General features: G+C 57.9%; 794 protein-coding genes, 15 tRNA genes, 3 rRNA genes and 7 pseudogenes (2 of these 819 cut by a window edge). 481 read left to right on the top strand and 338 right to left on the bottom strand.

Annotated features, from left to right (window positions below):
* Together LG327_RS18425 and LG327_RS18420 are read right to left on the bottom strand one after the other, a co-directional pair.
* Nucleotides 1-951 carry the 5' portion of an MFS transporter gene (locus LG327_RS18425; protein ID WP_404364215.1) on the bottom strand. The gene continues 339 nt to the left of window position 1, outside the view, so the window shows 951 of its 1,290 coding nt (coding positions 1-951); it begins with the start codon at nt 949-951; its stop codon lies beyond the left edge, outside the window.
* 112 nt (nt 952-1,063) lie between these two features.
* Nucleotides 1,064-2,548, bottom strand: coding sequence for an SLC13 family permease (locus tag LG327_RS18420; RefSeq protein WP_404364213.1), 1,485 nt, complete (start codon nt 2,546-2,548; stop codon nt 1,064-1,066).
* 444 nt (nt 2,549-2,992) lie between these two features.
* Between LG327_RS18420 and LG327_RS18415 the strand changes: the two genes are divergently transcribed.
* The 3 genes from LG327_RS18415 (at nt 2,993) to LG327_RS18405 (ending at nt 6,714) form a co-directional block, all read left to right on the top strand.
* On the top strand, nt 2,993-3,883 hold the full coding sequence (locus LG327_RS18415; RefSeq protein WP_404364211.1) for a complex I NDUFA9 subunit family protein: 891 nt from the start codon (nt 2,993-2,995) through the stop codon (nt 3,881-3,883).
* Between the two features lie 151 nt (nt 3,884-4,034).
* On the top strand, nt 4,035-5,681 hold the full coding sequence (locus tag LG327_RS18410; RefSeq protein ID WP_404364209.1) for a hypothetical protein: 1,647 nt from the start codon (nt 4,035-4,037) through the stop codon (nt 5,679-5,681).
* 157 nt (nt 5,682-5,838) lie between these two features.
* Nucleotides 5,839-6,714, top strand: a complete 876-nt coding sequence (locus LG327_RS18405) for a substrate-binding periplasmic protein (protein ID WP_404364207.1) — start codon at nt 5,839-5,841, stop codon at nt 6,712-6,714.
* Nucleotides 6,715-6,718: 4 nt separating this feature from the next.
* On the opposite strand, the gene ggt is transcribed toward LG327_RS18405, so the two are convergent.
* The 3 genes from ggt to LG327_RS18390 form a co-directional block, all read right to left on the bottom strand.
* A complete protein-coding gene (gene ggt / locus LG327_RS18400; protein ID WP_404364205.1) occupies nt 6,719-8,515 on the bottom strand; it encodes a gamma-glutamyltransferase in 1,797 nt (598 codons plus the stop codon).
* Nucleotides 8,516-8,623: 108 nt separating this feature from the next.
* Nucleotides 8,624-9,037 carry a DUF3775 domain-containing protein gene (locus LG327_RS18395; protein WP_404364204.1) on the bottom strand — a complete coding sequence of 138 codons (414 nt, stop codon included), beginning with the start codon at nt 9,035-9,037 and terminating at the stop codon, nt 8,624-8,626.
* Between the two features lie 130 nt (nt 9,038-9,167).
* Nucleotides 9,168-10,805 carry a methyl-accepting chemotaxis protein gene (locus LG327_RS18390; RefSeq protein WP_404364202.1) on the bottom strand — a complete coding sequence of 546 codons (1,638 nt, stop codon included), beginning with the start codon at nt 10,803-10,805 and terminating at the stop codon, nt 9,168-9,170.
* 234 nt (nt 10,806-11,039) lie between these two features.
* On the opposite strand from LG327_RS18390, the gene LG327_RS18385 reads away from it, so the two are divergent.
* Nucleotides 11,040-11,666, top strand: a complete 627-nt coding sequence (locus tag LG327_RS18385) for a cation transporter (protein WP_404364201.1) — start codon at nt 11,040-11,042, stop codon at nt 11,664-11,666.
* Between the two features lie 123 nt (nt 11,667-11,789).
* Here the strand turns inward: LG327_RS18385 and LG327_RS18380 are convergent, their stop codons facing one another.
* Nucleotides 11,790-13,154: an OmpP1/FadL family transporter gene (locus LG327_RS18380; protein ID WP_404364199.1), complete on the bottom strand. Its 1,365-nt coding sequence runs from the start codon at nt 13,152-13,154 to the stop codon at nt 11,790-11,792.
* Nucleotides 13,155-13,309: 155 nt separating this feature from the next.
* Nucleotides 13,310-14,443: an arginine N-succinyltransferase gene (locus tag LG327_RS18375; RefSeq protein WP_404364197.1), complete on the bottom strand. Its 1,134-nt coding sequence runs from the start codon at nt 14,441-14,443 to the stop codon at nt 13,310-13,312.
* A gap of 199 nt (nt 14,444-14,642) precedes the next feature.
* Here LG327_RS18375 and LG327_RS18370 point away from each other — a divergent pair, with 199 nt between their 5' ends.
* The 4 genes from LG327_RS18370 to LG327_RS18355 all read left to right on the top strand — a co-directional run bounded on the left by LG327_RS18370 (nt 14,643) and on the right by LG327_RS18355 (nt 20,641).
* A complete protein-coding gene (locus LG327_RS18370) occupies nt 14,643-15,071 on the top strand; it encodes an Lrp/AsnC family transcriptional regulator (protein WP_404364196.1) in 429 nt (142 codons plus the stop codon).
* A gap of 117 nt (nt 15,072-15,188) precedes the next feature.
* Nucleotides 15,189-16,463: a 4-aminobutyrate--2-oxoglutarate transaminase gene (gabT, locus tag LG327_RS18365; protein WP_404364194.1), complete on the top strand. Its 1,275-nt coding sequence runs from the start codon at nt 15,189-15,191 to the stop codon at nt 16,461-16,463.
* A gap of 387 nt (nt 16,464-16,850) precedes the next feature.
* On the top strand, nt 16,851-18,347 hold the full coding sequence (locus LG327_RS18360; RefSeq protein WP_404364193.1) for an ATPase domain-containing protein: 1,497 nt from the start codon (nt 16,851-16,853) through the stop codon (nt 18,345-18,347).
* A gap of 5 nt (nt 18,348-18,352) precedes the next feature.
* Nucleotides 18,353-20,641, top strand: a complete 2,289-nt coding sequence (locus LG327_RS18355) for a putative bifunctional diguanylate cyclase/phosphodiesterase (RefSeq protein ID WP_404364191.1) — start codon at nt 18,353-18,355, stop codon at nt 20,639-20,641.
* Nucleotides 20,642-20,645: 4 nt separating this feature from the next.
* On the opposite strand, the gene LG327_RS18350 is transcribed toward LG327_RS18355, so the two are convergent.
* From LG327_RS18350 to LG327_RS18340, 3 genes are all read right to left on the bottom strand, one after another.
* Complete coding sequence (locus LG327_RS18350; protein ID WP_404364190.1) at nt 20,646-21,728, bottom strand: beta-N-acetylglucosaminidase domain-containing protein; 1,083 nt, start codon at nt 21,726-21,728, stop codon at nt 20,646-20,648.
* Between the two features lie 199 nt (nt 21,729-21,927).
* Nucleotides 21,928-24,171, bottom strand: coding sequence for a hypothetical protein (locus LG327_RS18345; protein ID WP_404369546.1), 2,244 nt, complete (start codon nt 24,169-24,171; stop codon nt 21,928-21,930).
* A gap of 5 nt (nt 24,172-24,176) precedes the next feature.
* Complete coding sequence (locus LG327_RS18340) at nt 24,177-24,929, bottom strand: TVP38/TMEM64 family protein (protein ID WP_404364189.1); 753 nt, start codon at nt 24,927-24,929, stop codon at nt 24,177-24,179.
* Between the two features lie 160 nt (nt 24,930-25,089).
* Here LG327_RS18340 and LG327_RS18335 point away from each other — a divergent pair, with 160 nt between their 5' ends.
* Nucleotides 25,090-26,130 (top strand): hypothetical protein, encoded by a 1,041-nt coding sequence (locus tag LG327_RS18335; RefSeq protein WP_404364187.1) that lies wholly within the window; start codon nt 25,090-25,092, stop codon nt 26,128-26,130.
* A gap of 21 nt (nt 26,131-26,151) precedes the next feature.
* On the opposite strand, the gene LG327_RS18330 is transcribed toward LG327_RS18335, so the two are convergent.
* Nucleotides 26,152-27,126 (bottom strand): ribose-phosphate diphosphokinase, encoded by a 975-nt coding sequence (locus LG327_RS18330; protein ID WP_404364185.1) that lies wholly within the window; start codon nt 27,124-27,126, stop codon nt 26,152-26,154.
* Nucleotides 27,127-27,461: 335 nt separating this feature from the next.
* Here LG327_RS18330 and LG327_RS18325 point away from each other — a divergent pair, with 335 nt between their 5' ends.
* From LG327_RS18325 to LG327_RS18310, 4 genes are all read left to right on the top strand, one after another.
* Nucleotides 27,462-28,190 carry a hypothetical protein gene (locus LG327_RS18325; protein ID WP_404364184.1) on the top strand — a complete coding sequence of 243 codons (729 nt, stop codon included), beginning with the start codon at nt 27,462-27,464 and terminating at the stop codon, nt 28,188-28,190.
* Between the two features lie 108 nt (nt 28,191-28,298).
* Entirely contained in the window at nt 28,299-28,676 is a 378-nt protein-coding gene (locus LG327_RS18320) for a DUF6152 family protein (RefSeq protein WP_404364183.1), read from the top strand.
* An 8-nt stretch (nt 28,677-28,684) separates the two neighbouring features.
* Nucleotides 28,685-29,167, top strand: coding sequence for a hypothetical protein (locus LG327_RS18315; RefSeq protein WP_404364181.1), 483 nt, complete (start codon nt 28,685-28,687; stop codon nt 29,165-29,167).
* A 30-nt stretch (nt 29,168-29,197) separates the two neighbouring features.
* Nucleotides 29,198-29,761, top strand: a complete 564-nt coding sequence (locus LG327_RS18310; RefSeq protein ID WP_404364179.1) for a VIT1/CCC1 transporter family protein — start codon at nt 29,198-29,200, stop codon at nt 29,759-29,761.
* A 4-nt stretch (nt 29,762-29,765) separates the two neighbouring features.
* Here the strand turns inward: LG327_RS18310 and LG327_RS18305 are convergent, their stop codons facing one another.
* Entirely contained in the window at nt 29,766-32,666 is a 2,901-nt protein-coding gene (locus tag LG327_RS18305) for an FAD-binding and (Fe-S)-binding domain-containing protein (RefSeq protein ID WP_404364177.1), read from the bottom strand.
* A 149-nt stretch (nt 32,667-32,815) separates the two neighbouring features.
* On the opposite strand from LG327_RS18305, the gene LG327_RS18300 reads away from it, so the two are divergent.
* The 5 genes from LG327_RS18300 (at nt 32,816) to LG327_RS18280 (ending at nt 37,133) form a co-directional block, all read left to right on the top strand.
* Nucleotides 32,816-33,922 carry a glutathione S-transferase family protein gene (locus LG327_RS18300; RefSeq protein ID WP_404364175.1) on the top strand — a complete coding sequence of 369 codons (1,107 nt, stop codon included), beginning with the start codon at nt 32,816-32,818 and terminating at the stop codon, nt 33,920-33,922.
* A gap of 85 nt (nt 33,923-34,007) precedes the next feature.
* Nucleotides 34,008-35,021 carry a class I fructose-bisphosphate aldolase gene (locus LG327_RS18295; protein ID WP_404364173.1) on the top strand — a complete coding sequence of 338 codons (1,014 nt, stop codon included), beginning with the start codon at nt 34,008-34,010 and terminating at the stop codon, nt 35,019-35,021.
* 59 nt (nt 35,022-35,080) lie between these two features.
* Complete coding sequence (locus LG327_RS18290) at nt 35,081-35,527, top strand: DUF302 domain-containing protein (RefSeq protein ID WP_404364172.1); 447 nt, start codon at nt 35,081-35,083, stop codon at nt 35,525-35,527.
* A 168-nt stretch (nt 35,528-35,695) separates the two neighbouring features.
* A complete protein-coding gene (locus LG327_RS18285) occupies nt 35,696-36,043 on the top strand; it encodes a YchJ family protein (RefSeq protein ID WP_404364171.1) in 348 nt (115 codons plus the stop codon).
* A gap of 91 nt (nt 36,044-36,134) precedes the next feature.
* Nucleotides 36,135-37,133 carry an FAD:protein FMN transferase gene (locus LG327_RS18280; RefSeq protein WP_404364169.1) on the top strand — a complete coding sequence of 333 codons (999 nt, stop codon included), beginning with the start codon at nt 36,135-36,137 and terminating at the stop codon, nt 37,131-37,133.
* A gap of 92 nt (nt 37,134-37,225) precedes the next feature.
* Here LG327_RS18280 and LG327_RS18275 read toward each other — a convergent pair whose 3' ends face one another.
* The 3 genes from LG327_RS18275 to LG327_RS18265 are packed head-to-tail and all read right to left on the bottom strand — an operon-like array spanning nt 37,226 to nt 42,586.
* Entirely contained in the window at nt 37,226-38,788 is a 1,563-nt protein-coding gene (locus LG327_RS18275) for a hypothetical protein (RefSeq protein WP_404364167.1), read from the bottom strand.
* Nucleotides 38,789-38,801: 13 nt separating this feature from the next.
* Complete coding sequence (locus LG327_RS18270; protein WP_404364165.1) at nt 38,802-41,348, bottom strand: LamG domain-containing protein; 2,547 nt, start codon at nt 41,346-41,348, stop codon at nt 38,802-38,804.
* A gap of 2 nt (nt 41,349-41,350) precedes the next feature.
* A complete protein-coding gene (locus tag LG327_RS18265) occupies nt 41,351-42,586 on the bottom strand; it encodes a hypothetical protein (protein ID WP_404364163.1) in 1,236 nt (411 codons plus the stop codon).
* 257 nt (nt 42,587-42,843) lie between these two features.
* Between LG327_RS18265 and LG327_RS18260 the strand changes: the two genes are divergently transcribed.
* The 15 genes from LG327_RS18260 to LG327_RS18190 all read left to right on the top strand — a co-directional run bounded on the left by LG327_RS18260 (nt 42,844) and on the right by LG327_RS18190 (nt 58,317).
* Complete coding sequence (locus LG327_RS18260) at nt 42,844-45,498, top strand: hypothetical protein (protein ID WP_404364162.1); 2,655 nt, start codon at nt 42,844-42,846, stop codon at nt 45,496-45,498.
* A gap of 76 nt (nt 45,499-45,574) precedes the next feature.
* Nucleotides 45,575-46,369 carry an outer membrane beta-barrel protein gene (locus LG327_RS18255; RefSeq protein WP_404364160.1) on the top strand — a complete coding sequence of 265 codons (795 nt, stop codon included), beginning with the start codon at nt 45,575-45,577 and terminating at the stop codon, nt 46,367-46,369.
* Nucleotides 46,339-47,001, top strand: a complete 663-nt coding sequence (locus LG327_RS18250; RefSeq protein WP_404364158.1) for an outer membrane beta-barrel domain-containing protein — start codon at nt 46,339-46,341, stop codon at nt 46,999-47,001. The genes LG327_RS18255 and LG327_RS18250 overlap by 31 nt, the downstream gene beginning before the upstream one ends.
* Nucleotides 47,002-47,011: 10 nt before the next feature.
* Nucleotides 47,012-47,512, top strand: coding sequence for a TlpA disulfide reductase family protein (locus LG327_RS18245; protein ID WP_404364156.1), 501 nt, complete (start codon nt 47,012-47,014; stop codon nt 47,510-47,512).
* Between the two features lie 28 nt (nt 47,513-47,540).
* The gene (locus LG327_RS18240; protein WP_404364154.1) at nt 47,541-47,774 is read left to right on the top strand and encodes a DUF4266 domain-containing protein; all 234 of its coding nucleotides are present in this window, start codon (nt 47,541-47,543) and stop codon (nt 47,772-47,774) included.
* Complete coding sequence (locus LG327_RS18235) at nt 47,761-48,930, top strand: DUF3570 domain-containing protein (protein WP_404364153.1); 1,170 nt, start codon at nt 47,761-47,763, stop codon at nt 48,928-48,930. The genes LG327_RS18240 and LG327_RS18235 overlap by 14 nt, the downstream gene beginning before the upstream one ends.
* A gap of 17 nt (nt 48,931-48,947) precedes the next feature.
* Nucleotides 48,948-49,511 (top strand): AraC family transcriptional regulator, encoded by a 564-nt coding sequence (locus tag LG327_RS18230; RefSeq protein WP_404364151.1) that lies wholly within the window; start codon nt 48,948-48,950, stop codon nt 49,509-49,511.
* Nucleotides 49,502-51,502 carry a hypothetical protein gene (locus tag LG327_RS18225; RefSeq protein ID WP_404364150.1) on the top strand — a complete coding sequence of 667 codons (2,001 nt, stop codon included), beginning with the start codon at nt 49,502-49,504 and terminating at the stop codon, nt 51,500-51,502. The genes LG327_RS18230 and LG327_RS18225 overlap by 10 nt, the downstream gene beginning before the upstream one ends.
* Nucleotides 51,499-54,342, top strand: coding sequence for a tetratricopeptide repeat protein (locus LG327_RS18220; RefSeq protein WP_404364148.1), 2,844 nt, complete (start codon nt 51,499-51,501; stop codon nt 54,340-54,342). Before LG327_RS18225 ends, LG327_RS18220 begins: the two co-directional genes overlap by 4 nt.
* A complete protein-coding gene (locus LG327_RS18215; protein ID WP_404364146.1) occupies nt 54,329-54,958 on the top strand; it encodes a tetratricopeptide repeat protein in 630 nt (209 codons plus the stop codon). Before LG327_RS18220 ends, LG327_RS18215 begins: the two co-directional genes overlap by 14 nt.
* A 12-nt stretch (nt 54,959-54,970) precedes the next feature.
* Nucleotides 54,971-55,336, top strand: coding sequence for a hypothetical protein (locus tag LG327_RS18210; protein WP_404364144.1), 366 nt, complete (start codon nt 54,971-54,973; stop codon nt 55,334-55,336).
* Between the two features lie 170 nt (nt 55,337-55,506).
* Entirely contained in the window at nt 55,507-56,217 is a 711-nt protein-coding gene (locus tag LG327_RS18205; RefSeq protein ID WP_404364142.1) for a MotA/TolQ/ExbB proton channel family protein, read from the top strand.
* An 86-nt stretch (nt 56,218-56,303) separates the two neighbouring features.
* Nucleotides 56,304-56,846 carry an ExbD/TolR family protein gene (locus LG327_RS18200; protein ID WP_404364140.1) on the top strand — a complete coding sequence of 181 codons (543 nt, stop codon included), beginning with the start codon at nt 56,304-56,306 and terminating at the stop codon, nt 56,844-56,846.
* On the top strand, nt 56,843-57,349 hold the full coding sequence (locus LG327_RS18195; RefSeq protein ID WP_404364138.1) for an ExbD/TolR family protein: 507 nt from the start codon (nt 56,843-56,845) through the stop codon (nt 57,347-57,349). The genes LG327_RS18200 and LG327_RS18195 overlap by 4 nt, the downstream gene beginning before the upstream one ends.
* Entirely contained in the window at nt 57,346-58,317 is a 972-nt protein-coding gene (locus LG327_RS18190; protein WP_404364136.1) for an AgmX/PglI C-terminal domain-containing protein, read from the top strand. Before LG327_RS18195 ends, LG327_RS18190 begins: the two co-directional genes overlap by 4 nt.
* Before the next feature lie 64 nt (nt 58,318-58,381).
* Here the strand turns inward: LG327_RS18190 and LG327_RS18185 are convergent, their stop codons facing one another.
* Nucleotides 58,382-59,311 (bottom strand): PEP-CTERM sorting domain-containing protein, encoded by a 930-nt coding sequence (locus tag LG327_RS18185; protein ID WP_404364134.1) that lies wholly within the window; start codon nt 59,309-59,311, stop codon nt 58,382-58,384.
* A gap of 405 nt (nt 59,312-59,716) precedes the next feature.
* Here LG327_RS18185 and LG327_RS18180 point away from each other — a divergent pair, with 405 nt between their 5' ends.
* The 5 genes from LG327_RS18180 (at nt 59,717) to LG327_RS18160 (ending at nt 63,529) form a co-directional block, all read left to right on the top strand.
* Nucleotides 59,717-60,523, top strand: a complete 807-nt coding sequence (locus tag LG327_RS18180; RefSeq protein ID WP_404364132.1) for an Fpg/Nei family DNA glycosylase — start codon at nt 59,717-59,719, stop codon at nt 60,521-60,523.
* Between the two features lie 107 nt (nt 60,524-60,630).
* Nucleotides 60,631-61,215: a tRNA-uridine aminocarboxypropyltransferase gene (locus LG327_RS18175; RefSeq protein ID WP_404364130.1), complete on the top strand. Its 585-nt coding sequence runs from the start codon at nt 60,631-60,633 to the stop codon at nt 61,213-61,215.
* A 185-nt stretch (nt 61,216-61,400) separates the two neighbouring features.
* A complete protein-coding gene (locus LG327_RS18170) occupies nt 61,401-62,033 on the top strand; it encodes an HPF/RaiA family ribosome-associated protein (protein ID WP_404364128.1) in 633 nt (210 codons plus the stop codon).
* Nucleotides 62,034-62,094: 61 nt separating this feature from the next.
* Nucleotides 62,095-62,481: a DUF2267 domain-containing protein gene (locus LG327_RS18165; RefSeq protein ID WP_404364126.1), complete on the top strand. Its 387-nt coding sequence runs from the start codon at nt 62,095-62,097 to the stop codon at nt 62,479-62,481.
* Nucleotides 62,482-62,668: 187 nt separating this feature from the next.
* On the top strand, nt 62,669-63,529 hold the full coding sequence (locus LG327_RS18160) for an NAD-dependent protein deacetylase (protein WP_404369543.1): 861 nt from the start codon (nt 62,669-62,671) through the stop codon (nt 63,527-63,529).
* Nucleotides 63,530-63,537: 8 nt separating this feature from the next.
* Here the strand turns inward: LG327_RS18160 and LG327_RS18155 are convergent, their stop codons facing one another.
* Entirely contained in the window at nt 63,538-64,332 is a 795-nt protein-coding gene (locus LG327_RS18155) for an SDR family NAD(P)-dependent oxidoreductase (protein ID WP_404364124.1), read from the bottom strand.
* Nucleotides 64,333-64,542: 210 nt separating this feature from the next.
* Between LG327_RS18155 and LG327_RS18150 the strand changes: the two genes are divergently transcribed.
* Entirely contained in the window at nt 64,543-65,505 is a 963-nt protein-coding gene (locus tag LG327_RS18150) for a ribonuclease Z (RefSeq protein WP_404364122.1), read from the top strand.
* A 47-nt stretch (nt 65,506-65,552) separates the two neighbouring features.
* On the opposite strand, the gene LG327_RS18145 is transcribed toward LG327_RS18150, so the two are convergent.
* Nucleotides 65,553-66,587 (bottom strand): aldo/keto reductase, encoded by a 1,035-nt coding sequence (locus tag LG327_RS18145; RefSeq protein ID WP_404364121.1) that lies wholly within the window; start codon nt 66,585-66,587, stop codon nt 65,553-65,555.
* A 332-nt stretch (nt 66,588-66,919) separates the two neighbouring features.
* On the opposite strand from LG327_RS18145, the gene LG327_RS18140 reads away from it, so the two are divergent.
* The 4 genes from LG327_RS18140 (at nt 66,920) to LG327_RS18125 (ending at nt 69,391) form a co-directional block, all read left to right on the top strand.
* On the top strand, nt 66,920-67,459 hold the full coding sequence (locus tag LG327_RS18140) for a porin family protein (RefSeq protein WP_404364120.1): 540 nt from the start codon (nt 66,920-66,922) through the stop codon (nt 67,457-67,459).
* Between the two features lie 71 nt (nt 67,460-67,530).
* Nucleotides 67,531-67,968 (top strand): nucleoside deaminase, encoded by a 438-nt coding sequence (locus LG327_RS18135; RefSeq protein ID WP_404364118.1) that lies wholly within the window; start codon nt 67,531-67,533, stop codon nt 67,966-67,968.
* Nucleotides 67,969-68,059: 91 nt separating this feature from the next.
* Nucleotides 68,060-68,635, top strand: coding sequence for a methylated-DNA--[protein]-cysteine S-methyltransferase (locus tag LG327_RS18130; RefSeq protein ID WP_404364117.1), 576 nt, complete (start codon nt 68,060-68,062; stop codon nt 68,633-68,635).
* Between the two features lie 87 nt (nt 68,636-68,722).
* Nucleotides 68,723-69,391 (top strand): glutathione S-transferase family protein, encoded by a 669-nt coding sequence (locus tag LG327_RS18125; protein ID WP_404364115.1) that lies wholly within the window; start codon nt 68,723-68,725, stop codon nt 69,389-69,391.
* An 18-nt stretch (nt 69,392-69,409) separates the two neighbouring features.
* Here the strand turns inward: LG327_RS18125 and LG327_RS18120 are convergent, their stop codons facing one another.
* Both LG327_RS18120 and LG327_RS18115 read right to left on the bottom strand, forming a co-directional pair.
* Nucleotides 69,410-70,570, bottom strand: a complete 1,161-nt coding sequence (locus LG327_RS18120) for a GNAT family N-acetyltransferase (protein ID WP_404364113.1) — start codon at nt 70,568-70,570, stop codon at nt 69,410-69,412.
* 19 nt (nt 70,571-70,589) lie between these two features.
* Nucleotides 70,590-72,725, bottom strand: coding sequence for a TonB-dependent receptor plug domain-containing protein (locus tag LG327_RS18115; RefSeq protein ID WP_404364111.1), 2,136 nt, complete (start codon nt 72,723-72,725; stop codon nt 70,590-70,592).
* A gap of 258 nt (nt 72,726-72,983) precedes the next feature.
* On the opposite strand from LG327_RS18115, the gene LG327_RS18110 reads away from it, so the two are divergent.
* From LG327_RS18110 to LG327_RS18080, 7 genes are all read left to right on the top strand, one after another.
* Nucleotides 72,984-74,330, top strand: coding sequence for an ATP-binding protein (locus LG327_RS18110; protein WP_404364109.1), 1,347 nt, complete (start codon nt 72,984-72,986; stop codon nt 74,328-74,330).
* Nucleotides 74,331-74,338: 8 nt separating this feature from the next.
* The gene (locus tag LG327_RS18105) at nt 74,339-74,944 is read left to right on the top strand and encodes an IMPACT family protein (RefSeq protein WP_404364108.1); all 606 of its coding nucleotides are present in this window, start codon (nt 74,339-74,341) and stop codon (nt 74,942-74,944) included.
* Between the two features lie 94 nt (nt 74,945-75,038).
* Nucleotides 75,039-75,563 carry a DUF4136 domain-containing protein gene (locus LG327_RS18100; protein WP_404364106.1) on the top strand — a complete coding sequence of 175 codons (525 nt, stop codon included), beginning with the start codon at nt 75,039-75,041 and terminating at the stop codon, nt 75,561-75,563.
* Between the two features lie 2 nt (nt 75,564-75,565).
* Nucleotides 75,566-75,919 (top strand): putative signal transducing protein, encoded by a 354-nt coding sequence (locus tag LG327_RS18095; protein WP_404364104.1) that lies wholly within the window; start codon nt 75,566-75,568, stop codon nt 75,917-75,919.
* 55 nt (nt 75,920-75,974) lie between these two features.
* On the top strand, nt 75,975-76,331 hold the full coding sequence (locus LG327_RS18090) for a translation initiation factor Sui1 (protein WP_404364102.1): 357 nt from the start codon (nt 75,975-75,977) through the stop codon (nt 76,329-76,331).
* A 105-nt stretch (nt 76,332-76,436) separates the two neighbouring features.
* Complete coding sequence (locus tag LG327_RS18085) at nt 76,437-77,696, top strand: D-amino acid dehydrogenase (RefSeq protein ID WP_404364101.1); 1,260 nt, start codon at nt 76,437-76,439, stop codon at nt 77,694-77,696.
* 92 nt (nt 77,697-77,788) lie between these two features.
* Complete coding sequence (locus LG327_RS18080; protein WP_404364099.1) at nt 77,789-78,460, top strand: glutathione S-transferase family protein; 672 nt, start codon at nt 77,789-77,791, stop codon at nt 78,458-78,460.
* 35 nt (nt 78,461-78,495) lie between these two features.
* Here LG327_RS18080 and LG327_RS18075 read toward each other — a convergent pair whose 3' ends face one another.
* Both LG327_RS18075 and LG327_RS18070 read right to left on the bottom strand, forming a co-directional pair.
* Nucleotides 78,496-80,139, bottom strand: coding sequence for a fatty acid--CoA ligase (locus LG327_RS18075; protein WP_404364097.1), 1,644 nt, complete (start codon nt 80,137-80,139; stop codon nt 78,496-78,498).
* Between the two features lie 216 nt (nt 80,140-80,355).
* Complete coding sequence (locus LG327_RS18070; protein WP_404364095.1) at nt 80,356-80,637, bottom strand: pyrimidine/purine nucleoside phosphorylase; 282 nt, start codon at nt 80,635-80,637, stop codon at nt 80,356-80,358.
* A 57-nt stretch (nt 80,638-80,694) separates the two neighbouring features.
* On the opposite strand from LG327_RS18070, the gene LG327_RS18065 reads away from it, so the two are divergent.
* Complete coding sequence (locus LG327_RS18065; RefSeq protein ID WP_404364093.1) at nt 80,695-81,204, top strand: DUF4112 domain-containing protein; 510 nt, start codon at nt 80,695-80,697, stop codon at nt 81,202-81,204.
* An 18-nt stretch (nt 81,205-81,222) separates the two neighbouring features.
* Here LG327_RS18065 and LG327_RS18060 read toward each other — a convergent pair whose 3' ends face one another.
* The 20 genes from LG327_RS18060 to LG327_RS17965 all read right to left on the bottom strand — a co-directional run bounded on the left by LG327_RS18060 (nt 81,223) and on the right by LG327_RS17965 (nt 98,574).
* Nucleotides 81,223-81,555, bottom strand: a complete 333-nt coding sequence (locus LG327_RS18060; protein WP_404364091.1) for a Na+/H+ antiporter subunit G — start codon at nt 81,553-81,555, stop codon at nt 81,223-81,225.
* Between the two features lie 48 nt (nt 81,556-81,603).
* Nucleotides 81,604-81,873 carry a K+/H+ antiporter subunit F gene (locus tag LG327_RS18055; RefSeq protein ID WP_404364089.1) on the bottom strand — a complete coding sequence of 90 codons (270 nt, stop codon included), beginning with the start codon at nt 81,871-81,873 and terminating at the stop codon, nt 81,604-81,606.
* On the bottom strand, nt 81,870-82,361 hold the full coding sequence (locus tag LG327_RS18050) for a Na+/H+ antiporter subunit E (protein WP_404364087.1): 492 nt from the start codon (nt 82,359-82,361) through the stop codon (nt 81,870-81,872). The genes LG327_RS18055 and LG327_RS18050 overlap by 4 nt, the downstream gene beginning before the upstream one ends.
* Nucleotides 82,354-83,877 carry a monovalent cation/H+ antiporter subunit D gene (locus LG327_RS18045; protein ID WP_404364085.1) on the bottom strand — a complete coding sequence of 508 codons (1,524 nt, stop codon included), beginning with the start codon at nt 83,875-83,877 and terminating at the stop codon, nt 82,354-82,356. The genes LG327_RS18050 and LG327_RS18045 overlap by 8 nt, the downstream gene beginning before the upstream one ends.
* Nucleotides 83,874-84,245 carry a Na+/H+ antiporter subunit C gene (locus LG327_RS18040; RefSeq protein WP_404364083.1) on the bottom strand — a complete coding sequence of 124 codons (372 nt, stop codon included), beginning with the start codon at nt 84,243-84,245 and terminating at the stop codon, nt 83,874-83,876. Before LG327_RS18040 ends, LG327_RS18045 begins: the two co-directional genes overlap by 4 nt.
* A gap of 1 nt (nt 84,246) precedes the next feature.
* The gene (locus LG327_RS18035; RefSeq protein WP_404364082.1) at nt 84,247-87,042 is read right to left on the bottom strand and encodes a monovalent cation/H+ antiporter subunit A; all 2,796 of its coding nucleotides are present in this window, start codon (nt 87,040-87,042) and stop codon (nt 84,247-84,249) included.
* Nucleotides 87,043-87,418: 376 nt separating this feature from the next.
* Nucleotides 87,419-88,231, bottom strand: a complete 813-nt coding sequence (locus tag LG327_RS18030; protein ID WP_404364081.1) for a crotonase/enoyl-CoA hydratase family protein — start codon at nt 88,229-88,231, stop codon at nt 87,419-87,421.
* A gap of 229 nt (nt 88,232-88,460) precedes the next feature.
* Nucleotides 88,461-88,643 (bottom strand): hypothetical protein, encoded by a 183-nt coding sequence (locus tag LG327_RS18025; protein ID WP_404364079.1) that lies wholly within the window; start codon nt 88,641-88,643, stop codon nt 88,461-88,463.
* 165 nt (nt 88,644-88,808) lie between these two features.
* Complete coding sequence (locus tag LG327_RS18020; protein WP_404364077.1) at nt 88,809-90,083, bottom strand: D-amino acid dehydrogenase; 1,275 nt, start codon at nt 90,081-90,083, stop codon at nt 88,809-88,811.
* A 22-nt stretch (nt 90,084-90,105) separates the two neighbouring features.
* Nucleotides 90,106-91,047, bottom strand: coding sequence for an ornithine cyclodeaminase family protein (locus LG327_RS18015; RefSeq protein WP_404364075.1), 942 nt, complete (start codon nt 91,045-91,047; stop codon nt 90,106-90,108).
* A 1-nt stretch (nt 91,048) separates the two neighbouring features.
* Complete coding sequence (locus tag LG327_RS18010) at nt 91,049-91,405, bottom strand: RidA family protein (RefSeq protein ID WP_404364073.1); 357 nt, start codon at nt 91,403-91,405, stop codon at nt 91,049-91,051.
* 42 nt (nt 91,406-91,447) lie between these two features.
* Nucleotides 91,448-92,395 (bottom strand): histone deacetylase family protein, encoded by a 948-nt coding sequence (locus LG327_RS18005; RefSeq protein WP_404364071.1) that lies wholly within the window; start codon nt 92,393-92,395, stop codon nt 91,448-91,450.
* 100 nt (nt 92,396-92,495) lie between these two features.
* A complete protein-coding gene (locus LG327_RS18000; protein ID WP_404364069.1) occupies nt 92,496-93,281 on the bottom strand; it encodes an amino acid ABC transporter ATP-binding protein in 786 nt (261 codons plus the stop codon).
* A 37-nt stretch (nt 93,282-93,318) separates the two neighbouring features.
* Nucleotides 93,319-93,972, bottom strand: a complete 654-nt coding sequence (locus tag LG327_RS17995; protein WP_404364068.1) for an amino acid ABC transporter permease — start codon at nt 93,970-93,972, stop codon at nt 93,319-93,321.
* A 12-nt stretch (nt 93,973-93,984) separates the two neighbouring features.
* Nucleotides 93,985-94,647 (bottom strand): amino acid ABC transporter permease, encoded by a 663-nt coding sequence (locus LG327_RS17990; RefSeq protein ID WP_404364066.1) that lies wholly within the window; start codon nt 94,645-94,647, stop codon nt 93,985-93,987.
* A gap of 103 nt (nt 94,648-94,750) precedes the next feature.
* Complete coding sequence (locus LG327_RS17985) at nt 94,751-95,554, bottom strand: transporter substrate-binding domain-containing protein (RefSeq protein ID WP_404364064.1); 804 nt, start codon at nt 95,552-95,554, stop codon at nt 94,751-94,753.
* 105 nt (nt 95,555-95,659) lie between these two features.
* Complete coding sequence (locus LG327_RS17980) at nt 95,660-95,911, bottom strand: hypothetical protein (protein WP_404364062.1); 252 nt, start codon at nt 95,909-95,911, stop codon at nt 95,660-95,662.
* Nucleotides 95,908-96,555 (bottom strand): 3-oxoacid CoA-transferase subunit B, encoded by a 648-nt coding sequence (locus tag LG327_RS17975; protein WP_404364060.1) that lies wholly within the window; start codon nt 96,553-96,555, stop codon nt 95,908-95,910. Before LG327_RS17975 ends, LG327_RS17980 begins: the two co-directional genes overlap by 4 nt.
* Nucleotides 96,542-97,237: a CoA transferase subunit A gene (locus LG327_RS17970; protein WP_404364058.1), complete on the bottom strand. Its 696-nt coding sequence runs from the start codon at nt 97,235-97,237 to the stop codon at nt 96,542-96,544. The genes LG327_RS17975 and LG327_RS17970 overlap by 14 nt, the downstream gene beginning before the upstream one ends.
* A gap of 2 nt (nt 97,238-97,239) precedes the next feature.
* A complete protein-coding gene (locus LG327_RS17965; protein ID WP_404364056.1) occupies nt 97,240-98,574 on the bottom strand; it encodes an aspartate aminotransferase family protein in 1,335 nt (444 codons plus the stop codon).
* A 157-nt stretch (nt 98,575-98,731) separates the two neighbouring features.
* Here LG327_RS17965 and LG327_RS17960 point away from each other — a divergent pair, with 157 nt between their 5' ends.
* On the top strand, nt 98,732-99,664 hold the full coding sequence (locus LG327_RS17960) for a LysR family transcriptional regulator (protein WP_404364055.1): 933 nt from the start codon (nt 98,732-98,734) through the stop codon (nt 99,662-99,664).
* Nucleotides 99,665-99,741: 77 nt separating this feature from the next.
* On the opposite strand, the gene LG327_RS17955 is transcribed toward LG327_RS17960, so the two are convergent.
* Nucleotides 99,742-100,716: a GlxA family transcriptional regulator gene (locus LG327_RS17955; protein WP_404364053.1), complete on the bottom strand. Its 975-nt coding sequence runs from the start codon at nt 100,714-100,716 to the stop codon at nt 99,742-99,744.
* 108 nt (nt 100,717-100,824) lie between these two features.
* Between LG327_RS17955 and LG327_RS17950 the strand changes: the two genes are divergently transcribed.
* From LG327_RS17950 to LG327_RS17935, 4 genes are all read left to right on the top strand, one after another.
* Nucleotides 100,825-102,627, top strand: coding sequence for an acyl-CoA dehydrogenase (locus tag LG327_RS17950; protein ID WP_404364051.1), 1,803 nt, complete (start codon nt 100,825-100,827; stop codon nt 102,625-102,627).
* Nucleotides 102,628-102,736: 109 nt separating this feature from the next.
* Entirely contained in the window at nt 102,737-103,000 is a 264-nt protein-coding gene (locus LG327_RS17945) for a hypothetical protein (RefSeq protein ID WP_404364049.1), read from the top strand.
* 149 nt (nt 103,001-103,149) lie between these two features.
* Nucleotides 103,150-103,398: a hypothetical protein gene (locus tag LG327_RS17940; protein WP_404364047.1), complete on the top strand. Its 249-nt coding sequence runs from the start codon at nt 103,150-103,152 to the stop codon at nt 103,396-103,398.
* A 61-nt stretch (nt 103,399-103,459) separates the two neighbouring features.
* The gene (locus tag LG327_RS17935) at nt 103,460-103,954 is read left to right on the top strand and encodes a hypothetical protein (protein WP_404364045.1); all 495 of its coding nucleotides are present in this window, start codon (nt 103,460-103,462) and stop codon (nt 103,952-103,954) included.
* A 105-nt stretch (nt 103,955-104,059) separates the two neighbouring features.
* Here the strand turns inward: LG327_RS17935 and LG327_RS17930 are convergent, their stop codons facing one another.
* Nucleotides 104,060-106,222 (bottom strand): PhoX family protein, encoded by a 2,163-nt coding sequence (locus LG327_RS17930; RefSeq protein WP_404364043.1) that lies wholly within the window; start codon nt 106,220-106,222, stop codon nt 104,060-104,062.
* A gap of 301 nt (nt 106,223-106,523) precedes the next feature.
* Here LG327_RS17930 and LG327_RS17925 point away from each other — a divergent pair, with 301 nt between their 5' ends.
* Nucleotides 106,524-107,654, top strand: coding sequence for a methyl-accepting chemotaxis protein (locus LG327_RS17925; protein ID WP_404364041.1), 1,131 nt, complete (start codon nt 106,524-106,526; stop codon nt 107,652-107,654).
* On the opposite strand, the gene LG327_RS17920 is transcribed toward LG327_RS17925, so the two are convergent.
* Entirely contained in the window at nt 107,633-108,544 is a 912-nt protein-coding gene (locus tag LG327_RS17920; protein WP_404364039.1) for a LysR family transcriptional regulator ArgP, read from the bottom strand. The two genes, LG327_RS17925 and LG327_RS17920, sit on opposite strands and share 22 nt — an antisense overlap.
* An 87-nt stretch (nt 108,545-108,631) precedes the next feature.
* On the opposite strand from LG327_RS17920, the gene LG327_RS17915 reads away from it, so the two are divergent.
* Nucleotides 108,632-109,261 carry a LysE/ArgO family amino acid transporter gene (locus LG327_RS17915; RefSeq protein ID WP_404364037.1) on the top strand — a complete coding sequence of 210 codons (630 nt, stop codon included), beginning with the start codon at nt 108,632-108,634 and terminating at the stop codon, nt 109,259-109,261.
* Nucleotides 109,262-109,312: 51 nt separating this feature from the next.
* Nucleotides 109,313-109,678, top strand: a complete 366-nt coding sequence (locus tag LG327_RS17910; protein WP_404364035.1) for a DUF4870 family protein — start codon at nt 109,313-109,315, stop codon at nt 109,676-109,678.
* Between the two features lie 3 nt (nt 109,679-109,681).
* Here LG327_RS17910 and LG327_RS17905 read toward each other — a convergent pair whose 3' ends face one another.
* Nucleotides 109,682-110,989, bottom strand: a complete 1,308-nt coding sequence (locus LG327_RS17905) for an MFS transporter (protein WP_404364033.1) — start codon at nt 110,987-110,989, stop codon at nt 109,682-109,684.
* A gap of 196 nt (nt 110,990-111,185) precedes the next feature.
* On the opposite strand from LG327_RS17905, the gene LG327_RS17900 reads away from it, so the two are divergent.
* From LG327_RS17900 to LG327_RS17890, 3 genes are all read left to right on the top strand, one after another.
* On the top strand, nt 111,186-111,356 hold the full coding sequence (locus tag LG327_RS17900) for a hypothetical protein (protein ID WP_404364031.1): 171 nt from the start codon (nt 111,186-111,188) through the stop codon (nt 111,354-111,356).
* A gap of 198 nt (nt 111,357-111,554) precedes the next feature.
* Nucleotides 111,555-113,207, top strand: a complete 1,653-nt coding sequence (locus tag LG327_RS17895) for a methyl-accepting chemotaxis protein (RefSeq protein WP_404364029.1) — start codon at nt 111,555-111,557, stop codon at nt 113,205-113,207.
* 74 nt (nt 113,208-113,281) lie between these two features.
* Nucleotides 113,282-114,112 carry a 23S rRNA (adenine(2030)-N(6))-methyltransferase RlmJ gene (locus LG327_RS17890; RefSeq protein ID WP_404364027.1) on the top strand — a complete coding sequence of 277 codons (831 nt, stop codon included), beginning with the start codon at nt 113,282-113,284 and terminating at the stop codon, nt 114,110-114,112.
* A gap of 117 nt (nt 114,113-114,229) precedes the next feature.
* On the opposite strand, the gene LG327_RS17885 is transcribed toward LG327_RS17890, so the two are convergent.
* Nucleotides 114,230-114,598: a DUF4168 domain-containing protein gene (locus LG327_RS17885; RefSeq protein WP_404364025.1), complete on the bottom strand. Its 369-nt coding sequence runs from the start codon at nt 114,596-114,598 to the stop codon at nt 114,230-114,232.
* A 223-nt stretch (nt 114,599-114,821) separates the two neighbouring features.
* Between LG327_RS17885 and LG327_RS17880 the strand changes: the two genes are divergently transcribed.
* Both LG327_RS17880 and LG327_RS17875 read left to right on the top strand, forming a co-directional pair.
* Nucleotides 114,822-116,330: an ATP-binding protein gene (locus LG327_RS17880; RefSeq protein WP_404364023.1), complete on the top strand. Its 1,509-nt coding sequence runs from the start codon at nt 114,822-114,824 to the stop codon at nt 116,328-116,330.
* Nucleotides 116,327-117,715, top strand: coding sequence for a sigma-54-dependent transcriptional regulator (locus LG327_RS17875; RefSeq protein WP_404364021.1), 1,389 nt, complete (start codon nt 116,327-116,329; stop codon nt 117,713-117,715). The genes LG327_RS17880 and LG327_RS17875 overlap by 4 nt, the downstream gene beginning before the upstream one ends.
* A gap of 33 nt (nt 117,716-117,748) precedes the next feature.
* Here the strand turns inward: LG327_RS17875 and LG327_RS17870 are convergent, their stop codons facing one another.
* The gene (locus tag LG327_RS17870; RefSeq protein WP_404364019.1) at nt 117,749-118,621 is read right to left on the bottom strand and encodes a diacylglycerol/lipid kinase family protein; all 873 of its coding nucleotides are present in this window, start codon (nt 118,619-118,621) and stop codon (nt 117,749-117,751) included.
* Between the two features lie 228 nt (nt 118,622-118,849).
* Between LG327_RS17870 and LG327_RS17865 the strand changes: the two genes are divergently transcribed.
* Genes LG327_RS17865 through LG327_RS17855 form a run of 3 tightly spaced genes read left to right on the top strand, consistent with a single transcriptional unit; the run spans nt 118,850 to nt 120,161 of the window.
* A complete protein-coding gene (locus LG327_RS17865) occupies nt 118,850-118,978 on the top strand; it encodes a hypothetical protein (protein ID WP_404364018.1) in 129 nt (42 codons plus the stop codon).
* The gene (locus LG327_RS17860) at nt 118,975-119,883 is read left to right on the top strand and encodes a DMT family transporter (protein ID WP_404364016.1); all 909 of its coding nucleotides are present in this window, start codon (nt 118,975-118,977) and stop codon (nt 119,881-119,883) included. Before LG327_RS17865 ends, LG327_RS17860 begins: the two co-directional genes overlap by 4 nt.
* Nucleotides 119,880-120,161 carry a GIY-YIG nuclease family protein gene (locus tag LG327_RS17855; RefSeq protein ID WP_404364014.1) on the top strand — a complete coding sequence of 94 codons (282 nt, stop codon included), beginning with the start codon at nt 119,880-119,882 and terminating at the stop codon, nt 120,159-120,161. The genes LG327_RS17860 and LG327_RS17855 overlap by 4 nt, the downstream gene beginning before the upstream one ends.
* 51 nt (nt 120,162-120,212) lie before the next feature.
* Here the strand turns inward: LG327_RS17855 and LG327_RS17850 are convergent, their stop codons facing one another.
* Nucleotides 120,213-121,109 carry an alpha/beta hydrolase gene (locus LG327_RS17850; protein ID WP_404364012.1) on the bottom strand — a complete coding sequence of 299 codons (897 nt, stop codon included), beginning with the start codon at nt 121,107-121,109 and terminating at the stop codon, nt 120,213-120,215.
* Nucleotides 121,110-121,322: 213 nt separating this feature from the next.
* Here LG327_RS17850 and LG327_RS17845 point away from each other — a divergent pair, with 213 nt between their 5' ends.
* Entirely contained in the window at nt 121,323-122,336 is a 1,014-nt protein-coding gene (locus LG327_RS17845; protein ID WP_404364010.1) for an alpha/beta hydrolase, read from the top strand.
* A 96-nt stretch (nt 122,337-122,432) separates the two neighbouring features.
* A complete protein-coding gene (locus tag LG327_RS17840; RefSeq protein WP_404369541.1) occupies nt 122,433-123,035 on the top strand; it encodes an OmpA family protein in 603 nt (200 codons plus the stop codon).
* Nucleotides 123,036-123,140: 105 nt separating this feature from the next.
* On the opposite strand, the gene LG327_RS17835 is transcribed toward LG327_RS17840, so the two are convergent.
* From LG327_RS17835 to serA, 4 genes are all read right to left on the bottom strand, one after another.
* Nucleotides 123,141-123,425 carry a hypothetical protein gene (locus tag LG327_RS17835; RefSeq protein ID WP_404364009.1) on the bottom strand — a complete coding sequence of 95 codons (285 nt, stop codon included), beginning with the start codon at nt 123,423-123,425 and terminating at the stop codon, nt 123,141-123,143.
* 337 nt (nt 123,426-123,762) lie between these two features.
* Nucleotides 123,763-125,385 (bottom strand): hypothetical protein, encoded by a 1,623-nt coding sequence (locus LG327_RS17830; protein ID WP_404364008.1) that lies wholly within the window; start codon nt 125,383-125,385, stop codon nt 123,763-123,765.
* Between the two features lie 35 nt (nt 125,386-125,420).
* Nucleotides 125,421-127,064 (bottom strand): tetratricopeptide repeat protein, encoded by a 1,644-nt coding sequence (locus LG327_RS17825; RefSeq protein ID WP_404364006.1) that lies wholly within the window; start codon nt 127,062-127,064, stop codon nt 125,421-125,423.
* Between the two features lie 242 nt (nt 127,065-127,306).
* Nucleotides 127,307-128,536, bottom strand: coding sequence for a phosphoglycerate dehydrogenase (serA, locus tag LG327_RS17820; RefSeq protein WP_404364004.1), 1,230 nt, complete (start codon nt 128,534-128,536; stop codon nt 127,307-127,309).
* A 211-nt stretch (nt 128,537-128,747) separates the two neighbouring features.
* Between serA and LG327_RS17815 the strand changes: the two genes are divergently transcribed.
* The 3 genes from LG327_RS17815 to LG327_RS17805 all read left to right on the top strand — a co-directional run bounded on the left by LG327_RS17815 (nt 128,748) and on the right by LG327_RS17805 (nt 131,549).
* Nucleotides 128,748-130,139 carry an FAD-binding oxidoreductase gene (locus tag LG327_RS17815; protein WP_404364002.1) on the top strand — a complete coding sequence of 464 codons (1,392 nt, stop codon included), beginning with the start codon at nt 128,748-128,750 and terminating at the stop codon, nt 130,137-130,139.
* Between the two features lie 142 nt (nt 130,140-130,281).
* Nucleotides 130,282-130,788, top strand: a complete 507-nt coding sequence (locus LG327_RS17810) for a DUF2244 domain-containing protein (protein ID WP_404364001.1) — start codon at nt 130,282-130,284, stop codon at nt 130,786-130,788.
* A gap of 71 nt (nt 130,789-130,859) precedes the next feature.
* On the top strand, nt 130,860-131,549 hold the full coding sequence (locus LG327_RS17805) for an SIR2 family NAD-dependent protein deacylase (protein ID WP_404364000.1): 690 nt from the start codon (nt 130,860-130,862) through the stop codon (nt 131,547-131,549).
* A 101-nt stretch (nt 131,550-131,650) separates the two neighbouring features.
* On the opposite strand, the gene LG327_RS17800 is transcribed toward LG327_RS17805, so the two are convergent.
* Genes LG327_RS17800 through LG327_RS17785 form a run of 4 tightly spaced genes read right to left on the bottom strand, consistent with a single transcriptional unit; the run spans nt 131,651 to nt 135,604 of the window.
* Nucleotides 131,651-132,979, bottom strand: a complete 1,329-nt coding sequence (locus tag LG327_RS17800) for an ABC1 kinase family protein (protein WP_404363999.1) — start codon at nt 132,977-132,979, stop codon at nt 131,651-131,653.
* A gap of 59 nt (nt 132,980-133,038) precedes the next feature.
* Nucleotides 133,039-133,701, bottom strand: coding sequence for a fumarylacetoacetate hydrolase family protein (locus LG327_RS17795; RefSeq protein WP_404363997.1), 663 nt, complete (start codon nt 133,699-133,701; stop codon nt 133,039-133,041).
* Between the two features lie 33 nt (nt 133,702-133,734).
* Nucleotides 133,735-134,277 carry an adenine phosphoribosyltransferase gene (locus tag LG327_RS17790; RefSeq protein WP_404363996.1) on the bottom strand — a complete coding sequence of 181 codons (543 nt, stop codon included), beginning with the start codon at nt 134,275-134,277 and terminating at the stop codon, nt 133,735-133,737.
* Between the two features lie 28 nt (nt 134,278-134,305).
* Nucleotides 134,306-135,604: an NCS2 family permease gene (locus tag LG327_RS17785; protein WP_404363995.1), complete on the bottom strand. Its 1,299-nt coding sequence runs from the start codon at nt 135,602-135,604 to the stop codon at nt 134,306-134,308.
* Nucleotides 135,605-135,963: 359 nt separating this feature from the next.
* On the opposite strand from LG327_RS17785, the gene LG327_RS17780 reads away from it, so the two are divergent.
* Nucleotides 135,964-136,944 carry an NADPH:quinone oxidoreductase family protein gene (locus LG327_RS17780; protein WP_404363993.1) on the top strand — a complete coding sequence of 327 codons (981 nt, stop codon included), beginning with the start codon at nt 135,964-135,966 and terminating at the stop codon, nt 136,942-136,944.
* Nucleotides 136,945-136,963: 19 nt separating this feature from the next.
* Here LG327_RS17780 and LG327_RS17775 read toward each other — a convergent pair whose 3' ends face one another.
* From LG327_RS17775 to LG327_RS17740, 8 genes are all read right to left on the bottom strand, one after another.
* Nucleotides 136,964-138,790: a long-chain-acyl-CoA synthetase gene (locus LG327_RS17775; protein ID WP_404363991.1), complete on the bottom strand. Its 1,827-nt coding sequence runs from the start codon at nt 138,788-138,790 to the stop codon at nt 136,964-136,966.
* A 92-nt stretch (nt 138,791-138,882) separates the two neighbouring features.
* Nucleotides 138,883-139,722, bottom strand: a complete 840-nt coding sequence (locus tag LG327_RS17770) for an SDR family oxidoreductase (RefSeq protein WP_404363989.1) — start codon at nt 139,720-139,722, stop codon at nt 138,883-138,885.
* Nucleotides 139,719-141,740, bottom strand: a complete 2,022-nt coding sequence (locus LG327_RS17765; RefSeq protein ID WP_404363987.1) for an acetyl/propionyl/methylcrotonyl-CoA carboxylase subunit alpha — start codon at nt 141,738-141,740, stop codon at nt 139,719-139,721. The genes LG327_RS17770 and LG327_RS17765 overlap by 4 nt, the downstream gene beginning before the upstream one ends.
* A gap of 9 nt (nt 141,741-141,749) precedes the next feature.
* Entirely contained in the window at nt 141,750-142,583 is an 834-nt protein-coding gene (locus LG327_RS17760; RefSeq protein ID WP_404363985.1) for an enoyl-CoA hydratase/isomerase family protein, read from the bottom strand.
* A 13-nt stretch (nt 142,584-142,596) separates the two neighbouring features.
* Nucleotides 142,597-143,757 carry a citronellyl-CoA dehydrogenase gene (atuD, locus tag LG327_RS17755; RefSeq protein ID WP_404363983.1) on the bottom strand — a complete coding sequence of 387 codons (1,161 nt, stop codon included), beginning with the start codon at nt 143,755-143,757 and terminating at the stop codon, nt 142,597-142,599.
* Nucleotides 143,758-144,144: 387 nt separating this feature from the next.
* Complete coding sequence (locus tag LG327_RS17750) at nt 144,145-145,761, bottom strand: acyl-CoA carboxylase subunit beta (protein WP_404363981.1); 1,617 nt, start codon at nt 145,759-145,761, stop codon at nt 144,145-144,147.
* An 11-nt stretch (nt 145,762-145,772) separates the two neighbouring features.
* On the bottom strand, nt 145,773-146,639 hold the full coding sequence (locus LG327_RS17745) for an SDR family oxidoreductase (RefSeq protein WP_404363979.1): 867 nt from the start codon (nt 146,637-146,639) through the stop codon (nt 145,773-145,775).
* A complete protein-coding gene (locus LG327_RS17740; RefSeq protein ID WP_404363977.1) occupies nt 146,636-148,453 on the bottom strand; it encodes an acyclic terpene utilization AtuA family protein in 1,818 nt (605 codons plus the stop codon). The genes LG327_RS17745 and LG327_RS17740 overlap by 4 nt, the downstream gene beginning before the upstream one ends.
* A gap of 147 nt (nt 148,454-148,600) precedes the next feature.
* On the opposite strand from LG327_RS17740, the gene LG327_RS17735 reads away from it, so the two are divergent.
* The 8 genes from LG327_RS17735 (at nt 148,601) to LG327_RS17700 (ending at nt 160,978) form a co-directional block, all read left to right on the top strand.
* Nucleotides 148,601-149,224, top strand: coding sequence for a TetR/AcrR family transcriptional regulator (locus tag LG327_RS17735; protein WP_404363975.1), 624 nt, complete (start codon nt 148,601-148,603; stop codon nt 149,222-149,224).
* Between the two features lie 227 nt (nt 149,225-149,451).
* The gene (locus tag LG327_RS17730) at nt 149,452-150,513 is read left to right on the top strand and encodes a hypothetical protein (RefSeq protein ID WP_404363973.1); all 1,062 of its coding nucleotides are present in this window, start codon (nt 149,452-149,454) and stop codon (nt 150,511-150,513) included.
* A gap of 39 nt (nt 150,514-150,552) precedes the next feature.
* Nucleotides 150,553-151,563, top strand: coding sequence for a putative solute-binding protein (locus tag LG327_RS17725; RefSeq protein ID WP_404363971.1), 1,011 nt, complete (start codon nt 150,553-150,555; stop codon nt 151,561-151,563).
* A gap of 22 nt (nt 151,564-151,585) precedes the next feature.
* Nucleotides 151,586-153,637, top strand: coding sequence for a TRAP transporter large permease subunit (locus LG327_RS17720; RefSeq protein ID WP_404363970.1), 2,052 nt, complete (start codon nt 151,586-151,588; stop codon nt 153,635-153,637).
* Nucleotides 153,638-153,789: 152 nt separating this feature from the next.
* Complete coding sequence (locus LG327_RS17715; protein ID WP_404363968.1) at nt 153,790-156,444, top strand: S8 family serine peptidase; 2,655 nt, start codon at nt 153,790-153,792, stop codon at nt 156,442-156,444.
* On the top strand, nt 156,444-156,953 hold the full coding sequence (locus LG327_RS17710) for a protease complex subunit PrcB family protein (protein ID WP_404363967.1): 510 nt from the start codon (nt 156,444-156,446) through the stop codon (nt 156,951-156,953). Before LG327_RS17715 ends, LG327_RS17710 begins: the two co-directional genes overlap by 1 nt.
* Before the next feature lie 240 nt (nt 156,954-157,193).
* Nucleotides 157,194-159,089 (top strand): DNA topoisomerase IV subunit B, encoded by a 1,896-nt coding sequence (parE, locus tag LG327_RS17705; RefSeq protein WP_404363965.1) that lies wholly within the window; start codon nt 157,194-157,196, stop codon nt 159,087-159,089.
* 113 nt (nt 159,090-159,202) lie between these two features.
* Nucleotides 159,203-160,978, top strand: coding sequence for an SLC13 family permease (locus tag LG327_RS17700; RefSeq protein WP_404363964.1), 1,776 nt, complete (start codon nt 159,203-159,205; stop codon nt 160,976-160,978).
* A 26-nt stretch (nt 160,979-161,004) separates the two neighbouring features.
* Here the strand turns inward: LG327_RS17700 and LG327_RS17695 are convergent, their stop codons facing one another.
* On the bottom strand, nt 161,005-162,294 hold the full coding sequence (locus LG327_RS17695; protein ID WP_404363962.1) for an EAL domain-containing protein: 1,290 nt from the start codon (nt 162,292-162,294) through the stop codon (nt 161,005-161,007).
* Between the two features lie 672 nt (nt 162,295-162,966).
* Between LG327_RS17695 and LG327_RS17690 the strand changes: the two genes are divergently transcribed.
* Both LG327_RS17690 and LG327_RS17685 read left to right on the top strand, forming a co-directional pair.
* The gene (locus LG327_RS17690) at nt 162,967-163,524 is read left to right on the top strand and encodes a cytochrome b (RefSeq protein ID WP_404363961.1); all 558 of its coding nucleotides are present in this window, start codon (nt 162,967-162,969) and stop codon (nt 163,522-163,524) included.
* Nucleotides 163,525-163,606: 82 nt separating this feature from the next.
* The gene (locus LG327_RS17685) at nt 163,607-164,218 is read left to right on the top strand and encodes a YceI family protein (RefSeq protein ID WP_404363959.1); all 612 of its coding nucleotides are present in this window, start codon (nt 163,607-163,609) and stop codon (nt 164,216-164,218) included.
* Nucleotides 164,219-164,268: 50 nt separating this feature from the next.
* Here LG327_RS17685 and LG327_RS17680 read toward each other — a convergent pair whose 3' ends face one another.
* The gene (locus LG327_RS17680; RefSeq protein ID WP_404363957.1) at nt 164,269-164,505 is read right to left on the bottom strand and encodes a hypothetical protein; all 237 of its coding nucleotides are present in this window, start codon (nt 164,503-164,505) and stop codon (nt 164,269-164,271) included.
* Between the two features lie 266 nt (nt 164,506-164,771).
* Between LG327_RS17680 and parC the strand changes: the two genes are divergently transcribed.
* Complete coding sequence (gene parC, locus LG327_RS17675) at nt 164,772-167,069, top strand: DNA topoisomerase IV subunit A (protein ID WP_404363955.1); 2,298 nt, start codon at nt 164,772-164,774, stop codon at nt 167,067-167,069.
* Nucleotides 167,062-168,270 (top strand): phosphoserine phosphatase SerB, encoded by a 1,209-nt coding sequence (gene serB, locus LG327_RS17670; RefSeq protein ID WP_404363954.1) that lies wholly within the window; start codon nt 167,062-167,064, stop codon nt 168,268-168,270. Before parC ends, serB begins: the two co-directional genes overlap by 8 nt.
* On the opposite strand, the gene LG327_RS17665 is transcribed toward serB, so the two are convergent.
* The 3 genes from LG327_RS17665 to epmB all read right to left on the bottom strand — a co-directional run bounded on the left by LG327_RS17665 (nt 168,264) and on the right by epmB (nt 173,586).
* Nucleotides 168,264-170,348: an EAL domain-containing protein gene (locus LG327_RS17665; RefSeq protein WP_404363952.1), complete on the bottom strand. Its 2,085-nt coding sequence runs from the start codon at nt 170,346-170,348 to the stop codon at nt 168,264-168,266. The genes serB and LG327_RS17665 overlap by 7 nt on opposite strands.
* Before the next feature lie 156 nt (nt 170,349-170,504).
* On the bottom strand, nt 170,505-172,328 hold the full coding sequence (locus tag LG327_RS17660; protein WP_404363950.1) for a GTPase: 1,824 nt from the start codon (nt 172,326-172,328) through the stop codon (nt 170,505-170,507).
* A gap of 223 nt (nt 172,329-172,551) precedes the next feature.
* Nucleotides 172,552-173,586: an EF-P beta-lysylation protein EpmB gene (epmB, locus tag LG327_RS17655; protein ID WP_404363948.1), complete on the bottom strand. Its 1,035-nt coding sequence runs from the start codon at nt 173,584-173,586 to the stop codon at nt 172,552-172,554.
* Between the two features lie 46 nt (nt 173,587-173,632).
* Between epmB and efp the strand changes: the two genes are divergently transcribed.
* Nucleotides 173,633-174,205 carry an elongation factor P gene (gene efp / locus LG327_RS17650; protein WP_404363946.1) on the top strand — a complete coding sequence of 191 codons (573 nt, stop codon included), beginning with the start codon at nt 173,633-173,635 and terminating at the stop codon, nt 174,203-174,205.
* The gene (epmA, locus tag LG327_RS17645) at nt 174,205-175,194 is read left to right on the top strand and encodes an EF-P lysine aminoacylase EpmA (RefSeq protein WP_404369538.1); all 990 of its coding nucleotides are present in this window, start codon (nt 174,205-174,207) and stop codon (nt 175,192-175,194) included. The genes efp and epmA overlap by 1 nt, the downstream gene beginning before the upstream one ends.
* Here epmA and asd read toward each other — a convergent pair whose 3' ends face one another.
* Nucleotides 175,195-176,064 carry an archaetidylserine decarboxylase gene (asd, locus tag LG327_RS17640; RefSeq protein ID WP_404363944.1) on the bottom strand — a complete coding sequence of 290 codons (870 nt, stop codon included), beginning with the start codon at nt 176,062-176,064 and terminating at the stop codon, nt 175,195-175,197.
* A 229-nt stretch (nt 176,065-176,293) separates the two neighbouring features.
* Between asd and motA the strand changes: the two genes are divergently transcribed.
* Nucleotides 176,294-177,145 (top strand): flagellar motor stator protein MotA, encoded by an 852-nt coding sequence (motA, locus tag LG327_RS17635; protein WP_404363942.1) that lies wholly within the window; start codon nt 176,294-176,296, stop codon nt 177,143-177,145.
* 51 nt (nt 177,146-177,196) lie between these two features.
* Nucleotides 177,197-178,162: a flagellar motor protein MotB gene (gene motB / locus LG327_RS17630; RefSeq protein WP_404363940.1), complete on the top strand. Its 966-nt coding sequence runs from the start codon at nt 177,197-177,199 to the stop codon at nt 178,160-178,162.
* Nucleotides 178,163-178,177: 15 nt separating this feature from the next.
* Here the strand turns inward: motB and rsgA are convergent, their stop codons facing one another.
* Nucleotides 178,178-179,236 carry a small ribosomal subunit biogenesis GTPase RsgA gene (gene rsgA, locus LG327_RS17625; protein ID WP_404363938.1) on the bottom strand — a complete coding sequence of 353 codons (1,059 nt, stop codon included), beginning with the start codon at nt 179,234-179,236 and terminating at the stop codon, nt 178,178-178,180.
* Between the two features lie 164 nt (nt 179,237-179,400).
* Here rsgA and orn point away from each other — a divergent pair, with 164 nt between their 5' ends.
* Entirely contained in the window at nt 179,401-179,946 is a 546-nt protein-coding gene (orn, locus tag LG327_RS17620; RefSeq protein WP_404363936.1) for an oligoribonuclease, read from the top strand.
* A gap of 153 nt (nt 179,947-180,099) precedes the next feature.
* Here orn and queG read toward each other — a convergent pair whose 3' ends face one another.
* The gene (gene queG, locus LG327_RS17615; RefSeq protein ID WP_404363934.1) at nt 180,100-181,146 is read right to left on the bottom strand and encodes a tRNA epoxyqueuosine(34) reductase QueG; all 1,047 of its coding nucleotides are present in this window, start codon (nt 181,144-181,146) and stop codon (nt 180,100-180,102) included.
* Between the two features lie 196 nt (nt 181,147-181,342).
* On the opposite strand from queG, the gene LG327_RS17610 reads away from it, so the two are divergent.
* The 11 genes from LG327_RS17610 to LG327_RS17560 all read left to right on the top strand — a co-directional run bounded on the left by LG327_RS17610 (nt 181,343) and on the right by LG327_RS17560 (nt 194,589).
* Nucleotides 181,343-182,872, top strand: coding sequence for an NAD(P)H-hydrate dehydratase (locus LG327_RS17610; protein ID WP_404363933.1), 1,530 nt, complete (start codon nt 181,343-181,345; stop codon nt 182,870-182,872).
* Nucleotides 182,873-183,382, top strand: coding sequence for a tRNA (adenosine(37)-N6)-threonylcarbamoyltransferase complex ATPase subunit type 1 TsaE (gene tsaE, locus LG327_RS17605; protein ID WP_404363931.1), 510 nt, complete (start codon nt 182,873-182,875; stop codon nt 183,380-183,382).
* 68 nt (nt 183,383-183,450) lie between these two features.
* Complete coding sequence (locus LG327_RS17600) at nt 183,451-184,782, top strand: N-acetylmuramoyl-L-alanine amidase (RefSeq protein WP_404363929.1); 1,332 nt, start codon at nt 183,451-183,453, stop codon at nt 184,780-184,782.
* Between the two features lie 109 nt (nt 184,783-184,891).
* Nucleotides 184,892-186,799 carry a DNA mismatch repair endonuclease MutL gene (gene mutL / locus LG327_RS17595; RefSeq protein ID WP_404363927.1) on the top strand — a complete coding sequence of 636 codons (1,908 nt, stop codon included), beginning with the start codon at nt 184,892-184,894 and terminating at the stop codon, nt 186,797-186,799.
* Complete coding sequence (gene miaA, locus LG327_RS17590; RefSeq protein WP_404363925.1) at nt 186,799-187,815, top strand: tRNA (adenosine(37)-N6)-dimethylallyltransferase MiaA; 1,017 nt, start codon at nt 186,799-186,801, stop codon at nt 187,813-187,815. The genes mutL and miaA overlap by 1 nt, the downstream gene beginning before the upstream one ends.
* Nucleotides 187,816-187,943: 128 nt before the next feature.
* Nucleotides 187,944-188,198: an RNA chaperone Hfq gene (hfq, locus tag LG327_RS17585; protein WP_404363923.1), complete on the top strand. Its 255-nt coding sequence runs from the start codon at nt 187,944-187,946 to the stop codon at nt 188,196-188,198.
* Nucleotides 188,199-188,347: 149 nt separating this feature from the next.
* The gene (gene hflX, locus LG327_RS17580; RefSeq protein WP_404363921.1) at nt 188,348-189,658 is read left to right on the top strand and encodes a ribosome rescue GTPase HflX; all 1,311 of its coding nucleotides are present in this window, start codon (nt 188,348-188,350) and stop codon (nt 189,656-189,658) included.
* Nucleotides 189,659-189,790: 132 nt separating this feature from the next.
* On the top strand, nt 189,791-190,993 hold the full coding sequence (hflK, locus tag LG327_RS17575) for an FtsH protease activity modulator HflK (RefSeq protein WP_404363919.1): 1,203 nt from the start codon (nt 189,791-189,793) through the stop codon (nt 190,991-190,993).
* A gap of 2 nt (nt 190,994-190,995) precedes the next feature.
* On the top strand, nt 190,996-191,871 hold the full coding sequence (gene hflC, locus LG327_RS17570) for a protease modulator HflC (RefSeq protein ID WP_404363917.1): 876 nt from the start codon (nt 190,996-190,998) through the stop codon (nt 191,869-191,871).
* A gap of 193 nt (nt 191,872-192,064) precedes the next feature.
* Complete coding sequence (locus LG327_RS17565) at nt 192,065-193,246, top strand: ATP phosphoribosyltransferase regulatory subunit (RefSeq protein WP_404363915.1); 1,182 nt, start codon at nt 192,065-192,067, stop codon at nt 193,244-193,246.
* Between the two features lie 47 nt (nt 193,247-193,293).
* On the top strand, nt 193,294-194,589 hold the full coding sequence (locus LG327_RS17560) for an adenylosuccinate synthase (RefSeq protein WP_404363913.1): 1,296 nt from the start codon (nt 193,294-193,296) through the stop codon (nt 194,587-194,589).
* 44 nt (nt 194,590-194,633) lie between these two features.
* Here LG327_RS17560 and cmoB read toward each other — a convergent pair whose 3' ends face one another.
* From cmoB to LG327_RS17540, 4 genes are read right to left on the bottom strand one after another with little or no spacing between them, the layout of a single operon-like run.
* Complete coding sequence (gene cmoB / locus LG327_RS17555) at nt 194,634-195,632, bottom strand: tRNA 5-methoxyuridine(34)/uridine 5-oxyacetic acid(34) synthase CmoB (RefSeq protein ID WP_404369535.1); 999 nt, start codon at nt 195,630-195,632, stop codon at nt 194,634-194,636.
* 15 nt (nt 195,633-195,647) lie between these two features.
* Complete coding sequence (cmoA, locus tag LG327_RS17550) at nt 195,648-196,403, bottom strand: carboxy-S-adenosyl-L-methionine synthase CmoA (protein ID WP_404363911.1); 756 nt, start codon at nt 196,401-196,403, stop codon at nt 195,648-195,650.
* Between the two features lie 23 nt (nt 196,404-196,426).
* On the bottom strand, nt 196,427-196,813 hold the full coding sequence (locus LG327_RS17545) for a kinase (protein ID WP_404363909.1): 387 nt from the start codon (nt 196,811-196,813) through the stop codon (nt 196,427-196,429).
* Between the two features lie 52 nt (nt 196,814-196,865).
* Nucleotides 196,866-197,897, bottom strand: coding sequence for a serine/threonine protein kinase (locus tag LG327_RS17540; protein WP_404363907.1), 1,032 nt, complete (start codon nt 197,895-197,897; stop codon nt 196,866-196,868).
* Nucleotides 197,898-197,998: 101 nt separating this feature from the next.
* Here LG327_RS17540 and LG327_RS17535 point away from each other — a divergent pair, with 101 nt between their 5' ends.
* Nucleotides 197,999-199,114, top strand: a complete 1,116-nt coding sequence (locus LG327_RS17535; RefSeq protein ID WP_404363905.1) for an NAD(P)/FAD-dependent oxidoreductase — start codon at nt 197,999-198,001, stop codon at nt 199,112-199,114.
* A 13-nt stretch (nt 199,115-199,127) separates the two neighbouring features.
* Here the strand turns inward: LG327_RS17535 and LG327_RS17530 are convergent, their stop codons facing one another.
* Entirely contained in the window at nt 199,128-199,868 is a 741-nt protein-coding gene (locus LG327_RS17530; RefSeq protein WP_404363903.1) for a ComF family protein, read from the bottom strand.
* Between the two features lie 74 nt (nt 199,869-199,942).
* On the opposite strand from LG327_RS17530, the gene bioB reads away from it, so the two are divergent.
* From bioB to LG327_RS17485, 9 genes are all read left to right on the top strand, one after another.
* Entirely contained in the window at nt 199,943-201,001 is a 1,059-nt protein-coding gene (gene bioB, locus LG327_RS17525) for a biotin synthase BioB (RefSeq protein ID WP_404363902.1), read from the top strand.
* 26 nt (nt 201,002-201,027) lie between these two features.
* Nucleotides 201,028-202,206: an 8-amino-7-oxononanoate synthase gene (bioF, locus tag LG327_RS17520; RefSeq protein ID WP_404363901.1), complete on the top strand. Its 1,179-nt coding sequence runs from the start codon at nt 201,028-201,030 to the stop codon at nt 202,204-202,206.
* Nucleotides 202,203-202,946 carry an alpha/beta hydrolase gene (locus LG327_RS17515; protein WP_404363899.1) on the top strand — a complete coding sequence of 248 codons (744 nt, stop codon included), beginning with the start codon at nt 202,203-202,205 and terminating at the stop codon, nt 202,944-202,946. The genes bioF and LG327_RS17515 overlap by 4 nt, the downstream gene beginning before the upstream one ends.
* Entirely contained in the window at nt 202,943-203,758 is an 816-nt protein-coding gene (gene bioC / locus LG327_RS17510) for a malonyl-ACP O-methyltransferase BioC (protein ID WP_404363898.1), read from the top strand. Before LG327_RS17515 ends, bioC begins: the two co-directional genes overlap by 4 nt.
* A gap of 20 nt (nt 203,759-203,778) precedes the next feature.
* A complete protein-coding gene (bioD, locus tag LG327_RS17505; RefSeq protein WP_404363896.1) occupies nt 203,779-204,465 on the top strand; it encodes a dethiobiotin synthase in 687 nt (228 codons plus the stop codon).
* Between the two features lie 52 nt (nt 204,466-204,517).
* On the top strand, nt 204,518-204,763 hold the full coding sequence (locus tag LG327_RS17500) for a flagellar biosynthesis protein FlgE (RefSeq protein WP_404363895.1): 246 nt from the start codon (nt 204,518-204,520) through the stop codon (nt 204,761-204,763).
* Between the two features lie 15 nt (nt 204,764-204,778).
* Complete coding sequence (locus tag LG327_RS17495; protein ID WP_404363893.1) at nt 204,779-205,468, top strand: putative metalloprotease CJM1_0395 family protein; 690 nt, start codon at nt 204,779-204,781, stop codon at nt 205,466-205,468.
* A gap of 285 nt (nt 205,469-205,753) precedes the next feature.
* The gene (locus LG327_RS17490) at nt 205,754-207,550 is read left to right on the top strand and encodes an acyl-CoA dehydrogenase C-terminal domain-containing protein (RefSeq protein ID WP_404363892.1); all 1,797 of its coding nucleotides are present in this window, start codon (nt 205,754-205,756) and stop codon (nt 207,548-207,550) included.
* Nucleotides 207,551-207,726: 176 nt separating this feature from the next.
* The gene (locus LG327_RS17485) at nt 207,727-209,517 is read left to right on the top strand and encodes an acyl-CoA dehydrogenase C-terminal domain-containing protein (protein WP_404363890.1); all 1,791 of its coding nucleotides are present in this window, start codon (nt 207,727-207,729) and stop codon (nt 209,515-209,517) included.
* Between the two features lie 70 nt (nt 209,518-209,587).
* Here LG327_RS17485 and LG327_RS17480 read toward each other — a convergent pair whose 3' ends face one another.
* From LG327_RS17480 to leuS, 5 genes are all read right to left on the bottom strand, one after another.
* Nucleotides 209,588-210,223: an endonuclease gene (locus LG327_RS17480; RefSeq protein WP_404363888.1), complete on the bottom strand. Its 636-nt coding sequence runs from the start codon at nt 210,221-210,223 to the stop codon at nt 209,588-209,590.
* 133 nt (nt 210,224-210,356) lie between these two features.
* Nucleotides 210,357-210,620 (bottom strand): hypothetical protein, encoded by a 264-nt coding sequence (locus LG327_RS17475; RefSeq protein WP_404363886.1) that lies wholly within the window; start codon nt 210,618-210,620, stop codon nt 210,357-210,359.
* A 104-nt stretch (nt 210,621-210,724) separates the two neighbouring features.
* Complete coding sequence (gene holA, locus LG327_RS17470) at nt 210,725-211,729, bottom strand: DNA polymerase III subunit delta (RefSeq protein ID WP_404363884.1); 1,005 nt, start codon at nt 211,727-211,729, stop codon at nt 210,725-210,727.
* Nucleotides 211,726-212,295, bottom strand: coding sequence for an LPS assembly lipoprotein LptE (gene lptE / locus LG327_RS17465; protein WP_404363882.1), 570 nt, complete (start codon nt 212,293-212,295; stop codon nt 211,726-211,728). Before lptE ends, holA begins: the two co-directional genes overlap by 4 nt.
* A gap of 1 nt (nt 212,296) precedes the next feature.
* The gene (gene leuS / locus LG327_RS17460) at nt 212,297-214,882 is read right to left on the bottom strand and encodes a leucine--tRNA ligase (protein WP_404369532.1); all 2,586 of its coding nucleotides are present in this window, start codon (nt 214,880-214,882) and stop codon (nt 212,297-212,299) included.
* A gap of 189 nt (nt 214,883-215,071) precedes the next feature.
* On the opposite strand from leuS, the gene LG327_RS17455 reads away from it, so the two are divergent.
* The gene (locus tag LG327_RS17455; protein ID WP_404363880.1) at nt 215,072-215,647 is read left to right on the top strand and encodes a zinc ribbon-containing protein; all 576 of its coding nucleotides are present in this window, start codon (nt 215,072-215,074) and stop codon (nt 215,645-215,647) included.
* A 36-nt stretch (nt 215,648-215,683) separates the two neighbouring features.
* On the opposite strand, the gene lnt is transcribed toward LG327_RS17455, so the two are convergent.
* From lnt to miaB, 5 genes are all read right to left on the bottom strand, one after another.
* Nucleotides 215,684-217,246, bottom strand: coding sequence for an apolipoprotein N-acyltransferase (gene lnt / locus LG327_RS17450; RefSeq protein WP_404363878.1), 1,563 nt, complete (start codon nt 217,244-217,246; stop codon nt 215,684-215,686).
* Nucleotides 217,194-218,039, bottom strand: coding sequence for an HlyC/CorC family transporter (locus LG327_RS17445; RefSeq protein WP_404363876.1), 846 nt, complete (start codon nt 218,037-218,039; stop codon nt 217,194-217,196). The genes lnt and LG327_RS17445 overlap by 53 nt, the downstream gene beginning before the upstream one ends.
* Nucleotides 218,036-218,509 carry an rRNA maturation RNase YbeY gene (gene ybeY / locus LG327_RS17440; protein ID WP_404363874.1) on the bottom strand — a complete coding sequence of 158 codons (474 nt, stop codon included), beginning with the start codon at nt 218,507-218,509 and terminating at the stop codon, nt 218,036-218,038. The genes LG327_RS17445 and ybeY overlap by 4 nt, the downstream gene beginning before the upstream one ends.
* Entirely contained in the window at nt 218,506-219,489 is a 984-nt protein-coding gene (locus tag LG327_RS17435; protein ID WP_404363872.1) for a PhoH family protein, read from the bottom strand. The genes ybeY and LG327_RS17435 overlap by 4 nt, the downstream gene beginning before the upstream one ends.
* A gap of 276 nt (nt 219,490-219,765) precedes the next feature.
* The gene (gene miaB / locus LG327_RS17430) at nt 219,766-221,109 is read right to left on the bottom strand and encodes a tRNA (N6-isopentenyl adenosine(37)-C2)-methylthiotransferase MiaB (protein WP_404363870.1); all 1,344 of its coding nucleotides are present in this window, start codon (nt 221,107-221,109) and stop codon (nt 219,766-219,768) included.
* A gap of 392 nt (nt 221,110-221,501) precedes the next feature.
* On the opposite strand from miaB, the gene LG327_RS17425 reads away from it, so the two are divergent.
* Together LG327_RS17425 and LG327_RS17420 are read left to right on the top strand one after the other, a co-directional pair.
* Complete coding sequence (locus LG327_RS17425) at nt 221,502-222,179, top strand: hypothetical protein (RefSeq protein WP_404363869.1); 678 nt, start codon at nt 221,502-221,504, stop codon at nt 222,177-222,179.
* Nucleotides 222,180-222,513: 334 nt separating this feature from the next.
* The gene (locus tag LG327_RS17420; RefSeq protein ID WP_404363865.1) at nt 222,514-222,879 is read left to right on the top strand and encodes a hypothetical protein; all 366 of its coding nucleotides are present in this window, start codon (nt 222,514-222,516) and stop codon (nt 222,877-222,879) included.
* 646 nt (nt 222,880-223,525) lie between these two features.
* Here the strand turns inward: LG327_RS17420 and LG327_RS17415 are convergent.
* The 4 genes from LG327_RS17415 to LG327_RS17400 form a co-directional block, all read right to left on the bottom strand.
* Nucleotides 223,526-224,545, bottom strand: a complete 1,020-nt coding sequence (locus LG327_RS17415) for a nucleoid-associated protein (protein WP_404363863.1) — start codon at nt 224,543-224,545, stop codon at nt 223,526-223,528.
* 3 nt (nt 224,546-224,548) lie between these two features.
* Entirely contained in the window at nt 224,549-226,204 is a 1,656-nt protein-coding gene (gene cysN / locus LG327_RS17410) for a sulfate adenylyltransferase subunit CysN (RefSeq protein ID WP_404363861.1), read from the bottom strand.
* 62 nt (nt 226,205-226,266) lie between these two features.
* The gene (gene cysD, locus LG327_RS17405) at nt 226,267-227,175 is read right to left on the bottom strand and encodes a sulfate adenylyltransferase subunit CysD (RefSeq protein ID WP_404363859.1); all 909 of its coding nucleotides are present in this window, start codon (nt 227,173-227,175) and stop codon (nt 226,267-226,269) included.
* Between the two features lie 171 nt (nt 227,176-227,346).
* Nucleotides 227,347-227,796: a PilZ domain-containing protein gene (locus LG327_RS17400; RefSeq protein WP_404363857.1), complete on the bottom strand. Its 450-nt coding sequence runs from the start codon at nt 227,794-227,796 to the stop codon at nt 227,347-227,349.
* A gap of 427 nt (nt 227,797-228,223) precedes the next feature.
* Here LG327_RS17400 and rimO point away from each other — a divergent pair, with 427 nt between their 5' ends.
* Nucleotides 228,224-229,534 carry a 30S ribosomal protein S12 methylthiotransferase RimO gene (gene rimO / locus LG327_RS17395; RefSeq protein ID WP_404369529.1) on the top strand — a complete coding sequence of 437 codons (1,311 nt, stop codon included), beginning with the start codon at nt 228,224-228,226 and terminating at the stop codon, nt 229,532-229,534.
* A 159-nt stretch (nt 229,535-229,693) separates the two neighbouring features.
* Here rimO and gatB read toward each other — a convergent pair whose 3' ends face one another.
* The 3 genes from gatB to gatC all read right to left on the bottom strand — a co-directional run bounded on the left by gatB (nt 229,694) and on the right by gatC (nt 233,004).
* Nucleotides 229,694-231,142, bottom strand: a complete 1,449-nt coding sequence (gene gatB / locus LG327_RS17390; RefSeq protein WP_404363855.1) for an Asp-tRNA(Asn)/Glu-tRNA(Gln) amidotransferase subunit GatB — start codon at nt 231,140-231,142, stop codon at nt 229,694-229,696.
* Between the two features lie 64 nt (nt 231,143-231,206).
* Nucleotides 231,207-232,655: an Asp-tRNA(Asn)/Glu-tRNA(Gln) amidotransferase subunit GatA gene (gene gatA, locus LG327_RS17385; protein WP_404363853.1), complete on the bottom strand. Its 1,449-nt coding sequence runs from the start codon at nt 232,653-232,655 to the stop codon at nt 231,207-231,209.
* Between the two features lie 61 nt (nt 232,656-232,716).
* Nucleotides 232,717-233,004 carry an Asp-tRNA(Asn)/Glu-tRNA(Gln) amidotransferase subunit GatC gene (gene gatC / locus LG327_RS17380; protein ID WP_404363851.1) on the bottom strand — a complete coding sequence of 96 codons (288 nt, stop codon included), beginning with the start codon at nt 233,002-233,004 and terminating at the stop codon, nt 232,717-232,719.
* A gap of 250 nt (nt 233,005-233,254) precedes the next feature.
* Between gatC and LG327_RS17375 the strand changes: the two genes are divergently transcribed.
* The 7 genes from LG327_RS17375 (at nt 233,255) to LG327_RS17345 (ending at nt 242,689) form a co-directional block, all read left to right on the top strand.
* The gene (locus tag LG327_RS17375) at nt 233,255-234,295 is read left to right on the top strand and encodes a rod shape-determining protein (protein ID WP_404363850.1); all 1,041 of its coding nucleotides are present in this window, start codon (nt 233,255-233,257) and stop codon (nt 234,293-234,295) included.
* 171 nt (nt 234,296-234,466) lie between these two features.
* Nucleotides 234,467-235,279, top strand: a complete 813-nt coding sequence (gene mreC, locus LG327_RS17370; RefSeq protein WP_404369526.1) for a rod shape-determining protein MreC — start codon at nt 234,467-234,469, stop codon at nt 235,277-235,279.
* Complete coding sequence (gene mreD / locus LG327_RS17365) at nt 235,279-235,755, top strand: rod shape-determining protein MreD (protein WP_404363848.1); 477 nt, start codon at nt 235,279-235,281, stop codon at nt 235,753-235,755. The genes mreC and mreD overlap by 1 nt, the downstream gene beginning before the upstream one ends.
* Nucleotides 235,756-235,765: 10 nt before the next feature.
* Nucleotides 235,766-236,377, top strand: a complete 612-nt coding sequence (locus LG327_RS17360) for a Maf family protein (protein ID WP_404363846.1) — start codon at nt 235,766-235,768, stop codon at nt 236,375-236,377.
* A complete protein-coding gene (gene rng / locus LG327_RS17355; protein ID WP_404363844.1) occupies nt 236,370-237,851 on the top strand; it encodes a ribonuclease G in 1,482 nt (493 codons plus the stop codon). Before LG327_RS17360 ends, rng begins: the two co-directional genes overlap by 8 nt.
* A gap of 63 nt (nt 237,852-237,914) precedes the next feature.
* The gene (locus LG327_RS17350; RefSeq protein WP_404363843.1) at nt 237,915-241,784 is read left to right on the top strand and encodes a YhdP family protein; all 3,870 of its coding nucleotides are present in this window, start codon (nt 237,915-237,917) and stop codon (nt 241,782-241,784) included.
* A gap of 65 nt (nt 241,785-241,849) precedes the next feature.
* Nucleotides 241,850-242,689 carry a carbon-nitrogen hydrolase family protein gene (locus tag LG327_RS17345; RefSeq protein WP_404363841.1) on the top strand — a complete coding sequence of 280 codons (840 nt, stop codon included), beginning with the start codon at nt 241,850-241,852 and terminating at the stop codon, nt 242,687-242,689.
* A gap of 15 nt (nt 242,690-242,704) precedes the next feature.
* Here LG327_RS17345 and yjgA read toward each other — a convergent pair whose 3' ends face one another.
* The 13 genes from yjgA to LG327_RS17280 form a co-directional block, all read right to left on the bottom strand.
* Nucleotides 242,705-243,235, bottom strand: a complete 531-nt coding sequence (gene yjgA / locus LG327_RS17340) for a ribosome biogenesis factor YjgA (protein ID WP_404363839.1) — start codon at nt 243,233-243,235, stop codon at nt 242,705-242,707.
* A 51-nt stretch (nt 243,236-243,286) separates the two neighbouring features.
* Entirely contained in the window at nt 243,287-244,648 is a 1,362-nt protein-coding gene (gene mgtE, locus LG327_RS17335; RefSeq protein ID WP_404363838.1) for a magnesium transporter, read from the bottom strand.
* Nucleotides 244,649-244,866: 218 nt separating this feature from the next.
* On the bottom strand, nt 244,867-245,136 hold the full coding sequence (locus LG327_RS17330) for an HPr family phosphocarrier protein (protein WP_404363836.1): 270 nt from the start codon (nt 245,134-245,136) through the stop codon (nt 244,867-244,869).
* An 8-nt stretch (nt 245,137-245,144) separates the two neighbouring features.
* Entirely contained in the window at nt 245,145-246,026 is an 882-nt protein-coding gene (gene rapZ, locus LG327_RS17325) for an RNase adapter RapZ (RefSeq protein ID WP_404363834.1), read from the bottom strand.
* A gap of 47 nt (nt 246,027-246,073) precedes the next feature.
* Nucleotides 246,074-246,541, bottom strand: coding sequence for a PTS IIA-like nitrogen regulatory protein PtsN (gene ptsN, locus LG327_RS17320; RefSeq protein ID WP_404363832.1), 468 nt, complete (start codon nt 246,539-246,541; stop codon nt 246,074-246,076).
* 85 nt (nt 246,542-246,626) lie between these two features.
* Complete coding sequence (gene hpf, locus LG327_RS17315) at nt 246,627-246,935, bottom strand: ribosome hibernation promoting factor (RefSeq protein ID WP_404363831.1); 309 nt, start codon at nt 246,933-246,935, stop codon at nt 246,627-246,629.
* Between the two features lie 111 nt (nt 246,936-247,046).
* A complete protein-coding gene (locus LG327_RS17310; protein WP_404363829.1) occupies nt 247,047-248,561 on the bottom strand; it encodes an RNA polymerase factor sigma-54 in 1,515 nt (504 codons plus the stop codon).
* 183 nt (nt 248,562-248,744) lie between these two features.
* Nucleotides 248,745-249,470, bottom strand: coding sequence for an LPS export ABC transporter ATP-binding protein (lptB, locus tag LG327_RS17305; RefSeq protein ID WP_404363827.1), 726 nt, complete (start codon nt 249,468-249,470; stop codon nt 248,745-248,747).
* Nucleotides 249,470-250,066: a lipopolysaccharide transport periplasmic protein LptA gene (gene lptA / locus LG327_RS17300; RefSeq protein WP_404363826.1), complete on the bottom strand. Its 597-nt coding sequence runs from the start codon at nt 250,064-250,066 to the stop codon at nt 249,470-249,472. The genes lptB and lptA overlap by 1 nt, the downstream gene beginning before the upstream one ends.
* Nucleotides 250,038-250,640, bottom strand: coding sequence for an LPS export ABC transporter periplasmic protein LptC (lptC, locus tag LG327_RS17295; protein ID WP_404363824.1), 603 nt, complete (start codon nt 250,638-250,640; stop codon nt 250,038-250,040). Before lptC ends, lptA begins: the two co-directional genes overlap by 29 nt.
* Nucleotides 250,637-251,200, bottom strand: a complete 564-nt coding sequence (locus LG327_RS17290) for a KdsC family phosphatase (protein WP_404363823.1) — start codon at nt 251,198-251,200, stop codon at nt 250,637-250,639. Before LG327_RS17290 ends, lptC begins: the two co-directional genes overlap by 4 nt.
* Nucleotides 251,200-252,168, bottom strand: coding sequence for a KpsF/GutQ family sugar-phosphate isomerase (locus LG327_RS17285; protein WP_404363821.1), 969 nt, complete (start codon nt 252,166-252,168; stop codon nt 251,200-251,202). Before LG327_RS17285 ends, LG327_RS17290 begins: the two co-directional genes overlap by 1 nt.
* Nucleotides 252,169-252,191: 23 nt before the next feature.
* Nucleotides 252,192-253,154 (bottom strand): calcium/sodium antiporter, encoded by a 963-nt coding sequence (locus tag LG327_RS17280; protein ID WP_404363820.1) that lies wholly within the window; start codon nt 253,152-253,154, stop codon nt 252,192-252,194.
* Nucleotides 253,155-253,291: 137 nt separating this feature from the next.
* Here LG327_RS17280 and LG327_RS17275 point away from each other — a divergent pair, with 137 nt between their 5' ends.
* From LG327_RS17275 to LG327_RS17225, 11 genes are all read left to right on the top strand, one after another.
* Nucleotides 253,292-254,119 (top strand): ABC transporter ATP-binding protein, encoded by an 828-nt coding sequence (locus LG327_RS17275; RefSeq protein ID WP_404363819.1) that lies wholly within the window; start codon nt 253,292-253,294, stop codon nt 254,117-254,119.
* Nucleotides 254,116-254,913, top strand: a complete 798-nt coding sequence (mlaE, locus tag LG327_RS17270; protein ID WP_404363817.1) for a lipid asymmetry maintenance ABC transporter permease subunit MlaE — start codon at nt 254,116-254,118, stop codon at nt 254,911-254,913. The genes LG327_RS17275 and mlaE overlap by 4 nt, the downstream gene beginning before the upstream one ends.
* The gene (gene mlaD, locus LG327_RS17265) at nt 254,913-255,362 is read left to right on the top strand and encodes an outer membrane lipid asymmetry maintenance protein MlaD (protein ID WP_404363816.1); all 450 of its coding nucleotides are present in this window, start codon (nt 254,913-254,915) and stop codon (nt 255,360-255,362) included. Before mlaE ends, mlaD begins: the two co-directional genes overlap by 1 nt.
* Before the next feature lie 80 nt (nt 255,363-255,442).
* Nucleotides 255,443-256,120: a phospholipid-binding protein MlaC gene (locus LG327_RS17260; RefSeq protein ID WP_404363814.1), complete on the top strand. Its 678-nt coding sequence runs from the start codon at nt 255,443-255,445 to the stop codon at nt 256,118-256,120.
* Nucleotides 256,117-256,464 carry a lipid asymmetry maintenance protein MlaB gene (locus LG327_RS17255; RefSeq protein WP_404363812.1) on the top strand — a complete coding sequence of 116 codons (348 nt, stop codon included), beginning with the start codon at nt 256,117-256,119 and terminating at the stop codon, nt 256,462-256,464. The genes LG327_RS17260 and LG327_RS17255 overlap by 4 nt, the downstream gene beginning before the upstream one ends.
* 86 nt (nt 256,465-256,550) lie before the next feature.
* Nucleotides 256,551-256,796 carry a BolA family protein gene (locus LG327_RS17250; protein WP_404363810.1) on the top strand — a complete coding sequence of 82 codons (246 nt, stop codon included), beginning with the start codon at nt 256,551-256,553 and terminating at the stop codon, nt 256,794-256,796.
* Between the two features lie 77 nt (nt 256,797-256,873).
* Complete coding sequence (murA, locus tag LG327_RS17245; protein ID WP_404363809.1) at nt 256,874-258,136, top strand: UDP-N-acetylglucosamine 1-carboxyvinyltransferase; 1,263 nt, start codon at nt 256,874-256,876, stop codon at nt 258,134-258,136.
* Between the two features lie 21 nt (nt 258,137-258,157).
* A complete protein-coding gene (hisG, locus tag LG327_RS17240; RefSeq protein ID WP_404363807.1) occupies nt 258,158-258,817 on the top strand; it encodes an ATP phosphoribosyltransferase in 660 nt (219 codons plus the stop codon).
* Between the two features lie 182 nt (nt 258,818-258,999).
* The gene (gene hisD, locus LG327_RS17235) at nt 259,000-260,307 is read left to right on the top strand and encodes a histidinol dehydrogenase (RefSeq protein ID WP_404363805.1); all 1,308 of its coding nucleotides are present in this window, start codon (nt 259,000-259,002) and stop codon (nt 260,305-260,307) included.
* 10 nt (nt 260,308-260,317) lie between these two features.
* Nucleotides 260,318-261,379, top strand: coding sequence for a histidinol-phosphate transaminase (gene hisC, locus LG327_RS17230; RefSeq protein ID WP_404363804.1), 1,062 nt, complete (start codon nt 260,318-260,320; stop codon nt 261,377-261,379).
* 10 nt (nt 261,380-261,389) lie between these two features.
* Entirely contained in the window at nt 261,390-262,133 is a 744-nt protein-coding gene (locus LG327_RS17225) for a Nif3-like dinuclear metal center hexameric protein (protein WP_404363802.1), read from the top strand.
* Between the two features lie 13 nt (nt 262,134-262,146).
* Here the strand turns inward: LG327_RS17225 and LG327_RS17220 are convergent, their stop codons facing one another.
* Entirely contained in the window at nt 262,147-262,578 is a 432-nt protein-coding gene (locus LG327_RS17220; protein WP_404363800.1) for a YhcB family protein, read from the bottom strand.
* Between the two features lie 244 nt (nt 262,579-262,822).
* On the opposite strand from LG327_RS17220, the gene zapE reads away from it, so the two are divergent.
* From zapE to LG327_RS17200, 4 genes are all read left to right on the top strand, one after another.
* Entirely contained in the window at nt 262,823-263,920 is a 1,098-nt protein-coding gene (zapE, locus tag LG327_RS17215) for a cell division protein ZapE (protein WP_404363798.1), read from the top strand.
* A gap of 381 nt (nt 263,921-264,301) precedes the next feature.
* On the top strand, nt 264,302-266,188 hold the full coding sequence (locus LG327_RS17210) for a DUF1302 domain-containing protein (RefSeq protein WP_404363797.1): 1,887 nt from the start codon (nt 264,302-264,304) through the stop codon (nt 266,186-266,188).
* A gap of 33 nt (nt 266,189-266,221) precedes the next feature.
* Nucleotides 266,222-267,583, top strand: coding sequence for a DUF1329 domain-containing protein (locus tag LG327_RS17205; RefSeq protein WP_404363796.1), 1,362 nt, complete (start codon nt 266,222-266,224; stop codon nt 267,581-267,583).
* Between the two features lie 238 nt (nt 267,584-267,821).
* Complete coding sequence (locus tag LG327_RS17200; RefSeq protein ID WP_404363795.1) at nt 267,822-270,524, top strand: LuxR C-terminal-related transcriptional regulator; 2,703 nt, start codon at nt 267,822-267,824, stop codon at nt 270,522-270,524.
* A gap of 28 nt (nt 270,525-270,552) precedes the next feature.
* On the opposite strand, the gene LG327_RS17195 is transcribed toward LG327_RS17200, so the two are convergent.
* The 12 genes from LG327_RS17195 to pilB all read right to left on the bottom strand — a co-directional run bounded on the left by LG327_RS17195 (nt 270,553) and on the right by pilB (nt 284,923).
* A complete protein-coding gene (locus LG327_RS17195) occupies nt 270,553-271,458 on the bottom strand; it encodes an acyltransferase (RefSeq protein WP_404363793.1) in 906 nt (301 codons plus the stop codon).
* 75 nt (nt 271,459-271,533) lie between these two features.
* Nucleotides 271,534-272,427 carry a glucosaminidase domain-containing protein gene (locus LG327_RS17190; protein WP_404363792.1) on the bottom strand — a complete coding sequence of 298 codons (894 nt, stop codon included), beginning with the start codon at nt 272,425-272,427 and terminating at the stop codon, nt 271,534-271,536.
* 63 nt (nt 272,428-272,490) lie between these two features.
* A complete protein-coding gene (locus LG327_RS17185; protein ID WP_404363791.1) occupies nt 272,491-274,710 on the bottom strand; it encodes a hypothetical protein in 2,220 nt (739 codons plus the stop codon).
* Between the two features lie 140 nt (nt 274,711-274,850).
* Nucleotides 274,851-275,411, bottom strand: coding sequence for a YfaZ family outer membrane protein (locus LG327_RS17180; RefSeq protein ID WP_404363789.1), 561 nt, complete (start codon nt 275,409-275,411; stop codon nt 274,851-274,853).
* Between the two features lie 128 nt (nt 275,412-275,539).
* Nucleotides 275,540-275,764 (bottom strand): DNA gyrase inhibitor YacG, encoded by a 225-nt coding sequence (yacG, locus tag LG327_RS17175; RefSeq protein WP_404363788.1) that lies wholly within the window; start codon nt 275,762-275,764, stop codon nt 275,540-275,542.
* Nucleotides 275,761-278,049 (bottom strand): response regulator, encoded by a 2,289-nt coding sequence (locus LG327_RS17170; RefSeq protein ID WP_404369523.1) that lies wholly within the window; start codon nt 278,047-278,049, stop codon nt 275,761-275,763. Before LG327_RS17170 ends, yacG begins: the two co-directional genes overlap by 4 nt.
* Nucleotides 278,050-278,293: 244 nt before the next feature.
* Nucleotides 278,294-279,025, bottom strand: a complete 732-nt coding sequence (gene tsaA, locus LG327_RS17165; RefSeq protein WP_404363786.1) for a tRNA (N6-threonylcarbamoyladenosine(37)-N6)-methyltransferase TrmO — start codon at nt 279,023-279,025, stop codon at nt 278,294-278,296.
* Nucleotides 279,022-280,074, bottom strand: a complete 1,053-nt coding sequence (locus LG327_RS17160) for a hypothetical protein (protein WP_404363785.1) — start codon at nt 280,072-280,074, stop codon at nt 279,022-279,024. Before LG327_RS17160 ends, tsaA begins: the two co-directional genes overlap by 4 nt.
* Nucleotides 280,075-280,098: 24 nt before the next feature.
* Nucleotides 280,099-280,707, bottom strand: a complete 609-nt coding sequence (coaE, locus tag LG327_RS17155; protein ID WP_404363783.1) for a dephospho-CoA kinase — start codon at nt 280,705-280,707, stop codon at nt 280,099-280,101.
* 231 nt (nt 280,708-280,938) lie between these two features.
* On the bottom strand, nt 280,939-281,826 hold the full coding sequence (locus LG327_RS17150) for a prepilin peptidase (RefSeq protein ID WP_404363781.1): 888 nt from the start codon (nt 281,824-281,826) through the stop codon (nt 280,939-280,941).
* Nucleotides 281,827-281,976: 150 nt separating this feature from the next.
* On the bottom strand, nt 281,977-283,197 hold the full coding sequence (locus tag LG327_RS17145; protein WP_404363779.1) for a type II secretion system F family protein: 1,221 nt from the start codon (nt 283,195-283,197) through the stop codon (nt 281,977-281,979).
* Between the two features lie 13 nt (nt 283,198-283,210).
* Nucleotides 283,211-284,923: a type IV-A pilus assembly ATPase PilB gene (gene pilB / locus LG327_RS17140; protein ID WP_404363778.1), complete on the bottom strand. Its 1,713-nt coding sequence runs from the start codon at nt 284,921-284,923 to the stop codon at nt 283,211-283,213.
* Nucleotides 284,924-285,296: 373 nt separating this feature from the next.
* On the opposite strand from pilB, the gene LG327_RS17135 reads away from it, so the two are divergent.
* The 3 genes from LG327_RS17135 (at nt 285,297) to cysQ (ending at nt 287,634) form a co-directional block, all read left to right on the top strand.
* Nucleotides 285,297-285,758: a pilin gene (locus LG327_RS17135; RefSeq protein WP_404363776.1), complete on the top strand. Its 462-nt coding sequence runs from the start codon at nt 285,297-285,299 to the stop codon at nt 285,756-285,758.
* Between the two features lie 504 nt (nt 285,759-286,262).
* On the top strand, nt 286,263-286,703 hold the full coding sequence (locus LG327_RS17130) for a pilin (RefSeq protein ID WP_404363774.1): 441 nt from the start codon (nt 286,263-286,265) through the stop codon (nt 286,701-286,703).
* Nucleotides 286,704-286,869: 166 nt separating this feature from the next.
* The gene (gene cysQ, locus LG327_RS17125; protein ID WP_404363773.1) at nt 286,870-287,634 is read left to right on the top strand and encodes a 3'(2'),5'-bisphosphate nucleotidase CysQ; all 765 of its coding nucleotides are present in this window, start codon (nt 286,870-286,872) and stop codon (nt 287,632-287,634) included.
* A 61-nt stretch (nt 287,635-287,695) separates the two neighbouring features.
* Here cysQ and wrbA (LG327_RS17120) read toward each other — a convergent pair whose 3' ends face one another.
* A complete protein-coding gene (gene wrbA, locus LG327_RS17120) occupies nt 287,696-288,295 on the bottom strand; it encodes an NAD(P)H:quinone oxidoreductase (protein ID WP_404363771.1) in 600 nt (199 codons plus the stop codon).
* 338 nt (nt 288,296-288,633) lie between these two features.
* Between wrbA (LG327_RS17120) and rfaH the strand changes: the two genes are divergently transcribed.
* The gene (rfaH, locus tag LG327_RS17115; protein ID WP_404363770.1) at nt 288,634-289,119 is read left to right on the top strand and encodes a transcription/translation regulatory transformer protein RfaH; all 486 of its coding nucleotides are present in this window, start codon (nt 288,634-288,636) and stop codon (nt 289,117-289,119) included.
* A gap of 8 nt (nt 289,120-289,127) precedes the next feature.
* On the opposite strand, the gene LG327_RS17110 is transcribed toward rfaH, so the two are convergent.
* From LG327_RS17110 to LG327_RS17095, 4 genes are all read right to left on the bottom strand, one after another.
* Complete coding sequence (locus LG327_RS17110; RefSeq protein WP_404363768.1) at nt 289,128-289,508, bottom strand: nucleotidyltransferase domain-containing protein; 381 nt, start codon at nt 289,506-289,508, stop codon at nt 289,128-289,130.
* Nucleotides 289,495-289,923, bottom strand: coding sequence for a nucleotidyltransferase substrate binding protein (locus tag LG327_RS17105; protein ID WP_404363767.1), 429 nt, complete (start codon nt 289,921-289,923; stop codon nt 289,495-289,497). The genes LG327_RS17110 and LG327_RS17105 overlap by 14 nt, the downstream gene beginning before the upstream one ends.
* Before the next feature lie 67 nt (nt 289,924-289,990).
* A complete protein-coding gene (locus LG327_RS17100) occupies nt 289,991-290,263 on the bottom strand; it encodes a DUF2442 domain-containing protein (RefSeq protein WP_404363766.1) in 273 nt (90 codons plus the stop codon).
* Entirely contained in the window at nt 290,244-290,402 is a 159-nt protein-coding gene (locus LG327_RS17095; RefSeq protein WP_404369520.1) for a DUF4160 domain-containing protein, read from the bottom strand. Before LG327_RS17095 ends, LG327_RS17100 begins: the two co-directional genes overlap by 20 nt.
* A 554-nt stretch (nt 290,403-290,956) precedes the next feature.
* On the opposite strand from LG327_RS17095, the gene cysC reads away from it, so the two are divergent.
* The 40 genes and pseudogenes from cysC to istB all read left to right on the top strand — a co-directional run bounded on the left by cysC (nt 290,957) and on the right by istB (nt 338,844).
* A complete protein-coding gene (cysC, locus tag LG327_RS17090; protein WP_404363764.1) occupies nt 290,957-291,589 on the top strand; it encodes an adenylyl-sulfate kinase in 633 nt (210 codons plus the stop codon).
* Nucleotides 291,590-291,593: 4 nt separating this feature from the next.
* Nucleotides 291,594-293,360, top strand: a complete 1,767-nt coding sequence (locus tag LG327_RS17085) for an SLC13 family permease (RefSeq protein WP_404363763.1) — start codon at nt 291,594-291,596, stop codon at nt 293,358-293,360.
* 294 nt (nt 293,361-293,654) lie between these two features.
* Entirely contained in the window at nt 293,655-295,154 is a 1,500-nt protein-coding gene (locus LG327_RS17080) for a capsule assembly Wzi family protein (protein WP_404363762.1), read from the top strand.
* A 209-nt stretch (nt 295,155-295,363) separates the two neighbouring features.
* A complete protein-coding gene (locus LG327_RS17075) occupies nt 295,364-298,015 on the top strand; it encodes an SLBB domain-containing protein (RefSeq protein WP_404369517.1) in 2,652 nt (883 codons plus the stop codon).
* Nucleotides 298,016-298,184: 169 nt separating this feature from the next.
* Nucleotides 298,185-298,559, top strand: coding sequence for a GxxExxY protein (locus LG327_RS17070; RefSeq protein WP_404363760.1), 375 nt, complete (start codon nt 298,185-298,187; stop codon nt 298,557-298,559).
* 58 nt (nt 298,560-298,617) lie between these two features.
* The gene (locus tag LG327_RS17065; RefSeq protein ID WP_404363758.1) at nt 298,618-299,562 is read left to right on the top strand and encodes a Wzz/FepE/Etk N-terminal domain-containing protein; all 945 of its coding nucleotides are present in this window, start codon (nt 298,618-298,620) and stop codon (nt 299,560-299,562) included.
* A gap of 364 nt (nt 299,563-299,926) precedes the next feature.
* Nucleotides 299,927-300,247 (top strand): hypothetical protein, encoded by a 321-nt coding sequence (locus LG327_RS17060; RefSeq protein ID WP_404363756.1) that lies wholly within the window; start codon nt 299,927-299,929, stop codon nt 300,245-300,247.
* Nucleotides 300,248-300,407: 160 nt separating this feature from the next.
* Nucleotides 300,408-301,733: a flippase gene (locus LG327_RS17055; RefSeq protein ID WP_404363754.1), complete on the top strand. Its 1,326-nt coding sequence runs from the start codon at nt 300,408-300,410 to the stop codon at nt 301,731-301,733.
* The gene (locus LG327_RS17050) at nt 301,733-302,638 is read left to right on the top strand and encodes a sulfotransferase family protein (RefSeq protein WP_404363752.1); all 906 of its coding nucleotides are present in this window, start codon (nt 301,733-301,735) and stop codon (nt 302,636-302,638) included. Before LG327_RS17055 ends, LG327_RS17050 begins: the two co-directional genes overlap by 1 nt.
* Nucleotides 302,635-303,735, top strand: a complete 1,101-nt coding sequence (locus LG327_RS17045; protein ID WP_404363750.1) for a glycosyltransferase — start codon at nt 302,635-302,637, stop codon at nt 303,733-303,735. Before LG327_RS17050 ends, LG327_RS17045 begins: the two co-directional genes overlap by 4 nt.
* 415 nt (nt 303,736-304,150) lie before the next feature.
* A complete protein-coding gene (locus LG327_RS17040) occupies nt 304,151-305,245 on the top strand; it encodes an EpsG family protein (protein ID WP_404363748.1) in 1,095 nt (364 codons plus the stop codon).
* Between the two features lie 27 nt (nt 305,246-305,272).
* Complete coding sequence (locus LG327_RS17035) at nt 305,273-306,328, top strand: glycosyltransferase (protein WP_404363747.1); 1,056 nt, start codon at nt 305,273-305,275, stop codon at nt 306,326-306,328.
* A complete protein-coding gene (locus LG327_RS17030) occupies nt 306,325-306,771 on the top strand; it encodes a serine O-acetyltransferase (protein WP_404363745.1) in 447 nt (148 codons plus the stop codon). Before LG327_RS17035 ends, LG327_RS17030 begins: the two co-directional genes overlap by 4 nt.
* Nucleotides 306,771-308,624, top strand: coding sequence for an asparagine synthase (glutamine-hydrolyzing) (gene asnB / locus LG327_RS17025; protein ID WP_404363743.1), 1,854 nt, complete (start codon nt 306,771-306,773; stop codon nt 308,622-308,624). The genes LG327_RS17030 and asnB (LG327_RS17025) overlap by 1 nt, the downstream gene beginning before the upstream one ends.
* Nucleotides 308,617-309,654, top strand: coding sequence for a glycosyltransferase family 4 protein (locus LG327_RS17020; RefSeq protein ID WP_404363741.1), 1,038 nt, complete (start codon nt 308,617-308,619; stop codon nt 309,652-309,654). The genes asnB (LG327_RS17025) and LG327_RS17020 overlap by 8 nt, the downstream gene beginning before the upstream one ends.
* Nucleotides 309,626-310,951: an AMP-binding protein gene (locus LG327_RS17015; protein ID WP_404363739.1), complete on the top strand. Its 1,326-nt coding sequence runs from the start codon at nt 309,626-309,628 to the stop codon at nt 310,949-310,951. The genes LG327_RS17020 and LG327_RS17015 overlap by 29 nt, the downstream gene beginning before the upstream one ends.
* A 433-nt stretch (nt 310,952-311,384) precedes the next feature.
* A complete protein-coding gene (gene wecB / locus LG327_RS17010; RefSeq protein WP_404363737.1) occupies nt 311,385-312,479 on the top strand; it encodes a non-hydrolyzing UDP-N-acetylglucosamine 2-epimerase in 1,095 nt (364 codons plus the stop codon).
* Nucleotides 312,480-312,688: 209 nt separating this feature from the next.
* A complete protein-coding gene (locus LG327_RS17005; RefSeq protein WP_404363735.1) occupies nt 312,689-314,143 on the top strand; it encodes a heparinase II/III family protein in 1,455 nt (484 codons plus the stop codon).
* Nucleotides 314,140-315,324 carry a glycosyltransferase family 4 protein gene (locus tag LG327_RS17000; RefSeq protein WP_404363733.1) on the top strand — a complete coding sequence of 395 codons (1,185 nt, stop codon included), beginning with the start codon at nt 314,140-314,142 and terminating at the stop codon, nt 315,322-315,324. The genes LG327_RS17005 and LG327_RS17000 overlap by 4 nt, the downstream gene beginning before the upstream one ends.
* Nucleotides 315,325-315,451: 127 nt before the next feature.
* Nucleotides 315,452-316,534 (top strand): annotated as a pseudogene (locus LG327_RS16995) (IS630 family transposase).
* 45 nt (nt 316,535-316,579) lie between these two features.
* Nucleotides 316,580-317,807: pseudogene (locus LG327_RS16990) on the top strand (nucleotide sugar dehydrogenase).
* 291 nt (nt 317,808-318,098) lie between these two features.
* Nucleotides 318,099-319,157, top strand: coding sequence for a UDP-N-acetylglucosamine--undecaprenyl-phosphate N-acetylglucosaminephosphotransferase (wecA, locus tag LG327_RS16985; protein WP_404363731.1), 1,059 nt, complete (start codon nt 318,099-318,101; stop codon nt 319,155-319,157).
* Nucleotides 319,158-319,339: 182 nt separating this feature from the next.
* Nucleotides 319,340-320,362: an NAD-dependent epimerase/dehydratase family protein gene (locus LG327_RS16980; RefSeq protein WP_404363729.1), complete on the top strand. Its 1,023-nt coding sequence runs from the start codon at nt 319,340-319,342 to the stop codon at nt 320,360-320,362.
* A 56-nt stretch (nt 320,363-320,418) separates the two neighbouring features.
* Nucleotides 320,419-321,792 (top strand): murein biosynthesis integral membrane protein MurJ, encoded by a 1,374-nt coding sequence (gene murJ / locus LG327_RS16975; protein ID WP_404363728.1) that lies wholly within the window; start codon nt 320,419-320,421, stop codon nt 321,790-321,792.
* Nucleotides 321,779-322,465 (top strand): class I SAM-dependent methyltransferase, encoded by a 687-nt coding sequence (locus tag LG327_RS16970; protein WP_404363726.1) that lies wholly within the window; start codon nt 321,779-321,781, stop codon nt 322,463-322,465. The genes murJ and LG327_RS16970 overlap by 14 nt, the downstream gene beginning before the upstream one ends.
* Complete coding sequence (locus LG327_RS16965; RefSeq protein WP_404363724.1) at nt 322,462-323,574, top strand: glycosyltransferase family 4 protein; 1,113 nt, start codon at nt 322,462-322,464, stop codon at nt 323,572-323,574. Before LG327_RS16970 ends, LG327_RS16965 begins: the two co-directional genes overlap by 4 nt.
* Entirely contained in the window at nt 323,561-324,685 is a 1,125-nt protein-coding gene (locus LG327_RS16960; protein ID WP_404363723.1) for a glycosyltransferase family 4 protein, read from the top strand. The genes LG327_RS16965 and LG327_RS16960 overlap by 14 nt, the downstream gene beginning before the upstream one ends.
* On the top strand, nt 324,682-325,836 hold the full coding sequence (locus LG327_RS16955; RefSeq protein WP_404363721.1) for a glycosyltransferase: 1,155 nt from the start codon (nt 324,682-324,684) through the stop codon (nt 325,834-325,836). Before LG327_RS16960 ends, LG327_RS16955 begins: the two co-directional genes overlap by 4 nt.
* An 11-nt stretch (nt 325,837-325,847) precedes the next feature.
* The gene (gene asnB, locus LG327_RS16950; protein ID WP_404363719.1) at nt 325,848-327,779 is read left to right on the top strand and encodes an asparagine synthase (glutamine-hydrolyzing); all 1,932 of its coding nucleotides are present in this window, start codon (nt 325,848-325,850) and stop codon (nt 327,777-327,779) included.
* Entirely contained in the window at nt 327,776-328,906 is a 1,131-nt protein-coding gene (locus tag LG327_RS16945; RefSeq protein ID WP_404363718.1) for a glycosyltransferase family 4 protein, read from the top strand. Before asnB (LG327_RS16950) ends, LG327_RS16945 begins: the two co-directional genes overlap by 4 nt.
* Nucleotides 328,903-329,880, top strand: coding sequence for a UDP-glucose 4-epimerase family protein (locus LG327_RS16940; protein WP_404363716.1), 978 nt, complete (start codon nt 328,903-328,905; stop codon nt 329,878-329,880). Before LG327_RS16945 ends, LG327_RS16940 begins: the two co-directional genes overlap by 4 nt.
* Nucleotides 329,881-329,935: 55 nt before the next feature.
* Nucleotides 329,936-330,964, top strand: a complete 1,029-nt coding sequence (locus LG327_RS16935) for a glycosyltransferase family 4 protein (protein WP_404363714.1) — start codon at nt 329,936-329,938, stop codon at nt 330,962-330,964.
* A gap of 71 nt (nt 330,965-331,035) precedes the next feature.
* A complete protein-coding gene (locus tag LG327_RS16930; RefSeq protein ID WP_404363712.1) occupies nt 331,036-332,973 on the top strand; it encodes a polysaccharide biosynthesis protein in 1,938 nt (645 codons plus the stop codon).
* Nucleotides 332,970-334,232: a Vi polysaccharide biosynthesis UDP-N-acetylglucosamine C-6 dehydrogenase TviB gene (gene tviB / locus LG327_RS16925; protein WP_404363711.1), complete on the top strand. Its 1,263-nt coding sequence runs from the start codon at nt 332,970-332,972 to the stop codon at nt 334,230-334,232. Before LG327_RS16930 ends, tviB begins: the two co-directional genes overlap by 4 nt.
* A gap of 87 nt (nt 334,233-334,319) precedes the next feature.
* Entirely contained in the window at nt 334,320-334,421 is a 102-nt protein-coding gene (locus LG327_RS16920; protein WP_404363709.1) for a type II toxin-antitoxin system HicA family toxin, read from the top strand.
* A 31-nt stretch (nt 334,422-334,452) separates the two neighbouring features.
* Nucleotides 334,453-334,863, top strand: coding sequence for a type II toxin-antitoxin system HicB family antitoxin (locus LG327_RS16915; RefSeq protein WP_404363707.1), 411 nt, complete (start codon nt 334,453-334,455; stop codon nt 334,861-334,863).
* Nucleotides 334,864-335,448: 585 nt separating this feature from the next.
* Nucleotides 335,449-335,814, top strand: coding sequence for a GxxExxY protein (locus LG327_RS16910; protein WP_404363705.1), 366 nt, complete (start codon nt 335,449-335,451; stop codon nt 335,812-335,814).
* A 50-nt stretch (nt 335,815-335,864) separates the two neighbouring features.
* Nucleotides 335,865-336,071, top strand: coding sequence for a hypothetical protein (locus LG327_RS16905; protein WP_404363704.1), 207 nt, complete (start codon nt 335,865-335,867; stop codon nt 336,069-336,071).
* A 528-nt stretch (nt 336,072-336,599) separates the two neighbouring features.
* Nucleotides 336,600-338,096 (top strand): IS21 family transposase, encoded by a 1,497-nt coding sequence (gene istA / locus LG327_RS16900; RefSeq protein ID WP_404361671.1) that lies wholly within the window; start codon nt 336,600-336,602, stop codon nt 338,094-338,096.
* On the top strand, nt 338,089-338,844 hold the full coding sequence (gene istB / locus LG327_RS16895; RefSeq protein ID WP_404361672.1) for an IS21-like element helper ATPase IstB: 756 nt from the start codon (nt 338,089-338,091) through the stop codon (nt 338,842-338,844). The genes istA and istB overlap by 8 nt, the downstream gene beginning before the upstream one ends.
* 278 nt (nt 338,845-339,122) lie before the next feature.
* On the opposite strand, the gene LG327_RS16890 is transcribed toward istB, so the two are convergent.
* Nucleotides 339,123-339,413, bottom strand: a complete 291-nt coding sequence (locus tag LG327_RS16890) for a type II toxin-antitoxin system RelE/ParE family toxin (protein ID WP_404363702.1) — start codon at nt 339,411-339,413, stop codon at nt 339,123-339,125.
* On the bottom strand, nt 339,403-339,651 hold the full coding sequence (locus tag LG327_RS16885) for a type II toxin-antitoxin system Phd/YefM family antitoxin (protein ID WP_404363700.1): 249 nt from the start codon (nt 339,649-339,651) through the stop codon (nt 339,403-339,405). The genes LG327_RS16890 and LG327_RS16885 overlap by 11 nt, the downstream gene beginning before the upstream one ends.
* 181 nt (nt 339,652-339,832) lie before the next feature.
* Between LG327_RS16885 and LG327_RS16880 the strand changes: the two genes are divergently transcribed.
* The 10 genes from LG327_RS16880 to LG327_RS16835 all read left to right on the top strand — a co-directional run bounded on the left by LG327_RS16880 (nt 339,833) and on the right by LG327_RS16835 (nt 349,398).
* Nucleotides 339,833-340,105, top strand: coding sequence for a CopG family ribbon-helix-helix protein (locus LG327_RS16880; protein WP_404363698.1), 273 nt, complete (start codon nt 339,833-339,835; stop codon nt 340,103-340,105).
* On the top strand, nt 340,093-340,386 hold the full coding sequence (locus LG327_RS16875) for a type II toxin-antitoxin system RelE/ParE family toxin (protein WP_404363696.1): 294 nt from the start codon (nt 340,093-340,095) through the stop codon (nt 340,384-340,386). The genes LG327_RS16880 and LG327_RS16875 overlap by 13 nt, the downstream gene beginning before the upstream one ends.
* A 137-nt stretch (nt 340,387-340,523) precedes the next feature.
* Nucleotides 340,524-342,089, top strand: coding sequence for a phosphoglucomutase (alpha-D-glucose-1,6-bisphosphate-dependent) (gene pgm / locus LG327_RS16870; protein WP_404363694.1), 1,566 nt, complete (start codon nt 340,524-340,526; stop codon nt 342,087-342,089).
* Between the two features lie 186 nt (nt 342,090-342,275).
* Complete coding sequence (locus LG327_RS16865) at nt 342,276-342,515, top strand: helix-turn-helix domain-containing protein (protein ID WP_404363693.1); 240 nt, start codon at nt 342,276-342,278, stop codon at nt 342,513-342,515.
* On the top strand, nt 342,508-343,689 hold the full coding sequence (locus LG327_RS16860) for a type II toxin-antitoxin system HipA family toxin (protein WP_404363692.1): 1,182 nt from the start codon (nt 342,508-342,510) through the stop codon (nt 343,687-343,689). The genes LG327_RS16865 and LG327_RS16860 overlap by 8 nt, the downstream gene beginning before the upstream one ends.
* 129 nt (nt 343,690-343,818) lie before the next feature.
* On the top strand, nt 343,819-345,240 hold the full coding sequence (locus tag LG327_RS16855) for an MBL fold metallo-hydrolase RNA specificity domain-containing protein (RefSeq protein ID WP_404363691.1): 1,422 nt from the start codon (nt 343,819-343,821) through the stop codon (nt 345,238-345,240).
* A gap of 351 nt (nt 345,241-345,591) precedes the next feature.
* Entirely contained in the window at nt 345,592-345,963 is a 372-nt protein-coding gene (locus tag LG327_RS16850; protein WP_404363689.1) for a histone-like nucleoid-structuring protein, MvaT/MvaU family, read from the top strand.
* A gap of 138 nt (nt 345,964-346,101) precedes the next feature.
* Complete coding sequence (locus LG327_RS16845) at nt 346,102-347,508, top strand: mannose-1-phosphate guanylyltransferase/mannose-6-phosphate isomerase (RefSeq protein WP_404363688.1); 1,407 nt, start codon at nt 346,102-346,104, stop codon at nt 347,506-347,508.
* Between the two features lie 131 nt (nt 347,509-347,639).
* A complete protein-coding gene (locus LG327_RS16840) occupies nt 347,640-348,989 on the top strand; it encodes a hypothetical protein (RefSeq protein ID WP_404363686.1) in 1,350 nt (449 codons plus the stop codon).
* Between the two features lie 31 nt (nt 348,990-349,020).
* Nucleotides 349,021-349,398, top strand: a complete 378-nt coding sequence (locus tag LG327_RS16835; protein WP_404363684.1) for a hypothetical protein — start codon at nt 349,021-349,023, stop codon at nt 349,396-349,398.
* A 79-nt stretch (nt 349,399-349,477) separates the two neighbouring features.
* On the opposite strand, the gene LG327_RS16830 is transcribed toward LG327_RS16835, so the two are convergent.
* A complete protein-coding gene (locus LG327_RS16830) occupies nt 349,478-350,065 on the bottom strand; it encodes a cold-shock protein (protein ID WP_404363683.1) in 588 nt (195 codons plus the stop codon).
* Nucleotides 350,066-350,293: 228 nt separating this feature from the next.
* On the opposite strand from LG327_RS16830, the gene LG327_RS16825 reads away from it, so the two are divergent.
* Nucleotides 350,294-350,512: a SlyX family protein gene (locus LG327_RS16825; RefSeq protein WP_404363681.1), complete on the top strand. Its 219-nt coding sequence runs from the start codon at nt 350,294-350,296 to the stop codon at nt 350,510-350,512.
* Between the two features lie 25 nt (nt 350,513-350,537).
* Here LG327_RS16825 and dapE read toward each other — a convergent pair whose 3' ends face one another.
* Complete coding sequence (dapE, locus tag LG327_RS16820; protein ID WP_404363679.1) at nt 350,538-351,671, bottom strand: succinyl-diaminopimelate desuccinylase; 1,134 nt, start codon at nt 351,669-351,671, stop codon at nt 350,538-350,540.
* A 239-nt stretch (nt 351,672-351,910) separates the two neighbouring features.
* Here dapE and LG327_RS16815 point away from each other — a divergent pair, with 239 nt between their 5' ends.
* The gene (locus LG327_RS16815; protein WP_404363677.1) at nt 351,911-352,948 is read left to right on the top strand and encodes an IS110 family transposase; all 1,038 of its coding nucleotides are present in this window, start codon (nt 351,911-351,913) and stop codon (nt 352,946-352,948) included.
* Between the two features lie 306 nt (nt 352,949-353,254).
* Here the strand turns inward: LG327_RS16815 and dapD are convergent, their stop codons facing one another.
* The 5 genes from dapD to map all read right to left on the bottom strand — a co-directional run bounded on the left by dapD (nt 353,255) and on the right by map (nt 359,630).
* Nucleotides 353,255-354,283: a 2,3,4,5-tetrahydropyridine-2,6-dicarboxylate N-succinyltransferase gene (dapD, locus tag LG327_RS16810; RefSeq protein ID WP_404363675.1), complete on the bottom strand. Its 1,029-nt coding sequence runs from the start codon at nt 354,281-354,283 to the stop codon at nt 353,255-353,257.
* A gap of 272 nt (nt 354,284-354,555) precedes the next feature.
* Entirely contained in the window at nt 354,556-354,903 is a 348-nt protein-coding gene (locus tag LG327_RS16805; RefSeq protein WP_404363674.1) for an ArsC family reductase, read from the bottom strand.
* 117 nt (nt 354,904-355,020) lie between these two features.
* Nucleotides 355,021-356,217 carry a succinyldiaminopimelate transaminase gene (dapC, locus tag LG327_RS16800; RefSeq protein ID WP_404363672.1) on the bottom strand — a complete coding sequence of 399 codons (1,197 nt, stop codon included), beginning with the start codon at nt 356,215-356,217 and terminating at the stop codon, nt 355,021-355,023.
* Nucleotides 356,214-358,859, bottom strand: coding sequence for a [protein-PII] uridylyltransferase (locus tag LG327_RS16795; RefSeq protein WP_404363671.1), 2,646 nt, complete (start codon nt 358,857-358,859; stop codon nt 356,214-356,216). Before LG327_RS16795 ends, dapC begins: the two co-directional genes overlap by 4 nt.
* On the bottom strand, nt 358,860-359,630 hold the full coding sequence (gene map / locus LG327_RS16790) for a type I methionyl aminopeptidase (RefSeq protein ID WP_404363669.1): 771 nt from the start codon (nt 359,628-359,630) through the stop codon (nt 358,860-358,862).
* Nucleotides 359,631-359,914: 284 nt separating this feature from the next.
* Between map and rpsB the strand changes: the two genes are divergently transcribed.
* The 17 genes from rpsB (at nt 359,915) to LG327_RS16705 (ending at nt 375,972) form a co-directional block, all read left to right on the top strand.
* The gene (gene rpsB, locus LG327_RS16785) at nt 359,915-360,661 is read left to right on the top strand and encodes a 30S ribosomal protein S2 (RefSeq protein WP_404363667.1); all 747 of its coding nucleotides are present in this window, start codon (nt 359,915-359,917) and stop codon (nt 360,659-360,661) included.
* Nucleotides 360,662-360,888: 227 nt separating this feature from the next.
* Nucleotides 360,889-361,758, top strand: a complete 870-nt coding sequence (tsf, locus tag LG327_RS16780) for a translation elongation factor Ts (protein ID WP_404363666.1) — start codon at nt 360,889-360,891, stop codon at nt 361,756-361,758.
* A gap of 264 nt (nt 361,759-362,022) precedes the next feature.
* Nucleotides 362,023-362,790, top strand: a complete 768-nt coding sequence (pyrH, locus tag LG327_RS16775; RefSeq protein WP_404363665.1) for a UMP kinase — start codon at nt 362,023-362,025, stop codon at nt 362,788-362,790.
* An 86-nt stretch (nt 362,791-362,876) separates the two neighbouring features.
* Nucleotides 362,877-363,434 (top strand): ribosome recycling factor, encoded by a 558-nt coding sequence (frr, locus tag LG327_RS16770; protein WP_404363663.1) that lies wholly within the window; start codon nt 362,877-362,879, stop codon nt 363,432-363,434.
* Nucleotides 363,435-363,665: 231 nt separating this feature from the next.
* Nucleotides 363,666-364,367, top strand: a complete 702-nt coding sequence (gene uppS, locus LG327_RS16765; protein WP_404369514.1) for a polyprenyl diphosphate synthase — start codon at nt 363,666-363,668, stop codon at nt 364,365-364,367.
* 22 nt (nt 364,368-364,389) lie between these two features.
* Complete coding sequence (locus LG327_RS16760; RefSeq protein ID WP_404363661.1) at nt 364,390-365,229, top strand: phosphatidate cytidylyltransferase; 840 nt, start codon at nt 364,390-364,392, stop codon at nt 365,227-365,229.
* Nucleotides 365,229-366,407: a 1-deoxy-D-xylulose-5-phosphate reductoisomerase gene (ispC, locus tag LG327_RS16755; protein ID WP_404363659.1), complete on the top strand. Its 1,179-nt coding sequence runs from the start codon at nt 365,229-365,231 to the stop codon at nt 366,405-366,407. The genes LG327_RS16760 and ispC overlap by 1 nt, the downstream gene beginning before the upstream one ends.
* A gap of 63 nt (nt 366,408-366,470) precedes the next feature.
* Nucleotides 366,471-367,820 carry an RIP metalloprotease RseP gene (gene rseP, locus LG327_RS16750; protein WP_404363658.1) on the top strand — a complete coding sequence of 450 codons (1,350 nt, stop codon included), beginning with the start codon at nt 366,471-366,473 and terminating at the stop codon, nt 367,818-367,820.
* A gap of 43 nt (nt 367,821-367,863) precedes the next feature.
* Nucleotides 367,864-370,182 (top strand): outer membrane protein assembly factor BamA, encoded by a 2,319-nt coding sequence (bamA, locus tag LG327_RS16745; RefSeq protein WP_404363656.1) that lies wholly within the window; start codon nt 367,864-367,866, stop codon nt 370,180-370,182.
* Between the two features lie 73 nt (nt 370,183-370,255).
* Nucleotides 370,256-370,753, top strand: a complete 498-nt coding sequence (locus LG327_RS16740) for an OmpH family outer membrane protein (protein ID WP_404363654.1) — start codon at nt 370,256-370,258, stop codon at nt 370,751-370,753.
* 25 nt (nt 370,754-370,778) lie between these two features.
* On the top strand, nt 370,779-371,816 hold the full coding sequence (lpxD, locus tag LG327_RS16735; RefSeq protein ID WP_404363652.1) for a UDP-3-O-(3-hydroxymyristoyl)glucosamine N-acyltransferase: 1,038 nt from the start codon (nt 370,779-370,781) through the stop codon (nt 371,814-371,816).
* The gene (gene fabZ / locus LG327_RS16730; RefSeq protein ID WP_404363650.1) at nt 371,816-372,253 is read left to right on the top strand and encodes a 3-hydroxyacyl-ACP dehydratase FabZ; all 438 of its coding nucleotides are present in this window, start codon (nt 371,816-371,818) and stop codon (nt 372,251-372,253) included. Before lpxD ends, fabZ begins: the two co-directional genes overlap by 1 nt.
* Entirely contained in the window at nt 372,253-373,044 is a 792-nt protein-coding gene (gene lpxA / locus LG327_RS16725; RefSeq protein WP_404363648.1) for an acyl-ACP--UDP-N-acetylglucosamine O-acyltransferase, read from the top strand. Before fabZ ends, lpxA begins: the two co-directional genes overlap by 1 nt.
* Before the next feature lie 50 nt (nt 373,045-373,094).
* Nucleotides 373,095-374,222: a lipid-A-disaccharide synthase gene (lpxB, locus tag LG327_RS16720; protein WP_404369511.1), complete on the top strand. Its 1,128-nt coding sequence runs from the start codon at nt 373,095-373,097 to the stop codon at nt 374,220-374,222.
* Nucleotides 374,222-374,899, top strand: coding sequence for a ribonuclease HII (gene rnhB / locus LG327_RS16715; RefSeq protein WP_404363646.1), 678 nt, complete (start codon nt 374,222-374,224; stop codon nt 374,897-374,899). Before lpxB ends, rnhB begins: the two co-directional genes overlap by 1 nt.
* Before the next feature lie 200 nt (nt 374,900-375,099).
* Nucleotides 375,100-375,176 (top strand) — tRNA-Met (locus tag LG327_RS16710).
* 400 nt (nt 375,177-375,576) lie between these two features.
* The gene (locus LG327_RS16705; RefSeq protein ID WP_404363644.1) at nt 375,577-375,972 is read left to right on the top strand and encodes a fibronectin type III domain-containing protein; all 396 of its coding nucleotides are present in this window, start codon (nt 375,577-375,579) and stop codon (nt 375,970-375,972) included.
* 37 nt (nt 375,973-376,009) lie between these two features.
* On the opposite strand, the gene LG327_RS16700 is transcribed toward LG327_RS16705, so the two are convergent.
* The 4 genes from LG327_RS16700 to LG327_RS16685 form a co-directional block, all read right to left on the bottom strand.
* Complete coding sequence (locus LG327_RS16700; protein WP_404363642.1) at nt 376,010-378,613, bottom strand: CHASE2 domain-containing protein; 2,604 nt, start codon at nt 378,611-378,613, stop codon at nt 376,010-376,012.
* A gap of 38 nt (nt 378,614-378,651) precedes the next feature.
* Nucleotides 378,652-380,301 (bottom strand): FecR domain-containing protein, encoded by a 1,650-nt coding sequence (locus LG327_RS16695; protein ID WP_404363640.1) that lies wholly within the window; start codon nt 380,299-380,301, stop codon nt 378,652-378,654.
* Nucleotides 380,302-380,304: 3 nt separating this feature from the next.
* Nucleotides 380,305-381,030, bottom strand: coding sequence for a response regulator transcription factor (locus tag LG327_RS16690; RefSeq protein ID WP_404363638.1), 726 nt, complete (start codon nt 381,028-381,030; stop codon nt 380,305-380,307).
* A gap of 170 nt (nt 381,031-381,200) precedes the next feature.
* A complete protein-coding gene (locus LG327_RS16685) occupies nt 381,201-383,375 on the bottom strand; it encodes a DNA topoisomerase 3 (RefSeq protein ID WP_404369508.1) in 2,175 nt (724 codons plus the stop codon).
* A 219-nt stretch (nt 383,376-383,594) separates the two neighbouring features.
* Here LG327_RS16685 and LG327_RS16680 point away from each other — a divergent pair, with 219 nt between their 5' ends.
* A complete protein-coding gene (locus LG327_RS16680) occupies nt 383,595-383,927 on the top strand; it encodes a BolA family protein (protein WP_404363636.1) in 333 nt (110 codons plus the stop codon).
* A 13-nt stretch (nt 383,928-383,940) separates the two neighbouring features.
* Nucleotides 383,941-384,564: an L-threonylcarbamoyladenylate synthase gene (locus LG327_RS16675; protein ID WP_404363634.1), complete on the top strand. Its 624-nt coding sequence runs from the start codon at nt 383,941-383,943 to the stop codon at nt 384,562-384,564.
* 30 nt (nt 384,565-384,594) lie between these two features.
* Here LG327_RS16675 and LG327_RS16670 read toward each other — a convergent pair whose 3' ends face one another.
* The 3 genes from LG327_RS16670 to LG327_RS16660 all read right to left on the bottom strand — a co-directional run bounded on the left by LG327_RS16670 (nt 384,595) and on the right by LG327_RS16660 (nt 385,998).
* Complete coding sequence (locus LG327_RS16670) at nt 384,595-385,236, bottom strand: hypothetical protein (protein WP_404363632.1); 642 nt, start codon at nt 385,234-385,236, stop codon at nt 384,595-384,597.
* Between the two features lie 100 nt (nt 385,237-385,336).
* Nucleotides 385,337-385,807 (bottom strand): DUF6231 family protein, encoded by a 471-nt coding sequence (locus LG327_RS16665; protein ID WP_404363631.1) that lies wholly within the window; start codon nt 385,805-385,807, stop codon nt 385,337-385,339.
* 17 nt (nt 385,808-385,824) lie between these two features.
* Nucleotides 385,825-385,998: a hypothetical protein gene (locus LG327_RS16660; protein ID WP_404363629.1), complete on the bottom strand. Its 174-nt coding sequence runs from the start codon at nt 385,996-385,998 to the stop codon at nt 385,825-385,827.
* A 273-nt stretch (nt 385,999-386,271) separates the two neighbouring features.
* On the opposite strand from LG327_RS16660, the gene LG327_RS16655 reads away from it, so the two are divergent.
* Nucleotides 386,272-390,048 carry a DUF1631 family protein gene (locus LG327_RS16655; RefSeq protein ID WP_404363627.1) on the top strand — a complete coding sequence of 1,259 codons (3,777 nt, stop codon included), beginning with the start codon at nt 386,272-386,274 and terminating at the stop codon, nt 390,046-390,048.
* Here the strand turns inward: LG327_RS16655 and LG327_RS16650 are convergent.
* Nucleotides 389,987-390,772: a ZIP family metal transporter gene (locus LG327_RS16650; RefSeq protein ID WP_404363625.1), complete on the bottom strand. Its 786-nt coding sequence runs from the start codon at nt 390,770-390,772 to the stop codon at nt 389,987-389,989. The two genes, LG327_RS16655 and LG327_RS16650, sit on opposite strands and share 62 nt — an antisense overlap.
* Nucleotides 390,773-390,991: 219 nt before the next feature.
* Between LG327_RS16650 and LG327_RS16645 the strand changes: the two genes are divergently transcribed.
* Together LG327_RS16645 and LG327_RS16640 are read left to right on the top strand one after the other, a co-directional pair.
* The gene (locus tag LG327_RS16645) at nt 390,992-391,885 is read left to right on the top strand and encodes a chemotaxis protein (protein ID WP_404363624.1); all 894 of its coding nucleotides are present in this window, start codon (nt 390,992-390,994) and stop codon (nt 391,883-391,885) included.
* A gap of 116 nt (nt 391,886-392,001) precedes the next feature.
* Nucleotides 392,002-392,649, top strand: coding sequence for an OmpA family protein (locus tag LG327_RS16640; RefSeq protein WP_404363622.1), 648 nt, complete (start codon nt 392,002-392,004; stop codon nt 392,647-392,649).
* Nucleotides 392,650-392,708: 59 nt separating this feature from the next.
* Here the strand turns inward: LG327_RS16640 and LG327_RS16635 are convergent, their stop codons facing one another.
* From LG327_RS16635 to LG327_RS16595, 9 genes are all read right to left on the bottom strand, one after another.
* A complete protein-coding gene (locus LG327_RS16635) occupies nt 392,709-393,575 on the bottom strand; it encodes an ABC transporter permease (protein WP_404363620.1) in 867 nt (288 codons plus the stop codon).
* Between the two features lie 4 nt (nt 393,576-393,579).
* The gene (locus LG327_RS16630) at nt 393,580-394,440 is read right to left on the bottom strand and encodes an ABC transporter permease (protein WP_404363618.1); all 861 of its coding nucleotides are present in this window, start codon (nt 394,438-394,440) and stop codon (nt 393,580-393,582) included.
* Entirely contained in the window at nt 394,437-395,543 is a 1,107-nt protein-coding gene (locus LG327_RS16625; RefSeq protein WP_404363616.1) for an ABC transporter ATP-binding protein, read from the bottom strand. Before LG327_RS16625 ends, LG327_RS16630 begins: the two co-directional genes overlap by 4 nt.
* A gap of 81 nt (nt 395,544-395,624) precedes the next feature.
* Nucleotides 395,625-396,704, bottom strand: coding sequence for an extracellular solute-binding protein (locus LG327_RS16620; protein WP_404363614.1), 1,080 nt, complete (start codon nt 396,702-396,704; stop codon nt 395,625-395,627).
* Nucleotides 396,705-396,882: 178 nt separating this feature from the next.
* Complete coding sequence (locus LG327_RS16615) at nt 396,883-400,017, bottom strand: efflux RND transporter permease subunit (RefSeq protein ID WP_404363612.1); 3,135 nt, start codon at nt 400,015-400,017, stop codon at nt 396,883-396,885.
* Between the two features lie 32 nt (nt 400,018-400,049).
* On the bottom strand, nt 400,050-401,156 hold the full coding sequence (locus tag LG327_RS16610; protein ID WP_404363610.1) for an efflux RND transporter periplasmic adaptor subunit: 1,107 nt from the start codon (nt 401,154-401,156) through the stop codon (nt 400,050-400,052).
* A gap of 70 nt (nt 401,157-401,226) precedes the next feature.
* On the bottom strand, nt 401,227-401,988 hold the full coding sequence (locus tag LG327_RS16605; protein ID WP_404363608.1) for a glutamine amidotransferase: 762 nt from the start codon (nt 401,986-401,988) through the stop codon (nt 401,227-401,229).
* A 117-nt stretch (nt 401,989-402,105) separates the two neighbouring features.
* The gene (locus tag LG327_RS16600) at nt 402,106-403,116 is read right to left on the bottom strand and encodes a PA2778 family cysteine peptidase (protein WP_404363606.1); all 1,011 of its coding nucleotides are present in this window, start codon (nt 403,114-403,116) and stop codon (nt 402,106-402,108) included.
* A 21-nt stretch (nt 403,117-403,137) separates the two neighbouring features.
* Nucleotides 403,138-403,542: a PA2779 family protein gene (locus LG327_RS16595; protein WP_404363605.1), complete on the bottom strand. Its 405-nt coding sequence runs from the start codon at nt 403,540-403,542 to the stop codon at nt 403,138-403,140.
* A 218-nt stretch (nt 403,543-403,760) separates the two neighbouring features.
* Here LG327_RS16595 and LG327_RS16590 point away from each other — a divergent pair, with 218 nt between their 5' ends.
* From LG327_RS16590 to LG327_RS16580, 3 genes are all read left to right on the top strand, one after another.
* The gene (locus tag LG327_RS16590) at nt 403,761-404,366 is read left to right on the top strand and encodes an ATP-binding cassette domain-containing protein (protein WP_404363603.1); all 606 of its coding nucleotides are present in this window, start codon (nt 403,761-403,763) and stop codon (nt 404,364-404,366) included.
* Nucleotides 404,366-405,157, top strand: a complete 792-nt coding sequence (locus LG327_RS16585; RefSeq protein ID WP_404363601.1) for an ABC transporter permease — start codon at nt 404,366-404,368, stop codon at nt 405,155-405,157. The genes LG327_RS16590 and LG327_RS16585 overlap by 1 nt, the downstream gene beginning before the upstream one ends.
* A gap of 69 nt (nt 405,158-405,226) precedes the next feature.
* Nucleotides 405,227-405,913 carry a hypothetical protein gene (locus LG327_RS16580; RefSeq protein ID WP_404363599.1) on the top strand — a complete coding sequence of 229 codons (687 nt, stop codon included), beginning with the start codon at nt 405,227-405,229 and terminating at the stop codon, nt 405,911-405,913.
* A 74-nt stretch (nt 405,914-405,987) separates the two neighbouring features.
* Here the strand turns inward: LG327_RS16580 and LG327_RS16575 are convergent, their stop codons facing one another.
* Nucleotides 405,988-406,521: a YqiA/YcfP family alpha/beta fold hydrolase gene (locus LG327_RS16575; RefSeq protein ID WP_404363597.1), complete on the bottom strand. Its 534-nt coding sequence runs from the start codon at nt 406,519-406,521 to the stop codon at nt 405,988-405,990.
* Nucleotides 406,522-406,679: 158 nt separating this feature from the next.
* Here LG327_RS16575 and LG327_RS16570 point away from each other — a divergent pair, with 158 nt between their 5' ends.
* The 4 genes from LG327_RS16570 to LG327_RS16555 all read left to right on the top strand — a co-directional run bounded on the left by LG327_RS16570 (nt 406,680) and on the right by LG327_RS16555 (nt 413,914).
* Complete coding sequence (locus LG327_RS16570; RefSeq protein WP_404363595.1) at nt 406,680-407,879, top strand: efflux RND transporter periplasmic adaptor subunit; 1,200 nt, start codon at nt 406,680-406,682, stop codon at nt 407,877-407,879.
* Nucleotides 407,876-411,055 (top strand): efflux RND transporter permease subunit, encoded by a 3,180-nt coding sequence (locus LG327_RS16565; protein ID WP_404363593.1) that lies wholly within the window; start codon nt 407,876-407,878, stop codon nt 411,053-411,055. Before LG327_RS16570 ends, LG327_RS16565 begins: the two co-directional genes overlap by 4 nt.
* A gap of 206 nt (nt 411,056-411,261) precedes the next feature.
* Entirely contained in the window at nt 411,262-412,611 is a 1,350-nt protein-coding gene (gene gdhA / locus LG327_RS16560; protein WP_404363592.1) for an NADP-specific glutamate dehydrogenase, read from the top strand.
* Nucleotides 412,612-412,798: 187 nt separating this feature from the next.
* Nucleotides 412,799-413,914, top strand: coding sequence for a hypothetical protein (locus LG327_RS16555; protein ID WP_404363590.1), 1,116 nt, complete (start codon nt 412,799-412,801; stop codon nt 413,912-413,914).
* A 28-nt stretch (nt 413,915-413,942) separates the two neighbouring features.
* Here the strand turns inward: LG327_RS16555 and LG327_RS16550 are convergent, their stop codons facing one another.
* The 3 genes from LG327_RS16550 to LG327_RS16540 all read right to left on the bottom strand — a co-directional run bounded on the left by LG327_RS16550 (nt 413,943) and on the right by LG327_RS16540 (nt 415,053).
* Complete coding sequence (locus tag LG327_RS16550) at nt 413,943-414,305, bottom strand: hypothetical protein (RefSeq protein WP_404363588.1); 363 nt, start codon at nt 414,303-414,305, stop codon at nt 413,943-413,945.
* A 17-nt stretch (nt 414,306-414,322) separates the two neighbouring features.
* The gene (locus LG327_RS16545) at nt 414,323-414,757 is read right to left on the bottom strand and encodes a hypothetical protein (protein WP_404363586.1); all 435 of its coding nucleotides are present in this window, start codon (nt 414,755-414,757) and stop codon (nt 414,323-414,325) included.
* A 219-nt stretch (nt 414,758-414,976) separates the two neighbouring features.
* A tRNA-Arg gene (locus tag LG327_RS16540) sits at nt 414,977-415,053 on the bottom strand.
* A gap of 124 nt (nt 415,054-415,177) precedes the next feature.
* On the opposite strand from LG327_RS16540, the gene LG327_RS16535 reads away from it, so the two are divergent.
* Both LG327_RS16535 and LG327_RS16530 read left to right on the top strand, forming a co-directional pair.
* Entirely contained in the window at nt 415,178-415,963 is a 786-nt protein-coding gene (locus tag LG327_RS16535; RefSeq protein ID WP_404363585.1) for a TIGR04283 family arsenosugar biosynthesis glycosyltransferase, read from the top strand.
* Nucleotides 415,941-416,621 (top strand): TIGR04282 family arsenosugar biosynthesis glycosyltransferase, encoded by a 681-nt coding sequence (locus LG327_RS16530; RefSeq protein WP_404363583.1) that lies wholly within the window; start codon nt 415,941-415,943, stop codon nt 416,619-416,621. The genes LG327_RS16535 and LG327_RS16530 overlap by 23 nt, the downstream gene beginning before the upstream one ends.
* A 50-nt stretch (nt 416,622-416,671) precedes the next feature.
* Here LG327_RS16530 and LG327_RS16525 read toward each other — a convergent pair whose 3' ends face one another.
* Both LG327_RS16525 and LG327_RS16520 read right to left on the bottom strand, forming a co-directional pair.
* Nucleotides 416,672-419,521, bottom strand: coding sequence for an insulinase family protein (locus tag LG327_RS16525; protein ID WP_404363581.1), 2,850 nt, complete (start codon nt 419,519-419,521; stop codon nt 416,672-416,674).
* Between the two features lie 23 nt (nt 419,522-419,544).
* On the bottom strand, nt 419,545-419,862 hold the full coding sequence (locus tag LG327_RS16520) for a hypothetical protein (RefSeq protein ID WP_404363580.1): 318 nt from the start codon (nt 419,860-419,862) through the stop codon (nt 419,545-419,547).
* Nucleotides 419,863-420,262: 400 nt separating this feature from the next.
* Here LG327_RS16520 and LG327_RS16515 point away from each other — a divergent pair, with 400 nt between their 5' ends.
* Both LG327_RS16515 and LG327_RS16510 read left to right on the top strand, forming a co-directional pair.
* Nucleotides 420,263-422,248 (top strand): SDR family oxidoreductase, encoded by a 1,986-nt coding sequence (locus LG327_RS16515; protein ID WP_404363579.1) that lies wholly within the window; start codon nt 420,263-420,265, stop codon nt 422,246-422,248.
* A gap of 272 nt (nt 422,249-422,520) precedes the next feature.
* On the top strand, nt 422,521-423,123 hold the full coding sequence (locus LG327_RS16510; protein WP_404363578.1) for a peroxiredoxin: 603 nt from the start codon (nt 422,521-422,523) through the stop codon (nt 423,121-423,123).
* A 69-nt stretch (nt 423,124-423,192) separates the two neighbouring features.
* Here LG327_RS16510 and rnt read toward each other — a convergent pair whose 3' ends face one another.
* Nucleotides 423,193-423,819 (bottom strand): ribonuclease T, encoded by a 627-nt coding sequence (rnt, locus tag LG327_RS16505; RefSeq protein WP_404369505.1) that lies wholly within the window; start codon nt 423,817-423,819, stop codon nt 423,193-423,195.
* A gap of 30 nt (nt 423,820-423,849) precedes the next feature.
* Nucleotides 423,850-424,911 (bottom strand): dihydroorotase, encoded by a 1,062-nt coding sequence (gene pyrC, locus LG327_RS16500; protein ID WP_404363577.1) that lies wholly within the window; start codon nt 424,909-424,911, stop codon nt 423,850-423,852.
* 179 nt (nt 424,912-425,090) lie between these two features.
* Between pyrC and LG327_RS16495 the strand changes: the two genes are divergently transcribed.
* On the top strand, nt 425,091-425,984 hold the full coding sequence (locus tag LG327_RS16495; protein ID WP_404363575.1) for an OmpA family protein: 894 nt from the start codon (nt 425,091-425,093) through the stop codon (nt 425,982-425,984).
* A gap of 20 nt (nt 425,985-426,004) precedes the next feature.
* Here LG327_RS16495 and LG327_RS16490 read toward each other — a convergent pair whose 3' ends face one another.
* Nucleotides 426,005-426,931 carry a histone deacetylase family protein gene (locus LG327_RS16490; RefSeq protein WP_404363574.1) on the bottom strand — a complete coding sequence of 309 codons (927 nt, stop codon included), beginning with the start codon at nt 426,929-426,931 and terminating at the stop codon, nt 426,005-426,007.
* A 190-nt stretch (nt 426,932-427,121) separates the two neighbouring features.
* On the opposite strand from LG327_RS16490, the gene LG327_RS16485 reads away from it, so the two are divergent.
* Nucleotides 427,122-429,869 (top strand): GNAT family N-acetyltransferase, encoded by a 2,748-nt coding sequence (locus LG327_RS16485; protein ID WP_404363572.1) that lies wholly within the window; start codon nt 427,122-427,124, stop codon nt 429,867-429,869.
* A 17-nt stretch (nt 429,870-429,886) separates the two neighbouring features.
* Here the strand turns inward: LG327_RS16485 and rdgC are convergent, their stop codons facing one another.
* The 8 genes from rdgC to LG327_RS16445 form a co-directional block, all read right to left on the bottom strand.
* Nucleotides 429,887-430,816, bottom strand: coding sequence for a recombination-associated protein RdgC (gene rdgC, locus LG327_RS16480; protein ID WP_404363571.1), 930 nt, complete (start codon nt 430,814-430,816; stop codon nt 429,887-429,889).
* A gap of 32 nt (nt 430,817-430,848) precedes the next feature.
* Nucleotides 430,849-431,049, bottom strand: a complete 201-nt coding sequence (locus LG327_RS16475; protein WP_404363569.1) for a DUF2788 domain-containing protein — start codon at nt 431,047-431,049, stop codon at nt 430,849-430,851.
* 50 nt (nt 431,050-431,099) lie between these two features.
* Nucleotides 431,100-431,870, bottom strand: a complete 771-nt coding sequence (yaaA, locus tag LG327_RS16470; RefSeq protein ID WP_404363567.1) for a peroxide stress protein YaaA — start codon at nt 431,868-431,870, stop codon at nt 431,100-431,102.
* Nucleotides 431,871-431,933: 63 nt separating this feature from the next.
* A complete protein-coding gene (locus LG327_RS16465; RefSeq protein WP_404369502.1) occupies nt 431,934-432,200 on the bottom strand; it encodes a glutaredoxin family protein in 267 nt (88 codons plus the stop codon).
* Nucleotides 432,201-432,202: 2 nt separating this feature from the next.
* Complete coding sequence (locus tag LG327_RS16460) at nt 432,203-432,949, bottom strand: YciK family oxidoreductase (protein ID WP_404363565.1); 747 nt, start codon at nt 432,947-432,949, stop codon at nt 432,203-432,205.
* A gap of 69 nt (nt 432,950-433,018) precedes the next feature.
* Nucleotides 433,019-433,738 carry an HAD-IA family hydrolase gene (locus tag LG327_RS16455; RefSeq protein ID WP_404363564.1) on the bottom strand — a complete coding sequence of 240 codons (720 nt, stop codon included), beginning with the start codon at nt 433,736-433,738 and terminating at the stop codon, nt 433,019-433,021.
* The gene (gene ubiG, locus LG327_RS16450; RefSeq protein WP_404363563.1) at nt 433,735-434,460 is read right to left on the bottom strand and encodes a bifunctional 2-polyprenyl-6-hydroxyphenol methylase/3-demethylubiquinol 3-O-methyltransferase UbiG; all 726 of its coding nucleotides are present in this window, start codon (nt 434,458-434,460) and stop codon (nt 433,735-433,737) included. Before ubiG ends, LG327_RS16455 begins: the two co-directional genes overlap by 4 nt.
* A 67-nt stretch (nt 434,461-434,527) precedes the next feature.
* Nucleotides 434,528-435,868 carry a TRZ/ATZ family hydrolase gene (locus tag LG327_RS16445; protein WP_404363561.1) on the bottom strand — a complete coding sequence of 447 codons (1,341 nt, stop codon included), beginning with the start codon at nt 435,866-435,868 and terminating at the stop codon, nt 434,528-434,530.
* Nucleotides 435,869-436,040: 172 nt separating this feature from the next.
* On the opposite strand from LG327_RS16445, the gene mtnA reads away from it, so the two are divergent.
* Entirely contained in the window at nt 436,041-437,135 is a 1,095-nt protein-coding gene (gene mtnA, locus LG327_RS16440) for an S-methyl-5-thioribose-1-phosphate isomerase (protein ID WP_404363560.1), read from the top strand.
* Between the two features lie 15 nt (nt 437,136-437,150).
* On the opposite strand, the gene LG327_RS16435 is transcribed toward mtnA, so the two are convergent.
* The 4 genes from LG327_RS16435 to LG327_RS16420 form a co-directional block, all read right to left on the bottom strand.
* Complete coding sequence (locus LG327_RS16435; protein ID WP_404363558.1) at nt 437,151-437,954, bottom strand: helix-turn-helix domain-containing protein; 804 nt, start codon at nt 437,952-437,954, stop codon at nt 437,151-437,153.
* Between the two features lie 77 nt (nt 437,955-438,031).
* Complete coding sequence (locus LG327_RS16430; protein ID WP_404363556.1) at nt 438,032-440,209, bottom strand: carboxy terminal-processing peptidase; 2,178 nt, start codon at nt 440,207-440,209, stop codon at nt 438,032-438,034.
* Nucleotides 440,210-440,449: 240 nt separating this feature from the next.
* A complete protein-coding gene (locus LG327_RS16425) occupies nt 440,450-442,600 on the bottom strand; it encodes a 3-hydroxyacyl-CoA dehydrogenase NAD-binding domain-containing protein (protein ID WP_404363555.1) in 2,151 nt (716 codons plus the stop codon).
* Between the two features lie 44 nt (nt 442,601-442,644).
* Nucleotides 442,645-443,853, bottom strand: a complete 1,209-nt coding sequence (locus LG327_RS16420) for an acetyl-CoA C-acetyltransferase (protein ID WP_404363553.1) — start codon at nt 443,851-443,853, stop codon at nt 442,645-442,647.
* Between the two features lie 245 nt (nt 443,854-444,098).
* Here LG327_RS16420 and LG327_RS16415 point away from each other — a divergent pair, with 245 nt between their 5' ends.
* Nucleotides 444,099-444,362, top strand: coding sequence for a late competence development ComFB family protein (locus LG327_RS16415; protein WP_404363551.1), 264 nt, complete (start codon nt 444,099-444,101; stop codon nt 444,360-444,362).
* Between the two features lie 40 nt (nt 444,363-444,402).
* On the opposite strand, the gene LG327_RS16410 is transcribed toward LG327_RS16415, so the two are convergent.
* Entirely contained in the window at nt 444,403-446,739 is a 2,337-nt protein-coding gene (locus tag LG327_RS16410) for a DUF349 domain-containing protein (RefSeq protein WP_404363549.1), read from the bottom strand.
* Between the two features lie 327 nt (nt 446,740-447,066).
* Here LG327_RS16410 and LG327_RS16405 point away from each other — a divergent pair, with 327 nt between their 5' ends.
* Complete coding sequence (locus LG327_RS16405) at nt 447,067-447,579, top strand: regulatory protein RecX (RefSeq protein WP_404363548.1); 513 nt, start codon at nt 447,067-447,069, stop codon at nt 447,577-447,579.
* Here LG327_RS16405 and mltF read toward each other — a convergent pair.
* Entirely contained in the window at nt 447,574-449,079 is a 1,506-nt protein-coding gene (mltF, locus tag LG327_RS16400) for a membrane-bound lytic murein transglycosylase MltF (protein WP_404363546.1), read from the bottom strand. The two genes, LG327_RS16405 and mltF, sit on opposite strands and share 6 nt — an antisense overlap.
* Nucleotides 449,080-449,514: 435 nt before the next feature.
* Between mltF and purL the strand changes: the two genes are divergently transcribed.
* Together purL and LG327_RS16390 are read left to right on the top strand one after the other, a co-directional pair.
* On the top strand, nt 449,515-453,420 hold the full coding sequence (gene purL / locus LG327_RS16395) for a phosphoribosylformylglycinamidine synthase (RefSeq protein ID WP_404363545.1): 3,906 nt from the start codon (nt 449,515-449,517) through the stop codon (nt 453,418-453,420).
* A gap of 599 nt (nt 453,421-454,019) precedes the next feature.
* Nucleotides 454,020-454,340 carry an NGG1p interacting factor NIF3 gene (locus LG327_RS16390; protein WP_404363543.1) on the top strand — a complete coding sequence of 107 codons (321 nt, stop codon included), beginning with the start codon at nt 454,020-454,022 and terminating at the stop codon, nt 454,338-454,340.
* A 4-nt stretch (nt 454,341-454,344) separates the two neighbouring features.
* Here the strand turns inward: LG327_RS16390 and LG327_RS16385 are convergent, their stop codons facing one another.
* Nucleotides 454,345-454,908 carry an NUDIX hydrolase gene (locus LG327_RS16385; RefSeq protein WP_404363541.1) on the bottom strand — a complete coding sequence of 188 codons (564 nt, stop codon included), beginning with the start codon at nt 454,906-454,908 and terminating at the stop codon, nt 454,345-454,347.
* 112 nt (nt 454,909-455,020) lie between these two features.
* Between LG327_RS16385 and LG327_RS16380 the strand changes: the two genes are divergently transcribed.
* The 9 genes from LG327_RS16380 to rrf all read left to right on the top strand — a co-directional run bounded on the left by LG327_RS16380 (nt 455,021) and on the right by rrf (nt 463,424).
* The gene (locus LG327_RS16380; RefSeq protein WP_404363540.1) at nt 455,021-455,599 is read left to right on the top strand and encodes an NUDIX hydrolase; all 579 of its coding nucleotides are present in this window, start codon (nt 455,021-455,023) and stop codon (nt 455,597-455,599) included.
* A gap of 9 nt (nt 455,600-455,608) precedes the next feature.
* Entirely contained in the window at nt 455,609-456,145 is a 537-nt protein-coding gene (locus LG327_RS16375) for a gamma carbonic anhydrase family protein (protein ID WP_404363538.1), read from the top strand.
* Entirely contained in the window at nt 456,142-456,324 is a 183-nt protein-coding gene (locus LG327_RS16370; RefSeq protein WP_404363536.1) for a DUF1289 domain-containing protein, read from the top strand. The genes LG327_RS16375 and LG327_RS16370 overlap by 4 nt, the downstream gene beginning before the upstream one ends.
* A 62-nt stretch (nt 456,325-456,386) precedes the next feature.
* Nucleotides 456,387-457,568 carry a formate-dependent phosphoribosylglycinamide formyltransferase gene (gene purT, locus LG327_RS16365; protein ID WP_404369499.1) on the top strand — a complete coding sequence of 394 codons (1,182 nt, stop codon included), beginning with the start codon at nt 456,387-456,389 and terminating at the stop codon, nt 457,566-457,568.
* 361 nt (nt 457,569-457,929) lie between these two features.
* A 16S ribosomal RNA gene (locus LG327_RS16360) occupies nt 457,930-459,466 on the top strand.
* A 238-nt stretch (nt 459,467-459,704) separates the two neighbouring features.
* A tRNA-Ile gene (locus LG327_RS16355) sits at nt 459,705-459,781 on the top strand.
* A gap of 125 nt (nt 459,782-459,906) precedes the next feature.
* Nucleotides 459,907-459,982, top strand: a tRNA-Ala gene (locus LG327_RS16350).
* 342 nt (nt 459,983-460,324) lie between these two features.
* A 23S ribosomal RNA gene (locus tag LG327_RS16345) occupies nt 460,325-463,220 on the top strand.
* Nucleotides 463,221-463,308: 88 nt separating this feature from the next.
* Nucleotides 463,309-463,424, top strand: a 5S ribosomal RNA gene (gene rrf, locus LG327_RS16340).
* Together the 16S, 23S and 5S rRNA genes with 2 tRNA genes alongside form the textbook arrangement of a ribosomal RNA operon.
* Nucleotides 463,425-463,500: 76 nt before the next feature.
* Here the strand turns inward: rrf and LG327_RS16335 are convergent.
* From LG327_RS16335 to LG327_RS16300, 8 genes are all read right to left on the bottom strand, one after another.
* The gene (locus tag LG327_RS16335) at nt 463,501-464,214 is read right to left on the bottom strand and encodes a sensor histidine kinase (RefSeq protein ID WP_404363535.1); all 714 of its coding nucleotides are present in this window, start codon (nt 464,212-464,214) and stop codon (nt 463,501-463,503) included.
* Nucleotides 464,207-465,850, bottom strand: coding sequence for a tetratricopeptide repeat protein (locus tag LG327_RS16330; RefSeq protein WP_404363533.1), 1,644 nt, complete (start codon nt 465,848-465,850; stop codon nt 464,207-464,209). Before LG327_RS16330 ends, LG327_RS16335 begins: the two co-directional genes overlap by 8 nt.
* A complete protein-coding gene (locus LG327_RS16325) occupies nt 465,847-469,365 on the bottom strand; it encodes a NahK/ErcS family hybrid sensor histidine kinase/response regulator (protein WP_404363531.1) in 3,519 nt (1,172 codons plus the stop codon). The genes LG327_RS16330 and LG327_RS16325 overlap by 4 nt, the downstream gene beginning before the upstream one ends.
* Before the next feature lie 175 nt (nt 469,366-469,540).
* Nucleotides 469,541-470,044, bottom strand: coding sequence for a hypothetical protein (locus LG327_RS16320; protein ID WP_404363529.1), 504 nt, complete (start codon nt 470,042-470,044; stop codon nt 469,541-469,543).
* A gap of 91 nt (nt 470,045-470,135) precedes the next feature.
* On the bottom strand, nt 470,136-471,920 hold the full coding sequence (locus tag LG327_RS16315; RefSeq protein ID WP_404363527.1) for a sodium:solute symporter family protein: 1,785 nt from the start codon (nt 471,918-471,920) through the stop codon (nt 470,136-470,138).
* Nucleotides 471,921-471,925: 5 nt separating this feature from the next.
* Entirely contained in the window at nt 471,926-472,189 is a 264-nt protein-coding gene (locus tag LG327_RS16310; RefSeq protein ID WP_404363525.1) for a DUF4212 domain-containing protein, read from the bottom strand.
* Between the two features lie 221 nt (nt 472,190-472,410).
* Nucleotides 472,411-473,118 (bottom strand): PolC-type DNA polymerase III, encoded by a 708-nt coding sequence (locus LG327_RS16305; RefSeq protein WP_404363524.1) that lies wholly within the window; start codon nt 473,116-473,118, stop codon nt 472,411-472,413.
* 12 nt (nt 473,119-473,130) lie between these two features.
* The gene (locus tag LG327_RS16300; protein ID WP_404363523.1) at nt 473,131-475,044 is read right to left on the bottom strand and encodes a putative nucleotidyltransferase substrate binding domain-containing protein; all 1,914 of its coding nucleotides are present in this window, start codon (nt 475,042-475,044) and stop codon (nt 473,131-473,133) included.
* A 147-nt stretch (nt 475,045-475,191) separates the two neighbouring features.
* Here LG327_RS16300 and smrA point away from each other — a divergent pair, with 147 nt between their 5' ends.
* The 6 genes from smrA to LG327_RS16270 all read left to right on the top strand — a co-directional run bounded on the left by smrA (nt 475,192) and on the right by LG327_RS16270 (nt 479,027).
* On the top strand, nt 475,192-475,773 hold the full coding sequence (gene smrA, locus LG327_RS16295) for a DNA endonuclease SmrA (protein ID WP_404363521.1): 582 nt from the start codon (nt 475,192-475,194) through the stop codon (nt 475,771-475,773).
* 69 nt (nt 475,774-475,842) lie between these two features.
* Nucleotides 475,843-476,034, top strand: coding sequence for a membrane lipoprotein lipid attachment site-containing protein (locus LG327_RS16290; RefSeq protein WP_404363519.1), 192 nt, complete (start codon nt 475,843-475,845; stop codon nt 476,032-476,034).
* A gap of 41 nt (nt 476,035-476,075) precedes the next feature.
* The gene (locus tag LG327_RS16285) at nt 476,076-476,702 is read left to right on the top strand and encodes a methylthioribulose 1-phosphate dehydratase (RefSeq protein ID WP_404363517.1); all 627 of its coding nucleotides are present in this window, start codon (nt 476,076-476,078) and stop codon (nt 476,700-476,702) included.
* Nucleotides 476,699-477,259 (top strand): 1,2-dihydroxy-3-keto-5-methylthiopentene dioxygenase, encoded by a 561-nt coding sequence (locus tag LG327_RS16280; RefSeq protein ID WP_404363515.1) that lies wholly within the window; start codon nt 476,699-476,701, stop codon nt 477,257-477,259. Before LG327_RS16285 ends, LG327_RS16280 begins: the two co-directional genes overlap by 4 nt.
* Nucleotides 477,256-477,948 carry an acireductone synthase gene (mtnC, locus tag LG327_RS16275; protein ID WP_404363514.1) on the top strand — a complete coding sequence of 231 codons (693 nt, stop codon included), beginning with the start codon at nt 477,256-477,258 and terminating at the stop codon, nt 477,946-477,948. Before LG327_RS16280 ends, mtnC begins: the two co-directional genes overlap by 4 nt.
* A 116-nt stretch (nt 477,949-478,064) precedes the next feature.
* On the top strand, nt 478,065-479,027 hold the full coding sequence (locus LG327_RS16270; protein ID WP_404363512.1) for a DUF3080 domain-containing protein: 963 nt from the start codon (nt 478,065-478,067) through the stop codon (nt 479,025-479,027).
* Here the strand turns inward: LG327_RS16270 and LG327_RS16265 are convergent.
* From LG327_RS16265 to wrbA (LG327_RS16255), 3 genes are read right to left on the bottom strand one after another with little or no spacing between them, the layout of a single operon-like run.
* Nucleotides 479,024-480,805 (bottom strand): GspE/PulE family protein, encoded by a 1,782-nt coding sequence (locus tag LG327_RS16265; protein ID WP_404363510.1) that lies wholly within the window; start codon nt 480,803-480,805, stop codon nt 479,024-479,026. The two genes, LG327_RS16270 and LG327_RS16265, sit on opposite strands and share 4 nt — an antisense overlap.
* Before the next feature lie 30 nt (nt 480,806-480,835).
* Nucleotides 480,836-481,198 carry a DUF2069 domain-containing protein gene (locus LG327_RS16260; RefSeq protein WP_404363509.1) on the bottom strand — a complete coding sequence of 121 codons (363 nt, stop codon included), beginning with the start codon at nt 481,196-481,198 and terminating at the stop codon, nt 480,836-480,838.
* A 13-nt stretch (nt 481,199-481,211) separates the two neighbouring features.
* Nucleotides 481,212-481,826 carry an NAD(P)H:quinone oxidoreductase gene (gene wrbA, locus LG327_RS16255; protein ID WP_404363507.1) on the bottom strand — a complete coding sequence of 205 codons (615 nt, stop codon included), beginning with the start codon at nt 481,824-481,826 and terminating at the stop codon, nt 481,212-481,214.
* A gap of 153 nt (nt 481,827-481,979) precedes the next feature.
* On the opposite strand from wrbA (LG327_RS16255), the gene LG327_RS16250 reads away from it, so the two are divergent.
* The 17 genes from LG327_RS16250 (at nt 481,980) to LG327_RS16170 (ending at nt 500,673) form a co-directional block, all read left to right on the top strand.
* The gene (locus LG327_RS16250; RefSeq protein ID WP_404369496.1) at nt 481,980-482,426 is read left to right on the top strand and encodes a TlpA family protein disulfide reductase; all 447 of its coding nucleotides are present in this window, start codon (nt 481,980-481,982) and stop codon (nt 482,424-482,426) included.
* An 86-nt stretch (nt 482,427-482,512) separates the two neighbouring features.
* Nucleotides 482,513-485,998, top strand: a complete 3,486-nt coding sequence (dnaE, locus tag LG327_RS16245) for a DNA polymerase III subunit alpha (protein WP_404363505.1) — start codon at nt 482,513-482,515, stop codon at nt 485,996-485,998.
* Nucleotides 485,999-486,154: 156 nt separating this feature from the next.
* Nucleotides 486,155-487,108 carry an acetyl-CoA carboxylase carboxyl transferase subunit alpha gene (gene accA, locus LG327_RS16240; RefSeq protein ID WP_404363503.1) on the top strand — a complete coding sequence of 318 codons (954 nt, stop codon included), beginning with the start codon at nt 486,155-486,157 and terminating at the stop codon, nt 487,106-487,108.
* Nucleotides 487,092-488,447, top strand: a complete 1,356-nt coding sequence (gene tilS, locus LG327_RS16235; protein ID WP_404363501.1) for a tRNA lysidine(34) synthetase TilS — start codon at nt 487,092-487,094, stop codon at nt 488,445-488,447. The genes accA and tilS overlap by 17 nt, the downstream gene beginning before the upstream one ends.
* A gap of 90 nt (nt 488,448-488,537) precedes the next feature.
* Nucleotides 488,538-490,166, top strand: a complete 1,629-nt coding sequence (locus tag LG327_RS16230; RefSeq protein ID WP_404363499.1) for a CTP synthase — start codon at nt 488,538-488,540, stop codon at nt 490,164-490,166.
* Between the two features lie 80 nt (nt 490,167-490,246).
* Complete coding sequence (gene kdsA / locus LG327_RS16225) at nt 490,247-491,092, top strand: 3-deoxy-8-phosphooctulonate synthase (protein ID WP_404363497.1); 846 nt, start codon at nt 490,247-490,249, stop codon at nt 491,090-491,092.
* Nucleotides 491,093-491,181: 89 nt separating this feature from the next.
* The gene (gene eno / locus LG327_RS16220) at nt 491,182-492,483 is read left to right on the top strand and encodes a phosphopyruvate hydratase (protein WP_404363495.1); all 1,302 of its coding nucleotides are present in this window, start codon (nt 491,182-491,184) and stop codon (nt 492,481-492,483) included.
* Between the two features lie 105 nt (nt 492,484-492,588).
* Nucleotides 492,589-492,861 (top strand): cell division protein FtsB, encoded by a 273-nt coding sequence (gene ftsB / locus LG327_RS16215; protein ID WP_404363493.1) that lies wholly within the window; start codon nt 492,589-492,591, stop codon nt 492,859-492,861.
* A 28-nt stretch (nt 492,862-492,889) separates the two neighbouring features.
* The gene (ispD, locus tag LG327_RS16210; protein WP_404369493.1) at nt 492,890-493,597 is read left to right on the top strand and encodes a 2-C-methyl-D-erythritol 4-phosphate cytidylyltransferase; all 708 of its coding nucleotides are present in this window, start codon (nt 492,890-492,892) and stop codon (nt 493,595-493,597) included.
* 16 nt (nt 493,598-493,613) lie between these two features.
* Entirely contained in the window at nt 493,614-494,093 is a 480-nt protein-coding gene (gene ispF / locus LG327_RS16205) for a 2-C-methyl-D-erythritol 2,4-cyclodiphosphate synthase (protein WP_404363491.1), read from the top strand.
* Nucleotides 494,090-495,178 (top strand): tRNA pseudouridine(13) synthase TruD, encoded by a 1,089-nt coding sequence (gene truD, locus LG327_RS16200; protein ID WP_404363489.1) that lies wholly within the window; start codon nt 494,090-494,092, stop codon nt 495,176-495,178. The genes ispF and truD overlap by 4 nt, the downstream gene beginning before the upstream one ends.
* 27 nt (nt 495,179-495,205) lie before the next feature.
* Complete coding sequence (gene surE / locus LG327_RS16195; protein ID WP_404363487.1) at nt 495,206-495,958, top strand: 5'/3'-nucleotidase SurE; 753 nt, start codon at nt 495,206-495,208, stop codon at nt 495,956-495,958.
* A complete protein-coding gene (locus LG327_RS16190) occupies nt 495,955-496,611 on the top strand; it encodes a protein-L-isoaspartate(D-aspartate) O-methyltransferase (RefSeq protein ID WP_404363485.1) in 657 nt (218 codons plus the stop codon). The genes surE and LG327_RS16190 overlap by 4 nt, the downstream gene beginning before the upstream one ends.
* Nucleotides 496,608-497,582 (top strand): DUF368 domain-containing protein, encoded by a 975-nt coding sequence (locus LG327_RS16185; protein ID WP_404363483.1) that lies wholly within the window; start codon nt 496,608-496,610, stop codon nt 497,580-497,582. The genes LG327_RS16190 and LG327_RS16185 overlap by 4 nt, the downstream gene beginning before the upstream one ends.
* Nucleotides 497,583-497,811: 229 nt before the next feature.
* Complete coding sequence (locus LG327_RS16180; RefSeq protein WP_404363481.1) at nt 497,812-498,663, top strand: peptidoglycan DD-metalloendopeptidase family protein; 852 nt, start codon at nt 497,812-497,814, stop codon at nt 498,661-498,663.
* A 239-nt stretch (nt 498,664-498,902) separates the two neighbouring features.
* On the top strand, nt 498,903-499,880 hold the full coding sequence (rpoS, locus tag LG327_RS16175) for an RNA polymerase sigma factor RpoS (RefSeq protein ID WP_404369490.1): 978 nt from the start codon (nt 498,903-498,905) through the stop codon (nt 499,878-499,880).
* Between the two features lie 268 nt (nt 499,881-500,148).
* Nucleotides 500,149-500,673 (top strand): chalcone isomerase family protein, encoded by a 525-nt coding sequence (locus LG327_RS16170; protein WP_404363479.1) that lies wholly within the window; start codon nt 500,149-500,151, stop codon nt 500,671-500,673.
* A gap of 81 nt (nt 500,674-500,754) precedes the next feature.
* On the opposite strand, the gene nth is transcribed toward LG327_RS16170, so the two are convergent.
* From nth to metG, 8 genes are all read right to left on the bottom strand, one after another.
* Nucleotides 500,755-501,396, bottom strand: coding sequence for an endonuclease III (gene nth, locus LG327_RS16165; RefSeq protein ID WP_404363477.1), 642 nt, complete (start codon nt 501,394-501,396; stop codon nt 500,755-500,757).
* Nucleotides 501,396-502,124, bottom strand: coding sequence for an electron transport complex subunit E (locus LG327_RS16160; RefSeq protein ID WP_404363475.1), 729 nt, complete (start codon nt 502,122-502,124; stop codon nt 501,396-501,398). Before LG327_RS16160 ends, nth begins: the two co-directional genes overlap by 1 nt.
* Complete coding sequence (gene rsxG, locus LG327_RS16155; protein ID WP_404363473.1) at nt 502,114-502,773, bottom strand: electron transport complex subunit RsxG; 660 nt, start codon at nt 502,771-502,773, stop codon at nt 502,114-502,116. Before rsxG ends, LG327_RS16160 begins: the two co-directional genes overlap by 11 nt.
* 3 nt (nt 502,774-502,776) lie before the next feature.
* The gene (gene rsxD, locus LG327_RS16150) at nt 502,777-503,829 is read right to left on the bottom strand and encodes an electron transport complex subunit RsxD (RefSeq protein WP_404363471.1); all 1,053 of its coding nucleotides are present in this window, start codon (nt 503,827-503,829) and stop codon (nt 502,777-502,779) included.
* A complete protein-coding gene (gene rsxC / locus LG327_RS16145) occupies nt 503,829-505,682 on the bottom strand; it encodes an electron transport complex subunit RsxC (protein WP_404363469.1) in 1,854 nt (617 codons plus the stop codon). The genes rsxD and rsxC overlap by 1 nt, the downstream gene beginning before the upstream one ends.
* Entirely contained in the window at nt 505,682-506,260 is a 579-nt protein-coding gene (rsxB, locus tag LG327_RS16140) for an electron transport complex subunit RsxB (RefSeq protein ID WP_404363467.1), read from the bottom strand. The genes rsxC and rsxB overlap by 1 nt, the downstream gene beginning before the upstream one ends.
* 82 nt (nt 506,261-506,342) lie before the next feature.
* Entirely contained in the window at nt 506,343-506,924 is a 582-nt protein-coding gene (gene rsxA / locus LG327_RS16135; protein ID WP_404363465.1) for an electron transport complex subunit RsxA, read from the bottom strand.
* An 18-nt stretch (nt 506,925-506,942) separates the two neighbouring features.
* Nucleotides 506,943-508,982, bottom strand: a complete 2,040-nt coding sequence (metG, locus tag LG327_RS16130) for a methionine--tRNA ligase (RefSeq protein WP_404363463.1) — start codon at nt 508,980-508,982, stop codon at nt 506,943-506,945.
* Between the two features lie 150 nt (nt 508,983-509,132).
* Between metG and apbC the strand changes: the two genes are divergently transcribed.
* The 3 genes from apbC (at nt 509,133) to LG327_RS16115 (ending at nt 511,631) form a co-directional block, all read left to right on the top strand.
* The gene (apbC, locus tag LG327_RS16125; protein ID WP_404363461.1) at nt 509,133-510,230 is read left to right on the top strand and encodes an iron-sulfur cluster carrier protein ApbC; all 1,098 of its coding nucleotides are present in this window, start codon (nt 509,133-509,135) and stop codon (nt 510,228-510,230) included.
* Between the two features lie 162 nt (nt 510,231-510,392).
* Nucleotides 510,393-510,959 (top strand): dCTP deaminase, encoded by a 567-nt coding sequence (dcd, locus tag LG327_RS16120; RefSeq protein ID WP_404363459.1) that lies wholly within the window; start codon nt 510,393-510,395, stop codon nt 510,957-510,959.
* A 72-nt stretch (nt 510,960-511,031) separates the two neighbouring features.
* A complete protein-coding gene (locus tag LG327_RS16115) occupies nt 511,032-511,631 on the top strand; it encodes a YjaG family protein (RefSeq protein ID WP_404363458.1) in 600 nt (199 codons plus the stop codon).
* 38 nt (nt 511,632-511,669) lie between these two features.
* Here LG327_RS16115 and LG327_RS16110 read toward each other — a convergent pair whose 3' ends face one another.
* The 3 genes from LG327_RS16110 to purM form a co-directional block, all read right to left on the bottom strand.
* The gene (locus LG327_RS16110) at nt 511,670-512,557 is read right to left on the bottom strand and encodes a DUF3108 domain-containing protein (protein ID WP_404363456.1); all 888 of its coding nucleotides are present in this window, start codon (nt 512,555-512,557) and stop codon (nt 511,670-511,672) included.
* A gap of 158 nt (nt 512,558-512,715) precedes the next feature.
* Nucleotides 512,716-513,375, bottom strand: coding sequence for a phosphoribosylglycinamide formyltransferase (purN, locus tag LG327_RS16105; protein WP_404363454.1), 660 nt, complete (start codon nt 513,373-513,375; stop codon nt 512,716-512,718).
* The gene (gene purM / locus LG327_RS16100; protein WP_404363452.1) at nt 513,372-514,436 is read right to left on the bottom strand and encodes a phosphoribosylformylglycinamidine cyclo-ligase; all 1,065 of its coding nucleotides are present in this window, start codon (nt 514,434-514,436) and stop codon (nt 513,372-513,374) included. Before purM ends, purN begins: the two co-directional genes overlap by 4 nt.
* A gap of 248 nt (nt 514,437-514,684) precedes the next feature.
* On the opposite strand from purM, the gene LG327_RS16095 reads away from it, so the two are divergent.
* From LG327_RS16095 to LG327_RS16075, 5 genes are all read left to right on the top strand, one after another.
* Nucleotides 514,685-516,001 (top strand): DUF2066 domain-containing protein, encoded by a 1,317-nt coding sequence (locus LG327_RS16095; RefSeq protein ID WP_404363450.1) that lies wholly within the window; start codon nt 514,685-514,687, stop codon nt 515,999-516,001.
* A 27-nt stretch (nt 516,002-516,028) separates the two neighbouring features.
* Complete coding sequence (locus LG327_RS16090; protein ID WP_404363448.1) at nt 516,029-516,589, top strand: CDP-alcohol phosphatidyltransferase family protein; 561 nt, start codon at nt 516,029-516,031, stop codon at nt 516,587-516,589.
* Nucleotides 516,568-517,281: a DnaA regulatory inactivator Hda gene (hda, locus tag LG327_RS16085; RefSeq protein WP_404363446.1), complete on the top strand. Its 714-nt coding sequence runs from the start codon at nt 516,568-516,570 to the stop codon at nt 517,279-517,281. The genes LG327_RS16090 and hda overlap by 22 nt, the downstream gene beginning before the upstream one ends.
* A gap of 69 nt (nt 517,282-517,350) precedes the next feature.
* Nucleotides 517,351-518,145, top strand: coding sequence for a ParA family protein (locus tag LG327_RS16080; protein ID WP_404363444.1), 795 nt, complete (start codon nt 517,351-517,353; stop codon nt 518,143-518,145).
* A gap of 14 nt (nt 518,146-518,159) precedes the next feature.
* Nucleotides 518,160-518,489: a YqcC family protein gene (locus LG327_RS16075; RefSeq protein WP_404363442.1), complete on the top strand. Its 330-nt coding sequence runs from the start codon at nt 518,160-518,162 to the stop codon at nt 518,487-518,489.
* On the opposite strand, the gene LG327_RS16070 is transcribed toward LG327_RS16075, so the two are convergent.
* Nucleotides 518,486-521,245, bottom strand: coding sequence for an EAL domain-containing protein (locus LG327_RS16070; protein WP_404363441.1), 2,760 nt, complete (start codon nt 521,243-521,245; stop codon nt 518,486-518,488). The genes LG327_RS16075 and LG327_RS16070 overlap by 4 nt on opposite strands.
* 102 nt (nt 521,246-521,347) lie before the next feature.
* The gene (nadC, locus tag LG327_RS16065) at nt 521,348-522,202 is read right to left on the bottom strand and encodes a carboxylating nicotinate-nucleotide diphosphorylase (RefSeq protein ID WP_404363439.1); all 855 of its coding nucleotides are present in this window, start codon (nt 522,200-522,202) and stop codon (nt 521,348-521,350) included.
* A 342-nt stretch (nt 522,203-522,544) separates the two neighbouring features.
* Here nadC and LG327_RS16060 point away from each other — a divergent pair, with 342 nt between their 5' ends.
* The 4 genes from LG327_RS16060 to LG327_RS16045 all read left to right on the top strand — a co-directional run bounded on the left by LG327_RS16060 (nt 522,545) and on the right by LG327_RS16045 (nt 528,722).
* Nucleotides 522,545-524,815, top strand: coding sequence for a DUF1631 domain-containing protein (locus LG327_RS16060; protein WP_404363438.1), 2,271 nt, complete (start codon nt 522,545-522,547; stop codon nt 524,813-524,815).
* Nucleotides 524,816-525,030: 215 nt separating this feature from the next.
* Nucleotides 525,031-525,624: a 1,6-anhydro-N-acetylmuramyl-L-alanine amidase AmpD gene (gene ampD / locus LG327_RS16055; RefSeq protein ID WP_404369488.1), complete on the top strand. Its 594-nt coding sequence runs from the start codon at nt 525,031-525,033 to the stop codon at nt 525,622-525,624.
* Nucleotides 525,621-526,511, top strand: coding sequence for a regulatory signaling modulator protein AmpE (gene ampE / locus LG327_RS16050; protein ID WP_404363436.1), 891 nt, complete (start codon nt 525,621-525,623; stop codon nt 526,509-526,511). The genes ampD and ampE overlap by 4 nt, the downstream gene beginning before the upstream one ends.
* Before the next feature lie 180 nt (nt 526,512-526,691).
* Nucleotides 526,692-528,722, top strand: coding sequence for a methyl-accepting chemotaxis protein (locus tag LG327_RS16045; RefSeq protein WP_404363434.1), 2,031 nt, complete (start codon nt 526,692-526,694; stop codon nt 528,720-528,722).
* Nucleotides 528,723-528,733: 11 nt separating this feature from the next.
* On the opposite strand, the gene LG327_RS16040 is transcribed toward LG327_RS16045, so the two are convergent.
* From LG327_RS16040 to LG327_RS16020, 5 genes are all read right to left on the bottom strand, one after another.
* Nucleotides 528,734-529,282, bottom strand: a complete 549-nt coding sequence (locus LG327_RS16040) for a cob(I)yrinic acid a,c-diamide adenosyltransferase (protein WP_404363433.1) — start codon at nt 529,280-529,282, stop codon at nt 528,734-528,736.
* Between the two features lie 12 nt (nt 529,283-529,294).
* Entirely contained in the window at nt 529,295-530,218 is a 924-nt protein-coding gene (locus tag LG327_RS16035) for a ketopantoate reductase family protein (protein ID WP_404363431.1), read from the bottom strand.
* The gene (locus tag LG327_RS16030) at nt 530,218-533,070 is read right to left on the bottom strand and encodes a valine--tRNA ligase (protein WP_404363429.1); all 2,853 of its coding nucleotides are present in this window, start codon (nt 533,068-533,070) and stop codon (nt 530,218-530,220) included. The genes LG327_RS16035 and LG327_RS16030 overlap by 1 nt, the downstream gene beginning before the upstream one ends.
* Before the next feature lie 293 nt (nt 533,071-533,363).
* Nucleotides 533,364-533,822 carry a DNA polymerase III subunit chi gene (locus LG327_RS16025; protein ID WP_404363427.1) on the bottom strand — a complete coding sequence of 153 codons (459 nt, stop codon included), beginning with the start codon at nt 533,820-533,822 and terminating at the stop codon, nt 533,364-533,366.
* Nucleotides 533,809-535,296: a leucyl aminopeptidase gene (locus LG327_RS16020; protein ID WP_404363425.1), complete on the bottom strand. Its 1,488-nt coding sequence runs from the start codon at nt 535,294-535,296 to the stop codon at nt 533,809-533,811. The genes LG327_RS16025 and LG327_RS16020 overlap by 14 nt, the downstream gene beginning before the upstream one ends.
* 237 nt (nt 535,297-535,533) lie before the next feature.
* Here LG327_RS16020 and lptF point away from each other — a divergent pair, with 237 nt between their 5' ends.
* Both lptF and lptG read left to right on the top strand, forming a co-directional pair.
* The gene (gene lptF, locus LG327_RS16015) at nt 535,534-536,637 is read left to right on the top strand and encodes an LPS export ABC transporter permease LptF (protein ID WP_404363423.1); all 1,104 of its coding nucleotides are present in this window, start codon (nt 535,534-535,536) and stop codon (nt 536,635-536,637) included.
* Nucleotides 536,630-537,691, top strand: coding sequence for an LPS export ABC transporter permease LptG (gene lptG, locus LG327_RS16010; protein WP_404363421.1), 1,062 nt, complete (start codon nt 536,630-536,632; stop codon nt 537,689-537,691). Before lptF ends, lptG begins: the two co-directional genes overlap by 8 nt.
* Before the next feature lie 8 nt (nt 537,692-537,699).
* Here lptG and LG327_RS16005 read toward each other — a convergent pair whose 3' ends face one another.
* A complete protein-coding gene (locus tag LG327_RS16005) occupies nt 537,700-538,191 on the bottom strand; it encodes an RDD family protein (RefSeq protein ID WP_404363419.1) in 492 nt (163 codons plus the stop codon).
* A 269-nt stretch (nt 538,192-538,460) separates the two neighbouring features.
* Here LG327_RS16005 and alaS point away from each other — a divergent pair, with 269 nt between their 5' ends.
* From alaS to LG327_RS15975, 6 genes are all read left to right on the top strand, one after another.
* The gene (gene alaS / locus LG327_RS16000) at nt 538,461-541,091 is read left to right on the top strand and encodes an alanine--tRNA ligase (RefSeq protein WP_404363417.1); all 2,631 of its coding nucleotides are present in this window, start codon (nt 538,461-538,463) and stop codon (nt 541,089-541,091) included.
* A 115-nt stretch (nt 541,092-541,206) separates the two neighbouring features.
* Nucleotides 541,207-542,439: an aspartate kinase gene (locus LG327_RS15995; RefSeq protein ID WP_404363415.1), complete on the top strand. Its 1,233-nt coding sequence runs from the start codon at nt 541,207-541,209 to the stop codon at nt 542,437-542,439.
* A 175-nt stretch (nt 542,440-542,614) separates the two neighbouring features.
* Nucleotides 542,615-542,815: a carbon storage regulator CsrA gene (gene csrA, locus LG327_RS15990; protein WP_404363413.1), complete on the top strand. Its 201-nt coding sequence runs from the start codon at nt 542,615-542,617 to the stop codon at nt 542,813-542,815.
* A 125-nt stretch (nt 542,816-542,940) separates the two neighbouring features.
* Nucleotides 542,941-543,030: transfer RNA gene (locus LG327_RS15985), tRNA-Ser, on the top strand.
* Between the two features lie 63 nt (nt 543,031-543,093).
* A tRNA-Arg gene (locus LG327_RS15980) sits at nt 543,094-543,170 on the top strand.
* Between the two features lie 96 nt (nt 543,171-543,266).
* Nucleotides 543,267-543,343, top strand: a tRNA-Arg gene (locus LG327_RS15975).
* A 413-nt stretch (nt 543,344-543,756) separates the two neighbouring features.
* Here LG327_RS15975 and LG327_RS15970 read toward each other — a convergent pair.
* On the bottom strand, nt 543,757-544,293 hold the full coding sequence (locus LG327_RS15970) for a DUF2058 domain-containing protein (RefSeq protein ID WP_404363412.1): 537 nt from the start codon (nt 544,291-544,293) through the stop codon (nt 543,757-543,759).
* A 103-nt stretch (nt 544,294-544,396) separates the two neighbouring features.
* Between LG327_RS15970 and dbpA the strand changes: the two genes are divergently transcribed.
* From dbpA to LG327_RS15950, 4 genes are all read left to right on the top strand, one after another.
* Nucleotides 544,397-545,770 carry an ATP-dependent RNA helicase DbpA gene (gene dbpA / locus LG327_RS15965; RefSeq protein WP_404363410.1) on the top strand — a complete coding sequence of 458 codons (1,374 nt, stop codon included), beginning with the start codon at nt 544,397-544,399 and terminating at the stop codon, nt 545,768-545,770.
* 202 nt (nt 545,771-545,972) lie between these two features.
* A complete protein-coding gene (locus LG327_RS15960; protein ID WP_404363408.1) occupies nt 545,973-546,227 on the top strand; it encodes an OadG family protein in 255 nt (84 codons plus the stop codon).
* A gap of 42 nt (nt 546,228-546,269) precedes the next feature.
* Nucleotides 546,270-548,060, top strand: a complete 1,791-nt coding sequence (gene oadA, locus LG327_RS15955; protein WP_404363406.1) for a sodium-extruding oxaloacetate decarboxylase subunit alpha — start codon at nt 546,270-546,272, stop codon at nt 548,058-548,060.
* Between the two features lie 13 nt (nt 548,061-548,073).
* A complete protein-coding gene (locus tag LG327_RS15950) occupies nt 548,074-549,396 on the top strand; it encodes a sodium ion-translocating decarboxylase subunit beta (protein WP_404363404.1) in 1,323 nt (440 codons plus the stop codon).
* A 68-nt stretch (nt 549,397-549,464) separates the two neighbouring features.
* On the opposite strand, the gene LG327_RS15945 is transcribed toward LG327_RS15950, so the two are convergent.
* From LG327_RS15945 to imuA, 3 genes are read right to left on the bottom strand one after another with little or no spacing between them, the layout of a single operon-like run.
* Nucleotides 549,465-552,575 carry an error-prone DNA polymerase gene (locus LG327_RS15945; RefSeq protein ID WP_404363402.1) on the bottom strand — a complete coding sequence of 1,037 codons (3,111 nt, stop codon included), beginning with the start codon at nt 552,573-552,575 and terminating at the stop codon, nt 549,465-549,467.
* Between the two features lie 3 nt (nt 552,576-552,578).
* Nucleotides 552,579-553,991 carry a Y-family DNA polymerase gene (locus LG327_RS15940; protein WP_404363400.1) on the bottom strand — a complete coding sequence of 471 codons (1,413 nt, stop codon included), beginning with the start codon at nt 553,989-553,991 and terminating at the stop codon, nt 552,579-552,581.
* A gap of 2 nt (nt 553,992-553,993) precedes the next feature.
* Complete coding sequence (imuA, locus tag LG327_RS15935; RefSeq protein WP_404363398.1) at nt 553,994-554,683, bottom strand: translesion DNA synthesis-associated protein ImuA; 690 nt, start codon at nt 554,681-554,683, stop codon at nt 553,994-553,996.
* Nucleotides 554,684-554,838: 155 nt separating this feature from the next.
* Between imuA and LG327_RS15930 the strand changes: the two genes are divergently transcribed.
* The 17 genes from LG327_RS15930 to pyrF all read left to right on the top strand — a co-directional run bounded on the left by LG327_RS15930 (nt 554,839) and on the right by pyrF (nt 576,532).
* A complete protein-coding gene (locus LG327_RS15930) occupies nt 554,839-555,177 on the top strand; it encodes a 4a-hydroxytetrahydrobiopterin dehydratase (RefSeq protein ID WP_404363396.1) in 339 nt (112 codons plus the stop codon).
* Between the two features lie 169 nt (nt 555,178-555,346).
* Entirely contained in the window at nt 555,347-556,216 is an 870-nt protein-coding gene (locus LG327_RS15925) for a carbon-nitrogen hydrolase family protein (protein WP_404363394.1), read from the top strand.
* 249 nt (nt 556,217-556,465) lie between these two features.
* Complete coding sequence (locus LG327_RS15920) at nt 556,466-557,932, top strand: biotin carboxylase (protein ID WP_404363392.1); 1,467 nt, start codon at nt 556,466-556,468, stop codon at nt 557,930-557,932.
* A gap of 67 nt (nt 557,933-557,999) precedes the next feature.
* Nucleotides 558,000-559,004: a C45 family autoproteolytic acyltransferase/hydolase gene (locus tag LG327_RS15915; RefSeq protein ID WP_404363390.1), complete on the top strand. Its 1,005-nt coding sequence runs from the start codon at nt 558,000-558,002 to the stop codon at nt 559,002-559,004.
* 95 nt (nt 559,005-559,099) lie between these two features.
* The gene (locus LG327_RS15910) at nt 559,100-561,886 is read left to right on the top strand and encodes an aminotransferase class I/II-fold pyridoxal phosphate-dependent enzyme (RefSeq protein ID WP_404363388.1); all 2,787 of its coding nucleotides are present in this window, start codon (nt 559,100-559,102) and stop codon (nt 561,884-561,886) included.
* Between the two features lie 131 nt (nt 561,887-562,017).
* A complete protein-coding gene (purU, locus tag LG327_RS15905; RefSeq protein ID WP_404369485.1) occupies nt 562,018-562,872 on the top strand; it encodes a formyltetrahydrofolate deformylase in 855 nt (284 codons plus the stop codon).
* 107 nt (nt 562,873-562,979) lie between these two features.
* Entirely contained in the window at nt 562,980-565,613 is a 2,634-nt protein-coding gene (gyrA, locus tag LG327_RS15900) for a DNA gyrase subunit A (protein WP_404363386.1), read from the top strand.
* 58 nt (nt 565,614-565,671) lie between these two features.
* Complete coding sequence (gene serC, locus LG327_RS15895) at nt 565,672-566,754, top strand: 3-phosphoserine/phosphohydroxythreonine transaminase (RefSeq protein WP_404369482.1); 1,083 nt, start codon at nt 565,672-565,674, stop codon at nt 566,752-566,754.
* A gap of 2 nt (nt 566,755-566,756) precedes the next feature.
* The gene (pheA, locus tag LG327_RS15890; RefSeq protein ID WP_404363384.1) at nt 566,757-567,854 is read left to right on the top strand and encodes a prephenate dehydratase; all 1,098 of its coding nucleotides are present in this window, start codon (nt 566,757-566,759) and stop codon (nt 567,852-567,854) included.
* Nucleotides 567,855-567,925: 71 nt separating this feature from the next.
* Nucleotides 567,926-569,059 (top strand): histidinol-phosphate transaminase, encoded by a 1,134-nt coding sequence (gene hisC / locus LG327_RS15885; protein ID WP_404363383.1) that lies wholly within the window; start codon nt 567,926-567,928, stop codon nt 569,057-569,059.
* Nucleotides 569,052-571,277 carry a bifunctional prephenate dehydrogenase/3-phosphoshikimate 1-carboxyvinyltransferase gene (locus tag LG327_RS15880; protein WP_404363381.1) on the top strand — a complete coding sequence of 742 codons (2,226 nt, stop codon included), beginning with the start codon at nt 569,052-569,054 and terminating at the stop codon, nt 571,275-571,277. Before hisC (LG327_RS15885) ends, LG327_RS15880 begins: the two co-directional genes overlap by 8 nt.
* A gap of 3 nt (nt 571,278-571,280) precedes the next feature.
* Entirely contained in the window at nt 571,281-571,961 is a 681-nt protein-coding gene (gene cmk / locus LG327_RS15875) for a (d)CMP kinase (RefSeq protein ID WP_404363379.1), read from the top strand.
* 126 nt (nt 571,962-572,087) lie between these two features.
* Nucleotides 572,088-573,782 carry a 30S ribosomal protein S1 gene (gene rpsA / locus LG327_RS15870; RefSeq protein WP_404363377.1) on the top strand — a complete coding sequence of 565 codons (1,695 nt, stop codon included), beginning with the start codon at nt 572,088-572,090 and terminating at the stop codon, nt 573,780-573,782.
* A 131-nt stretch (nt 573,783-573,913) separates the two neighbouring features.
* Entirely contained in the window at nt 573,914-574,210 is a 297-nt protein-coding gene (locus LG327_RS15865; RefSeq protein WP_404363376.1) for an integration host factor subunit beta, read from the top strand.
* 76 nt (nt 574,211-574,286) lie between these two features.
* Nucleotides 574,287-574,589, top strand: a complete 303-nt coding sequence (locus LG327_RS15860; RefSeq protein ID WP_404363374.1) for a LapA family protein — start codon at nt 574,287-574,289, stop codon at nt 574,587-574,589.
* Complete coding sequence (gene lapB, locus LG327_RS15855) at nt 574,589-575,761, top strand: lipopolysaccharide assembly protein LapB (protein WP_404363372.1); 1,173 nt, start codon at nt 574,589-574,591, stop codon at nt 575,759-575,761. Before LG327_RS15860 ends, lapB begins: the two co-directional genes overlap by 1 nt.
* A 66-nt stretch (nt 575,762-575,827) precedes the next feature.
* Nucleotides 575,828-576,532 (top strand): orotidine-5'-phosphate decarboxylase, encoded by a 705-nt coding sequence (gene pyrF, locus LG327_RS15850; protein WP_404363370.1) that lies wholly within the window; start codon nt 575,828-575,830, stop codon nt 576,530-576,532.
* 120 nt (nt 576,533-576,652) lie between these two features.
* On the opposite strand, the gene LG327_RS15845 is transcribed toward pyrF, so the two are convergent.
* Both LG327_RS15845 and LG327_RS15840 read right to left on the bottom strand, forming a co-directional pair.
* A tRNA-Asn gene (locus tag LG327_RS15845) sits at nt 576,653-576,728 on the bottom strand.
* A gap of 103 nt (nt 576,729-576,831) precedes the next feature.
* Entirely contained in the window at nt 576,832-578,022 is a 1,191-nt protein-coding gene (locus LG327_RS15840; RefSeq protein WP_404363368.1) for a pyridoxal phosphate-dependent aminotransferase, read from the bottom strand.
* Between the two features lie 161 nt (nt 578,023-578,183).
* On the opposite strand from LG327_RS15840, the gene uvrB reads away from it, so the two are divergent.
* Nucleotides 578,184-580,205, top strand: coding sequence for an excinuclease ABC subunit UvrB (uvrB, locus tag LG327_RS15835; protein WP_404363366.1), 2,022 nt, complete (start codon nt 578,184-578,186; stop codon nt 580,203-580,205).
* Between the two features lie 14 nt (nt 580,206-580,219).
* Here uvrB and rimI read toward each other — a convergent pair whose 3' ends face one another.
* Nucleotides 580,220-581,338, bottom strand: a complete 1,119-nt coding sequence (gene rimI / locus LG327_RS15830; protein ID WP_404363364.1) for a ribosomal protein S18-alanine N-acetyltransferase — start codon at nt 581,336-581,338, stop codon at nt 580,220-580,222.
* Between the two features lie 215 nt (nt 581,339-581,553).
* Here rimI and LG327_RS15825 point away from each other — a divergent pair, with 215 nt between their 5' ends.
* Complete coding sequence (locus LG327_RS15825; RefSeq protein ID WP_404363362.1) at nt 581,554-583,059, top strand: RimK family protein; 1,506 nt, start codon at nt 581,554-581,556, stop codon at nt 583,057-583,059.
* A gap of 12 nt (nt 583,060-583,071) precedes the next feature.
* Here the strand turns inward: LG327_RS15825 and LG327_RS15820 are convergent, their stop codons facing one another.
* On the bottom strand, nt 583,072-584,226 hold the full coding sequence (locus LG327_RS15820; RefSeq protein ID WP_404363360.1) for a cation diffusion facilitator family transporter: 1,155 nt from the start codon (nt 584,224-584,226) through the stop codon (nt 583,072-583,074).
* Between the two features lie 416 nt (nt 584,227-584,642).
* Between LG327_RS15820 and LG327_RS15815 the strand changes: the two genes are divergently transcribed.
* Nucleotides 584,643-585,665 (top strand): quinone-dependent dihydroorotate dehydrogenase, encoded by a 1,023-nt coding sequence (locus LG327_RS15815; protein WP_404363359.1) that lies wholly within the window; start codon nt 584,643-584,645, stop codon nt 585,663-585,665.
* 228 nt (nt 585,666-585,893) lie between these two features.
* On the opposite strand, the gene rmf is transcribed toward LG327_RS15815, so the two are convergent.
* Nucleotides 585,894-586,103 carry a ribosome modulation factor gene (gene rmf, locus LG327_RS15810; protein ID WP_404363357.1) on the bottom strand — a complete coding sequence of 70 codons (210 nt, stop codon included), beginning with the start codon at nt 586,101-586,103 and terminating at the stop codon, nt 585,894-585,896.
* A 322-nt stretch (nt 586,104-586,425) separates the two neighbouring features.
* Here rmf and rlmKL point away from each other — a divergent pair, with 322 nt between their 5' ends.
* Nucleotides 586,426-588,600 (top strand): bifunctional 23S rRNA (guanine(2069)-N(7))-methyltransferase RlmK/23S rRNA (guanine(2445)-N(2))-methyltransferase RlmL, encoded by a 2,175-nt coding sequence (rlmKL, locus tag LG327_RS15805; RefSeq protein ID WP_404363355.1) that lies wholly within the window; start codon nt 586,426-586,428, stop codon nt 588,598-588,600.
* A 22-nt stretch (nt 588,601-588,622) separates the two neighbouring features.
* On the opposite strand, the gene LG327_RS15800 is transcribed toward rlmKL, so the two are convergent.
* Entirely contained in the window at nt 588,623-589,285 is a 663-nt protein-coding gene (locus LG327_RS15800) for an outer membrane beta-barrel protein (protein ID WP_404363353.1), read from the bottom strand.
* A gap of 103 nt (nt 589,286-589,388) precedes the next feature.
* Nucleotides 589,389-589,904: a hypothetical protein gene (locus tag LG327_RS15795; protein WP_404363351.1), complete on the bottom strand. Its 516-nt coding sequence runs from the start codon at nt 589,902-589,904 to the stop codon at nt 589,389-589,391.
* Between the two features lie 157 nt (nt 589,905-590,061).
* Between LG327_RS15795 and LG327_RS15790 the strand changes: the two genes are divergently transcribed.
* The gene (locus tag LG327_RS15790) at nt 590,062-591,372 is read left to right on the top strand and encodes a M18 family aminopeptidase (RefSeq protein WP_404363349.1); all 1,311 of its coding nucleotides are present in this window, start codon (nt 590,062-590,064) and stop codon (nt 591,370-591,372) included.
* Nucleotides 591,373-591,431: 59 nt separating this feature from the next.
* On the opposite strand, the gene LG327_RS15785 is transcribed toward LG327_RS15790, so the two are convergent.
* Nucleotides 591,432-591,507: transfer RNA gene (locus tag LG327_RS15785), tRNA-Asn, on the bottom strand.
* A gap of 128 nt (nt 591,508-591,635) precedes the next feature.
* Here LG327_RS15785 and LG327_RS15780 point away from each other — a divergent pair.
* The gene (locus tag LG327_RS15780; RefSeq protein ID WP_404363348.1) at nt 591,636-592,691 is read left to right on the top strand and encodes a YheT family hydrolase; all 1,056 of its coding nucleotides are present in this window, start codon (nt 591,636-591,638) and stop codon (nt 592,689-592,691) included.
* On the opposite strand, the gene LG327_RS15775 is transcribed toward LG327_RS15780, so the two are convergent.
* Complete coding sequence (locus LG327_RS15775; protein ID WP_404363346.1) at nt 592,684-593,337, bottom strand: arylesterase; 654 nt, start codon at nt 593,335-593,337, stop codon at nt 592,684-592,686. The genes LG327_RS15780 and LG327_RS15775 overlap by 8 nt on opposite strands.
* 78 nt (nt 593,338-593,415) lie before the next feature.
* Between LG327_RS15775 and LG327_RS15770 the strand changes: the two genes are divergently transcribed.
* Nucleotides 593,416-594,132, top strand: a complete 717-nt coding sequence (locus tag LG327_RS15770) for an ABC transporter ATP-binding protein (protein ID WP_404369479.1) — start codon at nt 593,416-593,418, stop codon at nt 594,130-594,132.
* Entirely contained in the window at nt 594,129-596,618 is a 2,490-nt protein-coding gene (locus tag LG327_RS15765) for an ABC transporter permease (protein ID WP_404363344.1), read from the top strand. Before LG327_RS15770 ends, LG327_RS15765 begins: the two co-directional genes overlap by 4 nt.
* Before the next feature lie 25 nt (nt 596,619-596,643).
* Here the strand turns inward: LG327_RS15765 and LG327_RS15760 are convergent, their stop codons facing one another.
* From LG327_RS15760 to LG327_RS15750, 3 genes are all read right to left on the bottom strand, one after another.
* On the bottom strand, nt 596,644-597,450 hold the full coding sequence (locus LG327_RS15760) for a substrate-binding periplasmic protein (RefSeq protein ID WP_404363342.1): 807 nt from the start codon (nt 597,448-597,450) through the stop codon (nt 596,644-596,646).
* Between the two features lie 220 nt (nt 597,451-597,670).
* Entirely contained in the window at nt 597,671-598,858 is a 1,188-nt protein-coding gene (locus tag LG327_RS15755) for an iron-containing alcohol dehydrogenase (protein WP_404363340.1), read from the bottom strand.
* Nucleotides 598,855-599,403: a hypothetical protein gene (locus LG327_RS15750; protein WP_404363338.1), complete on the bottom strand. Its 549-nt coding sequence runs from the start codon at nt 599,401-599,403 to the stop codon at nt 598,855-598,857. The genes LG327_RS15755 and LG327_RS15750 overlap by 4 nt, the downstream gene beginning before the upstream one ends.
* Nucleotides 599,404-599,604: 201 nt before the next feature.
* Between LG327_RS15750 and LG327_RS15745 the strand changes: the two genes are divergently transcribed.
* The gene (locus LG327_RS15745; protein WP_404363336.1) at nt 599,605-600,549 is read left to right on the top strand and encodes an alpha/beta fold hydrolase; all 945 of its coding nucleotides are present in this window, start codon (nt 599,605-599,607) and stop codon (nt 600,547-600,549) included.
* Nucleotides 600,550-600,599: 50 nt separating this feature from the next.
* Here LG327_RS15745 and LG327_RS15740 read toward each other — a convergent pair whose 3' ends face one another.
* Nucleotides 600,600-601,859, bottom strand: coding sequence for a M48 family metalloprotease (locus LG327_RS15740; RefSeq protein WP_404369476.1), 1,260 nt, complete (start codon nt 601,857-601,859; stop codon nt 600,600-600,602).
* A 223-nt stretch (nt 601,860-602,082) separates the two neighbouring features.
* Here LG327_RS15740 and LG327_RS15735 point away from each other — a divergent pair, with 223 nt between their 5' ends.
* The 8 genes from LG327_RS15735 (at nt 602,083) to LG327_RS15700 (ending at nt 612,231) form a co-directional block, all read left to right on the top strand.
* Complete coding sequence (locus LG327_RS15735) at nt 602,083-602,832, top strand: DUF599 domain-containing protein (protein WP_404363335.1); 750 nt, start codon at nt 602,083-602,085, stop codon at nt 602,830-602,832.
* Nucleotides 602,833-602,875: 43 nt separating this feature from the next.
* The gene (locus LG327_RS15730) at nt 602,876-603,346 is read left to right on the top strand and encodes a PaaI family thioesterase (RefSeq protein ID WP_404363333.1); all 471 of its coding nucleotides are present in this window, start codon (nt 602,876-602,878) and stop codon (nt 603,344-603,346) included.
* Nucleotides 603,343-603,777, top strand: a complete 435-nt coding sequence (locus LG327_RS15725; RefSeq protein ID WP_404363331.1) for a PaaI family thioesterase — start codon at nt 603,343-603,345, stop codon at nt 603,775-603,777. The genes LG327_RS15730 and LG327_RS15725 overlap by 4 nt, the downstream gene beginning before the upstream one ends.
* A 155-nt stretch (nt 603,778-603,932) precedes the next feature.
* Nucleotides 603,933-605,825, top strand: coding sequence for a molecular chaperone HtpG (gene htpG / locus LG327_RS15720; RefSeq protein WP_404363330.1), 1,893 nt, complete (start codon nt 603,933-603,935; stop codon nt 605,823-605,825).
* Between the two features lie 9 nt (nt 605,826-605,834).
* On the top strand, nt 605,835-606,056 hold the full coding sequence (locus LG327_RS15715) for a DUF2835 domain-containing protein (protein WP_404363328.1): 222 nt from the start codon (nt 605,835-605,837) through the stop codon (nt 606,054-606,056).
* Between the two features lie 363 nt (nt 606,057-606,419).
* Complete coding sequence (gene katG / locus LG327_RS15710; protein WP_404369473.1) at nt 606,420-608,615, top strand: catalase/peroxidase HPI; 2,196 nt, start codon at nt 606,420-606,422, stop codon at nt 608,613-608,615.
* A gap of 348 nt (nt 608,616-608,963) precedes the next feature.
* Nucleotides 608,964-611,138, top strand: coding sequence for a catalase/peroxidase HPI (gene katG / locus LG327_RS15705; RefSeq protein ID WP_404363326.1), 2,175 nt, complete (start codon nt 608,964-608,966; stop codon nt 611,136-611,138).
* Between the two features lie 127 nt (nt 611,139-611,265).
* Entirely contained in the window at nt 611,266-612,231 is a 966-nt protein-coding gene (locus LG327_RS15700; protein ID WP_404363324.1) for a tRNA dihydrouridine synthase, read from the top strand.
* Between the two features lie 22 nt (nt 612,232-612,253).
* Here the strand turns inward: LG327_RS15700 and LG327_RS15695 are convergent, their stop codons facing one another.
* A complete protein-coding gene (locus LG327_RS15695; protein WP_404363322.1) occupies nt 612,254-612,427 on the bottom strand; it encodes a DUF2897 family protein in 174 nt (57 codons plus the stop codon).
* 81 nt (nt 612,428-612,508) lie between these two features.
* Between LG327_RS15695 and LG327_RS15690 the strand changes: the two genes are divergently transcribed.
* Nucleotides 612,509-613,177 (top strand): DNA-3-methyladenine glycosylase I, encoded by a 669-nt coding sequence (locus tag LG327_RS15690; RefSeq protein WP_404363321.1) that lies wholly within the window; start codon nt 612,509-612,511, stop codon nt 613,175-613,177.
* A 1-nt stretch (nt 613,178) separates the two neighbouring features.
* Here the strand turns inward: LG327_RS15690 and LG327_RS15685 are convergent, their stop codons facing one another.
* From LG327_RS15685 to LG327_RS15675, 3 genes are all read right to left on the bottom strand, one after another.
* Entirely contained in the window at nt 613,179-613,832 is a 654-nt protein-coding gene (locus LG327_RS15685) for an SOS response-associated peptidase (RefSeq protein ID WP_404363319.1), read from the bottom strand.
* A 118-nt stretch (nt 613,833-613,950) separates the two neighbouring features.
* Entirely contained in the window at nt 613,951-614,694 is a 744-nt protein-coding gene (locus LG327_RS15680; protein ID WP_404363317.1) for a murein L,D-transpeptidase catalytic domain family protein, read from the bottom strand.
* 322 nt (nt 614,695-615,016) lie between these two features.
* Nucleotides 615,017-615,634, bottom strand: a complete 618-nt coding sequence (locus LG327_RS15675) for a hypothetical protein (protein ID WP_404363315.1) — start codon at nt 615,632-615,634, stop codon at nt 615,017-615,019.
* 150 nt (nt 615,635-615,784) lie between these two features.
* On the opposite strand from LG327_RS15675, the gene LG327_RS15670 reads away from it, so the two are divergent.
* Nucleotides 615,785-616,159 carry a DUF6746 family protein gene (locus LG327_RS15670; protein WP_404363313.1) on the top strand — a complete coding sequence of 125 codons (375 nt, stop codon included), beginning with the start codon at nt 615,785-615,787 and terminating at the stop codon, nt 616,157-616,159.
* A gap of 41 nt (nt 616,160-616,200) precedes the next feature.
* Here the strand turns inward: LG327_RS15670 and LG327_RS15665 are convergent, their stop codons facing one another.
* From LG327_RS15665 to LG327_RS15650, 4 genes are read right to left on the bottom strand one after another with little or no spacing between them, the layout of a single operon-like run.
* Nucleotides 616,201-616,500 (bottom strand): BON domain-containing protein, encoded by a 300-nt coding sequence (locus LG327_RS15665; RefSeq protein WP_404363311.1) that lies wholly within the window; start codon nt 616,498-616,500, stop codon nt 616,201-616,203.
* Nucleotides 616,497-620,384: an AsmA family protein gene (locus tag LG327_RS15660; protein WP_404363309.1), complete on the bottom strand. Its 3,888-nt coding sequence runs from the start codon at nt 620,382-620,384 to the stop codon at nt 616,497-616,499. Before LG327_RS15660 ends, LG327_RS15665 begins: the two co-directional genes overlap by 4 nt.
* Nucleotides 620,385-620,440: 56 nt before the next feature.
* On the bottom strand, nt 620,441-622,468 hold the full coding sequence (locus LG327_RS15655) for a CocE/NonD family hydrolase (RefSeq protein WP_404363307.1): 2,028 nt from the start codon (nt 622,466-622,468) through the stop codon (nt 620,441-620,443).
* Entirely contained in the window at nt 622,465-623,784 is a 1,320-nt protein-coding gene (locus LG327_RS15650; RefSeq protein ID WP_404363305.1) for an acetyl-CoA carboxylase biotin carboxylase subunit family protein, read from the bottom strand. Before LG327_RS15650 ends, LG327_RS15655 begins: the two co-directional genes overlap by 4 nt.
* Nucleotides 623,785-624,064: 280 nt before the next feature.
* Here LG327_RS15650 and LG327_RS15645 point away from each other — a divergent pair, with 280 nt between their 5' ends.
* The gene (locus LG327_RS15645; RefSeq protein WP_404363303.1) at nt 624,065-625,429 is read left to right on the top strand and encodes a glutamate--cysteine ligase; all 1,365 of its coding nucleotides are present in this window, start codon (nt 624,065-624,067) and stop codon (nt 625,427-625,429) included.
* A 7-nt stretch (nt 625,430-625,436) separates the two neighbouring features.
* On the opposite strand, the gene LG327_RS15640 is transcribed toward LG327_RS15645, so the two are convergent.
* From LG327_RS15640 to LG327_RS15615, 6 genes are all read right to left on the bottom strand, one after another.
* Nucleotides 625,437-626,810, bottom strand: coding sequence for an alanine/glycine:cation symporter family protein (locus LG327_RS15640; protein ID WP_404363301.1), 1,374 nt, complete (start codon nt 626,808-626,810; stop codon nt 625,437-625,439).
* Between the two features lie 197 nt (nt 626,811-627,007).
* Nucleotides 627,008-628,840, bottom strand: coding sequence for a diguanylate cyclase (locus LG327_RS15635; RefSeq protein WP_404363300.1), 1,833 nt, complete (start codon nt 628,838-628,840; stop codon nt 627,008-627,010).
* A 139-nt stretch (nt 628,841-628,979) separates the two neighbouring features.
* Nucleotides 628,980-630,002 carry a histone deacetylase family protein gene (locus LG327_RS15630; RefSeq protein WP_404363298.1) on the bottom strand — a complete coding sequence of 341 codons (1,023 nt, stop codon included), beginning with the start codon at nt 630,000-630,002 and terminating at the stop codon, nt 628,980-628,982.
* Nucleotides 629,999-630,769, bottom strand: coding sequence for an ABC transporter permease (locus LG327_RS15625; RefSeq protein WP_404363296.1), 771 nt, complete (start codon nt 630,767-630,769; stop codon nt 629,999-630,001). Before LG327_RS15625 ends, LG327_RS15630 begins: the two co-directional genes overlap by 4 nt.
* An 85-nt stretch (nt 630,770-630,854) precedes the next feature.
* Entirely contained in the window at nt 630,855-631,835 is a 981-nt protein-coding gene (locus LG327_RS15620) for an ABC transporter substrate-binding protein (RefSeq protein ID WP_404363294.1), read from the bottom strand.
* Nucleotides 631,832-632,608 (bottom strand): ABC transporter ATP-binding protein, encoded by a 777-nt coding sequence (locus tag LG327_RS15615; protein WP_404363292.1) that lies wholly within the window; start codon nt 632,606-632,608, stop codon nt 631,832-631,834. Before LG327_RS15615 ends, LG327_RS15620 begins: the two co-directional genes overlap by 4 nt.
* A 290-nt stretch (nt 632,609-632,898) precedes the next feature.
* Here LG327_RS15615 and LG327_RS15610 point away from each other — a divergent pair, with 290 nt between their 5' ends.
* The 10 genes from LG327_RS15610 to LG327_RS15565 all read left to right on the top strand — a co-directional run bounded on the left by LG327_RS15610 (nt 632,899) and on the right by LG327_RS15565 (nt 645,192).
* Nucleotides 632,899-637,233, top strand: coding sequence for a cation-translocating P-type ATPase (locus tag LG327_RS15610; protein ID WP_404363291.1), 4,335 nt, complete (start codon nt 632,899-632,901; stop codon nt 637,231-637,233).
* A gap of 29 nt (nt 637,234-637,262) precedes the next feature.
* On the top strand, nt 637,263-637,709 hold the full coding sequence (locus LG327_RS15605; protein ID WP_404363290.1) for an AAA family ATPase: 447 nt from the start codon (nt 637,263-637,265) through the stop codon (nt 637,707-637,709).
* A 69-nt stretch (nt 637,710-637,778) separates the two neighbouring features.
* The gene (locus LG327_RS15600) at nt 637,779-639,290 is read left to right on the top strand and encodes a BCCT family transporter (RefSeq protein WP_404363288.1); all 1,512 of its coding nucleotides are present in this window, start codon (nt 637,779-637,781) and stop codon (nt 639,288-639,290) included.
* 13 nt (nt 639,291-639,303) lie between these two features.
* On the top strand, nt 639,304-642,000 hold the full coding sequence (locus LG327_RS15595) for a YdbH domain-containing protein (protein ID WP_404363286.1): 2,697 nt from the start codon (nt 639,304-639,306) through the stop codon (nt 641,998-642,000).
* Between the two features lie 44 nt (nt 642,001-642,044).
* The gene (locus LG327_RS15590) at nt 642,045-642,266 is read left to right on the top strand and encodes a YnbE family lipoprotein (protein ID WP_404363285.1); all 222 of its coding nucleotides are present in this window, start codon (nt 642,045-642,047) and stop codon (nt 642,264-642,266) included.
* A gap of 63 nt (nt 642,267-642,329) precedes the next feature.
* Entirely contained in the window at nt 642,330-642,674 is a 345-nt protein-coding gene (locus LG327_RS15585; RefSeq protein WP_404363283.1) for a YdbL family protein, read from the top strand.
* 81 nt (nt 642,675-642,755) lie between these two features.
* Nucleotides 642,756-643,583, top strand: a complete 828-nt coding sequence (locus tag LG327_RS15580) for a hypothetical protein (RefSeq protein WP_404363281.1) — start codon at nt 642,756-642,758, stop codon at nt 643,581-643,583.
* Nucleotides 643,583-644,107 carry a hypothetical protein gene (locus LG327_RS15575; RefSeq protein WP_404363279.1) on the top strand — a complete coding sequence of 175 codons (525 nt, stop codon included), beginning with the start codon at nt 643,583-643,585 and terminating at the stop codon, nt 644,105-644,107. Before LG327_RS15580 ends, LG327_RS15575 begins: the two co-directional genes overlap by 1 nt.
* On the top strand, nt 644,107-644,448 hold the full coding sequence (locus LG327_RS15570; protein ID WP_404363277.1) for a hypothetical protein: 342 nt from the start codon (nt 644,107-644,109) through the stop codon (nt 644,446-644,448). Before LG327_RS15575 ends, LG327_RS15570 begins: the two co-directional genes overlap by 1 nt.
* 48 nt (nt 644,449-644,496) lie before the next feature.
* Nucleotides 644,497-645,192, top strand: a complete 696-nt coding sequence (locus LG327_RS15565; RefSeq protein ID WP_404363276.1) for a pseudouridine synthase — start codon at nt 644,497-644,499, stop codon at nt 645,190-645,192.
* 20 nt (nt 645,193-645,212) lie between these two features.
* On the opposite strand, the gene LG327_RS15560 is transcribed toward LG327_RS15565, so the two are convergent.
* The 8 genes from LG327_RS15560 to LG327_RS15525 form a co-directional block, all read right to left on the bottom strand.
* Nucleotides 645,213-646,073, bottom strand: a complete 861-nt coding sequence (locus LG327_RS15560; RefSeq protein WP_404363274.1) for a PA4780 family RIO1-like protein kinase — start codon at nt 646,071-646,073, stop codon at nt 645,213-645,215.
* Nucleotides 646,074-646,169: 96 nt separating this feature from the next.
* Complete coding sequence (locus tag LG327_RS15555) at nt 646,170-647,315, bottom strand: iron-containing alcohol dehydrogenase (RefSeq protein WP_404363272.1); 1,146 nt, start codon at nt 647,313-647,315, stop codon at nt 646,170-646,172.
* Nucleotides 647,316-647,317: 2 nt separating this feature from the next.
* Nucleotides 647,318-648,694: an aldehyde dehydrogenase family protein gene (locus LG327_RS15550; protein WP_404363271.1), complete on the bottom strand. Its 1,377-nt coding sequence runs from the start codon at nt 648,692-648,694 to the stop codon at nt 647,318-647,320.
* Between the two features lie 4 nt (nt 648,695-648,698).
* Nucleotides 648,699-650,066, bottom strand: coding sequence for a glutamine synthetase family protein (locus tag LG327_RS15545; protein ID WP_404363269.1), 1,368 nt, complete (start codon nt 650,064-650,066; stop codon nt 648,699-648,701).
* A 126-nt stretch (nt 650,067-650,192) separates the two neighbouring features.
* A complete protein-coding gene (locus LG327_RS15540) occupies nt 650,193-651,233 on the bottom strand; it encodes a TRAP transporter substrate-binding protein (protein WP_404363267.1) in 1,041 nt (346 codons plus the stop codon).
* 127 nt (nt 651,234-651,360) lie between these two features.
* Nucleotides 651,361-652,683: a TRAP transporter large permease subunit gene (locus LG327_RS15535; RefSeq protein WP_404363265.1), complete on the bottom strand. Its 1,323-nt coding sequence runs from the start codon at nt 652,681-652,683 to the stop codon at nt 651,361-651,363.
* Nucleotides 652,683-653,189 carry a TRAP transporter small permease subunit gene (locus LG327_RS15530; RefSeq protein ID WP_404363264.1) on the bottom strand — a complete coding sequence of 169 codons (507 nt, stop codon included), beginning with the start codon at nt 653,187-653,189 and terminating at the stop codon, nt 652,683-652,685. The genes LG327_RS15535 and LG327_RS15530 overlap by 1 nt, the downstream gene beginning before the upstream one ends.
* Nucleotides 653,177-654,046 (bottom strand): N-formylglutamate amidohydrolase, encoded by an 870-nt coding sequence (locus LG327_RS15525; protein WP_404363262.1) that lies wholly within the window; start codon nt 654,044-654,046, stop codon nt 653,177-653,179. Before LG327_RS15525 ends, LG327_RS15530 begins: the two co-directional genes overlap by 13 nt.
* 152 nt (nt 654,047-654,198) lie before the next feature.
* On the opposite strand from LG327_RS15525, the gene LG327_RS15520 reads away from it, so the two are divergent.
* On the top strand, nt 654,199-655,071 hold the full coding sequence (locus tag LG327_RS15520; RefSeq protein ID WP_404363260.1) for a MurR/RpiR family transcriptional regulator: 873 nt from the start codon (nt 654,199-654,201) through the stop codon (nt 655,069-655,071).
* A 38-nt stretch (nt 655,072-655,109) separates the two neighbouring features.
* Here LG327_RS15520 and LG327_RS15515 read toward each other — a convergent pair whose 3' ends face one another.
* Entirely contained in the window at nt 655,110-655,571 is a 462-nt protein-coding gene (locus tag LG327_RS15515; RefSeq protein ID WP_404363258.1) for a VLRF1 family aeRF1-type release factor, read from the bottom strand.
* A gap of 116 nt (nt 655,572-655,687) precedes the next feature.
* Nucleotides 655,688-655,948, bottom strand: a complete 261-nt coding sequence (locus LG327_RS15510) for a hypothetical protein (RefSeq protein WP_404363257.1) — start codon at nt 655,946-655,948, stop codon at nt 655,688-655,690.
* A 254-nt stretch (nt 655,949-656,202) separates the two neighbouring features.
* On the opposite strand from LG327_RS15510, the gene LG327_RS15505 reads away from it, so the two are divergent.
* A complete protein-coding gene (locus LG327_RS15505; protein ID WP_404363256.1) occupies nt 656,203-656,892 on the top strand; it encodes a glutathione S-transferase N-terminal domain-containing protein in 690 nt (229 codons plus the stop codon).
* Nucleotides 656,893-656,958: 66 nt separating this feature from the next.
* On the opposite strand, the gene thpD is transcribed toward LG327_RS15505, so the two are convergent.
* The gene (gene thpD / locus LG327_RS15500) at nt 656,959-657,873 is read right to left on the bottom strand and encodes an ectoine hydroxylase (protein ID WP_404369470.1); all 915 of its coding nucleotides are present in this window, start codon (nt 657,871-657,873) and stop codon (nt 656,959-656,961) included.
* 311 nt (nt 657,874-658,184) lie between these two features.
* On the opposite strand from thpD, the gene LG327_RS15495 reads away from it, so the two are divergent.
* Together LG327_RS15495 and LG327_RS15490 are read left to right on the top strand one after the other, a co-directional pair.
* Nucleotides 658,185-659,519 carry an acetyl-CoA C-acetyltransferase gene (locus LG327_RS15495; protein ID WP_404363254.1) on the top strand — a complete coding sequence of 445 codons (1,335 nt, stop codon included), beginning with the start codon at nt 658,185-658,187 and terminating at the stop codon, nt 659,517-659,519.
* Between the two features lie 52 nt (nt 659,520-659,571).
* A complete protein-coding gene (locus LG327_RS15490) occupies nt 659,572-661,731 on the top strand; it encodes a 3-hydroxyacyl-CoA dehydrogenase NAD-binding domain-containing protein (RefSeq protein ID WP_404363252.1) in 2,160 nt (719 codons plus the stop codon).
* Nucleotides 661,732-661,853: 122 nt separating this feature from the next.
* On the opposite strand, the gene ahpF is transcribed toward LG327_RS15490, so the two are convergent.
* The 3 genes from ahpF to LG327_RS15475 form a co-directional block, all read right to left on the bottom strand.
* Nucleotides 661,854-663,446, bottom strand: coding sequence for an alkyl hydroperoxide reductase subunit F (ahpF, locus tag LG327_RS15485; protein ID WP_404363250.1), 1,593 nt, complete (start codon nt 663,444-663,446; stop codon nt 661,854-661,856).
* A gap of 215 nt (nt 663,447-663,661) precedes the next feature.
* Nucleotides 663,662-664,225, bottom strand: coding sequence for an alkyl hydroperoxide reductase subunit C (gene ahpC / locus LG327_RS15480; RefSeq protein WP_404363248.1), 564 nt, complete (start codon nt 664,223-664,225; stop codon nt 663,662-663,664).
* 154 nt (nt 664,226-664,379) lie between these two features.
* Nucleotides 664,380-666,413, bottom strand: a complete 2,034-nt coding sequence (locus LG327_RS15475; RefSeq protein ID WP_404363246.1) for an alkyl/aryl-sulfatase — start codon at nt 666,411-666,413, stop codon at nt 664,380-664,382.
* Nucleotides 666,414-666,721: 308 nt separating this feature from the next.
* Between LG327_RS15475 and LG327_RS15470 the strand changes: the two genes are divergently transcribed.
* Nucleotides 666,722-668,398 (top strand): isovaleryl-CoA dehydrogenase, encoded by a 1,677-nt coding sequence (locus LG327_RS15470; RefSeq protein ID WP_404363244.1) that lies wholly within the window; start codon nt 666,722-666,724, stop codon nt 668,396-668,398.
* An 80-nt stretch (nt 668,399-668,478) separates the two neighbouring features.
* Here LG327_RS15470 and LG327_RS15465 read toward each other — a convergent pair whose 3' ends face one another.
* Both LG327_RS15465 and LG327_RS15460 read right to left on the bottom strand, forming a co-directional pair.
* Entirely contained in the window at nt 668,479-669,378 is a 900-nt protein-coding gene (locus LG327_RS15465) for a dienelactone hydrolase family protein (RefSeq protein ID WP_404363242.1), read from the bottom strand.
* A 105-nt stretch (nt 669,379-669,483) separates the two neighbouring features.
* Complete coding sequence (locus LG327_RS15460; protein WP_404363241.1) at nt 669,484-670,191, bottom strand: OmpW family protein; 708 nt, start codon at nt 670,189-670,191, stop codon at nt 669,484-669,486.
* A gap of 1,403 nt (nt 670,192-671,594) precedes the next feature.
* On the opposite strand from LG327_RS15460, the gene gltS reads away from it, so the two are divergent.
* The 3 genes from gltS to LG327_RS15445 all read left to right on the top strand — a co-directional run bounded on the left by gltS (nt 671,595) and on the right by LG327_RS15445 (nt 673,923).
* Nucleotides 671,595-672,797, top strand: a complete 1,203-nt coding sequence (gltS, locus tag LG327_RS15455; RefSeq protein ID WP_404363239.1) for a sodium/glutamate symporter — start codon at nt 671,595-671,597, stop codon at nt 672,795-672,797.
* A 180-nt stretch (nt 672,798-672,977) separates the two neighbouring features.
* Nucleotides 672,978-673,151, top strand: coding sequence for an RSP_7527 family protein (locus LG327_RS15450; RefSeq protein ID WP_404363237.1), 174 nt, complete (start codon nt 672,978-672,980; stop codon nt 673,149-673,151).
* 160 nt (nt 673,152-673,311) lie between these two features.
* A complete protein-coding gene (locus LG327_RS15445) occupies nt 673,312-673,923 on the top strand; it encodes a hypothetical protein (protein ID WP_404363236.1) in 612 nt (203 codons plus the stop codon).
* A gap of 79 nt (nt 673,924-674,002) precedes the next feature.
* Here LG327_RS15445 and LG327_RS15440 read toward each other — a convergent pair whose 3' ends face one another.
* Complete coding sequence (locus LG327_RS15440) at nt 674,003-675,673, bottom strand: NAD-dependent malic enzyme (RefSeq protein WP_404363235.1); 1,671 nt, start codon at nt 675,671-675,673, stop codon at nt 674,003-674,005.
* Nucleotides 675,674-675,905: 232 nt separating this feature from the next.
* On the opposite strand from LG327_RS15440, the gene LG327_RS15435 reads away from it, so the two are divergent.
* The 4 genes from LG327_RS15435 (at nt 675,906) to LG327_RS15420 (ending at nt 679,171) form a co-directional block, all read left to right on the top strand.
* Nucleotides 675,906-676,523: a LemA family protein gene (locus LG327_RS15435; RefSeq protein ID WP_404363233.1), complete on the top strand. Its 618-nt coding sequence runs from the start codon at nt 675,906-675,908 to the stop codon at nt 676,521-676,523.
* On the top strand, nt 676,523-677,281 hold the full coding sequence (locus LG327_RS15430) for a TPM domain-containing protein (protein ID WP_404363232.1): 759 nt from the start codon (nt 676,523-676,525) through the stop codon (nt 677,279-677,281). Before LG327_RS15435 ends, LG327_RS15430 begins: the two co-directional genes overlap by 1 nt.
* 74 nt (nt 677,282-677,355) lie before the next feature.
* Nucleotides 677,356-677,973 carry a TPM domain-containing protein gene (locus tag LG327_RS15425; RefSeq protein WP_404363230.1) on the top strand — a complete coding sequence of 206 codons (618 nt, stop codon included), beginning with the start codon at nt 677,356-677,358 and terminating at the stop codon, nt 677,971-677,973.
* Between the two features lie 73 nt (nt 677,974-678,046).
* Nucleotides 678,047-679,171, top strand: a complete 1,125-nt coding sequence (locus LG327_RS15420) for an App1 family protein (RefSeq protein WP_404363228.1) — start codon at nt 678,047-678,049, stop codon at nt 679,169-679,171.
* Nucleotides 679,172-679,217: 46 nt separating this feature from the next.
* Here LG327_RS15420 and LG327_RS15415 read toward each other — a convergent pair whose 3' ends face one another.
* The gene (locus tag LG327_RS15415; protein WP_404363226.1) at nt 679,218-679,508 is read right to left on the bottom strand and encodes a DUF1330 domain-containing protein; all 291 of its coding nucleotides are present in this window, start codon (nt 679,506-679,508) and stop codon (nt 679,218-679,220) included.
* A 156-nt stretch (nt 679,509-679,664) separates the two neighbouring features.
* Between LG327_RS15415 and LG327_RS15410 the strand changes: the two genes are divergently transcribed.
* The 3 genes from LG327_RS15410 to LG327_RS15400 are packed head-to-tail and all read left to right on the top strand — an operon-like array spanning nt 679,665 to nt 683,352.
* Nucleotides 679,665-680,318: an ABC transporter ATP-binding protein gene (locus tag LG327_RS15410; protein ID WP_404369467.1), complete on the top strand. Its 654-nt coding sequence runs from the start codon at nt 679,665-679,667 to the stop codon at nt 680,316-680,318.
* Entirely contained in the window at nt 680,308-682,878 is a 2,571-nt protein-coding gene (locus tag LG327_RS15405; protein WP_404363224.1) for an ABC transporter permease, read from the top strand. Before LG327_RS15410 ends, LG327_RS15405 begins: the two co-directional genes overlap by 11 nt.
* A gap of 60 nt (nt 682,879-682,938) precedes the next feature.
* A complete protein-coding gene (locus LG327_RS15400) occupies nt 682,939-683,352 on the top strand; it encodes a tautomerase family protein (RefSeq protein WP_404363223.1) in 414 nt (137 codons plus the stop codon).
* Between the two features lie 169 nt (nt 683,353-683,521).
* Here LG327_RS15400 and LG327_RS15395 read toward each other — a convergent pair whose 3' ends face one another.
* From LG327_RS15395 to LG327_RS15385, 3 genes are all read right to left on the bottom strand, one after another.
* Nucleotides 683,522-683,914: a hypothetical protein gene (locus tag LG327_RS15395; RefSeq protein WP_404363221.1), complete on the bottom strand. Its 393-nt coding sequence runs from the start codon at nt 683,912-683,914 to the stop codon at nt 683,522-683,524.
* A gap of 460 nt (nt 683,915-684,374) precedes the next feature.
* Complete coding sequence (locus LG327_RS15390) at nt 684,375-684,641, bottom strand: DksA/TraR family C4-type zinc finger protein (RefSeq protein ID WP_404363219.1); 267 nt, start codon at nt 684,639-684,641, stop codon at nt 684,375-684,377.
* A gap of 32 nt (nt 684,642-684,673) precedes the next feature.
* Complete coding sequence (locus LG327_RS15385) at nt 684,674-685,504, bottom strand: HAD family hydrolase (RefSeq protein ID WP_404363217.1); 831 nt, start codon at nt 685,502-685,504, stop codon at nt 684,674-684,676.
* A gap of 385 nt (nt 685,505-685,889) precedes the next feature.
* On the opposite strand from LG327_RS15385, the gene LG327_RS15380 reads away from it, so the two are divergent.
* The 3 genes from LG327_RS15380 to LG327_RS15370 all read left to right on the top strand — a co-directional run bounded on the left by LG327_RS15380 (nt 685,890) and on the right by LG327_RS15370 (nt 690,116).
* On the top strand, nt 685,890-687,359 hold the full coding sequence (locus LG327_RS15380) for an ice-binding family protein (RefSeq protein ID WP_404363215.1): 1,470 nt from the start codon (nt 685,890-685,892) through the stop codon (nt 687,357-687,359).
* Nucleotides 687,360-687,836: 477 nt separating this feature from the next.
* Nucleotides 687,837-688,760 (top strand): LuxR C-terminal-related transcriptional regulator, encoded by a 924-nt coding sequence (locus LG327_RS15375; RefSeq protein ID WP_404363213.1) that lies wholly within the window; start codon nt 687,837-687,839, stop codon nt 688,758-688,760.
* Between the two features lie 144 nt (nt 688,761-688,904).
* Complete coding sequence (locus LG327_RS15370) at nt 688,905-690,116, top strand: hypothetical protein (protein WP_404363211.1); 1,212 nt, start codon at nt 688,905-688,907, stop codon at nt 690,114-690,116.
* A gap of 62 nt (nt 690,117-690,178) precedes the next feature.
* Here LG327_RS15370 and LG327_RS15365 read toward each other — a convergent pair whose 3' ends face one another.
* From LG327_RS15365 to frdA, 5 genes are all read right to left on the bottom strand, one after another.
* The gene (locus tag LG327_RS15365) at nt 690,179-690,520 is read right to left on the bottom strand and encodes an EthD domain-containing protein (RefSeq protein ID WP_404363210.1); all 342 of its coding nucleotides are present in this window, start codon (nt 690,518-690,520) and stop codon (nt 690,179-690,181) included.
* Between the two features lie 61 nt (nt 690,521-690,581).
* A complete protein-coding gene (gene frdD, locus LG327_RS15360) occupies nt 690,582-690,932 on the bottom strand; it encodes a fumarate reductase subunit FrdD (protein ID WP_404363208.1) in 351 nt (116 codons plus the stop codon).
* A gap of 2 nt (nt 690,933-690,934) precedes the next feature.
* Complete coding sequence (locus LG327_RS15355) at nt 690,935-691,327, bottom strand: hypothetical protein (RefSeq protein WP_404363206.1); 393 nt, start codon at nt 691,325-691,327, stop codon at nt 690,935-690,937.
* Complete coding sequence (locus LG327_RS15350; RefSeq protein ID WP_404363204.1) at nt 691,327-692,163, bottom strand: succinate dehydrogenase/fumarate reductase iron-sulfur subunit; 837 nt, start codon at nt 692,161-692,163, stop codon at nt 691,327-691,329. Before LG327_RS15350 ends, LG327_RS15355 begins: the two co-directional genes overlap by 1 nt.
* On the bottom strand, nt 692,160-693,953 hold the full coding sequence (frdA, locus tag LG327_RS15345; protein WP_404363203.1) for a fumarate reductase (quinol) flavoprotein subunit: 1,794 nt from the start codon (nt 693,951-693,953) through the stop codon (nt 692,160-692,162). Before frdA ends, LG327_RS15350 begins: the two co-directional genes overlap by 4 nt.
* 723 nt (nt 693,954-694,676) lie before the next feature.
* Between frdA and LG327_RS15340 the strand changes: the two genes are divergently transcribed.
* A complete protein-coding gene (locus LG327_RS15340) occupies nt 694,677-695,015 on the top strand; it encodes a hypothetical protein (protein WP_404363201.1) in 339 nt (112 codons plus the stop codon).
* Here the strand turns inward: LG327_RS15340 and LG327_RS15335 are convergent.
* The 4 genes from LG327_RS15335 to LG327_RS15320 form a co-directional block, all read right to left on the bottom strand.
* Nucleotides 695,005-696,627 carry a hypothetical protein gene (locus LG327_RS15335; protein WP_404363200.1) on the bottom strand — a complete coding sequence of 541 codons (1,623 nt, stop codon included), beginning with the start codon at nt 696,625-696,627 and terminating at the stop codon, nt 695,005-695,007. The genes LG327_RS15340 and LG327_RS15335 overlap by 11 nt on opposite strands.
* Before the next feature lie 265 nt (nt 696,628-696,892).
* Entirely contained in the window at nt 696,893-697,534 is a 642-nt protein-coding gene (locus LG327_RS15330) for a hypothetical protein (protein ID WP_404363199.1), read from the bottom strand.
* A 165-nt stretch (nt 697,535-697,699) separates the two neighbouring features.
* A complete protein-coding gene (locus LG327_RS15325) occupies nt 697,700-698,203 on the bottom strand; it encodes a DUF1499 domain-containing protein (protein ID WP_404363198.1) in 504 nt (167 codons plus the stop codon).
* Between the two features lie 152 nt (nt 698,204-698,355).
* The gene (locus LG327_RS15320) at nt 698,356-698,586 is read right to left on the bottom strand and encodes a DUF2798 domain-containing protein (protein ID WP_404363196.1); all 231 of its coding nucleotides are present in this window, start codon (nt 698,584-698,586) and stop codon (nt 698,356-698,358) included.
* A 233-nt stretch (nt 698,587-698,819) separates the two neighbouring features.
* Here LG327_RS15320 and LG327_RS15315 point away from each other — a divergent pair, with 233 nt between their 5' ends.
* Complete coding sequence (locus LG327_RS15315) at nt 698,820-700,364, top strand: hypothetical protein (protein WP_404363195.1); 1,545 nt, start codon at nt 698,820-698,822, stop codon at nt 700,362-700,364.
* The gene (locus tag LG327_RS15310; RefSeq protein ID WP_404363194.1) at nt 700,361-701,401 is read left to right on the top strand and encodes a succinylglutamate desuccinylase; all 1,041 of its coding nucleotides are present in this window, start codon (nt 700,361-700,363) and stop codon (nt 701,399-701,401) included. The genes LG327_RS15315 and LG327_RS15310 overlap by 4 nt, the downstream gene beginning before the upstream one ends.
* A gap of 79 nt (nt 701,402-701,480) precedes the next feature.
* On the opposite strand, the pseudogene LG327_RS15305 reads toward LG327_RS15310, so the two are convergent.
* Nucleotides 701,481-701,676, bottom strand: a pseudogene (locus tag LG327_RS15305) (Txe/YoeB family addiction module toxin); the annotation flags it as partial.
* Nucleotides 701,677-702,371: 695 nt separating this feature from the next.
* On the opposite strand from LG327_RS15305, the gene LG327_RS15300 reads away from it, so the two are divergent.
* From LG327_RS15300 to LG327_RS15290, 3 genes are all read left to right on the top strand, one after another.
* Nucleotides 702,372-703,550 (top strand): hypothetical protein, encoded by a 1,179-nt coding sequence (locus LG327_RS15300; protein ID WP_404363193.1) that lies wholly within the window; start codon nt 702,372-702,374, stop codon nt 703,548-703,550.
* 39 nt (nt 703,551-703,589) lie between these two features.
* Nucleotides 703,590-704,384: a hypothetical protein gene (locus tag LG327_RS15295; RefSeq protein WP_404363192.1), complete on the top strand. Its 795-nt coding sequence runs from the start codon at nt 703,590-703,592 to the stop codon at nt 704,382-704,384.
* A 63-nt stretch (nt 704,385-704,447) separates the two neighbouring features.
* Nucleotides 704,448-706,076, top strand: a complete 1,629-nt coding sequence (locus LG327_RS15290) for a hypothetical protein (RefSeq protein WP_404363191.1) — start codon at nt 704,448-704,450, stop codon at nt 706,074-706,076.
* Between the two features lie 116 nt (nt 706,077-706,192).
* Here LG327_RS15290 and LG327_RS15285 read toward each other — a convergent pair whose 3' ends face one another.
* The 9 genes from LG327_RS15285 to LG327_RS15245 all read right to left on the bottom strand — a co-directional run bounded on the left by LG327_RS15285 (nt 706,193) and on the right by LG327_RS15245 (nt 714,643).
* Nucleotides 706,193-706,705, bottom strand: a complete 513-nt coding sequence (locus tag LG327_RS15285) for a hypothetical protein (RefSeq protein WP_404363190.1) — start codon at nt 706,703-706,705, stop codon at nt 706,193-706,195.
* 538 nt (nt 706,706-707,243) lie between these two features.
* Nucleotides 707,244-707,561, bottom strand: a complete 318-nt coding sequence (locus tag LG327_RS15280; RefSeq protein ID WP_404363189.1) for a hypothetical protein — start codon at nt 707,559-707,561, stop codon at nt 707,244-707,246.
* A 56-nt stretch (nt 707,562-707,617) separates the two neighbouring features.
* Complete coding sequence (locus LG327_RS15275; RefSeq protein WP_404363188.1) at nt 707,618-708,181, bottom strand: hypothetical protein; 564 nt, start codon at nt 708,179-708,181, stop codon at nt 707,618-707,620.
* Nucleotides 708,182-708,330: 149 nt separating this feature from the next.
* A complete protein-coding gene (locus LG327_RS15270) occupies nt 708,331-709,020 on the bottom strand; it encodes an NrdJb (RefSeq protein WP_404363187.1) in 690 nt (229 codons plus the stop codon).
* Nucleotides 709,021-709,047: 27 nt separating this feature from the next.
* The gene (locus LG327_RS15265; protein ID WP_404369464.1) at nt 709,048-711,186 is read right to left on the bottom strand and encodes an adenosylcobalamin-dependent ribonucleoside-diphosphate reductase; all 2,139 of its coding nucleotides are present in this window, start codon (nt 711,184-711,186) and stop codon (nt 709,048-709,050) included.
* A gap of 417 nt (nt 711,187-711,603) precedes the next feature.
* Nucleotides 711,604-712,398 carry an ABC transporter ATP-binding protein gene (locus LG327_RS15260; protein WP_404363186.1) on the bottom strand — a complete coding sequence of 265 codons (795 nt, stop codon included), beginning with the start codon at nt 712,396-712,398 and terminating at the stop codon, nt 711,604-711,606.
* 9 nt (nt 712,399-712,407) lie between these two features.
* Nucleotides 712,408-713,310: an ABC transporter permease gene (locus tag LG327_RS15255; protein WP_404363185.1), complete on the bottom strand. Its 903-nt coding sequence runs from the start codon at nt 713,308-713,310 to the stop codon at nt 712,408-712,410.
* 61 nt (nt 713,311-713,371) lie between these two features.
* Nucleotides 713,372-714,340, bottom strand: coding sequence for an ABC transporter substrate-binding protein (locus LG327_RS15250; protein ID WP_404363184.1), 969 nt, complete (start codon nt 714,338-714,340; stop codon nt 713,372-713,374).
* 63 nt (nt 714,341-714,403) lie between these two features.
* Nucleotides 714,404-714,643 (bottom strand): DUF2892 domain-containing protein, encoded by a 240-nt coding sequence (locus LG327_RS15245; protein ID WP_404363183.1) that lies wholly within the window; start codon nt 714,641-714,643, stop codon nt 714,404-714,406.
* A 306-nt stretch (nt 714,644-714,949) separates the two neighbouring features.
* Between LG327_RS15245 and LG327_RS15240 the strand changes: the two genes are divergently transcribed.
* From LG327_RS15240 to LG327_RS15230, 3 genes are all read left to right on the top strand, one after another.
* Nucleotides 714,950-715,285: an ArsR/SmtB family transcription factor gene (locus LG327_RS15240; RefSeq protein ID WP_404363182.1), complete on the top strand. Its 336-nt coding sequence runs from the start codon at nt 714,950-714,952 to the stop codon at nt 715,283-715,285.
* Nucleotides 715,286-715,588: 303 nt separating this feature from the next.
* The gene (locus LG327_RS15235; RefSeq protein ID WP_404363180.1) at nt 715,589-717,256 is read left to right on the top strand and encodes an AMP-binding protein; all 1,668 of its coding nucleotides are present in this window, start codon (nt 715,589-715,591) and stop codon (nt 717,254-717,256) included.
* Nucleotides 717,257-717,392: 136 nt separating this feature from the next.
* Entirely contained in the window at nt 717,393-717,884 is a 492-nt protein-coding gene (locus LG327_RS15230; protein ID WP_404363179.1) for a YiiD C-terminal domain-containing protein, read from the top strand.
* Nucleotides 717,885-717,890: 6 nt separating this feature from the next.
* Here LG327_RS15230 and LG327_RS15225 read toward each other — a convergent pair whose 3' ends face one another.
* Both LG327_RS15225 and LG327_RS15220 read right to left on the bottom strand, forming a co-directional pair.
* On the bottom strand, nt 717,891-719,585 hold the full coding sequence (locus LG327_RS15225; protein WP_404363177.1) for an ABC transporter permease: 1,695 nt from the start codon (nt 719,583-719,585) through the stop codon (nt 717,891-717,893).
* A 117-nt stretch (nt 719,586-719,702) separates the two neighbouring features.
* Nucleotides 719,703-720,716 carry a Fe(3+) ABC transporter substrate-binding protein gene (locus tag LG327_RS15220; RefSeq protein WP_404363176.1) on the bottom strand — a complete coding sequence of 338 codons (1,014 nt, stop codon included), beginning with the start codon at nt 720,714-720,716 and terminating at the stop codon, nt 719,703-719,705.
* Nucleotides 720,717-720,927: 211 nt separating this feature from the next.
* Between LG327_RS15220 and LG327_RS15215 the strand changes: the two genes are divergently transcribed.
* From LG327_RS15215 to LG327_RS15205, 3 genes are all read left to right on the top strand, one after another.
* A complete protein-coding gene (locus LG327_RS15215; RefSeq protein ID WP_404363174.1) occupies nt 720,928-721,221 on the top strand; it encodes a PilZ domain-containing protein in 294 nt (97 codons plus the stop codon).
* Nucleotides 721,222-721,409: 188 nt separating this feature from the next.
* The gene (locus tag LG327_RS15210) at nt 721,410-722,012 is read left to right on the top strand and encodes a hypothetical protein (protein ID WP_404363172.1); all 603 of its coding nucleotides are present in this window, start codon (nt 721,410-721,412) and stop codon (nt 722,010-722,012) included.
* Nucleotides 722,013-722,194: 182 nt separating this feature from the next.
* Nucleotides 722,195-723,502 (top strand): HD-GYP domain-containing protein, encoded by a 1,308-nt coding sequence (locus tag LG327_RS15205; RefSeq protein ID WP_404363170.1) that lies wholly within the window; start codon nt 722,195-722,197, stop codon nt 723,500-723,502.
* A gap of 59 nt (nt 723,503-723,561) precedes the next feature.
* Here the strand turns inward: LG327_RS15205 and LG327_RS15200 are convergent, their stop codons facing one another.
* Nucleotides 723,562-724,665: an organic solvent ABC transporter permease gene (locus LG327_RS15200; RefSeq protein WP_404363168.1), complete on the bottom strand. Its 1,104-nt coding sequence runs from the start codon at nt 724,663-724,665 to the stop codon at nt 723,562-723,564.
* A gap of 290 nt (nt 724,666-724,955) precedes the next feature.
* On the opposite strand from LG327_RS15200, the gene LG327_RS15195 reads away from it, so the two are divergent.
* From LG327_RS15195 to queF, 3 genes are read left to right on the top strand one after another with little or no spacing between them, the layout of a single operon-like run.
* On the top strand, nt 724,956-725,894 hold the full coding sequence (locus LG327_RS15195) for an ABC transporter ATP-binding protein (protein ID WP_404363166.1): 939 nt from the start codon (nt 724,956-724,958) through the stop codon (nt 725,892-725,894).
* Nucleotides 725,891-726,664 (top strand): ABC transporter permease, encoded by a 774-nt coding sequence (locus LG327_RS15190; protein ID WP_404363164.1) that lies wholly within the window; start codon nt 725,891-725,893, stop codon nt 726,662-726,664. The genes LG327_RS15195 and LG327_RS15190 overlap by 4 nt, the downstream gene beginning before the upstream one ends.
* Nucleotides 726,665-726,678: 14 nt before the next feature.
* Nucleotides 726,679-727,497, top strand: coding sequence for an NADPH-dependent 7-cyano-7-deazaguanine reductase QueF (gene queF, locus LG327_RS15185; protein WP_404363162.1), 819 nt, complete (start codon nt 726,679-726,681; stop codon nt 727,495-727,497).
* Between the two features lie 18 nt (nt 727,498-727,515).
* Here queF and LG327_RS15180 read toward each other — a convergent pair whose 3' ends face one another.
* Nucleotides 727,516-728,925, bottom strand: a complete 1,410-nt coding sequence (locus LG327_RS15180; RefSeq protein WP_404363161.1) for an adenylate/guanylate cyclase domain-containing protein — start codon at nt 728,923-728,925, stop codon at nt 727,516-727,518.
* A 4-nt stretch (nt 728,926-728,929) separates the two neighbouring features.
* Entirely contained in the window at nt 728,930-729,088 is a 159-nt protein-coding gene (locus LG327_RS15175; protein ID WP_404363159.1) for an Mpo1-like protein, read from the bottom strand.
* Nucleotides 729,089-729,240: 152 nt separating this feature from the next.
* On the opposite strand from LG327_RS15175, the gene LG327_RS15170 reads away from it, so the two are divergent.
* The 18 genes from LG327_RS15170 (at nt 729,241) to secF (ending at nt 747,414) form a co-directional block, all read left to right on the top strand.
* Nucleotides 729,241-729,801, top strand: a complete 561-nt coding sequence (locus LG327_RS15170; RefSeq protein ID WP_404363157.1) for a nitroreductase — start codon at nt 729,241-729,243, stop codon at nt 729,799-729,801.
* 229 nt (nt 729,802-730,030) lie between these two features.
* Nucleotides 730,031-730,429 carry a flagellar basal body rod protein FlgB gene (gene flgB / locus LG327_RS15165; RefSeq protein ID WP_404363155.1) on the top strand — a complete coding sequence of 133 codons (399 nt, stop codon included), beginning with the start codon at nt 730,031-730,033 and terminating at the stop codon, nt 730,427-730,429.
* A gap of 34 nt (nt 730,430-730,463) precedes the next feature.
* Complete coding sequence (gene flgC, locus LG327_RS15160; protein ID WP_404363153.1) at nt 730,464-730,916, top strand: flagellar basal body rod protein FlgC; 453 nt, start codon at nt 730,464-730,466, stop codon at nt 730,914-730,916.
* A 20-nt stretch (nt 730,917-730,936) separates the two neighbouring features.
* Nucleotides 730,937-731,608, top strand: coding sequence for a flagellar hook assembly protein FlgD (locus LG327_RS15155; protein ID WP_404363151.1), 672 nt, complete (start codon nt 730,937-730,939; stop codon nt 731,606-731,608).
* A 26-nt stretch (nt 731,609-731,634) separates the two neighbouring features.
* Nucleotides 731,635-733,479, top strand: a complete 1,845-nt coding sequence (locus tag LG327_RS15150) for a flagellar hook protein FlgE (RefSeq protein ID WP_404363149.1) — start codon at nt 731,635-731,637, stop codon at nt 733,477-733,479.
* A 139-nt stretch (nt 733,480-733,618) separates the two neighbouring features.
* The gene (locus LG327_RS15145; protein WP_404363147.1) at nt 733,619-734,371 is read left to right on the top strand and encodes a flagellar basal body rod protein FlgF; all 753 of its coding nucleotides are present in this window, start codon (nt 733,619-733,621) and stop codon (nt 734,369-734,371) included.
* A gap of 116 nt (nt 734,372-734,487) precedes the next feature.
* A complete protein-coding gene (gene flgG, locus LG327_RS15140) occupies nt 734,488-735,276 on the top strand; it encodes a flagellar basal-body rod protein FlgG (RefSeq protein ID WP_404363146.1) in 789 nt (262 codons plus the stop codon).
* Nucleotides 735,277-735,321: 45 nt separating this feature from the next.
* Nucleotides 735,322-736,011, top strand: coding sequence for a flagellar basal body L-ring protein FlgH (gene flgH / locus LG327_RS15135; protein WP_404363144.1), 690 nt, complete (start codon nt 735,322-735,324; stop codon nt 736,009-736,011).
* Nucleotides 736,008-737,105 carry a flagellar basal body P-ring protein FlgI gene (locus LG327_RS15130; RefSeq protein WP_404363142.1) on the top strand — a complete coding sequence of 366 codons (1,098 nt, stop codon included), beginning with the start codon at nt 736,008-736,010 and terminating at the stop codon, nt 737,103-737,105. Before flgH ends, LG327_RS15130 begins: the two co-directional genes overlap by 4 nt.
* Nucleotides 737,106-737,114: 9 nt before the next feature.
* Nucleotides 737,115-738,116: a flagellar assembly peptidoglycan hydrolase FlgJ gene (gene flgJ / locus LG327_RS15125; protein ID WP_404363140.1), complete on the top strand. Its 1,002-nt coding sequence runs from the start codon at nt 737,115-737,117 to the stop codon at nt 738,114-738,116.
* 5 nt (nt 738,117-738,121) lie between these two features.
* Nucleotides 738,122-740,149, top strand: coding sequence for a flagellar hook-associated protein FlgK (gene flgK / locus LG327_RS15120; protein WP_404363139.1), 2,028 nt, complete (start codon nt 738,122-738,124; stop codon nt 740,147-740,149).
* A gap of 19 nt (nt 740,150-740,168) precedes the next feature.
* Nucleotides 740,169-741,704 carry a flagellar hook-associated protein FlgL gene (gene flgL, locus LG327_RS15115; protein ID WP_404363137.1) on the top strand — a complete coding sequence of 512 codons (1,536 nt, stop codon included), beginning with the start codon at nt 740,169-740,171 and terminating at the stop codon, nt 741,702-741,704.
* Nucleotides 741,705-741,785: 81 nt separating this feature from the next.
* A tRNA-Leu gene (locus LG327_RS15110) sits at nt 741,786-741,872 on the top strand.
* 58 nt (nt 741,873-741,930) lie between these two features.
* A complete protein-coding gene (gene queA, locus LG327_RS15105) occupies nt 741,931-743,010 on the top strand; it encodes a tRNA preQ1(34) S-adenosylmethionine ribosyltransferase-isomerase QueA (RefSeq protein WP_404363135.1) in 1,080 nt (359 codons plus the stop codon).
* Nucleotides 743,011-743,020: 10 nt separating this feature from the next.
* Complete coding sequence (gene tgt, locus LG327_RS15100) at nt 743,021-744,133, top strand: tRNA guanosine(34) transglycosylase Tgt (protein WP_404369461.1); 1,113 nt, start codon at nt 743,021-743,023, stop codon at nt 744,131-744,133.
* A gap of 57 nt (nt 744,134-744,190) precedes the next feature.
* Nucleotides 744,191-744,550, top strand: a complete 360-nt coding sequence (gene yajC / locus LG327_RS15095; RefSeq protein ID WP_404363133.1) for a preprotein translocase subunit YajC — start codon at nt 744,191-744,193, stop codon at nt 744,548-744,550.
* Between the two features lie 37 nt (nt 744,551-744,587).
* Nucleotides 744,588-746,465: a protein translocase subunit SecD gene (gene secD / locus LG327_RS15090; RefSeq protein ID WP_404363131.1), complete on the top strand. Its 1,878-nt coding sequence runs from the start codon at nt 744,588-744,590 to the stop codon at nt 746,463-746,465.
* Nucleotides 746,458-747,414 (top strand): protein translocase subunit SecF, encoded by a 957-nt coding sequence (gene secF / locus LG327_RS15085; RefSeq protein ID WP_404363130.1) that lies wholly within the window; start codon nt 746,458-746,460, stop codon nt 747,412-747,414. The genes secD and secF overlap by 8 nt, the downstream gene beginning before the upstream one ends.
* Before the next feature lie 68 nt (nt 747,415-747,482).
* Here the strand turns inward: secF and LG327_RS15080 are convergent, their stop codons facing one another.
* Nucleotides 747,483-748,283 (bottom strand): inositol monophosphatase family protein, encoded by an 801-nt coding sequence (locus LG327_RS15080; RefSeq protein WP_404363128.1) that lies wholly within the window; start codon nt 748,281-748,283, stop codon nt 747,483-747,485.
* 191 nt (nt 748,284-748,474) lie between these two features.
* On the opposite strand from LG327_RS15080, the gene trmJ reads away from it, so the two are divergent.
* The 12 genes from trmJ (at nt 748,475) to der (ending at nt 760,579) form a co-directional block, all read left to right on the top strand.
* Nucleotides 748,475-749,305, top strand: a complete 831-nt coding sequence (gene trmJ / locus LG327_RS15075) for a tRNA (cytosine(32)/uridine(32)-2'-O)-methyltransferase TrmJ (protein WP_404363126.1) — start codon at nt 748,475-748,477, stop codon at nt 749,303-749,305.
* Between the two features lie 98 nt (nt 749,306-749,403).
* Nucleotides 749,404-749,901, top strand: a complete 498-nt coding sequence (iscR, locus tag LG327_RS15070) for a Fe-S cluster assembly transcriptional regulator IscR (protein WP_404363124.1) — start codon at nt 749,404-749,406, stop codon at nt 749,899-749,901.
* A 30-nt stretch (nt 749,902-749,931) separates the two neighbouring features.
* Nucleotides 749,932-751,092 carry an IscS subfamily cysteine desulfurase gene (locus LG327_RS15065; RefSeq protein WP_404363122.1) on the top strand — a complete coding sequence of 387 codons (1,161 nt, stop codon included), beginning with the start codon at nt 749,932-749,934 and terminating at the stop codon, nt 751,090-751,092.
* Nucleotides 751,093-751,175: 83 nt separating this feature from the next.
* Nucleotides 751,176-751,604 (top strand): nucleoside-diphosphate kinase, encoded by a 429-nt coding sequence (gene ndk, locus LG327_RS15060; protein WP_404363120.1) that lies wholly within the window; start codon nt 751,176-751,178, stop codon nt 751,602-751,604.
* Nucleotides 751,605-751,680: 76 nt separating this feature from the next.
* Nucleotides 751,681-752,793, top strand: coding sequence for a 23S rRNA (adenine(2503)-C(2))-methyltransferase RlmN (gene rlmN / locus LG327_RS15055; protein WP_404363118.1), 1,113 nt, complete (start codon nt 751,681-751,683; stop codon nt 752,791-752,793).
* A gap of 77 nt (nt 752,794-752,870) precedes the next feature.
* Entirely contained in the window at nt 752,871-753,677 is an 807-nt protein-coding gene (gene pilW, locus LG327_RS15050; RefSeq protein ID WP_404363117.1) for a type IV pilus biogenesis/stability protein PilW, read from the top strand.
* On the top strand, nt 753,667-754,707 hold the full coding sequence (locus LG327_RS15045) for a RodZ domain-containing protein (RefSeq protein ID WP_404363115.1): 1,041 nt from the start codon (nt 753,667-753,669) through the stop codon (nt 754,705-754,707). Before pilW ends, LG327_RS15045 begins: the two co-directional genes overlap by 11 nt.
* Before the next feature lie 42 nt (nt 754,708-754,749).
* On the top strand, nt 754,750-755,868 hold the full coding sequence (ispG, locus tag LG327_RS15040) for a flavodoxin-dependent (E)-4-hydroxy-3-methylbut-2-enyl-diphosphate synthase (protein ID WP_404363113.1): 1,119 nt from the start codon (nt 754,750-754,752) through the stop codon (nt 755,866-755,868).
* Between the two features lie 101 nt (nt 755,869-755,969).
* Nucleotides 755,970-757,226, top strand: coding sequence for a histidine--tRNA ligase (gene hisS / locus LG327_RS15035; protein ID WP_404363111.1), 1,257 nt, complete (start codon nt 755,970-755,972; stop codon nt 757,224-757,226).
* Nucleotides 757,227-757,277: 51 nt separating this feature from the next.
* On the top strand, nt 757,278-757,934 hold the full coding sequence (locus LG327_RS15030) for a YfgM family protein (RefSeq protein ID WP_404363109.1): 657 nt from the start codon (nt 757,278-757,280) through the stop codon (nt 757,932-757,934).
* Entirely contained in the window at nt 757,934-759,139 is a 1,206-nt protein-coding gene (gene bamB, locus LG327_RS15025) for an outer membrane protein assembly factor BamB (RefSeq protein WP_404363107.1), read from the top strand. The genes LG327_RS15030 and bamB overlap by 1 nt, the downstream gene beginning before the upstream one ends.
* A 9-nt stretch (nt 759,140-759,148) precedes the next feature.
* Nucleotides 759,149-760,579, top strand: coding sequence for a ribosome biogenesis GTPase Der (gene der, locus LG327_RS15020; RefSeq protein WP_404363105.1), 1,431 nt, complete (start codon nt 759,149-759,151; stop codon nt 760,577-760,579).
* 37 nt (nt 760,580-760,616) lie between these two features.
* Here der and pta read toward each other — a convergent pair whose 3' ends face one another.
* The 7 genes from pta to LG327_RS14985 all read right to left on the bottom strand — a co-directional run bounded on the left by pta (nt 760,617) and on the right by LG327_RS14985 (nt 769,101).
* Complete coding sequence (pta, locus tag LG327_RS15015; protein WP_404363103.1) at nt 760,617-762,884, bottom strand: phosphate acetyltransferase; 2,268 nt, start codon at nt 762,882-762,884, stop codon at nt 760,617-760,619.
* 80 nt (nt 762,885-762,964) lie between these two features.
* Nucleotides 762,965-764,140, bottom strand: a complete 1,176-nt coding sequence (locus LG327_RS15010; RefSeq protein ID WP_404363101.1) for an acetate/propionate family kinase — start codon at nt 764,138-764,140, stop codon at nt 762,965-762,967.
* A 35-nt stretch (nt 764,141-764,175) separates the two neighbouring features.
* Nucleotides 764,176-766,593 carry an EAL domain-containing protein gene (locus LG327_RS15005; RefSeq protein WP_404369458.1) on the bottom strand — a complete coding sequence of 806 codons (2,418 nt, stop codon included), beginning with the start codon at nt 766,591-766,593 and terminating at the stop codon, nt 764,176-764,178.
* A 291-nt stretch (nt 766,594-766,884) separates the two neighbouring features.
* Nucleotides 766,885-766,960: transfer RNA gene (locus LG327_RS15000), tRNA-Glu, on the bottom strand.
* Nucleotides 766,961-767,045: 85 nt separating this feature from the next.
* Nucleotides 767,046-767,636 carry a hypothetical protein gene (locus tag LG327_RS14995; RefSeq protein WP_404363099.1) on the bottom strand — a complete coding sequence of 197 codons (591 nt, stop codon included), beginning with the start codon at nt 767,634-767,636 and terminating at the stop codon, nt 767,046-767,048.
* A gap of 115 nt (nt 767,637-767,751) precedes the next feature.
* Nucleotides 767,752-768,654, bottom strand: a complete 903-nt coding sequence (locus tag LG327_RS14990) for a TIGR01777 family oxidoreductase (RefSeq protein WP_404363097.1) — start codon at nt 768,652-768,654, stop codon at nt 767,752-767,754.
* Nucleotides 768,655-768,699: 45 nt separating this feature from the next.
* The gene (locus LG327_RS14985; RefSeq protein WP_404363095.1) at nt 768,700-769,101 is read right to left on the bottom strand and encodes a sirohydrochlorin chelatase; all 402 of its coding nucleotides are present in this window, start codon (nt 769,099-769,101) and stop codon (nt 768,700-768,702) included.
* A gap of 148 nt (nt 769,102-769,249) precedes the next feature.
* On the opposite strand from LG327_RS14985, the gene LG327_RS14980 reads away from it, so the two are divergent.
* From LG327_RS14980 to LG327_RS14955, 6 genes are all read left to right on the top strand, one after another.
* On the top strand, nt 769,250-769,855 hold the full coding sequence (locus LG327_RS14980; RefSeq protein ID WP_404363093.1) for a DUF924 family protein: 606 nt from the start codon (nt 769,250-769,252) through the stop codon (nt 769,853-769,855).
* Between the two features lie 135 nt (nt 769,856-769,990).
* On the top strand, nt 769,991-770,743 hold the full coding sequence (locus LG327_RS14975) for a TetR/AcrR family transcriptional regulator (RefSeq protein WP_404363091.1): 753 nt from the start codon (nt 769,991-769,993) through the stop codon (nt 770,741-770,743).
* 105 nt (nt 770,744-770,848) lie between these two features.
* Nucleotides 770,849-770,923, top strand: a tRNA-Gly gene (locus LG327_RS14970).
* Between the two features lie 117 nt (nt 770,924-771,040).
* Nucleotides 771,041-771,817 (top strand): MOSC domain-containing protein, encoded by a 777-nt coding sequence (locus LG327_RS14965; RefSeq protein WP_404363089.1) that lies wholly within the window; start codon nt 771,041-771,043, stop codon nt 771,815-771,817.
* Nucleotides 771,818-771,835: 18 nt separating this feature from the next.
* Nucleotides 771,836-773,746: an ATP-binding cassette domain-containing protein gene (locus LG327_RS14960; protein WP_404363087.1), complete on the top strand. Its 1,911-nt coding sequence runs from the start codon at nt 771,836-771,838 to the stop codon at nt 773,744-773,746.
* Nucleotides 773,743-774,420 carry a DUF6901 family protein gene (locus LG327_RS14955; protein WP_404363085.1) on the top strand — a complete coding sequence of 226 codons (678 nt, stop codon included), beginning with the start codon at nt 773,743-773,745 and terminating at the stop codon, nt 774,418-774,420. Before LG327_RS14960 ends, LG327_RS14955 begins: the two co-directional genes overlap by 4 nt.
* On the opposite strand, the gene LG327_RS14950 is transcribed toward LG327_RS14955, so the two are convergent.
* Both LG327_RS14950 and LG327_RS14945 read right to left on the bottom strand, forming a co-directional pair.
* A complete protein-coding gene (locus LG327_RS14950) occupies nt 774,421-774,852 on the bottom strand; it encodes a universal stress protein (protein ID WP_404363083.1) in 432 nt (143 codons plus the stop codon). It abuts the gene before it with no gap.
* A 201-nt stretch (nt 774,853-775,053) separates the two neighbouring features.
* A complete protein-coding gene (locus tag LG327_RS14945) occupies nt 775,054-775,866 on the bottom strand; it encodes a hypothetical protein (RefSeq protein WP_404363081.1) in 813 nt (270 codons plus the stop codon).
* Between the two features lie 550 nt (nt 775,867-776,416).
* Here LG327_RS14945 and fadB point away from each other — a divergent pair.
* The 3 genes from fadB (at nt 776,417) to topA (ending at nt 782,662) form a co-directional block, all read left to right on the top strand.
* The gene (gene fadB, locus LG327_RS14940) at nt 776,417-778,564 is read left to right on the top strand and encodes a fatty acid oxidation complex subunit alpha FadB (protein WP_404363079.1); all 2,148 of its coding nucleotides are present in this window, start codon (nt 776,417-776,419) and stop codon (nt 778,562-778,564) included.
* Nucleotides 778,565-778,597: 33 nt separating this feature from the next.
* Nucleotides 778,598-779,773: an acetyl-CoA C-acyltransferase FadA gene (gene fadA, locus LG327_RS14935; RefSeq protein WP_404363077.1), complete on the top strand. Its 1,176-nt coding sequence runs from the start codon at nt 778,598-778,600 to the stop codon at nt 779,771-779,773.
* Nucleotides 779,774-780,025: 252 nt separating this feature from the next.
* The gene (gene topA, locus LG327_RS14930) at nt 780,026-782,662 is read left to right on the top strand and encodes a type I DNA topoisomerase (protein WP_404363075.1); all 2,637 of its coding nucleotides are present in this window, start codon (nt 780,026-780,028) and stop codon (nt 782,660-782,662) included.
* A 69-nt stretch (nt 782,663-782,731) separates the two neighbouring features.
* On the opposite strand, the gene LG327_RS14925 is transcribed toward topA, so the two are convergent.
* Both LG327_RS14925 and gltA read right to left on the bottom strand, forming a co-directional pair.
* The gene (locus LG327_RS14925; RefSeq protein WP_404363073.1) at nt 782,732-783,616 is read right to left on the bottom strand and encodes an NAD(P)-dependent oxidoreductase; all 885 of its coding nucleotides are present in this window, start codon (nt 783,614-783,616) and stop codon (nt 782,732-782,734) included.
* A 119-nt stretch (nt 783,617-783,735) separates the two neighbouring features.
* Nucleotides 783,736-785,013, bottom strand: coding sequence for a citrate synthase (gene gltA, locus LG327_RS14920; protein ID WP_404363071.1), 1,278 nt, complete (start codon nt 785,011-785,013; stop codon nt 783,736-783,738).
* A 691-nt stretch (nt 785,014-785,704) separates the two neighbouring features.
* Between gltA and sdhC the strand changes: the two genes are divergently transcribed.
* The 13 genes from sdhC to rluB all read left to right on the top strand — a co-directional run bounded on the left by sdhC (nt 785,705) and on the right by rluB (nt 801,135).
* Nucleotides 785,705-786,088, top strand: coding sequence for a succinate dehydrogenase, cytochrome b556 subunit (sdhC, locus tag LG327_RS14915; protein ID WP_404363069.1), 384 nt, complete (start codon nt 785,705-785,707; stop codon nt 786,086-786,088).
* Nucleotides 786,073-786,417, top strand: a complete 345-nt coding sequence (gene sdhD, locus LG327_RS14910) for a succinate dehydrogenase, hydrophobic membrane anchor protein (RefSeq protein ID WP_404363068.1) — start codon at nt 786,073-786,075, stop codon at nt 786,415-786,417. Before sdhC ends, sdhD begins: the two co-directional genes overlap by 16 nt.
* Nucleotides 786,418-786,420: 3 nt before the next feature.
* Nucleotides 786,421-788,193 (top strand): succinate dehydrogenase flavoprotein subunit, encoded by a 1,773-nt coding sequence (gene sdhA / locus LG327_RS14905; protein WP_404363066.1) that lies wholly within the window; start codon nt 786,421-786,423, stop codon nt 788,191-788,193.
* A gap of 11 nt (nt 788,194-788,204) precedes the next feature.
* Nucleotides 788,205-788,909 (top strand): succinate dehydrogenase iron-sulfur subunit, encoded by a 705-nt coding sequence (locus LG327_RS14900; protein WP_404363064.1) that lies wholly within the window; start codon nt 788,205-788,207, stop codon nt 788,907-788,909.
* Between the two features lie 310 nt (nt 788,910-789,219).
* Nucleotides 789,220-792,054 carry a 2-oxoglutarate dehydrogenase E1 component gene (locus LG327_RS14895; protein ID WP_404363063.1) on the top strand — a complete coding sequence of 945 codons (2,835 nt, stop codon included), beginning with the start codon at nt 789,220-789,222 and terminating at the stop codon, nt 792,052-792,054.
* Between the two features lie 26 nt (nt 792,055-792,080).
* On the top strand, nt 792,081-793,340 hold the full coding sequence (gene odhB / locus LG327_RS14890) for a 2-oxoglutarate dehydrogenase complex dihydrolipoyllysine-residue succinyltransferase (RefSeq protein ID WP_404363061.1): 1,260 nt from the start codon (nt 792,081-792,083) through the stop codon (nt 793,338-793,340).
* Between the two features lie 36 nt (nt 793,341-793,376).
* On the top strand, nt 793,377-794,834 hold the full coding sequence (gene lpdA, locus LG327_RS14885) for a dihydrolipoyl dehydrogenase (RefSeq protein ID WP_404363059.1): 1,458 nt from the start codon (nt 793,377-793,379) through the stop codon (nt 794,832-794,834).
* 169 nt (nt 794,835-795,003) lie between these two features.
* Nucleotides 795,004-796,170, top strand: a complete 1,167-nt coding sequence (gene sucC, locus LG327_RS14880; protein WP_404363057.1) for an ADP-forming succinate--CoA ligase subunit beta — start codon at nt 795,004-795,006, stop codon at nt 796,168-796,170.
* Nucleotides 796,170-797,042, top strand: a complete 873-nt coding sequence (sucD, locus tag LG327_RS14875; protein ID WP_404363055.1) for a succinate--CoA ligase subunit alpha — start codon at nt 796,170-796,172, stop codon at nt 797,040-797,042. The genes sucC and sucD overlap by 1 nt, the downstream gene beginning before the upstream one ends.
* A gap of 248 nt (nt 797,043-797,290) precedes the next feature.
* Nucleotides 797,291-798,466 (top strand): tryptophan--tRNA ligase, encoded by a 1,176-nt coding sequence (locus LG327_RS14870; RefSeq protein WP_404369455.1) that lies wholly within the window; start codon nt 797,291-797,293, stop codon nt 798,464-798,466.
* 33 nt (nt 798,467-798,499) lie between these two features.
* Nucleotides 798,500-799,339, top strand: coding sequence for a segregation and condensation protein A (locus LG327_RS14865; protein WP_404363053.1), 840 nt, complete (start codon nt 798,500-798,502; stop codon nt 799,337-799,339).
* 49 nt (nt 799,340-799,388) lie between these two features.
* Nucleotides 799,389-800,057, top strand: coding sequence for an SMC-Scp complex subunit ScpB (scpB, locus tag LG327_RS14860; protein ID WP_404363051.1), 669 nt, complete (start codon nt 799,389-799,391; stop codon nt 800,055-800,057).
* 97 nt (nt 800,058-800,154) lie between these two features.
* Entirely contained in the window at nt 800,155-801,135 is a 981-nt protein-coding gene (gene rluB, locus LG327_RS14855; protein WP_404363049.1) for a 23S rRNA pseudouridine(2605) synthase RluB, read from the top strand.
* A gap of 37 nt (nt 801,136-801,172) precedes the next feature.
* Here the strand turns inward: rluB and LG327_RS14850 are convergent, their stop codons facing one another.
* Nucleotides 801,173-802,129, bottom strand: coding sequence for a GGDEF domain-containing protein (locus LG327_RS14850; protein WP_404363047.1), 957 nt, complete (start codon nt 802,127-802,129; stop codon nt 801,173-801,175).
* A 275-nt stretch (nt 802,130-802,404) separates the two neighbouring features.
* Here LG327_RS14850 and LG327_RS14845 point away from each other — a divergent pair, with 275 nt between their 5' ends.
* The 5 genes from LG327_RS14845 (at nt 802,405) to LG327_RS14825 (ending at nt 813,010) form a co-directional block, all read left to right on the top strand.
* Nucleotides 802,405-803,085, top strand: coding sequence for a GntR family transcriptional regulator (locus tag LG327_RS14845; RefSeq protein ID WP_404363046.1), 681 nt, complete (start codon nt 802,405-802,407; stop codon nt 803,083-803,085).
* Between the two features lie 63 nt (nt 803,086-803,148).
* The gene (smc, locus tag LG327_RS14840) at nt 803,149-806,640 is read left to right on the top strand and encodes a chromosome segregation protein SMC (RefSeq protein ID WP_404363044.1); all 3,492 of its coding nucleotides are present in this window, start codon (nt 803,149-803,151) and stop codon (nt 806,638-806,640) included.
* Nucleotides 806,641-806,783: 143 nt separating this feature from the next.
* Nucleotides 806,784-807,818: a cell division protein ZipA gene (gene zipA / locus LG327_RS14835; RefSeq protein ID WP_404363042.1), complete on the top strand. Its 1,035-nt coding sequence runs from the start codon at nt 806,784-806,786 to the stop codon at nt 807,816-807,818.
* Between the two features lie 83 nt (nt 807,819-807,901).
* Nucleotides 807,902-809,926, top strand: a complete 2,025-nt coding sequence (gene ligA, locus LG327_RS14830; protein ID WP_404363041.1) for an NAD-dependent DNA ligase LigA — start codon at nt 807,902-807,904, stop codon at nt 809,924-809,926.
* A 177-nt stretch (nt 809,927-810,103) separates the two neighbouring features.
* Nucleotides 810,104-813,010 carry a hypothetical protein gene (locus LG327_RS14825; RefSeq protein WP_404363039.1) on the top strand — a complete coding sequence of 969 codons (2,907 nt, stop codon included), beginning with the start codon at nt 810,104-810,106 and terminating at the stop codon, nt 813,008-813,010.
* A gap of 80 nt (nt 813,011-813,090) precedes the next feature.
* Here the strand turns inward: LG327_RS14825 and LG327_RS14820 are convergent, their stop codons facing one another.
* From LG327_RS14820 to LG327_RS14810, 3 genes are read right to left on the bottom strand one after another with little or no spacing between them, the layout of a single operon-like run.
* Entirely contained in the window at nt 813,091-813,729 is a 639-nt protein-coding gene (locus tag LG327_RS14820; protein ID WP_404363038.1) for a CBS domain-containing protein, read from the bottom strand.
* Nucleotides 813,730-813,784: 55 nt separating this feature from the next.
* Nucleotides 813,785-815,698: a bifunctional tRNA (5-methylaminomethyl-2-thiouridine)(34)-methyltransferase MnmD/FAD-dependent 5-carboxymethylaminomethyl-2-thiouridine(34) oxidoreductase MnmC gene (gene mnmC, locus LG327_RS14815; protein WP_404363036.1), complete on the bottom strand. Its 1,914-nt coding sequence runs from the start codon at nt 815,696-815,698 to the stop codon at nt 813,785-813,787.
* Between the two features lie 5 nt (nt 815,699-815,703).
* Entirely contained in the window at nt 815,704-816,312 is a 609-nt protein-coding gene (locus tag LG327_RS14810) for a peptidylprolyl isomerase (RefSeq protein ID WP_404369452.1), read from the bottom strand.
* A gap of 360 nt (nt 816,313-816,672) precedes the next feature.
* On the opposite strand from LG327_RS14810, the gene LG327_RS14805 reads away from it, so the two are divergent.
* Nucleotides 816,673-817,422 carry a pilus assembly protein PilB gene (locus tag LG327_RS14805; RefSeq protein ID WP_404363034.1) on the top strand — a complete coding sequence of 250 codons (750 nt, stop codon included), beginning with the start codon at nt 816,673-816,675 and terminating at the stop codon, nt 817,420-817,422.
* A gap of 81 nt (nt 817,423-817,503) precedes the next feature.
* Here LG327_RS14805 and LG327_RS14800 read toward each other — a convergent pair whose 3' ends face one another.
* The 3 genes from LG327_RS14800 to flgA all read right to left on the bottom strand — a co-directional run bounded on the left by LG327_RS14800 (nt 817,504) and on the right by flgA (nt 819,214).
* Entirely contained in the window at nt 817,504-817,974 is a 471-nt protein-coding gene (locus LG327_RS14800) for a flagella synthesis protein FlgN (protein ID WP_404363032.1), read from the bottom strand.
* 7 nt (nt 817,975-817,981) lie between these two features.
* Nucleotides 817,982-818,296, bottom strand: coding sequence for a flagellar biosynthesis anti-sigma factor FlgM (gene flgM, locus LG327_RS14795; RefSeq protein ID WP_404363031.1), 315 nt, complete (start codon nt 818,294-818,296; stop codon nt 817,982-817,984).
* 213 nt (nt 818,297-818,509) lie between these two features.
* A complete protein-coding gene (gene flgA, locus LG327_RS14790) occupies nt 818,510-819,214 on the bottom strand; it encodes a flagellar basal body P-ring formation chaperone FlgA (RefSeq protein WP_404363028.1) in 705 nt (234 codons plus the stop codon).
* A 214-nt stretch (nt 819,215-819,428) separates the two neighbouring features.
* On the opposite strand from flgA, the gene LG327_RS14785 reads away from it, so the two are divergent.
* The 5 genes from LG327_RS14785 (at nt 819,429) to LG327_RS14765 (ending at nt 822,844) form a co-directional block, all read left to right on the top strand.
* Nucleotides 819,429-820,361: a chemotaxis protein CheV gene (locus LG327_RS14785; protein WP_404363026.1), complete on the top strand. Its 933-nt coding sequence runs from the start codon at nt 819,429-819,431 to the stop codon at nt 820,359-820,361.
* 49 nt (nt 820,362-820,410) lie between these two features.
* Entirely contained in the window at nt 820,411-821,241 is an 831-nt protein-coding gene (locus tag LG327_RS14780) for a CheR family methyltransferase (RefSeq protein ID WP_404363025.1), read from the top strand.
* Between the two features lie 14 nt (nt 821,242-821,255).
* Entirely contained in the window at nt 821,256-821,870 is a 615-nt protein-coding gene (locus tag LG327_RS14775; protein WP_404363024.1) for a flavin reductase family protein, read from the top strand.
* 50 nt (nt 821,871-821,920) lie between these two features.
* Nucleotides 821,921-822,553, top strand: coding sequence for a DNA-3-methyladenine glycosylase (locus LG327_RS14770; RefSeq protein ID WP_404363022.1), 633 nt, complete (start codon nt 821,921-821,923; stop codon nt 822,551-822,553).
* Between the two features lie 150 nt (nt 822,554-822,703).
* Nucleotides 822,704-822,844 carry a hypothetical protein gene (locus tag LG327_RS14765; RefSeq protein WP_404363021.1) on the top strand — a complete coding sequence of 47 codons (141 nt, stop codon included), beginning with the start codon at nt 822,704-822,706 and terminating at the stop codon, nt 822,842-822,844.
* A gap of 34 nt (nt 822,845-822,878) precedes the next feature.
* Here LG327_RS14765 and LG327_RS14760 read toward each other — a convergent pair whose 3' ends face one another.
* From LG327_RS14760 to LG327_RS14740, 5 genes are all read right to left on the bottom strand, one after another.
* Nucleotides 822,879-823,373, bottom strand: coding sequence for a hypothetical protein (locus tag LG327_RS14760; RefSeq protein ID WP_404363019.1), 495 nt, complete (start codon nt 823,371-823,373; stop codon nt 822,879-822,881).
* A gap of 375 nt (nt 823,374-823,748) precedes the next feature.
* Nucleotides 823,749-823,839, bottom strand: a tRNA-Ser gene (locus LG327_RS14755).
* A gap of 102 nt (nt 823,840-823,941) precedes the next feature.
* The gene (locus tag LG327_RS14750) at nt 823,942-824,217 is read right to left on the bottom strand and encodes an acylphosphatase (protein WP_404363018.1); all 276 of its coding nucleotides are present in this window, start codon (nt 824,215-824,217) and stop codon (nt 823,942-823,944) included.
* A gap of 94 nt (nt 824,218-824,311) precedes the next feature.
* Nucleotides 824,312-825,007, bottom strand: coding sequence for an RES family NAD+ phosphorylase (locus LG327_RS14745; RefSeq protein ID WP_404363016.1), 696 nt, complete (start codon nt 825,005-825,007; stop codon nt 824,312-824,314).
* Complete coding sequence (locus LG327_RS14740) at nt 825,007-825,423, bottom strand: antitoxin Xre-like helix-turn-helix domain-containing protein (protein ID WP_404363014.1); 417 nt, start codon at nt 825,421-825,423, stop codon at nt 825,007-825,009. The genes LG327_RS14745 and LG327_RS14740 overlap by 1 nt, the downstream gene beginning before the upstream one ends.
* Before the next feature lie 152 nt (nt 825,424-825,575).
* On the opposite strand from LG327_RS14740, the gene LG327_RS14735 reads away from it, so the two are divergent.
* The 5 genes from LG327_RS14735 to pgsA all read left to right on the top strand — a co-directional run bounded on the left by LG327_RS14735 (nt 825,576) and on the right by pgsA (nt 832,433).
* Complete coding sequence (locus LG327_RS14735; protein WP_404363012.1) at nt 825,576-825,830, top strand: hypothetical protein; 255 nt, start codon at nt 825,576-825,578, stop codon at nt 825,828-825,830.
* A gap of 104 nt (nt 825,831-825,934) precedes the next feature.
* Nucleotides 825,935-829,285: a carboxyl transferase domain-containing protein gene (locus LG327_RS14730; protein WP_404363011.1), complete on the top strand. Its 3,351-nt coding sequence runs from the start codon at nt 825,935-825,937 to the stop codon at nt 829,283-829,285.
* Between the two features lie 78 nt (nt 829,286-829,363).
* Complete coding sequence (gene uvrY, locus LG327_RS14725; protein ID WP_404363009.1) at nt 829,364-830,020, top strand: UvrY/SirA/GacA family response regulator transcription factor; 657 nt, start codon at nt 829,364-829,366, stop codon at nt 830,018-830,020.
* A complete protein-coding gene (gene uvrC / locus LG327_RS14720) occupies nt 830,004-831,860 on the top strand; it encodes an excinuclease ABC subunit UvrC (protein ID WP_404363008.1) in 1,857 nt (618 codons plus the stop codon). Before uvrY ends, uvrC begins: the two co-directional genes overlap by 17 nt.
* Before the next feature lie 6 nt (nt 831,861-831,866).
* A complete protein-coding gene (pgsA, locus tag LG327_RS14715) occupies nt 831,867-832,433 on the top strand; it encodes a CDP-diacylglycerol--glycerol-3-phosphate 3-phosphatidyltransferase (protein WP_404363006.1) in 567 nt (188 codons plus the stop codon).
* An 11-nt stretch (nt 832,434-832,444) separates the two neighbouring features.
* Here the strand turns inward: pgsA and purU (LG327_RS14710) are convergent, their stop codons facing one another.
* The 10 genes and pseudogenes from purU (LG327_RS14710) to LG327_RS14665 form a co-directional block, all read right to left on the bottom strand.
* Nucleotides 832,445-833,311, bottom strand: coding sequence for a formyltetrahydrofolate deformylase (gene purU, locus LG327_RS14710; protein WP_404363004.1), 867 nt, complete (start codon nt 833,309-833,311; stop codon nt 832,445-832,447).
* 20 nt (nt 833,312-833,331) lie between these two features.
* Nucleotides 833,332-834,711 carry an L-serine ammonia-lyase gene (locus tag LG327_RS14705; RefSeq protein WP_404363002.1) on the bottom strand — a complete coding sequence of 460 codons (1,380 nt, stop codon included), beginning with the start codon at nt 834,709-834,711 and terminating at the stop codon, nt 833,332-833,334.
* A 306-nt stretch (nt 834,712-835,017) separates the two neighbouring features.
* Nucleotides 835,018-835,974: pseudogene (locus tag LG327_RS14700) on the bottom strand (GlxA family transcriptional regulator); the annotation flags it as partial.
* A 273-nt stretch (nt 835,975-836,247) separates the two neighbouring features.
* The gene (fdhA, locus tag LG327_RS14695; protein WP_404363000.1) at nt 836,248-837,447 is read right to left on the bottom strand and encodes a formaldehyde dehydrogenase, glutathione-independent; all 1,200 of its coding nucleotides are present in this window, start codon (nt 837,445-837,447) and stop codon (nt 836,248-836,250) included.
* 55 nt (nt 837,448-837,502) lie between these two features.
* Nucleotides 837,503-838,135 (bottom strand): sarcosine oxidase subunit gamma, encoded by a 633-nt coding sequence (locus tag LG327_RS14690; protein WP_404362998.1) that lies wholly within the window; start codon nt 838,133-838,135, stop codon nt 837,503-837,505.
* Nucleotides 838,128-841,154: a sarcosine oxidase subunit alpha family protein gene (locus LG327_RS14685; protein ID WP_404362996.1), complete on the bottom strand. Its 3,027-nt coding sequence runs from the start codon at nt 841,152-841,154 to the stop codon at nt 838,128-838,130. The genes LG327_RS14690 and LG327_RS14685 overlap by 8 nt, the downstream gene beginning before the upstream one ends.
* Complete coding sequence (locus LG327_RS14680) at nt 841,151-841,492, bottom strand: sarcosine oxidase subunit delta (RefSeq protein ID WP_404362994.1); 342 nt, start codon at nt 841,490-841,492, stop codon at nt 841,151-841,153. The genes LG327_RS14685 and LG327_RS14680 overlap by 4 nt, the downstream gene beginning before the upstream one ends.
* Before the next feature lie 13 nt (nt 841,493-841,505).
* Nucleotides 841,506-842,756: a sarcosine oxidase subunit beta family protein gene (locus tag LG327_RS14675; RefSeq protein ID WP_404362993.1), complete on the bottom strand. Its 1,251-nt coding sequence runs from the start codon at nt 842,754-842,756 to the stop codon at nt 841,506-841,508.
* Nucleotides 842,757-842,777: 21 nt separating this feature from the next.
* Nucleotides 842,778-844,082, bottom strand: a complete 1,305-nt coding sequence (gene glyA, locus LG327_RS14670) for a serine hydroxymethyltransferase (protein WP_404362991.1) — start codon at nt 844,080-844,082, stop codon at nt 842,778-842,780.
* Between the two features lie 132 nt (nt 844,083-844,214).
* Complete coding sequence (locus tag LG327_RS14665) at nt 844,215-845,318, bottom strand: FAD-binding oxidoreductase (RefSeq protein ID WP_404362989.1); 1,104 nt, start codon at nt 845,316-845,318, stop codon at nt 844,215-844,217.
* Nucleotides 845,319-845,736: 418 nt separating this feature from the next.
* On the opposite strand from LG327_RS14665, the gene LG327_RS14660 reads away from it, so the two are divergent.
* Nucleotides 845,737-847,050, top strand: coding sequence for an aromatic ring-hydroxylating dioxygenase subunit alpha (locus tag LG327_RS14660; protein ID WP_404362988.1), 1,314 nt, complete (start codon nt 845,737-845,739; stop codon nt 847,048-847,050).
* 95 nt (nt 847,051-847,145) lie between these two features.
* Here the strand turns inward: LG327_RS14660 and LG327_RS14655 are convergent, their stop codons facing one another.
* The 6 genes from LG327_RS14655 to LG327_RS14630 form a co-directional block, all read right to left on the bottom strand.
* Nucleotides 847,146-847,973 (bottom strand): electron transfer flavoprotein subunit beta, encoded by an 828-nt coding sequence (locus LG327_RS14655; RefSeq protein ID WP_404362987.1) that lies wholly within the window; start codon nt 847,971-847,973, stop codon nt 847,146-847,148.
* Nucleotides 847,963-849,264 (bottom strand): electron transfer flavoprotein subunit alpha/FixB family protein, encoded by a 1,302-nt coding sequence (locus LG327_RS14650; RefSeq protein ID WP_404362985.1) that lies wholly within the window; start codon nt 849,262-849,264, stop codon nt 847,963-847,965. Before LG327_RS14650 ends, LG327_RS14655 begins: the two co-directional genes overlap by 11 nt.
* Nucleotides 849,264-851,222, bottom strand: a complete 1,959-nt coding sequence (locus LG327_RS14645; protein ID WP_404362984.1) for a (Fe-S)-binding protein — start codon at nt 851,220-851,222, stop codon at nt 849,264-849,266. Before LG327_RS14645 ends, LG327_RS14650 begins: the two co-directional genes overlap by 1 nt.
* A 69-nt stretch (nt 851,223-851,291) precedes the next feature.
* On the bottom strand, nt 851,292-853,358 hold the full coding sequence (gene dgcA / locus LG327_RS14640) for a dimethylglycine demethylation protein DgcA (RefSeq protein WP_404369449.1): 2,067 nt from the start codon (nt 853,356-853,358) through the stop codon (nt 851,292-851,294).
* Between the two features lie 10 nt (nt 853,359-853,368).
* Nucleotides 853,369-853,902 (bottom strand): DUF5943 domain-containing protein, encoded by a 534-nt coding sequence (locus LG327_RS14635; RefSeq protein ID WP_404362983.1) that lies wholly within the window; start codon nt 853,900-853,902, stop codon nt 853,369-853,371.
* A 44-nt stretch (nt 853,903-853,946) separates the two neighbouring features.
* The gene (locus LG327_RS14630; RefSeq protein ID WP_404362981.1) at nt 853,947-854,996 is read right to left on the bottom strand and encodes a dipeptidase; all 1,050 of its coding nucleotides are present in this window, start codon (nt 854,994-854,996) and stop codon (nt 853,947-853,949) included.
* A 386-nt stretch (nt 854,997-855,382) separates the two neighbouring features.
* Here LG327_RS14630 and LG327_RS14625 point away from each other — a divergent pair, with 386 nt between their 5' ends.
* From LG327_RS14625 to LG327_RS14550, 16 genes are all read left to right on the top strand, one after another.
* The gene (locus LG327_RS14625) at nt 855,383-857,077 is read left to right on the top strand and encodes a BCCT family transporter (protein ID WP_404362979.1); all 1,695 of its coding nucleotides are present in this window, start codon (nt 855,383-855,385) and stop codon (nt 857,075-857,077) included.
* Nucleotides 857,078-857,242: 165 nt separating this feature from the next.
* Nucleotides 857,243-857,317: transfer RNA gene (locus LG327_RS14620), tRNA-Gly, on the top strand.
* 107 nt (nt 857,318-857,424) lie between these two features.
* Nucleotides 857,425-857,498, top strand: a tRNA-Cys gene (locus tag LG327_RS14615).
* A gap of 193 nt (nt 857,499-857,691) precedes the next feature.
* Nucleotides 857,692-858,327: a L,D-transpeptidase gene (locus LG327_RS14610; RefSeq protein WP_404362977.1), complete on the top strand. Its 636-nt coding sequence runs from the start codon at nt 857,692-857,694 to the stop codon at nt 858,325-858,327.
* 142 nt (nt 858,328-858,469) lie between these two features.
* The gene (locus LG327_RS14605) at nt 858,470-858,892 is read left to right on the top strand and encodes a CBS domain-containing protein (RefSeq protein ID WP_404362975.1); all 423 of its coding nucleotides are present in this window, start codon (nt 858,470-858,472) and stop codon (nt 858,890-858,892) included.
* Nucleotides 858,893-859,084: 192 nt separating this feature from the next.
* Nucleotides 859,085-860,260, top strand: a complete 1,176-nt coding sequence (locus LG327_RS14600) for a methyl-accepting chemotaxis protein (protein WP_404362973.1) — start codon at nt 859,085-859,087, stop codon at nt 860,258-860,260.
* Nucleotides 860,261-860,327: 67 nt separating this feature from the next.
* Nucleotides 860,328-860,696, top strand: a complete 369-nt coding sequence (locus LG327_RS14595; RefSeq protein WP_404362972.1) for a response regulator — start codon at nt 860,328-860,330, stop codon at nt 860,694-860,696.
* Nucleotides 860,693-861,013, top strand: a complete 321-nt coding sequence (locus tag LG327_RS14590; protein ID WP_404362970.1) for a lipid asymmetry maintenance protein MlaB — start codon at nt 860,693-860,695, stop codon at nt 861,011-861,013. The genes LG327_RS14595 and LG327_RS14590 overlap by 4 nt, the downstream gene beginning before the upstream one ends.
* Entirely contained in the window at nt 861,010-863,193 is a 2,184-nt protein-coding gene (locus tag LG327_RS14585) for a chemotaxis protein CheA (RefSeq protein WP_404362969.1), read from the top strand. The genes LG327_RS14590 and LG327_RS14585 overlap by 4 nt, the downstream gene beginning before the upstream one ends.
* A gap of 21 nt (nt 863,194-863,214) precedes the next feature.
* Nucleotides 863,215-864,855: a methyl-accepting chemotaxis protein gene (locus LG327_RS14580; protein ID WP_404362967.1), complete on the top strand. Its 1,641-nt coding sequence runs from the start codon at nt 863,215-863,217 to the stop codon at nt 864,853-864,855.
* A 10-nt stretch (nt 864,856-864,865) separates the two neighbouring features.
* Nucleotides 864,866-865,435: a chemotaxis protein CheW gene (locus LG327_RS14575; protein WP_404362965.1), complete on the top strand. Its 570-nt coding sequence runs from the start codon at nt 864,866-864,868 to the stop codon at nt 865,433-865,435.
* On the top strand, nt 865,419-866,258 hold the full coding sequence (locus LG327_RS14570; RefSeq protein ID WP_404362963.1) for a CheR family methyltransferase: 840 nt from the start codon (nt 865,419-865,421) through the stop codon (nt 866,256-866,258). The genes LG327_RS14575 and LG327_RS14570 overlap by 17 nt, the downstream gene beginning before the upstream one ends.
* Nucleotides 866,255-866,770 (top strand): chemotaxis protein CheD, encoded by a 516-nt coding sequence (locus LG327_RS14565; protein ID WP_404362962.1) that lies wholly within the window; start codon nt 866,255-866,257, stop codon nt 866,768-866,770. Before LG327_RS14570 ends, LG327_RS14565 begins: the two co-directional genes overlap by 4 nt.
* Nucleotides 866,767-867,846 carry a chemotaxis response regulator protein-glutamate methylesterase gene (locus LG327_RS14560; protein ID WP_404362960.1) on the top strand — a complete coding sequence of 360 codons (1,080 nt, stop codon included), beginning with the start codon at nt 866,767-866,769 and terminating at the stop codon, nt 867,844-867,846. The genes LG327_RS14565 and LG327_RS14560 overlap by 4 nt, the downstream gene beginning before the upstream one ends.
* Before the next feature lie 87 nt (nt 867,847-867,933).
* Nucleotides 867,934-869,691, top strand: a complete 1,758-nt coding sequence (locus LG327_RS14555; RefSeq protein ID WP_404362958.1) for a PAS domain S-box protein — start codon at nt 867,934-867,936, stop codon at nt 869,689-869,691.
* Entirely contained in the window at nt 869,684-870,316 is a 633-nt protein-coding gene (locus LG327_RS14550) for a response regulator (protein WP_404362956.1), read from the top strand. Before LG327_RS14555 ends, LG327_RS14550 begins: the two co-directional genes overlap by 8 nt.
* 20 nt (nt 870,317-870,336) lie before the next feature.
* Here LG327_RS14550 and LG327_RS14545 read toward each other — a convergent pair whose 3' ends face one another.
* The 3 genes and pseudogenes from LG327_RS14545 to LG327_RS14535 form a co-directional block, all read right to left on the bottom strand.
* Nucleotides 870,337-871,896 (bottom strand): FGGY-family carbohydrate kinase, encoded by a 1,560-nt coding sequence (locus LG327_RS14545; protein ID WP_404362954.1) that lies wholly within the window; start codon nt 871,894-871,896, stop codon nt 870,337-870,339.
* Nucleotides 871,896-873,512, bottom strand: a complete 1,617-nt coding sequence (locus tag LG327_RS14540; RefSeq protein WP_404362952.1) for a glycerol-3-phosphate dehydrogenase/oxidase — start codon at nt 873,510-873,512, stop codon at nt 871,896-871,898. Before LG327_RS14540 ends, LG327_RS14545 begins: the two co-directional genes overlap by 1 nt.
* A gap of 97 nt (nt 873,513-873,609) precedes the next feature.
* Nucleotides 873,610-875,193, bottom strand: a pseudogene (locus tag LG327_RS14535) (FAD-binding oxidoreductase); the annotation flags it as partial.
* A gap of 138 nt (nt 875,194-875,331) precedes the next feature.
* On the opposite strand from LG327_RS14535, the gene recC reads away from it, so the two are divergent.
* From recC to recD, 3 genes are read left to right on the top strand one after another with little or no spacing between them, the layout of a single operon-like run.
* Nucleotides 875,332-878,850 carry an exodeoxyribonuclease V subunit gamma gene (recC, locus tag LG327_RS14530; protein WP_404362950.1) on the top strand — a complete coding sequence of 1,173 codons (3,519 nt, stop codon included), beginning with the start codon at nt 875,332-875,334 and terminating at the stop codon, nt 878,848-878,850.
* A complete protein-coding gene (gene recB, locus LG327_RS14525; protein ID WP_404362948.1) occupies nt 878,847-882,632 on the top strand; it encodes an exodeoxyribonuclease V subunit beta in 3,786 nt (1,261 codons plus the stop codon). Before recC ends, recB begins: the two co-directional genes overlap by 4 nt.
* Nucleotides 882,629-884,905: an exodeoxyribonuclease V subunit alpha gene (recD, locus tag LG327_RS14520; protein ID WP_404362946.1), complete on the top strand. Its 2,277-nt coding sequence runs from the start codon at nt 882,629-882,631 to the stop codon at nt 884,903-884,905. Before recB ends, recD begins: the two co-directional genes overlap by 4 nt.
* A gap of 12 nt (nt 884,906-884,917) precedes the next feature.
* On the opposite strand, the gene LG327_RS14515 is transcribed toward recD, so the two are convergent.
* Nucleotides 884,918-885,574 carry a transglutaminase-like cysteine peptidase gene (locus LG327_RS14515; protein ID WP_404362944.1) on the bottom strand — a complete coding sequence of 219 codons (657 nt, stop codon included), beginning with the start codon at nt 885,572-885,574 and terminating at the stop codon, nt 884,918-884,920.
* A gap of 9 nt (nt 885,575-885,583) precedes the next feature.
* Nucleotides 885,584-886,255, bottom strand: a complete 672-nt coding sequence (locus LG327_RS14510; protein ID WP_404362942.1) for a type II secretion system protein N — start codon at nt 886,253-886,255, stop codon at nt 885,584-885,586.
* Nucleotides 886,256-886,499: 244 nt separating this feature from the next.
* Between LG327_RS14510 and gspE the strand changes: the two genes are divergently transcribed.
* From gspE to gorA, 11 genes are all read left to right on the top strand, one after another.
* On the top strand, nt 886,500-888,005 hold the full coding sequence (gspE, locus tag LG327_RS14505) for a type II secretion system ATPase GspE (protein WP_404362940.1): 1,506 nt from the start codon (nt 886,500-886,502) through the stop codon (nt 888,003-888,005).
* Nucleotides 888,006-888,008: 3 nt separating this feature from the next.
* Nucleotides 888,009-889,220 (top strand): type II secretion system inner membrane protein GspF, encoded by a 1,212-nt coding sequence (gene gspF, locus LG327_RS14500; protein ID WP_404362939.1) that lies wholly within the window; start codon nt 888,009-888,011, stop codon nt 889,218-889,220.
* Nucleotides 889,221-889,287: 67 nt separating this feature from the next.
* Nucleotides 889,288-889,728, top strand: a complete 441-nt coding sequence (gspG, locus tag LG327_RS14495; protein WP_404362937.1) for a type II secretion system major pseudopilin GspG — start codon at nt 889,288-889,290, stop codon at nt 889,726-889,728.
* Nucleotides 889,729-889,733: 5 nt separating this feature from the next.
* The gene (gene gspH / locus LG327_RS14490; protein ID WP_404362935.1) at nt 889,734-890,267 is read left to right on the top strand and encodes a type II secretion system minor pseudopilin GspH; all 534 of its coding nucleotides are present in this window, start codon (nt 889,734-889,736) and stop codon (nt 890,265-890,267) included.
* Nucleotides 890,264-890,644 (top strand): type II secretion system minor pseudopilin GspI, encoded by a 381-nt coding sequence (gene gspI, locus LG327_RS14485; RefSeq protein ID WP_404362933.1) that lies wholly within the window; start codon nt 890,264-890,266, stop codon nt 890,642-890,644. Before gspH ends, gspI begins: the two co-directional genes overlap by 4 nt.
* Nucleotides 890,641-891,384, top strand: coding sequence for a type II secretion system minor pseudopilin GspJ (gspJ, locus tag LG327_RS14480; protein ID WP_404362931.1), 744 nt, complete (start codon nt 890,641-890,643; stop codon nt 891,382-891,384). The genes gspI and gspJ overlap by 4 nt, the downstream gene beginning before the upstream one ends.
* On the top strand, nt 891,381-892,382 hold the full coding sequence (gspK, locus tag LG327_RS14475) for a type II secretion system minor pseudopilin GspK (protein WP_404362929.1): 1,002 nt from the start codon (nt 891,381-891,383) through the stop codon (nt 892,380-892,382). Before gspJ ends, gspK begins: the two co-directional genes overlap by 4 nt.
* A gap of 56 nt (nt 892,383-892,438) precedes the next feature.
* On the top strand, nt 892,439-893,743 hold the full coding sequence (gene gspL, locus LG327_RS14470; RefSeq protein WP_404362927.1) for a type II secretion system protein GspL: 1,305 nt from the start codon (nt 892,439-892,441) through the stop codon (nt 893,741-893,743).
* 4 nt (nt 893,744-893,747) lie between these two features.
* Complete coding sequence (gene gspM, locus LG327_RS14465; RefSeq protein WP_404362925.1) at nt 893,748-894,272, top strand: type II secretion system protein GspM; 525 nt, start codon at nt 893,748-893,750, stop codon at nt 894,270-894,272.
* Nucleotides 894,273-894,327: 55 nt separating this feature from the next.
* Nucleotides 894,328-894,996: a GNAT family N-acetyltransferase gene (locus tag LG327_RS14460; RefSeq protein ID WP_404362923.1), complete on the top strand. Its 669-nt coding sequence runs from the start codon at nt 894,328-894,330 to the stop codon at nt 894,994-894,996.
* Nucleotides 894,997-895,034: 38 nt separating this feature from the next.
* A complete protein-coding gene (gorA, locus tag LG327_RS14455) occupies nt 895,035-896,399 on the top strand; it encodes a glutathione-disulfide reductase (protein WP_404362920.1) in 1,365 nt (454 codons plus the stop codon).
* A gap of 51 nt (nt 896,400-896,450) precedes the next feature.
* On the opposite strand, the gene LG327_RS14450 is transcribed toward gorA, so the two are convergent.
* Together LG327_RS14450 and LG327_RS14445 are read right to left on the bottom strand one after the other, a co-directional pair.
* Nucleotides 896,451-898,415, bottom strand: coding sequence for an ATP-binding protein (locus tag LG327_RS14450; RefSeq protein ID WP_404362918.1), 1,965 nt, complete (start codon nt 898,413-898,415; stop codon nt 896,451-896,453).
* Nucleotides 898,412-899,329 carry an ABC transporter substrate-binding protein gene (locus LG327_RS14445; RefSeq protein ID WP_404362916.1) on the bottom strand — a complete coding sequence of 306 codons (918 nt, stop codon included), beginning with the start codon at nt 899,327-899,329 and terminating at the stop codon, nt 898,412-898,414. Before LG327_RS14445 ends, LG327_RS14450 begins: the two co-directional genes overlap by 4 nt.
* 448 nt (nt 899,330-899,777) lie before the next feature.
* Between LG327_RS14445 and LG327_RS14440 the strand changes: the two genes are divergently transcribed.
* The gene (locus LG327_RS14440) at nt 899,778-900,473 is read left to right on the top strand and encodes a J domain-containing protein (protein ID WP_404362914.1); all 696 of its coding nucleotides are present in this window, start codon (nt 899,778-899,780) and stop codon (nt 900,471-900,473) included.
* A gap of 81 nt (nt 900,474-900,554) precedes the next feature.
* Nucleotides 900,555-901,673 carry a CapA family protein gene (locus LG327_RS14435; RefSeq protein ID WP_404362912.1) on the top strand — a complete coding sequence of 373 codons (1,119 nt, stop codon included), beginning with the start codon at nt 900,555-900,557 and terminating at the stop codon, nt 901,671-901,673.
* An 18-nt stretch (nt 901,674-901,691) separates the two neighbouring features.
* On the opposite strand, the gene LG327_RS14430 is transcribed toward LG327_RS14435, so the two are convergent.
* Nucleotides 901,692-902,297 (bottom strand): TetR/AcrR family transcriptional regulator, encoded by a 606-nt coding sequence (locus tag LG327_RS14430; protein WP_404362910.1) that lies wholly within the window; start codon nt 902,295-902,297, stop codon nt 901,692-901,694.
* An 82-nt stretch (nt 902,298-902,379) separates the two neighbouring features.
* Here LG327_RS14430 and LG327_RS14425 point away from each other — a divergent pair.
* The 3 genes and pseudogenes from LG327_RS14425 to LG327_RS14415 form a co-directional block, all read left to right on the top strand.
* Nucleotides 902,380-902,535: pseudogene (locus LG327_RS14425) on the top strand (carboxymuconolactone decarboxylase family protein); the annotation flags it as partial.
* Nucleotides 902,536-902,685: 150 nt separating this feature from the next.
* Complete coding sequence (locus tag LG327_RS14420; protein ID WP_404362908.1) at nt 902,686-903,378, top strand: TVP38/TMEM64 family protein; 693 nt, start codon at nt 902,686-902,688, stop codon at nt 903,376-903,378.
* 164 nt (nt 903,379-903,542) lie between these two features.
* The gene (locus LG327_RS14415; RefSeq protein ID WP_404362906.1) at nt 903,543-904,838 is read left to right on the top strand and encodes a Glu/Leu/Phe/Val dehydrogenase; all 1,296 of its coding nucleotides are present in this window, start codon (nt 903,543-903,545) and stop codon (nt 904,836-904,838) included.
* 29 nt (nt 904,839-904,867) lie between these two features.
* Here the strand turns inward: LG327_RS14415 and LG327_RS14410 are convergent, their stop codons facing one another.
* The 4 genes from LG327_RS14410 to LG327_RS14395 form a co-directional block, all read right to left on the bottom strand.
* Complete coding sequence (locus LG327_RS14410) at nt 904,868-905,719, bottom strand: universal stress protein (protein ID WP_404369446.1); 852 nt, start codon at nt 905,717-905,719, stop codon at nt 904,868-904,870.
* A gap of 76 nt (nt 905,720-905,795) precedes the next feature.
* On the bottom strand, nt 905,796-907,283 hold the full coding sequence (locus LG327_RS14405; RefSeq protein ID WP_404362904.1) for a SulP family inorganic anion transporter: 1,488 nt from the start codon (nt 907,281-907,283) through the stop codon (nt 905,796-905,798).
* 58 nt (nt 907,284-907,341) lie between these two features.
* Entirely contained in the window at nt 907,342-908,847 is a 1,506-nt protein-coding gene (nhaB, locus tag LG327_RS14400; protein ID WP_404362902.1) for a sodium/proton antiporter NhaB, read from the bottom strand.
* Nucleotides 908,848-909,052: 205 nt separating this feature from the next.
* Nucleotides 909,053-910,183, bottom strand: coding sequence for a DUF3524 domain-containing protein (locus LG327_RS14395; RefSeq protein WP_404362900.1), 1,131 nt, complete (start codon nt 910,181-910,183; stop codon nt 909,053-909,055).
* A 93-nt stretch (nt 910,184-910,276) separates the two neighbouring features.
* Between LG327_RS14395 and LG327_RS14390 the strand changes: the two genes are divergently transcribed.
* From LG327_RS14390 to LG327_RS14375, 4 genes are all read left to right on the top strand, one after another.
* Nucleotides 910,277-910,870: a DNA polymerase ligase N-terminal domain-containing protein gene (locus LG327_RS14390; protein ID WP_404362898.1), complete on the top strand. Its 594-nt coding sequence runs from the start codon at nt 910,277-910,279 to the stop codon at nt 910,868-910,870.
* The gene (gene ligD, locus LG327_RS14385) at nt 910,863-911,876 is read left to right on the top strand and encodes a non-homologous end-joining DNA ligase (protein WP_404362896.1); all 1,014 of its coding nucleotides are present in this window, start codon (nt 910,863-910,865) and stop codon (nt 911,874-911,876) included. The genes LG327_RS14390 and ligD (LG327_RS14385) overlap by 8 nt, the downstream gene beginning before the upstream one ends.
* Nucleotides 911,873-912,781 carry a non-homologous end-joining DNA ligase gene (gene ligD, locus LG327_RS14380; protein ID WP_404362894.1) on the top strand — a complete coding sequence of 303 codons (909 nt, stop codon included), beginning with the start codon at nt 911,873-911,875 and terminating at the stop codon, nt 912,779-912,781. The genes ligD (LG327_RS14385) and ligD (LG327_RS14380) overlap by 4 nt, the downstream gene beginning before the upstream one ends.
* A gap of 110 nt (nt 912,782-912,891) precedes the next feature.
* Nucleotides 912,892-913,275, top strand: a complete 384-nt coding sequence (locus LG327_RS14375) for a hypothetical protein (RefSeq protein ID WP_404362892.1) — start codon at nt 912,892-912,894, stop codon at nt 913,273-913,275.
* 11 nt (nt 913,276-913,286) lie between these two features.
* Here the strand turns inward: LG327_RS14375 and LG327_RS14370 are convergent, their stop codons facing one another.
* On the bottom strand, nt 913,287-914,255 hold the full coding sequence (locus LG327_RS14370) for a beta-ketoacyl-ACP synthase III (RefSeq protein ID WP_404362890.1): 969 nt from the start codon (nt 914,253-914,255) through the stop codon (nt 913,287-913,289).
* A 109-nt stretch (nt 914,256-914,364) separates the two neighbouring features.
* Nucleotides 914,365-914,967, bottom strand: a complete 603-nt coding sequence (locus LG327_RS14365) for a LysE family translocator (protein ID WP_404362888.1) — start codon at nt 914,965-914,967, stop codon at nt 914,365-914,367.
* A gap of 98 nt (nt 914,968-915,065) precedes the next feature.
* Here LG327_RS14365 and LG327_RS14360 point away from each other — a divergent pair, with 98 nt between their 5' ends.
* From LG327_RS14360 to LG327_RS14345, 4 genes are all read left to right on the top strand, one after another.
* A complete protein-coding gene (locus LG327_RS14360; protein ID WP_404362886.1) occupies nt 915,066-916,460 on the top strand; it encodes a PLP-dependent aminotransferase family protein in 1,395 nt (464 codons plus the stop codon).
* Between the two features lie 73 nt (nt 916,461-916,533).
* A complete protein-coding gene (locus LG327_RS14355; protein WP_404362884.1) occupies nt 916,534-917,316 on the top strand; it encodes a hypothetical protein in 783 nt (260 codons plus the stop codon).
* A gap of 109 nt (nt 917,317-917,425) precedes the next feature.
* On the top strand, nt 917,426-918,505 hold the full coding sequence (locus tag LG327_RS14350) for an NAD(P)H-dependent flavin oxidoreductase (protein WP_404362882.1): 1,080 nt from the start codon (nt 917,426-917,428) through the stop codon (nt 918,503-918,505).
* Between the two features lie 90 nt (nt 918,506-918,595).
* On the top strand, nt 918,596-920,329 hold the full coding sequence (locus LG327_RS14345; RefSeq protein WP_404369443.1) for an isocitrate/isopropylmalate family dehydrogenase: 1,734 nt from the start codon (nt 918,596-918,598) through the stop codon (nt 920,327-920,329).
* A 23-nt stretch (nt 920,330-920,352) separates the two neighbouring features.
* On the opposite strand, the pseudogene LG327_RS14340 reads toward LG327_RS14345, so the two are convergent.
* Together LG327_RS14340 and LG327_RS14335 are read right to left on the bottom strand one after the other, a co-directional pair.
* Nucleotides 920,353-921,782 (bottom strand): annotated as a pseudogene (locus tag LG327_RS14340) (FMN-binding glutamate synthase family protein).
* Between the two features lie 151 nt (nt 921,783-921,933).
* On the bottom strand, nt 921,934-922,746 hold the 3' portion of the coding sequence (locus tag LG327_RS14335) for a lipid A-modifier LpxR family protein (protein ID WP_404362880.1). Its footprint extends 180 nt past the window's final position; 813 of the gene's 993 nt are visible here — the last part of the coding sequence; the start codon falls outside the window, past its right edge — the gene reads right to left on this strand; it ends in the stop codon at nt 921,934-921,936.

Raw genomic sequence — 922,746 nt, 5'->3', positions numbered from 1 at the left:
CATCAGGTCGTTTGTGATAGCCACGGCAATCGGATAGAGGGTTGCGGTGATGCCCATGTACAGGCCGACGAAAATCACCAGCAAAATCATGTTGAAGTCACCGATAAGTGCGGCGATCAGGCTACAGACAGCGGCGACAGCTGAAGCGATGAGCATGACCTGATAGCGGTCATAGCGATCGCAGAGAAGGCCCACCGGCCAGGCCAGGACCATGGCGGCAAGAATGGCTGAAGCCATGAAGTTGGAAAGCTGGCCGGTGTCCAGCCCGATCCGGTCCGCAAATACAGGGCCCATGGCATAGAAGGCGCTGATCAGAAGGCCGGCCACCAGTGCGCCGAGGGTGCCCTGAGGCGACGTTTTGTAAAGACGGCGCAGGGACATGCGCTCGCCATGGGTTATGGTGGGAGATTCCTGCCGGGTCAGAGACAGGGGTACCAGCGCGAGGGCAATCAGTATGGCCGCAAGAGAAAACGGTATGAAGCCGGCCGGGTCGGCCACCCGGATAAGCACCTGGCCGCCTGCCGTGGATAAAAAGAAAACCAGTTGGTAGACCGCAAACAGGGTTGCCCGGTTCCGGTTATCCGCCTTGCTGCTGAACCAGCTTTCCATCACGATCATCAGGCCCGCCATCACGAACCCGCCCAGGGCCCGCAGCAGGCCCCAGAGGCCCGCCTCCACAGCCATCGGATAGATCAGAATCGAGGCTGCGAGAACCGCCGCAAACACAGCGAACGCCCGGATGTGGCCGACCTTTTCAATAATCCGCCCGGCCCAGAGGGTGCCCGCAACAAAGCCGAAGGAATAGAAAACCAGTATCCAGCCAATCAGGGCAGCGCTGAATTCCTCAATACTGAGCCGCAGGCCCAGTAGCGTCATCAGGAAAGCATTGCCGCTGATCAGCAGAATGATACTGATGATGAGTGAGGAGAGGGTGATGGCGGCTCTTGGCATTGGTCCTCCTGTCCGGTCCACTTTCTCCGGCTTGCCGGACCATGAAAGCGGCCACTATCGAGATGAATGACGTCATACCTTGGTGCGGTTGCCCTCGTGTTCATTCAAGGGGCTAAAGGCCCTGACTGCCAAAAACAGCCCCCATAAGAAGATAGCCCAGAATCGTTACGGCAAGAATTCCCGCGAGATTCAGCGCAAAGCCGGCTTTGATCATGTCGCCTATTCGCATGTGGCCACTTCCGAAAATAATGGCATTGGGCGGGGTCGCCACGGGCATCATGAAGGCGCAACTGGCGGCCAGGGCCGCGGGTACAGCAAGCAGATAAGGCTCAACACCCTGAGACACGGCCAGAGCCCCCATGAGGGGAAGAAAAGCTGCCGTGGTTGCCGTGTTGCTGGTTACTTCGGTCAGAAAGATGATGACAGTCGCAACCAGACAGATTGTGAGAACCACCGGAAGCGCTTCGACGAAGGACAGGCTTTCGGCTATGGTTTTTGCCAGTCCCGAACTGCTGATGACCCCAGCCAGCGACAGGCCACCTCCAAAAAGCAGCAGTACCCCCCAGGGAATGTCTCTGGCCGTGTCCCAGTCCATGAGGAAGGTGCGTGTCCTGAGATTCACCGGTATCAGGAATAGTGCGACTGCCGCTGCAATCGCAATCACTGTGTCGCCAAGCCAGGGCAGCAGATTCTCCGAGAGGAGCGGCTGAGCGATCCAGGCGAGAGCTGTGCATACAAAAACAGCCAGAACGAGCGCTTCGCCCCGCTGCATGGCGCCGAGTTTTTCCAGCTCCCTGCGTACCGGTTCACTGTCTTTCTTTTGTTGACCATTGCTGGCGCCTGAGGGGGCAACTCCCCTTGTCAGCCACCACCAGATGACCAGCAGCATGGTGGCGGATACGGGAACTCCGATGAGCATCCACTGGGCGAAGCCCACCTGGATGTCATGGTTTTCCGAGAGATAGGCCGCCAGGAGCGCATTGGGCGGGGTGCCGATGAGTGTTGCGATTCCCCCCACGCTGGCGGAATAGGCAATAGCCAGCAGCAGCCGTGTAGCGAAGAGCCTGGCCCGCTCGCTGTTTTGCTCTTCCTGCATTTTGATCACTGAGAGGCAGATGGGCAGCATCATGATGCTGGTGGCGGTGTTGGAAACCCACATGCTGAGGAATGCGGTTGCCAGCATGAAGCCGGCAATCTGATGCCGGGGCTCGCTTCCCACCCCCCGTATGATGTTCAGAGCGATGCGACGGTGAAGATTCCATCGCTGCATGGCCAGACCAATGGTAAAGCCTCCGAGGAAAAGAAATATCAGGGGGTGAGCGTAGGGTTCGGTTGCATCCCTGACAGATCCCAGACCCAGAGCGGGCACAAGAGAGATAGGCAGAAGGGCGGTCGCCGGAATGGGAATGGCTTCGGTAGACCACCAGGTTGCCATTAGCAGCATCAGCCCCAGAGCCCGCCATGCGTCGATTCCGACCTCGGCAGGCGGCGGCATGATCAGGGTCGCAACAAGAAAAGCCGGGCCCAGCAGCAGGCCAGTGGCACGGACTCGTCCCAGACCGGAGCCCTCGTCCTCACCTTTGCTGCTATCGGTCATCGTGTGTTCTCTCCTGCTGGAAGTCCGGTCGCCTCCGTGCGGCCGGCCTTTTTCAGGTTTTGTTCCGTCGTTCAGAAGCTGCTCAGCTTCCGGATTGCTTCTTTTCCCGCTTTGCGACTTTTTTCTCTTTCGGAGAAAGTGCGGGCTTCTTCTTTGTTTCCTTGACGCGCGTCTGTTCTTTGCTCATTTCCGGTAACCTCAGTCATTTTGTCAGACAACCACAGTCATGAGTGTGGCCCTCCTTCCAGTTACCCGATACGGCTGGGCCCCGGCACTGTATGTGAGCGGATTTAGATGGAATTGCCTGGATACTAGCACGAATGGAAGGGCGCAATGCCGTGACAAGTACGCATGCCTGTCGGCACGTTTACAGCCTTGATCAGCCCACAGAGAAGATGCACCCTGACCTTTGGGGCATTGTTTTCGGAGCAAAGGAGGCTGGTTATGGAACATCCAGTAGTAACCGTTTTGGGGGGAACAGGTTTTCTCGGCGGAGCGATCGTTCGGGAACTGCTTGAACATGGGTACCATGTGCGCATCGCCTGCCGCCACCCGGACCAGGCAGCGGTACCGGAGTCAGAACACCGCAGGGCTGAGCTGGTAGCCTGCGACATCCGGGATGAGCGCTCGCTGGCACATGCAGTAGGAGGGGCCTGGGCGGTGGTCAATGCGGTTGCCCTTTATGATGAGAAAGGCGATCTCACATTTGATGCAATCCACGTGAAGGGAGCAGAGCGGGCTGCCCGCTGCGCCAGGGCGGCTGATGTCGAGCGCCTGGTGCTGATTTCGGGGATAGGGGCCAGTGTCGAGTCCGCATCAAAGTACGTCAGGGCCCGGGCCAGAGGCGAACAGGCAACCCAGGCCGTTTTCAGGCAGGCGACGGTTCTTCGCCCCAGTGTGCTCTGCAGTCGGAATGCAGGCTTCGCTGACGCCCTCGACATGGTGACGAAACTGCCCATAGTGCCCCTCTTTGGTCGGGGCGATACTCTGTTGCAGCCCGTCTGTCCCGCTGACGTGGCGGCTGGTGTCCGCCGTGCCCTTGAGATTGAGGATGCAGCAGGCAGGGTTTTCGAACTGGGTGGCGCCCGTCAGTACAGCTATCGCGATTGCCTGCGCCTGATGATGAAACGGGAAGGCCGTCATCGGCCCCTGATGCCGCTTCCTTTTCCTCTATGGCATTTTTTGGCCGGAATTCTTGGTCTGCTGCCAAACCCGCCCCTGAACCGGGACCAGGTCGTGCTGATGGAGGAGGATAACGTTGTCGGTCAGAACGTGGGCACATTCCGGGAGCTCGGTGTAAGTCCCCGAAGTCTGGAAGAAATACTCGAAGCCTGAGCCTGTGGCCGTTTTCGCCGAATCTATTAAATGTGTAATAGGCAAAATCTGTCTTATGTCCAATCTTTGATCTACGCTGGGTAATACACGGGTGGAGTGCAGTCGCCAGAATCCTCTGACAACACTCACAGGGCGTGTGGAGGTACAGAGCATGACATTTTTGACCAGGGCGGGACTGATCACGGCAATTACACTTCTGATGGGGGGATGCGGGAGCAGCAGTAGCAGTAGCAGCGATAGCGGGAGTAGCGGTGGCAGTGGAGGTGATGAAACCGTCGATCTGACTACCCAGTTGCAGTTCTTCCGGGGAAGTCTTTCCGCAATTGATCCTGCTGCGCCCAAAAATGTATTTCTGGTGGATGATGAAAAGGATCCAACTGCAACCTCCATTCCGATCCTCGCCGGCAAGTGGGGTGGCACAAGCGTCAACAGTCTCCATGTTGGCCAGATTCTTTACCCACGCAGTGATGGGACCCTGTGGCGGGTAGCGGTAGAGAGTGACACCGATGGTAACCCTCAGGCGCCTGTCCGGGTTTCCAGCGAAACCGATGCCGCCAGCATATGCCGGATTTCCACTCCTTTCGATTTCGCCGACACCCTTCAGACGCCTGTGGCCTATGAGATTGACAGCGACGGCAACTGCAATGACGAGCAAAACAGAGCGTGGTACACCATTACTCTGGGGGATGACAAGACCCAGGCACGCCAGCCTTTTCCCGGCAGACCGATAGCCTCGCTCCATACCCGGGATGATGGTAGCCACGATGGCTGGCTGGTACTGAATGGCACCAGTCTTGATCTGATTCTGACTGATGGGTCTGCGACCGTATCGGTTTCTGGCAACGAGACAGTCAATTACGCCGAATTTTTGGGGGCGCTGAGTGACGGTTCACAGATACTGAATGTTAACGGCAATCTGCGGCGCTATGACCCAAGTACCTCGTTGTTGTATCAATCAATGCATGACTTTGGTGGCACAGGTGGGAGTGTAAATGACACCACCCTTGCGGCAATCTCCGGGGATAACGAGTTCTATTTTGTGGATCAGGGTGTGCTCTATCGGACGGATGTGGCCAACAACAGTGTCCAGAAGCTGGACGAGCCAGGCAATGTTGGAGGTGTTTTTTGTGGCATTGAGGAAGGTCAGCTGTGGACCGGGCCAATGTTGCTGACAGAGAAATACATTGTATGGAGTTACCAGCGAAGCACTGGGGAATGTGTCGTCCGTCGGGTAGGACGTCTCGTTGGACAGAATGAGGGGAACGCAGACAACCTGTTTTCAGAAACTGAGGACGACGCTGTTCTAGGCGGCAGGCTGGAGTTTTCTACTATTTACCCACTGAGGATGAGCACGCCCAACTGGGTGTTTTACGAAAGAAATTTCGAAGGGGTGAGTGAAGCGATTGCGCAGCCGGTCGATTCTCTCTCATCTTCTGATGTCGTAATAGAACCCGACGCTGACTGGGTGGGCGCTTCTTTTGGCCGTGATGGGGGCCCCACATTAGGCGCTATGGGGCTTTCCCACATGTTCCTGACCAGGAACACAGCCTCCGGGCCTGAGTTGCGGGTCGCGAGAAGTTCGGTGGGCTTTGATAAAGAATCACTGTTACTCGGCGATATGCCTGACGACTTCGGTGCCATACGCTTTGCGTTAGGCTTTGGCTCGCAGCGTCTTGGCACTCTTGGCACTGCGACTGGCAACGCAGACGTATTTTCTGTTAATGCAGAAGCCGAGGGTTCCTTCAAGCGAATCACCAACACTGCCGATAAAAACGAAACACCATTTCCCTTCTTCTGAAACCGCTCGCGGGTACCTGATTCCTTTCAGGTGCCCCTGTCCGGGGGGATCTGAAAGTATGCCCCGACGCCGGTTTGAAAAACCGATGGCAGACGCGGGGAAAAGGGCTAGAATGATTTGGTAATGCAACTTTTATGGCCAGGTTCCGGACAACATCATGTCTGCAGTTCCGTATATTGCCCTGTTGCTTTCATTTCTTGTGGCCTGCTCCTCTCCCGAAGATACAGCCAGCTCCCTCCCTGTTTCTGCCCCGCCCGCCCAGGAATTCACCGGGTCTCATCAGGACTCTCCTGCCGCTGGGGCACTGGCAAACACTGCCGAAAAGGTACCAGGTACAATCCTGATTGGCGCCGATCCCTGGTGTCCCCATAACTGTACGGCCGGTTCCAGCCACGAGGGATACATGGTGGATCTTGTCCGGGAGGTGCTGGAGGCTGAAGGTTATCAGGTGGAGTACATCAATATTTCATGGGCCAGGGCCCTGCGGCTGACCAGAGAGGGCAAGCTTGATGCTGTGGTAGGGGCCTTCCGAACGGACGCTCCCGATTTTGTATTTCCCAGGGTTCCGCAGGGCCGGTCGCTGATTTCTTTTTACACCCACCCGGATAATCAGTGGACATGGAAAGGCATTGATTCCCTGGAAGGTCAGGCGCTGATGGGAATCAACAGCTATTCATACAGCCCTGCTCTCGACAGGTACATCAACCGCCACGAGGGTGATGCAGGAAAAGTATGGATACTTTCGGGGCCGGCACCCCTGGCCCGGGCCGTGGAGCTTCTTGAACGGAAGCGGATGGATGTCTTTGTTGGCGACGGCCACGTGATGGGCTGGTTTCTGAACACCGATAAACCCGAATTCAAACCCAGACTGGCTGGAATTTTGAGTACCATTCCTGCTTATGTGGCTTTCTCTCCGACGCGAACAGACGCCGGCAATCTGGCTGCCCTGGTCTCAAACGGTACCGAGCGGCTGACTGAGAGCGGACAGTTGAAGGAGATTCTTGCCCGGTATGGCCTGAAGGAGCCGGAATGATTGCTCAGTCTCCCAGCGCCACGCCATCCATCCTCGGGTCAGCACCTCCCCGCCATCCGGAATCTGTACGCTGGATGCCATGAAGTCCGCTCTCAAGTCTTAGTACGTCCACTTTATGTCCCATTGCCCTGAGTTTTTCTTCATGACCAGCGGCAGAAGTTCCGGCCTCAAGCTCCAGGGGATAACCCTTGCCGCGGTGGAGAAAATTGGGCTGGGCGATGGCTTCCTGAACCGTCATATTCCAGTCCAGCACTCCCACCAGTGCCTTGACCACGTAACCGATGATACGGCTGCCGCCACGGGAACCGAGAACCAGCTGAACCTCACCCTCGGCGTCCATCACGATAAGCGGAGCCATGGAGCTACGGGGCCGTTTGCTGGCCGCCACGGCATTGGCAACCAGATCGCCGTCGTAGTAAGGCTGGAACGTGAAATCGGTCAGCTGGTTGTTCAGCAGAAAGCCTTTGACCATGATCCGGCTGCCGAAGGGGGATTCGATTGAACTGGTCATGGCAGCGATATTGCCCTGCCGGTCTATGACGTTGAAATGGGAAGTGCCGGTGGTCTCCCGTTCCCGGGGTATGGGTTCATCTTCCAGAAAAACGGGACCATCCGGGTCCCCGGGGTGGATATCCGCCATGGCCCGGGAGGGGTCTATCAGTTCTGCCCGGCGTGCAACGTAGGATTTTGAGATCAGGGCTTCGGAGGGAACATTCACGAACGCCGGGTCACCTACGTACTGAAAACGGTCCGCGAAGGCCAGGCGGCTGGCCTCCGCAATCAGGTGGATGGATTCGGCGCTGCCAGGTTCCAGCGAACTCAAATCATGTTTTTCAAGCATCCCGAGAATCTGCAGTACGGCAATACCGCCGGATGAAGGGGGCGCGACACCGCAGATGGTCCACTCCCGGTAGGTGCCGCACAGAGGCTCTCTCTGCTCCGGGCGGTAGGCCAGCATATCCGCCATGGTGATGTCGCTCCCCCAGAGCCAGCGCGCCCGGGCAGCCTCAACAACTGCTTCAGCAATTTCACCTTCATAGAAAACCTCGGGCCCCAGTTCTGCAATCAGTGACAGTGTCCTGGCGAGTTCAGTATTTCGGAGCCGGGGAGGGTCCTGCTGCCATTGTTCGACGAAGTAATCATCTGTGTCGCCGAGCAGCCGGAGGGAAAAATCATTGTCTATCTGGTGCTGCAGGCGATCCGGCATGGGAATGCCGTCCCGGGCCAGGGTAATCGCCGGCTGAAACAGTTGCGCCCAGGGTCTCGATCCATGGTCGCCATGGGCCTCATGCATCATGGCGACCAGTCCCGGTACCCCCACGGATAGCCCGCTCGGAACGGCCATGTAGAGCGGCATGGGCCAGCGCCAGAGCATGAAACGATCATGGGTGGCCTTTCTGGGTGCAATCTCCCGTCCGTCATACATGGTTATTTTGCCAGTGGCTGCGTCCCGATACAGCAGGAACCCACCGCCGCCAATACCGGTTTCAGGCGGCTCGACAAAGGTCAGAGCCATCTGCACGGCCACCGCCGCATCCATCGCGTTTCCGCCGTTTCTCAGTACCTCAACACCTGCCTGGACTGCGTGGGGATTGGCTGCGGTGACCATGAAATGCTCTGCGGTCTGCTCTTGTGGTGTCTGGCTGGCTGCCGGGACGCCTGCAGCATCCGGGGTGCCGCTGCAGGCGGTGAGGACAGCCGTGGCAAAAACCAGAATAGCTACCCCATGTGCGGTGGAGTGAGGCCGGTAAAAGAAAGAGGTGCAGCCCAGGCGGAATAGCAGAGAAAATGCCCTGATCATGGGAAAACTCCTTTTAGAATCGCAGCCAGCAATATCAGGGCGGCAGCACACGGGCTGTTTTTGCTATTAACCCGCCTGCTTTATTATTTGCTGGTGCTTATGCGCGCTTCAGGCTCCGGTGGGATGTAGCATATTGGTTTCCTGGCAGTGATAGCCGTGCAGGTCCAGCCCCTCAAGCAGGTAGTCTGCCAGCATCGGATGCATGAGGAGGTAGTCAGCTGTTTCCGGAGTCCACTGTTCCTCGGCTTCGGTAAGGATCGCCTCCCATTCTTCCAGGGTGAAGTCACCTCGGCCGAGCCACATCAGCGCCATTACCTCCTGCTGCTGGTCAGGCTCCAGATCTTCCACCACCGTCCTGAACTCCTGAACGCTGGTGTTGTCCGCGTGGTCGGCGAGCATCTGCCGGCTCCAGTCCTCAGCGGGGCTGTTGGGCTGATCCGGGATGCTGATCTGTTCCTGAACGTGAAAGCTCTGGGCCAGCTCTACCAGCCGGCAAACGGTTTCCGGATTGACCTGCAACATAAGCCGCTCCTCTCACAGAATAAGTCGTGTATCTGTTATCAAGTCTGCGGCCATGTCGCCTGATTTCAACCACGGATACCGGCCCCTCCTGCGCTGGGCCGGTATAGCTGCGTGAACCCGGACTGCCTGCTCAGATCCTGAAGAAACTCACCCTGCTGCTGAGCTGGTCGGCAAGGTCCGACAGCTCACGGCTGGAGCGCGCCACCTGTTCGGACCCGGCGGAGGTTTCGATGGTGGCATCGTGGATGCGGGTGATGTTCCGGTTGACCTCCTCGGCGACGGCGCTCTGCTGTTCGGAGGCACTGGCAATCTGGGCGTTCATGTCATTTATGGAGCCAACCTCGTTGCCAATGCTGGCCAGGGCCTGCTCTGCTTCGCTGGTCTGCGCCACGGTCTTTCGGGCCAGGTCACGGCTGGCTTCCATAACAGAAGCAGCCTTGCCGGCTCCAACCTGCAGTTTGCCGATCATTTCCTGGATCTCACGGGTGGAGTCCTGGGTCCGGGTGGCGAGTGAGCGAACTTCGTCAGCAACCACCGCAAAGCCCCGTCCATGGGTGCCTGCGCGGGCTGCCTCAATGGCGGCATTGAGCGCCAGCAGATTGGTCTGTTCCGCAATCGCGTTGATCACTTCAATGATCTTCTCGATATTGCTGCTGTCTGTTGAAACCCCCTGAACTGTTTCGGAGGCTTCCTCCAGGGTTTCCGCCAGGCGGTTGATAGCTGCTGCTGTGTCTCCCACGACCCGGTTGCCGGTTCTGACTTCCTGGTCGGCTGTCTGGGTTGCGCTCGCAGCCTTGGACGCATAGCTGGCCACTTCGGCCACGGAGGCTGCCATCTCGTTCACGGCCGCAGCCATCTGTTCTGCTTCCCTTGACTGAACCCGGATCTGCTCGCTGTTGCTATCTGACGTGGAGCGTAGCTCCGCCGAGGCAGTGTTCAGCTCGTCGGCTCCTGACCGTACTTCCCGGATGGTGTCCACCAGGCGGGCAAGGGTGGTTTTCAGGGCTCCCATAACGCTGTCGTCGTGGGGCGTTCTGATGTCCTGCATCAACTCACCGTCCGCCACACGGCGAAGAGCGTCCGCGACTTCGTGGGGCTCGGCGCCCAGGGTGCGCTTGAGCTTGCGGATGATCAGCAGGGAAACAATGATGCTTACCAGAACCGCCAGAGCTGTAACGCCCAGAATGGTCCATTTGAAGCCGCCGGCGACGTCCCGCACGCTGGCAATCTCGGCCCGGATGAGAGCTTCCTGGTAATCGATGAACGCGTTGATTCGCTTGAGCCATTCGGTATAGGCAGGGGAGACATCTGACAGCAGAAACTCTCTGGCGTTTTCAATATCGCCGCCTCTGCGGATGTCCACCAGGGTTTCAGTCAGGGCAAGAGTGGTTCTTTCAATATCCTCAATGCGTCTGAGCAGTTGAACCTCTTCACTCGTGTTCTTGTGTGCCCCGAAAAGCTGCTCCATTGAGCCGGCCGAATCCTGGTAAAAATCATCCAGTCTCTCAACTTCCCGGAGGTGCCTGTTCAGTGCCTGGTCATTTTGAACCAGGACAGCGTCGCGAATGGCGATGGCCCGGTCATGCACACTTCCGCGGAAATTGATGGCCTGCCGCTGCTTCCGGGTTTCGCCCTCGCTCACGCTTGTAAGTGTTGCGTCGATAAAGCCTACGCGGTTAATGCCGATCATGGTGATCAGAATCATCAGAAAGAGGACCAGGCCAAAGCCGAATGTTAAGCGCTGGGCAATCGTAAGTTGTTTGTGCATGACTTGGGGACCTTCCATACAGTTAATTGATTCTGTTTCAGAACCTGCTTCGTTGTGATGTTTAAGTACTTTGATTTGCTACTTATGGATCCCTGCAGAGGCCGCATTTTAAAAATTTGATGCTTTTTTACACTTGCCCGGAGGTTTTCGCCCAGCCCGGAATCGGGGCGATGGATGTCATCGCCCCGATTCATGCAGTAAAATCCGCTTCCGGCCACCAAGGGACTATATGAAATGAGCGGTTGTTGCGACGACGACAGTAATCTTGAACTTCTTCAGACCAGACAGAGGGGAACCCTGAACAGGGTTCTTGGCATCAATCTGGTGATGTTTTTTGTGATCGCAGCTGCAGCCATCTATGCCCATTCGACAGCGCTGCTGGCCGACAGCCTCGACAATCTGGGTGACGCCCTGACCTATGGCCTCAGCCTTTACGCGGTTTCCCGCGGGCCGGAGGTCAAAGCCCGGGTTGCGCTCTTCAAGGGTGGGCTCATCCTGCTGGCGGCCTGTGTGGTTGCGGGGCAGGTGGTGTACCGGATGTTTGTGCCAGCCACGCCCATTTTTGAAGTCATGGGGGCATTCAGTCTCGTTGGTCTGGCAGCCAATTCCCTCTGCCTTTACCTGCTCTGGCGACACCGCAATGAAGACGTGAACATGAGTTCGGTGTGGGAGTGTTCACGGAACGACATAGCGTCAAATCTTTCAGTCTTTGTAGCGGCGGGGGCTGTGTGGATTACCGGGTCTCAGTGGCCGGATATTGTTGTGGCTCTCGGGCTGGTATGGCTGCTTTTCCGTTCCTCCATCCGTGTAATTTCTTCTGCGAGAGCTGAGCTGGGATCCTCGCGCAGGACAAATATGTAGGTGTACGGAGTCTGTGTTGCAGAGTCTGGTGACGCCGAAAAGCAGGGCGCTTTTCCAGACGTCCGTGGACAGCTGAACGTCCCTGTTCAGCATAAGGCAGGCAGACACACCAGACTGGGCGGCTCAGAACTGCCAGTTGCCCTGGACAGCAAAGATGTTGACGCTGGAGGCGAAATTGCCCTTCAGGCGGTTGCCCTGTTCGACTTTGTTGATCTCGCTGTCGTCCACGGAGATGTGAGCATAACCAACATCCACTGAGGCTTTTTCGGAAAACGCGTAGTTGAAGCCTGCACTGGTCCAGAAACGGTCCTGGTCAGGAATGCGAACCGTGACAAACTCCCGGCTTGTCTGGGGCGCTTCGTCAAATGCAAAACCCAGGCGCCAGGTCCATCGGCCCTCTGGCTCGAAGCTGGCGCCTATGGCGTAACGCATGGTGTCGTCGTATTCCAGGTCCAGCGTGGCCACTCGCAGGTTTTCGTCGGTGTTGATTATTCCAATCTCCTTGATGGAACTCCATTCGGTCCAGGCGATGTCCGCGTGAACCTGCCATACGTCGTCGAAGCGATGGGATGCGCTCAGAGTTATTGTATCTGGCAGTTCCAGGTCCGCCTCAACATCGCCATCAAGCTTCTGAAGGGTTGTGGTACAGGCCGGGTCCTGGGCACAGGAGGTCGAGGGCGAGAAGTCTGCATCGCCCTCAAGCTCGAACTCTCCTCCCTGGCGCCAGACGAGCCCGATGCGGGTGCCCTCGAGCGGCTGCCAGTGAATACTCAGATCCGCAATCACATCGCTGTCGTCCCCCTCGATCTCCACGCTGCTGTCTGATGACCTGTTCCCTGGGCCGCCGTGGGCCAGGGCGCAGGCCGGGCCGTTTGAGCTGGCCGCAAAACAGGCGCCAAAGGAGTCGACTTCGTTCTCCAGTGTGGTGTCAACTGTCTGATAACTGAGGCCGAAACCGACGGATAGCTGGTCGGTCACGGCGTAGGCGAACGTCGGGTTTATGTTGAGAACCGCCAGTTCACTGTTGGTACCGTGATATCGCCCTATCCAGTCGTCTTCGTATTCACTGACAAGACCGAAAGGGGCATTTATTCCAAGCCCGAAACGCCAGCGCTCGGTGATCGGCTGTACATAGTAAAAATTGGGAACAAAACCTGCCTCGTCAGTTTCACCGCTGTCACCCCTCAATGGCCGCTGCAGCGCCGTGCCGTCCGCCGCCGTCGAGCCCTCATTGTCAAACTCGGATTTGGTGAGCACCAGGTGGCCGGCTACTGTTACCTGCGCAGCGTCCAGTTGGGTCATGCCCGCCGGATTGAAAAAAACCGTGGTCGCGTCATCTGCAATGGAGGCGGTGCCGGAAAAAGCAGTACCGAGCCTGGCGGGACTTTGCTCGAGAATCTGAAAGGATGATGCCTGTGAGGCCGCGGGCATAAGGCAGAACAGCCCGGCTGTTGCAATTGCAATCCTGAATCCGAGTTGAGGTTTCATAGATGGGCTCTCCGTGGTAAATGAAAAAGCACGGTTTGGCTTTTTGAGCCTGGCAAATCCTGAAAGAACATACAAGAAGCACCTTTCGGGTGCGTCGCGCAGTCGCCGTCAAGCGGATCAAATCACCCCACGAACGGCCGGCAGCATGGACAGGGCTATAGGACCGCGTAACCAGCCTCCCGGTGAAAGTTCGGGGTCGGCCTGCGGGCGATATCTGCCCCAGCAGTGACTGGTTCCAGCACTCTTGCCCTGCAGCCTTTCCCGAGGCGCAGAGATTCCGCAAGTTGCGGCGTTATCTCCAGCATCCCGGAACGCCCATGAAGGGTGGCCTGGTCGGTCATGGTGGCGCGAAACTGCTCAGAGCTGGCATTGGCGATCAGTAACTGGTTCGGGGTTTCAGGGTTTTCCAGTGGATCGGCAATCCTGGCCCTGCCGTCGACAATCCGGACTCCACATTCGGTTGACCCGGCAATGCTGCGGACCTGGCTCCGCGTGGCTTCCACCGTGGGGCCGGCATCGAACAGATCGAAATATCCCCTGAAACGAAACCCCTCAGCCTCCAGAAGGCTCAGGGCTGGGCGGGTTCTGTCGTGTACCTGGCCGATTACCGCCCGGGCTTCCGGGCTCATCAGTTGGGTATGCAGCGGATGGCGGGGGCAGTGGTCCGCAATGAAGTCCAGATCCCCCGCCCCCACCTTCCGGGTGACGCTGGTAAAATCCATGTCTGCGAAATGGGGCCGGAGCCAGTTCCAGAAAGGCGCCGAACCATCAGGGCTGGAAACGCCCCGCATCTCCGCTATGACCGTGTCTGAAAATCTTTCGGGATGCTGGGCCATGAAGGCAAAGCGAACCCGCGACAGCAGCTTGCCTGCATTGGGCCGCCGGAACTGTGGTCGCAGGAAGAGGGTGCAGATCTCGGTGCAGCCAGTGTAATGGCTGGTTATTTTCAGCACCTCGTTGCCAGGGGGATAGTTGTCCGACGTGTCTGGTCGCCGGTTGCCAGGAACCATCTGGCTTTTGTGGAAATGGTAAAGGGGCCTCTGGATGCCTGCCGAGGCCTCAATGCCCGATATTCCCATGACCTCACCTGAAACAGGATCCTCAAGAATGAACAGGTAAGTTTCATTTCCAGGCCGGCCGACCGGACTCCGGAAGCTGTCGACAGAGCGCTGGATCTTTTCTGCCAGCAGGGCTTTGTCTCTTACCAGGGACGTAAATCCCGGGCCGGATTCTTCCGCCATTTGCTGGAGGGCCGGCAGGTCGCTGGAGGCGATGGGGCGAATGATCATGTTCCGGTTTCTCCCTCAGAGCAGGCCAGCAACCTGCGCTGGGCCGTGACGATAAGTTCAGATGATTGCCGGTTCCAGGCGATGAATGAGGGAAGTTTGCGGGATTCTCGGGTCAATATGTAGTGTCAAAAAATGCGCAATAATTCAGTTATTGGTCATAATGACCGTGTATAAAGTCATTTTGAGAAAAGGGTGCCCAATGATCAGTAAGCAGGACCAGCAGTTGCTACTTCTGCTTCGACAGAACGCACGAATGAGTATTTCAGACCTGGCCCGCACTCTGGACCTGTCACGTTCAACAGTGCAGAACCGCCTTGCCCGGCTGGAAGCCAGCGGGGTGATACGTGGTTATTCCGTGGAACTGGGCGGTGAGTATCTGGGCAATCAGGTGGAAGCGCATGTTTCCATCAAGGTCTACCAGAAGCTCACCGGGCGAACAAACGCCTCCCTGGAGCAGATCAGTCAGGTGGCGCAGCTGTACTCGGTGAGCGGGGAATATGATCTGATCGCCATTGTGCAGGCCCAGTCTCTGGAAGAACTGAGCGCGGTGCTGGACCGCATAGGTGACCTGGAGGGCGTCGAACGCACAAATTCCGCAGTGGTACTGGAGACAAAGTTCAGGCGCTGACCGCTGTCGCCGGACTGCTCCGGGTCAGGGGGCACGACTGAGGTCCTATTGGAAAAACGCTCACCAAAGGGCCATACTGTGGGTCGGATTTCGACGCTATGAGCAATGGAGGACAGGATGAGCAACAAAGAGTTGCAGGCACTGAAAGAACGGTATGTCGCTGCGGGTGTGGCCAGCCCCAACGAGCAGTTCGCCGACTACGCGAAGAACGCCGAAGTGTGGGATGCCGACGGCAAACGCATGATCGATTTTGCCGGCGGCATCGGTGTGCTGAATCTTGGCCACCGTCATCCGAAGGTCGTCGAAGCCGTCAAGGCACAGCTGGACAAGCTGATGCACACCTGCCAGACGGTCATGCCCTATGAGGGTTATGTAAAGGTTGCGGAGAAGCTGAGCCAGATTGCCCCTGTTCGCGGTCATGGCAAGGTGATGCTGGCCAACTCAGGTGCTGAAGCGCTGGAAAATGCCCTCAAGATTGCCCGGGCTGCCACTGGCAAGACCAATGTGATCTGTTTTGATGGCGGTTATCATGGCCGTACCTTCATGACCATGGCGATGAACGGCAAGGTGAATCCCTATCAGACGGATTTCGGCCCCATGCCTGGCACCGTGTTCCGGGCGCCTTACCCGATTCCCTATCACGGAGTCAGTGAAGACGAGGCACTGCGCGGCCTGAAAATGGTTCTGAAAACGGACGCCAACCCCAAAGACACCGCTGCAGTGGTCATTGAGCCCGTGCTTGGCGAAGGGGGCTTTTATGCCGCCTCCCACAGCTTTCTCCGGGCAATTCGCGACATCTGCGACGAGCACGGCATGCTGATGATTGTGGACGAAGTGCAGAGCGGCTTCGGACGCACCGGCAAGATGTTTGCGATTGAACACAGTGGCGTTGAGCCAGACATGCTCACCTGCGCCAAGAGCATGGCAGACGGCATGCCGATTTCTGCCATCGTGGGAACGGACAAGCATATGGATGCCTCCGGCCCCAACTCCCTGGGCGGAACCTACACCGGCAGTCCCGTGTCCTGTGCCGCAGCACTTGCGGCCATGCAGGCTTTCGAGGACGAAGACATTCTGGGCAGGGCGGTCCGGCTCGGCGACAAGCTGGCAGAACGCTTCGCCCAGTGGCAGGAACAGTTCCCCCACGTAGATAACGTGCGGAATGTCGGGCCCATGGCTGCTTTTGAACTGGTGGATAGCAAGTCCAGCAGGGAGCCCAGAGGGGACCTTGCCGCTGCTGTGGTCAAGAAGTGCAAGGAAAAAGGGCTCATCCTGCTGAGCTGCGGCATGTACGGTAACTCCATCCGCTTCCTGATGCCCATCACTATTGAGGACGAAATCCTTGAAGAAGGCTTGAAGATGGTTGAAGAGGCACTCGGCGAAGTGTCCTGACGCCCGAGTAGTGGGACAAGGCCCGCGATTTGCCATCGCGGGTTTTTTTATGGCTGATTACCTGTCAGCGCCTCACATTGTACGGGCTCTGTCGTGCCCCGCCTCATGCCCAGTTTCAGCTGCAATATCCAGATCTGTGTCGAGGTGGGCTGCATCAAAATCCCGGCTGCTCGTCAATTATGGTTGTAGGTCCCTTTTCGCTATGAGAATCTTTGTTGGCCAGCTAAAAAGCACATATTAAATGAGGGTTCCTGGCCACTTGATGGCTGACAGTTCCCGTGATTTCCAGCGCCATGAGCGCTCGCGAGGTCATTGTGCTGTCTGCGCCTACAGGTGAGCTTGACCTGAAAGCAGTATCGAAAACCATGTTTATCAGGGAGGAGACCTGTGGTCACTCGCATATCAACTGGCATAGCCGGGCTTGATTCGGTTATCGGAGGGGGATTTTTAAAAGAGCGGGCCTACATGGTCACTGGCGGGCCGGGCTGTGGGAAGACAACACTTTGCCTGCACTTTCTTGTAGCGGAACCGGCCGAGAAGTCTCTGCTTGTCACACTGGACAAAAACCTCGACAAGATCCGGTGGATGGCAGACTCACTTGGCCTCATGACTGACAACCTTGTGCTGGAGGACCTCTCCCCCGGAGACGTCCGGCAGGAAACTCGGGAGTCCTTCGATGTGGTTCCGACCTCGGAGCTGGGTCTCGCACCGTTGGTTGACCGGATCTGTGCAGCCGTAGACCGGCATCAGCCCGGGCGCGTCGCGATTGAACCACTTTCCTGTCTTTCATCACTGGCTCCGGACAGCTTTCAGTTCCGTCGGCAGAGCCAGGCCCTGTTCAATTTCCTCACCGAACGCGGCGCCACACTTGTGTTTTCCAGTGAAGACCTCCGGACAATGCGGGGCGAGAAGCCGGATGCGGATCTTTACTATATCGCGGATGGCATCATAAACCTCGAACGGATGAACAAGGGGCGCATGCTCAGCGTAACAAAAATTCGGGGCTCCAATTTCATGGATGGCTGGCATTCCATGCGGTTGACCGACAGGGGCATACAGGTATTTCCCCGGCTGGTGCCTGAGGACGGTGAGCGCTCTTCCGGCTCGGTGGAAATCAGCACCGGTGTCCAGCAGCTCGATGCCATTCTGCATGGGGGCATCAGGACTGCCACCATGACCATCATCGCCGGCCCCACAGGGGCAGGAAAGACGACCCTGGGCATGCAGCTTGTCTGTGCGATGGCGAAATCGGGAGATGCTACGCTTGTCTGCACCTTCGAGGAGAGCGGTACCAGCATCCTTGAGCGCTGTAGAAATGTCGGGTTGCCGGTGGACAGCCTTTTGGACCAGGCGAGGCTTGATGTCTGGACCATTGAGCCGCTCGCGTATTCGCCGGACGAGATGGGACACGCTCTTCGCAAGCGGGTTCAGGAAGGTGGTGTAAAAACCGTCATGATTGACGGCTCCTCCGGCTACTCCGTGTCTGTGGCCAACCTGGCTGCCCCCGACGAAAGCGCGGGGGGGCGCCTGCATGCGCTCTGCCGGTATCTGGTTGGCCTGGGCGTCACCGTCATTCTGATCAACGAGACCCCTCATATTTCATCCGAAAACGTCACCGCTGCTGACCCAGGTATGACCTATCTCAGTGATCTCCTGATCATGCTCCGCTATATAGAAATGGACAGCGAGCTCAGAAAGACCATCAGCGTGATCAAAAAGCGCGCAGGGGACTTTGAAAAGAGCCTGCATGAATTTGATATCACTGATGAAGGCCTGCGAATAGGGCCCCCATTGCGGGGACTTCAGGGCATCCTCAGAGGTCAGCCTATTCAGGTGAGCACCGGCAGAGGCCACGGCAACCGGACAGATGACAAGGGAACCTAGCCTGTATGGCCAATATACTGCTTGTTGTCAGTCATCAGGGAAACCGGCGAGTGCTTGTCGAGATGCTTTCCCGCCACCGGCTGATCCATCCCGAAAACGGGGAACTCCCGGATGACGAGGTGGACCTGATTATCATCGATTTCAACAGCCTTAGAAAAAATCGGGAGCTCGTTAGCCGCATCCGGGATGTGCAGGCACCAACACTGGTTCCCGCCCTTCTCATGCTCCGTGAAAGCCAGCTTGGCCATACCCGGGACCTGCTCGGAAATTACGTTGATGAGGTCGTATTCACTCCGGCTCTGACCGCGGAGCTTACCGCCCGGGTTCGTAATCTGCTGCGCTTGCGCCAGCTGTCCAGAGGGCAGCATGAGCTGTATCTGGCTTCCGAGACACAACTGCGCCGGGTTGACCGCGCCTACCGGTTGCTGGCGGATTGCAACGAAGTCACTCTGCGGGCGTGCGATGAAACCGGGTTACTGGAAACTGTGCTGTCAAAGATCACAGGGCCCAATGGCTATCTTCTGGCATGGGCAGGTATGCAGAGGCCGGCCTCTGAGCATTCGGTCGAGATTGTTGCGGCGCAGGGCAGTCGGGCAGCAATTGAGAGTGGCAGAGAGGCTATCCTCCGGGGAGAGGCCGATGAAAACCTGGAAGTTGCGGCCCAGGCGATTGAGGAGCGCCAGCCGGTGATTCAATCCGGTGGCTCGCTGCCGGCGAGTGACTTTGTGATTCGTCAGGGCATCAAAGCCGTGGCTGCGCTGCCATTGCTATTCGAGGACAACGCCGACGCCGGGGTGCTGGTTATCTATTCGACGGTTCCCACGGCGTTTCATGACGGCGAAGTAGACCTGCTCAGACGCATGGCGGACAACGCGGCCTATGGAATATCGGCCCTGCGTACCCGTGACCTTCTCGACGAGCAGCGGGCGTTAGCCAATGAAAGATCCTACCGTGACCCGCTGACAGGACTGCCAAACCGGCAGTACCTGAAGGAGGAGCTTGCCAGACTGGACTCCGAGGCGGACCGCCACCCCCGTCACGCAGCCCTGCTGTTCGTCGACCTGGACGGTTTCAAGCGCATCAATGACAGCCTTGGTCATGTGGTGGGGGACAGGTTGCTCAGGCTGGTAGCTGAACGCCTGAATCAGTTGGCCCGGGAAGAGGATTTTGTTGCCAGGCTGGGTGGAGACGAATTCGTGTTTCTTGTTTACGCAGACCATCCTGAGTCAGATACGGAGTGGGCGACTCCTTCCGAGGAGCTTGTACGTGCCTCAACCCTTCTTGCTGAGCGCCTGGTGGATCACATGAGGCAGCCTTTCAGGGATGGCGCCCATGAACACCGTCTGGGCGTCAGCGTTGGCATCAGTGTGTTTCCCGAAGACACTCCCCGCGCCACGGACCTGATCAATCTGGCGGATATGGCCATGTATAACGCCAAAGCTGAGGGTGGCGACCAGTTTCATTTCTATTCTCCGGCTCTGACACATGATCAGCGTCAGCGTCTGGAGCTGGAAAATGAGCTGAGGGAGGCGGTTGATCAGGATCAGCTTGTTACCTTCTACCAGCCGATCCTCAATCTGAAGAGCGGCAGGGTGGAATTCATCGAAGCACTGATGCGTTGGCCCCGCCCGGACGGCTCCCTGCGAAAACCGGAGAATTTCCTGAAAATGCTGGAGGAAACCGGACTGATCCATGAGGCCGGGGAATATCTGTTCCGACAGGCCTGCCAGACTCTGGCGCGCTGCCGGAGCATTCAGCCAGATCTGCGCATGACGCTGAACCTGTCGGTGAATCAGCTCAGTGAGCCAAAGCTGCTTGATCGCTTAAAGGCAATCAGTGAATCGGAAAGAGTAGCGCCTGGAGCGCTGATACTGGAAGTTACGGAGGATTCGTTGCTGAGGAACTCCCACAGAACGGAAAGGGTGCTAGCCAGGCTCCATTCCAGCGGATTTGACGTCGCCATTGATGATTTTGGAATTGGCCATTCGTCCCTGAGCCGGCTCAGGGAACTACCGGTAGCCATGCTGAAACTGGACAAATCCTTTCTGCGGGAAGGCAGCCGCGGAAAGGTCAGCAGGGAGCTTATCCGGTCCATCCGGGACATGGCAGGGGCGCTTGACCTCAGGCTGGTGGCTGAAGGAATCGAAACAGAAGAACAGTGGGCCATGGTCCGGGACCTCAGCTACGGCCTTGGCCAGGGATTCTTTTTTGCGCGCCCCATGCCTGAGCCGGAACTCAAGGTCTTTCTGCAGAATCAGCCGGAGACATCCTACAGGTATCCTCAAGTCCGGTGACTCGTCACTGGGTCTGAACCATCTCGTCTGTGACCTGGTACCTTCCATCAAGCCAGTTGAGAATCTCCCTCGCGCCGGCGTGGTTGATTCTGCCATACCGCTCCCGCAGGATTTTCTGCTTTTCACTGCTCAGTCGCCGAAGGCCGGCGTCTTCCAGCAGGAGAATATCATCACATACCTGGCTGCCCAGTCGTGTTCCCAGCACTTCGGTGGCCGCTTTGCGTGTGGCAGCCATGTAGCAGTAGTCGTCACCGAGCCGGTAACTTTCTGCAAGAGTAATGGCGGCAATGCAGGTGAGCGTGGGCTGCAGGGCAGGGTTGATGGCGTGGCCCCGCACCTGGCCCGCCAGGCTTGCCGGGCGGCCGGTGAACCCTCGGAGATGGAGATGCTGCGACATCCGGTCCCCATCGTTGACCGGGTAGTTGTCCCAGAGCAGGACTGGCCGCCCCAGTTCTTCCCGGATGGCCCGGACATGTCCGGGAGAGATTGCCCGGGAACAGACCTCTTCCCCGGTCCAGAAAACATCGATGTCATCATGCAGAAGCTCGCCCAACCGCTTCAGGTAACCGGCGGGACGGGGTGTGAATACCCGGTCCAGAACCGGGTCCCAGGTGTAGTAGGTGGGGCAGACGGCAAGATGCTTGAATCTGCCCTCGGCCTGCACCCAGTCAACAACTTCGGCCTGACGCTCCGCCAGCTTTGGGAGGTCTCCCGGCATATCATCAAAAAGCAGCGCCAGCCGATTCACTCCCAGATCGCGGAGGTGGGCAAGTTTGTCTTTCAGAAGCTGTTTGGCATTTGCATCAAAGGAGCGGTAAATCTCGTAGGGGCTGAGGCCGACTCCAAAGCCGATCCCGAGGTTTTCACAATAGCCGGCAAAATGGCTCAGGTTTTCGGCCTCGGTCCGGGGGTGAAGCTCGTTCCAGCGCCGGCGCAGGAAAGGGTCACTTTTGGGAGCGTACCAGTAGAAGCCATAGCCATGGGGAGCGAGCCTGCGCACCACAGCCTCGCGTTCTTCCCATGTCCAGGGAGGGCCGTAGAAACCTTCGATAATGCCCAGGGGTGGCTGGGTGCTTTTCGGGTTCAAATGAAGTCACCTCACATTGGTTGCCAGTGAGCAAGCGGGCAGGCCTTTCCAAAACACGCTGTGAATACATCCCTGTACGCTCGACCTCCGCCATCCCTGGCTCCGGACGGTTTTGGAAAGGCCTGCCCGCTTGCTCACACCCAGCTTAAGAGTCTGCTGGCAAGCCGAAGTCTATAGCATGAAAGACTCTGGCGCATTTTCAGCTTCCGCAACTGGATTTTTTCAGGACGGCAGACCCTGTTCCCGGGCTGGCCACTACCGGTTCATAACCCGGCAGATTCACATCAATGGCAGGTTCCTCGCGGTGCCAGTCAGCCGTCCACTCCACCCGGGGAGAGCCAGTGGGGTCAGGCGTAATGCTGACGGATACAGTGCCAAAGCTGGTTGGCGCCGGGCCGAAGCTGATGATCTCATTCTGTTCCAGCCAGCGGCCTGGTATGCCTCCGCAAAGGACAAGGCGTTCGCCTTCTTCCCGCACAAAGCAGTTCCGGATCATCAGCACCCATTCGGCCGAGGCCCAGACGTGGTGCCCGTCCCCCATGCAGCCGCCCAGGGTACCGGGATGGATCGCTTCGGGCCACTGGCCCGTCGGGGAAGCCAGGTTCGCCACCGAATCCATCAGCTGCAAATAACGGGAGTCTCCCGCCCGCAGAAGCACCTGGGCTACGTGGAGTGTCAGGTAGGCATTGAGACCGGAATGGATCATGTCCTGATAGAAGGCGTCGCCCACGAAACACCGCTCCAGCAGAAACTCAACACAGTCAAGCAGCCGGGGATCATCCGGTGCGCACAGCTGCGTGGGATACCCCACCGCGAGCGAGCCTATGGCGCCGGCATCGAGGCGGCGGTAGGGGGAGGCGGGCATGCCAGGCCGTTTCAGGCGCTGCTGGCAGCCCTCGAGGCTGCGGTCGACGGCCTTTGCAAAGTCCACCGCGTCTTCCCGGAAGGCCCTGCTGTCCTCCGGTCTGGCATCGCCGAGCATATCCGCTGCAGCGTGGAGCCCCGAGATGCCCCAGAAATCATCCCAGTAGTAGTAATCGTTGGGGCCAAGGTGCTCCGCGCTGAAGCCGGCAGGTAAAAGCCCGGCATGGGGCGCCACAGTTTCTTTTCTCATACGTTTGGCGGTGATCCACTGGGCGCCACGGGTTATGGGGCCGTGCCAGTGTTTTTCCGGGCGGCGGCCGGTGAGGTCGAAAAAGCGTTTGAGGATCCAGAGCACTTCACCGTTGGCGTCCCATTCGCCCTCCTGGGACCGGAAATAGCCGCGACTGGTCTGGCGCTGAGGAAAACGGGACAGAGCCCGTTCGGCACGTCTTGTCAGGCCAATACTCACCAGCGCGTTGATGATGAAGGCTGCATCCCGGAACCAGAAGCGCTTGTAGGTGAACGGCCCGGGATAGACATCGTCGGGAGAGTGGAGAATCAGGGATACAATCGCGGCATCGTAGAGAAACTGATACTGGGGGTCCGGGCACACCAGGCGGGCATGGCCCTCCCGCTCGGTCTGCCAGGCGTCAGCCAGAGGCAGGCGCGCCCGGCTGTCGCTCAGGGGAATGCTGGCGGTAATTTCGCGGGTTTCCCCGGCCTTGACGGAAAACAGCGCTGCCGCCGTTACCATGCCTACGTCGCAGATGCCCTCGGTCTGGTCTTCGCGATCGGTCAGATGGATGTGAACATCGCCATTCCGGTAATCCGAAATATGGTGCCGCTCTGCGGGCGCGCTGAAGGTGACAGAACGCTCGTCTTCCACCGTCCATGAGTCCCGCTCTTTGGACAGAGTGACGCGGTTGATGAAGCTGATTCCCTCCGGGTTGGAAGGTCGCAATGCCAGAACCAGCGAGCCAGTAACCTCCGACCTCGCCCGCAACCGGAATCTGCAGACCGGAATGCCATATTCCAGCTCCACCCAGCACCGGGTGCTCAGTTCCATATCGTCCATGGAGGACTCGGTGTTGACGCTGATTACCTCCCCCACATCCTGCCACTGGCGGGATTCCTTTGCCCGTGAGGGTAGCAGGCAGCGGCCGTCATCGGCGAGCAGCCAGCCGTCGAGCGACCAGCTGTCAAAAAACGGTGTCACAAGGCCCCTGGGATCCACGATTGGCAGTTCGTCGCAATCCGGATGGCCCACAGCCGTCCAGTTCCGATTGCTGAGGTTGATATGGGTAATGGAAAAGGCCCGGGGAATGAACGAAGGATCCCGGGGATCAAACTGGCGCTCGATCCAGTAGGGCCAGACCCAGTCCAGGTTATGCTGGATAACCCGGCTGTTGATCAGGCCCCGGGCGTGGAACACCACTCCGGCCCGCAGCAGCTCAATGGGTTCGCCAACCTCCGATGGCTGGGCAAAGCCATGAAGCCTGGAAAGCAGGGCAATGGGGTCGAGAAAACCGTGTCTGCGAGCGACGTGTTTGACCACGAAGCGCCAGGGTAGCCATTTCATCCAGGTCACTGTTTGATCTCCAGGGTGTCTTCCTCGTCTGTGTATTTGGCCAGAGCACGGCGTGCGAGGATGTTGAGGTAAACGACAGCGGCCACGGTGCCAGCAAACCCGGCGCCGTATATGGCCCACTCAAGGGGCGATCGGCCGGTTTCTCTTACCCCCAGAACAGTGAGGTCCGCTGCGAGAGACCCCAGGTAAACGTTGTGGAGCGAAAAAGGTATGAAGCCAATGATTGATCCGCCGAGGAAACCGGGAAATGAAAACCTGGTCAGGCCGAAGAAATAGTTGGAAAGCTTGCTGGGAAAAAAAGGAATCAATCGCGTCAGAAGCACGATTTTCCAGCCATGGGGGGTCAATTCTTCGCTCATCAGTCTGAGTCTGGCTCTCTCCATGACGAACTTTTTCGCCTTTTCTCCGAAAAGATAACGGGCTATCAGGAAAGCCGCAGAGGCACCAAGCACGGTTCCGGTGACGACGTAAATGGTGCCTTCCACCACGCCAAACACGAAGCCGGCACCGGTGGTAAACAGAAAACCGGGCAACAGGGCTACGACGGTCACGGTCATGAGCAGAATAAATAAAATGGCAGCCCAGGCCCCCTGGGCCTCGAACCAGCGGAGCATAACTACAACCTGTTCGTGGATGCCCAGAGCATAGAGGATGGCAAGAATGATGCCGACAAACGCAATGCTGGCGAGGATGCCCAGAATGGGAGAACTTTTCCAGCCAGCCCGTCGCTCCAGCTCTGCCTGTTGCATAATGGGGGGCGTCCTCCTGCGGTGGAAAAGAAAATGAGCAGAGACACAAAGTACGCGGGTGTCCTCAGCGCTTCTTACAGCCTAGGATAGGCCAGGGGGTGAAAACAAGGGTGCCTGCAAGGGCGCCAGAGAGCTAAAGGCATCAGGAGATCAGCAGCCAATGGCTGGAAACAGAACCGACCACGGAATGCGCCAGCATGATGGCGACAGCGAAGCCGGCCCTGAGCGGAAAATTATGGAGTTTCTGAGCCGGCCGGACAGTTACCCCGAAGGCACGGGCCGGGTGGAGATCCGGGAAACCCACCTCTCCCGCGTTTATCTCACGGATCGCTTCGTCTACAAGCTCAAGAAACCCCTGCGTTACGATTTCCTCGATTTCACTACGCCGGAAGCAAGACTGCACAACTGCGAAACCGAGGTGCTGATCAATTCCGAACTGGCGCCGGATGTCTACCAGGGAGTGGTCACCCTGGCTGAGAACGCGAGGGAAGGCCTCAACCTTGAAGGCCGGGGACGGCCTCTGGATTACCTGGTCAAGATGCGGCGTCTTCCCGAGGATCGTAACCTGGAGGTTCAGATGGCCGAAGGACACCTGGATCCGAAGGATATCGATCGGGCTGCCAGGCGCTTGGCCCATTTTTATGCTGAACGCCCGGTTCATGGGCCTGTGCAGGCCGAAAAGCTGGAAAAAAAAGTAGGTGAACACGCAGCTGAGCTGCGAGGTCTGCCTGTAGATACAGGAGGCAGGCTCGATAAGCTCGAAAGAGGCTTGCTGGCCCGGTTGGAGGATCACAGGCAGGATCTTGCGTCTCGACGTCGTGTGGACGTACACGGCGACCTGCGCCCGGAACATGTCTATCCTGGCGAGAAACCGGCATTTCTCGACCGTCTGGAATTTGATGCCGGCCTGCGTCTCATGGATCCTCTGGAGGAGCTGTGTTTCTTTGCCATGGAATGCCGACGGCAGGGCAACGCCTGGGTTGGGGAGCGCTTTATTGAAGTCTATCAGCAGGTCACCGGCGATAGCGCGCCTGACTCACTGGTGGCCATATACACAGGTTACCGTGCCCTTCTCTGGTCACTTCTGAAGGCCCGGCATCTGGAGCGGAATGATCACCGAAAGCCATGGGGTGACAAGGCACGGCAATATCTGGATCTGGGATTGCAAGCACTGGGTCAGGCGGAAGATCAGGCTTCCTGACCCGGTGTGGAGCCTGCCTTTTCAGTCCTGCAGGGCCGAGGTTTCTTCTCCCGTGTTGAGACCTCTGATGGCCCGGGCGAACAGGCCAGCGACCGAGATGACGGTGACATTGCTGTCACTGGGCGCCTTCTGCTGGGCTTTGACGCTGTCGGTGATCAGAAGCTCGTCCAGCTCTTCCGCGTCATAGAGCTTTTCCGAGCCGGGGCCGAAAAGGGCGTGGGTTATAACGCCGTATACCTGGGTAGCGCCGCCGTCCTTGCAGGCTTTGGCGGCCCGAAGAAGGGTGGTGCCGCCGGCGACCAGATCGTCCACGATGACGGCGACCCTGCCTGACACATCGCCCACAACGGCTTCTCCTGAAACCACGCCTTCACTGCGGCGTTTTTCCATGAAGGCATTGGCGGGGCGCTTGCCGGTGGCCTCCTCCCATGCATCACGGAAGCGGTCGGCCCGCTTGGCGCCGCCGGAATCCGGTGAAACGATGACCACATCCTCGCTCCCGAGTTTTTCCCGCAGCTTTTCCACAAACAGGCTGTGGGCTTCCAGGTGCTCGGCGCGACAGCGGAAAGCGTTATCAAAGGCCGCGCGGTTGTGTACCTCCAGGGTTACCACGCAGTCTGCGCCCATGGCTTCGAACAGCTGGCCTACATAACGGGTGGTGATCGGGTCCCGTTCTTTGGTCCGGCGGTCTTTCCGGGCGTACGCAAGGTAGGGCATCAGTGCGGTTACATGTCTGGCTCCTGCGTCTTTCAGCGTGGCCACGAAAAACAGCAGGCGCAGGAGTTTGTCGTTGACCGTGTGGTCTTCATCGCCATAAAGCGTGTGAAGAACGTAGACGTCCCGCTCCCGTACGCCTTCCATCGGCCGGGCCTTGTGCTCACCGTCTTCGAAGTGGCGCTCTTCATGAGAGGCAAGCTGGATTCCCAGCTCGGAAGCTACGGCTTTACCGAACTCCTGGCTTCCTTCGAGGGCAAACAGCATCGGCTCGTTTTTCATGTGATCTCCCTGGTCAATCGGCGAATTTTTTCCAATCAGGCGTTGCTCCGTGAGCCGCTAAGCAAAAAGCTCCGCATTCCCTCAATGTATTATCTTTGCAACCTGTTTACACCCCTCTATCGGCCCCTGTTGAAATGCCGCATGGTTGGGCCAACTGATAAGAGATGGCGTCTAATCCGTGCATTAGCAAACGGACAGGTCTTTCCGGAACACGCTGTAAATACTTCCATGTACGCTCGGGCTCCGCCATCCATGGCTCCGCACGGTTCCGGAACGACCTGTCCGTTTGCTCTGTCAGTCACTGGTATCAGCGCGACTCTGGAAGGAGTAACAACATGAGCTTTGAGGAAAAAATAAAGCAAATTGCTGGCGACAGGCAGCATGGCTCATCGGTGCTCGTTGATCACATCTGCCAGGAACTGGCAGCTCTCGAACAGGACTCTGACTATGAGAAGCGCCTGAAGTGGGCGTTCCGGGAATTGCGGAAGATAGACGATTCCATGGCTGTGGTGCATCACCTGCTGGACTCTCTTGAGCCCTGTATCGGCCCGGATTTCCCCGATGAGTTAAAAGCCTATGAGAGTCGATGGAATAATATTCACCGTGATATCGCCAGACGCCTGCTGGAAAAGCAGGACTTCACCGGTCAGACGGTGCTCATGCATTCCCACAGTGGCATGCTGATCGGGATAGCCGCGGAGGTTTCTGCAAAGGTGGAAGGGCTGAATGTGTGGCAGACCCGTTCGGAGCCGGGCGGGGAAGGCGAAAGCCAGTACCAGGAACTGCGCTCCCGGGGTATAAATGCCCAGCTGATCGAAGATGACCGCCTGCCGGACATTGTTTCCCGGCTGGATGCCGCCTGGCTGGGGGTGGATCAGTTCAGTGATGAGTTTTTCGTAAACAAGGTTGGCAGCCGGAGGATAGTTGAGCTTATGCAGTCCGTGGAGAAGCCTGTTTTCGTGCTTGGCGACTCACGCAAGAAGGTCAGCGAGCTTGATTTTTCGGAGGAGATCTTCGAGAAGGTGCCTTTTGGCGGCAATGTGCACCTTGTCACTGAGGGTTGATGCCTTTTCCTGAACCCGGACTGTTCATTTGCGCAGGTCGCGGGGAGGGGACCATACTGGGAACGTAGATGTAAAACCCTGCTGGATATGGCAACGGAGGGAGCCGTTATGCGTAATCCGGGAAACAGAGCGGTGCTGGCCGTGATGGTCCTCTCGGGTCTGCTGTTGGCGACTTTCGCAGTTTCTCATCACGGCTGGGGCTGGCTGAATGAAGATGAGTTCAGCATCACGGGGGAGGTTGTATTTGTGCGGCTGGGCAACCCTCATGGCGAAATCACCATTGATGCAGATGGGGTCCAGTGGATTGTCGAGCTTGGTCAGCCGTGGCGCAACCGGGAGGCAGGACTGACCATGGCACATCTGCCCGAAGGCAAGGTTATAACGGCTCAGGGGCACAGATCCCGGGCTGAGGGCCATCATCGAATGATGGCAGAGAGGCTCATCATAGATGGCAGGAATTTCGACCTCTTCCCCGACCGTCTGTAGGGGGTCTCATGCTCGAAGACTTCCTGTTGGCGCTGGAAACCGCGGCTCTCCCCATGGCCCTTGGAGGCTCAGTCTGGGCCTATCCTCTGGTGAACGCTGGACACATTCTCGGAATTGCTCTGCTGGTTGGCGGTATTGTTCCGCTGGATCTGCGCCTGCTTGGCCTGTGGAATCACCTGCCGCTGGGGCCATTTCTTCAGGTTCTGCGGACCACCGCAGCTGTGGGGCTGGGGCTGGCAGTAGCCTGTGGGGCTCTGCTATTCAGCACTGCTGCAACGGAGTACGCCAGCTCCGGCCTGTTTCTTGCGAAGATGGTCCTTGTGGCCTGCGGGATTCTCAATGCCGGCCTTGCCGCATGCTGGCTGGACGATGAGCATTTTCGGGCCAGAGACAGCGTAAGCCTGCCGTTTGCCCTTCGCGTCTTTGCTCTTGCGTCCCTCTGCCTCTGGATCAGTGTGCTGTTTCTTGGGCGGCTGGTTGGCTATTTCTGAGATGCATCAAAAATTTCCGGGGGACAGAAGATGGATGATGGGCCACAGAATCGACCAACGGATACTCAGGCGGTGGGCGGGCTGATCAGGAAATATCTGTCGGACCTGATATACGGTGCCAATGATGGCCTGATTACCACATTCGCTATCGTTGCTGGTGTTACGGGCGCCGCTCTTTCATCAACGGTGGTTCTGATTCTTGGCTTTGCGTCCCTGCTGGCTGATGGGTTTTCCATGGCGACCAGCGACTACCTGGCCGAGAGGACACCCAATACCCGTAACGCCACGACTGAAAAAGGAGAAGCGGCCAGACATGGCCTCGCCACTTTTGTCGGGTTTATTGTGCCAGGAATTGTACCCCTGCTCGCGTACCTTTTACCGATTGCACCGGAGGCGCAGTTTCCCGTGGCGGCGGTACTTACCCTGGTAACCCTGTTTGTGGTGGGTGCAGGGCGAGCTGCCGCCTCCAGTCTGAAATGGTGGGTCGCCGGATTTGAGATGCTTCTGGTCGGGGCTCTCGCGGCAGCGGTGGCCTACGGGGTTGGCGCTCTCGGCGCTGTGCTCACCGGAGGCGAAGGGCTCACTGCCGTCTGATACCTCAGCGGGTTCCTGTAAAAGCGCGGTCCAGCAGCTCGGCGCTGTGCAACACACGGCGCCCTGTGCCTCTCTGGATCTGTTCCCGGCAGCTGAAACCGTCTGAAACAAGAAAGGTGTCCAGATCCGTATCCCTCACGGCGGGGAAAAGCACTGCTTCTCCAATGCGCTGGGATACTTCGTATTTGTCCGCCTCAAAGCCAAAGCCCCCTGCCATGCCACAGCAGCCGCTGTCTGGCGTGGATACGGTCAGGCCCATCCGCTGAAATACTTCCCGGGTGCCGTCCAGTCCGTCGAAGGCCTTCTGGTGGCAGTGCCCGTGAACCAGTGCCTGGCCCTCAAGTTGAGGCCAGTTGATGTTCTCCTGCTGTGCCAGAAAATCGGGGAGCAGCCAGCTGTTTGCCGCCAGCCATCTGGCCCGGCTGTCGTCGGGGAACATGTTCAGCAGTTCATCCCGGAATACGCTCATGCAGGAAGGCTCCAGTCCGACGACCGGCAGGCCCTGGTCCATTGCCGGCTGGAGAGTTTCCATTACCTGTTCGAGGCGGCGGCGGGCGCGATCCAGCATGCCGTAATCATAGAGCGGACGGCCGCAGCACAGGGGGCGCCCCGGTAACTGTACGTCGAAACCTGCGTGTTCGAGAACCCGCACGGCCGCCGCAGGGGCCCGGGCATGGAGGAAGTTGCTGAAGGTGTCCGGCCACAGGATCACGGCCGGCCTGTCACTGTTCTGGCGCGGCGCGGTGCGGTAGCTCCGCGTGAAGGGTCTTGCAGAGAACCGTGGCAGGGAGCGCTCTTCAGATATGCCGGCGAGTTTCCGGGCCAGACCATTGATGCCGGGCAATGCCGTGAGGCCATTGAAAAGCCGTGGCGCAAAACCTGCCAGCCGGGACCATTCATGAATCATCCCGAGGGTCCACGCCTGTCGGGGGCGCCGGTTCTGCTCGTAGTAGTGGGCCATGAACTCGGCCTTGTAGGTGGCCATGTCCACCTGCACCGGGCATTCGTGTTTGCAGCCCTTGCAGGCCAGGCACAGGTCCAGGGCTTCGTGGACTTCCTCACTGTTCCAGCCTGTGTCCAGAGGATCACCTTCCAGCATCTCGAACAGCAGTCTGGCCCGGCCCCGGGTGGAGTGCTTTTCTTCCAGTGTTCCCCGGTAGCTGGGGCACATGATGCCGCCACTCTGGCTGCGGCATTTTCCCACCCCCACGCATCGACCGGCTGCCTGGGCAAAGCTGCCTTCGTCCCTGTGAAAGGTGAAATGCAGCGGCTGGGGGTCTATCGGATCATGGCCCGGGCCAGTGCGGAGGTTTTCATCCAGCCGGTAGGGCTCGATCAGCTTGTGGGGATTCAGGCGGTTGTCGGGATCCCATATGGCCTTGAACTCCCGGAAGGCGTCCATCAGCTCCGCGCTGAACATGCGGGGCCAGAGCTCTGCCCGGGCCTGGCCATCGCCGTGCTCGCCGGAGAGGGAGCCGCCGTAGGACACCACCAGATCCGCGGCTTCTTCGGTAAATCGCCGCCATTTGGCCACGCCTTCATGGGAGGACAGATCAAAGGTGACCCGGCCGTGGATGCAGCCATCGCCGAAATGACCGTAAAGGGAGGAACGGTAACCGTATTGCTCAAGGAGCTTGCGGTAATCCCGCAGATAATCTCCAACCCGGCCAGGGTCCACCGCCGCGTCTTCCCATCCTGGGTAGGTTTCCGGCTCACCGGGCAGGGCGTTGGTTGCGGCGGCGCCACTCTTGCGGACCGACCATACCAGGCTGGCTTCCTGTGGGTCTGTGTAGAGGCGGCTGTCGACACAGCGATCCTTCTGGGCATCCATGGCCGCCCGGGCCTGCTGCTCCGCTTCGTCCCGGTCATCGGCACCGAATTCAGCCAGTAACCACCCGTTGCCCTCGGGCAGGCCCTCCAGTGCTTTCAGGCCCATGCCTTTCTTGCGCATGTCGGAAACAATCTGCTCGTCCAGCCCTTCAAGGGCCAGCGCGCCAAAAGACAGAACCTCGGGGGCCTCGTCGCCGGCCTGGCATATGTCCTTGTAGCCGAAGACCACGAGTACCCGGTGCGCGGGGCTGGGAACCAGACGGGCCTGGGCCGCGAGGGTGATGGCGCAGGTGCCTTCGGTGCCAATCAGTGCAGCGGCAACGTTGAAGCCATTTTCCGGAAGCAGGGCGTCAAGGTTGTAGCCGGAGACCCGGCGACGGATGTCCGGAAAGCCCTCGCGGATGGCACCGGCATAGCGGTCCCGTAGCTGCTTCAGGCGGCTGTAAATCTCTCCACGACGACCGCCGACGCTGATGATGGATTCCAGCTCTTCGTCCGATGTGGGCCCGACGGTCAGGCGCAATCCGTCCCAGGTGAGCACCTCAAGGGTTTCAATGTTGTCGACGGTCTTGCCCGCCATCACCGAATGGGCGCCGCAGGAGTTATTGCCCACCATGCCGCCCAGAGTGCAGTGGGTATGGGTGGATGGGTCCGGGCCGAAGGTGAGGCCGTGCTCTTCGGCGGCATTGCGCAGGGTGTCGCAGACCACGCCTGGCTCGACCCAGGCTGTCCTGGTGCCTGGGTCCAGGTTGAGAATCCTGTTGAGGTAAGGGGAGGTGTCGATAACCACGGCGACGTTGCAGGTCTGGCCGGCGAGGCTCGTGCCGGCCCCCCGCATCAGCACTGGTGCGTTGAAGTCCCGGGCGATGGCCACCGCAGCTTCGATATCTTCTATGTTGCGAGGGATGACGACACCGAGAGGAACCTGGCGGTAGTTGGAGGCATCCGTGGCGTAAAGCGCCCGGCTGCCCGGGTCAAAACGGACTTCACCAGAAATCCGATCTTTAAGCGCTGCCACCATCTGTTCAGCGGCGCTGGCACTGAGAGTTCCGGTTTTCTGATGTGCCGATGACATGGCCACTTTCCCTGTTCCGGTGAATCAGTAAAAAATTTATAACACGGGGCGCCGGCAGGATGAAAACCGGTAATGGACAGGTCCAGAAGCATTTGCCAGGATCTTATATCCATTCGCATCCTATTTATCTCTGATCATGGAGGCCTGCTATGGCTTCAGCGCCTTACACACTTTATGGCACGGAATTTTCGCTTTACACCGGAAAGGTCAGAGCCTATCTGGAATACAAGGGCATCCCTTTCCGTGAACGCCTTTCCACCGTAGGCATCTACAAAAAAGTGATTGTTCCCAAAACCGGTGTGCGCTTTATCCCGGTGCTGGAGAGTCCGGAAGGGGAGTTTGTCCAGGATACCACCGAGATCATCGATTTTCTGGAAGAGAGGTTTCCCGAAAAGAGTGTCTACCCGCAGACGCCAAAGCAGAAAGTGGTGTCGCTTCTTCTTGAGCTCTACGGCGACGAATGGCTGCTCATTCCTGCCATGCATTACCGGTGGAGTTTTCCCGACCAGAACGAGGCCTTCATCATGGCCGAGTTTGGCAAGATAGTGCTGCCTTGGGCGCCTGCTTTTGTCCGCCGGATAGTGGCCAGGTCCAAAGCCTCGATGTTTGCCGGGATGCTGCCAGTGCTGGGCATTGATGAAAAGACAGGTCCGGAAATTGAAGCATGGTATCTGGAGACCCTGGATCATTTGAATGACCACTTCCAGAAGCACCACTATGTTCTTGGGGATCGTGCCAGTATCGCTGACTTTGGCCTGATCGCGCCCCTTTATGCGCATCTTTACCGTGATCCTGCGCCCGGCGCCATCATGCGGGAGCGGGCTCCCAATGTGGCGCGCTGGGTCGAAAGAATGTTCGAGTCGCATGCATCTGTTGGCGACTGGCCGACGGATGATGAGATACCGGAGACACTTCTGCCCCTGCTGAGGCGCCAGTTTGCCGAGCAGTTCCCGGTGCTCCGGGAAACAGTGGACGCGGTGGCGCAATGGATAAAGGAAAATCCGGGAAAACGCATCCCCCGCAAGGTTGGCGAACACAGGTTCCAGATTGGCAAGGCCACGGGAAGCCGCGCGATCATGCCTTACCCTCAGTGGATGTTGCAGCGGGTATTGGACGCCTACGGTGAACTCGAAGGCTCGGACCGGGAATCAGTGGATGAGCTGTTGCGCCAGTGTGGTGGCCTGGAAGCCATGCAGATGGAGATTCCCCAGCGTGTGGAACGCAGGAATAATCGTCTTATGCCTGCTGAGAACTGAAACGGAGTTCCGGAACGCCTGTCTTGCTCCACGCCAACAAATGGGCAACCATGACCTCCGGAACTGAAACTACGGAGGGTGAGCCATGTCGGTCCATGCCGAATTGCAGCAGACCATTGATGACATGATTGATGCCGAACGAGGCATCCTGGCGGCGGATGAAAGTACCGGCACCATGACCAAACGCCTGAAGGCAATTGGCGTGGATTCCACCGAAGAAAACCGCCGCTGGTACCGTTCCATGCTGCTGTCCACGCCTGACATAGGGAAATACATCTGCGGCGTTATCTTCTATGAAGAGACCCTCAGCCAGCAGGATAACAAAGGCACGCCGCTGCCCGAGCTTGCCGCCTCCCAGGGCATTATCCCCGGCATCAAGGTGGACAAGGGTAAGGGCCCGCTTCCGGGTGCGCCGGGTGATATGATCACCTACGGCCTTGACGGACTTGGCGAACGCCTGGTGCGGTACCGCAAGCAGGGGGCCAGGTTTGCCAAATGGCGGGAGGTCTACCCCATCACCCCTCACAACCCGACCGCGCTGGGGCTGACTGCGAATGCCGAGATGCTGGCCCGCTACGCGGCCGTCTGCCAGGCTACGGGTATTGTGCCCATAGTGGAGCCAGAGGTGCTGATCGACGGCGATCACAGCATTGCCCGGGCGGCTGAAGTCAACGAACAGGTCTGGCATGCCGTCTTCCACGCTTTACACCAGCATGGGGTGATTCTTGAGCACATGATTTTGAAACCCAGCATGGTGACACCGGGAAAGGATGCAAAGAAAGCGACGCCGGACGAAGTGGCAGAGATGACCCTGCGAATCCTGCGCCGCAAAGTGCCAGCCGCGATTCCCAGCATCAACTTCCTTTCTGGCGGCCAGACACCGGAAGAAGCGACGGCCAATCTGAATGCGCTCAACCAGCACGGTAAAAAAGCTCCCTGGCACCTGAGCATGTCCTATGGCCGGGCCCTGCAGGAACCGGCGATGAAGGCCTGGTCAGGTGACGTTCACAACCGGGATCAGGCTCAGCAGGCCCTGTTAAAACGTGCACGCCTTAACAGCCGCGCTCGGCGCGGTGAATACACCGCAGACCAGGAATAATACGGTCGAACCGGACAGCGGTTTCCGGTTCTTTTCTGTTCTCATGGAGGAAACATCTCATGTCGATTTTTCGCATTGCGCTTTTCTCACTTATATTCGCCGCTTCCAGCGCCTTCGCCGCCGAAGGTCTGGTCAGGGTCCAGAGCAGTCACGATGTTAGCGACACGGCTGAACGGCTGGTGGATGCACTGGAAGCTGCTGGAATGACTGTGTTTGACCGTATCAATCATGCCGAGGGAGCACGGAATGCGGGTCTGGATTTACGCCCGACTGAGCTGGTCATTTTTGGCAACCCGATGATTGGCACCCAGTTGATGCATTGCAGCCAGAGCATAGCCGTTGACCTGCCCCAGAAAATGCTGATCTGGGAAGACGCTGACGGCAGCGTCTGGCTGGGTTACAACGATCCTGCGTGGCTGGCTGAGCGGCACGGTGCAACCGGTTGCGAGGAGGTGCTTGGGAAAATCGCAGGCGCCCTGGAGAACTTTGCCAATGCGGCGAAGTAGATTCCCGGCTGGCCCGGGCCCTTCCCGAGCGAACCTTTTGCCATGTCCCTGACTCCGACCCAGTCAATTGCACCGGACCCGGCCTGTCGCTGCGGGTCAGGCCGGAGCTATGGTGCCTGCTGCCAGCCTCTCCACCAGGGCAGACCAGCGGCCACGCCGGAGGCCCTGATGCGCTCCCGGTACAGCGCGTTTGTTCTGGGCCTGACCGATTACCTGCAGCAGACCTGGCACCCCTCCACGCGACCGGCGCAGCTTGACCTGGCTGGCTCCCCCGAATGGGTTTCGCTGCGGATACTGTCGTCGGAGCAGAATAACGGCCGGGGAAAGGTCCATTTCCGGGCAATTCACCGCCTGGATAAAGGATGGGGATTCCTGGAGGAAGTATCGGAGTTTCTCCAGGACGAAGGCCGCTGGTATTACCTGGCAGGGGACACCAGCGAAGGCCAACTGCGCCCTGGCCGCAATGATCCCTGTCCCTGCGGCAGTGGGCGCAAGTTCAAGGCCTGCTGTCTCTGAGCTCTCTTTTCCTGACTTGTGACTGTCGGCTGGCGCTGGCAGCCGCCTCCGTCCCATAATGCCTGTTTGCTGTTAAGAGAGTCTGATTATCATGCTGTCCCGAGTTCTCTCCGCCTGCCTCGTGTCTGTTCTGCTGATTCCGTCCATCTCCCACGCAGAATGGTTCTGGTATAGCGGCACCGCCATGACCACCCGCATCGAGCTTCAGCTCTGGAGTGATGATCAGGCGACAGCGGACAGCGCCAGCGAGGCGGTTTTCGCCGAATTTGACCGTATCAACCAGCGCATGACCCGCTACAGCGAAGACTCGGAGCTGTCCCTGGTGAACAGGGAGGCGGGCGAACGCCCGGTCGAGGTCAGTGATAGCCTTTTTCGAGTGATCGAGGAGGCCCAGCGCGTGTCGAAGCTGAGCAACGGTGCATTCGATATCAGCTTTGGGTCCGTGGGCTTCCTTTACGATTACCGCGAGCTCAAACAGCCCACGGATACCGAGGTTGCCGAGCGTCTCCAGCATGTCAGTTTCAGGGACATTGTCCTCGATGCAGAGAAGCAGACAGTTGCCTTTCGCAAGCCTCGGATGAAACTGGATCTGGGCGGCATCGCCAAGGGCTATGCGGTGGATCGTGGTATTGGAATCCTGAAGGCACGGGGTATCCACCATGCCAGACTGAGCGCCGGGGGCGACATGAGATTGCTGGGTGACAAGCGGGGCAGCCCCTGGGTGGTGGGTGTCCGTGACCCGAGATCGGAAGACAGCAATGCGGTGGTATTGCCGGTATCCGATCTGGCCTTATCCACCTCAGGGGATTACGAGCGCTTTTTTATCGATGAAGCCGGCAACCGGATTCACCACATACTGTCACCCGAGACCGGCCGCCCGGCAAAGGGTATTCAGAGCGTTACGGTTATGGGTCCGGACGCCCTGACCACGGATGGCCTGTCCACGGCGGTGTTTGTGCTGGGTGTGGAGAAGGGTCTGGCCATGATCAACGGCCTGAACGGAATCGACGCCATTATTATCGATGAAAACCGCGACATGCATTATTCGCAGGGTCTTGCAGCCCCTGAGGCGGTCGATTCCACCCCCTGATGACTCTCGCAGTGACGGCGTCTGCATAGCATGCTCCGAATTCGGGGAAAGCGCTGCCCGCTTACTTTCCTTCTCCAAAGTCTCTCTTAACCTCAGGATATAGTCCCACTCACAATCCCCGGCATGGCAATCAGGCTGTCCTGCAGCGTGGCGTTGCCCAGACCATGGTTAGGGAACTGGGTTGCAAACTGCCCCTGCTCCCCATGCAGTGCCATGTAGTTCAGCACCACCGTCTGCACCAGTTGATTGACGTTGTTCGCCGCCGGACTGGATGCCGTCTCCACCGAAGCGTCGGACCGCATGTAGCCGATCTGGTTACGGATGGCCACCGGCCGGGAGCCCGGGTTGTAAACAAGGTAGAAGGAAGCAGCGGTCTGCTGGTTGTCGCCTGTCCACTCACCCTTGCCCCGTCCATTTACTGAATCATCAATACGGCCATTGCTCGACACCGAGCCATCGCTGAACACATATAGCATCAGGGGCATTTTAAGTCTGGCCGCGTACTCCAGGCAGGCGCCCATGCAGCGGCCAGCTCGCAAATCCCGCTGCTCTCCCGTTGCCCGCTCGCCCGTGTGATAGTCGAAGCCGCCCATCGTGATAGTACCGGCACCGGCAAAGCCGTTCATGACCAGCTTCATTACTGAAGCCGTCTTGCGGAACTCCCTGTCGCCGCTGAATTCCCCGGTTGAAAATATGCCGGCTGCTCCGACGATATCCGGGTCCAGCTCAGGATCCAGGGTGGAAGGATCGCCAAAGCGGTCGGCAATATCGGCACTCTTTACGTAACCACAGCGGACCAGATCTTTCACAACCTCATCAGTAGTGACCTGAGTGTGGGCATTGACCCGGCCCATCTTGGCATCGCTGATACGCTGGATGGACTCCATGACAGCCACAGCATCGTTCTGGTTGAGCAGCCCAATCAGGTCCCCCACGTCCACCAGACCGGTGACATCGCTGGGCCGGTCGATCTTGGTGGGCCGCGCCTTGGGACTGATCAGGTCCATGGGTGCCATGGAATTGCCGCCGGATTCCGAACTGCTGGAGCCAATCAGGCCCAGCAGGGATCCATCAGCGCCCGCCCGGGCGATACCGTACATCGGGTTATGGGGGTTGTTGCCGGTGTCGTTCTCGGACCGGGCGGCGATGATCGCGCCATTGACCGCGCCACGGGTGCCGGCTGTGGTTTTTTCCTGGATGCCCCGGAGAAACGCGCTGTCGGAATGGAAGGCCAGCCCCAGCTCCTCGTTGATGAACGCAGGATCGTTGGGCACCATGTCCCCGGGCAGCCCCAGCTTGTTGTAACCCGCCGTGCTGAGAAAGTCCGTCTGGCCACCGGATCTGCCCATGAGCACGTTGGAGCCGGCGATATTGGCGCCCCCAGCCAGATCAAAACAGATGAACGGAATCTTGCCAGCGCCCTGAACGGCAATGCCGCAGGCCTGTTTGAGAGCTTCCAGGTCCGGAGAAAGCGCAGCCGAGGCCATGCGCGGGCTGCCGAACAGGCTGAACAGGGATGGCGCCACCACGGTTGCCGCCCCCATCATGAAGCCCTGGGAGATGAATTCCCTGCGGGTTCTTGGCGGGGAATGATCCACGTGCTTCATGGGCTCGTCTTTGCCGAGTGACCGGTTGCGTGAACGTCTGATAAACATTGGCGGAATCCTCTTATTGCACCAGCGTCACGGCGCTGCCGAGCACGGCGGCGCAGCTTGCCTTGACTACAGTTTCAGTTCGGTCGCTGGCACAACTGCCACCGCAGCTGCTCAGTCCATCCATCAGGGCATTGAGTTCTGTGCGCAGGGCAGTGTCCTCTGGCTGCGAATCCAGCCCCGTCCCGACCATTTTGGCGAGAAGGGGATTGATGATCAGGTCCTTGCCAGCCTGATCAAACGCATCCTGTGCGCTGGCGGAGAAGCCGAACCCCGGGAAGAAGGCCGCCCGCTTTGTGGTGTCACTTACCAGGGCATCGCAGTACTGGATGGCCATCTGGGTCACTGCCATCTGCTGGGATGACAGGAAGCCGTTGATGTTTTCCACTGAAGGCAACTGCTGGCGCACCGTATTGAATGTCGCGGCCACCGGCGGGTGAGTTGTGGCAATGGTGGAAACCTTCGCCATGGAGGCATTGATCTCATCAAAGGTCTTGAGTCCGATGGACGGAGCTTCTGGTTGATCCGCCGGCACGGGCGCCAGGGAGAGGGACCCCTCAACCACCACGTTCTCATTGTCTCCCAGACGCTCGAAGCTCAGGAAAAACTCGTCGCTATCCGGTCCGTTTTCCAGGCCGATAATGGTGCCCTGGGTGGAAAGGACCTGGCCGGAGCCCGGGGTATAGTCAGTGCTGTTCAGGCTCAGCTCCAGAGTGGCAAAGGCTTGGCCTACCGCTGCTTCCCTGCCATTGATGCCGAGCTTCAGGCCTTCCAGGGGAATGCCCTGGGGTGTCTGGGTCTCATCAAGGCTGATAAAGAAGGGCTCGGCAAACAGGTAGCCATGGCTGTCGAACTGGCTGACCCGGAAGACCACATAGCTTTCCGGGATGTCGATGAGATGAGCGATGCTGAACAGCAGGAAGTACTTCTGCCCGACCCCTACTTCAAAGTTGGTGCGTATCTGCTCTGCGGACAAAGCTCGGTTGTGAATGGCCACCAGCTGCAGGGAGCCTTCCCAGAGGGACATGCCATCGGTTTCGTTGCCCAGCACCAGGGCGAAGGTGTCATCCCATTCATTCAGCAGGCCGGCAGGGGACGGGTCCACATCGCCCGTGTCCTCGCCGTTGACGAAAATCCTGCGGCCCTGGCCCGGGGTAAAATTGACCACCACGTGCTGGAGTGAAGCCTGCAGTCGCATGTCGTTGCCATCGGTGGCAAACGCAGTGTTCTGGTCCGTGGTAGTGCTGCGATGGAGGACCTCGTAATTCTGCTGGGTCTGGCTAAGAGTGACATTTCGGGTAGTGCTTGAGCCTGAATAGGTGACAATTCTGGCGTCTTCCTGGGTGGTATTGGCCGGCACCACCCATGCCTCGATGCTGTATTCCCCTGAGGCCGTGAACAGGTCATGGATCTTCCGGCTTGCCGTGGTGGTGCCCTGGGCCTTGCCATTTCTGACAGTGGCGCCAGTGGTCTCATCCAGAAAAGCCGGTCCGACAGTGATGCCCCAGCCGCCGAACCAGTCAACGTTGCCGATCAGGGAAAGGTGCAGGGCGGGTTCGACGCCGCTGGTATCGAAAGCGGTGGTGCCTTCGCCGGTCTTGAATTCGTAAAGTGCGATGACGTTATCTTCGAACCTTCCGCCGGCATTGGCCAGCAGGCCGTCGCCTGTCAGGGTCAGAGCCTTGCTCGCCACCAATTCGGTATCCAGTGGCTGGGTGGAGATGGTGGCAGCGTAAATCTCGATAGCCACCTGCATCTCTTCAGCGGAGGTAGTGCAGTCTCCTTCCCAGCAGTTATGGAATTCATCTCTCAGCCGCTCTACAAAACGGGAGGACGCAGGATTTTCCAGATCCATCCGGCTCTGGGAATCGAGGTAGGCGAGTTGCCGGTCGTCGCTGGCCACAAAAGGCGCCTGAATGCCTTCTACGTGACAGTCCGCGCAGTAGTTGCGAAGCAGGGGGTAGACCCAGTTCTCAAACTCGCTGCTGTCGGCGGGAAACACTTTGGTGGCGCCCGGGTCCTTGATCTGGGGCGGTCGCAATTCCACGGTTTTGGCGGAACCTGCAGAGCCACCGGCCCAGGTGGCAATGTAGCTGGTCAGAGTGTCGGCGCAGGCCGAATCGCTCGAAAGCCAGCAGTTATGGCCACCGGCAACCTTGGTCACCATCAGTGACTGGCTGGGATCGTTCAGGTTAACGATGGTGTTGGCCTGGGCCCAGGCGATGTTGATGTCGCCATCATGAACAAAAGCCGGCGACTGGCCATTGGCCGCGTGGCAACTGCCGCAGCGGTTGGTGGATACCAGATTGTCCCAGACACTGCGTTTGAAATTCTGCACATCGTCGGTTGCCGGGGCCGGGCCGTTATAGTTGGCATTGGTCACCGTTGTGCCGGTGTTGGGCAGGCTTTCAGTGTCTTCGCCGCCGCCACAGCCGGCAAGCGCCAGCAGCGACAGGAGCATGAGCGGCAGCAGCCGCCCGGAACGGGAGACGTTGTGGCGGATAGAGGCTGTCATGGTGTACTCGCTGGAGTCACTGCTGCTGGAGAACGTGCTGGGGCACATGATCATTCCCCCATGCAGTACTGGGCGGATTCGGCAAAAACCCGCTTGAGGTTATAGCCGCTGCCCTGGAAGGACGACACCATGCCTGCGATCTGGCCGCGGTCACTAGCGTCCACCGGGCTGCGCAGGCATACGTTTTTGAAGACCTTGCGAACCTGACACTCGGCGAAGGCCTCCGAGTGGGCCAGTTCCCGCCCCAGAGATTTTGCCCCTTCGCCGGAGCCGGTCAGGCTGGAATCCCAGCCCAGACGACGATTTGCGCCGGAGCGCCAGTAGTTGTCCCATTTGTCATCCGGCGTAACGTAGCCGTATTCAAAATTGGCGGAATTGATGTGGTATTTCGCTTTTACCCGGCTTCCCGTTGCCGGATCCGTCGCGCCAATGCTGTTGTATACCAGTTGTCCCAGGTTACCGTCGGGATCACTGTTGGCGTCATACTCGTAGTCGTAATATGCGAAGGCCTGGGCCATGGGGTCCATGCCATTGTGGCAGCCGATGCAGTTGTTCAGGAAAACCCGGCTGTCACCGCCCGGACTCCGGGAAACATCCTGGCGGATTCTGTCCGGTGGCAGGGTGACATCACTCACCTGTTCAAGGTCCTTGCAGAGGTGATTGAGCAGGGTGAACCGGAACATGGCCCGATTGGTGCCGGCACTGAAAAACGCCTGGGAGGCGGCTCTTGATGTCATTACCCCGGCTGTGGCATCCGGTGGCAGGCCGTTGCGGTTTGACTGGGGAATTGCCACCAGGCTGTCTTTCAGGCTGAAGCCGCCGGCCTCAAGGGCCTCGTAATGACTGTTGTTGCTGTTGGAGTATTGAGGGAGCCCAAGGTTGCCATCACCCACGTAAAGGATGTCGTCGTAGAGAATCCGGCGGAAATCACCATCGTCCCGCACTATGCCGATCACGGTAGCGGTGTAATCATTTAGCGGAACGAAGCTTGACATGGCTTCATTGGTCCAGGGGGCCACCAGGTTTTTCAGGGTCACATCATAGAAAGAGCTGGATTCCATGGCGGCATAGGCAGCATCGATTGCCCTGCCATTGCGTACGTCATCTTCCATGCTGTCGAGAACGGCAGGGGAGGGTGGCACCCCCGCGATCCGGTCATGAATCCGTTTGGCCTGATCCCTTTCCCCTGCGGCAGATATGCCAGCCTGCCCAAGAGCCAATGCCAGAATAAGTGAACTGAACGCGGTACTTGCCATCAGGCGCCTGGCTCGACTGCAGGTTTTCATGGCGACTTCCCTGGTAAATTTTGACCCGCTCACATTAGTGTGAGGCGTCGGTGTTCCCAAGCATAAAATGGTTACTGAGTTTGTTTTTGAGTGCTACGGCACGCTATTACACTGCGTTACCAAAAACCTTTGGTAAGTACAGAACAGCTGGACATACTTGTGTTCCCGGACGGTAGGCCCGAAGTCCGGAAAGCAGCTCCTGGAAAAGGGAAGGCATTGTCAGATTGGTGTTTTAGGAAGTCCACTGGAACAGTTTCATGCCAAAAACATTTAAAAATCACTATGGGAAAGCACTGACGCTGTTTCTGGCAGTTATTTTGAGCGGCTGTCTTGGGGGAAGTAATGATCAGGCCCGGGATCCGGTCGTCAGCGAAAGTCCGGTAGCATATATCAAAAGACCGCTTCTTTTTGATGAAAACAATGGTCAGTTGGTAACAGACGATGCCAGAGAGCCTGCCTCCTTTCGGCCCGGTGCCCGACTTTTCCTGAAAGAGAGCGCTTCCCCCGACGCCCCGGCAAGGGACATAACTTCCCGTGCATTCGCAGGTGGTTCATTTCTGAATGAGCAGGGCCAACTGCGTTATGACGTAAAAGGCCTGGAAGTGTCATATGACGGCAGGAAACTTCTGTTTGCCATGCGGGCACCGGAAATCGAAGATGCCGATGAAGAAGATCAGCCAACCTGGAATATATGGGAATATGACACCGAAGCATCCCGGCTCAGAAGAATTATTTCATCCGATGTAAATGCTGAAGCAGGACAGGATATTGCACCTGCATATCTTCCGGATGGAAGTATTGTTTTTTCATCTACCAGGCAGAGAACCTCACAGGCCGTTCTGCTGGATGAAGGCAAGCCCCAGTATCCGGCTCTTGATGAAGAAATGGAAACTGCAGCATTTCTTTTACATGTTATGAAAGATGATGGCTCTGATATTGAACAGATTACGTTCAACCAGAGTCATGATCTTGATCCGGTTGTTCTGGACAACGGGAAAATCCTGTTCAGTCGCTGGGACAATGCCGGACAGACACCGGACAATGGAATCAACCTCTACCAGGTCAATCCCGACGGGACGGGCCTGAACTATCTTTATGGCCGTCATTCCCATGATTCGGCAGGCAATGCCGGCGCCGTTCAGTTTCTCCGGCCAGTGGAAACAGACAGTGGACGTATGCTGGTACAGATCAGGCCATTTGAGTCTGCAGGACTGAGCAGCCTCCCTGCATTCGTGGACGTGGCGAACTTTGTCGAAGCCGACGTCAGAATCGATGGCAGTGCAGGGCAGGGGCAGTCTGCTCTGGTCCCGGGTCTGAATGCCTTTGGCGAGGCCGGGCTCAATGGCACCTATGGTGCGATCTATCCCCTGTTTGATGGCTCCGCCCGGTTTCTGGTGAGCTGGAGCCCCTGCCGGCTGGTGCGCGTCGGGAGTGATGGCACCATCACCAACTGCACTGAATCCCGACTTGCTTCCAGTGAATACCAGGCAGCCCGGCCCATCTTTGGTCTCTGGCTGCTGGATCCCGCCGAGGGAACCCAGCGTCCGATCGAGGTGGCCTCCGAGGGCCAGCAATACGATGAAGCTCTGCTGATGACAGCCAGGCCTCTGCCCGAATTCCTGATGGATCCCGTCCCCACGGATGAAGCCCGCAACCTTGGGGAAGAGGGTTTCGGTATCGTTCACATTCGCAGCGTCTACGATTTTGATGGCGTTGATACTGCCCCGGGAGGCACCTCTAATCTGGCTGATCCTGCTGCCACGCCTCCCTCCAGCCGGCCAGCGCGCTTCCTGCGTGTCGAAAAGCCGGTTTCGATTCCCGGCGAAGAGGTTTTTGACTTCGACAATTCGGCATTTGGCCGCAGTCGCAATCAATCCATGCGGGAAATTCTCGGCTATGTACCGGTGGAACCCGATGGGTCCGTGCGCATGGCAGTCCCCGCCAATGTCGCCTTTGCGATCAGCGTACTGGATGACAGGGGTCGGAGAATCGGTGAGAGACACCAGAACTGGCTGCAGGTCCGCCCCGGGGAAACCATGGAGTGCATTGGCTGCCACACCTCTGACAGCGAAGTTCCTCACGGCCGTAAAGGTGCAGGACCCGCCCCGGCCAATCGCGGCGCCACCACCACCGGCCAGGAGTTCCCCAATACCGAGCCGGCCCTGTTTGCGGACATGGGGGAAACCATGGCCGAGACCATTACACGGATAAAGGGGATTCGACGTCTGACCGCGGACCTGGTGTATGACGATGAATGGACCGACCCGGATGTAGTCCCAAAAGCAGACAGCTTCTCCTGGGCCTATGCCGACCTGGCTACTGCGGCCCCGATGAATCAGGCCTGCGCGGGAGAGTGGAGCAGCCGGTGTCGGCTGGTGATCAACTATGAAAATCACATTCACCCGCTCTGGAACCTTGCCCGGCCCATTTTCGACACCGACGGAGTAACCCAGCTGGATGACGTAAACTGCACCAGCTGCCATTCCGATGTTGATGCCGTGGGTGCAACCCAGGTACCAGTTGCTCAGCTCGACCTCAGCGATGGTCCTTCCGCGGAAAATGCTCTTATCCTGAAGTCCTACCGGGAACTGCTGTTCAATGACAGTGAGCAGGAATTGATGAACGGTGCGTTGCTCGACACCCTGGTGGACACCGGAGAATTCGAGCGTGATGAGGATGGCGAGCTTATACTCGACGGCGCCGGCGATCCCATACCCATGTTTGCCACCATCCCGGTACGATCTTCCATGAGCACCAACGGGGCTCGCGCCAGTGCCCGATTCCTGAACCGCTTCCATGCTGGCGGCAGTCACGAGGGCTTTCTGAGTGATGTGGAGCACAAGCTGATCGCCGAATGGCTTGATGTGGGGGCGCAATATTTCAACAACCCCTTCGAGGCACCAGAAGACTGAGGCGGGCGCAGTGCTGCGGCAGGCAGTAGCTACTCCCGGAATTCCCATTCGACCCAGGTAAAGAACTCAGAACCAGATGCCGAAGACCCGATCAAGATTTGCAAGGGAGGTGTCCTCTCTGCTCCGGTTTGTCCCCGCGGTAGTGGGGCTTCTGCTGTCGAATGTGGCTGTCGCCGCCTGGTGGGGCAGTGACGACGGGAGGCTGCCGGAGGTGCGCGTAGCCGAGCCGTTTGCTGAATGGCACAGCGGCCCGGCAGCCGGTTACCCCGTTATCCGGGTCAGCGAGCGGGGTGACTCGCTCCAGCTGGTGATGCAGAAAACCCGCTGGATGAAGGTTCGTGATGAGAAGGGTCGGGAAGGCTGGGTTCATCTGGAGGACATTGGCCAGACCCTCGACGGCATCGGGCAGCCGGTAGAAATCTCGGCGCCGGACCGTGAGGACTTCAGCGGCAAAACCTGGGAGGCTGGCGTCATGTTTGGCCAGTTCGAGGATGCGGCTGTCACCTCTGTCTATGGCGGCTACTGGATGACGGAAAATCTTGCCCTGGAACTCTGGGGCTCCCAGGTGCTGGGCGAGTCATCAGAGATTCTGCAGGCCAATGTAAACATTGTTCACCAGCCGTTCCCCCACTGGCGGGTATCGCCGTTTTTCACCCTGGGTGCCGGGCATGCCTTCATTGATCCCAAGGCGACCCTGGCGGAAACGGAAGCGCGAAGTGACACCACCGCCCACGTTGGCCTGGGGCTCAGGGTGTATGTCACCGACAGGTATTTTGTGCGAGCCGAGGTGAAGGACTACAAGGTCTTCACCGACCGTGCCACCAACGAAGAAGCGACAGAATGGAAAGTTGGACTAAGCGTATTTTTCTGAATCGGGAACTGCCAGTTCTGGCTGGTGCCGGCCTCCTGATGCTGGTGGCCGGCAGTGTGTTGGCTGCGGATGATGACCGCCCGCTGATCGAGCCTGACGTCCAGCCGTCAAAGGTGGATGAGGCCCTGATCGATACCGAGGATTTCGAGCTGGGCGTGTTTGGCGGCTTCATCGCCATCGAGGATTTTGAATCCTCTGCGGCCTATGGCGCCCGCCTTACCTACCACATAAGCGAGGCGTTTTTTGTGGAGGCCAATCTGGGCTTTGCCGAGGGTGGCGAAACCAGTTTTGAGAAGCTGGCGGGCAATGTCGAGCTGCTGTCGGACGAGGAGCGGGAATACGTCTGGTACAACCTGAACCTGGGCTACAACATCCTGCCGGGAGAAGCCTTCTTCGGGAGCAATTACGCCTTCAATACTAATTTCTATCTGTTGGCAGGAGCCGGCGCTACGGATTTTGCCGGTGACAACCGCTTTACCGTGAACTTCGGAGCCGGCTACCAGGTCCTGCTGACCGACAGCCTGTCCGTTCATCTGAGCGTGCGGGAGCACCTGTACGACATTGACGTAACCGGCGAAGAAAAAACCGCCTTCAATACAGAAATGAGCGCCGGGCTTTCGGTTTTTTTCTAGGAGCAGAACCATGAAGACTTTACTGAGACAGCTTGTTGGCGCCAGCCTCCTGGCAACCCTGGCTTTCACAGCCTCTGCCGCTGAAACCATGAACGAGCCGGCACCGGACTTCACCCTGAAAAGCAATCAGGGCGAGAACCTGAGGCTGGAGGATTACCGGGGCCAGGTGGTCATGCTGAATTTCTGGGCCTCCTGGTGCGGCCCCTGCCGGCAGGAAATGCCGGTGATGGATGATATCCACGAGCAGTACAAGGACCTTGGTTTCACCGTGCTGGCGGTCAACGTGGATGAAAATACGGCCGAGGCCGACCGTTTCCTGTCGGCGGTGCCGGTGGACTTCCCCATCCTTTATGACAATGAGAGCCGGGTCAGTGAACTGTACGGCGTGGATGCCATGCCCTCTACCGTGATGATTGACCGCGACGGCACCGCACGCTTCCTGCACCGGGGCTACAAGCCGGGCTATGAGGAAGATTACGTGAAGCAGGTCAGGCAACTGATCCGCGAATAGCGGCCGTACAGGAAAGGAAATCATATCAATGACCTTGCGCACGATTACCTGCCTGCTCCTGCTGATGTTTTCGATAGGCTCGGTCGGTTGCAGTGACATTAAGCCCTGGGTAAAGCCCTATGAAAGGGACAAGCTGGCCGATCCGATCATGAACCCGGGCCGCCATGGCACTGCGGGCAGCTACATGAATCACGTCTATCAGGCGCGGGAGTCAGCCCGTGGCTCCGAAGGCGGCTCGGGAGGCGGCTGTGGCTGTAACTGAGTCCTGCCGGGTCCGGCTTTCCTGGCGTTATGCGGTACTGGCCCCTTTGCTGGCAGCTCTGTCTCAGGGCCCGTTGTCGGCGACTCTGCCGCCGGACAGTGTGGATATGCTCTACCACCGCTACGAGGGCGGCGGCATGGAAATCGACGGGCCCTCAGTGCTGGTGCGCAAGAGTGCCGGGCCCCAGGTCTCATTCACGGCCCAGTATTACGTTGACTCGGTTTCTGCGGCGTCCGTGGATGTGCTGGCCACTGCCAGTGAGTACACGGAAGAGCGCACGGAGGTGAGTGCCGGCGTGGATTACCTTCATGAAAACGCCATCATGAGCCTGGGTTATACCAACAGTACCGAAAACGACTACGAGGCCAATGCTGTCTACTTCTCCGTGGTCCAGGAGTTCTTTGGCGGCCTCAGCAGCCTCAGACTGGGCTATGCCCGGGGCCGGGATGACATTGGCGAGCGGGGCAACGAGTCTTTTTCCGAGGAGGCGGAGCGTCAGCACTACCAGCTCGGCCTGTCCCAGGTGATCACCAAAAACAGTCTGGTGAGTCTGGACATGGAAGCCATAACGGATGAGGGTTTTCTGGAGAACCCGTACCGGCAGAACCGGTACATTGATCCCACGGATCCCACCAATTTCCTCTACCAGCCGGAACGTTATCCGGAAACCAGGACCAGCTTCGCCATCACCCCCCGGGTACTTTATTACCTGCCGTACCGGGCATCCCTAAGGGCAGAATACCGGTACTTCAGCGACACCTGGGGCATCAAGGCTCATACGGTGGAACTGGGCTACGTGCATACCATCGGGGAACACTGGACCCTCGAAGGCCGCACCCGGTACTACACCCAGAAAGATGCGGATTTTTACAGTGATCTGTTTGTCTTCCCCAATTCCCAGACCCATCTGGCCCGGGACAAGGAGCTGAGCACGTTTGATGGCACGACCCTTGGCGCGGGTGTGACCTATGAATGGAAACAGACCCGGATCCCCGGAATTGACCGCCTTCAGGCAAGCCTGCTGGTGGACTATCTGGACTTTCAGTACGACAACTTCCGGGACGTCACGGCTGTCGGCGATTTCCTTCCGGGGGAAGAGCCCCTTTACGAGTTCGATGCCTGGGTTACCCGGGCCTCGCTGATACTTGAGTTCTGATCCGTCAAGGCGATTCCATGACTGAAAAAACCATGATTACAAAAGACATCACCGGCACTCTCAGGGCTTTGCCAGCGATACTGGCCTTGCTGGCAACGTTCAGCCTGAGTCCGGCTCTTGCCGAAGAGCCGGCAGAGACCCCGGTGGCCATGAGCGTCGAAGACCTGAAGAAGCAGGTCATCAAACTGAATCGTGACCTGTTCATCCTGGAAGAGGATCTGCTGTTTCCTGCCAGTACCCAGTTTTCGGTCTTCCTGAGTCTGAATACCGGAGAGTTTCTCAAGCTCGACAGCGTGAAGCTCAAGGTGAATGACGAGGTGGTTGCTTCCCATCTTTACACGGGACGTCAGCTGAAGGCTCTCCAGCAGGGGGGCATGCAGCGGCTGCACATGGGCAACCTGAAAAGTGGTGACCATGAGATCACCGCTTTCGTGGACGGCATTGGGCCGGACAACCGGGTTTACCGCAAAGCGGCCACCCTGAACATTACCAAGGGCACGGACACCAAGGCGCTGGAAATTCGCATTCAGGACCAGTCATCCAACTATCAGCCCGACGTCAGCATCGTCGAATGGGAGTGACGAGTACCGTGGGAATGATGTTCCGGGCCCTGGAGGGCATATCACGGACGGGCCTGTCACTGCTCTGCGGCGCAGCCATAACGGCGGCCTCCGGCGCAGCAGGCGCCGCTGAATCAGCGCCGGAGCGGGTGCGGGATCTGGATTATGGGGCGGTGTTCTACGAGTACTATCAGGGCAACGCCTTTGAGGCCCTCACTCGCCTCGCGGTTGCAGAAGAGCGTGGCGGAATCGAGGGGCATGGTGACTATCCCCAGCTGGTGAGGGGCGGACTCATGCTGTCTTACGGCATGACCCGGGAAGCAAAAGCAGTTTTCGAGCAGTTGCTGAAAGACAACGTATCTGGCTCCACCCGCAACCAGGCCTGGTTTTATCTGGGCAAGGTGTTCTACCTGGAAGGGGACAGCCAGTTGGCACAGGAAGCTCTCGGGCGTGTGGATGCGCAGCTGCTGAAAGACGACGAACCTGATCTTTTCCATGAGTGGCTCTATCTGAAGGGACAGCTTGCCCTGGCAACCGGCGACCGCGTTGGAATGCAGGAAATCCTCGCCGATTTGCCGGCGGACGGTCTCTGGCATGCCTATCTGACCTATAACCTGGCGGTCCGGCACCTGTCCTCTGGACAGAGCGGAAAGGCAATCGATGAATTCTCAGGGCTTGTCGGAAAGCTCCGTTTCCCCGACGAAGATCAGGAAGATTTCAGCGAAAGGGTTGCCCTCCGGGAGCGGGCGTTGCTTAGCCTCGGCCAGTTGCATTTCCAGCAGGGCAATTACGGAGAGGCCCGCAGAAGTCTCAGTCAGATTTCCCTCGACAGCGTTTTTTCAGACCAGGCCCTGTTCCATCTGGCCGTGGCCGCATCCAGTGAAAAAGACCATGGCATCACACTTCAGGCACTGAACATTCTCCAGGAACGCCCCCTGTTCACGCCCTGGCTCCAGCAGGTGCCCTATGCCAGGGCCTTTGTTATCGAAGAGCTGGGAGAGAAGCGCCAGGCCCTCGAGGCCTACCGGCAGGCGGGCGAGCATTACGAGGCTCTTCTTGCAAGCCTGGCCCTTCAGCGGAGCGAACTCACCGAACAGCAGATCCTTGCGGCATTGCGCCCCGGCGGGCCCCAGGATCCAGCCGGCTCGCTGCTTGAGCTTGGAGCGGCTGATATTGCCAGTGATCCCTATGGCCGTCTGGCAGTGGAGCCGTCTGCTTTCAGTCTGGCGAACCTGCTGGCAACCGAGGCGTTTCAGCTGGCCCTGCGGGATCTGTACGAGCTTTATCGCCTCAGCCGCTCGCTGGACGTCTGGCAGGGACAGATGGAGTCTTTTGATGTGATGCTGGCCACCCGGGAGCGCCAGCGCCGGGAGCGGATCGCTGAAACGAGAGCGGCACTGGCCGAGCAGCAGGCCGATCAGTGGCTGGTCCGTCAGAAAAAATACAATGAGCGAATCGAGCAGGCCCTGGCGGAGGAAGACCACGCCTTTTTCATGACGGCGGAACAGATGGAGCTGCTTGCTACCATCGAAGCCGTTGAAGCGCGGCTCCTGATTCTGCCGGACGATGAACGCATGGCCGGTTACCGCCAGAAAATACGTCGCATCCGCGCTTACTTTGACTGGTGGCTGGCGGAGGAGTACCCGGTCAATCGCTGGGAGGCCCAGAAGCAGCTGCGGGGACTCAACCAGGCGATGGAGGAGTTCACCCGGCGCAAAGCCGACATCGAGCAGGAAATGGCAGAGGATGATCGCACTGAAGCCCTGGCGCAGAGGGTCGACGGGAACCGGCAACGTCTGGAAACCCTGGCCGCAGGCCTTGATGAAGTGGTGGCAGAGGCAAGGCGCGCCCTTGTGCAGCATGTGGATGCCGAGCTTGAGAACCAGCAGAACCAGGTGCGCAGCTATCTGAGAGAGGCCCGGTTGGCCCAGGCGCGCCTGTCTGATGAGATCTTCCGGAATGCTGGCGGTTCTGCGCAACTGAACTCTCCGGATACCGGAGGGCAGCCATGAGCCGGAAAACCTGCTGCTGGGTGTCTGCCATGCTGGCGGCGCTGATGCTGTCCGGCTGTCAGAGCATGAATCTGCTCCCCTTTTCGGGGGATGAGAGTGTGGCCGCAGAGCCAGGTACTCTTGCTGAACTGCAGCCCGCCGCCGTCTCTCCGCTAGCTGCAGCTTCCGGGGCTGTTGGTCTGGAAGACGTCATCAGCGGCTATGAAAGGCTGCTACCGCTGCTGGAGGACCCGGAGCAGATCATCCGGGTTCAGCACCGGCTTGCGGACCTGAGATTCCAGCAGGCGGAAAATCGCATGACGGAGCAGGCGGTGGACGAACTGGACGTGGCCATTGATGCCTACCAGAGGCTGCTGGAACTGTATCCCGACCGGGAAACCAACGACCGGATCCTCTATCAGCTGGCCAGAACCTATGAACTCAGGGGCGATACCGACGCCTACCTCGCGACCCTGGATCGTCTGGTTACCGAATTCCCGGATTCAGAATTCCGGGTGGAGAGCGAGTTCCGCCGGGGTGAGGTCCTTTTCAGCAACTACGACTACGCGGGTGCCGAAAAGGCCTTTGATGCGGTGATCCAGGCCGATGCCGATGCACCTGGGCGGGAAACCTTCCTGACCAACGCCTGGTACATGAAGGGCTGGAGCCAGTTCAAACAGGGGGATTACGAGCCAGCCCTGATTAGCTACGTCAGTGTGCTGGACATAGTGCTGCCCGGCGGAGAGCGGGTGCAGAATGTCGATGGTGCCCAGCGCACAATGGTTGAGGATCTGTTCCGGGTCATGGGTCTGTCCTTCTCCTACCTGGGCGGGGCGGAGAGCGTCGCCGCGCTGTTCGAGCGCACCGGCCGCAAGCCCTGGGAAATTCTGGTGTACGACCGCTACAGCGAGCTTCTGCTTGAAAAAGAGCTCTATTCCGACGCCATCGAAGTCTACGAGCAGTACATAGAGATCTACCCGCTGAGCCGCTGGGCACCCCGTTACCACATGAATATTATCGCCACGCTGCAGGTTGCCGGATTCACAGCCAGCATCCCCGAGCGCAAGGCTGAGTTCGTCGACACCTACGGCATTACCGGAGACTACTGGGCCCGGGCGGAAGGCGAGGCGTTCGAATATATTTTCCAGCAGTTGGAAGAATTGCTGCCAGAACTGGCCAACCGGCACTATGTTCTTGCGCAGAAATCGGACAGACGCCCGAAAGCGGAGGAGGAGGAGTACCGCCGGGCTGCCAGGTACTACGGTGAGTTTGTCGAGACCTTCCCGTCCCATGAGGGGGCCCCGGAACTGCTCTTCCTGCTGGCGGAAACACAACTGGAGCTCAGGCAGTGGCGCCAGGCCATCCAGGCTTTCGAGCAGGTGGCTTACGACTACGGCAGTCATGCCCAGGCGGCAGAAGCAGCTTATGCCTCCATTCTCGTCTGGCGCAGCTATGCCGAAACCTGGACTGACCTGGGTCAGGCAGAAGTGGATGCCCTGGGGAAAGAGCAGCAGCAGAACCGGGTGCGGTTTGTCAGCGCCTTTCCGGAGGATGAGCGCGCCCTCAATGTGCTTTACATAGCAACGCGCCATGAATTCGAGCAGCAGGACTACCGGAGTGTGATTGAGCAGACGGGTAAAATCCTTGCCTGGCAGGCGGCACCGGATGTCAGCCTGATGACCGAAGCCTTCCTGCTGAAGGCCCATTCGCTCTACGCGCTGGAGGATTACCCCCAGGCCGAGGTGGCCTATCAGGAGGCCCTGCTGATCATGCCGCCCCAGGACAACCGTCATAGTGGCGTCATCGAGAACCTTGCTGCTTCGGTCTACCGCCAGGCCGAAGCCCATCTGGCCGCCCGGGAGAAACCCGAGGCCGTGGATGAATTCCTCCGGGTTGGCCTGGCGGCACCCAGCTCCAGTGTCCGCCCAAATGCGGAATACGATGCTGCCAATACCCTCATGGAACTGACGGAATGGCAGCGCGCCATTGATGTCATGACAGAGTTCCGGCAGAACTACCCGCAACATCCAATGATAGACACGCTGCCGGCAAAAATGGCCTTGGCCTACCGGGAAACCGAACAGTGGGAAGCTGCTGCGGATGAGCTTCAGACACTGTTCGATCTGGCTGAAACCGATGAAGATAAGCGGGAAACCCTGCTGATCGCCGCGGACCTTTACGACCGGGCGGGCAGCAGGGAAAAGGCCATCGCCAGCTATCGCCTATACGCCAACAGCTATCCTGCACCCCTGGATACCTGGATGGAGAATGCCAACCGGCTGGCGGAACTCTACGAGGAAGCAGACGATCCGCTGAAGCGGCGTTTCTGGCTAGCGCGGCAGATGGAAGCCGTTGACCGGAATCCGGATCAGGCCGATGACCGGATGCGCTATCTGGCGGCGGAGGCCTCCGCCGTACTGGCCACTGATGTCCTGACACGATACAACGGCATTGCCCTGACCCTGCCCCTCGAGAAAACCATGGCGGCGAAAATCGGAGCTCTGGAAACGGCGGCTCAGGCCTGGCAGAGAACCGCGAACTATGGTATCTCCCGCTTCTCCACCGAGGCCGGTTACCGGATTGCCGATATCTACGCCCGGCTGGGACGTGACCTGATGGACGCCGAGAGGCCGGAGGGCCTGAGCGAGCTTGAGGCCATGCAGTACGATCTGCTGCTGGAAGAACAGGCCTTCCCCTTTGAAGAAAATGCCATTGATATCCACGAGCAGAATGCCAGCCGGAGCTGGAATGGTATCTATGATGAATGGGTGCAGGAGAGCTTTGGCGCTCTTAAACGCCTGATGCCCGGTCGCTACGACAAACCGGAAGTAACAGCCGAGGTGGTTGATGAACTGGACTAATTCCGGAGAGGGAAGGGCCACACTTTGGGATCTCAGGGCAGGCCTTCTGCTGGCGATGCTGCTGCTTGGGGCCTGTGCCAGTCAGCAGCCGGCCCCTGAAGAGCCGACCGAAACAGCCACCGCGGAGGGAGCCCAGACTGAAGCTGATGCGCGCCTGCGCAACCGGTTTGAAGACGCAGTCGCTCTCAAGCGTGGCGATGACCTGGAGCGGGCAGAAGCGGAATTCAGGGAGATCCTGGAGAGCGATCCAGGGCTGACCGGTCCGCTGGCCAATCTTGGCATCATCGCCATGGAAAGGGGCGAGCCCGAACTGGCCGAAGAATACTTTCAGCGGGTTGTGGAGCTGGACCCGACCCACCCCCAGGCCCTGAATGCGCTGGGTGTTCTCGTCCGCAAGCGGGGAGAGTTTGAATTGGCGGAGGCATACTATCGCAGGGCTCTGGCGGCGGATCCGGACCACCAGGCCGCCATCCGAAACCTGGCGATTCTGCTTGAGCTTTACCGGGGCAAGCTGCCCGAGGCCCTTGCGCTGGTTGAGCGTTATCAGTCGCTTCAGGCCGAGCCGGATCCGGCCCTCGAGGGCTGGATCTTCGACCTCAAAAACCGGATTAACTGAGGAGTGCTCCCGATGCGTGGAAACAGTGTCTGGAAACCGGGTGGGGCAGTGCTGTCAACTGCCCTGATCTTTGCCTGCCTCTGGTCCTCGGCAGCCTGGAGCCAGGACAACATCATGACCATTGAGGGTGCCCGCATCCGGGGGGACCAGGAGTCTCCGACGGTCCTCTACCTGGTGCCCTGGCAACCGCCGGCGGTGGAGAGCCTGGAACCCACGGGCGCCAGCTTCATGGTTGAGCAGTCCATCCAGCCACTGGAGCGTCCCTCCTTCCAGCGACTGGTCTCCTACCATGAGCGTTTCAGCGAGATCCACGGACTGCAGAATGGAAATGCAGCACAGGGCGATGTTGATCAGGGAAACAGCGGCAGCCCGCAATAGCGGAGGGCAAATGAGACCTGTGTCACATTCCCCCTGTGCGCCGGGTTGCGTAACAACAATACGCAACAAAGACTTGCGTGATCTAACCCCTTAGGTGCCCGGACCCCCTTACACTGCCTGTTATCAGGCGTTTTCGCATCCGACACCAAATAACCCGGAGTACCAGAACAATGATCGAAACAGCCATTCGTTTTTTCCAGGAAGGTGGCTTTTTCATGTACCCGATAGCCATTGTGCTGGTGCTCGGACTGATCGTGGCTGCTGAACGGTGGGTCTACCTTACCGGCCAGAAACACACCAACCGCAGGGACTTTGCCCAGCTCTACCAGAAACTGAGCGGCAAGGATCTCAAGGGCGCCCTCAAATACGCCCAGGCGTCGGGCAGCGCCATGGCCAACATGATCGGCTCCGGGCTGCTGCGTCTTGGGCGTCGTCAGTCCCGGGAAGAGATCGAGTACGCCATGGAGGAGGGTCTGCTGGAAGTCATGCCGCGCCTTGAGAAGCGCACCCAGTACCTTGCCACTCTCGCCAATGTTTCCACCCTGATGGGTCTGCTCGGGACAATTATCGGCCTGATTGCTGCATTCACCGCCGTGGCCTCCGCCGATCCGGCCCAGAAGGCCAGTTTGCTCTCCCAGAGTATTTCGGTGGCCATGAACACCACCGCCTTCGGTCTGATGGCCGCCATCCCGCTGCTCATGTTCCACTCCGTGCTCCAGACCAAAACCAATGAAATCGTGGACAGCTTCGAGATGGCCGGCATCAAGGTGATGAACCTGATCACCGACAACAAAACGGCCGCCGCGCCCAACAGGACAGCCGATCCGGTCGCCCCTGGCGCTTCTGCTTCTGCCCCGACTCCCGCAAGTTCTGTCGCCTGACAGAGTCTGACCTGGAGGCGAGGGCATCCGGGCACCGTTTAACGGGCCCGGTTTGAACAGGAAAAGAGTTGCACAGGAGCAGGTCCATGAGGCGTAAACACCGCCGTTTGCACAACGAAGCCGAGCTGGACATTACCGCGTTCATGAACCTGATGATCGTGCTGGTGCCGGTTCTCCTTCTGAATATGGTTTTCGCCCACACGCGGGTGCTCGAGCTGAACTTCCCCGACTCCCTCACCAGCGCTGAAAACCAGGAGGAAAGCCTTCAGCTTCAGGTAATCATTCTGGATGACCGCCTTGTCATCGCCGATAACAGAGGCGGCGTGATCAGGCAGATCGACGAAAAATCCGGCGCTCATGATTTTCAGGAACTCAGCCAGGTCATGCAGGACATCAAGGCCCGTGTGCCCGAGAAAAAGGACATTACTGTCATGGCGAAAAAAGACACCTCCTATCAGACCCTGGTGAGCGTCATGGATTCCGTCCGCTCGTTCAGGACGGTGGTCGCAGGTAGTCTGGTAAATGCTGAGCTGTTTCCGGAGATATCCATCGCTGATGCGCCGGAAGAGGTTGCTGGCACTGCTGCCAGGGAATTGCCTCAGGCCAATGGTGCAGGCGCGAAATCATGAAAGCGTCTGCAAAGGCCAGGCGCCTGGCGCGGCACCACAAGCGGGGCAAAAAGACGGGCGCACTCAATCTCGTCTCCCTGATGGATATTTTCACCATCCTGGTGTTTTTCCTGATGGTGAACTCCTCGTCGGATGTTCAGATTCTGAACCCGAAAAGTGGCATTGAGCTGCCTGTTTCCAGTGCCGAGAAAGCGCCGGAAGATGTTCTGGCGCTCACTGTGCTGAGTGATGACATCCTGGTAAACGGGCGATCGGTCATGAAAGTGGACGCGCTCCAGAGCTTTGGCGGGGATGTGGAACCTGCACTTAAGGCTGAGCTGGATTATCAGGCCAACCGCTCCGCCAGTCCGGCCCCTGAAGCCGGTCGGGCCATTACCATACTGGCGGACCGTGAGCTTCCCTACGAATTGCTCAAGAAGATCATGTCCACCTGCGTGGAAGCCGGCTATGGGGCCATCTCCCTGGCCGTCAGCCAGGATGCGAAAGCGGGGGCCGGGGCATGAGCTTTACACGCGACAGCCTTGCATGGAGCCAGGAGCGCGGAGAGCGCAGGCGTCTGGCTGTCATTGCCTCGATTATCTGCCCCCTCTTTCTGGTGGCAGCGGTGGTCGTCACCTGGACACAGCTGCCGGAAAAGAAGCGGGAAGAACAGGAAGCCCTGCCTCCACAACTGGCCCGGCTGGTGCTTGAGAAAAAAGAGCCGCCGAAACCGGTAATCGAAAAGAAAGAAGAGAAAAAGTCGGAGCCCGAGGAGCTAAAGCCCGAGCCAAAGGTGGTGGAAAAACCGAAACCCGTTCCGCCGAAGCCCAAGCCCGAGCCTGAAGTGGCAAAGAAACCGGAACCCACACCGGCCGACATTGAGAAAGCCAGGGAAAAGGTAAAAAAGACGGGCATTCTGGCCATGAGCAATGAGTTGTCCAGGCTCAGTGCCCTGGCTGATACGGTCCAGCTGGATACGCCAAAAACCGTCATTGCCGAACCCATTGCCCGCAAGCAGACAGACGCGCTGGCAGCCAGAGTCTCTGCGACGACACGCAGTGCCGGCGTGGATGAGAGCCAGCTGAATCAGGAAACCCGGGAAGTCAGCCTCGCCCAGCGCGCAGAGACCAGGGTTCGTGAAGCGGAAGCCGTGGCCGCCGCCGTTGAAGCAGAGCAGCAGACAGCTCAGCGCAACCATGCCCAGCGGACGAAAGAAGAGGTGCGCAGGACCATAGACGCCAACAAATCCGCCATCTACAGCATCTATAGCCGGGCCCTTCGAAAGCAGCCATCACTGCGAGGCCGTATTACGCCTGAACTGGTAATAGAGCAGAGTGGCGCGGTTTCGAGCTGCTCGGTGGTGGAGTCGACCCTCAACGAGCCATCGCTGGAGCAGAAAATCTGTAACCGCCTCAGGCTGGTCAATTTCGGTTCCCAGCCGGGGGTAACCCAGACTACCATCCGGTATCCCATTGAGCTTTTGCCTGGCTGAAATATCGGTGGCCCAACGAAAAACGGAGCGCAGCGCGCTCCGTTTTTCATGGCCAGCTGAAAAATCAGCCTCTGCGACGGCGCAGTCCCAGGCCGGCTATGCCAAGGCCCAGAAGGGCCAGGGTGCCCGGTTCAGGGACCGGCGTGCCGCCACCAGGCTGATCGGTGATTTCCTGCACCTTGGTGTCAACGAAGGCCTGGGTGAAGGAGGCCGCTTTGTCGCCACCATCACGAAGGATGTTGAGGTCCCAGGCCGCACCGCCTGACTGAAGCGCCATGTCTACATACTGGGTTTCAGTGGAACCGTCGCCGGAGCCGATCTGCCCCAGGCCTTCACAAGTGGTGAACCCGCCACTGCCGTCAGTCTCAAAACCGGTTTCCGTAGAATCGATGCCAATGGCACCGCTGGTATCCGGGTTGCACCCGAAGCTGTTATCCACCACCACATTCAGCAAGGCGTTCAGGCTGGCTAGATCATTGAGAATACCTGATTTGGTAAGGCTGCCATCCTCATTGTCCCTGTCTTCATCCGTCACCAGAACAAAGTTTTTTGCAGCCTCTGACCGGAAGCCAAGATTGTTGATGGCCCAGTCCAGAGCCTCCCAGCCATCTTCGGTGCCGCCGTCGGTGACCAGTGTGCCGGTCGCAGCTGAGAACTGGCTGTCATCCCCCCAGTCCTGCTGGCCCGCAGCACCTGGATCCATGTCGTGAGCATGACCGCTGAAGTGTGGACCCAGCGAACTGCCGCCGTAACCCACGAGTGCGTAGCGATTGGGGGCGCTGACCCCGACACCCTGGCCGGTCAGCCCGGACTCAAGTGGGTTGATCATGTCCTGCAGCCAGGAATGCTCGCCGCCCATGGACCCGGACTCGTCGACCACGAATACAACGTCCGCTGCAATTGGAGCCGCTTGTGCAGAACCGCACATCAGCGCAGCTGCAGCCACGCCCGCGAGAGTGTTAACGAACGGTTTTTTCATCCTGATGTTGGCCATATCTGCTCTCCTTTCGGATTGCTTTGAATTAACCGCACCTGGAATCGTGCAAAGAGTTTGCCAGATATTTTCTGGTGCTCTGAGGTGGCTTCCTGCAGGTTCTGCAGAGAGCCTTTAATGATTTAGGTTAAATACGTGTTAAATAAACTGACGGCTGGGATGGCCTGCTTTTGCAACTGCCAGCCAGCATGGGGAGGCGCTGAGGAGCAGGTTTGGTGTGATTGGTGGGGACGTCGCTCAATGCTGGATTACCAGAGTCGGTGTTAAAAATCCGTCAAGAATCTCGACACATGTAACATTTTGCCTGCAGCCCCGCTCTCGAGACTTTGATCGGACGTCGGTTGATATCCGTTTCCCCGCCAGCACATCAACAGATGTACTCATATCAATTGCAAGGGGGTTGGGATGCCTGAATTACCTGACGTGGAGGTTTTCAAGCGTTACATCGATGCCACTTCGCTGAAAAAGAAGATTGTTCGGGTGGAGGTGCCCGACTCGAAGGTGCTCGTTGACTGCAGCGCCGGAGAACTGGCCGACGCCGTCCGGGACAATTCGTTGCTCGGAACCCGGCGCTGGGGCAAGCATCTGTTCGCTGAGCTGGACAGCGGAAACTGGCTGGCCCTGCATTTCCGGATGACCAGCTATCCCCGTTATTTCAAAATGCCCGAAGGCGATGAAGAAGACAGCAGAGACGCCAGATACGACGCGGTGCGTTTCTTTTTCGACAATGATTACGCCTTTGCCTTCAATTCCCGCCGGAAGCTGGGGCGCATACAGGTGATCGATGACCCGGACCGGTTTGCCGAGGAGCACGACCTGGGTCCCGATGCTCTTTCACTGAGCGAGGACCAGTTTGCAGAGCTGGCGGCAGGCAGTCGGGCAGGGGTGAAATCCATGCTGATGAACCAGAAACTGCTCAGTGGCATAGGCAATGAATACTCGGATGAAATCCTTTTTCAGGCAAAGCTCCACCCGGAAAAAAAGACCAACAGGCTCCACGAAGCTGGCCATCGGAAGCTCTACCGGATCATGAATGAGGTGCTGGAAGAAGCTATCAATGCCAAAGTCGACCCTGAAAAAATGCCGGACCACTTCCTCACTCCCAACCGTCAGGAGGGAAAGCCCTGTCCCCGTTGCGGAAGTGCACTTGAGAAAATAACCGCTGCCGGCCGCTCGGCCTACATCTGTCCGTCCTGTCAGCCGGAGCCGTGATTGCCTGTCTTTCCGTTCACCTGACAGGGATCTGTTGTGATCCATACAGCACATCAGGTCTGATATATTACCGGCTTGATTCACTGGGCAGATAGAGGATTAACTCCATGCGCGAGGGGCTGTGTCACCAGTGCGGTGTGCACAGGAACATCTGTGTCTGTGATGTCTGTCAGCCAATCTCCGGAGCCCCTGTGATCTGGGCGCTACAGCATCCCAGCGAGGTTGCACGTGCGAAGGGCACGTTGCGGATTGCCCGGGCATGCCTGCCCTCACTGCAGGTGAGAGTGGGGGAGACCCCGGAGGATTTTGCCGAGCCCGCTGCCCGAGCGGCTTCTGCTGGCATGGGGCTGCTATTCCCCACAGAAGGAAGCCAGCCGCTGGAGTCGTCTGTGCTGGACCCGATGATGGAGTGGCTGGTAGTCGACGGCACCTGGCGCAAAGCCAGCCGGATTTTTCATACCAACCCCTGGCTGCAGAAGCTGCCCCGCTATCATTTTGAGCAGCCGCCCGAGTCAAAATACTGCATTCGCAGGGCGTCCCGCTCAGACAGTCTCTCCACGGCTGAAGCTATCACATGTCTGATAGGCACACTTCGGCCAGAACTGGACACTTCGACACTCGAAAACGCCATGCGAGCGCTGGTTGATCGCCAACTGGCGGCGATGCCTCCGGCTGCCCGCAGCCGTTACTGAGCCCCGGCTGTCAGCTTCGGCGTATCTGTCGCCTTTGCTGGCAGGCCTGTTTGGCCTTCGCGAATTTCTTTTCTGCAGACGGTTGAAATTATTTTTACTGCTCTCAGGTTTCTAGTAGATGGCACCGCACACTGTTATGAGGCGGCGCCAACCTGCAGAAACCGTATCAGTAAAGGGCCTTTTATATGCAGATCCCTCTCGAGATCAAGTTTGATGATGTCGATTCTTCTGGCTGGATTGAGGACTACGTCCGTGAACGTGCCGAAAAGCTCGATCGCCTGTGTGACAATCTGATGTCCTGCCGGGTGGTGGTTGAACGCGCCCAGCACAGCCATCAGACGGGGAACCCCTATCGTGTGCGGGTTGAAGTAACCCTGCCCCCGAAGAAGGACCTGGTTGCAGACAAGGAGGGCACTGTCGGGGACCCCCATGTGCAGCTGCGACCGGTTATTCGCAGGGCCTTTGAGGCAATGGAAAAGCAGATCCAGAAGGAAACGGCCAAGCGCAGCGGCGCAGTCAAGAACCATTTCGTGGAGACGCCCACGGCTCTGGTAGTGCGAGTGTTCCCTGAAGAGGGTTACGGCTTTATCAAGTCGCCCACTGACAGTGAGGAATACTATTTCCACAGAAACGCAGTACTGCACGATGACTTCGACCGGCTGACACCGGGCACCGAGGTGAGGTTTGAGCCAAATATGGGGGATGATGGACCCCAGGCAAGTTCGGTTCAGATCATCGGGAAGCCCGGAGCCACACCTGTTGAGGAGCCAGAGGGAACGGAGGCACCCGACGGCTGGGAAGCGGGTGAGCCGCAATAATCTGTCCGGCTTTGGCCAGGATATCAAGGAGCCAACATTCAGATAAACGGAGGTAACGAATATGACATTCGATGATTTTCTGGGAATCGTTCAGGATCGTGCAAAACTTGATTCGCTGGGAGCTGCCATGAAGGCGACCCGCGTAACGCTGAATACCCTCAGAGAGCGCCTGACCGGCAATGAGCCAAAAGATGTGGCCTCGCAGCTGCCAGAGGAAATAGGTGTGCACCTGCTCCCGGAAGTGGAAGGTGACGGTGAGCGCTTCGGCGTGGACGACTTCATTGCACGGGTCGCCGAGCGGGAGGGCGTGCCCACAGTACAGGCCACGCATCATGCCCAGGTGGTAATGGGAGCGATTAACGAGGCTGTGTCCCCTGGCGAGATGGAGAAAGTGCGTGGTCAGCTTCCTGACGACTACGCTCTGCTGTTTGAGAAGACCTGGCCGTAAACCGGTTTCGAACATGCTTTCCGGCTTCCGGCATCTTGCCGGAGCCGGATTTTGTGTGTCGGGGCATTGTGCGGATGTACGAGCTCTTGGAAGCAGGCTTTGTGCGCCCTAAACTGGCTGGAAAACGGGTGCAATAAGCAGGTTCCAGCAGATGGCAATGATAAAAGACATGACACGCACCGCTCCCATGCCGGGCGCTGATCTCCCCCTTTGTGATCAAACAGTTGCCGATGCAGCAGACGCCCTGGCAGAGTTCATCCAGCACCACCCCCGCCTGTTTGTTCTTACCGGAGCAGGTGTGAGCACAGATTCGGGTATCCCGGATTATCGGGATGGCGAAGGTGCCTGGAAGCGCCGGCAGCCGGTTCAGCATCAGGATTTCATGTGTTGCGAACATACCCGCAAGCGCTACTGGGGGCGAAGCCTTGTCGGCTGGCCCGTGATCCGCAACGCCCGCCCCAACCCTGCCCATTTTCAGGTCGCGGAGCTGGAAAACCGGGGGCTGACAAGCCTTCTGGTCACGCAGAATGTCGACCGGCTACATCAACATGCGGGCAGCCGGCAGGTGGTCGATCTCCATGGTCGGGCAGACCAGGCGGTGTGCATGAGTTGCGGCTATCACTGTGACCGGGACGAGGTCCACGAGCGTTGTCACGATTTGAATCCGGCTTTCCGCCACTTCACAGCCAGCTCTGCGCCAGATGGTGACGCGGATCTGGAAGTAGACTTCGCAAGCTTTGAGGTGGCGAACTGTCCGATGTGCGACGGTATCCTCAAGCCGGATGTGGTCTTTTTTGGCGACAACGTGCCCAGAGCCCGGGTTGTCTCCGCTCTTGAGGCACTCAGAGAGAGTGATGGCCTGCTGGTGATTGGCTCATCACTGATGGTTTATTCCGGTTTCCGTTTCTGTCGCCATGCCCGGGAATGGGATAAGCCCATTGCCACCCTCAATCTCGGCCGCACCCGGGCAGACCCGCTTGTGGACCTGAAACTCAATGCCCGAATCGCCGAAACCCTGACAGCCACCCTTGAAAGGGTCCGGGCCTGAAACCGGCCTCAGGCAATGGAATCCACAACACCGCCGTCAACCCGGAGTGCGGCCCCGGTGGTGGCTGAAGCCTGCTTTGAGCAGGTGTAGACGATCATGTTAGCCACTTCCTGAACAGAGGCGGGACGTCGGATGATTGAAGATGGCCGTTTTTCCGCGACAAAATCCCTGCCGGCCTGCTCCAGGGACACACCCCGTTCTTCGGCATCTTCTGCAAGCATGCCTGCAACGCCGTCACTCAGGGTAGGACCCGGCAACACCGCATTGACGGTGACGCCAGTTCCCGCCATGCGCTTGGCAAGCCCCCGGGAAATGCTGAGAACGGCGGTCTTGGTAAAACCATACTGGATCATTTCGGCCGGAATATTCAGTCCGGATTCCGAGGACAGGAAAACCACCCGTCCCCAGTCTTTTTCCTGCATGCGGGGCATGTAAGCCCTGGCCAGACGTATCCCGGACATGACATTTGTGTCGAAGTAGCGCTGCCAGTCTGCGTCCTGGGTCTCGAAGAAATCCATTATCTCGAAGATGCCGAGATTGTTCACCAGAATGTCGCACGCTGGCTCTTTTTCCACCAGCAGCGTGCAGCCTGCCGCCTCCGACAGGTCTGCTGCCACGCCCCGGACTTCGGCTCCGGGAGCTGCTTCCCGGATATGCCCAATCGCCCTGTCGACGCTTTCGTGTGTTCGTCCATTGATCACCACGGTGGCACCGGCGATTGCCAGTTCCGTCGCGGATGCCAGACCAATGCCCTTGGTTGATCCGGTCACTATGGCGGTCTTTCCGTTGAGTTCGATCTGCATGGGGCCTCCTTGATTCCTGTGGTCGCTGGATTTCGATTAAAAACGCTACGACTGATAATAGCCTAACCCAGGAAGAGGGCATGTTGGAGGGGTAACCCGAAAAGTGGTGACCGGAAAGCCTGTAGCCTGACGGATGTTGTTCCTGGCCTGGCCAGGTTACATTAGAAAAAGAAGTCCCATAAATCTGACTACCAGGACCTTTCAGACTACATGGAAATCCAGTTTCTCGGCACCTCAGCTGGCATGCCAACGAAGCAGCGAAACGTTTCCGCCACGGCCATCAGGAGAGCGAACTCGAAATCCTGGTACCTGGTGGACTGTGGCGAAGCCACCCAGCACCGGCTACTGCATACCTCCCTGTCCCTCCATAACCTGGAGGGGGTGTTTATTACCCATATGCATGGGGACCACTGCTATGGCCTGCCGGGGCTGCTGGCTACGGCTTCCATGTCGGGACGCAAGGCACCCCTGACCATTGTCGGACCGAGACAGCTCCGTCTTTTCCTCGAGGCTACGATGGCGTCAACGGACATGAACCCGGGGTTCCCGATTGAATACGTGCGACTGGAAGACATGGCTGGCCGGCTGGCGGTGGGGGAGTTTGACGTAGAAGCGGTGGAGCTGTCCCACCGGATCCCTTCCTGGGCCTTTGGTTTTTATGAAACCCCCGCCCACCGGAAGCTGGACATCGACAGGCTCGAGCAGCATGGCGTCAAACCGGGCCCCGAATGGGGACAGATTCAGAAGGGCGAGGACGTGGTTCTCGCCGACGGTCGTCTCATCCGCAGCGAAGACTATCTGCTGAAACCGTCAAAGCCCCGAAAGATCATAATAGCGGGGGACAACGACATGCCTGAACGCCTGATGGAGAGCGCCACTTCCGCCAACGTGCTGGTACACGAGGCAACCTATACCCAGGCGAGGGCCGATAAGGTAGGAAACAAGCCGCAGCACAGTTCGGCAAAGATGATTGCCAGCTTTGCCGAGCGTGCGGCCGTGCCCAACCTGATCCTCACCCACATAAGCCCCCGTTATCAGCGTCCGGGAACCGCAGCGGAGACTCTGGATGAGCTTGAGGGCGAGGCCCGGCAGTTTTTTTCCGGAAGCCTGTTCCTCGCCAATGATTTCGACAGGTATCAACTGAGTCACTCGGGTGAGCTGGAAAAGCTTTAAGGCTGCTGGCTCTGAGAACCTGATCCGGCTTCACGGTTTATACCCAATTATGTTGTCGCGCTGTGAACGGTGCGTTTGCCGGAATCCGGTTTTTTTCTGGCAGGCGGGGCCATGAATTCCGGTCCGACAGGGTCTTTGATGTGCTCATCCAGAATGGCATCGATCTGTTTCATTGCATCCGCATCCAGGCTCCAGCCCTCTATATCTCCGACAGGATCAAGCTGATCCGGGCGCCGGGCTCCCCAGAGTGCAGTGGTTACGCCTTTCTGATCAATGAGCCAGCGCAGGGCCAGAGCGAGAACGTTTTTCTGGGCATAATCCCGGGCAAACCTGTCGAGCGCGTCGACGGCAGCCAGATACTGGCGGAAGCGGTCCCCCTGGAACTTGGGGTCGCTCTTCCGGAGGTCATCGCCTTCAAATTGCGTCTGTTCGGACATTTTGCCGCTCAGCAATCCTCTGCAGATACCGCCATAGGTGATGGTGGCAATGCCATTATCCCTGCAGTAGGGGAGGATATCCTCCTCAATCTGCCGCTCGAAAAGGTTGTAGGGCGGCTGCAGGCTATGAAGTGGAGCAAATTTCCGGAACTCGTCCATCTGTTCCGGGCTGAAATTGCTCACGCCCACTGCCCTTATTTTGCCGTCCCTGTGCAGTTTCTCCATGGCTTTTGCGGTTTCTTCCATGGGGGTCAGGGGGTCAGGCCAGTGAACCTGATAGATGTCGATGCGGTCTGTCTGCAGTCGCTGCAGGGAATCCTCGACCTCCCGCTCAATGCGCGCTGCGGAGGCGTCCCGCCAGACCTGGTTCTGGTCCAGGTTCCAGTTAAGAGCCACCTTGGTGGCCAGCGCCACCTTTTCGCGACGACCGCCGGCAAGCGCCCTGCCTACGAGTTCTTCAGACCGCCCAAAACCGTAAGCCGGCGCCGTGTCGATCAGGCCAATGCCCTTGTCGATGGCGGCGTGAATGGTGTCAATGGAACGCTTTTCATCGGTTCCGCCCCACATCCAGCCACCAATGGCCCAGGTACCAAGACCGACCGGGGTCACTTTGATGTCCGTATTACCGAAAGCTAGCGTTTTCATGGTCTTCCCCCTTGGTTGGTTCACTTTTACCATAAGGTTAACTTTCACCATAACAAGGTCGGCCCGGAACCCTGAATTTGCTCATTGAATAGGCGATTTCTGACCTGAAATCACCGGATCCTTCTCTCACAGCAATGGTGAAGAGCTTCTCTGGGGCGCCAGAATCCTGGTCATCTGAAATCAAGGCTCTGTAAGTTGCCGGAACTTACGGATTACATTCAGGATAAGAAGGGTTAGTGCCTATGGCTTAACCGGAGGCATTGAGTCATTTTGGCGACAGTGGAAACAGAAACTCCACAACTTCCATCACCTGACACAAACTGAGGCATACAATGAACAGAATCCCTGCTTTTTTTGCAATGGCGACACTGGGCATCCTTGCCGCACCTGTTGCCGCGGATCTCTATAAGACCGGAGGCGGTAGCCTCTATGCTGGTGGCAACTACACCTTTGTTGATCTTGACGCCAATGGTTTCGATGCCGATCTGGGTACACTGTCAGCCAAGGTGGGCGGTTATGTAACGCCTTATTTCGGCCTTGAGGCCCGTGCCGGCTTTGGCGTTGCTGATGAGGATGTTGGCTTTGATACAGACCTGTCGGTGAACAGCTTCTTCGGTGGCTATGCTACACTCAATATGGTCAACGAATCGCCGGTAACGCCCTATGGTATCCTCGGATTTACCCGTTATGAGCTTGAGGTTGATGGCCCATTTGGATCTGATAAAGACGATGAGACAGACTTTTCTTTCGGCGCGGGTGTAAACGTAGCAATTACTGAAGAGTTATCCGGTAACCTTGAATACATGCGTTATGTCGACACCGGCGACGTAACGGCGGATGGTATTGGCTTGGGTCTGACCTTTCACTTCTGAGGTTTCGTCTCTGATCTCTCAGTTGTAAAAACGGGGCGCAAGCCCCGTTTTCGTTTGTTCTGGAGAAAAACATGGACAGATTCATGGAAGCTGCCATTGAGGAAGCCCGCAAGGGTCTTGCTGAGGGTGGCATTCCCATAGGTTCGGTTCTTGTGCTGGATGGCGAAATCATTGGCCGTGGTCATAACCGCCGGGTGCAGCGGGGCAGTGTAGTGCTCCATGCGGAGATGGATTGTCTGGAAAGTGCCGGCCGTCTGAAGGCGTCGGACTATCAGCGTACCACTCTCTATTCAACCCTTTCGCCCTGTGACATGTGCAGTGGTGCAGCGCTCCTCTACGGTATCCCCCGCATCGTGGTCGGTGAGAACCTGACCTTTCAGGGTCCCGAGGCCTACGTGCGCAGCCGCGGCGTGGCGGTGGAAGTACTGGACAACCAGGAATGCCGCCAACTCATGGAAGCATTTATCCGCCAGAGCCCCGAGCTCTGGAATGAAGACATAGGTGAGTAGCCTTTTGCCCATGTGACAGTTCCTGCGGGACTCTTCCTCCAGTCAATCTTATACTCAGGTTGTCAGCGACATTGATGGTGGGGATTCAGCAATGACCAGTACGGTGAAAAGCCAGCAGCTGCGGGGCCCGGCAGGGTCTCAGTTCAGCGAACACCGAAAGCGGGAAGCGCTGCATTTTGCGTTTGGAACATGCTCTCTCGGAGTCGTTCTCGTGGCATCGACCAGGCAGGGAATCTGCAGCATCCTCCTGGGTGACGATCCGGCGGCACTTATGCAGGAGCTGAAGGGCCATTTCCGGACCACCAATGTCATCAGCGGGGGGCCGGGTCTGGAGCGTCAGGTGGCTGCTGTGGTGGATCTTGTGGAAGCACCCTGCACAGCCTCAGCACTGCCTCTGGATATTCGCGGCACCCCTTTTCAGCAGCAGGTGTGGAAGGCCCTTCGGACCATCCCCGCCGGCCAGACAGTCAGCTACACCGAGCTTGCCCATCGCATTGGATCCCCCTCCGCATTCCGTGCAGTGGCTGGCGCCTGTGCCGCCAACCCTCTGGCAGTGGCGGTTCCCTGTCACCGGGTGGTTCGCAAAGACGGAGGACTCTCTGGCTATCGCTGGGGTGTGGTCCGCAAGCAGGCGCTGCTGGAGCGTGAAAAGCGGATGTCAGTGTGACTCTCCGGCGGAGCCCCAGCTGTCGGATTATGGCTCTTCCCCCGGTTGCCGGAAAAGGTAAACTGCGTATTTCCATTCAGGGAGGAAATGATGAAGCTCATTATCGGTAACAAAAACTACTCATCCTGGTCCTTAAGGCCATGGCTTCTGCTGACAGCTCATGGGATTCCCTTTGAGGAAGTCCGTATTCCCCTGAAAACAGAGCACACCAAAGCATCCCTCATGACCTGGTCGGATGCCGGCAAGGTGCCTGTGCTGCACGAGGATGGCCTGGTGGTCTGGGATTCCCTGGCTATCTGTGAGTACATTTCTGAACGTTACCTGGAAGGCAGGGGGTGGCCTGAAGATATGCAGCACAGGGCCAGAGCCAGGGCCTGTGCTGCCGAGATGCATTCCGGCTTTGCCCAGCTCCGGGAGTCCATGACCATGAACTGCCGGGCGACAGGGCGCCGGGTGGACATTACTCCGGCGTTGCAGTCCGAGATAGACCGGATCATTCAGCTCTGGTCCGGCCTGAGGTCCGAGTTTGCAGAGAAAGGGCCCTGGCTGTTCGGCGAGTTCAGCATTGCCGACTGCATGTATGCTCCGGTGGTCTCCCGTTTTCGAACCTATGGCGTTGAGGTCCCCCAGGTGTGCGCTGATTACATGGCACATGTCATTGCAAGCGAGGCCATGGCGCTCTGGCTGAAACAGTCGGGGGAGGAAAAGGAAACCATTCCCGCCTACGAGGTGGGACTGACGCCAGCAGATGAATAGTCGCTCAGATTTCCCGCCTCACCCCTCTCGGCGGTAAGGCAGGGCTTCCATCGCCGCCTGGTGGTATGCGTGGGTCTGAGCCCGCTCGTCGGCACAGAAGCCTTCCAGCGCGTCGGAAAAACCGGAGTGAGCTACCCAGTGCCAGGAATGTGTAAGCTGGGGTTCAAAGCCCCGCACCAGCTTGTGCTCCCCCTGTGCTCCGGCGTCGAAACAGTGAAAACCCTTCCTGATGGCCAGTTCAATGCCCTGGTAATAGCAGGTTTCAAAATGCAGGTGGTTATACTCTTCCAGGCAGCCCCAGTAGCGGCCATAAAGAGTGTCCTGTCCCATCAGAAACAGCGCTCCGGCAATCATTTCTCCGTCTTTCACGGCCATGATCACATGTAAGTGTTCTGGCTGATGCTTTTGCAGGGCCCGGAAAAACTCAAGATTGAGATAGGGCCGCTGGCCCCGCTTGAGATAGGTAGCCTGGTAGAAAACGTAAAACGCCGAGAGCACGTGATCAGGCAGGTCGGCCCCGGGGAAATGGGCGAAAGTAATGCCCTGGTCTGCGACCTGCTGGCGTTCTTTGCGAATTGACTTGCGCTTTCGGGAGGTAAGTTCAGCGAGAAAATCTCCAAACTCCCGGTAGTTCCGGTTAAACCAGTGAAACTGGCAGCCAAGCCTGTGCAGCCGGTCCATTCCCGTGAGCAGTTTCTGGTCCTGCGGATCTGGAAACAGCAGATGCCACGAATGACCTTTCAGCTCCAGAGCCGTGGTATCGAGGGCTGCCTGAAGCCGCTCCGGTGTCAGCTGCTCGCGGAACTCTGGGTCCAGCAGAAGACGGGGGCCGGTTGACGGGGTAAACGGGATGGCAATCAGCAGCTTTGGATAGTATTCCAGGCCGTAGCGCTGAAAGGCATCGGCCCAGGCCCAGTCAAAAACGTACTCACCCATGGAATGATGTTTTAGCCAGGCGGGGGCCACGCCTACCAGTCGATCGCCCTGATAGAACGTGAGATGGGAGGGGGTCCAGCCGGTGGCTGTGGTGGTGCAGCCAGTGCGTTCCAGTGCCCAGAGGAAACTGTGCCGCAGGAATGGGTTGCCGAACCCGGCGAAGCCATTCCAGACGGCCTCCGGAATGTCCGCCATGGAGCCCAGCGTTTCGATCCGGAAGGCGGGTTTACCTGAGTCCGTCATGGTGCGGCCTTCTGCTGATTCAAAACCGGGCGGCGGCCTCAAAGAAGTAGTGAGTGTGATCATCATACCGGTTGTCGCGGAACATGATGGGTTCACCATGAACATAGTGCTGAAGCTTTGCCGCTATCTCAAAGGTCTGACGTGGCTGGTAAAAGGTTTTGGCCAGTCTCAGATCAACCCGGTCATAGCGGTGTTCTCCCAGATCCCTGGTCACATAGTAGGCGGTGGAGCCGGATATGCCATGCTGGAACTGCTGTATCCAGGCGAAGCTGCCCGAGTGCTCGGCGGTGAGCCGGCCCTGCAGACGGATGTAACGCTCCTCCCGGGTTTCCTTTACTGGCGGCCCCCGGTACTCCGCTTCCTGGTCCAGAAAGGCATAGGTAAGGCGGAACTGGCTGTCGCGGAATTCGAGGGAGTTTTCCAGTTCTACTCCCCGCTGATCCAGCGCCACAAAGTTGCCCAGGTCCCAGCTTGGGTTGCCCTGCGAGTCCGTGTCTGCGAACACGCCGCTAATGATATCCCGCAGGCTGTCATTGAACAGCTTGATTTCGGAGGAGAGCATGCCATCGCCCAGCCTGAACTGGCCAAAATAACTGATTTCCCGGGAAATGATCCGCTCCTCTTCGAGGTTGCCCAAAGCCTGCCACTCTATGATGCGTTCTCCCTCCAGCGCGGGAGCAAGAAATTCCGGTTCGATATTCTCTCCGCGGTATCCCCAGTCGGCGCTCTGTTCAAAGGCATCGGGTGTGCGAACGGCTTTTGAGAAGACAAAGCGGAGCGTCTGGTTATCCGTCAGCTGGAAGTTGGCGGCAAATCTTGGAGAAAAGAAACTCTCGTCGAGGCTGCTGCTTTTTTCCCAGCTGCCTCCGGCATTGAATGTCAGCCAGTACACTGGCGTGAATTCGACATTGCCGAACACCAGAGTCTGGTAATTGCTGCCATCTCCATTGAAAAAGGTTTCTGACTCGAAGCGGTCCTCGCGATAGTTGCCCCCCGATACAATGCGCAGGTGATCGCTCAGCAGGAGGGTGTCCTGGAGTTCGAATTCCAGGCGTTCTTCCTCTATGTCCTGGTTTGCGTCTGTGCATATTTCTACCGGATTACCCAGGGTACCGGCAGGGATGCAGCTGCGCCACTCCTGACGCCGGTTATAATTCTGGAAGCTGGTCTGGAAATGGATGAAGTGACGGCTAGTGAAGTGATGATCCCACTTGCCCTGCACATAGTAATCGTCGCCGGTTACCGCCGGGATGCCCTGAATGCCAAAGTCGGTGCCGTATTGCTGGGCGTCCTCTTCGTCGTAGACTTCGGTGTAACCCAGCCTCAGGTCCAGAGAGTTCCGGTTGTCGATGGTCAGCGTTGAGTCATGGGTGAATGAATTGAACCGGAAACTGTCATCAAACGGCGTCCTCTCGGTACTCTTTGTCCCATCGTCGGGATTGATGAAACGATAACCAAAGCCGTCAGATTCACGGCGGTTGAAGGACAGCCGCCAGTCGTAATTGCCGACACGGTCACCCACGGAACCAAAGGCCTGGCGGTAACCGGGATCCCCGCCCCGGAGACGCACATGGACGCCGTGAGTGTCTTCCGGAGAGAGAGTGATGATATTGATGCTCGCCAGAAAAGCGTTGATGCCGTAGGTGGCCGAATTGGGTCCTCGTGTCACTTCAATCCGTTCAATGTTTTCCAGCGGGACCGGCATGGCATGCCAGTCAACATCGGCAATATTCGGCTGGTAGGCCGTACGGCCATCCACCTGGACCTGCAGACGGCGTTGCTCATCAGCAACCGTACCATGGTAGCTGACCACTGGCTGGTTGCTCTGCACGAAACCCACAGTCATGCCGGGCACCAGGCGGAAAACCTCCCAGAGATGGAGTATTCCCAGCTCTCTGATCAGTTCCCCGCGGATGACCGTGGTCGTGCCTGGTACGCGGGATTTGGGTTGCCGCAGTCTGGTCGTGGACAGGACCTCAGGTACCGATTCCTCAAGAATGAAATCGTACTCTTCGTCAAAAGTCAGGTGAGCCTCAGACTCCTGAAGGCTGTTTTTCGCCGGGACGGGTGAATCTCCGGCATTTGCAGACAGGACGTGGCCTGCAACGAGGGCACAGACTGCTGCGCACTGATACCATGCGCGAGATGACGTCATCGAAACTCTTCCGGCCGAGCGCTTCCACCGGTGGAAGCAGATTTTTCGAGTTTGTTTTCTGGTTAGGATAAAGAACTTCCCCGTCGGTGTCTCGCGCTCCCGGTTTTTCCTGAGTACTTTCCCGGCGTGATAGACTTCGGACAAAGGAGCCGGAGAGAAGGTCATGCAGATCAGGAATATCCGTTGCAAATGGAGGAGCGATGGCGCTCCGGGCACTGGCGTAATTCATGGCCCTGGCCCTCGTCACCGGTGTATGCGATGAGAATCCTGCGGCTTTCATTGCCGCTGTTCTGGCAGATATTGGCAACGATCTGGCTGGCAGTGGTTCTGGCCCTGCTGGTCAGCCACGTGGGTACCCGCGAGATGGTTGACCGGGAACGTTCAGTCATCGAGCGCCGGGCCGGCCTTCAGAACATTGCGGTGGAAGCAGTCAGGCTCCGGGAAACAGAGGGAAGGGAGGCCTCCAGGCAATACCTCAGTGAACAGGGCCAAATGGTCAATCTGCGTTTGCGGCTCATTGAACCTGAGTCCCGGGACGGCGGCAGCCTGCAGGATTCGGGAAATACGCTTGTTGAAGATACCTGGGGGGAACTCGGCGGGACTTCGCTCCGATATCGGCCTCTCATCATCGACACGGCTGCGGAATACCAGCTTGCGGCCCGGCCCCCCGCAGGCAGCGGGGGCTGGATCGATCCCTGGTCAGTTAGCCTGATGGAGCTCCTGTCCGGGTTGGTGATTATTACCCTGGCCTGCTGGTTGATCTCCCGGCGGATATCAGAACCCCTGCGGCAGATAAGCCAGGCAGCCGAGGCCATTTCCCGGGGCAATACTTCGGCACGGGTTGCGGCAGCTATTACCAGTCGTGGTGATGAGATTGGCGCTCTGGCCAGTTCGTTTAATGACATGACCGAGTCTCTTACGGACCTGCTTGAACGCCGGAGGCGACTTCTTCGCGATGTATGCCATGACTTGCGCACTTCACTGACCCGCCAGCGTCTCGCGCTGGATGCACCCGGCGACGAGCCAGGCAGCGCGGCCGCTCTGAACAGAATTCTGCGGCAGAACCAGCGCATGGAGGCGATGACAGATCAGGTGCTCACACTGGCACGCCTGGCTGAGCAGGGAGCAGACATAGGGCGGGAACCGGTAAATCCGGCAACCCTGGTCCATCAGGTATTGCAGGAGGCCGCAGGTTACGCTGAGCAGCGGGGGGTGGACTGCCGCCTGAAGGTCTCACCGGAATGCCGGAACATAACGGTACTTGGGGACGCCGGCCTGCTGCACCGGGCCCTGGATAACGTATTGCAGAACGCACTGGATCACACGCCGCCCGGGCGCTCAGTGGTTCTCGCGTTGCGGGAGGCTGAGAGAAAGCTTATCTGCACTGTTACGGATGCCGGCCCCGGCGTATCGGATAAAGCACTGGTGGCGCTCTTTGAGCCCTATTACCGAACTGACCCGTCCCGATCAGGACAGGGGCTGGGGCTGACCATTGCCCGGGATATTGTCCGCGCCCATGACGGGGAAATTTCGGCGATGCGGCATGAAACCGGAGGCCTGGCCATATCCCTGTCCCTCCCGGTTTTCACTGGAGCCCCCAGGTGATGCCGGGATTGTCCAGCAATTACCCTGTGCCCGCCGGCAACCTGGAGCGTCAGACGGAAGTCAGGAAGAGCCGTTTTGTCGCAAGAGTTGCCCCTGTTGCCAGCCGGGAAGAGGTACGCAGATGGCTGAAACAGGCCCGCGCTGATCATCCCGATGCCCGTCACATTTGCTGGGCCTACCAGATAGGGTGTCCGGGGGCAGCAGCCGAGGCGGCCATGAATGATGATGGCGAACCCTCAGGCACCGCAGGCAAGCCCATACTGGGAGTCATACAGCACAAGGACATGGGTGATGTGCTGGTTATTGTCATCCGCTATTTCGGAGGCATCAAGCTGGGGGCGGGCGGTCTTGTGCGGGCCTACGCCGGGGCGGCTGAAGCGGTGTTATCGGCGGTTGACCGGGTAGTCCAGCCGTCCCTGGTGAGGGTTAATCTGCAGCTTCCGTTTGCTCTTGAACAGCCGCTGCGGCACTGGGCGAATCTGCATGGTGCGGTGCTTGTTTCGGTTGACTACAAAACAGGCGTGGGAATCGGACTGGATGTTCCTGAAGAGCATCTTGATCAGCTCACCGGCTTTTGTGGGGCCCATGGTATGGATTACAGTCTGGAAGAATAGGATGTCCTTAAAGGTTCTGCATGTCATGGTCTGCGTATACTGTCGGATATGAACAGCAGGATTTATTCACCAACGAAACGGAGGCATTGGAATCATGCGTATCTGGATTGTTTCCCTGATGCTGCTGGCATTGACAGGTTGTGCCAGCTCGGTGGTCACCGATTATGACCAGGATGCTGTCTTCGGTAATTACAGTTCCTGGGCGTTTGCCGACACGGCAGGTGAAAAACAGCCCCTGTCCCTGGACAGCGCACGGGTCGAGGGCGCTATTGAGCGGGCGATGAATCGCAAGGCTCTGCGAAAGACGCCATCTGACGAAGCGGATCTTCTTGTGGACTACGGCATTGAAGACGTTGAGCGGATAGAACGCACAGGCTTCTCCTACGGTCTCGGCCTTGGTCGGGGTCCGTTTGGCCTGGGCGTTGCCACCGCCCCGCCAGCCCGGGAGATCAAGGAGGGCAAGCTGGTTGTGCAGCTCATTGACAGCGAAACCGACCGGGTAGTCTGGCGGGCGGCCAGCCAGCGCCATCTTAATGAGGACCAGTCGCCGGAGACCAGGCGGAAACTGATCGAGGAAGTGGTCTCCGAAATGTTCAGTCGATATCCCCCGGGAGTCTGAGGGTGACCTGGGTCACTGTCCGCCAGTACTCCCTCCCTTATGAGGCTCATCTCGACCGGGCGAGGCTTGAATCCGAGGGCATCACGGCACTGGTGGCTGACGAGCACACAATCAGCATGCAGTGGATGTTGTCGGACGCACTTGGTGGGGTCCGGCTTCGTGTCCAGGATGTTGATCTCCCCAGAACCGAGGAGATCCTGTCGGAAGACCGTTCGGATCTCATGGATGAAATGGCTCCCTGTTCGTCCAGTAGTTACCAGTCCGGGGAAAGGGGCATGCACCTGGCGCCTCTGGCAGGCAAAAAACGTAAACGGGGGTTCTTCGCGGCCCTGCTTGCCCTTTTTATCGGGACATGACCCGGCCGGAAGGTGCAGGCAGGTTTTATCAGTGCAGCGTCAAAGGAGTTGCATCATGAAAAAGCAGTCCCGGGGCGGGCTTGTATTTTCCACGGACCAGGGGCGAATGTGCCCGGGCTGTGGCCAGCCGGTGGCTGACTGTGCCTGCAAAAAAACAGCTCAGCCCATGGGTGACGGCATCGTCCGGGTAAGCCGGGAAACGAAGGGCCGCAAGGGCAAGGGCGTGACCCTGGTGACTGGTGTGCCGCTGGAGGAAGGGGAGCTCAAGTCCCTGGCAAAGGAATTGAAGGCAAAATGCGGCACCGGCGGCACCCTCAAAGAGGGGGTGATCGAGATTCAGGGCGACCAGCGGGACATTCTTGTGCCCCTTCTGGAGGCAAAAGGCTGGAAGGTCCGCCGCTCCGGTGGCTGAGAAAACTGATCTCTGCTTACTTTGTTACTCATTAATTCAGGAAACAAACGCCAGAATCAGCCATCGGAACAGAAGTCCGGGTTTCTGGTTTAGTAGGAGAAAGGCATGCACATACTGGTCATGGGCGCAGGCGTAGTCGGCGTAACCAGTGCCTGGTTTCTGAAGCAGGCCGGTCATGACGTGACGGTGATCGACCGGCAGAACCAGGCCGGGGCAGAAACCAGCTATGCCAATGGCGGCCAGATATCTGTATCCCACGCCGAACCATGGGCCAATCCGTCGGCACCCCTGAAAATGCTCAAGTGGCTGAGCCAGCCTGATGCGCCGCTGCTGTTCAAGTTCCGTATGGATCCGGCCCAGTGGCGATGGGGGCTGGCATTTCTCAGGGAATGCACCTCAGCGAAAGCGGCGTATAACATCCGTCAGATAGTCAGCCTTGGCACCTACAGCCGGGGGCAGTTACAGGCGCTGCGGCGGGAGCTGGGCATCGACTATGACCAGATGGAAAAAGGCATTCTGCATTTCTACACCAGTGAGAAAGAGTTTGAGGGTGCCATGGAGCCAACCCGTATCATGCGGGAGCTGGGTTGTGACCGGCAGGTAATCGATGCAGCGAAGGCCGTTGAGCTGGAGCCCGCCCTGAAACCCGTCAGGGACCGTATCGCGGGCGCCACTTACACGGCGGATGACGAATCCGGGGATGCCCTCAAGTTCACCCAGGCCCTGGCAAAGAAGGCAGAGGACGCAGGGGTTCAGTTCGTATACGGAACCGAGATACTCGGCTTCGAGCGCACAAGAGACACGATTACCGGCGTGCAGACTCTGAGGGCCGGGCGTCATGGCACCATGCGGGCGGACGGCTACGTTCTCAGTCTTGGCAGCTTCAGCGCGCCGCTGGCCCGTACGCTTGGACTTTTCCTGAACATATATCCGGCCAAGGGATACTCAATCACGGTACCGGTGAAAGATCCCGATGCCGCTTTCAATGTGAGCCTCACTGACGACGAGTACAAGCTGGTCTACTCACGCCTTGGAGACCGGATGCGGGTGGCAGGAACCGCTGAGCTCAGCGGCTACACCCGAACCCTGAACAGGGTCCGGTGCCAGGCAATTGTGCGCCGCACAGCGGAAATCATGCCGGAGGCAGGTTATTGGGATCAGGCGCAGTTCTGGACCGGGTTGCGGCCGGCAACCCCATCCAATGTGCCCTACATAGGCAAGAGTCATTACCGGAACCTCTACCTGAATACCGGCCACGGCACCCTTGGCTGGACTCATTCCTGCGGCTCGGCCGCGGCCCTGGCAGACATAGTTTCAGGCCGCCGCCCGCAAGTGGATTTTGCATTTACCGGTCTTGATCAATAGCCGTACATGATGTGGCGGGGAACCAAAAGGTGAAGCCAGGTCCTTTCTGTTACCCTGTCGAGTCATCTTTCTGACGATGCCGGAGCCTGCCCATGATCACAGTGCACCACCTGAACAACTCCCGTTCCCAGCGCATCCTCTGGATGCTTGAGGAGCTGGAAGTGCCCTATGAAATCAAACGGTACGAACGGGACCCCAAAACCATGCTGGCTCCCGAAGGCCTGAAGAAGGTGCACCCGCTGGGCAAATCGCCGGTGATTACGGATGGAGATCTGACCATTGCCGAGTCAGGCGCTATCGTCGAATACCTGGCCAGTACCTATGCCCCGGAATCCATGCTGCCGGAGCATGGAGCCCAGCAGTGGATCGACTACACCTACTGGCTGCATTACGCCGAGGGTTCACTGATGCCGCCTCTCGTGATGCGGCTGGTGTTCGAAAAGGTCAAAACCAGTCCCATGCCATTCTTCATCCGGCCGGTGGCAAAAGGCATCGCCGACAAAACTAACAGCATTTTTATCGGGCCGCAGATCAGGACCCATTTCGATTTTGTGGAAAATCATCTCGCCAGTAACACCTGGTTTCTTGGTGACCAGCTTTCGGCGGCGGACTTCCAGATGAGTTTTCCGCTGGAAGCTTCCGTGGCGCGGGGCCTGGTAGAGCGGAAAAGCCGTCCCCACATCGTTGACTACGTCGCGCGTATGCACGAACGGCCGGCCTACCAGCGAGCGCTTGACAAGGGCGGGAAATACGATTTTGCCTGATACGTCTGGCGCCCTGCTCGCAGGGCGCCAGACTGTTACTGCTTCTGTTCCCGGATCAGTTTTTTGTTGATTTTTCCCACACTGGTTCGGGGAATACTGTCAACGAAATCAAACTGCTCGGGGATCGCCCATTTGTTTATTTCGCCGGCGTCCACGAACTGCTGAAGGTGCTCCTGCAGGGCCTCGGCATCTGCCTCTTTCCCCTCCGCGAGTACAACCAGTGCATGGGGGCGTTCCCCCCACTTCTCGTCGGGGAGACCCACGACCGCTGTGTCAGCAACGGCCGGATGCTGGCTGATCATGTTTTCCAGATCCAGAGACGAAAGCCATTCGCCGCCCGTCTTGATCACATCCTTGATGCGGTCCCGGATCATCAGGGTGCCATCGGGGTCCATGGTTGCCACGTCTCCGGTATGAAGCCATCCTCCGGCCCAGAGTTCCAGACCCTTGTCCGGCTCCTTCAGGTAGTTCTGGGTCAGCCAGGGCGCCCGCGCCACTACCTCACCTTTTGACTGGCCATCGTGGGGCAGGGGCCGGCCCTCGCCATCCAGAATTCGGATATCCACCAGGGGTACAGGGACACCTGTTCTTACCCGTTTGTCGACCTGTTGCTCAAGCGGCAGGTCAAGGTCCTCAGGCCTGAGATGAGTGGCCGTCAGCAGGGGCCCGGTCTCGGACATTCCATAACCGGTATACATCCGGATGCCCAGTTTTGCGCCCGCCCTGCACAGTCCCTCGGTGAGAGCGCTGCCGCCAATAAGCACGTGCCAGTGGCTGAGGTCGGCGCCTTTGATGCCGTCGGTTGCCAGCAGCATCTGCATGATGGTGGGCACGCAGTGGGAGAAGGTGACCCGGTGCGTCTTGATGAGGTCGACCAGCAGCTCCGGTTCATACCGTCCGGGATAGACCTGTTTCAGCCCCAGCATGGTGGCGGCGTACGGCACCCCCCAGGCATGAACGTGAAACATCGGGGTAATGGGCATGTACACGCCCGAGGAACGCATCAGTGGCGATTCATCGTAGGCCGAGAAATTGCTGGCCATGGCAAGGGTGTGCAACACCAGCTGGCGGTGGCTGAAGAAAACCCCCTTGGGGTTGCCGGTTGTGCCTGTCGTGTAGAAGGTTGTAGCGACGCTGTTTTCATCGAAGTCCGGAAAATCGAAATGCAGGGGCGACTTGGCCAGCAGCGCTTCATATTCCCCGTAAGTCTTGAGTTCGGTGGCTTTGGGCTCTTTTTCATCCGTCAGCTGGATAAAACCTCTGACGGTCTTCAACTCGTCCGCTACCTGTTCGAGCATCGGGATGAAGTCATCATGGGCGAGCACGACCTCGTCCTCGGCGTGATTCATGGTGTAGACCACCTGCTCCGGGGAGAGGCGGGCGTTGACCGTGTGGAGGATCGCACCAATCATGGGAATGGCAAAAAAACACTCCAGGTAACGGGGCGTGTCCCAGTCCAGAACAGCAACCGTGTCCCCTGGCTGAATGCCGGCATTGGTCAGGGCATGGGCAAGCCGGTGAATCCGCTCCACGAGGTCGGTGTAGGTATACCGGCTCCTGTTGGCGTAGATGATTTCCTGGTCTGGGGCGTAGCGTGGGGCGGAAAGCAACAGCTGTTTGATCAGCAGGGGGTACTGGTAGGCGTTCTCAGCCGCTGGCAGCAGTTTGGTCTTTGCCATGTAAATCGGCTCCTCTTTTGTCCCGTGTGTTGGTGTTATATCGAGAGTAGAGGTTTAATCTGACACAGTTCCCAATAAACGGGAACCGTCAGGGGGTTAAAATGCCGCAAGGCAACAAACATCCCGGATCAGGACAATCTGCCAGGGGATGCTGGAGATACCCCGCCGGAGATGTTATTCGCAGGTGCTTATTCGTAAGTGCTTATTCATAATTACTTATTCATAAGTACAGAGGTAGGCCGTATCAATATCGGTTTTGGCCCTGAAGCTGGCCTGGCCGGCAACCTTGAACTCTTCCCCGGCGCAGTAGGTCATCCAGTCGCTCATGCCCGGCAGCAGGACCGTGAGGGCGCCACTGATCACGGTCATGGTTTCTTTTTTTGATGTGCCAAACTCGTATTCCCCCGGGCTGATTACGCCCACGGTGGCTGGCAGTGTGGACGTCTGGAATGAAATGGACTTTGCTTTGCCCTCAAAATACTCGTTAACCTTCAACATAAAGCATGTCTCCTGGATTTTGGACGGCCTACTATACGGCAAAATTAAGGCGTGAGAATGACCGAAATGAAGAAACCCTCTCAGGAGCCGCAGGCACTGACTCCGGAGCAGAAACTGAAGCACGAGAGGGCCCTTGCCCGTCTTGATCGTTATGCCCGCACACTGGATAGTCGCTTTCGCATCCCCTTTACCAGAATCCGGTTCGGACTTGATCCCCTGGTGGGGCTGGTGCCCGGCATAGGCGACGCTATCGGTCTTGGGCTGTCGTTCTATCTCATCAGTGAGGCCGTCGCGCTGCGGGCAGGTTCGGGCATTGTGGGGAAAATGCTGGGAAACGTGGCGGTGGACTTTCTGGTGGGCCTGGTTCCGCTGCTGGGCGATGCGTTCGATCTGGTGTGGCGCGCGAATGACCGCAATGCCAATCTGCTCAGGCAGCACATAAATCAGCGTCTGCAGCCGCCTGAGCCACCCCGGAAATCCTGGCTTGTGCGCGGCCTGTGGCTGGTGCTCGGCGCCTTGCTGGTGGTGCTGGCGGGTGTCATCCTGGCTGCGCTGATGTCAGGCTGATGCATCCTCTCCGGCAGGTTACTGATCCCATGTATTACCACGGGTATTGTCCGTGGTTCTGACCTGCAGGTGCATGGCTGCCTTGGCCAGAAGGTTGGCGCTGACCGGAGCAGTCATGGCCAGGAAGACGATGAGCAGGAGCTCCGAAAGGGATAACCCATCCCCCCGACCGTAAAAGAACACAATTGACGCCAGGGCAATGCTGCCAACACCAACCGTGGTCGCCTTGGTAGGGCCGTGTAATCTGCTGAAGAAATCCGGAAGCCTGGCCAGGCCAATAGCACCCACCAGAGCAAAGCCTCCTCCGGTGAGCAACAGAACGGATACGATGACTTCAAGAATGATGGGCATGACCGAGGTCTCCAGTGTGACCGGCATTCATGATGCTGGGTTGGTTGGTCATTCGATGACGCTCCCCCGCTTGACGTACTTTGCCAGCGCAACGGTTCCTATGAACCCCATCACTGCGATCAGCAGCGCCGCCTCCAGATAAAGCCTCGTGCCCAGTGCCATTCCCAGCAGCACAATCAGTGCAAGGGCATTTATGTAAAGGGTATCCAGGGCCAGGATCCGATCCGGCGCATCCGGTCCAATGAACAGCCGGACAATGTTCAGCACCAGGGCCATACTCACAAGACCGATGGTGATGGAGAGAGCGAGCGAGATCATGAGAAAATCTCCTGTAGAGGCTTTTCATAACGGTTTCGGATGGACTCGATCAGTGACTGCTCATTTTCCACATCCAGGGCATGAATCAGCAGCAGCTTGAAATCATCGCTGACATCGGCACTCACGGTTCCGGGGGTCAGCGAGATGGTGCCAGCCAGAGTGCAGATGGCCAGAGGGTCCGTCAGGGTGAGCGGATAGGAGATGAAGGCCGGTCGTGGGGCGCGGTTGAAATTGAGTACCAGTGCAGCAACCTGGGTGCTGGCGACCACTATATCCAGGGTTACCCGGCCGATATAGGCCGGGACGAGCCAGGGTTTTCGGATACGGGGGCGCTCCGGCCAGAGGGGCCGCGTAATCAGGGGCAGAAGCCAGGCAAGAATCAGTCCCAGAACCAGGCTGCCACCGGAGACTTCTCCGACAAGAAGTTGCCAGGTGATCAGAAGAATCAGGCTGAGCCAGGGCCGGGGAAATCCAAACCGCTCATTCATTGGGCTCTCCTCCCACAGGCTGGGTCCCCAGAATCGTGATGTATCCTGAAGGATCGTGCAACTGGGCGGCGGTGGCGTCCGTGAACCGGGATATGGGCCCGGCGAACACCACGATAAGGAGGGTCATTGCAATAAGCGCACTCGCGGAGACAGTGACCGGCAGCGTGAGTTTGCCGGGGTCCGCCACGTGGCCCTCCGTGTTGCGCCAGAACACGATACTGCCTGCCCGGCTGAAGGCGATCATCGTAAAGAACCCGCCCACCAGCAGCGCGGTCCAAAGCCAGGCCATCTGGGGGCCTGGCTCTACGGCTTTCAGAATCAGCAGCTTGGCAAAAAACCCACTGAGTGGTGGCAGACCTACAGCCGCGACCGCCCCTGTGAGGAACAGAATGCTCAGAAGGGTGCGGCTGCGCATTCTTGGCGCGGTGACAATTTTGTCGGCTGCGCTGCCCCGCTGGTTGGCCACCAGATCCACCACCAGAAACAGTCCAGCGCCAAGCCAGGTGGTGTTCAGGAGGTAGAACAGGGCGGCGGAGGTGCCTGCTGCATTGCCCAGGGCAATGGCTGCCAGCAAAGTGCCAACAGATACAATCACCTGCCAGGCCACAAGCGTTTTCAGACCCGCAGCGCTCACCGAGCCGATGATGCCCAGAGCGATGGTCAGCAGCGCTCCGGGAAACAGCCAGTCCATGCCGAGGTTCGCCAACTCACCAGCGCCGTCGCCGAAGATCAGGGTATAGACTCTGAGGATTGCATAGATTCCCACCTTCGTCATCACCACGAACAGCGCTGCGACCGGTGCGGTGGCATTGGCATAGGCCCTGGGTAGCCAGAAACAGAGAGGGAGGATTGCGGCCTTCAGGCCGAATACCACCAGCAGGATAAGCCCGCCGGCCTTCACCAGTGGCATGTCTCCATCGCTGACCTGGGGCACCAGTACAGCCAGGTCGGCCATGTTCAGGGTACCTGTAACGCTGTAAATCATGCCGACACTGATGAGAAACATGGCTGACCCCACCAGATTCAGGACAACGTAGTGCAGGGAGGGAACCGTCCGCCGTGTTCCAGGGCCATGCATGAGCAGACCGTAGGAAGCGATCAGCAGTACCTCGAAGGCGACAAACAGGTTGAAAAGATCCCCGGTCAGGAAGGCGATGTTCAGGCCGAACAGCTGAAACAGGAAAAGTGCATGAAAATGACTGCCTTCCTCGTCTGTGCCGCGCACCGAAAATATATGGCAGAAGATGGCGAGAACGGCCGTGAGCAAAAGCATCATGGCTGCCAGGCGATCCAGCACCAGAACTATGCCAAATGGCGGCGGCCAGTTACCCAGGGCGTAGACCCGGTAACCACCGTCGTCCGCCAGGCCCGTCAGGACGATGGCAGAGACGAGCATGAGGGCTGTAGTGGCCAGAGCCAGAGTCCGCCGAAGTGGCAGGGGGGCATAGGTCATTAATACCTGCAGAATGGCCCCAAAAAGAGGAATCAGCAGTGGAGCCGTAAGCCAGTGGTTCATTTATGAGGCTCCTGGTCTTCAGGGGGCCAGGGCCGGACTGTCCGCTGCTCCTGCTGGCCATCGACATGATCATCACTGGTGTCGGCCCGGCTGCGCAGGGAAAGCACCACCAGAAATGCAGTCATCGCAAACCCGATCACGATCGCCGTCAGTACCAGCGCCTGGGGGAGGGGGTCGGCATAGCTTTCGGTGCTGCCAATGATGGGCTGGCCTCCAGTTGCCAGACGGCCGCTTGAAAACAGAAACAGGTTGACGCCGTAAGACAGCAGGGTAAGGCCCACTACCACCGGGAAGGTCCGCGCCCTGAGCATCAGGTAGACACCCGAACCAGTGAGGGAGCCAATCATCAGTGCAAATACGAGCTCCATGTCAGGTTGCCCTCTTTCTGGAATCGGCCTTGAGCGAAAGACGCCCGAGGCTGACGAGAATCATCAGGGTGGCGCCCACCACTGTGAGAAATACGCCCACATCAAAGATCAGGGCGGTTGCCAGCTCGAACTTGCCCACCACAGGCAGGGTCACGTAGGTGAACGACGACGTCAGGAACGGATAACCATAGAAGATGCTGCCGACCCCGGTCATGGTGGCGACCAGGAGACCCATTGCCAGGATGATCGGGTAGCCCAGGGGCATCCGCTCATGGGTCCAGTTCATGCCGCTCGCGATGTACTGAAGGATCAGCGCCACCGCTGTAATGAGCCCTGCGATGAATCCGCCACCCGGCATGTTATGACCCCTGAGAAAGATATAGGCGGAAACCATCAGTGCCAGCGGCAGCAATGGCCGGGAGATCTGCATCAACATTGCGGGATAAGGATCCCGTGACCAGGCATGCCCCTGTCCGTTTCCGGAAGGCGCAGTAAGCTTGACCCCACGCAGCATGGCGAAGACGCCCAGGGCCGCAATGGCGAGAACCGTGATTTCTCCCAGGGTATCAAACCCCCGGAAATCAACCAGAATCACGTTGACCACATTGGTTCCCCCGCCCCCCGGTTTGCTGTTGGCAAGGAAAAAGTCAGATATGGATGTAAACGGCCGCGTCAGCATGGCAAGGGTGATGAGCGTCATGCCCACCCCCACAGCGAGCGCGATCAGCGTGTCGCGCCAGCGCCGGAAGCTGGTGGCCTCCATGGGTGTCCATGAGGGCAGGTAATACAGTGCAAGCATCAGCAGCACGATGGTAACCACTTCGACCGACAGCTGGGTCAGTGCGAGATCCGGTGCGGAGAAGCGGACAAAGGTCAGTGCCACCATCAGCCCTACAACACTGAGCAGAATCAGGGAAATCAGCCGCTCCCGGTGCAAGGCGGCTGTGCCAAGGGTGCAGGCAATCAGCACGATTGCGCCAGTGGCAGTGGCAGGATCCAGATAGGTCAGCCCGCGGGATCCAATGGAAAAGCCGAGATCGAAAATCGGAAGCGCCGCGACGGCCAGGGCAGTAACCATTAACAGCATGGTGTAGCGCTGTAGCGAGCCATTCTCCAGCCAGGCTATAAATGTTTCGGCCCTGGCCACCATGCGGGTAATGACGCCTTCGAAAATGGCCTTTTCATCGATTTCGCGGAAGCGGTCGTGGAAATCGAAGAACCGCTGACGCTGGGTGTACATGAACAGGCCGCCGACAAACGCAAGAACGCTCATCATCAGTGGCAGGTTGAAACCGTGCAGTATCGCCAGCTGATATTCCGGCACCGGTCCCGCGAGGGTGGCTGCCGCCGCCGCATAGAGCAGCGGGCCGATGGAAAACGCCGGGAAAATGCCTACCATCAGGCAGGCAAACACCAGGATTTCCACCGGGATCTTCATGTACCTGGGCGGCTCCTGGGGTGGGAAGATCGGAAGGCTCTTGGGCTTGCCGTTGAAAAAGACGTCATGGATAAAGCGCGCCGAATAGGCGACGGCGAAAATGCCAGCCAGGGTAGCCACAACCGGAGGCAGGTAGGTCCAGTTTCCGGGAAGGTTCACCTCCAGTGCCTCGGCGAAAAACATCTCTTTACTGAGAAAACCGTTGAGCAGCGGAACCCCGGCCATCGAGGACGCGGCCACCATGGCCAGGGTGGCTGTATGCGGCAGGAATCGCCAGAGGCCATTGATTCGCCGCATGTCCCGGGTGCCGGTTTCGTGGTCGATAATGCCCGCGGCCATGAACAGCGAAGCTTTGAAAATCGCATGATTGATGATGTGGAACACCCCGGCAACCGCCGCCAGTTCAGTGCCCATGCCGAATAGCAGGGTAATCAGACCCAGGTGGCTCACCGTGGAATAGGCCAGCAGTCCCTTCAGGTCATGCTTGAACAGGGCGACATAGGCTCCCAGCAAAAGCGTTGCCATGCCGGTGAAACTGACCATGAAAAACCAGAGATCAGTTCCCGCCAGTGCCGGATAGAGCCGGGCCAGCAGAAAAACACCGGCCTTGACCATGGTGGCTGAGTGGAGATAGGCAGACACAGGGGTGGGGGCCTGCATCGCATGGGGCAGCCAGAAATGGAAAGGAAACTGGGCCGATTTGGTGAAGGCCCCAAGCAGCACCAGAGTCAGTGTGACCGGGTATAGATCGTGGTTTTTGATCAGGTCACCGGCGGCAAGCACATCGTCGAGCTCAAAACTGCCGACAATGTGGCCCAGCAGAAGGATGCCGGCGAGGAGCGCAAGTCCGCCACCGCCAGTAACGGCGAGCGCCATCCGGGCGCCCCGGCGGGCGTCCTGTTTGTGGTCCCAGAAGCTGATAAGAAGGAAGGAGACCACACTGGTCAACTCCCAGAAAATCAGCATCAGGAGAAGGTTGCTGGAAAGCACTATGCCCAGCATGGAGCCCATGAACAGCAGTAACAGGGAGTAGAACTTGCCTACATTTTCATAAGACTTCAGATAGTAGCGGGCATAAAGAATGATCAGCAGCCCAATGCCGAGTATCAGCAGTGAAAACAGCAGAGACAGGCCGTCAAGCCGGAAACTCAGTGATATGCCCAGTGCTGGCAGCCACTCGTGGGTCTGTAGAAGAAAATCGCCTGCCGCGAGGGTTTCCCAGTGAGGGAACAGCGCTGCCAGCCCGAGAATGGCGGGAATCGACGCAGCTATGGCAATGGCCGTTCTGCCTGCCTGGGCAAAGAGAGGAGCTACCAGCGCGCCCAGGAAAGGCAGTAATACAACCAGCGCAAGTGTCATCGTAACCTCATTGTCTGGTTATTCGGAAAGATCACGTTCTGTCAGGTATCTATTTAAGCTGGCAAATGCCCTGAGTCCAGCTTTCAGGCGCCGGTACCGCACAATGGCTGGCGGCCAGCTGTCAGGACATTCCGGGCGGATCGGTGAACCAGGGATGTCGCCCCCACGGAGCGCTGTGTTGGTGGCGGCGCATCATCTGGTCTGACTGTGCACGGAACAGGGCCGGCATGGGTTCTCCATCGAAAAATCGCGAACCCCGATGATACGTGGCCAACGGGTAAGGTCAAGCAAACGCGAAGTTATCGGCGCGAGTCCTTCCTGCCGGATGCCTCCGGTCAGGGGACAGGCTGAAAAGGTGGATCTGTTCAGGCAGTCATTAAAGGACCCTGCGGTCCTGGAATTCCCGGTCTGGCTCCCCCGTATTGCGGGCAACCGCGATGCGCTGGTTGGTCCGGGCGAGGATCTTTTTCTGCAGCCGGGTTTCCCAGTCCAGTGCGACCTTGTCCGTTGCCGACCAGGTCCGGTTGAAGAGCAGCTTGCTGGCTGCGACGGCATCCGGTGAGCGTCCGGCCAGTTCCCGGGCGAATTCCTGTGCTTCTGCCAGCGGATCCGCGCAGACGCGGCTTACCAGTCCCATTGCCCGGGCTTCTTCACCGCTGAACTGGCGAGCAGTCATGGTAAGTTCCTTGGCCAGATCGATGGGAATAAGCTCCCGCAGGGTGACTGAAAGGCTCATGTCCGGAATCAGACCCCATTTGCTTTCCATGATGGAAAACTGGCAGTCGGCGGTCGTGAACCGGAAATCCGCACCAAGGGCAATCTGGAAGCCCCCTCCGAAGCAGTAGCCATGAGTTACCGCGATAACAGGGGCAGGAACATCCCGCCACAGGTAACCCACATCCTGTGCCAGATTGCTGATCCGCCGGCCCGGTTTGGCCAGCAGTTTCAGAAAGTTGACAGGATTCTTCGACACGCTCTTTACATCCAGCCCGGAGCAGAAGGCTTCACCGGCGCCGTTGAGAATAATTGCTCTGACCTTGCGCTCTTTCTTCAGGGTTTTTGCCACCCGGGTGATGGCGTTGAACATCGGCATGTCCAGGCTGTTGTATTTGTCCGGACGATGAAGGGTGACCGTGGCAATATCCTGGTCTATGTCCAGTAGCACCCGGTCGGAAAGAATTCTGCTCATGGGCGTCCGCTCCTCAGCAGGCGTGGTGAAAGTATCCTGGCCATTGGTAACAGGGGGCTATGCTACCACGAGGCACGCCAGGCGCACCTTACGGAATCAGGAGATGCTGGATCTTTTCGGCCACTGGTCATTCTGGCTGGAAGTCATGCAATGTCGGACGAAGAGCCCGGAAGTGGCAGAAACTGCCGCTGTGTGACAGGCGTCAGTATATTGATGGCGCGGAAGCGGCTCAGTGTCCGACCAGGCCCGGCGGGAGTTTTTTAATGGCATCGCTGATGGCGGACGCTTCAGCCTGCAATACCCGATATTGCAGGCTGTCTCCCTGGCGGCTGGCCTGCAGAAGCTGTTTCTGTTTGAGGCCGTAGAGCCGGGTCAGCAGATCTGACTGATCAATGTTCTGGGGCGCGTTCATGGATGTTTTGCCTTCAAAGTTACGCCTGGCGTCGATATCCTTTACGAAATTCTGTCGAAAGCTTCCTGCTGATTTAAAACTTGCATAAATTATGCCACTAGATCCGCCCAGCGCCGGAGTCCACGCAAGCGAATTCGTTACCTTTCAGCCAGGCGCGAATCGGCACTAATCAAACCGCTGCGGCCTGAAGGGCTTCAGGGGCACGGCCGTCTTTTCGCCATCGATGAGCTGGGCCGTCAGTTGCGCCGCGGCGGCAGAGAAGGTCCAGCCGAAGGTGCCATGGCCGGTGTTGAGGTAAAGGTTCCGCTCCCGGCCGGCGCCGATTATCGGAGGGCCATCGGGGGTCATGGGCCGAAAGCCCGTCCAGGCCTCGGCTGATTTCAGGTCGGCGGCGCCGGGGAAGCGCGAGTCGATGGCCTTGCGCAGAGTCGCGAGCCGGCGCTCGGGGATCTGCCGGTTGTAGCCGGCCAGCTCGACAAAACCGGTCACCCGCATACGGGTCCCCAAACGGGTGGCGGCGACCTTGTACAGGTCGTCGACAACGGTCGACCGTGGGGCCCGTTCAGGGTCGATCAGGGGCGCGGTCAGCGAATACCCTTTGACCGGATAGCTGGGCACGCGTAAGCGAAAGTGGCTGGCGAACTCGTTGGAATCGGTCCCCGCACAGAGGACAAAGGCATCCGCATCTAAAGGCTCTCTGGGCGCACCGCTGGCGTTGGCGGCAAGAGTCAGCGCGCACAGCCGGTCCTGTTCACGGACAACACCAGTCACTTCTGTCTCATAAAGAAAGCGCACGCCCTCGGCTTCGCAGGCTTTCGCGATACCCTGGGTGAAGCGGTGGCAATCGCCAGTACCGTCTTCGGTCACCCGCAAGGCACCTTTGAGCGGTCCGCTGCGGGCCAGCCCAGGCTCGCACTCATAGGTTTCCTCAGGATCGAGCAGTTGATGGGCAATGCCCATCTCATGGAGCAAGGCGGCGTTGGTCTGCAAGCCCTGTAAGTCCTTCTCACTGCTCGCTAGCTCAATCAGACCGCCACGGTCGCCGTCAAAGTCCAGCTCCAGGTTTTCCTCCAAAGACTGGAAACACTCGCGACTGTAGGCGCCAAGTCTCAGCATCGCCCTTTTATTGGCATCGAAGAGGCCCGGAGTCATGGCGTAGCGCCAGGTCGCCACCAGAAAGCGCAGGGTCGCCAGGGATGGCGGCATGTGCATCTTCAGCGGGCCATCCCGCTGCATCAGCCACGGCAGTGCCTTCTTGATCATGGCCGGCGAGGCCCAGGGGTATACGGAGCCATAGCTACGCTGTCCGGCGTTGGCCCGGCTGGTTTCCAGTCCCGCTTGACCCAGGCGTTCAATGACGGTGACCTTGTGGCCACGCAGGCTAAGGGCCCGGGCGGTTGTGGTACCCACAACACCTGCGCCAATTACTGCTATGTGCATCGCGCCTGCTCCCGAATCACCATCACGAGTCGCCACCCAGGCTTTGCCACACCTGGATAGCGGCTGCCAGATCTTCCAGTGAAGCACCGACGGATTTGAACACGGTAATCGCCTCGTCGCTGCTGCGCCCTGCACGCTCACCGCGCAGCAGTTGCGCCATGTCGGCTCGAATATCGGACAAATCGAATGCACCTTCGTCCACGGCCTGGAGAATGTCCCCAGCTTCGCCTTTAGCGCCGGCATGGGTGTCGACAAAGACCTCGCCCCGGCGCAGGCAAGTCGCATCCGCTTCGCGCATGGTCGGCTTGAAGGCACCGACCAGATCGAGATGGCTGCCGGTCTTGAGCCAGGCGCCTTTGATAAGCGGGATGGAGGACAGGGTGGCGCAACTGATGATGTCGGCCTGGGACGAAGCGGTTGCGAGGTCGGTTACTACCTGGGTGTCGAAACGGTCGGCATAGTGCTCAGCCAAGGCTCGGGCCTTATCCGGGTTGCGTCCCCATATTCTGACCTGAGTGATCGGCCGGACGGCAGCATGGGCCTCGATCAGCATGGGCGCAAGCTTCCCGGTGCCGACCATAAGCAGGCTGGAGGCATCTTTCCGGGCCAGCTCCCGGCAGGCTAATGCCGAGGCTGCCGCTGTGCGCCGCCGGGTCAGCTCGCTGCCGTCCATGCAGGCCAGAGGCCGACCATGTGCACCCTCGCTGAGCAGATAGACGCCAGAAATTGCAGGCAAACCATGGGCCGAATTCTGGGGAAACACATTGACCATTTTCACGCCGATGTAACCGCGTGTCTGCCAGGCCGGCATCAGTAGCATGGTTGCCTCGCCATCCTCCCGATTCATGCTGTGGTGATGGCGCGGTGGTGCCTCCACACCGTCGCGAAAAGCCTCGCCGATGCTGTCGATCAGTGCCGGCCACGACAGCGCCTGGGCAACCTGTTCGGCGCTAATAAAACGCATCTCAAGTCTCCTGCAAGGCGGCGATCACCATGATCTCGACCTTCCATTCCGGCTTCGCCAGTCTGGATTCCACACAGGCGCGCACGGGAGGGCGGCCATCCACTACCCAGGCATCCCATGCGGCGTTCATTTCAGCGAACTCGGCCATGTCGGTTACCCATATGGTGGCCGACAGAAGGTGGGATTTGTCGGTACCGGCCCTGGCCAGCATCTGGTCAATGCCCTGCAAAATCTGTTCAGTCTGGCCACGCATGCCAGCGCTGGCATCTGCGGCTACCTGGCCAGCCAGATAGACAGTATTGCCATGCACGACGGCCTGGCTCATTCGTTGGTTGCTATCAATGTAACGATCGGTCATAAATTGCACTCTATTTGGTTGGGAAAAAAGAAATTGCGGTGGTTAACCCCGCTGGAAGCCCTGTAAAAAAGCGGCCAGATTATCGCTGAGACTGTCGGTCGGGTATCCGCCCTCCTGAACAATCACTTTTGGGCCTTTTACCTGGGCCAGGCGTTGCCCAATGCGGTAAAAGTCTTCGGTTTCCAAGGTCATGCCGGCCAGGGGGTCGTCCTTGTGAGCATCGAGCCCGAGCGCAATGACGATAGCCTGGGGTCTGAAATCAGCGAGGGCCGACAACAGCCGTGACAGAGCCCGCAGGAACGCAATGCCATCGGACCCCAGAGGCAGAGGCACGTTGCAGTTGTAGCCCTTGCCTTCGCCTGACCCCACCTCCTGGGCTGCGCCCCAGTAAAACGGGTAGAAATCGGTAGGGTCGACATGCACCGAGCCCGTCCATACATCGTCTCTTTCCCAGAAAATGTCCTGGGTGCCATTACCATGGTGCAAGTCGACATCGACGATGGCCACGCGATCGTAACGTTCACGAAAGACAGTTGCTGCCAATGCCGTATTATTCAAAAAACAGAACCCGCCTGCCCGCTCTGGCCCGGCATGGTGGCCCGGTGGTCGGCACAAGGCGTAACTGACCGGCTCGCCTTGCAACACGGCGTCAGCCGCAGCCTGAGCCGTCGTGGCGCTGGCGAGAATACCGGAGTAGCTGCCTTCGTCCATGGGGCAGGCCATGTCGTGCATGTGCCAGCCTGCCTGGCCGACGATATGCCGCGGGTAAAAGCTGGCATGACCACAGGGGTGCACGTTGGGTGCAACGACATCGGAGGCTGCGGGCAAGGCTCGCCAGCGTTCGACGGCGCCCTCCAGGAAATCAAGGTATCGGGTGGTATGAATGCGCTTGAGTCTATCGAGCAACAGCGGTTCACTGGCACGCAGTGGCAACAGACTCAGGCTGGCGCCCGCAGCTTCGACTGCTTCTTTCAAACGCTCGGCGCGCACCGGCTGTTCCGGTGAAGGAACGGGTTGCCCGCGCAGAAAAAAATGTTTGGGGGCGTGTGATCCTTGCGTCTCATGATAAAAGCATTTCACATTGCACCGCCTAGTGGTTATTGCCGAGGTGTTTTTGCAGGAAGTTGCGCGTGCGTTCCTGGTCCGGGTTACTGAACAGCTTGTCCGGCGTGCACTCTTCAACCACAACACCGCCATCCATGAACAGGGCCCAGTCTGAAACATCCCGTGCAAAGCTCATTTCGTGAGTCACGATGAGCATGGTCATTTGCTCCCTGGCGAGACTGCGCATTACCAGGTTTACTTCTTCGACCAGTTCCGGATCCAGGGCTGAGGTGGCTTCGTCAAACAACATCACCTTTGGCTTCATTGCCAATGCCCGGGCAATGGCGACGCGCTGTTTCTGACCACCCGACAACCAGTTCGGAAACACATCGGCTTTCTCGGCAAGGCCCACCCGTTCAAGCTGTTCCATGCCAAGGTCACGGGCGGTTTTCTTATCCATGCCCTTGAGCTTGCGCGGTGCCAGGGTGACGTTATCGATGGTCGACAGGTGCGGAAACAGATTGAAGTGCTGAAACACCATGCCCATGTTCTGGCGGATGTTGTTGATGTGCCGTTCAAAGGCAAGTCCTTTCATATCGGGCCGGTTAACCTGCACACCATCGAGCAGGATGGTCCCTTCATCAATCACCTCCAGATGATTGACGGATCGCAGTAGCGTGCTTTTACCGGAACCGGACGGACCAATAATGGAAATAATCTTACCGCGATTGACGGTCAGATCGATCCCTTTCAGAACTTCGAGGTCGCCAAAGCGCTTGTGCACATTGCGAACTTCTACCATGGGTGTTTCTGCATTGTTTTCTGTGCTCATAAAAAGCTCCAGTATTATAATTCTTTACAGGGGCGATTCAGCGGCGATAGGCGGTCTGCCTTTCCAGCCATGCCTGACCCAGTTCCATCAGAATATTGATCACGTAATACATCATGGCGATAACAATAAAGAACTCGAACGGCCTGAATGACACACTGATCGCATACTGGGAGGCATACACCAGTTCAGCCACACCGATTGCAGACAACACCGAGGTATCCTTTACCATTAAAATCATATTGTTGCCCAACTGCGGAATCGAGCGAATCAACGCCTGTGGCACAATAATGTACAGAATGGTGTTCCAATGCCCGAAGCCCAGTGACCGGGAGGCCTCATATTGCCCACCTGACACCGACTTGATGGTGACGATGAAAATATCGGCGTTGTAAGCCATGTAGTGAAAACCAAGCCCCAGTATGCCCACCACGATGGCCGGAATCAGGATCCATTCGCCCAATCCAAAGTACAGGAAGTACAGTTGCAGCAGCAGCGGCGTCGTCATGAACAGCCAGATAAAAAAGCGTAACGGCCAACTCACTACCTTGTTGGTGTAGATGGATATCACCGCGACAATAAGCCCGCCCACGATTGACATGAAGGCCACAACGATGGCTATCAAGGACGCCACACCCACGCCTTTGAGCAAGGTTGGGAAGTAGGTAATAACGGGAGTAAAATCAAATTCCATCAGTGCTGCCTCCTATTGGGTCGTGTATCGGGTTGCGCGACGATAGGCCAACTCGACGATACCCATCACCGCATAGATGATGACGATGTACATGAGGGCACTGAGGGTAAAAATTTCCAGCGGCTTATAGGTCGACCCAATCAGACGCTGCGCCTGATAAGTCAGTTCGACCACGGAGATAATGGAGACCAGTGAGGAGTTCTTGACCAGAACAATGGCCAGCACACCCACGGAACGAATCATCAGACTTGCCGCTTGCGGCAGCACGATGGATACCATTGTCCGTATTTTGCCAAAACCCAATGATCGGGCGGCTTCGCTTTGCCCCTTGTCGACCGATTCAATGGAGCCGCGGATTGCCTCACTCATATAGGCGCCAATATTAAACGCCCCAACAACGACACCACAGGTGATGGGGTCTAGCCGCAAGCCGAGACTCGGGCCGCCATAAAACACCAGCAACAATTGCACGAAATAGGGGGTCCCGCGAACCACACTGATATAACCGCGGGCAAACCAGCGGATAGGAGTGAAGCGCAAGGTCTGCAAAAACACCAGCCCACAGGCGACAAAGAACCCAAAGAAAATTGCACGGGAAGAAATATCGATCGTAACCCAGGCCGCCCTGATCAACAGAGGCGTCACCTCGACCATTAAGTCAAAATCCATGGTCATACCTTTTTTGCTGTTATCGGTGGCTCAACCTTCAAGCACAAGCGGCGGGTGCCACGGGCGGGCTCATTGCAACCAGTGCAGAGAGCCCGCCCTTGATCAGCCCTTATTTGATATTGGCACCTTTGCCAATCCACTTGTCGACGATGTCCTGGTAAGTCCCATCTGCCTTGATTTCGGCCAGAGCAGCGTTGAGGGCTGCCTTCAGTTCGGGTTTGTTCTTCTGAATGGAGATCGCTGCGGGCCAGCGTGGCAGTTCACCGACGTCGACCATTTTTATAGGGAGTGCGTTGTCCTGCATCGCGACCAGAACCGGTACGTCATCAGCAATCATGGCATCAACGCGGCCTGTGGTCAGAGCGTTCATCATGTCAGGCAAGCCCTGGAAGGTCTGGTTGCGCCATTTACCTTCGCCATTTTCGACCGCCCACTGGTTACCGGTTTCGCCCAGGGTGGAACCAACCTGCTTACCGGAGAGGTCGCCGATGCTGCTGATATCATCCGTGCCTTCCTGTACCCAGACCGAAAGGCCTGCGCTGTAGTAAGGGTCGGTAAAATCAACCGCTTTCTGGCGTTCTTCAGTGACGCTCATGCTGCAAATACAGGCATCAAAGCGGCCACCCGCCAGGGCAGCAATAATGCCGTTCCAGGGGGATGATTGAATGTTAACGTCCACACCCATTTTTTCAGCCAGCGCCTCGGCAATGTCAACGTCGAAGCCCACCAGTTCACCCTGAGTGTTAACATAGCTGAACGGAGGGTAGGCGCCGGAGTTGGCTACCTGAAAGACGTCATCGCGAATTTCAGGAAGGTCACGCGCCTGGGTCGGCATTGCCACCATCGCTGTTGCACCAATAATCACGGCTGCGGCCGCCAGAGTTTGTGAGAACTTTTTAGTAAGGGTCTTCATATTTTTATTCCTGTTCAGACTTTATTAAAACAATGCATGCATTGATGCACTGCACCTCTTCACACTCGTCAATAACCGTACCTGTTCAGCCAGGATGGATCGTTGTCATCCATCCAGATTAATTGTTGTGTCGGCAGCACCGCACCCAATGGACATTATGCTAAAGCGTAGTGCAGTGAGGCTGGAACCGCATTGTTGATCAATCATTCGCATGGCGGCCTGGTGTCCCAGTTGACTCTGCATCAGCGGGTAACGCCCGCCGAAACTCCACTGTTCTTTTATGGCCAGAGCACAGCCCAGACTCAGATCATCAACACCGTAAATGTTTAAAGCGGTTTCGCGTTCGTTAAGGGTCATACCGTGACTCCCCCGATCGCAAAGGTCAGTTCTGCTTCAGTCTGCGCCTGTAAGTCGACATTGCTGATGTCGACCAGTTTTTCCCGCACTACCAGGCCCTGATCGGTAATATCGATTACAGCCAGGTCTGAAATAATTCGACTGACACACGCTTTGGCAGTGAGCGGCAGCCGGCAGGTCTCTAGTATTTTGGGGCGCCCGTGTTTGTCGGTATGTGTGGTTAGCACGACGATGCGTTTTGTTTTTTGCGCCAGCTCCATGGCGCCACCTATACCCGGTGAGAACTTGCCCGGAATTTTCCAGTTGGCCAGGTTACCGTGCGCGTCGACCTCGAAAGCGCCGATCATCGTCAGGTCCAGCCGGGCCCGACGAATCATCGCGAAGGAGACGGCGCTATCGAACAGGCTCGCGCCTTGGCGCAAAGAGACATAGGCGCCGGAGGCGTCAATAAGAAAAGGGTTCATCGATTCCGGTTCAGCCTGTTTCCAGGCAGAGAGAATGCCGTTCTCCGAGTGAATCTGGACATCAAAGTCATCCGGCAGGTAATGCATGACCTGCGTTGGCAGACCAATGCCCAGATTGACGATGCTGCCCGGCGTGATCTCGATCACCGCTCTGCTCAAAATGCGTTCAACGGCGGACATGATGCTCCAGAATTCCGTAGTCTGAGGGGAGTGATTCCAGCCGTACGACGCAGTCGACAAAGGCGCCCGGTGTGTGCACGTGTTCAGGTTTGAAACGCCCGGGTGCGCCCAGGTCCGGTGTTTCGACAATGACGTGGTTCGCCGCCATGGCCATTAACGGGCTGAAGTTAATGGCCGAGCCCTGATACACCAGGTTGCCCAGCCAGTCGGCCTGAGCAGCATGAATAAGAGCAAAATCGGCTGGCAATGCCATTTCCACTTTGTAGGTTTTGCCCTGCCAGTCGAGCAGATCATCAGGCCGGGTGATCTCGGAATCCATACCAATATCGGTCAGGAACCCAAAGCTGCCGGAACCGGCGGTGCGGATCTTTTCCGCCAGCATGCCCTGGGGGTGAAACTCCACGTCTATATCGCCCCGGTTCAAATGATCGATCACGACTTTATTCAGACCAATGTGAGTGGTGATCAGCTTCCGCACCTGACCATTCTCAATCAGTCGACTCACACCGTGGCCGGCTTCGTTGGCATCGTTTTTGATGAGCGTAAGATCAGTTTGCCCCTGGCGCAGTAGTTCATCGATCAAACTGAATGGCGTGCCCGGGTTGCCGAAACCACCGACCATGACCACTGCGCCTGAAGGGATGGTAGCGATGGCGTTTTCCAGGGTGCGGTTCTTTTTCATGATCAGGCCGCCTGCTCTTTTGCGACCTGTTCGAAGTCAGCCAGACTGCCATCGAAAAGTGCAATAATGTCGTCGATATCTGCGGCGGTAACGGTCAACGGCGGTGTGATCAGAACATGATCCCCCTCGAGGCCGTTCAGGCAGCGCCTTGGGTAGATCAGCAAGCCCCGCGCCTTGGCCAGCGCGGTGAGCCTGTCGAAGGCGTTGAACGCAGCCGGAAAAGGCTGCTTGCTGACCTTGTCTTGCACCAGCTCCACACCCTGCAACAGGCCAATTCCGCGCACATTGCCTATACACTCGTATTTCTCCGCCAGCTGTTCGAGTTGCCGGCGCAAATAGGTGCCTTGCTCAGCGGCATTGCTGACCAGCTTCTCCGAGGTCATAACATCAATTACCGCAAGACCGGTGGCACAGGCGAGCGGGTTCCCGGCATAGGTATGACCATGCATAAAGCCGCCGCTTCGGCCCACTGCATCCACGAGTTCCTGGCGCGCCATCATGGCAGCAATGGGGTAATAGCCTGAGCCCATGCCCTTTGCCAGTGCCAGAATGTCAGGGGCTACGCGATAGTGTTGGTAAGCAAACCAGGCACCGGTACGGCCCATGCCACTGAGCACTTCGTCCATGATCAACAGGCAGCCGTAGCGGTCACACAGGGCGCGCATCCCCTCCATGTAAGGCCGGGTGACCATACGGCCACCGGTGCTGGCACCGCCAACCGGCTCAAGCACAATGGCGGCGATGGTTTCCGGGCCCGCCGTCTGAATGGCCATTTCGGTCTGACTCAGCACCGCTGCAATGTGTTCTTCAACGCCCGCTTCGCGGTAACGATACAGGTCTGGCGAGGGCACCTTGACTGAGCCAACGGTGATCGAACGGTAGGGTGCTTCCAGAGGTTCGTACCCGGTTAGCCCCAGTGCGCCCATGGTGCTGCCGTGATACGACGGGCGCAGCGATACAAACTTGCTACGCTCAGGCTGACCGTCGGCAACGAAATACTGAATCGCCAATTTGATCGCGCTCTCGACTGCTTCCGAACCACTGCCGACAAAAAAGACTTTCTGCAGATCAGCGTCAGTCAGGTCAACCATTTTATTAGCCAGATCCAGTGCAACCTGGCTTTCAAACTGGGTGCGGTAGCTGAACGCAACCTTATCGAGTTGCTCGACCATGGCTCGTTTTACGGTGGGATGATTGTGGCCAATATTGCAGGTGATGGCTCCTGAGCACCCATCGATGTAACGGCGCCCCGTGGTATCCCAGATATAAATGCCATCGGCATGGCTGACCAGAGGCATGTCGTTACTGGTCAGATAAAACAAAGCATTGTTGGACATGGGGTCGTCGATCCTTTTACGCAAAGCGCTGTTTTTTTGAACGATCCCGCATTATAGGAACAGATAAAAATTAACTTCAACGCATAATGTTTTTTCATTATTTGATGATTTACACTCATGTTTTTAGCTCCGGAAGACGTCCACGAGGCCTGCCATCATGAGTGACATCAAACTTACCTCTTTGAAATCAATGACCATTTTTAAAACTCTTTATGAGACGGGCAGCGCCACACAAACAGCAAAAGATTTGGGTATAACCCAGTCGGGCGTCAGTCGATCACTGGCGCAATTGGAAGAAAATATTGGCATAGCGCTGTTCATGCGACACAAAAAACGGCTGATTGTTCTGCCGGAGGCCGATGAGCTCTATAGTGAAATTGTGGGGTTACTGAGTAATCTGGAAAACATGAATCACAGCATCGCGGCGCTAAGGGAATTTGGCGCCTCGCGCATACGCATTGCCTGTGCACCTAGCCTCGGTTTTGCCTATCTACCCAAAACCATCGCCCGAATTCTGAGCGACAACCCGAAGTACAGCGTGTATCTCGATATTATGCCAAGCCCGGAGGTAGTGCGTGCGGTTGAAGCCGGTTATTTTGATGTCGGATTCGTCACCCTGCCGGTGACCAGTCAGGCCCTGGTGGTCGATGAATTGATCTCAACCGAAGCGGTCTGTCTGATGCCCAAAAACCACAGCCTGGCCAAAGCCGGTGTGATTACCATAGAAGACCTGAAAGGCCAGCATCTGATTATCCCCAACCAGCCCAACCTGGCAGCCGACCAGCTACTACTGCACCTGTCGGAGAAAAACATACGCATTGCCGGTAAAACCGAAGCCAACATTGCAGCCATATGCTCACTGGTTGCCAACGGCGTCGGCATCACACTGATCAACCCCATTACGGCCTACGACCATCAGGCAATGCGTGATGGCCTCTCGATCAAACCGTTCAAGCCTGCCTTTCATTATCGTTTTGGACTGGTATACAAACAGAACTGGGCGAATAACCGGTTAATCAGCTTGCTCAAGGAAATGCTGCCGGAGTTGCCGGATGACCTGGCAGCCTGTCGTCCTTCCGGACCAGTATGAGATAGTGTCGGCATCAAACAAATCACGGATCAGACGTGAGTAACTTTCGTTCTTTCGACCGTCACGCGGCCTATCTGCTAGCGTCGGAAACGGGCACGATAATCGCTGGGCGGCAGGCCCGTATGCCGCTTGAACAGGCGGGTGAATGAGCTTACATCGTCGTATCCGACCTGCTGGGTGACCTCCTCTACCGAAGTGGTCGTGGTTTCCAGTATTTCCCGGGCAGCTTCAATGCGCATCAGTTGCAGGTAGTTGCGGGGCGTATCCCCCGTGGCAGCCTTGAAGCGCCGCAGCAGGGATCGTGAGTTGAGGCCGCTGATCCGGGAGAGATCCGCGGAGGCGACCGGCTGACGGTGGTTCTGGTCCAGCCAGTGCTGCAGTTCCAGAATGGTTTCATCCTGATGATAGCGCCGGGTCTGCAGCGCACTGTATGGAGCCTGACTCCGCCTTCCGGCATCCACTACGAAGGCTTTGGCCAGTTCCCGCGCGGTGCGGGCGCCGGCATACCGCTCCACCAGAAAGACCCCCAGATCCAGCCAGGCCATGCCGCCGCCGGCACAGGCAATGGTGCCATCCACGGTAACCAGCTGTTCCGGACGAAGGTTTACGGCAGGATAGCGCTCCCGGAAAAGATCGCTGAAACCCCAGTGGGTTGTGGCTTCCATGCCGTCCAGCAGACCTGCTTCGGCAAGCAGGAAGGCGCCAGTGCAGTTGCTGGCAATGTTTGTTCCCCGGTCCACCTGGTCGGACAGCCAGGTCATTTCGCGGGAACAGCGTGCCAGGGTGCTCAGGATTGGGCCGCCGATGGTTGGTACCAGCACCAGTTCGCCCGGCGCGCCGTCGTCCAGGCTGCCATGGGCAGGCAGGGTCAGCCCGTTGATGCAATGGCACGGCTCCCCATCCACGGTAAGCAGGCGGACGCTGAAACACTGTTCAGGCTCTTGACCCTGGATTCTCGCCCAGGTGACACCCGCCATCTGAAACAGGTCGATCATGCCGGTAATGGTGCTGGCAAGGGCACCGGGAAAACCCAGAACAGAAACGCGAATCACGAAGACGAACTCCAGCCGTGGCGTATTTCACCAGGATTGTGTCAGATATGACGGTTTTCTCAAGCCTCCGGCTGTGACAATCTTGGCAGATCAATTTGGAGATGGTGTATGACAGACGTACTGATTGAGCGCCGGGATCTTGATTTTCAGCTCTACGAAGTGATGGACACTGAGGCGCTGTGCCAGCGTGAGCGGTTTATCGAACACAGTCGGGACACCTTTGATGCGGTAGTGGAAACCGCGGACAAGCTGGCCCGCAACAAATTTGCCAACCACAATGCTGCCGCCGACCGGGACGAGCCGAAATTCGTCGATGGAAAGGTGGAGATGCTGCCAGAGGTGAAAGAAGCCTTTGATGCCTATGCCGAGTCAGGCTTCCTCGCCGGTCGCTACGATTATGATCTTGGGGGCATGCAGCTCCCTGAAACAGTCATGGCCGCCTGCAATGGTTTTTTCACCGCGGCCAACCCGGGCACTGCGGGCTATCCATTTCTGACCACGGCCGCGGCAAACCTGATCCGTATCTTTGGTTCGGAGCACCAGCAGTCGAAGTACCTGATGCCCATGCTGTCGGGAAAGTACGCCGGCACCATGGCGCTGACAGAGCCCCATGCAGGCTCTTCACTGGCGGATATCCGCACCTCAGCGACACCCTCGGAGGAAGGGCACTATCTGATCAAGGGCGCCAAGATCTACATCTCCGGTGGCGAGCAGTCGATTACCGACAACATCGTTCACATGGTGCTGGCAAAGATCAAGGGCGCGCCTCCGGGTGTGAAAGGCATTTCACTGTTCATCGTTCCCAAGTTTCTGAGCGATGATGAAGGCAATCTTACGGACCGCAATGGCGTGGCACTGGCGGGCCTGATTCACAAAATGGGCTATCGTGGAACCACTTCCGCCGCCCTGAGTTTTGGTGACGATGCACCCTGTTATGGCTACCTGATTGGCGAGCCACATCAGGGCCTCAGGTACATGTTCCAGATGATGAACGAAGCCCGCCTGGGGGTGGGATTCGGCGCAGCGGTGATCGGATATCGCGGCTATATGCACAGCCTGGAATACGCCCGGGGCCGGCTGCAGGGTCGCAAACCCTCAGAGCGTGATCCTGCATCCCCGCCGGTTGCCATCCTCGAGCATGCGGACGTGCGGCGCATGCTGCTGGCCCAGAAATCCTACGTGGAAGGTGGCGTGGCTCTGTGTCTCTTCGGGGCGCGACTGGTGGATGACCAGAATACCCACCCGGACCAGCAGCGGCGAATCGAGGCCGGCAAGCTGCTGGACCTGTTGACGCCGGTAATGAAGGCCTGGCCCTCCGAATATGGCCTCAAAGCCAACGACCTGGCGATCCAGGTATATGGTGGTGCCGGTTATACCCGGGAGTACCCGGTGGAACAGTGCTGGCGGGACAACCGGCTGAACCCCATCCACGAGGGCACCAACGGCATCCAGGCTCTGGACCTTCTCGGCCGCAAGGTCTGGCAGGACCAGAGTCATGGCCTGCAGCTCCTCATGCAGGCCATGCAGGTGGACCTGGAAGCCGCTACCTCCCCCAGGTGCCAGCAATGGGCGCTGTCCCTGAGCGAAACCCTGCAGCGGGCGGTTCAGGTCACCCAGGCGCTTGGCAAGGCACTGATGAATGAGAACCCGGACAGTGTTCTGTCCAATGCTGCCTGCTACCTGCACCTGTTTGGTCACATCACCGTGGCCTGGATGTGGCTGCGTCAGGCCAATGCGGCGGAGCAGGGCCTCAAGGCCGCTTCGGCGGATACCGAGCGCAACTTTTATCAGGGTAAGCTCCAGGCCGCTCAGTACTTCTTCCATTGGGAACTGCCCACCGTGGCCCAGGACATAGTACTTCTGGAAAACCGGGACGACACCTGCTTCAGCATGAAAACCGACTGGTTCTGAATACACCATTCACGGCCGGCGCACGCACCCCGCGCTGGCCCTTTCCGATTGCCAAAGCCGCAACCCTGTACCAGGCTGAGGATTCAAATGATCAGAAGCAGGGACGATCATGAGCAATGGATATCAGCCGGTCAGCTGTGCCACCGAGGCCCTGCTAGCACGGATGGTTTCTTCCGGAGAGATTGCCGAGATTTTCTATCGCGATGAAGCCGGTCAGGTGCAGCAGGTTCACGATGTTATTCGAGACCTGTTTGTGCGGGCGGGAGAGTCTTTTCTGCTGATGGAGCGCAGGCAGCTGATTCGTCTGGATCACATCTTTTCGATCAATGGACAGCCCCTTGGACAGCCCCTTAAAAACAGTGGCGTAGCCTGAAGGGGAGGCAGAGAACCTCGCCAGCGACCCCCACTGAAGCTGTTGTCTGACGCAAACGTAATTTCCGTCCGATTGTGCACGGTTTGCATCAACCGTACACTGGTATGTGTCCGTCGACACTGAATCCATTAACACACAAGGAAGAAATCATGAATAAACTGACTCTGAGCGCACTGGCACTGCTTTTTACCCTGGGTCTTGCGGGTTGCAGTGACAATGAGCCTGACGAAGGCGTGGACATGGAGCAGGCTGCAGACAACGCCGGTGACATGGCTGAAGAAGCCGGAGAGAACATGGAAGATGCTGCCGAAGCAACCGGAGATGCCATTGAAGACGGCGCTGAAGCAACCGGTGAAGCAATAGAGGAAGCCGGAGAAGAAGACGACTCCACCTATTGAGCAGTTCAGGCGAGGGGAGTGATCCCCTCGCTTCCCTGACTTCCGTGAAAAGGAGAACAGGATGTCGGAATCTGCCACAAACCCGCATTACAGATTTTCATTTGCCCTGCCCTTTCTGATTGCTGCTGCCCTGTTTCTTTCAGGCTGCGCCACGAAACCCGAACCTCCTTTCAGGCTGGACACGCCCACGGCTTCTCCCAGGGCATCCCATACCACATTCAATACCGAAATCGTGCCGGCCCCCGGTCGCATCGAAGTGCTGGACTGGATGCACCATGAGGTGACCCGGCAGATGAAGGACCTGGGCTACGAAGTCGCAGAAGAGGATCCTGACCTGCGTATCCGCATCCGCATGGAGCGGACAGATCAGATAACCACTGTACTCGAACAGGTAGATTCAGCGCGAATCTGGCTAGAGATGAAAGCAGACGGCGAAGTTCTCCGTGAGGGGCATACCCCCAACCTGACCACAGCGGAAATGGATATGTTTTCCCGGGGCATAGCAGAGGATATCGTCGAGGAATTTCTGGACCGTTTTCCGAAGCGCAGCAACTGAAAAACCCGCGAGCCTTTTCACATCGCGGGCTTGCGGATCAGGATCAAAAACTGGGGTGCCAGCCAAACCGGCGGGAAGACCCCGCCGGCTGGCTGTATTGCCGGATCAGATGCCGATTTCTCCACCATCTTCCCGATAGATAACCACGGTTGCGGATCTCGGACGGTTGCCAGCTTCGCCGAACGCTGTGGCGTCTCTTGACGGCGCCGGCCAGACGCTCTTATCCGTGTTGAACAGATCTTTCGAGCCTCGCTCACCAGGGTGCTGGACGTTGACGAACATGGTTCGTGCGTCCGGTGTCAGGTAGATGCCGGTGATTTCGCAGCCGCTGGGACCTACAAAGAACCGCTTGAGCTGGATACTCTCTGCGCTCTGGCCCACGAAAGTGTCAACCGTGGCTGTGCCCTCTTTGCCGCTGGTTATGATGGTTCGCTGGCCACCGTCCCCGACACTGCCCGGAATGGCCACAAGCATCTGGTTATTGGTGGTGTCTTTGAGGGCACCGTCGTCCGTCTGGATCCAGATCAGACCCCTGTGATCGATAAAAAGGCCATCCGGACTGGAGAACTCATTGTCCTCGGTCAGCCCGGAGACGTTGTAATCGGAATCACGATCGGCGGCTGAGCCAAACAGGAAAATATCCCATGTGAAGCTGGTTGCGGCGCTGTCGTTTCCGGCTTCTTTCCAGCGGATGATGTGGCCGTTGGAGTTGACGGCGCGGGGATTGGCCGGGTCCGTTTCGTCTGCGGCACGGTTGGACTGGTTGCCGTTTGTCAGAGTCAGGTAAACCTCGCGGCTGGTGGGGTGCACGGCTGCCCACTCAGGACGGTCCATTTTTGTGGCGCCCACATGATCGGCCGCAAGTCTGGCGGCGATCATGACATCGCCCTGGTTGCGGAAAGTGAACAGGGGGTTGTTCTCGTCAAGGCCATTGACCCCGTAGCTCAGTTCTTTCCACTCCCCACTACCATCCTCGTTGAAGGTCGCGACGTAGAGCTTGCCATCGTCCAGGTACTTGTCGCCTGTGGTCAGGCCACCAGTGGCGTCAGCCGGATCCCAGTTGGCGCTGGAAACATATTTGTAAGCGTATTCACCCCGGGAGTCGTCTCCCATGTAGAACACCAGCGGCTTGCCGGCTTCGGCCGGAGCTGCCCAGGCGCCCTCGTGGGAGAAACGTCCAAACGCGGTGCGCACCCTGGGCCTCTGGGCAGGACGGAAGGGGTCAATTTCGGTCACATAGCCGTGCAGGTTGGGTTCATTCTGGTAATCATTCAGGGGGTCTGTGCCTGTGGCGTTGGCATCAAAGCGGGCATAGATATCGCCGCCATTTTCGACAGTGTCCCACTCGCGGTAGGCCCAGGCCGAGCCGACGCCGTAACGCTGGACCAGGGTGTTCTCATCGGCCGTGCGGTTGGCAGCGTCGTCGCCCTTCCTGAAATAGGCGTACCAGTTTTCTTCTGCGGCAATATAGGTGCCCCAGGGAGTGAAGCCGTGGGCGCAGTTGTTCATGGTGCCCCAGCGCTTTGTACCCTGGGGAGAGCTCTTGCCGCGCAACAGGTTGGAACCTGCGGCGGGTCCTTTAACGTCCATCTCGGTGAAAATGGTTACCCGGCGGTTGTAGGGGGAGCTTCGTACCACTTCCCATTTGTTGCTGATCTTGCGTACCTCGATACAGGAAACACCATGGCCATTCATTTCGCGGTCAACCTGGATTTTCGGCCGGCTGCCACCGTTGTCCACAGCCTTGATGACGCCCAGGTCATGGAGGGTATTGTCTTCCAGGTTTTCATGGTTGATGCACAGGATACCCCGGTCCGAGCGCTCCGGGTCGTACCGGCCGTCATCGCTGATACCAAAGAACCACATGCCGTCGTGCTCGTCGCCGGAGCGGCGGTCGTAATCCACATCCGTGCCATCGTTGAGGAATTCGGCAACACCGTCTTCAATCGGATCGCCCTTGGCAAACAGAACCTCGGCGCGGTAACCGGCGGGTACCCTGACCCGATCTTCCAGAGACGTGGGCACCGCTTCGAAGCCCAGGCTCTCCGGATTCAGAGTCACTGAGCCGCCATTGCCAGCGGCTGGTGAAGACGAGCTTCCCGAGCTGTCGCTGCCACACGCGGACAGGCCGAGTGCGCCTATGACGCTGATGGTGGCTGCAGATGCGGAACCTTTGAGCAGCTGCCGGCGGGACAGGCGCTTCGAAACGATGGAGTCGAATGTCGGGTTGGAACTGTTGTTACTGTCTTCAACGGGATGGTGCCCCATGGGGTACTCCTTGGTCTCTGTTCAACGGGATGATTTTTTTTGCCCCGGCCCCAGAAGGCTTCGAGGGTTTTACGGGAACTGCAGGACCAAGAGTGTGGGACGAACATGTCAGTCTGAGGAAGCATTCGTGACAGGTAAGCGTCAGCTTCGTGACACCGGCGCTGTTCCCACAGAAAGCTCTAATGAACTAAAGTAACAGGCGGCCAGGCAGCCACAGCTGCCCGGGATTCAGCGGTTCGGGCGAGACGGCGGGAATTGCGGACTCAGCCATGACCAGTAACGGGGTGGTTTGGAGAATTGCATGGGGTTGTTAAAATCGGGGACGGTTTTCTGGAGTCTGGTTATTGGGGGGCTGGCTGCACTGGCGGCGGCGCTCGTGGCTCTGTTTACCGGCTTTCAGGCCGCCCTGGTTTTCCTGGGTATGGTTATCGGGATGGCGGTGGCGGGAGGTTATTTCATCGTCCAGGTACTGGACCCGATGGGCCAGTCACTCAAAGCCCTGGAGGCCGGTGAGAACGACCCTTCCAACAGGCTTGCAGGCCATCTGCCGGGGCTGATCATGGATGCCCGGGCGGGGCGCGTGCTCTCGGAAGCACTGGCCGGCAAGGCTGCTGATAGCGCGGCGGCTGCAGCTGACATCTCCCGGGCGATAAACGAACTGGGGGCTCAGCTGGAGCGGCAGGCGAGTCGGGTTGAGCAACTGAAAAGCGACATTGACCTGCGCGCCGCCTCAGATTCCGGCTCTTCGTCCCGGGCTGCGGAAGCAGGCGCAAAGGCCCGGGAGGCCGGGGAAATGAGCCTGAACAACAAGACAGCACTGATGGATGCGATCGGAAATATAAGGGTGATTCATGGCCAGTCCCATGAAACCCTGCAGCTTATGGAAGAGCTCAATGGCAAGTCGGAAAAAATCCAGAGTGTGACCTCCGTGATAGAGGGCATTGCCGCCCAGACCAACTTGCTGGCCCTGAATGCCGCTATTGAAGCCGCAAGGGCAGGGGACCAGGGCAGGGGTTTCGCAGTTGTGGCAGACGAAGTACGGCAGCTGTCAGCCCGCACCGCCCAGGCCACCGGTGAGGTGGCTGAAACCCTGCAGGCTGTCCGTTCTGACAGTGGTGTCATCGTGGGCCGGATAAAGCAGCTGGCGGACGGGGTGGAGAGTGGGCTGCGTGCCGTGGAAAGTGTAGGTGAACGTCTTGGGGAAATAGAGTCGAGCCTTGAACAGATGCTGGATCAGTTTACCGGCGTTGACGATGCAGAGCAGAGCAGCCTGGGGCACCTCTGCCAGAGTGTGGAGGCTCTCCATGAGGCGCTCGGCACCAGCACCGCCAGCCTGAATGCCCTGGCGGCTAGTGCCACTGGCCTGATGGAGCAGACAGAACAGATCCAGAACGCATTCACCAGCAGTTCTCATGCCCATGGTGCAGGCTGAGAATGGGGTTTTCCTGAAAAGTGATTGCGCCCCGCCTCCACCAGGGCTGAAGTAAGCCGCTCCATAAAGTCGCCGCCATGGCGCCAGTAGTGCCAGTACAGGTTGACGGTGACCACTTCTCCGGGAGCCAGATCGGTGAGCTCTCCGGCAGGCAGGGCCAGATCCGCCTGCAGGTCCGGAATCATGCCGTAGCCCACCCCCGCCAGAGCCAGCCGCACGAAGCCTTCCGATGAAGGGCAGAGATGGTAGGGAAAGCGGCCATGGTAGCCCCGCTGGGCGAGGAAACGCTTGTGCAACTGATCATTGGGACCGTAAATGATGGCGGGTGCCTCCTGAAACGATTTTGCCGTGGGGCCCTCCTGGAAATGGCGTTCAATGTATGACCGGCTGGCAAGGGCCCGGTAAGCCATCTGGCCCAGGGCAATACTTCTGGCACCTGCCACCGGCTGTTCGCTGCTGCACAGACAGGCTGCCACGTCGCCCTCCCGCATCCGGCGCAGGCCTATGTCCTGATCCTCAATCACCAGATCCAGCAGCAGTTCTTCCTCACGACAGAAATCGCCGATGGCGTTACCCCACCATGTGGCCAGACTGTCCGCGTTGAGGGCAATGCGTAGCCGCGGGCGGCCCGTGGCCAGGGTCGGAATCTGTTTTTGCAGATCCCGTTCCAGCAGCTGGACCTGCTGAATGTGGTTGAGCAACTGCTGCCCCGCCTGGGTCGCCCGCAGGGTCGGATGTCGGATAAGTACCGGCTGGCCAAGCCGGGATTCCAGCAGTTTGATTCTCTGGGAAACCGCAGACTGGGAAAGACCGAGCGCCAGCCCGGCCCGTTCAAAGCCTCCGCTTTCAATCACCGTGACCAGAGCTTCAAGTAGCTTGTAGTCGAGCATAAGTAAAATTGATGCAGTATTAGGAATATGATTTTAAAGTATAGCTCATAATGGCTTATTCTCCCGTTTCGTATACAGGGAGGCATCATGCTTCAGAGTTACTTCACCGGTTTACTGGTATGCGGCAGCATCATCGTCGCCATTGGTGCCCAGAATGCCTATGTGCTGGGGCAGGCTTTCCGCCGGGAACACCACTGGTGGTCGGCGCTCCTTTGCATGGGTAGCGATGCCCTGCTGATCACTGGGGGAATGCTCGGCATCACGGCAGCCCTGGTAGCATTTCCTTCAGCGCTCGATGTGCTGCGCTGGGGCGGGGTGGCATTTCTTTTCTGGCTGTCACTGCTGGCCACAAGGCGGGCTTTTCGCGGCCGCCTGGCCCTGGAGGCGGAGTCGGTGGCAAGGCGTAGCCTGGGCGCCGTAATTCTGACGACCCTGGCAGTGACGCTGCTTAATCCCCAGGTTTATCTGGATACCCTGCTGCTGATTCCCGCGGTTGGCGCCCAGCAGCCTGAACCAATGGTCTTCGTGGCCGGTGCTGTCAGTGCTTCCGTCATCTGGTTTGTCCTGCTGGCCTGGGGTGGCGCGGCGCTGGCGCCGGTGCTGAGCCAGCCAGTCGCCTGGCGGATCATTGATGGTTCGATCGCTGCTGTCATGCTGGCAATCGGCCTTCATCTGATGGTGAATGGAATCGTAGTGCCACAGGGAGCAGAGATTTAAGGGCGTTCTCGTTTATACTGCCACTGCGTATTTTCAGCTGGAGGCAAATGTGTGACCGATTATGACGCTCGCCCCGGGCCGGGAAGCAACCCCGTTGCCCGCCGATCAGACCCCAACCGTAATCTGGCCATTGCCGTATATATTCTCCAGGCGCTGGCCTTCTTTCTGGGCGGAATTACCGCGCTTGCCGGGGTGATAATCAACTACGTGAAGATGGAGGATGTTCGGGGCACCTGGATTGAGCCCCATTTCCGCTGGCAGATACGGACCTTCTGGATAGGGCTCCTGTGGTCTGTGATCGGCGTTGTCACCATTCCCATCGTGGTGGGTTTCATCATCCTTCTGGCCATTGCCATCTGGGTGATTTATCGCGTGGTCAAGGGCGCTCTCGCCCTCAATGACGGCAAGGCACCCTGAACCTTATTCCACTTCCTTCATCCTCAGGGCGCTGATGGTGCCTGCCAGTCCCATCAGGCCCAGAAAGATTATGACTGCGCCATTGGAAATAAGCGCCGCCAGAGCGCTGAGCCCGCCGGCAATCAGCAACAGCACCCCGATCACGGTATTGCTGACAGCAGTATAGTCGGTGCGCTTGTTGCCCCCTGTCATGTCCACCAGATAGGTCTTCCGGCCCAGCCGGACCCCCGCATGGGCAATGCTCAGGACGAAAAATGCTCCTGGGTAGAACCACACCCAGGTGATTTCCAGCCCGGGAACGACATTCATCGCCCCGATCACCAGGCAGACTGTGGTTGCGATGGCCGCGCCCAGAATCAGCACCTGCCGACTCGACCGGTCCGCCATCCAGCCCCACACACTGGCGCTCACGGAGCTGGCAAGGGAGCTGCCAAGGAGAAAAGCACCCAGCAGCCACCCGGATTCTTCCTGCCGCTGCGCCAGCAGCACAAAGTAGGGCGCGGCCAGAGCGGAACACAGCAGCAGCGCCCGGGTTATGACGAAGTGTCGAAACGGCGGATCATCCCGCAAAAGGGAGAGACTGCTGAAAGCTTTTTTCATGGCGTTACCGCCACCCCCTGTTTCTCCAGCCTCTTCCTTCACGCCTGAAAACAGGCCGCCTGCAATCAGCCAGAGGGCGGTGGCAAAGGCCAGAAGCAGGATATAGAACAGGAATGAGGGGTCGCCACGATCATGGAACAGCACGATGGTCAGACCAACCGTGGCCATGCCGCTGATGGTGGTGGCCAGCCCGGACAGGCGGCCCCGTCGGGTTTTCGGCACGCACTTGCCCTGGACATCCTTGATGGCTACAGAGCAGAACCCGCGGGCCAGGGAAAAGACAATAAGTGCCGCGATGATTCCATAACCGGCCGCATAACCCTCAAGAAACCAGACGCTGGCGCCCATGGCTGCCACACAGGCGGCCTGGCCAAAACTGCCCAGTACCCAGAACCATTTCCGGACAGGCTTGCGCCGCATCCAGGCGCCGATCACCATCTGTGGAATCAGGGAGCCAGACTCCCGGATCGGCACCAGCCAGGCCACCAGTGCCGGCGCGCCCACAGCACCCAGCAGCCAGGCAAGGACGGTTTTGGGGCTGATCAGCAGATCGCCAAGCTTGGTCAGTATCAGGCTGCCGAGGATCAGGAAAAAGTTCCCCGGTACTTCCCGGCAGGCATCGTCGGAGATATCCCTGCAGACCCGGGCGTCTTCCTCATTCGCGATCAGACTGTAGAGCTGATCCGCTGTGCTGGACTTGTGTTCAGGCAAGGCGGTTTTCCTCCTGGTTCGGGAGTTTCGAGAATACCAGTCTGGTATGAATTGCGGAATTTGTACGTTCGGATTTTGCCTGAGATCCCTGATATCGAGGGTGGGCGGAAAATTCAGGAAAAATGAGAACGATTCCCATTGACGTTACTGAAAAGTGTTCCATAATTTCCGTGGACGCCAACGAAGGAATCTATCCATGAACAAGACTGCTACCCGCATTGCCGGTTCTTCTGAAAGAATCTTCGCTGCCTGGCGGCTGATCCGTGAGGATGTTGTTCACCCTCAGCCGGGTCAGGGCCGTCGCAGAGCTTCTGCGGTCGGGCAGCGCACTGAAGGGAAGGTGGCATCGGGAAACGCTGCTGGCTGAATTCCCTCGTATTACGTTCAATAACAAAAAGCTACACTCCTGCAGGCATTTTTACTGAAGGCCTTCCTGCAATATGTCAGTAACAAACCAAAGTCGCAGTTATCTCAGGCGCAGCATGGCATAGGATGCCGAGTACAAGAACGGCAACAGAAGATTGCCGCCCGGCTTTGGCCAAACCTGGTTGTTGTGGAGGGGCAGATGAAGTTACTGGATGCCGGAGTCGTATACTGGGGGCTCGGGGCTGGAGCGTTTGTTATTGTGCTTGGGATGCTTGTGGCACCGTTCGCAGGGCTTGACCCGGTCTCGCTACTGGCAGGGCTCCTGACAGGAATGGCTTTTGCCGTCGGCTACGTCATGATTCGCGGCCTGAAACCGCTGGAACGTGCCCTGTTATCACTGGAAACGGATGATACCGCCGAAAGCAGCGCCGTTTGCCGTCTTATACCCGGACTCATTGAAAACGCGAGAACGGGACGTACGCTGGTGGAAGCCCTCTCATCCACTGCCGACGCCAACGCCGTATCTGCCGCAGAAGTGTCCTATGCGGCCGACCAGCTCAAGGTGAAGCTGGATCAGCAGGTGACGGAGGCGGGGCAGGTCACCGACCATGTCAGTCAGATTATGTCCACGGTGCGCCAGTCTGCTGAACAGGCGACGGGCACAACCTCCACCGCCCGTCATGCAAGCAGGCTTAGTCTGGAAGGCAGGAACGCCCTGACGGATGCCATCGAAAACATCCGCGTGGTACATCGCCAGTCCAGTGAAACCCTGGGTCTTATTGAGGAGCTTAACGGCAAATCCGAAACAATTCAGAGCGTTACAGCGGTGATTGAGGGAATCGCCGCCCAGACCAACCTGTTGGCGCTGAATGCTGCGATCGAGGCTGCCCGGGCGGGGGAGCAGGGGCGGGGCTTTGCCGTCGTGGCGGATGAAGTTCGCCAGCTGGCGGGGCGAACCGCTCAGGCCACCGGTGAGGTGGCAGACACGCTTCAGGCGATCCGTACCGACACAGGGTTTATCGTAACCCGTATAAAACAGCTGGCCGAAAGTGTGGAAAACGGCCTGCAATCGGTGGAGAGCGTAGGCGACCGGCTGGGGGAAATTCAGGCGCAGTCGGACCAGGTCGAAAGCCAGGTGCTGATGATTGCCGAGGGCGATCAGCAGAATGAGCAAAGCCTGGAACAGATGGGCCAGAATATCGAGGTTATGCACCAGGCGCTTTCCGAGAGTGATGGCAACGTGCAGTCACTGGCCAGCCAGGCGGCACGTCTGATGGAGCGCACTGAGCAGATCAATGCGGTCTTTGCTCTGAACAGCGAGGCCAGTTATCACCAGTTCTTTTATCATCAGGCCCGCAGGGGGGTGGAGCAGATCCGGAAAACCTTCGAGGAAGCTCTTGAAAAAGGCCAGTTGACGGAAGCAGTGCTTTTCAGCAACTCCCGGGAGCCGGTTGCTGGCACCAGCCCCCAGAAATACCACAGTGGCTACGACCAGTTTACGGACGAAAAGCTCCCTGTCATTCAGGAGTCGGTGAAGAAGTCGAGCAGTGCCATGGTATATGCCATTCTTACTGCGCCGGATGGCTACGTGCCCACCCACAACAAGGACTTCGCCCATAGTCCCACCGGTGACCCAGCCGTTGATCTGGTAAAAAGTCGCAGCAAACGGTTGTTCAATGACCGCACCGGCATCCGTTGTGGCAGCCACACCCAGGACATGCTGCTGCAAACCTATCGCCGGGATACCGGCGAGATCATGCATGACCTTTCAGTGCCGGTGTACGTCAAGGGGCGTCACTGGGGAGGTTTCCGGCTGGGCTACCGCCCGGACCCTAAAGCAGCCGCAAGCTGATTCCATTACTCATCAGGATTTGCCTGAGGCCCTGAGGTGTTGCCTAATATGCTTCCATTTTCCGGGAGCGGCCCATGCTCAGTTATCTTCATGCTTTTCACGCCGGCAACTTTGCAGATGTGCAGAAGCACGCCGTCCAGGTTCTGACGCTCATCATGCTGCAGGCCAAACCCTCGCCGATAGCCTGTTTTGATACCCACGCTGGCAGTGCAGTTTACGATCTGGACAGCGAGCGGGCGCGGAAAACCGGCGAGGCCGAAACAGGCATCCAGAGGCTATGGCAACAGCGCCGGGAGCTGGCTGCCGGAGACTGGAAGAGGCTGCTGGAGACACTCGGTGCCATATCCGGTGAGGACAATCGGATCGCCCGATATCCGGGTTCCCCTGAGTGGTTCCGTCGGTACCTGCGAGACCAGGACACGCTGACGGTTTTCGAACTGCATCCTGCGGAAAAGCAGAGCCTTGCTGCCTGGGCGCCACGCTCGGTCAGGGTATGCCAGGAGGACGGCCTCAAGGGGCTGCTGCGCCAGTTGCCACCCAGACAACCACGGCTGCTCGTGCTGATGGACCCTTCCTATGAGGTCAAGTCCGATTATCAGGTGGTGGCTGATACGCTGATAAAGGCCTGGCAGAAGTGCCGGCATGGCGTCTATCTCATCTGGTATCCATTGTTGCCGGAACAGCAACACCAGAAGCTGCTTGATACTCTCTGTAAAAGCCAGGTACGCAAGATTCTGAAGAGTGAGTTGACGCTGTCCAACCCTCCACCCCGCGGGATGACAGGTAGCGGGATGCTGATCGTGAATCCGCCCTGGGGTCTGGATGCCAGACTTGAGTCCATGCTGGGAGAGGCCGCCCAGTGTCTGGATGCGCAGCACCGGACTGACTGGCTGGTGCCGGAGTAGCGGATACCTCCGCCAGGCAGCGGAGCAGACACAAAAAACCCCGTACGATTGAACTGACTCCCATGGGTTGGACAGTTCACGATGACGGGGTTTTTTCTGTCAGTGCTGAGCCTGACTTTACATCATGGAGTCAACACGGTCCCGGACCTGAGGATTGCTGTTGTACGCGGTTGCGATGGCGTTATAGGTGGGAATGTCCAGGCCGGCTTCATCAATGGCTTCAGCCATTTCGCCGTTGGCTTCAATCTGGAGCTCCTGGGCTTTTTCCTGCGAATCCACGTTCTCAATTTTGGTCATGTACTCGTCGCGGATGCCATTGATGTCCTTCTGAGCTTCAATGAACTGCTTCAGCTCGGCATCGTTGTAACTGGCCTGCTGGGCACCGGCCGCCGGGTCGTTGTAGCCCTGACTGTTTTCCTGGGCGATAACAGGGCCTGCAGCCAGCAGGGCAAGGCTCAGGGATGCGGACGCGAGTAGCTTCTTCATTTCAGTTCCTCTCTTTCAGCTGAATATTGGTTTCGACATTTTCTCTGTCTGCACTGACAAGAGTACAAGGTTCATGCCAGTTTGGGCCTAAGCAGAGATAATGTTATAAAATCCTTGTAAAACAGAAGCCTGCGACTTTTTCTAGATGACGGACTCTTAATCCCTATTGTGGCAAAATGCCACATGTGACATTAATGTGTGACATTTTTTCCTGGAAGCTTCCATGATCCGAAAGCTCTCATTCGCGCGACCCGTGCTGGCATCCCTGCGTCTGAACCTGGTGATGAGTATTGTGCTGCCCCTCATGCTTTTGAGCGGCATCGCCATCTATACGGGCCTGTCAGCAGTGGAGAAAATGCTGGAAGAACGCCTGCGGGAAGACCTGGAACTGGTAGCCCGGGCCGCAAGCGGTCCGCTTTCCCAGGCAATGTCGGACGGGGATGAAATAGTGCTCGGAGAGACCCTCAAGTCGGTTTTCCGCATCGGGCGGGTGTACGGCGCTTCCGTCTATGACCAGGAGGGCCGACAGATTGCCAGCCTGGGCGTGACGGATCCCGATCTTAACCGAAGCCGGCGGGCGGCCGAGGTGATCGACAGTCGGGAGCTCGGTGGTGGATTCCGGGAGGTCGAGGGTACCGATGTGTTTTCCCAGTTTACCCCGCTGATCGCACGGGATGGCCGCATACAGGGGTTGCTGCAGATCACCAGAAAGCGCAGTGACTTCCAGGAGCAACTGGCCAGTGTCCGTATCTGGGCCACAGGCATATGGTCAGTGCTCTCCCTGATTGTCACCCTGGTGGTTGTGCTGGGCCATTACGGTGCCATCGGCCGCCACGTGAGAAGACTGCTTGGTTCCATGGAAAACCTGGCGCCCGGCCACTGGGTGCTTAACCGGCAAGCCTCCGGACCCCGGGAAATCCGGGATATTCATGAAGGTCTGACAAACCTTGCCCGGCGTATGGCCGAAGCCGAAAGCGAAATTCTTGATCGCATGGAGCGGGAGCGGGCCCTGGCTAAACGGCTGGAATATCAGGAGAAGATTGCCATGATAGGCCGGGTGGCAGGGGGAGTTGCTCACGAGCTGGGTGCGCCCCTCAGCGTTATCGAAGGCCGGGCCAGTATCCTTTCCCGCTCCGCGACATCTGCCGACCAGCGGCGCCAGCTTGCGGACATCAGCGGTCAGGTTCAGCGCATGACCCGTATCATCGAGCAGCTGCTGGACTGCTTTCGTCATGTGCCGGATTCAAGGCGTCCGATCGACCTCGGGCTGACCCTGCGGGAGACGGTGATGCAGATCCTCGGGGATCCCAGGTGCCAGGCCAGTGAGCTGCTGGTTTACGGCCTCGGCCAGACAGCCTGGGTTGATGCGGAGCCCACGCGTCTGAATCTCGCTTGTATCAACGTGATTCGCAATGCCTGTCAGGCTGCGCAGAGTCGTACCAGGGTGACCCTTGCTTTCCATCCTGCGGCCTGGGAGGTGCGGGTGGAAGATGACGGGCCGGGTATAGGAGCAGAGCAGCGGGGCCAGATTTTTGAGCCATTCTACAGTACCAGACCGGCCGGCGAAGGCACCGGCCTTGGCCTGGCGATGGTGAGCAGTGTTATCAAGGAACACGAAGGCCGCATAGAAGTGTCGGACAGCGCCCTGGGGGGCTGTCGCATGAGCCTGTTTTTCCCGCATTCCGGGGGCAAGGAAAAAGACAGCGGGCGCGCCCGGGAGAAGTTGACATGAATGTGAAACAGCCACGGATTCTACTGGTTGAAGACGATGCCAGCCTGCGCAATCTTCTGTGTGAAGAGCTGGAGGCCGACGGCTATCTGCTGGAGGCGGCAGGAACCTGTGAAGAAGCCTCGGCGCTGGCAAGGGCGGAATTGCCAGATCTGGTGGTTTCCGATCTTCGTCTGCCGGACCAGGACGGCCTTGTGCTTCTGCAGCGCCTGCGTGCCGAGGGGCATGCCGTGCCATTCATCATCATCACCGCATTCGGAACTGTTGGTCAGGCTGTGGAGGCTCTCAAGGCTGGCGCGGACGATTTTCTGACCAAACCGCTGTCCACGGACCATCTCCGTCTCAAGGTCGGACGCCTGCTGGCTCACGCGGCTGTCATGGACGAACTGGCGCGCTACAGGTCCCAGCAGGAAAAAGCGGCATGGAATGATCTGGTGGGGGAGAGCCCACCGATGGTGAATCTCCGCAGGCAGATTAGCCAGATTGCGCGCAGCCAGGCCGCGGTACTGGTAACCGGCGAAAGCGGTACCGGCAAGGAGCTGGTGGCCAGGGCCATCCATCGGGAAAGTGACCGCAGCGAAGGTCCGTTTGTTCCCATCAACTGTGCGGGCATACCCCCCGAACTCATGGAGAGCGAGTTTTTCGGCCATGAGGCGGGGGCATTCACCGGGGCAAAACAGGCGCGACGAGGCCTGTTTTCAGAGGCTACCGGTGGCACACTGCTGCTGGATGAAATTGGTGAGATGCCTCTGCCGCTTCAGGCCAAGTTGCTACGGGTTCTGCAGGAGCGCCGGATCAAGCCGGTGGGGGCAGATCAGGAGGAGCCCGTGGATGTCCGGGTAGTTGCCGCTACCCATGTGGATCTGCTCAAGGCGGTGGAGGAAGGTCGATTCCGGGAAGACCTGTATTACCGGCTGGAGACGCTGCTGTTGCAGGTTCCGTCCCTTCGGGAGCGGGGTGATGATATAGAGCTGCTGGCGGTGAACTTCCTGGAGGAGGCTGCGGAACGCCACCGCCGCGGCTTCATGCGGCTGAGCGAAGAGACCAGCCAGATCCTTGCTGACTATCCGTTTCCCGGCAACGTCCGGGAACTGGCCAGTGCCATTGAACGCGCTGTGACCTTCTGTGATGGGGATCTGGTGCGGCCGGAACACCTGCCCGCCCGGATTCGCCAGCGTTCGGGCAGTGGTGCGTCCAGTGCTGGTGAGGAAAGGGGTGACAACCTGGCAACCTGGCCGACGCTGGAGCAGCTTCAGGAGGGTTACGTACAGGAGGTGATTGCTGCGGTGGAGGGCAACAAGCGGCGCGCAGCCCAGATTCTCGGCGTCAACCGGCGCACCCTTTACCGATGGCTGGATGATGGTGCCGGAGGAGGTTCAGTTCCATGAAATGCCAGTCTGGTGCGCTGGTCATTCCGGCCATCAGGCAGACTGAATATGAGGGCTGATCACGGTGAGGCAGCGCTGCCTGCAGCTCACTCTGAGCGGTGTTTTCCCCACCAGTTCACCATCCGCGGTAACTGTTTCCGGCCGGTGGGTGCGGATCTCACACCGGGAACTCCTGATGTGAACCACGGTGGTCTTTTCAGGGGGAGCGCGACGTCTTAATCTGACGGCCAGAAAGGTGACCAGCAACTGGAAAGGATGCCTGGGCCTGACTGCGATAATGTCCAGCATGCCATCGTCCACGGCCGCCGTGGGGATTTCATTTCCACCGCCATAAAATGCTCCATTGGCTATGGCAATGGACAGCCATCGGCCGCTCTCGATTCCCTCATCATATTCAATCGAGGCCCGGAAACCATAACGCGAGAAAATTGAGCGAAGAAGGCTGGCACCATAGCTGAAACGCCCCATCAGCCGTTTGGCCCGGCTGGATGACTCCCGCACGGCCCGGGTACCCAGACCGATGTGGGCAACATTCAGAAAAATCCGTTCGCCCAGGCTGGCCACATCTACCTGCTGGGTCTGGCGTTGGGCCACAATTTCACAGATCGCCGGTGGATCGTTCAGTGGCAATCCGAGGTTCCGCGCAAAGTCATTGGCTGTGCCAGAAGGCAGGACAGCCAGGGTGGCCCCCATGTCAGCGCAAAGAGCCGCCGCCTGATTCACGGAACCGTCACCACCAGCAGCCAGAATCAGGTCATCCGGCCCCACTCTCGACATCCACCCCCGGGCGTCCAGATCACAGACATGGACGCCGGAAATGCCGGCCGCCTCAAGATGAGGTTTCCAGAAATCCGCCCCGCGCTCGCCGCGACCTGCTTTGGGATTTGCCATCAGCCAGGTGGTCATGCAATAGAGGTCCTCAGAATAACTGCTGCTTGGATACATATTAGACCCGGACCCGGCCGGCCGATGCAACGTGGCCGGAAAGGAGTCAGGTCCCCGGCGAATCCATCAGAGATGCACCGCATCAACTGGAGAGATCGGTTGTTGACCGTGAGAGATTTCTCATTGAGCTAGCCTGTGAGAAACTCTGTTGCCCTTTTGCCGGCTCGCAGGCCGTGAGGACAAGCTGAGATGAACTCAAAGCAGTTATGGATTCTGCTGATCGAACAGGATGCCAGCCTTCGTGATTTTCCCTGCGGGAAGCCTGCCGCCAGTGTCTATCTGATCAGGAGCGATACCTGCCCCGGCTTCACTTCATGAAACGCCAGTCCCAGGCTATGCTGCTCGGACTTGGCGCCGTGCTTCTCTGGTCCACCGTTGCCACTGCGTTCAAACTGTCGCTGCAGGTGCTTGCCCCGGTTCAGCTACTTCTGGTCGCCTGTGCTGCCTCCATCATGGTTCTGGGGGGCGTACTGGTGGCCCAGCAACGCTGGCATCTGGTGTTTCGCCTCAGCGGCAGGCAGTACGTTCAGTCATTGCTGATGGGCATGATCAACCCCTGTCTTTATTACTTTCTCCTGTTTGGTGCTTTTGATCGTCTGCCCGCGCAGGAAGCCCAGCCGCTGAACTACACCTGGGCGCTGGTGCTGGCCTATCTGTCGGTACCTTTTCTCGGCCAGAAACTGGGGCTGGCAGACATTCTTGCGGGGCTGATCTGTTATGGCGGAGTGGTGGTGATTGCCACCCGGGGGGATCCCCTTTCTCTGACCTTTTCCGATCCTTTCGGGGTCGCCCTGGCACTTGGCAGTACTCTCGTATGGTCCTCTTACTGGATTATCGCCACCCGGGACACCCGTGATCCAGTGGTGGGCCTGTTTCTCAATTTTGTCTTTGGCCTGCCAGTCATAGCCCTGGCCTGCGGACTCACGGAAGGCTTCGATTTTCTGTCATTCCAGGGTCTGGCGGGGGCGATCTATGTGGGCGTGTTCGAAATGGGCGTGGCCTTCGTGCTCTGGTGCTGGGCCATGAAGAAAGCAGAGAACACCGGTCAGGTGAGCAATCTGATTTTCATCTCCCCCTTTCTCTCACTGATTTTCATCCATTTCATTCTGGGAGAGGTGATCCTGGGCTCAACCTGGGTCGGGCTGCTGCTTATCATCGGGGGCCTCTGGTTTCAGCAGCATGCTGGCCGGCCACCCCGTGTCCAGGGGCCCGCAGGAGGATGAGTCAGTGGTTCCTGTACATGGTGAGGACAGCCAGGGGCGCCCTCTATACGGGGATTACCACCGATGTGGAGAGGCGATTCGCCGAGCACCAGGAGGGCTACCCTCGTGGTGCCCGCAGCCTCCGGGGCAAAGGGCCTCTCACGCTGGTTTTTCAGACCCGGGTGCCGGACCGGGCAACCGCCTCGAAACTGGAGTGGCAGATCAAGCAGTGGCCCAGGGCCAGGAAGGAGGCCCTGGTCGCCGGTAAGATCCAGCTGCCTGCGGACACTAGCTGCTGAGCAGGCTCATCAGCTTGCGGGTGACGATCGAAGGCATCTATTTGTATTTCATCACGACTGCCTCCCCGTAATATGGGATGCCGCGGCCCGGATGGCCTCGGTCGCCCTTTCAAGCTGGCCGGCGTGAACCTGAAATACGTGCCACAGCTCATTGTAGATCTCGAAGACCGTATGTACGTCGTGCTCCCGGGCCCGCTCTGCGAGACGCACGGCATCATTGAGCAGAATTTCCTGGCTCCCCGCCTGGATCAGCAAAGGCGGCAGGCCCTTCAGGTCCCCGTATACGGGAGAAAGGAGCGGCTCATCAAACGGCGTATCGCCTGCGTAATGGCGGGCTGCTTTATCGATCCAGGCTTTTGTCAGCACCGGTTCGCAATCTGGCTCGGCCAGTTGGGAGTTGCTCAGGTCAGTCCAGGGTGAGAAAACAGTCAGGCAGGCGGGCAGGGGCAGCTCCAGGTCCCGCAGCCGCATGGCAAGAGCAAGGGTCAGGCCACCACCGGCGGAGTCACCTGCGACGGCAATGTCACCGGCCCTGTGCCCGTCATCAAGCAGTGCCTGATATGCCGCAAGGGCGTCGTCCAGGGCGGCAGGCCAGGGGTGTTCAGGAGCCAGCCGGTAATCCGGGACTATGACCGTGTTACCCGTAGCCTGGGCGAGGTGGCCTGTGAGGCCACGGTGGGTTTCCGGTGACCCGAGAATGTAGCCGCCGCCGTGAAAGTAAAGCAGGACACCTTTGCCGGTGCGGTTGCAGGTAACCCTCCGTGCCGGCACGCCTCCGCACTTGAAGGCCTCAAACTGGCTACCTCTGGGTGGGCGAGAGGTATGATAGGCCTGACGTATAAGGACCCGTTGCACCGGAAGGCTGATGCGGGGGTTGAGCAGCGGGCGGACGAGTCTCCGCATGGTCTGACGAAGGCCTGCCTCTAGCGCACTCTGGATCATTCTCATTCTCCGGGCTTCCTGAAAGATGAAGCATAGCTGTCCGGGCAGTGAAAAGGCCATGCCTCCTTTCCCTCCGGGAGAGGATTATCCCCTGCCGGGATGCCTGCGCCCAGCTAAAGGTCACTCCCCGGGTCGCTGGTGTGCTATCTTTGCACAACTCACACTCTTGCAACTGGCCGTGAATTTCTGATCCCGACGATGACAGGCGTTTAACTCTCCGTGTACTGGAAAACCGATAATATAGCCGTTCCAGCCTGGGGCCGGGCTTCGATGCTGACCCAGCTGAGGCCATTTGATCCAAGCGCTGAGCAGTCGCTCGATGAAGAGGCGCTTTCCTACTGCCGTTTCTATGGCCTGGATCTGTGGGTCGAGCATCCGGATGTCAGCTACTGCCAGGGAGTTCTTCCGGCTGGCGGCCATCAGGTAGCCGTGCATTATTATCGTCAGGCCGGGGCCATGGGAACCGTATTTATCCTGCACGGCTATTTCGATCATGTTGGCCTTTACAGCCAGCTCATTGACCGGTGCCTTGGTGCGGGTTTCGACGTACTGACTTATGATCAGCCGGGTCACGGCCTGTCCAGCGGGACCCCTGCAGCCATCGGAAGTTTTGGCGAATACCAGGCCGTGCTTGCGGATGTCAAAAACGCAGTGCGGGAAGACCTGCAGGGGCCGTGGTACGCAGTAGGGCAGAGCACCGGCGCCGGTATACTGATTGACTATCTGTTAACGAATCGCCATGACCGGCAGACTTCAGAATTCCGGCGAGTGGTATTGCTGGCGCCACTGGTTCGGCCAATGGGCTGGCTGGGAGCGAGGCTCCTGCACAGCGTGGCCAGCCCGTTTCTCAGGCGCTGGCGCCGCATGTTTTCGGAGAACAGCGGCAATGTCCGTTTTCTGAAATTTCTCAGGGACGTGGACCCATTACAGGCAAGGGCTGTACAGGTAGACTGGGTGACCGCTTTGCGTGACTGGGTGCCCAGGATTGAATCCGCCCGCCCCGTTGATTTCCCGGTGACTGTGATACAGGGAGAAAAGGACCTGACGGTCGACTGGCAGCACAATCTGCGGATTATCAGAAATAAATTTTCTCCATCTGAGGAACTGAGAATACCAAACGGGCGTCATCATCTTGTAAACGAGGCGAAAGATCTTCAGGCGACCGTTTTCAACACGATTATTGGTACATTTGGCGACGATGCAGTCGCCTTTGCGAAGGCCCGTCAGGCATAAGATGGCGGCTTTCACTTCAGTCTGTTCTGTCAGGAGTTTTCTGTGAAAAAAACGCTAGTAGCATTTGCAGTTGCCACGGTTGGCCTGGGGGGTTGCATGACATACGACCCCTATACCGGTGAAGAGAAAACATCCAGCGCCACCAAGGGAAGCATCATTGGTGCGCTCGGCGGCGCCGCTATTGGTGCCGCCACTTCCAGCAAGAGCGACCGGGGCAAGGGAGCGCTGATCGGCGCGGCATCCGGAGCAGCTGTTGGCGGCGGTATCGGCTATTACATGGACCGACAGGAAGCCCAGCTGCGGCAGAGGCTGGAAGGCACCGGTGTTCGCGTAATCCGCGAAGGCGATAATATTGAACTGGTCATGCCGGGCAACATTACCTTCGACACCAACCAGGCTTCCATCAAGCCTTCGTTTACCGGCGTTCTTGAGTCGGTAGGTCTGGTGCTGAACGAGTTCGACAAGACCATCATCCAGGTGGAAGGTCACACTGACAGCACCGGCGCACAGAGCTATAACCAGCTGCTCAGTGAAAAACGTGCTGCTTCAGTAAGGGATTTCCTGCTGAACCAGGGCATCGAACCCAAGCGCACGCGGGCCGTAGGTTATGGTCAGCGTTATCCGATTGCCTCGAACGATACGCCTGCAGGCAGGGAACAGAACCGCCGTGTTGAACTGACGCTGGTTCCAATGCAGTAAAGCCCGGGTGGCGGGGATGTCGAATTCCCGCATCTGGGCAGAATACAAAAAAGTGCCCCTCACATAGTGAAGGGCGCTTTTTTTAATGCGGTATAGCGTTGCAGATCAGGACTTGCTGCCCGGAATCCAGTCCTCGATATGTTTCTTCATGTCTTTCAGGGTATCTTCCCCAGCCTGCTGAACTTCCTTTGCCTTTTTCCTGGCTTCGTCGACTTTTTCCTGCAGGTCCTGAACCTGTTCCGACATTTCCCGCTCGATATCCGCCTGGGCTTCAGTATTCTTTGCCTCGGCCTTCTTGGCTTCAGCATCCGCCCGGATCTTCTCAATCTGTTTGTCCCAGTAGTCCGCCTGGGTTTCCAGCTTTTTCGTCAGAGTGTCTTTCAATGACATGGATATCTCCTTTTACGCTCAGGTTTTTAGAATCAGGGGGTCGATTCTCCTTTTGATCAGTTAATACATTAGGGTCGGTGCGGCGAATCTCAAGAGAAGAGGGTATCTGGCCCCATGGAATCAGGGAAAAGCCACTCGGGCTTCGCCAGCCTCTTTTATTGCTATTACCGGATTCTGGCCGGGCAGTGCCTTTCAGGCAGTATGCGAGGCTCCTCCGCTGCAGTTTCGGGTAAAGCAAAGGCAGGGCAGCGGGAGCGTGCGGCTTAGTGCTGAGCCGGCGCTTTTGCCACATCATCGCATTCTTTCCAGAGAAACAGGACGGCTCCCAAGCTGAGAGCTAGCTTTCAAGAAAAGCCCTGGCCTCTTTTACTTGCGGCCGCTTCGAGTCTCCGGCGTTGTCTAACAGCACCTGGTAGTATTGCCGCGCAGCCTTTTTGTTGCCGGCTGCTTTAGCCGCGCGCGCGGCGCCCTTCAAAGTATTGAAGCGCCCTGGCCAGATCTCGTCCGAGGCCTGATAGGCTTTGAGAGCTTGCTCGGGCCGATCCAGTTTCATCAGTAAGTCGCCGAGCGCTTCGTTGGGCGGGCACAGGGCGCCGGGTGTGACGGGACTTTTTTGGATGGTGGATTCAAGCTCCGCTGCCGAATGGATTTGTGCCACAGCCTGATCGGCCTTGCCTTGGGCGTAAGCTATCCAACCGGAGAGAATGCGCCGGTCAATTTCAATGTTGGTGGCAAAACCGCTCTCGCCACTGGCGTCGGCTTCATCGCGCAGGGTTTTCAGGCGTTGCTCGGCTTGTTGGGCCAGAGCCAGGCCATCGGTGTGCGCGCCGCCGAGGCCTTTGGCGTACCAGACCAGTCCTTCGGCCCATTTGGCATTGTCCCAGGGCAGGTATTCCGGGGTTCGGGGTTCGAGAGCGGCGGCCCGCTCCCAGTCGCGTTGCTCCACTGCCAGGCGAGCAGGCATGGCGGCGGTGTGAAAGGCGCTGACAAAACTGCTCTGGTGCTTGCCCTGCTCCATGGCGGTATTCACAGCGGCCTCGGCCTTATCATCCCGGCCCTGTTGCAGGTAGGCGTAGACCAGATAGTCCATGGCATGAAGGTAGTGCAAGGACAGACCGTTGACCGGTTCGCGGGGAACGGCCGCTGCCGAGCGCTTGTTCCATTTGATCACCGCGGGCCAATCGCCCAGCCGCACATAAATGTGCGATGGCATGTGCAAAGCGTGAGGAACCTCGGGCGCGATCTTCCCGTAGGTTTCAACTATGTCGAGGGCATTCTCGGCCCGACCGTCGACGTCGGTGGCGTGAATGGAATAGTGTATCGCACCCGGGTGAGTCGGCTCCTTTTCCCAGATGGTTCGCAAAATCGTCTCGGCTTCGTCATGAAGCGGATCTCGGCCATCGGCTTGCATCGCCAAGGCCAGCCGAGAAAGCGCATAGAGGGCGGCAACATCGTGATCGTCGGGGTTGGCGGCATAAGCCCGGCTCATCCCTTCGGCCCAGCCACGAATACGTTCCCAATAGCCGGCGGTTCCCGGGCCGCGGAAGAAAGCCGCCGTGGCGTCGATCAGCTGGCGTGCCCGGCCCTCGGCCGGCGCCTTGTCATGGGCTTTTTGAATTATCTCCCAGCCCTTCTGCAAAGTCTCTGAATCCGGTCGTTCGGGCCAAAGTGGCTGGAACAAAGTGGTTGCAATGCCCCAATAGGCCATGGCGCAACCGGGGTCTGCCTCGGTGATGTCCTTGAATTTAACCCGCGCCTGTTTGTACATCATATGATGCATAAGCCCCAGAGCATGATCAAAGTCGTCGCGGACTTCGGGCGCGCAGGAGGCTTGAAAGTCCACCCGGCCAATTTCCGCTCGATTGTTTTCCGAACTGGAGTCTTTCGATTCAGCGAAAGCAGACGGACTCGCGCTCAGAAGCAGCCCACTCAATATGACGGCAAAAACTTTCCTGTCCATGGCTCTTCTCCTTGATGATTAAAACCCTGAGCCTGTCAGAGCCGCGAGTCGGTAAGAATCAGATCGGTGTGTTGCCAGGCTTCAGAAAAGCGACCTTGTACTTTCTCGGCTTCCTGACTATTCCCCTGCCGACGAAGCGACTTCATGAGGCCGAACAGCGACCAGCCATTTTCGGGAAATTGCTGCAGATCTTGGCGGTATGCCTGCTCCGCCTGAGCCGGCTGGTTGGCTTGCAGCAATACCGCCCCCAAGGCTTGACGGGTGGGATAATGCCAGGTGGGAGGCTCGTCGTAATTCAGGGCGTCTTCACGCACTACCGCCCGCTCAAGCAAGTCGATGGCGACTGGGAAATTGCCCTCGGCAGCGGCGATTTCTCCAGCAAGCGAGTGAGAGGCAATTTCCAGAATATGCCGGCTCTTGTTGATGTCCCAGACGGTCACCCACTTGAGGCTGGGATCGACCCTCAGCTTATCCAGCCAGGCCAGTTCGGTCAGGGCGGCTTTGCGATTGCCCATGCGGGTGTAGGCCATGCCGCGGGCGTAGTGGTACACCGCCCGGGGGTAAACCAGGTCTTCGGCGGGCTCCTCCAGGTTCAGAATTTGTTCCCATTTGCCAAACCGGACGTAGGCGTAGACAGGCGTTATCCAGTAATGCTGGAGCGTGGTCAGCGGACGCTGGCGCATGGTTTCGGGGTCGACCATATCGGCCATTTCCCGGGCCAGGCGAATCGCCAGGTCGCTGCGCCCTTCAAAGGTGGCGGTGGACCAGCCGAAGTGATAGTTGTGGGGCACGTAGCCCAGCCGATAAACGCTCTGGGGATCAACCTGTTCGAGGTATTCCCGGTCGGCTTCGATGGCCCGGAGATTTGCTTGGGTGGCGTCATGATAACGGCCAACGCGGATGTATATGTGAGCCGGCATATGTACCAGATGGCCGGCACCGGGTACCAGATCTTCAAGCCGGTCGGCCGCCTTCAGTCCCTGGGTAGGATGTTCCGCCTCAACCGCATGAATAAGCAGATGATTCGCATGCGGATGCTCGGGATTGCGGCGCAGGACACTTTTCAAGGTGTTGATAACAGTCTCGCTCCGCGGCTTTGGTTTACCGCTGTCCTGCCAATAGTCCCAGGGCATTAAATCCATCAGCGATTCGGCATAGATAACCTGGGCATCGAGATCCTCGGGGTAGTCCGCGGCGACTTGCCCCATGGCGTTGGCAAAGGCGTCGTCGCGTGGAGTGCGATCCTCCATGGCCTCCGGGCCGTAACGCTTTGCCAGAGCACTGATATAGGCCTGCTCCCTGGCACTGACTTTGGCCGCCACCGCCTGGGCTTTTTGCAGCAGCTCCCAGGCTTTTGGAGCATCTTCCGGGTCCATGGCCACGTTGATATTAGGCCCTAACACCCAGGCCGCGCCCCACCAGGCCATGGCCGCATCGGGATCCAGCTCCGCGGCTTGCAGGAAAGATCGGTGAGCTTCGGGGTGGTTGAAACCAAAGGCCAGAATCAAGCCCTGGTCAAAATAGCGTTGCGCCAACTCGGAGTCGGTAGTGATTGGGTGGTGGTGATCGCCCAGCTTTTCAAACAGCGGCGCGCGACTGGTATCGCTTTGGGCAGCCGTATTCAGTGCGGTGGCCAGAACCAACACTGCCAGAATTGTTGTCGCTTTGATCTGTTTCATGAGTCCCTCCTTGGGGGGCGTCTGAACGCAACCCACATGAAACTTCAACAGATTCGGTGTAAGACCCAGTGTGCGATACCTGAAACGGGGGAGCAAGGTTTGAGGAAACTACTGAGGATATTGGGGGCGTCCAATCCAGAAAACCTGGCAGCTGGAGAAACAGAAACCCCGCCGGAGCGGGGTTTCTGGTCACTTTCTTTCTCGCTGGCTTGGCGGGGCGTATGCCTGCCAGAGAGCGGTCCTCAGAACAGGACCCGACACCGAATCGTGCCCTTGACCGACTTCAGCTTTTCCAGCGCCAGTTCGCCATAGACCTTGTCCACGTCAACCACCACATAGCCGATATCTTCCTTGGTCTGGAGATACTGGCCACAGATGTTGATTTCATTTTCAGAGAAAACGCGGTTGATCTCGGACATGACGCCGGGCACGTTCTCGTGGATGTGCAGCAGTCGGTGCTGGTTGGGATGGGAAGGCAGAGCAACTTCGGGGAAGTTGACGGAGGACACGGAGGTGCCGTTGTCGCTGTACATGGCCAGCTTTTCAGCCACTTCCCGGCCGATGTTCTCCTGGGCTTCGATGGTGGACCCGCCCACGTGTGGGGTCAGGATCACGTTGTCGAATTCCCGCAGGGGCGACACGAATTCTTCATTGTTGGATTTGGGCTCCACCGGGAATACGTCGATAGCGGCGCCCAGCAGCTTGCCACTCTTAAGGGTGTGTGCGAGGGCGTCTATGTCCACCACTGTGCCGCGAGAAGCGTTCATCAGAATGCTGCCCGGTTTCATCTGGGCGAACTGGTCGGCGCCAAACATGTATCTGGTGGCCGGAGTTTCTGGCACATGCAGGCTCACCACATCCGCCAGATTCAGCAGTTCCTGCAATGTGCCCACCTGGGTGGCGTTGCCGATGGAGAGTTTGGAGACCACATCGTAAAAGTACACCTGCATACCCAGAGACTCGGCCAGCACGCTGAACTGGGTGCCAATGTTACCGTAGCCGATGATGCCCAGCTTTTTGCCGCGGATCTCATAGCTGTCTTTGGCGGACTTGAGCCAGCCGCCGCGATGGGCCATGGCGTTCTTTTCCGGCACGCCACGCAGGAGCAGGATGGCCTGGGCCAGAACCAGTTCGGCCACGCTTCGGGTGTTGGAGAAAGGTGCGTTGAAAACCGCGATGCCGCGACGGGTAGCGGCCTGCAGATCCACCTGGTTGGTACCAATGCAGAAACAGCCGACGGCCACCAGTTTACTTGCCGCTTCGAACACGTTCTCGGTGAGCTGGGTTCTTGAGCGAATACCTACGAAGTGGGCGTCGGCGATCTTCTCAATCAGATCCTCTTCAGCCAGCGAGTGAGTCAGGTACTCGATGTTGGTATAACCGGCGGCATTGAGAGTATCAACAGCGGATTGGTGTACCCCTTCCAGCAGAAGGATACGGATCTTGCTCTTTTCGAGAGACGTGTTTGACATGGGCTTGCTTCCAGACCTTTCGTCGCGTCGTATGACAGTGTAGTGAGCCGTGAGACGTCCTGTCGCAGGGTGCGGAGGCACCCGGAAGCGGCAGGCTCACAGAACAGGGGCGGTATGATACCATAATCGCGACTTTTGACAGTGTGTCCGACGACCTGAAGCCCATGAACGTCGGGCCAGCCGGATTTCACCCATTTGAGAACGAGATTCCATGACCGCCGAAGAGATCATTGCCACGCTCAAGACCCTCGTGGACGATGGAAAAGTACTGACGGACCCCGCCGACCTGGAAACCTACGGCAAGGACTGGACGAAAATCTACCAGCCCAGTCCCGTCGCAATTGTGTTCCCCAAGACCACGGAACAGGTGCAGGCACTGGTGCTTTTTGCCAATGCCCATAACGTTGCGCTGGTGCCTTCGGGTGGGCGGACGGGCCTGAGTGCGGGCGCTGTGGCGGCCAATGGCGAGGTGGTGGTGGCCTTTGATTACATGAACCAGATTCTGGATTTCAGTGCCAGCGACAGGGCTGTCACCTGTCAGGCGGGGGTCGTGACCGAGCAGTTGCAGAATTTCGCCGAGGAAAACGATCTGTATTATCCGGTAGATTTTGCTTCCGCCGGCTCCAGCCAGCTGGGAGGCAACCTGTCCACCAATGCCGGGGGCATCAAGGTGATCCGCTATGGGATGAGCCGGGACTGGGTTGCGGGTCTGAAAGTGGTGACCGGCAAAGGGGATATCCTGGAACTGAACAAGGATCTGGCCAAGAACAACACCGGCTATGACCTGCGTCATCTGTTCATTGGCGCGGAAGGCACCCTGGGGTTCATCACCGAGGCCACCATGAAGCTGGCCCGCAAGCCGGACAATTTGACGGTGCTGGTGCTGGGACTGAATGATCTGAGCAATACCATGGATGTGCTGCAGACGTTCCAGAAGCAGATCGATCTGACGGCTTATGAGTTTTTCTCCCATCAGGCCATGAAGCATGTGCTGGCTCACGGTCAGGTGCAGGCACCTTTCGAAACCGAGGCACCTTACTATGCGCTGCTGGAGTTTGAGGCGGTCTCCGACCAGGTGATGGAGGAGGCCCTCGGCCTGTTTGAGCAGTGCGTGGAGAACGGCTGGGTTCTGGATGGTGTGATCAGCCAGAGCGAGACTCAGGCGCGGAACCTTTGGCAGCTCAGGGAGCGCATTTCCGAGTCCATCGCGCCCCACACCCCCTACAAGAATGACATTTCGGTGGTTGTTTCAAAGGTACCGCCGTTCCTCCGTGAGATTGATACTCTGGTGGCGGAGCATTATCCGGATTTCGAGATTATCTGGTTTGGTCACATAGGTGATGGCAATCTGCATCTGAATATCCTGAAGCCGGAGGCCATGGCGAAGGAGGATTTCTTTGCCAGGTGCAAGCAGGTGAACAAGTGGGTATTTGAGATAGTGGAGCGTTATCGGGGCAGTGTCTCTGCCGAGCACGGAGTGGGGATGACCAAGAAGGAGTATCTGCACTATACCCGTAGCGCCCATGAGATTGATTACATGCGGGGGATCAAGATGGTTTTCGATCCCAATCGTGTTATTAATCCGGGCAAGATTTTTGACTGACTGAAAGCGGGCTCGACATAGAACGGGCCTGAGTGCTCGGTTGAGGGCCTGTACGGCTCCCGGCCTTTGAGCTTTTTCCGCGCATTCTTTTTCGCGAGCTGAACGTATACCCTCAGATGTAAGGGCAGAGTGAGGGTGAAAGGTGATAAAGCAACTGCGACAGGAAGAAGGTCAGGCCTTTGTGCTGACCCCCAATCGCTCCCTCAGCTGGCAGGGCAATCTGAAGATACTGGCGGGGCTGGCCCTGGTTTCGTTGGTTATTGTTATCGGTATGGTCTGGGTCGGCGCCTGGGTGGTGTTGCCCTTTGCCGGGCTGGAGCTTTCCGCGGTGGCGGTTGCGTTCTATTACACGGCCCGGAAATGTCAGCAGCAGGAGGTGCTGGTGATCTCGCCGGAGACGGTAAGGCTTGAAAAAGGCATTTACCGGAAACAGGCTGAATGGGCACTGCCGAAACGCTACACCCGCGTCCATCTTGAAACACCCCACCACGGGTTCGACCAGCCGAAACTCTACCTTGTGCACAGGGATACCCGGGTTCCTCTGGGCTCTTTCCTGAATATCGACGATACGGCGGCGCTGGTAAGCATTCTCGAACGCCAGGATATGAGGGTGGAGCGGTACCGCCCGAGTAATCAGTTCTGGTTCTGAAAACCCTTCCCCGCCAGCTTCACCGATAGCTGGGGCTTGAACAGGTGCGCCTCCCGCGCAATCATGACCCCATGAAAGATCATATTGTTGTGCTCTCAGGATCCGGTATCAGTGCAGAAAGCGGCCTCTCGACGTTTCGGGATTCCGGCGGTCTCTGGGAAAAATACAGTGTCTATGACGTAGCCACGCCGGAGGCTTTCCAGCGTGACCCTGGACTGGTGCTGCGTTTTTACAATGAGCGTCGGCGTCAACTGAAGGAGGTGGAGCCCAACTCAGCGCACCTTACCCTGGCCGAGCTGGAAAAAGACTATCTCGTAACCATCGTTACCCAGAATGTAGATGACCTGCATGAGAGAGCCGGGTCGGGCAATGTGGTGCATCTGCACGGTGAGCTGACCAGGGCCCGAAGCTCAAAGCGGGACGACCTGATCTATGATATCGGTTACGAGCCTATCAGCCCCGGGGACACCTGCGAGCTGGGTAGTCAGTTGCGGCCTCACATTGTCTGGTTTGGCGAAGAGGTGCCGATGATGGAGGCTGCCGCCGCGATCGTGGGAAGCGCCGATCATCTGCTGGTAGTGGGGACTTCCCTGCAGGTTTATCCCGCGGCGGGGCTTGTGGACTTTGTGGATGTTGATGTTCCGGTCACCGTGATCGATCCGGGTGGGCCGGCAAGCGTATCCCGGGCGAGGGTGATCCGGAAGAGAGCTACGGACGGTATCCCGGAGTGGGTCAGGGAACTGACCTCCCGTGCCAGATAATTTCCCGTACTTTAAAAGGAGCACTCACTGGGAGCCTTCAGCGCCTATGTTGCGGATGAGGTTCGCACCGCTATGAAAGTAAAAGCGGCGGAGCGGGATCGCTAGGATTTGCCGCTGCTGTTGTCCGGTTGCTGCAGATACTGTTCCAGCTCCTCCCGAAACGCCGCCTGCACCCCCAGTCGCTTCATCATCCAGTAATGCCCTGCAATCATTCTGTCGATGAAGATGCTTTCCACCGGCGGCTTGAAGTACTCCAGGTACTTGAAGACGGTGGTGGTTTTGGCAGCGACGTCCTTGTGGATTTCGGATTCGGCGAAGTCGTAGGGTTCGTGGCCATGGAAGGGCTGGATCAGGATGTCCCGCCACATGGCGTAGTAGGCCTCATCAACCGCGGGCTGTGATCCGACCCTGGCGCCAAGGGCGATGAGGTTCCGGTCCAGAGCCGGGTAGTCCTCTTCCAGCGCCGATACCAGGGCTTTCCTGTAGGCTTCGACTATCTCGGGCTTGAGCTTTTTCACGCAGCCAAAATCGTATAGAACGATGGTTCCGTCGGGGCGGAAAGCGAAGTTGCCGGCGTGGGGGTCGCCGTGGATGCACTGAAACCGGAACAGTTGGTCCGCCATCATGGTGAAGATGCGGTGGCCAATCAGGTTGATGGTGTCCTGGCTGTAGTGCTCGGGGGTGACTTCGGCGATGTGGTCGCCTTCCACCAGCTCCATGGTCAGCACCCGCCGGGCGGAATGGCTGAGGATCACGTCCGGTATGCGGATCCAGCCATCGTTCCGGTGGAAGTCCCGGAAGGCTGCCAGGTTCACGGCTTCGTTCTCGTAGTCCAGCTCTTCCTTGAGGCGAATCCGGATTTCCCCAAACAGCTGGTCCACGCTCTCTTTGGGCATTTTGAGGAGGCCGCCCAGCTTCAGGGCGAGGCGCAACTGCTTGAGGTCGGAATCACAGGATTCGTCGACACCCGGGTACTGCACCTTGACGATCACTTCCTGGCCGTCATGCAGCCGGGCCCGGTGAACCTGGCCGATGGAGGCAGCGGCGTAGGGCTTTTCGTCCAGTGACTCGAACAGTTCGCCCACTGGCAGGCCCAGCTCCGATTCAATCTGTTTGAGGATGACCTCAAAGGGCATCGGCGGCGCTTCTTTCTGAAGCTTCTGCAGGGCGCTGGAGAATTCTTTGGGCAGGAAGTCCTGGGTCTGGGAGGCAATCTGGCCCACCTTCATGACGGCGCCCTTGAGATCCCCAAGGGTATCGACAATCTGGTCCGCCATGCGACTGTATCTTTCACTCCGGGCTTGCTCATCATCCTCCCGGCCGACAAAACGCCGCGCACGCTGGCCGGCATACTGCCCGGCAACCGAGGCGGTCATGCCTGCCAGTTTGAAAAAACGCCCGCTACGGGTGGTGACCGGTTTTTTTGCCATGAACTCTATGCATTCCCGCGCCAGAAAAGTGTGTGGGCATTCGGTAAAAAGCCCGCAGCTCAGACCACCCGGGTTTCGATAAAGAGGGCATCCTCAAGCTGCAGGGAGAGTATCTGGTCCGGATGCAGCGGGCCAACTCCTTTCGGGGTGCCTGTGAGCACCACGTCCCCCGGCAGCAGGGTGAACTGATGACTGATATACGATATCAGGGGCAGAATGGGATTCAAAAGCACCGAAGTATCTCCGGTCTGGCGGCGCTCGCCGTCGATGTCCAGGGAAAATTTCAGGTTCCGCTGGGGCAGGGATTCAGCAGGCACGAAGGGAGAAAGCGGGCAGGCGCCATCGAATCCTTTCGCCAGTTCCCAGGGCTGGCCTTTTTTCTTGAGCTCGCTCTGAAGTTCCCGAAGCGTCAGATCCAGTGCCAGGCCGTAGCCGAGGATGGCCTGCCGGCTATCATCCTGGGAGGCTGCGGTGAGGGGCCGGCCGATCAGGACGGCCAGTTCCGTTTCAAAGTGAACCTCGCCCCTGTCCCGGGGAATCCTCACGGGACGGGTCATGTGAACGGCTGCCGTAGAGGGCTTTATGAACAGCAGCGGACTCTCCGGAATGGGGTTGTTCAGCTCCGCTGCGTGGTCAGCATAGTTGCGGCCAATGCAGACGATCTTGCCGCAGGGGTGGTGGACCTGTGCGCCGTCTTTCCAGTGATGCCGGTAATCCGTCATATGCTGCGATCCTCCCTGCTGGTGGTTTCGGCTTCAGTCGCCGTCAAACGAGCATACAGTATAGACTTCCAGACCCTCCGCCCGGAGCTTTTCGGAGCCACCCAGGTCGGGGAGGTCAATCATCGCCGCCACTTCAACTATGTCGGCCCCGATCCGCCGGATCAGGCGGGAAGCAGCAAGCATGGTGCCCCCCGTGGCAATCAGGTCGTCCACCAGCACAATCCGGTCGCCGGGCTTGAAGGCATCCTTGTGGAGTTCCACCGAGGCTGTGCCGTACTCCAGCTCGTAATCTTCCACGAGGGTATCAAAAGGCAGCTTGCCTTTCTTGCGCACGAGGACCAGCCCGGCATTGAGCTCATAGGCGAGGGCCGAGCCGATGATGAAGCCACGGGCATCGACCGCTGCCACCGCGTCTATCTCTGCGTCGTGATAGCGATGGACGAAGGCATCGATGAGCTTGCGGAATGCTGTCCTGTTCTGGAGCACGGTGGTGATGTCACGGAACTGGACACCGGGTCTGGGCCAGTCCGGAACCGTGCGAATGGCGTTCTTGATGCTGGTGGCAAAATAGTCCATAACGAGTCCGCTCTGTTTTCGTCCGGGCTCAGGCCGCGTCGAGGAAAATGAATTTCAGGATAAAAATAACGGCAATGATCACGATGCTCAGATTCAGTTCTGACCAGCGGCCGCTCAGGGCCTTGAGCAGGGCGTAGGTGACAAAACCCAGGGCGATGCCGTGTGCAATGGAAAAGGTCAGCGGCATCATCAGTGCCGTTACTACCGTCGGCGCTGCTTCGGTGATGTCATCCCAGTCAATCAGCTTGAGGCCGCTGGTCATAAGAACCGCCACATACAGCAGTGCCGGTGCAGTGGCGTAGGCCGGAATGATGCTGGCAATGGGCGCCAATAGCAGGCAGGCCAGGAACAGGCCGGCTACGACGACAGCCGTGAGGCCTGTGCGGCCGCCAGCAGAGATTCCCGCAGTGGATTCAATGTAGCTGGTGGTGGTGGAGGTACCCAGCGCGGCGCCGGACATGGTCGCGACCGAGTCCGACATCAGCGCCCGGCCCAGTCGCGGCAGCTTGCCATCCTTGTCCAGCAGGCCGCCCCGCTGGGCAGCACCGATCAGGGTGCCGGAGGTATCGAACAGATCCACGAACAGGAAGGCGAAGATTACGCTGATCATGCCGATGTTGAAGGCGCCGGCAATGTCGAGCTGCATAAACGTGGGCGCCAGGCTTGGCGGGGCTGAGAAAAAGCCTTTGTATTCGATCAGGCCAAGGGCCAGCGCAGCAACAGTGACAGCAATGATGCCGATCATCACGGCGCCGGTAACCCGACGGAAAGAGAGGGCGCAGATCACCAGGAAGCCGCCGAAGAATAGCAGGCTTTCCTGCGCCTTTACGTCCCCAAGGGCGACAAGAGTGGCCGGGTTGTCCACCACGATGCCGGCATTTTTCAGGGCGATCAGCGCGAGAAAGAAACCTATGCCGGCAGAAATGCCGAATCGCAGGGAGAGCGGAATGCTGTTGATGATCCACTCCCGCACCTTGAAAATGCTGAGCAGGAAAAACAGCACGCCGGAAATAAATACTGCGCCCAGGGCGACCTCCCAGCTGTAACCCATGCTGCCGACCACGGTGAACGAGAAGAAGGCGTTGAGCCCCATGCCGGGGGCCATGGCAATGGGGTAGTTGGCCCAGAGTCCCATGATCAGGGTACCAATAACGGCAGCGAGACAGGTGGCGACGAACACGGCGCCGAAATCCATGCCGGTGGCCGACAGGATGCTCGGGTTGACCACGATAATGTAGGCCATGGTCAGGAAGGTAGTGACGCCCGCCACCAGTTCTTTGCGAACCGTCGTGCCATGGGCCTGGAGTTGGAAGAGTCTTTCGAGCATGACGGAAGTGAGCCTCTGGAAAAAACGCAATGTTACCGACTGTCTGACTCAAGGCCAAGCAGCGAAGCATCAGCCGGGACGCTGGTCCCGTAGTAATGGGATGTCCGACGGGTCGGGCCTGCGTCAGTTGTCTCGGTCAGGCCCTGGATCGAGGGCGCAGGATAGCGGAAACCGCTCCGGGAATCATCTGGTGGCGTGGAAGGCAGTTGTCATTTCGTTTTGATCATCGCGGGGTCCGATCAGCCGGACTGATGCAGTTTCATAAGATCTGTTTATTTGATTCATATTATGACTGAGTCTAGTTTGGTCGGTATCCGGCGTCATCCCCGGCGCCCGTCGTCAATCTGCGGAGTGGGACAATGAAAGCCATTTTGTGCAAGGAATACGGCCCGGCTGAATCGCTGGTCATCGAGGAAATCAAAAGCCCCGAGGCGAAAGGCAGTGGGGTCAAGGTGAAAGTGAAAGCGGCCGGACTCAACTTTCCCGACACGTTGATCATTGAGGGCAAATACCAGCTCAAACCGTCCATGCCATTTTCACCGGGCGGGGAGATGGCCGGTGAGGTAATCGCAGTGGGCGAAAAGGTAACCCGCTACAAGGTGGGCGACCGGGTAATGGGCTTGACCGGCTATGGCGCCTTTGCCGAAGAAGTGGTGGTCGCTGAGAGCAATGTGCTGCCAGTGCCGGAAGGCATGAGCGACGAAGAAGCCGCCGCCTTCACCATGGTGTATGGCACGTCGTACCACGCCCTCAGGCAACGGGCGAACATCCAGCCAGGCGAGACCCTGCTGGTGCTGGGTGCCAGCGGCGGCGTGGGTCTGGCCACTGTGGAACTGGGCAAGGCCATGGGCGCTCACGTTATTGCTGCGGCGAGCAGCGCCGACAAGCTCAAGGTGGCGCAGGAAGCGGGCGCCGATGAGGTGATCAATTACACCGAGGAACCGCTCAAGGAGGCGGTAAAGAAATTGACCAGAAACCGTGGCGTGGACGTTGTCTATGATCCCGTGGGTGGCGAGTTCACCGAGCAGGCCGTGCGGGCCATGGCCTGGAATGGCCGCCACCTGATCGTTGGATTTGCTGCAGGCGACATTCCGAAAATTCCGGCCAACCTGACCCTGCTGAAGGGCTGCTCCGTGGTGGGTGTGTTCTGGGGTGCGTTTACCCAGAAAGAGCCTGAGACCAGCCTGCAGAACATGAAAGATCTGTTCGGTCTGTATGCCCAGGGCAAGATCAAGCCCAGAGTCAGTGAGGTGTTTCCCTTCGAGGAATACGAAGCGGCGCTGAACGCGCTGACCGAGCGCCGGGCCAGGGGCAAGATTGTGCTCCGGGTTGCTGACTGACCTCCGCAGAGCGCGGGGCTCAGAAGTTGAACTGGCCCTCGTCAATCTGCTTTACCAGATCGCCATCAAGCCGGGTGTAACCCGCGCTTTTTGGCAGCCAGGCGTACACATCGTCTTCACTTTTCGCTAGTGAATACCCCAGATTCCTCAGATCCACCTTCTTGTATTTAAAGGTACCGGTCTTCTCGATGCTGTCCGTGACCCGCAGGAATACAGGCACCGCATAGGCCGGCAGGTTTTCGTTCAGGTAGCGGAAGAGTTCGTCCGCATCGAAAACCTGGCCCTCCTGGGGGACCAGAGTGACCATGCCTGCCTTGCCATTGGTGGCGGGAATCTCGACGCCGTAGCAGATGGCTTCGTCCACCATGCCGGATCCATCAATGATGTTTTCAACCTCGGTGGTGGAAACATTCTCGCCTTTCCAGCGGAAGGTATCACCCATCCGGTCAACGAACTGCAAGTGGCCGCAGCCGATGTCCCGTAGTGCATCACCGGTGTTGAACCACTGGTCCCCTTTTTTGAAAGCGTCTCTCAGAATCGATTTCTCGGTGGCTTCCTTCTGGGTATAACCCTCGAAGGCCCATTTTTTGGAGATTTCTCCGATAAGCAGGCCCGGCTCACCTTTGGCTACTTCCTCCATGCGGCCTTTTTCGTTGCGGACAGGGTTCCGGGTGCCGTCGTGAAACTTTACGAGCTTGTAGGGCGCCGTTGAGAATCCCACGGTGTTGTCCACATTGAAAAAATTGCTGAATCCGATGTTGCCCTCGCTGGATGCGTAAAGTTCTGCCACGGTTTCGATGCCGAAGCGTTCTTTGAAGGCTTTCCAGATGGAGGGCCGCAGCCCGTTGCCGATCATCTTGGTCAGGCTGTGATTGCGATCCTGTGGGCTGGGTGGCTGGTTCAGAAGATAACGGCAGAGCTCGCCGACATAGCCAAAGGTGGTGGCCTCAAAGCGTCGCACGTCATCCCAGAAGGCGCTGGCGGAAAAGCGCCGGCGGATCGCGATGGCTGAACCACCCGCCAGTGCAGAGCCCCAGCACACCAGCAGGGCAGTGCCGTGGTAAAACGGGAGGGTGCAGTAGAGCACGTCGTCCGGTGTCATGTTCAGGGACATCAGGCCAAAGCCGCCATAGGCCTTGACGAACTTGCGGTGCGAGCCCGGGGCCGCCTTGGGCAGGCCGGTCGTACCGGATGTAAACAGGTAAACGGCGGTATCCCCCATTGTCGGCGGGTCGCTCAGGGTCGGGTTGTCGCTGTTATAGGCGCTGACTTTCTCCGCCAGGTTGGTGTAGCCTTCCGGGGCTTCTCCAAAGGCATTGATCGTGTTGAGATCAGCCATGAAAAGCAGGGGCCTTTCGTGGCTCAGCCTGACTTCGGTGCGGACACCCTCAAAGACATCCAGCACCTCTTTTCCCACCACGATCATGGCAGGGCTGACCAGATTGATGCTGTGCTCCAGCACCCGGCCTTTCTGGGAAGTGTTGAGCATGGCGCAGACCACGCCTATCTTGGCCGCGCCGGTTACCGTGGCCAGAAGCTCGGGCCGGTTTTCGAGGAAGATGGCGATAGTGTCGCCCTTTTTCAGGCCCTGGCCCCGCAGATAGTGAGCGATCCGGTTGGCCCAGCCGTTGAACTCGCTGTAGGTCAGTCGGCGGTCCTCATACAGAACCGCGGGGCGGTTACCATATCTGTCGGCATTCCGCTCAATCAGGGTTCCCAGCGTCAGCTGTTTGCGTTCATTTTTGAGGGAGTAGTAATAAAAGCCCCTGGCGATGGCGGGAAAGCGGCGGAAAACGCCAGGCAGGTGGCGGACAATATCACGGGCGGAAATGGTATCCTGGGTCATGCTTTATCCATTATCTGGGGACTATTGTAATTGTTATGGGCCTTCTGCAATCGGGAGCAGAAGGCCGGAGCCCGGCATTGGAATGTCCCGGCTCAGTCCAGAAACAGGTCATCCATCAATGGTTCGTCACCTGAGGAATAGCGGTACTGGTCGAAATCGGTGACGCCAGCATCCCGCAGCACATCTTCGTCAATCAGTGTCTGGCCGGTCCGGGCATTACCCCGGTGGCTGAGGATGTTGAGAACTGCGTCCGCCATGATGTCGGGTTTGCGTCCTTTTTTCATCATTTCGGGCCCACCGACTTCAAATTCGATGGCCGCAGTGGCTATAAGCGTGCGGGGCCAGAGGGAGTTGACGGCGATGCCATACTTTTTGAATTCCTGCGCCATGCCGAGGGTCAGCATGCTCATTGCATATTTCGTGGTGGTGTAGGCGCTATGCTGCGCAAACCATTTCGGGTTCATGTTCAGGGGTGGGGAAAGGCTGAGGATGTGGCCCTGGTCTGACTCTTTCAGCCATGGCAGTGCCGCCTGGCTGCAAAGGAAAACCGCCCGGGCATTGACCTCGTGCATCAGGTCGTAGCGTTTCACCGGAAGCTTCTCTACGCCCTGAAGCCGGATGGCGCCAGCATTGTTCACCAGCATATCGATGCCGCCAAAATGCTCGGCCGCTTCTTTCATCCTTTCCTTGACCAGTTCCTCGTCCCGCACATCCAGCATCAGCGGCAGAGCCTGACCACCGGCTTCACGGACCTCGTCCGCCACGGTGTGAATGGTGCCCGGTAGCTTCGGGTGCGGCTTGTCGGACTTGGCCGCGATAACAACATTGGCGCCTTCCCGGCCGCAGGCCAGGGCAATCGCCCGGCCGATACCGCGGCTGCCGCCGGTGATGAAAACAGTCCTGTTCTTCATGGAGCTATTGTTGGTGCTCATGCTTCAGCCTCCTTTCCGGGAGCCAGGACCGGGTCTTCATCTTCCGCTGCCAGTTCAACCAGCAGCTGATGACGACGGACCTGCTCCCCTGGTGCGGTGTGTAGTATGCCGACGTGGCCATCCCGGTCAGCCTTGACCGGATGTTCCATTTTCATGGCCTCCAGCACAACCAGGGTGTCGCCCTTTTTAACAGTATCGCCAGCTTTGACCAGTACATCCACAATGGCGCCATCCATGGTGGCCTGCAACCGGCCCGAACCCCCGGCACCGCTTTCTCCCGGAGCTTCGTGGGTAATATCCACAAATTCCAGGGAGCGGCCGGCTGCCTGCAGATACAGGTGGTTGCGGTTAAGGACATAGCGGCAACCCTGCCGGACGCCGTTTTCGATGTAGTACAGAATATCGTCCGTCAGCGAGCTGACCGTGATCCTGCCTGTTTCGCCAGGCCTGCAATCGGTCTTTCCCTCACCCTTGTGCCAGGCCCACTGGACTTCAATCTCGTCAAGGCGTTGCTGAATCTGAACTGCGAGCTCGGTATCGTCCAGCCGAAGCATCATTGGCAGCCGGGTTGTGAGGCTGTTGCTCCAGCTGCCGCCGGTGTCCTGGCGCCGGGCGAACAGGGTGGCCGCCAAAGTGATATCGGTAAGGGTGGCTGAGACCGGATGCATCGACGGATCGTCAGCGAATGCCTGGTCGAGGAAAGCAGTGGTGGCTTCGCCCGCGCCGAAGGTGTCGTCCGCCAGAATCCGGCTGAGGAAAAAGCGGTTGGTGGTGACTCCGGCAATCAGGGTGTCCTGCAGGGCCCGCAGCAGCCGGCGTCGTGCGTCGTCCCGGGTGGGACCCCAGGCGATGACCTTTGCCAGCATCGGATCGTAATGGGGTGTTACCGTGTCGCCACTACGTACGCCAGTGTCGTACCGTACACCGGCCACCTCCGCGGGTTCGAAGCGGTGCAGAGCGCCGGTCTGGGGGGTGAAGCCGTGGGCGGGGTCTTCCGCGTAAAGCCTTACCTCGATGGCGTGGCCATTCAGGCTGATTTCTTCCTGGGTCAGGGGCAGGGGACGGTTCTCGGCTACCGTTAGCTGCCAGGCAACCAGGTCCTGGCCGGTGACAAGTTCCGTTACCGGGTGTTCCACCTGAAGACGGGTGTTCATCTCCAGAAAATAGAAGTTGCGTTCCCTGTCCACCAGGAACTCCACCGTGCCGGCGCCTTCGTACTGGCAGGCAAGGGCTGCCTTGACCGCAGCTTCCCCCATGGCCTTGCGCAATTCGGGCGTGACGAAGGGGGACGGTGCCTCCTCCACCACTTTCTGGTGCCGACGCTGGATCGAGCAGTCCCGTTCACCCAGGTAGACGGCATTGCCATGTTTATCGGCAAACACCTGGATCTCGATGTGTCGTGGCTCGATCACAGCTCTTTCCAGGATCAGCTCGTCATCGCCAAAGGCATTGCGGGCTTCCGACCTGGCCCGCTGGATTTCATCCCGCAGATGCTTTTGCTCATGCACCAGACGCATGCCCCGGCCGCCGCCGCCTGCGGAGGCCTTGATCATCAGCGGGTAACCTATGTCACCGGCTGCCTTCACGAGCTCGTCATCACCGGCCCGGTCACCTTCAAAACCCGGCACTACAGGTACCCCGGCTTCCTGCATGGCGATCTTCGACCGGCGCTTGCTGCCCATCAGCTCTATGGCGTGGGATGGCGGACCGACAAAGGTGAGGCCGGCTTTCTGGCAGGCTTCCGCGAAACCGGAATTCTCCGACAGGAAACCATAGCCCGGATGGATGGCATCGGCTCCGGCCTTGCGGGCAGCCTCCAGGATCGCCTCGATGTTCAAATACGAAGCATTGACCTGAGCCGGGCCGATAAAGACAGCTTCGTCCGCTTCGTGCACGTGCAGGGCACTGGCATCGGCTTCCGAGTAGACCGCGACCGTGCGGTAACCCAGCTCGCGGGCGGTTCGAATGATCCGGACAGCAATTTCGCCCCGGTTGGCGATCAAGAGCTTGGTGAGCATGTCGGTTCCTCAGGACTTGTCGGATGAGTCGGTTTCAGCCCAGCGGGGCGGCCGTTTCTGCATGAAGGCCATGGTGCCTTCGGCGCCTTCGTCGCTGCGGATGGCTTCAGCGAACTGGCTGGCGGCATCGTCCAGCAGCCGGCTCATGGGCTCATGGCCGACCCGGTGAAGCAGGGCCTTGGTAACCGATGTGGCATGGGGCGCGCACTTGCGGACCTGCTCAATGGCTGAAGCAAGGACTTCGTCGACCTGGTCACCGGTTTCGCAGAACTGGTGGACCACCCCAAGTCGGCTGGCTTCAGCACCGTCAAACCTCATACCAAGCAATGCCAGTCGTCTGGCCTGGGTCAGGCCGATCCGCTCCACCACAAAGGGAGCAATCTGGGCAGGGATCACACCGAGGCTGGTTTCCGGCAGGCCGAAGCGGGCGGAGGCGGCCGCTATGGCTACATCCGACACACAGGCCAGGCCAAACCCGCCGCCCATCACGGCGCCTTCCAGAATGGCAATCACCACTTTTGAGGAGTTGTTTACCTGTTCGATCATCCGGCCGAAGGCCCGGTTGAGCCGGTAGAAGGGATCTTCCCCGCCTTCTTTTGGAGACTGACCCCGCGCGCCCGCCATGTCCCGGATATCGCCCCCGGCACAGAAGTGGCCACCGGCGCCGCGCAGGACCACCGCGCGAACCCCTCCATCGTTTTCAATGAGGCTGAACACGGTTTCCAGTTCCGCCACCATGGTCAGGCTCATGGCGTTGCGGGCCTCGGGACGGTTCAGGGTTACGTGCAGGACCTGGTCCTTCTGGACCAGTTCCAGGGTCTCGCACTGGGGAAAGTTACTCATGTTCGCCTCCGGATTATTGCTTGCGTTTGCCGGGCAGGGTGCCGGAGAGCTTGCAGATGATGCCAAGCATGATTTCATCGGCACCGCCGCCAATGGATACCAGCCGCACGTCCCGATAGGCCCGCGCCAGCGGGTTTTCCCACATGTACCCCATGCCGCCCCAGTACTGCAGGCAGCTGTCGGTCACTTCCCGGCCCAGGCGTCCGGCCTTGAGCTTGGCCATGGAGGCGAGCTTGGTGACATCCTTGCCCTGGATGTGGAGCTCGCAGGCCTGGTAGGTGAGGGCGCGAAGGGCTTCGACCTCGGTCTGCAGCTCTGCAAGCCGGAAGTGGATAACCTGGTTGTCGATCAGGGGCACGCCGAAGGTCTCCCGGCTGCGGCAGTATTCAATGGTCTGGTCGATGCAGGTTTCCAGCGCCTTGATCACATTGGCGGCGCCCCAGATGCGCTCTTCCTGGAACTGCACCATTTGCATCATGAAGCCAGTGCCTTCGGCGCCGATCCGGTTACGCTGGGGCACGCGGACGTCGTCGAGGAATACCTGGGCGGTCTCCGAGGACCGCATGCCGAGTTTGTCCAGGTGCGGCGATACAGAAATGCCGGGGGTTTTCATGGGCACGATGATCAGGGACTTGTTCTTGTGGGGCTTGTCATCGGAGGTGTTGGCCAACAGGCAGATGAAGTCGGCCTGTGGCGAGTTGGTGATCCACATCTTGGAGCCGTTGATAATATAATCGTCACCGTCCTTGCGGGCGGTGGTTTTCATGCCTGCAACGTCGGAGCCTGCACCCACTTCGCTGACCCCGATGCAGCCCACCATGTCGCCGGCGATGGCGGGAGCGAGGAATTCCTTTTTCTGCTCATCAGAGCCGAAGCGTGCCAGGGCAGGGGTGCACATATCGGTCTGCACGCCGATGGCCAGGGGCACGCCGCCGCACTGGGCGGTACCCAGCTCTTCCGCCGCCACCAGGTTGTAGCTGTAGTCCAGACCCATGCCGCCGTAGGCTTCCGGCTTCTGGATGCCGAGTATGCCCAGGTCTCCGAGTTTTTTGAAAACCTCCCTGATGGGGAAGGTGCCAGCCTTTTCCCATTCATTGGCGTTGGGGTTGATTTCTTTCTGGACGAAATCGCGAACGGTTTTTCGGATGGCTTCGTGTTCTTCGGTGAAGATCATTTTTGTTCTCTCCGTTGTTTTCTGGTCAGCGCGCCTGATGTCTCGGTGCGTTTATGCTGAGTTTGGCGGCAGGGATGGGGACCTTCTTTCAGAAACACGCCCGTAAATACATCCCTGTAGGGCTCGGGTGTGGCCATCCCTGGCCACACACGGTTTCTGAAAGAAGGTCCCCATCCCTGCCAATGTCTGAAAATCCGGTTGAGTCCTGCTGAACTCTTTAATCTTTCTTTACCTTGAGATAACTCGTGGTCCGATGAGGTGGAGTGGGAGTCCTTTTCCGGGACCGTGAGGGGCCAGGGATGGCCCCGCCCGAGCCCTACATGGACGTACTTGCGGGCGTGTCCCGGAAAAGGACTCCCACTCCGCCGCCACTCCCGGCAATCAGTCTTACAGGCGGGCCACACCGAAAGTATTAGGCCGAAGAGGACGAGCCTCCGCCTCCCGACAGACTGAAAGCACCATCGCCAGCACCCTCCGTGTATCCCGGGGATCGATCAGCCCGTCATCCCAAAGCCTGGCCGTGCCGAACAGGGCGGTGGAGCCGTCTTCCAGCTTCTTCGCCGTCGCCTGCTCCAGAAAATCCAGAGTTTTGGTATCCGGCTCGATGCCGCTGCGCCGCTGTTTGTCCTCGGCCACGATCCTCATCACCTTGCCCGCCTGGGCCGGGCCCATCACCGCCGTACGGCTGTTGGGCCAGGCGAAAATGAACCGGGGATCCAGCCCTCGCCCGCACATGGCATAGTTGCCCGCGCCATAGGAGCCGCCGATCACCACCGCAATCTTTGGCACCCGGGCGTTGGCCACCGCCTGCAGCATCTTCGAGCCGTGCTTGATGATGCCGTTCTGCTCAGAGTGGGTTCCCACCATGAAGCCGGTGGTATTGTGGAGAAAAAGAAGCGGCGTTCCCGCCTGATCGCATAACTGGATGAACTGGGCTGCCTTGGTGGCACCCGCAGTGGTGATCGGGCCATTGTTGCCAATGATGCCGACCGAGTGGCCCTCAATGCGGATGGTGCCGCAAACGGTCTGGTCGTCGTAACCGGATTTGAAATCCATGAACCCGGAACCATCGGCGATCCGGGCCAGTACTTCCCGGACATCGTAGGGCTTTTTCGGATCCGAAGGGATCACACCCAGCAGCTCCTCCGCGGGATAAAGGGGTTCCTCCCATTCCATTTTACGGGCCGGGGGCAGGTGCTCGTTCCAGGGCAGGGCTTCCATGATGTTGCGGGCATGGCGGATGCCGTCGGCATCGTCGGCGGCCAGATATTCCGCTGTGCCAGCGACGTCTGCATGCATCTGTGCGCCGCCAAGTTCCTCGTCGGTGGCGACTTCGCCAGTAGCCGCCTTCAGAAGTGGAGGCCCGGCGAGGAACATTTTGGCCTGTTCCTTCACCACCACCACGTAATCGGAAAGCCCTGGCTGATAGGCCCCACCAGCCGTGGCATTGCCGTGGACCACCGTGACCTGTGGGATGCCAGCGGCGGACATGCGCGCCTGGTTGGCGAAGCCCCGGGCACCCAGCACGAAGATGTCGGTGGCGTAGTTCAGGTTGGCGCCACCACTTTCCGAGAGGGATACCACCGGGAGCTTGTTCTCCATCGCGATCTGCTGCAGTCGCAAGGTCTTGTCCAGTCCGGCTGGTGTGATGGTGCCGCCCTTGATGGCGCTGTTGCTGGCGACCACCAGGCAGCGGATTCCGCTGATCATGCCAATGCCGGCAATGATGCCGCCGCCAGCGAGGCTGCCGTCCTTGTCGTCATGCATCTTGTAGCCGGCAAGAGAGCAGAGCTCGAGGAAGGAGGTGCTCCGGTCAAGAAGCCGGTTGATGCGCTCCCGCGGCAACAGCTTGCCTTTTTTGGTGAACTTTTCCCGGGCCGCTTCGGCCAGGTCCAGCACTTTCTGTTCGACCTCCCGGAATGTGTCTATATGGGCCTGCATGACCTCGACATTGCCGCGGAATTCCTCGGACTGGCTGTTGAGCGTGGATTCAATGGTCTGCATGTTGCCTTTCCTCACTCATCTTTCAGTACGTTTGGCTTTGTGCTGCGGTGGAAGCCATTGAAGGGCTCGTTGTTTTTCGCTTTCGGCAGGGGCCAGACCCTTCCTCCCTGGGAGGAGCCGGCGTCAATGCGCAGGGTGTCGCCACTGATGTAGGCTGCCGCCGGGCTTAGCAGGAAACAGATGGCTGAGCTGACTTCCGCTTCTGTTCCCAGACGCTTGATGGGCACAGCGTCAGCGAGGCTGCGAATCCACTGCTTCATGGACTCCGGGTAGCTGTCCATGCCGCTGGAGGCGATCCATCCCGGAGCCACCGCGTTGACACGCACTCCGGAGGTACCCCATTCCACCGCCGCTGTCTGAGTGAAATTGACCATGCCGGCCCTGGCTGCCCCTGAGTGGCCCATGCCGGGCATGCCGCCCCACATGTCGGCGACGATGTTGACGATCGCACCACCGGTTTTTGACAGCTTCTGGGTGTAGGCCTCGCGGGCCATCAGGAACCCGCCGGTCAGGTTTGTCCGGACAACCGTCTCCCAGCCTTTCTGGTTGATGGATGCCAGGGGAGAGGGAAACTGGCCGCCGGCGTTGTTCACCAGACCGTTGAGCCCACCGTGCTGGTCAATGATTTCCTTCACGGTGGTTTTGACCGCTTCTTCGTCACGGATATCGCAGACGTGGGCCGAAGCGATGCCCCCGTCCTCGGTGATCTCAGCCTTTACTGTCTCCACTTTTTCGGCCTTCCGTCCCACCAGCGCCACGCGGGCACCCAGGGAGGCCAGTTCGTGGGCGGTGCAGCGGCCGATGCCAGAGCCGCCACCGGTTACTATGATGGTCTGGCCCCTGAAAAGGTCAGGGCGGAATACGGACTCGTAGCTCATGATCTGTTTCCTTTGTTCAGAACATCCCGGGCCACGGGCACGGGCATTTCGAGTAGTTGCTGGGCAAAGGCCTTGCCCTGGGGGTCGATGCGGAGGCTTGCCACCCCACCACCACCCAGGCTGTGTTCCAGCAGGAAGTTGAAGGCCTGAATTCCGGGGAGGGCCCAGCGGGTGACCTTGCCGTTTTCCGGATTCAGGGTGTGGGCCATCCAGTCCGCGACGGCAGCGTCGGTGACGGCAGCCTGGATAAACGGCAGATATTCCGGCCGGCGGGCAATCACGCCGATGTTGCTGTGGTCGCCCTTGTCTCCGGACCTGGCCCAGGCCAGGTCGATGAGGGGAACGCTGGTGTCTGTATCGGGGCTGGCAGCTTCGGGCTGTTCAGCGTCCAGAGAGGCCGGGTCGAAGCCGGTTTTGGTATCAATGGTTACCGGAACCCGGTCGCCGCCAATGCCGACCTGAACAGTGACCTCTGTCTTGGGAACCAGGCAGGAATAGAGACGGATCTTGGGCCATACCGTGGGTCGCCCCCCCACAATGCCGGTAATCCCCGGCGCCATGCCAGTGGCCGCCTGGGCGATCTCCCGGGAAAACAGTACCAGCGCTTTCTTGTTGGGGTGGGCGGTGCTGATCTTGACCACCACTTCCCGGCAATCGCCGGTTTTGCCGTGGGGTCCGTAGGTTGTCTCCGTGCCGAGCAGTTCCACGCTGGTTTCAGAATAGGGGCCAAAACCCCGTTCCTCGAACAGGGCTGAGGTCTTCTGCAGAATGGCCCGTGAAACCCGCTCGGCCTTGGCTTTTGCCTGGATGCCGGCCAGCAGGAAGGTGACCGTGCACTTGAAACCGTCCGGCCAGGTGCCGGAGGCCTTGTAGGTGCCGGTGGGAGGCAGGCCTTTTGCTCCGGTGACGGTTACCTGGTCTTTGCCGGTTTCCTCCAGAGTGACCCGGGTGAAGTCACAGGTCACATCTGGCAGAAGGTAGGCCCGGGGATCTCCGATTTCATAGACCAGCTGCTCCGCTACCGTACCCCTGGTAACCTGGCCGCCGGTGTCTTCGGGCTTGGTAATCACGAAGTCGCCATTTGCGGATACTTCCACTATGGGGAAACCCATGTCGGCGTAGCCGTCCGCAACTTCTTCCCAGTCGGTAAAGTTGCCGCCGGTTGCCTGGGCGCCGCACTCCACCAGATGGCCGGCAAGGCTGCCCTGGGCGAGCCTGTCGTAATCGGTCCAGCTCCAGCCGAATTCATGGACCAGCGGTGCCAGCACCAGGGCGCTGTCGGCGATCCGGCCGGTAATGACTATGTCAGCTCCCTGTTCCAGAGCTGCCACCAGTCCGGGGGCCCCCAGGTAGGCGTTCAGGCTGACCATCATGCCGGGCATGGGCGCACCGCTGGACATTTCGGTGATGCCAGCCTGGGCGAGGGCCTTTTTCCTGGGCAGCAGATCATCACCCACCACCAGGGCAATTTTGAGGTCCACTCCCGCCTCTTTACACAGGGCCTCGAGCGCATCCCGGCAGGCGACCGGATTAACGCCGCCAGCGTTACTCAGTACCCGTATGCCTTTTGCCTTGATCTCGCCCAGCAACGGGCCCATCACCGTCTGGACAAAATCCCGGGCGTAGCCGTCTGAAGGATCTTTCATCTTCTGGCCGGCCATGATCGACATGGTGATTTCAGCAAGATAGTCCGATACCAGGTAATCCAGGTTGCCCTTGCTGACCAGCTGGCGGGCAGCGGTTTCCGTGTCTCCCCAGAAGGCGGCGGAACAGCCGATGCGGATGGTCTTGTCGGACGTGGCGTTGGATGCCATGAATCATGCCTCGCGGGTTGGCTATATGGAGTCGGCGAGCAGGTATGTGCTCTTTGGTGATCCGACAATACCAAGCAAGCGCTTGGTTTGTAAACAGGGGATTTAGAGGTAGAATGCATGCTCCTGTCACGACACACTGGAACACCTGTGAATCAAAAGAAAATCCTGCAGACACTGGTTGCCGAGAATCTGGTCTCTGACCCCGCCGGAGCCAGGGGAAGACTGCTCAGAGAGGCTGCGCGCCTGTTTCGTGACAAGGGCTATGAGCGCACTACTGTGAGAGATCTTGCCGCTGCCGTGGGCATCCAGTCCGGCAGTCTGTTTCATCACTTTCGTACCAAGGAAGACATTCTCAAGGCGGTAATGGTGGAAACCATCCGGCTGAATACGGCAATTATGGAGGCCGCCGTGGAGGAGGCGGAAAGTGACCGCGACAAGCTCCGGGCGCTCATCTATTCCGAGCTTGAATCCATCATCGGTCAGACCGGAGAGGCCATGGCCGTGCTGGTGTTTGAATGGCGCAGCCTCTCCGCCGGGGCCCAGGCCGAAGTGCTGGAACTGCGGGAAATCTACGAGAATCTCTGGCTTGATGTCCTGGGCTCGCTGGCAGAAAAGAGGGTGATTACGGCCGACCCATTTGTTACACGGCGGCTGCTCACCGGTGCTCTCAGCTGGACCGTCACCTGGTACCGCCCCCAGGGTGGCATGAGCCTCAATGATCTCACCGACCAGGTTGTTGCCATGCTTGGGCTCAACCCCGCCGAAAGCTGACCGGCGTTTTCCGCTCCTTCCGTCTCCTTCTGCTTCATTGCCGGTGAGGCAGTAATCACTGCAATTTGCTCTATTGCTTTCCAGTAAATTTCTGCGGTTTTTCAGTAAACACGACATCTCCGTGGCCTGGTTCACGGAACCAGGTCAACAGGCATGCTAAAAAGCAGGCGCTAACTTGCGGTATACAAAAACTTACCTGAATTTACAAAGCGCAGGCACCCGGAATCATGATTCACGCAACCCCTATGGCCCTTCTGCGGACTCTTGCCAGACCCCTGGCGGCGCCCTCATTGCTGGTGGCAATGACGGGTTGCTCCTCCTTCCATCCGATCTACACCCCCATGGGGGATGTGCTTGCGAGTTATTCAGAGGCCAATGCCACGCCCTACACCATGCAGATGTGGGATTCCCGCATGGCCTGCACCCAGGGTGAGGCGCTGGACCCTCTGGTCTACTCATTTACAAGGGTGACAGCCGCTCCCGATGAAACCGGTTCCCTGCTTATGGAACTGGCAGCCAATTGCAGCGAACTGGAGGCCTGGGAGGCAGAGCTGGATTATTTGCGTGCGGATTATGCCGGAGATATTCCTGCCGCAAAGGACGCCCGGGAGCGAAGCAAACGGTTCAACGGAGAAACAGCAAAACGCCGCTACGTTGCTTTTCAGCGTGCCATGGCTGCCTACAACTATGACCCGGCGGACGAGGCTGCCCAGTGCCCGGTGTTCATTGAAGAGCGTGACGAACTGACTTTTCTTCTTGGCCTTCTGACCGGTCTGCAGGCCATAGTCAATGACGCAAACTCCGGTTCCCTTGCCGGGGTTCCGAGAAATATCGCCCCCCAGGCCGAGCGCGCTGCCCAGTGCGTTGATAACGAAAAGTGGGGCGGCATACCCAATGCACTCCGGGCCATGGTGTGGCTGCTGATTCCCGATACCCGCCCGGACCAGTCCCCTGACCCCTGGGTGGTCTTTGATAACAGTGCCCAGTTGGGCATTGATGCTGGTATCCGGGCGTCAATGGCGCTGCAGGTGGTCGCCGCCGAAACCTTTGGCCGGAAGGATGTTCGTGAGACCGTCATTGCCCGTTTCGTCGAGGCGGAAGACACCATCGATGTGTGGGACGACTACCGGCTTGTGGACACAGTCGCCGGCGATGTCATCGAGTTCTCGTCAGACAAATACTGGACGGCCAATTATGGTCATCGCACACCGCCAAACCGTTTTGGTTCACTGACTGAGCAGGATGAAGCCGGTTCGGTTGAAGTGATGGATCTGGACGGCTTGCTGTAAACCGATTGGATAAAACAATAAAGGACCAGGAGGTCTCTCATGTTGCGCAAGACAGCTACAGCTCTCATTTTCTCCCTGACCGCCCCGGCAGTTGCTGCGGAGCCGGTAAAAATGTGCGTCTTTGATGTCATCGGTGCCAATGGTGATATGTACAACATGATCAAGGACTATGCTCTTGAGATGAAGGCACAGGGTGTCGACTTCGAGCTGCGTCCGTACACGGATGAAGGCGTAGCGGTAGGCGATTTCAATTCCGGACAGTGTGAGGTTCTGGCGGCCACGGACCTGCGCACCCGCCCGTTTAACCGATTCACCGGCAGCATTGGCGCTGTCGGCGCGGTTCCCACCTACGACGATCTCAAGACCGTACTGGCCACCCTGGCCCAGCCCAGGGCGGCGAAGCTGATGAAAGAGGGTGATTATGAAGTGCTGGGTATTGTGCCGGCGGGCGCAGGTTACCTGTTTGTAAATGATCGCAGCATTGACACGGCGGGTGAACTGGCCGGAAAACGCATGGCGACTCTGGAGTACCAGAAAGACGCCATCCATATGGTCAATCACATCAAGGCCACTGTGGTGCCGTCTGATATCACCAACTTCGCCGGCAAGTTCAATAACGGCTCAGTTGACACTGCCTACGCCCCCGCATTCGCGTACGAAGCTCTTGAACTATACAAGGGCGTGGGAGACAAGGGCGGCATTGTTGACTACCCCCTGGCCCAGCTCACCATCCAGATTATTGCAAAGGATGGTGTGCTCAGCGATGAGGTGGCCCAGGCCTCCCGCGAAGTTGCATGGGGTATGTATGGCCAGGCCATGGATATGGTTACCCGCAACGAAAAAAACATCCCTGAAGCCAAGTGGATCAGGATCGCTGGAGGCGATATCGAAGGCTATCAGGAGATGTTCCGGGAAAACCGCATCCAGCTCCGTGACGGAACCGGTGGCGCCAGCAAGGTCTATGACCCCCGCATGATGGGTCTGCTCAGCAAGGTTCGCTGTTCCAGCAACCCGGGTGCTTCCGAATGTACGGCAAATAACCGCGAATAACCCTGACGGCTGAACCTCTATCATGAATTGGCGCTCGCTTACCGCAGTCAGGCCCACCACGCTTTACCCTGTGCATCGTGTGCACGGGGTAGTGCTACTGCTGCTGCTCATGTTTACCCTCCTGCTTGGCATGGGCAACTCCCTGCATTCCCGCCTGCTGTGGATTGGGGAGCAGGCCTGGCCAAACTACTACCTGCTGGATCCGGAGGCTCAGGAGCCCACCTGCAACCTGAACAGGGACATAGGTGCCGAAGTTCAGCGCCGGATGGATGAGTACCAGCCCGATCCCGATGCCCTTTTCAGCTCACCGCCGGATCCGGACAAGTTGCGGGAATCCCTGCAGAAAAATCTCGAGAACTGTGAGCTCAAATACCTCGCCTACCAGCACAATCAGGAACACGCGACCCCCGCGCTTGCCGTATTCAAGACAGTCGAGCAGGGCATGGCAGATTTTCTGCTGACCAACATTGACCTGATGAAGTTCCTTTTCATCGGCATGTTCGCCATGGCCGCGGCGATCTCGGCATTTGATGCCGACCACATCGCCCTTAGGCTGCCGCGCAACCGGGGGGAATGGCGGCTGAGTCAGGGCGTCCAGCTGTTGGTCAACGGTCTGATGGTATTTTCACTTCTGTCCTATGTGGGGCGGCTTTCCTCGGCTCCGGACACGGCCGACACCATTTTCCTGCAGCATACCTGGGCGGCGGTGTTCGGTCTGTTCATGGTGCTCAATCTGATGCGGCTTTTCTCGGTGCCAGAGCGCATGCGGCCAGGCAACATCAATGCCTCCTCGCCTCTGGTCGTGCCTCTGCACTGTTCCATGGCGCTGATTGCCATGGCTTATTTCCTGTTTATCGATGGATACAGTTCGGGCCTGGCCATCTACTTCGGCATGATGACCAACCTGTCCTCCATGTTCATCAATATCGGCCTTTACGTGCTGGTAGGCATGGCCCTGAAGCAGACCCGGATTCCAGAGCTGCTGCTCAATATCATCAAGCCATTCAAACTCCCCGCACCTCTGCTCGCCTCGGTAATGATTTTTGCCACGGCGTTTCCCACGGCATTTACCGGCGCTTCCGGTATTTTCATTCTGGCGGTGGGTGGTGTGGTTTACGACGAGTTGCGCAAGGCCGGGGCGGGTCGCCAGCTGTCACTTGCCACCACGGCCATGTCAGGCAGTCTGGGGGTGGTGCTGAATCCCTGCCTGCTGATCGTGGTGATTGCCGCACTCAACAAGGAAGTGACCACTAGCGAACTGTACGGCTGGGGGCTCTGGGTGTTCCTGCTGTCTGCCGTGCTGTTCACCCTTGTAGTATGCAAGACGGAAGGTAACTGGCGTCCAGGGCCGGTGCCCGGCGCATTCCGGGAAGCACTGAAACAGTTCCGCCCTCTGTTGCCCTATGTGCTCACCGCCGGGGGCGTAATCCTCACCATCTGGTTGCTGCTGGACCTGAAGTTCAACGAATACAGCGCTCCGCTGATTCTTCCGCTGGTGATGCTGGCGCTGGTTTTTCTTGATGCAGGGCGGGACAGCCGTGAGGCGGGGGAAACCCGCAGTCAGGCCTTCTGGACGAGAAGCACTTCTGCAGCCAGCGATTCGGCCGTGCATATAGGAGCCCTGCTCGCCCTGATCGGTTTTTCCATCTGTCTCGGGGGCATTCTGGAACGCTCTGATATTGTGCATTCCATATTCCCGGAAAGTCTGGGCAGTCCCTGGCTGGTGATGATGGTGGTGGTGGTCATGCTGACGTGCATCGGTATGGTGATGGACCCCTTCGGTGCAGTGATACTCGTATCAGCCACCATCGCCCAGGCGGCGATTGGCCTGGGCATTGATCCATTGCACTTCTGGATTGTGTGTCTGGTGGCTTTTGAGCTGGGGTATCTCAGCCCCCCGGTAGCCCTCAACCATCTGCTGACCCGCCAGGTGGTGGGTGAAAGCGAAGTTCTGGCGGCAGAACGTACAGGTACCTTCTGGCACAGGTATGAGCGGCTGCTTCTGCCGCTGGTGGTGATGGGGACTACACTTCTGCTGGTGGCGTTTGTGCCCATGCTGTTTTACGTGCCCTGAGCGGCTTCTGCACTGCTTCTTCTGAAAACCGCCTCCTTGTGAGGCGGTTTTCGTTTGCATCCATCCCTGATCATGGGGCGTAATCAGGATAAGATGGAGATGTCAGACGCCAGCATCCGCGGAATCAGAACAATCAGGCTCAAGGGTTACTCATGGTTTTGAATCACACGCTAAAATTCTGTGCTCTTTCAGTCTCTCTGGCTACCCTGATTGCCGGGTGTAGCGGCGGCTCGGGGGGCGACGACGAGGACCAGGACGCGCTCAGCGGCGTGATAAAGATCGAAAGTGGCTCCAGGATTGACTCGGATACCGCCGATGATTTCCGGCTTGGCCTGGCACAAAGCAACGACACTCCCGGTAACGCTCAGACGCTACCCGGGACGGGTGTGGTCGCCGGTTATGTCAGCGCCACTTCAGGTACCTATCCGGCATCCAACCCAGGGGAAGCTTTTCAGTACCAGGCGGACAGCACTGATAACTGGTCAGTTGAATTGTCGGCTGGCGACCGCGTTGCCCTGCAGGTATTTCCCGAAGGCACGGGAGAGAAGCCTGCAACGCGTCTTGACATCACAAGGGATGGCAGAGATGCGGGCTGCACTGACTGCAGCGGTGACCCACCATTTGTCTATGTGGTTCCGGACGATGTCACTGGGCCCACTGGCCATACGCTGACCATAGTGGCTGAAAGCGGCGGGCCTTTACGTTACGTCCTGACAGTCTCCACCAGAGGCGCCGCTTCGGCGATGAATGTCAGCTATGAGCATGGTGATTTCAGGCCAGGTGAAGCGATTGTCCAGATGACTCCTGACCCCCCGGCTTCCGGTTCTTTTCGAGTCAGCGCGCAGGCGATGAACGCCGCTGAGGCACGGCACCTGGGGCGGGGTCTGTGGCACCTGCGGCAGGCGTCTGCGCAGCGTGCCCGAGCGTTGACCGGCGATGCACGGGTTGAGGCGCAAAAGGAAACCCTGAAATGGATCCGTACCCTGGAGCGCACGCCGGATATTGAAATGGCTGAGCCCAATTACCTGTATCGGAGCCAGGCAGTTACGCCGGATACCAATCCTCTGTATGAACTGCAATGGCATTATCCTCTCATCAGCCTGCCCACGGCGTGGCAGGTGGCACCCAATGCCGGCTTCGGAGTCGGTATCGCGGTTCTGGATACGGGGCTATTCAGCACGACGCCGAGCTCCTACGGTGACTGGCACCCAGACCTGGCCGGCAATGTTCCTGCCACCAATACACGGATAACGGATTTTGTTTCCGGGACCCTGGACATCGATGAGGACCCCGATGCGGACCCTGATAATCCCGGGCGTGACAAGAATCCCGCTGATCCGGGCGACGGTCAGCGCCAGAGCAGCACTTTTCACGGTACTCATGTTGCCGGTACTGCGGCTGGAATAGACAACAATCTGGGGATCATCGGTGTGGCGCCGTTTGTCCGGCTTATTCCGGTGCGGGTGCTTGGCCGGGATGGTGTTGGCTCTTCTGCAGATCTCATCGATGCTCTGAACTGGGCGGGAAGCCAGAGTGATATTGATGTCATAAATCTGAGCCTGGGCGGTCTGGGACGCAGCCAGGGGCTGGAGAATGCCATCGAAGCGGCATTCAATAACGGCAAACTGGTGGTCGCTGCGGCCGGCAATCAGGGTAGTGACCAGCTTACCTATCCTGCTGCGTTCGACAATGTGGTGGGCGTGGGCGCTGTAGACGGTGCAGCTGTCCGGGCATCCTATTCCAATTTTGGCGGTTCGGTGGACCTGGTGGCCCCGGGCGGCGATGCCACCCGCGACGCTAACCTTGATGGCAATGCCGATCTGGTAATCAGTGCATGGGGTGACGATTCGGTTCAGCCGCCCCAGCCCAACTATGCTGGCCTCCAGGGTACCTCAATGGCGGCGCCGCACGTGGCGGGTGTCTTCGCCCTGATGAAGGAAGCGGCGGTCAAGAAGCCGCTGTCTCCGGGTACGTTCTTTGCCCTGCTGAAAAACGGGGAGCTGACAGATAACGTGGGTAATCAGACAGAATACGGCGCCGGGCTGATCAACGCCCTGAAGGCGGTGAATGTGGTTCGTGACGGCACGGTTAGCACCGTCATGGGCGCTTCGCCCTCCGCGCTCCAGTTCAGCAGCGGCCAGACCAGCCAGAGCCTCAGCCTTACGGTTTATCCTGAAAATGAGACAGTCACTCTTGGGAGCGTGGAAAAGCCGGAATGGCTGAGCTTTCAGCCGGCTATTGCCGAAGCCGGTGTCGCCCCGGTTACCCTCACCGCCACCGTGGATACTTCCATGCTTGAGCAGGACAGACTTTTCCGTGATCGTGTGCTGATCTCCTACGGAAACCAGACGTCCCAGGACCGGGTCCTTGAGATCCCGGTGTCGGTGCAGCTGGGAGAGCAGGCTGAAGAGCGGAACGCAGGCCGCCATTACGTGCTTCTGGTGAGCACAGGCACGGAGCAGGATACCCTTCAGCAGCAGGTGGTCGAGGCCCGGGATGGCCGGTATCCGTTCAGCTTCGCCGAGGTCGAACCGGGTGAATATTTCCTGGTTGCCGGAACCGATACAGACAACAACGGCTTTATCTGTGAAACCGGTGAGGCCTGCGCAGAGTATCCTGTGAATGGCCTCCCCGAGCCGATTGCCATTGGCGAGTCGCCCGTTTCCGGCGTGGAGCTGACCACCAGTTTCAGACGGCCTACTGTAGAATCCCTCGGCCTGCCCCGTGTCGGATTCAAGGGATACCGGCTATTGCCGCAAGACGGAAATGAAAATGAGCCCCAACGCCGCGTCGAAAGGTCAGAATAATGATGAAAAAACTCCGCAAGTCGCTTCAAATCGCTTCAGTTCTGGCACTGGCCCTGTCCCTCAGTGCCTGTGCGAGCAACGATCCGGTGGAGGAAAAAGTGCTTCCGGATGGCGGCGTTGCCCGTCAGTTGACAGCCTCCAACCACTGCGGGCTAACAGCGCCTGGGCTGGTTCACCTCTCAGGCCCCGGGGAGCTTGCAACATTCCAGGACGGCTCGGCACAGCATCTGAGCCTCGCCGCTGCCGAAAAGCTGGATTTTGAGCGGGAGCACCTGTTGATCGTGTCTCTGGGTCAGAAGTCCACCGGCGGCTATGGCGTTACCCTGGCTTCCAGCAATCTGCGCGATGATGTGCTGCGAATAAAGGTCGAGGTCCGGACGCCGCCGGAGGACAGCATGGTGACCCAGGCTCTGACCACGCCCTGTGCCGTGCTGGCCGTTACTGCCACCGGGTGGGAGAAGCTTCATGTAAGCGGGGAGGGCCTGCCGGAGATGGTCCGGAACCGGTGAACAGGGCGCAGCCCGTCTGGGGCTGGGGAGGCAAAGCAATCGGACAGGTCTTTCCAGAACACGCTGTGAATACGTCCATGTACGCTCGGCCTCCGCCATCCCTGGCTCCGGACGGTTCTGGAAAGACCTGTCCGATTGCTTCCATACGCACCACCATCCACAAAACAACCGTTGATCTTTCGCCCCGAATCCCTAAGCTAGAGCCCTTCAGTTTTAACGCTCCAGAGATGTAGCCCGCCTATGAGCCAGAAAGAATACAACGCTGACGCAATCGAAGTACTGAGTGGCCTGGACCCGGTCCGCAAGCGGCCTGGAATGTACACGGACACTTCACGGCCAAATCATCTGGCTCAGGAAGTTATCGATAACAGCGTGGACGAGGCGCTGGCGGGACATGCCCGGCGTATCGACGTGGTGCTCTATGCCGACGGTTCCCTGAGTGTTGAGGATGACGGGCGGGGCATGCCAGTTGACCTCCATAAAGAGGAGGGGCTTCCCGGGGTTGAGCTGATTCTGACCCGCCTCCACGCCGGCGGCAAGTTCTCCGAGGGCAATTACAGCTTCTCCGGCGGCCTGCACGGCGTCGGGGTATCCGTGGTCAATGCCCTGTCGAGCCGTCTGGAAGTGACCATCAAGCGTGATGGCCAGATGCACCGGATGACCTTCGCCAACGGGCACAAACTGACAGAGCTGGAAGTTATAGACACGGTGGGCAAGCGCAACACCGGCACCCGGCTGAAGTTCACTCCCGACATCAGCTACTTCGACAGTCCAAAATTCTCCATCAGCCGCCTGCGCCACAACCTGCGCGCCAAGGCGGTGCTCTGCCCCGGCCTGATAGTTACCTTCTTCCAGGAGGCGAGTGGAGAGAAAGACGAATGGTGCTATGAGGATGGTCTGCGGGACTATCTGAGAACCGCTCTCGCCGATCTCGAAGTGGTGCCCCAGGATCCCTTCACCGGAGAGTTCGCCGGCAACAGGGAAGAAGTCCACTGGGCGATACAGTGGCTGCCAGAAGGGGGGGAGGGCGTGATGGAAAGTTACGTTAACCTGATCCCAACGGCTCAGGGTGGAACCCACGTTAATGGTCTGCGTAGCGGCCTGCTGGAGGCCATGCGGGAGTTCTGTGAGTTTCGGAGCCTGCTGCCCCGGGGGGTAAAACTCTCCCCCGAGGACATCTGGGAGCGCTGCGCCTATGTGCTCTCCTTCAAGATGCAGGACCCGCAGTTCTCCGGACAGACCAAGGAGCGGCTGTCCTCCCGCGAGGCAGCTGCTTTTGTCTCCGGTGTAGTCAAGGATGCGTTCAGTCTTTGGCTGAATCAGCATACTGCGGTGGCCGAAGTGCTGGCGGAGCTGTTCATCAGCAATGCCCAGCGCCGCCTCAAGGCCAGCAAGAAGGTCGCCCGCAAACGGGTCACCTCGGGCCCGGCCCTACCGGGTAAGCTGGCGGATTGCTCCGGCGCGGATACCAACCGTTCAGAGCTCTTTCTGGTGGAGGGCGATTCCGCGGGCGGTTCCGCCAAGCAGGCCCGGGACCGGGAATTCCAGGCGGTGATGCCCCTGCGTGGCAAGATACTGAATACCTGGGAAGTGGATTCCGGTGACATCCTGGCCTCCCAGGAGGTGCATGACATTGCAGTGGCCATAGGAGTCGACCCGGGTTCGGACCAGCTTGGTGGCCTGCGCTATAACAAGGTCTGTATCCTCGCCGACGCAGACTCGGACGGCCTGCACATTGCCACCCTGCTGTGTGCGCTTTTCGTCAAGCATTTCAGACCGGTGGTGGAGGCGGGCCATATTTTCGTTGCCATGCCGCCCCTGTACCGGGTCGACCTGGGCAAGGAAACCTTCTATGCCCTGGATGAGCATGAAAAACAGGGCATTCTGGATCGTATCGAAGCGGAAAAGCGCAGGGGCAAGATCTCGGTGACCCGATTCAAGGGCCTTGGTGAGATGAATCCGCTGCAACTGCGGGAAACCACCATGGCTCCGGATACCCGCCGCCTGGTGATGCTCACCCTTGCCGACGGCGATGATACGGATGAGTGCATGGACATGCTGCTGGGCAAAAAGCGGGCTCCGGATCGGCGAGCCTGGCTTGAGGCCTACGGTAATATGGCCGATCTGGCGACCTGAAGCACGCCGCCGGGATGCTTTATGCTTTTGAGAGCTTTCAAAAGCATTCATTATTCTTTCTGTGTTATCCAGGGATTCGATATGCTGCACGCTTTTAACCGCAGGCATATCACATGGAATGGCAGGGATGGTTTTCGCTGGGGCTGGCGGCTTCAGCACTGCTGCTGATGAGCCTTGGCCGTTACGCCCCTCATCTGGTCATGATGAGCGTACTGGTCATTCTCAGCGTCAGCGGCATACTGGAGCCTTCCCAGGCCCTCGCGGGTTTCAGCAATACCGGTCTGATTACCGTTGTGGCCATGTTTGTGGTGGCTGCCGGCATTCACCATTCCGGCGGCGTGGACATGATTGTGAATCACCTCCTGCGATCCCCCCGCAGTGTGCGTAGCGCCCAGGCCCGTATCGCCTTTCCTGTCGCCCTGCTCAGCGGCTTCCTGAACAATACGCCGGTGGTGGCGACCATGATTCCGGCCATTCATGCCTGGTCCCGCAAGATCGGCATCTCTCCCTCACGACTGATGATTCCCCTGAGCTATTCCGCCATTCTGGGGGGCACGCTAACCCTGATCGGCACCAGCACCAACCTGGTGGTTAACGGCCAGTACCGGGATCTGACAGGGGAGGAAGGCTTTTCCATCTTCTCCATTACCGCCGTGGGTCTGCCAGTTGCTCTTGTTGGCCTGGTGGCTGTGGTGGTTTTTCTGCCCAGGTTTTTGCCAGACAGGAAAGACCAGCAGAAGTTTGGCGCCATGCGGGAATTTACCCTGGAGGTGGCGGTTTCACTGGAAGGTCCCCTGGTGGGCAAGACAGTGGGGGAGGCCGGACTGCGGGACCTGGACCGGTTATACCTGGTAGAGATCGAGCGGGACGGCAGTGTGGTTACCGCGGTGCCGTCGGAAGAGCGCCTGAGGGGTGGCGACCGGCTGGTGTTTGCCGGCGATACCCAGGCCATTTCGGACCTGCTGCGGATCAACGGTATCGTGCCTTCAGTGCATGATGACGAACCCAGTCTGAGCAAGGACAGGGCGGAACGGCGTCTGGTCGAGGCTGCGCTCTCGCCCCAGTCCGAAGTACTGGGGCAGACGATTCGGGATGCCCGCTTTCGTGACCGGTACGGGGCAGTGGTTCTGGCGGTGGCGAGGGGTGGTGAACGGGTTTCTGGCAACCTGGGAAATATCCGGCTCAAACCAGGGGACGTTCTGCTGCTGGAGGCGCGGCCGGCCTTTGTGAGCCGTCAGAGATACGCCCGCGACTTCCTGCTTATTAATGATCTTGGCACCGAGGCGCCCCGTCATGACCGTGCCTGGGTGGCCTGGGGCACACTGCTCCTGCTGGTGGGAGCAGCTGCCAGTGGCCTGCTGAGCATGCTGAACGCGGCCCTTCTGGGTGCCGCCCTGATGATCCTCACGGGCTGCTGCTCCGTGGGCCAGGCGCAGAAGGCTGTGGATGTGCCGGTGATCCTGACCATTGCTGCGTCGTTTGCTCTCGGGGCCGCGCTGGAGGTAACCGGTGCTGCCCGTCTGGCAGCTGAGCTCATCATATCCGCCAGCAATGGCCATCCCCTTTTGACTCTGCTGCTGGTTTATCTTGCCATTTCTGTTCTGACAGAGGTGGTCACCAACAACGCAGCCGCTGTGCTGGTTCTGCCCGTGGTCCTGTCGATGACTGCCTCCATGGGAGTGCCTGCAGAGCCGTTTGTGATCGCGGTGATGATGGCGGCTTCTGCCAGCTTTGCCACGCCTCTGGGTTACCAGACCAACATGATGGTGTTTGGTCCGGGTGGCTACCGTTTCATGGATTTTGTCAGGGTAGGGGTGCCCATGAACCTGTTCATCGGCCTGGTGACGGTGGCGGTCATTGCTCTGGTGTACGGCGTGGAACTTCAATGAATCCTGCTTGCCTGACAATTTTGCTTTCAGGAGCGCCGTCCGGCTTCAGGGTTGGCGAGAATGTCGCAGCAGAGCACTTTCATCTGGCCGGCGTGGACATAGGCCAGTGAAAGAGTGACACACATGTAGGCGCCGGTAATGGAAAGGTAGGGGCGGGTTACCTGAATGCGATCGGGCTGGGCAAGAGCCTGCTTGAGATACAGCTGCCGGTACCAGTCTGCACTGCTGGTATTCTCCAGCGGCCGGAAGCGGGGATCGAGGTTGTGGGACGAGCTGGCGGAGAGCAGGGTATCGTCCACCTGAACGCCCAGAGCATCAATCAGATAGCAACGGGATACAGCATGATGGGTCAGCAGCTCATTACAGGCAATTTTGAGGGTCTGGCCGGTTCGTAGCTGATTGACCGCGCTCTGGAAAAAGCCGCTGAAAAAGTCGGTAATCTGCTGGGTTGGGTCCAGTTGTACCCGGTCACGGCTCTTGTAATCAGTGAGCAGCTGCTCCAGATCCGGCGTCTTGCGGTCAATGTCGGCCAGATCCAGGCTGGGTCTTGAAAAATAGAACCCCTGAACGAAATCTACGCCCGCATCAATCGCGATCATGGCCTGATCGTGGGTTTCCACCCCCTCCAGCAGAACCAGGCAGCCCGACTGGTGGAGCAGAGAGGCGATGCCGTTGAGTATCTGTCGTGCCTTCTTGTCGTCTATGGCCCTGGTGAGGAGCGACCTGTCGAGTTTTACGATGTCCGGGGAAAGGTTCCATATTCTTTCGAAATTCGAATGTCCCGCGCCAAAGTCATCGATTGCTGTCAGGCAGCCCAGTTGCTGGTAATAGGCGACGGCCTCACGCAGCTGAGCGGAATCATCCGTGGGCTGTTCTACGATCTCGATAACCACCCGGTGTGGGGGCAGGCCCGTGCGTTCCAGTAATTGTCCGAAAAAAGAGTCATTCTGGCGTCCGCTGGCCACAACCTTTGGCGACACGTTGAGGAACAGCCAATTTACCTGTTCGCTCAATGATGAATAATTCTGAATATGTAGATAGCGACACAGGCGGTCCAGCAGTACATTTTCCGCTTCGGTTGTGGGCAGGCCAAACAGATGAAGGGGCAGGACGCTGGAGTTGTCCGTGTCAAAAGCCCGTATCAGGGCCTCGTAACCAACGACCCGCTTGTGGGAAATGCTGAAAATGGGTTGCAGTGCTGTTCTCAGTGTCAGCCCCTGAAAGCTGGCGCTCCATCCATAATCATGATGATCAAGCATGGGCCCGAGCAGTTCCAGCTCTGGGGAGGCCAGTGAATTGGGCAGGATTTTTGACATAAATCAGCACTGAGGCAGTGAACGAAAGCGTCGTAATACCGGGTGGTATAGCCGGCCAGACCTGTTGACGCACAAAAATTGCGACGTTTCAATCGGCGAAAAAGCCACAATATTGGAGAAGAATGCCAAACTTTCCAGAAAGTTACCAGCGTTTAAGGCATAAGTGACCGAAAAGCCGGACACTACCGGAGACGGGCGCGCTCGCTGGATAGCTGTTGCAGAAGGAAACTGCTCGTGGGGTAGTGTCGGAGAGCCCCTTGCAGGGATATTTGTTGCGGGACCCGAAATGCGAACGAAAGGCTCAATTCGCAATCCGGGTGGCGTTTTCCCAGTGCCAGAGGCTCTCAGATGAGGGGTTGGTCTCAGTTGTTGCTGGGAACCACAACGCTTTCGTCAAATTCGACTTCCATCATTTTTCCTCGTATTTCCAGAAAAAAGACCTGCCGTTGCTGTCCAAACTGGATGCCGGGGGCTGGTCGTGTTATGGATCAATTTTACCGGGATGAAGGATTGGCTCAATCCGTAAAATCCCCATACGACCAAAGTCAAATCATCAGTTTTTCTGATGCTTCAGGCCAAAACATTGCGATTTGATTGGCGCCGCCAGATTTATAGACTTGTTGGAGGCGGTACGGCCGTGGAAGCGGGGCAGGGCAACGGAGTCTCAGGAAGATGCAGGTACGCAATTCGAAAAACAGCTACGGAGTTCTGGCGATATTTTTTCACTGGGTGGCAGCGGCTGCCATATTCGGGCTGTTCGGCCTTGGCTACTACATGGTTGATCTTGATTACTATCATGACTGGTACCGCACGGCCCCGGACATCCACAGGAGCGTCGGCATGCTGCTGCTGGGGCTGATGGCCCTCAGGCTTGCCTGGCGGGTGGGCAATCCAAAACCCCGGCCGCTCCCCAACCACAGCCGGCTGGAAGTCACCGGGGCGCACCTTGCGCACTGGTGCCTCTACCTGCTGACTTTTGTTGCGATGATCAGTGGTTATCTGATCTCAACGGCGGATGGCTCGTCCATCGATGTGTTCGGCTGGTTCACTGTGCCCTCGATCACCGGCAGAATGAGGGAACTGGAAACCATTGTCGGGGATGTCCACTACTGGTCGACCTGGGCCCTGGTGGTTCTCGCTGCCGGCCATGGTCTGGCTGCCCTCAAACATCATTTTATTGACCGGGATGAAACCCTCCGGCGGATGCTGCGTACGATCAGGACAGAATGAAAGTCGCTGGCCCGGCCGGAAGGAACAACCGGAATGTTTTAACCATGCCCCTTGGGGCGCACAGCAAGGAGTATCAGAAACAATGAACACTCAAACCATGACGGGTTCGATACGGAAACTGGTAGCAGCATCCCTGGTGTCAGTGGCCATGGTTTCCGGCGCCGAGGCGTCAGAGCATAGCGGCACCTACGCGTTTGATACCGAAGGCCAGCACCAGTTCATCATCTTCAAGATATCCCATCTCGGCTACAGCTGGCTTTACGGCCGGTTTAACGAGTTCGACGGAAAGTTCACCTACGACGCAGCCAATCCAGAGCAGAGCAGCGTGGAAGTGACTGTCAATACGGCCAGCGTGGATTCAAACCACGGTGAGCGTGACAAGCACCTGCGTAGCGATGATTTTCTTTTTGCGGACGAATACCCGCAAGCCACCTTCACCAGCAAGCGTGTCGTGCCGGGTGAAGATGGAAAAGAAGGACAGATTGTGGGCGACCTCACTCTGCGTGGCGTGACGAAGGAAATCACCCTTGACGCAGAAATGGTGGGCCACGGTGACGACCCCTGGGGTGGTTATCGGATGGGCTTTGAAGCGTCAACGGAGCTGCGGCTGAAGGATTTTGACATTCCCAAAGATCTTGGAGAAGCATCTGAGACCGTGGAGCTGATTATCTCGGTTGAAGGCATTCGCCAGTAAGCGGGTTTCGGGGGCGTCAGGTGACGCCCCGGTTATGACAGCCCTCGGGCTCAGGCCTCTGTTGTGCGCTCGCGACCCTGGTCGCAGCGGCAAAGACGCAACTGCCGGCACAACTGGGCGGTAAACACCACCAGCCAGATCAGCAGGCCGGCCCAGAGATAGGGCGCCGCAATGTGGAAAGTGCCACTGACGGCAAACTCCACCAGTAACATCAGTGCAAGAGCCAGAAGTCCATTGGCAAGAGCTGTCAACATGGCTTGACGGCAGGCTTTGAAAGTCGTTCTCATCACATTTGACCAGACAGAATTGTGAAGTTGCAAAACGGTAACCATGTTTTCTGGTTCGAGAATACGGTTCGGCGTGCACTCCCTCCATGCGTGAATTCCGCTATTTGAAAAGCTGATTGGTTCCAGCGACTGCAGGTACCCGGCAACAGATTGGTGTCCGGAGCACTTGCTCCATATAATGAGCAGCCTGACCGACTGCCACTATGACTGCCACTGCGCATGGCAGTCAGCAGGTGCGGAATTCACAACAGCTACAAGAGGCTTCCATGCCAGAGTTTCAGAGCACGGATGAAGGGTTTGAGCGCGTCGCCCTCCGGGATTACACGGAAAAGGCCTACCTCGATTATTCCATGTACGTCATTCTCGACCGGGCCCTGCCCAACGTGGGCGATGGCCTGAAGCCTGTCCAGCGCCGGATTATTTATGCCATGTCCGAGCTTGGCCTGAAGTCAACGTCGAAGTACAAGAAGTCCGCGAGGACAGTTGGCGATGTTCTGGGCAAGTTCCATCCGCACGGTGACAGTGCCTGTTACGAAGCCATGGTTCTGATGGCCCAGCCATTTTCCTACCGCTATCCACTGGTGGACGGACAGGGCAACTGGGGCTCCCCGGATGATCCCAAATCCTTCGCTGCCATGCGTTATACCGAATCCCGGCTGGCGGCCTTTGCTGATGTGCTGCTGGCGGAGCTGGGGCAGGGTACCGTGGACTGGGTGCCGAACTTCGATGGCACAATGGATGAGCCCTCCACTCTGCCTGCGCGTCTGCCCCATGTGCTGCTTAATGGCACCACCGGCATCGCAGTGGGTATGGCTACCGACATTCCGCCCCACAATGTGCGGGAAGTGGCGGCTGCCTGCATCCGGCTGCTGGACAGACCGGATACTTCCATCGACGAGCTCCTGGAGCATATCAAGGGGCCGGATTATCCAACTCATGCCGAGATCATCACGCCTCGTCATGAGCTGCGGCGGATGTACGAAACGGGCCGCGGATCCCTTCGCATGAGGGCCCGATGGATCAATGACAGCGGTGAAATCGTGGTCACGGATCTGCCCCACCAGGTGTCAGGAAACCGGATCCTTGAGCAGATCGCGGCCCAGATGCAGGCGAAGAAACTGCCCATGGTGGCAGACCTGCGTGATGAGTCGGACCATGAGAATCCGACACGCCTGGTGATCATTCCCCGTTCCAGCCGGGTGGATATGGAAGGCCTGATGGCCCACCTGTTTGCCAGCACCGACCTCGAGAAATCCTATCGGGTCAATATAAATGTCATCGGCAACGATGGCCGGCCGGGCGTCAAGGACCTGCACACCCTTCTGAGTGAATGGATCAGCTACCGCCGCACCACGGTTACCCGCCGTCTGCAGTTCCGGCTCGACAAGGTGCTCGCCCGCCTGCATATCCTTGAGGGTCTGCTGATTGCCTACCTCAATATTGATGAAGTTATTGAGATAATACGAACTTATGACAAACCCAAGACCGAGTTGATGAGCCGCTTTGGCCTGTCGCCCGATCAGGCCGAGTCGATTCTGGAGCTGAAGCTGCGGCATCTGGCCAAGCTCGAGGAAATGAAAATCCGTGGTGAGCAGGATGAACTGGCAGCCGAGCGCAATGAACTCCAGAATATTCTGGGCTCGGAGGAGCGCCTGCGAGAGCTGATCAAGTCCGAGTTGCAGGCGGATGCGGACACCTACGGCGACGATCGCCGCTCGCCCATTGTGGAAAGAGACGAAGCCAGGGCGTTCAGCGAGCTGGACCTGGTCTCCAATGATCCTGTGACGGTCGTGTTGTCGGAAAAAGGCTGGGTCAGGGCGGCCAAAGGCCATGATATCGAACCGGAAGGGTTGAGTTACAAATCCGGCGACCGTTTTGCCATGGCGGCCAGGGGCCGCAACAACCAGCAGGCCGTATTCCTCGATTCCACCGGCAGGGCCTACTCCATGCTTGCCCATACTCTGCCATCGGCCCGGGGCCAGGGTGAGCCCCTGACTGGCAGGATCAACCCGCCGTCCGGTGCAACCTTCTCTGGCCTGTTGCTGGGGGAGCCCTCCGAGAAGGTGCTGCTGGTTACCGATGCCGGGTACGGATTCATCACCTCCCTTGAGGAGATGATCAGCAAGAACCGCAACGGCAAGGCCCTGGTGAATATTCCAAAAGGCGCACGCCTGATGCCCCCCACGCCAATCCCCCGCCGGGGTGACAGCCTTTATCTGGCAGCCATTTCCAACGAGGGCCGGATGCTTGTGTTCCCCCTCAGCGAACTACCCGAACTGGCCAGAGGAAAGGGCAACAAGATCATCAGCATTCCCTCGGCCCGGGTGCAGAGCCGGGAGGAGTTCGTGGTGGATGTTGCGGTATTCGACAGGGCCGACCAGCTCCAGATCAGAGCCGGCAAGCGCAAGATGAACCTGCAGTTCAGCGACCTCGAGCACTACCTGGGAGACCGCGGCCGGCGCGGCCACAAGCTGCCCCGAGGGCTGCAGCGTGTGGATGGGATTGATGTAGTGTCGTCCGGCCCGTCGCCGGCAACGGAAGAGGAGCAAGCCGAGAGTGAGTGAACTGGTCCTGATCAATGTTTCCGGCCGTGACAAGCCGGGTCTTACTTCGGAAATTACCGGCATCATGGGGCGCTATGATGTCCGCATTCTGGATATAGGCCAGGCGGTGATTCACGATCATCTGACTTGGGGTATCCTGGCGGAGATTCCGGACGAGTCCCAGGCCTCCTCCGTCATTCGGGAGCTGCTGTTCCGCCTGCATGCCCTTGACCTGCAGGTGCGCTTTGCGCCGATCTCAGAGGCGGAGTACCAGCAGTGGGCCTCAGGCCGCAATCGGGCCTGTTACATAGTTACGCTCATGTCCAGGGACATCAAGGCGGAGCAGATTGCCCGGGTGTCGGCGATCACCGCCCGCCACGGCCTCAATATTGACAACATAACCCGGCTGTCAGCCCGGCCTTCACTTAAGGCTTCCGACAACCGCATCGCCTGTATCGAATTCTCTGTCCGTGGCACACCGGCAGACCCGGAGCAGCTGCGCTCCGATTTCCTCCATATCGCCAGTGAAATGAATGTGGATATCGCCTTCCAGGAGGATTCCATTTTCCGGCGCAATCGACGCCTGGTGGTGTTTGACATGGACTCGACCCTGATCGAGGCGGAAGTGATTGACGAACTGGCCAGGGAGGCGGGCGTGGGCGAGCAGGTGGCAGCGATCACGGAAGCGGCCATGCAGGGCAGGCTTGATTTCAGTGAGAGCTTCGCCGAGCGCCTGGCGCTGCTGAAGGGGCTGGATGAGTCCGTGCTGGAGGCTATTGCCGAGCGTCTGAAACTGACCGAGGGGGCAGAGCATCTGCTGCGCAGCCTGAAATCCCTGGGATATCGCACCGCGATTCTCTCCGGCGGGTTCAGTTACTTTGCCCGGAAGCTGCAGGAGCGCCTGGGCATTGATTACATCTACGCCAATGAGCTGGAAATCGAGGACGGCAAGGTCACTGGCCGGGTTTCCGGCCCCATTGTGGATGGGCAGCGCAAGGCTGAATTGCTACTGGAAATTGCCCGCAGAGAGAACGTGTCCCGGGAGCAGGTGATAGCCGTGGGAGATGGTGCCAATGACCTGCCAATGCTGAGCCAGGCCGGTCTTGGCGTGGCATTCAGGGCCAAACCCCTGGTCAAGGAGTCGGCCCGACATTCGATTTCAACGCTGGGGCTGGATGCTCTGCTGTACCTGATTGGGTTTCGGGAGAGTGAGACTCACTGATCGCCGAAATCGTAATTCATTTCAGGCACAGGTGCCTGCAGGTAGTAGCCCTGGATATAGTTCACCCCGGCCTGCCACAGGGTCGCCAGCACTGCGGCGTTTTCCACCAGCGGGATGATGGTCAGCTTGCCGGAACTGCGCAGGGTTTCCACCATTTCCTTGACCCTGGTCCGGGCGTCTTCACTCTTCTGGACTTCTTCAGTGAATGAGCCATCGATCTTGATGTAATCCACATCCACATGCTTGAGGGTGTTGAAGGGATTGAGAGCACAGCCGAACTGGCTGATGGATATCTTGCAGTGCAACTCCTGCAATGACTTTGCAAACTCCCGCGCCTGCTTGAGGTAGGCGTTGGCATCGCCTTCCCGAATCTGGAAGATCAGTGAATTACCGGGCAGGCGTGCGGCTTTCAGCGCCACGCTCAGCCATGAGGTGAACGTCTTGTCCTGGATGGTCTCAGCTGTGATGTTCAGGAACAGGCGTGTGTCGTGCCCCCTGGACCGGTGATTGGCCAGCTGCTTGATGGTCTGCAGGGTAACCCAGCGGTCGATCTTTCCTGCCATGTCGGAGGGGCCCATTGGCGGCAGGAAATCGTAAGGAGAGATCTCCTGGCCATCCCTGTCCAGCATCCGGACAAAGGCCTCGTAATGTTCTTCACCTTCGCCCCGGAGATTTATGATGGGCTGGAAAAGGAGGCGGAAGCGGTCTTCATCCAGGGCTCGCTGTATGGCCTCGATGGAATTGCCTTCATCCAGGGTCTCGAAATCGGCGGGATTGTAGATCACCACACCGTTGCCCCGCTCATGGCCGTCCAGTTTTCTCACTTCCGCTGAGGCGGTATGGGCGCGGCCAATGAGGTCGGGTGCCTTGGGTGAATTCTCTGTTATCGCGGCTATGCCGATGCTGACTGTCAGCTGGATGGTGCGGCCACCGATATCAAACAGGTGATCCTCAACGCTCTTGCGGATGGATTCGCAGGTATCGGCAAGACGCTGTTCGTCGCAGGGCTGCGCCAGTACGCAGAAGGCATCGTCGCTGAGTCGTGCGAGGATCATGTCGTCGTCCACCTGCTTGCGGAGAACGGCGGACAGGTCTCCAAGCAGAAGATCAGCGCCCGCAATTCCCACCTGGCTCTTCATGGACATGAAATCGTCAAGTGCAATATAGGCGAGGGCACCGGCTTCATTCTTCTCACCGGCGGTCACTATGGCTTTGCCGAGGGCATCCATGAGGTAGGGGCGGTTGTAGAGGCCGGTAAGCAGATCCTGGCTGCTGATCTGCCGCAGTTTCTCCTCAAGCTCCACGTCATTCTTCTCGGGCTGGATAACAATCTGGGTGCAGGGCTCGCCATCGTAGGTCGCCGAAGAGGCTGTCATGGTGATGTCCATCTCCCGGTCGTCGCTGCGCCGGGCGACGCAATTCAGTGTGGCGCCGTCCTTTTCTGACTCTGCGAATGACTTCATGAATTCTTTGTAGGCGCTCTGACTTTCCGGTGTCAGGGTATCGAGAATCGGAATGCAGATGAGGTCGTCAATATCGTCGTAGCCGAGAAAGTCCATGTAGGACTGGTTGGCGTAGATGTGCATGCCGTCGTTGATGTAGGCGATGGCATCCTTCGAGCTTTCCAGAAGAAGCTGACAGCGCTGTTCCGCTTCCCGCAGATGAGACTCGAGAGCGCGTCGCTTGCGACGTTCGTCAAGAGCCGCAAGTTCCCGCCGGACAACGAGCACAAGCAGGTCTGTCTGTTCCGCAGGGACCGTGTCCTGGGCGCCCGACTTCATGTAGCTGACTGTGCGTTCGCGGTCAGGTTCGCCGGTGAGCAGAATGAAGGGTATGTCCTTGTCCATCCGCCGGATGGTGGCAAGGGCGTGCTCCGGAGAAACCTCCTGTTCCACATCCCGTGCCAGCATCAGGTCCCAGCTGCTCGATTTGATGGCCTCCTCAAGATCTTCCTCCGAGGTTACCCTGTGTGCCCGGGTCGCACGACCGGCATTTCTCAGCAGGCTGATCAGGGTTTCAGCGTCGTTCTGGGAGGGGTCAAGTATCAGGAGCTGGACCGTAGCGCTTTTTTTCTGCATGCCTTGAAGATCTCTCGCAATTCCACGGGTCGGTTTATGGCAAACCATGAAGTGATTTCAGGTGTCCAGAGGTGATCCGGGCATCCCGGTTCGCCTGTGCCGGAATGCTAACGCACCGCAAATGATGCAGCGGATACTGCCTGATCACAACTCTTATTACAGGGAAGGCCAGAGGGAGTCGAACTCATCTTCACTGGTGCTGGCGGGAGATGTCAGGCGATCGTCGCTGGCTTTCAGGTCCCGGTTTTGCAGCTTGAGCTCAAACTGACTGATGCTTCCCGTAGCTGAAACCCGCCTGGACAGCTGTCCCTGGTCCTCGCGGCCATCATGGAGCAGGGACATCCGGCTGCCCGACTGAAACGGCAGGCGCGGCGTAATCAGGGTGGCAGCCTGATTCACAGCGCTGATCTCGGGCAGTAGCAGACCGCGCAGGTATTCGCTGCTCTGGCCCACCTTCTGGATGAGTCTCACTCCACAGGGCGATGCGCTGGGCGCCAGCAGTTCTACGCCAATCTGGGTACCCTGGTTGCGCACCTGGCGTATCCAGCGGACCACCGCAACACTCCATGGGTGGGTTACCTGTTCACGAACGCCCAGCACTTCGCCGGCCTGGAGCGCAGGCGGAACCTCGTCTTCCCAGCTCACACAGTACCCTCCCGGACTGGTATTGAGGAGTAACGTTTTGTAAGAGCGTGGCCGGTTACGGGAGGAACTGATGCTCTGCGCAGAGCCGCCGGTTCCCCGGAAAGTTATGGGCGTATCGGCCGAGCCCATCCGCTCGTCCGTGGGACCGGCGTCATGGGCACCAGCCCAGGCGTCATTTCGGCTGCGAGTAGAATTGAGGAACAGGTTCTCTCCCTCAGAGAGCCCCTCAGTCTCGTTATCCCCGTTACCCGCCACGAACTGGTTAAAGGTCTTTTCCCCGGCAATAAAAAAGTGTGCTGCCGTCAGTCCGACGCATACGTGCAGGTATCCCTGGCTGACAATCCGGTTGAAGTTGCGCTTGGTGAGAATGCCCAGGGCCTGGCTAAGATGGGTCAGAAGCGTATCGCTGACTGCCATGGGCAGTGGAATGCTGCCGTCCTGGTCCGGGTCTCTGTGCTCATGACGAGCCTGCAGATAACCTGAAATGCGCTCCGACAGGGCGGTGGTGTCAAAACCAAAACAGTCGTTGCCGGGTGCCTCTTGCATCAGGCTGCGATAGATAGGGGGCTTGTCCCGTTCCATGTCCACGACAAAAAGGCTGCTCTGCAGGTCTGAGGAGCATTCCGCGAGATCGGTCCAGGTTTCAAACAGTTCATAGACCTGAACCAGCTCGTTCTGGCGAAGCTGGTTGGGCCTTGCGCATCCAAGCAGAAGAACGCGCTTGTAGGCGTCTGCTACCGTGCTGCTGGTGCGATGACTGAGCTCATCATCTTCCACGGCCTGGCTGGCGAGCCTGTTACGGTAGGCGAACCGGAATATGCGGTGAGACTCCAGCCAGCTGTGGGCAGGGCTCGGGCAGTACAGCTGATGGGCCCGGACAATGGTCGAGCCCAGCTCGCTCAGGGCCCGATGACAGCTGATTGCCAACAGCTTGCGGTTTTTATCCACCCCACCGTTGTCGATGAATTCCAGCATGCAGGTCTTGTAGCCGCTGGCCAGATGAAGCTGGAGAGCCTGGGAAAGATTGGCAATCTTGCGCTGTTTGTCGGGCAGGGCAATAGCCAGTCCGAGATAATGCCGGCTCAGCTCATTGCAGACAAAGCGGATTCTGGGCCTCATCAGCTCCAGCAGTTGGAGGCGCTGCTGGGGAGTAATGAACATCTGATTGAGTTCAATGATGGCGTGGTAAAGCTGACGTGAAACCTCACCTACATTGGCCATTGGCAGGTGTCCGAGCCAATCCCTGAGTGCCCTGGGAGTGGCGTCACAGAAAGACAGGCTTGCGGTTTTCTGTTCCGGAACGGTCAGATCGGGTTTCAGGTTCATGCCTTCCATACAGCTCACGCCACCAATTGCGCCTGTGGAAGCGTTTCATTATTGCTGGACGCCAAAATCCCATTTTCCATTTCAGCGTGAGTCCCGCGACATCTGAAAACGCAGAAGTTAAATATTTTTATAGGTTTACGCCTGTTGCACTCTAAAATAGCAAAGAGCCAACAAAAAGCCAGCAATCCCCGGCTTGACAATATTTGACAAAAAAGCGTTGAAACCCTGTTCTTCAGGATCCCAGAGGCGTTTTGGCGGGCTCTCCGGGTATTTCCCTCACCAGCGTCGGCACCAGAAACCCGGGAAGCTGTACCCGGAGCTTGCGGACCAGTTCCATGGCCTGAGCGTCGCTGACGTCAAAATGGTGAGCGCCGGCAACCGGATCAAAGGCGTGGAGGTAATAGGGCAGCACGCCCGCATCGAAAACCGCCTCGCTGAGCTGGGCAAGGGTGTCGACGCTATCATTCACGCCCCGCAGTATTACGCTCTGATTCAGTAATGTCACGCCGGCTGTTTTCAATTTCGCGAGTGCATCACGGACTGGCTGATCAACTTCATTGGGGTGGTTGATGTGTAAAACCATCACTTTTTGCAGCGGGCTCGCCGCAAGCCATGTCAGCAGGCCATCGTCAACCCGCTGGGGGATAACCACCGGCAGCCGGGTATGAATGCGCAGGCGTCGTAACTGGGGCAGGCCAGCGAGGTTTTCCGCCCACTCGGACAGTAGCCGGTCGCCTGCGACAAGGGGATCGCCGCCGCTGAAAATCACCTCGTTGATCTCCGGCGACGCGGCGAGTGAGTCGATCACCTCGGCCCGCTGGCGGGGCGAAAGCCGGTGGTCGGCATAGGGGAAGTGTCGCCGGAAGCAATAGCGGCAGTTGATGGCGCACTGGCCGGTGACCATTAGCAGAGCCCGGCTGTGGTATTTCCGTATCAGGCCAGTGGTGGCAAGAGCTGATGCTTCCTCCAACGGGTCGGAAACGAAGCCCGGGGCCGCATCTTCCTCCTCACTCAGGGGCAGAACCTGCCTTAGCAGGGGATCGTATGGGTCCCCGTAACGGATCCGGGCAAGGTAGGGCGCCGGCACCCTGACGGGAAACAGACCATGGCCACCTGTGGCGCCTTTAAGCCACCTCAGGGGATCCAGCCCCAGGGTCTCAAGAAGAACTTCAGGGCTGGTGATGGAGTTGGCCAGTACCTGCTGCCAGCTGACGTGGCTATTATCCGGGTTGTGGGCTTCTACCAGGGAGGGGGTTCGCTGTATCATGGACGCTTTCTGCACTCTCAACAGCGTTATTTCAGGTGACATTTTCATGGCTTCATATTCTACCAATGAATTCCGTAGCGGTCTCAAGGTTTTGCTGGAAGGGGATCCCTGCGTGATTCTGGAAAACGAATTCGTCAAGCCCGGCAAGGGTCAGGCGTTCAATCGGGTCAAGCTGCGCAATCTCAATTCCAATCGTGTGTGGGAGAGAACGTTCAAGTCCGGTGAGAGTCTGGAATCGGCCGACGTAGTGGAACAGGAAATGGAATACCTCTACACCGATGGCGAGTTCTGGCACTTCATGCTGACGGATGGCTCTTTCGAGCAGTACCCTGCCGATGCCAAAGCCGTTTCGGACGTGCTCAAATGGCTCAAGGAGCAGGATGTCTATACGGTCACGCTGTACAATGACTCGCCCCTGTCGGTGTCTGCGCCCAACTTTGTAGAGCTGGAAGTGGTCGATACCGATCCCGGCATGAAGGGCGACACAGCCCAGGGCGGCACCAAGCCGGCAACTCTGGCCACCGGCGCTGTGGTCAACGTCCCCCTGTTCATAAATATCGGCGATGTGCTCAAGGTGGATACCCGTAGCGGCGAGTACGTCAACCGGGTGAAAACCTGATTCGTCCGGCATCCGATTTTCCCGGAGGCTGGCCCCCGGCGGCCTCCCTGGAAGCCCTCCGAAGTCGCGCCAGACAGTTATCGTTTGTGCGTGGCTTTTTTGAGTCCCGTCAGGTGCTGGAAGTGGAAACTCCGGTTATCGGCCGACACGGGGTAAGCGACCTCAATCTTGACAGCATTCCAGCTTCGCTCTCCGCGGTTCCCGGCTGGCCTGATTGCGGGGGCTGGCTGCAAACCTCTCCCGAATATCACATGAAGCGTCTGCTTGCGGCGGGATCCGGCCCCATCTTCCAGATTGCCCATGCGTTTCGTGATGGCGAGAGAGGGCGGCGCCACAATCATGAGTTTTCCCTGCTGGAATGGTATCGCCCCGGCTTCGATGACAATGCGCTAATGGATGAAGTGGCCGAACTGGTGTGCAACTGGCTGGGGGTAGCTGAACCCCGCCGGCTGAGTTACCGGGGCGCGTTCCAGCAGTACCTGGATCTTGATCCTTTCCTCGTTACCGACTCTGCTCTTGCCCACCGCTGCGAAAGATGGGTGGGTGTTGACCTGGCGGCCACTCTTTCCCGGGACGAGTGTCTCGATGTTCTCATGAGCCATGAAGTGGAGGCGGCTCTGAAGTCCGAGCCACCGACCTTCATTGGTCTTTATCCTGCGAGTCAGGCGGCGCTGGCCAAAACCTCCGTGCAGGACGGGGTGACCGTTGCCCATCGCTTTGAGCTCTATGTGGCGGGGATTGAACTCTGCAACGGGTACTGGGAGCTCACCGATGCCGCCGAGCAGCGTCGCCGGTTCGAGCAGGATAACGAGCGTCGCAGACTGGTCGGTAAACCAGTCATGCCCCTGGACGAGAACCTTCTGGCAGCGCTGGAAGCGGGCGTACCCGATTGCGCCGGCGTTGCCCTTGGGCTGGACCGTCTGCTGATGCTCAAACTGGGGACGACAGACATTGCGGACGTCCTGCCCTTTCCCGTCGAGCGCGCCTGATTACTGGCTGAGCTTCTCGCAGTGTCCCAGAGCTTCGCCCAGGCGCAGGTTCCGTGCGGCGTCCATGGATGGGTCCCATTTTGCAACATCCTTCGGGAATACCAGGATGACGGTGGAGCCAAGGCGGAAACGTCCCATTTCCTCACCTTTTTTGTACCGGATGGGATCAGTTTCCGTGTCATAACTGGTGGCTGACACCTCCCGTTTTCCCGGTGCCACAATTCCAGCCCACCGGGTTTCCACGCTGCCCACAATCATTGCCCCCACCATCACCATGGCCATTGGGCCGAATTCGGTATCAAAAATTGCGACTACCCGCTCATTCCTGGCAAAAAGGTTGGGCACATTGGCCGCGGTCATCGGGTTGACGGAAAACAGTCGGCCAGGAACATAGACCATCTCTCTGAGAGTGCCGGCCAGAGGCATGTGAATGCGGTGATAGTCCCGTGGCGCAAGGTAGATGGTGGCAAACTCACCCTCGGTGAACTGGTCGGCCCGCCGCCTGTCTCCTCCGAGCAGTTCCAGTAGGCTGAAAGACTGCCCCTTGGCCTGGAATACCCGGTCACTGCGGATCTGCCCCAGCTGGCTCATGGCTCCGTCCACCGGGCTTGTCACGACGGATTCGCCTCCTTCGAACTCCCTGATTCCCGGCTTCAGGGCGCGGGTGAAAAATGCATTGAAGCTGGGGTAGGCCTCAGGATCGCTCTCCACGGCCTCGCTCATGTCTACGCCGTAGTGGCCGATAAACCATTTGACCACCCGGTTCTTGAGAGCCGGCATTTTTTCGTTGTCGGCAAGCTTCCCCGCCAGTCGTGAAACCATTAGCTGTGGGGCAACGTACTGCCCCAGGATGAATAACCGGTCGAGCATGGCCACAGATCTCCTGGCAGGAATCACGCCACTGGCGTGTACAAAATGTGTCAGGACGCCGTGGGCTCTTCCTGATAAAGTCCGGGAGTCTATCAAACCGGGCCGCGCCCGCTGAACTATTTTGTTGTTTTCGTGGTCTCAGCCGGGGCTTGCTATTATCCGGGGGCTGGAGGAAGTTTGAGCCAGTCCGTTACCGTCGTATCCATCTGTAAAGAGCGTAGTAGACTTCATGGCATTGATTATCGGCGCACTTATTGTTCTGGGCAGTGTGTTGGGGGGGTATGTTCTGCATGGCGGGCAGCTCGCCGTACTCTGGCAGCCCACTGAGATTCTGATCATTTGCGGGGCGGCCTTCGGGGCCTTCATCATTTCCAATCCGATGCATACCATCAAGGAGGTTTTCTCCCGGGTGCTGATGCTTTTGACGGGCTCCCCCTTCAACAAAGCCTTTTACATGGACGTTCTGAGCCTCCTGTACGACATCTTTGACAAGTCCCGCAAACAGGGTGTGATGTCCATCGAGGAAGACATAGACAACCCCGAATCCAGCCAGATCTTTACCCGTTATCCGGCGGTGGTGAAATCCCACGAACTCATGGCGTTCATCACGGATTACATGCGCATTATCAGTTCCGGGAACATGGCGCCCCACGAGCTGGAAGGCCTGATGGACAACGAGATTGAAACCCGCAGGCACGAGCTGGAAGAACCTGCCCATGCACTGAACAAGGTGGCGGATGCTCTGCCGGGCCTGGGCATCGTGGCGGCGGTGCTGGGGATTGTTATCACCATGGGTTTTCTGGCCAGCGGGCCGGAAACCATTGGTCTGAAAGTGGCGGCTGCCCTCGTGGGAACCTTTCTGGGGATCTGGCTGGGCTATGGTTTTGTGGGTCCTACCTCGGTTGCTCTTGAACATCAGGCGCTGTATGAAATCCGGGCCTATGAGTGTGTAAAGTCGGCCATCGTGGCCACGGTTTCGGGCCAGGCTCCCCAGATGGCCATCGAGTTTGGCCGCAAGGCCCTGCCGACTGACAAGCGACCGCTGTTCCAGGAGCTCAACGACCACGTGCGGTCGAAGTAGGCCGCTGAAGCCCGGGGTTCAGGTTCCGTTTTCAAGAGCAGGTGAGAGTAAGTGGAAGAACAGCCGATAATCGTAAAGCGCGTCAAGAAGGTGGTTGCCGGCCATCACGGCGGCTCCTGGAAGGTGGCCTTTGCGGATTTTGCGACCGCGATGATGGCGTTTTTCCTCGTTCTCTGGCTGACCACCAATGCCTCGCCGGAGCAGAAGGCGGCCATTGAGGGCTATTTCAACGATCCGATCGGCTTTACCGAAGGCGGCTCGGCGAATCCCGTGGATCTGGGAGGCAGCGCGTCGGTGGTTACAGCCACCAGTGCAGACGTGGCCTCCAATGAGATCCAGCTGGAAGACCAGCGGGTTGAAGAGCTTGCGCAGACCCTTGAACAGCGCCAGATGGAGGAGCTGTTTCAGGATTTGCAGGAGCAGATCGAGCAAAGCGATACACTGCAGGAATTCAAGGACCAGCTGCTGATCGATATCACTGATGAGGGGCTCAGGATCCAGATTGTCGACCGCTCCCAGCGCCCCATGTTCGACAGCGGGCGGGCTCAGCTCAAATACTACTCCCAGGACATACTGTTTGAACTTGCGAAGCCCCTGGGTGCAGTGCCCAATAAACTGAGCATCACCGGCCACACGGACGCCACGCCGTTCAGTGGGCGGCCAGGCTATACCAACTGGGAGCTCTCTGCAGACAGGGCCAATACCGCGCGTCGGGCGCTGGTCGCAGGTGGCGTCCGGGGCAGGCAGATTGCACGGGTTGTGGGTCTGGGAGATTCGGTCCTGTTCGATCGGGAAGACCCGGCGGCCCCGGTCAACCGGCGGATTTCAATTATTGTGCTCAACAAGAAAACCATCGACGATATCCAGAGCAGGGCGGGGCTGCAGAAGGACGACACTCCCGTGATCGACATGACCGCACCCACTGACGCCGAATCCGAAGAAGCACGGCAAAAGCTGGAAAGTGGTGCCTGGCTGGAGGAGAAGCCCGAACCCGGACCCGGGGAAGTAAACTGGTGATGCGTCCGGTTCCGCTTAGCTGCTGCTCAGCCCGCGGCTGTTCTGCTCGGCCATATCCACAAGAATACGCCTGAAGCTCCGCATTCTCTCCTCACTGATCCTGCCATCCGCACCAGCCTGCTCAATCGCGCATCCGGGCTCACCCTGGTGCCGGCAGTTGCGAAAGCGGCAGTGGCCAATAAGTGGCCGGATTTCCCGAAAACCTTCCTCGATTTCCCGGGGAGTCATGTGCCAGAGGCCGAACTCACGGATCCCGGGGGAATCTATCAGGTCGCCACCGGTGACCAGGTGGAAGAGCCGGGCGGTGGTGGTGGTATGGGTACCCTTCCCGGTGCTCAGGGAAAGGCCGCCGACACGCAGCGTCTCGTCTGGCAGCAGGGCCTGGATGATGGACGATTTGCCCACGCCTGACTGGCCGACAAACACCGATGTGCGACCCTTCACTAATGCCTCGAGTTCGTCGCTGGCTCCAGTGCTTCCTGCATCCAGCGCTGATGTCCTGACCACCGGGTAGCCAATGGCCTCGTAACGGGCCAGCAGCTTTTCCAGTGCAGGCGCGTTCTCCGGGGTGATCAGGTCGGTCTTGTTGAGCAGAATAACGGCGGGGATTTCGGTGATTTCCGCTGCCACCAGATATCTGTCTATCAGGCTGTCATGGGGTTCCGGCTCGGGAGCAATGACCAGGATGATGTGATCGATGTTGGCTGCCACCGGTTTGAGCTGACCAAAATTGTCCGGCCTCTGAAGCAGAGTCTGACGTTCCTGCCGGGCCACGATGATGCCGGTATCATCTGCTGCCGGGCGCCATATGACTCTGTCGCCGGTTACCAGGTTGCCAACATTGGCGCGGGCGTAGCACCGCAGGACCCTGCCCCGGCGGTCGCCTTCCAGGGCTTCGACGTCCAGCTGCTGTCCGTAGTGAGCAATCACCAACCCGGTCTGCTCGACGCCCAGCTCGCTGGCCTCCAGCTGCTCATCAATCGCCCGTTCCTTGCGGGCGGCCCGCTTTTCCCGTTCCGTCTGAATTTTTTCTATGCGGAACTGCTGCTGCTTGTTGAGTCGTCGTTTAGCCATGTTTGATTATCATTCGGTCAAGCGTCCATTTATTCGTGGTCTCTGGTGTAGCATCATACGTGATTCCATCACAAGGCACGTTGATTCCTTCCCGGTTGCGTCTCTGGGGCTTTCCGGGCCACGGGGTGCCAGCACAACTGCGAAACAGGTCTGGAGAATGAATTATGGCAGCAAGTGACCGACTGGTCTGGATTGATCTTGAAATGACCGGGCTGGACCCGGAGAAAGAACGGATTATCGAAATGGCCACCCTGATCACTGATTCCGATCTGAACCTGGTCGCCGAGGGCCCAGTCATTGCCGTTCATCAGCCCAACAGCCTGCTGGACGCGATGGACGAATGGTGCCGGCGTACCCATGGTGGCACCGGGCTCACCCAGCGGGTGCAGGAAAGCCGGATTACCGAGGCTGAGGCTGAACAGGCCACCCTGGATTTTCTGAAGCAGCATCTGGAGCCCGGTCAGTCGCCCCTGTGCGGCAACAGCATTGGCCAGGACAGGCGCTTTCTCGTCAAGTACATGCCAGAGCTTGAGGGATTCTTCCACTACCGGAACCTGGATGTCAGCACCATCAAGGAGCTGGCGAGGCGCTGGCGGCCCGATGTGCTGGACGGCGTCAAAAAGAAGGGCACTCACCTGGCGCTGGACGATATCCGGGATTCGATCGACGAGCTGCGCCATTATCGGGAAAATTTTTTCCGCCTCGACTGAGGCTGCTGGATGCTAGTGCGGAGCGGTAAGCGGGCGGGTCTTTCCAGAACACGCTGTAAATACATCCATGTACGCTCGGCCTCCGCCATCCATGGCTCCGGACGGTTCTGGAAAGACCCGCCCGCTTACCTTCCAGCTCGCCACAGGGGCAGCTCAGCGGGCAACCCCATGGCGTTCAAGAGCCCAGTGAACGTGCTCCCGGACAAGCTCCGACGGGTGGTCGGCGCGTTTCTGCAACGCCTCGATCACAGGAATGGTTGAAGGCGCATTGCCCAGTCCCACCGCAAGGTTGCGCAGCCAGCCTTCGTAGCCAGTGCGGCGTATGGCCGAGCCTTCTGTGCGCTTCAGGAACTCCTCTTCGGACCACAGAAACAGACTGGCCAGTTCGCTGTTGTCCAGCCCGTGACGGGGCTGGAAATCGTCTTCCGGCGATGATTTGCTGAACTTGTTCCAGGGACAGACCAACTGGCAGTCGTCGCAGCCGAACACGCGGTTTCCCATCAGGGAGCGCAGCTCTTCCGGGATCGAGCCCTTTAGCTCGATGGTCAGGTAGCTGATGCAGCGGCGGGCGTCCAGGGTCCGCGGAGATGGGAAGGCGTTGGTGGGGCACAGGTCCATGCAGGCCGAGCAGGTGCCGCAGTGGTCACCCTGGTAGGGCTCGTCCATGGGCAGAGGAGCACTGGTGAAGATCTCGCCGAGGAAAAAGAAAGAGCCGGCCTTGCGGTTAAGAAGCATCGTGTTTTTGCCGATCCAACCCAGTCCCGCCCGCTGTGCGAGGGCCCGCTCCATCACTGGAGCGCTGTCGACAAATGCCCGGTAGTCATAGCCGGAAACCGCTGCATTAATTTTTTTCGCCAGTGTTGCCAGACGTTTGCGCATCAGCTTGTGATAGTCACGCCCCAGGGTATAGCGGGAAACATAGGCCTTCTCGGGGTTTTCCAGGGTTTGGCGTGGGCTGTCGGGGCTGGGCAGGTAGTCCATGCGCACAGAAATGACCCGCAGAGTACCGGGCACCAGGGTTTCCGGCTCATGGCGCTTGGTGCCATGAGCTGCCATGTAGGACATTTCGCCATGCATGCCATCGGCCAGCCACTGTTTCAGCCGGTCGGCATGCTCTCCCGTGTCGGGGGTGGTGATACCCAGGCCACTGAAACCAAGCTCGCTGGCCCAGTTCTCGATGCTCGCACGGAGATCGTCCATGGGCCCTGTCATGATGGGAGTCGGTTCCCAGCCGGTTGCTGACAAATTAACATTGATTAAGTTATGACCTTTTCCCGGATTTTGCTACTCTTTACAGACATCTGGCATTAACAGTTAAACTCGATTCTGCAGCGGAGCCCTGTTTACCATGTCGCTCTCACGAACAGACAGTCTACCAAATTCCATGGAGTCGCTGTTGTTTTCAGCGTCTGCTGTCCGTGCAATTGATGAGTATGTCATTGAAGAAAAAGGCATTGGCGGTTTTGACCTCATGCAGCGTGCAGCTGCAGCGGCCTTCCGGCAACTGGTCCGGAGCTGGCCGGAAGCCTCCGCTATTATGGTGTTCTGCGGTGGCGGCAACAACGGCGGCGACGGTTACCTGGTGGCTGCGGCGGCCAGAAGGCATGGTCTCGAGGCAAGGTGTATCGCGGTCAAGAACCCGGACGAGCTGGAGGGCGATGCCGCCCGTGCCTGCCGCAAGGCCGGTGAAGATGGTGTGCCGGTGGACCGCTGGGATAACCTCGACGGATCCGCCCGGCAGTCACTTTTTGACAGCGCCGGGCTGATAGTGGATGCGATGCTGGGGACCGGCATCAAGGGTGCTCCGAGGGAGCCCTATAAAACAATTATTGAAGCTGCCAACGCTGCTCCCTGCCCGGTTATGGCCATTGATATTCCCTCCGGGCTGGACGCCACCACCGGAGTTACCGAAGGTGCGGCGACGCGGGCAGATGTCACAGCAACGTTTATTGCACTGAAAAGCGGACTGTTTCTGGGCCAGGGTCCGGAATGCGCTGGCCGTGTCAGTTTGGAAACTCTGCAGCTGGAGTTTGAAGTCTCCGGTGACGGCCTGGAGCATGGCCAGTCTGCCCTTGCGTCGCGCTTCGACTGGACGCAACTGGCAAAGGCCGTGCCGCGGCGGCCAGTTACAGCTCACAAGGGCCGGTTCGGTCATGTTCTGGTGGTCGCAGGAGACCATGGCATGGGTGGCGCGGGTCTGATGGTTTCCGAGGCCGCAGCCAGAACCGGTGCCGGTCTCGTCACTCTGGCTACACGGCCGGAACACGTTGCGCCGGCACTGGCCCGCTGCCCATCACTTCTGGTTCGGGGCGTTACCCATGGCTCCGAGCTGGGCCCGCTGATTGAGGCTGCGGACGTACTGGTATGTGGCCCGGGCCTGGGAAAGACCTCCTGGGGCCAGCAGATGCTGCAGCAGGTCATGGCTTCCGGCAAGGACCGTGTACTGGATGCTGACGCGCTGAATCTGATGGCAGAACAGAAGCTGGAAAGGACTGACAATCAGATCCTGACGCCGCACCCGGGGGAAGCCGCGAGGCTTCTGGCCTGTTCCGTGGGCGAGATTGAATCTGACCGTCTGGCGGCCGCTGTATCGCTTCAGGAAAAATACGGCGGCGTCGCCCTGCTCAAGGGGGCCGGCACCGTGATTGCCGACGGAAAGGGTCTTCCGGCGGTGCTGGATGGCAGTAATCCCGGCATGGCCACAGGAGGAATGGGTGATGTGCTCTCCGGCATCATTGGGTCGCTGCTCGGGCAGGGGCTGGAGCTCCAGACAGCAGCCCGGATGGCCGCTGCACTGCACCTTGCGGCCGCGAACATGGCATCGCGGCAGTCAGGGTATATGGGGCTGCTGCCCATGGATGTAACCCGTGTTCTGCCCCGGCTGCTTGCCCGGGCAGAGGGCATGGCGGAACCAGAGGCTATCTGAATGGGCCTTGAGAGAATCAGTGTCGACACATTTTTTCTTCCCGATGAGGCTGCGACCGGTGAGCTTGGCCGACAGCTGGCCGAGCAGATCACGGCACAGGGGCAGGGTGCCGTGATTTTTCTTGAAGGGGAGCTGGGTATGGGGAAGACAACCCTGAGCCGCGGTCTGATCAGAGGGCTTGGTCATGAGGGTGCGGTCAAGAGCCCTACCTACACTCTCGTGGAGCCCTACGAGCATCTGACGCCGGTCACATATCATTTTGACCTGTATCGCCTGGGGGATCCGGAAGAGCTGGAATACATGGGGATCAGGGACTATTTCCAGTCTGACCGGGTCTGCCTGATTGAATGGGCGGAACGGGGACAGGGTGTATTGCCGGAGGCCGACCTGGTGGTCCGTCTCGGGAAAATGAAAGAGGGCCGTCAGGCCCGGTTGATTGCCGGAACAGATGCTGGCAACCAGCTCTGCAGGCGCCTGCATGGCCAGGCTCCGACACAGACAGACAATTGATATCACACGGGTATGACCAAATGACCAATACCACGACAGAGTGCAGCAAGAACAGAGCAGTAGGCCTGATGACAGTCCTGCTGCTGTTTGTGTCGGCCTGCCTGCAGTCGGGAAATCTGACGGCCGGAACCCTGGTGGAGGGAGCGCGCATCTGGCCGGCTCCGGATCATACACGGGTGGTTTTTGAAACCGGAGCAGGCGTCAGCCACAGCATTTTTGCCCTGGAAAATCCGGCCCGACTGGTCATAGACATCAAGAATGCAGCCCTCAAGGGAGATTTCTCCGATCTTGATCTGGGGGACAGTCCCATTCGCCGGATTCGTAGCGCCCCCCGTAATGGCAGTGATCTGCGGGTCGTACTTGACCTGAAAATGGACATCAAGCCCCGCAGCTTCCAGCTTGAGCCCAACCAGCAGTATGGCCACCGCCTGGTCGTTGATCTCATCCAGGACGGCCGGGAGAGCCTGCCCGAGCCAACGCAGCCGGTACTTCGGGACGATTCCGGCAACAAGCGGGACATCATCGTGGTGATTGATGCGGGCCATGGCGGAGAGGACCCTGGCGCCATAGGTCCCGCGGGTACCCTTGAAAAGGATGTGGTGCTCAGCATGGCGAGAACCCTCAAATCACTTATCAACAGCAAGCCGGGATACGCGGCAAAAATGACCCGCACCGGCGACTATTACATCGACCTGCGAAGTCGTACTCTGCTGGCCCGCAAACACAATGCGGATCTTTTCGTCTCCGTTCACGCCGACGCCTTTCGCTCCTCCCAGCCCAGCGGTGCCTCGGTGTTTGCCCTGTCGCAGCGGGGAGCCACCAGTGAAACAGCCCGCTGGCTGGCACGCAGCGAGAACCGGTCTGACCTGATTGGCGGCGTGGGCGGTGTGTCACTGGGGGACAAGAACGACGTACTGGCGGGTGTTCTGCTTGATCTTTCAATGACAGCCAGCATCAACGCCAGCGTCGGCGTCGGCGATTATGTTCTGCGTCAGCTGGATGGGGTCACCAAGCTGCACAAGCCTGGTGTGGAGCAGGCTGCGTTCGCTGTGCTCAAGTCACCGGATATTCCCTCCATCCTTGTGGAGGCCGGCTTTATCTCCAATCACCAGGAGGAGCGCAACCTGAGAAATTCCGCTTATCAGCGCAGGATTGCCACAGCTGTATTTGACGGAATAGACGATTATTTCCAGAAAACGCCGCCGCCAGGAAGTCTGCTCGCCTGGCAGAAGCGACAGAGTGGCAATATCAGTGCCAGCCAGTACCGTGTTCAACGGGGCGATACTCTCTCCGGCGTAGCCCGCAAGACCCAGACATCGGTCACCGAACTCATGCGCTATAACGGCCTCCGTGACGACCGTGTACTGGTTGGGCAGACCCTGAGAATTCCTGCCTCCTGAGGTCCCGGGTTTAACCATCCGGGGTGAGCGGACGACGCCGGCTCTGATATGATGCGCGGAATATCCAGCCGGTTTTCGCGATCGCAACCCAGAGAGGCTCCTCCCCGTCATGCCGTCCATCAAGCTACTGTCGCCACGACTTGCCAACCAGATTGCCGCCGGTGAGGTGGTTGAGCGTCCGGCCTCCGTGGTCAAGGAACTGGTTGAAAACGCCCTGGATGCGGGCGCCCGGAGGGTAGACGTCGACATTGAACAGGGGGGCGCAAAGCTGATCCGGGTCAGGGATGACGGCGGAGGGATTGATGAAGCTGATCTGCCGCTGGCCCTGAGCCGTCACGCCACCAGCAAGATTGTCAGTCTCGACGACCTGGAAGCGGTGGCGTCGCTGGGTTTCCGGGGCGAGGCCCTTGCCAGCATCAGCTCGGTTTCGCGTCTGGCGCTCACCTCCCGCACTGCAGATCGGGAAGCCGCCTCCCGGGTGGAGGTGGAAGGCCGGGACATGGATTCAAAAGTCTCGCCCGCGGCCCATCCTGTGGGCACTACGGTGGAAGTCCGTGACCTGTTTTTCAACACTCCCGCCCGCCGCAAGTTCCTGCGCACTGAAAAAACCGAGTTCAATCATGTGGAGGAGTGCCTGCGTCGTCAGGCACTGAGCCGTTTCGATACAGGGTTCAATCTGCGCCACAATCAGAAAGTGGTTCAGAGCCTCCGGCCGGCTGAAACGCCGGTGGACAGGGAGCGGCGGATTGGCTCCCTCTGCGGCCAGAAATTTATCGACAATGCGGTGGTGATCGAGTCGGAAGCCACCGGGCTGAGGCTCTGGGGCTGGGTTGCCCTGCCCACCTTCTCCCGCAGTCAGGCCGACCTCCAGTATTTCTTTGTCAACGGGCGGGTGATCCGCGACCGGCTGGTGGCCCACGCCGTGCGCCAGGCCTACCGGGATGTGCTGTACAACAACCGTCATCCGGCGTTCGTTCTCTATCTTGAGGTGGACCCTTCCAGCGTGGACGTGAATGTCCACCCCACCAAACATGAAGTGCGTTTCCGGGACGGCCGTCTGGTCCATGATTTCATTTTCCGCACCCTTCACCGGGCGCTGGCTGACGTCAAGCCTGATGATCATTTCCGCGGTGCCATGGCCCAGTCTGTCGGACGCGAAGCAGTTGTCGAGACATCTCCCCATGCTCACGAGCCCTGGTCACAGCCAGGCGCCCCGGCCGAAAATGCCACGCCCGGCCTGTTTGGCCAGTCTCACTCCGGCTCCGCGCAGCAGCCACAGCAGGTTCGCGGATATTCACCCGGCAGCCATTCTGAAGGCTGGCAGGCCCGGGACCAGATTGGAGTCTACCAGGCCCTGAGTCAGAGCAGCGGCCTCGCTGCCGATCCGGCCTACACTTCTGTCGCGCCTACACCGCCGGTGGCTGATGGCAGCGAGCCACCGCTGGGATACGCCATAGCCCAGCTTCATGGTATCTACATACTCGCCCAGGGGCGCCAGGGGCTGGTCGTGGTTGATATGCATGCTGCCCATGAGCGCATCACCTACGAGCGGATGAAGCGGGCGCTGGAGGCCCAGGATCTCAAAACCCAGCCCCTTCTGGTTCCGCTTTCCCTGGCAGTAAGCCAGAAAGAGGCCGGACTGGCGGAAACCCACGGCGATGAACTGCTCCAGGTGGGATTGGCCGTGGAGCGAATCGGACCGGAAACCCTGGCTGTGCGTCAGGTGCCGGCGCTGCTTCGGGGCTCCAACACGGAACAGCTGGTGCGTGACGTTCTTGCCGACCTCAGCGAGCATGGTCAGAGTGACCGGGTGGAAGCAGTCACCCACGAGCTTCTCGGTACCATGGCCTGCCATGGTTCGGTGCGGGCAAACCGGCAGCTGACCATTCCTGAAATGAATGCCCTGTTGCGGGATATGGAAGCCACCGAGCGCAGTGGCCAGTGCAACCATGGCCGTCCCACCTGGACCCTGGTTACCCTGTCAGAGCTGGACAAGCTGTTCCTGCGGGGCCGCTGATGATGTCTGCAACAGGCACTCAGCCGCCCGCAATCTTCCTCATGGGGCCGACGGCCTCGGGCAAGACCGACCTGGCCGTGGAGCTGTGCCGGCATCTGCCCTGTGACATTGTCAGCGTGGACTCCGCCATGATCTATCGGAGCATGGATATTGGCACGGCCAAACCCTCGGCGGAGGAGCTGGCACATGCTCCACACCGGCTGATCGACATTCGCGACCCTTCAGAAACCTGGTCGGCAGCGGATTTTCGCCGGGAAGCCCTGCGCGAAATGGCTGACATCACGGCAGCTGGCCGCATCCCCCTGCTGGTGGGCGGCACCATGATGTATTTCATGGCGCTGCGACAGGGGCTTTCGGATCTGCCCGCGGCAGATCCATCGGTCAGGGCCGGCATAGAGAGGTGTGCGGAGGAGCAGGGCTGGCCGTCGCTGCATGCAGAGCTTGCCCGCCTGGATCCGGAAGCTGCGGCGCGCATCCACCCCCACAACCGACAGCGGCTCACCCGCGCGCTGGAGGTGATTCAGATCACCGGCCGGCCCATTTCCGAACTCTGGCGGGACGAAAGCCCACCCGGCCCGGGTATTGAGGATTACCCCTATTTCACCCGGTGGCAGGCAGACGAAACCCAATCGCTTCCGTATACTGTGTGTCAGCTGGCCATTGCCCCTGTTGAGCGTGCCCTGTTGCATGAGCGTATACGCGCACGGTTTATTCATATGCTTGAGCAGGGATTTATCGATGAAGTGCGGGCGCTGAAGGCACGAGGTGACCTGAGCCCGGAGTTGCCATCCATGCGCTGCGTGGGGTATCGACAGGTCTGGGCCTGGCTTGATGGTGAATATGACTATCCGACACTGGTGGAAAAAGGGGTGGCGGCAACGCGGCAACTGGCCAAAAGACAGCTTACCTGGCTGAGAAAGTGGCCCGATGTTCACTGGCTTGCTTCGGAATCCCGGCAAAACGTCGCAAAAGCCTTGAATATTATCGCGCTTCGCACCACATTGACTGAGCGGTAGTCCGGAAGCAGCAAGCCGCGGCTGCAGGCATTCGCTGGAATGCGGCGGGTCGATGTGTCGCTTGATGCGGGCCATCCCTGAACCTTTACTCATGACGATCTGCAATTAAAAAAACAGGAGAAATACACATGTCAAAAGGGCACTCTCTACAAGACCCTTACCTCAATGCCCTGCGCAAGGAGCGCATTCCGGTATCCATCTTCCTCGTAAACGGTATCAAGCTGCAGGGCCAGGTTGAGTCCTTCGACCAGTTTGTCATTCTGTTGAAGAATACGGTGAGTCAGATGGTTTACAAACACGCCATTTCCACTGTTGTGCCAGCGCGTAATGTTCGTATTCCGCAACAGGTTCCGGCCGAGGGTGAGGGCGAGGCTGAAGACTGATCCAGGATCGTCAGCAGTACCGCATTCAAGATTTAGAGACACCCGTGGATTCTGACGCCGGCAGTACTGGCATTGGGGTTCGCGGGTATTTGCATTTTGCCAGAATGATTCTGGCTGCAACCATTTGATGATACTGGAGTTTCGATAGCTTGTTCGAGCGTCCTGATGTTGGTGAGCGGGCTGTGCTGGTTCACATTGAATTTTCCTCCCATGGGGAGAAATCTGAAGATCCTGGTGAGTTTCGTGAACTGGTGGCTTCGGCTGGCGTTGAGCACGCAGCCACAGTCACAGGCACCCGAAAGCAGCCAAGCCCGAGGCTTTTCGTGGGTGAAGGCAAACTTGAGGAAATACGCGACGCCGTCGCCAGCAACGAGGCGGATGTGGTGCTTTTCAATCATGCCCTCAGTCCCAGCCAGGAACGCAATATCGAGCGCGAGCTGAAATGTCGCGTTCTTGATCGCACGGGCGTCATCCTCGACATTTTTGCCCAGCGCGCCCGCACCCATGAAGGCAAGCTGCAGGTGGAGCTTGCACAGCTTGAGCACATGTCCACGCGGCTGGTCAGGGGCTGGACTCACCTGGAGCGCCAGAAGGGCGGTATTGGTCTGCGGGGGCCAGGTGAAACCCAGCTCGAAACCGACCGCCGGCTTCTTCGGGCCAGGATAAAGTCCATCAACGCACGTCTGGACAAGGTTCGGCGTCAAAGGGTTCAGGGCCGTCGGGCCCGTCAGCGGGCCGATATTCCCACGGTATCCCTGGTTGGCTACACCAACGCCGGCAAATCCACCCTCTTCAATCACATCACCACCGCTTCGGTGTATGTTGCGGACCAGCTGTTTGCAACCCTGGATCCGACCCTCAGGCGTCTTGATCTGCCGGATCTCGGGCCGGTGATTTTTGCTGATACGGTGGGCTTCATACGACATCTTCCCCATAAACTGGTGGAAGCCTTTCGCGCCACCCTGGAGGAAACCACCCAGGCATCTCTGCTGCTTCATGTGGTGGACAGTCATGATGACCGGCGGGATGAGAACATGCAGCAGGTTGAAAATGTCCTGCACGAAATCGGCGCTGACGAAGTTCCGGTGCTGCAGGTATTCAACAAGATCGATCTGCTGGAGAACTTCACACCGAGGGTGGAGCGTAACGAGCAGGGTGAACCCGTCCGCGCATGGGTCTCCGCGGTAACGGGGGCGGGTATACCGGAACTCTTTGACGCCATTGTTGAACGCCTCGCGGAAGACGTCATTCACCGCTTTGTAGTTCTGGGACCTGCCGATGGCAAGCTGCGCGCGCTTCTGCACCAGTCCGGCTATGTGCTGAGTGAAACTCACCGGGAAAGCGGTGATTCAGTGCTCGAGGTGCGTTTACAGAACCGGGACTGGCTACAATTGCTGAGCAGGGCCGGCGTGCTTCCCGAGGACATCCGGTACGACGCCGGACCGGATTCAGGGGCCTGAAGGCCCATATGGGGTCTCGCTGAAATCTGACCGGCACAGGTCTTTATCCATTAGGCGCCCCTTGCTATTGCCGGGGCCGCTATAAATCCCTAGTATTTGCAGCCATTCGATTGGTTAAGAACGGAGAGAATTATGGCCTGGAACGAACCGGGTGGTAACCGCAACGACAATGACCCCTGGGGAACAGGCGGTGGTCGTGGCGGCAAGGATCAGGGTCCACCAGATCTTGACGAGGCGCTGAAAAAGGGTCTCGACAAGCTGAACCAGCTTCTGGGTGGCAAAAAAGGCGGCGGCTCGGGTTCAGGTTCAGGTGGCTCCTCTGGTGGCGGTAGTGGTGGCTTTGGTGCCATTCTGGCCGTGGTCGGGATCCTGTTCGTAGGCTATGTCATTTTCCAGTCTTTCTACACTGTGGACGAGCAGGAGCGGGCCGTTGTGCTGCGTTTTGGTGAATACCACCAGACCGCTGAACCTGGCCTGCGCTTCAAGGTTCCGCTGATTGACAGTGTGACCCTTGTACGGGTGACCAATGTGCGAACAGCCCAGTCCCGCGGCCAGATGCTGACCGAAGACGAAAACCTCGTGTCGGTTGAACTTCAGGTCCAGTACCGTGTCAACGATGCACGGGACTATGTGCTTAACGTGAGGGACTCCAACGAGGCCCTTGCTTATGCTACAGACAGCGCATTGCGCCATGAAGTGGGCAGTTCCTCCCTGGACCAGGTGCTGACAGAAGGCCGCGCAGAGCTGGGGATCAGGGTCGAGCAGCGCCTGCAGAAGTTCCTCAATGATTACGGCACTGGCCTGGGCATTGTCCGGGTCAACGTCGAAAGCACCCAGCCACCAGAGGCCGTTCAGGATGCCTTCCGGGAAGTACAGCGGGCACGTGAGGACGAGCAGAAGGTCAAGGAAGAAGCCGAAACCTATCGCAACAAGGTGGTGCCTGAGGCTCGTGGTCGTGCCCAGCGTCTGATCGAGGAAGCCATGGCGTATAAAGCGCAGGTCGTTGAGCGGGCTCGTGGTGAAACCGCCCGCTTCAATGAAATGCTGGCAGTCTATAGTGATGCACCGGAAGTGACCCGGGACCGGATGTACATTGGTGCGCTTGAAGCCGTGCTGTCCAATACCAGCAAGGTTCTGGTTGACACCCAGAGCAGCGGTAACATGATGCTTCTGCCCCTGGACCGACTGGGCGCAGGCGCGAGAAGCGGCTCAGGTCAGGCTGATGGCAGTGGTTCGGGTGACTCCGGAGGCAGTCAGGATGTCGGATCCCTCACCGATCAGGTGCTGAATGAGATCCGCAACAGACAAAACACCCGCACCAGGACAGGGAGATAATCATGGGACCTAAAAGCATTCTGGGTCTTGCAGGCACCCTAATCGTCGTCCTGCTGGTTCTGTCGAGTGTGTACATCATTCCTGAAACCCACCGGGGTGTCCTGCTGCGTTTTGGCGAACTGGTCGAAACGGACATTCAGGCTGGTATCCACTTCAAGGTTCCGGTCATTGATCAGGTCCGGCAGTTCGACGTACGGGTCCTTACAACGGATCTGCCGTCCCGTCAGTACCTGACGGTCGAGAAGAAGCCCCTTGATGTGGACTCCTATCTGGCATGGAAAATTGAAGACGTTGACCAGTATTACCGGGCGACCGGTGGCGACGAACTGAGGGCGCGCTCACTGCTGTCCTCCCGGGTTGATAATGGACTCCGGGATGAATTCGGTGTGCGCACCATGCATGAAGTGGTTTCCGGCCAGCGGGATGAGCTGATGAATACCCTGACGGAACAGGTCAACGAAGCCACGATCGAGGAATTTGGTGTCCATGTGCTGGACATCAGGGTGAAAGGAATTGAACTTCCCGGCAGCGTCAGCGAAAACGTATTTCGCCGCATGGCGGCTGAGCGTGAGAAGCTCGCCCAGGAATTCCGTTCCCGGGGCCGGGAACTGGCAGAGGGCATTCGTGCCGACGCCGATCGCCAGCGCACCGTGGTTCTGGCCGAGGCATTCGCCCGGGCAGAAGAAACCCGGGGTGAGGGTGATGGCCAGGCAGCTCGCATCTACGCAGACTCCTATTCTTCGGATGCCGAGTTCTATCAGTTCTACCGCAGCCTGGAAGCCTATCAGAACACCTTTGACAGCAAGGATGACATCATGGTGATCGATGCGGATAACGCCTTCCTGCGTTACCTCAAGGATCCCATGGGTGGCAACTAGTCCCTGACGGGATAGAAGAAAGCCGGAATGCCCCAGGTGTTCCGGTTTTTTTATGGCCGTCAAAAGTGTAGAATTCCGCCGGTTTTGGACTGGATTTCCTGACAGCACAGAATGCCGGTCCCTGGTCCCGCCGGGCGTGCGCGGCCGGTGAGTCACCGGATGCGATGGACGAATCAATGGATACTGGAGACACATGACAGACTCTGATCGCTGGTTACTGCCTGATGGTGTGGAAGATATACTGCCGCCGCTGGCAGGGCAGATCGAATCCCTGCGCCGGAATGTCATGGACACCTGTCAGCGGTGGGGCTATCAGCTGGTTATCCCCCCACTGATTGAGTACCTGGAATCCCTGTTCACCGGAACCGGTCACGATCTGGCGCTTCAGACCTTCAAGCTGACTGATCAGCTGACGGGGCGCATGATGGGCGTACGCGCCGACATGACACCCCAGGCAGCACGGATTGACGCCCACACCCTGCGTGAGGACGGGGTGACCCGTCTGTGCTATGCCGGTCATGTGCTGCACACCCGTCCCCAGCACATGCTGGCAGGCCGCACCCCCATCCAGGCAGGCTGCGAACTGTTTGGCAGTGCCTCCGAAGCGGCGGACCGGGAAATCATCAGTCTCATGCTGGAGGTACTTAAAGTTTCCGGCCTGCCGACCGTCCATCTGGATCTGGCTCACGTGGGCATTTATCAGGCGCTGGTGCGGGAAGCAGAACTGACCCGGGATGCCGAGTCTGCCATCTTTGACGCCATGGGTCGGAAATCCGTTCCTGAACTGGATGCTCTGCTTGGTGATTGCGCTGAGGGGACACCGGGTGCCCGATTGCGGGCTCTGGCGCGGATCAGCGGTGGCAGGGAATCTCTGGATGAGGCCCGGGCCACCCTCAAGGGTGCCTCGGCCGAAGTGGCGGATGCTCTGGGCCAGCTTGAACGTACGGCCGACATGCTCGTTAGTGCTTACCCGGAGGTAAGTCTGGGCTTCGATTTCTGTGAGCTCCGGGGATACAACTATCACACCGGGCTGGTGTTTTCTGCCTATGCCCGCGGCCATGGAGAATCTGTCGCCAAGGGTGGTCGGTATGATTTCATTGGCCAGGATTTTGGCCGTGCCCGCCCGGCTACCGGCTTCAGCGTTGATATCAGGGCGCTGGTTGCCCTGGCTGGTATCCCTGGCCCCCCCCCGGGAATTATCTGGGCACCCGCCGACAGAGACCCGGCTCTGGCCGTCGTCATCAGCGGCCTGAGGCTGACAGAAATCGTGGTTCAGGGGCTGCCGGACGACCGCTCGGCTGATCCCCGCGCCCGGGGCTGTGACCGGGAACTGGTCAAGCAGGACGGCCAGTGGGTCGTGCAAACACTCAAGTAAATTTGTCGCCACCGCGTGAACCGGCGCGGACGCATCGAGAGAGAGTCATGGGTAAAAATGTTGTAGTGCTGGGCACCCAATGGGGTGACGAAGGGAAAGGCAAGATTGTTGATCTTCTGACTGAGCAGGTTGCAGCCGTTGTCCGGTTTCAGGGCGGCCACAATGCCGGTCACACCCTGGTTATCGAGGGAAAGAAAACAGCTCTGCACCTTATTCCGTCGGGAATTCTGAGAAAGAATGTTACCTGCCTCATAGGCAATGGCGTCGTGCTGTCGCCGGAGGCCCTGCTAAAGGAAGTCCGGGAACTGGAAGCCCGGGGCGTGGCTGTGCGGGACCGTCTGCGCATCAGTCTGGCCTGTCCCCTGATCCTGCCCACCCACATACGGATCGACCAGGCTCGGGAACGGGCCCGGGGCAATGAAAAAATCGGCACCACTGGCCGCGGCATAGGACCGGCCTACGAAGACAAGGTTTCCCGGCGCGGCCTGCGTCTTGGCGACCTGTTGAGGGCGGACAGCTTTGAGCTGAAGCTGCGGGAGATCATGAGCTACCACAACTTCATCCTCACGGAATTCTTCCGCGAGCAGGCGGTGGATATTGATCAGGCGCTGGCAGACCTGACAGCGATGGGCGAAGAAATTCTCCCCATGGCCGCCGATGTCACGGACATACTCCACGATTATCGCAAGCGGGGAGAACACATCCTGTTCGAGGGCGCCCAGGGTTCGCTGCTGGATATTGATCTGGGTACCTACCCCTATGTTACGTCATCCAACACCACGGCAGGGGGCACGGCTACGGGTACCGGTTTTGGTCCACTGTTCCTCGATTACGTGCTTGGCATCACCAAGGCCTATACAACCCGTGTCGGGTCCGGCCCCTTTCCCACAGAGCTGTTTGACGAGTTTGGCCAGCACCTGGCGGTCAAGGGCAATGAAGTGGGCACTACCACTGGCCGTGCCCGCCGCTGTGGCTGGTTCGACGCGGTTGCCCTGCGCCATGCGATTCAGATTAACAGCGTTTCCGGGATCTGTCTGACCAAGCTGGATGTGCTGGATGGCCTCGAAACCGTAAAGGTCTGTGTCGGGTATAAAACGGTGGATGGCGAGCTTCAGCGCCCGCCCATCGGCTGTGATGATTACGAAAGAATTGAGCCGGTGTACCACGAACTGCCCGGCTGGCAGGAAAGCACGGTTGGCCTGACTGCGCTGGACCAGCTTCCCGCCAACGCCCGTGCCTACATTGCCTTTCTGGAAGAGCAGATCGAGGCACCCATCGACATCATTTCCACCGGCCCCGACCGGGTGGAAACCATTGTGATGCGTCATCCTTTCGGCGGTTGAGCGCAGAGATCAGTGCAAGGGGCGGATCAGATATTCCGCTTCGGTCATGCTCGGGGTTTCCGGGCAATGATGGTTGCGCGTCGGGGCCCGGGATAACCTTCCCGGGTCTTTGAAGGATCATCCGGATCGAGGAAATCCGCCAGCGACTGAAACCGCATCCAGTCCGTGGAGCGCTGCTCGTCGGTTCCGGTGTCGGTCACATCCACAACCCGCGCATCGCGGAAGCCGGTCCGGTCAAGCCAGCGCAGCAGTGTCCCACAGCTGGGCAGGAACCAGACATTGCGCATCATGCCGTACCTGTCCTCCGGCATCAGGCTGTAGCCTTCGGGTCCTTCCACCACCAGCGTCTCCAGTACCAGTTCGCCCCCGGGGCGCAGGGTGTCCTTCAGCTCCAGCAGGTGGTCCAGCGGCGAGCGGCGATGATAGAGCACCCCCATTGAAAAGGTGGTGTCAAAGGCCTCCAGGCTCCGGGGCAGGTCTTCCATTCTGACTGGTAACAGGTCTACGGGCACCTCTCCCAGGTAGCGTTTGACGCTGAGGAACTGGAACAGGAACAGCAGGCCCGGATCTATGCCTATCACCCGGCCAGCGCCAGCCCCCAGCATGCGCCAGCAGTGATAGCCGGAGCCACAGCCCACGTCCAGAACCCGCCGGCCCTTCAGGTCCGACAGCCAGGGTGACACCCTGTCCCACTTCCAGTCGGAGCGCCACTCGGTGTCTATGCCCGTGCCAAAGAAATCGAAAGGACCCTTGCGCCAGGGCATAAGGGCCCGGAGCGCTGACTCAAGCTGCACGAGAGTCTCGCTGTCCGGACTTGTGTCAGCTTTCAGGGTTATGGCTGCGGCGTTCAGGTCTGCCTGTACCGGTGAAATGTCCGGCAGTTGCTCCAGGGCGCCAAGCCATCTGGCCATGTCGCCATGGGGCTGATGGTCAAACCGACGGGCCAGCTGCTCATGGAGCAGAAGTGTCCACTCGCCCATCTCCTCCTCATTGAGGAAGGTGAAGAGCGGCTGGTAATGGGTCTGCCAGTCAAAATGGTTCATGGTACCCATGGGGCCTCAGGAGGACTTGATTGCAAGGATGGAGACAAAGTTGAAACACTGGTACCAGACCATGACCTGATCAAAGCCTGCGGCCTGCAGGCGCTGGCGGTGGGCGCCCAGAGTTTCCGGGATCAGTACCTGTTCAAGGGCTGATCGTTTCTGGCTGATTTCCAGGTCCGAGTAGCCGTTTGCGCGCTTGAACTCATGGTGCAGCAGCGTCTGGGTGGCCTGTTCTTCCTCAGACTCAAAGCATATCTTTTCCGACAGAATCAGGGCGCCGCCGGGTCTGGTGGCTGCCGCAATGCGCTGGAGCAGGCCAGTGCGCTCGGCAGGCGGTACAAACTGCAGGGTGAAGTTGAGAGTGGTGACAGACGCATCTTTCAGTTCCGTCTGCAGAATGTCCTCGCACCTGAGGGTGACCGGTAACGGATGATCATCCAGCGCGATATAGTGCTCGCAGCGTTCGATCATTGCGGCCGAGTTGTCGACCCCCACCAGCACGCAGTCCCCATGGGGAATGCCATGGCGCATGGCGAGGGTTGCAGCACCCAGGGAACAGCCGAGGTCGTAGCAGTGACTGGCCGGCTGGGCAAAGCGTTCGGTGATCACTTCAATCATCGGAATGATGGTGGTGTAACCAGGCACCGAGCGCCGGATCATGTCGGGGAAAACCCGGGCCACCGCAGCGTCAAAGCGGAAGTCATCCGGCGCGCGGGCCGTGGCGAAAAGACGGTCGGCTTCGGTTGGTGCTGGGGGTTTTCCAGATATCATCGGTTCGATTCCGTCCGGGTTGGTTAATCAGGGTCCGCCGGTGCCGCCTGGTCCAGCTTCGGCGCAGCGGACGGCTGGTCACCCTGGGGCCGAACCATGGGCCGACAGCGGACGCCGCGGTTTTTGTAGTCCACCAGAATGCCAAAAAAGGAGGGGTCCGAATCGGAGGCAATGGCCAGGAAGCCATTCTGGCAGGCGGCGTGCAGCTCGGAAGATTTCGGGGACATGCGGTAGTCTTCGCCGGGCTTGATGTGAATGGCTTTGAACTCACCAATTGGAGCGTTCCCCTGGCCTGCGCCATGGTCGATGCGGCCGCTCATCTCCAGTGCGAGCACCGTCAGGATGATGGTGGCAAGCACGGCAAGAAGGAGGGTCCGGATGGTGAATCTGGCATCTGACTGCTCATCCATTGGTGTGTTGTCTCCCGAGTGGTTGGAGTTCATTCTGGGGTCGCGGCCAGGTTCAGTGCTGACCGGGAATGGACAGCGAAGGTGACTGCAGGGCGCCGAGCTGCTCTCTCAGAGCCAGTATCTGGTCTGACCAGAACCTGGGTTGGGTAAACCAGGGAAAGAAACGCGGGAACGCGGGGTCATCCCAGCGCCGGGCAAGCCAGGCGCAGTGGGCTAGCTGGCGATAGCATCGTAACGGCTCTATCAGATGGCGCTCGCGGCGGTCGAAATCCCGGAACATTTCATAGCCCTCAAGGAGTTCCGCGAACTGGATGCCTTTTTCGTGGTCATCGCCGTTCAGAAGCAGCCACAGATCCTGAATGGCAGGACCCATGCGGCAGTCATCCAGATCGACAAAGAGCATCTGTTGATCACGGACCAGAATGTTTCCAGCGTGACAGTCGCCATGAAGCCGGATTTTGGCGATTTCCTCTCCAGCATCCCTGATTCTGTGCTCACAGTGAACGGTCAGATCCGGAATCAGGCTGTCCCAGGCTGGCCTGAGGTCCTGGGGGATCCAGTCGTTTTCCGTCAGGTAGCGGGTGTTTTTAATGATCCCGGACAGAATGTCCAGCGTTGGGCGGCTTTCAAAGTCTGACAGTGCTCCGACGTTGTGAAGCTGCCCCAGCCATTGCCCGAGCCGGTAGAGAGTATCCTCGACGCTGGTATCCGGGGCATGGCCTCCGCGCTGATTGAACACGGCAAACAGGAACCCGTCATGTTCTCCAAGGGTGTCCCCTGAGGGCATGGCCAGGGGCGCTACAACGGGAACATCAGCGTCCAGCAATTCGCTGGAGAAACTGTGCTCTTCGCGGATCTGGGCCTCTGTCCAGCGTCCCGGGCGATAAAACTTGACGATCACCGGCGGCCTGCCTTCAATGCCTACCTGATAGACCCGGTTCTCGTAGCTGTTGAGAGCAAACAGGCGGCCATTGATTTCAAAGCCGGCGGCCTCAACTGCGTCGAGCAGTTTGTCCGGCGTGAGGCTTTCGTAAGGATGCGGGTTGGTGGTCATAAAGTCCTGTCCGCTTACCTGGTCACTCATCAGGAATGTCCGGGCTTGCTGAATGAGTGGTCGCTGGCGCGCAGTATAACGGTTTTTAAGGTACTTTCGGAGTCCGGGATTCCGCACAGGGAGAGATTGCAATGACACTGGGGGAACAGTTTACTGTCGACGCTGTTGTGATAGGTGCCGGCGTGGTTGGTCTGGCGGTCGCAAGAAAGCTTGCTCTGGCCGGTCAGGAGGTTGTTGTTCTCGAGGCGGGAGACCGTTTTGGTGAAGGGCTCTCATCCCGGAATAGCGAGGTGATTCATGCCGGGATCTATTATCCGACTGGTTCACTCAAGGCCACCCTTTGCACCGAAGGCAGGCGCACGCTCTATGATTACTGTGCGCGGCACAGGGTCGCCCACAGGAAAACCGGCAAATGGATCATTGCCAGCCAGGGGGCCCAGGAGGCAAAGCTCGAATCGGTTGAAAAGCTCGCAAGGCAGAATGGGGTGACCCTGGAGTGGGCTGATAACCGCAGGCTGAAACAGGCTCTGCCGGATGTCACCGCCACAGCCGGGCTCTACTCCCCCGAGACTGGCATCGTTGACAGCCACGGCCTGATGCTTGCATTGATGGCAGAGCTTGAGGCACATGGAGGCCAGCTTGTCTGCCGGGCGCCAGTACTGGCGGTAGAGAGTGGCGACCAGGGCCACCGGCTGCAGGTGGGGGGCGACTCTCCCTGTGAGCTGGTTACCAGGCGTGTGGTGAATTCCGCGGGTCTGGAGTCCGTGCCCCTGGCCCGGCGCTGGCATGGCTACCCCCGGTCCTGCTGTCCGGAGCTGTATTATGCCCGGGGCTGTTATTTCAGCTATTCCGGCAGTCATCCCTTCCAGAGCCTTATCTATCCCGTGCCCGAGCCTGGCGGCCTCGGGGTACACCTGACGCTGGATCTTGCCGGCGGTGCGCGCTTCGGGCCGGATGTGGAGTGGATACCTGAGCCGGAATTTTCCGTCGACCCCCAGCGCAGGGAAGCTTTCGCCATGGCCATCCGGCAGTGGTGGCCGGACGTGGATCCCGATCGTCTGCAACCCGCCTATGCGGGTGTTCGCCCCAAGCTGAAAGGTCCCGATGTTGCTTTCAGTGATTTCGAGATCCAGGACGAAACCTGTCATGGGGTGCCCGGCCTGGTGCAGCTGTTTGGTATTGAATCCCCCGGTCTCACGGCGAGCCTTGCCATTGCTGACCAGGTGGCAGCCCGGCTGGCTTCCTGAGGGCAGTTGCGAGTCAGCCGGGCGTCCGGGCCAGTGCCCATACCTCGATGTGTTTTGCTCCTGCTCCCTGCAGAGCCAGGGAAAGCGCCCTGGCCGTGGCACCTGTGGTCATCACATCATCGACAATGGCTATCCGCCCCGGAGCCGGGCCGTAAATGGCAAAACTGTTTCGCAGGTTGGCCAGGCGCTGCTCCCGTTTAAGTCCGGATTGAGCGGGGGCCTTCCGCAGCCGTCGAGCGAGGCTGACCGACCAGGGCACGTCGATCGCCCGGCTCAACTGCTCCGCGATATCCTCGGCCTGGTTGAACCCGCGTTTGCGCTGGCGGGACGAATGCATGGGGCTGGGAATCAGGACATCGGGTCGCCTGTCCGGTTCCTGGGCCAGTTGCTCCCTTACATGGGTTACCAGGCTTGTGATGAGAGGCTGCCCCAGCGCCCGCTGTCCACTGTATTTGTAGCGGGAAACAAGCTGGTTGACGGGAAACTGGTAGCGCCAGGGGGCGATTACCCGTTCAAACGGCGGCGGCTGGCTGAGGCATTCGCCGCAGAAAACAGGATGCCGGATCTCAATGGCCAGGGGCAGGGCGCACTGGCGGCACTGGCTGAGGTTGACCGGAAGATCATCAAAGCAGCCAATGCAAAGGCCATGACCGGCGATGCTGGCAAGGCAGGCGACACACTGGCCCCGGGGCCGGAATGAGTCGTTAACCTTTAGTTTGATTTGGGTTGACAGCGAACTCAGGCGCTTTATCATCAGTTCATTCCCTGAACCTGGCCATGATCGGGCCTTGGACATTTTACAGGACATCTTTTTAACAGGACACGCTCATGACTGCCACCGCCCTTCGTCACGACTGGACCATGGAAGAAGCCCGCGCTCTTTTCGGTCTGCCATTCAATGATCTGGTTTTCCGTGCCCAGGCAGTGCATCGGGAGCATTTCGACCCCAACGAAGTTCAGGTGAGCACTCTGCTTTCCATCAAGACGGGCGCCTGTCCCGAGGACTGCAAATACTGCCCCCAGAGCGGTCATTACAATACGGGCCTTGAAAAGGAAAAACTTCTCGAGATTGAAAAGGTTCTGGAGGAGGCCAAAGCGGCAAGAGACAAGGGGGCTTCACGTTTCTGCATGGGCGCTGCCTGGCGCAGCCCCTCAAAAAAAGACATGCCTTATGTGGTGGATATGGTTCGCCAGGTGAAGTCCCTGGGCCTTGAAACCTGTATGACGCTGGGCATGCTTGAGGAAAACCAGGCCAGAGAGCTGGCGGATGCAGGCCTCGACTATTACAACCATAATCTTGATACCTCCGAAAAATACTACAGCCATATCATCACCACCCGTAGCTATCAGGATCGCCTGGATACCCTTGAAAATGTCCGTAATGCCGGCATGAAGGTCTGCTGCGGCGGGATCATGGGCATGGGGGAGGATCTGGATGATCGGGCGGGACTGCTGGTGCAACTGGCCAACCTTCCCCATCACCCGGAAAGTGTTCCGGTGAACATGCTGGTGAAAGTGCCTGGCACCCCGATGGAAAACGTCGAGGATCTGGATCCGTTCGACTTCATCCGGACTCTGGCCGTGGCCCGGATCATGATGCCCGCTTCCCATGTGCGCCTGTCTGCCGGTCGTGAAGACATGAACGATCAGATGCAGGCCCTGTGCTTTCTGGCTGGTGCCAATTCGATTTTCTATGGGGAGAAACTGCTGACCACCGCCAATCCCGAAGCGGATGCGGACCGTGAGCTGTTCAGGCGCCTGGGGATTCGTCCGGAAATGCGCGAGCAGGCCTGCTCGGAGCAGGATGCGGAAGAAGCCATTGTCGAGGCGGTGGAATACGAACAGACCCGTCATATGTTCTACGATGCCACCCGCGAGTCTGCATAAGCAGGCGACCCCGGCAAGGGCCGACCATGCGTGACTTTGCAGCCGAACTGGAAAAGCGAAAGCAGGCGGGGCTTTACCGCACGCGCCGGTTGATCACTGGGCCCCAGCAGCCAGAGCTGGTCTCTGACGGTGTTCCCCTGCTGTCGTTCTGCAGTAATGACTATCTGGGTCTGGCCAGCCATCCCGGCATCAGCCGTGCCGCCATGGATGCGATGCGGCATATTGGCCTGGGTGGCGGGTCGTCACACCTGATCTGCGGCCATCACGATGCCCATCACCGGCTGGAACTCCGGTTGGCGGCGTTTACCCGCCGCAGCGCGGCCCTGTTTTTCTCCACCGGCTATATGGCCAATATGGGCGCAATATCGGCGCTGGCTGGCCGCGGCGACACCATTTTTTCAGATCGCCTGAATCATGCCTCGATTATCGATGGCTGTATCCTCAGCCGCGCGAGGGTTCGCCGCTATCCCCACGGGGACACGGAGGCCCTGGCGGCTATGCTGGCCAGCACCGATGGTCACAAACTTGTGGTGACCGATGGCGTGTTCAGTATGGACGGGGACATTGCACCCCTGAAGGAGCTCGCGGCTCTCTGCCGCAGGCACGATGCACTGCTGGTGGTAGATGACGCCCATGGCGTGGGTGTGCTTGGGCCCCAGGGGCGCGGCAGTCTGATTGAGCAGGGGCTTTCCGAGGAGGATGTGCCGGTGCTGATAGGCACATTGGGCAAGGCTGTTGGCACCGGTGGTGCGTTTATCGCCGGCCCGCAACTGCTGATGGATTACCTGGTACAAAAGGCCCGGACCTATATCTACACCACAGCGATGCCTCCGGCTATTGCCATGGCTACCTGTGCCAGCCTCGACCTGATTGAGCGGGAAGAAAACCGTCGCAGCCACCTCCAGGCGCTGATTACAGAATTCCGCCGCGGAGCATCGGCCCTTGGTTACGAGCTGATGCCATCCCGCACTCCGATACAACCGATCATGGTCGGTGACAACTGGTCTGCCCTGGCACTGAGTAAGGCGCTGGAGGAGAAAGGCCTTATGGTCACGGCTATCAGGCCGCCGTCGGTGCCGGAAGGCGAAGCCCGTTTGCGGGTGACGCTCAGCGCAGCCCACTCCATGGCGGATGTGGAACGACTGGTGGCGGCGCTCGCGGACTGTCGCCCACTGCTGAAGTGGGCTTCTGAAGAGGCGGTATGAATCAGACCGCCCCACAACCCTCACTGGTCCTTATCGGAGGCTGGGGCGTCGATGCCGCCATGCTGCTTCCCCTGTTCCAGCGCTGGCCCGGCAAAATGCACCTGATATCGTTGACTGATGAGGTGATGAGCCGGTGTGAATCGGTGGCGGATGCTGCCGCCTGTCTTCTTGAGCGCTATCCTGGCCCCTCGATCTGGGCAGGCTGGTCCCAGGGTTCCCAGATCGTCATGGCAGCGGCCTCGTCAGGTGGCCCTCAGGTTGACAGGGTGATTACCCTCGCCGGGTTCCCCCGCTTTGTCGCTGGCCCTGACTGGTCGGCTGGCATGGCAGCTGAGGCGTTTGCCGCCTTCAGGGCCGGTGTTGTCAGCGCCCCCCCTCTGGCCTGGCGGCGTTTCCAGCATCTGTTGATCCACGGCAGCGACGATCCTCTGCAGGCCCGCCAGGATCTTCTGCCATGGCTCAAACAGGGCGCTTCGGTAAGCCCGGACAACCTGATCCGTGGCCTGGACTGGCTGGAATCGGAAAACCAGCAATCCTTGTGGCAGAGCGCGGGAGTGCCAGCGCTCCATGTCCAGGCTGGGAAAGATGCAGTGGTGGGCCCATGGGCAGAAACTTTCGCGACCGCTGACACTTCCGAGGTGATTACCATACCAGGGATGAGTCATTGGCCACGGGGCCGGGCAATCAAATCGTGCCGGGATGAGATTCATTATTTTATATTCGGAAAGGAGGAATCATGACGACCCTGGCTCCTCCCGCGAAATCAGCTATTGCGAAGGATTTCGGGGCTGCTTCGAAGACCTACAATCCCGCAGCCCGACTACAGCGCTACATGGGCCAGGTCATGCTGGATCAGCTCCAGGAAGGGCAGTGCCTGCAAGGTACCAACGCCGGCTGTCGGGTGCTTGACCTGGGGTGTGGCACCGGCTGGTTCACCGACCAGTTGGCGGACATGTTCAACGGATCGCGAGATGTCGTAACCGGAGCCGATCTTTCGCCGGGCATGCTGGACTATGCGCGGGCTGCCGGCGCTCCCGGAATTCGCTGGCTGGCAGCGGATGCTGAGTCCCTGCCGCTGAAGGACAACAGCCTGGATGTGGTGTTCAGCAATCTGATGATCCAGTGGTGCCGCCATTCCTCGGCGGTCCTGGCCGAGTGTCGCAGGGTTCTCAGGCCGGGAGGGCAGTTATTTGTCTCAACCCTGCTGGACGGCACGCTGGATGAGCTAAGGCAGGCCTGGCATCGGGCTGATCCCGGGCAGGAACACGTTAACCAGTTCGAGAGCGAGGCTGGTTTTCGCAGCCAGACTCTTGAAGTGCTACCAGAGCACCGGATTACCACCGAATCCATCGCACTGGATTATCCTTCACCACTTGCCCTGCTGGCAGAGCTGAAAGCGATCGGGGCCGGTTTCAAGGGCTCGTCCCGTCGCCGGAGTGCGACAGCGCCGGGCCGTTTGCGGACCATGTGCCACCATTACCCGAAAGGCAGTGATGGCCGGATCCATGCTACTTACAGGGCGGCATGGCTCACCTGCCATCTGCCTGATTGACTATCGGAGTTCTCCGGGCCATGGCCAGAAAAAGTTATTTCGTTACCGGTACTGACACAGGCGTTGGCAAGACGCTGGTTTCCGCAGCGATCCTTCATGCGGCGAATCAGCGGGGGCTGCGCACCCTCGGGATGAAACCGGTGGCCTCCGGCTGCGATCAGACTCCTGATGGACTGAGAAATTCCGATGCCCTGATGTTACAGGCGGCGATGTCCGAAGCACTGTCCTACGAGCAGGTCAATCCCGTGGCGCTGGAGCCTGCCATTGCGCCCCATGTAGCTGCCAGGCAGGCGGGAAGGCAGCTATCTGCCCAGCGCCTGGCCGGATTCTGCCGCGGCCTCCAGCTTCGCCCGGCCGACCTTTTACTGGTGGAGGGCGCCGGAGGCTGGCGGGTTCCTCTGAATGACAGCGAGACATACGCCCAGGTGCCGCGGGAGCTTGGTATGGATGTCATTCTGGTGGTTCCCCTCAGGCTGGGCTGCATCAACCACGCTTTGCTGACGGTTGAGGCTATTAACGCTGATGGGCTGGCCCTCGCAGGCTGGGTGGCCAACCGCCCCGAGGCTGAGGCGATGGCGTCAGAACAGGACACCCTGAGCTACCTTCTGGAACACATAGCTGCGCCCTGCCTTGGGATCCTGCCCTGGCAGGAGGATCCGGAACGACTCGCCGCGCTGATCGATGTTTCACCATTGATTGAAAACTGAACACAAGTGTGGCTTAATTGTACACATCTAAGGCTGTCAGGTAGTCGCTGCCATGATTAGCAACACGCTTGGAATTGGTATTCAGGGCATTCAGGAAGGGATCCAGGGCATGGATAACGCCGCGCGACGCATTGCGCGTGGTGGCCAGGATGGCCCCCAGGGCAGTGCGTCCGGATCCGGTGATCTGCTTGAGCCCATTGTCGATCTGAAGCTCTATGCCCGCTCTGTGGAGGCATCGGCCCAGGTTGTCAAGACCGCTGACGAAACTGTGGGCACTCTTCTTGACATCATGGCCTGATCCCCGGCCACTGAAATGATTCCGACTTCACTTCCTCCCGCTGGTTTTGGGCCGGCTCCGACAATCGTCGGTGGCGTTCGTGGCGGCGTGGGAAAAACCGTGTTACCGGAAGTTGAAGCCGCTCCGGATACACCCAAGCCAGGGTCCGAGCGGCGCTCTGTCCCGGATGGCCGTTCCGTCCCCGGAAAGCCGTCTTCAGACAGCACAGTCTCGCCTGTGAACCTTGATGAAGCGGCGCTCAAAGAGCTTGAGACGCTCAAGGCCCGGGACCGGGAAGTCCGTGCCCATGAAATGGCTCACAAGGCTGTGGGAGGGCAGTATGCCGGTGCCATCTCCTATGTGTTTCAGCGAGGGCCGGACGGTGCCCAGTACGCCGTTGGCGGTGAAGTATCCATCAGCCTTTCCCCGATTCAGGGGGACCCCCAGGCAACCGTTGAGAAGATGCGGATCGTGCGTGCCGCCGCAATGGCGCCCGCAGAGCCCTCAGGCCAGGATCGCGCAGTTGCAGCAGAAGCCATGCAGATGATGCTTCGGGCTCAGGTCGACCTGGCCCTTGAACGGCGGGAAAACCAGCAGGATGCTGGCGACCGTGAAGCACGGGGCGAACGCGCCTCTGCGGTCTATGGTTCGGTTTCCGGTCTCACAAATGAAAGCGAAGACAGTTCTCCCTCGGGCAGTGAGTCAGGTTTTCAGGCCGTAGCCTGAATCTCCCATTTTTATTTCCTCCAGTGAAACGGCCACGCTGTGGCAATCGGTTGCATAATGCAACACAAATTCCGTGCGCGGCGCTTGACAATTCTGCTGTAACAAACGTATGTTTCAAACAGTTGTTTGAGCGTTGCCTTGGCCAGATTGAATACCGTCGGCGGGGCGTTCGCAGCACCAGAGTGAGGGCCGTTCGCGGCGTCAGGCTGGTGCCCACAAGCACAAATCAAGGCTTAGTGCTGCCGCATTGGCTGCAGTCATGACCGTATAACTGAGGTGGATTCCATGCCTGAATATAAAGCGCCCCTGCGTGACATCAAATTTGTAATGAGTGAGCTGCTGAATAGTGAGCAACACTACGCCAGTCTGGGTGCCGAAGACGCAACGCCCGATATGATCGACGCGATTATCCAGGAAGGCGCCAAATTCTGTGAACAGGTGCTGTCCCCCCTGAACCAGGTCGGTGACCGGGAAGGCTGTACCTGGAGTGAAGAAGGTGTGAAGACACCTACTGGCTTCCGCGAAGCCTACAAGCAGTATGTTGAGGGTGGCTGGCCCTCCATGACTGCCGCTCCCGAGCATGGTGGTCAGGGTCTGCCTGAGTCAGTTGGCATCGTGATGAGCGAAATGGTCGGCACTGCAAACTGGTCCTGGGGTATGTACCCGGGGCTGAGCCACGGCGCAATGAACACGGTCGAGCTGCACGGCACGGACGAACAGAAGGAAACCTACCTCACCAAAATGATCAGCGGTGAGTGGACCGGCACCATGTGTCTGACCGAAGCCCATTGTGGCTCGGATCTGGGCATCCTTCGCAGCAGGGCAGAGCCCAATGCTGATGGTTCCTACAGCATTACCGGCACCAAGATCTTCATCTCCGCCGGCGAACACGACATGGCCGACAACATTATTCACGTGGTTCTGGCACGTCTGCCCGGGGCTCCGGAAGGCACCAAGGGTATTTCCCTGTTCATCGTGCCCAAGTTCCTTCCTGATGCCGAAGGCAATGCAGCTGAGCAGAATGCGGTCTCCTGTGGCTCCATCGAGCACAAGATGGGTATCCATGGTAACGCCACCTGCGTGATGAATTTCGATGGCGCCAAGGGCTGGCTGATTGGGCCGGAGAACAAGGGCCTGAACTGCATGTTCACCTTCATGAACGTTGCCCGTCTGGGCACGGCGATTCAGGGCCTGGGTTCAGCCGAGCTGTCCTTCCAGGGTTCTCTGGCCTATGCCAAAGACCGTCTCGCCATGCGCTCGCTGTCTGGCGCCAAGAAGCCGGAAGCGCCTGCCGATCCGATTATCGTTCACCCGGACGTGCGCCGCATGCTGCTGACCCAGAAAGCGGTCGCCGAAGGCGCGCGGGCACTGATCTATTACACGGCCCAGCAGGGTGACATAGTTCAGCGTGGTAAAACCGAGGAAGAGCGCAGGGAAGCCGACGAGCTGATGGGCTTCCTGACTCCCATTGCCAAGGCCTTCCTCACCGAGATTGGCCACGAGGCGTCAAACCTCGGCATGCAGGTATTCGGTGGCCACGGCTTCATCTCCGAGTGGGGAATGGAGCAGGTGGTCCGCGACGCCCGCATTGGCATGATCTATGAAGGCACTACCGGTATTCAGGCGCTGGATCTTCTGGGCCGCAAGGTGCTGATGACCCAGGGTGAGTCTCTGAAGCGTTTCACCAGGCAGGTTCACGTTTTCTGCAAGGAAAACGCCGAAAACGAGCAGATGAAGCAGTTCATTGAGCCACTTCAGGCTATCAACAGGGAGTGGGGAGAGCTCACCGTGAAGCTTGGCATGAGCGCCATGCAGAACCGCGAAGAAGTGGGTTCTGCATCCGTGGACTACCTGATGTATTCCGGCTATGCCGTATTTGCCTATCTCTGGGCGAAGATGGCACAGGTGGCTCTGAACACCATGGCCGAGGGCACCACAGAAGAAACCTTCTATAATGCCAAGGTCCAGACCGCACGGTTCTACTTCACCCGGATACTCCCGCGGGCACGTGGCCACGCCGAAAGCATGCTGGCCGGCGCTGATACCCTGATGGACATGCCGGAAGAAGCCTTCGCCTTTTAAGACGAGCCGATTCCGGAACATGATAAAGCCCGCGCTCCCAGGAGGCGGGTTTTTCCATTTAAGTCCCGGTCAAATACCATGAGTTCACGCCCAGTTTTGGTTAAACTGGGCCACTTTTTCAGAATCGTCGGATGGGCAGCGTCCCTGTTGCCGCCCCGCATATTGGAGACTATTCAATGGCAGACTATCAGGCGCCTTTGCGTGACATTCGTTTTGTTATGAATGAGGTATTCGATGTTCCCTCCCTGTGGGCCTCTTTGCCCAAACTGGCGGAACAGGTGGATCCCGAAACCGCTGACGCCATCCTCGAAGAGGCCGCCAAGATCACATCCGGCGTGCTGGCGCCTCTGAATAGGGAGGGCGATGAACAGGGCTGCAAGTGGAATGACGGTGAAGTGACCACTCCGGACGGCTACCGCGAAGCCTACCAGACCATTGTGGAAGGTGGCTGGAATGGCCTTGGGGGCAACCCGGATTTTGGTGGCATGGGCATGCCCAAGACCCTGGTGGCACAGTTCGAGGAAATGCTGCAGGGCGCCAACATGGCCTTTGGCCTGGCGCCGATGCTGACCGCCGGCGCCTGTCTGGCGCTGGACGCTCACGGAAGTGAGGAGCTCAAGGGAAAATACCTGCCCAGCATGTACTCCGGAGTATGGTCAGGTGCCATGGGCCTGACAGAACCCCACGCAGGAACCGATCTGGGAATCATCCGCACGAAAGCGGAGCCTCAGGATGATGACTCCTACAAGGTCACTGGCACCAAGATCTTCATTACCTGGGGCGAGCATGACATGGCTGAGAACATCATCCATCTCGTGCTGGCCAAGCTGCCTGACGCACCAAAAGGACCAAAAGGGATTTCGCTGTTCCTCGTGCCAAAATTCCTGGTCAACGAAGATGGTACCCTGGGTGAGCGCAACAGCCTGAGTTGTGGCTCCATTGAAAAGAAAATGGGGATCAAGGGTTCCGCCACCTGCGTGATGAATTTTGACGGTGCCAGAGGATGGCTGGTGGGTGAGCCCAACAAGGGCCTTGCAGCCATGTTTACCATGATGAACTACGAACGGCTTGGTGTCGGGATCCAGGGCATGGGGGCTGCCGAAGCTTCCCTGCAGAGCGCCCGGGAATACGCGCTGGAGCGTATCCAGAGTCGTGCCCCCACCGGAGCGCAGCACAAGGACAAGGTTGCCGACCCGATCATCGTGCATCCTGACGTGCGTCGCATGCTGCTCACCATGAAGGGCTACGTCGAAGGCGGCCGCGCGTTCTCCACTTACGTCGCCCAGTGGCTCGACATATCCAAATACGCCGAGGACGGAGATCGCAGGGTCCTCGCCGAAGGCATGGTGGCCCTGCTGACACCGGTTGCCAAGGCCTTTCTGACCGACCGCGGCCTTGATGCCTGTGTTCTGGGGCAGCAGGTATTCGGCGGCCATGGTTATGTACGGGAGTGGGGCCAGGAGCAGTTGGTCCGGGATGTCCGCATCACCCAGATCTACGAAGGCACCAATGGCATCCAGGCGCTGGATCTCATGGGACGCAAGGTAGTGGGCAGCCAGGGTAAGCTTTACGAGCTGTTTGCTGAGGATATGGCCGACTTCATTGAACAGAATGCTTCCGATCCGGCCCTCCGGCCCTACCTTGAGCCTCTGGCCGCAGCCCTTGAGCGCCTGTCGGATGTCACCGAACATGTAATTGGTCAGGCCGCGCAGAATCCCGATTCCATAGGCGCAGCCTCCGTGGAATACCTGGACCTCTTCGGCCTCACGGCACTTGGCTACATGTGGGTGAAGATCGTCAAGGCGGCAGCAGTGAAGGCGGAAGCCGACACGTCCGGCTTCTACACAGGCAAGCTGAAGACTGCACGGTTCTACTTTGACCGCATGTTGCCGAAAACCGTGTCCCTCGCGGAAAGCATCCGCAGCGGAAGCGACTCCATGATGGCTCTGCACGCTCAGGAATTCTGAGCATATGGTTGCCTGTCAGGGTTTGACCATGGGTCAGCCCTGGCAGGACAGCCCCGCTACCAGAGATCTTCTACGGCTCTTCCATCAGTCCCGGCTGTGTCACAAAGGGATTCTCATTTCCCTGCAGTTCGGCGATCTGCTGGTGACGGCTTATCTCCCTCTCGTCCGGGGGATCCTGACGATTCCATTCCTGCAGCGTAAGTTCGGGTGCCACCAGAGGCAGGTCATGGGTTCTTGCCATATAGGCAATGGTGCGGGCCACATCACCTTTGACGTGATCAGGAGGCTCTATGAATTGCGTGCTTGCCCGTATCCCGCAGTCCTTTACTGATCCCGTCGAGCCCAGCTCCTGATATTTGGCGTTTCGGCGCCAGATTTCGATCCGGCTCTGAACAGGGATTATGTTGAACAGATCGGATGCGATCCTGCGGTAGGCGGCATTCTGTTCGCACTGACTGGCGGTGCCGCACTTGAGCACCGTCTGTGCATGGCTGAGAGGGTAAATGTAGCCCTGGGTTACCATGAAGCCCTTGCTGGCAAAGGGGGTATCACAGAAAAAGGTGCGTCCACCATCTTTCTTCAATTCGCCCCAGAACACTTCCTTGACTACGATGTCCGGATCAGTGGGTAAGTCCTGGGCCACGACGGTCAGAGGTCCAAGGAAAGCCAGCAGGAGTACAACGGGAAAGCCGAAAAGTCCTTTCATGACGATGTAGACCCCCCGGTGCACTGTATCCGCGCTATCCCGAAACCAATGTGTGATTTACATCTCAATTATGGCACAGAGCCATGTCCTGTCACGGCCGCAGTCGCCAGGATTTGTGCATTTATGCAACAGGCTATTTCAAACGTTTTCTGAGACGCTCGTATCCCTGTTTCAGCTCGTTGCCGAGTTCCCTGGCCGATTGCCGTGTTTCCTGGCTCGTGTCTTCCGCATCGTGAACGATGTCGTCGACCTTGCTGCGAAAACGCTGCCAGTATACTTCCAGATCATCCCATTCGTCTTTCACGTCCTGACGGGCAAGGTGGAGATGGACGCGAGCTTCGTCCCTGTATCTTTGCAGGGTCTCGGACAGTTCCTTCATATCATCCTTCAGAGTCATGATTCGCACCTCCGCTGAACGAAATGGCACGGGCCACAAGGCCGGCCTTACACAAGCAACAATGCAGGGGATGGTCAAAAGCTGTCAAGGGGCTTAGCTCTGGCTTAGCTCTGGCTGAGCTCGGTACTGAGAGTGCGAAGGTGAAACCATGGGGTATGCTCGCCAAAGCCTTTGGCGGCACGGTCCGTATCGCTGCAACGAATGATGGCCTGGTTAAGCTGGCCTGCTGACAGCCTGCGGGCTGCCTGCTCCAGTGCCTTCATGCGCTGCGGCTGAAAGACCCCATGGGATTTGAGAAAGCTGGCGGCGGCTTCTCTCCGGCCCAGGGCCCGCTGCAACTCGAGGGTGAGATTCAGATCCCGGCTCAGCACTGTCAGCAGGCCCAGGGGGTTTTCCCCTTCCTGCTGCAGCGCTCCAAGAATCCTGTGGGCACTCGGGGCCTTGCCGGTAAGAATGTCGGTTACCAGGTCAAACGGGTTAAAACGAGCACTGTTCTGCACTGCCTGCTCGACAGTTTCCTCGTCGATGGTGCCGGTCTTGCTGAACAGGACCAGGCGATCCATTTCCTGGCTGGCGGCCAGCAGATTGCCTTCAAGTCTGTCAGTCAGGATTTCCAGGGCTCCGCGGGTCAGGGTGAGACCCTTTGCCTGTGCGCGCTGCTGAAGCCAGCCGGGGAACCTGTCTGAGTCCACAGGCCAGACGACCACGTGGACGCCTGAAGCCTGAAGCGCCTTGTACCATTTGCGCTTCAGTTCCGCCGGGTCGAGCCGGGCGCTGATCAGAAGCAGCACGATATCCTCGGAGGGAGAAGCAAGCACCTGCTCCATGACACTGCGTCCATCCCCCAACTTGCCGGTGGGCAGGTGTATCTCGATGCGACGCTTTTCGGCGAAAAGTGACAGGGCACTGAATTCCTCGGCCACCAGATTCCAGTCCAGCTGGCGGTCAGCGTGAAACGTCACCCGGTCATGAAAGCCGGCCTCCCTGGCCGTCTGGCGTATCAGGTCACAGGATTCCTGGACCAGCAAAGGCTCATCCCCGGACACCAGATAGACTGGCCCAAGACTTTTCTTCAGCAGTTGCGGAAGCTGTGCAGGCTGGGTCTTCACGGAGTCTCGTCCCGATCAGCTTCGGTTTCGGCTGCCGCTGCCGCCGCGGAACGGAGGGACTCGATCCGCTCGCCGGTCAGAGGCGCCAGCCGGAAGATGATCTGTTCCGCCAGCCGCTGATAGAGTCCGCTACGGATTTCCTGCTCTTCCCGGCGTTTGGCAAGGACGTTGGTCTCGTCATAGCGGTAGGTGTCCCGGGTGGAGAGCTGGGTATCGGCGATCAGCGGAAGGCTGTCACTGGTGATAACGGACATCGAAAGGGACTGCCGCAGATCGAATTCCGCAGCGGACGCCTGCTGTGTGATGGCGCTGGCCCGGCGCTCCTCCCTGAAATTTTCCAGCCTCAGCACATGGGCGGCATCTTCAGGCTCGGCCAGCTGGATATCTCTGAGTTCGAGCTGATTTTTCACCGTGCGACACAGCTCCTGCGGCATTCTTTCATTGCATTGCAGAGCAATCGGCTCCAGCGCATCGGATATCTGGGCCTGGCCCCGCAGCTGAAAACCGCAGCCGGTCAGACTAAGCGCAAGCAGGCAGGGGACCAGAAGCAGCCGGGAAAATGCCATATCAGCTGGCCACCACATTGACCAGTTTGCCCGGCACCACGATCACTTTGCGAACTGTCTTGCCCTCAGTGAAACGGGCCACGTTTTCATCTTTCAGTGCCAGGGTCTCCAGGCCCGCGTTGTCCATGCCTGCCGGCACTTCGACTCGGGACCGGACCTTGCCATTGACCTGCAGGACCACCTGTATCCGGCTTCTGACCATCGCGCGTTCATCCGCCTCGGGCCAGCGCACATCAACCACCGGCTCATCATGGCCGAGGCTCTGCCAGAGACTGTGACAGACATGGGGGGCAATGGGTGAAAGCATCAATACCGCCGTTTCGAGAGCTTCCTGGAGTACAGCGCGGCTCTGGGGGCTGTCGTTTTCAAGGCGGCCGGCTTCATTCAGCAGTTCCATCACCGCGGCAATGGCGGTATTGAATGTCAGCCGGCGGCTGATGTCGTCACTGACCTTGGCGATGGTCTCATGGGTCTTGCGATGAACGTCTTTCTGGGCATCGTTCAGGCTGTCGGCCTCAAGCCCCGGCACTGGGCCGGCGGCCGTGTGTTCACTGACCATGCGCCACAGACGCCTGAGGAATCGGTGAGCACCTTCCACGCCGCTGTCAGACCACTCCAGGGACTGTTCCGGCGGTGCCGCGAACATCATGAACAGCCGCACGGTATCCGCTCCGTACTGGTCAATAATGGCCTGGGGGTCGATCCCGTTGTTCTTGGATTTTGACATCTTGGTGGTACCAGCCGGGATCACCGGCAGTCCATCATCCCTGTGCCGGGCGCTGACGATCTGGCCCTTCTCATTGCGCTCGATCACAACGTCTGCTGGTGGTATCCACTCCTTGCCGCCCCGCTCGTCTTCCCGGTAATAGGTATCGGCCAGCACCATGCCCTGGCAAAGCAGCCGCTTGAAGGGCTCAGAGCTGGTGACCAGGCCGACATCCCGGAGCAGCTTGTGGAAGAAGCGGGCATAGAGCAGGTGCAGGATGGCATGTTCAATCCCGCCGATGTACTGGTCTACCGGCAGCCAGTAGTTGGCGGCCTCAGGATCCAGCATCCCCTTGTCGTAATTGGGGCTGCAGAATCTGGCGTAATACCAGGATGACTCCATGAAGGTGTCAAAAGTGTCGGTTTCCAGGGTGGCAGGCTGGCCCTGCCAGGTGGTCTGGGCCCATTCCGGGTCTGCCTTGATGGGGGATTTGACGCCATCCATCTCGACGTCTTCCGGTAGCACCACCGGCAACTGGTCGTCCGGTACCGGGCGCTCCGTGCCGTCAGCCAGGGTCATCATGGGAATTGGAGCGCCCCAGTATCTCTGGCGGGAGACGCCCCAGTCCCGCAGTCGGTAGTTGACCGTGCGCCGGCCAATGCCTTCCTGCTCGAGGAAGTCCGCAATGGCATTGAAGCCCTCTTCACTGGTCAGCCCTGTGTATCTTCCGGAGTCGACGAGCACGCCTTTTTCCGTGAAGGCCTGTTCGTGAATATCGATTTCACGGTTGTCCAGTGGCGCAATGACCTGTTTGATGGGCAGTCGGTACCTGAGTGCGAACTCATGGTCGCGCTCATCATGGGCCGGTACTGCCATCAGGGCGCCCGTGCCGTATTCCATGAGGACAAAGTTCGCAGCCCAGACCGGGACCAACTCCTGAGTCAGGGGGTGTATGGCACGGTAGCCTGTGTCCACGCCCAGCTTTTCCATGGTGGCCATGTCCGCTTCCGCCACTTTGCTGTTGCGGCACTGTTCGATGAACTCCGAAACCTCGCGGCTATTGGCCGCCGCCTCCCGGGTCAGCGGGTGCTCCGCCGCAACCGCCATGTAGGTGGCGCCCATGAGGGTGTCTGGACGGGTGGTATATACCGTGAGTCCGCCCTCGTGGTCCTTCAGGTCAAAGGTCAGTTCAGTGCCCACGGACTTGCCGATCCAGTTCCGCTGCATGGTCTTGACCTGCTCCGGCCACTCATCGAGCTGGTCCAGATCGGCCAGAAGCTCCTCGGCGTAGTCGGTGATGCGGATAAACCACTGGGGAATCTTCTTCTGTTCCACAACCGCCCCGGAACGCCAGCCCCGGCCATCCACCACCTGTTCGTTGGCAAGTACGGTCTGATCAACAGGATCCCAGTTGACCGTGGACATTTTCTTGTAGACCAGGCCTTTCTCGAACAGGCGGGTGAAGAACCACTGTTCCCAGCGATAGTAGTCGGGCTTGCAGGTAGCCAGTTCACGGCTCCAGTCATAGCCGAACCCCAGCTGCTTGAGCTGGTTTTTCATATACTCGATATTGGCATAGGTCCATTTCGCAGGCGCCGACCTGTTGGCGATAGCCGCATTCTCGGCAGGAAGACCGAAAGCGTCCCACCCCATGGGCTGCATGACATTTTTGCCCTGCATGCGCTGGTACCGGGAAACCACGTCGCCTATGGTGTAGTTGCGGACGTGGCCCATGTGCAGTTTGCCGCTGGGGTAGGGGAACATGGAGAGGCAGTAGTACTTGGGCTTGCCCGGTTCTTCCTGGACGCGAAAAGTCTGGTTGTCTTCCCAGAACTGCCGGGCATTGTGCTCAACCTCTCGCGGGCTGTATTGCTCGTCCATTCCTGCCATTGCCTGTATTACCTGTTGTCGAAAAAATCTGTTGTCGAAAAAACTGCTGTAAAATAAGAGTCACGGAGGGGCCGGACATTCTAACGCACCAGATCCCTTACAGGTAGCCTGCAGCGCGCGGTGTCTTGTGCCAGGCTGGAGATAGAAGAGACACATGTTTTCAATTCAGGAGTGGATGCCATGACAGAGCCCCGAAGTTCATTTACAGGGAAGGCGCTGGACGCCTATAACCGGATGCTTGAGCGGGTGGAATTGCGGCTCAGGGATCTGGAGCGTTCCAGCCTCGATGAACTGCGGCAGGAGATCGAAAATGCGGCGAGGCAGGAGGTCGAACTGGAGGAAATGACCCGCGACGAGATCAGTCTTCTGTCAGCCTACCTGCAGCGTGATCTGGAGCACCTGGCCCACTTTGTGGACAAGGACCCAGGCGGCAGCGTCGGGGAATGGCTCCGGCTGGATCTTTCGCTGATTGAGCACCGCCTGAAAGAACTGCTTTTTTCCGTGGCCGACAAGACCCGGGTGGACTACGTGGAGCTCGACCAGAAGCTCCATAACCGGGAAGCTGGCCAGTACATCAGCGGGGAGGTGGCAACGGCCGGGGTTCTGAGGTGCGTGGAATGCGGTCATATGCGGTGTCTGACCAGAACTGACCACATAGAGCCCTGCGAAGCCTGCAACTCCCATTATTTCGAACGGGTTACCGCACACTGGCCCCATGAGGAAGCACCCATACCCTCGGCGCCCTCTGAAAGGTAGCGCCGGAGCGCGCAGGCCCATCCCGGAGGGCCCGCGTCAACGGAGCGGGGGTATCTTCCGTTGCCTTGTGAACACAATCAGGATTGCCGCCAGAGTCAGGGTCGGCCATGACCCTGAGAGCATGAAGGGCGTTGCGCCAGAAGCGGTATAGACCTCGCCACGGAGGGTGTCCCGGGAAAACCGGGGAATGGTGCCTGTCACCTGTCCCCGCTGGTCAATCACTGCCGTGATGCCATTGTTGGTCCCCCGCAGCATGTATCGCCCGGTCTCCAGTGCCCTCATGCGCGCGATCTGGAGGTGCTGGACAGGTCCCAGGGAATCACCGAACCAGCCGTCGTTGCTGATGGTTACCAGCAGGTCCGTGCCCATGGCGTAACTGGCAACAAAATCCGGGTAGGCCACCTCATAGCAGATAAACGGCATGATCCGATGTATTCCCGCCCGCAGTGGCGACTGATTGGTCGGCCCAGGGGAGAAGTCTGACATGGGCAGATCAAAAAAGCCGATCAGACCCCGGAGCCATTGCTGTAGGGGAACATATTCCCCGAAAGGCACCAGCTTCTGTTTGTGATAGATACCCTCGCCGTTGCCAATGGCCATGATGCTGTTGTGAAAGGTGGAATCGTTTAGCTGCTCGCTAAAGCCAAACCAGGGAATTCCGGTGATCAGGGTGCTGTCTGGCCCAAGTTCTTCCCGGATTAATTCGATGATCGGCCCGGCCTGATCCTGGGTCAGGGGAATGGCGGTTTCGGGCCACAGAATCAGGTCCCGATGCCAGTCGTCGTCTGTCAGATCCAGATAAACCCTTATCTGCTCTTTCAGGAATTCCGGGTCCCACTTGATCTGCTGGGGGATGTCACCCTGCATTGCGGCTATGGAAAGGGGTTTGTCTGCCAGCAGGGTCCAGTTGAATTTTGCCGCGAAGGGCCCCGCCAGCCATGGCACAAGACCCGCCACCACCACGGCTGTTGCGAGAGCCGGCCGGGCGGAGCGGACGAGCAGCCAGGCAGCATAGGCAGCTGCCCCTGTAGTGACAATCCAGAACGTAATGCCATAGACCCCCACCACAGGCGCGAAACCGGCCAGAGGACCATCAACCTGGCCGGTACCGAGAAACAGCCAGGGAAACCCGGTGAGCAGCCAGCTCCTGAGCCAGTCGCCCAGGATCCAGATAGCGGGGAAAAGAATCAGCCGCCGGACAGGATTTCCCCGGGCCAGGTGTCCCCAGGCCCAGAAGGCGAGAGCGTGGAAGAGCGCGAGCCCGGCCACGAAAACCGCAGTGAGGATGATGGCTATGAGCGCCGAGGTGTTGCCGTGCTCACTGATGCTGATATAAACCCAGGAAACGCCGCTGCCAAACAGGCCAAGGCCAAAAATCCATCCGGCGCGGAAAAGGTCTCGAGGAGACAGCTCAAGGCAGACGAGCAGCACCAATACGATGGAAACCGGCGCCAGCCACCACCAGTTGAAAGGCGAGAAGGTAAGAGTCTGGAGGCCGCCGGCAATCAGAAGTACAAAAACATCCAGCCAGCGGCGGCCGGGATTGCTAGCTCTCACTACGCGTAACCTGGAGCAGGCGGATAACGCGGTTGTCAGCATTGGCAATGGTAAAGTTGAGCCCGCCGATATCGATGGACTCACCCCGGCGGGGCAGGTGCCCGAACTCCTTCAGGACAACGCCGCCGATGGTGTCAAACTCCTCTTCGTCGAGCTCGGTTTTGAAGCATTCGTTAAAGTCTTCGACCGGCGTTACCGCCTTGACTGCGAAGCTGCCATCCCCCCTGGCCTTGATGTTGGTTTCCTCATCGAAGTCGTGCTCGTCCTCGATTTCTCCAACGATCTGCTCCAGGACATCCTCGATGGTGATCAGTCCGGCTGTGCCGCCGTACTCGTCCACCACGATGGCCATGTGGTTGCGGGTTTCCTTGAACTCTTTCAGCAGCTGGTTAAGGCGCTTGCTTTCCGGGACGAACGTGGGTGGCCGCAGAATCTCACGGACATGGGACCAGTCAAGTTCATCGTTCAGGGCAAGGGGAAGCAGGTCCTTGGCCAGCAGTATGCCGATCACATCATCCTGGCTGTCACCCACCACCGGAAAGCGGCTGTGGGCGTAGTCAATGACATCTTTCAGAAAGGCTTTGGGCTCCTGGGCAGCCTTTACCGTGATCATCTGGGAGCGGGGGATCATGATTTCATCGACCCGCATGTCGATCATCTGCATCGCGCCTTCAATGATGCTCATGGAGTCGACATCGATGATGTCGTGCTCCTCGGCATCGCGGAGTATTTCCAGCACCTCTTCGATGGATTCAGGCTCGCTGGAGAAGGCCTGTGATATACGTTCCAGCCAGGATTTGTTGCCCTGACTGCGACTCGACTGATCGTCGTTCATGAGTCCTTTTCCGTTTCCTCTGATTCGTATGGATTCCCAAACCCCAGGTCCTTCAGGAGTCCGATTTCAAGGGCTTCCATTAGCTCAGCCTCATCATCGGCCAGATGATCATAGCCCTGAAGATGCAGCATGCCATGAATCACCATATGAGCCCAGTGAGCGCGCAGCGTTTTTCCCTGCTCCCGGGCTTCATCCTCAACCACCGGCGCGCAGACAACCAGATCCCCGGCGAGGGGCACTGTTATACCTGCTGGCGCCTCGAAGGGGAAGGAGAGAACGTTTGTCGGTCCTGTCTTGTGACGGTACAGGCTGTTGAGCTGTGCGCTCTCTTCCCTGTCAACAATGCGGAGTGTCACTTCCGAGGATTCATCCGACTGCCAGGCATGGGCTGCCCAGTGTTCGAGTTCACTGTCCGCGGGCAGGTCAGAGACATCGGTCGCCCGCTGGATATCGACTGCCAGATCGCTCATTGCGTTTTCCCGCTACCTTCATCGAAGGAATCGTAGGCTTCCACGATGCGCTGGACCAGAGGGTGCCGGACAACGTCCTTCGCTTCAAACCGGGTAAAGCCGATGCCGGGGACATCTTTCAGAATGCCGGCTGCATGGGCAAGCCCCGAATTCTGGCCCCTTGGCAGGTCGATCTGGGTGGTGTCGCCGGTAATGACAGCGGTTGAGCCAAAGCCGATCCGGGTAAGAAACATTTTCATCTGTTCCCGGGTGGTGTTCTGGCTCTCATCCAGAATAATGAACGAATTGTTCAGCGTCCGGCCCCGCATGAAGGCAAGGGGGGCAATCTCGATCACGCTTTTTTCGATCAGCCGGGTTACATTCTCAAACCCAAGCATTTCATAAAGCGCGTCGTAAAGCGGCCGGAGATAGGGGTCCACTTTCTGGGCCAGGTCGCCGGGCAGGAAACCGAGCTTCTCGCCGGCTTCCACTGCGGGACGTACCAGCAGAATCCGTTTGACCTGCTCGTCCTGCAGGGCCTCAACGGCACAGGCCACGGCGAGCCAGGTCTTGCCGGTACCGGCCGGCCCTATTCCAAAATTGAGGTCATGGGTGCGGATGTTGTGGACATAGCGCTGCTGGTTGGGACCGCGGGGCTTGGCCTGCAGCTTCGGTGTTTTGATGACGCTCAGGCTGCCATCAAAGGCCACTTCTTCCGGCAGGCGCTCAAAGCCGGATTCCCGGATGAACAGGTGTACTGTGTCAGGACTGATATCCTCTTCGGCTTCGGTTTCCCGGTACAGGTGCCGAATGACTTCCACCGCTGCTGCAACGTGTTCGGTTTCACCCTCCACTCTGAAGTGATGTCCCCGGCGGCCGATGCGAACGTCCATGCGACGTTCGATGTGTTTGAGGTGCTCGTCGAACTGCCCGCACAGGGTTGCCAGGCGGCGCTGATCAACGGGGTGCAGGTCGAATTGTCTTGAATCGTTGGTTTTCAATCTTTCTCCGTCAGGTTTACTCCTCTGGTATCTTTTTCAGGGAGTATGCAGTTTGGATTTGGTGCCATGGCGGAGGGCTGGGAAGCTTTCCAAAAAACGCCCGTAAATACGTCCCTGTAGGGCTCGGTCGCGCCATCCCTGGCGCTCCACGTTTTTGGAAAGCTTCCCAGCCCTCAGCCTGATAAATTAATGTGCTGGTCCTCCATGAAGAAAACAAGTAGATCCCGGCCGAATTTCGCTCGCCCTGCTCCCAGCCGAAATGCCCGGCCAACGGTTCTAAAACAACTCCGAACTGACCGGCGCCCCACGCAGGGAGTTCGGCAATGCTTCCCTGATCTCGACATCGATAAAATGCCCAATCACCCCGGGGTTGTCATGCCGGAAGTTCACAATACGGTTGTTCTCTGTCCGCCCCGCAAACTCACCGGGATCCTTTTTGGACAGTCCCGTCACCAGAATCCGCTGGGTAGAACCCACCATCTTGCGGGAGATGTCGTGTGCAAACTGATTGATACGCTGCTGGAGGATGCTTAACCGCTGCTTCTTTAACTCCATCGGCGTCTCATCTGGCAGATCAGCGGCCGGTGTGCCCGGGCGGGCGCTGTAGACAAAGCTGAAAGACACATCAAAGCCAATGTCGTTGATCAGCTTCATCGTGTCCTCAAAATCCTTCTCCGTCTCCCCGGGAAAACCGATGATGAAGTCGGAAGAAAAGCTCATATCCGGCCGGATTTTGCGTAACCGGCGCAGTTTGGATTTGTATTCCAGCGCCGTATGGCCACGTTTCATGGCCGCCAGGATCCGGTCCGAGCCGCTCTGGACCGGCAGATGCAGGTGGCTCACCAGTTCCGGTACCTGGGCATATACGTCAATCAGGGCATCCGTGAATTCAACCGGGTGAGAGGTGGTGTAACGGATGCGGTCAATGCCGTCGATTGTTGCAATCAGTGTGATCAGCTCCGCAAGATCCACCGTGTCGCCATCATGGGTCTCGCCCTGATAGGCGTTCACGTTCTGCCCCAGCAGATTTACCTCACGGACGTCCTGACCCGCCAGGTGGGCGACTTCGGCAAGCACGTCATCAAGGGGGCGACTGACTTCTTCGCCCCGGGTGTAGGGCACAACACAGAAAGTGCAGTACTTGCTGCAGCCCTCCATGATCGAAACAAAGGCCGAAGGGCCATCGGCGCCAGGGGAGGGCAGGTTGTCGAATTTCTCGATTTCCGGAAAGCTCACGTCCACCACGCCAACGCCGCCCTTGGCACGGACCTCGGTGATCATCTCCGGAAGGCGGTGCAGGGTCTGGGGCCCGAAGACCATGTCTACGTAGGGTGCCCGGTCAATGATCGCCTGCCCCTCCTGACTGGCTACGCAGCCCCCCACTCCAATGATGAGATCCGGCTTGCTGGCCTTGTAGCCCTTCCAGCGACCCAGCTGGTGGAACACCTTTTCCTGCGCTTTTTCCCGGATAGAGCAGGTGTTCAGCAACAGGATGTCCGCATCCTGCTCCGAATCGGTCATCTCGACCGCCTCACCTACCTGCAGAAGATCCGCCATGCGCGAGGAGTCATACTCGTTCATCTGGCAGCCATGGGTTTTGATGTAAAGCTTTTTGGTCATGGGTCTCAACGTAAACTGGTGCGCGCCCACCGGGAAAACGGCGGTGCGCGCAAATGCGATGGCTAATCCGCCGGGGAATTAATCGGCCATTGTAACTCGCTGTTCAATCCGCAACCAGAGGTCCGGGGTAAATGGACTGAAACCGACGCGTGTCTGTCGATGAATGAGCTGGCTGGTACTCAAACTGGTTTAAGGTGACTTGTTCGAAAACATGGGCTTTGCTAGATTCAGCGGCGGGATGGAATCGCCCCAGTAGACACCGGATGTTCTCAAGTTGTTCGGGCGTCAATCTTCCTGTTACCGACAGTGATTTCTTCCGGTTTCGCCGGGAGACACGGTTCAGAGAACTGAGTTTTAAAGGGAATTTAAAAAACTACGCAAGGAATAAGCGCATGGCAGCGAATACTGCAACCAGTCGTTACGTCACCAGTGATTTTAAAGCCACCCCTGTTTTGGCGCTCGCCGACCTTATGGGTCTTAGTGCCGAACACAAGCGTCAGATGAATACAGATCTTGAGTTTTACGGGAGCCTTCTGTGTGGAGTGGCCGTTCATCGCCACCTGGATCAAAGAGAGCATATCGACGTTAACCGTCGCATAAATCAACAGGTTCCACCGAGCAAGTTACAATCAAAACTACGTGAACTCGTTGTGATGCAGCGGGTTCAGCCCTATTGGTTTATGTGGTCGCTGAATGATGAGGAGCTACGAGACTTCTTTGACTTCAATAAAACGGTAGCCGGAGTAACAGGACACATCCTTCCCTCCAGTCCGGAAGGCATAGTTGGTGGCTTGACGGCGGCAGGTGTTGCATCGGCAGCTTATGAGGTTGCTACAAAAGGGGCACGAGCAGCTGCCAGTGACCGGGTGAGGGCGCTGGCCGGAAGCGGATTGGTCGAGGCCGTAGCCCGACGTCTGGGCGTTAGTACGAGAAGCGTTGCGCTAGCTGGATACGCCGCGATTCCCATTGCAATTGTCATTGCAGGGCTCAACGTTATGTCAAAAAATAGCTCTGACAAGGCACGGAGAGAGCTGTCGGCTCGAGGCCTTCTGGCGTACAGCGACCTCTAATGTTACTTCTCGGCGTTGGGACCGGCATCGCGGCATGGTTTGTCTTCATGACTCTGCTGCGACGCCTTTTGTTACAACCTGGATTGATCAATAGAGCAAAGACCTGGTTTGGTACGTCTATGGTCCTGGTTGCTGTACTGTTTGCTTTGGCGTTGACGTTTCTCCTTAGGGGTAGTGGCGGAACCCTCAATTTGCATCTCTTTGGTGTCGCTTTTTTCCTGTTTCTGTTTCTTTCGGTTTTAACCAGTTTTCAGTGTGTCCGGAAGGCTGCAAAATGATTTATCCTGGCTTGAATGGTTCCCCGGGCAGGATTTGTTCCCCGGCGGTTTTCAGCATGCTCCTCGCTTTTTCCGCAGCAGTCAGCGGGGCCAGCGGGCAGAGCGCAGGCCTGGATTCCACACTGGTAGGCTACACGCGGAGTTCACTTAACCTCAGCTTATGTGCGGTGGTCTTTGAAGAGGAATTTGAAGATGTAGACCGTGCAAACCGCTACCAAAATGGCAGCATTCGCGCCGAGCGGTTGATTCAGGGAGGGGGCTGGGGCGCAAAGGAGGCTCTCCGTGCTCATGATTTTGTCTTGCTGAACGACTTCTCTTTTACGCTCTCATCCGACACGACATGGAGTTCTTTCCGAAAAAGCCGGTTCACGGGGGAATTCTGTGATGAGATGTTGGCAATTGTCCTGGGGGAGGGAGAGTAGCTACAAATGCTGATCGCGCTCGCATCAATCGCTCTCCTTCTTGGGGTCCTTTGGCATTGCCGGCGACTTGCCGTCAGCAACGGGCGAGTCAGGCGTAGCCGTCAAATAGCCGATGCCGCTGTGGGAGCATGTCTGTTTACAACGGCCAGCCTTCTCGTGCTGAACGAGCTTTTAAATCTGTCCATTGGGCCCTCGTCAGTTTTCTCTTTGTTCCTGATTTTTCTGCTATTTATCGATGCTGCCCACTCTGCACTGAAGTTCCATGCTGAGGACCAAAGCCAGCAATGAGGTTTTTACGCCCGCGGGCGGAAGCATAAGGTCATGGTTTTAGAAGCAGCTTCGGGATTCGGGCCAAAAATTCCCCCTCAACTTTCGAGTACGCATGATGCTAAAAAACTTACTGTTTCTGCTCGCTTGTGTAGTGCTCGCAGCGTTGGCATGGGGGGTCTTTCAGGTTTTTGGGCAATACACCTTTCTGATAATGCTGGTTATTACTATCGCGCTTCTGTTGGCTAGGATAGGTAAGCCGAAGTTTGGCAGTAGAGAGTAGCCTGGATGGGGCGGGGTCAGATCAAGCTTGATCTGACCCCTTCTTCTTTGTCTTTGTCCGTGTCGTCCGTGTCCTTCCGTGTCCTTCCGTGGCTAACTAATCCTCCCTGACCTCAAGATACCGCTGCAGCTGCTCCCGCAGGGCCTTGGGCAGGCGGGTGATGGTAAGGGCATCCTTGTCACGATCGTAGTAGATCGCCTGGTTGACCAGGTCGGAGGAGAAAGACACGCTCATGCCGCCACCGGAGCCGGCAATGCGTACCAGCTTTTTCACCTTGCGATGATCCGGGTGCAGCACGGTATCTTCTGGCAGGTCACGGGATTGGGCCGCGAACTGCTTGAAGCGCTCGGGGCGGTCTTCGTCGAGGTAGCCGGAGAGGGCCTCCACCGCGACCGGCTCGCCGAGGGCATGCTGTTCCTTGCAGAACTCATAGGCCCTGTGACGGACCTTGCCCGCGTCTTCAGGTGCCTCGGATTCCCGGGCGAAAGCCTCCACGGCATCCAGGAAGGTGAGGGTTTCCTTTTCCACGTCCACCTGATTGGTAAAGCCGGCCAGCTTGATGAACAGCTCACCGATTTCTCCGGTGCCACGGGCGTGGACGAGGGTCAGGTAGTTTTCCGCCGGGGCGTCGCCCCGCCAGTCATCCAGTTCCACCCGCAGTGCCAGATTCAGGCGTGAAAGACTGAGGACCTCCGTGGCATCAAGGGCCTGGCTGGCATCGAAGCGAAGGGCGCTGTCGCTTTCGAGAATCAGCAGGTAGATGACGTCACTGTCCGCCAACGCCTCGTGAACAAGCATCAGGTGGCCCTGATACTCTTCCTGGCTGCGGTCCAGCAGGTCCTGCCATTGTCCGAACAGCCGATCTGTCAGGGAGCTAAAGGGCTGCTTTTCTTCCAGGTAGTCCGTGAGCCAGGCACTGAAAGGGCTTTCTCCCGTGTCTTCGGAAAAGCGCCCGTATTTTTTGCCTGGCTTGCTGTTGAACAGGCGCTTCATCTGTTTGTGCAGCGCCTCGTAATCCCCACCCGGTTCTTTCAGAGCTTCACCGGCCTTTGACCTGGCTGGCTGACCGGGCTGTAACTGACTGGCAAACAGTGTCCTCAGGTTTTTAATGGCCATGGATCAGAGACGCTTTTCCCGGGACAGGGTTTGCACGAGGTCGTGCGCTACCTTGATGGCATTTTCATCCGCGTCCGCCGTAGCGGTTGCCACATCCGAGCCGATGTTGACGGCGATGGCAATCAGGCCATTGGCCATCAACAGCTGAGCTGTGCGGCGGCGGTCATCCGCCGTGCCGGCATTGTGCTCATCCAGAACAACCGAGGTCTTGCCGAGGTCGAACAGGGAGCGCTCAATGGCTACGGCCAGCTCGCTGGCCTGCTGGCCGGTGCAGCCAATGATCATTGGCTGCTGGGCCAGCCGGCGGGCGCGCTCCTCGCTGGAAACCGGCTCTATGTTGGCTGTACCGCTGTCCGCCAGGCCGCTGATCATGCCCGCGCCAACCGTTACGTTGGTGAGCCGGTCGATGACGATGAAACCACCGGTCGCACGGTTGCGCTGGTAGGGGTCGAAAGCCAGGGGCTGACTGAGAGTCAGCTCACAGAGTCCGATCTCGTTAAGCTGCAGCGCAGGAACATCGCTCTGCTGTTCCAGTGTGTTGACGTCGGTGCGATGCAGCACACGCCGCACCGAGCCCGAAGTGAAGGTCGGGCCCAGCTTGATGTCGTACAGACGGCCAGTTTCCAGGGGCTGATCCGTCATCCACACGATGTTTGCATTAAACCGGTTACTCACCAGAGGTTCATCTTCCGGCCGGACCAGCATGTCACCACGGCTGATGTCGATCTCGTCGTTGAGTGTGAGTGTGACGGCCTGATCGATATAGGCTTCGTCCAGCTTGCCGTCGAAGGTCACAATCTCCTTGACCGTCGTGGTGCGCCTTGAAGGCAGAGCCATGACCCTGTCGCCGGGATGGACCACACCTGAGGCAATGGTGCCGCAGAAGCCACGGAAGTTCAGGTTGGGCCGGTTCACGTACTGCACGGGAAAACGGAAGTGCTCGAGATTCTTGTCCCGGGAGACTTCGACGGTTTCCATGATTTCCATCATTGGCTGTCCGGTAAACCAGGGCATGTTCTCGCTGCGGTTCACCACATTGTCGCCTTCCAGGGCGGAAATGGGCACGAAGCGCACGTCCCGAAGGCCGAGCCTGTCCGCAAAGGCCAGGTAGTCCTGCTTGATCTCCTCGAAGCGTCGTTCGCTGAAATCCACCAGATCCATCTTGTTGATGGCAACCACTATGTGGCGGATGCCCAGCAGGGAGGCGATGAACGAATGCCTGCGGGTCTGGGTCAGCACGCCATGGCGGGCATCAATCATCATGATGGCCAGCTGGGCGGTGGAAGCGCCGGTGGCCATGTTGCGGGTGTACTGCTCATGGCCCGGGGTATCGGCAATAATGAACTTGCGCTTTTCGGTGGAGAAATAGCGATAGGCCACATCGATGGTGATGCCCTGTTCCCGCTCCGCCTGCAGGCCGTCCACCAGCAGGGCGAGATCCAGCTTCTCACCGGTGGTGCCCACCTTGGCGCTGTCGGTTTTCAGGCTGGCCATGTGATCTTCGTAGATCATCTTGGTGTCATGGAGCAGGCGCCCGATCAGGGTGCTCTTGCCATCATCCACGCTGCCGCAGGTCAACAGACGCAGCAGTTCCTTGTCTTCGTGCTGTTTGAGATAAGCACCGATATCTTCGGCGATCAGGTCTGACTGGTGAGACATGCTTGAAACCCTTAGGCTAAAATTGGGGTCAGAAGAAGTTTTCTTCTGACCCCAGGTTCAAATCAGAAGTACCCTTCGCGTTTTTTCTGTTCCATGGAGCCTGCGGAGTCATGGTCGATGACCCGGCCCTGGCGCTCGGAGCTTTTGGCGAGCAGCATTTCCTGGATGATATCGGGCAGGGTGTCAGCCTCGGATTCAATGGCTCCGGTCAGCGGATAGCAGCCAAGAGTCCGGAAGCGGACTGACTTCATCATCGGCTTTTCGCCTTCTTTCAGCGGCATGCGCTCATCATCCACCATGATCAGGGAGCCGTCCCGCTCCACCACCGGACGTTTGGCGGCGTAGTACAGCGGTACTATCTCGATGTTTTCCAGGTAGATGTACTGCCAGATATCCAGCTCGGTCCAGTTGGACAGGGGGAATACCCGAATGCTTTCGCCCTTGTTGATCTTGCCGTTGTAGGTGTTCCAGAGCTCGGGGCGCTGGTTCTTGGGGTCCCACCGGTGGTATTCGTCCCGGAACGAATAAACCCGTTCCTTGGCGCGGGATTTTTCTTCGTCACGCCGGGCGCCACCGAAGGCAGCATCGAACCTGTACTTGTTCAGAGCCTGTTTCAGTGACTGGGTCTTCATGATGTCAGTGTGCTTGGCACTGCCATGGGTAAACGGCCCCACGCCCTGATCAACGCCTTCCTGGTTGATGTGAACCAGCAGGTCCAGGTCAAACTTTTTTGCCTGCTCTGCGCGGAATTTGATCATTTCCTGGAATTTCCAGGTGGTATCCACGTGGAGCAGGGGAAAAGGGAGCTTGCCAGGATAGAAGGCCTTCCGTGCGAGGTGAAGCATCACCGAGGAATCCTTGCCGATGGAGTAGAGCATGACAGGGTTGTCAAACTCCGCCGCCACTTCCCGGATGATATGGATGCTTTCAGCTTCCAGCTGCTTGAGGTGCGTCAGGTTATAGGTAGTCATCTTATCCTGTTACCGCTTGCCAATGGCGCGTGATCTTTTCGTCAGGAACAGGTTGGCCGCGCACGCCCCCTGTCAGGACATTATAGGGAAAGCACTATACCAGAGAGACAGAGGGCATAAGAAGAAAAGCAGCTAGAGTTTGATGCTATAACAATATGCCTGAAGCCGGGCTCAGCCGCTCCGGGAAAGCTGGCGACTCACAAACTGGCTTACATAGTCGTGGCCATTGCCTTCGAACTCATTGAAGCGGATGCCAATCTGGAATGTGTCGCGGGATATGCGTCGCACATGCACGATCAATCCCTCACCGGACACCTTGACGCTCTGGGCCGCAACAACCTGCAGGGAAAAGCCCAGGGCGACTTTGAGCCATTCACCGGGCGCTGGTGATTTAAGATCCGGTATCAGACTGTTCGCAGTCGCCAGGTCGCAGCTGACTGTCATGCCCGCCCGGGAGATATCGGTGCACGTGCATCTCACTTCGCCGCCGCTCGCAGGACGTGCAGTGACTTCCACTGACGCGCCGACACGTTGCTGCTTTCTCAGGTTCGGTTTCGGGGACACTGGTTTCATGGCAACCCGCTGTGGTCCAAAGGGATCGTTTTTTGTTGTTTCTTTCATGGCCGGTAAGTCCTGCCGGGCCGCCCGTCTGTGCCGGTATGTTCGTGGCGATGACTTAGGCTTTCCCGAAAACAGTGCTGGGTGCAATGACCCGGAGTTCTTCTGATGACGCTGAGTCAGCTCTGTAGCTGATTTTACAGCTGGCCGCTAACTGACTGAAAGCTTAGCTGTTTGTTAAATGAACAGCAAGAAAACCTGTAGCCTGTCCAGATGGATGTGTGAGGTGTATCAAATCTCTCCCCGGGATAGGACCGGCAATCTTCAGCTGAGCCACGGGGCGCGGGTTAATACCTGCTCAAATTCTGGTCGGTTGTGATAGACTGCGCGCCTTAATTTACAGTGTCATCTGGGGCTTATGAATAGTACAGAGAGTAAATCGCAGCTTGCCGGAAATAGCAGTGTTGATGCCAAAACCGGCCGTGTAGGGATGATCAGCCTGGGCTGCCCAAAGGCCCTGGTCGATTCCGAACGGATCCTGACCCAGCTTCGCCTTGATGGCTATGAGGTAGTCCCTACCTACACCGATGCTGACGTGGTCGTGGTGAACACCTGTGGTTTTATAGACGCAGCCAAACAGGAGTCCCTGGACGCCATTGGCGAGGCGCTGAATGAAAACGGCCGGGTGATTGTCACCGGCTGCATGGGCGTGGAAGCGGACCGCATTCGCGAGACCCATCCTGGCGTGCTGGCTGTTTCCGGCCCCCATGCCTACGAGGAAGTGGTCGGTGCGGTGCATCAGCATTCACCGCCGAAAAAGAATCACGACCCCTTTCTGGATCTGGTTCCGCCCCAGGGTATCAAGCTGACCCCGCGGCATTATGCCTACCTCAAGATTTCGGAGGGCTGCAACCACCGCTGCACCTTCTGCATCATTCCCTCCATGCGGGGGGATCTGGTCAGCCGGCCGGTAGGAGATGTGCTGGATGAAGCGCAACGTCTGGTCAATGCTGGCGTAAAAGAGCTGCTGGTCATCTCCCAGGACACCAGTGCTTATGGCGTGGACGTAAAGTACCGCACCGGCTTCTGGGATGGTCGTCCGGTCAAGACTCGCATGCTGGCTCTGTGTGAGGCGCTGGGTTCCCTGGGTGTCTGGGTCCGGCTGCACTACGTTTATCCCTATCCCCATGTAGATGACGTCATCCCCCTCATGGCAGAGGGAAAGATCCTTCCTTACCTGGATATCCCTTTCCAGCACGCAAGCCCGAAAATACTCAAGGCAATGAAGCGCCCTGCCCACGACAGCAAGACTCTGGAGCGCATCCGCACCTGGCGCGAGATCTGTCCAGACCTGACCATCCGTTCGACATTCATTGTGGGTTTCCCCGGGGAAACGGAAGAGGACTTCCAGTATTTGCTTGACTGGCTGGACGAGGCCCAGCTGGATCGGGTTGGCGCGTTCAAGTACAGCCCGGTGGAAGGTGCGAAGGCCAATGCGATTGAAGGCGCCGTGCCGGAGGAGGTAAAGGAAGAAAGACTTGAGCGGTTCATGGCAAAGCAGGCTGAAATCAGCGCCGCCAGGCTGCAGGCGAAGATTGGCCGGACCATTGAAGTGCTGATTGACGAGGTTGATGAGGAGGGTGCCATTGGCCGCTCAAAGGCGGATGCGCCGGAGATTGACGGCATGGTTTACCTGAATGACGAAACGGGGCTGGTCCCCGGTCAGATCGTCAGCGTTGTGGTTGAGCACGCTGATGAGCATGACCTTTGGGGTTCTCTGGTCGAGGTATCGGAAGGCTGAGGAAGCCAGAGCGGGGCCGGTTTTCCAGAACCGTGAGCGGCCATGGACGGCCGCGCCCGAGCCCTACATGGACGTACTTGCGGGCGTGTTCTGGAAAACCGGCCCCGCTCTGGCGTTAACTCCGAACTCCCACACCCGGCTAAGCACAAAAACAGAAAGTCACTCTCCCAGCTTTTTCTTCAGTATCTCGGTGAACAGCCTGGGGTTGCCCTGTCCTTTGGAGGCCTTCATCAGCGGCCCCATGAAACCACCCATCAGCTTTTTGCGCTTCTTCTCGTCAGCTTCCTGATACTGGGCGATCTGATCATCCATGCCGGACAGAACCTCATCAACGATCTGCTCCAGGGCCGCGGTGTCGGAAACCTGCTTCAGACCCTTCGCCTCGATCAGTTCATCCACATCATTGCTCTCACCAACCCACAGGCTCTCAAACACCTTCTTGGCACCGGTGGAAGAGACAGTACCGTCACTTATGCGCTGAATCAGAGCGCCAAGCTGGGCCCCCGAGACAGGGCAGTCCGTGATGTTTCGGCCTTCAGCGTTCAGCCGGGCGGTCAGCTCACCGAGAATCCAGTTGGCGGCCAGCTTCGCATCCTTGCCGTGACGGACGGTTTCCTCAAACAGCCATGCCAGCTGCGAGCCGCTAGCCAGCTGTCCGGCGTCATAGCTGGTAAGGCCATACTCTGACTGGAATCTCGCTTTGCGGGCATCCGGAAGCTCCGGCAGGTTGCGGCGGGCTTCCTCGATGAAATCGTCATCGATGACCACAGGCAGCAGGTCAGGGCAGGGGAAATAGCGGTAATCGTTGGCTTCTTCCTTGGTCCGCATCGACCGGGACACGTTGGTATCCCCATTATACAGACGGGTTTCCTGCACGATTCTGCCGCCGTCCATCAGGATATCGATCTGTCTTTCAACTTCCTGGTGAATCGCCTGCTCCATGAAGCGAAAGGAATTCAGGTTTTTGGTCTCTGTCCGTGTGCCGAGCTCCTCCTGCCCCCGGGGACGAACCGACACGTTGACGTCAAAACGCAGTGAGCCCTGGGACATGTCGCCGTCGCAGATGCCAAGGGAGGTGACAATGCCATGCAGCTTGCGGGCAAAAGCGACGGCTTCCTCCGAGCTTCGAATGTCCGGTTCAGTCACGATTTCGATCAGTGGTGTACCGGCCCGGTTGAGGTCAATTCCTGTCATGCCATGGTAGTCCTCGTGGAGGGACTTGCCGGCATCTTCTTCAAGGTGGGCATGGTGAATCCGGACGCGTTTCTGGGAGCCGTCCTCCAGGTCAATGTCCACATACCCCGGGCCAACAATGGGCTGCTCCAGCTGGGTAGTCTGATAGCCCTTGGGGAGGTCCGGGTAGAAGTAGTTCTTGCGCTCAAAAACCGAACGCCGTGCGATTTCGGCGTTAACTGCAAGACCAAACATCACTGCGTACCGAAAGGCCTGCTCATTGGCCACCGGTAGCGTACCGGGCATGGCCAGGTCCACCGCGCTGGCCTGGGTGTTGGGCTCGGCGCCATAGGCGGTGCTGGTGCCGGAGAAAATCTTGGTCTGGGTGGCGAGCTGCGCATGAATTTCCAGCCCGATCACAGTTTCCCATTGCATGGTGTCCGTCCTCCTGGAGCGCGCCGGTTCCCGGCGGCGTCCTGAAAATCTGTTGCGAAAGGTCTCAGTGCCCGGGGGTCAGCCGGTGCCAGTGAGTGGCCTGCTGGAACTGGTGGGCTGCATTCAGCAGCCTTGCCTCGGAAAAATAATTGCCAATGATCTGCAATCCCACCGGAAGGCCATTGACCAGGCCGGCAGGCAGGGACATCGCAGGCAGGCCGGCAAGATTGGTGGAAATGGTGAAGATGTCTTCCAGGTACATGGTGACCGGGTCGCTGGTTTTTTCACCCTGGACGAAGGCCGGGGAGGGCGTCGTCGGGCTCATGATCACGTCCACTTCTTTGAATGCCTCGATGAAGTCCTGCTGGATCAGACGACGTACCTTCTGGGCCTTGAGGTAGTAGGCATCGTAATAGCCGGCGGAGAGTGCATAGGTGCCAACCATGATCCGTCGTTTGACCTCGCTGCCAAAGCCCTCGGCCCGGGTACGGGTATACAGGTCAAGAAGATCTTTTGGGTCCTGGCAGCGGTAGCCATAGCGAACTCCGTCAAACCGGGCCAGGTTTGCAGAAGCCTCGGCTGGCGCAATGACGTAATAGGCGGCAATAGCCAGGTTGGCGTGAGGGAGGGAAATGTCCTTCACCGTTGCCCCCAGTGCCTCGTACTCCCGGATGGCTTCCCTGATGACCTTGCCCATCGCCGGGCTCAGCTGGTCCGTGAAATACTCCCGGGGCAGGCCGATGCTCAAACCTTTGAGGGGTTCTTTCAGCGTTGCCGTGTAATCGGGCACTTCACGATCCACAGACGTTGAGTCCTTTGGGTCGAAGCCGGCCATCACATTGAGCATCATGGCGTTATCTTCCGCCGAGCGGGCCAGGGTGCCGCCCTGATCCAGACTTGAGGCAAAGGCGATCATGCCGTATCGGGACACCCGGCCATAGGTGGGCTTGAGACCGGTGACGCCACACATTGCCGCAGGCTGACGTATCGAGCCTCCGGTGTCGGTAGCGGTGGCGGCGGGCACCAACTGGGCAGCCACGGCCGCAGCTGAGCCGCCGGAGGACCCCCCCGGCACCCGGTTGCTCCCCCAGGGATTGGTAGTGGCGCCAAAATAGCTGGACTCAGTGGAAGAGCCCATGGCGAACTCATCCATGTTGGTTTTGCCAACACAGACCGCGCCAGCATCACGGAAGTGCTGGGTCACCGTGGCGTTGTAGGGAGGCACGAAGTTTTCCAGCATTTTGGAGCCGCAGGTGGTGCGCACGCCTTCGGTACAGAAAATGTCCTTGTGGGCGAAAGGGATACCGGTCCAGGGGGTAGCATTGCCGGCTTTGCGGCGTTTGTCTGCTTCGCGGGCGTCCGCCATGGCCTGCTCGGCACTGACGGTAATAAATGTCTTCAGACGACCGTCCTGCTCCTGAATGCGGTCGAGAAAATGCTGCGTCAGCTCAACACTGGAGACCTTGCCCCTGGCAAGATCGCGGGAGAGCTCGGCTACGGTTTTGTCATGCATGAGGGGCTTCCTGGAACAGTTCCTGAGTGCTCAAAAATTCGCTATCGCTCATTCTATGGCTTTATTCAATGACCCTGGGCACGAGGTAGAGTCCATCCTCGGTTGCCGGCGCGATAGCCTGGAATGCGTCCCGCTGACTGGCCTCGGTGATCACGTCCGGCCGCAGGCGCTGCACGGCATCCAGCGGGTGAGCCATGGGTTCGGTGTGGCTGGTGTCGGCGGCCTGGAGCTGATCAACCAGATCCAGTATGTTGCCGAGGTCTTTCTCCAGCGCAACCATCTGCTCTTCATCAACGCGGATTCTTGCCAGCAGGGCGACTTTTTCGATGTCATTGCGGGAGATTGCCACTCATTGCCTCCTGGATAATTGAAAATAACCGTAACCGGCTTTGTAACCGGCGGATAGTCGCCAACCGGCGAGACTGAGCCTGCCGCGACAAAATGATGCGGAATTGTAACAGATTTGATGCGCTTCGGGAGGTGCAATTGCCTGAGAGCAAAGAGTCCATGGCCTGATCTCGCCTTGCCTGGCGGGGTGCTCACTGCTAAAGTTGCCGCAACACTTCCGCGACTGCTTTTCTCAGGTTGAAAAAACACGAATGTTCAAGCGAATCCGAGGTCTTTTTTCCAGCGATCTATCCATCGATCTGGGTACGGCAAACACGCTCATCTATGTGCGGGGCCGGGGCATTGTTCTCAATGAACCCTCTGTAGTGGCGATTCGGTCCACCAATTCCCAGAAAACGGTGGCAGCTGTGGGAGGCGAGGCCAAGCGGATGCTGGGTCGTACGCCCGGGAACATCACTGCTATCCGTCCCCTGAAAGACGGCGTCATTGCCGATTTCGTTGTAACAGAGAAAATGCTGCAGCACTTCATTCACAAGGTGCACGAAAACAGCTTTATTACACCGAGCCCCAGGGTACTGGTCTGCGTTCCAAGCAAGTCGACCCAGGTCGAGAAAAAAGCCATTCGCGAGTCCGCTCTCGGCGCCGGCGCGCGGGAGGTCTTCCTGATTGAGGAGCCCATGGCTGCGGCTATTGGTGCAGGCCTTCCGGTGGAGGAGGCCAGTGGTTCAATGATCGTCGATATTGGCGGCGGCACCACGGAAATTGCCATTATCTCCCTCAACGGGATTGTCTATGCCGAATCTGTCCGGGTGGGTGGCGACAAGTTTGACGAAGCGATAGTCACCTATGTGCGTCGCAACTACGGCAGCCTGATTGGGGATTCCACCGCAGAGCGCATCAAGCACGAAATCGGCTGTGCCTACGAAGGGGTTGAGATCCGCGAGATTGACGTTCGGGGCCGCAATCTTGCCGAGGGCGTTCCCCGGGCGTTTACCCTGAACAGCGAGGAAATCCTCGATGCCCTCCAGGAATCCCTTGCCCAGATCGTGCAGACCGTCAAAAGCGCTCTTGAGCAGTCGCCTCCGGAGCTGGCCTCTGATATTGCCGAGCGCGGCATTGTGCTCACCGGAGGGGGCGCCCTTCTGCGGGGTCTGGATAAACTGATCAGTGAGGAAACCGGCCTGCCGGTGGTCATTGCTGAAGATCCGCTTACCTGCGTCGCGCGGGGTGGTGGCAAGGCACTTGAAGTCATCGACCGTGGTGGCATTGGTATGTTCTCCCAGGAGGGTTGAGCGTGGTGGCAGCACCTGCCCGCCCGATCCTGAGCCAGATCACGCCGCCGCATCGGGTCAGACCCTGCGGCGGTTTGTGTTTTGGGGGGGAGGGCGCCTATTAAAACCATCTTCGTTCAGGGGCCTATTCCGGCTTTTCGCCTCGTCCTGGTTATTGTCCTCTCGACAACACTGATCATACTGGACGCCCGTTTCGGGAAACTCGATTCCGTGCGGAGTGCGCTCGGCACAGCGGTTGCGCCTGTAGTATGGATGGGCAATGCGCCCGGGCAGTTTACCGACTGGATGGGCAGCCTTTTCATGTCCCGGGATGATCTGCTTGAGGTCAATGCGACTCTGGAAGCCAGATTGCTCATACTTGAGCGGCGCGCCCTCAAATATGCGGCCCTTGCCCAGGAAAACAATGAGCTGAGGCGTCGCCTCAATGCTGCAGCTGCCCTGGATGACCGGGTAATTCTGGCCGAGGTGGTCGGAGTATCACCGGATCCTTTCTCCCACGAAGTCATTATCAACAAGGGTAGTCGCAACGGCCTCTCGGTGGGGCAGGCGATCCTTGATGCTGATGGCCTTATGGGACAGGTTCGCCAGACCAGCAGCTTCACTTCCCGGGTGTTACTGATTTCAGACAGCAGCCACGCAGTGCCGGTTGAGGTAAACCGCAACGGCCTGCGGGCGGTGCTCCTTGGCAACGGCAAGGTCAATCGCCTGGAGCTCGTCCATGTGCCAGATACGGCGGATATCCGTGAAGGCGATGTGTTGATCAGTTCAGGGCTGGGTGGGCGGTTTCCCCGGGGCTATCCGGTCGCCGAAGTTGTGTCCATTGACAAGGAGCCAGGGGAGCCATTCATGACCATCGAGGCCCGGCCCCTTGCGCAGCTTAACCGCAGTCAGATGGTACTGGTGGTTTTCCAGCCCGAGGATGAATCGGACGAAGCTGAGAGGGCGCCGGAAAAGAGTGCTCTGGAAAACGGGGAGCAGCGCTGATGCTTTCGGTAATCAGTTATCCGGTTTTTGGCCTGAGCATTATCTTCGCTCTGGTGCTGAGTATTTCCCTGTTCCCGCTGGCCTGGCTCGAATTCCGGCCGGAATGGCTGGGGCTGATGGTTTTCTACTGGACTTTCCGTGCCCCGGCGCAATTCGGTATTCTGCTTGCCTGGAGCCTTGGCCTTCTACTGGATGTGCTTGAAGCAACTCCGCTGGGCGTGAATGCCATGGCCATGGGCCTGGTGGCCTTTCTGGTGCTTACCATACATCAGCGACTGCGAATGTTTCCTCTGCCGCAGCAGTGTCTGATGGTATTTCTTCTGCTCGGCATCAACCAGATGCTGGTGCATTTCATCAAGCAACTGCTGGGGGCCGACAACGCCGGCTTCGGCTATCTCTGGCCAGCGCTGACCAGTGCCGTCATCTGGCCATTCGTCTGTGTGCTGCTCGACAATCTGAACCGAAAACTGGGATAGGGAAATTCGTTTGCGACCCATTATTCTCGCCTCCGCTTCTCCCCGAAGGGCGGAGCTGCTGAACCAGCTTGGTCTCCGGTTTTCGGTGTGCCCGGTGAATATTGACGAAACGCCGGGCCCGGGGGAGTCGGCCGCCCACTATGTTGAGCGTCTGGCCCGCGAGAAGGCGGCAGCCGGTCTGGCGCTGGCAGCCACCCCGGACAGCCTTGTGATTGGTTCCGACACGTCCGTGGTACAGGGCGACACCATTCTCGGAAAGCCAGCCAATGAGGAGCAGGCCGGACTCATGCTGAGCGGGCTTTCAGGGCGCTGTCACCGGGTCATGACTGCGGTTGCGCTGGCTGGGCCCCATGGCTGCCATGCCCGCCTCGTGACGACGGAGGTTCGCTTTCGCAGTCTGGCGGAGGAAGAGATCCGTGCCTACTGCCGCACTGGAGAGCCCATGGACAAAGCCGGTGCCTACGGCATCCAGGGCAAAGGGGGAGTCTTCGTGGATCGCCTCTGGGGGAGCTACAGCGCCGTCGTCGGTCTGCCACTTGAAGAAACGGCGGGGCTGCTCGCCGATGCAGGCCAGCCGGTCTGGAAGTACTGGAATCAGCCGGAGGAAGAACACCATGAGTGAGGAGATCCTGATCAACGTGACGCCGGTTGAGACCCGGGTGGCGCTGGTCGAAAACGGCATGCTCCAGGAAGCCTATATCGAGCGAACCAGCCGCAAGGGCATTGTTGGCAACATCTACAAGGGCAAGGTCGTGCGGGTGCTGCCGGGCATGGAGGCAGCATTCGTTGATATCGGCCTGGAGCGCGCTGCATTCATCCATGCATCCGACGTGGTAAATGGCAGTGTCTCTGATGACGGCGGCCCGGAGGCCCCCAAAACAGTGCCGGATATACGCACTCTGCTGCGGGAGGGCCAGTCCCTCGTGGTCCAGGTGACGAAGGATCCTATCGGCACCAAGGGGGCTAGACTTACAACCCAGTTATCCATTCCCTCGCGCTATCTGGTTTTCATGCCGGAGGTGCCCCATGTCGGAATTTCGCAGCGCATCGAAGACGAAGCCGAGCGGGCGCGCCTGAAAGGCATTCTGGAGGAGGTGGCGGCAGGCCTGGATGACAGCCGGTGCGGCTATATCATCCGCACGGCAGCGGAGGCGGCCTCTGCTGAAGATCTGGCGGCTGACATGATCTATCTTCATCGCCTTAACCAGTCCATCCATGAGCGTATTGCCAAAGCGCCGGTACCGTCGGTGGTATACGAGGATCTGCCCCTTTTTATCCGGACCATCCGGGACCTGATCCGGCCCCAGACAGAGAAAGTCCGGATCGATTCCCGGGAAAGCTATCAGCGCGTTATGGAGTTTGTCAGAGAGTTTGTCACCGAATTTTCCGACAAGGTGGAGTATTATCCTGGCGAACGCCCCCTGTTTGACCTCTACAGTGTCGAGGATGAGATCCAGAAAGCCCTCAGCCGCAAGGTGCAGCTAAAGTCCGGTGGTTATGTGATCATCGACCAGACCGAGGCCATGACCACGATTGATATCAATACCGGGGCGTTCGTGGGTCATCGCAATCTGGAAGAAACCATTTTCAAGACCAACCTTGAGGCCGCCCGGGCCATCAGCCGTCAGCTCCGTTTACGCAACCTGGGCGGCATTATCATCATCGATTTCATCGACATGGAAGATCCGGAGCATCAGCGCCAGGTGCACCGTATGCTGGAAAAGATGCTTGAGCGGGATCATGCCAAGACCCGCATCACCGGCGTCTCAGAGCTGGGCCTGGTGGAAATGACCCGCAAACGCACCACCGAAAGTCTCGGGCAGATTCTCTGTGAACCATGCCCCATCTGCGATGGCCGGGGTTTTCTCAAAACCAGCGAAACCGTTTGCTACGAGATCTTCCGGGAGATACTCCGGGTCAACCGGGTCTACGACGCCGAAAGCTACCTGGTGATGGCTTCCCAGAGTGTTGTGGACCGGCTGCTTGATGAAGAATCAGACAATGTGGCTGATCTGGAAACTTTCATCTGCAAGTCCATCCGCTTCCAGGTTGAGGGTCTTTACAGCCAGGAGCAATATGATGTGGTATTACTCTGAGGTGTCCTGAGCAGCTTTGTCAGGACTGCTTAAAGTCCACTGTCATCGGGGTTACCGTCTTTCATGTCAACGCCACCTGCTGAGTCCGGGTCGGGCCGTCTGATCTTTCGGGTATTACTTCGCCTCGCCAACCTGATCTGGTGGCTGGTGCTGGTGGTGCTCGTCCTTCTTGCCCTCTATACAGCCGTCGGCCGACAGCTTGCACAGAATATTGACAGCTGGCGGGATGAACTTGAGCAGGCAGTCAGCAGCCAGCTGGGCCGGTCGGTGACTATTGGCGGGCTCAAAGCCAACTGGCACTGGCTTGATCCGGTAGTGGAGGCCGAAGGGCTGAGGGTGCATCATGCCGATGATCCAGAGCGGGTTATCGCAGAGCTGCGCCACCTGCGTCTGCGGCTGGACACTATCGCCTCACTGCTACGATTGCGGGTTGTCTTTGGCGAATTTCAGGCTGATGGCCTGGATTTCACTCTTACCCGAACCAGCGACGGCCCTGTGCGGGTCGGTGGTATCGAGGTTCTGGAGCGAACCGAGTCCGTGCCCTGGCTGGACCGGGCCGGGGCGCTGCTTTCTGACCCCTATGTCCGCATTACAAGGGTAAATCTGGGTCTCGACGTACCCGGGGAGCCAGTGCAATACGTCGATATTCCCCAGGTTGATCTGATCTATGAGCGGGGCCGCTTTACCGCAACGGGGCGCGCCATGCGCTCGGGAACAACGGACCAGATCGCCAGTTTCAACCTCCAGGGCAAGCATTTTTTCCGGGGCGACTTCGATGGCCAGCTATACGTTGATCTGAACTCAGGCCGTCTGTTTGACGGCCTGCTCAAGGGCATGGGATGGAACCAGCTCAAGCTCCAGGGGTTTGATATCCGGGGAGAGGCCTGGCTGACCTTCCGCAGTGGTTTCCTTGCACAGGGCAATGGCGATATCCGGGTGCCCTACTTACAGCTGAACGCCGGCCATGAAACCCTTGCCCCCGTTGAGGACCTGACAGCGCGCATCGGATGGCGCCGTGGCAGTAACGATGCTGAAGCTGAAACCGGCGAGTTGCACCTCCGGAATCTCTCCTGGCGCTGGGCTGGCACCCGGGCAGACTCCTTTGATCTCCTTGTTGACCGGGACCTGGCCGGTTTTTCAGTGATGGGACATGACATACCCATTGAGCCTGTATGGCGGCTGGCGGACAGCTTTAATCTAATGCCTCCGGCTGCCAGCGCTGCGCTGGCCGACTATCGGCCAGCGGGCAAGCTGAACCAGGTCCGGGCCAGAATTCCCGGCGCCGGCCGGGAGGATTTCAGTCTGACCGCAGAACTTGACGGAGTAGAAGTGGCGGCCCATGGCGGTGCTCCCGGCGCGACGGGGCTGACTGGTGATCTGTTCGTCAGCCCGCGCGGCGGCTGGGTTGATGTCGACAGCTCGGATGTGGGGCTGGGCTTTCCAGACCTGTTCCAGACGGACTGGACATTTGATCGGCTGAGCACCCGGGTTTCGTGGATCCTGGAGGATGGGCTGACACGGATTTTTTCTGACCGGGTCCGTATGGAGTACGAAGGTGAGACAGAAATTTCGGGAGCGTTTGACCTTCGGATGGGTGGCGGAAGCGAAAGCACTCTCAGCCTCAGGGTAGGTCTCCGGAACGGCAATGCAGACATGCTGAATGATTTCGTGCCGGCAAGGCTGGTAGGTGAAGAGCTTTACGACTGGCTGACCACGGCGATCGAGCAGGCCCGGATTACCGAAGGTGTCTATTACGGTCATGGCACCATTGGTGCGAATGCAGCGTCAGGCTCCTTCACTTCATCAATGACCTGGCAGTTTGATGACGCCAGGATCCGTTACCACCCGCAGTGGCCCAGAGTGACCGACGCCACTGGACATGTGACGGTTCATGAAAACCAGGCGGACATTCATCTGGAATCCGGACAGACCGGGGGGCTGACCCTTGCGCCTACAGACATTGCCGTATTGCCTGGCCCGGAAATCAATGTCGACACCGGGTCGGCCATGTCAGGACAGGAGGTACGCAGCTTCCTGGAGCAGACCCCTCTGTGGGAATCTGTCGGCCCTGGCGGGCAGGGCATCACCATGGGCGGCGACTACGAGCTGGACCTGGCGCTTGGCATCCCCCTCGGCTCGGAGCCGGATGTCTTTATTGACGCCCGCCTGCGGACTGCCAATGGCGAGCTGCATTATCCGGGCATGGGGCTTTCATGGTCGATCATCTCCGGTGAGGTCCGCTATCAGACGGGGAAGGGTTTTTCTCCGGAGCCGCTGACCGCGGTATTTCTTGGCCAGCCGGTGGACGTGCGCTTCGCCACCGACCAGGGCAGTGACCGGTTACGGATTTCGCAGCGGGGCCGGATGAAAGTAGCCGCGCTTCTTGATCAGACGGAAATTGAGTTGCCCGGTGAGCCAGGGCTGGAAGGCTCATTCAATTACACCGCGGAACTGGCCCTGGCTGCGGACCAGGCCACAAGATTCACGGTCGAATCCAGTCTGATTGGCGTAGCGGTTGACTGGCCCGAGCCCCTTGGCAAACCTGCGCCGGAAGCCGCTCCCCTGACTCTGACGGCAGACTGGCGGGACAATGCCATGACCGTGAATGGCAGCCTGGGTGAACGGATGGCCGCCAGTGCAAGATGGCTCAGTGGCAGGTTTGATCGTGGAATGCTTGTGGTTGGCCCGGGTGAGGCCAGTCTGCCGGTTGCCAGCGGGCTGCATGTGTCCGCCACCATGACCACCATGAATATTCCTGAATGGCAGGAGCGCCTGGAGAAGACCCTCGGCGATGGCGCTGCGGGAGAAATGCAGAGCCCGGACTCCTGGCTCTCCAGCATGGAAATAAAAGCCGGAAGCGTGGAAGTTGGCGGAGAGTCCTTCCCTGACACGACGCTGGTAGTCACGCCTGCGCCAGGGGAATGGCAGCTTGAGGTGGAATCCCGGCAGATCGCAGGGCGCGCGGTGGTGCCTCTCGGTGAGGGGCCCATCTCGGTCAACCTCGCCAGGCTGTTGATTGACGAGGAAGCAGTGGCCGCTGGAAGTCAGGAGTGGGAAAACCCCGATGCCGCGAGCCCATTCCGGACCTGGCAAGTGGATACCTGGCCAGATGTCGAGGTCCAGATAGACAGTCTGCAGTACGGCCTCAGGGATTATGGTGCCTGGTCTTTCCGGCTTGAGCCGGAGGCTGATGCGCTGACAGTGACGTCGATTTCCGGCCAGCTCAGCGAGCTTGGGTTCACCGGCGAACTGGCATGGCGCCTGCTAGACCAGGGAGAGCAGACCCGGCTTTCCGGAGAGCTCTCCGGAGGCAGTCTGGCCGGCCTCTCGACAGTCATGGATGGTGCCGTGCCCCTGAAAAACGAAAAAAGCGAAGTCATTCTGGACCTGACGTGGCCGGGCGCGCCCCAGGATATCAGCCTGCCCGCCATGGAAGGCAGTATCAGTCTGCGCCTGGACGAGGGGGTCATCCTTGAAAAAAGCAACACCGCTCAGGTGTTCCGGGTTTTCAACCTTCTTAATTCGGACACCCTCTGGCGCAGGCTCAAACTGGATTTTTCCGACCTTTATGAGGCTGGAGTGACTTTCGATGCCATTTCCGGTAAAGCTGAACTGGCTGAAGGCACGCTCAGCTGGGATCCGGAACTGCAGATTGTGGGCCCGTCTGGAGCATTCAGGCTTTCTGGTTCTACAAATCTGGAAACAGAGAACCTCGACATGCGCCTTGTGGTGGTATTGCCTCTCACCCAGAATCTTCCGCTGGCGGCGCTTCTGATGGGCGCATCAGCCCCGATTGGGGGGGCGCTGTTCGTCCTGGACAAGGTGTTGGGTGATCCCTTGAGCAAGCTGACCAGCGCCACCTATAGTGTAGAGGGGACCTGGGACAGCCCCGAGGTGAAGTTGCGTAATGTGTTTGACCGGGGCGGCGATTAATCCCCACACAGGAATGAACCAGCGGCGGAGTAACAGTCCTGCCGACATGTTGTGGAGTCTGTGTTATGGCAGAGCATAAAGGTGGCACCGTAGCCGCCATTCAGATGGTCAGCGGACAGGATATTGATGCCAATCTGGAGGAGGCTGGGCGACTGCTGGCCCAGGCCGCCGGTGAAGGAGCCCGGGTGGCGGTGTTGCCGGAGAATTTTGCGGTTCTCAGTACCCGCAGGATGCTGGACCAGGGGCAGGAGGAAATCACCACCAGCGGCAGGATAAGAGGGTTTCTCGCCGACCGGGCTGCCAGTCTCGGACTCTGGATTGTAGGGGGGTCGCTGCCTGTGGCCGCCCGTCCCGATGGCGAGAAGATACCCGGGCGGGTGCGGGCCAGTTGCATCGTGTTCGACGACCAGGGCTCAGAGGTCGCCCGCTACGACAAGATACATCTCTTCGATGCCATGGTGGAGGACGACCACGGCCAGTACAGAGAGTCTGATACCTTTGAGCCTGGCAGCGCGGTGGTGACCGTAGACACCCCAGTGGGGGTTCTCGGGCTGGCGATCTGTTATGACCTGAGATTCCCGGAGCTGTTTCGTGCCCTGAGGGCCAGGGGTGCCGACTGGGTCTCTCTCCCCAGTGCCTTCACTTACAATACTGGCGAGGCTCACTGGCATGCCCTGTTGCGGGCAAGAGCGATCGAGAATCAGGTATGGATGGTCGCTCCGGGCCAGGGCGGGCAGAACGGGCCCCGCCGCAGAACCTACGGCCGCTCCCTGGTATGCGACCCGTGGGGCAAAATCGTTAGCGAAATGGAAGAGGGGCCAGGCCTGGTGACGGCCGAGCTCGACCACACGCGCACAAAAGAGATCCGGGAGCGCATGCCAGTCTGGACCCACCGGCGGCTTTAACGGCCAGCGTCAGGTTTAACCATTGTCCCGGTCGATGCATTCCCGGAGATAGCGGAAAAGCTTGCGGGGCTGACCGGCGTTGCCCTGCTTTTCCACATCCCGGCGGGCGTTGCGAACGAGATTGCGCAGATGCTGCACATCCGTGCCGGGGCACCAGGCCATGAACTCAGCCACCGCCGCATCTCCTTCGGCAATCAGCCGGTCCCGCCATCGCTCGGCCAGGTGCAGCCTGCGGGTATGCTCCTGGCTGCCGGCATCACAGGCTTCCACGGCCTTTATCAGATCCTCCAGTTGCTCTTCCTGGCGGATAATTTTGCCCAGGTACTGCAGGTGACGCCTTTTGGCTTCATTCTGCCGGATGCGGCGGGATTCCTCGATGGCAGCCCGCAGGGTGTCGCTCATGGGCAGGCCCGGCAACTGATCGGGCCGGAGTTCCATCAGGTGCTTGCCCAGATCCTGCAAAGCGTGCATCTCACGCTTGAGCTGGGACTTGCTCTTGCCCAGTTCTTCTTCGTCCGCCTGGTCACTGTCAAATTGATCATTCATTGCATGGTTTCGCTTTTCTGCTGGTCCGTGACCGGCCGCCGGAAGATCCCGTCAGCCGTAAAAAATCGTGGCAAGGCCAAGAAAGGCCATAAATCCCACTACGTCGGTGACCGTGGTGAGTATCACGCCCCCTGCCAGGGCGGGGTCAATGTTGCGGGATTTGAGAAACAGGGGCAACACAGTGCCTACCAGGGCGGCCGCCACCAGATTGATAATCAACGCTGCGGCAATAATCGCGCCGATCATGGGGTCACCGAACCAGAGAGTGGCCGCCGCGGATACCACTACGGCCCATAGCAGGCCATTCAGAACGCCCGAGAAAAACTCCCGGTTGAGCAGCCAGGCAACATTGGCCCCGCTTATCTGGCCCACCGCCATGCCCCTGATAACAAGGGTCAGGGTCTGGCTGCCGGCGATGCCGCCCATGCTTGCCACGATGGGCATCAGCACCGCCAGCGCGACAACCTTCTCAATGGTATCTTCGAACAGCCCGATCACGGAAGCCGCAATGAAGGCTGTCAGCAGGTTGATGCCGAGCCATACTGCCCGCCTGCGGGTGGTCTTCATGATGGGGGCGAAAGTGTCTTCATCCTCATCGAGACCGGCCATGCTCATCAGGGAATGGTCCGCATCTTCACGGATGACATCCACCACGTCATCGATGGTAATCCGGCCCAGAAGCTTGCTTCCCTCGCCCACAACCGGTGCGGAAATCAGGTCATAGCGCTCGAACAGAGTGGCTACCTGGGTATCGGGCATCGTGACTGGAATGGGTTCAATGTCGGTGTCCATGACTTCCCGGACAGTCGCCCCGGGGTTGGAAACCAGCATTTTGGTGATTGGCAGCACCCCGATGTACTCGTCCCGGCGGCTGACCACAATAATACTGTCGGTCATCGGCGGGAGGCTCCGGTGGCGCCGGAGATAGCGCAGAACAACATCAATGGTCAGATCCGGACGCACCGTGATGGTGTCCGTATTCATCAGGCCGCCGGCGGTGTCTTCCGGATAGGCGAGAACTTCCTCCACCCGCTGGCGGTCCTGCTCATCCATGGTGTCGAGCACTTCCTGGATGACCGTATCAGGAAGCTGCTGGAGCAGGTCGGCGAGATCGTCGGATTCAAAATCCTCGATGATCGTCGCAAGCTCCTGGGCATTGAGTTTGCTCAGGAAGTAGCCACGAATGTCATCGCTGAGGTACTGCAGAACCTCGCCTTCGAGGTTTTTGTCTACCAGATTCCACAGCAGCGCACGCTGACGCGGTGGCGATGATTCCAGCAGGTGCGCGATGTCACTGGGGCTGAGGCCCCCGTTGAGAATCCGGGAAACCTGCTGCAGCGCGCCGCTATCCAGCGCCTCGCTGAGGGAGCGAAGACGCTGACGGGCCTGGCTTTTTTCCAGTATTTCTGCCATGTGTCACCAGGAAATGGACATCGACCAGGGGCAGGGCCCTGCAGGACCGCGCGCGGCAAGTATCAGCGACAGCCAGGATCAGGACTCTGATATATTCGCCGCCGCCGGGGGGCAAGCCGGCCACGGACTACAGGGTTTCTGTAAACCGGCTGATTATAGCGAAATTGGGGAGCAAAGGTGAGCGGCAGGGATAGGTGAATGCCCTGGTGTCCTGATTTCTATTCTCCTTCCCCGAAATAGTCGCCAATCAGCTCTACCAGAGCATCACGGGCTTCTGCTTCGTCCGTGCCGTCTATGACCAGCTCAATTTCAGTTCCGCGGCTGGCGGCAAGCATCATTACCGACATGATGCTCTTGCAGTCCACCTCCCGGCCGTCCCGGACAATCTGGATGCGGCTCTCGTAGCGACTGGCGGTTCCCACCAGCTTGGCGGCGGCCCGGGCATGGAGGCCGAGTTTGTTGATGATGGTGACGGGCTGACGGATCATGAAGCGGTTCAGGACTCTGCAGGCTTGATATGGGGCAGTTCGGTGTGCCGGATCTGCACATTGTTGTAATGCTGTTTAAAGTGACGTCCCAGTTGCTCACTGATGTAAACAGAACGATGCTGGCCGCCGGTGCAGCCGATGGAGATGGTCATGTAGCTGCGATTGCTGTTGCTGAAGGCCGGCAGCCAGGTTGCCAGAAGGCGGGTCAGCTCGTCGAGCATCTGCCCACTCAGCGGCTCTTTCTCAAGGAAAGCGATCACCGGTTTGTCGAGGCCGGTAAACTGTCGAAGGTTGGTGTCCCAGTATGGGTTTGGCAGACATCTGACGTCGAATACGTAATCCGAGTCTACCGGAACGCCGTGTTTGTAACCAAACGACTGGAACAGGAGCGCCATTTCCTGCTCTCTGCGGCCGACGACCCGCTGTTTGACCATGTCCCGGAGCTCATACATCGACAGGCCAGTGGTGTCGATGTGCAGGTCGGCCAGCTTTGCCAGCGGCTCAAGGAGGGCCTTTTCATGCTTTATGGCTTCTGTCAGCGAGCGCCGGTCATTGCTCAGGGGATGTTTGCGCCGGGTGGCATGGAAACGCTGAAGCAGCGACTGGTCACTGGCGTCCAGATACAGAATCTCCAGGGTCAGCCCCATGCCTCCGAGGCGCTCATAGATCTCTTCGAAATTGGCAATCTCATCCGACAGGTTGCGGGCATCTATGCTCACGGCAATTCTGTTTAGCCGGTCTGGCGCCGCCCGAGTAGTCGCTTCCCGGGTCAGCGGGAAAAGCAGACCGATAGGCAGGTTATCGATGCAGTAATAGCCAAGATCTTCCAGCACGTGCAACGCCGTGCTTTTTCCTGACCCGGAACGACCGCTGACGATGATCAGTTTCATAAAATGCGGGGCCTCAAAACTTGTCATCCACCTGGCTTGACTGGCATTCAGGGCCTGGCAGTCATGCACCTGTAAAGACTCTCATTGTCGGTGCACTGGCGCAGCTGATCGCAGAAACCCCGGTCATTGAACTTTTCCGCAAGCTGGCTGAGCAGTTCCAGATGCTCACTGGTCGCTTCTTTCGGCACGATCAGGGCAAAGAGTATGTCGACAGGCTGGTTGTCGATGGCGTCAAACGAAATTCCGTCCTTCAGCGTCACCAGGGTGCCAACCACCCGATTGCAGTTTTCCAGCCGGCAATGGGGAATGGCTATGCCCTGACCAATGCCGGTACTGCCAAGGCGCTCTCTTGCTACCAGATTGTTGAACGTCTGGCCTTCGCTGAGAGCTGGGTCATGCTGCGCTACCTGCCCGGCGATGAATTCCAGAACCCGTTTCTTGCTGGTCGCAGCGACCTGGCAATGGGTCAGTTCCGGGCTCAGTATGTTGTCTATGGTAAGTAATGTGTCCGTCATGGGAGAGACAGTGTTTCCGTAAAAAAGCTGCGGCACGTATTAAGGTGCCGCAGCGGAGAACCAGCCGTATGTCGTGTGTCAGCCCCTAGCGGGCCGCCGCACCGTGCATACGATCAACCGTTTTTTCCTTGTGCTTCAGAATCTGCCGATCCAGCTTGTCCACAAGGGCATCAATTGCCGCGTACATATCGCTGTTTTCAGCCTTCGCATGAATCTCACCGCCGATCACATGCAGCGTTGCTTCCGCTATCTGACGAACTTTTTCCACCTCAAGCGTCACCTGACTGTTACTGATGTGATCGAAATGGCGCTCAAGGCGTTGAAACTTTTCGGTGACGTAGTCTTTCAGTGCGGGAGTCAGATCAACGTGGTGACCTGAAATATTGAGTTGCATAGGCTTCTCCTGTTGACGTCATATCGGAGCAGGTTGCGTCCGACCACCTGCCGGAGCCTGTGGGCCCGCGGCAAAAACTCCTGACGGGGATAAATCCCCTGGATTGTGATCCTAAACCAGCCTCTTGCGCTCATTTGAGGGTGGTATCTGCATGGCCTCCCGGTACTTTGCAACCGTTCGTCGGGCCACGTTGATGCCCTGGTCCCCAAGTACCGCTGCGATTTTGCTATCACTCAGGGGCTTTCTCGGTGTTTCTCCCGCAATCAGTTTTTTGATCATGGCACGGATTGCCGTCGAGGAACACTCCCCGCCTTCGTCGGTTCCGACATGGCTGGAGAAAAAATATTTCAGTTCGAAAATGCCCCGGGGCGTGTGCATGTACTTCTGGGTGGTCACCCGGGAAATCGTTGATTCATGCATCTCCACTGCCTGGGCGATGTCCGAGAGTATCAGTGGCTTCATGGCCTCGTCGCCATGGTCCAGGAACCCCTGCTGATGCTCGACGATGCGGGTGGCAACCTTCAGAAGGGTTTCGTTGCGGCTCTGGAGGCTCTTTATAAACCACTTGGCCTCCTGCAGCTGGTCCCGCATGTAGGTATTGTCAGCACTGCTGTCAGCACGCTTTATAAGTGAAGCATAGCTTGCATTGACGCGAATGCGCGGTGCGATATCCGGATTCAGTTCAATCCGCCAGCGGCCGCTGACCTTACGTACGATAACGTCCGGAATGACATAATCCGGCTCGGCGCGATCGATGCTGTCGCCGGGCCGGGGGTTGAGTCCGGTTATGAGCCCCAGAACTTCTCTGAGCTGATCTTCCTTGAGGCGGCTGCGGCGCAGCAACTGGGCGTAGTCCCGGTTGCCCAGGAGGCTAATGTAATGGGTGATCACCAGTCTCGCCTGGGGCAGCCAGAGCGTGTCCTGGGGCAGCTGACTGAGCTGGATCAGCAGGCATTCCTGGAGATCCCTGGCGAACACCCCCGGAGGATCAAAGTGCTGCAGCCGGTGAAGCACCGCCATGACTTCGTCCAGTTCCAGTGGGTCTTCGTCGTTCTCATCCATCAGGCCGGAGTGAATTTCCTCCAGACTGGAAGTCAGGTAGCCGTTTTCATCCACTGCATCCAGAAGAGCGTAGGCAATGGCCTGGTCCCGCTCACTCAGTGGTGTCAGGTTAAGTTGCCATTCCAGATGGTCATGCAGGGTTTCTGCCGGCGAGTTGCGGGTCTCGAAATCGTAATCGTTTTCATCGTCGGTGCGGGAGGCGGGCGCTGATCCGGACTGGTAGACGTCATCCCAGGCGGTATCCACCGGCAGCTCATCGGGGATCTCATTTTCTGTGGACCAGTCCGGCCCGGATTCCGCTTCGTCCCAGCTGGTTTCCGCTGGTTCGGATTCGGCAGTGGCCACCTGCTCGGCCGCTGCTTCGCCGGTGCTGTCGCTGTCCTGATCGGTGCTGTCGGGCAGGTCATCATCTTCCGGAGCCTCCAGCATGGGGTTGGATTCCAGGGCCTGCTGGATTTCCTGCTGAAGGTCGAGTGTGGAAAGCTGAAGAAGCCGGATCGCCTGTTGCAGCTGGGGCGTCATGGTCAGACTTTGACCCAGCTTTAACTGAAGAGAGGCTTTCATTACCATATTCTGAGTTCCGTCACCCGTTTACCTCCGGTACCGCGAAAGAGCTGCTCTTACTGGTTCGGGCCCAATACATGCAATTTCTCTGCCGAGTGTACTTGTATTGCCGGGGGCAATACAACGCACCACCGGCCGCCCGTTCAACAGTTTTATCCATATCCATGGTTTGAAAGAGGTTTTCTAGAGCCTGAACTCATCGCCGAGATAGACTTCCTTGACCTGCTGATTGGCAAGAATCTCGTCTGCGTGGCCCGAGGCGATAATGTGTCCGCCGCTGACAATGTAGGCATTCTCGCAGATATCCAGGGTCTCACGCACGTTATGATCTGTAATCAGCACCCCTATGCCTTTGTCCCGGAGGTGCCGGATGATCTGCTTGATGTCACTCACGGAGATGGGGTCAACACCGGCAAAGGGCTCGTCCAGCAGAATGAATGCAGGCTCAATGGCCAGAGCCCGGGCAATCTCCACCCGGCGGCGTTCCCCGCCGGAGAGCGCCATGCCCGGAGTGTCCCGGATATGGGTGATATGGAATTCCTCGAGAAGCGTTTCCAGCTTTTCTTCACGCTCGACACGGCTCAGGGATTTGCGGGTTTCCAGGATGGCCATGATGTTGTCCCGCACGCTGAGCTTGCGAAAGACCGACGCTTCCTGGGGGAGGTAGCCTATGCCCTTGCGGGCCCGGCCATGCATGGGGAGCGGCGTGATGTCCTGGTCATTGATTGTTATGCGACCGTTGTCTGCCGGCACCAGCCCCACAATCATGTAAAAGCAGGTGGTCTTGCCGGCGCCGTTGGGTCCGAGCAGGCCGACAATTTCACCGCTGCGGATCTCCAGGGATACATCGATAACCACTTTTTTCTGTTTGTAGCTTTTTGCCAGATTGCTGGCCCTGAGTACTGCCATCAGCGCTGGGCTCCCTCACCGGAGGAATTGTCGGGGGCGTTGTCCGGGGAATTGTCCCGGGCTCCGGCATCCCGTGGCTGGATGATCATCTCGACCCGCCCGGAGGTGCCGTCTTCGCCACTGCCGCCTTCTGCTGTCACTATCCGGGCAGCTGTGTCATAAAGTATCCGCTCGCCTCGAAACAGATTGCGGCCCTGTTCGATTACGGCATCGTTCGTGAATATGAGCTGGCTGTCGTTCGTGGTGTACACGATGTTCCTCGCCCGGGCGTCCACCTGGGCCTGGTCCTCCCCGGCGGCCTGCTGGTAGCGCGCAGGCTCACCGGTCGCCTCGATCCGGCTGATACCCTGGTTGCCTCTCTCGAGTACGACCCGCTCGGCGCTCAGACGGGTCTCGTTCTGGGTGACGACGACGTCGCCGGTGTAGGTTGCCACCCCTGTGCTGTCATCCAGGCGGGCGCTGTTGGCAGAGACGGCTATTGGTGCATCGGATTCAAAATCGAAGGCGGCAGCAGGGGCAAAGACAGTGATTCCGATCAGGGCCAGCAGAGCCCGCCGGATCCTGGTGCTATTGCTGGCGTGATGTGACGGGGTCATAGCGGCCTTCCACCTGTGATTTCAGTTCTACAATCCGGTCATCAACCCATGCGGTCATACCGACAGCCCGGGTGACACTGTATTGATCCGTGATGACGACCGGAGCATCGGTGTAGACCATGCCCCGGCCGTTATCCAGCACCAGGCTTTCGGTGGCCATGATAGCCTCTCCGCCACCGGCCAGGGGTCTTCTCACGACCACCCTCTTTTCCAGCCGGGCGGTGTTCTCGCCCTCGATGAACTCCCCCCGTTCGGCAGACAGCTTCCAGGGTATGGATGTCTCCCGGTCATACATGAGGGCCCGGGGCTCAGCCATGGTTGCGACACCACGGGATTCAAACTGTTCGATCCGGGCGCTTTCAATCTGCGCCCTGAGCTGACCCTGCTGGTCAAATGACAGGTACCGGGCGTCAACCACAAAACCGTCAGGCTCGGAGGGGCCTCTCAGTTCTCTTGCATCCAGCGGGTCCCTGGCCTCTTCACTCTGCCAGAGCATGGACCCGAGCACCAGAAGCAGGCCCAGCACCGCAACACCCCGGACCAGCGGGCGCTCGAACAGAGTGGGCAGTTTCATGGACCCGTATCCTCTGAACGGGGTTCAAGATACTGCCTGAGGGTGCTTTCAAGGGCATTCTGGGCAAGCAGAATGAGGTCCGTCAGTTCACGTACTGCACCCTGGCCGCCGGCAGCTTCGGTGCAGTGATCTGCATGCTGCCGCACGAACCAGTGGGCATTGGGTACGGTCACGCCCAGGCCTGCGTATTGTATGGCCGAGAGGTCGACCAGATCGTCGCCCATATAGGCAATATGTTCGGGAGGCATGGCCAGTTGGGCTGCGAGGGTCTGGAGCGCGACCCGCTTGTCATCCCGGCCCTGAATCACATGGCTGATATTCAGCTCCCGTGCCCGCCTTGCCGTCATCTCCGAATCCCGGCCTGTGATCAGCGCCACAGTGACCCCAGCGGCCATAAGCTGCTTGATACCAAGGCCATCCTGGGTATTGAAGATTTTCAGCTCTTCTCCCTCAGGCCCGTACAGGAGATGCCCGGTGGTCAGTATGCCATCGACGTCCAGCGCAAGCAGCCGGATGCCGGCCGCTTTTTCCCGGAATTCGTCGTTTATCTTGGGGACCATCAGATTACCCCCGCCCGCAGCAGGTCATGCATGTTGATTGCTCCGGTAAGTTCGCCATCACGGTTGGTGACTGGCAATGCGTTGATCTTGAGCTCTTCCATCACATTCAGCGCTTCGGCAGCGAGCTGGTCGTCATAAATGGTGCGGCTGCGGCGGGTCATGACATCCCGGATGGGCGTGGCATGGATGTCCACCGGCCGGTCCAGGGTTCTTCGCAGGTCGCCGTCCGTAAAAATGCCCTGCAGCTGGCCGTCCTCGTCAACCACGGTTGTCATGCCCAGACCTTTGAGTGACATCTCCAGCAGGGCAGCACCCAGAGTGGTATCGACACTGACCCTGGGAATGCGGTCGCCCGTGTGCATGATATCGGAAACCCGCAGCAAAAGGCGCCGCCCAAGGCTTCCCCCCGGGTGGGAGAATGCAAAGTCTTCGGCGCTGAACCCCCGCGCTTCCAGAAGTGCGACCGCCAGAGCGTCTCCCATAACAAGGGTGGCGGTGGTGCTGGATGTGGGGGCCAGGCCAAGAGGGCAGGCCTCAAGTGTGACGCTGACATCCAGATTCGCGATTGCCTCCCGCGCCAGCACCGAATCGGGGTTGCCGGTCATGCTGATGAGGGGTACGCCCATGCGCTTGATTAGTGGCAGAATAGTCAGCACTTCCGATGTATTGCCGGAATTGGAGATTGCCAGCACCACATCCTGGCTGGTGATCATGCCCATATCCCCATGGCTGGCTTCGCCCGGGTGTACAAAAAAAGAGGGCGTGCCGGTGCTCGCCAGGGTGGCGGCGATCTTGTTTCCTATGTGCCCCGACTTGCCCATGCCGGTGACAACGACCCGCCCCCGGCACTGCATGATGGTCTCGCAGGCGCGCACAAAATGGTTATCGACTCTGGCCAGGAGTCCTTCAATGGCGTCCCGCTCGATGGTGATCGCCCGTACGGCGGAATCTGTAAATTCTTTGCTCATGCCGCTCCCGGTCTGTTTCTGGATCAAAACGCTGACATTGCCAGGATACCCATGTACCCCGCGTAAATGGCCAGCAGTATACCACCTTCAAGGCGGGCCAGTTTTCCCTTTCTCTGCATGCCGTAGGCAAAAGCCGCGAGCAGAAGAGTGAGGCCCGCCATGGTGCCATAATCCCGCACTACACTGCTGGTTGTGAGGGTGACGGGGTTCAGGAAGGCGGGTACTGCGAGCACCGCCAACAGGTTAAAGAGGTTGGACCCTACGATATTGCCGAAAGCCATTTCGTGTTCACCCTTCAGAGCCGCCGCCAGCGATGCCGCCAGTTCCGGCAAACTGGTTCCCAGTGCGATGATGGTGAGGCCGACAATTATGGGTGGTACGCCGAGGGTCAGGGCCAGCTCTGATGCCGCCCAGACCAGCAGCCGGGCGCTCGCCACCAGAACAATGAGGCCGGTCACGAAATGGAAGACCGCCTGGCGCGGTGGGAGGCTGCTGCTGGTCTCCGGCAGGTCCAGGCCTTCCGGCGCCGTGCCAGCTCTGGCTCGCCAGGTCAGATAAATCAGAGCGAATAGCAGCATGAGCAGCAGAAGTAATCCGTCCATTGCAGTCAGGCGGTGATCAAGTAGCAGCAGCCAGGCCAGGCCGGTCGCAGCCAGGAGAATTGGCATTTCACGGTACAGTACGGTCGGTTTCAGGGGCAGTCTGAAGATAAGGGCAGTGAGGCCGAGCACGAGACCAATGTTTGCAATATTGGATCCCAGCGCATTTCCGACCGCCAGATCCGGCGAGCCGGTGAGCGCAGCAAGAATGGACACCATGATCTCCGGTGCGGAGGTGCCGAAGGCGACCAGGATCAGCCCCGCTATGACAGGGGGCAGCTTCAGGCCCCGGGCGCAGCCGGCAGCCCCCTCGATAAAGCGGTCTGCGCTCCATGTCAGCAGCGCCAGGCCAAGAATGATGGCGCCAAGGTAAAAGCCGAGCAGCATTGGGCAGTCCTGTCCTTCAGATTAACTGATCATTGCAATCAGGATATTTCGGGATTGCTGACGTTGAGGTTGCGGGGAACTTAGCATAATGTACCGCACATTGAGGAACCACCGTTCAGCAGGGAACCGGGACAGCCATGGCGGATTCTGCCTACATTACACTCGACAATGTCGTATTTACCCGGGGCAGGCGGAGGATCTTCGATGGTGTCTCTCTTGCTATTCCGAAAGGCCGGATTACCGCCATCATGGGCCCCAGCGGCACAGGCAAGACCACTCTGCTGAGGCTGATCGGTGGCCAGCTGAAGCCGGACAGCGGCCGCATTCTGGTTGCCGGCGAGAGTGTGCCGGAGCTTTCCCGCCGCGCCCTTTACCGCCTGAGGGAAAAGATGGGCATGCTGTTTCAGAGTGGTGCTTTGTTCACCGGTCTGAGCGTGTACGAGAATGTGGCCTTTCCGCTGCGGGTTCACACCCGCCTGCCAGAAGACATGATCCGGGACATTGTCCTGATGAAGCTGGAAGCGGTTGGCTTGCGGGGTGCCCGTGAGCTGATGCCAGCGGAGTTATCCGGAGGTATGACGCGACGGGTGGCTCTGGCCCGGAGCATAGTAATGGATCCGGAACTGATCATGTATGACGAGCCCTTCGCGGGCCAGGATCCCATCGCCATGGGCGTGCTGGTCAAGCTGATCCGGGATCTCAACTCCGCCATGGGTCTCACCAGTGTGCTGGTTTCCCACGATGTCCCCGAGTCACTCAGCATCTGCCATCACGCCTGCATTATCACCGACGGCAAAATTATCGGCCAGGGCACGCCAGAGGAGCTGCGCGAGCATCCCTCCGAGCAGGTGCAGCAGTTCCTCAGGGGAGAGCCGGATGGCCCCGTGCCCTTTCACTATCCGGCAGAGCCGCCAGAGGCGGACTGGCAGCTGGACAGCGGTCGAGGGTGGGGGGCTCAGCCATGATCGAAAGCACAATGGACAGACTTGCCAGCCTGGGCCGAAGCGCCCTTGATGTGGTTTCCTCGCTGGGTCGCTCCGGCGTGTTTCTCTGGCGATCGATTGTTGGCGTGCCTCGCCCCTCGACGGGGTTTCCCCTGCTGGTTCAGGAGATCTACTCCGTCGGCGTGCTTTCCCTCGCCATCGTGGTGGTGTCCGGGCTGTTCATTGGCATGGTGCTGGGCCTGCAGGGCTACACCATACTGAGTGATTACGGGTCGGAGCAGGCAATTGGCCAGATGGTGGCGCTGACCCTGGTGCGGGAGCTGGGGCCCGTGGTTACAGCCTTGCTGTTCGCTGGCCGTGCCGGTTCCGCCCTGACCGCGGAGATAGGTCTGATGAAGGCCACAGAGCAGCTGTCCAGCATGGAAATGATGGGAGTGGATCCCCTGCGCAGGGTAATCGCGCCCAGATTCTGGGCGGGATTCATTTCTCTTCCCCTGCTGGCCGTGATCTTCACAGTCGTGGGGATATGGGGCGGAATGCTGGTGGGAGTTGAGTGGCTTGGGGTTTTTGAGGGTGCTTTCTGGTCGAACATGCAGTCTGCGGTGGAATTTACCGACGATGTACTGAATGGCCTTGTCAAAAGCATTGTTTTCGGATTCGTGTGTGCCTGGATTGCGGTTTACCAGGGCTATGACTGTGTGCCGACGTCTGCCGGCATCAGTTCTGCGACGACCAAGACGGTCGTTTACTCTTCGCTGGCGGTTCTGGGGCTTGATTTCGTCCTCACCGCCGTTATGTTTGGGGGTTTCCATTAATGACTCACAGAACAACGGAAATCATCGTCGGGATGTTCATGGTGGCAGGGTTCGCAGCGCTGCTCGTGCTTGCGCTGAAGGTGAGCGGCCTGTCTCTGAACCCGCCAGGTGACACATATACAGTGTATGCGCATTTCAATGACGCAGGGGGTATTGCACCCCGTGGACGGGTTTCCATGGCCGGCGTCTCCATAGGCCGTATAAGTGACATCAGCCTTGACAAACAGACATTCAAGGCCAGGGTAGCGATGGAAATCGACGCCTCCGTTGACACGATTCCCGAGGACAGTGCTGCAGTAATACGTACATCCGGCCTGCTGGGAGATCAGTATATTGATATATCGGTTGGGGGTGCGCAGGAATCCCTGGCGGATGGTGACAGTTTTTACGAAACCCAGTCGGCCATGAACCTGGAACGGCTGATCAGTAATTTTGCATCGGGGCGCTAAAACAGCTTCGCATTATCGGCTGACCGCCGCTGTCACCCGGAAAGGTGACTGGCAGGGCAGCGCTTACAGAGGAGAACATCATGAAATCAATCTGGCGGTGGATGTCGGTACCAGGCCTCCTCGTGGTGGCGCTCATGGTATCAGCGGGCGCCAGTGCCAACGGCGAGGAAAGGCAGTTGCAGGACTATGTTGCCAGCAACACCCAGGAGCTGGTGGACAAACTTAACGAAAACCGGGGCCTCTATGAGAAGGATCCGAATGCCTTTTACGAAATACTTGAAGACGAACTCAGCGACTTTGTGGATTTTCGTCGCATAGCAGCCCGGGTGATGGGTCGCTATGCACGCCAGGCATCGCCAGAGCAGCGGGACCAGTTCGTGCGGGTCTTCAAACGCAGCCTTTTTGATAGTTATGCGCAGGCAGTAGTGGCGGCCGACGAGTTCTCGATCAATGTACAGGAAGCCAACATTGATCCGAACAATGAAAACCGCGCAACGGTTAGCATGGAAGTGATTTCGGCATCCGGGAACAGATATCCGATCGCTTACTCCATGTACCGGACAAAAGACGGCGACTGGATGATGGAAAACGTCATTGTCCAGGGGGTCAACATAGGCCTGGCGTTTCGCGACCGCTTTGCACAGGAAATGGAAGAGTACCGCGGTGATATCGACATGGTGATCAAGGGCTGGACTGACGCCGTGGAATCCATTGAGATTGACGGCGGCGATGATAGCAAAGAAGGCGCTTCCTCATGACCGATGGTGCCGGCGCTCCCGGTGTTGCTCCGGATGAGGATGGCAGGCTGGTAGTCACCGGCGAGGTGACCGCGGATTCGGCAGTAGGTCTGCGTGCGGACGGGGAGCGGCTGATTCGATCCCGGAATGTCAGGGACTCGGCGCCAGCCGGAAAAGCCGGGACTGAGATCGGCATTGATCTCCAGGGCGTCGTGACAGCCAGCAGCATCGTGCTGTCCCTGCTGATGTGCTGGCAGCGGCTAGCTGTTTCGGAAGGTCTCCATGTCAGATATTCCGGAATCAGTGACCGCCTGCATTCGCTGGCATCCCTGAGCGGGCTGGATCGTCAGCTATCCGGCTTCTGAGCAATATTCTTTCCCGCGTTGTTTAGCCTGCCTCCGGAATTGGTTACAATTCCGCTCTTGCTCTGAAACGAATTCGAGGATGGTTTATGGAAGCCCAAGAAGTGGCCAAACTGGTCAAAGAGGAACTGCCCGATTGTGAGATCGAAGTCCGCAATGAAGGCAACCACTACCTGGTCATCGCCATTGGCGACCGATTTAAAGGCCTGTCCCCAGTAAAGAAGCAGCAGCTGATTTATGGCGCCCTGAACAAACAGCTGTCAGAGGGCACCATTCATGCCCTGACCATCAAGGCTTACACGCCTGAACAGTGGGCCGCCCACAAGGCCGGGTAAAACCCGGCCAGCCATTCGGCGAACCAGTCTCCGGAGTCGCTCAGCGTCCGGCACTTGACCAATACAGGACATTGATTGTGGATAAATTACTGATTCGTGGCCGCAAGCCCCTCGATGGTGAGATCCGGATTTCCGGCGCCAAAAACTCAGCTCTCCCTATCCTCGCCGCCACGCTACTGGCGGACGAGCCTGTAACCGTTGCCAACCTGCCGCATCTGAACGACGTCACCACCATGATCGAACTGCTCGGTGGCATGGGCATCGAGTTGATGATTGACGAGAAAATGAGCGTCGAGGTGCACGCCAACACCATAAAACACGTTCATGCGCCCTATGAACTGGTGAAGACCATGAGGGCCTCCATTCTGGTGCTTGGGCCGCTGCTGGCACATTTCGGCGAGGCGGAAGTCTCCCTGCCCGGTGGCTGTGCCATTGGCAGCCGGCCGGTGAATCTTCACATCCACGGTCTGGAAATGATGGGTGCCGAGATCAAGGTGGAAAACGGCTATATCAAGGCCAAAACCAATGGCCGCCTGAAGGGAGCACACATCTTTCTGGATATGGTCACCGTGACCGGCACTGAAAACCTCATGATGGCGGCCGCACTGGCGGATGGGAAGACGATTCTCGAAAACGCCGCCCGGGAGCCGGAGGTGGTCGACCTTGCGGAGTGCCTGATTGCCATGGGTGCTGATATCCGTGGCCATGGCACTGCAACCATCGAGATTCATGGCGTCGAGCGGCTCCATGGCTGCCATTACCATGTCCTGCCGGACCGGGTTGAAACCGGCACCTATCTGGTGGCGGCCGCCGCCACCAGAGGCCGGATCAAGCTCAAGGACACCCGTGAGAACCTGCTTGAAGCGGTTCTTCTGAAGCTGGACGAAGCGGGCGCCCACATCAGTACCGGTCCTGACTGGATCGAACTGGACATGAAAGGTAACCGGCCCCGGGCGGTCAGCCTGCGCACGGCTCCTTATCCGGCCTTTCCCACCGACATGCAGGCGCAGTTCGCTGCCATGAATACGGTGTCTGAAGGTACGGGAACCATCGTTGAAACCGTGTTCGAAAACCGCTTCATGCATATTCAGGAGCTCATCCGGCTGGGCGCGGACATCACTCTTGAAGGCAATGCGTGCATTATCAAGGGCGTTGATCATCTGACCGGCGCGCCGGTAATGGCCACGGACCTCAGGGCCTCGGCCAGTCTGGTGATTGCCGGCCTGGTGGCAGATGGCGACACTATCGTTGATCGCATCTATCACATTGATCGCGGATACGAGTGTATCGAAGAGAAGCTACAGCTGCTGGGCGCCAGCATCCGGCGTCTGCCGGGCTGATCATCACAACCGGGACGGAACATGACCGACAGCATTACCATAGCTCTTTCGAAAGGGCGCATCCTCAAGGAAACCCTGCCGCTACTGAAAGAGGCAGGTATTGAGCTGCTGGATGACATCGACAATTCACGAAAGCTGGTGTTCCCCACGACCGATCCCAGTGTGCGGATACTGATCATTCGCGCTACGGACGTGCCAACCTATGTCCAGTACGGCGGCGCCGACCTGGGCGTCACCGGCAAGGATGTTCTGATGGAGCACGGCGGCGACGGCCTTTATGAACCTCTTGATCTGAATATCGCCCGCTGCCGCCTCATGACAGCCGGCCCCGTCGGCAAGCCCGCCCCTCAGGGGCGCCTCCGTGTGGCAACCAAATTCGTCAATCTGGCCCGCCGGCATTACGCCTCTCAGGGCCGGCAGGCAGATATCATCAAGCTCTATGGCGCCATGGAACTTGCGCCCATTCTGGGGCTGGCGGATGAAATCGTGGACATAGTGGATACCGGCAACACCCTCAAGGCCAACGGCCTGGAAGCCCGGGCACTGATTGATCACATCAGCACCCGCCTGGTGGTAAACCGCGCCAGCATGAAGATGAAACACAGCCAGCTGCACCCCATAATAGAGAAGATGGGACAGGCGGTTGAACGCCAGCGCCAGGCCGATGCGGCGATAATTTAGAAGGTACGACCAAGTCGCGAAGCAAGCGGGCAGGTCTTTCCGGAACCGTCCGGAGCCAGGGATGGCGGAGGTCGAGCGTACATGAATGTATTCACAGCGTGTTCTGGAAAGACCTGCCCGCTTGCTGACGCCGGGATTACAGGTTCCACAGGCCCCGAACCACCAGTCGATAGGGAATGGATATGACCGACCTTGTTATCAACCGCCTGTCAGCGTCCCAGGCGGACTTTGACACCGCCCTCACGCAGCTTCTTGCCTGGGAGGACAGTGTCGATAATCAGGTGAACGAATCGGTCCGCCACATTCTTGCCGAAGTCAAAAGGCGCGGCGATGCGGCCGTTCTGGAATTCACCCGGAAGTTCGACCAGCTTGATGCAGCGAGCGTGGCAGACCTGGAAATCAGCCAGGCCCGTCTGAATGAAGCTTTGCAGACCATCCCCCAGGATCAGCGGGAAGCCCTGGAACATGCGGCCGAAAGAGTCCGCGACTACCATGAGCGCCAGGTGCAGAGTTCCTGGCAGTACCGGGACGCCGATGGCACCCTGCTGGGCCAGAAAGTGACCCCGCTGGACCGGGCAGGCCTCTATGTGCCTGGCGGCAAGGCCGCCTACCCATCGTCTGTGTTGATGAATGCCATTCCGGCCAAGGTCGCCGGTGTTGGTGAGATCATCATGGTGGTGCCCACACCGGCGGGAGTGGTCAATGACATGGTGCTGGCTGCTGCGGCCATCGCCGGTGTTGACCGGGTATTTACCCTGGGTGGGGCACAGGCTGTTGCGGCTATGGCTTATGGCACCGAGACCGTGCCCGCCGTCGACAAGATCGTGGGGCCAGGCAATATTTTCGTCGCCACCGCCAAGCGCGAAGTGTTTGGCGTGGTAGGCATAGACATGATCGCAGGCCCCTCGGAAATTCTGGTTATCTGCGATGGCGAAACAGACCCTGACTGGATAGCCATGGACCTGTTTTCCCAGGCCGAGCACGACGAGCAGGCCCAGTCCATCCTGGTCAGCCCGGACAGTGCCTTTCTCGACCGGGTGGAAGCAAGCATTCAAAGGCTGCTGCCAACCATGGAGCGGGCAGAGATCATTGCCCGGTCCCTCAGCAGCCGGGGCGCTTTCATCCAGGTGGCTGATCTGGCCCAGGCAGCCGAGGTGTCCAACCGGATCGCGCCTGAACACCTTGAGTTGTCCGTTGCCGACCCGGAAGCCCTGGCGGAGCAGATTCGCCACGCTGGCGCCATTTTCCTCGGCCGCCACACGGCAGAGGCTCTGGGGGATTACTGTGCTGGTCCCAATCACGTCCTGCCAACATCCGGGACGGCCCGCTTCTCTTCGCCGCTGGGTGTTTACGACTTCCAGAAACGTTCCTCCCTCATTGGCTTCTCGGCCGCTGGTGCTGACCGGATGGGCCGCGTCGCTTCGGTGCTGTCCCGGGGGGAAGGACTGACCGCCCACGCCCGTTCCGCTGAATACCGCATAAAATCCTGAGGGAAAGCCAATGAGTCGATTCTGGAGTCCCCTGGTCCGGGAGCTTGTACCCTATGTGCCTGGTGAACAGCCGCGCATGGCCAATCAGGTCAAGCTGAACACCAATGAAAATCCCTTTGGCCCGTCTCCGAAAGTGATCGAGGCTATCCGGTCCGAGGTGGGGGAGAACCTCCGGCTGTACCCGGACCCGGAAGGACTGAAACTCAAGCAGGCATTGGCCAGCTATCACGGAGTGGAGCCAGGCCAGATCTTTCTTGGGAACGGCTCGGACGAGGTGCTGGCGCATATTTTCCAGGGGCTGTTCCAGCATGGGGAACCGGTTCTCTTTCCGGATGTTACCTACAGCTTTTACCCGGTCTACTGTGGCCTGTATGGCATTGAAGGGCGGCCGGTCCCCCTCAATGAGAAATTCGAGATAGACGTGGAGGATTACAGCCAGCCCAACGGCGGCGTGATCTTTCCCAACCCCAACGCCCCTACAGGTCGCTATCTGCCCCTTGAGGCAGTGGAGCAGATCATCGCTGCCAATCCGGATCGGGTGGTGGTTGTGGACGAGGCCTATGTGGACTTTGGCGGGCAGACCGCCATCACACTGGTCAACCGCTATCCCAACCTGCTGGTGAGCCAGACCCTGTCCAAGGCGAGGTCGCTGGCAGGTCTGCGGGTGGGCTTCGCCGTGGGGCACCGGGATCTGATTGAAGGGCTGGAACGGATAAAGGACAGTTTCAACTCCTATCCCCTGGACCGGCTGGCTCTGGCAGGAGCCGTGGCAGCCTATGAGGATGAAGCCTGGTTTGAAGAGACCCGGCAGGCAGTGATGGGGGAGCGCCAGCGGCTTACCGCAGAACTGGAATCCCTGGGTTTCGAAGTGCTGCCGTCAAAGGCCAACTTTGTGTTCACCCGTCACCCTCTGCACTCCGGCGAGGTGCTGTCCCAGTCTCTCAGGGAGCAGGGGATTATCGTGCGGCACTTCCGCAAGGCGAGAATCGAAGAATTTCTCCGGATAACCATAGGCCGGGAAGACCAGAATGACGCATTGCTCAAAGCTCTGCGGAACATTCTGGGCCGATAGGGAGTCAGCCATGGCCAGTCGTCAGGACATCATGAAAGTACTGGACCTCTGGCTGGAGCCAGGCCGGTTCCAGGACTATTGCCCCAATGGCCTGCAGGTGGAGGGCAAAGAGGAAATACGGAAAATCGTCAGCGGCGTTACGGCCTCCCAGGCGCTGATCGATGCGGCCATCAGCGTTGGCGCGGACATGATACTCGTCCACCATGGTTATTTCTGGAAAGGTGAGGGCCAGCGCATCACCGGCATTAAAAAAGCCCGCCTGCAAAAACTACTCGCCCATGATCTGAATCTGGTGGCCTACCATCTGCCGCTGGATGACCACCCAGAGTATGGCAATAACGCCCAACTCGCACGAGTGCTGGGGTTCGCAGAGGCCGCGCCACTGGATGGCCTGGTCTGGTCAGGCAGGATGGAGCCGGCGCTTTCAGTGGAGGAGTTTGCCAGGCACGTCGCCTCCCGCCTTGGGCGAGAGCCCCTGCATGTGGGGCAGGGCCGGGAGCGGATAGAAAGGGTTGCATGGTGCACCGGGGCGGCACAGGGCTTTATTGGCACGGCTCTGGATTCAGGGGCTGATGCCTACCTCAGTGGGGAGATCTCAGAGCCCACAACCCATGCCGCTCGTGAGGCGGGGATTCATTATTTCGCCTGCGGACATCATGCCACTGAGCGCTACGGTGTGCAGGCGCTGGGAGAAGCCCTGGCCCGGGCCTGTGATTTGGAACACAGGTTTATTGACTGCGATAACCCGGTCTGACCGGGATGCTCTGTCAGGCCTTCTCTTTCTTTTCCAGTCCGAAGTCTTCGGCCAATGTACCTTTTTCTTCCGGCCGGTTTTTGGGTGCGTAATCCCTTGGCGGCTCGAACCCGTCGCTGGATTTATCAGTCAGTCGGGCATCGCCGGAAGCCTTTTCGATTTCCTCCAGCCACTCCTCGTCGTTGCACAGCCGGTTGGCGCCGCGGGCCATGTGCTGGTTGACGTCCCGGTAGGCATCATTGAAACGCCGCAGAAGATCGGCAGATTCCATGAAATGCTCGTTGACCTGAGCCTGATAACGGGTGTATTCGCTTCTGAGCTCATCAATTTGCTGCTCTGCCCGGCGCTGGCGCAGACTGGAGCCTGTATTGGAACGGCCAAGCAGCACTCCAGCCGCGAGGCCGATGACCAGAGCTGCGATCGCAATCAGGATCAGATTCATCATAAGCAGTATCGTCCTATGGGTAACACGGAATAGTCCATCAGTTCTGACAGTATAACCCCCGGAAAGCTCTGATCCCATGGTGAGGGGATGAGCCAATCGTCTTAACCGGACTGGTGTTTTTGGCCGGGGATCCCAAAACCCTGTTGCCGTACGGACGGAACGAATGGCGAAAAAAGCCAGAATCGGCCACAATACCGCGCCCTGATTTACACCATGCGCCAACGACTCAGCGAGAATGCCATTGATGACACCCTGGGAACGCTATCAGCATGATCTGGACCATAACGGCTTCCAGAGAGATGCTGCGCAGGAAGACGCCGTCCGCCGGTTGCAATCACTGTACGACAAACTGGTCGATGCGGAAAGGCGGCGCAGCAAAACCATTGTGAAAATAAAGCGTGCACTGAAAAAGGGCTCTGAAGACCCGGTCAAGGGGCTGTATTTCTGGGGTGGTGTGGGCCGCGGCAAGACATGGCTGATGGACACTTTTTACGAGTCACTCCCCTTTGACCGCAAGATGCGCGTACATTTTCACCGTTTCATGCAGCGGGTCCACAGTGAGCTCAAACTCCTGAAAGGTCAGAAAAACCCCCTTGAACACGTGGCTGAGCGCTTTGCCGGGGAAGCCCGGGTGATCTGTTTTGACGAGTTTTTTGTCTCTGACATAGGCGATGCCATGATTCTGGCGACCCTGCTTGACGGTCTGTTCAGCCGCGGTGTTACTCTGGTCTGCACCTCCAATATCGCCCCCGACGGCCTATATAAGGATGGCCTTCAGCGAGCACGTTTCCTGCCCGCCATAGCCCTGGTAAAAAAACACACAGAAGTGGTCAACGTCGATGGCGGGGTCGATTACCGTCTCCGGAGCCTCGAGCAGGCAGAGCTCTATCACTATCCCCTCGACGAGGGGGCTGATGAAAGCCTTCGTAAAAGTTATGAAAGTCTGGCGTTTGACGCGGCCAGCCATACCCTGGAGCTGGACATTAACGGCCGCAAGCTCAAAGCCATTCGTCACGCAGATGATGTGGTCTGGTTCGAATTCCGGGAGCTCTGTGATGGCCCCCGCAGCCAGAATGACTACATTGAGCTGGCCCGGGAATTCCACGCCATCCTTATCAGTAATGTGCCTGTCCTGGGCGGTGACAGGGAGGACCAGGCGCGGCGTTTCGTGAACATGATCGACGAGTTCTACGACCGCAATGTGAAGGTTATCATGTCGGCCGCTGCACCCATTACCGGCTTATACGCCGGCGGGCGGCTGGCATTTGAGTTCGAGCGTACCGAGTCCCGTCTTCTGGAAATGCAGTCCCGGGAGTACCTCGAGGCGGCTCACAAGCCCTGATTGCTGAGCGGCTCCCCTGGCAGCATGACATCAACCGGCCGCCTGTAGCCGGGATAGCGGGGCCTGTCCGGAATCAGAGAAGCCTTTGCCGCGGCGGCCAGGTCGCCGAAATGGTTCAGGTGAATTTCCTTAAATGTGCTTCTGCAAGGCTCTGGGAACTGGTTGCTTTTGGGATTTGTGTCTATAGTGACTCAAGGCAATCTGGAGCCAGCCCAGGGGGATGGCCGGTATGAGTGCAAAATCATACTTTTGACTGATCAAAGCATTCAGTCGGCTTAGCTATAGTGCGACTATCGTGGGCACTGTGCATGACGCCTCCAACATCATCGTGAACATCAAAACCAGAGCAGCGACTCAGAACAACAATGGAGTAGCCTTCCAATGACAAGAAAAACTCATCAGTGGCAGCAATGGGCAAAATTGCCCCTGGCTGCGGCTATTGCAGCTGGCATATCCAGTCCGGCGTCAGCATTTTCATTTTATATGGGGGACGTGGAAGCATCGCTGGATACTACCTTATCCCTGGGTACCACCATACGGACGCAGGATGCCGACAAGCGGCTCATCGGTCAGGGCAACCTGGGACCGGAATATGTCGGCACCACGGAAGGCGCATCGAGCACCAACTTTGACGACGGTAACCTCAACTTTGAGAGTGGAGACCCGGTTTCCACTGTCGCCAAGGGCACAACCGAGCTTTTCCTGAACTACAACACCTCCAACGACTACCTGACCCGTATCGGCTCCTTTGTTCGCGGCCGCTACTATTACGACTTCGAGCTGAAGGATGGCACCCGGGCGACAGACCCTGTGGGCCAGCGCCGTGCACTCAATGACGAGGCGGACGACAATGCCGCTGACGTTGAACTCCTGGATGCCTATGTGTTCACCGACTGGTACGTCGGCGATATGCCCCTGAGTGTCCGTTACGGCGAGCAGGTAGTGAGCTGGGGCGAGAGCACCTTTATCCAGGGCGGCATCAATACCATCAATCCAATCGACGTGCCGGCCTTCCGTGCTCCCGGGTCAGAGATAAAAGAAGCGCTGCTGCCTGTTGAGATGCTGTTCGTGTCGGCCGGCATCACACCCAATGTAACCGTTGAAGCCTTTGTCCAGACCGACTGGGATCCGGTTGAGCCGGACGACTGTGGCACCTTCTTCTCCACCAACGACTTCGCGGCTGATGGCTGTGGTCCGGTCCTGCTCACTGGCGCTGTGCCGGATTCCCAGGCTCTGGCTCAGGGTGTAGTGGCTGAGCGACTCGGCGACAAGGAAGCTGACGAAAAGGATCAGTTCGGCGTCGCGGTTCGCTGGTACGTACCTGAGCTCAACGATTCGGAAATCGGCTTCTACTACATCAAGTACAACAGTCGCCTGCCTTATGTGAGTGGCCTCGTAAATAATCCGGCATCCCCCGACACCAGCGGCCCGAATCCGCAGCAGCGGGATCCAGATTTGGACACGGCCGCATTCCCCAGCTACTTCGTTGAGTATCCGGAGAACATCGATCTTTACGGTATCAGCATCAATACCACCCTCCAGGGCTGGTCCGTGGGTGCGGAATACAGTTTCCGCCATGACATGCCGATTCAGTGGAACTCGTTTGAGTTGCTCTTTGGCGGCAACCAGGTGCGCGGGCCGAATGGAGAAATCGTGAGCAAGCTGGAGGAGCAGCGTCTTGAGGAATCCGGTGGTGCGAACCTTGCAGGCAAGCCTGTCGATGGCTTCGACCGGTTTGACGTTTCCCAGGCGCAGTTCACTCTGATCAAGTTTTTCGATCAGGTCATGGGTGCCAGTCGCCTGACGTTCGTTTCGGAAGTTGGCGCCACCTATGTCCATGATCTTCCTGACGAAAGCGACGCCCGTTATGGCCGTTCCGGCACCTTCGGCATCGGGACAATTCCGCTGGCAGATGGCACGGATCTGTGTGAGACCTTGAACTCCAATCCCGATAACTGCACAGCTGAAGGCTTTGTAACCTCATTCTCCTGGGGGTATCGTGCAAGGTTCGTGTGGCAGTATTCCAACGTGTTCGCTGGCGTGAACCTGTTCCCGCAGCTTGCCTGGAGTCATGATGTTCAGGGTTATGCGCCCCAGCCGGGCGGCGCTTTCGGAGAGGATCAGAAGTCAATTGGTCTTTCGGTTCAGGCGGTCTATCAAAACCAGTATACTGCCAACATCGGGTACACGAACTTTTTCGGCGGCAAGCCGTATAACGAGCTGACCGATCGGGATTTTGTCAGCGCGAGTGTGTCCTACTCTTTCTGATCGGGCCTGAATTCGTTCAACGAGGTATTTTAAATGAAACTGAACAAGACACTGATTGCCACGGGGGTGTTTGCCGCATCCCTGTTCGCTGGCAACGTCTCCGCAGCCGTGTCTGCGGAGGAGGCCGCGAAACTGGGCAATTCCCTTACGCCGATAGGCGCGGAGAAGGCCGGGAACGGCGACGAAATTCCTGCCTGGGACGGTGGCCTGACCAGCATCCCGGCTGGCTACAAGGGCGATGGCATTTACGTTGATCCTTTCAAGGACGAGCAGCCACTGTTCATCATTGACCAGAGCAATGTGGACCAGTACAAGGAAAGGCTTTCCCCTGGCCAGGTGGCCATGATCAAAAAGTACGACAGCTACAGGATGCCGGTCTACAAGACCCATCGGACATCGGCTTACCCTGATGAGATCATGAATCAGACCGTGCAGAACGCCACCAAAGTCGAGCTGGTGGCCGGTGGCAACGGCATGGAAAACTACCAGGAAGCAACGCCTTTTCCCATACCAAATAATGGACTGGAGGCTATCTGGAACCACATCACGCGGTACCGGGGTGGGTCAGTGAGCCGGAACGTGGGGCAGGTCACGCCTACTGCAGACGGCAGCTTCAGTGTCGTCACCTTCCAGGATGAGCTGACCTGGCGTCCGTTCCTGACAGACTACGAGCCTGGTATGGACCCTAATGTCCTGTTCTATTTCAAGCAGGCAATTACCGGTCCGTCCCGCTTGGCGGGTAACGTGCTGCTGGTCCACGAGACCATCAACCAGGTTGAAGAGCCCCGTCGCGCCTGGGTATACAACTCCGGTCAGCGCCGTGTGCGTCGTGCTCCCCAGGTCGCCTATGACGGACCAGGTACAGCCTCTGATGGCCTTCGTACATCGGACAATTTCGACATGTACAACGGTGCTCCAGACCGCTACGAGTGGGAACTGGTGGGCAAGAAAGAGATGTACATTCCATATAACTCCTACAAGCTCACTGACCGCAGCCTGAGTTACGATGACATCGTGCAGGCCGGCCATATCAACCAGGACCTGACCCGGTATGAGCTTCACCGCGTTTGGCATGTTCGCGCAACCCTGAAGCCGGGTGAGCGTCATATCTACGCACAGCGTGACTTCTACATCGACGAAGACAGCTGGCAGGCAGCGGTGATCGACCATTACGATGGCCGTGGCGAAATGTGGCGTGTTGCTGAAGCTCACGGCATGTTCTTCTACGACCAGAAGGTACCCTGGTATGCCATCGAGACCCTGACTGATCTGCTCTCCGGCCGCTATCTGGCACTGGGTCTGACCAATCAGGAAAACAACCCGTACACCTTTGGCATCGAGCGTGCTTCAAGGGATTACACTCCCTCAGCTCTGCGCCGTGCGGCTGGCCGCTAAGCTGGTCTGATCGGGTCGTTGAAACCGGTGCTTCATGCGCCGGTTTTTTTTTGGATGAATTCTCTGTCCAGGAGGTTTTGCTACCAGGCACTCTTTGGTTTAATCTTTGCGCCATAAGACTAAAGGTGTATGCATTGTCGATCGCAAATTCTTCACGCCACAGGCTACGCATATCCGGAAAAGGCAGCCACGCCTCCGGATGTCGCGACAGAGCCACGGCATTCCGATGGGGTAAAGATTGAAACCATTCGATGAAGGCTGGGCGGCCAACGATGAGTACCTTTCGCTGGCCGGCGGTGCCCAGGCTGGTGAGTTGATCTGGGACCTGTTGCAGCACCGCATCAGACGGCCCCGACTGCTCCCGCCCGCAATTGAAATGAGCCGCATCCAGGAACGGCTCGGAGGCGCTCTGCGAAGGGACGGCGTACTGCACCTTGAGGCTCCCGCGGGTTTCGGCAAGTCTCAGGCCCTCGCTCATGCGTTGGCTGGCCAGGCGGAAGAATCCGTCAGCTGGGTGGGGCTCACATCCCATGACAATGACCCCTCCCGTTTTCTTGTGCTTCTCATGCTTGCCTTCCGGCGGCCGGAGCTTAGGCATCAGGCTCTCTCCAAGCCTGTATCCGGTTCCCTGACGGACGCGCTGACCCTGCTTCTGACCACTTTTCGCGCTGACAGATACCCGGAAGAGTCGCTGACCCTCGTCCTGGATGGCGTGGACCTGCTGGTGACAGCGCCGGCCCTGGCGATTCTGGATCTCCTGGTAGGTGAATTGCCGCCAGGGCTCAGGCTGGTGCTGATTTCCCGTCAGCCGCTACCGATCGAAACCCACCGCTATTCCCTTGAGGGCCGTTTTTATCATGTCACCTCGGAGGCCCTTGAGCTGACAAGGAACGATATCCTGACGTTTTTCGAGGATAGCCAGACGTGCAGGCAGTTGACCCAGCATACAATCGAGCATCTGTATGTCCTCACGGAAGGCTGGCTGACCCCCCTTGCCCTTTACCGCCGTGAACTCGAGGACAACCAGCAGGAACGGCTGCCAATACAGGAAACACGGAGTGTCCAGCGTTTTCTCCAGGATACACTGTTTGGCCGGCTGACCACTGGCCAGCAACGCTCCCTCTGTGTAATGGCAGAATACGATGCCATTTCTGATGATCTGTTCACGCAGGTTGCGGATCCGGCCTGCGATCAGGGCTTCACGCCTTCGGCCGCTGTTGAAAGGGGGCTGCCCCTGCGTTCCATCCCTGGCCGGGGCCGATGGTTCAGGTTCAATCCTCTGGCCCGCGACTGGTTGTCTGCGCGTGGCGTTCCGGGGCAGCAGGCAAGGTCGAGAAAGGCCAGCGAATGGTTTGAATCCCGTGGTGATTACGCGGAAGCACTGCGTTACGCCCTGGTTGGTGACGATCTGGATCATGCCCTGAACATTGCATCCGTGGGTTCTGAGGCTCTGCTGGTAAGTCAGGACACGGCATCACTGCTCCGGCTCCGGCGCTCCCTGCCAGCCGATCTGATCCAGAAAAGCCCGCGGCTGCGTCTGGTTTATGGCTGGGTACATGCGATCAGTGGCCAGTTTCTGGAGGCTCGCAGACTGATAGATTCCCTGACTCCGGAGCAGGAACTTGAGCTAGAGGGCAGAGTAGCTGCCCTGAAGGCCTTTATTCTGAGAGGGCAGGGAGACGTTGCCGAGTCGCTGGCTCAGGCCGACAGGGCGCTTGCCCAGCCGGAACTGGCCACCCATGCCCGCTTCATGTCGCTGCTGGTGCGCTCAAGCGCGCTCTGCGCTGAGAGCCGGTTTGTGGATGCCCGCAACGCCAATCGAAAGGCCTCGCGCCTGGCCCGGGAGATCGGGGATGGCGGCTGCGAAATGCTGGCAGTCTACGACCATGCCCGGATCGAGCTGGCAAAGGGTTATGTCAGAAGGGCTGAGCAGTTATTGCGCCATGGGCTGGATGCGGTGATGACTGACCCCAATCGCCCGCCGCGCATAGGTGAGGGCCGCCTCCAGCTCGGCCTTGCCCTGGTGTTATGGCATCAGGGGCGCACGGGAGAATGCGAACGTCTGCTGGTTCATTACGCGCGCTATGCGGAACAGGCCCGGGATCTGGGCTTCCTGGTGATCCTGGCATTACGGGCTCTTATCGCCAGGGCCGGGGGTGATGTTGCGGAAGCTTTCGCCTGGCTGGGACAGGCGGAACGCACCATGCAGCTCTGGCACGTGGATGATGCGGTGTATTCGCCGCTGCTTGAAGCCCTCAAGATCAGCTGCTGGCTAAGCCAGGAGCAGTACGACAGTGCCGGAGCATCACTGGCCAGGCTTCAGGCGTACCGGGGGGAGTGCGGCGTGCCGGAACTCTTTCCCCTGCTACCGGAATTCGTGGACAGCCTCCAGGTCCGCCATGCCCTGGGTCAGAACCGCAGCGAAGCAGCGCGAGCTGGCATAGAGCGGCTGAAAGCGGGGGATCCGCCGTCATATGCCGCCAGCTTCCACGGCGAGCTGCTGGATGTGGTTGTGCAGTTCCAGGCAGGGAAAAAGGACAGGGCCCAGGCGCTTCTGGTGGCAGCCGTGAGCATGGCCTCGGAAGAACATTACCTGAGCCCTTTCATGGAACTGCGCCATGAACTGAAACCGGCAGTGCAGGCGATGCTTCCCGCCCTGGGTGACAGTGATTTCATCCGGGCCATCAAGGCCGTTTTTGGTCTGGACGCAATCGAGGCAGAGCGCATGGCTTCCGCCGGCACACTCGCCGACCCCATCAGCGAACGTGAGCAGGGCGTGCTGGAGCTGATAGCTCGCGGCCTTTCCAACCAGGATATCGCCGACAAGCTGCATATCTCACTGCATACGGTCAAAACCCACGCCCGGCGGATCAACGCCAAGCTGGAGGTCAGGTCCCGAACCCAGGCCATCGTCAGGGCCCGGGAGCTGGGGCTGTTATAGCCTTCGGGGTGGCAATGGCCTGGCAATGTCACGAATTTGCCGATGAGGCTTTCAGCTGCTCGATCAGCTCATCCTTTTCAGCCCAGAGTTCACTGATCCAGGTCTGGAATTCCTGCTGCAGTTCCGGGTCATTGGCGTAATCCATTCCCCGGAACTTCCGGGGGATTTCCATGGTACGGATGTGGACGGTGATGCGCTCCACCCTCCCGCATACATAGTCCCAGAAACTCGGCGCCCCATCGGGATAGAAAATGGTGATGTCCAGCATGGTGTGCAGGCTCTCACCCATGGCCGACAGAACGAAGGCTGTGCCCCCGGCGCGGGGCCGCAGCAGGTTCCGGTAAGGCGAATCCTGTTGGCGGTGCTTTTGAGGGGTAAAACGGGTCCCTTCCATGAAATTGAAGATGGTGACAGGCGTGGTCCGGAACTTCTCACAGGCACGACGGGTGGTCTCCAGATCCTGGCCCCGAAGCTCCGGACGCCTCGCGATCTGCTCTTTTGTGTGACGGCGCATGAACGGAAAATCCAGCGCCCACCATGCAACTCCCAGCAGCGGCACCCATATCAGTTCCTTTTTCAGAAAAAACTTCAGCAGGGGGATGCGGCTATTGAGTACATGCTGGATGGCCAGTATGTCGGCCCAGGTCTGGTGATTGCAGGTCACGAAATACCAGTGCCGCAGGTCAAGGTCCCTGGCACCTCTGACGTCCCACTCAATCCTGTGGAGCAGGTCCGTCAGGCAGTTGTTGAAACCGATCCAGAGCCAGGCAATGCGGTTGAGGGCCAGGGTGCTGAGTTTACGGACCAGTGGCACGGGCACAATCAGCTTGAGAATCGCAAACAGGATCAGCACAGGGAAAAGGATCAGTGTATTAAGCAGAACAAGAAGCACCGCAAGTGAGCCTTTCAGCGGTGCAGGCAGATTCGTCAGCATCGGGCCAGGATCTCCGGCAGGGAAGGTGTTTGTGCATTTCAGCGCCCGGCCTGGCGGCCGGGGCCGGTTTTCCGGTCAGCCTTCGTCCGCCATTGCGGGCAGAAGGGCCTCTTCGGGGGCAGTCGCGAGATTGATCAGTGACGAGCTGTCGGAACCGTCCTGTACCTGCTCGCGATACTTCTCATCGTAGTAGGTCAGATTGTTCTGCTGGATCATGCTGCGGATCTCCCGGATGTACTCAAGCCCCCGCTCTGAATAGCCGATCAGGCCCTGTGCCAGGGCGTGACCGCTGAGAGGCTGGCCCTCCTGGCGGAGCTGCTCACGGGTGTTTCTCAGGGTCTGATAAGCCTGGTGCCGGTTGAGGTTCTGGATGTAGGATCTGGCTGACTGGTAGGCCGATGAGTAAGAGGCCACTTCGTGGCTGGCACCCTCAACCCGCCCCCTGGGGACCAGGCCGCAGCCCTCTGTGAAACACCATTGGCCAAAGAGGTTATTACCTTTGCGGGCGAACCGCGAAGTGCCCCATGCAGATTCATTGGCCGCCTGGGCCAGGATCAGTGACGGTGGAATGACATCCAGCCGGCGTGCAAGCATATCGAACATCTCGTCGCTACCTGGCTCTGCAGGAACACGGAGCCGCTCAGCCTGCTGTACAAGCCAGTTCATCTCCGTTTCGTCCAGCAGGTCTTTCCGGGACAGGTTCATGAGATGCTGCCGCTGGATCATGATCCGCGCATTGGCCAGAACAATCCGGGGATACAGAAAGGAAAAAAAGGCATTTTTCCTGTCCGTGGTGTCGGAATATACCGAAAAGTCCGGTAAAGGAGCGTCTGCCCATTGGGGAAGGGCCGGGAGGCTACTGAGGCGAATATCACCGGAATCAGTTGCGTCGGGTTCGTACAGCATGCCCCAGATGGCAAAAATCACCAGTGGCAATGCGAAAACAGCTAGCCGGATTCCAGTAGACATAAAGCTCCTAGTCAGGTCACGTCGGAACTCCATTATAACAGGTTATGATTTCCCGACGCAGGCTCAGGGCAGAAGCGTGGCCAGCACCAGTCCAAGTGTCTGTTCGCCATCGCGCTGGTCCGTGACCCGCAGAACCATCTGCTCTTGGTCCGCGGATACAAAGCCCTGCAGAACCAGGTCTCCGGACTTGAAGGACACACGCCCCTCGTCCAGATCGGCGTAGATCATATCGATGGTCTGTTCAGCCATGGCGCCAGGCCGTGAAACGCTCTCCTGCGAAACTGTATGCACCACTTCAAAGCCTTTTGTTTCAAGCCTCGCGGTGGCGGCACCGGTGAGTGTGAGGCTGGCGCCGGCAAAGTGGGAAAGCCGGTTGACGTCTGTGCTCAGACCCATGGTCAGGCCCTGCACCCGGTAGCTGCCGGAAGTCGGGAGAGTGGCTGTCTGACGTGCGGCCACAAGCAGGCCGTCGCCGTTTGTGGTGTTGTCCAGGTTAAAGGCCAGGAGAGAGGCATCCGGGGTGCTGGCGCCCACACCGAACTGCGGGCGCTCGCCGCTGTCCAGGTTGGCATCTGTGTGCAGGTTCAGCCGGCCCATGTTCACATCCCCGGAGCTCAGCTGTGACGTCCGGTTACTGAGAACCCGGGCTCCACTTCGGTCCACATCGCCTGGGGTGACCCCACCGGTGTCATCCCGGGTAATCGTCTGGGTGTCGCTCATGCTCTGATGTGCGGTCTGTCCCGAAACCAACCAGGTGCCGACGCCGGATTCAACCCGCACAGGCTCATTCTCGGCGCCAAGTCGGACAGCGAAGCTGACCAGGTTATAGGACTCCCCGTCCATCTGCGTCAGATCAAAATCCTCTGGCGAACTGGATGAGCGCGCAAGGTTGAAATCCAGTGCGGAGAGATAATGATTCTCAAGGGTCTGTTCGCGCTTGAGTTCTCCGGCGCGGGATGTCAGTTCGATGGCCTTGCCGGCGCTGAAGTAGCCATTGAGGACACGGTCCGGGTCCTCTGAGCCGCCGCCAACATAGGCATCAAGGAAGAAGGGGTTACGGGTCCAGCCAATGGTCCGGGAGCTGCCCAGACCGGTAACACTCTGGAACAGGGAGCGCCCGGCCAGCAGCCGCAGATCGTCAGCGACCGTGGCAGCGCCAGGGGAGGTGGACTGGGTATTGAGATCCCAGAAATCCGACAGGCGCGGGAAGAATTCATTGGCTGATGTCTGGGCCACCGTGGCCCTCACATAAGGGATATCGGTGGCCAGCGACGTAATGCGGATATTGAAAATATCGAATGAAGCCAGGGTCAGGCCGGGATAAACAAAGGCGGTGCCGAGATCATCCTGAAGAAACTCTTCCCGTGCGACCCGGGTACCCCACTGTCCTGGCGCCTGGGTGCTGGAGACGAGAAAGCTCTGGCCCAGTTCGATGCCCAGGAAAACCGAATTGTAATCCGCAGACTGGGCCGCAATCTTCCCGGAAGACGCAGCGTCGAGCAGCGCGAAATCCGCCATGGCAGACACGTAGTTGGCAAAATCCGCCCGCTCGTTCAAAACACTTAACGACCCGTTTACGCCAACACCGGATGGAATGTCTATCTCAAAATCCTGGATCTGGTCGGAGAGGGTGGACCAGACAAACTTGTTGAGGCACAGGTTGTCGCCATTGTCGCTGTTGACGCAGTCCATCACCTGATCGAACTGGCTGTCCGTATAGCCGCCAAGGGCATTCTCGACCAGGTATTCGGAAAAGGGGTTGGCCTTGATGTCCCGGTCCGAATCGCTGGCAAAAGCCCGGAACACGGCATTTCCGAAGGATGCCTCCACCACCACATCGGGCCCCAGGGGCTGGCCACTGCCGAATTCGATTACCACCCGTTTGTTTTCCCGGCGTACCTGGCGGGCATCGTTGACGCTACCAAGCTCCTGAAGCCGGTTACTGGTCCGGTAAACCCGGACCTGGTCCGGCTCGACGATGCGGAGGTTGCGCCGGGTAAGCTCGCCATCCGGTGCCAGGCTTCCGGGAACTTCCATGGTCACGCGGACCTGGTTCGCTGCAAGACCCACTGAATTGCTGGAATCCCCGGTACTGGTTTCGGAGAAATCATCGATGGGATTTTTGGCCGGGGGAAAGCTGTTTTTGCTGGCCTTGGCGAGATCAATGGCATCGTCGCCACCACACGCTGACAGTGCCAGCAGACCAGCCAGTGCCAGGCCAGGCAAAAACAGGCGTTGCCAGACTGGCCGGGCAATGGTTCGGGAACCGGTATCAAGATCCATGAAGAGCTTCCTGCAGGATAATATTTTCCGGAAGTCTAGCAGGGGCAGGGGGGCAAAACAGTGAGATGAGGCACGAATCGGAAGGGGCCCGCGGGCAGGGAAGGAACCTGCCGCGGGCCGGGGATCAGGAGGAATAGGGTTTAAAAGAAAATCTTGATGCCGGCCAGTACGCCTTCGTCAAGGTTGATGTCGCCTTTCACGTCTTCCAGATCAGTGTTCAGATACCGGTAGCCTGCAAAAACTTCGGCGTTGCGGATGACCCGGTAGCTCGCGCGCAGCTCCACGCTGGTCATGTCCTCTGAGTCGCCGAATGACAGGATCGAGGGCGCATAATGGAGAGCGCCATGAAGCGAAAGGCCAGGCACGTTGGGAAGGTTTACGGTGCCGAAACCGCCCAGACCCAGGGCGCCGCCATCATAGTCATTGTCATCGTCCCAGCCCAGGGCCTTCACCCCGATGCCCGCGGTGGCCGGAAGGTTGCCCAGCGCCGTGCGTCCCTGGGCGTGAAAGTCCACGTTCAGCAGGTGCCGGCTGCCTTCGTGGTAGGTGTAACCTGTGCCCACCTGGATCTCGGATCTGTTATCGAAAAAATTGACCTGGCCCTTCACCGATTCATTGGTAAGGCTGAGGTCCACGTCGGCGGCAAATGCCGGCACGGCGGCCAGAGACAGGACGAAAAGCGGAATGCGGGAATAGTTCATTGATGGATCCTTGGTACTCGGCGTTAATCGGGTAATGACTGATGAGCCACATGGTAACGGTGGTCCGTCAGGGGCTCAACTTACATTGGTTTAACTGGACTCCCGGCGGGGGGAGGGGGCACCGGCAATCAGCGATTCTTTCTATCCTGGCTATCCTGGCTATCCCGGCTATCCAGATCATCCAGGTGTTGATCAAGATCGTCCGGATCGACGTTTTCCGCGGGCACACGATATTCCTCATTCGCCCAGGCGCCAAGGTCGATCAGCTGACAGCGGTGGCTGCAGAACGGCCGAAAGGTGTTTCCGGTATCCCATTCCACGGGTTTCTTACAGGTGGGGCATTCAACAATCATACGCTTGATTTCTCACAAAACTGTTCCAAAACGGCCCGCAGCATTTCCAGGTTGACGGGCTTGGCGACAAAAGCGTCCATTCCGGCCTTGCGGCACTTTTCCTCGTCCTTTTCCATGGCGCTGGCCGTCAGCGCCACCACTGGCACAGGCCGGTGGCCTTCGGCAGCCTCCCAGGCACGCAGGCGCCGGGTGGCTTCAAAGCCGTCCATTCTCGGCATCTGGCAGTCCATGAGGATGATATCAAAACTGTGCCATTGCCACAGGCTTGCGGCGGCCTCTCCGTCGTTGGCGGTCATTACCTCGCAGCCCAGCTTTTCCAGCAGGCGCCGGGTGAGGGTCCGGTTTACCGGGTTGTCCTCCACCAGCAGAACGCGCATTCGTCCGCATGCGAGCCGGGCCTGGGGCCGCCGGGATACATCCGGCTGCAGGGAAAACCGGGTGAGGAATGTCCGTTCACCGCGGTCAGTGCCTGCAAAAAGCTGATGGAGAATTGGTGCCAGACAGGCATCCCGCAGGGATTTGCTCAGGAAGGCATCGGCCCCGGCACGGCGGAAGTGCTCAGCATCTCCCCGTTGCGGATTGGAGGAAAGGATCAGCACCCGGGTGTGCTGCCAGTCACTGTTGTCACGGATCTGCTGGCACAGGAGGTCGGCATCCATGTCCGGCACAAAGCCGTCCAGAACCACCGCATCGTAAAGCAGCCCGTTGTCGGCCGCCTGGCGAATCATGGTCAGGGCCTCTCCCGCCGAGCGTACCGCATCAATCTGCACTTCATGGCGTGAGAGCATTTCCAGCGTGATTTTCCGGGACAGCTCGTAGGAGTCCACCACCAGAACCCGGCGGCCCCGAAGCAGCCGGGTGTCATGCCGCAATCGGCTGGCGCCTTCCGGAGCCACGGCCAGCGAGAGCTCCACCCAGAATGTTGAGCCCTCTCCTGGCCGGCTCTGCACGTCCAGCCGCCCGCCCATCAGGCTGACGAGCTGGCGGCATATGGTCAGGCCCAGGCCGGCCCCGGACAGCTGGCGCTGGAACCGCTGCCCGAACTGTACGTAGGGCTCGTAGATGAGGGGGAGATGCTCCGGGCTGATACCCACGCCTGTGTCCTCCACAGACAGGCGCAGATGGACGTTGGTACTGTCACGGCCCATGGTCTCAATGCTTATCAGCACATGGCCGGAATCGGTGAACTTGATGGCATTGGAGACCAGATTGAGCAGTACCTGCCTCAGCCTGACCGGATCTCCCCGAAGAACCATGGGCAGGTTCTCATCCACCCGCAGCTCGAGCGTCAGGCCCTTGTCCCTTGCACGGCTTCCCAGCATGGTGACCAGATCGTTCAGGGTTTCCCGGGGGTCGAAGGGTATGTTGTCCAGCACCAGTTTGCCGGCTTCCATGCTGGAGATGTCCAGCAGGTCGTTGATGATGGCAGACAGGTTTTCCCCGGCGTGCTGAAGGGTCTGGACATAGTCCCGCTGGTCGTCGTCCAGCCGGGTGTCGCCCAGCAGGCTGGCATAGCCGAGCACTGACTGGAGAGGTGTGCGCAATTCATGGCTGACGTTGGCCAGAAAAAGATTCTTGGCATCGTTTGCCCGCACGGCTTCGTCCCGTTCGCCCTGGGACTGAAGGCTGGACTGCCGGAGGTTCCGGGCCTCATCGAGCAGCCGCACCCGCATGATATTGAGAGCCTGCTCCATCTCGCTCAGCTCGTCCGGGGTTCGAGGCGGCTTGCGACGCAGCTTCAGGGGTTCAATCAGGGCGTCCAGATTGAGGCGGAAGGTATAGTCCGCCATGGTCTCCAGATGCCGGGAGAGAGTCAGGCGCACAATCAGCAGAAGCCCCAGGCCGCCCGCCATGATGATCAGCGACTGGAACCCCAGGGTCACCAGGGCCCGCTCCCTGAGTTCTTCGTAAACGCGGTCCAGGGAGGAGGTGAGCGTCAGCTCGCCCAGAACCTCTGAGCTGTCCTGAACTCCCGGGCTGTCCGGAACCCGTGAACTGTTTAGAGCCCGTGAACTGCCGCGGCGGGTATTTTCGAACGTCAGGGGGAAGGAATGACTGACTACCTGGCCTTCCGGGTATTCTCCGGCGGTAAATTCTTCCCCGCCCACCATGGTGATACTGGCGTGCTGGATGGAAGGGAGGGTCAGCATGGCGTCGAGAGTATCCGCCGCCTCGCTGTAATTCATCAGCCAGAGGTCGTTGCTCAGGCTGCCGGCCATAAGTTCGACTGTCTTTTTCTGGGTGGTTACCAGTTCGTCCTGGTGATGACCGAATTCCCCCAGCATCTGCAGACCCGTGGCCACCACAGACAACAGCAGGCTGAACGCGAGCACATAGACGAGCAGGCGCGCCGCCAGTGGCCGGATACCGAATTTTCTTGCAAGTGCTGGAAACGTCACTGCACACGTCTTCCCTGTGAGGACCATGTCCGTCCGTGTAACCACCCCCGGGAATGGTGCTGGTCGAGGGTACTGGCTGAGGGTACTGGCCGAAAGTGGTACCGGAGAATAAATTCAGGCCTGAAGCAGTCTAACAGACCGTCAACACCTCGACACCATCTCCACAAAACTGGAACCGCACATTGAGATCGTACAGGTGAGCGCCGTATATACGTGCTTCGTCACGACCCCGGCGGAATGAGGGGCGGGGATCATAGCTCACCACATCCTCGATCAGCCCCCGAAGGTCCGGATAGGCGGCCGGATCCAGACCGGCAAGCTGTTGCTCCGCTTCCGCGCTGAATGTTACCGCCAGGCGCTCCACCGGCGGGCTGTCCGCCCAGCCTATGGAGGCCGAGGGGACCGAGTCCGCAAACGGCAGGTAGGGCTTGATGTCCAGAACCGGCGTGCCTTCGATCAGATCGTGATCCCGGATTTTGAGTATCAGGGACCCGCCTTCACGGCGCAGGCCTTCGTTTCGAACCACAGACAGACCCAGACTGTTGGGCCGAAAAGGCGAGCGGCTGGCAAATACCCCCACCTTGCGGTTGCCTCCCAGGCGTGGTGGGCGTACAACCGGCCGCCACTCGGCTCTCACCGCCTCGTGAAACTGAAAGGTCAGCCACAGGTGAGAACAGGATTCCAGGCCCCGGAAAGCATCCTCCCGGTCATAGGGCGGCTGGATGATCAGGTCCGCCCAGGCGTTTGAGGTCAGGCCTGGCTGGCGGGGCACACCGAATTTATCCCGGAAACAGGAGCGGACAAGGGCAATGGGTGTCAGCGTCAGGGCCTCGGTGGCATCTTTTGAAGGGTGGCGGCTCATCGGCGGATGTCTCCCGAGAACAGAAGTTCTATCCGGAACACGATGGATGCCCGGTCCTCGAAGTCTTCATCCCGGGGGAAGGCGACAGCGGGGATGAGCTCTCCGAATACCCAGTCGCTGTGAAGGCGGTACCGCCAGGTGAGGTCGGCAAAAGGGCTGGTGGTGCGCCAGTTTGGCTTGCTTTCCCCCACAACCCCCACCCTTGGCGCGATGGTGGAACGGTTATTCAGTCGCTTGTAGACGCTGAACACCTGCGACCACTCGAACTGCCGGTCCTCATGGACCCATTCGGTCTCACTGACGCTGACCAGGTCCCAGCCCTTGCCGAGATCCTTCGCCAGACTGAGGCGACTCAGCGCTCCCCAGCCATCTACATGAAAATAGTACAGCCGCTGCTCAAGGGTGAGTCCCCATCCGCTGGGCAGCTGCCACCGGCCACGGGCGCGGGCACGCCAGAAGGCATCCGGCGGAAATCTGAGGCGGGCCCCCACGTCGTTGGACAGATTGATGGATTCAGTCAGCATTGAAATATAGCGAAAGGCCCCGGTGGGCTCCGTATCAGTGCGCTCATCCGGCGTGAGCTGGCGGTCCCGGCGCCGCTCGCCCAGCGGGATGAGTTCCTCGCTTTCGCTCTCAAAGACTACCCGGAGCTTTTCTTCCACCGTGGGAACATCCAGCTTGAACCTTACTTCCGGCTTGAACTGGGCCAGATTCCCGTACGCAGATTCCGTGGCAAAACCGATTCGCAGGTAGCTTTCATTGTTTGGCATGGCATGGGGGCTCCCCGACAGGGTGCGATCAGCCCATGCCCCCAGCCTCTGCACCCTTTCTCCCTGGATCCCCTCCTGTCCCAGCACCCAGTTGGAAAAATCCAGCCAGTAGGAATCTCTGGGCTCACGCCAGAATTCATCCGGATCAAAATCAAAAAAGGACGGTGGCAGCGCCTCTTCAGACAGGTAGGGTTCAGCTTTTGGCTGATCGACAACCTGAAGCGCGTGAGCCGGAAACGGGAGCAATGCAGCCAGAAAAAGGAAAAAGCGATGTTTCACAGTGTCTCTGAAATGGTGTTGGGTTCAGGAATAGAGCGCGACGAACCGCTCGTGCAGAGACTGGACCTGGTGGCTGATCTCGCCGATGGGTCTGTCGTTGTCAATGATATCATCAGCCCGGCTCAGGCGTTCTTCCCGGGGCATCTGGGCCGCTATGATGCGTTCAATCTGCTCCCTCGAATTGGCATCCCGTCCCATGGCCCGCTCGATCTGAACCTCCACTGGCACGTCCACCACAACCACCCGCTCCGCCAGCTGTTGCTGATCGGTTTCCAGCAGCAGAGGCGACACCAGCAGCACATAGGGCAGGGCATAGCCCTCCGGCTTCAGCTGCCGGGTGAGCTCCGACCGGATGACGGGATGCAGCAGCTTTTCCAGCCATTCACGCTCGCCAGGGTTCTCAAACACGATGGATCTCAGGGCTGCCCGGTCAAGGGCGCCGTCGTCATCAAGAATGGATGCCCCAAAATGCTCCGCGATTCTCTCCAGAGCAGGCGTGCCAGGCTCAACCACCTCCCTGGCCACATCGTCCGCATCCACCCAGTGCACCCCCAGCTCGCCGAACAGACGTGCCACAGTGGACTTGCCGCTTCCGATGCCGCCTGTGAGGCCAACAATAGCCGGTTCAGTCATACGTCGCCTAGTAAGTTAAAGCAGTCATTTTTGCCACGAAATCCACGAAATCCACGGAAAAAGAAAAGAAATGATAGCCACGGACGTGAGGAGGGGGTCAGATCAAGCCTGATCTGACCCCCGGGTGACCCCCCTGGGTGCCTTTGTCCGTGCTGGTCCGTGTCGTCCGTGGCCAAATTATTTTGATCTTTTCTTTTTCCGTGTTCTTCCGTGGATTCCGTGGCCAACCCATCAAACCCCAAGATAACCATACCAGGCCGCCTGGATCTCCGGCCCAAACCACAGGCACAGCAAGCCAGCCGCGGCCAGGTAGGGCCCGAACGGAATTGGTACTTCCCGCCCATGGCGTTTGAATACAATCAGGCTGACCCCCACCACAGCACCAACCACTGAAGACAGCAGTATGACAGCCGGCAGGAGCTGCCAGCCCAGCCAGGCCCCCAGGGCCGCCAGCAGCTTGAAATCGCCGTGCCCCATGCCTTCTTTTCCGGTCACCAGCTTGAACAGCCAGTACACAGACCACAGAGCCAGATACCCTGCCACCGCACCCCAGAAAGCACTCTGGAAGTCCGCCAGTATGCCAAAATAATTAAGGATCAACCCCAGCCAGAGCAGGGGCAGGGTGATGCTGTCGGGCAGTAGCTGGGTGTCGAAATCGATCACCGTCAGAGCAATCAGCGCCCACACCAGCACAAGGGCCCAGAGACCTGCCAGGGTCGGGCCGAATATGAAAATGGTCACCAGGGAGAAAATCGCGGTCACCGCCTCGATAATCGGATAACGGGCAGAAATCGGGCTTTTGCAGGAGGAACACTTCCCCCTCAGGACCAGCCAGCTGATAACAGGAATATTCTCCCAGGCCCGGATCTGGTGGCCACAGGAAGGACAGGTAGAGCGAGGAAAAGACAGAGTCATCCGCTCGGGCGGCTTCCTGTCCTTCTCCGGAAGCTCCAGGAATTCCTCACACTGGCAGCGCCAGTCCTGCTCCATCATCTTTGGCAGGCGCAGAATCACCACATTGAGAAAGCTGCCAATGCAGAGGGAGAAAAGGGCGACAACTGGATAAAGTAGCCATGGGGTGGCTGCCAGTATGTCAAGCAAAGTGGCTAGATTGGACATCGATTAACCATGTAGTGGGGATTTGTTGCTCACAGACCGCGAAGCTGACGAGACAGGCAGGGGGCCCCGCAAGGGGTCAGATCAAGCCTGATCTGACCCCCGACTCTTTTTTCCGCGCCCTTCCGCGGATTCCGCGGCAAAACAGGTTTTCTAACCAACCACCTGACCCATCTGGAAGATAGGCAGGTACATGGCAATGATCAGGCCGCCCACCAGCACGCCCAGAACAGCCATGATTACCGGCTCCATAAGTGCCGTCAGGTTGTCCACCATGTCGTCAACCACATTCTCATAATGGTCTGCCACCTTGGAGAGCATCTCGTCGAGATTACCGGACTCCTCACCGATGGCGGTTAACTGGACAGCCATGGCAGGGAATACATCCGCGTGTCTCATTGCTGTCTGAAGCTGGGTGCCACTGGACACCTCATCTTTTATCTTCTGGATTGCATCCCGGTAGACCGCATTGCCTGTGGCGCCGGATACGGAATCCAGGGCATCCACCAGGGGCACGCCGGCTGCAAAGGTGGTTGCAAGCACCCGGCCAAACTTGGCAACTGCAGATTTATCCAGAATTTCACCCACCACAGGCACTTTCAGGACCACCCGATCCATGACGTCCGAAAATTTTTGCGATCGTCTATTGGCCTCCTTGAAAAGATAAAGCGTGCCGACGATGCCCAACAATACGACAAACCACCAGGCCTGCATCCAGTCGGATAATCGCACCACCATCTGCGTAAAGATTGGCAACTCGGCCCCGAAGCCCTGAAACAGGCTTTCGAATTGCGGTACCACTTTTATCAGCAGAATCGCGGTAACAATCAGCGCCACCACGATGATGGCGATTGGATAGGTCATTGCTTTCTTGACTTTTTTCTTGAGGAGCTCGGTTTTTTCAAGATAATGGGCAATCTTGTCGAGCATCTCTTCCAGCGCACCGGCTTTCTCTCCCGAATCAACCAGGTTGCAGTAGAGGTCGTCAAAGTGCCTCGGGTGCTGGCGGAGGGCCCCCGCAAAGCTTGTGCCGGAAGCCACATCATTGCGGATAGCGGCCACCAGTTCCTGAAGACCCTTGTTTTCAAGGCCGTCCATGACGATGTCAAAGCTCTGCACCAAGGGGACGCCGGCTTTCATCATGGTGGCAAGCTGCCGGGTAAACATCGCAATATCGAACGGCGTTACCTTTTTGCTCCCGCCAAAAAGGGGCTTTGCTTTCTTTTTTACCTTCTGCGGAATAATGCCCTGCTTGCGCAGCTGGGCCTTCACCAGGGCGAGGTTGGTGCCGTTCATCTCGCCCTTGGCTGTGTTGCCCTTGCGGTCTTTTCCTTCCCAGACAAACGCTGAGAGTTTTTGAGCTTTTTCTGCCATGGTTATTCCTATGTCAGCCTGTCACGCGGTTGGCTTCTTCCAGACTGGTCACGCCCTGGATGACCTTTTCCAGGGCGGACTGCCGGAGATTCTTGAAGCCTTCCGCTTCGGCCTGTTTTGCAATCTTTATGGAGCTGGCCTCTTCCATGATCATGTTTGCCAGGGCTTCCGTTATCTTGACCACCTCGTAAATCCCGACGCGACCCTTATATCCCATATTGCATTTATCACAGCCCTTGGGGCGGTACAACGTGAAGCCTGTTTCAATTTGTGCCTCTGTGAAGCCCTCCTCCAAAAGCACGTTGCGGGGCACCTCCAGAGGCTCCTTGCAGGAACACAACCGGCGGCCAAGGCGCTGGGCAATGATCAGGCTCACCGACGTGGCAATGTTGAATGAGGGAACACCCATGTTCATCATCCGCGTGAGTGTTTCTGCCGCACTGTTGGTGTGCAGGGTGGATAGAACCAGGTGGCCGGTCTGGGCGGCCTTGATGGCGATATTGGCGGTTTCCAGATCACGGATCTCACCCACCATGATGATGTCCGGGTCCTGGCGGAGAAATGCCCGCAGGGCTTCCGCAAAGCCAAGGCCAACCCGAGTGTTTACGTTAACCTGGTTGATGCCTTCCAGGTTGATCTCCGCTGGGTCCTCCGCGGTGGATATGTTGCGCACCGGTGTATTGAGGATGTTCAGGCCTGTATAGAGGGAGACGGTCTTGCCCGAACCGGTGGGCCCTGTAACCAGGATCATTCCCTGGGGCTGCTCCAGCGCCTCCAGATAGAGTTTTTTCTGCTCCTCATCATAGCCAAGGGCGTCAATGCCCATCTTGGCCTGGCTGGGATCCAGTATCCGCAGAACGATCTTTTCCCCCCAGAGCGTAGGCAGGGTGTTCACCCGGAAATCGATGGCCTTGGTTTTCGACAACTTCATCTTGATGCGGCCATCCTGAGGCACACGGCGCTCGGAAATGTCCAGCTGCGACATGATTTTCAGCCGCGCGGAAATTTTCGGTGCAAGCTTGATGGAGGGCCTGGATATTTCCTTGAGCATACCGTCTGTCCGGTACCGGACCCGGTAGGTTTTCTCATAGGGCTCAAAGTGAACGTCGGAAGCGCCGCCACGGATGGCGTCAAGGAGCATCTTGTTTACATACTTAACGATAGGGGCGTCATCAACGTCGGTATTTGCGACGGTTCCCGACTCTTCGTCAGTATCTCCTGCCTCGGTCTCCACCCCCTCAAGGTCTGAGTCATCCAGATCGCCCATGGTGGTGTCGGTGGACTCCAGGTACTGATCAATGCGCTCCCGGAGCCTTGCGTCGTCAACCAGAATGGCGTCTGTGCTGAGCCCGGTATTGAACTTGATCTCGTCCAGGGCCTGAATGTTTGTCGGGTCCGATACGGCGATGAAAAGACGGTTGCCCCGCTTATAAAGGGGGAGCGCGTTGTGCTTCCGGATGAGTTTTTCGTCCACCAGCTTGTCCGGCATCATCTCCGGCAGAAAGCTGCTCAGGTCCAGCACCGAGACCCCGAACTCCATGGCAGCAGAGAATGCCAGGCCCCGGCTGTCCGCCAGCTTGTTCTGGACGAGATAGGTGATAAGGGGAATCCGGTTGCTGGATGCCTGAAGGAAGGCATCTTTTGCAGTGGCTTCGTCCAGAAGGCCGTCATCCACGAACCTGCGGGCAAGTCCGGTCAGAGTTACGTTGCTGTTGTTGGTTGCCATAGAAATCAGGGGGTGTCCGCTAGTGGCTGGGGAGGTCAGATTCAGGTTCACAGAGTTTAGATGGCTCCCGCGGGTTTTAAAAGCCGAAGTCGCCTGTGTCGGGCTTATTGCGCAGACGTTGTCAGTCTATGCTTAGGCTGGAGTGACAAAATTTGTCAGATGCCGACCGGTGACGTCAGCGTGTGCAGTCACTTCCTGTTGCTGAAACCAAAACAGTTGGCCCGGGAGATCTGGTTTCACAGGGGTTCCCAGTATTCCGAAAAGTTGGCACGTAGGCTGCTTTGCTATCTTCAGGCTCAAACGGTTCGGGTTCAGCTCGACCGATACCCGGGCCAGCCAAAGCGTCAAAAACGACAATCAACGAGGTCAAATCATGAAAGACATTCGTATTAACCACGCCCAAAAGGGTTTCACCCTGATCGAACTGATGATCGTTGTTGCGATTATCGGTATTCTGGCAGCAATCGCGATTCCGCAGTATCAGGATTACATTGCCCGTTCACAGGTTTCCCGCGTAGTGGGCGAGGTTTCTTCGGTTAAGACTCAGGCTGAAGATCTGTTGATGAGAGGGAAGTCTCCAAATGCCACTCCCGGCGATGCGGAGTATGTTGGCTATGACGCTACTCGTTCTGATCTCGTGGACGCTTTCGCTGTCACCGATTCTGGCAATGGCGACGTGACCATGGCGGCGACTATTGGTGGCAACGCATCAGTGTCTGTGGCAAATGCCGTTGTGACCTATAGCCGGACAGTAGAGGGTATCTGGAGCTGTCAGATCACTAGCGTTCCCGGCGCCTGGAAGGTTAGCTACGAGCCGAGCGGCTGCCCGCAGTAAAGTGAGGGTCGGAATAACGGCTTAGCTGACCAAAAGAAACCCCGCCTTAGCGCGGGGTTTTTTGTTTGGTGCGCCAGGCATGGCGCGTAGTGCCTTGACTGGCGCTGTTCCGGTACAGCTAGTGCTGGCCGGATGTGGGGTGTAAGTCTCCCGTGGGCCCGGCAAGGGTGTCCATCGCGAGATGGAATCTGAAGGAAGCCGCAGGCAAAGCGCTGGCCTGACGAACAGGAATCGCATAAGGCGGTCACACCGGGTAAGGCGGCCAATATCGTCAAAGCCCTGTACTTGCATAGAAGGTGTGGACGTAGATGCGGCAGGCATAAGTGCGAAGGTCACGCGCCTCACCCTTGGAAGTCTGGTTCTCTGCCACTGTGCTACTTACTCACACTGCTCGATATGGCGGGAGTTGGCCAGCAGCCAGACTGAGGTTCATCAAGCCAAATGTCTAATTGGCCTGAACTTTGCGTAGATCAGGGAAATCGGTAATTAGTTGGGCTGTCACGCGTGAGAAAAAACACCGGCTCCACACTCATTGAACTGATGATCGTAGTCACGATCATCGGCATCCTTGCCGCCATAGCGATCCCCTCCTATCAAGGCTACATCGCCAGTTCCCAGGTAAACAGGGCCTACGGGGAGCTTTCCTTTTATAAAACCGGAGTGGAAGAACAGCTGGGCAAAGGCGTTACCATTATCAGTAATGCAGACCTGGGTTACGTTCCCTCAAGCATAACTACGGGCAATGCAGCAGCAGACATTGTCGTGATGAACGCTGACAGTTCGGGTCACCTTCAGGTGACTCTGGGGGGCAATGCCAGTCCTCAGGTGTCAGGAGCTGTCATCCGACTGGAGCGCACCAGTGCTGGCGTCTGGAGTTGTGTGCTGGATACGACTGCTGCACCCAGTTGGCGGGACATGCATCGGCCACTTTCCTGCGCCCCATAGAGCGGAAGGAGGCAGATTCTTCAGTCAGGGCCGGCGTGGGAACTGCCCGCCCAGGTTTTCAGCTTCCTTCCCGTTTTGATCATATCCTGCGCTCTCCCCCTGGTCACCTCACGGCACCCAATGGTATAGAATGGCCCCTTTCTGATCCGAACCCACAAGGACAACCATGAACTACGCCTCCCTACTCCCCGATGTCCTAAAAATCGCCGAAGCCGCAAGCCAGAAGGTGCTGGAAATCTACCGTACGGACTTCAAGGTGGAGTTCAAAGAAGACAAATCCCCGCTGACCGCCGCGGATACTGCCTCCCACGATGTAATCGACGAGCGCCTGCAGCGCCTGACGCCCGATATCCCCATTCTGTCCGAAGAATCCGCCAACGCCCCCTGGAATCAGCGTCGCCACTGGCACAGATTCTGGCTGGTTGATCCGATTGATGGCACCAGGGAGTTCACCAACAGATCCGACGAGTTCACGGTGAATATCGCCCTGATCGAGAATGGCATTCCGGTTCTGGGCGTGGTCACTGCGCCGGCTCTGGGGGAGGTGTTCTGGGGGGTGAAAGGCGAGGGCGCTTTCAAGCGGGAAAGCGACGGCCGGGAGCGGCGCATCAGTGTAGTGGTGCCGCCCTCCGCAAAGCGGGTGGTGGCCAGCAAGAGCCATCTCAACGAAGAAACCCGCGCCTTCATTGAAAAGCTGGGGGATCACAAACTGGTGCAGGCCGGCAGTTCCCTGAAATTCTGCCGTATTGCGGAAGGCAAGGCGGATATCTACCCGCGCCTGGGCCCAACCTGCGAATGGGACACGGGTGCCGCCCATGCGGTTCTGAGCGCAGCCGGCGGCAAGGTGGAGACTCTGGACGGCAAGCCGCTGCTTTACGGCAAGGAAGATGTCTACAACCCGAACTTTGTAGCTTCCGGCAAGTGGTACTGAAAAGGGCCAGACCTGCAGAGAGTCCGTGCGCCCGGCAAGGACTCTCTGCAGCAAGGATCTCCTAGCCGAACAGCTTCACCGCCAGTTCCGCCACGTGTTTCCCCTGGAACCGGGCAATGGCCAGTTCCCGCTCGTCCGGCTGGCGTGAACCGTCACCTCCGGCCATGGTCGTCGCGCCGTAGGGCGTGCCGCCGCTTACCTTCGATATATCAAACAGCTCGGGAGTGCCGTAGCCAATGGGCACCAGCACCATGCCGTGGTGGGACAGGGTGGTCCAGGTAGAGGTTATAGTCTGCTCCTGGCCGCCGCCGGTGCCCGTGGAAGCAAATACGCTGGCGAGCTTGCCGAACAGCTTGCCCTTGACCCAGAGGCCACCGGTCTGGTCGAAAAAGGTCCGCACCTGGCCGGACATGTTGCCGAAACGGGTCGGAGTCCCGAGGATAAGGGCATCGTAATCCGCCAGCTCTTCCGGCCTGGCCACCTCGGCCGCCTGATCGGTTTTGCCGCCGGCCTTTCTGAAGGCCTCCGGGTCCATGGTTTCCGGTACCCGCTTGATCACCACTTCAGCGCCAGAAATGCTTTTTGCTCCCTCGGCGACTGCCTCCGCCATGATTTCCATGTGGCCGTACATCGAATAATACAGAACCAGAACCTTTGCCATGATCAGACCTCCTGAAGGACTGTGTTTGAGCGATATTCAGTGCCGGTATGTTAAAGCCGGGCGCAGGCGGCATGAAATCGGAAGATTTCGATGCGAACTGTCAGAATAACTGATGGGGAGCAGGTTGGGGCCGTATCGTTGTGCGAGTCTCCCGCGGCCAGTAAACTTGCAGGCCTTCCCTCTTTAATATGTTCAGCTTTCATAGGTTCAGCGCGGCGCTGTGCCAGTGCAGAATCTGGATCCCTGGAGACGTCTATGCCCTGTTCAGCCAAATGCGTCATCGCGCTCAGCGCCCTTTCTGGCACTGGTGAAGATCTGCGCCCTGAGGTAACGCTGGCATGACCTGGTACGCCCTTCAGCTAAAACCCGCCCAGGGCAACCGGGCTCTGGAAAACCTCCAGAATCAGGATATCGCCTGCTTCTACCCGAAAGTCACGGTGGAGAAGGTCCAGGGGGGCAAGCGGGTAAAAAAGCTTGAACCCCTGTTTCCCGGCTACCTCTTTGTGAATCTGGAGCAGACCGACCCCATGTGGGCCAAGCTCCGTTCCACCCGGGGAGTGATAAGAATCGTCAGCTTCGCCAACAAACCGGCTCCCATTCCGGATGACATCATCCAGCACATCAAAAACAGCCTCGACAGAGTCGCAGAGCAGGGCGGCATAAAGCCCGGCCAGGCCGTAGAGCTGGAGGAAGGCCCCTTCAAAGGCATCAACGCCATCTTCCAGGCCTACGAAGGCGAAGAAAGAGCCATCGTGCTGATCAGCTTCATGCAGAAGCAGCAGGCCGTAAAAGTACCCCTCTCCGCCATCCGTCGCCAAAGGTAGGGGTCAGATCAAGCCTGATCTGACCCCTCACTTTGCTCCCGCTCCCAAAAACACACACCCACTCGCTGGATATGCTCCCGCAAACTCTCATTATCAATCTGATCGTACAGCGAGAGGTCTGTTTTCCAGGGTAGCAGGAGGTCGTCAATTTCCTGTTCGATGTCCAGTAGTTCCTGCCAGTCAATTTCTCTGCCATGGATGGTCAGATCAATATCCGAGCCGTTGCGAAAAGTACCCATTGCACGTGATCCGTAAAGAGTGACTTCCCGGACCCTGGGGTGACTTCTGAAAACGTCCTGAAGCGCCACGATGGCTTTCTCCGGCAAACCGGATTGATCGGCAAGGCGGCCGGGCGAGTGCGCAATCGTGCGGGTGCTATCCAAGCTCATGGCGCTCTGCCTGCTCAGTCATCACCTTTTTCAGATCGACAAACAGGCCGTGGTAATGCCCTTTGATATTGTTCAGGATGGCCTCTGCAGTTTCTTCATTATAGGTGTGCGACGTCCGGTTGCGGTCCTGCAACATATTCATCCACTGCTGGCCATCTCCGATCAGGCCAGCAGAGAAGGCCTCCCGGATCGTATCCCGGGAGCCGGTTAGCTGAGCGACGCCCTGCCACTTCAGGTAATCGCTCAGGGTATTCCAGGCTAATTCCCAGGTATATTCAAAAGCATGGATCACCCCCTGTTTCTCAAGTCTGGAGAGTTCTCTCTCCGTCATTAAGAGGACGGCCTCGTCAAGCTGCCCGGAGGCTTTACGATAATTCTGAAAATCCTGATGCCAGCCAACGTCCCGGTTGGTCATGGGCTGCCTCTGATTTGAAGTGAACCGCCTGTGCGGAGCCGCACGCAGAGTGTTGTGGGGCTGGGGGCTAAATACCGCCGGCTACCCGATCAGGTGCTGGAGCGCCACGAAGTAACCCTTCAGTGCTGAGGTCTTCGTCCAGATCAGGCCAGTGGATTCCGTACCCGCCGCCGCATAATTGCCAATTGCCGAGCTGCTCCCTGGAGGCCCGGGCGAGACGCGGATACCATTCAACAGGAACTGAAATCCGGCGACCGTCCTTGAGGCCGACAGCCAGGAATTCATCAGTAAACTCAACCGACTCCACCCGTTCATCTGCATTAAGTGCCAAAGTACCCATTCCAGGCCTCCAAAAACGCGGTTTGGTTAGATTCTACAATAGCTCTGATTTTGCGTAACTCATAGGCCGGAAAACCGATATTCCGGGCGAGGCCCACTGGCTGAATCCAGAACTTGGCAGAACAGTCATCACGATCCACGTGCACGTGGGGCGGCTCTCCTGGTTCATGGCTGAACCAGTAGAAGCGATATGGTCCTTCTCTGAAAACTGTTGGCACTCAAACCTCCCTTGTTCGTGCACCTAGAAGCCTGATCTGGCCCCCTCACTCCAAGCTACACCACCACCACCACCGCCCTGGCCCGCCCGCCGGGGTCAGATCAAGCCTGATCTGACCCCGAACTCCCTCTCCCCGCACCCGGGCCCAACTGGGGGTCAGATCACGCCTGATCTGACCCCGCTCCCGACCTGAGCCTGCCGCCACAGCCAGCGCCACCGGCCCCGCCAATCCCCGGGGCCACAACCCGGCGACCCAACCGGGGGTCAGATCACGCTTGATCTGACCCCTCACTCCCGCCCTCGCTCGGCACACTTTCCGCCCCCGCCCCAAAAGGGTATATTGCTCCCTTTGTTCAGGGCAGGCCTGCTCGCGGTCAAATCCGGGCCAAAGCGGGGTCAGATCAGGCGTGATCTGACCCCTGACTAGCTGACCCTTGCCTGACAGGCTGCCCCCATCTCCGAAAAGGAACTTCCATTTTGTCCACCGACATCGTCTGGCACGACCACAAGATCACCCGGGCTGAGCGGGCCCACACCAAGAGCCAGCGGCCCTGTCTGCTCTGGTTTACCGGCCTGAGCGGCTCCGGCAAATCCACCGTTGCCAATGCCCTGGATGTGGCGCTGCATCAGCGGGGTTATCATACCTTCCTGCTGGATGGGGACAACGTCCGCCACGGCCTGAACAGGGATCTGGGGTTTTCCGATGCAGACAGGGTCGAGAACATCCGCCGCATTGGCGAGACCAGCAAACTCTTCACCGATGCCGGTCTGATCGTTCTCAGCGCCTTTATTTCGCCCTTTGCCGCTGACCGCCGCATGGTGCGCAACCTGTTTCCGTCAGGCGAATTCATTGAAGTCTTCATGAACACCCCATTGGCAACCTGCGAGGAACGGGACCCAAAGGGCCTTTACCAGAAGGCGAGGGAAGGCAAGATCAAGGACTTCACGGGTATCGACTCCCCCTATGAGACGCCGGCCCGCCCGGAAGTATCCCTGGATACCTCCACCCTCAGCATCGACGACTGCGTTGAAACCCTCATCGGGTACCTGCTGAGCCGGAACATGATCCTCAACAGGACAGACGCCCCCCAGGGCCGGCCGGGAAGCTGAACCCATGACATGGGAAGCCGTTCTTACCCTGATGACCCTCGGGGCGGTGCTGACGTCGCTGATACTGACGCGCGTGGCGGCGGATCTGGTCCTCATGGCCGCCCTGGTCTTTCTGGTCATTACCGGCATACTGGGGCCGGCCTCTGCCCTCGTGGGCTTTGCCAACCCCGGGGTAATCACCATAGCCACCCTTTACGTGGTGGCGGCGGGCCTCAAGGAAACCGGCGCCGTCCAGTGGATCGCCCGGCGCCTGCTGGGCCATCCCAAGGGCGTAACCGGCGCCCAGTACCGCATGCTGGTGCCCACCAGCCTGCTCAGCGCCTTCATGAACAACACCGCCGTGGTGGCCATGTTCATCCCGGCCATCCAGGACTGGGCCCGCAGGCTCAACATCTCCGCCTCCAGGCTGCTGCTTCCCCTCAGTTACGCCGCCATTCTTGGCGGCACCTGCACCCTCATCGGCACCAGCACCAATCTGGTGGTGGACGGCATGCTGCAGACCCGCACGGACATCCACCTGAACCTGTTTGAAGTAGCCTGGCTGGGCCTGCCGGTTCTTGCGGTCGGCGGGCTTTATCTCGTGTTCTTCGCCCATCGCCTGCTGCCGGACAGGGGCGGCGTCAGCGAGGAGCTGGATCAGGTGCGGGAATACGGCGTTGAGCTGGAAGTGGACGGCGCAGGCCCCCTGACCGGCAAGACCATCGCCGAGGCCGGCCTGCGACAGCTCACCTACGGTTACCTGACGGAAATTGACCGCCAGGGCCGGCTGATCACCGCCGTCGAGCCAGACAGAACCCTGCAGGCCGGGGACAAGCTCTATTTTGTGGGTGCTCCCGAATGCGCCAGCGAGCTCCGCCGCATCCAGGGCCTCAAACCCGCCAGCGGCAGCGCCCACAAGCTCGACATCGCAAACCATCAGCGCTGCCTCGTGGAAGTGGTGCTGGGGCCGGAGTTCCCGGCACTGGGCAAAACCATCCGGGATTCCAGGTTCCGCACAGGCTTCAATGCGGTCATCCTGTCCGTCTCCCGCGGTGGCAGGCGGGTACCCGGTAAACTCGGTGACATCACCTTCCGCATGGGAGACACCCTGCTGCTGGAGGCAAGCCAGCAGTTCGCCGAGCAGTACCGCTTCCGCCGCGACTTTCTGCTGGTAAGCGCCCTGAACGACTCAACACCCCCGGATTTCCGCAAGGCGCCCATGGCTCTGGGCATACTGCTGGGCCTGGTGCTGCTGAGTGCCTCCGGCCTGCTGAGCATCATGGAGGCAGCCTTTCTGGCTGCAGGCGCCATGATCGGGACCGGCTGCATCACCGCCAGCCGCGCCCGACGCAGCCTGGACCTGCCGGTACTGGTGGTCATAGCCGCCTCTTTTGCCCTGGGCAACGCCCTCACCGAAACCGGCGCCGCCCAGACCATCGTCAGCCAGCTCATGGCGTTCGGGCCCCTCACGCCCTGGGCGGCCCTGGCCATGGTCTACCTGCTCACGGTGGCCTTCACCGAGGTGATCACCAACAACGCCGCCGCCGTGCTCATGTTCCCCATCGCCCAGGCCATTGCCGAGCAACTGGAGGTCAGCTTCCTGCCCTTTGCCATAGGGGTCATGTTTGCGGCCTCCGCCAGCTTCATCACCCCCCTGGGCTACCAGACCAACCTCATGGTGTACGGCCCGGGCCGTTACCAGTTCTCCGACTACATCAGAGTAGGGGCGCCCCTGAGCCTGATTGTTGGCATAACCTCCCTTCTGCTTATTCCGCAGATATGGCCGTTCTGATAACCGTTCTGATACAGAGACCGGCCCGTCCTTTTGTTTAGCGTGCGTTAACTTATGTTTTTTAACCACGCGGGATAGAAACTCTACATTTAATTGTCGTCCGCCATGCCGTAAACTTCGTCCTCGCGTTTTGCACGCCTTGTGGCCCGAATCGGATATGGAACCTGGCCCGCGGAACAAACGTCATAACTCCTGGTCTCAGCATGCACGGAATCCGGCCCCCCTCCGCTTTATCCTGACTGGATCTTTACGGGCGGGTGTGGGCTATTCCATCTGATGAAGGAAAAGCAGTAGATGTCCTCAAAACACTGGACCCGGGTCGGTGGGGCGGTAGCGTGCCTGATGCTTTTTTCCCAGGCTACTTTTCTTGCCGCCGCGCCCTGGCTTGAACCCGGCGATCCCCGGGCCCGTCACGCCGTTCAGAAACTGGCGGACCGCGGCCATCTCGACCGCACGGTAACCACCTGGCCCATGATGTGGGGCAGCCTGGCAGATGGCATCGACACCGGCCGCACAGCCGCTGATGCCCCCTCCGTGGCAAACGCTCTGGCCTACCTGCGATTCGAGGAAGAAGCCCAGGCACCCCAGGGCTTCCGGGCCGAGCTGGACATAGCTGCAACCTCTGACCCTGCATTCATTCGCGGCTTCGCGGATACGCCCCGGGAAAAAGGCACGGCCACCCTGGACCTCCAGTGGCAGGGCGAGTTCTGGGCGCTCGGTTTGAGCCCGACTTTGGCACGGGATCCTGAAGACGATGAAAATCTACGTCTCGACAACACCTACCTGGCCAGCACGGCTTACAACTGGGTTCTCGGTGCCGGCGCCATCGACCGCTGGTGGGGCCCGGGCTGGCAGTCCAGCCTTATCCTCTCCAACAACGCCCGGCCCATTCCTGCTGTCTGGCTCAATCGCAAGAACTCGTACGAGCCGGAAACCCCCTGGCTTTCATGGCTCGGCCCCTGGCAGTTCACGGTTTTTGCCGGCCAGCTGGAAGAAGAGCGGGCGGTTTCCGACGCCAAGCTGCTGAGCATGCGCCTGACCATCCGTCCAATAGACGGCCTGGATATCGGTTTCACCCGCGCCATCATGCTGGGCGGGGAAGGGCGCCCCGAAGATGCATCAACCCTCTGGAACGCACTGATCGGCCGGGATAATGGCCAGGCCGGGCAGGATAAGGACCCGGGCAACCAGCTGGGCAGCATTGATATTCGCTACGGCTTTGCACTCGTTGAACAGAGCATGGGTCTTTACACCCAGATGATGGGCGAAGACGAAGCCGGAGCCTTCCCCTCCCGCAAATCCTGGCTATTCGGGGCAGACGCCACCACCCAGCTTTTCGACTCAGACCAGCAATGGTTCGTGGAATACGCCAACACCACAGCCGATGACCTGATCAGCGACGCCATACCCAACATCACCTTCGAACACAGCATCTACCGCAGTGGTTACCGCCACCAGGGCCGTACCATGGCCGCCAGCATCGACGGCGACGCAGAAGCCGTAACCCTGGGCGGATTCAACTTTTTCAGCAACGGCAGCAACCTCGGCGCCTCCCTGACCTACGCCAACCTCAACCGGGACGGCACAACAAGAACCGTCGTAACCGATGACGACATCTTCTACAGCGTCCCCACAGACGACCAGAAAATCGTCCAGGCAACCCTCAGCTACGGCACCCAGTTCCTCAACGGCTGGCTCGACCTGAATGCCAGAGCCACCGACAAAGAAATAGAGCTCATCGGCGGCGAAAAAGATCAGTTCTCCGTAGGCGCCAGCTGGCGGTATCGTTTCTAGCCAGGCTTTAAAGAAAATACGGATTTGCCGCGGAAACCGCGGAAAGCGCGGAAGAAAAGACTTAAAAATAAATATTCTTCGTTTTGTTTTCTATTTTTCCGCGCCTTCCGCGGTTTCCGCGGCCAAAAATGCTTTTCACCCAACTCCGGACCCAAAACCCCGTGAACCTGACCCAGAAGTTCCTCCTGACCCTGACGCTCCTGCTCCCCATGGCAGTTACCGCCCAGTCCATCAGTCAGTCCCAGATTGACCAGTTCAAGTCACTCCCCAAGGCCCAGCAGGAATCCCTTGCCCGCCAGTATGGGATAGACCTGGACCAGATCACCGGCGGTAGCCAGCAGCAGAAGCGGCCCCAGCAGGTGGAGTTGATGAACAGGCCAACCGACCGGGAATCAGAGGAAGAGCAGGACAAAAAGGAAAAGGAAGAGCGGGAAGAAAAGGAGGACCGCAAAAAGAACGGTGGTCTTGAGCCCTTCGGCTATGACCTGTTCGCCGGCCAGCCCAGCACCTTCGCCCCTGTCACCGAAATTCCAATCCCTCTGGATTACATTCTGGGCCCGGGGGATGTTCTCAAGGTTCAGCTCTGGGGCAAGGAAAACCAGCAGCTGGAACTGCCCATCTCCCGTGACGGCACCATCAGTTTTCCCAACAACGCCCCGATTTCCGTGGCTGGTCTGAGCTTCGATGAAGCCCGCCAGCAGATCAAGAAACTGGTGTCCGAGCAGTACATCGGTGTTCAGGCCAGCGTCGGCCTGGGCGAACTCCGCAGCATGCGGGTGTTCATACTGGGGGAGGCCCGCACACCGGGCGCCTACACCGTCAGCTCCCTGTCCACCATCACCAACGCCCTGTTTGTTTCCGGCGGCATCAAGCGCAATGGCTCCCTGCGTAACATCCAGCACAAACGCAACGGCAAGGTCGTGGCGGAGCTGGATCTCTACGATCTTCTGCTCAAGGGCGACACCTCAAACGACCGCCGCCTGCAGCCAGGGGACGTCATCTTCATCCCGCCGGTGGGCACCCGCGCCGGCATCGACGGCGAAGTCTATCGCCCGGCCCTGTATGAGCTGAATGGCACCACCAGCCTGCAGGAACTGGTCCGGCTGGCCGGTGGGCTCACGCCCCAGGCCTACCCCCAGCGCGTCAAGATCGAGCGCACCAACGACGACTTCCTACGCATCATCGCCGAAGCGGACCTCACCTCTGCCAAAGGCCAGCAGAGCCGTGTAGAACCAGGTGATCGCATCCAGGTGGCCTCCATCGCCGATATAACCGGCCAGTATGTGGCAATCAGTGGCGCCGCCACCCGCCCCGGACGCTACGCCTGGGTACCCGGCATGCGCTTCAGCTCATTGATCGGCTCCCTGCAGTCAGATCTGGACCCGGTTGCTGACCAGAGCATCGCCCTGATCGTGCGCACCAATCCCGAGAACGACCGGCTGTCCACCCTCACCGTGGACCTCCGTCAGGCCGTCAGAAACAAAGGAACAGAATCCGACCTTCTGTTGCAGGAAAAGGACGAAATCCTCATCTTCGCGGATCTTTCCAAAGCCGATCTCAGTGACCTTGAAAGTCTCGGCCTGAAGGCCAAAAAAGAAGGCCTCGAGGTTGAAGAGGAAGAAAAGGAGAGCCGAAGTCGAAGTGAGTACGAGAGCAAGGAAAAGAGCGAAAGGGCAAAAAGGCAACAGTTATTGAGTCAACTCCATTTTTCTGATGAAAAACTGGAGGAACTGGACGAGTTCGACAGGGAAAGGCTGGAGCGCCTGGAAAACCTCCGCGACTGGCAGCGGGAAAAACTGCTTGAACCGGTAATCACCCGACTGGAAGCCCAGGCCACGCCAAAGGCGCCCATGCAGACCATAGAGGTGAACGGCGAAGTACGCTTCCCGGGCCGCTACCCCATGCCCCAGACCCGTTCCGTTGAAGACGCCATATTCATCGCCGGTGGCCTCAGGGATTCAGCTTCCCTGCTCACCGCCGAGCTTGCGCGCTTCGAGCAGGACCCGCAGGGCGACGGCCGCACCCAGATACTGCAACTGGACCTCACCCAGGGCCTGACAACCATCGACGTCAAGCTGGAAAGCCGCGACCAGTTACTGATCAAGCCCATCCCGGCTTTCGCTACCCGCAATACCATTCAGCTGCAGGGGGAGGTGCGCTTTCCGGGTGAATATACCTTCCAGAGCGGTGAATCCCTCAACGACGTTATCCGCCGTGCCGGTGGACTGACTGACAACGCCTTTCCGGAAGGCGCGGTATTCACTCGTGAAAAACTCCGCGAGCGTGAAGCCGAACGCCTGAAGGAAGCTGAAGAACGCCTGCAGAGCGACCTGCTGGGCGTACAGCTGGAAGGCGACAGCTTCGGTGGCCAGAGCACCCAGCGGCTGGGCCAGGTCCAGAACCTGCTGGAAGACGTCCAGAGCGCGCGCCCCGTCGGCCGCATGGTCATCAACCTCCCGGCTGTACTTCAAAGCGGCGAATATCCAGCCATCCGCCTGCAGGACGGCGACCGCCTGACCGTACCGACCATACCCCAGGCCGTCAGCGTATTCGGCGAAGTCCAGTTCCCCACCAGCCATCTCCACCGGGCAGGTCTCACAGTTGACGATTACCTGGAACGCAGCGGCGGCCCCACCCGCCAGGCAGATGCCGAAAGAATCTACGTCATCAAAGCCGACGGCTCCGTCCTCCTGCCCCAGGAAAGCCGCTGGTTCGGCGGCCGCAGCCAGCAGCTCTCCGTGGGCGACACCATCATCGTCCCAATCGACGTAGACCGCATCAACCAGCTGGAGCTCTGGACCAACGTGAGCCAGATCGTCTACCAGATGGCCCTTGGTGCTGCTGCAGTGGGTAATCTTTAAGGACTGAATATTAGCCACGGAATCCGCGGAAGGGCGCGGAAGGAAAAGAAAAAAGCATTGGTTGCGGGAGGGCGCTGATTTAGAAGACACCCACAATCCCAGCTAATTTATTTCATTTCCTTTTTCCGCGTACTTCCGCGGATTCCGCGGCAAAAAAAGGGAATCAAACATGCTCAGGGATGAGGAGCTGACTTACCGGATACGTGGCTGTATCTATGAGGTTTACCGCCAGTTAGGCCACGGCTTTCTTGAGAGCGTGTATCAGAAGGCGCTAATTGCTGAACTCCAGGCCAGAGGGATGGGCGTTCAGGAGGAGCTTCCGGTTAACATCTTCTACAAGGGCCAGGATGTAGGGCTTTTCAAGCTGGATCTGGTTGTGGAAAACCGAGTAGTTATCGAACTGAAGGCCCAAAAAGTTCTGCCATTGGGTGCTGAAGCTCAGTTGATCAATTATTTGAAAGCTACAGGTATAAAGCTTGGCCTCTTGGCGAACTTCACATACCCGAAAGCCTCTGTAAAACGAGTAGTTTTAGAAAAATCTTAACTTTTCCATCTTTTCCTTCCGCGTACTTCCGCGGATTCCGCGGCAAAAAAAATCATTTATGAACCAAACCCCAGAACACCAAACCTACCCAGACGACGAAATAGACCTCCGCGAACTCTTCGCCACCCTCTGGCGCGGCAAGTGGATCATCATCGCCATTACCTCCATCTTTGCCGTGGCCGGCGTGGCATACGCCCTCTCCCAACCCAATATCTACCAGGCCAATGCACTTCTCGCGCCTACTGATGGCGGAAACGGCGGTGGGCTAGGCGTTCAACTTGGCGGTCTGGCCAGCCTTGCGGGCGTGAATCTTGGCCAGGAAGGGGCCGACCAGACCGTAATCGCCAAAGAAATCCTTCAGTCCCGGGCCTTCCTCACCGACTTCATCCACCGCCACAACCTGAAAGTGCCCCTGATGGCTACGGAGAGCTGGAGCATGGAGCGGGAAGAGTGGGTCCATAACCGCGAGGTCTACAATCCGGACACCGGAGAGTGGGCAATCTACAACGGGGAAACTCTTGAGCCCACAGACTGGGACATGGTCAAAAAATTCCGTGAGAAACACCTGAGTGTCAGTGAAAAAAAAGACAACGGCATGGTAACCGTGAGCGTAAAAAGCCTGTCGCCAGTCGCAGCCAAAAACTGGACCAACTGGCTAGTGCGTGACATCAATGAACACATGCGGAAACGGGACGTAGAGGAAGCGGAGGCAAGTATCAGTTACCTGGAAGAGAAGTTGAACGAAACCAACATCTCTGGCATGCAGCAGGTTTTTTATCAGCTGATTGAGAGCGAAACCCGGACAGTTATGCTAGCCAATGCTCAGGAAGAGTACGTCTTCCAGACGGTTGATCCGGCGGTGGTTCCACAGGAGAAAAGCGAGCCCCAAAGGGCACTGATTGCGGTGATAGCCACCACGCTTGGCGGCATGCTTGGGGTCTTCACCATATTCTTGCTCGCATTTATCCGGCTTGGCAAAGAGCGGGATAGAGACAAAGATTAAAGTTGGATTGGCCACGGACGCCGCTAAAGACATAAGGTGCCCTTATCGGTTTTAGAAAAAAATTAATAATCACGTAGTTAAGTTTTTGGATTTCTGCCTTTAGAAAGCCTGTTTTTAAAAAGCCGAGCAATAATTTGGTAAAGTGCGTTTGCAGCTATGGAAACCCAATCAGGTCCATTTCCCACGTCGGGAGATGACTTGCCAAAAATTCTCATTGATTGCGATCCAAAGCCATCCTCTAGGTTGGCCAAAGACTGAGCTGAAAAGCTGCCACACCATATCAGCGCCCACATTCGCGAGCACGACCTACAAGAAGCTAACGCCTGCATCGCCTATCTGGAAGAAAAGGTCAGCGAAAACCAGCATGCTTCGCATGCAGCAATTGTTCTGTCAACTAATAGAGAGCGAAACCCACACTGTTATGCTTGCCAGCGCCCAAACCGTATACATCTTCAAAAGGGTAGATCCCGCAGTGATTCCGCAAGAAAAAACGGAACCTAAACGCGCCCTGATCGCCGCGGTAGCCACCCACCACGGTCGCCGTATCCGCCATAGCCTTCATCCGCCTCGGCAAAGAATCAAGCACACAGAAAAGCAAAGAAAGGATTCGGTATGGAATCCACAGAATAAGAAACACAAAGCCTTTATCTTTTCTTTTTCCGTGGGCAAAAACCAATACCAGTAAGCCTCTATCAACTATCAGCCATGCTGTCCCTTTGTCTACAAATGGACAGCGTAAGCGAATACCTTAAAGCTTAATGCCAACGAGCATCACCAAACTAATCCGCTTGCAGGAACGCGTTCGATGTGCGGCAAAAATGAATGCTCCGTAGAATTTAAAACCCATGAAAAAAATATTAAAAAGTTTTAAGGGAGAGGGGTTTAAAGCCCAACTAGTTCGAGGGTTTACTGGTAACTTAGGAGTAAAAATAACCAATATGCTGCTAACACTAGCCAGTGGCATATTGCTTGCTAGAGCATTAGACCCTGAAGGCTATGGGATATACGCGTTCGTGTTATCCATAATTGCATTGCTTGGCCTCCCCACTCAAGGTGGTCTGCCTACTTTGGTGATGCGGGAAACGGCTCGTTATCACCATGCTGCTGCTTGGAATAAATTGCGCGGCCTGTTAGGGCTTGCGAATGGGTTTGTGGTGGTGGGATCGATTCTCACGGCTATTTTTGCTGCTCTTACGGCATGGCAATTTTGGGGGGGAAGCGAAACCCAAACTAAAACCTTTCTTTGGGCATTACTGCTTTTGCCATTGGTTGCATTTGGCAATGTGCGAGGTGCAACCTTGCAAGGGCTGAGAAAAGTGGTTCAGGGCAATTTACCCGAGCAAATAGTTAGACCCCTATTGATGGTTTTATTCTTACTATTTGCCTCATTTTCAGGCTGGCAGGTTACGCCTCAGATAGCAGTACAATTTTCGCTTCTGGGTGCGTTGGGTGCCTTTGTGGTGGGGGCAATTTTGCTGATGCGAGCGTTCCCTCCACAAGCCAAAAGGGCGCCTCCTCAGAGAGAAACAAAGCTATGGTTTAAAAGCTTGGCCCCACTCACTCTTTTTTCCAGCCTCAATATTGCAAATAACCAGATAGGGATCGTTCTCCTGGGTGTGCTGGGCGAAACTGACGACGTAGCTTTCTTTCGTGTCGCCTTTCAGGGTGCAGCATTGGTGCCTTTTGGCCTACTAGTTTTAAATGCTGTACTAGCACCACATATAGTTCGACTGTATGAGTCGGACGAGAAAGAAAAACTACAAAGAATGCTAACAAACAGCGCTAGAGCTGCTTTGCTAATGACGCTTCCACTCGTAGCTATATATCTCCTCTGGGGTGGTTTTTTTGTGTCGGTATTGTTCGGTGATGAGTATCTTCCCGCGGCTCCTGTACTAGTTATTTTAGCGGTTGGACAGTTTATCAATGTAGCAGCAGGCTCTGTGGGTTTGGTTCTTAATATGTTGGGCCACGAGAAAGAGACTGTAAAAGCCTCTGTGGCTGCACTATTTATTAATATCGCTCTTGCTACGTTGCTCATATCGCACTTAGGTGCAATGGGTGCTGCAATCGCTACCGCGGCATCTATTATGTTTTGGAATTTGAAGTTGATACTTAGGACAAATTTGCTAACTGGGCTAAATCCAACAGCCTTAAGAGTGAAGGATAATTAATGAAAAAACCAAATGCGTTTATAGTAGGAGCACCAAAATGTGGTACCACAGCAATGCACGAGTACTTGTCCCAGCATCCTGACGTCTATGCCTGTAAGCCTAAAGAACCTCATTATTTTATTCAGGGAGATTTTCCAAAGTGGTGGAAAATAACCGAAGAAGAATACCTTTCGCTTTTTTCATCAGCAAAGAAAGAAAAGATATTACTTGACTCGTCAGTATGGTATTTGTATTCAAAAAACTCGCTTCGTAAAATTTATGAATTTAATCAAGATGCAAAAATTATAATTATCTTGCGAAATCCGGTGGAAATGGTTCACGCCTGTCATGGTGAGAACTACAAAAATAGACAAGACGATCAGAAGACAATTAAAGATTCTTGGGAATTGATTGAAGATCGGAAAAAAGGGAAATATATACCTAGCACATGCAGAGCAGAACAGCTTCTGTATTATGATGAAGTTGCTGGATATAAGGTCCAAGTCGAGTGCGCGCTTCAACATTTCAACAGAGACCAAGTCCACATTATTTTATTCGATGATTTTAAGTCCAATCCGTCAAAAGTTTTCGAATGCGCTTTGAACTTCTTAGACATAAAGACCTTTAAAGAAATGGATTTTAGTCCGGTTAACAAGAGCAAAACAATTCATAGTTCTATAGTTGGCGATCTAACCAGAGGGCATCCTAAGCTCGTCTTTGATGTTTATCGTTTCTTAAAGAAAAAAATTGGTCTTAATGGTATCGGATTGATGAAAAAAATAAGGCAAATAAATGAGCATGAAAAGAAGAGAGATCCATTGCCTTCTGAGTTAGGGATAAGAATAATTAATAATTACCGAGAAGATATAGAGTATATTGAAGATCTCATGGGTCGGGATCTTTCAGCTTGGAAAACTATACCATGAAGATCGTTTTTTTTATTTCCTCTTTGTCCTCGGGAGGAGCTGAACGAGTTTTATCTGTACTTGTAAATCATTTTGTCAAAAATCATAATATAGTTGTGGTTACAGGCTCCAAGGAAGTTGAAGACTTTTATGACCTAAACCCTAGAGTAAAAAGGATTTGTTTGTTGGGTGGGAATAAAGAAGAAAATTCTAAAATCAGTACTGTACAAATAGTGTCCTCCTCAATACTGGCAATGGTTAACATTATTAACACGGAAAAACCCGATCTTGTAGTCAGTTTCATTTCTAAAATGAACGTCATGGCAATTTTAGCATCGAAAATTGCGCGAACCCCTGTCGTAATATCTGAACATAGCAATCCATATAGCGATATTAGTGGTTTTTTTAGGGTCGCAAGAATAACACTTTATCGTTATGCAAATTTTCTCGTTTGCCCTACGGTAGGTGTTGATAAGTATTTTGATAGACTTGTCAACGTGAAACAAAGAGCAATTATTAATAATCCATTACCAGTTGGTTTTAGTCAATCTTTCAACGCTGAAAAAAAAAATAAGATTATATTTATGGGTAGGTTTTCAGCTGTAAAGAGAATTGAATTGTTAGTTGAAGCTGTTTCCCTAATTTCCAATGAGCTCAAAGAGGCCAATTGGTTGGTAGAAATCTATGGTGGTGGGAATAAAGAAGAGGAGAATAAACTCCTTCAAGTGATAGATTTTTTTGAGTTAAATAATCTCGTTTCTTTCCGAGGGAAAACAAGAAATCCCAGGGAGGTCATGAGTGAGTCAAAAATACTTGCATTAACTTCAAAACATGAATCATTTGGAAATGCAATAACAGAAGCGATGGCATGTGGTTGTGTTCCTGTCAGTACTGATTGTGATTTTGGTCCAAGAGAAATTATTACACACGAAAAGGACGGTCTATTAACTGGCCATAGTGCACGTGAAATTGCAAAAGCGTTGTTACAACTCGTTAATAATCCAGTTCAGTTGGAAGGGATGCAAAAGGAAGCGGTCAAGATTCAAAGACGCTTAAATGTTGAGAGAATTGGATTTCAATGGGAATCTGTTTTTCAAAAGGTTGCAAAAAGGCAATAGATGGGATCGTCAACTGCTCTTAGTCTATAGATGTATTGTGCGACCAAGCTAGAAGAATCACAGAGCGGCGTCATCATGGCGACCAAGATCATTTTGAGATACTAATCAGTACGAAAGTGAGATAAACAGCGTCTGAATACCACTGATTTTTGACCATCTTGGTTTTAGTTGGCAAAAATCAGCGGTATTCAGACGTTACCTAGGTGAAAACCACCGTTAGCAGCTTGCTTGATCGGCGAAAAGCACTTTCTGGTATAGAACTAGTGTATCTGTTTTTCTGCAGAACGCCGGAAGACGTCCAAAGATACACAAGTAACGGAGACAGTATCTGAAAAATTTGGATTCCTGCTCGATCAAACCGATGTTTGTCAAAATCGGCGGTTATTCAGATCTTCCTTAGGAGCCCTCACAATTAATGATATATTACTTATTGTTTATTCCTTATTTTTTGGCTTCAATATTATCTATTGATATCTTTTTTAGAAGAGCTCTTAGGCCCGTCGCATTTATTTCAATTTTTATAATGGTATTTTTTGCTGGCACACAGTACGGGATAGGAGATTATTATAACTATCTTTCCATTTATAAAGGGTATAGTTTCTCAGACTTTGCAGTTCCCTTTTTTACAAGTTACGAGCATGGAGGAACAGGGCATGAGTTTATTTTTTCCTCTTTAGCCGTTGCTTTGCAAAGCCTAGGCTTCCCCTATGGTGTATTTTTTATACTACTGTCAGTTGTTACTGTTGGCGGTAAACTGCTATTTTTATACAAGTTCTCACCCTATTTTTTCATATCTTTAGTTGTATATTTAGCGTTTATTTATCTCAAAGATATGACCCAGCTTCGTGGAGCTATGGCATCTTCAATTATAATTTGGTCCACAATATTTATTGTTAGAAATAAACCGTTCTATTTTATATTATCAATATTTTTTGCTTCCGGATTCCACGTTTTTTCAATTGTTGCTCTCCCTTTGTATTGGATTTGTATCAGTCGTTTTTCTTCTTCAGTAGTTGTACTGGGTTTGATCGTTTCTTATTTCTTGAGTTTTCATTCTAGCTTCGTGCAGTTTTTTCTGAATTACGCAGATAATGATACGTTAGGGTATATTTATAGAAAAGTTGAAGGTTATTACCATGGTGATCGACAAGCGGAAGTGAATCCCTTTGGTTCTGGATCTTTTTTTTATGTGTTCGTAATATTATTTTGTATTTATAGAAAGGAAAAGATATTTTCTTATAGCCCTTTAAGCTGGTATGCTTTCATATACTTCGCTTATGGCTTTATTCTTTATATTCTTTTCTTCGATTTGAGTATCATTGCTTACCGTTCTTTAGAAGTCTTTTCGCACTTAGCGCTTGCTTTTATTTTAGCAGTGTTAGTTAAGGTCGAAACTAAGTTTATGCGTCTATTCTGGTGGTCATTGTCCGTTATTTATGCATCGTTTTTTGCTTATGTGAAGATAAATGATGTTGCGCCTTATCGGTCAGTTCTGTTTTCTTCGTATTAAAGTTATAATTTTTTTGGTTCCAATTTTATGGAAAAAATATTTTTCGTTTTACCAAATCTAAATTCAGGTGGTGCTGAACGTGTAGCTGTCAACTACCTGCGGCAGTTAGACCCGGAAAAACATATAGTTACCCTTGCTGTTTTCCAGAAGAGTAACGATCTGTTGCCACTTATTCCAGCTTATGTGCAACTAATTAATCTACAGACTGAAAGCACTAGTCGATCTTTTTGGCCGCTTCTAAACCTATTATGGCAGATTAAGCCGGATGTAATATTTACTACGCACTCTCGTGTGGCAACGCTACTCATGCTCATCAGGCCATTTGCACCAAAATTTCGCCATTTAGCCAGAATGCAAAGTACGCCCTCTTTGGAAAAAAAGCATGCTGCCTATGGTTGGCTCAAAAGAAAACTGTATTCCTTTGGTTACCGCAGCGCCGATATAGTTATTGCTCAGACGGAAGCCATGAAACATGATGGTGTGGAACAGTTTGGTCTAAATCCAAGTCGGGTCAAGGAATTATCTAATCCGATCGATACGCGCTTTATCGATAAAAGCGTAGATGGGATGCGGTCGCCATTCGTTGGGGATAAAATTTTTGCTGTAGCATCTGGGCGACTATCATTTGAAAAAGGATTTGATGTGCTTATATCTGCTCTACCTTCTGTTTTGGTGGAATATCCCAATTTCGCCTTATATATTCTTGGCAACGATGTTGGAGAGAAGGAGAAGCTAAAGAAATTGGTGAATAAACTCGGCTTAGAAGATTATGTGGAATTTTTGGGTTTCCAATCCAATCCCTACTGCTACTACGCTTTCTGTGATCTTTTCATTCTGTCTTCGCGGTGGGAAGGTTTTCCAAATGCATTGTTGGAGAATTATTACCTAAATACGCCAATCGTATCTACCGAATGTGTTCCGATAGTTAAGGAACTTGTCAAAGATGGTGTTAACGGCTATGTCTGTAACGTGGAAGATAAAGCGTGCTTGTCTAAAAAGATTACTGAATGTCTAAACAACATAAAAAGGTATCAGGTCAAAAACCGTAAGTATGATGGTTCAATGTTAGAGGTTTTGTTTTGAGTAAAGCTCCTTTTTATATATATATTGTTTATCGTTATTTATACAGAATAAGAATACCGATTCTTCCTAAAATTTTGATGATTTTTAATAGGATTATTTTTGGGGCTTATGTGCCGCCTTCTTGTTCTTTGGGAGCAGGAACCCGATTTGGATATGGCGGTAGTGGCGTTGTAATCCATGCCCGCGCCATTATTGGGAAAAATTGCCTGATTGGTCCTGGTGTGACTATCGGTGGACGTTCTAGGATCTATGAGGTTCCCGTCATCGGAGATGATGTTTACATTGGTGGTGGTGCGAAGATTTTGGGGAACGTAAAAATCGGCAGCAACGTGGTCATTGGTGCCAACGCTGTTGTTATTAAAGATATTCCAAATAACAGTGTTGTTGCAGGTGTTCCTGGAAGAATCATACACCAGAATATTGACCCAAAGGATTATATTTAATGTGCGGCATCACTGGTGCAGTTTCTTCGCGACAATTCGATTTGGACTCCATGGTCCAGTCTATCATTCACCGTGGCCCGGACTTTCAGAGTAGTTGGCGCGAAGGTCCTGTGGGTTTAGGGCATGCAAGGTTATCGATATTGGATCTAAGCAGTGAGGCCAATCAGCCCATGGTTAGCCGGTGTGGGCGTTATGTGTTGGCGTATAATGGGGAGGTCTATAATTTTAAGTTATTTAAAAAAGAGCTGGAGTCAGAAGGCGTAATCTTTCGTACTCATTCAGATACAGAAGTTCTTTTAGAAGGTTATGCCCGGTGGGGTCAAGCGCTTTTCTCCAGACTAAACGGGATGTTTGCTGTTGTTCTATACGATCGTCTAAAAAAGCAACTTTTACTCGTGCGCGATCGTTTTGGTATCAAGCCGCTCTATTATTTTTTCGAAGATGCCTCGCTGGTGTTCGGATCAGAAATCAAATCGCTCTTGACCTCTGGCTTGGTCGCCAGATCGCTAAACTTTCAAGGTATGCATGAATATTTGCACTTTTCAAGCACTTTAGGTGAAAACACCTTTTATGAGGGAATCAAAAAGCTGGAACCGGGTCATATGGCAATTTACTCGATTTCAGATAATAGTTTCAAAATTCATCCCTATGCGGTGAATTACGATCTTCCTGAGATCAACGACTCGTTGGATGATGCCATTGCTCATATCCGAACCCTTTTTGAAAACAGCGTCAAAAGCCAATTGGTAGCCGATGTGCCTGTGGGCATTTTCCTTAGCGGCGGTATTGACTCCACAGCTATCACGGCTTTTGCATCTAAACACTATAGTGGCAAGCTGAAAACGTTCTCCGCAGGTTTTGATTTTGACAGAGGTGTTAACGAGCTTTCCAATGCCAAGTTTGTCGCCAACCACTTCGGAACAGATCACCATGAGCTTCATATTAAGGGCGTCGATGTTATTCATACTCTGGAGGCTTTGGGCGGGTATTTCGATCAGCCGTTTGGCGATGCGGCCAATATCCCGCTTTATCTAATGGGAAAAGAGATAGGCGGTAAACAAAAAGTGATTTTACAGGGTGACGGTGGCGACGAGCTGTTTGCAGGTTACAGGCAATATTTTCGTGTTAAAAATGAAAGGTCTTTCCGGCTGCTTTCGCGGTTGATAACACAATTTGGTGGGCTAGTGCCCAAGTCAAGCAAATACTACCGAATGATGCGCAGTATGTACGCTATGGCACAAAATGACCCTGCCCTAGTCCCTGCCCGGATTTACTCCTCTGAAATGCTTTGGGAGCCGCCACAACGTCTTTTTAAGCACGATTGGCAAGAACGGCTCAATGTAGTTGATCCATTTAGTCGGAACAGGAAATTTCATGATAAATTTTCTCACTTAGATTTGTTACAAGAGCTGCTTTATACTGATATGAATGTCCTTTTGCCGGATCAGTACTTGGAAAAGGTTGATCGAGCGACTATGGCTACTAGCCTGGAGGTTCGTGTTCCTTTTTTGGATAATGATTTGGCTGCTTACGCCATGGCACTGCCATCAAGTTATAAGGTACGAGGCAAAGAGAAAAAGTTTCTTCTCAAAAAAGCATTCGAAGGTGTAGTGCCAGAGAAGATACTTTATGGCCCTAAGCGAGGTTTTGGTGTGCCATTTCAATATTGGCTGAGAACTTCGCTGAAAGAGTTTATGGTTGAAAACATACGTGCAAGCAACTGCTATTCCTCTGAGGTAGAAAAAATGATGGGTGAGCATATCTCAGGGAAACGTGACCATGGGTATGTATTATGGAAGTTGCTTAACTTTTCGATCTGGTTTAATAAAAATTCTGACCTTGATAATGTATAAGTTTTTATTGTTCGGCCCACGTTACCATAAGTCCAGTCAGCCGGGTGGGATTGTTGTTTCCTTTGAGTTATTACTTAAGGATTTGGAAGTGCGTGGGGTAGATTGCATCGTAATAGATACCAATAAAAATAATTACAGAAGCTCTGTGATCGCGATGATAAAGATACTCTGGAATGCTGCCAAGTTAATTCCTAAAAGCTCCCATGTTTCTTTGCATGGTACGGCTAAAGACTATGTATTTATTGCGCCGTTTGTGGTTTGGTGGGCCCGCGTGTTTGGCAAGTCCGTCTCGCTCAGGAAGTTTGCTGGAAGCTTTCGGGAGGTTTACCGAAGTTCGGGTGCAGTTTCGAGGCTCCTAATCCGCTATGCGCTCAAAAATGCATCGGTAAACTTTTTCCAGACCCACTATTTAGTTGGATTTTTTTCGCGCTTCAACCCCAACACTTTCTGGATGCCTACATCTAGACCTAGGCCGGTTATGCAGCGTGTAGAGCGCCCCTTCGGAAAGCGGTTTATTTTTTTGGGCCATGTGCGCTGGGAAAAGGGTATATTGGAGTTGATCGAAGCAGCCAATCAGCTACCGGATGAGTATCAAGTTGATATCTACGGCCAGATGGTTAATCCAGAACTGGAAGAAAGGATTGCCCACTCCAAGGCTTGCTACAAGGGTGTGTTAAAGCAAGAAAATGTTGTTGAAACCTTGGCGCATTATGATGTGCTGGTTTTGCCGAGCTTTTGGTCAGGAGAAGGATACCCTGGTGTGATCATTGAAGCCTTTTCCGTGGGTCTTCCGATAGTGGCTACGCCACTTGACGGGATTAAAGAGATCGTCACCCATGGCGAAAATGGACTATTAGTTGATCCAAAGAAAAAGGGGCAGTTGGAGGATGCTATGCGGTCGTTTACGGTAAAGGGCTATGCAGTTTTTTCGGAAAAAGCAAAGGCAAGTTTTGAACAGTTTGATAGTTCTGTAGTTACAAAAATGTTCTTGGAGGCTACTGTTGTTAAATCTGTTGAAAAAAATTTATGATGGTTTACCTAAAGAGCACCTAAAGTTCTTGCGGTATATTCCCGATCGAGTCCTATTTGGAAAAAGCTATTGGGGCTGGCAACAGAAAATATCTTTTGAAAAAAATAATCTGGATGAGAGTCTGGCGAATACTCTTTTGTATGTGCGCCAACATACAATGTATGGCAAGGAAAAGTTGCCAACTAATATCCATGCCGGCAATGCGAAAGAGATTTTGGAGACTCTTCCGAAGATTTCATCGCAGGATCTTGCAACCAACCTCGCCTACTACACTTCGGATGAGTTTAATACGTTTAACTCTTACTTGACAACTACCGGTGGTAGCGGGAGGAATCCGACAACGATTTTACTGAGCAATGAGCTTTTTGGTATTGAATGGGCCCATGTGCATCATATATGGTCTTCTGTAGGCTATGATAGAAGAAAGCACCTCAAGTTGACACTGCGTGGTAAAAGCGTAAAAGGTGACAAGTTGATGGAATATAATCCTGTCTACAATGAACTGGTTGTTGACACCTTTAAGGTAAAGCGCAGCAACTTCCCGAAACTTTTACAGGTACTGAAGAGATATGATATTACGTATATTCATGGCTACCCTTCTTTGGTAAAAGAATATATAGAGTACTATCGGGAGTTTGGCGGCATGCCAAATCTCCGAGGAGTTCTTCTTGCAAGCGAAGGCATAAGTCCAGAAGAGAAACATATAATTGCCGAATTTTTCGGGTGTCGGGTTGTATCTTTTTATGGCCAGACAGAAAGAGCCCTTCTTGCGGTTGATCTAAAAGGTGCGGGCGAGTATAGGGTATATACATCGTATGGTTATCCTAGAGTGGTCGATGGCGAGTTATTGATCACCTCTTTTGTAAATAGAGCGCTCCCGCTGGTGAATTACGCAATTGGTGATGGTGCTGTGGTTAGAGAAGAAAAAGATCATATTTATTTGTTGAACCTGACCAGCAGATGGGGCAAAGATTTTATTTTCCTAGATAAAGATAAAAAGATTCCGACTGCGGCTATTAATCTCCACTCCATGATCCAGGATGAGATTCTTTTTTACCAGATACACCAGTACGAGTTTGGAGAAATTGAAATTAGGGTTTTGCAAAAGCCAGGGAGCCGTATTACGGCCGAGGAGCTTTTAAAAATCTTTGGTAAAGAGATGCGGAAGAATCTTAGAGAATTTTCAGTAGAGCTGCGCTGTGTTCCCGACGAAGAAATCATTAAAAGTTCTCGAGGAAAAAAAATGCTCCTTGTGCAAAATCTGGACCAAGGTATTCTTGGCGCTTCAGGTCATTAACGATTGGAAGGAAGAAGGCTGTTACAAAGGTTAAAGTTGCTACGTGGCTTGGTTTTTGACGGGCGTTGTTTAGGCGGCGAGCTTTTACTCCGCCGCCCCAAAACCAAGTGTACTTGCGCTTAGTGCATGAGTTTACTTGCTGTGATAATAACGGTTTTGTTATTGAGTTCGGCCGCGGCGAGGTAAGCTATTTATGTGGAACACCGAGCTGGCAATATCAATTTCGTCGCGTGTAATATTCATCTGGTCTATATTCGTTTTCACAATGTTATTGTTCACTCGTGATCTTTCTGCGTAGATGCCGGCTAGATGTGGAGGGGTGCATCCCGTTGCTTACTATAAATATGTTATCGATAGTTTTCGGGTCATACTGTCGAGTCGTTTTACTGATGTTACTAGCGGATAAAAATTCCAAGATTCAATAGGTTTCGATATGCTGATTGATATTATTGCAGGTGCACGGCCCAATTTCATGAAGATTGCACCAATCATTCGGGTGCTGAAGGCCCGACGGAGAGCGGGTGGTAAATTGAGTTACCGTCTGATCCATACCGGACAACACTACGATGCGAATATGTCAAGGGCATTCTTTGAGCAATTGGATATTCCTGAGCCGGACGTGAATCTTGAAGTTGGCGGTGGAACCCAAGCGGAGCAGACTGCCGGTATTATGGTAGGTTATGAGCGCCTGCTTCTTGAAGCGCCGAGTTTACTTTGCTTAGTTGTCGGGGATGTGACATCCACTATGGCCTGTGCGATTACTGCCCAGAAATTACGGATTCCAGTAGCTCATGTGGAGGCCGGTATCCGCTCCGGCGATTGGAGCATGCCGGAGGAGATTAACCGTTTGGTCACGGATAGCATTACAAACTGGTTTTTTACGACCAGCGAGGGCGCCGGGGTGAACCTGCGGCGTTCGGGTATCGATGGGGAGCAAATCTTTTTCGTGGGTAACACCATGATTGATACCTTGCTGGTGAACCTGCCTCGCTTGAGCCCCCCGGATTTTTGGGACGAGCTGAAGCTAGAAACCGGCGAGTATTTCGTGGTTACTCTCCATCGCCCGACCAATGTGGATGCCGCAGGCCCATTTGCGGAAATGTTGGCTGCGATAGGTAAGAGTACGCGGGGGCTCCCGGTGGTGTTTCCGGTCCACCCGCGCACGGCAAAGACCTTGCGAGAAATGGTGGATCTGCCCGAGAACATGCACCTCGTTGAAAGCCAGCCTTACCTTCAGTTCAATTACCTCGTACGCGGGGCCAAAGCGGTTATTACCGACTCCGGTGGCATTACTGAAGAAACCACGGTCATGGGGGTTCCCTGTTTAACGCTGAGGAACAGTACTGAACGGCCGGAAACCACCGAACTTGGCACCAATGAATTGATCGGTACCGACCCGGCGGCTCTGGGGCCGGCGCTGGACAGATTATTCGCTGGTGACTGGAAAAAAGGCGGTATGCCGCCTTTATGGGATGGCAAGACCAGTGAGCGGATTGTTGCAGCTTTGGAGAAGTTGCTTTGTCCCTGAGCACTGCTGCCCGTTACTGGCATACCCTGCGTTATCTCAAACCGGTTCAATTCTATGGCCGGCTCTGGTTCCGATTCTACCAGCCTAGCCCTGATCCCGTGTCGCCGCCGGATGTTCGACAGGTGAGTGGGCGCTGGAAAATCCCCGCTTGCCGGGAACCGAGCCTGACAGGGCCCGGTAATTTTCTGTTCTTCGGGAGAGAAGGGCACTTGGCAGCAATCTGTTGGGACGGGCCAGAGCGCGAAAAGCTATGGCGTTATAATCAACATTATTTTGATGATCTTAATGCCAGGGATGCAATGGCACGAACAGAGTGGCAAAAGGACATACTGTTGCGCTGGGTTGAAGACAATCCCCCGGCAGCAGGTTCGGGTTGGGAGCCTTATCCAACTTCGCTTCGCATGGTGAACTGGGTGAAGTGGGTGTTGGCCGGTAATGAACTACCACAGTCCTGTGTCCAGAGCCTTGCCATCCAGGCGCGTTGGTTGATGAAACGGCTTGAGTTCCATCTGCTGGGCAATCATTTGTTTGCCAATGCCAAGGCTTTGATGTTTGCAGGTTGTTTCTTTTCAGGGCCGGAAGCGCAGCGCTGGCTAAAGCGGGGCTTGAGTATTATTGAACCCCAATTGCGCGAACAGATCCTTTCTGACGGCGGGCATTTTGAGCGCAGCACTATGTATCATGCGCTTGCGCTTGAGGATCTGCTTGATCTGTACAACCTACTCAATGCATTCTCGGGTTCAGATAAATGCGCCCTTGTTCTTAGTGGCCGAACAGACTCGCTCCTGCTCGAATTGCGAGAACGCATACCCGGTATGATCTATTGGTTGCAGACGATGCGTCACCCAGATGGTGAAATCGCGTTGTTCAATGATGCCGCAGTCGGTATTGCGCCGAGTTGCACAGAGTTGCTCGACTATGCAGAGCGGCTAGGGTTTGAAGTGAATGAGAGCGCACAAAGTGCTGCGACCGAGTTACGCCAGAGCGGCTACATTCGACTGAAAAAGGGTCCCGCCTGTCTGTTTTTCGATGCCGCCCCGGTAGGGCCGGATTATCTGCCCGGTCATGCCCATGCGGATACCTTGAGTCTGGAGATGAGCCTGTTTGCGCAGCGAATTTTCGTAAACTCCGGTACGTCCGAGTATGGGACAGGCGCGGAGCGACTCCGCCAGCGTAGTACCTCCGCGCACAATACCGTGGAGGTTGACGGCGAAAACTCTTCAGAGGTCTGGGGCGGTTTTCGCGTCGCCCGGCGTGCTTCCCCCTACGAAGTGAGAATGCAGAAGACTCACGATTGTCTGCTGGCTAGTGCATGCCATGATGGTTATCAAAGGCTACCAGGCGTGGTGACCGCAAAGCGTAACCTAACGCTGACTGACGAAAGTCTCAAAGTGGAAGACACACTCGACGGGACTTTCGAATCTGCGGTCGCCCGTTTTTACTGCCATCCCCAAGTGAATGTTGGAGTTGCTGAGGATGGGTCGGTCTCGCTTTTTCTAAGGGAGGGCCAGGAGATGGCCATGAATTTTGAGGGCGCCGCAAAAGTGAGCGTTATCGAGTCAACGTGGCACCCGCGTTTTGGCGCTAGTGAAAAAAATCATTGCATTACAGTTGAGTTCGCAGGTAGCCACCTGGTTTCCACTGCGAACTGGGGGAATTCTTGAAGATTCTGTGTCTTTGCTTTTATTTTAAACCTGATCTTTCCGCCGGTTCTTTCAAGAATACCGCGCTGGTTGATGAATTGGCCCGCCAGGTACCCGAAGGCAGCCAGATCGATGTCATAACCACTCTGCCAAATCGGTATTCGTCTTTTTCGGTTGATGCCGAAGAGGAGGAAATATCTGGCTCAGTGCGCATTCGCCGTATTGGGTTGCCGGCACACCAAAGCGGCATGGTCGACCAATCCAAGTCTTTCGCCACCTATGCGACCCGTGTGCTTCGGCTGACGGCAAAGGAGGATTATGACCTTATCTATGCCAGTTCTTCCCGTCTGATGATGTCGATTCTGGGGGGTTATGTCAGCTGGCGTAAAAAACGCCCGTTTTACCTTGATATCCGGGACATCTTTGTCGACACCATCAAGGATGTCTTGCCAGGCAAAATCACGATGTTCGCCTTGCCTGTCTTCTCCCGTCTGGAGAAGTGGGCAGTTCGTCGTGCGGCCAGAGTAAATGTGGTCTCGGACGGTTTTGTACCTTATTTCCAGAAACAGTTTCCCGGTATTGAGCTTTCTGGCTTTACGAATGGTATTGACCAGATCTTTCTCGACGCCGCTCCCACGGGCACGACAGTTCCGGATAAATCTGAACTCGAAGTGCTCTATGCCGGCAATATGGGGGAAGGCCAGGGACTTCACCACATCATTCCGCCCTTGGCCAAACGCTTTGAAGGTCGCCTCAGGTTCCGGTTGGTAGGTGGAGGCGGTAGGCTGGATCAGCTCAAAGAAGAGATCCGTAAAGCTGGCTGCACGAATGTCATCCTGGATGAGCCGGTGAACCGGGACGAGCTTCTCAAACTCTATGCAAATGCTGATATTCTGTTTTTGCATCTGAATGATTACGATGCCTTCAAGAAAGTACTTCCTTCCAAGATTTTTGAATACGGAGCACTTGGCAAGCCTTTATGGGCTGGTGTGAGTGGCTTTTCCGCAGATTTCATCAGGAAGAACATTTCGAACTCGGCCGTTTTTCACCCTTGCGATGTAGATGCTGCTGACGAAGCACTCCAAACCCTGGAGATGAAGACTGAACGGCGCAGTGACTTTATCGAGCGGTTCAGCCGAGCCCGGATTATTGAGCGGATGGCCAGCGAAATTATTGCGACTGGGAGAGATCCCGTTACTTAAATCCGGAATCGAAATAATGCCTGTAGTTCTTGCTATAGGTCCAGAATTCTAGTGTCCCGTCCGGGTAATTCCTTAGCGTAAATATGCTATAATCCAAGTAGTTATTCACGAGCTTGGAGACTTTGTTTTGGCCCGGAAACCAGCACCCATTAATCTTACGGTAAACGATCAACTGGAACTGGAAAGCTGGTTGCGAACAAGCACGCTGAGTCAGAATCTCGTTCAGCGAGCAAGGATCGTTTTGGCCCTGAATGCCGGGGGAATCACCCAAAGAAGTAGCTGAGCGACTGGAAACCAGTACGCCCACGGTCTTCAAGTGGCGCAATCGTTACATTGAACAGGGGCTGAGCGGACTTCAGGATGCTCCAAGGCCTGGGCAACCCAGAAAGCTGGACCAGAAAAAGGTTAAAGCAATTCTCGACGACACGGTAAAAAAGCTGCCCAGGGAATCAACCCACTGGAGCGTCCGGTTGATGGCCGAATATGCCGGTGTCAGTCGCTGGCAAGTGCATCAGATCTGGAAAGCCGCTGACCTGAAAGCTCACCGGCTGAAAACCTTCAAAATAAGCAATGATCCGGATTTTGCTGAGAAGGTTTTCGACGTCGTTGGCCTGTACCTGAATCCGCCCGATAACGCGCTGGTGCTGTCGGTTGATGAAAAACGCAGATCCAGGCACTGGATCGCACTCAACCAAAGCTGCAATTGAAACCCGGCCAGATCGAGCGCCGCACTCACGATTACAAACGGCACGGCACAACCAGTTTATACGCAGCTTTGAATATCCTGAATGGCGAGGTGATTGGGCGCATCACACAACGCCACCGCGCCAAAGAATTTCTCGACTTTCTGCGACAGATTGATCGAGAGACGCCGAAAGAGCAGGACCTCCACCTGGTTCTGGACAACAGCTCGACTCACAAAACACCAGAGGTGAAAGCCTGGCTGGAGAAACATCCCCGGTTCAAGCTTCACTTCACACCAACCAGCGCCTCTTGGCTGAATGCCGTGGAGGGCTGGTTTGGTCAGCTGGAACGCCGCGCTTTGTACCGTGGCATTTTTACAAGTGTGGGCGAACTCAAGACGGCGATTCGCCGCTTTATCAAGACTCATAATGAGAAGCTGGCAAAGCCGTTCCGCTGGCACAAGAGTGCAGAATCGATTATGACTTCAGTGGCGCGAGCAAAGCTGAGCGTTATCGATAATAAATAAACGGATTACCCAGACGGGACAGTAGTCGGCCTTGGGTATGTCGGTTTGCCACTTGCAGCCGCTTTTGGTGAAAAGCGGCCGGTCGTGGGGTTTGATATCAATTCCAAACGGATAGGCGATCTGCGGGAAGGCATCGACACCACCCGGGAGTTAACGTCGCAGGAGCTGGCTGCGGCCAGCCACCTGTCGTTTACAGACAATCTGGAAGATCTGGCGGATTGTTCGGTGTTCATTGTCACGGTGCCTACGCCCATTGATGAGTTCAACACGCCGGATCTTACCCCCTTGGTTAGGGCCAGCGAGACAGTGGGTAAGGTACTCAAGGCCGGGGATATTGTTATCTATGAGTCCACCGTTTACCCCGGCGCCACTGAAGAAGTCTGTGTGCCGGTGCTGGGGCGGGTATCTAGCCTGGCTTTCAACCAGGAGTTCTACGCCGGTTACAGCCCGGAGCGCATCAATCCGGCCCGGGGGACAAGGAGCACCGCGTAACCACCATTGTAAAGGTGACTTCCGGCTCCACCCCGGAGGTCGCTGATGAAGTGGACGCCCTGTATGCGGATATTGTTACCGCGGGTACACACAAGGCCAGTTCCATCAGGGTCGCGGAGGCTGCCAAGGTCATTGAGAACACCCAGCGCGATCTGAATATCGCCCTGATGAACGAGCTGGCCATGATTTTTCCCGTCTTGGAATTGATACACACGAGGTACTGGCCGCTGCAGGCACCAAGTGGAATTTCCTGCCGTTCAAACCGGGCCTGGTGGGCGGGCATTGTATTGGCGTGGACCCCTATTACCTGACTCACAAGGCGCAAGCCATTGGCTACCATCCGGAGATTATTCTGGCGGGCCGTCGGGTAAATGACGGGATGGGACCCTATGTGGTTGCCGAGTTGGTGAAGCGGATGGTCAAGGCCGGCCATGCCGTAGCAAATGCGCGGGTGCTGGTGATGGGGTTGACCTTCAAGGAGAACTGCCCGGACCTTCGCAATACACGGGTTATTGACGTGGTCAGGGAGTTGCAGGACTTCGGCTGCCATGTTGACGTGACCGACTCTTGGGCCGATAAAGCCGAAGCCGTGCGTGAATATGACATCTCTCTGGTGGACGAACTTGTTCCGGAGCACTACGAGGCAGTGGTGCTGGCTGTGCCTCACCGGGAATATGCTGCTATGAGCGCTGCGGACCTGCGCCGGCTTCTGAGTGCTAATGGGGTGCTATTTGACCTGAAGGGCGTGCTGCCGCTTGGCGAGGCGGATCTTCGGCTTTAAGCCCCTCATGTTCTTCGTAAGCTTCTATGTTCGCCCCGATCATGAACTGAGAGATCTTAGGCTCGTGCTCTTGGTGCTCCAGCCGCCACGGAGCATTATTTTCCCCAGCGGCACGCCTTTGCCCAACAGAAGTGAATGGTCACTGAATCGAGATGAACCCCTGGGAGGCCTTCGCCGGCTCCAGCCTGCCGCATGGGGGTCTTGGGGGAGGCCTGAAAGTTCGCTATCTTTGTTGATTGAAAAAGAGTAAATTTCACGCCAATTTTTATTTTTACACGAGGTTCACATCACATGGACGCGGCAAGTGCCACCGGATTGCTATCCGGCCTGATAGCACTTTTCTCCCTTTTTCTATTCAAGCCCTTCGCCCATCGTGTCGGTCTTCTGGATCATCCGGACCACCGCAAGACACATTCGGGGGCTATACCGCTTGTCGGGGGGCTGAGTGTGTTCACGGGGCTGTTTGCTGCCTGGCTCATCGCCATGCCTTTTTCCGGTGGCTATGGCATTTTTCTGATGTGCTCGTTGCTGCTGGTTCTGCTGGGGGCTATAGATGATGCGAGGGACATCCCGGCGAAGTTCAGGCTGTGGGCGCAGGTCACGCTGGGGGCTTTTCTCGTCTATGGGTCCGGAATCTGGCTGGACAGTTTTGGGAACCTTCTGGGTTTTGGTTCCATCCCTCTGGGATGGCTTGGTCCGCTGGTAACCATAGCGGCGATTATCGGTGCGACCAATGCGTTCAACATGATTGATGGCATTGATGGTCTGGCGGGCAGCCTTAGCACCGTCACTCTGCTGTCACTTGCAATCCTGTTTCTGGCCTCCCCCGGCTTCACGGCGGAAGCCGCACTATCCGTCGGGATTGTTGCCGCTCTGATTCCCTATCTCCTGGTGAATATGCGGGTTCCTCCCTTCCGCCAGAAGATTTTCATGGGCGATGCCGGCTCCATGTTTATCGGCTTTTCCGTGGTCTGGCTGCTGGTCAATGGTACCCAGGAGGGCGAGGCTGCCTTTCGTCCCGTCACGGCGCTCTGGATTATTGCGGTTCCTCTGATTGATATGGTGGCCATCATGGTAAGGCGGGCCCGGAAAGGGCAGTCGGTCATGGTTCCGGACAGGGAGCATCTGCATCACATTTTCCTGCGTGCCGGCTTTACGGACCGCCAGGCGCTGATGGTCATTACTGTAGTCGCTCTTTTGTGCGCCGGCGTTGGTCTTGTGGGGGAGTGGCTCCAGGTGCCGGAGTGGATCATGTTTGCCGGGTTCCTTGCCGTGTTTGCCTGCTATGACTGGATGCTTAGCCATGCCTGGCGGGTTCTGGTTCTGTTTCGGCGTCAGGCGGTTCAGTGAAGGGTTTTGCCACGGAACTGCACGGAAGGGCACGGAAAAATAACATCAGGAAGCTATCGCACGCCCTAAGTGAACAGGTGCCCCGGCCCGGGAGCAGCTTTGGTTTTTAGTGAGGAGCCTGTATTGTCTTTTCCTGAATCAGTTTTCAGTACCTCTATGTGAATTCCGCGGCTAAAGGTTTTATGACTAAATACGAACAGCTCCTCCAGAAACTCCCCGAATCTCCCAAAACCTGGCTGATCACCGGCGTCGCCGGCTTCATTGGCTCCAATCTGCTTGAAACCCTCCTGAAGCTGGATCAGACCGTTGTCGGCTTGGACAACTTTGCCACCGGGCACCAGCGCAATCTGGATGAAGTGGAGGGGCTGGTCAGTGAGCAGCAGTGGGCCCGCTTCGGGTTCATTGAGGGAGATATCCGCAATCTGGATGACTGCCGCGGTGCCTGCGAAGGCGTGGATTATGTGCTTCACCAGGCGGCCCTTGGCTCGGTGCCCCGCAGTCTGAATGATCCCATCACCACCAACGGGGCCAATATAGATGGTTTTCTGAACATGCTGGTTGCAGCGCGGGATGCCTCGGTAAAGAGCTTCACCTACGCCGCCAGCAGTTCCACCTATGGCGACCATCCCGGCCTGCCCAAGGTTGAGGATGTGATCGGCAAGCCGCTTTCTCCCTACGCGGTGACCAAGTACGTAAACGAGCTTTATGCCGATGTGTTTGCCCGCAGTTATGGCTTCAACACCGTTGGCCTGCGCTATTTCAATGTGTTCGGCAAGCGCCAGGATCCGGATGGGGCTTATGCGGCGGTAATCCCCAAGTGGACTGCGTCCATGATCAAGGGTGAGGATGTCTTCATCAACGGCGATGGCGAGACCAGCCGGGACTTCTGCTTCATTGAAAACGCCGTGCAGGCGAATCTTCTGGCAGCGACTGCGGACGAAGAAGCCAGAAACCAGGTGTACAACGTGGCGGTGGGAGACAGAACCACGCTGAATGACCTGTTTGAGGCCATTTCAGAACACCTTAACCGCAACGGTGTCAGCTACAGCAAACAGCCGGTCTATCGTGATTTCCGTCCCGGTGATGTGCGGCATTCCCAGGCGGATGTGTCAAAAGCCAGAGAACTGCTGGGCTATGAGCCGCAGTTCAATATCAGTCAGGGTATTGAGAAGGCCATGCCCTGGTATATCGATTTTTTGTCGTAGGCTTTACTGCGTATTCCCAAAATCTCTCTTCACTGTCTCCGTGAGTTGACTGCTTGATGCCCACGCCTGAACGGCGGATCCTGAATCTGTTTCCCAAAAGGTTGCAAGCCCGTCTTGCCGGCCTTGGCAGTGACCACAAGCAGCTCGCCCGTGGTCTGCTGCTGGTCGGTTTTTTCGTTCTTGTGGGGAAGTTTGCCGGCGCCGCGAAAGAGATGGCTGTGGCCTGGCGTTATGGCGTCAGCGAAACGGTCGATGCCTACCTTTTTGTTTTCAATCTGGTTCAGTGGCCTATTGGCATCCTTGCCGGTGTGATCGGCGCTGTGCTGGTTCCCCTTGCTGCCCGTTTGCGCCAGGAGGCGCCGCAGGATACTCCCCGCTTTCGCAGCGAGCTGCTGGGCGGCACTCTGCTGGTTGCCCTGGGGCTTGGCATCGGTGCCTGGCTGTTTCTTCCCTGGTTTGTGCAGCAGCCCTGGGTGGGCCTCAACCAGGGGCAGGCTGCTCTGGCAGGCGAGATGGCCACCTGGCTTGCCTGGGTTTTGCCTCTGGCCATGATTGCCCGGCTGCTGGCGGCCTGGACGATGGCGGCCAACCGGCACCTCAATACCCTCCTTGAGGGCGCTCCGGCGCTGGCCATTCTGGTGGCCGTTCTCTTCATGGGCGGCACAGCACCGCTGATCTGGGGGACCCTGATCGGTTTTTTCGTGCAGGTTTTACTGCTGTTCGTGCCGCTGGCGCTCCGAGGTGAGGCGGAGGCGCCGGTCTTCGTTTTCCGTTCCCGACACTGGCGTCCATTCTTTGCTGGCTTCGGGTTGATGCTGGTTGGCCAGGGGCTGATGAGCCTGGTGGACATTATTGATCAGTTTTTTGCTGCCAGGCTTGGCACCGGTGCGCTTTCAACCCTGGGCTATTCCACGCGCATTCTGAGCCTCATTCTTGGTCTTGGCACCATTGCCATTGGCCGCGCCGCCCTGCCGGTGTTGTCCCGCACTCATGCGGAGGGCCGTGCCGGTATTGAGCGCACGGCTATTCAATGGGCCATCCTGTTATTTGGGGCAGGTCTTGGGATAGCGCTTGTAACATTCTGGCTTTCTCCGCATATCGTTGAACTCCTGTATGAGCGCGGGCAGTTCAGCAGCGGCGATACCCTCCGGGTGTCCGGGCTTCTGGGTTATGCTGTTGTTCAGGTACCCTTTTATTTTGCCTCAATGATTCTGGTGTATGCCCTTTTGAGTCAGGGGCGTTACGGAGCAGTGGCTGCGATTGCGGCGGCCAACCTGGCGGTCAAACTTGGGTTGGCGTCAGCCCTGGTTCCCGCGATGGGGCTTCCAGGCTTGTTGTTGGCAACCGCTGGTGTTTATCTGGCATCAGGGCTTTTGGCTGCCCGTGCCCTTTTGATGAAAGATGAGAGAGTAAAGAATGGAACAGGATAAAATCTGGGAAGCCTATCAGAATGATGCTTCTCTGGTCGGCGGTTGCTGGCCAAGTGGTGGCAGATACAGTTATCTGGCAAAACAGGTTCCGGCTGGCGCACAGGTGCTGAACATAGGTGTTGGTAATGGGACACTGGAAAGGCTGCTTATCCAGAAGGGTGCAAAGGTCAGTTGTCTGGATCCCAGCAAAACTGCGATTGAGCGTCTCCGGGAGGAGCTGAATCTGGGCGAGAATGCGCAGGCTGGATACTCCCAGGCCATTCCTTTTCCAGATGATTCCTTTGATGTGCTGATCATGTCTGAGGTGCTTGAGCATCTTGATGACGAAACGCTCAGGTTGACACTCAACGAGGTCATGAGAGTGTTACGTCCTGCCGGGCGTTTTATTGGCACTGTTCCGGCAGATGAAAATCTGGCTGACAGTCTTGTCGTTTGCCCGCACTGTGCCGAAAAGTTCCATCGATGGGGCCATGTTCAGAGCTTCTCAAAGGAGCGTCTGGTTTCTGTGCTTGGCAGTGTTTTCGGTCAGGTGGACGTAAAACGTGTAGCCCTGCACGACTATCAGCAGCTTAACTGGAAAGGTAAACTCCTGGCAGCGGCCACTGGAGTCCAGGCAGCAGCGGACATAAAAGGCAGCAACCAGAATTTCTATTTTGAGGCCTGTCTCGGTTGAAGTTATTTATTCTGGTCCACTCCCTTTCTTCCGGCGGAGCGGAGCGTGTTACTTCCAGCCTGGCTAATTACTGGGCGAAACAAGGATGGTCCATAACCATCGTGACCATCGCCGCACTGGAGAAAGATTTTTATTCCCTGGATTCGGGTGTCAGACGGGTGGCTCTGGGGCTTGATCAGCCCAGTACCAGTGTCTGGCATGCTTTGCGTCATAATTTTCAGCGGGTCCGCCATTTGCGGTCGTTGATTCGGCGGGAGCAGCCGGATGTTGTTCTGGGGATGATGAGCACGGCCAGTATTCTCGTCTCTCTGGCTGCTCAAAAAACGGGTGTGCCAGCGATTGGCTCGGAGCGCATTCACCCTCCTGCGCTTCCCCTGGGGAGAGTGTGGGAGCGTCTTCGGAGGTTTGCCTACCCCCACCTTCAGGCGGTTGTTGCCCAGACTGAACAGAGTGCCCAGTGGCTTCGGGATCATGCCGGTGCACGAAACGTTCGGGTGATTCCGAATCCGGTGACTTACCCATTGGAATCTCACGAACCGCGGTTGGCGCCCCCCAGGGCACAGCGCTCTCTGCTTGCGGTGGGCCGCCTTGCGCCCCAGAAAGGTTATGAGCGCCTGCTTGCAGCCTTTTCGGAACTGGCTCCTGACTTTCCCGAATGGCAGCTTTATATAGTCGGTGAGGGTGCAGACCGTCAGGCACTTGAGAAAAATATTTTGGATCTTGGTCTGACAGGCCGTATCAGACTCCCTGGTGCAGTTGGCAATGTGGCGGACTGGTATCGGGCTGCTGACCTCTTCGTGATGACTTCCCGTTTTGAAGGCTTTCCCAATACTCTGGCCGAAGCACTTTCCTATGGTCTTCCCGCGGTTAGTGTGGATTGCGACACGGGGCCGCGGGATATCATCCGCCACGGGGTGGATGGGCTGCTGGTGCCCCAGAATGATCAGGGGGCGCTGGTTGATGCCCTGGCGTCGCTGATGGCAGATGAAGACCTGCGCAAAGAGTATGGCCAACGCGCGACGGAAGCTGCCCAGCGCTTTGCGCCGCAACGGATTGCCGACATGTGGGAGAACCTTTTCAGACAAGTGGCAGCCGATGGCCCAAAGTAAGAAAATCCTCTTTCTTGTCAGTTCCATGCAGGGTGGCGGCGCCGAGCGCGTCGCTGCCCTGCTGTGCAATTACTGGGTGGAAGCAGGCCACCAGGTTGTCCTCATGCCGACATTTTCCGGCCGGGGTGAGTGCCTCTATCCGCTGGATGAACGGGTGCGCCTCGAGTATCTGGCGGACAGAGTTGGCAGTAAGTCGAAGGCCCGCTGGAATGGTGTCCGCAGGTTGCTCGCTCTGCGTCTTGTGATGTGGGAGTTCCAGCCTGATGCGGTGGTTTCTTTTCTCACCCATGTGAACGTGGCCGCCCTCATTGCTGCAAGTGGTCTGTCTTTTCCTGTTGTGGTGTCCGAGCGCACCAACCCTGCGCTGTTCCAGCTCAGCAGATTCTGGACCTTCGGAAGGCGCCTGTTATATCGGCGAGCCAGCAGCGTGGTAGTGCAGACCAGCCTCGTCGGAGAATGGGTTACGGCGAACTGTCCGGGAGCCCGTATTGAGGTGATTCCGAATCCGGTGGTGTTTCCCCTGCCAGCAGGTGAGCCGCGGCTTTCTCCCGAAACGCTGGTTGGAGAAGACCGTTCGCTACTGCTGGCGGTTGGCCGGCTGGGGCCGGAAAAGGGTTTTGACCGTTTGCTGGATGCGTTTCAACGGGTGGCCAGAGAATATCCGGCGTGGGATCTGGCTATCCTCGGAGAAGGGCCCGAGCGGGCTGCCCTTGAAAAGCAGATCACCGATCTCGGTCTCGCTGGCCGTGTCCACCTGCCAGGAAGGGCAGGGAACCTGGGCGACTGGTATGATCGCGCCGATGTTTATGTGCTGAGTTCCCATTTTGAGGGCTTTCCCAACACCCTGGTGGAGGCCATGGCCCACGGGGTGGCCGCAGTCAGCATGGATTGCGCGACCGGCCCGGCGGATATCATCACTCCCGGCAGGGACGGCTTGCTTGTGCCGCCTGAAACCGGCGCTGCCGGCCTGGCAAAAGCGTTGTCATCGCTGATGGCGGATCCTGAATTGCGGGAGTCCATGGCCGCTGAAGCTGTCGATGTCCGGGAGCATTTTGCAATTGAAAGGGTGGCCCGACAGTGGAATGACGTAATGGGGCTGGGCGCGGAATGAGTATTCTGCATGTAATAACTGGCCTGGGAACGGGCGGTGCGGAACGGGCACTGTTCTCCACCCTCGAAGGTGGTCTTGCGGACGCCATGAGTTGTCATGTCCTTTCACTGACCGATGAGGGGACATACGGCAGCCGCATCCGGGCTCTTGGTGTGCCGGTGTATGCACTCCATATGAGAAGGGGGCTGCCAACCCTGAGGGTGATATCCGGTCTGGCAAGGGTCATCCGGGAGGTGAAGCCGGATGTCCTTCAGGGCTGGATGTACCATGGCAATCTCGCCGCGTCTGTTGGGCGGCTAATGGCGGCCAGTTCACCAGCGCTGGCGTGGAATGTTCGCCACAGTCTTTACGGCATGACGGGTGAAAAACCCATGACACGCCATGTGATCCGGGCCAATGCCCTGCTTTCCCGCAGGCCGGATGTGATTCTCTACAACAGTGAAACCTCCCGCAGGCAGCATGAAGCCTTTGGTTTCTCGGCAAAGCAGGGGCAGGTGATTCCCAACGGTTTTGATCTGGACCGGCTGGCACCCTCTGTTGAGCGCGGAGATGCCATTCGGCAGGAACTGGAGATTCCACGGGATGCGCCTGTTATCGGCCACGTAGGGCGCCTGCACCCCCTGAAGGATCACCCGGGATTCCTCCGGGCGGCGGTGAGGCTCCTGAAACAAGAGGCGCGGGACGCTCACGTTATCATGAGTGGGCTCGGGGTCAGTGATGACACCGCCAGCCTCGCGTCGCTGATACCGGCGGAGCTGAAAGCCAGATTCCATCTGCTGGGCGAGCGCCGGGATGTTCCGGACCTGATGCGTGCCATGGATGTGTTTTGTCAGAGCTCCTGGTCGGAAGCGTTTCCCAATGTTCTCGGGGAGGCCATGGCCGCGGGCGTGCCCTGTGTTGCAACGGATGTTGGAGACAGCGCGGATATCGTCGGAGATACCGGCGTGGTTGTGCCTCCCTCGGATGAAGAGGCCCTGTTTTGGGGCCTTCAGCAGCTTCTGGCAAAGCCAACGGCTGAACGCCAGGCGCTGGGCGAAGCGGCAAGGTCCAGGGTGGCTGCCCGGTACGGGAGGGATGCGGTGGTATCACAATATATCAATCTGTATGAAGATCTGGCCGGCAGGAAACGCCCGGCAGGTCCCAGACCTTAGGAGCCAGCTCAATGTGTGGAATTGCCGGATTCTGGCAGAGTCATCTGGCTCACAGCCTTGAAATTGCCACCCGGATGGGCATAGCGATCGAATCCCGCGGTCCTGATGATGCCGGTGCGTGGGTTGATGAGGCGGCAGGTCTGGCGCTGTCTCACCGACGGCTGGCAATTCTTGATCTTTCTCCGGCCGGGCATCAGCCCATGCATTCACCCTGCGGCCGCTACGTGCTCATTTATAATGGCGAGATCTACAACCACGAAGATCTGAGGCGGGATCTGGACAGCGAGGGTGGCGGATTTGAGTGGCGGGGCCACTCCGATACGGAAACCCTTCTGGCCGCACTCAGGCACTGGGGCATCGAAAAGACCCTGAAACAGCTGAACGGCATGTTTGCCTTTGCCCTCTGGGATACCCGGGAGCAGGAGCTGTTTCTGGCCCGGGACCGCATGGGGGAGAAACCGCTTTACTATGGGCGCTCCGGCGAGGTTTTTCTGTTCGGCTCCGAGCTGAAGGCACTGAGGGTGCATCCGCAATGGAAGGGCGAAATTGACCGGGATGCCCTCTCGCTCTACATGCGTCACAATTACGTGCCTGCGCCCTGGAGTATCTACCGGGGTATGGCGAAGCTGCTGCCAGCGCATTACGTGGTCATCCGGAACAGTGGCCGGGACATAGGCGACCCGCGCTGTTACTGGGATCTCGCCGAGGTCGCCGAAAAAGGCGCAGCGTCTGCCAGTGGGGAGCCGGAAGCTCTCGAGGAGGAGCTGGATCAGCTCCTGCGGGACGCAGTGGGACGGCGCATGGCAGCTGATGTGCCTTTGGGGGCCTTTCTTTCCGGCGGTTACGATTCCACCACGGTTGCTGCCATGATGCAGGCCCAGAGCAGCCGGCCTGTCAAAACCTTCACCATCGGTTTCCATGAAGAGGGGTACAACGAGGCCACCCATGCGCGGGCCGTGGCGGATCATCTGGCAACGGATCATACCGAGCTTTACGTGACGCCCGAAGATGCCATGGCAGTGATCCCAAAGCTCCCTTCCATGTATGACGAGCCTTTTTCAGACTCCTCCCAGATTCCCACGTTTCTGGTCAGCCAGCTTGCCCGCAGGCATGTGACTGTCAGCCTTTCCGGGGATGGTGGTGACGAACTGTTTTATGGTTATGACCGGTATTTCAAGGCAAACCGGATCTGGGGCGCCCTCAGCCGGGTGCCCATGCCCGTTCGCCAGCTGATGAGTGCTGTGGCGGGCCGGGCTCCGGCCCGTTCCCTTGAGCGGATGATGGGCATGCTCCCGGAGCGGATGCGAATCAGCAATTTTGCCGACCGTCTGCCCAAGCTGGCTGAGCTTCTGGCCCACCCAAGTGGCGAGGCGTTTTATCGTGAGCTGGTTTCCCATGCCAAAAATCCGGGAAAGCTGGTGCTGAGTGCGAACGAGCCGGCTACGCTTCTGAGCCAGCCTGACCGTCTGCCTGATCTGCCCGGTCTGCGTGAGCGGATGATGTATCTGGACATGATGACTTACCTGCCCGGGGACATACTCACTAAGGTTGACCGCGCGAGCATGGCCGTGAGCCTGGAAGCCAGGGTGCCGCTGCTGGATCACCGGGTAGTGGAATTCGCCTGGCGGCTGCCCACCGAGTACAAGTTCCGTGATGGCCAGGGCAAGTGGCTGCTGAAACAGGTACTTTATCGCTACGTGCCGCGGGAACTGATGGAGCGGCCAAAGATGGGCTTTGGCGTTCCTGTTGAGCACTGGCTGCGGGGGCCGCTCAGAGAATGGGCGGAGGATCTGCTGAGTGAGTCCCGCCTGGCCCAGGAGGGCTTTTTTGATCCTGCTCCCATCCGCCAGATGTGGAAAGAGCATGTGTCCGGGGAAAGGCGCTGGCATTACCATCTGTGGGACGTCTTGATGTTTCAGGCGTGGCTGAGTGAGCAGGGATGAGCAGGAAGCTGCTGATGGTGGTAAACCAGCCGGCCTTCTTCATTTCGCACCGACTGGCGGTGGCCGAGGGTGCCCGGGATGCAGGCTATGATGTTGAAATAGCCACCCAGCCGGGCCCGGGTGTGGATCATATTCGCAGCCTGGGCTTCCGGCATACGGAGATTCCCCTGTCCCGCAGTGGCAGGGGCGTTCTGGCAGAAATCCGGCTGATGTTTGTGCTCTGGCGGCTGTTCTGGAAAGTGAAACCCGATCTGCTTCACCTGGTAACTATCAAGCCGGTGCTCTACGGCGGAATGGCAGCACGTCTGGCCCCTGTGGGCGGGGTCGTGGCTGCCATATCAGGGCTGGGTTTCATCTTTGTATCCACCGGATTCAGAGCCACAGTCCTGCGCAAACTGGTGGGCCTTCTCTATCGCCTGGCTCTGGGCAAGAAAAATCTTCGGGTCATCTTCCAGAACAGCTCGGACCGGGATCTTTTTCTCAAATTAAAAGCCGTTGCACCCTCCAAAGTGGAGATGATCCGTGGCTCCGGTGTGGATCTCTCACGCTATTCCCGGGAGCCCGAACCGCAGACACCCCCGGTGGTCTGCCAGGCCTCGCGGCTGCTGCGTGACAAGGGGGTTGTGGAGTTCGTCGAGGCCGCCCGGATACTGAAGTCCCGTGGGATAGACGCCCATTTTCAGCTGATTGGCAATGTGGATGCGGACAACCCCGCCACGGTGAGCCAGGAAGAGGTTGATTCCTGGCGCAAGGCGGGCGTGGTTGAGCTTCTGGGCCACAGGAAGGACATTGCGCATCTTTTTTCCCAGGCTCATGTGGTGGTTCTCCCGTCTTACCGGGAGGGGTTGCCAAAAGTGCTTGTGGAGGCGGCAGCCTGCGGCCGGCCGGTTGTGACCACTGATGTGCCGGGTTGCAGGGACGCCATTGAGCCGGGAGTTTCCGGCCTTCTGGTGACGTTGCGGGACCCGGTGTCCCTTGCAGATGCAATAGAAAAGCTGGTGACGGATCCGGAGCTTCGGGAGCGGATGGGCCGGGCTGGCCGCGAACTGGCTGAGCAGGAGTTTGGCATTGAAGCCATCGTTGATCAGCATCTGACCATCTACCGGAAGCTGGAGTCTGGCCCATGAAACCGGCAAAAAAACTGGCGATCTCCGGCGCCACGGGCTTTGTGGGTTCCGCTCTGGTTCGCCGTCTTGCCCAGGAAACCAGCGCGGGGCATATTCTGGCGCTGGTGCGAAGCAGAAGCGGCGACCTGCCGGCGCAGGTGCAGCAGGCTGAAATCGGACCCGATGGTAATTTTGCGGAGCCCCTGCCTCTCGCCGGCGTGGATACATTGATTCACGCCGCCGCCCGGGTGCACGTGATGAACGACAGCTCTGCTGATCCTCTGGCGGAATTCCGCAGGGTCAATGTCGAGGGCACTCTTGCTCTTGCGAGGCAGGCAGCGAAAGCCGGTATTCGGCGCTTTATTTTTCTGAGTTCGATCAAGGTAAATGGCGAAGCGACAGAACCTGGCAGGCCCTTTACTCCAGAGGACCCCCCCGCCCCCCAAGACCCTTATGGCATTTCCAAACTGGAAGCCGAGCAGAAGCTGCGGGCACTGGCTTCGGAAACCGGGCTGGAAGTGGTCATTATCCGCCCTGTGCTGGTGTATGGCCCTGGCGTAAAAGCCAATTTCCGCGCCATGATGAGCTGGCTGGAAAGGGGAATACCTCTGCCCCTGGGGGCCATTGATAACAGGCGCAGCCTTGTTGCGCTGGACAATCTTGTTGATCTTGTCATCACCTGCATCGATCATCCCGCTGCCGCCGGTGAGACATTTCTGGTAAGCGATGATGAGGACCTCTCGACAACGGAACTGCTGCGCAGGATGGCCCGAGCTCTGGATCGGCCTCCGCGCCTGGTTCCGGTGCCACTGGCTCTGCTTGAGGCTGGAGCGGCCATGCTGGGTAAACGGGATGTGGCACGACGGCTTTGCGGTTCCCTGCAGGTAGATATCGGCCGGACGAAGGAGTTGCTGAACTGGCAGCCACCCGTGACAGTCGATGAGGCTCTCCGGAAAACTGCAGATGCCTTTCGGGAGGAGCGCAGAAAATGTTAACCGTCACGGATGCCGGTCTGATAACAAACCGGTATGACCTTTAATGGATGTGTCCATGGATTTGCTTGTCTGGCTTCTGCCATCTGCCGCCATACTGTCCTGCCTGTTTACCTGGCTGTTGCGCCGCTACGCGCTGACCCACAGCCTGATTGATGTTCCCAATGAGCGTAGTTCCCATACGGTTCCCACCCCTCGTGGTGGAGGGGTGTCGGTGGTAATAGCATTTCTGCTGGGGGTGGTTTGCCTGGCCGCCGCCGGTCTTGTTGGCTGGCCATCGGCAACCGGATTCATTGGCGCCGGGGCTGTTGTCGCCCTGCTGGGGTTTCTTGATGATCACGGCCATATCGCGGCCCGCTGGCGGCTGCTAGGCCATTTTGCTGGCGCAGCCTGGTTGCTGGCCTGGCTGGGCGGTCTGCCATCGCTGGTTTTCCTGGAAACACCCCTGGATCTTGGCTGGGCCGGGCACATGCTTGGGGCGGTTCTGCTGGTCTGGCTGCTCAATCTCTATAATTTCATGGATGGGATTGATGGCATTGCCAGTGTTGAGGCCGTTACCGTTTGCCTTGGCGGCGCTCTTGCCGCCGCCCTGGTCGGGGAGCCGGTCATTGCCGCCGCGCCGCTGATTATGGCCGCGGCAGTTGCGGGCTTTCTGGTATGGAACTTTCCCCCAGCCCGGATTTTCATGGGTGATGCGGGGAGCGGTTTCATAGGCATCATGCTGGGGGGGATGATGATCTGGTCCTCCTGGGCCGCGCCCCAGCTGTTCTGGAGCTGGCTTGTTCTGCTGGGCGTGTTTGTTGTTGATGCAACCTATACACTGATTCAGCGGCTGGTCCGTGGTGAAAAGGTCTACGAAGCGCACCGCAGCCATGCCTATCAGCATGCAGCCCGGACCCTTGGTGGGCATCGGCCGGTGACGCTGGCAGCAGGCGCCATCAATCTTTTCTGGCTGTTGCCCTGTGCCAGCCTGGTTGCCCTGGGCTGGCTGGACGGATTGCTGGGTGTGTTTATCGCGTATACCCCTCTCATCATCCTGGCGGTATATTTCAGGGGCGGTAATCGTGCAGCCCAGGAAAAGAGTTGAACTATCAGACTGTTAGTCTGTGTTTTGAGAATGCCAGGCCTGTGTAAGCCACTGGCTCACGAACGGACACTATGATTAAACGATTTTTTAATCTTCCCAGAATCCAGAAACGCCTGATTTCGGTGGCCTCGGACAGCTTCTTCCTGTTCTTTGCCCTGTGGGCGGCCTTTGCTCTGAGGCTGGAGGAGCCTTCCTGGCTGCCGGCCCATGATCAGCTGGCGGTATCGGCACTGACCGTTGTTTTCACCATCGTCATCTTCGTTAAATTGGGGCTCTACCGGGCTGTCATTCGTTACCTGAGCGACCGGGCTTTCCTGACGATTATCTACGGGGTGGCCGCCTCCAGCGTCATCCTGATTGTGCTGGGTTATCTTTTTCAGGCCTTTGTGCCGCGCTCCGTGCCCATTATCTATGGTGCGCTGGCATTCATCTTTGTGGGCGGCACCAGGCTTGGCATACGCATGCTGGTTAATCGGCCGCTGCATAAGTCCAGGGAACCCGTTGCGATTGTCGGCGCTGGAGAAACCGGCCGGCAACTGGCGACGGCGCTGTCCCAGGGTGCGGAATTCCGGCCTGCCGTATTTGTCACCTTCGACCGGGCTGCCCACAAGTCCCTGATCAACGGTGTGCCGGTTGTCAGCATTGAGCGCGTTGAAAAAAGTCTCATAAAACATGGCGTAAAACGCATCCTGTTGGCCCTGGAGCCAGATACGGATGTTGACCGTAAGGCGCTTCTTCGTTTGCTGGAGCCTCTCGCCATTCCGGTTCAGACTGTGCCTTCCATGTCCGAAATCATGGCGGGGCAGGCGCGGATCAATGATATCCGTGATCTGGAAATCGAAGATCTGCTGGGGCGGGATCCGGTCCGGCCGGACAACGCCATTGTTGCTTCCAGTCTTTTCGACAAGGTAGTGATGGTCACCGGTGCTGGCGGGTCCATTGGCTCGGAGCTCTGCCGGCAGATAGTGCTGCACCGGCCCAGTCAGCTGGTTCTTTTTGAGCAGTCCGAATACTCCCTCTATGCCATTGAGCGGGAGCTGCAGTCGATCAACCGTGCTGAGAATCTGGGCGTCGAAATATACCCCCTGCTTGGTTCTGTTGCCCATCGCCGTCGCTGCGAAACGGTGATGAAAACCTTTGGCGTGCAGACCGTGTATCACGCTGCTGCCTACAAGCATGTGCCTCTGGTTGAGCACAATGTGCTGGAGGGCATTCAGAACAATGTCTTTGGCACCTGGCACGCTGCAGAGGCCGCCATAGCCGCCGGAGTTGAGCGGTTTGTCCTGATTTCCACCGACAAGGCGGTGCGGCCTACCAATGTGATGGGGGCCAGCAAGCGGCTGGCTGAGCTGATTCTGCAGGCTCTGGCCCAGCGTCAGCAGAGTAGCCGGTTCTGCATGGTTCGATTTGGCAACGTGCTGGGGTCTTCCGGCTCTGTGGTGCCGCTGTTTCGTGATCAGATAAAAGAGGGTGGTCCGGTAACGGTTACTCACCCGGAGATCATCCGCTACTTCATGACGATTCCCGAGGCCAGTCAGCTGGTACTGCAGGCTGGCGGCATGGGTGAGGGTGGCGAAGTGTTCGTTCTGGATATGGGTGAGCCTGTCAGGATAGCGGACCTGGCCCGGAAAATGATCCACCTGATGGGGCTTTCCGAGAAGACGGACGAGACGCCGGATGGTGACATTGAGATTACTTATACGGGCCTGCGGCCGGGCGAGAAGCTGTTCGAGGAATTGCTGATTGGTGACGACCCCCTGGGCACCATGCACCCCCGCATCATGATGGCGCGGGAGGCCTCAATGCCCTGGAGTGAACTTGAAACCCTTCTTGAGAACCTGAAGACTGCGAGCCAGGCCTTTGACTGTTTCCGTGCCATTGAGCTCCTGCGGGAGGCGCCTACCGGCTATGCTCCAACCGGTGGCGTGGCCGACCTTGTGTGGTTTCGCAAGAATCCAGCCCTGAGTGGCTCTGACAAAATTCATCTGCAAGGACAAACTATTAAATGAAAAAGATTGCTGTCATTGGACTTGGGTACGTAGGCCTGCCCCTGGCTGTCGCCTTTGCCGAGAAGCGGGAAGTTATCGGGTTCGACATCAATGCCAAACGCATTCGTGAACTGAACGATGGTGTGGATGCGACCCGCGAAGTTTCCAGCGAGGAGTTCGCTGCTGCGAAAGGGCTTTCATTTACCGATTCCCTGGATGCGATCCGGGAATGTGAGTTCTATATAGTCACCGTGCCCACGCCCATTGATGCCTTTAAAACACCGGACTTGACGCCACTGGTCAAAGCCAGTGAGTCGGTGGGCGGGGTGCTTAAAAAGGGTGACATTGTTATTTATGAATCGACGGTGTACCCGGGCGCCACTGAAGAAGTCTGTGTGCCCATTCTTGAAAAAGTATCCGGCCTGAAGTTCAACCAGGACTTTTTTGCCGGCTACAGTCCTGAACGGATTAACCCGGGTGATAAAGAGCACCGGGTAACCACCATCAAAAAGGTCACGTCTGGGTCAACGCCTGCTATTGCAGACGAAGTAGACGCACTTTATGCGGATATTATTATTGCCGGAACTCACAAGGCCAGCTCAATCAAGGTGGCAGAAGCTGCCAAGGTTATCGAAAACACCCAGCGGGATGTGAATATCGCGCTTATGAATGAGCTTTCGATGATTTTCTCCAGGCTGGGCATTGATACCCACGAAGTGCTGGCAGCCGCTGGTACCAAATGGAACTTCCTTCCTTTCAAACCTGGTCTGGTGGGCGGCCACTGTATTGGTGTGGATCCTTATTATCTGACCCACAAGGCCCAGGCGGTGGGTTATCACCCGGAAATGATTCTGGCAGGCCGTCGTGTGAACGACAACATGGGAGCTTATGCGTCCTCTGAGCTGATCAAGGCCATGATCAAGTCAGGCCAGACCATTGCCAACGCGAAAGTGCTGGTTATGGGGCTGACCTTCAAGGAAAACTGCCCGGATCTTCGCAATACTCGTGTGGTGGATGTGATCAATGAACTCGCGGAATTTGGCTGCCAGGTGGATGTGACCGACTGCTGGGCCAATAACGACGAGGCGCAACATGAATACGGCCTCAAACTGATTGATAACCCTTCTGAAGGCCATTACGACGCCGTCGTCCTCGCCGTTCCCCACCGGGAATACGCCGCAATGAACGCCGCCCAGCTGCGGACATTGATGAAAGAGAAAGGCGTATTGTTTGACCTCAAAGGGGTATTGCCTCTTGGTGATGCGGATCTTCGTTTGTAGGCGGAGCCTCTCTACGCTCTAGCCAACGCTGCGTTATTCGTGGTTATAGTGTTGATGCCTGTCATTTTGTGGGTATAGTAACCACTAATGCAAAAGGATTTGCATGAAAAGCCCCCTGTACCCCATCCAAAGTCTGATCTTCCGAAGGGCACACTGCGGAGTATTTGGAAACAGGCTGGGTGGAAGTGATTACAGTCGCAGAAAGTCGGGGGAAGTGATTATGCGTTATCCAGTCGCGCTGCACACAGACGATGGTGAAAGCTTTGGCGTTACAGTGCCGGATATCCCTGGCTGTTTCTCTGCTGGCGATAACGAGGATGAGGCGCTGGATAATGCAAGGGAGGCCATTCTTGGCCACCTGGAATTGTTGGCGGAATCCGGCGAGGAAATTCCTTCTGCGCGGCCCATTTCTGAACATCGCCAAAATCCGGACTTTGAAGGCGCAATCTGGGGTTTTGTAGAGATAGACGTGACGCCCTTTCTGGGAAAGGCGGAGAAGATCAATATAACCGTACCCAGGTTGGTGTTGCGACAAATTGACCTTTACGTCCAGACACACTCAAAAGAAGCCAGGTCCCGGTCTGCCTTCCTCACGCAGGCGGCTCTGGAGCGGATGAAGGGAATCCGCTAGTCTTTCTACCTCGAACAACCCCAGCCTTCTGCAGTTCTTTTTCTTTCTGTGTTCTTCAGAGATGGTTTCCGTGGCAGTTTCGACAAGGGAATAGTAGGTAGCGCTGGCGTTTGCGCCTTGTTAGGTATCTGGGAAGAGCCAGTTTTTTTAGCCACGAAATCCACGAAAGAACACGAAAAAAAGATTGAAGATAAAGATGAAAGATAAAAAATGACGTTGTTGGCCGCGGAATGCGCGCAAGAACGCGGAAAATGGATAAAACAGTATTGGGGTTTTAGCTTTTCCCTTTCGTGTTCTTTCGAGGATTTCGTGGCAAAAATGTCTTTAAAATAAGGATGTAAAAGCTCAAGGAAAAGAGCTTTGAAAGACTTCGATAAACATGGGTATGTAAGGTTTTTTAGCCACGAAATCCACGAAAGAACACGAAAAAAAGATTGAAGATAAAGACGAAAGATAAAAAATGACGTTATTGGCCGCGAAATGCGCGCAAGAACGCGGAAATGGATAAAACAGTGTTCGGCTTTTGGCTTTTCCCTTTCGTGTTCTTTCGTGGCAAAAAAATGTCTTTAAAAATAAGGATGTAAAATGCTCAAGGAAAAAGAGCTTTGCTACCGTATTACCGGCTGTGTGTATGAGGTGTACCGGCACCTGGGAGCAGGTTTTCTGGAGTCGGTGTACCAGAAGGCGCTAATTCAGGAATTGGAGCTTGCTGGGTTGGCGGTGCAGTGTGAAGTGCCGGTTGTTATCCATTACAAAGGCGAGCCCATTGCCGAACACCGGCTGGATCTGTTGGTGGGAAATTCCGTTATCATCGAACTCAAAGCCCAACAAAAAATGCCATTGGCGGCGGAGGCTCAGTTGATCAACTACCTGAAGGCTACTGGGAAGGAGCTTGGGTTGTTGGTGAATTTTTCGTTCCCGAAGGCTGTGGTGAAGCGGGTGGTACTGTGAGGGAGTTTACTTGTTATGATGGGGATGAAGCCTTTGCAGTGGAGGAAAGTATGTACGCTGTCGAATTTGAAGCTGACATTCGTGACGGTGTAATCAAAATCCCGGAGCGGTACGCCCGTTTGAAAAATACGCATGCACGAATCGTGGTTTTGCTAGAGAGTGAGGGCTCGGATTCAGAGCTGCGTGCGCTTTCAAACCATGCGGCAGGGAATATTGATGAATGGAAGTATCCAGCAGAGGACGAGGTATGGACGTAGAGCAAGGAGCGCTCGTGTTATGCGAATTTTACTTTTCTGATCTTGATGCAAGTAAACGAAGGCCAGTGATCGTGTTCCGCGATAATCTTCCCTTTGATGATTTTGTTGGTATCCCTGTAAGCAGCAGAATCAGCAACCTGCCAGCCCCTGGTAACCGAGGGCAGGGCTGAGGCCAGTATTCGGCGGCTTAATTCCTGATTGGAAGTTGATGACAGGTTCGCTGCTTCTCTGGGCTTGGCCCGCCGCTACCTCAAACAACCCCGAGCCGTCCGCATTTTTTTCTTATCGAAAGCCTTTGATAAACATGGGTATGTAAGATTTTTTAGCCACGAAATCCACGAAAGAACACGAAAAAAGATTGAAGATAAAGACGAAAGATAAAAAATGACGTTATTGGCCGCGGAATGCGCGCAAGAACGCGGAAAATGGATAAAACTATAGCGCGACAATTAACTTGGCCGGTCCGGCGACAACTATCCTGGCCGGTTGATCTGATAGGGTCCGACACAGCAGAACGGAGGAGTCGCTGTGTCGGGCAAACACATTACAGATCAACAGGTCAGGTTATTCATGCATCACCGCAAAAGCCAGACACAGACCGTCGCTGCGGCCAGGGCGGGCATCTCGGAGCGCTCCGCCCGGCGCATAGATCAGCAATTGCACCAGCCCCAGAAGCGAGAGCGCAATTGGCGTACCCGTAAAGACCCGTTGGCAGAGGTCTGGGACAGCATCGTGTTGCCGCTGCTGGAGTCATCGTCCGACCTCACGCCAGTGGGTATTTTTGACCACCTCTGTGAGTACCATACAGATCAGTTCGATCCCCGTGCGCGGCGCACATTGGAACGGCGTATTGGCCGCTGGCGACAATTACACGGGCCAGCCCAGCCGGTCATGTTCGTTCAGACCCACGAGCCTGGAGAACTGGGCATTGCTGACTTCACCTGGGTTAAAGAGCCGGTGACCATTGCGGGTGAGGCCTTGCCGCACAAGCTGTTCCATTACCGTCTGGTTGCCAGCGGCTGGGCCTACGCCCAGGTCATCTACGGTGGGGAGAGCTTCAGTGCACTGTCAGATGGCTTGCAAAAAGCCTTCCGGAACAGTGGCGGAGTGCCGCGACAATTACGCACGGACAGTCTGAGCGCCGCCTATAAGAACCGCCAGGAGCAGGAAGACTTTACCGAGCGATTTGCCGGGTTCTGTCACCACTACAACGTTCAGGCTACCCGCAACAACCGGGGCGTGGCTCATGAGAACGGTGCCATCGAATCGCCCAACAACCATATCAAGCAGCAACTCAAACAGGCCCTGCTGCTGCGCGGAAGCCATGACTTTACCACCCGTGATGCCTACGAAAACTTCGTGGAGACGGTGGTGGCACGGCGCAACCGCCGGGTCAGCACTGCGTTCAAGGCAGAGCAGCAACGTCTCCAACCACTGCCTGTTCATGACAGCAGCACCTACACTGAGCACACCTTGCGGGTCAGTCGCACCAGCACCATCGTGCTCAAGCGGGTGACCTACACGGTGCCATCACGACTGATCGGCAGCCGGCTGACGGTACGCCTGTTCGATGCCCGCCTGGAACTGTGGTGCGCTGGGGTGCAAACACTGACACTGCCCCGCATCCACGCCCGGGGACAGCAACGGCGGCGCAGCGTCAATTACCACCATGTGATCGAATCCCTGGTTAAAAAGCCCCGCGCCTTCCGCCACGCTCAGTGGCGGGATGACCTGCTACCCGGCGACGATTACCGGCGTATCTGGCAGCACGTCGATGAGGCCTTGAGTGCCGACAAGGCCTGTCACTACATCGTGAGACTGTTGCACCTGGCCAAGAAGAGCGACCGCGAAAGCGCCCTGGGTCGTTACGTGCTGGCCGGCATTGAGCGCGGCAAACTCCCCAGCCTGCTGGAATGCGAAGACCGCTTCCTGAGCCTCAAACCGGCTCTGCCGGCGATGGTGGTTCATCAGCATGCACTGGGTGACTACCAGGCGCTGCTGCACATGGGAGGCTGCCATGAGTGACGTGACGGCCTCACTACCCTTGATGCTGAAACACCTGCGCCTGGGCAGCATCAAGGATCACTGGCAACCCCTGGCGGATAAGGCCGTGACGGAACACTGGCGTCCGGAACAGTACCTGAGCGAGCTGTGTGCTCTGGAGCTTGCCTCACGGGAAGACAAGCGCTTACAGCGCTATCTGAAAGACGCCGCATTACCACCGGGCAAGCAGTTGGGCAGCTTTAACTTCGACGCGGTGACCGGGGTGACCAGGCCTCACATCAGCCAGCTGATTAACCAGCCTGACTGGGTGAAGCGCGGCGACAACCTGTTGCTGTTCGGTGCCAGCGGGATCGGCAAAACCCACCTGGCCACCAGCATCGGTTACGGCCTGATCGACGCTGGCATCCGGGTCAAGTTCATGGCCGCCACGGCGCTCGTACAAAGCCTGCAACGCGCCAAGGAAGCCCTGCGTCTTAGCGATGCTCTGGCCCGTCTCGACAAGTACGCTGTGCTCATCATCGACGACCTGGGCTATGTTCGAAAAACCGAGCAGGAAAGCAGCGTGTTGTTCGAGCTGATCGCTCATCGTTACGAGCGCCACAGCCTGATCATCACTTCCAATCAGGACTTCGAGCACTGGGACAAGCTGTTCGAAGACACCATCATGACCGTCGCAGCCATCGACCGGCTGGTTCATCACGCCACCATCCTTCAATGCGTGGGGGAAAGCTACCGGAGGAAAGCCTCACTTAAGAAGCAGACAACATAGGTTCACCGTCAACCGGCCAACTTAATTGACGCTGGACCGGCCAAGATAGTTGACGCTGCATATAAAACAGTGTTCGGCTTTTGGCTTTTCCCTTTCGTGTTCTTTTGTGGATTTCGTGGCTAGACATTATTGAAGTGGGCCGCGTTATCTCGATGCTGCAGCGTGACGAGGTATTGGAAGACAAACACGTTGACCATCCGCACTCCAAACACGGCCACGCCGCCTGATCTCTTTTCTTTCAGTGGCTTCCGTGGCAATCCTCCGTTCCTGGTACGTCCTCACACCCGATCTTTGGCCTTGCTATAGACATCACCCCGCTCACGTCGCCCCAGAGCAACCACAGTGACCAGAACCTCACGATCCTCGACCTGGTAGACCAGTCGATAGCCCACACTTTTCAGTTTGATTTTGTAGCAGTCGGGCAATCCGGAAAGGGCATCGGCCTGAACATGGGGGTCGTCAAGACGCTTCAGAAGCTTCTTTTTGAACTGATCCCGAATGGCCGGAGCCAGTTTTTTCCATTCCTTTAATGCGGATGGCTTAAACGCCAGAGAATACCTACAGCTCATTCAGATCGACTCTGATGCTGGGTTCTGACAGGCGTTCTTTCACAATCTCCACCAGCTCCTGGTCATCCAGCCGATCCAGCATGGCTTCATAGATGTCAGCCGGAACGCAGTAAAATGCAGGCTTGTTCCGGTTCAGAACTGCAATCGGGAAGCCCTCCCCGGAATCGACCGCTGCCATGGGATTCTTCTTGAGCTCCGAGATGCTTGCGGTCACTTCAGAATAGATTTGATGGGTCATACGCGCCTCAAAAGACCTGTTAACAGGTTCCATTTTGATTCCAGCCTGCCCCATTGTCTATCCTTCTTCCGTGTTCTTCCGTGGTTTCCGTGGCAATCCGGATTTCGGTTGTCGATTTTTCGGTTTCGATCTATATTGTATAGCAGCTAAAGGTAATACCTGTTGATACCCGGAGATTGAGATGGCAACTTCACTGAAACTGAATGACGAAACCCGGGAGCGTGTACGGCAGGTCGCTGAGCGCCGTGAGCGCTCCCCTCACTGGGTTATGAAGCGGGCTGTGGAAGAGTTCCTGGATCGTGAAGAAGCGCATGAGGCCTTTCGAAATGAGGCTCGTGAGGCTCTCACTCAGTATCGCAAAGATGGAGAGCATCTGACACTCGATGAGACCCTTGAATGGATGAGTCGCTGGGGAACAGAAGAGGAAACCAGGGCTCCTGAATGTCATCGGTAATCATCACGCCAAACGCTCAGAAAGGTCTGGAGCGATGTCGGGAATTCCTGGCTGATGTTGCACCTGGTAGTGAGCAAAAGGCTTTTCAGGTGACATCAGTAGCGCTACGGGCTCTGGAGCGATTTCCAGATGCCGGTAAGCGTGATGAGGTGGATCAGGACTTGCGGGAACTGGTCATCCCCTTTGGTGGTTCTGGGTATGTTGCCCTGTATCACTACGAGGAGATATCTGACGAGGTCTTGATTCTGGCTTTCAGGCATCAAAAAGAGGTGGGCTACTGATGGAAAAGCCTGGCCTGTTTTAGTGACCTGGATGCCTTTAAGCAAGAGGCTGATGTCATCATCGTCAACCGCCGCAGTGAGAATCTGGCGGATGTGGCAGAGAAGATTTATATCCGCGATTTCTTTGGGAGCGATTGATGAAAGACATCCTGGCCGCCTACACCGAGCGCACACCGAACCCGGACAACGCCGCCGAACGGGTGAGTTTTGGCACCTCTGGCCACAGGGGCACTTCTCTGGTTGGCAGCTTTAACCGCGACCATATTCTGGCCATCACCCAGGCGGTGGTGGAATGGCGTCGGGAGCAGGGGGTCAGTGGGCCATTGTATGTGGGCAAGGACACCCATGCGCTCTCCGGCCCGGCGATGGACTCGGTGCTGGAAGTGCTGGCCGGTAATGGCGTGGTCACGCGGGTGGATTCGGCCGCCGGTTTCACGCCTACGCCGCTGGTGTCCCACGCGATTTTGCGCCATAACCTGCATCAGCCCGCTGATTTGGCCGATGGGTTGATTATTACCCCTTCCCACAACCCACCGGAAGATGGCGGCATCAAGTACAACGGGCCGGATGGCGGCCCGGCGGGTACGGAGGCGACTGGCTGGATTGAGCGCCGCGCCAATGAGCTGCTGGTTGCGGGCCTGGCGGGTGTGAAAACCTTGCCCCGGCATATCGCTGTGGCGCAAGCCGAGCCCTGGGATTACGTGGCTGAATACGTGAAGGCCCTGGGCGAGGTGGTGGATATGCCTGCCATTGCTGCCAGCGGCCTGAAGCTGGGCGTGGACCCGATGGGTGGCACGGCACTGGCGGTGTGGGATGCGGTTGCCGAACACTATGGCCTGAACCTGGAAGTCGTCAACCGCTCCCAGGCGCCCGATTTCGCGTTCATGCCGCCTGACCACGATGGCCGGATTCGCATGGATTGTTCCAGCACGGCGGCCATGGCCAATCTGCTGAAAATTAAAGACCGGTTCGACCTGGCTTTTGGCAATGACCCGGACGCCGACCGCCACGGCATTGTCGACGCGGCCGGGCTGATGAACCCGAACCACTACCTGGCGGTGTGTGTGGATTACCTGCTGAACCATCGACCGGCCTGGTCGGAGGATCTGGCCGTGGGCAAAACCCTGGTGTCCTCCTCCATGATTGATCGGGTGGTGGCCGCCAACGGCAGGGTGTTGTACGAAGTACCCGTGGGCTTTAAGTGGTTCGTGGAGGGCCTGCACCAGGGCAGGTTGGCCTTTGGTGGTGAGGAAAGCGCCGGTGCCAGCTTTTTGACCATGAACGGCCAGCCCTGGAGCACGGACAAAGACGGCATTATCCTGTGTCTGCTTGCGGCAGAAATCACTGCCAACACCGGCAAGCTGCCCAGCGAGTATTATCTCGAACTCACCGAACGCCACGGCGCGCCGGTATACCGCCGCAAAGACTTCCCCGCTACACCAGAACAGAAGCAACGCCTGAAAGCTCTGAAGCCCGAAGACCTGCCCTTCACTGAACTCGCAGGCGACCCGGTGCTGAATGTTTTCACCGAAGCTGCCGGCAATGGCGCGCCCATTGGCGGTCTGAAGGTGACGACCGCCAATGGCTGGTTTGCCGCACGACCCAGCGGCACCGAGGCACTCTGCAAGATTTACGCGGAGAGTTTTGTAAACGAGGAGCATCTGGAGCGTATTTTCGCGCAGGCGGAAGTTTGTCTTCAGTGAAAGTTGCCGGTCGTCGAGCAACCCTTTCGCCGCTCTTTTTCTTTCCGTGTTCTTCAGTGGTTTCCGTGGCAATCCATATGTTGACCGGCAATTCAGCCCGCCTTGCCCCTCCATCTGATTAAAATACTTTACATTTAGTCTGCGTCTGATAACTTTGTAAACTATTTCAATCAACAGGCTCTTCCCATGGAATTTCAGGATCTCTGCCAGACGATAGCCAGTCTCCGGCAGCAACAGAGAATATCCCAGCAGACCATGGCTGAACGGCTTGGCATTTCCCGCGCGACAGTCAGCGCGATTGAAAATGGCAGAGCAGGGGATGTCGGGGTGCGGAAACTGATGAAAATCCTCGACTATCTCGGGTATGAGCTGACGGTAAGGGAAAAATCGCCGTTTCCGACCCTGGAGGAGTTGAGAGGTGGGTGATGCGATGGGAGTTCGTGTCCAGCGAGAGCCTGTCGGCGTGCTGGCGAGGGAGCGGGGCGAGTTTATTTTCAATTATGACGAGACCGCCGACCCTGGCAGATTTGTTTCCCTGACCATGCCCGTTCGGACCAAGGGGTATGTGCTCCCGCATCTTCATCCAATTTTTGAGATGCACCTGCCGGAAGGCTATCTGCTGGCCATAATAAAAAAGCAGTTCGCTAAAATCACGGCAACGGATGATTTCGGCCTGCTGAAGCTTCTGGCGCCGGGAATACGTGGGCGAGTCCATTTTGATTCTGCGGGTGCCGGTGCGCCACACGCACTTCACCTGGAGGACCTGCTGCACCCCCACGGCGAGCAGCTTTTTGAGGAACTGGTTCAGCGGTTTGCCCTGCGTTCGCCGCTTAGTGGGGTCCAGCCAAAGGTGCTCGCCCGGGTGGAAAACAAGGCGACGCTCAGGCTGGAAGATTACATCGTAAAAGCCTGGGGTCCGGAATACCCGGAGCTCGCGCTCAACGAGTATTACTGCATGATGGGCTGCAGATTTGCAGGGATTCCCGTCCCAGAATTTCACCTGTCTGATGATGAAGCACTGTTCATCATGAAGCGCTTTGATCTGACCGAAACTGGTGAAGCCCTGGGCTTCGAAGACATGTGCGTTCTGCAGGGCAGGCAGAGAGACGATAAATACACAGGAAGTTATGAGCAGATTGCCAAAAGCATCAAACTATTTGCCAGCCCGGATTACAAAGCTTCTTCTCTGCAGCAGTTTTTCAAAATGATGGTTCTCAACAACCGGCTGCAGAATGGGGACGCCCACCTGAAAAACTTCGGGATGCTTTACGGGGATGTTACTTCCATAGGACTGGCACCTGCCTACGATGTTGTGAGTACCACAGCCTACATCAAACGCGACATAGCAGCCCTGACGCTCCTCGGCAGTAAAAAATGGTGGGGCAGGGTGCACCTGATCCGCTTTGGCACTGAGGTGTGCGAGCTTACCAGGAAACAGGCCGGGGAGCTTTACGATGAATGCGTGGATGCGCTGGGCAGGCTACATGATGTTCTGCAGAACCGGCTGACTTCAGAAAAGGCGGATGCAAAACGGCAGGTTCTGGAACATCTGGCTGACCTTACGTGTCCGGAAGTATTGGCGGGGCCGGAAAGTCAGTAGGTGGGAACCATGGCACCCTTGTTTCCTGATCCAGTGTTACTTTTCCGTGATTTCTGTGGTTTCCGTGGTAATCCATCATTTGCCACTGCCCTTCACGGCAAGGACCTTTAAAAAACAGGGAAGTTTCAGATGATAGAGATTAAACACCACGGCGCCACCACAGGCGTCACCGGCTCCTGCCACGAACTGGTGGTGGGCGACTCCGGCATTCTCGTGGATTGCGGGCTGTTTCAGGGAGAAGAAGAGGGCAACCGGGCCTCCGCTTCCGACCTTTCCATTGAGTTTCCCATCGATCATATCCGTGCTCTGGTGGTTACCCATGTGCATATCGACCATGTGGGCCGGATTCCCTATCTGCTTGCTGCCGGATTTGAAGGCCCGATCATCTGTTCCGAGCCTTCGGCCATCATGCTTCCGGAGATTCTGGAAGATGCCCTGAAGATCGGCTTCACCCGGGACCGGCAGCTTATCGAGCGGGTGTTGGACCTGCTCCGGTCACGGCTTGTTCCTGTGCCCTACAACCAGTGGCATGAGGTTTTTGATTCGTCTTCCAGTTCCCTCCGCGTACGTCTGCAGCGGGCGGGCCATATTCTCGGGTCGGCCTATGTGGAATGTGATGCCCGCAGCGGCGAAACCCGGGAACGCATCGTTTTCAGTGGCGATCTCGGCGCTCCCCACTCGCCTTTGCTGCCGGACGTTGAGCCACCAGAGGCCTGCGACCGGCTGGTGATTGAAAGCACCTACGGTGACCGGGACCACGAGGATCGTGAAACCCGTCGATTCCGCCTCAAGGCGATCCTGGAAAACGCGCTGGCGGATGGTGGCACGGTGCTGATTCCGGCCTTCAGCATTGGCCGGACGCAGGACCTGCTTTATGAGATTGAAAGCCTGATTGCCGAGTTTGGTAAAGAGGAGATCCCGGCGTCAGTCGATGAGCTGCCTGGTACAGGCGGGCGGAAACTGGTCTGGGAGGATCTGGAGATAGTCGTGGACTCCCCCCTTGCGGCGACGTTCACCGAGATTTACCGCAAGCTCAAGCCTTTCTGGGACGACGAAGCCCTGGACCGGGTTCAGCATGGCCGGCATCCGCTGTCTTTTGAGCAGTTGACGGTCATTGATGACCACCAGGATCACCTGAATGCAGTTGATTACCTGGTGCGCTCCCATCGCCCCTGCGTGGTGCTGGCCGGCTCCGGCATGTGTGCTGGTGGCCGGGTGGTAAACTACCTGAAGGCCATGCTGGGGGACATCCGCAATGATGTTCTGTTTGTGGGTTATCAGGCCCGTGGAACGCCAGGCCGGGACATCCTGACCTGGGGTCCGACGGGTGGCTGGGTGGAGCTTGATGGTGAGCGCTTTGATATTCGCGCCCGGGTGCATCAGGTGGGCGGCTATTCGGCCCATGCCGGGCAGTCTGACCTTGTCCGGTTTGTAAAAGGTATCGCTCCGCCACCCTCGGAAGTGCGAATTGTCCATGGGGATCGTCAGGCCAAGGAAGCGCTGCTGGAGAAGCTGGCAGAACTATCCGGAGGGACTGTTTTTATTCCCTGAGCCAGGTTGAAGCGGCTTTAACTGTCTGAACCATCCGTTACAAACCTCGTAAGCTTTCTGCTCATTTGAGAATTCAGTAACTCCGACTACTTTAAAAGAAATGTAAAATAAAAATGACCAACAGATAAGTCCAGGTTGGCTTTATTTGCATTAATCAATAATAATTGCGATAAAAAAATCGCTGGTTTATTATGATGCGGTCGTATTAAAACCTGGTTAATATATGTTCAGATTCAGATCTGTTGACATGGGTTGCTGATCAACAGCGTTTGACGTTGCCTCTACCTGCGACAGGTTTTATTCAGCGACTAACCAGAATCAATATAGCTACCGAAACAAAGGGTATGATCCATGGCAAAGATTAATGACTATTACCAGAAAAAACAGCTTATGGAAAAGCTCTCTGAAGAACTGCATCAGCTGGAACAGGATAATGTCCTGAAGCGCGAACTGGAGTTTGAAGAAAAGGTTCGCAGCCTGATGAAGGAATATGACAAGTCTCCGAAAGATGTGCTGCAGATTCTCGGCGCTATCGATCCTTCTGTTGTCGGCACCAAGGCAGAAGCCGGCAGCCCCACTGGCCGTCCCAAGCGCCCGCTGAAGACATACAAGAACCCCAATACCGGCGAAGTTGTAAAGACTCGCGGCGGTAACCAGAAGGTTCTGAACGAGTGGCGTGAAAAATACGGCAAGGAAACCGTGCAGAGCTGGCAGCAGGATTAATCGCAAGCCGGAATGATGCACGGACCAGTGTAAAGTACTCTGTACTCCTGAACCGCGAGATTGGCGCAGTAATCACCAGACTGGTAGGTTATGCGTTACCTCGCGGTTTTTGTTTAACGTTTTGACCAGGGATATACCATGCTAGCAGTGATCCTCTCCGGTGGTTCGGGCACAAGATTGTGGCCGTTATCGCGGGAAGCCTATCCGAAACAGTTTCTTCCCGTAATGTCCGGCGATTCTCTGCTGGCGGAGACCATCACCCGTGGTCTGGGGCTGGGAAACGACACCCGGATAATGGCAATTACCAACGAGGAACATCGCTTTGTTGTAGCGGCTCACCTGCAGAGTCAGGCCGCCGGTCACACCGAGGGCATTATTCTTGAGCCGGTAGGGCGAAACACGGCGCCTGCCATTGCGCTTGCAGCGCTTGCTGCTGCTGATAAAAATCCGGAGGAGCTGCTTCTGGTCATGCCTTCGGATCATGTCTTGAGGCAGGATGAGGCCTTCCGCAAGGCGGTGGCAAGGGGCGCCGAAGTTGCACAGGCGGGCAAGCTGGTGACCTTCGGCATAGTTCCGGAATCCCCCCATACCGGCTACGGCTACATCAAGTCGGGAGAGGAGAGAGGCGGCTACCTGGATGTGGCGGCCTTTGTTGAAAAGCCGGATCTGCCGACCGCCGAGAGTTATCTCTCTACTGGTGGGTATTTCTGGAACAGTGGTATTTTCCTGTTCCGGGCGGACCGTTACCTTGAAGAGCTGGAAAGGCACCGTCCGGAAATGCTCGAAGCCTGCCGCGCCGCATGGGCCAACAAACAGGCGGACATGGATTTTGTGCGGGTTGATCGCAAGGCCTTTGAAGCCTGCCCGGATGACTCCATCGACTATGCCGTCATGGAAAAAACCAGTGACGCGGTTGTGGTGCCTCTGGATGCCGGCTGGAGCGATGTAGGCTCCTGGTCCGCGCTCTGGGAGATCCTGCCGCAGGACAGCAATGGCAATGTCTGCCGGGGCGATGTGATTACCGAGGATGTCTCCGGTTCCTATATCCATTCCGAAGGCCGTCTGATTGCGGCGCTTGGTGTCAGTGATCATGTAATTGTCGAGACAGACGACGTGGTGCTGGTGGCGGACCGGTCACGGGTACAGGATGTTAAAATGCTGGTAGCCCAGGTGAAAGCCCAGGGCCGGTCAGAGCACCGCTTCCACAAGAAGGTGCATCGGCCATGGGGCACCTACGAGGGCATTGCCATGGGTGGTCGCTTCCAGGTCAAGCGCATCATGGTTAACCCGGGTGCCCAGCTGTCTCTCCAGAAACATCATCATCGTGCGGAGCACTGGGTGGTGGTGAGGGGCACGGCTATTGTGAACCGGGGGGAGGAAGAGCTGATGCTTACCGAGGATCAGTCCACCTACATTCCGCTGGGCGTGACTCACCGGCTGAAAAACCCGGGGGTGATTCCGCTGGAGCTGATTGAGGTCCAGACCGGCAGTTACCTGGGCGAGGACGATATTGTCAGGTTTGAGGATACCTATAACCGGACCTGAAACCGGGCGACCCGGGAACGGCGCCTCAAAGCAGTGTAATAGCGTTGAACAGTTGAACCGTTAAATAGTTGAATAGTGAACTAAATGGCTCGCCAGGAGGGCGGCCGGCAACAGACTCAAAGGATCTGATCATGGACGATTGGCAGGGATGCCTCACCCCCCGATGCCAGGGCGCACTTCAGCAGGCACGCACCAGCGTGCTGGGCCGGGGCGGCATGGCGATAACCATTGAAGACTTTCTGCTGGCGCTGCTGGACAGCGACCCATCCGTACTCCCGTTTCTGCGAAGTCGTGGCGTCGACCAGGACGAACTGGTCCGGACCATCCAGTGCGAGCAGCCCATTATTTCGGAAGTAAACGGCGAGGGCCTGCTGTCTTCCCAGTTGCAGTACTGGTTCGCCCTGAGCCGGGAGCTGTCGGATGCACCCTGGCTGGACTGGCCTGAGCTGCTCGGCACCCTGGCCGGCGCCGCTGAGCGACTGGCGGGCAAGGCCTATGTGGCGGTTCTGGAACAGGTGACCCACTGGCCGAAAGAAGGCGCCTGCCAGGTCAGCGAGCCTTCTCCCGGGGCCCGGGCAAACCGTCACCCTATTGTGGTGACCGAATCCTCATTCCTGCAACTGGCGGAAGATGTTGCCGTAATCGCGGCGGCACAGCCCCGGGCTCTGCTCTGGCTGAGAGGTCCCCGCGGCTGCGGCAAGACCGCCTGGCTGCAGACTCTGGCCCCGTCTCTTTCCGGTGGTTTCCTGATGCTGGACCTGCGGGGAGAGGCGGAGCTTTCAGGCCTGGAGGCGCCAGTCGTGCGGAACCGCGCGCCCCTCCTGATACTGGACAACACGTCGCCGGCTGATCTGTTGACGCTGATGGCGGACGAGACAGGTATCGCCCGTCACCTGCTGCCTGGTTATTCCGGACCGATTCTGATGCTGAGCCCGCACTGCAGGGGTTCTGCAGTAACCAGACTGGAACAGCAACTGGGGCGGCCAGTCACGCCTCTCAGCATGCCGAGACCGGAAGCCAGCCAGCATTTTGCCATACTGGCGGCCCACCAGCCGGATATTGAACGGCGCTGGGAGGTGGAAATCAGCGAAAGCGCACTGCGTTATGCCGGATCCGTGTCCGGTCTTGCCGGCCTGACGCCGGGAGACTCTTTGCAATGGCTGTCCCGCGCCGCTGCCCGGGTTGCGATGCTTGCTGAGCGTGGTCCACTGGAAGCCCAGCGCCTGGCGGGCGAAGTGGATACACTCCAGCGGCAGCTTCTGGTCGCTATCGCCCGTCACAGGCCGACAGGGGTCCTTGAGGAATCTCTGGAACGCCTGTGCATCGAAAGAGCAGCCGCGGAAGTGTGCTGGCATGAACGGCGGGAGGAGGGTAACCTGCGCCGGGTTCTGATCGACGATCTGAAATACGAGCGGGAAAGATGGCAGCTTCCCGGCGTCCAGTCAGATACTTGCGATGACAGCCTGCTGGCGGCACTATGATTCCGCATCTGAATACCTAAGGAGAATGGCAGTGCAGGATCTGGAAATTTATATTCGCGACCTTGAGCCCGGGCAGCTGAGCAACTGGCTGGAGGTGCACCTGGACAACCTGACGCTGGTTGAGCCCGAAGCAGCCGGGCGGGCGATGAAGGGAGAGGGGCAGTACCGTGGCCAGCCTGTTGTCATAACTGTTTACCAGGGGGCCTTTGGCAAGCGCTATGCCTCGCTGACCCTTGAAGGGGACGAGCTGCCCTGGTCGTCGGACCTGGAGTGTGCCAGAAGCGCCTGGCGTTCCCTTGAGACAGAGATTCGCTGCAGCCCTGGTGACTGGCAGGAAGGGGAGCCGGTGGAAGAGGAAAAGTGGTGGCGGCTCGATGAGCGCGGCGAACACCTGGTGATCTGGAACTGAGCCACTGACTGGATGAAAATACAGACAAAAAAAGACCGACAGGCCTGAAACCTGTCGGTCTTTTTTATTGCAGGACTGATCAGTCGCTCAGGGTGGACACATTATCCGCCTGCAGACCCTTGTCTGCTTCAACCACATCGAAGCGGACCAGCTGGCCCTGGCGCAGAACCCTGCGGCCCCGGCCACGGATGGCACGGAAGTGAACGAAGATCTCGTCGCCGTTCTCACGAACAATGAAACCAAAGCCTTTCTTGACGTTGAACCACTTCACGGTGCCTTCTTCGGCGCCTTCCGGTGTGGAATCATCATAGTCCTCATCTTCGTCTTCTTCGTCATACTGCTCTTCCTGAGGCTGACGTGCCTGACGCTGGGGACGGGGCTTGGGCTGCTTCGGCGCACTGGGACGCTGCTGGGCAGTCTGGCGGGGAGCCAGGGCAACTGTCAGGAAGCCAACAAGGCCGAAAACGATAAACGAAACTATGTAGGCTGCAATGCCCTGGGCGCTGCCCAGAACAAAGGCCGGACTACGGGCTTCTTCGCTGACGCCCGTTTTGGACAGAATCTGGAACACCTCAGGGGTCAGAATAGACAGCAGGGAAGCGAGCACAAATGGGGCGGGAATAGCGATCAGAACCGCCAGAAGAATTACTCTACCTGGATTACGCATTGACGAAAGTCTCTCCATTAATCAACAACAAACAATAAAAACCGGATATCGGGTAATATGGGCGTACAGGTACTGATTGCCCCATAACCGGTCGGTGAAATCCGACGGCGCTAGCTTGCTGAAAGTGCGCTGGCGGACCAAAAGCGGAATGATACCAGATAACGACATTTACTGACCAAGAAACGGGCCAAAAGCTTCGTTTAACAGCTTTCAGATGGACGGCGAGTGATGAACCCAGAAAATATTGAAGCGCGGATGGACGAACTGGAAACCAGGCTCGCATTCCAGGATGACCTGATTGGCGCCCTGAGCGACCAGGTAGCCCGACAGGAAATGGACCTTCGCAAACTCTGGGAGGCCAAGCAGCTCCTCAGGAAGCAGCTGACGGAAATGTCCCCCTCCAACATCAAATCCGAAGCCGATGAGGCTCCGCCGCCCCATTACTGAAGCAACAGGCGACCCTGCTCAAACCTCAGGGAGTGAGCAGCTCCACCAGCATCTCTTCATAGATGGCTGACAGGGTATCCAGGTCTTCCGCCTTCACGCATTCGTCGATCTTGTGGATGGTGGCGTTCAGGGGGCCGAGTTCCAGAACCTGGGCGCCGGTGGGGGCAATGAAGCGTCCGTCGGAGGTGCCGCCAGAGGTGGATAGCTCCGCCTCTCTTCCCGTCACGCCGCGGATCGCCTTGCGGGCAGCTTCCACCAGGGCGCCGTTGGCGGTGAGGAAGGGCTCACCGCTGAGATGCCATTGCAGGTCGTAGCGCAGTTCGCGTCTGTCCAGAATATCGAGAACCCGGGCTTTCAGGCTGTCGGCGGTGTTTTCGGTGCAGTATCGGAAGTTGAAGTGCACCAGCATTTCGCCGGGAATCACATTGCTGCCCGTGCCAGCCTCAACCCGGGTCACCTGAAAGGTGGTGGCCGGGAAAAACTCATTGCCCTGGTCCCATTGCTCTGCGGCCAGTTCGGTCAGTGCCGGGGCTGCCCGGTGCACGGGGTTTTCAGCCAGATGAGGGTAGGCTACATGGCCCTGGATTCCGTGCACGGTCAGGTAGCCGTGGAGGGAGCCCCGCCGGCCGTTCTTGATCACATCTCCCACATGATGGGTACTGGAGGGTTCGCCGATCAGGCACCAGTCCATCTTTTCATTGCGGGCTTCGAGGGCTTCCACCACTTTGACCGTACCACTGTGGGCCGGCCCCTCTTCGTCGCTGGTGATCAGCAGGGCAATGGATCCACGGTGGTCCGGATGGTTGGCCACAAAACGCTCACAGGCGGTAACGAACGCAGCCAGGCTGCCTTTCATGTCCGCTGCCCCCCGGCCAAACAGATAGCCCTCCCTGATGATTGCGTCAAAAGGCGGGTGGGCCCAGTTCTTCTCCGGCCCTGTTGGCACTACATCGGTATGCCCCGCAAAAGCCACAACAGGCCCTTCCGAGCCCCGGCGAGCCCAGAGGTTGTCCACATCGCCGAACTTCATGTTCTCGCCACCAAAACCCAGGGGCGCCAGACGGGACATCATCAGCTCCTGACAGCCGGCGTCATCCGGCGTGACGGAGGGACGGCGGATCAGGTCGATGGCGAGTTCGAGGGTGGGGGAGAGGGTCATCTGGGGTCTCTTTTTTGTTTGGCCGCGGAATCCGCGGAAGAACGCGGAAATAAAGACTGATTTGCCACGAAATCCACGGAATCCACGGAAAAAAGCGAAAGAAAAATAGAAATTATCTTTTTTATTTTTACCTTCCGTGTTCTTCCGAGATGGGATGGTCTCCTCCCCACTCCAAATCGGCGTCGCGATGCGCCAGGATAGATGTTGCTGACACTATCCAACGAGTTAAGGAGGAGACCATGCATCAGAATACCGTGATCGGCATCGACCTGGCAAAAACCTCTTTTGCGGTTATTGAGCTGGGTCGCGGAGGCGATGTAAAGCGCCGGAAAACCTTTCGCCGGGATGGCTTGAAACGGTTCCTGGCGAAGCACGAGCCGGCGACTGTGGCTTTGGAAGCCTGCGGTAGTGCTCATTACTGGGGCCGCTGGCTGGAAGAGCATGGTCACAAACCAGCTCTATTGCCTCCACAGCACGTTAAAGGCTATTTGCGGGGGCAGAAGAACGATTACAACGATGCGCAGGCCATTGCTGAGGCTTGCCTTCACGGTGCGATTCGTCCGGTGATGGTAAAGAGCATCGAGCAACAGGACGATCAGGCATTTCACGCCATCCGCCGGAGTCTCAAGGTCGAGAGCACCCGGCTGGTGAACCAGATGCGTGGTCTTCTGGCGGAGTATGGGCTAACTGTACCGAAGTCTGTCAGTGCTTTTCGCCGACGAGTGCCTGAGTTGCTCGAAGACGCTGAAAACGGTTTAAGCACTCGGTTCCGCATGCTGTTGAACCGGCAGTGGCGTCGACTCCAGGCCTTGCTTGAAGAGCAGGCGTGGTACGACGAGCAACTGCAACAACAGGCCAAAGAAGACGACACCTGCCGTCGGTTGACCGGTATCCCCGGTGTTGGCCCGGTTGTCGCCAGTGCCGTCAAAAGCTGGATGGGCGACGGTCAGCAATTCCGGCGTGGCCGGGATGCTTCAGCAGCGCTGGGTCTGGTGCCGAAACAGTACAGCACTGGTGGTAAGCAGTCGCTGTACGGGATCACCAAGCGAGGCGATGCCTACTTGAGGTCCCTGGTGGTTCATGGCGCTCGCGCCGTGGTGCGAACGGCCAGGAACAGGCAAGACGCCCTGAGCCAGTGGGCTCTGGCGGTGGAAGCCAGGCGAGGTCACAACCGAGCGGTTGTTGCTGTGGCTAACAAGATAATCCGAATGGCCTGGGTCGTTGTGGCCCGCCAGGAACACTACAGGTCAGCAGAGAGCCAAATGGCAGTGGCCTGAAAAACGTAACGTAAACAGAGCAACTAACGTCGCGAATCTATAGAAAAGAACTTTACCCAAGGTTGCGAAGGCAACAGACACATTGATGACATAACAGGTCAAACCGGCGCACCTGAAACCTCTGGAATCCACTGGCTATAAGGCCGCTTCCGTGATTAGGCAGGCGCGCGGCGAATCCTCATCAGGGCCAGAGGCGGCAGAGCCGCCTCGTTAACAGGCCGGATATATGGCAGCAACCTGTCCCTCATCAACGTCTGAGGCCTTGCAAATGGGAGGAGACCATATATGGATTTCGTGGCAAAAAAATCAGTTATTAGCGTGCAGCTCTTCGTTCAGCTCGATCGCGCTCTTGTTGGTCTTGCATTCCACGGCGCCAGTCTGGCTGTTGCGGCGGAAGAGGAGATCCGGCTTGCTGGCCAGGTCCCGGGCTTTGATGACTTCCACCAACTCGTTGTTGTCGTCCAGCAGGGCGACCTTGGTGCCGGAAGTTATGTAGAGTCCGGCTTCTACCGTGCAGCGGTCGCCCAGGGGGATGCCGATGCCGGAGTTGGCGCCGATCAGGCAGTTCTCGCCCACGGAGATGATGATGTTGCCTCCACCGGAGAGGGTGCCCATGGTGGAGCAGCCGCCGCCCAGGTCGGAGCCCTGGCCGATCATGACGCCGGCGGAGATGCGGCCCTCGATCATGCTGGTGCCTTCAGTGCCGGCGTTGAAGTTGATGAAACCTTCATGCATGACAGTGGTGCCTTCGCCCACATAAGCCCCCAGCCGCACCCGGGCGGTGTCGGCAATGCGGATGCCCTTGGGCACGACGTAATCGGTCATCTGGGGAAACTTGTCGACGGATTTTACTTCCAGGAGGCGGCCTTCGATCCGTGCCTTGAGCTGCCGGTCTGGCAGTTCGTTGAGATCGATCGCGCCTTCGTTGGTCCAGGCCAGATTCGGCAGTTTGCCGAAAATGCCATCCAGCTTGAGGCTGTGGGGTTTGACCAGACGGTGAGAGATAAGGTGCAGCTTGAGGTAGACCTCCGGGGTGCTGGAAGCGGTGTCGTCACTTTCAAGCAGGGTGACTACCACGGGCCGTTCACTGGTGGCTGCTCTCACCGCCAGATTGGCCTGGTCGCCAAAGCCGGCCTCACCAAGGCTTTCCGCAAGGGCTTTAAGCTGCTTCGGCGTTGCGGAGATGGCCTGGTTGCCACCGGTATAGTTCACTACATTGCCGGCAACCTCGACCAGCTTCGGACCGGGCATGTAAACCGGGTGCAGATAAAACACTTCCAGCCACTCGCCCTGGTTGTTCTGGGTTCCAATGCCGATACCGAATGCAAAACTCATCTGTTGGTTGCTCCTCTGTGGGACGGGGTCAGATCAGGCTTGATCTGACCCCTGATAAATTTAGCCACGGAATCCACGGAAGGACACGGAAAGAAAAGAAATGATAGCCACGGACGACACGGACTGGCACGGACAAAGGCACCCAAGGGGTCAGATCAGGCTTGATCTGACCCCGGCTTCACGTCTGTGAATGTCCGTGTCGTCCGTGGCTAAATTTTTTTAATCTTTACTTTCCGTGTCCTTCCGTGGATTCCGTGGCAAAAAGTCTTTTTCTACCCTTTCTCCAGCGTCCGCTCCCATTCCCCGGCATTGAAGCCGATCATTACCGAATCACCATGCTCCACCACTGGCCGCTTAATGACGGAGGGGTTTTCAAGCATGATTTCATGGGCGGTTTGGGCGCCAATGGTATCACGAACTGTTTGGGGCAATTTGCGCCAGGTGGTGCCGCGGCGGTTGAGGAGGGCTTCCCAGCCGGCAGCCTCTTCCCACCTGGTCAGCCGTTCGCTGGTCAGGCCATCTTTTTTGAAATCGTGAAATTCATGGGCGATGCCGGCTTCGTCCAGCCATTTTCTGGCCTTTTTGACCGTGTCGCAGTTTTTGATGCCATAGAGTTTCATTGTTTAAAGGCCTCATTTAGTTAGCCACGGCACCCAGGGGGTCAGATCATGCTTGATCTGACCCCCTCCTCCGTGAATGTCCGTGGCCAATGACCCCCGCCTCACGTCCGTGGCCAATCAGTAGTTTTTGAGAAACTGAACAATCCGTCCCGCGGCTTCCACGCATTCTTCCAGGGGCGCCACCAGCGCCATCCGCACGCGGTTTTCACCCGGGTTGTAGCCGTCCACGGTGCGGGACAGGTATCGGCCGGGTAGTACGTGAACGTTCTGCCGGGCAGAGAGTTCCAGGGCGAAGGTTTCATCGCTCATGGAGGTCCTGGGCCAGAGGTAGAAACCGGCGTCAGGGAAGTCCACATCCATGACCTGGCGCAGGATGGGGACCACGGCCTCGAACTTGTCCCGGTAGGCGGTCCGGTTTTCCCGGACGTGGGCTTCGTCCCGCCAGGCGGCAATGCTCGCCAGCTGGTGCTGGATGGGCATGGCAGAGCCATGGTAGGTGCGGTAGCGCAGGTAGTCCGTGAGGAGGCTGGCGTCGCCCGCCGCGAAACCCGAGCGCAGTCCCGGCAGGTTGCTGCGCTTGGACAGGCTGTGGAACACCACGCACCTTGCGTAATCGTCACGGCCAATGGCGGCGCAGGTCTGGAGCAGGCCCTCCGGCGGGGCGGCTTCGTCCGGGTAGAGTTCGGAGTAGCACTCGTCGGAGGCAATGATGAAGTCGTGGCGGTCCGCCAGTTCGATCACCTGGGCGAGGGTTTCCCGGGGAATCACGGCGCCACTCGGGTTGCCAGGGGAGCACAGAAACAGAATCTGGCAGTTCTTCCAGACTTCCGCCGGCACAGCCGCGAAATCAGGAATGAAGCCGTTGTCTGCATCACAGGCCAGATAGTGGGGCGTGGCGCCGGCCAGCAGGGCCGCGCCCTCGTAGATCTGGTAGAAAGGGTTGGGGCTGACCACGGTCGCCGGCCTGGTGCTGTCCACCACCGACTGTACCAGGGAAAAAATGCCTTCCCTGGTGCCATTGACCGGCACGATATGACGCTCGGCCGACAGGGTTCCCGCCTTGAGATGGAAGCGCCGGGTAGCCCAGGCTGAAATGGCTTCCCGCAGTTCGTCCGTGCCCCGGGTGGTGGGGTAGTTGGACAGGCGCTCCAGGTTATCGGTGATCACCTGTTGCACAAACGCCGGGGCCGCATGTTTGGGTTCGCCTATGGAAAGGGCGATCGAACTGAGGTCTTTTGGCGGCGTGATACCTGCTTTCAGCTGGGTGAGCTTTTCAAAAGGGTAGGGGTGGAGCCGGGAAAGATTGGGGTTCATTGGGTGTCATCCAGCATGGTGCGTAGGTCTTCCTGGAGTGCTTCGCAGACGTGTGGGTCACTCAGGGGCTCGCCCTGCTCATCCGTGATGAAGAAGACGTCCTCCACCCGTTCCCCCAGAGTCGCGATTTTCGCTGTGGTCAGCCGTACCCTGTGTTCCAGCAGAACCTGGCCGACCCGGGCGAGCAGGCCTGGCCGGTCGGGGGTGATGACTTCCATTACCGTGCGCTGGTTGACCGTGTCATTGGAGAAGGTCACCTCGGTGGGGAAGGCAAAATGTTTGAGCTGACGGGGCGTGCGGCGGTGAATGATGGCCGGATAGTCTTCCGGGTCGTCCAGTTCTTCAATCAGTCGCGCGCGTACCCGTTCCTTGCGGGCCGGGTCCTTGCCCAGGGGCTGGCCTTTTTCGTCCAGTACCACGTAGGCACTGATGGAGTATGGGCCGGCACTGGCGCTTATGCGGGCGTCAACGATGTTGAGGTTCAGCTGTTCCAGCACGGCGGTGGTGGCGGCAAAGAGCGCCACCCGGTCTGTCACGTAGATGATGATCTGGGTGTAACCGTCCGTGGGGCCGCCCCTGGTATCCCTGATCAGAACCAGCGGGTCCGGGTTGTCCCCGTGACGGATGATGGCCGCTGTCTGCCAGGCAATGTCCACGGTTGAATCCTGCAGGAAGTATTCCTCGTCCAGGGTTTCCCATACCCGGTCGATCTGCTCATCGCTCATGTTCTGGGCGTGGAGAATCTCCCTGGCTTCTGACTGGGTGGCCCGCACCCAGTCCCTGCGGTCAATGGGATTTTCCGTCCCCCGCCGCAGGGCCCGGCGGGATTCAATGTACAGCTGCCTCAGGAGCGAGGCGCGCCAGGTGTTCCAGAGCTTCGGGTTGGTGGCGCTGATGTCGCAGACAGTCATCACGTAGAGATAATCCAGATGCACCTGGCTGGGCACGGACCTGGCGAAATCATGAATGATGTCCGGGTCGGAAATATCCTTGCGCTGTGCGGTCATGGACATCAGCAGATGGTTTTCCACCAGCCAGGACACAAGTTTGGTGTCGCGCTCGCTCAGATGATGATTTTTGCAGAATGCCTCCGCATCCACTGCGCCCAGTTCCGAGTGGTCGCCGCCCCGGCCCTTCGCGATGTCATGATAGAGCCCCGCGATGTAAAGCACTTCCAGTTTTGGCAGGCGGTGAATGAGTCGGGAGGCCAGAGGGTATTCCGTGCGGGCGTCAGGGGTACTCATCCGCACCATGTTGCGTATGACCCGCATGGTGTGGGCATCCACTGTGTAGATGTGGAACAGGTCGTGCTGCATCTGCCCGATGATGTCGCCGAATTCCGGCAGATAACGGCCCAGAACGCTGTACTTTTTCATCTGGGCGAGGGTCTGGTCCAGCTCGTGGGGTGTTCTGAGCAGTTCCATGAACAGGGAGGTAACGGCCAGGTCGCGCCGGAAGGCATCATCTATAAGGTGCCGATGGGCACGGAGCGAGCGGATGGTGGTTGCGCGGATACCCTTGATCTCCGGGTGCTGGGCCAGCAGCACGAAGATTTCCATGATGGCATAGGGAGCATAGGCAAATACCTGATTATTGACCGCTTCTATATACTGGTTGCGGGTCTGGAAACGCTTGTTGAGAGGGCGGATCTCTTCCTTTTTTTCGCTTTCCAGGATGGCCTCGTCGTAAAACTGCAGGATGACATCAGTCAGCTCCGCCAGGGCCAGCACGGTGCGGTAGTAAGCCTGCATCATGAGTTCCACACCCAGACGTTTGCCCTCATCCCGGTAGCCCAGCATGCTCGCCAGGGCCCGCTGGTGATCAAACAGCAGCCGGTTTTCGTTGCGTTCGGCAATCAGCTGAAGACCATAGCGCAGGCGCCAGAGAAAGGTCTCCCCCTGCAGCAGAATCTGATATTCCTCTTCCGTGAGGATGCTGAAACGGGTCAGGTCAGCGATGCTCTGCAGGCCGAAATGCCGTTTGGTAATCCAGCCAATGTTCTGTATGTCTCTCAGGGCACCCGGGGAGCCTTTTACGTTGGGTTCCAGGTTGTATTCCGTGTCGCCGTATTTCTGGTGGCGCTTTTTCTGTTCCGCCCGCTTGGCAATGAAATAATCCCGGTCGGAGCTGACATCGTCCGAATAGACAGCTTCGCTCAGCTCGGCTCTCAGGTCATCCGGGCCGGCGATGGTGCGGGTTTCGAGCAGGTTGGTGAGGATGGTGATGTCTTCGCTTGCGGCTTCCCGGCTCTGGCTGATGCTGCGGACACTGTGGCCTATGTCCAGCCGGAGATCCCAGAGCAGGGTGACAAAGCCACCCAGGTCCTCTTCCCAGGCCTGGTGAACGCCTTCCCGGGTGAGAATCAGCAGGTCTATGTCGGAATGGGGGTGGAGTTCGCCCCGGCCATACCCGCCCACCGCCACCAGGGCTATATCCGGAGATTCAGAGAAAGGGTAGCGGTTCCAGATCAGTTGCAGGACTCTGTCGACGGTTTCGGCCCTTGAGTGGACAAGCTCCCGGACGTCCGCCCCCTTCCTGAAGGCCTCGGCATCTGCCGCATAGCTCTCCTGCAACATCTGGCGGGCAGGAGCGACCGGCGAGGGGTCGTGACTGATGCGGGACTCCAGCGTGGCGGCGGTCACTTAAAGGTTCTCTTCTTTCCGTCTGGTCAGAACCTCGTGTCCATCCGCCGTGACCAGTATGGTGTGCTCCCACTGGGCGCTCAGCTTGTGGTCCTTGGTGACCACGGTCCATTCGTCCGGCAGCAGCTTGCAGTCCTTTTTGCCCTGATTGATCATCGGCTCGATGGTGAAGGTCATGCCTTCCTTCAGTTCCAGGCCGGTGCCCGGCTTGCCGTAATGCATGACCTGGGGCTCTTCATGAAAGACCCGGCCAATGCCGTGGCCGCAGTATTCCCGTACGACCGAGTAACGGTTTTTCTCGGCATGCTGCTGGATAACATGGCCAATATCCCCGAGCCTGGCGCCAGGCTTAACCAGCTCGATACCTTTATAGAGGCATTCCTGGGTGACCCGCACCAGCCGATCCGCGGCCACTTTTGGCTCACCGACGAAGAACATCTTGCTGGTATCTCCGTGGTATTCATCCTTGATGACGGTGATATCGATATTGACGATGTCCCCGCTCTTCAGGACCTTCTTTTCCGACGGAATGCCGTGACAGATCACATGGTTGACTGACGTGCAGATGGATTTGGGAAAGCCCTTGTAATTCAGGGGCGCCGGAATCGCCTTCTGAACGTTCACTATGTAGTCATGGCAGATGCTGTCCAGTTCCTGGGTGGTGACCCCCGGCTTGACATGCTCACCGATCATCTCAAGGACTTCGGCGGCCAGGCGGCCGGCGACGCGCATCTTCTCTATCTCTTCCGGGGTTTTGATGGATACCTGCATTGGGATTCCCGTTGGCTTGAATCAATCGCCCATTTTAGGGGCCGGGGGGAGCGGGTACAAGCTGGAACGCTGTTCCTCTGGCCAGCAAGAGGCAGAAGAGGACATTTATGCTGGCGTCAAAACCCGGTTTTATGGTATAAACGCGCCCGCCGAGCTGTGATCTTCCGGTCACACTCAGGCAAATTCGCACACGCGTCGACACGTTGTCCCAGGGTGCCTGTTCAGACAGGTTGGGGCAATTGGACGTGTGGAGGACTAACCCGAAGCTAAAAAAGGTAATTATCATGGCTCAGGTAAATATGCGTGACCTGCTCAAGGCAGGTGCTCACTTCGGTCACCAGACCCGTTACTGGAACCCGAAAATGTCGAAGTACATCTTCGGCGCCCGCAACAAGATTCATATCATCAACCTTGAACAGACAGTTCCTGCGTTCAACGAAGCCCTGAACTTTGTTCAGAAGCTGGCAGAGAACAAGAACAAGGTTCTGTTTGTCGGCACCAAGCGTGCAGCGGCCAAAACCATCAAGGAAGAAGCCGAGCGCGCCGGTCAGCCTTTTGTTAACCACCGCTGGCTGGGTGGCATGCTGACAAACTACAAGACAATCCGTCAGTCGATCCGTCGTTACCGGGAGCTGGAAACCCAGAGCCAGGACGGCACCTTCGACAAGCTGACCAAGAAAGAAGCCCTTGAGCGTACCCGCGAGATGGACAAGCTTGAGCGCAGCATCGGCGGTATCAAGGACATGGGCGGCCTGCCCGATGCCCTGTTTGTTATCGATGTTGACCACGAGCGTATTGCTATCAAGGAAGCCAACAAGCTGGGCATCCCTGTTATTGGCATCGTTGATACCAACAGCGATCCGGACGGTGTGGATTACGTTATTCCGGGCAACGACGACGCCATTCGCGCAATTCAGATTTACGTGAATGCTGTTGCCGATACCTGCATCGAAGCCTCCACTGCCGGTGCTGGTGCTGACGAGTTTGTTGAAGTCAGCGAAAATGCCGAAGGCGCACCGGCGGCCGAGTAATCTGCCTGTGTGTAATCTGCTTGTGCCTTCCAGACGTTCAGATGCCCTGAATCAGGGTTTTTGACGGGAGGCGGAAAGGGGACTGCGGAGTTGCTTCCGGTCCCCGTTTCTTTAAGCAGAATCTGATAGTCCGGCATTGAGGCCTGGTGCCTCGCCCAATGATTAAATACTGTGACCGCCAAGGGCGGGCACAGATTCCTGGATTCGTGAAATGAGAGGAATTGAACATGGCTGCAATTACCGCTGCAATGGTCAAGGAACTGCGTGACCGTACCGGTCTTGGCATGATGGAGTGCAAGAAGGCACTGGTTGAAGCTGGTGGCGATGTTGACGCTGCAATCGAAGAAATGCGCAAGTCTTCCGGCCTGAAAGCCGCCAAAAAAGCCGGTCGTACTGCGGCTGAAGGCGTGTCCCTGGTCAAGGTATCCGATGACCACACCCGTGCTTTCATTCTGGAGGTTAACTCCGAGACTGATTTCGTCGCCCGCGATGAGAACTTCCTGAACTTCGCCCGCGAAGTGCTGGACGTGGCGTTCAAAAACGACGAAACCGATGTTGCAAAGCTGATGGCGGGCGAGCTGGAAGGCAAGCGTGAAGCTCTGGTCCAGAAGATCGGTGAAAACATCTCCGTGCGGCGCCTGCTGCGCGTTGAAGGTCCGGTTGTGGATGGCTATGTCCACAGCACCAACAAGATTGCTGCCGTTGTTGCCCTGACTGGCGGCACTCCGGAAGTTGCCCGGGATGTGGCGATGCACGTTGCTGCCGTCAATCCCCGTGTTGGCAAGACCGAAGACATGCCGGCCGAAGAAGTGGAAAAAGAGAAGGATATCATCCGCTCCCAGCCTGATATGGAAGGCAAGCCGGCTGAAATCGTTGAGAAGATGACCACGGGTCGCATCAACAAGTTTCTCAAGGAAAACAGTCTGGTTGAGCAGCCCTTCGTCAAGAACCCGGACCAGACCGTTGGCGCCCTGATCAAGGACGCAGGCGGAGAACTGGCTGGTTTCATCCGGCTTGAAGTCGGTGAAGGTATCGAGCGGGAAGAAGTGGATTTTGCTGCTGAAGTGGCTGCCGCTGCTGGCACTGGCAAGTCCTGATCCTGCTGTAAAAGCGGCATCCGGGTCAGCTGTCAGGATTCTGACAGGCCCGGGTGACCGTTATCAGGTCCGCCACGTTGGCCGGTGCGTCCGGCCCTCGTGGCTGGTCTGTATCTGAGATACCCTCTTTTTTGTACGTGCCGGGGCGGGCAGGTGCAGGGGGCATGTCAGATACGGGCCGGGCCGCCGGCGAGCACATCCCCGGCTGGTCAGCCTACTGAACCATCGTCCTGATGGACACTGTGAAGAAGGGGACACACCGCTATGCCTAAGCCAGCCAGTACCCAGCCGAGATACAAGCGCGTTCTGCTCAAACTCAGTGGTGAAGCCCTCATGGGGGAGCACGATTTCGGGATTGACCCCAAGGTGCTTGATCGCATGGCACTGGAAATCGGCGCGCTGATCGGCATTGGTATTCAGGTTGGCCTTGTCATCGGGGGTGGCAATCTGTTCCGGGGCGCGGCCCTGAATGCAGCCGGCATGGACCGGGTGACCGGTGACCACATGGGCATGCTGGCTACCGTCATGAACGGTCTTGCCATGCGGGATGCCCTCGAGCGTTCCAACATCCGGACCCGCGTCATGTCCGCCATTCCCATGAGCGGTGTGGTGGAGCACTACGACCGTCGCCGCGCCCTGCGGGATCTGAAGGATGGCGATGTGGTCATCTTCTGCGCCGGTACGGGCAATCCTTTCTTTACCACGGATTCCGCAGCCTGTCTGCGCGGTATTGAGATCGAGGCGGATGTGGTGCTGAAGGCCACCAAGGTGGACGGTGTATATTCCGCCGATCCGGTGCTTGATCCCACGGCTGAGAAGTACGAGCGTCTGACTTACGATGAAGTGCTTGATAAAAAACTGGGCGTGATGGATCTCACCGCTATCTGCCTGTGTCGCGACCAGGGCATGCCGGTGCGGGTTTTCAACATGAACAAGGCTGGCGTGCTTACCCGTATCGTTACCGGGGAGAATGAAGGTACCCTTATCGAAGCAGACGGCGCTTCCGGCCTGGAAGATATGGCAACAGTCTGAGGTTGACAGCGGCCACGAGTACATCTGGCCTGAACAGAACAGGGGGTCTGAAGAGGACGCCCGGACCATGAATTGAGGATAATCACGTGATTAACGAAATCAAATCTGACGCTGAAAAGCGCATGAAAAAGAGCATTGAAGCCCTCAGCTCGGCTTTCAACAAGATTCGTACGGGCCGGGCGCATCCGTCCATCCTGGACAGTGTTACAGTAAATTATTACGGTCAGGAGACGCCTCTCAAGCAGGTGGCCAGCATCAACGTGGAAGACAACCGCACACTGGCTGTCTCGCCCTACGAAAAGAGCATGATGCCGACCATCGAAAAGGCGATCATGGCCTCGGATCTGGGGCTCAACCCCTCCACCAGTGGTGACCTGATCCGTCTGCCCATGCCCATGCTGACGGAAGAAACCCGTCGCACTATGGTCAAACAGGCGCGGGCAGACGCCGAACATGCGCGGGTTTCGGTACGAAATGCCCGCCGGGATGCAAATGCGGACCTCAAGGAACTGCTGAAGGAAAAGGAAGTCAGCGAAGACGAAGAGCGCCGGGGCCAGGATGAAGTCCAGAAGCTGACCGACCGCTACATTGCCGAAATCGACAAGATGCTCAAATCCAAAGAAGAAGACCTGATGGAGGTCTGACCCTCCTGAGCGCAGCTTCTTAACAGTCAATCAGCCGAACGACACAGAGCGTCTGGCTGATCAGGGGATTGCATGACGGAAAGTGTATCTGCCGGGAGGCCGGGTAACGGTCTGCCGGCTGCCGGGGTCTCTGGTACGGTGTCGTCGGGACCGGGAGCGCCTGGCAGAGGCACGCCCGCAGCCGGTGTGCCCGTCACTGCGGGGGACAGCCCCAGGCATGTGGCCATCATCATGGATGGCAACAACCGGTGGGCCAAGGCTCGCCGGTTAACCGGTGTGGCCGGACACAAGGCCGGAGTGAACGCGGTAAGAGCAGTGGTCGAGACCTGCGCCCGCGAAGGGGTTGAAGTGCTGACGCTGTTTGCTTTTTCCAGCGAGAACTGGCGCCGCCCCCAGGAGGAAGTGTCCGCCCTGATGCGCCTGTTTCTGTTTGCCCTTGAGCGTGAAGTCAAAAAGCTGCATCGTAACAACATCCGTTTGCGGATCATTGGCGACCGCTCCGCGTTCAGTACTGTACTGCAGGAGCACATGGAGCGCGCCGAGGCACTCACCAGGGACAACACCCTGATGACCCTTGTTATTGCGGCCAACTATGGGGGGCGCTGGGATATTACACAGGCCACCCGGCAGGTTGCGGGTCTCGTGCAGGCCGGGAAGCTGGAGCCTGCAGACATCAATGATGAAACCATTGGCCGGTATCTGTCGATCGGGGACCTGCCCATGCCGGACCTGATGATCCGGACTGCCGGTGAGCAGCGCATCAGCAATTTCATACTCTGGCACCTGGCCTATACGGAACTGTATTTTTCTGAGGTGTACTGGCCGGATTTCCGTGCTGCACAGATGCGTGAAGCCCTCCAGGCCTATGCCGGCCGGCAGCGACGCTTTGGCCAGACCGATGATCAGATTGCCGGTCGCGCCGTTCCAAAATAACGACAACAGAGCGAACAGTCCCGTGCTCAAGACCCGGATCATCACAGCACTGATTCTTGCACCCATCGCGGTGTTCGGTATTTTCTTCCTGCCGCCACTGGGGTTCGCACTGTTTACCGGTGCGATCATAACCATTGGTGCCTGGGAATGGGCCAATATGGCCGGGCTCACAGGCCAGCCACAGCGCGTCGGTTATGCCGCAGCCATGGCCCTGGTGCTTTATCTTCTGTGGCACGCGCACTCGGGGGTCGTCCTCTGGCTGGCCTTCGCGTGGTGGGTGGCGTGTTTCTTTCTGGTTCGGGCCTATCCATCTGCGGCGGCCTACTGGAAACCGGCGCCCGTGCGTTGTGCGCTGGGCGTTCTGGTGCTGGTGCCGGCCTGGGTGGGGCTCAATCACCTTCGTACCGGCACCGTGGACTTCGGTGAGGTGAGCAACAGCCTGCTGCTGATTCTCTACGTCTTCTTTATTGTCTGGGTGGCGGATATCGGCGCCTATTTTGCCGGGCGCGCCTTTGGCAAGTCCAAGCTTGCCCCCAGGGTCAGCCCCGGCAAGTCCTGGGCGGGCGTGTGGGGTGGTCTGGCCGCGGTGACGCTGCTGGCACTGATTACGAGCTACCTGGTCACGGCCAGTGGTTTCGAAACCCTCCTGCTGGTAATCGCGAGCCTGATCACGGGGCTGTTTTCCGTGCTTGGCGACCTGCTGGAAAGCATGTTCAAACGCGCACGGGGCATCAAGGACAGCAGCCAGCTGCTGCCGGGCCATGGCGGCATCATGGACCGTATTGACAGCCTTACCGCAGCAATACCCCTGTTTGCGCTTCTGGTTACCCAGCTTGGCTGGCTTCGGGCAGGTGTGGGCTAATGCGCCAGGTCACGATTCTGGGAGCGACCGGTTCCATAGGTCTCAGTACCCTGGATGTGATCCGGCGTCACCCGGACCGTTTTGCGATTTACGCCCTCACGGCCAATAGTCGCGATGAAGACATGGCGCGGTTGTGTCTTGAGTTTCGCCCCAGGTTCGCGGTGATGGCGGATCATGACGCCGCTACCCGTCTGCAGGCGGCGCTGGCGGGCCGGGCTGAAACCCGCGTGCTGGCCGGCGAGGACGGTCTCTGCGAGGTGGCTGCGGCACCTGAGGCGGATACAGTCATGGCTGCCATTGTGGGCGGCGCAGGCCTGCCCCCAACCCTGGCCGCCGTGCGTGCCGGCAAACGGGTACTGCTTGCCAACAAGGAAGCGCTCGTGATGTCCGGCAGGCTGTTCATGGACGCGGTAGCCAGCTCCGGTGCGGAACTGCTGCCGATTGACAGCGAGCACAACGCCATTTTTCAGTGTCTGCCGCCGTCCCGGGTGCGAAACCTGAACGGGGATGGCGTTCGCCGCATACTGCTGACGGCCTCCGGGGGCCCCTTTCGCACCCATAGTGCAGCTGCATTGCGGGAGGTGTCACCGGCAGAAGCCTGTGCCCATCCAAACTGGTCAATGGGTCAGAAGATCTCCGTTGATTCGGCCACACTGATGAACAAGGGCCTTGAGATGATCGAGGCCTGCTGGCTGTTCAACGCGCGGCCGGATCAGATTGAAGTGCATGTGCACCCTGAAAGCATCATCCATTCCATGGTTGAATATGTGGATGGCTCAGTGCTGGCCCAGCTGGGTAGCCCGGACATGCGAACGCCCATTGCCAACGGCCTTGCCTGGCCTGAGCGTATTGAATCCGGGGTGGCGCCGCTGGACCTTTTTGCTCTGGGTCGCTTCCACTTCGAACGGCCGGATCTTGAGCGGTTTCCGTGCCTCAGGCTGGCGGCGGAAGCCTTCCGGGCTGGTGGTACGGCTCCAGCGCTACTCAACGCAGCCAATGAAGTAGCGGTGGCAGCATTCCTTGGCGGGAAGCTGGGTTTTTCCGATATACCCCTTATCATAGAGCGCACCCTGTCAGCCATGACAGTCAGGGACGCGGACAGTTTTGACACCATTTTCGCAGAGGACATGGCAGCCCGCCGAATGGCGGCGGAACAGATTGAGCGCGCCCTTGTCTGACAGGACCGGCCAGCACGATCATTCACAGGCGCCATTTGGCTACACCATGCGGGCAAAAGTTACATGCAGATAGCACAGACAGTACTGGCACTAATCGTGACCCTGGGTATTCTGGTCACCATTCATGAGTTCGGGCACTTCTGGGTGGCGCGTCGTTGCGGGGTCAGGGTGCTGCGTTTTTCCGTGGGCTTTGGCAAACCCATCTGGTCCCGCTACGATCGCCATGGCACCGAGTTCGCGATAGCTGCCATCCCCCTGGGCGGCTATGTCAAGATGCTGGATGAAAGGGAAGGCCCGGTGCCCGAAGACCAGCTGCACGAGGCCTTCAACACCAAGTCGCCGGGCAAGCGTATAGCCATCGCCGCAGCCGGTCCTGCAGCGAATTTTCTGTTTGCGATTTTTGCGTACTGGATCCTGAGCGTCGTGGGGTTTACCGCGCTCGCGCCTGTGGTGGGACAGGTGGATCCGGACTCCATTGCCGAACGCATGGGACTCACGGAAGGCATGGAGATCCACCAGGTGGATGGCCGGCCGGTCACCTCCTGGCGTGACATAAACATGAGGTTGCTGGAGCGCGCGGGCGAGCAGGGGCAGATGTCCGTGGAGGTGAAGAAAGACGACCGCAGTCGCACTCTCACCGCAAATCTGGGAGGCTGGCGCCTCAGTGAGGAAGAACCGAATCCGATAGCGGAATTTGGCGTGCAGCCCTGGCGGCCGGAAGTGCCGGCGGTACTGGACCGGGTGGAGGCCGGCAGTCCTGCCGACGAGGCTGGCCTGCAGTCTGGAGACAGGATTCTGGAGGTGAATGGCGAGCCGGTGGACAACTGGTTTGCCCTGGTGGAGCGGATTCAGGCGGCTCCCGGGGAGCAGCTTACCCTGACTGTGAAGCGGGACGGTGATACTCTCCGGGTTCCGGTCACGCCTGCGGCTGTGGGAGATGAATCCGGCAGGCAGATCGGCCGGGTAGGCGCCGGCGTGGAGCCGGTAACTTACCCCGAGGAGTTGCGCCGACAGGTCCAGTATGGTCCTCTGGCTGCGATTCCCCAGGCTGTATCGGAGACCTGGGGCGATACCCGGCTCACTCTGGTTGCCATCCAGAAAATGATTACCGGCCTGCTGTCGCCCACCAACCTCAGTGGCCCCATTACCATTGCCCGGGTGGCAGAGGCGAGCGTCAGCTCCGGCTATGAGGATTTTCTGCGGTTCCTGGCTTACCTGAGCGTCAGTCTCGGGGTGCTGAACCTGCTGCCGGTGCCGGTTCTGGACGGCGGCCATATTGTCTTTTACAGCATTGAGGCAATTCGCCGTAAGCCGCTTTCCGAGCAGGTCCAGGGGCTCTGGTTACAGATTGGTATGCTAATGATTTTGATATTAATGGTGTTTGCACTTTACAACGACCTGATGCGGTTGTGAGAATTGCCACCTCCTTACTCGCGTGAACAGGCGAATTGACTGAATGAGACGTTCCTTAAAAGGGCTGATGATCGGCCTCCTGACCATGGTGTGTGCAGTTCAGCCAGCAGTTGCTGATGAGTTTGTGGTCTCGGACATAGAGGTCGAGGGTCTGCAGCGGGTCTCTGCGGGCAGTGTATTTTCGGCTTTTCCCGTCGATATTGGTGAATCTGTCGACGAGTCCGAGCTGGGCGATGCAATCCGCACGCTTTTCAGGACAGGTCTTTTTACCGATCTGGAAGCGAGCCGCGACGGCAATGTGCTGATTCTGACCGTCAGGGAACGGCCGGCCATCAGTTCCATCGAGATAGATGGCAACAAGGCCATCGAGACAGACATGCTCATGGAAGCCCTGAACAGTGCAGGCCTGCAGGAAGGGCAGGTGTTTCGCCGGGCCACTCTTGAGCGTCTTGAGCTGGAAATTCTCCGGTCCTATGTGTCCCAGGGCCGTTACAACGCCAGGGTCAATGCCACGGCGGAGGACCTTCCGCGGAACCGGGTCGCGGTGAGTCTGAATATAAACGAAGGCAGTGTCGCCGCGATTCAGCATCTGAATATCATTGGCAATAATGAATTCAGCGACGACACCCTGCTGGACCTGTTTGAACTCCGGGAAAGCAGCCTGTGGTCGTCCCTCACCAGTGCCGACAAGTACGCCCGGGAGCGCCTGAGCGGAGATCTGGAGACTCTGCGGTCGTTTTACCTTGACCGGGGCTACCTGGATTTCAGTGTTGAGTCCAGCCAGGTGTCCATCTCTCCTGATAAAAAGGAAGTGTTCATCGCGCTGGCCCTGAACGAGGGGCCCCAGTATACGATTTCAGAGGTAAGGCTGCGGGGCGAGCTCATTGTTGAGAAAGAGGAGCTGGAAAAACTGATTTTCCTCGAGCCGGGCGACACCTTTTCCCGGGCGGCGGTTACCAACACCGCAGAGTTGCTGTCCAGGCGTCTGGGGCGGGAAGGCTACACCTTTGCCAACGTGAACCCGGTCCCTGAGACCGGCCCTGACAACACGGCTGTGGTGACTTTTTTTGTGGAGCCGGGGAAGCGTGCCTATGTGCGGCGCATAAACTTTGAAGGCAATGTCTCGACCCGTGACGACGTGCTTCGCCAGGAAATGACCCAGATGGAGGGCGGCGTGGCCTCCACCGACCGCATCGAGTTTTCCAAAAGCCGGCTGGAGCAACTGGGCTTCTTCAAAACGGTGGATGTGGAAACCAGGCCGGTGCCGGGCACAGACGACCAGGTGGATGTCACTTACAGCGTGGAAGAACAGCCCACCGGCAGCCTGTCAGCTTCCGTAGGTTTTTCCCAGGTGTCAGGAGCCATTCTGGGCGCGAACATTTCCGAGAATAACTTTCTCGGCAGCGGCAAGCGGGTGGCGATTGGCGCCAACTTCAGCGAGTCAGTCAAAAGCGCCAACTTCTCCTATCGCAACCCTTATTACACGGTTGACGGAGTGAGCCGGGGGTTCAGTCTGTTTGCACGGGAGACGGATTTTGAAGAGCAGGACATATCCTCATTCCTGCTGGATGAATATGGTGGCAATCTGAGCTTTGGCTATCCCATTGATCAGATCAGTCGACTCAACTTCGGCGTAGGTTACACCCGTTCGGAAATCCAGGCCGGTAGTTTCACCTCCAAGGATGTCCGGGAGTTTATCGACGAGGAGGGCAACGAATTTGACAACTTTTTCCTCAATGCCTCCTGGCGCCGAAGCACCCTGAACCGGGGCATTCTGCCAACAGCGGGCTTCAGCCATTCCCTGTCCGGCGATGTAGCCGTGCCTGGAAGCGATCTGACCTATTTCAAGCTGTCACACAGGACGGACTTCTATCAGCCGCTGGATGAAGACCAGCGCTGGATCTTTCGGGCCCGCAGCGAGCTTGGCTACGGAGACGGCTACGGTGACCGGAATCTGATTCCCTTCTACGAGCACTTCTTTGCTGGCGGGTATGGGTCGGTTCGCGGTTACGAGGCAAACTCCCTGGGCCCCAGAGCACGACCGAGCGATAATGATCTCTCGGATCCGGATCCGTTTGGCGGCAATGTACTGACCGAGGGAGGTGTGGAGCTGATTTTCCCCACGCCCTTCGCCGGGGATACCCGGACAATGAGAACCAGCTTCTTTGTTGATGCAGGGCAGGTGTTTGATCCGGACCGTAACTTTGATCCTGAACTGGATGAGGTCCGTCTGTCCGTTGGCATTGGCTTTCAATGGATTACAGCGGTCGGTCCGCTGGCCTTCAGCCTCGCCAAACCGATCAATGACCAGTCCGGGGACGAGACCGAAGTATTCCAGTTCTCCCTTGGTCAGGGCTTTTGATGACTGCCCGGGCTCCGGCAGTGTTGTAATGTCGGTCTGAAACCGAAAACAGATATAAACAGGAGTATTGCTCATGTTCCATAAATCCATGATTGCCGGTCTGCTGGCTCTGGTATTAGCAGTTCCCGCCCTGGCGGAAACCCGGATTGGCGTGGTAGATCTTCGCCAGGCACTGTTTTCCTCGGAAGACGCCCAGGTCTTCAGTGAAAAGCTCCAGAGGGACTTCTCAGGGGATGAGGCAGACGTGCGCAGGGCTCAGGAAGATGCCCGCAAGATGAAAGAGCGTCTGGAGCGGGACGGAGCCATGATGAATGAGTCCGAGCGCAACCGGCTGGCTGCCGAGTTCCAGGAGAAGGTGAAGGAGTTCAACTTTCTCAAGCAGCGTCTGGATTCCACCATTGCCAGTCGCAAGCAGTCATTCCTTGAAAACGCCCGTCCGGAAGTGGATCGGGCCGTGCAGGAGTTGCTGGACGAGAATAATCTGGATCTGATCCTTCCCAGTGAGGCAGTGGTCTATGCCAAGCCGGCAATGGATCTGACATCCCAGCTTCTGGACAAACTGAACCGTTGATCGGGTGAGCCAGGAGCAGCAGATCATGAGACAGGATTCCTTTACCCTGGGCGAAATCGCCGGGGCGCTGGGCGCCGAGCTGAAGGGGGATCCTTCCGCTACCATCACCGGTATGGCAACCCTGCAGGCGGCCGGGCCGGGGCAGATTTCGTTTCTGGCCAACCCCTCCTATGTGCGCTACCTGCGTGAGACCCGCGCCTCAGCAGTGATTCTTGCGCCAAAGCTGGCTGACTCCGCTCCGACCAATGTCCTGTTACTGGATAACCCTTACCTCGGCTATGCTCGGCTCAGCCACTGGTTTGACCCGGCTCCGGTGCCAGCCTCCGGTGTTCATCCCAGCGCCGTTGTTGATCCTTCGGTAAATGTGCCCGCCTCCGCCTCAATCGGGCCCCTGGTTGTGGTTGAGGAGGGAGTCATCATTGGCGAGGGGGTCAGAATTGCGGCCGGTTGCGTGATTGGTGCGCGGTGTCAGATAGGTGCGGAATCAAGGCTCAATGCCAGGGTAACCCTTGCCCACGACGTTGTCATGGGTCAGCGCTGCAATATTCTCAGTGGCGCAGTGATTGGTTCCGAAGGCTTTGGCTTTGCCAGCGAGCAGGGGGTCTGGCACCGGATCGCCCAGATTGGCCGTGTGGTTCTGGGGGACGATGTCGAAGTGGGGGCCAATACCACGATTGATCGTGGCGCCCTCGACGATACGGTGATTGGTAATGGGGTGAAGCTGGATAATCTGATCCAGATAGCGCACAACGTGAGTATTGGGGATCATACGGCCATGGCGGCCTTTGTGGGTATCGCCGGGAGCACCAGAGTCGGCAGGAACTGTGTGTTTGGGGGCGCTTCGGGGCTTGCGGGTCACATCAGCGTCGCTGACGGCGTCCACCTGACGGGAATGACCATGGTCACCAGTGACATTCGGGAAGCCGGGGTTTACTCTTCCGGCACACCGGCGGATACCAACAGGCTCTGGCGGAAAAACGCCGTTCGCTACCGCCAGCTTGATGCCATGGCGCGCAGGCTGAAGGAGCTGGAAAACAAAATCGAAGGCCAAGGCCAATCCTGATGATGTACATCGAAGAAATCATGGAACACCTGCCCCACCGCTTTCCCTTTCTGCTGGTGGACCGGGTAACGGAAATGGAAAAAGGCGTTTTTATTGCAGGCTATAAAAACGTCACGATCAACGAGCAGTTTTTTGCCGGCCATTTTCCCCACAGACCCATTATGCCGGGCGTGCTGATTATCGAGGCCATGGCGCAGGTATCCGGGATTCTGGCATTTGCCACAGTCGACAGGAGGCCATCGGATGGCGTGGTACACTATCTCGCAGGGTCCAGCAAGGCGCGCTTCAAGCGGCCAGTGGTGCCGGGAGATCAGTTGCGCCTCGAGGCGAGATTCGTGGCGTGCAAGCATGGTATCTGGAAGTTCGATTGCCGCGCGCTGGTGGATGACAAGGTCGCATGCGTGGCAGAAGTATTGACCGCTGAGAGAGATGTTTGATGGCGAACAGGCAATGGTCCGGGGTCCATCCCCAGGCAATCGTGGATCCCTCTGCCAGACTGGCAGACAATGTGACCGTGGGTCCCTGGAGCTACATAGGGCCGGACGTCGAAATCGGCGAAGGCACGGAGATCATGTCCCACGTGGTGGTCAAGGGACCAACCGTCATTGGCCGCGATAACCGGATTTTCCAGTTCTCCAGTATTGGTGAAGAGTGCCAGGACAAGAAATACGCCGGCGAGCCCACAACACTGGTCATTGGCGACCACAACACCATTCGCGAGAATTGCACTGTCCACCGGGGCACAGTCCAGGATCGCGGCGAGACAACCATCGGAAGCCACAACCTGCTGATGGCTTATGTCCATGTCGCCCATGACTGCAGGGTGGGAGACCACGCCATACTGGCCAACTGCGCTACTCTGGCAGGCCATGTGACTGTCGGAGACCATGCCATTCTCGGCGGCGGCGCTATGGTCCATCAGTTCTGCCATATCGGCGCCCATAGCATGGCGGCTGGCGGCAGCATCATACTCAAGGACATTCCGGCCTATGTCATGGCAAGCGGTCAGTCCGCTTCCCCCCATGGAATCAATGTGGAAGGCCTCAGGCGCCGTGGCTTTACCAGTGAGATACTGCTTGCGCTGAAGCGTGCCTACAAGGTGATCTACCGCCAGGGGCTGACCACGGAACAGGCCATTGACGAACTTGAGCAAACCTGGGCGGATACTCCCGAAATCCGTCCCCTTATCGATTCCCTCAAAGGTAGTCATCGGGGCATTATCCGCTAGTGATCCGTCCAGAAACCCAGATTCCAGATAACCGTGTCATCACGGTGGGCATGATTGCAGGCGAGGCCTCCGGGGACATTCTCGGAGCTGGCCTGATGCGGTCGCTCAGGGCGCGCTATCCCCGGGCAAGGTTTGTTGGCATAGGCGGCGACGAAATGCTGGCAGAGGGTTTTCACTCCCTCGTGCCCATGGAGCGGCTGTCTGTCATGGGGCTGGTGGAGGTGCTGGGCCGGATCCGGGAGCTGGTGTCCATTCGCCGGCGGTTGCTGGACTATTTTCTGGCTACGCCTCCCGATGTGGTCATTGGTATAGATTCCCCCGATTTCACCCTTGCGGCTGAAAGACGTTGCCGGGAGGCCGGTATCCCCGCCGTTCATTATGTCAGCCCGACCGTCTGGGCCTGGCGCAAAAAGCGGATATTCAGGATTGCGAAATCCATTGATCTGATGCTCACTCTGTTTCCGTTTGAAGCCAGGTTTTATGAAGAACATCAGGTGCCGGTGCGCTTTGTCGGTCACCCCCTGGCAGACCGGATCCCGGTTGAGCCTGACACCCGGAGTGTGAGGGCAGAGCTTGGTATCAGGCCGGATGTGACCGTGCTGGCCATTCTGCCCGGCAGCCGGCAAGGGGAGGTCGAACGCCTGGGCCGCCTGTTTCTGGAGGCCGCGCTCTGGCTTCAGGAACGCCGGCCGGACCTGCAACTGGTGATTCCCTGTGTGAACCGGGCCAGACGACAGCAGATCCAGGAACTGGTGGACACGCTGGAGGTGGAGCTGCCAGTCACTCTCGTTGCGGGCAGATCGCGGGAGGTCATGGCTTGTTCCGATGTGGTGCTGCTTGCCTCGGGAACGGCAACCCTGGAAGCCATGCTGCTGAAAAAGCCCATGGTGGTGGGTTACCGGCTTTCAGGCTTCAGTTATTCCCTGTTATCACGGCTGGTCAAGGTTCCCCATATTGCACTGCCAAATCTGCTAACCCGGGAACCGCTGGTGCCTGAGCTCATCCAGGATGAAGCAACACCGGCACGACTCGGGGCAGCGGTGCTGGAGCAGCTTGAAAATACAACTGAGCGGGAACACATCAAGGCGGCTTTTACCGATGTTCACCTGCAATTGAGAAGAGATGCGGATGAGCAGGCCGCAATCGCAGTATCAGAGCTGATTGAGAGCAGACAGTAATGTCAGAATCGAAGCTTCCCCCTTTTGAATGCAGTTACCGCGGCTGGAAGCTTGCCGGAGTGGATGAGGTGGGCCGGGGGCCGCTCATCGGCGCCGTGGTCACTGCTGCCGTGATTCTCGATCCGGCAAGACCCATTGCCGGCCTGGCGGACTCCAAGGTGCTCACGCAAGAGCGCCGGGAAGCTCTGTTTGAGGAAATTATCCAGAACGCGGCAGCCTGGAGTCTCGGGCGATGTGAGGCAGAAGAGATCGACCGGCTGAATATCTATCAGGCCACACTTGTTGCCATGGAGCGGGCGGTGGCCGGCCTTCCGATCGACCCGGAGTACGTTCTGGTGGACGGCAACAAATGCCCCAGCTGGCGCTGGAAGTCGGAGCCGGTTATCAAAGGGGATGGCCGGGTAGCCGCGATCAGTGCTGCGTCCATTCTGGCCAAGGTCACCAGGGATCGGGAAATGGTCGCGCTTGAGCTTGAATATCCCGGCTATGGCCTTGCCCGGCACAAGGGATATTCCACGCCCGAGCATCTTGAAGCCCTGGGGCGTTTAGGCGCCACGCCGTTGCACCGCCGTTCCTTCCGGCCGGTGCAGGAGGTGTTGTATCGGATGGCCGCTCCGGAATCTTCATCAGCTGAAACCCTGGTGTTTGCCAGCGATCTGTTTGCAGACAGGGATTGACAACCTCCTGCCGCGCCCTTAGTATACGCGCACGTTGAACGCCCGCAGTGGCGATTCACACCAGAGTTGATGCGGGGTGGAGCAGTCTGGTAGCTCGTCGGGCTCCTCAACCCACGAAAGCCGAAGGGAGTCATTGACCTTCGGGTTTTGAGCCCGACCCAGTCGGTGACTCAGAAAGCAGAGATTTACAAAAAGTTTGATGCGGGGTGGAGCAGTCTGGTAGCTCGTCGGGCTCATAACCCGAAGGTCGTAGGTTCGAATCCTGCCCCCGCTACCATTATTGAAGAAAAGCCAGTCGATGACTGGCTTTTCTGCTTTCTGGCGGGGGCATATGAGTCGGCACCTTTTGATCAGCGCTGCGCGCTGCAGGGTTGCCGCCGCGAATGCTTGAGCGCATCCGCTCCCCGCTACCAAATACAGAAAAGCCAGTCGATGACTGGCTTTTTTTGTGTCCAATTGCCTGGTAATTGCCTCACCCTCTGTAACCACAAGCCCTCGCTGTCCTGTTCATGGACCCTTTCTCCGGGATTTCATCTCCCCCCGGTAACCTCCTGTGACAAAAAATTGACAATTCCGCAACCGAAAATCGGACGAATCGCACGTAACCTTCCGGCTTAATTTAATAGAATTTCACAAAGTCGTCGGAAAAATGGTGTCCGAATATGTTGAAACGCGTCATGAAAATATCGAAGTCTGGAGTTGGTGCGCTCCTGATTGCCGGCATGCTCGCAGGTTGCGGCGATTCATCCGGCGGCAGTGATTCCGGCTCCACCACCGCCACTGGTAATGGTGGCGAAGTCGAAACCTCGGCCTCCCTGAAATGGAATCCGCCTCTCAAGCGGGTTAACAACGAGGGGCTTGCGATGGGTGAGCTGCAGAGTTACGTGATTCTGTATGGTCAGGACCCCGACGCCCTGGATCTGCGGATCGAGGTCACCGATGCCAGTGAGCTGAATGAGCCCCACTACATGGTGTCCGATCTCAGCGAGGGCACCTGGTATTTCGCCATTCAGGTAATTGACACCCAGGGGCTGGTGAGCGCGCCGTCAGAAGTTGTAAGCAAAGTTATTTAAGACTGCCTTTTCAGGTCCTGTCTGTGACGTTAGGAGATCAGACGGGATCCTGGCGCTCCTCAAAGGAGGGGTTGGCCAGCGGCAGCTTCAGGGTAAAAGCAGACCCCACGGTCTCTGTCGATTCCACGCTGATCTCTCCCCGATGCTTCTTGACCACCACATCAACAAACGATAGCCCGAGTCCGGCCCCGTGCTGCCTGGACAGTTCGCTGCTTTTCTGACGCCGGTAGCGATCAAACAGGAAGGGCAGCTCGTCGGCAGCGATGCCGCTGCCTTCATCGCTCACTGTGAGGCATGCCTGGTGGCCAGCTTCGAACACCTGCATGGTGATGGTCGAGCCGGCCTGGCTGTACTGGACTGCATTGGTGAGGAGGTTGATGACAGCCCGTTCCAGAAGCTCGGCATTGCCGTTCAGCCAGATGTCGTCGTTGCCCTCCAGCTGTATATGGATCCCCTTTTCCACGGCCTGTTCACTGACGCTGTCGCGGGCATTCTCCACGATGGCCAGGAACTCACATTCGTAAAACCGGGTTTCGGTTAGCTGCTCTGCCCGGGCCAGCTGGACGAATTCTTCTGCCAGCTGGTAGCTGCGACGGGCGAGTCGGCCCAGCTGATCAAGCTGTTCAGGCAGGATTTCTCCGGGGCTGCGTTTGAGCTGCTCAATCAGGGCCAGCTGGGACACCAGGGGTGAGCGTACGTCATGGGAAATGAAGTCGATGGCTTCACGATGCTGACGCTGCTGGGCCCGCAGTTCGGATATGTCCGAAATGTTGGCGATGACACCACTCTGACGGCTCGTGGGCAGGTCAAAGGAAGCGAAGTGGATAAGAAAATCCTTGCCCCGGATCTGCAGATCAACCGCCTGGCTGAGCTGCAACGTCAGGGTTTCAGCCACCGTTTCGTACCAGCTGGGAACTTCCTGCGGATCATGGCCCTGAAGCAGGCTGGCCAGTGACATGCCGTTCAGGCTTGGGCGGGGTTCTCCGAACCATTCTTCCACGTGGCCATTGGTGAACTGGATAATACCCAGGGCGTCGGCGACGATTATGCCGTCCGGCATCCGCTCAAAGCTTCTCTCAATAAAGGCCTGCATGCTGTGCAGGCGCCGGGTGGCCTGTCTGACCCGCTCAATACGGGCAGAAATGTTTTCCCGTATCAGCCGCCTGTCGCTGCTTTGGGGCGGGTCGCCGAGGCCAAGTCGCTGAAGATAACGCCGGCTGGCCTCCCTTGTCATGCCCTGGGGTAGCTGAAGGCCAAGGCAGTATTCATGATCATTGCGGGTGAGCCGGATCCAGCTCTGGTTTTCCACATGCACCCAGTCTCCGGGTATGGGCAGGTCAGGTCGGTCGCTGGCGGTCAGCCAGCTTGATGTCAGCGCTTCATCGTCTTCCGATAGCCACCAGCCTCGCGCCTGCAGCAGCGACTTCAGGTGTTCAAGCAGCTGCCGGGGATGCCGTTGTGATGGTTCCGCCAGGGAAAGCTGTCTACCCTTCCCGAGCTCATCCAGTTGCCGGTTAAGGAACTGGTTGGTCATCGAAAGCCGGTGTGCGCTCCACAGGGGGAAAGCGAGCACTGGCATGAGCAGGGCGCTGGCCACAGGCAGATGCACCCTGCCGAGGAACAGGGCGACTATGACAAGCAGGGCCAGAGCGACTGCCATAGCGACACAGAGGATGAGGGTTCGTCTCGGGCGAAGCCTGGGCAGGACAAGGGCGAGGATGACGATCATGACCGAGGGCAGCCACCATTCGATGGCACCGGAGGCACGCTCTATGACCAGGCCAGTGGTGAGGGCGGAATAGCTGTTGGCATGGAATTCCACCCCGGACAGGGGGCTGCCATGGCCGGAGAAGGGCGTTGGCAGAATATCGCCGAATCCGGGCGCCAGAGCGCCTACGAAAACCGTCTTTCCTGCGAAAAGCCCGGGAGATGGTGGCGAGGTAAGAATGTCGACAAAGGACCAGGTGGGTATTGTCTCCGCCTGGCCTGCCAGAGGAACGGCGACAAAGTTTTGGCGCACATTGATGAAAGCCGGCGTGGAGTTTTCATCGGCTGCCGCGGCCCGTTTTCTGCCACCATGGAGCTGATGGGCAGCAAGGCCGAGGCTTGGCCAGAGACGGTCGCCCAGGCCGTTGTATAGATAAAGGCCGCGGGCCAGGCCATCTGCGTCCAGTTCGACGTGGGCATGGCCCAGGCGGGCTGCGGCTTCCGCCAGAGGAGAGACGGGCAGAACTTCGGAAATCAGGGCCCCTGGCGCAGGGGTTGAAAGGTGCAGGGCAAGAACCACCTGGCCGTGGGCACGAATGGCATCGGCAAGTTCCCTGTCTCCCTCAGCTGACTCGGGAAACAGAACGTCGAAGACGATGGTGCGCGCTCCGGCCTGGTCCAGCTTGCGGGTCAGCTCGGCATGAATGGAGCGCGGCCAGGGCCAGCGGCCCAGGTAGCCAAGGCTCTGCTCATCAATGCCCACCACCGCCACATCATCCGCCACCGACGCCGGCCAGGCAGTAATCAGGGTGTCGTAGATCCAGGCATCGAGCCGCTGTGGCGCCGAAGTCTGGTTAAGTAACAGCAGGACGGCAACAAGTGGCAGGACCAGTGTCCAGGAGAGGTGTTGAAAAAGCAGAAAATCCCGTTTCATGGATCCCGTTTCTGGGCCCGGTTGGGCCTTTTGTGTGGTTACTCGATAAAGAGTTCCCGGCCGGGGCCCCAGCGGCTAGCCAGCGGACCATCAGACAGTGCCTTGAGCCGCACGAAGTATCTCCTGCCAGGGATGAGGCGGAGTGCCGCCGTAGTATCACTGACCGTTGCTTCCTTGACAATATTCCGGAACGCCGGGTCTTCGGACAGCTGCAGGAGGTAATCGCTGGCCGTATCCACCTTCTGCCAGAAAATCCGCACCTGGCTGTCGATGTAATTGATATTGATAATTCTTGCCGGCGGCAGCGTGCCATTGATCACCAGTTTGCGGGGCGCGCTCATGGCGACCGAATTGCCTCCGGCTTCGGTGACTACACGCCAGTAATACTGACCAGGGCTGAGGGATCGGGAGGGCAGGGCTGAAGTGTCGGACCCCCAGCTGCTGGTGGCGACCAGGTTGCCAAAATCACCGGTTTCTGACAGTTCCACCCGGCCGACTTCGCTGTCGCCGCGGAAGGTCCAGCTGAATTCGGGTGTGTCATTGTCCAGTGTGGCGCCGGCTGGCGGCTCAAGCAGCTCGGCGGCACGGGCCTGCAGGTCCACATCGATGGTCTGGGTGGTGGGCATTCCGGCAAGGCCGTCACTGTTCAGTGCGGCCAGTTGGACCCTGTAGCGACCATTGTCCAGCTCTTTCAGGTTGACCGGTGATTCGGAGACCCTGCGGCTGACAACGGTATGACCGTTTTCAGCGTCAAAGATATCCAGCTGATGGGCCGGGGCGAGGCTGGATGCCCATCCGAGATCCGCTGGTAGTCGCGTGATCCGGTCGGCAAGGCCAGCCAGCTCAGGCGCCGGCGGCAGTTTCAGAACTCTCGGTTCCTGCGAGGAGCCGGCACTCACCGAGGCTCCATAGCCTGCGGGAATTCTCAGGCTTCTTCCCGGCGGACCAAAATCCACGCCACCTTCGGTAACCCGGAGCCGGCTGCCCCGGGGCCCGCTCTCGAGAGTAAAGCGGGTGCCACGCACGGCAGCGACGGCAGAGGGTGTTTCAATCTCAAACCGGGAGCCTTCTTCTACCAGCGGTTCCACATCGGTACTGATCTTGCCCCGCTCCAGACGCATCCGGGTGTCCACCATGCCGGTGCGGCCATACTGGGTGAGGCTGTTGAACATCAGGCGGGAATTGGGCTGGACCCGGAGGACCGATCCGTTACCAAGCTGGACTGTGGCAAAGCCGGCCTGGGTGATAATTTCATCGCCTACCCGGATCTGTGTTTGCGGCTGGAGAGGTTCATTTACGCCAGTGCTGGCCCGGCGGAGCCATGTCTGGCCGGACACGGCAATGCTGGTTGCAGGTTCCGGCTGGCGCCTGAGCCACGCAAGGGGGATACGAATCGTGTCCCCCTCTTTGATTCGTTGGGGGTCGTTGATGCGGTTGTACTGGGCCAGCTGCTGACGGCTGAATTTCGTTGCAAGCAGGGCATCGGCCGCCGCCTGGAAGGTTTCATCGGGCGCCAGGCTGTAGCGCCATTCCGGCATGCCATTGACTGCCCCACCGACGGTCCGGACCTCGGAGCCCGCCGCCAGAGGCAGCTCGGCATGCGCCTTTGCCGGCACAAGGAGAACGAAGATGATCAGTAGCCAGGAGCGGCTCCGGACGAAAAAGGCTGGGCTGAAAGGCTCCTGCATGCTTTATCCGGCCTCTGCGTGGCCGGATTCGGCCGCTGCACGGGTTGCCGTCATGGCTTCAAGCCGGTAGCCACGCTGATAGATGGTCTTGATGCGAAAGCCGTTGTCCGGGTTGAGTCCCATCCTGCGCCTGAGGCGGCTCATGTGGGTATCGACTGTCCGGGTATTGATGTCCCGGGTAACGCCCCAGACCCGCTCAAGAAGCACTTCGCGGGTCAGCAGCCTGTCCTGGTTCTTGAACAGGAAAAGGGTCAGGTCGAAGTCCTTGTCGGTGAGGGTAAGAGGCTCCCCATGCAAAGTGATTGACCGGCTCTGGGTATCTACACGGAATGGACCGAAAACCAGGATTTCTTTCTCGTTTTCGGGGTTGGTGCGACGGGAAAGCGCATGGATGCGGGCGAGCAGCTCCGCCGGGCGGGCCGGTTTTGCAAGGTAGTCGTCCGCGCCTGCGTCCAGGGCCTGCACAATATCCTGTTCGCTGTCGCGCTGGGTCAGAAAGATAACCGGGATTGCCCAGTTCAGTTGCGCTCTTACCCCCACAAGAACGTCGATGCCGGACATGTCGGGTATCTGCCAGTCGAGAATCAGACAGTCATAGCTGCGATGTTGAACGGCACTCAGGAAGGATTGTCCAGTGGCAAAGGCGTCACAGTCATGCCCGCGTTCAGAGAGTATACCCTGAATATGTCTGGCCTGTTCCTGCTCGTCTTCCAGCAGTGCAATTCGCATGGTGAGTCTCCCGGGACATCCAATAGTGCACTTCACAAGAGCGCATGGCGCTTCTTGAACCGCCATGTATCACTACATATGATGACAAATCACCGGTCCAGGGTCAGTGTCATTCTGTAGATTTCCGTAACTTTAGTATGATGCCGGAAACTGCTGAATCCAGGCGTGTTTCACCCCGTCTGCCCCGGAAGGACCGGCTGACCATCACGGTCGCTCACTGTGTGTCGGCAGCCGGGATAATTGCTGCAGCCCCAGAACCAGCCTTTTTTGCCGTTGCGCCGCACAAGGGGAGAGTAGCAGTGGGGGCAGGGTACGGGCTTCTGACTGCTGCCATCAGACGGCTGGTCATCCTCCAGAGGCCGGGTGCCCGTGCACTGGGGAAAACGGCTGCAGGCGTGGAACTCGCCGAACTTGCCGCTTCGTACGCGCATGGGGGCACGGCACTTTGGGCAGTGGACCCCGGAAGTCTCCTGTGGCGGCTGGCCTTGCGGGCCAGCGCTGTCCGCTTGTGGCCCGCCTGCAAGGAAGCCCAGAATCTGTGACTTCAGATCCGCCAGGAACTCCCTCGGGTCACCCTCACCCTGGCGGATTCCGTCCAGGGTCGCTTCCCAGATTGCCGTCATGTCCGGCTGGCTGATGGCGTCAGGCAGGGACGCAATCAGCGTTATACCCTTGTCCGTCGCTTTGATGAAGCGGCCGTCCCGGCACAGGTATTCCCGTCGGAACAGGGTGTCCAGAATGCTGGCCCTGGTGGCTTCGGTTCCCAGCCCGTCAGTCTCCCGCAGGGTTTTGCGCAACTCGGCATCGCTCACGAAGCGGGCGATGTTGGTCATGGCAGACAGCAGAGTCGCGTCGGTAAAATGCTGGGGCGGCTGGGTGGTTCTTTCCTTTACCTCGCTCTGGTCGCACACCAGGGGCTCGCCTTTTTCAAGCCGCGGCAGGGGGAGCTTTTCGCTTTCCCGGCCGGTCTCGCGCTGACGCAGCTCAAGGGACTTCCAGCCGGGAGAGAAAACAGCAGTTTCAGAGGCCCTGAAATGGTGCTGGCCGATACTCAGCGAGAGTCTGCCCTCCCGATGAACAGCCGGCGGGCTGAACTGCATGAGGTAGTACCTGGCTATCAGATCATAAATCCGGGACTCGCCGGGGCTCAGACCACTGGCAGGCCTGGCGCGCGCGGTGGGTATGATGCCGTGGTGGGCGTCCACCTTTTTGTCGTTCCAGGCGGCGGAGCGCAGCTCGGTGTCTGCCTGTTCAATGGCCGGAGTCAGCTCCGGATCGACCCGGCCAATGGCACCCAGCACTCCATGGCGCTGATCAAAATGGCCCTCTGGCAGATAGCGGCAATCCGAGCGGGGGTAGGTAATCAGCTGGTGCTTTTCATACAGGCCCTGGGCGATGGCCAGAACGTCTCCCGCCGCCATGTGGAACAGTCTGCCCGCCTCGATCTGCAGGATGGACAGGGACAGCGGCAGCGGTGGGGCTTCCTTTCGGTCACGAAATCTCGCCTCGGTGATGGTGCCGGGCCGGCCATCCACTTCGGCGGCAATCTGACGGGCGATGTCCCCGTCCACCAGCCTGTCTTCCTCATCCAGGTAATCCCGCCAGGTATCGTCCGGCACCCAGCGGGCGGAAAAGGGTGCATTGGCTTCGGCTTCGGTGGCATGGCAGACAATGCTGAGCCGGAACCAGGGCCTGGGTATGAAATCAGCGATGGTGTTGTCCCGGTTAACAACCAGACCCAGAACCGGAGTCTGCACCCGGCCGACCGAGTACACGCCCTTTTCCCCCTGCTGGCGATGGGTGAGGGTGTAAAACCGGGTGAGGTTTATGCCAAAAAGCCAGTCAGCCCGCTGGCGAGCCAGCGCGGAGTGGGAAAGCCGGCGAAACTGACGATTGTCTGCCGGTTTCTCCAGGGCTCTGGCAACGGCTTTCGGGGTCAGGTCATTGATCAGGACCCGCTCCACCGGGCAGGTTACTCCAAAGTAGCGGATGACCTCGTCCACCAGCAATTGTCCTTCCCGGTCGGGGTCGCCGGCGTGGACGATGACATCTGCTTTTCGTATCAGGGATTCCAGAACGTCCAGCTGCTTTCGGGAGCTGTCTCTGGGCGTCAGGGCCCACTCGGAAGGAAAGACCGGAAGGTCCTGGAGCTGCCAGCGTTGCCAGCGGGGGTCGTAGTGCCCCGGCTCTGCGGGCTCCAGAAGATGGCCAATACACCAGCTCACCACCACGGAGTCCGCGCCCTCGCCACAGCGCAGCCAGCCCTGGCCTTTCTGTATCGGGCCGGGCAGGGCTGCTGCAATAGCGCGGCCCAGGCTTGGTTTTTCAGCAATAAACAGGCGCATGGCGGCACGGTTGCCGGCCGCGTCAGTCTGACGGGCCGAAACGCTCTCAAATGGGGGATGAGTGGGACGGGGAAGATGGCGAATCGGCAGGCCCATGTCAAGGAGGCCAGGCAGGGTTCCGGATGCTGTAGTACACTGCAAAAATGAATGCGGGGCAGCCCTGAACTCGCTGGCCGCCCCACTTTTTCCTCATCAATTCAGGCGTTGGAGCAGCAGGCAATGTCCATCAAGCAGGCCATAGAGCAAAAACTTACCGAGGCGTTTGATCCGGCGCACCTCAGTGTTGAAAACGAGAGTCACATGCATGCTGTGCCAGCCAACTCGGAAACCCATTTCAAGGTAACCCTGGTATCCGGAGCGTTTGAAGGCATGGGCAAAGTGAAACGCCACCAGGCCATCTACGCGGCCCTTGCAGAGGAACTGGCGGGAAGCGTGCATGCGCTGGCCCTTCACACCTATACACCGCAGGAGTGGTCCGCCCGGCAGTCATCATCGCCGGAGTCTCCCAATTGCATGGGCGGGTCAAAGCATGATCCGGCCCGTCAGGCATGAGGATGCTAGTCAGATGAGCCAGTTTTTCCAGATTCATCCCGAAACCCCACAGAAGCGGCTTATCAATCAGGCCGTGGAGATCCTGCGCAGGGGTGGGGTCATCATCTATCCCACGGATTCTGCTTACGCCATTGGCTGTCAGCTTGATGACAAACAGGCGGCCGACCGGATAAAACGCATCCGCCGGCTGGATGACAAACACAACTTCACCCTGGTGTGTCGTGATCTGTCGGACATAGGCACCTACGCCAAGGTGGACAATACCAGTTACCGGTTGCTCAAGATGTTCACCCCGGGGCCCTATACCTTCATTTTCAATGCGACGAGTGAGGTGCCCAGGCGGCTGCAGCACCCCAAACGACGGTCAATCGGTCTGCGGGTGCCGGACAATGCCATTGTTCAGGCGCTGCTCGGTGAACTGGGTGAACCCATCATGAGCAGTACCATGATTCTCCCGGGGGAGGATCAGCCCATGACGGATCCGGAGGAGATGCGTGACCGGCTGCAGCATGAAGTCGATCTGGTGATAGACGGCGGTTTCTGCGGCGCGGAAGCGACCACCGTGGTCAACATGTGCGACCAGATACCCGAGGTCACCCGGGTCGGCAAGGGCGACCCCACACCTTTTCAGTCCTGACAGCAGGGCTGCAGGGCAGGGGGTTCCTGATCAGGCCTGGGCGTTGAAACTGAAAGCGTAGGACCGCTGGTTGCCGGCGGCTTCAATCTGCTCTGAGCCTGCGGTGCGGCGCAGCCTGTCGTACCTGTGCACCAGGTCCTGCAGGCCATTGAACTGCTGGTTCTCGCTGACAATCGTGTCCAGCAGTGAGTTATTTACCCCGTAAGCCTTGTTCAGCTTCAGGGCCGTATCCACAAAAGCCAGGGTGGGTTCGTTGATGCTGAGTCGGGCGATGGCTTCGCGAAACGGTTTGTTGTTGTTGAGATCCTGCTCCACCTGCTGGCGGATATTTTCCGGCAGTCGGGCGGATAGCTTCATGGTGCCGCTCTCGCCTTTCTCAATACCCATCTTTGTGCCTGGGTTCAGTCCGTACTCGGCAATTTTGTGCCGCAGGGTTTCCCGTACGAAGGCAGAATCCTGCCCGACATCGGATTTATACTGCTTGACGGCAAGGCGGGATGAGGCCTTTGGAAGTTCGCCGCCGTTGAGCGTAACACTGTCATGCTGGGATCCGGGTGCCGCTTCCGGAGCGCCGGCAGCCGCGGATTTGGCCGCGTTCGGGGTGGCCGGCCGGCCTTCGGATGCCTGGAGAAAACCGGCACTGGCACGAGCCAGAGATGCGAGTAGTGACACAACAAAGCCTCCTGTGCCGACGAAAAAGGAACGTTCCTGCAGGAGGTGATGCAGCTTTTGTGCCAAGCTGTACCAAACGCCAGGCTGTCAGGGCCCGGATTTACCAGCGGCTTTTGTTCCACATCTCCGGGTTGGCCCAGAACCGTGGGTTATTCCAGTCCCGCTTGCGGTTGTAGCTGGCGATATTGTAGGTGTAGAGAGTCTCTGGAGGCTCTGTTTCAAAGTGCGCCTGACGCACGAAGCCCAGGCCGATGTAGTCCCTGAAGACCAGACTCCCATCATCTTTCGCCAGTACGGCAATCTGCTGGGTGCCCAGGTTGCGCAACTGGCCAAGGAACAGTGATGCCTTCTCCCGGGGGAGGTTTTCGACGGTATCACTGATGAGTGCCAGATCATGAGGCTGAAGCAGGGCTGGATCATCGCCAGGGTTTTCCTGGTCAATGCTGGTGAGTTCCGTGCCGGGCTGTCCAGCTGCCCATTGCCTGCCAATCTCTCCGGCTCGCTCGCCGCAGACCAGCAGACGCCGGGGACGACAGGTCGCCAGAAGCGCTTCAAAAGCATCGCTGACCATCAGTGATTGACTCTTTTTCAGGAGTGCCCCAGGGAAGCTTCACGAGCTACCTGTTCCGTGTCAGGGGTTTCGGTCTTTCCTGATTCGGCTTCTTCCCGACGTCGAACAGCCCTGGCTGCCGAAAGCACTTCAAGCTGTCCTTCCTCGGTCAGATGCTGTAATTCTTCCATCACGTTCTGGCTGGCAGACATGGCGACCTCCCCCTTTTGCTACAGATATGTCTTCCGGTGTGTCCGTGCTTGTATTAATCATTCTGGCGCTTTGTGGCTCGTCTTGCGACCATTACCCCGCTCTGGAGGATCGGGTTTCTGTGAACGGGTCAGTGTTTCCCGTGTGAATAACTGATTTCACTCGGAAAAGTCGTCAAGCTTGCCTAAAATTCGCTGTTGGAAGTTTTAGAGGATGTGCAGGATGCGTTTTAGTCTGTTGCTGCGGCCCGTCATTGGTGAAGCTGGATGACCCCGATGGAGCGTCGTAAGCACCGCCGTTATGAATTCCGCCATGATGCTCTCGTGATTGCCCAGGGGCTGAATCCCGTTGCCTGCGAGTTGGCCAACATCTGCACCGGCGGCATGTGGCTGGAGAACGTCAATTCCTCTTTTCTGCTCGAAAAGCTGCGGCCTGCCCCCGCCATGCCCGTTGAGATCCACCTGTTTCTGGCCCAGCCCGGCCGTGAAATACATTCCCGGGTTATGGCGAGCGTCCGACGGGTGGCAGGATCAAGCGTTGGTGTGCGGTTCAGGGAGCCCATGCCGGATCTTGTGGATCTGCTTACAGCACCGGGAACAGTCCAGCGGCGTTTGGTGGTGACGGATGAAAAGCAGCGCAAGAAGCTGTGGGGTGTGCTCCGGAAATCCCTGACCGAACTTGCGGATTCCCTGCTCAGTCCACTGGTGGAAGAAGCGGCAGCCAACATTGAGCAACAACTTGATAAACCGGCGACTCTCCGGGAGATCAACGAGCTGCGGGACAGCCGGCAGATGGTGTTGCACGGCGGGCAGGGCTTCAGAGGCCAGATTCTGAAACTCTGGCGCAACAGCATTGATGACATGGAGAGAATGGCCCGGGAGGCCCCCGGTCGTGCCGATCTTGAGGTTGTCGACAGAGAGTTGTTCGAAGACTGGCTGGAACTTCAGGTCATTGCTTCCGAAGTTGCGGGCGAAAGCCGGAATACACTGTTTCGCCTGAACCAGTTGCTTTCCCAGCTGGCATTGACCGATCTCGACGAACGCTCCAATCCTCTGGCTCCGGTGCCACTGAGCCAGAACCTCCAGCGTGCTGTTTTTCGCGCCGGTATCAGCCCGGCCGCACGTCCTTCCGTTTACCGCGCATTCCGCTCAGTGCTTCTGGTTCATTGGTCAGCAGCCATGGAGTCTCTGATTCTGCGAATGCAGGAGGAGGGGCTCAGGGCGATCGAGCTGGAAAACCTCCCGCTGAACTGGCCATCGGCTACGGATGACAGGCCTCTGTCGATGGCGCGCGAAGCAGCCGCGAAGGGGGGTGAAGCCGGCTCCCGGAATGCCGGCATCGGCAGCATGGCAGCAGAATCTGAAGCTCCAGCGGAAGTGTCCCGGGGTAATGTGCTCAGGCTGATGGCCCTGGCCCGGGACCCGAAACACCCGGAAACGCCGGGTGAGCAGACCAAGGCCGAAGTGATTGAACGCCTTCAGCCTTTGCGAATGGAGCTGCGGCAGTGTCTGGCTGTGCCCGGGTCGAGCCTCAAGGAGTCACTGGAAGAGCTGAGCGGAGAGTATTCAGGTCTTGGGGCGGCCATGGAAGCGGAAATCTGGGATCGGGCCAGCCTGGTCGACCGGCTTTTTACCTCCCCGGCCCAGGAGGCGCGACTGACGGAAGGCCTGCGTGCCCAGTTGACCCAGTTGCGGCTACCCGTGTTTCGTGTGCTGCTGTCGAATCCGGACTTTCTGGGCGACGAGGAGCACCCTCTCAGGGACGTGATCAACGATCTGATGAGCCTCTGCCTTGCTGACCGCAGCTCCAGCAAACATCTGGAGCGCACTGTCTCCGAGGTTATTGATCAGCTGCTGGAAGCGGATGAACTGGACGATGGGCTTTTCCAGAAGCTCGGGCAGCGTCTGCGGACCCTGGTGCAGCGGCAGGAGCAGTCCTTTTTGAGAAATGCCGAACGCCTCGGCAAGACCCTGGATGGTCGACAGAGGCTGGCCGAGGCGCGCAGGGCGATACAGCAACGGATCAACAGCCTGCTCGCTGGTCGTGAAGTACCCATGATACTGCTTGAGCTTCTGGATAATGGATGGGAACAGCTGATGGTGCTGGCGGAACTCAAGGAAGGCTCGGGCAGCCAGACTCTGGCTGAACTGTTTGCGGTGGTGGAACAGCTTCAGGCCTGGCTGGGCCTGGAGGGAGACCTTGAGGAAGTGGCCTTCGAGCGGGAGCTTGAAAGTACCGCGGTGGTCCAGATGGTGGAAAGGGAGCTGATGAACCTTGGCAATTCCGGCCGCTCCCGGAAACTTATTCGGCGGCTGGAGTCCCAGTTAATGGACACCGAGAAACCTGCCCATGTCTGGCTGGCTTCCTGGCCACCGGGGGAGCTTCCTGAAGAGCTGCCGGTTATACCTGCGGCTGAGGAGAGCCGGTGGGCCACCAGAGCACACGAGCTCAAAGTGGGAGACTGGGTTTCAGCACGGCAACCGGACGGCAGCTACCAGCGCATGCGGCTGGTCTGGGGAGGCGGAGAGGTTTACCGGTTTGTGTTCCTCACTGCCGAGGGCATGCATGAGAGGGAATATGGATTTTCGGACATTGTCGATCAGTTCAGAGGCGGTGACCTGCAGCGGGTCGATGGCAGGCAGATACCCTTTGTTGACCAGGGGCTCTATGACATTGTGCAGGATCTTCACCAGGAAATGACCTTCCGGGCGACCCGGGACCCGCTTACGGCCTGCATGCAGCGCCACGAATTTGAAAAACAGCTGGATCAGCTGCTGATCCAGTGCCACTCCCGGGAGCTTGAAGGTGCGCTGATCTGTTTTGACATTGACCAGTTCAGTGTTGTGAACGCCAGCTACGGAACTGCAGCCGGAGATGCTCTGCTCAGGGATTTCGGCCGATTCATGGGGGAGCTGCAGATGCCGGGCGCCAGCCACACCATCCTGGGGCGTCTGGGGGGAAACGAATTCGGGCTGGGGGTTCTTTCCTGTTCAATAGAGGGTGCCCTGGACTTCGCCGAAGTTGCGCGCCAGCAGTTGCGAAAGCACAGGTTTCATTTCGGTGGCAACGAATTTCCCACGACTGTCAGCACAAGTGTCACGCCTCTGACAGGAGAGTCCCCTGAGACGGGGGAACTGCTAAACCGAAGCAACCTCGCCCTCAAGGCAGCGAAAAAGGCGGGTGGCGATCGCCTCGAATTTGTCGGCAGACATCAGCAGCAGAGCCAGAAGCTGGTGATGAAGTGGGTTTCCCGGGTTGACCGCATGCTGGAGGAGGGCGGACTTGCCTTGCGGGCCCAGCAGATCACTCCGGTATCGGGCGGTGGGGACGAGGTCTATTACGAAATCCTGCTAGGGCTTACCGATGACGGGGGAAAGGATATTTCTCCCCAGCCCTTCATCGAAGCGGCCGAGCAGTATCGCCGCAGCACCCGGGTGGATCGCTGGGTGCTTGATACCACAATGGAATGGATGCAGCGAAACCCGGCAGTCGTTGCGTCTCTCGGCGGGCTGAATATCAACCTGTCCGGCGCCTCGCTCAGTGACGATTCCTTCCTCGCCTATATCGAGTCCAGAGTCAGGGCGGGTCTGGTGCCGGCTGACAAGCTCTGCTTCGAGATTACCGAGACGGCCGCCGTGGCAAACCTTCATTACGCGGCGGATTTCATGGCGCAGATGAAGCGCCTGGACTGCCGGTTTGCTCTCGACGACTTCGGCACCGGCCTGTCCTCTTACGCCTACCTCCAGCAGCTGCCAGTGGATTTCGTGAAAATCGACGGGGTCTTTATCCGGGGCCTGGCTGACAACCTGACCAACTACGCCATGGTCCGCTCCATCAATGAGCTCAGTCATTTTCTGGGCACGCGTACTATTGCCGAGTACGTCGAAGACATGGAAACCCTGGAAGCACTCCGGGAGATCAGGGTGGATTTCGCCCAGGGTTTTGGCATAGCCAGGCCGCGGCCGCTCGAGTCCCTGTCCAATGGGGGCGCTAACCCAGAGTCGCATCCAGAAACATCATCACCACAAATCCGCCCAGCAGGGAGAAAGTAGCGACCGTTCTGTATTTGGTGCGATGGGTTTCAGGAATGATCTCGTCGCTGATGATAAACAGCATGGCGCCGGCCGCGAAGCCGAGGGTCCATGGCATCAGAGGCTCAGCCAGCCAGACGGCCGCAGCACCGAAGAGCCCGCCCACCGGCTCAATCAGACCCGTGAGAAACGCCAGGGTAAATGCCTTGAGCCGGGAATGCTGGATCGCCAGCAGGGATACTGCCACCGCCAGGCCCTCCGGAATATTCTGCAGTCCGATGCCAATGGCCAGGGCGATGCCGTTGCCGATATTGCCCCCGCCGAAACCGACACCCACCGCCATGCCCTCGGGAAAGTTGTGCAGGGCGATAGCAATGACAAACAGCCAGACCCGGCGAATATGGGCGATGTCCGGCCCTTCCCGTCCGAGGGCGAAATGTTCATGGGGTAACCGCTGGTGGATCAGATACAGTGCCAGGGCACCCATGAGCAAGCCGGCAATGACAATGAGTGCGGCGGCCCATGTATGCCCGGTCAGTTGCTCGCCATATTCAATACCCGGCAGCAGCAGGGAAAAGAACGAGGCTGCGAGCATGACCCCGGCCGCAGCGCTGAGCAGGCTGTCCTGCAGGACATCGGACAGCCTGCGCACCAGAAAAACCCCGAGTGCGCCCAGCCCCGTGCCCATGCCTGCAAGCAGGCTGGCGGTGGCACCCAGCCAGACAATATTGACTTCCTCCAGCATCAAATCCCTCGTGGCGTTGCAGGGGCGGTGGCAATTAGCAGAAACCGGGCCGTCACTCCTGTTAAAAATGATCTCTTCCAGCGATAATCCTGTAAATGGTACGCAATAATCCGCGTTATTGATCACCATAACCGCCAGGAGGCATCGGGGGAGCCGGAAGCTCGTATCCAGAACAATAACGCAATCCCGGGCCAAACCTGAAAAGGCTGCCAGCATTTTATGTCCAGCAAGACTACTCACGCTCAAAAACTTCTTTTATTCCGCCTGACCGGGGGTAAGCCGTTTGCCCTGGGAACCCTCAAGGTCAGGGAGATCTCGCCTTTCGTCCCCCTGGTCCGAATGCCCCACAGCCATCCGGCCGTAGTAGGTGCCATGACGTTTCGTGGCTCCGCAATCCCCGTTATCGATATGGCCGCTGCCGTTGGTTCTCGCGCTCTTGAGCCGGAGGAACGAAAAACGGGATCCATCATTGTCACGGACATCCAGCGCAGGGAGGTCGGTTTTCTGGTGCGTGGCGTTGATCGAATCGTGGATACGGACTGGAAGAGCGTGACCCCGCCACCTCCGATTCTGGGAGAAAGGGCGTTTGTGACCGGGCTTGTGACCGTGGATGGCGAGACCATTCAGCTGCTGGATGTGGAACTGCTGCTGTCGCTGATTTATCCGGTGGACGGAGACTCTGAAGAGGTTTCTCTGACCGATGTCGAGCGGGAACGTCTGAAATTACTCAACATACTTCTGGTGGATGACTCCCATGTGGCCCGTAAACAGTTGTCGGACGTACTGGACAGCAAGCACATCCCCTATCAGGTCACCACTAACGGCAGTGAAGCGCTGAACATCATGCTGTCCGCGGGGAAGGCCGGGAAGGACATCGACCTGCTGGTCAGCGATATTGAAATGCCCGGTCTTGATGGTTACGAGCTGGCTTTCAATATCCGTGACAACGGGTCCATAAAACAGCCCTACATCATTCTCCACACGTCGCTGAACAGCGAGATGAGCCTGAGTTATGCCAACCAGGTGGGAGCCAACGAGGCGCTCACGAAGTTTGATGCGGAGGAACTGCTCCATGCGATGCTCAGGGGTGCTACCTCGGCAGTGGAGCAGTAGCCGGAGCCCGGTGTGGCTTTAAAGCGGCCTGATAATTCAGTTAGGATGAATGATAAATCATCCGGACGTCCAGATTTCGTCCATTCAGGAATTTCATTCTGAAAGGAGAACCGATTATGAGGAAACTGATAGCCGCCTCCATTCTGTCTTCACTGACACTGGCCGCCTGCACCACGCTTGATCCCTATACCGGAGAAGAAGAAACCTCCAAGGCAGCCACCGGTGCCGCCATCGGCGCGGCCACCGGCGCGGCGGCGGGCGCCATCGCAGATGATGGTGAGGGCGCCCTGAAAGGTGCCGCCGCCGGCGCCGCCGTTGGTGGTGGCATTGGCTATTACATGGACCGCCAGGAGGAAGAGCTTCGTCGCCGGCTGGAAGGCACCGGGGTCCGGGTCAAGCGGGAGGGCGACCGGATCGATCTGATCATGCCGGGCAATGTCACCTTTGCCACCAATCAGTCAACCATTCAGCCGCAGTTTACCGATGTGCTGGAATCCGTGGGGCTGGTGCTTAAGGAATTCGACAAGACAGCCATCCGCATCGGCGGCCACACTGATAGTACGGGTAGCAGCTCTTACAACCAGCTCCTGAGCGAACAGCGTGCCCAGTCAGTTGCAGATTTTCTTCTCAACCAGGGCATTGCCCCCAGGCGCGTGCAGGCCACCGGCTATGGCGAGTCTCAGCCCATCGCCAGCAACGACACCGAAGCCGGCCGTCAGCAGAACCGGCGAGTGGAGCTCAAACTGGTTCCGCAGAAGCAGTAGGCCTGTACTGACTGGCCGGCGCCGGGAGGCTCGGCCAGTTCCTGCTTCCTGTCAGGGAATTATTTATCGGCAGTGTCCTTTCGCGGTTTTCTCAGTGCGACACCCACCAGCACTGCAGACCCCACCATCAGAAGCAGTGCCACCGCATTCAGCACCGGCGTTGAGCCTTCCCTCAGGCGGTTGAACAGGGCTACCGTCAGCGGCGCATCGCTGCCGGTGAGCATGACTGTGGTGTTGAAATTCTCAAAGGACATCAGAAAGGCCATTGCGGCGGCGCCCAGGATTGCCGGCAGCAGCCAGGGCAGGGTGACGGTGAACCAGGCCACCAGCGGCGTGGCTCCGAGGTTCATGGCCGCTTCTTCGAGCTGGATGTCGAATTTGCGCAGCCGGGCCGAGATTACCAGGGTGCAGAGGGTGGTGATGAAGGCGACCTGCCCCATGATCACCAGAGGCAGACCGGGACGGAACATGTCCCATTCCATCCCCCAGTTCTCGGAAACGGCGTTGGCGGTGCCACTGAAGAACACCAGAATGGACACGCCGAGGATTACCCCTGGAATCACCAGGGGCATAAGCATCAGGATGTAAAGAAATTCCTTGCCCGGAAAGCTCATACGCTCGAACAGGATGGCGTTGAGGCATCCCAGCGTAACGCTGACAAGGGTCACCCAGAAGGCCACCGTTGCGCTGACCGCCAGAGCGGAGAGGAGGCTGTCGTCATGGAAAAGCCCGGTGCGGCCGTTGCTGCCGTCTGCGAAAAACCAGTCCCAGGTGAAGCCTTCCCAGGGCAGCGACGGAAAATTGGAGTCATTAAAGGCAAAGGTGGCGGTCACCAGCAACGGCAGGGATACATAAACAAAGAAGGCCACCAGGTAAGCGATATACAGGCGTTTTGACCAGGCCGGACGGGGTACTGAGTGAATCATCAGCCTACCCCATGACCCGGCGGAAGGACTGGCCGCTGAGGCGCAGGCCCAGCCATACCATCACGGATGAAAGGACCAGCAGAAGCACGCCCAGTGCCGCCCCCTGTTCCCAGTTAAACCGGGTAATGAACTGGGTGAAGATCTGCTCGGTAAACCAGGCGCTGTCTTTGCCCCCCATCAGCACCGGCGTCAGATAGCTGCCAAGAGTCAGCATGAAAACGACTATGCATCCGGAGGTGATTCCAGGCATGGCCCAGGGAATGACCACCTGTCGCATGACGGTGGTACTGCTGCCACCCAGATCGTACCCGGCTTCCACAATGGATTCATCCAGCCCGTCCAGAGTGGTGACCAGCGGCACCACCATGAACAGCAGGCCGTTGTAGACCAGGCCGGTCATCACGGCTATGTCGTTGTAAAGCATCTCCACCGGGCCGGCGGCCAGTCCCAGGTATTGCAACCACGAACTGACCAGTCCGCTTTCCCGCAGGAGGATCATCCAGCCATAAGTGCGTACCAGTTCGCTGGCCCAGAAGGGAATCAGGCAGGCGGCAAACAGCAGGCCCTTGTTACGTCCCCGGGCAAGACGGGCGATGTACCAGGCAACGGGAAATGCCACCACCAGGGTAAGGGCGGTGGTGAGGAGCGACATCACGCCGGTCCGCATGAAGGTGCGCCAGTAGTAGGATTCGGAGAAAAAGGCCTGATACTGCGCCAGCCCCCAGACGGAGGTGTCCCATGTTTCCCGCACATGGAGTGAGACCCAGAGCATCTGCAGGTGAGGCACGATCACCAGCAGCAGCATCCACAGCAGAAATGGCGCCAGTAGCAGCCAGAGGGAAAGGCGTCCTGCGGCGGCACTCACGGAGCCGTCCTTGCAAACACCGGCGCCCGTTCCGGATCCCAGCAGACATCAAGCGATACACCGGTGGTATGAGCAGCAAGTCGCCCATCCTGGGGCATGCGGATGTAAAGAGTCTGATTTCCGGCAGAAGTTTCCAGGCGGCTGTTGGCGCCATCGAAAAGCGTGGTGGTGACCCTGGCAGTCAGCCGGGACATCTGCCTGCCATTGTCCTGATCAGACTGCAGGTCAATAACCATGGACTCGGGCCGCACAAATAGATCGACACTGGTGCCAGCCGAGATTCCCGGCCCGACGGCCCGTCCCCGAACTTTCTGTCCGTCTTCCAGGGTCACCTCGGCAATTCCATCCGTAAGGCCGGTTACCCTGCCGGGAAGGCGGTTGTTGTCACCCACGAAACTGGCAACGAAAGGCGTGGCGGGGCTGTGATACAACTCCTCCGGACTTGCTACCTGATCAAACCGGCCCTGGCGCATGACGGCGACCTGGTCTGACATGACAAGGGCTTCAGACTGGTCATGGGTGATATAGACAAAGGTGGTGCCAAAGGACTTCTGGAGGTGTTTGAGCTCCACCTTCATGTGCTCCCGCAGCTTGAGATCCAGCGCACCGAGGGGCTCGTCCAGCAGGAGCAGGGTGGGCTTGAGTACCAGGCAGCGGGCCAGCGCAACCCGCTGGCGCTGGCCCCCGGAAAGCTGTTGCGGGTTACGGTCGGCAAGGCCGGGTAGCCCCACCTGTTCAAGAACGCTGTTAATTCTACTGCGACGCTCCGCCGGGGGTACACGCTGGCGTTGCAGACCGTAGGCGATATTTTCCCCCACCGTCATGGTGGGGAACAGCGCCAGGTGCTGGAATACCATATTGACGGGCCGCCGATTTGGGGGCACATCGTTCATGCGCTCACCCCGGATGTGAATATCGCCGCTGTCGGGCTTTTCGAATCCTGCCAGCATCCTCAGAAGGGTGGTCTTGCCGCAGCCGGAAGGCCCCAGAATCGAGAAAAACTGGCCGGCGGGAATATTCAGGGAGATATGATCGACCGCGGCGGCATCACCAAAGCGGCGAACCAGATCACGGCATTCAAGGTCAGCGGATTCAGTCACCATGGGCGGCATCACTGTGGTTCACGAGGGATTCAGCAACAAAAACGGCCGCGCCCGAAGGCGCGGCCTGACAATGTGCCGGGTTCAGTTGGCGGCCTGAATCCTGTCCAGAACCTGGCCTTCGATGGTTTCCAGACCGGCAGGCACCGGCGGATACCATCGAATGTTATCCAGCGCCTGGACGCTGAAGGTTTGATCGTAGGCCCGACGCAGAGCCGGATCGACGAACGCCTCGCCTCCCTGGGAGGCAGTAAAATTACCCGCTGCTTCGGTGATGCGGGCGGCAACTTCCGGCTGCATTACGAAATTGATCCATCTGTAAGCTGCCTCCTCGTTTTCTCCCTTGCGGGGCAGCGCGAAGGTATCGATCCAGCCCAGCGCGCCTGACTCAGGTGCCACGAACCGGATGGCGGGGTCTTCCTGATAAAGCTTCCAGCCGCCTGCGTCCCAGGCCATGGCCGCTTTTATTTCGCCGGTTCTGAGCAGGGCCAGAAGCTGGTCACCGCCGGTCCAGTAGGTTTTTACGTTGGGCTTGCAGTCGATCAGTTTCTGCTCGACATCCGCCAGGATCTTTTTGTATTGCTCGGTGTCATTGTAGGCCGCAAAAGGGTCATGCCCCATGGCGAAAGCAAAACCGATCAGGGTCGGGCGCTTGAGGCGGTAGCTGACTTCACCGGCAAGTTCCGGCTTGCACAGGTCGGTATAGTCACGGACCTGATCGGCTACGTCTTCATGAACGATCAGACCGCTGGTACCCCAGACTGCGGGTACTCCGTAGACCTTGCCGTCCAGGTCTGTTGCTGTCCGGGTGGCCCTTAGCATGCCGGCCTGAATCTGGTCGGTATCAATCTTCGCCATGTCGATGGGGCGGTAGATGTTGAACTGGCGCTGCACGCCCACGATTCTGTCCTGGCTGGGCTGGGCAAGATCAAAACCGGAACCGCCGGTGGCCCTCAGCTTGGAAATCATGTCTTCGTTGTTGGAGAGGGTCACCTGCACATCGATGCCGGTTTCGTCCTCGAACTGGGCAACTACGTCATCCGGCGCATAGCCGCCCCAGGTGATAAGACGAAGCTCCTCCGCCTGGACCGATCCAATGACGCTGGCGGTCATGACCGCACCCAGCGCCCAGTTGCCTGCCTTGCGAACCCACTGATTACCCATGTCAACTTCCTGTTTGTCAGGTTATGAAAGGTTGTCGCCGCACAGATGCGCGGGCGCTTTTGCTACCTTGGAAACTATAGAAGAGATTTGACAGATTTGTGACAATTCGGCTTACGTTGTGAACAATCAGTGACTGGCGCTGGTGGGCCCTGGACACGCCCTGGCGTACAGCGGGATTTCAGGTTTGCTTCGCCACCCCCATGAATCTCAGAGCAAACACGGTCAGCGATGGCAGGAAGGTCAGCGCCACCACTGCTGTGCCCAGCAGACCGAACAGTACGATGGCTCCCACACCCCGGTACAGCTCGGTGCCTTCCCCGGGGAAGAAGACCAGGGGCGACAGGCCGCAGAGGGTGGTGAGGGTCGACATCACAATCGGCCGCAGACGGGCTTCCACAGCTTCGTTGACGGCTTCCACCACGTCGGTGCCATGCTGCCGCAGGTTCTCTACCGCACGGTGAACAATCAGGATGGGGTTATTCACAACCGTCCCCAGGAGTATCAGGAAGCCCAGCATGGAAATCATGTCAAAGGGCTGATGTATCTCCTCGAGGCCGATCATGGGTAGCAGTTTTCCGATGGTGTTCATCAGCACAAGCCCAACAATGCCACTGGCAATACCCATGGGGATGGTGGTCATGATCAGCAGTGGCAGGCCCCAGTGGGTGAAGATGGCCGTGAGCAGCAGGTATACGATCAGCAGGGCGATGGCGTAATTGCCCATCAGTGCTTCCCGGGTTTCGGTGAGCTGGTCGCTGGCACCGGTCAGTTCGACATTCACATTGGCGGGAATCTTCCCCTGTTCTCTCAGATATTCCAGGACGTCTGTGCGCATTTTCTGCACCCCGGTTTCCAGGGCCACCTGGGCTGGCGGGATGATATTGAGAGTAACCGTGCGCTGGCTGTTGACCCGGCGAACGGTGCTGGTGTCGACAGTTTCCACAATCCTCGCAATGCTGGTCAGGGGGAGGGTGGTCCCATTGGGCGTGTGCACCGGCAGGTCATCAAGTACGGCAAGATCGGCGGCGGGTCCTCCCGGACCGTAGGCAAAGATGTCCACCTTGTCGTCACCAAGAAACAGTTCGTCCAGGAAGGCCCCGTCGGTCAGGGCGGCGACGGTGAGTCCTACCGCTCCGGCGTCCATCCCCAGTTCGGCCGCACGTTTCCAGTCGGGCCTTACTTCCACCAGGGGCTGGGACAGGGTCAGGGTGGTGGGGCGTGTCTGGATTCTGGGTTGCTCAAACACCTCATTGGCTCGGCGGTATATGGCCAGGGACGCCTCATAGATCTCCGGCAATTCCGGCCCCGAGATGTCCAGGCTGACGGCGCGGGTGCCGCCCTGGTTGCCTGTGATGATGGAGCCGCGAGACGCAAATGCGCGCATGCCGGGGTATTCCTCGTATTTCCGGGTGATGGCGGTCATCAGCTCGTCGATCTGACCCGGGTCGGTTGTTTCACTGATGATGCGGAGGCTGCGGGCGTTGAAACTGAGGTTGAGGTAATCCATTGCCGGCACCTCGGTCTCGCCCCGGGCAAATTTTTCCGGATCGTCCCCCACGAAGTCCATGAAGTAATCCTGAATCTCAAGGCCGATGTCGGTCATGGTTTCCAGGTTGTATCCGGGGGGCGCGTTCATGGAGGCGAAGGTCTTGGCTTCCTCGCCCTCGGGGAGATAGGCCGCAGGCGGCGTCAGCACCAGGATGATGAAACCGGCACCCCCGACGGTTGCCAGAATGCAGACCAGCCGGCGAGTCCAGTGGGCGGTCAGCCAGCTTACTCCCGAGGTGATTCCCCGGACCCAGCGGCTGCCCCCTTCCTTCATGGTTCCCCGGATCTCCATATTGGCGGCCAGAGTGGGGATAAGGGTGATTGCTACCAGCATCGACGCCAGGATGGAGGCGGAGATGGCGATGGCGATATCGCCATAGAGCTGGCCGGCTTCGACCTGGAGAAACACGATGGGCAGGAAGACCAGCACCGTGGTCAGGGTCGATGCCAGCACAGCGGGCCATACCTGCCGGACCCCTGTCACTGCCGCTTCAAAGCGCTCGAGGCCGCGTCGGCGCTCACGTTCAATACTCTCCAGCACCACAATGCTGTTGTCGATGGTCATGCCGATGGCGAAGGCCACGCCGGCCAGGGATATGACATTGATGGTCCTGTCCGTGAGCAGCAGGCCCAGGAAGGCCGCGATGGTACAGATGGGAATCCCCACCACACCCACGGCAGTGCCCCGGACCGAGCGCAGGAACAGGAACATCACCAGGGTGGCGAACAAAGCACCGATGGCAAGGTTGGTCCACACATTGGCGATCGAGGCGGAGACATAGACTACGTCATCCGCGGTCAATCCCATCTCCATGCCGGCGGGCCGCAAGACCTGTTCGTTGAGTTCATCCATGGTCGCCATCATGCGTTCCTTGATGTCGATCACGTTGGAGCCCCCAACACGCCTGACCGCCAGGCTTAGCACCGGCTGACCGTTGACGAACGACCGGTCACGCACCTCGTAATGGCTCTGTTCAACTTTGGCCACGTCGCCAAGCGTCAGAATGCGGTCACCCCGCCTGGCCAGCACGAGGTTCTCCAGTTCCGCCGCGTTCTCGAACCGGCCTACGGTGCGCACCAGGTAGCTGCGCTTGCCGGACTCGAGCTCCCCGCCGGAGACGTCCTGGTTTCGTGCCCTCATCCGGTCACGGACATCCATGACGGTCAGGCCGTTCTCCGCCAGTCTGGCGGGATCAAGCAGCACGCGGATCTGGCGCTCGGCGCCGCCACCCAGTTCCACCTGGGATACGCCGGGCACGGTTTCCATGGGCGTGCGGATCCGCTCGTCGATGAAGTCCCGCATCAGATTCATGTCGAGATTGCGGGGGTTGCCAGGCAGGGGCGCCACGCGGAAATACATGAAAGCGTTGGCGGAAAAGGCGGCCGCTATGATCCGGGGCTCGTCCACGTTCAGGGGATAGGAGGGTACCTGGCTCAGGGCGTTGTTCACGCGGATGAGCGTCTCGGTCATGTCTGCGTTGAAGGGGAATTCCAGCTCAATCTCGGCCTGGCCACTGGTACCGTTGGAGATCATGCGCTCAAGGCTGGGAATGTTGCGCAGGTACTCTTCCTGCTCGATCAGAATTTCTTTCTCGATGTCCTGGGGCGTGGCGCCGGGCCAGGTGGTAATCACCGTGACTGTCTGCACCTCAAGGTCCGGAATCATCTGCACAGGTATCTTGAGGGCGGCGGCAATGCCCAGAATACACAGCAGCAGGGTGGCCACCGTGACCAGGACACCATGGCGCACTATGCCCTCAAACATGGGTATTCTCTCTGGCGAGCCTGCGCGGGGGGCTAGTCAACAACCCGAACCTCCTGACCCTCCTGCAGACGGGTGTTGCCCCGCACGATGACCCGGGTTCCGGCGTCCAGTCCCTGTTTCAGGGCAATCTTTTCCCCAAAGGCTGCCCGCACCTCGACCTTGCGTTCCCGGGCCACGGGTTTGCCAGCGGATGTGTCCAGAATCCAGACGGTCGTGCGTCCCGACGCAGAGCGGATAAGGGCGTCCCGGGGAACGGCAACCGCTTCCTGGTCCGTGGTGATACGAAGAGTGCCTTGCGCCGACATACCAGGTGTCATGGCGGCCCCGTTTTCGGGTTTGGCCTGGATAAAAAAGCTCCGGGCATCCGGGTCCGTTACCGGCACAATCCGGATGATCTGACCTGGCACAGGTTCAGGCTGCCCGGGCAGGCGGATTGAAAGGGGCGTGTCCCTGGTCAGGCGCGCAAAGGCTTCCTGGGGTGCGGCGAAGTCAATCCGCACATCGTTCAGATTTACCAGTTCCACAAGACCGGTGCCCGGATCCACCCATTCGCCGGCGGCGGTCATTCTGTGGCTGATGGCTCCATCAAAAGGTGCGGTAATCGTGTGGCGCTCAAGGCGGGTCTGCTGAAGGTTTCTTTCGGCCTGACGCTGGGTGAGCGTCGCGGCAGCGGCTTTTGCGGCGGCACGACGGCTTTCCACTTCGCTTTCGGCAATGCTTTGACGGTTTTCCAGAGACTCAGCTTCCACAAGGCGCCGGCGGGCATCAGCCAATTCGGCTTCCGCCTGGCGCACAGCACCTTTCAGACGGTCCAGCTCATGGCGCGCCAGCTCAGCATCCAGAGTGACCAGCAGGGTTCCCCGGGTCACCCGGTCGCCGGCTTCCACATGTACCTGCTCCACAAGACCACCTACGGAAACGGACACAAGGGAGGTGCGGGGAGCGATTACGGTGCCGGTCAGCGGTACTTCCCTGATGACTGGCATCATCTCAGCTTTATCCACCACCACAGGCACTCCGTCTGATCTCTCGCTCTGCGCCCTGGCCGCAGAAAAGACCGCGATGGAAAAAATCAGTGCAGTGAGCAGCCAACCGGGATTTCTGGCTGTAACCCGAACCGCTTCCGATTTTATCTTCACTCGGTCCCTCCTGTGATGACCACTGCGGAATTCCCCCTTGCTGCCGGATGGCGGGCCATACCCTTTGAAATTACGGTTCTTGCAGTGCAGTGGATTTGCCCTGTGTTCCGTTCTCCCGGGCTTTCAGGCGTACCAGCTCGCCAAACCGCTTCAGCAGACTGGTAGCGGCGGGTGCGGGTCGGACATTTGCCAGAAGCGCATCCGGGTTCTGGCCCTCTTCTTTCAGGGCCGGGGTCTGGGTGCGCAGATAGGCTGTCATGATTTCGGGGCCGAATTCGGGGTGGAACTGCACCCCCCAGGCGCAGGAACCAATACGAAAGGCCTGATTGGGTTCGTTGTCCGAGTGCGCAAGCCGTATGGCATCCTCCGGGAGCCGTAGCGCCGACTGCCGGTGAGTTAGATGCGCTGGAAACCGGTCTGGCAATCCGCTGAACAGAGGGTCCTCTTTCCCCGCTGGTAGCAGGGATACGTCAAAAGTACCGGATTCACGGCCCTGTGGCCGATTGCCGGCCACGCCGCCCAGGGCATGGACAAGCAGCTGGTGGCCATAACAGACCCCAAGCACTGGCACCGATTCACGCACGGCTTTCAGCAGCCAGTCTGCTGTGGCTTCGCTCCATTCTTCCCTGTCCGATACCATGGCCGGCGAGCCTGTAATCACAATGCCATCCCAGTCGCGGGGCGCGCCGGGATCTTCTCCGCCCGCTACGTGAATTACATGGATATCCAGATCCGGGCCCAGGGCGGACCTGAACCAGTCCTCGAAGTCTCCAAACCGGGACTGGATGTGGTCATAGGTCGAGCCAGTTTTGAGCACGGCAAGTTTTTTCAAGACGGCGTCTCCGGATGCAGATGGCTTTTGCATGAGGAGTATACATGGGGTCCGGGGGGGCGAATCAAAGAAGTGCTCGAAGAGGGCAGTGGCGACCTGCTGAACACCGGCTACCCGTCAGAGGGGGCAATCCACAGCCGGGCAATGTTCAGAAATGTCCGCAGGCGCGGTAGCAGCGGGTGGTGGGAACAGCGAGGGCCTGATTCTGTGGGCGCACTGGGCAGCCGCAGCGGCCGCCGGTTCGCAGCCCTGTTTGATAAGGGACTGGCCCAGGTTGTGCCACCCTGCGGCAAGTTCGGGGAATTTTGAGGTGAGCCTCAGATAATGTCCGGTTGCCTGGGTCCAGGCACCGGCCTGCCAGGCAATGTTGCCCTGGCCCATGATGGCCGCAGGCTGATCCGGCCAGGCCTGCTCCGCAGCCCTGTAGGCTTTGCTGGCGGCCTCGTCGTGGCCGGTCGTTTCCAGGTCATTGACTGCCATCAGGTAATCGATAGGGTCTGCGGTGGCGGGCAGGTTCCCTGGCGGAAGCATGACCACTGCCCAGTTTTCAGTCCGGTTCCAGGTGGCCATGAACACTTCCACCGCCTCTTCGTGAAGTTCGCTGGTGCCGGTATGAAGAATGATGTTGCGCCTGTCCTGGTCAAACCCCGTCACTACGGCAAAATGCCATTGCGGCCACCAGTTGAAGCGCAGGTTCTGCATGACCAGCACCGGGTTGCCTGCGGCTACTTCCGTGAGCAGGCTCTGCAGTGAACCGTCGAGCTTATAGACCACCATGCCGTGGCTGCGACCCGCGGCGACCAGTTCCATCTGAAGGCTGCCTTCGCGGCCCGGAAGGTAGACAAGGTCTTTCAGCTCATCGGGCTGGGTGGAGAGCCCCTGGGCGTTAAGCACCATGGCAAGGGAAGCTGGCCCGCACTGGTAGAGTTCCTGGGCGTAAAAAGGGACCTGTTCCAGGATCATTCTCTGGTTGAGATCGAATTCGGATGTTGTGGATGTAATGGCTTGGGATGGCGCAGTAGAAGGTGCATCTGGCCACTGGGGCCTGTTTGCACAGCCGCTGAGAATCACCGCCAGCATGAGGCTGGCGGTGATTGCGGTTGCCCGCTTAAAGCCCGGCAAAGACATGATTATGTCGGTCCCGGCCAGTTACCTTATGCAGTTGATAAACGGATAGATGTTTGTTGCGCAAAGAATGTCGGTGATGACGAACACCAGCAGGAAGAGCACAATTATGCCCACCACGCTGTTCTGACCAACTGGTGCTTCGGCCAGTTGCTGTTCAAAGGCTGACAGTTCCGCGGGCGTCAGGTTCTGGATGCGTTTCTCTACATCCGCCTGGCTTACGCCCATTTCCGCCAGCTTGTCTTTTACGTCCTGCTGTTCAAGCATGTTCAGGAGAGAGGCGCGGTCGACTTCAACCCGTTGCTCGCTCAGAAGTTCCCCGGTTCCCACTACGCTTGCGACGGCGGGAGATGCCCAGACGCTAGCCAGGGTCATCAGGATAGCCATGAAAAAAGCTGTAAATCTCAGTTTTGTCCGAATCGTCTGCATTTCAGGCTCCTGTTATCTGTTGTTTTCGGCCACCGGAATCCGTTGATCACCGGCACCGTCGGATAGTAGAACACACTGGCTCTGAATAACATAAGAATGCCTTGAGCGTACAAACACATACGGGAAAGTGTCAGTCATGATAAATAGCCGCGAATTGGCTTCAGGGTAAATCGTGTGCATCATGACATTACTGACCTGACCCTAAGGATGTATCTTCGTTGCGCTCCGCCCAAACACTTTGCCTGGACAATGTTTCCATCGGGGAGCCGGGTCCCATATCCCTTTCGATTGCAGCGGGTGAGGTGGTGTGCCTTTCCGGTCGCTCGGGCAGCGGCAAGACTCGGCTCCTGCGTGCCGTAGCCGATATTGAGGCCCATGCCGGACAGGTGTTCCTTGGTAACACTGAACAGTTATCGATGCCCGGCCATGAGTGGCGTCGCCGGGTCATGCTGGTGCCCGCAGAAAGTCAGTGGTGGTCAGATCGGGTAGGAGATCATTTTCCCGGCTCAGAGGCTATTTCGGGGCTGTCGGAACTGGGGTTTGATCCGGACGTAATGGATTGGTCCGTGAGCCGCCTTTCGTCCGGTGAAAAACAGCGCCTCGCCCTTCTTCGCGCTCTGGCGGCTCGGCCGCTGGCCTTGCTGCTCGATGAGCCCACCGCCAACCTGGACCCGGAAACGACCGAAACGGTTGAGAAGTGGCTGCTTTCGGAAATACGCAGCCGCGGTATGCCGGTGATCTGGGTCGCCCACGACACCGGACAGATCCATCGCGTGGCCGACCGTGCCTTTTATCTGAATGGTCATTCTCTGGAGGCACGCTGATGGAGGTGATAGATCTGGCATGGTGGAAGCTGGCGCTGGCAGCGCTGCTTCTGCTTCTTCTCGCGTTGTGCGTCCATCTGGCGCGACTCGGCATCACCAGAAGCCTTGTTGTTGCCGGAGTGCGAACTGCCGTCCAGCTAACCCTGATCGGGCTGGTTCTGGAGGTACTGTTTGCCACTTCCGACCTCTTGTGGATTGTGCTTATGGCCTTCGCCATGCTGCTTGTGGCGGGGCGGGAAGTCATGGCCCGGCAACAGCGGCGGCTTTCCGGTGGCTGGGCCTTTGGGGTCGGAACCGGCGCCATGTTCCTGTCGTCCTTCACCGTGACGGTGCTTGCCCTAACGGTTGTCATCGGACCCGAGCCCTGGTATTCACCTCAGTACGCGATCCCCCTGCTGGGGATGATGCTGGGCAACACCATGACCGGGGTTGCCCTGAGTCTGGACAGGCTCACCGAATCGATCTGGCGCCAGCGCGCGGTGATCGAAAACCGCCTGATGATGGGGCAGACGTGGCGGGAGGCAGTGGGAGACATCCGTCGTGACGCCATGCGGGGCGGTATGATTCCTTCCATCAATGCCATGGCGGCGGCGGGCATCGTCAGCCTTCCGGGCATGATGACCGGTCAGATACTCGCTGGCAGCCCACCGGCGGTCGCCGTGAAATACCAGATCCTCGTGATGTTCACGATCACCGTAGGCACCGGTTTCGGCGCCCTGATGGCGGTGTCGGTGGGCAGTCGGCGCCTGTTCGACGGGCGCGAGCGACTGCGCCTGGATCGCCTGGTCTGAGAAATCTTTTGGTGCCCGCCACAATATGGCAGGGTAATCGTCCACCATTGCACAAAATGAACTGGCCAGATGCGAATCCGAATTACACATCAGAAGATCACTCTTTCTCTGCAGTTGATCCTGCTGGCCGAGGCTGGCTTTGCCGTCTGGAGTCAGCAGTGGCTAACGGCTTTTCTGAGCGTCGCCATCATCCTGGCTACTCTGCTGCCACTGGTCATCGAAAGGCGCTTCCGGATCTACATTCCACCGCAGTTTCAGCTGCTGGCCATCGTCTTCGTGTTTGCTGCCCTGTTCCTGGGGGAGATACATGGCTATTACACCCGCTTCTGGTGGTGGGATATCGCGCTGCATACCACATCGGGCTTCCTGCTGGGCATAGTTGGTTTCCTTCTCGTGCACGTCCTCAACGAGACGGAAAATCTGGATATTCACATGAAGCCGGGCTTTGTCGCGTTTTTCGCTTTTTTATTCGCTCTGGGATTCGGGGCGCTCTGGGAAATCTTCGAGTTTGCCATGGATAGCCTGGCCGGCATGAATATGCAGAAAGCCATGCTGGGTGACCCCTCGGGCCTCACCGACACCATGTGGGATCTGATTGTTGATGCCCTTGGAGCGCTGGTAATTTCGGTGCTGGGATTCCGATACCTGAAGCAGGGGCATCGGCAATCGTTCCTGGAACGATGGATCAGGATATTTGTAGAGCATAACCCGCGGTTTTTCGTCCGGGATGAGGACAAAGAAGAGAACAGGGGGTAGATCTGACTGTCGCCAGGTGGTTCTGCCAGGTGAACGAGACAAACACCCCCTAATGGTGTTCATGGGGGGCCGACTTAATCTTCGCCCCCAAGACAGCGATGCATGAACAGGCGGAATTCCGCCACAATCCGGTTCAGGCTGTCCGCCAGCCGGTGGCCATCCGCCAGCATCAGAATGGACAGGTTCTGTTTTTGCGCCAGTTCAATGACAGGCATGGGTTCCACCACATCGTCCTGCCAGCCATGAATGATCTGGGTCTGGCTGGCCTGAATTTCCGGGTGGGAGTCGGGGTAACGGGGCATGGCCAGAGCCGGCGCCAGCAGGAAACAGCCCAGTACTGGTGTCCGGGCGCTGGTTTCGGCGCACACCCAGCCGCCCATGCTGGAGCCCACGAGAATCGTAAATTCCGGCTCGGCGCCGGCTGAATCCATCGCCTGTTGCATCTGTTTGAGGCGAACAGCCGGGTCCATGATCCCTCGATGATCCAGCGCCAGCGCCTCGATGTCTGGAAAGTGTTCTGCTTCGGCTTTCAGTGCCTGGATTTTGGTGCTGTCGGGGCCGCTTTCCAGGCCGTGGGAAAGAAAGACGTGAATCTTTTTCTGGCTCATGTGGTCTCCGGTGCCATGAAGGGCAGACGTAGCGTCAACGATGCAGTAAAAGGAGCCCTCCCGTCCAGCACCCGATATTTTGTCCCTGCGTCAGGAATGGGTATGCTCAGTGAACAAGCGCGAGTACGAATGACCCCATAAAAAGGAGGCCACCAACAATGCCTGCAGGCAGGGAAGGATCCCAATCCCCGGAACGTAAATCCCGGTTCATCTGGGGTCTTGCCGGGCTTGCGGTTCTTGTCCTGGGGCTGCTGGTATTCTGGCTCCTGCAGGCGCTGGCCCCCCGGCCTGAGGCTGAGCCTCCCGAGCTGGCACCTCTGGCCGAATTTGCGCCAGTCGAGCCGGTTGGGAGCAGACTTGCCCTTCCTGTAGAAGGGTTCGTCCGGGCCCGTGCCCGGATATCCCTCGTCAGTGAAGTCAGCGGCCGGATTACCCAGGTGGCCGAGGGGCTGGTAAGCGGCGGCCGGTTCAGGGAAGGGGATTTGCTGGTACAGATCGACAGGGAGCCCTTTGAGGCAGATGTCGCTGATGCCAGGGCCTCTGTCAGCCGTGCCGAGGCTGAGCTCAAAAATGCCCGGGACCAGCTTGCTCGCATCCGTAAGCTTGAAACCAGGGACTTCAGCGCTGAGGCCCAGCTGGACGATGCCGAAGTCAACGAACAACGTGCAGCAAGCGCCCTGGAGCAGGCCAGGGCGAACCTTGCGAATGCCCGCATACGCCTCGACGACACCCGTATTCATGCTCCTTTCGACAGTGAAATCATCGCCGAGGAGGCTTCCCTCGGCCGGTTCGTCAGCCCGGGCGAGGAAATCGCCCAGCTGTTTGCCACAGACTTCGGTGAAATCAGGGTCGGCCTGTCTCTGAATGAAGCTGCCCTGGTAGCGAGGGCCAATGGCAGGGCAGGTTATTCCGACCTGGTCGGGACGGCTGCGGAGGTTCGTGTCTCATCCGCGGATACTGCTGCGGCCTACGAAGGTTTTGTGGCCCAGGTGGAGCCGGCGGTGGACCGGCAGGCCCGCACGGTAAATCTTGTGGTGCGGGTGGACGGGGCCTTCACTCCGGATGGAGACCGGCCCCGGCTTCTGCTGGATGATCTGGTTGATGTGCGGCTGGAACTGACGGGGCGCAGTGACTGGTGGCATATCCCCGCCACCGCGCTGAAGCAGCCGGGGCGGGTGTGGCGTCTCAGGGAGGACCAGACCCTTGAACCCATCGATGTCGAGGTTCTTTTCCGACCAGATGACCGGGCTGTGATTCAGACCGGACAACTGGGGCCGGAGGACCGGCTGCTTCTGACCGACCTTGCGAGCCCGGTGGCAGGCCTGGAGGTACGACCCAGGGAGCGAGATCAGGAATGAACGCGCTGATCAATGCGATGGGACGCTCCCGCGTCGCCGCCAACCTTCTCCTTATCGGCATTCTGGCTGCCGGCATCTCTGCGCTCTACAACACTACAGTGCGCCTCTTCCCGGAGATCGAGGTCGAGCAGATCATGGTCACCGTGCCCTTTCCAGGTGCCACTCCGGATGAGGTGGAGCAGTCGATCGTGAAGCCGATTGAAGAGAGGGTTGAAGGCCTCGAGGACGTCCGCAAGATTCGATCCACGGCAGCGCCAGATGTGGGACAGGTGCTGATTTTTCTTTACCAGGGCGTCAATGTGTCGGAAGCCCTGGACGAGGTAAAATCCGAGATCGACCGCATCCTGGTGTTTCCCGAAGGAGCGGAGGAACCGGAAGTGGTCAGGGTCGAGCCGCAGGAACAGGTTCTGCAGATTGCCCTGTCTGCTGACCTGCCGCCGACCGATGCCAGCGTCAAGACCCTCAAGGAAATTGCCGATCGGGCCCGGGATGAAATTACCCGCCTGCCGGGGGTTTCCCAGGCAGAGCTGAGCGGTGTGGCGGACTACCAGATCTCCATTGCGATTCCCCGCCAGACCCTGAAAGCCCATCACACCAGCCTTGTTGAGGTGGCGGACATTGTGGGAAATCAGAGTCTTGAGCTTTCCGCGGGGGAAATCGAGTCACCACGGGACCGGTTACTGGTGCGAACTCTTGGTGAGAACCGCACGGGGGAAGAATTTGGCGAGATCGTGCTGTTTACCGGGGAGAGCGGCGCTGCAACCCGCGTGCGGGATCTCGGAGAAGTGATCGATGGCTTTGAGGATACGCCTGTTACTACCCGCGTTGATGGCAAGCCAGCGGTGCTCGTTACCATCTTTCGGACCGGCGACGAGCAGATTCTGGAAGTTATTGACCAGGTGGAAAATTATCTTTCCGGCCGACTCTCTCCCCAGCTTCCTGAGACAGTCTCGGTTCAGGTATGGCGGGACGATGCCAGGCCGCTTGAAAACCGCATCCAGCTGCTGATCAGGAATGGCGCATTGGGCATCTGTCTTGTGGTCCTCATCCTCGCCCTGTTTCTTGATCTCAGAGTGGCGGCCTGGGTTGCGGTGGGGATATTCGCCTCTTTCGTTGGGGCCTTCGGATTGATGGCGGTGTTCGGGATCAGCATTAATGCCCTGTCCCTGTTCGGCTTCATCCTGGCGATTGGCATCGTGGTGGACGACGCCATTGTGGTGGGGGAGAACGCCCACAGCCATCACCAGCGGCGTGGCGGTGAAAAAAGCGACAGCTCCGGACTGGACCGGGCGATCGAAGCGGCCCAGAGGGTTTCGCGGCCGGTTTTCTTTGCGGTCAGCACCACCATCATTGCCTTTGTTCCGCTTCTCTTTCTGCCCGGTCTGGCGGGCCAGTTCGTCAATAACATTGCTGCCATTGTGATTTTTACCCTGGTGCTGTCCCTCACTGAATCCTTCTTCGTGCTGCCCCATCATCTGGCCGGTGTTCGCCCGGAGGCGCCACGGCGTTTCTCCCCCCGGCGGTTTTCCGAATCCGTGCGACACAGGGTTGATAATGCCCTTCACCGGTTCGTGCGCGGTCCGCTGCGCCAGGCCGTGAGTTTCACTGTGGGCCATCCGCTGTTTACAGTTGCCTGTGCCACAGCACTCCTGCTGGCGGCTGGCGGTCTGCTGGCGGGGGGCTACGTCAAATTTGTATTCTTTCCCCAAATTGAAGGCAACTATGTCACGGCCACCCTGGAAATTCCCCAGAACTCGCCGGAATTACTGACCCTTGAAACGGCCCAGCGACTGGAGACAGCCATTGATAGAGCCGCCGGAGAAATTGCTGACCGTCATGGAATCCAGGTTGCAGAGGTAGTCAGCGGCAGTCTGATAACTGTGGGGCGCCCGGCCCGGAGCAATGAGCCAGGGCAGGAGCGGCGTGTTGGCGCCAAAGCAAATTTGGCCACGGTGACGGCCAGGATCATGGACGCAGACATCCGTTCCTTTGAAGCTGTCGAGTTCGAGGACGCCTGGCGGCAGGCCGCACCGGAGATAGCCGGGGCCCGCCAGCTGTCCTTTTCCTCAAGTCTGGTGGATGTGGGTGCCCCGGTTGCCCTTGAAATATCCGCGAACAGTGAAAGTACGGTGAATGAAGTTGTGGAGGCCATGCGTCAGGAGCTTGGCAGCATTGAGGGGGTATATGAAATCCGGGATGACCGGTTCCGAACCACTGATGAGATTGCCCTTGAACTCAAGCCGGAAGCACGGCGCTATGGTGTCACCCTGAGCCAGCTGGCCAGGAGCGTTCGGGCAGCCGTATTCGGCGCCGAAGCAGTGCGGGTCCAGCGGGGCAGGGAGGAAGTGGTGGTGCGGGTCCGGCTCCCGGAACATCAGCGTGACAGTCTGGGTGATCTGGAGGCCTATGAAATTGCAGTACCTGGGGGTTACATCCCGCTGGGGATGGTGGCAGAGCTGGAGCGCCGTCCTGCCCCTGCCCGGATCGACCGTCTTGATGGTCGGCGCATCACCACTGTGTACGCGGACACCAATCCGGACATAACTACGGGGGGAGAGGCTACAGCCCACATTCTTTCCAGTGTCCTGCCCGGGCTCCAGGCAAAGCACCCGGATCTGCGGGTGACCGTTGGCGGGGAGCAGGAAGAGCAGGGCCGCACCACCCCGGCGCTGGCGAGCAATTTTCTGCTCGCCCTGTTTGCCATATACGCGCTTATGGCGCTGGCCTTTAATGCCTACACCAGGCCTTTCATTCTTCTTCTGACCATTCCTTTCGGATTTATCGGGGCGCTGGCAGGGCACATGCTGCTTGGACTCAATCTCACCATGCTGAGCCTGTTCGGCATCGTCGGATTGTCCGGCGTGATCATCAACGACGCCCTGCTGATGCTGGATTTTGTCGGTGAGAAGCGCCGTCAGGGGATGGCCGCGGCGGAAGCCATCATCGAGTCTGCTCTTGATCGGTTCCGTCCCATCCTGCTTACTTCACTGACTACCTTCTTCGGGGTTTTCCCCCTGATTCTGGAGCGCAGCGTGCAGGCAAAATTCCTGATTCCCACTGCGGTGAGCCTGGGCTTCGGCATTCTGTTTGGAACCTTCCTGTTGATGCTGCTGGTGCCCGCGCTGGCCATACTCCACAGCCAGTTGACAGAGAATGGGCGAGCACCACAGGCCTGATGGCGGAAATGCTCTGTGGATAGTCTGATCCTTTTAGCAGCGCATCTCCTGGCGCGTCGCTTTTATGCTGGTTGAAAAGCCGGGAAATAAATATTCCGGCACAGGCAGGGCAATCTTGCAAATTCCTGCACCTCCGTGGTGCAATCAGCCGGCTTTCACGCTTCGTCTTGCTGGCGACCGCCGATTAATTTTCAAGGAATCACCGAATGACTGTGCGACTGGATCAAAAACTGGATGGTATCTACCAGGAAGTACTACACCGCAACCCGGGTGAGGTGGAATTTCACCAGGCTGTGCTCGAGGTTTTTGAAACCCTGGGCCCGGTGATGGCGAAATACCCCCACTTTGCCGATATAAAGATTATCCAGCGCATCTGTGAGCCGGAGCGGCAGATCATTTTCCGCGTGCCCTGGCAGGACGACACCGGCGAGATCCATATCAACCGGGCCTTTCGGGTGGAGTTCAACAGCGCCCTGGGCCCGTACAAGGGTGGCTTAAGGTTCCATCCTTCCGTTTATCTGGGAATCATCAAGTTTCTGGGCTTTGAGCAAGTCTTCAAGAATGCGCTCACAGGCATGCCCATTGGCGGCGGCAAGGGCGGCAGTGACTTTGATCCCAAGGGCAAGTCTGACAGCGAGATCATGCGGTTCTGCCAGAGTCTGATGACCGAACTCTACCGGCATCTGGGTGAGCACACTGACGTGCCCGCCGGCGATATCGGGGTGGGCGGCCGGGAGATCGGTTATATGTTTGGTCAGTACAAACGCATCACCAATCGTTATGAGTCCGGGATACTGACTGGCAAGGGTCTGGAGTGGGGTGGCAGCCTGGTGCGCACCGAGGCCACCGGCTATGGCGCCGTGTTTTTTACTCAGGAAATGCTCAAGGCGCGGGGTGATTCCCTGGAAGACAAGAAAGTGGTGGTGTCCGGCTCTGGCAATGTCGCTATTTACGCGATCGAGAAAGCCCATGAACTGGGCGCGATCGTCATCGCCTGCTCCGATTCCAGTGGAATCATTGTCCACGAAAAAGGGATCGACCTGGACACGGTCAAACGGATCAAAGAAGTTGAGCGCCGTCGGATCAGTGCGTACCTGGAATTCCACAAGGATGCGAGGTACGTGGAAGGTGGCAACATCTGGGACATACCCTGCGATGTGGCTCTGCCCTGCGCCACCCAGAATGAACTCAACGGCAAGGACGCCAGGACACTGGTGAAGAACGGCTGCATTGCCGTGGCCGAGGGGGCGAACATGCCCACCACGCCGGAAGGCATCCAGGTTTTCCAGGATGCGAAGTTGGCCTACGGGCCGGGCAAGGCGGCCAACGCCGGGGGTGTCGCCACCTCTGCCCTGGAGATGCAGCAGAACGCGAGCCGCGACTCCTGGTCTTTCGACTACACCCAGGTGCGCCTGCAGGACATCATGATCAACATCCATAAAAACTGTTTTGAGACGGCTGAGGAGTTTGGCTCGCCGGGTAATTATGTGGTGGGTGCGAACATTAATGGCTTTATCAGAGTTGCCCGTGCCATGGAGGCCATGGGGCTTATCTGATATGCAGGATCGCAATGGTGCACGCCTCTGATGGGGTGTGCCAGCGTGCTGCAAGGGCCGTTGTCATGCCGGAACCCGGCAGGTGACCGGTGCATGAGGGGGGCTCTGACCTGTGCCGGGTAGGTCTGGGTGCTATCATCGAGGTAACCCCTGATATCGATCAGAGCATGCCTTGGGCGATGAAAATGTGAAAAAACTCTGTTTTATTCTTGCTCTGGCCCTGACGGTGGCACTCATTGCCACTGTCAGCTCCAGCCCCATGCCCATTGAGGAAAGACTGATCCGCATCCAGGCGGGGGATATGCTTGGCGATTTTCCGGAGATTGGAAAAGAGCCGCTTGAGCTGCAGGCGGCTCTGCTGGACATGGCTGACGACGAACTCCTCTTCCTCAAGGCCCATACCGCCTTCCTCCGCTACCCGCAGATGACCCGTGAGATTTTTCCCCTGTACGGGCCGGAGCGCGAATTTCGTGAAATCCTGCGGCTCTATGGCGAGAGCATTCTCCCACCGATCCACTACTTCCTGGGCAGGCCGATTGGCTCCATTGAGCTGATGAACCGGGCCGCCCGGAGTTACCGGAATGCCAGGGACTATTTCACCGGTGGCGGGAAGCCGGAGGCAGAAGGTGAGGCGTCCTCTGAAACTGAAAACCTGCTTCCAGTGGAGCGCGGCTGGTACGCCGTCAACTTCATCCAGGATGAAGGACACGATTTCCTGGGCCAGTTTGTTGTGAATAAAGAGGGTGAGGTTACCTGGGTGCGAACCGAGCGGATACTGGAAGGCCTGAACCAGTTTTTCGCCAGTGGCATCCGGAATCTTGAAATCAAACACCGTACCGGTGAGGGCGTATCCGCGGAAGACATTGGCTGGGCCTCCGTGGACGTACTCGTCTTCGCCAGCGCCCTGAAGGTTCTGAGGGCAGGGCGCGCCACTGCCGCAACCACGAAAGGAGCCGCCAGAAGCACCCGCTCTGCAGCCTTCGTCGCCCGCCTTGGTAACGGTGGCCGGATGGTGCTGAATAGCGCCAGATACGCCAAATGGCCGGCAGTAATCGGAGTTGGCTATCTGGTGATCAGGCACCCCGGCATCGTCAACGATTTTCTCGCCGGGGTTTCTGAAGTGCTGGGTTATCCGGTATGGCTGGTGCAGTTTCTGGGGTGGCTGTTGATACTGCTGCCGGTGTTGTACATCGGCAGCTGGATAATGCGGCTTGTTGTACGGCCCAGTATGGCCATGTTGAGCGGGTTAGTTTCCGGGTTGTCGCGGCTGAACAGGCGGAAGTCTCAAAATGGTATCGATTAGTAGAGCCTTCCCGCCTGAAATGTAGTGGTTATGCAGAAGCGACTGGAGCATAAAGACCGGATAACAATATGGCTATCCAGCCAGTCATCGCCATTGTGTAGACCATGTCGATAAAAAGCTTGCGGGACTCTGGCGACTTTTTTCGAAAATAGACAAAGCCAGCCACAAATATTGCGAGTGGCAGAACCGCCAGGGGGGACATGAGCATGTCCAGCCACTCCCGGTCCATCAGTGGAGCATCAGAGCCAAAAATGTTTTGGCTGACCGGCTCATAGGAGGAACGGGTGAACAGAATCCCAATGCCGCCGACCGTGAGTATTACCTGGGCCACATGCATGACCAAAATGAGTAACCGACCCGTCATCCGTGTAACTGGCATTGCTCTGACCATAACCATTGTCCTTTTGGTCAGGGTAATTTACGAACATTTCCACGGATAGAGGTCCGAGCAAGTTGGCCGCCTGACACCTTAACGTCGAACCTCTTCAAAAGCTCAGTTGGCCGGCCATCACCATCAATCCTCGTGATGGTCACATCTGCTTTGCCGTTACCAATCAGGGTGCCATCAATATTGATCTGGATCTTCTGAGCTACCAGTCCGGACATTGTAAAAGACTGAATTTCCTCAGCTGTGGAAAGCTTGATGGGGCTGGTCTTAAGTGAGGCAAAAACCATTGTGCTGGAGTTATCCCCCAAAGAGAGCACGTCGGTTAAGCCGAATATATCCGGCTTTCTTTTTGCAGGATTGGAAACTTGAATATAGCTTCCAGAAATCAGGTTCAGGCCAAAGCCCGTCCTGGGGATGCCAAATCCCAGGCTATCCAGGTTAATCACAACGTCCATGTTTAATTTTTCCTTTAATTTCAGTCGATCAAGACATTATCAAGCCAGAATTATTTTGACAAAAAATAATGAACGAGAACTGAACCGTGCGCACAGTTTCGGTCGTGGCCAAAAATTTTTTTATGATATTTTGCCCCGCCAGCTCAGGAATCTAATGACTGTGTCTCGATAGAGTTTCTAGCGAAGCAAAAAGGTTCTGGCGAATTGTCGGGGAAGAAATGGTGTCCCAGGCAGGATTCGAACCTGCGACCTGCCCCTTAGGAGGGGGCTGCTCTATCCAGCTGAGCTACTGAGACATATTCGGCAAGGGCGGTATGATAGCCGCACAGGAGCCGCGCCTCAACCCTGTGTGATGGCGTTCCCTTCTCTGTGTTAGTGTTTTACCTTTAATGACATCACCGCTGAGGTCAGCGAGCTTTCATGAATACCCATAAGTCCGAGATGCGTTCCACTGTCGTCAACCAGCCGGAAAGCGCCGATTCCGCGGCAGAACAGGAGCCTCCCGGCCCACCCCGTATCAGCATTATCGTGCCAGTCTGGCGCGAGGCTGCCAGCATTGAGGCGAGCCTGCTGCCGCTTCAGCCCTGGCGTGAGGCAGGCCATGAAGTGATTGTGGTGGATGGGGGCAGCGACGACGGCACCCGGGAGAAAGCCAGACCACTGTGTAACCACCTGGTGACTGCGGAGCTGGGCCGGGCAGCCCAGATGAATGCCGGCGCCGAACTGGCCAGTGGCGACATACTTCTGTTCCTGCACGCAGATACCCGGCTGCCGCAAGCGGCCAGAGAAACCCTCGCGGACTTTTATCGCTCGCACCTGCACTGGGGACGGTTTGATGTGCGTCTCAGCGGACGGCGGTTGCTGTTCCGGGTGATTGCCTGGTTCATGAACCAGCGTTCCCGCCTTACGGGTATTGCCACAGGCGATCAGGCCATCTTTGTCCGTCGGTCGGTATTTGAAGCGTTGCATGGCTTTGCCAGGGTTCCCCTGATGGAAGATGTGGAACTGTCCAGCCGGCTTCGGCTGGCGTCCCGCCCCTGGTGTATACACGATCCGGTGGTCACGGACAGCCGGCGCTGGGAGTCCCGCGGCGCCTGGCATACCATCTGGCTCATGTGGCGCCTGCGCTGGCGCTACTGGCGGGGAGAGTCCCCGAATACTCTTGCACAGGAATACCGTTCTGATGTCCGAAATGCCCAGTCCTGATATCTCTTCCGCCCGGCCAGCCGATGACCGGTCCGGCTCCCACCATGTAACACTCATCCAGTTCGCCAGATGGCCCGAACTCGGGAAGGTGAAAACCCGTCTGGCGCCCGCCCTGGGCGAAGAAGGTGCACTCAAGGCTCATATGCAGCTTACAGCCACGGTGCTGACCTCACTGGCGGGCACCGAGCTGCCGCTGCAGTTCTGGTGGGACCGGGCCCTGGAGCCGGTGCCGGAACCCGCCCGCCATCTGGTAAAGGCACTGAATCAGCGGGCGGTGGTTCAGAGAGTGCAGAAGGGTGAGGGCCTGGGCGCCCGGATGAACGACGCTTTTGAGCGCACTCTGGCCCGTTACCGGAAGGCAATCATTGTGGGCAGCGACTGTCCCTCGGTGGACGGCGACTATGTCCGTGACGCAGTGGCGGCTCTGGATCACGCAGATGTGGTGATTGGCCCGTCTGACGACGGCGGTTACGTTCTGCTCGGAGCCCGAAGGGTGGCGGAAGGCATGCTGGATGACATCGAGTGGGGCAGTCCGCAGGTGCTGGAGCAGACCTGCCAGCGTCTTGACAGTGTGGGGCTCACGTTCAGTCTGCTGGAGCCACGCTGGGATGTGGACGAGATTGAGGACTGGCAGCGTTTTCTGGCCATGCCTGTGTGACAGGCATCCTCAACCCCTCCTTTTTGCTTCCCCCAGAATCACGGTCCGGATTATTCCACGGCTTCACGCTGGCGCAGGCGCGTCATGATGCCGCCGCTGCTTGAGGGGCCGGGCACTGTCACGATTTCAAGGGCATTCTGGCGTTTCAGTATGGAGGACTCGTAAGTTCCCACCAGTTCCTCAAGTCGTACCTGCTCCACGGCCCCGGCCAGCTTGTCACGGGAACTGAAATCCGTGGCGCCGCGGTCGATTTCCCGCCAGTACCGCTCCGACACCTCGGCAAGGGTGCGGTCTTTCTCCAGCAGTTTGCTGGTAACGGCACTCTTCTCCCGCCTGAGTTCGGTGTCGGTCATGCCTGCCAGGTCCTCCCGGAACTGTTCTGAAAATTCCTGAACGGCCTGGTCGATTTCCTGACCGGTGGCTTCCGGAGACTGCACCACAAAACCCAGGGCCGGGGTTTCCAGCATTTCGTAGGGGGTGGCATAGACCACGTAGCCGAGTTGCCGGTTGGTCCGGATCTCCTGGTAGAAAGGGCTGCTGACGACCTGTCCCAACAGGCGGTATTTCGCGCGGCTGTCAAAGCTTGTGTCTTCCCCCTGCAGATAAAGCAGGTAGCCAGTATCCGGGTGATCCACGGTCAGGGTGACTTCCGTCTCCTGGGCAGGCAGGTCCCGGACACCGCTTCGGGGCACGTTTACCATTTCGCTGTTCTTCAGCACGCTGGCTCGGGCGAAATGGCTCAGGTTCAGTGCCGACGCCTGTGTGAGGTTGCCGTGGACAAGCATCACCGGGTCAACCCTGGCGAGCAACTGGCTGCCGAAAGCCTTCAGCTCATCGAGGGTGACATTACGGGTGGCCTCCAGTTTTTCATCCGTGGTCCAGGTGCCTTCAATAAGCGCACTCTGCAGGAACTGGGAAGCCTGGGCCACGGGCCGCTCCCTGGATTTGTTACGCAGGCTGTCCAGAAGGTTCTGTCTTGCGATTTCGAAACGCTGCCCGTCGATGTGGGTGTCCGCCACCTGGCCAAGAATGCGACTGAACAGGGTGTGGAGCTTGTCGTTGTAGCCGCCAACACGGATCGTGACCCCTCGCAGATGGTTGTAGACACTGTAATCAAGGCCTGCGAGCTGGGCGGCGTAAGCCCATGCGTTGAGATTGGTATTAATGGCATCCACCAGCAGCTGAGATAGCACTTCGTTCTTCGCTGATGCCAGGGCCGTGGGTGAACGGAGGCTCAGGTAGACGTTTGCCCTTGGGGCATCGAAACGGACGTCCCGGGCGTACCAGAGAGTCAGGCCCCCTGCGTCATCTTTTACTGGGGCAAGCCGAGCCGGCTGATCCATTGTGTTCCCCGGGACCATGGACAGATCTTCCGGGATGAACGGGTTGGCGGCTGGAAGTGCCAGCTGTTCGGCAAGCCTGGGCCGAGCAGCGTCGTGAAGTTCTGCAGCTGTCGTTTCGGTAAAGGTATAGACGGTTTTATACCAGGTGGTTTTCTGCACCTGGCCTTCCGGCCCGTCTGGAGACACCACGGTGACCAGAGTATTTTCAGGAGTCAGCTGGTCGAGTATCTCCTGATACAGCTCTGGCCTGTACTCGGCCATCATCCACGGCGCCCGGAGCACGTCTTCCGGGGCTACGTGATGCATCTGCATTGACAGCCGGCTGACCTGGTGGAGCGGAGAGGGCCGTTCCTTGAAGCGGAAGTCGATCTCGGCCAGGCGTTGCATCTCATCAAAGCGCTGCCTGCTGACGCCGTCCCTGCGCACCTTTTCTATATAATCGAACGCCAGGCTGACGACTTCATCCCGGCGTTTCAGACCTTCCGGAGTCAAGGCCATGGAGAGTTCGAGGGTGCTCTGGTAGCCAGTATCGATCGCGCTTCCCGCCGACAGGCTGTCCACCAGCCCCTCGCGCCGCAACACGTCATAAAGGCTGCCCGGTCCCTCATGGCCGAGCAGGTTTGAAACGTAATGGTCGGGCTTGCTCTGGTAGTGATCCCGCTGGGATGGAATCGGAAAGGTCAGGGTCACCCGCCGGAGATCTTTCACTGCCTCGACCTGTAGCTTGCCGGGCAGGTCATCCGGCCTGAAGATGGGGGCCCTGTGAGCCTCCGGTTTCAGATTCCGGTTTTCGATTTTCACAAAACGGGTCCTGACCATGGTCTCCAGTTCTTCGAGAGTCTGGGGGCCGTAAACTACCAGGGTCATGATGTTGGAAGAATAGTGCTCACGCCAGAACTTCAGCAGGTCAGGTCGCAAGGGGTTCTGTTCCGTGTCTTCCAGGGTGGAGAGATTGCCTACGTGGAACTGGCTGTATGCGCTCTCGGGGTTTGCAATGGTTTTTCTGGCCGCGTGAATACGGCGACCATCGTCCTTGAGGCTGGCGCTGAACTCGGAGTGCACCGCCCGGCGTTCCCGTTCCACCAGCTCCGGGGTGAAAAGAGGAGCGGAAAACTGCTGGGCAAAACGGTCCAGGGCCGGTTCCAGAAACTCAGCCTGGATATCGAAAAAGTAGTTGGTGTCCTGAAAGGCGGTAAAGGCGTTGTGGCTGCCGCCGTGGCTCTTGATGAACTGCTGGTAGGCTCCAGGATCCGGATACTTTTCGGTACCCAGAAAAAGCATGTGTTCAAGAAAGTGCGCCAGCCCCTGGCGTTCTTCCGGATCATCGCCACTGCCCACGGCGACATCCAGGGAAGCGGCGGCCTTGTCTGATGCCTCGTCTGAAACCAGCAGCACTTCGAGACCATTGTCCAGAGTGAGATAACGGTAAAGGTTCTCATCACTGGGGCTTTTTGCCGGCGTAACCTGTGCCTGGGCCAGGCCAGTAACAAGTAGCAGCAAGGAGGTGAGCAGAAGCCCGGAAAGGGCCGTTGGTCTCAGAACGGTGCCAGATGACATTTAATACTCCGATAGGGCTGGTGTCAGTGAATAACCGATTGCCGTGTGCTCTGGGGCTGCTGATCAAGGGTCTTCCTGGCGAGATTCGCCGCGTCTTCCCCGCTGAGCTGCCCCGATGCGATCCGTTCCAGTACGGAAGCCATGACCGCAGTGGACTGGTGATAGTCGGCAAACTCCTGCTGGAACGCCTCATCGATGGCTTCGTAAACCGCCTGGATCTTTTCCTCGCGGCTGCCTTTTTCCGCAGAGGTGTCGTTGATGGCTTTCAGGCAGGCCCGGGCGATGGCGATGTAGCGGTCCGCGTTGGCGTCCTGTTTTGGCTGTTTCGGCTGTTTTGACATGAAGCAAGCACCATCCGGTTTTACAGGTTATGGAAAGCCCTGATTATGTCACCCGCGCGAAGGCTTTTCATGTCTGTCTTCATGTCCATCATTTAACGCCGGGTGTTGCGGCGGATCTGGAGCGTTGTCAAATCATGCAGGCTCCAGGAGCTGTGCTAATCTCATGGAGTCCGGTTTTATTTATGGCGCCAGTCGATCGCCTCTGCTCGGGGACTTTAGAGTTTTTGCTCTATAAAAATCAAAAGGTTAAAGGCTGGATCCGGTAAAAATCGCAATACATGAGAACAGCAAGTAAGTATAATACGGCTCACTTTTTGAGCGGATGGTCCGTCGGTGATCGGTGGCAAGCGCCATGGAGCGTTCGCGGGAATTTAACAATGACAAGCAGGATGGGGTATCAATGAACTACTTTTTAACGGGTGCCACGGGCTTTATTGGCCGTTTTCTGGTGGAAAAACTGCTGGCGCGGGGCGGCACCGTTCACGTGCTGGTGCGTGAAGAATCCATATTCAAGCTGGACAAACTGAGGGAGCGCTGGGGCGCAACTGAAGATCAGGTGAAGGTGGTTGTCGGTGATATCACCAAACCGGAGCTCGGCCTCAGCGCGAAAGACGTCAAGGCGCTGAAAGGAAAGATTGATCACTTTTTCCATCTGGCCGCTGTGTATGACATGGGTGCGGACGAGGAAGCCCAGGCGTTTGCCAATGTCGAAGGTACCCGCAATGCCGTGAACGCGGCAGCGGTACTCGAGGCAAAGCGCTTTCATCACGTGTCATCCATTGCAGCCGCCGGCCTTTTCAGGGGCACCTTCCGGGAAGACATGTTCGAGGAAGCAGAAAAGCTGGATCACCCCTACCTCAAGACCAAGCACGAATCGGAAAAAGTGGTCCGCCAGGAATGCAGGGTGCCTTTCCGTATCTACCGTCCGGGAATGGTCATTGGCCATTCGAAGACCGGCGAAATGGACAAGATCGATGGCCCCTATTATTTCTTCAAGCTGATCCAGAAAATCCGCCGTACGATTCCCCAGTGGGTGCCCACTGTTGGTATTGAAGGCGGTCGCCTGAATGTCGTCCCGGTTGATTTTGTCGTCAATGCCATGGATCACATCGCTCACCTGGATGGTGAAGATGGCAACTGCTTCCACCTGGTGGATTCGGATCCCTACAAGGTGGGTGAGATCCTCAATATCTTTGCAGAAGCTGGCCACGCACCCAGGATGGCAATGCGGATCGACTCCCGGATGTTCGGCTTTATTCCCCCTTTCATCCGCCAGAGTGTGAAGAACCTCCCTCCGGTCAAGCGGCTCACCAGTGCCGTGCTGGATGACATGGGTATCCCGGCGTCGGTCCTGTCTTTCATCAACTATCCGACCCGGTTTGATGCCCGCGAGACAGAGCGCGTGCTGAAAGACACTGGCATTGAAGTCCCCCGTCTTGAAACCTATGCACCGACGATCTGGGATTACTGGGAGCGCAACCTGGATCCGGACCTGTTCAAGGACCGCACTCTTCGAGGCTCCGTGGAAGGGCGCGTCGTGGTGATTACCGGTGCCACCTCCGGCATCGGTCTGGCAACCGCAGAAAAGCTGGCTGATGCCGGGGCCATTCTGGTCATCGGTGCCCGCAAGAAGGAGCGTCTGCATGAGGTGGCCGCGAAGCTGTCATCCCGGGGTGCCAGGGTCTATCCGTACCAGTGCGACTTCTCAGATATGGAGGACGCTGACCGGTTCATAGAGCAGGTCCTGAAGGATCACGGCCACGTGGATTTCCTTATTAACAATGCGGGGCGGTCCATCCGGCGTTCCCTGAACCTGTCATTCGACCGGTTTCACGATTTCGAGCGTACCATGCAACTGAACTATTTCGGTTCAGTCCGTCTGATCATGGGCTTTGCACCTTCCATGCTCGAGCGTCGTCGCGGCCATGTGGTCAACATCTCCTCAATCGGCGTACTCACCAACGCCCCCAGGTTCTCGGCCTATGTGGCTTCCAAGTCGGCGCTGGATGCGTTCAGCCGTTGCGCGGCAGCCGAGTGGTCGGACCAGAATGTGACCTTCACCACCATCAATATGCCGCTGGTGAAAACCCCCATGATCGCGCCTACCAAGATCTACGACCAGGTACCGACACTGTCCCCCGACGAAGCGGCAGACATGGTGGCGGATGCCATCATCTATCGTCCCAAGCGGATTGCAACACGCCTGGGTACCTTTGCCCAGGTCCTGCACGCCGTTGCGCCCAAGATGGGCGAGATCATAATGAACACGGGGTACAAGATGTTCCCGGACGCCACGCCAAAGGCCGGTGAGACAGGTGCCCGGAAAACCAAAGTGTCCTCTGAGCAGGTCGCCTTCGCAGCCATCATGCGAGGTATTCACTGGTAGCAGCCGGGGGGCGCTTCATTTGGAGCGCCCTGATCCCTTCTCAGCAAAGATGAGACGCATCAAAGTTATTTCCGATATATCTGATTCCAGGAAACTATTCGCAGCCCATGGAACGCAGCCCGCTCCTGTGTATCGTCCCTGGACGGTTGAATTCTGTTCTCGGCACCTCATATATAGGCAATCACAGTAATGATCAGCCTTCGGGAGCTCTTTCCCTGTTCGTTTCCGAGGCCTCTTTTTGAACCACACCCTTTCACTGAATGGAGAAAATCATGGGCGTACTGGTAGGAAAACCGGCACCAGACTTTACCGTACCGGCTGTTCTGGGCGACGGCACTATTGTTGATGAGTACAACCTGGCGGAAAACATCAAGGGCAAACCGGCCCTTATCTTTTTCTACCCGCTGGATTTCACTTTTGTATGTCCCTCAGAGCTCATTGCCCTGAATCATCGGATGGATGCATTCGAAGAGCGCGGTGTCGAGGTGATCAGTGTCTCCATCGATTCGCACTTCACTCATAACGCCTGGCGCAACACCCCGGAAGACAAGGGTGGTATTGGCAAGGTTCGCTACACCATGGCGGCTGACATGAATCACGATATCGCCAAGGCGTTTGATGTGGAATCGGCAGGCGGCATGGCGTTCCGTGGCGCTTTCCTTATCGACAAGGAAGGCGTGGTTCGTTCGCAGATTGTCAACGACCTGCCCCTGGGGCGTAATATCGACGAGCTCGTCCGTCTCGTTGATGCCCTGCAGTTCCACGAAGAGCACGGGGAAGTCTGTCCTGCTGGCTGGACCAAGGGTGACAAAGGTATGGACGCATCACCGGAAGGTGTCGCCAAGTATCTGTCCGAGAACGCCGGCGGCCTCTAACAGGCGCCGGTTCCAGAGCACAAAAAACCCCGCTGCGGCGGGGTTTTTTGTGCTCTGGAAAACAGATATTCAGGCAGGGTCTGTAGGGATCGGTGGGGGTGGAAAGCCCCCCAGTTCCTTCCAGCGATTGACTATGCCGCAGAACAGATCGGCGGTTTTCTCTGCATCGTAGGCCGCGGAGTGGGCCTCCTTGCTGCTAAACGGAATGCCCGCCAGTTTGCAGGCCTGGGCCAGTACCGTGTGACCATAGGCCAGCCCGGCCAGGGTGGCCGTATCGAAGGTCGAGAAAGGATGAAAGGGGTTGCGCTTGATATCCGCCCGTTCCGCGGCCGCGAACAGAAAGTTGTGGTCAAAGGTGGCGTTGTGGCCCACCAGAATGGCCCGCTTGCAGCCATGGGCCTTTACGGCCTTGCGGATGGCACTGAAAATCTCGCTCAGCCCTTCAACTTCAGGCACGGCTTCCCGCTCACTGCTGTAGGGGTCGATACCTGTGAAATCCAGAGCCGACTGCTCAAGATTGGCGCCCTCAAACGGGTCAATCTGCTGCAGGACGGTCTGGGTGCGACACAGGTTGCCGTCTTCGTCTATGTCCAGAAGTACGGCGGCAATTTCCAGCAGGGCGTCGGTGCGGGAATTGAATCCCCCGGTTTCCACATCCACGACGACAGGCAGAAATCCCCGGAAACGGGCTGCCATGGGGGACGGAGAGGTTGTTTCGTCAGTCACTCAAACTCCTTGACTAGTCTGTGATGCGGGGGCGAGGCGCCAGCGCAGGGTCTCACCGGCCCGCAGCGGGACAATGTCGTCACCGCCCAGCGGCAGGCTGTCCGGGACGGACCAGCTTTCCCGGAGAAGGGTAATCGTATCGCGATTGCGGGGCAGGCCGTAAAAATCAGGGCCGTGAAAACTGGCGAAGGCTTCCAGCCGGTCCAGAACGCCCAGGTCTTCAAAGATTTCGGCGTAAAGCTCTATGGCGGTGAAGGCCGAATAGCACCCCGCGCAGCCACAGCTAGTCTCCTTGCGGCCCCGGGCATGGGGTGCCGAATCCGTTCCAAGGAAAAACCGTGCATCTCCGCTGACCACCACGTCCTGCAGCGCCTGTTGGTGGATGTTCCGCTTCAGAATGGGCAGGCAGTACAGGTGGGGACGGATGCCCCCCACCAGCAGATGATTCCGGTTATACATGAGATGCTGGGGCGTGATGGTGGCGCCCAGATTGCTGCCGGCGTGCTGCTTTACGAAAGCAGCCGAGTCAGCCGTGGTAATATGCTCAAGAACCACCCTCAGATTCGGGAAAGATCCGAGAGTGGGTGCCAGCACCCGTTCCAGGAAGACTTTTTCCCGATCGAAGATGTCAACATGGCTGTCTGTGACTTCGCCATGGGTCAGCAACAGCATGCCACAGTCGGCCATTTCGCCAAGAACATCGTGGATGCGGTTGATGTCGGTCACGCCAGAGGCCGAGTTGGTTGTCGCTCCTGCCGGATACAGCTTTGCTGCCGGAATGCCGCTGGCGTGAGCCTCGCGAATGTCATCCGGGGTGGTCTGCTCTGTCAGGTACAGGGTCATCAGCGGCTCAAAGCCTTCGGATTCGCCTCTGGCCTGCAGGATGCGGTCACGGTAGGCCAGTGCCATGGCCGCATTGGTTACCGGCGGCACCAGATTGGGCATGACAATTGCGCGGCCAAAACATCGGGCGGTGGCTGGCACTACATCATCTAGAACAGGCCCATCCCGGAGGTGGAGGTGCCAGTCATCGGGTCGGGTGAGGGTCAGGTGTTCGGTCATGCGGTAACGGCTTCCTGAAGGCATCGCTGGGTGAAAGTCCCGTGTTGCGCGTGAGTATACCAGAAGCCGTTTTTGATTAGTCGGCATGGCCGCTAAAGAGTCGGCATTGCCCGCCGATAAACAGAGACTACTGTGTGGATAATCCCACGGCTGAATGATGATGAACCGGACGAAATGACATGAAGCTTCTCTCTTTCCAGGCTCTGCTGGCAATCATGGTGTCGGCGGCATTTTCCCCGACGGTGGCGGCCGCCACCTATGGCGCAGGCATCGAGAACAGCCAGTGGTATCTTTCCGAGTCCGTTTTTGACTGTACTCTGACTCATCAGGTGCCCGGCTTTGGCCGAGCGGTGTTCCGGCACCGCGCTGGCGAAAGTCTTGGCTTTCATCTCGAGTCGGACACCCGTCTCATGCGGGCCGGCCAGGGCACACTTATCATTGAGGCACCAGCCTGGCGACCGGGCGCTGTACCGCGCCCGCTGGGGGCAGTGAAAGTGGCCGATGGCAAGCGGCCAGTCGCACTGGACCCCTCTACAACCATGTCCGTGGTGAGTGGCCTCATGGAAGGCATGGCGCCCACGGTGAGCCGTCAGGCCTGGTACAGCGATGAAATGGTCCGGGTGCGGCTGTCCAATATCAATTTCCCCGGCCGTTTCGAGAGCTACCGGAACTGTGTGGGCAGCCTTCTGCCGGTAAATTACGATCAGATCAAACGCTCCCGTGTGCGGTTTGCGGTGGACAAGGCAGATCTGTCAGAGCGGGATTATGAACTGCTCAACAACATTGCTACCTATGTGCAGGCGGATTCCAGCGTCGAGCGCATCTTTGTGGATGGACATACCGACCGTGACGGAACCCGCATTCATAACCGGGCGCTCTCCGAAAAAAGGGCCAGGGTGGTAGCCGAGTACCTGAAGCAGCGGGGGGTCTCAGAAGAAAAGATAATTGTTCGGTCTCATGCGGACCAGTATCCGGCATCCAGCGTCAAGGCTGAGAATCGCCGCACCACCATCCGACTTGAGAAGGAAGGCGAGAGGCCTGAGCTCTCCCCGTCAAGACGGAACGCAGTCTGACGAATCAATCAGACAGCACATCAGCCGATGGCGAGAAGGCCTTCAAGGTGGGCGTTCACGCTCTCTGCAAGGGCCCGCAGGTGATAGCCGCCTTCCAGGGTTGATATCAAGCGGTCATTGGCATGATCATGGGCGACGCTGGTCAGCAGATCGGTCAGCCACCGATAGTCCGCGGCCTCCAGATTAAGCTCTGCCATTGGATCCTGCCTGTGGCCGTCGAATCCCGCCGATACCAGCACCAGCTGCGGCCTGAAGTTCTGCAATGCATGAAGCCAGCCGGCTTCTATCTGCCTGCGGTAATCCGCCGCCGACGTGTCCGCAGCAATGGGCGTGTTGATGATGTTGCTGGCCAGGCGGTGCACATGGGAGTGAGGGTAGAAGGGGTGCTGGAAACTTGAGCACATCAGAATGCGTTCGTCGCCCTGGACGATGTCAACGGTGCCATTGCCCTGGTGGACATCGAAATCCACAATGGCAATCCGCTCAAGCCCGTGAAAGTTCAGAGCCCGCTTTGCAGCCAGAGCGATATTATTGTAGAAACAGAAGCCCATGGACTTGCTGCGTTCGGCATGGTGGCCAGGGGGGCGGGCACAGACAAAGGCATTGGTGACCTGGCTGCTCAGTACCATGTCCACCGCCTGCACACAGCTCCCCGCCGCAAGTCGCGCGGCCCTGAGGGTATCAGGGGTGAGGGCGGTGTCCGGATCCGTGAACACCCTTCCCCGCGCTGGCTCCATCAGATCAAGCTGGTGCAGATAGCCTTCCGGATGCACCATGGTCAACTGGTCCCGGGTGATTTCCTCGGGCCTTACCCAGTCAAGCTGCTGGGCCACTCCGGTGTCTGCAATGTAACTGATGATCGCAGCCAGTCGCTCCGGGGACTCCGGGTGGTCGGGGCCCATAATGTGTTTCTGGCAATCGTCGTGGGAAAAAAAAGCGGTTGTCATGACCTGCCCGATCTTTGCCGGTGAGTTGCGCATCCCGCCTGCACGGCGCTGCGGACTCAGGTTGTTTTACACCGATGTTATCAGGGAAAAACGGCTCCTGCTTAGTTTCTTTCGTCGTAGATCTGAAGGCGCGCTCTGGCCTAAGATGTCACCATGAGAGATGCTGCCCGCCAACGTAAGGAGACATTCAGTGGGAACCCGATACCTGGAGAGCCTGTTCAACCCTGACTCCATTGTGGTGGTAGGAGCCTCTGAGCGCGCCAGCAATCTGGGCGGCATGGTGCTGAGGAATCTGCTGTCCGGGGGCTATAACGGGCGCCTGCTGGTCATAAACAGGCATGATTACGATAGCGTTCACGGAGTTCCCTGCATCAGACGGGTGTCCCGGATGGATTTCAGTCCCGATCTGGCCATTATATGCACTCCGCCGGATACTGTGCCGAAACTGGTCAGGAAACTGGGTGAAGCCGGCGTCCGTACAGCCATAGTCATGACCGGAGGCATGTCCCGGGCCCACAGTAAAACCGGTCAACCTCTGATGTATTCGGTTCGTGAGGCGGCACGGGAAACCGGCATACGGGTGCTGGGTCCCAACACCATTGGCCTGATGGTGCCGGCCCGGGGTCTGAATGCCACCTATGCCCACATGGGTGCCATTCCCGGAAAAGTCGCTTTTGTTGGCCAGTCGGGGACCATTGCCAGTTCGCTGATTGACTGGGCGTTCGCCAGGGGTGTGGGCTTTTCCTACTTCCTCACGCTGGGGGATGGTATGGATATTGATCACGACGACCTGATCGATTACCTGGCTCAGGACAGCCAGACCAGGGCGATCCTCCTGCACCTTGAGAACATACCCAACCCGAAACGTTTCATGTCGGCTGTAAGGGTGGCGTCCCGCACCAAACCCGTAATCGCGGTCAAGAGCGGGCGGGTCCCGGAATCGGAATGGTTTCCTTACCAGCTGCCGGCGGGAATTACCCGTAGCGATCCCATTTTCGATGCCATGCTCCAACGGGCCGGGGTGCTGCGAGTGGATGGTCTGGGGCAGATGTTTGACGCCCTGGAAACCCTGACCCGAATGCGCACCCTGCGCCGGGAGTCGCTGACCATCATGGCCAATGGCGTGGGGCCGGGGGTGCTGGCGGTGGACCGGCTTGTTGGCGGGGAGGGCGGGGAGCTCGCCGAATTGGCTCCGAAAACCCTGGATGCCCTGGCGGAGCTTCTGCCCCCCTACTGGTCGCGCAGGAATCCCATAGACCTGGGATACGACGCCTCCCCTGATTTGTACGCCGAAGCCATAAAAATCCTGTCCCGGGATCGGGGCGTCGCAAACCTGCTTGTAATGTATGCGCCGACGCTCACGGAAGACAGCATGCAGATTGCTGACTCGGTGGTTCGGGCCTCAAAGGGAACCCGCCTCAATGTGTTCACCTGCTGGCTTGGACAGAGCACCGTGCTGGACGCGAGGGATGAGTTCTATCGTGCCGGCCTGCCCTCTTTTTTCTCTCCGGAGAAGGCGGTGAAGGCCTTCATGCAGCATGTGAATCACCAGCGTGTGCAGCGGCTGCTGGGTGAGACACCGGAATCCTTTACCGATCATTTTGCCTACCGCACCCATACGCGGAATCTGGTGCTCAGGGCCATGCGGGAGAACCGGCTGGTTCTCACCCATCGTGAATCCAGCGAGATTATCCGCGATTATGGCATTAATACGGTAGGAACCTTCTACTGCGATGACGTGGAGGAAGTGGTCGAGGCCTTTGCTGTCGAGCGCCGGCCCGTTGACGTTACCCTTATGCACGAAATGGCCGGGCATCCTTTCCGCGATCAGGCCAGTCGTCGGGGACGGCCTCCTCTTGCGGCTCGCGGGCTGGCCAGCGAGGCTGCAGTCCTCGATGCGTGCCGCAGCCTGATGGATGAGTACCACGAGTATTTTCCGGACAGTGGTTTCCTGGGTTTTGCGGTCACCCGATCGTCCCGGAATGCGGAGGGTATCGCTTTTAGCGTGGGCATCACCCGGGACCCGGTATTCGGCCCCCTGGTAGTTTGCGGCGCGTCTGGCGCTTACATAAACATGATCAGCGATCGCCAGATTGCCTTGCCGCCCCTGAACATGGTGCTGGCCCGGGAACTGCTCGGCCGTACCTACATGTACAAGGTGCTGATGGAGTCGAGCCCGCAACCGGAGCAGCATATCCGCGCGGTGAGTGAGGTCCTGATCACCCTCTCGCAGATCGTGATTGATATGCCGGAGATCAAGGGCCTGGAAATTCAGCCCCTTGTGTGCACTGAAGACGGCGCGGTGGCTGTTGATTTCGCCATCGACCTGTCTACCGAACCGGGTCAGCCCATCATCCAGCCCTATCCGCGGGAACTGGAGGAATGGGTGGTGCTCCCGAAGTCCGGTCGTCGGGTGATCATCCGGCCGGTGCTGGCGGAAGACGAGCCTGCTCATCGGGCCTTTCACGAATTGCAGTCTCCGGAGTCCATCCGCTACAGATTTTTCCAGTATCGCAAGCACTTCTCCCGTGAAGACGTGGCCCAGATGGTGCAGATCGACTACGACCGGGAAATGGTGTTTGTGGCCAATGCACCGAGGGAAGATGGAGAGGGGGAAGAGACGCTCGGCACCGTGCGGGTCTGGACGGATGCTGACAATCTTCGCTGCGAATTTGCGGTCATGGTGCATGACAAAATGAAAGGCGAAGGCCTGGGGATGATGCTGATGCAGAAAATGATCGATTACTGCCGCAGTCGAGGCACCGTTGAAATGGTCGGGAATGTTCTGCCGGAGAATCGCCCGATGCTGAAGCTGGCGGAGAGGCTGGGATTCGAGGTGCACTTCAACCCGGAGGAAGAGGTGATGGATCTCCGACTCGTTCTGAACGAGCCGGAGCGGGACTGGCAGCGGGAGCGCCTGAAGTCTACCAGTCACTGAATCAGGAGTGTCTGGCCTCAGGCAGCGTCAACAATGGCACTGCGATCTTCTCCACCAAGGGCCTCGAGCAGTCCAGGGATCAGTCGTGCAAGTTCGAGGGTCATCAGGGCAAAGGCTGCGTCAAAGCGGGCAGCGGCATCGTCCGCGTCCACATCGTCCAGCTTCTCCTGCAGGGTCTCGCCGAACTTGAGCCGGCGGATCCCCAGTTCCTCGTCCAGCACGAAGGACAGGCTGTCATCCCAGGTCAGGGACAATTTGGTGACCTGCATTCCGGCGTTCATATGATTGCGTATTTCGTCGCCCTGGAGGTCCAGGCCCTTGCAGCGGACCACCCCTTCGTCTTCACCGGTTTCCCTGAGTTCGCATTCCGTGCCGAGGGTCAGGGTACCCGGCATGTCGATGGTTTCGCTGAGCCAGCCGGTGAAGGTAAACGCCGGAGCCTGTTCCACAGCGGGTGGTCGGACCGGGAGTGAACCCACCGCTTTGCGCAGGCTCGAGGCCAGATCTTCGGCCTGTTTGGCGGAGCCCGCGTCGACGATCATCACGCCGTCCTGCGGAGCCAGGTAGGCAAAGCAGCGACGGTTTCTGGAGAACGCCTGGGGCAGCATTTCCAGCAATACCTGCTCCTTGATTTCGTCTTTCTCCTTTTTGCGGACCTTGCGACCCTGTTCGGCTTCTATTGCTTCGACTTTTTCGGCGACCAGTTCCTTGACTACGGAGCCAGGTAGCAGCTTCTCTTCCTTGCGCAGGGCGATCAGGTGATAACCATTGGCGCTGTGCACCAGTTGTTCACCGTGCTTGCCCAGCGGGGGGACCCATCCTTCACGGGCCATCTCCTGAGGGCCGCAGGGCTTGAAAGCGGCTTCCTGAAGTTTCTCTTCCAGTGTCTCGGCACTGATATCAAATGGTTTGGTAAAACGGAAAACACGGGCATTGCGAAACCACATCGGGTATGAATCCTTGTTATGGAGATTTATTTCTACAGTCCCATGACCTCGACCAGGATGGTCTTGACTATGAAGCCAATGACACCGGCGCCCAGCACGATAAACAGGGCAATGGTGCCAAACCGGCCGGCCTGGGACTTTTTGGCGAGATCCCAGACGATGAAGCCCATGAAGCCGATTAGCACTGTCAGCAGCACGGCCATGGCGATCTGGGAAAAAACTGCTTCACTCATTTAAATTCCTGACTTTCAAGCTGCCTGAAGCGTGACGGACTGACAGCAGGTTATGACTCTTTGCGGAGGAACACCCACTGGTCCCCCTCGGAATGTTCTGCGCTGTAGCCATAGCCCTCAAGATCGAACCCCTTGAGGTCTTCCACATCTGAAATCCGGTTCTGGATTGCATATCGACACATCAGTCCCCGAGCCTTTTTCGCGTAGAAGCTGATGATTTTGTACTGACCGTTCTTCCAGTCCCTGAACTGGGGAGTTACCAGCCGTGCGTCCAGCTTCGAGGGCTTGACGCTCTTGAAGTATTCATTGGAGGCCAGATTAACCAGAACCCTGTCGCCATTTTGCAGTTCACTGTCCAGCGCTTTTGTAATGGTGTCGCCCCAGAAAGCGTAGAGATCTTTGCCCCGCCGGTTCTCGAATTTCGTGCCCATTTCCAGCCGGTAAGGCTGCATCAGGTCCAATGGCCGAAGCAGGCCGTAGAGGCCGGACAGGATCCGGAGGTGGTCCTGGGCGAATTCAAAATCCTTGTCGCTGAAACTTTCCGCATCCAGACCGGTATACACGTCGCCCTTGAAGGCAAGCACGGCCTGCCGGGCATTATCAAGGCTAAACGGCGTGTGCCAGTCCTGGAAACGCTGGGCATTGAGCTGCCCCAGCTTGTCGCTGAGCCCCATCAGGTTGCTCACCTGATGGGGCTCAAGCTCTTTCAGCTGATCGACCAGTTCGCGGGCTTCGTCCAGGAACTCTGGCTGGGTATGCTTTTCGGTCGCCAGCGGGCTTTCATAATCCAGCGTCTTTGCTGGAGAGATGATCATCAACATGTCAGGCAATCCTTACTTGGTCTGGCGGAGGCAGATGAAGTCATGCCCGCGCCTCGGCTACTGTCAGTGGTGTGTTACGTCAGAACCTGACGGGTCAGCGGTCAGGAAGGCCAGCAACTGGGCCTGATCGAAGGGCCAGTCCAGCTCGGCGCCGGTATCGCTGCGCCTGAGCACCGGAATGCGGGTGCCATAGGTGGCGATCAGCGCCTCGGACTGGGCTATATCGATGGCATCCACAGGAATCGGTTCGGGCAGCGGCGTATGAACCAGCAGTGTTTCCGCCAGATCGCAGAGCTGGCAGTGAGATGTAGTGTAAAACTGAAGCTCCATCATCAGGGCTGGGCATCCAGTTGCTGTCCAGTCACTCCCTGGCTGTCCCGGCCCATCAGATAAAGATAGATGGGCATGATTTCCTCCGGCGTGGGATTTTCCTTTGGATCCTCTGCAGGATAGGCATGGGCCCGCATGTTGGTGCGGGTAGCCCCCGGATTCAGGCTGTTGACCCGGACATTGTGGCGTTCATCGTCCAGTTCATCCGCCAGTAGCTGGCTGAGCCCTTCAAGCGCAAATTTGGATACCGCGTAGGCACCCCAGTAGGCCCGTGCCTTGCGACCAACGCTGGATGACGTGAAGATTACGGATGCATCCGTTGATTGCCGCAGCAAAGGAATAAGCGCCCGTGTCAGAAGGTAGGGCGCATGGGCGTTCACCTGCATTACCTGGGCCCAGATGTCGGGCGAGCTCAGCTCAACCGGGGTGCGCTGTCCAAGGATGGCAGCATTGTGGAGCAGGCCATCAAGACGACCGAAGTTGTCCTCGATGGTCATGGCCATTTCGTCATAGTCCTTGGGGGCTGCACCCTCGAGGTTGAGTGGAACAATGGCCGGCTGGGGGTGACCGGCGGCTTCAATCTCGTCGTAAACGGCTTCCAGCTTCGATGTGGTCCGGCCCAGCAGGATCACGGTGGCGCCATGGGCGGCGTAGGTTTTCGCCGCAGTCCGGCCAATGCCACTGCCAGCGCCGGTAACCAGAATGATCCGGTTTTTCAGCAAATCCTGGGGCGCCTTGTAGTCATGCATGAAGAGTCTCCGGAGAACAGTTTTTCAGCTAGTCAGTGACTGCCATTGTAACGTCTGGCGAGGGCAGAATCAGGTTTGATTTTCAGCTGGCAAAAGGATTTTCAGCAGGTCGGCCAGCCCGGTGGGTGAATGGACAATGTGATCGGGCTCCCAGGCGGTTATTTCCGCGGGGGACTCGATGTAGCCATAGCTGGCAGCGACCGTGATCATGCCGGCGTTTCGGCCGGCTTCTATGTCGCGGCGGTGGTCACCGACGTAAACGCAGGCGCCCGGGTCTGCGCCGATTTGCCGGCAGGCCAGGTACATGGCTTCCGGATGGGGTTTGCGCTGGCTGACATGATCCGGACAGATAGCCACTGCGCAGCGCTGGTCCAGTTCCAGGGCTCTCAGCAGAGGCACTGTAAAGCGCGCGGGCTTGTTGGTCACTATGCCCCAGGGAATCTGCCTGCTCTCCAGCCATTCAAGAACCGATTCCATTTCCGGGAAAAGTCTGGTTTCCACGGCAATTCCGGCTTCGTAAAGGTCCAGGAAAGCGGTGTGACGTTCGGTGTAATCGGCGTCTTCCGGGACCAGGCCGAATCCGACCTCGACCATGGCCCGCGCCCCGTTTGATACAGCGTTGCGCAGGGCCTGCGGAGGCAGGGGTGCCATGGCCAGTTCGGTTCTGAGCTGGTTCAGGCAACGGATGAAATCCGGCGCCGTGTCCAGCAGAGTGCCATCCAGATCAAAAAGAACCGCTGCTCTCGCGCTTTCCGGCGCGACTGTGCCGGGCGTGCTGTGCTGGTTCACGGCTTTCCTGTATCTGCTTCAAGTGTGGCATACATCATGTAGTTCACATCCACATCCCGTCCGAGGCGGTAGACCTTTGTGAGGGGATTGTAGGTCATGCCTGTCAGTTCCTGCACTTCCAGTCCGGCCCGGCGAAGATAATCCGCCATCTCCGAAGGCCGGATGAATTTGCGCCATTCATGGGTGCCTTTGGGCAGGAGCCGCAGGACATATTCCGCACCGACGATGGCGAACAGGAAGGATTTCGGGTTGCGGTTGATGGTGGAGACAAATAGTGCTCCACCAGGCTTGAGCATGGCGGCGCAGGCCTTGAGGACGGATGCCGGGTCGGGTACATGCTCCAGCATTTCCAGACAGGTCACCACATCATAGCTTCCGGCCTGCCCGGGATCCGCTGCAAGCGTCTCAATGGTAGTCTGGCGGTAGTCCACTTTGATACCTGATTCCAGACCATGGAGTCGGGCTACTGAAAGCGGAGCTTCCCCCATGTCGATGCCGGTTACATGGGCTCCCCTCTGAGCCATGCCCTCGGAAAGCAGCCCCCCGCCACAGCCAACATCCAGCACCTTCTTTCCTGCCAGAGGCACGCGCTCATCAATGTAGTTCAGTCGCAACGGATTGATGTCGTGGAGAGGCTTGAACTCGCTGGTGGGGTCCCACCAGCGGCTGGCCAGCGCCTCGAACTTGGCTATCTCATTCTGGTCAACGTTATGGTTGCTCATAGGTCATGTCCGCGGGTGTGGGATATTGTGGTACCAGGGAAGATACGGAAAATTCCGGAAACCAGATTCAGCCGGATGCCTTAACCCGGATGCGGTCGGACCAGGATGCAACTCGAAGCATCAGATCCGGCACGTCGATTCTTGTCAGTCGTCCTTCCTGAACCTGGGGAATCCCGGCAATCCAGCTGTGTGTCACCTGACGCCCCGGATTGCTGTAAACAAGATGGGACGCCGGATCATAGATCGGCTGAATATAGGGGTCACTGAGGTCGATGGCAATGACATCGGCCAGCTTGCCTGCTTCCAGAGATCCCAGTTCATGGTCTCTCCCCAGTGCCCGGGCCCCCTGTATGGTGGCCATGGCAAGGGCATCGTGGGCAGACAGGGCAGACGCATCATCAGCCACTACCTTGGCCACCAGGGCTGCCGTTTTGAGCTCGCCGAAAAGATCCAGGTCGTTGTTGCTGGCGGCCCCGTCAGTGCCGATAGTGACGTTGACGCCCGCCCGCTTCAGGCGCTCGGTAGGGCAGAGGCCGCTTGCCAGTTTCAGATTGGATTCCGGGCAGTGAACCACGTGAGCGCCCGTGTCCTGAAGGTGCCGGATGTCCGAATCGTCAATCTGAGTCATGTGGACGCACTGTGTGCCAGGTCCCAGCAGGCCCATTTCGGCCAGCCTCGCGACCGGACGTTTGCCGGTTTTCTTCAGGGCGTCGGCTACTTCAAAGCCGGTTTCGTGCAGGTGCACCTGGATCCGAGCGCCTGTCTCCGCAGCCATCCGGATGGCCTTTTCCAGTGGCTCATCCGACACCGTGTAGGGGGCATGGGGGCCGATCGCCGGCATGATCCGGGGGTCGCCCTGCCACTGGTCAATGAGAGCCTGGCCCTTGGCAAGATATTCATCAGGCCCGGCCCCCCAGACCGTAGGCATGTCCATCAGCGGAAAGCAGATCTGGGCCCGCATGCCGGTATCATGGGCCGCCTGGGCAACAACCTCGGGAAAGAAGTACATGTCGGAAAAACAGGTGGTGCCGGTCCTCAGCATTTCCGCCATCGCCAGCCGGGTTCCGTCCGCGATGAAGTCGGCGTTTACAAATCCGGCCTCGGCAGGCCAGATATGTTCGTTAAGCCAGACCATCAGGGGCAGATCGTCTGCAAGCCCCCGGAAAAGGGACATGGCAGCATGGCCGTGCATGTTGATCAGTCCGGGCATAACCACGTGCGTATCCAGATTCAGTGTCTCCCGCGCCCGGTAACGCCGGTCGGCTTCCTCCTGGTCGACCACGGCGGCAATGCGATCGCCCTGGAGCAGCACGGCCTGATGATCCAGCACAACTCCCGAGGGCTCTATGGGGATAAGCCAGCGGGCATTGATGCGGGTGTCAACGGCGACGATCGTCTCTGCGGTCATGGAAAACCTTCGGGTTGTTGTGCCGGGCCTGAATACCGGTGCGGGCCCGCCGGCATGAGGGCGGAAACCGGAGAAAATGGCTTGAAAGTATAACGATCTGCCCTCATAGCAGCCACCCATAAGGTCAAATTCGCTATAATCCGCGTACCGGTTTTTCTGTCTGGAGCCCCTGATGCCGAAATCCCCCGCCAAGACTGTCACTTCTTCTTCCAGCGAGCGGTCCCTGGGAACCGTCGCCCTGAGATGGCACGGCGACCGTCTCGAGCTGCTGGACCAGCGACTGCTGCCGGCAGAAGAGACCTGGCTGACCCTGAAAGACGCCGAGGGCGTCGCCCGCAGCATCCGGGACATGGTTGTGCGCGGCGCCCCAGCCATCGGCATCAGTGCTGCCTACGGTGTGGCCCTTGCAGCCAGGACCGCCGATGACAGCAGGTGGAAGGAAGACATCGAGACGGCCATTGGGACGCTGTCCGACTCACGACCCACGGCGGTCAATCTGTTCTGGGCCCTGAAACTCATGACAGACATACTGGCCACCTGCGAGTCCAGGGAGCAGGCTGTCCAGCGGCTTGCAGAAGGCGCGGTGCAGATTCACGAAGACGACATAACTGCCAATCTGTCCATGGCGGAACACGCGATGGAGGCCATGAACGAGACCAGCCCCTTCGCTGTTCTGACTCATTGCAACACAGGAGCCCTTGCCACGGGAGGCTATGGCACTGCACTTGGAGTTATCCGCCGATTGCATGAGGGTAGCCGGCTGCAGAAAGTCTACGCGGACGAGACCAGGCCCTGGCTTCAGGGCAGCCGCCTGACCGCCTGGGAGTTGCAGCGGGACGGCATTCCGGTGACCCTGAATGCGGAGGGTGCAGCCGGCTGCATTCTGCATCAGGGAGATGTCAAATGGGTTGTGGTCGGCGCTGACCGGATTACCGCCAATGGCGATGTGGTCAACAAGATAGGCACTTATAATCTGGCGGTCCTGGCACGACACCATAAAGTCAGGTTCATGGTGGTGGCCCCCTCGAGCACGGTGGATATGGATACCGCCTCCGGAAACGAGGTAAAGATTGAAGAAAGGGACGGTCTGGAGCTCCGGGAAATCCGCGGGCAGGCCATTGCGCCTGAAGGTGTGGACGTTTTCAATCCTGTGTTTGACGTAACGCCGGCCAGCCTCATTGATGTGATTGTAACGGAGCGCGGCGTAGTACATGCTCCCAATATTACCGGAATGTATCAGCTATTCGGGCCGGAAAGGGCAGGTTAAGCCTGCACGGCAAGCTTATTCCCCCTCTCGCTCGTCTTGCTCGTCCCGGAAGCGGGCCTCCATTTCCGCTACTGCTTTTTCCTGCTCTTCGACAAAATGCAATGACATCTCAAAGCTCTGGCGGGTGAATGCCAGAACCTTCTCGAAGCCTGCATCCGAGAGATTACGGGCGTCATCATGCCCCCGGAAGATGTTCAGGAACTGTCTTTCCCGCTCGAACTGGAGCGGCAGCTTGCCAACCCCCCAGTCGTTAAGGATCTGCCAGGCCTCCGGATTGTAGGTCCGTGTGTATTTCAGGATGAACGGGATGGGGTCGTTGCGGGCGACCAGCGCTGCCAGCCGCAGAATCAGATCAAAGGAAAGCGTTGAGGTGCCGTTCTCCACGGCTTCCAGCAGGCTTTTGTCCCGCAGGTTCAGGGCATCGCTCATTTCCGAGACAGTGAGGCCGGCAACCTCGCGAATGTCACGCAGGGACTGACCGGTTGCCAGCATCAGTCTGAGCTGATCCTGGGATTTCATCAGTGCCCGGCCAACCCGGAGCGAGGTGTCGGTCGACCGGGCGGCAAAACGCAGGGCGGATCCGGTCAGCTCACTGATCCTGTCCACCAGGGAATCGTCTTCCCGGGAGGCTTCTCCCTGCGCCCCCCCCGGCTTCTTTCTGCCCGTCTTGCCCTTTTCGCTCTGGATGATGTCTTCCTGGTCTGCGGAATCTATCATGCCCAGCTTTTCCACCTGATCCATGGATGTCATGGCATGCATTGCATCCATCACCAGGCCTTCAAGTGCCTGTGCCTTCCGCTCTTTGTCATCTTTTGCCATCGGGGGTCCTGTCACGGGAGCCTGCCTGCTCCTGTATGCCGTATCGCTGGGTCAGCAGCCAACAGTGGCCATTGTGCTCAGGGAGCCTGGGCGGTTACTTTTTCCGGCTTGAGGATGGTGGCCATGCGCCGATCCAGGTCCAGCATATCCGCCATGATATGACCGCCTTCCCGAATAATGAAATCAAGCCTCTCCTCGCTGTCATCCGGTGTTGCTGCCTGGGAGTCCTGCCAGTCTTCCAGCTCTTTCACGGTCGCGAAAGGCTCGTTTCCGCGGATCTCGCGGCGGGCATTGGCAATGCTGAGCTGGCGCTCCTCCATTGAATCCTGATAGGTCCTGCGCTCCTTCTCGTTCAGGCTGACCGAGCTGATTTCGCGCTGCTCTTTCAAAAGATCGATTTCACGCTGAAGCAGCTGGAACTCGGGATTGGTTGAAAAACGCTGGTCATGGTTATCACGCAGCTGGTCGATTACGCCGCTGAAATCGAAATAGCGTGTATGGGGAACCGCCTCGATCTGGTCCCAGGGCAGGGCCCGCTTGAGGGCGTCTTCCCCGATCCGGCTCTTGTCGATGCGGCTGGGAATCTCAATGTCCGGTATCACCCCTTTGTGCTGGGTGGATCCACCGGAGACCCGATAGAACTTGGACTGGGTGATTTTCAGCTGGCCGTGATTAAGAGGCCGCACTGCCTGAACTGTACCCTTGCCAAAAGTCTGGGAGCCAACCACCAGGCCGCGACCGTAGTCCTGGATTGCACCGGCAAAAATCTCGGAAGCCGAGGCGCTCATGCGGTTCACCAGAACCACCAGGGGGCCGTCATAGACGACCGATGGATCCTGGTCAGTCAGCACCTGAACGTCATTATCCGAATTGCGGATCTGCACCGTAGGCCCTTCATCAATAAACAGGCCAACCATGTCATTGGCCTCATGCAGAGCGCCGCCGCCATTGTTCCTGAGATCCACTACCAGACCGTCCACACCCTCGCTCTTGAGATCCTGAATCAGCCGGCGAACGTCTCTGGTGGTGCTCTTGTAGTTGGGGTCACCCTCCTGCATGGCCTTGAAGTCGGCATAAAAGGTGGGGATGTTGATCACTCCGACCCGGTATTTGTCGCCGTCACGGTCCAGTTCGATCACATCACTGCTGGCGCTCTGCTCTTCCAGTTTCACCTTGTCTCGCTGGATGGCGATGGTGCGGGTCATCGCCTCATCACTGGCATTCGCAGGAATGACTTCCAGCAGCACGGTGGATTCCCGGGGGCCGCGGATCAGATCAACCACTTCATCAAGGCGCCAGCCGATGACGTTGACCGGCTTGTCTTCATCTTCCTGGGTAACAGAGACGATGCGGTCTGCCGGCTTCAACTGGCCCTGTTTGGCCGCAGGGCCGCCGGGTACCAGTCTCACTACCTTGGTGTACTCATTGTCAGACTGCAGAACCGCCCCAATGCCTTCGAGTGACAGGCTCATGTTGATGTTGAAGTTTTCCGAGGTACGGGGAGAAAAATAGGACGTGTGGGGATCCCACATACCGGCAAAAGCATTCATGTAGGCCTGAAACGCATCCTCACTGCGCATCTGGGCCGCCCGCTGCCGCTGGCCTTCGTAGCGACGGATCAGGGCTTCTTCTATCTTTTCATCAGCCGTGCCGTTGAGGCGCTGGGCGAGCACGGCATTCTTGACCCGTCTGACCCAGAGCTCGTTCAGTGCCTCCGTATCTGGCTCCCAGTCCCCTTCGGAACGGTCAAGCACCAGGGTTTCCCCGGTTTCAAAATTGAACCCGTCGACTCCGCTGCTGACCAGACCAATGGCGAAATCCAGCCGTTCGATCATGCGTTGCTGGACCAGGTTGTAAATCTCAAAGCCGGGCTCAAGCCGGCCTGTCTTTAGAGCCGCGTCCAGGTTGTCGCGGAGATGCTCGAAGCGCCCTACATCCTTCCGGGTGAGGTAGATCTTCTGGCCGTCCAGGTAATCCAGGTAGGCATCAAAAACTTCCCCGGACAGTTCATCATCGATTTTCTGATCCCGGAAGTGAGTGAACTGAAGCTGCCGTGAGATCAGAATGTTGGCTCTGGCCTGATCCACCGTTGGCGCGACCGGTTCAAATGAGCTGTCATGATCGCCGGCGGTCCCTGCGTGCAGCCCAACCGGTACCACCAGCAGACTGAGCGCAATTGCCCGGGCACTGAGACGGATCCGCTCTGCCATCGGGAAAAATGCGCGGTTGGGAAAAATACCTGCGGTGATTGTCATGAGATGATTACCCGGTTTCAAATGGATGGCCCCGACGCTGATACGGCAGACTGACCCTGAATTTCATTGTAGGCAAGGCAACAGTGCGTTGCCATAGGTGCATAGTGTCGCTGTGTGACAATATGTCCATCATGGGGTGGTTACAACAGGGAGGAAGGGGTAAGGGGTGCAGATTCTGCCAGAAACTGCGGGGGGAAGGGTGAAATACGGGGAGACAGGATACCTGCCTCCCCCGGGTCATCAGGCAAACGGTGTGTTTGACTCGGCTTTTTGCAACAGCAGGGGAGGGGGTGTAAAACGCTCGCCATAGCGCGCCGCAAGTTCTTCGGCTCGTGCGACAAACTCCCGCAGTCCATACTGATTGATGAACTGAATGGCGCCTCCGGTCCAGGGCGCGAAGCCAATGCCGAAGATGCTGCCAATGTTGGCGTCCTCCACGGTACGCAGTACCCCTTCTTCGAGGCAGCGCACCGTTTCAATGGCCTGAATGAACAGGATGCGGTCTTTCAGCTCCTGCAGCTTCACCCGGCTGGCGGTGTTCTGGTCCACGAACAGCTTTTCCAGCTCCGGCCACAGGTGCTTCTTGCCTGAAGCAGGGTAGTCGTAGAACCCTGCGCCAGCAGCCTTGCCCTTGCGGCCATGGTCGTCCACCAGCTTATCCACCACGGCTTCTGCCGGATGGGCCTGCCAGGTTTTGCCGGTGGCTTCCATATCCTTGCGGCTCTGGTCGCGGATGTGCTTGATCAGGGTCAGGCTGACTTCGTCGCAGATGGCCAGGGGGCCTACTGGCATGCCGCTGAGCAGGCCGGCGTTCTCGATGCTGGCGGGATGGACGCCTTCGCCCAGCATGGCAACGCCCTCATTGACGAAAGTGCCAAATACCCTGGAGGTGAAGAAGCCCCGGCTGTCGTTGACCACAATGGGAATCTTGCCAATCTGCTGAACATAGTCAAAGGCGCGGGCCAGGGTTTCGTCCGAGGTCTTCTCACCGACAATGATTTCCACCAGCTGCATCTTGTCCACTGGAGAGAAGAAATGCAGGCCGATGAATTTTTCCGGGCTGGCAGAAGCTTCCGCCAACTGGGTGATGGGAATCGTGGAGGTGTTGGAGGCGAAGATGCCGTTTTCCACCAGTTTCGGCTCGGATTCCTGAGTGACTCTGGCCTTGAGCGCGCTGTCCTCGAACACGGCCTCGATAATCAGGTCGCAGCCTGCCAGGTCATCCGCTGAATCGGTGGCCCTGATGCGGGCCAGAGTGGCGTCCCGGTCTTCCTGTGACAAGCGCCCGCGGCTGACTTTTTTATCCAGCAGTTTTTCGGAGTAGGACTTGCCTTTTTCGGCGTTCTCCATGGATACATCTTTCAGCACCACCTCGACCCCGCGGGAGGCTGTGGAGTAGGCAATACCTGCCCCCATCATGCCGGCACCCAGGACCCCTACCTTGCTGAATTTCGCTCTCTCAACGCCTTTGGGACGGCTTTCCCCCGCCTTGATGGCGTTAAGCTGGAACCAGAAGGTACCAGTCATGTTCTTTGCAACATTTCCGATGACCAGCTCGGTGAAGTAGCGGGTTTCGATTTTGTCGCCGTTGTCGTAATCGACCTGGGCGCCTTCCACAGCCGCTGAAAGAATACGCTCCGGTGCCGGGTAGCAGCCTTTGGTCTTTTGCCTGAGCATGGCGGGAGCGATGGACAGCTTCTGGGCCATGGCGGGGTGATGGGGCGCGCCACCCGGAAATTTGAAGCCTTTTCTGTCCCAGGGTTGCTGGGAAGACGGATTGGCATCGATGAACGCCCTGGCTCTGGCCATCATGTCTTCGAGGGAGCCAGCCAGTTCGTTGACGATGCCCGCCTTGAGAGCAGCCTTCGGATTGACCTTTTTGCCTTCCATCAGATAAGGGAAGGCGGCTTCAAGGCCGATCATCCTCGGCAGTCGCTGGGTGCCACCGCCGCCAGGCAGGAGGCCCAGGGTGACCTCCGGCAGGCCCAGCTGGATGCTGTCATCGTCCAGGGCAATGCGATAGTGGGTCGCCAGGCAGATTTCCAGGCCGCCGCCCAGCGCGGTCCCGTTGATGACTGCCACCACCGGCTTGCCGCAGGTTTCGATGGCGCGCATGTCGGCTTTGAGCTTGCCGACCATGTTCTCGAACATTTCGGCATCGTCCCGGGTGACCTTGTAGAGCTCATTCAGGTCGCCGCCGGCGAAAAAGGTTTTTTTCCCGGAGGCAATGATGATGCCCCGGATGGAGTCGGTATCCGCCTTTACCCTGGCGGCAGTTTCCGCCAGCGCCTCGCGGAAGGCGGCATTCATGGTGTTGGCGGACTGGCCCGGCATGTCGATGGTCAGGGTCAGGATCTTGTCCGCGTCAATCTTGTAGTCAATGGCACTCATTCTGGTTTCCTCTCGGTAACTATGTCGAAGGATGAATCGCGGACTCAGCAGCGCTCGATGATGGTGGCGATGCCCATGCCGCCACCCACGCACAGGGTGGCAAGGCCATAGCGCAGTTCGCGGCGTTCCAGTTCATCAAGCAGGGTGCCCAGTATCATGGCACCTGTAGCTCCGAGAGGGTGACCCATGGCGATGGCGCCGCCATTCACGTTCACTTTTTCATCCGGTACAGACAGTTCCCGCTGGAAGCGCATGACCACTGAGGCGAAAGCTTCGTTGACCTCGAACAGGTCGATCTGATCTGCAGTCATGCCTGCCTTGGCCAATGCCTTGCGGGCGGCGGGAGCGGGCCCGGTCAGCATGATGGTGGGATCGGTACTGGTCACTGCGGTGGCCAGAATCCGGGCGCGGGGGCGCAGGCCCAGTTCCCTGCCCTTGGCTTCACTACCGATCAGCATCGCTGTTGCGCCGTCGACGATGCCTGAGGAGTTGCCGGCATGGTGGACGTGGTTGATGCGCTCGACCTGGTGGTATTTCTCCCGGGCGACACCATCAAATCCCATTTCCCCCATCATCTGGAAGGAGGGCTTGAGCTGGCCCAGAGACTCCACCGTGGTGTTGCCACGCACATGCTCGTCCCGGTCCAGAATCACCACGCCGTTCTGGTCGGTGACGGGGATGATAGAGCGCTTGAAATGTCCGTTTTCCCAGGCTTTTGCGGCCTTCTGCTGGCTCCGGACGGCGAAGCCGTCTACGTCCTCGCGGCTGAAGCCTTCCAGGGTGGCGATAAGATCGGCGCCTATGCCCTGGGGCATGAATCCTGTGTGCAGATTGGTCGCCGGGTCTGTTGCCCAGGCACCTCCATCGGAGCCCATGGGGACACGTGACATGGCTTCCACGCCGCCGGCAACCACCAGGTCTTCCCATCCGGAGCGCACTTTCATTGCGGCAAGGTTTACTGCCTCAAGACCCGAGGCACAGAAGCGGTTGAGGGTAACCCCCGCGACCACGTCGTCCCAGTCCGCCGCCAGAGCTGCGGTTTTGGCAATATCTGCGCCCTGGTCACCAACAGCGGTAACGCAGCCCATGACAATGTCATCGACCTGGGTGGTATCCAGACTGTTTCTTTCCTGCAGGGACTTCAACAGGGATGTGAGCAGGGTTATCGGCTTGACGCTGTGCAGCGAGCCATCTTTCTTGCCCCGTCCGCGGGGGGTGCGCACTGCATCGAAGATATACGCCTCGGTGGTCATTTCTGATCCTCTGGTATCGGTGGTAACTGGGCGGGTGTTCCGTTGGTTGGGGACAGGCCCGATGGCTAACCTTACCTGCTGCCGACAGGCCAGGTAATGACGCTCGCGGCCAATCCTGGTGGCTAAACTGCTCACAGGTCTCTCGCAGGATTTCCTCTACCCAATGACAAGGGGCGGCGGCCGTTCTATGGTGTAAGGGTGGTTACGATTTTGTAGTAGCAGTAAACACACATTAAGGGGAAGCCATGTCCATGCTGGATACGATTGATAACTTTTATGAGCGTCTGGTGGCGGACGCGGTGGATGAATCGCGGGAGCCGGAAGATACCGAAGACATGCTGGCAGATATCATGTGTGTTGCTCTGAACCGCCTTCCGCCCCGATATTACCGCCACAAGATCGATATGATGTTCTACCTTGCCGATCCCGAGATGAATGAAATGCGGGCCAAGGTGGCTGAAGCCGTGTTGCATGCCAGGGCCTTCGTAACTCTCCATCAGCGGGATTGAAAACCCATCTGCCGGCCTCGGGGCTGGCAGATGGGGGCGTTCAGAGCATGGTGGCTCTGACCGCCGCGGCCAGACGCTCGGCGAGCGCCTCAGTAATCTCTTCCGCCGACGCAGCCAGGTACCAGGCTGCTACCAGCGCTTCCATCTGTTCCAGGAGGCTGCCAGAATTGCCCGTACCGCTCATGCCTTCTGCAAGACGCTGTACCTGAATTTCCATGCGCCTTGGCTGGTCGTCTTCCGGCGAGGGCAGCGCGGTGATGATTTCCGCCCTGATCACAAGTTCCCTTGCGGGCATGCCGGTAAAGAGTGATGCCAGATCGTGCCATGCTGGCGGACAATCTCCGGCTGCAGGTTCGCCGGTCAGACGCTGGTGAATCAGCTCCTGCCACGTATCCAGTGTCCGGCTGAGAGACGCCTGTTCCTGCAGGCGGGAGAGGCGGGCAATTTCTGTCCGGATGCGCTCGGCCATTGCAGCAGAAAGAGGCTCTGCCTGAACCGCCTTCAGATCCCCAAGAGCTGTGTGAACGGGACCTCCGGTTTCCCCGGAAGGGTCTGTAATTGCGGCGGTTTCGGCAAGGAGGGTTTCAGACCTTTCATTGGCCTCCAGGGTCTGGGAACGTTGCTCCTGTCTCGCGGAGTCCCGGCGGGCGAATACCTGGTCGCAGGCCGCACGGAATTCCTGCCAGAGTTTGCGGTCCTCCCGGTGACGGGTCAGGCCGATCGACTTCCACTCCGCCTGCAGGGCTTTGGCCTGATTCATGGCTTCGGCCAGCGGCTCATGGCTGACAAGTGCCTGTGCCCGTTCCACTACCGACTGTTTGAGCTGCTCGTTTTTCTCCCGTTCTGCATTGAGCGGCGCTTCCACCTGGGTCAGCAGTTCATCAAAACGCTTCTGCAGTGGGCGGTTGTCACGGAAATCCACCGGCCATGCGGCTTTCCATTCATCCCTTGCCACGCGGTGTATCTGTTCCACGGCTTTCCAGTCAGCTGCGGACCAGTCGGTATTCAGAACGAAATGCTCAAGTTCGCCGCAGATCGCCCGACGTTTCTCAAGGTGGTTTTTTTTCAGATCGGATTTGGCCGAAAAATACTCTCTGCAGGGCTCATAAGCCCGGTCGGAAGCCTGCTTGAAGCGCTGCCAGAGGTCCCGTTCGGAGGAACCTCCCAGGTCACGCCACTCGTTCTGTAGCTCCTTGATTTTCTCCGCCTTGACCTCTGGATCCATGGGCTGATCTGCCAGATACTCCATGCTCTTGCACAGTTCGATCTGCTTGGGCTGGGTGGCAAAACCCTGCCAGTCCAGAAGCTCTCTTAACTGCCCACCCAGCAACTGAATTTTTGCCTGGAAGGGTCTGCCATTTCGTGCATCCAGGCGGCGGTGCTCCTGTTGGGCCTGTTTGAACAGCTGCCGTGATTCCCTGAGTTGCCTGGCCTCGAGCGCCGCCTCGAGTCTGTCGAGAGTGTCGCTGAGTGCAGATACCTTCTCTTTCTGCCTGTCTGGCTCTATTTCCGGCTTTGTGTCCGGAGTCTTTGGACGGGCTTCACCCAATGCCGTTCTGAGGCCATTCAGGGCAGCTGGCGGATTGAAACCCTCGGGCCAGTCCAGAGTTTTCAGCAGGTCCCGAGTCCGGCTTTCCCATTCCCCTGTTGCAGATGCGGATTCCACTGCCTGCATCAGTTCGTCAATCTGGTCTGCCTGTTGGCTGAACCTCTGGACAGCCGCAATGTATCCCCGCAGGGCCTGCATCCAGCTTTCATAAGCACGTTGCTCCGATTTTTCCACCTGAGTTTCGCGGGTAGCTTCCAGCCAGCGGTTTTCCTGGGTTTTCTGCAGTGCATCCAGCGAGGCAAGAGATGCGAGAAGGCCTTCCGGCTGCGCTTTAAGCTCAGTGAGCGTCGACTCCAGCATGCTGATCGTATTTGCCCGTTCTTCGGCCCGGTTCTGATGGAGGCGCTGCTGATCCTCCTCGAATTTCATGGCATTGACCCGCTCACGGCACTGGTGAACTGCGTTCAGAAAGGCCGCGGTCTGGCCGGAAGAGGCAAATGGCTCCGCTTCAGACCAGTGTCTGAGGAGATTGTCGAGGCGTGCTTCGTAAAGCCGGGTGTTTTCGGTAACGGCATGCTCTTCTGCCTGGCGGATGGCCTCCTGCACCAGGGTATTCATCCGCTCCTGTTCCGCTTCGGCTTCCCGGATCAACTGCAGCTTCTGCCGCACCATCTGATAAACATTTTTGTCCCGGCCCCGGGCAGCTTTCTGAAGGCGCTGCAAAGCCTCCCGGTCGGTGATGGCTTCTGCTGCCCGCAGGCGGATATCTGAGGATTTTCCCTCGAGAGACAGCATTTCCAGTTGCTGGGTTGTGGGGTTGCTGGTCATGATTTGCTGCTGCTCTGTGACCAGATCCGGTCCGGCAGCTTCTGCCTGAGGTGACGGAGTCACGGGTGTTGAAGATTTGCCAGCGGGGCGGCCCTTGAATAATCTCTGAATGAACGTGGCCATCGGGTACCTTGTCATATGGGTCAGGTCTCAGTGTCAGGAGCTCACAGGCTCCGGGCACCACAAGTCGGCGGTTTCCATCGGGTGGCCCGCCGGATACGATTCGAGCCGGAAGCAGCAGGAATGGAGACATTCCGTGCCTGTTTATTTCCAGCGCGCACAGTTTAGCAGAACGACGGACTTAATCGATCAACCTGGAGGACGAGGATGAAGTCACAAAACCTGACGGATGAGGAGCTTGACCACAAAGCCCGGTCCGTAGCCCTCAGGTTGCTTGCCCGTCGCGAACACAGTCGTTTTGAGCTGGCAACGAAGCTCAGACAGCGCAGGCTGCCAGCTGATGTTATCGCGCCTGTGCTGGACGACTACGAGCACGAAGGCTGGCTGAGCGACGAGCGATTTGCTGAGATTTATGGCCGACAGCGTCGTGATCTCGGCTATGGGCCATTGCGGATTCGCAGTGAGCTGCAACAGCGTGGGGTAGCCATGTGGCCGCCACCCCTGGCCCAGATGACAGATCAGGAGTGGATAAACCTTGCAATTCAGGCTCGAGCGAAAAAGTTTGGACTGGAAAACATCCGGGATGACTGGCCAGAAAAGGCAAGACAGGCGAGATTTCTGTCCCAGCGGGGTTTCAGTGGCGAGCAGACAGAACAGGCGCTGGACGCCATCGGGCCGGAAGAGGGGGCGCTCCCGGAAGACGGTCCGGAAAGCCTATAGGGTCGGAGGGGTCAATCCGAGGGACCGGGGCAGAGCAGATGCATCGTTCCGGGCTGTTGCCGGTAAAGAAGGTTCCAGCCCGGTCCCTGACCCATCAGCGTCCTGTTGCGCCATCTGTGAAGAAGGTGCCGTCGGGTCTTTCATCCAGACCAGAACATCGTAATAGCGGCGAATGTTCTGGACATACACAACCGGCTCGTGCCCCCGGGCGTAGCCATACCTGGTTTTCGAGTACCATTCTTTCTGTGCCAGCAGTGGCAGAAATTCTTTTACGTCCATCCACCGGTCCGGATTTTTACCTGCTGATTCCGTCAGGATCCGTGCATCCTCCAGATGGCCAAAACCCACATTGTAGGAAGCGAGGGCAAACCAGGTCCGATCAGGCTCCGGGATACGCTCGGGGATCTTTGCATGCACCATTTTGAAGTAGCGGGCGCCGCCCTTGATGCTTTTTTCCGGATCCAGGCGGTCATCGATCCCAATATGGCTTGCGGTAGTGCGCGTCAGCATCATCAGGCCACGCACTCCCGTGGGGGATCGTGCATCAGGGCGCCAGTGGGATTCCTGGTAGCCAATGGCAGCCAGCAGTCGCCAATCCAGGTCCTCAGTGGCACCATAATCCTGGAAAAGAGTTTCATACTGGGGCAACCGGTTGCGCACGTGATGTACAAATGTGCGTGCGCCAACGTAGTTCAGGCGGTCAAGGTGGCCATAAAAGCGCTCCTTGATCTGTGCCAGGCTGCCATCGGCCTCCACCCGCTCAAAGAACCGGTTAGCCTCAATGACCAGACTCTGGTCCTGAGCCTGGGGGAATAGCCAGGCCAGGCTCTGGGGGTCGCCCAGACTGAATCCACGCTTGACGTCGGGGAAGAAAACCTGGTTCAGGGCCAGCTCATTGGCATCGACCACCGCAACTGCGAACTCCCCGGCTTCAACCCGTCTGAGAATGCCAGCGGCGTCGAGATCCGCATGGGCTGTCCATGTCAGTGCCTCGTGCTCTTCTGCCAGCTGATTGAGGTGGGCGAGGTGGTAGCTGTCGGCCACTACGTGCAGGACTTGATCTTCCAGATCTTCAAGGCTTTCCGGTCGATCCCTGTCCCGGTTGTAGATGATCACGGACTGGGTGGTCAGCCCTGTGGGGACCGTGTGAAAGCGGGCATTTCGTTCTTCGCTGACCGTGAGGCCGGCCAGACCGATGTGGGCATAGTCCCGATCGAGGACCGACAGGATTTCGGTATTGCTTTCAGCCACACGCACCCTGAGCTCCACGCCCAGTTCTTCGGCAAAGCGTCTTGCCAGTTCATATTCAAAACCGGTTGGGCCGTCACGGCCTTCGAAATAAATAGACGGAGCGTTACGGGTGATGACATGGAGCACGCCCTCGGAGCGGACGTCGTCCAGGGTCGTCGGTTTGGAGCAGCCAATGGTCAGGATCACGAGGCCGGCGATAGCGAGTCGGATCAGCGCGGCAAAGTGAGAGGTCAAATCGTGTTGTGCCAAGTCCTTAGTCTCCCGTACATCATGTCCATAGGTGTACGTTTCATGGGTCTCTCCGATCACTGATCATGAGAACCGGGTAGCCAGAAAGGCTCTGAAGGCGCGGGCAAAGCTTCCATGCGTAAAGAAGATAATCTCCTGAATCCGGCCTTCCGGTCAATCTGGCTGTGTGGTTCATGTGCAAAACCTTGTCAATTATGCCTCTTCTGTTCGGGCTTCGTGGTGGCCAGTGTGATGTGCGGGGCAGGACGCAGGGGGTGCCATGTTGCCAATTCGGACAGCGATCTTGTCTGTATCCCCGGCTGCGTTTCCAGTATTATGGCGCCCGTTCAGACTGACGGGCCTCGGATCGGTGGCTGTGCCACGACGCCAGAGGCACCAGTGAGACCGAACACCACGCTCATCCATCTCCAGATTCGCGCGACACAGGTTTAGACCATGCTGGAACTTCGCGGCGCTCCCGCTCTCTCGCCATTTCGCACAGAAAAACTACTGAGTCAGGTCAGAGGTGCTGTCCCGGATGTCAGCCATCTGTATGCCGAATTCATGCACTTTGTTGATCTGGATTCGGCCTTGTCCGATTCTGAAGCAGATATTCTGGATCGACTGCTGGCCTATGGTCCTTCGGTTTCTGTTGAGAGCCCCGAAGGCGTGCTCTTTCTCGTGATCCCGCGCCCCGGAACTCTCTCCCCCTGGTCGAGCAAGGCCACCGATATCGCTACCAACTGTGGCCTGAAGCAGGTTCGGCGGATCGAGCGGGGCATTGCCTATTACGTCCGGTGCGGAAAAAAGCTGGGCCTTGAGCAGCGGGAACTGATTGCGACGATGCTGCACGACCGCATGACCGAAACTGTATTCCATGAAATGGGAGGGGCGGAGCTGCTTTTCAGCAGGAAAGAGCCCGCGCCTCTGGATCGCGTGCCTGTGCTGAATGGCGGAAAACGCGCTCTCACTGAAGCCAATCAGCGACTGGGCCTCGCGTTGGCAGACGACGAAATTGATTACCTGGTTCAGGCCTTCAGCGATCTCAAGCGGGACCCAACCGATGTTGAGCTGATGATGTTTGCCCAGGCAAACTCGGAACACTGCCGGCACAAGATTTTCAATGCCTCCTGGGACATTGACGGCGAAGGTCAGCCAAAGTCCCTTTTTGCGATGATAAAGAACACCTATGAAATGAACAGCGAAGGTGTGCTGTCCGCGTACAAGGACAACGCTTCGGTCATCGCTGGCAGTCCCGGCGGACGCTTCTTTCCTGATCCCGACACGGGGGTCTACGGCTTTCATCCAGAAGATATTCATATCCTGATGAAGGTGGAAACCCACAATCATCCCACCGCCATTTCTCCCTTTGAGGGCGCAGCCACCGGTTCTGGTGGCGAGATCAGGGATGAGGGCGCGACCGGTCGGGGGTCCAAACCCAAGGCTGGCCTGAGTGGATTTACCGTTTCCGATCTCAACCTCCCGGGCGATACCCAGCCCTGGGAGAAAGGCTACGGCAAGCCTGACCGCATTGCCTCCGCGCTGGATATCATGATCGACGGGCCGATCGGCGCCGCAGCGTTCAACAATGAGTTCGGCCGCCCCAACCTGACAGGTTATTTCCGTACCTTTGAACAGAAGACTCCCGGGCCAGCAGGCGAAGAAGTCCGCGGTTATCACAAGCCCATCATGATTGCCGGAGGTCTTGGCAACATTCGTCCCGGTCATGTAGAGAAGGGAATGATTCCGGTGGGCGCAAGGCTCATTGTTCTTGGTGGGCCTTCAATGCTTATTGGCCTGGGTGGAGGTGCGGCTTCCTCCATGGACAGCGGCACCAGCCAGGAAAATCTGGATTTTGCTTCGGTCCAGCGGGACAATCCGGAAATGGAGCGTCGCTGCCAGGAAGTGATTGACCGCTGCTGGCAGCTTGGCGACAGAACGCCGATCTGTTTCATTCATGACGTGGGCGCCGGCGGCCTGTCCAATGCCATGCCGGAGCTGGTGAAAGATGGCGGGCGCGGCGGTAAATTCGAACTGCGGGACATCCCGAGTGATGAGCCTGGCATGTCCCCGCTCGAAATATGGTGCAATGAATCCCAGGAGCGCTATGTGCTGGCGGTTGCACCCGAAGACCTGGAACGCTTTGATGCCATCTGCCGACGGGAGCGCTGCCCCTATGCGGTGATTGGGGAGGCAACAGAATCCCATCACCTGGCACTTACCGATGCCTATTTTGGTGATGACCCGGTGGACCTGCCAATGAGCGTGCTATTCGGCAAGCCCCCCAGGATGCACCGGAGTGTGCGTCGCTCCTCGTTTACCAAGCCGATCTTTGATTCAACCAGGGTGGGGCTGCACGAGTCCATTCGAAGGATTCTGCGCTTGCCATCGGTGGGCAGCAAAAGTTTTCTCATCACTATCGGGGACAGAACGATCACGGGCCTGGTGGCACGGGACCAGATGGTTGGCCCCTGGCAGGTTCCGGTCAGTGATGTTGCCGTGACCGCAAGTTCCTTTGATGTATACGCGGGCGAGGCAATGGCCATGGGTGAACGCACGCCAGTGGCTGTCATCGACGCCCCCGCCTCGGCACGGATGGCTGTAGGGGAGGCGATTACGAACCTCGCGGCTGCGCCCATCGGCAGGTTGTCGGACATCCGTCTGTCTGCCAACTGGATGGCTGCAGCAGGTCACCCTGGTGAAGACGAAAATCTTTACGAGGCAGTGAAGGCGGTCGGCATGGAGCTGTGTCCGGCACTGGGGATTACCATTCCCGTCGGCAAGGACTCCATGTCCATGAAGACGGTGTGGGAAGATGACAGTGGCGAACAGAAGTCCGTGACTGCGCCTCTGTCGCTGATTATCAGCGGCTTCGCTCCGGTCACGGATGTGAGGAAGACCCTGACGCCCGAACTCAGAAAGGATGCAGGTGAAACTGACCTGGTTCTGATTGACCTTGCGGCAGGTCAGAACCGGCTGGGTGGATCAGCACTCGCTCAGGTGTTTGGCCAGGTGGGCGCAGTGGCACCAGATCTTGATGACCCCGAAGACCTTCGGGCGTTTTTCGCTGTAATCCAGGGTCTCAATGGCGACGACAAGCTGCTTGCCTATCATGACCGGTCAGACGGCGGGCTGTTTGTCACCCTTGCTGAAATGAGCTTTGCCAGCCACGCAGGCATTGATGTCAAGCTTGATGGTCTTGCGGAAGACCCCACCCAGTTTGCCAGAGAGCTGTTTAACGAAGAGCTTGGCGCGGTTATCCAGGTGCGCCGTCGCGATACTGAGTTCGTCCTGCAGCAGCTGTCCGCGGCCGGTCTCGGAGAGCACAGCTCAGTCATTGGGACCATCAATGATGAGGATCGGATCCGCTTTTCTTTCGCGGGCCGTCCAGTTGTTAACGAGTCACGGATGGATCTGCAGCGCCTCTGGTCGGAGACCAGTTACCGTATTCAGTCTCTGAGAGACAATGCCGTCTGTGCAGCCGAAGAATATGAAAACATTCTCGCCACGGATGATCCAGGTCTGAGCGCGGAGCTTGCTTTTGATCCCCGGGAAGATATCGCGGCGCCCTTTATAAATCTGGGTGCCCGTCCGCGGATCGCGGTTCTCAGAGAGCAGGGGGTTAACGGCCAGGTGGAAATGGCTGCAGCTTTTGACAGGGCCGGGTTTGAATCTGTTGATGTACACATGAGCGACCTTCTGTCGGGTCGGGTGACACTGGATAATTTTGAGACTCTCGTGGCCTGTGGTGGATTCTCTTATGGAGACGTGCTGGGAGCCGGAGGTGGCTGGGCCAAATCAATCCTTTTCAACAATCGGGTCCGGGAGCAGTTTGCCGGTTTCTTTGAACGCCCAGACACTCTTGCCCTGGGCGTATGCAACGGCTGTCAGATGCTCTCCAGCCTTCATGAGCTTATTCCTGGCACAGAAGCCTGGCCACGGTTCGTCCGTAATCAGTCGGAGCAGTTTGAGGCCCGACTGGTGATGGTGGAAGTCCAGCCGTCTCCTTCAGTGTTTCTGCAGGGCATGGCGGGTTCCAGGATGCCAATCGCTGTGGCCCACGGGGAAGGGCGCACTGAGTTTCGCAGTGAGGCCCAGACGGCACAACTGGCGCAATCGGGGCAGGTAAGTCTGAGATTTGTAGACAACCTTGGCAGGGTCACGGAGCGTTACCCCTTTAACCCCAATGGTTCCGAGGGTGGAATTACCGGTGTTACGTCAATGGATGGTCGGGTTACCGTTCTTATGCCACATCCCGAGCGGGTATTCCGGACGGCCCAGTATTCCTGGCATCCGGATAGCTGGGGAGAAGATGGGCCCTGGCTCAGAATGTTCCGGAACGCCCGCAGGCAGCTGGGCTAGTGTCCCGCTCTTTTTCCGGGCGATCCATAAGGAAAGCCAGTTGCTTAAGCTTCAGTGGAGCGAAAGTAACCGGCTTTTGTGTTGCCTGTTGCGACAGGTAGCGCGATATGTTACCAGATGTATCAGTTTTTGCCCCGCCTCTATCTGCTTTTCCGAAAGGCCATAAAACCGTCACATTTTCTGGCAGCTGTGCGTCAAAATCCGGAATAAAATTGGTACATCAAGCGCCTTTTTTCCTTGACTTACATTTTTTATGCACATTTCTGGTGCTCTTGTGCCGGTTCTTTAATCAAACTGTCCATCTAAGCTAACACTTTCTCTTGCCATTGCTAACTCACTGAAAAATAGATCAAATACTGTTTAGGCGAATTTGTCGCCAATTTGTCTTATGGGCTGTAATGACGGGCCTTTAGGGGCTGTTCACAAAAACTTTCCCCAGAGTTATCCACAGATTCTGTGGGTAAGTGGGGAAAGCCGCAGCCCGGCCGCAATTTACGCCCGCTGATGCTTTGGCAGCGTGGTTTTTCAGGGCTCCAACGTGCGATTATTGGTCACCGGAAGTGGTCATGTAGTTAAAACTGCCAAAAGAGGAATTGGCCATGTACAAGTTGTGTTATTTCGTACCGGAAAGTCATCTGGAAATCACAAAAGAGGCTTTGTTTGAGGCGGGCGCCGGAAAGATTGGAGACTATGGTGCGTGTGCCTGGCAATGCGAGGGCCAGGGGCAATTCAGGCCTTTGGCCGGCAGTGACCCTTATATCGGGCGCCAGGGAGAGGTGGAAAAGGTAAAGGAGTACAGAGTTGAGCTTGTCTGTGATGATTCAGTCATCCGGCGGGCTGTTGCGGCGCTCAAACATGCCCATCCGTATGAAGAGCCCGCCTACGACATCTTCCGGATGGAGATCCTTGACGGGCTCTAGGAGATTATTCAGAAGTTTTCCCGGTCTCTTCACGCAGGGGATGGCGAATGTCGCTGACCCGCACGGGAAAACTGCGCTGCTCCATGTCATCCACAAAGTGCTCCAGCGTGCGCCTGACAGTGGGAAAAGATATCTCGTCCCAGGGGATCTCAGCAGGGCTGAACAGCCGGGTTTCCAGGGATTCTTCCCCGGCCCCATGCTCAGCGCTTTTCATGGTGGCACGATAGAAAATGTGCACCTGATCAATGTGGGGGACATGAATGACGGTATACAGCTGTTCGATAATGACATCGGCCAGGGCTTCTTCGAGAGTTTCTCTGGCGGCGGCTTCATCAGTGGTTTCAGCATTCTCCATGAAGCCGGCAGGCAGGGTCCAGTAACCGTATCGGGGCTCGATGGCGCGGCGACACAGGAGTATCTGGTTTTGCCAGACCGGGACTGTGCCGGCGACTATCCGGGGGTTCTGATAGTGAATGGTTTTGCAGCTTGGGCAGATATGCCGGTGTCTGTTGTCGCCAGCGGGAACCCTGTGTTCGACAGGGTGGCCGCAGCTGCTGCAATATTTCATGAAAACCCCCATATACTGGATAAAGTTCTAGTGTATATGTCTGTATTACCGGTGTCTCATTCATCCTGGTGATCCAGGCATGGGTATAACCTTATGAAACCGGAGTGTTGCTTTGCGAGACCTGCTGAAAGAGCGTATGGCGGATTATTCACCGCGACAGCTGGCTCTGGATTATCCGGAGGCCGGAATACTGGTCCCGGTGACAGAGAATCCGGCGAAGCCCGAGATCATCTTTACGCTGCGCTCGGCAAACATGACCACCCATCGTGGCCAGGTTTCATTTCCCGGTGGTCGGCGTGATCCGGAGGACGCCTCTCTTGAGCAAACGGCGCTGCGGGAAACGCACGAAGAGATCGGTCTGCCGCCGGACAGGGTTGAGTTAATAGCGCCCCTGAGTCAGGTGGTTTCGCGCTATGGAATTCTTGTGACGCCCTTCGTCGGCATCGTGCCCGAGGCCCATCCTCTTCGTGCCAACCCAGCTGAAATTGAAAGCATCTTCCGTGTCCCTGTCGATTTTTTCCTGGAAGACAGGCGAGAGCGAACGGATGCACTCTCCTTTCTCAACCATACATTTTACGTTCCCTGTTATCGCTGGGGAAAATATCAGATCTGGGGCCTTTCGGCTGTGGTCCTGGTCGACTTTTTGAACGCGGTGTACGATGCCGACATCAATCTTCTTAAACCCAGATAAGGATCAGCAATGATTTTCGAACTTGGTGAACGAAAGCCGGAGCTTCGGGGTGCCCAGCATTTTGTAGCCGACAACGCGACGGTGGTTGGCAGCGTGCTGCTCGATGACCGCAGCAGTATCTGGTTCAACGTGGTGATACGGGGCGACAACGATCTCATTACCATCGGTCCTGAATCCAATGTTCAGGATGGCTCGGTTCTTCATACGGATGCCGGCGTGAAGCTGACTCTGGGTCGTGGCGTGACAGTGGGCCACAAGGCAATGTTACATGGCTGCACTGTGGATGACTTTTCTCTTATCGGAATCAACGCCGTTATCCTTAATGGCGCCCGTATTGGCAAGCATTGTCTGATCGGTGCCAATACTCTTATTCCCGAGGGCATGGTGATCCCGGATGGTTCGCTGGTAGTGGGGTCTCCTGGCAAGATCAAGCGGGAACTCAGTGAGAATCAGCGAAAAATGCTCGAGCTCAGCGCTGCCCATTATGTGGAAAATGCTGCCCGCTATCTCGCCTCACTCAAGCCCCTGGAGGAAGGCAGGGCATGACTGGTGCAGAAAGCGTTCGGTCTCCATGTGTCAGTGTCTGCGCACTGGATGAGTGTGATGTATGCATTGGCTGTCAGAGGACTGTAGATGAAATCATGCACTGGAGTCGGATGAGTAATGAAGAGCGGCTGGAGGTTCTCAGGAAGGTGGCAGGCCGGGAGCAACAGGTGGCACTCTGAGGCTATCCTCTATTAATGACGCCGGGAGAGGCATGAAACCCCTGGAAGATAAAGGTGAAGTGATGGTGAGCATTGGTACTCCCCTGAAAGACGGGGCTTTTCGGGTCCTGTTCTGTGGAGCAGGTGAATTGGGCAAGGAAGTTGTCATCGAACTCCAGCGTCTGGGTGTCGAGGTAATTGCGGTGGATCGTTACGCCGATGCACCGGCGATGCACGTGGCCCACCGTGCCCATGTGATCGACATGCTGGATGCAAGCGCCCTCCGGGCGATCATCGAGCAGGAGCGCCCTGACCTTGTCGTGCCGGAAATCGAGGCCATCGCGACGGCGGAGCTGGTGCGCCTGGAGGATGAAGGGGTGAAGATCATCCCCACGGCCCGGGCGGTTGACCTGACCATGAATCGGGAAGGCATTCGCCGGCTCGCCGCAGAAGAGCTGGGCCTAGCAACGTCGCCATACAGATTTGCCGACGCCAGGGAGGACTATCTGGCTGCGGTGTCCGAAATTGGATTGCCCTGCGTAGTCAAGCCGGTCATGAGCTCCTCTGGGAAGGGGCAGACTCTGGTGCGCGGTGAAACAGAAATCGAACCGGCCTGGGAGTATGCCCAGAGTGGCGGCCGTGCTGGTAAAGGCAGGGTGATTGTCGAGGGTTTCGTAGACTTCGACTATGAGATTACTCTCCTTACTGTGCGTCATGTCAATGGTGTGTCTTTCTGTGAGCCCATCGGTCACCGGCAGGAAGACGGCGACTACCGCGAGTCCTGGCAGCCTCAGCCGATGAGCTCACTGGCACTTGCCAGATCCCGCGAGGTCGCTACAGCGGTTACGGAGAACCTGGGTGGTTATGGCGTTTACGGAGTAGAGCTCTTTGTAAAAGGCGACAACGTTTATTTCTCCGAAGTATCGCCCCGTCCCCACGACACCGGGCTTGTTACGTTGATCTCCCAGGATCTGTCGGAGTTTGCATTGCATGCCCGGGCGATCCTGGGTCTTCCTGTTCCTGTTATTCACCAGTTGGGTCCCTCGGCCTCAGCTGTGCTGTTACCTGAGGGTGTTTCGGAAAATCCGAGGTTTCAGAGGCTGGAGGATGCACTGGCAGAACCGGACACCCAGATTCGATTATTCGGGAAACCGGAGATTTCCGGCCGACGGCGGATGGGAGTTCTTCTCGCCAGGGATAAGACCATAGACGAGGCGCGTTCAAAAGCCAGCCGGGCGGCATCCAGAGTGAGGGTGGTCTTGTAGCCAGGGCGGGTCAGGGGAGAGAAATCTGAAAATATTTCTCCTGGCCCGTTGACTCCTGACAGGGGGTCTGTAGAATGCGCCTCTCTTCGGGTTTAAGCACGAAATTGCCCGCCCCGAAGAACCTGCAACACGCTGATTTGATTGATTAAAATAATGATCACATTTAGCAGTTGACAGGTACGAGGAACGCTGTAAAATGCGCACCTCGATTGAGCCAAACGGCTCCGCTCTTTAAAAAGTTGATCAAGTAATTCGTGTGGGCGCTGGCTGTGATGTTTCGACAAGAAATATCAAGACAGTGACTCGTCGAATTTGAGTTTTGTCTTGAGCAGAAATTGAAGCTTCGGCTTCTGTATGATTTAAACTGAAGAGTTTGATCATGGCTCAGATTGAACGCTGGCGGCAGGCTTAACACATGCAAGTCGAGCGGTAACAGGTCCTTCGGGATGCTGACGAGCGGCGGACGGGTGAGTAATGCATAGGAATCTGCCTGATAGTGGGGGATAGCCCGGGGAAACCCGGATTAATACCGCGTACGCCCTTCGGGGGAAAGCAGGGGATCTTCGGACCTTGCGCTATCGGATGAGCCTATGCCGGATTAGCTAGTTGGTGGGGTAAAGGCCTACCAAGGCGACGATCCGTAGCTGGTCTGAGAGGATGATCAGCCACATCGGGACTGAGACACGGCCCGAACTCCTACGGGAGGCAGCAGTGGGGAATATTGGACAATGGGGGCAACCCTGATCCAGCCATGCCGCGTGTGTGAAGAAGGCTTTCGGGTTGTAAAGCACTTTCAGTGGGGAGGAAGGCTCGGCGATTAATACTCGCCGGGATTGACGTTACCCACAGAAGAAGCACCGGCTAACTCCGTGCCAGCAGCCGCGGTAATACGGAGGGTGCAAGCGTTAATCGGAATTACTGGGCGTAAAGCGCGCGTAGGTGGTTTGATAAGCGAGATGTGAAAGCCCCGGGCTTAACCTGGGAACGGCATTTCGAACTGTCAGGCTAGAGTGTGGTAGAGGGTAGTGGAATTTCCTGTGTAGCGGTGAAATGCGTAGATATAGGAAGGAACACCAGTGGCGAAGGCGGCTACCTGGACCAACACTGACACTGAGGTGCGAAAGCGTGGGGAGCAAACAGGATTAGATACCCTGGTAGTCCACGCCGTAAACGATGTCAACTAGCCGTTGGGGATCTTGAATCCTTAGTGGCGCAGCTAACGCACTAAGTTGACCGCCTGGGGAGTACGGCCGCAAGGTTAAAACTCAAATGAATTGACGGGGGCCCGCACAAGCGGTGGAGCATGTGGTTTAATTCGACGCAACGCGAAGAACCTTACCTGGCCTTGACATGCTGAGAATCCTGCAGAGATGCGGGAGTGCCTTCGGGAACTCAGACACAGGTGCTGCATGGCCGTCGTCAGCTCGTGTCGTGAGATGTTGGGTTAAGTCCCGTAACGAGCGCAACCCCTATCCCTAGTTGCCAGCACGTAAAGGTGGGAACTCTAGGGAGACTGCCGGTGACAAACCGGAGGAAGGTGGGGATGACGTCAGGTCATCATGGCCCTTACGGCCAGGGCTACACACGTGCTACAATGGCGCGCACAGAGGGCTGCAAACCCGCGAGGGGGAGCCAATCTCAGAAAACGCGTCGTAGTCCGGATCGCAGTCTGCAACTCGACTGCGTGAAGTCGGAATCGCTAGTAATCGCGAATCAGAATGTCGCGGTGAATACGTTCCCGGGCCTTGTACACACCGCCCGTCACACCATGGGAGTGGATTGCACCAGAAGTGGTTAGTCTAACCTTCGGGAGGACGATCACCACGGTGTGGTTCATGACTGGGGTGAAGTCGTAACAAGGTAGCCGTAGGGGAACCTGCGGCTGGATCACCTCCTTAAACGAAGTCGGCCATCACGGTCAGAGTCCACACGAATTACTTGATCAGCAGAAGAGAGCAAAGGGTCTTTCAGGCCCGCACTGCCTGGGTCACTGAGTGGTCAGGCAGGGTATTAGCGCTGCAGGTTGTGACAGCTGACAAGGCGCGGATTGAGTGAGTGAAGGAGCGTACATGAGTACGTGACTGAGCGAGCGAAAGCCGCAACGCAGATCAGGTGGCAGAAGATGCAGTGATAATCGGGTCTGTAGCTCAGTTGGTTAGAGCGCACCCCTGATAAGGGTGAGGTCGGTGGTTCAAATCCACCCAGACCCACCAGAATTTCGTGGCTCGGCGTTGCTTCGAAGCTCATGTGCTGTTCGCACACTACGCTTCAAAGCGCCTGGATCCACAAAATTCTATAGCCTGAGAGTCCGTGCACGATTGGACTTTGGTAATATACCGGGGCTATAGCTCAGCTGGGAGAGCGCCTGCCTTGCACGCAGGAGGTCAGCGGTTCGATCCCGCTTAGCTCCACCAAAACCTGAAAGATACACATTGCCTGAACCGCCCCCTGGGTTGGATCAGTGTACAGAAACGAATGTTTCAGTTTCATGAAGCCTTCCTTTCTGATCACTGGGTCAGAACTGCTCTTTAAAAATACGGACAAGATTGAAACATCCGAGAGGATGGATTCCCTGACTGACAGTCAGGCCTTCGGGCCGGATTGATGGTGAGGGGTCTGTTCATCTCAAATGATAACGATCAAGCGTTATCCGGTGTTGTCGTTGAAGTGTTGTTTATGACTTCCAGCGACTGTCCTGTAACTGTCTTCACCTTTGGGTGAGGTGCGGTTGCCTGTCAGTTGTCTTGGGGTTATATAGTCAAGCAACTAAGCGCATACGGTGGATGCCTTGGCAGTCAGAGGCGATGAAAGACGTTGAAGCCTGCGATAAGGCTCGGGGAGCTGGCAAACAAGCTGTGATCCGGGCATCTCTGAATGGGGAAACCCACCTGGTTTCGGCCAGGTACTGTGCACTGAATACATAGGTGTACAGGGCGAACCGGGGGAACTGAAACATCTAAGTACCCCGAGGAAAAGAAATCAACCGAGATTCCCTAAGTAGCGGCGAGCGAACGGGGACTAGCCCTTAAGCTGGACAACTGGTAGGAGAAGGTTCTGGAAAGGACCGCCATAGTGGGTGATAGCCCCGTATCCGAAACCTGAGTTCAGTGAAAACGAGTAGGACGGGACACGTGATATCCTGTCTGAACATGGGGGGACCATCCTCCAAGGCTAAATACTCCTGACTGACCGATAGTGAACCAGTACCGTGAGGGAAAGGCGAAAAGAACCCCTGTGAGGGGAGTGAAATAGATCCTGAAACCGTATGCGTACAAGCAGTCGGAGCGGACTTGTTCCGTGACGGCGTACCTTTTGTATAATGGGTCAGCGACTTATGTTCAGTGGCGAGGTTAACCGTATAGGGGAGCCGTAGGGAAACCGAGTCTGAATAGGGCGAATCAGTCGCTGGATATAGACCCGAAACCGGGCGATCTATCCATGAGCAGGTTGAAGGTGCGGTAACACGCACTGGAGGACCGAACCCACTGTCGTTGAAAAGCCAGGGGATGACTTGTGGATCGGAGTGAAAGGCTAATCAAGCCCGGAGATAGCTGGTTCTCCCCGAAAGCTATTTAGGTAGCGCCTCGGACGAATACCACTGGGGGTAGAGCACTGTTTCGGCTAGGGGGTCATCTCGACTTACCAACCCGATGCAAACTCCGAATACCAGTGAGTACTATCCGGGAGACACACGGCGGGTGCTAACGTCCGTCGTGAAGAGGGAAACAACCCAGACCGCCAGCTAAGGTCCCGAAATTCCAGTTAAGTGGGAAACGATGTGGGAAGGCTCAGACAGCTAGGAGGTTGGCTTAGAAGCAGCCATCCTTTAAAGAAAGCGTAATAGCTCACTAGTCGAGTCGGCCTGCGCGGAAGATGTAACGGGGCTCAAACTGGATACCGAAGCTGCGGCTGTGCACGCAAGTGCACGGGGTAGGGGAGCGTTCTGTAAGCCTGTGAAGGTGGGTTGAGAAGCCTGCTGGAGGTATCAGAAGTGCGAATGCTGACATGAGTAACGACAATGGGAGTGAAAAACTCCCACGCCGGAAGACCAAGGTTTCCTGCGCAACGCTAATCGGCGCAGGGTGAGTCGGCCCCTAAGGCGAGACCGAAAGGTGTAGTCGATGGGAAACGGGTTAATATTCCCGTACCTCGCGTGACTGCGATGGAGAGACGGAGAAGGCTAGGTGAGTCGGGCGATGGTTGTCCCGATTTAAGTATGTAGGCAGGGGGATCAGGCAAATCCGGTCCCTCAATGTCGAGATACGAACACCAGCGCCCTTTGAGGGCGCCAGGTCATTGATGCCATGCTTCCAGGAAAATCTTCTAAGCTTCAGGTCACGTGGGACCGTACCCCAAACCGACACAGGTGGTCAGGTAGAGAATACCAAGGCGCTTGAGAGAACTCGGGTAAAGGAACTAGGCAAAATGGTGCCGTAACTTCGGGAGAAGGCACGCCGGTGGTATGTGAAGTCCCTTGCGGGCGGAGCAGAAGCCGGTCGAAGATACCAGGCCCCTGCGACTGTTTATTAAAAACACAGCACTGTGCAAACACGAAAGTGGACGTATACGGTGTGACGCCTGCCCGGTGCCGGAAGGTTAATTGATGGGGTTAGTCTTCGGACGAAGCTCTTGATCGAAGCCCCGGTAAACGGCGGCCGTAACTATAACGGTCCTAAGGTAGCGAAATTCCTTGTCGGGTAAGTTCCGACCTGCACGAATGGCGTAACGATGGGGGCGCTGTCTCTACCCGAGACTCAGTGAAATTGAAATCGCCGTGAAGATGCGGTGTATCCGCGGCTAGACGGAAAGACCCCGTGAACCTTTACTATAGCTTCACAGTGAACTTTGAGCAGTCTTGTGTAGGATAGCTGGGAGGCTTTGAAGCGGTGACGCCAGTCATCGTGGAGCCAACCTTGAAATACCAGCCTGGACTGTTTGAGGTTCTAACTTCGTCCCCTTATCGGGGATAAGGACACTGTGTGGTGGGTAGTTTGACTGGGGCGGTCTCCTCCTAAAGCGTAACGGAGGAGCACAAAGGTGGGCTAAGCACGGTCGGACATCGTGCGGTTAGTGTAATGGCACAAGCCCGCTTGACTGCGAGACAGACACGTCGAGCAGGTGCGAAAGCAGGTCATAGTGATCCGGTGGTTCTGTATGGAAGGGCCATCGCTCAACGGATAAAAGGTACTCCGGGGATAACAGGCTGATACCGCCCAAGAGTTCACATCGACGGCGGTGTTTGGCACCTCGATGTCGGCTCATCACATCCTGGGGCTGAAGCCGGTCCCAAGGGTATGGCTGTTCGCCATTTAAAGTGGTACGCGAGCTGGGTTTAGAACGTCGTGAGACAGTTCGGTCCCTATCTGCCGTGGACGTTGGAGATTTGAGGAAAGCTGCTCCTAGTACGAGAGGACCGGAGTGGACGAACCTCTGGTGTTCGGGTTGTCACGCCAGTGGCATTGCCCGGTAGCTATGTTCGGACAGGATAACCGCTGAAAGCATCTAAGCGGGAAGCCCCTTCCAAGATGAGATCTCCCTGGACCCTTGAGGTCCCTGAAGAGCCGTTCAAGACCAGGACGTTGATAGGCCGGGTGTGTAAGCGCTGCGAGGCGTTGAGCTAACCGGTACTAATTGCTCGTGAGGCTTGACTATATAACACCCAAGACAACTGCGGATGACGCCGCGATCGTTATCAGAACACCCGTTTCAATCCTGTCCTTCCCAGTGATCAACCGTTTTGCCTGACGACCATAGCGGTCTGGAACCACCTGATCCCATCCCGAACTCAGAAGTGAAACAGACCAGCGCCGATGGTAGTGTGGCTTCTGCCCATGTGAGAGTAGGTCATCGTCAGGCTCCTAATATAAACAAGCCCCGTCAGCTATGCTGCCGGGGCTTTTTTATTGCCTGCGGAAAAGCCTGCCAACAGGTGTTATGGAAGCCAGATCTCAAAAACGCCGCCGCCAAGGGTGCCCTGATTGTGAAGTTTGATGAACCCCTGGCGCGGGCCATCCCGGTGAAGCCGTGCAACCGAGGAGGCAAAGAAAAGACCAAGACTGGTGCTGCCCGAATTAAAATCGACTGGTTTGGGATCGACGGAACCGGTCTTCTGCATGTGTTCCGGGTATCCTTCACCGTCATCCTCGACACCGATAACAAGGAACTGGTCCCTCTGCTCTGCGGTTAGCAGAATTTTGCTCCTGGTATAACGAATAGCGTTATTGATGGTGTTGTTAAGCACCCCAGTCAGAAGGTCTTCGTCAAAATAACCGAGGACCTCTCCGGCGTCGATGCTGTAGCTGATGTTATGGCCTTCCAGCAGGGGCCGGTGCCTGGCAAGGTGCTGAGAGAGGAAATCAGGAACGAAATGCTCCTCTGAATGGGCTGAAAGCGTATGTTCGCCAAGCCGGTACAGACCGAGCAGCTGGACCAGATCACTGTGAACGCGCTCGGCTTCGTACTGGAGGGTGTTGAAACGGAGTGATCCCGAAAGCGTGTCTCTGTGCTCCTCCCTCAAACTGTCCAGTGAGTGAAGTAGCATCCCGAGGGAATTCTTCATGTCGTGCACGGCGGATGCGATGACCATGGAAAAATTGACATGGCTATCGTCAGCGGTATCGCCGGGAGGATTGTGTTGGTCAGGCATGTTTAATGGCATCCAGTTTTTTACGCAGGGTGACATACCGGCGATGCTGCCGGTGCTGCTCAGGTAGATTTTTAAGCGCATCCAGACAACGATAGCTCTGGGCCAGAAGTTCCGGATCATGCCCGCCGCCGGCAATCTGTTTCATCCGGACCTGGACAAGGTTCAGGTTGAGGGCGGTGTGATTTGGGACTATAGCAAGAGCCTGCTCAAAGGCCCGGGCTGCCTCGTCGAGGTTACCCCCCTCAAAGGCTTTTATGCCTTCCCGGTTGAAGGCGCGTGCCTGCAGCTTCTGTTTGAAACCGACAGGCTCGTCCATGAGGGTTTCAATTTCCTGAAGGATTGCGGGCTCGGACTCAAACCGCTGGGCCAGCCCTGACAGGAGTTGCTCTGCCTGATCGCTCCTGTCATTACGGTAAAGGGTTTTTGCCAGTTCCAGCCCTACCTCCGCGCTGGCGCTGGCTGGATCAATCCGGGCCTCGGCCTGTTCCAGGCACTCTGTGGCTGCTCTCGTTTGGCCCTGCCCGGCATGCACCCTCGATTGCACGAGGAGGCTTTTAGTGCCGATATCAGGAGCATCCGGGAAGCGTCGTTCAACCTTCGCCAGAACCGCAAGGGCCTCTTTCGCATGCTCCTTGCCCTCGCTGCCGGGCTCAGCCTCGCTTATATCGGCGAGTGACCTTCCCAGCGCAAGGTGGTGGTCGGCGCTGTCATGAATGGAATGGGTACCGAGTTGCACGGTACGGCGCCAGGCCTCTGTGGCCCTGTCGATGTCCTGGGCGGATGTCGCAAGTTCAGCGAGGCTGCGGTGCCGAAGAAGCGCATTCGGGGACAGTTCTGACGCTTTCTCAAGAATCTGTTGTGCCTGCGTCAGCTTACCTTTTTTGGCCAGGGCCTCAGCGAGCAGGTCATAGGCTTCGATAAAATCGGGGTGGCTGGCAATCAGGCTCTGGAGTTCGGATATTGAATCATCCAGATGCTGCTCTGCCAGGAGTACCCGGCCTCTTCCCAGGCGTGCCCAGGAAAGATCCCGCTGGGCCAGAACCTCATCGTATATTTTGCGGGCGTGGCCAAAGTCCCCCATCTGGAAATAGAGATCGGCCAGGGTTTTCATCAGCCATGTTTTGTAACGAGGTTGCTGTGGAATAGTCGCGAGACAGAGGGAGACGGCCTCTGGGAGATTTTCTTTGTCAATTGCCCGATTGATGGGCAATAGCGCGTTTCGCTGGAGAATCAGCGCGCCCAGGCGTTTTTCCAGCATGTCCCGGTTGATTGGCTTGGTGAGATAGGCGTCCGGCTGGTATTCACGTGCACCCATGACCATTTCTTTGGACGTTTCAGCGGTGACCAGCAGGAACAGCGATGTCCGTTTCAGCAGCTTTTTATGTCTGAGTTCTTCCAGTATGTGCTGCCCATTTTTGCCCTCGCCCAGGTTGTAGTCGCAAAGCACGACGTCAAACTGATCATAGGTGCAAAGCTGAATCGCCGCGGAACCATTCGAAATGAGTTCCACCTTGTCTGCGCCAAAGCTGCGCAGCATCTGGCGCATGGAAAGCCTGAAATTCTCGAAATCGTCTATAACCAGGTAACGGAGCTTGTGAAACTCTGGATTCCCGGAAGTAGCGGTTGCTGACGTCATGCCTGTCTCTGTCGCAGAAGTTTGTTGACGAGCGCTCTCAGTGCGGCTGGTTTTACCGGTTTGTAGAGCACCTGATAGCCCCGGCTTATCGCATCGGAGCGGACTTCATGTCCCATATATCCCGTGATCAGAATTCCCGGAAGCACCTGATCAAAGGTGCTGCGAATGGCGTCCATGGCGTCAAGGCCATTCCGACCTTCATCAAGCTGATAGTCTGCCAGCATTATATCCGGAGGGACACCATCCAGCTGGTCGATGGCATGTTCCAGACTTTCTGCCAGTGTGACCCGGCACTGCCAGTTGCCCAGCAGCGCTCCCATTCCTTCAAGGATGTGAACATCGTTGTCTATGCATAGCACATTGAGCCCGCTCAGGCTCGAGAGACCCCGTGAGGTCCGCCCGGTCCGTGCCGGCAGCTCTTCAGTGGGTTGGGGCGCGGCGCGAGTTACAGTGATGCTGAAGACGCTTCCCAGACCCTGGACCGATCGCACGCTGACAGGGTGGTCCAGCATGCCCGAAATCCGGTCGACAATAGCCAGACCCAGGCCCAGGCCTTTTTTGTCTCTGCCGTGCTGAAGCCGACGAAACTCTTCAAAAATCCGCTCCAGCTGGTCCTCGGGAATGCCGGGACCGGTGTCCCATACTTCGATGCGAATATAGCCTTTCAGGCGTCGGCATCCGAGTAGAATCCGGCCTCTTGGGGTATAGCGTATGGCGTTTGACAGGAAGTTCTGGACCACGCGTCGGAGCAGTTTCGCGTCTGAGCGAACCCAGGCGCTGCTGGGTACCAGATCCAGGGTCAGATCCTGGTCGGCGGCTATGGCTGAGAACTCCGTTGCCAGATGCTTGAGCATGTCATTCACCGGAAAGCTGGTGATCTGAGGCTCAAGGGCCCCGGCATCAAGCTTTGAGATATCCAGCAGGGTGCTGATGATCTCTTCCGCAGCACTGAGAGAGCTGTCGACGTGTTGCACCAGCTCTCGTGCTTCCGCCGACTGGGGCTTGCCTGAAAGCGCTGAAGTGAAAAGCCTCGCGGCATTAAGTGGCTGGAGCAGGTCATGGCTTGCAGCCGCCAGGAAGCGTGTTTTGCTCTGGTTGGCCTGCTCTGCGACAGATTTGGCTTTCAGCATCTGTTCATTGATCACCTGCAGCTCCTGGGTCCGCTCCTTGACCCGCTGCTCCAGGTAGATATTGGTTTCCTTGAGTGCCTGTTCGGTCCTCCGCATGGCGGTAATGTCCTGAAAAGTCGTGACATATCCACCCCCCGGAATCGGACTGCCATCGATTTTCAGAACCGTGCCATCCGGTCTGTGACGCTCGTAGGACATATGCTCGCCGGCACGCATGCTGCCGCAACGCAGCTCAATAATGTCATCCACCTTGCGGGCGGGCAGATTCGCCGAGGTGAGGTTGTACCGCATGAGATCCTCCACCGACCGTCCGGCCCGGACGAAACCCTTGGGATAGGAGAAAAGCTCAAGATAACGCTGATTCCAGACCACCAGTTGCTGCTGGTTGTTGACCACCGAGACACCCAGGCTGATGTTTTCGATTGCTGACTGGAGCAGCTCCCGGCTGAATGTCATGGCCTGGGAGGCTTCGTCGACGATGCTGACCACATCCTCGATCTGCATGTCCCTTCCGGTGAGGGTGGATTCCAGCACCACCCGTGCTGTTGAGCTCCCAATAACCGACGCCAGCTGACGCTCAACGTATTTCATCAGATGGGCTGAGGCCGGGCGCTGCGGCGCAAGCCTGATGGCATTACGGCGCTGATAGTTCCGGAACAGGGTTTCGGCACGCTCCTCACCCATGAATCGGTCGGCCAGCGCCTGCAGGTCGGCCGTCAGTACCTCACCCTCCCAGGCGTGCTGCTGGGGTGTGTGAGGCCGGGGATGGGGATCCTGGAAAAAGGAGGCGATCTGGATCTTCTCCCGCACCCGCTGGCGGGTGAGCAGGGAAAGCAGGACAAAGGTAAAGGTATTGACGCCAAGGCTCCAGATGATGCCATGACTCATCTGGTCCAGGTCCATTCCAAAAAGGGCAGTTGGCCGGGTCCAGCTGATGCCCCAGAGACCCTCTTCGATAAGGTGTTCGCCAAGCCATCCGGTTGACGCCAGAGCCGGGACAAGAAGGGTGTAGCACCAGAGTGAGAAGCCCAGAGCCAGACCCCAGACAGCGCCTGTATGGTTGGCCCTGCGCCACAGGATGCCGCCCACAAGGGCTGGTCCAAATTGCGCAGCGGCTGCGAAGGACAGCAGGCCAAACGCCGTCAGGCTGTAATCCGCTCCTGCCATCCGGTAGAAGCCATAGGCGGTGACAAGAACGACAAAGATAGCTACCCGCCGGATACTCAGCAGCAGGAAGCTGAGATCATCCCGGCGGTTCATCCGCGGACGGAAAAATTTCAGCAGGGCCGGCATGATCATTTCGTTGCTGACCATGGTCGCGATGGCAACGGAGCAGACAATGACCATGGCTGCGGCCGCCGATCCCCCGCCCAGAAAGGCAAGGATTGCGAGCCAGTGCTCTCCGGCCATCATGGGAAGGCTGAGAATCAGGGTGTCGGGATTGACCAGCCCTGCTTCCGGCATGAGCAGGCCAGCACCGGCGATGGGAAGCACGAAAGCGCTGGCGATGATCAGGTAGGCAGGCATGGCCCATCGGGCGGTTTCGAAGTCCCGGTGATCGGTGTTCTCAACCACCATGACATGAAACTGGCGCGGCAGACACATGATGGCCAGCATTGCCACCAGCGTCTGGGTTATAAATGCAGTTGCATCAAGGGTGTCTGTGGTTAGAGTGCCCAGCAGTCCGGCATTGCTGATATTGGTAAAGAGATTGCCGATACCGCCGTAAAGACCGAAAAGCACGAAAAGGCCAACCGCGACAAAAGCCACCAGTTTGATAACGGACTCAAAAGCCACGGCCTGGATCATGCCTCTGTGATGTTCCGTGGATTCCAGGTGCCGGGTGCCAAAAAGGATGGTAAAGACGGCCAGCACAATGGTGATGTACCAGGCCGAATCCGTCCAGAAAGCGTGACTGAGTTGGCTGGTATCTGAGCGGCTCCCGGATAGCACGCTGAACCCCATGTCTATCGCTTTAAGCTGCAGAGCGATATAGGGAACGCTGCCAACCACCGCGACGAGGGAAATCAGGGCGGCGAGAGGCTGTGATTTGCCGTAGCGGGATGCGATAAAGTCTGCGATGGACGTACTGTTATTGCGTTTGCTGATGTAAATGATCCGTCGAAGCAGGGGTGCTCCGAACACAAAGACCAGCAGGGGGCCAAGGTAAATGGGCAGATAGCCCAGCCCCTCCTGAGTTGCTCTTCCTACGGCTCCGTAAAAGGTCCAGGAAGTAAAGTAGACCGCGAGTGAGAGGGCGTAAATGTGTGTTCTGGCAAAACGCCGCCGGTAAAGTGCTGGATGCCTGTCCCCGGCCCAGGCAATGGCGAACAGGAGGGAAATATAGGCGATTGAGATCAGAACCAGCAGCCAGACGCTGAGCATAAACGGACATTCTCACGGCATGGATGAAAAACAGGGTCAGGATGGTCGTCCACAGGGTCACGGCATATCGTTCAGTGTAGCGTGACATCCTCTACCTGACAGCTTTGTCCGCCAGGCAGACGATGGCGACATTCAGACCGTATTGCGACGGTGACGCCCCGCACGAGGACAGGAGTCAGTGACAGACTGCTGCCATCAGTGTGTCGTCGGCAGGCAGTCTCCGGATCAAGTCTGCCTGGGGCTTTCCCTCGTTATCCAGAGGCACCATTTCAGAGGCTTCACAGTTTGCCAGATAAACCCCCTCGGAAACCCTTCCGCCATAGCTGTGCCGGAAGCGATAGAGCTGAAAAGTGACCAGACCCCCATCCGGGCCGGCCCTGGTGATGCTGTTTTCATCCAGCACAGTGAAACCAGTGGTCTGTGGGACAAGGTAGCTCCAGGGGCGCCAGATCACCTGCTCCTGCTGGGTACTGACGACACTGGTGTCTTCGGGCAGTCGCGAGGCCATGTGATCGAACCATGTGTACTCGATATAGACCTGATAGGCCATCATCCCAAGCCCGGCGAACACGGGAATAATCCATTTTGGGGCCTTTTTCATGGTCAGGGCCCGTATGCCCAGCGCGATACCTGCGGCTCCCAGCCCTGCGAAAATCGTTGCAACCAGATTCCAGAACATATTCTTTCCTCAAAAAAAACGGGCCTCCTCAGAGAGGAAGCCCGTTTGGGATCAACCTTTACGGATTGTACCGCAATTGGTCTTTTTCGGCTCAGTGATCAAGCGCAGCAGTCGGATCCACTGGCTTTTTCGCAGCCCGGGGATAGCGCACGCTTTCCACCAGGTCCTGAATCTCCTTCGGCGGCGCTTCAGTGGCGTTGGACACCGTGAAGGCAACAGCGAAGTTGATCATCGCACCGATCGCTCCAAAGGACAGCGGCGAGATGCCGAACAGCCAGTTATCAGGCGTGTTGGCCAGATTGTTGGTGCCTGGAATAAAGAACCAGCCCAGGAAGACAAAGATGTAAACCAGGGTGGAGATCAGGCCAGCCAGCATACCGGCGATTGCACCTTTGTTGTTCACGCGTTTGGAGAAGATCCCCATCATCAGAGCCGGGAACAGCGACGCCGCCGCGATGCCAAAGGCCAGTGCCACCACCTGTGCGGCAAATCCTGGCGGGTTTGCCCCCAGGTAAGTGGCCACCACTATGGCAACTGACATGGTGATTCGCGCCGCCAGCAGTTCCCCCTTGTCGCTGATGTCCGGTTTGAAAGCCCCCTTGATCAGGTCATGGCTTACCGCCGAGGAGATAGCCAATAGCAGGCCAGCTGCCGTCGACAGGGCGGCGGCAAGACCACCAGCCGCTATCAGGCCAATGACCCAGCCTGGCAGGTTGGCAATTTCCGGGTTTGCCAGCACCAGTATGTCGCGGTTGTATTCAAACTCATTGCCTTCCCAACCGCGGGCCTCGGCAGTAGGTCTGAACTCTTCCGTGTCGTTGTAATACTGGATGCGGCCGTCATTATTCTTGTCTTCGTAGGTAATCAGGCCCGTGACCTCCCACTCCTGAATCCATTGGGGCCGCTGGTCGTACTCGATTGGCTGACTCTCAGGTCCGTTCGGATAGATTGTGTCGAAGATGTTCAGGCGTGCCATGGAAGCAACTGCAGGTGCTGTCAGGTAGAGCAGGGCAATGAAGACCAGAGCCCAGCCGGCAGACCAGCGAGCATCAGCAACCTTTGGAACCGTGAAGAAGCGGATGATGACGTGTGGCAGGCCCGCTGTGCCGATCATCAGGGACAGAGTGAACAGGAACATGTTGAGCTTGTTGTCCACGTCAGCCGTGTAGTCGCGGAAGCCGAGCGCCGTAATGACTTCGTCAAGCTTCTCCAGCAGAGGCAGTCCGGATTCGACATGGGTAGAGAAGAGGCCCAGGGGCGGGAGTGGATTACCGGTTAGCTGAAGTGAGATGAAGACGGCGGGAATGGTATAGGCGATGATCAGCACGATGTACTGGGCTACCTGGGTGTAGGTAATGCCCTTCATGCCGCCCAGCACGGCGTAGATGAAAATGACTACAGCAGCAATAATCAGACCCGTAGTGGAGTCGACTTCGAGAAATCGTGAGAAAGCAACACCGGCACCGGCCATCTGGCCGATAACATAAGTAACCGAAGCGGCGATCAGGCAGGCCACAGCCACGAAGCGCGCATTCTTACTGTAGAAGCGGTCCCCGATAAATTCCGGCACCGTGAATTTTCCGAATTTGCGCAGGTAAGGCGCCAGAAGCATGGCCAGCAGCACATAGCCGCCAGTCCAGCCCATCAGGAACGTGGAGTTTGCATAGCCGCCAGCCGCGATCAGGCCGGCCATAGAAATGAACGACGCGGCGGACATCCAGTCTGCGCCGATAGCCATGCCATTGGTGACAGGGTGAATACCACCGCCTGCAACATAGAAATCACTGGTGCTGCCAGCCTTGGCCCAGATGGCAATCAGTATATATAAGGCAAAAGAACCGCCAACAAAAAGCAGGTTGATATAGAACTGATCCATGATGCTTACTCCTCGTCCAGGCCGAATTTTTGATCGAGCCTGTTCATTTTCCAGGCGTAGAAGAAAATCAGGACGATGAAGGTGAGAATGGATCCCTGTTGTGCAAACCAGAAACCAAGGTCTGTGCCCCCGATCGGGATCCCAGCAAGAAGTGGGCGAAACAGTATGGCGCAGCCATAAGACACGAATGCCCATACGATCATGCACCCAAGAATAAGACGCAGATTCGCCTTCCAGTACAGAACGGCGTTACTCGGTATATCCGACATGGCTATTCTCCAGCGTTGTTGTTGTTCAGTCACGGCCCGGCACGGGGATGTGCAGGAAAACTTTTTTTATGTTGATCATTATCTTATTGCCCATGACGACTTTACCGGGGAACCATTTAATGGATATTGGCAAAAGGTCTAATCTTCCCGGGTATCAGTGAGGTAGGTCTGCCTGGGGCTGAAACAGGGGGTCGGCCTCTGGTCAGATTAGTGCCGCGGAATCAGTGGCGTCGAATAGCTTTCAACCGGCGGTAATTACGCAGTCGGGTCACCAGCTGCTCCAGCGTGGCCGTATCTGTTTTGATGGCTTTGTCCAGGGCGATCAGGGTCAGCTCTGCGGTTGCCAGGGCGTCCGCCGCCGCGTTGTGACGCTCGCTGACCTCAAGCGCAAAATGGTCGGTCCAGTTATCCAGCCTGCCCCCGCTGGTGTTGCTGTCGGGAAACAGCGCGGGCAGCAGGTCGGCTACGTCCAGCCACACGTGGGGGTGCGTATAGCCCAGCGTGTGTTTGAGGGACTTTTCCAGAAACTTTTGATCGAACGCAGAATGAAAGGCCAGGATCGGATCGCCATTCATCCATTCCAGGAGGTGTAAAAGAGCATCTTCGGTTTCGTGGCCCCGGGTAAGGGCCTCTGGTCCGATGCCGTGAATCAGGACCGTTTCACTGATATCCAGTTCCGGCCGTCTGAGCACCAGGTCGAACTGGTCGCGAAGGGGGATTTCAAGGCCGCTGATGGCAACTGCCCCGATGGCGATCACCTGGTCTTTTGAGGGGTTCAGGCCGGTGGTCTCCAGGTCCAGCACGATCATCCTGAGGTCGCTCAGGGGCTGGCCTGCCGCAGCCTTCGGCTGAGGCAGGTGCGCGAGGTCATGGTGCGGGCTGGTTCGGCTCAGGGCCCGGTCAAGCCAGTTTTTTATGTTATTGAACATGGGCCTGGCCACTCAGAGAAGATAGGCAGTTTCGAGCTTCTGTTGCAGGCGCTGGGCCTGGCGGAATGACTCCCGCAGAATTCTTTTGTCCAGCGGATTCAGGTCATCCGGGTTGATGTAATTGCTCAGGGGCTGGTCTTTTTCCAGCTGCTCCTGATGGGCTCGCATGCGGATGACCTGAATGAGGCTGTAGGCTTCTTTCCAGGCATTGGCATCTTTGCGGTTGAAGACACCTTTATCGGCAAGCCTCTCCATGCGTTCCAGGGTGTTGGGCTCGCCTATGCCGTGGGCCAGAGCAAAAACCCTGACCGCCTCTACAAAAGGCGCCAGGCCCTGGCGTTTGAGATCCAGGGTATGTTTCTCCCCCTCCGAAGCGTAGCGAAAGTTGCGAAACATGGTAAGAGGTGGCTTGCGGGTGACGGCGTTGCCGGCAAGCATTTTCTGGAAAAGGTCGTTTTTCCGGATGCGCGCAACCACTTTCTCCAGCAGTGCTTCCAGGGGTTCCCGGGGGCCAAAAACTGCGCGCATGTCGAGGAAGATCGAGGAGTACATAAGATTCTTCGGCGTGGAGGCATCAATAAAACGGATAAACCAGTCGTCCCACTCTTCACTGCTGAGGCACAGCTTTGGATTGCTTGCCATAATGTTGCCTTTGCAGAGGGTGAACCCGCATTCTGCGAGTTCGAGAGTAACGGTTTCGGCAAAGGGCAGCAGCCGTTCCCGGACCTGATCCTCCGTCATGCCCTCGGGCGTTTCGAACAGTATGCCGTTGTCCTGGTCGGTGAGCAGGGTCTGTTCCTGTCGTCCCTCACTGCCGAAAGTAAGCCAGGTGAAAGGAATCCCCGGGTCCTTCTTTTTCAGATTCAGTTCGAGCACCCGACGTACCGTCACGTCGTTCAGGGTGGTGATGATCTTGACTACCTGCCCGGAGTCGGCGCCGTGTGCCAGCATGGTATCCACGAGCCGTGAGACCTGGCTTCGCAGGCTCACCAGGGTGCGCAGATGGGTGGCGGTCCCTATGGTTCGCGCAAGGTGGACCAGATCCACCCTCTGTAGGGAGAAGAGGTCCCGCTCCGAGACCACACCAATCAGCTTACGCTCGCTGTCCACCACGCAGATATGGGCGAAATGACGTTCAGCCATTAGCAGGGCCGCATCAAAAGCGTGGGCTGTGGACGGCAGGTAGCAGGGGTCCGGCGTCATTACCTGGCTTACCGGTGCGTTGAGAGTCGCCTGCTCTTCCGCAATCATGGTGCGAAGGTCCCGCAGGGTGAAAATACCCACGGGGCGGCGGCTCTCGTCCGTGATGACCATGCTGCCGACGCTGTTTTCGTGCATGCGGGCGACCACCTTGCGCACCGGCAGGTCGGGTGAGCACACGATGGGGTTGCGAAGGGCATAGCGCTCCAGGGGTGTGTCCAGGGACGTGCTGGGACTGATTGAAGCCATGGCCCCGGACTGTATGTGCCGGTTGACCTGATCCAGGAGGCTGCTGACGCCCCGCAGGCAGAAATCGCGGAAGGGCTCGCTCTCGGAAAACAGGGTAACGAAGTGTTTGTGGTCGAGACTCAGGCAGAAGGTGTCGCCACTGGCCCGGTGCAGGGTACGGGTCGGCCTCTCACCGATCAGCGCTGCCAGAGGAAAGCATTCCCCCTGGCTTATTTCAAAGGTGGTTTCGGCCTGGCCATCTTTGCTGTTGAGGCGCTCCCCCCTGATCCGGCCCTGCTTTACCAGGTTGAAGCTCCGCACTTGCCCATCATCTGGCGAGAGCACAACATCACCATCGGCATAAAAACGAAGCACGGCGTTTTCTGCAAAATGGGCGAGATGGCTCTCGTCCATGCTGGAAAACGGGGCATGTTCGCGCAGAAATGCCATGATGGCACGGATATTCTGGGGACGGTCTTCTGTCGTGTTGGTTTCCATAGGACTCCGCCAGATCGATTCAATGACATCAGTGTAGCCTGGACTCGCCATCCCTGGGCGTGCCATATGTTAAGGGCAATACTGGCGCTTTATGGGTAAGGTGGTCAGTGGTAAAATTTCCGTTCACGTGACCTGTCAGATAATGCCATGACTACCAAAGACGAGCGGCTGGATTTTCTTGAAGAGATGCAGGACGTCCGCAGAATCCGCAGGCCCAATCGGGCCGACATAAAAGCGCCCAGGGAACTGACGCCCGGTCACCTGGAGCGTCAGAGAGCGGCCATTGATCTGCCCCGGCGGGACCACAATCCGCTGACTGCAGATGCCGTGGACCCGCTAAACGCCCATGACATCCTCAGCTGGCAGCGGCCGGGAGTACAGCACGGTGTGTTTCGTAAACTGAAGCTGGGGCAATACTCGATCGAAGCGAGGCTGGATCTTCACCGGATGACCATCGAGCAGGCCCGAAGGGAGGTGTTTGGATTCGTCCAGGACTGCGTGCGCTACGGACTGCGCTCGGTGATCATTCTTCATGGCAAGGGGGAGCGTAATCCGGACGGCATCGCCCAGTTGAAAAGTTATCTGGCAAAATGGTTGCCGGAGCTGGAACCTGTGCTGGCCTTCCATTCCGCCCAGCGCCACCATGGTGGGACGGGAGCGGTCTATGTGATGATCAGAAAAAGTGATGAACAGAAGCAGCGTAACAGGGAACTGCACGAAGGCCGTTAGGCGGTCTACACCACTGGCTGGCTGGAGATACGGCCGCCCGTTACCTGTTTTTTCGAGGAGATATGCTGGATGAAGAAAATTGCGTTGATTACGGTGGCGGTCTTAGTACTGGCGGGATGTCAGAACAGGACCATCTGGAATGACAGCGGGAAGCTTGAAGAGGCGACCAAAGACCGGAAAGTATGGAACACCGAAGGCAAGGTGAATTCAGGTAAGCGGAAAATCTGGCATGACGCTGAAGGGAATCCGGTCATTCAGTGATGTCCGGGCCTGATGAACAACAGTAATAGAGGGGGTCTGCATTGTTTGACATCACCCGATATGCCACGGCAGCCCAGTCGGTCATTGACGCTGGCCGGTTCCTTTATGGTCGTGGCTGGTCGCCTGCGACCAGCAGTAACTATTCTGCCCGGATTGACGCAGAGCACATAGCCATTACCGTGTCGGGCCGTCACAAGGGCGAGCTTGCGGCAGCCGATGTCATGGTGGTGGATCTCGCCGGCAATCCGGTCCAGAGCGACTGCCGTTCCTCGGCAGAGACCCGGCTGCACACTGTCCTTTACGAACTCTTTCCGGACGTGGGGGCGGTCTTGCACACCCATTCCGTCAAGGCGACGGTACTGAGCCGGCTTCTGCCACCCGGAAGGGCACTGACGCTGACGGACTACGAATTACAGAAAGCTTTCTCCGGCATCACCACCCACGAGTCCACGGTGACCGTGCCGGTGTTTGACAATACCCAGGATATAGACGCGCTCGCCGAGGATACCAGGCAGTGGTTCAGGGCTCACCCTGAGCAGCCAGGCTATCTGATACGCGGCCACGGTCTTTATACCTGGGGAAAAACCATGGCAGACTGCCTGAGACATATTGAAGCATTTGAATTTCTGTTCGAATGTGAACTGGAAACCATGAGAGTCCGCCCATGACAATCTTGCATATTTATCCGCAGAATCAACCAGCTGAACCCCATACGGTCACCGCCGACCCTGACGAAATTGCCCGCCTGCTTGCTGAGCAGGACGTAAGATTTGAGCAGTGGCCAACACGGGCGCTTCCGGCTGGCGCGTCCCAGGACGAGGTGCTGACGGCCTATGCAGACGAAGTGGAGGGGCTGAAAGCTGAAAACGGCTTCCAGACTGCCGACGTGATCAGCCTGAGTGCCGACAATCCACAGAAAGAGGCCTTTCGCCAGAAGTTCCTGGATGAGCATGTTCACAGCGAGGATGAGGTGAGGTTTTTCGTTCGGGGTCAGGGCCTGTTCTATCTGCATTTTGGCAATGACGTCTATGCCGTGCTCTGCCAGCAGAATGACCTGATCAGCGTTCCCCATGGCACCCGTCACTGGTTTGACATGGGGCCGGAGCCGGAATTCACCTGCATCCGGCTGTTCACGAATCCCGAAGGCTGGGTAGCGAAGTTTACTGGCGAGGACATTTCCAGCCGCCTGCCGCGCTATGAAAACCTGACCGGAGCATCCCGATGATCCGGGTGGTGCTGACGGATATCGAAGGCACAACCAGTTCCCTGTCTTTTGTTCACGACGTGCTCTTTCCCTATGCGGAAGAGCACATAGGGGAGTTCATAAAAAATGGTTTCTCCGATAACCCTGAAATTCAGGAGCAGCTGGAAGCTGTGGCAGAAGAGTCCGGGGTGAGCGCGAACGATCTGGATGGATTGATAGAAGTTCTCCAGACATGGATCCGCGAGGATCGCAAGGAAACACCCCTGAAGATGCTCCAGGGCATGCTCTGGGAGCAGGGGTATCAGAGTGGAGCCTTCCGGGGACATGTTTATTCGGATGCAGCGGAGGCATTACGCAGCTGGCATGATCGGGGTCTGCGTCTGTACGTATATTCTTCCGGCTCGGTCAAAGCGCAGAAGCTCATTTTCGGTCACAGCGAGTGCGGCGACCTGACGCCTTATTTCAGCGGCTATTTTGATACCCGGGTGGGACTCAAGCGTGATCCTGAATCCTACAGGAACATTCTGGATCAGATCGGCGTGGCGCCGGACACAGTGCTTTTTCTCTCCGATGTCGAGGCGGAGCTGGAAGCTGCCGAAACCGTGGGTATGCGTACGGCTCTGCTGGTAAGGGAAGGGCCATTGCCCGAAACCAGCCGGCCTGTCATGCGTGACTTTGACGAAGTGGATGCGCTCCTCAGGAAGCGTTAAGTCCGGCGAAGGCCGGCCAGAAACCGGAGGCCCGGCTTATCTTCATCCGACTGCCCGCATTAACAGTTTTCTGCCTTGGCCTCGCCGGCTGTGATCCCTTTTCCTCGCCGGACTCCATGATGGACGAATACGTGGAGCGCACGGCCCGGGTGCTGGACGTAGAGTCCCGATTTGCCGTTGCTCCGGACATTCCCCGCCTGCCCAGACGGCGGGAGCGCCAGCTGGAAATGCCCGCCCTGGACATGGACGTGCTGGATTTTCTCTCCCTGTACGGTTGTGAACTCCAGTTCGTGGTGGGGGAGCGAAACTCCATCATGGGGCGCGTCATGCAGCCCCTTAACCGTCTACGCTATGAGGTCCGTTTTATCCATGCCGCCCGGGAATGTCTCCCTGAAATCAGCAATGACTCACTGGCTGACAGGGTGCAGTCCGCAGCGGAAAGCAAGCTGGATTCCCTGCCGGTGGCGATCTGGAATGCCACCTGGGGAGTGGCGGAGATCGAGTCGCTTTTCACCCTGTCCAAAGGATTCCTTCCGGTGGCTGGTTCCGGTGCCGTGACAGCCGCCCTGGGCGAGGATGTGAAGCGGCTCAATGGCAGCATCGAGGCGCTGTATACCGGGGATCTTTCGACGGATCTCGGCTTTGTTGGCCGGGTTCATCAGCAATGGCAGGCCAATCATCGGGCGGGGCAGATTCTGAACAGTGCGGCACTGGTTGTGGCGCGACTGGACGATGTGACCCGGCTGATCGGGCAGCGCCTGGATACCCGCCCCTTATGCTTTGACGGAAAGCCTAACCGCCAGGCAGAGATCGTCAACAGCATGTTTTTCGCCGTGTACATCGGTGAGGTTCAACCCTGGCTGGCGGATCTTCAGCGTGCCCGGAATGATCTCATGGTTCCGCTGGAGAAACTGGCGAGCCTTCAGCAGGAGGTAATGCCGGAGAGCTTTCTGGACTTCCATCGCGAAGCCCTGCACCAGGAAGGCGGGTTGTGGCAGGAAGTTGACCGGATCACTGCCCAACACATTGAGGCCTGGCAGGACCTTCTTGAGCAGTGTGGCATGCGGCCGTCGGCCTAGCGCTGGCTTTCCGGGGTCACCCGGAGGATTTCCTCAATGGTGGTTTCGCCCGCAGCCACTTTCTGGGCGCCGCTGAGCCTCAGGGATTTCATTCCATCTTTGTAGGCCCGCATCCGCAGCTGTTCCAGTTCAGTGTTTTCGTCAATCTGGCCTACCAGGTCCCGTGACAGCTGGAGTACCTCATACACGCCGGCCCGCCCGAGATAGCCTGTATTGCGACACTCCAGACATCCCACGGGCTGGTGGATCTGCCGGGGCACCGGGGCTTTCCAGGGGCGCGTCAGGGCTTTCCATGCAGTCTCATCAACCGGGCCCGGGGTCTTGCAGTGGGGGCAGAGTGTCCGCACCAGGCGCTGCGCCATTATACCGAGAACCGTGGCCCGGATCAGATAAGGCGGGATGCCCAGTTCCAGCAGGCGGGTGATGGCGCTGGGGGAGTCGTTGGTGTGTAGCGTGGACAGCACAAGATGGCCGGTCAGAGCTGCCTGAACCGCCATTTCAGCGGTTTCCAGGTCCCGGATCTCGCCAATCATGATGATGTCCGGATCCTGGCGGAGCAGGGAGCGCACGCCGGTGGCAAAATTCAGTTCAATATTGCTCTGAACCTGCATCTGGTTGAATGATGGTTCCACCATCTCGATGGGATCTTCGATGGTACAGATGTTTACTTCCGGGGTGGCCAGGTGCTTGAGAGTTGAGTAGAGCGTGGTGGTCTTTCCGGAACCGGTGGGGCCGGTGACCAGCACTATGCCGTGGGGCAGGCCAGTGATGTCCTTCCAGCGCTCGCGGTCCTCCCGGGAAAAGCCAAGCTGCTCGAAATTCTTAAGCAGTACTTCCGGGTCAAAGATCCGCATGACCATTTTCTCGCCAAACGCCGTGGGCATGGTGGCAAGCCGAAGCTCCACCTCGCTGTTGTCGGGTTTGCGGGTCTTGATCCGGCCGTCCTGGGGGCGGCGCTTTTCCGCCACGTTCAGACGGCCCAGAATCTTGAGCCGGCTGGTCACGGCGACGCCCACCTGTTCCGGAAACTCGTAGACGTTGTGAAGTATGCCGTCGATGCGGAAGCGGACCTGGGTGATGGCGCGTCTCGGCTCGATGTGAATATCGCTGGCTCGTTGTTCGTAGGCGTATTGCAGCAGCCAGTCGACGATTTTCACCACATGCTGGTCATTGGCGTCGGGGCTGGTGCCGGCGCCGAGGTCCAGGAGCTGCTCGAAATTGTGCAGGTTGCCCGCGGCACTGCTCTGACCACCTCCCGCCTTGCTGACCGAGCTGGCCAGTTGGTAAAACTCAACGGTGTAGCGCCGGATGTCCTCCGGGTTGGCGACCACCCGCCGGATGTCTTTCCGGAGTACATGCCGGAGATTGGCCTCCCATTCCGTACTGAAGGGTTCGGCGCTGGCAATTACTGCTTCGTTTCTGTTGATTTCAACGGCGAGGATGCCGTGACGCTGGGCAAACGCGTAAGACATGGCCCGGGCAATGGCCGGCGCATCAATTTTCAGGGGGTCGATGTGATAGTAGTCCTGGCCAGCCCAGCGGCCCAGCCAGGCGGTCAGGCGGTCAAGATCGAGAGTCCGGCCCGAAACAGCGCTGACGGGGGCTGCGGCGGCAACCAGCTCCAGAGGATGACTTTTGAGACTCTCGGCTCCGAGGTTTGCTGAAAGAATCCTCTCCGCCTCGTCCTGACTGATTTCTCCGCTGGCTGCCAGCGCCGCGCAGACATCGCGAAGTGTCAGCGCTGAGACCTGGGGCGCAGGTGGAAATGTTGCGCTCATGGTTACCGTTGCTGTCATGTTTGTCCCGAATCAGCTGGTTGAGGGCGGCCTGTTGACCTTCAGATGGATCATTGCCATTACAAACAATGCAAAAGAGAGTGTGGCCAGCACAATGAATTTTGGCTCTCCCTCGCTGAGCCAGGCTGACACCGTGGCCTGGGTAAAATAGAAAATAACAACGAAACTCAACCAGATGTAGCCACGATTGTCCCCCCGGAACACCGGCACCAGGAAAAGCAGCAACGGCACCAGTTTGATGGCGAGCATAAAAGCAACGGAGACACCTTCAACCTGTGAGGGATAGAAAGTGGTAACCAGCAGCACCAGCAGTAGTGCCAGATAGATTGATGCGGTGAGCGCGCGGGTGACGCGGCCGCCCTCGGAATGCAGCATGGAAAATGTCCCGTCAGGTTTGCAGTTTGATTGCCAGGCCGGCCAGTCGCTGGCCGAAGGTCTGGCAGATGGCTTTTTCATCCCCGGTCAGAGGCCGTGGCTTGTCCGTTCCGGCCCAGTGGGATGGGCCATAGGGTGTTCCGCCGGCCGTGGTGTTGTTCAGCGCCTGTTCGGAATAGGGAACGCCACAGAGCAGCATGCCGTGGTGAAGCAGCGGTAGCATCATGCTCAGGATGGTACTTTCCTGACCGCCGTGCAGGCTGCCGGTGGAGGTAAAGGCGCCGGCGGGTTTGCCCGTCAGGGCGCCACTGATCCAGAGATCGCCGGTGCCGTCCAGAAAATGCTTGAGGGGTGCCGCCATGTTGCCGAAACGGGTGGGGCTGCCGATGGCGAGAGCCGCGCAATGGCGCAGATCCTCCTTGCTGCAATAGGGGGCACCCTGATCGGGAATGTCTGGCAGACCTGCACTGGTATCCGGTGAAACCGGTGGTACGGTGCGCAAGCGTGCCTCCATGCCCCCTTCCCGGGCGATGCCCCGTGCGATCTGGGCGGCCATCTCGGCGGTCTGGCCCGAGCGGCTGTAATAGAGTACGAGGACATAGGGAGTATTTGAAGTTACACCGGCCATGTTAAAATTCAGGCTACCTTCAGTTGTTGAAAAACGGGACGGGTGGTTGTGGAAAATCGGCACTGGTTCTGTCATCGTTGCCTGCTTTTCATCACTCTGGAAAACCGGCCCACGCGCGGGAAGTCCCTGAAGTTGCACAGTCTAACAGGAGGCGTGTTCTTGAAATACCCCGGAATCTTGCTGGCTGCGGCCATGCTGCTGATCACAGGTTGTAGTCAGACCGAGTTTGAGAAGGCCAATGGCGAGCCTCTCGCATGGGAGTCTCTCAGGGGCGACTGGGTTTTCGTCAATTACTGGGCTGAATGGTGCAAACCCTGCCTTGAGGAAATTCCCGAGCTCAACGAGCTGGATGAAGCCGACAATATCACCGTTCTGGGTGTCAATTTCGACGGTGTGCAGGGGCAGTCCCTGCTGAATCTTGGCCAGAAAATGGGCATAGAATTCACCATCCTGGCAGAGGACCCGGCGCCGGCCTTTAACTGGAAGCTGCCCGTAGCGCTGCCGGCTACTTTTATTGTGAACCCTGCAGGGGAGCTCGTTGAAACCCGTTTTGGGCCCCAGACTGAGCAGGAACTGAGGGAGATGGTCCGCAGTCAGTAGGCGGGCCATCGCAGATTTCCGTCGGCCTGGCAGCTCCGCCAGCCCGGCTTTTTGATTCGCCTGTCGCTCTGGAAACGCCCGATCTTATGGCTCAAACCTTTGTACACCTTCGCGTTCACTCGGAATACTCCCTCGTCGATGGCCTGGTCCGCATCAAGCCGCTGATTGGTCGTGTGGCCGAGCTGGGCATGCCTGCGGTGGGTCTCACTGAGCAGTCGAACATGTGCTCGCTGGTGCGCTTCTACAAGGGCGCGCTGGGTGCCGGCATCAAGCCGGTGATCGGTGCGGACATCTGGCTGGAGAATCCGGAAGAGGCCGAAAAGCCCTTTCGCCAGACACTGCTGGCGAGGGACCTCGAGGGCTACCGGAACCTTACCGAGATCATTTCGCTGGGCTATACCGAAGGTCAGCATCATGGCAGACCGATCATCCAGCGGCATTGGCTGGAGGAGCGGGCTGTGGGCCTGATCATGCTGTCAGGTGCCAAGCTCGGGGACGTGGGCAAGGCCCTGCTGGCTGGCAAGCCGGAGCTGGCGTGGACCCGGGCCCGGGCCTGGATGGATCTGTACCCGGATGCTTTCTATCTGGAGCTGCAGCGCACCGGTCGCGTCAATGATGAAGAGTGCCTTCACCAGAGCGTCGAACTCGCCCATGAAATGGACTGTCCGGTGGTGGCCACCAACGATGTCCATTTCCTTCATGCGGAAGATTTCGAGGCCCACGAGGCCCGGGTCTGCATAGGCGAAAGCCGAACTCTGGATGACCCCCGTCGGGATCGGCGTTTCAGCGACCAGCAGTATCTGCGCAGCGCCGAGGAAATGATCGAGCTGTTCTCGGATATTCCCGAGGCAGTGGAAAACACCGTGGAAATTGCCCGCAGGTGCAACGTCAAGGTCAGGATGGGGGAGTATTTCCTGCCCAATTACCCCATTCCCGATGGCCTGACCATGGACGAGTTCTTCCGCAAGGTGTCGGAAGAGGGTCTGGAGGTCAGGCTGGCAAAGACCCTGGACAGGTCCGACCCGGACTACGAGGAAAAGCGGGCAGCCTATTATACAAGGCTGAATTTCGAGCTGGACATCATCATCCAGATGGGGTTCCCGGGCTACTTCCTGATCGTTATGGATTTCATCAAGTGGGCCAAGAACAACGGTGTGCCGGTTGGACCTGGCCGGGGTTCCGGTGCTGGTTCCCTGGTGGCCTACTGCCAGGACATTACCGACCTCGACCCCCTGGAATATGACCTGCTTTTCGAGCGGTTTCTCAACCCCGAGCGGGTATCCATGCCGGACTTTGACGTGGATTTCTGCATGGAAGGGCGGGACCGTGTCATTGCTTACGTGGCAGAGAAATACGGGCGGGAAGCGGTCTCCCAGATAATCACCTTTGGTACCATGGCGGCCAAGGCGGTAGTGCGGGACGTAGCAAGGGTGCAGGGCAAGTCCTACGGCCTGGCAGACAGGCTGTCCAAGATGATTCCCTTTGAAGTGGGCATGACCCTGGAAAAAGCGGTGGAGCAGGAACAGGCGCTTCGTGAGTTTCTCGCCCAGGACGAAGCCGCCCAGGAAATCTGGGAGATGGCTCTGAAGCTTGAGGGTGTCTGCCGGAATGCCGGCAAGCACGCCGGTGGTGTGGTAATAGCGCCCACAAAAATCACTGATTTTTCGCCCCTTTACTGTGATGAAGAGGGCGGCAGCCTGGTCACCCAGTTCGACAAGAACGACGTGGAGGAAGCCGGCCTGGTAAAGTTCGACTTCCTCGGGCTACGGACTCTGACGATCATTGACTGGGCCCTGGGGATGATCAATCCCAGGCGCGTGCAGCGGGGCGAGCCGGCTCTGGACATCAGTGAAATTCCACTGGTGGATGCGAAATCTTTCGAGATGCTCAAGAAGGCCGAGACCACCGCGGTGTTCCAGCTGGAATCCCGCGGCATGAAGGACCTGATCCGGCGCCTGCAGCCGGACTGCCTGGAAGACATGATCGCCCTGGTTGCCCTGTTCCGGCCGGGGCCGCTTCAGTCCGGCATGGTGGACGACTTCATCGACCGCAAGCATGGCCGGCAGCCGGTGGCCTATCCTCACCCGGATTTCCAGTACGAAGGCCTGAAGCCCGTTCTGGAGCCCACCTATGGCATCATCCTGTACCAGGAACAGGTCATGCAGATTGCCCAGGTCATGGCTGGATTCAGCCTGGGTGGTGCGGACCTTCTGCGCCGGGCCATGGGCAAGAAGAAAGCGGAGGAGATGGAAAAGCAGAAAGCCATTTTCATCGACGGTTGCAGGAACAACAACATCAGCGAACAGCTGGCGGAAAATATTTTCGATCTGGTGGAAAAGTTCGCTGGCTACGGCTTCAACAAATCCCACTCGGCTGCCTACGCCCTGGTGTCCTACCAGACCCTCTGGCTGAAAGCCCACTACACGGCTGAGTTCATGGCCGCGGTACTGACTGCGGATATGCAGAATACCGACAAGGTGGTCACCCTTGTGGAAGAGTGTCGCAATCTTGGCCTGACCCTGGTACTGCCGGATGTGAGTACTTCCGAGTACACCTTCACGGTCAATGATGCTGGCGAGATTGTCTATGGTCTGGGAGCCATAAAAGGCCTTGGCGAGGGCCCCATCCAGACCATTGTTGACGGTCGCGCGGATGGCGGGGGGCCGTTCAGGGATCTGTTCGATTTCTGCCGCCGCATTGACATCAAAAAGGTCAACAAGCGCGCCATGGAAGCCCTGGTGCGATCCGGTGCCATGGACAAGCTGGGCCCGGGCCGTGCTCATATCATGGCGAGTATCGACAAGGCCATTCAGCAGGCCGGCCAGCAATCACGCAATGCCTCGGTAGGCATGGTGGACATGTTCGGTGAGATGCTGGAAGGCGGAGATGGTGTGGACCTGTTTGCGGACGTGGCCCATGTGAGGGAATGGCCTGAAAAGAAACGGCTGAAAGGTGAAAAAGATACACTCGGTCTGTATCTGACCGGGCACCCGTTTGATGAGTATGAGCGTGAGGTGCGACGGTTTGTACGGCAGCCCATCCAGGATATCAAACCCTCCCGGACGCCACAGCGGGTAGCGGGGCTTGTGATCGCCCAGCGATCGATGAAAACGAAAAGCGGTCAGACTATCAGTTTCATCACCCTGGATGACCGGAGCGGCCGGCTGGAGGCAACCCTGTTCTCGGAGCTTTTCCACGAGAAGCGGGAGCTGCTGCAATCGGACCAGGTGATTGTGGTGGAAGGTCAGGTCAGCCACGATGACTATTCCGGGCAGATGAAAATGCGGGTCAGTGATGTCATGGATGTCGCTACTGCGCGCCAGCGTTTCAGTCGGGGGCTGCAACTGGCGTTGCGGGAGGAGCAGTTGCAGAATGGACTGCTGGAAAAGCTGGATGAGACACTGCGCCCTTTCCGCTGCGAGGGTAGTCCGGTATGGATTGACTACCAGAGCGATGCTGCGAGCACCCGGATACAGCTGGGAGAGAGCTGGCGGGTGCAGCCAAATGACAACCTGTTAATGGAGCTGCGATATCTGGTGGGCGACCAGGCTGTGGAACTGGTCTATGATTAGGAGATGCGGCTGAGGCGTCCGGCCTCACTGGGTACCCTGAAACCGGGCCACTTATACCAAGGTCCGCTTTTTTCAGAGCTCCGGCACTGTTATTTTCAGGCAAATTCCGAATGAGCAGGGTTGTATAATCCGCTCGGCAAAAAATGATGGATCATCATGAACCCTAATTATCTTGATTTCGAACAGCCGATTGCTGATCTGGAAGCCAAAATCGAAGAGCTTCGGATGGTCGGCAACGACACCGACATCAATATCAGCGATGAGATCAACCGGCTCAGGAACAAGAGCGTGAGTCTCACCGAGAGCATATTCTCGGATCTTGCCCCCTGGGATATTTCACGCCTCGCGAGGCATCCCCGCAGACCCTACACCCTCGATTACATCGAGATGATGTTCGACGACTTTGACGAACTTCACGGTGACCGGCGCTATGCCGACGACCAGGCCATTGTTGGTGGCACCGCGCGGCTGGATGACCAGCCGGTGATGGTCATTGGTCACCAGAAAGGCCGTGAGGTTCGCGACAAGGTGCGCCGGAACTTCGGCATGCCCCGCCCCGAAGGTTACCGCAAGGCCCTTCGTCTGATGGAGATGGCCGAACGCTTCAAAATGCCTATCCTCACCTTCATTGATACGCCCGGCGCCTACCCGGGCATAGGTGCGGAAGAGCGGGGCCAGAGTGAAGCCATAGCCTTTAACCTGGCGGTCATGTCCCGGCTGAAGACGCCGATTATCTCTACAGTTATCGGGGAGGGCGGATCAGGCGGCGCGCTGGCCATAGGTGTCTGCGATCATCTTTTCATGATGCAGTACTCCACCTACGCGGTTATCTCTCCGGAAGGTTGTGCCTCGATTCTGTGGAAAAGTGCCGATTACGCGGCTCAGGCCGCCGAGGCTATGGGGGTCACTGCGGACAGGCTCAAGGCCCTGGGCCTGACGGACACGGTCGTTACCGAGCCGTTGGGAGGCGCTCACCGGAATCCGGAAGCCGCGGCCGGGTCGCTGCGCAAGGAACTGGTGGCCGGGCTGGCTGATCTGAACAGCATGTCCATGGATGAGCTGATTGCCCGACGCTATGAGCGCCTGACCCGCTATGACACAGGGCGGTAGCCAGGGGGCTACCTCCCACACCTGGCCCGCGGAGCTGGTCGAAGCACTAGGCTCCCTGCCCCCTGCTTCAAGGGTCTGGGTCGCCTTCAGCGGCGGCCTTGACTCCACTCTTCTGCTGCATCTCGTCAACGACTGTCTTCCAGCGACTGGTGGCAGCGGGCTGCGGGCTATCCACATCAATCATCAGCTGCAGCCTAACGCCGAGGCCTGCGAAGCTCATTGCCGCCGCACCTGTGACCATCTCTCGGTGCCGCTGCTGGTCGAGGCTGTCACCGTAAAGCCCGGCAAGGCTGGATCATCCGCGGGAAGCGGACTGGAAGAAGCCGCCAGAAAAGCCCGCTATGAAGTATTTGAGCGTGTACTGGATGTGGGGGATCTGCTGCTGATGGCGCATCATGCCGATGATCAGATTGAGACGGTTCTGTTCCGTCTGGTTCGGGGTAGCGCGGCCGCGGGGCTTGCAGGTATGCCCCGGACCCGGCCTCTTGGCAGCGCAGAACTGGCAAGACCCCTGCTGGCCTTCAGTCGGGCCCGGCTTTGCGCCTGGGCGCTTGATGCGAACCTGAGCTGGATTGAGGACCCCAGCAATACGGACCTGCGGTTTGATCGCAATTTCCTGCGCCGCTCGGTTATCCCGCTGCTCAGGCAGCGTTGGCCCAACCTTCTGAAGAGAATGGAGCGGACTGCGCACAGTTGTGGTGAGCAGGCTCTGCTGGCGGACCGCCTTGCGGAAATTCAGTCTGACCTCTGCGAAGATGATGAAGGCCGACTCCGCCTCCCGTGCCTTGCGGAGCTCGGCGCCCCCGAACAGAAAAACCTGCTACGCTGGTGGATCAGTAAAAAAGGTTTCGACCTGCCTCCAATGCGGTATCTGGACAGGGCTCTGGTCGAACTGATTCATGCGGCTGATGACCGGTCCCCGGAGCTGCGGGGACCGGGTTACAGCCTCCGCCGCTATCAGAAGTCCCTGTACCTGGTTCAGCAACAGGAAGAACTCCCGGAAGGGCCTCTGCCGCTGAATGTCGGGGAACCTGTTTGCTGGGGGAGGTATGTCATCTCTCTTGAACCGGCCACTGATGCCCCCGGTCCGCCGCCGTTCCTTGTTGTAACTGCGCGTCAGGGGGGCGAGCGGATCCGGGAACATCCGGCCAGGACCTCTCGCTCTCTGAAAAAATGGCTGCAGGAGAAGGCGGTCGTACCCTGGGAACGGGACCGCCTGCCATTGGTCTGGAAAGGTTCCGAACTTGTTGCAGTTCCGGGGCTCTGGCTGTCCCCGGCGTTTTCCGGACCGTCACCGGAGAGTGGTTGGCGGATTGTCCAGGAGCGGGATTTTGATTGAGAAGGGTGGGGCATTCTGGTAGTCTGGCGTCCCATCTTGAGATGATAATCTCCCTCCTTCACCGAACCAGATAAATCATACGGAATCTGCATGACGCGTTATATTTTCGTCACCGGCGGGGTTGTGTCTTCATTGGGGAAAGGTATTGCTTCTGCCTCACTGGCGGCGATCCTGGAGGCACGCGGCCTCAAGGTCACCATCCTCAAACTGGACCCGTACATTAACGTCGACCCCGGCACCATGAGTCCGTTCCAGCACGGTGAGGTATTTGTCACCGAGGACGGCGCGGAAACCGATCTGGATCTCGGTCATTACGAGCGTTTCATCCGTACTCCCATGACCCGGCGCAACAATTTCACCAGTGGCCGTGTCTACGAAGAAGTAATCCGCAAGGAGCGTCGGGGCGATTACCTGGGTGGAACAGTCCAGGTCATCCCCCACATTACCGACGAGATCAAGCGCCGGGTGGTTGAAGGAGCTGCGGGAGCCGATGTGGCGCTGGTTGAGATCGGCGGCACTGTGGGTGATATAGAATCCCAGCCGTTCCTTGAAGCAACCCGCCAGTTGAAAGTGGAAGTCGGCCCCCAGCGAGCGCTGTTCATGCACCTGACCCTGGTGCCCTACATTGCCACCGCAGGCGAAGTGAAGACCAAGCCGACCCAGCATTCGGTCAAGGAGATGCGCTCCATCGGCCTGCAGCCGGACATCCTTCTGTGCCGGTCCGAGCACGAAGTGGATATTGGCTCCCGGCGCAAGATTGCCCTGTTTACCAACGTTGAAGAACGGGCGGTCATTCCCCTCCAGGATGCCAAGTCCATCTACGAAATTCCCCGCATGCTTCACGGCTTTGGTCTGGACCAGATCATTATCGAGCGTTTCAATATGCAGGCCGGTCCGGCCGACCTGAGTGAATGGGATGCTGTGGTGGAGTCCCAGTTAAACCCGGAGAGCGAAGTCACCATCGCCATGGTCGGCAAATACATGGAGCTTCTGGACGCCTACAAATCCCTGATCGAATCCCTGTTGCATGCGGGCATCAAAACCCGCACAAAGATCAATATGAAATACATTGATTCAGAGGACATCGAGCGGGACGGTGTCGACGTGCTGGAGTCTGCGGATGCGATCCTGGTGCCGGGCGGTTTTGGTGAGCGCGGCGTGGAAGGCAAGATCCGGACGGTGCAGTATGCACGGGAAAACGGAGTGCCTTACCTGGGGATCTGCCTTGGAATGCAGGTCGCTGTGATCGAATACGCACGGCACATGGCTGGGCTGAAAGATGCCCACAGTACGGAATTTCGTCCCCACAGCCCAACCCCGGTGGTGGGGCTGATTACCGAATGGCTGGATGCCAGCGGTCTGAGGGAAGAGCGTAGCAGTGAATCCGACCTGGGGGGCACCATGCGCCTTGGCGCCCAGGACTGCCGCCTGACGGAGGGGTCCACCATTGAAGCCTGCTATGGTAAAACAGTGATCCGGGAACGTCACCGCCACCGTTTTGAGGTTAATAATCACTTCCTGCCACAGCTGGAGGAAGCCGGCCTGAAAGTCGCCGGCCGTTCCATGGACGGGGCCCTGGTTGAGGTCATTGAGGTGCCGGATCACCCCTGGTTTGTGGCCTGTCAGTTCCACCCGGAGTTCACCTCCACGCCCCGGGACGGACACCCGCTGTTTACCGGCTTTGTGGAAGCAGCCAAAGCCCGCCACAAGGCGGGTTGAGGTGACAAACGCCGATCCGGCCCTGCCGCATCGGCGTTTTCTTTTTAAAACCGATTTTGCAGAACAGGAAACAGGCCCCCATGGAACATAAAACCGTCAGCGTTGCCGATCTGAACATGGCGAATGACCGGCCCTTTGTGCTGTTTGGGGGCATGAATGTGCTGGAGTCCAGGGAACTGGCCTTTGAGGTAGCCGAAACTTACGTGGAAGTTGCCCGCAAGCTGGGCATTCCCTACGTGTTCAAGGCCTCCTTCGACAAGGCCAATCGCTCATCCGTGCATTCCTTCCGTGGTCCGGGTCTTGAAGATGGACTGAAGCTCCTGCAGGAGATCAAAAGCCATTTCGGCGTGCCCATCATTTCCGATGTGCACGAACCCTGGCAGGCAAAGCCGGCGGCTGAAGTCTGCGACATCATCCAGTTGCCCGCGTTTCTCAGCCGTCAGACCGATCTGGTGGTCGCCATGGCCGAAACCGGCGCCGTTATCAACATCAAGAAAGCCCAGTTCCTGGCACCCCAGGAAATGAAGCACATCATTACCAAATGCCAGGAGGCCGGTAATGATCGCATTATTCTCTGCGAGCGCGGCAGCAGTTTCGGTTACAACAACCTGGTGGTGGACATGCTGGGCTTTGGTGTCATGAAATCCTTCGGTCATCCTGTTTTCTTCGACGTGACCCATGCATTGCAGATGCCCGGAGGCCGGGCGGATTCCGCCGGTGGCCGGCGCGCCCAGGTGGCCGATCTGGCGCGGGCCGGCATGTCCCAGGGTATTGCCGGGCTGTTTCTGGAAGCGCATCCGGATCCGGACAAGGCTCTTTGTGACGGCCCATGCGCGCTGCCCCTGAGCCGGCTGGAGCCGTTCCTGAAACAGGTGAAAGCAGTGGATGACCTGGTAAAGAGCTTGCCGCCGCTCGACATAACCTGAGGACTGGCTTTTCCGACCCTACCGGATCCTACCGATGAGATTACTGCTAACCGAGTTCTGACCACTTACAGTATTGGAGATCGCATACTATGACCAGGATTGCTGACATCAAGGCCCGAGAAATACTGGACTCCCGTGGCAACCCAACCGTTGAGGCGGATGTGATTCTGGAAGACGGCACTCTGGGTCGCGCCTGTGCCCCATCCGGCGCTTCCACTGGTTCCCGTGAAGCCCTGGAGCTGAGGGATCATGACGACTCCAGGTATCTGGGCAAGGGCGTCCGGAAGGCAGTGGAGGCGGTTAATACCCGTATCCGTGAGACGCTGGTTGGAAAAGACGTCACTGACCAGCGGGCACTGGATACCTCCATGATTGAGCTCGATGGCACTGACAACAAGGCGAATCTGGGTGCCAACGCCATTCTTGCCGTTTCCCTGGCAGCTGCCAAAGCAGCAGCTATTTCCCTGGGTCGGCCGCTCTACGAACATATTGCTGAGATCAACGGCACGCCGGGGAAGTACTCCATGCCCGTGCCCATGATGAACATCCTGAACGGTGGTGAGCACGCCGACAACAACGTGGACATCCAGGAGTTCATGATTCAGCCGGTAGCCGCCAGGTCGTTCGCTGAAGCCCTGCAGATCGGCGCCGAGATTTTCCACCACCTGAAGAAGGTTCTCAAGGCCCAGGGCCTCAGTACGGCTGTAGGCGATGAAGGTGGTTTTGCGCCGGATCTTCCTTCCAATGAGGCGGCTCTGACTGTCATTCAGGAGGCCGTTGAAAAGGCCGGTTACGTGCTGGGCAAGGACATTACCCTGGCTCTGGACTGCGCTGCATCCGAATTCTACCGGGATGGCCAGTATGACCTGGCCGGTGAGGGCAAAAAATTCGACTCCGAAGGTTTCGCCGACTACCTGGCCGGCCTGACTGAACGTTACCCGATCGTATCGATTGAAGATGGTATGGACGAAAGCGACTGGGACGGCTGGGCAGCGCTGACACGAAAGATCGGTGACAGGGTGCAGCTGGTAGGCGACGATCTGTTTGTGACCAATACCAGAATCCTCAAGCGGGGGATCGACAACGGCATCGCCAACTCCATCCTGATCAAGTTCAATCAGATTGGCAGCCTGACAGAAACCCTGGATGCCATTAAAATGGCCCAGGAAGCAGGCTATACCGCCGTGATCTCACATCGCTCCGGCGAGACCGAAGACACCACGATTGCGGATCTGGCGGTGGCCACCTGTGCCGGCCAGATCAAGACCGGTTCCCTGTGCCGTTCCGACCGGGTGGCAAAATACAATCAGCTGTTGCGTATCGAAGAGGCGCTGGCGGGAAAAGCCGCGGCCCCTTATCGCGGTCTGTCTGAAATCAAGGGTCAGGGCTGAGCGGGTCGCGCAAGTCCCGCAGTCTGCTAAACTCCGGGATGTGTCGCTGAGCTGATGGCTTTGCGGTATCCTCTCGGATTTACCGGGCAAACGGGGATTTATCGGATGAAGTGGCTCTGGGCCGTCATGGGTGTGCTTATTCTCCTGCTACAGGTTCGCCTGTGGGTGGGAGAGGGCAGCTTTGCGCAGGTATGGAGTCTGGATCAGACCATTGCCACCCAGCGGGCGGAAAACGCGAAGCTTGCGGCGCGCAATGATCGGCTCTATGCCGAAGTGCGCAACCTGCGTGCCGGCCAGGGCGCCATTGAGGAGCGGGCCCGCCTCAATCTCGGTCTGATTGCCGAAGGCGAAACCTTCTTTCTGGTGGTTGAGCCCTGAACCTCTGAGACCGGATGTGACTGATCCCATGACCGACAAACGCTATTGGCTGGTGATCCCCGCCGCCGGCACGGGCCAGCGCATGAAGACGGGCCGACCCAAGCAGTACCTTCACCTCCAAAACCGTTTCCTGCTGGATGTCACCCTCTCCCGCCTGCTGCAGGCGGCGGCATTTGACGGCTGCATGGTGGCCCTGCACCCGGCGGATTCCTGGTGGGAAAAGTCAGAGAGCGCCCGGGACAGCCGGATTACCACCTGCGCGGGCGGAGCGGAGCGCCGGGACTCGGTCCTTCTGGCGCTCCAGGCGCTGGAGCCTGAAGCATCAGTGGACGACTGGGTGCTGGTTCATGATGTGGCCAGGCCCTGCCTCGGCGCCGCCGACCTCAAAAACCTCATGTCCATTCTGGACGAGCACCCTGTTGGCGGACTTCTGGCATGTCCGGTTTCGGACACCCTCAAATATGCGGGAGCCGATTGCGCGGTCACCGGAACCCTTGACCGGACCGGCATCTGGCGTGCTCTGACACCACAGATGTTCCGCTTCGGACTGCTGCGGGAGGCGCTGGAGCAGGCAGCAGTAGACGGGGTACCGGTAACAGACGAAGCTTCGGCGGTAGAACATGCCGGAAACAGTCCGCAGCTGGTGGAAGGCAGCTCGGACAATATCAAGGTGACAGTGCCTGGGGACCTGCCCATGGCAGAATTCATCCTCTCCCGGCTGGGTGCAGGGCACTGAACGATCTGAGGTGGTTATGCGAATTGGACAGGGTTTTGATGTACATGAGTTCGGCGAAGGTGACCGGATCGTTATCGGCGGCGTGGCCATACCCCATGCACATGGTCTGAAAGCCCACTCGGATGGTGATGTACTGCTCCATGCTGTGGCTGATGCCCTGCTTGGCGCTCTTGCCCTGGGAGATATCGGGCATTTTTTCCCCGACAACAGCGAGGAATGGGCGGGCGCTGACAGCAGGGTCCTGCTCCGGCAGGTGGTCGACAGGATTGCCAGCGAGGGTTTCCGCGTGGTGAATATAGACAGCACCATTATTGCCCAGGCCCCCAGGATGGCGCCCCATCTTGATGCGATGCGGGGCAACATGGCAGCGGATCTGAGGGTAACGCCTGACCGGGTAGGCGTGAAAGCCACCACCACGGAACGGCTTGGTTTTATCGGCCGGGGCGAAGGTATTGCCTGCCAGGCCGTGTGCCTGCTGGAGCCGATGAGCACATGACCATTTCAGGATGGCGGCTCGACTGGCCTGCGGCTGGCGGTAAGCCGGTAGCAGAGGCGATACTCAAGGCCAGGCCTGAACACTTCCAGGTGGAGGAGATCCTGGATCTGGCGGGTTTTCCCGCTGGTTCTGCCAGTGCCCGGCCAGAGCGGGAGGTGCCGGGGCAGGGTGAGCACCTGTGTGTCCGGCTCGAAAAGACCGGGGACAACACCGAGTACGTTGCCCGGGAACTGTCCCGGCTGTCCGGCTGCCAGCCCCATGACGTCGGACTGTGTGGGCTCAAGGACCGTCATGCGGTGACCCGGCAGTGGTTTAGTGTCTATCGACCAGGCATGATGGATTCGGATGCTGATTATCTCGCCGCGGTGCGATCGCGCTGGCCGGTGCTGGCGGTCTGTCGCTTTGCCCGGAAGCTGCGCCGTGGGGAGCACCGGGCCAACCGCTTTGATATCCTGCTTACCAGGGTGGAAGCCGACGCCGGTCAGCTGGACCAGGCGTTGAACCGGCTCACAGAGCAGGGCTGTCCAAATTATTTTGGTAGTCAGAGATTTGGCTGGAACGGCAACAATCTCGATCAGGCCTGCCGGCTGAAGCCAGGCCGGCAGAGGGGCCGCAACAACCGCAATGGTCTGTATTTTTCAGCCGCCCGCTCCTGGTTCTTCAATGAAGTTCTGGCGCAGCGTGTTCTGGAGGGCTCTTGGAATCAGCCGCTCCCCGGTGAGCCGTCGGAGAACGGGATTACCGGCCCCCTGTGGGGGGACGGAGGCACCACGGCCCTGGACCAGCAGGAAGCCCTTGAGCGGGAGATCGTGGCGCGGCATCCGAAGCTGGAGGGCGTGTTTTCCCAGACCCGCATGAAGCCCGAACGCAGGTCCCTGATCCTGCGCCCCGGGGATTTCCGGTGGCACCGGGAGGCGCCGGACAGCCTGCGCCTGATTTTCGAACTGGAACCAGGGCAGTTTGCCACGACGCTACTGGCTGAGGTATTCAGTCTGACCGACGCCTCACAGACACCGGCGGATAAATCAGAAACCAATGAAACAGGGCATGATCAGTCCCTGAAAACCGAAACCGGCTGCCAATAAAGGCCGGAAAGGCTAGCGGAGAATACTGTGCGAATTCTGTTGTCGAATGATGACGGCGTCCATTCACCGGGGCTCAAGGCTCTGTTTGATGGACTCCAGGGGTTGGGTTCACTGGAGGTGGTGGCCCCGGACCGGGATCACAGTGGGGCAAGCAATGCGCTGACGCTGAACCGTCCACTGACGGTTGAAAACCATCCGGGCGGATTCCGCTCGGTGGATGGCACCCCGAGCGACTGTGTCATGCTGGCGGTGAACGGCCTCTATGACGAACCCTTTGACCGTGTGGTATCGGGTATCAACACCCACGCCAATCTCGGTGATGATGTGATTTATTCCGGCACGGTGGCCGCTGCCACCGAAGGTCGCAACCTGGGTCTGCCAGCCATCGCTGTATCGCTGGTGAACCAGGGCTATTTTCACTACGAGACCGCCGCAAGGGTTGTGCGTCTTCTGCTTGAGCGGGATGCGCCTGAAAGCCTGGGGCCCCGCTGCATCCTCAATGTGAACGTACCTGACGTGCCCTGGGAAAAGCTGGCCGGCTTCCGGGTAACCCGGCTGGGTCACCGCAACGTGGCAGAGGGTGCTGTACCCATGACCTGTCCCAGGGGCAAGGAGCGTTACTGGATAGGTGCTGCTGGCCCCGGGCGGGACGCCGGCCCTGGTACCGACTTTCATGCGGTTCAGGAGAATTATGTGTCCATTACGCCGGTCCACGTGGACATGACCCGACACGAAGCCCTGTCCTCCCTGCGGGAGTGGCTAGAGGAGGTCAATGAATGACGCCCGAACTCCAGGGTATCGGGATGACTTCGCGCCGGACCCGCAGCCGCATGATTCAGCGTCTTCGGGAAGTGGGCATCACCAGTGAACGGGTGCTGGCCACCATGGAAGAAGTGCCCAGGCACATTTTCCTTGATGAGGCCCTTTCCCACCGGGCCTATGAAGACACATCACTGCCTATCGGCCACAGCCAGACTCTTTCCCAACCCTACATAGTGGCGCGAATGACCGAAGTTCTGCTGCGCCATGGGCCTGTCTCGGTGCTTGAGCTGGGCACGGGTTCCGGCTACCAGACAGCCATTCTGGCAAAGCTGGTGAAGGAGGTGTACAGCGTTGAGCGTATCAAACCATTACAGGATCGGGCGCGGGACCGGCTTCGCACCCTCGGCCTGCGGAATGTGATGCTCAGACATGCGGACGGCGGCATTGGCTGGGCAGACAAGGGCCCGTTCGATGCCATTCTGGTAACTGCGGCGCCAAAAGAGCTGCCGCGGGATCTAATGATGCAGCTCGCCGAGGGCGGCGTAATTATTGCTCCGGTGGGGGAGGAGAAACAGATCCTGACCCAGGCCGTTCGCCATGGCGATGACTTTGAAGTGACGCAGATCGAGCCGGTGCGTTTTGTTCCCCTTCTCGCTGGTGTGGTGCGATGACCGCTCCTGCCCCGCCCGAAGATCGCACCCACTCATTGCCTGCTGTGTTTGCCCGTGGCCTTGCCATGGGGGCAGCGGATATAGTACCCGGGGTATCCGGGGGCACCATTGCCTTTATCACAGGGATTTACTTCCGTCTTCTGAATGCCATCAACAGTGTACCCGGCGCCTTCTGGCAGAGACTCTGCCGCGGTAAACTGCGAGCCTTCTGGCAAGCGACTGACGCCTCATTTCTGACGACTCTGATCGCCGGTATCCTGTTCAGTGTTGTTACCCTTGCCTCTGCAATCACCTATGCCCTCGATGAATACCCCATTCCCTTGTGGAGCTTCTTTTTTGGTCTGATTACCGCGTCTGTGTGGCATGTTGCGCGAGAAATCCGGCAGCGCCGGTTGCTGCTGTTGATTGCAGTCCTGACGGGTGCCGCAGTAGCCTGGTGGGTAACAACACTTTCTCCCCTCGAAACCGCACCAACCAATCTGGTTCTTTTCGGCGGTGGTGCTCTTGCCATCTGCGCCATGATTCTGCCGGGAATATCAGGAAGCTTTATCCTGGTCATTATGGGGCTCTATGCCCCGGTACTTGATGCAGTCAAACAGCTGGATGTGGTAAAGCTGATGGTGTTTGGCGCCGGCTGCGGGGTGGGGCTGCTCTCCATAGCACGGTTGCTGACGTGGGCGGTAAACCGTTTCCATGACTGGGTTCTGGCGTTTCTGACCGGTGTCATGATTGGTGCTCTGAACAAAGTCTGGCCATGGAAAGAAACGGTCAGCTGGCGGCTTGGCAGTGCGGGCCAGCAGGTGCCGGTTCAGGAAATTAACGTCTCTCCCCAGTCCTATGCCGAGTTGACTGGAAGCAGCCCCGAGTTGATGCAGGGTGTCCTTGCGGCTCTTGGCGGACTCTTCCTTGTGTTGCTGGTGGAATGGGCTGCTGCCCGCTTTAACCACAGTTCCGCGTCCGGAGCGAAATAGTTTTGGGGGTACGAACAGGAGAGAGTGTTACTTTTCGGTCATGAATGATGTTTCCCGCGGTAACACGGCTGGTGCTAAGGTAACTTGGATTTGCTTACAAAATATGCAATAAATTAGCGGGTTATCGCAAAGACTTTAGAACTTGCACCATTTTTAATACAAATTAGAAATAAAAAAGGCGATATATATACTTGTGTTATCCCTGCATGGCGTCTTTCGCAGCAGAAGCATGCCGTCGCTGCGTTTGATCACAGAAGGTCGGCTCGGCCTGTGGTCTGTAGTTAGCGGCTTCGGCTGGCTCCGGGCCGGGGTTCTGCTTTTCTTCGTGCTTGCTCTGGGAGGCTGCAACACCGCAGCCATCTATCAGGATGATGCCTATAATCCGCCGGTCTACTGGGGGCGCCACGTGGTCAAGCCAGGTGAAACGCTTTACAGCATAGCCTGGCGATACGGGCGGGATTACCGGGAGCTGGGCAATGCAAATAATATTGGCCCCCCCTGGGATATAAAACCCGGTCGGGTTCTCCGCCTCGACCGCCGCGGCAAGGTTGTGGCAGATAGCCAGCAAAGGGCATCGCCTGCGCCCGCGCCAGGCCCGCGAAAGTCTCCCGGAAGAGCTGCTCCGACCCAGAAGGCTTCTGTCCCCCCCAAAGTGCAGAAAGCACCCTCCAGAAATACTCCGTTGCCCGAACAGACCCAGATGGTTGCGGGGATCAAGTGGCAGTGGCCTCATGTTGGCACTGTAATTGCAGGTTTTTCTGCATCCGGCAAAGTCAACAAAGGTATTGATATAGCTGGCAAAGCCGGTGACCCTGTAAGGACCTCCGCAGCGGGAAACGTGGTCTATGCCGGTAGCGGGTTGCTGGGGTACGGTAATCTGATTATTGTTAATCACAACGAACACTTTCTGAGCGCGTACGCGCACAACCGCAGAATTCTGGTCAGGGAAGGGGAGGATGTGAAAGCAGGGCAGGTCATCGCGGAACTGGGCAGTACCGGGACGGATCGCAACAAGTTGCATTTTGAAATCCGGAAAAATGGCAACCCGGTTGACCCAGTGCCTTACCTGCCTCCGCGATGATGATCGGGCCTGGATGAAAACAGAAATTCAGATCAGCAAAGACGCAAACGGTTAACCCGAAAAATAAAAACGTGGAAGCAGGTCGTTGCGACGACTGGTCCAGACAAAATGTCCTGACGGAAAGAACTCAAACAAGATTCAGCAGGCGTTCACGACAAAAAAAACAGGTGAGCGAAAAATAATACAGGGTCATTGAAAGGCGGGGCTATCTTATGTCAGCAGAACATGAAGATCTTATTATCGATCGTGTTTCAGATGTCGAAGATTCAGATGACGAAGGGATAACACCAGTAACGCCAGAGCAGGATACTCCCGTAGCGGATGAGGGATCAGGCAGACAGGGAGCCTCAGAAAAGAGTACCGGCAGATATTTTGGCTCCCAGAAACAGCTGGATGCCACCCAGCTTTACCTCAACGAAATTGGTTTTTCACCTCTCCTTACCCCCCAGGAAGAAGTCTATTTCGCCCGGCTTGCCCGCAAAGGCGAGGAGTCCGGTCGCAAGCGGATGATTGAAAGCAACCTGAGGCTGGTGGTCAAGATTGCCAGGCGCTATGTCAATCGCGGCCTGACACTGCTCGACCTGATCGAAGAGGGCAATCTGGGTCTCATCCGGGCGGTGGAAAAATTTGATCCCGAGCGCGGTTTCCGCTTTTCCACCTATGCCACCTGGTGGATTCGTCAGACCATCGAGCGGGCCATCATGAACCAGACTCGCACCATCCGTCTGCCCATCCATGTGGTCAAAGAGCTTAATCTTTACCTCCGGGCTGCCAGAGAGCTGACCCAGAAACTGGACCACGAACCTACAGCAGACGAGATTGCCCAACGGGTGGACAAGCCGGTGGCGGATGTCAAGCGCATGCTCGGGCTGAACGAGCGGGTGGCTTCCATGGATACTCCCATTGGTGCCAACGGCGAGAAATCGCTGCTCGACACGGTGGCGGATGAAGCCGCCTCGGACCCGGCGGACCTGCTGCAGGACAATAACATGCGGGGCTGCATCGGCAACTGGCTCGACCAGCTGAGCGACAAGCAGCAGGAAGTGCTGTCCCGGCGCTTTGGTCTTCGCGGATACCAGACCAGCACCCTGGAGGAAGTAGGGCAGGAAATCGGTCTTACCCGCGAGCGGGTCCGGCAGATCCAGGTTGAAGCGCTGCGTCGCCTGCGGGAAATTCTGGAAAAAGAGGGGCTCTCGGGAGTCACTCTATTCAGATAGAACTGTCTTCAGTGTTTAAAAAAGCCGGTCAGCTTTCGCTGACCGGCTTTTTTGTGGGCGTCAGCAAATGAGAACCAGGCAATATTGGGGCACAGGTGGGCCTGTTAGAATCAGCGGGGTCTGGCGGGGTACATGATGTCGAACGCCGGCAAACTGAAGTGCGTCCGAAAAATGGAAGCGCACTCAATAAATAATAACGACTCAAAAGGAATGGACGATGAACAAGGCCCTATCAACTGTTTTATCCTCGTTTTTGCTAACAGCAGTAATGCTTTCACCAGCCCATGCTGCGACTGTTGAAGGTGTGAATCTTCCTGACACCATATCAGCTGACAATTCGGAGCTGAAACTCAACGGCGCCGGTGTACGGTCAAAATGGTTCATGGACCTGTATGTCGGGGGACTCTATGTTCCTCAGACCACAAGCGATGCCCAGCAGGTTATTACTGCGGATGAGCCCCAGGCCATTACCCTGCATATCATTTCCGGCATGATCACCAGCGACAAGATGACGTCTGCGACCATCGAAGGTTTTGAGAATGCCACCAATGGCAATATGGCTCCGATCCAGGCAGAGATTGACGAGTTCCTGAAGGTGTTCGAGGAGGAGATCAAGGACGGGGATGTCTTTGATCTGGTCTATGTGCCCAACAAGGGCGTGAGCGTCCACAAGAACGGCGATCCCCGTGGCGTTATCGAAGGCCTGGAGTTCAAGAAAGCGCTGTTTGGTATCTGGCTGTCGGATGAGCCAGCCCAGGAAGATCTGAAACAGAAAATGCTCGGTCAGCGTTAAGTAGCTAGATGGCAGCAAGCCCCGGCCTGCTGTCATCCTCCGGTTCTGTCAGGCCTGCAGCCGGCCGTGACAGAACCGGCTTCACTCCATGTAATCCCGCTTGTGGGGATACTCGCACAGATCCTCAATGGCGCAGGAGCCGCAGCGGGGTTTTCGCGCCACGCAGGTGTAGCGGCCATGAAGGATGAGCCAGTGATGGGCGTCCATCAGGTAGTCTTTGGGCACTAGACGAACCAGCTTTTCTTCCACTTCCTTTACGTTTTTGCCGGGCGCAATGCGGGTCCGGTTCGAGACCCGGAAGATATGGGTATCAACGGCCATGGTGGGCTGCCCGAAAGCCGTGTTCAGCACCACGTTGGCAGTCTTGCGTCCCACCCCCGGTAGCGCTTCGAGGTCTTTCCGGCTATCCGGTACTTTGCCGTCGTGTTTTTCCACCAGCTGTCGGCAGGTTTTGATGACATTCTCCGCCTTGGTGTTGAAGAGCCCAATGGTCTTTATGTAGTCCTTGAGTCCATCCACTCCCAGATCGAGTATCTCCTGTGGCGTATTCGCCACCCTGAACAGCCTGGCGGTCGCCTTGTTGACACCGACATCAGTAGCCTGGGCCGACAGTATGACGGCAATCAGCAACTCGAAAGGGGAGGAATACACCAGCTCAGTCGTCGGAGTGGGATTGGCTTGCCGCAGGCGCTCAAAGATCTGGATCCGTTTCTGTCTGTTCATTACGACTGTTCCTGCGAAGCCTGTCCGGTCACCCGGACCCGCTTGCTGCCAGCGACTGGTCCCTCTGCTGCAGTTGCCCGGCGACTTTCGGCAATGTGGTAATCAATACGGTTCTTGAGAGCAATCAGCAGTCCAAGGCCCACAAAGGCACCTGGGGGCAGTACCATGAACAGCACATCCGGGTAACCGGAAACCGGTCCGATCTGCCAGTCCGAGGCCATGGGTCCCAGCAGCAGTTCCATGTTGGCAAACAGCGTGCCCTGTCCGACGATTTCCCGCATGCCTCCAAGAACAACCAGCACCACCAGAAAGCCCGCCCCCATCATGGCCCCATCCAGCACTGCTGCTCCGGGGCTGTTTCTGGAGGCAAAGGCATCGGCCCGACCCAGGATTGCACAGTTGGTGACAATCAACGGGATGAAAATGCCGAGGATCTGGTAAAGCTCGTAGGTGAAAGCCTGCATCAGGAGTTCGGCGCAGGTTACCAGAGAGGCAATGATCATCACGAATGCCGGCAGACGAACCGAGTCCGTCACATAAGTGCGAATCACTGACACCGCGAGGTTTGAGCCGGTGAGCACCATTAGCGTGGCCAGGCCCAGGCCAATGGCGTTCACCACCGTGCTTGTGACAGCCAGCAGGGGACAGAGCCCCAGAACCTGCACGAGGGCCGGGTTATTGGTCCAGAGTCCGTCCCGGATTATTTCCGAACGGGTTTTAGTTGCCATTGGCCAGGCTCCTTTCTGTGTCTGTACTCCGGTGGTCCAGCAGCGACTGGCGGTTCTCGCGGAAGTAAATCAGCGCGTCCCTGACCGCCTGCACTACTGCCCTGGGTGTAATGGTAGCACCGGTAAACTGGTCGAAGACGCCGTTGTCTTTGGCAACCGCCCAGTCTTCCCGCTCCGGATTGCCCAGCGACCGGCCATTGAAGGATTTTATCCAGTCCGATTTCCGGAGTTCTATTCTGTCGCCCAGCCCTGGCGTTTCCCTGTGGCTGGTCACCCGGACACCGAGGATTTCACCCCGGGTATCAACCCCGACCAGCAGCCGGATGTCACCTGAGTAGCCGTTTCTGGCCACGACGGGAAGAATGATCCCCACAGGTTTACCATCCTCTCTGGCAATCCAGGCCTGTGCCGGCTTTCGAAGGCCAAGCAACGGCTCGGGTTGCAGGGGCACGGTGTCCGAGAGGAGGTCGTTGTCATGACGGCTCTCCGGGATGATCTCGAACAGGGCAGCAGCTTCAGCCTTGCGCACCTGCTGGACAATGCGCTCCTCTGTCAGAACCTGGGTAACAGCAATGGGGCCGGCGGTGATTACGGCGAAGATGGCGAGTCCCAGAGCACTGCGGCGCATGGATTGTCCGATGGCGGCCATGGGTTACTCCGGATTCCGGCCGGCCAGGCCCCGTCGGGGCTTTTTATGCCCGTAGGTCCGCGGCGGCGTGTAGTGATCGATGAAGGGGACGGAAAAATTCATCAGAAGCACGGCGAAGGCGACTGCATCAGGGTAACTGCCCCAGGTCCGAATAATGTAGAGAAGCACGCCGATGCCGGCACCATAGATCAGTTTGCCCTGGTGGCTGGTGGCCGCCGAGACCGGGTCCGTGGCAATGAAAAAGGCCCCCAGCATGGTAGCACCAGCCAGCAGGTGCAGGGACAGCGGCGCGTACTGATCCGGATTGGTGCCAAAGGCCAGGCTCATGATGGCCAGGCCTCCCAGCATGCTCAGCGGGATGTGCCAGGTGATGATCCGCAGAACAACAAGGCCAATGCCGCCGGCCAGAAAGGCCAGATTCACCCACTCCCACCCCCGGGCAATACCCTCGCCAAAACTGGGGTGCTGGCGTACTTCCGAGGCTATCTTTGCTGTTATCTCGTTTTTGTAGACATCCAGCGGTGTTGCCATGGTGAAGGCATCAACGGCCAGCAGCTTGCCGGAAAAAATGACCCCCAGGGTTTCTAAAAGCCCGGGTGCGCCACTGTTGAGGCCCGCTGGCGCTGCCCAGTTGGTGGTCAGGGCTACGGGGAACGAGATGAGAACAAGTGCATAGCCGACCATCGCGGGGTTGAAGGGATTGGACCCGAGACCGCCATAGAGCTGTTTTGCCATGATGATGGCGGTGATAACGGCAATTGCCGATACCCACCAGGGAGCGAAGGGCGGGAGCGCAAGCCCCAGAAGGAGCCCGGTGACCGCCGCTGTGTTGTCTTTCAGGAAGAACATCACCGGCTTGCCCCGCATCCTGAGAACCCCGGCTTCCGCCGCCAGTGCCAGAGCTACGCACCAGATCACGTTGATCAGATTGCCCCAGCCAAAAAACAGGGTCTGGGCAAGGAGTCCAGGCACTGCCGCAACCATCACGAGAAACATGACCCGGGACGTGGAGCGGGCGTTACGGGCATGGGGGGAGGACTGCTGTCTGAATGCCATCAGCTACCGGCCTGATCATTTGAGTGGGTGGTTGACCGGCTGTCGCCTTTGGCCGAATGCAGAGCCTGTTCTGCCCGGGACACGCGATCCCGGTTTTTGGCCACGGCCCGCTCAAGTTTCTCGACGTTGTCGGCTCTGGCTTGCCGGGCTTCCTCCAGCATGGTTTCCATGGTGGCCAGTTTGTCTCTGGCCTGCTCCAGCTGTTTCCTGAGGCTGTCCAGGTCCGGGCCCTCCGGCACCTCAGTCGGGCTGGCAGTAGTGGCCGCTCCGTCCGCAGGATGTACACTTCCCTCTGCGGTGGCTCTGGCTTTGCGGGCGAGGGCTTCCTCCACGACTTTAGAGCCGGTTTTGCGGGTATCCACGGAAACAGGCGTGCCATCTGGCTGCTCTTCCTGCCGGGCCTTTTTCGCCTGGGCTTCCGCCGCGGCCCGGGCGCGTTCCTGCCTGCGCGCCTCTTTTTCGGCCTGCTCCCGCTCCAGCCTTGCCTGCCGGGCCTCGAAGCGCTGGCGAGCCTGGTCGGATTTCAGCGTCTCTATCCGGTGGGTGCGGATTTCGCCCTTGGCGAAGCGATAATACTGCACCAGGGGAATGCTGCTGGGGCAGACATAGGAGCAGACACCGCACTCGATGCAGTCGAACAGATTCAGGTGTTCGGCCTTGTCGAATTCTTCCGCCCGCGCATGCCAGAACAGCTGTTGCGGCAGCAATTCCATGGGACAGGCTTCGGAACAGGCGCCGCACCGGATGCAGGGCTGTTCCGGCGGCTGCTGTCCGAGTTCCCCGTGGGCGGCTGCAATCAGGCAATTGGTGGTCTTGATCACGGGGACCTGATCAGTCTGCAGGGTATAACCCATCATCGGGCCTCCCAGAATCAGACGCTCGAGTCGGTCAGGCTCCAGGCCTGCCTGTGCGAGCAGGTGGCTGACGGGCGTACCCAAAAGCACCTCGTAGTTGGCCGGTTCCCGGATCGCCTGGCCGGTAACGGTGGTGATCCGCGATATCAGTGGTTCTCCAAGATGGACGGCCCGCGCCACCGCTACGGCAGTGCCAACGTTCTGGCACATGACCCCTGTGTCCGCGGGAATGCCGCCATGAGGAACCTCGCGCCCAGTGAGAATCTGGATAAGCTGTTTTTCACCACCGGAGGGGTATCGGGTGGGGATGACTACCACTTCGATACGGGTTTGACCGGCAGCCTGCTTCAGGGCCTGGATGGCCTCCGGCTTGTTATCCTCAATCCCAATGACGCAACGCTCTGGCTCCAGAATCCAGGCCATGATCTCCATACCGCTGATCACCTGATCGGCTTTCGTCCGCATGAGTGTGTCATCGGCGGTAATGTAGGGCTCGCACTCGGCGCCGTTGAGAATGAGAATGTCGACCTTGTCCTGTTCTGGTGGCCGGAGCTTTATGCTGGTGGGAAAACCAGCGCCCCCCAGCCCGACAATGCCGCTGTCCCGGATGTGGATCAGTATGTCCTGGCGCTCATGCTGGTGATAATCGGCCAGAGCTTTGCGGGTGCCCCAGGTATCCTGACCGTCGGGTACCAGTGAGATGCACCAGTCCAGGAGGCCGGAAGGGTGAGGAACAGCGGCCTTCTCGATGGCCTCAATGGTGCCGGAAGTGGGGGCATGCACCGGTACTCCCATGGTGCCAATGGCGTCCGCAATAACGTCGCCCTTCAGAACTCTGTCTCCCGGCTCAACCCGGGTTTCGGCGGGGGACCCGATATGCTGTTGCAGGGGAATTACCAGCCGGTCCGGGAGGCTGGACTGTTGCAGGGGGCGCACAGTGGACTGGTGCTTGTTTTCCTCCGGATGAATGCCGCCGGGGAAACTCCAGAGCTTTGTCATCAAGCCCCCACCTTCTGGCGGTCAGTGGCAATAATGTCTGCTTTGGGCGGATGCCAGGTCCAGCTGCGGATGTCCGTCTCAATGGTGATCATGTCTATGCAGTCCACGGGGCAGGGCTCCACACAGAGGTCGCAGCCGGTGCACTCGCTTTCGATTACCGTATGCATGTGTTTGGCGGCACCAAGAATGGCATCGACCGGGCAGGCCTGGATGCACTTTGTGCAGCCGATGCACTCATCTTCACGGATGACGGCTACCCGGGTTTCCTGCTCAACCCCATGCTCGGCATCCAGCGGCTGGGGTTCCACATCCAGCAGGTCCGCGAGGGCCCGGATGGTACCTTCTCCACCCGGCGGGCACTTGTTAATGGCATCGCCATTGGCAATGGATTCGGCATAGGGTCTGCAGCCCGGAAAGCCGCACTGACCGCACTGGGTCTGAGGTAGAAGGGCATCGATCTGCTCCACCAGCGGATTGCCCTCCACCCGGAAGCGCTCTGCCGCGTAACCCAGAATGGCACCAAAAATGGCGCCCAGCACCAGCAGCACGGCAATCGCAAGAAGGATGCTGGCCCACATCAGGCTACCACTCCCGTATTTCGCGAATTGTTCATGGCGTCTGGCATTTCCGGATCTCTTAGTCTCATCAGGTGGTATCGGGTTAAACGGCGACCAGGCCAGTAAAGCCCATAAACGCCAGTGACATGAGGCCGGCCGTCACCATGCCAATGGCTGCGCCCCGGAAAGCCACCGGGACGTCCGATACGGCGATGCGCTCACGCATGGCGGCAAACAGGATGAGCACGAGGGAAAACCCTCCGGCGGCCCCCAGACCATAAAGCACCGATTCCACGAAATTGTTGTTCCTGTTCAGGTTGAGCAGGGCAACCCCCAGCACGGCACAGTTGGTGGTGATCAGCGGCAGGAAAATGCCCAGTACCCGGTACAGCAGAGGGCTGGTCTTGCGGACCACCATTTCCGTGAACTGGACCACCACCGCAATCACCAGAATGAAGGTGATGGTCTTGAGGAACGCCAGGTCAAGGGGTTCCAGCAGGTAGGTGTAGGCCAGGTAACTGCAGACCGAGGCCAGGGTGAGTACAAAGGTGGTAGCCAGAGACATACCCATGGCGGTTTCCAGTTTGCCGGAAACCCCCATGAACGGGCACAGACCAAGGAACTGCACCAGCACGAAGTTATTTACCAGAATGGTACTGACGAGGATCAGCAGGTATTCAGACATGGGTCCGGCTCCGTCTGCTCACATGATCCGCATGCCCGGCGTGGCGCCGGAATCCGGAGACAGTATGAAAATGTCCTTGCCCCCCGGTCCCGCCGCCGGGACCATGCCCTCAGACAGGCCAAATTTCATCTTGCGGGGCTTGAGGTTGGCAACCATGACCGTAAGCCGGCCCTGGAGTTGCTCCGGTGTGTAAGCAGACTTGATACCAGCGAAAACGTTGCGTTCGCCCTCGCCGATATTCAGGGTGAGCCGCAACAGCTTGTCTGCGCCTTCCACATGCTCGGCCTTCACGATCTCCGCTACCCGCAGATCGACTTTTGCGAAGTCGCTGAAGTCAATTTCGGACGCGACAGGTTCGATTTCGGTGGCAGGCGTTGCAGGTTTGTCACCTACGGCTGCCGGCATTTCCTCTTTGGAGGCATCCAGCATGGTTTCGATCTGCTTCATGTCGACACGGTTCATCAGGGGCTTGAATTTGTTGATGCCGTGGTGTTCCAGGGGCGTTGCGCGAGTGTTCCAGTCCAGCCCGGCATTGAGAAATTCCCGCGAGGCATCCGCGGTCTTCGGCAGCACAGGCGCCAGGTAGGTCATAAGCAGGCTGAACATGTTCAACGCGTTGGTGCAGATGGCCTGAAGCTTTTCATCCTGGCCTTCCTGCTTTGCCACAACCCAGGGCTGCTCGTCATTGACGTACTGGTTGGCAGTGTCGGCAAGCTCCATGATGCGGCGCATGGCGCGGCCGAATTCCCGGGCTTCGTAGAACTCAGCGAGTTCTTCGCCGGCATCGACGAAGGTTGCCAGCCTGTCGGTTTCGGTGACTTTCCCGAGCTGCCCATCAAAGCGTCTGGTGATGAAGCCGGCGCAGCGGCTGGCAATGTTGACTACTTTGCCGACCAGATCGGAATTTACCCGGAAGGCGAAATCCTCAAGGTTGAGGTCCATGTCATCCACGCTGCCGGTGAGCTTGGCAGCGAAGTAGTAACGCAGATATTCCGGGTCCAGATGATCCAGGTAGGTGCGGGCCATGATGAAGGTACCCCGGGACTTGGACATCTTTTTGCCGTTGACCGTCACGAAACCGTGGGCAAAGACCGCACTGGGAGTCCGGAAATCTGCGCTGTGGAGCATGGCCGGCCAGAACAGGGCGTGGAAGTTGATGATGTCCTTGCCAATGAAATGGTAGACCTCGGCGGTGGAGTCCGGCTTCCAGAAATGGTCAAAATCAATGCCTTCCCGGTCACAGAGGTTCCTGAAACTCGCCAGGTAACCTATGGGGGCGTCCAGCCAGACGTAGAAATACTTGCCTGGTGCGTCGGGGATCTCAAAGCCGAAATAGGGCGCGTCCCGGCTGATGTCCCATTCCTGCAGCCCGGCATCCAGCCATTCCGCCAGTTTATTGGCAACCTGGGGCTGGAGGGTGCCGCTGCGGGTCCAGTTTTTGAGAAAGTCGGTGAATGCCGGCAGCCGGAAGAAATAGTGCTCCGACTCCTTTTCGATGGGAGTGGCACCGGAAACCGCCGAACGGGGATTGATCAGCTCACCCGGGGTGTAGGTGGCGCCGCAGGCCTCACAGTTGTCGCCGTACTGGTCCTCGGCTTTGCATTTGGGGCAGGTGCCCTTGATGAACCTGTCGGCGAGGAACATGTTTTTTTCCGGATCAAAGGCCTGGACGATCTTCCGGGTGGCAATGTGCCCGTTTTCCTGCAGCCTGCGATAGATGTAAGTCGAGAAGCTGCGGTTTTCCTCCGAGTGGGTGGAGTAGTAATTGTCAAAACGGATGTGAAAGCCCGCGAAGTCCTGCTGGTGTTCGTCGCTGATTCGCGCAATCAGGGCCTCGGAACTGATGCCTTCCCGCTCAGCCCGGAGCATAATGGCGGTACCGTGTGCATCGTCGGCGCAAACGTAATGGCAGTTGTGGCCGCGCAGTTTCTGATAGCGCGCCCAGATATCAGTCTGGATGTATTCCAGCAGGTGGCCCAGATGGATTGGCCCGTTGGCATAGGGCAGGGCGCTGGTTACCAGAATGTCGCGCTGTTTCAGTGCACTCGCTTGCGTCATGTTGAAGTCCGAACCTTGATAATGAATGGTTATGGCCAGAAGCGGGCACAGATGATACCTTCCGGGCAACTTTTTTTCATCTGATGTGGCGTGTTTCGCACGGATATTCAGAGTTTTATCAGCCGGATTTTCATTTCCAGGGAGACTCCCATGACGCAGATTTCCAAGCAGGCTCTTGAATCGGCGATCCGCCAGTATCAGGACCCCTATCTGGAGCAGGACCTGTACGAGCTCAATGCGGTCCGATCGCTGACCGTGGAGGACGGCCGGGTCAACCTTGAAGTGAAGCTCGGGTACGCCTCTGAAGGCATACATGGCGCTCTCAGGGAGCTGGTGCGCAACGCGCTGGAAGATGTTCCCGGGGTCACCGATGTAAACATCACTGTCAGCCAGAGCATCCGCGCCCACCAGGCCCAGAAGAACCTGCAGTCTATCGCCGGAGTCAGAAATATCATTGCCGTGGCCTCTGGCAAGGGGGGGGTTGGCAAGTCCACCACCGCGGTAAACCTGGCACTGGCCCTGCACGCTGAAGGTGCGCGGGTCGGTATTCTGGATGCGGATATCTACGGTCCGAGTGTGGGCATGATGCTGGGCATTCCCGAGGGCCAGCGGCCGAAGACAAAAGACGACAAATGGTTCATACCGGTTCCGGCCCACGGCATCCAGGCCATGTCCATGGCCTTCCTGGTCACTGACAAGACGCCGATGGTCTGGCGGGGGCCCATGGTCAGCGGGGCAGTGCAGCAGCTGCTTACCCAGACTCTCTGGGAGGACCTGGACTACCTGGTGGTGGATATGCCCCCCGGGACCGGCGACATCCAGCTGACCCTGGCCCAGAAGGTCCCGGTGACCGGGGCGGTGATAGTCACCACACCCCAGGATATCGCCCTGCTTGACTGCAAGAAGGGCATCGAAATGTTCCGCAAGGTGGAAATCCCCGTGCTGGGTGTGGTGGAGAACATGAGCGTGCACATATGCAGTAACTGCGGCCATGAAGAGCCACTGTTCGGGGCAGGGGGCGGAGAGCGCGTTGCGGAGGACTACGATACGGTCCTGCTCGGCCAGTTGCCGTTGCACATGACTATCCGGGAGCAGACTGACAGCGGTAATCCCTCGGTAGTCGCCGAATCCGATTCGGAAGTGGCGAGAAAATACCGGGACATTGCCCGCCGCGTGGGTGCGGTTCTGTCGCTGCGGGAACGCAATCTTGCCTCGCCAATTCCCAGCATCTCCACAAGCGATGACTGATCAGGGACGAGCAGGACTGGTGCCGGTGGCCCGCGCCGGAGCGCGGCCGGAATCTGCACCGCATTTTTGAGGTGCGGTTTTTGGTGTTGGCAGGGATCTGGCGTTAAGATACGGACCCGGCCAACTCCGGACATTTCCTGACTTCATTATGAGACTGCACTGATGAGCATTAAATCCGACAAGTGGATCCGTCGCATGGCCCAGGATCACGGCATGATCGAACCTTTCGAGCCAGGCCAGGTAAGGGAGTCTGCCGGGGGGCGGGTTATTTCCTACGGCACCTCCAGCTACGGCTACGATGTCCGGTGTAGCAACGAGTTCAAGATTTTTACCAACGTGCATTCCGCCACGGTCGACCCCAAGAACTTTGACGAAAACAGCTTCGTAAACGTTTCCAGCGACGTGTGCATCATTCCGCCGAATTCCTTTGCCCTGGCCCGCACGGTCGAATATTTCCGTATCCCCCGGAACGTGCTGACCATCTGCCTTGGCAAGTCTACCTATGCCCGCTGCGGCATCATCGTGAATGTGACGCCTCTGGAGCCGGAGTGGGAAGGTCAGGTGACTCTGGAGTTCTCCAACACCACCAACCTGCCCGCCAAGATCTACGCCAACGAGGGTGTGGCTCAGATGCTGTTCTTCGAGTCCGATGAAGAGTGTGAAGTCAGTTACAAAGATCGAGGCGGCAAGTACCTGGGCCAGATCGGCGTGACCCTGCCCAGGGCCTGATGTTGTTCTGACGAATAACCAGATGAGCGGATCAGTAACAGTGGCCAGGCATTGCCGGTCAGGGAGTCGAGTGTGAACGCCAATCAGTTTTTTAAAGCCCTGGAACAGCTGCAGGGCTGGCGGGAATTCGCCTTCCTGCTGGCGCTGGCGGAGCGGTCATTCCCCAACTACGCTCTTTTTTCCGATGCCATTGGCATGAAGGGTGGCGCAAAAATGCTGCAACTGCTGGACCAGGCCTGGGAGATGCTGCAGGAGCCCCCATCCGAAGCAGTTATCCCGCAGTTGCTGATGAAGCTGGAGGCGTTGACTCCCGACGTGGAGAACTACGACGTCTATGGAGTTTATCCGGCCCACGATTTCTGCCGGTTAATGGAACAGACCCTGCTGAATCGGCTCAATCCCTCGAAACACCGGGCCACCGAAGCTTCCGGCCTGGCGACCGGCACCGTAATGAACTTCATTGAAGTCAGCGAGGGCGAAGATCTGGACGAAGACCAGCTTGTGCGGCTGCTGGATCAGCATGAGCTGATGAAAGCTGACAAGGCATTTCAGCGGGACGTGGTGCTGTCCGTCAAGCGCCAGCGCACTCCCACTGCAACCTTTATCAAAAGCCTTCGGGAGCGGGCAGCCAATGACGGGGTCAGCAACCTGGGTATCTCACTGGAAGACTGACTCCCTGACTGTAACCGCCAGCCGGGGCGAGGCCCGGCTCAGTTCTGTTGGATATTCGCGTCTTCGATGTTGATCTCGTAGCGTGAACCGTTGGACTCGATCTGTACAAGCCTGACCAGCAGGTAGTCCAGTTCCGGTGCAAACCACATTACTGTGCTGCGCTTTTTCCGGGGAGCCCGGACCTTCTCCACCTTGACCGTGCTGACCTGGCCGAGTTCCGTATCAAGCGTTTCCCTGCCAATGACGGCGAATTCGTCACGGTCAAAATCGCCGTCGTCCGTTACCTGATATTCCATTTGTGTTTTTCCGGCCTTCAGGTCCTGCCTGAGCTGAAGCTGGTAGCCCATGGGATCCAGTGCACCCGGAACCAGCGCCATGCTGAATGATTCTCCCTCAAAGTTTCCGCTCACCGTCTGGTTCTCCCAGTCGTAATCGATGGTCCGTTCGCGGGAGCCAATCATGAAGCCTGACAGTTTGTACCGATAGGACAGGGGAATGACCTGGTTATCCTCCCAGCGGAACCGGAGGGACTCGTCGATATCTGCAAGAAAGGACTCCACATCAAATCGCAGTATCCATGTTCCGTCCGGCTGGGGTTCCAGCAGCCGTGTGGCTGAACCGTTGATTGTGACGCCTTTATCCATGGCCGCACTGTATGTGGCGCGCAGAGGCGTCAGGCTGATCGGCGGTGGCTTCTGCTCTTCATCCCGCTCCAGTTGTATGGGCTGCTCTGGCTGTTGCGGGTTCTCTGGTGGCTCGGTCGGTTCCGCGGTCTGAGGCTGCTCGGCCTTTCCCGTTTTTTCTGTTTTCGTGACACTGCTGCTTGCGGCTGGAGGATCGCCGCCGGCGTAGCTGGGGGCCGGAGCGCCCAGTGCGAGCAAAAAGAGCAGAACCGGGCAGAGGCGGCAGAGCAGAGTTATTGGCATGAAGTTTCCCTTCACAGATGTATTGCTGGCCCCGGTGTCTGTGCACCAGGGCGCTGTGTCTGTCTGCGTTCAGTGTAGCCAGCCCTTCGCCCTGGGGATGTGACGGTCCTGTCATTTACCGGGATGCAGTGACTCCCTCCAGGGCGGTGCCGCACCCCCTATTCTGTCAGCGTGAAGGGTCTGGGTAGCGGTGAACCATCGAAAAGAACCGTGTCACCGGCGAGCTGAAGGCGGCCTTCGCAGAACCAGCGCACCACGATCGGGTAGAGAATGTGCTCTTTCTGCTGCACCCGTTCTGCCAGGCTCTCTGGTGTATCCCCGGTTTTAATGGCTACTTCTGCCTGAGCCACGATGGGGCCTCCGTCCACGTCTTCGGTCACGAAATGAACAGTAACCCCGTGAAGCCTGTCGCCGGCTTCAAGGGCCCGGCGATGGGTATTGAGGCCAGGATACAGGGGCAGGAGGGAAGGGTGAATATTAAGCAGCCTGCCGTGGTATGCCAGTGCGAACTCCGTTGTAAGTATGCGCATGAAGCCGGCCAGCACGACCAGGTCCGGCGCATGACGATCAATCTCCGCCCGCAACATGCCGTCAAATTCGGCACGGCTGTCATAGCGCGTATGATCGACGGTAAAGCTTTCAATGCCGGCCTGGGCGGCCCGCTCCAGAGCGAAAGCCCCCGGCCGGTTGCTGCCAACTGCAACAATCCGGCCGGGAAAATCCCGCGCGCCGGCGGCTTCGATCAGGCTCTGCAGGTTGGTGCCATTGCCTGAAGCCAGTATCACAATACGGGGCTCGGTGATGTCTTCCCGGCTCATGACGTCAGAAGCCCTGGTGCATAACGGATTTCCGGCTCGGCAGTTCTGTCAGACAGGCTTTCAATGGTGCCAACCCGCCAGGCCTGCTCCCCGAGAGCCGCGAGGGTGTCCAGTGTGAGATCGAGCTGCTCGACGGGAACACAGAGAATCATACCGATGCCGCAGTTGAAGGTCCGGTACATCTCGTTATCGGCGACGCCGCCGGCTTCCTGCAGCCATTGGAAAACCGGGGGTAGCGACCAGCTGGCGGTATCGAGGGCCGCGCAGCTGCCGCTGGGAAGCACCCGGGGGATATTCTCCGGCAGGCCGCCGCCGGTGATATGGGAAAGAGCCCGGACGTCCACGGTTTTGATCAGTTGGAGCAGGTTCTTTACATAGATTCGGGTGGGTTCCATCAGGGCTTCGGCGAGGGGTCTGTCGCCGACCAGCTGATTGAGGTCGGCTTTGCTGACTTCGAGAATCCGCCGGATCAGCGAATAACCGTTTGAGTGGGGGCCAGAGGAGGCCAGGGCAATCAGTGCATCTCCCTCCTGAACCCGGCTGCCGTCGATGATCCCACTGCGCTCCGCTACGCCGACGCAGAAGCCTGCCAGGTCATAGTCGTCTCCCTCATACATTCCCGGCATCTCAGCAGTTTCGCCGCCCACCAGGGCACAGCCGGAAAGCTCGCAGCCACGACCAATCCCGTCCACGACACTGGCGGCAATATCCACGTTGAGCTTGCCAGTGGCGTAATAGTCTAGAAAGAACAGCGGCTCTGCACCACCTACTACCAGGTCATTCACGCACATGGCAACCAGGTCGATGCCGATGGTGTCGTGTCTGTCCAGTTGCATGGCGAGGCGGAGCTTGGTCCCGACGCCATCGGTTCCAGACACGAGAATTGGCTCACGATAGCCCGGGGGAATGGCGACCATGGCACCAAACCCGCCCAGTCCGCCCAGGACCTCGGGGCGGCGGGTACGGGCTGCGGTATGCTTGATTCGTTTCACGAGCTCATTGCCGGCGTCAATATCAACGCCTGCGTCGCGATACGTGAGGGAGGGTTTCTGTTCGCTCATGGTGTGGTAAACCGCCTTGGCCAGGGATAGGCGCGGGATTTTAGCAGGTGCGGCAGAGTGGTCCAAATGCATTTACCGGTGGATGCTCCGGATCCGTGTCCCGTTTGCCCGCTCCGGCTGCTGGTCGCTACTCAGTAAAGAGGGCATGGTGTATCCTAGGCGCCATCCCCGGGACTCACACCAGAGTGTTCAGAGCAGCATCCCTGACTCCATCCCGGGAATTATTCAGGAAATACAGGGTATAACACATGTCTTTACTGGCTTTAATGAAGCGGCAGGCGGCTATTCTGGCACTGGTCCTCTGGGGTGCAAGCGTTCCTGCAGGTGCAGTGACAGTGGAGGGCCTGTATACGGTCCAGGTGCCGGTTGAGAGTTCGGCCCCGAACGATCTCCGCGAAGGTTACCGGGAAGGCCTGGAAAAAGTGCTGGCCCGGGTTTCCGGAGACGGCGGTCTGCTCGACCAGGAATCCGCCCGCGACCTGCTGGCCGATGCGGAGTCACTTGTCCAGTCCTACCAGTTTCTGCGCCGCTCCGGGGAAGAACAGTCGAATCAGCTGCAGATAACTTTCGGGGCGGTTGGTGTGAACCGGGCCCTGGCCTCCATTGACGCCCCGGTCTGGGGTGCTAATCGGCCGCTCACTCTTGCCTGGATTGCCGTGGAAGAGCGTGGCGGCCGGGAACTGGTGGTACAGGCCGGTGGCGATGATACGACCGGGGCCTGGCGGCAGGTTTTCTCTGATGCCGCTGAACGCCGGGGTCTGCCGCTCGCGCTGCCACCGGCGGAGCGGGCAGAGAATCCGACGCTCCTTTCGGAAGTCTGGGGTCAGTTCATGGACCGCGTACGGGCAGCGTCTTCGGATCTGGATCACAACCTGCTGGCAGTAGTGAAGCTCAGTCGTGGGGCTAACGGCTGGCAGGGTGCCTGGAGGCTGGAGGGCGAAGGTATCGAGAACAGTGAGCAGTCGGTCACCGGGGGCAGTCCGGAAGAGGTGGCCCTGAATGTCATAGACACCTGGGCTGACATGCTGGCGGCGCGCTATGCAGTGGCCGCGGGTGAGGTTGGAGAGTCCGCCCGCGTTGATATCATCGTAGAGCAGGTGGATTCCCTTCAGGACTATGCCGACGTTATGGCGGGGCTGAACAGAATGACGCCGGTGGTTGCCGTCGACCCCGTGCGCGTAACGGCGGACAGGGTGATTCTCAAGGTGTCGTTTACTGGTGAAGTCTCCCAGGTAGAACAGTATATTTCGCTGGACACACGCTTTGTTCCGCTGCAGGCAGAGCCCCTGGGCCAGAATGAGCGATCTTCCGGACAAGCGGCTTCCACAGAGGAGGCCTCTGGTGAGGTTGCCCCGGGAGACTCCGGCACGGCGCCAGGGGAAGCGTCCGAAAGGGCTGCTGCCAGTTCCGGGAGCCCTGGCGAGGATGCGGAACCCCTCTTCAGGTATCGGCCTCTGGCCTCCGATCAGGAAGATGAGGCACAGGCGTTCGGGGAACTCTATCAGACACTCAGGTATCAATGGCAGAGCGCCCCGGTGGCCCAGCCCGAAGACACCAGCCAATAAACCGGCGATAACGGGAACGGAACAGGCATGACGACTCAACGCTGGCGCTGGATTCCGAATGCTCTCACGCTCTTGCGGATACTTCTGATTGTCCCGTTCGCGATGGCATTGCTGGAGGCTGAGTACAGGATTGCACTGGCGGTGTTCATGGTGGCTGCCATCAGCGATGGGGTAGATGGTTTTCTTGCCCGCCAGTTCGGCTGGCACAGCCGTTTCGGCGCCATAGCGGACCCATTGGCTGACAAAGCGCTGCTCATCACCGCCTATCTGATGCTCACCGTTACTGGAGTCCTGCCAGACTGGCTGTTCATGGTTGTGCTGGGCCGGGACCTGGTTATTGTTGGGGGCGCGCTCATGTACCACTATTTTATTGGATCCTACGATATGCAGCCCAGCCTTATGGGTAAATTCAACACCCTGGTGCAGATTCTGGTGGTGCTGGCTGTTGTCATTCTTCTCGCGGGCCTGCCAATGGTTTCCTGGGTGATGCCAGTTGGCATCTACCTGGTTGCCGTTTGCGCCATTGCGAGTGGGCTTCACTATGTCATCGTCTGGGCAGGTAGAGCATGGCGGTTGAAACAGGACTGAATCACCCGCAGCTCACGCTGGGAGTGCGGCTGCGGGATGATGCCAGATTTGCCAATTTCCATGGTGACCGCAACGCCGATGTTGCCGCTCGCCTTGGCACCCTGTGTTGTGACAGCGCGGCGTCGGTTATCGTTCTCTGCGGCGATAAAGATACCGGCAAATCCCATCTTTTGCAGGCGGCCTGCCACCAGGCTGAAGAGCAGGGCGACACTGCTGTATGCCTCAGTATGGATGAGCTGATGCGATTCGGGCCGGATACTCTGACCGGCCTTGAGCACAGCAACCTGGTCGGCATTGATGATCTGGACCGCATTGCGGGTCTGCCAGAGTGGGAAGAGGCGGTATTTCATCTTTATAACCGTGTGCTGGACCGTGGCCACCGGCTTCTGGTCACCCTGGGGGATACGCCGGGGAGTCTGCCCTTTGTTCTGGGGGACCTGATATCGCGCCTGCGTCACGGTATGCTGCTCCAGCTGGGGCTATATCAGGATGCAGACCGGCTGATTATTTTGCAGGCCCGTGCCGAGCAGAGGGGGCTGATCATGGGCGATGACGTAGCGTCATACATTCTTCGGCGGGCGCCGCGAAAGCTGGGAGAGTTACTCTCCATCCTTGACCGTCTGGATGAGAATTCCCTGAGGGCTCAGCGTAAGCTCACGGTTCCGTTCGTCAAATCGGTGATGGGCTGGTAAAAGCGTGAAGCTCGAGCAGGGTCCGGGCCGACAACAGAATTCCAGGGAAACAGACTGCCAGGGGGCAAAATGAGACGAGTAGTGTTCAATCAGAAAGGTGGCGTAGGAAAATCCAGCATTACCTGCAATCTGGCAGCGATCAGCGCGGCCAGAGGGAGGCGGACCCTGGTAGTTGATCTGGATCCCCAGGGCAACTCGACTCATTACCTGATGGGCAGGCCCGCAAGCGAGTTGCGCGATACGGTGGCAGATCTTCTTGAGCAGACTGTTGCATTCACCGTATTCACCCGCCGCCCCGATGAATTTGTCCATGCATCGCCTTACGACAACCTGTTTGTTCTGCCCTCGAGTCCGGAGCTGGATTTCCTTGAGCGCAAGCTGGAAGCCAAGCACAAGATATACAAATTGCGGGAAGCCCTGAAGAAGCTGGGTGAGAACTTTGACGATATCTACATAGATACTGCTCCGGCTCTGAATTTTTACTCACGTTCCGCGCTGATCGCAGCAGAACGCTGCCTGATTCCTTTCGACTGTGACGATTTTTCGCGCCAGGCGCTCTACAGCATTCTGGGGGAAATCCGGGATATCCAGGAAGATCACAACGAAAACCTGGTCGTGGAGGGCATTATTGCAAACCAGTTCCAGTCCCGGGCATCTCTGCCCCGCCAGCTGGTGAGCGAGCTGATTGAAGAAGGTCTGCCGGTATTGCCGGTGCGACTGCCGAGTTCCATCAAGATGAAAGAATCGCACCAGGCCAGCAGTCCTCTGATTCATTTTGCGCCAAAGCATACGCTCACCCAGCAATATGTTGATCTGTTCCGGGTATTGCAGGGAGAAAAGGTTGAACTTGAGCCTCTGGCCTGAAGGAGTCGCTGACCATGAACAAAAACGCGCGGGTTGCTGACAGAGTGCTGGCTGTCGAGGCGGAGATGCGCCGCCTGGGTCTGTGGTCAGATCATCCTCCTTCCCCGGCTTCTCTTCAGAGTAGCCAGCCATTCTGCGTAGACACCCTTGAGTTTCACGAATGGCTGCAGTTTATTTTCCTGCCCCGAATGAAGGTGATCATCGAGGAAGACAGAGAGCTTCCTGTCACCTCCGGCATAGCTCCCATGGCCGAGGAAGCCTTCCGTGATCGCCCGGAGATCTTCCGGGGTCTGAACCGTGAGCTACAGGCTATCGATCAGCTGCTATCCTCGGGCCAGAGTTAGCGTTTTCTGCCATTATGATTATGGTAAGGCAGTGGCAGGCTGAACTGGTCGCCGGGCAGAAGATTCCGGCCATTTTTCACTTCCATGAAGAGGGCTGCCAGGTCGTTGCTGGAAATGGCAGGACAGAAGCGATGCCCCTGAAGCAGATGGCAGCCCGCGTGACGCAGAAATGAATCCTGCTCGGCGGTCTCTATTCCCGCCGCCGCCACGGTCAGCGACAGCTGACGGGCGAGGTTTATCAGGGTGTGTACGATGGCGGCGGTGCTGTCCTCCCGGGGAGCGTGCTGGAGCAGATGCTGATCTATTTTCACCTGATCAAAGGGGAGCTCCCGCAGCAGTCTCAGGGACGAGACGCCACTACCAAACCGGTCGAGCACCAGCCCAACCCCAAGGGATTTCAATCTGTCCAGTGTCTGCGATGTTTCGTCCAGGCGGTCTGACAGTATTCGCTCATCGATTTCGATAAGCAGTAGCCCCGGGTTCAGGTGAGTTTCACGGATGATGCGGCCCAGCTGCTCGGCCAGCCTTGGGTGATTGTACTGGCGGGAAGACAGGTTCACGTTGATGGTAACTGGCGCACCGCTCATTGCCTGAATCGCCCGGGCCTGGAGGCAGGCATTCAGGCAGACCCACTCTCCAAGTGCCTGCAGTTGGCCGCTCTGCTCGGCCACATCAATGAATTCCCTCGGTGTCAGCATCCCCCTGTCCGGGTGGTGCCAGCGCAGAAGCGCCTCCAGTCCGCTGATCCGCCCGCTCCGGGCATCGAGGATGGGCTGATAATAGAGTTCAAGCTGGCCGCTGCCGATACCCTCTCTCAGCTCTCTTTCCAGGGTCAGCTGCCGGAGCATGTCGTCGTTCATTTCACTGGAAAAAAACTGGATGTTGTTGCGGCCAGCCTTTTTTGCCCGGTACATGGCCATGTCGGCGTTTTTCAGGAGCTCCTCATAGCTACGGCCGTCGTCGGGAGCCACCGTGATGCCGATGCTTGATGTAATGACAAGTTCTCCGCCTGGCACATCGACGGGCTCTGTAATGGCCTCAAGCAGTGCGCGGGCAACTTTCTCGCAGCCCTCGGCACCGTTCACCTGATTCAGCAAAACGGCAAATTCGTCACCGCCCAGACGGGCGATGGTGTCTTCCTCCCGCACACTGCTCCGTAGTCGCCGCGCCAACTCCTGCAGCAGGCGGTCGCCAGCATCGTGCCCGAGCGTGTCGTTAATGCGCTTGAAATGATCCACGTCCAGCCCGATCAGGGCGCATTTATAGCCGTGGCGCAAGGCGCTGGTGATGGCCTGCCGGCATCGATCCTCGAAGAGACGGCGATTGGCGGTGTCCGTTAATACATCGTAATGCGCCAGATAGTGAAGCTGATCCTGGCTTCGCTTTATTTCCGATATATCCTGGCCGATGAGTATAAGCCGGGCGCGGCCATCCTCATCCGTTTCCTCTTCATCCTGCAGCCGGTTGAGATTCCAGAGAATGGTGTGAACATCGCCGCTCAACGTAGTGACACTGGTTTCCATAACGTCCCTGGGCAGGCCGGTGCTGAGGACCTTGAGTATTTTCCATGCCAGCTCATCCTGCTGTTCCAGGGGGATAAAGGTTTTCGTCAGACTGCGGCCCACGGCTTCATCCCGGTTGTAGCCAAAGAGCGCCTCGGCTGCACCATTCCACTGGCGGATTATAATGTCACCATCAGTGACGATGATTGGATTGCTGGCTGCCTCAAACAGGGCCCGGTAGTGTCTTGAGGATCGACGGAAGGCTTTTTCGGCCTGCTGGCGTACAAAGATTTCATCCTTTAGCTCCTGATTGATGAGCTGGAGCGCTGAGGTCCTCTCCTCGACCAGGGATTCCAGACCTGTCTCAATGCGTTCCCGGTCGGCCCTGAGTACCCTGACATAGCAGGAAACCGCCACCATTAGAGCAATCAGCCCCTGTGCCGCAACGTATTCGTCTGCAACTGCGGAGGTCTGCTGATTCCAGACAAAACCCGCAAGACCTCCGAGGGCGGTCACTCCAATTGCCACCATGGCACCGGGCAGGGAAAACCGTGTGGCTGCCCACACCATGGGGGGCAGCAGGAGAGCCAGCATCTGGGCAGAATTGTTCCATGTGAGTAGCAACATCAGCGTCAGCAGCGCCAGCCAGGCCAGACATTCAGTGGGATGTCGCGGTTTCAGATGACGAGGACGATATTGCAGGAAGGCAAGAGCAGCCGGCGCCACGATCAGGCTGCCGCCAAAAGCGCCCAGCAAGCCGCTGAGGAAAAGGGTGTTCAGGGGAGTAGTGGCGGAGATGCCGAGAGCAGTCTGGCCGAACACCAGAGGAATGTTGGTGAGCAGGCAGCCGAGCAGGAGAGCTCCCAGCAACCACAGGAACGCCGTGTAACTGCTAAGGGGAGAATGAAAGCGGCTGGTTCCCGTGTAAGTCCCCCAGGCAACCAGGGGAGCAATCAGGGCATAGCTCGCAGTCATTGCAGCAAGGAGCACCCATTGCTCCGGAGTGTGCGATGCTGCCAGATAGCTGACCAGAAATGCTGCCAGCAGGCTTCCGGACACAGTAAGAAGTATGGCCCTTTGGCCCCGCCAGAGCAGCAGGGCCAGCCCGTAGCCCGCCGGCAGCCAGAGAGCCGGCGTAAGCGTTCCCGGAACCATGAAAAACCAGCTGACGATTGCCAGAAGGGGGAAAACGGCGAGATGAAAAACAACACTTCGCCGGAAGATTACTGTTGAAGCAAATCTGATCGTGCTCAATGGTATCCCTACCTGGTATGCGATTGCTGGCCCGATTGCAGCCTGCTTCCTGATGATGACAGGGCTAATGCCTGCTGTCAGCCCGGTTCGGGATCCATGCAGTCAGCCGAGGGGCTCAAGCCTCATGGACAGGTCAGTGGCCCTGATATCCTTGGTCAGGGCACCTATGGAGATGTAGTCAACGCCGGTTTCCGCAATAGCGACCAGGGTCCCGGAATTAATGCCTCCTGATGCCTCCAGTTTAGACTTTCCGGCTGTCAGCGCAACTGCAGCGCGCATGTCTTCCAGGGAAAATTCGTCCAGCATGATGATGTCGGCGTTCGCCGCCAGAGCCTCTCTGACTTCAGCCATGGACTCGGTTTCAACCTCCACCGGACGTCCCGGGGCTATCGCTCTTGCCGTGCTGACTGCACTGGTAATGGATCCGCAGGCCGCGATGTGGTTTTCCTTTATCAAAAAGGCGTCATACAGGCCGATCCTGTGGTTGTAGCAACCGCCGCAGGTTACCGCATACTTCTGGGCCAGCCTGAGGCCGGGTAGTGTCTTGCGTGTGTCCAGCAGCCTGACGCCAGTATGCGCCACCTGGTCGGCGTAGAGGCGGCAGCGGGTGGCGACACCTGACAGAGTCTGAAGCCAGTTCAGAGCCGCTCTCTCGGCTGTGAGCAGGCTGCGGGCAGGTCCGCTGCAGGTAAACAGAGTCTGGTCAGCCACCACCCGACCACCATCCCGGGCAGACCACTGTACGCTTACCGCCGGGTCCACCTGTCTGAATACCTCATCGACCCAGTCCCGGCCGGCAAGAATGGCATCTTCCCGGGTTATTACCCGGCCTGACATTCTCTGTTCTCCGGGGATCAGTCTCGCGGTGATGTCGCCGTCACCAATGTCCTCGCGAAGGCTTCGGGCAACCATTTCAACACGGGACTGGCGCAGTAGTTCTTCAAATGCAGGCGTCATGGTCAGCAGGTATCCGGCTAGATAATAGTGAGAGGAGAGAAGGGAGAATTCTAGCGCCTGACGTCAGTCAGGCCAAATAAATCGGGAAGTGAAACCAGGGTGCAGAAACTGACCCTCTGCGTCACTCACAGACCGCCCCGCACAGACGGTCGGATCTGCGTAAAGGCTTCCCGGCAGCCGCCAGCGCCAGGGATGGACAAATACATGGCGCTTCTGGAGTGCCAAAACGTGAACGCGTTCCAGCAATCACAAATGGTGACAAAACCTGACACAAGCTGACGCTTCGAGCGCTTATGATGAAAGCATGAAGTGTTAACCATTGTAAAACCGGAGTGGTCCGATATGGCTCAGGACAACAAGGTCGTCAGTCTGAAGACGCAGCATGGGGCAGGTCGTTTTGCGCTCCCCACGACCCTCGTACGCTTGCGTGACGCTTCCGGCAAGTCCCTGGACAGGCTGCTTTCCGAGTTTTTTGACAGTGCGGATGACGCCCTTTTCAATATGGCCGACAAGGCCGGATCCAATCAGGAGCAGACGGCCTATTTTGACGCCATGCGGGAACTGCGCATGCGCCGGAAGCACCTGACACTTTCCATGCTTCAGTGGATAAGCAGAGCATTCAATGAGCTGGGGCGTTTTGACCCGCTTCCGTCCAGCGGCGGCCTCAATGACGTTGACAAGGACACGCTGACGCTGATGGATCATGGTGACCTTGAGCAGCAGGTTGCCATCGAAAACATGATTACCAAGCTCCGTAATCACCATACCGACGGGATCCGCCTGCTGGCAGCAAGAGTGTCGAACCTGGTTCCTGAGATCCGGCTTGAAGACCGCCAGATGCCCCTGTCTCCAGAGGTGATCTGTACCGGTCTTGGTGAAGCCTGTGGCGACCTGGACATAGATATCCGTGCCAAGCTGATTGTGCTCAAACTCTTTGACCGTCTGCTGATCGGTCGTCTTGATGCTCTGTATCAGGAAGCCAATCGGCTGCTCGTCGCTGAAGGCGTGCTGCCGGAATTGACTCGCGCAGCCGTGGCGGGCAGGGGCCAATCCCGCAAGCCGCTAGCACGCAAGGTGCCTGCGGCAGAGGCGCCTGGCGCACTTCATGCGGCTGCCGCCGGTGATGATGAGAGTGACCATGCCACATTTACCCAGCTATCGGAGCTACTGCACCAGGACGGCAATGACCGGCCCTGGCGCCAGACCAGCGGAGGTCAGAAGCTGGATACACGCTCTCTCATGGAGCGCATTGGGCAGATCCAGCTGACAGATGCCGGCAGCGGACCGGCTGGTGAAGTTGTGCCTCTTTCCATTCAGCTTCAGCAGGCCCTGGGAAAACAGGGCAGCGAGTCCTGGGCTGTGCAGCAGGTGGACAGCGATGTCATCAACCTGGTTTCCATGCTGTTCGAGTTCATTCTGGAAGATCGCCAGCTGTCGCCGGTGATGAAAGCACTGATTGGCCGGCTCCAGATCCCGGTACTCAAAGTCGCGCTCTGTGACCGGAATTTTTTCAATCGCGGGGGCCACCCGGCCCGGAAGCTTCTCAACGAATTGGCCCTGGCGGGCATAGGCTGGACCGAAAAGAGTACGGGTCAGCGAGATCCCCTGCGGGAAAAAGTTGAATATGTGGTTAACCGCCTGCTCAACGAATTTAGTGACAATATTGAACTGTTCAGCGAGCTGTTGACTGAATTCAGTCATTTCATGGACCTTGATCGTCGGCGCCGGGAACTGGTGGAACAGCGCCTGAAGGATGCGGAAGAGGGCAGGGCGCGCCAGGAGCAGGCAGCGCAGGTGGTTGATGTTCTTCTGAAAGATGCCCTGGATGGGGCTGAGGTGCCATCCCCGGTTGAATCCCTGCTGCTGGAGCCCTGGCGTAAATATCTGCAATGGGTGATGTTGCGAGAGGGAGAAGACAGCGACCTCTGGATCAGCGCTTCGTCCCTGACCCACCAACTGGTATGGAGCGTCGATCCGAGACCAGTGGATGAAACCACACGCGGTGAGCTTCTGAAGTCCATTCCCGGGATTGTGGATGCGCTTCGATCCGGTCTGCAGGGCATTTCCTGGGATCCGTTCGCCATCGACACGGCAATTCGCGATCTTGAATTGACCCATGTGGACGTCCTGCAACAGCTGGTATCTGTCAGGGAGAAGCAGCCAGAGCCGGAGCAGGTTCCGGTCGAGCCGGCCAGTAAGCCGCAAGTCACCGAAGCGGTGGCAGCGCCGGTCGTGGAAACCCAGATTGCCTCCGATCCGGTTCAGCCCGGCCCGGTAGCAGAGCCGGCAGCACATGTTCAGTCGGAGCCGGTTACCGAAGATTTCACGCCTGAAGCCAGGTGGATGCAGCGGGCGGATCGAATGGCCGTCGGCTCATGGGTTGAGCTGCAGAACGGTGGCCAGAAACTTCGCTGCAAGCTGGCAGCTCTGATCAAATCAACGGGCAAGTATATCTTCGTGAATCGCAACGGGGCCAAGGTGGCCGAATATTTCCGCCTGGAGCTTGCCGCTGCGTTGGCAGAGGGCGAGGTGACTTTGCTGGACGACGGACTGATTTTTGACCGGGCGCTGGAATCGATTATTGACAATCTGAGGCACAGCCGCCGCGACTGAGTCCGGCCGCGGGAAGCGGCAACCGTCTCCGGCTCCCAAGCCATCGACCCTGTGCGGCTGGCGGGAACCGGTTCTTTGTGCTTCAATCGAAGGCAAATCAATCCGGGTTCCGATGTCTCCGCCGGTGCGGCCAGACCCGGGCCTGCTCCGGTCATGTTTCGGTTCCACAATCCCGTGGGGCGGCCTTGAATCCAGTTGACACAGTGCCGGCAGAGATTGCCGCAGAACTCAGAAAAACAGGTCGCCTCGCAGAAGCGCGCTGGTGTCCGTCACCAAACTTCGGCCCCAGACCGCCGGGTGCGAACATCTCCCTGCTCGTGGTTCACAACATCAGCCTGCCCCCGGGGCAGTTTGGTGGTCCTGCCATAGAGCAGTTCTTCTGCAACCGCCTTGATCCCGCCGAACACCCTTACTTTGCAACCATCGCTTCGCAGCAGGTTTCCGCCCATATTCTTGTCCGGCGGGACGGCCAGTGTGTGCAATTCGTCAGCCTGCTGGATCGGGCCTGGCACGCCGGTCGCTCCAGCCATGACGGGCGGCCCGAATGCAATGATTACTCCATCGGCATTGAGCTTGAGGGGACAGATCATGATCCCTACACACCTGAGCAGTACCGCGGTCTTGCCCGGGTAAGCCGTCAGATCATGACAGCCTGGCCCGACATTACGATTGATCGGCTGACGGGGCACAGCGATATCGCACCCGGCCGCAAGACTGATCCGGGCCCTGCCTTTGACTGGGCCAGATATCGCCGATTGTTGGCCGGCAACCATTCTGTTTCAGCTGGGGCTGGAGGCTGGCCCGGATGACCCTCCTTATCCTTTTGCTGGCGTACATCGTCCGGCGGGCTCTGGATAGCGCCGATCGCCTGGACCCGGACAGCTTCTGGATCCGCTGCACTCGTGCCGGAAGCCGGAGAGCTCCCGGAAAGCGTTGGCAGCGCACGACTGGCGTAGCGTTACTGGCAATACCTGCCCTGGGGTTGATAGCGCTGAACCATTGGCTTCGGGACTCTTCCTGGTCCGTCATGATCTATCCGCTGGATTTCCTGATACTGATGCTCCTGCTTGGCGCGCCCGGCTGGTCCGGCCGCCTTGCCGCTTACGGCGAAGCCTGGCGCCGGGGAGACATGAATGCTGCCTGGCATCATGTAAAGAGCTGTCTGCGTGAGCGGGAGCGCGGATCGGCTACAGCGCCGGAGAGCCTTCATCTGGCTCTGTCCAACCGCTTCATGGCCACGGTCTTTGAACGCTACTTTCTCATCATGTTCTGGTACGTGGTTGGCGGAATCGGAGTGGCGTTTCTGGTTCGGGGCACACTGGCTCTGCGGGACCACTGGCCGCAGCGGTCTGCGCGGCCGGCGTTCGGGGCTGTGGTGAGTGTGCTGGCCTGGCTGCCGGCGCGGCTGCTCTCCCTTTCTTTTGGTGTTGCCGGAGATCTGGCCGGCTGGCTCAGTGAGGGAAGGCGGTCTGTATTTTCGCCAGCGGCCAACCACGAAAAAGTCCTGATGACTGCAGCTAATGGAGCGCTGACCGGCTACGCCCTGGACCCTGTCCGTTTCGCCCGGATACACCCCGAAGACTGGATGAACTTTGGCGGTCTGAGTCTTGCGGCGATCCGCAATCTGCTTAACCGCAGCATGCTGGTCTGGATCTGCGCTCTGGCGCTGCTGGTAATTGCAGGCATCCTGAGGTGATGGTCCATGCCTGTATTCGCCAGCCGGCGCAGGTCGACTGATTTGCTCCCCTGGCCCGGAGAAATCCGCCGGGTTACAAATAATGAACGGAAATCTCTCAAGTTTTGTGGGATTTTGACGACATAAAGATCTATAAAGGCATGTTTTCCATGCCAGCAGCATTTATCTGGGGGCTTATCCGTGAAGCGATTGATCTATCCGGCTGTGGCATTGATGAACCGGCTGCCAATGTTCTACAAGTTCAGCTTGATCAGCGTGCTGTTCCTGTTACCGATTGTCGCCCTGTCATCCCTTGTGGTCAGCGAACTCAACCGCTCGGTCGCCACGATCACCCGGGGTATCGAAGGTCTGGACAGACTGCATGATGTCGATAACCTGCTGGACGCTGCTGTCCGGTACCGGGACTATCAGTCCGCCGGCAAGCTCAAGGACGCCCCCGATGTGCTGGCCAAAGCCGGTAAGGCCAGTAACACCATTGATGAGGTTCTCGCTGAACTGGATGCCATGGACATTGCGTTTGACACCAACGACAATTGGCAGAACCAGCTTGATGCCGTGATTGCTGACTGGGAACAGCTGAAATCGGAAGACCTTTATCAGCAGAGCATGGATCCCCAGTTCAAGTACTACCATGAGTTTGTCCAGAAAGTGCGGGCGCTTCTGACCGCAACAATGCAGATTTCCGGTCTTGCCCAGGACTCCTCCCGGAGTAACCAACTGATGCTGGAACTGGTCGCTTACACTCTGCCGGATGTGCAGGACAGCATAGGCAAGGCCCGGGCTTTCGGCGTTTTCGCTCTACTCGAGGGACAACTCGGCTATGCCCTGAGTGACAACGTCAACGAGGTATATGACTCCCTCACCAACCTGGACACCCTGCTGCAGCCCTCCCTCAAGGTGGTCAGCAGTGTGGTTGACCCCCTGGTAACGCAGGCGGGTGATTCGATTGAGGAAGTGGGGCAAAGCCTGTCTGAAACCCAGTTGCTGCTTGATGAGCATGTGATCAGCCCCATGCGCATGGACATGCCCTGGGCGCAGTATGACGGTCTTGTAACTGCACAGATCGAACCAGTGCGGAGCCTCAAGGAAACCATGTTCGGCCTTGTCGGTCAGGATCTTGAAGACCGTCTGGCGGCAGAGAGGGCGCAGCGCAGCCTGATTTTCGTGGCGCTGCTGGTGGTGCTGGCGATCGTGGTCTATCTCTACATTGGTTTCTTCGTGTCGGTTCGCACCGCCATCAGCTCGTTCAGCAAGGCAGCCCGGGAAGTCGCAGCCGGAGACATGACTGTCCGGATCAATCTTGACAATCGCGATGAACTCGGCGCGCTGACGGACGAGTTCAATAACATGACCACCAAGATGGCGGAACTGGTTCGTTCTGTCAGTGGTACCACCCAGGATGTGGACCAGCAGGCGACCCGCGTAACCGAAACCGCCACCTCAAACCGCAATGCGGTTTCCCGCCAGATGGAGGAAACCGACCAGATCACCGAAGCCATGCAGCAGATGGTGGATACCGTCCAGGAAGTGTCCGAAAGTGCTCATCGGGTGGCGGACAGCGCCAATGGAGCGGAGAAGGACGCCGGCAGGGGCCGGGAAGTGGTGGCGGAAACCGTAGCCACTATCAACCGCCTGTCCACCGAAATTACCGGTGCGGTGGAGGTGATCAACCGGGTCAGCGCAGACAGTGCAAGCATCAGTCAGGTTCTGGTAGAGATCAAGGCGATTGCCGAGCAGACCAACCTGCTGGCCCTTAACGCGGCTATTGAGGCTGCCCGTGCCGGGGATCAGGGCCGCGGATTTGCGGTGGTTGCAGATGAAGTCCGCTCCCTGTCACAGCGGACTCACAAGTCCACTGAGGAAATAGAAGGCATGATTTCCCGCCTGCAGAGCGGCGTCAAGGATGCTGTGAGTGCCATGACCAACAGTCATGAAGTCACCCAAATGACGGTCAAAAAGTCAGACGATGTAACCGAGGCTCTGGACAGGATTGTGTCGGGCATTTCCACAATCGTCGACATGAGCCATCAGATTGCACAGGCCGCAGAAGAGCAGTCCGCAGTGGCCAAAAATGTTAATGCGAACGTGGAGCAGATCAGTGTTCTCGGCCGCGAAACGGCCGGCAACGCCGATGAGACCCTGGAGTCGTCCAGACAGCTCTCGGACCTGACCGCCTCGCTTCAGCGGCTGGTCGAAGCCTTCAGATTCTGAGCCTCCGGGGCTCAGGGGGTCTGTTCCCACAGTATTTCCCTGGCCCCTTCCCGCCGGGCCAGCACACGGGCAATAACGAAGAGCAGATCCGAGAGCCGGTTCAGGTAATGCCTGGCGGCCGGGTTGATGGAATCTTCGTGACTCAGGGCGACTACCACGCGCTCGGCCCGACGGCAGATGGCCCGGGCCATGTGACACTGCGCTGCTGCTTTCGAACCGCCCGGCAGAATGAAATTCTTCAGTGCCGGCAGGGGTTTGTTGTAGTGATCCAGGGTTTCTTCCAGCCAGGCAACTCGGTTTTCCCCCACCATGCTACTGCCAGGGATCGCAAACTCTCCACCCAGGTCGAACAGGTGATGCTGGATTTTCCTCAGCACGCCTGCCAGGTCATCCGCAGGTTCCAGCTCTTCAATAAGCACCCCGATCTGGCAACTGAGTTCGTCGGCCGATCCCATGGCGTCGACGCGCTGGGCATTCTTTGCAATCCGGCTGCCATCAGCAAGGCCGGTTGAGCCGTCATCCCCGGTTCTGGTGTAAATTTTGGACAGGCGGTTACCCATGAGCTGCTTCCTTTATTGGTTCGATGATAGGGCTTTTACTTCTTCTGTAAGCATATGGTTCACCGGGGCATGCAAATTGAGGGCCCGGCTGTGCTGGACGATCCAGCCGTTGATGAAATCAATTTCCGTGGGCCGGTTTTTCAGGACGTCGCTGCGCATTGAGGAGGTATTGCTCGCAGTGCTTCGGGCCACTTTCTCAATCATGCTTCGCATTTCTCCGCTACCGAGATCCAGGCCTTCCCGCCGGGTCACGGCTGCAGCCTCCCCACACAGGCCATCGATATTCTCAAGGTAAAACGGGTGATCGAGAATGGCGCCGTTGGTGCAGTTCAGGATGGCCGTAAACGGGTTGATCCCGGCATTGATCACCATTTTTCGCAGCAGGCGCTGGCGGATCTGCGGTTCGGGGTGGATGACGAGACCGGTTCTGGAAAGCATGGCTATAACGTCGGGCCGGGCGCAGTGACCGGCTTCCGTCAGGCCTCCTATCCAGGTTTCTCCCTTGCCGGCATGGACCAGAATGTCTGCAGCCGGTCGATTGGCGCCTTCCGTGGTTGATCCGGCCAATACGGGGCGGTCGGGCCAGGCGGCGGCTACCGCATCCTGGCTCCCCATGCCATTCTGGAGGAGGACAACAGGCGTCTGCCAAGGCAGGTCGGAAATGAGCCCGGTCAGGGCAGGGAGGGTGTCCTGTGCCTTGGTGGCTACCAGCAGAAGTTTTGGCGCCACCGGGCCGTCTGGCCAGTACCAGGGCACGGAAATTGCGCGATCGGGGTCTCCTGCGGTAATCAGGGAATACTGGCAGTAGCCGGTCATGGCCGGTTCACGGGGGACAAAAGCGGCCCATCGACCGGGAAGACGGGCCGCCCACAACCGCCCCAGAGAACCGGCGCCCAGAATCAGACAGCGTGGCTCACTGGTCGCTGGCGGCTTCATTACATGGCCTCGATGGCTTCCCGCTGGCCTTTCAGGCGCTCACGGCTGCCCTGGGCGTCCTGTAGTTTGGCTTTTTCCTTTTCGACTACATCCGCGGGAGCCCTGGCAGTGAATTTTTCATTGCCCAGTTTGCCTTCCAGGCGGGCAATCTCCCTGTCCAGACGCTCCAGCTCTTTGTTGAGACGCGCGATCTCGGCGTCTCTGTCGATGAGTCCGGCCATGGGAACCAGGACTTCCATGTCGCCCACCAGCTGTGTGGCGGACATGGGAGCTTCTTCGTCACCCAGCCAGCTCAGACTTTCCAGCTTCGCCAGCGAGCTGAGGAACTGGTGGTTCTCCTTCAGGCGGCGCTGATCGTCCTCTGTGCCACCCCGAAGAAATACGGGAATTTTCTTCGCCGGGGAAATATTCATTTCGCCACGAATATTCCGCACCGCCTCGATGACGCCTTTGACCCATTCGATGTCCCGGGCGGCACTGGGGTCTTCGCGGCTTTTGTCCGGCACGGGATAGGGCTGCAGCATGATGCTGTCGCCCTGCTGGCCAGCCAGGGGGGCTATGCGCTGCCAGATTTCCTCGGTGATAAAGGGCATGATTGGATGCGCCAGACGCAGGACAGCCTCGAGCACCCGGACGAGGGTGCGGCGGGTGCCGCGCCTGGCGGCAGCGCTTGCATTCTCATCGCCCAGGGCAGGTTTGGAGAGTTCCAGGTACCAGTCGCAGTATTCGTTCCAGATGAACTCATAGAGCGCGTAGGCGGCCAGATCAAAGCGGTACTGGTCCAGATGGCGGATAACGTCGTGCTCGCAGCGTTGGAGTTCGCTGATGATCCAGCGGTCAGCCAGTGAAAGTTCGACCTCGCTGTTTTCGGTGCCGCAGTCTTCGCCTTCGGTGTTCATCAGTACATAGCGTGCGGCATTCCAGAGCTTGTTGCAGAAGTTACGATAACCTTCCAGGCGCTTCATGTCCCAGTTTATGTCCCGCCCGGTGGTCGCCATCGCCGCCAGGGTAAAGCGCAGGGCGTCAGTGCCGTGAGGTGCAATGCCCTCCGGGAATTCTTTTTCCGTGCGTTTTTCGATTTTTTTGGCCAGTTGGGGCTGCATCATGTTGCCGGTGCGCTTTTCCAGCAGCTCATCCAGGCCAATGCCATCGATCATGTCCAGAGGGTCCAGCACGTTGCCTTTGGACTTGGACATTTTGTCGCCATTCTCGTCGCGGATCAGGCCAGTGACGTAGACGGTTTTGAAAGGAACCTGGGGGGAGCCGTCTTCATTCTTCATGAAATGCATGGTCATCATGATCATGCGTGCGACCCAGAAAAAGATGATGTCGAACCCTGTGACGAGCACATCCGTTGGGTGGAAGCTGCGCAGGCGCTCGGTGTCTTCCGGCCAGCCCAGGGTGGCGAAAGTCCAGAGGGCAGAGCTGAACCAGGTGTCCAGTACGTCTTCGTCCTGGTCGAGCGCGAGATCCGCCGACAGACTGTATTTCTCCCGCACAGCCGCTTCGTCCCGTCCAACGTAGATATTGCCTTGCGCATCGTACCAGGCGGGAATCCGGTGGCCCCACCAGAGCTGGCGGGAAATGCACCAGTCCTGGATGTCCCGCATCCAGGAGAAATACATGTTCTCATACTGCTTTGGCACGAATTCGATGCGCCCGTCTTCCACCGCTTCGATGGCGGGTCTGGCGAGGGTCTTCGCGTCTGCGAACCACTGGTCGGTGAGCATCGGCTCGATGATCAGGCCTGAGCGGTCGCCGCGAGGCACGCTGAGCAGGTGATCTTCCACCTGGTCCAGCAGGCCCCGGGTTTCCAGATCCGCGACTATGGCCCTGCGGCCGTCTTCGCGACTGAGGCCGGCATAGGCCAGGGGCAGGGTGGCGTCCAGTTCGGTATTTTCGGAGCCGTCGCTGTTGAATACTTCACCCTCGGCGCGAATGTCGGCGTCCTCGGTGAGTACGTTGATCATGGGCAGGTTGTTGCGTTTGCCCACGGCATAGTCATTGAAATCGTGGGCCGGGGTGATCTTTACGCAGCCGCTGCCTTTTTCCGGGTCGGCGTGCTCGTCGGCGATGATGGGGATGTCGCGATTGACCAGCGGCAGACGGACTTTCTGTCCAATCAGGTGCTGGTAGCGGCTATCGGTCGGGTGCACCGCCACCGCGGTGTCGCCCAGCATGGTTTCGGGGCGGGTGGTGGCGACTACCAGGTAATCTTTGCCATCTTGTGTTGTTGCGCCGTCAGCCAGGGGGTAGCGCAGGTGCCAGAAGTGTCCCTTTTCTTCTTTATTTTCCACTTCCAGGTCAGAAATGGCTGTGTGCAGTTTCGGATCCCAGTTGACCAGACGTTTGCCGCGATAGACCAGACCGTCGTCATACAGGCGGATGAAGACTTCCTGCACGGCCTGGTAGAAGCCATCGTCCATGGTGAAGCGCTCGTGGTCCCAGTCCACCGAGTTGCCAAGCCGGCGCATCTGGCGGGTGATATTGCCGCCGGATTCGTCTTTCCAGTCCCAGATACGTCTGATGAATTCATCCCGGCCCAGGTCGTGACGGGTCTTGCCTTCCTCTACTCCGAGTTTGCGCTCCACCACCATCTGGGTGGCGATGCCGGCATGGTCAGTGCCCACCTGCCAGAGGGTGTTGCGGCCCTGCATTCGTTTGAAGCGGGTAAGCGTGTCCATGATGGTGTGCTGGAACGCATGACCCATGTGCAGGCTGCCGGTGACGTTCGGCGGCGGGATGACCTGGCTGAAGGATTCGCCCTGGCCGGAGGGGCGGAAATAGCCCTTGCTCTCCCAGTTTTTGTACCACTGCTGCTCGATGTTCTCTGGCTGGTAGGTTTTTTCCATGGGATGTCTGCTAATGACCGGTTATTGGTAGAATTTCGGGACAATTGAGTGCGGCAATTATACATGGGTGCCGGGGTGGCGGCGAACCTCGTTCGGGCTTTCGTTTTGCAGGACTTGAGCCTTTGAGCCGGTGGAGACCCTTTCCCCCAGACACGCCGTGGACCCATCCCTGGGGGCTCGGTGTTGCCATCCCTGGCAACACACGGTCTGGGTGAAAGGGTCTCCACCGGCACTGACAGCTCTGTGCTATTCGTCGTTCAGGCCAAGAGCGAAGGTTTGCCTGATTACCTCGATTACTTGCGTTGATCATGCACCTTTGGCTCGATCCCAAGGGCCCTTAACTGCCTGAAATGGGACCTTGCCTGGTTCAGGATCTCCGGATCGTTCTGGGCCACCAGGGCCAGCCGTTTGAACCTGTCAGCGTCGGCGGGAAGCGTCGCGGAGAGGATGATCACGGTATCCCATTCCTCGGCGGACGGCGGGCAGAGGAGGATGCCCACCGGATCCGGGCAGTGGGTAGCCGAGTCGGGTACTACGCTGTGGGGTATGAAGGCGTCGGGCCGGAACTGCCAGAGCAGGTCGTCCAGTTCCTCTGCCTGGCGTACCGAGTCGCAAACAATGCATACCCTGTCACCCTGGTGGAAAGCCTTGTCCACCAGCCGCACCGCGTGGAGGTAGCGGGCGGCCGGGGTGGGTTGGGCCAGAATGTGGAACCAGTAGGAGCGCTCGGTAGCCCGGTTATTTGCCGACATTGGACAACAGGTAATCCACGAGCAGGGGTACCGGCCGGCCGGAGGAGCCTTTGGCTTTGCCGCTGTGCCATGCGGTGCCGGCGATGTCCAGGTGGGCCCAGGGGTAATCCTTTGCAAACCTCGACAGGAAACAGGCTGCAGTGATTGCGCCGGCCGGGCGGCCGCCAATGTTCTGCATGTCGGCGAAGTTACTGTCCAGCTGTGCCTGGTATTCGTCCCACAACGGCAGGCGCCAGGCTCTGTCACCTGCACGCTCGCCGGCTGCGAGCAATCGTTCGGCCAGACCCTCGTCGTTGCTGAACAGGCCGGTGGCATGGTGACCCAGGGCCATCACGCAGGCGCCGGTGAGAGTCGCAAGGTCAACGACTGTCGCCGGGTCGAAGCGTTTGACGTAGGTCAGGGTGTCGCACAGCACCAGTCGCCCCTCGGCGTCTGTGTTGAGAATCTCGACGGTCTGGCCCGACATGGAGGTGATGATGTCTCCAGGGCGGGTTGCGGTGCCACTGGGCATGTTTTCCGCGGCGGCCACAACGGCCACTACGTTGATTGCAGGCTGAAGCTCGGCGATTGTCTGCATGGTGCCGAAGACACTGGCCGCCCCGCCCATGTCGTATTTCATTTCATCCATGCCTTCGCCGGGCTTGAGGCTGATACCCCCGGAATCAAAGGTGATGCCTTTTCCTACCAGGACATGGGGCTTTTCATCACTTTTGCCGCCCCGATATTCCATGATGATGAGTCTGGCAGGCTGGGCACTGCCGGCGGAAACTGACAGCAGGGTGTTCATGCCCAGTTTCTTCATCTGCTTTTCGTCGAGGATTTCCGTCTTGACGACCTTGTGTTCCTTCGACAGTTTTTCCGCCTGTTCGGCCAGCCAGGTGGGATGGCAGATATTGGGAGGGGTATTGCCCAGATCTTTGGTCAGATTCATGCCGCGACCGGTTGCCAGCCCGGTTTCCAGGGCGTCTTTGAGGCCTTTGCCGGAGCCGGATGCAGTAACGGTGACTTTGTTAAGCTTGCGGCTGGGCGCCTTTTCGCTTTTGAACTGGGTGAATCGGTAGAGCTGGTCTTCCAGGATGCGGCCAATCAGGCTGACCCGGTCGGCTTCAGTGTCTGCGGAGCTGTTTGTAGCCGTTTCTGCAAGGGTTAAAACCACATGTTTTGAGGAGCCATCCCGCAATTGGCCAACTGCAGCACTGAGGGCTTTTCTGTAGCTTGCCGCCGACCGGTCTCGGTCAACGCCAGTGCCTACCACCAGCACCCGGTTCCAGGGTTGGCCGGTAACAGGTACAAGGAGGGTGGAGGCGAGTTTTCCGGAGATGTCGCCTTCTTTCTGAAGCTGGCTCAGCAGTCCACCCAGTGCCTCATCTGCCTGTGTAGTCGATACAGGCCAGTCTTCCTGGTCTGGGACGGCGACGACCAGGCAGTCGGCTTTGATGCTGGTGGGCAGTTTACTGCTGAGGGTCACGTTCATAATGTCTCCGATTCCGGTAATGTGATGGTGGTGATGAAGGATTGTTGGTCATGAGGCTGAGAAAGCCATAGCATTATGGTTTCCGGCCCATTTATCAAGGTCATGCCAGCGGCCCCGATGCCTCGCCAGCCTGAGGGTCGGTGTCTGCCACCCTGTCATTCGGGGGACAGGTTACATAGAATAGCTGCGACCTTATCAGGTCGTGCCTTTTTCTTCTGCAACCGGAACGAGATCGTCTTGACCCTCATCTTCCGCTATCTGACCCGACAAGTGATGATCAGCATGCTGGCAGTGTCCGGCATCCTGCTGATGGTGTTCATGAGTGGGCGGTTCATCAAGTATCTTGCCGACGCCGCTGCCGGCAAGCTCTCGGGAGATGTGCTTTTCCAGATCATGGCTTATCGTTTCCCGGGGTTTCTGGAGCTGATTCTTCCACTCGGCCTGTTCATAGGCATTCTCCTGGCTTACGGGCGGATGTACCTGGAAAGCGAGATGACCGTTCTTTTCGCCTGTGGCGTCAGTGAGCGCCAGGTGCTCGGCCAGACTCTGGCTGCCAGCACCCTGGTGATGCTGATTGTTGGCGCCATGAGTCTCTATGTTTCACCCTGGGGAATGAAACAGGTTGAAGGCATATTCAATGAGCAGCGCCAGGCCACCGAGTTCGAGATGCTCGCGCCAGGGCGGTTTCAGGCACTGGGCTCCGGCGGCAGGGTGACCTATACAGAATCGCTGAGCGATGACAGGCGTGAACTCCGGGGAGTGTTCATTGCAGAGTTTTCTGACACAGGTGGGGGACTGACCCTGATCTCCGCGGAAAACGGCTCGCAGCTCATTGATGACAATACTGGCAGCCGTTTCCTCGTGCTTCAGAACGGCACACGCTTTACCGGAACGCCGGGACAGCTGGATTATGAGGCTATCGAGTTCGGAGCTTATGGGCTCAAGGTACAGGGCGGAGGAGGGCGTGAAAAGGTGCTGGATGAAGGCTTGAGCACCCGCGAGCTGATGCAGTCTTCGGACCCGGAACACCGGGCCATCCTGCATTGGCGGTTTTCACTGCCTCTCATCGTGCCCATCATAACCCTGCTGGCGGTCCGTTTGAGCCGGGTTAATCCGAGGCAGGGGCGCTTTTTTCACCTGCTGCCGGCCATGCTGCTTTACATCCTCTATCTGGGGCTGCTGATCGTTGCCCGTGATGCCCTGGAGGAGCGCAGGATTCCGGAGTGGCTGGGCCTGTTCTGGGTACATGGGATCTTCCTCGTCCTCGGGCTCTGGCTCCAGTTTGGTCCGGCCTGGCTGAGGCGCCGGCGGCTGCAGAGGGAGGCGGTCTCTGATGCGTAAGCTGGACAGGTACGTAATGAGTTCGGTGGCGGGCGCTACGGTTCTGGTGATGATGGTGGTGCTGTCGCTGGATCTGATCTTCGCCTATATCGCCGAGCTGGAGGATACCCGTAACGACTATCAGGCCGTCGAGGCCCTGCTCCACGTATTGCTCACTCTTCCCCGTCGCATATACGAATATCTGCCCCTGGGAGCATTCATGGGATGCCTGGTGGGTCTGGGCGCGATGGCGAGCAGTTCCGAGCTGACGGTCATGCGGGCGGCGGGTGTGTCCATCCGTCGCATCGTCTGGTCGGCGATGAAGCCTACGCTGCTGATCGTACTTGCTGGTCTGGCGATCGGGGAATACCTGGCGCCGCCATTTGAGCGCATGGCACAGAGTCAGAAGGCGGTGGCCCGGGAGTCGGGTCAGAATATCGCCTCCGGCACTGGCGTCTGGCACCGGGAGGGTGAGACCTTCATTCACCTGAATGCAGTGCAGCCCAACGGGGTACTTCATGGGGTGTCGCTGTTCCGGTTCGAAGAGGGCAGGTGGCTGGCTTCTGCCACCTTCGCCGAGCGGGCGCTACACCAGGGTGATCACTGGCTGTTGCAGACGGTGACCACCACGAAGCTGGACCGGGACGGAACCTCCCTTGAAACCCATATCCAGAAACGGTGGGAAACCGGCCTCTCGCCCGAAGTACTGAGCGTTCTGATTGTTGACCCGGAAGATCTTGCCATGACGGGGCTGTTCACCTATGCCTCCTACCTGAATGAGCAGGGGCTGCAGGCGGCAAATTACTGGCTTGCCTTCTGGAAGAAGGTGCTCATGCCAGTGGGCACTGCGGTCATGGTGCTGGTGGCAATATCCTTTATCTTCGGCCCACTGCGTTCAGTGACCATGGGATTCCGGGTCTTTACCGGTCTCATTGTGGGACTGCTTTTCAAATACATGCAGGACCTGCTGGGGCCCATGAGCCTGGTATTTGGCTTCAATCCCATACTGGCAGTGGTGTTGCCTATCGCCATCAGTGCGGTGGTGGGGATGCTGCTAATGCGAAAGGCAGGCTGAAGCCTCACTCACTGGGGCGTGTCTTTCACCAGGCTCACCACCCGGCTCTCGGAGAATCTGTCTGTCCAGGTGCGTTTTTCGCTGTCCCAGATCATCCAGAGATAGCCCAGGCCCAGCGGTGCCCAACTCAGCCAGCCCATCATGTACCTCAGTAACGCCTGGACCCAGGTGATCGATGTGCCATTGGCATTTTCAACCCGAATCCGCCATACCTGCATGCCCAGGGTCTGGCCTGTCCGGGTCCAGAAATAGCCAAAAAACAGGTAAAGGGTGACGAAAAGAACCGAGGTCAGCAGTGGGTCGGTATTAAGCTGCCCCTTCTCGGCAAGCTCGGCGTAGCGGTCAAAACCAGTTATCCAGGCCGCGACCAGAGTATAGGCCCAGGTTACAACCAGCAGGACGGCAATGCAGATAAGGCCGTCATAAAGCATGGCCAGCAGACGCTTGACAAGGCTGGCGGGGGGCAAAAGTTCTTCCGGGTCATGAAAGCGGCGGGCCATGGCAACTCCGAAGCGGGATCTGTCGTTAGAAATGGAGGCTGAAAACAGGCTGGCGAGTATAACGCATTATGTCAGGAAACCGGCTTCGCATTTTCAGGGTTCTTCCCTGCGGATGCTCGGCGGCGCAGATGTTCCCGTTTTTACTGCCTGTCGCCTATGCTAGAGTAGCCGCTTTGCGCAGCCCGGTCTGACCGCCTCAGGCGGCTTCGGCCAATGACTGTTCCGCAGACAAACTATCGAATGACTGATTGATCTATCAGGATGGGGTTATGAAAACCGCAGAGTTGCGACAGGCGTTTCTGGATTACTTCCGACAGCAGGGTCATACCATTGTTCCGAGCAGTTCGCTGGTTCCGGCGGACGATCCGACGCTCCTGTTCACCAATGCGGGCATGAACCAGTTCAAGGATGTGTTTCTTGGCCGTGAAGTACGGGATTACAGCCGTGCTACCTCGACCCAGAAATGTGTCCGTGCCGGCGGCAAGCACAACGACCTGGAAAATGTGGGATACACCGCCCGTCACCATACATTTTTCGAAATGTTGGGCAACTTCAGCTTTGGTGATTATTTCAAGCGGGACGCGATCCGTTTTGCCTGGGATTTCCTGACCGGTGAGAACTGGCTTGGCCTGTCCAGAGAGAGGCTCTGGGTGACAGTCTATGCCTCTGACGATGAAGCCTACGATATCTGGACCAGCGAAATTGGCATGCCTGCGGAGCGCATGGTGCGCATAGGTGATAACAAGGGCGCTCCCTACGCCTCGGATAACTTCTGGCAGATGGGCGATACTGGCCCCTGCGGCCCCTGTACCGAGATTTTCTACGATCACGGCCCTGATGTGCCGGGTGGTCCTCCCGGCAGCCCGGACGAGGATGGTGACCGTTACATCGAGATCTGGAATGTGGTGTTCATGCAGTTTAATCGAGCGGCCGATGGCAACATGCAACCGCTGCCGAAACCGTCTGTCGATACCGGCATGGGGCTGGAACGGATCACCGCAGTGATGCAGGGTGTGCACAGCAACTACGAGATTGACCTGTTCCAGGATCTTCTGAAAGCGGCTTCCAGTATCCTTGGCGGAGCAGCCACAACCGAAGCATCCCTGCGTGTGGTGGCGGACCACATCCGTTCCTGCGCCTTCCTGATTGCGGATGGCGTCATGCCGTCCAATGAGGGGCGGGGGTTTGTGCTCCGTCGGATCATTCGCCGGGCAGCGCGGCACGGCAACAAACTGGGTGCTACCGAGCCGTTTTTTCATCGCCTGACTGGTGCTCTGGTGGAACTGATGGGGGAGGCCTTCCCCGAGCTGGCCAGAACCCGCGCTCAGATCGAGAGAGTGCTGCTGCAGGAAGAAGAGCAGTTTTCCAGGACCCTGGACAAGGGGCTGCGTCTTCTTGAGCAGGATATAGAATCGCTCGGAGGCACGGTTATTCCGGGAGAAACCATTTTCACCTTATACGATACTTTCGGCTTCCCCGTGGATCTGACCAACGATATCGCCCGGGAGCGCGGCCTGACCCTCGACTATGAAGGCTATGAGAGGGCGATGAACAGCCAGCGTGAGCGGGCGCGGGCAGCCAGCAAGTTCGGACTTGACTACAATGCGGACGACCTGCGCCTTGAAGGCAGGACGGAGTTCACCGGTTACGAGCACATCGACGGTCACGAAAAAATACGGACAGTGCTGGTGGGCGGCGAAGAGAAAAATGCCGAAGCGGGTGATGAAGCTGTAGTGGTGCTTGAACGTACGCCTTTTTACGCCGAGTCCGGGGGTCAGGTTGGCGATACCGGCCTGCTGACCTGGAGTGGCGGGCGCTTCAAGGTGACAGATACCCGCAAGGAAGGCAGCCACCATCTGCATATTGGTACAGTCATCGAGGGAGAGTTCTTCCCGGGGCTGGAGGTGGACGCGCGGATCGATCACATACGCCGCCAGGCCACCGCGCTGAATCACTCTGCCACCCACCTGTTGCACTCAGCCCTGCGCCGCGTTCTGGGCGAGCATGTCACCCAGAAGGGCTCACTGGTGGATCCTGACAAGCTGCGCTTTGACTTTTCCCACTTCGAATCGGTGAGCCAGGAACAGCTGCGTGAAATTGAACATCAGGTGAATGAACAGATACAGGCCAACACGCCGGTTGCCACCGAGCTTACGGACATGGAACAGGCCCGGAACAAAGGTGCCATGGCGCTCTTTGGCGAAAAGTATGGTGACAGAGTCAGGGTCCTCAGCATGGGGACTGACAATTATTCGGTGGAGCTCTGCGGTGGCACCCATGTCGCCCGGACCGGCGACATAGGTCTGCTTCGGATAACGTCTGAAAGCGGCATTTCCTCGGGCGTAAGGCGAATAGAGGCTGTCACGGGTCAGGGTGCCCTGAGCTGGATGGAAACGACCGATCAGTCGCTGAGGGAGGTCGCCAACCTGGTAAAAGGTAGCCGGGACACAGTTGTGGAAAAGGTCCAGTCGCTGGTTGACCGGTCCCGGCAGATGGAAAAGGAGCTCGAGCAGCTCAAGCAGAAGCTGGCAAGTTCCGCTGGTACCGATCTCGCCAGCTCAGCGGTGGAAGTCAACGGCCTGAAAGTGGTTGCCGCCGAGTTGCCAGGTGCGGATCGCAAATCCCTGCTGGATACGGTTGATCAGTTGAAAAACAAGCTGGGTGAAGGCGTGGTTGTTCTGGCCAGTGTCGAGGAGGGCAGAGTGACACTGGTTGCGGGCGTAACCAAAAAGGTGACGGACCGGGTCAAGGCCGGGGACCTGATGAAGCATCTGTGCGCTCAGGTAGATGGCAAGGGTGGCGGACGACCTGACATGGCTCAGGGCGGTGGCAATGACCCCTCCCGGCTTGCACCGGCACTCGAAGGTGTGGCCGAATGGGTCGCAAAGGCAACATCCTGACTTTTTGGCTGTTGGTCTGTTGTTAACTGAGCGGCGGGATTATAATCCCGCCGCTTTGCCAGGTGGCGGTGCTGGTTGACCGCTTGGCTGTCCCTGACTGGATAGTGGGAACAAAATGGCTCTGTTGGTTCAGAAATTTGGTGGTACCTCGGTGGGCTCCACCGACCGGATAGAGGCGGTTGCTGAAAAGGTCTGCCGCTTTCGCAAAGAAGGCCATGACATTGTTGTAGTCGTATCTGCCATGAGTGGAGAAACCAACCGGTTGATTGGTTTGGCCAATGCCATCACGGATGAGCCGACGCCCAGGGAAATGGATGTGCTTGTATCTACCGGTGAGCAGGTTACCATTGCCCTGCTGTCCATTGCCCTGCAGAAGCGGGGCTGCGAAGCACGGTCCTATACAGGTGGGCAGGTTCGGATACTGACCGACAGCGCGCATACCAAGGCGCGGATTCGCCAGATCGATGAGCAGCGAATGCGAGAGGATCTGGTCGCAGGCCGTGTGGTGGTGGTTGCGGGCTTTCAGGGCATCGATGAAGCCGGCAACATCACCACGCTTGGGCGTGGTGGCTCGGATACGACAGCGGTGGCCCTGGCGGCGGCTCTGAAGGCCGATGAGTGTCAGATCTACACGGATGTAGATGGTGTTTATACAACGGATCCGCGGGTGGTGGACAATGCCCGTCGGCTCTCCCGTATCACCTTCGAGGAAATGCTGGAAATGGCCAGCCTCGGTTCGAAGGTGCTCCAGATTCGCGCTGTTGAGTTTGCAGGCAAGTACAGTGTTCCGCTGAGAGTGCTTTCCAGCTTTGAAGAGGGTGAAGGCACCCTGATTACTTTCGAGGATGACGACGTCATGGAACAGCCGGTTGTTTCCGGAATCGCTTTTAACCGCGATGAAGCCAAACTGACAATTTCCGGTGTACCTGATACACCCGGGATTGCATCGCGTATTCTGAAGCCGATCAGCGGTGCAAATATTGAAGTGGATATGATTGTCCAGAATGTCGGCGCGGATAATCGCACCGATTTCACGTTCACTGTTCACCGCAACGACTTCAAGCGGGCAGGGGAGATCCTGGACCGGGTTGCAAAGGATCTCGGCGCCCGGGAAGTCAAAGGTGACAGCAAGATCGCGAAAGTCAGCATTGTTGGTGTGGGGATGCGTTCTCACGCCGGGGTAGCGACCCGGATGTTCGAGGCGCTGTCGGACGAGGGCATTAATATCCAGATGATCTCAACATCGGAAATCAAGGTTTCTGTGGTCATTAACGAAAAGTATCTTGAGCTTGCGGTTCGGGCACTGCACAGTGCCTTTGAACTGGACAAGTCTGAAGTAGAGGCCTGAAAGGCGAACTGTACTCAGTGCGTCCGGGCCTTGTCTGGAAGAAGGGAACCATTCGTCGGAGTGAGTGAGGGTAAGGAGTTATCCAGCTTGTAGTCGGTGCGTGGTCTCACTATAAATGCCTTGAATAGTTGCTTATGCCGGAAAAGGTAGCTCTGAAAAAAAGGGAGTAACGGACATGTTGATCTTGACGCGCCGTGTCGGCGAAACCCTCATGGTCGGTGACGAAGTGACTGTCACTGTTCTCGGGGTGAAGGGAAATCAGGTACGAATTGGTGTGAATGCACCCAAGGAAGTCGCCGTTCACCGGGAAGAAATTTACCAGCGCATCCAGAGCGAGAAATCGGATTCTGATGAGCCGGAGCCCGGCAACAGCTAGCGGAAAAGAAAACCGCCTGAAGAAGTCCAGGCGGTTTTCTGAACATCGGGCTGACCCGCCAGGAAAAAACCGGCGTCAACCCTATGAAAACAGAAAAAATATGGTATTATACGCCGCGTTCTGAAGGAGAGGTGGGTGAGTGGCTGAAACCAGCTCCCTGCTAAGGAGCCGTACGAGCAATCGTACCGAGGGTTCGAATCCCTCCCTCTCCGCCATTCTTTTTTGCGAGAGAATTCGGAGCATTTTTAGAAGTAGAAGTAGAAGTAGATTGATCAAACGCGGCTGTAGCTCAGCTGGATAGAGTACCTGGCTACGAACCAGGCGGTCGGAGGTTCGAATCCTCCCAGCCGCGCCAAATTGATTACCCTGAGCCTGAGACACCACGAGGCTGAGGTTGGAAAATGGTCAGACGGGATTTGAACCGAAGAGGTTCGACCGAATTTTTTGAAACGCGGCTGTAGCTCAGCTGGATAGAGTACCTGGCTACGAACCAGGCGGTCGGAGGTTCGAATCCTCCCAGCCGCGCCAAATTGATTATCCTGAGCCTGAAGTGCCACGAGGCTGAGGTTAGAAAAAAGTCAGACGGGATTTGAACCGAAGAGGTTCGACCGTAGCAGGCGAAGCCTGCGGAGGAACGTCGGAGCAAAGCGACGACGACCCCGAAGGGGTGAGGGCCGAAGGCCCGAATAATCCTCCCAGCCGCGCCAAATTGATTACCCTGAGCCTGAAGTGCCACGAGGCTGAGGTTGGAAAAAAGTCAGACGGGATTTGAACCGAAGAGGTTCGACCGGAGCAGGCGCAGCCTGCGGAGGAACGTCGGAGCGAAGCGACGACGACCCCGAAGGGGTGAGGGCCAGAGGCCCGAATAATCCTCCCAGCCGCGCCATATCAAACAAAAGACCCCGCCCTGTGCGGGGTTTTCTGTTTGCATACCTTCTTTCTTACCACATCAGATCATCAGGGATTTCATAGTCCGCATAGGGGTCATCGGACGCCGCATCGTCCTGCTTGCGCTCATGCAGCACCACCACTGCGCTGGCGTCCCGCTCCATGATCTTGCGGGCAACCCCTTCTGCAACCAGTTCGTAGCCATCATTCACAAAGACAACCGCCAGGCGTCCCCGTGAAAGCTGGTCGATCATGGCCTCGGCAACGAAGATCTTCTTGATCTTTTTGTCGTGTACAAACTGATAGGCTGTCTCGCCCCGCTTCCGGTCCAGACGGTTGGCAGCAACCAGTTCCCGGATCTGTGCCTGTATGGCCTTGCGCTGAGCCTCCTCGTGGCGCTTCTGGTTGAGCTGTCGGTCGTGTTCGGTTTTCTCCTCCCGCGCCTGCTGGGCCCTTAGCTGGGTTTCGTTGACCTCGGTGGCGCCCTTGGGCTGCTGTTTACGCTGCTTGTGTTTTTCTTTTTTGAGGGCCTTGGCTTTTTTCTCGTCAGCAAGTCCCGCTTTCAGTAGCTGATCCTGGAGTGATGGCATGACTGATTGATCCTTTCATGTCTCTGATGTTGGCTTTGCTATGGGGTAGTATACGCGCTGACAATTCCCTTCGGGACCAGTTACGATTTTTTCAGGGTTTTTTATGACGTCATTCAATCAGCTTAATATCTCCGAGACGATGCGCGCCAATCTCGAACGCCTGGGATTCCAGGTGCCCACGCCCGTTCAGGCCGCAGCCATCCCTCCGGTGCTTGAGGGCCGGGATGTGATTGCCAAGGCCAGAACTGGCAGTGGCAAGACAGCTGCTTTCGGCATAGGGCTGATCGAGAAGCTCAATGTGCGTCATTTTTCGGTTCAGGGCCTTGTCCTCTGCCCGACCCGGGAGTTGGCTGACCAGGTTGCCAGAGCACTAAGGGACCTGGCTCAGGCCCAGGCCAACATCAAGATCGTCACCCTCTGTGGTGGTGTACCCATTGGCCCCCAGATAGGGTCTCTCAGCCACGGGGCTCATCTGGTAGTGGGTACGCCGGGTCGGATCCAGGATCACCTGCGCAAGGGCACGCTCACATTCAGTGATCTGAAAGTGCTGGTTCTGGATGAGGCCGACAGGATGCTGGACATGGGCTTTCGGGAGGCAATGGACAACATCATCGCCCAGCTTCCCCCGCAGCGACAGACGCTGCTGTTCTCCGCCACCTGGCCCGATGCGATCCGCGCCCTGAGCCAGAGCTACCAGAGAGATCCTGAGGACGTGAGGGTAGCTGATACCGAGGCTGCGCCCGATATCGAGGAGGTCTTCTACGAAATTCAGCCCGGCCAGCAGACAGATGCCCTCGCATCCCTCCTGTCGGAGAGGCAGCCTCTGTCGTGCATCGCTTTCTGCACCACCCGGCAACAGTGTGACGAGATTGCCGCGGCTCTGGCACACCGGGGATTCAGTGCGATGGCCCTGCATGGGGATCTGGATCAGAAGGACCGGGATGCGGTGCTGGTGCAGTTCTCCAATCAGAGCATCACGGTTCTTGTGGCGACGGATGTCGCTGCTCGGGGGCTGGACATAAAATCCCTGCCTCTGGTGGTGAATGTGGAGCCCGCCCGGGATCCTGAAATCCACACCCATCGCATCGGACGCACGGGCCGGGCGGGGGAGCTCGGCCACGCAGTTACCTTCTGTACCCCCTCCCAGGGCCATAGGGTAACCCGGCTTGAAAAGGAGGGGCGGGGCAGCATTGCCTGGGGCGACACAGCCACTTTGCTCAGTGTTCCAGACCGGCCAGTGAGACCGCCAATGAGAACGCTCTGCGTGGCTGGCGGCCGGAAGGACAAAGTAAGACGGGGAGATATTCTTGGGGCGCTTACCGGTGAGGCGGGAATACCTGGTAGCGCTGTGGGAAAAATCGATCTTCTCGAGTTCCAGTCCTTCGTGGCCGTTCAGGCGGATCTTGCGGAAAAAGCTCTCCGGCGCGTCGAAAAAGGGCGGATCAAGGGCCGCTCTTTCCGTGTTCGAATGGTATGACAGGGCGCCCGGCGGACGAATAAAAGCAGTATTATCGCTGCTCACCTGCAGGAAATGTTCCCATCACGCCGGGCAATCCGGTTGCTCCCATACGTAGAAACCGGTAAATTACGCAGGATTTTGCCCCCCGAATTCAGTGCCGCCCATGTCGCGGCAGAAAGCTGATCGGGAGAAACAGAACCACAGTCAAGGTAGCGCATCTATGAATGAGCTAATGTCACAAGCCATCGACCTGATGGTGGCGGGGATGGGATTCGTTTTTGTATTCCTGATCGTCCTCGTTCTTGCCACGCTGCTCATGTCAAAACTGATCACCCGCTTTTCGTCACCCGAGCCGGCAACCCCGGCGCGCGCTTCACGTGCAAAAAAGCCCTCAGCTCCGGCGTCGGTCGACCCTGATGTAGCGGAAGCAATTAAAAAGGCGATTGCACAATTCCGGTCACGCCACAAGAAGTGACCGGAAGCACGAATTAGAACCTTTAAACAGAAGGCCGACACGATGACAGACACAAAGAAACCGTTGGGGATAACGGACGTTATTCTGCGTGATGCTCCCCAGTCGCTGCTCGCCACCCGGGTGCGTCTGGAAGACATGCTCCCCATTGCCGACAAGCTGGACAAAGTCGGCTTCTGGTCGGTGGAATCCTGGGGCGGCGCCACGTTTGACGCCTGCATCCGCTATCTTGGCGAAGATCCCTGGGATCGTATCCGGCAGATCAAGAAAGCCATGCCCAATACCCCCCAGCAGATGCTTCTGCGTGGCCAGAACCTCCTGGGCTACCGGCACTATGCTGATGATGTGGTTGAGCGCTTTGTGGAGCGTGCCGCTGACAACGGCGTGGACGTTTTCCGCATCTTCGATGCCATGAATGACCCCCGGAATCTGGAAACTGCCATCAAGGCCGTGCTCAAGACAGGCAAGCACGCCCAGGGCACCATTGCATACACCACCAGCCCGGTCCACACCCTCCAGATGTGGGTCGACATGGCCAAAGAAGTCGAGTCCATGGGCGCTGAATCCATTGCCATCAAGGACATGGCTGGTCTGCTGAAACCCTATGTGGCGTTTGAACTTGTTACCCGCCTGAAAAAAGAGCTCAAAGTTCCCGTGCATATGCAGTGCCACGCCACGACCGGCATGTCTACTGCAACGGCCCTCAAGGCTGCGGAAGCCGGAATCGACAACGTCGATACTGCAATTTCTTCCATGAGCATGACCTACGGTCATTCGCCGACGGAGGCGGTGGTTGCCATTCTTGAGGACACGGATCGTGATACTGGTCTGGATCTGAACCTGCTTGAGGAAATTGCCGGCTACTTCCGGGAAGTTCGCAAGAAGTACGCGAAGTTCGAAGGCAGCCTTCGTGGTATTGATTCCCGTATTCTGACCGCTCAGGTTCCTGGCGGCATGCTGACCAACATGGAGAGTCAGCTGCGCGAACAGAATGCCGCGGACAAGTTTGACGAGGTGCTGGCTGAAATTCCCAGGGTTCGTGAAGATCTCGGATTCATTCCTCTGGTTACACCGACATCACAGATCGTCGGCACACAGGCTGTGCTGAATGTTCTGACTGGAGAGCGCTACAAATCAATCTCCAAGGAGACTGCGGCGATTCTCAAGGGCGAGTATGGCGCGGCGCCAGCGGAGTTCAACAAGGAGCTGCAGAAGCGCGTCCTCGAGGGCAAAGAGCCGATTACCTGCCGTCCGGCCGATCTTATCGAGCCGGAAATGGACAGGCTCACCAAAGAGCTGGAAAAGCTGGCTGCAGAAAAGAACATCAAGCTCGCGGATAACGTGGTTGACGATGTCCTGACCTATGCACTGTTCCCGCAGATCGGCCTCAAGTTTCTTGAGAACCGGGGCAATCCCGATGCATTCGAGCCGGTTCCCAGCGCGGATGACGTTGCGAAGCCGGGTGCGGCGAAGAAGGGTGGCCCGGAGAGTTACACCGTGACTGTCAACGGCAAGGAATTTGTGGTTGCGGTCACCGAAGGCGGCGACATCAGCGGAATCCAGCCCACAGGAGGCGGTTCTGAAGCGCCCGCGCAATCAGCTCCTGCTCCCGCAGCGGGAGAAGGCGAGTCGGTACTGGCACCCCTGGGTGGCAACATCTTCAGAATCCTGGTTTCGCCTGGCGACACGGTTGAAGAAGGAGATGTGCTGATCATCCTGGAGGCGATGAAAATGGAAACCGAGGTTCGTGCTCCCAAGGCCGGAACCATCGGCGAGGTATTCATCAAGGTCGGCGACGCTGTCGCGGTCGATGACGAAATGCTGACAATCGCATAAGGGCCAGCATTCCATGGAAAAATTACTGACGCTTTGGACAGGCAGTGGCCTGTTCAATATAGAACCCGGCCAGGTGATCATGATTCTGGTCTGCCTTGGTCTTCTCTTCCTTGCCATACGCAAGGGTTTTGAGCCGCTGCTGCTGGTCCCGATCGGATTTGGCGGTATCCTGGCGAACATTCCGGAGGCAGGTCTTGCTCTGTCCGCTGCGGAGAATGCTATTCACTTCGCCAAACCCCAGGTTCTGGCGGCGCTGGCGGGTGTTCTGGACGTATCCTATGAAGCCGGACAGGTTGTTACCCCCGAAGTAAAAGATCTGTTCAAGGAGGCGTACAAGGACGCCAGTTACGCAGTAGTCAGTTCTGCCAATACCCTGGCCCAGGACTTTGGTTACGGCAATGGCATGCTCCAGAACTTCTACATGGTTATTATCGGAAGCACGATCGGGCCGCTGTTGATCTTCATGGGCGTGGGCGCCATGACGGATTTCGGCCCTCTCCTGGCTAATCCGAAAACCCTGCTGCTGGGTGCTGCTGCCCAGTTTGGGATCTTTGGAACCGTGATCGGGGCAGCCCTGCTGGATATGTTCGGCATTCTTGAATTCACGATTCTGGAAGCTGCGGCGATCGGTATTATCGGTGGCGCCGACGGTCCTACGTCCATCTATGTGTCCAGTGTTCTGGCACCACATCTGCTGGGGGCGATCGCTGTGTCTGCCTATGCCTACATGGCGCTGGTTCCGATGATTCAGCCTCCCATCATGAAGGCGCTGACCTCGAAGAAAGAGCGAGCCATCAAGATGTCCCAGCTGCGGCCGGTCAGCAAAAAGGAAAAGATCATTTTCCCGCTTGTAGTGCTGATTGCCGTTGTGCTGTTTCTGCCGGATGCGGCTCCGCTGCTGGGCATGTTCACTTTCGGCAACCTGATGCGTGAATGTGGTGTGGTAGAGCGTCTGAGCGATACCGCGCAGAATGCTCTGATCAACATCGTGACCATTTTCCTGGGTCTGTCGGTGGGCTCCAAGCTCATGGCTGACAAGTTCCTGGATGGCCAGACCCTTGGTATCCTGGCACTGGGCATTGTTGCATTCGGCGTGGGTACAGCGGCCGGTGTGATAATGGCCAAGGTGATGAACTACTTCACGAAGGAGCCCATCAATCCGCTGATTGGTTCTGCCGGCGTGTCGGCGGTGCCTATGGCGGCGCGGGTGTCCAACAAGGTGGGACTGGAAGCCAATCCCCAGAACTTCCTGCTGATGCATGCCATGGGTCCCAACGTGGCCGGCGTTATTGGTTCTGCGGTGGCTGCGGGGGTCATGATCAAGCTGCTCGGCTGATCGCTCTACAGCAAACGAAAAGCCCCCTCCGGCAATCCGGTGGGGGCTTTTTTGTCAGCGGTTGAAGGTCACTGGAAGTTTCTGGAAGTTACCTGAAGGCTCTTTATCAGATGGCTGATATCCGAGAGCTTTCCCGCCATCACATGAACAATATCGCCTTCCCTTTCCAGCACACCCTTCACATGCAGCAGTCGGGCAGTCAGCAGGGGCTGGCGCTGGCGTCTGGCGGTATCCAGCCAGACCACCAGGTTGATGTTGCCGGTTTCATCTTCGAGCGTAACAAAGGTGACCCCGGAACGGGTGCCGGGACGCTGTCGGCCTGTTACCAGGCCAGCCACCTGGACTGGCCGGCCTGGCTCGGCATCCATCAGTTCCCGGGCGCTCAGGCAATGCTGAAGATGGCCCTGTTCACGGAGCAGAGCCAGAGGATGCCGCTGTAATGACAGGCCCTGGCTGGCGTAGTCCTCCAGAATGGACTGACCCTCGGTGGGGGCCGGCAGGGTCACCTGGGTGGCGTTGTATTCACTCTGATCCTCGCTGGCAAACAGGGCGGCAGGTGGCTGGTGACCCAGCAGTTGCCAGTACGCCTGGCGGCGATTGTCGGTCAGACTCTGCAGGGCATTGGCTCCAGCCAGGGCTTCCAGATCCCGCTGGCTGAGGTTGCTGATACTTCGCAGTTCGGCAGTGGTGCGGTAGCCCCCTGACGGACGGCGCTGGACCAGTTCCCGTGACGGCTGTGCGGATAGCCCGCGGACCAGTCTCAGGCCAAGCCGCAGGGCCTGGTCGGGCCCTTCAAGGGTGTGATCCCAGTTGCTTGCATTCACATCCGGCGGCAGAACCCTGACCCCGTGGCGGCGCGCGTCCTGAACCAGCTGGGACGGTGAATAGAACCCCATGGGCTGGCTGTTCAGCAGGCCACAATAGAACTCCGCCGGGTAATGGCGCTTGATCCAGGCGGATACATATACCAGCAGGGCAAAGCTGGCGGCGTGGGATTCAGGGAAGCCATAGCCCCCGAAGCCACAGATCTGTTTATAAAGGCGCTCTGCGAAGGCTGCACCATGACCCCGCTCCAGCATGCCCGAGATCAGTTTCTCCCTGAAAGAAGTCATGTCCCCATGGGACTTCCAGGCAGCCATGGCCCGTCTCAGTCTGTCTGCTTCACCTGCTGTAAAACCGGCTGCCACCATTGCCAGTTTGATCACCTGCTCCTGGAATATGGGAACGCCGAGAGTACGCTCCAGAACTCCCCGTATGGCTTCATTGGGGTAGTTCACCGGCTCCAGGCCGTGTCTGCGGCGAATGTAGGGATGTACCATGTCTCCCTGGATGGGGCCGGGCCGCACGATGGCGACCTGTATCACCAGATCGTAGTAAACCTCCGGTCGCAGGCGGGGCAGCATGTTTATCTGGGCCCGTGATTCCACCTGGAAAACGCCAACACTGTCTCCTTTCTGCAGCATCTTATAGGTGGCCGGATCATCCGCCGGTATGTCCTGCATCCGGAAAGGCTGGCCGCGGCGCTGGCCGATAAGATCCAGAGCCCGGCGGATGGCGGAGAGCATGCCCAGGGCGAGAATGTCCACCTTCATCAATCCGAGACTTTCCAGATCGTCCTTGTCCCACTGGATGACCGTGCGGTCAGCCATGGCGGCATTTTCCACTGGCACCAGTTCCGCCAGCGGGCCGGCACTGATGACAAAACCTCCCACGTGCTGGGACAAATGCCGGGGAAAGCCCAGCAGGGTGTTGACCAGGCTGAAAAACTGCTCCGCTACCCGGGGGTTGCGGGTCAGCTTCTTGTCCAGGATCTGCTGTCGCCAGTCGGTTTCCCGGTCCCGCCAGTCAATGCCATTCAGCAGCTGTTCCACCAGGGCGGGGTCGAACCCCAGGGCCTTGCCCACATCCCGGATAGCACTGCGGGGCCGATAGCGGATCACGGTGGCGGCCAGGGCAGCCCGTTCACGGGTGTAGCGACGGTAAATGTATTGCATGACTTCTTCCCGACGGTCATGCTCAAAATCCACATCAATGTCCGGTGGTTCGTCCCGGTCCTTTGATATGAAACGCTCAAACAGAAGCTCCACCTTGCGGGGATCCACCTCGGTGATTCCGAGACAGTAGCAGACCGCCGAGTTGGCGGCTGATCCCCGGCCCTGGCAGAGAATGCCCCGGTTGCGGGCAAAACGGACTATGTCTTCAAGGGTGAGAAAATAGTGTTCATAGTTCATTTCCGCAATCAGCCGGAGTTCCTTGCGGATCAGCGCCTGAATGGGAAAGGGCGTACCTTCGGGAAACCTTGCAAGCTCACCCTCCCGGGTGAGCCTCTGCAGGTGCTCACCGGCGGATATGCCTTCCGGAACCAGATCAGGGGGGTATTCATAGCGCAGGCTGCCAGGCTCAAAGCTGCATTGTTCAGCTATGGCCTGACTTTCCGCCAGCCAGCTCTCTGGATAGAGACGCTTCAGAACCTTCTGGGGACGGAGGTAGCGTTCACCGTTCTGGAACAGGTGCAGACCCGCGTTTTCCAGGGTGCAGCCATGGCGGATGGCGGTCAGTACATCCTGCAGCGGCTGACGATCACGACGGTGGATGTGAACATTGCCGGCGGCAGTGATGCGGCATTCCAGGTGAGCTGCCAGGGTGCGCAGCTGTTGAAGATGTTCTTCTTCCCGATTTTCCAGGGCCCGTTCCGCCGCCAGCCAGAAACGGTCTTCAAATTCGCGCCGAAGCCAGTGTCCGCAGGCCAGTGCCGCGTCAAAGGATACCCGGGGCAGGGAGGGGGGTGGCCACAGGCAAAGGCAGTGACTGAGCGCTTCCTTCTGGATGTCCTCCCGGTATAGGTGGTATTTCCCCTTTGGAGCCCGTCGCCGCGCCCTCGTGATGAGTTGGCACAGCTGGCCGTAGCCTTTGCGATCCCGGGCCAGCAGTACGATATTGACAGGCTGACTATCCAGCTCTTCGTCCCGGAGCAGAAAATGACTGCCAGTGATGAGCTTTACCGGACTGTCTTTGAGGGCGGCCCAGGCCCGGGGGATGCCGGCGACAGAACAGGTGTCGGTAATGGCCAGCGCGGCATAGCCCAGTTCCATTGCACGGTCTGCCAGTTCCTCGGGATGGGATGCACCGGTGAGGAATGTGAAGTTGCTGAAGCAGTGAAGTTCCGCGTAAGTCGTCATGAATCAACCAAACAGACCGTGAATGAACCACCCGCCGCTGACGTCACGGAATATCCAGGCCAGTTGGCCGGAAGTCAGTCGGGCTATGTAATAGTCCCTCTGCACCCGCTCGCCATCCCACCAGCCCCCGCTGATCCTTTCCGGCCCCGCCAGCCAGGCTTCCGGGAGGTGTATGACCGGCTGTGGCGCATTGAGAAGCCAGAGAGGGCGAAGTGAATAGTCTCCCGATGTGGCCCCCGGAACAGGCTTGCGCAGCCGCCCCTGGGTCCAGGCTTTTTCCGGCCGGTGGTCGGCATGGCTGGCCAGTACCCGCAGAGCCTGATCGCCCAGCCGGGCCTGCAGACGGCTGATCAGATCCTGCCGGGCTTCCTCGGGAGGGGGGCCACTGCCCAGCAGGTCGCCTCCACCAGGACGATCCCGGTCAATAAAACGGCTGACGCTGAGGGTCAGGCCTTCCACTGGTGCCGCCAGTGCCTGTTGCTCCAGCCTGAGCCGGATAAGTGAGAGAAAACTGGTCGCCCGGTGTTCCGGTCCGGCGGTTCGCAGCTCAAGCCGGGTTTCCGGCTGGTTCCTGTGATGCAGACTGAGTAGCAGGGCATCAGTATCCTGCTGCCGCCACTGAAGATCATCCTGGAGCTCGCCCAGCAGTCGCTGGAGGGGAAACAGCAGCCCGGCGCTCTGCTCAATGTCCTGGGCGAAATCCAGGTGCTGGAAGAACCGGTGCGGCGGTGTCCAGGCTGTTTGCGGGTCAGGACGGGTGCCTTCTATCTGTTGCAGCAGCCGCAGGGTTTCCGGTTCCAGACGACGGGCAACTTCCTCCTGGGGCAGGCTGAAGAGATCATCCAGAGTCACCAGCCCCAGTCTTGTCAGCCGTTCCATTGTTTTCCCCGGCAGACCGGCCTGGTGAATACTCAGTTTGCGGAGGCTGAGATTCAGGAATTTTCTGTCGTCACTGCAGTGGCCGGTGCCGGCCCGGGCCATTTGTTGCGCGGCCTTTGGCGTCAGGCCGGCAGCCATCCGACCGGTAAGCCGACGCTGCTCCATGGCCTGTGACAGTTTCTGCCACAGGTTTTCCATGCCTCCATGGAGCCGGTTCACGCTGCTGGCTTCGACCACCAGACCATGGGGAGGATGCAGGCTGACGTGGGCGGCGTAGCGATAGAGCCAGCGGGCCTGCTGTTCCAGCACCTGCTGTTCCCTTTCTGGTGCAGTGCGAATGATGGTCAGATCCGGGGCCAGGCTGATGGCCGTTTTCAGGCGCATCGACGGCTGGATACCCAGTTGCCTTGCTTCCGGGCAGGCCTGATACACGAACTGCTGCTGCACATCACCTATAACCAGTGGTCCGGTTTCACTGCGATTGCTGCGGACATGATCCAGCAGCAGGTGGGGAAAGTGGATATAAATCCAGAGCATGGTCAGGCGTCACGCCTGGGCCAGGGGCCGGGAACAACGGTGGTGCTGGTTTCCGCTGTTACGGAATTCCGGCCTGCCAGGGTCAGAGTGCAGCTGTCGCTGGCCCAGCCCCCCCGGCGTTTCAGGACCCGGACGCCCAGGGTCTGGTCCTGCCCGGGTGTCAACTGCAGACGCAGGGCCGCAGGTGAACTGTTCACTGAGGCCTGTACCGGCCGAAACAGGATGCAGAGACTGCCGCCACTTTCGGCTGCCAGCTGGAGTCGGCGAATCTCATGTGATTTCAGGGGGCCGGGCCAGGCCAGAACCAGACCCGTAGCTGGGGATCGGAGGCAGTTTTCCATGGACCAGAGCGCATCTGCCGGATTGCTGGCATGAATGATAACCACCCGGGAAAGGTTGAGACCTTCGCGCTCCAGTGCCGGAGCGTAGGGAATGTGGGGTGGATTTATCCAGAATACGGTCCTGTCAGCGTCTGCCTGCCGGCGCATCAGTGGTAGCGTCAGCTGCAGTTCGCCAATTCCCGGTGCCTCCAGCAGGCACTCGGTCAGGGCGCCCCTTGGCCAGCCGATGCCCCGGAGCTGGGCATCCAGGATATCGAATCCCGTGGGTTCAGCTGGCTGTCTGGCTGTCGCCTGTTGGCCGCCCTGCCAGACTTTTGCATCCTGGATCAGGGTGTCGAGGAGTTCTTTCATGGGATGGAATTCCATAATACTGTTTAAATATACAGTATATTGAGTCCGGAGGTGATTTCAATAAATGGATTGGTTCTTTTGCCTGCCGCCGGCTTGAACTGGAAATCCGGCAGGTTCAATCTGGCCCCTTGAGCCAGTCAAAAGGAGCCAGGACGATGATCAATCTCAGAGAGCAGAATTGCGAAGCCTGCAGAAAAGGAACGCCAGCCCTGTCACAGGAAGAACAGAACGAACTGCTGGCCCAGGTGCCGGAGTGGCAGATTGTTGAGCGCGGCGGAAAAAAACAGCTGGAGCGTACCTTCAAAATGAAGGATTTTGCTGAAGCGCTGGCCTTTACCAACCGGGTCGGAGTGGAGGCGGAGTCTGAAGGGCACCATCCGGCCATCCTGCTTGAATATGGCCGGGTCACCGTCAACTGGTGGACTCATGCCATCGGCGGCCTGCACAAAAATGACTTCATCATGGCGGACCGGACAGATCAGATAGTGGGTTAGTCGGTACAAGCCGCGATGCGTATTTGTCGCAGTAACTTCGACAGGTCGCGGGATTTGACATAGGCTAATAGCATTGCAGAAATGCGAACAACACAATTTCTGGTGAATGTCTTTCTGTTTTCCCCGATGGAGACATTCTCTTCGATGTATCACTTTACCGAGGGATTCAATGTCCTATTTCACGATCGCCGGGGTACAGATGCACGCCCTGCACCACGGTGACAACACCGAAACCATGCGCCACCGCATTGACCTCCTCATGTCCCGCTTTCCGCAGGTGCAGATGGTGCTGTTCAGCGAACTGGTCGTCACCGGTGCTTCTACCCATCACGCAGAACCCATGCCCAGCAGCAAGGAACACCTGTTCTGCGAGATGGCGAGACATCATGGCATCTGGCTTATTCCCGGTTCCATGTTCGAGCGGGTTGATGACAAAATCTATAACACCCTGAGTGTCATCAGTCCCGAAGGCGAAGTGGTGTGCCGCTATCGCAAGATGTTTCCCTTCCGCCCTTACGAAGAGGGAGTGGAGGCGGGTAACGAGTTTGTGGTCTTTGATGTGCCAGGTGTTGGCCGCTTCGGCGTCTCCATCTGTTATGACATGTGGTTCCCTGAAACCACCCGCACTCTCGCCGCCATGGGTGCAGAAGTCATACTCCATCCCACCATGACGGACACCATAGACCGGGATATTGAACTGGCCATTGCGCGCACCAATGCCGCTATTAACCAGTGTTTCTTCTTTGACATTAATGGCGCCGGTGCCATGGGCAATGGTCGTTCCATCGTTGTGGGACCCTCCGGTGACGTCATCCACCAGTCTGGTATCGGAGACGAAATCGTACCCATTGAAGTGGACATGCAACGGGTTCGCCGTGAGCGTGAGCGCGGACTGCGTGGCCTGGGGCAGCCACTGAAGAGTTTCCGGGACCGTGAGGTGGATTTTTCTCTGTACCGCAGTGAAAACGGATCCAGTCCGTTCCTGGACAGCCTCGGCCCCCTGGGAAAGCCGGTGAGAGATGAACTGCCCAAATACTGAATGATGCTCGCGTTCTGATCTGGCGCGGCCAACACGGAGAAAAGCATGGTACGAGAACTGCTGAACATGCTGCGTCGGCAGGTTGCGGGCTGGCTTTCACCGGATGGAGAGCAGCGTCCGGTGTCGGCTTCACCGAAATCTGAAGGTCGACACCACGAACCCGTTAAACCGAAGAATGGATCGTCCAGTGCCAAAGCGGATCGATCCAGTAAAACCAGACAGGACAGCCCCATTACAGGAGTGAGGGATATGAGCACAATAAAAAGCATTTCTGATATTCGTCGTTATTTCCACAACAACAAGGAACCGGTCTATTTCATCTCCGCAACCAACTTTAATCTGCTGGGTATCGGGGACTGGGTCGGCAATTTCCGTCATATCAATTATATCGACTGTTTCGACGGCAAGCAGAAGAACGTATTTGTGCCCAAAGAGAAGTTCCCCAGGGACTTCGAGAGCATCGAAGACATCAACAACTACCTTCTGGAACACAAGGAGGTGATCGACTACCTCCAGTCCCGGGGCGGCACTGGCACTGCCGCTTTTCTGATGTTCGATGAGCACACGGAAGAGATCTGTGAGCAGCTTGGCCTGAAGATTGCGTTTCCCCCTGCAAAGCTGCGTTCGCGAATGGACAACAAGATTGAGACAGTGCGCATAGGCAACAAGGTGGGCGTGCCCAGTGTTCCGAATGTTCTGGCCAAGGTTGACAGCTACGAGCATCTGACGGAAGTCAGCAAGCCCCTGAACACCACTGATCTGGTGATCCAGTCCGCCTACGGTGACTCCGGCCATACCACCTTCTTCGTTTCCAATGAAGACGAATATTACAAGTACGCCGAAGAGATCGAAGCCGAGCCCGAAGTCAAGATCATGAAACGCATCAACTGCCGGGGCTCTGCCATAGAGGCCTGTACCACCCGCTGCGGCACAGTGGTTGGCCCGCTGATGACTGAACTGGTGGGTTTCAAGGCACTGACGCCCTACAAGGGTGGCTGGTGCGGCAACGAAATGTTCTCGGGCGCCTTTTCCCAGGAAGTTCGCGACAAGGCCCGTGAATACACCTTCCAGTATGGTGAAGCGCTGCGCGAAGAAGGCTACCGGGGTTATTTCGAACTCGACTTCCTGATTGATCAGGATACCGAGGAGGTTTTCCTTGGCGAACTCAATCCCCGTGTTACCGGTGCCAGTTCCCTCACCAACGTAGCCGCCTTCGCCCACTCCGATGTGCCCCTGTTCCTTTTCCACCTGCTGGAATTTTCAGGAGAGGACTTTGATGTCGATATCGAGGAACTGAATGAGCGCTGGTCCCATCCCGAGAGCATCGACAGCTGGAGCCAGCTTGTCATCAAGCACACAGATGAGTCAGTGGATCTGCTGACCAAAGCGCCGGAATCCGGTGTCTGGAAGATGGCGGGTGACGGCAGTATCAGCTATGACCATTACAGCTATCATCCTCATGCGGCAGAGAGTGAGCAGGAAGCCTTCTTCATGCGCATTAGCGGCGTTGGCGATTTCCGCTACGAAGGCGCCGATCTGGGCATTCTGATAACCCGTGGCCGCCTGATGGACGATGACTTCCAGTTGACCCCCCGGGCCAAGGCCTGGATTGACGGCATCCGTGGCCAGTTCAGCGGCCAGGCCCTGCAGGACCCTGCAGTCGAGGCAGTGGCGGTCAATCACGCCATTGGCGGCGGCAACTTCAAGATCCTGTGATGACGGCGTCAGGACGGGGGCTGCTGCCCCCGTCAGCCCTTACGCCGGATCCGGCGGTGCCCGAAGAATGAAAAAACAGAAGCGTCTTGTTTTCAGCGCCATCCAGGAAGCGATGCCCGGAGACAAATGGCAGGCTCTTTTTGAGCTTCACTGGCCAGCCTTCGAACGCTGGTACCTGTCGGAAACCGAGCGTGAGCGGCCCAGTTATCTGGCCTGCTACAACGCGCTGAACAAACACATGCCAGAGCTGGTGCCCACCTACACAAGGCTCTGTGAGCTCACCGGGGGCGGCGACCTTCCCGCCCGCATGCTCAGCCTTTACCGGCCGCCGCCCTATATTACCGGTTGCTCCCAGGCTGTGCTGGCCAATGCCAGCAGCAACATTCTGGTGCGGAACTACGACTACCCCCCGGAGCTATGTGAGGGGACCATTCTCTCCACTTGCTGGAACGGTCGCCGGGTTATCGCCATGTCAGACTGCCTCTGGGGGGTCCTTGACGGCATCAACGACAGTGGTCTCACGGTGTCACTGGCTTTTGGCGGTCGCAAAACCGTGGGTGATGGCTTTGGTGCGCCCATAATTCTGCGCTATATCCTCGAGTTCTGTGATACCACCGATCAGGCGGCGGCGGTACTTGCGCGGGTGCCGACTCACATGGCCTACAATATAACGGTGAACGACGCCCAGGGCCGCTACATAACGGCAATGATCGGGCCGGACCGGCCGGCCACAATAAGGCGCCTGCCCGTGGCGACCAATCACCAGAAAAAAATCGAATGGTACGCTCATGCCCTGGCCTCCGAGACCCTGATCAGGGAACGACAGCTGGCGATTCTGGTAGATGATGAGGCCACAACCCGGGAAAGGCTGATCTCGGCCTTTTTCTCGCCGCCGCTTTTTCGCAGTGACTACAGGCGCGGACTGGGCACTATCTACACTGCCGTCTACTATCCTAATGAAGGACGTGCCACTTATTACTGGGCAGATCATTCGATTGACCTGTCATTTGATCACTTTGAGGAGGTAACTCTGGACATCCGCTACATCAGTCATGCTGACGTTCTGGAATAACCCGGACGTTTCAGTCGAAAGCGACTTGTCCTGTAATGCAGTGCCAGCTTTAGGGCATTACAGGGGGCATTCACGACTTCGGGACAGCAGGTAACATGATGAATGAGACGACGGAATCAGAAGCGGCCTACAGCGCACTCGGGTTTTACCACAAGATTTCCCAGTTGCGGGCGGATACATGGAATGCACTCAAGCGGGATCTGGGCCGCCTGGTGAGAACCGCGGACGAAGTCGAGACCAGACATCTGGTCAAGTCGGTTGATGTCAAACTGACCCGACTGGAAATCATCGAGGATTATCATGCCTTTCCCTCGAAAGAGGATTTCCACCACGTCTGGACCCTGTTTCACAATGCCGAATACGGGGCGCTTGAAAAGGTGGTCAAGCGCCTCGTGCGCACCCTCATCAGTGAGTCCTACCGGCGTCGCCATGTGGATCTGAGTGACAGCGATTCCGAGTCCGAGGATCTGGAGGCTCTGGATGCTCTGGCTCAGCTGCGCCGGGGTCATCCCACCTCAAACAGCTCGTCGCAGCCATATTTTGAATTGCTGATTGTGGACGCCATGTCCCGTCAGGAAGAGGAAGTGGTACGCGAGGCTTTCCACAGCCTGAGGCGCCCGGAAGACAAGTTCATCTATGACGTGGTGACCGTCCGCAGCTTCGAAGACGCGCTCATTGCCATACTGGTGAATCCCAACATCCAGGCATGCCTTATCCGGTACGAGTTCCCCTACAAGTCGAAATACAATCTCAGTGCCCTGCGCAATTACCTTGAGGGCCTGTCCGAGATTGAGATGGGGAACAAGACCGAGGCGGACCGGAGCCTCCTTCTGGGCTCCATGATCCGGGAGATACGCCCGGAGATTGACCAGTTTCTGGTCACCAGCGGCGACGTTGAAGTGACTGCAAGCCGGGACATCCGGCACTTCAACCGCATTTTCTATCGGGAAACCGATTACATCGAACAGCATCACACCATCCTCCGGGCCATTGATGACCGTTACCGGACACCGTTTTTTGATGCGCTACGGGAATACAGCCGCAAGCCCACCGGCGTTTTCCATGCCATGCCAATATCAAGAGGCAAATCCGTAACCCGCTCCCACTGGGCCGGGCAGATGATTGATTTTTACGGCATCAACATCTTTCTTGCTGAAACCTCGGCCACCTCCGGGGGCCTGGACTCCCTGCTGCAGCCCTACGGGCCGATCAAGAAGGCCCAGGAGTATGCAGCCCGGGCATTTGGTTCCCGGCAGAGCTTCTTTGTGACCAACGGCACCTCCACCGCCAACAAGATTGTGGTTCAGGCCCTGATCAAACCGGGTGACATAGTGCTGGTGGACCGGGACTGCCACAAATCCCACCATTACGGGATGGTGCTCTCCGGTGCCCATGTGGTCTATCTGGATTCCTACCCTCTCAATGACTATTCCATGTACGGCGCCGTGCCCCTCCGGGAAATCAAGAAGTCACTGCTGGCGCTCAAACGCAACGGCCAGTTGCACAAGGTCAAGATGCTGTTGCTGACCAACTGCACCTTCGATGGCATCGTGTACAACGTGCGGCGGGTGATGGAGGAGTGCCTGGCCATCAAGCCGGATCTGGTGTTCCTCTGGGATGAGGCATGGTTTGCCTTTGCCACCTTCAATCCTACCTATCGGCCCCGTACCGCCATGCACGCCGCCCGGACCCTGAGGGACAGGTATTACAGCGAGGAGTACAAGAAGGAATACGCCGCCTGGAAGGAAGGTTTTGACAAACTGGATCCGGATGACGATGCCACCTGGCTGGATAACACCCTCATGCCTGATCCGGAAAAGACGCGCGTCAGGGCCTATGCCACCCATTCCACCCACAAGACGCTGACCTCCCTGCGTCAGGGCTCAATGATCCATGTCTATGATCAGGAATACCGGCAGAAGGTGGAAGCCACTTTCCACGAAGCCTATATGACCCATACCTCCACCTCGCCCAACTACCAGATCGTAGCTTCGCTGGATGTGGGCCGGATGCAGGCGGAAATGGAGGGGTTTGAGCTGGTGCACGCACAGGTGGAAGCCGCACTGTCCCTGCGGGAGCAGCTCTATACCAACCCCGTGCTGCAGAAATATTTCCGGGTACTGGTCAATAAGGACATGATACCTCTGGAGTTCCGCCAGTCCGGTATAGACACCTTTTACGACCCGGTGAGTGGGTGGAACAAGATGGAGGAGGCCTGGGCCAACGATGAGTTCGTGGTGGACCCCAGCCGAATCACCATGGCCATAGGCCTGACCGGCATCGACGGTGACACCTTCAAGAATGAATACCTTATGAATCAGTACGGCATCCAGATCAACAAGACCTCCCGCAATACCGTACTGTTCATGACCAATATTGGCACCAGCCGGGGGTCAATCGCCTATCTGCTGGACGTGCTGATCAAGCTTGCCAAGGGCTTCGACCGGCGCTGGGAGGAGAGCAGCCGTCCCGAGCGCAAGATTATCCAGCATCACGTGAAATCCCTGACTGAAGATCTGCCACCCCTGCCGGATTTCAGCCGCTTCCATGATGCCTTCAGACCCAGGAAAGACTCGGCGGAAGGAGATATCCGGAGGGCTTACTTCCTGAGCTACGACGAGGAAAACACCGAGTATCTGCGCTTTGACAACGAGGCCCTGCAGGAGGTTATGGGGCAGGGCAGGGATGTGGTGTCTGCCAGTTTTGTCATTCCCTATCCGCCCGGGTTTCCGGTGCTGGTGCCAGGGCAGGTGATCAGTGACCAGATTCTGGATTTTCTGCAGGCGCTGGATGTCACCGAAATCCATGGCTACCGGCCGGAACTCGGTCTGCTGGTGTTTACCGAGGAGGCCCTGAAAGCCACTGATAAATGCCGGGAGTGAGCGATCAAGGCGGGCCGGGGCAGCGGCTCATACCGTCGTATCTGCCATGAAGATAGGCTATCATGTCGGCCATTTTTGGCGCCGACATAAAGCAGTCTGCGCCTTTATCTGTAGAAGAGGGCAGTGTCTTCATGGAGCATACGTACCGTCTGGTGATTTCCTGTCCTGACCGGGTGGGAATAGTCGCAAAAGTCAGTAACTTTCTGACCAATTACAATGGCTGGATCACCGAAGCCAGCCATCACGCTGACAGCCAGGCTGGCTGGTTTTTCATGCGCCATGAAATCAGGGCCAGTTCCATGCCTTTCGGTCTTGAGCAGTTCCGCATGGCCTTCGAGCCCATCGCCCGCGAGTTTGACATGCACTGGCAGGTGACCGATTCCGCCCAGCCCAAGCGGGTGGTCCTGATGTGCAGCAGGGAGTCCCACTGTCTGTTCGACCTGCTACACCGCTGGCACAGCAGGGAGCTGAATGTCGAAGTGGTGGCGGTGGTGTCCAACCATGACGATCTCCGACGTATGGTGGACTGGCACGATATTCCTTTTCATCACGTTCCCGTCAACCGCGACAACCGCGAGGAGGCATTCGCTGAGGTCGGTCGGCTGTTTGACGCCTATCAGGCAGACGTGATCGTGCTTGCCCGCTACATGCAGATTCTGCCCCCGGAAGTGTGCGAGCGATACAGCGGTCGGGTGATCAACATTCACCATAGCTTCCTGCCCTCGTTTGCAGGTGCCCGGCCGTACCACCAGGCATACAGCCGCGGTGTGAAACTGATTGGAGCCACCTGTCATTACGTCACCCAGGACCTGGATGAAGGTCCCATCATTGAGCAGGATGTGATCCGGATAAATCACAGCGATTCCATCGAAGATATGGTCCGTCTCGGCAAGGACGTGGAAAAAAATGTGCTGGCGCGGGGGCTGCGGGCACACGTCGAAGACAGGGTCATCATCCACGAGAACAAAACCGTGGTATTTGGTTGATTTTTGTACATTGTTTGCCTGCCCAAAGCCGTACTTTGCAGCTTCGGATGTGTTATTATTAGCGGCTCAAAAAATGACTTCCAGCAAACGCAAAGGAACCTTTCTCGATGGGTGAATTAGCCAAAGAGATCCTGCCGGTTAATATTGAAGATGAGCTCAAACAGTCCTATCTCGATTACGCCATGAGCGTCATCGTCGGACGGGCGCTACCGGACGTTCGTGACGGCCTCAAGCCGGTTCATCGGCGTGTGCTTTTCGCCATGTCCGAGCTCAATAACGACTGGAACAAATCCTACAAGAAATCCGCCCGTGTGGTGGGTGACGTTATCGGTAAATATCACCCCCATGGTGATTCAGCCGTCTACGACACCATCGTTCGTATGGCGCAGCCATTCTCCCTGCGTTATCCGCTGGTGGACGGGCAGGGTAACTTCGGTTCCATTGACGGTGACAACGCAGCGGCCATGCGTTACACCGAAATCCGGATGAAGAAGATCGCCCACTCCCTGCTGGCTGATCTGGACAAGGAAACCGTGGATTTTGTGCCCAACTATGACGGCACGGAACAGATCCCGGATGTCATGCCGACCCGCATTCCGAACCTCCTGGTGAATGGCTCCTCAGGTATTGCCGTGGGCATGGCCACCAACATTCCACCCCACAACCTGACGGAAATCGTCAAGGGCTGTCTGGCGCTGATCGACAATCCGGACATGACCGTCGACGACCTGATGGAGTACATCCCCGGGCCGGACTTTCCCACAGAGGGCATCATCAACGGGCGCGCCGGTATTGTTGAAGCCTACCGTACCGGCCGTGGCCGTATCTATATCCGCGCCCGTCACGAAATCGAGCATGACAACAAGACCGGTAAGGACGCCGTCATCATTACCGAGCTGCCCTATCAGCTCAACAAGGCAAGGCTGATCGAAAAGATCGCCGAGCTGGTCAAGGAAAAGCGCCTTGAGGGCATTACCGAGCTGCGGGACGAATCCAACAAGGAAGGTATTCGGGTAGTGATCGAACTGCGCCGGGGTGAAAATCCCGACGTTGTGATCAACAACATGTTTGCCCACACCCAGCTTCAGACGGTGTTCGGTATCAACATGGTCGCGCTGATCAATGGCGAGCCCCGGATACTGAACCTGAAGGAAATGCTGGACGCCTTCGTCCGTCACCGTCGTGAGGTGGTTACCCGGCGCACTATCTATGAGCTGCGCAAGGCGCGCGAGCGGGGCCATATTCTTGAAGGCCTGTCTGTCGCACTGGCGAACATTGATGAAATCATCGCGCTGATCAAGGAATCACCTTCCTCCGCCGAGGCGAAGGAAAAGCTGATGGACCGTGGATGGTCCCCGGGTGGCGTTCTCGCCATGCTTGAGAAGGCGGGCGCCGATGTCTGTCGTCCTGATGATCTGCCGGAACACCTGGGGCTGCGCAATGGCCTCTATCACCTGTCACCTGACCAGGCCCAGGCCATTCTCGATCTGCGTCTGCACCGCCTGACCGGTCTTGAAACCGAAAAGCTGCAGAACGAATATCGCGAAATTGTTGAGAAAATTGCTGATCTTCTGGATATTCTTGGGGATCCGGAGCGTCTGTTGCAGGTTATCCGGGAAGAATTGCAGGCGGTGATGGAAGAGTATGGTGATGAGCGCCGTACAGAAATAACCAGCTCCAAGCGGGACCTGACCATTGCCGACCTGATCGACGAGGAGGATCTGGTGGTCACTATTTCCCATGGTGGCTACGCCAAGACCCAGGCAATCGAGGATTACCAGGCGCAGCGCCGTGGAGGCCGGGGCAAGGCCTCAACCTCGATGAAGGAAGAAGACTTCATCGAAAAGCTGCTGGTGGCCAACTCCCATGACACCATCCTTTGCTTCACCAGCCGGGGCAAGGTCTACTGGCTGAGGGTATTCGAAATTCCCAGGGCCAGCCGGGCTTCCCGTGGCCGACCCATGATCAACATCCTGCCTCTGGAAGAGGGCGAGCGCGTCACTACCTTCCTGCCGGTCCGCGATTATCCGGAAGGGCATTACGTCCTGATGGCGACGTCTGCGGGTATTGTCAAGAAGACACCTCTGCCCAACTTCTCGCGTCCCCGCTCCAGTGGACTGATCGCCCTCTCACTGGATGAGGGTGACACCCTGATCGGTGCGGCAATCACTGCGGGTGATGCCGAGGTGATGCTGTTCTCCACCGCCGGCAAGGCTGTGCGCTTTCAGGAAGACCAGATCCGTCCCCTGAGTCGGACTGCCCGCGGCGTTCGTGGTATCCGGATGCCGGAAGAGCACAGTGTAGTATCGCTGATCATCCCCCAGGAAAACGGCGTGATTCTCACCGCGAGCGAAAACGGCTACGGCAAGCGTACGCAGCTGGAGGAATTCCCTGCCTATAATCGCGGTAGCCAGGGTGTTATCGCCATGCAGTGTTCCGACCGGAACGGCAATCTGGTCGCCGCGCTGCAGCTTTTTGACGGCGACGAAATGATGCTGATCTCCGACAAGGGTACGCTGGTGCGCACACGGTGTGACGAAGTGTCCGTGCTGAGCCGGAACACCCAGGGCGTGCGGCTGATCAAACTGAGTCAGGAAGACGAGCGTCTTGTGGGTGTCGAACGCATCGCGGATACCGGCGAAGAGGCGCTGGAAGACGAGGCGGAAGGCGTGGTTGCAAGTGACGGGGCTGGCAGCACAGGTGAAGGTGCCGGCGAAGAAGAGGGTGCCGGCGAAGAGTAAGCCGGTCCTGCCCGTTCGGTTTTCCTGCGGACAATGGAACAGATGAGATCAGATGGCGATGAGAAGGGCGTACAACTTTTGTGCAGGACCGGCGACTCTGCCGGAAAGCGTGCTTCAGCAGGCCAGCGACGAGATGCTGAACTGGCGCGGCAGCGGTATGTCGGTGATGGAAATGAGTCACCGCAGCGACGAGTTCGTGGCGATTGCTGAAGCCGCTGAAAAGGATCTGCGTGAGCTGGCCGGAGTACCCGACGACTACGCTGTCCTGTTCATGCAGGGGGGTGCCAGTAGTCAGTTCGCCACGGTTCCGCTGAATCTGCTGGGCGACAGGACATCCGCCGATTACATCGATACCGGTATCTGGTCACAGAAGGCCATCGCCGAGGCCCGTCGCTACGCCAGCGTCAATGTTGCGGCCAGCAGCAGGGCAGGAGGTTATGTGGATATACCGGATCAGGATGAGTGGCAGCCTGACCCGCACGCGGCCTATCTGCACTACACCCCCAATGAAACCATTGGTGGGCTGGAATTCGATTTCGTTCCGGACAGTGGGGATGTGCCGCTTGTTGCGGATATGTCTTCCACCATTCTTTCCCGTCCGCTCGATGTATCCCGCTTTGGCCTGATCTATGCCGGTGCCCAGAAGAATATAGGTCCGTCCGGACTGGTGGTGGTCATTGTCAGACGGGATCTGCTGGGCAAAGCGAGAAAGGAAACGCCGACCATGATGGACTACAGGGTGACGGCGGACCACGGTTCCATGTACAACACTCCGTCAACCTATTCCTGGTACCTTGCCGGTCTGGTGTTCCAGTGGCTCAAAGAGCAGGGTGGCGTGACGGCCATGGGCGAAACCAATGCGCGCAAGGCGCGCAAGCTTTATGGTTTCATTGATCGTAGCGATTTCTACTCCAATCCCATTGCCCCCCGCTTCCGGTCCTGGATGAATGTGCCATTCATCCTTGCCGACGAGGCCCTCAATGGTGCATTCGTGAGAGGGGCGGAAGAGCGCGCGCTACTGAACCTGAAAGGTCACAGATCTGTCGGGGGCATGCGTGCGAGTATCTATAATGCCATGCCGGAAGCCGGGGTGGACGCGCTCATCGACTACATGACCGTGTTTGAAAAGGAGCGTGCCTGATCATGACGGACGAGCAGACCCGGCTTGCCGAACTCCGCGACGAAATCGACCGGCTCGACCAGAAGGTCATGGAGCTGATCAGCGCCCGGGCGGCATGCGCCCAGGAAGTGGCCCGGGTAAAAATGGAAGCACATCCGGGAGAGGATGTGTTTTTCTATCGGCCGGAGCGTGAGGCCCGTGTCCTTCGGCGTATAAAGGAACAGAATCCCGGTCCGTTGTCTGGCGAGGAAATGGCCCGCCTGTTCCGCGAGATCATGTCTGCGTGTCTGGCCCTGGAAAAGCCCATGCACATCGCGTTTCTGGGTCCGGCCGGTACTTTTACCCAGTCGGCGGCTCTCAAGCACTTCGGGCACTCGGTAATCAGTGTGCCCCTGCCGGCCATAGATGCCGTGTTCCGGGAGGTGGAGTCGGGCGCGGCTCATTACGGCGTAGTGCCGGTGGAAAATTCAACCGAAGGCATGATCAACCACACCCTCGACATGTTCATGCATTCGCCGCTGAAAATCTGTGGTGAGGTGCAGCTACGGATTCATCATCACCTGCTGGCGGCACAGGGCACTGACGGCCAGGCCATTACCCGTATCTACTCCCACCAGCAGTCCTTTGCACAGTGCCGGCAATGGCTGGACGCCCACCGTTACGGCATTGAACGGGTGACCGTGAGCAGCAATGCCGAAGCGGCCCGTCGTGCCGCGGAAGAACCCGGTACGGCAGCTATTGCCGGGGATATGGCTGCAGAGCTTTACGGTCTGAAAAAGCTGTCCGACAAGATCGAAGACAGGCCTGATAATACAACCCGCTTTCTGATCATCGGTCGCGAAGAGGTCAGCCCCAGCGGTCACGACAAGTCCTCCATCCTGGTCTCCATGCGTAACAGGGCTGGTGCTCTCTATCAGCTTCTCGAGCCCTTCCACCGCCATAACATAAGCCTGACCCGCATAGAAACCCGACCCTCGCCGAGCGGAACCTGGGCTTATGTGTTCTATATTGATTTTGAAGGCCATATGGAAGACGAAGGAGTGCGCCGGGTGCTGGCGGAAATCGATGAAGAGGCAGTTGAACTCAAGCGCCTTGGGTCTTATCCCATCGGGGTTCTATAGCCATTACCGGTGCAGGTCCTGGAGCACGGACCGTACTGAAAGGCCGGTGAGCCGGTCAGGGGGAGCGAATCATGCCAATCGATTATCAGACCCTTGCCGTTGAGGGGGTTCAGGGGCTCATGCCCTATCAGCCGGGCAAACCCATAGACGAACTGGCCCGGGAGCTTGGCCTTGATCCAGACAGTATCGTCAAGCTGGCCAGCAACGAGAATCCGCTGGGGCCAAGCCCTCTTGCAGTTGAGGCCGCCAGAGACGCCCTGGGCACCCTCTGTCGTTATCCCGACGGCAATGGCTTTAACCTCAAGGCACGGCTGGCCAGCCGCCTCGGGGTTGGCCCGGCTCAGATCACCCTGGGCAATGGATCCAACGATGTTCTGGAAATCATAGCGCGGAGCTTCGCCAGCCATGACAGCGAGGTGATCTTTTCCCAGCACGCCTTCGCAGTCTATCCCCTCGTTACCCGGGCTCTCGGTGCCCGGGGCGTGGAGGTGCCGGCCCGGCACTGGGGGCACGACCTGGACGCCATGGCTGAAGCCGTCACCAGCAACACCCGGCTGATTTTTGTTGCCAATCCGAATAACCCCACTGGCACGGCCCACGACAGCCAGACTATCGAAGCTTTTCTGGGCAAAATACCCGAAGAAGTGCTTGTGGTTCTGGATGAGGCCTACTTCGAATACCTGGAGGGGGAGGACTTCCCAGATGGCGTTGCGCTACTGGAGAATTTTCCCAATCTGATCGTCACCCGGAGTTTCTCCAAGGCCTGGGGCCTGGCGGCATTGCGGGTAGGGTACAGTGTTTCCTCCGCAGCCATTGCCGATATCCTGAACCGTGTCCGCCAGCCCTTCAATGTCGACTCCGTTGCTCTGGCGGCGGCAACCGCCGTGCTGGATGACGAAGATTACCTGGCGCGTTCCCGGCAGACGAACCGTGAAGGAATAAAACAGCTTGAGGAAGGGTTTCAGGCCTTGGGTCTTGACTATATTCCCTCCGCCGGCAATTTCGTCACGGTGGATACAGGAGAAGAGGCGGGCGCAGTCTTTCAGCGCCTGCTGGCCCGGGGGATTATCGTTCGTCCGATTGCCGGTTACGGCATGCCCGCCCATCTCAGGGTTTCTGTGGGCCTGGCATCTGAAAACCGACGGTTTCTGGAGGCACTTCCGGAAGCCATCAGTCCGGTAGTTGATGAGACGCTCCATGGCTGAACCCGGAGTCCTGTTCCGCCGTGTTGCCGTCATTGGTCTGGGCCTGATTGGCGGGTCCCTTGCCAGCGCCATCCGCCGCGGTCACCTGGCGGAGTGGGTCGTGGGCGCAGACCAGCGGGGCGATGACCTCACTCTGGGGCTGAAGCTGGGCATCATTGACGAAGCGGCGGAATCCGTGGCTGCGGCAGTGAAGGGTGCCGACCTGGTTGTGGTTGCCGTTCCCGTGCGCTCCACGGAAGAGGTCCTGCGAGAGATCAAACCCTGGCTGGAAGAGGGCGCCCTGCTAACCGATGTGGGCAGCACCAAGGCCAGTTTTGTCGATGCGGTTGCGACGGTCTTTGGATCCTGCCCGGTGTCGGTGATTCCGGGCCACCCTATAGCAGGCTCCGAAAAGAGTGGCATCACCGCAGCCAATCCGGATCTGTTCCTTGGCCACAAGGTGATACTCACACCTCCGGAACCGGTGGACCCGGTCCTGCTGCGCCGGCTCAGCAATCTGTGGGAGGGCTGTGGCGCCAGAGTTCTGACCATGTCGGTGGCGCACCATGACGAGGTGTTGGCGGCCACCAGTCATCTGCCCCATCTTATCGCCTTTTCCCTGGTGGACACGCTGGCGGGAGAAGACGAGAATCTCGACATATTTCGCTACGCCGCCGGTGGCTTCCGGGACTTTACCCGTATTGCAGCCAGCGATCCGGTGATGTGGCATGACATATTTCTTTCCAATCAGCAGGCTGTGTTGCGGGTCATTGATCATTTCACCCATGACCTCGGCCTTCTGAGAACCGCCATTGCGGAGCAGGATAGCGCTACCATGCTGCGGGTCTTCAGTCGTGCCAAGGCGGCGCGGGATCATTTTTCCAGGATGCTTTCAGGAAAGGCCTACGTGACTACCACCAGTGAAAAGCAGATAACCTTCCATCTCAGTCCCGGCGGCAGCGTGAGCGGGGACATCCGGGTTCCCGGCGACAAGTCCATTTCCCATCGCTCCATCATGCTTGGTGCCCTCGCTGACGGTATCACCGAGGTCAAGGGCTTTCTTGAGGGCGAGGACAGCCTTGCGACCCTGCAGGCTTTCCGTGACATGGGGGTAACCATCGAGGGGCCGGATAACGGTCACGTCCGCATTCACGGGGCAGGAGTTGATGGCCTGCAGGCGCCAAGAGGCCCTCTCTATCTTGGTAATTCAGGCACCGCCATGCGACTGTTCTCAGGACTTCTCGCTCCTCAGCGCTTTGATTCCGAGCTCACCGGAGATGCCAGTCTTACCAAACGCCCGATGGGGCGGGTTGCGGACCCTCTGAAATCCATGGGGGCCCTCATCACGACTGCCGAGGGCGGCCGTCCGCCACTGAAGATTAAGGGCGGTCAGAAGCTCCGGGGCATTCACTACGATATGCCGGTGGCCAGCGCCCAGGTCAAGTCCTGCCTGTTGCTGGCGGGACTGTATGCCGAAGGAACCACCTCGGTAACCGAGCCGGCGCCCACCCGGGATCACACCGAGCGCATGCTTGCGGGATTCGGGTATGAAGTCCGTCGCGACGGTGCTACAGCCAGCGTCACCGGCGGCGGGCGCCTGACTGCCACCACCATTGATGTACCGGCGGACATCTCCTCCGCTGCCTTCTTCCTGGTAGCCGCGAGCATCGCGCCGGGCTCGGACCTGACCCTGCGTCACGTGGGCATGAATCCCACCCGGGTTGGGGTGATCAACATACTGCGTCTGATGGGTGCCAGCATTGAGGTCCTTGACGAGCGGGAGGTCGGGGGTGAGCCGGTGGCGGATCTGAGAGTCCGGTCATCTGCTCTGCAGGGTATAGATATTCCGCTCAGCGACGTGCCCCTGGCCATTGATGAGTTCCCGGTGCTGTTCATTGCTGCAACCTGTGCCAGTGGTACGACGGTGCTGCGTGGCGCCGAGGAACTGCGGGTAAAGGAGAGCGACCGTATCCAGGTGATGGCGGACGGGCTTGCCAGGCTTGGTGTCGTCACTGAAGTTACGGAAGATGGCATCGTCATAAAGGGTGCGCAGAAGATTGGCGCAGGCCGCGTGGATAGCCACGGTGACCATCGCATTGCCATGGCCTTTGCAGTGGCTTCCCTCGTGTCAGAGGGTGACATTGAAGTTACTGACTGTGCCAATGTAGCCACGTCATTCCCCGGCTTCGTCGAGCTTGCCGGCGGTGTTGGAATCAATATCCGCACGACAGGAGAGTGAGCAATGGCAGATCCACAGGCTCCGGTTATCACTGTTGATGGCCCCGGAGGCGCAGGAAAGGGCACAATCACCCAGATGCTGGCACGACAGCTTGGCTGGCATCTGCTCGATAGTGGCGCCCTGTATCGACTGACTGCGCTGGCGGCTCTGCGTCGTGGCGTCTCCCTGGAGGATGTTGACCGTCTGGTCGAGGTGGCCGCCGCGCTCGATGTGGCTTTTGAGCCCACAGCGCCGGGGGAGCCGGTGAGGGTTTTCCTTGAGGGCGAGGATGTCACCTCTGAAGTTCGCACCGAAGCCTGTGGCGATAATGCCTCTCAGGTGGCCGTGATTCAGCCGGTCCGGGATGCTCTTCTGCAGCGGCAGAGGGATTTCCAGCAGGCGCCGGGTCTGGTAGCCGACGGCCGGGACATGGGGACAGTGGTGTTTCCGGAGGCGGATACCAAAATCTTCCTGACGGCCAGTGCCGAAGTCAGGGCAGAACGGCGTTATCGTCAGTTGAAGGATGCTGGCGTCGATGTTAATATTGAAACCCTTTTAGAAGAGATACGGGCGCGCGATGAACGGGACATGAACCGTTCTGCCGCTCCTCTCAGACCCGCTGAAGATGCGCAAGTCATTGATTCTACGGGGCTGAGTATAGAAGAGGTGCTGGACAGAGTCATGGCCGCAGCGGGCCAGACCTGACTGCATCTTTTTGTCGCTGGAAACCGGATGCAATGCTAACAGCCAGCCCTGGTTGTATCTGGTCACTTTTAACAGACCGTGTCGCTGGCAGCACGGAGTAAACTTGCGTTGATCATAGGACATATAATGAGCGAGAGCTTTGCGGATCTATTTGAAGAAAGCCTGAAAGAAATTGACATGCAGCCAGGTTCCATCGTCCAGGGAACCGTGGTTGATATCGACAGCGATTGGGTGACGGTAAACGCCGGCCTGAAGTCCGAAGGTGTGATTCCAGCCTCACAGTTCCTTAATGAAAAGGGTGAGATGGAAGTTCAGATCGGCGACGTTGTTGATGTGGCTCTCGATGCAGTGGAAGACGGCTTCGGTGAAACCCGCCTGTCACGTGAGAAAGCCAAGCGTGCCGAAGCCTGGAAAGTACTTGAGAAGTCTTTCGAAGCTGAAGAAGTCGTCAAGGGTGTGATCAACGGCAAGGTTAAAGGTGGCTTTACGGTCGATCTGGCCGGCATACGTGCGTTCCTCCCGGGCTCCCTGGTAGACGTTCGTCCGGTTCGTGACACAGCGCACCTGGAGAACAAGGAACTCGAATTCAAGGTCATCAAGCTGGACCAGAAGCGGAACAACGTGGTCGTTTCCCGTCGTGCCGTGCTGGAAGCTGAAAACAGCGCCGAGCGTGACGCGCTGCTTGAAACCCTGACCGAAGGTATGGAAATCAAGGGTATCGTCAAAAACCTCACAGACTACGGCGCATTCGTCGATCTGGGCGGTGTTGACGGCCTGCTGCACATCACCGATATGGCCTGGAAGCGTATCAAGCATCCGAGCGAAATCGTGAATGTCGGCGATGAGATCAACGTCAAGGTTCTGAAGTTTGACCGGGAGCGTAACCGTGTATCCCTGGGTCTGAAGCAGCTGGGTGAAGATCCATGGGTCGACATCAAGGGGCGTTATCCGGAAGGCAGCCGCGTCACGGCGCGTGTTACCAACCTGACAGATTACGGCTGTTTCGCCGAGCTGGAAGAGGGTGTGGAAGGTCTGGTTCACGTATCCGAAATGGACTGGACCAACAAGAACATCCATCCTTCCAAGGTTGTGCAGGTAGGTGATGAAGTCGAAGTCATGATTCTGGACATCGATGAAGAGCGTCGCCGTATTTCCCTGGGTATCAAGCAGTGTGTATCCAACCCCTGGGAAGACTTCTCCGGCAGATTCAACAAAGGTGACCGTATCTCCGGCAAGATCAAGTCGATCACGGATTTCGGTATCTTCATTGGTCTGGACGGTGGTATTGATGGTCTGGTTCACCTGTCAGACATCAGCTGGAATGAGACTGGCGAAGAAGCCGTTCGTGAGTACAAGAAGGGCGACGAAGTTGAAACCGTTATCCTTTCTGTGGACCCGGAGCGTGAGCGCATCTCCCTGGGCATCAAGCAGCTGGAAAGCGATCCATTCGCCGAGTTTGTTCAGCTGAATGACAAAGGCTCCATCGTAAAAGGCACTGTGTCTGCAATCGATGCGAAGGCTGCGACCATTGCTCTGAATGATGAAGTGGAAGCTGTCCTGAAAGCCTCCGAGATCAGCCGTGACCGCGTTGAAGACGCGCGCAACGTGCTGAACGAGGGCGATGAGGTCGAAGCGAAAATTATCAGCATTGATCGCAAGAACCGTGTGATCAACCTGTCCGTCAAGTCCAAGGATGTGGAAGACGACAAGCAGGCGCTGCAGAGTGTTCGTGAGAAAGCATCTGAAGGATCAAGCAGTGCCACCACTATCGGTGACCTGATCAAAGAGCAGATGCAGCAGCAAAACGCCAACAAGGATTAAAAATTCCGGTTGGTGATAAAAAAACGGGCTGTAACAGCCCGTTTTTTTTGTGTTTTTTTGCGATTTAGCTAAACTGTGGTCATGGCGTTGCGTTGCAGTTGGGCAATAAGAACGAAAAAGGAATCAACCTCATGACAAAGTCTGAACTGGTGGAGCTTATTGCATCCAAACAGGCCCAGCTTTCGGTGAAAGACGTCGAGCTGGCTGTGAAGACCATCATTGAACACATGTCCCAGTCGCTGGCGGAAGGTCAGCGTATTGAGATTCGCGGGTTTGGCAGTTTTTCCCTGCACCATCGCGCGGCCCGCACGGGTCGCAATCCCAAAACCGGGGAAGCCGTGCAACTGCCAGCCAAGCATGTGCCGCATTTCAAGCCGGGCAAGGAGCTTCGAGAGCAGGTCAACGACAGCATGAAAAAAGGCTATTAAGTGCTGGCTTGAACTGCCGGGGTTCTTTAAGGTAAGCGACTCCATTAAAGGAGTTGCAAGGGGAGCGGATTAGTCTATGGGCGGCATACAGAAGATCCTGATCATTCTGCTGGTTTTGTTCCTGGTGGTGATTGCCCTGGTGTTCTCCCTGAACAACCAGATGTCCGTATCCCTCAACTTCCTGCTGTTCGAGACAGAATCCCGCGGCGTGGCCATGTGGATAATTCTCGCCTTTGTTTTTGGTGCCATCACTGGTGCTGTTCTGACCCTGCTGGCCTCCCTCAGGACATCAGTTTCGAAGCGCAATCTGAAAAAGCGTCTCGACCGGGCAGAGCACTCATTGGAAAAATCCAGGAATCCCGCTGACCGGAAGAGCTGATGGATATCGTTTTTCAGTGGCTGCTATTGACGGTGGCGGTGGCTGCGGGCTGGTTTGTAGGCCGCTCGGGTCAGTCTTCCAGAGGGGCAGGTGGCGTTATATCCGACGAAACCTCTGTACGGGACCGGCTTCAGTTCCTTTTCACCAATTACTCAGACCAGGCGGTGGAAAACTTTGTGCAGTCTCTGGCGGTAAGCCGTGAGACTGTCAGCCTCCATCTCTCCATAGGCGCGCATTTTCGCCTGAAGGGCGAAAGTGACCGGGCCATTCTGATTCACCAGAATCTCCTCGCCAGGCCGGAGCTGCCCTCCCGATACACGCCCCAGGTGACGTTTGAGCTGGCTCTGGACTATCTTGCGGCCGGCCTGCTGGACAGGGCAGAAGCGCTGTTTCAGCAATTAATGGGGGATCGTGACTACGGCCGCAAGGCTTCAACCCAACTGATTGAGCTTTACCAGCAGGAACGGGAATGGGAAAAAGCCAGGAGAGTCGCCCAGACTCTCACGACCAGCGTTGCCGGACCGGAGCTGAGAACACAGTTGGCCTACCTTACCTGCGAAATGGCAGATGAAGCTCTGCGCAAAAATGATGACCGGTGGGCGGCCCAGAAGCTGGCACGAGAAGCTCTGGAATATGATCGCACCTGTGTCCGTGCCACATTTATCCTGGCCAGCCTTCAGCAACGCCAGGGCAGCTACAGGGATGCTGTCGGTACCCTGCTGAAGGTTTTCGATCAGAACCCGGAGTTCGGACCGGAGGCCGTGGACCGCGTAATGCGGCTTGAGAGGGAGCATGGTGATATAAGTCGTCTCGGGAAAAAGCTCCGCAAGTTGTACCATACCTGGCCGGGCACGAGTCTTCTGCTGGCTCTGGCTGAATCGGTCGAGCGCTCATCCGGTCGTCCAGCGGCGATTGAGCTGCTTCGGGCCGAGCTTGAAATCCGTCCCAGTGTCCGTGGCCTCCTGCGGCTGGTGGAGATGGCAGGCTATGAAAAAGGCATGACCACCGATGAGGGTCGCCTCGTAAGCCGGATCGGGCATCTTCTGCTTGCCAACCGCCCGGTTTACCGATGTGTCAGTTGCGGTTTCTCCGGTCAGCAACTGCACTGGCTCTGTCCCAGCTGTAAGCATTGGGAAACTGTCAGGCCAATCCAGGGTGTGGAGGCGGAGTGATAGCCGGAGTATGGCTTTTGAGGTCCACACAGCAGCAATAACTTCCCAATATCCAGGATTGATACCGTGCAGAACCCGAATGACCCCAAGATCATTGTTGCGCTCGATTTTCCCAGCGAAGCGCCGGCGTTGCAGCTTGCCGAAAAGCTCGATCCATCCCTTTGCCGCCTGAAAGTCGGCAAAGAGCTGTTTACCCGTGCAGGCCCTACTCTGGTTGTTGCGCTGCAGGACCGTGGTTTTGACGTTTTCCTCGACCTCAAGTTTCACGATATTCCCAATACGGCAGCAGGTGCGGTCGCTGCGGCGGCAGATCTGGGCGTGTGGATGGTGAACGTGCATGCCTCAGGAGGAGAGGCGATGATGAACGCCTGCCGGGAGCGCCTGGAGGTTTTCGGCAGGGACCGTCCCCTGCTCATTGCGGTAACCGTGCTCACCAGCATGTCCGATAATGATTTTTCGGCGATCGGTCTTCAGGGCCGGGTTGAAGATCAGGTCCGGCGGCTCGCAGGACTGACTGCCCGCTGTGGTCTTGACGGAGTTGTCTGTTCAGCCCAGGAGGCACCGATGCTCAGGGAACAGCACGGTCACGCCTTCAGGCTTGTGACCCCGGGGATCCGGCCAATTACCGCGAGCGCGGGAGACCAGCAGAGAATCATGACTCCCTCTGCCGCTGTAGCCGCGGGAAGCGACTACTTGGTGGTTGGTCGCCCCATCACGGGGGCAAAAGATCCTCTGGCGGCGCTCGAGGCGATCCAGCGGGAAATCGGCTAGGTTTCCGGCAACCTGGGTGCTTCAGGGAAAAGGGCTCAGTTCCGGGCCCTGGTCTGGAAATCTGCAGGAGCATAAAAAAAGCCGCTGAGCTCTGGCGAGCGCAGCGGCTTTTCTGAATAGTGGCTCCCCGAGCTGGGCTCGAACCAGCGACAAACGGATTAACAGTCCGTTGCTCTACCAACTGAGCTATCGGGGAACAGCGTTGATCAGGCGGGACGGACCAGTGGAGGCCTGCCGTCCTGTCGATCTCAACGAGGCGCGTATGTTACGGCGACCACCCAGGCCCGTCAACCCCGAATTCAGCTTTCCTTGAGCGCTTTCTTTAACCGCTTGATGGCTTCCTTCAGAGTATCCAGACTGGTAGCGAAGCTCAGCCGCATGTGCCCGGGGGCGCCAAAGGCGGAGCCTGGAACCAGCGCAACGCCCGCCTCACGCAGTAATACCTCGGCAAATTCAACGTCGTTGTCCACGCCTGGTTTGGCCTCAATGGCTCCCTTGAAGCTGGGAAACGCATAGAAAGTGCCATCGCCGGCGAGGCATTCCACGCCTGGCAACTCATTGAGGGCAGCTACCAGCCAGTCGTGACGCTCTTTGAAGGCCTTGACCATCTCGCTAACGCATTCCTGGGGGCCATCAAGAGCAGCCTGTGCTGCCGCCTGGGAGATGGACGAGGCATTGGATGTGCTCTGGCTCTGGATTTTCTTCATGGCACCGATGACCCTGGCAGGACCAGCGGCATAGCCGATGCGCCAGCCTGTCATTGAGTAGGCCTTGGAAACGCCGTTCAGCACGAAGGTGCGGTCGTAGAGTTCCGGCGTTGCGTTAAGAATGTTGCACGGCGGCTGACCAGTCCAGAGAATCGGCTCGTACATGTCGTCAGTGGCAATCATTACCTGGGGATGGCGCTTGAGCACCTCCCCAAGGGCCTTGAGTTCAGTCATCGAGTAGGCCATGCCGCTGGGGTTGGATGGGCTGTTGATGACGAACAGACGCGTGCGCTCGGTGATGGCGTTTTCCAGCTGTTCGGGCGTAATCTTGAAACGGGTATCGGCAGTGGTTTCAATTACCACCGGCTTGCCCTCTGCCACCAGAACCATATCCGGGTAGGATACCCAGTAGGGAGCCGGAATGATGGCTTCGTCGCCGGCGTTGAGGGTCGCCAGGGCAAGATTGAAGAAGCTCTGTTTGCCTCCCCCGGAAACCAGAATCTGGTTGAGCTCGTAATCAAGGCCATTGTCGCGCCTGAACTTGGCGATGATTGCCTTTTTCAGAGCTGGCGTGCCATCGACCGCTGTGTACTTGGTCTGGCCGTTTTTGATGGCCTGAATCGCCGCTTCCTTGATGTGATCCGGAGTGTCGAAATCCGGTTCCCCGGCCCCAAGGCCAATAATGTCCTTGCCGGCGGCCCTGAGTTCCGCTGCCTTGTTGGTAACCGCCAGAGTGGGGGACGGCTTGATGGCCTGTACTCGGCTGGAAAGTTGAAGTTCCAAACTTGCGCTCCTTGGATATGCGTCAGAGGAGGCGGCTCCGGTTACGGCGAATCAACCGGATCGCGGGGCTGCCTGTAGCTGCACAGATGTTATCATGAAGCCAGCGCAACGATAAGGCTGTGTTGGTTGACCCCCATGGTTCCGGAGGACCTGAAATCGCCATGTTCAAAGTTGATTCACCATTCGCGCCTGCGGGCGACCAGCCCACTGCCATTGCCGGCCTGGTGGATGGGATCGAGTCGGGTCTTGCTCATCAGACCCTGCTCGGCGTTACCGGGTCGGGCAAGACTTTCACCATTGCCAAGGTGATCGAGCAGATACAGCGTCCGACCATTGTCATGGCCCACAACAAGACCCTGGCGGCCCAGCTCTACGGCGAATTCCGGGAGTTTTTCCCGGACAATGCGGTGGAGTACTTCGTGTCCTATTACGATTACTATCAGCCGGAGGCCTATGTGCCTTCGTCGGACACTTTCATCGAGAAAGACGCCTCCATCAACGAACACATTGAGCAGATGCGGCTTTCTGCTACCAAGGCTCTGCTGGAGAGGCCGGATGCCATTATTGTGGCCACAGTGTCTTCCATTTATGGTCTGGGGGATCCCCAGTCCTATCTGAAAATGATGCTGCATCTGGACCGGGGCGACAAAATGGACCAGCGGGCCGTTCTCCGACGGCTTGCAGAGCTCCAGTACACCCGCAACGACATCGAATTTCACCGGGCCAATTACCGGGTCAGGGGAGATGTGATCGATGTGTTCCCGGCCGAGTCGGAAAAGGAAGCCGTCCGCATCGAACTGTTCGATGACGAAGTGGAAAACCTGAGCTATTTTGATCCCCTCACGGGTGAGGTGTTTCGCCGGGTGCCCCGTGTCACCATCTATCCGAAGTCCCATTATGTGACACCCCGGCAGAAGGTTCTCGATGCCATTGAAAGCATCAAGGTGGAACTGGATGAGCGTTTGAAGCAGCTGAGGGACAACAACCGGCTGGTGGAAGCCCAGCGCCTCGAAGAGCGTACCCGCTATGACATTGAGATGATGCTGGAGCTGGGCTACTGCAACGGTATCGAGAACTACTCGCGCTATCTGTCGGGCCGAAACCCCGGGGAAGCCCCGCCCACACTGTTTGATTATCTGCCACCCAATGCCCTGCTGGTGGTGGACGAATCCCATGTGACCGTTTCCCAGATCGGCGCCATGTACAAGGGCGACCGGTCGCGGAAAGAAACTCTTGTGGAGTACGGCTTCCGTCTGCCATCGGCGCTGGATAATCGCCCCATGCGGTTCGATGAGTGGCAAAGGATCGCGCCACAGATGATTTTCGTGTCCGCCACCCCGGGTAACTACGAGGCGGAGCATTCCGGGCAGATAGTCGAGCAGGTAGTTCGTCCTACCGGCCTGCTGGATCCCGAGATCGAAGTGCGTCCGGCATCAAGCCAGGTGGATGATCTGCTGTCCGAAATCGCCAAACGCACGGCGGTTCAGGAGCGGGTGCTGGTCACCACACTCACCAAGCGGATGGCGGAGGACCTGACAGACTTCCTGATGGAACATGATATCCGGGTGCGCTACCTGCATTCCGATATTGATACGGTGGAGCGGGTGGAAATCATCCGTGATCTGCGCCGGGGCGTCTTTGATGTGCTGGTGGGGATCAACCTGCTGCGGGAAGGCCTGGACATGCCTGAGGTGTCGCTGGTGGCAATTCTGGATGCGGACAAAGAGGGCTTTCTGCGTTCCGAGCGGTCGCTCATCCAGACCATCGGCCGCGCAGCCAGGAATCTCAACGGCAAAGCCATTCTCTACGGCGACCGGGTGACAGGCTCCATGCAGAAGGCCATCGACGAAACCGAACGCCGGCGGGCCACCCAGACGGCCTACAATCTCGAGCACGACATAACGCCCATAGGTCTCAACAAGAAAGTGGCGGATGTCATGGAAGGGGCGGTTGCCGGGGCGGCCGCCCGCCGTCGTGGTGAGCGGCCCGGCCAGAAAGCGGCGGAAGAGGCCGAGCAGTACCGGGCTGAAGCTCATGGAAGGACGCCGGCGGAGCTTCTCAAGGACATCACGAAGCTTGAGGATGACATGTACAGGGCTGCTTCCAACCTGAATTTCGAGGAGGCCGCCCGGCTTCGCGACCAGATAGCGACCCTCAAGGAAGCGGCCCTCCGGGTCGGCTGAGCATTGGTGGCCGATCAGCCGTTGCGCTTCGGCCCCACGATGACAGCCGCCTGCAGGGGCTGGTTTTTGCCATAGCGGGCCATCTGCTCAAAAACCTGACGGTCAATGGGCAGATACTGCTTGTCGGCGACGGTTTCCCCTTCCTCGACGTCTATTTCCGGGTCATGCAGGTACACAAACTGCCTGTCCATGGCGCAGACAGTCACCCAGTGGGGGACCCGGCTCCGGTTGAGCTGCCAGGTACTGATCAGGATAACTGGCACCTGGCCCCTGAGCAGAGCCTCCTCCATGTGAGCCGGGGTCAGTGGGTCATGGTGAAGTTCAATTCCGGTCTTTCCGAGATCGTGCATGAAGCCTTCGTGAACCAGTTCAAGCACACGCTTTTTGTCCTCGTTGCGCACTGTGTCCTTGAAAAGCGCGCCTGTCGTGCTGATGTAGGCGGTCGCCTGAAAACCCCGGTTCCAGGCGGCAAGGGCAAGGCCGTGGGGGCCGCAGCCGCCATGGCCCGCCAGCATGAATATGGTGGTTGCTTCACGCCACAGACGCAGTTCCTCCAGGGTGGTCATCGGCTGGTCATGATCCAGTGCGGCCATCGCCATGATCAGGGCAGCAGGGCCGCAGGAGAACTCGGTGGTCTGGGGGTAGTAAGGTATCTCGGGAAACCTGCTGGAGCGCTCATAAAACAGAATCCGCCGCTCGAACCTGAGGGCCGTGCCGTGATCTTCGTAGTAGTCGCGCAGGGTGCCGAACTGGCGATAACCCAACCGGCGATAGAGCGCGATGGCCCGGGCGTTGTCCTCCCGCACCTCCAGCCGCATGACGATGCGTCCGGCTTCCACTGCCTGCTGCTCGGCCTCCCGGATCAGCTTCTCGCCGAGGCCATGGCCGCGTGCCTCCGGTGATACCGCGATGGAGTAGATCCGGGCCAGCCGGGTTGCGGCATGCATAAGAACAAGGCAGTAGCCCATGAGCTGGCCATCCCGTTCCGCTATCACCAGCCTGTCCCGGGGCATCTCTGTAAAGCGGCGAAAACTGCGACGTGATATCCGGTCTTCCGTGAAACACTGTTTTTCCAGCGCAACCAGAGCATCGAGGTCGGTGATGACCGCCAGTCTGAAACTAAAATCCGACATGCTGTGTCTGCCCTGGGGGATTAAATGGAAACGGGTCCTATTATGGTAGAGACCCGGACCTCTGAACAGCAGCCAATCATGCGTAAAATCACGCACTTCAACGTGATTGTGCGATTCTAAGGTCAGGCGTATTGTTGCTTTTCTGACTGACCAGGCATTTGCTCCCCCTGGCCGGGTCTGGCCTGCAGGCACTAACCCACGGAGGACTGCCATAGATGTCACGCTTACTGATCGTTGTGGACCGGGCGAAAGACTGGGCTCCCTATTATCCCAGCGAGGACGTACTCACTTTTGATCAGTACCTGCACTTCACTGCCCCTGTTTCCGCCCGGGTGCGGGTTATCAACCTGTGTCAGAGCGCCAGGTATCTGAGCCAGGGCTATTACTGTTCGCTGCTTGCAGAAGCCAGGGGCCATAACGTCGTGCCCTCGGTGACCACACTCAATGATCTGAGCAGGAAGGGCCTTTTTTCTCTCGAGCTGGAAGAGCTTGAAAGCAGTGTTATTGAATGGCTTGAGGCGTCCGGTGCTGCCGTGAAGCCGGGCGAAGACGACAGGGGCGCAACCCATAAGGTGCGTATCCGGACCTACTTCGGCCAGACTGAGCATCCGGATCTGAAACCGGTCGCCAGGGTGCTCTTTGACCGGTTTCCAAGCCCTATCCTGGAAGTGGTATTCAGGAAGCGTCGGAAAACCTGGCAGATCGAATCCATGAAGCCGGCGTCCCCGGCGGATCTGGATGAAAAAGAACAGGATGCCTTTGCCGCTGCCCTGGACCGTTTCAGCAGTATTGTCTGGCGCAAGGCGCGCTCCCGTCGCCGCTACAGGTTTGATCTGGCCATGCTGGTCAACCCGGACGAGCAGTTGCCCCCCAGCGACAGTGATGCACTTGCCTGTTTTGAAAAGGCAGGCAAGAAGCTTGGTATCAATGTAGAGCGGATCACCAAACGGGATTACATGCGGCTGCCGGAATACGATGGCCTGTTCATCCGGGAAACCACCGCCATCGATCATCACACCTACCGCTTCGCCCGCAAGGCCGAAGCCGAAGGCATGGTGGTGATTGACGATCCGGTGTCCATCCTGCGCTGCACCAACAAGGTGTACCTTGCTGATCTGCTTAAAAACAACAGGATACCCACCCCAAAAACACTGATTCTGTCGAAAGAACAGAAGGACTCAGCCAGTCAGGTGATGGAACAGATCGGATTTCCCGCTGTGGTGAAGATTCCTGATGGTGCCTTTTCCCGGGGGGTGCTCCGGGCGGAGAATGAAACGGAACTGCGGGATGCGCTGAAAACCCTCTTCAGGCAGTCAGCACTGGTGCTCGCCCAGGAATACTTCTATACGGAATATGACTGGCGTATTGGTGTGCTGGGTGGCCGCGCCATCTTCGCCTGCAAATACTACATGGTGAAGGATCACTGGCAGATCTATCAGCATGGTGCCAATCAGCAGGTGGACAGCGGTGGCTTCGAGACACTTCCTACCTACGAGGTGCCGCGGAACGTGATTCAGGCTGCACTGAATTCCACCCGCCTGATAGGCAACGGCCTGTACGGGGTGGACATAAAGCAGGCCGGCAACCGGGTGGCGGTGATTGAAGTCAACGACAACCCCAACATTGACGGTGATGTGGAAGACCGTTTCCTGGGTGGCGAGCTTTATACTCTGGTTATGCAGGAGTTCCTGAGCCGCATGGAGGAGAAAAGGCGCCGCTGACCACCGCCGGTCTCAGTGCTGTAGATACCACACCCGGAAGCTGCCCAGCCAGGGCAGGTCAGCCAGTTTCTGCCTCATGTCCTCCACCAGCGCAGGAGACTCCCGCTCCGGCAGGTAGAGCTCCACATGCACATGGTTGCCCAGGTAATGCAGGCCCAGTCGCCACTCGGCCAGGCCTTCCCCGAGCCTGGCTGTAAGCGTCCGTCGGACTTCCTCCCGTGTGGGGAGGGCCGTGCTGGTGGGGCCGCCATCCTCGTCGCTCTCCGCATCGATGTGAAAGGTAATGCTCGCGATGTCCGGGAAGGACTGGCGGAGACGGCGGACTGCACGCATACCGATCTGGTGTCCTTCCGATACACTGATTCTGGGGTCCACCAGCAGGTGGATATCCACCAGCACATCGCTGCCCATGCGTCGGCTCCGAAGGTCATGAGCATTATGGACGCCCTCGGTTTGCCGGGCCAGCGCAGCCATTGCCTGGGTCTCTTCCGGCGACAGGGCGGTGTCCACAAGCTCCTTGACGCTGGACCAGGTAAACTGCCAGCCGATGTACCCTACGAACGCTGCAATGGCCACAGCGGCCAGCACATCCAGCCACAGGTAACCCATCATGGCTCCGCCGGTGGCGAGCAGGACCACCAGGGAAGACAGGGCATCGGTGCGGCTGTGCCAGGCATTGGCGACAATCAGATTCGAGCGGATCGCAAGGCCTACCCGGCGCGTGTAACGATAGATCCATTCCTTGCCAATGATGGATGCTACGGCGGCAGCGAGTACGGGCCATTCGGGGAGCGGTGCCGGTTCTGGCGTGATCAGTTTTTGCAGGTTGTCCCACGCCAGAACGGCCCCCACGGCAATCAGCAGACTTCCCAGAACCAGGGTGCCCATGGTTTCAAAACGCTGATGGCCATAAGGATGGCCCTGGTCAGGCGCTTCCTTGGCGGCTCGCATGACCCCCAGTACCAGAACATCGGACGCCACATCACTGAAAGAGTGAATGCCATCTGCGACAAGGGCATGGGAATGAAAGAAGGTGCCGGCAACACACTTGATTACTCCAAGTATGGCATCGAGGAGCATGCCAGCCAGAGTGACTTTCGCAGCCGCTCTGCTTTCGCTGAGACGGGTGTGGGCCGCTGTCGGTTTCCCGGGAGTGTCTGCAGTCATTTTCTGGTCAATTCCTGGCTGGATGACAGGCGGATCCGCTTATGATCCCCCTTCGGGAACAGAGCGGATTTATACACATATGAAATACTTGTTAGGCCTGGCTCTGCCTGCCCATTGTTTCGCCCTGTGATGCCCTTGAAACTTTTCAAGTTACTGGTTTTTATCATGAAAAATAACATGGTCAAAAATTGACCAATTCGCAGGCTGGCCTGTTTCCCAAGGGGTTTCAAATTGTGAACGGGCATTTTCAACAGACTTATCCACAGAATCCGTGGAAAAGGTCACAACACCTTCATGCACCAGTCATTTAGCCGTCATCTGTCCAGGGCAGAGGCGTCTGTGGAAAACTTTCGTTATACTCCGTGCCGGTTCAGCGCGTCATGAAATAATGTGTCAATGATAGCAGGGAGTTACTCATGTACGGCCTTCTTCGCAGGCTTCTTTTTCGCTTTCCTCCGGAGCAGGCGCATGATTTTGCTCTGGGTACTCTTGATCTTTGCCAGAAGCTGGGCCTTGTTGCACCTTTCGCCCCGACTGTTCCAGGGCTGCCGGTTGAGGCCATGGGGCTGGTGTTCCCCAATCCTGTAGGGCTGGCGGCAGGCCTCGACAAGAATGCCGAACACGTCGATGCCATGGGTGCTCTTGGATTCGGTTTTGTTGAGGTAGGAACGGTCACGCCGCTGGCACAACCGGGCAACCCAAAACCCAGGATGTTCCGTCTCCCCGAGCATCAGGCCATTATCAATCGCATGGGTTTCAATAACCATGGTCTTGCCCATCTGCTGTCCCGGCTGGAGCGGATGAAATATGACGGTATTCTGGGGATCAACGTCGGGAAAAATGCGGTTACCCCAATGGAAGAGGCCGAACATGACTACCGGCGGGGTATTGCAGCCGTGTATGGCCGGGCCAGCTACATTGCGGTGAATGTATCTTCCCCCAACACGCCGGGCCTGAGGAATTTACAGTTCGGGGACTCGCTGTCCCGCCTGCTGGAGGCGATCAAGGATGAACAGTCAATCCAGGCGAAGCATCAGGGCCGTTATGTCCCCCTTGCCGTGAAGATCGCACCCGATATGGACGACGATGCAATCCGTTTTGTTGCCGCCGCCCTGAGAAATACGGGCATGGACGGAGTAATTGCTACCAATACCACGATCTCCCGGGAGGCGGTGCAGGGCCATCCGCTGGCCAGCGAAGTGGGTGGTTTGAGTGGCGGCCCGGTACGGATACCTTCTCTCAGGGTTATTCAGGGCCTTGCGGCCGAACTTGGTGACGAACTGCCCATCATCGGTGTTGGCGGCATCACCGATGGTGAAAGTGCGGCCGAGAAAATCCACGCTGGCGCTCGGCTGGTTCAACTCTATACCGGGTTCATATATCGGGGGCCTGCTCTCATTGGCGAATCCGTGAGGGCAATCCGGCAAGTCCACAACTGAGCGGGCCGGAAGAAGCCGGAGCGGTGGCAGGGCCAAAAGGAGAAAAAGAAAGGGCCCGCTCGGCGGGCCCCTGGCGGGGAACTGACCCCGTGGCGTATTATGCTATGGTCCGGGTCGGGTGAACCCGTATGTGTGTTGTTTGAGCCAATGGGAATTTTGTATCAAGGCGCCTTACCGCCTTTCTGTTCCTGGTCTGTACAGCATTTATCGAGACATTGAATGAGCCGTTTACGCCGTGACATTCGCCAGTTTGTGAATGCCGGAAACGCCGGTCATGCCTTCCCAGTGATCTGTGCGGCCTTCGCGCCACCCGCTGAGCCATTCCTGCCTGCTCTCAACCTGATCGATCGGGCAGCTGTCTTTGGATTTACCGGAAACTCCGGCGAGGTAGCCGCGCTTGAATGCACGAGCGTTCATGTCTCTTTTCTGTCTTTTCATGCCGTTCCTCACTTCATGGATTGAACAGAACAAGTGTGTGCACACCTTGCCTGGCCGATCTCTGCAAACCTGGCCCATCCGAGGGCTCCATGCGCTTGCGTTGACCAGTCAGAACAGTTCAGGATCCTGTGAGGGAAACCGAAGCTTCCCCGAAAACGACGCGTCATTAACAAGGTAAGACGAAAAGTCGGCCCCTGTACACTATTTATTTCATCTATATGACGCTCTGCTTATGTTTGTGTGAAATAACCCGCTGTCGGTTACCATACCAGGTCAGTAATACCGCCAGCCTGGCAAAATCCACCCTGGTCAGGAGTTAACCGTGTCGACCCCCATTTTTTTTGTAACCTGTCCAAAAGGCGTCGAATACCTGCTGGCTGATGAGATGAAGTCCTTTGGCCTTGAGCTTCTGCGCAATGCCCCCGCCGGCGTCTGGGTCCAGGGTCCGATAGCTGCGGGCTATCGCGCCTGTCTCTGGTCCCGGCTTGCCAACCGGGTCATCCTGCACCTGGCTGAACTGGACGCTACCAGCGGCGACCAGCTTTACGAGGGCGTTAGTGAGATTGACTGGTCAGAACATCTTGACGTTGGCGGTCGTTTCAAGGTGGCCTTCGTGGGGCAGAATGATGCCATCCGCAATACCCAGTATGGCGCCCAGAGGGTGAAGGACGGGGTTGTGGACCGGCTACGTCTGGAAGACGGTACCCGCCCTTCTATCGACACGGATAATCCCGACATCATCGTTTCCGCCCGGCTGCATCGGGGGCTTGTCCAGCTTGGGATAGACCTCAGCGGGGACAGCCTTCACAGGCGCGGATATCGCACAGAGCAGGGCGCCGCTCCTCTGAAGGAAAATCTCGCGGCCGCTCTGCTGCTGCGCGCGCAATGGCCAGAGATTGCTGCTGCGGGCGGGGACTTTGTGGATCCCATGTGCGGTTCCGGAACCCTGGTAATCGAAGCCGCCCTCATGGCGATGGACCAGGCACCGGGCCTGTTCCGCGAAGAATTTGGGTTCTCCCGTTGGCTCGGACACCGCGAGGAACTCTGGATCTCGCTGCTGGACGAGGCCCGTGCCAGGGCAGAAGCGGGCCGGGCCGCTAACCGCAGCAGGTTTGCCGGCTACGATCAGGACACAGCCGTGATCGCTACTGCCTGGAGGAATATCCGGCGCGCAGGTCTTGAGGGTGTGGTCCATGTGGAATGTCGGGATATTGAGGATTTTGCCCGGGAGCCAACCTGGGCGGAGGAAGGGCTGGTTTTAACCAATCCTCCCTATGGCGAGCGGCTGAGCGAGCGCAAATCACTTGGTGGCCTCTATCAGCGTCTTGGCGAGCAGATGAAGGCCCATCTGCCTGGCTGGCGGCTTGGTGTCTTTACCGGCGCTCCGGAAATCGGCCACTCCATCGGCCTTCGCAGTTACCGACAATACCGGCTTTTCAACGGCAAGCTGCCCGCTCAGCTGCTGCTGTTCACTATTGATGCTGCCAGTGAAACCCGGGCCCGGGAAGTCATGGGTCCCGGGGAGGTATTTCCCAGAATTTTCAATCAGGACCGGGCAGACATGCTGCGCAATCGCCTGCGCAAGAACCGCAAAGCCCTGGGCCAATGGGCCCGCAAGCGGGAAATCGAGTGCTACCGGCTCTACGACGCGGACATGCCCGAATTTGCGCTGGCCATTGATATCTATGGCGACCGGGTTCATGTGCAGGAATATGCACCTCCCCGCACCGTGGATGCCCGTTCCGCCCGTGAGCGTCTGGCGGAGGCGCTGGCGGTCATTCCGGAAGCCCTTGATATCACCTCGGATGCCATGGTGCTCAAACAGAGACAGCGCCAGTCGGGAACAAGTCAGTACGAAAAGCAGGCGCTCACCGGTGAATTCTTCACGGTGCAGGAATATGGCTGCAAGCTGAAGGTCAATCTCAGGGATTATCTGGATACCGGATTGTTCCTGGATCACCGGCCGGTGCGTCACTGGATCCAGCAGCACGCAGCGGGCATACGGTTTCTGAACCTGTTCTGTTACACAGGTGTAGCGACCGTCCATGCGGCTGCCGGCGGGGCTTCCTCGTCCCTGAGCCTGGACATGTCAAACACCTATGTGAAGTGGGCGCGGGACAATCTTGCCCTGAACGGCATGGATACCCGTGCTCACAGGGTGGAGCAGGGTGACTGTCTGGAATGGCTGGCCAGCGGGTCGAGTCTCAGTGAAAGATTTGATCTGATCTTCATGGACCCGCCGACCTTCTCCAACTCGGCCCGAATGGAGGGCGTGCTGGATCTTCAGCGGGATCACCGGCAGCTGGTTGAGCAGGCCATGGGCCGGCTGGCGGAGGGAGGTCTGCTCATCTTTTCAAACAATTTCCGCCGTTTCAGGCTGGATGAAGCCCTGGCCGACCAGTTCCAGGTGGAAGATGTCACCGCGCAGACCATAGACCGGGACTTCCAGCGTAACCCCCGTATCCATAACTGCTGGCACATCAGGCACAGGAGCTGATCCGGGAGTTAATCAGACGCTGCTAGAACTCGTAGCGAAAGCCGCCAGAGAACTGGAAAGCGTTGACATCGGTGACCGTGTCCTTGAAGAGGCGGCCGCCTTCCAGAACCAGGTAGGCATTGTCCACCAGTTCAAGGTCGAGACCCAGCAACCAGCTCATGCTGAAGGAGCTTTCCGGAAAGTCACTGGGAATATCCCGGAACTCCCGATTGCGCCTGGCAGAAGGGTTGTCCAGATCTGCTCCTCCCTCCAGGTGGGTGAAACCGAACTGGCCGTATGCATTGATGAAATCGGTGAGTGGGTAATGGATGCCCATGTACCAGCTGGCGAAATAGTCGATGCTGAGGGTCAGGTCCCCTTCCGTAGCATCATTTACGCCGCTCCCCAGCCGAAATTCCGTATGGAACAGTTCAGAAATATGGCCGCCTACTACCAGGGTGGCCAATGTGAGAGTGGGGCTGTTATCTGTGGTTCCGGTAATATTGCCCTGATCGTTGACCGTCGTAGTCTCAAGGCTTCTCATGTCCAGGATGCCGCCCAGAATTGCCACATAGTGCATATCTTCCCGGTACTTCTGGGGGTTTTCTTCCTGCGACTGTTCCCGCGCCTGGCCAAAGGACAGTGACGCGGCAGACAGAAAGGGGATCATTGCGGCAAAAAAGAGCTGCTTGTAAAACCTGGTCATTGTCAATCTGATTCCCGTCTGTCGGCAATGGGGCCCGGCCCTGTAGGGCGGACAAAGTCAGCTGAAGTCTGCCCTGTGTAACTGTTTGTTACGTCGACCTGGGTCACAAATCATCGGTCTGCTCTCCCCGTTCCACCAGGCCGGCCTGTTGCGCAAGCAGGAGCAGGGCGTAAACACCGGTTTCGGGAAGCCGGGGGTCAAGACCCTCGTCGAAGATCAATGTCTGGCGGGCGTCTTCGATATCCGACCTGGCCACACCCGTCAGGAGTTCGGCAACGGGGGCTGTTTCAAAAGGTTGTTCCATGCCCACGGCGTCGAAAATCATCTCCAGCAGCTCGTCGTCCGGATCGAGGCCATCCACATAGACGGTTTCATTGGGCAGATCTTCGTGCAGGGCCCTGGCCAGTTCAACAAGAGGGACTCCCTGCTCCATCAGGTAGCGTACATCCACTTCTACTGAATCTCCCTCTTCAGGAAGCCAGTCCTCATCCGGCTCGATGACCACAACCTTCATGCGGCCATCCTCAAGTGACCAGGCCATGGCCGTGGGAAAGATGCCGTCACCGGATTCGCAGTATTCTATGTCCAGGAATCGGGGAATGGGGGCGGTATAGGTCAAGGCAGGCTCCTTCTGGTCGGGGGTGGTGCAGAATCGGCGGTCGCGAGCATGAAACCGCCTTATGGAAGCGGGTTGCATCATGCCATAATGCAGCCTGATTATCAGTCGAGGCCCTCCGGAAATCACCGTTATGGAGGCTCACCAGGTAAAGGATATTATGCAACACGCTGACTTCAACGATAGCCTTCTCGAATTTCTGTCCCTGTCTCCCACGCCCTGGCATGCCGTCCGTCACATGACCCGCAGACTTGAAGCGGCTGGGTTCACCGCCCTGGACGAACGGGATGACTGGCAGCTTGAAAGTGGTCGGGGCTATTACGTGGTCCGCAATGGTTCCTCGCTGATTGCCTTCCAGACTGGCCGGGCGGATCCGTTGACCTCGGGTGTGAGAATGGTGGGTGCTCACACTGACAGTCCCTGTCTCAAGGTGAAGCCCAATCCTGAGTTGCGCCGCAAGGGATATCTGCAGATTGGCGTCGAGGTATACGGCGGCGTTCTGCTCAATCCCTGGTTTGACAGGGACCTGTCACTGGCGGGTCGTGTGACATACCGGGACAAAGATGGCCGGATCCGTGACACGCTGATCGATTTCCGGGCGCCGGTGGCTTTTATTCCGAGTCTTGCGATTCATCTGGATCGGGAGGCCAACAGCAACCGCACGATCAACGCCCAGACCGACTTGCCGCCAGTTCTGATGCAGACCGGCGAAGACGACGGCACAACCTTTGACCAGGTTATCAGGTCCCGGGTCGGGCAGGAACATCCGGAGAGCCAGGTGGACCGTATTCTCGGTTACGAGTTGAATTTCTACGACAGCCAGCCGCCGGCGGTGGTCGGACTGAGCGGGGACTTCATCGCCTCCGCCCGTCTGGACAACCTGCTGAGCTGTCATATCGGACTGCAGGCATTGGTGGACACCTCGGGAGACCAGCCGGCCCTGCTGGTATGCAATGATCATGAGGAAGTCGGCAGCGTGTCGGCAGAAGGCGCCCAGGGGCCCTTTCTGTCGTCGGTGCTGGATCGCTGGTGCGGCGCTGGCAATCGGGCCCGGGTGATGGCCCGATCCATGATGGTGTCCGCAGACAATGCTCACGGGGTGCATCCCAATTTCATCGACAGGCATGATGAAAACCATGGTCCACTGCTCAATCAGGGCCCGGTGATCAAGGTGAATCACAACCAGCGGTACGCCACTAACAGCCGTTCCGCCTCGCTGTATCGCCATATCAGCGAAAAATCCGGTCTTCCCAGCCAGACATTTGTGGTGAGAAGCGATATGGGCTGTGGCAGTACCATCGGTCCGGTTACCGCGGGCAACCTGGGAGTTACCACCCTCGATATTGGCGTTCCCCAGTGGGGAATGCATTCGATTCGGGAGGTTGTCGGTGTCCACGATGGCCACATACTTTATCAGGGCCTGCGGAACTTCATGCAGTGGGAAGATGTCGTGTGTCTGGCTGCCGAGTGATACGACCTGATGGCGCCCACAAAAAAAAGCCGCTGAATGCAGCGGCTTTCTGAAATAAGTGGCTCCCCGAGCTGGGCTCGAACCAGCGACAAACGGATTAACAGTCCGTTGCTCTACCAACTGAGCTATCGGGGAACAGCATCGTTGAGGCCGGAATATTAAGCACTTTGGTCACGGCGGTCAAGCCCATGAATTGAAAGATTATTGGCAGCATGACTGAGAGGGAGTATCCCGTCACATTTAACCAGAGGACCGCAGATTCCATGACCCCGGTAAAATCCGAAGCCGCTTCCCCGGATTGGCAGGGCGTTCCGGAAAGGTACGTCTGCCAGCCTCATCCGCTGCCTTTGGGGGGCAGGACTGGCGCCCTGGAGTACAGGCCGCCAGTCTGGCTTCGCAGCGGCCATCTCCAGTCCGTATGGCCAACCCTCTTCCGCCAGGTGCGGCTGGAAGATCCGGAAACCGAAGTGATTTCTACCAGTGACCATGACGAGCTGCATCTGGACTGGTACCGCAGAGGCAGCGACCGCCTGGCCATTCTCTGTCACGGACTGGAAGGCAACAGTCGCAGGTCTTACATCCGCGGGATGGCAAGGGCGCTGCTGAGCGACGGCTGGGATGTGCTGGCGTGGAATTTCCGCTCCTGTGGCGGCACGATGAACCGTCAGCCCCGTTTCTACCACAGTGGCGCCACCGGCGACCTTTCCCGGGTCATTGAGCACGCACTAGGCGAGGGCTATGGCACGCTGGTGCTTTCCGGTTTCAGCATGGGCGGGAATCTGGCACTGCTTTATCTCGGAGAGGAGGGTGGGGAGGTCGACCCCCGTATTGCCGGGGCGGTAACCTTTTCGGTCCCCTGCGATCTGGCGGGAAGCGCGGCAATGCTGGCCCTGCCAAGCCGACGGATCTATATGAAACGTTTTCTGGGAGATCTGCAGGCCAAGATGGCGGAAAAGTCCCGCCGCTTTCCCGACCTGATCGATGTCCGGAATTTCAACTCCATTCGCACATTCCGTCAGTTCGACGACCGCTACACAGCGCCGCTTCATGGCTTCCATGATGCGGAAGACTACTGGTCCAGGTGCTCTTCCTTGTCGCGGCTACGGGATATCCGGGTGCCTGCGCTGATGGTGAACGCGCTGGACGATCCCTTTCTGTCGCCATCGTGTTTTCCGGATGATCTGGACATTCTGGGCGACCAGGTCACCCTCCAGGCGACAAAGTGGGGCGGTCACGTTGGGTTCGTGGAAAATTCCACCGATGGCTATTATTGGTCGGAGCGCCGGGCGACAGCGTTTTTCAGCAAGCTGGTCAGTTAGACGCTTTTTCTTTTTCGAGAAGCGTTTCCAGCTCCGGCCAGACGTTCTCCAGCAGCTTTGACTGTGCCTCGGCGGTCGGGTGTATTCCGTCCGACTGCATCATCTTTTCCTGGTTATAGATGCCTTCAAGGAAAAAAGGCACCAGGGCGACCGAGTGTTGCTCGGCCAGCTCCGGATAGATGGCGGCAAACGCCTGGGTGTAGCGTTGCCCGTAGTTGGGCGGTAACTGCATTCCGACCAGGAGTGTTCGGGCACCCGACTGTTGGGACTTTTCAATCATGGCGGACAGGTTGTCCTCAATGACCCCTGGCGGGAAGCCTCTCAGACCGTCATTGCCCCCCAGTTCAATGATCACGATTTCGGGACTGTGTCGCGAAAGCAGGTCCGGAAGTCTGCGAAGCCCCCCATCAGTGGTCTCGCCGCTGATGCTGGCGTTGATCACCGCCCAGTCGTCATGGCTGGTTTTTTCCAGCCTGTCTTTGAGCAATGGCACCCAGGCGCGCTCTGTCTCGACGCCATAGGCAGCACTCAGGCTGTCCCCCATGATCAGGATGGTCGGGGAACTTCCGAATGTCGGAGCACTCAAGAGCACCAGCGAAAGAAAAAGAATTGATCTCAGCGAAGAAAATACCGTATTCATAGTCATCTTTTTATAAGCAACCAGTCAGGAGTGCCAGTGACAGACCAGAAGCACAGCAAGGGCGGATATGAAACCGCAAAGACCATGCTCCGGGTGAAGGATCTCACACACCGGGTGAATCTGGGTGATGATACGTTGACGATCCTGCAAGGGGTCAACCTTGAAATCAAGCGATCGGAGTCCGTTGCCATCGTCGGGCGTTCCGGCTCCGGGAAAACGACCCTCCTTGGACTGCTCGCGGGCCTGGATGTTCCCAGCGAAGGGCTGGTTGAGCTGGACGGTGATCCCATAAGCAGGCTCAGTGAAGACCAGCGTGCCCAATTGCGGGCTCAGCGTGTGGGGTTTGTGTTTCAGTCATTCCAGCTATTGCCCACCATGAGCGCTCTGGAAAACGTGATGCTGCCGCTGGAACTCGGTGGTCACGATGCACCGGAAAAAAAGGCCCGTGAGCTGCTGGAGCGGGTGGGTCTGGGAGAGCGCCTGACCCATACTCCCAGACAGCTGTCAGGCGGTGAGCAGCAGCGGGTGGCCATTGCCCGGGCTTTTGCTGCTGATCCGATTATTCTGTTTGCCGACGAACCGACGGGAAATCTGGATAATCACACGGGGGAGGCGATTTCGGATCTGCTGATGGCACTTAACCGTGAGCAGGGCACCACTCTGGTGATGGTGACCCATGATGAACAGCTGGCATCCCGATGTGCGAGGCAATTCAACATTGAAGCGGGAAATCTGACCGAACCGGGTCATCACAGTGCCGCCCAGCAGATACGGGGTGCGAGGGAGGAATCAGTACAATGAGCGGTGCCACCCGGAAACTGTCATCAGTGGGCCGCGACTGGCGCGAGCGCGACGTGCGTGTGGTGCTTTCGGCACTGATCGTTGCCGTGGCCACGGTAGCCACCATTGCCCTTTTTGCCAGCCAGTTGCAGCGAACGCTGGTTTCCTCTGCCAGCACCTTTCTCGCGGCAGACCGACAGCTTGAGGCTGAGCACGGTGAACCTATTCCGGCGGAGTGGCGGGAGGAGGCCCGTGAGCGCGGTATTGAGACTGCCCGGATGGTCAAGTTTTCTACCATGGTATTTGGTGGCGACAGTTATCAGTTGGTGGCGGTCAAGGCGGTTGACGGGGATTACCCCCTGAAAGGTGAAATCGAGTTCCAGAAAGGCCCCGACGCGCCAAGAGCCATGGTGGAGCAGGGGCCGGAGCAGGGCAACGTGTGGCTTAACCCGCGGCTGCTCAAGCTTCTTGATATCAGTGTCGGAGATTCTATTGAAGTGGGGGAGAAGGAGCTCACCGTTACCGGGCTTCTGATCCGCGAGCCGGATGGGGGTTTCAGCATGGCTGCGCTGGCACCCCGTATCATGATGCACGCCGACGATGTGGCAGCCACCGGAGTGATTCGGGAGGGCAGCCGGGTTGAGTATGTCGGTCTTTTTGCCGGCGAGGAGTCTGCCCTCGACAACTATTACAGCTGGCTGCAGCCCAGACTGGGGCCCAGCCATGAGTGGGAAAGCATCCGCGATGGCGAGGCCCTGTCCGAGTCGCTGGAGCGTGCAGAACGTTTTCTGCTGCTGGGTGGCAGCCTTGCGGTTCTGCTGGCCGCTGTCGCTGTGGCTGTGGCCAGCCGGGAGTACGCCCTGGGTCAGCGGGACACGGTTGCTCTGCTCAAGACCCTGGGCGTAAGCAGTCGCAACATCGGCAGGCTGTATCTGCGGCGTCTGACGCTCTGGGGCGTGGCCGGAATGGCCGGAGGACTGTTGGTGTCCCTGCCACTGTTCTGGCTGCTCGCCAGTCTGGTGGCGGAAGCCCTGGGTCGGGCAGTGGAACCCCGGATTGATGTCCTGGCTCTGGCGCCGGCACTGGCCACGGCGGTGGTTTCGCTTTTTGCCTTTGCCTGGCCACCAATCCGGCGGCTGCGTGACGTTCCTGCCATGCGGGTTCTGCGCAGCCAGCCGGGTGAGTCGGGGCAGAAAGCCTGGCTGGACATAGCGATTGCGGTGATCGCAGTGTTTGGGCTGGTGTGGCTCTATGCCCGCGAAATCTCACTGGTTCTCGCTCTGCTAGGGGGTCTGGCAGCGCTTCTGGCCGTTCTCGTCCTGCTGGGATGGGTGCTGGTGGCCGGTCTCAAAAAGATGTCCGGCGGCGGCAACGCCTGGCGGCTTGCGCTGATCGGGCTGTACCGCCATCGCCAGGCCAGCCTTTCCCAGATCGCCGTATTTGCCATGACCCTGATGCTGGCGACTACGCTGATACTGGTGCGGTCTTCGCTTCTGGAAGACTGGCAGGCGCAGTTGCCTGAGGACACACCCAATCACTTTCTGATCAACATCGCCCCGGACGCAGTGGATGATGTGGAGCAGTTTCTCAGGGAGCGGGATCTGCCGCCGGATACTCTTTATCCCATGGTTCGTGGCCGTCTGACGGAGATTAACGGCAAACCGGTTCGTCAGGTGGTCAGCAAGGACAGTAACGTCAACGCCCTGAACCGCGAACTCAATCTGACATGGATGGAGGATCTGCCAGAGGATAATCGTATAGTGGCGGGCGAATGGTTTAATGAGGCCCAGACGGAGGGCGTTTCTGTCGAGGCGGAACTTGCAGAAAAACTGGGTGTTGAAGTAGGCGACACACTGGGTTTCACCATCGGCTCCGATACCGTTTCCGAACCGATTACCAGCATTCGGACGGTCCAGTGGGACAGCATGAAGCCCAATTTTTACATGGCGTTTCCGCCTGGTGGCGCATTGGAAGGCATGCCGGCCACCTGGATTACCAGTTTTTACCTGGAAGGTGATGAGAAGTCGGATCTGAATGAGTTTGCGAGGCGGTTTCCCACCATCTCAGTGCTGGAACTGGACCACGTAATCGAGCGTATCCAGGGAATAGTGAAGCAGGTTTCCCAGGCCATCGAGGCCATCCTTGCGCTGATTCTTGCGGCAGCCCTGGTGGTCATGGCGGCGGTGGTCAGCGCCACCCTGCGGGACCGTCAGCGGGAAGGGGCGTTGCTCAGGACCCTGGGGGGCAGGCAGTCTCTGCTGGTGCGTAGCACCATGCTGGAATTCGCGCTGCTGGGGCTTTTCGCCGGCGTACTCGGCGTGGTAGCTGCGGAAGTGGCCGTCTGGGCTCTTCAGTATCGCATGTTCCAGGGGGCTTTCCGCTGGCACTGGGATGTGGTTGCGACAGTTCCGCTGATCAGTGCCCTGATCCTGTCGCTGCTCGGTCGGTGGCAACTCAAACCGGTGCTGAGTGTATCCCCGATGCTTTTACTTCGCCGGCTGGAGTAGGTGCCCGGCCTGCCGCAGGCGGAGTTCAGCGGTATCGGCTGTGGATCCTGTCGAGTTCGCCGCTGCTCTTCATCCGGTTCAGCTCCCGGTTAAAGGCATCGGCGAAACCGGACCAGTTCTCTCTGAGCATCAGCCTGTAACCATAATCCGAGATGGCGCTTTCAGATGCCCTGATTCTGTCAGTCCAGCCGTTTTCCTGGGCAATCCATCTGCCCACGGACTCATCGGCGACCGCCACATCGAACTGAGATCCATCCAGCAGAAACCGGAGCAGGTCCTGGTCTTTGGTCACGTCAAAGCGGGTGGCTTTTCCGGTTTCAAAGAGCGGCTCCAGGGCAGGGTAGTGATAGCCCAGATGAGTAACGACGGTCACGCCTTCAAGGTTCCCGGGGTCCTCGAACTCGACATCTGATTCAGTGGTGGTAAAGAGAACTTCCCGGATACGCGTGATTGGCTGTGTAAACAGAAATTTTTCGGGCTCGGCTGTCCATTCGATGGCCCGGGGGGTGCCGTCGATGTATCCGTCCAGGAGCATCTGGTCCACGCGCTTTCGTGGAATCCTGTGGGGTACCACCTGATACCCGAGGCGCTCTCCGATTTCGGACACAGTGTCCCAGACAATTCCTGAATAGTTGCCGGAGTCCGAGGGGACAATGTAGGGCGGATAGCCATTTGGAGAGACATTAAGGCGAAAAATTTTCGAAGTCTCCGCAAGGTCGGCAAGTTCCGGGCCCTGGGGGGTGCCCCCTTCTTCTGCTCTGGCCAGACTGGTCAGGACGACAAGAATCAGAGGGGCAATCATCGGAACTGAGTTTTGAGGGGCAGAGCTCATATTCAGGATCCGGAAAAACCAATGGACAGTTTGCGATGCGGCAGGACTGTGATCCCGGCTTCGCGATGTCGGTACATCCCGCAGAGCTTTATGGCGGAGCGCCGCGCTTTCCGGTGGAAAGGTTAATTCGTGATTGTTGTCTTTTTGTTGATAATTTTCAACGGGAAGATTGTGGCAGGACTGCCGTCCGGCCCGGAGATCGGACGGCAGTGCTGTCGGATCAGGCCCAGGCGCGTTTCAGCACGGCTCTGGCATCTTCCAGACTCACTTCTTTTGGGTTGAACATGATGGAGCCATCATCCAGCGCGGCCTTTGCAATCCTGTCCAGCTGGCTTTCTTCGACCTTGCCCGTTTCTTTCAGCGTGCGGGGCAGTTCGCAGTGCTTGTACAGGGCGTCGCGCAGACGACGGATGGAAGCTATGGATGCCTCTGCCCGCCGGCTTGCTGGTGTGTTGGCGTAAGCCTCAGGACCGTCCAGGTAGAGAAGGAGTTCTCCCAGGGGCTCACGGATGGACTCCAGGTTGTACTCCAGCACGTAGGGCAGGAACAGGTTCATGCACAGGCCATGGGGCAGATGGCAGATGGAGCCGGTGGCGTGTCCAAGTGCATGGACGAGGCCTACCATGGAATTGGAAAAGGCGATCCCGGCCATGGTGGAGGCCTGAGCCAGTTCAAGGCGTGAGTCGGCGTCCTTCGGGTTTTTCATGACGGCCAGAAGGTGGGTGCTGATTTTTCTGATTGCTGCCGTGGCATAAGCATCGCTGAGAGGGTTTTTCGCGATACACGTGAAGGCCTCAGTAGCATGGGTCATGGCGTCCATAGCCGTGGCTGCCGTTACGTGAGGAGGCAGGGTCAGGGTCATGCGCGGGTCAATGATGGCCGCATTGGGCAGCAGGTATGAGGACGAGAAGGGCAGCTTGACGGATTTCTCATGGTCGGCAATTACGGCCACTGCCGTTACTTCTGAACCTGTGCCGGAAGTGGTAGGCACCACCAGGAAAGGTTTCAGGGGCCGCTTGAGGATTCCGTTGCCGACATATTTGCTGATATCGTCGCCACCCTCTGATGCCAGGATGTTCACCGCTTTGGCGGTATCGATGGCGGAGCCGCCACCAATGGCAATAATAGAATCGCATTTTTCACTGCGATAGATGCTTACTATGTCGCGGACCACATCCACGGAAGAGTCCGGGGGGACGTCGTCGTAGATGTAAGCAATTTCAAGTCCGCTTTCCTCGCAGGCGGAAACGACCGGATCCAGCAGCCCCGCGGCCCGCACGCCCTTGTCGGTGATAATCATCGGACGTCTGGAGCCCAGACCCGTCACTTCGTAGGGAATGTGTTCCAGCGCAGCCTTGCCAGCGATGACTTTTACAGGACAGAAAAACTCATAATACTGGTTGCTCATAATGCTCTCACCGTGTCGAAAAATTGAGTGGCCACTTTCAGGTAGATTCGGGCAGCGCTGATCACCTTGGTCGGCAGCTTCAGGTCTTCCGGATATTCCTTGATCGCCCGTGAAGCGATCAATCTGGGTAGAATGAAGGCTTCCAGCCTGTTCAGAATCCGGGTCATCCTGACTGCATGGCTTACGTCGCCGTTTACCAGCATGCGGTCATTGGCGAAGGCTGTGGATGTTTTCTCCTGGAAGGACAGAACGAGAAAGGCGTGGGCAATGTGTTTGAACTGGATGGAAACACTTACCGGACGCGGGGGTTCGCCACTGTGATACCTGAAAGCGCCGCCCCCAATGTGCTCGACAACAAGACGCGGGCCGTCCGGCATTACCATCATCTCGAAAATGAAACCATCGGGCAGACCGCGGGCTTCTGACTGCACCTCCGCGTCCACTTCGCTAATGGCCTGAAGGGCCTGGCCCATGACATGGAACATCACCTCGACGTACAGGCGGCGTGCCTGGAAGGCCATTGGTTTTATGAGTCTGGCTAGCATGGAATTCATCCGTTGTTGTTGGGATATCCTGATTTTTAGAGTTATTGCTCTAAAAGTCAATGCGAACCTTGACGGTGTCGCTACGTCAGTTGGGCAAATCTGGCCCGGAAGGCCCCGGCAGAGATGGTTTGCAAATGCAATTGATTGGATGGAGCCGTTGTCAGAGGATAACGCCTGTGATTTCTTTTACGGAGACAGTCCTTGGAGCAGCATCAACAGAGAACGGGCCAGGATGCCTGGCCGCTCACCCTGGAAGAGAGGCTGCAGCCCTGGTCCCATGTCACTTCAGCCGGTTTCACCCTGCGAGGCCTCAGAAGCCAGCCCACCGGGCGCCCTTTAATCCATTTCATCCATGGCAATGGCTATGCGGGTCTGGTTTATGAACATCTGCTGAGCCCGTTGCTGGATCACGCAGATCTTTTCATCAGCGATATCCAGGGGCACGGCGACAGTGACCACGGCGGTCGTTTTCGGGGCTGGAATGCGACCGCTGGCTTCTGCCACGAGGCGCTGGAGGGCTTTCTGCCCCAATACGTAGATGCGAAGGGCCAGCAGGCGCCTTTGTACGGCCTCGGCCATAGCTTCGGCGGCGTGATGACAGTGCTGATTATGGCGAGCTTTCCGGGCCTTTTCCGGCAGTCGGTGCTGCTGGACCCGGTGGTTTTTACCCGGTCAATGATTGCGTTGATGACACTATCGGACAGGGTCGGCCTGTGGCAGAGGAACACCATGGCAAGCCGCGCCCGCAGGCGGCAGACGTACTGGCAGGACGAGAAAGAAGCCTTTGGCTATTTCCATCAGCGGGGCATCTTCCGGGGTTGGGACGATCGATGCCTGACCAGCTATGTCCGTTACGGGTTGAAGCCGGTGGAAAGCGGAGCCCTGACCCTGAGGTGCCTGCCAGAACGTGAATCCGAGCTGTTCGGTTCTTTCCCCAGAGGTCTGTGGAGGGCTCTTCGAAAGGTGCAGACTCCCACCCACGTTATCCATGGTGAACGCACCTACCCATTCGTGGCGCAGTCCGTTTCCCGCTGGCAATCCGGTAACGGTGCCGTAACCTCGGAAACGGCCCCGGGCGGACACTGTTTCATGCTGGAAAAGCCGGAGACTACCGCCTCCCGGATACTGGCCAGCCTGCCTCTCTGACCGGTTCCGGCTCCTGCAACAGGGGCCGGAACAGCTACCCTGCGCAGTAATTATTTCGTCAGAGCTGCCAGTTTGCGCTGGGCTTCTTTGGCAATTTCCCCCTCGGATTTGGCCGCCTGGCTGTAATACTGGATGGCGTCATCCCGGCGGTTCTGTTGTACCGCAATGTCCCCCAGCCGCAGGAAGGCCAGCGACGTAGGCACGACCTGGTTGGCGGCAGTCAGGTCCTGTCGCGCTTTTTCAAGATTGTTCAGTTCCAGTTCGTGAAGCCCCCGCTGAATCCGGTAACTGAACATTTCCGGATACAGTGATACGGCCTTGTCGTAATCCGCCTGTGCTTTTTGTGTCGCGTTTTTCTGCTCATGGAGCTGGCCGCGGAATGCGTAAAATCGCGCCTCATCCGGCTCGATGCGGATGGCCTCGTTGATTTTGCCCAGCGCCTGGTCATATTTTTTGGCCTTGGCAAGCTTCATCGCCTTGTCCTCGGACTCGTAAGCGGGAAGATGCTTTTCGAGATAGCCCAGTCTCTTCTGATAGGTATCACGCCCGATTCTGCCACCGGCGCCTATCTCCTGAACCAGCCTCCGGTTGGCATCAACGCGGGCCTGGGATGGGGGATGTGTGGCGAACAGGCCCTGGATAAACCCGCTCTGCTGGCCCTCGGACATCCGCACAAAGATCTCCTGGAGCTCGACAGCAGCCTGGGGATCATAGCCGGCTGCTTTCATGTACTGCATTCCGTAACGGTCCGCTTCCAGCTCATGGTCCTGGCTGTACTGGGCCAGGGCTATCTGGCTGCCCAGGGCCGCGCCGCCCATAATCATTGAGGCATATTCATTGTCCGAAAGCGCCATGCCGAGCCCTGCCATGCCGGCGCTCAGCAGCATGCCCTGCTGCATCCGCTGCACGCTGTGACGCGCAGCGGCGTGAACAATTTCATGGCCCAGCACGGCGGCCAGTTGCGCCTCGTTATCCAGTTCCGTCAGCAGGCCGCGGTTTATGGCAATCTTGCCCGCGGGAAGTGCCCAGGCATTGGGAGTGCCGCTGTTGATAACGGCAAACTCGTAGGGCAGGTCTGGCCGGTCACTGACTGCCGCCAGCTTCTGACCTACGTCGCTGACGTAGCGCGTAAGCTCCGGGTCCAGATAATAGCGGCCGCCCTGGGTCTGCAGAGTTGGCGTATATTGCTGGGTCCCTATGGATTTTTCCTGACTCTCCGGTATCAGGGAGAGCTGTTTTTCGCCAGTCACCGGGTTGACCGTGCACCCGGACATCAGGAGCAGCAGTGCGATAAATGTCAGGCCATGCATACCAGATCTGATAATCACAATAAGCTTCCCTGTAAGTGATGGTGAATGATAGTGAGTATGACCATGTTATAACACACAAAGCCGGCGCTTCGATTACCAGCATCATGGCCCGGGGCGCGGGGGGCTCTGGAGGGTCGGTGGCTGGAGCCGGCCCGTTTGATCGGGTATGATCTGCGATCTGTTCCACGCCAACTTCTCAACACCACCCGGATGCCCATCATTGATGTCAGCCGCCCTCGATTTCATTGCCCTGGCCTGGTTTCTGGTGTGCTGGCTTGGCTACAGCGAGTATTCCCGGCGAATGGCCAGGTCACGTCCCTGTCTCTCCAATACCCTGGATCTGTACCGGGAAGACTGGATGCGGATGATGCTGCGCCGGGAAAACCGCATACCAGACGCGACGGTAGTGGGGAATCTCGAGCGCAACGGCGCCTTTTTTGCATCCAGCTGCCTGCTGATTCTTGCCGGTATTATTACCGCCCTGGGGTATACCCAGGAGGTCATGAAAGTATTCGAACCCCTGCCATTTGGCAGTCCGCCCACCCGGGAAATATGGGAACTGCGACTGGTCGTCCTGCTACTGGTTTTTGTCTATGCCTTTTTCAAGTTCACCTGGTCCATGCGCATGTACAACTTCGTCGCTGTACTCATCGGCAGCGCAGCGCCCCCGGATGACGCAAAAATCACCCCCGCAGCCCGGGAGGCTTTTGCCAAGAGCGCGGCGACCACCTGCAACCTGGCTGGCGACGCCTTCAACCTGGGCCTCAGATCTTATTATTACGCCCTTGCCATCGTTACCTGGTTTATCCATCCACTCCTGTGCATTGCCGCCTCGACCCTGGTGGTGTTCGTCCTGTACCGCAGGGAGTTCCGTTCAAGTGCCCTGAAAGCACTGCGGGCCGGAAAAATCTTTGAAGATGCGCAGACGAAAACTGAACCAAAGGCAAAAGCCGAAAAAAATACTCAGACCTGATAAAATGGCCTGATCCGAATTCATCAACCCTCAGGCGGAATACATGACTGATCCCGATCGCATGGACCGGGTTCGCCGGTTCATAGGCATCCTCCACCAGGCCCGGGAACTTGGGCTGAGCGTTACCGACGCCGGCGAGAACCACCTGACGCTCTGCCTGCCCTACAGTGAAAAAATCATTGGCGATCCTCGAACCCGGGTGATTCACGGTGGCGCCATCACCACCCTGATGGACACCACCTCTGGTTCGGTCATGATCTGCGCTCTGCCGGAATTCGAACTTTGCCCGACTCTGGATCTGAGGATGGATTACATGCGCCCGGCCGAACCGGACCTGCCCGTGTACGCCCGGGCCGAGGTGTACCGGATGACCCGGAATATTGTCTTCACCCGCTGTGAGGCCTACCAGGAAGAAGGCCACACAGTCGCCCACTGCGTTGGCACCTTCATGCGTATCGGCCGGGAGGCGACCCCCAAGTCCTACAGAGACCTGATAACGGGAGGCAGGGAATGACCAGCCCCGATATCCTCCGCCACACCCAGGAAACCGGTGACTTTTCCCGCATGCTGGAAAGTATTCCCTATGCCCGGTACCTCGGCCTGCACTGTGATCGCTTTGGAGACGACCTGATCTTCCGTCTGCCGCCAAAACCTGAGAACCTCGGCAACCCCATCCTGCCGGCGATCCATGGTGGCGTTATCGGAGGCTTCATGGAAGTCTCTGCTGCCATCTACCTGATGATGTCCCAGGACACCTTCCGGATGCCGAAGATCGTTGACTTCTCACTTGACTACCTGCGTGCTGGTCTCGATCGCGAAACCTTTGCCGAATGCCATCTGACCCGCCAGGGCAACCGGGTCGCCAACGTCATGGTTACTGCCTGGCAGAAATCCCGCCGTCAACCCATAGCCACGGCCAGGGCGCATTTTCTTCTTGAAGATTAGCCACTGGCTTTTCGGTCGTCCCAGGCCTTGAAAAGCAGTGCCGTACCCCCATTTCTGCTGTCAGTTAAAACACCCCACTTCGCGCCTGCACCAAAGACAGCAGGCTGGAGTGTCAGGAACCAAAGGCAAGACTCAAGTCAGGAGTAACAGTAAAAATGACGGTCGAATCGAAGAAAGAAACCCTCGGCTTCCAGACCGAGGTGAAGCAGCTGCTTCATCTGATGATCCACTCCCTGTATTCCAACAAGGAAATTTTCCTGCGGGAGCTCATCTCCAACGCCTCCGACGCCGAGGACAAACTGCGCTTCGCCGCCCTCAAAGATGACAGCCTCCTTGAGAACGATCCGGATCTCAAAATCCGCCTCGACTACGACGAAGAGAAAAACACCGTCACCCTCACTGATAACGGCATCGGCATGGACCGTGACGAAGTCATCCAGAATCTCGGCACCATCGCCCGATCCGGCACCGCTGATTTTCTCGGCCAGCTCACCGGCGACGAAAAGAAAGACAGCAAGCTGATCGGCCAGTTCGGTGTTGGCTTCTATTCCGCATTCATCGTCTCCGAGCGGGTCGAAGTGTTTACCCGCAAGGCCGGCCGGCCAGCGGAAGAAGGCGTTCACTGGGAGTCCGCCGCTGAAGGTGAATTCTCCATTGAACAGGTCGAGCGGGAGGCCCGTGGCACCCAGGTCATCCTGCATCTGAAGAAAGAAGAGAAAGAGTTCGCCAACGGCTCCCGCCTGCGCACCCTGGTCAAGAAATACTCCGACCACATCTCCTTTCCGGTTGTGATGAAAACCGAGACCGAGGAGAAGGAGGGCGAGGCCAAAGAAGAAACTGTTAACGACGCTACCGCGCTCTGGACCCTGTCGCGTAATGAGATCAAGGACGAAGAGTACAAAGAGTTCTACAAACACATTGCCCACGATTTCGAAGATCCGCTGACCTGGTCCCATAACAAGGTGGAAGGCAAGCTCGATTACACCAGCCTGCTGTATATCCCCGCGCGGGCACCCTTCGACCTGTACCAGCGCGATGCCTCACGTGGCCTCAAGCTCTATGTCCAGCGTGTTTTCATCATGGACGACGCCGAACAGTTTCTGCCTCTGTACCTGCGCTTCACCAAGGGCGTGATCGACTCCAACGATCTTTCCCTGAACGTATCCCGGGAAATCCTGCAGAACGATGCCACGGTAGAAAGCATCCGCTCGGCCCTGACCAAGCGGGTCCTGGACATGCTGTCCAAGCTGGCCAACAGGGACGCAGCCAGATATCAGACCTTCTGGGATGAGTTCGGCACCGTGCTCAAGGAAGGCCCGGCGGAAGATTTCGCCAACAAGGAGAAGATCGCCAAACTCCTGCGCTTCGCCAGTACCCAGAACGGCGACGACCCGCAGACTGTCTCCCTTGATGCCTACATTGAGCGCATGAAGGAAGGCCAGAACAAGATCTACTACATTACCGGTGACAGCTTCACGGCTGCCAAGAGCAGCCCGCATCTGGAAGTCTTCCGCAAGAAAGGCGTGGAAGTGCTGATCCTCTCTGACCGGGTCGATGAGTGGATGATGGGCTACCTCAACGAATACGAAGGCAAGCAGTTCCAGGACGTGGCCCGCGGTGAGCTGGATCTCGGCGAAGTTGAAACTGAGGAAGACAAAAAGCAGCAGGAAGAAGCCACCGAAGCCCACAAGGATCTGCTGGAGCAGGTCAAAAAAGCGCTCGGGGACAAGGTCCAGGATGTGCGGGTAACCAACCGTCTGACTGAATCCCCGGCTTGCCTGGTAGTGGCCGAGCATGACATGGGCATGCAGATGCGCAAGATCATGGAAGCGGCAGGGCAGAAAGTGCCTGAGAGCAAGCCCATTTTCGAGATCAATGTAGAACATCCGCTGGTTCAGCGGCTTGAGAACGAAAAGGCCGACGAGCGCTTTAACGAGCTCTCAGCGGTTCTGTTCGACCAGGCAACCCTGGCCAGCGGCGAGCAACTGGAAGATCCGGGAGCCTATGTTGCACGTCTGAACAGGCTGCTGCTTGACCTCAGCCACTAAGCACGACCCATGCAACATCTCGACCTGGACATCGCTATTTCATCCGATGAGTGGATCAAGGTCTACCAGGGTGTAGCCAGCGATGTCCATGCGGTGAGCCGGGACGGACGCAAAGTCCGGTTTCCGGCTCGCATCCTGTCAAAGTTCTATCTTCGCGAAGGAGTCAGAGGCAGCTTCCGGATCTTTTTCGACAATAACGGCAAGTTTGTTCGCATAGAGCGCCTGAACTGATCTCTGGTCATCACCAGATTACGATTTCCTCCCCTGTTTTCGCCTTGTCCGGCATAAAAATCACGACATGATAAATTTAGCCTATCGCGCTCCTGGCGATATGTAATTTAGTGTGGATGGTGCGATTGGTCTAGGATTTGTAGGTGTCTGACGACTAGGCGGGCCAGAAGTCCGGCTCAAGCAAAGGGCATGCATGTTACCCGCCATTGAGATCACTTCTGGCGAACAGGGCGCACCGGCTGTATCAGGTCCGGGCATCGCGTTGAGTGAATCAGCGGCGCGATGATGGGCACAGATCCCTCGGCCACGTGGTGTTTTGTGGAAAAAAATAACAGGAGCAGAGAAATGAGCGGAAAGATCGATATGCAGACCCCTGGCAAATGCCCGGTGATCCACGGTTCTCGAACCAGACTGTCTGACGAGCGGACCGGCAATCAGGACTGGTGGCCAAAACAGCTGAATCTGAACATCCTTCATCAGCGTCATCCCAGGTCCAACCCTCTGGGTGAAGACTTCGATTACGCCGAGGAATTCCAGAAACTCGATCTTGAGGCGGTAAAGAAAGATCTCCACGCGCTCATGACCGACTCCCAGGACTGGTGGCCAGCGGATTACGGCCATTACGGCCCTTTCTTTATCCGCATGGCATGGCACAGTGCAGGTACCTATCGGATCGGCGACGGCCGCGGTGGTGCCGGCACCGGCTCCCAGCGTTTTGCTCCCCTCAACAGCTGGCCCGACAATGCAAACCTCGACAAGGCCCGTCGCCTGCTGTGGCCAATCAAGCAGAAGTACGGCAACAGGCTCTCCTGGGCTGATCTCTATATCCTGAGTGGTAACGTTGCGCTGGAATCCATGGGCTTCAGGACCTTTGGCTTTGCAGGGGGTCGCGAAGACATCTATCAGCCTGAAGAAGACGTTTACTGGGGCGTTGAGGATACATGGCTGGGCAACGAGCGTTACAGCGCCGACCATGAACTTGAAAATCCACTGGCCGCCGTCCAGATGGGCCTGATCTACGTCAACCCGGAAGGCCCGGATGGCGACCCCAACCCGGAACTTTCCGCCCATGACATCCGCGAGACCTTCGCCCGGATGGCCATGAACGACTACGAGACTGTCGCACTGACGGCCGGTGGCCACACTTTCGGCAAGACCCACGGTGCGGCCGATCCTTCCCACATTGGTCCCGAGCCCGAGGGTGGACCTATCGAAGACCAGGGGTTGGGATGGCTGAGCAGCTACAAGAGCGGCAAGGGCCGGGATGCGATCACCAGCGGCCTGGAAGGTGCCTGGACACCAACGCCCATCAAATGGGACATGAGTTACTTCGATGTTCTGCTCGGATATGAGTGGGAGCTGACCAAAAGCCCGGCAGGCGCGCAGCAGTGGAAGCCGAAGGGTCTCACTGAAAAGGACATGGCGCCGGATCCCGAGGACGGCTCAAAGCGCGTGCCCATCATGATGTCCACTGCGGATATGGCGATGCGGGTGGACCCTGAGTACCGGAAGATTTCCGAGCACTTTCACAAAAATCCGGAAGAGTTTGCGGACGCCTTCGCTCGGGCCTGGTTCAAGCTGACCCACCGTGACATGGGGCCGGTTGCACGCTACCTCGGCCCGGATGTGCCAAAAGAAGAATTGATCTGGCAGGACCCGGTGCCGGCTGTGGACCACGATCTGGTGGGCGAGCACGACATCAGGGAGCTGAAGAAGAAGACTCTGGATTCCGGCCTGTCAGTATCTGAGCTGGTGTCTACAGCCTGGGCATCCGCCTCTACCTTCCGTGGGTCAGACATGCGCGGTGGTGCCAATGGTGCGCGCATTCGCCTGCTGCCCCAGAAGGACTGGGAGGTGAATCAGCCGGATCAGCTGGCGAAAGTCCTCAAGATCCTTGGCGACATTCAGGAGGACTTCAATAAGGCCCAGAGTGGCAACAAAAAGATTTCTCTGGCGGACCTGATCGTGCTGGCTGGTTCCGCGGCAGTCGAGAAGGCTGCGACGGATGCAGGACACAGCATCGAGGTGCCCTTTGAGCCGGGCCGCACCGATGCGTCTCAGGAACAGACCGATACCGTGCAGTTCGAGCACCTCGAACCTCACGCCGACGGCTTTCGGAACTACCGCCGGACAAAATTCAGCGTCTCCGAGGAAGAGTTGCTGGTGGACCGGGCTCAGCTTCTGCAACTGAGCGCACCGGAGATGACCGTACTGGTGGGCGGCTTGCGTGTGTTGGACACTAACTACAAAGGCGCGAAGCACGGCGTGTTCACCAGAACGCCGGGCAGACTGACAAACGACTTTTTCGTTAACCTGGTGGACCAGGGTATCAACTGGAAGAAGAGCACGGATGACGATGATGTTTACGAGGGCTTTGATCGCAAGAGTGGCGAAGTGAAGTGGACAGGAACCCGGGTAGACCTCGTGTTTGGTTCCAACTCACAGCTGCGCGCCCTGACCGAAGTCTACGCGCAGGATGACGCCAGGGAGAAGTTTGCCCGGGACTTCGTGGCCGCCTGGGCAAAGGTAATGAACGCTGATCGTTTTGATCTGGCGTGACAAACGGTGCGCGCCTTCGTGCGCGCTCACTGACAAATGAAAGGCGACGCTTCAGTGGAAATTGGGGCGCCGCCGATTTTTAACAGTTTCGCCTCGGTCTTTTCTTCTATCGATTGTTAAAACCTTTCGTCCATGTTTTCTTAATTAATTGTTCTTCGATTGCTTGCGGTCTGTAACGTGTAGGTGTCTTGGATGGTGAGGGTAGCCCATTTCAGTGATAAACAATTCTGCGCCGGTGGCACGTAATGGACATCAGGGCGCATCCAGTCAGCCAACCATGTCGATCTGTATGGAATAATTCCCTCGGCCCAAAACTTTTTGTCAATAACGCAGAAACAGGAGAGAAAAATGACACAGAACAGTGACAGTGGTGGCAAGTGTCCGGTTATGCATGGCGCAAACACCACGGAAAGCAGCGATGTCATGGAATGGTGGCCTGAGGCGTTGAATCTGGACATCCTTCATCAGCACGACAGCAAGACCAATCCGATGGGGGAAGATTTCGATTACCGTGAAGAAGTCAAAAAGCTCGATTTCGACGCGCTCAAGAACGATCTGCACGCCCTGATGACCGACAATCAGGAATGGTGGCCGGCAGACTGGGGACATTACGGGGGCCTGATGATCCGCATGTCGTGGCACGCAGCGGGAACTTACCGTATTGCTGACGGCCGGGGGGGTGGTGGCACCGGTAACCAGCGTTTTGCGCCGCTCAACTCCTGGCCTGATAACGTCAGCCTCGACAAGGCGCGCCGACTGCTGTGGCCGATCAAGAAAAAATATGGCAATAAACTTTCCTGGGCCGACCTGATAATTCTGGCTGGCAACATTGCCTACGAAAATATGGGCCTGAAAACGTTTGGTTTCTCCTTTGGGCGCGAGGACATCTGGCATCCGGAAAAAGACATCTACTGGGGAGCAGAAAAAGAATGGCTGGCGCCGTCTGACGAGCGTTATGGCGATGTTGACAGTCCGGGAACCATGGAAAATCCCCTGGCCGCCGTTCAAATGGGCCTGATCTACGTCAATCCGGAAGGGGTCAATGGCGTACCTGATCCCGTCAAAAGCGCCGAGCAGGTTCGTGAAACCTTCGCCCGCATGGCGATGAACGACGAAGAAACCGCCGCTCTGACCGCTGGCGGCCATACTGTGGGCAAATGCCATGGTAATGGTGACGCAGAGGCACTTGGTCCCGAGCCGGAAGCAGCCGATGTGACCGAACAGGGCTTTGGCTGGAACAACCCCAACATGAAGGACAAAGCGGTCAACGCCGTGAGTTCAGGCATTGAAGGCGCCTGGACAACCAATCCGACAACGTTCGACATGGGGTATTTCGAACTGCTGTTCGGCCATGAATGGGAGCAGAAGAAGAGCCCGGCCGGAGCCTGTCAGTGGGAACCGGTGAACATGAAGGAAGAGGACAAGCCGGTGGACGCCACTGACCTTTCGACCCGCCGCAACCCCATCATGACCGATGCGGATATGGCAATGAAGGTCGACCCGAAATATCGTGCGATCTGCGAGCGGTTCATGGCTGATCCTGAATATTTCAGGGACTGCTTCGCCCGTGCCTGGTTCAAGCTGATCCATCGTGACCTGGGGCCGAAGACCCGCTATATCGGCCCGGATGCACCGTCAGAAGACCTGATCTGGCAGGACCCGGTGCCGGCTGGCAGCATTGACTACTGTGAAGAAGTGTTGAAGGAAAAGATTGCTGAAAGTGGCCTCTCGATCGGGGACATGGTCAGCACCGCCTGGGACAGTGCGCGTACTTTCCGCGGTTCTGACAATCGCGGCGGTGCCAACGGCGCCCGCATCCGCCTGACTCCGCACAAGGACTGGGAGGGCAATGAGCCTGAGCGTCTGGCCAGGGTTCTGAAAGTCTACGAAAAGATCTCTGCTGAAACCGGCGCCAGTGTCGCCGATGTGATCGTGCTGGCCGGCAGTGTTGGTATCGAGAAGGCGGCCAAAGCCGCTGGATACGAAATCCGCGTTCCGTTCCTCAAGGGCCGTGGCGATGCCGCTCAGGAGATGACGGACGTGGATTCTTTCGAGCCGATGGAACCCCTGGCGGATGGCTTCCGTAACTGGCAGAAGAAAGAGTATGTGGTGAAGCCGGAAGAGATGCTGCTCGACCGTGCCCAGCTCCTGGGCCTGACCGCGCCCGAAATGACGGTGCTGATTGGCGGCATGCGTATGCTCGACACCAACTATGGGGGCACGAAGCATGGTGTGTTCACTGACCGTGAAGGCCAGCTTACGAATGACTTCTTCGTCAATCTGACCGACATGGGTTACACCTGGAAGCCGGCGGGTAACAACCACTATGAAGTTCGCGACCGCAAAACCGACCAGGTGAAGTGGACAGCGTCACGGGTGGATCTGGTGTTCGGATCGAATTCCATTCTCCGCTCTTACGCTGAAGTCTACGCTCAGGACGACAACCAGGAGAAGTTCGTGAGGGACTTCGTTGCCGCCTGGGCCAAGGTCATGAATGCAGACCGTTTTGACGTTCAGGGCTGATAAACCAGAGTGGGGGCACACGATTGCGGGTGTCCCCGCTACCAACTTCCCGCCAAATTCCTTACAATCCTGCTCCGCCTGATTTTTGATCAGCCAAACATTCGTGCCTGTAGTCGCTGGAGCATTCATGCGAATCATCCTCGCCCCGATGGAAGGGTTGGTCGACGCACCCATCCGTGAAACCCTGACCGGGGTCGGAGGTATCGACAGGTGTGTAACCGAGTTCATTCGCGTAACCCACGGCATGCTGCCACCCCGGATTTTCCATAAATACGCCCCCGAACTGCATAATCACTCCCGTACCCGCGTCGGCACATCTGTGGCTATTCAACTGCTGGGATCGGACCCGGTAATGATGGGGCGCCACGGTGCCAGAGCAGTCGAGCTCGGAGCCACCCAGGTGGATATCAACTTCGGTTGTCCGGCGAAAACAGTGAACAGGCACAAGGGCGGGTGTGTGCTCATGCGTGAGCCGGACCTGATGTATGACATCACTGCGGCCGTGCGCCAGGCGGTGCCGGCGAGCATTCCTGTAACCGCCAAGATGCGCCTGGGATATGAAGATCGTTCCATGGGGGTCGCCTGCGGCCAGGCCCTTGAGTCGGCCGGTGCGGCTGAAATCGTCATCCACGCCCGCAGCAAGGTAGACGGTTACAAGCCACCGGCCTACTGGGAAGACATTGCGCTGGTCAGGGAGGCGGTCTCGGCTCATGTTATTGCCAATGGTGATATCTGGACCGTGGAGGACTACTGGCGCTGCCGAAAAGTGTCCGGCTGCGAGGATGTCATGATCGGGCGCGGTTTGATCTCCCGTCCGGACCTGGCCGCTCAGATAAAGGCCAGCCAGAAAGGCGAAACCCTGGCTGCCATGACCTGGGCGGAAGTTGTGGAGCTGGTCAAGGACTATGGCTTTGCGCTACAGGGGCATCTTGAAGACAGGTACGTCACGGGTCGTGTAAAGCAGTGGCTCAACTACCTGCGGCGGGGTTTTGCCGAAGCGGAGGCCATCTGGCCGGAAGCCAGAAAGCACCGGGAGGTGGCGGCGATGTTTGCCTGCCTGGACAGGGCACCGGGCAGAGCCAGGGCTGCCTGACCAGAATCATTGGCTCCAGCAATTACCTGTCTTCGTCTTCGGCCTTTTCTTCCGCTTCTATTTCCGCCTTGCGCTTGCGGATCTTTTTCATCTTTTCCCTTGAAATTGGCATGTTGGCGCTGTCCCGCAGCATGAAAAGGCTGCCCAGTATCAGCGCGAGCGCAAGAAGAAGAAAAACCCATCCAATGACTGGCATACTTGTTACTCCCTGCGTTGGTCAGTTTGTTTTATAGTGACCCGGCCGGCTTCATACCTGCAACCAGACTCCGGATGCCCCATGTCTTTTTCCAGAATCCATGATCAGGCTGCTGCCCGCAAGGGCGGTGAAGCCGAGTTGCAACGAGCCCTGCCTCTAGTGGCCCAGGCCGGGGAGCTGGAAACCAGGGGGGATGACCGTTACCTGTCCGAAATTACAAAGTGTGTCTTCAAAGCGGGCTTTGTCTGGCGGGTGATTGAGAACAAATGGCCCGGTTTTGAGGCTGCGTTTGAGGGGTTTGTGCCGCTTTACTGGCAGCAGGTGCCAACGGATGTGCTGGAGGAGCTGGCGCAGGATGAGCGGATTGTGCGGAACATGCAGAAGATACGCACAGTGCCGGAGAACGCCCGGATGATTGTGGAGGCCTCGGAGAAATTCGGCAGTTTTGGTGCATTTCTAAGCAGCTGGCCGTCAGAAGACCAGGTGGGGCTGCTGCTCTGGCTCAAGCGCCATGGCAGTCGCCTTGGCGGCACTTCTGCCCAGTATTTTCTGCGGCGGGTTGGCTGGGATGGCTTTATTCTGTCCACGGATGTGGTTACTGGATTGCGCCGGGAAGGGGTGCTGGATGCAACGCCCGGCACCCGCAAAGCTCTGATTCAGGCTCAGACTGCATTCAATGAATGGCACCGGGAGACAGGGCTTCCCTATAGCCATCTGTCCCGTATTCTTTCCCTGTCGGTGGGAAGCTGAGTCAGCTCACTTCTTTCAGTACGTCCTCATCGTCATTCCGGGGGTTGTTGACCCGGGCTGAGACAGGGCGGAAACAAAGCCTGTCCGGTGAGAGGTGCTTCACTTTCCGTTTGAGTGTCTCCCGGTCATGGGTTTCCGGGTCGAGCCAGATCTCCACGCCTTCTCCCAGCACCACTGGCATCCGGGGGTGTATGTCCTTTGCGGGGCCCCGGGCATCCTCGGTAAGAATGCAGCAGGCCGGATTCCCATCTTCGTCGGTGGTGAAGATCCCGGCCATCAGCAGCAGATCCCCATCCCGGTGGTGGATATAGAAGGGTTGTTTGTCACCATTGTTCTGACGCCACTCAAACCAGCCATTGGCCGGAATTATGCACCGGTGGCGGGCAAAGCTGCCCTTGAAAAAATTGCTCCCGGCAACATTTTCAGCTCTCGCATTGATGGGCTCGGGTGCATCTTCGCCAGCCCAGTGTGGGCGGAATCCCCACCACATGGGCAGGATCTCCGGTTTCTCGTCTACCGCCGCCACAGCGACAATAAAGCCGCCAGGTGGAATGTTGTAACCATTCCCGGGCAGCGACTCACTGGAGCGGACAGGGTAGCCGATTCGCTGGGCCACCTGATCAACTGGCTCGTAGAGCGCATAACGGCCACACATGGAGTTTCCCCTTCCCTGTCTTTGGGTTCAGTTTTGCAAAGCTGGCAAGGGGTATCAACAGAACGATTGCTGGAAAAAGGAAAAGGAGGTGCACCTCTGCCAGCAGAGGTGCAGGCTCTCAGAGAACTCTCCTGCTCCCAGCCTCTGATGCTCCAGCGGAAGAAAGAATTTTCCCTTCGTCACAGTTCAGGAAACGGGAAGACTGCAGCCATTTCTGGTCCGGGTAATATTTGAATACCAACTGGCCCCCCTTCAGATTGTCCACAACGTTTTTGATGACTCCCTGACGAACGGCAGGGCAGCCGTGGCTGCGGCCAATGCGCCCATGGGCGCTGACCCAGGAAGGATCAACATAATCGGCGCCGTGAATGACGATGGCGCGTTCCCGGGCACGATCATTGATGCCGGTCTCGAGTCCGTCCAGCCGCAGTGAATAACCATGCTTGCCGAAATAGCTTTCACTGGCCCTGAATAGCCCAATGCTGGACTGGTAACTATTCAGGACGTTGGAGAAGTCCGTCGCCGTTGTCATGCCACTGTTCTTGCCGTGAGCAACCAGTTCCCTGAACATCAGCTTTTGCTCGCTCAGATCAAAGATCCACATGCGCTCTTCACTCGAGGGCAGGCTGAAGTCGATGACTGCAAGGCGTTCGGGAGCTTCGACGCCAGTGCTTACCGCGCAGCGACTGGCCCGCACGGCGCTTCTGAGGACTCCTGGGTCAAGGTTGGGCGCTGATCTGGCGAGTTGAACCACAAGCTGTTCATCAAATCCACCACCCAGGCTTGGGGGCGAAGACAGAATCAGAGGAAAAAGTGCCAAAAAAAGGACTGAAAAACGGGAGGGCAGGTGCCTCAATATCATATTATATTTCCTCAATAACCTCGTAAGTGCATGCTGTCTTTTATGCAGTGGCAGGTGAGCGCAGAGCGCGGGATTTTATCAGACTTTCTTCTGATTCGTGCCAAATAGTACAAAAAACAGACAAAACTGCCCCGCATCCCGGGAAACGCCCTTGTCACTGACAGGGGTTTGATCGTTTTGGAACTGGATGCTGACGGCTACCCGCTCAACGCCCGCATTGCACGGCCGAGCGGCAATTTCGCTCTGGATCTCAGCACGACTCAGGCGGTGCGGTCCGTGGTGTATTTTGAATACCGGGGGGCGGGAGTGATTGTCCAGGGTTTTATGGATCACAGGTTTCAGGTCCAATTTGCCACTGTGAAAAGAGTGCGGTGCCATGAACCTCTATCCCCATGTCCCTGAGCCACTGGGACATTACATGATTGGAGTTGTTAAGTACGGTGTAGGGGTGAGGGTAGGGCACAAAGTCCAGATTGTAGCGCGGCTGATGGAAGGTCTGGCTGGCGCGCTCAAAGTGCTGCTCCAGGTTTGAGCGTAGCTTTGCCATCTCTTTTCTTTCGACGGAAAAAGAATAACGGCTGACGAACCCTTCAGGTATCTCCGCTGACAACCCGCCAGATTCTGGAAGCCGGGTCAGATGCCCCCTTCCAACGGCCGCCCGGGTAGGCCAGAAAAGGGCCTCGAATGCACGCCATATTCCAGTCTTGTGCTCGGCGTACCAGCGCCACTCTCCATGGACATAACGCACCCAGTCTCCCTCTGGTTCAGGTAGAACCAGGCTGGGATGACGGCCATGGTCGAGAATGTGTACGGTGACTGGGGCTTGCATTTGCTGGGGCGGGACCAGCCTGTTGCTGCAACCCGGCAGGGCGATGGCAATCAGCAGGAGAAACAGTATCCCATTGCCTGGGCTAATCACCGCTGTGGCCTGTTTTGCCAAGGATTTCACATCGACGACCACTCATCTGTTCCTCCCGGCCGACCCACTTTCGCAGGTGAAATTGTCTTTCGGTTTGACATGCGTCATGGCCAGACCTCTTTTTTTAGATGATAATGCTTCCCATTACAACTAAGTGTAAAGGAGTTGGCTATGCGAAACATCATTTCCGGAATCTGCCTTGTCTCAGGCTTGCTGCTCTCATCCGGTCTGGCGGCGGAAGTCCGTCATTACAAGGGTGAGCCGTCAGAGACCCTGGGACAGGCGTTTGCCAATCTGGCTGAGTACAATGAGAAGCTGGAGGCGCTCCTCGGAAGCGCTCCCGGCCCGGCAGCCATGGCCGAGGTTCATCAACTGACCTATACCCTGGAAAACGCTCTTGGGAGGATAAGCACTGAACTGGATGACCTGGCGGCAACCCTCGAAGAGGTTCATCTGGCTTCCGAGCATGCGGCGCCGGAAACCGTGCTGAGTCAGGGCCGGGAATACCTTGAGACTTCCCGCAAACTGTTGCGTGAATCCGAATAGCTCGCGGGCGCCGGTACCCGGCTCTGGCTGCCGACGACTGCCTATTTGACGGTGATCCGGTTGTCCACTCTTCCTGCGTCGCTCTGCTCTTGGGCGATATCTTCTGCCCGCTGGCTCTGCTGGCGGGTTTCAACAAACCCCTCAAGAATGACCTGTCCCTCTTCCACTGTCACATCAATAGCCGAGCCGGAGATGCCCAGCTCTTCAATGAGCGCGGCCTTGATCTCCAACGCCTCCAGGGAATCCTGCCGGGACAGAGTCGCCTCGTCCTGATGGGCACCGGGGCCTGCGCAGCCCGCTGCAAGAACCAGAATCAGAACAGGCAGCAGCCGGCACTTCATTGCTCCGTCTCCGTGTTTTCCAGGGCCTCGCGGGTACGGCTGACCAGGCCCTCGCAATAATCGATCTCTTCTCCCGTACCCAGATCCAGCAGCGGCAGCATTGCCACAAGGGGGCCGGCAACCGCTGCAAGCGCTGCGCCTGCCCCGGTACGCGCGGAAAGTTTTCCGGCATACAGGGTTGGTTCTACGTTCCCGAAGGTGCCGCCCAGATGCAGAGGGGTGCGGGCGGAGAGGACACTGACATCTTTTGGGTGGGCGAGAAAGGTGATGTCGAGTTCCTCGGTGTTCAGATTCACCTTGCCGCCGCCGGAGAAACTCGTGTCATCCGTGTCGATCACAAAGGTATCGAGTTCGGCGATGCCGTCCCGGGTTTTCAGATCGATGTACGCACAGTCAATCGGGATCGGGTCCCGGCCCCGGACCCAGCTGAGGAAAGCCTGGTACACATCCAGGCCGGCCAGTTCCACAAGCAGGGCATCCAGCCGGCCACCAGTCATCAGCATGGTCAGACCGCCATCGGACGAGCCCAGAAGGTCTGCAATGGAAGCTCCCTCCACCCAGAATTTCCCGCGTGCGCCAACAGTACCAATGCTTTCATCGGCAATCTCCCAGTTACGGAGCGCTTCCTGAAGATCCACGGCCTGGACTTCAACGTTCATCGTGCCTTCGGGTGGCTCCTTTCTGGCATCAAGCTCAAGATGGTAATCGATATGCCCGCTACCAACGCCGAAGCTGATGGGGTGAAACCGCCCCAGTCCATCCTCCAGGGTGAAATTCAGCACCACATTGCTCAGGGGGACGTCCCGTGCCCTTACGGACTCGCCCCGGAACTGGACATCAGCAGACAGGTCAAGCCAGGCATCCGTGACCAGAGGTTGATCCGGCAGGACAAACCGGTCTTTGGAGTCTTCCTCCTGCTCTGTCGGAGAGCCGGGCGGCTCTTTGCCGACAAGGCCTCCCAGATCGGCTATGTCCAGAGATGTGGATTTAAGGTTCCCGGCAAGATGCGGAGGCAGGGTGCTCGCATCGAATGTGATTTCTCCCTGGAGGTCACTATCGCCCACTATTCCGTCAAGGTCCGTAAACGCCCACCGTTCATTCCGGAGTTCAAGGTTTCCGGACACCGAATAAGGCGGCAGCAGCGGCAGCGGAACTCCCAGCAAGCGGCTCAGACGCTGCGGATTGGGTCCTTGCAGCGCCAGATCCAGATCAAGGCCTTTCAGTGCCAGGGGCTGAAGTATCGAGCCCGCCAGGCTGATCTCACTCTCGACAATCTCTGCTTTCATGTCCAGGGCAAAGGGCCGGTCCGGATCACGGATATTCAGCAGGGGGTCGGCCCGGAACCTGAGTGAAAATGGGTCGCCGTCATAACGGCCTTCTCCGTCCACATGAAAAGCAGCATTCCCCGTCCCGGGATTGTGGCTGACAAGGTGAAGTGTCATGTCAGTACCGGTTTTGTCGTCGTGAAGGTTCAGTCGTGACTGGTCGAAGATCACGCGGCCGATAAACGGAAGCAGCAGGTCATCACGGCGGTCGACGGCGGAGTTCTCCTCTATATCCAGGGCCAGTGCGCCGGAGAGTCTGCCAAGGCGGTCTTCCACTGCCGAAAAGGTGTCAGCCAGCCTGCTCAGTTCAATATTTTCAAACTCGGCATCAAGTCGCCCCGACGCTGGCGTTTTCCGTGCATCCAGTGCCAGGGCCCCCTCTAGTGACCCGCCTGCGGACTTGAATTCAAGTGGCTCCAGCCGGGCTCTTCCCTCGTCCAGGGTGAGCCTCACCGAGAGCTCCCGGAGTTCATTTTCGTCCGGCAGGACCAGTGCATCAGCCCGTAGGACCATGTCTGCGTCAAAGATCCTGAGAGGTGCCAGTACCGAGCTTTCCGCAGCGCTCTCGCTGGTGGCGTCAGAGCCGTTGTCTGATTCACCATCTCCTTCAGTGTTTTCGGCCCGGAACTGGGAGAGGGTGATTCGGCCGGCGTCCAGATTTACCCTGACCAGGGGCCGTTCCGAGTTGGTGTAGTGAACCTCACCGGCCACCTCCGAAGTACCGATTTTGCCGTCCAGACCCGTGACGGACCAGAGCTCCCCCTCGCGGTCGAGCCGTCCTTTGAGCCGGAACTCCGGTAATGGGGGCAACACCTGGCCAACCCAGGTCTCCAGGTCCTTGCCGTCGCTGTCCTCCAGAACCAGATTGCCTGCCATGCTTTCCGGCTCTAGCAGTGCACCCAGGGTGGTATCGGCCCAGGCCCGCAGGCTACCTGACGTTGCCTGGGCCAGAAGCCTGTAGTTTTCAGTGTTGGTCACCAGTTGGGGCAGGGGGGCGCCTTCCACACTCATGGCGATGGGCCTGGTCTGGAAGCTGCCATCCAGGGAGATGACCGGTGCCGGATTGTCACCAGACGCCTGCACACTGGCGTCGAGACTGGTGCCGGCGGCCTCGTTCAGCCAGAAAACCCGGGAGTCAGATATCCTCAGGTTTTCGAGCAGAATTTCCGGAGCGAAAGGCTCCTGCCGGGCGAGTTCTTTCAGTTCAATGGCAAGCTTGCCGTCGGGGATGCTGCCCTGTTCCGGCCCCATGTCGAGCCTCGCCAAGTCAAGATTCTTGAAGGCGATGCTGGTAGAAGCTGAAACCCTGTCAGAATTGCTTGCAAGAACTCCATTTCCCTCAACACGGCCATCGGCCAGGCCGAATTTCAATGGCTCGAGGTTGAGGGTCTGGTCTGCCAGTTCGATCCCGGCCTCCAGGTTCTCAAGGGACCTGCCCGCCACAAGCAGACGGTCGATGGACAGGCTGAGTTGTGTCTCAATGGACGGCAGCGGTGGTATGGAGAGCGTCAGTTGCTCTGATTGTTCATCCGGTTCAGGCAGAGCTGCCATAAGGTTTTCTACGTTAAATTCAGGGGAGTGTAGCTGTCCATTGATGACCAGGGGCCTGTCGCCGGCATCCAGGGTCAGCTCACCCGTTATCTGGCTGCCGAACGAACGGACATTCATCTCCCTCAGATGCCACCTTGCCCCCTTGCGCTCAAGAGAACCACTGAGTTCCAGGGTATCCACCTGGAGTGCAGGCATATTCATCCATTCAGACCACTCCCCGGGATTTCGCAGGCTGACCTGAAAATCCGTCTCCAGCTGACTGATTTTCGGAGCTTCGGGAATCAGAAAAGAGATCTGGACAGAGGAATCGCCGGAAGCGACTTCTGCCTGGCCTTCATAGCCAGTCGACCCCGACCTGAACGCAACAAGTGAATCTGTGTCCGCATCGAGTGCGAACTCCCTGTCCCGGAATGACACAGTGCCAGACGTTTGCAGGGTCACTCCGTCATCCTGGACCTGCAGGGAAGGTATTGACAAGGTTTTGGGTGTATCTGCTTCCGGTGCAAGATAACTTATTCTGGCACCTGACAGATTCAGCTCTCTGACAAGGACGGGTAGTCCCGCCTCCTGCGCACCCTTCTCCCCCTCTGGTGTCTGAGCCTCAGCCATCGCCTGGAGCACCCAGTTGGGTGATCCTTCGGTCCGTTCTTCCAGATTAAGGATGGGGCCGTCAATATTGACCTCGGACAGTACCAGTTCGCCCCGGACCAGCTCGGCCCACGACAGCGACACGCCTAGCTGTTCAACAGAGAGCATCTGTCCTGCGCTGGCCCACTCCGGGTTGCCGAATTCCATGCGGGAAACGGACGCATGCGGTTGCGGTAGCAAGCTGAGGTCCAGATCGCCCCTGATTTCAAACTGCCTTCCCGTGGCTGTCTCAATCCGTTCTTCAATGGGAGTTCTGAGAAAATTCCACGAAATCACCTCGAAGGCAATAACTACAAGAAGCATCAGGCCGAGCAGACCCACTAACACCCACTTCAGGCTTTTCAGAGCTTTTTTCACCATATTTCGGGTAATCCTCTCAGGTTGCGACCGGGGATGCTCTCAGCAGGTGACTCACCTCATACAAAATTTCTCGGAATGCGGAATGTCCAGGCGTTGCAAAATACCCGTTTTTCCATATGTTCCGACTGCTCATAGGCATCGATGTTGGCGTGCAGGTGAAAGGCATCACTGCTGGAAGTCAAAACCGTCCTGGTCACCGTCCTGATTGCCCAACCATCTCGCGCCAGGCCGCGTTCGGTTACTACCTCGGCTCGCGGAGACTCGAAGTCATCTCCGACAGTGGAATAGGTCTCCACCACTTTTGTGAGGATGTTCAGGTTGATGGGTTCCAGGCGGTAGGAACCGCTATCGCTGATGACCTCCAGTGTCGAGCTGCTGCGGGCCAGGTCCCGGTGCACCAGCCAGTTGTGATGCTCCTCCGTCAGTCGTGTGGCGGGTGGTGGCGGTGAACATTCAGGTTCTTCGAAGGGCGGCAGGTTCCTGTCGGAATCGCGGGGCGCGCGTTGTGGCAGCTCCAGGCTGGAATTTGCGCTAAATACCTGCAGGCGAACAGGCTCTGGTGGTGTCCAGGCAAGAGGCCAGTAAGACGTTGATATGGACAGACGCAGCCGGTGGCCAGCCGCGAAGGAATGGGCAATGCCGTTCATCTGAACCCGCACTCGGTAGCGTCTGCCGGGCTCCAGTGGCTCCGGCCTGTCACTGCCCCTGTGATGGTTAAGATTGAGCAGGCCAAAGGTAACCCGGGTGGCCTTGTCGTCAGGTGCTACATCCGATAGCCGGACTGCAATCATGGCCACTGGCCGGTCGACCGAGACTTCCAGTTCGACAGCAGGCGTGCCCATGATCTCGCAAGCTGATTCCAGCTCCTTGCTCTGGAAAACCAGAGCTCCGCCGTCCTCCTCCCGCTGGTCGTACGCCAGGTCCGGGCCGGCAGAATAGGAACACCATTTGCCGGCAAAGAGGCCGAGGGTGAGCGGGGACTGAACGCTGTGTCTGAAACTGCCGGCCTCCTCGCCGGGCTCAGCCAGCCGAAGGTCATCCAGCGGATATACCCTGGGCTCTATTTTTTCGCTGGGCCACTGGTCTTCCGCAATCCAGCGCCCCGGCCGCTCTTTATAGGCCGCAGCCGGTGGAATGCTTTCCTGTATCCAGACCCGCAGTTGTGGTTCGTCCATAATTCCCGTGTCCTGTCCCTTGAGCCAGTAGTCCCACCAGCGCAGGGATTCCTGCAGAAAGCCGATAGCCGGGCCGGGAACTCCAGCATGAGGGTACTTGTGGCTCCAGGGACCTATCAGCCCCTTCCGCGGCACCTGCAGATTTTCCATCATGCGGAAGACGGCGTTGGAATAGCCGTCAGCCCAGCCGCTCACGGCATACACGGGGCATTTGACGGCGCTGTAGTCTTCGCTGATAGATGCATGGCGCCAGTAATCGTCACGGCTCTGATGCCTGAGCCAGGTTTCCAGCCAGGGGCCGTTGGCGTTAAGCCGTTCAAACCACATGTCCCGCCATTTGTCCCCGACCAGTTCGGGGTCCGGGGGGATTGAATTGTAGGCAAACATCACCGAAGCCCAGGAGATGTTGTCCCCCAGCAGGCATCCCCCCATATGATGAACATCATCGGCGTAACGGTCATCGGATGCACACACCGCCAGCACGGCCTTGAGCTCTGGAGGCTGCAGAGCAGCGATCTGCAGACCGTTAAAGCCACCCCAGGAGATGCCCACCATACCGACGTCGCCGGAACACCAGGGCTGGGCGGCGAGCCACTGAAGAATCTCAAGTCCGTCATCCAGCTCCTGCTGCAGGTATTCATCTTCCAGCACACCCTCGGATTCGCCACTGCCGCGGATATCCACCCGTACACACGCATAGCCATGGCCCGCGATGTAAGGATGCATCATTTCATCCCGGGTGGAGGTGCCAAACCGCTTTCGGTAAGGGATGTATTCGAGGATTGCAGGAACTGGCGCCTCGTCCTTCGGGCGCCAGATCCGGGCGGCAAGCCGAATGCCATCAGACATGGGTATCCACACGTTGGCTTCTTCCATTGTGGCTACGGGAAAGTCGTCCACTATTCTCATGCTTCCTCCCTTTCCTCCCTTTTCAGGGGCCTGATCTGGAAATTCAGGATTTCTTTTGCTGTTTCAAATTTATGCTCCAGCTCCTCCTGGCCGCTGGCGCCAAGAAATATCACCGCTGCCTCAAAGCTGTAGGAGTCCTGGAGCGCGAGATCGCTGAGTTGCATACCCTGCCTTGCGTACAGGACCACCCGCGCTTCAGGAAAACGCTCCCTGAGCTTTACAATATCCGCTTCCGTGGGCGCACGCTCGACAAAGCCATCTTCATGATATCGCAGCATGAATTTCCCTGAGAGCGGGTATTCACCCTGGCGATGAGGGAAGTCCGGTTCGCGTCCGAGGGCCAGCTCAAGGGGAACCTGCAGATTGGGGGCTCCGTCAACCATCAGGAAGAGGGGAGAGTGGGACTTGGAAATCCGCGAGTTGATTTCAAGGATGTAAAGCCGGTCACTGCCCGGGTTCCAGAAAAACTCAATGTTAAAGCATCCGTTTTGGTACTCGATGTGCCGCATGATCTTGCCGGCGGCCTCAATGGTTCTGTCCAGGATTTTCTGCGGAAGCTTTGAGGGGTATTGATACCGACTGAATGATGAGTGGTGCTGGCCTTCACGGATGGAATCGACAATCCCGAAGATCTCTATTTTGTCCTCCCAGCAATAGCCTTCCAGAGTGAACTGGTAATCGGCCGAAACGATTTCTTCCGCAATGCAGTGGTAGCCATCCACTGCTCTGATTTCTTCCGGCAAATCGATTTCGTCAAGGAATTCATTGAACGGCTGGGCGAAGAAGCCTATGTGCTCCCGGACTTTCACCAGAGCTTTACGGAATCTTTCCGGGCCATCAATGTGATACCCCAGGAATGAGGAATGCGCTTTTATCGGCTTGAGCCAGAAAGGGTAGTCCACCACCAGGTCTCCCAGAGGATCCTCGGCGAAGGGGTTGACGCTTTGAAAGCCGGGCACCATTTCAGGTACGACTTTCTTCTGTTCAACCCGGCTGTAGTATTTGTGCTCACAGCGCGCCACGGACTCAGGGCTTGGGCCGGGCAGCCCCAGGTCTCTGGCGATCAGCGGCACCAGGGCACTGGTGGGGAAGTCCCAGTACCCCATGACTGCGTCCAGGGTTCCGTCCAGACGGTCGCGTTCATCCCGGGCCCGTTGTATCAGATGTTTGATAGAGGGATAGCCAAAATTTGCCGGCTCCACCACCTCTTCATAGCCGAACAGTGGCAAAAACCTGTACTGCTCTTGCGGCTCGTTAAGGGTTTCGAGCAATTCCTGATTAAAAGGCTCCATCCCGATGACGAAAATATTTTTCATGATAGCCCTCGACTGTTCACTATTGCTGGCCGATTGGGGCGGAAAAACATCTCGTTTACTGCACCACCTCTAATCGTTTAATGCACTGGTTTGTTCAATGCACTGCATATAGGTTATTAGCTGGTGACGAAAACAGTAATTTCAAATATCGGTTACCCTGGACCAGGGAGCAGATGTCCTCCCTGGTACGTCTTGACCCTGTCAATGGCTCTGTTCACCATGGATAACAGCGAATTCGGAGCAGTGATTGCTTCAACGTAAACCCGGCAGGGAGCATTGAATGCCAGAAATCACTGACACGCAGGAGTTGATCAACGATCTGGCTGACGGCTGCAAGCCAGACCACGAACGTCTGATTGGCCTGGAGCACGAGAAGTTCATGTTTTCCCGCAGCGGCCGACAGTTGCTGCGATATTCGGGAGTAGCCAGTATCCAATCCCTGCTGGTTGAAATGCAGCGGTTTGGCTGGGAGCCCACTTTTGAGTGGGACCATCTCACTGGCCTGCAGATGGAAGGGGCCGCCATCACACTGGAGCCTGCTGGCCAGCTTGAGCTCTCCGGAAAGCCCTGGCCGGATCTGCACGGCGTCCATCAGGAAATGAAGGAGCATCGACGTCAGCTGTCAGAGATTGCCAGCGAAATGGATCTGGCTGTTATGGCGCTGGGCTTTGCGCCGGAATGGAGCATCGAAGGTCTGGACTGGATGCCGAAAAGCCGATATCAAATCATGCGCAGCTACATGCCCAAAGTGGGTGTTCACGGCCTGGACATGATGGCACGCACCTGTGCACTGCAGATGAATTTTGATTTCTGCAGTGAACAGGACATGTGCGACAAGTACCGTGTGGCCATGGCCCTGCAGCCACTGGTGATGATTGCCTTCGCCAACTCTCCGTTTGCCGACGGCAGGGACTCAGGATTCACCTCCTTGCGAAACTACGTCTGGCTGCACACGGACTCCTCCCGTTGCGGCATCCTTCCCGCAGTTTTTTCCTCTGACATGGGCTTTGGCACCTATGTGCAGCGGGCCCTGGATACGCCCATGTATTCAGTGGAACGAAAAGGCGCCCATGTGGACCTCGCCGGACGATATTTCGCGGACATGATGAAAGGGGAACTGCAGGAACTGCCTGGTGACAAACCGGACATGAAGGACTGGCATGACCACCTCAATACGTTGATGCACGATGTCCGGCTGAAGGGTCATCTGGAGTTGCGGGGCAACGACACACTCTCCCTGCCGGATAGCATGGCCCTCGCGGCCTTCTGGACCGGGATTCTCTACGATAAGCAGTCATTGCAGAAGGCCCTGGAATTCGTTCGAGGTTGCGAAATCGGCGCTCTCAACCAGCTCCGACACTGCCTTCCGGCGGTCGGTCTTGCAGATGCCGTCCATCCTGATGTCAGCCGGGTATACAGGGCAGACTCGCTGATGGAAGCCCTGGAATATGTCGCCGGGCTTGCAGAACAGGGGCTCAAGCGTCGGAAAAAGACGGATTCGCATAATCTGGATGAGTCTGTCTATCTGGAGCCTCTGAAGCGGATCCTTACCACCGGCCTTAGCCCCGCAGAGCAGTGGCGAAAGCGCTTGCACAGCGAGTGGGGAGAGGATCTGGGGCTCATTTACGAGCACGCCGTATTCTGAGCGGCATTCAATCGAGGTCATGCCGTTTCAGGTAGCTCTTCGTTGCTTTCATCACCCGCGGCGCAAGTACCAGTGCAGAAACCATGGTGGGAATGGCCATGGTGGCGTACATCCCGTCCACGAAGCCCACCACCATTTCCAGTGACATGACTGCGCCAATGACCACCAGTGTACAGTAGACCCAGACATAGTGGTGCTGGTGTTCCGCGCCGATGAGAAAACCGAGGCACTTGGTGCCGTAATACCAGAAGCTGACGATGGTACTCATGCCCAGCAGGACCACCATGAAGGTCAGCAGGTAGCTGCCAGCGCCGGGTATGGCAGCTTCAAAAGCTTTGGCAGTCATGGTGATGCCATCCGCGTCTCCCATTTGCCAGGCATCCGTGACGATGATGGCCAGGGCGGTGCAGGTACACACGATCATGGTGTCTATCACAGGCCCCAGCATGGCCACCATGCCTTCTCTCACTGGCTCCCTGGTTTTGGCCGCGCCGTGAGCCAGAGATTCGGTGCCAATGCCGGCCTCATTCGAAAAGGCGCCACGCCGTATGCCCATGATGATCACCGAGCCCACCGCTCCCCCGGCCACTGCGCTCCCGGTGAACGCATCGGTGAAGATGAGTGCCAGGGCCCCAGTTACCTTTTCATAATTCCGGATCAGGATGAAAACAGTGATTCCCAGATAGATGAGCACCATCGAGGGCACCAGGCGCCCTGTGACGGCGCCAACGCGGTGTACATGGCCGATCACCACGGCAAAGACCAGCGCTGCCAGGCCCAGGCCGAAAAACAGGTCAAACATAAAGTGATCGTCAGCAGTGGCCAGACCGGCGGGTATGGCAAATACGTCCCGCACCAGCTGGACCAGCTGATTGACCTGGAAGATCGGAGTCGTACCTATGAGAGCGGCGATCGCAAACAGCCATGCGAGGGGCATCCATCGTCTGCCGAGAGCTTCCCTTATGACGTACATGGGGCCACCCTCAAGATTGCCCCGGGAATCCCTGCCCCGATACATCACCGCGAGGGTGGCGGTGAAAAACTTGGTCGCAACACCGACCACGGCGGTCACCCACATCCAGAAAATGGCCCCGGGCCCGCCGAGTCCGATGGCTACTGCAACTCCTGCAACATTACCCATGCCCAGGGTGCCGGAAAGCGCGGTGCTGAGAGCCTGAAAATGATTGATGTCGCCGTGGTCGTCCGGATCGTCATAGTCACCCCGAAGCACACGGAGTGCGTGGGGAAAGTGACGGTAAGGCGTGGCGCGGGAATACAGGAGGAAGAAAAGCCCCCCTCCCACGAGAAGGATAATAAGGGGAGGCCCCCACATGAAGGCGGCGAAATCGCCCAGAATCTTCTCGACTGTTTGCGCGTCCATAACCCAAAGCTAGCACAGGGCTGAACAAAGCCGCAAAAACCCGAGTTTCAAATGCCACTTGAGATTCTATTCGGGCCCCGGAGCGGGAGCAGAGTCCAGGTCTTTCAGACGAAGATTGATGTGGCCAAACCAGGCCAATGAAAATGAAGACGCAGTGACGGGCAGGCGAAATTCTGAAAAACATGGGTTCATCCGCCTCAGGTGTGAGTCTCAAGCTCCTCTGTCTGGCCGTAGACCAGGTAACGGTTACGTCCCTCTTCCTTGGCCAGGTAAAGAGCCTGGTCCGCCCTCTTGATCAGGGTTTCCGGGAATTCATCCATTTTTGGCACCATGGTAGCGATGCCCTGACTGACCCTTATATAAATGTCCTCGCCATCCACACGGAACGGATTTTCAGCCAGTTTTTCCTCCACGCGCCGGGCGACGGTGAGTGCGCCATCGGTCAGAGTGTTTGGCAGCACCACCGCAAATTCTTCTCCCCCGTAGCGCACGACAATATCAGAGGGGCGAAAAACGGACTCCATCACCAGTCTCGCCAGGAGTTGCAGGCATTCATCCCCGACCTGGTGGCCGTAGGTGTCGTTGAATGATTTGAAATGGTCAATATCGAGCATGATAAGGGAAATTGCGACCCTGTCCCGCATGGCTCGCTTCCATTCAGAAGTGAACTGATCATCCAGGTAGCGGCGGTTGAACGCCCCGGTCAGGGGGTCCACTGCGGACAGTTTCTGCAACTTTTCATTTGCCCGCTCAAGCTCGATTGTTCTTTCCCGCACCCGGTACTCCAGCCGGATGGTGGCTTCCAGCTGGGCCTCCTCGGTTTCGTCGCGCATTACCTTCATGCGAAATGCCAGGGCAAGAGACAGCAACACCATTTGAATCAGTGATCCGATCTGCTGGCCGTTCTCAGTGAAAGCGTTCAGAGGAACCAGGCCGAACTTGTTCAGAATCATCATGGCCGTGCCGGCCAGGAGGCTGGCAAATGCAACACTGTAATGTGCTGCTGGTTTATACCCCCGGTACCACACGTAAAAGCCGGCAAACGAAACGAAGACGACGCAGACAAAAGCCATCGCGGCCGCTGGTCTGATCACCTGATGGTAGGGCAGGAACAGCGCCAGTAGCGACATAACGCCGCCTGTGACCGCAAACACGGCAAGTGTCCGGTACAGCCAGCGTGAATATTCCCGGAGATTCAGAAATTTTATGGTGAACCAGGCCCCGAACAGGGAGGACATGGCCACGAAGAGTCCGGGCAGCCGGTCCTGAAGAAGCGGGCTCTGGGACCAGAGAAACTGGTAGGAAAAACCGTGCAGGCTGAACTGGAAGCTGCCTACTGCCAGGACAAACATGACATAGAGCAGGTACGCCGGATCGCGAATGGAAAAAAATATGAAGAGGTTGTAGATAATCATGACCGCGATAATGCCGAAATACATGCCATGGACGGTGAGCAGGGTCTGTTCGGTATGGAATAGCTGATCCTGGGTGGTGAGCCACAGAGGCATCTGGACCGCGCTTGAGGTCTGGACCCTGAAGTAAACGGCCAGCGTTTCGTTCCCGGGCGCAGTAACTGGAAACAGGAAGTTACGGTGTTTGACCGGACGCTGGGCAAAGGCTTTTTCATCGCCGGTCACGAAATGCTCAACCAGGATCCCATCCCGGAAAAGCCAGCCATCTATGTTGTCAATAAGGGGGTAGGCCAGTTCCAGTATCCAGTTCCCGGCGGATGGCGTCGTGTTCAGAATCCGGGTCCGGAACCAGTAGACATCGTCCGTAAAGCCAAAGCTGGCATTGTCTGATTCCACCTGCTGCCAGTAGCTATCCGGTGTCTCCCGGATCTTTCCGATGTCCATCTTCCCGACAGGATCAGCGAGGTATTGAAGTGACTGACCGACATCCAGAGGAAGGGAGTCCGCAGGCAGGACGATAGTTCCGGGCTGGCCGTTTCCGGCGGATGCCAATGTGCCGGATAGAAGCATGACCAGCATTATGAGGATTGTTAGAGCGAGAGGCGTGCGGTGTGCCATGTTTGCCGGATCTCTTGACAGCTCGGGGCCGTGGTCGGGAGAAGAGTGGTGCCCGCCAATTGCTCCAGTCTAGTCAAGAAATGGCTGAATCGCATATGTTTTTTAGTAACTGCCCTGTTATGGGGCGTGTCCGGAACTGCTAACCAAAGCCCTCGAGCACATTGACCGCATTGATTCCGATCGCCTCCACATCGTACCCGCCTTCCATGGTGAAGAGTGTTGGCAGACCCAGGGCTCCGATACGTTCCCCCAGAACAAGATAGTCCCCGGAGGTGAACCTGAAGAAGGAAATAGGGTCGTGCTCAAACGTATCCACGCCCAGGGCAATGACGAGGGCGTCAGGCGAATACTCCCGGATTCGCTCGCAGGCCTTTTCCAGACCTTCCAGCCAGGTAATGAACGGAGTGCCTGGCGGATAGGCCAGGTTGAGATTGTAACCGTCGCCGTCATGGCTGCCGGCTTCATCCGGAAAACCCAGAAAATGGGGAAAAACCAGATCCGGGTCTCCGTGCAGGCTGATGGTGAGCACATCCTTGCGATCGTAAAAAATGCTCTGGGTGCCATTGCCGTGGTGAAAATCAACATCGAGAACCGCCACCCGTTTTGCGCCCTGGTCCAGAAAGGCCTGGGCCGAGATGGCTGCATTGTTGAAGAAGCAATAACCACCATAAAGATCCGCGGCCGCATGATGGCCAGGCGGTCGGCAGAGAGCAAAGGCCGCACGCTCCCCGTCAGCCACCAGCTTCTGCGCGGTAAGAGCTACATTGGCCGAGGCGCAGGCTGCGTCCCAGGTGCCCTCGGTGATGGATGTCTCGGCGCCAAAACTGAAATACCCCATGCGACCGTCAATGTCTTTCGGCAAGCGGTTCCGCATTCCGCGGCCAGGCCATACTGCAGGTATGGCTTCACCGGGTTTTCCGGCTGCCGTCCAGTCATGCCAGCAGTTCCGGAGGAAGTCCACGTACTCCACGGTGTGGATGCGGAGCACCGGATCCAGCCCGAACTCGTCCGGCGCCACCACCTCCCCCAGACCCTGGTGCCTGACCCGTGCAAGAATGGTTTCCGCCCGGGAAGGTTTTTCGTGAGGGGCGATCAGAATGCCGCCATCCAGCTCGGTTTTTACGGTGTGGCGGTGATGCAGCGGCGAGAAGACGGTCTTCATGAATACTGGTATCTCAGGAGGCGATGCTTGATGTTCTCCAGTATGACCTGATCAATCACCGCCGCAAGCACCGCAATGACCAGAATGTTGGTCATCACCCCGGTCATGTCAGCAATCTCGCCGGAGTAGGCGAGGGAGCGACCCAGGCCCAGGCTGAAACCAACGATCATTTCCGCCGAAATGAGAGCCCGCCAGGCGTTGCCAAAAGCCAACTGGGCACCGGTAATCAGCTCAGGGGTGACCGCAGGAAAATAGACTCGGTGCAGCATCTGCATCTTTGACGCCCCCATCACCCGCGCTGCAGAGATGTGAACTCTCTCCACGCTTTCGGTGGCATTCATGACGCTCAGGGCTGTGGGAAAGAATGCCCCGATTGCCACCACCACGATGATCGGCAGGTTGCCAAAGCCCATCAGGATCAGGAACAGGGGAACCCAGGCGATGGACGGAATGGACTGGAGAATGATAATGGCGGCTTTCAGCGGGCTTCGCACAGCATTGAGGGTGCCACCAACCAGTCCCAGCAGGATACCGAAAAACAGCGCCGCGCCGTAACCGACCCCAAGACGGCTCATGCTGTTACCCAGGCCTTCATAAAACAGGGGGCTGTGAAGCTCTTCCCACAGGCGGATGAATGCTGTGTGCACGTCCGGCATGAGAAAGTCGGGCAGATACCATGCCGCGACTTGCCAGAAAAACAGAATAATGACAATGGCGACCAGGTAGGCGCTTTTGCTGCGCACGCCGGTGGACTGGGAAGGGTTCATGAATCGAAGCGGTCCTTGAATGATTGGGCCGGTGGGGAAGCGGCTGCGCGTCGGACGCCGCTTCCCCACCAGATATAAGCGGGAGTTACAGGCCCCGGGCCTGCTGCCAGGAAAGGTCCAGCAGGGCGTCCACGTCAAGAGTGTCCGGAGTGGGGAGAATTCCCTGTTTCTGCATGATGACAGCCAGCTCTTTCATGCGGGAAATATCATCCTCAGTCAGTTTGGCGCTGAAATCCTGCGTGGTGATAGCCTGCTCAATCACCTCGACGCTGGGAATTTCGCCCTGCTCAAGCGTCTTGATTGTGGGCTCCCTGATGAAGTAATCCGTAATGAGGGGTGCTGCTTTGGCGGGCTCCTGCTCCAGCATTTCTATGGCTTCGTGCTGGGCATCCAGGGCGGACCAGAGGACGTCCTTGCGGTTCTCCAGGGTTTCGCCGGAAGTAATGACGACCATGCACGGGAAAGGCCAGACTTCGCCGATTTCATAGATCTGAACAACTGGGGCGACCAACTGGGCAATGCGGTCGTAGGGTTCGAACAGGAAAGCGCCGTCGACACGGCCACCAACCAGCGACTGGACAGCAACGGCAGGTGCCACGCCCATGATGTTGAGGTCAGTGGGTTCAAGGCCTGCCTCGGCAAGCATCACGCCTTTGAGCACGATGTCCGCGGTGCTGCCCTGTTTCTGGGAAGCCAGATTCTTGCCGCGAAGGTCGGCGACACTGGTAATGCCTGAATCCTTTCGTGCCAGAAATGAGTGGTAACCGCGCTGGGCCCCGCCAATGATTTTCAGATCAGCACCGCGGGCACTCCAGGTGAAAGCGTTGGAAAAGCCAAGGACGCCGATATCAAGCTGGCCGCCCACGATGGCCTTGATCAGATCGGTACCTGAGGTGAATTCGATAAGCTGGGCATCCAGGCCGTGTTTTTCATAAAGCCCGGCTTCATAGGCCAGCATGGCCTGGGCATCGTCCATTACACGAACATAACCAACCCGAAGGCTCTCCGCGGCGAAAGAGGATCCCGCGAGCAGGGCCAGCAGGGGAATCAGAATCCAGCGTTTCATACGTTTGCTCCTTTGGGGTTCCTGTTGTCTGCTTTTTTAATGCCAGCGTCGATGCCGAGAAGCTGGAGAACTTCCCGACGCTCCCCGGCAAAAGCTGAGAGATCGTGGGTTTTGGGGATATGTCCCAGTTCCACCTCTTTTAACACGGTTGCCGGGCGCTGGCTGAACACCAGAACCCGGTCGGCAAGATAAAGCGCCTCGTCCACATCGTGGGTTACCAGAAGGACAGTTGGGCGATGATCTTCGATCAGGTCTTTCAGTACGCTCTGGAGCGTCATGCGGGTGAGCGCATCCAGGGCGCCAAAGGGCTCGTCCAGCAGCAACACCTGGGGGCGGGCAATAAAAGCCCGTGCAAGGGCCGTGCGCTGACGCATCCCTCCGGAAACCTGATGAGGGTAATAATCTTCAAAACCGGGCAGCTCCACCCGCTCCAGCCACTTTCTGGCTTCGGCCCGTGCTGCCTGTTTTGGGTGATTCTGGAATTCAAGCGCCAGGGCGACATTCTCCAGCAGGGTCATCCACGGATAGAGGGCGTGTTCCTGGAACACCAGAGTGCGCTCCGGGGACGGGGATTTTATCGGAGCGCCATCCACAAGAATGCTTCCGGAAGACGGTGTTTCCAGACCGGCCACCATGTGCAGAAGGGTGGACTTGCCACAGCCAGACGGCCCCACGAGAGCGACAATTTCACCAGTCTTTACCTGAGTATCAAAGTTACTGATGACCTCAAGGGAACCAAAGACCTTGGCGATCTGTTTGAACTCCAGTTCCATATACCAATCCCGACTATCGTTATATTCAAAAAATGAATCAATTTCCCTTATTTTATAACTTTTTGGGCAAAAAAGTCATTATCTGGAAAAGAGAAAAATGATCCATGGTTAGCTGACTGATGACAGGTTATTCGTAGTGGGTAATGTCTCTGCTGGCCAGGCTAACATGTATCTGGCAGGATTGTTCCAGTGGCCTGCAGAACCTCATGCTGCAATAGCACGCGCTGGCTTCGCCGGCAGCGTTAGCCAGGGCACCAGTCGTGTTTTCACTTTCATGACAAGCCGCCGACATGGGAAAGGGACTTCAGCTGCACAGAACACTGGAACCGGCCCGTTATCTTGTCCGGCGCACGCTGGGCCAGATCAGGCCGGTTGTGGATTCGGGGGATTTCCTGTTGGTCGGTCTGCGCAAGGGCGCTGCCGAGCGGACGGAACTCCTTGATACACTTGAGCGCCGGCTGACCTCTTTGTCCGGAGTTTCCGGAGCCTGGTTTGTCCCTCCTCTGGGAGCAATGGTCATCAGACTGGAGGAGGAGAGCGCGGCGGAATCCATGCGTGGGATGGTGGTGGACCGCATCGCTGAAGCGGAAGACCAGGCCGGCATTGGCTTCCGCCGGTTTCCCACCAGCACCGGCCTTCCCGATGTCAGGGCCGCATCCTCGAAGCTCTATACGGAAATGGCGCTGGATATGGCCGGCTTTGGCACAGGGCTTCTGCTCCGCCGGGTTGGGTCCAGACCGTTCTATTTCTTTTCCGCGTTTTCGGCGGCCAACCAGGTAATGGGTTACACGCCGGAAACCCGCCGGTATCTGGACGCAGCCCTGGGAACGGCAAACGCCGAGCTGATGCTGCAGATTGCCGGAACCCTGGGTGAGGCTCTCAGTGAAGGCTGGTCCGGTTCTCTGGTAGATCTCAGGCAGCGCTGGCTTCAATGGCAGTCGGAAGCTGCAACGGCCAGATGCTGGCAGGCCATGACGCCGGACATCCTGGCGTCGATAGCCCGTCTTCCGGCCGGGCTCCGTCAGGAACCCGGGCGAGCGCAGCCGGTTCGTGCGGGGGCGATTGAGCGGTATCGCGAAGCCGCCGAAAATGTGTCAGTGGCCGCCTTCAGTGCAGGCATGGTCTTTACCCGTGATCTCAACCGCTCTGTTGCCACGTTGTTTTCATCGGTTCCCCGTCCCGCCGTCCATGGTCCTGCGGCCTATCGCCTGGCGCTGATCCGCGAACTCGCCGATAACGGTGTGCTGGTGCTTGACGCAGAAGTCCTCAGCTACCTTGATCGTATAGACCGCATAGTGGTGGATGCCAGGGTCGTTTCCGCTACCCGCACCCTGGCCACCGCCCGGTTTCCCGATGCGTCATCACCTGTGCCCCTGGAATATCTGGTGAAGCTGCTGGAACATCCGAAACAGACCCTTGAAACAGGGGATAGCCGGTACAGCTCAGTGCAGCCCCGGGCACGCAAAAGTGTGCCTGGGGAGATTCGTGCCTGGTGGGAAAGCAGGGGGCGGCCCCTGCGGGCCCTGCGACTGATCAAACGTAACGGCCGGGTCTGTGATGCGGTGGTGGCAGAACAGGTTACCGATCACACCGTGGAGTCGCTCCTGCGCCGGGCGCGAATTGCAGGCCTCAAGGTGAATGTTTTCAACGATGAAAAAGATGCCAGGAAGAAAATCCGACGCTGGCAGGCACAGAACGAGACGATTCTGGGTCTGGGCTGCGGCTCCTGGCTCGGTTGCGCAGACATTGCCATTGGACTTCTGCAAGACTCCGCTCTATGGCTCAGGGGAGCGCATCTGATCACCAGGGAGCCGCTGGATACTCTCTGGCGGCTGATAATAGCCATTGAAAATGCGCGTACCGGCATGGATCAGAGCGTCGAGCTTTCCCGAATGGACGCTTTCAGCGGCCTGGTGCTCTCTCTGCAGCCAATGGATAAAAAAGTGGTCAACAGGATGAGGCTGGCAGCGGACCTGGCCAGCGCAGCCGCGCTGTTCAATGGTCAGCGGCTTGGCCGGAAAAACAGTGGGCTGCCGGAAAAGCTTCTGGATGACCCCACGCCCTGGCATGCCATGGAACGGGATATGGTCATCCAGTGGCTGGGACATGAACAACATGGAGAGGCTGCGGAGCCTCCTTCTTCCGGCGAAAACAATCGTTCGCTGGCGGGCTTCTGGCTGGAGGAAATGCGAAATCCCCTGGTTCCGGTGCTCCTCTCCGGCACCGGTCTTGCCGCTCTGACCGGCGCAGTAGGCGATGCCGCGCTTATAGCCTCGGTGATCGCCCTGAACGGTCTGGTAGGCGGCTTGCAGCGCCGCAACACTGAGCGTCAGCTGGGCCGGCTGGGCATGACCAGCCGCGCTTCGGTCAGCGTCAGGCGCAAGGGAAGAGTCACAGTGGTTGATCAGGAAGAGCTGCGTCCCGGGGATACGATTTTTCTCGTGGCGGGCGACCGAGTGCCTGCAGATGCAAGGATTCTGTCGTCCAGCGAACTGGAAGTGGATGAGTCGTCTCTCACCGGCGAATCCTTCCCTGTGTCCAAGTCCCCAAAGCCTGTTCGAAGTGTCAATCTCGCAGAGCGTACCTCCATGCTTTATGAGGGCACCACCCTTGTGCGGGGTGAGGCAGATGCGGTGGTGGTCGCGCCTAAGCACCGTTCGCACGCCCGTCGGGCCCAGTACATAGCCGAATCACGGTCCACAGGCGTTGAAACCCGGCTGGAAAAGCTTGCTCAAATGACCGTCCCGGTGGCAGGCCTTTCCGGCGTTGCACTGATGGTGAGGGGGCTGGCAGGGCAGAAGCCGGTGCAGGAAGTAGTCAGTTCGGGCATCAGCCTGGCCATTGCAGCTGTTCCCGAAGGCCTGCCCATTCTGGCAACACTGTCCCAGCTGGCGGCGGCAGGACGTCTTGGAAGCCAGGGCGTGGTGGCGCGGAATCCCCGGGCAGTGGAGGCTTTAGGCCGAATGACGGTGCTCTGCGCGGACAAGACCGGCACCCTGACCGAGGGCAATCTTGCCCTCAGGTACATAACCGTTGGAGAAAGCCTTCAGGCAGTCGACAGACTCGAGAGGAACGCCGCCGAGGTGCTACTGACGAGCAGAATAGCCAGCCCCGGGGCTTCGGGCGACGAAGCTGCGTTGTCCCACGCAACGGACCGCGCGCTCAAAATGGCGGCCGCGACTCATCAGCCGGATCTCGAACGCCAGGCGGAGGTATGGGAACGGGTTACCGAAATGCCGTTTCAGCTGGGGCAGGTGTATCACGCGACGTTGGTCCGGGAGGGCAATCGCAAGCGGATCTGTGTGAAAGGTGCTCCGGATGTAATCCTGAACCGCTGTAACCGCTGGCAGGATGAAAACGGACAGATCAGAACCATGAACCAGAAGCACCGGGAATGGTATGAATCCCAGTATCACGAGCTTGCTTCCCGGGGACTTCGGATTCTGGCAGTGGCAGAGCGTCCCGTGCGCGGCCTCAGCCTTGACGATGAAGCGGTCAATTCGCTGATTTTCCGGGGTTATGTTGCTCTTGCGGACCCGCTGAGGAATGCAGCATCCGAGTCTGTGGCCAGGCTCCGCGAAGCCGGGGTCAAGGTAAAAATGATTACTGGCGATCACCCGGAAACCGCAGCGGCCATAGGCCGCGAACTGGGACTGGAAGGTGATGACAGCGTCCTGACTGGCGAACAGATAGACTCAATGTCGGACGAGGACCTGGTTGAATCTGCCTGTTCTGTGGGGATATTCGCCCGGGTTACGCCGGCTCAGAAAGGACGCCTTGTAAAGGCTCTACAGGATGCTGGAGAAGTGGTGGGCATGACGGGCGATGGCGCCAATGATTCGGCGGCCATCCGGCTCGCCGATGTCGGTATCGCCCTCGGCCGTGAATGCAGTGAATCTGCCCAGCAGGCGGCGGATCTTCTTGTTCTGGACCCCCGGATTGAAACCATTGTTCACGCCGTTCAGGAGGGCCGCGCCCTCTGGAGTTCGGTCCGCGACTCCGTCAGCCTGCTTGTGGGTGGCAATCTGGGGGAAATTGGGTTCAATCTCATGGCCGGCCTCTTTGAGGGCGGTTCGCCTCTGAATGCCCGTCAGCTGCTGCTTATCAACCTGCTTACAGATACCTTCCCGGCACTGGCAGTGGCTCTGCGCAGGCCGCAGGTTCCGGAAGCGACCCGTCTTATGGCAGAAGGGCCGGAATCTGCGCTCGGCGGGTCCCTGACCCGGGAAATCCGCTGGCGGGCAGGGCTCAATACAACCGTGGCCGCAGGCACCTGGGCCTTGTCGAGACGGCTGCTGGGACCTGAGCGCGCCTCAACGGTGGGCATGCTCACAGTTATCGGGAGCCAGCTGGCGCAGACGGTGGTCGCTGGCGGCGCATCACGCAATGTCCTGCTGACCTCGGGAGGGTCCATGGCTGCTCTTGGGCTGGTCGTTCAGACGCCCGGACTGTCCCGGCTGTTCGGCTGTTCCCGCCCGGGCATCATGGGCTGGACGCTTGTGGGTGGAGCCCTGGGTGTGTCTTTTCTGGGCAGCCGTTATCTGAAAATCATGGAACCGGAGGGAGAGCAGCTGGGGGAGCAACTGGCGGACAGCATCCGGCGGTGGATAACCCGTGATGACTGAATAACACCTTGATGCCCGGAGTGAAAACAATGGAAATCATCCTGTTCATGGGTATTCAGGCAAGCGGCAAGACCACGTTTTACCTGGAGCGGTTCTTTGCTACCCATATCCGCTTGAATCTCGACATGCTCCGTACCCGTCGGCGGGAGCGGGTTCTGCTTGAGGCCTGCCTGGATGCCCAGGCGAATGCGGTAATTGACAACACCAATCCTGCCCGTTCGGACCGGCAGAGATACTTTGAGATGCTCGCGGAGCAGGACGTCAGGGTCACTGGTTACTATTTTCGGTCTTCTCTTGAAGAATGCAGTGAACGCAATGCCCGTCGTGAGGGCAAGGCAAAGATACCCGAAGCGGGTCTCAGGAACACATTGGGGAGGCTGGAGCTTCCCTCCTTCGATGAGGGCTTTGATGAGCTCTATTACGTGAGCCTCACCAAGGATGGATTTGATGTGCAGCCCTGGAGGTCGGAGGCGTAGGGTGCCTGTCTGTAAGCTGGTGCCTGTTGGTATTTGTGTGCAGCCGCCAGATCTTTTAATGTGAAAAACATGGCCAGTGACAAGTCTGCTTTCCAGCGTTTTACCTCTCACATGGAGGCTTGGGTGTTCCTGCCTGCGGGTTCTCTCGCCATTCTGTTCGTCGGCGTTTCGGCGCTGTTCACCGATACCGCCGCCAGTGTTTTCCAGTTTATTCAATCAGGGATTGTCGAGTATTTCGGCTGGTTTTACATCCTGGTCGCAACCACGCTACTGATGGCGGTCGTTGCGCTTGGCTGCAGCCGCTTTGGCAAAATCCGACTCGGGGGTGATGACACCCGACCGGAGTTCGGCAACCTGACATGGTTCGCAATGCTGCTCAGCGCAGGCATGGGCATCGGAATTGTGTTTTTCGGTGCAGCCGAGCCGCTGGAGCATTTCACCAACCCCCCAGGCGTCGAGGGCGGCACCCCGGAAGCAATTCGCGAGTCCATGCGTTACACCTTTTTCCACTGGGGCCTCCACCCATGGGCCATTTACTGTGCAATTGCCTTGCCCCTGGCTTATTTTCACTTCCGCAAGGGCCTCCCTCTGGCCCCTCGTTCGCTGCTCTATCCGCTATTGGGCGAGCGCATCCATGGTGGCATCGGCCACGCCGTGGATGTTCTGGCCATTCTCGGCACTCTTTTTGGGGTGGCGACTTCCCTCGGCCTGGGGTCGATGCAGATCAACGCCGGTCTTGCCAAGCTATTCGGCCTGCCACAGGGGATTGGTATCCAGTTGCTGTTGATTGCCGGCATTACATTCATGGCCACTATTTCTGTTATTACCGGTCTTCACCGGGGCATCCGTTTTCTTAGTCAGTTCAACATCGGACTGCTGGTGTTTGTTTTCTTTTTTATTCTGATTTTTGGTCCCACGGTTTTTGTGCTGGAAGTGTTTCTCGACGGTTTTGGCTATTACCTGCAGAAACTTCCTCTTACCAGCCTGCAGATGAGACCGGGAGAAAGTGGCGACTGGCAGTCGAGCTGGACACTGTTTTACTGGAGCTGGTGGATCGCCTGGGCACCCTTTGTGGGCGTGTTCGTTGCCCGGATTTCGAAAGGCCGGAGCATCCGCGAGTTTGTCTTTACGGCGCTTCTGGTGCCCAGTCTCGGTGGCTTCCTGTGGTTTGCTGTGGTGGGCGGCACAGGTATTCATATAGAGTTACAGGGCGCGGGAATCGCCGAACAGGTTCGGGAAAATCACGCTCTGTCCATGTATCTGATCCTGGAGCAGCTGCCGCTGGCACCGCTGATGTGGGTCCTGGCCACGGTGCTGACGGTTATTTTCTTTGTCACCTCTTCGGATTCCGGTTCTCTTGTGAACGACATGATCAGCTCCGGAGGCCATCGTCATCCGCCGCGGGTCCAGCGGCTGTTCTGGGCCATTACCGAGGGTGTGGTGGCTGCGGTCCTGCTTTATGCTGGGGGGTTGCAGGCCCTGCAAACGGCCTCGCTCACCACCGGCCTGCCCATGGCGGTATTTCTGCTGGTTGCCGTATGGGGTCTGTTCAGGGACCTTCGCTCCGAGTATCGGGAATAACTGAGGATGACCCATGACCTGGCGTCGCATCGGCTTGTGGTTTCTGGCCATACTGCTGGTTGCCCTTATCGCGGGCGCACTGCTTGCCCGTCAGGCCTGGCATGACTGGCGGCAGAGCAACGGCGTGGAAACCCTCGACTGGCAGGGATTTGACCTCGCGCCGACAGACTTGCTGCTCGGTCGGATCACCCTTGTGCAGGAGATGCCTGACCGCCGGCTGCTGGTCACAGGCGAAGGCGTCCACATGGAGTGGTCCTGGCACTGGGGTGGGCCGGGTATCGACTCCCTGGCAATCGACAAACTTCATGTTGAGCTGGCGGCCCCGGCCACGCCTGACGAGGCGCCCCGGAAGCAGGCAGTGATTCCTGCGCCAGCTGCTTTTTCCGGACCTCCTCCTTTTTGGCTGCCCCAACAGCTCCGCATCGGTGGATTCACTGCGGAACTCCCATGCAGAGCTGGGCGCTGCGAGCTTGAGGGCAGTTTTTCAGTCAGCCGGGAGAGTTCGCTGGTCCCCGCTGAAGCCCGCCTTGACCTGAAAAGACAGGGCCACCGACTGGAGCTGGCAGCCCGGCTGGGAGGAAAACTGCCAGAACAGCTGACTCTGGACGGGGAGGTGCTTATTGATGGCGCCCCGCACCTGGTCGTCGAATCCGTTTATGGCCGGGCTGGCGCGCAGATTGACTGGTCCGGTCGCGTGAATATGCAGGCACTGCCGAACGCGGACTGGCTGCTGGACTGGCTGGCGGAATGGCAGGCCATACCTTTTCGGGAAGAACTCCCGGTGCAGCCGGAAACAGGCACCGCCCAGGCCAGCTGGCAGCTCCAGGGGCCAGCTGCTGATTTCTACTCCCGTGTCTCCGGGTCTCTGACTGCCAGGGCACAGCTACCCGAGGCCTGGCCCCTGCCTGGGGTGGGAACGGTGAGGGGAGACATGGAAGTGTCTGTTCATGCCCGGGAAGGCACCTGGCTTACCGAGGCCGCAACAGCGGACCTTGAGCTGAGCCAACCAGCCGGCTGGGCGCACATCCTCCCTCCTGATGTTCGCCCTGAAACTCTTGAAATTAGCATCAGGCCGGCTGAACCATTGAAGGTGGCGGACGAGCTGGTAGGCAGCGGAAAAGAAAAAGGTGAGCAGCATTTCCTTCCGCTGATGCTCGACCTGAAAAGCCGTGGCAGGGGGTCAGCAGAGATCCGCTCCCATGTGGCCGTGTCGACCTCGCCGCCCTGGGTGGCCCATCTGGGAGACACCCGTATCAGGGCAAAACTGCCCGGGAAGGAAACTGGTGACTGGGTTTTCAGTGATCTGAGCGTCGACCTTTCCGTTGCCGGCAGGGCAGACCACGAGTCGCTTTATCTGGACTTTTCAGACGGCTCTGTTCTGAACATTGCACAGGTCACCCCGACCGGGCCGGACAATGCCACCGGGGTTGAGAGGTTGCTGGCAGACCTGAGTCAGCTCAATCTCACCGCCGCGTTTGGCAACGCCAGTGAATCACTTCAGGCCCGGTTACGGGGGCCTCTGGAAATCTCTGCTGAACGGATCGATCACCCGCTTCTGCATGCCCAGCCCTGGGGGTTCGATGGAGATCTGGAGATGGATGCCTCCAGACTGAAACTGGTAGGCGTTCTTGCCTCGGATGCCGGCGCCAGAATCAGTGCCAGTATCGATCATACTTTTGGCGGAGCCCTGGTGGCTGACGTCAGCCTTGAAGCCAGCGGCGAAAAGGGCTCTGAAGCACTGTCGGGAACCCTCACTTCCTGGCCGCCGGAATTAACAGTATCTGAGGGCACCCTCGCCATTCCCGTCAACCTGAAAATGTCGACTGGTGAGGGGCTTGCAGTGGACGGAAGGCTGAAGCTGGAGAATATTTCCGGTATATACGACCGCATGGCACTCAACGGGCTTGAGGGCGAGGTCGAATTCCACGTCCGGGAGGAAGGGCTGACCATTGATGCCCCGCTCATCCGGCTTGAAGAAGTGAATCCGGGCATCCCCATCGGTCCTGCCACCGCCGGCGTAAAGTACACGGCTGCCGCCGGAGCCTGGGCGGAAGGCCGGCTGGAGCTTCTGGGGGCAAATGCGGAGTTTCTGGGAGGAGAGGTCTGGGTTGCTCCGAACAGTTGGGATCTCGACAACTCTCCCTGGACCATTCCTCTGGTGGTGGACAATCTGGAGCTGTCCCGGCTTATGACCCTTTACCCGGCAGAGAATCTTTCGGGAACCGGCAAGCTGAGCGGGCAAGTGCCGGTTCTGATTGCTCCGGGAACCGGCGTGCGGATAGAGGGGGGCGAACTGGTGGCCCATGACCCTGGCGGCGTGCTCAAGTTGCCAGCAGACAGACTCCGGGGTATTAGCCAGGACAACCAGGCTCTGGAACTGGTTGCCAGAGCCGTGGAAAATTTTCACTATTCAGTTCTTGATAGCAGGGTGCAGTACGATCAGGATGGAACTCTGCATCTGGACCTTCACATAGAGGGCCGCAATCCGGAGGTTCAGGGCGGCAGGCCAATTGTGCTGAACATCGATCTGGAAGAAGACATCCCGGCGTTGCTTACCAGCCTGCAGCTGAGCGGACGGGTAAATGAAGCCATCACCCGGAAAGTCCGCAAGCTTTTGGAAGATGACGGTGCGCCGGGCGGAGTTGAAACCCGCCTCGATCCGGGCACGGAAACCGACCAGGGGAACCTGGGGGCTTCAGAGGCTCGCTGACCGATGGCAGAATGGCTTTTGTGGCCACTACAGGAGTGCATCACATGACACGACCCAGACCGGAATCCGGTTTTTTGAGCGGATTGAGACCAGTGTTCGCCGGTGTTTTGCTGGCCCTTCTGACGGTGGCCTGTACGCCAACCGTACAGATGGCTGCTCCAAAGGAACCGATCACCGTGAATCTCAACGTGAAGATACAGCATGAAATCTATGTGAAGGTGGACAAAGAAGTAGAGGAAATGTTCAGCGAGGGCGGTCTGTTCTGATCATCTCTGCTGTCAGCGTTCTGCACATGCTACTGGTCAATCACGGATAATCTGGAGGTCGAAATGAAGACATTTGCAAGGCTTGGCGCGGTTATCCTGATGCTCTGCATCAGCCTGCCGGCGCTAGCCATCAGCCTCGACGAAGCCAAGAGCCGGCTTGACGAGGTGAAAACCGAAGGTCTGGTGGGCGAAAAGCCCACAGGTTACCTGGGCGTGGTGCGCGATGAGGGCCAGGCCAGGGAAATCGTCAAGGTCATCAATCAGGCCCGCCGTGAGGAATACGCCCGAATTGCCGAAAAGCATGATATTGCCGTGACCAAGGTGGAGACTGTCGCCGGCCAGAAGGCCCTGGAGAAAACTCCTTCCGGTCAGTACATCATGAAGGACGATAAATGGGTCAGAAAATGAACCGTGGAAGCTGCTCATCGGCGCGGGAAATCGGCTGGTGAGTTCAAAGAGGGCACTCCGTGACACCATCAGGAGCGGTTTGTGAGCCACCTCCATCCTCTGGCCCGCCTGTCGGGCTTTTTGCTGCTTTTGCTGCTTGCGGGATGCTCCCGGAGCGGCCATGGGGCAGAGCCACTTGAGCTGACTCTGAATAAAGCACAGCTTGAGCAGGTGGGGCAGAAGATCTACCAGAACGAATGTGCGGCAAACTCCGCCTGCCTGGTGCACTGGAATAAAGGTGAAGCGTTTCCGTCCCTGGGCATTGGGCATTTCATCTGGTATCCCAGGGGTGTCGCTGGCCGATTCACTGAAAGCTTTCCTGCCCTGATCGAATTCATGAAAGAGCAACGGGTTGAGCTGCCACCATGGCTTGCCGCGCTGGATCCGCTGGATGCCCCATGGCCAGATCGGGACGCTCTCCATGCCGCCAGGGGTTCCCCTCAAGTCAAATCACTGCGCCAATTCCTTGAACGGACCCAGGGACTCCAGGCGGCCTTCATCTTCCGGCGGGCAAAGGCTTCCCTTTCAAGGGTGATGGAAGCTGCTCCAGCTCATGAACGACCGGGTATCAGGCATCGCCTGACCGCATTAAGCAAAACCCCAGGTGGTGTCTACGCGCTGATCGATTATGTGAATTTCAAGGGGGAAGGTCTTTCACCAACCGAAACCTACGAGGGCGAGGGCTGGGGCCTTCTTCAGGTTCTGCAGCAGATGTCTGATAGCTCCGCCTCCAGCGAACTTGGCCGGTTTCGCGAGGCAGCGGCCCATGTTCTGACCCGCAGGGCCCACAACGCCCGTGCCGACATTGAACGCCAGCAGTGGCTGGCCGGGTGGCTCAAGCGTCTGGAGACCTACAGGGAGCCTGGCTGATGTCTTCGGAGCTTATCTACGAGACCATGAGGGAGCGCTACCAGTCCCAGCGTGACCGCCGTGAACAGATCAGAAGCAGTGTCGCCACACCGGTCACCGCGCTGGCGTTTTCGGTCTATACCCTGGCTTGGGTGAGCGGAAGAATCGATGTGTCCCAGTGGGAAAATGCGCCCACGCTGGCAGCGATGGTTCTGATGTCCATCAGTGTGCTGTGCCTGCTGGCTGGGGCCATTTTTATCGTACGTATGGAACGGAATATCATCTATATTGACCCACCGGATCTGGAAGAGCTGGTTGCGGCTGAATCAAGGCTGCGCCAGCTGCGTGAAAAGGACCATGAGTATGTTCAGGACCAGATGCGGGGCATGATGGCCGGCGCCTATGACATCATCTACCGTCGGTATTTCGCGTCCAACGAGCAGGCATCCCGTGATCGGACCCGCGGGCTTCATCTTATTGTATTTGGCCTTTCGTTGACCATGATCGCGCTGGTGGTCCTGCCTTTCCAGGGAGGCGGGGTATAATGAAGAGGTTTTTCAAGGGCTTGTTCGACCACGCCCGCTATCACCACCGGACAGGTGAAATGCCCGGATGGGTTCGTCGGCGACTCTACCGGAACCTGCTCGACCTGCTCGAGGAAGAGCGTCACGTAACCCAGCTGATGAATCTTGATGTGAAACCACGCCTGTGCGTGGTAGATGAAACCCGGGTTGCCATGCTGCGCCCTGCAGACAGGGCGATGCTGAATCTGGATGAAGAGATGCGGCGGGCAATGGAAGACGAGGTGGAAAGAGAGCGTGAGCAGAAGCGCGCCCGCAGAGAGCCGGATCATCCTCCCGAGGACGCCGACCGTAGCAGGCAGTGATCCATGTAACCGGCGAACGGGCCGGTCCTTTCCGCTGGACCAGCATCCATGAGACTTGACCGATTGCTCAGCAACCAGAACCACTGTGGCCGGAGAAATGCCACCCTGATGGTTGCCAGCGGGCGGGTAGCTGTCGATGGTCAGGTCTGCCTCGACTCCCGGGCAGAAATCAGCCGCTTCAGGTCCGTGATGGTGGATGGAGTGCTGCTACAGCACGGAGAGAAAGCCCATTATCTGATGCTTAACAAGCCGGCCGGTTATCTGAGTGCAACCAGCGACCCGATTCATCCCACGGTAATGGAACTGGTTGAGCCGGCCATGAGGCCGGAGCTACACATTGGCGGCCGGCTTGACCGCGCGAGTACAGGGCTGCTGATTCTCACCAATGACGGGCTCTGGTCGCGCAGGCTGACGGAACCGGCGATTAAGATTCCCAAGGTCTACCGTGTCACAACAGCTGCTCCGATAAGCGATGACACGCGCTCACGCTTTGCCGGGGGGATACATTTTGGGTACGAGAACCTGACCACCTCTCCGGCGAGCCTTGAACAGCTGGCGGCCTGCGAGGCGAGGGTGATCATCTATGAAGGCAGGTATCACCAGGTCAAAAGGATGTTTCATGCGGTGGGCAACCGGGTTGTGTCGTTGCATCGGGAGAGCATGGGTGAGATCCGCCTGGACGAAAACCTCCCTCCCGGCAACTGGCGGGCATTGACTGAAGAAGAGATCCTGTCGGTGGCATGACTACCCGGCTTTTGATGGTGTCAGTCCTCATCGTCATCAGCATCCCGTATGCGCTCCTGGCGCTCCAGCTCTTCCTCTTTTGCTGCGGCAATCACGGCCATGACTTCTTCCAGGTCCGCTGCGGCGGTTTCGTGTTCAAAGCAGCCGGTCAGCCTGCTGTCCGGGTGCAGATTGCCCGATTCGTACAGGGACCAGATTTCCTTGCCGTAGTCGGTCGCCAGCAGCTCCGGAGCATAGCGGCCGAAATAGCGGCGCATGTTATCCACATCCCGCTCCAGCATCTGTTCGGCGCTGTTGTTGCCGGCAGCATTGACCGCCTGGGGGAGGTCGATGATCACCGGGCCCTGGGGATCAACCAGCACGTTGAACTCGGACAGGTCGCCGTGAATCAGGCCGTCGCTGAGCATGCGTACCACGTCCGCAATGACCTGTTGGTGATAGGCGCGGGCCTGGTCCGGGGTCAGAGTGACGTCATCGAGACGCGGGGCGGCTTTGCCGTCCTCGTCGGAGATCATCTCCATCAGCAAAACGCCATCCACGAAGCCCAAAGGTTTCGGGACTCGCACGCCGGCGGCGGCGAGACGATAGAGGGCATCCACTTCGGCGTTCAGCCAGGCATCTTCCTGCTCTTTCTGGCCGTAGCGGGACTTTTTGCCCATCGCCCGGGCCTGCCGGCTGTTACGGACCTTTCGGCCCTCCTGGTACTGCACGGCCTGCTTGAAACTGCGTTTCTGGGCCTCCTTGTATACCTTTGCGCATCGAATACTCTCGCCGCTGCGCACCACATAAACCTGGGCTTCCTTGCCGCTCATCAGTTGAAATAAAACTTCGTCTACCATGCCGTCATCGACAAGGGGCTGTAATCTTTTCGGTATTTTCATAAAACCTTTCGGGTGGTGGGCGGCTTCCGGTCGGCCTAAAGCGACCGGAACAGGCCTTTACGTCTGTTATTTTGTGTCAGTCAGTATTCTAGTGTATCAAATACAGGCCTCAAACAACGCCTTCGTATTTTCCCGTGTCATTTTGACCGGATTGCCACCCGCGCTTGGGTCCTCCAGCGCCATACCGGTCATCTCGTCGATACGGTCATTGCCTACACCCATCTCCCTGAGTTTTTCAGGCACCTTCAGCGATTGACGCAGGTCCATCACGAAGGCTTCAAACCCGCTGAAGCCACCGGGAATTCCCAGATAATTGGCAATGCTGGTTACCCTGTCGGTAATGGCGGGGTGGTTCATGGCAATTACCGAGGGCAGCACCACGGCGTTGGTCATGCCGTGGTGCGTATTGTAAATGGCGCCCACGGAATGGGATACCGCATGGGTGGCGCCCAGGCCTTTCTGGAAAGCGACAGCACCCATGGCCGCGGCGACCATCATGTTGCCCCGGGCTTCGATGTCATTGCCGTCCCGGAAGGCTCTGAGCAGGTTCTCCTGCACCAGCCGCATGCCCTCCAGGGCGATCCCCTGGCTCATGGGATGGAAGTTGGGGGAGCAGAAGGCCTCAAAGCAGTGAATGAAGGCATCCATTCCGGTGCCGGCGGTGATCATCGGGGGCATTCCCAGGGTCAGTTCCGGGTCGGAAATTACGATGGCGGGCAGGATTTTAGGGTGGAAGATGATCTTCTTCACATGGGTCTGGCTGTTGACGATCACGCTGGCCCGGCCAACCTCCGAACCGGTCCCGGCGGTCGTGGGCACGGCAATGATGGGGGCTATCCGATCGGCATTGGCCCTGGTCCACCAGTCGCCTATGTCCTCGAAGTCCCACACCGGGCGGGTCTGGCCAGCCATGAAGGCAATCAGTTTGCCCATGTCCAGGCCGGAGCCGCCGCCAAAGGCGATGACGCCATCGTGGCCGCCGTCATGGTAGGCCCTCACACCGGTTTCCATGTTGAGTTCAGTCGGATTTGGATCCACATCCGCAAATAGCGCGCGACCCAGGCCGGCCGCGTCCATCAGGTCCAGTGTCTGCCGGGTAATCGGCAGTTCTGCCAGGCCTCTGTCCGTGACCAGTAACGGCCTTGTGATGCCTGCAGCGGCGCAGCTCTCCGCCAGCTCCTTAATTCTGCCGGCGCCGAAGCGGATGCTGGTGGGATAGGACCAGTTGGCGGTGAGTGTCATGGTCAGGCCCTCTTCAGGTAAAAGGATTTGGGACGGGTGAGGTTGTGATAACCGATGACGGAGAGTCCGCCGCCACGCCCCGTCTGTTTGCAGCCGGTCCAGCAGAGGGCCGGGTCCAGGTAATCACACCGGTTCATGTAGACGGTGCCGGTTTCGATCTGGTTCGCGATACGCTCGGCCCGGTCCAGGTCCCGGGTCCACAGGGAAGCGGTGAGGCCGAAATCACTGTCGTTCATCAGGGCCAGAGCTTCTGCATCATCCTTCACTTTCATGATGCCCACCACGGGACCAAAGGATTCTTCCCGCATGACCCGCATGGTGTGATCCACATCCACCAGGATCTGTGGCATAAGGTAGGCTTCCCCCTGGGCGGGGAAGAGGGCAGGGTCAATCAGCGCCCGGGCGCCGGCGGCAATCGCCTCGGCGGTCTGTTCCCGTACCGTATCGGCAAATCGTACATTGGCCATGGGGCCGAGGGTGGTGCTCTGTTCGAGGGGGTTGCCGAGTCTATAGGCGCTGACAATGGCGACCGCCTTTTCCACGAACTTGTCAAACAGGCTTTCCACCACATAGATGCGCTCAATGCCGCAACAGCACTGGCCAGCATTGAACATGGCGCCGTCAATCAGGGTGTCCACCGCTGCATCCAGGTCCGCGTCTTCCATCACATAGCCCGGGTCCTTGCCGCCCAGTTCCAGCCCCAGGCCAGTGAAGGTTCCCGCTGCTGCCTGCTCCATGGCTTTGCCGCCGGGGACGGAGCCGGTGAAATTGACGAAGCCGAAGGCCTTTTCGCTGATCAGGTCCGCTGTGGTCTCATGGCTCAGAAACACGTTCTGGAAGATGTCGTCCGGAACGCCGGCCTCGTGAAAGGCCCAGGCCAGGTGCTCACCCACGAGTGGCGTCTGGGAGGCGTGCTTGAGGAACACGGCGTTACCGGCAATCAAACCGGGAACCACCGTGTTGATAGCCGTCATGTAGGGGTAGTTCCAGGGCGCAACTATCAGAACTGCGCCGTGTGGCTCACGGGTAATATAGCGCTTCAGGCTGTCCGAATTTTCCACTTCGATGGGGGCCAGGGCTTCTTCAGCAATGTCAGCCATATAGAAACCCCGTTCCTTGACCCCGCCATACTCACCGCCATAGCGGACAGGTCGTCCCATCTGCCAGGCCAGGGTTTCAACCATTTCGGCGTTCATCTCCCCCAGCTTTTCAATACCGGCGCGCACCACTTCAACCCTTTCAGTCAGTGGTCGTCTGGCCCATTCCTGTTGCGCCAGCCTGCCCCGGGCAACTGCGTCCCGCGCCTGCTCAAGAGTCAGCGCGGGGCGTTCCACGTAGAGCTCGCCATTGACCGGTGATATGCATCTGATTGTTGTCATGGAATCATGCCTGTTCGAATCCGCGTTTGACTTCGTAATCGGTAACCACACGATCGAAATCTTCCTGTTCCCACTCGGCGGCCCGCACATAGTGATCGACCACGTCTTCGCCCATGGCTTCCCGGAGCATGGTGGAGTTGCGCAGCGCCTCAGTGGCCGCCCGCAGGGTGGCCGGAATGCCTCTGGCCTCGTTGGCGCCGTAGGCGTTGCCTGAAAACTCCGCTTCCAGTGGCAATTTGCCCTCCATGCCGGAAATAAGCGCCGCAATCTGAGCGGCCAGAGCGAGGTAGGGGTTGAGGTCGGAGCCACCGATCCGGCACTCCACCCGGACGGATTCGGTATCCGGTGCCACGACCCGGTAGCCTGCGGTGCGGTTGTCCACCGACCAGACAGTACTGGTGGGAGCAAAGGTGCCAGCAGCGAATCGCTTGTAGGAATTTACATAGGGTGCCAGAAAGAAGGTGGTTTCGCTGGCGTGGCGAAGCAGGCCGGCGAGGGCGTGCTCCATGATCTGGGACATGCCGTGTTTGCGTGACGGATCGTAGAACACGGACTTGCCATTCTCGTCGCACAGGGACTGATGGATGTGGCTGGATGAGCCAGCCGTGCTGTGGTGCCACTTGGCCATGAAGGTGACACTGCGGCCATTCTGCCAGGCCATCTCCTTGACGGCGTTTTTCACCAGTACGTGGGTGTCGGCCATGTCCAGGGCGTCGGAGTATTCGATGTTGAGCTCCACCTGGCCGGCACTGGCTTCTCCCTTGCTGCTTTCCACATGGATGCCGGCGCCGTAGAGGCCGTTACGGATGGGCCTCATCACATCTTCTTCCCGGGTGGTCTGGAAAATGTGGTAGTCCTCGTTGTAGGGGCTGATCGGCGTCATCACGTGGTACTGCTGGTCTTTCATTTTCTCGAAGGTCTCCCGGAAAATGAAAAACTCGAGCTCGGTGGCCGTGGTCATCTTCAGGCCCATTTTCGCCAGACGCTTCAGCTGTTTCTGGAGCACGGCGCGGGGCGAGTGAGGCACGGGCTTGTGGGTGGCGTGATCCAGAAGATCACAGAGCACGAAAGCCGTGCCTTCCAGCCAGGGCAGAAGCCGCAGGGTGGTGAGGTCCGGCGTCATGACGTAGTCGCCGTAGCCTGCCGCCCAGCTTGTGGAGGCGTAGTTTTCCACCGTGGTCATTTCCAGGTCGGTGGCCACCAGATATTTGCAACAGTGACTTTCCTTCCAGGCGGTATCAACGAAGTAATTGGCCTGAAAGCGTTTGCCCATTAACCGGCCCTGCATGTCCGGTATGGCGGCCACCACAGTGTCCACCGTGCCTTCCGCCACCATTTTCTTCAGTTTTTCAAAGGACAGATTACCTGCCATATCGGCTCCGTAAATACTTGCTTTGTCTGACAGAACAGTCAGGAAAAGGCGCCGCTGCCGGCGCCTTGCATTTCCCGATCCAGTCTCCTGAGCTTAGCGGTTTTTCGCTAACGCGGAGGGTCGTTTTCAAGTGTAGCGGTAGGGCCGTCCGGCTTTCTCCATGGTGCTGTTGTATTCCTTGAGGATCTTCACCACACGGGCCTTGGTTTCGGATTGCGCGGCGATCTCATCCCAGAACTTGAACGCCGCTTTTTCCACCTCAGCCCATTCCTTGTCGGGAATGGTGGTCAGCTTCATCTTGGTTCCCTCAGTGCGCAGCTTGGCCTCGCCACCCCAGTACCACCACTGGCGATAATAGTGGGAACTGTCCATCGCCAGTCTGAGCAGTTCTCTCAGGTGCTCCGGCAGTTCGTTATACCGGTCCATGTTGGCAAAGAAGGAGCCCGCCCACGCGCCGGAGATATTGTTGGTGAGGAAGTAGTTGGTAACATCCGCCCAGCCTACCGTGTAGTCCTCGGTGATGCCGGACCAGGCGATGCCATCGAGTTCGCCAGTCTGAACCGCTACTTCAATGTCTTCCCACGGCAGGGACACGGGTACTACGCCGAACTGGCTCATGAAACGCCCGGCCGTGGGGAAGGTGAACACCCGCTTGCCCTTGAGGTCCTCAAGGCTGTTTATGGGCTCCTTGGTGGCGAAGTGACAGGGGTCCCAGGCACCGGCTGACAGGTGTTTCACGCCAACCTTTGAATATTCTTCGTCCCATATTTCGTTCAGTCCGTACTGGTTGAACAATACGGGAACGTCCAGCGAATAACGGCTGGCGAAGGGGAAGTAACCGCCGAACACGGTGACTTCTGTGGGGGAGGCCATGGAGTCATCATCTGACTGGACGGCATCGATGGTGCCTTTCTGCATGGCCCGGAAGAGCTCGCTGGTGGGTACCAGCTGGTCGGCGTAGTAAAGCTCGATCTGCATTTCATTGCCGGCAATCCGGTTGAAACTGTCGATTGCGGGTTTTATGACATGGGCAGCCAGGGCCGGACCGGCGTAGGTCTGCATTCGCCATTTTATTTTTGGATCGGCGGCGTAGAGGCTGTTTGGTGCTATGGCGGCTGCGCCCGCCAGGGCAGCAGCGGAGGTGAGGAACTTGCGGCGTGAGGTCATGATACTCTCCTTGAGTGCACTCGGTTTGAAAGCCCTGTTCCGGCTTTCCGGTTCTCCTGACTAAGCCTTTCCCGGCGATGGTGCATGCCTCTGACGGCCCGTCTGGTATTGCTGGTTAAGCAAAACCTTATTTGTTGTATACATACTCCGGCAGCCAGAGCGCGATCTGCGGAAACACCATGATCAGCGCCAGCGCCAGGATCATCACCCCGACAAAAGGCAGGATGGAGATATAGATATCCCTCAGGGTGATCTCCGGCGGCGCCATGGCCCGCATGAGGAAAAGGTTGTAGCCGAACGGGGGCGTCATGTAGGCGATCTGGGTGGTGATGGTGTAGAGAATGCCGTACCAGATAAGGTCGAATCCCAGGGCCCCAACGAGGGGAACGTAAAGGGGGGCGACTATGACCAGCATGGCTGTGTCGTCCAGGAAGGTGCCCATCAGCAGGAAGGACAGCTGCATCAGGATCAGGATCACCCAGGGGTTGAGACCCAGCTGGTCGGTAAAGAGAGTGTCGATGGCATCGACAGCCCCCAGGCCGTCAAACACGGCGCCAAAACCCAGGGCAGCCAGGATGATCCACATGAACATGCAGGAGATGGCAAGGGTCTGGCGCAGGGAGTTCTCGAACACAAGCCGGTTCATCCGCCGTTTCAGGACGGCGGCCGAAAAAGCTGCCATGGCTCCTATGGCGGAGCTTTCCACCAGGCTGGTCCAGCCATTTATGAAGGGCACCATCATGGTGGCAAAAATGCCTACCGGAAGCAGACCGGCCTGCAGGAGCCTCAGCTTTTCTGCGAGGCTTACCCGTCGTTCATCCTCCGGCAGGACTGGCCCCAGCTCCGGCTGCAAACGGCAGCGGATGGCAATGTAGAGAATAAACATGAATGCCATGATCAGGCCCGGGAAAACGCCGGCCAGCCACAGCTGACCCACGGGCTGGCGCGCAATCATGGCGTAGAGCACCAGCACCACCGACGGCGGTACCAGAATACCCAGGGAGGATCCTGCCTGAACGACGCCGGTCACCATGCGTTTGTCATACCCCCGGCGCAGCAGCTCCGGCAGTGCAATGGTGGCGCCAATCGCCATTCCTGCAACGGAGAGGCCATTCATGGCGGATACCAGCACCATCAGCCCAATGGTCCCTATCGCCAGCCCGCCGTGGATGGGGCCCATCCATACATGGAACATCCGGTATAGATCGTCAGCGATCTTCGATTCGGAAAGTATATAACCCATGAAGATGAACATCGGCAGGGTGAGCAGCGGATACCAGTCCATCAGTTTCATGGCGGAGGAGAAGGGGATATCGGAACCGCCGGTTCCCCAGAGAGCCACCGCCGCGACTGCGGCTACGACGCCAATGGCGCCAAACACCCGCTGCCCTGTCATCAGCAGAAGCATCATGGATGAAAACATGAAAAGGGCGATCAGGTTGGTGGACATCAGAGCGCCTCTCCACGAATCCTGGCGATATCCTTGAACAGCTCGGAAATCGCCTGCAGAAGCATCAGCAGAAAGCCGATGCACATCACCACCTTGATGGGCCACATGTAGGGCCGCCAGGCAGAGGGACTTCTTTCGCCGTATTTCAGGGAGTAACTGGTGCTGTCCCAGGCGCCGTAGAGGAGAACCCCCAGGAAGAAGATCAGAAAGAAAATCGTAAAGGCGTCAATCCAGGCTTTTTTCCGGTCTGACCAGTTTCCGTAGAACAGGTCCATGCGTACGTGGCTTCCAAGTTGCATCGAATAGGGGCCGCCCAGAATGTAATAGCTGACCATGGCGAACTGGGCCGCTTCGAGGGTCCAGAGGGATGGGTAAAAGAAGGTTTTGGAGATGGAAGACCAGAGCAGCACACCCAGCATGATAAAAATGCCGTACATCATGAACCGGCCAATTCGGTAATTCAGAGCATCAACAAAGCGGACATAGGCAGTCATTACAGCTGGCATTCCGGTCCCCCTTTGCGCTTCACGGAGCCCACCTTTAACCTCTGACCTGGCATAAGACGGGTAAGCGCATCAACCAGAAGGCCGGCTATCATGTCTGCCATCCGCCGCTGGTCATCTGCTGTCGTAATCAGGTCGTTGCGAATCTCCACCATGACGTTCATCAGGCCATTGCGGACTCCGTGACGTTTAAGGGTATGGGTCACGCCGTCGGAGGGACCATAGGGGTTGTTGCGCCGGAAAATCAGGCTGCTGTGCCTTGGTGCCAGCTTTAGCAGAGCATCCGCGAGCCGGCTGTCAGTGTCGTGGAGTACGCCGATTTCTGTCGTCCGTCTCTGGCCGTTGTAGACGGGCGTAAAGCTGTGCACGGTCACCAGAACCGGCGCAGATGGTCTGGATGGCATGCCTGCAAGGGTGTTCGCCAGAAGTGATTCGAATGGGAGGTAGAAATCCTGCATCCGATCAGTTCTCTGGCCGTGAGTCAGGCTGACGTTGCCCGGAATGTCGTATATTTCGCTGCGGGTGGGTATCGCGTCCTCCGCTTCGGGGGGGCGGTTACAGTCGTAGACCAGCCGGGATACGGCGCTTGCGACAACGGGAGCGTTCAGGCTTTTGCTCAGGAGGTTAGCTACAGCGAGTGCTCCGGGATCCCAGGCGATATGGCTTGATTGCAGGGCTGAGTCGATTCCCAGGTCATTGAATTGTGGCGGAATATAGTTGGAGGCGTGTTCACAGACCAGCAGTAGCGACGAGTCGGCGTTGCCGTTTAACAGTCGGGCAGGGCGCTCAGACGCCAGGGCAGTTTTGGGCGTCGAGCCAGCGGTAATCTGGGATTCAGTGTTGCTCTGGTGGTTTTTCACTCAAGCCTCCGGGTTCAGAAGAGAATTGTTCAGGAAATGGCCAGCGTCAAATTATTTTCTGAAATAAATTCTTCATTTCACTGGCGGGGAGAATACGTCGGGGTTATAAAAAGATAGGCTTGGCTGGGAAATCACACTGGGAGGAGGGCAGATTGACCACCGTTTCAGACACCATTGCAGAGCGGCTCCAGCAGCAGGCCGGTTCGCTGACCCGGGCTGAGCGGCAGCTTGGAGATCTGATACTGGAAAATTACCCGGCGTCCGGTCTGGGGTCCATCACCACTGTCGCCCAGAATGCGGGGGTGTCCACGCCGACTGTCGCGAGAATGGTTCAGAAACTGGGCTACAAGGGCTTTCCTGATTTTCAGACAGCGCTTTACCGGGAGCTGGAAGCGAGAATTTCCAACCCCATTGCCAAGCATGACAACTGGGCAGAAAAGGCGCCGGGCGGCCACATACTTAACCGCTTTGCCGATGCGGCAATAAACAATATCCGCAACTCCCTGGCCCAGGTGGAGACGGACGTATTTGATTCCAGCTGCGCAATGCTCACTGAAAAGGACCGGGCCATCTACGTGGTCGGGGGGCGCATCACGAGAACTCTGGCAGACTATTTTTACCTGCATATGCAAGTGATGCGAAGCGGGATCACCCATATACCAACCATCTCAAATGCCTGGCCCCACTACCTGCTGGATGTGAAGGCAGGAGACGTGTTCGTAATTTTCGATGTCAGGCGTTACGAGAGCAGCACCCTGAAACTGGCGGAGATGGCTGCTGAGAGAGGTGCTGAAATCATCCTGTTCACGGACCAGTGGTGTTCACCGGTGCAACGCTTCGCGAACCAGTGCTTCAGCAGCAGGATTGGCGTACCTTCAGCCTGGGACTCAACCGTAGCGATACTGCTGTTGCTGGAAACCATGCTTGCGGATATTCAGGAGAGGTTGTGGCCAGATGCGCGGCCGCGTATGGAAGCTCTTGAGGACATGTTTGATCGCACCGGCTTCTTCCGGAAGTTCACCTGACATCACTCAGGATGCCAGGTGAAAAAGCCTGAGGGAGATTACTTGAGTCTTTCGGGCAGCTGCTTGCGCAGATCCCTTGCGTTCAGGTGTGAGAGGTCCTTGTTGATTTCCTCCACTACAACAGCCCTCAGATTGGGCGACATCTGGCTGCGAAGCTCACCCAGAAAGCGGGGCGGGGCCACCACATACAGCTTTTCCAGATCACCATCGTTCCGTGCTTTCTCCAGCTTGTCGGCAATGTCACGCGCGAAACGCTGTATCTCATTGTCTTTGGGCTCGGATGACGTATCCACCACGCTGCGGCTGTCCTTCGCATGGGAAGTCTGCTCCCCGGGTTTGTCATCCGTCAGTTCGCGCTGCTGCATGCGTGCTTCCGGGTTGGTTTCCGTATCCATCTCGATCAGATCGCCCGTAGGACTTTCCACCCGGAAAAGACGGGCGTTGCTGGCGTCAGCAACAAGAATTCGGACTCTGGGCATGGTGAAATGAGGGTTGCTCATCAAACGCCTCCTTGGGAAAGTGACTGAATGATTCCTGTTTTTTAATTGTCGCCTTCATCCACTGGTTACGCCAGTGAAACTGACTTTATCCGGTGTGACAGGGAAACCGGACTGATTCAATATTTTTCCCCCGGCTTCTGTTCCTTTTTTCTGTTGAGGGTCTGCCGCCGGGCCCAGCCGTATAAGAGCATGCAAAGCACGCCCGCCGACACCAGAATCCAGCCGACTCCCTCTGCCATCTGGGTATTCCCGCTGCCTATGCTGCCCGCGCTGAACAGGACGATGCCGCCAATGATCAGGCCGTGCAGTCCCATGATGAAGAGGACAAGCAGGCTTTTACGCGGTTCCGTCTTCACCACCGTTTTCGGGTCTTCCATTGCTGCCTCCTGAAAAAAGTCGCGCCGTGAGATGAATGGCAAGGAGCCGTCAAACATCTCATCCGCGAGCTTGCCTTTCCCTTAGACTGTAAGGCTTTTTGTCGACTCTTCAAGGTCTGGGGGGCAGGGACGCGCAAAAGACGTTCACGTGCCGGCGACAGGCGTGCTCCGTGAAGCGCTGCTTTATATCTGTGCCGGCAGGGTTTAGGGTGAAAAGGACCCTCGTTTAAAGTGAACAACAGGGAGGACTCGCAATGATAGATCTGTACACCTGGAGCACCCCCAACGGCAGGAAGGCGTCCATCATGCTTGAAGAAGTGGGGCTGCCCTATAATGTTATAGCGGTGGATATTGGCAAAGGCTGGCAGCATGACCAGAGATTCCGGAGCCTGAGCCCCAACGGAAAGATACCGGTAATCGTGGATCACGACGCCGAAGGTGAGACGGCCGGAGAACCCAGGAGAGTATTCGAATCAGGCAACCTGCTGGTCTACCTCGCCGAAAAAACCGGCATGCTGCTTCCCGAAAGTGGCCCGGAGCGCACCGAAGTACTGGGCTGGCTGTTTTTCCAGATGGCTCACCTTGGCCCCATGGTTGGGCAGTGGCACTGGTTCAAAAATGCTGCGCCGGAGAAAAGCGAGGTGGGTATCCGGCGTTACCGGGATGAATCATTGCGGCTGTTGCAGGTGATGGACGGGCGCCTGAAAAAAATGCCCTGGCTTGGAGGAAAGAATTACAGCATCGCGGATGTCGCCAGCTATGCCTGGACGAAAAGCGCAGTGGAAGAGCACAGGGAAATAGACAACAGGGCGGTTGCCAGCCTGCACTCCCTGCTCGACTGGCTAAAGCGCGTTGGTGACAGACCTGCGGTAAAGCGGGGTATGGAAATTCCCACGGACGAACAAAAAAAGGAATCCGCTGAGCGGGCTCCTTTTGGATCCTGATCAGGACGCGGGAAGGGGCGCGGCCGGGAGCCTCTCAGTATTTCCCGGCTCGCGTCACCACTGGACTCAGACCGGTTTGAGGGGCTCCCAGTTCTTCCGGTTTGCCAGGAACTGCGGACGGGGCTTGTTGCCGCAGAATGGCTCCACCAGGGTGTTGTGAACGCTGTTATAAACAAAGAACAGGTTGCTGCGCGGCCAGCAGGACATGTTGGTGTTGGACCCATGCAGCGTATTGCACTCGAATACAATCAGAGAGCCTGCCGGGCCTTTTGGTGCCTCGATAAAGCCCTCGTCCATGAGTTGCTGCAGACTGCGGTCGTCAGGAACACCAATGGTCTGACTCTTGAGAGACTTCTTGTAATTGTTTTCCGGCGTGCGTCCCACACAGGGGATGAAATTCTTGTGTGACCCGGGAATAAGCATCAGCGGACCGTTGAATTCGTTGTTGTCGGTCATGACGATGGAGCAGCTGAGACAGCGCATTTTCGGCATGCCATCTTCACTGTGCCAGGTCTCAAAATCGGAATGCCAGTTGAAACCCTTGCCCTTGAATCCGGGCTTGTAATTGATGCGGGACTGGTGGATATACACATCACTGTCCAGCAGCTGTTTGACCATAGCCAGCAGCTTCGGGTCCCGCGTCAGCCGGTCAAAACGCTCCGATATCTCATGGATGCCGAAGATTGAGCGGATTTCCTCTTTGCCTGGCTCCAGAATGGTTCCCTCAGACACTTTCAGGTCTTCATCATCCTCGTAATCCTTCAGTTCCCTGATAAAGCCGTCCATTTCGTCCTGCGAGAAAAAAGATTCGAAGAACATGAAGCCTTTTTCGTCAAATTCCCGGACTCTTTCCTCCGACAGTGGACCCTCGGCCCAGCGTTCTTCTGGCGTATGCACGACGGGATCCAGGCGCTGAAACATTTCCACCTTCCTTTCAAGCCGGGTAGGGAACTCATCCTGGAGTCGTGTCTCGGTGTTCATTGTCATTTTGTCTCCCTTATCTGTTTTCCTGAAGTTTTGTCCGGGGCGATGAGATTGCATATTTTTTTGATCGCCCTCTTAAAACTTGCGGACCAGATACATCTAATTCAAGCGCACGCCAGGCATCAGGGGAGAGGCAGCGGCTTTCCCGTCCCGTTCATTGCTACCCTTGAAACTTTTGGGAATGAGTCCATTCTTTAACAAGTGCATCGCAACAGGAACGTTGAATCAGGAAAGCTTCCCAAGCAGTTCTTTCCAGATCTGGTTAGCAAATCTTTTTGCAGAAACTTTCGATCAGGCGAGGGATGTCAATGACACGGAACTCCACGAAACCCAGAAGCAGCAAAGCGGGCAACAGCAGCAACCCACGCCGGGTGTATCTTGTTGACGGTGCCCGAACCCCCTTTCTGAAAGCCAAAGGCCGGCCTGGCCCATTTTCCCCGGTTGATATGGCGGTCCAGTGCGGACGCCCCCTCCTTCTGCGGCAGCCCATGCCGGCAGATGCTTTTGACCAGGTTATCCTCGGTTGCGTCAACGTCATCCCATCCGAAATGAACCCGGCGCGTATCGCGGCTCTGCGGATGGGTATGGGAGAGGCAATGACCGCCTTCACGGTACAGATCAACTGCGGTTCCGGCATGCAGTCCATCGATACCGCCTACAGGTACATCCGGGATGGCCACAGTGATCTGATACTCGCCGGTGGTACGGACGCGCTGAGCCATGCTCCGATGATGCTGCAGGATGATGCCGTGGAGTGGCTGGCGGGCCTGAGCGCCGCATCTTCTCCACAGGATTATCTGAAGCACCTTGCCCAGTTCAGTCCTGGAAGCTTCAAGCCAGAGATCAGCCTGGTCAAAGGCCTCACCGACCCAATTGTCGGGCTGAGCATGGGCCAGACCGCCGAGGTGCTGGCGCAACAGTTCAATATCAGCCGTGAACAGGCGGACGAGTACGCTGTTACGAGCCACCAGCGCCTGGCCAAAGCGCAGGAAGAGGGCTGGCTGGACAATGAAATAGAGGCGTCAATTTCTCCGGCGGGGGAGATATTCAAGGCAGACGATGGGGTAAGGGGAGACACCTCGACCGACGCACTGGCCAAGCTGAAACCCGCGTTTGAGCCACCCTATGGGCAGGTAACTCCTGGCAACAGCTCCCAGGTGACCGATGGTGCCTCCTGGATGATTCTTGCATCCGAGGAAGCGGTCAAAAAGTACGGGCTGGAGCCCAAAGCCGTCATTATCGACAGCGAATGGTCTGCTCTGGATCCCAAAATCATGGGGCTGGGCCCGGTTCTCAGCTCCACTGAACTGTTAAAACGCCACAACTCCGGCCTCAACGATATTGACCTCTGGGAGATCAACGAGGCCTTCGCAGCCCAGGTGCTGTCCTGTACCGCAGCCTGGCAGGATGCTGAATTCTGCAAAACAGCGTTGGGTCTCACCAAACCCATGGGCAAACTCGATCCCGATCGGCTGAACGTGGATGGCGGCGCCGTGGCAATAGGGCATCCAGTCGGAACCAGCGGCAACAGGATTGTTCTGCACCTGATGAATGCGTTGCAGCGTAAGGGCCTCAAGCGGGGCATTGCCACTGAGTGCATTGGCGGCGGACAGTCCGGAGCAATGCTCATCGAGACGGTTTAGCCATTGAAGGCGGCAGCAGCGACAGTTTAGCCAAAGGGTTTAGGAGGCACCGATGACAGGTCATATTCTTGAAGCACTGAGCGCCCGGGAAATGGAACGGGGGCCGTTTGACGTAAAAGGAAAAAAAGCCGGTAAACAGGACTGGAAGCACTGGAAGCTGGACCGTGATGATAACGATCTGGCGTGGCTGATCTTCGACAAAAAAGACGCCAGCGCTAACGTGCTCTCCGCCGCTGTGATCGAAGAGCTTGGCAAAATCGTTGAACAGCTGGAAAAGGACCCGCCAGAGGGCCTGGTGGTCCGTTCGTTCAAGCCCTCAGGATTCTGCCTGGGGGCGGACATATCGGAGTTTTCCCAGTTGGAATCCGAGTCCGAACTAGTGGAGAAGCTGACAGCCGCTCATGACGTCGTCAACCGGTTTGAAGCTCTGCCCTTCACCACAGTGGCAGTGATTCATGGCGGTTGCCTGGGCGGCGGCCTGGAACTGGCCCTCTGCTGTGACTACCGGATTGCCATCCCCGGGGCCAAAGTCGGCTTTCCCGAGATCCAGCTGGGCCTGCATCCCGGCCTCGGTGGCACCGCGCGATTCACTCATTTGTGCGATCCCATTGAAGCCATGACCATGATGATGACCGGCAAGACCGTCCCCCACAGCAAGGCCAGGAAAATGGGCCTGGTGGACGATGTCGTGGAAGAGCGGCACGTCAGGGCGGCCGTGCGGGCTGCGGTGAATGGCGATATTGAACAGAGCAACAGCGGTTTCCGGGGCAGGGTGCTGTCCAGCAAACCGGCCCGGCAGCTTGAAACCCGCCAGATGCGTTCCCAGGCGGCCAAAAAGGCGCCTCCTCAGCATTATCCTGCGCCCGGGGCACTCATTGACCTGTGGGAGCAGTATGGCGGTGATTCGGACGCCATGCTCAAGGCGGAGATTGCTTCCTTTGCCAATCTCATGATGACGGAAACCTCCCGCAACCTGGTCAAGGTGTTTTTCCTGCGCGAGAAAATGAAGGGGCTGACCAGGTCAGAGGCAGACCCGATTCGCCACGTTCACGTGATCGGCGCCGGGGAAATGGGCGGCGATATTGCAGGCTGGTGCGCCTATCAGGGGCTGACTGTGAGCCTGTTCGACATGGAGCCGGACAAAATCGCTGAAGCGGTTTGCAAGCTGGCGAAGCTGTGCGAGAGCAAACACCGCTCAGAAGCCCAGACCCGGGACATTCTCGACCGGATGACTCCGGATCTGAACAACCGGGGCATCAGCCGCGCCGATCTGGTGATCGAGGCGGTGCCGGAAAAAGTTGAAATCAAGCAGAAGGTTTACGAAGAGGTCGAGCCAAAGCTGAAGGAAGGGGCCATTCTGGCGACCAATACCTCCAGTATTCCCCTGGAAACACTCAGCGAGAAACTGAAAGATCCCAAACGTCTGGTGGGCCTGCATTTCTTCAATCCGGTGGCAAAAATGCCCCTGGTGGAAGTGGTCAGGCAGGACAAGGTGGACGAGAGTCTGCTGGAGCGGGCACGAAAATTCGTCGGCCAGATAGACCGGCTGCCGGCACCCGTGGAAACTGCACCTGGCTTCCTCGTCAACCGGGCCCTGACGCCCTATCTGGTGGAAGCCATGATCATGCTGGACGAGGGCATAGACGCCGAGACCATTGACCAGGTGGCAGAAGAGTTCGGCATGCCCATGGGCCCCATCGAACTGGCTGATCAGGTAGGACTGGATATCTGCCTCAGCGTTGCAGAGATGCTCCGGGACCGCCTTGATACTGCCATGCCACCGGCGCCGAAATGGCTGCAGCAGAAAGTGGACCAGGGCAACCTTGGAAAGAAGACCGGCAAGGGGCTTTACGACTGGAAAAAAGGCAAGGCCGAGAAGCAGGACAACCCGCCTGATGCTCCGGAAGATGCTCTCGACCGGCTGCTTCTGCCCATGCTGAACGCCTGTATGGCGTGCCTGACGGACAAGGTCATTGAAAACGAGGAACTGACCGATGGCGCCATGATATTCGGTACCGGCTTCGCACCCTTCCGCGGTGGCCCCATGACCTATGCCCGTACTCGCGGCTTCGACGACATCCATCAGGCACTCGAAAAGCTGGCCGACCGCTACGGCGAGCGCTTCAAGCCTGATTCCGGGTGGTCGGCGAAAGGCTCGCAAAAACAGTCTGCAGCTACCAAATCCGGATCGAAAAAAACTGCCGCCGAGTAGGCCCTGACTTACCTGGCGTTATCTGAACGGCAAAAAAAACCCGCTATCCGGAAGCCGGACAGCGGGCTGCAAACACGACCGCGAAGGGTCAGCCGTGTGTGAACCTGGTTTCAGGCGGCGGTTCAGGCCGCCTGCTCTTCCTCATCTGACTCGTCGAGGGTGTTGCGGATAAGGAAGTCGAAGGCGCCAAGAGCCGCCTTTGAGCCTTCACCCATGGAAATTACGATCTGTTTGTAGGGCACGGTGGTGGCGTCCCCCGCGGCGAACACGCCCGGAATGGAGGTCTCACCTCGCTCGTCTACGATGATCTCGCCGTGCTTGCTGAGTTCGATGTCACCCTTCAGCCACTCGGTATTTGGCACCAGGCCGATCTGAATGAACACGCCCTCCAGCGCCACGTGATGTTCTTCACCGGTGTTCCGGTCCCTGTAGTTCATGCCGCTGACCTTGCCGTTCTCCCCCACGACCTCGGTTGTCTGTGCGGAAGTCAGGATTTCCACGTTCTTCAGGCTGCGCAGTTTTTTCTGCAACACGTCGTCCGCCTTCAGTTCAGGGGCAAATTCCAGCAGGGTGACATATCCAACGATGCCAGCCAGGTCGATCGCGGCTTCTACGCCGGAGTTGCCACCGCCAACAACCGCTACGCGCTTGCCCTTGAACAGGGGGCCATCGCAGTGGGGGCAGTAGGCCACACCTTTGTTCCGAAACTCCTCTTCACCGGGAACGCCCAGCTGGCGCCAGCGTGCGCCGGTTGAAAGTACCAGGGTGCGGGACTTGAGCGAGGCACCGTTGGCCAGTTGAATCTGGTGATACTGGCCCGGCTTCGCGGCGGGAATCAGTTTCTCGGCGCGCTGCAGGTTCATGATGTCCACGTTGTACTCTTTAACGTGTTGCTCCATGGCGGCCACCAGCTTTGGACCTTCGGTGTAGGGCACTGAAATCAGATTCTCGATGCCCATTGTGTCTGACACCTGACCACCAAAGCGTTCGGCGACGATACCGGTTGAGATGCCCTTGCGCGCCGCGTAGATGGCCGCAGAAGAGCCTGCTGGGCCACCACCAACCACCAGCACTTCAAACGGATCCTTGTGTTTGAGCTTCTCCGCTTCACGAGCTTCGGCACCTGTATCCACCTTGGCTATAATCTGCTCCAGGGTCATGCGCCCCTGGCCAAACGGCTTGCCGTTCATGTAGATGCTGGGTACGGCCATGACCTCACGCTGTTCCACCTCGTCCTGGAAGAGCGCGCCGTCGATGGCGGTGTGCTTGATCCCGGGGTTCAGTACACTCATCAGGTTCAGGGCCTGGACCACGTCCGGGCAGTTCTGACAGGAGAGGGAGAAATAGGTCTCAAACTCAAAGTTGCCATCCAGAGCCTTCACCTGCTCAATAACGGCTTCGCTGACTTTCGGCGGGTGACCGCCCACCTGCAGCAACGCCAGCACCAGGGAGGTGAACTCGTGGCCCATGGGAATGCCGGCAAAGCGGACTCCGATATCCGTACCTGTCCGGTTGATGGCGAATGAAGGCCGGCGAACGTCCGGTGACTCTTCAGTACGCAGGCTGATTTTCGCAGACATGGGCTCGATTTCATCCAGCAGCTGCTTCAGCTCCTGTGACTTGTCGCTGTCATCATAAGCGGCAACCAGCTCGATAGGTTGCTGCAACTTCTCCATGTAAGCTTTCAATTGCTGCTTGATACTGGCATCCAACATGCGCGCTTCCTCTCTGGATATCGTGAAACTGAACGTCTGAACTCAGGTTGAGTTATCAATCAAATCAGACATAAGGATACGGATCAGACGACCAGAGTAAAAATTGATTAAAACAAGCGATACGATATGTAATTACTATTGGTGGTCTGGGTTTGTGCTGAAGAGACAAAGAAGGCCCGCAGAGCGGGCCTTCTGAGGTTTTCCTGGCCGCAATTTTAGATCTTGCCAACCAGGTCAAGGGATGGTGCCAGTGTGGCTTCGCCTTCTTTCCACTTGGCGGGGCAGACTTCCCCCGGGTGGTTACGAACGTACTGGGCTGCCTTGACCTTGCGAAGCAGCTCGTCGGCGTCCCGACCAACGCCTTCAGCAGTTACTTCGATGGACTGGATGATGCCATCCGGGTCTACCAGGAAAGTAGCGCGATCTGCCAGGCCCTGGCCTTCACGCATCACACCGAAGTTGTTGGTGATGGTGCCAGTCTGGTCGCCCACCATGTAGTAATTGATTTTACCGATGGTTTCAGAGCTGTCGTGCCATGCCTTGTGGGTGAAGTGGGTGTCTGTGGAAACAGAGAAGACTTCCACGCCGAGGTCCTTCAGCTCTTCATACTTGTCTGCCACGTCGCCCAACTCGGTGGGGCATACGAAGGTAAAGTCGGCCGGGTAGAAATAGAAGACTGACCACTTGCCCCTTGCATCCGCATCGGAGATTTCGACGAACTCGCCATTTTTGAAGGCGGTTGCTTTGAAGGGTTTGATCTCGCTGTTGATAATGCCCATGTGCGATGGCTCCTCGTGCTTGAGTGGAATATCTGAATTCAGGTAGCACGATAATGATTACCGGCCGCGGGTTAAAATTAATTGTCTCAACTTTCGCTATAGGTAAAGCCTATATTGTCTTTCGCCGCGAACTGAACAGAGCACAGAAGAGTCATCAGGGCGTCACGATATTAAACCTGCCCTCGGATTTGTCCAGCATGCCAAAAAAGCCGACCAGGTCCAGCTTGCTGCCCTCAAAGCTGATGTCGTCACTGAACAACAGTTCCCTGAGTCCGGCATTGCCCACGAGCAAGTCCACGAACATCGGTCTCGTCACTCTGAGTGTAGCGTCGGCGGCGGTATCCTCCGGGGCTGTCCGGTGATGCAAGACTGAATTCTGCAACGTGAGAAGATAGCTTTCCTGCAGGTCCGTGAAGGTTATTTTGACGGTCATGGATTCGCCTTCTGCATCCTCTGCTTTCAGCCGCACGGCCATGCTGTCAAAGAAGAGTGACACTGGCGTATTGAGCAGAACCTCACGCATCATGGCCGGTTTGAGGCCTTCCTCCGGCGCACCATGCCGTAACTCATAAGCGCCCGTGAGATAGAAGTCACGCCAGGGGCCAGATTCGGCCTGATAGCCCAGCTGGTCATATACATCCGCCAGCAATGCTTTGGCATTCTCGTTGTCCGGAGCGGCAAAAACTGCATGATTGAGCAGCTCCGCCAGCCAGCGATAGGTATCGCGGCCTTCCATTGCGTCCATTTCAGCGGCGTTGTTGAATTCCTGCCGCGCCTTTTCGAGGACATTCCTGACACCACCCATCATCTTCACATACCGTTTTGCCGAATCGGTTTCGGGTAGTGGGTTGAGGTGTGCTGGATTGCCGGTGAACCAACCCAGGTAATGTTGATAGACCGCCCTGGCGTTATGAGACACGGTGCCGTAATAGCCCTGATTGTGGAAATCCTCGCTCAGCGCTGGCGGCAATTGCAGGTTTTCAGCAATCTCCCGCGGCGTGGCGCCCTGGTTCATCAAACGGACGGTCTGATCGTGAATGAACTTGTAGGTATCGCGCTGTTTGCTCAGGAAGTCCTGAATATTTTCCCGTCCCCAGAGCGGCCAGTGATGGCTGCCAAAATACACATCGGCATCGGCAAACAGGGTTTTCGCTTCATTGATGTAGCCACTCCATATCCGCGCATCACGCACTTTCGCACCACGGAGAGTATAAAGGTTGTGCATGTTGCGGCTGACGAGCTCCGCGCCACCAAACGCTTTAAGTTCTGGCAGATAAAATGTGAATTCAGCGGGTGCCTCGGAGCCGGACACTATCTGAAAAACCACTGGCACGCCGTCGATTATCATCTCTGTGCCGGTTTCCTCGACCAGATCCGTGGGCCTGGCAAAGCCAAAGGTGCCAAACGCCGGGCCTTTACCCAGACCGGTGCCCACGTGACCACGATCATTGCGTTCCAGCCGCTTGCCGTACATGAACATTGCCCGTCGTGTCATGGCCGGCCCGGCGATGATGTTTTCGCTGGTGGCTTCTTCCTCAAAGCCGGCTGGGGCGATAATCCGCAGGCTGGCCTTCTCGTCCTCGGAAAGGTGCTGCAACACACCCTGCACGCCGCCAAAATGGTCAATGTGGCTATGGGTAAAGATGATCGCCCGCACCGGCTTTTCTCCGAGCTGTTGGCGGGCAAACAGAAAGGCTTTACTGGCAGTTTCCAGGGCGGTAAGCGGGTCAACCAGAATCCATCCGGTGTCGCTCTCGATAATCGACATATTGGCCAGATCGTAACCCCGGACCTGGTACAGGCCGTCCGTTACCCTGAACAGGCCATGGATATTGTTAAGTGCCTCCTGCCGCCAGAGGCTGGGGTTAACCGACGCAGGGGTGTTTTCGCCCTCGCTATCAATGAAAGAGTATGCGGGCATGTTCCAGACCTCACCGCCGGCTGGGTGGCCAATCACCAACTGCGGATCCTGTGCAATCAGACCCTGTCGCGCATTCTCAAAATCATCGCGGGTATCAAAGGGCCGTTGCCCAAGGACCTGCCGGTTGGCCTTACTGGTGCTGGCTGTTGGGCCGGTATGCCCGGGCCCATTGGCTTCGGATGACGGGCCGGGGGCGGAATCGCATCCCGCAAGGAGCAGGGTAAAGACTGACAGCAGAACAGGAAAAATCCTGAAAAACGGGGGCATGGGACAAACCTTTGAGTCTGTTGTTATCGGTTATCCCACCCATTGTACTTCAATAACTTCAGGCGCCGAGGCTGTCCGGATATGCCGGCATCGGAGTTGACTTCCGTAGCCGATTGGCGAGGCCGGGAGCAGGTTTGCGTAGTCACTGGGCCTTGGCTGAAGCTAAAGCATTGACAGCGAGCGCAGCTTGAGGCCAAATAGATTCAAAGAAATGAACGGCAGTTCAGTTTATTCGCTGCCCAGTCGACCTTGCCGGAATAGCCATCAGGGCGCGATCGCAAATCGGCCTGCTTCAGAAGGAATCCATCATGACTTCAGATACCGTCATCCCGCGAATCAACGAGGCGACCCACGAGGTCACCAACCAGCCGCCCCGCTTTGAGGATGGCTTCAACGCCTACGCCACCGACACCGCCTTGCGGGAGGCAGTCGCCCGGGAAAATGGTGCCTGGGGCGAAGAAAAACTCCAGCGCTTTGGAGCCCTGTGTGGCGATGAACTCTACCAGGTTGGCTTCGAAGCGAACGAGAATCCACCGAAGCCACGTATTTTTGATCGTTATGGGCATCGGATCAACGAAGTCGAATTCCACCCCGCCTACCACCGCTCCATGGCCATCGCCAAGGAAAACGGTTTGCACAGCCTGACCTGGACCGGGAAGCAGGACGGCTCACAGGTGGTGCGGTCGGCGCTGACTTACATGCACAACCAGTTCGAAGCAGGCACCATGTGCCCGATCACCATGACTCATGCGTGTGTCCCCACGCTCCAGAAACAGCCAGAAATTGCCAAAGCCTGGCTGCCAGGCATTCTGGCGAACGAGTATGATCCAAAATGCGCACCCATGGACCAGAAGCGTGGCCTGACCATCGGCATGGGCATGACGGAAAAGCAGGGCGGTTCTGACGTTCGCTCCAACACCACCCGCGCTTATGCTCTGGGCAATCCCGGCCCTGGCGGCGAATATGAGCTGGTGGGCCACAAGTGGTTCTTCTCGGCCCCCATGTGCGACGGTTGGCTGGTGCTTGCCAATTCCGATGGCGGCCTTTCCTGTTTCCTGCTGCCCAAGTGGCGGCCGGACGGCACCCGTAATGCTATTAACGTTCAGCGCCTCAAAGGAAAGCTGGGTGACTGGTCCAATGCATCCAGCGAGGTTGAGTTCACCGGCGCCTTCGGCTGGATGGTGGGCGAAGAGGGCAGGGGCGTGCCCACCATTATCGAGATGGTTGGCCAGACGCGACTGGATTGCATGCTGGGCTCCGCGGCGCTCATGCGTCACGCCACTGCCCAGGCCATACATCACTGCAGTTATCGTGAGGCATTTGGCAAGCGACTGATTGAACAGCCTCTGATGGTTAACGTGCTGGCGGATCTCGCGCTGGAGTCGGAGGCATCCCTTGCGCTGACCATGCGGACTGCTCGCGCTTTCGATCAGGCTGCCCGTGGTGATGAACAGTCCAAAATGCTTGCGCGCATACTGACTCCCGTTGGCAAATACTGGGTGTGCAAACGCGCCCCGGCACAGGTGAATGAGGCTCAGGAATGCCTGGGTGGGGCCGGCTACGTGGAAGAACACATCATGCCCCGGCTGTACCGCCAGGCGCCGCTAAACTCAATCTGGGAAGGTTCAGGCAACGTGCAGTGCCTGGACGTACTGCGGGCCATCACACGCGATCCCAAGACCATGGACGCGCTGATGGAAGAGCTGAAAGCACCGGTGGGTTCCAACCGCCACTACGATGCCCATCTCGACAAGCTGCAGAAGGCTTTTGCTGATCGCGATAATATGGAAATCCGCGCCCGCCGTCTGTCGGAGAACGTGGCGCTGGCACTGCAGGCGGCGGTGCTGATCCAGGCTGGCAACGCCTCAGTCAGTGATGCGTTCTGCGTATCCCGCCTTGGTGGGGATTCCGGGCTCGCCTTTGGCACCCTGCCGGCCAGTGCCGATCTTCATGGCATCGTCGAAAGGGCTGCGCCGCGGGGCTGAAGACCGGCCCGACCCGGCTGGCCTCGAGCGAGCAGGTGGTGGTCCCGGAAATGCATGCCGAGCTGGTTTGCGAGGAGGCGCTATCGGAGATGCCTCTCGAAGAACTCCAGGGTTCTCGACCAGGCCAGTTCTGCTTCCTCTTCGGCATAGCGACCGGTCGAATCATTGTGAAAACCATGGTTAACGCCTTCGTACAGATGAGCAACATACTCCGCGTTATTCTCTTTCAGCACCTTCTCGTATTCCGGCCAGGTATTGTTTATCCGGGTGTCCTGGCCGGCAAAGTGAAGCATCAGCGGGCCTTCCACATTGGCGCGCAGCTCCTCGGCGGGAGGCGAGCCGTAGAAGGGGACTGCAGCATCTATTTGATCTGGAATGGACGCGGCGAGCATGTTCGCAATGTAACCCCCAAAACAGAAACCTACGGCGCCCAGCTTGTGGGTGGTTGACTGGTGATTTTCCAGAAATTGTGCCGCGGCGATAAAGTCCTGCTCAAGTTTGGCTTTATCCATGCTGGCCTGCATGCTCCTGCCTTCATCATCGTTGCCCGGATATCCGCCCAATGGGTAAAGGGCGTCCGGTGCAAACGCCACAAAACCGGACTTTGCCAGACGGCGAGCGACGTCCTTGATATAGGGATTGAGTCCGCGGTTTTCGTGAATTACCAGTACCCCTGGCGCTTTGCCCTGAACGGTCGTCGGTGACACCAGGTAGCCCTGGCATTCTCCGTGGCCTTCAGGCGAGGGGAACTTCTCGTAGCTGGCCCTGATGTCCGGATCGTTAAACGACACCTGCTCCGCCAACGCGTAATTGGGCAGCAAGGCGCCTGTCAGAACACTCAGGCTGATACCCAGCGAGGCGAGGCCGGCAAGGCGCGCCATAAAAGTCCTGCGGTCAATCAGGCCATGAGCATATTCGTCGTACCAGTCGAAAGCTTCCTGGGGGATAGGGCGGGGTGTTGAAACCTGTGTCGATTCCATGGCTGGCTCCGCGAGGGTGTTATCTCTTAAAGATAGAGCGCAGCGGGCTTATTTGCCAATGGTCGTGTTTCCTGACTTGGTGGCAGGGCTGCCGGCCTTTCCGGGCTAGAATCTGTAGCTGAAACCAACCATGTAAACCATTGGATCGATCTCTACATCCGTGGTCGCCGTAGCCACTTTGACGCCATCTGCAAATGCGTCAATGGTGGCATCTGTGTCTATGTCGATGTACCAGGCTGCGGCATTCAGGCCGAAACGGTCGGTCAGCGCAAAATCGACACCCAGCTCCAGAGCCAGGCCAAAGCTGTCGTCCAGATCCAGTTTGGTGTCATCGATGCCTGCAGCGAGGGGGGCCACAGCGGCGGTCAGGGTTGGGGTGGTTTCTTCGTCAAAAAAGGTGGTGTAGTTGATGCCGATTCCCGCATAGGGCTGGAGCCTGGAGGCGCTGCCCATCGGGAAGTATTGCAGCGTCAATGTGGGAGGCAAATGCTTGGTCTCACCGAGATCTGCACCATCGATCGCATCTGCACCCTCTATGTCATGCCTGAACGGCGTTGCGGCCAGCAGCCCCACGCCGAAATTGCCAGTCAGCATGTAGGTGCTGGTAATGCCCAGTTGGGTGTTGGACTCAACATCCACCTTCCAGCCTGCAATTGGACCCACGTCATCCACTTCGACGGTAGAACTCCATGAATCGGGATCCACGAGCGCGGGGCCGGCGCGCAGAATAAAGTCGCCCCCTTCATAAGCCTGAGCAATGGGAGCGGCAAGAATAGTGAAAGTGAGAATGCCAGGAGTAAAGGTACGAAGCACGGTAATGTCCTTGATCTGAAATGTTGACCCCGGGCATTTTACCGGCTGGTCGGATCAGACAATTGACATGGGACAAGGTTGAGGCGGGGGAAAACTTGATCTGGAGCAAGGTTGATTGTTTTTCCGGGCAGATCATCTACGCCCTGTATCATAAATCTCTGGCACCAGGTCTGCATGGGTTAATGCCCAGAGCAACGTGACCGTACTCAAGGGCGCGGAAGAATCCATACGCAGCTCCAATCTGGTTGCAGAAATCTGGATTATATATGATTACAGCTCCATACAAACTGGTTTTATTTAGAGTTACTCAGGTGGCCATTATCAAAAACCTGAGGAATTTTTAAAAAGGCCACTTCGTGCACTGTGACTAAGCGATCAGGCCCTTTGGCCTATCAGAAGTACCATCGCCGCTCGAATCAAGGCTAGCGTAAGCCGAGAAAGGACAGAATAACCAGAACCACAACCACTAAACCCACAATGTATATTATATTATTCATAAAGATCCCTTTTATTAAACGTTTCGATTATAAATCGCAAAGTGCGATAATTCACTATACGACTACGGCGGATAAAAAAATACTAAAGTATGCATAAAATAAGTTAATAAAATGTAGTGAAAACACTTATATCAAAAAATAGTTTGCGGAAATCAGCAAGGCTTTTGACGCTTTTTGACCGGTCTCTCAAAAAAAGCCGCCAGTCAGGTGGGGCAAAGTGACACAACGCAGTATTCCGTGAAATTCAGAATTAATAATCAGACGCTAATAACGTTAAAATATTTCGACAGTGTCGCCTATCTGTGCCTGGTCGCGGTGTGCGTTTTGGCATTCTCTGGCATGGACTGGTTTCAGGATTCTCTCTTCTCAGCTGCTTTTTTACATTCAGCTGGGCTACCTCCTGGGGGATAGCTTCTCTTTTCATTGATACGATCGGCACTACTATCCATGGCCAGACCGCTGCTGCTGGCCGTGGACAACATGAATACGGCAGTAATTACTGAAAGTTTACCCATTATACATGTTCTTTATGGATTTTGGATTAAGCGCTTCAGATTCCGCTAATCGATCAATGTTTCCATTAGTCCAAAACACACGCCTGCGGGATTTTTTGTTACGGCGTTCCGGGGAAAACAGATCGGGTCCGGTTTTTAGCGGTTTGAGACGACCAGAGTGGCTCAGCAGGAACAGCACGATGCGCCCGAGCAGGGTCGATACCCTGACAATCATACAGCCTCTCAGTGGGTACTTGTGTTGTTGCTGAGAATGGCGAAACTGAAGGTAAATCAGGACAAGGGTAATCCCGGGACAGTTATATTTGCCAGCAGCGTGGCCTGGCTTCGATCCGGGACAGGACGGAAAGTCGGGAAGGTACTGTTTCTGTAAATTTACCTGGGAAGACGCGCCATGATGATAAACACACCGGTGACGGTTGCTATCGCGATCATTGCACTATGGATCGGATTCCATATCAATCGAAGCATCGGCTTCCTCCATAAATACAACATTCCGCCTGCCGTCTCAGGTGGCCTGCTTATCAGTGCACTGGTGGCCATCATTGAGGCAACCACCGACCGCGAGATCCGATTTGATCTCCAGCTTCGGGACCTTCTGCTTATTACTTTTTTCAGCACCATCGGCCTGTCGGCACGAGTGCGCCAGATGCTGGAAGGTGGCAAGGCATTGGCGATCATGCTGGGGCTCGCGGTCGCGCTGCTGCTGTTCCAGAACCTGACAGGGACCCTGATGGCGTTGGTCGCCGGCGAAAGCCCTCTTTTGGGCTTGATTGGAGGCAGCATATCGCTGGCCGGCGGCCATGGCACTGCCATCACCTGGGGTCAGCTGTTCGAGGAACACTTCGGTTTGACGAACGCAAGTTCCATGGGCATGACGTTCGCAACAGCGGGTCTGATTTCAGGAGGCCTGATCGGCGGGCCCGTAGGGGCATGGCTTATCCGGAGAAACAGCTTGCATTCAGAGGACGAGCCCCGTGAGCTTCCACACATAGAGTCCGGTAAAAATATCACCTACGTCATAGAATTGAACAGTGTGCTGACCGCCGTGCTACTGATTTCTCTTTGCTTTGCACTGGGCGCCACGGTTTATGGATGGCTCTCCGGCTTTGGCATCCGTTTGCCGGCATTCCTGACGGCCATGTTTCTGGGCATATTGTTGACTAACGGCCTTGAGCTGATCCGCGTCACCATTGATCACCGCCCGATTCAGATGGTTGGCGACCTGAGCCTCCAGCTTTTTCTCGGTATGAGCCTGATCAGTCTCCCTCTTCTCTCCCTTCAGGGCGCCTTCGGGCTGATCAGCGTGATTATGGCGATGCAGGCGATTGTCATCAGCCTCTTGGCTATCTTTGTGGTATTTCCCCTGCTGGGTCGAAATTATGACGCCGCCTGTATCTCTTCAGGCTTCATTGGCATGGGTCTGGGTGCGACCCCCGTGGGAATTGCAAACATGAACGCTCTGACTAACAGGTTCGGACCAAGCCCAAAAGCCTACATGGTCATTCCGTTGCTGGGAGCTTTCTTTATCGATATTGCCAACGCGAGCCTGGTGCAACTGCTGCTGGGACTGGACATATTTAGCAACCAGGGTTGAGCCAATCAACTGACCGATCAAACGGACCTTCCAGCCACCACAACCTGCTACGCCAACTGCATGGGGATGAGGTAGCAAGTCTGAACCTGCGAGTCTTAAACCCCGGTAATCTGCGGCTTTAACGTATTGGGCATGTCTTGAATAAGGGGGACAATAACCCTAGCAACCTATTATTCTTTCATGCAGGACCGATTAATGAACACACAACAGTATTCCCCTTCTACCCTCATTCATCAGGCTAGGGTAGTACGTGCCCAGTATCTCAGCGCAGCCGTCAGAAAAATCTTCAGGACGATCGGTAAGGCATTCCAAAGGCCGACGGCAACTTCGACTGCGGATCCGACCCCAGCGTAACCCGACTGGTTACAGTTACCCGGGCTTGCCTGAGCCTCTGCGCCCCCTTGATGCAGTTGCAGCCCCCGGCTGGCGCAAGTCGGAACCCTATCCGCTATTCGAACGTCAGTCCAGAGTAGGCCAGCTTTCACTTCTGATGGGTAATAACAGGAAATTGTATATGACGCGTTTTACACGAATTCATCCGGTCCTGACCGGCGTTGCCGTCGCCGCTATTTTCACCTCTTCTGCTGTATTGGCCCAGGGCAATTCACCCGCCGGTGTTGGCGCCGATGCGGGATCGTCCAGGGCGGAGCAGGGCGAGTCCCGTCGCGACGAGGCGTTTGAAAAAGCCGATAAAGAGCGCAGGAAAGGTCACGAAAAAGCAAAGGAAGCCAGGGAAAAGGCCGAAAAGCATGGCGAGGCTGGCAAAGAGCGGGCAGACGAAGAGCGCGAGGCAGCAAAAGAGCGGCGCGAAGAAGCTGAAGACCGTGCCGACCGTGAGCGTGACCTGGAGGAAAATCGCAGGGAAGAAGCCGAAGAGCGCGCTGAACGCGAGCGCGAAGCGGCCGAAGAACGTCGCGAAGAGGGCGGGGAACGGGCAGAAGAAGAGCGCGAGGCTGCCGAAGAGCGTCGAGAGGAGGCTGCGGAGCGTCGGGAAGAAGCTGATGAGCGCGCTGAAGAAGAGAGAAGCTCCGGCCAGAGGCAGGCTGACCCTGGCAACAAAGGCAGTGAAAAAGGTATTGAGAAGAAGCGTGAAAACGCTCAGGCCTGGTGGAATTTCTGGAGCTGACTCCCGATTCCTGACCAACTGATTCAGATCGGGACAGGCTCATTGTCCAGAGACAGGCCGTCCCGGTTCCCCCATCTTTTTAAAACGAACGCCGATTATAACTTCGGTAACGCGGGCGCCAGAAATTGCGTTCGATGGACTGGCGTATGGTGTCGTCATCGCAGCGCAGTGCTACCCCGTCTTCCTGTGCCTGCCTGGCGACATCAAAGGCAATGGTGCGACTGATTTCCTGAATATCGGCCAGGGCCGGCAACAGACGCTGGCCGGTCTGCTGGGCTATCGGCGCCTGTTTGGCGAGGGCATTGGCGGCGGCCATCAGCATGGTGTCAGTCACCCGGGAGGCGCCGGCGGCGATCACACCAAGACCAATCCCCGGGAAGATATAGGCGTTGTTGCACTGGGCGATGGGGTAGGTCCTGCCGTTCAGTTCCACCGGTTTGAATGGGCTGCCTGCAGCCACCAGGGCCTCGCCGTTAGTCCAGGTCAGGATTTCTTCGGGTGTGGCTTCGACTTTGGACGTGGGATTTGACAGGGGCATCACCAGGGGGTGGGCACAGCCGGCGTGTAACGTCTTTATTACCTCTTCTGTAAATAGCCCACGCTGGCCGGAAACACCAATCAGAACCGTTGGCTTGACCTGTTTCACCACATCGATCAGTTGACGCCCCTTGACCCGGGCCGGATCCTGGGCGAGTACCACCTGGAAGTCCTGCAGGTCGGTGAGGTCGCTGGTCAGAAGCCCCGGCCGGTCGATCATGTAGACTCTTTGGCGTGCTTCCTTCTCTGACAAACCCTCCTCAGTCATCGCCACGATGATCTGCTCTGCGATGCCGCAGCCAGCGGAACCGGCCCCAAGAAAGACCACCGTCTGGTCGCGCACTCTTTCGTTCTTTGTTTTACACGCCGCCAGCAGGGTAGCCAGACAGACCGACGCCGTGCCCTGGATGTCGTCGTTGAAACAGCAGGCTTCCTCGCGGTATTTCTTCAGCAGGCGCATGGCGTTGTTCTGGGCGAAATCCTCGAACTGCACCAGAACCCTGGGCCAGCGGCGTTTCACCGCCTCCAGGAATTCAGCAACGAAGGCGTCATAGTCCTTCTGGTCAATACGCTTGTGGCGCCATCCCATGTACATTGGGTCATCCAGCAGGGCCTGATTGTTGGTGCCCACATCGAGCATAATCGGCAGAGTATTCGCGGGGCTGATACCCCCGCAGGCGGTGTACAGCGAAAGCTTCCCGATGGGAATGCCCATGCCGCCGATGCCCTGGTCGCCAAGCCCCAGAATGCGCTCGCCGTCGGTGACCACGATGACTTTCACTTTTTCCTTGGTGGCGCTGCGCAGCAGGTAGTCCATGTGCTCCCGGTCAGGCCAGGCGACGAACAGGCCGCGGTGGTTGCGGTAGATGTTGGAGAACTCCTCGCACGCCTCGCCCACGGTCGGGGTGTAGATAATCGGAAGCATTTCCTCCAGGTGATTTTCCAGCAGACGGTAGAAAAGGGTTTCGTTGTCGTCCTGAATTCCGCGCAGGGTGATGTGCCGGTCAAGATCGCTCTGGCATAGTTCGTATTGCCTGTAGGCCCGTTCCGCCTGCTCCTCGATCGTTTCCACATTGTGTGGCAGAAGTCCGATCAGGTTGAAATCCAGACGCTCCCGCTGCGTAAAGGCGCTGCCCTTGTTCAACAGAGGCATCTCCAGCAGGGTAGGGCCGGCGTAGGGTATGTACAGAGGGCGCTTTTCCGTGTTGCTCATAGTCACCTCGTGCATCGGGCGGACGTTGAACGAACCAGACTCAGGACAATGTGGCGAATCGACAGAACTTATTTATAAACATAGCAGCTGTTGTTGGCCTCGTCTGCAGCCGGGTTATGCAGAACCACCTTGAAAACAGCAGCTTTGTCCCCATTTAAGGGTTACTTCGATGCCTCCGCCTGTGGGCCGGCATCGTCCCTTCTTCATGCAACCACCTCCGGATAAAAGCATTATGAGAATCCTTTACAAACCGTTTCAACAGCGGACTTTCTGGCAGTTGACGTCGCTGATGGCACTGGTTTTGTTACTCAGTGGCTGTGGGATCAATAACATCCCCACTTACGATGAGAAAGTAACCTCCGCATGGTCCCAGGTGGAAAACCAGTACCAGCGCCGGGCTGACCTGATTCCCAACCTGGTGGAAACCGTGAAGGGTTTCGCAGCCCAGGAGCAGGAAACCCTGACCGCGGTGATCGAGGCGCGCTCAAAAGCCACCTCTATTCAGGTGGACGAGAGCATTCTCAATAACCCAAAGAAGCTCCAGCAGTTCCAGCAGGCCCAGGGTGAACTGAGCAGCGCCCTGAGTCGCCTGATGGCGGTGTCCGAACGTTACCCGGATCTGAAGTCGAACCAGAACTTCCTGGCTTTGCAGTCACAGCTTGAAGGCACGGAGAACCGTATTGCAGTCGCGCGGCGGGATTTCATTCAGGCGGTAGAACGCTACAACACTGAGCTGCGTACCTTCCCGGGAAAGATCTGGCACAGCATCCTGTATAGCGATCTGGAGCCCCGCGCCAACTTTGAAGCCACCACGGAAAATGCGGAAGACGCGCCCGCGGTGCAATTCTGATGGTTGCTGTGTTCCGCAAAAGTCTTCTGTTGTCGTTACTGCTGTTGCTGCCGGTGGCTGTCTGGGCCCAGTCAACGCCGGAGTTTCCCGAGCTGACTGGCCGGGTGGTGGACCAGGCCGAGATGCTCTCTCCCGAGGTGGAATCACGCCTCGCCCAGATGCTTCAGGCCCACGAGGAGGGCAGCACCGAACAGGTTGTGGTGGTCACACTACCGGACCTTCAGGGCTTCCCGATCGAGGATTACGGCTATCAGCTGGGCAGGCACTGGGGCATTGGCCAGAAGGGCGAGGATAATGGCGCGCTGCTGATCGTCGCAAAGGATGAACGCAAAGTCCGCATAGAGGTGGGCTATGGCCTTGAAGGCCGGCTTACTGACGCCGACTCCTCTGTCATCATCAATCGTGTGATCACCCCGGCTTTTCGTGAGGGGGATTTTCAGGGTGGTATCGTCAATGGCGCCGCTGCCATGATCCAGGTTCTCGGCGGCGAGCCCATGGCGGTTCCTCAGGGGCAGCAGCCCCGTGCAGACCAGGAAAAGCCCAATGCCGGCGTGGTGGGGCTGTTCTTTATTATCATGATGGCGGTGGTGTTCTTTATTGGCAGTCGTGGTGGCCGTGGTGGGCGTGGCGGTGCTGCCCTGGTAGGCGCGGCTCTGCTGGGCGGCGCCATGGGCGGTCGTGGCGGTGGCTTCGGTGGTGGCGGTTTCGGCGGCGGCGGAGGCGGTTTCGGCGGTGGTGGTGCCTCCGGTGGCTGGTGACCCTTCACTGGTCACCCCGCACTGGCAGCCGCGCGCGCTGAATTCCCAAACCTCACAATGAGAATCACAGAATCATGACATTACTAAGCAAGAGCGATCAGGAAGCCGTTACCACTGCCATCAACCAAGTGGAACGGGAAACCGACGCCGAGCTGGTCACCGTGCTGACGGCCCAGTCTGACAACTACAGTTATATTCCCCTCGTCTGGGCCGGCATACTGGCGTTGCTGGTGCCGGGTATTTCCAATTACTTCGGCGGCTGGTTCGGTGCCGACATACTGTTGCTGGTGCAGTGGGGTACGTTCATCCTGCTCAGCCTGGTGTTCCGGGTGCCCGGCATCAACACCCGCCTGATTCCCCGGCAGGTGCGTTACTGGCGGGCCTCCAACCTGGCGCGGCGTCAGTTCCTGGAGCAGAACCTGCACCACACAAAGGGCGGCACCGGGATGCTGATTTTCGTCTCGGAGGCGGAGCGCTATGTGGAGATCCTGGTGGACCAGGGTATTGCCGACGTGCTGGACAATAAAATGTGGGAAGACATAGTGGCGGACTTCACCGCCAAAGTACGCCAGGGTGAGACCCGCCAGGGCTTTCTGGACTGCATTGCCGCCTGCGGCAGGCTCCTGAAAGAACACGTTCCCGCCACCCACGAGCGCAACGAGCTGCCCAATCACCTGGTGATTCTTCCATAAGGATTACGGCGGTCTGATGGCCGGCCACTGATAACACGGGTAGAGTATTTCATTTCTGCTGGAAGAGGATTTGATGTCGTTTCAGAGGCGCTTGCATCGTTATGCACGGTCCTTACGCCGGGGACTTCACGTCCTGGCGGCTCCCGTAAAGGGCGATAACGGTCGGGGCGGGCTGTTTATCGAGGCCTACCGGGGCTATGGCTCCCGCAGTCGCCTGTTCCTGATGGGACGGGTGTTCCGGCAGCCTGGTTTCGGAGAATCCTGGAGGGAAGACCGGCTTCGCCGGGATCTCATCGACCTGATCCGGAGACTGCTGCGCAAGCCAATCGCCGGAGCCCGTGTGCGGGTCCGCTACAAAGACACCGACACGGCTGTGCATACCGACCGGCAGGGTTTCTTTCGGGTCACTATGGAGCTGGGTACCATGCCATCGGATGTTTCCTGGCATGAGATGCAACTGTCACTGGACAGCCCGCCGGATGAGCGTGCCGCCACCACTGGCAGGTTCTTTACCCCGTTGCCCCGTGCCCGTTACGGAGTGATCAGCGATATTGACGATACAGTCGTCTACACCGGGGTCGCCAATACCGCCAGAATGATGTGGCGGCTGTTTGCCCAGGGCGCTGAAAGCCGCGTGGTTTTTCCCGGTGTGCCAGCCCTGTATCAGGCATTTCATGCGGGCCGGGATGGTGACGAGGAAAACCCCCTGTTCTATGTTTCCCGGGCCCCCTGGAGTATCTATCAGGTGTTGGTGGAGGTTTTTCGCCGTAACCGGATTCCCCATGGGCCGATCCTGATCCTGCGGGAATGGGGAATGAAACGAGGCAGCCTGCTGCCGAGACGGACGAAGGATCACAAGCAGGACGCGATTCGCCATATCCTTGAGATGTACCCTGACATGCGGTTTATTCTGATCGGTGATTCCGGACAGCGTGACCCCGAGGTCTACAACCGCATTCTGGGGGAATACCCTGGCCGTATACTGGGTATCTACATCCGGGATGTCAGCAATACCCGAGAGCGCTCGGAGGCTATCGACAGGCTCGCCCGTGAGGCCCGTGAGGCGGGTTGTGACCTGATACTGGCGGCCGACAATCTGGCAATGGCGGAACATGCGGCCAGTGAAGGACTCATCGGCGACCGGGGTGTGAATGCAGTGCGGGAAGAGCAGAAGCGCTTCGAGCAGGAAGACCACTGATTCCGTCGCGGCCCGCCACTGTTACCCAGGGGATAGGCCGGTTTTCTTATGCGTCGGAATCGTAACTGGCCAGGTCCACGTCCGCCGCCTGGTTACGCAGAGGAACCAGTTCCTGATACGCCGGTGAATCATGCCAGTTAACCACGGATTCCAGGTCCGGAAAGCGGATCACCACGATATCCGTGTGGGGGTGTTGGCCACTCAGCACTGTCGCCCCCGTCCCGCGAAGCAGGATCTCAGCGCCCCAGGGGCTCAGGGTTTCGGCAACCCTGCTGCGGTATTCTTCCCATTTGGCCGGGTCTTTTATGGTGATCTGGCCGATTGCGTAGGCTGGCATTTTATTCGCTCCTGCTCACAATGCGCCAGTCTGGAAAACTGCTCGTACTCTACCTCACCATCTGGCTCGTAAACTGGCTGTCAGCTGTATTGATACCTGTTACGCCAGCAAAACTCCATCACCAAAAAAGGTGCCCTCGTGTCCACCAGCGTCCAGATGAGCGATATTCACCTCGCCTACCAAACAGAGTCAGGTGTGGTTTCGGTTCTCAACAGTGCCTCGCTCACAGTCCCGCCCGGTGAGACGCTGGCCATTACCGGCCCGTCTGGCAGCGGCAAAACGTCGCTGCTCCTTCTTCTCTCCGGTCTGCAGCGCCCGGACAGGGGCGAAATTCTGGTTGGCAGCCAGCGTCTCGGGGACATGAATTCCAACACTCTGGCTGACTGGCGCAGTGAGCATCTGGGCATCATCTTCCAGTCATTCCACCTGCTACCTGGGCTCACCGCACTTGGTAACGTCAGCCTGCCACTTGAGATTGCGGGGCAGGCAAGCGCCCGCGAGCAGGCCCTTGCCATGCTGGACGCCGTAGGCCTGAGCCATCGGCTGCAGCATTACCCAGGGCAGCTGTCCGGGGGTGAGCAGCAGCGTGTCGCCATCGCCCGGGCACTGGTCCACCAGCCCAGCCTGCTGCTGGGGGATGAGCCGACAGGCAACCTGGACCAGGAAACCGGCGAGAAGGTGCTCTCGCTGCTGTTCGATCTCCACAAACAAAGCAGGTCGACGCTGGTACTGGTGACCCACGACGAGCGGGTCGCCGGGCGCTGTCAGCACCGGGTGCGGATGGAAGGCGGGCGCCTCCATGAAGTCTGAAACTGCCTCCAGGCCCCTGTGGATGCTGAAATTCGCGGTCACCGATCTGCGATCACGCATCTCAGCCCTCAAGGTCTTTCTCGCCTGCCTCATCCTCGGCGTGACCCTCGTGGCGGCTACCGCCAGCCTCTACCGGGTGATCGAACAGAGCCTGTTGGCGGATACCCGCGCACTGCTGGGTGGAGATGTTGAGCTCGATGCCAGTGAGCCTTTGCCGGATGAGGTGCTCGACTGGATTCGCCGCACCGGCAGCATATCGCTGGTTCGGGAGCTGGATACCATGGTCAGTGGCAGTGAGGGTGAAGGCTTCTTCCGAGCAGAGATACTGATTCCGGATGCAGCCTATCCGCTCTACGGTGAGCTGCAGTTGGCACCGGATAAACCACGTACGCAGCTCAATGCAAGGAAAGGCGGTCTCTGGGGAGCCATCATCGACCCCATGCTTGCTGAGCGCCTGGGTCAGTCCATCGGCGACGAGATTGAAATCGGCGCAGCGACCTTTCGCATCAGCGGCCTTATTGAGGCCCAGCCGGATCGCTCCCTCAATGCCAACTGGCGTGGCCTGCCGATCATGATTTCGGAGCAGGCGCTGGAGGCAACCAACCTGATGAGGCCGGGCAGCCGGGTCGACTACGAATACCGGGTGCAGACCGATCAGGATCTGAACGTCTGGCTGCAGGAATTCGAACAGGCTTTTCCCGCTACAAACTGGGACACCACCACCTTCGCCGAGCGCAGCGAACGGCTCTCTGACCGGCTTGATCAGCTTGCCACGGCGCTCATTCTGATCGCTTTCACCACGCTGTTCATCGGCGGTCTGGGTGTTGCCAACAGCATTCACGCCTACCTGGACGAAAAACTGGGCACCATTGCCACATTGCAGACCCTGGGGCTGCGTCGCAAACCTCTGGTAGGCATTTATCTTTTGCAGATCGGTATACTGGGCAGCCTGGCTGGCCTCATAGGCGGCGGAATCGGTCTGGGACTTGCTGCCGTGGCGATCAGCCTGGCCGGCGACACCTTTGTGGTGTCCGGGCCTGGCGGAGCAGGGGGAAACTGGACAGGTCTGTGGTTCGTGCCTTTGCTCCTGAGCTGGCTGTTTGCCGTGCTGACGGCCTATATCTTCGCGCTGCCGGCTCTGGCGAGAGCACTGGCTGCCTCACCGGCCGGGCTTTTCCGGGGTCAGGTTCAGGCTGCCAGTCATGAGCCCCGCAGCTGGCGGATAGCCAGCTACCTGTTGCTGGCGGTTTACATCTCCGCCATTCTCGTCTGGCTGCCGTCCCCACAACTGGGGTTCCTGTTCCTGCTAGCCGTTATCCTGCTCTGGGGCTTGCTGGAAGGCCTGATCAAGGGGCTACGCCTTGGTGCCAAAGCGCTTGAAAACGGCGGCTTCGCCGATCGTAACTTTGCGCGTCGGCTGGCGCTGGCCAATCTCCACAGGCCTGATTCGCCATTGCGGGCAACGCTGCTTTCCCTGGGCACAGCGCTGACTCTTGTGGTGGCTTGCACCCTGATTGTAGCCTCTCTCCTGCGAGCGCTGGAAACCACCATACCGGCCGATTCACCCGCGCTGATTCTGTATGAGGTATTTCCGGATCAGATGGATGCAGTGGAATCCGGCCTTGAATCCCTTGACCCCTCCAGCAGGACAGAGCTGTTGCCACTGGTTCGGGCCCGTCTGGCAGAGATCAACCAGCAGCCGATTGCAGAGGTTCTTGCAGACAATCCGCAAGCCAGACGCGAGGCCATGGGTGATGAATACAAGCTCACCTACCTGTCGGGAAATCCGGAAGGCCTTGAGCTGGTGACAGGCAACTGGTGGGCGCAACCTGCACCAGCGGGCGAGCCAGCCTTCATGGCCATGGAGGATCGCGAGGCCAACGAACTCGGGTTGACCGTCGGGGACCAGGTAGAGTTCACAGCCCAGAACCGGACTATTACCGCCGAAATCCGCGCCATATACCGCCAGAAGGGCCTGCAGACCCGCTTCTGGTTCGAAGGTATTCTTCAGGACGGCGCGCTGGACGGGTTAATCAGCCTGTACGTAGGGGCGGTCTATCAGAGCGACCCGGCCGCAAAAGAGTCCCAGCAATGGCTGGCCAGGAACATCCCCAACGTGATCACCCTACGCACCGCCGACTGGCTCGAGACAGCCGGCGATCTGCTCAACAAGGCGGCTGCCGGTCTTGCAGCGGTTGCAACCGTCAGTCTTCTGGCAAGCCTGCTTGTGCTGTCCAGCGTGGTGAGCGTCAGCCGCAGGCGACAGCTCTACGAGGCCAATCTGCTGCACTGCCTGGGTGCCAGGCATCAGGCCATCCGGCTTTCCATGCTGCTCGAAACCGGCTTGCTGACCCTGCTCGCGACTGTCTTCGCCACGGCGCTCGGGTCGCTGATCGCCCTGCCAGTGGCCGCCACAGCGCTGAAACTGCCGGCGGGGGGCCTCTGGTGGATGGGCGCACTGGTGGCGGGTACAGTGAGTTCACTGGCCCTGCTGGGTGGACTGGTGCCGACGCTGAGGGCGATGCGACTGAATCCGGCGGTCTTGTTGCGGGATGCCTGAGTAAGCGCGGAATTTATCCAGTATTGTTAAATCGTTCTGAGATCGTTATCGGAGGCCTTTATGCCAACCTACACAGTCACAACCGCGAATCTCGCTCTTTCGCCCCAGCAGAAATCCCGGATAGCCGATGCCATAACCACCGCCCACAGTAACCAGACCGGTGCGCCCAGGTTTTTTGCCCAGGTTATCTTCTCGGCTGTTGCCGAGGGCGACCACTTCGTGGGCGGCAAGGGCAACTCTGAGCCTCAGCTTTTCGTGTCTGGTTTGATCCGGGAGGGCCGCAGCGACGAAGTCAAACAGGCTCTGATGAGCCAGATGCTCGTGGAGATAACTGCCACTGCCGGTGTATCAGCGACGCATGTCTGGATTTACCTGCAGGATATTCCGGCCACACAGATGATGGAGTTCGGTCGATTCCTGCCGGCCCCGGGGCAAGAGGAAGCGTGGATACAGGAAATGAATGATCAAAAATAGATCTGTTCCGGATTTCCAAAAAAGGGAGTCAGGTCATCAGTGGTTATGCGAAACTATAGTTGACGTATGTAACTATCCGATTAAGGAAATCGAGAAATAATGTGATGTATGCGGGGGCGCTGGTGCCCGGTCCGGCGTAATTCTCACGGACGTGGGCGTTATCAGAAGCTCAGTTCCGGTTCTTCAGAACCGTATAAATCCGGGATACCGCCCCGGCCTCCGTGTTGTTTTCCAGCATGTCCTCAAGCAACTCAAGAACCCGTTTCTCATCGTTGCTGCGAAAGCCGGGCCAATACACATAGGGCACCAGCTCCGGGTTCCTGATGAAGAAGAGGGCGGTTTCTTCCGGATGCCTGTCGATGTCTCCGCGCAGGCCCACGGTGAAACGATCGCCCTCGCTGTCTCTCAGTGTCACCAACAGTGAATTGTCCCGTTCTATGAAGCGGGTTTCCTCCACGGAAACAGGCTCCGCAAGATTGGGCACCGATGTTATGTAGTACTGAAACCCGAGAAACGTTAGCAGCACGATGAGCAGTGTCGCCAGAGCAATGGACTTGATCATCAGGAGGATTCCGCATTGGTCAAAAAGGAGGCGTATGGTAACTCTGGACCGGGCCGTAAGCACCTCGAAGCGATGAAAATTCAGGTATGAGCTGGGCATTACGCTGTTTACCGAGGCAGTTAACGTCCCCGATCCTGAGCTCTCAGTGCGCCTCGTCCGTGCGGCGCATGATGTGACGGAAGTAGCATGCCACTGTGGATTGAAAATGAAAGCGACCACTATCAGAAACCGGCAGGTGCGGGTGGTACATGTCTCACAGTAAACGGTCAATCGCCAGACGGAGGACCGGCGAGCGTCTTGATACGGTATGTTGTGGAAGACGGCCGGCTTAAAGCTGAGGAAGTCCATTACGAGCTGCTGGAGACGTCCAGCCAGCAGCCAGGAGAGGCCAGATGCCCCTCAGAATTCAGCCTGGAGTATCCGGAGGCAGAGTAGTCCGACCTCGGGACTGCGCTTCAGACTACCTGAGCTGACTATCCTTGCTACCCCGACGGTTAATGCCGCCAGTTGAAGTTTCCTGCTTTTCAAGCTCGGATTGGCAGGCAACACAGAGCCGGACGCCGGGAATCGCCTTGCGGCGCGCTTCCGGAATGGGAGCGTCACATTCTTCACAGCGGGCGGCGCTTTCACCCGCAGTCAACTGGCTCCGTGCGCGCTGCACGGCGTCTTCAACGCTTGCGTCGATCTGATCCTGAACCGCGCCATCCCGTGACCAGCCACCTGCCATAGGGCTCTCCTGTTTCTCAAGGATTGATGTCGTCAGAGTTTGCCATGTTTCCGCCTGTACAGCCGCAGAATCCCCCTCACAGTAACGTCCAGCTGACTGCCAGTGGAGTAGTCCCCCTGCACCACGTAGTTTGCTCTCTCTTCTGAGATCAGCTTCTCGATCTTCTCCTGGGTGCTGCGCTCGCCCCATTTCTCACCATCGAACACGGCGATACTGCATCCGCCCTGTGCCTTGACCATCTTCATCGCCGGGATATCCGTGTCTCCGTCACCAAAATAAATGATTCGGTCGAAAGGGAAGGGGCGATCCCGGGGTTCGATGTATTCATTGATGGTGATGTTATCCCAGCTGTTCTCAATGCCCTTGTTGATGCGAAACAGGTACTGGGTCTTGGTGGTGTAGTCGATGGCAACGGCGGGCCATTTGGCTCGGCCGGTGTCTTCATCGTAGTGATAGCGGCATCCAAAGATCTTCTTGAAATGCTTGGCCACCGAGGTTCCGCGAATCATCTCCTCCAGCCCGCTGGAGACGATGTAATGGTTCAGCGCAATGCCCTGGTCGCTGGCGAAGCGATTAATCGCATCAAACCAGTTTTCCACGCCGGGAAACAGGGGGATGGACTGGCCGTGCTTCCGGAGTCTTTCCGGCGTCAGCTCGTCGTGCTTCCCCACATCACGGGCGCGCTTTGCCAGCTCGCCGAGGTAGGTGAGTATCTCGTCACCATCGCGCTCGTGGTTCTTCCGTTTCACCTCCGGCCAGAAATCGGAGTCTTCGTTCAGGCCGAGGCTCGGCATCAGGCCGTATTCAGCGCAGTTGCCACGGGCGAGTGTACCGTCGAAGTCGTAAACCAGAGCGCATTGCATGGATTGTCTTCCTTGTTTGGGGTCGCTTCTATGATAGTTGCCCCATGGGTTCTACCCCGTTTTCACGGTTTGCCCATGAAACACCGGCTCGCCTCCATACCGGCAGCAGGCGCTGGTGTCATATTGTGTGCCACACACAGATCCTTACAAAACAAATATTTATAAACCTGTTTTTATCCGCAATAGGGTGTATAACAGTCCCCAGCCGTGTAATTACACGGCCTCTCCAAAAGCGCAAACCTAAGCGCATTCAGATAAACCTCTGTGCCTCGAAAATAACTCGAACGTGCACAAGGCTTCCGAGAATGAGTACGTGTTGCTCACTTCCATCAACCGGTATTTACACACAACGTGTTCGGCTGGTTTAAAAATAGCAGGTTTTATTATGGGTATTCTCAGCAAATACTCCCGGTCGATTATGACCTTTTCCATTGCACTAATGTCAGTCTCACTGGTCGCGTGTAGCGATAGCAATAATGGTAGCAGCATCGTCAGTGAGGAAACTCCGGTTCCCATTGCTTCACTGGCAGTCACCTCTACTGGCCCGGCTTCCGATGCGGTCGGCGTAGCCACAAACACCCTCGTCACTGCTACTTTCAGTGAAGCAATCAGTGCAGGAACGCTGGATTCCTCCAGCTTTACTGTCGGTGTTACCGGTGGTTCGGCGATGACGGGTAACGTCACCCTGGATACTGCCACCAATACGGGCATCTTTAAGGCTGCCGGCGGCGCTTTCTCGGACAGCACCGCATATACAGCTGTTATCACTACTGCAGTAGAGTCAGCCGATGGTAAGACTCTGCCCAGTAACTACGAGTGGAGCTTTACCACCGGTGCCGCGGCGGATATCACCCCTCCAGAGGTTACTTCAACCGATCCTGCTGATGCAGCCACTGGTGTTGCGATCAACCGGAACATTACCGCCAATTTCAGCGAAGCAATGAATGTGGCGACTATCAACAGTTCAACGTTTACGGTAACGGATAACAATACGGATCCTGTAAGGGGTACGGTAGAAGTTATTGGCACTACCGCCGTATTCAATCCTGAGAATGACCTTGCTACTGGCACCGAATACACAGCCACACTTACCACTGAGGTTAAAGATCTTGCAGCAAATCCTCTTGCGGCAAACTTTGTCTGGTCGTTCGTTACTGGCAGTAGCGTAGCACAGGGGCCGGCTCCCGTTGTCCTGGGCACTGCAGGTGATTACGTGATACTGGCTAAAACTGGTATTTCTACCACCGGCACCACTGCGATCACCGGCGACATTGCTGTCAGCCCAGCTGCAGAGAGCTTTATCACCGGTTTTTCCTTGACGCGTGATGCAACTGACACTTTCTCCACTTCGAGCCCTTCGAGCCTAGTGACTGGCAAAGTCTTTGCTGCCAACATGGCTTCACCGACCCCATCCATGCTTACTACTGCTGTAAGCGACATGGAAACCGCCTACACAGATGCAGCTGGCCGCTCTAACCCTGACGCCACCGAACTCGGTGCAGGCAACATCAGTGGTATGAACCTTACTCCTGGCCTTTACAAATGGAGCAGCGGATTGTTGATTACGACGAATGTGACTCTGACTGGTAACGCTAACGATGTCTGGATTCTTCAGATCGCTGGGGACCTTACAGTGAGCAACGGCGTTATCGTCAAACTTGAAGGCGGTGCAGTAGCGAAGAATGTGTTCTGGCAGGTAGGTGGCAAAACCACCTTCGGTACTACAAGCGACGTAAAAGGTATCTTCCTTAGCAAAACCAAGATTGTTTTGGAGACCGAAGCCACGCTCAATGGTCGCGCACTGTCTCAGACAGCGGTGACCCTGGATGCCAATGCGGTAACGCAGCCGGAATAGTAAAACCTGCGGCACGGAAGCTGTAGAATAAAAAAGGACCCCTCGGGGTCCTTTTTCGTTGTTGACGAGTCCCCGTTGATCCGGGATTTTTACAGAGTCATGCGGACAACCCGCGCCCGCTGGCCGGCGAACCACTGCAGACAACGGTCGCTGACTGAATTCAGTGACCGAACGAAAAACCGCGACTCTGGTCGCGGTTTTTTTATGGAATTCAGTAAATAAAGATAGAGTGACGAAGTTAATGGGTCGTTCTAATATCACACCATCATCGATCTCCGTGAAGGGACGCAAATGGATAACGACGGCTGGCTGGGGTTGGTAGATCGTTTTGTGGCTGCACCTTTTACGGAGACCGGCTGGCATGACGCATTAAGTGGACTTTCCGAAGCAACAGGTTCCCGGTCAAGCCAGCTTATCGGCTACGGGTCTGGTCCGGCACCATTTTTTAACTGCCTCGCAGATCCAGAGGCAGAACGCATGGGTGACTTTTTTGTTGCGGGTGGGGGATCACCGGAGCTCAACCCAAGGCTGGTAGTGGGGCTGAACTCACCAGAACTGAGAATCCTCACTGATGACGATGTGATGAGCCCGGCTGAGCGGAAACACCACCCCTTTTACGCCGAGCTGCTCCGGCCGACGGACACCACATCCATATGCGCAACGAACCTGCTCAAAGACCGGGAGATGATGGTTGGCCTGGCCGTGTTGCGACGCCCCCAGGAGGGCGAAATCGAGCCAGAACAGCATCGGTTGTTTGCGTCCCTCGCTCTGCATGCCAGAGCGGCATTCAAAACCCAGATTCTCCTTGAGAACCGTGGCGCCGAAATCCTTGCAGGTGCATTGGAAAGCCTGATGCTGACCGCATTCATCTGTGACAGCGATGGTTATGTCCGCGCAATGACGCCATCGGCGGCGTCGGCACTTTCAATGGCGAATTACCTGACCATGCGCTGCGGGCATCTGGCCACGACGCTGACTGGCCAAAAGCCGAATCTGGGGGAAACCATTTCCTGGGTAGCGCTCGGCCTGCCGGGCGTCTCAAAGCCCCAGTCAAAAAGCCTGCTGGTTCGAAGCCGGAGAGGCGGCCATCTGGTGTTGGATATTGTACCTTTGCCCCGTATTGGCTCGCAGCTTAACCATGGGCCGCGGGTGCTTGTTCTGGCCCGGGACCGCCAGCGCAAACGGACAGATTCAATGGCGCTGTTAAAAGCTGCGTTCGACCTGACCGAAGCCGAGGGAGCAATCGCCTTGCTGGTCTCAGACGGCTACAGCCCCGAAAGGATTGCAAGCGAACGCGGGGTGTCGCCGGGAACCGTGCGTATTCAGCTGAAGACAGTGTTTTCAAAATTGGGCGCCCATAGTCAGGTCGAACTTGCTGCAGCCGTCAGGCCCTTCCTCTGAATATTTTCGCCCCTATCCCATATGGGATATGTCGCTTCTTGCGCCTGTTGATAGTTTTGATCAAAGCCGGCCAGACATCTTTTGATGTGATCTGCCTGCTTTATGTAAGGATCTTTAATATCAACCGGGAAGGACGAGAGTGCCATGCAAATACTCAGGACAATCAGCATTGCAGGTTTTATTTCACTGGCAGGATGTGGAGGTGGAAGCGATAGCGATAGCGACAGCGGAACAGCGTCTCCATCTGCGCCGGAGGTGCAGACAGGGATTTTTCTGGATAGCCCGGTCATCAATATTGGCTATCGAACAGCTACACGAACCGGCCAGACCAATGCCGAGGGACAGTATCAATACCTCCCAGGAGAAAGTGTTACCTTTTTCATTGGGCAGCTGGAGTTCCCGCCAGTGCTCGCCTCCGGTGTCGTAACCCCACTTGATCTGGCGGGAACCCGTAACACCCGTGATCCGGAGGTCGTCAACATGATCCGGCTATTGCAGAGCCTTGACCGTGACGGCAACGCGGACAACGGAATAAACATCACGGAGTCCGCCAAAGCTGCCGCCACACCGGTCAACTTCGCGTTATCGGAAGTCGGGTTTGCGGCGTCGAGTGCGGTATCAACCCTGATCATGCAGGGTGGGCAGGACACTGCTGTCACCAGTCTGGTACCCACTGAGCAGGCAGTTGCACATCTGGAAGAGTCATTGACTCAGGCCGGCCAGCCTCATGGTCAGCTTCTGGGAGCCTGGAAGTTTGGTCCGGAGGCCCTTTTGATGTTCCTGCCTGAGGGTGAATATTTCGCCATTCAGTGGAAAGAGCAAAACAATTTCGTGGGCTTTGAAAAGGGGACCTATGAATATCAGGGAAGCGCTCTTAATGTCAGGGTCAGCCAGAATAACGATGGGGAAGCCCTCCTGTGTAATGCAGAGGCCGGCCTGACCTGTGAAGACAAATCCTACGATGCCGTTGTAACCGGCGATGTGCTGTCCTTTGATACAGGCCCCGACGGAGTGTTCAATTTTGATCGGCAGCTGTTAAAGCCGGATGGCATTGTGGGGATCTGGGAAATCAATGGTGCAATCGATACTGATGGAACGCTGCTGGTGTTTCTTGAGAACGGAGAATACTTTGGCATTGAATGGGGTGTTGAACCGAGTGGGTTCGAGCAGGGCACCTATAGTTACGACAACGGTCAGCTTCTGATCTCGACGTCAGTAAACAATGACGATGACACGCTGCTTTGCAACGTGGCGGCCTCATCCAATTGCACGAATCAACCCTATGACATCACCGTTAGCGGTGACGTTCTAACGATTATCGATTCAGAAACCACCGGTTTTAGCCGCAGGCTTTGATCTGACGACTCTGGCTGGCTAGTGGGCGTCCCGGTTTTGGCCAGCACTTTCTTAACAATTGCCTAAATAATGTGGCGCTCTTCGGTTACAAAAAAACGTGTATTCTCCATGTCGGCGAAGCGGCGCTCATCGGGTTGAATGTCGCGGACATAATCCGGGTCGGAAAAGAATTTCTCCTTGTGCTCAACGCTGTCGAACCAGAGTTCTGCGGTTCCGTCATATGCTGCGTTGCCCGAAGCGTCATATTCGGATGCGAGGGTATGACACTGGATGTATTTTCGGATGTATCGCTGCGCCGCCGGATTGTTTTTGACCAGTGCGGCATGCTGGTTTTGCCAGTGGTTCTGAAAGTCTGTGACAGATAATTCCGGATTTTTCTTGATAGCGACAATGACTTTAATCATCTTTTTAAATCCTGCCTTGAAAGAATTCGCGCGCTGGTTTTCACGTTCACGGTTTTGATGATCACAGTGTCAGCAACAGAATCAATAGCGCCAGACTGGAGAACCCGGCGAGGCCGTAGGTCAGGGTGCGCGCCAGAGGGCCGGTCGATACGCCTAAATCGTGCAGCCCATGAAAGATACGGTGGGCACAGTGCCAGAGGCTCAGCGCAACAATAATCAGTACCGCGCCTTTTACCCACAGGCTCTGAGCCAGTGCGTGCAGGCTTTCATAGTTGTATGCCGCTTCAGGCAATAAGTGCAAGGGCAGCAGAAGGCCTATCAGCAATACGATGACCGGTGCGCAAAAAGCGCTGATCACGCCACCTGCGCCAAACAGAGACCAGAAAAAGGGTTCATGATGTTTCCAGCGCATGGTCAGGCCCCCCAGTAAACGGCAACAAGCAGAAACAGACTCACCAGCCCGAAGACCAGCCAGTGTCCGATCACGACCTGCTGATGAACAACAGCCTTGCCGGCGATAAATTTCGGCATGGCCTTGGGTGCGATCGCAAACCAGGTCGTGGTATGCACCATGGCCATGATGAGTGTCAGACCGCTGAAGGTCAGCATCAGTGGATGCTGTTGCCATGCCAGCCAGGCAGTCCATGCTGCTTCCCCCCGACTCAGTTGCAGGACGCCAGGGATGAGATTCAGCATCCAGAGGCCAATGAAGACGCTGGTTGCCTCTCGCACCATGTATCGGCGATAGACGGATCGTCGCATGTACCACAAGGGATCACGGGGACGATGATAGGGTGGTTGGCGCATCAGCTGGCTCCTTTTGGCAAGAGCCATGAAAGTGCCCAGTCTGTTGCACCCCGGACTTTTTCCTGTTGTATGGCGGATGCAGGATCAACGGATTTCGGGCAGACTTCGGAGCAGTATCCGACAAATGTACAGGACCAGACGCCGTCTTCTTCGTTCAGTGGGGGCGCGCGATCCGCGTTGCCCTGATCCCGGTTATCCTGGTTATAACGATGGGCCAGTGAGATCGCCGCGGGGCCAAGAAACGCCGGGTTCAGTCCGAACTGCGGGCAGGCGCTGTAGCACAGCAGGCAGTTAATGCACATGCTGTACTGCGCAAACAGGGCCAGTTCTTTCGGCGTCTGTCTGTTCTCGCCGGCCTGTATGGTTTCCCTTTCATGACTCGCAGACACCCCCGGTTTTCCGGAACGGGCGTTGGCCACGGCATCAATAATGTAAGGTTTGACGCTTTCCAGCTTTTCCAGAAAGGGCTCCTGATCGATCACAAGATCCCGTTCAATGCCAAAATTTTCCAGTGGTTCAACGCGAATCGGCCTGGGATAGTAGTCCCGCAGGAAGGTTTCGCAGGCCAGCTTGGGTATGCCGTCAAACATCATGCCGCAGGAGCCACAGACAGCCATACGACAGGACCACCGGTAGGACAGGCTTGAATCCAGCTCATCCTTGATATAGCCCAGCGCATCGAGCATGGACCAGTCTTCAACGTAGGGGATTTCAAAACGTTGAAACGTGGGTTCCGAATGCGTTCCCGGGATATAGCGCAGGATTTCCAGCGTCATTCGGGCTTCGTTTTTTGAGGATGCGGTTTCTGTTTTATTGTTTGCTGTTGTGATTGTCATGATCCGCTCTCCTGCTTGTCTTGCTGATCCCCCGCTGCGCCGTAGGCGCGCTCTTTTGGCTGGGAGCGGGTGATGTTAACGGCCTCATAGTCCAGTATGGGGCCGCCCGGCGAATAGCGCATCAAGGTGTGCCTGAGGTACTTCTCATCGTCGCGGGTTTTATAGTCATCGAGCCGCTGATGGGCGCCACGGCTTTCTTTTCGGTGTAGCGCCGATGTCGCCATCACCTGAGCCAGTTCCAGGCAGGACCGCAGTTCCAGCGTCGTCAGAAATTCAGTATTGAAAACCCGGCTTTGATCTTCGACATTGACCTGTGTGTAACGGGCCTTGAGTTCGTTGATCGTATCCAGACCCGTTTGCATTTCATCGCCGAGTCGATAGATGCCAAAGGCCTTTTCCATGGCTGCCGCCATTTCATGACGCAAATGGCTGGATTTTTCCGTTCCTTTTTGCTCTCTCAGTGCTGTCAGTTCCGCCACTTTATCTTTGGCAAAGCTGAGCAGTGTGTCGTTGTTGCAGGGCGGCTGTCTGGAAGCGTGGTCGACTGCCTGTTCCCCTGCAACCTTGCCAAAGACCAGCAGTTCAGACAGCGAATTCGAGCCAAGTCGATTGGCGCCATGCAGGCCGATACTGGAGCATTCTCCTGCGGCATAGAGTCCGGCAATTTCCGTCTGTGTGCGGATGTCTGTCCGGATGCCGCCCATGGTGTAATGGACGGCGGGTCGGACGGGAATCGGTTCCCTGGCCGGATCAATCCCGACATAGTGTCTGGCCAGCGAACAGATCATCGGGAGACGTTGGAGCAATCTGGCTTCGCCCAGATGGGTCAGGTCGAGCATCACCGCATCGCCCAGCGGCGTCGGGACGGTATTACCCTTGCGCTGCTCATGCCAGAAGGCCTGGCTCAGTTTGTCCCTCGGCCCAAGCTCCATGTACTTGTTTTCCGGCTTGCCGATTGGCGTCTCGGGTCCCAGGCCATAGTCCTGCAGATATCGGTAGCCATGGCGGTTCAGCAGGATCCCGCCTTCACCCCGACAGCCTTCGGTAATCAGAACGCCGGAGCCGGGCAGGCCGGTCGGGTGGTACTGCACGAACTCCATATCCCGCAACGGAGCACCGGCGCGATAGGCCATACTCATGCCGTCACCGGTGACGATGGAGCCATTGGTGTTGAAGCGGAAGACCCGGCCCGCACCACCGGTGGCCAGCACAATGGCCTTGCCGAGAAAGACCTTGATGTCACCGGTTTTTATCTCGATGGCAATAACCCCCTGACAGCGTCCGTCATCAACGATCAGATCGGTGCAGAAGAACTCATCGAAACGATGGATGCTGGGATATTGCAGCGAGGTCTGAAACAGGGTGTGCAGTATATGGAAGCCGGTTTTGTCTGCGGCGTACCAGGTGCGCTCGATTTTCATGCCACCAAAACGTCGTACCGCCGCGCTGCCATCTTCCCTGCGCGACCACGGGCAGCCCCAGTGTTCCAGCTGCACCATCTCCTCGGTGGCGTGGTGAGTGAAGTAGTCCACCACGTCCTGATCACACAACCAGTCACCACCGGACACGGTGTCGTTAAAATGATTCTCAAGGGAGTCATGGGTCTGAACGACCCCGGCGGCACCACCTTCGGCGCACACCGTGTGGCTTCGCATCGGATAGACTTTGGAGATCAGGGCGACCTTTCCGGCGGGGTTGGCTTGCGCTGCGGCAATGGCGGATCGCAATCCGGCACCCCCGGCACCTATGACAATGACATCGGCATCAATGGTCGCGAATGCTTCAGACATAAGTGCGTTCCGTCTTTGGAAACTGTTATTTTTAGGACAGCATTAATCGCATTATGTCCTGATTGAACCTGAGTTCAAGTAATAAACATCGCGTTTGATGGCTATTTTTCGCGCCAACGATGTTCACCAAAGCTGGAAGAACAATGGCCCCGACTGGGAGCGTAAAGCTGTTGTTCAGGGTGTTTCGTTTGCAGGCGGGCTTAGCGTGGGCATGCACGTCAGGTCTTCCTTGCACTGGTTTGAAAGGGATGTCGCCGATGCAACGGTTCAGGGTTTGATGGTGGTGTTTCTGAGTGCTCCTTTCTTTTACTTTTTAAAGCCATAGCCGGAAATAAATGGCTCAGGCGAAAAAGAGATCTGTCCCGGATTTGGGGAACCGCGCATTCATATCCCAAGTCATATTTGCCAAGGAACAGCCCGCTTATTTTGGCATTTTTTCACTGTTCCAGACATTCAACCTCGTAATCCGGGTTAAAGTTCTCTGATAACTTTATATAATCATTAAGCATGTTTTGAAAATGCTTTCCATGGATTAATTTAATTAGGCCATGCCATTCAGGTCGCGGATTTTTATGCCTCGGTAATTAATAGCAACCACGCGCTCATTTGCGACCAAATGGTTATAACCTGTAATTCCTGTAATTCCTGTAATTCCTGTAATGCTAAAAAATCCAAGGTGCTTGTGCTGACAGAAGAAAAGGTATCCAGCCTCAGATCACAAGCATGCCAGCCGATTTGACAGGGGTTGAGTGCACTTCTCCGCAGGGTGCTTCACCAGCGCTGGGACAGGCCTCGGCGGCCGATGTCTGCGATGCAGCACCGGTCATCAGCAATGATGCTCCGCCGGTTTTCCCGATAGCGGTCAATACGGTGACCTGGTCGGCAACGGACGCCCAGGGCCTGGTATCGAGTTGCACCAGCACGGTGGAAATTCAGGACACGACTCCGCCGGAGATCACTGCAGTTGTGCCTTCCACCCAGGTTCTGTGGCCACCCAACCATGAACTGGTGGATGTCAGAGTGCAGATCAGCCCGACATCCCCATCAGTCGTCACCCACTAACCCCGCCTGGCAGGGCTGCGTTCGGCTGTCTGGCAACACGCTCGCTGTCGGGCGCCACCTCCAGCAGTCGGCGAGACCAGAGCGCAACGGATTCTTTATCACCTGACAGGGTCGCCGCGTGGGCAGCACCTGAGAGGGTGTTATAGCGTTGCGGCCAGGTGCCATCCGAATTTTCGTACGCAGCCAGCGCCTCAGCCGGCCTGTCCAGGGCCAGCAGCAGGTCACCCAGGGCCTCATAGGGTGGCAGCAGGGCGCCAGGTGAAACCGGGTGTTTCTCGACACTGGCCTCCAGTTCCCCGGCAGAGCGCATCAGAGAGACTGCCAGCTCAGGGTTACCCTCCGCTTTTGCGATCCAGCCGGCCAGAATTCGTCGATCCACCTCAATATAGGTCGAGAAACGCTGATCGGCGCCGGCCGCGGCGTTTTCCGCCAGTACAGACAGCTGCTGTTCCGCTTCCCGGGCGACTTTCATGTCGCCGGTGTGAACGGCGCCCAGGCCCCGCGCGAACCAGGTCAGTCCATCAGGCCAGGGGAATTTCGCCCAATCAATCGTTCTGGAGTCACGGGGAACAAGGGCAGCGGCCGCTTCCCAGTCCCGGGTTTCCACCGCCAGCCGCGCTGGTATGGAAGCCTGATGAAAAACGCCGGGGAAGTTCGCCTGGTGGGGCCCAGTGGTGCGTGCTCTTGCCCCCACGTCTCTTGCTGCGCTGTCTTCGCCGCGCTGCAGGTGGCCATACACCAGATAGTCCAGAGCGTGTATGTAGTGGAAGGATTTGGCGCCATCCATGACATGGCTCACCGCAATATCGGCAGAGCGGCGGTTCCACTCAATGACCCCTGGCCAGTCTCCGACCCGGACAAAAATATGGGACGGCATATGCAGGGCGTGGGGCACACTGGGAGCGATCGCCCCGTAGGAGGCCACAATGCCGGTGGCGTTCCCGGCGCGGCCATCGGCATCGGTGGAGTGAATGGAATAATGCACCGCGCCCGGGTGGCTGGGGTCAGCATCCCAGACCCGGCGCAGGACCTGTTCGGCTTCATCGTGCAGGGCTTCGCGGTCGTCGGCCGAAACCGCCAGCGTCAGGCGCGAGAGCGCGTAGAGCGAGGCGACATCCGGATCCTCGGGAAACCCCTGGTAGGCCGCCTCCATGCCCCTGATCCAGCCGGCCAGTCGCTCCTGAACGCGATCGGTTTCCGGGTCGAAAAAGGCTCCCGTGGCCTCAATAAGGCGCCGCTCACGGGGCGCAGTCACCGTGTCCCTCGCTTTCCGGATTGCTTCGCGGCCACGGGCGATGTCGTCCGCGCTCGGGGTGGTGCCCCATAACGGCTGGAACAGTGCAGTGGCAATGCCCCAGTGGGCCATGGCGCAGCCCGGATCCGCGCGGACAACTGCCTCAAACTCCCCGCGGGCCTGGGTGTACATCATGTGGTGAATCATTCCCAGCGCGTGGTCCACATCGGCACGCACAGCCTTGTCGCAGGCGGCCTGGAAGTTGACGGTGCCAATGGCATCGGCCGCATGGGAATTGTCCAGGGTTTGCTGTGCTGCAAGTGGAAGGGAAAAGCCAAGGGAGGAAAAAAGAACGGCAAGACCGAGTGATGATTTCATGACGTGACTCCGGCAGTAGTGCTGCGGTTGGAGCCGGCATGTTGTACATCGATCAGGGGCTGAAAACACAGCAACAGCAGCTGGTCCAGCATGCGTGGCTTGAAACTTTTACGCTACTCCCGTTCCGGTTACTTGGCTAGCGGTACGTGGTTCAATCCTGAACCGGGCGGCGTCAATGAAAGCCTAAGCTGGAAACCAGGTCTGTCCCGGAGTTTCGTACGCTCCGCACCACCCTTTTCTTGACGCTGTAACGGCCCCTTCTGGATTACCGCTCCTGGACAGGTTCAATCCGCTTACAGGCCTTTACCGCCTCCTTTATCGAAGCGCTCATGGGCGTATCCTTGAACTGGTCTGCGATGTAGAGCGATACTGGCATGGTGCCTGCCAGTTGCACGAATGCCGACTGCTCGGTCAACGCCATAAGCTTGTCCAGCGTCTCCCGCGGAATGATGGTCAGGTCGGCGCGACCGGATTCCAGCAGCGCCACCACCTGTTCCCACCTACTCGCCTCGATTATTTTTGCAGCGGGATCTGTAACAAATCGCTCCACCGCAAACTCCCGAAGGAAGGCGTAGGTCAGACCGGCGGTGGCGGCGATATCCGGGATCTTGCGAAAGGAAACAGACACGAAATCGACACTCAGAAGCTCACCACCGAATTCAGCATATGCATCGCGCGTGGGGTGTTTGGCGAGGGGCAGGGCGGCGGCCACTTCCCCGATGCGAAGGTGGTACAATGCTCTTTTCTGGGGCAGTTGGACAAAACTGAACGGACCATCCGCCCGCGCAAATACGCATTGATAAAAAGCGCTGGCCTCTCCGGTCAGGGTACCGAACTCCGCCGCAACAACTTCTGGGGTTTCCTGGCTTACGGCCACCGTATACACGCTGGCCCAGGCACCCGGCATCAGCCACCACAAGCAAAGCCATAGCCCTATGAAAGCTGAGCGCCTGCTGCTGGTCTTCAAGCTTCCGGGGAAAACCATCCGTCGACCGAGTGTCATGCGCTCTTCCAGAACCATTGCAATACATGAGGGAACATTGAAGGTACGACCGCAAACCTGTTGCGGATGTCACTTTACGGCCCAGCAGTCAGAAAAGACCAGGTGCACTTCAGAGTCTGGTCTCCTGGCGGTGGCAACACCACCCTCAACCAGCCTGTGCCTGAAGCGCTCCACGCGCCGCCGGTTAACCCCCAGATCATAAAATCCCACCAGCGACTGGGATCGGACATCCAGACTTTCCCTGTCCTCACTCACCAGAACCTCAAAGTAGTCGGGAAAGCCGAGCAGGTCGCTATAAAAGGTCATATCCAGATAGCCATAGCGCGAATCATTGAGGGAAGCGCCGGGCATTTCAGTGGCCACAGCCTTAACGGCGTCCCATGTCGGCTCATCCAGTGGCCCAGACAGCTGAATGGGCTCAACGCGATAAAGGCCAACCGAGGAGGTGCTGGATACACAGTTCAGGAAGGGCGTGCAGCCATCAAGACTGAACCCGGTCCCGGAGGAGGGTATATTGCTGGTGGAAGCGCAGGCTGTTAGCAGGAGCAGTGTCAGTAGAGCAAAAAATCGCATGTTTGATTCCGGATTGTTCATCGCCAGGTTGGAATCCAGTGTAGCACCACGCTGGTGGCCGGTTTTTAAGGTTTGACCTGCGGGGTGAGCCCCAATTGAAAATAAACTTGTCCCGGATTTTCAAAAAATGGGTCTGTCCTGAATTTCGAGAATCACCCCTCTTCTTTCAAAACCAGGCTGACCAGCCTGTGAACCAGCGGCGACACCACAAGTATGGTGGGGAAGGCGACCGAAAACGCAAAAAGCCAGGCGCTCAGCCAGATCGAAATGATATTGCTGACCCAGCCCACGTTAAAAACACTGATCACCAGCGACATGATGCAGGACATCAGAAGCGACATGAAAAACGAAAACACTATTCTGTGATATTTGCGGTCAATCATTTTTCTCTCTTCGCGACATTCGTAGGAGCCCGGCCAAATCGCCGACAGACCCGGGGCAATTTTTCCAGATCGTGCACAGGAACGGCCCCTCGAGAATACCGACCATCCTCTTAACGCTACAAGTAGATGTGCGGCCGATGGCAGCCACTGGTTGCCTGGAGGCCTTTTCTGGCCGTGGGTGACGGATAATAAATCTTTGCCGGGTCTTCCCATGATTCAGCGGTGGTGGGCTGGTGCCCGACGGATCTTCCACTACTATCAAGGTAAGTGTTGGCGCTGGAGACGACGTTACCGTGGGACTGTCGATCAGGAAAACGGAATTTTCAGCAGATGAGTTTGAGCGTTTTGCTGCCAAGGTCCGGACGGACCTTAAAGCACTTACTCGTCTTCTGAACCGACCCGGCTTTGGTGACGGAGAGAGTTCCATTGGCGCCGAGGTGGAGTTCTACATCGTGAACTCCGACCTGCGGGTTCAGCCCATCAACACAGAAATCGCCGCCCGCGTGCAGGACCCTCAACTGACGGTTGAGCTCAACCGTTTCAATCTCGAATACAATCTCAGCCCCCAGGTGTTCAGGGGGGAGCCGTTTGCCCGAACAGAGCAAGAGCTGCTCGCTGCCATCCAGCGAATCAACCGGCATGCTGCATCACTCGATGGCGAACTGGTACCGATTGGCATTCTGCCCACACTTCGTGAGTCAGATATGGGGGCAAAGGTGATGACAGACGAACCCCGCTACCATGCTCTGTCCAATGCGCTGCTCAAACAGCGGGGCGAACCGTTCAGCATCCACATTCGTGGCAATGATGTTATCGATCTTGAAGCCGATGACGTCTACATGGAAGGGGCCAATACCTCGTTCCAGCTGCACTGGCGTGTCCCCGCCGACCGTTTCGCCGATTATTTCAATGCGGTCCAGCTGGTGACGCCGGTTGTCCTGGCTCTGGCCAGTAATTCGCCCAGTCTGTTTGGTCACCACCTCTGGGACGAAACCCGTATTGCCCTGTTCAAGCAATCCATCGACAGCCGTTCCCCCAATCATAAAACCTGGCGCCATCCATCAAGGGTCTATTATGGAAACGGCTGGGCGCGCAATGCCTGGGAACTGTTCGCAGCCTCCGCGTCACTGTATCCCCCTATCATTCCACTGATGTCGGATGAAGATCCGATGGCGATCATTGATCGCGGCGAGGTGCCCGAACTGACCGAACTGCGCCTGCACCATGGAACCACATGGCCCTGGAACCGAGCCATTTTTGATCACGCAGACGGGGGGCATCTGCGCATCGAGATTCGTTCCATGCCGGCGGGCCCCACTGCCGTTGATATGAGTGCGAACGGACTGTTCGTGATTGGGGCTGCGTTGGCGGTACTCGATGACATCGATCATCTGACCTCGATACTCCCCTTCCATTACACCGAACACAACTTTTACCGGGCAGCCAAATATGGCATAGGCGCCGAAATCATCTGGCCCCACAAGGATCAGGTTCAGTTGCAGGATACGCCCCTGTTGACCGTGGCCCGCGAACTGCTGCCGCGCGCCCGGGAGGCATTGAAAAGAACAGCCGTGGACGAGACAGAAATTCACCGCCTGCTGGGAATTATCGAAGGCCGTATTGAAGCCAACCTGTCTGGCGCCCGGTGGCAGCGCCGTATCACCGAGTCTTTCCTTCAGACCCAGAGTCCTGATGAGGCATTCCGGAGTATGCTGTCTCTGTACATGGCCAACCAGAAGAAAAACATCCCGCTCCATGAATGGTCACTGTCACCATGAGCAATCCGAACATTCTTGATTATCTCAATGATCCGTCGCCCAGGACGCTATGTCGTTCCCCCCTTGAGTGGCTGGAGCGCCTGCAAAAGCCCACGATAGTGCGTATTGCTGGTCGCGACCGCTCACGTACACGAGCCATGGCAACGCTCATTCACGGCAACGAGCCTTCGGGTTTTTTTGCGCTTCACCGGTGGTTACTGGAGCAGCACACGCCTGAGGTCAACATGCTGTTTCTGCTCGGAGGCGTCTATCCCGCGAAGATTCCCCCTGCATTTTCATTTCGCCAGCTGCCCGAAGGGCTCGACCTCAACCGGTGCTTCAAAGAACCTTTCGAGAGGGAAGAAGGTGCCATAGCAGAAGCCATGCTGGCAGAGCTTCACAAGGCGCAACCTGAATGCCTGCTGGACGTGCACAACACCTCAGGTTCAGGCCCGGCCTTCGCTGTGACCATCACCAATGACGCCGAACATCAGGCGCTGACCTCGCTCTACACCGACCGCCTCATAATGACGGACCTTCGCCTGGGTGCACTGATGGAATACTCTGACCAGGAAGTGCCCACGGTCACCATCGAGTGTGGCGGGGCCCAGGATGATCAGGCTCATCAACTGGCGTACGAGGGACTCGTTCGGTACACCTCAAGACCGGACGTGTTGTCGCTGGAAAAAACAGAGTGGGACGTCGCCGTACTGCGAAACCCGATTCGGGTGGAACTGGCTCCTGAAGCGACCATAGAGTACCGCTCTGAGCCCAGCGGGCAGGCTGACCTCACGTTTCCACCAGACATAGAACACCGCAATTTCGGGATTGTTTCCCCGGATGAACCTCTGGGGTGGGTTGGAGAAAAAGGCCTGAGCATACTTACAGCGATCAGCCACAACCGGAGCGAGACCATGGAGCAGGTTCTTCGAGTCAGGGATGGGCAGATCTACCCCGTCCAGGCCATCAAAGCCTTTATGATTACCACCAACCCGGTCATTGCAAAGAGTGACTGCCTGTTCTATGCGGTCAAAGCCACGGGCGAACCCATTTTTTAGAACCCAGTGAGCGACAGCCTGGATGCCCCGAGCCACGAAGCGGTGGAAAAACTTTCAGGCAACAGCGGCTGGTTATGCATTATTCGTAGTGGCTCCAGAGCCTGAGAACTTTCACCACGCGCTCGTCCTCGAGCACTTGGTAGATCAGACGATGCTGAATATTGATGCGGCGTGAATAGCCCCCCAAGGTCACCAATGAGATTCTTAAACGGAGGCGGCTTGCGGTATGGATCTTCCGCTATCAGCGTTAACGGTTCCCGGGCGTCGGGTTTGAGCGCGAAAAACAGATCTGTCCCGGATTTCCCTACACCGCTTTGCAACGTGGAAGCCTCATCCAACTGCACCGACGTACCTTATGACGTCACTGTTAGCGGTGACGCTCTGACGCTTATCGATTCAGAAACCACCGGCTTTACCCGTAGGCTTTGATCCAGCGACCCTGCACGGCCATGGCGCCCCCTGGGGCGGCTGCCTTTTTCTTTTGGACGTCCCTTTTGTGTTCTCAATAAGCGGAAAATAACCTGTCCCCAATTTACGGTCAGGAAAATAAGTCTATCCCGGATTTCCCGGTACCGAAGGAGGGTACAGCAGCCTGCTAGCAGGCCTGGTGTCAGTAGAGCAAAAATCGCACGTTTGATTCCGGATGATTAGTCGGGGTGGAATCCAGCGTAACAGCATGCTGGTGGTTGGTTTCTGGCGTTGCCTGAATGGTAAGTCCGGATTGGAAATAGATCTGTTCCAGTTTCATATACATGGATTCAATCTACTTGAATACCGGATTTTTAGCTGCCAGGGTTGATGGAGATCGGCGGTTTTCGGGATGTATTCAGGATGATCGAATGGTGAACCAGGGGGCTGGTGCTCATTCATCAAGTTGCTGTCTCCAGACTTGGCGCAAGGAGAGCTCTATGGCGTTGAACCAGGAAAACTGGCCGGCTTTGGCCTCTAACCTTCACCTGAGGTGCCCGGCATGAGCCGCCGAAGTGTCAGGCTGCATCTCAGCGCCCTCGCGAAACCCGAGATCGGACTGCGCCGGGCCGCGGAGGTCGCAGGGGTCAACCCGGTCGGCTCCGCGCGCGGCATCCTCTCTCGATATCGATCCTCGGCGGTGTTCTGGCGAGGGTTTCGCCACACTTGGGGCTACAACCACCGGGTCAACCGTTTCGCGAGCTTCGTCCGCGATCTGCGCCGCTCCGACGGAGACGCGGGGGAGGCGGTCGTTGGACATGGTGCGGCCTCGGGCAGCGGCCCCGACACCCTCGATTTCGAAGACTACTGCACGCGGCTGACTGCGACCGGAGTGTTCTTTCAAAGCGAGAACTTCCAGTATCGGATCACGACGTTGCGCGGTGTAACCTCAAGGCGGGCCGTGCGCCTTGAGGTCAAGCTTGAGGGCCCGATGCGCTTTTGCGACACCTTCGCTGTCGTTCTTGGCGGGTACGATCTGTGCTCCCTGGAAGACTCGGAAAAGCTCGTCGACTTCCGCTTTCGGGTTCTCGAACCTCAGCGGGAGCAAGACGTACTCTCACTGACCCTCGACGTGGAGTTTACGGGGCATTGTCGTTCGCTGGAATGTGAGGATCATGTCGACGTGGTGTATGACGCCGACTTCCACTTCCTCATTGTCGGCGGCACGCCAGATACCCTGAATGTTGTTGCCTCGACGCAAAGCGGGCAGGACGGCTGGGCGGAGACGTCCTACGACTGGGACACTGACCACGAAGTCCGGCGAGAGAAAGAAGGGCAGGCGAACGTTCGTTTCGAGGACGTGTGGCCAGCCGACACGGGCGTCAGCGTGATCGCATTCAACGCTCTGGAGACCAGGCTCGACAAGGAGGCGCACATGCTCGAATGGACCACCGCCATCCGCGAGCTTCGCCCACAGGGGACGGCAGTCGAGGGTGATCTGACCCTTTTCTTCAAGAACTGGACCGCGGGCATGCAGGGAGAACACCGGCCTGAATCGTTGTTTGCCTTCCGCGCCGGCGGTTCTGCCACGCTGAGCGCTGGCACGACGCTTCTCCAGTTCCGGGCAGCCGAACACCACAAGAAATTCTCGCACGCCGGTCGCATCCAGTGGCGCCCCGCGCAGCATGGTAGCCCCTGCGGCGACGACGCGGAAAGGCTGACCAGATTCACAGTGCCCTGAACCACAGCGAACAGACATGGCGACACAAGGAGCGCAGCAATGAAGACCGATATCGTTCTCGAAGATCAGGTTGTCCGCGTGACGGATGGAGACCTCCTCCTGGAGAGTGGCGATCTGCGCATCGAAAACGGAAGCTTCCATCTCGAAAATGGCGGACTGCAAGCCGACTACGTGCACTGCGAAGTGGAGGGAGTCGACGGAAATGACGTGCGGCTTGATCCATCTGCCCTGCGCTTCGCCAGCGACGAGGAGGATGGGACTCGGCTAACGTCGGCCGGGTTGCTATCACTCCGGGACGTCGATGGACGAGAAGCCGTTCGGCTCTCCAGCGAGGAAGCTAAGGTCGAGATAGGCACCGACGGCAAGTCCGGGTCGATCCGGGCTGGCTATATCGGCATGCAGATCTACAGGGAAGGCGGCGCCGGATCCGACGAGCCGTGGAACATCGAAGACGAGGTCGACGACGACGGCGTCTCTGGCCGGGTCGGCGAGGAAGATTTCACCCTGGGCGACGGAAACGGTCGAACCGGGCGTGGTGGCGGCGGATTTGATGCGGGCGATGGGGGTCGCCGCGGGGGAGTCGGTAGCGGAGGTTCCCCGGGTGATGAGCGGGACGGCTCGACGGTGCGATCGCGTGCTCGGCATGCCTTTGTCGCGGATGATAAGGGTGTGCGTGTCGCGCAGAAAGTCGACCAATACGCCTATGACGTGACAGCGAGCATCGACGTCGACGGGACAGTAACGGCGAAGGATCTCCGGCTCGAGTCGATCGACAGCCTCGTGCGAACCATCGCGGATCTGCAGGCCAGAATCAGGGCGCTGGAGGGAGGTTGAAATGGCCGTGACTGACATCATCCGTCCGGCCGTGTCGGGAGACCGGCAGCGGGGGACATCCCAGTGAGCGATCCCCAGATTACGCTGCAGCGCGCGGTCGCCTTTGGGGACTCCGTCGTCTGGGGGCAAGGGCTCCAGCACGCGGACAAGTTCACCACACTGATTGCGAGACGGACCGGCGGGATTGATATGCCGCGGAACGCGATGCTGGCCCACTCCGGCGCCGTGCTCGAACAGGAGAACAATTCGGGCGCGCCGGACGTCGATCCCGCAGAAGACGCTCCCGTGTACGGTGAGATACCCCGTGGCCGGCCTTCCATCTTCCGACAGGTGGCGACCTTCGGCCTGCCGCTGCCGCTGAACCGGGTCGCCGATGAAAGGCTGCCGGATGTTACCTTTCCCGAGACTGAAATCGTCTTCGTGAACGGTGGTCTGAACGACATCGACGCCGGCGAGCTGGTTTCCGGCGATCTCGGCGGCCTGGCGCAAATCGAGCAACGCATACGCAGGCTTTACCGCGACCGTTTTCTTGACCTTCTTCGGTTAGTTCGCCAGCGTTTTCCTGCCGCTCGTATCTTCGTCTTTGGCTATCACTTCATCTTTTCACAGGACAGTTTGTCCCGTCTGATCGACACGGCGGAGGTGGTGATCGGTGAGGACTCCCAACTCGCCAGAACGGCGAGACGCGGCATCCGGCAGTGCAGCTGGTTTATGAGCCTCTCGGCCGCGGCGCTCCAGGCTGCCGTCGATGCCCTGAACGCTGACGAAGCCCAGTCCATGCGTGCCATCTTCGTTCCCAGCCTTCAGGGGCCGCAGCATGCGGGCTTCGCCGCGGACACGATGAGCTGGGGGCTACGGGAGTCCGGGGAAGCAGCGCCGGGCCGGCCCAGGCAGGTCGAAAACCTCCTTCTCTGGAACTTCTTCGAACTATCCGGACTCAGCAGCAATGACCAGGTGACGGCTTTGCGCGAGGCACATTGTGACGCCTACGCAGTCGACGTACGCGGCGGGCTCGGCAAGGACATCGAGGCGGATGCGCAATGCCAGTTGGCGGCGCTATTTCATCCAGACGAGCGAGGCGCGCGACGGATCGCCGATATCGCGGAGCATGCCCACGCCGGCGTCTCAGCGCCACCAAGCCTTCGCGATGCCCTGGCGCCGGGCGAACGCTCGCTATTGCGGTTTTCCTCAAGGCTTGGCTTCGAGCCGCGTTTCTCTTACCGGTCGCTTTTCGCCACCGACCTCCTGGCCGCCATCAGGCTCGACGGGATCATAGATCAGGGAACCCACGGCGAATTTCCTTATCACCTGCTCTACATCGAGCTCGATGTCGCGGAACGCCCCGAACCGGTGAGGTACCCGCTGAACGACGGACTCCCATTCACTTCAGGTTTCGCGGACCGTGACGACTACGTTTTCCCCGGCGCCTATGGCGAGCGTTCAGGGGAGGGCGGCTTTTTCAGGGTGCGCGACATCCAGGAAGAGACCCCCTTCAACTTCTTCGCCTTTCCAACGGACGTCATCTCACTGTCGGACGTGCTCGAGATCCGCATCGGGGCCCACGGCGAGAATCTGGAGCGCGCGCTTCACCTGAAAGAGCTTGGGCTGGAGATTAACGGTCGTCGCATCCCTCTCTCAGACAAAGCACCGACGTTCCGGACTGGTGGCCTCGAAGTTATCGTTCGGATCTGAGGCCACCGGCTATCCCTCGCCGCGAGGAGATGGAATCCAAACAGAGCGAAAATAGATCTGTTCCGGATTTCTCCGTGGCATGGCGCCTCCCGAATGCCCACGCCCCGTTTCTCGCACTAGTTACAGCCCAATGAACAACTACCATCACTTTTTAGCCAAATTCCAATGCGACAGCCGGAAAACATATTACCGCTCATGACCATGCCACCGATTTGTAGTGCATTTCCATCCGTATTGATGACCTGAGGCATCGGGGAATCGGTGCTTTTTACGAAGAAGCCAGTAGGAGTGTATAGCTCTGCTTGAGCACGAAATGCATCTCCTTTTTCATGATATATTTCAAATAGTGTTTTTCCATCCATCTCGCAAACTGTCATATCCTTTGGGTTTCGCATTGCAATTCCCGCTTTCTTACCTGCCTCAGTCGGATACACTCTGGTGCCATTTACTTTGGCAAGATAGGTACCATCTTGGTGAAAAATTGGGATTTCAGTTGTGAATCCTAGTTGTTGCTCACGGACAATTGATATGAGCGGTGTCTCATCATACTGGAGGATGATAGGCACGTTGACGAAGTGATTGGTTGCAAGAGTAACTCTTGGTGCGGTTTGGTAAATAAGTTTGTTCATCATTATTCCTTTAAGTTTTATTGATTGATTATTATAAATAAGGTTGTTGTTCAGCGGCTGCCTCGGCAGAACTAGGCGGCGACAAGGTTGTCCGGCGGTGGGCCGTCTGGTTCATAACGAACCGCAAGCACTGGCCATGCTTTTCCTACAGTTGGACAAAAATCTGCCGCATAGCTGAATCAATTCGGCTGTATCCTTGACGAGGACCGCCAAAGCCGGTGTTAGTGCAACGTAGTCCAAGCATTTTGGACACTGTGAACAAATGCCATGGCTCATTTCTATGGGGGGAGGCGTGCCCACCTTGCGTTTGATACGCGCGAAGAGATTCCTTCCCAGTAGTTGTAATACCATACGTATGAGGCTCGACTACGCGAGAATGGCCATCGTAAGTAAAGGACAGGGTTTGTCGGTTGCGTATTGCATTCATAATTGCCTGATTCATTTCAACTCTTCCTTGTGACCATGACGCCTTTAGCTTGCACGGCTTTGGAATGGAGGCGAGGCAGCAATTGGAAAGAAGTCGCCGTGCCTGCGACTGTTAATTTCTTTTGACCGCACCCTCTAACTCCGCAGCGTGCTTTTGGATAACCCCGAATACCTGAGCGCTCACGTCTTTTTTATCTTGAAATCGCTTAACCTCAGATTTGACCGTTTCGTAATTAAAACTGAAGGTCGAGCTACTAACCCCATGGACCTTCAGGGTTATGTGAAAATGTTTTTCGTCCCAGGAAACGTCAACTTCTGGAAAATTCGTAAAGGTAAAATTGTTGACCCTGAGATCATGAAGCAATGCCGACGCGACAAAACCGCCTATTTCACAGCTACTGAACCCTGCGCTCGTAAAATACGTGCCCATGTTGCCTCTCCTTATCGAATAAATGGGAAAACTTAACGTCTTGTTCAACCAACGCTTTAGCGATCGGCTGCAGCGGCTTGTTGGACTTCGGACTGGTTAGCATAAATCAGCCTCGCAGTGTGTTTGCGCCATACGCCTGGGATAAGTGCTGGCTTACTTCGAAAGCGGCGGTGTGTGGAAAGGTTAACTTCTACGACGAAGTTGGAAGTGAAGTACAAACTCATTTTGCTGGTAAAAGCTTTGCGCTTCAGCGACCTTTCCTCGAAAGGCTCAAGTTTTATTGGCTCTTTGACCATGAAATCATGACATATGACATCGTAGCGCAAAACGTTCCACCACCTTTTTCGGATAAATGGCTTCTTCAGGAACCGTTTGATTATCGACGAGATCGGATAAACTCCCCGAGCGGAACAGCCAGTGACATACTGCGTCTCTCGGCTTTGATTAACAATAGATACGTTTAGCGTGTCTGCGCTTCCATCTTGGCTTGATATCGTGTAGCCAGGGCTAATTTGGATGGGACGATACAAATGTAGTAATTTTCGTGCTGCAAAAATCACAGCCGAGGCGGTGACGATAGCTCCTCCACCCCATGCAGAAAGCTCCAAGAGTATTCCCATATTTCCCTCAATAAGCCTAAGCGCAGATTAGTTGGTCGGGGTAAACGCATTCTGTTCTGTTCCGGCAGATATTCTTTATCCCCCAAAACAAAAAGGCCCGGAGATCTTCACCCCCAGGCCCCTCGTTTCACCGGTTCAGGCTCACCACCTCAACCACACTTACTATCCCCACAAGCCAGACAGGTAGCACACCCGTCCATCACAATCACCGACTTGGTGCTGCACTTGCCGCAGAGAGTGGCGTTGGGCGGGTAGTCGCCGGCGGACTCGTCGTTGACCGGCGTCTTGTTGGCTTCGAACTCGGCGCGTTTTTCGGCGAGGATGCGCCTGGTGACGTCGCTCATCTCTTCGCTTTCAATCAGGCCGATGGCCTTCAGGTGCTTCTCGATTACGGCGCCGATTTCAGCGACCAGTGAGGGCATGAACACGCCGCCTTTCTTGAAGTAGCCGCCGTTCGGGTCGTAAACGGAGCGCAGCTCTTCCACCAGGAAGGTGACGTCGCCGCCTTTGCGGAACACCGCGGAGATAACCCGGGTGAGGGCGATAACCCACTGGAAGTGTTCCATCGACTTGGAGTTGATGAATACTTCGTAGGGCTGCCGGCTCTCGTGGTCGGTGTCTTCGTTGAGCAGGATGTCGTTGATGGTGATGTACATCGCGTGCTCAGCCACCGGCGGTTTGATCTTGTAGGTGGTGCCCAGCAGGAAGTCCGGCCGCTCGATGTATTCGTTCATCTGCACCGGCGTGGAGACGGGTGCTGCGGCTACGGGCTGTTCGTTGCTGGTGTCGGCTTTTTTAACCCGGTAGCCGACGATTTTGTTGGTAATCTTGACTGTCATGATGCTTTTCCTGTGTCGGGGTCCGGATTAATACTTGCCGTATGTGCCTTCTTTGAGCGCGTCGAACAGGTTGGCGGCGTGGTGGATCTCGCCGTCGTACTCAACCTCTTCGTTGCCCTTGAGGGTGACTTTGCTGCCATCGTCCAGGGTGAATTCATACAGCGTGTTTTCCAGATCCTTGTCTTTGACCAGTACGCCCTGGAAGGCTTCCGGGTTGAAGCGGAAGGTGGTGCAGCCTTTCAGGCCCTTCTCGTAGGCGTACATGTAGATGTTCTTGAAGTCCGGGTACGCGAAGTCCTGGGGCACGTTGGCGGTCTTGGAGATGGAAGAATCCACCCAGATCTGCGCCGCGGCCTGAATGTCCACGTGCTGGTTCGGCGTCACGTCATCCGATGTGGTGAAGTAGTGGGGCAGACGCTTGTCCTCTTCCTCGGAGAAGGGCATGGCACCGCTGTTTACCAGGTGGCGGTAGGCCAGCAGCTCGAAAGAGAACACGTCGACCTTCTCTTTGGTCTTGCGGCCTTCGCGGATGATGTTCCGGGCATAGTGGTGCGAGAAGCTCGGCTCAATTCCGTTGCTGGCGTTGTTGGCCAGGGACAGGCTGATGGTGCCCGTCGGCGCGATGGAGGTGTGGTGGGTGAAACGCCCGCCTTTCTCCGCCAGGGTGGCTACCAGCTCCGGCTCCACTTCGGCGATACGCTGCATGTAGCGGCTGTATTTGGCGTGCAGTACCCGGCCTTTCACCCTGTCGCCTTCCTTGATGCCGTCCTTCTTCAGCTCGGGGCACTTGGTCAGCATCTTGGGGGTGACCACGAAGTCGTCGTTCATGATCGGAGCCGGGCCTTTTTCCTCGGCCAGGGTCAGGGACTGGCGCCAGCCTTCGACAGCCATTTCACGCACTACGTCTTCGGTGAAGGTAACGGACTCGGGTGAGCCGTAGGGCATGCGCAGCATGGCCAGAGTGGATCCCAGACCCAGAATGCCCATGCCGTGGCGACGCTTGTAGGTAATTTCATGGCGCTGCTCGGCCAGCGGCAGGCCGTTGATTTCCACCACGTTGTCCAGCATGCGGGTGAAGATGGCCACCACCTTGCGGTACTTCTCGTAGTTGAAGCTGGCCTTGTCGGTGAAGGGGTAGTCCACGAACATGGTCAGGTTCACCGAGCCCAGCAGGCAGCTGCCGTAAGGGGGCAGAGGCTGCTCGCCACACGGGTTGGTTGCGCGGATGTCTTCGCAGAACCAGTTGTTGTTCATCTGGTTGACCTTGTCGATCAGGATGAACCCTGGCTCAGCGTAGTCGTAGGTGGAGGTCATGATGGTGTCCCAGATGAACTGGGCTTTCAGGGTACGGTAGATGCGACAGGCAACCTTGCCTTCCTCGTTGACGATATAGCCGTCGAGAATCGGGAAGTTGCGATAAACGAACTGGCTGGAATCGTTCAGGTCCAGTTCCTCTTCCTCAACTTCCTTCCGGGTGACCGGGAAGGAAAGCTTCCAGTCGCCGTCATTCCTGACCGCTTCGATGAAGTCTTCGGTGATCAGCAGGGACAGGTTGAACTGGCGCAGGCGGCCATCTTCACGCTTGGCCTGGATGAAATCGATCACGTCCGGATGGTGTACATCGAATGTCGCCATCTGGGCACCGCGACGGCCACCGGCGGAAGACACGGTGAAACACATGCGGTCGAAAATATCCATGAAGGACAGGGGACCGGAGGTGGTCGCGCCGGCGCCGGCCACATAGGCACCGCGGGGGCGCAGGGTGGAGAATTCGTAGCCAATGCCGCAGCCTGCCTTGAGGGTGAGGCCGGCTTCGTGGTTCTTCTCGAGGATGTCGTTCATGGAATCGTGAACGCTGCCAGACACCGTGCAGTTGATGGTGGAGGTGGCAGGCTTGTGCATTTCAGCACCAGCGTTGGAAATGATGCGACCGGCAGGAATGGCGCCATGCTTGAGGGCCCACACGAAGTCCTTCATGTGCTTCGCGCGGTCAGCCTTGGCTTCCACCTGGGCCAGAGCCGTAGCTACCCGCTCGTAGGTGGCTTCGATACTTGCATCAACAGGCTCGCCCGTTTTGGTCTTGAGCTGGTATTTGCTGGTCCAGATATCAAGCGATGCATCCTGCATTGGGATTGTTGTTATGACTGCCTGCGCTTTTGCGTTCATTGCCATCCTCGGTTTCCTGATGTTGCTCTTGGCTGATGGGCCAGGTGGACGCCATCATACCCCGTTGAAAGATTGGTCTGTGTGCCGGTACTACTACATCTGGTGTTCCGGGCAGGGCGTTTAAAGGCTTTTGACCTTCGCCTCGACCGGCCTCCAGTGAGGCTGCGGGCTCCTTGGTACGGACCTTCCGCAGGAGCCGGGTGAGCGTTCGTCTTGTACGCCGGAACCCAACATGTTGGTTTATTTTCACGAAGTATAACAGGATATAGTGGTCTGTGAAGATAAGGGGAACTATCGTAGTTGGCCGGAACCGACCAGAAAATCAATTAATAGAGGGCTTGTAAATTGACAAAGCCCTGCCCGCCAGACTTAAAGCGAGCAAAAACAGGAGCCACAAGATGTAGTGGTTATAAAGGGCTAGCTCAGCAGCAGGCTGTCGTCGGTTATTTCCAGGCCACGCTGTTTTTCAAACAGGGAGAGGAGGTCCTTCACCTCCAGTCCCTCTCTTTGTTCTCCCGCGATGTCGTAGACAACCTTGCCCTGGTGGAGCATCACCGTGCGAGTGCCCACCTCCAGCGCCTGTTTCATGCTGTGGGTGACCATGAGGGCGGTCAGGCCGGTGTCGGTGACGATCTTTTTGGAGAGGTCGAGCACGAAGGCCGCGGTTCTGGGGTCCAGCGCGGCAGTGTGCTCGTCCAGCAGGAGGATGCTGGAGGGGGTGAGGCTGGCCATCAGCAGGCTGACCGCCTGGCGTTGGCCGCCGGACAGCAGGCCCATTTTGTCCGTGAGGCGGTCTTCCAGGCCGAGGTTCAGCGATGACAGGCTCGAACGGAACCGCTCAACATACCGCCTCTTGACTGCCGTGGTGAGTCCACGTCGCTGGCCGCGCTTTATCGCCAGGGAAAGGTTCTCTTCGATGGTCAGGCCTTCACAGGTGCCTGCCAGCGGATCCTGGAATACCCGGGCGACCCGGCTTGCACGTCTGTGGGTGGGCAGACGGCTGACATCCTCGCCATCCACCAGAATGCTGCCGCTGTCCACCAGCACTTCGCCGGCCAGGGCATTCAGAAAGGTGGATTTGCCTGCGCCATTGCTGCCAATGACGGTGACGAACTCGCCCTGGTTGACGGTGAGGCTCATGTCTCTCAGGGCAGGGTTCTCAAGGGGCGTGCCCTTGCCGAAGGTGAGTCTGAGGTTATTGGCGCTGATCATGTCAGGTCCTCACTGTCTGTTTCGGGTAAAGCGGGCCCGAATGGTTTGCCGGGCCCCTGGCAGTACTATGGCCAGGGTGACCAGAACGGCGGTAACCAGGTTCAGGTCCTGGGACTTGAGGCCAATGAAGTCGGCATTGAGGGCAAAGGCGATGGCCAGCCGGTAAAGGATGGCCCCGACGATGCAGGCGACCAGTGCCCGGAAGACGGACGAGGGAGTTATAACCGCTTCACCGCCGATCAGCGAAGCCAGACCAATTACGATTACCCCGACGCCCATGGTGACATCAGCGGCACCCTGGCTCTGGGCAAACAGGGCACCCGCCAGGCCCACCAGGCCGTTGGACAGGGCAACCCCCAGCACGATCATGGCGCCGGTGGCTATGCCCTGGGCCCGGGCCATCCGCGCGTTGGCGCCGGTGGCCCGCATGGCCAGCCCGGTTTCGGATTTCATGAAACGCCAGAGGAGCACCAGGGAAACAATGATCACGATGGTAAACATCAGCACCGGTACCTGGTGATAGTCCAGATCCAGGTTGTACCAGGGCGTGAGTACCGTTTGCTCGGAGAGCAGGGCGATGTTGGGGCGGCCCATGATCCGCAGGTTGACCGAGTAGAGGGCGATCATGGTGAGGATCGAGGCCAGCAGGTTGAGAATCTTAAGCTTCACGTTCAGCAGCGCCGTCACCGAGCCTGCCGCCATGCCCGCCAGAACCGCGGCACCGGTGGCCAGCCAGGGGTTGATTCCCTCGATGATCATGACGGCCGCCACCGCAGCCCCCAGGGGGAAGCTGCCGTCCACGGTAAGGTCGGGAAAATCCAGTACCCGGAACGAGATATAGATGCCGAAAGCGACCAGGCCGTATATCAGACCGGTTTCGAGAGCGCCGAAAAAGGCTATTTCACTAAGCATAGATGATGACTACAGGCTGGGGGTAAGCCGGGGCCGGCCGGATGACTGGCCCCATGGAGCATTAGCGGGTTTCGCGGAGCACTTCGTCTGCTTCTTCAATGACGGCGTTGGGAATGGTGATCCCCATCCGGTCGGCAGCTGCGATATTTACCGCGAGGGAGAGCTTCTCAACGGTTTCAACGGGAATATCGGCGGGCGCTTCGCCCCGGAGAATCTTTGCCACCACGGCGCCAGTCTGACGGCCCACGTCGTAGTAGTCGAAGCCCAGAGCGGCAACAGCTCCCCGGGATACAGTCGCGGTGTCAGCCGCAAATACCGGGATACTGGCGCGCTCACCCACGGAGATGACCGCTTCCACGGCGCTGATGACGGTGTTGTCGGTAGTCAGATAGATGGCGTCTACCTTGCCCACCAGGGAGCGGGCGGCCCCCAGCACTTCCGAGGTTTTGGTCGCTGCGGCCTTGACCAGTTCCATGTCCCGGTCAGCCAGGCGGGTTTCCAGCTGATCCACCAGGGCGACGGCGTTGGCCTCTCCCGGGTTATAGACAGTCCCGATGCGCTTTGCCTCGGGCACTATCCGGAGCATCATGTTGATATGGTCTTCCAGGGGCAGCATGTCGGTGACGCCGGTGATATTGGCGCCGGGCCTGTCCAGACTCTCCACCAGTCTCGCGGCTACCGGGTCAGTCACCGCGGAGAAAACCACCGGAATCTCCCGGGCGGCGGCGGCTACTGTCTGGGCCGAGGGGGTAGCGATGGCCACTATGACATCGGGACTCTCGCCGACGAATTTACGGGCGATCTGGGAGGCAATGGCAGAATTGCCCTGGGCGCTTTCGAAAAGGACAGTCAGATTCTCGCCCTCTTTATAACCCTGCTCCGCCAGTTCATCTTTTACACCCTGATGCACCGCATCCAAGGCAGGGTGCTCGACAATCTGGGTGATCGCGACCACCTTTTTGTCATCCGCCTGAAGCCCAGTGAGGCTCAGTGCCATCAGTACCAGTGCACCCAGAATGCTGCGAATCATTGGGCAATCCCCCGTCAGGTATTGTTTGGTCAAGCGGGGGAGTTTACCACATGGTGGCGGATATCACAGAGCTGCCGGCCTCCTGCCGGACTCCGACCTCGCTAGCTCCGCCTCGGTTTTCAGGCCAAACACCTTGCGCATAAACGAGGCTGCCGGACAAAATCCGGTGAAAGACTGCTGAAACAGGTTGGCGCCCACAAAGACTGTCAGCCAGACAAAACCGGGATGTACCCAGTAAGTCAGAGCGACAGACAGCAGGATCATAAAGCCGGCAAAAGCAGTGACTGCACGCTCAAGGCTCATAGCGGTTTCCTTGTCAGGTGTATCAGAAGTGTTGGTATGAAGATGTGTCGGCGTCCGTCAGAGGCTCCGGAAATGCCTTGCAGGAACGGTTTTACGGCACATCTCCATTAGGAGATTCTAAATTAGACCTTTTTAATGTCAGGATCAAGAGGCCTTTGATCCACTTCCTGGCAGGTGTCTTTTAGCTAAATTAGGGTCTTCTAAAATAGAATATCCTAAAACAGAGCCACCTAAATTAGAGGAGTTGACAACTTCCTGCGTTCTGAAGTCTAGTTACAGATCGAATTTTGAGTGTAGAGCCAAACCATGAATGCCAGTATTTCAGGCCTTGAAGAGTTGCAGGACCATAGCCGCGATGCCGCCAGCCTTCTCAAACAGATGAGCAATGAGCATCGCCTGATGATCCTGTGCGCTCTGGGCGCCCGCGAGATGTCGGTTGGGGATCTGAACGGGTATATCCCCCTCAGCCAATCGGCGCTGTCCCAGCATCTTGCCAATTTGCGCCGGGCCGACCTGGTGGCGACCCGCAAGGAATCCCAGACGGTGTATTACCGTTTGAAAGGTGAAAAAGCCGCGCGGATCATCCGGGTTCTGCAGTCCATATATTGCCCCGACTTACTGGCCGCCTCTCGCGATTCGTGATCCGTCTTGTGGCCGCCGGGTGTCCGGGCGTCCAGTCCGCACATTGCGAAGGGCGGCGGACCTGGGGCTTTCCTGATCAGCCAGACCCGCCCCCACCGCTCAGTGATGTGCCGTTTTCCGGGGCCAAGAGCCAAAAAAACCTGCCCAGGGCCGTGATCCACCCGGAATAGTTGTGGTTGCGTCACACTTTGATGGCTTTGTGTATGGTGAAATAATGCTCGCGATTCCGATGACTCCTGGAGCTCTGACGCAAACCCTCAAAAATCCCTATAATTCAAAAAAAAACAGCAACAAGGAAAGTCCATGGAAGCACAAAACAAACTCCCGCTAGAACTGGTGTACCACTGGGAAACTGCCCGAGCGGAATCCATTTACATGACCCAGCCGATGGGCGACGGGAAAGTGGTCGATTACACCTGGCGCCGGGCCGTCGGCGAGGCCCGCAGGATGGCGGCTTACCTCAAATCTCTCAATCTTCCGGAACAGAGCCGTATCGGCATCATTTCCAAAAACTGCGCCCACTGGATCATGTCGGACTGGGCAATCTGGATGGCCGGCCACGTCTCCGTGCCGCTTTATCCTACGCTGAACGCAGATACTGTCGGCTACATCCTCGATCACAGCGGCTGTGAAGTCCTGTTCGTGGGCAAGCTGGACGACTGGGACAGCATGAAATCCGGCGTGCCTGAGTCGGTGCACTGCATTTCCTATCCTCTGAGCCCGCCCAACGATTTCAAGGACTGGGACGAAATTGTCGCAAGATTCCCGCCGCTGGAAGAGAATGTCAGCCGTGACCGGGAAGAACTGGCGACCATTGTCTACACCTCCGGCAGCACCGGACGCCCCAAGGGCGTGATGCTCAGCTTTGATAACCTGGCCGCAGCGGCGGCGGGCGGCACCGATGCCCTGGACGTCACCAGCAACGAGCGCATGCTGTCCTACCTGCCACTGTCCCACGTTTTTGAGCGATTTGTGGTAGAGCTGGGCTCCATGCACAAGGGCTTTCATCTCTATTTCGCGGAGTCCCTGGATACGTTCGTTGAGGACCTCAAACGCGCCCAGCCCACGCTCTTTCTCGCGGTGCCACGGATCTGGGTCAAGTTCCAGCACGGTGTCTTCAGCAAGCTGCCCAGGAAGAAACTTGAAAAGCTCCTGAAGGTCCCTCTGCTTAACCGGGTCATCAAAAAGAAGGTTCTGACCAATCTTGGTCTGCAGCACGTCAAGTTTGCCGGCAGTGGCTCTGCGCCTTTGGCTCATGACATTCTGGAATGGTATCGCGGTCTCGGCCTGGAACTGCTGGAAGGTTACGGCATGTCCGAAAACTTCGCCTATTCCCACATGACCAAGCCAGGGCGCGCCAGAACCGGCTATGTCGGTGAACCTCTGCCGGGCGTGGACACCAGAATCGGCGATCACGGCGAGGTGCTGGTGAAAAGCCCCGCTACCATGATGGGATATTACCGGGACGACGAGAAAACCCGGGAGACCTTCACCGAAGACGGTTATCTCAAGACCGGTGACAAAGGCGAGATTGATGAGCTGGGCCGCCTCAAGCTGACCGGCCGCCTCAAGGAGATCTTCAAGACCAGCAAAGGCAAGTATGTTGCGCCGGCGCCGATCGAGAACAAGCTTATGAGCCACCCGGACATTGAAATGGTCTGTGTGTCTGGAGAAAACTACACGCAGCCGCACTGTCTGGTGATGCTCTCCGAAGACTCCCACGGCAAGCTGGCGGATCAATCCTACCGTTCCGAACTGGAGCACAGCTTCGCCTCGCTGCTGAAGGACGTCAATAAAACCCTTGATCCTCATGAGCGGCTGAAGTTCATGGCAGTGGTAAAGGATGAATGGACTATCGAAAACGACTTCCTCACCCCGACCATGAAGCTCAAGCGCAATGTTGTAGAGGACGCCTACAAGCCCGCGCTCGACAACTGGTACGCCAAGCCGGACCAGGTTATCTGGCAGTGATGTCCTGAGAGCCATCTCCGTTTGAAAGACCTCCTCAGTTTTTCTTTGGGGGTCTTTTTTTGCATCAGCCGCCATAAGTCGAATTGGAAAGTCGCTCCCGGGGCCCCAGAATACCAGTGCTGACATGGGAGGAACGATGACTCAGCTCGCCCGCTTTCAGAATCGCCTTAACGAAATGATTCCCCTGACCCGGGCGCTGTCTGTCCGGCTTGAAGCCTATGATGGCCAGTCACTGCTTGTGAGCGCGCCGCTGGAACCCAATCACAATCACCAGAACACGGTTTTTGGTGGCAGTAGCTACGGGGTTGCCGTGGTTGCAGCCTGGGGGCTGGTGGAGCTCCTGTTACAGGACGCGGGCCTTATGGGTGTGGTAGTCATTCAGTCCGGAGAAATCGAGTACCCGAACGCAATCGAGCGGGATTTTTTTGCAGTCTGTGCCATCCCGGATCCGGAAGCAGTCATGCGATTCCACAGAAGCCTGGCCCGCCATGGCAGGGCGCGCCTTTCCCTGGAGACCCGTGTTTACCCGGGGACGCCCACCTTGACGCCGAACGCGGAACCGGGAGCTGTCTTCAAGGGGCGTTTTGTGGCACGAGACGTACGAACCGATCCCGCCTCCCTGCTGTGAGCCTTTTCAGGCCAGCTGGGAGCCCCGGCTGCTGCTGATGGAGCGGCTCATGAGGATGATCGGAACGATCCCCGCAAGCACGATAACCAGCGCCGGCAGGGCGCTTCGGCTAAGCATCTCATCCGAAGCGAACTGGTAAACATAGGTCGCCAGGGTATCGAAATTGAAAGGCCGGAGAATGAGCGTTGCCGGCAACTCCTTCATACAGTCCACAAATACTACCAGCGCCGCCGTCAAAAGCGTCCCCTTGAGCACCGGAAGATGCACCCGCAGCAGGGTGCCTCCCGGCGACTGTCCAAGCGAACGGGAAGCCATATCCATGCTGGGAGTGACTTTTTGCAGTGCGCTCTCGATGCTGCCGGCGGAAACCGCCAGAAAGCGGACCGTATAGGCAAAAACCAGGGCAAAAGCCGTTCCGCTGAGCAGCAGGCCGGTATTCCATCCAAACCACTGTACCATCCAGCGGTCCACCCAGTTGTCAAACGCGGCAAGAGGAATAATCACGCCTACGGCGAGAACAGCGCCCGGCATCGCATAGCCCAGACTGGATAGGCGCATCAGGACTCGCATCCCCGGGGTGTCATGCAGGCGCCGACTGTACGCAAGGGTCAGGCCTACGACCAGGGTGGTGAATGCGGCAATACCGGAGAGAAACAGGCTGTTCAGTGCATTGCGGATGAATACGATGTTCCAGCTCTGTTCAAAATACTCTATGGCATAGAGTCCAAGCACCAGGGCGGGTATGGCAAAGCCAAAAATAACGGGCATTACGCAGGCGATAAAACAGATTGCCTGCCGTGGGCCTGAAAGGCGGAAGCGGTGGATCGGCTGCCGGCTGTCACGGCCGGCATACTGCTGCTGGCGCCGCCGTGAATAGCGCTCAAGGGTGACCAGAATCAGCACAAAAGAAAGCATCACCGTGGCGATCTGGGCGGCGCCTCCCAGGTTTCCCAGGTTCATCCAGGTATCGAAAAGGCCTGCGGTCAGAGTCTGGACCGCAAAGAAATCGACGGTACCGAAATCGTTGAGGGTTTCCATCAGCACCAGGGACAGGCCGACTGCTATGGCGGGTCGTGCAATGGGGAGAACGACCCGGAAAAAGGTGCCGAGGGCCGAATGGCCAAGGCTGCGGCTCACGGCGAACAGCGACGGCGACTGTTCCAGAAATGCCGCCCGGGACAGCAGATAGACATAGGGGTATAGCACCAGTCCGATCATCAGGGTGGCACCGCCCAGGGTCCGTATTTCGGGAAACCAGTAGTCTCTTGCACTTGTCCATCCGAACCAGTCCCTCAGCGCAATCTGGATGGGACCGGCGTAATCAAGCAGGTCGGTGTAGACATAGGCGATGACATAGGCGGGTACCGCGAAGGGAAGCAGCAGCGCCCACTCGAATATCCTGCGGCCGGGAAACTCGCACATGGTGACCGCCCAGGCGGTGGAAATACCAATAGTCAGTGTGAGAAAGGCAACCCCGAGCATCAGACGCAGGGTGTTATCTATATAACGGGGCAGGGTGGTGCTGAAAAGGTGTGGCCAAATGTTTTCGTCCGGGAAAAAGGCCAGCAGAATGACGGCAAGGACAGGAAGCGCAACGATACAGGTTGTGATCAGCGCTGAAATCAGCCAGCGCGGAGAGGTTCGACGAGCCAGCAATGGCTGATGGAGCCGGTACTCGGTGCTGTCGGCGGCCTGAGTCATACGAATCCTGCGGAGAGTTGGAGCCGGGGCAGTTTAAACAGCGGTGCGGCCAACTGCAACGGGCATGCAGCTCCGGGATATATCCGGCAGCGGATGCCCGCCGCCGGATAGCCGGGATCAGTTATCGTAATCGACCCGATCCACCATTTTAACGGCTTTATTACGCAGTTCTGCGATGGTCTGCAGAGGCAGGGAGTCCGGGTTCAGATCGCCCCATTCCGCTACCATGCCAGATACCTCGACGTCCGGATTCGCCGGGTATTCCATGTTGGCTTCAGCATAGATCTGCTGGGCTTTCGGCGTGGACAGGAACTCCATCAGTTTGATGGCATTTTCCCTGTTCGGCGCATTGCTGGTCAGGGCAACGCCACTGATGTTGATGTGGGTGCCGCGGCCGTCAGCATTCGGGAATACGATACGTGCAGCTTCCGCCGCCTCACGCTGGTTTTCGTCTTCCAGCATGTTGCCGTAGTAGTAGCTGTTGCCGATTGCCACATCACAGACGCCCTCGGAAATCGCCTTGATCTGATCCCGGTCGCCACCCTGGGGCTTGCGGGCCAGATTGTTCTTCAGGCCAAGCAGCCATTCCTGGGCTTCCTCTTCGCCGTGGTGAGCAATCATGGAGGAGAAGAGGGCAATGTTGTAGGGGTGCTTCCCGCTACGGGTACAGATGCGGTCGTTCCACTTGGGGTCGGCCAGTTCTTCGTAAGTGGTGATTTCGCCTTCCTCAACCCGTTCAACCGAGGTAAAGATCATCCGACCACGGGTAGTCAGGGCGAACCACTTGCCTTCCGGATGACGCAGGTTCTCCGGGATGTTCTTTTCGAGGGTGCCGTTGTCAACAGGCGCGCTGAGATCCCTGTCAACCAGCTCGTTCAGGCGGGAGATGTCCACGGTCATGACCAGATCCGCCGGGCTGTTCCTGCCCTCCCGCTCAAGCCTTTCAGCCAGGCCTGTCTTGGCAAACACAACGTTTGTCTTGATTCCTGTCTCTTCGTTGAAGGCTGTGAGAAGAGGGTTCAGCAGGTAGGCCTGGCGGTAGGAATAGATGTTGACAGCTTCGTCTGCGCTCACACTCATGGGCAGAAGAGAAAGCGCAATCATTGCGCCGGCGGCTCGTTTTAGTGACATGAAACAGGCTCCTTCAGCTTTATTCATCATCAAATGGTGGTGGGTCGCAATCGTACCAGGTTGCGGCCCAAGTGCGGTAACACAAACCATTCTCATTATTATTCCCCCCTCTGTCAATTGGTTGGGACAAATCCTCTGGAAAATGAAAAAAGTGCTATCCTCGAGGTGTTTATAACCAAAAGAGCGCCCGGTCGGGGCAGGCGGAAGATACATGACAGCAGCTGATCGCAGGGAACACATCAGGACGGCTCTGAATGCCAAGGTCCAGGTGACGCATCCTGATCATAAACCGAGGGTTTTTGCCACGCGGGATATATCGGACGGCGGAATTTTCATTGTGGTGGAAGACGAATTCGCGTCGGAGATCGGCGATCAGGTGCAGGTCCAGGTGCAGGGCCTGCCGATACCCGCGCCAGTTCTGGATATGGTGGTTGTCCGGAAGACCATCGACGGCTATGGCCTGCAGTTCGCCGAAACAGGCACAGAAGAAGATGAGGGCGATTGATCCCGGAGGATCTGACATCAGCTCTCGGCAGGCCTGATGTCGGCCCTGAGCGGGGCTGACGAAAGCGCCTGCTGATACTGCGGCCTGGTAGATGGTAAGTCAGCATTTTTTCAGGATAATAATGGCCTCGAAACCTGCTCGCAGCCCTTGCGGTTTACTCCGCCAGACTCTTTTTTGGACGTTTTTCGATGAAATTTTCTTTCCGAACACTGTTCTTCCGCGCCTCAGTACTGGCGCTGGCTATCATCGGCCTGTCGGGTTGTGCCTCCTATTACAGTCACTATGGAGTGTTTCCCGCTGCCAATTCACAGAACGAGCCCCGCAAGGTGAGAGTTACCTGGCAGACCGCAGAGTATCCGGGCTGGTGGATTCAGGACAGCCGTGCAACAGCGGTGACGGTTGAAACCCAGTGCAGCAGCCGTGTCTGGCAGCTGACTGACGGCTCCCAGGACGACTCCGCTTCCGGGAATGGGTGCGGTGGAGGAATCCGCGCCTGTGCAGAACCTGGTATGGATGTCATGCCAGGGAGCACGGAGCCGGCCCCCGCCGACCATGCCTGCATGACCATGACGGACAGCCAGGGAACTGAGCGTATTGTTGATCTTGATCGTCAGGTCTCGCTGACGGTCTCCTGCAAACCAGCATCTCCTGTACAACAGTCCGGAGATGATACGAAAAATTACGACTACCTGCGTGCTTCGGTTGTGCCCTACGAATTTCAGGTTCGCAAAGCGCCACGTGGCTCTCTGGTGGCCCGCCCGCCATCGCTCAGTGACAGAGTCTGTGACTGAACCAGGGCTTGCGTCTCGCTGTAGTTGTGACGCTTTTCTCAAGGCTACGTTTTGTTGCCAGATGGAAAATCCCGTAATACTTTGTATTACTCCGGTTACCGCTCCACACCAAACTGTAATGGACTCTTGTCGTAACTCGGTCACAATGGTGACAGTTGAGCCATTGTAAGTTGAGGTGTCCCATGGGTGTCAGTCAGAACAGAGTTGCCGTGCATGATCTTCAGGTCGGCATGTTCGTGTCCGACCTCGATCGGCCGTGGCACACCACACCGTTTCCGATTCAGGGTTTTTACATCAGGTCAGACGCTGAGATACGCGCCCTGACTTCCCACTGCAAGTGGGTGATTGTGGACGTGGCGGAGAGCCGGGAGGCGGCCAGCAGCACCGACAACAGCCGGGCCTCTGCGTTCGGTCGGCGGGTAGAAAAAAAGGAGCGCAAGGATGTTTTACAGCTGCCACCCCTGCAGATCAGGAATGTTGTCAAATATCAGGAGACGGCGTCCCTCAAAAAGGAACTGAAAGCCAGCGTACGGCTGCTGGGCGATGCTGAGGATGCCGTAGCGAATGTCATACGCGCGGTTCAGGCCAACCAGGCGCCTGATCTGGAGCCAGTAGCAGCCGCGGCACGGCAGATGGCTGCCAGCGTTACCCGTAATCCGGTTGCCCTGCTGTGGCTGGCCCGTGTCAGGGAGCATGACGATCACACCTACCGGCACGCTCTCAATACGGCAATATGGGCGCTCGTCTGCGGCCGCCACCTGGGTCTGCAGGAAGGCCTGCTCAATCATCTCGCCATGGGCTGTCTGCTGGCGCATGTGGGCAAAGCGGATCTTCCGCGGGAGATTCTGGAGAACGAACACAGGCTGGATGCAGAATCATTTGCCATCTACAAGACCTATGTATCGCGCGGTGTCAGCAAGCTGGAAGGTTCCGGTGTTTCCCGGGCAGTGATCAGCGTCGTCCAGGGCCATCGGGAACGGCATAACGGTTCCGGCTTTCCGGCCGCAATGCGTGGCGACCGGATTCCGCTCCTGGCCAAGATCGCGGGTCTTGTGGACTGTTACGAAAGAATGATCTCCCCGAGGCCCGGCCATGCTGCCCTGTCTCCAGCTCAGGCGGTGAATCATCTGTTTGAGCAGCGCAATATCGAGTTTCAGGCGGACCTGGTTGAGCAGTTTATCCAGTCAATCGGGATCTATCCCACCGGCACCCTGGTACAGCTGAATGATGGCCAGCGCGGCGTTGTGGTTTCCCACGCGCCGTCGCGAAGGCTCTGGCCCAAAGTGATGGTGATGACGGACCGGCAGCAGCAGCCTTTACGGAGTGCCAAAGTGATTGATCTGGCGGCCTGTAACGAAGACAGGAGTGGCCCGGACATACTGCAGATCGAAGCGTGTCTGCCCTTTGGGACGGACAGCCTCAATCCCAACCAGTATGACGTCACCGGGGCTGAATCCCGCTGGAGCCTCAGGAAGCTGATGGGAGCATGATAACTGCCAGCTGATGGGAGAACACGAGAAGGGCGCGATGCGAATCGCGCCCTTTCTTTTTACTGGATGATGACCCGCAGCTGCTTCTTGACCCAGCGGTAATCACCGGCGGGTTTGAAGTTGATGAGCAGCGTACCCTCCTTGCCTGAAGGACCAGCGACGAAGTAGTCGACATCCGCCGTTAGCTCATTGAAGGCGTGGACTACGATGTCCACCTCGTTGGTGTTAAGGACTTCCAGTTCTTCCAGGTTTGGTTGCCCTCCGACCCTCCGGATCTTTACCGTCTTGATGCTGGTGTCCGAAGCAGGGTGGGAAGCGGTAGACGCATTCAGCAGGTAGCGGTTGCCCCGGCCGACGGTAACGATATCCAGCTCCCGGGTGAGGTATTCTTCCACCTTGTCCTCGCTTATGTCGTCCACCTCCCGTATCGCGCCAAGAATCCGCTTGCGCTTGCTTTCCAGGTCCTGTTTGTATTCAACATCCTCAAGACGCTTGGTTGGATCTTCCGGCACATCGGGTGCAATTTCGACCTCCTCGAGTGTGGGAGGTTCTTCACAGAGCTCGCTCTGGGGTGGGAAGAAACAGATTTCATTGAGCAACTGGTTGGCAGGTGAGGGCTCGTCCCCGCCACTTGCGAATGCTGCCGGGGGGACGGAAAAATCGATGGGAGCGCTCAGATTTGGAAGCGCTTCATTGAGCTGGGTGATTACCCTCTGCCGGATATCGATGGCGCGGCCGTCCCTGAGATCGGTGCGCCAGCCGAGGGCGAGGAGCAAGCGGGTGGTATTCATCACCACATTCTGGCTGAATAACCGCTGCTCAGTAGGCCTGTGGCTCAGCAGACCTTCATCCGTCAGGCTTGCCTGATCCAGCTGAGACCGGATCTGCGCGTCGAAATCCAGCGGAGTGACAAAATCCCGGGCCGGTATGCCGCTGAACAGTTCAAGGTCTCCAACCCGCAGGGAGAGCTGCTCGCCGGGATAGTACCGGAACCGCCCCCGGCTATCGGTGATGCCGCTCTGGCTGGCGGTGGAGTAGCTGAGGCCACTGATGCCGGTGGGTGTGATCTGTCCGGTGGAACGGTCGTCGTCGCTGGAATCGCTGTCGTCAGAGCATCCCGACAGGGCGATAAGCGAGAGCAGAGTGATGTGAACCAGTTTCATGGGATATCGTAAGCTTCCCTGATTGGAGGCCTCGTGAGGAATCAAGAGGAGTCGAGAGAACTCGAGAGGACTCGTATGTAAATTGTTGTAACCCGCATTATAGGGAGGGGCCACAGGGTATATCGGGAAGCCTGTCGCAGTTTCACGCTTTGCCCTGGTGGCAGTTCCGCGACCGAAACCTTGATTTTGATCAGGTTCCCCCTATATACCTGTTCCCCCCCTGTTGAGAGGGGCTGATCAGCTTCACCCGACTTCGGAATGGCGCGGCCGGGCCGGCCACTAAGGAATCCATGAGCTACGCATTACACATTGAGGGATTGGAAAAGACCTACGGCGGCGGGGTGCGCGCGCTCAGGGGAATTGATCTGACCGTCAGGGAAGGGGACTTTTTTGCTCTGCTGGGTCCCAATGGCGCCGGTAAATCCACGGTTCTCGGGATCGTGTGTTCTCTCGTCAACAAAACCGCTGGCAGGGTGGAAGTGTTCGGGCACAACATAGATACGGATCTTTCAGCGGCAAAACTCAACCTCGGCGTGGTGCCCCAGGAATTCAATTTTAACCAGTTCGAGAAAGTTTTTGACATTGTTACCACCCAGGCCGGTTATTACGGCATTCCGCTCCGGCGAGCGCGGGCTTCAGCTGAACACTACCTCCGGAAGCTGGGGCTCTGGGACAAGCGGGATTCTCCAGCCCGTATGCTGTCCGGCGGCATGAAGCGACGGCTGATGATTGCCCGGGCGCTGGTCCACGAACCCCGCCTGCTGATTCTGGATGAGCCCACGGCAGGTGTGGATATCGAACTCCGGCGGTCCATGTGGAGCTTTCTCGAGGAGATGAACCGTCAGGGCACCACCATCATTTTGACCACCCATTACCTGGAAGAGGCGGAAGCCCTGTGCCGCAACATTGCCATTATTGATCATGGCCGGATCCTGAAGAATACCAGCAAGAAGGGCCTGCTGGCAGAATTGAGCGTGGAGACCTTTGTTCTGGATACTGACCAGACACTGTCGGATGCGCCTGAGCTGGAGGGCTTTCCCACCCGGGTGGACAGTGAGGGAGCCCTTGAGGTGGATGTGAAAAAAGGGCAGGGCCTTAACGGGGTTTTCGCAGAGCTGGAGCGTCATGGAATTCGCGTACTCAGCATGCGGACCAAGGCCAATCGGCTGGAGGAGCTGTTTCTGAGGCTGGTGGAAGACAATGCCCGTGACCTGGGGAAAGTATCATGACGCCCCGGGCGACTTTCACAGCATTCAGTACCATTGTGATCAGGGAAGTCCGGCGCTTTACCCGGATCTGGCCGCAGACACTTCTGCCACCTGCGGTCACCATGACGCTTTACTTTGTCATTTTTGGCAACCTTATCGGGTCCAGAATCGGTGAGATGGACGGCTTTGACTATATGTCGTTTATCGTGCCGGGGCTGATCATGATGGCGGTCATTACCAGCTCCTACTCCAATGTGGTGTCGTCTTTTTTCGGTATGAAGTTTCAGCGCTGCATTGAGGAGCTGCTGGTATCCCCAGTGCCGAACTGGGTCATTCTCACCGGCTATGTGGCGGGAGGCATGGCCCGCGGGCTGGGAGTGGGGTTGATTGTGACTCTGCTCTCGCTCGGATTCACTGAGCTGCAGATCCACAATCTGCCGGTGATCATGCTCACCGTGTTGCTGACCTCGGCGCTGTTTTCCCTGGGGGGATTCATCAACGCCATGCTGGCCACCAAGTTCGATGATATTTCCATCGTGCCCACCTTTATTCTCACGCCGCTGACCTATCTCGGGGGTGTCTTCTATTCGATCCAACTGCTGCCGGATTTCTGGCGGGCCGTGTCCATGGCCAATCCCATCCTCTATATGGTTAACGCATTCCGGTACGGAATTCTCGGCGTTTCCGACGTCAATGTCTGGGTCTCTCTGGGGATGATCCTACTGTTTATTATCGCACTTGCCTGGGTGTCGCTGCGAATGCTTCAGCGTGGCAAGGGTATCCGACACTGAATCAGGAGCCCTGGATGTCTCTTAACGAAGCCCCATTGGGTAAATCCAGCGATTATCCGGACCGTTACAGCCCTGAGCTGCTATTTCCGGTTCCCCGCGATGACAACCGCCGGCGGATCGGCCTTGAGGACGGGCGATGGCCCTGGTTCGGTGAGGATCTCTGGCAGGCCTGGGAGCTATCCTGGCTTCAGGGCAATGGCGTGCCGGCAGTGGCCTGGGCTGAAATCAGGGTGCCCGCCGCATCCATGGCTCTGATTGAGTCAAAATCCCTGAAGCTCTATCTGAACTCCCTGAATCAGACAGTGTTTTCGTCTCAGGAACAGGTGCAGCAAACTCTGGAGCGTGATCTGTCGAGCGCCAGCGGCGCGGCAATCCGTGTCACTCTTCACGATGTTGATCTTTCCGTAACGGCTGTCGGGCGGCCGGATGGCTTTGAACTCATCGACCATCAGCCGGTGGACTGGATTGGGTACGAGTATTGCCCGGAGCGGTTGCATACCTCCGGTGCCACTGTCACTGAGAAGCTCTGTTCCCATCTGCTGAAAAGTAACTGCCCCGTGACGGGGCAGCCGGATTGGGGATCATTGCTGGTTGAATACTCAGGCCCGGCGATTTCCAGGGCGGGGCTGCTGCAGTATGTGGTGGGATTTCGGCAGCAGCAGGATTTTCACGAACACTGTGTGGAAACGGTATTCTCTGACATCATGCGTCAATGTCAGCCCGAGCGCCTGTCCGTCAGCGCACGTTACACCCGACGGGGAGGGCTGGACATCAACCCCTGGCGCAGTACGGAGACTGGCGAGGCGCCCCGGATACGCATGGTGCGGCAGTAAAAAGAGAGGGGTGAAAGGCTAGTGCTCTTCCTGGCGCAGGCGGTCAGCTGCGTCTTCCAGGGCCGCAAGAATGTTCCTGCGGTCACCCTCGGCCACCTTGTCTGAATCCAGATACATGGCGAAGCCGCTGTGCTCATGCTCCAGGAAACTCCTGTTTGGCCCCAGATCCCGCCGGAAATCCACAACCTCGTAGATGGGCACCGGCCGGCCAAAGCCCTTGACCGTGATCTCGCCTTTGTCGCGACACATGATCCGGTCCTTGATCAGGGAAAAGGTTTCGTAAGACACCAGGATTTCGCCAGGCTCCGCGAGTGACTCAAGCCGGCTGGCAAGATTCACTTCCTTGCCGATAATCGTATAGTCCATGCGGTTTTCTGCACCGAAGTTGCCTACAGTGGTGTAGCCGGTGCTGATGCCCATGCGGATTTCCAGGGGGGTTTTGATTCCCTGGCTGCGCCATTTCTGCCGCATGATTTTCATGTGCTTGCGCATATCGATGGCCATGGACACGCAGGCCGCAGCGTCTTCCCGCTGACCCAGGGTGGTGGGATCTCCAAAAAAAATCATGATGGAATCCCCGACAAACTTGTCGATGGTGCCGCCGTATCTGAGCGCGACCTGGGACATCTCATTAAAATAGTGATTGAGAAGCTCCGTCAGGGCCTCAGGCTCCATTTCCTCAGACAGTTCCGTGAAGCCCTTGATGTCCGAAAAGAAAATCACCAGTTTCTTGCGCTGGGTTTCAAGGCGTACATCCCGCTCACCGGTAAAGATGGACTGCCATACCTGTGGCGACAGGTATTTTGACAGCTTGTGCGAAAGCGCTATCGACTGTTCCCGCTGATTCTGGATCTGGGTTTTGGCGGTCATCAGCGCCCGCGCCTGCTGGTGAGCGTAAAAAGCGGTTATGCAGATGTAGAGGCCAGTAGCCAGCAGCGAGGCGCTCGCCAGAAGAAGGGGAGACTCAAAGGAATCTGCCAGGCCGGTAGTGCTGACTCCTGCCGCTGCGGCCAGAGCCATGAGCACACTCCCCTGCGCCCACTGGCGCAGCCCACCGACAATGAGGCAGCTGAACATCAGCATGAGGGCAACGGCGATGGAAGGGGTCGCAATGAGCCCCATGACTCCGATGAATCCGCCCCCAATGACGCAGTCAAACAGCAGCATTTTGTGACGAATGCGGCTTGAATAACGCAGGAAGGTTTTCCGGGTCAGGTAGTACACCACATGGGGCCATATGAGAGCAGCGAGCACGAGCCATCCCATCCAGGGCGGAAACACCTGCTCAACCAGGCCTGCAACAATAACCGCGCCTGTGGCTGTATACGCCAGTATCCGGCCGCTGTAATCCGGCATCGGGGGTATGGCGATAGCGTTGTTCTGGCCGTCGAGAACCAGTGACTTGCTCACTGAGAGGGGTGCATTCATGGGGTCAGAACCGGATACGGCCTGTGAGAATGTCTTTTGGCATGACCCAGCCGGCGATCGGGCAGGCAACGTAATGCAGCCGGTGGCAGGTTGGGTTACTGTGCTCTTCTGGGTAACAGGGGCAAAACTCTGACAGACAGCTGAAGCTTGATTCTTCACTCATGGTATTTCTACCGGCGCAATTGTTATTTTAACCTACACATCGTTGCGTCAGAGAGTACCAGTATTACCTGTTAGCCACAATTTTAATGCGGGTACAAATTCGGCTGTCAGTTCTGACCGTGCCCCGCAATACCAGGACAACCAGGAACATCAATGACCGATCTGATAAATGCCATTCTCAATCGCGCTTCACAGCCCCGCCTCACATCGCCCGGCCCGGGCAGGGAGTTGTTAAACCAGGCTCTCGCCTGTGCCGCCAGAGCACCGGATCACGCGTTATTACGTCCCTGGCGTTTTCTGGTCATAGAAGGAGAAGGCCTGGATGCCCTTGGAGAGGTGTTCGCGAGCGCCGTGGATGACCCCAGGGAGCCGCTTGATGCGGACAGGGAGAAGCTTCGCAGTATGCCGCGGCGCGCCCCCATGATTATCGTCGGAATCTGCAGCCCGAAAGCCCACCCGAAAGTTCCGGAGGTCGAGCAGGTAATGTCCGCTGCGGCCGGGCTCGGCTATCTCCTGCTGGCGCTGGAATCTGCCGGTTTCGGTGCCATGTGGCGAACCGGTTCCGTGGCCCATCACCCAGCGGTCCGGGAGGGCCTGGGCCTGGATGCGGGGGAACGGATTGCAGGTTTTATCTACGTCGGCTCGGTAACGACACCAAAACCGGCGGTGCCCCGGCCACGACCGGATGAACTCGTGAGCAACTGGCCCGCTTGAGATCCGCATTTTCAGACCCTGGAGCCCAGGGGAAAACGTTTGCCGCTTTTGTCTTACCGGCCTCCGCCTGCAGCCCCCCATGGCAGGGGGCTGAGGCCCCGCTCATCTCCCCCAGGCCCTGAATTCAGGGCTCTTCAAAAACTGGCATTGCTGTTGCTTATACCTTTCCAGAAGCGCACATCTGGCAAAACTCCGCCGGCTGTCTGCGACAAACAATTGGGAGGCCGCAATGGCGATTACTTTCGACAAGGCACTGGGTATTCACGAGCATGCCCTGAACGCGCGGGTCAAACGGGCTGAAGTACTGGCCAACAATCTGGTCAATGCGGACACGCCCGGCTACAAGGCCCGTGATGTGGATTTCCAGAGCATGCTGAATCAGGCTCAGTCCAGCACTCAGGGAGTCGAGATGACCCGCTCCCATGCCGGCCACCTCGATAGCGGCGGGCCTGACGGCGGCGGTGAATTGCTGTACCGGATTCCCCATCAGCCCTCCATCGACGGTAACACGGTAGATACGCAGCAGGAGCAGAGCCGGTTTATGCGCAACGCGATGGACTATCAGGCCAGTTTTGAGTTTCTGAACAGCAAATTCAGTGGTCTGAAAAAAGCGATCACCGGCCAGTAATTCAGCCACGACTGAATAGAACAGGAGATACAAGATGTCACTCGGCAGCATTTTCGACATAGCTGGCTCAGGAATGACCGCACAGTCACTCCGGATGAATACAACAGCATCTAACATTGCCAATGCGGAAACCGTCAGCTCCAGCTCGGAGGAAACCTACCGTGCCAGAAAACCGGTTTTTGCCGCCATCCAGCAGAGCATGATGAATCCGGAAGGCTCCAGCTTTGCGCTGGGTAGCAGCGAAGACCAGGCAGGTGCGGGCGTGCGGGTCGAAGGCATCGTGGAAAGCCAGACAGAGCTGCAGATGCGGTACCAGCCGGGCCACCCGGCGGCCAACGAAGAGGGCTATGTGTTCTACCCCAACGTCAATGTGGTGGAGGAGATGGCCGACATGATGTCGTCGTCCCGGAGTTTCCAGCTCAATGTGGATGTCATGAACACGGCCAAAACCATGATGCAGCGCATCCTGACCCTTGGGCAGCAGTAACAACCGATGAGGAATAGGTCATGAGCACGGTCAACAACACTGCCGCAGCGGATGTTCTGAGTCAGTACCGGTTCAAAAACGAGACGAACAAATCCGAAGAGCTCGGTAAAAACGAGTTCATGGAACTGATGATTGCCCAGCTCAAGAACCAGAACCCTCTTGAGCCCCAGGACAACGGCGACTTTATTGCCCAGTTGGCCCAGTTCAGCTCTCTGGAAGAAATGCAGCAGCTGTCAGGCAGTGTGGACAACGTGGTTGGCGAGTTCCGCTCCACCCAGGCGCTGCAGGCATCCGCGATGGTCGGCCGGACCGTACTTGTACCTTCGCCGACGGGCGTTCTCGGTGCCAGTGGCCAGATGGAGGGAGTTGTCGGTGTGCCAGCAACAACGTCCAGCCTGCGGGTATCCGTGGTCAACCAGGCTGGTGAACGGGTGAGGCAGATGGATCTTGGGCCGGCCCAGGCCGGTCAGGTCAGTTTCGCCTGGGATGGCAAAAATTCAGCGGGGGAGACCATGCCTCCCGGAGCCTACCAGATCATCGCGGAGGGCTCCTATCCGCAGGGGAATGAACAGCTGGGAACGCTGGTTAGCGCAAACGTGGACAGCGTATCCCTTGGTGGCAAGGGCGGCGTGACACTGAATCTGGCCGGCATGGGCTCCATAGCCCTGTCCGATGTCCAGCAGATCAACTAGCCAGCAGGCAACAGACGAGGTGCAGTATGGCTTTTAATACAGGACTTAGCGGGTTGCGGGCAGCGTCAGTTGATCTTGACGTCACGGGTAACAACATTGCCAACGCCAGCACAGTGGGTTTCAAAGGTAGCCGCGTGCAGTTTGGCGATCTATACGCCAGCGGTTTTCTGAGCTCGGGCAGCAATCCGATCGGGGATGGCGTCCGGGTGCAGGACGTCCAGCAGACGTTCAGCCAGGGCAATATCAGTTTTACCGATAACGGCCTTGATATGGCTGTTAACGGTGATGGGTTCTTTGTACTGAACAACGGTGGAGAGGTGCGATATTCCCGGGCCGGCCAGTTCGGCATTGACCAGGAAGGCTTTGTCACCAATAACCAGAACATGCGGGTTCAGGGTTTCCAGGCTGATGAAGACGGCAACCTTTCAGGGGTGAGGGGTGATCTGCAGATAGATACGGACAATCTGGCGCCCCGGCGAACCACCCGACTGGAATCAGAGCTTAATCTGGACTCCCGGGAGCCTGTTCTGGAAGTCAGCGGCACCACGGTCCAGGCTAACCAGCCACCCGTGAATGATCCCATTACAGCCCAGACGCTCACTGTTACCTATCCGGACGGTTCGACCCGGGATGTTCCCGTGACTGCCGGCAGTTCCGCCAGGGAGGTTGCAGAACGGCTGAATCAGGAAGATGAGGTCAGCGCCTCGGCGCGGACCACCTACACGATTGCGGCGGCGGACATCACCGATGGCGAAACCTATTCAGTGCAGGGCGCCAATTTCAATATTCCGGCAGGTGAGGCCGACCCAGCTGAGTGGCTGCAGGACGCCATTAACAACTCGCCTCTGAACAGCGTGAGTGCCATAGCGGACGCCGGCGGATTGCGTCTGACCGAAAGCCGCGGCAATGATCTGGTGACAGCGGTTGGGGCCAACCCGGCCGTAACCCAGGTCGGCAGTCTCAATGTTACCCTGGGCCGTGATGTGGATCTTGTTTCTGACGGAGGCCTGTTAACAGGTGCATCCGAGAATCCATTCCGGACGAATTCATTTGATCCCCAGGATCAGCGGACCTATAACCACGCCACCTCAACCACCATCTTCGACAGTCTGGGGAACTCCCACGAACTTACCCAGTTCTTCGTGAAGGAGCCGGTTACCGGCGGTGAGAATGTCTGGGCCATGTATGTGCAGATCGATGGCCGGGATGTAGGCGATCCGCCGGCAGCTGACGGCGATCCCTCGCGGGCCAGATACGAGCTGGAATTCACCTCCGATGGCGTTCTGGACAGCATTGATGGTGATCCCAATGGTGAGGTGTTGATCTCCAACTGGACGCCGGTGGATGAAAATGGCGATCCCAGCGGCGCCTCCGGGCCCAGGCTGATTTCCGAAGGGGCCACAACGCCAATCCCGGATCCGCCGGTAAGTTCGAACTTCGTGGTTGACCTGGGGGATACCACCCAGTTTGGCAGCGGCTTTGGAGTCAACGACCAGCGCCAGAACGGCTTCACCACCGGTCGGCTTTCCGGTCTGGACGTGTCCGATACCGGGGTGCTTTTTGCCAGGTACACCAACGGCCAGTCTCTGGGTCTGGGGCAGGTGGCGCTGGCGTCATTCAATAACCGGGATGGCCTGAGCCCGGTCGGCGAAACCACCTGGGTGGAAACCTTCGAGTCGGGTCAGCCAATTATTGGCCAGCCGGATACGGGAACTCTGGGGTCGATCAAGGCGAGCTCGCTGGAAGAGTCAAATGTTGATCTGTCTGCGGAGCTGGTGAATCTGATCATTGCCCAGCGCAACTACCAGGCCAACGCCAAGACCATTGAAACCTCCAACGCGATCACCCAGACCATCATAAACCTGCGTTAAATCTTCCTGCTCTGAAGCCCGGGTGATCGGCTGACTTGTCGCCACCCGGGAATTGATCTCCCCGACCTGTCTTTAGCCACCCTGGCACGACTTCTGCATATTTGATTCCAAGAGTCAAAATTACGGCAGGAGCTTTCCCATGGACAAGTCCATCTTCATCGGTATGTCGGGCGCCAAGCAGACCATGCTGGCCCAGCAGGCTCACGCCAACAATCTGGCCAATGTCAGCACCACGGGCTTCAAACGCGATTTTGCGCAGGCACGCAGCATGCCGGTGTATGGCGAGCACTTTGCCACCCGCGCCTACGCCATGACGGAAAGACCCGGCACGGATCAGAGCGCCGGTGCTCTGGTGGAGACGGGCCGGGATCTGGACGTCGCCGTCAATGGCGACGGCTGGCTGGCTGTCCAGAATGAAGGCGGAGAAGAGGTTTTTACCCGCGGCGGAAGCCTGCAGCTGGATGTTAATGGATTGCTGCGTACGTCCGGCGGCGAAATGGTACTTGGCAACGGTGGTCCCATTGCGCTGCCACCATTTGAGAAAGTCCAGATAGGCACTGACGGGAGCGTGTCGATTGTGCCGGTGGGCGGTCCGCCCAGTCAGCTGGTGGACATCGACCGTATCAAGCTGGTCAACCCGCCGCCGGGTGGCCTGGAAAAAGGTGAGGACGGTTTTCTCCGGCGCAGTGCGGACGCTGCCCTGGAAGGGCCTGAACCTGCCGATGGAAACCTCAGGCTGACCTCGGGGTTTCTGGAGAGCTCCAACGTCAATGCAGTGGAGGAAATGATCTCCAATCTTCAGCTTTCCCGGCAATTTGAAATGCAGGTAAAGATCATGCAGACGGCGGATGAGAACGCAGAGGTTTCGGCACGTCTGTTGCAGAACCTCTGATCAGAGTGACAGCGGGCGCCAGATAGGACGTCCCAAAGTATCCCGAAGGCCGGGACAGGTGTGAAAAGCGGCAAAGCCTTGCCGGCACCAACCGGATTTCACCAAGGAGTATGAAAATGCATCCAGCACTGTGGGTCAGTAAAACCGGGTTAAGCGCACAGGACACCAACATGTCCACCATTTCCAACAACCTGGCCAACGTCAACACCACCGGTTTCAAGCGGGATCGGGCGGTCTTTCAGGACCTGCTTTACCAGGTGAACCGGCAGCCTGGCGGGCTGAACACGGAAAACAACGAGCTGCCTTCGGGTCTTCAACTGGGCACCGGCGTCCGGATCGTGGGCACTGCCAAGCAGTTTTCCCAGGGCAACCTGCAGGTAACCGAGCAACCCCTGGACCTGGCTGTCAGCGGTCGCGGCTTCTTCCAGGTGCAGCTGCCGGATGGCGAAATCGCCTACACCCGGGATGGCCAGTTCCAGCTCAACTCGGACGGCGACATAGTGACGCCTTCGGGCTACCTGCTGGATCCCAACATCAATGTTCCTGAGGACGCCACGACCGTGACTGTCGGCAGGGATGGAACCGTCTCGGCGGTGGTGAACAATCAGCCAGCGCCGGTCAATCTGGGGAACATCACCCTGGTGAACTTTGTGAATCCACAGGGCCTCCAGGCCATGGGTGACAACCTGTTCCGGGAAACCAATGCCAGCGGTGATCCCACCGAGGGCGAGCCGGGCATCGCCGGTCTTGGCACCATCGAACAGGGCATGACGGAAGCCTCCAACGTGGAGGTGGTGGAAGAGCTGGTCAACATGATCACCACCCAGCGTGCCTATGAAATGAATTCGAAAGTGGTCTCGGCGACCGACCAGATGCTGCAGTTCGTCACCAATAACATTGGTTGATGCAGTGTCCGGCTTGCGGTTAACAGGGTTTTCAGGAGAAACATCATGAGTCAGTTCAGCAGACCAGGCGGGTGGACGCTGATGATCGTTATCGCGATGGCAGTGTTGCAGGGCTGCACCGCCATGAGCCGGCCCCGGCCGGTTCCGGATGATCCGTCCTACGCCCCTGTTCAGCCACAGGCCATGATGCCGAAAGACGCCAACACCGGCAGCATCTATCAGAACAGCCGCGGCTTCAATTTCTTTGGTGACACCATTGCCCGGAACGTTGGGGATGTTCTGACAGTGAACCTGCAGGAATCCACCCAGGCCAGCAAATCGGCGGAAAGCAGCATCACCAAGGACAACGAAATTACATTCAATGACGGCACGCTGCTCGGCAGAATGGGTCTTTCGACACGTACCGATCTGGACATGGAGCGGGATTTTGAAGGCCAGGCCGGTGCGGACCAGAGCAACAGCCTGGCGGGCAATATCACGGTGACTGTCACCGAGGTGCTGCCAAACGGAGTTCTGCGGATTCGCGGTGAAAAATGGCTGTCACTGACCAATGGCGACGAATTCATCCGGCTGACAGGTCTGGTGCGCCCGCAGGACATCCGCCCCAACAATATTATCAGTTCTAACCGTATCGCCGATGCGCGTATTGCCTATGGTGGCACCGGAGATTTCGACCAGGCCAACCAGATGGGCTGGCTGGGGCGCTTCTTTAACAGTGAATGGTGGCCGCTATGAACCGTCGACAGTTTCCTTTAATGGGACTGCTGCTCATGCTGATTGCAGGCGCAGTCCAGGCTGACAGGATCAAGGACATGGCCCGGGTGGATGGCGTTCGCTCCAACCAGCTTATCGGCTACGGCCTGGTGGTGGGCCTGGATGGTTCCGGCGACTCTGCATCTTTCACCGATCAGACCTTTCGCAACATGATGGACCAGTTTGGCATCACCATTCCGGAAGGGGTGAATCCCAACCTGGCTAACGTAGCCGCGGTTACCGTCCACGCCGAGCTGCCGGCCTTCGCCAAGCCCGGTCAGGAAATAGACATCACCGTTTCCTCAATCGGCAATGCGGACAGCCTCAGGGGCGGAAGTCTTCTGATGACTCCCCTCAAGGGTGCTGATGGTCAGATCTACGCCATGGCACAAGGCAGCCTGGTGGTAGGAGGCTTTGGTGCCTCGGGAGCTGACGGTTCACGGATTTCCGTCAACGTGCCCAGCGTGGGCCGCATTCCCAACGGTGCCAGCATAGAGCGGGAGGTGATCTCGCCGTTTACTGAAGGCGACACCATCACCTTCAACCTTTTACGGTCCGATTTCACCACTGCCCGCAGGATGGTTGATGTGATCAACGATACCCTGGGGAGCAACATGGCCTACGCCCACGATGCCACCTCGATTTCTGTCAAGGCTCCGCGGGATCCATCCCAGCGGGTCAGCTTCCTTTCGATACTGGAGAACCTGGAAGTGAATCCCGCCGAGGATGCCGCCAAGGTGGTCATCAATAGCCGGACAGGAACCATTGTGGTGGGCCAGAGCGTGAAGGTCAGCCCGGCTGCGGTTACCCATGGCAACCTGACGGTGACCATTGCGGAAAATCCCCAGGCGGTTCAGCCCAACCCCTTTGCCGGTGGTGAAACAGTCATCACGCCCGACACACAGATCACGATTACCGAAGAACCGGCCCGCATGTTCAAGTTCGGCCCGGCGGTCACCCTGAACGAGATTGTTCAGGCGGTGAACCAGGTCGGCGCCGCCCCGGGCGATGTCATGGCGGTGCTGGAAGCGCTCAAGCAGGCCGGCGCGCTGCGCGCCGAACTCATTGTCATCTGAGGTGATGTGATGCAGAGCTCCCAACTCGAACAGGCACAGATTTACACCGAATTCAGCGGACTCAACGCGCTGAAAACCCAGGCACGCACCGATAAAAAGGGTGCCCTGGAAGAGGTGGCAAAGCAGTTTGAAAGCCTGTTTCTGGCAGAGATGCTCAAATCCATGCGCTCGGCCAACAAGGTCCTGGCAGAAGGCAGCTACCTGAACAGCAACGAATCCGAGTTTTATCAGGACATGTTCGACAGCCAGCTCAGCCTCAGCATGTCGAAACAGCAGGGGCTGGGGCTGGCAGATGCTCTGGTTCGCCAGCTCAGCCGGCAGATACCCGGGCTTGATGAAGAGGGTGAAAAGCTTTCGGCTCACCGTCCGGACATCGCCGACTATGACCGCAGCCTGCCGGCTCTGTCTCCGGGGCTGCCCCGGGAGCTGAACCGGGTGAAGGAAGTGATTGCGACAGAACCTGCAGGCGTTCCACGTGGGGCAGGCGAGCCCGCGCCCACAGGATTTGATTCGCCGGAAGATTTTGTCAGTCACATGCTGCCCCTTGCCGAGGCGGCAGCGGCAGAAAGCGGAATCAGCCCGCAACTGATGGTGGCACAGGCAGCGCTGGAGACCGGCTGGGGCAAGCACATGATCGAGGATGGCCAGGGCGGAGCCAGCTTTAACCTGTTTGGCATCAAGGCGGACAGCCGCTGGCAGGGAGAGTCGGTTGATATCGCCACCACGGAGTATCGCGAGGGCGTTCCGATGAAAGAGCGCGCGGCCTTCCGTTCCTATGAGGACTACGAAGCCAGCTTTCGGGACTATGTGAGCTTTCTTGAAAGCAACCCGCGGTACCGGAGCGTGCTGGCATCCGCCGATGATCCGGAAGCCTTTGCTGACAAACTGCAGGCTGCCGGTTATGCAACTGATCCTGCCTATGGCGAGAAAATCCGCCAGATCATGGACAGGGATCTGCTAAAACCCGTGAGCGCTTCGGTCAGCTCACCTTACCGGATGTCTGAGGAGTAGCGGCGATGGCAGGTCTGATCGGTATTGGTCTTACGGGCATTCTGGGTCATCAGTCGGCTCTGAATACAACCGGCAATAACATCACCAATGCCAACACTCCGGGGTACAGTCGCCAGGAGGTGGTGTTTGAAACCCAGCCTGGCCGGCAGACCGGCGCTGGCACTGTTGGCAGTGGCGTCAATATCAGCGATATCCGGCGCATTGCCAACGACTTTGTTACCGAGCAGTTGCGCTCCGATACCTCGCTTTTCGGCGAGCAGGACGCGCTGAATGGCGAGCTGAGCCGCCTGGACAACCTTCTTGGCGGAGAGAGTACGGGCCTCAACAACGCCCTGAACAACTTCTTTGCCAGTATTCAGAGCGCGGCGGAAGATCCCGCAGCACTGCCCCAGCGCCAGCTGGTTCTCAGTGAAGCCCAGGCTCTTGTAACCCGATTCCAGGCGCTTGATTCAGCATTTGTCCAGCAGCGGGAATCGGTCAATGGCCAGATGACCGCCAGCACCTCCGATGTGAACAGCCTGCTGCAGAGCGTCGCCGACCTCAACCTGGCCATCGCTGAGACACCTGGTGTGGCCCAGGGCAATCTGCCAAACGACCTGCTGGACAAGCGGGATGAGAAACTGCGCGAATTGTCCGAGCTGATGAAAATCAGGGTTGTGCCGGTGGATGGCGCCCAGGTCAACGTGCAGATGACCAACGGTCAGGCCCTGATTACTGGCAACGAGGCTTCGACACTCTCCACCAGACGCAGTTCCGAAGACCCCACCGCCCTTGAGTTCACCCTGAAAACCGGCAACCAGGTCCGGGTGGTTACCGATCAGGTTGTGGGTGGCAAGCTTGGAGGGCTTCGGGAATTCGTCTCCGGCCCTCTGGCAACCGCTTTCGACGAACTCGGCCGGATCGCGGTAGCGGTTTCCGAGCAGATGAATAACCAGCATCAGATCGGAATGGACCTGGAAAATGATCTCGGTGGCCTGTTTTTCACCGAAATCAATACCCGCAGCGCCCAGCTCAACCGGGTGACCGCCGACTCAGACAATGCGGTACCAAAGGACGCCCTGGTTTCAGTTGAAATTACCGATAGCAGCGTTCTGGGTACCGGCAGCTATACCCTGAAGATTGGCGATAACCAGAATTTTGAACTGATTGATCGGGCGACTGGCAAGACAGTCCGCCAGGGCGAGGTGCCAGCCACTCTGCCGGCTGAAATCAACATGCCGGGTTTCAATGTTCGCCTTGAGTCCGGCAGTTTTACCCAGGGTGACAGCTTTCTGGTGCGGCCCACCCGGGCAGCAGCCAGCAGCATGGCACTGCAGGTCGAGCGTGAGGAAGATCTGGCCTTTGCCAGCCCGATTCGGGCGGAAGCGGATATCGGCAATTCGGGCAATGGGGCTATCTCCCAGGGCACCATGCTGGCGGTTCGTAATCCCCTGACCAACGTTCCGTTGCCGGAGTTCAGCAAGCGTGGCGAGCTGTCGCCGCCGCTGATGATCAACTTCATCAGCGAAACCGAATATCAGATTCTCGATGCTTCGGATCCCACCAGCCCGGTGCCATTGACCCCGCCGGTCACTGGAAACTTTCAGCCGGGTATCGCCAACAAGCTGTTCTCCGAGGACCCGAGCGACGATAACTACCGCGGTTTCCAGTTCAGTCTGAATGGCAACCCGAAGGCCAATGACAATTTTCTGATCGAGTACAACACCGACGGCATATCGGACAATCGTAATGCCGGCATTCTCGGCGGGCTCGCCACCGTAAACACCATGAACGGTGGCAATCAGAGCTTTACCGAGGCGTACGGCGGCCTGGTGGAGCAGGTGGGCGTGTCGACCCGTCAGAGCCAGTTGGACCTGGACGCCGGCCAGGCGCTTCTGGAACAGACCAGCAATCAGCGGGAGTCTATCTCCGGCGTGAATCTGGATGAGGAAGCCGGTCGACTCATCCAGTACCAGGCGGCTTACAACGCGTCCGCCAAAGTAATGAGCGTGGCCCAGGATCTCTTCGACACGCTCCTGAATACGTTCCGTTAAGTTTCCGAGGATAATCACCATGATCCGGATTTCATCTCAGCAGATTTTTCAGGGGGGCGTTAATCGCCTCCAGGATCTGAACTCGGGGTTGCAGAAAACCCAGGAGCAGGTGTCGACCGGCAAGCGGGTAAACAATCCTTCGGACGATCCGGTGGCCGCTGCCCGCATTCTAAAACTGAACCAGGAAGTGGCTCAGACTGAGCAGTTTCAGCGAAACGTTGATCTTGCGGAAAATCGCCTGCAGCAGGAAGAAAGCACACTCGCTTCCATAAACGATGTTCTGCAGCGGGTGCGGGAGCTGACGGTCCAGGCCGGCAGTGGCGCGCTCTCATCTGACGACCGGCAATCGCTGGCCTCCGAGCTTCGCCAGCGTCTGGATCAGATGGCATCGCTCGCCAATACCCGGGATGCCTCGGGTGAATACATTTTTAGTGGCTTCAAGGGTGGCACTGAGGCATTCACCCAGAATATTTCGGGCAACTGGGTCTATCAGGGAGATGAGGGTCAGCGCCTGCTGGAGGTGGATTCCGGGGTTTCTGTTGCCATCAGTGACAACGGCAAGAAAATTTTCACCGATGTGGCGAGCGACAAGCCTGCGTTTTTCACTGAGGCGAGCCCGACCAATACCTCGCAGCCACCGGCCAGGATAAGCACGGGGATGGTGCTGGATCAGGAGGTGTTCAATCAGGTTCATCCGGACGATCTGGTGGTGCAGGTCGACCAGACGGCCGGCACCTTCAGCGTAGTCAGGCGTTCCGACGGCGCAGATTTTACGCCTGATGACAACACCTATGCTAGCGGCAAGAGCCTGAAAGCAGCCGGTATCCAGTTTGAAATCACCGACGCCGTCGATGGTGACCGTTTCCTGATCAAGACGTCAGAAAAACAGTCACTCTTCGCGACAGTGGAGAAGCTGATCTATGGCCTTGAAAACCAAGCGAAAACACCTGCGGTGGCCACTCTCCCGGGGGGAAGTTTCAGCCCCGAACCTGATGACAGCCTGACCATCAATGGGGTGACATTCGGCGGCCTGACTGACTTGGCCGCGCTGCGTGATGCGATCAGCGCCAGCAACGATTCCGCCCTCGACGGAGTAACTGCGGAAGTGGACCCGTCCGGAAATCTGATCGTCACCTCCCAGAGTGGCGATCTGGCATTTGAGGCCGATAACGGTGGCTCAGTGGGGGGGCAAATTGTTGTGAGCGGGGCCAAATTCGAAGATCTTGATCTTCTGAATGAACCGGTTTCCGCCACTGTCGGGTCTGGCCAGCAGGCGTTCAATGAACTCATTGCCGGTTCTCTCACCAATCTGGACAATGGGTTGGACAGTATTCTCAAAACCCAGACCGAGATCGGTGGCCGTCTCAACTCAGTGGAATCAACCGGTAAATTTCTCGAAGACTCGTCCGTCTTCACAAAGGGCATACGCTCCCAGCTACAGGACGTGGACTACGCGGAAGCCATCAGCCGCCTGAGCTTTCAGAGCTTCGTGCTGGAGGCCGCCCAGCAGTCCTTCGCAAGAGTTTCCCAGATTTCCCTGTTCGACCGGCTGTAGCCGCCATGAGCGGCCCCTGGAGCGGGTGGTGATGCGGTTGCTTTCATGGGTAACCTCAGTATAATCCGGTCACTCTTCGATGGCGGTGTGGTGAAATTGGTAGACACGACGGATTCAAAATCCGTTGCCCTCACGGGCGTGGCGGTTCGAGTCCGCCCACCGCTACCACAGAAGCCTATTAATCAATGGCCTGCCAGCGTCAGCGCCACCCTGAACAGCCTCCTCCATGAATCTCTCGGACTTCCATTTTGATCTGCCTGATGAACTGATCGCCCGTTATCCACTGGCGGAGCGCAGCGCGTCCAGGTTGCTTGTGCTGGACGGCGCCACGGGGCGTGTCGGTCACCACAGAATTCTTGATCTTCCCGATTTCCTTGCAACCGGTGACTTGCTGGTATTCAACAACACCCGGGTCATTCCCGCCCGGCTGTTTGGCCGCAAGGAGACAGGAGGACAACTGGAGATTCTGGTGGAACGGGTAACCGGGCCGCAGACTCTGCTGGCCCATGTGCGCTCCTCAAAATCCCCGAAGCCTGGCCAGAAGATTATTCTTGAGGATGGCTCTGAACTCATGATGGCGAGCCGGCATGATGCCCTGTTTGAACTTCACAGGGAGGACGCAGGGGAAACGGTTCTGGAGCTTCTGGAGCGCGTTGGCCACATGCCGCTGCCTCCCTATGTCGACCGACCCGATGAGCAGACCGACCGTGAGCGCTACCAGACTGTCTACGCAAAAGAAGCCGGAGCCGTGGCTGCTCCCACGGCTGGGCTGCATTTCGACGAGCCTCTGCTGGACCGGCTTGCAGCGAAGGGAATTGAGTCCACCTTTGTGACCCTTCATGTGGGAGCTGGAACCTTCCAGCCCGTCCGGGTTGAGCGGATCGAAGAACATGTAATGCACAGCGAAATCGCTTTTGTGCCCCAGGAAACGGTGGATGCTGTCGCCCGCACCCGGGCGAGGGGTGGCAGAGTGGTTGCCGTGGGCACAACGTCTGTGCGTTCGCTGGAGTCCGCCTGTGCCGGCGGTACGCTGGAGGCTTTCCAGGGAGAAACGGATATTTTTATCTATCCGGGTTACCGTTTTCAGTGTGTCGATGCAATGGTGACCAACTTCCACCTTCCCGAGTCTACCCTGATGATGCTGATCAGTGCCTTTGCCGGCCGGGGCAGGGTGATGGCGGCTTATGACGAGGCCATTCAGGAGCGTTACAGGTTTTTCAGCTATGGTGACGCCATGTTCATTACCGGACAGCAGCCCAGCCTCGGCGCCGAGGCAGCAAGACAACCAGGAGCCCATCGTGAGTGACGGCTGTTTCATGACATTTGAAAAACTCGGGGAAGACGGGCGGGCCCGCCGGGGGCGTCTGAGTTTCCCCAGAGGGCAGGTGGAAACACCGGCGTTCATGCCTGTGGGCACCTACGGTACTGTCAAGGCCATGCTGCCCAGGGATATAGAAGCAACAGGCGCCCAGATGATTCTCGGCAATACCTTTCACCTGATGCTTCGCCCGGGAACGGAGGTCATCCGGGCCCACGGCGACCTGCATGATTTTACCCAGTGGCATGGCCCGATTCTCACGGACTCCGGTGGCTTCCAGGTATTCAGTCTTGGCGAGACGCGGAAGATCACCGAGGCAGGTGTCACTTTCCGTTCGCCCATTGATGGCTCGCCTGTGGAGCTGTCCCCGGAAATAGCCATGCAGGTGCAGCGGGATCTCGGTTCCGATATCGTCATGATTTTTGACGAATGTACCCCCTATCCGGCCACGGAGAAGCAGGCGAAGGAGTCCATGGAGCTTTCACTGCGCTGGGCGGCCCGCAGCAAGCTTGCCCACGGCGATAGCCCGTCGGCGCTGTTCGGAATCGTACAGGGCGGCATGTACACGGAATTGCGTGATCGGTCCCTCGCCGGCCTGACAGATATAGGCTTTGACGGCTATGCCATCGGGGGCCTGTCGGTGGGGGAACCCAAGGAAGACATGCTGCGGATTCTTGATCACCTTCCCGAAAAAATGCCCGAAGACAGGCCAAGGTATCTGATGGGCGTGGGCAAGCCGGAAGACCTGGTTGAAGCGGTCTGGCGTGGTGTGGACATGTTTGATTGCGTGATGCCCACGCGGAATGCGCGCAACGGGTATCTGTTCACTTCCACCGGTGTGATCAAGATTCGCAATGCCGTACATCGCCATGACACATCGGCGCTGGACAAGGACTGTGACTGCTATACCTGTGAGAACTTTTCCAGGGGTTACCTCCACCATCTGGACAAATGTGGCGAAATGCTGGGGTCCCAGCTCAACACCATCCACAATCTGCGCTACTACCAGAACCTGATGGCTGGATTGCGTGAGTCCATTGAAGCAGGTACATTGTGCGACTTTATTGACGCGTTCTACGCCCGTCGGGGCGAAACGGCGCCCGCCCGCTAAGCGGCCTTCCAGGCTCTTTTAGCTTAATCTGTTCACCATTGATCAACGGAGACATCCATGAACAAGACCAGGATTCTTTTTGCTGCGCTGCTGGCGCTGGCACCCGGACTTGCCTTTGCCCAGGAAGCGGGTCAGGGCATGAGTGTAATTGGCCAGGTCATTTTCTTTGCCGGCTTCATTCTGATCTTCTATCTCCTGATCTGGCGCCCCCAGTCAAAGCGCGCTAAAGAGCATAAAGCCCTGATGTCCGGTCTTAACAAGGGCGATGAGGTTGTGACCTCCGGTGGCATTGCCGGCAAAATCACCAAGGTGACCGATGATTTCATCGTGGTTGAAATTGCTGACAACGTTGAAGTGAAGGTCCAGAAGGTGGCAGTTGCCACGGCCCTTCCCAAGGGCACTCTGAAAGACATCTGAACCTGACAACAGGATTGTTGCTGACCAAAGGCACCGCATGCTCAATAAATACCCGCTCTGGAAGAATCTGATCATCCTGATCGCCGTGGTGATCGGGTTCGTTTACGCATTGCCGAATCTCTACCCGGATGATTTTGCAGTACAGATCAGCGGTGCCCGCAGTGGCACGCCTGTGGATCAGCGCACCCTTGATCGGGCCGTGTCTGCGCTTGAAGAGGCAGACGTGGACGTGAAGTCCTCCCAGCTACAGGAAAACAGTGCGCTGATACGACTGACCAGTGGTGCGGGGCAGCTCAAGGCCCGGCCGATTGTTCAGGCAACTCTGGGTAACGAATACCTGGTTGCGTTAAACATGGCGCCATCCACGCCGGACTGGCTGCGAGCAATAGGCGCCGGCCCGATGAAGCTGGGTCTTGACCTTCGGGGAGGAGTTCACTTCCTCCTGGAAGTCGATATGGAAACAGCCATTGAGCAGCGGCTCGAAGCCATGGCCGGCCAGGTAAAGCAGGAGCTCCGGGACGAGCGAATCCGGTATCGTGGTGGGGATGTCGCGGAAGGCCGGCAGGTGGTGTTGTCATTCCGTGACGAAGCCGAGCGGGAAAAGGCCTTTGATCTGGTGCGCAGGCAGTACAATGAATTCCTGCTCGACAGACAAACCGAGGGCGACGATGAGTTCAGGCTGGTCCTGACCCTGTCCGAAGCCCAGGTCAATGAAATTGAGGACTATGCCGTAGAGCAGAACCTTACAACACTCCGGAACCGGGTCAATGAGCTGGGTGTTGCCGAGCCTCTGGTCCAGCAGCAGGGTGGCTCCCGCATAGTGGTTGAGCTCCCGGGCGTGCAGGACACGGCCCAGGCCAAGCGTGTGATTGGTGCAACCGCCAATCTGGAATTCCGGCTCGAAGCCCGTCCGGACGCTCCGGCTGGGACTACAGAAGTCTATCCCTTCCGGGACAATGAAAACCGTACTGCCCGCCTTGAAAAGGACATCATCGTCACGGGGGACAGCGTGGCGAATGCCCAGCAGGGCTTTGATGAAAGCGGTCAGGCCCAGGTCAATATCACCATGAACTCGGTCGGTGGCGACAAGATGTCTCGCGCCACCCGCAACGCGATCAAGCGCCGGATGGCTGTGCTCTTTATTGAGTACAAGTCCGAGACAGAGCAGCGGCGAGTTGACGGTGAAATGCAGGCCGTGGAAAAGCGGACGGTGGAGCGGGGCATCATCAGCCTTGCCACCATTCAGTCAACCCTGGGGTCAAGCTTCCGGATCACCGGCCTTGATTCAGTGACGGAAGCGGCAGAGCTGGCTCTGCTGTTGCGGGCGGGTTCTCTGGCTGCTCCCATGTACTTCGTGGAAGAGCGGACCATAGGCCCGAGCCTGGGCCAGAAGAACATCGACGCTGGCATGATGTCCGTCGCCCTGGGCTTTGGCCTGGTGCTTGTCTATATGGTTGTGTTCTACCGTGGGTTTGGTCTGATCGCCAACGCGGCCCTGACCATCAACCTGATCCTGCTGATGGCCTGCATGTCCATACTCTCGGCCACCCTGACTCTGCCTGGTATTGCCGGGATTGTGCTGACAGTCGGCATGGCGGTGGATGCCAACGTGCTGATCTTTGAGCGTATCAAGGAGGAGCTGAAGGCAGGAATGCCGCCACACTCAGCGGTCAACGCGGGTTATTCCCGGGCCTTTGTATCCATTGTGGACGCCAACATAACCACCCTGCTGGTGGCGGTGATCCTCTTTGCAATGGGTTCGGGGCCGGTTAAAGGTTTTGCCGTTACGCTCTGCATAGGCATTCTGACGTCCATGTTCACCTCACTGCTGGTAAGCCGAAGCATCGTCAACGCGACAATTGGTGGCCGGAAAATCCAGAATCTGTCCATCGGAGGGAAGTTGGCCCATGGTTAATGTCGACAAAAAACCCATTGATTTCATGGGGATACGCAAGGCGGCAGGGGTTGTTTCGATCCTGCTGATCATATCTTCTTTCGTTATCCTTGGCTTCAGGGGACTCAACCTTGGTCTGGACTTTACCGGGGGCACCTCGGTAGAGCTTGAATACAAACAGGCTCCAGACCTGAGTGATGTTCGGGGGCGCCTGGCAGAAGCCGGTTACGAAGACTTTGTGGTCCAGAACTTTGGTGCACAAACCTCCGTTCTGGTTCGCCTGTCCGATGCTTTTGATGACGAACTCGCCAAGAGTGTGACGGAGGACCTGCGGGCCTCAGGTGCTGAGCTTGAGCTTGTGAGATCCAATTTTGTCGGTTCCCAGGTGGGAGATGAACTCAAGGAGGACAGCGGTCTTGGTCTTCTGCTGGCACTGGTTGTGGTGCTCATCTATGTAGGGATGCGCTTTCAGTTCAAGTTTGGCGTGGCGTCGGTTGTGCCGCTGGCTCACGACGTGATCATCATTCTGGGGATCTTTTCCCTCTTTCAGTGGACCTTTGATCTCAGCGTGCTTGCAGCGCTGCTGGCTGTAATTGGCTATTCCCTGAACGACACCATCGTGGTGGCAGACCGGATCCGGGAAAACTTCCGTAAAATGCGCGCGGGGGACTCGGAGCACATCATCAACGAGTCCATCCACCAGACAATCAACAGAACGCTGAATACGTCCGGTACAACCCTCGTGGTTCTGCTGGCGCTGTATTTCCTCGGCGGCGAGGCGATCAACAACTTTGCGATTGCTCTTATAATTGGCGTCCTTGTGGGTACCTATTCATCGATTTACGTATCGGCAAGCCTGCTGCTGGCTCTTGGCGTATCGAGGGATGACCTGATTATTCCTCCAAAGGAGGGCGTGGCCGGTCAGGAAGAGGAAAACGAGGAGCCGCCGGAGTGGCTGAACCGGATGTAGGTCTGTTGAAGGAACTTCTCTGAATAGAAAAAGCCGCGCCCTGTTTCCCCGGGTCGCGGCTTTTTTATTTACTGCGGCAGGCGGCTGCGGAACGGCTGAAGGATCTTGAGAACTTCCTTGAACAGTTTGGGGTTGGCCACAACCATCTGTCGCCCCTGCTGGGTGAAGGGGTTGCCGGAGAAATCACCAGTCAGGGCACCGGATTCATTGGCTATCACCAGGCCTATTGTCAGATCTGCAGGCTCGGGCCGGAAGATCACCGCCGCATCAAGGCGGCCTGCCGCGACCCGGGCAATGTCCAGCGCGACACATCCGGAGGTGCGGAGGCCTGCGGTCTGTTGCGCCATAGTGGCCGCCAGTTCGCCCCAGAGCAGTGCATTGTCCGAACCCCGGGCCTGGGCAAGAATATTGGTAACCACGCTGGCCTGATCCGGGTGGCTGACACTGCTGGTACGCACGCGGCGGCTGTTCAGCGAGGAGCCATGACCGCGGCTCGCGGCATATTCTTCACCACTAACCGGGTTTACCAGGAGCAGGTTCTCAGCCCGATTGTCTTTTTTCTGCAGGAGAGCCAGCGCAAATTCGGGAATTCCCCGAAGGAAATTATCGTGGCCAAGCATCGGAAAAATATGCCAGGTTTTTTCCTGGCCCCCGGCGTCCGCCTCACCCAGCGGCGCGATTACGTGATCCTTGTAGGACTTCTGGAGTTGTTCTGCAAAGTTATCGTACAGGGACTGTTCGATGCGTATAAGCTGGGAGCGCAGCTCCTCCTGGTCCTTGTCGGACTGCTCCTGACGTTCAAAGTGGGCTTTCAGAAAATCGGATCCCTGGCGGGCGACCCGCAGGGCCATCTTAATTGCTGGTTGCATCAGGCTTATCATCAACTGGGTGTGTGAAGGCCGCGTATCATATCAAAATGGGGTTTTCCCTTGTATGTTTTTTAAGTCCGCAATGTCACTGATGATGTTTCAGCCCGGTTCGGCGCAGGAAAGCCTTCTGTTATCATGGGCCCCACAAGGCCCCGTCAGGGGTTATCCCGGTTAACCAGCAAAGGCCCATCATGCGCAAAGCGGCTCTGCCCTCCGAATCGACTATCACGCCCCTGGAAAATGTTCGCATTGTCCTCGTTGAAACCTCCCATTCAGGCAATATTGGCGCTGTGGCGCGTGCCATGAAAAACATGGGCATGAACAATCTGTACCTTGTGCAGCCAGCCTCTTTCCCCGATGAGGCCTCTTACGCCCGGGCGGCTGGTGCAGCGGATGTACTCGATAGGGCGAGGGTTGTTGAATCCCTGTCTGATGCTATCGACGATTGTGTTCTGGTGCTGGGGACCAGCGCACGGGGAAGAAAGGTACCCTGGCCGGTTATCCCGCCGCCACGAGCCGCCGAGGAGACATTCCATCATGCTGTCCAGGGGCCGGTTGCACTGGTTTTTGGGCGCGAAAACCATGGCCTCAGTAATGATGAGCTGCAGCGTTGCCATTTTCACATTCATATTCCCTCCAATCAGGAATACAGCTCGCTGAACCTGGCCATGGCAGTGCAGGTGGTCTGTTACGAACTCCGTATGTTCTACCTGCGTCAACTGGAGGAGGGTGAGTCCGGGCCGCAGCTCCTTCCAATGACCCGGCCTTCTGATCAGGGCTGGGACCAGCCGCTGGCTCAGGTTGCCGATGTAGAGGGGTTTTTCCAGCATCTTGAAGAAGTGCTGGTGGATATCGAGTTTCACCGCCGCGACCGGCCACGGCAACTGATGACACGCTTGCGTCGGCTATTCCAGCGAGCTCAGCTTGATCAGATGGAAATCAACATTTTGAGAGGGATTCTTACATCCGTGCAGAAGTCTGCAGGCAGCGCGGGTGGTGGGTCCAGGACCCCGGAAAGCTGAAGGCATGACGGGAGCGCTGAATACTTGACTGAAATAGTTGGTCAATTCATACTCAGGGGTCAGCAAACGTCCAATTTCTGAATCCGAGGCCACGCTCGATGCGATTGACCACCAAGGGCCGGTACGCCGTTACCGCCATGCTTGATCTTGCCCTTCACGGAAATGAGGGGCCGGTGAGCCTGGCGGATATCTCCGGTCGCCAGGATATTTCGCTGTCCTATCTTGAGCAACTGTTCGCCAGACTGCGCCGTCAGAACCTGGTTGTGAGCGTTCGCGGGCCGGGAGGTGGATACCGTCTCAGCAGGGGAGGGGACCAGGTTTTCATATCGGAGGTGGTAGACGCCGTCAACGAATCACTGGATACCACCCGCTGCAAAAACCAGGGCGACTGCCAGAAGGGTGAAAAATGCCTGACACATCATCTCTGGTCGGATTTAAGTGAGCAGATACACAGTTTTCTCAGTGAGATCAGTCTGGCCGACCTCATGAAGAAGCGTGAAATCCAGGTTGTGGCAGAACGGCAAAACCGGCAGAAGGAAAACAGAGATTCCCAGGCCATCAACACCGAACGCCTGTCCGACCAGACGCCTGCCTGACATTTTCCACCAGCAATGAATTCGTGAGCGATGAAAAAACCAGTTTATCTCGATTATGCCGCTACTACACCGGTAGACCCATCTGTCGCCGAGGCCATGGCTGGCTGTCTTACCGCCGACGGCGTGTTCGGTAACCCGGCTTCCCGTTCCCACGGATATGGCTGGCAGGCCGAAGCCGCAGTGGAAAAGGCGCGACGGGAAGTGGCACAGCTGATTGGCTGTGACCCCCGGGAAATAGTCTGGACCTCCGGCGCTACCGAATCCGACAATCTGGCAATCAAGGGAGCGGTCGCCGGCCTTGATGGGGCGCATGTCATCACTTCCTGCATAGAGCACAAGGCTGTAGTGGATACCTGCACATGGCTGGAGCATCGGGGGTGCAGGGTCACATGGCTGACGCCGGACGCTGGCGGAGTCATTTCACCGGCTCAGGTGGAGGCTGCCCTGTGTGAAGATACAAAGCTGGTCAGCCTGATGATGGTGAACAATGAGTTGGGTGCACAGACCGATGTGGCTGCCATTGGAGCACTGCTTCGGGAAAAAGGCATTCTGTTTCATGTTGATGCAGCCCAGGCGGCCGGTAAAACAGCCGTGGATACAGGCTGCATTCCGGTAGATCTTATGTCCCTGTCGGCTCACAAGGTATACGGCCCCAAGGGGATAGGTGCACTTTATGTCAGGCGTGATCCGGCGGTTCGTATAGAAGCCCAGATTCATGGTGGTGGCCATGAGCGTGGTATGCGCTCCGGGACACTCCCAACCCATCAGATTGTGGGCATGGGCAGGGCTTTTGCCATTGCCGGGGAACAGCTGGCGGATGAAACCGCGCGGCTGGAGTCACTTCGGCAGCGGTTTCTGGACCGGCTGAGCGACCTTGATGGCGTGACAGTCAATGGCAGCTCTTCCAGCCGTGTCCCGGGCATTATCAATCTTTCCTTTGATGGGGTAGAGGCGGAATCACTCATGCTCGGCCTCAGGGAGCTGGCGCTTTCCTCCGGCTCTGCCTGTGCGTCGGCAACTCTGGCGCCATCCTATGTGCTCAAAGGCATTGGCCTGAGCGACGAGCAGGCCCACCGGGCGCTCCGCTTTTCGCTGGGGCGCTTTACCACAGCTGAAGAAATTGACTTCGCCGCAGACCGGGTCAACGAGGTTGTCACACGCCTCCGCTCGGTCCGCCAGACCGTTGCCTGATCCGGCCCCGCTGGTAGGCAGCCCCCCGACTGCGTATAATCGCAACCCGGAATTTAACCTGACCAATCAACCGGAGAGAAACCATGTCAAACGAGCGCACGCTCTCGATCATCAAGCCCGACGCCGTTGCCAAGAACGTCATTGGCCAGATCTATAGCCGTTTCGAGAATGCTGGCCTGAGCATTGTGGCAGCGAAGATGATGCATCTGACGCAGGAGCAGGCGGAAGGTTTCTATGCGGAGCACAAGGAGCGTCCCTTCTTTGCAGACCTGGTAGCATTCATGACATCAGGTCCGGTTATGGTCCAGGCGCTGGAAGGCGAGAATGCGGTTCTGCAGAATCGCGATCTGATGGGTGCGACCAACCCGAAGGAAGCCGAGGCCGGTACAATCCGGGCCGACTTCGCAACCTCCATTGACGCCAATGCGGTTCATGGATCCGATTCCCTGGCTTCGGCAGAAAGGGAAATCGCCTATTTTTTCAATGACAATGAGATCTGCCCCCGCGGCTGATCCCACAGGGGCAACTGAGCAGGCGGGCGTATTGCCCTCGGTCAGTTGTCCCAATGTTTTATACTGAGGTTTCTGAATGACATCGCCTGAAGCAAAAACCAACCTGTTGGGGCTCCCCAAGGCCCGGCTTGAAGCCTTTTTCGAGTCGTTGGGTGAAAAACGTTTCCGGGCGACCCAGGTGCTGCAATGGATTCATCAGCGTGGCGCCGACGATTTTGATCAGATGACCAACATGAGCAAGGCCCTGCGGGACAAGCTCAAGCTGGTCGCTGAGATACGCGGGCCGGAAGTCATCTTCGACGAGACGTCGAAGGATGGCACCCGCAAATGGGTAATGCGTATGGACGCGGGCAACAGCATCGAGACCGTACTCATCCCCGACGGCCATAGAGGGACCCTCTGCGTTTCTTCCCAGATAGGGTGCAGCCTCGACTGCACCTTCTGTTCCACTGGCAAACGCGGATTCAACCGCAACCTCACAGCTGCCGAAATCATCGGCCAGGTATGGGTTGCCCGTAAGGCGTTCATGCCTTTTCAGCCAGGTCCGGATCGCCCGATTACCAATGTCGTGATGATGGGAATGGGTGAGCCGCTGCTCAATTTTGAGAACGTCGTTGACGCCATGAATCTCATGATGGAAGACCTGGCCTACGGCATCTCCAAACGTCGCGTGACCCTGAGTACGTCGGGGGTTGTCCCCGCCATTGACCGGCTGGGCGAGGTTAGCGATGTTTCTCTGGCCATATCCCTGCATGCTCCCAACGACGAATTGCGGAATCAGCTTGTCCCACTGAACAAAAAGTATCCCATTGCGGAGTTGCTGGCGGCGACAAAACGCTACATGGCCCGGCTACCTGACAAACGCAAGGTGACCATTGAGTACACGGTCATTGAGGGCATGAATGACAAGCCGGAGCTGGCCCGTGAGCTGGTTGAGCTCCTCAGGGGTCTGCCGTGCAAGATCAACCTGATACCGTTTAATCCGTTCCCGGAAAGCGATTTCAGGCGGCCAAAACTCTCGGCAACCAGGGCGTTTCAGAATATTCTCAATGAGGCCGGTTACGTGAGCACCATCCGGACCACCCGGGGTGATGATATTGACGCCGCCTGTGGCCAGTTGGTGGGGCAGTTTGAGGATCGCACCCGTAGAAGCCAGAGGTATATCCCTGTTCACCAGATGACTCCGTGAAACCGGCAACCTGGAGAATATGCGACGATAGACAGGCCGTTCATTGACGGCCCAATCATTGACAGGAAAATGCTCACGTGACGAACAGGCAGATATCGCAAATGGTTAGAATGGTGGCTGGTGCGCTCCTGATGGGCCTGCTGGTTGGCTGTGTCACAACAACCGACAGCCGATTTTCACGGGAAGCCGACGAGAACGAAGCACTCCAGAACTACATTCAGCTGGCTACCGCCTACGTTGCCCAGGAAAACTATGAGCGAGCCAGGGTTCATCTGGAGCGGGCGCTGGAAATTGAGCCCAACAGTGCGCCCGCCCATGCGGTAAAGGGTCTCATAATGCAGCGGGAGGGAGAGGAAGAACTCGCTGACAGCTCGTTCCGCAAAGCTTTGAGTATTGACCCGGGATACACCCGGGGGCGAGTTTACTACGCGGCTTTTCTTTATGGAGAAGGGCAGTACGAGCGTGCAAGGGATGAGTTCGCCCGGGCTGCGGCCGATACCAGCTATCCTGACCGGGCCTCTGTCTTTTATAATCTGGGTCGCACCGAACAGCGTCTGGGCAATTCCGAGGCTGCAGCGGACGCATTCAAACGCGCAGTCGAGCTCGGGAGAGGTGACGCCCGCGCTCTGCTGGCGTTGTCGTCGACACTGGTTGAAGCTGGAAAGTACGGTGAGGCCGCATACTATTACGACCGTCTGATGGGACTGATGGCCAGAAGCAAGCAGATCAGCCATTCGCCCGAAAGCCTGTGGACGGGGATTCGCATAGCCCGTTTCCAGGGAGATCAGAACCGGGAGTCAAGTCTCGCGCTTCTACTCAGAAATCAGTATCCGAACTCAGACCAATACCAAAAATACAAGGCGCTGATGTCCGATGATAAATGACGATAATCCGGAGCAGGGGATACAGGTCACGGTCGGGGATCAGCTCCGCAAAGGCCGGGAAGCGGCGGGCCTGAGCATTTCCGATGTTGCTGAGCGGCAGCATCTCCGTCCTGCAGTAATCCAGTCGATCGAAAATGGCGATTATCAGCAGATTGACAGCGAGCTGTTCCTCAAAGGCTATGTGCGGGCCTATGCAGACCAGCTCGGAATGCCCGCCAATGCGCTTGTTGCCCAGCTTGATCAGGAACTGGAGCCCCTGCGGCGGGAGAGAGAGGCCACCGAGCACACCACCCCGCTGCAGGACATAGAACGCAGGAAGCAGCGTAAAAAGCGCGTCGCCAAAATCATCGGGGTGATTGTGGTGATCCTTTTTGTTGCTTACGCCGTGTTGCGGGTTATTGATCTTCCGGTGGACAACCAGGAGCAGCAAGCCGACATTCAGCCTGAAGACGTTCAGGAACCTGAGGTACCCGTCAGAGATGACGAAGAGGGTATTGGCTCGGGCCCAGAAGACATCGAAATACCCGAAGTCCCCGAACTCCCGGGTGCGGTACCAGGAGGCGAAGCTCAGGTTGAAGAACTCCTGCCGGAAGCATCATTTGCAGAACGAGAGTCCCAGGATGGCTTTGCGGAAGCCCAGCCGGTGCCCGCGGAGACTGTTCCTCAGGAGCCCTCTGATGGTATTGAACCTGAGGCTCTGGCCGAGCCTCAGGCCCTGGAGATGCCGGACATCGCCCCCGAGGTTTCCTCAGGCCTCGCTGCTGAATCGCAGGCGGAAGCAGAAGTTGTCAATCTCACGGCCAGCTTCATGGACCCCTGCTGGGTGCAGGTTACCGATGCCGACGGGCGGACGATTGTAGGGGCTCTGTTTGGTCCGAATGACAGTCTTGATGTGAGCGGGAAGCCTCCGATGCGTGTGGTTATCGGTGCAGCCGACGCTGTATCACGGCTGTCCTTCAGTGGAGAGATTATTGATCTTGCGGCCTATCGCATAGTGAACAACCGGGTTGAGTTCACGCTTGATATCTGAGGATGTCTGGCAGAAACCCATTTTCTGGCTGGTTATTGGAATATGAAACAGGAATCCCCAATCAAACGTCGCCGTTCACGGCAAATCATGGTGGGTAATGTTCCGGTGGGGGGTGATGCGCCCATAGCGGTTCAGAGCATGACCAATACGGAAACCTGTGATGTGGACGCCACGATCGCACAGATCACGGCTCTGCAGGGCGCCGGGGCTGACATTGTTCGTGTGTCTGTACCATCGATGGATGCAGCTGAAGCCTTTGGCAGGATCCGGTCGCAGGTCAATATTCCCCTCGTTGCAGATATTCATTTTGATCACAAGATAGCCCTGAGGGTTGCTGAGCTCGGCGTTGACTGCCTGAGGATCAACCCCGGCAATATCGGGCGGGAGGACAGGGTGAGCGCGGTCATCAGCGCTGCCCGGGATCGCAATATCCCGATTCGAATTGGTGTCAACGCCGGATCTCTTGAAAAGGAGTTGCAACGCAAGTATGGCGAGCCCACAGCTGAGGCACTCGTGGAGTCGGCCATGCGTCATATTGATATTCTCGACCGCCATGATTTCCAGAACTTCAAGGTCAGCCTGAAGGCATCGGAAGTGTTCATGACAGTTGCCGCGTACCGTCAGATCGCGACCCAGATTGATCAGCCCCTGCACCTTGGCATCACCGAAGCCGGCGGCCTGCGTTCGGGCACGGTCAAGTCCTCCATTGGCCTGGGGATGCTGCTGATGGATGGCATTGGCGACACCATCCGTGTGTCCCTGGCGGCCGATCCGGTTGAGGAAATCAAGGTCGGTTTCGACATCCTGAAAAGTCTTCGCCTGCGCAGTCATGGTATCAATTTCATCGCCTGCCCCAGCTGTTCCCGGCAGAATTTCGACGTCATCCAGACCATGAATGATCTGGAGGCAAGGCTGGAAGATGTGCGGGCCCCCCTGGATGTTGCCATTATTGGCTGTATCGTGAACGGCCCGGGCGAAGCCAAGGTGGCGGATCTCGGCCTCACGGGGGGCAGCCCGAAAAACCTCTTTTACATGGCTGGCCGGCCCAATCAGAAGCTGGATAACGCGACGCTTACAGACGATCTGGAACGCCTGATCCGGGAAGAGCTTGCCCGCCGTGAAGAAAAGGAAAATTCCATTATCGCCCGATCCGATGTCTGACGCCGGGTTCCGGCAAAAGCAGCCGGCCGGACAGTAACGGACCGGGGCAGTTACGAACATAATAAGGTTAAACGTTGGCTAAGATTCAGGCGATTCGCGGGATGAATGACATCCTGCCCGACCAGACGCCCCTCTGGCAGTATCTGGAAGATACCGTACGTCAGGTGCTCAGTGCCTATGGCTATCAGGAAATCCGGATGCCCGCTGTGGAGCAGACGGAACTTTTCAAACGCTCAATTGGCGAAGTGACTGACATTGTCGAGAAGGAAATGTATACCTTCTCCGACCGTAATGGAGACAGCCTGACGCTGAGGCCGGAAGGAACAGCAGGGTGCGTAAGGGCCGCTGAGGAACACGGTCTGCTTTTCAACCAGACACGAAGGCTCTGGTATACGGGAGCCATGTTCCGGCATGAGCGCCCCCAGAAAGGCCGCTATCGTCAGTTTCATCAAATTGGGGTTGAGTGCTTTGGCATGACCGGCCCGGACATTGATGCCGAGCTGCTGATCATGACCGCGCGCCTCTGGAAGGCCCTTGGCCTGACCGAGCACACCCGACTGGAACTCAACACCATTGGCACCCCTGCTGCACGTCGCCAGTTCCGCGAGGCCCTGGTGGCCTATCTGTCTGACTACCGCTCTGAGCTGGACGGCGATAGTCAGCGCCGGCTGGAAAGCAATCCCTTGCGGATTCTGGACAGCAAAAACCCGGATACACAGAAGATCCTCGATAATGCGCCCAGGCTGGATGACTTTCTTGACGATGAGTCCCGGGAGCATTTTGAAGGGCTGGCACAGCTGCTGGATGCGGCGGGTGTTGCCTACACCGTTAATCCGCGACTGGTTCGTGGTCTGGACTACTACGGGCGCACCGTCTTTGAATGGATTACAGACAGCCTGGGTGCCCAGGGCACGATATGTGCCGGAGGACGTTACGATGGCCTCGTTGAACAACTGGGAGGCAAGCCCACTCCCGCTGTTGGATTTGCCATGGGCATGGAGCGGCTGATCCTGCTTCTGGAAACCCTGCAGCTTGTCCCCGATCATGTTGATGGTGGCGCAGACGTTTACGTTACTGCCATGGGAGAAGGTGCCATGATCACTGCCTTCGGCCTGAGCGAGCGCCTGAGGAACGAGCTGCCTGGCTGCAGGGTAGTCACTCATTGCGGCGGCGGAAGCTTCAAGAGCCAGATGAAAAAAGCCGATCGCAGCGGTGCCCGATTTGCCGTAATACTTGGTGAAAATGAAGTGAGATCCGGGATGGCAGCCATCAAGCCCCTCAGGTCTGATGAACAGCAGCAGGAAGTCAGCCAGGCTGAACTTCCGGTCATCCTTTCGCGGTTGCTTGAGCCCGCCTGACAGGCTTTTTCAAACATTACGTCAGAATAGCAAAATCAAACAGGAGTCATCATGGCTGAAATGCGGACTGAAGAAGAACAGGTTGAGGCGATCAAGAACTGGTGGAAAAAGAATGGCGCCTCCCTCGTTATTGGCATCGTTGTCGCCCTGGCCATTGTATTCGGCTGGCAGTCCTGGCAGAGCCACCAGGCCCAGGAGCGAAGTGAAGCGGCGGCACAGTTTGCCGGCCTGCTCAATGCCCTGGACGATCAAGATAGTGAAGAGCGTAACGGCACCATCAATTACGTGGCCGGGCAACTCCAGGAAAACCACGAGGACAGTGCCTACGCCGTATACGGTACGCTGATTCTTGCCCAGCAGCAGATGCTGGGAAAGGAAGACCCGACTGCAGCGGTTGAATCACTGCGGTGGGCTCTTGAGCGGGTAGAGAAGGGTGGCCCGGTTGAGCCAGTTGTCCGTCACCGGCTTGCCCAGGCGCAGTTTGCTGCCGGCGACCGGGACGAGGCGCTGGCCACCATCCGGGATGCCTCTGGAGCGGAGACATTCGTTGCACTGTTCGCGGAACTGGAGGGCGATATTCTTCTGGCGGACGGTGATAAAGAAGGTGCCCGGAATGCCTATCGGGCTGCCAGAAGCGCGCTCGGGGAAGAGCGCAACGGCCTGCTTGAACTCAAGATGGCAGATCTTGCCATTGGGGAGGAGGCTTGATGCCTCTGGGCAACCTGCGTCGTGCTCTGATTGCGCTGACGGTGCTGCCAGGTATCTGGCTGGCAGGATGCAGCTCCACAGAACCCTTTGAAGAGCCGGCTCCTGTGCCGGATGTTGTGGGCGATGCGCAGCTGAAGCCAGTTTGGCGGATGTCGGTTGGAGACGGCCATGATGGTCAGCTTCTTCATATCCAGCCGGCCCTGCTGGGTGATGTTCTTTATGCTGCCTCAGCCGATGGCGAGCTGGTCTCAGTGGATCCGGATACGGGTGATCTCAACTGGGAACGGGATCTTGACCGGGAAATAATGGCCGGTGTCGGGGGTGACAGGAAACGGCTTTATCTGGTCTCCAGTGATGCCCAGCTGCTGAGTTTTGCCCGGGAGGATGGCGAGCCCGGCTGGGAAGTTTCACTCCCCAATGAAGTGCTTGCCCCGCCCCAGTCCAACGGTTCGCTGGTGGTAGCTCAGACCATTGATGGCAAGGTCCTTGCCTTTGACGTCGAGACGGGTGACAAGCGCTGGCAGTACGAGGCCGCAGTGCCGGTGCTCACGCTGCGTGGGACGGCCACCCCGCTGGTAGGGTCGGAGATGACACTGGTGTCTTTTGCCAATGGCCAGCTGTTTGGGCTGTCCTCCGAGTCAGGTCAGCCGCTGTGGCAATACGCTGTTGGTGAGCCCAAGGGGCGTACTGAGCTGGAACGGCTTGTGGATGTGACGGCTCAGCCAATTGTTATTGAGACCGTGGCACTTGTGGTGGGATATCAGGGAAATCTTGCTGCGGTTGATATTCGTAACGGTCAGGAAATCTGGAGCCGTCGGATGTCCAGCCTGAGATCTCCGGCAATTGCGTATAGCAATATTCTTGTAACAGAGTCTAATGGGACCATTACAGCGATCGACGGTGCTAGCCGTCAGGTTGCCTGGAGTCAGGAGCAGCTTGCATGGCGGCAGCCCACTGCGCCTCTGGTTCTGGAGGACCATCTTCTGGTCGGCGATTTTGAAGGCTATCTGCATGCCCTTTCGCTGGAAGACGGAGCCCTCGCCGGGCAACTCAAGCTGGATAGCGAGGGACTGCGTGTGCCGATGATTCGGTGGAAAGACCGTGCGCTGGTCTACACGAACGGTGGCCGGCTGGCCGCGATTGAACTCATTGTCCGGGGATCCGCGCCGACCGCGGCACCGCCCCGGGAACGCCCCTCCAGGTAAACAGGTATTATGACTCCAGTAATTGCCCTGGTCGGTAGGCCAAATGTTGGCAAATCGACCCTTTTCAACCAGATGACCCGCTCGCGGGATGCTCTGGTCGCCGATTTGCCCGGCCTGACCCGGGACCGGAAATACGGCGAAGGCCGGTTTGACGATCAACGTTTCATCGTTATTGATACTGGCGGCCTCACCGGAAACGAGCAGGGGCTGGACGCGGAAATGGCCCGGCAGTCCCTGCAGGCTGTAGAAGAAGCGGATATCGTGTTGTTCCTGGTCGATGGTCGGGCCGGTTTGACCCCGGGTGATGAGCTGATTGCGGATCAGCTACGGCGGAGCGGTAAGAAGGCTCATCTGGTTGTAAACAAGACTGATGGCATGGACGTGGATGTTGCTGCCGCGGATTTTTATGGCCTTGGTCTTGATTCGGTGTTCCAGATTGCGGCATCCCATAACCGTGGGATCAAATCCATGCTCGAGCTTCTGCTTCCGTCAAAGGAAGAGCTTGAGGCTCAGGATCACGCGGGGCGGTATCCCGGCATTCGGATTGGAGTTGTTGGTCGGCCCAATGTGGGCAAGTCCACCCTGGTCAATCGTATGCTGGGAGAAGACAGGGTGGTGGTCTATGACATGCCTGGAACCACCCGGGACAGCATCTACATACCCTATGAACGCCAGGGTCAGGAATACACCCTGATTGATACTGCGGGCATCCGGCGCCGCAAGAATGTTCACGAGACGGTCGAAAAGTTCTCCATCATCAAGACCCTCAAGGCGATTGAGGATGCACACGTAGTGATTCTGGTGCTGGATGCCCGAACAGGTCTTGTGGATCAGGATCTGCATCTGATTGGCTTTGTTCTGGATGCTGGGCGCTCTCTGGTCATTGCGGTCAACAAATGGGATGGAATGGATCCGGAAGACAGGTCAAAGGTCAAGGAACAGGTTCAGCGCCGGCTTGATTTTCTCGACTATGCAGACAAGCATTACATCTCTGCGCTGCACGGCTCAGGGGTTGGGGTGCTGTACGATTCGATTGCTGCCTGCTACGAATCGGCAATGGCCAAGTGGCCGACAAACCGCCTGACCACGATTCTTGAGGATGCTATTGCACAGCACCAGCCGCCTATGGTGCATGGCCGCCGGATCAAGCTCCGTTACGCCCACCAGGGTGGCTCCAATCCGCCGGTGCTGGTGGTACACGGCAACCAGACTGCTGCACTGCCCGGATCCTACAAGCGTTATCTGGAAAATACCTTCCGCCGGGTTCTGGCGGTGAAGGGATCGCCAATCCGCTTTGAGTTCAAATCCAGCGAGAACCCTTTTGCCGGTCGTGTGAACCTGATGACGCCCAGACAGAAGGTCAAAAAGGACAAAGAGATAAAGGAAGGCAAGGACAAACGCCCGAAAAAGCCCCGCATGAAAAGCAAAAAGCCCAGCTGAAGGCCGGGCAGGGTTCAGAGAGGAAAAGAAAAGGGGCTCAGGCCCCTTTTTTGCTGTTTTCTGTTTTTTTCTTCCCTGCTCCTTTGTTCTCCGTGTTGCCTCCCGCTGTCTTTTTATCTGAAGAGTCCTTCTCTGCGCTGCCGGTTTCAGTGGCGTCTTCAGCCTGCTGCGCCTGAACAGCTGTCAGTGCGATGGTAAAGACAATGTCTTCCACCAGGGCTCCCCGGGACAGATCGTTAACAGGTTTTTTCAAGCCCTGAAGCATAGGCCCCACACTGACCACATTGGCGCTGCGCTGGACGGCCTTGTACGTCGTGTTGCCCGTGTTCAGATCCGGGAAAATAAAGACGGTCGCCCGGCCGGCGACTTTGCTGTCTGGTGCCTTGCTTTTGGCGACGCTTTCAATGGCTGCGGCGTCGTACTGCAGCGGGCCATCAATGAGCAGATCAGGACGCCGGTTCTGCGCAATTTCTGTCGCTTTCCGGACCTTGTCCACGTCTTCGCCGGAGCCGGATTCACCAGTGCTGTAGCTGATCATGGCAACCACAGGCGTGATGCCAAAGGCTTCTGCGGACTCGGCACTCTGAATGGCAATATCCGCAAGCTCTTCGGCATCCGGATCCGGGTTAATGGCGCAGTCACCATAGACCAGCACCTGTTCCGACAGCAGCATAAAAAACACGGATGACACCACTTTGGCGTGCTCATGGGTCTTGATCAGTTGTAGCGCAGGACGGACAGTGTTGGCGGTGGTATGTACGGCCCCTGACACCAGCCCATCCGCTTTGCCGGTCGCAACCATCATGGTTCCCAGCACAACGTTATCCTCCAGCATGGCCTCCGCCATGTCCGGTGCCAGACCCTTGTGTTTCCGCAACTCCACCATTGGCTCAATGTAATCGGACCGCACTTCGTCAGGGTCAATTACTTCAACGGCGTCTGGCAGTTTGAGCCCCTGTGATTGCGCAACCGACTCTATCTCGTCCCGGTCACCAATCAGCGCACACCGGGCAAGCCCCCGGTTATAACAGGTAATTGCAGCCTCGATGGTGCGGGGCTCATTGCCCTCTGGCAGCACTATGCGCCTGTCAGCCTTTCTTGCTTTTTCCGATAACTGGTAACGGAAGGCAGGGGGGGAAAGCCGGCGTTTTCGCTCGATTTTCAGGTGTTTCTGAAGCCACTCAGTGTCAAGTTGCCTGGCCACGGCTTCCATCACCTTTTCAATGCGATCAGGGTCATCCAGCGGAACTTCTGGGGAAAGATTTGCGAGTCTGTGGGCCGTTTCATAGGTGTTGGTGCCGGTAAGCATTACTGGCAGACCGGTGCTGAAGGCCCCCCGACAGGCGGCCAGGGTCCGCTGATCAGGCTGCAGCCCGCCGGTTAAAAGCAGCCCCGCCAGGGGAACACCATTCAGGGCGGCCAGCGCCGTAGCCAAAAGAATGTCTTCCCGGTCGCCGGGGGTGACCACCAGAGTGCCCGGCCGCAGGGTCTCAACCATGTTCGGAATCGTCCGCGCGCTCACTGTGACTTTCTGCACCCTGCGCTGATGCTGCTGCCCCTCGTTCAGGAAAGTAGCGCCGATCTCCCTGGCAATATCGGAAACCCGTGGCGCCAGCAGTTCCGGCTGCCACGGAATGCAACCCAGCAGACGCAGGCGTTCCCTGCTGAATACCTTGCACTCATCGACGTAATCAGGAACGTCACTGGTCCGGGGGGTGTTTACTCTTGGTGCCAGCTCTGCAGGTTCAGGTTCGCCCACTTTGTTGAGAATCACACCGATGACGTCGGGGTCTTCCGGATCTGCGAATAGCCGTGACGAAAATTCCAGCCACTCATCCAGTTCCTCCGGGCTCCGGTTTCCGGGAGCACTGACCAGTATCACGTCGGCGCCGAGATTCCTGGCCATCTCCACGTTGAGGCGGGCCGTGTAGGCCTCGCTCCGGTCGGGGACCAGACCCTCGACAATTACAACATCGGCGTCTTTGGCGGCCTCATGGTAATTGGCAATTATGTCTTCCATCAGGTTTTCTGAATCGCCCTCATTGAGCAGCTTCTGGGCATGGCGAAGGCTGATGGGTGCCGGTGGCTCAAGGTCACTTCGGGCTTTCACGAAGGCAATTGAGCGATCCTGCTCATCCCTTTTCCCGGTGTGCCTGCCGCCGTTCCTTTCCTGAGGTGGCTGACCCACCGGCTTGTAAAAACTGACTCTTACCCCGACCCGGTCCAGAGCCCGGACCAGACCAAGGCAGATGGATGTCAGACCGGATTCCAGTCCGGTGGGTGCGATAAAGAGGTTCCTGGCCATGAATGATCCTTTTGTGAGTGCCCCTCATCCGAAAGGGGCAGACAGAGTTCCTGAGGTGCCCGACTGCGCGGGTGACACTATCACCCGGCTCTGGCAGCGGCTTCTCTGGCTATCACTGCTTCCTCATTGGTTGGAATGACCAGGATGGGAAAGCGGCTGGTTTTACTTTCAATACGGTGATCGGACTCCTGGCCGTGGTTTTCATTGGCTTTGCTGTCAAGGCTGAAGCCCATCAGGTTCAGGTGGCTGACAGTGTCTTTTCGGACCCGGTCGCTGTTCTCGCCAATTCCGCCGGTGAAAACCAGCGCATCCAGTTCATCCAGAGAGGCCATCATGGCTCCGATATAGCGTGCAAGCCGGAAGCAGAAGACCGCGAGCGCCTGACTGGACTGCTCGTCGCCCCCGTCCGCCTGTTCAATCAGCGTTCGCATGTCATTGGTCGATTCGGAGAGGCCGAGGAGCCCGCTCTCCCGATTCAGGATACGGCTGAGGGATTCAGAATCAATCCCTTTCGCGCTCAGGAAATCGAACAGGCCCGGGTCAACATCTCCGCAGCGGGTACCCATGACAAGACCCTCCAGGGGGGTCAGCCCCATGCTCGTGTCCAGGCTTTCGCCGTTATTAATGGCGGTGATGCTACAGCCATTCCCCAGATGGGCAGAGATGATCGAGGTCTCGGACCGGGGCTTGGCTAGCAGCCGCGCGGCCTGTTCCACCATGAAGCTGTGACTGGTGCCGTGGAAGCCGTAACGCCGCACGCCCCAGTCCTCATAGAAGCGTCGGGGCAGGCCATAAAGGTAGGCGTGTGGTGGCAGGGTCTGGTGGAAAGCGGTATCAAACACGGCGACCTGGGGCACGTCCGGAAAAAGCTTCAGTGTCGCCCTGATGCCCGTGAGGTTCACCGGGTTGTGCAGCGGCGCCAGGCTGGAGCAGTCCTCGATGGCAACAAGCACATCATCATTGATCAGTGCCGGGGCCCTGAACGCCTCGCCGCCATGCACGACACGGTGTCCAATGGCGAGCGGCTGGTCTGAAAGGAGCTCATTCTCCCTGAAGTGACTGAGCAGTTCAGCCAGGGCATCTTCGTGGCTGGATTTACCGGTCAGCGATATCTGATCATCACCGGCACTGGCGGTGGCGCCATCCTCGCCAAGACGTTCTGCCAGGCCGCCGGCCAGTCGCTCGAGGTTTCGGGAGAAAAGCGCAAGTTTGAGAGACGAACTACCGCAGTTCACGACAAGAATGACGTCTTCCATGAGGGTCACCTGTGGTCTTTAATGTATGAATTGGTCTACTTTTGAGAGCGACTATTGCTTCTCAGCCAGGCTTCGAACTCACTCTCAGGAGCCGGCCGGCTGTAAAAATAACCCTGCGCGAAGTCGCAGCCGTTTTCCATCAGAAAATGAGTCTGGGATTCCTCCTCAACCCCTTCCGCGATGACTGCCAGTCCGAGGCTATGGGCCATGTTGACTATCGCCTTGACCAGAGCGGCGTCATCCTTTTCGATCATCACGTCATGAATGAAGGACTTATCGATCTTGAGGATGTCGAAAGGATAGCTTTTGAGGTAGCTCAGGGCCGAGAAGCCAGTACCAAAGTCGTCCACGGAGAGGCGGGTGCCGTGTTCGTCCAGACGGCGCAGTATGGTCGCAGTTTCAATGGTGTTATCGAGAATGAGCCGCTCGGTAATCTCCAGTTCCAGCTGTTCGGGCCTGATTCCCGATGCCTCGATGGCGGTGAGCACTGCATCCACGAACCCGGGGTCCCGGAACTGGCGAGGAGACACGTTAACCGCGATGTTGAGCCTCACACCGGTGGACTCTTCCCAGCGAGCGGCCGCGTTGCAGGCTTCTCTGAGCACCCACTCACCGATGGAGGTGATCAGACCGGTTTCCTCAGCCAGCGGGATGAACCGGTCAGGCATGACCATGCCCATGACCGGGTTGTTCCATCGAAGCAGTGCTTCTGCGCCAACCAGCATGCCGGAGGCCGTGTTCACGATGGGCTGATAATAGAGTTCGAATTCTTTCAGTTCGAGGGCCCGGTGCATGCGGGACTCCATCTGGAGACGATCATGAGACACCTCCTTCATTTCCGGAGCAAAACGTTCCCAGGCACTTTTGCCCTTGCTTTTGGCCCGATACATGGCAGCGTCAGCGTGCTGCAGCAGCGTACCGCTGTTGTCTGAATCCACAGGGTAGATGGCAATGCCGATACTGGTGGTGACAAAGACCTCCTGACCACCCACCAGAAAAGGAGGCGCAAAGGTCTGGAGGATCCGGTCTGCTACCTGATCGGTGGAATCGGAGCCGGTAAGCCCTGGCAGTATCACAAGGAACTCATCGCCCCCCAGGCGGGCCACCGTGCTGGTGCCACGGAGGCAACTTGATATTCTTCTGGCCGCTTCTATTAACAGGTTGTCACCGGCGTCGTGCCCCATGGTGTCATTGATGTGTTTGAAGTTGTCCAGATCCAGGAACATTACCCCTACCAGGCTATCCTCCCTGCGCGCATGAGCCAGAGCAAGCTTGAGCCGGTCGAGGGCAAGCATCCGGTTGGGCAGGCCGGTAAGGATGTCGTAGTTGGCCTGTCGCAACAGCTGCTGCTCATAACGTTTCCGAATGCTGATGTCCTCGCCGAGGATCAGAAAATGGGTAACGGCACCGGCCGAATCCTTGATGGGGGTTACCACAACCTGTTCCCAGAATCGTTCGCCATTTTTGCGGACACTGTTCACCTCACCCTGCCAGACCCCGACTCGCTGGACCTGAAGCTGAATGCTCTGCCACAGCTGTCTGTTTTCTTTTTCACCCAACGTGTCGGCGGAGACAGCAGCGGGGTGCTTGCCCACCACATCCTCAGGTTTGTGGCCGGTCAGCTGGGAGAACTTCTGGTTGACGAATTCTATATGCCACCGCCGGTCACAGATAAGTACAGAGGAGGGGCTTTGCTCAATGGCTTTGGACAGTTTGCGGATCTCCGCGGCGTCCTGCTGTTGGCGCTCCAGATCCTGCTGCAGGCGATCCCGCATCTGATTCATGGCATCGGTAACCTGGCCCAGCTCATCCTTGCGGTTGGCTTCGGTATCCGGGCGTTCAAGCTCCAGGGGTTTGTCCAGATTGTCGAGGGAAAACTGCCGGGCATAGCCGGCCATGTGCGAGAGGTGTCGGGTTACGAAGTACTGAAAGATCCAGACGATCAGTATGGATATCAGGAAAGTCTTGAAAAACTGAGTGGTCAGAATGATCCCGACTTTACGCCGCATGTTCTGGTAGATTTCTTCCATGCTGGCGGTAATGGTGAGCTCACCCAGGTCGTAAGGCTCGTCGTTCGTGTGGGTGAGGGTAAAGCTGCGTGTAATGGTGGACAGGTTCCTTGGGTTGTCGCCCATGACCAGTTCGGAGTCAGGAAAGATGCGCAACCTCAGGTGGACTATGTCCGGCAGGCTCAGGATGCCTTCCATCTGGACCTGAAGAAGCTTCTGGTCAAGGGCCCACAGGCTGCGGGAAAGGCTGCTGGCGTAGCTGGTCTCGATGACAGACATGCGTTCATCGATCAGCGAAACATCCTTGCGGAAGTCGGAATAGATCTGGATGCCGGTGGCAATCAGGGTAAAAAGAGAACTGAAGAGAAGGATGTAGGCCAGCAACCGGAAGCTCAGCGGAGATCCCGCACGGAACTGTTGCAAGCGTTTGGCGAGTTTCTGCATGCTGTTTGGTTCGTTCAGCCTGTATTGCCGGAGACGGAATGAATCTGACGCCATATCCAACGCCTGAAACGATAACCGTGTTCAAAGGTCATCGCGGATGACTATAGCAGCAGTTGAAAGGGCCCGCTCGCCAGTGTGTCAAAAAGATGAACATATCATGCGGGGCATCAGCCTGGTTGATCACCGGCGTTCCGCGTGCATCCTCACTTTTCGTGCATGCCAGGCAAAAGCCGGACACAAAAAAACCGGCTGAGGGCCGGCTTTAGTGTAACGCGCAGACTGTTTCGGAAGTGGCGTCCCCTACCGGGTTCGAACCGGTGTTACCGCCGTGAAAGGGCGGTGTCCTAGGCCACTAGACGAAGGGGACATCTCGGTAAAACAGCGTGCCTCGTCGAGGTGGCGCGTATATTAAGTAAGCTCTCCGGATGTGTCAAACAGTTTCCGGAAAATACCTACAGGTTATTGTTAATGCAGAACTTCAGCTCATCGCCGAGAGCATCGAAAACCGCGAGGGTGCCTTCGTTCCGGTGCAGCTCCAGCAGCGCCCTGGCTGTGGGTTTATGAATGTCTGCCAGCTGGTTGATTATTGCCTGTGGCTGGCCACCCGCAACGGATGCCATGAGAATTTCATAGCGCACCTTGTTTTCGCCGGCGCAGAAATAGAAATGACCTTCCCGGGCAGTACGCTCAGGCACCCCCTTTGAGCGGTATACGGAGCGGGCACAGCGGGCATATTCCGAGTTGACTGCTGAGAAGGTTTCCTCGAGTCCTTGCTCCTCAGTAGCCATGTAAAGCCTTTCCATGCGTTTCTGCGCTTCCGGCGTAAGACCGGGAAGTGAAGCGGCCAGCTCGTCGCGATCAAAGCCGCGATGGACGAGTTGCAGTACAGTTATGTATTCACTGGTGATGAGGCTGCAGGACTCATAGCTTTGCTCTCCGTCGCTGCTGGCAGAAGACCAGGGTGAAAAGGCCAGTGACAACAGCCAGAGTGTCCCTGTCGCCACTGGCCGTCGGGCAAAGAATGAGGTTCTGAAATTCAGCATCTGAAGCTCGCAGTCCTGCCTGTAACTGGTTCAGCCGCAGCCTAACACGGGCGTCAGGCTTCCTTTGTGCGTTTTCTCGCGATTCGACAAATTGTGAGCTGGACTCCCCGGCGTCTCAACCAACAGCATCCACCAGGGCCTTCTCCAGCTCGGGGAATCGGAATTCAAAACCCTCGTTCAGGAGGCGTTCCGGGCGGGCCTTCTGGCCAGTAAGCAAGAGCCGGGACATTTCGCCAAAAGCTGCCCGGAGCACAAAAGCCGGGGCAGGGAATGGCGCGGGGCGATTGAGTACCCGGCCAAGGGTCCGGGTGAATTCCCGGTTGGTTACCGGATTGGGGCTGACGACATTGTAGGGCCCCGTCGCTGAATCATTCTCGAGCATCCACACCAGGGCGTTTACAACGTCTTGCCGGTGTATCCAGGGCATGTACTGTTCACCACTGCCAAGGCGACCCCCCAGGCATAGTTTGAACGGTAGCAGCATGCGCTGCAGGAAGCCGCCGTCGCGACCCATCACAAGCCCTGTTCGGGAGAAGCAGACCCTGATGCCATCGTCTGTCGCAGCATTGGCAGAGTTTTCCCAGTCCCGGCAGAGACGATGGCTGAAATCGCCATTGGGCTGGGTGTTCTCATCCACCAGTCTGTCTCCCTGATCGCCGTAGAAGCCGATTGCGGACCCCGAGACAAGCACTGGGGGCTTACGTTTAAATGTTCGCATGGTCTGCACGAGATGGTCCGTCAGGGCTATACGGCTGTCCCTCAGTGCCTGCTTCCGCTCTTCCGACCAGCGTTTTTCGGCAATTCCCTCTCCGGCAAGGTTAATAACACCGTCGAAGCCGCTGTGATCTGTCAGTTCACTGAGAGACTGAATAGATGTGACTCTGCCACATTGAGCCCTTACGTCTGCCTCTTTCTGTCGACTCAGTACCGTGAGCGCATAGCCTTTTTCGATAAGCTTCTGACACAGAACCTGACCGATGAAGCCGGTACCGCCGGTGATCAACAGTGATTTTGCCATGATGATTCTCCTTTCTGTTTTGCCGGGAGGCAGCGCATATAATGCTCAGGCCGAGCCGGTTGCTGTTGTCGGTACTCCGGTTCTGGCGAGCGTCTGCTCTACGACAGTCCTTATTGCAAGACCCAGCTGGGCATTTTCGCCAACCGGGGCTTCCAGTTGTATTCTTATGCCATGCTCAGCTTCCATGTCAGCGATCATGGCCGGCACGTCCTTGCGCAGATGGCGGCCAGCGGCGAGAAAGAGTGGCAGTACCGTGAAGGTTTTACAGCCTTCCGCTACGGCATCAGCGACAATCTTTTCCATGCTCGGGTCACTCAGTTCCATGTAGGCAACCACAGAACCGGGAATGGCTTCAACCGTAGGGGCTGCCAGGGCCTCGAAGGTTTCGCACCAGCGGCGGTCGCTGCTTCCGTGGGCCAGGAGTATAATTCTGTGGGATGTTTCCATGTCGGACCTGCTCCTTGAATGAGAGTGGGGTGAATGCTGCCTATTGTGCAGTCTAACAACTTACGCGATCGCCAGCGCTGAACTGTAGTTGCGCGCTCTGTGCTGGCTCAGGTATCGCGGAAACAGATTTAGCGAGGTACGCCCTGTAATGTTCGGATGGCGAGAGGTTTTGGACTTCTGGTTCGGTGAACTTGACGAATCAGGCATACCGGATGCCTGGCACCGCAACCGGTGGTTTCGTACATCAAGGGCATTTGACAGGGAGATCCGCCGTCGTTTTCTGTCGCTGGTGCTGATTGCGTCTGAGGGTGGTCTGGATTCCTGGCGCAAGGACCCGGGCGGCAGCCTTGCCGAGATCATTCTTCTGGATCAGTTTACCCGCAATATTCACCGGGGCGGCGGCCTTGCGTACAGCAATGACCGCGAGGCAGGAAGGCTCACAAAACTGGCGATGGAACGGGGCCAGGATCTTGCGCTCCCGGGGGTCATGAGGGCTTTTTTCTACATGCCGCTGCAGCACTCCGAGCGGCTGGCTGATCAGCTCCTGTCAGTTGAACGCTACGAGCAGTTGGTGGCAGGTTCTGAAGGCATGCTTCGGGACTACCTCGGGAGCTTCCTGCAGTCGGCACGGGACCACCATGAGATAATCGCGAGGTTTGGCCGCTTCCCTCACCGCAACCAGGCTCTGAAGCGGACATCAACCCCGGACGAACTGGCCTATCTGGAGCAGGGCAGCTCCAGGTACGGCCAGTAGCCAGCTCGCGGCAAGGCAATAGATTGGCGGATCTTGACGCAGCTTTTGCAACATTGATCAAGGTTTGTGTATGTTTTGCGCCCATAATGACGGGTGCAGGATCACTGACTGATTATCAAGCAGGGACAACTGGTTATGGCACATCCAGAGGTGGATAGCATGATTGGGCCGGAGCAGCTTCCGCTGGAAAAAACGCTGAAACAGTCCATCCATTATCGGGGTCGCAAGGCTGCACGGGCGAAAAGTGAACACCGGCGCTGTCAGATCCTTGAGGCCACTCTCCGCATCGCGGCAAGGGAGGGTGTCCGGGGCATCAAGCACCGTCCTGTAGCGAAAGAGGCAGGTGTACCGCTTGCGTCCACGACCTACTATTTCAAGGATATTGACGAGCTGATTTGCGATGCCTTTACGCTTTTCGCCGAAAAAGGCCAGCAGCATCTGGACCGTTTTTACGACACCATCAATCTGGCCCTTGATTCCCTGCCGGCGGCTACCCTTGAGTGGGGAGGCCCAGGCCGCGATGCTCAGGTCAGGGAGCTCGCGACACTCTCTACTGCTTATCTGAGCGAACAGCTCACCACCCGTCGGCATGAGATACTGGCCGAGCAGGCATTTCTTCTTGAAGCCTTGCGGGATCCCCGTCTTGCGAAGCTGGCGCAAGCCTATCGAAGCGCCTGGGCGGCGGGGCTGGAGAATGCCCTGAGACGACTGAACAGTCTTAATCCGGCCCGGGATGCGGCGCTGGTGATCTCGGTAGTGCTGGGGCTTGGGTATGATGACATGCTGTTTGGCAATGGCTTCCGGCGGGAGCACCTGGAGGACACCATGACGCGGCTTCTCGGAATGCTGCTCGGGACCACTCCGACCGGTCAGCCGGGTAAAAACTGAAATCGGTGTTGCATGGGGCAAACTCGCTCCGTATAATTCGGTTCCGTTGTCGAGGCCAGCGCCAGCACCTGATGGCGCGTTCAGCAGGGGCAGCAGTTACACAATGCGGGAATAGCTCAGTGGTAGAGCACAACCTTGCCAAGGTTGGGGTCGCGAGTTCAAATCTCGTTTCCCGCTCCAGATTTCAAAAACCCAGCCTCCGACGCTGGGTTTTTTCGTTTCGGAGCGGCCGGTTCGCCGGATGCCTTCCAATGTCTTGTATACTTCCGGTGACACCGTTCCACCACAGGTTGGCTCATGCAGGTCCACTCCCTTTACTGTTACCCGGTAAAATCTCTCTCCGGAATAAAGGTTGAGCAGCTTGATCTGGATGACTTCGGGCCGGTAGCTGACCGCCGCTGGATGATCACGGATCCGGAGGGATCCTTCATCAGCCAGCGGAGTCACCCGCAGTTAGCGCGGATTGCTGTCTCCCTGGACGCCAGAAAGGTGACCGTTACAATCCCGGATCAGGGAGACTTCCTGCTGGAGCAGAGTCCCGAACGGTTAAATGTTCGGGTCTGGAGAGATTCGGTCAGTGCCCTGCGGGCAGTTCCAGGGCCTGCGGAGGCCATTAGCCGCTTTCTTGGTGAGGCGGTCGATCTGGTCTACATGCCCCTCGACAGTTTCCGGTCTGTTGACCGGGTCGCTGAGAGGCGGGTGTCTTTTTCGGATGGGTTTCCGTTTTTGATCACCAGCCAGGCATCACTTGAGGAGCTCAACAGCCGCCTTGATGTGGCCGTGGACATGCGCCGCTTTCGGCCCAATATTGTGGTTTCCGGTGCTCCGGCCTGGGCGGAAGACGGATGGCAATCTCTGGCCATTGGCAGCACCCGGCTGGATCTCGTCAAACCCTGCTCCCGCTGTATCCTGACCACAGTGGATCCGGACCTTGGGAGCAGAAACCCGGACCAGCAGCCACTCAGGACTCTGGGCGGTTATCGCCGCCGGGCTGAGGGCGTAATGTTTGGAGTGAATGCGGTGCACACGGGTACCGGCCCCATTACTATCGGACAATCGATATCACTGATCTGAAACGGGAGTAAGCAACGAATGCCGCTTTTGACACTGGATGGGCTTTCCCTGTCCTTCGGCCTGCAGCCAATTCTGGACAAGGCCAGCCTGACCATTGAAGCAGGCGAGCGGGTCTGCCTGCTCGGCCGAAATGGCGAGGGTAAGTCGACTCTCCTGAAAATCGTAAGCGGGGAGGTCACCCCTGATAGTGGCAAGGTTCGGATGGAAGAGGGGACGGTGCTTGCAGTGTTACCCCAGAATCTGCCCGCTGCTGAAAGCCGTACGGCCTACGAAGTGGTCGCCAGTGCCTTTCCGGAAACCGGCGAACTGCTGGCGAGGTTTCACACGCTGTCCCAGTCCGCCGATGAACACAGTCTGGAAGAGCTGATGGTGGTTCAGGAGCGTCTTGAAGCCCTGGATGGATGGCGGCTTGACCAGAAGGTTACCGCTATTCTGGCGCAATACCGGATCGATCCGGAACGTCGGCTGAATACTCTGTCCGGCGGCTGGCAGCGGAGGGTTCTGCTGGCGCGGGCGCTGGTGTCAGAGCCGGACATGCTAATGCTTGACGAACCGACCAACCATCTCGATGTGCCCGCCATTGCCTGGCTGGAGGAAGCGCTGACCCAGTTTCGCGGCGCTCTGCTCTTTGTCAGTCACGACCGGGCTTTTATCCGCCGCATGGCTACGCGCATCGTTGAGCTGGATCGCGGCAATCTGATCAGTTTTGCTGCTACCTATGACCGTTATCTCGAACTGAAGGAAAAGGCACTGGAAGAGGAAGAGCGTCAGAACGCGCTTTTCGACAAACGCCTGAAGCAGGAAGAGGTCTGGATCCGTCAGGGGATAAAGGCAAGACGAACCCGTAATATGGGTCGGGTGAGGGCCCTGCGGGCCATGCGAGACGAACGCATGCAGCGAAGGGAGCGGGGCGGCACTGCCAGCTTCGCCGTGGAGGACGCAGCCCGCTCCGGCCGGCTGGTTGTGGAGGCCCGGGATGCCGGATTTGCCTATCCCGATGGCACAAGGGTGATCGAACATCTCAATCTCACCGTCATGCGGGGCGACAAGCTTGGCCTGATCGGAGAAAACGGCACCGGCAAGACGACTCTGGTGCGTCTCATGCTGGGGGATATGGAGCCCACCGAAGGCAGCATTCGCCTCGGTACCAACCGGGAAGTTGCCTATTTTGACCAGTTGCGTGGCGAACTGGATCTTTCCCGCAACGCCGTGGACAACCTGTCCGAGGGTCGTGAATTCATTGATATAAATGGTCAGCAGAAACACGTTCTGGGATATCTGCAGGAATTCCTCTTCGCACCCGAGCGGGCCAGGTCGCCGGTGAGTGTGTTTTCCGGGGGGGAGCGGGCTCGCCTGCTACTTGCAAAGCTGTTCAGCAAGCCGGCAAATATTCTGGTGCTGGATGAGCCAACCAATGATCTGGACGTAGAAACACTGGAATTGCTTGAGTCCCAGCTGGTGCTGTTTCAGGGCACCGTTGTGGTGATCAGCCACGACCGCGAATTTCTCGACAATGTTGTGACAGACACCCTGTTTCTGGATGGGACGGGAGCGGTGCGCAACTATGTGGGCGGGTATACCGACTGGCGCCGGCAGGGCGGGGCATTTCCTTCAGAGCATAAGCCCCAGCGGGCTTCCGGGAAAAAGGCTCAGCCACCGGCCACAAAGGCTCCCGAGAAACAGGCAGAACCGGCACGAACAGCAAAGCTCAGTTACAAGTTAAAACTGGAGCTTGAGCAATTACCGGGCAGAATAGCGGCACTGGAATCGGACGTAGAGTCCCGCCGCGCCGAAGTTGCTGCTCCTGACTTCTATACAGGTCCCGCGAGTGAGGTCACAGCGGCTCTTGATGAGCTGGCAGAAAAGGAGGCTGAGCTGGAAAAGGTAATAGAACGGTGGATGGAACTGGAAGAGCGGAGTACTGAATGAACGTTTCATACAACTTTAAGTTGCAGGACGGGCGCACCAGCGAGTTCCGGATCACGGATCAGCCGGTTCGGGTCGTGGCGTCCGAGCAGCTTCCAAAATGGACCCGGCTTGACCACTGCCAGTGCTCAAACTGCCCACTGAGCACTTCCTCGCATACCCATTGTCCTGCGGCGGTCGAAATGCTGCCTGTGGTGGAGGCCTTCAAGGATGAAGACGCCTACCAGAAAGTCGATGTAAAAGTGGTGGATGATCGGCGGAGCTATCAGAAGGAAACGTCTCTGGAGGAAGCGCTGCGCTCCCTTCTGGGACTCAAGATGGCCACGAGTGGTTGCCCTGTACTGGCGGAACTCAAACCAATGGCCGTTCATCATCTGCCATTTGCCAGCTCGGATGAGTTCATCATGCGAAGCGTTTCCCATTACCTGCTTCAGCAGTATTTCGAAAAACGCAGCCACAGGGAGCCTGACTGGGAGCTCAAAGGGCTGGTGGAGAGAAATCAGCGGCTCCAGCTCGTCAACCAGGCTCTCTGGCAGAGAATCCATTCTGTGTGTCAGGGAGACAGCAACCTCAAAGCGCTGCTCAATTTCTTTTCCATGGCCTCCAGCGTCAGTTTTTCCCTCGAAAGCCAGCTGCGGAAGCTGTCCACAAAAATCCAGGGCGAACCCATGCCCTGATTACTGGATGCGAACAGCCAGCACGTCGCATTTGGCGCCGTGCAGCACGCCGTTCGCAGTGGATCCCAGTAGTAACTGGAAACCCTTCCGCCCATGACTGCCAACGATTACAAGATCGGCGGATGTTTCTTCACTGAGTCGATGAACTTCGGACTCGGGTCGCCCTACAGTGGCAATCTGATTTTCTTCTGATATTCCGTATTCCCGTCCATAGGCTTTCAGCTGTTGCCGCGCTGCCTTGTCCAGTTGCTCCTGCAGTTCCGTGAGGTCCATGGGAATGTCACCGCCGTAGGCATAACCTACCGGCTCCACAACATGTACCAGAATCAGCTCGGCGTTATGGGTGTCACGCATCGACACCGCTTTTTTAAGAACCTGGGGTGCTTCTTCCGTAAGGTCGATTGCGACCAGTATTTTGCTGTAAGCGCTCATGGTTGGCTCCCTGTAACTGCGAATGATTGTCCACTGGCAATTTTTTCCGGTATTGCGCGTGGGCCGTTGAAACCGGTCCTATAACTGTAGGCCAATTCGCAGGATTGTTCACTGACGGCTGTCAAGATCCGGTCTGATTGAGCCGGTCAGGCGAGAAGGGGGTAGCAGGGCACGCCGCCCTGCCGGAGGATATTGATGCTGTCAGGCATTGGTCCTGAGCATTGCGATGGCCTGCTCAAGGCCTTCCAGGATGCCCTTGGAGTAGCGGTCGATAATGAAGGGCACGTTGTCTTCGTTAAAATTGATATAGGAGCCGCGGATAAACATCCATTTTGTCGCTACCCCGTCTATCACCTGCTTTACTTCGTCATTGCCATCGCCTGCCGAAAGCGTATCGATCAGAGCATCGAAGGCAAGGGCCTGCTCATCGAGTGCGGCTTCCGTGTCGGATCCCTGGAAGGTCTGGGATACGGACGAGTAGGACCTCGCGGAATACTTGGACATCATCCGGGCCATAAGGACGGCCGCCTGGCGGGCTGCTTCAATGCGTGGGTTGGTGACGCTGGTCAGAGATTCCCGGCCAATGGCGTAAAGGTCAGAGGAAACGTCGCTTAGTACCTGGGCCTGATTGGCCATTTCTGATACCAGGCGCAGATCCGGGTAGCCACTTTCCCGGACGTCGTTTATGTTCTGGCGCATCAACGCCTTGAAGCTGTCGAACTGGGCAGTCAACGTAGCGAGCTGTTCATCAGTGAAAACGCCTGCTTCACTTTCAGTGACTGCGTTCAGTGAGGCGTTCGCATTATTGATACCGGCAACCACTTCATTCAGGACGTCCGTGGCGCGGGTTGCGCTGAACTGATAATAGGCACTCAGGGCTACAAAGTTGTTCACCCTGAAATCGTGAAGGTTTGAAAGCAGTTCGGTCTCCTGAGCCTTCACTGTGAACGAAGCCGTAAGCAGTAGCATCAAGGCAACGGTCAGGGCGCGGAATCGTTGGTGGGCGTCTTTCATCGGATACTGTCTCCGTTGGTTCAGTTTTATTATTTTCCGGGACATCAGTCCCGTTGGTCAGCCATATCTGCCGTATCGCAGTTTTTTGTCGGATTGACGTAATGATAGCGGTTGACGTCCGGTGCCGGCCGGCAGCCTTTCCTGCTCGCACTGATGGGTCAGAGTTTGAAATGAAGTTAAAGTAACTCTGCCAGCCAATCAAGCTGTTTTGGGGTCAGGTCTGTCATTAAATGTAAAGATGTTTGAAAGCTAGACTGCATAGTTTCAGCTGTTTATCAGATTGCTCTGTTAAAAAACTGAAAAATAAGGACCTGCGGGGCAGATCCTGCCAGATTCTGTGGCCGGACTGACTGAAGGTTCAGCCAGGCAGCGAAGAAACAAATTGACAAACGGCCCGTTTTTTTTCATCGTGTGCCACTCTCGATTCAAACGACTGTATGAATTTTTGGATCGGACGATCGGGCAGTGACCGAAATTTCGCTGCGAAAACGGCCCCATTGACCCTCAATCGGGCCGCAAGCAGTTTCCAACACAGACTGGAGATCAGTTGATGATTTACGAAGGTAAAGCCATCACGGTTAAAAAGATCGAAGGCGGAATCGCTCAGCTGAACTTCGACTTGCAGGGCGAGTCAGTTAACAAGTTCAATCGCCTCACCATCGAAGAGCTAGGCGCCGCAACCGATAAACTGAAGGCCGAAAAAGGCATCAAGGGACTGGTGGTTACCAGTTCCAAGGACAGCTTTATCGTAGGCGCTGATATCAGCGAGTTTACCGAGTTGTTTGCCGGTTCCGAAGAAGACCTCGTTGCCAACAACCTCAAGGCGAACGCAGTATTCAATGCTGTTGAGGACCTCCCGTTCCCCACAGTCACGGCCATCAATGGCATCGCCCTGGGTGGCGGTTTCGAAATGTGCCTCGCGACTGACTACCGTGTCATGGCTCCAAAGGCGAAAGTAGGTCTGCCGGAAGTCAAGCTGGGGATTTTTCCGGGCTTTGGCGGTACGGTACGTCTTTCCAGGCTGGTAGGTGTTGACTACGCGGTTGAGTGGATCAGCGGTGGTACTGAAAACCGTGCCAATGATGCTCTGAAAGTGGGTGCTGTGGATGCCGTGGTGGAAGATGGCAAACTGGTCGAAGCTGCGATCAGCATTATCAACCAGTGCAACGATGGCAAGTTTGACTATCAGGCCCGGCGTGAAGAGAAAAAGGGCAAGATCAAACTGAACGCCATGGAAAGCATGATGGCGTTTGAGATCTCCAAGGCTTTTGTTGCTGGCAAGGCCGGGAAAAACTACCCGTCACCGGTCGAGGCCATCAAGGTCATGCAGAAGCATGCCGGCATGACCCGGGACAAGGCAATTGAGGTTGAAGCCAAAGGCTTTGCCAAAATGGCCAAGACCAACACGGCCGCGTGCCTGGTTGGCCTGTTCCTGAATGATCAGGAGCTGAAAAAGAAAGCAAAGGAATGGGAAAAGGAAGCCAATGATGTGAAGCTGGCGGCCGTGCTTGGCGCTGGCATCATGGGTGGGGGCGTTGCTTTTCAGTCTGCGCTCAAGGGCACTCCGATTCTGATGAAGGACATCAACCAGGACGGCATCGCCCTGGGCCTGAAGGAAGCCAAGAAGCTTCTGGCAAAGCGCGTTGAAAAGGGGAAGATGAAGCCTGACCAGATGGCGGACGTCCTCAACAGCATCACGCCCACCCTGAACTATGGTGACTTCAAAAACGTCGATCTGGTGGTCGAGGCCGTTGTTGAGAACCCGAAGGTGAAAGATGCGGTTCTGCGGGAGACCGAAGATGCCGTTCGTGATGACACCATCCTGACCTCCAATACGTCGACCATTTCCATTGATCTGCTGGCCAAAAACCTCAAGCGTCCGGAAAACTTCTGCGGCATGCATTTCTTCAACCCGGTACACATGATGCCGCTGGTTGAGGTCATTCGGGGCGAAAAGACCAGTGATCGGGCAATTGCAACCACCGTTGCCTACGCCAAGGCCATGGGCAAAACCCCGATTGTAGTCAATGACTGCCCGGGTTTCCTGGTCAACCGGGTGCTGTTTCCCTACTTCGGCGGCTTCGTAAATCTGGTGCGTGATGGCGCTGATTTCCAGCACGTCGACCGGGTTATGGAAAAGTTTGGCTGGCCCATGGGTCCCGCCTACCTGCTTGACGTGGTGGGCATGGACACTGGCAAGCATGCTGGTGAAGTTATGGCCGAGGGCTTCCCCGACAGGATGAAGCATGAGGGAACCACAGCGATTGACGTGATGTATGAAAACAAGCGCTATGGTCAGAAGAGCGATAAAGGCTTCTACAAGTACGAACTGGATCGCAAGGGCAAGCAGAAAAAAGTGGTCGATGAAGAGACCTACAAGCTGCTTGAGCCTGTAGTGCAGGGCAAAAATGACTTCAGCGATGAAGACATCATCGCCCGGATGATGCTGCCGCTCTGCCTGGAAACCGTTCGCTGTCTGGAAGACAGGATTGTCGAGGCGCCGGCAGACGCTGACATGGGTCTCATCTATGGCATCGGCTTCCCGCCCTTCCGTGGTGGTGCCCTGCGCTATATCGATGATATGGGCGTCGACAAGTTCGTTGAACTGGCAGACAAGTTTGCAGATCTCGGTCCTCTTTACCATCCGACCGAGAAGCTGCGTGAAATGGCCAGGACTGGCAAAAAGTTCTTTGGCTAACCCTGAACGAGATTTCCGAACGGAGAAAGATCTATGAGCCTTAATCCGAGAGACGTTGTCGTCGTCGATTGCGTGCGGACTCCGATGGGTCGTGCCAAAAATGGTTGCTTCCGTAACGTACGTGCGGAAAACCTCTCAGCAGCGCTGATCGAAGCACTGTTTGAGCGCAACCCTAAGCTCGACCCGAAAGAAGTTGAAGATGTCATCTGGGGCTGTGTAAACCAGACCAAAGAGCAGGGCTTCAACGTGGCGCGTCAGATTTCACTGCTGACCCGTCTGCCCCACGAATCTGCGGCCCAGACCGTAAACCGCCTGTGTGGCTCCGCCATGTCGGCGATTCATACGGCATCCCAGGCCATCATGACCGGCAATGGTGATGTTTTCGTCGTTGGTGGTGTGGAGCATATGGGGCACGTTCCCATGACTGAAGGGTTTGACCACAACCCGGCGGCCTCCAAGTATTCCGCCAAGGCGTCCAATATGATGGGCCTGACCGCGGAAATGCTGGCCAAGATGCATGGCATCAACCGTCAGCAGCAGGACGAGTTTGGCGCCCGTTCCCATCGCCTGGCCCACGAAGCCACGGTGGAAGGACGCTTCAGTAACGAAATCGTGCCCATCGAGGGTCACGACCAGAATGGCTTCAAAGCGCTGATCGAGCATGATGAGACTATCCGTCCGGAAACCACCGTGGAATCTCTGGGCCAGCTGAAGCCGGCTTTTGATCCAAAAAACGGCACAGTTACTGCGGGAACTTCCTCGCAGCTGACCGATGGCGCCTCTGCCATGGTACTGATGTCCGCAGAGCGGGCGCAGGCGCTGGGGCTGAAGCCCATGGCAAAGGTTCGCAGCATGGCAGTTGCCGGCTGTGATCCCGCCATCATGGGTTACGGTCCTGTGCCGGCTACAAAGAAGGCGCTGAAGCGTGCTGGCCTCAAAGTCGAAGATATCGACTACTGGGAGCTGAACGAGGCCTTTGCCGGGCAGTCTCTGCCTGTCCTGAAGGATCTGAAGCTGCTGAACGTGATGGAAGAAAAGGTCAACCTGAACGGTGGCGCCATCGCCCTGGGGCATCCGCTGGGCTGCTCCGGTGCCCGGATCTCCACCACGCTTCTGAATGTGCTTCAGGCGAAGGGCGGAACACTTGGTGTATCAACCATGTGTATCGGCCTTGGCCAGGGCATTGCCACTGTGTGGGAGCGACTCTGATCACGGTCAGTCATCTGCTCTGAGAAAGCCCGGCGTTGCCGGGCTTTCTCGTTGTAGTTGCCGGTTTTTGGGAAATGCTGGGCAAAATAATGGGTTGTCTTGCTCATCTTGACCCTGTAAAACAGAGCTCCTGTATACTGCCGCCGCCTGGGGCTGATTCCGTTAACACGGTTTCCAGGGGCCTGTTTTCCAGTAAGTTTATTGTTTGTCGGCTTTTTTTGCCGCTCACCGCCAAGGATACAGATCTCCGATATGGGTAAAAGTCTCGTAATTGTCGAGTCACCAGCGAAAGCGAAAACTATCAACAAGTATCTGGGCCCCGATTTTATCGTTAAGTCCAGTGTTGGTCATATTCGCGATCTGCCGGTCAGCGGCAGTGGTTCCACCAGCGATCCGAAGGAAAGGGCACGCCAGGCAGCCCAGACGCGCAAAATGAAGCCGGAAGAGAAGGCTGAATACAAAAAGCGCAAATCCCGGGAGCAACTGGTTGCCCGCATGGGCGTGGATCCCGACCAGGACTGGAAGGCGCGCTACGAGATCCTGCCTGGCAAGGAAAAGGTCGTCAGCGAGCTAAAGCGTCTGGCGAAGTCCGCCGACCACATTTATCTTGCAACGGATCTTGATCGCGAAGGGGAGGCCATTGCATGGCACCTCCGGGAAACCATCGGTGGCGAGCCTGAAAAGTACCGGCGCGTGGTCTTCAACGAGATTACCAAGCGGGCCATTCAGGAGGCTTTCAAGGAGCCGGGGTCTCTGGACACCGATCGGGTGAATGCCCAGCAGGCCCGGCGCTTCCTCGACCGGGTCGTGGGCTATATGGTGTCGCCTCTTTTATGGGCGAAACTTGCCCGCGGTCTGTCCGCAGGTCGCGTGCAGTCGGTCGCTGTGCGGCTGATCGTGGAGAGAGAGAAGGAGATCCGGACTTTCGTCCCCGAGGAATTCTGGCAGTTGCATGCCGACCTGGGAGCAAAAGCCGCCACTCAACCGGTCCGATTTGAGGTTACCCGGCACGCCGACAAACCCTACCGGCCGGTCAGTGAAACTGAAAGCCGGGCACACGTTGAGCGTCTCAGGGCGTCTGACTTCAAGGTTGCCAAACGGGAAGACAAGCCCACCCGGTCGAAGCCTGGCGCACCCTTTATCACATCCACCCTGCAGCAGGCCGCCAGCAATCGAATGGGATTCAGCGTCAAGAAGACCATGATGCTGGCCCAGAGACTCTACGAAGCCGGTTACATCACCTACATGCGTACCGACTCCACCAACCTGAGTCAGGATGCGGTCATCGGTGCCAGGGACTTCATTGAGAAGCAGTTTGGCAAAAAGTATCTGCCTGACGCTCCCCGGGTGTACGGCAGCAAGGAAGGCGCCCAGGAGGCCCACGAGGCCATCCGTCCAACCGATGCGAGCCGCAGGCCAGCGGATATCAGCGGCCTGGAAAAAGATGCCGAGCGTCTGTATGACCTGATCTGGCGCCAGTTTCTTGCCTGCCAGATGGCGGATGCCGAGTTCCTGAGTACCTCCATCCTGGTGGCTGCTGGTGATTATGAACTTCGTACCCGCGGTCGCATTATCAAATTTGACGGCTTTCTAAAGGCAGCGCCTGCCTCCGCGAAAAAAGAGGACGACATAGCCCTGCCGGACATCAAGGTGGACGAAAAGCTGTCGCTGGAAAAACTGGACCCCACCCAGCACTTCACCAAGCCTTCTCCCAGGTACACCGAGGCGAGTCTTGTAAAGGAGCTGGAGAAGCAGGGCATTGGCCGGCCGTCCACTTATGCATCGATCATTTCCACGATTCAGGACCGGGGCTACGTCCGTCTGCAGAACCGTCGTTTCTACTCCGAGAAAATGGGAGATATAGTCACTGACCGGTTGTCAGAGTCCTTCTCCAACTTAATGGATTATGATTTTACTGCCCGTCTTGAAGAAGAGCTGGATGAGATAGCGTCGGGCGAGATGGACTGGAAGAAGGTTCTCAACGGCTTTTACCAACGCTTCAGCAAACAGCTGGAGAAGGCGAGCCAGCCTGACGATGGCGGAATGCGGGGTAATACCCCTACCGAAACTGATATTCCGTGCCCCACCTGCGAACGTCCCATGCAGATCCGGGTCGCCAGTACCGGTGTCTTCCTTGGCTGTTCGGGCTACTCCTTGCCGCCCAAGGAGCGCTGCAAGACCACCATCAACCTTGTTTCCGGTGATGAGGTTGTGAGTGCCGAAGATGACGTGGAAGGTGAGGGCGAGAGCCTGCTCCTGCGGAAAAAGCGTCGCTGCCCGAAGTGTGGGACGGCAATGGACAGTTATCTGGTAGATGAAACCCGCAAGCTTCACGTGTGCGGCAACAACCCGGACTGTTCGGGCCACGAAGTGGAAAAGGGTACGTTCCGCATCAAAGGTTATGATGGCCCAACACTGGAATGCGACAAATGCGGTTCGGAGATGCAGCTCAAGACCGGCCGGTTCGGCAAGTACTTTGGCTGCACCAACCCGGAATGCAAAAACACTCGCAAGCTCCTCAAAAGTGGTGAGCCGGCTCCGCCCAAGATGGACCCTGTACCCATGCCGGAGCTCCAGTGCGAGAAGGTGGACGACATCTATGTATTGCGCGATGGTGCCTCGGGGCTGTTTCTGGCTGCGAGCAAATTCCCCAAAAACCGGGAAACCAGAGCGCCCCTGGTCAGGGAGCTCAAGCCCCACAGGGAGGAAATCGATCCCAAGTATGACTTCCTGATGAAAGCGCCGGAAAAAGACCCGGAGGGCAACCCCGCCGTCGTGCGTTACAGCCGCAAGACGAAAGAGCAGTATGTCATGTCGGAGAAGGAGGGCAAAGCGACTGGCTGGTCTGCATGGTATGTCAACGGAAAATGGCAGACCAAAGAAAAGTAATGCCCGGTTTCGGGGTCAGATCGGGGGTCAGATCATGCCTGATCTGACCCCTCCCTCCCGGCGCTGAAATCAGCCCCGACCTGGCTTCTGCCTGAGGCGTTCAAGCAGCGAAGACGTATCCCAGCGGCCGCCGCCCATGGCCTGCACATCTCCGTAGAACTGATCCACCAGTGCCGTGACTGGTAACCTTGCGCCCGACCGGCGGGCCTCATTAAGGCAGATATCCAGGTCTTTGCGCATCCAGTTGACAGCAAAGCCGTGGTTGTACTCGCCGGCAAGCATGGTCGTGCCCCGGTTCTCCATCTGCCAGGACTGCGCTGCCCCCTTGGAGATAACATCAAGCACGGCAGTTACATCCAGACCGGATTTTTCTGCAAAATGTACAGCCTCGGATAATCCCTGGAGTAGCCCCGCGATCGCGATCTGATTGGCCATCTTGGTCCTTTGGCCGGCACCGCTGGGGCCCATCAGGCTTACCGCCCGCGCGTAATGATCCATGAGAGGCTTTACTGCGTCGAACGCAGACTGATCACCCCCGCACATGATGGTGAGCTTGCCATTTTCAGCCCCCTGCTGGCCTCCGGATACGGGGGCGTCAATAAACGCGAGACCCAGCTCCCGGGCACCCTCAGCCAGTTCCTCGGCAACGCTGGCAGATGCTGTTGTGTGGTCGACAAGGATGGCACCATCGCGGGCGTTGGCGAGAATTCCCTCAGGGCCCTGATAGATCTCCCTGAGATCCGGATCTGCGCCTACGCAGGTCAGGACGACATCGACGTCTTTCGCCGCCTCGGCAATGCTGGTTACAGCCTCACCTCCATGACGCTCAGTCCAGCTTACCGCCCGTCCTGGCGTGCGATTATAGACTTTCACCCTGCAGCCGGCTGATGCCAGATGACCCGCCATGGGTGAGCCCATGACGCCAAGGCCGATAAATGCAACAGACTGATTCATTCAAATAACTCCTCGGAAGTGTGTCGTTATAATTACAGGAACCGGGGCAACAAAAAAAGGCCACTGTTTCCAGTGGCCTTATCATGGTGCCTTGCATTACGAGTCCGGAGTCAGCCGGCTCAGTCCTTCTTTGGCAGATCGCGGGCTGTGGGGCCGGTATAGAGCTGGCGCGGCCGGCCTATCCGGTAGTCGCCGCTGACCATCTCATTCCAGTGAGAGAACCAGCCGATAGTCCGCGAGAGCGCAAAAATGACAGTAAACATGGATGTTGGAATACCCATCGCCTTGAGAATGATTCCGGAGTAGAAATCGACATTCGGATAGAGTTTGCGCTCAACAAAATAGTCGTCTTCCAGCGCAATCTGTTCCAGGCGCTTGGCAATCCTCAGTAGCGGGTCATCGCCGAGACCAAGCTCATCGAGCACTTCCTGACAGGTCTGCCGCATCACTTTGGCCCGTGGATCGAAGTTCTTGTAGACCCGGTGACCGAAGCCCATCAGACGGAAAGGATCGTTCTTGTCCTTTGCTTTTGCGATGAACTTTTCGATGTTTTCCTCATCGCCAATTTCCGCCAGCATGTCGAGTACGGCTTCATTGGCGCCGCCGTGGGCTGGTCCCCAGAGTGCAGCGATACCGGAAGCAATGCAGGCAAATGGATTGGCGCCGCTTGAGCCGGCCAGCCGCACGGTGGAGGTGGAGGCATTCTGCTCATGATCCGCGTGCAGAATGAAAATACGGTCCATTGCTTTCGCCAGCACCGGGTTGGGCTTGTATTCCTCGCAGGGTGTGCCGAACATCATGTACAGAAAGTTCTCCGCGTATGACAGATCATTGCGCGGGTACATGAAAGGCTGACCGTTGGCATACTTGTAGCACCAGGCGGCGATGGTGGGCATTTTCGCAATCAGGCGGTGAGCCGTGATTTCACGCTGCTCAACGCTGGTGACGTCCATCTGATCGTGATAGAAGGCGGAAAGAGCCCCAACCACGCCGCACATGATGGCCATGGGATGCGCGTCACGGCGGAAGCCGTGAAAGAAATTGCGCATCTGATCATGGATCATTGTGTGGTTTTTGACGGTATCGTGAAATTTCCGGTTTTCTTCCGGAGTGGGCAATTCACCGTGAAGAAGGAGGTAGCAGACTTCCAGATAGTCGGACTGTTCTGCCAGTTGCTCTATCGGGTAGCCCCTGTGCAGGAGAACGCCTTTGGCGCCGTCAATGAAGGTGATCTTCGACTCGCAGGCAGCTGTTGACATGAATCCGGGGTCATAGGTAAACACCCCTTCCTGTACCAGGCTGCGGACATCAATGACGTCCGGGCCAGCCGTACCTGAATAGACCGGTAGCTCGATTGACTTGTCACCCACCGAAAGCGTGGCTTTCCTGTCGGTCATGGTGCTCTCCTATTTTTCAGCATTTTTAGGCACGGGAAGGCCCGTATTATTGCACAGGTTATCCGCGCTCCGTCACTCCGGCCGGATCCGGCTTAACCGGTACTGGTGGCGAAATTCATCCGTTAGTCATAACTTTCAACGGGATAGCGGACCTGATTCAGTCCCCATCGAGGCCTGCGGAGAAGTGGAAATTGCCACGGTTCTCACAAAAGCTGGCGGCAAAATATAGGGAGTTGGCTTTTTTTGTCAATGGAACAGGACAAGAAAGATGTTTTCCCGTCCGCAAACTGGAGGGTGCCGGGTTTCCGGATCGGTTGACAGGAACAGTCATTTCCAATAGAACCTGCCAGACACTAAATGCCCTGTTACTCCGGGTTTTTGGCGGATTGCAGGTTTGTAATTCAGCCGGCCACTCCTTATAATCCCTAGCCCGTAAACGGGAACATTTCTAGCAGGACCGCCTGAAGTGGCGCCAGTGTCGGCGTTATCCCTCCTGAAGTCTGAAGTCGATCCGGTCTCGTATAATGCCGTGGCCATCGTAAAGCTCTGAAGTCGAAAGGTCTGCAGTCTGGGCTGAGCCCGCGGGTTCATCGCAGTAGCTGGAACCAGGTCCACCAAAGGACCATACATACCAACCTTTCCGTACTCGGCCTGCCCGATCTGCGGAACAAAAAAAGAGTGTGAGAGCGCTGTGAATAGCAAACGACCAGTAAATCTCGATCTCAGCAAGTTTCATTTTCCGCTGCCTGCAATTGTGTCCATTCTGCACAGGGTAAGCGGTGTCATCCTTTTTGTTGGCATCGCGTTTCTGCTGTACGGGCTGGATCTCTCCCTTGACGGGGAAGCTGGCTTCAACCGGATTGATGAACTGCTGAACAGCTTTCTCGCAAAGCTGATCATCTGGGGCACCCTGGCTGCCCTGGCATTTCACTTCGTCGCCGGTATCAGGCACCTGCTCATGGACATGGGTATTGGTGAAACCCTGGCGGGAGGGCGATTGTCATCAAAGCTGACGATTGGCATCTCCATTCTTCTAATTATTCTGGCAGGAGTCTGGGTATGGTTCGCAGCGTAACAAATCTGGGCCGTAGCGGCGTTTATGACTGGATGATGCAGCGGGTGTCGGCTTATGTGCTGGCCCTCTACACTGTATTTCTCGTCGGTTTCATGGTGTTCACGGACATTACATACGAGTCCTGGATGGCCATGTTCAGTCAGACCTGGTTCCGGATTTTCAGCCTGATGGCCCTGGTGTCACTGGGTGCGCATTCCTGGGTTGGCCTCTGGACCATTACCACCGACTACATCAAGGCGACAGCGCCGCGATTTCTGGTCCAGGCGGGGTGCGGGACGGTTATGTTCGTCTATTTCGTCTGGGGTGTTCAGATTCTCTGGGGGCATTAATACATGGCTAAGATCAAGACCATTACTTACGATGCAATTGTCATCGGTGGCGGCGGCGCTGGCATGCGTGCTGCGCTTCAGCTTACCGAGTCCGGCGTCAACACGGCCTGTATCACAAAAGTATTTCCCACCCGGTCACACACTGTATCAGCCCAGGGCGGAATCACCTGTGCAATTGCCAGCGCTGATCCCAACGATGACTGGCGCTGGCACATGTATGACACGGTCAAGGGCTCTGATTACATCGGTGATCAGGACGCCATAGAGTACATGTGTTCCGTGGGTCCCCAGGCGGTATTTGAGCTGGAACATATGGGCCTGCCGTTCTCCCGGACAGAACAGGGACGCATCTATCAGCGGCCCTTTGGTGGCCAGTCCAAGGATTATGGCAAGGGCGGCCAGGCAGCGCGGACCTGCGCTGCTGCTGACCGTACCGGTCATGCGCTGCTCCATACCCTCTACCAGGCCAACCTCAAGGGCGGCACTACCTTTCTGAACGAATGGTATGCGGTGGATCTGGTCAAAAATGGTGACAACCAGGTCGTTGGCGTTGTGGCAATTGAAATCGAAACCGGCGAAGTAGTGCACGTGCGAGCCAAGGCAACGGTTCTGGCCACCGGCGGTGCAGGGCGCATATATGCCTCCACCACCAATGCGCTGATCAATACCGGTGACGGCATTGGCATGGCATTGCGCGCCGGCTATCCGGTGCAGGACATGGAAATGTGGCAGTTCCACCCAACCGGTATTTATGGCGCCGGGACCCTGGTGACCGAAGGCTGTCGGGGTGAGGGTGGCTATCTGATCAACTCCGAGGGTGAGCGCTTCATGGAGCGGTATGCTCCGAACGCCAAAGATCTCGCCGGACGTGACGTGGTTGCCCGCTCCATGGTTATCGAGATCCTCGAGGGTCGCGGCTGCGGTCCCGAAAAGGATCACGTACTCCTGAAGCTGGACCATCTCGGTGAAGAGACTCTGAATCTGCGTCTGCCGGGCATATGTGAGCTGTCGAAGACCTTCGCTCATGTTGATCCGGTCAAGGATCCTGTTCCTGTGGTGCCGACCTGCCACTACATGATGGGTGGTATACCCACGACGGTAGGGGGCCAGGCCCTGACTCAGGACAAGGACGGCAAGGACCAGGTCATTGAGGGCCTGTTCGCCTGTGGCGAGGCTGCCTGTGTCTCTGTTCACGGCGCCAACCGTCTTGGCGGTAATTCCCTGCTGGATCTTGTTGTTTTCGGTCGTGCTGCAGGCCTTCACATTGAAGAGCGTCTGAGCGCCGGCTACGAGGTCAGCGAGGCGACCGAGGAAGACATCAAGCGTGCCATGGCCCGCCTTGAGCGGCTGGACAACGCCCGCGAAGGTGAAAGTGTGGCTGAGGTCCGCAAGGATCTCCAGAACTGCATGCAACTCTATTTCGGCGTTTTCCGTGACGGCGACAGCATGGCCGAAGGCCTGAAGAAACTGGACGCTCTGGGTGAGCGTGTCCGCAACGTAAAGCTGGGGGATACGAGCAAGGCGTTCAACACTGCCCGCATCGAAGCGCTGGAGCTGGATAACCTGTATGAGGTGGCTTACGCGACTGCGTACTCTGCCATGGAGCGTCGCGAAAGCCGTGGCGCCCATGCGCGCAACGATTTTACCGAGCGTGACGATGAAAACTGGCTGAAGCACTCAGTGTACTTCCCTCTGGAGAAGCGCCTGGGCAAACGTGATGTCAACTTCGCACCGAAAACGGTAGACACATTCCAGCCCATGGCTCGGACTTACTGAGGGACGAAGAGATGCTCGTAAGCGTATATCGTTATAATCCGGAAACAGATAATGCGCCCTACATGCAGGATATTGACCTTGATATCCCCAAGGGCAAGGATCTCATGGTTCTTGATATCCTGGCGCTGCTGAAAGAAAAAGACCCGACTCTTGCCTACCGTCGTTCCTGCCGCGAGGGGGTCTGTGGCTCTGACGGCATGAACATGAATGGCAAAAACGGACTGGCATGTATTACACCCATGTCCGAGGTAGTAAAAAAAGACAAGCTCGTTATCCGTCCTCTACCGGGGCTGCCGGTTATCCGGGATCTGGTTGTGGACATGAATATCTTCTACGAGCAGTACGAGAGAATTTCGCCTTATCTGATTAACGATAATCCGCCTCCTGCCATTGAGCGCTTGCAGACCCCCGAGGACCGGGAAAAGCTGGACGGACTGTACGAGTGCATTCTGTGCGCGTGCTGTTCAACGGCCTGCCCCTCCTTCTGGTGGAACCCTAACAGTTTCGTGGGGCCAGCCGGGCTGCTCCAGGCCTATCGTTTTCTTGCTGACAGCCGGGATACGGCGCAGGAGGAGCGGCTGTCGGACCTGGATGATCCGTTCAGCGTCTTCCGCTGCCGGGGGATCATGAACTGTGTAGCTGTCTGTCCAAAGGGCCTGAACCCCACAAAGGCAATCGGCCATATCCGCGACCTTCTGCTGCAGCGGGCCACCTGAGGGCAGAAATGGCAGGATCCGCTATACTGTGCGGAAATGCCAGGTTCCTCCCGTAAAGCCTGCCACGAGGCAGGCTTTACACCAATGGCGTATAGCCATTGGCTGTACCGGAGAGCAAACTACGGAAGCCGTGAGGCGGGCTCACAAAGCCCGGTCACGGCTTTGCTGAGTAAAAACCACTAGGGAACGGAAAACATCCGTGTTAGCTGTGGTGGCATCAGTCGATCCCGTAAAATCCCGTATTGACTGTGAAATATCTCTGGCCGACCATAGTTAGCTCCCCGCACCAGCCCAAGGTGAGCTATTCAAAATGCATGAAAGCGTAATGCAGCAGTTGTGGCAGACCTCCCATCTTCAGGGGGGGAATCTGGCCTATATCGAGCAGCTTTTCGAAACCTACCTGACTGATCCCAATGCGATTCCCGAAGAATGGCGGAATTACTTTGACCGATTGCCCAGTCTTGAAGGGCGTCATGGCAAGGATGTTTCCCATTCCGCCATCAGGGAGCAGTTCGAGCACATTTCCCGGAATCAGCGTTTCGCCGCTGCCGGCGTCCCTGCAACTGCAACCTCCGATGCTGACAGGAAACAGATCCGTGTTCTGCAGTTGATCAACGCTTTTCGTTTCCGTGGCCATCAGGAAGCAAAACTGGACCCTCTGGGGGTCTGGGAGCGGCCTCCCGTAGAAGACCTCGAGTTGTCCTTTCACGAGCTTTCCGAGGCTGACCGGGACCTGGAATTCCAGACAGGTTCGCTGAGTTTCGGCGCTGAAACAATGAAGCTTGGCGATATATACGACGGCTTGCGCCAGACCTACTGTGGTAGTGTCGGAGCAGAGTACATGCACGTCGTAGACACGCGGATCAAACGCTGGTTTCAGCAGCGCATGGAGCCGGTCCGGTCACGCCCCAGGCTTGAACCCAAAACCCGGAAGCACCTTCTGGAGCGCCTGACTGCAGCGGAGGGCCTGGAAAAGTACCTTGGGTCCCGTTATCCCGGGGTCAAGCGTTTTGGTCTTGAGGGTGGTGAGAGCCTGATTCCGTGCCTGGATGAAGTGATTCAGCGGGCAGGCAGCTACGGCGCGAAGGAGATTGTGCTGGGAATGGCCCACCGGGGACGTCTCAATGTCCTCGTGAATACGCTGGGCAAGAATCCCAAAGAGCTGTTCGACGAATTTGAAGGCAAGAAGCTGGCTGACTCCGGCTCGGGCGATGTCAAGTATCATCAGGGGTTCTCGTCAAATGTCATGACCGACGGCGGCGAGGTGCATCTGGCACTGTCCTTCAATCCATCGCATCTGGAGATAGTATCACCGGTCGTTGTGGGTTCCGTCCGCGCCCGCCAGACCCGCCGTGAAGACCCGGATGGCTCCCAGGTCGTGCCGATCATAATGCATGGCGACGCATCCTTTGCCGGCCAGGGCGTGGTGATGGAAACCTTCCAGATGTCCCAGACCCGCGCCTTCAGGGTAGGGGGCACGGTACACATCGTGATCAACAACCAGGTGGGCTTCACCACCAGTCGTCAGGAAGATGCCCGCTCAACAGAATACTGCACGGATGTGGCGAAGATGGTTCAGGCGCCAATTCTGCACGTCAACGCAGATGACCCGGAAGCGGTCATGTTCGTTACCCAGATGGCCATGGACTACCGCCACGAGTTCAAGCGTGATGTGGTCATTGATCTGGTCTGCTACCGCCGTCGCGGCCATAACGAAGCCGACGAGCCGGCAGCCACCCAGCCGATCATGTACGAAAAGATCCGGAAGCTTAAAACTACCCGCGAGCTTTATGCCAACCAACTCATCGAAGCGGACCTGATAAGCTCGGAAGAAGCTGACCGGATGGCTCTGGATTACCGCGATGAACTCGACAAGGGTGACCATGTAGTAAAAGCGCTGGTCAAGGAGCCAAACAAGGAGCTGTATGTTAACTGGCAGCCCTATCTTGGCCATGAATGGACGGCCAAGTGCAAAAGCAGCGTGGCCCTCAGGACCATCCAGCGTCTCGGAAAGAAAATGGGCGAGCTGCCGGAAGGGTTTGCGGTCCAGCGCCAGGTGGCAAAGATAGTCGATGACCGCAAAAAGATGAATGCGGGCGCAATGCCGATCAACTGGGGGTATGGGGAAGTGATGGCCTATGCAACCCTGCTCAACGAAGGCCACCCGATACGTCTCACCGGACAGGACGTCGGTCGCGGCACCTTTTCCCACAGGCACGCCGTGCTGCATAACCAGAAAAACGGCGATATCCATGTACCGCTCCAGAACCTTTCAGACAAGCAGCCGCTCTTTGAGATTTACGACACTCTTCTGTCTGAGGAAGCCGTGCTGGCATTCGAGTACGGCTATGCGGCTACGGCGCCAAAATCCCTGATTATATGGGAGGCTCAGTTTGGCGACTTCGCCAACGGTGCGCAGGTGGTTATCGATCAGTTTCTGACCAGCGGCGAGCATAAATGGGGCCGGCTCTGTGGCCTTACCCTGCTGCTCCCCCACGGTTATGAAGGTCAGGGTCCGGAGCACAGCTCGGCCAGGCTCGAGCGATTCCTTCAGCTTTGTGCCGAACACAATATCCAGGTGTGTGTTCCAACGACACCTTCCCAGACGTTCCACATGCTGCGCCGTCAGGTGAAGCGTCCGCTCCGCAAGCCCCTGGTGGCGATAACGCCCAAGAGCCTGCTGCGTCACAAGGAAGCCACCTCGGACCTGAATGACCTGACTGAAGGAACCTTTCAGACGGTGCTGCCGGAAAAGGAGCCGTCGGATCCCAAAAATGTTGAGCGGCTGATCATGTGCAGCGGAAAGGTGTATTTCGACCTGCTTGAAAAGAAGAAATCGCAGGAGCGCCATGACGTGGTGATTCTCCGGATTGAGCAGCTGTACCCCTTCCCGAGTGACGACCTGGATGAAATTCTCAGCCGGTACCCCGGACTGAAGAAGGCGGTCTGGTGTCAGGAAGAACCGATGAATCAGGGTGCCTGGTATAGCAGTCAACACCATATGCGCAATGCGCTGCACCGCCTGAACCCAAAGCTCTATCTCGATTACGCTGGTCGGGATGCTTCGGCGGCCCCGGCCGCCGGGCACCTGTCGGTGCACATTGAAGAACAGAAGAAACTGGTTGACGCCGCGTTTGAAATCTGACGAGCCACCGAACTTAAGGATCAGAGATGTCTACAGATATAAAAGCACCCGTTTTTCCCGAGTCGGTCGCAGAAGGTACCGTTGCGACCTGGCACAAAAAGCCAGGCGAAGCCTGCAGTCGCGATGAGCTGATTGTTGATATCGAAACCGACAAGGTGGTTCTTGAGGTTGTCGCTCCGGCAGACGGCGTGATTGAAGAAATCCTCAAAGACGAAGGTGACACCGTCGAAAGTGGCGAAGTGGTCGGCCGTTTCAAGGCGGGTGCGTCGGGAGATGCATCTGCGGGCAGCAAGGAAGAAACCGGGAAGAAGGATGAGCCTGAGAAAAAGCAGGCCGAAGAGACCAGACAGCCTTCCGCGGAATCAGGCAAGTCCGGTGGAGAGCCCCTGCTCAGCCCGGCAGCCCGCAAACTGGCCGATGAAAACGATATTGACCCGGAAAAGGTCGAAGGAACCGGCAAAGACGGCCGTGTGACCAGGGAAGACGTGCAGTCGCATATCGACAGCGGCAAGGCAAAGAAGGCTGCAGAGCCTGTATCCGGGAAGAAGCCGGAGGGTGTGCCTGTTGCCGATGTGCCGACTGGAGAGCGCCCTGAAAAACGCGTTCCCATGAGCCGGCTGCGGGCCAGCATTGCCAAGCGTCTCGTCAATGCCCAGCAGAACGCTGCAATGTTGACGACATTCAATGAAGTCAACATGAAGCCATTGATGGATCTGCGCAAGCAGTACAAAGACGGTTTCGAGAAGCGTCACGGCATCAAGCTCGGCTTCATGTCGCTGTTCGTGAAGGCCTCCACTGAAGCCCTAAAGCGTTTCCCGGCGGTGAATGCCTCTATTGATGGCAACGACATGGTTTACCACGGTTATCAGGACATCGGCGTAGCGGTTTCCAGCGACCGTGGCCTGGTTGTCCCTGTCCTACGGGATACTGACGCTCTGGGCCTGGCAGATATCGAAAAGAAAATCGTCGAATATGGCACCAAGGCGAAAGACGGTAAACTGGGTATCGAGGAAATGACAGGCGGGACATTCACCATTTCCAACGGCGGTGTCTTTGGCTCTCTGATGTCGACGCCAATTCTCAACCCGCCCCAGACAGCAATTCTTGGCATGCACAAGATTCAGGAACGTCCCATGGCAGTGGATGGCCAAGTGGTTATACTGCCCATGATGTATCTGGCTCTGTCGTACGATCACCGGATGATCGACGGCAAGGAAGCAGTTCAGTTCCTGGTCGCTATCAAGGAAATGGTTGAAGACCCTGCAAGGATTCTGCTGGATGTCTGAATCTGCTACTTAACGAACCGGAAAACAGGATAAGTCATGTCTGACAAGTACGACGTTATCGTCATTGGAGCAGGACCTGGCGGCTATGTGGCTGCCATAAAAGCGGCTCAGCTTGGTCTGAAAACGGCCTGTGTGGAGTCCTGGACTTCGGAAGAGGATGGCAAGCAGGTGCTGGGTGGCACCTGTCTTAACGTGGGCTGTATCCCGTCCAAAGCCCTGCTTGAAATCTCCCACAAGTACGAAGAGGCAGGCCACGGTTTCGCCGATCAGGGCATTGAGGTGAAAGACCTCAAGGTCAACGTTGGCAAAATGATGGAGCGTAAGCTCAACATCGTAAAACAGCTCACAGGTGGCATCGCGGGGCTCTTCAAGTCCAACGGTGTCACAGCCCTCCACGGCCATGGCAGGTTATTGGCGAATCGTCAGGTGGAAGTCACCGACAGCAAGGGCAAGAAGAGCACCTACAGCGCTGACAACATCATCATTGCAACTGGCTCATCACCGGTCGAGATTCCGCCCGCGAGGCTGAAAGATGACCTGATCGTCAGCTCAACCGGTGCGCTTGAGTTCGATGAAGTGCCGAAGCGGGTTGGCGTCGTAGGGGCCGGTATCATCGGCCTCGAACTGGGAAGTGTATGGTCACGCCTGGGTTCAGAAGTAACCATGCTTGAAGCACTTGACAGTTTTCTTCCGGGTGTCGACCAGCAGATCGCGAAGGAATCCCTCAAGCACTTCAAAAAGCAGGGGCTGAATATCCAGCTCGGCACAAGAGTCACTGGAACCTCGATCGACAAGAAAGTCATTACGGTGCAGTACGAAGACTCAAAAGGAAAGCATGAGCTCAAGGTCGACAAGCTGATCGTTGCCGTGGGTCGTAGGCCCCATACCGAAAATCTTCTGGCTGAGGACTCGGGCGTCAAGCTTGATGAGCGCGGTTTCATCTTCGTTGACGAGCAGTGCAAGACCGAGGCGCCCGGTGTCTGGGCAGTGGGTGACGTGGTCCGGGGGCCGATGCTCGCCCACAAGGCCTCGGAAGAGGGTGTGATGGTGGCTGAACGCATAGCGGGGCACAAGCCGCAGGTCAATTACGATCTGATTCCGAATGTGATTTATACCCATCCGGAAGTAGCCTGGGTGGGTAAGTCCGAAGAGGAGCTCAAGTCTGCCAATGAAGCCTATGGCGGCGAAGCGTACAAGGTAGGGGTCTTCCCATTCGCGGCCAACGGCCGGGCCATGGCAGCGAATTCGGCCGTGGGGATGGTGAAGATCCTGGCAGACGAAAAGACAGACCGCATACTGGGTTTCCATGTTGTGGGACCACAGGCCTCTGAGATGGTCGCCCAGGGTGTCATTGCAATGGAGTTTGGTGCCAGTGCAGAAGATCTGGCGCTGACCTGCTTTGCACATCCCACGCTGTCTGAGTCTGTTCATGAGGCGGCGCTGGCCGTCAACGACGCGGCGATCCATATCGCTAACCGCCGTAAAAAGAAATAGCGGCGAACTGAAGTCAGGGGTGTCCGGTGGCACACCCCTGTGATTTTGACCGGTTTCCAGAAACGCGGAAGTAACGAAGAGATTATTCCCGACGGTTCAGGCAGACGTAGCGCTGAGCGGGTTCGGCTTCCGTAAACGGTAATCCTCTTTCAATAAGTAGGACATTTTTATGAATTTGCACGAGTATCAGGGCAAGCAGTTGTTTGCTGAATACGGTTTGCCGGTATCGAAGGGCATAGCCTGTGACACGCCAGAGGAAGCAGCAGAGGCTGCGGACAAGATCGGCGGCGATCGCTGGGTGGTCAAGGCCCAGGTCCATGCAGGTGGCCGCGGCAAGGCTGGCGGCGTGAAGCTGCTGGACAACAAGGACGATATCCGCGCATTTGCGGAGAAGTGGCTCGGCAAGAACCTGGTGACCTATCAGACCGACGAGCATGGCCAGCCGGTCAGCAAGATTCTCGTTGAGTCCCTGACCAATATCGATCAGGAGCTTTACCTGGGCGCCGTGGTTGATCGTGGCAGCCGCCGGATCGTATTCATGGCATCCACTGAGGGTGGCGTGGAGATCGAAAAAGTTGCTGAAGAAACCCCGGAAAAGATCCTGAAGGCAACGGTTGACCCCCTGGTGGGCGCTCAGCCCTACCAGGCTCGTGAACTGGCCTTCAAACTCGGGCTGAAGGGTGACCAGATCAAGCAGTTCACCAAAATTTTCATGGGCCTGGCAAAGCTGTTTGAGGACTATGACCTGGCACTGCTGGAGATCAACCCCCTGGTCATTACTGACAAGGGTGATCTGCACTGCCTGGATGCCAAGATTGGTGTGGACGGAAACGCTCTTTATCGCCAGCCAAAACTCCGGGACATGCGGGATCCTTCCCAGGAAGATTCCCGCGAGGCAGAAGCCGCGAAATGGGAGCTGAACTACGTGGCTCTGGAAGGCAACATCGGCTGCATGGTTAATGGCGCCGGTCTGGCCATGGGCACCATGGATATCATCAAGATCAGCGGCGGCCAGCCGGCCAACTTCCTGGACGTTGGCGGCGGGGCAACCAAGGAGCGGGTGTCCGAGGCGTTCAAGATCATCCTGTCCGACGAAAACGTCAAAGCCGTGCTGGTCAACATTTTCGGTGGCATTGTCCGCTGCGACATGATTGCTGAAGGCATCGTCGGTGCCGTCAAAGAAGTGGGTGTCAAGGTGCCGGTTGTCGTTCGACTCGAAGGCAATAACGCTGAAAAGGGCAGAGATGTACTCGCTGACAGCGGCCTGAACATCATCGCCGGGACCAGTCTCTCGAATGCCGCAGAAGAAGTCGTTAAAGCCGCAGGGGGTAAATAATGAGTATCCTGATCAATAAAGACACCAAAGTTATCTGCCAGGGCTTCACTGGCGCCCAGGGTACCTTCCACTCCGAACAGGCTATTGCTTACGGAACCAACATGGTTGGTGGCGTGAGTCCGGGCAAGGGTGGCACGAAGCACCTCGATCTGCCGGTATTCAATACTGTCCGTGAGGCTGTGGAGTCCACTGGTGCTACAGCAACCGTGATCTATGTGCCGGCCCCGTTCTGCAAGGATGCCATCATCGAAGCCGCGGATGCAGGCCTTGAGCTGATTGTCTGCATCACCGAAGGCATCCCCACTATCGACATGCTCTATGCCAAGGAATATGTGGATCGTGCCGGTGTCCGGATGATTGGCCCGAACTGTCCCGGTGTGATCACACCGGGTGAGTCCAAAATCGGTATCATGCCTGGTCACATCCATCAGCCTGGCCGGGTGGGTGTTGTTTCCCGCTCAGGTACGCTGACCTATGAAGCGGTCAAGCAGACCACGGATTTCGGCTTTGGTCAGTCCACCTGTGTTGGCATCGGCGGGGATCCGATTCCCGGTTCTAGCTTCATCGATATCCTGAAACTGCTGCAGGAAGATCCGAAGACCGAAGCCATCGTCATGATCGGTGAGATCGGTGGCAGCGCCGAAGAAGAGGCGGCTGCTTTCATCAAGGATAACGTCACCAAACCGGTGGTGGCCTATATTGCCGGTGTCACCGCACCTCCGGGCAAGCGCATGGGCCACGCTGGCGCGATCATCGCCGGTGGCAAGGGCACGGCTGATGAGAAATTCGCTGCTCTGGAAGACGCAGGCGTCAAGACCGTGCGCAGCCTGGCTGACATTGGCAAGGCACTGAAGGAAGTGACTGGCTGGTAAACCGCTGGTCCGTTCAGAAAACCCCCGCTCCGGGACGACCGGATAGCGGGGGTTTTTGCGTTAGGGATCCAGCGTCAGGGACTGATGAGAGCAACGGTCGGGGATGATAAAGAGAATCCTGGGTTTTTTCGGGCCGACATCAGTCTATAATGCCCGGTCATTCTCTTTTATGATGACCAACCAATGATCTGTTCAAAGGAGTTCATGCTTTGAGTTCTGTAGATTCCCAGCAACGTGTGCTGTCCGGAATGCGTCCCACCGGCAAGTTGCATCTTGGTCATTACCATGGTGTGCTCAAAAACTGGGTCAAACTCCAGCATGAATTCGAGTGCTTTTTCTTTGTCGCCGACTGGCATGCCCTGACCACGAATTACGATGACCCTTCCATGATCGAGGCCAGTGTCTGGGACATGGTTATCGACTGGCTCGCGGCCGGGGTGAACCCGGGTTCGGCAACTCTGTTCATCCAGTCCCGTGTGCCGGAACACGCGGAACTGCATCTGCTGCTGTCGATGATCACACCTCTCGGCTGGCTTGAGAGGGTGCCCACCTACAAGGACCAGATTGAGAAACTTCGTGAGAAAGATCTCGCAACCTACGGTTTTCTCGGCTATCCACTGCTTCAGAGCGCGGATATCCTCATGTACCGTGCGGGTCGTGTCCCGGTGGGCGCTGACCAGGTTTCCCATATAGAGATAACCCGGGAGCTGGCGCGGCGATTCAATCATATCTATGGGCGCGAGCCGGGGTTTGAGGAGCAGGCGGAGGGCGCCATCGTCAAGATGGGCAAGAAGAACGCAAAACTTTACCGCGCCCTCAAGCGACGTTACCAGGAAGAAGGAGACATGGAGGCTCTCGATACTGCGCGGGCGCTTCTCAAGGAACAACAGAACATTTCCCTCGGTGACCGGGAAAGGCTTTACGGATACATAGAGGGCGGCGGCAAGGTGATTCTGCCCGAGCCCCAGGCGCTGCTTACACCGGATTCGAAAATGCCCGGGCTGGACGGGCAGAAGATGTCCAAGTCTTATGGCAACACCATCGGGCTCAGAGAGGACCCTGATACCGTTGCAGTCAAGATCCGAACCATGCAGACGGATCCCCAGCGTGTCCGCAGAACCGATCCGGGAGAGCCGGAAAAGTGCCCGGTATGGGATCTCCACAAAGTCTATTCAGATTCCGAGGTGCAGGAATGGGTCCAGACCGGCTGCCGCAGTGCCGGCATAGGCTGTCTTGACTGCAAAAAGCCGGTAATTGATGCGATCGTGGAAGAGCAGCGGCCATTGCACGAGCGGGCCAGGGAATATGAAGGGAATCCGGATCTGGTGCGTTCAATTCTTGATGAGGGTTGCGAGCAGGCGCGCGATGCCGCCCGGGACACGCTGGATGAAGTGCGCGCTGTGATGGGGTTGCGGTATCGTTGATACTGGTGAATTTTTGCTGTCCGGATCACTGTGATGACTGAAGAGGCGTCAGCAGACCAGGGTGTTGTCGATAGCCTGGCTGAAGGCAGGCCGCGACCGGATCCCATTGTCCGTGTGTCCGGCCGGCCCCTGGTGGATATGCCGAAAGATCTGTATATCCCGCCAGATGCACTGGCTGTCTTTCTGGAGGCCTTTGAAGGTCCGCTTGACCTGCTGCTGTATCTGATTCGCCGCCAGAACATGAACATCCTCGATATTGATGTCAGTGAAATTACCCGGCAGTACATGGATTACATCGGCGCGGTCGAGTCCATGCGGTTTGAACTGGCTGCGGAGTACCTGGTGATGGCGGCCACCCTTGCTGAAATCAAGTCCCGCATGCTGCTGCCCCGGCAGGAATCGGAAGATGAGGAAGAGCTTGACCCCAGAGCCGAACTGATCCGCCGCCTGCAGCAATACGAACGGTTCAAGCAGGCTGCCGAGGATCTGGACCAGTTGCCGCGTCTGGAACGGGACCATTTCAGCGGCAGCGCGTCGCTCCCCCGGCTGCCCAGCAGCCAGACGGTGCCTGATGTGGATCTTCACGAGATGCTGCTGGCGCTGCAGGGGGTTCTACGGCGGGCGGATCTTTTTACGAGTCACCATGTCGAACGGGAGCGGCTGTCGACGCGGGAACGCATGTCTGCGATTCTCGCAGCCCTGATTGATGAGCGGTTTATCAGTTTTGAAAGCCTCTTTACCATCGAAGAAGGTCGCCTCGGTGTCGTGGTGACATTTCTGGCGACCCTTGAACTGGTCAAGGAACAGCTGGTGGAGGTGGTTCAGGCAGAGGTTCTGGGCCCCATCCACGTCCGGGCAAGGGCTGCCGGCTAATGCTGGAACACGGATACAAACGATTGAGCAACTCCGGGTATCAGGTGGTATGAACGAAGATAACATCCGGCAGCTTCAGGCAATTGTGGAAGCGGCACTGCTGGCCGCCGGCAGGCCTCTGTCCCTGGAGCAGTTGCGGGATCTGTTCGATGAGGGTGAGCGACCGGCGCGCCAGATAATGGAGCACACTCTGGTTCAGCTGGAGCAGTCCTGCGAGGGCCGAGGTTTTGAACTGAAGAAAGTTGCCAGCGGCTACCGGGTGCAGGTTCGCCAGGAGTACGCCGGGTGGGTGGGGAAACTGTTTGAAGAAAAACCCCAGCGATACTCCAGGGCGCTGCTTGAGACTCTTGCGCTGATCGCTTACCGTCAGCCCATTACCCGGGGTGAAATTGAGGAAATCCGGGGGGTCACCGTAAGCAGCAACATCGTGCGCACCCTTCTTGAGCGTGAGTGGGTCCGGGTGGTTGGCCACCGCGACGTTCCCGGGCGACCGGCGATGTATGCCACGACCCGCCAGTTCCTGGACTACTTCGGTCTTGCCAGTCTGGACCAGTTGCCGCCATTGTCCGAGATTCGCGACCTGGAAGAAATTGGCCGGGAAATCGAGAAAACCATCCAGGCTGAGATTGAATTTGAGCCACCGGAGATCAGTGAGTCAGACGGCGGTCATGATGCGGCAGACGAGGGCGATGAGCCCCGGGACCACAGATTCCATTAAATAATCAGGAACGTCATTGGCGACGAGTTAGTGGCGAAACTTACACATAAGACATGGCACAGACGAACAGTCCCTGCCGATCGATAAGGAAGAGTTAATGGCGTCTGAACGCCCCCGTAAAGAGCGCCCACGCAAGCAGATTGGCCACAGGACGACCGCAACCAGCAGCGGTCCGGAACGGCTGCAGAAAATGCTGGCCCGTGCCGGTATTGGTTCCCGTCGGGAGGTGGAAACCTGGATAGAAGCCGGTCGCATTACGGTCAATGGCCAGCCTGCTGAGCCTGGTATCAAGGTAACTGCTGCAGACCGAATAGAACTCGATGGACGCCGTCTGGATCTTGCCAGCACAGCTGTCACGGTGCGCCGGGTGCTGGTCTATAACAAGCCGGAGGGGGAGGTTTCTACGCGAAAAGATCCGGAAGGCCGGCCCACTGTGTTCGACAGCCTTCCCCGACTCAGGGATCACCGGTGGGTTGCCATCGGCCGGCTTGATATCAACACCAGCGGTCTCATGCTGTTTACCACCGATGGTGAACTCGCCAACCGGCTGATGCATCCGGCGAGTGAGGTTGATCGCGAATATGCAGTGCGGGTCTTCGGTGAGGTGGATGATGCCATGCTGAAGCGGCTGATTGACGGGGTTATGCTTGAAGACGGCATGGCAAGATTTTCCGATATCTCCCCTGCAGGCGGTAGCGGAATCAACCGGTGGTTTCACGTAACCCTCTTTGAGGGGCGAAACCGGGAAGTGAGACGGCTCTGGGAGTCCCAGGGAGTCCAGGTAAGCCGGCTCAAACGCGTGCGGTACGGGCCGACGTTTCTGCCGAGCCGCCTGAGCGTTGGCAAGTGGGAAGAGATGGATCAGAAAGGCGTGGATGATCTGAGTCGCCGGGTAGATCTTGAGCCCATCGCTCTTCCCGTCAAGACGCCGGGGGAAAAGGAAGCCATGGAACGCAAGCAGCGGAAACAGCCAGCGAGGCCCGAGAAGAAACCCGGCGACAGAAAGTGGCAGGTGAGTGACAGGAAGACCAAAGGTGCCAGCAAAGGACGCAGCCGCACGTCAGTAAAACGAACCTGAACTAAATCAGGGTGGGCGCTTCTGGCTCAGGGGCTCCTTAACAGGGGCGCTGTGCTTTCTGATTGGGAATGCTGTCTGCCATCCGCGTGCAGTTACGACCCTGGGCCTTTGCCCGGTAAAGCGCTTCATCTGCGCGGGCCAGCCATTGCTCTGGCGTCTCGCCCGGCTGGCGCATGGCAATGCCCGCACTGGCTGTGGTCTGGACATCTCTGCCGCTGCAACGTACTTCGATGCTGGCAATGAATTCACGGATCCGGTCGGCCACTGTCCGGGCTTCTGCTTCACTGGTGTGGGGCAGGATGATGGCGAATTCTTCACCTCCGAACCGGTAAACACTGTCGCTGTTCCGGGTAGCCTTTGCCAGTTCCAGGGCGGTTGCTTTCAGAATGTGATCGCCGATGATGTGGCCGTAGCTGTCGTTGACCCGTTTAAAATGGTCCAGATCACAAAGAATCAGGGAACAGCTGTCACCATGGCGTTCTCCCAGGGAGCATTCCCGCTCCATGGCCTCGTCCAGGGCGCGCTTGTTTGGGAGCTGTGTCAGGAAATCCGTCAGCGCCGCCTGATGCACGCTGGCGTACTGGCAGGCATTACGTATTGGGCAGATCGCAATGGCCAGAGCCTGCTCAATGCCAGCCAGTTCCTCCTCCGTAAACCGGCTCTTGCGACTCAGGGTGAGGCCACCATAGTTGACTCCCTCCAGGGTCAGCCGGTAATCGCACCGGTGCGCCCCACCAAGACCAGTGGAAAAGACGAAATCGCTTTTGCCAATCTGATGACGGTAAGTCAGCTGCTGATACGGCACGAGTGCTGCGAGTTCCTCGGCGAATATCGCAATGAGAGTCTCCAGGGACAGGGAAGTTGCCAGGCGCCGGCTGAGTCTTGAGAAGCCATTATCGACTTCGCTCCATTGCCGGGTTGCCTTCCTTAATGCCGCCAGGTTCCCTGGTCCATCGTTTTTACGGACGATAAACGGTGTGGTTGTGCCTGCCATAGTAAACTCCCTGGTCGTTTGACCGAGGTTAAGCATAAAAAATGCCATAAACAGTTAAGTCTTTAAAAACATATGCTTGCAGTATCTTCTTGATGTCACGTCGTGGCCCGCTCGGGGTTCTGTCAAAAAAACGTCGATCGGGGCGGCAAGCCCCTGCCGCAGGAGCCCAGCTCTGCCTGGTGATTTTACCCGGGAGGTTGTGAGAGCGGCTCTCAGCCTGTGATACACTTCTGACCCATCGCAACCCCCCCCGGCAACTTGAAACGAAGGAATCTATGCGATTTCAGGCACCTGAGAGTCTCTCGGAACAGATTGCCCAGCATCTGGGGCAGCGCATAATCAGCGGTCAGCTGCGGCCGGGCGAGCGAATCCAGGAGCTGAAAGTCGCAGGTGATCTCGACGTCAGCCGGGGCTCCGTCAGGGAGGCTCTGCTCATCCTGGAGCGGAGGCACCTGATCGAGATATTTCCCCGCCGTGGCGCCGTGGTGTCGCAACTCACCCCGGCTCTGGTGAACAGCCTTTATGACATCTACATAGAATTGCTGTGCATGCTTGGCAGGAAGGTTCTTGAACAGTGGTCGGGGCCTGAGCTTACCGGCGTCGTGGCCAGCATGACCGGCATTGAGCAGCTGATTGAACAGGCCGGCTCCGACGATGCCGACTCCACGCAGGCGATTATCGAGGCTGGTTTTGACGTGATGCGGCACGCTTACCGGATGGTGGACAATCCTTTTCTGGAAGAAACTCTGGAGAATTTCAAGCCTGCGATCAGCCGGACCTACTATGTTGCCCTTGAAAACTTCCGGGGTGAGATTGCACAAACGAGACGCTTCTTCACCGAACTCGGGAATGCTGCCTCAGCGGGTGATCCAGTAGCCCTGGAGCTGGCAATCAGGGAGTTCGGGGAGCACCAGCGCCGGCAGGTTTTAAGTATTCTGGAAACCAGGGATGCCTGAGCTGACAGCGCCCGGGCATTGAATTTCCATTAGCAGACTGTTTAACGGACAGATACACCACTCATGCGGCTGAAATCCATCAAACTCGCGGGCTTCAAGTCTTTTGTAGACCCAACGACCGTTCCGTTTCCTTCCGCCATGACCGCGGTTGTCGGTCCCAATGGCTGTGGCAAATCCAACATCATCGACGCCGTCCGCTGGGTCATGGGCGAAAGTTCGGCCAAGTACCTCCGCGGGGAATCGATGTCGGACGTCATATTCAACGGCTCCAGCGCCCGGAAACCCGTGGGCCAGGCATCCATCGAGCTGGTGTTCGACAACACGGAGGGCAAGGCACCGGGGGAGTTCGCGAGCTTCAATGAGATTTCGGTAAAACGCCGGGTAATTCGGGAGGGACAATCCGACTACTTTCTGAATGGCACGAAATGCCGGCGGCGTGACATAACCGACCTTTTCATGGGTACGGGGCTTGGCCCTCGCAGTTATGCGATTATCGAGCAGGGGATGATCTCAAGGCTGATCGAGGCCAAACCGGAAGAATTGCGCATCTACATTGAGGAAGCTGCCGGAATCTCCCGCTACAAGGAGCGCCGTCGGGAGACCGAAAACCGCATGCGCCGGACTCAGGAGAACCTTGAGCGTCTGACAGATCTGAGGGAGGAGCTGGAACGCCAGCTGCAGCACCTGGAGCGGCAGGCCCAGTCGGCGGAAAAGTACAAGGCCTACAAGCAGGAGGAGCGCCAGAAAAAGGCGGAGCTTACTGTGCTGCGCTGGCAGGCGCTGGATGCGGATCTGCAGCAGGCACGGGTTCGGATCCGCGATACAGAACTGGAACTTGAGCGCCTGTTGACCGAAAGGGTCAACCTCGAAACCACTCTTGAATCCCTGAGGGAAGGCCATCAGGAGCGCACGGAGCACTTCAACCGGGCGCAGGCGAGATACTACGAGGCGGGGGCCGATATTGCCCGCATTGAGCAAAGTCTTGAACATCAGCGGGAAAGAAGCAGGCAGCTGGCGACGGAGCTGGATCAGGCGCTTGCCAACAAGCGGGAGCTGGACCGGGAGCTGGAACAGGACGAATCCAGGCTTTTGTCCATCCAGGAAGAGCTGGCGCTGGTGGAACCGGAGCAGGCAGTCCTGGCTGAGCGTGCAGATGTTTCCAGTGAGCAGCTGCTGTCAGCGGAAGAGGCCATGAGCGCCTGGCAGCATAGCTGGGAAGCTTTCAGTGGGCGCTCTTCGGATGCCCGTCGTCAGGCCGAGCTTGCCCAGTCGCAAATCCGGACCACGGAAGAAAATATCGAAAAGCTGATCAGCCGGCAACAGCGCCTGCGCGACGAGCAGGCCCTGCTTGAAGACCAGCTCGACCGGCAGGAGCTGGATGATCTTGCGGAGCAGGAAGAAGAATGTGCCCTGCGGCGTGAAGAGGCCGCCATGAAAATCGAATCCGTGCAGGAGCTGCTCCAGGATGCCCGGGCTCGCCAGAAAGAGATGGAAGAAGCCGTCACCCGCCGGCAGCAGGAAGCGCAGTCCCTCACTGCAGCGCTTGAGTCCCAGCAGTCACTGCTGGACGAGCAGCTGGGCGGTCAGGACGATGCTCTTCAGGACTGGCTCGCCCGGTATCAGCTCGCGGATGCACCGAGGCTGGCCCGTCAGCTGACGATCGAACCGGGCTGGGCCTTTGCCGTCGAACAGGTGATGGGTAACCTGTCCCAGAGCGTCTGTGTGACTGGCCTGGATGATCTGGGTCCAGCCCTCGGCGAGGCTCCAAAGGGCGCAGCACTGGTCGAGCATGCCGCTCCTGAGGGACATGGCCGGGGTCTTCTGGCGCGAGTGTCCGGAGCAGGAGGATTCAGTGAGCTGCTGGCAGCCATAGAAACGGAGGAAACCCTGGCCGAGGCGTTAGCCAGGCGCGATCAGCTTGAAGCAGGTGCCAGCATTGTGACCCGGGACGGTGTCTGGATTGGCAGGCACTGGCTACGGATGCCGTTGTCCGATTCCGGTCAGGTCGGGGTGATTGAGCGTCAGCAAAGGGTTGATCGGCTGCAACTGGACCTCGAAGCGGCGACCACAGCACTTGATGCCAGTACCGGCGAGCTCAGCGAGCTTCGTGAACGCACGGGGCGCGCAGAAGCCGAACGGGACGAACTCCAGAGGCTATTCAGTGACGCTGAGCGGGAGCTGGGCGGGATTTCGTCGAGAATCAGTGGCCTTCGGGCCAGGGCAGAGCAGATCGATGACCGCCTGCAGCGTATCCGGGATGACAGTGCTGAGGTGACAGAGCAGATTTCACAACAGCAGGAGCTGCTGGCCGAGGCACGGCTTGAGTGGCGCGAAGCGCTGGAAGCGAGCGAAGACAGCGACATGGAAAAAGAAAATCTGCTGGCCCGCCGGGATGTTCTCAGGGAAAGCCTCGATCAGCTGCGCCAGCAGGCCCGTCATGACCGGGATCATGCGCATCAGCTCCAGCTGCAGGTACAGACGTTGAGCAGCCAGCGTGACGGCCTCAGCCAGACCCTGGATCGGATGCAGTTGCAGCGGGAACGGCTTGACGAGCGCGTGGAAATTCTCCAGGAAGGCAGAGAAAACGCTGAGGAACCGCTGGAGGACCTTCAGATGCAGCTGGAAGGACTTCTTGACCGGCGATCAGCGGAAGAGCAGAAACTGGCAGCTGCGAGGGATGCTCTGGAAGAAATTGACCGCCAGGTGCGGGAAAATGAGCAGGGACGTAGCCGCGCCGAGCATGTTGTTCAGGACATCAGGGCGTCACTGGAAAAGGCTAAAATGGAATCCCAGGCCCTGGAAATCCGCGCAGGGAACCAGCTGGAACAGCTCGAAGAACTGGACGTCCAGCTACGACCGGTTCTTGAGCAGTTACCGGAAGAAGCCACTGAAACCGCCTGGGCTGATGAGCTTGAAAAGATTGCCAGCCGGATCCAGCGGCTGGGAGCCATCAATCTTGCGGCAATTGAGGAATATCAGGTCCAGAGTGAGCGCAAGACCTACCTCGACAGCCAGCATGAGGATCTCATTGAAGCTCTGGAGATACTCGACAGCGCCATCCGGAAGATTGACCGGGAGACCCGCCAGCGCTTCAGGGAAACCTTCGACAAGGTGAATTCGGGCCTGCAGGCTCTGTTTCCAAAGGTATTTGGCGGTGGCAACGCCTATCTTGCGCTCACTGGCGAAGACCTGCTGGAAACAGGCGTGTCCATCATGGCCAGGCCGCCCGGCAAGAAAAACAGCACCATTCATCTGTTATCCGGCGGCGAAAAGGCACTCACAGCTATCGCACTGGTGTTTTCCATTTTCCAGCTCAATCCGGCCCCCTTCTGTATGCTGGACGAAGTTGACGCACCACTGGATGATGCCAATGTCGGGCGCTACGCTAAGCTGGTCAAGGAAATGTCCAGCCAGGTTCAGTTTATCTACATCACCCACAACAAGATTGCGATGGAAATGGCCGGCCAGTTGATGGGGGTAACTATGCATGAACCGGGTTGCTCCCGGCTGGTGTCGGTGGATGTGGAGGAAGCGGCGGCTCTGGCAGCCATCTAGGGTGGGTGCTGGTGTGCTGAGCGGCGCAGCTCAGCTTTCGGAAGATGACAATAAGGCCATCCGGTGCCGCCGCTCGTTGTATTCGGACCAGGCTTTGAATAGAGTAACGACGACACGGGATTCGCACACAGGACTGCAACAGTATGTCTCTTAGGGAATGGTTAATTGCCATAGGTATCCTGGTTATTCTTGCCATCGTAATCGATGGAGCTCGTCGCATGCGTCGTGCCCGCAAGGACGCCATGGCGATCTCATCAGGGATGGGAGCGGATGATCTGGAAGACTCCCCTCTGGAGGATGATTTCAATTCCGAACTGCCTAACGGTGGGGCCCGTCCGGTGAACGAGACGACCCTGCAGGAGCGTGGCCAGCTCAAAAAGGCGGGGAAAAGCCGCTTTGCCAACCCCGATCCCAAGCCTACCAGGCCGGTAATCGGCAGCCGCCCTCCCGTGGAAACCAGTCCACCGGAATCTCCTGCCGCAACTCCCGGGGAAACAGAGAAGCCCGCAGCCTCCGCTGGCTGGAGCGCCCTTGAGGACGAGCCCGACCTTGACGATGGGATAGTCGGCGGCCCACGGTCGATGGCCGGACAGGCTCCGGAGAAGACCCCCCCCAAAAAAGCCGAATCCACGCCGAAAGCAAAGGCGCCTCCCCGGGTAACCTCTGAGGTCGAGGAGAATACAGCCCGACGGGAAACCGCTGCACGCGCCGCTGATCAGCCCCTGGCTGGCGCGAACCGGCCAGATGCCCAGGAAGTCATAGTCATCAATGTGCTCGCAGGAGAAGGCGCGGAGTTTTCTGGTCCGGCGCTTAAAAAACTGTTTGAGGCCTGTGGCCTGATGCACGGTGATATGGATATCTATCACCGTCACGAGGAAACGGATACCACCAGCCCGGTCCAGTTCAGCGTCGCCAATGCCGTGGAGCCCGGAACTTTCCGGCAGCAGGACATGGCATCCCTCAGCACCCCGGGGATCAGCTTTTTCATGAGCATGCCCGGCCCGTCCAATTCCCTTCAGGCGTTCGATTTCATGCTGGAAACGGCGCAGTGCGTGGTTCGGAATCTGGGCGGGGAGCTTAAAGATGAGCGGCGCAGCGTGATGACTCCTCAGACCGTGGAGCACTGTCGGCAGAGAGTTCGGGAATTTGAACGCAAGAAGCGCTCAAAGCGGGGCTGACCGGCCCCGCTGTGATTGCACAGGATTGTTGTCGTGCCCGGCCTGACCGGGCACTTTTCATTCACGGGTGAGGGTGTGGGGCAATGGGAAAGAAATCGGTAGTTGAGAGGGTCCAGGAGCTTCGCGATCAGATCAACGATTACGACTACCATTATTACGTACTCGATGATCCCAGGGTGCCCGATGCCGAGTATGACCGTCTCTTCCGTGAACTTCAGAAACTCGAGTCCGAACACCCGGACCTGATCACAGAGGATTCGCCCACCCAGCGGGTAGGGGCGACCGGCAAAACCAGTTTCGAGGAAGTGGAGCATCGTTGGCCCATGCTCTCGCTGGACAATGTATTCAGTGATGATGAGCTCCGTGAGTTCGATCGAAAGCTCAGGCGGCGGCTGGATACCGAAGACGACATAGAGTACGTCTCTGAGCCCAAGCTTGACGGTCTGGCGGTAAGCCTGCATTACGAAGACGGGGTGTTGACCCGGGGCGCTACCCGCGGCGATGGGACCACAGGGGAGGACATCACCGCCAATATCCGGACCATTTCCTCCATCCCCCTGCGGCTACGGGGTAAAGACTATCCCGACGTGATTGAGGTCCGGGGAGAGGTTTACATGGTCCGAAAGGGATTTGAGAAGCTTAACCGGGACCTGGCAGACCGCGGTGAGAAAACTTTCGTCAATCCGCGCAACGCGGCCGCTGGCAGCCTGCGCCAGAAAAACCCGAAGGTGACAGCCCGTCGGCCCCTTGAATTCTGTGGTTACAGCGTTGCCGTTCCTGACGAGTCCGAGCTGCCTGATAAGCACTGGGACTGTCTCAAACTGGCAGGAGAGTGGGGGTTTCGCACCAATCCGGAAATGCGAAAGCTCAGGAGCGTAGACAAGTGCCTCAAGGCCTATAACGACCTGCTGGACAAGCGCGATGAGCTCCCCTATGAGATTGACGGCATTGTATTCAAGGTTAACCGGCTGGCGTATCAGCGTGAACTCGGCTCGGTTTCGCGGGCGCCGAGGTGGGCCATCGCCTACAAATTTCCAGCCCAGGAAGAAATGACCGTAATTGAGGATGTAGAGTTCCAGGTGGGGCGCACGGGGGCCCTGACGCCGGTCGCCCGTCTGAAGCCCGTTTTCGTCGGTGGTGTCACTGTAAGCAACGCCACCCTCCATAACATGGATGAAATCGAAAGACTGGATGCCCGTATCGGCGACACGGTATTCGTTCGCCGTGCCGGAGATGTGATTCCCCAGGTACTCAAAGTGGTGAAGGACAAGCGTCCGGAATCCGCAAAGAAAATCGAGCTTCCTGATAGCTGTCCGGTCTGTGGGTCGGATGTGATCCAGCCCGAGGACGAGGCCGTCGCCCGCTGTACCGGAGGGCTCTACTGCGCCGCTCAGCGCAAGGAGTCTATCCGCCATTACGCATCCCGAAAAGCGCTGGACATCGAAGGGCTTGGAGAAAAATGGATCGACGTGCTGGTGGAAAAGGACATGGTGAAAACCGTCGCCGATATTTACCATCTCACTGAAGACGAGCTGTGCCAGCTGGAGCGCATGGGGAAGAAGTCCGCCAGCAATCTGGTCAGGGCCATCGAGAATTCGAAACAGCCGCCACTCTGGCGTTTCATATACGCTCTGGGTATTCGTGAAGTCGGGGAAGCAACGGCCAAGGCCCTCGCCCGTCATTTCGGCACTCTGGAAAAACTGATGGAGGCTTCGGAAGAGGAGCTTCAGTCAGTGTCTGATGTGGGGCCGGTGGTCGCAGGCCACATTGCCACCTTCTTCGACCAGGACCACAACCGGGAAATTATCGACGGGCTTCGCGAAGCGGGGGTCGGCTGGAAGACAGAGAAAACCAGTGGTGGTGACAGGCCCCTTGAGGGGGAAACATGGGTCCTGACAGGCGCACTCTCCGATTTCACCCGCGACGAAGCGAAGGAACGCCTGGAGTCACTGGGCGCGAAGGTCTCGGGCAGTGTTTCATCCAGAACCAGTTGCGTGGTGGCGGGAGAGGAACCAGGGTCCAAGCTGGACAAAGCCCGCTCGCTGGACGTCAGGGTCATGGATGAGTCGGAGTTCACGGACTTTCTGAAGGATCACGACCAGTATTAACCCCGCGATCGGCGCGGTGCCGGGACCCTGTCCGGTGGGTGCCTGACGGCTGCCACCTGAATCTGAGAACTCGCGCAGATAGCATGGTGGGCAAATTGATTAGTATGGGAGCCTTCTGTAACGGTGTGTAAAAGCGCCGTATCCATAACAATAGTGTTCTTTGAAATGGATCTTTACATGCGCACCGAATCTTCTCCCAACGTCGGCTCCCGCTGGTTGGTTGTCCTGGTCACCCTCATCGCCATGGCTGTTGTCAGTGGCTGTAAGACAGAGAATGACCCGGATGACCCCACCATTATCGGACGGCCAGCGCCTCAGGCCTTTCTGGGGGTGGAATATTTTTACAATTTCGGCACCTATGGTGGCGAAACCATCCTCGACTATTCCCTTTCCAATGCGCCTTCCTGGCTTGCGCTGGAAGATACAGCCAACAAGGCCCGGCAGGGCATCATCATGAGGGGAGTGCCGGGTCTGACCGGTGGCAATCGGGGCAAAGCGGACCTCGGGACAACAAAGAATGTGACACTTCTGACCACCGACGGAAAAAATTCAGGACTGGCGCCGTTTGACATAGAAGTGCGCCAGAATGTGGTCAGCATGGAAGCTGACGAAATCACCGAAGATGAGTTACCGCAGGAACAGCGTCAACTGGGCGGAACCTTCTGCGAACTGCCCGACCTTGGAGAACCGGAAGAGGGCGCAGAGAGCGAAGAGCCCACAAAGGGCCGACACCAGTTTGAAACCCAGGTCTATGCTGACGATGGTTCGATGACTGGAACTGAATTCAGAACAAAAGACACCGTACCCGTGCTGGTGAAGGTCCAGCTCGATCAGCCCTCGGTGACCAGCATCAAGATAGCCTTTGAACTGAGTTCCCAGTTCGACGAGACCCAGTGTGACCGGGAGGGTGGCCTGGGGAGCCCGTTTTTCACGCCCCCTCACCAGCGTTGCACCCACAGTAATTCGAATCGGAGCCGGGCAATCGTTGGCGAGGATATTGTGGGCCTTGGCAGCGCAAGTGCCGACAGGCTGCCCGTTCCCGACTATCTTGATTATATCGCTGATGAGTCCGGCCAGTTCACCAAAGGTGTCGTGACCCTTGAGCCCGGGATCACTGACTGTTATATCCGGCTTGAGGTTGTGTCTGATGACGTGCCAGAGGCCACCGAAGCCTTTGCAATCACCCTGACGGAAGTGCGCCAGGGGCTGGCGGCACTGGGAGATTCGGACAAACGTGTCAGACTGCCTCTGCAGATCAGGGACAACGAGAGCCAGGTGGCTTTCGAAACTCTCAAAGGGAATGACCGGGATGTTCTGAATGCGGAGAAAACCCGGGCGTATGTGGCGAAGCTCATAGGCCGCCAGAATGCGGATGCCGAATACTGGGTGCGATTGGGTCAGGAAGCCAACTCCACGGCGAAGCCAGGTGAGGACTACGAAATACTGACTTTCGGAGACCCCGACAAGGAAAATACGTGGCTGCCGGTTGAAGAGCTGGCTTTCGCGCCCGGCGAGAACAAGGTGAAATTCAGAGTAAGGGCCCTTAATGGCAGCCAGCTTCCTCTGGATGACGACAAACTGTTCGTACTCAACGCTGACGGGCTCTTTCAGAGTGGGCGGGAGTTCTACGCAGCCGGTCAGGACGAGGGTCTCCGCCTTACCATCAATGAGCTTGTTTCTCCCCTGAAAGTTGGGGATGACAACGGGTTTGTGCCCACGGATGCCACCATGGCCCTGAATGGCCAGATAGCGATTGCAGGAATTGATAAAACAGATGCCGGGGCTGTCGTGCTGGTCATTCATGACCGCAAAGGCAACCTTCTGCAGACCCTGAAGGTGGCTGATGTCGCCGGCCTGACAGATGCTCCCCCTGTCCTCCATTACAATGACCGCTCGGTTGAAGTTGGCAATACCACAATATTGCGCGAGGAGATTGCCGTTGCCTATGGTACCCGGCCGGCTGCCGGAGAGCCCATTGAAAGCGTTCTTGTTCTTCTGCGCTACGATACGGCGCTGGATCAATATGTGCCGGTCTGGACGCGGCAGAAGGGGCCGGGCGATATGGAAGGCGAATCTGCGGGCGTTGTGGGAGATGCTGTGCCTAAAGCCGTCAGGCTCGACAGCCTGGGCCGTGTGTTTGTCGCGGGTGAGACCGGTGGTGCCTGGCCGGAAAATACCCTGGTGGGAGGGATTGATACCTATGTCCAGCGAATAGACACAGAACTGGACGGGAACGTCGAAGTTCCGGCCCTCGCCTGGTCCCGGCAGGTAGGGTCAGGCCTGGATGACCAGGTTCATTCACTTGATATCCAGAATGCGACGGCACAGGTCACGGGGAGTAGCGCGGGCAGCGTTGGAGGGGAGCCCCAGCTGGGTGGCACCGACTTCTTCTTTTACAGTGTGACCAACGCCGACGATGAGATTGCGATCAGACAGCAGGGCACCGACAAAGATGACGATGTCTTTGCCTCCCGAAGAACTGGCGCCCAGCTCTGGCTGGCTGTGGGACCGAATGAATACACCCGTAATGTCCGTGAAACCAGCAATGGCCGGTTGGAGTCCACACTGTCCAGCCGCATGCTGAATAGTCCTGCTGCTTCCATTCTGAAATACTCGGCGGTGGGCGTCCCCCAGGGTGCGCTGACCCTGAATGACAGGGACGATGCAGCTACGGATCGCTTTCAGAGCATTGTGCTTTTTGATTCGGACGTGATCGCCGGTGGTCGCTCTGACGGTTTGTTCGATGCCAGTCGGGAGGCTCCGCTCACAGGCGAGACGGCGATCCTTGCCCGGGTCAGGGAAAAACAGCGGGAAGCCCTGCCGGAACCGGATGAAGAGGACTCTGGAGAAGACAGCGATGTCACCGTTGTGGAGAACGACGATGATCCGGCATCGGGCAAAATCTTCGCCCCGGGCCTTGCAGAGAAATGGCGGGTCCAGCCAGATCTTGGTCCTTCAAGCGTGCTAAAGCTTCTGCAGTACCGTGATGACAAAATCATTTCCCTGGTTCGCCAGAGCGAGAGCTGGCAGCTCGTACTGTTCAGTGGCGAAGGCCGCCATCTCAATCCACCAGCCCAGCCCTGATCGCAGTTGCACCGAAAAAATGGCCTCGCCCGGCAAATACAGGGGGGGCCATTTTCGTTGCCGGAGCCTGTCCCGGTGCTTTATACCCGGCTCTGATGTCGGCTGATGTCGGCGTAAAGGCGAAGGTAGTCCGTACTGGTCACCAGGCCAAAGGGCGAGCCGTCTCTCTCCATGACCAGCGCAGCGTCAAGCTGGTGCGCCAGCATGAGGCGGGCGAGCTGATGGGCATCTGTCTCAGGCGTTGCTGTCAGAAATGCGGGCAGCTCAATATGAGTGAACGTCTGGCTTGCTGGATTGGCTTTGTTCTCACGGATCCAGCCCAGCAACCATTTCAGTTCTATCAGTCCGGCAACAGAGTTTTCCGCCAGCATCACGAGGTGATGGACGCCGTGACTATCCATTTCCATCAGGGCTTCATCCAGAGTGCCGCTGGCCGACATCGAATAGACACCTGCCGAACAGATGCGTGAAACCGGGAGATAGGTTCTGTTCGCTTCTGGCTCTGATTCCGGCGCAGATGCATCGCCATATTCCTCAAGCGCCCGCCTGGCCGTGACCTGTCGGGCATGCAGAAAAGCCGGATCCGTATTTTCATTGTAGCCGGGTCGAGGCTTCTGGATTTCCGGGATATCTTCGACCGCGTCAACCCGTCTGCCCCGGATGTTTTCCGGGAGTCGGGTTTCAATGGGTCGCCCCGGCTCGCTCACGAATATGGACATGAATCACGCATTCCAGACTGTTCCTTGGATGGTTATCGGCCCGGTCGCCAAAAGCTCAAGCGCTTTTTCGCTTTTCCTGCACGCGACACCTGTCCGGCGCCAGTCTCTGGCTCAGCGAAACCGGCAGTGACTGGGGTTGGCCGGTGATTACATCGGCCAGATATTCCGCCAGCAATGGCGCATAGGCCAGCCCTTTGCTGCCCAGTCCTGTAAACAGGTCCAGCCCGCCTATTTCCCGTCCGGACTGATCCGTGAGGGGACCAACGACGGGCTGGTAATCGTGAGTGGTGCAGCGAAAAGCAACCCGGCCGGAAAGGCTTTCCGCCGCAGGCGCGGACCCTTTCCAGACCCCAGGCAGATTGGTCTCAAGCTCGTCGAGATTTTCAAGATGGCTGGCAAGGGAAACATCTGGAGAGGGGTCCCGAAGGTCGAACGTTGCTCCGGTCAGACAGCGGCCCTGATGTGGAGGATTAAGGTAACGGGAGCCGCAGATGACCGCTTTCGGGCCGGCCAGGCTGTCTTCTGGTATGGACGTAACCTGTCCCCGAATCGTCTTGAAACGGAATGCTCCAAACACGGGCAGCAGGCGGGAGGTCGCATGTCCCGCACAGAGAATGACCCGGTCGCAGACTACTTCCGGCTCCCCCTCACCGGACACATGCCAGCGTCCGTTGCAGGGCATCAGTCGAGTGACCTGAAATCCGGAAATAAGCCGGATCCCCGGGTGATCCAGAAGGCTGGAGCAGACCTCTGACGGCTCAAGCCAGCCACTGTTCGGATACCATAGCCCGCCACTGGATACTTCGAAGCCACTGAGTTCCGCTGCCTCTTCTCTGTCGACCGCTCGGACGACGTCAGCCGGGTAGCTGTTTCGATCCGCAAACCGGCGCTGGCGGTCTGCTTCTTCGTCGCTCCAGGCCAGTTGAAGAAGTCCGGTAGGGTGGAAAAGGTCTGGGCAGGCATGGCGGTAAAAACGCTGGCTGTGAAGAAGCGACGACAGAGCCAGCCTGCTCTGGTGGTTAAAGTCGACACCCAGCTTGACATAAAGCGCACCCTGGAGGTTTCCCGAGGCTCCGGAGGCGGGTCTGGCTCCAGCGTCAAGCACTGTGACCTTTACGCCCCGCTCGGCGAGGTTTCTGGCAAGCAATGCGCCAGCGACTCCTGCGCCCACAATTACCAGCCTGCCAGGGTCGCTGTCAGACGGAACGCAGGTTTCGACAGAACCCGGTTGCCAGGTCGCATTCAGTATTTCCCGTTTCTGGGCATGACCGGAAACCTTTTCTGTTGCAAAGCCGACATCCTTGAGTGCCTCGCGAACCGCAGGTGCCACAGCCAGGGTTGAGAGGGTTGTCCCGGGCCGGCTGTGTTCTGCAATGGCGCAGGCCAGGTCTTTCATTCTGACTCCGGGATTCGGGCCAGGGCCGGATTCATCGAGAAACCATGCGTCTGCGATAAACGGCACTTCTCGCAGGGCATCCTGGGCGTCACCAAAGTAGAGGCTGAGTCTGACCTGGCCGCCTGAAAAGGAAAGACGGTGGAGGCCTGAAGTCAGAGAAGGGTACTGGCTTAATAACTGGCGGGACAGGGGTTCAAGGCCCGGCCAGAGGGCACAGGCTTGGGCGAGGTCGTCGTGAGAAAGAGGGCGGCACTCCACGGCAACAAAGTGCAATACCGATCCGTTCTCGGGCCCGGCGTCCAGCCATGCCAGCCAGGCGGCAAGGAAATTCAGGCCTGTGCCAAACCCTGCTTCGGCAATTACGAATGAATTGCCGGTGGTCATTGCCTCGAAACGCTGGCGGAGTCCGTTCTGTTCAAGGAAAACGTAGCGGGCTTCTTCCAGACCATTATCGCCGGTGAAATAAACATCCCCAGAGCGAGGGGAGATGGGTTGTCCCTGATGCCAGGCTATCTCGGCGGACGCAATGGCAGGGCGAGGTGTCTGATGATTCGGAATCTGTTGCATGCCCATGAAGTTCAGTCTTCCAGACGACGAATGTCCCTGATAACAACCGGTGTCTGTGGGACGTCGGCCATTCCCTTGCTGCGACTGGTCGGCGTGGCGGCGATGGCGTCTACCACTCCCATACCGGCGGTAACCCGGCCAAAAACCGTGTAGCCCGCCCCGTTTTGCCCCGCATTCAGATAATCATTATCCACCAGATTAATAAAAAACTGCGATGTGGCAGAGTCGGGGTTGCTGGTCCGCGCCATGGCCAGGGTTCCACGAAGGTTCTTTACCGTGGGTCTGGCCTCGTTTTTTACTGGAGGACGGGTGCTTTTCTTTTCCATGTCTTTGTCATAACCGCCTCCCTGAATCATGAACCCGGGGATGACCCGGTGGAAAACGGTGCCCTGGTAGAAATCATTTTCTGCGTAGGTGAGAAAATTGCGGACGGTTTCGGGTGCTATGTCAGGGCGAAGCTGAACCTGAATGTTACCTTCCGAGGTTTCTATCACGACCCTGGGCATGTCGGCTGCGGTTTCACCGGAAGTGCTCTGACTGTGGCTATTGGTAGCAAGGACGAGGGAAAAAAATGCGAAAAGCAGCAGGCTGGTCACACTGCGGGATGGTTTTACGTTGATTGTCAATCTTCTGCTCGTCACTGGTAAATCCTTATGGTTAGATTCCTGGCAGACACTTCGCGCCAGTTTAGCAGATTTGACGAAAATCTCGTTCACCCCTGGAGCAAATCCTGTGTTTTGCTTGAGGATTACAATTATCTGTCGCCTGGTAATACATAATTACAGGCATTCCAGGTGCAGGGTTTGCTGTAGCCGCCTGCAACCTGATGTTACTTAATCCTGTGAATCGTTTCTGTACACTTCTGAAGAAAGCTCGGCATGATAATGGCCAGTTGCCGAAAAGCACGTGTCGCAACCGGTGTTGAGGTACCCGCCGGCCCCGACGCCCGCCAATGTCTGGCTGCCAAAAAGGGATATGCCGTGAATGTAGCACAGGGTTATAAGGAAAAATCACGCCTTGGACGTCTTCTCGTCAACCGGGGCTATCTTTCTGAAGATGAGCTTGAGCAGGGGCTTCGCCTTCAGAGGGAGACCGGCCAGCGACTTGGGGAAGCCCTCATTCAGGCAGGTTGGCTGTCAGAACGTGAACTCAAACGCGTGCTGCGGCAGCAGACCCGTTATCGCCACGCTGTGGCTTTTGCGGCCATGGTTTCTCTGCCATTTCAGCCCATGGTGTCCTTTGCCTCGACGACTACTTCCAGTGCCGAGAGGGTTGACGATGCCGGCGAAATCTATCAGCGCAACGGCAGTTTTACACCCCTGAGCGACGAGGAACTGTCGGGCGCTGCGGGGCAGGGTGGTGAGCAGTTTCTGGCCACGCTTGCCAGCGTCGGAGGCACGGCAAAGACGGCTGAAGAGGATCGCAGGACAGGCAGGGCTGTGAGCACGGACTCGCTGGAGGGGCTCAATCTGGTTGCCAACACCTTTGTGCCTCTGCTGAGCTTCCTTGATTCGGACGTGACGGTATCAGGCGTGCACTATTCGGCAGATCGGCCCAGATTCCAGCTTCTGGACAATGGCAGGCTCAGACTTGCGCTGCCGGAGCGGATCGAACAGATCCGGATGGATAATATCCGTGTCAGCGGAGGCCATACGCCATCCATGGGTAATGTGACTCTCAGTGACATCCGCTTCGAGGCAGGTTCAAGCATGACTGTTTACGCCCGCTGATTCCGTACCGCTGACGGCCGCAATAAAAACCGGAGGTCTCTCGGAGAGCTCCGGTTTTTATTGCGCCATTAGCAGTGCCCTTCAGGCACTGCCAAGAATGTTTTTGTGGCCCAGGGAGGTTTGCTGGCCACTTGCGCCGTAAAGCTTGGCGTGCCCTGCGGAGCCCCGGAATATATCCGTGAGGCGGCCCAGACGCTGCTGTAGGTGACCGACGATCCGTCCGTTGCGGCCATTGAGTTCCTTGCAGGCTTTTAACTCTTCCTCGGCGGACTGCCAGAGAGCGGTCAGTTCCCCGATACCGGCGCTGCGAATAAACTGCGAGGGCTCGCCGGTCTGAGGCCGATACCCCATTGCAACCAGTAGATGTATCTTGCGCTTTGCCCGCTCACGAACCTGTTCCAGAAGGCTGTTCTTGGCCTGGGTCAGAGGTTCGATTGCCTTGATGTCCGAGGCCCTCAGAGCCTCTTTCTCCGCATGCAGTGTTGACGTCAGGTCGCGCAGATTCTGAATGTCTTCATCAAGCAACTGCTTCAGTTCATCGATTGGAGCCATAATCTGATCATCCGAAAATGCTGTTATCCATATCTAGCATTTTCTGGGCCAGTTTTTCGGCATCAATTTTATAGGAACCATCCGCAAGGGCGGCCTTAATCTGCTCAATGCGGGCATCGTCCACTTCGGGCAAGTCGGCCAGCTGCTGCTCAACCTGCTTCAGACTTTCCGCCTGGGAGCTCAGCCTTACATTTTCTCCCCGGGCAGGTGCGGGGGTCTGCTCCGCTGGCTGCTGTTCGGTTCTGGTGGTCTGAGGCTTTTCGGTCGGGGTTTTCTGGGTGTTGACCTGGCCTCGCCCAATTCCATTGAAGTCAACTGTCATGGCATTACCTGCTCTGGCTGTGTGCCGCTGCAAATCTTGCCGGCACTAATTTTAGAAGTTACTTGCTTAACGGCCAGGTCGTAGAGACCTTTAGGCTTTTTTGAAAAAAAACAGCAGTCTGTTGTTCTGAGTGCGGCACCGGTTTGCCGCTCTGCCGGCAAGCTGTTTCCCCTGTCGGCATGGACCGTCACGATTCCGCATCTGCGGAGGCTGCTACATCGGAATTTCAATTTGCCCCGGGCCGGTTATCAGCCCCCTGATCTTCCGCGAGGAGGCCAGATTCTCGATCATCACCTGATCGCCAACAGCCCCGCTGGCCAGCGCCTTGCCCCTTGATCGCACCGAGAAGCTTCCGGATCTTGCCGTAATGATAACATGATCCCCCCGGGCCACCGCATCCGGCGCGGCCACCAGATCCGGAGTGAAAACGGTTCCTGCGTTGAGGGGCCTTCGGACTTCCATGCCGATCAGATGTTTCATTTCGGTTACTGCCCCGCGACGGACCGAATTGATGACTACGTCTACCGACGAAATCATTCCAGAGGTAATACGCGTTCCCCTGTTAAGGGGGCGGGCTGCGACCAGAGCTTTTCCCTCAATAGTCAGGTCCGTTCCAAGAAACAGCTTCCAGGGCCTTTCTCCATCGCAGGCTACCATCAGCCGGGGGCGGGTAGAGCGCCAGGGGTCGCCGTTGAATTCGACCTGGGGACCTGCATCGCAGGGGGCGAGGCGCAGGCGGGAGTCGATGCCACCCAGTTCAAATGTAACCCTCAAGCCTTCCTGATGCTGCTCTGCAGCAAAGGCCTCGAGGAAAGCAGCAGCAGCAGCCCTGATCTGGGCAGGAGCTGTATGCTGATGCTGAGCGGCTCCGGCGCCGCTTGTGGCAAGCATGAAGCCGATGAAAAGGAGGATGCGCATTTGCTTCAGTGTGTCCTGTGCTTTCAACAGTGGCCACCGCGGTTGCAAACTGTTACCGGGGTAGAGCTAAACAATACCGGCCTTTCGCCGTTATACTGGTGCGTCGGTTGCGACCAGAGCATCGGGTCACGTCCGATCGCTTGACTTGCAGAAACTGATAAAGCAACAACCATGCCGGGTGCCGGTTTAAATTGACTTTCAGGAGTGGCTCACAATGGCAGGCGTACTGGACAGTGTGAATCAGCGGACCCAGCTAGTGGGTCAAAACCGGCTGGAGCTTTTGCTATTCCGTCTCCGCGGCAGGCAGGTTTATGGCATCAACGTATTCAAGGTGAAAGAGGTTCTGCAGTGCCCACGACTGTTTTCCCTGCCCAACAGTCGTCCGGTCGTGCGGGGGGTTGCTCATATAAGAGGAGAGACGATTCCCATTATTGATCTGGGTATGTCGATCCGCATGCCTGCCATTCCTGATGAGGAGCTGGCCAGCAGTTTTGTGATTATTTCCGAGTACAATCGCAAAACCCAGGGCTTTCTGGTCAGCGGGGTGGATCGCATCGTCAACATGAACTGGGAAGACATTGTTCCGCCACCCGGAGGCGCGGGCCGTGAGGTCTACCTTACTGCGGTGACGCGGCTTGACGACAAGCTCGTGGAAATCATCGATGTGGAAAAGATCCTCTCCGAAGTAGCCCCGCTCATGGAGGATGTCACCGAAAAGGTTCTGAGCAAAAGCTCCGAGCAGGATAGGGGCGCAACGCTGCCGGTACTGGTGGTCGATGACTCTTCCGTTGCCCGCCGACAGATTGAGCGCTGCCTGACGGCCATCGGCCTGCCGGTAGTCATGAAAAATGACGGCAAGCAGGCATTTGAATATCTCAAGGAGCTGACCGGCGACGGTTCCCAGGCCACCGATCATATTTCAATGATGATTTCGGATGTGGAAATGCCCGAGATGGATGGCTACACGCTGGTGACACGTTGCAAGGGGGATCCCGGAATTTCAGATTTGTATGTCATGCTGCATACCTCACTGAGCGGGGTTTTCAACAAGGCGATGGTACAGAAGGTGGGTGCTGACGATTTTATGGCCAAATTCAGCCCGGACGAGCTTGCCGAACGGGTGATGGAAATTCTTGACCAGGGCTGATAACCAGCCCGGCCCCATACTAAATCGGGTCCATTATCACAGAGATTCAATGAAATCAGACATCACACCGCAGGAATACGAAGCTTTTAAATCTTTTCTGCAGGATGCGTGTGGCATTCTGCTAGGCGAGAACAAACAGTATCTGGTCAAGAGCCGGCTTCGTCGCATTCTGGAAGACAACAGCATGCACAGCCTTGGCGACCTGATCGAGCACCTTCGCCGAAGTTCCCGCAGCCCCCTGCGGGAACTGGTTGTCGATGCCATGACTACCAACGAGACACTCTGGTTCCGTGACAGTCATCCGTTTCGAATTCTTACAGACCAGTTGCTTCCCGAGCTGTCGGAAAAGGCAGGTGCCCAGCCCCTGAGGATCTGGTCTGCCGCCTGCTCTACAGGCCAGGAACCCTACTCGATCGCAATGGCGGTGGACGAGTTTCGCCGTCAAAAGCCCGGCAAGCTTCGCAATGACGTCAGAATCCTGGCGACGGACATTTCCCGGAGCGTTCTGGAGGTGGCTCGGCGGGGCGAATATGAAATGCTGGCGATTGGACGAGGTCTCTCACCGGAAAGGCAGAAAAGCTTCTTTACAGAGTCTCCCACTGGCGGATGGCAGATACGGCCGCAGATCAAAGCCCTCGTGGAATTCAGGGAGCTTAACCTGCTCGAACGCTATACCCTCGGCAAGGTTGATCTCGTATTCTGTCGCAATGTGCTGATCTATTTCTCCGCCGAACTCAAGAAAGACATACTCACCCGGATCCACGCCACCCTGAATCCGGGCGGCTACCTTATTCTCGGGGCCTCCGAGTCCCTTAACGGGCTGCCACACCTCTATGAAATGGTGCAATGTCGGCCCGGAATCATTTACCGGAAAAAATAAGGTCAATACTGATCATGATCATCGATCTCGAGGAGCTCACGGCCGCCGAAATCTACCACGCCATGACCCAGACGGTGATACCCCGGCCCGTGGCCTGGATACTCTCCGAAAACCCGGAAGGGGACTACAATCTGGCCCCTTTTTCTTTTTTTACCGCCATTGGCAGCTCCCCGCCTTTGATAATGGTCTCTGCGGGCAGGAAGCCCACCGGTGAATTCAAGGACACACGGACCAATATTGAAGCCCGCGGACATTTCACCATCCATATCGCCCATCGTGAACTGGCAGCCGCCATGACCGAGACCTCAAGGGTCTTACCCCACGGCGACTCAGAGCTTGCCAACGTGGACCTGGAACTGGTGGATTTCGAAGGCTTTTCCCTGCCACGGCTTGCTGACTGCCGAATTGCTTTCGCCTGTGAGCTGTACGAGATCAAGGAAATTGGCGACCAGCCCCAGAGTCTCATTTTTGGTGAGATCAAACGGATTTACATCGCCGACGAGGCAACTGGCATTGATGACAAGGGGCGTTTCAGGGTGGACGCCAGCCGAGTGGACCCGATAGGCCGACTTGGCGGCAGCGAATATGCGTCTTTTGGGGAGACGCTGGTCATACCACGGCCGGAATAGGCGACGCTGTCCGTGAATGCGATAACCCCTGGAAATCCCCCGGAGACACGATGAGCAACATGCGGGAAAATCCGCGGCTTCTGCCGAGAGAGTTCTTCGCCCGACCGACGGCAGTGGTGGCCCGCAATCTCCTTGGAACCCTGCTGGTCCGCGATATTGAAGGCGAACGCCTGGTTGGCCGGATCATGGAAACCGAAGCCTACGGAGGCGCCGACGACTCCGCCAGCCATGCGTCCCGTGGAATGACACCCCGCACCGAACCCATGTTTGGTCCGCCCGGCCATGCCTATGTTTACCTGATCTACGGCATGTACGACATGCTGAACGTTGTGGCCGAAACCGAGGGTCAGGCAGGTGCCGTTCTGATCCGCGCACTCTGCCCTGTAGAAGGCGAAGCCGGTATGGCGGCGCGGCGCAATGGCAAGGTCTGGCCTGAGCTTGCCAATGGCCCGGGCAAGCTTGCCCGGGCCATGGCTATCAACCGCCGTGAGCTGGACCGGCACGATCTCTGTCTGGGCCGGAAACTCTGGCTTGAGGCCGGTGAGCCGGTTGCAGACAGTGAGGTAGTTCTGGGGCCGCGCGTGGGAATAGATTACGCTGCACCTGTTGATCGCGATGCACCCCTGAGATTTCTCGTTCCCTTTCCCAGCCGTAAAAATCGTGAAAAACCACCTGTCTCCTGATGTGACAGAATGTGTCAAAAATGGGCGCAATATGGATAAGTTGCCAAGCCTGAATTCTTCTATGTCCCTGAATGTACTGGGAATATGATTTTGGCACGGGAATCGCTAGATAATAAGGGAAGAATGAATTCAGACATGCAGGAGTAATCTATGAACTCTGTCAGGAACAGCGTGATCAGCATCTCAGACCGAAGGCCGGAAAATGCCCTGGAATCACTGGAGCGGCTTACCGGCCTGAAGTGGGGGACAATGCCGATCTCGCAGTTGGTCAAGCAGTCCGGTGGAAAGTGAGCAGATTATTACCCCCGCAATGAGGGGAGCTGGATCAGGCGCTCCGTCGGGTGGCGTTTTCGTTCTCGGTGACGGCCGGCTGCACGAACACTTCCTCGACTTTCAAGATGTTGTTGGCATCCGCGCCGACACAGCATATCTGCATGGATTCAACCAGGCCTGTAGTGTTAAAGCGGGCCTCACCTGAAAGCATGAGTTCGCCAGTTTCAGATGCTGTCGCTTCCTCAATAACCACTGCAAACTCGCCGCTCTCATCACGATAGCGGATGGCAAGAGCGATTGGCCGTGACGCGGCCTGAGCCAGCTTGAGCCAGGCTGCAGCATTAAAAACATGCTCTTTGACAGCCTTCTTGCCACCGGCTGTCTCAGTAGCCTGCTTTGGTCCCTTGCGCAGCAGCTTGAGGAAAGCATGCCGCTTCGCAGGGTCTGAACCGTTTTCGATCCGCGGGGCATCAGAAAAAACCGAGCGCGGCACTTCTGCCAGAACCTGGATTTTCTTCAGAAGACGGGTGGGGATCGTCGCGGACATTATCTACTCCTTAAAAAGCACGGGCGTTTCAGCTATTCAGGGATTGTAACAAAAGCGCTGCGGGGCATCTGTGCGCACTGCACCGGCTTAAAGTGGGCTGCCGCACAGAAAACACGGACCGGAACAGCAGGAAATTGACGCGTCGTCACGCTCTGAGGGGGCGGGGGCTGGAAAAACGCAGGTTTCCCCAGGTTAAACCCTGGCGGAGAGGGAGGGATTATTCGGGCCTGTTGGCCCTCACCCCTTCGGGGCCGTCGTCGCTTTGCTCTGACGTTCCTCCGGCTGCCTTGCAGCCTCCGGTCGAACCCGCGAGGCTTCTTCTACCCACCCAATCGGCCAATAAAAAACCCCAGCATGTCTGCTGGGGTTTTGTATTGGCGGAGAGGGAGGGATTCGAACCCTCGAAACGCTATTAACGTTTACACACTTTCCAGGCGTGCGCCTTCAGCCACTCGGCCACCTCTCCAATAACTCTTTTCAAATCAGTGTGCCGATCTGAGGGCGCAAACTTTAATGGGTTTCGGAGGATTTCGCAACACCTCTTGTCAGGAACTGGCCGGAAATCGGCCTAGTAGGTGGAAAACTTCGCGAATTCGCCGGTCGCCTGGTTTTTGTCGATCTTTACGTCTTCCACCTCGGCGGCTGGGGAGCCTTCCCAGCACCAGTCGACGAACTGCTCAAGAGAGTCGGGGTTGCCCTCGGCGACTACCTCTACACGGCCGTCGGAAAGATTCTTCGCAAAGCCGTTGATGTGGAGTTTTTCGGCCTCGGACTGCGCCGCTGCGCGATAGGAAACACCCTGGACGTTTCCATTGATCATCAGGTGCCAGCGTTCGTTGCTCATGGAATCCTCCCTGTGTATTGGTGCGTTATTGGGCATAACTTAACGTACTGATGACGTTGGAGGAAGGCCCGGATCTCTGGCAGCGCTCGACTGGTCAGCGCTTGACCACTCTTTTCTCGTAAACATCGTCGATGGATGTACCATTCCATAGATAGCCGTAATGAGTGGACTGGATCACGGAATGGAGGACCCTGGGGGTGAGCAGGGCGTAGCATTCCACGCCTCGATGACGGACAGACTGGTAAAAGATGGCTTCCCGCCCATCCCGTTTTGCTTCCAGCCCCAACTGGCGAGAAGCTGAGTAGTTATCGGGCGCATGATACTCATGATCACGCCATTCGCCGCCGCGTATGTCCAGGCCTGTGGCGGAAAAATCAGCTTTCAGGCAGCGCATGCTGATGTCCTGCGGCTCCATTTGTGTGTACCCAAGCCATTTCTGCATGTGATAGACGGTCTCGTCGACAGCGCCGATTCTTTCCCTGGCACAGTAGAAAACCCCAAAGTCGCCGTTACTGAACCGGCTGCCGTCAGGGCTGAGATGGGTGAATGGCGCCATGGCATAGTGACACCCGCGAATACCGAAAGGCCGCTCGGACTCCGGTACCAGGCCGACCTCGCCCAGCTCGTTCCGGATTCTCGGGTTGACCCTTGCCTGCACAGCATAGAGGGCATCGAAACTGGCCTGGTCGGCTACATCGTCGAATAATGAAATCGGCGGATATTTGCTGGGCACCATGCGGTAGGCTTTTTGATGGACCAGGGTTGCCACTGAAGGCCTTGTACCGATCATCACCACCAGCCCCCACGAGCGGCATCAATATGCCGGAAAACGTCGATCAGGTCTTCCATGCGACCGGATTTCATGATGTCCATGGCAGTGCGTCCATGGAACCAGATGTGATCATTGGGACGGCGGACCCAGCCGTAAACGGATTCCGGCTCGGAAAGGATGAGCCGCAAACCGGCGTGGATATTAAGCAGATAGGAGAGGCGGTCCGCCAGGTCCAGCGTCACCTTCACGCTCTCGGGTGCTTTCTGCATCCGGTAAAAACTGGATCTGGGGAGGTGCCCCAGCAATGCCCGCTTTTCGTCCTCAGTGCAGCGCCATTTGTCCAGAATGTTGAGAACCACCGGTATGGAAGTGCGAATCTGGTCATCGGATATTTCCGGTAATGGCTGAATCATTCGCTGATTGTGGGAGCTCATGGGATTCTCCTCGGAGTCTGACTTTATAGTCCCAATATATCCCTATTGTGATATCCAGTCCAATATTGGACTTATCAGGGGCAGCCAGGAAGCTTTGCCTGGATGCATCGGTGTTATACCCTCCCACCTTCAGAAACCAGAAGGGCTCAGCCATGACCGATGACAGTGAGAAACAGGGTCAGCAAGACCCGCGAGAGGAGCCCTTCGTGGTGGACACGGAGCTCTTGAGCGATGACCAGCTTGAGGGCCTGGTGGACGAATACTGCACACGCTTTCATGGCACAAATGAGACCGAGCTGCCACTTTCCGAGCGAGACCGGGTGATGGCAGCAGTGAAGCGCGGCGATCTGGTTGTATGGTTTGATCCGCTAGAGAATGCCGCAGGTCTCGATCACAGCCCCCATTGATTCCTCTTATGACCTGCCATCAGCCAATATCAGTGTTTGTCATAGTAATGCCGGCTTAAGATGTTTCGTCAGAAATCCAGAAAGAGTCAGCAGCCGGAGTATTCATGAAAACCAGACTTACCGCCGTTCTGATCGCCAATCGGGGTGAAATAGCCATCCGAATTGCCCGTTCGCTCACTGAGACCGGCATAAAGACTGTGGGGGTTTACGCCGGAGATGAGACGACCTCTCTTCACATTCGCCGGGTTGATGAGGCTGTAGCGCTTCCAGGGCAGGGGGCGGTCGCCTACCTGGATGGCGCGTCGATGATCCGCCTGGCGCAGGAACAAGGCTGTCAGGGGATTCATCCCGGTTACGGCTTTCTGAGTGAAAGCGCTGACTTCGCGAGGCAATGCCTGGACGCAGGTCTGTTGTTTATCGGCCCTTCACCGGAATGTCTGGCGATTCTTGGAGACAAGGCCAGAGCGCGGTCCCTGGCCCAGGAGTGCAAGGTGCCACTGGCAGAGGGTACGTCCCAGTCAACCTCTCTGGCCGAGGCGGGGGAGTTTCTGAAAACCGTGAAAGCGCGCCACGGAGATGCTGCCGGCATCATGGTCAAGGCTCTCGCCGGTGGTGGCGGACGGGGGATGCGCCCGGTGCAGGATCTCGCGGAGCTGGATGAAGCCTGGCGTCAGAGTACGTCGGAGGCGCTCAGGTCTTTTGGAAACGGTGAAATGTATGTGGAAAGGCTGATTCCGGAAGCCCGCCATATCGAGGTTCAGGTGCTGGGAGACGCCACGGGTGCGATTTCCCATCTCTGGGAACGGGACTGCAGCCTCCAGCGCCGGCGGCAGAAGCTCGTGGAGCTGGCGCCTGCGCCCGGTATTACCCCCGCACAACGCCGCGAGCTGCTCGGGGCCGCACAGAAAATGGCCGGTGCGGCAGGGCTGCAGGGCCTGGCCACTTTTGAATTCCTGCTGGAGCCTGCCGCCGGTCAGATTGTCTTCATGGAAGCCAATCCCCGCCTCCAGGTGGAGCATACAGTCACCGAGGCCATCAGCGATGTCGACCTGGTTTCAGTGCAGACAGCTCTGGCCATGGGCGAATCCCTTGTGGAACTGGGTCTCGATCAGCCCCGCGAGGAGCCTCCTGCGCGCGCTGCCATTCAGTTGCGCATCAACCTGGAGAGCATTTCTGCCTCCGGTGACATACTGCCGGCGAGTGGCGTCATCACAACCTGGGAGCCGGCCACCGGCCCCGGGGTACGGGTGGATGGTTGTGGCTATGCCGGCCTGAATGTCACAACAGAATACGATTCTCTGGTGGCAAAGCTGATTGTGTCCAGTCACAGCACTCTTCATAGCACTCTGCCGGCCCTCGTGGACAAGGCTTACCGGGCCCTGGGCGAATTTCGTCTGGAAGGTGTGCCCAGCAATCTGGGAGTTCTGAAAAACCTTCTGCTTCTGCCTGAAGTCAGGGCTTATTCGGTGTCCACGGGGACGGTGGCTGCCAACATGGATTACCTGTGCCAGGCGACCGCTGGAAAGCATCCCGAGCGCTTCTTTGATAACAGGGAAGAGGCCTTTGCTTCGGCTTCCCCGGATTCCCCCGACTGGTCTCTTCCTGACGAATATATTGGGGCTGTCAGTCCGGTTCAGGGCAGGGTTGCAAGACTTCTGGCTAGAGAGGGCGAGCGGGTTGAAGCAGGGGCGGTGATGGCGGTGCTGGAGGCCATGAAAATGGAGTTCGAGCTCAGGGCCCCGGTCTCCGGCCTGGTTTGTGGTGCCTACTGCAGGGGCGGTGACACTGTGGAGGAGGGTAAGGCTCTGTTTGCTCTGAAGCCCGAGGAGGAGAGCAATGCCGGCATTGCCGAATCGGAGCTGGAGGTTGATCTTGACCACATCCGCCAGGATCTGGCGGATGTTCTGGAGCGCCACGACCGCCTCGAGGATCACCGACGGCCAGAGGCGGTTGCAAAGCGCCGTAAAACCGGCCACCGCACCGCCCGGGAGAACGTCGCTGACCTCGTGGATGAGGGCAGCTTTCTGGAGTATGGCGCCCTGGCCCTGGCGGCCCGTCGCGGGCGGCAGTCAGAAAAGGAACTGATGGATATCAGCCCCGCAGACGGCCTGATTGCAGGCATTGGAACGGTAAACAGTGAGCAGTTTGGCGCTGAAAAAGCCAGGTGCATGGTCATGGCCTATGACTACACGGTATTTGCCGGCACCCAGGGTGTGATGAATCACAAGAAAACAGACCGGATGCTCCGGCTTGCGGAACAGTGGTCCCTGCCGCTGGTGTTCTTCGCCGAGGGCGGTGGTGGCCGGCCGGGCGATACGGATTTTGTCGGTGTCGCCGGACTTGACTGTCATACCTTCACCGCCATGGCGGCGCTGTCCGGGAAAGTGCCTTTGATTGGCATAGTCTCCGGACGCTGTTTTGCCGGCAATGCCGCATTGCTGGGTTGTTGCGATGTCATAATCGCCACCCGCGACGCCTCGATTGGCATGGCAGGGCCGGCCATGATCGAAGGCGGTGGCCTGGGGAGGTTCCGGGCGGAAGAGGTGGGTCCAGTTTCGGTGCAGGCCGCCAATGGTGTCGTTGATGTGGTGGTTGAAGATGAAGTGGAAGCTGTGGCGGTGGCAAAGCAGTATCTGTCCTGTCTTCAGGGCAGAACGGAGCACTGGGAAGAAGCTGACCAGCGTCATCTGCGACACCTGATTCCCGAAAATCGGCTCAGGGTTTACGACATGAGGGAGGTAATTGACATCCTGGCGGATGCCGGGTCGATACTTGAGCTCCGGTCTGAGTTCGCCCCGGGCCTTATCACAGCTTTTGTCCGGGTAGAGGGCCGTGCGTTTGGCCTGATGGCGAATAACCCCATGTACCTTGGTGGTGCTATCGATGCCAGCGCAGGCGACAAGGCGGCACGTTTCATGCGGCTCTGTGACGCCATGGGTTTGCCGATTATTTCCCTTTGCGATACCCCCGGCTTCATGGTTGGGCCGGAGGCGGAAAAGCAGGGCACGGTGCGCCATGTCTCCCGGATGTTCGTAACCGCTGCCCGGCTGAACGTTCCGTTTTTCACTGTTGTGCTGCGCAAGGGCTATGGCCTCGGCGCCCAGGCCATGGCGGCAGGCAGTTTGCATTCTCCGATGTTCACCATTGGCTGGCCCACCAGCGAGTTTGGTGCCATGGGTCTGGAGGGCGCGGTACGCCTGGGGTTTGCCAAAGAACTAGCCGCCATCAGGGATGAAGCTGAACGACAGAAGACCTTTGATGCCATGGTTGCCAGGGCCTACGAGCAGGGCAAAGGCATGAACATGGCCAGCTTCCTGGAGATAGATGCGGTTATTGACCCGGCGGAAACCAGGCACTGGCTGAGCCGGGGCCTGAAATCCGTGCCTGCCGGGGCGACAGGAAGGCCCAGGCAGGGTGCGGACAGGTGCACGGATGGCTTTATCGATACCTGGTAAACCTGTCCCTGGCGAGGCTAAAGCAGTACAATGGTGCGGTTTCAAATTGGCACTTTCCATCCCCCCGCGAGGTGAATCTTGATCAGGGTACTGGTTGTAGATGACCATGAACTGGTTCGCGCCGGCATTACCCGGATGCTGGCCGACGACCCGGACATTGAGGTCATCGGTCAGGCCGCGTCAGGTGAAGAGGCGATTGATTCCGTGCGGGAACAGGCTCCGGATATCGTGTTGATGGATATCCGAATGCCAGGTATCGGTGGCCTGGAGGCTACGCGGCGGATCCTGCGGATTGATGACGCCATTCGCGTGATCGTGGTGACTGCCTGCGCGGATGACCCCTATCCCACCAGAGTCATGCAGGCCGGGGCTTCCGCCTACATCACCAAGGGGGCTGATATCCGGGAGATGGTTCGTGCCATCCGCATGGCCCACGCCGGCCAGCGCTACATCAGCCCGGAAATTGCCCAGAAGATGGCGCTCAAACAGCTTGGAGACAATGGGGAAGACGATAGCGAAACCATGTTCGACCGCCTGTCTGAACGTGAGCTGCAGATTGCCATGATGGTGGTTGATTGCCAGAAAGTTCAGGATATCTCCGACAAGCTGTGTCTCAGTCCCAAGACGGTCAACAGCTACCGTTACCGGATTTTCGAGAAGCTGGAAATATCCAGTGACGTCGAACTCGCCCTGATGGCCGTGAGGCTCGGACTGCTCGATGCCGACAAGGTCTGACACGGAGCCTGCTCAGGACTTTGACTCCAGAACCTTCCTGAAACAGCTGACCGAGCGCCCGGGAGTCTATCGCATGATGGATGCTTCCGGGGAGGTTCTCTATGTTGGCAAGGCGCGCAATCTCAAAAAGCGCGTGGCCAGCTATTTCCGTCAGACCGGCCTCGCGCCCAAAACCGAAGCACTGGTTTCCCGGATAAACAGCATCGAGGTGACCATCACCGGCAGCGAGACGGAAGCCCTGCTGCTTGAACAGAATCTGATAAAGTCCCTTCGACCGCCGTATAACATCCTGCTGCGTGACGACAAGTCCTACCCCTACATCTATCTGTCGCCCCATGAGGACTATCCATCGCTGACCTTTCGCCGTGGCCGGACAAAGAAGGCCAAAGGCACCTGGTTCGGGCCATTTCCGAGCTCTGGAGCGGTCAAGGACAGTCTTAATGTCCTGCAGAAGGTTTTCCGCATAAGAAACTGTAATGAAAGCTATTTCAGAAATCGAACGCGTCCCTGTCTTCAGTACCAGATCAATCGCTGCACAGCTCCCTGCGTCAAATACATTTCTCCCGAGGATTACCAGCGGGATGTGCGCCATGCCAGCATGTTTCTGGAGGGCAAGAACCCGGCGGTCATCAATGACCTGATGAAGGAAATGGAAACAGCCGCGCAGAACCTCCAGTTTGAAAAGGCAGCGGCCTGCCGCGATCAGATCAACCATCTGCGGCATGTGCAGGAACAGCAGTCCGTTCATGGGGAGGGCGGTGATGCCGACGTGATCGCACTGGCCCAGGAGGCAGGAGTGGTCTGCATCGTGGTGATCATTGTCCGGGGTGGCCGGGTGTTGGGTACCAAGGACTATTTTCCCCGTTATTCCCTTGAACAGACCGAGCCGGAGCTGTTGAACGCCTTTCTCGGACAGTTTTACTTTGGGGGCGACACCCAGCGTGAGCTCCCGCGGGAAGTTCTGGTTCCGGTTGAGGTTGAAGGCCAGGAGCTGCTCTCGGCTGCCCTGACGGAAGCCGCAGGCCGGGATACCAGAGTGCGCCAGAACGTCCGCGGTGAACGCCGCCGCTGGCTTGAGCTGGCAGCCACCAATGCCAGGCAGACGCTACTGACCCACCTTGCCAGCAAGGAGACCGTCTACCGCCGCCTGCTGGCTCTGAGGGACCTGTTACGGCTGGCTGAAACCCCTGGCCGCATGGAGTGTTTTGATATCAGTCATAGTCAGGGTGAACATACGGTCGCATCCTGTGTCGTTTTCGATGAAAATGGCCCACTGAAGAGTGATTATCGTCTTTACAACATTGAGGGCGAGATTGCCGGAGATGACTATGGCGCCATGCGCCAGGTTCTGACGCGACGTTACAAGCGGATGATGTCGGGTGAGGGGAAGCGGCCGGACCTGGTGTTCATCGATGGTGGCAAGGGCCAGCTGGGGGTCGCAAGGGAAGTCTTCGACGCCCTGGGCATTGACGACATCCCGCTCATCGGGGTAGCCAAGGGTGTCACCCGCAGAGCAGGCATGGAGCAGCTAATTGACGCCTTGACCGGGGATCTTTACCGGGTGCCGGCTGACTCGCCAGCGCTGCATCTGATTCAGCATATCCGGGACGAATCTCACCGCTTTGCCATTACCGGCCACCGGAAAGGACGGGACAAAAAGCGGCGGCAGTCTACCCTTGAGGGTATAGACGGGGTGGGCGCCAGGCGCAGAAGAGAGTTGATCCGCTATTTCGGGGGTATCCAGGAAATCAGAAAGGCCGGTATTGACGAGATTGCCAAGGTCAAGGGCATCAGCAAGTCACTCGCCGAATCCATTTACGCGGCGCTGCACAATGAGTAATACACCATGAATGTACCGAACATCCTGACACTTTCCCGGATCCTCATGATTCCGGTTTTTGTGGTGGTTTTTTACCTCCCGGTGGAGTGGAGCTATCTGGCGAGCGCCGCCATTTTCGCGCTAGCGGCGGCGACTGACTGGCTTGATGGCTACCTGGCAAGGAAACTCGATCAGAGCACCCCTTTTGGCGCGTTTCTGGATCCGGTTGCCGACAAGCTGATGGTGGCCGTTGCGCTTACCGTTCTGATCGATGAGCATCACAGTCTGTTCCTCACCATTCCTGCCATGGTGATCATCGGGCGGGAAATCGTTATCTCGGCATTGCGGGAATGGATGGCGGAAATCGGCAGCAGGGCCAGTGTTGCTGTTTCCTGGATTGGCAAGATCAAGACCACGGCTCAGATGGTATCCATCATCATGCTGCTGGCGGTGCCGCCCAAGGCGCTGTTTTCCTACGCCGGCCTGTTGCTGCTCTACGTTGCCGCGGCGCTAACCCTGTGGTCGATGGTGCTTTACCTCAGAGCCGCCTGGCCGGACCTGTTCCCGGAGGATCAGGAGCGGACGGGGCCCTGACCTGCGCGACTTCAGGGAAAGACGACAGTACGCAAGCCGTTCAGAAATACCCGACGCTCAAGGTGCAGCTTCACCGCCTTGTGCAGTGCAACGCTCTCGCAGTTGCGGCCGAGGGATTCCAGCTTGGCGGGTGTGAAGCCGTGGTCGACTCGCTCAACGACCTGATCAATGATGGGGCCTTCGTCAAGGTCGCTCGTAATGTAATGGGCTGTGGCTCCGATAACCTTTACGCCTCTTTTGTGTGCCTGGTGATAGGGACGTGCGCCCTTGAAGCCGGGCAGAAAGGAATGATGGATATTGATTGCCTTTCCCACCAGTTGCCCGCAAATATTGTCTGAAAGCACCTGCATGTACCTGGCCAGAATCATCAGTTCGCTCCGGGTCTCCTGAAAGAGCTGCATGAGCTGCGTTTCCTGCTGGCTGCGGTTGGCGTCTGTAACCGGCAGGTGAAAATAAGGGACACCGTGGGCATCAGCGATGGGAGCAAGATTCTCATGGTTTGATACGACGCCCATGACATCCATGTGGAGTTCTCCCGTACTCCAGCGGTAAAGCAGGTCCCGAACACAGTGATCCAGCTTCGAGCCCAGAATCAGCACCCGGGGCCTGTGGGCCGCGACGGTCAGATCCCAGTTCATAAAAAGGCGGGTGGCAGTCTCGCTGAAGGCCGCAAGGAGGGCATTGTGGCCCGGGTCACTGAATGCCTTGATCCGGAAGCAGGCGCGGGCGAAGAAGGTGTCCTCCTCGACATCGTCAAACTGATTGAACTCCTCAACGTAGCCGTCCTGGTTATTGATAAAAGCGGTAATCGCGGCGACCTGGCCCTGGGCGCTTGGGCCTCTGGCGATCAGTATGTAGCGGGCATCATCTGGCTGCATGTGTAACTCCGGTGCAGTCGTTAACATTCAACAATATGGACGGCGAGGCCGCCCCGTGAGGTTTCTTTGTACTTATCATGCATGTCCCGGCCGGTATCCCGCATGGTGCGAATGACCTTGTCCAGTGAAACCACGTGTTCGCCGTCACCGGCAAGCGCCATGTGGGCAGCATTGACCGCCTTGACTGACGCTATGGCGTTGCGTTCGATACATGGCACCTGAACCAGGCCACCGATCGGATCACAGGTCAGACCAAGGTTGTGCTCCAGGCCAATCTCCGCGGCATTTTCAACCTGGCCAGGGGTGCCTCCCAGAACTTCTGCCAGCCCCGCGGCGGCCATGGCACAGGCAGAACCAACCTCTCCCTGACAGCCCACTTCGGCGCCCGACAGGGATGCATTTTTCTTGCAAAGAATTCCCACAGCAGCAGCAGTGAGCATGAAATTGACCACGTCATGCTCACTGGCTTCTGGTTGAAATTGCATGTAGTAATGCAGCACCGCTGGAACGATTCCGGCGGCACCGTTGGTGGGCGCCGTGACCATTCGTCCGCCGGCGGCGTTTTCCTCATTGACCGCCAGGGCAAAGAGGTTGAGCCAGTCCATTGCTGAACCGGTCGACGCGATCACACTGGTGCCGGCTTCCCGGCTCAGCAGGCGTTCGTGCCAGGCCTGGGCGCGCCGTCTGACACGGAGTTCTCCGGGCAACATGCCGCCCCGCGCCAGGCCATTGAGCACGCACGCCTTCATGACCTTCCAGATTTCCAGCAGCTCGTGGCGAATCGTCGCCTCATCCCGCCACACCTTTTCATTTTCCATCATCAGCGCAGAAACACTCAGGCCGTGGGTTTTGCACAGTGAGAGGAGCTGGGCTGCGGTATTGAATTCGTAAGGCAGCGGCGTGGAGTCGGTGTCAAAGTCGCCCTGGGCCGATTGAGCCTCGTCAATGACAAAACCGCCGCCAACCGAGTAATAGGTGTTCCGGTAGAGTTCTTCATCATCCGAGTGCGCCACTATCTGCATGGCGTTCGGGTGATGGGGGAGATTCTCCTGATGCCAGTAGATGTCACGGACCGCATCGAAGTTGACTGCGACCTGTCCATTCAGGAGCAGGGTTCCTGCCTCAGCCATCGTCTCCATCGCCGGCTCTATGATGAACGGGTCGATTGTCTGCGGCTGTTCTCCCATGAGCCCCATCAGGATCGCGGTATCGGTGCGGTGACCTCGCCCTGTGGCCGAAAGGGATCCAAAGAGATGAATCTCCAGCCGTTCCACTTCTTCCAGGACCCCCTGGTTACTCAGTGTCTGAGCGAATTCCCACGCAGCCCGCATGGGACCGACGGTGTGTGAACTTGAGGGGCCGATGCCTATTTTGAACAGGTCGAAAACACTAATGGACATGGATCACCCCGGGTGAACAAATAAAGTCTGATTGGCACTGAGATCGCGAACCGCATCGATCCCATCAGGCCGATCATACGCCGCGTTCCGGCCATGAAAATGACTGGATGCGACCGGGTGGGTTCCAAAAGCGTCACAGCAGTGGAAGACAAAAAAGGAGGGGAAAGACGCCCCCGGAAACGGGGCGCCGGATGTCCGAATCCGTCAGGTTTTAATGCTGCCGTAGGTGGGCTCACCCCTGGCATCGGTCAGTGAGTGAACAGCTCTTCCGGTGACCGAGTCTGAGGTCAGCACACACTCACTTGCGCGCTCGGACCTTGGTGGTATGCCAAAGAACTCGCGGTAACATTTGGAGAAATGCGATGTGGAGACAAACCCGGAGGCCGAAGCAACTTCAACGATCGACATCGTACTTTGCTTGAGCAGTCGACGGGCACGAACCAGTCGCAGTTTGATGTAATACCGCGACGGCGAGCACAGAAGATGCTTCTGGAAAAGCCGCTCGAGCTGGCGCCGTGACATAAATACGTAACCTGCAAGTTCATCCAGACAGATCGGCTCTTCGAGGTTGGCCTCCATCAGGGCGACGATTTCCAGCAGTTTTGGCTGGGTGCTGCCAAACATGTGCTTCAGTGGCACTCTCTGGAGATCCTGCTCGTTCCGGACCAGATCGTATATGAACATTTCGGAAATGGCGGTAGAGAGGGCGCGAGAATGATCGCGTCCGATCAGGTTCAACATCATGTCCAGCGGGGCAGTACCACCGGAGGCAGTCGGACGGTCCCGGTCGATGCAGAACAGCCGATCTGTGGCCGACACCCGCGGAAACGTCTCCTTCATGATCATCATGTATTCCCAGTGGATGCTGGCTTCATAGCCATCAAGCAGACCCGCTTTGGCCAAAGCCCAACTGCCGGTACAGACAGCGCCCACGCGGCACGAGGATTTGGCCTGGCGCTTGAGCCAGGAGACATGTTCCGGCCGGATGCTGCGATCTACTCCGATGCCGCCGCAGACGATTACCGTGTCCAGCGCCAGCGTCTCGGATGTGGCATGGTCCGGGGTAACCAGCACGCCGTCACTGGCTCGCACCGGCTCGCCGTCGGGGCTGAGAGTAACCCACTGGTAAAGCTCGCGACCGGCCAGCTGATTGGCCATTCGCAGAGGTTCTATGGCTGCCGCCATGGAGATAAGGGTGAAATTGTCCAGCAGCAGAAAGCCCAGAGTCTGGACCTGACCCTGCTTTGAAATTGCCGAGCACAAGGGGGTATTATCAGGAATGTTGGTGCTAGTCATAAGGAACCTCTGCGCGTGCTTGCATCGAGGCTTTAGCTGCACTAATGCCCACGTCTACCGCTATATCTGACTAGCAGGCACCAGAAGACGTTTCTGCAATTCCTCCCCGGAGCCTGGTCATAAAAGAGCCTAGTCGTTAATGTAAAAAAAACATCTGATTTTTGCAATATATGTAATAGATATTTAAAAACAAAACCCGCCATGGCGAACAGCCCATGGCGGGTTTCAGATCTTCGAAAGTCAGGCCATTTTGAGGGCATTATGAGGGTCGATTACGAATTTTTTCGGCACACCCGAATCAAATTCGCTGTAGCCCTTAGGTGCTTCGTCGAGAGTGATGACTTCCACTCCTACCACGTCCGCGATTTTAATACGGTCCCACATGATCGCTTCCATCAATTGACGGTTGTACTTCATGACCGGCGTTTGCCCGGTGTGGAAGCTGTGGGATTTGGCCCAGCCCAGTCCGAAGCGCAGGCTCAGGCTGCCTTTTTTGGCGGCGGTGTCCTTTGAACCAGGGTCTTCGGTCACATAAAGGCCAGGAATACCGAGTTTTCCCGCCGCCCGGGTGATTTCCATAAGCGAATTCAGGACGATTGCCGGGGCCTCTTCCTGAACGCCTGAGTGGCCGTGGCCCCGGGCCTCGAAGCCTACCGCATCAACGGCACAGTCCACCTCCGGCACCCCCAGAATCTGTTCGATCTGCTCCCCCAGAGTTGCGTCCTTTGACAGATTCACCGTCTCAAAGCCCTTGGATGCGGCATGAGTCAGGCGGGTCGGATTGACATCACCAACGATGACAACAGCTGCCCCGAGCAGGCGTGCCGAGGCTGCTGCTGCCAGGCCTACCGGTCCTGCTCCTGCGATATACACTGAACTGCCGGGGCCCACTCCCGCGGTTACTGCTCCGTGATAGCCAGTAGGCAGAATGTCGGACAGACAGGTAAGGTCGCGGATTTTCTCCATCGAGCGATCCCGGGAAGGCAGCTTCAACAGGTTGAAGTCGGCGTAGGGCACCATGACGTATTCTGCCTGACCGCCGACCCATCCGCCCATGTCCACATAACCGTAGGCTCCGCCCGCTCGCGCAGGATTGACTGTCAGGCAGACGCCAGTGTCCTGCTCCTTGCACGTCCGGCAGCGGCCGCAGGCCACGTTAAAAGGCACGGAAGCCAGGTCGCCCACCTGGAAGTTCTCAACGTCGGAGCCCGCTTCTATGACTTCACCCGTGATCTCATGGCCCAGGACCAGGCCTTCCTGTGCCGAGGTCCGGCCCCGGACCATGTGCTGATCCGAGCCGCAGATATTCGTGGTTATCACCTTGAGTATCACACCATGGCCGATTTTCCGACCACGAGGGGTTTCCATTTTGGGGAAGGCTATGCCCTGGACTTCAACAGTGCCAGGGCCGGTGTAAACAACGCCACGATTCTCGCTCATTTCTGCATTCCTTATTTGAAGGTCGCTTTTCCTGTTTTCGGGATGGAACAGAGTGTCACTCCGCTCGCGTCGTGATTCCGTACTCTGCGCCTGCATTCAGGAGCCAGCGATACAGGTAATCGGCGAAGCTCCGCCTGATGACCAGTTCCCAGCGCTCCGAATCCGGGCGGCGAATGATCACGCCAGTTTTGGCAAACACCGTCGACACTCCACGGCCTTCGGGGAAAACCCTGGGGTGCAGATCGCAGGAGGTGGATTTCATCAGCACCTCGCGAGCATTCGGCCCTGAGAGTTCCAGCACCGTCTGCCCCCCACTGACATTTACAATGGCGTATGACGCATCGCCCAGTTCCTCACGAAGATCCTTCTCGACCGTGAATTCCGAGCCTGGGGGCAGAATCGCCAGCCATTCATCGGGCGCCAGCCACTGAATACTTTTTTGTCCGTCGACATTGAGCGAACAGGGAACGCCTGGCAGCTCAACGCCAATGATTTTCCTGACACCGGCACTTAAAACCTCCGGACTGCCTCTCAGTACGAGGTGGGTGAGGAAAGGACGCTCGGACATGATCACGCCCGCATCCTGGCTGCTGGAGGGCAGGGGAGACCGCTGCAGGGAAAAATGCAGAGGTGATTCTGATGCTGTGCCGGCGGACGCCTGTTGCTGGAAGACATTGACGTTAGACATTCTGGCGGTCCCCTTTAGGGTCGTAAAAAACAGGGCTTACAATCTCTGCAACGTGAGTAGCGCCGTCGGCCATAGGCAGGTATACCCGCTCACCCATTCGCTTCTGACCGCCCTTAACCACTGCAAGCGCGAAGCCATGGCCCAGGGTCGGGCTGTAGTAGCTCGAGGTGACGTGTCCGACCATGGCCATCGGAATTGACTGTTTCGGGTCCAGAACGATCTGGGCGCCTTCCTGCAATACCACCTGCCGGTCGACGGGCTTGAGCCCCACCATCTGCTTGCGGTCCTCACGGCGGGTGTCGGGGCGCGAAAGCGCCCGCTTGCCAATCCAGGAGAAGGGCTTGTTGTAACCCACGCACCATTGCATTCCGAGATCTTCCGGAGTCACTGAACCGTCGGTTTCCTGGCCGACGATGATGAAACCCTTCTCGGCCCGTAAAACGTGCATGGTTTCCGTGCCGTAGGGCGTCAGGCCGTACCTGTCGCCATGCTCGAAGAGTTTTTTCCACACATGCATGGCATAGTGGGCCTGCACGTTGATCTCGTAGCTGAGCTCACCGGTGAATGAAATGCGATAGACCCGGGCGGGCACACCGGCCACTTCACCTTCACGCCATTCCATGAACTTGAAGGTGTCCCGATCAAGATCGATGTCGCTGATCTCAGAGAGCAGGTTACGAGCCTCGGGACCTGTGACCGTTATCGTGGCCCAGTGATCGGTGACCGAGGTGAAACTCACATCAAGTTCGGGCCACTCGGTCTGGTGCCAGAGTTCCAGCCACTCAAGGATCCGCGCTGCACCGCCAGTTGTCGTGGTCATCAGGAAGTGGTTGTCGGCCAGACAGGTTGTGACCCCGTCATCCATCACCATGCCATCGTCCTTGCACATCAGGCCGTAACGGGCCTTGCCAACCGCCAGTTTTTCCCAGCCATTGGTGTAAATCCGGCCGAGGAATTCCCTCACATCCTTGCCCTGAATGTCGATTTTTCCCAGGGTTGAAGCATCAAGAACGCCGACTTTTTCACGGACAGCGCTACATTCCCGTGCGACCGCGTCATGCATGGTCTCATCAGGACGCTCGGGGTAATACCAGGGCCGCTTCCATTGGCCGACATCCTCAAATTTCGCGCCCCGCTCCACATGCCAGGCGTGCAGTGCGGTGTAACGTTCGGGATCAAACAGCTCCCGGCGGTGGGGCCCCGCGATGGCTCCAAAGGCAACGGGCGTGTAGTTGGGACGGAACACGGTGGTGCCAGTTTCGGCAATGCTCTGTTTCAGGCAGCGGGCAACGACTGCCATGCCGTTGATGTTGCCGAGTTTGCCCTGGTCGGTACCAAAGCCCATGGCGGTATAACGCTTGACATGCTCAATGGATTCAAAGCCTTCCCGTGTAGCTAGCTCGATTGCAGCTGCGGTCACGTCGTTCTGAAGGTCAACGAACTGCTTGGGTGCGCGCAAGGTGGTTTTTGGGTGCGGAACCTGGAAAAGTGGCGCAGCCTCAGCCACGTCGATTCTGTCCACTTGTGGCAGGTCCACTGAGGGCGATTGCCAGCCACAGGCATCGGCAGCCTCGCTGCCGGCTTCGACGCCGCTTTTGAGAACGTCCGTCAGGGCATAGATTCCGGCGGCGCCACCCGTGGGGACCAGCCCCGTCATTTTGGCGGGCACGAAACCCATGATGTCTTCACGCCATGTTGGCCGGGAACCCGTATGTGACGACAGGTGGACAACAGGGTTGTAGCCGCCGGAGGTGGCGATGGTGTCGCAGGCCAGTTCGGTAACGCTGCCACGGGTCTCAAATTTGCCGATGTCGATCTCGGCGACCCGTGCCCCGGTAACACGGTTTTTTCCTTTTGCCTCGATCACAGCGCTGCCGTAGATGATCTGCAGACCCTTCTCGGCCGCAAGCTTTACCCAATGGCCCTTGGCTGCGTCCTTGTGTTTCCGGGCGTCCACGATGGCCACGACCCGATGACCGGCTTCTGCCCAGTCCAGCGCCGCGCGATAGCCGTCATCATGGCAGGTGGAGACGACCAGTTGCCTGCCCGGTACCACGCCGTAGCGACGAATATAGGTGGACACCGCGCCCGCCAGCATGTTGCCGGGCAGGTCGTTGTGGGCGTATACCAGCGGTCGTTCATGGGCTCCGGTGGCCAATACAACCTGCCCGGCACGAACATGATGCAGGCAGGCCCGGGCCGGCTTGAGACCATCGATTTCCGGTATTTTGTCGCCCAGATGCTCGGCGCGACGTTCGTAAAGTGTAACGAAATTGTGATCGTGCAAGCCGTTGGCGGTGGTGCGGGGCAGCAGGAGAACGTCGTCCATCTCCGCCAGTTCGGCCAACACGGACTCCACCCATGTGGAAGCCTCGCGGCCGTCCAGCAGTTCACGGGAATCAAGCAGTGAGCCGCCGAGCTCTTCCTGCTCATCGCACAGGATGACCCTTGCGCCGCTTCTGCCCGCTGCCAGCGCGGCCGCCAGACCTGCAGGTCCGGCGCCGATCACCAGCACGTCGCAGTGACGCTTGATGTGCTCATAATGATCAGGATCGTTTTCCCGTGGGCTGCGTCCCAGGCCCGCAGCCTTGCGGATGACCTTCTCATAAGTCATCCACATGGAGGCGGGCTGCATGAACGTCTTGTAGTAGAATCCGGGCGGTATCAGCGGGCTGAACAGGTTGCCCATTTTGCTCAGAAGCTCGCTGTGAGGGTTGGTGCTGCGGGCGCACAGCCCGTCAAACAGCGCCTGCTGTGTCGCACGCACGTTCGGAATCTGGGTCGCCTCGGCAGCGCCCATCTGCATAACGGCATTGGGCTCCTCCGCGCCGGCGGCAACAATGCCCCGGGGCCGGGAATACTTGAAGCTCCGGTTGACCACGTCGACGCCATTGGCGAGCAGCGCGGACGCCAGTGTGTCGCCGGCATGACCTTCATAACGCTGGCCATTGAAGGTGAAGGTCAGGGGACGCTGACGATCGATGCGACCGCCCTTGTCCAGCCGATTCGTCTGTGTCATGCCACTGCTCCTGCTGCCCGTTGGGCAGGCTTGTTATGCTCATTCCCGGAGGTCATTTCTGCCAGCACGCTGGACTGCTGACCCATGGGATAGGTTTCGAGTATTTCGTAGCTCACCGTGTTCCGGAGAATATTGAAGAACTTCCGACAGCCAGCTGCGTGAACCCACATCTCCTGGTGCAGGCCGCGAGGATTGTCACGGAAAAACAGGTAATCCCCCCATTCCGTATCCGAAGCTTCCTCGGGATTCTCCGGGCGCTTCAGGTGGGCCTGGCCCTTGGCATGGAACTCTTCCTCTGATCGCCGCTCGTTACAGTAGGGGCAATGAATGTAGAACATGTTCCGAACTCCTTTAGTGAGCGACGCCCGCGGCGCCGTGCTCGTCGATCAACGAGCCGGTATAGAAGCGGTCAATGGAAAAAGGCTCTGCAATGGAATGGGCCCGGCCATTGGCGAGGGTCCAGGCGAAAACATCGCCCGATCCCGGTGTGGCCTTGAAGCCGCCCGTTCCCCAGCCGCAGTTGAAAAACAGTCCTTCAACCGGCGTAGCCGAAATAATCGGGCAGGCATCCGGCGTGGTGTCCACGATGCCACCCCACTGACGGTTCATGCGCACCCGGGAGAAGATCGGGAAGAGCTCCACGATGGCCTGAAGCGTATGTTCCACGGTGGGATAGCTCCCGCGTTGACCGTAGCCGTTGTAGCCATCGATACCGGCGCCAATGACCAGGTCCCCTTTGTCGGTCTGGCTGATGTAGCCATGAACGTGATTGGACATGACTACTGTGTCCAGAATCGGCTTGAGCGGCTCGGATACCAGCGCCTGCAAGGGATGTGACTCAATCGGCAGCTTGAAGCCTGCCATGCCTGCGACCACGCCGGAATTGCCGGCGACGACACAGCCCACTTTTTTGGCACCTATGTCGCCTTTGGTGGTGTGGACGCCGACGATCCTGCCGTTTTTGATATTAAGGCCGGTAACTTCTGTCTGCTGGATCAGGTCGACCCCGAGCCTGTCTGCGCCACGGGCGTAACCCCAGGCGACGGCGTCATGTCGGGCGACGCCTGCCCGGGGCTGCCAGGAAGCGCCCAGGACCGGGTAACGGGTATTGCTGGAGCAGTCCATGATGGGAACGATTTCCTTCACCTGCTGCGCATCCAGCACTTCGCCGTCAATACCGTTGAGCCGGTTGGCATTGACCCGGCGCTGGATGTCCCGCATGTCCTGCAGGGTATGACCAAGGTTCAGTACTCCGCGCTGGGAAAACATCACGTTGTAGTTCAGATCCTGGGACAATCCTTCCCAGAGCTTCATTGAATGTTCGTAGAGCTCCGCAGACTCGTCCCAGAGGTAGTTCGACCGGACAATCGTGGTGTTGCGGGCGGTGTTGCCGCCACCCAGCCAGCCTTTTTCTATCACCGCCACATTGGTCACGCCATAACGACTGGCCAGATAGTAAGCAGTGGCGAGGCCATGGCCGCCGCCTCCGATGATTACCACGTCGTATTCTTTTTTCGGCGTGGGACTGCGCCAGGTCTTTTGCCAGTTCTCGTGATAGCTCAAGGCGTGCCTGATAAGGCCGAAAACCGAATAGCGTTCCATAACGTGACCCTTAATGTGTGGTTAAGCTGCAGCAGTAGTGGCAGACTTGCTACGGGTTGCGGGATAAACCGGGAAACGCTGGCACAGGGCGGTGACCTGCTCACGCACGCTAGCCTCGATCCGGTTGGTCTCCTCACCACTGGCCAGGGCATCGAGAAGATCACAGATCCACCCGGCCAGGGTTTCGCATTCGGTTTCCGTGAAGCCGCGAGTGGTTACCGCGGGTGTTCCGATACGAAGGCCTGAGGTCACGAACGGACTCTGGGGATCGTTGGGTACCGCATTCTTGTTGACGGTAATGTGAGCGCGTTCCAGCAGCGCGTCGGCAGCCTTGCCGGTGATGCCCTGGTCAATCAGCGAAACCAGAAAGAGGTGGTTGTCGGTGCCGCCGGATACTATGTCAAAACCGCGATCAACGAACACCTTCGCCATGGCACGGGCGTTTGCTATGACCTGACGCTGATACTGCACAAAGCCTTCTCCCATTGCCTCTTTGAGCGCTACCGCTTTGGCGGCGATCACGTGCATCAGGGGGCCGCCCTGCTGTCCCGGGAAGACCGCACCGTTGAGCTTCTTGTGCAGGGTTTCGTCAGCAAGCGAACTGAGAATCAGACCGCCACGGGGTCCTCTCAGAGTTTTGTGGGTTGTAGTGGTAACCACATGGGCGTGCTCGATCGGGCTGGGGTAGACGCCGGCGGCAACGAGGCCCGCCACATGAGCCATATCAACCATCAGCCAGGCGCCGACAGAATCGGCAATCGAGCGGAAGCGGGCCCAGTCCACAACTCTCGAATAAGCGGAAAAGCCGGCGATGATCATCTTTGGTTGGTGTTCCTGCGCCAGACGTTCGACTTCTTCGTAGTCAATCTCGCCAGTCTCTGTATTCAGCCCGTACTGCGCAGCGTTGTAGTGTTTGCCGGAGAAGTTCGGAGCTGCACCGTGAGTAAGATGACCGCCATGAGCCAGGCTCATGCCAAGGATGTTGTCGCCGGGCTTGAGAAGTGCCATGAAGACAGCGGCATTAGCCTGGGCCCCCGAGTGCGGCTGGACATTGGCATAACAGGCGCCAAATAACTCGCAGGCACGATCGATTGCCAGGCTTTCGACGGTGTCGACGTGCTCACAGCCACCGTAATAACGTTTTCCGGGATAGCCCTCGGCGTATTTGTTGGTCAGCTGGGTGCCCTGGGCCTGCATTACCCGGAAGCTGGTATAATTTTCGGAAGCAATCAATTCAATATGGGCTTCCTGGCGTTCGGACTCCGCTTTGATGGCCTCCATCAACACATCATCGAATCCCTGTAATTTATCTTCTTGGCTGAACATGGAGAGTCTCCTCAAAAGCGTTTATTCAGATCCCGGCGAAATTGCCGGTGTTAAGTCCTGTCTGGATGGTAGCCCCAGCGTTGTTGCTGAAAGTGCTTAGCGGCGTCAGCGGGAATCCTGTTTGCGACATCATCAATATTCCACTACCAGGTTTCCGATGGGCTTGCTGCAGCATGCAAGGATATAGCCGGCCTCTTCATCTTCCTCGGTGATGCCCCCGTTATGCTGCATTTCGACCTGACCTTCTTTAAGCGCTACCTTGCAGGTTCCGCAAAGGCCCATACCGCAGGCCTTGGGAATGTGCAGTCCTACCCGGGCCGCGGCGGAATGTACTGTCTCCGTCCGGGGGATCTGAACGCTCTTGTCGCTGTCGGTGAAGCTCACACTGACAAGGTCCGACTGTTCCAGCATTGCGTCGGCGTCCGCCGCTGCTTCGGCGTGTTCGATGACTTCCTCGACAATGTCCACCGGCGTCGCCCCGAACGACTCCTCGTGATAATGGCTCATGTCAAAACCCGCCTCGCGCAGGATCCTTTTGACAGCGCTCATGTAGGGGGTCGGGCCACAGCAGAAAATCTCCCACTCCATGAAGTCGGGAACGATCAGTTCGAGCATCTGCCGGCCGAGGAAGCCCCGATAGCCGGTCCAGGGGTATCCCGCCTCCTGGCGCTCGCAGATCATGTGAACATTGAAGTTTGCGATGCGTGAGCACATGTGCTCGAGCTCGCGGGCATAGACGATGTCTTTGGGTGTGCGGGCACTATGGACGAAGCAGGCCTCGACATTGGCATTGGTGTCAAAAAACCAGCGTGCCATGGACATGAGCGGCGTGATGCCGACGCCACCGGAAAGCATAAGGATCTTTTCAGAGGGATAGTCGATAGCGTTGAAATCGCCTACCGGGCCATGGGCCGCCAGTGTCTGACCGACGCCGAGATTGTCGTGAAGCCAATTTGACACTTTACCGCCGGGAACCCGCTTGACGCTTATCGAAAAGCTGTAGGGAACCGAGGGCGAACTTGAAATCGTATAGGAGCGCATGATGCTCTCACCGTCGATTTCCAGCTCCAGGGTGACGAACTGTCCCGGCTTGAAATAGAAGAGAATTGGCTGCTCAGCCACAAAGCAGAATGTGCGGACGTCCCAGGTTTCCTGTATCACCTGAGTGCATTGCACCACGTGACGACCGTTGCTCCAGGTCTGAGTGTTTACCGGATTCAGAAAGGTTGCGCTCATAAACACCTGCTCTAGCGGGAAAGTATGCAAAAAATGGCGACCCGGAGTCTGCTGTCACCGACATAACTACCAGTGCATTTTCACCGGCCGCTGCGCCCGGAACTTGCCTATTAACGACATGGAGTTATCTGTAAATGCCACGGATCAGCCGATGTTTTTTCTGCGGTATGTCCTGCGTGGAAAACGGTTTTTGACTTTCGGCCGAGGTGACAGCCTGCATTCGGGTAACGGGTTTCTGACGCGTACAGATAATTTGATCTGCCATGTCGTGGCTGGCGTTGCGCCTGTCGTGAATAGACAACTGGGTCCTGCAAAGCTGGTACACACTTCGCCAAAGCAGCCTGACGGTTCTCTTCAAAGCGGTAATCCTCAGGCACCGATCCGTAAACCAGAACCAACAACAATGAGGAGCAGCCAAATGGACCCAGTGTATTCCGGCCGTCTTAACGATCCCGTCAACAGCCCGCGCGCATCCATGACGGAAATGCTGCTGAATCGCCGGCAAAAATTTTCTTTGCCGCAGCCGCTCTATAACGATGATGAGATGTTCAAGCTGGATATGCAGGAGATATTTGGCAAGGAATGGATTTTCGCCGGTATGAGTTGCGAGATTCCGGTGAAAGGAAATTACATGACCGTGGAGATCGGCTCGAACTCCGTGATCATCACCCGGGATAACACAGGCGAAGTGAAGGCGTTTCATAACGTCTGTCGCCATCGCGGCTCACGGCTGTGCAGCCAGAGCAAAGGCAAGGTGGCCAAGCTGGTTTGCCCCTACCATCAGTGGACCTATGAGCTGGACGGACGTCTGCTTTACGCCGGCAGTAACATGGGCAGTGATTTCAAGGTTTCCGATTACGGGCTCAAGCCCGTGCATGTCAAAACCGGGGGCGGTTTTATTTTTATCTGTCTGGCGGAAGAGCCGCCTGCCATTGATGACCTCACGGCAGCCTTCGACGAGTACCTTGCGCCCTATGACATGGAAAACGTAAAAGTAGCGGCGGAATCCACACTGGTTGAGCAGGCCAACTGGAAGCTGGTGATCGAGAACAACCGGGAGTGTTACCACTGTAATGGGGCGCACCCCGAATTGCTCAACAGCCTGCAGGAATTCGACGATACCGACGATCCCCGTGCGACTCCCGAATACAAAAGTCTGGTTGCACGCAAGCAGACCCAGTGGAACGCCGAAGGCATCCCCTGGCAGTTAAGGCGCTTCGGACGCCGCAACCGTTTCACGCGCACGCCGCTGCTCGAGGGAGCCATGGCGATGACGGTTGATGGCAAGGTCGCCTGCAATAAGCTGATGGGGCGCATAAAGAACCCGGATGTGGGATCACTGCGAATTCTGCACCTGCCCAACTCATGGAATCACTTCATGGGCGACCATGCAGTGGTCTTCCGTGTACTGCCACTGGGCCCTCAACAGACGGTGGTGACCACCAAATGGCTTGTACGCAAGGACGCCGTCGAAGGGGTGGATTATGATCCCGAAAACATGCGTAAAGTCTGGGACGCGACCAACGAGCAGGATCGACGGCTTGCCGAGGAAAACCAGCGGGGCATCAACTCTGTCGCCTACGAGCCAGGGCCTTATTCCGAAACTGCCGAGTTCGGCGTGATCGACTTCCTTCAGTGGTACAGCGAGCAGATGCTTTCCAACCTGGGCCACCGGGCAGAGATTCTGAAACTGGAAACAGAGCAGGGCCAGGAGTCCGGAAGCGGGAGATAAAGAGCAGGGAATGGATTTCCGAAGTGAAATTCCTGGCCGCCCTGCCAGCCGGCGGCCAGGAATTTACTGCTGTCACACGGCTGGATACCAGTACCTCAGCGCAAGACGCCTTCCTCTTTCAACAGGGCCTGAATCGCTTCGGCGGCGGCCTCCGGGCTTACATCCTTCAACACTTTCCCGCTGCCTCCCTGGGCTTTCGCGGCGGCTGCCCTGAATCGTTCCCGGGCTGACGTTGCCGTTATGATTTTCAGGCGTTTCGGGCGTTTGCGCGCCGGAGAAACGAGCCATTCGTTCTGGGCCTCATCGGCGGTCGACTCGGTGCTGAAAACGGGAAGTGTGCCCCTTCTTGCAGGACCATAAGCTGAAGCCCTTGGTGCGGGCGCTGCACTGTCGACCGTGGCTATGGCAGGCAGGCGGACTGACAGCCGTCGACGCTGACCACGGGGCAGGGCCTGCAATGCCACGACTACACCATCCTGTATGCTTTCCACTGCTGCCACACCGCTGATGATCGGCCAGCCCAGGCGCTCAGCTAACAGGTAGGGAAGCATTCCCGAGCCTTCCCCTGTTTCAGCGCGCATGCCGCAAAGCACCAGTTGCGGCCCCAATGCCTTCAGTTCATCGGTAAGGGAGGGCAGCACATCGGCATCCGCGGTCTGCTCCAGGACGATCAGCGAGTCCAGGTCGGTTCCACCACCCATGCCTAAATAGGTCCGCAGTGCATCCTCGCCGACATCATCACAGGGTCCGGCGTGGAGAAGAGCTGGTGTGGCGCCCTCCACAGAAAATGCCATCTCCAGAGCCCGAGCGTCCTGGTCGGCCCGTCTGGGCCGCCCGGTTAATGGATGACATCCGACAGAGACAAGCACAGCGATGCTCAAACTGTTTTCAGACTCGGGGGTGGAGCTGGAATCAGGCTGCATGAGATCTGCTCTCTTTTTGCTGAAGGGCTACCAGGGCTGCCAGGACTTGCGCGGCATCTCCGATCACAGCAAGGTCGGCCCTTTTGATAATGTCACAATCCGGATCCAGGTTGATCGAGACCACCTTGTCACAGCTCTGTATGCCCTGGAGGTGCTGGATGGCACCAGAGATGCCCACGGCGATATAGACCCTTGCACTTACCCAGGTTCCACTGGCGCCCACCTGGCGGTCCCGCGTCATGAAGCCGTCATCCACTGCGACCCTTGACGCGCCTTCGGTGGCGCCAAGCACTTCAGCCGCCTTGTGAAATCCTTCCCAGTCGCGCACGCCGCGGCCGGCAGAAAGGATGAATTCGGACTCACTCAGAGCTACCTGCGCCGGATCAACGGCGACCGCTCCGAGGTTCTGGATGCGGCCGGGCAACCAGGCCAGGCCCTGGCCCGGCGAAAGCGATAGTGGCTGTGCGGCATGTCGTGTCCGGGCCACAGGTTCGGCACATTCAGGCAGGGCCAATACGATCCGGGGCAGGGGGCGGCTAATGTCCGTGACGCCAGCGGCACCCCGGCCAGTGCAGCGCAGCTCAGTGCCGTTGTCCTCGATTTGCCAGACCTGGGTTGCCGGCCGTTCGCCCAGTTTTGCTGCAAGACGCCGGCCCAGTTCGGCACCACCCATCGCCGAATCCGGGAACAGCCAGTGATCAGGTAGCAGTTCACGTTCGATATGTGTCAAAACACCCAGACGCGTTTCGGGTGCGTATGCTCTGGCTTCGCGGGACGCGGCAGACCGGTCCTCGTAGTGCAGCAGTCGGTCAACGCCGGCGTCACCGAAACCGTCTTCGCGCAGTTCATCAAAAACCACGGCGAGCACGGCCCCGGGCCTGTCAGGATTGGCGTCCGCCAGTTGCCTGGCCAGGCCGAACAGGTCGCGGTCATGTGCACAGAGCCGGCCGCCGGGAAGATCGGGCACCACGGTAATCAGGAATGCAGGGTTTTCAATTACCACGGACTTACGCGCATCCGCAGGTGCCGCCTTGCGGCCGCCACGCTGGTTGGCGGTGGTGCCGCCCTGAGCGCCACTGCGATCGATGCGTTTGAGCCCGCTGATGCCGACGAATCCCACCTTGTGGGGATCGCGTCGGATCAGCCCGTTGGGCCCCTGCCAGACGTGGGCCTCCGTAGAATCAGTAACTGGGCCCGCAAGCGTTTCCTCATGGAGCGGATGCAGGCGATTGCGGGCGATCCATTCCCAGCGCGGGTCACGACGGGGTAAAGAGCCGGTGTCATTGTGCATCAGTGCGTTACCTCAACAGTGGGCCGTGGCGAAGCCGCGGGTTTTTCCCTGCCCGGCTGGACCAGATTGGCGGCTACCAGCTCGGCGATGTCGCGGACCTGAGGCGAGGGCTCAACAACACCCTCCAGCATGGCTGTACATTGTGGACATCCAACGGCTACCAGCTCTGCCCCGGTTTCCCGGATGTCTTCCATGCGCATGTCCGGAATCCGGCGCTTGCCCGGAATATCAATGACCGGCGCGGCGCCACCACCGCCACAACAGCGGGATTTATAACCGCTGCGCTGCATCTCGACCACCTCCATCCCCAGAGCCTTGAGGACATTACGGGGAGCTTCATACTCACCGTTGTAGCGGCCGAGGTAGCAGGGGTCGTGATAGGTGACGCGATTGCCCTTCCAGGGAGACACCTGCAACCGGCTGTTCGCCATCAGGTCAGCAATAAAGGTGCTGTGGTGGTATACAGTGTAATCTCCGCCCAGCTCGGGATACTCGTTCTTCAGTACATGGAAGCTATGGGGATCGCAGGTGACAATGGATCTGAATCCTGCTGTTGCCAGGGTCGCGATGTTGCGTTTTGCCAGGCTCTGGAACGTGGCTTCATCGCCCAGTCGGCGGGCGAGGTCACCACTGTCCCGCTCGTCGTTTCCCAGTACCGCAAAGTCCACGTCCGCAGCCCGAAGTATCTGCACCAGGGCCCGCAGTGTTCTCTGGTTGCGCTGGTCAAATGCGCCGTCGCCAATCCACAGCAGGATATCTGCGGATCCCTGCTCTGACATCAGAGGCAGGTTCAGGTCGGCGGCCCAGTGCATGCGCGAATCGGGAGAGAAGCCGCCGGGATTATCCGTGGCAATCAGATTTTCGATCACCTCCACGCCCTTGCCGGGAGTAACGCCGAGCTCAAGGGTGATGTGACGCCGCATATCGACGATGGCATCCACATGCTCGATCATCATCGGGCATTCCTCGACACAGGCCCGACACGTAGTGCAGGACCAGAGTGTTTCCGGGTCTACCAGTCCTTTGCCTTGCCTGGCCACGATGGGCTGATCATGCGCACCGGAATGTTCGCCGACCGGCTTGCCGGGGTAAGGAGAGCCGTGATAGCTGGCATCGGTGCCGCCCGCCATGCCCACGACCATGTCCTGAATCAGTTTTTTCGGGTTTAGCGGCTGGCCCGCGGCAAATGCCGGGCACACAGCTTCGCACCGGCCGCATTGCACGCAGGCATCGAATCCCAGCAACTGGTTCCAGGTGAAGTCTTCGGGTTTCCCTGCTCCCAGAGGAGCTTCCCGGTCGCCAAGATCAAGGGCTTTCAGTCCGGTCGAACGCCCGCCGCCAAAGCGCTCCGGGCGGCGGTGGAAAGCCAGATGCAGGGCGCCGGCAAAGGCGTGTTTCATGGGGCCGCCCCAGGTCATGCCCAGGAACATTTCCCCCAGACCAAGGGCAACGACCCCTGAGAGGGCGGCCGCCAGGGCCCAGCCGCCGATATCGGCAGGGACGACTCCGGCAGTGGGTAGCGTGACGAGAAAAATGCCGAGGGAAAATGCCATCAGGCTTTTAGGCAGCCGCATCCAGGGTCCTCTGGACAGGCGGTCGGGCGGATCGATCCGCCGTTTGGCCACAAAGAGGCTGCCAACAAACATGCACAGAGCGGAGGCGATCAACAGCCAGGCCAAGGGTGCGCTGTCCAGGCCAAAGCCATGAACAACAATGGCCAGGGCCGCAGCAACGACGAATCCACCAGCTGTCGCCACGTGCGTCCGTGAGATGTATTTGTCCCGCCCCACAATATGGTGCAGATCCACCAGATACCGACGGGGCATCGATATCAGGCCCCTGAAAAAGGCCACCTGTGATGGCCTTCCCCGGCGCCACAGGAAGACCCGGCGGGCCGCTCCGATAATCGCCAGCGCAAGGGCCGCGATGATCAGAACAGTTAGGAGTTGATCAAGCATTTCAGTTCTCCTGTTACCGGCCCGGCTGAGAGCCGGGCAACGGGACATTCAGCCCGGACGAGTCTGTGCTCAGAAGTCCTTGCATAATCTCAGCGCGTCATAGATAGCCGCATGGGTGTTCCGGGGAGCGTTGCAGTCTCCCAGACGGAACAGCAGAAAGTCTTTTCCGTTGCCACTGAGTGCTTCTAGCGCCGGCTGTGGCTTGATGCTGAAAAGCGCATCAAGGTCCATCTGACCGTTGTTTATGGACTGGTCCTTGAGGGCGTAGTAAAGGGTCTCATCCGGCCGGATGCCGTTTTCAACCACAATCTGGTCCACAACCCGCTCTTCCTGGACGCCGGTGTACTCGTTTTCCAGCACGGCGACCAGCTTGTCGCCCTCCCGGTAGACTTTGTGGAGCAACAGGTCAGAGGTCATGATCACCTCCTTGGTGTAAAGGCTGCGGTAATAGGTCGGGAAGCTGGTGCCGCCGACGCCGGCACCGGGTTTGATGTCATCGGTCACTATTTCGACTTTCGAGCCTTTTTCGGACAGGAAGTCTGCCGCCGACATCCCTGGAAATTCGCAAATGGTGTCGTAGACCAGAACGTTCTTTCCGGGTTCGACCACGCCGTTGAGAATGTCCCAGGTGCTGACAACCAGGCCTTCCTCGGCGCCCCATCCGGGCTCCTGGGTAAGAAAAGGCTGGCCACCAGTGGCGACAATCACGATATCGGGATTGAGTTCCAGAAGACCCTCATCGGCGCGGGTGTTTAGGCAGACCTCAACGTTGAGTCGTGCCAGTTCAAGCTGGAACCACCGTGTAATACCGGCGATCTGATCGCGCTGGGGGGCCCTGGCGGCGATGGTGATCTGCCCCCCGAGGGCGTCACTGGCTTCGAACAGGGTTACCGCGTGGCCGCGCTCGGCTGCTACCCGTGCAGCTTCCATGCCGGCAGGCCCGCCACCGACCACCACCACGTTACGCTTTTGCCCGGTGGTCTTTTCGATGACGTGGGGCAGACCCATGTACTCCCGCGAAGTGGCGGCGTTCTGGATGCACAGTACATCAAGGCCCTGGTACTGACGGTCGATACAGTAATTGGCTCCTACACACTGCTTGATCTGGTCGACCTGACCCAGTTTGATCTTGTTGACGATGTGGGGGTCCGCGATATGGGCGCGGGTCATGCCCACCAGGTCTACATAGCCTGCTTCCAGAATGCGCTGGGCCTGGTTGGGGTCTTTGATATTCTGGGCGTGAATGACAGGAACCTTGACCACTTCCTTTATGCCCGAAGCCAGATGCAGAAACGGCTCCGGCGGGTAGGACATATTGGGAATCACGTTGGCCAGGGTGTTGTGGGTGTCGCATCCGGATCCCACCACGCCGAAGAAATCAACCATGCCGGTGGCATCGTAATAGGCCGCGATCTGTTTCATGTCGTCGTGGCTCAGGCCATCGGGATGGAATTCGTCCCCAGTGATTCGCATGCCCACCACGAAATCGTCGCCGACCTCGGCGCGAACGGCCTTGAGCACCTCCATGCCAAAACGCATGCGGTCCTCGAAGGTGGCCCCCCACTTGTCAGTCCGCTTGTTGACCCGCGGACTCCAGAACTGATCAATCAGATGCTGGTGCACCGCCGAGAGCTCGACCCCGTCCAGTCCGCCTGCCTTGGCGCGTCCTGCGGCTTTGGCGAAATCTCCGATGATGCGCAGAATTTCCTCTTCTTCGATGGTTTTGCAGGTTGCCCTGTGAACCGGCTCGCGAATGCCCGAAGGAGACACCAGGGAAGGCCAGTCAAAGCCGTCCCAGCGTGAGCGACGACCCATGTGTGTAATCTGGATCATGATCTTGCCGCCATGCTTGTGCACGGCATCCGCGAGATTCTGAAAATGCGGGATGATGCGATCCGTGGACAGGTTCACCGAACTCCACCAGCCATGGGGGCTGTCGATGGAAACCACGGATGAGCCACCGCAGATACACAAGCCGCAGCCACCCTTGGCCTTCTCTTCGTAATATTTAATATAGCGTTCGGTGGTCATGCCGCCGTCGGTGGCGTAAACCTCGGCATGAGCGGTGCTTACGATCCGGTTCCGGATCGTCTGCTTGCCGATCTGGATTGGTTTGAACAGTTCTTCGAAGGCCATCATCGGATCCTTATTTCAGTGGCTGCACAATAAATACGCCATGGTCACAGCCGGCTTCGGCGGCGCTTTGAACCTGCTCTGCATATGTCTGCAGCGACGAGCCAGCGGCGGCGAGAATCTGGTTCATGGCGCCGGCGAACCAGCCAGTAAACATGTAGTCCACCTTGCGACCGGCCTTTCCGTACACGTAGACGAAGGCGCTGTAGTCGAGCCGGACACGGGCCGTTCCCTTCTCTATGTCGAGCTCTTCGATGGTGAACATCCCCCAGCCGCGCTGGGACAGGCGGGTCATGTAATGCTGGAAAACCGCCTTTCCTTCCAGGCAGTGCAGTTCGGATTCTTTCTGACACCAGTGCCATGCGGACTTGTAGCCTGCGTCGTAAAGGATCTCGGCGTAACGCTCCGCCCCGATTTCCTGCTCTATGGCCATGTGGTTGTTGACAAAGAAATGGCGGGGTACATACAGCATGGGCAACGCATCGGTTGTCCAGACCCCGGTTTCCGCGTCCACTTCGATTGGCATTTCTGGCGCAGTTGCTGCCATTGTCTTTTCCTCAAATCAGTCAAAGAAGGATGTGCCTGAGGGTCTCAGGCTACGTTGCTGGTGGTCGTGAGAGACCCGGATTCATCTGCGGGGGCAGACTCGATCGCTCGCGCGTCCTCGGTGTCCCAGACCTCGCCAAGAACCCGCACCCAGTTTTCGCCCATGATCTTGCGCACCTGGGACGACGAGAAACCGTGACCAAGCAGGGCTTCAGTCAGGTTGGGAAATTCGCCTATGGTGCGGATGCCCAGAGGATTCACGATCTTGCCGAATTCAGTCAGCTTGCGTGCATAGCCCTTGTCGTGGGTCAGCATGTCGAAGAATTCTTTGCCGTGGCCCTGGGTGAAATCAGTGCCTATGCCAATGGCATCCTCGCCCACAATGTTCATTACATAGGCGATGGCTTCACAGTAATCATCGATGGTGGAGTTGATTCCGTTCTTCAGGAAAGGGGCGAACATGGTCACGCCGACAAAGCCACCATGGTCCGCAATGAACCTGAGCTGCTCATCGCTCTTGTTCCTGGGATGGTCCTTGAGGCCGGAGGGCAGGCAATGGGAATAGCAGACCGGCTTTGTGGATTCGAGAATGACTTCTTCTGAAGTTTTGGCGCCAACATGGGACAGGTCGCACATGACCCCGACGCGGTTCATCTCGCCAATAATCTCGCGCCCGAAGTCCGAAAGCCCGCCATCGCGCTCATAGCACCCGGTGCCGACAAGGTTCTGGGTGTTGTAGCAAAGTTGCACGATGCCCACGCCGAGACGCTTGAAAACCTCGACGTAACCCAACTGGTCTTCGAAGGCATGGGCGTTCTGAAAGCCCATGATGATGCCGGTTTTACCTTCCTGTTTGGCACGGAAGATGTCGCCGGTAGTGCGGACAGGCCGGACCAGATCAGCGCTTTCACGCATCAGCCGGTTAACCATCACGATGTTGTCGACGGTGTCCTGGAAGTCCTCCCAGACCGACACTGTACAGTTGGCGGCGGTCAGACCGCCTTTGTGCATGTCTTCAAACAGGTCGCGATTCCACTTGGCGATAATCAGGCCATCAATAACGATCGAATCACGGTGCAGTTCAGAGGGGGTCATGGCTAGCTCCAGGCATAGGGATATGGTCGAAGCATATCCCTCTGGCACATGCCCAAATTGACTGGATACGACCGAAAGAATCCTGGAAACGTCAAAAAATTTCCCGGGCCCCGCTAAACGCGGATCCGACGTCTTCGCGGATGGCCAGAGGGGGCTTTCGCTCAGGAGCCTGCCGTCGCATATAGAACCAACCGGGTCGCCAGCAGACGGATTGATTCTGTGCGAGTGTGATTATCTGTAGAGGCTCAAAAAGCTGCGTACACGCAGGTATTGGTTTTTAACAAACGGGATTTGTTGGGACCTTGTCGGGACACTGGCAGGACATTGTCAGGCTCAGTCTTTGCCAGCAGCCCAATCAGGCAATAACAACTATAGGAGAATGCCAAATGGCCGGGAAAAGACAGGTCAATAAAATAAAGGATTCTGAATCGATAAGAGAGCTCGAGGCAATTTATGAGTCTGATTACAAGGTAGGGCAGGACAACATCAATCCACTGGGGCTTGAGCTTCACAACCCGGTTTTTTTTACGAGCGCGGGGCTGATCCTGCTGTTCGTTATTCTTTCCCTGATTTTCCCGACGGCGGCCAGCGAAATGCTTCTGGCTGCGCGAACCTGGTCCATCAATACCTTTGACTGGCTGTTCCTCACCAGCGGGAACATTTTTGTGCTCTTCTGCGTGGCGCTGATATTTCTGCCTGCCGGAAAGATCCGCCTCGGCGGCGAAAATGCCAAACCAGAACACAGCAGGATGTCCTGGTTTGCCATGCTTTTTGCCGCCGGCATGGGCATCGGCCTGATGTTCTGGAGCGTGGCCGAGCCGATCGGATATTACACCGAATGGTATGGCTCGCCACTGAATACGGCAGGAGGGACGATGGAAGCCCAGCGCGCGGCCATGGCGGCGACCATGTACCACTGGGGTCTGCATCCCTGGGCCATTTATGGCGTTGTGGGTCTCTCGCTCGCCTTTTTTGCCTATAACAAAGGCATGCCGCTGACGATCCGTTCAACTTTCTACCCCCTGCTCGGCAACCGTATATACGGGCCCATTGGTAACGTCATCGACATCGTCGCCGTCGTAGCAACCATCTTCGGCCTCGCTACTTCCCTGGGTTTTGGTGCCCAGCAGGCGGCCGGAGGCCTCAATCACCTGTTTGAAATTCCCGCCAGTCTCAGCACCCAGACCGGCATCATCATCCTGGTCACGGCGGTTGCACTCATTTCGGTCATGCGGGGGCTTGATGGCGGGGTGAAAGTGATGAGCAACATCAATATGGTCCTGGCGGGGGCGTTGCTGCTTTTTGTCATTTTCGCCGGCTCGATAATGACTTTCTTTGGCAACCTCTGGCTAACGATAAGTTCCTATGCCGAGTACATCCTGCCATTAAGCAACCCGGTGGGTCGTGAAGATGAAACCTTTTACCACGGCTGGACCATCTTTTACTGGGCCTGGTGGATCTCCTGGTCGCCTTTCGTGGGAATGTTCATCGCCCGCATCTCCAGAGGCCGGACCGTTCGCGAATTTCTGACTGCGGTACTGGTCGTCCCAACAGTGGTCACCATGGTCTGGATGAGCGCTTTTGGTGGCGGTGGCCTCGAGCAGACCATTGGCGGCGTCGGTGCGCTGGCCGATGGCATTGGCGACTCCTCCCTGACTCTGTTCCAGATGCTGGAAAACCTGCCCCTGGCTGGCATTACTTCGTTCCTCGCGATTATCCTGGTGCTGGTCTTCTTCGTAACCTCATCGGATTCCGGCTCCCTGGTTATCGACAGCATCACGTCCGGCGGCAAGATCGATGCGCCCGCAGCTCAGCGGGTGTTCTGGGCAACGCTGGAAGGCGTGATTGCGGCCGCATTGCTTACCATAGGTGGTGCTGATGCTCTGACGGCCCTCCAGGCCGGGGCGGTCACTACGGGCCTGCCCTTCACGGTTGTGCTGCTGGTCATGTGCGTAAGTCTGGGCAAGGGTCTGCATCACGAGCAGAAACTGCTGACGCTCAGAAGCAGAAGCCTGGCGAAAGATGTCAGGTCGGCACCGGTCAGCAAACCCGTGACGCCGGCGGTTGGCCCGAATAGCTGATAGTGTCAGTTGAACGGCTGAAGGGCCGTAAGCGGTCCTTCAGCCGTTCGCTTTTTGGCTTCCTGATCTTCGGTCAAAAATCAGCCTGAATTTCAACAAAAACAGAATGTTGAAAAAGTGGTTGACGGCACCCGCCGAATCCGTAGAATACGCCCTCGTTGTCAAGCGGGAATAGCTCAGTGGTAGAGCACAACCTTGCCAAGGTTGGGGTCGCGAGTTCGAATCTCGTTTCCCGCTCCAGTTTCTGGACTCGAACAGGGTCTGAAAGGCACAATCAGAGTATCTCCCCGAACCCGGTTCAGGAGACGTTTTAAAGGTCCTCATTTTTTCCCCCGGACTTTATCCCTGGCGCGGTGGCAGAGTGGTCATGCAGCGGACTGCAACTCCGTTAACGCCGGTTCGATTCCGACCCGCGCCTCCATTATTTACAGAACTCCTCCCGGATTCCTGGTGAGAACGTCCAGCCCCGACCAGTCATCATTCTTGTTATCGCACCCCAGTTTTGTCCGTGGCTTTCTGTCAGTCGCATTCTGCATCTGAATCCTTAGTGGCATTTTTAATGCCTTTTATTCAGGATGGGGGATACCTACGCGAATTTGGTCGGGAGCAAAGACATGTCCAGTCGATCGGGAACCCGCAAACCCAGGCGCGCGCCTTTCAGGTGGCTGATGCCGATCCTGTTTTGCCTCAGCCAGCCGGCGCTTTCCGGCGGATCGTTCCTGCCGGACACGGGTTTCCTTGAGGTCGCTCCCGAATACCGGAACCTTCCAGTACTTCACTACGAAATCAGCCTGGCCGAGCGCAAGCTCTTTGAATACATCGACGGCGAGCTGAAGGATACTTATCCCATTGCGGTTGGAAGGCCCGGCCTTGGCACTCCGACCGGCAATTTCAGGATTTACAAGGTCGACTGGAACCCAGACTGGACGCCTCCCGCCAGTTCCTGGGCAGCAAAGTGGGATTATACCCCCCCCGGCCACCCGGATAATCCGATGGGACGGGTCCGTCTCAGATACTTTCCGCCATACAGCCTGCATGGCACGGACAACACCTGGTCCCTGGGCAAGGCAGTGTCCCATGGCTCGGTTCGGGTCGCCAATGAGGACATCATCGGCATCGCGCGCCGCATTATGAGGCATGGCGGAATCAAGCGGTCGGAAGCCTGGTTCAGCGAAACCCTGAGTACGCCGACGGAGATGCGCCGTATAGTTCTGCCGCGGGGCGTCGCCCTGTTGGTCCGGCCGGAATGACGCTTCTGCCATATGCCGGAGTCCAGTGACCAAACGGCTCAGCAGCTTGAAAAATGGTCTCTCGGCTTCAGTTTGTCGTTGAGGCCGGTTAAAAAAAGGCATCCGCGATTTTCCCGTTACCCAGCAAAAAGGAGAGTTGATCATGCAGGTCAAGGAGGTTATGACACGGCGCACCCATTACGTTGATGCGGATGCTTCAATACGTGAAACCGCAGAACTGATGGCCAAAAATGCAAGCGGATTCGAGCCGGTGGTCCGCGGTGAGCGAATCATTGGTACGGTCACCGACCGGGATATAGCACTGCGGGCTGTGGCTGAATCCAGGAATCCGGACGAAAAGATAAGTTCCATCGTTACCGATGCTGTTTTTTACGCCTATGAGGACGACGATGTACAGGAGATCGTCCGGAACATGCAGGTCCAGCAGGTTCAGCGTCTTGTTGTGCTGAACGATGCAGAAAACAAAGACCTGACCGGGATCATAACCGTCGGCGACATAGCGACCCGTTGTGAAGACGGGGAGCTGGCGATGGAGCTGGTACGGTGCACTCGCCACTACCACTGAGCCGCAACTGCATGACCGTCCCTGAAAGGGCCGGTCATGCAACCCGATATTTGCAGATCCCGCTCGCGGGTGTGTCTGTAGTCCTTTCCCTACCTTCCGTAAGCCTTTTGCCGGGTTGAATACCGTCCCTGGCTGATTGTCTGGTTTCTGCCTCTGTATAACGATGTCCTTAACACAAAAAGGGGACAGCCGGTGACATCGATTCAGGCAATCTCACATCGGAATATGATCGCGCTGATGGCCGCCCCGGGCCTGCTTGGCGCTCTGGCCACACTGTACGTCTCACCCTCCCTGGGCGCCGGCCTGACTCTGGCACTTGTTCTTTCGGTGCTTACCCTGATCTCGGTCCTGATTTGCCGAAACCTGGCCCGAACTCACCTTGAATCCCTCAAAAAATCAGCAGATTCCGATATCGCTACCAGCGCGCAGACATCCATACCATTTCGCGACAGCCAGATGGCGCTGGGCGGACAGCTGATGCCCATCTGGGCAAGCCATGTCGAAACCGCCCGCTCCCAGACGGAAACCGCGATTACCGGCCTGACCGGCTGTTTTGCCAATCTGGCAACCGACCTCGGCCGCTCAACCGAAATGGCCTCTGAAGTAGCCGGATCCATGGAAGGTGGCATGGGCTCGACCTTCGGCCAGGCCCGGGAAGATCTGCAGTCGGTGGTCAACAGCCTGAAAAATGCCCTGAAAGACCGGGACGGGCTTCTCAACCAGATCAACGGTCTGGACACTTTCGTTGACGAGCTCGACACCATGGCAAAGGACGTTGCAACCATCGCCGGCCAGACCAACCTGCTTGCTCTCAATGCCGCCATTGAAGCTGCCAGGGCCGGGGAGCACGGCCGCGGCTTTGCCGTGGTGGCGGATGAGGTCCGCAAGCTCTCCCGTCTTTCTGCGGAGACCGGTGAGCGCATTGGTACCAAGGTTCGCTACATAGGAGATGCCATCCGGGCAGCTGTGTCGGCAGCGCAGGCATCCAGTGGCCGGGATAGCGAAGCGGTCAGGGGCTCTGAGGCGACCATCGAACGGGTTCTGGCGGATTTCCAGGGCCTGGCGGAGGGGCTGGTGGAATCCGCTGAGTCCCTGCGCGGCACCAATCAGGGTATTCAGGCTGAAGTTGAAGACGCACTGGTGGCGCTTCAGTTCCAGGACAGAATCAGTCAGATGCTTTGCCATGTCCGGGACAGCGTGAATGACGTGGCGGAAAAAATGAGCAGCGGTGATGCGTCGGCTCTGAGCGTGACGGGTGCGCTGGCCGACATGGAGGCCTCCTACGCCATGGCTGAGGAGCGGGAAATCCATGGCACCCGGAAGAAAACTGCGGCTCCTGCCGGCGCAGGTGAAATCACTTTCTTCTGACCAGCACCTGAATCAATGGCCCGGCCAGGCGCCGGACAAAGAACCACAGACAACGGACTCAGCAGTTATGGGCAAGAACATCCTCATCGTCGACGATTCCGCCTCCATCCGGCAGGTGGTGTCACTCACCCTGAAAGGCGCTGGTTTCGAGGTCATTGAGGCCTGTGACGGCCGCGACGCCCTCAGCAAGCTCACGGGTCAACGGGTTCACCTGATGATCTCGGACGTGAACATGCCGAACATGGATGGACTCACCTTTCTCAAAGAGGTGAAGTCGCGCCCAGAGTATAAATTCACCCCGGTGATCATGCTCACCACCGAGTCTGCCGAGGACAAGAAAATGCAGGGCCAGGCCGCCGGTGCCAAGGCCTGGATGGTCAAGCCGTTTCAGCCCCAGCAGATGCTGGCAGCTGTCAACAAGCTGGTCGGACCATGAACGGAAGCCTGAATTTCGACCGTGAAACCGGCTGCATGACCGTTCAGGGCGAGCTCACGATCTATCAGGCAAAGGAAGCGGCTGAAGTCCTGCGGGCGGCTGTGGGGACAGGCGAACTTGCATGTCTCGATCTGAGTGGCGTCACCGAGCTGGATACCGCGGGACTTCAGTTGCTGATGGTTGCGGCACGGCTGAAGAATAACAGCGGCGAGCCGATCGGGGTGACTGCCGCGAGCGATGTAGTGCAACAGGCCCTGAGCTTTGCCGGCGTGTCGCTCGCCCAGAGCCAGCCCCAGTCCAGGGAGGCGCGCTCATGAATATGGAACAGGCTCTGCAGACATTCCTTGATGAAAGCCGTGAACTGCTGGGTGACATGGAGCACCTCCTTCTGGACCTGGAATCAAATCCCGGAGAGGAAGAGCTGCGTAACGCTCTGTTTCGCTGCGTTCATACGGTCAAGGGCTCCGCGGGCATGTTTGGCCTGGGTCATGTGGTGGAATTCACCCATGTGGTGGAAAACGTACTGGACCGGCTACGGGCAGAGGAGATCCTGCTGTCCAGCGACCTTGCCAACCTGCTGCTTCGATGTCGGGATCACATTGCTTTGCTGGTGGAAGTAAGCGAGCCGGCAGAAGCGGCAGAGCTCCAGCCTGCAGGCGAGGGCCTCCTGTCGGAGTTGGTGCCTTTTCAGTCCCTCCCGGCCAGCGCGGACACCGCCCACGTCGAAAAAAATGCGACTGCTGGCACAGCTGTTGAGGGAACCTGGCACCTCTCTGTGCGAATTGACCGGGACGCTCTCCGCCACGGCATGGACCCCCTCGGGTTTCTCCGTTATCTGGGAGCCCTGGGTGAGCTGGTTTCCGTGACTACAGTGTGCGATGCACTGCCCGGGCTGGACGAATTTGATGCGGAAACTTCCTACCTTGGGTTCGAAATCGATCTCAAAACATCATCGGAGAGGGCGACTATCGAAGAGGTTTTCGAACTCGCAGATGATCTGTATGAGCTTCACCTGGTGCCGCCTGGGAGTGGACTGGAACGCTTTACGGAACTGCTTGAAGCCCTTCCGGAAGATGCCGAGCGCCTTGGGGAAATACTGGTTGGAACCGGGGTGCTGACCTCGGCGGCGCTGGCAAGATGCCTTGAGATGCAGGACATCGGGATTGCGCTGGATACCAGACAGCCTCTTGGACAGATCCTGGTGGAGCAGGGCGTGGTTGAGGCTGGGCTGGTCAGTGCCGCGCTTGAAAAGCAGGAACAGGTGCGAGGCCGTCGCAAGAAAACCGTGCAGCATTTCCGGATCCAGGCCGACAAGCTGGACAACCTGATCAATCTGGTGGGCGAGCTGGTTATTGCATCTGCCGCCGTGTCCATGGACGCAGATCGAAACGGCGATTCTTCGGCCCGGGAATCAGCGGCCAACCTTCGCCTGCTGGTTGAGAGTATCCGGGACAGCTCGCTCGACCTCCGGATGGTGCCCATCGGGGACACATTTCAGCGCTTCCAGCGTGTGGTTCACGATATCTCCTCGGAACTGGGCAAGGACATTCAACTGGTCATTACAGGTGCCGACACCGAGCTGGACAAGACAGTGGTGGAAAAGATCGGTGATCCCCTGACCCACCTTGTCCGGAATGCCTGTGACCATGGCATTGAGGCGCCTGCGCTGCGTAACAGCAATGGTAAGCCAGCTCAGGGAAATGTTTATCTGAATGCCTTTCACGAGTCTGGCGCCATCGTAATCGAAGTCAGCGATGACGGCGCGGGTCTCGATCGCTCCCGGATTTTTGCCAAGGCAGTAGAGCGGGGTCTGGTACGGGAGGACGCCGCGCTGTCCGACCGGGAAGTGTTCAACCTGATATTTGAGCCAGGTTTCTCCACTGTGGAACAGGTCACCAACCTGTCCGGTCGTGGCGTAGGGATGGATGTGGTCCGGCGCAACATCGAGGCCCTTCGCGGCGTCGTCGAGCTGGTGTCCCCTGGTGTGGCCGGCGGCACTACATTCCGTATCCGGCTACCCCTCACTCTCGCCATTATTGACGGCTTCCTCGCCCGGGTGGGCGATGCCTCTTATGTGGTTCCCCTCGAGATGGTGGTGGAGTGCACCGAGCTCAGCGCAGACCAGCAGAAGCAGAGCGAGGATAGACACTTTATCAACCTTCGCCAGGAGGTATTGCCCCTGATCCGGCTAAGGGAGCATTTCCGGCTTTCCGGTGAAAGAAACCGTCGGCAGAACCTCATCGTGGTTCGCCACGGTAATCAGAAAGTCGGGCTGGTTGTGGACGAGCTGCTCGGTGAGCACCAGACCGTGATCAAGCCCCTGAGTGGGATTTTCTCTCACCTGAGGGGCCTGTCCGGCTCCACGATCCTGGGCAGCGGCCAGGTCGCGCTAATCCTGGATGTGCCGGCCCTGATGAATCAGATCAGCCAGCACGAAGACGCCGCGACCCGCGGTTCCCATAACAACGCCCGGTCAAGGCTGCCGGCGTCTCACTAGTTGTAATTCTGGAGTCTCGACATGTTCAAAAATCTGAAAATTGGTACGCGTCTCGGTATCGCTTTTGGCGCCGTTCTGCTGCTTCTGGGCATAGTGGCGTTCGTCTCTGCGGAGCGTTTCATGACCGCTGACGAAATGGTAAATGATCTGGCCGGGCCCCAGGCAGAGCGCCTGAAGCTTGCAAACAATATTATTTATTACAACCAGAACAGCGCGCTGGCTTCCCTGGATCTGCTGCTAACCAACAGCGAAACGCCAGAAGAGGAGATAGAAGCCCTGCATCGACAGATCGCGGAACGGGCAAAAGACATAGGCATAGCGCTTGACAGGCTGAAAGCCGTTACCGAAAGCGAGGTAGGCCTGGCCCGGCTCGATAAGATTCTTGAGGCCCGGAAGGAGTTCAGCGCCAGTCGCAAGGAAGTATTTGCCATCCTTGATACCGGCAATAGCGCAGCGGCCATCACTCTGTGGATGGATGAGACCCGCCACACCCTTAACCGGTACATGGGAGAAATCCAGAGCTTTCTGGAGTTCCAGGGCGATCAAGTGACGCAAGCCAGTGCCGCCACGACGGATCTGGTCAATACCTCGATCCTCATTGTGGCCGTGTTGTCCATTGTTGCCCTTGTTATAGGTGTCCTGTTCGCCTGGCTGATCACCCGCGGCATCGTGCGGCCCCTGAACACTGCGGTATCGGCAGCCCGTCAGTTGGCGGACGGCGACATGACCACCAGGATCGAGGTTAACAGCCGCGACGAAACTGGCCAGTTGCTGGGCGCAATGGATGAGATGGTCAAGCGTCTGTCCCAGGTGATCAGTGAAGTGCGCTCGGGTGCTGACAATCTGGCCTCCGCTTCGGAAGAGGTGAACGCCACCAGTCAGTCACTCTCCCAGGCGTCCAGTGAGCAGGCCTCAAGCGTGGAGGAAACCAGTGCTTCCATGGAGCAGATGACCGCCTCCATAAGCCAGAATACCGATAACGCCGGCGTCACCGATGGCATGGCGAGCAAGGCCGCCAAAGAAGCTGTGGAGGGCGGTGAGGCTGTTGCCAAAACCGTGACTGCAATGAAGAGCATTGCCGAGAAGATTTCCATCATTGATGACATTGCCTACCAGACCAACCTGCTGGCACTGAATGCGGCCATTGAGGCTGCACGGGCAGGGGAGCATGGCAAGGGCTTTGCCGTGGTGGCGGCGGAAGTTCGCAAGCTGGCGGAACGGAGCCAGGTGGCGGCCCGGGAAATCGGCGAAGTGGCGGGATCTTCAGTCGAGCTGGCCGAACGCGCGGGCCGGCTTCTGACTGAAATGGTGCCATCGATCCAGAAGACCTCCGATCTGGTACAGGAAATTGCGGCTGCGTCCAGCGAGCAGTCCTCTGGCGTTGCCCAGATCAACAGTGCCATGGAGCAGCTTAACCAGATTACCCAGCAGAACGCCTCTGCGTCCGAGGAACTGGCCGCTACCTCTGAGGAAATGTCGGCCCAGGCTGAACAGCTTCAGCAGGCCATGGGGTTCTTCAAGGTGGCAGACGGCTCCACTAACCACAACCTGGTAAAAGCCGGGCCCAAAAAGAATGCCCTGGAAAAGGTCCTCGGGGATGTCGCAAAAGGCGATTCTTCCAGGCACGAGCGTGTCGACGAGTCAGCCTACGTGCGGTTCTAAGGGGGGCAACATGAATCAGTTACAGAAGACACAGCAGGGAGGTGTCAGTTCTACGGACGCCTCCGGCGACCAGCATCAATACCTGACGTTTCAGATCGGCAAAGAGATGTTCGCGGTAGGGATTTTACACATCCGCGAGATCATTGAATTCGGCAACCTCACTACCGTACCCATGATGCCAGGGTTCGTGCGGGGTGTAATCAATCTCCGGGGCAGTGTGGTGCCGGTGATTGATCTTGCCGCCCGATTTGGGCGTGGCGAGAGCGCCATCAACCGTCGCAGCTGCATCGTGATTCTCGAGGTCGAGAGCTCAGGTGATGAAAACAATGACGGCCATGAGAGCCTTCAGGAAGTGGGGGTCATCGTGGATGCTGTTTCGGAGGTGCTGGAAATTCCACCCACCGAGATAGAGCCAGCCCCCAGTTTCGGTGCCCGCATCCGCTCGGATTTTATTGCAGGCATGGGCAAGGTACAGGGGCGTTTCGTGATCATGCTGAATGTGCAAAATGCCCTGAATGTTCAGGAAATGGCGGAGCTGGCCAGCGTCGTTGACAGCCTTGAGCATGGCCGCGCCAGCTGAGGCGCGGGCCCGCCCCGCCGACGAACCTTGTGCCCTCAGCGAGGCCGAATTCAGCGAATTCCAGCGCATGATCTTCGCCGTGGCTGGCATTCACATGGCGGCAAGCAAACGGACCATGGTAGCCGGGCGCCTCGCGAAGCGCCTGAGGGCCCTGCAGCTACGCAGCTACAGCGAATACTGGCAGTGCCTTCGCCGGGACCCGCTGGAAAAGCAGACGGCGGTAGATCTGCTTACCACCAATGAAACCTACTTCTTCCGGGAGGCCCGGCATTTCGACTTCCTCAGGGATACGATTCTGCCGGCCCATTCAAGACCGCAGCCTTTCCGGGTATGGAGCGCAGCATGTTCCAGTGGCGAGGAGCCCTACACGGCGGCCATGGTCATTGCCGAGGTACTGGGCAAAACCGGCTGGGAAATCCTGGCCTCCGATATCAGTACTCAGGTGCTGGCGCAGGCCAGAGCAGGACGTTACCCCCTGGCCCGAGCTGAAAAGATTTCCGTGGAGCTTCTGAAGCGCTACTGCCTCCGGGGAATCGGTGCAGCGGAAGGGACTTTCATGATGGATCCATCAATCCGGTCCCGGGTGGACTTCCGCCAGATCAACCTGAATATCAAACTGCCGGAAGTGGGGATGTTTGATGTCATTTTTCTGCGCAACGTGATGATTTATTTCAACACCGAAACCAAGCAGCAGATTGTTGCCCGTCTGGCTGCCCGTCTTCGCCCAGGGGGGTATCTGATCATTGGCCATTCGGAAACCCTTAACGGTTTTCAGAATGGCCTGAAGGCCATCATGCCATCGGTATACAGGGCGAGTTCATGATGACTGCGCTGGGGTCCGGCATTGATATTTTTCTGCACCCCGGGGAATGGTATTTCGGAGACCAGCATACCCGTATCCGCACGGTGCTTGGTTCCTGCGTTGCAGTAACCCTATGGCATCCAGAACACAGGCTGGGAGGCATGTGCCACTTCATGCTCCCGGATAACCGAGGCCCGGCAGGGAGTCTGAACGCCCGGTACGGAACCGAAGCACTCCAGCTGCTGGTGGCGGAGATCAGAAAGCATGGCGGAAAGGCCGAAGAATACGAGGCAAAACTCTTCGGCGGCGCCAGCATGTTTGGCCTGGGTGTTGAGGCAAACTCTATTGCAGACCGGAACATCAAAATCGCGGAAGAACTGATGCAGCGCCATAACCTTAATGTCTTGGCGAGAAGCCTGGGCGGCAGTGTTTACCGGCAACTGGTGTTTGATCTGGCAGAGGGCGACGTCTGGGTGAGGCTGGGTGAACCGCCCGAATACGACTGCTGCCTGGCAACTGGTGGCGCCGCATGAGCGCGCCTGTGAATGTTTTCATTGTCGACGATTCCGCTGTGGTCAGGCAGGTGTTGACGCAGATGCTGGGAGCAGACCCTGACATTCGTGTGATAGGTGCGGCGCCTGACCCCCTGTTTGCCCTGCAGAAAATGCAAAAGGAATGGCCGGATGTGATTGTGCTGGACGTCGAGATGCCTCGCATGGATGGCATAACCTTCCTGCGCAAGCTGATGCAAGAACATCCCACGCCCGTGGTCATCTGTTCCACCCTGACGGAAAAGGGGGCGGACACCACACTCCAGGCCCTTGCCGCTGGCGCGGTGGATATCATCACCAAGCCCAAAATCGGGCTCAGGGAATTTCTGCAGTCTGGCAGCCAGCACATGGTGCAGGTCATCAAGGCTGCGGCTCGGGCCAGAGTGAAGGCTGTGTCTCCACGCCCGGCTGCCCCGGCCCAGACCCGGAAAAGTGCGACGCCTGCCGTCACGGCCATGACCCAGACCACCGATCACGTGGTGGCGCTTGGGACATCCACCGGTGGCACCCATGCTCTGGAAGCCGTGCTGACCCGGATGCCGGTAAACTGCCCCGGCATTGTGGTGGTGCAGCATATGCCTGAGAAATTCACCGCGGCTTTCGCCCAGCGCCTTAACACTTTATGCCGTTGCGAAGTGCGGGAAGCCGCAGATGGTGACAGGGTTTTACCCGGCCTTGTACTGATAGCTCCCGGGGGCAGGCATATGCAGCTGCGTCGCAGCGGCGCCCAGTATCGGGTGAACGTCACAGACGGCCCCCCGGTGAACCGGCACAAACCATCCGTGGATGTGCTGTTTCGCTCCGTGGCCAAAGTGGCGGGCCGGAATTCACTTGGCATAATCATGACCGGCATGGGGGATGACGGAGCCAATGGCCTTCTGGCGATGCGGGAGGCGGGTGCACATACCATTGCCCAGGACCGGGAAAGTTCCGTGGTATTTGGGATGCCGAAAGAGGCCATTGAAAGGGGCGCTGCGGTGGAAGTACTGCCGCTGGGAGCGATGGCTGAGGCCATCATTTCGGGGTGCTCAAGGCATTCGAGGGCTGTTCAGGCGTGACGGGCGACAGGCTGCTGTAACATGTGAGGGGGTAATGGTAGGGTACGGGCTGGCACCGAAGGAGCCGATGGACCGGGGAGGGAAGCTATGAGCCGAATGGATGTCATGCCTGGAGCAGTGATCAGGCTGGACACGGCTGGCTATATAACAGACTTGAGTAGAAATGCTGAGCACATTGATGCGCCCCTGAAAGTCCGGAAATGTTTTCCGGAAATGCTGGACAGGAAGGCCGCCGACTGGCTGCACGCCGCTCTTGCAGGAAAGCAGGATCCCACCAGCCGCGAACTGGAGGCCACTATTGGCTCGCAACGCTTCCGACTGACCATCGGCAGTGAGCCAGACCCCGATGGCGGTTATCTTCTCCAGCTGCCGGATATCACGGAATACCGAGCCCTCTCGCAAACCCTTGCCTGGAACGAGCAGCGTTACCGTTCCCTGTTCTCCGAAAACCCCGATGCCGTGTTCAGCCTGGATCCTGAAGGCCGTTTCCTCGAAATAAATCAGGCAACTCTTGATCTCACGGGCTACTCCAGACCGGAGCTTATCGTTTGCAACTGGGAGGATTTTGTGAATCCCGCAGATCGGGAGCGTGCGCGCGTCAGTTTCGGAGCCGCCCTGGTCGGCAACCCTTCCAGTTTCCGCTGCCGGATGATCAACCGTGAGGATCGAACGGTAATAGCCCAGGTCACTCATTTCCCGATCGTTGTCGAAGACGAATTGGTCGGTGTGTTCGGTGTGGCCAGGGACAAGACCCAGCGTTATCAGCTTGAGCAGAGCCGTCGGCTGCTCCGGACCTGTGTCGATCAGATTCATGAAGTAATCATGATTACGGAAATGGAGCCAGGTGAACAAACAGGCCCACGCATCGAATTCGTAAATCAGGCTGTGAAGCGGATAGCAGGATACAGTCCTGACGAACTCATTGGCCAATCGCCCTGTGTGTTTCAGGGCAATGCGACTCAGTCCCCGGCTCTGGACCGGATACGCGAAGCCCGGAGAAATCGCCAGGCAATCACCGAGGAGTTGCTCAGTTATCGCAGCGACGGCACCCCTTTCTGGAATGAAATGGAGGTAGTTCCGGTTCCTTCAGCTCACGAGGGTGAGTCCGGCCACTTCGTCTGGGTTCTGCGGGACATAACCCAGGCAAAGCAGCGGGAGGCGGAGCTGCATCGTTCCAGGGAGGAGCTGCGCCGGCTGTCACAGGCCCAGGATAGCATGCTCGAGAATGAGAGAAAACGGATAGCCAGGGATTTGCACGATGAGCTGGGGCAGTCCCTCACGGCTCTTAAATTGCAGCTGGCGGTGGCGCTCAACCAGTCATCCGAACTGCCCGAGAGCCATGTCCAGAGACTCAGGCTTCTGGTGGAGACCACAGAAGGAATGATTGACCGGGTTCGGGAGACGGCCGCGAACCTGAGGCCGGCCATGCTTGATGATCTGGGTTTCGAGGCGGCCGCGGAATGGTTCCTCGATCGGTGTGCCAGCGGTGACGGGCTTGATGTTCATTGGCTGGCTCAACTGGAGACCCACAGCAGCAGAGTCACGGGAGACACGGCCACAGCCCTGTTCAGGATTCTGCAGGAGTGCATGACAAACGTCGTGAGGCATGCCAGGGCTTCGTCGGTCGAGGTGTGGTACGAAGAGTCTGCCGACACGGCGAGGCTGATTGTGGTTGACGACGGGGTTGGTTTTGATCCGGGCTCAGTGGATAGCCGAGGCCTCGGGCTTGTGGGGATCCGGGAACGGGTGGCTCTGCTCGATGGTGACCTGCTTCTGGAGTCGGCTCTTGGCAAGGGGGTTCGCCTGGTTGTCACCCTGGCTTTAACAGGTGAATCCAGTGACTGATATCTACATTGCGGATGACCACAGCATTGTGCGGGAGGGCATGCGCGCTCTGATTTCCTCAACGTCGGACATGAGCGTGGTGGGCGAGGCTGAAGATGGCGACAGGGCCCTGGCGGATGTCACAAAGCTCCGGCCTGCCGTGCTGCTGATGGACATGACCATGCCGGGCTGTTCCGGCCTTGAACTGATTGAACAGGTGCGCCGCCGGGCCCCGGACACCCGGATCCTGGTATTGAGCATGCACCGGGAGGAACTCTACGCCACCCGTACCATCCGCGCCGGGGCCCAGGGTTTTATTACCAAAAGCCGGCCGCCGGAAGAGCTGCTTGAAGCCCTTCGCACCGTGGCCAGGGGTGATATATACATTCCCCGTGAACTGGCGGACCGGCTTGCCCGGGAATCACTCATGGGCACAGGTGGTGGCGAGCTCCACACCAGGCTCACCAAACGCGAGTACGAGATTTTCCTTGACCTCGCGCAGGGTGCCACGGTGAGAGACATAGGAATCCGGCTGCACCTGAGCTCGAAAACCATCAGTACCCACAAGGCCAGGTTGATGGAGAAGCTGGAAGTAAGCAGTCTTTCTGAACTCGTGCGCTACGCCATAAACCATGAGCTGGTCTGAACCCGGGTTTTCCCGCCGTTTCATCGCGGGTAGCCGGTAATACGCCGTATCCGGTGATAAAGCGGCTGAAGCTGCCGGTACATTTTCAGGTACACCTCACTGTAGAGCTTCTGATAGAGATCCCGATTGGCCTGCTGGGGCTCAAACACATCGCCGACCCGGGTCATGGCGGCCACGGCGGTTTTGAAGTCCGGGTGAAGGCCCAGGCCCACGGCGGCGTCGATGGCGGCGCCGAGGCCAGAGGTTTCATAAGTGTGGGGCCGCTCCGCCGGCAGGCCAAAGATGTCGGCAGTAAGCTGCATGGCGGCATCGCTCTGGGAGCCGCCGCCGGCCACCCTCAGACGGGCTATCTTCACGCCGCCGCGTTTTTCTATTCTCTCCTTACCCTCCCGCAGGGCGTAGGCCAGACCCTCCAGAATGGCACGGTAAAGATGGGCGCGGGTGTGAACATCGCCAAAGCCGATAATGGACCCCTTGGCTTCGGGCCCCGGCTGTTTCACGCCTGGGGACCAGTAGGGCTGGAGCATCAGGCCCATGGACCCGGCGGGCACCGAGTTCACCAGTTCATCAAATAGCGCCTCCGGCTCTATATCCCTGGCCTCCGCTATCCGCTGCTCCCGAAGCCCGAACTCCCTCTTGAACCAGCTCACCATCCAGAATCCCCGATAGATCATGACTTCCGTGCAGTAGTGGCCAGGTATGGCGGAAGGATAAGGTGGCATGAAACGGGTGGGTTCCACGTATCTGGAACTCGTGGTGTTGATGGTGGCAGTGGTGCCATAACTCAGACAGCCGGTTGTCGGCTCCAGGCCGCCGGAGCCAAGGATTTCGCAGGCCTTGTCGGAGGCGGCGGCCAGAACGGGAAGGCCGGGAGGCAGGCCGAGATGGCTGGCCGCTTCCGGCAGAAGTTCACCAATGGTTCCCCCGGGTGCAACGAGATCGGGCAGCATATCCCGGGTAACGGGCAGAATCTTCCATTTGAAATCGCGTTTTCCGGCCCAGCTCTGTTTTTTGTAGTTGAAGGGCAGATAGCCTACCTGGCTGCCGGTGGAATCCCGGAATTGCCCGGTGAGGCGGTAGTTGAGATAGCCGGACAGGAGAAGGAACTTTTCCGTGGCGGCCCAGACTTCCGGCTGGTTCTGGCTGATCCAGCTGGCCTCGGCGTTTTCCCGGAAGCGATTGATGGTCTCTTCAAGTCGCAGCATCCGGAACATCCAGCCCCAGGGACCCCGCAGCTTTTCTTTGACCATTGCGTGGCGCTGGTCGAGCCAGATGATGGCGGGACGCAAGGGCCTGCCGCTGCTGTCCAGGTTGATCACGGTTCCCCGCTGGGTGGTAACGGTTACACAGCGGACCTGTTCCGGCAGGGCGTCGGTATTTCGCCAGAGGGCGTCGCACGCCAGGCCCAGCTGCTCCCAGAAGTACTCCGGGTGCTGTTCCGCCCAGCCAGGCTGATTGGAGAAATAGGGTTCTATTTCCTGTTTACCCTTGCCATGGAGGTTACCCTGGCAGTCGAATAGCAGGGCCCGGACGCTCTGGGTGCCGTTGTCGATTGCAAGGATCAGTGGATCGGCAGACATCAGGCGTTGGCTCCGGGTGTGTCCGGGGATTCAGGGAGGAAGTAGGCGGAAGACCAGATTTCCAGGTAGCGTTGTTCTTCTTTGTCCCAGTGGCTGTCATCCCAGCCGAGTTTTGGCTGGCAAAGGGTCCGGATCTCCGGCAGGAGGTCACGCCCACCGCCGGGCAGAATCAGGCCCAGGCGGGTTCGCCGCAACATGAGATCGTCGAGATGCATCACATCCTCCTGGCTGGCAGCCCATATCACTTCTGCCCACAGGAGACTGGTTCCGGGGATTGGGTGGGCGGGTCCACAGGTCAGCATTTCGGCCACCAGGGACCCATGGAAGCCCTGGAGGCGGCGCCACTGGAGATGGGGTATACCGGAGGGTCGTTTCAGTTCCGTCGGCTGCCGGAAAACCGGCTCCTGGTCCGGGCGCAGTTGATGTTCCGGAAGGTAATCCTGAGCTTTTTCAATGACCTCCCGCGCAATCTTCCGAAAGGTTGTCAGCTTTCCACCGGCAATACTGAGCAGGCCGCGATCCGCCCATATCACATGTTCACGGTTTTCCTTTGATGGCGATTTGCCATCTCCCCGGCTTACCACTGGCCGAACACCGGCCCAACTGGACAGAATCTGGTCACGGCGGATTTTGCTGGCTGGAAACAGGCGAGCCGCCACCTCGAGCAGGTAGTCAATTTCGGGCTCTGTGATCACCGGCTCCTGTTCGAGGCCTCTGTTGTGATCCAGATCCGTGGTGCCGAGAACGGTCACCCCCTGCCAGGGAAAGGCAAACACGGGGCGGCGATCATCCGGATGCAGGGCGGAAACCGAGCAGGATACCGGCAGGGCACTGTAGGGCAGCACCAGATGGCTGCCCCGCAGGGGGCGTATATGTTCGTTGTCCCTGCCGGAAGCGCGGAGACTGTCCGCCCAGGCACCGGTGGCATTGATGACTATGGGCGTGTTCAGGTTCCAGACGCTGGTTTCCCCACTGTCGCCATTTGCTGCATCTTCAAGGCGCACGCCGGTCACATTGCCATCGCTGTTTCGCAGAATTTCCGTGGCGCGGACATAATTCACACAGGTGGCGCCGTCTGCCCTGGCTTCTTGCAGAACCCGCATAACCAGCCGGGCGTCATCCGTGACCGCGTCGGTAAAGCCACTGGCACCTCTGAGCCTGTCCATGCTCAGACCAGGCACCCATTGCAGGGCTTCCCCGGGAGAGAAAAAACGCCGTGATTGTTGCCCGGCCAGCCAGTCGTAGACCCGAAGCAGAATGCCGAACAGTCCGGGGCCTGGAAACTGGCCTTTGTAGTGGGGCATGACAAACTGCAAGGGGTCGACCAGTCCGGGGGCTTCCTCCAGCATCCGCTGGCGCTCCCGGACCGCGTCCCGTGCCAGACCAAAATGGCCGCTGGCCAGATAGCGCAGTCCGCCATGGACCATCTTGGAAGAACGGCTTGAGGTTCCCCAGGCAAAATCCATCTGCTCCACAAGAAGCGTCCGAAGGCCGCTGCCTGCGGCTTCCCGGACAATGCCAGCGCCGGTGATCCCGCCGCCGATAACGACCAGATCGAAATCGCGGTTACCTCTGGCGAGAGAGGTAATCAGGCGCTTGCGTTCATCCGGTGACATGGGTTTCTCCCGATTATGTGGATTGGGTTTCGGAACCGGATCCGGAGTCGGCTTCAGCCACGGGCGCGGGGCCAGGAGTCAGATTTCGGGTTGAAAAAAGAGTATCCGGGTTCAGGCGCCCATCAGGATCGAAGGCCTCGCAAAGACTTCTTATGGCAAGCATGCCGAGTTCGCCCTTTTCTATCGGCAGGTAAGGGGCATGGTCTTTGCCCACGCCATGCTGGTGGCTGATGGTGCCCCGGTTGCGGACAATCAGCCGGGAAGTTGTTTCCTTGAGCTTGCGCCAGCGGATGAGGGTGGACTCATAGTCCTCGGCGTTGCGGAACACATAAGTGGTGTAAAGGCTGCAGCCCTGGCTGTAGACATGAGACAGGTGGGTGAATACATGAACCCTTTCGCTGTCCTCCGAGAGCCCACCGCGAAGATTGCTTTCGATCCGGTTCAGCAGGTTATCCACGTTGTCCCAGTCGGTGGCTGTCTCCAGAGTGTCAACCACGTAACCCTGCTCCCAGAGTGCTTCCCGCAGATAGGGCATGGTGAAGCGTTTTTCCGCCCATTTGGCGCCAAGGCGCGTGCCGGTGTAAACGCCGTTAAATTCCGAGCAGATCTGTCGCAGATCTCTCAGGGCGCCCTTGCACTGGCGCCGGCTACCGGTCAGTCCCACGGTCATCATGCACTTGCCGTCGCTGGCGCCCCGAAGACCGAGGTATTTTTCCAGCAGGCCAATCAGGGTCGGGTGGCCCGCGAGAGCCAGCTGCGTTTCGGTTTCCAGGGCGTTGCTCAGACGCAGCATGGACAGTTGCACTTTGCCCTGGACCATTTTGCGGGCGGCGGTGCGGGCCTGCGCCCACTCCGGGAAGAAAATAACGTGGAAGCTTTCGTCCTCTGGCAGAGGCGTGACCCTGACCTTGACGTCGGTAATGAAGCCGATGCGCCCCTCGGACCCCAATACCATTTCCCTTATATCCGGGCCTGCACTGGAGGCGGGCAGGGTGGGGAGAGCCAGGGTCCCCTGGAAGGTTTCCACAGTGCCGCCGGCGAACATCTGCTCAATGCGGCCATAGCGCAGGGACTGCTGTCCACTGGAGCGGCTGGCCACCCATCCGCCCAGGGTGGAGAGCTCGAAGGACTGGGGGAAGTGGCCAAGAGTATAGCCCCGGGCCCGCAGCTGGGATTCCACCAGAGGGCCGGGGGTGCCTGCACCAAAGGTTGCGATCTGGCTTTGAGTGTCCAGGTCCAGCAGACGGTTCATCTTTCCCATGTCCACGGTAACCACCGGCGTATGCCCGGCCACAGGGTTTATATGACCAGCTACACTGGTACCACCACCATAGGGAATGAGCGAAACCTCCTGCTCTCTGGCATAGTCCAGAAGCTGACGTACATCTTCTGCGGTTTGGGGATGGGCAACACCGTCCGGAAACACGCCGAAATTCCCACTCCGCATGGCCAGCCAGTCCGGCAGGCTCTGGCCCCGGGCATGGCGAACCCGCTGCTCCGGGTCGGTGGAGATCAGCCTGTGATCCGGAATCCGGCTCTCCGGCACTCCGGCGCGAACGCTTTCAAGGCTGGCGTCCGGCAGAATCCGCCCTTGCCCGATTCGCTCAGAAAGGAACTCTGTTCCCGCTTCCGGTAAATCCAGACTGAACTGATCATCGCCCCAGCCGTTCCAGCGTCGCATGGTGTCCCCTGTTCTGTTTTTTCGTAAAGATTGGATGCCAGGGATTGTAGCGGTATTCTGCGCAGCTGGAGTATCGGATCCCGACAAGTGCTCTGGCATTTGCCGACACTCGATTCCGTCAACGAAACAGGAGACAGCATGGCCGCGGGCCTTTCCAGTGCAGGTAAGAGCAGTCAGTTGCCCACCGGCCTGCAGGTGATTCATGCCAATCGTCTGGAGGACCTGAGAGCGCTGACGGTTGAGATCATCCGCCGTTTGCCGCTGGCGCCCCTGGAGGATGAAGTCTTCCTTGTGCACTCCAATGGCATTGCACAGTGGCTGAAACTGGCTCTGGCCCGGGACGAGGACGATCCGGAGCTGGCCGGGGTGGGTATCGCTGCCGGCATGACCTTCTCCCTTCCTTCCCGCTTTCTCTGGGAGGCCTATCGGGCAACCCTGGGAGAAGACGCCGTGGCAAAGCAATCTCCCTGGGACAAGGACCGCCTGACCTGGCGCCTGCTGCGCCTGCTGCCGAAGATCCGCCACGAACCGGTATTCGCACCTCTGGGCAGATTTCTCGAAGGAGAGGAGCCGGACCGTCGGCTGTATCAGCTGGCAGAGCGGATTGCCGATCTGTTTGATCAGTACCAGGTCTATCGGGCCGACTGGCTCGATGGCTGGCGGCAGCGCCTGGATACCATTTCGATCAGGGATGAGACCACGCCCCTTCCGGACGACCAGCTCTGGCAGCCTGAGCTCTGGCGCCGGCTGGACGCGGACATTGGCCAGCGCCAGGAGGTGGCCAGCCGGGCAGCGGTACATACCCGGTTCATGGCGGAGACTGCCGGTCTCGGGCCGGATACGCGCCCTGAACAACTGCCCAGACGAGTGATCGTTTTCGGAGTTTCGTCCCTGCCACAGCAGACCCTTGAGGTGCTGAGCCGGCTTGGACAGTTCGCCCAGGTGCTTCTGTGCGTCCACAACCCCTGCCAGTTTTACTGGGCAGACATAGTGGAAGATCGCGATCTGCTGCGGGCCATCAGCCGTCGCGGCAGAACGCGCGAGGGGATGCCGGCCAATCTTGACGAATCCAACCTTCATCTTCACGCCCAGCCGCTGCTTGCGGCCTGGGGCAAACAGGGTCGGGACTATATCCGCCTGCTGGATGAATATGACGACCAGGCCGCCTATGCTCACTGGTTTGACCGCATCGATCTGTTTGAATCACCCGCGGAGAATCCAGCCAAAGCCCTGATTCTGCATTCCCTGCAGGATGATATCCTCAATCTGCGGCCGGTGAGAGAGGCTGCTTTGCCGCAGCCGTCGGATTACCAGGGAGATGATTCCCTCGTCTTTCACAGTGCCCACAGTCCCCAGAGGGAGGTGGAAATCCTTCACGACCAGCTGCTGGCGGCATTCAGCCAGGATAAAAGCCTGAAGCCGCAGGACGTAATCGTGATGGTGCCGGACATCAACGCCTATGCGCCTCATATTCAGGCGGTATTCGGTCAGCTGGACCCGGCCGACGACCGGTTTATCCCCTATACGATTTCAGATCAGGGGCAGCGCCATCAGGTACCGGTACTGGTCGCGCTGGAAAAACTCCTCAGCCTGCCGGAGTCGCGTCTCGCAGTCAGTGATGTGCTGGATCTGCTGGATGTTCCCGAGGTGCGCGAGCGCTTCAGCCTGACAGAGAATGACCTGCCGCAGCTCCATGACTGGATCGAAGGGGCCAACATCCGCTGGGGCCTTAATGCGGAACAGCGGATGACGCTGGATCTTCCCGATGGCCTGTCCCAGAACACCTGGTTATTTGGCCTGCGCCGAATGCTGCTGGGCTATGCCACTGGCGATGGCGAGAGCTGGCAGGGGATTCAGCCTTACGGTGAGGTAGGCGGCCTGGAAAGCCGGCTGGCGGGCCAGTTGCATGACCTTGTGCGGATGCTGGAAGCTCACTGGCGCATGCTATCCGAACGGCGCACACCGGGAGACTGGGTGCGGCTGCTGAACCGGGTGAGGGCAGACTTTTTTGCCAATCCGGACGAGGAGGGCAGCCTGACGTTCAGCCGTCTCGACCAGGTGGTTGGCAACTGGCTGGACGCCTGCGAGGGGGGCGGTCTAACCGATACCGAGCTTCCCCTGTCTGTGATCAGGGAGGTCTGGCTGGACGGCCTCGACCAGGGCGGCCTCAGCCAGCGTTTTCTCGCCGGCAAGGTCAACTTTGCCACCCTGATGCCCATGCGGGCCATTCCGTTCAGCCGTATCTGTCTGCTTGGAATGAACGATGGGGATTACCCCCGCAGCCAGCCCCCCATGGACTTTGACCTGATGGCCAGGGATTACCGGCCCGGCGACCGATCCCGCCGGGAGGACGACCGTTATCTCTTTCTTGAAGCTCTTCTCTCTGCGCGTGACCAGTTATATATCAGCTGGATAGGACGGAGTATTAATGACAATTCTGTGCGGCCGCCATCGGTTCTGGTTGCCCAGCTTCAGGACCATCTGAACCTGATCCGGCCCATCGAGGGGCAGGGGGACGACAACCGGCTTTCCACCCGCCTGACCACTGAACACCCCCTTCAGCCATTCAGCCCGGCTTATTTCAGCCGTGAGGCGAACAGCCAGCTGTTCACCTATGCCAGGGAATGGCGCCAGGCCCACGATGGCGCCGGCGACCAGGGTGAGAAGAATCCCCTGGGAGACATTCCCGCAGACCTTGTGGCCGAACCCCTGAACCTGGCCGCTCTGGCACGGTTTCTGCGCCGTCCCACCGATGTATTTTTCAGTCAGCGGCTGGGTGTGCAGTTTGACGAGCTCAGAGGCGCCGCGGAGGACGAAGAACCGTTCGTCCTGGATGGACTGGACAACTGGGCCCTCACCGATGAGCTGGTACAGGAGGTTGTGGCCCGCCCGGCCCTCGACCGGTCTCTTGCTGAGCGCCTGGACGACCAGCTCCGGCACCAGGCCGACCGGGGGGAGTTTGCCCAGGGTGGGCCAGGAGCCCTTCAGCAGCGACGGCTGGTGAAGGATCTTCCGGAACTGGCCGAACGTTATCACAGCCTACTGGACCGCTACCCCCAGCGGCTGGATCTCCAGCTTGTTACAGCAGAGGCGTCCCGGAATGAGACAACCGTGAAGCTGGAAGACTGGCTGGATGATCTGCGTACCGATCAGAGCGGCCTGAGAGCCCAGATAATCCTGATGAGCAGTGGCCTCACCAATAACCGCAACCAGTATAAATGGAGTCACTTCCTCAAGCCCTGGGTGCGCCACCTGGCAGCCAGCGCTCTGGGCGATGGCGCAGTAACCACCCATGTGCTGAGCAAGGCGGGGGATGTCACCCTGCACCCCTTACCGGCGGAACAGGCTCGCTCCCTGCTGAAGGATCTCCTGTGTGCCTGGCTGGAAGCCCTGATACAGCCGTTACCAGTGGCGCCAAAAACCGGTTTTGCCTGGCTGGCGCGGGCAACCAGAGGCGAGCTGGAAAAAGCCGAGTCCGATGCCCGGGCGGCCTTTGATGGCGGCTACCAGGCCGTTGGTGAGTCAGCAGAGGTGGCTTCCCTGGGACGCGCCTGGCCGGATTTCGATTCCCTTTTCGAAACTGGCCGCTTCGCCCTCTGGGCTGACCGACTGTATCTGCCCCTCTGGCAGAACGTGAAGCAGGAGGGCGAAGAGTGAATGATCTGAACAGCACAGGCGGCAGCCAGCGGCTGGATCCTTTGATCTTTCCCCTGCACGGCAGCCGGCTGATCGAGGCCAGCGCTGGTACCGGCAAGACCTTCACCATTGCGCTGCTCTATGTGCGCCTGATCCTGGGCCATGGCGACATTGCGCAGACCGGCAGGCTGCTGACGCCCAGGGACATACTGGTGGTGACCTTTACCGAAGCCGCCACCAAGGAACTGCGGGACCGGATTCGCAAGCGCCTTGCCGAGTCCGCGGAGATATTCCGGGCCGACCCTGCCACCGTTCCTGAGCTGGAAAAAGGCCAGGATCTGCTGCACGACCTTCGTGCCAGTTATGACCCCGCAGAATGGGCAGGCTGCGCCCATCTGCTGCAACTGGCAGCGGAATCCATGGACGAGGCCGCGGTGCATACCATTCATGGCTGGTGTAACCGGATGCTCAAGGAACATGCCTTCGACAGCGGCGGGCTGTTCGATCAGGCGCTTGAAACCGACCAGAGCGAGCTTCTGGGTCAGGTAGTGCGGGATTACTGGCGCACCTTCGTTAATGAACTGGACGCTGACACCGCAGAAGCCTTCCTTGACGCAGTGCCTTCCCCGGATGACCTTCAGGGCCGTGTCCGGGAGCTTCTGAAACTCCAGACCCGGCTGCCGGAATCCGCTGCCACGCCGCGGGAAGTTCTGACTGCCCAGATAGCTGAACGTCGGGCGGTCTTTGATTCGGTGCGGGAAGTATTACAGCAGCAGGCGGATGACTTCCTGGTGGTGTATCTGGAAGCGAAAAAGTCCAAACGGGTAAATGGCACCAAAATGCGCGAGGACCGGGTCCGGGACTGGCTGGACCTGCTGCTGGAATGGTCCCACACCCGGGACATGGCTCCGCCGGATCTCACCGATGCCGCCTGGGGCCGTCTCTCCGCCGCAGGTCTGGAGGCCGCATGGAAGGGCCCGGCGCCCATTGACCACCCGCTGATCCAGTCCATGGCCCAGCTGGAAAGCCAACGCTCGCTTACAGCACCGGCAGAAGTATTCTGGCTTCATGCCGCTCGCTGGGTCGGGGCGCGCCTGGAGCGGGAAAAACAGCGCCGGGGAGAAATGGGCTTCGACGACCTGCTCACCCGCCTGGACAGTGCACTCCAGAAGGAGACAGGGGCCCGACTGACGGCAACCATCCGCCAGCAGTTCCCCGTCGCCATGATCGATGAGTTCCAGGACACCGACCCGGTGCAGTACCGGATTTTCGATTCCGTCTACCAGGTGGCTGACAATGTCCGGGAAAGGGGGTTTTTCATGATCGGAGATCCCAAGCAGGCCATCTACCGCTTCCGGGGGGCGGATATTTTCACCTACCTGGCCGCCCGCTCGGCCACCGAGGGCCGCCACGTAACCCTGCCGCGAAACTTCCGGTCATCGGCCGACCAGGTGTCCGCGAGCAACCGGGTGTTTGCGTTTGCGGAAGACTCCCGCAGTCAGGGGGCGTTTCTGTTTCGCCGTGGGCAAGACCGGAATCCGCTGCCTTTCATTCCGGTGGAGGCCCAGGGCCGGAGAGATGAACTGAGGATTGACGGCAAAGTTCCGGCGGCCATGACCTTCTGGTCTCACATCAACTCGGACAACAAGGGACAGGTAGAGCAGAAAACCGCCGAGGCATGCGCGAGCGAGGTGGTCCGGCTGCTGAATCTGGGAGTCCAGCGGCGGGCCGGTTTCGGGCTGACCGGCGATGCAGCGGGGGAGCTTCGCCCACTGTGCTCAGCGGATATTGCGATTCTGGTGAACAAGGGTGCTGAAGCGCGTCTCATACGCAACGCCCTGAGCGAGCGGGGAGTGAAAAGCGTCTACCTGTCCGACCGAGCGTCGGTGCTGGACACGCGCCAGGCTCTGGACCTGCTGCGGTGGCTTGAGGCCTGCGCAGAACCCGAACGGGACCGGCTGGTAAGGGCGGCTCTGGCAACGGCCACCCTTGATCTGGGCTGGGCTCGCCTGGATGAACTGCGGCGCAACGAGCTGGCCTGGGAAGATGAGATCGAGCGCTTCCGGCGGCTGCGGATTGTCTGGCGGGAGCAGGGGGTGCTGGCAATGATCCGGCGCATCCTGGTTGAATTCGGTGTGCCGGGCCGGTTGCTGCAGGCAAATGATGGCGAGCGGGCCCTCACGGATGTGCTGCATATTGCCGAGCTATTGCAGCGCGAGAGCCAGCAGGTGGACGGAGAGCAGGCCCTCATCCGGCGGCTTGGGGAGATGATTTCCGAGGCCGGACGGGAAGTGGAAGCGCTTCAGGTCAGACTGGAAAGCGACGCAGATCTGGTCCAGGTGGTCACGGTGCACAAGTCCAAGGGACTTGAGTATCCACTGGTGTTCCTGCCCTTCGCCACCAGTTGCCGTCCCGCCAGCAAAAAGGACAGCCCGTTGATGTGGCACGACGAAAACGGCGAACTGAAACTGACCTTCAGGTCAGACGACGACAGTCTGGCTCTGGCGGATCAGGAACGTCTCGGCGAGGATATCCGCAAGCTCTACGTGGCTTTGACCCGCGCCCGCTACGCCACCTGGGTGGGGGCGCCGGACATCAAGGGAGAGGAGAGGCGAAGCGCTCTGGGTTATCTTGCCGGGCTGGACGGTTCTGACTCACTGGCGGATTGCCTTCAGGCCATGGCCGCAGAGGAGCCTGCCATGACGGTGTCGGCCATGCCTCCCATTACCATCGACCATTATCAGCCACCACCGGCGCCGCCCCTGGCCGAGGCACTGCGCCCCCAGCGCGCTGCCCGGGCGCACTGGTGGATCGCCAGCTATTCCGCTATCCGGTATCACGCGGAACAACCACCTGGTTCGGAGGCCTCAGAACCAGCACCCGGGATCACAACCGGAGTGCTGAGTGAGCCGGAAACCCCCGCCGCCGAGCGTCTGCTGGAAGAGGCGGAAGGGCCCCGGGCTGCAGCCACCCGGCCGGTCCGCCATCCGCACCCGGAGGAGCGGCGGATACATGGCTTTTACCGCGGTGCTGAGCCGGGCACTTTCCTCCACGGACTGCTGGAATGGTGTGCCGAATCCGGGTTTGCCGGAATTTCACTGAAAGCCGGCGAGCTTGATGAAATGCTGGCCCAGCGCTGCGGCGTCAGGGGCTGGGAGGCCTGGGCAGGCCCGCTGGGCAACTGGCTGGCCGACATGATTGATACACCCCTGCAGCTGCCACTTCAGCCAGACGGAAGCAGGCCCTCGCTGGCACTTTCAGAACTCCGTCAGGCCGTGCCGGAGATGGAGTTCTGGTTTGCCAGCCAGCAGGTGGATACCCGCGCCCTTGACCGGGTTGTGCGGCAGTATACTTTGACAGACTCCGGACCGGAGGTAGTGGAAAACCGCCGGGCAGCGGAGCCCATGCTGTTGAACGGTATGCTCAAGGGCTTCATTGACCTGGTCTTTGAGCACGAGGGCCGTTACTACGTAGCGGACTACAAATCCAATTACATAGGCCCGGACGACAGCGATTATACCGCTGAGGCCATGGCCGCGGTGGTGGCGGAGAAACGCTATGATCTTCAGTACGCGCTTTACATGCTGGCGCTGCACCGGCTGCTCAAGGCCCGCCTGCGGGATTACGACTATGACCGGCATGTTGGGGGGGCCGTCTATCTGTTCCTGCGGGGCAACGGAGCGCCGGGGGGTGGAGTTCACTCCGACCGCCCGGACCGGAGGATGATCGAAGCCCTGGACCGGCTGTTCCGGGGCAACCGCCCCGTGAAGCCGGGCGCTGCTGAAACGGAGGCCCTTCGATGAACCCCGAACAGTTTGAACTGGGTTTTGACAGCCCCGAGCCATCGTCAGCCAGTCAGGACCCTTCACCAGGGCAATTGCCTGGACTTCAGGCAGAGGACCGGGCAATAGCGCAGGGCGCCCTCGAGAGCGCTGAGCAGCTGCTTGCGTTGCTGGAGCGCTGGGTGGAGCTGGGCTGGTTGCGATCGCTTGACGCGGCCCTCGTACGGTTCGTCGATGATGAAGCCCGCGGTGCCGGGCAGACGGCTGCGCCCCTGCTGTTACTGGGTATCGCTCTGGCGTCCCATCAGCTGGGTCGGGGGCATGTCTGCCTGGACCTCAATATCATGGCGCGGGAAGGCTTCAACGACGCGCTCTCGCTGCCGCCGGAAGATGAAACCGCGCCGGATGTAAGCCTGGTGCCCTCGGATATTCTCCGGAAGGTGACCCCAGAAGACTGGGAGGCGGCGCTGGCACAGCCGTTGCTGGTCAGTGATTCGGCGAATGCCGCGTCGGCGACCAACACGCCCCTGGTCCGGGACGGCCTCAGGCTCTATCTGCGCCGATACTGGCAGTACGAGCAGGCAATCTTCCGCCAGCTGACTGAGCGGCTGGAACGACCAACCGCCCTGGAGGATCCGGCCGCGCCTGCCTCCCTGGCTCTGAAGCGCGCTCTGACGAGGCTGTTTCCTGGCGGGGTATCGTCCGCTGAAGAGATCGACTGGCAGCGGATTGCCTGCGCCAATTCGGCACGATGGATGTTCAGCGTCATCACCGGGGGACCGGGTACGGGCAAGACAACCACCGTCGTGCGCCTGCTGGCCGCCCTGCAGAGTGTTGCTCTTGAAACCGGAGCGCCCGGACGGGCCTTGCGGATAAGGCTTGCCGCGCCCACCGGCAAGGCCGCCGCAAGGCTCAGTGAATCCATTTCCGGCGCCGTGGCCCAGCTGGACCTGGCAGGGCTGGATCATCAGCAGGCGATCCGTGAAGCCGTTCCGACAGGGGTTACCACCCTGCACCGGCTGCTGGGCAGCATTCCCGGCTCCAGACGTTTCCGCCACCACCGCCACAACCCTCTGGTGCTGGATGCCCTGGTTATTGACGAAGCTTCCATGGTGGATATCGAGATGATGGCCAGGGTGCTGGATGCGCTGCCGGCCCATGCCCGCCTGATCCTCCTGGGGGACAAAGACCAGCTGGCCTCAGTGGACGCCGGCGCGGTTCTGGGTGAGCTTTGCCAGCGGGCTGCTGAAGGCTGGTACAGCGAGCAGACCCGGGCCTGGGTGGCGGCGGTAACTGGCGACCAGCTGAGCCCTGGGCTCGTGCGTCCGGATGGCACGGCCGTGGACCAGGCTATCACCATGTTGCGCAGGAGTTACCGGTTCGCTGGCGACAGTGGCATCGGCCGGCTGGCAGAGGCCGTGAACAGCGGAGCGGAAAGCGCGGAGGTGCGGGCGCTTTTCCGTCATCAGTATCCGGATATTGCCCGGCTATCAGTGAACACAGCGGAACCTGGCAAGGCAATCAGCGATCACTGCGTGGAGGGCGGGGCTGGAGGTTTTACCCTCCCTGAAAATAATCGGGGCACAGGAACCTCTGCAGCACCGGCCCCCGAAGGCTACCGGGCCTATCTGGAGCAGATGAAAGCCACCAGACCGGGTGCCACGGCACCGCTGGAGGAATTCGATGTCTGGGCCAGAAACCTTCTGGATGCCTATGGCCGTTTTCAGCTTCTCTGTGGATTACGTCGTGGCCCCTGGGGTGTTGAGGGGCTCAATGTCACTGTGGCGGCAGCACTTCAGAGCGCGGGCCTGATCCGGGAAACAGCGGGCTGGTATGCCGGTCGGCCAGTCATGGTTACCCGTAATGACTATAGCCTGGGGCTGATGAATGGGGATATTGGCATTACCCTGGAGTTGCCTGCCAGACACTGGGTTCAGGGCAGGGAGGTGGCCGATCCGGCCAGGCTGGTGCAGCGGGTGGCCTTTCCTTCGGCGGACATCCGCGGAGGTGTCCGCTGGGTATTGCCCAGCCGGCTGCAGTCCGTGGAAACCGTCTATGCCATGACGGTTCACAAATCCCAGGGCTCGGAATTCAGCCACGCCTGTCTCGTCCTGCCGGACAGGCTCAACCCGGTGCTGACCCGGGAGCTGATATACACGGGTATCACCCGGGCCAGACACTGGTTCAGCCTGCTGTTGCCGGAGGCGAGCGTGTTTGATCAGGCAATCAGTCGAAGGGTAGTGCGGACGTCGGGGCTGGGGCGGGCTTTGGGGCTCAGCAGTTCAAGGAATTAACCAGACGGGACATTAACGCAGCGAATCGATCAGGCGCTCGTTGAGGTCGACCCAGCGGCTGAGCCCGGCAGCGTCGCCAATTCGCTTGAGGTCTCCCCCCAGACGGTTCCGCCAGAGGCCTTCGCCATTAAAGCTGTAGACCGGCTCCAGATCAGTTCGCTGGGAGGCCGGACGGATTTCGTTGATAAGATTGTCCAGAATGAGCGGGTCTGCATCCGGCGTGGGATACCAGGCCAGTACCATGTGGGCCTGATTGAGTTCCTGGGCTTTGACATAGGTAATCCGGAGCTGTTCGTCCGGCACTCCCATGGACCGGAGAGTCAGGTACTTGGCGATCGAGAAGTCCTCGCAGTCACCACCGTTGGTGGCCAGCAACTCCACTGGCGTGGCCCAGTAGTCCTCTTCCCCCCAGTGCTTGATGTCGTTGATGAACCTCGCCCGGTTAAAGAAGGAATTCACCAGCCGCAACTGCCGCTCGGTCTGGGCCGGCGTGGCCATCTCCTGGAGGCGCTGCCATTGCTCAAGCCTTGCCCGTGCCGGAGAGCCAAATTCCTTTTCAACGTAGGCCAGCAGCCTTGAACTGATTTCCAGAGCTGTTACAGCAGTGGTGGTTACTACTACTGCAAGCAGAGCCCCGCGAATGATCAGCCGCAAGCTCCCCGGTCGCATTTACCGGCCTCAGTTGGTGTTGTTCCGGAGGCGCTCACGCAGTTGCTCCAGGCGTTGCCGGATTTCTTCCCGGCGCTGCTCGGATGCATCTGTGCGTTCCGGTTGCTGAATGGGGGATGACGAGCCCTGTTGCACAGTCTGGGGCTGGTACTGATTCTGCTGACTCCTTGAGTCGGCGTCCTCATTGCTGATCACGGCCATGGCCCCGACATCTTTCAGCTCCGGGAAGTAGAGGTTTTCCAGTTTTCCGCCCCGTTCGATGATGATGCGCTGGGGATGGACGGAGCGCAGGGTTGCGCCCGCGGGCAGCTCGTCGCCCACCAGATAGGCCTCGGTGTTCCCCCTGGAATCTTCCACAAGGGCACTGGCGGGATACTCGCCGTTGGCCGCAAGAACCCCGCGCAGCACCAGCCGGAGATTGGTTTCGGGCAGATTTTCCGTATCTTCCGGCTCCGGCGCCGCCTCTTCCCCGGGAGCGCCGAACAGGTCAACCGAGGCAAGACTGATATCCGGCGTTTCGGCAGGCTCCTGGCGGGCTTCGCTGGCCGGCATACCGTCGGTGGAGAGTTCGGTTTCTTCGCCAGCCAGGATATGGTAACCCTGCCACGCAAGGCTTCCGGCCATGGCAAGGGACATAAAGATGGCAGCCAGCAGGGGTAGCCGGGCAGAACTGATTGACATCGGATTCCTTAACTCAGTGGAACGGTTTTCAAAAGCGCAATGTAGCAGGTTTTGGGGTCAGTATAGTCGGATGAGTAAGGCGCTGGGACCCGGTGCCGGAAAAACCGGTGATCTGATGCCCTGGTCGGAGTTCATGATCTCTCAGAAATCACCTGTGACGCACCTTTTTCAGTCGTCCTGTGGTAGCCTTTCGGAACCATTAAAAGAACAAGACCCTGCCGGCCCATATTGTACGAGGAAGACGTTGAACACAGAAGCCGAACTTCAGGCCCGGGGCGCCCCGCTGGGCCGCCTGCCTTTTACTTTTGCCAAGCGCAATGGAGTCATATTGACCCGGGATGACGACGGGAACCCCATGGTTCTGGTCCGCCCTGGTGCCATGCATTCTGCCCTGGCGGAAGCCAATCGGGTCAGCGGAGGGCGGGCCAGGTTTGCCCCGATCGACCCAGCTGCTTTCGACGAAGCGCTTAATGCCGCCTACCAGAGTGATTCCGCGGAAGCCATGCAGATGGTGGAAGGCATAGGGGATGACATGGATCTGGCATCCCTTGCCGATTCTGTTCCGGAAACGGAAGATTTGCTGGAGCAGGAAGATGATGCTCCGATTATCCGTCTGATCAATGCAATCCTGACGGAAGCCGTCAAGACCAATGCCTCCGATGTACACATAGAAACCTATGAAAAACGCCTGGTGGTAAGATTTCGGGTCGACGGTGTGCTGCGGGAAGTGGTTCAGCCGAAGCGGGCCCTGGCGCCACTTCTGGTGTCGCGGATCAAGGTCATGGCGAGGCTGGATATTGCCGAGAAGCGTGTGCCCCAGGACGGCCGTATTTCACTGCGGGTCGCTGGCCGGGAAGTGGACATCCGGGTTTCCACCATGCCGTCGTCCAGTGGTGAGCGTATTGTTCTGCGGCTCCTGGACAAGCAGGCGGGCCGAATCAGGCTTGAATCCCTCGGCATGGGGGAGCGGGATCTGAAGGTTCTGCGCAAACTCATTTATCGGCCTTATGGCATTCTGCTGGTCACCGGCCCCACGGGCTCTGGCAAGTCCACCACGCTCTATGCGTCGCTGCAGGAAATCAACGATCGCAGTCGAAACATACTGACTGTGGAAGACCCCATTGAGTACAACCTGCCAGGTATTGGCCAGACCCAGGTCAATCCCAAAGTGGAAATGACCTTCGCACGGGGGCTCAGGGCCATTCTGCGGCAGGACCCGGATGTGGTGATGATCGGGGAGATCCGTGATCTGGAAACATCCGAAATTGCAGTGCAGGCCAGCCTTACCGGACACCTGGTGCTTTCCACGCTCCACACCAACACGGCGGTGGGTGCGATCACGCGGCTTGTGGACATGGGTATCGAACCCTTCCTCATATCATCCAGTCTGGTGGGCATTGTCGCCCAGCGGCTGGTGCGGGTTCTGTGCGAAGAGTGCAAGGAAGCCTATACGCCCACGACTGAGCAGTGTGAATTTCTGCAGCAGGACCCGGCGACTCCCCCGACCATCTACCGGGCCACCGGCTGCGAGGAATGTAATCAGCTGGGTTATCGTGGCCGGCTGGGCATCTATGAGGTAGTGGAAGTCAACGAAGAGCTTAGCGCGCTGATTCACCGGCGGGCGGGCGAGCTGGAACTGGAAAAGGAAGCCAGAGCCCATGGTCCGAGCATTCACTCCGACGGGGTTGCCAAGATTCTGGAAGGTGTCACCACCATGGAAGAAGTCCTCAGAGTGACCCACCGGAGCTAAGGCATGCCTGCATTCGATTACAAGGCGCTAGACCAGCGGGGGAAACAGAAACAGGGCGTGCTCGAGGCCGACAGCGCGCGGGCGGTCAGGCAACAGCTCCGCGAGAAGGGTCTTGCGCCTCTTGCGGTGGAACCAGCCGTTGAAAAGCGGTCCGGAGCCAGCCCGATAAGGGGCCGGGGCAGTCTCAGCCCCTCGGACCTGGCCCTGGTGACGCGGCAACTGGCCACACTCATTCAGTCCGGTATTCCTATTGAACAGGCGCTTTCCGCGGTGGCGCAGCAGTCAGGCAGGCCCCAGGTGAAGGGCATGGTGATTGCCATCCGGGCCAAGGTAATGGAGGGCTACAGCCTGGCGGACAGTCTTGGGGAGTTTCCCCGGGCCTTTCCCCGGCTTTACCGCTCCACGGTGGCCGCTGGAGAGCACGCCGGCCACCTGGACCTGGTACTGAATCGGCTGGCAGATTACACAGAGAGCCGCCAGGAGGCGCGCCAGAAAATCCAGCTGGCAGCCATATACCCGCTGATTCTGAGCTTCGTGGCCATTGCCATCGTGGTATTTCTTTTGACCTATGTCGTTCCTGATATTATTGAGGTTTTTCTCAAGCAGGGGCAGGAACTGCCGGTCCTGACCAGGGTCATGCTGGCCATGTCGGAATTTCTGGCCGATTTCGGTGTCTATCTGGTGATCGCAATTCTGGCCGCCGTGGTGGTGTTCCGGGCGGCCCTTAAAAAGCCGTCCAACCGATTAAGGTTCCATCAGGCGCTTCTGAACATGCCGGTATTTTCGGGTATGGTCCGGGGAGTCAGTACGGCACGATATGCCAGTACGCTCAGCATTCTCACCACCAGTGGTGTGCCGCTGGTGGACGCCATGAGAATTGCCGGCGAGGTGCTTTCCAACGACTATCTGAGGCAGGAGCTCAGAGGCGCGGCCCAGAAAGTGAGTGAGGGGGGCAGTCTGCACCGGGCGCTGGATCAGACCGGGTATTTCCCGCCGATGATGCTGCACATGATTGCCAGTGGCGAAGCCAGCGGCGAACTGGACAGCATGCTGGAGCGCACCGCACGGATGCAGGAGAACACACTCCAGGCGAAGATCGCGGCCATCGTCGGGCTCTTTGAGCCAATGATGCTGCTGATTATGGGGGTGGTCGTCCTGATTATCGTGATGGCGATCATGTTGCCCATTTTGAACATGAGCAACCTGGTAGGTTAGCTCGCCGATCCAAAGCATCCAGCCAGTCTCCCAACCAATGTTGAATGATGAAATGAAGAGAGCAGCAATGATGAAACAGGGTATCAGCCAGCGTGGTTTCACGCTCATCGAGATCATGGTGGTGATGGTCATTCTTGGCCTTCTGGTGGCCGTTGTGGCCCCTAACATCATGGGGCGCAGCGATCAGGCCAAAGTGACCATCGCCAAGACCCAGATGAAAAATATTGCCAACGCGCTGGATCTGTACCGGCTCGATAATGGTCACTATCCCTCGACCCAGCAGGGTCTGGAAGCTCTGGCCTCGAGGCCCAGTGGCAGTCCGGAACCCCGCAATTACAACCCGGATGCCTACCTGAAGAGTGTTCCGGAAGACCCCTGGAACAATGAGTACCAGTACATCAGCCCGGGTGCCGAGCGGCCCTATAACCTTTATTCCTACGGCTCTGATGGCAGGGAAGGCGGTGAAGGGGATGCTGCTGATATCAGCGTATGGGACGTCAGGGACTGACCAGAATGCACCTTCGCAGCGCCTCCGGGTTCACGATGATCGAGATTCTGGTGGTCCTTGTCCTGGTGGGTCTGCTGGCGTCACTGGCGGTTGTTAACCTTGGGGGCAGCGCCGACCGGCGGGAACTGGAGAACACGGTCCGTGATCTCTATCTTCTGATGCAGACAGCGTCGGAGCAGGCCATCCTCAATAATCAGGAACTGGGCCTGGTCCTGGAAGACCGGACCTACCGTTTCGTTGTGTTCAACGACGAAGAGCGCAGCTGGGTGAGCCAGTCAGAACGTCTGTTCCGGCCCCGCACCCTGCCCGAGGGCACCGAAGTAACCTCCATCGTCGAAAACGACCTGCCCACCCTGGCCTCAGATGAAGAAGCTCTGCGGCCGGATATAGTGTTCTTCTCCAGCGGGGAAATCACTCCCTTCGAGCTTGAGTTCAGTAGCGGCGGCGAGACAGAGAGCGCCCACCTTCTGGAGTCCGACGGCGTGCGTGGTATTGAGTGGCTTGCGCCAGGCCATGCCACGGACGGAGGGCGTACATGAAGCGCAGGACAGCCGGCTTTACCCTGATTGAAGTACTTGTCGCCCTGCTGGTTTTCGGTCTGATTGCAGCCGCGGCCTCGGAAGTGGGCAGCCAGTATATTGGAACCTACGAACGTATACGGGACCGCACCCTCGCAACCTGGGTTGCTGAAAACCGCATGGCCGAACTCCGGCTGGAACAGGAATTCCCCGGCATTTCCGAAAACTCCGAAGAGCAGGAATATGGCCCCTGGCGCTGGCTGGTCACTACCAGCGTCAGCGGCACCGAGGAGCCGAGCATTCGCCGGGTGGACGTCAACGTGGCCCGGTTTACCGGAGATCAGGACGAGGCCCGGTCCGTGCATACTCTCTCGGGCTTTATCGGAGAACAGAAATGATCCGCCCCCGGAGACAGGGCGGTTTCACCCTGATGGAGGTCCTGATCGCGATCACCATCACCGCAGTCATTGGCCTGGGCGTATGGCAGGTAATTTCTGGCATTGTCCTGTCAAGAGACAGGGTGGATTCTGTCGCGGGAGAGTTTGAATCCCTCCAGCGGGCATTTCTTCTGCTGGAACGGGACATTCACCAGATCGTCAACCGCCCGGTCCGGAATATCTATGGCGATTTCGAGCCTGCGCTGAGCACCCGCGATGAAGCCTATGTATTCACTCTGACCCGTCAGGGCTGGCGCAACCCGCTGGGGCACAAACGTAGCGAGCTTCAGCGCAGCGCCTGGGAATACACCGGAGATGAACTGCATCGCCGTTACTGGGTGAGCGTCGACCGGGGACAGGAGGAGGGCAGCCAGAACGTGCGTCTGCTGGAGAATGTGGACGCCTTCACTGTCCGTTTCCTTGACCGTGAGCGCAACTGGACCGAAAACTGGCCTCCTGATAATGAGGGCGGACCGCCAGCCGGAAGCGACTCAAGCCCCCAGCGGCCCCTGCCCCTGGCCATGGAAGTGACTCTGTCCCACCGGCGCTTCGGAAACCTGGCCCGGCTGTTTTCCCTGCCTGCGTTTGATGAACAGGCAGCCCAGGGAGAGGCTCTCAGCGCAAATCAGGCATCTGAGGCTGAAACCGGGCAGGAGGGTGAGCCGCCGCAGGAAGCACAGAATGGAGGTGTTACCCAGTGACTCCGCCCATCCGGTATGAACGCCAGCGCGGAGTTGCGTTGATCATGGTCCTGCTTGCCATGGCACTGGTGGTCATGCTGGCTGCCGGCATGAACAAACACCAGAGTGTGAGAATTTTCAAGGCTGGCCACTATTTCTCCCAGAGTCAGGGGTACAGCATCGCTCTGGGGGCCGAGGCTTTCGCCAAGCAGATTCTGTTTCGTGATTTCGAGGAAGACAGGGAAGACAACACCTTTCTTGACAGCCCTGATGAAGCCTGGGCCAGGTATTCTGCGGTACTGCCGCTGGACAACGGCGTGGTTGAGGTCCAGGTGGATGATCTGGGGGGGCTGATTAACCTCAACGATCTGGTGGATCCCTCGGGGCAGGTCAATCAGGTGACCAGGGACCGCCTGAGCCGCCTGATGCAGATCCTGTCGATTACCAGCGTCAACGTGGATGCGATGATTGACTGGATTGATTCCAATGATGAAACCATCAGTGCCTACGGCGCAGAAGATGGGGAGTATCTGATCCAGGATCCGGCCTACCGGGCCGCAAATCAGCCGTTTGTCAGCATTTCCGAGCTGCGCCTGCTCAGCGGCATCACGGAAGAGGATTTCCAGCTGCTGTCGCGCTTTGTGGCGGCGCTCCCGGTGTCCGCATTCGGCATCAATGTTAACATGGCCCCCAGACAGGTTATCCAGGCCCTCCATCCGGAAGTGACCGAAGCCCAGGCCGAGGCAGTTGTACTTAAACGGGATGATGAGCGATTTGGCACTGTGCAGGACTTTCTGGCCGAGGATGAGTTTGCCGGGCTGGGCCTGAAAGCCGAAGGTCTGGCCCTGAGGACACATTTCTTTGAAGTCGCCTCCCGTATTACCTACGATGACCGGGTCGTTCACCTTGTCAGCATGGTGTACCGGAGCCCGAGCGGCGAACTGGCGACCGTCAGAAGGGACTCCGGCCAGAAAAACCGGATTACGAAAGAACGGTTTGGCGTTTCCGAAAGCCAGTAACTTTGAAAAAGCCGGAGATCCCGAATCCGGATCTCCAACCCGAGGATACGAGGTCCATGTCATATCGTCTCTACGCCCGGCCGGTGCCGCCTTTTGCGGACCTGACTACCATGCCGGAAGCCCAGCTGTTCAACTGGGTACTGCTCGATGCCAGCGGCGAAGCCCAGGCACGGGGAACTGAAGATCTCCGTACCGACATAGAGCGGACTCTGGGGCAGAATGCTCTTGAGCATGTGCGGCTCATTGGCCTGATTCCGGGAGACGAGGCGCTTTTCTGTTTCGCCAGCATACCGGCAAAGCAGGAACGCTACATACGCCAGGCTCTTCCCTTCGCAGTGGAGGAGCAGCTGGCCCAGGACGTGGAGTCCATGCACCTGGCCCTTGGTCCCCGCGGTCCCAGTGGATTCCAGGTGGCGGCAATCGACCACCAGCGTATGGGGCTCTGGGCAGCGCTTTTCCAGGGGTGGGAGCATGCCAGGCTGGAGGCCATCTATCCTGACGCGGGTCTGCTTCCGGTCAATGAGCAGGATTGGTCAATCTGCCTCGATGGTTCCTCCGCTCTGCTGGCAAGCCAGCGGGGAGAGTGGCTTAAAATGCACGTTGACAATCTCGCCATATTTTCCCAGACCCTCGCTCTGCCACCGGAAGAGGAGGTTGTTGCCGAGGTCCGCGTTGCCATCTTTGGCACAGAACAGGCGCTCAGGGAGCATGAGGGACTTATTGCCGGGATGAAAGCCTCCGGCCGCCTGACCATCGGTCAACAGCCCCTCGAACTCATGCCCCTGGAGCTGCTTGCCCACTCCCATCACTCCCATTACTGTCGCCCGGTCAACCTCTGTCAGGGGCCATGGAGCCTCCAGCGCGAGGGTAACAGCCCTCTGCGGCAGTGGCGGCCAGCCATTGCGGTTGCCGCCCTCTGGCTTGTGCTACAGCTGGGTATCGAGGCAGGCCTGGGGTTCTATCATCAGGACCGGGCTGAAGAGCTGAATGCCCAGGCCATGTCCATCTACCGCGAGGCATTTCCCCAGGACACCCGCACCCACGCCGGAAATGTCAGAAATGTTCTCCGCGGAGAATTGCGCGTCGCACAGCAACAGGGCCCCACCGCAGATTTTCTCTCGCTGATGAAACAGACAGGGCAGCAGTACTCAGCTCTGCCCGGGAGAAACCAGGTGCAGTTCAACAGCATCAACTATAGCCGCTCCAGAGGAGAGCTTGTGGTGGACCTCCGTGCCGACGACTACAACAAGTTGAGCGCTCTGCGCACCGGTCTGAATCAGCGGGGCCTGGAAGCAAACATCGGCTCGGTAGTCAACGAGCCCTCCGGCGCCCGTGGCCGACTCACGATTTCAGGAGGCTGAGGCCATGATTGGACCAATTCGGGAAATTCCCGCAGTGCAGAAAGCGGTGGCGCAGTTTGACCAGCTGCCACGCCGGGACCAGCAGGCTCTGACCGTCATGGCAATTGCCCTGCTGGTTGGTGTGCTCTATTTTGCGGTCTGGCGGCCGGTCACGGCATTTCATACCGAGGCCCTGGCGGATCATGAACAGGCAAGGTCGCTGGTGAGCTGGATGGAAAGCAATCGCAATGCCATTGAGCAACTGGCCGAGAATCGGCCCAGCGCCCGTAATGCCAGTCAGATCAGTGACAGCCGTGCCCTTATGTCCGCGGTGACCAGCAGCGCAGGCGAAGCCGGAATCAAACTTCAGCGTTTCGAACCCAGCGGGGAGAACGCGATTCGCCTCTGGCTGGAAGATGTTCCTTTCAATTCGGTGGCAGCCTGGCTGGAGCAGTTGACGGATGAGTATGGCATTGTGATTGATCAGGCGGCGCTGGACCGTGCTGACAAGCCGGGTATGATATCCGCCAGGTTGACCCTGCAGATCTGATTCAGAGCGGAGCCCGTATTGGCTTCGGTCACTGCCCCCACGAGTGGAGTTCAAGATGGCGCAAGGCAAGATCGATAACAAAAAGAATGCGGAGCCGGTTTTCGTCAGACTTGATGAAACAGCCATAAGCGAAGCAAAGTCCATCCTGTTTCAGTCCTACCGGCATGAACCAACGTTTCAGTATCTTTTCGATCGCAGTCGCCCGGGCTACGACCAGCGGGTGCGGGCGACCATCCGGGAGCTGATCAGCCTCTATCTGGACCTGGGACAGGATGCCATTGGTATTCTTCTCAAGGACACCCTTGTGGCTGTGGCGTTTATTGGAGATCCGGATCTTCGGTTGAACCTCAAGGATCAGCTAAGCTGGCGCATCCGCATGGTGCTTACGGCGGGGTTTTCCTCCACCCGGCGTTACCTCGACTATCACGAACAGATCAAGCGCCTGCTACCCGACAGCCAGACACATCAACTGCCACTGATGGGCGTGCATCCCAAATACCAGAACCGGGGCTATGGCCGCCTGCTGCTGGAAAAAGTGGAGCAGTTCTGCGCTGAGAATCCCCGGGGGTCAGGACTGGTGCTGGACACCAGCAATAGCAGCTACCTTCCGTTCTATGAATCAGAGGGCTTTCGCAGCCTCGGTCGGATCCAGCTCGGAGAACACGAAGATCATGTGCTGTACAGGGAAGTCGGGCCCGCTATTGGAAAAGCCCGGACCGCCTGAAGCAGGTACAACGAAACCAGCCGTTCAAAGGAGTAAGTGTGTCTGATAATCATGATTATGATCTGATCGTTATTGGTGCGGGATCCGGTGGCGTGCGTCTTGCCCGTATGTCCGCCCAGCGTGGAGCCAGAGTGGCAGTGATTGAATCCCGTTACCTTGGCGGCACCTGTGTCAATGTCGGCTGTGTTCCCAAAAAACTGTTTGTATACGGCTCCCACATGGGAGAAGACATTGAGGATGCGGCCGGCTATGGCTGGTCCGTCCCCGCCGATCAGATGCGTTTTGACTGGCCAACCCTGGTGGCCAACAAGAATACTGAAATTGAACGCCTGAATGGCATATACCGCCGCCTGCTGGAAAACGCCGGTGTCACCATCATTGAAGGTACGGCTTCATTCACTGATTCCAATACCCTGGCGGTCGGGGATGCCTCATACACGGCAAAGCACATTACCGTGGCCACCGGCAGCTGGCCGGTTACCCCGGATGTCCCCGGTAAGGAATGCATCCTCAGTTCCAATGAGATGTTCTATCTGCCCCAGCTGCCACGGCAGGCCGTGGTGTGGGGCGGTGGGTACATAGCGGTTGAATTTGCAGGCATTCTGGCTGGCCTGGGCGTTGAAACCACGCTGCTGTATCGGGGCGACATGTTCCTGCGGGGCTTCGATGACGATATACGCCGGTTCACCGCCTCGGAACTGCCCAAAAAAGGCGTCAAACTCCGGTTCGGAGTCACCATTGAAGCGGTGCGCTCCGAGGGCGCCGGTTACGCCGTTCAGCTTTCTGATGGCACAGAAATGGCCACGGGCCTGGTGATGGCGGCTACGGGGCGCCGGGCCCTTGTCGATGGTCTGGGCCTGGAAGAACTTGGCGTGCAGCTCAATGCCGGCGGCCATGTGGTGGTGGATCAGCATTTCCAGACTGCCGTGCCTTCCATCACAGCACTGGGGGATGTAATTGGCACGCCCCAGCTAACGCCCGTGGCACTGGCCCAGGCAATGGTTCTGTCACGGCGGCTGTTTGGAGATGGCGAGGGCGTGATGGACTACACCTGCATAGCAACGGCCGTTTTCTGCCAGCCCAATATTGGCACCGTCGGCCTGACTGAGGCCGAAGCACGGGAGTCACATGGCAAGCTGCGGATTTACCGCTCTGAGTTCAAACCCATGAAACATACCCTGAGCGGCCGGGATGAGCGCAGCCTGATGAAGCTGATCGTGGAGGACAGCACTGACCGTGTTCTGGGTGCCCACATGGTGGGGCCCGATGCCGGTGAAATTGTCCAGGGGCTTGCGGTGGCCATGAAGGCTGGTGCCACCAAGGCCCACTTTGACAGCACCCTGGGCATTCACCCCACATCTGCTGAAGAGTTTGTCACCATGAGAGAGCCGGTGGCCGAATAACCGGAGCGCCTGCTCTTTGCGCCGCTCCTGGCTTGACCGGTGAGCGGCTTTTCAGACCTGTATCCAGCGACTCAGAACCAGCCTCAGGGTCTCCTTGCGGACTGGTTTGGACAGGTAATCATTCATTCCTGCCTCTTTGCAGGCCGCCTCAGTTCCCGGCAGAGCATCCGCTGTCAACGCGATGATGGGTGTGGTCTGCGTGGAGGTAGACGCCTCCCATTCCCGGATTGCCCGGGTTGCATCGTAGCCGTCCATAACCGGCATATGGCAGTCCATCAGAATGACCGAATAGTGGCCAATGCTTGAGCGAACCCGCTCAACGGCCTGCTGGCCATCAGTGACGGCATCCGTATCGAAACCAAGCCGGGTCAGCAGAGCCGCCGCAACCCGCTGATTGACGGGATTATCCTCAACGACCAGGGCCCGGGCGGAAGGCCTGCCCGTCGAAGGGGAGGCGTCACCACCCCTGGCTTCAAGGGCCTCGCTTACCGGCACCGCGGCTGCTCTGGAGGAGATTTCAAACGGAAGCTCGAAACGGAAGGACGAACCGGCCCCCAGGTCGGTCTCAACCCTTATGTGCCCACCCATCAGTTCTACAAGGCGCTGCACCAGCGCAAGACCTATGCCGGTGCCACCATGCTCTCTCGAGTGAGAGCTATCAAGTTGCTGGAAGCTGCTGAACACCTCTTTCATCCGCTCGCTGGGGATACCTGCACCTGAGTCCCTTACCTCGCAACTGAGAACCATGCAGCTGTCATCCAGGGGCTGCCATTCCGCCAGAACCTGCACTGTCCCCTGATCGGTAAACTTGACGGCATTGTCTATCAGGCACGCGATGATCTGTCGCAGCCTGGGTGCATCGCCACGTAACCGCGTCCATTCCGGCCACTGGCCTCTGAACAGGGTAGTCAGCTCAAGACCCTGTTGATGGGCAAGGTGACGGAAAGTGGCCGCACAGTTTTCGATTACTTCGCGAACATCGAACTCGGTGTAGTCCAGTACGAGTTTGCCACGGTCAATCCGGGAGAAATCCAGGATATCGCTGATAATGGTCAGCAGATCCTCAGTTGACCGCCTCGCAGTTAGCAGGTAGTCCTTTTGACGGGGCGAGAGAGGCTCTTCGGCTACCAGTTCGACCATCCCCAGTACGCCGTTCAGGGGAGTTCTGAGTTCATGGCTCATGACCGCGAGGAACTCGGATTTGGCCAGATTGGCGGTTTCCGCCCTCTCCCGTGCGCTTTCGGATATGGCCAGCGTGTTGTCCCGGGACCGCTTGAGAGTTTCCAGATGACGGGCAAGGGCATTGAGGTTCCGGGCAAGTTCGGCAACCTCGGCGGAGGCCCCCTTCCGATCAATCTGGGTCGTCTGGTAGTTGCGGGTTATCAGGGTTTTTACATGTTCTGAAAGCGCTCTGATCGGCCCCACAATCCGACCCAGCATGCGGCTGATGACGATCAGAGTGAATGCCAGCAGGGACAGCCCCACACCAAGGGATGTCCAGATGATGTCCGAGCGTCTGGCAGCGAGGCGTTTCTCGGACACCCCGACCTGCACAGTACCCACCCGCAAAGCGCCGGAACCCAGGCTGTAATTGGGCTCAAACCAGTCAATCCGGTCCTCTGATTCAATGGTCAGGGGCTGCTGCAGGATTTCCGACTCAAAGACATCTGTCTGGGACTCGGAAGGAGGTACAGCCTGGTCGTCCCGTGAAACAAAACCTACCTGGTTATCCATGACATCGAGCACGCGGATCCATTCAACGGAACTGCGCGCCAGGGAATGGTCAAGAATCTGCTCCAGGGCCTTGTCGTTGCCCGACACCACGGCGTATTCCACCGCTGGTGCCAGGTTGTCCGCCAGTACCTGGCTGCTGTTGAAAAGGTCCCGCCGGGCGTCATCAAGCCGGGCAGTGGTAAAAAAAGTCATCAGCACCAGAAACATGACCACAGCCGGCAGGGCGCCAAGCCATAACAGCTGCCGGGTGAGAGATTTGCGATTGTGCGTATCGACAGTCACAGCGGCTCGCCCTGTCTGGTTTCCTTTGTGTTTTCCCGACCCTGCTCCAGCAGGTCCAGCAGCCGGGCGCGAAGAACGCCGGTGTCTGGAAGGGGGATATTCAGTGAACGGCCAACCTGCTGGTTGACCTCCACCTGAATGTTTTCCGGATGTCCCGTCGGAAGCAGGGCGCCCGTCTTCCGGAACTGTTCAATGTGGCGGGCAGCCTCGGTAATCACGTCTGGAATCGGCGTGTAGGTTGACGCCAGCGCCCCCGCCCTGACAAATGCCCGATCAGGACCAATGACGATCCGGTTCCGGCGATAGGCGGTGAGCAGGATGTGTTTGATGGTTCTGGAGTTGAATATCGCATCGTCCGGATGGGCAAGAAGGAAATCGCCATAATCTAGCGCCCGGGAAAGCGCTGGAATAAGGGAGTCGTGGCCAGAGACAAAGAATAACCTCGCATCTATTCCGTGAGCTTTCAGATCACTGATCAGTTTTTCAAAAGCGGTTTCCTGGCCAGGCTGAATCAGCAGGGAGATACGGGAGCTCTGGGGGAGAATCAGTTGCCCTAGCAGGGCCTGTTGCAATAGCGGCGGATTGTGATAGACCGCCTCCAGGGGAGGACCCTTCCGATCGAGGTAGCCTGAAAACTGGCGCTCGGTGATCATCAGCGCCAGCGTCGGCGGTCTGGGCTGCTGTTGCTGCACGAGGCTGAGGGCGCGGGCTCCAAGGCTGATTACCAGAGTCCGGGGCCGCGCATTGCCCCGTTCGCGGGTATATTCGAGAATCTCGACGCCGGGCCCGACCTCTTGCTGAAGGAGACTGAGGAAACGCTCGTTGAAGGCATAGTTGCCGGAGCCGGCAAGGAGTATGGAAATCTGGTCAGAAGAACTGTCGTGAGGAGCTCTGCCCGGCTGCTCCTGGGCCATAACGGGAGGCAGGAAACACCATAGTATCAAGCACAGCAGGCAGAGCAGGCCTTTGCAGCCGGATTGCATAATGGTACTGCCCGATCCTGTCATACCTGCCCTGGCATAACTGCCTTTTTGACTAGGTCCGCTCCGCAGAGATGAAATGTTGCGCCAGAAATCAGGGAAGAAAAGAAGAAGATGAATCCCTGGTCAGGACGGCAACAGGAATCCCAGTTTAAGCCTGTGGGGTATTTTTTCCAATGTTAATCCCCGGACTGTAAGCTCTGCGCTGCCTTATCCCGAAAATCTGTTGCAGGCTACGCCGACACACAGGCCTCCCGGGGTTTATAATAGCTGCAGTAGGTGCATCATGGATGAGCTGTCCTGCGCACCTGGGGTCTGTCAGGCTGCGGCCACAACGTTCTGTGGCTCCCTGTTAATTTTCCTGTTGCTGGAGTATTTATAAATGAATTGCTGGGATGTCCTGGGAATAGACCCGACCCGCGACCGCCATGCCATCGAGCAGGCTTTTGCGCAGCAGGAGAAATTTGCTTCGGGCGCGGAGATGGAAGAGCTTGAGCAGGCTTATGGACAGGCTCTGGCAGAGGCAGGTATCGAGTCTCCACGACGTCAGCCTTCCGAAAGAGAGCCATTGCCGGCATCCGTGCCAGAGGCGAATAACGGGATATCCGGCGAAGACCGGGCTGCCGGAACCTCACTGGAGCTGGGTTCTCGGGAGCATCAGATTGCCAGAGAAACCGTATTGCAGGTCAGAGCGCTGCTCAATGACAGTCAGCGGTCACGTGATCTCAATATCTGGCGCGCCATTCTGACCGAGCCTCCGGCAGACCAGCCAGGGATCCGGAATGCCATCGGTGAATCCCTGGACAGGGAGCTCAGGCCCATGGCGGAGAATGGCAGTTTTCCGCCGGATGTAACCCTGTTTCTTGGCGACTGGTTCGGCTGGCAGGGAGTCTCCAGGGAGGCGGGCCGGCTTGCAGAGGAGGAGTCTGCGGGCGTCAGTGAAGAATCTGACGCCAGAGAGGAAGATCTTCCCCCCGGAAAACCCCAGATGGTCAACTTCTGGCCGGCCATTCTTGGCTGGATAGTGGGCCTGATCATCCTTACCAGTCTTTTTTCCGGGATGGGAGGCGGGGGCTGACACACCGGCAGTGCTCGTAGTGGTTGTCTTCGCGCCGGTCGTCCCCACCTTGGCCTGAAGAGGCCAGCAAGGGAGGTGCCCATGCCATTCCGTGATCCTTCGGTTACCCTGTTTCTTTGTGGTGATGTCATGACGGGCCGGGGTGTTGATCAGATTCTGGAACACTCGGTAAACCCACAGCTTCATGAACCCTGGGTCAAGGATGCCAGGGACTACGTGAAACTCGCTGAGCGCCGGAACGGCCCCATCGACCAGCCGGTGTCGGACGAGTACATCTGGGGTGACGCCCTGGCCGAGCTGGAACAGCGACAGCCGGCCCTCCGCTTCATCAATCTCGAAACCAGCATCACGACAAGCTCCACGCCCTGGCCGGGGAAGGGCATTCATTACCGGATGCATCCGGGCAACGTCAGCTGTCTGAAGGCGGCAGGAGTCGACGGTTGCTCTGTGGCCAATAACCATGTTCTCGACTGGGATCAGGATGGCCTGTCAGAGACGCTGGAGGTGCTTGAGGCGGCAGGCATAGCCGCCGTTGGTGCCGGGCGCAACGCAGACCAGGCCAGCCAGCCGGCGATTTTTGATATCGGAGAAGGCCGCCGCGCCGTTGTCTGCGCCTGCGGTCTGGGGAGCAGTGGGGTATCGGAATCCTGGGCCGCAGGACCGGATCAGGCGGGAGTTTTCCGTCTGCCGGATCTTTCCCGGGACTCCGTCCGGAGAATTTCCGAGATCGTCAGTGCTGTCAGAAAAGAAGACGACATAGCCATTCTGTCAATCCACTGGGGCAGTAACTGGGGGTATGACGTCGAAGACGAGCAGAAGCGGTTTGCCCATGACGTGATCGACAGCGCCGGGATTGACCTTGTGCATGGTCATTCATCCCACCATCCCCGGGGCATGGAAGTCTACCGCAACAGGCTGATCCTCTATGGATGCGGTGATTTCATCAATGATTATGAAGGTATCAGCGGCAATGAGGAGTACCGGGGTGATCTGACCCTCATGTATTTCCCCAGCTTCTCTGTTGAAACCGGGGAGCTGCTTTCCCTGCACATGGTTCCCCTTAAGATGGAGCAGATGCGGCTGAGATACCCGAGCCAGAAGGACAGGGAATGGCTGGCCGGGACGATTGCGCGGATCAACCGGCCTCTGGGGACAGCCTGCGACCTCACGCCGGAGGGGGAACTGGTGCTGGGATGGTAAGCCTGGGGCGTGGTGTTCTCAGCGGCCGGCCCTCCAGCCCTCCAGCATGGAAGCCATGTCCTCACCGAGCTGGACGACATGCTCAGCACTGGTATCCCGCTGCGCAAATGACCTCAGCCCAATGATCTGAGCCTGAATAAGCCGGGCCAGCCTTGCGCAGTCAGCGTCCGGTTTGAGTTCGCCTTTCTGGCTGGCCTGTTCAAGCACTGCCGTCAGGCTGGATTCAATGCCATCGATAAGAGCGTTGGCCTGCCGGCTCAGGCCCGAATCGGTATGGCTGACTTCAAGCAGGGTTTTGATAATCAGGCAGGCGCGGGAAGGTGCCTGCGCATCCGGAGAAAATGTCTTGGCCAGGTTGCGAAGGTAATCCTGCAGGCCATCCAGCACTGAGTCATACCCGGCGAGATGCCCGGCCATTTCAGCTCCACCATGCTCGGCATAGCGTGCCATTGCCTCGCCGAACAGTCCCTCTTTACTGCCAAAAGTGGCATAAAGGCTGCCGGGGCGCATGTCCAGGGACTGCTCAATCTGCTTCATGGAAGAGCCAAAATAGCCCTTTTCCCAGAAAAGCCCTATGGCCCTGTCGAGCGCATCGTCCCGATCGTATTTCGCAATTCGTCCCATGCAGATTCAACTCTTGAAACGTCAGTAAGTCAGTTATGGTGCGATGATAACTTGAATGACCGCTCAATTACAGTTCAGAAGCGAAGAACTGAAGGCTGTCGCTGATGCCGGCTACGGCCAGCAACAGGTGCTGGAAGTGATGCTTGTACTTTCCCAGAAAGTCATGAGCAACTACATAAACCACATTGCAGAAACTCCGGTGGATGAACCATTCAGGAAATTTTCCTGGGAAAAGAACAGTTATTACAGCGTGTTGAGAATGGAACTTAAAGTGCTCAATACACTGCCGCCCAGTGTCAGGAAAAAGGCGAGCCGGGACTTTCCCTGGTAAAGCTTTCGGTGTTCAGTCATCCTGATGACCGACTATTGCAGGATCAGACAGAAGCACATGAAACGGCTACCTCTGAAACTCAAACTGACAGTGGCTCTTGGCGTCATTGTCGCCACCGGAGCCCTCTGGCTGACCCTGCATCACCTTGGCATGCCGGATAATCTCAGACCCCAGAGCATTGCCTCCTGGCTTTCCGGTCAGGGCATCTGGGGGCCTGTTTTTCTGGTAGTAATGATGATCATTGCTGTCATCGTAGGACCCATTCCCACCCTGCCAATAAGCGCTGCCTCCGGTCTTGCGTTTGGTGTCCTGGAAGGCACTGCCGTTGCTGCAACCGGCGCGCTCGCTGGCGCGATAATCGCATTCTGGACCAGCCGCGTGCTGGCCCGGGATTATATTCGTGAGCGCTTCCGCGACAATCCCATTCTGGCGAACCGGGGATCCCAGAAGGTGCTCTTCTGGTCCGTCTTCTTTACGCGCCTGGTGCCGCTTTTCTCTTTTGCCCTTGTCAGCTATGCCGCCGGCCTGACCGCCATCACATCACTGCGTTTCATGCTGGCGAGCCTGACTGGAATGCTCCCCATGACGTTCGTGTTCGCCGGGCTTGGTCGTACATTTGAAGTACACCCGCTGCTCTCGGTCCTCGCAGCCGGACTTCTGCTGATAGCCATGACCTGGCTGCCCTGGTATCTGCAGAAATACCACGGTGCAAGGCTGAATGCCTGGTTCGACAAGCCGCAGGGCTCCTGAGCGGAAAAGGTCAGATCGGCCTGTTACCAGTCCAGGCCATTCATCTTGATCTGGCTGGATTGTGACCCAATCAAGAAACAGAAAGGTAAAAGATAGCAGGGCTGCGATCATCCTGTGTCGGCAACGGCCCGCTTTCATTCATTCAGCAATGGCAGGGGAAGTTTATGGTTGAGAAGGCAGGTCTGCTCAAGGACGCCCAGTCCCGGATGGTTGATATCTTTGACCGGCTGGGAGCGTCCAGTGATGTGTGCAGGCGCCTGGAGCAGCCCCGTCGGGTCCACCAGGCAGCGATACTCGTGAGGATGGATGACGGCAGTCTCGAGGCATTTCCTGCCTGGCGGGTTCAGTACGATGCTACCCGGGGGCCCGGCAAGGGTGGCATCCGCTTTCACCCGAACGTCAACGAAGACGAAGTGGCTACGCTCGCCTTCTGGATGACCCTGAAATGCGCAGTGGTGGATCTGCCTTTTTCCGGAGCGAAAGGTGGTATTCAGGTGGATCCGAAAACGCTTTCCCTGCTGGAGCTTGAGCGTCTCTCCCGGGGCTACGTGCGGGCCTTCTTTGATGTTCTGGGCCCGGACCGGGACATACCCGCCCCGGATGTGAATACCAATGATGTGGTCATCGGCTGGATGGCCGATGAATATTCTGAAATCGCGCGTCGACAGGTGCCCTGTGCCATTACCGGCAAGCCTCTGGGTGTGGGCGGATCTCTCGGCCGTGTAGCCTCGACCGGCCGCGGCGCCCTGGAGGTGCTGGATATCTGGATCAAGCGGCAGGGTAAGCGGCCGGAAGACATGACGATTGCCGTTCAGGGCTTCGGTAACGCCGGCTACCACTTTGCCCAGCTTGCCCATGAAGCTGGCTACCGGGTCGTGGCTCTGTCGGACTCGGGAGGCGCCGTTTTTTCAGAGGGTGGACTGGATCCCACGCCTATCTGGCGCCACAAAAATGAAAGTCGGGAGCTGAGGTCCATGGTTTACTGCGACAGCTCGGTCTGCGAAGAAGCCGACATGGACGTTCTTGAAAACGACGAACTGCTCGCCCTTGACGTCGACGTGCTGGCCCTGGCCGCCATGGAAAACGCAATTACTCATGACAACGTGGACAGGGTAAGGGCCGGCGCAATACTGGAAATAGCCAATGGCCCGGTTACGTCCTCGGCGGACCAGCGTCTGGAGGAGCGTGGAATAACGGTTATTCCGGACGTTTTGGCCAACGCCGGCGGTGTCATCGTAAGTCATATGGAATGGGTGCAGAATCGGACCGGGGATTACTGGCCGGAGCAGGTTGTCAACGAGCGTCTGGCTGAACGCCTCGTGCGAGAGGCCAACCTCTGCTTTGACCGGGCCGAGAAGGAAGACACCAGCCCGAGAACCGCTGCCTATCTCCAGTGCGTCGAGCGCATTGCCCGGGCAATGGAAAGTCGCGGCACCCAGAGCTACTTTACCGATCGCTGATTTTTAATCGGGGCATGGGCCGGGTGCCTTCAGCGGAGAATGACCAGAGGTTTTACGGATGTTTTCAGCATGTGGGTGGTGGTGCTCCCCACCAGGAACTGGCGGATCCGCGAGTGGCCATAAGCGCCCATTACCAGCAGATCGATGTCATGTTCTTCCTGATAGGCGTGCAGGGCAGGTTCAACATCCCCTGAACGGATCGCCAGATGCACCTCACTGCCCAGTCCGTCCAGCATTTTCTCTGCCTTTTTGAGCTGTTCCCACCGGTCATTGGTGTCCGGTCCCACCATCACGATGTGAAGTGGCATGCCGTCGAACACCGAGCTGCCGGCTAGAAGCTCAACGCCCCGGAAAGCGGTTGCGCTGCCGTCAAACGACAGCATGGCGCTGGTGGGAGGCGAGAAATCGTCCGGCACCAGCAGAATGGGGCGATGCACGCTGCGGATCACGGTTTCCAGCTGGCTTCCGATGTGAACATCCCGCTCTGAGCTGCTTTCCCCGTGAAGTCCCATCACCAGCAGCCGGGTTTCATTTTCCAGTGCCAGCAGGGAATCTGTAAGATCGCCGTGGCGCTGGCGCTGGATAACGTCGGTAACACCGGCCTCACGTACGCGGGTGTCGGCCCGGTCAAGCATGTGGTGACCATGCTCCAGGGCCAGCTTGCTGCGTTTCTCGTCCAGCACCGCCAGTTCTTCCAGCAGATGCTCCCGGGTGCCCAGGCCAATATTGCCAGCCAGGTCGGGCTCCACCGGATACCGCTCCTCATCAAGGACATGAAGAAGCATCAGGGGTGTGTTCATCCGCTGGCTTGCCCAGGCCGCGTAATCACAGACCGCAGGGGCCGCTCTGGAACCATCAATGCAGGCTACCACTCGTAACATCTCAACCTCGCTTTTCTGCTCGTGCTCGTTGTTATTCTGATGGCGATCGTTGTTCTGTACTCTGTCTTTTGTCATCTCAGTGCCCCATCAGGTGATCGACCGCATCTGGCTTGTCGTGAACGCCGAAACGGTCAACGATGGTGGCGCTTGCCTGGTTGAGGCCGATTATCTCAACTTCGGCACCTTCCCGCCGGAATTTTATGACCGCCTTGTCCAGCGCTCCAACGGCGGTGATGTCCCAGAAATGGGCCCGGCTGAGATCAATGACCACTTTGTCCACCGCTTCCTTGAAATCGAAAGATTCGATGAATTTTTCCGACGAGCTGAAAAAAACCTGGCCCACCACACGATAGGTGCGTGTATGGGTTTCCTCGTCACGCTCCGAGGTTACCGCCATAAAATGCCCGACTTTGTTGGCAAAGAACAGGGCTGCGAGCAAAACACCGGCGAGCACGCCATAGGCCAGGTTGTGAGTTGAGACCACAACGATGACAGTAACTACCATGACGATATTGGTGGACATGGGGTGGTTTTTGAGATTTCTGAGGGAGTCCCAGCTGAAGGTACCAATGGCCACCATGATCATCACGGCCACCAGAGCCGCCATGGGAATCTTCACCAGCCAGGCGTCCAGCACCAGCACCATTATCAGCAGGAAAACACCTGCGGCCAGCGTCGAGAGACGGGTGCGGCCCCCGGATTTGATGTTGATGATGGACTGACCGATCATCGCGCAGCCGGCCATGCCTCCCAGAAGGCCCGAGCCGATGTTGGCAATACCCTGGCCGCGACACTCACGATTGCGGTCGCTTTTGGTGTCGGTGAGATCGTCAACAATGGTGGCTGTCATCATGGATTCCAGCAGACCCACCACTGCGAGGCCAACGGCATAGGGCAGAATGATGAACAGGGTTTCCAGGTTCAGGGGAACGTCAGGCCAGAGAAAGATCGGCAGAGTGTCCGGCAGCTGTCCCATGTCGCCCACCGTGCGGATATCCAGATTCAGGAAAAGGGCGACACCGGTGAGCGCAATGATGCATACGAGGGGAGAGGGCAGCAGGCGACCAATGACCGGGACATAGGGGAAAAGATAGATGATGCCCAGGCCGGCTGCCGTCATGGCGTAAACGTGCCATGTTACATTGGTGAGCTCTGGCAACTGCGCCATGAAAATGAGAATCGCCAGGGCATTAACAAAGCCGGTCACCACCGAACGGGAGACAAAGCGCATCAGGCTGCCCAGTTTCAGGTATCCGGCGGCTATCTGGAGAATACCCGTCAGCAGCGTGGCGGCAAGCAGGTATTCAAGACCGTGCTCTTTGACCAGGGTCACCATCAGCAATGCCATGGCCCCGGTGGCGGCAGATATCATGCCTGGCCGCCCTCCGGTGAAGGCAATGACCACCGCGATGCAGAAAGAAGCATAGAGGCCAACCTTGGGGTCAACACCCGCAATGATGGAGAAAGCGATGGCCTCGGGAATCAGGGCCAGCGCAACCACGATTCCTGCGAGCAGGTCGCCCCGGACGTTGGAAAACCATGTGGTTTTCAGCGTATTCAGCATAATTGGGTCCAATTGCCTTTCATGAATTGCCTGCCGGAGTGGCTCCGGCAGCCTTTAATCAGAGAAAATTGACGACAGCGGCAAAGCCCACGCCGCCCATCACGATGGTGTAAGGAAAAGCCATAATCACCATCCGCCCATAGGAGAGGCGGACAAGAGGCGCAATGGCAGATGTCAACAGGAACAGAAAGGCCGCCTGACCGTTCGGCGTAGCCACACTCGGGAGATTGGTGCCGGTGTTGATGGCCACAGCCAGGTCTTCGAAATGGGTCTGGCTGATGGTGCCTGCGTCCAGCGCCTGCTTGATTTCACTGATATAGACCGTGGCGACAAACACATTGTCGCTGATCATGGAGAGCACGCCGTTGGCAATGAAAAACATGCCGGGCTGGCGGGCCTCCGGCTGCGCCAGCACGAAGTTGATGATGGGCGCGAACAGGTGCTGCTGATGAATCACCGCAACCACAGCAAAGAACACCACCAGCAGCGAGGTAAAAGGCAATGACTCCTGAAATGCCTTGCCAATCTGATGCTCATCGGTCACCCCTGTGAAAGATGTAATCAGGATAATCACCAGCAGGCCGATCAGACCGACTTCCGCCAGGTGGAAGGCCAGGCCCACAACAAGAATCAGCGCAGCAGCAGCCTGGACCCAGAGCGCCGCCTGGTCGGATTTGGTGCGCTTGGCCCTTTCGTTCTCGGCAAATTCCTCAAGCACCCGCCGTACCGGCTTGGGCAGGCGCGCGCCATAGCCGAACCAGCGCAGCTTTTCCAGACTCCAGCAGGTAACCAGCCCAGCGGCCAGTACCGGAAGACTGATGGGCGCCATGCGATGGAAGAATTCCGCGAAATCCCAGCCCACCACCTTGGCGATAAGCAGGTTCTGGGGCTCTCCCACCATGGTGGCTACACCGCCGAGGGCCGTGCCTATGGCGCCATGCATGAGCAGGCTCCGGAGAAAGGCCCGGAAGTTCTCCAGGTCTTCCCGGTGCAGTTCGATGACATGCTCATCGCTCTGGGCATTGTGGTCAGGGTGGGCATAACCCTTGCCCGAGGCCACTTTGTGATACACCGAATAGAAACCGATCGCCACGCTGATGATGACGGCAGTCACGGTCAGGGCGTCCAGGAATGCCGAAAGCATGGCCGCTGCAATACAGAACAGCAGTGACAGGGCAGACTTGGACCTGACACCCACCAGAATCTGGGTGAATGTCACCAGCAGAAGCTCTTTCATGAAGTAGATGCCCGCTACCATGAACATTAGCAGCAGTATGACGGGAAGGTTCAGCTGAACTTCCTGATAGACGGCCTCCGGTGTGGCAAGGCCGATGAGCAGTGCCTCCACTGCCAGCAGTCCACCCGGGAGCAGGGGGTAGCATTTCAGGGCCATGGCGAGAGTAAAAATGAACTCTGCCACCAGCAGCCAGCCGCCAACGGTAGGGCCAAGAAGCCAGACGACAAAGGGATTGGCAATCAGGAAAAGCAGGATGGTCTGTTTGTACCAGACAGGCGCATTGCCAAGAAAATTATGGGTAAAGCCACCGAAGACTGTTGCGGGCATTGAAGAACCGAAATTTTAGATGTCAGAAATCACGAGACAGAGGGATATCGCCTGTCACCATTGAAAATCAGTGCAGGGAACCTTGCTCAGGTAGTTGCCGGCCGGGGGGAGGGGGCCGAAACGCTATGGTGGAGTGATCGTCGCTATGGTTTGAAAGTCAAACATTGGGCTGCTTCAGATTGCCGTCGAATAAGGGCGGCGAAGCTTAACAGAAAGCCCTCGGGAAAGTAAGCGAGGCTTTCGCAAACGAACCCCTGAAAAGGCGGTTATATTCTTCACGCAAAGCCGAAACACGCCAGCAATCCGGGAGTGGGTGGTTGTAGGAACTGGCCAGATTGCTGACCAGGGTTTCCGCGGCGGCACGGGCCTCCATGTCGGGCAGGACCTCGTTACCGGCATACAGGCAGACTTCGGGAACGTATTCCGGATACGCAAGACGGTCAGGTGCCAGCGGCAGGCAGCCCGAGGCCATTGCCTCAATCATGGCCAGCCCCTGAAAGTCATGAATAGCCGTTGAAATCACTACATCCGCCTGAGCCAGCAGCTGGTGGTATTGGTCGCGGCCTGCAAGGTACCCCCAGTTAATAATCCTGTCCTGGTATTTTTTGCGAATGGTTTCGAAAGCCTCTGGTTGCCGGCGGAACTGTTCCCCCACCAGGCTCAGCCTGAAAGGCTGGTCCCGTTCCGCCAGTTGGTCCAGTAACATGAGCAGCCTGTCGGGGCCTTTGTCATATTCCCATCGGTGATTCCATAAAAGATGAGGGCAGGACCGGTTTATCTCTCTGGGGCGAACGCGGAACAGCTGGTCTTCAACCGGCACCGGGAGTACCCGGGATTTTGCCCGCAGCCTGTCACAAAGCCCCGGCGGAACCCCGTCGGGCATTTTCGATAGAAAGTCATGGAGCCCGGCCAAAAAACTCTCAAGATTCCAGTGGCTGTTGAAGACCACCTGATCCGCCGCGATCGCGCTGTACAGGTTGACTGTCTGGGGTTCCACGCTGGGGTGCTGGGAGCCGGACCTGGGAAAGGCGAACTGGTTTTCGTGCATGTACAGAATGACCGGGACTCCGGCAAGCTCCGGATGAAAAGTTTTGAGGGGCGCCAGGTCCACCATTGAGGTTGCAATGATCAGGTCCCATGGTTCCTTTAACAGGGGCTCGTCAAGCCAGGTGAGGGCGTTGCCGCGGATCCGCCAGCGAAAGTACCTTGGCGAAAGCGCCAGGCTATGCCAGTCATAATGGGGCAGCATCTCCACCAGCTGCTCGCGCCAGCGTTGATGGCTGCCGGCGTCATAGGCGGAAAGGATCAGAATGCGGGGAAGCGTGGATTTGCGCATCGGCGGATAATGGCAAAAATGCCGGGTTCTGTCAGCGATTTATTGGGCGGAATGCCAGGCCGAAATCGAAGGGACTGCAGGAGGGATTCCGGAATGGGATCGGACAAAAGTGAATACGACAAAAAGCGAAACCTCGAAAAAAGTGGCGAGCCCTCGGGAAATAGCTCCGGGAGCGCTGGCAAAAACAGTTTCGTGATCCAGAAGCACGACGCCAGTCATCTGCATTACGATTTCCGTCTGGCCATTGACGGTGCACTGAAATCCTGGGCTGTGCCAAAGGGCCCGTCCATGGACCCATCGGAGAAACGGCTTGCGGTCGAGGTGGAAGACCATCCCCTGGACTATGCAGACTTCGAGGGCGTTATTCCCGAGGGCGAATACGGGGCAGGGACTGTCATGGTATGGGACAGAGGGACCTACAGTAACCTGCGGGCCGACAAGGAAAAGGACAGCAGCATGGCGGAATCCCACAAGGCTGGTCTGATTGAGGTGTGGCTAAAAGGGGAGAAGATTGAAGGCGGTTACGCCCTTAAACGCTTCCGCGGCGGCAAAAAGCCTCAGTGGCTGCTGATCAAGATGGACGATGAAAAAGCCGACGCCCGCCGCAAGCCCACCTCAACGGAAAATGAGTCGGTCAAGTCTGGCCGGGACATGGACGAAATTGCGGAGGAGGGGGACGATGACTGACTGGAAGGATTCCCTGAACGGGCGGGAAAAAGACCGTCTCAGGAAGACCTCAATGCCGGAGAAGGTGGAGCCCATGCTGGCCACGCTGACGGAGGACTACTTTTCGAAAGAGGACTGGCTTTTCGAGCCCAAACTGGATGGGGAGCGGTGCCTGACGTTTCACGACGGCAAATCCACCAATCTTTATTCCCGTAAGCCACGGCTGCTGAACAAAACTTACCCTGAGCTCCGGGATGCACTGGAAGAGCAGTCACTTTCCTTTGTTGCCGATGGCGAGGTAGTCGCCTTCGAAGGGGATGTAACCCGTTTTTCCCGACTCCAGAAGCGCATGCAGATTCGTGATGAGGACGAGGCCCGGGCCTCGGATATTGCGGTTTACTACTATCTGTTCGACCTGCTCTACCTCGATGGTTACGATCTTTCCGACCTGCCACTGCGGACCCGGAAACGGCTTCTCAGGGATGTGATCGAATTCAGCGATCCTGTCCGCTTCACCCGTCACCGGGATGAAGAGGGTGAGAAATTTCTCGAAGAAGCCTGCAAAAATGGCATGGAAGGGGTGATCGCCAAGGATGCCGAATCTCCCTACCGCAAAGGCCGGTCCCGTAAATGGCTGAAATTCAAATGCGTCAATCAGCAGGAGCTGGTGGTTGTGGGCTATACCGACCCGGAGGGCGAACGAACAGGCTTCGGATCGCTTGTCCTTGGCTATTACCGGCAAGGAAAGCTCTGTTATGCCGGTCGTGTTGGCACCGGTTTTGATGAAGATACGCTGGAATTCCTTCATGAAAAGTTGCAAAAACGGGAAAGAAAGACTTCTCCGCTGGATGAAGGGGGCGAAGAGGGAACACAGGGCGTGCACTGGGTAAAACCCGAACTGGTGGCAGAGATAGGCTTTACAGAGTGGACGGAAGACGGCCGTCTGCGCCATCCCCGTTACCTGGGCCTCCGTGATGACAAAGCCCCGGAAGATGTCACCAGAGAACAGACAGGAGACGGATCATGACTGAACGCCGTTTATCCGGACACAGGGTTGAGCTCTCTAATCTGGACAAGGTCCTTTTCCCTGATGATGGAATCACCAAGGGTGATCTGGTGGACTATTACGAACAGGTGGCGGACACCCTGCTGCCCCATCTGGAGGACCGCCCCCTTACCCTTCACCGCTACCCTGACGGAATCGCAGAAGATGGTTTTTTCCAGCAGTCCCGGGAAGACCATTTCCCGGACTGGTTTGGCAGCTTCGAGGTGGATCACGGGGGCAAAACCGGCCATGTGGACCATCCGTTGGCAGAGAACCGGGCTTCGGTGGTCTTTCTGGCCGATCAGGGAACTATCACCCTGCACCGTTGGCTGAGCCGTAAAGAGACCCTCGATCAACCGGACATCCTTGTGTTTGATCTGGACCCGCCCGAAAGGGACTTTGAGCCGGTTCGCAGGGGTGCCCAGCTGCTGGGAGATGCCATGAAAGAGATGGGCCTCACCCCTTTTGTAATGACCACTGGCTCCAGCGGCCTCCACGTGGTTGCACCTCTCCGCCCCGAGGCGGATTTTGAGCAGGTCCGGGAGATGGCCAAAAGCTTCACCCGTTGGCTGGCAAATGAACATCCGGATGATTTCACTACCGAGCAGCGGAAGGCAAAGCGCAAGGGGCGGGTGTATCTGGATGCCATGCGTAACGCTTTTGGCCAGACGGCAGTTGCTCCCTACACTGTTCGCGCTTTGCAGGGCGCACCTGTCGCCACACCGCTGGACTGGGACGAACTTGATGACGCAGACCTGGGGCCCCGGAGCTACACACTTTCAAATATCCCAAAGCGGCTCGGCAGCAAAACGGATCCCTGGCAGGGCATGCACCGGCATTCGGTCAAGCCGGCGACCCTGAAGAAAAACCTGAAAGATCTGGAGTAAGTGACTGGTTGCAGATGTGGAGCAGAAAGCGACGAGCATCCTGTTAATCGGTATGATGGCGAGCGGTGAAATGATCGCGCAAATGCGCATCCAGAATTGAGGTAAGTCCCATGAAGTTCCCCTATGCAACCGTGATTCTGGTAGCGGTGGCCATCGGTTATATGCTCTGGGACCAGAGCCGGCCTGCGATGGATCTCAGCCCCTCGCGATTCACTGACCTCCGCGCCAACCCCGCCACCCAGGAGGAGGTGCTGGCTTTTTTTACTCAAAAGGCGAAAGGTCTTTGTTTTGAGAAGACAGAGGGAGCCACGGATTCCGCGAGTTTCGATGCCTGCATGGAAAAGGCAGAAGAGCGCAGGGCCGAGTGCAAGCAGATCACCTCCCGCAACATGCCGGAACTGATCGACTCTCAGGCGGAATTCCGGGAATACGGGCTTTACTTGATGACCTGCCTTGTTCCGATGGAGGGTGCGTGGGAAAAGGCAGGCCAGTAGCCTGCCGATAGTCAGTAGCGAATCAGGGCCGAGCCCCAGGTGAAGCCGCCACCGAAGGCTTCCAGCAGCAGTATCTCATTCCTTTTGATGCGACCGTCCCGCACCGCGGCATCCAGCGCCAGGGGAATGGAGGCGGCTGACGTGTTGCCGTGTTTATTTACCGTTACCACCACCCGATCCATGGACATGCTCAGCTTTTTGGCTGTAGCCGTGATAATCCGGAGATTCGCCTGATGGGGCACAAGCCAGTCAATCTCGGACTTGTGCATATTGTTGGCTGCAAGGGTTTCATCCACGATTTTGCCGAGCGTGTTCACGGCGATCTTGAAAACTTCACTGCCTTTCATTTCCACGAAGGCCTTGCCTGCCTTGACCTTGTCATAGCCATCCGAGATGCCATAAGGGACCCACAAAAGGTTCTCATACTGGCCGTCGGCGTGAATGTGGGTCGACAGAATTCCGGTTTCCTCGCTGGCCTCAAGGACAGCCGCGCCGGCGCCATCCCCAAACAGCACGCAGGTGCCCCGGTCCTCCCAGTTGAGGATGCGGGAAAAAACCTCAGCACCCACCACCAGAACTTTGCGACTGCTACCGGTCTTGATGAACTTGTCGGCCACGGAGAGCCCATAGACAAATCCGCTGCACACTGCCTGGATGTCGAACGCCGGGCACCCGTGGATACCAAGACGGGCCTGCAGAATGCAGGCCGAGCTCGGGAAGATCTTGTCGGGGGTGGAAGTGGCGAAGATGATCAGGTCGATGTCCTGCGGGGTGATGCCCGCTGCCTCAATGGCCAGCCGCGACGCCTTTTCCGCCAGATCAACACAGGTTTCATCATCACGGGCAATGTGACGCTGCTCGATCCCCGTGCGTTCACGAATCCACTGGTCACTGGTGTCCACCAGTTTTTCCATGTCTTCGTTGGTCATTATGTTTTCTGGCAGATAAGAACCCGTGCCGGCAATTCTTGCATAGGTCATTGATAAACTTTCCCGGAGCCTGATGGACGATCTTGAATGATGTTTGATCATCCTATACCCAACCAGTTCCCCGGGGTTATTAGCGATTTGTCAAAGGCAGCCCAGAAGCTCAGGCCAGAATGAACACCACACAGGCCGCTGTCATTCCGCCCATGATGCCGTTGAACCAGCGCCAGGCCCTGGGTGTTTTGAGGAGACGCCCAATCGCCAGTCCAAATCCTGCCCAGAGGGAAATGCAGGGCAGGGCGATCAACTCGGCAAATCCGACCAGCAAAAGCGCATTAAGCAGAGTGCTTCCACCCTGGGGCAGAAAGCCCGCAATAAGTGCCAGCCCCATCACCCACGCCTTGGGATTGACGAACTGGAAAGCGGCAGCCTGAAGAAAGGTCAAAGGCCGGCCCTCACCTTTGCGGCGGAGGTCCGGAGGCGGCGCAGTGCCTATGCGCCAGGCGAGATACAGCAGGTAGGCACTGCCCAGGATCCGAAGCAGGTTGTGCATCATCGGCCAGGTTTCAAACAGCAGGCCGAGGCCGAGGGCTATGGCGGTAAAAAGAGTAAAACACCCAATCAGTATCCCGAAGATGTGGGGCAGGGTGCGTATGAAGCCGTAGTTTGCCCCTGAGGCTGTGAGCATGACGTTATTGGGGCCGGGCGTAATCGTCATGGATACCATGAAAAGCGCGGATGGGCCGAGGAAGGCTAATGTCTCCATTTAAATGTACCCATACAATAATGAAAATGGTTGTATTGATCTGTGGGACCACTACAATAAAGCTATAAATTGTCTCCATAAAGGATTTTATTGTCACCATGACAATGTGGATGCCGGATCTTTCAACTGAAGGCCCCCGTTACCGCGCCATTGCTGAGGCCATCGCGGACTCGGTGGCTGACGGCCGTCTTGCCCCGGGGGAAAAACTGCCGCCCCAGCGCCGTCTGGCTGACGAGCTTGGAGTGACGACAGGAACCATTACCCGAGCCTATGCAGAGGCAGAACGCAGGGGCTGGGTGGAGGCAAGAGTTGGCAGTGGCACCTACGTGCGCAGCAGTGACGGAAATACAGGAGCTCATTTTCTCGCCCTGAGCGACGCTCGTGATGGAGTGATTGATCTCAGCCTGAGTCTGCCACCGCCCAGCCAGCTACGGGCAGAATCTCTGGGGCGGGCGCTCCGGGCGATCACTGAAGACATCGACGCCCTGCACCGCTCGGTGGAATATCAGAGCGAACAGGGCACACCGGCCCACCGGGAACAGCTGGCTGCCTGGATGGGACGCCTGGGAATGCCCGTGGACCCCGCCACGCTGCTGATTACCCAGGGCGGCCAGCACGGCATCAGCCTGGCCCTTCACACGCTGATCCGGCCGGGAGAAAGGATTGCTGCTGATGCCCTTACCTATCCGGGGCTGATCAGCGCTGCCCAGCAGGCCCACATCAAGGTGCTGGGGATTCCCCTGGACGACGAGGGCATGGATGTAGACGCACTGGAGCGGATCTGCGCCCAGCAGCCTCCCAGACTTGTGTATGTGACCCCCGATCAGAACAATCCTACTGGCATCATGCTTTCCGAAACGCGACGGCTCCAGCTGGCAGAACTGGCCCGCAGGCATGATTTCCTGATTCTTGAGGACGGTGTCCAGTATCTCCCCGAAGCCGAACGGGGCACGCCGATGCATGAGTTGGCGCCGGAGCGGACCCTGTTCCTGTTCAGTACCGCCAAGATACTGGGGGGCGGAATGCGGATTGGTGCCATGAAAGTGCCAGAACTGCTTCTGAAGCGTATGGGAGGGGCCTTGCGGGCCCAGAGCTGGATGGTGCCCCCGCTGATGATCGAGACCGTCTGCCGCTGGGTAAGTAGTGGCGATGCGGGGCGTTTACTGGCCTGGCAGACAGAAGAACTTGGGGCCCGGCAGCGCCTGGCTCGGGAGCGGCTGGCGAGCTTTGAAATACAGGGCCGCCCCCATGGAGCCAATCTGTGGCTGAAGCTTCCCCCTGGCCTGCGAAGTGCCGCCATGCAGGCCAGCCTTGAGCACGCAGGAGTCCGCGTTACCAGCGCCGAGCCATTTTGCGTAGGTAGCGCGGCCGCGCCCCAGGCCCTCCGGCTATGTCTCAGCGCAGCCCCGTCCCGCGACATTCTGGGGCAGGCTCTGGACCGGATCGCGGAAGCCCTGGAGACACCCCCGGCACTACCCTGGAATACCCTCTAAACTGTAGGTAAAGGGCATGGCCTGGGAGGTATCCGGGTTGATCTCATCCCAGTGATCCGCAGGAGTATTCCCCATGACGGAAATTCCGCAAGGACTCAAATACTATCTGCTGCTTCTGGTACCAGGCCTGATCGAGGAGCTGAACGATTACGGTGTCAGCGTCGCGGCGAGAGAAAATCAGCTGGATGAACACGATGTGGAAAAGGCCTTTTTTGCAGCCCGTTCGATTCAACGACGCTTGCCGGCCAGTCCCGAAGAAGCAGAGGCCGAGGTCTGGCTGGACATCATGGAGGCGATTCACGCCATCCGCCTGGTGCTGGATGTGCTTGAGAAAGAGGCTTTTGAGGAAGTTGCCGCGCTGGCAAGAAAGGCGACCTCTGATATTGCCCGCGCCGACGTAAAGGCGGCCTATGAGCGCAAGCGGAAAGAGGGAGAGGTGGACTTTCGTCTTCATGGCCTCACCAGAGCAGAACCAGTTGAGGACGGGGAAGACCCGGTGATCCGTGAGTCCTTTTTGATAAAGCGTGAAGGGCGTTACCGTGAGTTCATCGCCTTTGGCGGAAGCGGCCTGCAGCCGGCAGAACGCGTCATAATCAACGATGCGAAAATCCTGGCCCACAGTGTCATGGAGCTGGGAAAAGAAGACAGCCGGATCGACGCCATTCTGGCCATGGGAACAGTACTGGCGGAAATCCTCAGTGTGAGAGCCAATAGCCGGGTTCCCGAGACCATCCGTGAGCAGTTCGGCCGGATGGCGGCCAAGGCGACCATGGCGCTTGGAGCCATTGTTTACCGGGAGCAATATGAGGCGCTGAAGGCTTCCCTGAATCTCCGGAAGCTGGATCTGGATCTCTGAATCCCGTTTGCCGACCCTCGGTCTGACCCTCCGATCTGGTGTCCGGTTTGATCCCGGAGAGTGGGAGGGGTTAATCCTTTACCAAATTCAAAAGCTGGAGAGCACCATCATGGCAACCCATATGACCGCCCTGCCAGGCATCGACTACCCCATTATCCAGGCCCCCATGGCAGGGGTTTCAACACCGGAACTGGCCGCCGTTGTATCGGACGCCGGGGCCCTGGGTTCCATCAGCGTAGGCGCCGCAACCCCAGGCAAAGCAAGGGAGATGATTGCCGATACCCGGGCGCTCACCATTAAGCCTTTCAACGTCAATGTGTTCTGTCATCAACCTGCCACTCTGGATGCCGGCAGGGAGACTCGCTGGCTCACACACCTCAAACCATTCTTTGAGGCGTTTGGCGCGACGCCACCGACCGGGTTGCGGGAAATCTACCAAAGTTTTGTCACTGACCCGGAGATGTTGCAGGTACTGCTGGACGAAAAACCTGCTTTCGTCAGTTTCCATTTCGGCCTGCCTCCAGCCAGCCACATTCAGGCCCTCCATGATGCTGGCATCCATCTTCTGGCCTGTGCCACCACTGTCGAAGAGGGCAGGAGAATCGAACAGGCCGGTGTGGACGCCATTGTAGCCCAGGGCCTGGAAGCCGGCGGCCACCGGGGCATGTTCAGGCCGGCACTTGGTGATCCTGGCTTGCACATGGAGGACCTGGTGCGAAGTCTGTCGGAAAGCACACGGATTCCGGTAATAGCCGCTGGCGGCATCATGGACGGTCACGGCATTGTCAGGGCAATCCGGGCAGGCGCCTGCGCCGCCCAGCTGGGAACTGCGTTTGTTCTCTGTCCCGAGTCCTCGGCAAATGGGGGTTACCGGCAGGCGCTGATGGATGCACGGCCTGGCGGGACGCAGATCACTGCCGCCATTTCCGGCCGGCCGGCACGGGGTCTGATCAACCGGATGCACCATGAGGTGGGCGTCTCAACCGCCCCGGATCTACCTGACTACCCTGTGGCTTATGATGCTGCCAAGGCCCTTCACCGGGCGGCAAGTAAAAACGGCAGTGAGGAATTCGCTGCCCACTGGGCAGGAACAGGCGTCGGCCAGGCGCGGGCACTGGGGACAGCCGAACTTGTCCGGGATCTTGTCCGGGAACTGCAGGAGAATCTGAACGCTGATCATGAAATCTGAGAAGGGACATGGGTAGCTCAAGGTCGCCTTGACCCCTGAATAAACCCGCCTTTATGGTTGATGAGACCTCTAAAACGCAAGGAGAAGATGATGGGCAGCAGAATCAAGGTGGAATCACCCCTGGTTATCCTACACGGTGATGAAATGGCCCAGGTGGCCTTCGAAGAGCTGCTGAAAACCTTTGTGACCTCCCGCCTGGACATTGAGCTGAAGGAAATCGACCTGTCCGCCGAAAACCGTCTGGTCACCAATGGAAAAGCGGTGACCGACGCGATAGAAGCACTCAGGGAATACGGGGTTGGCATCAAGAACGCCGGAGTCACCGTGAACCGGGCTCAGCTGGATGAGTTGCTTGCAAAACACCCTGAGATTGATGAATCCTCGCTTGACCCTCTCGCCATCAAGTCACCAAACGGGGCCATCAGAAAGGGCATTGGCGGGAATATCACCCGGGAGGACATTCAGTTCCGCAACATCGAGGTGCGGCGTCCCGACTGGATCGGCCGTGACATCGAAGTCGACACAATGAACAACGGTGGGATCAAGGACAGCTTCAATGAACTCTCCCGTGCCACCGGAATTATCAAGCTCATGTTTGTAGGGAGCAGTGGCGACCCGGAGGAGCTGCACCGGCGGGAGATCAAAAAAGACGATCCGCTGCTGCTGGCAACCAACCATACTGCCGACATCAGGAGCTGGGCGCACCAGTTTTTCCGGCGCGCCATCGGTGAGAAGAGGGATATCTACCTCGGTCTCAAGGACACGGTGATTCCCGGCTATGATGGTGTCATGCGATCCATCATCGAGGATGTGTACAGGAAAGATTACCGGCAACAGGTGGAAGATCTGGGTCTCAGGTTCCACTACGAACTGATCGATGCCCAGGCAGCAAGGATTGTCTCCAATCCTCCAGAGAGGGCCCTCTGGGGCGTGCCGGACAACACCACCGGACGCAAGCTTTTCAAACTGGTAAATCAGCTGAAACTGCATGGCATACCCACTCGCCGGGCTCATGTGTCCATCTCAAGGATGAGCGCCGGCGGTGGCGATCAATACGGAAGCTATAACGCGCCGGCGAAGGAAGATGGCATCGTGAAGGTGGTTGTGGATGGCGTGGAAAGGCACGCGCGGCACGTTAAAAAAGGCGACCCCATGCTGCTCATGAGCAATGATCGCATTGCGATCAAGAACTGGGTAAGTCAGGTATTCCGGGATGCGTCCCGCAAGGAGAAAGAAGTCTATTTCGGTCTCAAGCGGGAATACATGGAATACGATGACGTCTTCAGCAACGTGATCACCGAAGTGCGCCGTGAACTGGCAAAGCAGCACACGCCGCCACCCTCATTCATGATCATGCGCCCCTCCAGCCAGCTCATAAAAATGATTACCGATCCGCCGAGAAACGCCCTCTATCCGTCACAGAACCTGGATGGTGACATTTTTTCGGATATTTCAGCGGCGCTGGGGGGGAGCCTGGCTACTGCCAGCTCAATTATCGAAAGCAAAGACGGCACCCTGTTGTTTGAGGCCCCCCATGGCACCGCCCACGACCTTTACGTGAAGTACAAGGAAAGCGGTGGCAAGGAGGCCCACTTCAATCCCTCGGCGCTGATCTATGCCATGGGCAACGCTCTGGAAACCCTTGGGGAGCTTGAAGGCAATGAAGAACTGGCGGAATATTCAGGCAGGTTCAAGAAAGCTCTGAAGGACACGGTTGCCGACGGCATTATCACTGCGGACCTGAAAGGTAAGACCACCGACCCGGACTCCGAAAAGGTGGTGGACATGTATGGTTTCATTGAGGCTATTCAGGAGCGGCTTTGACGCCGAAGCCTGTCGGCGGCCGGCTAAGGGTGCCAGGGGCGTGCCGTTGGTGCAAAGCTCGCAGCCTGAGCCGTGGCCCAGGCATTGCGAAAGGCCTCGTTGTGACAACCTTCAAGGAGCTCCCCGGGTCTCAGCCAGTCGTAAAAGTAATCCATGCCCTCCACGAGCTGACTGCTGTTGCGATGACAGACATGGCTGGGCGTCAGCTCACGGGGGTGCTCCACGCCGGTGGCGGCTATTACTTCGCTCAGGGCCATCATGGTTCCACGATGATATTGATACGCCCGCTGGGCCTTCTCCGGCACCACCAGACCCCGCTGGCGCCAGGGGTTCTGGGTGGTCACTCCGGTTGGGCAGCGGTCAGCGTGGCAACTCTGGGACTGAATGCAGCCAATCGAAAACATGAAAGCACGGCCGGCATTGCACCAGTGCCCCCTTCGGAGCCATCAACCACGATGAAGTCGGGGCGAATCTCCGTTTCCAGGATGGCTTTGCAGATGGCCAGAAATTCCCATCCATGGCCGACGCGGAGTTTGAAGCCGACGGGCTTTCCCCCACTCAGCTCGCGCAACTGCGCGATGAACTGCATCATCTGAATCGGGGTGGAAAAGGCACTGTGGGAGGAGGGTGAAATCACATCTTCCCAGGGCCCCACATGTCGCGCCTCGGCAATTTCCGGCGTGACTTTGCACGCAGGCAGCACACCCCCATGTCCGGGCTTGGCCCCCTGGGAGAGCTTGATTTCGATCATCTTCACCTGGTCGTCGCAGGCCTGCTCGCGGAACCGTTCGGGACAGAAGCTCCCATCTTCGGTTCTGCATCCGAAATAGCCACTGCCAATTTCCCAGATCAGGTCACCGCCAAATTCACGGTGGTAACGGCTGATGCCACCTTCTCCCGTGTCCTGAGCAAAATTGCCCATGCTGGCTGCCTTGTTAAGCGCCCGCACGGCAGCTCCACTGAGCGAACCGAAACTCATGGCGGAAATATTCAATACCGAAGCGGAATAGGGTTTTTTGCACTGGCTATTGCCCACCTTGACCCGGAAGTCCGGATCCCGCTTCTGTTTAGCCGCCTGTGACGGGTTCAGCCATTCGTAGCCAACCGCGTAAACGTCCTGCTCGGTGCCGAACGGGAATTTGTCGTTTACCGCCTTGGCACGACGATAAACCAGGGACCGCTGATTGCGGGGAAAGGGAGCGCCGTCGGTATTGCTCTCCAGAAGGTACTGGCGGATTTCAGGGCGGATGGATTCAAATAGCCAGCGGAAATGGGCGATCAGCGGATAATTGCGAAGGAGCGTGTGTCTGCTCTGGAAAAAGTCCGCAGTGCCAAGGAGCGCGAGTGGCACGGTCACGGCTAATGCTACCCACCAGTAGGGCTGGCCGGCCAGTGCAAGGATGATAAACAGAACGGACAGGACAATCGTGGAAATATAGATCAGGTAACGCATTAACGGTCCTTGATTTGGCTGTTCGATGCTGAATAGCAGAGTTGGGCTCTGGTCCCTGACAGATACAGTCAAAAACTCTAGCAGGAATTCACTGAACGCTGCAGCCTGGGCCTATGTCCGGCCCGTGGGAAGCCTGACCGGTAAGTCTGGCTCAGAATCGCCGCTCGAGCATAAGCGCTCCAAAGCTGTTGTCACGATCTGTCTGGCCGTTAACATCTGCGATTGTATCCGTTGAGACCCAGAAGGAGAGATGTGCTCCCCAGTCCCGTCCCTCCCAGTGCAATCCGAAAACGGCCTGCCCCACATTCCTTTCGATATCAATCACGTTGTCGTCCGTCCAGGTATTGTCCACCAGCAGGTTGCCCTCCCGCGGCAGCGCCCACAGGAAATGGGTAAACCGGAGAGTGGCTGATGCATAGAACCGGTGCTGGGGCGAGGGATTGAGAACAGCATCGTAGTCCAGGTTGCGGCCTACCGGGCCGGGCAGAAAGGTGAAGCCTTCCGGCAGATTGCCAAGCCTGAATTCAAGGCCTGGCTGAACATAGGTAAAAAAATTGCCTGCAGCAAGGTCTCCTGTGACAGCAACGTCAAACCAGCTCTTCCTGACCAGTTTGTGCTTCCTGGAGAAATAGACGTTGAGCAGAGGCTCAAAGTCCAGCTGATTGTCCCACCCGTCCGGATTCTCACTTCCCAGCAGGTTATGTATGGTGCTCTGGCCTTCTTCCCCCAGCGCCGGCTCACCGACCCAGCCGAAAAGCCACTGGACCCCCCAGAATTCACTATCGTTGAAGCCATAAAAACTGTTGCCCCAACCGAGCATGCCGATGTAAGGAACATCGTCCAGGATCAGCCTTTCGGTGGAAATATTATCCGGAGTCTGGAGATTCTGGCCAATCGTCCAGCTTTCCCGCCAGGTCAGATTTCCGTCATCCGGAAGCATCCAGCCAAACAGGCTCTTGCCAAA

The sequence above is a fragment of the Marinobacter sp. genome (assembly GCF_044799475.1).
GTDB lineage: Bacteria > Pseudomonadota > Gammaproteobacteria > Pseudomonadales > Oleiphilaceae > Marinobacter.
Note: the sequence above shows the minus strand (reverse complement) of the source record. Positions and strands in the feature narration are given on the sequence as shown.

Excerpts from the sequence above, each read along its gene's own strand:
- LG327_RS18420 (WP_404364213.1), bottom strand. The coding sequence starts at position 2,548 with ATGACCGATAGCAGCAAAGGTGAGGACGAGGGCTCCGGTCTGGGACGA.
- LG327_RS18415 (WP_404364211.1), top strand. The coding sequence starts at position 2,993 with ATGGAACATCCAGTAGTAACCGTTTTGGGGGGAACAGGTTTTCTCGGC.
- LG327_RS18410 (WP_404364209.1), top strand. The coding sequence starts at position 4,035 with ATGACATTTTTGACCAGGGCGGGACTGATCACGGCAATTACACTTCTG.
- LG327_RS18405 (WP_404364207.1), top strand. The coding sequence starts at position 5,839 with ATGTCTGCAGTTCCGTATATTGCCCTGTTGCTTTCATTTCTTGTGGCC.
- ggt (WP_404364205.1), bottom strand. The coding sequence starts at position 8,515 with ATGATCAGGGCATTTTCTCTGCTATTCCGCCTGGGCTGCACCTCTTTC.
- LG327_RS18395 (WP_404364204.1), bottom strand. The coding sequence starts at position 9,037 with ATGTTGCAGGTCAATCCGGAAACCGTTTGCCGGCTGGTAGAGCTGGCC.
- LG327_RS18390 (WP_404364202.1), bottom strand. The coding sequence starts at position 10,805 with ATGCACAAACAACTTACGATTGCCCAGCGCTTAACATTCGGCTTTGGC.
- LG327_RS18385 (WP_404364201.1), top strand. The coding sequence starts at position 11,040 with ATGAGCGGTTGTTGCGACGACGACAGTAATCTTGAACTTCTTCAGACC.
- LG327_RS18380 (WP_404364199.1), bottom strand. The coding sequence starts at position 13,154 with ATGAAACCTCAACTCGGATTCAGGATTGCAATTGCAACAGCCGGGCTG.
- LG327_RS18375 (WP_404364197.1), bottom strand. The coding sequence starts at position 14,443 with ATGATCATTCGCCCCATCGCCTCCAGCGACCTGCCGGCCCTCCAGCAA.
- LG327_RS18370 (WP_404364196.1), top strand. The coding sequence starts at position 14,643 with ATGATCAGTAAGCAGGACCAGCAGTTGCTACTTCTGCTTCGACAGAAC.
- gabT (WP_404364194.1), top strand. The coding sequence starts at position 15,189 with ATGAGCAACAAAGAGTTGCAGGCACTGAAAGAACGGTATGTCGCTGCG.
- LG327_RS18355 (WP_404364191.1), top strand. The coding sequence starts at position 18,353 with ATGGCCAATATACTGCTTGTTGTCAGTCATCAGGGAAACCGGCGAGTG.
- LG327_RS18345 (WP_404369546.1), bottom strand. The coding sequence starts at position 24,171 with ATGAAATGGCTACCCTGGCGCTTCGTGGTCAAACACGTCGCTCGCAGA.
- LG327_RS18340 (WP_404364189.1), bottom strand. The coding sequence starts at position 24,929 with ATGCAACAGGCAGAGCTGGAGCGACGGGCTGGCTGGAAAAGTTCTCCC.
- LG327_RS18335 (WP_404364187.1), top strand. The coding sequence starts at position 25,090 with ATGGCTGGAAACAGAACCGACCACGGAATGCGCCAGCATGATGGCGAC.
- LG327_RS18330 (WP_404364185.1), bottom strand. The coding sequence starts at position 27,126 with ATGAAAAACGAGCCGATGCTGTTTGCCCTCGAAGGAAGCCAGGAGTTC.
- LG327_RS18325 (WP_404364184.1), top strand. The coding sequence starts at position 27,462 with ATGAGCTTTGAGGAAAAAATAAAGCAAATTGCTGGCGACAGGCAGCAT.
- LG327_RS18320 (WP_404364183.1), top strand. The coding sequence starts at position 28,299 with ATGCGTAATCCGGGAAACAGAGCGGTGCTGGCCGTGATGGTCCTCTCG.
- LG327_RS18315 (WP_404364181.1), top strand. The coding sequence starts at position 28,685 with ATGCTCGAAGACTTCCTGTTGGCGCTGGAAACCGCGGCTCTCCCCATG.
- LG327_RS18310 (WP_404364179.1), top strand. The coding sequence starts at position 29,198 with ATGGATGATGGGCCACAGAATCGACCAACGGATACTCAGGCGGTGGGC.
- LG327_RS18305 (WP_404364177.1), bottom strand. The coding sequence starts at position 32,666 with ATGTCATCGGCACATCAGAAAACCGGAACTCTCAGTGCCAGCGCCGCT.
- LG327_RS18300 (WP_404364175.1), top strand. The coding sequence starts at position 32,816 with ATGGCTTCAGCGCCTTACACACTTTATGGCACGGAATTTTCGCTTTAC.
- LG327_RS18295 (WP_404364173.1), top strand. The coding sequence starts at position 34,008 with ATGTCGGTCCATGCCGAATTGCAGCAGACCATTGATGACATGATTGAT.
- LG327_RS18290 (WP_404364172.1), top strand. The coding sequence starts at position 35,081 with ATGTCGATTTTTCGCATTGCGCTTTTCTCACTTATATTCGCCGCTTCC.
- LG327_RS18285 (WP_404364171.1), top strand. The coding sequence starts at position 35,696 with ATGCGCTCCCGGTACAGCGCGTTTGTTCTGGGCCTGACCGATTACCTG.
- LG327_RS18280 (WP_404364169.1), top strand. The coding sequence starts at position 36,135 with ATGCTGTCCCGAGTTCTCTCCGCCTGCCTCGTGTCTGTTCTGCTGATT.
- LG327_RS18275 (WP_404364167.1), bottom strand. The coding sequence starts at position 38,788 with ATGTTTATCAGACGTTCACGCAACCGGTCACTCGGCAAAGACGAGCCC.
- LG327_RS18270 (WP_404364165.1), bottom strand. The coding sequence starts at position 41,348 with ATGTGCCCCAGCACGTTCTCCAGCAGCAGTGACTCCAGCGAGTACACC.
- LG327_RS18265 (WP_404364163.1), bottom strand. The coding sequence starts at position 42,586 with ATGAAAACCTGCAGTCGAGCCAGGCGCCTGATGGCAAGTACCGCGTTC.
- LG327_RS18260 (WP_404364162.1), top strand. The coding sequence starts at position 42,844 with ATGCCAAAAACATTTAAAAATCACTATGGGAAAGCACTGACGCTGTTT.
- LG327_RS18255 (WP_404364160.1), top strand. The coding sequence starts at position 45,575 with ATGCCGAAGACCCGATCAAGATTTGCAAGGGAGGTGTCCTCTCTGCTC.
- LG327_RS18250 (WP_404364158.1), top strand. The coding sequence starts at position 46,339 with ATGGAAAGTTGGACTAAGCGTATTTTTCTGAATCGGGAACTGCCAGTT.
- LG327_RS18245 (WP_404364156.1), top strand. The coding sequence starts at position 47,012 with ATGAAGACTTTACTGAGACAGCTTGTTGGCGCCAGCCTCCTGGCAACC.
- LG327_RS18240 (WP_404364154.1), top strand. The coding sequence starts at position 47,541 with ATGACCTTGCGCACGATTACCTGCCTGCTCCTGCTGATGTTTTCGATA.
- LG327_RS18230 (WP_404364151.1), top strand. The coding sequence starts at position 48,948 with ATGACTGAAAAAACCATGATTACAAAAGACATCACCGGCACTCTCAGG.
- LG327_RS18225 (WP_404364150.1), top strand. The coding sequence starts at position 49,502 with ATGGGAGTGACGAGTACCGTGGGAATGATGTTCCGGGCCCTGGAGGGC.
- LG327_RS18220 (WP_404364148.1), top strand. The coding sequence starts at position 51,499 with ATGAGCCGGAAAACCTGCTGCTGGGTGTCTGCCATGCTGGCGGCGCTG.
- LG327_RS18215 (WP_404364146.1), top strand. The coding sequence starts at position 54,329 with ATGAACTGGACTAATTCCGGAGAGGGAAGGGCCACACTTTGGGATCTC.
- LG327_RS18210 (WP_404364144.1), top strand. The coding sequence starts at position 54,971 with ATGCGTGGAAACAGTGTCTGGAAACCGGGTGGGGCAGTGCTGTCAACT.
- LG327_RS18205 (WP_404364142.1), top strand. The coding sequence starts at position 55,507 with ATGATCGAAACAGCCATTCGTTTTTTCCAGGAAGGTGGCTTTTTCATG.
- LG327_RS18200 (WP_404364140.1), top strand. The coding sequence starts at position 56,304 with ATGAGGCGTAAACACCGCCGTTTGCACAACGAAGCCGAGCTGGACATT.
- LG327_RS18195 (WP_404364138.1), top strand. The coding sequence starts at position 56,843 with ATGAAAGCGTCTGCAAAGGCCAGGCGCCTGGCGCGGCACCACAAGCGG.
- LG327_RS18190 (WP_404364136.1), top strand. The coding sequence starts at position 57,346 with ATGAGCTTTACACGCGACAGCCTTGCATGGAGCCAGGAGCGCGGAGAG.
- LG327_RS18185 (WP_404364134.1), bottom strand. The coding sequence starts at position 59,311 with ATGGCCAACATCAGGATGAAAAAACCGTTCGTTAACACTCTCGCGGGC.
- LG327_RS18180 (WP_404364132.1), top strand. The coding sequence starts at position 59,717 with ATGCCTGAATTACCTGACGTGGAGGTTTTCAAGCGTTACATCGATGCC.
- LG327_RS18175 (WP_404364130.1), top strand. The coding sequence starts at position 60,631 with ATGCGCGAGGGGCTGTGTCACCAGTGCGGTGTGCACAGGAACATCTGT.
- LG327_RS18170 (WP_404364128.1), top strand. The coding sequence starts at position 61,401 with ATGCAGATCCCTCTCGAGATCAAGTTTGATGATGTCGATTCTTCTGGC.
- LG327_RS18165 (WP_404364126.1), top strand. The coding sequence starts at position 62,095 with ATGACATTCGATGATTTTCTGGGAATCGTTCAGGATCGTGCAAAACTT.
- LG327_RS18160 (WP_404369543.1), top strand. The coding sequence starts at position 62,669 with ATGCCGGGCGCTGATCTCCCCCTTTGTGATCAAACAGTTGCCGATGCA.
- LG327_RS18155 (WP_404364124.1), bottom strand. The coding sequence starts at position 64,332 with ATGCAGATCGAACTCAACGGAAAGACCGCCATAGTGACCGGATCAACC.
- LG327_RS18150 (WP_404364122.1), top strand. The coding sequence starts at position 64,543 with ATGGAAATCCAGTTTCTCGGCACCTCAGCTGGCATGCCAACGAAGCAG.
- LG327_RS18145 (WP_404364121.1), bottom strand. The coding sequence starts at position 66,587 with ATGAAAACGCTAGCTTTCGGTAATACGGACATCAAAGTGACCCCGGTC.
- LG327_RS18140 (WP_404364120.1), top strand. The coding sequence starts at position 66,920 with ATGAACAGAATCCCTGCTTTTTTTGCAATGGCGACACTGGGCATCCTT.
- LG327_RS18135 (WP_404364118.1), top strand. The coding sequence starts at position 67,531 with ATGGACAGATTCATGGAAGCTGCCATTGAGGAAGCCCGCAAGGGTCTT.
- LG327_RS18130 (WP_404364117.1), top strand. The coding sequence starts at position 68,060 with ATGACCAGTACGGTGAAAAGCCAGCAGCTGCGGGGCCCGGCAGGGTCT.
- LG327_RS18125 (WP_404364115.1), top strand. The coding sequence starts at position 68,723 with ATGATGAAGCTCATTATCGGTAACAAAAACTACTCATCCTGGTCCTTA.
- LG327_RS18120 (WP_404364113.1), bottom strand. The coding sequence starts at position 70,570 with ATGACGGACTCAGGTAAACCCGCCTTCCGGATCGAAACGCTGGGCTCC.
- LG327_RS18115 (WP_404364111.1), bottom strand. The coding sequence starts at position 72,725 with ATGACGTCATCTCGCGCATGGTATCAGTGCGCAGCAGTCTGTGCCCTC.
- LG327_RS18110 (WP_404364109.1), top strand. The coding sequence starts at position 72,984 with ATGAGAATCCTGCGGCTTTCATTGCCGCTGTTCTGGCAGATATTGGCA.
- LG327_RS18100 (WP_404364106.1), top strand. The coding sequence starts at position 75,039 with ATGCGTATCTGGATTGTTTCCCTGATGCTGCTGGCATTGACAGGTTGT.
- LG327_RS18090 (WP_404364102.1), top strand. The coding sequence starts at position 75,975 with ATGAAAAAGCAGTCCCGGGGCGGGCTTGTATTTTCCACGGACCAGGGG.
- LG327_RS18085 (WP_404364101.1), top strand. The coding sequence starts at position 76,437 with ATGCACATACTGGTCATGGGCGCAGGCGTAGTCGGCGTAACCAGTGCC.
- LG327_RS18080 (WP_404364099.1), top strand. The coding sequence starts at position 77,789 with ATGATCACAGTGCACCACCTGAACAACTCCCGTTCCCAGCGCATCCTC.
- LG327_RS18075 (WP_404364097.1), bottom strand. The coding sequence starts at position 80,139 with ATGGCAAAGACCAAACTGCTGCCAGCGGCTGAGAACGCCTACCAGTAC.
- LG327_RS18070 (WP_404364095.1), bottom strand. The coding sequence starts at position 80,637 with ATGTTGAAGGTTAACGAGTATTTTGAGGGCAAAGCAAAGTCCATTTCA.
- LG327_RS18065 (WP_404364093.1), top strand. The coding sequence starts at position 80,695 with ATGACCGAAATGAAGAAACCCTCTCAGGAGCCGCAGGCACTGACTCCG.
- LG327_RS18060 (WP_404364091.1), bottom strand. The coding sequence starts at position 81,555 with ATGCCCATCATTCTTGAAGTCATCGTATCCGTTCTGTTGCTCACCGGA.
- LG327_RS18055 (WP_404364089.1), bottom strand. The coding sequence starts at position 81,873 with ATGATCTCGCTCGCTCTCTCCATCACCATCGGTCTTGTGAGTATGGCC.
- LG327_RS18050 (WP_404364087.1), bottom strand. The coding sequence starts at position 82,361 with ATGAATGAGCGGTTTGGATTTCCCCGGCCCTGGCTCAGCCTGATTCTT.
- LG327_RS18045 (WP_404364085.1), bottom strand. The coding sequence starts at position 83,877 with ATGAACCACTGGCTTACGGCTCCACTGCTGATTCCTCTTTTTGGGGCC.
- LG327_RS18040 (WP_404364083.1), bottom strand. The coding sequence starts at position 84,245 with ATGGAGCTCGTATTTGCACTGATGATTGGCTCCCTCACTGGTTCGGGT.
- LG327_RS18035 (WP_404364082.1), bottom strand. The coding sequence starts at position 87,042 with ATGACACTTGCGCTGGTTGTATTACTGCCTTTCCTGGGCGCGCTGGTA.
- LG327_RS18030 (WP_404364081.1), bottom strand. The coding sequence starts at position 88,231 with ATGAGCAGAATTCTTTCCGACCGGGTGCTACTGGACATAGACCAGGAT.
- LG327_RS18025 (WP_404364079.1), bottom strand. The coding sequence starts at position 88,643 with ATGAACGCGCCCCAGAACATTGATCAGTCAGATCTGCTGACCCGGCTC.
- LG327_RS18020 (WP_404364077.1), bottom strand. The coding sequence starts at position 90,083 with ATGCACATAGCAGTAATTGGCGCAGGTGTTGTGGGTACCACAACCGCC.
- LG327_RS18015 (WP_404364075.1), bottom strand. The coding sequence starts at position 91,047 with ATGCGTTTTATTAGCGCCGAACAGGTTGCCCAGGCGCTGTCGTGGCCG.
- LG327_RS18010 (WP_404364073.1), bottom strand. The coding sequence starts at position 91,405 with ATGACCGATCGTTACATTGATAGCAACCAACGAATGAGCCAGGCCGTC.
- LG327_RS18000 (WP_404364069.1), bottom strand. The coding sequence starts at position 93,281 with ATGAGCACAGAAAACAATGCAGAAACACCCATGGTAGAAGTTCGCAAT.
- LG327_RS17995 (WP_404364068.1), bottom strand. The coding sequence starts at position 93,972 with ATGGAATTTGATTTTACTCCCGTTATTACCTACTTCCCAACCTTGCTC.
- LG327_RS17990 (WP_404364066.1), bottom strand. The coding sequence starts at position 94,647 with ATGACCATGGATTTTGACTTAATGGTCGAGGTGACGCCTCTGTTGATC.
- LG327_RS17985 (WP_404364064.1), bottom strand. The coding sequence starts at position 95,554 with ATGAAGACCCTTACTAAAAAGTTCTCACAAACTCTGGCGGCCGCAGCC.
- LG327_RS17980 (WP_404364062.1), bottom strand. The coding sequence starts at position 95,911 with ATGACCCTTAACGAACGCGAAACCGCTTTAAACATTTACGGTGTTGAT.
- LG327_RS17975 (WP_404364060.1), bottom strand. The coding sequence starts at position 96,555 with ATGTCCGCCGTTGAACGCATTTTGAGCAGAGCGGTGATCGAGATCACG.
- LG327_RS17970 (WP_404364058.1), bottom strand. The coding sequence starts at position 97,237 with ATGAAAAAGAACCGCACCCTGGAAAACGCCATCGCTACCATCCCTTCA.
- LG327_RS17965 (WP_404364056.1), bottom strand. The coding sequence starts at position 98,574 with ATGTCCAACAATGCTTTGTTTTATCTGACCAGTAACGACATGCCTCTG.
- LG327_RS17960 (WP_404364055.1), top strand. The coding sequence starts at position 98,732 with ATGAGTGACATCAAACTTACCTCTTTGAAATCAATGACCATTTTTAAA.
- LG327_RS17950 (WP_404364051.1), top strand. The coding sequence starts at position 100,825 with ATGACAGACGTACTGATTGAGCGCCGGGATCTTGATTTTCAGCTCTAC.
- LG327_RS17945 (WP_404364049.1), top strand. The coding sequence starts at position 102,737 with ATGAGCAATGGATATCAGCCGGTCAGCTGTGCCACCGAGGCCCTGCTA.
- LG327_RS17940 (WP_404364047.1), top strand. The coding sequence starts at position 103,150 with ATGAATAAACTGACTCTGAGCGCACTGGCACTGCTTTTTACCCTGGGT.
- LG327_RS17935 (WP_404364045.1), top strand. The coding sequence starts at position 103,460 with ATGTCGGAATCTGCCACAAACCCGCATTACAGATTTTCATTTGCCCTG.
- LG327_RS17930 (WP_404364043.1), bottom strand. The coding sequence starts at position 106,222 with ATGGGGCACCATCCCGTTGAAGACAGTAACAACAGTTCCAACCCGACA.
- LG327_RS17925 (WP_404364041.1), top strand. The coding sequence starts at position 106,524 with ATGGGGTTGTTAAAATCGGGGACGGTTTTCTGGAGTCTGGTTATTGGG.
- LG327_RS17920 (WP_404364039.1), bottom strand. The coding sequence starts at position 108,544 with ATGCTCGACTACAAGCTACTTGAAGCTCTGGTCACGGTGATTGAAAGC.
- LG327_RS17915 (WP_404364037.1), top strand. The coding sequence starts at position 108,632 with ATGCTTCAGAGTTACTTCACCGGTTTACTGGTATGCGGCAGCATCATC.
- LG327_RS17900 (WP_404364031.1), top strand. The coding sequence starts at position 111,186 with ATGAACAAGACTGCTACCCGCATTGCCGGTTCTTCTGAAAGAATCTTC.
- LG327_RS17895 (WP_404364029.1), top strand. The coding sequence starts at position 111,555 with ATGAAGTTACTGGATGCCGGAGTCGTATACTGGGGGCTCGGGGCTGGA.
- LG327_RS17890 (WP_404364027.1), top strand. The coding sequence starts at position 113,282 with ATGCTCAGTTATCTTCATGCTTTTCACGCCGGCAACTTTGCAGATGTG.
- LG327_RS17885 (WP_404364025.1), bottom strand. The coding sequence starts at position 114,598 with ATGAAGAAGCTACTCGCGTCCGCATCCCTGAGCCTTGCCCTGCTGGCT.
- LG327_RS17880 (WP_404364023.1), top strand. The coding sequence starts at position 114,822 with ATGATCCGAAAGCTCTCATTCGCGCGACCCGTGCTGGCATCCCTGCGT.
- LG327_RS17875 (WP_404364021.1), top strand. The coding sequence starts at position 116,327 with ATGAATGTGAAACAGCCACGGATTCTACTGGTTGAAGACGATGCCAGC.
- LG327_RS17870 (WP_404364019.1), bottom strand. The coding sequence starts at position 118,621 with ATGACCACCTGGCTGATGGCAAATCCCAAAGCAGGTCGCGGCGAGCGC.
- LG327_RS17865 (WP_404364018.1), top strand. The coding sequence starts at position 118,850 with ATGAACTCAAAGCAGTTATGGATTCTGCTGATCGAACAGGATGCCAGC.
- LG327_RS17860 (WP_404364016.1), top strand. The coding sequence starts at position 118,975 with ATGAAACGCCAGTCCCAGGCTATGCTGCTCGGACTTGGCGCCGTGCTT.
- LG327_RS17855 (WP_404364014.1), top strand. The coding sequence starts at position 119,880 with ATGAGTCAGTGGTTCCTGTACATGGTGAGGACAGCCAGGGGCGCCCTC.
- LG327_RS17850 (WP_404364012.1), bottom strand. The coding sequence starts at position 121,109 with ATGAGAATGATCCAGAGTGCGCTAGAGGCAGGCCTTCGTCAGACCATG.
- LG327_RS17840 (WP_404369541.1), top strand. The coding sequence starts at position 122,433 with ATGACATACGACCCCTATACCGGTGAAGAGAAAACATCCAGCGCCACC.
- LG327_RS17835 (WP_404364009.1), bottom strand. The coding sequence starts at position 123,425 with ATGTCATTGAAAGACACTCTGACGAAAAAGCTGGAAACCCAGGCGGAC.
- LG327_RS17830 (WP_404364008.1), bottom strand. The coding sequence starts at position 125,385 with ATGGACAGGAAAGTTTTTGCCGTCATATTGAGTGGGCTGCTTCTGAGC.
- LG327_RS17825 (WP_404364006.1), bottom strand. The coding sequence starts at position 127,064 with ATGAAACAGATCAAAGCGACAACAATTCTGGCAGTGTTGGTTCTGGCC.
- serA (WP_404364004.1), bottom strand. The coding sequence starts at position 128,536 with ATGTCAAACACGTCTCTCGAAAAGAGCAAGATCCGTATCCTTCTGCTG.
- LG327_RS17815 (WP_404364002.1), top strand. The coding sequence starts at position 128,748 with ATGACCGCCGAAGAGATCATTGCCACGCTCAAGACCCTCGTGGACGAT.
- LG327_RS17805 (WP_404364000.1), top strand. The coding sequence starts at position 130,860 with ATGAAAGATCATATTGTTGTGCTCTCAGGATCCGGTATCAGTGCAGAA.
- LG327_RS17800 (WP_404363999.1), bottom strand. The coding sequence starts at position 132,979 with ATGGCAAAAAAACCGGTCACCACCCGTAGCGGGCGTTTTTTCAAACTG.
- LG327_RS17795 (WP_404363997.1), bottom strand. The coding sequence starts at position 133,701 with ATGACGGATTACCGGCATCACTGGAAAGACGGCGCACAGGTCCACCAC.
- LG327_RS17790 (WP_404363996.1), bottom strand. The coding sequence starts at position 134,277 with ATGGACTATTTTGCCACCAGCATCAAGAACGCCATTCGCACGGTTCCG.
- LG327_RS17785 (WP_404363995.1), bottom strand. The coding sequence starts at position 135,604 with ATGCTCGAAAGACTCTTCCAACTCCAGGCCCATGGCACGACGGTTCGC.
- LG327_RS17780 (WP_404363993.1), top strand. The coding sequence starts at position 135,964 with ATGAAAGCCATTTTGTGCAAGGAATACGGCCCGGCTGAATCGCTGGTC.
- LG327_RS17775 (WP_404363991.1), bottom strand. The coding sequence starts at position 138,790 with ATGACCCAGGATACCATTTCCGCCCGTGATATTGTCCGCCACCTGCCT.
- LG327_RS17770 (WP_404363989.1), bottom strand. The coding sequence starts at position 139,722 with ATGAGCACCAACAATAGCTCCATGAAGAACAGGACTGTTTTCATCACC.
- LG327_RS17765 (WP_404363987.1), bottom strand. The coding sequence starts at position 141,740 with ATGCTCACCAAGCTCTTGATCGCCAACCGGGGCGAAATTGCTGTCCGG.
- LG327_RS17760 (WP_404363985.1), bottom strand. The coding sequence starts at position 142,583 with ATGAGTAACTTTCCCCAGTGCGAGACCCTGGAACTGGTCCAGAAGGAC.
- atuD (WP_404363983.1), bottom strand. The coding sequence starts at position 143,757 with ATGATCTTCACCGAAGAACACGAAGCCATCCGAAAAACCGTTCGCGAT.
- LG327_RS17750 (WP_404363981.1), bottom strand. The coding sequence starts at position 145,761 with ATGCAGACCATTGAATCCACGCTCAACAGCCAGTCCGAGGAATTCCGC.
- LG327_RS17745 (WP_404363979.1), bottom strand. The coding sequence starts at position 146,639 with ATGAGCTACGAGTCCGTATTCCGCCCTGACCTTTTCAGGGGCCAGACC.
- LG327_RS17740 (WP_404363977.1), bottom strand. The coding sequence starts at position 148,453 with ATGGCATCCAACGCCACGTCCGACAAGACCATCCGCATCGGCTGTTCC.
- LG327_RS17730 (WP_404363973.1), top strand. The coding sequence starts at position 149,452 with ATGATTCACGCAACCCCTATGGCCCTTCTGCGGACTCTTGCCAGACCC.
- LG327_RS17725 (WP_404363971.1), top strand. The coding sequence starts at position 150,553 with ATGTTGCGCAAGACAGCTACAGCTCTCATTTTCTCCCTGACCGCCCCG.
- LG327_RS17720 (WP_404363970.1), top strand. The coding sequence starts at position 151,586 with ATGAATTGGCGCTCGCTTACCGCAGTCAGGCCCACCACGCTTTACCCT.
- LG327_RS17715 (WP_404363968.1), top strand. The coding sequence starts at position 153,790 with ATGGTTTTGAATCACACGCTAAAATTCTGTGCTCTTTCAGTCTCTCTG.
- LG327_RS17710 (WP_404363967.1), top strand. The coding sequence starts at position 156,444 with ATGATGAAAAAACTCCGCAAGTCGCTTCAAATCGCTTCAGTTCTGGCA.
- parE (WP_404363965.1), top strand. The coding sequence starts at position 157,194 with ATGAGCCAGAAAGAATACAACGCTGACGCAATCGAAGTACTGAGTGGC.
- LG327_RS17700 (WP_404363964.1), top strand. The coding sequence starts at position 159,203 with ATGGAATGGCAGGGATGGTTTTCGCTGGGGCTGGCGGCTTCAGCACTG.
- LG327_RS17695 (WP_404363962.1), bottom strand. The coding sequence starts at position 162,294 with ATGTCAAAAATCCTGCCCAATTCACTGGCCTCCCCAGAGCTGGAACTG.
- LG327_RS17690 (WP_404363961.1), top strand. The coding sequence starts at position 162,967 with ATGCAGGTACGCAATTCGAAAAACAGCTACGGAGTTCTGGCGATATTT.
- LG327_RS17685 (WP_404363959.1), top strand. The coding sequence starts at position 163,607 with ATGAACACTCAAACCATGACGGGTTCGATACGGAAACTGGTAGCAGCA.
- LG327_RS17680 (WP_404363957.1), bottom strand. The coding sequence starts at position 164,505 with ATGAGAACGACTTTCAAAGCCTGCCGTCAAGCCATGTTGACAGCTCTT.
- parC (WP_404363955.1), top strand. The coding sequence starts at position 164,772 with ATGCCAGAGTTTCAGAGCACGGATGAAGGGTTTGAGCGCGTCGCCCTC.
- LG327_RS17665 (WP_404363952.1), bottom strand. The coding sequence starts at position 170,348 with ATGCAGAAAAAAAGCGCTACGGTCCAGCTCCTGATACTTGACCCCTCC.
- LG327_RS17660 (WP_404363950.1), bottom strand. The coding sequence starts at position 172,328 with ATGGAAGGCATGAACCTGAAACCCGATCTGACCGTTCCGGAACAGAAA.
- epmB (WP_404363948.1), bottom strand. The coding sequence starts at position 173,586 with ATGATACAGCGAACCCCCTCCCTGGTAGAAGCCCACAACCCGGATAAT.
- efp (WP_404363946.1), top strand. The coding sequence starts at position 173,633 with ATGGCTTCATATTCTACCAATGAATTCCGTAGCGGTCTCAAGGTTTTG.
- asd (WP_404363944.1), bottom strand. The coding sequence starts at position 176,064 with ATGCTCGACCGGTTATTCATCCTGGGGCAGTACGTTGCCCCACAGCTA.
- motA (WP_404363942.1), top strand. The coding sequence starts at position 176,294 with ATGGCATTGATTATCGGCGCACTTATTGTTCTGGGCAGTGTGTTGGGG.
- rsgA (WP_404363938.1), bottom strand. The coding sequence starts at position 179,236 with ATGGCTAAACGACGACTCAACAAGCAGCAGCAGTTCCGCATAGAAAAA.
- orn (WP_404363936.1), top strand. The coding sequence starts at position 179,401 with ATGGCAGCAAGTGACCGACTGGTCTGGATTGATCTTGAAATGACCGGG.
- queG (WP_404363934.1), bottom strand. The coding sequence starts at position 181,146 with ATGGACGATCTCCGTGCGAGCATCGAGAACTGGGCCAGCGAGCTTGGT.
- tsaE (WP_404363931.1), top strand. The coding sequence starts at position 182,873 with ATGGGCCTTGAGAGAATCAGTGTCGACACATTTTTTCTTCCCGATGAG.
- LG327_RS17600 (WP_404363929.1), top strand. The coding sequence starts at position 183,451 with ATGACAGTCCTGCTGCTGTTTGTGTCGGCCTGCCTGCAGTCGGGAAAT.
- mutL (WP_404363927.1), top strand. The coding sequence starts at position 184,892 with ATGCCGTCCATCAAGCTACTGTCGCCACGACTTGCCAACCAGATTGCC.
- miaA (WP_404363925.1), top strand. The coding sequence starts at position 186,799 with ATGATGTCTGCAACAGGCACTCAGCCGCCCGCAATCTTCCTCATGGGG.
- hfq (WP_404363923.1), top strand. The coding sequence starts at position 187,944 with ATGTCAAAAGGGCACTCTCTACAAGACCCTTACCTCAATGCCCTGCGC.
- hflK (WP_404363919.1), top strand. The coding sequence starts at position 189,791 with ATGGCCTGGAACGAACCGGGTGGTAACCGCAACGACAATGACCCCTGG.
- hflC (WP_404363917.1), top strand. The coding sequence starts at position 190,996 with ATGGGACCTAAAAGCATTCTGGGTCTTGCAGGCACCCTAATCGTCGTC.
- LG327_RS17565 (WP_404363915.1), top strand. The coding sequence starts at position 192,065 with ATGACAGACTCTGATCGCTGGTTACTGCCTGATGGTGTGGAAGATATA.
- LG327_RS17560 (WP_404363913.1), top strand. The coding sequence starts at position 193,294 with ATGGGTAAAAATGTTGTAGTGCTGGGCACCCAATGGGGTGACGAAGGG.
- cmoB (WP_404369535.1), bottom strand. The coding sequence starts at position 195,632 with ATGAACCATTTTGACTGGCAGACCCATTACCAGCCGCTCTTCACCTTC.
- cmoA (WP_404363911.1), bottom strand. The coding sequence starts at position 196,403 with ATGATATCTGGAAAACCCCCAGCACCAACCGAAGCCGACCGTCTTTTC.
- LG327_RS17545 (WP_404363909.1), bottom strand. The coding sequence starts at position 196,813 with ATGGATGAGCAGTCAGATGCCAGATTCACCATCCGGACCCTCCTTCTT.
- LG327_RS17540 (WP_404363907.1), bottom strand. The coding sequence starts at position 197,897 with ATGAGTGACCAGGTAAGCGGACAGGACTTTATGACCACCAACCCGCAT.
- LG327_RS17535 (WP_404363905.1), top strand. The coding sequence starts at position 197,999 with ATGACACTGGGGGAACAGTTTACTGTCGACGCTGTTGTGATAGGTGCC.
- LG327_RS17530 (WP_404363903.1), bottom strand. The coding sequence starts at position 199,868 with ATGATAAAGCGCCTGAGTTCGCTGTCAACCCAAATCAAACTAAAGGTT.
- bioB (WP_404363902.1), top strand. The coding sequence starts at position 199,943 with ATGACTGCCACCGCCCTTCGTCACGACTGGACCATGGAAGAAGCCCGC.
- bioF (WP_404363901.1), top strand. The coding sequence starts at position 201,028 with ATGCGTGACTTTGCAGCCGAACTGGAAAAGCGAAAGCAGGCGGGGCTT.
- LG327_RS17515 (WP_404363899.1), top strand. The coding sequence starts at position 202,203 with ATGAATCAGACCGCCCCACAACCCTCACTGGTCCTTATCGGAGGCTGG.
- bioC (WP_404363898.1), top strand. The coding sequence starts at position 202,943 with ATGACGACCCTGGCTCCTCCCGCGAAATCAGCTATTGCGAAGGATTTC.
- bioD (WP_404363896.1), top strand. The coding sequence starts at position 203,779 with ATGGCCAGAAAAAGTTATTTCGTTACCGGTACTGACACAGGCGTTGGC.
- LG327_RS17500 (WP_404363895.1), top strand. The coding sequence starts at position 204,518 with ATGATTAGCAACACGCTTGGAATTGGTATTCAGGGCATTCAGGAAGGG.
- LG327_RS17495 (WP_404363893.1), top strand. The coding sequence starts at position 204,779 with ATGATTCCGACTTCACTTCCTCCCGCTGGTTTTGGGCCGGCTCCGACA.
- LG327_RS17490 (WP_404363892.1), top strand. The coding sequence starts at position 205,754 with ATGCCTGAATATAAAGCGCCCCTGCGTGACATCAAATTTGTAATGAGT.
- LG327_RS17485 (WP_404363890.1), top strand. The coding sequence starts at position 207,727 with ATGGCAGACTATCAGGCGCCTTTGCGTGACATTCGTTTTGTTATGAAT.
- LG327_RS17480 (WP_404363888.1), bottom strand. The coding sequence starts at position 210,223 with ATGAAAGGACTTTTCGGCTTTCCCGTTGTACTCCTGCTGGCTTTCCTT.
- LG327_RS17475 (WP_404363886.1), bottom strand. The coding sequence starts at position 210,620 with ATGACTCTGAAGGATGATATGAAGGAACTGTCCGAGACCCTGCAAAGA.
- lptE (WP_404363882.1), bottom strand. The coding sequence starts at position 212,295 with ATGGCATTTTCCCGGCTGCTTCTGGTCCCCTGCCTGCTTGCGCTTAGT.
- leuS (WP_404369532.1), bottom strand. The coding sequence starts at position 214,882 with ATGGACGAGCAATACAGCCCGCGAGAGGTTGAGCACAATGCCCGGCAG.
- LG327_RS17455 (WP_404363880.1), top strand. The coding sequence starts at position 215,072 with ATGACAGAGCCCCGAAGTTCATTTACAGGGAAGGCGCTGGACGCCTAT.
- lnt (WP_404363878.1), bottom strand. The coding sequence starts at position 217,246 with ATGCTGACAACCGCGTTATCCGCCTGCTCCAGGTTACGCGTAGTGAGA.
- LG327_RS17445 (WP_404363876.1), bottom strand. The coding sequence starts at position 218,039 with ATGAACGACGATCAGTCGAGTCGCAGTCAGGGCAACAAATCCTGGCTG.
- ybeY (WP_404363874.1), bottom strand. The coding sequence starts at position 218,509 with ATGAGCGATCTGGCAGTCGATATCCAGCGGGCGACCGATGTCTCTGAC.
- miaB (WP_404363870.1), bottom strand. The coding sequence starts at position 221,109 with ATGACCAAAAAGCTTTACATCAAAACCCATGGCTGCCAGATGAACGAG.
- LG327_RS17425 (WP_404363869.1), top strand. The coding sequence starts at position 221,502 with ATGGCAGCGAATACTGCAACCAGTCGTTACGTCACCAGTGATTTTAAA.
- LG327_RS17420 (WP_404363865.1), top strand. The coding sequence starts at position 222,514 with ATGCTCCTCGCTTTTTCCGCAGCAGTCAGCGGGGCCAGCGGGCAGAGC.
- LG327_RS17415 (WP_404363863.1), bottom strand. The coding sequence starts at position 224,545 with ATGGCCATTAAAAACCTGAGGACACTGTTTGCCAGTCAGTTACAGCCC.
- cysN (WP_404363861.1), bottom strand. The coding sequence starts at position 226,204 with ATGTCTCACCAGTCAGACCTGATCGCCGAAGATATCGGTGCTTATCTC.
- cysD (WP_404363859.1), bottom strand. The coding sequence starts at position 227,175 with ATGACTACCTATAACCTGACGCACCTCAAGCAGCTGGAAGCTGAAAGC.
- LG327_RS17400 (WP_404363857.1), bottom strand. The coding sequence starts at position 227,796 with ATGAAAGAAACAACAAAAAACGATCCCTTTGGACCACAGCGGGTTGCC.
- rimO (WP_404369529.1), top strand. The coding sequence starts at position 228,224 with ATGATCAGCCTGGGCTGCCCAAAGGCCCTGGTCGATTCCGAACGGATC.
- gatB (WP_404363855.1), bottom strand. The coding sequence starts at position 231,142 with ATGCAATGGGAAACTGTGATCGGGCTGGAAATTCATGCGCAGCTCGCC.
- gatA (WP_404363853.1), bottom strand. The coding sequence starts at position 232,655 with ATGCATGACAAAACCGTAGCCGAGCTCTCCCGCGATCTTGCCAGGGGC.
- LG327_RS17375 (WP_404363850.1), top strand. The coding sequence starts at position 233,255 with ATGTTCAAGCGAATCCGAGGTCTTTTTTCCAGCGATCTATCCATCGAT.
- mreD (WP_404363848.1), top strand. The coding sequence starts at position 235,279 with ATGCTTTCGGTAATCAGTTATCCGGTTTTTGGCCTGAGCATTATCTTC.
- rng (WP_404363844.1), top strand. The coding sequence starts at position 236,370 with ATGAGTGAGGAGATCCTGATCAACGTGACGCCGGTTGAGACCCGGGTG.
- LG327_RS17350 (WP_404363843.1), top strand. The coding sequence starts at position 237,915 with ATGTCAACGCCACCTGCTGAGTCCGGGTCGGGCCGTCTGATCTTTCGG.
- LG327_RS17345 (WP_404363841.1), top strand. The coding sequence starts at position 241,850 with ATGGCAGAGCATAAAGGTGGCACCGTAGCCGCCATTCAGATGGTCAGC.
- yjgA (WP_404363839.1), bottom strand. The coding sequence starts at position 243,235 with ATGAATGATCAATTTGACAGTGACCAGGCGGACGAAGAAGAACTGGGC.
- mgtE (WP_404363838.1), bottom strand. The coding sequence starts at position 244,648 with ATGGCAGAAATACTGGAAAAAAGCCAGGCCCGTCAGCGTCTTCGCTCC.
- LG327_RS17330 (WP_404363836.1), bottom strand. The coding sequence starts at position 245,136 with ATGATCCGTCAGCCCGTCACCATCATCAACAAACTCGGCCTCCATGCC.
- rapZ (WP_404363834.1), bottom strand. The coding sequence starts at position 246,026 with ATGAAACTGATCATCGTCAGCGGTCGTTCCGGGTCAGGAAAAAGCACG.
- ptsN (WP_404363832.1), bottom strand. The coding sequence starts at position 246,541 with ATGACGGACACATTACTTACCATAGACAACATACTGAGCCCGGAACTG.
- hpf (WP_404363831.1), bottom strand. The coding sequence starts at position 246,935 with ATGCAACTCAATATTTCAGGTCACCACGTTGATCTGACTCCCGCACTG.
- LG327_RS17310 (WP_404363829.1), bottom strand. The coding sequence starts at position 248,561 with ATGAAAGCCTCTCTTCAGTTAAAGCTGGGTCAAAGTCTGACCATGACG.
- lptB (WP_404363827.1), bottom strand. The coding sequence starts at position 249,470 with ATGGCAGTACTCAGGGCCAGCAATCTGGCAAAAAGCTACAAACAGAAA.
- lptA (WP_404363826.1), bottom strand. The coding sequence starts at position 250,066 with ATGACCCCGTCACATCACGCCAGCAATAGCACCAGGATCCGGCGGGCT.
- lptC (WP_404363824.1), bottom strand. The coding sequence starts at position 250,640 with ATGAAACTGCCCACTCTGTTCGAGCGCCCGCTGGTCCGGGGTGTTGCG.
- LG327_RS17290 (WP_404363823.1), bottom strand. The coding sequence starts at position 251,200 with ATGGTCCCCAAGATAAACGACGAATTCCGGGAAAAAGCGGCCGGCATC.
- LG327_RS17285 (WP_404363821.1), bottom strand. The coding sequence starts at position 252,168 with ATGAGCAAAGAATTTACAGATTCCGCCGTACGGGCGATCACCATCGAG.
- LG327_RS17280 (WP_404363820.1), bottom strand. The coding sequence starts at position 253,154 with ATGCTGCTCGGCTTTTACCTTGGCGCCATCATTCTTGGCCTGGCGCTG.
- LG327_RS17275 (WP_404363819.1), top strand. The coding sequence starts at position 253,292 with ATGGCGGATTCTGCCTACATTACACTCGACAATGTCGTATTTACCCGG.
- mlaE (WP_404363817.1), top strand. The coding sequence starts at position 254,116 with ATGATCGAAAGCACAATGGACAGACTTGCCAGCCTGGGCCGAAGCGCC.
- mlaD (WP_404363816.1), top strand. The coding sequence starts at position 254,913 with ATGACTCACAGAACAACGGAAATCATCGTCGGGATGTTCATGGTGGCA.
- LG327_RS17260 (WP_404363814.1), top strand. The coding sequence starts at position 255,443 with ATGAAATCAATCTGGCGGTGGATGTCGGTACCAGGCCTCCTCGTGGTG.
- LG327_RS17255 (WP_404363812.1), top strand. The coding sequence starts at position 256,117 with ATGACCGATGGTGCCGGCGCTCCCGGTGTTGCTCCGGATGAGGATGGC.
- LG327_RS17250 (WP_404363810.1), top strand. The coding sequence starts at position 256,551 with ATGGAAGCCCAAGAAGTGGCCAAACTGGTCAAAGAGGAACTGCCCGAT.
- hisG (WP_404363807.1), top strand. The coding sequence starts at position 258,158 with ATGACCGACAGCATTACCATAGCTCTTTCGAAAGGGCGCATCCTCAAG.
- hisD (WP_404363805.1), top strand. The coding sequence starts at position 259,000 with ATGACCGACCTTGTTATCAACCGCCTGTCAGCGTCCCAGGCGGACTTT.
- hisC (WP_404363804.1), top strand. The coding sequence starts at position 260,318 with ATGAGTCGATTCTGGAGTCCCCTGGTCCGGGAGCTTGTACCCTATGTG.
- LG327_RS17225 (WP_404363802.1), top strand. The coding sequence starts at position 261,390 with ATGGCCAGTCGTCAGGACATCATGAAAGTACTGGACCTCTGGCTGGAG.
- LG327_RS17220 (WP_404363800.1), bottom strand. The coding sequence starts at position 262,578 with ATGATGAATCTGATCCTGATTGCGATCGCAGCTCTGGTCATCGGCCTC.
- zapE (WP_404363798.1), top strand. The coding sequence starts at position 262,823 with ATGACACCCTGGGAACGCTATCAGCATGATCTGGACCATAACGGCTTC.
- LG327_RS17210 (WP_404363797.1), top strand. The coding sequence starts at position 264,302 with ATGACAAGAAAAACTCATCAGTGGCAGCAATGGGCAAAATTGCCCCTG.
- LG327_RS17205 (WP_404363796.1), top strand. The coding sequence starts at position 266,222 with ATGAAACTGAACAAGACACTGATTGCCACGGGGGTGTTTGCCGCATCC.
- LG327_RS17195 (WP_404363793.1), bottom strand. The coding sequence starts at position 271,458 with ATGCTGACGAATCTGCCTGCACCGCTGAAAGGCTCACTTGCGGTGCTT.
- LG327_RS17190 (WP_404363792.1), bottom strand. The coding sequence starts at position 272,427 with ATGTCTACTGGAATCCGGCTAGCTGTTTTCGCATTGCCACTGGTGATT.
- LG327_RS17185 (WP_404363791.1), bottom strand. The coding sequence starts at position 274,710 with ATGGATCTTGATACCGGTTCCCGAACCATTGCCCGGCCAGTCTGGCAA.
- LG327_RS17180 (WP_404363789.1), bottom strand. The coding sequence starts at position 275,411 with ATGAACTATTCCCGCATTCCGCTTTTCGTCCTGTCTCTGGCCGCCGTG.
- yacG (WP_404363788.1), bottom strand. The coding sequence starts at position 275,764 with ATGATTGTTGAATGCCCCACCTGTAAGAAACCCGTGGAATGGGATACC.
- LG327_RS17170 (WP_404369523.1), bottom strand. The coding sequence starts at position 278,049 with ATGCTGGGGGAATTCGGTCATCACCAGGACGAACTGGTAACCACCCAG.
- tsaA (WP_404363786.1), bottom strand. The coding sequence starts at position 279,025 with ATGAGCCGCCACCCTTCAAAAGATGCCACCGAGGCCCTGACGCTGACA.
- coaE (WP_404363783.1), bottom strand. The coding sequence starts at position 280,707 with ATGACTGAACCGGCTATTGTTGGCCTCACAGGCGGCATCGGAAGCGGC.
- LG327_RS17150 (WP_404363781.1), bottom strand. The coding sequence starts at position 281,826 with ATGTCCAATCTAGCCACTTTGCTTGACATACTGGCAGCCACCCCATGG.
- LG327_RS17145 (WP_404363779.1), bottom strand. The coding sequence starts at position 283,197 with ATGGCAGAAAAAGCTCAAAAACTCTCAGCGTTTGTCTGGGAAGGAAAA.
- pilB (WP_404363778.1), bottom strand. The coding sequence starts at position 284,923 with ATGGCAACCAACAACAGCAACGTAACTCTGACCGGACTTGCCCGCAGG.
- LG327_RS17135 (WP_404363776.1), top strand. The coding sequence starts at position 285,297 with ATGAAAGACATTCGTATTAACCACGCCCAAAAGGGTTTCACCCTGATC.
- cysQ (WP_404363773.1), top strand. The coding sequence starts at position 286,870 with ATGAACTACGCCTCCCTACTCCCCGATGTCCTAAAAATCGCCGAAGCC.
- wrbA (WP_404363771.1), bottom strand. The coding sequence starts at position 288,295 with ATGGCAAAGGTTCTGGTTCTGTATTATTCGATGTACGGCCACATGGAA.
- rfaH (WP_404363770.1), top strand. The coding sequence starts at position 288,634 with ATGACCTGGTACGCCCTTCAGCTAAAACCCGCCCAGGGCAACCGGGCT.
- LG327_RS17110 (WP_404363768.1), bottom strand. The coding sequence starts at position 289,508 with ATGAGCTTGGATAGCACCCGCACGATTGCGCACTCGCCCGGCCGCCTT.
- LG327_RS17105 (WP_404363767.1), bottom strand. The coding sequence starts at position 289,923 with ATGACCAACCGGGACGTTGGCTGGCATCAGGATTTTCAGAATTATCGT.
- LG327_RS17100 (WP_404363766.1), bottom strand. The coding sequence starts at position 290,263 with ATGGGTACTTTGGCACTTAATGCAGATGAACGGGTGGAGTCGGTTGAG.
- LG327_RS17085 (WP_404363763.1), top strand. The coding sequence starts at position 291,594 with ATGACATGGGAAGCCGTTCTTACCCTGATGACCCTCGGGGCGGTGCTG.
- LG327_RS17080 (WP_404363762.1), top strand. The coding sequence starts at position 293,655 with ATGTCCTCAAAACACTGGACCCGGGTCGGTGGGGCGGTAGCGTGCCTG.
- LG327_RS17075 (WP_404369517.1), top strand. The coding sequence starts at position 295,364 with ATGGCAGTTACCGCCCAGTCCATCAGTCAGTCCCAGATTGACCAGTTC.
- LG327_RS17070 (WP_404363760.1), top strand. The coding sequence starts at position 298,185 with ATGCTCAGGGATGAGGAGCTGACTTACCGGATACGTGGCTGTATCTAT.
- LG327_RS17065 (WP_404363758.1), top strand. The coding sequence starts at position 298,618 with ATGAACCAAACCCCAGAACACCAAACCTACCCAGACGACGAAATAGAC.
- LG327_RS17060 (WP_404363756.1), top strand. The coding sequence starts at position 299,927 with ATGCTTCGCATGCAGCAATTGTTCTGTCAACTAATAGAGAGCGAAACC.
- LG327_RS17055 (WP_404363754.1), top strand. The coding sequence starts at position 300,408 with ATGAAAAAAATATTAAAAAGTTTTAAGGGAGAGGGGTTTAAAGCCCAA.
- LG327_RS17050 (WP_404363752.1), top strand. The coding sequence starts at position 301,733 with ATGAAAAAACCAAATGCGTTTATAGTAGGAGCACCAAAATGTGGTACC.
- LG327_RS17045 (WP_404363750.1), top strand. The coding sequence starts at position 302,635 with ATGAAGATCGTTTTTTTTATTTCCTCTTTGTCCTCGGGAGGAGCTGAA.
- LG327_RS17040 (WP_404363748.1), top strand. The coding sequence starts at position 304,151 with ATGATATATTACTTATTGTTTATTCCTTATTTTTTGGCTTCAATATTA.
- LG327_RS17035 (WP_404363747.1), top strand. The coding sequence starts at position 305,273 with ATGGAAAAAATATTTTTCGTTTTACCAAATCTAAATTCAGGTGGTGCT.
- asnB (WP_404363743.1), top strand. The coding sequence starts at position 306,771 with ATGTGCGGCATCACTGGTGCAGTTTCTTCGCGACAATTCGATTTGGAC.
- LG327_RS17020 (WP_404363741.1), top strand. The coding sequence starts at position 308,617 with ATGTATAAGTTTTTATTGTTCGGCCCACGTTACCATAAGTCCAGTCAG.
- wecB (WP_404363737.1), top strand. The coding sequence starts at position 311,385 with ATGCTGATTGATATTATTGCAGGTGCACGGCCCAATTTCATGAAGATT.
- wecA (WP_404363731.1), top strand. The coding sequence starts at position 318,099 with ATGGACGCGGCAAGTGCCACCGGATTGCTATCCGGCCTGATAGCACTT.
- LG327_RS16980 (WP_404363729.1), top strand. The coding sequence starts at position 319,340 with ATGACTAAATACGAACAGCTCCTCCAGAAACTCCCCGAATCTCCCAAA.
- murJ (WP_404363728.1), top strand. The coding sequence starts at position 320,419 with ATGCCCACGCCTGAACGGCGGATCCTGAATCTGTTTCCCAAAAGGTTG.
- LG327_RS16970 (WP_404363726.1), top strand. The coding sequence starts at position 321,779 with ATGGAACAGGATAAAATCTGGGAAGCCTATCAGAATGATGCTTCTCTG.
- LG327_RS16960 (WP_404363723.1), top strand. The coding sequence starts at position 323,561 with ATGGCCCAAAGTAAGAAAATCCTCTTTCTTGTCAGTTCCATGCAGGGT.
- LG327_RS16955 (WP_404363721.1), top strand. The coding sequence starts at position 324,682 with ATGAGTATTCTGCATGTAATAACTGGCCTGGGAACGGGCGGTGCGGAA.
- asnB (WP_404363719.1), top strand. The coding sequence starts at position 325,848 with ATGTGTGGAATTGCCGGATTCTGGCAGAGTCATCTGGCTCACAGCCTT.
- LG327_RS16945 (WP_404363718.1), top strand. The coding sequence starts at position 327,776 with ATGAGCAGGAAGCTGCTGATGGTGGTAAACCAGCCGGCCTTCTTCATT.
- LG327_RS16940 (WP_404363716.1), top strand. The coding sequence starts at position 328,903 with ATGAAACCGGCAAAAAAACTGGCGATCTCCGGCGCCACGGGCTTTGTG.
- LG327_RS16935 (WP_404363714.1), top strand. The coding sequence starts at position 329,936 with ATGGATTTGCTTGTCTGGCTTCTGCCATCTGCCGCCATACTGTCCTGC.
- LG327_RS16930 (WP_404363712.1), top strand. The coding sequence starts at position 331,036 with ATGATTAAACGATTTTTTAATCTTCCCAGAATCCAGAAACGCCTGATT.
- tviB (WP_404363711.1), top strand. The coding sequence starts at position 332,970 with ATGAAAAAGATTGCTGTCATTGGACTTGGGTACGTAGGCCTGCCCCTG.
- LG327_RS16920 (WP_404363709.1), top strand. The coding sequence starts at position 334,320 with ATGCAAAAGGATTTGCATGAAAAGCCCCCTGTACCCCATCCAAAGTCT.
- LG327_RS16915 (WP_404363707.1), top strand. The coding sequence starts at position 334,453 with ATGCGTTATCCAGTCGCGCTGCACACAGACGATGGTGAAAGCTTTGGC.
- LG327_RS16910 (WP_404363705.1), top strand. The coding sequence starts at position 335,449 with ATGCTCAAGGAAAAAGAGCTTTGCTACCGTATTACCGGCTGTGTGTAT.
- LG327_RS16905 (WP_404363704.1), top strand. The coding sequence starts at position 335,865 with ATGTACGCTGTCGAATTTGAAGCTGACATTCGTGACGGTGTAATCAAA.
- istB (WP_404361672.1), top strand. The coding sequence starts at position 338,089 with ATGAGTGACGTGACGGCCTCACTACCCTTGATGCTGAAACACCTGCGC.
- LG327_RS16890 (WP_404363702.1), bottom strand. The coding sequence starts at position 339,413 with ATGAGCTGTAGGTATTCTCTGGCGTTTAAGCCATCCGCATTAAAGGAA.
- LG327_RS16885 (WP_404363700.1), bottom strand. The coding sequence starts at position 339,651 with ATGACCCATCAAATCTATTCTGAAGTGACCGCAAGCATCTCGGAGCTC.
- LG327_RS16880 (WP_404363698.1), top strand. The coding sequence starts at position 339,833 with ATGGCAACTTCACTGAAACTGAATGACGAAACCCGGGAGCGTGTACGG.
- LG327_RS16875 (WP_404363696.1), top strand. The coding sequence starts at position 340,093 with ATGTCATCGGTAATCATCACGCCAAACGCTCAGAAAGGTCTGGAGCGA.
- pgm (WP_404363694.1), top strand. The coding sequence starts at position 340,524 with ATGAAAGACATCCTGGCCGCCTACACCGAGCGCACACCGAACCCGGAC.
- LG327_RS16865 (WP_404363693.1), top strand. The coding sequence starts at position 342,276 with ATGGAATTTCAGGATCTCTGCCAGACGATAGCCAGTCTCCGGCAGCAA.
- LG327_RS16855 (WP_404363691.1), top strand. The coding sequence starts at position 343,819 with ATGATAGAGATTAAACACCACGGCGCCACCACAGGCGTCACCGGCTCC.
- LG327_RS16850 (WP_404363689.1), top strand. The coding sequence starts at position 345,592 with ATGGCAAAGATTAATGACTATTACCAGAAAAAACAGCTTATGGAAAAG.
- LG327_RS16845 (WP_404363688.1), top strand. The coding sequence starts at position 346,102 with ATGCTAGCAGTGATCCTCTCCGGTGGTTCGGGCACAAGATTGTGGCCG.
- LG327_RS16840 (WP_404363686.1), top strand. The coding sequence starts at position 347,640 with ATGGACGATTGGCAGGGATGCCTCACCCCCCGATGCCAGGGCGCACTT.
- LG327_RS16830 (WP_404363683.1), bottom strand. The coding sequence starts at position 350,065 with ATGCGTAATCCAGGTAGAGTAATTCTTCTGGCGGTTCTGATCGCTATT.
- LG327_RS16825 (WP_404363681.1), top strand. The coding sequence starts at position 350,294 with ATGAACCCAGAAAATATTGAAGCGCGGATGGACGAACTGGAAACCAGG.
- dapE (WP_404363679.1), bottom strand. The coding sequence starts at position 351,671 with ATGACCCTCTCCCCCACCCTCGAACTCGCCATCGACCTGATCCGCCGT.
- LG327_RS16815 (WP_404363677.1), top strand. The coding sequence starts at position 351,911 with ATGCATCAGAATACCGTGATCGGCATCGACCTGGCAAAAACCTCTTTT.
- dapD (WP_404363675.1), bottom strand. The coding sequence starts at position 354,283 with ATGAGTTTTGCATTCGGTATCGGCATTGGAACCCAGAACAACCAGGGC.
- LG327_RS16805 (WP_404363674.1), bottom strand. The coding sequence starts at position 354,903 with ATGAAACTCTATGGCATCAAAAACTGCGACACGGTCAAAAAGGCCAGA.
- dapC (WP_404363672.1), bottom strand. The coding sequence starts at position 356,217 with ATGAACCCCAATCTTTCCCGGCTCCACCCCTACCCTTTTGAAAAGCTC.
- map (WP_404363669.1), bottom strand. The coding sequence starts at position 359,630 with ATGCAGGTATCCATCAAAACCCCGGAAGAGATAGAGAAGATGCGCGTC.
- rpsB (WP_404363667.1), top strand. The coding sequence starts at position 359,915 with ATGGCTCAGGTAAATATGCGTGACCTGCTCAAGGCAGGTGCTCACTTC.
- tsf (WP_404363666.1), top strand. The coding sequence starts at position 360,889 with ATGGCTGCAATTACCGCTGCAATGGTCAAGGAACTGCGTGACCGTACC.
- pyrH (WP_404363665.1), top strand. The coding sequence starts at position 362,023 with ATGCCTAAGCCAGCCAGTACCCAGCCGAGATACAAGCGCGTTCTGCTC.
- uppS (WP_404369514.1), top strand. The coding sequence starts at position 363,666 with ATGGATGGCAACAACCGGTGGGCCAAGGCTCGCCGGTTAACCGGTGTG.
- ispC (WP_404363659.1), top strand. The coding sequence starts at position 365,229 with ATGCGCCAGGTCACGATTCTGGGAGCGACCGGTTCCATAGGTCTCAGT.
- rseP (WP_404363658.1), top strand. The coding sequence starts at position 366,471 with ATGCAGATAGCACAGACAGTACTGGCACTAATCGTGACCCTGGGTATT.
- bamA (WP_404363656.1), top strand. The coding sequence starts at position 367,864 with ATGAGACGTTCCTTAAAAGGGCTGATGATCGGCCTCCTGACCATGGTG.
- LG327_RS16740 (WP_404363654.1), top strand. The coding sequence starts at position 370,256 with ATGTTCCATAAATCCATGATTGCCGGTCTGCTGGCTCTGGTATTAGCA.
- lpxD (WP_404363652.1), top strand. The coding sequence starts at position 370,779 with ATGAGACAGGATTCCTTTACCCTGGGCGAAATCGCCGGGGCGCTGGGC.
- fabZ (WP_404363650.1), top strand. The coding sequence starts at position 371,816 with ATGATGTACATCGAAGAAATCATGGAACACCTGCCCCACCGCTTTCCC.
- lpxA (WP_404363648.1), top strand. The coding sequence starts at position 372,253 with ATGGCGAACAGGCAATGGTCCGGGGTCCATCCCCAGGCAATCGTGGAT.
- lpxB (WP_404369511.1), top strand. The coding sequence starts at position 373,095 with ATGATTGCAGGCGAGGCCTCCGGGGACATTCTCGGAGCTGGCCTGATG.
- rnhB (WP_404363646.1), top strand. The coding sequence starts at position 374,222 with ATGTCAGAATCGAAGCTTCCCCCTTTTGAATGCAGTTACCGCGGCTGG.
- LG327_RS16705 (WP_404363644.1), top strand. The coding sequence starts at position 375,577 with ATGAAAATATCGAAGTCTGGAGTTGGTGCGCTCCTGATTGCCGGCATG.
- LG327_RS16700 (WP_404363642.1), bottom strand. The coding sequence starts at position 378,613 with ATGAAACGGGATTTTCTGCTTTTTCAACACCTCTCCTGGACACTGGTC.
- LG327_RS16695 (WP_404363640.1), bottom strand. The coding sequence starts at position 380,301 with ATGCAGGAGCCTTTCAGCCCAGCCTTTTTCGTCCGGAGCCGCTCCTGG.
- LG327_RS16690 (WP_404363638.1), bottom strand. The coding sequence starts at position 381,030 with ATGCGAATTGCACTGCTGGAAGACGAGCAGGAACAGGCCAGACATATT.
- LG327_RS16685 (WP_404369508.1), bottom strand. The coding sequence starts at position 383,375 with ATGCGCCTGTTTATTGCTGAAAAACCAAGCCTGGGCCGCGCTATTGCA.
- LG327_RS16680 (WP_404363636.1), top strand. The coding sequence starts at position 383,595 with ATGTCCATCAAGCAGGCCATAGAGCAAAAACTTACCGAGGCGTTTGAT.
- LG327_RS16675 (WP_404363634.1), top strand. The coding sequence starts at position 383,941 with ATGAGCCAGTTTTTCCAGATTCATCCCGAAACCCCACAGAAGCGGCTT.
- LG327_RS16665 (WP_404363631.1), bottom strand. The coding sequence starts at position 385,807 with ATGGTCAGCGATGCTTTTGAAGCGCTTCTGGCGACCTGTCGTCCCCGG.
- LG327_RS16660 (WP_404363629.1), bottom strand. The coding sequence starts at position 385,998 with ATGTCTGCCAGCCAGAACGTGATGGAAGAATTACAGCATCTGACCGAG.
- LG327_RS16655 (WP_404363627.1), top strand. The coding sequence starts at position 386,272 with ATGGAGCGTCGTAAGCACCGCCGTTATGAATTCCGCCATGATGCTCTC.
- LG327_RS16650 (WP_404363625.1), bottom strand. The coding sequence starts at position 390,772 with ATGCTGGAGGAAGTCAATATTGTCTGGCTGGGTGCCACCGCCAGCCTG.
- LG327_RS16645 (WP_404363624.1), top strand. The coding sequence starts at position 390,992 with ATGTCCAGCAAGACTACTCACGCTCAAAAACTTCTTTTATTCCGCCTG.
- LG327_RS16640 (WP_404363622.1), top strand. The coding sequence starts at position 392,002 with ATGAGGAAACTGATAGCCGCCTCCATTCTGTCTTCACTGACACTGGCC.
- LG327_RS16635 (WP_404363620.1), bottom strand. The coding sequence starts at position 393,575 with ATGATTCACTCAGTACCCCGTCCGGCCTGGTCAAAACGCCTGTATATC.
- LG327_RS16625 (WP_404363616.1), bottom strand. The coding sequence starts at position 395,543 with ATGGTGACTGAATCCGCTGACCTTGAATGCCGTGATCTGGTTCGCCGC.
- LG327_RS16620 (WP_404363614.1), bottom strand. The coding sequence starts at position 396,704 with ATGGGTAATCAGTGGGTTCGCAAGGCAGGCAACTGGGCGCTGGGTGCG.
- LG327_RS16615 (WP_404363612.1), bottom strand. The coding sequence starts at position 400,017 with ATGTTTGAGGGCATAGTGCGCCATGGTGTCCTGGTCACGGTGGCCACC.
- LG327_RS16600 (WP_404363606.1), bottom strand. The coding sequence starts at position 403,116 with ATGTCTTTGCCGGGCTTTAAGCGGGCAACCGCAATCACCGCCAGCCTC.
- LG327_RS16595 (WP_404363605.1), bottom strand. The coding sequence starts at position 403,542 with ATGCAGACGATTCGGACAAAACTGAGATTTACAGCTTTTTTCATGGCT.
- LG327_RS16585 (WP_404363601.1), top strand. The coding sequence starts at position 404,366 with ATGGAGGTGATAGATCTGGCATGGTGGAAGCTGGCGCTGGCAGCGCTG.
- LG327_RS16580 (WP_404363599.1), top strand. The coding sequence starts at position 405,227 with ATGCGAATCCGAATTACACATCAGAAGATCACTCTTTCTCTGCAGTTG.
- LG327_RS16575 (WP_404363597.1), bottom strand. The coding sequence starts at position 406,521 with ATGAGCCAGAAAAAGATTCACGTCTTTCTTTCCCACGGCCTGGAAAGC.
- LG327_RS16570 (WP_404363595.1), top strand. The coding sequence starts at position 406,680 with ATGCCTGCAGGCAGGGAAGGATCCCAATCCCCGGAACGTAAATCCCGG.
- LG327_RS16565 (WP_404363593.1), top strand. The coding sequence starts at position 407,876 with ATGAACGCGCTGATCAATGCGATGGGACGCTCCCGCGTCGCCGCCAAC.
- gdhA (WP_404363592.1), top strand. The coding sequence starts at position 411,262 with ATGACTGTGCGACTGGATCAAAAACTGGATGGTATCTACCAGGAAGTA.
- LG327_RS16550 (WP_404363588.1), bottom strand. The coding sequence starts at position 414,305 with ATGGTCAGAGCAATGCCAGTTACACGGATGACGGGTCGGTTACTCATT.
- LG327_RS16545 (WP_404363586.1), bottom strand. The coding sequence starts at position 414,757 with ATGGACGTTGTGATTAACCTGGATAGCCTGGGATTTGGCATCCCCAGG.
- LG327_RS16535 (WP_404363585.1), top strand. The coding sequence starts at position 415,178 with ATGAATACCCATAAGTCCGAGATGCGTTCCACTGTCGTCAACCAGCCG.
- LG327_RS16530 (WP_404363583.1), top strand. The coding sequence starts at position 415,941 with ATGTCCGAAATGCCCAGTCCTGATATCTCTTCCGCCCGGCCAGCCGAT.
- LG327_RS16525 (WP_404363581.1), bottom strand. The coding sequence starts at position 419,521 with ATGTCATCTGGCACCGTTCTGAGACCAACGGCCCTTTCCGGGCTTCTG.
- LG327_RS16520 (WP_404363580.1), bottom strand. The coding sequence starts at position 419,862 with ATGTCAAAACAGCCGAAACAGCCAAAACAGGACGCCAACGCGGACCGC.
- LG327_RS16515 (WP_404363579.1), top strand. The coding sequence starts at position 420,263 with ATGAACTACTTTTTAACGGGTGCCACGGGCTTTATTGGCCGTTTTCTG.
- LG327_RS16510 (WP_404363578.1), top strand. The coding sequence starts at position 422,521 with ATGGGCGTACTGGTAGGAAAACCGGCACCAGACTTTACCGTACCGGCT.
- rnt (WP_404369505.1), bottom strand. The coding sequence starts at position 423,819 with ATGGCAGCCCGTTTCCGGGGATTTCTGCCTGTCGTCGTGGATGTGGAA.
- pyrC (WP_404363577.1), bottom strand. The coding sequence starts at position 424,911 with ATGACCGAACACCTGACCCTCACCCGACCCGATGACTGGCACCTCCAC.
- LG327_RS16495 (WP_404363575.1), top strand. The coding sequence starts at position 425,091 with ATGAAGCTTCTCTCTTTCCAGGCTCTGCTGGCAATCATGGTGTCGGCG.
- LG327_RS16490 (WP_404363574.1), bottom strand. The coding sequence starts at position 426,931 with ATGACAACCGCTTTTTTTTCCCACGACGATTGCCAGAAACACATTATG.
- rdgC (WP_404363571.1), bottom strand. The coding sequence starts at position 430,816 with ATGTGGTTTCGCAATGCCCGTGTTTTCCGTTTTACCAAACCATTTGAT.
- LG327_RS16475 (WP_404363569.1), bottom strand. The coding sequence starts at position 431,049 with ATGAGTGAAGCAGTTTTTTCCCAGATCGCCATGGCCGTGCTGCTGACA.
- yaaA (WP_404363567.1), bottom strand. The coding sequence starts at position 431,870 with ATGTTGATGATCATCTCTCCAGCAAAGACGCTGGATTATGAAAGCCCG.
- LG327_RS16465 (WP_404369502.1), bottom strand. The coding sequence starts at position 432,200 with ATGGAGCTTCAGTTTTACACTACATCTCACTGCCAGCTCTGCGATCTG.
- LG327_RS16460 (WP_404363565.1), bottom strand. The coding sequence starts at position 432,949 with ATGCATGACTACAAGGCGCCCCAGGATTTGCTGAAAAACCGGATCATT.
- ubiG (WP_404363563.1), bottom strand. The coding sequence starts at position 434,460 with ATGAGCAACCATAACGTTGACCAGAATGAGATAGCCAAGTTCGAGGCG.
- LG327_RS16445 (WP_404363561.1), bottom strand. The coding sequence starts at position 435,868 with ATGACCGCAGAGACGATCGTCGCCGTTGACACCCGCATCAATGCCCGC.
- mtnA (WP_404363560.1), top strand. The coding sequence starts at position 436,041 with ATGCCGAAATCCCCCGCCAAGACTGTCACTTCTTCTTCCAGCGAGCGG.
- LG327_RS16435 (WP_404363558.1), bottom strand. The coding sequence starts at position 437,954 with ATGGCAAAAGATGACAAAGAGCGGAAGGCACAGGCACTTGAAGGCCTG.
- LG327_RS16430 (WP_404363556.1), bottom strand. The coding sequence starts at position 440,209 with ATGACAATCACCGCAGGTATTTTTCCCAACCGCGCATTTTTCCCGATG.
- LG327_RS16425 (WP_404363555.1), bottom strand. The coding sequence starts at position 442,600 with ATGAGTGCCATTGACTACAAGATTGACGCGGACAAGATCCTGACCCTG.
- LG327_RS16420 (WP_404363553.1), bottom strand. The coding sequence starts at position 443,853 with ATGACCACCGAGGCGTATATCTTCGATGCAGTGCGCACCCCCCGCGGA.
- LG327_RS16415 (WP_404363551.1), top strand. The coding sequence starts at position 444,099 with ATGTCCATGCTGGATACGATTGATAACTTTTATGAGCGTCTGGTGGCG.
- LG327_RS16410 (WP_404363549.1), bottom strand. The coding sequence starts at position 446,739 with ATGACCAGCAACCCCACAACCCAGCAACTGGAAATGCTGTCTCTCGAG.
- LG327_RS16405 (WP_404363548.1), top strand. The coding sequence starts at position 447,067 with ATGAAGTCACAAAACCTGACGGATGAGGAGCTTGACCACAAAGCCCGG.
- purL (WP_404363545.1), top strand. The coding sequence starts at position 449,515 with ATGCTGGAACTTCGCGGCGCTCCCGCTCTCTCGCCATTTCGCACAGAA.
- LG327_RS16390 (WP_404363543.1), top strand. The coding sequence starts at position 454,020 with ATGTACAAGTTGTGTTATTTCGTACCGGAAAGTCATCTGGAAATCACA.
- LG327_RS16385 (WP_404363541.1), bottom strand. The coding sequence starts at position 454,908 with ATGAAATATTGCAGCAGCTGCGGCCACCCTGTCGAACACAGGGTTCCC.
- LG327_RS16375 (WP_404363538.1), top strand. The coding sequence starts at position 455,609 with ATGATTTTCGAACTTGGTGAACGAAAGCCGGAGCTTCGGGGTGCCCAG.
- LG327_RS16370 (WP_404363536.1), top strand. The coding sequence starts at position 456,142 with ATGACTGGTGCAGAAAGCGTTCGGTCTCCATGTGTCAGTGTCTGCGCA.
- purT (WP_404369499.1), top strand. The coding sequence starts at position 456,387 with ATGGTGAGCATTGGTACTCCCCTGAAAGACGGGGCTTTTCGGGTCCTG.
- LG327_RS16335 (WP_404363535.1), bottom strand. The coding sequence starts at position 464,214 with ATGCCTGACCAACACAATCCTCCCGGCGATACCGCTGACGATAGCCAT.
- LG327_RS16330 (WP_404363533.1), bottom strand. The coding sequence starts at position 465,850 with ATGACGTCAGCAACCGCTACTTCCGGGAATCCAGAGTTTCACAAGCTC.
- LG327_RS16325 (WP_404363531.1), bottom strand. The coding sequence starts at position 469,365 with ATGCTCAGCGTCTGGCTGCTGGTTCTGATCTCAATCGCCTATATTTCC.
- LG327_RS16320 (WP_404363529.1), bottom strand. The coding sequence starts at position 470,044 with ATGTTCTGGAATCTGGTTGCAACGATTTTCGCAGGGCTGGGAGCCGCA.
- LG327_RS16315 (WP_404363527.1), bottom strand. The coding sequence starts at position 471,920 with ATGGATCAGTTCTATATCAACCTGCTTTTTGTTGGCGGTTCTTTTGCC.
- LG327_RS16310 (WP_404363525.1), bottom strand. The coding sequence starts at position 472,189 with ATGTCGGATATACCGAGTAACGCCGTTCTGTACTGGAAGGCGAATCTG.
- LG327_RS16305 (WP_404363524.1), bottom strand. The coding sequence starts at position 473,118 with ATGTTCAATAACATAAAAAACTGGCTTGACCGGGCCCTGAGCCGAACC.
- LG327_RS16300 (WP_404363523.1), bottom strand. The coding sequence starts at position 475,044 with ATGGAAACCAACACGACAGAAGACCGTCCCCAGAATATCCGTGCCATC.
- smrA (WP_404363521.1), top strand. The coding sequence starts at position 475,192 with ATGACTACCAAAGACGAGCGGCTGGATTTTCTTGAAGAGATGCAGGAC.
- LG327_RS16290 (WP_404363519.1), top strand. The coding sequence starts at position 475,843 with ATGAAGAAAATTGCGTTGATTACGGTGGCGGTCTTAGTACTGGCGGGA.
- LG327_RS16280 (WP_404363515.1), top strand. The coding sequence starts at position 476,699 with ATGACAATCTTGCATATTTATCCGCAGAATCAACCAGCTGAACCCCAT.
- mtnC (WP_404363514.1), top strand. The coding sequence starts at position 477,256 with ATGATCCGGGTGGTGCTGACGGATATCGAAGGCACAACCAGTTCCCTG.
- LG327_RS16270 (WP_404363512.1), top strand. The coding sequence starts at position 478,065 with ATGATGGACGAATACGTGGAGCGCACGGCCCGGGTGCTGGACGTAGAG.
- LG327_RS16265 (WP_404363510.1), bottom strand. The coding sequence starts at position 480,805 with ATGAGCGCAACATTTCCACCTGCGCCCCAGGTCTCAGCGCTGACACTT.
- LG327_RS16260 (WP_404363509.1), bottom strand. The coding sequence starts at position 481,198 with ATGCTGCATTCCGAGGGCGGCCGCGTCACCCGCGCGCTCACCGCATCA.
- wrbA (WP_404363507.1), bottom strand. The coding sequence starts at position 481,826 with ATGGCCGGTGTAACTTCAAATACTCCCTATGTCCTCGTACTCTATTAC.
- dnaE (WP_404363505.1), top strand. The coding sequence starts at position 482,513 with ATGGCTCAAACCTTTGTACACCTTCGCGTTCACTCGGAATACTCCCTC.
- accA (WP_404363503.1), top strand. The coding sequence starts at position 486,155 with ATGAACCCTAATTATCTTGATTTCGAACAGCCGATTGCTGATCTGGAA.
- tilS (WP_404363501.1), top strand. The coding sequence starts at position 487,092 with ATGACACAGGGCGGTAGCCAGGGGGCTACCTCCCACACCTGGCCCGCG.
- LG327_RS16230 (WP_404363499.1), top strand. The coding sequence starts at position 488,538 with ATGACGCGTTATATTTTCGTCACCGGCGGGGTTGTGTCTTCATTGGGG.
- kdsA (WP_404363497.1), top strand. The coding sequence starts at position 490,247 with ATGGAACATAAAACCGTCAGCGTTGCCGATCTGAACATGGCGAATGAC.
- eno (WP_404363495.1), top strand. The coding sequence starts at position 491,182 with ATGACCAGGATTGCTGACATCAAGGCCCGAGAAATACTGGACTCCCGT.
- ftsB (WP_404363493.1), top strand. The coding sequence starts at position 492,589 with ATGAAGTGGCTCTGGGCCGTCATGGGTGTGCTTATTCTCCTGCTACAG.
- ispD (WP_404369493.1), top strand. The coding sequence starts at position 492,890 with ATGACCGACAAACGCTATTGGCTGGTGATCCCCGCCGCCGGCACGGGC.
- ispF (WP_404363491.1), top strand. The coding sequence starts at position 493,614 with ATGCGAATTGGACAGGGTTTTGATGTACATGAGTTCGGCGAAGGTGAC.
- truD (WP_404363489.1), top strand. The coding sequence starts at position 494,090 with ATGACCATTTCAGGATGGCGGCTCGACTGGCCTGCGGCTGGCGGTAAG.
- LG327_RS16190 (WP_404363485.1), top strand. The coding sequence starts at position 495,955 with ATGACGCCCGAACTCCAGGGTATCGGGATGACTTCGCGCCGGACCCGC.
- LG327_RS16185 (WP_404363483.1), top strand. The coding sequence starts at position 496,608 with ATGACCGCTCCTGCCCCGCCCGAAGATCGCACCCACTCATTGCCTGCT.
- LG327_RS16180 (WP_404363481.1), top strand. The coding sequence starts at position 497,812 with ATGCCGTCGCTGCGTTTGATCACAGAAGGTCGGCTCGGCCTGTGGTCT.
- LG327_RS16170 (WP_404363479.1), top strand. The coding sequence starts at position 500,149 with ATGCTTTCACCAGCCCATGCTGCGACTGTTGAAGGTGTGAATCTTCCT.
- nth (WP_404363477.1), bottom strand. The coding sequence starts at position 501,396 with ATGAACAGACAGAAACGGATCCAGATCTTTGAGCGCCTGCGGCAAGCC.
- LG327_RS16160 (WP_404363475.1), bottom strand. The coding sequence starts at position 502,124 with ATGGCAACTAAAACCCGTTCGGAAATAATCCGGGACGGACTCTGGACC.
- rsxG (WP_404363473.1), bottom strand. The coding sequence starts at position 502,773 with ATGGCCGCCATCGGACAATCCATGCGCCGCAGTGCTCTGGGACTCGCC.
- rsxD (WP_404363471.1), bottom strand. The coding sequence starts at position 503,829 with ATGGCATTCAGACAGCAGTCCTCCCCCCATGCCCGTAACGCCCGCTCC.
- rsxC (WP_404363469.1), bottom strand. The coding sequence starts at position 505,682 with ATGACAAAGCTCTGGAGTTTCCCCGGCGGCATTCATCCGGAGGAAAAC.
- rsxB (WP_404363467.1), bottom strand. The coding sequence starts at position 506,260 with ATGTGGGCCAGCATCCTTCTTGCGATTGCCGTGCTGCTGGTGCTGGGC.
- rsxA (WP_404363465.1), bottom strand. The coding sequence starts at position 506,924 with ATGTCTGAATACCTGCTGATCCTCGTCAGTACCATTCTGGTAAATAAC.
- metG (WP_404363463.1), bottom strand. The coding sequence starts at position 508,982 with ATGACGCAAGCGAGTGCACTGAAACAGCGCGACATTCTGGTAACCAGC.
- apbC (WP_404363461.1), top strand. The coding sequence starts at position 509,133 with ATGACGCAGATTTCCAAGCAGGCTCTTGAATCGGCGATCCGCCAGTAT.
- dcd (WP_404363459.1), top strand. The coding sequence starts at position 510,393 with ATGAGCATTAAATCCGACAAGTGGATCCGTCGCATGGCCCAGGATCAC.
- LG327_RS16110 (WP_404363456.1), bottom strand. The coding sequence starts at position 512,557 with ATGCCAATAACTCTGCTCTGCCGCCTCTGCCCGGTTCTGCTCTTTTTG.
- purN (WP_404363454.1), bottom strand. The coding sequence starts at position 513,375 with ATGAGCCGGGAAGACATCACCGAGCCCCGTATTGTGATACTGGCTTCA.
- purM (WP_404363452.1), bottom strand. The coding sequence starts at position 514,436 with ATGAGCGAACAGAAACCCTCCCTCACGTATCGCGACGCAGGCGTTGAT.
- LG327_RS16095 (WP_404363450.1), top strand. The coding sequence starts at position 514,685 with ATGTCTTTACTGGCTTTAATGAAGCGGCAGGCGGCTATTCTGGCACTG.
- LG327_RS16090 (WP_404363448.1), top strand. The coding sequence starts at position 516,029 with ATGACGACTCAACGCTGGCGCTGGATTCCGAATGCTCTCACGCTCTTG.
- hda (WP_404363446.1), top strand. The coding sequence starts at position 516,568 with ATGGCGGTTGAAACAGGACTGAATCACCCGCAGCTCACGCTGGGAGTG.
- LG327_RS16080 (WP_404363444.1), top strand. The coding sequence starts at position 517,351 with ATGAGACGAGTAGTGTTCAATCAGAAAGGTGGCGTAGGAAAATCCAGC.
- LG327_RS16075 (WP_404363442.1), top strand. The coding sequence starts at position 518,160 with ATGAACAAAAACGCGCGGGTTGCTGACAGAGTGCTGGCTGTCGAGGCG.
- nadC (WP_404363439.1), bottom strand. The coding sequence starts at position 522,202 with ATGACGCCTGCATTTGAAGAACTACTGCGCCAGTCCCGTGTTGAAATG.
- LG327_RS16060 (WP_404363438.1), top strand. The coding sequence starts at position 522,545 with ATGGCTCAGGACAACAAGGTCGTCAGTCTGAAGACGCAGCATGGGGCA.
- ampE (WP_404363436.1), top strand. The coding sequence starts at position 525,621 with ATGACCCTCCTTATCCTTTTGCTGGCGTACATCGTCCGGCGGGCTCTG.
- LG327_RS16040 (WP_404363433.1), bottom strand. The coding sequence starts at position 529,282 with ATGGGTAACCGCCTGTCCAAAATTTACACCAGAACCGGGGATGACGGC.
- LG327_RS16035 (WP_404363431.1), bottom strand. The coding sequence starts at position 530,218 with ATGAAGCCGCCAGCGACCAGTGAGCCACGCTGTCTGATTCTGGGCGCC.
- LG327_RS16030 (WP_404363429.1), bottom strand. The coding sequence starts at position 533,070 with ATGGAAAAAACCTACCAGCCAGAGAACATCGAGCAGCAGTGGTACAAA.
- LG327_RS16025 (WP_404363427.1), bottom strand. The coding sequence starts at position 533,822 with ATGTCGGCAAATAACCGGGCTACCGAGCGCTCCTACTGGTTCCACATT.
- LG327_RS16020 (WP_404363425.1), bottom strand. The coding sequence starts at position 535,296 with ATGAACGTGACCCTCAGCAGTAAACTGCCCACCAGCATCAAAGCCGAC.
- lptG (WP_404363421.1), top strand. The coding sequence starts at position 536,630 with ATGCGTAAGCTGGACAGGTACGTAATGAGTTCGGTGGCGGGCGCTACG.
- LG327_RS16005 (WP_404363419.1), bottom strand. The coding sequence starts at position 538,191 with ATGGCCCGCCGCTTTCATGACCCGGAAGAACTTTTGCCCCCCGCCAGC.
- alaS (WP_404363417.1), top strand. The coding sequence starts at position 538,461 with ATGAAAACCGCAGAGTTGCGACAGGCGTTTCTGGATTACTTCCGACAG.
- LG327_RS15995 (WP_404363415.1), top strand. The coding sequence starts at position 541,207 with ATGGCTCTGTTGGTTCAGAAATTTGGTGGTACCTCGGTGGGCTCCACC.
- csrA (WP_404363413.1), top strand. The coding sequence starts at position 542,615 with ATGTTGATCTTGACGCGCCGTGTCGGCGAAACCCTCATGGTCGGTGAC.
- LG327_RS15970 (WP_404363412.1), bottom strand. The coding sequence starts at position 544,293 with ATGCCATCACTCCAGGATCAGCTACTGAAAGCGGGACTTGCTGACGAG.
- dbpA (WP_404363410.1), top strand. The coding sequence starts at position 544,397 with ATGACGTCATTCAATCAGCTTAATATCTCCGAGACGATGCGCGCCAAT.
- LG327_RS15960 (WP_404363408.1), top strand. The coding sequence starts at position 545,973 with ATGAATGAGCTAATGTCACAAGCCATCGACCTGATGGTGGCGGGGATG.
- oadA (WP_404363406.1), top strand. The coding sequence starts at position 546,270 with ATGACAGACACAAAGAAACCGTTGGGGATAACGGACGTTATTCTGCGT.
- LG327_RS15950 (WP_404363404.1), top strand. The coding sequence starts at position 548,074 with ATGGAAAAATTACTGACGCTTTGGACAGGCAGTGGCCTGTTCAATATA.
- LG327_RS15945 (WP_404363402.1), bottom strand. The coding sequence starts at position 552,575 with ATGACGACTTACGCGGAACTTCACTGCTTCAGCAACTTCACATTCCTC.
- LG327_RS15940 (WP_404363400.1), bottom strand. The coding sequence starts at position 553,991 with ATGCTCTGGATTTATATCCACTTTCCCCACCTGCTGCTGGATCATGTC.
- imuA (WP_404363398.1), bottom strand. The coding sequence starts at position 554,683 with ATGAAAGAACTCCTCGACACCCTGATCCAGGATGCAAAAGTCTGGCAG.
- LG327_RS15930 (WP_404363396.1), top strand. The coding sequence starts at position 554,839 with ATGATCAATCTCAGAGAGCAGAATTGCGAAGCCTGCAGAAAAGGAACG.
- LG327_RS15925 (WP_404363394.1), top strand. The coding sequence starts at position 555,347 with ATGTCCTATTTCACGATCGCCGGGGTACAGATGCACGCCCTGCACCAC.
- LG327_RS15920 (WP_404363392.1), top strand. The coding sequence starts at position 556,466 with ATGAGCACAATAAAAAGCATTTCTGATATTCGTCGTTATTTCCACAAC.
- LG327_RS15915 (WP_404363390.1), top strand. The coding sequence starts at position 558,000 with ATGAAAAAACAGAAGCGTCTTGTTTTCAGCGCCATCCAGGAAGCGATG.
- LG327_RS15910 (WP_404363388.1), top strand. The coding sequence starts at position 559,100 with ATGATGAATGAGACGACGGAATCAGAAGCGGCCTACAGCGCACTCGGG.
- purU (WP_404369485.1), top strand. The coding sequence starts at position 562,018 with ATGGAGCATACGTACCGTCTGGTGATTTCCTGTCCTGACCGGGTGGGA.
- gyrA (WP_404363386.1), top strand. The coding sequence starts at position 562,980 with ATGGGTGAATTAGCCAAAGAGATCCTGCCGGTTAATATTGAAGATGAG.
- serC (WP_404369482.1), top strand. The coding sequence starts at position 565,672 with ATGAGAAGGGCGTACAACTTTTGTGCAGGACCGGCGACTCTGCCGGAA.
- pheA (WP_404363384.1), top strand. The coding sequence starts at position 566,757 with ATGACGGACGAGCAGACCCGGCTTGCCGAACTCCGCGACGAAATCGAC.
- hisC (WP_404363383.1), top strand. The coding sequence starts at position 567,926 with ATGCCAATCGATTATCAGACCCTTGCCGTTGAGGGGGTTCAGGGGCTC.
- LG327_RS15880 (WP_404363381.1), top strand. The coding sequence starts at position 569,052 with ATGGCTGAACCCGGAGTCCTGTTCCGCCGTGTTGCCGTCATTGGTCTG.
- cmk (WP_404363379.1), top strand. The coding sequence starts at position 571,281 with ATGGCAGATCCACAGGCTCCGGTTATCACTGTTGATGGCCCCGGAGGC.
- rpsA (WP_404363377.1), top strand. The coding sequence starts at position 572,088 with ATGAGCGAGAGCTTTGCGGATCTATTTGAAGAAAGCCTGAAAGAAATT.
- LG327_RS15865 (WP_404363376.1), top strand. The coding sequence starts at position 573,914 with ATGACAAAGTCTGAACTGGTGGAGCTTATTGCATCCAAACAGGCCCAG.
- LG327_RS15860 (WP_404363374.1), top strand. The coding sequence starts at position 574,287 with ATGGGCGGCATACAGAAGATCCTGATCATTCTGCTGGTTTTGTTCCTG.
- lapB (WP_404363372.1), top strand. The coding sequence starts at position 574,589 with ATGGATATCGTTTTTCAGTGGCTGCTATTGACGGTGGCGGTGGCTGCG.
- uvrB (WP_404363366.1), top strand. The coding sequence starts at position 578,184 with ATGTTCAAAGTTGATTCACCATTCGCGCCTGCGGGCGACCAGCCCACT.
- rimI (WP_404363364.1), bottom strand. The coding sequence starts at position 581,338 with ATGTCGGATTTTAGTTTCAGACTGGCGGTCATCACCGACCTCGATGCT.
- LG327_RS15825 (WP_404363362.1), top strand. The coding sequence starts at position 581,554 with ATGTCACGCTTACTGATCGTTGTGGACCGGGCGAAAGACTGGGCTCCC.
- LG327_RS15820 (WP_404363360.1), bottom strand. The coding sequence starts at position 584,226 with ATGACTGCAGACACTCCCGGGAAACCGACAGCGGCCCACACCCGTCTC.
- LG327_RS15815 (WP_404363359.1), top strand. The coding sequence starts at position 584,643 with ATGTACGGCCTTCTTCGCAGGCTTCTTTTTCGCTTTCCTCCGGAGCAG.
- rmf (WP_404363357.1), bottom strand. The coding sequence starts at position 586,103 with ATGAAAAGACAGAAAAGAGACATGAACGCTCGTGCATTCAAGCGCGGC.
- LG327_RS15800 (WP_404363353.1), bottom strand. The coding sequence starts at position 589,285 with ATGACCAGGTTTTACAAGCAGCTCTTTTTTGCCGCAATGATCCCCTTT.
- LG327_RS15790 (WP_404363349.1), top strand. The coding sequence starts at position 590,062 with ATGCAACACGCTGACTTCAACGATAGCCTTCTCGAATTTCTGTCCCTG.
- LG327_RS15780 (WP_404363348.1), top strand. The coding sequence starts at position 591,636 with ATGACCCCGGTAAAATCCGAAGCCGCTTCCCCGGATTGGCAGGGCGTT.
- LG327_RS15775 (WP_404363346.1), bottom strand. The coding sequence starts at position 593,337 with ATGACTATGAATACGGTATTTTCTTCGCTGAGATCAATTCTTTTTCTT.
- LG327_RS15770 (WP_404369479.1), top strand. The coding sequence starts at position 593,416 with ATGCTCCGGGTGAAGGATCTCACACACCGGGTGAATCTGGGTGATGAT.
- LG327_RS15765 (WP_404363344.1), top strand. The coding sequence starts at position 594,129 with ATGAGCGGTGCCACCCGGAAACTGTCATCAGTGGGCCGCGACTGGCGC.
- LG327_RS15760 (WP_404363342.1), bottom strand. The coding sequence starts at position 597,450 with ATGAGCTCTGCCCCTCAAAACTCAGTTCCGATGATTGCCCCTCTGATT.
- LG327_RS15755 (WP_404363340.1), bottom strand. The coding sequence starts at position 598,858 with ATGAGCAACCAGTATTATGAGTTTTTCTGTCCTGTAAAAGTCATCGCT.
- LG327_RS15750 (WP_404363338.1), bottom strand. The coding sequence starts at position 599,403 with ATGCTAGCCAGACTCATAAAACCAATGGCCTTCCAGGCACGCCGCCTG.
- LG327_RS15740 (WP_404369476.1), bottom strand. The coding sequence starts at position 601,859 with ATGCATGGCCTGACATTTATCGCACTGCTGCTCCTGATGTCCGGGTGC.
- LG327_RS15735 (WP_404363335.1), top strand. The coding sequence starts at position 602,083 with ATGTCAGCCGCCCTCGATTTCATTGCCCTGGCCTGGTTTCTGGTGTGC.
- LG327_RS15730 (WP_404363333.1), top strand. The coding sequence starts at position 602,876 with ATGACTGATCCCGATCGCATGGACCGGGTTCGCCGGTTCATAGGCATC.
- LG327_RS15725 (WP_404363331.1), top strand. The coding sequence starts at position 603,343 with ATGACCAGCCCCGATATCCTCCGCCACACCCAGGAAACCGGTGACTTT.
- htpG (WP_404363330.1), top strand. The coding sequence starts at position 603,933 with ATGACGGTCGAATCGAAGAAAGAAACCCTCGGCTTCCAGACCGAGGTG.
- LG327_RS15715 (WP_404363328.1), top strand. The coding sequence starts at position 605,835 with ATGCAACATCTCGACCTGGACATCGCTATTTCATCCGATGAGTGGATC.
- katG (WP_404369473.1), top strand. The coding sequence starts at position 606,420 with ATGCAGACCCCTGGCAAATGCCCGGTGATCCACGGTTCTCGAACCAGA.
- katG (WP_404363326.1), top strand. The coding sequence starts at position 608,964 with ATGACACAGAACAGTGACAGTGGTGGCAAGTGTCCGGTTATGCATGGC.
- LG327_RS15700 (WP_404363324.1), top strand. The coding sequence starts at position 611,266 with ATGCGAATCATCCTCGCCCCGATGGAAGGGTTGGTCGACGCACCCATC.
- LG327_RS15695 (WP_404363322.1), bottom strand. The coding sequence starts at position 612,427 with ATGCCAGTCATTGGATGGGTTTTTCTTCTTCTTGCGCTCGCGCTGATA.
- LG327_RS15690 (WP_404363321.1), top strand. The coding sequence starts at position 612,509 with ATGTCTTTTTCCAGAATCCATGATCAGGCTGCTGCCCGCAAGGGCGGT.
- LG327_RS15685 (WP_404363319.1), bottom strand. The coding sequence starts at position 613,832 with ATGTGTGGCCGTTATGCGCTCTACGAGCCAGTTGATCAGGTGGCCCAG.
- LG327_RS15680 (WP_404363317.1), bottom strand. The coding sequence starts at position 614,694 with ATGATATTGAGGCACCTGCCCTCCCGTTTTTCAGTCCTTTTTTTGGCA.
- LG327_RS15670 (WP_404363313.1), top strand. The coding sequence starts at position 615,785 with ATGCGAAACATCATTTCCGGAATCTGCCTTGTCTCAGGCTTGCTGCTC.
- LG327_RS15665 (WP_404363311.1), bottom strand. The coding sequence starts at position 616,500 with ATGAAGTGCCGGCTGCTGCCTGTTCTGATTCTGGTTCTTGCAGCGGGC.
- LG327_RS15660 (WP_404363309.1), bottom strand. The coding sequence starts at position 620,384 with ATGGTGAAAAAAGCTCTGAAAAGCCTGAAGTGGGTGTTAGTGGGTCTG.
- LG327_RS15655 (WP_404363307.1), bottom strand. The coding sequence starts at position 622,468 with ATGAGAATAGTGGACGACTTTCCCGTAGCCACAATGGAAGAAGCCAAC.
- LG327_RS15650 (WP_404363305.1), bottom strand. The coding sequence starts at position 623,784 with ATGAAAAATATTTTCGTCATCGGGATGGAGCCTTTTAATCAGGAATTG.
- LG327_RS15645 (WP_404363303.1), top strand. The coding sequence starts at position 624,065 with ATGCCAGAAATCACTGACACGCAGGAGTTGATCAACGATCTGGCTGAC.
- LG327_RS15640 (WP_404363301.1), bottom strand. The coding sequence starts at position 626,810 with ATGGACGCGCAAACAGTCGAGAAGATTCTGGGCGATTTCGCCGCCTTC.
- LG327_RS15635 (WP_404363300.1), bottom strand. The coding sequence starts at position 628,840 with ATGGCACACCGCACGCCTCTCGCTCTAACAATCCTCATAATGCTGGTC.
- LG327_RS15630 (WP_404363298.1), bottom strand. The coding sequence starts at position 630,002 with ATGAAGACCGTCTTCTCGCCGCTGCATCACCGCCACACCGTAAAAACC.
- LG327_RS15625 (WP_404363296.1), bottom strand. The coding sequence starts at position 630,769 with ATGAACCCTTCCCAGTCCACCGGCGTGCGCAGCAAAAGCGCCTACCTG.
- LG327_RS15620 (WP_404363294.1), bottom strand. The coding sequence starts at position 631,835 with ATGAAACGCTGGATTCTGATTCCCCTGCTGGCCCTGCTCGCGGGATCC.
- LG327_RS15615 (WP_404363292.1), bottom strand. The coding sequence starts at position 632,608 with ATGGAACTGGAGTTCAAACAGATCGCCAAGGTCTTTGGTTCCCTTGAG.
- LG327_RS15610 (WP_404363291.1), top strand. The coding sequence starts at position 632,899 with ATGGGAAAGGGACTTCAGCTGCACAGAACACTGGAACCGGCCCGTTAT.
- LG327_RS15605 (WP_404363290.1), top strand. The coding sequence starts at position 637,263 with ATGGAAATCATCCTGTTCATGGGTATTCAGGCAAGCGGCAAGACCACG.
- LG327_RS15600 (WP_404363288.1), top strand. The coding sequence starts at position 637,779 with ATGGCCAGTGACAAGTCTGCTTTCCAGCGTTTTACCTCTCACATGGAG.
- LG327_RS15595 (WP_404363286.1), top strand. The coding sequence starts at position 639,304 with ATGACCTGGCGTCGCATCGGCTTGTGGTTTCTGGCCATACTGCTGGTT.
- LG327_RS15590 (WP_404363285.1), top strand. The coding sequence starts at position 642,045 with ATGACACGACCCAGACCGGAATCCGGTTTTTTGAGCGGATTGAGACCA.
- LG327_RS15585 (WP_404363283.1), top strand. The coding sequence starts at position 642,330 with ATGAAGACATTTGCAAGGCTTGGCGCGGTTATCCTGATGCTCTGCATC.
- LG327_RS15575 (WP_404363279.1), top strand. The coding sequence starts at position 643,583 with ATGTCTTCGGAGCTTATCTACGAGACCATGAGGGAGCGCTACCAGTCC.
- LG327_RS15570 (WP_404363277.1), top strand. The coding sequence starts at position 644,107 with ATGAAGAGGTTTTTCAAGGGCTTGTTCGACCACGCCCGCTATCACCAC.
- LG327_RS15565 (WP_404363276.1), top strand. The coding sequence starts at position 644,497 with ATGAGACTTGACCGATTGCTCAGCAACCAGAACCACTGTGGCCGGAGA.
- LG327_RS15560 (WP_404363274.1), bottom strand. The coding sequence starts at position 646,073 with ATGAAAATACCGAAAAGATTACAGCCCCTTGTCGATGACGGCATGGTA.
- LG327_RS15555 (WP_404363272.1), bottom strand. The coding sequence starts at position 647,315 with ATGACACTCACCGCCAACTGGTCCTATCCCACCAGCATCCGCTTCGGC.
- LG327_RS15550 (WP_404363271.1), bottom strand. The coding sequence starts at position 648,694 with ATGACAACAATCAGATGCATATCACCGGTCAATGGCGAGCTCTACGTG.
- LG327_RS15545 (WP_404363269.1), bottom strand. The coding sequence starts at position 650,066 with ATGGCAGGTAATCTGTCCTTTGAAAAACTGAAGAAAATGGTGGCGGAA.
- LG327_RS15540 (WP_404363267.1), bottom strand. The coding sequence starts at position 651,233 with ATGACCTCACGCCGCAAGTTCCTCACCTCCGCTGCTGCCCTGGCGGGC.
- LG327_RS15535 (WP_404363265.1), bottom strand. The coding sequence starts at position 652,683 with ATGTCCACCAACCTGATCGCCCTTTTCATGTTTTCATCCATGATGCTT.
- LG327_RS15530 (WP_404363264.1), bottom strand. The coding sequence starts at position 653,189 with ATGCCAGCTGTAATGACTGCCTATGTCCGCTTTGTTGATGCTCTGAAT.
- LG327_RS15515 (WP_404363258.1), bottom strand. The coding sequence starts at position 655,571 with ATGAGCAACCCTCATTTCACCATGCCCAGAGTCCGAATTCTTGTTGCT.
- LG327_RS15510 (WP_404363257.1), bottom strand. The coding sequence starts at position 655,948 with ATGGAAGACCCGAAAACGGTGGTGAAGACGGAACCGCGTAAAAGCCTG.
- LG327_RS15505 (WP_404363256.1), top strand. The coding sequence starts at position 656,203 with ATGATAGATCTGTACACCTGGAGCACCCCCAACGGCAGGAAGGCGTCC.
- thpD (WP_404369470.1), bottom strand. The coding sequence starts at position 657,873 with ATGAACACCGAGACACGACTCCAGGATGAGTTCCCTACCCGGCTTGAA.
- LG327_RS15495 (WP_404363254.1), top strand. The coding sequence starts at position 658,185 with ATGACACGGAACTCCACGAAACCCAGAAGCAGCAAAGCGGGCAACAGC.
- LG327_RS15490 (WP_404363252.1), top strand. The coding sequence starts at position 659,572 with ATGACAGGTCATATTCTTGAAGCACTGAGCGCCCGGGAAATGGAACGG.
- ahpF (WP_404363250.1), bottom strand. The coding sequence starts at position 663,446 with ATGTTGGATGCCAGTATCAAGCAGCAATTGAAAGCTTACATGGAGAAG.
- ahpC (WP_404363248.1), bottom strand. The coding sequence starts at position 664,225 with ATGGGCATTATCAACAGCGAGATCAAACCCTTCAAAGCAACCGCCTTC.
- LG327_RS15475 (WP_404363246.1), bottom strand. The coding sequence starts at position 666,413 with ATGCCCCCGTTTTTCAGGATTTTTCCTGTTCTGCTGTCAGTCTTTACC.
- LG327_RS15470 (WP_404363244.1), top strand. The coding sequence starts at position 666,722 with ATGACTTCAGATACCGTCATCCCGCGAATCAACGAGGCGACCCACGAG.
- LG327_RS15465 (WP_404363242.1), bottom strand. The coding sequence starts at position 669,378 with ATGGAATCGACACAGGTTTCAACACCCCGCCCTATCCCCCAGGAAGCT.
- gltS (WP_404363239.1), top strand. The coding sequence starts at position 671,595 with ATGATGATAAACACACCGGTGACGGTTGCTATCGCGATCATTGCACTA.
- LG327_RS15450 (WP_404363237.1), top strand. The coding sequence starts at position 672,978 with ATGCAGGACCGATTAATGAACACACAACAGTATTCCCCTTCTACCCTC.
- LG327_RS15445 (WP_404363236.1), top strand. The coding sequence starts at position 673,312 with ATGACGCGTTTTACACGAATTCATCCGGTCCTGACCGGCGTTGCCGTC.
- LG327_RS15440 (WP_404363235.1), bottom strand. The coding sequence starts at position 675,673 with ATGAGCAACACGGAAAAGCGCCCTCTGTACATACCCTACGCCGGCCCT.
- LG327_RS15435 (WP_404363233.1), top strand. The coding sequence starts at position 675,906 with ATGAGAATCCTTTACAAACCGTTTCAACAGCGGACTTTCTGGCAGTTG.
- LG327_RS15430 (WP_404363232.1), top strand. The coding sequence starts at position 676,523 with ATGGTTGCTGTGTTCCGCAAAAGTCTTCTGTTGTCGTTACTGCTGTTG.
- LG327_RS15425 (WP_404363230.1), top strand. The coding sequence starts at position 677,356 with ATGACATTACTAAGCAAGAGCGATCAGGAAGCCGTTACCACTGCCATC.
- LG327_RS15420 (WP_404363228.1), top strand. The coding sequence starts at position 678,047 with ATGTCGTTTCAGAGGCGCTTGCATCGTTATGCACGGTCCTTACGCCGG.
- LG327_RS15415 (WP_404363226.1), bottom strand. The coding sequence starts at position 679,508 with ATGCCAGCCTACGCAATCGGCCAGATCACCATAAAAGACCCGGCCAAA.
- LG327_RS15410 (WP_404369467.1), top strand. The coding sequence starts at position 679,665 with ATGAGCGATATTCACCTCGCCTACCAAACAGAGTCAGGTGTGGTTTCG.
- LG327_RS15405 (WP_404363224.1), top strand. The coding sequence starts at position 680,308 with ATGAAGTCTGAAACTGCCTCCAGGCCCCTGTGGATGCTGAAATTCGCG.
- LG327_RS15400 (WP_404363223.1), top strand. The coding sequence starts at position 682,939 with ATGCCAACCTACACAGTCACAACCGCGAATCTCGCTCTTTCGCCCCAG.
- LG327_RS15395 (WP_404363221.1), bottom strand. The coding sequence starts at position 683,914 with ATGATCAAGTCCATTGCTCTGGCGACACTGCTCATCGTGCTGCTAACG.
- LG327_RS15390 (WP_404363219.1), bottom strand. The coding sequence starts at position 684,641 with ATGGCAGGTGGCTGGTCACGGGATGGCGCGGTTCAGGATCAGATCGAC.
- LG327_RS15385 (WP_404363217.1), bottom strand. The coding sequence starts at position 685,504 with ATGCAATGCGCTCTGGTTTACGACTTCGACGGTACACTCGCCCGTGGC.
- LG327_RS15380 (WP_404363215.1), top strand. The coding sequence starts at position 685,890 with ATGGGTATTCTCAGCAAATACTCCCGGTCGATTATGACCTTTTCCATT.
- LG327_RS15375 (WP_404363213.1), top strand. The coding sequence starts at position 687,837 with ATGGGTGACTTTTTTGTTGCGGGTGGGGGATCACCGGAGCTCAACCCA.
- LG327_RS15370 (WP_404363211.1), top strand. The coding sequence starts at position 688,905 with ATGCAAATACTCAGGACAATCAGCATTGCAGGTTTTATTTCACTGGCA.
- LG327_RS15365 (WP_404363210.1), bottom strand. The coding sequence starts at position 690,520 with ATGATTAAAGTCATTGTCGCTATCAAGAAAAATCCGGAATTATCTGTC.
- frdD (WP_404363208.1), bottom strand. The coding sequence starts at position 690,932 with ATGCGCTGGAAACATCATGAACCCTTTTTCTGGTCTCTGTTTGGCGCA.
- LG327_RS15355 (WP_404363206.1), bottom strand. The coding sequence starts at position 691,327 with ATGCGCCAACCACCCTATCATCGTCCCCGTGATCCCTTGTGGTACATG.
- LG327_RS15350 (WP_404363204.1), bottom strand. The coding sequence starts at position 692,163 with ATGACAATCACAACAGCAAACAATAAAACAGAAACCGCATCCTCAAAA.
- frdA (WP_404363203.1), bottom strand. The coding sequence starts at position 693,953 with ATGTCTGAAGCATTCGCGACCATTGATGCCGATGTCATTGTCATAGGT.
- LG327_RS15340 (WP_404363201.1), top strand. The coding sequence starts at position 694,677 with ATGCCAGCCGATTTGACAGGGGTTGAGTGCACTTCTCCGCAGGGTGCT.
- LG327_RS15335 (WP_404363200.1), bottom strand. The coding sequence starts at position 696,627 with ATGAAATCATCACTCGGTCTTGCCGTTCTTTTTTCCTCCCTTGGCTTT.
- LG327_RS15330 (WP_404363199.1), bottom strand. The coding sequence starts at position 697,534 with ATGCCGGGTGCCTGGGCCAGCGTGTATACGGTGGCCGTAAGCCAGGAA.
- LG327_RS15325 (WP_404363198.1), bottom strand. The coding sequence starts at position 698,203 with ATGCGATTTTTTGCTCTACTGACACTGCTCCTGCTAACAGCCTGCGCT.
- LG327_RS15320 (WP_404363196.1), bottom strand. The coding sequence starts at position 698,586 with ATGATTGACCGCAAATATCACAGAATAGTGTTTTCGTTTTTCATGTCG.
- LG327_RS15310 (WP_404363194.1), top strand. The coding sequence starts at position 700,361 with ATGAGCAATCCGAACATTCTTGATTATCTCAATGATCCGTCGCCCAGG.
- LG327_RS15300 (WP_404363193.1), top strand. The coding sequence starts at position 702,372 with ATGAGCCGCCGAAGTGTCAGGCTGCATCTCAGCGCCCTCGCGAAACCC.
- LG327_RS15295 (WP_404363192.1), top strand. The coding sequence starts at position 703,590 with ATGAAGACCGATATCGTTCTCGAAGATCAGGTTGTCCGCGTGACGGAT.
- LG327_RS15285 (WP_404363190.1), bottom strand. The coding sequence starts at position 706,705 with ATGAACAAACTTATTTACCAAACCGCACCAAGAGTTACTCTTGCAACC.
- LG327_RS15280 (WP_404363189.1), bottom strand. The coding sequence starts at position 707,561 with ATGGGCACGTATTTTACGAGCGCAGGGTTCAGTAGCTGTGAAATAGGC.
- LG327_RS15275 (WP_404363188.1), bottom strand. The coding sequence starts at position 708,181 with ATGGGAATACTCTTGGAGCTTTCTGCATGGGGTGGAGGAGCTATCGTC.
- LG327_RS15270 (WP_404363187.1), bottom strand. The coding sequence starts at position 709,020 with ATGACAGTCAAGATTACCAACAAAATCGTCGGCTACCGGGTTAAAAAA.
- LG327_RS15265 (WP_404369464.1), bottom strand. The coding sequence starts at position 711,186 with ATGAACGCAAAAGCGCAGGCAGTCATAACAACAATCCCAATGCAGGAT.
- LG327_RS15260 (WP_404363186.1), bottom strand. The coding sequence starts at position 712,398 with ATGATCAGCGCCAATAACCTCAGACTCACCTTCGGCAAGGGCACGCCC.
- LG327_RS15255 (WP_404363185.1), bottom strand. The coding sequence starts at position 713,310 with ATGCTTAGTGAAATAGCCTTTTTCGGCGCTCTCGAAACCGGTCTGATA.
- LG327_RS15250 (WP_404363184.1), bottom strand. The coding sequence starts at position 714,340 with ATGATTCGCAGCATTCTGGGTGCACTGGTACTGATGGCACTGAGCCTC.
- LG327_RS15245 (WP_404363183.1), bottom strand. The coding sequence starts at position 714,643 with ATGAGCCTTGAGCGTGCAGTCACTGCTTTTGCCGGCTTTATGATCCTG.
- LG327_RS15240 (WP_404363182.1), top strand. The coding sequence starts at position 714,950 with ATGAATGCCAGTATTTCAGGCCTTGAAGAGTTGCAGGACCATAGCCGC.
- LG327_RS15235 (WP_404363180.1), top strand. The coding sequence starts at position 715,589 with ATGGAAGCACAAAACAAACTCCCGCTAGAACTGGTGTACCACTGGGAA.
- LG327_RS15230 (WP_404363179.1), top strand. The coding sequence starts at position 717,393 with ATGACTCAGCTCGCCCGCTTTCAGAATCGCCTTAACGAAATGATTCCC.
- LG327_RS15225 (WP_404363177.1), bottom strand. The coding sequence starts at position 719,585 with ATGACTCAGGCCGCCGACAGCACCGAGTACCGGCTCCATCAGCCATTG.
- LG327_RS15220 (WP_404363176.1), bottom strand. The coding sequence starts at position 720,716 with ATGTCACTAAAACGAGCCGCCGGCGCAATGATTGCGCTTTCTCTTCTG.
- LG327_RS15215 (WP_404363174.1), top strand. The coding sequence starts at position 720,928 with ATGACAGCAGCTGATCGCAGGGAACACATCAGGACGGCTCTGAATGCC.
- LG327_RS15210 (WP_404363172.1), top strand. The coding sequence starts at position 721,410 with ATGAAATTTTCTTTCCGAACACTGTTCTTCCGCGCCTCAGTACTGGCG.
- LG327_RS15205 (WP_404363170.1), top strand. The coding sequence starts at position 722,195 with ATGGGTGTCAGTCAGAACAGAGTTGCCGTGCATGATCTTCAGGTCGGC.
- LG327_RS15200 (WP_404363168.1), bottom strand. The coding sequence starts at position 724,665 with ATGAAACTGGTTCACATCACTCTGCTCTCGCTTATCGCCCTGTCGGGA.
- LG327_RS15195 (WP_404363166.1), top strand. The coding sequence starts at position 724,956 with ATGAGCTACGCATTACACATTGAGGGATTGGAAAAGACCTACGGCGGC.
- LG327_RS15190 (WP_404363164.1), top strand. The coding sequence starts at position 725,891 with ATGACGCCCCGGGCGACTTTCACAGCATTCAGTACCATTGTGATCAGG.
- queF (WP_404363162.1), top strand. The coding sequence starts at position 726,679 with ATGTCTCTTAACGAAGCCCCATTGGGTAAATCCAGCGATTATCCGGAC.
- LG327_RS15180 (WP_404363161.1), bottom strand. The coding sequence starts at position 728,925 with ATGAATGCACCCCTCTCAGTGAGCAAGTCACTGGTTCTCGACGGCCAG.
- LG327_RS15175 (WP_404363159.1), bottom strand. The coding sequence starts at position 729,088 with ATGAGTGAAGAATCAAGCTTCAGCTGTCTGTCAGAGTTTTGCCCCTGT.
- LG327_RS15170 (WP_404363157.1), top strand. The coding sequence starts at position 729,241 with ATGACCGATCTGATAAATGCCATTCTCAATCGCGCTTCACAGCCCCGC.
- flgB (WP_404363155.1), top strand. The coding sequence starts at position 730,031 with ATGGCGATTACTTTCGACAAGGCACTGGGTATTCACGAGCATGCCCTG.
- flgC (WP_404363153.1), top strand. The coding sequence starts at position 730,464 with ATGTCACTCGGCAGCATTTTCGACATAGCTGGCTCAGGAATGACCGCA.
- LG327_RS15155 (WP_404363151.1), top strand. The coding sequence starts at position 730,937 with ATGAGCACGGTCAACAACACTGCCGCAGCGGATGTTCTGAGTCAGTAC.
- LG327_RS15150 (WP_404363149.1), top strand. The coding sequence starts at position 731,635 with ATGGCTTTTAATACAGGACTTAGCGGGTTGCGGGCAGCGTCAGTTGAT.
- LG327_RS15145 (WP_404363147.1), top strand. The coding sequence starts at position 733,619 with ATGGACAAGTCCATCTTCATCGGTATGTCGGGCGCCAAGCAGACCATG.
- flgG (WP_404363146.1), top strand. The coding sequence starts at position 734,488 with ATGCATCCAGCACTGTGGGTCAGTAAAACCGGGTTAAGCGCACAGGAC.
- flgH (WP_404363144.1), top strand. The coding sequence starts at position 735,322 with ATGAGTCAGTTCAGCAGACCAGGCGGGTGGACGCTGATGATCGTTATC.
- LG327_RS15130 (WP_404363142.1), top strand. The coding sequence starts at position 736,008 with ATGAACCGTCGACAGTTTCCTTTAATGGGACTGCTGCTCATGCTGATT.
- flgJ (WP_404363140.1), top strand. The coding sequence starts at position 737,115 with ATGCAGAGCTCCCAACTCGAACAGGCACAGATTTACACCGAATTCAGC.
- flgK (WP_404363139.1), top strand. The coding sequence starts at position 738,122 with ATGGCAGGTCTGATCGGTATTGGTCTTACGGGCATTCTGGGTCATCAG.
- flgL (WP_404363137.1), top strand. The coding sequence starts at position 740,169 with ATGATCCGGATTTCATCTCAGCAGATTTTTCAGGGGGGCGTTAATCGC.
- queA (WP_404363135.1), top strand. The coding sequence starts at position 741,931 with ATGAATCTCTCGGACTTCCATTTTGATCTGCCTGATGAACTGATCGCC.
- tgt (WP_404369461.1), top strand. The coding sequence starts at position 743,021 with ATGACATTTGAAAAACTCGGGGAAGACGGGCGGGCCCGCCGGGGGCGT.
- yajC (WP_404363133.1), top strand. The coding sequence starts at position 744,191 with ATGAACAAGACCAGGATTCTTTTTGCTGCGCTGCTGGCGCTGGCACCC.
- secD (WP_404363131.1), top strand. The coding sequence starts at position 744,588 with ATGCTCAATAAATACCCGCTCTGGAAGAATCTGATCATCCTGATCGCC.
- secF (WP_404363130.1), top strand. The coding sequence starts at position 746,458 with ATGGTTAATGTCGACAAAAAACCCATTGATTTCATGGGGATACGCAAG.
- LG327_RS15080 (WP_404363128.1), bottom strand. The coding sequence starts at position 748,283 with ATGCAACCAGCAATTAAGATGGCCCTGCGGGTCGCCCGCCAGGGATCC.
- trmJ (WP_404363126.1), top strand. The coding sequence starts at position 748,475 with ATGCGCAAAGCGGCTCTGCCCTCCGAATCGACTATCACGCCCCTGGAA.
- iscR (WP_404363124.1), top strand. The coding sequence starts at position 749,404 with ATGCGATTGACCACCAAGGGCCGGTACGCCGTTACCGCCATGCTTGAT.
- LG327_RS15065 (WP_404363122.1), top strand. The coding sequence starts at position 749,932 with ATGAAAAAACCAGTTTATCTCGATTATGCCGCTACTACACCGGTAGAC.
- ndk (WP_404363120.1), top strand. The coding sequence starts at position 751,176 with ATGTCAAACGAGCGCACGCTCTCGATCATCAAGCCCGACGCCGTTGCC.
- rlmN (WP_404363118.1), top strand. The coding sequence starts at position 751,681 with ATGACATCGCCTGAAGCAAAAACCAACCTGTTGGGGCTCCCCAAGGCC.
- LG327_RS15045 (WP_404363115.1), top strand. The coding sequence starts at position 753,667 with ATGATAAATGACGATAATCCGGAGCAGGGGATACAGGTCACGGTCGGG.
- ispG (WP_404363113.1), top strand. The coding sequence starts at position 754,750 with ATGAAACAGGAATCCCCAATCAAACGTCGCCGTTCACGGCAAATCATG.
- hisS (WP_404363111.1), top strand. The coding sequence starts at position 755,970 with ATGAATGACATCCTGCCCGACCAGACGCCCCTCTGGCAGTATCTGGAA.
- LG327_RS15030 (WP_404363109.1), top strand. The coding sequence starts at position 757,278 with ATGGCTGAAATGCGGACTGAAGAAGAACAGGTTGAGGCGATCAAGAAC.
- bamB (WP_404363107.1), top strand. The coding sequence starts at position 757,934 with ATGCCTCTGGGCAACCTGCGTCGTGCTCTGATTGCGCTGACGGTGCTG.
- der (WP_404363105.1), top strand. The coding sequence starts at position 759,149 with ATGACTCCAGTAATTGCCCTGGTCGGTAGGCCAAATGTTGGCAAATCG.
- pta (WP_404363103.1), bottom strand. The coding sequence starts at position 762,884 with ATGGCCAGGAACCTCTTTATCGCACCCACCGGACTGGAATCCGGTCTG.
- LG327_RS15010 (WP_404363101.1), bottom strand. The coding sequence starts at position 764,140 with ATGGAAGACGTCATTCTTGTCGTGAACTGCGGTAGTTCGTCTCTCAAA.
- LG327_RS15005 (WP_404369458.1), bottom strand. The coding sequence starts at position 766,593 with ATGCAGAAACTCGCCAAACGCTTGCAACAGTTCCGTGCGGGATCTCCG.
- LG327_RS14995 (WP_404363099.1), bottom strand. The coding sequence starts at position 767,636 with ATGCTGAATTTCAGAACCTCATTCTTTGCCCGACGGCCAGTGGCGACA.
- LG327_RS14990 (WP_404363097.1), bottom strand. The coding sequence starts at position 768,654 with ATGGCAAAATCACTGTTGATCACCGGCGGTACCGGCTTCATCGGTCAG.
- LG327_RS14985 (WP_404363095.1), bottom strand. The coding sequence starts at position 769,101 with ATGGAAACATCCCACAGAATTATACTCCTGGCCCACGGAAGCAGCGAC.
- LG327_RS14980 (WP_404363093.1), top strand. The coding sequence starts at position 769,250 with ATGTTCGGATGGCGAGAGGTTTTGGACTTCTGGTTCGGTGAACTTGAC.
- LG327_RS14975 (WP_404363091.1), top strand. The coding sequence starts at position 769,991 with ATGGCACATCCAGAGGTGGATAGCATGATTGGGCCGGAGCAGCTTCCG.
- LG327_RS14965 (WP_404363089.1), top strand. The coding sequence starts at position 771,041 with ATGCAGGTCCACTCCCTTTACTGTTACCCGGTAAAATCTCTCTCCGGA.
- LG327_RS14960 (WP_404363087.1), top strand. The coding sequence starts at position 771,836 with ATGCCGCTTTTGACACTGGATGGGCTTTCCCTGTCCTTCGGCCTGCAG.
- LG327_RS14955 (WP_404363085.1), top strand. The coding sequence starts at position 773,743 with ATGAACGTTTCATACAACTTTAAGTTGCAGGACGGGCGCACCAGCGAG.
- LG327_RS14950 (WP_404363083.1), bottom strand. The coding sequence starts at position 774,852 with ATGAGCGCTTACAGCAAAATACTGGTCGCAATCGACCTTACGGAAGAA.
- LG327_RS14945 (WP_404363081.1), bottom strand. The coding sequence starts at position 775,866 with ATGAAAGACGCCCACCAACGATTCCGCGCCCTGACCGTTGCCTTGATG.
- fadB (WP_404363079.1), top strand. The coding sequence starts at position 776,417 with ATGATTTACGAAGGTAAAGCCATCACGGTTAAAAAGATCGAAGGCGGA.
- fadA (WP_404363077.1), top strand. The coding sequence starts at position 778,598 with ATGAGCCTTAATCCGAGAGACGTTGTCGTCGTCGATTGCGTGCGGACT.
- topA (WP_404363075.1), top strand. The coding sequence starts at position 780,026 with ATGGGTAAAAGTCTCGTAATTGTCGAGTCACCAGCGAAAGCGAAAACT.
- LG327_RS14925 (WP_404363073.1), bottom strand. The coding sequence starts at position 783,616 with ATGAATCAGTCTGTTGCATTTATCGGCCTTGGCGTCATGGGCTCACCC.
- gltA (WP_404363071.1), bottom strand. The coding sequence starts at position 785,013 with ATGACCGACAGGAAAGCCACGCTTTCGGTGGGTGACAAGTCAATCGAG.
- sdhD (WP_404363068.1), top strand. The coding sequence starts at position 786,073 with ATGGTTCGCAGCGTAACAAATCTGGGCCGTAGCGGCGTTTATGACTGG.
- sdhA (WP_404363066.1), top strand. The coding sequence starts at position 786,421 with ATGGCTAAGATCAAGACCATTACTTACGATGCAATTGTCATCGGTGGC.
- LG327_RS14900 (WP_404363064.1), top strand. The coding sequence starts at position 788,205 with ATGCTCGTAAGCGTATATCGTTATAATCCGGAAACAGATAATGCGCCC.
- LG327_RS14895 (WP_404363063.1), top strand. The coding sequence starts at position 789,220 with ATGCATGAAAGCGTAATGCAGCAGTTGTGGCAGACCTCCCATCTTCAG.
- odhB (WP_404363061.1), top strand. The coding sequence starts at position 792,081 with ATGTCTACAGATATAAAAGCACCCGTTTTTCCCGAGTCGGTCGCAGAA.
- lpdA (WP_404363059.1), top strand. The coding sequence starts at position 793,377 with ATGTCTGACAAGTACGACGTTATCGTCATTGGAGCAGGACCTGGCGGC.
- sucC (WP_404363057.1), top strand. The coding sequence starts at position 795,004 with ATGAATTTGCACGAGTATCAGGGCAAGCAGTTGTTTGCTGAATACGGT.
- sucD (WP_404363055.1), top strand. The coding sequence starts at position 796,170 with ATGAGTATCCTGATCAATAAAGACACCAAAGTTATCTGCCAGGGCTTC.
- LG327_RS14870 (WP_404369455.1), top strand. The coding sequence starts at position 797,291 with ATGCGTCCCACCGGCAAGTTGCATCTTGGTCATTACCATGGTGTGCTC.
- LG327_RS14865 (WP_404363053.1), top strand. The coding sequence starts at position 798,500 with ATGACTGAAGAGGCGTCAGCAGACCAGGGTGTTGTCGATAGCCTGGCT.
- scpB (WP_404363051.1), top strand. The coding sequence starts at position 799,389 with ATGAACGAAGATAACATCCGGCAGCTTCAGGCAATTGTGGAAGCGGCA.
- rluB (WP_404363049.1), top strand. The coding sequence starts at position 800,155 with ATGGCGTCTGAACGCCCCCGTAAAGAGCGCCCACGCAAGCAGATTGGC.
- LG327_RS14850 (WP_404363047.1), bottom strand. The coding sequence starts at position 802,129 with ATGGCAGGCACAACCACACCGTTTATCGTCCGTAAAAACGATGGACCA.
- LG327_RS14845 (WP_404363046.1), top strand. The coding sequence starts at position 802,405 with ATGCGATTTCAGGCACCTGAGAGTCTCTCGGAACAGATTGCCCAGCAT.
- smc (WP_404363044.1), top strand. The coding sequence starts at position 803,149 with ATGCGGCTGAAATCCATCAAACTCGCGGGCTTCAAGTCTTTTGTAGAC.
- zipA (WP_404363042.1), top strand. The coding sequence starts at position 806,784 with ATGTCTCTTAGGGAATGGTTAATTGCCATAGGTATCCTGGTTATTCTT.
- ligA (WP_404363041.1), top strand. The coding sequence starts at position 807,902 with ATGGGAAAGAAATCGGTAGTTGAGAGGGTCCAGGAGCTTCGCGATCAG.
- LG327_RS14825 (WP_404363039.1), top strand. The coding sequence starts at position 810,104 with ATGCGCACCGAATCTTCTCCCAACGTCGGCTCCCGCTGGTTGGTTGTC.
- LG327_RS14820 (WP_404363038.1), bottom strand. The coding sequence starts at position 813,729 with ATGTCCATATTCGTGAGCGAGCCGGGGCGACCCATTGAAACCCGACTC.
- mnmC (WP_404363036.1), bottom strand. The coding sequence starts at position 815,698 with ATGGGCATGCAACAGATTCCGAATCATCAGACACCTCGCCCTGCCATT.
- LG327_RS14800 (WP_404363032.1), bottom strand. The coding sequence starts at position 817,974 with ATGGCTCCAATCGATGAACTGAAGCAGTTGCTTGATGAAGACATTCAG.
- flgM (WP_404363031.1), bottom strand. The coding sequence starts at position 818,296 with ATGACAGTTGACTTCAATGGAATTGGGCGAGGCCAGGTCAACACCCAG.
- flgA (WP_404363028.1), bottom strand. The coding sequence starts at position 819,214 with ATGCGCATCCTCCTTTTCATCGGCTTCATGCTTGCCACAAGCGGCGCC.
- LG327_RS14785 (WP_404363026.1), top strand. The coding sequence starts at position 819,429 with ATGGCAGGCGTACTGGACAGTGTGAATCAGCGGACCCAGCTAGTGGGT.
- LG327_RS14780 (WP_404363025.1), top strand. The coding sequence starts at position 820,411 with ATGAAATCAGACATCACACCGCAGGAATACGAAGCTTTTAAATCTTTT.
- LG327_RS14775 (WP_404363024.1), top strand. The coding sequence starts at position 821,256 with ATGATCATCGATCTCGAGGAGCTCACGGCCGCCGAAATCTACCACGCC.
- LG327_RS14770 (WP_404363022.1), top strand. The coding sequence starts at position 821,921 with ATGAGCAACATGCGGGAAAATCCGCGGCTTCTGCCGAGAGAGTTCTTC.
- LG327_RS14765 (WP_404363021.1), top strand. The coding sequence starts at position 822,704 with ATGAACTCTGTCAGGAACAGCGTGATCAGCATCTCAGACCGAAGGCCG.
- LG327_RS14760 (WP_404363019.1), bottom strand. The coding sequence starts at position 823,373 with ATGTCCGCGACGATCCCCACCCGTCTTCTGAAGAAAATCCAGGTTCTG.
- LG327_RS14750 (WP_404363018.1), bottom strand. The coding sequence starts at position 824,217 with ATGAGCAACGAACGCTGGCACCTGATGATCAATGGAAACGTCCAGGGT.
- LG327_RS14745 (WP_404363016.1), bottom strand. The coding sequence starts at position 825,007 with ATGATCGGTACAAGGCCTTCAGTGGCAACCCTGGTCCATCAAAAAGCC.
- LG327_RS14740 (WP_404363014.1), bottom strand. The coding sequence starts at position 825,423 with ATGAGCTCCCACAATCAGCGAATGATTCAGCCATTACCGGAAATATCC.
- LG327_RS14735 (WP_404363012.1), top strand. The coding sequence starts at position 825,576 with ATGACCGATGACAGTGAGAAACAGGGTCAGCAAGACCCGCGAGAGGAG.
- LG327_RS14730 (WP_404363011.1), top strand. The coding sequence starts at position 825,935 with ATGAAAACCAGACTTACCGCCGTTCTGATCGCCAATCGGGGTGAAATA.
- uvrC (WP_404363008.1), top strand. The coding sequence starts at position 830,004 with ATGCCGACAAGGTCTGACACGGAGCCTGCTCAGGACTTTGACTCCAGA.
- pgsA (WP_404363006.1), top strand. The coding sequence starts at position 831,867 with ATGAATGTACCGAACATCCTGACACTTTCCCGGATCCTCATGATTCCG.
- purU (WP_404363004.1), bottom strand. The coding sequence starts at position 833,311 with ATGCAGCCAGATGATGCCCGCTACATACTGATCGCCAGAGGCCCAAGC.
- LG327_RS14705 (WP_404363002.1), bottom strand. The coding sequence starts at position 834,711 with ATGTCCATTAGTGTTTTCGACCTGTTCAAAATAGGCATCGGCCCCTCA.
- fdhA (WP_404363000.1), bottom strand. The coding sequence starts at position 837,447 with ATGAGCGAGAATCGTGGCGTTGTTTACACCGGCCCTGGCACTGTTGAA.
- LG327_RS14690 (WP_404362998.1), bottom strand. The coding sequence starts at position 838,135 with ATGTCTAACGTCAATGTCTTCCAGCAACAGGCGTCCGCCGGCACAGCA.
- LG327_RS14685 (WP_404362996.1), bottom strand. The coding sequence starts at position 841,154 with ATGACACAGACGAATCGGCTGGACAAGGGCGGTCGCATCGATCGTCAG.
- LG327_RS14680 (WP_404362994.1), bottom strand. The coding sequence starts at position 841,492 with ATGTTCTACATTCATTGCCCCTACTGTAACGAGCGGCGATCAGAGGAA.
- LG327_RS14675 (WP_404362993.1), bottom strand. The coding sequence starts at position 842,756 with ATGGAACGCTATTCGGTTTTCGGCCTTATCAGGCACGCCTTGAGCTAT.
- glyA (WP_404362991.1), bottom strand. The coding sequence starts at position 844,082 with ATGTTCAGCCAAGAAGATAAATTACAGGGATTCGATGATGTGTTGATG.
- LG327_RS14665 (WP_404362989.1), bottom strand. The coding sequence starts at position 845,318 with ATGAGCGCAACCTTTCTGAATCCGGTAAACACTCAGACCTGGAGCAAC.
- LG327_RS14660 (WP_404362988.1), top strand. The coding sequence starts at position 845,737 with ATGGACCCAGTGTATTCCGGCCGTCTTAACGATCCCGTCAACAGCCCG.
- LG327_RS14655 (WP_404362987.1), bottom strand. The coding sequence starts at position 847,973 with ATGCAGCCTGATTCCAGCTCCACCCCCGAGTCTGAAAACAGTTTGAGC.
- LG327_RS14650 (WP_404362985.1), bottom strand. The coding sequence starts at position 849,264 with ATGCACAATGACACCGGCTCTTTACCCCGTCGTGACCCGCGCTGGGAA.
- LG327_RS14645 (WP_404362984.1), bottom strand. The coding sequence starts at position 851,222 with ATGCTTGATCAACTCCTAACTGTTCTGATCATCGCGGCCCTTGCGCTG.
- dgcA (WP_404369449.1), bottom strand. The coding sequence starts at position 853,358 with ATGGCCTTCGAAGAACTGTTCAAACCAATCCAGATCGGCAAGCAGACG.
- LG327_RS14635 (WP_404362983.1), bottom strand. The coding sequence starts at position 853,902 with ATGGCAGCAACTGCGCCAGAAATGCCAATCGAAGTGGACGCGGAAACC.
- LG327_RS14630 (WP_404362981.1), bottom strand. The coding sequence starts at position 854,996 with ATGACCCCCTCTGAACTGCACCGTGATTCGATCGTTATTGATGGCCTG.
- LG327_RS14625 (WP_404362979.1), top strand. The coding sequence starts at position 855,383 with ATGGCCGGGAAAAGACAGGTCAATAAAATAAAGGATTCTGAATCGATA.
- LG327_RS14610 (WP_404362977.1), top strand. The coding sequence starts at position 857,692 with ATGTCCAGTCGATCGGGAACCCGCAAACCCAGGCGCGCGCCTTTCAGG.
- LG327_RS14605 (WP_404362975.1), top strand. The coding sequence starts at position 858,470 with ATGCAGGTCAAGGAGGTTATGACACGGCGCACCCATTACGTTGATGCG.
- LG327_RS14595 (WP_404362972.1), top strand. The coding sequence starts at position 860,328 with ATGGGCAAGAACATCCTCATCGTCGACGATTCCGCCTCCATCCGGCAG.
- LG327_RS14590 (WP_404362970.1), top strand. The coding sequence starts at position 860,693 with ATGAACGGAAGCCTGAATTTCGACCGTGAAACCGGCTGCATGACCGTT.
- LG327_RS14585 (WP_404362969.1), top strand. The coding sequence starts at position 861,010 with ATGAATATGGAACAGGCTCTGCAGACATTCCTTGATGAAAGCCGTGAA.
- LG327_RS14580 (WP_404362967.1), top strand. The coding sequence starts at position 863,215 with ATGTTCAAAAATCTGAAAATTGGTACGCGTCTCGGTATCGCTTTTGGC.
- LG327_RS14575 (WP_404362965.1), top strand. The coding sequence starts at position 864,866 with ATGAATCAGTTACAGAAGACACAGCAGGGAGGTGTCAGTTCTACGGAC.
- LG327_RS14570 (WP_404362963.1), top strand. The coding sequence starts at position 865,419 with ATGGCCGCGCCAGCTGAGGCGCGGGCCCGCCCCGCCGACGAACCTTGT.
- LG327_RS14565 (WP_404362962.1), top strand. The coding sequence starts at position 866,255 with ATGATGACTGCGCTGGGGTCCGGCATTGATATTTTTCTGCACCCCGGG.
- LG327_RS14560 (WP_404362960.1), top strand. The coding sequence starts at position 866,767 with ATGAGCGCGCCTGTGAATGTTTTCATTGTCGACGATTCCGCTGTGGTC.
- LG327_RS14555 (WP_404362958.1), top strand. The coding sequence starts at position 867,934 with ATGAGCCGAATGGATGTCATGCCTGGAGCAGTGATCAGGCTGGACACG.
- LG327_RS14545 (WP_404362954.1), bottom strand. The coding sequence starts at position 871,896 with ATGTCTGCCGATCCACTGATCCTTGCAATCGACAACGGCACCCAGAGC.
- LG327_RS14540 (WP_404362952.1), bottom strand. The coding sequence starts at position 873,512 with ATGTCACCGGATGAACGCAAGCGCCTGATTACCTCTCTCGCCAGAGGT.
- recC (WP_404362950.1), top strand. The coding sequence starts at position 875,332 with ATGGCCGCGGGCCTTTCCAGTGCAGGTAAGAGCAGTCAGTTGCCCACC.
- recD (WP_404362946.1), top strand. The coding sequence starts at position 882,629 with ATGAACCCCGAACAGTTTGAACTGGGTTTTGACAGCCCCGAGCCATCG.
- LG327_RS14515 (WP_404362944.1), bottom strand. The coding sequence starts at position 885,574 with ATGCGACCGGGGAGCTTGCGGCTGATCATTCGCGGGGCTCTGCTTGCA.
- LG327_RS14510 (WP_404362942.1), bottom strand. The coding sequence starts at position 886,255 with ATGTCAATCAGTTCTGCCCGGCTACCCCTGCTGGCTGCCATCTTTATG.
- gspF (WP_404362939.1), top strand. The coding sequence starts at position 888,009 with ATGCCTGCATTCGATTACAAGGCGCTAGACCAGCGGGGGAAACAGAAA.
- gspG (WP_404362937.1), top strand. The coding sequence starts at position 889,288 with ATGATGAAACAGGGTATCAGCCAGCGTGGTTTCACGCTCATCGAGATC.
- gspH (WP_404362935.1), top strand. The coding sequence starts at position 889,734 with ATGCACCTTCGCAGCGCCTCCGGGTTCACGATGATCGAGATTCTGGTG.
- gspI (WP_404362933.1), top strand. The coding sequence starts at position 890,264 with ATGAAGCGCAGGACAGCCGGCTTTACCCTGATTGAAGTACTTGTCGCC.
- gspJ (WP_404362931.1), top strand. The coding sequence starts at position 890,641 with ATGATCCGCCCCCGGAGACAGGGCGGTTTCACCCTGATGGAGGTCCTG.
- gspL (WP_404362927.1), top strand. The coding sequence starts at position 892,439 with ATGTCATATCGTCTCTACGCCCGGCCGGTGCCGCCTTTTGCGGACCTG.
- gspM (WP_404362925.1), top strand. The coding sequence starts at position 893,748 with ATGATTGGACCAATTCGGGAAATTCCCGCAGTGCAGAAAGCGGTGGCG.
- LG327_RS14460 (WP_404362923.1), top strand. The coding sequence starts at position 894,328 with ATGGCGCAAGGCAAGATCGATAACAAAAAGAATGCGGAGCCGGTTTTC.
- LG327_RS14445 (WP_404362916.1), bottom strand. The coding sequence starts at position 899,329 with ATGGCCCAGGAGCAGCCGGGCAGAGCTCCTCACGACAGTTCTTCTGAC.
- LG327_RS14440 (WP_404362914.1), top strand. The coding sequence starts at position 899,778 with ATGAATTGCTGGGATGTCCTGGGAATAGACCCGACCCGCGACCGCCAT.
- LG327_RS14435 (WP_404362912.1), top strand. The coding sequence starts at position 900,555 with ATGCCATTCCGTGATCCTTCGGTTACCCTGTTTCTTTGTGGTGATGTC.
- LG327_RS14430 (WP_404362910.1), bottom strand. The coding sequence starts at position 902,297 with ATGGGACGAATTGCGAAATACGATCGGGACGATGCGCTCGACAGGGCC.
- LG327_RS14420 (WP_404362908.1), top strand. The coding sequence starts at position 902,686 with ATGAAACGGCTACCTCTGAAACTCAAACTGACAGTGGCTCTTGGCGTC.
- LG327_RS14415 (WP_404362906.1), top strand. The coding sequence starts at position 903,543 with ATGGTTGAGAAGGCAGGTCTGCTCAAGGACGCCCAGTCCCGGATGGTT.
- LG327_RS14410 (WP_404369446.1), bottom strand. The coding sequence starts at position 905,719 with ATGTTACGAGTGGTAGCCTGCATTGATGGTTCCAGAGCGGCCCCTGCG.
- LG327_RS14405 (WP_404362904.1), bottom strand. The coding sequence starts at position 907,283 with ATGCTGAATACGCTGAAAACCACATGGTTTTCCAACGTCCGGGGCGAC.
- nhaB (WP_404362902.1), bottom strand. The coding sequence starts at position 908,847 with ATGCCCGCAACAGTCTTCGGTGGCTTTACCCATAATTTTCTTGGCAAT.
- LG327_RS14395 (WP_404362900.1), bottom strand. The coding sequence starts at position 910,183 with ATGCGCAAATCCACGCTTCCCCGCATTCTGATCCTTTCCGCCTATGAC.
- LG327_RS14390 (WP_404362898.1), top strand. The coding sequence starts at position 910,277 with ATGGGATCGGACAAAAGTGAATACGACAAAAAGCGAAACCTCGAAAAA.
- ligD (WP_404362896.1), top strand. The coding sequence starts at position 910,863 with ATGACTGACTGGAAGGATTCCCTGAACGGGCGGGAAAAAGACCGTCTC.
- ligD (WP_404362894.1), top strand. The coding sequence starts at position 911,873 with ATGACTGAACGCCGTTTATCCGGACACAGGGTTGAGCTCTCTAATCTG.
- LG327_RS14375 (WP_404362892.1), top strand. The coding sequence starts at position 912,892 with ATGAAGTTCCCCTATGCAACCGTGATTCTGGTAGCGGTGGCCATCGGT.
- LG327_RS14370 (WP_404362890.1), bottom strand. The coding sequence starts at position 914,255 with ATGACCTATGCAAGAATTGCCGGCACGGGTTCTTATCTGCCAGAAAAC.
- LG327_RS14365 (WP_404362888.1), bottom strand. The coding sequence starts at position 914,967 with ATGGAGACATTAGCCTTCCTCGGCCCATCCGCGCTTTTCATGGTATCC.
- LG327_RS14360 (WP_404362886.1), top strand. The coding sequence starts at position 915,066 with ATGACAATGTGGATGCCGGATCTTTCAACTGAAGGCCCCCGTTACCGC.
- LG327_RS14355 (WP_404362884.1), top strand. The coding sequence starts at position 916,534 with ATGACGGAAATTCCGCAAGGACTCAAATACTATCTGCTGCTTCTGGTA.
- LG327_RS14350 (WP_404362882.1), top strand. The coding sequence starts at position 917,426 with ATGGCAACCCATATGACCGCCCTGCCAGGCATCGACTACCCCATTATC.
- LG327_RS14345 (WP_404369443.1), top strand. The coding sequence starts at position 918,596 with ATGGGCAGCAGAATCAAGGTGGAATCACCCCTGGTTATCCTACACGGT.